The following is a 922,746-nucleotide window of genomic DNA, read 5'->3' as shown; positions in this document are numbered from 1 at the left end:
CGAGATCTTCAACCTCCAGCGGCCAGTTCAGGCGTTCATCAATAAAATTGAGGACACTCGCCAGCTTGCCCTGATCGCCAGTCATGATAAATTCTTTCATGAAGTCCTGATACCCGCCAGATTCGAGGCAAAGGGCTAAGAGATTCATCAGCGAAGCCTGTGTACGCATTTTGGAGAAAAAATCATTCCGGTGGAAGTTGGCGATCATCTCGGCAAAAATCTTCCGCACAGCATCCCGGTCCGGCGCATCGCTGATATACAGCTTGCCTGCGGCATGGAACAGCGGCCATTCCCCGATACGGGCATCGAAATGACAGTAATAGCGGGTGTATGGATTTTCACGAGACGTATCCGTGGTCTGTGTTGTACCTGCCGGCATAATCATCAGCTGCCCTGGCTTCGGATAGTAAGTCATCCCGTTAAGCACGACCTTACCTTCACCCTTGTCTATGTAATAGAACCGGCCAAAGGAGGGAGTCTCATTGGTTCGGTTCCATCCAGGATATTTGGTGCTGACCTGGGCATAGGATACGTTGACACTCAAATTCTCCAGCATACCGCTTGTAAGATTGGGAGGGGTATTCATCATCAGGCTCCTTGTGAAAGCGTTCTAAATCCATTATAGCGATTATTGTTGATTTATCTAATGTATCTTATTTATTTACAAAAGAATCTTAATTCCTGGCATGTTCACTTTCCGTTTGCCGGTATATCCTCAAGTCATACTTATGAACAGGGAAGTGATCCATTATGTCAACCGTACGTTATGGGATTATTGGAATAGGGAATATGGGTCGTGCTCATGCGATCAATCTATTAAGTGAAATTAAAGGCGCTGAGCTGGCGGCAGTTTGTGATATCAGCCCGGAACGTCTGGAGTGGGCAGGGGAGCATCTGCCGGAAACAGTGAAGCATTACAGCACCCCAGCAGAGCTGTTTGCAGCGAAGACTGTGGATGCTGTACTCATTGCGACACCGCATTACGACCACCCGACGCTGGCGATTGAGGCGCTGAACGCAGGATACCATACCTTGATTGAGAAGCCGGCAGGCGTGTACACCAAGGCTGTGCAAGAAATGAATGAGACGGCTGCGGCCCATCCCGAGCTGAAATTCGGAATTATGTATAACCAGCGCACGAACCCGCTCTACCAGAAGCTAAGAGACCTCATCCAATCCGGTGAGCTTGGTGAGATCCGCCGCACCAACTGGATCATTACGGACTGGTATAGAACGCAGAGTTACTATAACTCCGGCGGCTGGCGGGCGACTTGGGGCGGGGAAGGTGGCGGTGTGCTGCTGAATCAGGACCCGCATCAGCTTGATTTGTGGCAATGGACGACCGGGATGATGCCGAAGCGTGTGCGTGCCTTCTGTCATTTCGGCAAGTACCGGAACATTGAGGTCGAAGATGATGTAACCGCTTATGTTGAGTATGAGAACGGGGCGACTGGACTGTTCATTACGACAACAGGAGAAGCACCGGGCACGAACCGTTTTGAGATCACAGGCGACAATGGGAAAATAGTGGTCGAAAACGGCAGTCTGACCTTCTGGCGGCTTCGCACTCCCGAGCCAAAATTCAATGCTGAATACGAAGAAGGCTTCGGCGCGCCGGAGAGCTGGAAATGCGAGATTCCGGTCGAACCGGGCGGCGGTGATCAGCATAATGGCATTCTGCGGAATTTCACCCGTGCGATCCTGCACGATGAGCCGCTGCTGGCTCCGGGAGAGGAAGGTATTCGCGGCCTGACGCTTTCGAATGCGATGTATTTATCTTCTTGGACCGACAATTGGGTGGATCTGCCGATCGATGCTGAGCTGTTCCATAAGAAGCTGACCGAGAAGATCGAAAGCTCTACTTTTCAAAAAGCAGCAGCCGGGAACAAGACACTCGATGTCAAAGGAACGCACTAATCAACTAACATTCAGGAGATGATTTCCCTATGCAACATTCCAATATCGCATTGCAGATGTACACTTTAAGAGATTTTACCCAAACACCAGATGAGCTCAGAACAACTTTTCAGAAGGTGGCGGCGATCGGTTATACTGCTGTCCAAGTGTCTGGGATCGGACCGATTGACCCGGCAAAAGTTAAGGAATACGCAGACGAGGCAGGTTTGAAAATCTGTGCTACTCATGTTTCTTGGGACCGCTTGGAAAATGATCTGGACGCCCTGGCCCGCGAGCATCAGCTGTGGGACTGTAAGTATATCGGTCTTGGCGGGCTGCCTGATCATTATCGTACCAGCCAGGAAGGTTACCGGACGTTTGCGCAGCAGGCTTCGGAGATTGCTCGTCGTCTAAAGGAACAATATGGCCTGCAATTTATCTATCATAATCATGATTTTGAATTTGAACGGGTAGATGGCGTCACGGGAATGGAGATTCTGCTGAATGATTCCGCTCCGGACTTCGGCCTGGAACTGGACTTGTACTGGGTGCAGGCGGGTGGAGGCGATCCTATCGAATGGACACGCAAGGTAAAAGGACGGATGGGAGTCGTTCACCTTAAGGACATGGCCATTGTGGAGAGAAGGCAGACCTTTGCCGAACTGGGTGAAGGAAACATGAACTATAAAGGGATTATTGAAGCCTGCCGTGAGACGGGTGTGGAATGGTATGTAGTTGAGCAGGATGCATGCCGTCGCGATCCATTCGAAAGTGTGAGCATCAGTCTTAAGTATTTGCAGAGCTACCTTCAGGGAGGGTCCAAATGAATCGCAAGGACGGGATGAATTATGCCCCTTGCCACGAGGCTAAGCCGGTGGTACAGACGGGAGAATTCGTGATTGCAGCAATAGCACTGGATCACGGTCATATCTACGGGATGTGCAACGGTCTAATCGAAGCTGGAGCACAGCTAAAATGGGTGTATGATCCTGATCCCGCTAAAGTGAAGGTTTTCTTGGATACCTATCCAGGCGTAAAGGCTGCCCGATCAGCGGAAGAAATTCTGGAAGATGCTGCAGTTCATCTCGTTGCTGCCGCTGCGATCCCCTCGGAGCGTGCAGCGCTCGGCTTGAAGGTCATGGCGCATGGCAAGGATTACTTCACAGATAAGACACCGTTCACAACACTGGATCAACTGTCCGCTGCCCGAGTTCAGGCGGAACGGACCCGGCAGAAGTACATGGTCTACTTCAGCGAACGGCTGCATGTGGAAAGTGCAGTCTATGCCGGGCAACTGATCCGTGATGGTCGCATTGGACGGGTGCTTCAGGTTATCGGCATGGGACCTCATCGTCTTAACGCGCCTAGTCGTCCGGACTGGTTCTTCAAACGGCAGCAGTATGGGGGGATTCTCTGCGACATCGGCAGCCATCAAATTGAACAGTTCCTGTATTATGCCGGCTGCCAATCTGCCAAAGTACTGCATAGCAAAGTGGCCAATTATAATCATGCCGACTACCCAGAGCTGGAAGACTTCGGTGATGCAACGCTTGTCGGCGATAACGGTGCCACCCAGTATTTCCGTGTAGACTGGTTCACCCCTGAGGGGCTCGGTACTTGGGGCGATGGGCGAACGATGATCCTCGGGACGGAAGGGTATATTGAACTGCGCAAATACACCGATCTGGGCCGCTCGAACAGTGGGGATCACGTATTCTGGGCTGATGCGGAGGGTGAGCATTACGAGCATGTCGCAGGCAAGGTCGGTTTTCCATTCTTCGGTGAGCTGATCCTGGATGTTCTGAACCGGACCGAGCTGGCCATGACTCAGGAGCATGCCTTCAAGGCAGCAGAGCTGTGTCTCACAGCCCAGGCTCAGGCAGTCAATCTGACGCCGGACCAATTACGTTAGCGCTGGCAGCGCGGAAGGACGAGCGAACCATGCAAAATACGAAAAAGCTTGGCGCAGCGATTATTGGCTGTGGTGCAATTTTCCCGCTGCATGCCCAGGCACTGGCTGGGCTTCAAGGCGTAGAGCTGCTTGCTGTTGTGGACAGTGATCCCTCGAAGGCCGAACAGGCAGGTCGGGAATACGGCTGTATGTCCACTACTGATTATCGAACCATCATCGACAGAGACGATATTGATGTAGTTCATTTATGTACTCCGCACCACTTACATGCGGACATGGCCGTAGAACTGCTACATGCCGGCAAGCATGTCCTGACCGAAAAGCCGCTGGCAGATAGCCTTGATGCTGCTCACCGCCTGCTTAAGGCTGCCGCCAACAGTACAGGGCAGCTTGGCGTAGTGTTCCAGAATCGCTACAATGACCCATCCGTGCGCATCAAGCAAATGATCGAATCAGGCGAACTGGGACGGTTACTCTGCCTGAAAGGCGTAGTCACTTGGCACCGGGACGAAGCCTATTATCAGTCCAGCAACTGGAGAGGCTACTGGGCGACTGAGGGCGGAGGAGTCCTCATGAATCAGACCATTCATACGCTGGATCTTCTGCAATGGTTCGGAGGAGAGATTCGCTCGGTACGGGGAAGTGTAACGACGGATGTCCTGGACGGTGTAATCGAGGTTGAGGACACCGCACATGCGTGCATTGATTTCAGTAATGAAGCCAGAGGGCTTTTCTACGGAACGAACGCTTATCTGGTCAATTCACCAGTAGAGCTGGAAGTGGTGTTCGAGCAAGGAACACTCCTGCAGCGGAGAGATTGCCTGTATCTCTGGAAGGACGATCAGGAGACACTCTTATGTGAACCAGCCACCAAATCCGCAGGAGCCAAATCCTACTGGGGCACTGGACATTTTCGATTGATTGAGGACTTCTATAGCCATATCCGTGAGAATCGTAAATTCTGGATTGACGGTGAAGAGGGCTTCAAGGCAATGAAGCTGGCGAAGGATATTTACAGCTCATCTAACGCCAGATCATAGAAGGATATATGATTTTATAATTAAATCGACACGTATGAAGCAGGCCGCGATATTTCGCGGCCTGCTTTATTGTATAAGCCCAGTAACCGAAACCTCCCTACAAGAATAAGATAACAGATGGAGAATCAGCATTTCACATTCATTAAAGAGGCGGGAGGATTACTATGACTTCCCCTGGAAGGAACAAAAAAACAACGGTTTCATCTAGCAGATCGAAGAATGGAGCAAGCGCGGATCGTTCCATTCAGGCACTCCTTAATGGTGGAAAGAACTTGGAGATCATTGTTGCAGCCTTACTTTTAACCGGGAAGCTGAATGTAGATTCGGTAACTATATTCAAACAAGCCACGCTGCTTGTCGGGCTGACTGGTAAATATAAAACGCTGATTAAGAACACCAATGTGGACAACATGGTAAAGTTTCTTAACGACAATGGCGATATGACGATCGACGAAGTACTTCAAGCCTTTACGCAGAAGAGCCAAAAAGGCTAGAAGAGATGAAGACACACGCAAGCTAATTACAAGTGAAGGAGCAAATAAGTAATGAGCGAAACTGTTGGGCCGGATTTTGGGATGTGGGTTATTTTTTTTATATTGTTTGGATTGTTTTTCTTTGGCTCCACTGACATCGAGACACTTTCTACTCAACCGACAGATTCCTAGTCTACGTAAACCATCCAGCATGTAGCTTGATCCATATTGACCTCAGCAGGCAAATGTGTCTTTAATATAAGTAGATACATGACTGTATAGAGAGAGGAATTATAATGATGGAACAAGCTATGTTTGCTGGAGGATGTTTTTGGTGCATGGTAACCCCTTTTGAAGAGCTGCCGGGCATTCACGGTATCGTCTCAGGATACGCCGGCGGACAGACGGTTAATCCTACTTACGAAGAGGTCAAGACAGGAGAGACAGGCCATTACGAGGTTGTACAGATTACGTTCGACCCCTCGCTATTTCCATATGAAAGACTGCTTGAGCTGTTCTGGCCACAGATCGATCCTACGGATGACGGAGGTCAATTTCAGGACCGTGGCTCTCAGTACCGGACAGCGGTTTTCTATTATAATGAAGAACAGCGCTTGGCAGCAGAAGCTTCCAAGGTGGATGTGGCTGCCAGCGGCCGTTTTGAAGGACCCATTGTGACAGAGATTCTGCCGGCTCCGGTCTTCTACCGTGCGGAGGAGTATCACCAGGATTATCATAAGAAGAACCCCAAGCATTACAAGGAGGACCGGGAACAGTCTGGCCGCGACACCTTCATCGAGAAGCACTGGTAATCAATAATTCTAATATTCGTTGTTTATTTCGGAGGGAGTTTGAAGGTGTGAGCAGAACATTGCAAAGTATTTTGTTTGATCTGGACGGTACGTTAACCGATCCGAAAGAGGGAATTACGAAGAGTGTGGCCTATGCCCTGAACCAGCTGGACAATCAGGTCGAGGATCTGGATACGCTGCTTCCCTATATCGGACCGCCATTATACGATTCTTTTATCGAATTGAATGGTTTCTCAGAGGACAAGGCCCGCCGGGCCGTTGAGCTCTACCGTGAGCGCTACAGCACCATTGGTAAGTTCGAGAACGCTGTTATTCCAGGTATTCCTGAACTGCTTGAGGGGTTAAAAGAGCAGGGATATAGCCTGTATGTGGCGACCTCCAAGCCGACCGTGTTTGCCGAACAGATTATCGAGCATTACGGACTTGCCGCTTACTTCAAGCATGTCGTGGGCAGCAACCTCGACGGAACACGATCCAAGAAGCAAGAAGTGATCCAATACGTTCTGGATCAGAACGATATCGCGCCAGAGCAAGCGGTGATGATCGGCGACCGGAAGCATGACATTATTGGTGCCATAGGCTGTGGCGTGGAATCTATCGGCGTCCTGTTCGGATATGGTTCAGAAGTAGAGCTTAGCAGTGCCGGAGCAGATCACATCGCTAGCCGAGTAGAAGAGGTTGGAGAGATTATCGCCCGAATTCGTGAGGCTGGGATCGTCAGCGGGGCCTAATCTGTAGATTGAGTAAAGAAACGAGAAGCCCGTAATGGGCTTCTTTTTCTTTAATCTCGTTACGTTCTGGACTTCTTCAACAAGGAACTAAAAGGGACGGACGGAGCCCTGATCGACGGAAGAAATGGATCATTTCCCAAGGTGAAATTCCAGCCTTCTGGCAGGGAATTTGTAGAATAAAAAACTAGTTGATTTCATGCCCATTGGTGAAGCATACTTGGTCTTGGAAGACCATTTTCTCAAGTTCTATCATCTTACCAAAGGGAGCGTTGGATTCACATGTGGCCTACACATCTTGATGAACTGTCAGGCGAAGCTATACGGCTTGTTCCAATGGAAAAAAGTCACACTGCCGGGCTGACTGCTGTATTGGCAAGCCCTTCAATCTGGGAGTATACCTGGAGGCAAGTCACTACGCCTGAGCAGATTGACCAATTACTTTTAACCGCACTCGCGAACAAAGAAAATGGCACAGAGGCTCCTTATACCATCTTTGATAGGGCTACCGATCAAATTATCGGCACCACCCGTATTCATCACCTGGACGTAAATCACCGGAACGCGGAAATTGGCTGCACCTGGATCGCCCCGGAATACTGGCGAACGAGGGTCAACACCGAGTCCAAATCCCTGCTTCTTCACCACTGCTTCGAAGAACTCGAACTTGTGCGCGTACAGTTCTCAGTGATTGGCAATAATCAAAGGTCCCAGCGGGCTGTTGAACGAATCGGCGGGGTCAGGGAAGGCGTACTGCGTAACCACCGTCTGAGGTCTAACGGCACCGTGCTGGATAATGTCATCTATAGTATTCTCGATTCAGAATGGCCTACCGTTAAAGACAACCTGCATTACTTGTTGAATCATAAATACTAATTAGCAAAAATACTCAATTATGCTATAATAGAAACATATATTCGTGTATGTTAAGAGGTAATGCTGAAATCTCCAACCCATATTTATCCCCTTCGAGGGGCGGATATGGGTTTATGTTATTTTTATGGAGGCTGATGGATTGAGAGTAGTAGTTTTAGACAATGAAGGGTTGGCTGAAAGATGAACTGGTCTGATTTTGGTGAGCGGAATAAACGGCTGAATCCCTTGTGGAATCTGGGCGCTGGTATGAACCTTGGGGAGATTCATCCTTATAAAGAGATGCTGGCGTTAAGTGTCCTGCTGCAAGTCTATTATCTGGAACTGGAATCCAATGAAAGACGCTCGAAAGAAGATATCATTGCGCTAGTCTGGACTGCGCTGGAGCGTTTTAATATAGCCCCGTTAGGCACAACCGAGTCGGTGGAGCGTTTGGTAGACGGCTTGCTGTGGAGCGGGAACGGCGGGGATTTTGAATCCTGGTATTATGATGATGCCACGGGACAGATGACGCTGCAGAAATATAAATATTTTACGGTGGATGAAGACGCAACGCGAAGTAGCTGGGAGGAGAACGGCAAGACGATCTACCGGCTCTCGGAGTATGCCATGGAGCTGATCTTCATGAGCCACGAGATTATCGAGGAATTCCAGATCAGCATCAAGCTGTTGGAAATTCAGATGCATATCAAGCATGGCCGGGTGACCCGGGCGCTGCAGGATGTCAATGAACTGATCTCCAGGGTGCGCAAAATGACGCAGCAGCAACAGGAATACCGGAACGCGCTGCGCCGCAATCCAAAGCATATTTTCAGCGAATACGGGGTGTCACGTCACCAGCGGTTGGAGGAGATCCATCAGCAGTTCGACGAGGAGCGCAGGCACTTTGACAATATTCATCGTTCGCTGGCCCGGCTCGCCAATGATGAGAAAGATGTTATCGACTTTAACGAGATTCGTCTGCTGTCAGAGCGGGTGGAGCTGTCCAGACGGGTGCATGATGAGCTGGCCGAGATGGTCCTCAATATTTTCGAGGTGGAGACGAATCTGCGGCTGAATTTCCCGGAACTGTTCTGGGGCGCGACGGGCTTCAACTTCCGTACACATGTATGGGAGGAATGGGTCAAGGAAGAGGGACTACCTTCTGGGGACAGTCTGGATCTGCTGATCGGTGGTCTGTTCGCGCCGAATCAGGATTTTGTCTATCCGCTGCCTTGGGCTTGGGAAGAGCAGGACGTTGGTTTTATGCCTGAGCTATTGCCGGAAGAATTGGAGGAAGATGAGCAGGACCTCTCTCCACCCTATGTTGCCAAAGGCATTCCGTGGGCAGAGGTGGCCCTACTGTGGATGCCGGTGTTTCATACTTTGGCAGAACAGGGGTCGTTTACATTCACAGCGCAGGCTTTTACAGCAGAAGAGCAGCTCAAATGGGCTGCCACTCCCCATGCGATCGATTTATGGATTCAGTTCTTCCAGACTGAAATTACAGTGCAGGAGCAGGAGGATGACAGCGGCAGTGGCAGCGACGAATGTCAGCAACTGATTGCGCACTTGTTAACGGGTAATCCGCAACTGGAGGTACTGCGTGGTAAAAAGCTGCGGACGTCTATCGCTGTGGAAGGACCGCAGCGTGTTTTCTGGCCAGGCCTTGATATCAGTCCATATACGATTACGATTGTAGAATAGAAAGGTGAGAAGCACATCATGAGTTATTCACTGGAACAAGTGCAGCAGGCATCTCGGCTGTTTTTTGAACTGCTCCGCAAAAAGGTGCTGCCCCTCGATGATCCCGCTGCCGCTGAATGCCTGCAAGATACCGCTTCATATGACGCACTTCAATATGTGGCGAGAGAAGCGGGCTGTCGGGTGATGAATTCCGGGCATCGGCTCCACCTGCTGGTGAATCCGCTAGGCTCGGTATTCGCTACGAATTTTACGCAGCTGAAGAATAAATACTCGCGCATCGAGCGCAAAACTCATTTACATACGATTAATGTCATCATCCTCGTCTACCTGGCAGAAATGGATCAGGACGAGACAAATTTCAAGCCGGGACAGGACAGTATGTCTTATATTCAGATTGCCGATCAGGTGTCTTCGCTTTTTTCAGCCTGGATTCAGATGGATGAGGACGGCCGGTTCAGCCGCCAGTGGCAGCTCGATATTCAGGCTATGCACAAGGTCTGGTCCAGTCTGTACATGCAGACCAAGAGCCAGGAGGAGAGCGATCTTTTGTCGAGAGGCGCCAATTCGCGGATCGGCCTGATTCATGAAGGGATGAAGCTGCTGGAAGAGGAGAAGCTGGTTTTCATCTCCGAGCAGGAGAAACGGATTTTCCCGCGTGAAGAACTCTATGAGAGAATGCGCTACCTGTATCATGATGTCGACCGCTATCAGGAATTAAGAGGCTTGATTGGCCGGACTTTGGCGGAAAAGGAAGGTGAAGTCTATGCCGCGGATTGAACGAATTCGGATAACTGGACTCAAATACGAGAAAATGCTCAAGAAATATGACGATATGGTGTTGGACCTGTGCAATGAGGAAGGACCCGCCAATACGCTGATCACGCTGATGAACGGGGGCGGGAAAGGGGTATTGCTGCAATCCATTTTCCAACTCCTGATTCCGAAGACGCCATGGGGAAAAGATAGCGAGAACCAGGTCGAGGCTTTTTTCCATAATCATAAAAAACAGCTCAAGCCCTACACCTTCCACGTGGCGATAGAATGGCGGCTGGATAACAGCGAGCGTAACGAATATATCACAACTGGTATCGCCATGACGGCACATAACTCGCTGGATCAGCAGGATATCAAGGTGGATTATTTGCTATATGCGCTGCTGGAATACGGCGAGGGCGCAGAGCTGAATCTCTCCACCCTGCCTCTTTATGATCAGACCACCCGCGAACCGGCAGACTTTGACACTATTCAGCAATACGTTCGTGAACGTCGGAATGAGATCATGCCGTTTGGCAGCCACAGCTCGGACATGAAGAGATATTATGATTTCCTGGCAGTCAGGGATATACATATCGGAGAATGGCGCAATATGCGCAGAATCAACGGGGAAGAAGGCGGAATCAAGGGTTATTTTAAAAAGCATGATGCCTTCACGAACCACAACGTGTTCGAGAAGCTGATTATTCCTGAGATCGGTGCCAGCCTGAACGAAGGATCGAAGGAGGACGATAACTCTCTGCAGCGGATGTTCATTGATGCGGCAACGATAGCTCAGCGTCTGCCTATGCTGGAGCAGCGGGAACAGGCGTATACTGAGTTTCTAGGCATGGCAGGTCCGCTATATGAATTGGTTGGTGAAGGATCTGCAGCAGAGGAAGCCGTGCAGGAGACGGAGCTGCTAGGCAGGCAGATGTTCACAGTGATCCACGAAGAACTGAACAGCACCGAAGCCGAGCGCCGCCGAATCGCAGACGAACTCGCAGGTCATCATCAGGAAGCAGATCAGCTTCGCTTCGAAGGAGATAACCTCAAGTATCTGCGCAGCAAGGAGGAGCTGGATACCAAGCAGACAGAATTTAATAGGTTGAGCGATCATCAGAGTCGTGCAAAAAGCCGGCTTGCTGACTCCAAGGAATCGGAGAAGAAGCTGGAGATCGCTCACTCCCTTGCGAAACGCAAGCTTCAGATATCGCAAGTAGAGCAGTGGCAGAAGGAAATTCAAGCCATTGAAGGCTCTATGGAAATGAAAGAGCGCCAAGAGGTGATTCAGGAGACGAAGGAGAATCTGCGGAAGCAGTGGGATGTCGTTGCCACTTTGTGGCAGCAGACTCTAAGTGGCTTTGCAGCTTCTCTACATACACTCACTTGGGAAGAAGAAACGCTGCGGAAGCAGCGGGATGAATCCCTGCGGGAATTGGCCACCCTTGATGTGATGATCAATGATCTTACGTCGAACATCCGAAAGTATAGCGAGGACATGGGTAGCTTTGCTGCCAAGCACGGATCGGAAGCCGCTCATGCGCCTGCCCCTGCGCTTCAGCGATCACTTGCCACCGTACAGGAACTGGAAGAGACGTCCGCATTGTTGAAGGAGCGAGTCAGAACAGCGGAAGAACAACGTTTGACGCTGCACAAGGCACATACAAGGCTAGCCGAGCAACTCGCTGCCAATGAACGAGACACTGGTGAGTTGAGTGCCCTGCTGGATACGCAGAATCAGCGGGAATCACAGCTGTGGTCACAGCTTGTTGTGCTGCTGGAGTTGTATGACGAGCATAGCCGGCTTGGAACTACAGCGCTATATGAGGTGAAGGAAGACATAACCGCAAGGTTCCTGCATCGAATCGAGGAGACCGGGCAGCAGAACAAGCGGCTGCGCCGGGATTATTATCATCAGCTACTGGATGTGGAGCTTCAGAATCAACCCTATTGGGTGCCCAATGGGGATATTCTGACCGTCAAGGACATGCTGGATAATCTGAAAATCCAGTCGGTTGCGGGCAGCTCTTACCTGAATGATCTCCCTTATCTCGCCCGGGAAGAGGAGTTGGAGCGATACCCGCTCCTGCCTTATGCTCTGATCCTCACCAAGCGCGAAGCGGAAAAGATTCAGCCGGATATGCTGAAGGAAGTGCTGCTCAAATCTCCTGTACCGCTATTTATCCGTGAGGATATGGCAGCTGCGGGTTCTCCAGCCTTAATGCTCCTTGCTAGTGAAGGGCCGCAAATGGTGCTTCAGCCGGAACGGTTTATGAACTGGAAGAATGGCATCACCGCCAAGCTCAAAGAGCAGGAGCAAGAGCTGCAGGACGGTGAAGCGTATCTGTCGAAGTTGAGGTCCGCTCGTCAGGAGTATGATCGCCTGTTCCAGCTCGACAATACGTCGGTCCTGCGCGCCAAGATGGATGCTTTGAGACTGCTGGAACAAGACCTGCGCCAGAAGATGGGGCAGCTGAATACGGAGCTAAAGGACCATGAGGACCTTATAGTCCAGCTCGGCAGAGAGCTTGCAGAAGGGGCCGCTGCTATCTTCGAACAGCAGCAACGACAGCTCGCTCTGCAGAGCTGGATTGAGCGGACCCGGGTGCATGAAGAGGCGCGTCAGGAGAAACAGAGAGCGGTAGAACGGAAAGGCCTGCTGGTCAGAGAGCTCGCCGTCAGAGATCAGCAGCTTCTCCAGCTTGCTGGACAAAGAGAAAACATGGCCGGCCAGCGTGAGAAATGGATGGGCGATACGCGGTATTCGCTTTTCCCGAGGCTTCAGCTCTGGTTCCCGGAGCTTGTGTTCCCGGCTGATCAACAAGCGCCTATAATGGAAGAGAAAGTAGCCGCAGCTTCTGAACTTGTAGACCCAGCGGAACAGAACACGCTGCTGCAACTGCTTAGCACTGTGGAAGCTCTCCAGCAATCGCTCTCTCGTAGCGAGCTGGAAATCCGCACTCGCGGGGCGCAGATTACTGCTGCCCGTGAGAATCTGAACGAGCTGGAAGCAACGCTCGGAGGGATCGATGCCGGGTGGCGTAACGCGCCCGAGCCGTCCGACTCTGCCGATTCCATCATGGCGGCCAGAATACGTCAGAAGGATGAAACGGCGAGGCTGGAGGAGGACTATCAGCAGGTCCATGATGACTACATCCGCTGCCAGACCGTAACGGACAATCTGCAGAAAGAGCTGAGCAAGGCCGAGAAAGCTATCAAGATGAAGCATGAGCGTCCGGTAGAAATCTGGACGGAGGGGCTAAATTACAAAGAGCAAGAGATTAACCAGCGTTTCCAGGACAACGAGCGCCTGCTTAGTCAATGCAAACGAGGTCTGGAGCGTATAGACCGGCTGATCCAGACCTTATCCAATCAGCGGCAAATTATGAACGCCCATATTGAAGAGCGTGTGAACCTCCGCGATATTCCGGAAGAGGTGAAGCAGCGCGTTCAGGAGAGCTGTGAGGCGTTCGTGTCACAATGGCTTCTCCAGATCAAGCAGCGCAGAGAGAAACGGGCGGAACTCTCTAAGAAGGTCAAAGAGGAGAAGAACACGCTGAGCAGCAGACTTTCCAAGAGCGGCTGGAATGCAGATCTGGAGACCAAAATTCAGGACCGGTTGAACACCGTTCACTGGGACGATTTTCACATTGCCCGCCAGGTGCTGGATTCCATGCTGCGTAGCTCCCGTGACCAGATCGAGAGCATCCAGAGCGACAAGGAAGGGATGGAACTGTCCCGCAAGCTGTGGGTCGGACGGGCTTCCAAACGTGTTATTCAGATTGTGGATATTATGAAGCGGATGGAGCGGCGGATGATCATTCATAATGAGAATCAGCATGCTTTTCCACTGGTTAAGTTAAGCTATAAAAATATCAATGTGCCACGTGCCACTGACGATGTGGAGCCGCTAGTCACAGACTATTTCAATCACTGTATTCAGGATCTGTTGAAGAAATATCCGAGAATGGAGCAGGTACCTGCTCCCGCAATCAAAGAAATCATTAACGACGGCCGGATCGTCTATGCCGCCTTCCAGAACCGCTTCCCGGTTCTTCAGGTATACAAGCCGGTTACTGAGAACTACTTCCTGTATGCTGCTCCTGAGGAATATCATTATTCCGATTGGGAAGTCATTAATAGAGGGGCCTTGGATGAAGCCGTCGGTAGCGGTGGTCAGCGGCAGTCCGTTCAGCTGCTGGTAGCGATGATGATTATGACCCACAAACGGGTGAACCGTGAGAACAAAGGTTGGACTGTGTTTTTATATGATAATCCATTTGGCGAGATGGTCTCGAACAACGTGCTGGACCCGGTGTTTGAAATCTCCAAGGCACTTCGGTTCCAGTGGCTGATTGTTACTCCGCCCGAGCTGGTTAAGAATGATGTTAGTATTAGGTTCGGTGTATACTGGCAGCTCTACTTTGGTGGAACCAAAGGGGATATGCTGGAATCGACGCTGGTTAAGGGCGGCAGGAAGCTTCTGCCTTCGGCGCTGTTCTGATTTTATCTACCAACTGAATCATTGAAAAGAGGGTCCTTTCTCTTCACTAAAGGAGGGACCCCGTTTTAGATTAAGAAATAAGGTTGAGCGTATTGTAACTCGTGTGATCACGGTTGAAAAAAATAAAATATCTGCTACTATTAATACATAGTAAACAGATGGGAAAAATTGATAATAGGAGTGGGAATATGGGTAATATCTATCAAAGCTTAACCGAGCTAATCGGGAACACCCCGCTGCTTGAGATTTCCAGATACAGTGCCAGTCAGAATTTAGAGGCAAGAATCTTGGCCAAGCTTGAATACTTTAATCCTGCGGGCAGCGTGAAAGATCGAACCGGTTATGCCATGATCAAAGATGCCGAGGAAAAAGGCTATATTAATAAGGATTCTGTCATCATTGAGCCTACGAGCGGGAATACAGGGATCGGGCTGGCCTTTGCGGCCTCCAGTCTGGGGTACAGACTAATTATTGTGCTTCCCGAGACATTCAGTGTTGAACGCCGTAAGCTCATGCTAGCCCTTGGCGCCGAGATCGTGCTGACTTCAGGTGCGGAGGGGATGAGCGGTGCTGTCAGAAGAGCGGAGCAGCTAGCCGAAAGTACGCCTGGCGCGTTCATTCCGCAGCAGTTCAGTAATCCCGCAAATCGGCAGATTCATCGGACGACAACAGCTGAAGAAATCTGGCGGGACACCGATGGACAGGTGGATGTTTTTATTGCCGGGGTCGGTACCGGCGGAACGGTCTCTGGTGTTGGCCAGTTATTGAAGGAGCGCAATCCAGACGTACATATCGTTGCTCTTGAGCCGTATGATTCTCCGGTTCTTTCGGGCGGCGCTCCGGGCGGTCATCGCATTCAAGGGATCGGTGCCAACTTTATCCCGGATAACTATCGTCCAGAGTTTGTAGATGAAATTCTCCAGGTGAAAAGCGATGATGCCTTTGCCACCGCAAGAGCATTGGCCAGAACAGAAGGACTGCTCGTTGGCATCTCTTCTGGCGCGGCGGTGTACGCGGCGGCAGAGTTGTCCAAACGTCCGGAGTTTAAGGGGAAAACGATCGTAACGATTTTGCCGGATACTGGGGAACGTTATCTGTCTACGCCACTGTTTAACTACGGAGAGTAATTCTATTTCAGCCATAATTCATGAATGATTGGGAAACGGCAGGCATCCTACCAGCAGGGTGCCTGCCGTTTCTTTGGTGATGCCACTATAGAGTAGGAAGTGCAGCCCCAATGAAGGATAGCTGGAAACCTTTGTAGAATTTCTAAACATAAGCTTTGCTAATCAGGCGAAACTATTCCCGGAGCTCACCGTATCCGATAAAGAGAATAGAAACATACAGGAGGTGTACTCATGAAGCATAAACCACTAAAAATCGCTTGGATTGCCATTATACTTACGATGCTATTTCCCGTACTAAGCTTCGCGAAGAGCACATTGCCGGAGCATACCGGGGCATTCTATGTGAATGATTTTGCCAATGTGTTGAATGACAAGACCGAGAATTATATGGTGAATTACGGAATTAAGTTACATAGGAAAAATGAAGCGCAGGTCGTGGTGGTGACCGTTGATTCTACCAACGGGATGCCGATCAAGGAGTATGCTACATCCTTGTTCAACAAATGGGGTATCGGCTCCAAGGAGAAGAACAATGGGGTGCTGCTGCTCCTTTCCATCAAGGATGATGATTACTGGGCGGTGCAGGGAAAGGGGATTGTGAATACGCTACCGGATAGCAAGATTTCGGAGATCCTGTCCCGGCAGCTGGAGCCTGATTTTGCAGCCAAGAATTATAGCAACGGTGTCTATAAAACATACGGGTCTTTCATTCAAGCTCTGGGTGGTACTTGGACTGAAAATGTAGGCAACAAAACCTATGTTTCGGACAATGCCGGGGTGTTCAAGCAAGTCACAAAGGATTACCTAAATCAGTCCAGTAACAGGTATAAGGACACTACCGGGAACGGGATTTATGTCGTCACAGTCAAGAACACAGGCGGCAAGACCTTGCAGGATTACACGTATATGAAGTTCGCATCGGTAGGCGCGGGATCGAAGGATACGATGCTCGTGCTGGACATTGGGGGAGATAACTATCACGTGCTGCAGGGTAAAGATGTGGATCAAGTACTCACCAATGAAGTCATCAAAGGCATTTTGAATAGCGCACTGGAGCCTTCCTTTGCCAAAAAGGATTATGCGGGTGGAGCCACAGCAACAGCGAACGCTTTCTATAATTTCTTCCTTTCTAGAGCGGAGGCCGCGCCAAATACGGTAGTCGGTGATAAGGGAGCGACTCCGGCATCTGCTACCCAAGCTGATGGTACCAGTGAGAAATCCGGAAATTCTGGAGTGACTTCTGGCGTGTTTAAGGTTTTTTTGGGAATCATAGGGCTTTTCATCTTTTCTTCCTGGCGGCGGAACCGGAATCTCTCGAAGTATGGTGTGCGATACAATCCCTACAGCCGTCGCAATAAACGTCGATATAGCCATTGGGATAGGGATGACTATCGTCATCATCGCTCCTCCTCTTCCAGCGGACGTCGTTCCTCTGGGGGCAGCAATTGGGGAGGTGGCGGTTCATCCAGTGGTGGTGGCGCTGGGCGTCATTCCTCAGGAGGTAGTTCTTCGGGAAATAGCGGCGGTGGAGGTTCCAGCAGTGGCGGCGGATCAGGTAGACAAAACAGCTCTGGAGGAGGTTCTTCCGGCGGTGGTGGTGCAAGTAGCGGTGGCGGCGTAGGGCGGCATTAGAGCAAATCCTTAGAGAGGTGGATATATGATGAATGTACACAATATTCCATGGAGCAGCGGAACCTGGACGGTTCCACCAAAATCGGTAAACACAGAAGGTGATACTCTCAATGTTGAGGCAGTGGAAGGCAGTGATTATTGGGAGAAAACACTTTATGAATTCCAGCATGATAATGGGCATGCGCTTCTGGCTCCCTGGGAGGACGATCAGGGTGTCGAGGTGACCTTCCGGCTAGACAGCTTCACCGAGCTGTACGATCAGGCCGGCCTGATGCTCTGGCATAGTACGACCCAGTGGATCAAAGCAGGCATCGAGCTTAATGACGGGGTTCCCCACATCGGTGCCGTCGTTACCGACGACTACTCCGACTGGTCACTATCGCCGGTAGCAGAATGGGCAGGGGAGACCGTCACAATCCGTGCTTCCCGGTTCAATGATGCGGTAATCATCCGAGCTCGGACGGAGCACCATCCGTGGCGAACAATTCGCGTCGCTCGCTTCCCTCATTTGACAGGTAAGCAGGCTGGACCCTTCCTGTGTGCACCTACGCGTGCAGGGTTCCAGGTCGTCTTTACAGCATGGCGGCATACTCAGCCTGATGAGGCACTTCACACCGATCCTCCAACATTTTCCGGCAAATAAAGTTTTATAGGTTGTTAGGTGAAGTCGAACGGGCTCTAAAAATTGAAGAAATTGAAACCTTTACTCTCTCATTTTCGTCTATGATTAACAGATACGTTATGTATTCTTTTTATTCGTGGCAAGAATCAGGGAGGAAAGAAAAGAGTGAATTCATCATCATTACCAGAGCGCTCGACTATGCGCAAGAAGAAGCCGGTCAAGAAGCGCAAGAAAAAGAGCTTTTTTCGTAGGCTGTCCAGGGTATTGCTGTTCTTGTTAATTCTGCTCCTTGCCGGAGGAGGCTGGCTGTATTTTGCACCGTCGGCCAAAAATCTACGCTATACGATCGCGGATACGCTGATCACCACCCAACATCGGCAGTGGGCCCAATATATTATTGGTGAGGAAGAGTTGAAGGCACGTGTAGCCGAGTACACCAAACGCTTCGATAATATGGGGGATGAGAAGGATACCCATACCATTCATACACCTCCACCGGAAGTAAAAGAGAAGCAGCTGGTGGAGATCGAGCCTGTCTCTGGTACCGGCTACTCCGGGTATGTCATGATCGTCAATGATCCGACAAAGATCCGGCTCGGTATTCCGAACAAAGTCGGCTCCGGGGAAAAGGTCACCAGTATGGTGAAACGACTTGGGGCGATCGCCGGGGTAAATGGCGGAGGATTCGCCGATCCTAACTGGAGCGGTAATGGCTTCAAGCCAATCGGCATCGTCATCTCCCAAGGAAAGCTCTATTACAACGGGCTTGGCGGGAAAAAATCAACGCAGATTGTGGGCCTCGATAAGCAAGGCAAGATGATCGCGGGGAATTACACGTTGGATGAACTCAGTAAAATGGGAGTTCAGGAGGCCGTATCGTTTCAGCCGCGTATCATCGTCAACGGCAAGGGACTGGTCAAGAACGCAGCCGATGGCTGGGGGATTGCACCACGCACAGCTATGGGTCAACGCGAGGACGGTGCTATCATCTTCGTGGTGATTGACGGCAGACAGCCAAGCTACAGCATTGGCGCGAACCTTTACGATGTACAGCAAATCATGCTCAAGCACGGTGCCGTAATCGCAGCGAATCTGGACGGCGGGTCTTCGACGGTTCTCGTCAAGGACAACGAGATTATCAACAAACCTTCTTCGCAGTATGGCGAACGTTATCTGCCGACCGCATTTCTCGTCTTTGATCATCCGGATCAGGTAGATATCCCGAATATCTGGAAAGGCCTGGACCCTTCCAAAATCGACGCGGCGAAGAAGCGGACAAAATAATAGGGTTACAATAGTATTAGATTACGCTCTCGCATGGGGTGTGACAAGAGATCGGAGGGATGCCTCCGGTCTCTTTTGTAATTTAGTAGAGTTCATTTAAAAGAGACAAGATTGGTGAGAACCCCAAGCTCACATGAAATACCTGGGGGATTCGCACCTGAAATATTACATTTTATGTATAAAGTATTGTTTTTAAACTAATTGACGCTTTGAGTTTTGCGTATTAAAGTAATTTTAGAGATGTTTAAAAAAAGATTATGCTCTATTTAAGTGTTTATTCGCTGTCGCTCTCTACGTGGGAGCGTGGATTGAAATTAAAATCCGATGGTATAAAGGGCAGTAACGAAATGTCGCTCCCTACGTGGGAGCGTGGATTGAAATGTTTAAATGCAGTGCTAACGGTAATAACAGCTATCGTCGCTCTCTACGCGGGAGCGTGGATTGAAATCTGCAGCAGACAACAGGTATATCAGGAAGGACGTCGCTCTCTACGCGGGAGCGTGGATTGAAATCTGCAGCAGACAACAGGTATATCAGGAAGGACGTCGCTCCCTACGCGGGAGCGTGGATTGAAATCTTCAACATCGATCCAACCGAAAACGGCAAGGGCTGTCGCTCCCTACGCGGGAGCGTGGATTGAAATACGACAAGATGAAGGCCTTGGAACTCATCGGCGTCGCTCCCTACGCGGGAGCGTGGATTTAAATCTAGCAATGCGATGCCCCGGCCCGGTTTATGTGTCGCTCCCTGCGTGGAAGCAACGTTTGAAATAATTAAACTGCATATGCATCTGCCACTCATTGTGTGGCTCTAGCGGGGTTCAACTGCTTTCATACTTGCCCCATAAACAACTATACAGAACGATCAAAAACAAATATAGCCAAGAAAAAAGAGAGCTTGTATAGGAGAGATCGAAGTGTAATTAACAGCATTTTTGTACCTTAAATTCTCTGAAGCTAAGGGTTAGTGGAGATTAAGTGCAAAATTGTACCTTAAATCTTCCAGAATCCCCCTTCCAGCGCGCTTTTTAGAAAAATAAGATACAATAATGTCCTTAATTCCCTCATTTGCCTATATTAAAGAAATATAAGGTACAAAATTGCTCTTAGTTGGGGAGGTTGACCATTTCAGCTGTTAAGTTTACTGCTTTTTATCACTTACAGCATCCTATTTCACATGTATCAGTGCAACAGCATTAAAAAGGTATAAAACTGGTAACGTCCCATTAGGCAAACGGGCAGTATTGCGACAAATAACGCATCTGCAACATAAAACAAACCATAGCCCTCAACAGCGCGGTCCTCTTAGGTCGCGTTTTTTTGCATATATTACCTTCATAAGGAGCGATGAAATATGTTTTACCCGGGTAATATTGTTTTTTTATTTTTACCCGGGTATAATTAGGAAATCAGAGAGGAGGTCAGCATGAGTAATTCCATAACGCACTTTTACTGCACGGCATTTTTGGGTGTCGGAGTTGTTGCCAGTGGTTCGTTACAGCACGTTGTTTCTACAGTGAAGGATGCTCTGGATGACAAAGACCTCACAGAGTTGCTTATATTTGACGATTCCACGGGGAAGCCAATAGATGTTGATTTTCGTGGGAAAACAGATGAAGTGCTCAAACGATTGGGAGTACAGTTCGGTGACTTACCCAGTACGGAAGTGGATCAGCAGCCTACTCGGCGGGTTGGTCGACCTAAGCTGGGGGTTGTATCCGGAGAGGTTACGTTATTGCCACGGCAATGGGAATGGCTCAAGGGTCAACCTGGAGGGGCGTCGGTAACCTTACGAAAACTCATTGATGAGGCTCGACGTGCTGGAGAAAAACAAAGTAATATCCGAGAGTCACAAGAAGCAACATATAACTTTATGACAGCTATGGCTGGAAACTTCCATCAATACGAAGAGGCTCTGCGGGCATTGTATGCTGGTGATTTGGATCGTTTTAACCACTTCATTGATGATTGGGCGCCTGATATCAGAAACCATGTCAAAAAATTAGCTGCTAATGCATTCCCCGAAGGGGAAGTACTTCCAATACCAGATTAATTGAAGGAGAACATAATCATGAACATTATAAAAGTTAACGGTGTTGAGTTGGCCTATGATAGTTTCGGTAACGAAAATGACGAGGCTATTATTCTGATCGCCGGGCTTGGAACCCAGATGATCCGATGGACAATTCCGTTTTGTGAGATACTGGCAGCACGGGGCTTTCGCGTCATCCGCTTTGACAATCGCGACGTAGGCTGCTCAACACATTTTAGCCATTATAAGGCGCTGGATTTTGAAGCACTGGCGACTTCTCTTATGTCGGGAAAGCGACCTGACATCCCATACACTCTGGATGACATGTCCAAAGACGTTATCGGACTGCTCGACGCGCTTTTAATTGACCGGGCACATATTGTGGGCAGATCAATGGGCGGAATGATCGCACAGATTGTAGCCAGTGATTACCCTGAACGGGTGTTATCACTCACTTCTATTATGTCTAGTTCCGGTAATCCCGCTCTTCCGCAAGCTTCCCAAGAAGTCATGGCATTGATGACTAAACCGGCACCAAATCCGTTTGAGGATGAAGCAGGATTTTTGGCGCACAGTCTCTCTTTTGCCAAGCGTATCGCTGGTACCGGCTATCCTTTTGAAGAGGATGCTTATCGGACGCTTATTTTGGAGGAAGTCCGGCGAGCCTACGATCCAGGCAGTGTCGGACGACAAATTGCTGCGATTGCTGTCTCCGGTGACCGTCGTCCGCGGCTGGCAACTATAAAAGTACCGACACTTGTCATTCATGGAGTGGACGATCCTCTATTTGTCCCTGCGTGTGGCGAGGATACGGCTGCTACCATCTCTGACGCCGAGCTAATGCTGATTGACGGCATGGGACACGATCTGCCTCATCAACTGTACAAAGTAACTGCTGATGGTATAGAGCGAACCGCTCGTCGCAATGGGTAGGCGCTTCCTGAATAGCAAGCAGCTCCATTTCATCAGTCAAAGGGGGTTTTAACAGAGCCTCCATTTGAATGTATATGTGGGAACAATAGAAAAACGCCGGTTTCATGATAACATCGTGAGCCGGCGCCTTTTCTATGAGGATTATTCTAAACAGACGATGGTTGGATTCTGAAGCGAATTATTCAAGTTACAGGCACACTGTCCCATATAACATGCCCCGGCTCAGGAAAAATCTCTGTGAATCCTGCCATTTTGCGGGACACAAATCCAATCGAATTATGGCTGCCGATCATCACAATGTTTAGCACATCACTAGCATTATCAGAAGGAAGTGCAAAAGCTCTTGTATAAGCAAATGTACGGCCCAGTGTAGTATGAATAGCGTTAATCATTCGGTCCTGTTCGCCTCTGCCCATCAGATTGAGAATGACGGCGCCGCGTTCATCCAGTTTCTCAGCAGCCAGTGTGAAAAATTCCTCTGAGGTCAGGTGGAAGGGCGTACCTTTGTCTGTGAAGGCATCGACGATTATGTAATCATAAGCCTGCGACGATTCACTGTCGAGCACAGAACGTCCATCTCCCACGACGACATTGTCTCTGTCATACCCGAACCACCGTCTGCTGATCTCCAGCACCTGTTTATTATATTCGGCCACTTTCATTCTGCGGTCTGCAAAATAACTGGCTATCGTCCCAATACCATGCCCGATTAGAAATGCAGCTTCAAACTCCGGAGTGTTATGCTCCGTTAAGTGGATGATCGCTCTGGGATATTCAAAGAGCACCCGATCCGGACGGTTCAAATCCATCGCTCCCTGGATCGCCTCGTTTGAGAATTCCAGCACCCGAAAAGCACCTTTTTCTCCATAGAGTTCTGCTGTGTCGTAAACTAATATCTCGTAGTTACCGCCAGAACCTTCGTCTATTTCCTTGTGCAGTAAGTTCAAATGTCCAATCTCCTTTTCAGTCTGTTACCCAGCCAGCTTTCCAGCCACTATTACGTATTTTCTAAATATATCTTCAATTATGGATAGTGGCAATGCCAACAATTGAAACACAATCATTTAAAGTAATAAGCAGACCTGACGCCTCATAATCTGTAAAAGGGGAACGAAGTAACGTCTCTTTGGGAGAGGAGATGCACGTCCGAGGAGCCATCCTTTGCAAAGGAATGGAGGCGGACGCAGATGAGTATCGATCAGCTCATTGCATTGCTCGTTCTTGTCATCATGATCATACAGCTGGCAAACAATAACAAAGGCAAGTCTTAATTACGGCACAGCCGGATTGGCTTCCGAAGCTCAAGAACACTTGAGTCTCGGAAGTTTTTTTTGAATCACATATTAACGATCTTGAACTTCATAATCCCCGCCCGGCATACGCTTCACTTGTGTAAACGCTGCTTTACTATACACTAATCTCCCAATGCACCCCTGAATCACTCCGATGAGCCCGACCGCGGATTTCCGCTCCTGATATCCTCTTAGTTTTTCTATGATATATGGATGTTCCAGCATGAAATTCTCCCCACTTTCTCTCTTTTGTTAAGGCTAATTATGTGCTTTTCAAAAGGGGACAAAAAGCGTATAATTGCCTCTAACGATTTCCCCTTTTAGGGAAAAGCATTCGGAAGGAGGCCGCAAAAGGTGATCATGGCCGAACGATATTTAACACTTTACGAACGTTTCGGGGGTGATAGCAGTGGGGGAATGCCTGTTGAGGCCACCTTGGAAGATCTCTCGGAAACCTTATTCTGTACGACTCGTAATGCGAAACTTATCCTGCGTAAGCTGGAGGAAGAAGAGCTAATTGACTGGCTACCGGGCCTTGGACGCGGTAATCGTTCACGGATCGCATTCAAGGCCGATAAGGAGAGGTTTCTGCTGCAACTGGCCCAAAGCCGGGCAGAGAAGGGGGACTACAAGCAAGCCTTCGAGTTGCTGCAATCGTTCGGGGAAGGCACTCAGGCCAAGCCAAAATTTCTCGAATGGCTGAACGGCCAGTTCGGCTATCATAAAGAGGAAGCCAGCGATGGTATTTCTACAAGTGACACGCTGCGATTTCCAGTATATCGTCCTGTTACGACATTGGATCCAGCCCAAGTGAACTATTCCATTGACGCACATTTAATGCGGCAATTGTTCAGCCGCCTGCTTCAGTTCGATGAGGGGATCAGTAAGATAGCTCCCAGCATCGCTCATTACTGGACATCCAATCCAGAAGCGACGGAATGGACGTTTTACTTGCGCAAAGGGGTGCGTTTTCATAACGGCCATGAATTAACAAGCAGAGATGTGGTCTTTTCGCTGGAGCGCTTACGCGGAGACACGCAGAACCGTTGGCTGCTGCGCGGCGTGCAGCAGATTGAAATGCTCGGACCACGGGTACTGCGTGTTCATCTTAACCAACCTAACCGGATTTTCGACCGTTACATGTGCTCCAACGCCGCGTCGATTCTGCCTGCGAACCTTGGTGGGATGGAGGAGGAAGAATTCTGGCAGCTTCCGATCGGCACCGGGCCTTTTCGAATGGTCTCGCAATCGTCACACTGCATCGAATTGGCTGCTTACACGGCCTACCATGAAGGCAGGCCGTATCTGGATGGCGTGGATGTAGTTGTTATGCCAGAGGAGTGTCGGGATTCAGCGGTCGAAATGCCTGAGATGCTGCATAAGGGCTATTCCGGGAATCCTCTTCTGGAGAAACACATGGAGAATTGGCAGCTTCTTAAGAAGCTCTGCAGAGGATGTACGCTGCTCACCTGGAATCTGCGGCGTCCCGGTATCCAACAGTCGGAGGCATTTCGCCGGGCGGTGCGCATGATTCTAAATACGAGTGACCTTGTATTGGAGCTGGGTGGGGACCGCGTAATGCCCGCCTTCGGCTTCCGACCGGAAGGGAGCCAGTCCCGCTCTGCAGATCCGCTTCTGCCGGAGCGTGTAAAGACTGCGCTGCGTGAATCTCATTATGACGGCTCCGTTATCCGTTTTACCGCCCATGAGAATTTCGAAGAGGACGCCCACTGGATTGTAGAGCGGCTTGGACAGTGGGGCATTCATATCGACCTCAAGATTCTCTCTTGGGCTGAAGCGTCTGTCTGCTCGAAGGCACTCCATGACGAGGACTTGAAAATCCACAGTTTTATTCTGCCTGAAGATGAAGTGTGCGAGATTGAAGCCTATGAGCATGGGGACAGTGTCTTTAAGTCCTATCTGGATGATGAATTGCTTAACTGGATTAACGGCCGGATCGACGAGGCTTTAAGTGCCGATACCGAGGTCGTAAGACGTCAACACTTGAAAGTGATTGAGGAGCACTTGCGCGACGAGGCCTCCGTTGTTTTTCTCCATCACAGGGAACTGCGTACTTATCTTCACCCGACCATTAGAGGCGTCAGTCTGAATGCCCTTGGCTGGATCGATTTCAAAGATATTTGGCTGGAAAAACTGGATTGATACCGGATATCATCCGACCTTTCGTCTAATGAACATGAGCTTCCCTCCACGTATATTCAGCTCCTCGCCCGGAGATAATGGAACAATGATTCCAGTCTACAATTGAGGAGTTTTTGGTATGCCGATTCAAGACTCGAACCCAGCGCAAGACTCATCTGCTGTGAACAATCCAGTTTACAACCAAGATGAACCGCTGTCTTTTGTGAATCAAATCAGGGATTATCTGCATAACCCTCCTGACCTTATCATTCATTCGCTAGTCATTTCGCCAGACATTCCTTGTAGCTGTTTGTTTCTGGATACCTTAACCGACAAGGATAAGATTGAACATGAATTGCTTTCTTTTCTCTCGGAAAAGGTTTGCTTCGAGAATGTCACCCGTGCTGATGAAATGATTAGTGCCCTCAAGGGACGGATTCCCTTCAGTTCTATTTCCTCTTCCGATGATTTCACGCTTTGTGTTAACAGTTTATTAAAGGGCGTCTGCCTGATTGTGGTTGCTGGTGCACCTGAAGTGTTATGGATCAATGTTTCCCAGACTAGTAAACGCAGCGTAGCGGAGCCCATGACAGAGTCCACGGTACGGGGACCCCAGGTAGGATTTACGGAGGATATTACAGTTAATTTGTCGCTGCTTCGCAAGCGAGTCCGCAACGTGCATTTGGTTATCGAGCAGGTCACGGCTGGTACAGAAACGGAGACCAGCATGGCTTTGCTCTATCTGGACAATTTGGCCTCCGGTCCGGTCATCGAGGAATTCCGCAAACGACTCGCCGCCATCCATACAGACAGTATACTGGATAGTGCCTATGTGGAAGAATGGTTACGGGAGCGTACCTATTCGCCATTCTCCACGATCCTCAGTACGGAACGTCCAGATATCCTGACTTCGCATCTGCTGGAGGGCGGGGTAGGGGTGATCGTAGATGGAAGTCCTATTGCGCTGGTCGGACCGATTACTTTTTTTCAATTTTTCATTGCCCCCGAGGACTATTACCAAAGTGCTGATATTGCTACGCTTCTGCGCTGGGTTCGCTTCCTGTCGTTCATGCTGTCCGTATTCGTACCGGCTCTGTATGTAGCAGTGGTATCGTTTCAACAGGAGCTTCTTCCTCATTCTCTCTTGATTAGCATTGCAGGGCAGAGAGAGGGCGTTCCTTTTCCCGCATTTGTTGAGGCTGCACTGATGATGGTGACCTTTGAAGTGCTACGGGAGGCGGGTCTTCGAATGCCACGGATCGCCGGGCAAGCCATCTCGATCGTCGGTGCGCTGGTGTTGGGACAGGCGGCAGTTACAGCCGGACTTGTCTCGACCGCGATGGTCATTGTGGTAGCGATAACGGCGATCTCCAATTTCGTATCCCCTTCTTACAGCTTCGGCATCACACAGCGACTTCTGCAGTTTTTCTACCTGATGCTGGCCGGTGCGCTGGGATTGTTTGGTCTGTTGTGCGGGGTTCTGATTACGATCGTACACCTTGCTTCTCTAAAATCATTCAACGTTCCGTATCTGTCGCCGGTGGCTCCCACTGTGCTGTCCGATTGGAAGGATATTCTTGTCCGTGTGCCCCGGCCATGGATGGACACTTATCCTAAAATGAACGGAACAAGGAAAAGAAGCAGGAAAAGGCTATGAATGCTGCCTTTCAAAAGCTTGCAGTCACCGGAATCATACTGTGCTGTCTGACCGGCTGCTGGGATCGGGTGGAGATCAATGAATTGGCTGTTGCCGGACTGGTGGGATCGGAGATCGATCCACAAACCCATGAACAAATCGTATATTACCAAATTGTCAATCCCGGAGCATACGCTTCGGAATCAAGCGGTCGCAGTAAGGCTCCCGTATACACGTACAAAGTGCAGGGGAAAACCAAGGGCGAGTTAGCTCAATTATCCAGTGATACGTTGCCGCGCAAGCTTTTTACAGATCATTATCAGTCCCATATCGTGACCGAGCAGTACGCAAGGGAAGGCCTGCGCACCTTCTTGAATTATTATGAACGGCAGTTTAACAGGCGCTCGAGCCTCTATTTGTTCGTTACAGACTCTCCGCTCTCGGATGTGATGATGACCTTTACGCCGCTGGAACAGCTGCCCGGACGGCTTTTGCGGTCACTAGTTTCGAATACAAACAATGCCACAGGCCGAATCAGCCTGAAATCGCGGGTGAAGGACCTGGTAGAGAATATGGATTCAACCACACTTACGATGCTCCCCATCGTCAGTTTGAAAGGTGAGAAGCCGATTCTTTCCGCCAATCGCTTTGATGACATTAACGGCAACCAGAGTAATTTAGTGCTAACGGGAGCAGCCGTGTTCAAGCAGGATCAGATGATCGGGAAAGTCTCGCTTTGGGAGAATGGGTATTACAATTTACTTAAGGGCGAAGCAGGAAACTTCTTCGAATCGATCGTACTGGACGATCGTGTTGTTGATTTATATGCCCATAAAATAAAAACGAAACAGCAGCTGTCACTCAAGGATGGTGCACCTGTTTGGAATGTGGAGATCACAGCCCATCTGGCCCTGCGGAATGATGAGCAGACCGAGAAACTGACTTGGGACAACTTATCCAAGATTACAGATCAATTTGACCTAAAGCTCATCAAGACTTCGGAGAAGCTCTATGCACAAGCTATAGAGAAGAAGTGGGATTTGTTCGGTCTGGAGGACGAAATCAAGTACAAGCGGGGGAATGGTTGGAAGAAGCTGCAACAACAAGAGGATGCCTGGACTGGGACCAAACTACATGTAACGATCAAGAGCAAAGTTGAAAATATCGGGGAAATTGTTGATCCGTATAAAGGAGGGGCAGGGAATGGAAAAGAGTAAGCTAACGGTCTGGCAGTTCTTTGTGCTGACCCTTTCCTTCCTGATTGGCACCTCCTTTTTCTTCACCCCTGGTGGCTTAATTGCCGCTGCCAAGCAGGATGCATGGATCGTTCCGTTATGGGCGGGAACTGCAGGCATTTTTGCCGCACTGATCTGGCTGCATCTATCCAAGCTGCACTCGGGATTGTCTATCGTGCAAATTTGTATCAAGGTGGCCGGCAGACCAATAGGCGGTCTCCTTGCGCTTTTGTATATCTTCTATTTCATCCAGCTTGCCGCGTTTATCACCCGGAATTTGGGCGACTTTATGAAACAAGCGCTAATGCCGTTAACACCATTAACTATATTTCATGTGATGTTCCTCTTCGTTACCGGTTACGCTATATTCAAAGGGATCGAGACCATCGCCAGGTCGTCAGAATTATTGTTCCTGATTATGGCAGCCACCTTAATTTTTGTGCTCTGCCTGGCCTTACTGGAGTGGGATTGGGGACGATTCCAGGGGATATTCCGCATGGATGTCTGGAAGACAATGAAGGAGACAAGTTCTATCTTTGGATTTCCGTTTATGGAGGGATTGGTCTTTCTCATGCTGTTTCCATTTGTCCATAGCAACAAAGTGAAGAGTAGTTTTATTCTAGCGTACGCGGTCGCGACGATCCTGCTTAGCTTTGCTACTTTTATTACTATAGGCGTACTTGGCGTGACTCGCGCTTCCCATGATACCTATCCGTTTTTTGTGATTGTCCAGGAGATTCATATCGGGACTTTTTTCGAGCATCTGGAATCAACAATGGCGCTGATTTTGCTGGTCGCAATTTTTATCAAGCTCTCCATTGCCTATTATTGCTCAGTTCTGGGAATATGCCAATTGTTCAAGATAAAGAACAGATTTTGGATAACTATCGCACTCATTCTGCTAATTTCCGGCCTCGCTATGGGCTATGATAACGTGGTCGAGAATATTGAATTCAGCAAAAAATATGATTTTGAATACACGCTATTGTACAGTGTGGTTATACCGTGTCTACTCCTTCTGGTCACCTGGATTCGGAGAATCCGAAAGAAGCGAACGGAGGAGCCTGCGTCATGATCTGGTTTATTCTTTTTATGGCGGCAGCGATTGGATTGAGTCTTAGAATCATGGTAAGAGTGCGTACCCAAACCAAAGAAATTCTGGTGTTTTTGGTTATTGTTCTGCTTGGTTTGGCGGATTGGATAAGTATTTTTACTGACCACAAATTCAAACCAACCCAGTTGATTTCAATGCTGCTAGACCTCATGGGGTTGTGATAGTGGATTTCATCTAAGAGAAGATCAGTGATGATCCGATATAGTTAATGCTGACTTTGAGCGGATACATACGAAGTTCGCGTTTATTTTAATCCGCGTTTTTGTTTAACAGAACATTAACTCCAGCCCGAACGCTGACAAAGAGTTAAGGTTCTGTTTAACTTATGTTTTACAAGAGCTAATCCTGGCTTGTTAGAATAAGGGGGAGATAGGCGGGGGATCTAAAAAAAATAAAGCACCCAGAGAGGAACTCATTTATGAAGAAAATACTGTCTTTTTTGCTTAAAACAATAGGTGTTCTAGTCTTGGCAATTGTACTGTTTATAGTCGGAGTGTTCGTCGTCAATAAGGTCAGTAACAAAACCGAGCTGGGGAAGATAGAACCTTATGGCCAGAAAGTGTCAGTGGATGGAAAGAACATGAATGTCTTGATCCAAGGTAAGGGAGACGAGACCGTCGTGCTACTTCCAGGCTTTGCAACAGCAGCCCCAGGCCTTGATTTTAAGCCACTGATAGATCAGCTAGCTCCCTTTTATAAAGTGGTAGTGGTAGAGCCTTTCGGCTATGGACTAAGTGATGTTACGGACAAAGAACGCACCATTGATAATATCGTAGCTGAAACGCATGAAGCTCTGCAAAAGTTAAATATTAACCGCTACACGCTGATGGGGCACTCCATTGCCGGTATCTACGGACTGGAATATGTGAATAAATACGAAAATGAAGTGAAAGCATTCGTAGGGATTGATAGCAGTTTTCCAACGCAAATGAACGGGGAAGATGAAGAGTTTCCAACAGGCGTGTATAAGTTCCTTCGGGATTCCGGGTTCAACAGATTGCTCATGAAATTAAGTCCAGACCAAGTGTTTGCACCAGACGGTGATGAGGCAATCAAAGAACAAGTAAGAATGATTTCGCTCAAAAATGCGTTTAATGCCAATATGTTGAATGAAGGGGAGAACTTCACGCATAACTTTAAAGCTGCTGAGAGCTATAGCTTCCCTAAGAACCTTCCGGTACTTTTCTTCTTAGTCAAAGTTAACACAGATGTTGAAGGCTGGAAAAAAGGACATGAAGAGCAAATCGAAAACTCTGCATATGGAAAAATAATTGAACTTGAAGGGGAGCACTATCTGCACCATACTCACTCGAAAGAAATCGCCAAAGATTTCAGAAGCTTTATGGCAGAAGTTAAGTAAAATAGAAGAGCCGAATGAATCCATACTCCTATGGGTCATTCGGCTTTTCTATTACTTTGGTAACATTTTGAAATAAATATTGATTTACTTGTTGCAATTATTCCCAGCAGAGTGTATAACTATTAATGAATACGCTTTCATTAAGCTTTTAAATAAACCTTGAATCACTAAATTTGACTTGTTAAGAGGAGGTGTGAACGAAGAGAGCTAAACTAACTAGATACTGCACTATTTTTTGCTTCAAAATGAAATCGATTTCATTTCTATGTTATCTTGCTTCATTCCTACAAATCTTCCAAATTTAAAAGGAGTTGAGTTTATGAAAGTATGGAAAAAGAGTGCTCTTGTATTGCTGTCCGGTCTTTTAATCTCTGCAGGTTCAACAGTACCTAATGCGGCCCACGCTGCTGGGGAACAGGTGGAGGTATGGATTTCTACCTCTGATCCCAACTCTGAACCGGCTGTTGGTCTGAGTCCGACTGCCCGGCTGACCCGGATCGCGGATAAGAATTTTAGCAGCAACTCTGGCAATGCGGACGTCACCATTACGGTGAACGAGAACCAAAGGTATCAACAGATGAATGGTTTCGGCGTCTCTATGACGGATGCGTCCGCATGGCTTATGAACTACAAACTGGATAACAATAACCGTGCAGAAGTGATGGAGCGGCTGTTCGGATCTTCGGGAATTGGACTCAGCCTGCTGAGGCAGCCTATCGGGAGTTCGGATTTTGCCTGGGCAGCGTATACGTATGCCGATACACCAAACGATACGTCACTGAGTCAATTTTCGATCGACCGGGACAAGGCCTATATTCTTCCGATGGTGAAAGCTGCGATTGCCAAGAATCCTAATATTAAAGTGATGGGTTCACCTTGGAGTGCACCTGCATGGATGAAATATTCCAATACGCTGAATGGCGGCAAGCTGAGAGCAGAGCATTACGGAACGTATGCGAACTATTTCAAAAAATACATCGAAGCTTATCAGGCTGAAGGAGTACCGATCTATGCAGTAACCTTGCAAAATGAACCTATGTATGAACCATCTCACTATCCTTCCATGGGCATGAATGTACAGGATCAGACAGGCTTTATCGGCGACTATCTGGGTCCTACACTGCGTAATGCCGGGATGAATACCAAGATTATCGCGTTTGACCATAACTATCTGGACTGGAACTTCCCTAACCAGGTCATTACCAATCTCAAGAATGCGGGCAAAGGCAGTTATGTTTCTGGTAGCGCTTTCCACCACTACGACAGCGGGGACGGCTCGCAAATGACTTCGATCCACAACAATCATCCAGACAAGGAAGTCTGGTTCACCGAGGGCGGCTTCGGTAACTGGAATGATCCGCAGAACGGCACATCGAGCGGGTTCGATAATATGATCAACGAGTTCATCAATATTACGAGAAACTGGTCCAAGTCGATCATTACCTGGAACGCTGCCCTGGATCAAAAAGACGGTCCGGCACTGCTTGCACCGAACAACAGCAATAAAGGAATGCTTACGATCCGCAATTCGGATAACCGTAATGACGCACCTGAAAATAATGTAACTTATCATAAACAATACTATCTGCTCGGTCACTTCAGTAAATTTGTTGTACCGAATGCTTATCGCATTGACAGTAACACCGGTTCAGAAGTTAAAAACGTAGCATTCCGCAATCCGGACGGCTCCAAAGTCGTAGTGGCTTATAACTCTTCCAGCGCGCAGCGTAATGTGAAGATCCAGTGGGGCAGTCAAAGCTTCACCGTTACCATTCCAGGCAAGTCGGTTATGACTTACAAATGGAACGGAACCGTTTCATAAAATCGTATCATCAGGCCTTCGATACTTGGTATCGGGGGTCTTTTTTTTTGTAGAGCAGGTATCTTGACAGGACACCAAATGGTGTCCTATAATCAATTCGACACCAAATGGTGTCCTATCAGATGCTAATGAAGTATATTCAGTGGCACTACAGGTAATATTACGGAAAAGGTGGGGGTGATTTTGAACGAACGAAGTCAAGTGAGAGATGTTTATGACGCTGTTGCTGATCCAACAAGGCGACAACTAATTCAAATATTGGCAGATGTTGATGAGATTCCGCTGCATGAGATTACGGTTCATTTTCAAATGGGGCGTACTGCCGTTTCTAAGCATTTGTCTATCCTTAAAGATTCTGGTCTTGTCATTGCTCGAAAGGTTGGCAGAGAAACGAGATACCGATTAAATGCCGCGCCGCTTAAAGAAATTCAGGACTGGGTATCGTTCTACGAAGGGTTCTGGAAAGAAAGATTCGACAAACTAAAACTATTATTGGAGGAAGAACAATGAAACCAGATGTATCCTTAGATTATCAATTCACAAGTTCAATCGAGAAGGTGTGGAACGCTTTAACGGATTCGGACACTCTTGCGAAATGGATCTGGAGCAACGACTTTAAACCGATTGTGGGACATAAATTCCAGTTCCGTGCAGAGCCGAATGAATGGTGGAATGGTATTGTTGATTGCGAGGTACTCGTAGTGGATGAGCCGCACACATTATCGTATACTTGGCAGAGTGCTGGAGAAAGCACTACCGTTACTTGGACGTTGAAAGAAGGTTCCGATGGAACCGTTCATCTGCATCTTGATCAATTCGGATTTAGTGAAGCTACCAAGTCTCGTCCGGGCGCTATTGAGGGAGCTAAATATGCTTGGACGAATAATGGCGTTCAACTTGAAAAAGTGCTAGCAGAGCTGTAACAATAACTTTTCTATTTCCTATCAATCAGGCGCTTTTCCGTAACAGGGAAGGCGTCATTTTTAGATGAGAACATGGCAATACTAGATGGAGAGAATGGAGATGAGAGGATATCACTATGAAGATTAAACAATTAATTGCGAACAACATTAACAAGCTGGATGCCGTGCTGCAAGTGGATGAATCGTTAGGCATAGCTGGCTTGTCTGGGTCCGGTAAAACAACTTTTTGTCAAACCATTGGTGAAGAATCCAAGAAACGTCTCGTTTCCTTATTGCCAAAGGCCGAATACCAGTATTTATTCCCCGATATTATGGAGACTAATTTCAGTGCCATCAAGATGGAAGAGATGCCACTGGTGCTTTTTCTAGGCAGATCATCGATATCATCCAATCCACGCTCAACCATTGGTACACATACCGGTGTGTTTACGGAAATTCGTGTGACGCTTGCGGAGCAATTCAATCTTTCTCCGGAAGTTTTTTCATTTAACAATGAGTTAGGCTGGTGTCCGGATTGTAAGGGCCGCGGAACTACTAAAAATCTCGAATGTAAGAAGTGTAAGGGTAGACGCTATAGTCAAGAAGTTGAACAGCATACCATTGAATTACTGGATCGACCACATAGCATTTCAGATATCAACAACTTAAGCATTGAAACCATTCTCTCATTGGCAGAAGTCTTAAAGATCAGTGAGGGCAAACAACTTATTCTGCAAAATATAATCAATATGAATATTGGTTATTTAACATTAAATCGGATCATGGGAACATTGTCAGGTGGAGAATTAACACGACTTTACTTGGCAGAATTCATGGCCACCAGTGAAAATACAGTGATTATCATTGATGAAATCTCCGTGGGTCTTGATCATCAAACCTTGTTGCGAATTTTAGAGCAGATTGAACAATTAGGATATAAGAATCAGATCTGGCTCATTGACCATTCCGATACGGTGCTCGACACAGCGGACAAGCACTTGTTCTTTGGACCTGGCAGTGGTAAATATGGCGGCAAAATTGTTGAAGAATCCCCACGACCACAGCCTATCACCTGGGAACGAAATGCGGAAGCCCCAACGGGATATTATCAGTTTCATGATCTGTATTGCCGTAATGTTCAAATCGCTGAAATACAGATTCCCCAGAATAGACTTGTAACTTTTACAGGTGAGTCTGGATGCGGTAAATCTACACTGGTCAATGAATGTATGGCCAAAGATTTTGTGAAACGATATCCTAAGGATAAACTGGTCATGGTCGGGCAAGATCGAAATCAATCGATTACCAGCCGGTCAACCGTAGCGACTTTCCTGGATATTAAAAAGAAACTTACGAAGTATAGTGAAGATATTGATGATATTTTTCAGCGCTCGATTGAAGATATCATTGAGGAATTACCCAACGAAGACATCGCTCATAAACGCTTGAGCTTGTTGATCAAGCTTGGACTTGGTTATTTGACGTTGGAAAGAAAAACTCAGACCCTATCGACGGGTGAATTCCAATGTGTCCATTTAGTTTCCGAACTGTTCGCGGGATCGAGGAACCCACATACGCTATTTATTTTCGACGAGCCTTCCAAAGGTCTATCCCAGAACATTCTAAATCAATTCATTGATAGCATCAGGGTGATTCTGCAGGATGAATCTGTATCTATGATCATGATTGAACATAACGCGTATATGCTGGAGAACTCTGATTTTATCGCCGATTTTGGGAAAAGACAGCTTGCTCCTGTGGAGCATCTTGATGTTGTCAGTCATGATGATTATTATTGCGGGCAAAACGGTGCAAATACTGCCGCTCCAGCGCATATTTCTTCAACACTGCATGAACATAATGGCATTAACTATTTAAAAGAAGATCAGCTTGCCTATTTTAAAAATGCAGAGAACGTTTATAAAGGCGGTATCTTAAAAAGCTTATCCTCCATGGCTCGATTGATCTACGGTGAATACGAATCGGAACGAATTGCGCCGGTCGTTGCCATTGATTTGGAACGGCACTTGTATAGCCAATATACATTTCTTTATGAAATTGGTGGCTTGATCAACCATATAGTGGCAGCACATCCCACCAATAAAGATACGAATAGCTTCGATTTCTATCATCAAGATAATCATTGTCCTAGCTGCAAGGGCCGTAGGGTGATTGAAGAATTTGATTTCGATATTGTAGTCCAAGATAAAACCGTACCGTTCTGGGATGGCATGTTGCATCCGGATGCGATGGAGATTTTAAAATTCTATCAATTCTCCAAAATAGAATTCATCTTTGGGGAGATTAAGAATGAGCTCGGTCAGGATCTAAGCAAAAGTTATAACGAGTTGACGGAAGCCGAGAAGCACACCTTTTTATACGGGTATTGGGAAAAGTCATTTTATGATAAGGCGAGCAAAGCATCGAGGACTTGGGAAGGCTTTAATACCATCATAGGCAACTATATGGTGATCTCGAAATCGATCATTAAAGAGCATATCAAAGCGTCCAAAAAAATGATTACCTGCCCAATCTGCAAAGGGACCGTATTAAATCATCATAAGAAGCTGAAGTTTGGCGACACAGATATTCGTGCGATCATTGGGCAGCCAGTTGATCAAGCCATTAGAACCGTGGGTGATTTGCAGGTGCTAGATAAAATACAAGCCATTGTCGGTGGTGAGATGGTGTTAACAGAAGATGTCTCTTTATTGCCTAGAGAAACACAAGTCGCTCTGAAAATGCTTGAATTAGAGCAGGCAAGCTTTGCCCACTATGAAATGGTTTTACAAAATGTCCTGCCATTCTGGGACCGTATTAGCGGTAGTGTTGAATCCATCAGCCGGAACAATCGGGTCACGATCTGTGATTTTGCCGATATCACCGAGACGAGAGAACACATCATTGATAAGTATTTCACGAATGGAAAATACAAAAAACTGACCTATGTCTATGAAGCGTTTGGTTACAAAAAAATTGTCACCTTAATTAATAAGGTTAAAGCCAGTCAGCCATGTCCATTCTGTAAGGGGAAGAAGGTTATATCTGAAGATGGACTCCATGATGGTGTATATAAATTAACAATTCCTTGTGTGAGCTGTTATGCAAGTGGTATCAATGATGAAGGGCGGAAGGAGATCGTCGAAGGCATCGACGTGCAGACCTGGCTAACGGGCAAAGTCAGTGATGTTGTTGCTGAAGGGTCGAATCTTGAAGCGGTTGGAGATATTCCGATTTTCAATCGTATTCGTGAGCTCAATAAACGGGATATGATGGCGGTACATCAATTCCTTGAGCACAATAATTAAATTAAAGAAAAGAAACGCACCCGGTCCAATGATCTGATGCGTTTCTTTGTGTAGATTACTTCATTTTAGAAATACCACCGCTAATCAGGTTCACTTTGATATCGATCTTGTCAATACTGTTCGAATCGAGTGGTAATTGCCCCTTATCATTTAACTTGTTCCACTCCTTCACATTGTCACGATAGAATATGTTGGATAGTCCATATACATCGGCACCGATTTCTAAACCTTTGGTGTAAGTCTTCATAATTTGCTCATTAATCTCTTCTATAGCTTTCAGTTCAAGCTTTTTCTTACTTAGATTTGTGCTGATCTCGGGAAGAGTGGCCTGCATAGACACTTTTATCTCGAAGACAGGTTTGCCATTCTTTAGCTTGGGACGTATGGAGTGTTTAATTTTGTTCATGACCAACAAAGCGAGTACGTCGTTTTGTTCATCCTTGATAACCAGGGGCGTTCTTTCCGTATTTTTTTCAAGCCATCTATTCCCTAAAATATCGTTATTCTTCAAGCAGCCCCGAAATTGCTGGTTCTGCAAAAAACAAATTCCCTTCATGCTAATATTGGGTGAGGACTCTTTGTTATTCGTCCAGGACGGTATAATTTCCAGATAAGGTAACTGAACCGTCTCAGCTTTTTCTTTCCACTTCCAAATAAACTTGTAGAGATACACCGGAGCGATGACGGAACTCTGTTCATACGTTCGCATAGGACTGTTAAGCTGGGAGTAGATCACCGATAAATCGGCGATTGACGTCGTACTCAGCACTTTATCCATGGAATCGCTAGTCCCCATGGTCCAAACGGTATAACGAAATTCATAGTATCGGTCCCACACTTCCAATACCTGGTTAACAACATCTCTCTCCTTTAGCGCTGCTTCACTAAAAACGATCGTCTTCACATTACTCCAGATAATTCTTTGCGGGCTGGTAGCATACAAATTGAAAATCGCAGTATCAAAGGATTCCCCGTCAGCTTTTCCTATGAATGTTTTCTGTTCCTGGGCTTGACCCGCTTCTTTCTTGGCGATACCACTAAAGTTAACCATCTGGATATAAACAACGACCTTGTTATCTACATAATCGACTCCGAGTGTATTCACATAAATCATGTGCTCAATTTCCTTTGCTCCCCAACAACCTGTAAGGAGTGTGGAAAGCAGTGCAGTAATAAGAATGCATCGGATCATTTTCATTATCGTTCTCGTCCTTTAATCCCCGTATTGTCAGTTAATCTTCTCTTCCCCCACGGCATTCTGAAAATAACCTTATACCATTCCTTAAACTTCGGCGGGGATAAAGGAGAAAGATAGTAGGTCCCGAAAGAACGTAAATTGACCAAAAAGAGGATCAGTACAAGCAGACAGATCATCGTGCCAAATAACCCAAGAAACCCGCTAATGATGAGTACGGCAATTCGAAACAAGCTAACAACGCTAACTAGTGACTGATTTACTAATGTAAAGGTGGCAAGTACTGAAATGGCTATAACCACAATAGTACCTGGACCTGCAATTCCAGCAGAAATGGCCGCCTGACCAATAATTAGACCGCCCACCACCGACAAAGTCTGGCCAAAAGCGGAAGGCAATCGCATGCCCGCTTCCCGGAAGGTTTCAAACAAAATAAGCATGACAATGGCCTCTAAAGGAGCGGGAAGAGGCACTCCCTGTCTCGAGTTGACTAAGGTTGCAAGCAATGTAAAAGGGATTTGATCCTGGTGAAACGTAGTGATTGCGATCCAAAAACCCGGTAAAAATAAGGAAAACAACACTCCGAATACTCTTAATAACCTCGAAAAAGCAACAAAGACATTCACCATGTGTGCATCTTCCGAAGAATTCAACAAAAAGTTAAAGGTCACCGGCGCCATGATTACTGTAGGTGAACCATTAGTTAAAAGTACAAATTTACCATGAAGAAGCGAATTCGCTGCGTAGTCAGGTCTTCCTGTGTAAGAGAATAATGGAAATAGCGAAAATCTGGTCAGGCTCTCTTCAAGCTGGGTACTGCTAATCAGTCCTTTAACTTGAACATTAGCCAGCTTTGTCTGTATTAAATGTAAAACATGAGGCTTGATCGTGTCCTTGAGATATAAGAGATGAACTTTAGTAGCGGTTTTGGTTCCAATGGTGAATTCTTCAACCGCTAATAATTCGGTTTGGAGTCTTTTTCGAATAAGGGCAATATTGGTAAAGGATTCTTCTGTAAATCCATCTTTCGGCCCCCTGGTGGATACTTCCGTATTTGGCTCTTCAGGCTGACGTTTAGGTGGATCAGCTAATTTCACAGTGTATAACTGATTCGAAGGTGTAAATATCAGAAGAAGATCGCCGCCTAGCACGGTTTCTTTTATCGATTGTTGGATCCCATCCATTGGCAGGGCAGTCATATGAAACGGAACCTTTTGCTGAAGACCAAGCTCATCCGAGGAAAGGATAGGTTCCGGGATATCTTTTAATGCGGGTATGATGGATTGCTCCACTTTGACTACATCACACAATCCCTGACAATAAACGAGTTGTACGGCGTAAGCTGAATTAGACAAAGAGAGATTTATTCTCAAGATATCTGAACTTGTCCCAAATAATGTTGTAACTATATCCTCGATTCTTTGGGAATCCTTTTGCGCTTGCTCCATCATGATGTTGCTTTCCCCTTTCGATGAGCCAGGCTAATCAACCCGGCAATAACTACAGAAAAAATCAACACCCCCCATAAAGAAAAGGGAAGTACATAGGAAGATAACAATTTCAGAAAAAAACGATCACTAAAAGGGATAGTTGTGAACACTACAATCGTTAAAAAAATGCATCCAAGTATCCACATCTTCATTTTTCTGCTTTGAATTCGGAATATGTCGAGAATAAGGAACATGGTCAGCGAAATTCTCAGAAAAGCACCGCTGAACCATTGGTAAACACTAAAAAAGTCCAAATGCTCAATGTAACTGCCAATTGTTAATAATCTCCATTCTTCATATGCAGGAAATCTGAGTTTCCCTGCCTCATCCGGACCGAATTCAACAATGGCTCCAATAATCGGTCCCATGGTGAGACCCAAAATAAGCAGGGTCATGATCAGAAATGAAATATAGGAGAGCCGAGATTTGATGTGATGCTGCATAAATACGAGCATGATAATCTCAACAAAACCTGCTCCAACGTAGAGAGTTCCGTTCCAGACGGGTTGTATGCCATGCTCAAGTATAGGTTTTAACAAGGAATAATCTTTATGGGTTGTGTTAGAGAACATTATAAAAAAGCCCAATATAACAACAAAAGGCAATAAAATACTGGCGGTATTAGCGAGGGAATGAATGCCTAAATAAGCATTTATAGCAGAAATAATAAGCAAGATGAAAGTAAGTACGAGTATGGGGGTCTCTGGGGAGAACGTGAGATGCACCCAATATACGGTGTCCCTAGTTGTAAGCATGCATATCACAAACAAATATACGCTAGCGAACACTGCAAGAATACGGCCGACGATGGGGTGATACGCTTTTCCCAACCATTCGAAAAGATGCTGTTTCTTAATTTTGGTACTGCCAATGTGCAGAATAAAAATCCAGACTAGTGCACATGCGCCTGCCAACAGCACCGAGATCCATGCGTCCCGTTTTGCTGCATCCAGTAGAATAGGAATGATGATGACATGATTTAGAAGGCCGGTGCTCAGCATAATAATCATGGTGGATTGAATAAACGAAATATTTGTTTTTATTTTCATCATCCTCCTAAATAAACCGGCTCATCTTTACCTTATAGTGTCATTCTTTTCAATGAAATATTCTGTTAAGTCATCAAGAAATGGAATACTGGATTACTTTTTGGTGCCTATGGTACTTATAAGTGCGTAATTTTCTTTTTACTTTATATGCATCATAATGAGTCTTGTCAGAGGATGAAACACTGCTTGTTCAGGAGTGAACGGGTATTTTCTCTAAATTTAACAACTCAGGAGGGTTTATGAATATAAGAACTGTGCTGCAAGGTAAGATTGGATTTGGGAGTGCTCCACTAGGTAATATGTTCCGTAACATTCCGGAAGAAGAAGCCATGGCGACAGTAGATGCTGCCTGGGAGCAGGGAATTCGTTATTTTGATACAGCACCATTCTACGGAGCTGGGCTGGCGGAAATTCGACTTGGGGAAGCATTGTCCACCCGCCGTCGTGAGGACTATTTGTTAAGTACCAAAGTGGGCCGCTTGATTATGGACGAGCTGGAGGATCCGGTTGCTCGTGACTTGGGAGAGAAGGGTGGATTGTTTGAATTCGGTCGTAAGAACAAGTTGGTCAACGACTATAGCGCAGATGCGACTCTACGCTCTATTGAGCAGAGCCTTAATCGGCTGAAGACGGATCATTTGGATATCGTCTATGTTCATGATATCGCCCAGGATTTTTATGGTGATGAATGGCTAGCCCAATTTGAAATCGCTCGTACTGGAGCGTTTCGTGTGTTGACACGTTTACGTGAAGAGGGCGTGATCAAGTCTTGGGGACTTGGCGTGAACCGCGTAGAGCCGATTGAGATCGCTTTGGAATTGGAAGAAGCACAGCCAGATGTATGCTTGCTAGCAGGTCGCTATACATTGTTAGATCATGAACGGGCGTTGCAACGTGTGATGAACGACGCCGCCAAGAAGAACGTCAATATTATTGTTGGTGGCCCGTATAGTTCGGGTATTCTGGCAGGAGGTACTCACTTTGAGTACCAAGAAGCATCGCCGGAGATCATTTCTAAGGTCGAGCGAATTAAAAATATTGCGCAGCGGCATCAGATCAGCATTAAAGCTGCTGCCCTGCAATTTTCTCTGGCTCATCCGTCAGTGGCTGCCGTAATCCCCGGGGCCAGCCGTCCTGAACGGATTGCTGAGGATCAGGCTGCGCTGAACGAAGTGATCCCGAATGCATTTTGGCTAGAATTGCGTGAACAGAAGCTGGTAACCCATGACGCACCGCTTCCGATCAATAACTAAAGTGATGGTTTGAAGGCGTTGCGAGAAGCCTTTATGAAATAAGCAATACAACACACAAAAAAACCGTAGTCATTGCACTTCTTGTGCAGAAGCTACGGTTTTTTCACTGTGGGACGCTTGGTTCAGTTCTTTCGAGGTTTAACTTTTGTCAATAGCTTAATGTTGCCTGATAAGAATAGCCCAATCACTACAACGACAGTTGCTACGATATCGAAGGAGGTCACTTGTTCATGGAGAACAACCGCTGCGAGAATGAAGCCGAAGATGGGCGTCATAAACAACCAGTTGTTAGCTCTTACAGGATCTTGCTTCAGCAGGAAGAACCACAGCAGCATGGTCCCTATCGAGATGACGAAGACCAACCATATCAGCGAGCCAAGGAGATGCATATCTGGTTTGAAGAAAAAGGTATCCTTTTCGAGAAAATAGGCAATGGGCAGTGATACGATAGCGCCGATACATAACTGCCACGTGTTGATAACAATGCTGGGCAAGTCCAGATTGACCTTTTTGAAATATACACTTCCTACTGCCATCGAAAGCATCCCAATTCCTAAAATGATTAACCCGCTTATGCTAGCCTCGCCACCTGCGATAGACGGCCAGGTCGCTATTAACAATCCGATAGCTGCGACTAACATCCCTAGCCATTCTTTTATCGAAATGCCTCGCTTCAGCCAAAGATGGGAGAGGAAGGCAACGAGAAAAGGATTCGTGGCCACGAATAAATTAAACAAGCCCGCGGACACATAGGTTAGCGCCCAGAAGGTCGCACCCAAGTAAATCGTTGTATTCAAGAGGCCTAGCGCGATTAGTGGTAGCCATTGCCGGGGCTTCGGCCAGGGGAATCTCCTGTTCAATCCATACACATACAGAAAAAGCAGCAGTCCGGCCGAAAGAAAGCGAAACGTGGCCAATGCCAGAGGTGTTGTAGATTCCAACCCGAACTTCGTGGCTATGGCCGCAGAAGACCATAACAATGTGAATAATAAACCCAATGCTGTCGACATGATTCTGCTCCTTCAAATGAAATGCCCAAAAACCGCGATTCACAGGCAATCACAGTTATAAGGGGAACTTACCGTGTACTTGTACGGGCCAAGTTCATATTCATTTTACAAGCTCAGGGATAGGCTCTTTTGTCTGAATTCCAGGTTGATTTTACTCCGTGCCAGATGTGGCATGCTGTTTGCGGTATTGGCTCGGGGTTATCTGTTCAAATTGCTGGAACAAACGCGTTAAGGAGGATTGATGCTCCAAGCCGACTTGTAGGGCAACCTGCAGCATAGAGTAGTTGGTCTCGCGCAGTAATTGCTTTGCTTTATGCAACCTGATTTTTTGCAAATAACTGGACGGCGTTGACCCTGTTTCTCTAAAAAACCAGTCTGAATAATATGACCGGTTGTAATGCTCCAGCTCCGCCAACTGCTGCACCGATATATTCTCGTGATAATGCTCATGAATATACTGGATGGATTTGGGCTGCCGCTGGCTGATTAAATTATGCGAAATATACGGAAACAGCTCCTTAAGTGCAGAGGGAGAGGCCGATTCTTGGTTCAATTCATTCAGGATGAGATACCGGATGCCTTTCCACTTGTTGTTTAACGCGTATGTGGTGCCTTTATGGTCCAGCCTGCTGGATGGAATCATCACATCTGGAATATCCAACACCAGAAACTCATTGCGTACATTAGAATGAAAAGAATGATCACATTTAGGAGGGACGTAAAATAATAGCTCGTCACCGAGCACATGATTTTCAGCGCCTGCCTCAATAGCCATTTCACCTTGCAGTGGCATTATTAATTGCGCATAGGGGTGGGAGTGTGTCACCCGAGAGGCGGTATAGGTTCGTCGTTCTGCTATAAGTTCTCTATGGATGTTCATGGTAAGTTCCCCCTCGACAGTTCAACAACGTAATTCTACGATGAATTCATTGATCTAGCAATCCCCGTATTTCTTTCTGTAATGACTCAGCGCGAGCAGCGGCCAGATATAGCGGTAGCTATGATAGTGGATGTAAAAGTTGCCCGGGAGGCCAGCGCCTGTTGGATAGGTAGTCTTCCAATTGTCTTCATGCATGGACGCAATAAGCCTGCGGATGCCTTGATCTATAGCAGGTGTTGGTTTTGGCTGCGTGGCGATCAGAGCATCTAGAGCCCAGGCGGTTTGGGAGGGGGTGCTTTCTCCTAAAGGCACATAATGGAGCAGCCGGTCGCTATGGCAGGATTCTCCCCATCCACCGTCCGGGTTCTGGATGCTTAGGAGCCACTGTGCTCCTTTTTGCACGGAATCATGATCTGCCGGCACTCCGACAGCCATCAAACCGGTTAATGCAGCCCATGTTCCATAGATATAACAAACACCCCATCTTCCGTACCATGAACCATCCTTCTCCTGATTGCGGATCAACCATTTACTTCCCCGCTTAATGAACTCATACCGCATATCTAGCCCAGCAAATTTCCCGAGATACTCTAAGGTACGACCTGTAAGGTCCGCCTCGGAGGGATCTGTGGCAGCCGATTTGGCACCGTCGATGGCGAGCCATGTGAGCATTTCTTTGTTGGTGTTCTTTTCAAAAGCAGGCCAGCCGCCGTCTTTATTCTGCATGGACAGTACCCAATTCAGTCCGCGATTCCAAGACTCCTGGTACGGCCCGGATGTTCTCGACAAGCTATGAATCGCCCGTAATGCCGCTGTCGTGTCATCCACATCCGGATTGATCGTATTGGACTCGGAAAATCCCCATCCTCCCGGTTCTATGTTGTCATTATGGATGCTCCAATCTCCCCGTTTATGATGCTGTCTGGGCAGCAAATAGGATGCAGCTTGCGTAATCGCTTTGTGCTCACCGCCTATTCGGGACTCTTGCAAAGCGTAGGCAATTAGAGCGGTATCCCACACGGTGGAGGGGGAGTTTTGGATCGTTGTTTTGCCTGGGGAACGGTATTGCATCGCTGTAAGTCCTTTAATGGCTTCTGTAATCAGAGGGTGTTGTTGATCGTATTTCAGGGCCAGCAGGGCAAACACCATCAGAATTGTACTGGTAGCGTAGCTGTAAAGGGTGCCGTCAGATTCGATGCGCTGGAGCATGAACTGTTCTGCCTTGGTCCTGGCGGCTTCATGGATAGAGCGGGGTGTGCCAATAAGTCTGCTTAGACCGGAATGAATGTCTTTCTGCATTTCCTGATATTCGCGTGAAATTGGCTCCTCAGCATCTACTCGTGTATCCATTAGGTCTGACAGGTCGGGAGCATCGGCAGTTGTAATCGAGAAGCGCCGGTCGGCCATGATCAGCATAGGGGTGAGATGAACTCTTGAATAGCCGGAGAACTCATAATAATTAAAAGGAAAATAATTAGGGAACATCAGCACTTCCAGTGGAATGAGGGAGACCGACAAGGGCCATTTGCTTTGGCCGGTAGCAGCAAGGATGGCTTTGGTCAAAATGCTGGTGACTTTTCCAAGACCACCTTTAGACTGAATATAACGTTTGGCTCGCTGGATGGGCTCGTCTGTGATTTTGCTATATCCGGAATAGAGCAGGGCGTAGTAAGCTTCGACAGTTGCGGATAAATTCCCATCCTCTTCATCAGGGTACAATCTCCAGAAACCGCCTGGCTGCTGCTCGTTAAGAATACGGTCATACAGCTGCCGGATCAGCTCCTCATTCTGCACATTCAATATCCGAAACAGAATAATGACATAGGCATCGATGACGATCCCGTTCTCAAAACAATAATGCCACGAGCCGTCTTGCCGCTGCTGCTGTAACAGGAATGCGGTTAACTGATCAATTTCCTTATCTATCGAATTAAGTATATCGCTCATTCATGGGTACCTCCGAAGGCCGTAATTAGTAGCATGATATGTAATTATATGATGAAGGAATGATGGAGATGATTGAGTCAACTTTGTTGCAGCAGCCTGTGGCAGAGCCAATAAGAGTTTTGTTAGAGCGGATCATGTAATCCTGAATAAAAGTTATAGGGCTGCAAAGTTGCCGGGTAGCAACTCTACAGCCCTATTCGTAGTTTAAATTAGATTCCGTTTATTAATTTCAATTATTCAATTACGATGCGGTTCAGCTTGAGATTCACTGGAGCGGCAAGGCTGTCTCCCACAGGGCATTTGCTCTCTAGAAATTGCACGAATTGCTCGATCCTTTCGGCAGGCGATGAGGACTTTATGTAGAAGGTGTATCGAATATCGGAGTAGCCAGGCCGGACTTCAGATCGGTTGAAAAATCCATCGAGATCCAGATCACCTTCAACCTCGACTCTGAAATCTTCCAGCTCTACTTCAAACTTGGGAGCATAGACCCGGGCTACAATGGATTGGCAAGCGCCTAATGAGGCAAGCAAGGCCTCGACTGGATTCATTCCGGTATCCGTACCTCCAAGGCTTTGAGGTTCGTCGATGATGAGTTCGAATTGTCTTGCTTTTGTAACGACTCTGACGCCGTCTTGCAAATGGGCAGTAGCTTTGAACGTTTGAACATTTGGCATGAGGCAGGCTCCTTTTTCTGGACAATCCATAATGTGATGGGATGATTCGCGATGTTTAAATCCTAGTAATATACTTTGATTAATTTAGATTATAATTCTATTGCTTACAATCTGTCAATCTTTGAGAGATTAGCACCTGGTTAAGGCCGCATTCAAAACAAGCTATTTAAACAGTTAGGGTTTACTTATGGGGGCTAACGGACCGTAAAGCCGTTATATTCATTAGAAGTTGCTCTTGGAACATGTAGTGGACTCAGGAGACGCTATTTCCCCCCAAACAGCGGATTTTTAACAGGATTTAGGCCAATAGCGTCCCTGGAGTCCGTTATCTTTTCTGAATGTTGAATGAAGAGGCAATAAGGACTCTGGAGTCCGTTACTTGACGGAGAAGTACGGATCTTGAGATAGATTCGAAACCACCCCAAAGAATACTGAAAATCAAAATTTTTAGACACCGGTGAAAGATGAATACGTTACATTTTTCAGTTGACTATATCACGTATATAGTTGACTATGACATATTAATAATTGACTATGTCAAATAAATTGCTTAAACTATGTTCGTACAACAAGTTTGGGAGGATTTTAAACATGAATTCTGTAGACACATCAGTTGTCCCTATCGTCAGAAGATTCAATCGCTTCTATACGAATATTCTTGGGTTACTAGATCAACACCTATTGAATAGTGAGTTTTCGCTGTCAGAAGCGCGGGTACTTTATGAAATCCAGAACACAGAAAACTGCACCGCTAAAATGCTCATTGACCAGCTAAAGCTTGATGCCGGATATTTAAGCCGGATTTTAAAACGATTTGAAAAGCAAGGAATCTCCTATCGGATTAAGTCCAAGGATGATGGCCGATCTTATCATCTTTTCTTGACAGATCAAGGGAAGGATATTTTCTCAAGATTGGATACCATGTCTGAGGAACAGGTTCGCCAATTGGTTAACAACTTACCGGAACAACACCAAAGAAGTATTGGTAAACATATGATGGCGATTGAAAATGTTCTGTCGGACAATTCGCATAAAGTCCAGAATGTTCACATTCGATCTGATTTGAAGCCTGGGGATATAGGCTATTTGATCCACTTGCATGGCTGGGTTTATGCGAAAGAATGCGGCTATAATCATGTGTTTGAAGGATATGTCTGCAAAACCTTCTACGAATTTTTTGAAAAATACAGCCCTGATAAGGATCGATTCTGGTTTGCAGAAGTGGGTGGCGAAATCGTCGGCGCTATTGCGATAGTGGGTCATTCGTCTGAAAAAGCGCAACTAAGATGGTTTATTATACATCCTGAATTTAGAGGAATAGGCCTTGGAAGAACATTACTTCAGGAAGCACTAGATTATTGTAAAGAAAGAAAATATCAAACCGTATTTCTGGAAACAACAGAAGATCAGACGAAGGCGATACAAATGTATCAAAATGTAGGCTTCAAAAAAACTGCAGAACGTGAAGATCATTCCTGGGGTGTGAGTCACACTGAGGAGGTCTACGAGCTTAGTCTGATATAAAAAAGTGTGAACAAATGGAATTCTCAACCACTGCTCTGAAGAACTAATTCAGGTCAGTGGTATTTTTGTAATATAAAATTTTCGCTATAATAGGTAAAGGGCTTGAGGAAAGGAATGTTATTGTGAAGAAAGTTATCGTCATTGGATCAGGAATTCTAGGGGCTTCGACTGCCTATCAGTTAGCAAAAATGGGTGCAGAGGTCCTTATCATAGATCGTCAGGATAGCGGACAGGCTACCGATGCCGCTGCGGGCATAATCTGTCCATGGCTCTCTCAGCGGCGTAATCAGGCGTGGTACCAGTTGGCAAAGTCCGGCGCACGCTTTTACCCCGGGTTGATTGAGGAACTCTTGAACGAAGGGGAAACCGATACTGGTTATGCCCAAGTAGGTGCGCTTAGTATTCATCATGATCTGGAGAAAATCGGGAAGATGGAAGAGCGGGCACAGATTCGCAAAATAGAGGCACCTGAGATCGGTGAAATTACCCGGCTTGATGAAAAAGAAACCCATACGTTATTTCCACTACTTGGAGAAGGATATCATTCTGTTCAAATTAGTGGAGGCGCCCGTGTCGATGGCCGTGCGCTTCGAGACGCGCTGCTTCGATCCGCGCAAAGGAACGGGGCAGTCCTTGTAAATGGGGATGCCGAACTGCAATTTCAAGCAAACCGTGTAATAGGGGCTACTGTCGGAGAGCAAAGCTTTCCGGCCGACGAGGTTATAGTCTGTGCAGGGGCATGGGCCCCTCAGCTGCTGCAACCTTTGGGGATTCAGTTCGAGGTTCGTTTTCAAAAAGCACAAATTATGCATCTACAGGTCGAGGACCGTCAAGATGCAGGGAACTGGCCGGTAATCATGCCGCCATCAGACCAATACTTGCTCGCTTTTGATGGGCAGAAGATTGTGATTGGCGCAACTCATGAGAATGAGGTGGAAGGCTACGATACAAGGATAACCCCAGGGGGGATGCAGGAAATTCTGAATAAAGGGTTAGAACTGGCCCCTGGCTTAGCCAATAGTACGTTTCAGGAGGTACGAGTGGGCTTCCGCCCGTTCACACCGGGTTTTCTTCCTGTGATGGGTCCTATTCCAGGCTGGGAAGGGCTTATAGCAGCCAACGGGCTAGGATCTTCGGGGTTAACGATGGGACCCTTTATTGGCAGCCAACTGGCGAAGATGGCACTGGGATTGGATCTGGATATTGATATCCTTGATTATGATATTGGCAAAGCTTTGAGTTAAGAATGACTTAAAACCGCTACCTAATTTTACGAGAGCCTCTTTATCTGTACGATGTACGGGTAAGGAGGTTCTTTCTGTTGCATCCGATGTGAACATAATATATGCATGTAAACCCAAAACAAGGTAATAATACAGTTGTTATCGGTAACAAATGGAGGACTCAATTTGAAACTTACCCGAACTCAACTGATGTGGCTCATCTTTTGCATAAATGTCGGACTTCCGATCTACCTGTCCGGGACAATGAAGGTCACGAAGCAGGACGCCTGGTTCAGCGTGATTCTGGCGGGCGTTGCAGGCTTTATCGTGCTGGCTCTGGCTGTCCGCAACGCTAAATATTTCCCGGGGCAGACCTTTATAGAATTCACTCAGGAAGTACTCGGCAAATGGGTGGGGCGGTTTTGGGTGCTTCCTTATCTGGCCTTTTGGATGATTTCACTAGGGAATATCCTGCGTTCCGTCGTTGATTTTATAATCATGGCTTTATTCAAGGAAACGCCGCTTACGGCTGTAGTTATTGTCTTGTTCGTCGTTGTTGCCTTTGCTGTAGCCACGAATGGAATCAACACGATCGCCCGCTGTGCTGAACTGATGGGACCACTTATTGTGTTGATGTTTTTGTGTATTTATATCCTGAATTTGAGCAACCTCGATTTCACATTCCTTCTCCCCATTGCTGCCGATACGAGTCCATTAAACATGGCAAGAGGTACCTTCACGATGATGGAGATGTACGGGGACTCTTATCTGCTTGTATTGGTCTATGGGTTCTTGAACAAACAGAAAGGGGTCACTCCGAAGATTTATGTCGGATTTACACTTGCTGTCGGCTTAATGGTCCTTACAACGACCTTTATCCTGTTAACCTTTGGACCGGGATTGGCCGCTAAAATGCAATATCCGCTCTACGAATTGGTCCGCTATATTGAAGTCGGCGAATTTCTGCAGCGGATTGAGGTAATAATGATCGCGCTATGGGTCTGTAGCGCATTCATTAAGCTTGGGTTTTATTTATTTTGCCTCAGTTACGGGACTGCTCAGTGGCTTGGGATAAAGAAATGGAAGCTACTCATTATCCCCATTTCAGTACTTGCCGTATGGGCAGCGGGTCTTACGTCCAGTCTACTAACAACCCGAGCGCTTCTCCTGAGGTACATCGATCCGGTGATGATTCCGCTACTTTACTTGATCCTTCCGGTAATCCTCTGGATCTTGATTCTGCTTCACAGACGAAAGAAACAACAAGCGCAATCTGGAGTAGTTCCAAGAATTCCCAAGGTGAGCCTGGGGTGGAGATGGTCCGGGGTTACACTCCTGATCCTTATGCTAAGCATGTATTACTATACGTACATTCGTTATTTCAAAGTCTAGCCACATGAATAAATCAGGATAAAGCGAGGGATGGTCTTGAGTAACCTGCCACGAAACCCGTCACGGTCAGATCAAACTCCATACCGCGAGCCGCATTCTATCCATTTGACGGAAGACCTGGATCAGACTGAACATGCCATACGGGATATTTTTGAGGACTGCACGGACGTTATATTCAGACACCTTGAGTTTGAGGGACCCTCCCGGCTCCTCTTCGTCTATCTTCAGGGATTTACCGATCCCCATTTATTGAATCTCGATATTATTAAGCCCTTGAGTGCGCTTCCTGGTAACGAACCCTTTACTGCTAACATCCTCAGAGCTTTCGTATCTTCGATCTCTGAACCCATCACTGATGTCAATCAGGTGGCGGCCGAGATTGCCTGCGGTGCCATTGTTTGCTTCAGTCAAGGGGAAGCAGCGGCGTACAGTATGGAAATCAGCCAGCCTCCCAAGCGAAGTATTGAGGAGCCAAGCAATGAGGTCGTGGTTCGGGGACCCCGGGAGGGATTCATCGAGGATTTAAACACCAATATTACAATGCTTCGCAGAGCACTGCCCAATCCATCGCTTAAAACAGAGGCTTTTCGAGTGGGTGAGAACGCCAAACGGAAAATTGTCATAGCCTACCTTAAGCATATAGCGCCTGTTGATATCGTCAATGAAGTCAGAGAACGGATTAAGAATATTAAGGCCGACCAGGTATCGAATTATATGGAAGAGTTCATTGAAGAGTCCGCGTTCACTTTGTTTCCACAGATCCAGAACACAGAGCGGCCAGACATCGTGAGCTCCAGTCTGCTGGAGGGGAAGGTGGCCATCCTTATTGATGGCAATCCGTTCGTATTGATTCTGCCGATGACGCTTTTATCTGGTCTTCAAGCAGCGGATGATTATTACGAACGGTTCATCTATACATCGGCGATTCGGGTGGTCCGGCTAATCTTGTTTCTCATCTCCATTTATCTGCCGTCCCTGTACATTTCGATCACCTCCTATCATCCCCAAATGCTGCCGACCAACCTGCTCTTGAGCATATTGACCGCACGTGAAGGGATTCCTCTGCCCGTTGTGTTCGAGGTTCTTATTATGGAATTTATGTTCGAAGGACTTAGAGAAGCGGGTCTCAGACTTCCGAAGCAGATTGGCTCCGCTGTCAGCATTGTAGGGGCGTTGGTCATTGGACAAGCCGCTGTTCAAGCTGGAATTGTATCGGCTCCTATGGTAATCGTTGTAGCGGCTACCGGGATTTCGTCGTTTGCGGCTCCACGTTACAATGTCGGTACAGCTGCGCGCATGCTGCGTTTTCCGATGCTGATTTTCGCTGCGTTGTTCGGCCTGTTCGGAATTATTATGGGATCGATCCTCTTGATTGTTCATCTGACGAACCTGTCTTCATATGGTACACCATATCTGAGTCCACTCGTCGACAGGGAGGGCCAGTCCCTGCGTGATACCTTCATTCGCGCTCCACGCTGGATGATGCATCGCAGGCCGCGCCCGGCTGTGCAGAAATCACCTCCAATGTCCGGCACACCACGATCAAATCCGCGTGAGGAGAGGAATTCATGAGATGGATGCTTCATAGGCTGCTTCCCTTGGTTGTCATCTCGTGCCTGCTCACCAGCTGCTGGGATCGGGTGGAGCTTAATGACCGTGCAGTGATTCTTGGATGGGGGATGGACAAAGAGAAGGATGGGCAATATTTGGCCAGTGCGATGATTTTCATCCCACAATCGAATAACAACAACAGTGATGGGAATTTAGCTTCCCTGAGCAAGCATTTTGAGGTATTTACTGGAAAAGGCAGATCCATTATGGAGGCAGCGAATCAGATCCAGCCCAAGCTGTCACGTACCATCTTTGCCGGTAACCGTCGAATGATTGTCATTGGTGAGAGTATGGCCAGAGACGGGCTGTCCAATATTTTGGACGAATATAGCCGGAATAAAGATGTTCGCCTTAGAACGGATATGGTCATTGTAGAGAAGGGGACCGCCTTAAGTTTACTGGAAATGGTGTATCCGCTCGAGGACTCTCCGGCGACGGGAGCTCTGAAAATACATGAAAATACAGGCGGTCTGGCGGACAAAGCCATGGTCTATTTTCTGCAAGCCATTAATGATCCCGGCAAAAGCCCTACACTTCCGCAACTCTCCTTGTCCAGCAAGGAGCAATCGCATAAACAGGAAATGCAAATGACAGGTATTGCGGTCTTTGATAACAACCTGAAAATGAAATATAAACTGAATGTTGATGAGACCCATTCCTTTTTTTGGCTCACTAAAAAAATCAATAAATTCAGTATCACAGTCCCCATCAAAGAAAAAGGGGTGATCAATGTGGATATGCACCGACTGTCAAGCAAAATTGCCGTGAAACTGGTTCAGGGAAAACCGCAATTTGAAGTGAAGCTTAAAGGTGATGTTATGATCGTAGAGAACGAAACTGCGCTGCATCTAGATCAAATGGAGGATTTCAAGAAGGTCAAAGAAGCGCTTGATCTGAAATGCAAAACAGATATGGAAGCATTCCTCAACCATATTCAGCAAGAGAAGACGGATGTCGTTGGATTCAACGGTTATATTCACCGCAAATACCCTCGTACCTGGCACAAGATGGAGCCTACCTGGGGCCCTGATTTTGCCCGTGCATCTATTAAAGTCCAGGCGAATATGACTCTAAGGCAAATCGGACTTACTGGAACCTCTATCGAAAATGAGGAGGACCCGGACTAGAAGCAGGGCTATTGTATAAAAGTTCATTGATGATGTACCTTATACCGCCTAGAATAAACCTACATCAATGCGGGAAAGATTGAGCACAATGATTATTTTGGAATCGGAAAGACTAATGCTTCGTAAATTTGAGGCAAGTGATTGGAGGGATTTGCATGAGTACCTGTCTCAAGAAAATGTATTAAAGTATGAGCCCGATACCGCAAGGAATGAAGAAGAGTGCAAATTAATGGCGGCAGAGCGCTCGCAGGGGAATGCTTTTGTGGCTGTCTGCTTAAAAAATACGAATAAAATGATCGGTCATATTTATTTTGCGCAGAGAGAGCCGAAGCCCTTTTTAACATGGGTGATTGGATATATCTTCAACCCTGAATTTCACGGTAAAGGTTATGCCACAGAAGCTTGTCAAGCTGTATTGAAATATGGTTTTGAAGAATTAGGAGCACACCGGATCATGGCTTTATGTAACCCTGACAACGCACCGTCCTGGAGATTATTAGAGCGTCTGTCGATGCGTCGAGAGGGGCACTTCAAGAAAGAAGCTTTTTTCAGAAAAACAGAAAGTGGGGAGCCCATTTGGCATGATGCGTATCAATATTCAATCCTGAACGAAGAATGGAATATTGATACATATAAACAATGGATCTTTTTATAGATTTTCATTGACTTTCTTCAACAAAGCTTTGAAGGTCTGCCGCTCATCCTCAGAGAGGGATTGAATGATTTCTGCCTCTACCTGTTGAAAAGACTGCTCGAAGGCTTCGATTAGTGCAACGCCTTTGGGTAGCACATAAATATTCTTTTGACGCTCGTTATGGGCAGGGATTTTACGTTCGATGTATCCCTTTTTTTCAAGACCTTGAAGCATGCTGGTGATGCTCGCACCGCGTACGTGGAAACGATCGGAAAGATCCTTTTGAATCAGACCCTTGTCTTGATGTTCATAAATATAGCCAATCATCTTTCCTTGCTGAGAATTTAACCCCAGCTCTTTGATGCTTTCATCTGCTCGTTTCTTTATTTTCAGTGAGATAAGCTGCAGCAAATCCAAGTAGAGTGTGTCTTGCTTGGTATCCATTAAGGCGTCCTCCTTTGGCTCTTAAATGATTATATTTCTAATTGTCAGTAATTGAACTATATAAGGATTTTCTAGGGTTTGTCAACAAACGCTGCTAACAGATGCCATCAACAGACGCCAATTAGAAAGCTTCTTGACAGATAGATTGAATTAAAGCTATCATAGACACATTAGATCTGTAATTGAATTGATGAGTTATCGCTTAATATGCACTGCCCTTACGATTGTGAAGGTAGTGCTTAATGCTAATCAATTATAGATATAAAATATCTTTATAATATCTAATTTATCTTATGGAGGTTTTAAACTTATGCATATCTATGATTGTGCCATTGTCGGCGGTGGACCGGCAGGATTAAATGCTGCGCTGGTACTAGGCAGAGCTAGAAAAAGTGTGGTGCTTCTCGACAATAGCCAGCCCAGAAACGGCGTGACACACGCCTCTCACGGATACCTTACACAGGATGGGGTTACGCCTGCCGAGTTTCGTCGTATAGCCTATGAAGAAGTGCTGCGTTACCCATCTGTCCAGCATTTGCCGGCTGAGGTGAGTGATATTCGCAGGACGGATGCTGGTTTTTCTCTATCTACCTCGGCGGGTGAGCCAGTGCTGGCCCGCAAGCTGATTTTGGCTGCCGGGCTGAAAGAGGAGCTTCCAGAAATCGAGGGGCTTCAAGACTTTTACGGAAAAAGCCTATTCAACTGTCCATTCTGCGACGGATGGGAACTACGGGATCAGCCGCTTGTTGTCGTCTCGGACAATCCTGCCGTATTCCATAAGGTTAAACTAGTCATGGGCTACAGCCAGGACATCGTGGTGTGTACGAACGGCTACGATATTCTGAATACCGAACAGCGGGAGAAGCTTGCTTCCAGAGGGATATCCATCGTGGACACACCTGTCGCATCCTTTTCCGGTCAAAATGGCTTGCTGGAGCGGGTACATTTCACAGATGGCACCTCTGTAGAGCGGAGTGGAGGATTTATTGATCCCAAGCTGCTGCCCAATGCCCGATTTAATGAAGCACTGGATTATCAAATAACAGAGAACGACACGGTTATAACCGACGAAATGGGCCGGACCACCGCAACCGGAGTATACGCAGCCGGGGACTCGTCCTATGTGATGCCTTCTCAATTAATTTACGCTGCAGCCTCCGGCAGTAAAGCTGCGGTGGCTGTTGTAGCGGATCTGATGGAAGAGGATTGGGAGTAGACGCAGTACAGCGAATGTATTTGCTGATCATCTCTTCCCTAGCAACTTTTTCCGAACGTTAAAAAAAGCTCCTCAAGGTTCGATTGAACCCATGAGGAGCCTTTTTTGTATTTTAAGCCTTCATTTATGGCAAATGCATTATATGAATTCATTGTGCGAATGTATCGATCATCCATTGCGAGAATTTATCTTTTTCTTCAAATTGAGGGTAATGAGCGGATTGATCGTATTGTATAAGTTCCTTATGAGGTGCCTCTAACTTTTCCAAATAATTATTGGCTGAATTCGCAGTAGTCATATAGTCGTATTTCCCCATAATAAAGTACACAGGTAAATCTAGTTTGGTGACTAGAGTTGGTAGAGGTTTATCCATAGCTGGCTTTAATAAAGTATCCTGTGAGTAAAATAATCCGCGATAAAAACGGATGATATCCAGTAAGTTATACTCCGGTCCGAACAGGAAACCGTCCCTTATGTCGGTAGCTTCGTCGATCAGTCTTGCTGCCCCGCCATATTTCCGGAGATAATCTCGTGGAGCTAACTGCTCGCCACTCTGGATTTTATCGGTTAACCCTTGCAAATGCTGGACATCGGTTGTATTGCCGCTTGATTTAGCTTGATCGATCATGTAATTCAAGGCATCCAGTTCACTCTCTACGGTATCTGCCATCTGACCAATGCCTATGTAGGCTTCATATTTTTCTGGAGCTTGATGGGCTGCCTGTGTAGCAATATAGGTACCAAACGAATGCCCCATCAGAATAACCTTCTTCTTATCCAAACGATCACTTATGTAATCTGTCAAAACCAGCAAATCCTTCACTAATAGATCACTCGTGAGATTCGAGTAGTCTTCTCCAAAGTGATACGATTTCCCGGTGGCCCGCTCGTCATAATGAACGATCGTGAAATGCTTTTCTAATTCATCCTGGTATTTGGTCACGTAAGGGATTTCCGGAACGCCGGGACCGCCATGTACAAAAATGACAACAGGGTTGTTCTTGTCCTGACCACGGATCATCAATTCATGACCGATGCCGTTAATTTCGACTTGCTTGAGTTCGCTTATGCTGTTTTCTCCTTTTATTGCGGGTGTCCATGTTGGGAAGATCAACCATATCCCTACAAGTAAAATAATTGCGAGTCCGAGATAGAGCAGAATTCGTCTGACTTTTTTAATAATCTCATCTCCTTTGTCTAGTGTTGAAGAATAATATAGTATGTCAAGAATATTTATCCAAAACAATGATGACCTTTTATATGTTTCAGCAGCTCTATATTATATATGTAGAAAATATCAATAAAGTAATATACACATAAGAACCAGGAACCCTTATAAATGCTAGTGTTATAGGGGCTCTTAGTTCTTTTTTATATGAAAAGATCACAAAAAGATCACATTTCTTGCAATAATAGGTCATCTAATATCTTGCTGAAGTGTGTTCTGATACCTGGAACAAAGTTAGCATTCATACGCTCTTCGGAGTGCCTATGAGAAACTCGGAATTCCGCGTAAGATCTACAATTACAAGGCGAAAGCGGTGCAGGCGTGATGCAGATAGATCCCTTCTTTAATGATATCTCGTGGGACATTATCACGGACGACAGTGGCAAGGTGATTGGAGCAGTCAACTTGACTCACCCATCCTCGCCGCCGAGGAGGACACAACCGAAATGGGCTTCAACTACTACATCACGCCCGATGAATACAAAAGGGCGGAAGCAAACGGCGTCAAGTGCGGGACGTTGGAATGGCGTGTGAGAGAAGCTGGTTGGGAAAAAGAGCGGGCCATCACTACGCCTCCAAGAGCCTTAACCGATCGTAGCCAATGGAGATCTATTGCTGAACAGAACGGCATTTCAAAAGAAATATTCATTAACCGGTGTGCTAAAGGATGGTCGCCTGAACAAGCAGCAACAGAACCGTGGATGACCAGAGGTCGGAGAGTCGCCTGGATGAAGAAGAACAGACCTGCGAAAAGGAAGTATTCCGATGAGCTGCTCCAGTGCGCAGCTAGTAATGGTGTTTCAAAGGACATCTTCTATAAGCGCGTTTCTCTTGGATGAAGCATTGATCGAGCTGCGTCTGAGCCGCTTGTATCCAATAAGGAGAAAGGCCGCGGGGGACTAGCATCCACCAAGCGGCAACATGGGGATATTAATGCACTTATATTCTTGAAAAGGAAAAAACCCCTCCGAAAGGAAGGGTGATCCTTACCTACGGAAGGGTTACATCGATCCCGTACATCGCAGCAACGATCAATAAAATCGTTACGATGATGCGCGGGGCAATGATGAGCTTAAAGTTTTTGTACTCCAAGTTCATATTTTCTCGCTCATTTCAAGATGGATCCAATTAGAGGTCACCACCCGTATCCATGGGTCTCTTATTGGCGCAGAGGTAAAGTGTTACGTGTTCTCTGCTAGGGTTCAACGCCGAAGCGGAACCGAAGTGCAACAGACCAATGGATCTGTTGCACTTCATCTTGAGGTAGCAGTTAAATATTACCACGAAAATAGTAGTTTGATAATTGGGAACTTTCGTTCTTATCTAAATGATTCATAGATTGAGGCGACATCATGCACGAACTAGACATATCGCTCGGTAAGCACCGCGGGGATACCAACTGGAAGCCGGAATACTGGACGTGGGATGAGTTCGTGGAACGGCTGCGGAAGGTCCGGCGGAGGCGGAGACGAGGATATCCTTCCAACTAAGTTGGAAGCCGGTTTGGATAGCTCCAGGTGAGGAGCAGCGACCGACAGTGCTGCAGTGATTAGGCCTGACGTGGGTCAGATGGATTCTAGTCCTTGGCCGAATTGACCCTAGCAGCCAAGCCACTATACAAGGCTAATCACAGTATGCAGAAGCATTGAAACTCTCTGGACCAATTCTATTAACTCCACCACCAAGTATCGCGTCATTATTTACTCTAATGAAAAGTGAATATACCAATTCATCATCAGTAGGTGTGGGGTTGTAGTCAGATCCGATCAAGTAAACATTGTAGAAGTTAGAAATATTCAAAGCATTAGCGTTAAAAAAAATTCTGTTTGAAGCAACTATAGTATCAGTAGATTCAGTACCTCTGACAGCGAATATCTCAAATGTATAGAATGTTGCACTGTAAAACGCAAAAAATGAAGCGGTTCCTTCCAATTGCACTCTAATGGTTCCGTCATACCCTGTTGTTATTAGTCCAACTTGACCAATTAACGTAGCTTCATTCATAGGAATTGGAATATTGATACTGTTAAAAAAGCTGGCATTTTGTGAAGTTCGCGCATCAAGTAATCGTGTCATAAAACATACCCCCAATAGTTTTTAAGATATAATATGCAGCTACTCAAACGAGTTCGTCCGCAATTTGGAAGTCATTTTATAGATTAATAGTTGCTTATGCCAGAAAGAGACTACGACAGTAACTTTATCAAGCTAACTGAGCTGATTGAAGCCCGATTTCCTTCAACAAAGATTGTCCGGACATGGAATGGGGTCATTATGAATTCCGGGATATTGAAGTTTATATCTATGATCTGCACGAGATTACAGGCAAAACTGAGGTGGAAGAGGGTTAATCACTCTTTTCCTTATAAAGTAGCTGATAAGCAATGTGTGGTCAAGAACAGGGACTCTATAACAAATATCAGATCATCAACCGGGAGACTAGCCAGGAGGCAGAGGGACAATACTTTGTGCTTAATCCGGCCAAAGACCCGGCAGCACGGGCAGCACTGATGGCCTATGCAGATGCTACAGATAACCAACAGTTGGCGATGGACATTACATTTTGGGTGTCCAATCTACCAGAATTTGCGAAATGCGACTGGTGTGATGCTGACGTTAAGGACGAGACAGAATTGAGTCACCCGCATATGTTCGATCCAGCAATCGACCACCGGATGTGCCGAAACTGCTGGGACCATGATCGCGAGGTATACAAGGGATCTTACGGTGAGGATATTGGAGAGTTCAAGCCTATTAAGAGAGAGGGTTAACCATCCTCTACCTAAACTATAAATAAGCTAAATCACTTATAAAAGTAAGAAGGATGGTCTAGACCGGTTGGCTCATAAAATTCTTCATGAGAGTAAGTAAATCCCAACTTCTTTAACAAATTTTTAGAAGTAATATTCTGTGGATTGTGACCAGCAAATAAGTTATCAGCTTTTAAAATTTCAAAGGCATATTTTATTACGGCATTTGCGGCTTCTGAAGCATAGCCACAACCCCAAAAATCATTTTTAAGATGTATTCCAATCTCATATATATTTTTTCTTAGTTCGTACGGGCGTAGGCCACAACAACCAATAAATCCCTCAGATTCGAGATTAAACAGAGGCCAATACTGTACTTGAAATTCTTTCTGCATACTAATTTCCTTGAACAACCTATCTGCAACTTGTTCTTTAGAAAATACTCCGTTAACAGAGATATATCTTGTGACTGTTGGATCACCCCAAAGGGAATAGGCTAATTCTGAGTCACTATATTCCCAATGCGAAAAACCTAAACGAGCAGTGGTTAAAAAATAATTTTTCATTTTTGTTAGGCCTTCTTCCTAGGACTTATGTTATTTAAGGATAACATTATAGGTTAACTTGCACTGCAATATTTTACTTTCGAAAGGTAGCAATATTGCAAAATTCAGAAATATGAGGCATAACCATTATGAGCATACAACCGAAATACCGCGCTTGGTATAAGCCGAAAGGCATCATGATTGAGCCAGAAAATCTGGAAGCAATCAACTTTGAAACAAAGACAATTGCTGTCTACAAGGAAATGGACGGCAAGGGGTACAATGTGCTTCGGATGTCTGATTTTGAACTGATGCAATACACTGGCCGCAAAGACAGTAACGACAAAGAGATTCATCACAAGGATTTATGGCGTTTTCACGGTAACACATACATGGTTGAATGGGACGACGAATATGCCATGTTCTACTTTAAACACAATGGTGAACGTGCAACGGATGATGACCACATCAAGCTTTTTGTCAGTGACCAGGGCGAGGTTATCGGGAACGTATTCCAAGGAGTGGTGCAAGCATGAAGGCTATTACGATAATCCAACCCTGGGCGACACTGATTGCCATCGGTGAGAAACGTTTTGAAACCCGCAGCTGGGCAACGAAGAAGCGCGGACCACTCGCAATACATGCTGGAAAGAAGATCGACAAGGATGCCTGCCAAGAGTCGGAGATCAGCAGTGCGCTGGAGCGACACGGATACACCGCTGATAACCTTCCTACTGGGGCTGTGGTGGCAACATGTAATTTAGCGAATGTTTATCCAATTACTCATCACTTTGAGTATTCAGGCGAGGCTGCTTCAATAAACGCCGAAGGAGTAATTGAGGAAATATTCGAGGGTAACAAGCGCGTTTGGATGGTACGCGGTAGGTCGCTACGCATGGGAATTGCATGAAGTACGAAAACTATCGGAGCCAATCCCAGGCAAGGGGCAGCTGAGATTGTGGGAATGGGGTGGAGCAACATTATTTAAGTCTTGAGCGGATGAATAATACCACACCCAAAAACAGGGCGCTGTAGGAAGATTGCAACTGTAGTCTCCCAAGCTCGCCACCATTTGAGGGTAAATTAAAGAATATCTGGTACATGTAATAAAGAAATAGTGTAATGCCTATTACCACAAGAAAATTCATTACTTTCTTCATGAAGGCACGATCCTTCCAAAATAATAAACGACCCCCATATCCTTGGCCGGGGCGGGGGTCGTTAGCGGTAAAACGTTCCTCTTGACATTATAACATGACAAAGGGGAACGAGGGGAATGGCGATGGCATACGAACAAGGGGAATTGTTTGCAGAAGCATCAGAGGAGGAGATTGCATAGACCGAGTTCTACCTCGAACGATATAAGGATATGATTCTGTTCATCGCGGATTTCGAAGGAAACGAAGCAGATATGGCCCAGGTGGCCATCGATGGAGAGTCTGCTCGCAGGTTGAGTGCGAACGAGCTTCATGCTGACAAAACGGCTAATGTCGTGATCCTGACCGAAAAAAAGCAATAGATGTATGAGCGGTACCGTGTTTATACTTACATGATCTTCCGGGCATATAATCTGATCCGGCACCAGGGAATAAAGAAGGTAATCAAGGCGCGCTTCATTGAAGGGCATACGCGCGGCAATACGGTCCTGTTCGCATATGAATCTGGCAGCACTGCGGATCGATACATTGAGAAGGGCACCAAGATGATAGTAAACTCCTTGGCCCAGATGGGATTCTTCGATGAGATTCTGAAGAGGAATTGATGATAACATGGCGGAATAACGGGGTTTTCTGAACGCCACATGAGGATTTGACCGTGCTATATTGGTAATGTGGAAATCAGGCGAGAGTGACACGCACGGCTGCATCGAGGCAGCGTTAACCGAGGCGTACCTCCTCTGGTTTTTCATGCATATGCCGTCCTTGCTCATTCCCCCTGACCTCCAGGGCAGCGACCACAGCTGATAAAGGATGGATCGTGGAGGTTGCCGGCCGCCTGAGTAAGTGCCGGATTATCAAATAAGTGAGAAAATAGTAGAGAATCTATGATTTACAGGGGCACAATTGCTTTGATCGGGTTCAGTGGTTTTGACTCCAATTTCTCCAGGTCAGTAAAATGGTCTTGTTCTCCTTTGGAACTTGGGTGAGAAATTTTTTAAGCAAAGAGCATAGCGTTTTGCTGCGGATGCGGAGCGGCCGCCATGATCTGGCCAGGCTTCTAGCACGATGTAACTATATACATATTCCAAGGTCGCTCATTATTGGGCGGCTTTTTTTGTTTGGAGGAATTGTTTTGAAGAAGAGAAAGCAACAGCAGCGGTTAAAAGGCCCGCCCGAGCAACCGTTGAAGTGCAAAGGCTGTATGTGGGGCCAGTGGACAGGGACGAAGCAGTTTTGTTCCAGGGAGAAGTGCCAGAAGGGAAAACCTTCTTGAACGTCGAAATATGATGTCGAAGGGAGGGGATGCTTGTGATAAAAACAAAAATATTTTCTCAGTCCGATCAAAAAAAACTTGAGAACGAGGTAAACCAATTTATCCATAGAATTAGTAGAAAGAATCTTATAGATATCAAATTCAGTGCTTCCACCACAAAAGGTTCATTAACAGGCGAATTATATACAGTTTTAATAATTTATGAAGAATAGTAACGGGCACCTTCGGGTGCTTTTTTCATGCCTATAAATGACCTTCTGTGAGGCGTTTTATGGGCGTTGCTCAGTTGTACGTCCGTTTGTGGGGACAAGACTGGAGAAGGTCAGGGCGGTACGAGGCAAGCAGCGTGTGAACGGGTTTGAGTCTGATCCTACAGCAAAACCGACATAACATAAAATGGAGTCTATATTGCAGTATTTAAAATCTCATCTCTTGTCTAGAATTTCATCTAAAAGATTTATGATAATGGTGTATCCATCGCATAGTTTGGAGGTTTCCATAGTTTTTTTATGCATCTTGCTCACTAATACTGTTAATACAAAAGTCAACAAAATGAAGAGTAGAATAACAATCTGAAACCCGATATATTGAGGGTTGTTTGAGGTTGCTATTAAACTAATAATGATTGCGAAAATTGAGACCAATATCGCCATAATATTTAAATGATTTCCAATCATCTGTGAGGTGAATAATTGACCTTGAAGGTAATATTTAGCGTTCGTCAGTTCTTCCTTACTCATCTCGCTTGTAACCATTAGCAGATGTGTTCTAGCGATTCTAATATCATCAGGAGTTTTCTTTTTCTTTTTCATTAAGTACTTCTCAACCTCTTGTATTCTTTCATACGACATAATTCATGCCTCCTATTGTTATAAGAGCTTTATCGGCCAATAAAAGTAAAATGTTAACAATTCATCCCGGGGGTGGTGATAATGTAATGGCCAGAACAAAAGATCCGAACCGTGACCAAGCACATCAGATATGGCTTAATCATGGCGGAAATATAACCAATTGACAGATCGCTGAGCAACTGGGCATCGACGAAAAAAAGGTCGCCATCTGGAAGCAGCGCGACAAATGGATTGTTGTACAACAAAAGCGCGAGCCCCGAAGGGTAACAAGAACGCCGTCAGCAACCGAGGCGGTGCTCCTCCTGGAAATCGTGGCGGTCATGGCGGACCGTTCCGCAACGACAAGGCTGTTACTCACGGTTTCTTCCGCAAGTTCCTTTCAGACGATACAGCCGAGATCATGGAGCAGCTTGAAACTCGTTCTCCCATTGATATGTTGTGGGATCAGATCACGATCCAGTACGCTGCCATTCTCCGGGCGCAGCAGATCATGCATGTTAAGGATCAGGCTGATTTAACAAAGGAATTGAAGAAGTCCAAGCTGGTGACCACCGAGAAATCGGATAATGAAGAAACAGAGTGGGAGATTCAGTTTGCTTGGGATAAGCACGCGACCTTCTTAACCGCACAGAGTCGGGCGATGACCACATTGCAGAACCTTATTCGACAATACGACGATATGTGCCGGCAGGATGGAGCGGATACGGAGCAGGAGTTACGTGTTGAGAAACTCAAGAAGGAAATTTCGATTCTTGATAAGAAAGGCGGAAGCGATGGCAGTAAGCCGCCTCTACACATCATTATTGATTACGGGGATGATTCCTCATGAGTGCTCCTGTAGTCGTGGGCTTTAATGTACATTTTAAGATGATTAACCTTTCTCTTCACCGGTACCGCGTTCTACGTGGAAGTGCTGGTTCAGGCAAGTCTGTCAATCTCGCACAGGACTATATACTGAAGCTTGGAGATCCGAAGTATGAGGGCGCCAACCTGCTGTGTGTCCGGAAGGTCAACGAGACCAATCGAAACAGCACCTATGCTGAACTAGTCGGAGCGATTAACCGCATTTACGGCGACCGAGCTGAGGAGTATTGGGAAGTTCTACGTTCACCACTGATGATCCGCAGCCGTGTTACGGGCAATGAGATCATATTCCGAGGCATGAATGATGTACGGGACCGGGAAAAGGTCAAGTCCATCACCTTCACGAAGGGAAAGCTAGTTTGGATCTGGGTAGAGGAAGCAACGGAATTGCAAGAATCTGACGTCGACATCCTGGATGACCGGTTGCGTGAGGTTCTGCTGAATCCAAATCTATACTATCAGATCACTTTCAGATCACTTTCAGCTTTAATCCGGTGTCAGCATCTCATTGGATTAAGAGAAAGTACTTCGATTATTCAAGCCCGGACATCTTGACTCATCATTCTACGTATCTCCAGAATCGTTTCATTGACGAAGCATACCATCGCCGCATGATGATGCGTAAAGAGCAGGATCCGGAAGGCTATGCAGTATACGGGGAAGGCGAGTGGGGCGCGCTCGGTGGCTTGATATTGGATGGTGATACAGGAGGTTGGTTATTATGTTGCCCGTACATTTGAGGTTAGCCGAAATCTTTCATATAAATATGACGGGAGCACTCACGCTGGAGGAAGCGAAGGAACTGCAGTACTGCTTGCGGGGGAATGCTAGGTATTGCTGGGACTACTTGATGATAGAGAACGACCAGTCCAGGCTGGCAAGTGCGACGAAGGATCATGAATGGCAGTTGGACCTACAGAGAAAGTTGGAGGTTCTGAGGTTGACGGGGAGAGTGCCGAAGATTTAAATACTATAATAGACTGGATTGAGATGAACGAAATTTCGAGTGTGACTTTTTAAAAAAGATCACGTAAAAGATCATACATTTGATAACAACATACAACAAATAATAAGCTCATTTAGTCAAGATATATCCATGAGAACTGGAAATAATAGTAAAAAATATAAAACAACACATGAATTATAAAGATTATCAATAAAGTAATATACTTCTTTTATTTACATAATAGCTTATGATTAGGCGATAATCATCTTTTTCACAAAGGAGCAGGATAGATCTTGATCAAAATATCCAATCACTCGCTGGACGCAATGGCCAAGAAATTCGGTACTCATATGGATGCCCTGACTTTTGTGGGCGGTGGAGGAGAGGAATCAGACGGTATTCTCTACAGCTATCGTTCCGGTTCCCGCGATATGGTTCTCAAGATTCTGGCCATTTCGAAGGGAAATGCCGATAGGGCGTTTAAAGAAATGGATGAACGCACCCGGTTTATCAACTATTTAGGAAGGCATGGGATGGACATCGCTTATCCGGTGCTGAACACGAACAATAATATCATAGAGACACTGGACACAGGTGATTATATCCTGGTTGCGTATGCGATGGATAGAATCCGCGGGAGAGTTCCGGGAGGTAATGATTATACTAAGGATTTCTACATCAGATACGGAACAATGATAGGAAAGCTGCACCGACTAACAAAGAATTATCCCACTTGGACAGGAAGTGCGCCGGATGGAGGCAGCGACGTACTGAGCTGGGAGGGGGAATGGGGCTCCTTTTATTCATGGTGCAAGGATGCGGAGGTTAAGCAAGCTTGGAAAAGTCTTAAGCGTGAACTGTCTGAACTTCCGGTAACGCGGGATACCTTTGGTTTAATCCACAACGATCCGCATATAAATAACATTATGCTAGAACATGACCGGATCGTCCTCATCGACTTTGATGTCGCCAATTATCACTGGTTCGCCAATGATATTGCTATTGCTTCACAATTTTTGTTGTTTTCGACAGCTGGTGGAATGAACGAGCCGTTCAAGGATATGGATGGTTTGAAATTTTTCTATACGCATTTTATGAATGGTTACGAAATGGAAAATCATCTGGACACGTTATTTCTAAATAAGCTGGAATTATTTATAAATTACCGCAGATTACTGATGTACACTGTTTCTCAGAGTTGGCTGGAATCGAACCCGGAGGACAAGGAATCTTGGAAGCGGATGATCCTGAACAGTCCGCAGCTCCATCTATTCAATTAAATCAAGTACAGGCGGGGATCAAAGATCACCCGTCTTTTTAATGAAGTAATTCCAAACAAATTATCGGTATTATGTCGATAAATAAATGTGAAGTTATTAATTGTCAAATCAACACGTTGGAGGGATAGTATGCAATACTCAAAATTAGGTAAACAATTTATTGCTGGGGAATGGAGAGATGGCAAGAGCGGTAAAACGCTGGCCGACATCAATCCATATAATGATGAGGTAATTACCGATTTTCAAATCGCGAGCGTGGCAGACATTGATGATGCTTATCAAGCTGCCTATAAAGCCAAGCTCGAATGGGACAAGGTTAACCCGTATCATAAACGTGATATCCTCGAGAATGCGGTTAAATATATTGAAGCGAATGAGGAAGAAATTTCGTCTATTATCGTCCAGGAGCTGGGCGGAACACGGCTGAAGGCTGCTTTTGAGATCGGTCTTGTGAAAAATATGATTAAGGAAGCAGCAACATTCCCACTTCGAATGGAAGGTAAGATTCTACCTTCTACAGAGGACGGCAAGGAGAATCGGTTGTACCGGATTCCAGCGGGCGTGGTTGGTGTAATCAGTCCGTTTAATTTCCCGTTCTTCTTGTCCATGAAGTCAGTTGCTCCAGCGCTTGGTGCCGGCAATGGCGTAGTGCTGAAGCCGCATGAGGATTCCCCTATTACTGGTGGAACACTGATTGGCAAGATTTTCGAAGAAGCGGGTATACCGAAAGGCCTATTGAATGTTGTAGTCACAGACATTAACGAGATTGGCGATGCGTTCGTTGAGCACCCAATTCCAAGAATAATTTCTTTCACAGGGTCGACAAAGGTCGGAAGCTATATTGGCCAACTGGCCGTCAAGAACTTCAAAAAACCGCTGCTGGAGCTCGGAGGAAATAGCGCATTCATAGTCCTGGAGGATGCGGATATCGACTACGCGGTACAAGCGGCGACATTCAGCAGATTCACACACCAAGGCCAGATCTGTATGTCGGCTAACCGGATTTTAGTACATAAGAACATCTATCAAGATTTTGTAGATAAATTCAGCGCGAAGGTCTCTACACTTACAACAGGTGATCCAAGTGAGCCGGGAATCATCATTGGACCTGTTATCAACGACCGTCAGGCAGATACGCTGCAGAAGCTGATTGCGAGGGGGATTGAGCAGGGAGCAGTTCCGCTGGTGCATGGTAAAATTACCGGCAGATTGGTGGAGCCTACAGTCCTCGCCAATGTCACACCGGATATGGAGGTAGCTCAAGAGGAGCTGTTCGGCCCGGTTGTATGCATTATTCCGTTCGAGACGGAAGAAGAAGCTATTAACATTGCGAACGATACCCGATTTGGTCTTAGCGGGGCCATTCACACCTCCAATCTTGAGCGTGGTGTAGAGATGGCGAAGAAGGTCCATACAGGTATGATCCATGTGAACGATGTCACGATTAACGACGAGCCCATTGTAGCTTTTGGCGGAGAGAAGCAGTCCGGCCTGGGCCGGTTGAACGGGGAATGGAGCTTGGATGAATTCACTACGTTGAAATGGATTTCTGTTAATTATGGACAAAGGACATTCCCGTACTAAGAACTGGAGGAAAATGTATGAGTACAGTCACTGAAGAGCAAACACAGCATGAGTTGATTAGATCTTTTGTAAAGGTAGCCCCACTACTGAATAGTCTTACTAACGATGACATTACGATTGGCATTTATGACACTGAGAAGCTGATCATCAACATTCCAGGTAAAACCTTCTCTCTGAATGTCACCCCCGGGGACCTGCTACGGGAAGGGGACATTGTGACGAACGCAATCAAGGCTAATAAGCCTTTGTCTGCTGTCGTTCCCAAAGAGTTGTTCGGATTTCCACTTGCTGCACACGCGATCCCGCTGCATGATGAACAAGGCAGAGTTATCGGTGGGGTAGGTATGGGGACAAGTCTTGAGAAAGCGAATAAGCTGTTTGAGATGGCCGAGAGTTTCTCGGCAATTGTCGAACAGACCACTGCCTCTATTGAAGAGATCAGCGAAGCTGTAACTCATCTAACCGACCGGGTGACTGACGTTACCACTCAAGTGAAGGATGTTAGCACAAGTGCACAGCAGATCGGTAAAATATCCACTGTTGTGAAGGAGATTTCGGATCAGAGTAACATGCTGGGTCTTAATGCTGCCATTGAAGCGGCACGAGCAGGGGAAGTGGGCAGAGGCTTTTCCGTTGTTGCCGATGAGATCCGGAAGTTGGCGACAAGCTCTAAGGAGAATGTGGACCAGATTAATGGTATTACGAAAAATATTCAGGATCTTCTCCTACGCTTAAATAATACGTTCACTGATATTCACAAGCTAGCCGATGGTCAGTCAGGCGCGATTCAGGAGTTCACTGCAACAATCCAGGAGATCAGTGCGAAAGCAGAGGAGTTAGCGCAAGTAGCGGAAGAATCCCTTTTCTCCAAAGATAACGGGTAATAAGGAGTAACTATAAGAATCCCAATTTCTCAGGTTTAACATGAGAGGTTGGGATTTTTTGTTGCTCCATTAAGGGGAAGATCAATCTCATTCGACCAAAACAACATTAAACATAGGGGGTACTTTAGTTCAAACCATTTTTTCTATATCATGTAAACCAAGCAAATGATACGGTGAATTCATAAAAATCAAATGCTGTATCTTTGGGAGGACACAATGTACAACTATCGGGAAAATGGGAGTCCATTGCACGCAATGTTGAGTGATTTTGCCCAAAATGGCTACATTCCGGCATTGGCCGTTGGAATAGTGAAGGACAATCATATTTTGTTTACTGGAGAATACGGAACAGCCAATTTATCGACTGGTGATCCTGCGGTTACCAGCACTTTGTTCCACCAAGCTTCCGTCTCCAAAACATTCGTTGTTACAGCCATTATGCAATTGGTTGAGCGTGGACAAGTAGATCTGGATTCACCAATTTCAAAATATCTCTCTTACTTTAAGATGGAGGATGATCGGCATCCATATATCACAGTTAGGCAGCTTCTGAATCATACCTCTGGCATGCCGGACGAGGAAGATTATGCGTGGGACCGGCCTGAGTACGACGAGCAAAGTCTTGAAAGATATGTTAAGAGTATCCGTTGTCACAAGCTGCTGAGCGAACCAGGTCTTAATTTCGCTTATAGTAATATAGGCTACGAGATTTTGGGCGACTTGATAGCAAAGGTTAGCGGAATGAGCTTCGAGCAGTATATGAAAGAATATATTCTTGAACCCGTAGGGATGCAGTCCAGTTCCTTTTTGAAGCAGGAGGTGGAAGCTCATCTTGCTGCACCTCATGTGCTCAGAACTTCTGCTGGGTACGGCGGCTATGTCAGCGATGTTTTTCCTTACAACAGAGCGCATGCGCCTAGCTCTACACTGTATACCAATATTGAAGATATGTGCCAATATATGCTGATGCATCTTAATCAGGGACTTGCAAAGAATGGGTATCATTCCTTGCAATCCGGCAGCTATGATGAGATGTGGAAGCCTCATGCAGCAACCGGATATGGGCAAGAGAAGGCGCAAATCGGTCTGGGGTGGTTTTTGGGAGAATATAAGGGTCGCCGAATCTTTTCACATTCCGGATGGGATACTGGTTTTCTAAGTGATCTGATTCTACTTCCTGATGAGAACATTGCCATTACTGTGATGACTAATTGCGACTATATCTGGCTTGGTAGTGTAACCTTTCCAATACTTGATCTAATGCTTGGCTCGAACATTCAGCAAATTAAGAAATCAATGGCAAACAAAGTGGCAGAGTTGGTCGTATCTCATGGAGTGGAGAAGGCGATGGAAGAGTATCACCAACTCAATACCATGGAACCTGATCAGTATTATTTAGCGGATTTTGAATTTTTGCGAATTGCCGAAGCATTAACGTGGAATGGCCACGAAGAAGACGCTTTACGTATTCTGACGTGTGCTACCGCAATATTGCCTGACAGTGAGTCGATTTCTAGAAGGTTGCAGTTATAGAACTTAAACGTTGGGTATACTTCAAGATCTCTATGGCCTTTAGGAATGAGAGAAATGGATTATGCGCTGTTGTATAGAAGAACCCCCCTCGGTTATTCCCGAAGTGGGTTCTTCTCCGAATAAGTTAAAGCTCTCAGCGATAAGGCGGGTGGATCACCGTATTATCGGGCGGGCAAGCTGGGTTGGGAGGGATGACGGAGGAGTGGAAATTGTCAAAAAGGCGATGGATATGAGCAGCAGATTATAAGCATCTTGACTTGTCACACTAATCGTTGGCGTTATATTCGGTACAGAAGTATTAAATTTCAGAAAATCCTTCGTTCGAATATTGCGGTTATGCTGGGCATGATGGGCAAAGGCTTGCATCTTCTCCGCTTCCGCATTGAGAATATGGGATATTGCCAGCTCGCTCATAGCGATGGAACTGAGCAGTAGCGATATCGTCTCTTTCTTGGTAACGGAAATGATGGGGGTTATATTCGATATGGATGGTTGCGATATCTATTAATGACCTCCTAAGCGCTACTTATTCGATTACAATAAAATTCCCATTCAACTAGAATCAATGTATGAGGTAGTAAACTTGTCCTATTCCCATAAAGAGATAGAAATTCTTCAATCTTAATTCAAACAGATTAATAGCTCAGGAATGAACTAATGAGAGGATGCATACCTTAGAATAGATTCTATGAGGCCTTCCCTGTTGCAGGTCTAATCGGAACGGACTCGAGGTGAACCATGACGAATCGTCCATTCAAAGATAACCATATAGAGCCTTCCGGCGACGACTTTCAGGACATTGCCCAGGAAGAGCTCGACCTATCAAGCTGGTCCGAGTATGGTGGCCAGGAACGGAACGTCAAACCCACAGTCAAGAACGCGATAGCAGAGTTAATAGTAGCGATGGCCGTGGACGAAGTGGCTATTGCCCAGTTGATTCGCGCTGAAGCTACGAATATCGAAGCTTTTGCAGGTAAGTAAAGGGAATTCCCCACCTCACCGACGAATCAGCAGATCATTGATTTTCAGCACGAGGTTGCCCGGGTAATGGAAACGATCGTGGAGAAGCAGAAGCTCTTCCTTCGAATGATAGAGACGAGTGTAAGACTACTTCATTGGGAGGAGGAAAGGGAGGGTGATTCCGATCCATAAGAAGAGAAGGTGGGAGGAGTTACACGTATGGCACGTAACAAGGAATTTGCCTGGTCAGATCTGCAATTAGCAGGTGAAGATACGCTGAAAAGCCTTCATATGCTACAAATCCAATCCAGCAATCATGTATCGCTGTTAAATGAACCAGCATTTCGGATCCAGCAAGTGACTGAACGATTACTTCAGTATATCCAGGTCTTACAGGGTGACTCGGACTCTTCGTCCAAGCCTTCAGCCCCTGAGCCGAGGACGGCTCAGAAACCGACGTTATTTTTCAAGAAATAACTACACAGGTAATATCATAACCATATGATGGACAAGACCCTCTGTCGAATTAACGGTCTAGGGTCTTCCTAGTGTGGAAGGATACATATATCTAATAGGATTCAACTTTAACATTCAAGCGTCGCAATCCGTTGCAGTAAATCTGGTGCATATTGTTCCGTCTGTCTAAAAGATTTGGAAAGTTCAGTGATGATCGTTCCCATCTCTACAGCAGAAAGCGGCATGCCGTTCATTAGCCAATCAATCATGATCCCGAACGCTCCGCTCAATTGGTATTTCATCGAATATCGATAATAGAGCTGTTTACTGAATTCTTTCTCATCTCCGCACAGTTCATTACTGTAGGCGCGTTCCAAACGATCGAAATGCTTCATCCATAAATGTTCAATATTGGCCTTCATCAGTCTCGTCGTGATTTGGCTCTCCCGCTCCAATCGCTCGAACAAAAGCCGTGGGATAGCATCCTCATTATTCTCACAATCTATCTTCTTGATATCGATAATGAATTCATTGAAGAACGTCTCGAGATACGTCTCTATGATGTCATCCTTACTCTTATAATTCCTGTAAAAGGTCTGTCTTGCAACACCCGCTTTGTTCGTAATGGCGGCAATCTTGATCTTCTCATAAGGGACAGTCTCTAAGAGGATCAACAAGGCTTCTAATATCCATTCTCTGGTGCGTTGAACTTGTATATTGATCTCGCGTTGTGCTTGCAACACTTTCACCTCTTTTGTCCATTTTCGCCCATCAGGCGGGGATTACGTTTGAACTCCACTATTATTCAAATTATAATATACTCGCATTAGTCGTAACAAATGTTGCCCTTACAACCAACCTACAGGTGCGAAAGGAATGAACATTATGGGACAAAAATTAGAATGTGGTAAAGCTCTGGTCATCGGAGCAGGCATTGCTGGCTTAATGACCGCACGTGTTCTGTCTGATTATTATGAGGAAGTCCTGATTGTCGAACGAGACGAATTTCCCACAGAACCTGAGAGTCGTTCAGGTGTACCCCAGTCGTTCCATCCCCACCGTGTGCTCCCTCGTGGCAGAATCATTCTAGAACGCTATTTCCCCGGCTATGTAGATACTTTAATAGAGTTGGGCGCTCAACCTACCCAAGGCGAGTCTACGATAACGGTTAATAAGTATGGGAGCTTGGTCAACCAACCCGCGGATAAAGATGCTTCGAGTAGCAGAGTGCTGCTGGAGTGGGTCCTGTATCAGCGTGTTCGGGAGATTTCAAATGTACGTTTTCTAGCAAACACAGAGGTTAAGGGGTTAGTCACTTCAGATGACCTGCAGACAGTCACAGGGATTTATACAAAATCTCGTGATGAGCTAAAAACTGAATCATCATTGACCGCGGATCTGGTGGTAGATGCAGCCGGACGTTCATCTAAAGTAATCAAATGGCTTGAAGCCCTTGGACAACAAGTTCCAGAACCGGAAATTCTGAAAGTTCCACTGGGATATAGCACCCGTTATTATAAAATCCCTTCACACGTTGATCAGAATTGGAAGTCTTTCTTCTATGATACTCAGGCAGGCGAGGGTGTAAGTGCCGTCATGGTGCACCGCATTGAAGATCATATTGCGGGGGCAACCATCGCCAGCACTGGAGGGGAACATTATCCTTCTACCAATGTTACCGAATTTGAGGAAGAATTGAAGCAGTTAGTGGCTCCTGAGATTGCAGAGGCACTCGAACAATTAGAGCCCTACCAAGGTCCACGGGGCTATCGCTTAGCGGAATCGGTTCGTCAGCATTTTGAGAAGCTGGAGAGCTGGCCCTCAGGATTGCTAGTGCTTGGAGATGCCTTATGCAGCTTCGACCCGATCTATGGGCAAGGCATGACCGTAGCTTCGATTGAAGCGGAGACCCTGGCTTCCTGCCTGGAAGAGCAGCTTAGTAATCCCCAGCCGAAGTTCGAGCTTCGTGTGCTCCACAGAATGCAGCAAGCCCTTGAACCCGCATGGTGGCTCAGCTCGGTGTCGGATTTACGTTGGAGAGGAGTCGAACATGTCTATTCGGAGCCTTTGAAAGGTATTACCTTTGCACAGAAATATATCGATTTGTATACGAAAAAAGCGACTGCATTGGCCCTCGAAGAAGGGAACAGAGCTCTCTTTTTCACCTTGTTCATGATGAACGGGTTAGTTCTTCCGCCGCGTGAGTTCTTTAATGCTCATTTATTGACCATGCTGTTAAATGATAACGGATCCGCGGAAGAGCAACGATTAAGAGCAGAACTTGCAGAAGAGGACCCTCAGAAGTTCCAAGCCAGAATAGATGAACTCATTCCTTCCTTTGAAGCTGCATACGATGACCGTCTGAAGGAAATGCTGGCCGCAAATTACCAGCACGCAGCAGCGGAATAAGTACTATATTTAATCCAAGAACGATCGCCCTGACTGCGGTCGTTCTTTTTTTGACTATGACAATGTTTGTCACTATTAATAGTTATACTTTAGCCTGTAAGTTCAACTAGGATCTTATTTTGGAAGGGGAAAGAATACAGGTGGCGAATGCTCATCATGAAATTGCAGCAGTGCGGAAATATTTTAAATCAGGGAATCTTCAGCTATCTTACTTAGACTTTGGCGGGGAAAGTCAACAAATACTGGTAATGCTTCATGGGGCAATGGCCAATGCTAGAACATTCTCGGAATTAGCGGATAGATTCAGTAACTGGCGGGTGATTTGTTTAGATCAACGCGGCCATGGTTGGAGTCAGCATGCTCCACAGGACGAATACTCCAGAGATCATTATGTAACGGATGTTCTGAAGCTGATCCAAACGGAGCTTGGAGGGAAACCGGTAACGATCCTAGGTCATTCCTTAGGTGGGGTAAACGCTTATCAGTTCGCCGCCCTTTACCCTGAATTGGTTCAGGCTGTGATTGTTGAAGATATCGGTGCAGAGATTCATTCTGACTTCTCATTTGCTAACAAACTCCCTTACCGGTCAGCCTCCTTAAAAGAATTGAGAGATTCGCTTATAAACATTGGCCTTCGGGCGATCGATTATTTCTCAGAAAGTGTGTTGGAGGATGAGCAGGGCTGGGGATTCCGCACCGACATGAAAGGGCTGCAAACTACCATAGCACAAGTAAATGGGGATTGGTGGGAGGACTGGTTATCATCCAGTTGTCCTATTCTACTGATTCATGGCCGAAAAAGCATCTTTTTCGACTTACCCCAAGCGGAACAGATGGAGGCAAGAAGGCCAAATACAAAGCTTGCTGTTTTTGAAAATTGCGGACACGGCGTCCATTCCGATGATTTGAATGGTTTTTATCAAGTGGTGAATGCATTTCTTGAGAATCTAACGCATTAGCATATATACCGCCGAACGCAGCGCATGACAGGCTGTTGAGACTTTCTCGATAGACTGAAAATGTCTTATAAAACTTTATCAAAGTAACGTAAAGAAACTAATTCTATTGTGTCTCGCAAATAAATGCAAATGGGTTCACCAGAACAGGAGAGCTTGATATAATTAATGAATTATATAAGTCGAACACAAGGTATAACAAAAAGCGAGTATCAGTGAACGGGAAAGTATGGGACTGTAGGCACAAAACGCTCGCCTGTAAGCTTTCTATAGGAAGCCAGCACCGGATCATAGTCTGCTGACAGATTTCAACCTCTAGAAGCGCTATTTTTCCCTTCACCTGTCGTCTTAACAGTGTAAAAGAAGGATCATCTCCCCAATTAACAGCATTTTTGTACCTTATTTTTCTTGAAATTAGTCAAAAGAGGTAACTAAGGTCATTTTTGTATCTTATTTCTCGAAAAAGTATGCTGAATGGGGTATTTCGGAAAATTTAAGGTACAATATTGCACTTAATCTCCACTAACACGTAGCTGCAGAGGATTTAAGGTACAAAAATGCCGCTAATTTCACATCCTATAATAAGATCTCTTTTTTCTTGACTATGTTTGTTTTTTAATGCGTTCTATCTAGTACAGGGTTTTCACTCACGCAAGTTCTTTAATAAAGGGGAGTCCCGCATGTGAATCACTCCTATATACCCGTTGATAAGCATGATTTTAAAAGTGTTGAAGCCCTTGCTGACATGAAAAGAGAAGAAGTTATTCCCTTGTTACCAGAACTATTGGAATGGATGCAGGATATGAACTGGCCTATCGCTTCCCCAATGGTGGACGTGTTACTTAAGTATAAGGTTGAAACCATACCGCACCTCAAAATCATCTTTTCTCAATCCGACAGTATCTGGACATACAACATCCTCGCTTATTTGATAAAAGATTGGAACACAGAGCTGATTTCAGAACTGTCCTCAAGCCTGCGAGAACTGGCACAAACGATGGATCACTATGAAGATACAGATCTGCTGTCTATTGAAATTTTGTATAACCATCGCTTGATAGAAACGGAGGAAGCAACCGAGCTATTAGTAAGGAAAGCGGGCGAAATAGAAGCGACCCTCCATAACTTTACAAAAGAACAAAAAGTCACATTCACGAAGTTAGAGCTTGAAAGATTACATATTCTAAACACGGATGCCAGGGGAATCTTAAATTACATAGAGGTTAACCGCAAATCCTTGAATGAAAAAGCTCAGTACGAAAATTTGCTTCGACGTTATCAGGAAATTGAGACCATGATAAATACGAATGGAGGCAGGTTCAATCGTGAATAGTGAAATGCTGAAGATTTTTGATGATAATCGAAATCCAATCGGGGTATCCACACGTGAGGAAGTACACAGATTGGGACTCTGGCACGAAACGTTTCACTGTTGGTTTATAAGCAGAGAAGGGAATAAAGATTATATCTACCTACAACTCCGGAGTGATCAGAAGAAGGATTATCCGAATCTACTGGACATTACAGCCGCCGGACATATATTGGCTCATGAAACAGTGCTTGATGGAATAAGAGAAGTGCACGAAGAAATAGGTATTGAGGTTACCATTGATGAATTAGAGTCATTAGGAGTTATTGATTATATTACCGAGCAGCCTAACCTTATTGATAAAGAGCTGGCGAATGTATTTCTTTATAGATACACCAAAACACTTGAAGATTTTACACTACAAGAAGAAGAGGTAGCTGGGATTTTCAAGGCCGAATTTGATGATTTTTACGATCTTTGGCACAGGGAGAAGGAGCAGGTTCAAGCCAGTGGATTTATTATGGAAAGCGGTGGGGTCAAGGTTCCGGTGAAGAAGATGTTTGATAAAGATCACTTCGTTCCCCATGAGGAATCATTTTATCAACATATTGCGAGACTAATAAGAGAGTGTTTAATCAAGAAACCATTTATCCGATAAAAGGACTGGTGCCTCTCTGCCCTACAGCAAGCTGACTATAGGAAAGCATCAATAACAATTCATCCAAATCAAAAGACGAGCTGAGAAGCCCGTCTTTTTGTGCTGACTTTGTAGTAATAACCACTTTTTTATTTGAAAATTGGTATGTTCATCACTTTATGACGTCCTGGTAGTCCTAGACCGCTTTATCCACCTCCACCATTGGTAATGGAGCTGATTTCATTCCTCTCAAAGTGTAGTACATAAATCCTACAACAAGCCACCCAGAGCCCAGCAGCAACGATGAGAGATCCAACAGCGTGATGAGATAAAATACAAATCCTGCGCCGATAAGCGGGCAGAGAAAACGTAATAACAGATCTTTCCGAGAACGTTGCTTTTGACGGATGACGTAATGGAAAATGACGGAGAGATTCACGAACAGAAATGCGGTTAATGCGCCAAAATTAACAAATTTGATTGCGGTTTCGAGGCTGATGAAGATCGCAGACAACGAGATTACGCTTGCCAAAATAATGTTGAATACAGGGGTTCGTAATGTAGGGTGGACAGATGCGAATTTTCGCGGCAATAGAGAGGTTCTGCCCATCACGAACAATAGGCGGGTTACGGTCGTCATGGAAGACATCCCTTGGGACAATACGGAGAAAATAATGACAAAGGTAAAGATGGATGCAAGCAGGCTGCCTCCGATGGATTGCATCAGTTCAAATCCTGCGGAGTCCACATTGGTAGAAGTAAAGGAAGGGTACATTTGCTGAATGAGGTAGGCCGTGCCGAAATACATTAAACCTGCCAACAAAACGATCACTAAAATGGCATGGGGAATGGTTTTCTTCGGATTTTTGGTTTCTTCGGCCATCGTAGTAATGGAATCAAAACCAAGGAAAGAGAAGCAGACAAGCGAAGCACCGGCAAGGATGGATGAGAAAGATACACCTTCTTTAACTGCAAAAGGGTTCAATCCGGCAGTTATACCGCCTTGCAGAGCTCTGTACACAAGCAAGGAGCAGAAACCGGCAATGAAGATGATCTGCATCAGCACAAAGATTTTGCTAACATTGGCCGAGGTCTTAATCCCGATGATATTAATGATCATGACTACAAGGGTACATCCAATAATCCAGACGGAGGAAGGAATGGAAGTGAACTGTGCATGCAGATTGATACCGAACATGAGCACTGCAATGATACAAGAGAAAAGATAATCCAGTAGAATGGCCCAGCCCACTAGAAAACCAATGAAAGGATTCATGGACTTGGTGACATACGTATACGCGGAACCTGACACAGGGAAGGCACGAGCCATTTGACCATAACTTAAAGCCGTGAACAAGATCGCTACAAAAGCCAGGAGATATGCGGCCAAAAGCATACCACCAGATCCTGCATACAACACACCGAAGCTGGTGAAAAAAATCATAGGCGACATCCAGGACAATCCCATGGTCACGACATGTACTAGAGATAAATTTCTTTTCAAGGTCAGATTATCTGACATAAAATCTCCTCCTTCAGTTTGCGATGAATACTTGCTGTTTTAAACCAATGTCATGACACCTCACATTAAATCAAGGTTTTTCGTAAAAAACAAGCTTTTTTTCTTCGGTTTTCAAAAAAACAACCAATAATCTAACACTGAAAACGTCGATATTATTGAAATAACTAAAAATTCGAAATATTTTCTTGTCATGATTTTTATTGTGTGTTAGGATTGTTTACACAAACCAAATAACAAATGTTTTCTAGGGTTCCGAACTGCTCCGGCGGTTGGCTGGTCCGAGAGAAAACGCATGGATGCCACATCGCAACCGTGTACACGGCGGGAAAAAAGCCCGGGAGAATTTACCAAGTCTTATCTTTGGTATTTCTCCCGGGCTTTTTTATTTTTTTTCACTAACAGGAGGGAATGACATGAGTTCAATCCGTATTCAAGCAGGCGGCAAATGGTCCGGTTATATTCGCAGAGGGAAAAGCATTGTAATAACAGCAGCTGGCGAACGCGCCAATCTGACAACTCTGCTATATCATGCATCTGATCCTTCCGAGCGTTATAACATGCCTGACACCTTAAAGGCTCAACACACCGCTTATTTGACAGCGGGCCATGTACTCATGAGTGACCAGGGCCGGGTGCTTGCATCGATTACCAATGACACGGCAGGCTGGCACGACACTTTAGCCGGGTATACAACACGAGCAATGACGGATCAGAAATATGGTTACAGCCGGTATCAGGATGAACGTAATGCCTGGCTCCGCAGCGGTTATGAGAATCTGATCGTTGAAATGTACCGGCATGGGCTTGCCCCCCGCGATCTCAGTACTCCGGTGAACTTTTTTTCCAAAGTGGTATGTGAACTGGACGGTACAATGCGGTATGAGCGTCAGCTAACGGCAGGGACATCGGTTACTTTGCGCACGGAAATGGATGTACTTCTTGTGTTGTCGAACACACCTAATCCGCTGGACCCGCAAGAAAGCTACCCCGATACCGCCATTGAACTCCTGTTCAGTGATGCTGAGACGGTGAGACCTGATGACCGCTGCGTGGTCCACTGTAATGAGAACCGGAGAGCTTTTGAAAATACATGGAATGCCTATTCGTTACTGAAGGGAGCGAACTAACATGAGCACTCATACACTCGAACCTGTACACAGCACGCTGGACCCGGCCCAAGCTGTTTATGACAAAATCATTCCGGCAGGTGAAGGCTGGATTCATGACCTTGCCGCCGGGCAGGTGCTCCGAATCCTTGATCTGGAAGGAAATCAGGCGGTTGATACGTTGTTTTACGCGGCTGAAGATCCTGCAGATCACTACAGCGCCATTCAGACGATTACCAGACAGCAGAATTTGTATTTGACGACAGGCTCAGTGCTGGTGGCTGAATCCGGACGGGAGCTGCTGCGTATCACCGCAGATACTTGCGGACGGCACGATACGATTGGAGGAGCTTGCTCGGCCCAAAGCAATACCGTCCGTTATTCTCACGATACGCTCCCCATGCATAATTGCCGGGATACGTTCATGCTGATGCTGTCGGGTCGGAGTGAATTTTCCAAAAGAGATCTCGTGCCCAATGTGAACTTCTTCATGAATGTCCCCGTTACACCGGAAGGTGAGCTGACCTTCGCAGATGGAGTGTCCGGTCCCGGGCGTTATGTGGAGCTGGTCGCGCTTGTTCCTGTAACGGTGCTGATCAGTAATTGCCCGCAGCTCAATAACCCATGCAATGCATATAACCCTACACCCGCACAAGTGCTGATCTGGGATGCAGAAGGGAGTGAGACTCATGTTTAAAAAAGTGCTTATTGCCAATCGCGGGGCCATCGCTGTAAGAATTATCCGAACACTGCGCAGCATGGGGATCGCCTCTGTTGCAGTGTACACCAAGGCAGACCGGGACAGCCTTCATGTTGAACAAGCGGATGAATCCATCCTGATCGGAGAAGGTCCGGCTAAAGAAAGCTATGTGAACGCAGAGCTTATTTTACAGACAGCGGTAGCGGCCGGAGCGGATGCGATCCATCCGGGTTATGGATTCCTGAGTGAGAATGCCTCTTTTGCCAGGGCCTGTGGAGAACACGGTATCACTTTTATTGGGCCTTCCCCGGAGCATATTGAGATGTTTGGGCTAAAACATACCGCACGTTCCATTGCTGAGCAGGCTGGTGTTCCCATGCTGCCCGGTACGGGTCTGGTTCCATCACTGGAGCTGGCCGTTGAACAGGCTATAGAGATTGGCTATCCGGTCATGCTCAAAAGCACTGCCGGTGGCGGCGGCATTGGGATGAGAATATGCGCCGATGAGTCGGCGCTGCGGGAAGCCTATGATTCTGTCACACGCCTGGCAACGGCGAACTTTAACGACGGCGGTGTTTTTCTGGAGAAATATATTGCACGGGCACGTCATGTGGAGGTTCAAATCTTCGGAAATGCCTTCGGTGAAGCCGTTGCTCTTGGTGAGCGGGACTGTTCAGTGCAACGCCGGAACCAGAAGATCATAGAGGAGACCCCTGCTCCGAATCTGCCGGATAGCACGCGACATGAGATGCACGAAAGCGCCCGGCGCCTGGCGGCGACAGCCGGGTACCGCAGTGCGGGGACCGTGGAATTTTTATACGATCCTGAATCGACGGAATTTTATTTTCTGGAGGTGAACACTCGTCTTCAGGTAGAGCATGGTGTAACAGAGGAGGTACTGGGACTAGATCTAGTGGAGTGGATGATCCTAGAGGCCGCCGGAGATCTTACGAATCTCGCCGAACGTATCCAGCCTTCGCAAGGTCACAGTCTTCAAGTCCGATTGTACGCCGAGGATTGCTTCCATGATTTCCGCCCTAGTGATGGCTGCATAGATAACATTGTATGGCCAGAAGGGGCGAGGATCGAAACGTGGATTCAGAACGGGCTTGAGGTGACTACGCTGTATGATCCGATGCTTGCCAAAATCATTGTTCATGGGGATTCAAGGCCAGCGGCGATTGAGAAAATGAGGATAGCTCTGAACCAATTGCGTGTGTATGGCATAACGACTAATCAGACTTACATTCATGCTTTTCTGGCTACGGACCTGTTTCAAGAAGGGCTGGTGTATACGAATATGCTGAGTGGATTCCATCCCGTGGAACATGCACTTGAAGTGCTTGACGGGGGAGTCCAGACGACCGTGCAGGACTATCCGGGGCGAAAAGGCTATTGGGATATCGGGGTTCCGCCTTCCGGACCGATGGATGCTCTTTCCTTTAGAATCGGGAATCGTTTGCTTGGGAATGCCGATAGTGCAGCAGGGCTGGAAATGACCTTACGTGGCGGGTCCTACCGCTTCAGGGATGAGATGATATTTTGCCTCACCGGATCAGATATGGCGGCTACGCTTGACGGCAAGTCTGTTCCTTTATATACACCTACGCTGGCAGCTGCAGGCTCGACGCTGATTTTGAATGAATCTGTTAGCGGTATGCGCAGCTACTTGTTGGTCAGCGGAGGTTTTGATATGCCGCTAACCCTAGGCAGCTCATCTACATTTACACTGGGTGGATTCGGGGGCCACATGGGGAGTGCACTTCGTCCCGGCGCGGTCTTAAAGGTGCATCATCATCGGGGTACCATGCTGCAACCACTCCCGCTGAAAGCAATTCCTGAATTTACACAGAAGTGGACGATTGGTGTGATTCCGGGACCCCATTGTACGGAGGAGTATTTGTTAACCGAATATTTGGTGCAACTGACGGAGACGGAGTGGGAAGTTCATTTTAACAGTTCGCGGACAGGAGTACGCCTGATTGGTCCTGCGCCGCTATGGGCAAGGGAAGACGGTGGGGATGCCGGACTTCACCCCTCGAATATACACGATAATGCTTATGCTGTCGGTGCGCTGGATTTGACCGGAGACATGCCCATACTGCTTGGGCCGGACGGGCCGAGTCTGGGAGGATTCGTCTGTCCGGTTACGACCGCTTCCGCCGAATTCTGGAAGGTGGGCCAGCTTCGACCGGGAGACAAAATCTCTTTTAAATTGATTACGGTAGAAGAAGCAGAGCAGCTTAGAGAAGAGAAAAATGCCTTCCTGGACGCCATGGTGAACGGTCAAACCACCCCATATCTGCCCCAATTGCAGGACATTTCTACGGGCGACTATATGCCACTGCTTGCTTATGAAGAGGATGGACGCCGGTTCAAAATCGGGATTCGTTGTTCTGGCGACGAGAACATTCTGATTGAGTATGGTGACCGTGAGCTGGATCTGCTCTACCGCTTCCAGGTGTATGTCTTAATGCAGGCTGTGAAGGATAGCGGGAACATTCCTTTTATTGAAATGACGCCGGGAATCCGTTCGCTCCAGATTCATCTGGATACGACCCGCATTACAGTGAAGGAAGCGGCTGCGATCATTCTGGATTTGGACCTGCAACTGCCGTCTCTGGAATCGATCGAAGTGCCTTCGCGAATCGTGAAGCTGCCATTATCATGGGATGATCCTGCAACACAGCTTGCCATTGAACGTTATCAGCAAAATGTACGTCCTGATGCCCCTTGGTGTCCGAGCAATCTTGAGTTTATTCGTCGCATGAACGGACTGGGTTCATTGGAAGAAGTGGCAGAGGTGGTATTCAACGCTTCCTATCTCGTGATGGGGCTTGGAGATGTATATCTTGGTGCACCTGTAGCTGTACCGCTTGATCCGCGCCATCGGCTCGTTACCACGAAATATAACCCTGCACGCACCTGGACACCGGAGAATGCCGTAGGTATTGGCGGAGCTTATCTCTGTGTCTATGGGATGGAAGGACCGGGGGGATATCAGTTTGTAGGCCGAACCGTGCAAATGTGGAACAAGTTCAGGTCAACGGCGAATTTTGAGCAAGGAAAACCCTGGTTGCTGCGCTTTTTTGACCAAATTCAGTTTTACCCCGTGTCTCAGGAAGAATTGCTGCAGATGAGAGAGGATTTTCCACGTGGGGAATTCGTTGTGGAGGTAGAAGAGACCACGTTTAACCTGGGGGATTATCTCCGGTGGCTGGAGCAGATTCAAGAGCAGTCTTTCGCTTTCCGTCAATCACAACAAGCTGCATTCCAGCAGGAGAGAGCTTATTGGAAGGAGCTTGGCATTGCCGAGCATGTGTCTGAACCGGAAAGTGTGGAGGCTTTGGAAGAGCAAGACCTGCCAGAAGGAAGTATGGGCCTCAGCAGCTCCATGTCAGGAAGTGTATGGCGGGTGCTGGTGGAAGTGGGTCAGAGTGTCCGGAAAGGCGAAGACATTATAATAGAAGAAAGTATGAAAATGGAGTTCCCGCAAAAGGCGCCTTATGACGGAATTATCGCTTCGCTCTATGTATCGTCCGGTGATCAGGTGCGGGCGGGCGATTGTATCGCAGCTTTGTATCCTACTGAGGAGGTGAATGCATCATGACAATGAAATCTGTACCTGCTCTGTTGTCCATTGAAGTTCTGCAAAAGGGATACCGCAGCTGTCAGTTTACACCTCAAGATGTCATAGCGGCAATTATTCACCGGGCCGAGCTGACTCAGGAGAAGAACATCTGGATTCTCCCGCCATCCTTAGAGCGAATTCAACCTTACTTGGATCAGCTGATGCAAAAGAATCCGGAAGACTGCCCACTCTGGGGCATTCCGTTTGCGGTCAAAGACAATATCGAGGTGGCCGGCTGGCCGCTAAGTGCGGCCTGTCCTGACTTTACTTATATTCCGGAGCATCACGCGACTGTAGTGGAACGTCTAATTATGGCAGGTGCAATCCCTGTCGGTAAAAGCAATCTGGATCAGTTCGCCACCGGACTGGTCGGTACCAGAAGCCCTTATGGCGATACGCATAACGCACTTCGTGCGGAGTTGATTAGCGGAGGTTCGAGTTCCGGTTCGGCAGTGTCTGTAGCCTGCGGTCAGGCCGCTTTTGCGCTGGGTACTGATACTGCAGGATCCGGGCGCGTTCCCGCAGCCTTAAATCATCTGATCGGTTATAAACCAGCCGTGGGCGCATGGCCTACCAAGGGCGTACTCCCTGCTTGCCGTTCTATTGATTGTGTGACTGTATTTACGCATGTGCTGGATGATGCGGAGCGGGTGGACCTGGCAGTTCGCGGATTAGACCGCGAAGATCCTTATTCAATAGATCGTCCCCTGCGGCGGGGAGTTATGCCGGGCACCTTTTTACTTCCTGCAGGATCGCTTCAGTTCTACGGACCTTATGCTGAGCAATATGAAGAGGCTTGGAATCGCAAGAAAAAAGCAATAGCAGAGCTGGGCGTGCGTGTGAAAGAAGTTGACATTTCCTTATTAGAGGAAGCGGCAGCACTCTTATATGAAGGTCCTTTGGTTGCAGAACGTTGGGCAGATCTTGAGGATTTTGTGGAAAAGCATACAGGCTCCGTCTTCCCTGTGACCGAAACGGTTCTACGCTCGGGGAGTAAACCGGAGTTCACGGCGGCCGCTCTTTTCAAGGCACAGCACAGGTTGGCTGAGATTCGACGTAGCGTTACTGCAATGCTTGAAGGTAACGTGCTCGTGTTGCCGACTTGCGGCGGGACCTGGACAAGGGAACAAGTAAAGGCGAATCCGATTGAGACGAATAGTAAAATGGGACTCTACACCAATCATTGCAATTTGCTCGATCTCAGTGCCCTTGCGCTTCCTGCGGGGTGGGCTGAAGCCGGGATTCCCTTTGGAGTTACACTGTTCACAATACCGGAAGAAGAAGCTAACCTAGTTGTTGCCTCCAGAATCCTGCTTCAGCAAGAAGACAAGATTACGGTTGCGGTGTGTGGATTGCATATGCGGGATATGCCGCTTACACATCAAATTACGGGACTCGGAGCTGTTTTCCTGGAGGAAATAGTAACCGCACCGAAATATGAGCTGTACAAGCTTCAGACGCAGCCGCCTAAACCGGGTCTCATCCGTACAGACCAAGGAGGATCATCCATCCTTGTAGAGTTGTGGGAAATGCCAAGCGCCTCCTTTGGTGCATTTACGGCCTCCATTCCTGCCCCACTAGGGATAGGGCGAGTGGAGTTAAGCGATGGCCGGCAAGTTAGCGGCTTTCTGTGTGAACCCTATGCTGCTCTGAACGCAGAGAATATTAGCTCATTTGGAGGATGGAGAGAGGCGGTTTTGGTCAGATGATGTTTTGATTGGAATAAAAGTAGTTAAGGATCAACACGCTCAGCATCCTCAACACAACGTTATCAACATAGCTTGTCGATTTGGCCTCATCAAAACAGCCAGTTTTGATGGTTGAACTCCCGCCCACAGAGCTAACGGACCGTAAAGTCCTTATTTGCGAATAAAGCTGCTTTAAGAGCACATAGCGGACTCAGATGACGCTATTTGCTCTAAAACAGCTGATTTTGAATATGATTTCTACCAATAAGGGCTCTGGAGTCCGTTAATTTCCTGAAAGGCTTGAATCTATAGTAATAAGGCTTCTGGAGTCCGTTGTTTGTCGAAGCACAGAAGAGCTAGAAGCACAGAAGAACTAGAAGCACAGAAGAGTTAAAGGAGCAGAAGAGATAAAGGCAGATAATAAGAGCTAAAGGCACATAAGAGTGAAAGGCACAGCAAAATTAAGACACATACTAACCTAATCACATATACAAAACGAACATCACCCAAAGCAAAACACGCAGCCAGAATCGAAACATACCCCAAAGCGAAACACGCAGCAGAATCGAAACATCACCCAAAGTGAAACACATAGACAATACGAAGCAGACAGCCAGACTATAACCCGGCTGTCTGCTTCGTATGTTGCAGCTAACAATGGAAATGTCGCAGAATAAAAAAGCATCAATCATAAAAAAATAAAAAGTGTTGACGAATCTGAAAACGTTTTGATATATTTTGATTATCAACTACAGTATCATTGAAAAACGTAATGATCGCAAAGAAGTGGAGGGAAACGTTCTGTCTGTCAACATTAAAGATGTCGCGAAGAAGGCCGGCGTTTCCATCTCGACCGTATCCAGGGTACTGAATAATGGGAAGTATGTGAAGCCAGAGGTTAGAGCGGTTGTGCAACAAGCGATAGAAGACCTCAACTTCGTGCCTAACAGCATTGCCCGCAGTTTGGTGAGCAAGAAGACGAACCTGATTGGCGTGATCGCTTCCGATATCTCAACCAGCTTTTTCTCTTCCACGCTTAGTTATATTGAAGAAGCTGCAAGCCAGAATCGTTACAACATTCTTGTGGGGAATATCAAAGACAATCTGGATAAGGAATTGAAGTATCTGCAGGTCTTTAAGGAGATGCAGGTGGACGGCATTATCATTATGCATGAGATGATGGATAAGCGTATTGAGCGTTTTCTCCAAGCGTTAACGACGCCCACCGTGTTCTGCAGTGCCAAACCGAATTCATCGGTAAATTGCCCTTCAGTCAACATAGATGATATGCAGGCGTCGTATGACACTGTGAAGCATCTGATCTCGCTGGGACATCGGCGTATCGCTTTTATCGGGGGAGATACGAAGGAGCTCTCGACAGGGCGTTACCGTTATGATGGCTACTTGAAAGCACTCGTGGAAGCGGGAATCTCGGTGAATCCGGATTGGGTCCGTTTCGGTAATTTCAAGCAGCAGGATGGATATGACATTATGCAGACCTTCCTCCAAAACGAACAACTGCCGACCGTTGTCTTCGCAGTCAGCGACGATATGGCCGTCGGGGCACTTAATTGTATCGTGGACCATGGTCTGAAGGTGCCTGATGACATCTCGCTTGTTGGGTTCGATGATTCGAGCATTACAGAAACGGTCCGTCCGAAGCTCACGTCATTGCATCAACCGATTCAGCAGATCGGGCAAATGAGCGTCGATATCCTGATTAAAATGATTGAAGGGCAATCGCCAGGAGTTAAGGAAGTCGTACTTAGCCACAAGCTGGTGGAAAGAAGCAGTCTGAGAAGCTTGCTGTAAGAGTCTCAGGCATCTTTTTTACTCAAATCTGATAACGTTACCAGATAATCATACGATAAAACACTTACAACTCTTTTATTTATAACTGGTAACGTTACCAGAATAATTATTCGAGATTGATAGGAGGGAATTCTTGTGCAAGCTGAAAAATCTTACGATGTGCTGCTCGTGGGAGCAGGAAATATTGATATTGTCGTAAGCGGCTGCAACGCCATTCCTGATGCGGGACAAGAGATTCGGGTGCCGAATATCTCTTTTCACATCGGGGGCGGAACTGCACTCAGTGGGTTGGGCATGGCCAAGCTTGGAATGCGCCCAATGATTACTGGACTTGTGGGTGACGACTATTGCGGAAGGTTCATCATCGATGAACTTCAGCGTTATGGGGTAGCTACAGACATTGCTTTTAGCCGAACGCAAAGTACAGGGATCAGCATCGCATTTAATCCGGAAACGGACAGGAGTTTTATCACTCACGATGGCACCGTCACAGCATTTACGCTGAATGACGTCAAGGGGCAGCTGCTGTCCGAAGTCCGACACGTCCATATCACTGGATATAACGGGCGCTCCAACCATGAGGAATATATGACTTTCGTCAAGAAAGCCAAGCAAGCCAATTTGACGGTGTCCATGGACGTTGGGTGGGATGAATCTGGCGAGTGGTACGACGGTATCTTTGAGGTCATTCCGTTTGTTGATGTGTTTTTCTGCAACGAGCTGGAAGCTCTCCATTATACTCGCAAATCCGATGTCAAGGAGGCCCTCTCTGTATTCGCTGCTCATGTACCTGTTGCTGTCATCAAACTTGGAGAGCAGGGAGCTATTGCTGCCAGTGGAAGGACGATGCTGCATCAACCTGCTTACCGGGTAACCGTTGTGGATACAACTGGAGCTGGAGATTCATTTAATGCCGGTTATCTCTACGGTTATCTGAATGGTCATGATTTGAAAAGCTGCTTGAACTTTGGTACCGCCTGTGGCTCGTTCTCAGTTACGAATCGCGGAGGCAACGCAGGATTTCCTACGTTACCTGAGTTGACCGCGTTTTTGGCCGAAAATTAGTCGCAGTTTCTATAGCTTCATTCTTAATTCCATATTACATTTGAGGAGGATTTACAATGAAATTGGCATTAATCGGGGGCGCGGGTGTTCGCGCGGTATTTTTCACTAAGAGCTTAACAATGTTGGCCCAAGAGATTGGAATCACGAAATTCGTCATGTATGACATTAACCGTGAGAAATTAGAAATCATCGGCAAGCTATGCAAGCATGTCGTTGCGGAAAGCGGCATTCCGATGGAGCTGGAATTTAGCGATGATATCGAATATGCCCTTACCGATGCGGATTACATTATCACGACCATTCGGGTGGGGAATGACCGCTCCCGTGTTATCGACGAGCAAATTGCCCTGAAGTATGGCGTAATTGGACAAGAAACAACGGGTCCTGGGGGCTTTTCCATGGCAATTCGTACGATTCCTGTACTGCTGGATTATTGTGAGAAAATCAAACGTCTTGCGCCAAACGCTTGGGTGTTCAACTTTACCAATCCATCCGGGCTTGTCACGCAAGCCATGCATACCGCCGGTTATGAACGTGTGATCGGTATTTGTGATACACCAAGTTCGACCAAGATCCGCATTGCCGAAGCGATTAACGCTAACCCAGACGAGCTTTATGTGGAGTTTGTTGGACTTAATCATCTTTCCTGGATTACGAGCGTTGTACAGGACGGTGAAGAATTGCTGCAAGACCTCGTATCGGATAAAGCCTTTATTGCCAAGGTTGGCGAGTTCAAAATGTTCGATCCCGATTTGATCGACACCCTTAAATTACTGCCTAATGAGTACCTGTATTACTACTATAACCGGGAGCAAGCAGTTGAGAACATCATGAAGAGTGGCGATACCCGCGCCAAGTTCGTTGAAGCTAACAATGCAGAGATGCTGCGTGTGCTGGGAGAAATGGACATCGACGCTGATCCGGAAGCAGCACTGCAAACCTACCTGCGGTTCATGCACAAACGTGAGTCTTCATATATGGCTATCGAAACAAGCAAAGGCCCGATTGAGCAACCCGCAGAGGACGAGAAGCTGGAAATGCCGAACACACTCGGCTATGCCGGTGTCATGCTGGACTTCGCGAGAGCGATGAATCAAGGCATTGAGAAGCATATTGTGCTGAACATTCCAGCCGGCGACTATGTCGAAGGTTTTGAGAAAAATGATGTTCTGGAAATCACCTGCCGCATGACGGCCGAAGGCGCGGTTCCGGTTACACCGAAGAAACTGCCTGAGCATGCCTATCAACTGATGAAGAATGTGAAGTTATTCGAAAGATATACGGTAGAGGCTGTACTTAATAAATCCAAAGATTCCGCAATCAAGGCACTGATGGTGCATCCGCTTGTTAATTCCTATTCCATGGCCAAAAGCTTGGTGAACGATTACCTTGAGGCTTACGCAGATATTCTCGGAGAATGGGAATAAGCCGGGCGTATAATAGGAGGCACTCGTATCGTATGAATAAAAAAGGGATTGGAATCAGTCTGAACGCTGAATTGGTGAATGGCGATTTAGAGGCGCTGGAACGCCACTTGGGGTATATCGCAAATGCCGGATGCGATTACACAGAGCTCATCTTGCATGGACTTGACGTAGTGATCGGGGGCCGTGTTCACCAGAAACGGCTGGAGAGAGTGCGTCAGGTGTTGGATAAATACGAGCTCGGATATACGATGCATTTACCCTATGAATTGAATTTACTGTCGTGCAGCAAAGGCGATGATTACGAAAGGGTCTTCGAAGCAGGGATTGAGTTGTCAGCTGCGATTGGCGCGGACACCATCGTGTATCATAGCTCCTATGCGGAGTTGACTGATCATAATCTTATGCAGCATTATTTTCCGACGTATGGCCGATTGCCAAGGGAAGAGCTATTTCAGATCTTGCTTGAAGAGGATGCTACGAAGCTGCGTAGATTGGGGAGCATCGCCAAGGACGCTGGCATTACAATTGGAGTAGAGAACAACATCTGGTACGATATTAAGAATGATTACACCTACGGCATGAATCCGCAGACGTTGGTGGAGCATGTTCGCTACGTCGGACTGGACAATGTAGGTATTACGCTAGATGTTGGACATTGTTATCTGACTTCCATTGCTTACGGCTATGATTTCAAAAAAGCCATTGAAGCCGCGCTGCCTTATGTGAAGCACCTGCATGTGCATGATAACTTCGGGGAGCTGTACGATGCCAAGGCATTCATGAGCAATCTTCCATATGGATATGGTGATTTGCATTTGCCTGTGGGCTGGGGCGATATCCCTTATGAGGAAGTTTTCCAGTGGCTAGAACCGTATCAAGGTATCGTAAATATGGAGATTGAATTCCGGCTGTATCCTCATTTTCAGGAAGCTGTTGAAGACATGAAGAATCTTTTGGCCAAATAAGTGTATATATGTGCAGGTACATTGATTATCGAATGAACAAAAGTCCGCGATTTCGCGGACCTTTGTTCATTTTTTGTTAGGAAAGCTATGGAACAGATGGATGATCTCATAGAAGAAGTTATCCAAAGTAGCAGATAAAAATCTTTACGAAAAGGTCTGGATTTGGGATCGATTCGGAGAGAAATTCAACAAAGCAAGACGAAGAAAATGATTAGTAGACGCATGTTGTGCAGTAAACAAAGAAAAAACGACTCATAGCGTTGATATGAGTCAAGTTAATTTAGCAAGTCATCGGGCGAATGGAGTTAATAACCCTACTCATTAGGATTTATAATAGCTAACACTTGATGATCTTCCCAAATCCCATTAATTTTAACATTTTTTATTGCTATTCCTTCCTTATGAAAACCTGCTTTTTCTAAAACTCTTATAGAACCGATGTTGTGCGGTTGCACTCCGGCTTCAATTCTATGTAAATGAAGTGTATTAAAAGCATAATTGACGATTAACTTAACTGATTGTGTGGCAAAACCATTTCCATTATGTTCATGATCTAAGAAGTATCCAATGAAGGCACTTTGAAGATCACCACGCATAATTTGGAATAAACTGATGGTGCCAATGAGTTTATGAGGGTTATCTTTATAGATACCAAAATAGTATTCGATATCTGCTTGTTTATTTTGCTCACGTTTTACTATTAATTCTTGCTGTGCTTCTAAAGACCAGTAGTTAGCAGAGCGAGTCATTGAATAATTTGAAAAAAATGAGCGATTTTTATTTTGCATGAGAAGTAATTCCTCAGCATCTGAGAGAATAAATGGTCTAAGAAAAATATTTTCACTTTTTAGCATCTAATCTACCTTCCATTTGTATAATACATGACATTATATCAGAAAATATATAGTAGAAAAATTATTCATAGCATTAGTTAATGCGCAGTCCGAAGAATCTGAACAATAGCCGCATACGGCGTATCAGGGGGAGGGGACGTAAAGCGTATATATTAGTGAACCTCCGAAGTTGAGGACGGCTACTACATCTTTTTCTTTTTGAATACACCAAACATCACCGCAAGAATTAAAACAACGAGTAAGAATTTCATTGATATCACCTCTTTTTGGGATTATAGCATGATCTGCGTTGTTTGAATATTGAGGATCTGAGAGGATGAAAAACTATGTTGAAATGAGTAGTTAATTCGAAGCACGAAGACACCGAACAGTGGACCCAAACACTGGAGCAAGATGAATCAGAAGATTAGGAGGTTTTGACAGTGGGCTCCCGGAATGAGAAAATGTTATTTCATAGAACTACAAAATAATCTTGGAGGCATAACAATGAATCAGCGTTTTCGTATAACTAGATCGATGCAAGAAAGTAATGTGGAGCAAACCATCTCCTTGGAAGAGTGCAAGGACTACTTCTCCTCCCAACCCGACTTTACATACTCACAGGTTCTTATTGTTAAAGGACCAGAAAGTACCATGTCTATAGATGGTGATTTTTTCAAATGGAAGCTGATGGATGTGGAAATTCCCTTCCGTCTTTACATGGGCGATTTATACGTAGCTATTTCGCACGAAGCAATTGTTCCTAAAATGATTGAGATTGCAACGGATCTGCGTGCAGATATAGTTGAAGGGTAATCTAAGAGAGTCCCCCGTGTATCGAATCTCAATAGAAGGGCGATGCGAGAAATGGTGACCGTTGGTATATTAGGGGTTGTTCACGATGACGAATTACGGGTTAACAACAACTTATCACTTGAGTTCATCAAGGATTTGATTCTAGAGTTTAATCCAGATGTGATCTGCGGTGAAGTGCTTCCGGCTAGCTGGGAGAAGTATAAAGAAGACCCTGCGAATAGAGGCTACTGGGGTGAACCACCTAGCGAATATTGGAATCTGATTTTCCCCTTATGCGAGGAGAAGCAATTCAAGTTCGTTCCAATCGATTGGGTAGAGCTTGATGTTTGGCTGGATTTTGATCCTTTTAAAGACTTAGAGTCGTCCCAACTAGAGATATTAGAAGATCAGTCAGAGCAATGGTGGCAACAACAGCTTGCAGCAGCCAGAACGAGTGTTATACCATTTAATTCGTTGGAATTCGATCATGTAACGAAGCAGAAATATCAATGGTTAGAGACAATCAATCCCGAATCACATGCTGTTCGCTGGGTATGCAGACACCATATTATGATTCAACGCATTAAAAACGCAATCAACGATAATCCAGACGCACGAATCCTATGTATTGTAGGTGCTGACCATAACCATGCGCTGTACGAGGGATTGATCGCACAAGAGAATGTTCAACTTATCTATCCGCTAAAATAATATCAATTAATTGTGGGGATGATGCAGATGGTAGAGCCGCAAGTATACGTCCGTTTCCCGGAAGAAGCGGATGCCGCAGAATTGGCAGCATTGTACAAGCGTAATCGGGAGTTTTTTGAGGAGTTTTCGCCAAGCATCCCAGAGGAGTTCTATACAGAGGAATATCAGCTTGAGAAGATTATTAAGACTAAGGCCGATAGAGACGAGGACCAGCGGTATGACTTCTTGGTATGCCACAGGGAGGACAATCGTATTATTGGTAGCGCAGGGCTGACCTTTGTGTTGCGTAGCTCGCTTCAAAGCTGCATGATCGGATACAACCTGGACCGGGATTATAACGGCAAAGGCTATATGACCGAGGCTGTGAAGCAGGTGGTACGCTATGCATTCGAAGAGCTGAAGTTCCACCGGATCACAGGGGAAGCCTCTCCCCGGAATCCTGGGTCTATACGTGTACTTGAGAATGCCGGGTTTCATAAAGAAGGCATCTCCCGAAGCAATGTGAAGATCAACGGAGTGTGGGAAGATCATCAGGTTCTGGCCATTATCAATCCTGCAGATTGAATCTAGTCTAACATTTAAATCCATATAACGTAAAAAGGGTCGATATTTCTGACAACAGAAACATCGGCCTTTTTTTTGCCGTGTACACCTATTTATATGTAAAGTGCCCTGTTACCAGAGCAAGTTGCCGCTGATAGCAGGGAGGCCAGGGATCATTATTTAAACGGTTCGACACCAATCGTAGTACCTGTATCACCGGGGTCCTTCATTTTAATATTCGTAATATACCAACCTTCATAGCCCTGGGATGTCATTTTCTGTACAGTGACAATCGCAGATCCAGTGCCTTTCCAATTGGAAGAGCGGAGACCATAGTCGAATGAGAACTGAGTCGTTGTCTTATTCAGAGATTTTGTTTTAAGCTTGTCAATCTCAGTCATGTGTGGGCTCGAACCGCCTGTTGTCCAGTAATAATACTCGAATTCTTGCTTCGTTTTGGTACGTAGTTCAGGGGAGAAAACAGCATATTGCAATGCGCCATTGCGAGTCTGAATGCCTTTGACCCATGTATTTAAAGCTTCTTTGGCCGTAGTGGGAACCAGCCCTGCTTCCAAACGCCCGATCTGAACCGCTTGTTGAGCGGAGTCCGGTAGCGTCACTTGAACTTCATTCTTATCGGCATCATAAACTGCTTTTCCTTTAAATTTTTCGGCAAGTAGATCGATTGGAGCTAGTACTTTACCGTCTTTGACTTGAAGGTCCAGTTTGCTTGTATCAAATTCTTGGCCATTGATAATCAGATTCAATTTTGATCCTGCATAAGCGGAGCCTATAGCAATCAATACTCCGAGGCCGGTACACAGCACAATTTTCGACAGGGATTTCATTAGCACTTCACCTCTTCTTGATATATACAGAAATAGACGTTTATTACTGGGGAAAGTTTCATCTAAAGTTTTTATGCTCTACTCACTAACCTCACTTGTTTTCTCTTTATATTGATTAATCAAGTGATAGATATCCATTTTCCATATCTTATCTTCTTTTCGTAGACCTAATGCCAAGGAATTTGTCATTATTCCAACCCCCGCTGTAATAATTACGGTGACTTTATTCTCCTCTGCGGTATTTTCTTCAATTTTCAGGGATTCATAATACCGGTAATGAACTGCTATTTCTGAATCATAATTCGATGCATATTTAAAATATTCATTGCGGAACGTCTCCTGATCTGGTAATAGACCCGCATTATAAGTGATCGCATAGATCAAATCAGGATCGCCAACGGAGAGGGAGTATAGATAAACGAGTACCATGTCCTCTGGGGTGAAATCGTAAAGATAATGAAAATTCTTCTCTTCGGCTATAAATTTCACGAATGATTCCTGTTTCGCCAATGACAACTGTCTTAGATAAGAGAACCTTTTATCGTTCCCATCATTGATGCTTTCAATGCTGCCGTTAGTATTAGATAGCCGCTCGTCAAAGTGAGCTTCTGATGTTGGGGAATTTTTCTCGGTCGTTGCCGGCTCACTCTTTGTATAATCACAACCTACTAGAGATATTAAAATAATCATTGTCAATATGAGTTTTCTCATTTTACAGTCCCCTTTTGAAACCCATTGTTCTAACTAACGAATGGAGTTACCAACATATTTTTCTATTCGACGTTGTGTTGTTATGTTCCTTGCTGTTGATCACTTACTTAATTTATAGCCTGGGCCCAAGCAAAACCCAACTGGAAAATGAATAGGTTAAAACCTTCAGCGAACTTTCAGTTGGCATTAAGGGTGTCTTCATATTAGAGCCTTATGATACGGATGTAACCCCACAAAAAAACAACCGCAGGAGGATCTGAACATGAAGAAGAGACTGATCGCAGCAAGTGTATTGGCACTATCAGTAACGTTAGGTGGCGGCACACTTCTAGCCGGAAATGTTCTGGCAGCCAGTACCGTTCAAACTACGCCGAATCCAACATCAGCAACGAAAAGTCCGGTTAATGTAACGTTGAAAGGTAAAGGCTTTGGATGGGGCGGCGAACGTGTCGCACATGCTAGATTGGACAATGCAGCGATTGCCACACTTCTCGGGATAACAGAAAAGGATCTGAAGACGGCAGAACAAGCAGGGAAATCACTTGCAGTAATTGCAGGCGAGAAGGGCGTAGCAGTGCAAACAGTGGTTGACCTCGTGACCAAGCAGCTAACAACGAATCTGGACAAGCAACTAACGGACGGTAAAATTACACAAGCAGAATATGATAAGCAAAAAGCGGATGTAGCTACAAAAGCGGGTGAGATTGTTAATCGAACATTTACCGGCAAAGGAGAACACGGGAATCGCGTGAAGCTGGACAATGCAGCGATTGCCACACTTCTCGGGGTAACAGAAACTGACTTGAAGACAGCAGAACAAGCAGGGAAATCACTTGCAGTAATTGCAGGCGAGAAGGGTGTAGCGGTGCAAACAGTGGTTGACCTCGTGACCAAGCAATTGACAACGAATCTGGACAAGCAACTAACAGACGGTAAAATTACACAAGCCGAATATGATAAGCAAAAAGCGGATGTAGCTACAAAAGCGGGTGAGATTGTTAATCGAACATTTACCGGCAAAGGAGAACACGGGAATCACGTGAAGCTGGACAATGCAGCGATTGCCACACTTCTTGGGGTAACAGAAAAGGATCTGAAGACGGCAGAACAGGCAGGGAAATCACTTGCAGTCATTGCAGGCGAGAAGGGCGTAGCAGTGCAAACAGTGGTTGACCTCGTGAGCAAGCAATTGATAACGAATCTGGACAAGCAACTAACAGACGGTAAAATTACACAAGCCGAGTATGATAAGCAAAAATCGAATTTGGCTACAAAAGCGGGCGAGATTGTAAATCGCACTTTTGTGAATCGAGGCGGTCACGGCAAATTTGATCGTAATCAAGGGTGAACACTCGTTTTTAGCTGCCGAAATAAACTAAGGAACTGATGAGCATTGTTATCGAAAGAAAACGCACACTTTATTAGATTGAGTAAACCGTATTTGCACTGACACAAACTCTTGGCCTAGCGGATGCCAGAGTATTTAGTGAACAACGCAGATTATCTATGCAGAGCAGTTGATCACGTGAAAATATTAGATGTAATCGGATATGATCATGCAACAAAAGAAGGAGCAGCTAGCCCACGGCATCTGCTTCTTCTTTTGTATGCTAACACACAGCGTACGGTACGCTTAGTGTTAGATATCAATTGCAATTGCAAAGCATGGGAGAGGGCCATGTGATAGAATAAGGGTTAAGTATTACACTAGTGGACAGATTATAGTCGATAGGGAATGGGCTTGAGGACACCTCTAACGACATTTAGGAGGAGGTTAACATGGAAATTTTTGCAGAATATTTAGCGAGTATTGATAATCCAGAGCATCGGGCCCGGATGGAAGAAGTGTTGAATTGGGTGAACCAAACATTTCCGAATTTACTGCCAAAAGTGGCGTGGAAGCAACCGATGTTTACCGATCACGACACGTATATTATAGGCTTTAGCGTATCCAAACAACATTTGGCTGTGGCTCCTGAAATTGCAGGGATTACTCACTTTTCTGCTGACATTGCGCAGGCAGGCTATGATCACACCAAGCAGTTAGTACGTATCAAGTGGGAGCATCCGGTAGACTACTCATTACTTGAGCGAATGATACGCTTCAATATTTTGGATAAGGCGGAATGCACAACATTTTGGCGGAAATAGAATAATTAAGATTGACCCTTAAAGGCTGCGTAAATCGCGGCTTTTTTTATTTTTATACTTATAAGCAGGAACAGGAACTCCCTATAGTAGGATGTGTAATTCGAGTGTTTATACTTGACAGTGGATAAAAGATGTTTTATATTTAATCACGCGGTTAATTAACCGATTGGTTAAACATATTGAGACCTCAAAAGGCTAAATAATAGCCGATTAGTCTCAATGAAAAAAGATTGGAGGCATTGTCGTAACTATTTTTCCATGAGCAAACACAAATTAATTGAAGGCAGGTTATTTAATTATGGCGACAGTATTGTATATCACAGCAAACCCGAACGTTCTGGAAGCATCTTATAGCTTAACTGTAGGAGAAGAATTCGTAGAGGCTTATCGCTCCGCCAATCCGAATGATGAGGTTATTCGTCTGGATCTATTTAAATCGGATATTCCGCAACTGGATGCTGATGTTTTTAGTGGCTGGGGTAAGCTGGGAGCGGGAACTGCCTTTGCAGAATTGACCGATGCTGAAAAGGCGAAAGTAAGTCGTCTTGGGCAATTGGTGGATCAATTTGTGGCTGCCGATAAATATGTTTTTGTAAATCCGATCTGGAACTTTTCTATTCCACCTGTTTTGAAAGCATATATTGATGCGATCTGTGTTGCCGGCAAGACGTTCCGCTATACCGATAAAGGTCCAATTGGCCTGCTGACGGATAAAAAAGCTGTTCACATCCAAGCTAGCGGAAGCGTATTGTCTCCAGGCTCAGTGTATGCGGATTCTGAAATGGGTCACCGTTACTTGGACTCCATTATGAAGTTCATTGGCGTTCCTAGCTTTGAAGGCATCTTTGTGGAAGGTATGGCGAAATCTCCCGATCAAGCGCCAGCGATTAAAGAAAAAGCGATCCAACAAGCGCGCAAGATCGCAACCAGCTTCTAATCAGTCAATCAGCCTTTGCACAACCGAGCCGAGCGAGTTTCAGGTCTCTAATCCTGAACCGTTCGGCTTTTTTTCGTGCTACCACTCTGTTTACCTGATTGGAGTTTTACAAATGTAACTTCTTGACAATAGCTAGAAATCCGAATAGACTTAAACACATGGTTAAATATGATGATGAACTATTAGATAATGTGTTCCACGTACTCTCTGATCCGACGAGAAGAGAAATTCTAAGACGTCTGGGTGTTGGAGAGATGACCGTTATGAATTTGGCGAAACCTTTTGAAATGTCATTACCAGCGATCTCTAAACATCTAAGGGTGTTAGAAAAGGCTGGTTTAGTTTCGATTCGGAAGGAAGGAACTTACCGATATTATTATTTGAATCCAAAGACTGTGGATAAAGCGCACGAGTGGTTAATGGAACTCAGGAACTTCTGGACTCCCCAATTATCTAACCTGGAGCTTTTTTTGGACAATCAATCAAAAGAAGACTGACGGAGGCACTCTTAATGATAACAATGCTGAATGGAAAATACGTGCTTACGCTTCAACATGTTTATAATGCCAGTAAGGAAAGAGTGTTCCTGGCTTGGACGAAGAAAGAACAGTTAGAGCAGTGGTGGGGGCTGGTAGGTTTTACGACGACCGTTGAACTAATGGACGTTACAGTCGGTGGGAAATACCGTTTTCATATGCAAGCTCCGAATGGTGGTATGGTTTTCACTTTAGAAGGCCGGTATGTCGAGATCGTTCAGAATGAGAAGCTGGCGTTTACTTGGAAGTGGATGAATGAAGGAGACGAAGCAGAGGAAACGCTGGTTACCATTGATTTTGTTGAAAAGGACAATAAAACGGAGCTTGCAATTACACATTCTGCATTCTCCAAGATGAATGTTGTGAAAAGACATAATAATAACTGGAACAACGCTTTAGAAAATGGACTCTTGAATTATGTCAACTAAAGCCAGGTTGGACGACAAGTGCGTAGAGCACTAAGAATCATGGTAAAATACCGATTCAGTTTCGAGAGAAGCCCTCGTTTTTAATAACGGGGCTTCTTTTTATTTTTAATACTGAGATAATGTTTCACATTTATATTTACATACGGAAGACAACAACATGAATTCCTTCCCTGGCTTGAAGGAGGTTACTGCCATCTTTCCTATCCGTACCCGGCGGAGTTTGTCGCTTCGTCAAAAAATTAATATCACCAACATACTTATTGTTTCCCTGGCGTTGGTCTTCTTCACGGTCAACATCTACCGGGTTGTATTTAATCAGACGTTAGAGAGAACAGCTGCTAACTCGCAGCAAGAAGTCAACTTGATGGCGAAATCGCTGGGCACCGCACTTCTCTCTGTGCAGAATTTCTCCAAGCTTGCGCTGATCAATCAGGCTACTCAAAACATACTTGGAAGCAGGGTGGCTTTCTTGATTTTCTTAGAAAATGGTTTATAATGGAATAAAATATGTGATCGGTGGGATAAATACAGTGATGATGATGACGGTGTTCCTGACAGAAGTAAAAGGGTGATCTCAACCTAATAACGTATGAGCAAGACTGAAGCACTCTTTATTATTATGAAGGGTTCGTTTTCCGATGTCTTAGTTCATACACTCTGTTATGAATTCTCATCATTATCATCGCTTTCGTACTCTATGCTATATGGACAATTATGTCCTATTTAGCATTCGTGCGATTTAAAAGCTGTGGGATGAACGTTAGTTCACTCTGCGGCTTTTTGTGTTTTTCCAAAAGAATATGAAGTAAGGGAGAGGTTCAGAGATGGCTCATAGTAAACCGGAAGTCTCGATGGAAGAAGTGCAAAACTTGATTAAAGCTCACTTGGGGAAATCTGCTGAGGGTATACAGGCAATCGAAGGTGGTAATCTAAGCAGCGTTTTCTCATTTGCGATCGACCAAAGTGAATACGTTATTCGCTTTAGCGCGGACCAAGATGCTTTTGTAACAGAAGAGTATGTAGCGAATTTACTTACATCTAATCATGTGCTGTTCCCACAGACATTAGGATCAGGCAAAGAGGGGACATTGAAATTTTGTATATCAGAAAAGATAGCGGGGAAGCCACTAGCTGAGTATGACGTGGATCAAAGATGCAAGCTACTCCCGGATCTGATCCATCAAATTACAAGGATGAACCAGGTGTCTTTGACAAGTAAACAGGGCTTCGGGTATCTGAGACCAGATGGCTCTGGAAGCCATGAGAACTGGGAGGATGTTGTTACAGCAGTTTATGCAGAGGATCAAACGGGAACCTTTTGGGAGAATTGGTATGCGTTATTTGATACAAGTTGTCTTGAACGTGATGTCTTTAACGAATGTTATGCCCGGCTACTTGATTACAGCAAATATAACGCTCCGCATCGCTACTTCGTTCATGGCGATTGTCATGAATGGAATATCCTTTCCGATGGCTGCAAGATCACGGGGATTATTGACGGCAACTTTATGTACGGAGATTTTCTGATTGATATTGCAACAATTGAGCATATCGTTCCTAACAGAGATTTAGCCGTTGATTTTGGGAGTTATTATGAGGAAATGGGAGTGCCGATTCCTGATTTTACTAACCGATTGATTGGTGCTCGATATTTTAAAGGCTTAGACGGATTACGATTCTTTGCAAAAATGGGCTGGGATCATGCGTATATTGAACTGCGAGACAGCCTGTTGTCTTTGGCTAAATGATAGAGCTATATATCCTATATCACGAAGGGATGCAGTGAAGATGAGGTTTAAATATCAAAACTGCACGCTATGTATAAGCTAGGTAAGCTTGGATAGAAAATGCTTAGAACTATTTATTACCAAGCGATGGATCAAAAAAATAGTAAAATATCACTATTGGATCTCTAAGTATTAATAATAAATGGTGGTGTTTGGCATGCGGGAAATAGAAGTAAGGACATTTGCTAAAGAGGATATGCAGAGGTTAGGTGAGTTGTATCATGCCGTTACCGCTAATAATGACTCCGTTTTTTGGTGGGTTGGAGAAGAAGAGAATTGGCCGAACGTATTCGTAGCGATTGAGAATAAACGTATTATTGGCAAAGGACAAGTTAGTGTTATTTCCACGGTTCCCCCGGGCAGCCCGGAGGAGCGGTCGCACTATATTTATTTCAATTTGAAGGTACTTCCACTGAGAGAAGACGACTATCCACTTTATGATCTCCTGTATGAATGTTTGTTAAATAGGGCGTACGAATTAAAGGAAACACTTCCTGGTTCGAATCGGACTATTGTTGGAATTGGGAATCAATCCACTGAAGGGTATAACAATAACTATTTCATCTCGAAAGGTTTTATCTATGCGAAGAGTCTGTACACAATGCGAAGAGACTTATGCGAGAAGATTGAGGAGACCATTCTTATTGAACCTTATCGATACTTGGGAGGAGCATTGGACTCAGAGGAACGAATCGAAGAATACTTAGCGGTTGACTTGGAAATTTGGCCGGATGCCCCGATTGGACATAAGCAGTTGAGCGATAAACAGAAGAATTCTTCGTGGACTATTTTTATTGTCAGGGAAAATGAAACCTTAGTAGGGAGCATTATGGCTTGGATTGATGAAGATGGGGATGGGGATGGAATTATTGAAGATCTTTTTGTAAGAAATTCTTATCGAAAACAAGGCATTGCAAAGTATTTGCTATCTCAGGCATTAACTTATCTCAAACACCACGGCTGTACGTCCGCAGAACTTCAAGTCGAAACAGCCAATAGTTCCGCGCTATCTTTATATCACTCCGCTGGCTTCAAAGAAGTATCGGAAGAAGTTCGTTATCATCGAGAGCTCTAAAGCGTTAAACAAGGAGGAGAAGTACATTGCCTTATGTTAAGGTTTATGACTTGGAATTGTTTTACGAAAAAATGGGTAACGGGGATAATATCATTTTTTTGCACAGTGGCTACTCACGCAGTATACTGGCTTTCGCTGGCCAAATGTTAGATTTTCAAAAGAAATATACCTGTTATTTCCCAGATTTCAGGGGGCATGGAAGAACAAGATGCGAAAGCTTCGAATGGTCTACACCTCAAATTGTAGATGACATCTTACAATTCATGACTCAATTAGATATTCCAAAAGCTCATTTCATTGGATATAGCTTGGGAGGGAATGTTGGGCTTTACCTCTCGGTAAATCATCCTGAAAGAGTTATTAGCCTCACTACAATAGGTACTAGTGGCTTTTGTGACCCTAGTGGTGTTGAAGAATTTGAGCCTGAATGGATCATCGAAAGAGGATTACACGATACGATCAATCAAATGATCGAAAGACATGAAGAAGCACATAAAGGGCATTGGGAAGAATTTATGAGGCAATCGTCGCAAGATTGGCGATTATATCCTCAACTTACAGAAGACCAACTTAGGAGCATTGAATGTCCATTGCTATTTATTACTGGCGAGCATGATCAATATGTGGGTGAGGAGAGAGTCAAACATCTAGCTTCACTTGTCAAAGGATCACATTATCTAGTTGTCCCTAACGGAAGTCATAGGCCGCATATGGTCAGAGAAAACCCTGCTTTAGTAAATGATACGATACTTCAGTTCTTGAGGTAAAACAAACCCCCAGCCAATTGGCTGGGGGGTCTTTATTAATTTTCGGTTGTAAGTTTGCCAGAAGATTCATTATCATCCCTGCCAACCATGAATGTCATAATAAGCGCTAATGCGACCAATATTACTCCCAGCCACATAGAGCTAGTTAAATTAATAGCATTGACAGCAACGCCGCCTATAAGTGAACCAACGCTAATTGATAATTGAAATACTCCCGTAAAGATAGCTTGCGCAGCTTCTGGTGCATTCCGGATAGAGGAGAAGATCCATAGTTGGGCACCTAAAGGAGCCATTCCCCAAGCGAATGCCCATGTAATTAAAGCAATCGTTACGATAATCGAGCTATGTCCTAAGAGTGAGATAGCGGCAAGAGATACCAGATAAATAAATGCTGTCATTGCATTCATGCGCCGAAGTCCTATTTTAGAAATGAATCCGCCAATAAAATTACCCAAGCAAACAACAATACCATATATAAGCATCAAAACGCCTAATACATTTGAGCTGGTGCCCGTCACTTGCTGCAGATATGGAGTTACATACGTATACGCTGCGTATTGGCCTCCGACGAGGAATACAACGATGGCAAAAATCATTCTTATTTTATTAAAACGAAACAGCTCCACGTAATCTTTAACGCGAACGCCTTGTTTCATTGGGATTTTTGGCAGTAGAATGAGTTGGATGATAAAAGTAACGACCGCAAAAACACTGGCCGCTGTAAATGCGGCTCGCCAATCAAAATGCGAAGCAATGAATGTACCCGTAGGCACACTGACCACCGTTCCAATCGAAATCCCGCCTAGTACGATGGAAGATGCCAGTGCGATCTTATCTTGGGGGACTAGTCGAACAGCGCTCGCTACAGCGATTGCCCAAAAACCTCCTACTCCGAGTCCAAGAATAATCCGTGCAATGATGAACACTCCAAAACTAGGGGCAAATACCGAGAGTACACTGGACACAATAAGCATGAACGTCAATACGAGCAACACAATTCGTCGATCTAATTGTCCAATAACTATGGTAGTAAGCGGGGCTGCAACAGCTCCCAATAGGGCGGTAGAAGTCACTGCAAGTCCGGCGGTACCTTCTAATACACCAAAGCTTCTACAAATATCAGGAAGCAAGCCTACAGGTAAAAACTCCGTAATGACAAGCGCTATAGCGCCTAAAGCTATCGCAAAAACACTAAGCCATGGATTGCGCATGGTTTGGTTTGTATCATTGCTCTCCAATGAAATCCACTCCTCATTCTAAAGGACGGCACTTTCGTACCGCCCGACCAACATATTCTCTAAATCAGCGGACCCAGGAATTTTGAAATTCCGTCTTGAATCTAAGACATTACCAAGGCAGCGTATTTTCTAAAAAGAAGAAGGAACCGGTTGGGCCATCCGCAGGCAGTGTTGCCGCCAAAATGCTTGTCCGGCTACCTTCCACCTCATCAATATCCGCAGCACCTCCGCCAAGTCGAGTGCGAACCCAACCAGGGTGAATGGAGTTAACTTTAATCGGAGTTCCCTCAAGTTCTGCAGCCAAATGGATTGTAAAGGCGTTCAATGCTGCTTTGGAAGCGTTATAAGCAAAAGTTTTCGCTGAATATATAGGTGAGTTCTGATCTGCCTGGAGGGAGAGTGACCCCAGAATGCTGGAAAGATTGACGATACGTCCAGCATCAGATTTACGAATCAGCGGTAAGAGAAGCTGCGTTAAATCAACTTGAGCAAAGAAGTTGGCATTAAAAGTGTCATGTAATACCTTTAATGGCAGGGTACTTGTTCGGTTGATAACTTCAACGGACACATTTTCTTGATCCAGCAAAACACCAGCATTGTTGATCAAGATATCCAGCTTTCCGAAATTCTCATTGAAGTAATCATAAGCAGCCACATTATCTTCATGCAGATTGACATCTATTTTAATACTTTCTACGTTGAATCCCTCTTGTTTAAATTGTTGAGCGACTTCAATACCTTTTTGTGCATCGCGCGCACCGATCACTACCACAGCTCCTAAGTGAGCCAGACCACGTACAGTTTCCAATCCAATACCACGAGTTCCGCCAGTTACAAAGGCTACTTTACCAGTTAAATTCTGTGTTGTTGTCATTTCTAAATCGTCTCCTTTTAATTGGAAAAAATGTGGGTGGGGTGAGATGTCAGGAACGAGAAAAGTTTATGGGAATGATCATTCTCATTAAGGGCAAAAAAAATTCAATACTCTAAATACCTCAAAGATAGGGCGGCTAAACGATGAAGCTTATCCTTACTTGTCGATGTACGTCTCATTACTCTGAATCCCAATAGCGTATTATGCAAAGACTCTCCAAGTTCTTTGGCATCATAATCAGATGTGAATTCCTTGTTATGCTGACCCCACCGAATAATAGATGTGAGTAGCTGTTCTTGTTTTTCAAATCCTTCAATGGTCTTGGCATCGGCATCAGCATCATGCATCGCTAATTCCACTGCTGCATTTACAAATAGACAACCCGTAGGAACATCATCAATGTTATCAATCGTATACTTGAAAATGAAATGTAACGCTTGAGTAGCTGTTTCAGATTGTTCAATTCCTTCTTGAAGAGTGCTATCCGTTATTTCTCCGTAATGATCCAAGACCTTAAGAAACAATGTATGCTTATCCTTGAAGGTATCATATAGGCTTCTTCTATGAACTCTCATATGCGCTACAAGATCAGACATGGATGTTTTTTCATAACCTTGTTCCCAGAAGAGTTGCATGGCCTTATGAAGAACTGCATTCTCGTCATATTCTTTGCTTCTTGTCATTCATGATCACCTCCCGAAGACATCTTATCATTATGGGAACGATCAGTAAAGAATAATTTTAAAATATACTTTTTGCTAGCCAAATGGATACGGTTCTTAAGCTCCTTGAGTACAACAAAACCCCAGCCAATTGGCTGGGGCTCTCTATCCATTAACTTTAATACTAACTTCTCCGCTTGAAAGATACTCCTCATCGCCATTCTCATACCTGACTTTGAGCCGACAATTGTCATCAATATCAATGGCTGTTGCCTGGCATTGTTTGTTTTCTTTCAGTACAGTTACGGCTTTGCCGAGGAAAAATATACGTTTTTTATACTCAGGCAGAAATAGCCTGTCCGTCAAACGTGTATAGAAAACCATGAAATTATTGAGTATCTCTGCCGCTAGTCGGTTACGAAGATCTCCGCTGTTCTTGTCATCCGAAAATACAGATGTAGCGATATCTGTAATCTCTTCAGGGAATCCATGAGAGGGCAGTGATACATTAATTCCAATGCCGAGCACAGCATAGTCAAGCCAGCCACTTTCCACTGAAAGAGCGGCTTCAGTAAGGATTCCGCAGACCTTTTTACCATCCATGAATACATCGTTAACCCATTTTATCTGCGTGTCCTTATGGGCTACACTCTCGATGGCCATCGAAACAGCTACTGCGGCGGAGGTCGTGAGAAGAAAAGAATCTTGCGCTGAGATCTTCGGACGTAGAAGGATGCTCATATAGATCCCCGTTCCTGAGGGAGAAAAGAACTGCCGGCTTTTTCTGCCGCGTCCGGCTGTCTGCTCCTCCGAAAGGATCACTATGCCCTCAGCCGCTCCGTTCAAGGCAAGTTTTTTAACGGATTCATTTGTTGACGGTACTGTTTTGAGGACTTCAATATGTAGATTGTTACACTCCATATTTAAATAATTCGAAATTGCAACAGCGGATAGAATATCCGTATTAGGTGATAGAGAGTACCCTTTATTTGTTACAGCCGTTATGGAGTAACCTTCGTTCTGCAGCGATTTGATCGACTTCCAAACAGCACTGCGTGTAACGGATAGCTGTCCAGCTATCTCCTCGCCGGAGATATATTCGCCTCTGTTGCCGTCGAGTAAAGCTAGAATACGTTCTTTTACTGTCATGGCAATAAACCTCCACTAATATATGCCTAACAACCCTATCCCTATATTTTAACATGCTTAGCTAGTCAATAACCAGCTACAAAAGTTAAGTACATGAATGATCTGTTTAAGTGTTTGATTGTGAACCTACAATAAATTTAGGTTTACAATTGAAATTCACTCTATTATAATTCAGCGTATGGAACAGCTCGTAACTTAATCAAATACATTTTACGTTCCCAATGGAGGTCTATTTCTTGAAAACAAAAGAACTTGTCTATGCGGCACTATTCGCTGCTCTAATCGCAGTGCTGGGTATGATCCCGCCTATACCACTCGGGTTCATACCTGTTCCAATCACTGCCCAGACACTCGGTGTCATGTTGGCTGGATGTTTTCTGGGTAGAAAAACCGGCGGCCTAAGTCTTGTACTCTTCATCATTCTGGTGGCTATTGGTTTGCCTGTGTTAACAGGTGGGCACGGTGGTCTGGTGGCGTTGGTTGGACCGTCTGCAGGTTACATATTCAGCTGGCCGATTTCGGCCTTCCTGATCGGATGGGCTTCCGAGAAAATCTGGCTGCAGGTCAAAACATGGAAGCTGGTAGTCATCAATCTGATTTTTGGTGTAATAGTGGTGTATCTCATTGGTGCCCCTGTCATGGCTCTGATCACTAATACGTCCATTTGGGCCGCCTTAATAGGTTCGATAGCCTTTGTTCCAGGTGATATCATTAAAGCCGTCATTGCAGCCATCATTACGATGCAGCTTAGAGCGATTAGTCCTATTGAAGAAAAAGTACAAGCTTAGTATCATTGCTCCAATGTTCCTCATCAATATGATTACACTTTGGCGAAAGCCAAAGCCTTCCAGACTGGTTACTACCGAGCTGGAGGGCTTTTTCTCGGCTTCGAAGTAACGAAGGGAGCAACACAGATGCTTGTTTTTGATCAAGTTAATTATCATTACCGCCGAGAGCATCCCATCATTCAAGATGTGAGCTTCGAAGTTCAAGAAGGAGAATTTGTCGCCATCGTCGGAGGGAACGGAAGCGGGAAATCCACACTTGCCAAGTTGATGAACGGATTGCTACTGCCCAGAAAGGGACAAGTAAGACTTAATCAGTTGAATACCCTTCAGCATGTGGATTTGAAAAAGATTCGTGAGCAGGTTGGACTGGTCTTTCAGAATCCTGAAGATCAGTTTATTACGACAACCGTTCTCGATGAAGTCGTGTTCGGATTGGAGAACCTTCGCATCCCAAGAGAAGAAATGATGCCTAGGGTAGAAGGGGCTTTGCAAGCTGTCCGTATGGAAGATTATTTGGACGCGATGCCGCATCAGCTGTCAGGAGGCGAGAAACAACGGGTGGCGATTGCGGCCATTCTGGCCATGCGTCCTTCTATCCTGGTATTCGATGAGGCTACTTCCATGCTTGATCCGCAGGAGAGAAAAGACATCCTTGAGGTGATGCGCACCCTTCATCGATCAGGGTTGACGATCATTCATATTACTCACCACATGGATGAGATTCTGTCAGCGGATCGGGTTCTGCTGCTAAGTAATGGGAGTATCCGTTTTGACGGTACTCCGTCAGCCTTATTCAACAGCGTGTCCCTGACTGACCAGTTGGTTCCTCCTTTTGCTGTAAGGCTGCATCAGACACTGGGATTAGATGTCCCCTTAGGTTCTGATTGGAAGGAGACGATCACCAACTTATGGTCTATGCATTAAAGGATATAAGTGTAAGTATGAACGGCAGAGAGGTTCTACAATCGTTGAGTTGTACGCTTCAGGAGGGGAAGTGGATCTCTGTTATAGGACACAACGGGGCCGGTAAGTCCACTTTTGCCAAACTTATAAAAGGTCTGATCCCTTCATTCAGTGGTGAATATACGTATAACCAACAGCCGCTTCCGCGGGACAGCAAAGGGAATATGAGGGTGGTTCCACAGATTGGCTATGTGTTTCAGAATCCGGAACAGCAAATCTTTGAAACGACTGTTTATAAAGAGCTGGCCTTTGCTCAGAAAATAAAAAAAGGTCACACTGGGGATATGAAGGCTGAAATCGAATCTGTGATGCATCAAATGGGGCTCCCGTCAGACCTTCTGGACGCGTCTCCATACCAGCTCAGCGGGGGACAAAAGCGGCGTGTTGCCATTGCTTCGGTGCTTATTGCAGATCCCGAGTTGCTTATTCTGGATGAACCGACAGCTGGACTTGATCCTTTAAGCAGGATTGCGCTTCTTGAGGAAATCAGAGCATGGCAGCGGACAAAGAATCGAACGGTGATCTTCATCTCTCATCAGATGGAGGATGTAGCTGAGTACTCAGATGAGGTTATGATCTTTAACAGTGGACGTTTATTGGTACAGATGAGTGCGAATGATCTTTTTTTACAACATACAGAGTTCATGAAGCAAGCAGGGCTGCCTTTGCCGGAGCCTGTACAGCTCCTCAAGCTGATCGAGGAATTGTCCGGCCGTATTATCGAACCAGCCAGTTGCAGAGAAGAGGACATTATGCAGCAGGTTAGATCAGTCTGGCAGGCAAGGGGTATTCAACATGATGGATAAAATCATACTGGGTCAATATGCAGATACTGGCTCAGTCATTCACCGGCTGGATTCCCGAACTAAACTATTGAGCATTTTTGCCATCATGATTAGTTTCCTTCTGCTTAAAACATTTGCCGGATATATTGCGACAACTGTCCTGGTGGCAGGGTTAATCCTGACCGCTAAATTGCCGGTTGTAATGGTCTTCAGAGGATTAAAGCCAATTCTCTTCATTCTTTCCTTCACCTTTTTGTATCATGTCGTGCTGACCGATGGAACGCCACTCTGGCCTGGCTTCTTTCTAAAAGTGACCCTAGAAGGGATAAAGAACGGCAGCTTTATTGTTTGGAGAATGATATTGCTGATCTTACTTGCTTCGGTACTTACGTTAACAACCAAACCGCTGGATCTGGCGAAGGGTCTTGAAAAACTGCTTAAACCGCTGTCCCGCTTAGGTGTTCCAGTCGAAGCTTTTGCACTGATGATCGTGCTTGCCATCCGGTTTATTCCAACGATCATTCAAGAGCTTGATCGCATTATGCTGGCTCGTAAGGCTAGAGGGTATGACACTACGTCTACCAAAGGCTACAAGAAGATCGTTGCTTATACTTCAATACTGATTCCGCTATTCGTTACAACGATTCAGCGGGCGGAGCAACTGTCTTTAGCGATCGATGCAAGAGCTTACGGGGATGGAAGGGGCCGGACATCCTATAAGGAGCTGAATTTCGCGCAGGTGGATTATGCTGCTGGCGGATTAACGCTTGCTTTTGTATCGCTAATCCTTTATCTCTGAGTTGCAAAAGAACAATTAAGCTAAACGTATTATAGAGTCACATTAGAATAATATCTGATGTGACTTTTTTGTATACAGATTAGTAACGGCTCATTGCTTGGTGTCAGTGTGTACACTAGAACGTAGCCCAGTTCTGGGATATTCGCTGCGGGGAGAACTCAGTAAAAGTAGACTGCTTATACACACGAAACAGGATCAATCAGTTTTAATTGTTTTCTACTATCCCATTTACCGGAAGTTGTTAGTAAAATATACATATAGTTCAAAAGGATTTGCTTTTAAACAAATGATTAGTTAAAGGGGAAATGTTATGACTTATGACGAAGTTGTTCAAATCGGGGATGCCTATTTGCTTCCATTAGTGTCAGAGCTATATGACTTGGAGGGTTATGAGATCAGCCGGATTAACCCACATGACGGAGGGCGGAATATCGCTTATAACTATGAAAAAGACGGCGCTGATGCCAAAATACTCCGAATCTCCTTTTTGAATGACAGGAGCCGGGAAGATTTTCTGGCCGAAGTCCAGTACATCAGATATCTATTCGAGCATGGCGGCAGCGTATCGAATGTAATCAGTTCCCGGAAGGGGAATCTGCTGGAAGAGATCACTCATCATAATCACACTTTTTTTGTCTGCCTGTTTGAAAAAGCCAAGGGTAAGCATCTGGTGGAAAATAACTACCAGTATCGAGAAGGCGTTCCTATTACCGAATATTATTATAACTGCGGTAAAACTCTCGGTAAATTGCATCAGTTGTCGAAAGGTTATACACCAGTCCAGCGCCGATATAGCTTTTTAGATAAATATAACGCAGAATATATTGAAAAATTGATTCCCGATTCCTTATCTCGGTTGAAGGAAAAGCTGGTAGCGCTTCTTACGATAGTGGAGGGATTGGAACGGAGCAATGAATCCTATGGTATGATTCATTTTGATTACGGAGATGGGAATTATCATATCGATTTTGATACCGGGCAAATTACTGTATATGACTTTGATAATTCGTGTTTCTGTTGGTATATGTGTGATTTGGCGTCGATCTGGAGAAACGGAGTGGGCTGGATACAGTTTGAACCAGACGCCAATAAACGCAAAGAGTTTATGGATGATTATTTCAAAGTCTGCCTCGAGGGATATCGATCCGAGACCAATATTGGAGATGCGATGCTGGATCAACTACCATTATTCATCCAAATAAACATGCTGGAAAATATAGTAGATGCATTTGAGTGTATGCAGCACGCCGGTGAAGAGCCAGAGTGTGATGAGGCATTGTCCTATCTAATAAAATGTATGGAGGATGATATTCCGTACATGGGATTTTTTCATGAGATTTATTCGTGTGAAGAGCCCTTTGAATATGCTTTGAAAGAAGCTGCAGGCGAGGTATATGATTCTTGAATGCACTAAAGATAGCGAAAAAACAAAGAAAGAACCTGAATATTTCATTCAGGTTCTTTTTATATTGCACATGACCAGACTAGATGATATAATCTGATCGCAACTTTTCAATTTATGAATAGGCATAGAAAGTATATCTTATATATTAATCTTACTATGCCGACCAAAGTCTTGTCAAATGTTTTTTTCTCAAATGAATGGTTAGGAGAGATGTGGAATGCGTTCGTTGGTTCTCGATTTTCAGGAAATGAACAACACACAGCTTATGCTTGTTGGCGGAAAAGGGCTGCATTTAGGGGAGCTGTCCAAAATTGAGGGTATACAAGTACCAGAGGGATTTTGTGTGACAACCGTGGGATATCAAGCAGCAGTCGGACCAAATGAAACATATCATGCTTTGTTGGCTCAACTAGCCATGCTAACCTTAGAAGATCGAGATCAAATTGCTGAAGTCAGCGGGAAGCTTCGACAAATCATTTTGCAAGTAGAAATTCCATCCGAGGTTGTGCAAGCAGTCACCCATTATCTCTCCAAGTCTGGTGATAAGCATGCTTATGCAGTGCGCTCTAGTGCGACTGCTGAAGATTTGCCCCATGCCTCTTTTGCCGGCCAACAAGACACCTATTTGAATATCATTGGCCAACAAGCAATTTTGGAGCATATCAGCAAATGTTGGGCATCCCTGTTTACAGATCGCGCGGTCATCTACCGTATGCAAAATGGATTTGACCACAGTCAAGTTTATTTATCCGTTATCGTGCAAAGGATGGTGTTCCCGCAAGCCTCCGGGATTTTATTTACCGCTGATCCAATGACCTCTAACCGGAAGCTGCTATCGATCGATGCCAGTTATGGCCTTGGAGAAGCGCTGGTTTCTGGCTTGGTTTCTGCCGATGGTTATAAAGTACGGGAAGATGAAATCGTCGAGAAGAGGATAGCAACCAAAAAGTTGGCTGTCTATGGACGTGAAGAAGATGGAACAGAGACTCAGCAGATCGATCCTGATCGGCAAAAGTCTCAGACACTGACTGATCAACAAATTTTACAATTGTCACGCATCGGAAGGCAGATTGAAGCTTATTTCGGTTGCCCGCAAGATATTGAATGGTGTTTAGCAGAAGATGTCTTTTACATTGTTCAGAGCCGTCCGATCACAACGTTATACCCGATCCCTGAAGCGAACGATCAAGAGAATCATGTCTATATCTCTGTAGGCCACCAGCAAATGATGACGGATGCGATGAAGCCACTGGGATTATCGTTCTATCTGTTAGTAACTCGTGCACCTATGTGTACTGCTGGCGGAAGACTATTTGTTGATGTCACACCTCAGCTGGCTTCACCTGTCAGTAGAGACATAATACTAAATATGTTGGGGCAATCCGAGCCGCTCGTCAAAGATGCACTCAAGACTGTTATAGCGCGAGAGGATTTTATAAAATTATTACCTAATGATACCGCAGCTCCGAACCCAGCCAAAAATTACGCAGGCATGCCAGCACCAATCGAAACCGATCCATCAATTGTTTCTGACTTGGTTGAGCGGAGCGAGACATCGTTGGCGGTGTTAAAAGTAAATATCGAAGGAAAATCAGGAGTAGACTTATTTGATTTTATTCTAGAAGATCTGCAGGAATTAAAGAAGATTCTCTTTGACCCGCAAAGCACGAAAGTCATTATGGCTGGTATGAACGCGTCCGCTTGGATCAATGAGAAAATGCACGAATGGCTAGGTGAAAAAAGTGCAGCTGACACCCTGTCCCAATCTGTATCGAATAACATTACTTCAGAGATGGGACTGGCGCTCCTGGATGTCGCTGATGTCATTCGTCCTTACCCGGAAGTCGTTGATTATTTACAGCAACTAAAAGAGGACAGCTTGGGGGACGAACTGCTTAAGATTCGTGGGGGACAGGAAGCGTATGAAGCGATTACTGCTTTTCTGGACAAATACGGCATGCGGTGTGCCGGTGAAATTGATATCACGAGAACCCGTTGGAGCGAAAAACCATCCGCCCTTGTCCCGATCCTTCTAGGTAATATCAAGAACTTTGAGCCGAAGGCCAGTCATCGGAAATTTGAACAAGGGTGGCTTGAAGCTTTGAGCAAAGAACAAGAGCTATTAGAACGCCTAAAGGCATTGCCGGACGGAGAGCAGAAAGCAGCCGAAACCAAACACCGGATTGACTTGATCCGAAACTTCAGCGGCTATCGGGAGTATCCCAAATACGGCATGGTGAATCGTTACTTCGTTTATAAGCAGGCTTTACTCCAGGAAGCTGAGGCACTTGTCCGGGAAGGAATTATTCATGAAAAAGAAGATATCTACTTTCTTACTTTTGATGAACTTCACGAGGTCGTGCGTACCCATAAATTAGATTACCAGATCATAGACACACGTAAAGACGAGTACAAACGATATGAAAAACTAACTCCGCCGCGTGTGATTACATCTGATGGTGAAATCATCGCAGGGGAATACAAACGAGAAAATCTTCCTACCGGAGCTATTGTAGGCCTGCCTGTTTCTTCCGGAGTGATTGAGGGACGAGCACGTGTTATTGTAAATATGGAAGATGCTGATTTAGAAGATGGAGATATCTTAGTTACTGCTTTTACTGACCCTAGCTGGACTCCCTTGTTCGTATCCATCAAAGGCCTGGTCACTGAAGTGGGTGGACTGATGACCCATGGAGCGGTGATCGCACGTGAATATGGCTTGCCAGCAGTTGTTGGCGTGGAGAATGCTACCAAACTGATTAAAGATGGGCAGCGCATTCGCGTACATGGAACGGAAGGATATATTGAAATATTGTAAGGGTGAATTTGCATTAGAAAAAGGAGTACCAAACGTATGATATCTAATACCTCTGACCGTATTAAGCTGCCGCAAGGATTTTGGACAGGATTACGTCAATTAGGGATTGCCGCCCAAGACGTAGCTCGCAAAGCGGGATTGCCGCTCACCATTATTACTGAACTAGTAGTCACTACCACCCAATATTTCGCGATCTGGCAGGCCTATTCTGATCTTATTGGTGACACTGCCAAAGGCATTATCGAACTTGCGACCGTATATGAAACAGCGAAGTACCCACCATCTGTTTTGGCGACTTACCACGCTCGTGACTATCGTGACGCGCTGAGTCGAATGACTCGTTACAAGCAACTATGCCCGCCCGAAAGCTTGCGTATCACGGAGGAAGGAGAACACTGTGTAATCGAACTGGAATGGCTGTATACCGAGCAATCTGGTCCGCCGCTGCTGATTGGGATCACGCTGGCAAATCTTCTGGAGCTTGGGCGCCGGGGCACGGGTCAATCTTTGACGGCACAGCTGGTTGAATTTACGCAAGCAATGGGTGATGTGCAAGCCCTTGAGGCTTATTTTGGCTGTCCTGTTCGGATTGGCGCGAAGAGTAATCGGCTGACACTGCATCGAAAAGATTTGGACCTTCCCTTTCTGTCGTATAACGAAGAGCTGCTGGAGATCCTTACGCCAGTACTGAACGAATCGCTAGGCGAGCAGCAGAGCATCCGCTCCGTCACGGAGAAGGTCAAATGGATCATGAAACGCTGCCTCACCGGAGGACAACCAGATATTCATTCCGTCGCAAAAGTGCTCAATATGAGTGATCGGACCTTACAGCGCAGGCTTACTGATGAGAACACGAGCTTCAAGCTTCTGTTGACACAAGCTAAACACGAGCAGGCACTGGAGTATTTGGCAGACCCCTCGCTCGATATTAAAGAAGTTGCTTTTCTAATTGGATATGAGGACCAGAATTCGTTCTACCGTGCCTTCCGCATATGGGAAGATGACACTCCTTCCAATTGGCGTGCTGAGCATTTAGGTGCAAATTCGATGTCCGAAAATGCGAATACGTACTAACTTATTACTTTTGGCGTGTTAAACAAGAACTTTGGCGTCCTATGCTAGTTACTGAACCACCAAGACAACGTAATATAATCCCTATCCGGAGCGCAAGGCTGTTGTAAATAAAACTACGGATTAGCTTGCCGTTATATAAGACGAACAAAAAGAAAATAACAAAAAACGAGAAGGAGCGAAGGGGGAAGTTTGGAACTGTAGGAGCGGTAGCGACCGCCTTTGTCTCCAGATTTCAACCGCAACTGCGATACAATGGAAAGAAATATGGAGACAACAGCGGCCGGAAGTCCAAACATTCCACCGTAGTAACTACCGAGTCTTACGTTAGGATTTTAAGTTTGTCTTATATAGATGCAAATAAAAAGGAGTAGAGTAGAAATGGATATGGGATTACAGGGGAAAACAGCTTTAGTGACAGGATCGACCAAAGGAATAGGTAAAGCCATCGCCATTGAACTTGCCAAAGAAGGGGTCAATGTACTTATAAATGGACGAAATGCGGAAGAGGTTGAACGAACTGTACAAGAAATAAAAACCAATTACCCGGCAACCTCGCCACAGAAAGCTACGGCCGATATTGTGGATGTAGAGCAAAGAGAAGCGTTATTTGCAAAATACCCCGATATCGATATATTGGTTAACAATGCGGGGATTTATGAAATTATGCAGTACGAGGACGTTAACGATGAAGTATGGGAACACTATTTCCGGACAAATGTTCTTGCTGCTAACGGGTTGTCTAAATTTTATTTGCCTAAAATGTTGAAAAATAATGTTGGCCGCATTATCTTTATTGCGAGTGAAGAAGCGGTTATGCCTTCAGGTCAAATGCCGCAATACGGTATGACCAAATCAATGCTGCTATCGCTCTCCAAAAGCTTGTCCAAGCTAACTGTAGGCACAGAAGTTACCGTCAATACCATTATGCCAGGACCGACACTCTCTGAGAATGTACAGCAAATCATTGAGGGAATCTACCCAAATGAAGAGATGGCTTTTGCGGAAAAAGAGAAAGACTTTATGACTAAAAACCTGCCGCAATCGGAAATACAACGATTTATCAGACCTATTGAAATCGGCCGACTCACTACCTTTGTATGCAGCCCTTATGCATCCGCCTTTAAAGGCTCTCCAATCCGCATGGATGGAGGAATGGTTCCGACGATTTTTTAACATTTTTTCATAAAGACTTCAGTTCCTTTAATATAAGGTTACTTCACTAGCCGCATCTTTACATACTGGAATATTTATACTACACGACTTTACAATAGATTTACGCTGTCTTCATTCTACGTTGATAAATCAGTGTTAACTTTACATAGTCAGGTAGTGATCAAGCCTCATCATAATGAGGCAATATGAAGGCGTGGGGGACAACATGAAGAACACAAAGAAGAAACTAGCTTTAGCGTTAGCCATTACGATGTCTACAGTTACATTTGCAACGGCGTACGTAACGATGGCACCGCCAGTAAGAGCTGCAGAAGTAGAGACCTCCAATGCAAAGCCGATTAGAAATGATGAACCGACTTATGAGAGAATTAATCAATATAAGGACCTGGCCATGTATTACTACTGGCATGGCGGTGATATCCAACAGTCCGAGAAGGATATTTTCAAAGGCATTACGCTTAAAGGGAAATATGATGTTGTAGAGAATGCTTTTAAAGAAGCAACACTCCTTGACCCGTTCGATCTGGATTTGAAGTTCTCACTCGCTTCTACACTAATTATTGAGAAGAAAGTTCCAGAAGCTCTGCATACGTATAGACAAATTTTGAATTTGGATCCTAACAACTTTAATGCAAACCTGCTTAACGGAGTGTATTCGAAGGCATCTGGAGACGAGGCTACGTACAAAGCTTCTATTGCAAAGCTGAAACTGATCAATGCTCAGAAAACCAATCAGTATCTGCAAAAAATAGAGCGTACAGAGAAGGTATTTAATGAAAAGCTGAGCACAACCCCTCCGGCAAATGTACAGTCAAAAAATCATGCGATTGTGATTCTGGGTTATGCACTTGCTGATGACGGAACGATGCAACCGACGTTGATTGAGCGTTTGAAAACAGGTCTGGCTGTAGCGAATAAATATCCGAACTCTAAAATTATTGTTACAGGCGGAGTACCAAAGCAAGGCGTTACAGAGTCCGATGCCATGAGTCAGTGGTTGATTGCTCAAGGCGTTAATAAGGATAGAATTATTCTTGAAAATAAATCTACGGATACCGTTGAAAACGGTCTGTTCTCTACTGCCATTCTGGAAAGAGAAGGATTGAAAGACGTTACGATCGTGACCAGCGCAAGCCACATTCGTAGAGCACTCGCGGTCTTTAAAGAAGCTGATAGTTTCTATAGCAAAATGAACGGCAAAGCAGCAAGCAGAAACTTTACGAATGCTGTGTATTTGGATTACAAGTCTCTTGAAGAAGCACAGAAAGTAACAAATGATGAAAAGCTTGTTATTTACCGTGACCTGCTTAGAACTTCTGGCATTTGGCAATATCCTGGGTTGCAAAGATAACTACTTGCAATGAAAAAATGAGTTTGAAGGCATTATCTATGGGCGTTCCTTTACAGGACAAGCTCAGGGTAATGCCTTTTCTTTTTGGCTGATCCATGACAGGTATATTAGAAAAAGATACTCGGCATCTTATTTTCGCATTATTCATGATTGCAAGAACGATGTATCATCATAGAAGAGATAGAATTTCTGCTATTAAAATTGTGCATATCTGTCCAGAAGTGGGGAATAATCATTAGTAAAATTAGGAGGTTTATATGACGACTTATCATTCAGTAGAGGTTGAAGGATTAGAGGTATTCTATCGTAAAGCGGGTAATCCAAATAAACCAGTCATTGTATTGCTGCATGGCTTTCCGTCTGCTAGTCATATGTTCAGAGAACTAATCCCTGTGTTGGAGAAAGATTATTATGTCATTGCTCCTGATTATCCGGGGTTTGGAAATACTTCATCACCTGACAGAGAAGAGTTCCAGTATACATTTGATCATATTACCGAAGTTATGGAGTCTTTTATCGATAAATTACTGCTGACTAAATATGCTCTATACGTCTTTGATTATGGAGCTCCGATTGGCTTTCGTATCGCCATGCACCGCCCAGAACGTGTAACCGCAATAATAAGTCAGAATGGAAACATATATCGTGAAGGACTAGGTGAAAAATGGGCAGCAAGAGAAGAGTATTGGAATAATCCGACTCCAGAAAAAAGAGAAAGTTATCACACAGCATTTGCACCTGATACGATTAAGAATCAATATGTTCAAGGAACAGAAGACAACAGAGTTTCTCCTGATGGCTATACGCTTGATATTGCTTATACGTCTCGTGCGGGAAATGATGAAAAACAATCAGATTTAATTTTCGATTACCAAAGCAATGTAAGATTATACCCGCAATTTCAAAAGTATCTTCAAGAATATGAGCCTCCCTTACTGGCAGTATGGGGGAAAAATGACGTATCCTTTATTCCGGCCGGTGCCGAAGCTTTTAAACAGGATTTACCCAAAGCGGAGATTCATTTATTGGATACAGGGCACTTTGCATTGGAGACACATGCGCTTGAAATCGGTGAACTGATGCTGAATTTTTTAAAGAATAATGGAATATGAGAAAGTGGCCGGGGACGCACCTCTATTAAAGTTCAGCATCACATATTCTCAACTGTATTTCCGTTAGAAATTGTTCAGTAATGATCGTATCACGGTTATCGATTTCATAGATTTCAAAAGGGTCTCCTAATATACGGAGGCCTTTTTCGTTGGCATGTGCAACGACCTCAAGCATTTTTTCGTGACTTTGGCGATAATTGCCCCGGTAATAGAATGACAGATAATCGCCAGCCGGGAGGATGTAATCATAGTCGATCTTTCCAGCTTCAGCAGGATCAAAGATAAAGAAGACCGAGTTAAAGACATCTCGCAAACCAAGCTTTAATTCCTCAAGTGACACAGACGCACCGTATAATTGATTGCCTAAATCCAAAATGTGACTTTTATGCTTCTGATGCAACTTCTTGATGGCATAATCCATTTCCTCGTCCCTTGTTATGCGTGTGTTGAGCTGCAGACAGGGGCGGTCCGGATATGTTTTGATGGAGAAGATCCCCGTCTGAATTTGCTGCGCGTCGGTCAATACTTTAATTCTGCTCTGAATGATACGCTGCGTTGTTTCAAGCTTAGCGACCCGTTCTTTAATCATTTCCTGTTCAGTGTGTAACAATTCAAGCGTATTCTCGACACTTTGCTGATCTAGATACGACTTGATCTGTGGCATCGTAAAATCCAGTTCGCGTAGGTCACGGATGATATTCAATTTATAGATATCCTGAAGGCTGTACAGACGATATCCGTTGTCGTCTCGACGGGGGACCAACAGGCCAAGTTTCTCATAATAACGTAAGGAATCAACGCCTATTCCGTAGAGCTTTGAGATTTCATTGATTTTATAGTCGTTCTTCATCGGTTTCCTTCCTGCTTGCAATTATCTATTCTATACGCGGGTGTGTGCCGCAGGCACGCCGTATACTTCCTTATACAGTAATTCCCTCACCATTTCAAATTGCGTTAAAGTCAAACCTACCGGATAGCTCATGATTTGTAGTGGCAGGGTTTGCTGCCTTGCGCGTAGCGGTGGTTGCACATAAGAATAGTCTAACAAACAAAATCCCAGACGTTCATAAAATCCGATCCTTCTCCGCTTCAGCTCATCATCAGGCAATTCGACCTCCAATATGACCGGCAAGTCGGACTGCTTCATGAAACGCTCCATTAACCGCTTGCCTATGCCACCTCCACGAATGTTAGGGGAGACAGCTACATTCTCAACGTACCTGAACGCCTCGAACTCCCAGCCTGCGAGAAAACCAATCACTTCGTTCTGCTCGTTCACCTCTGTGTGAAGACGATATCGTGAATTCGATAGTAGCTTCTTCTGTTCCGAATAAGTCCGATACTCAGCTTCGGGGAAAGACTGCTTCATAATTTCGTACACTTGATCAAACCGTTCTGTAAACATCAACTTAACCACCTAGATTCGTAAAAGACATATTTGATATCCATCACGATAAACCCTAGTACAGTACCAGAGTCAAGGGAAAGGGCATATCTCTTCTAAAATGTTAGGTGGATACATCTGTCATCCTAATCCAGAATCACTTAAATCATACGATTCTGCTCCTCCGGCAACTTCGCTTTATTCACACTTAAGGGCGTCGAACCTTTGCGGTCCGGCGCCCTTAAGTTTAATTCAATAGCAAATGCTCGCGGTCACACTGTATCACTCATATTCTGTTGAGATGGTGACTTCATGCCAGCGCTTAGCATCGGCAGCACGCTGTTGTTCAGCTAGTTCAGCTCCCTGTGCAGCATCTACACCAAGCAACAAATGTGCAGGCAGCTCATCCGCATAAGCCAACTGAAGGACGACGTCGGCCACTTTTACAGGATCACCTTTTTCTTGCCCCTGTAGATCATCCATCATTTTGAGCAGCGCACCTACGGAGGCTTCGTAGTCCGGAAGTAATGCAGGACGTTTATTGATCGCGCGGCCTACCCAGTTCGTACGCATGCCCCCAGGTTCAAGTGCGCTGATTTTGACTCCGAAATGAGCTGTTTCCATAGCTACAGCTTCTGTGAAACCACCAACTGCCCATTTGGCTGCATGGTAAGCAGCGCTGCCCGGAGTTGCCAAGCGCCCACCAACCGATGAAATATTAAGGATATGCCCGCTCCGCTGCTTGCGCATAATCGGCAATGCCGCACGCGTCAGATATACAACTCCGTAAAAGCAAGTATCCATCAGCGTCTTGAAATCCTCAGAGCTTGTTTCTTCAAAAGGACGAATATCGCCATAACCTGCATTGTTAACCAGAACATCAAGACGTCCAAAGGCATTCAGAGCGACTTGAACCGCGGCTTGTGCCGCTTCTTCAACGGTCACATCCAGCGTAACGACACGGATCTGATCGCCATATTGATTAACCAGATCATCGAGTTGTCCGATATTACGGGCGGTTGCAACAACACGTTCACCCTTTGCAAGAGCAGCTTCAGTAATATTACGACCTAGCCCGCTTCCGCTTCCAGTAATTAACCACACCTTAGACATGTAATCCGCTCCCTAATTCAAGTTTGTTGTGTACTTAAGACCTGTATTCTGTGGCCTTGTGAATTTGATTATAGTGTGATTATAATGGGGAAAATAGTCGAATCGTGCTTCATTTTTGCCTAAAACTCCGATGAGCTGATACGGTTATCCAAACCGGAATGCTGCTGTATCACACCAGCCTATAGAGAGGAAGATGCTTATGTCGCGTCAAAACGATGAACCTTCAGTTGTTGTACAGCGATTGCTACACCTGTGCGGTGCTTATTCCTTTTCCCGCGGTATCTGTGAGACCGGAATTTCGTTTCTCTCGCTGCTGAAAGCAGAACGGCCGACCACAATTCAATACGGCTTTTTCAATCCAGGGATTTGTGTAGTTCTTCAAGGGAATAAAACGCTAATTGTCCGCAATAATACTTACAATTATGGGGCCGGAGATTATATTGCATCCAACCTGGATATGCCGATCAAAGGCCAGATATCCCAAGCTACGCAGAAAGCGCCGTACATAGCGATCCGAATTGCGTTTACAACAGACGAAATTGCATCCGTTGCTCTAGATGCCAAGCTCAAAGCATTAGCTGAGAATCAACTGACAGAAGGCGCCTTTATTGGTAAGACTGGGGTTGAGGTATTGCATGTACTTGAGCGGTTACTGCAACTGGCTACAGACCGTGAAGCGGCGGATTTTCTCGCATTTGGCGTTAAGCGTGAGCTGATTTACCGCCTGCTCACCGACGAGGGTGGAGCGCGCTTCTACAATAACATGTTGCTGCATCATGATGCGGCAGGCATTAGTAAGGCTATCCATTATGTTAAAACAAACTATGTACGTAACCTTACCGTAGAAGAAATTGCTCAGGTAGGCGGCATGAGTCCTTCTACATTGCATCACAAATTTAAAGCGGTCACTACACTGAGCCCGATCCAGTATCAAAAGCAGCTCCGGCTGCAGGAAGCGCGCAGAATTTTACTTTCTGATGATATTGATGTCACCTCAGCAGCGCTGGATGTTGGATACGAAAGTGTGACGCAATTCAACCGTGAATACAAACGATTCTTCGGCCTGCCGCCACTTAAGGACATCCGTACGATTGGCAATCAGGCCAAGGGAAGCTCGCATGAATCTGCTTATGCTGACAATATACTGATAGACCTGGGTTTATAGCTTAACCTATATTGGCTTCCTAACAAGCAAGCTATTCCATAAAACGAAACAGCACCTTCGAAGTTAGATGGTATCTAACAATCAAAGGTGCTGTTTTTTATTGCCTTAATCATCAATCATCAGGGCACTGGGAGTGTCCGTGGTGAGTCGATTTTTCTCTTATTGCCATTAATTAAATTCAGCTAAGCACATCTGCGCTTGTCTTGACACTGCGAAGATTTTGAACATCCAGCATCGGTGGTCGTCCGTACATGCGGGCATACTCCCGGCTGAACTGGGATGGACTCTCATAACCAACACGAAAAGCAGCATCGGAGGCTTGAACGGTTTCCGTTAACATTAAGCGTCTTGCTTCTTGTAAACGCACCGTTTTCTGATATTGCAACGGGCTCATCTCCGTGACGCGCTTAAAATGTTTATGAAATGCTGAGGTGCTCATGTTCACTGACTTTGCTAGCTGATCGACCACCAGAGGACGGTCAAATTGCCGGTTAATTTGTTGGATCGCTTGGGCGATGTTGTGTGCTTGACTGCCAACAATAGCGAATTGATGGATTAGCGCACCTTGTTCACCTTGAAGCACCCGATATAGAATTTCGCGGATGACGAGCGGCGCCAGAATGGGGATGTCTTCAGGAGCATCAAGTAGCTGCATCAGCCGAACGATGGCTTCAAGTAATGATGGCGACATATGATCAACGGTTATGCCCGGGCTAGCTGCCATGGGGGCGGATGCGGGGCGATTCGTCTCTTTGACGATGTCGAGTATAACGTCAGAGTCGAAGCCTAGCCTCAGACTTAGATGCGGGCTCTCGGGTGAAGCTTTGAGAATTCTGCTGATTACCGGTAATTCAACGGATATGACCAGGTAAGTTGATGGGTCGTACCGATAGATTTCGTCAGCCAGTGTAGCTGTTTTCGCCCCTTGCGCGACGACGCAAATGGATGGCTTATAGACAGACTCAATCGGTTCAGACAACTGTGTAGCATGCATTAACGTTAGCGAAGGTACGGCCGTCTGATGTGTGCCACCCGACGGAGCATGGCGCCGAATCAAGTGTGCTAACTGTTGTAAGGTTTCCTCTATACGCTGTGATTCATGTTTGTGATTCATGTTTGCAGGCTCCTATCCAGGAAGGATGTACGTGGCTTTTATTATATGTAGTCAGAAGAGAATTAGGCAAGTATCGGACAGGATTGGTCTAACGGCAACATGCATGTAGTTACTATAATGAATTAGCAAAGCCGAGTTGCGGCTGATGACCGATGGTTTACAAACAAAAGGATAAGGGAGAGAGATACAATGAGTTTGAATGAAAAAGTTGCAATTGTTACAGGGGCTTCCCGGGGTATTGGACGGCAGGTGGCCATTCAATTGGCGCAATCTGGTGCGAAAGTAGTCGTCAACTATTCCTTGAATAAGGAGAAAGCGGACGAAGTTGTTCAGATGATTGAGCAATTCGGCGGTCAAGCAATAGCAATTCGTGCCGACGTGAGCAAGGTAAATGAAGTTGAAGCATTATTCACGAAGACGATCGAGCAATTGGGTCGCTTGGATATTCTGGCCAATAATGCTGGTGTAATGGAATGCAAGGCCATTGCAGAAGTGACAGAGGAGATATTCGACCGGCAGTTCGGTATCAATGTAAAAGGTACGTATTTCGCTTGCCAACAAGCGATGAAGCATATGGAAAAGGGCGGGACGATCATCAACTTTTCGACCTCCGTGTCAGGCGCGATGCTTCCAACATATAGCGTCTACGCCGCAACGAAAGGTGCAGTCGAGCAGTTGACTCGCCAATTGGCTAAGGAATTCAGTCTCCACGACATCGTCATCAATTGCATAGCACCTGGTCAAGTTTCCACTGAGCTATTTTTAAATGGAAAGTCAGAGGAATTAATTGAATCATTTAGCCGGATGAACGCCTTTGGACGACTTGGGGAGCCGGAAGACATCGCTAATGCGGTTGATCTGCTCGTCAGTGACAAAGCGCGCTGGATCACAGGGCAGACGATCCGTGTAAACGGCGGGTTCAATTAAATCATCAGCAACAGGAAAGGAACAAACATTCATGTCCAGTACACTAAAAATATACATCTTGGCCATTCTCAGCTTTCTTGTCGGTACTTCGGAATATGTTATAGCTGGAATTCTGGATAAAATAGCTGTGTCGACAGGTGTTTCGCTCGTCACAGCCGGGCAGTTGATCACGGTCTTTTCGCTAGCCTATGCTTTCGGTACACCGTTAGTGATGGTAATGACCGCGCGTATGGAGCGCAAGAAGCTGCTTCTTTTCGCCATTGGATTCTTTGTCCTGAGCAATGCACTCGCTTTTATTCTGCCAGGGATTGCACTGCTCAATGCCTCCCGGGTAATAATGGGGATCAGCGCTGGTGTTGTCGTTGTCGTATCCATGACCATCGCGACGAAGGTCGCCCGGCCGGGCAAGGAGGGAAGTGCACTGGCAGCAGTGCTGATGGGCTTTACAGCTTCCTTGATCTTCGGGGTCCCGCTGGGGAGAATAATGGCTACCGCCTACGAGTGGAAGGCGGTATTCGGAGTCATTGCCGTGCTTGGACTCGCGGCCATTGTTCTAATTGCACTTCTAATTCCGCACGTAGATGGGGAAGAAGTGGTCTCGCTGCGCAAACAGTTCGCCTTGCTTAAGCAGCCGAAAGCGCTGACCGCTTTATCCGTGACGTTCTTCTGGATCATTGGTTACTCCATCTTTTATTCTTACATTACGCCATTCCTGTTGACGGCAGTAGGGATGAGTGACGGTACTCTTAACACGATACTGTTCGTAATCGGCATTGCCAGCCTGATCGGATCTCGCTCCGGCGGTTATGCAACTGACAAATGGGGGCTTCATCGTGTGCTCATAACCGGACTTGGGCTGAACGGCATTGCACTAGTTCTGATTGCGTTTGGTGTTCATGTCCCGGGACTGCTGATCGCCATGCTGATTCTGTGGTCGATTGCAGTATGGTCGTTGGGTCCCCCGCAACAGCTACATGTGATTACTATTGCTCCTGAATCGACGGGAATTATGTTGAGCTTAAATAGTATGGTACTTCAGCTGGCGATGGCGGCCGGTGCCGGTGTGGGCGGTCTGGTGGTTGAACGGATCTCGCTGTCTGCGATCACTTGGATTGCCGCCGCAGCTATTGTTGTGGCATTCGGGGCTGTGCAATTATCACGGCGGATGAGCAGTCGTTGACCGCTCTTAGAGTGCCTGAGAACCCAGGTTATTAATAGCCTGGGTTTCTTTTTATGTTTTTTGTGGTTCGTTAGCATCTGGAAAATGAGGGGATCCTCCGTTTTTTAGACGATTTCAAGTGGATCACCATCTTAAGTTCTCACAGGTAGCCCATGGTTCCCCATCATAATTTGGACACAATTATTCTGTAATATAGCTAGGTCGGGCTATATTGAATAACAAATAATGTTTGTATACTGCTCCTATACTGGACAATCGCTTAAGCTCCCAATGTTGTTCCTTTCGTTCGAAGGCTTCAAGGTCGGGGATAAGGATTATTTTGTCAAACCGTTCGGTCCAAGAGGAGAGTGTACAATGAAAAAAATCACGTTTTTAACATTAATCGCTGTGCTGCTAGTGGTAACTGCGGGGTGCGGCGCAGCGTCAAAGGTGGACCAGATATCTTCCGGGCAAGCTTCAACAAATACGGAACAGACAAAGAGTGTGGTTCCGGCTTCGAAGACGACGATTGAACCCTATCTGACCTTTCAAGATCTGAATGGCCATACCGTAACACTGAAAAAGAAGCCTGAACGAATCGTCATTTTGAACAATGAACTAACGGAACTCTTCTACCAAGTGGGTGGCACAGCCGTGGGAATCGCAACCTCACAAGGCGTCGACATTCCAGCGCAAGCTGCGGACGTGAAGCAGGTAGGCGCAATCAACAGCATTAACATGGAGGAAGTCCTTCAATTGAAACCGGACTTGGTGATCGGACAGCCTCTTTTCCACAAGGATCTGTCCAGCACGTTTGGGGATGCCGGCATTCCGTTTGCAATCCTGACAGTCAAATCCATCGAGGATATCCGCAGCAACACCAAGTTGTTCGGCCAAATCATCGGGCAAGAACAGCAGGCCCAGACGGCGATCAATGAAATGGACGCCAAGCTGAACGAACTAACGAAGGATTTACCGGCAGATAAGCCGTCATATGCGATAATTACGCTGATGTCCAATACCGCGTCGTTGCAAAAATCATCAAGCATCGCGCTCGACATTGCCGGCTTGCTGCAGATGAGCAATATCGCAGAAGAGCTTCCCGCAGGCAAATGGCCCAGTTCAGTCCCTTTCAGCATGGAGAAGCTTGTGGAGTTGAACCCCGATTATATTTTTATCGTCGTTCACGGCTCGGATGAAGATGCTCAGCGAATGATCAAATCCCAGTTGGAGAGCAACCCGGCTTGGAAATCCCTTCAAGCCTTACAATCCGGACATCTCAATATTCTCCCGCCATCCATGTTCGTTACGAATCCTGGACTGAAGGTCTCGGAATCAGTAGCCTATATGAAGCAAATTGTATTTCCACCTTCTTCAGGAGCACAATAACAATGCCTCAATTTATAAAACAGAACTGGCGTTATGCTGTTATGCTGATCCTTGGGCTGCTCTCGGTTATCAGCATGCTGCTTGGTCTCATGTTTGGTGCCGTTAAGATCCCAGCCACAGAGATCCTATCGATCTTATGGGGCAACCGGGAACATGCGGCTTACGACATCATCTGGAATATCCGTTTGCCGAGAGTGCTGGTTGCAGCGCTTGTGGGGATAGGTCTTGCTTTGTCAGGTGCGATCCTTCAAGGCGTTCTGCGGAATCCAATGGCAGATCCTCACGTTATTGGCGTATCGTCAGGAGCAGGTGTTGTCGGGATGGCGATGATTCTGGCACTTCCTCAATATGGAGAAATGCTCGTTCCGGCGGCTTTTGCTGGAGCGGTAGCCACCGCACTGCTAATCTACGCGCTCGCATGGAAGAACGGGATGGTTCCCGTTCGGCTCATTCTGGCCGGGGTAGCCGTATCTGCATTTCTAAACTCGGCCATTTCTGCTTTGCTCACCTTTTACAGTGATCGGGTGGAGGGGGCGCTTTCCTTCATGGTCGGCAGCCTCTCCGGAAAAAGCTGGCCCCATGTATCCATGTTGTGGCCCTATATCCTGATAGGAACAGCCCTTGCTCTACTGGGTAGCCGCCGTATAAACGTCATATTGCTGGGGGATGGGATCGCTAAGTCCCTGGGTATGCGAGTCGAAATGGTAAGGTTGCTGCTGATTGCCATTGCTTCCATTCTGGCGGCAGCCTCCGTCAGCGTAGTTGGGCTGCTAGGATTCGTCGGATTGATTGTGCCCCATATCTCCAGATTAATCGTGGGTAAGGATTATCGCTTCCTGTTGCCGGCCAGTGTACTGTTGGGCGTTATCGTCCTGGAAACTTCAGATCTTATCGCCAGACTCGCATTTGCTCCCGTAGAACTTCCAGTCGGTGTTGTTATGGGCGCTTGGAGCTCCGTTCTTTCTCTATCTGCTGCGTTCCGCGAAGAATATGTAGTTTACACACGAAAACCTTAAGGATATGATTTATAAACAGATATTCGAAAAGGCGGAAACTGCATGAAGGAATTATTCACAATAGGTGAATTATCAAAATTATTTCAGGTCAAAATCTCCACGCTCAGATACTATGATGAGATTGGGCTTTTGAAGCCAGAGTACATAGATAAGAGCAATAATTATCGCTATTATTCAACTCAACATTTTGAAAGATTAAGTACGATCAAATATTTAAGAGCTTTGGGTGTGCCAATCAGCGACCTTCTGGATTTCTTCGACTACCGTGATACGGATAAGTTGATTGAGATGTTAAACCGACAACAGGCTGAAATTGCGAATAAAAAAAAAGAATTGGAATTGATCGATAGAAAAATCAAACGACGCCTGACTCAGATCCATGATGCAATCAATCATCCAATGGGTACAATTATGGAGGTGAAGCTGCCTAAACTAAGAGTGGCCCATTTAACCCATGATTATAGACCTGGTGAAGATATTGAGTATCCAATTGCCGAACTCCGAAAAAATTTCAACATCGATGAAAGTATTTTCCTGGGCAAAATAGGGATTTCAGTTGCGCTTCAGGATATTGAGGCTAATACATTTGACCGCTACAACAGTATTTTTATGATTTTAGAGGAAGGGGATAATATCCCCAAAGCGGAAGTCATTTTTCCCGCCCGTGAATATTTAAGAGTTCGATTCAGCGGGACACATGTCCATGCAGCCGGGTTTTATGAAGAATTACTTAAGTATAGTGCAGAGCATGGTTATAGTATCGTAGATGATTCTATCGAAATCACATTGATTGATTATGGGATTACAAATAGCGTGGACAAGTACGTTACAGAAATTTTATTACCTTTTAGCCGAAAATAAACAACTTGACCCTCTAGTTACTAGAGGGTTTATTTTTTTTATATGCTAATTCTGAAGGGAGAAAGAAACGATAATGTTGGGTACGGCCTTTAATGTACTAATGATTATTCTAGGTAGTATTATTGGAAGTGTTTTCAAAAAGGGGATCAAAAACGAGTATCAAGATATCTTGATGAACGCAATGGGATTAGCTGCGCTAGCGCTTGGAATGAATACGATCGTGCAGCATATGCCTGATAGTAAATATCCAGTTCTGTTTATTGTTAGTTTAGCTCTTGGCGCTTTAATTGGAGAAAAGATTAACATGGAAGAGAAATTTAATAATCTTGTTAGTAAGTTTTCAAAAGGAAACCTGGCCGAGGGATTATCAACTGCGATTTTATTATTTTGCATCGGTTCACTATCTATACTTGGCCCGGTCGAAGCAGCGCTAAAAGGTGATTATACTTATTTATTTGCTAATGGAATGTTGGATTTTATAACTTCTATTGTATTAGCATCAACATTTGGTCTCGGCATAGCTTTAGCTGCGCTAGTATTATTTTGCTGGCAAGGTTCAATCTATTTAATCGCGAAATTAATAGAGAATTCTTTAAATGCAGATCTGATGAATGAGATCTCTATCATTGGCGGTATTTTAATATTATGTTCAGGGCTGGGTATTTTAGGGATTAAGAAGATTAAAACATTAAATCTTTTGCCCGCTTTGGCTATTCCTCCGCTTATGTTTTTGATCATTTTTGTTTTTAAGTTGTAGTACAACAAGAGGAGACAATTATGATTATGGGAAGACCCCTCCTGAGCTCGATGGAGTTTAGTCAGGAGTTAGATCGCCCCTTGCGTATTGGCAAGATCAAGAACTCTAAACTCAATAAGTATAAAAGGATCAGCGTCTCCATATGGAGGCACTGATCCTTTTTAATACATGGTAACCATCGGATTTACATTCAGTTTAAAAATACATTTTATACTAAGTTAAATATTAGAACTCTGATATTATGAAATCTATTGATTGCAGATTTGGAGGTAAGATTCACTTGGAATTGTTTGAATTTATTTTGCTGATGTTGGCGGCTGTCTCTTTATCCAATTTAGTGAACAGATTTATTCCTTCGGTCTCCGTGCCGATTATTCAAATCGTACTGGGGATGATCATTACTTTGCTCCCCTTTCACTATGAACTGAAATTAAATCCGGAGCTATTTTTGCTTCTATTCATTGCCCCGTTGCTATTCAATGATGGCAGACATGCGGATAAAGAGGCGCTGTGGAAGCTGAAAAAGCCTATTCTTTTATTAGCGCTGGGTTTGGTGTTTGTAACGGTAGGTGTGATGGGATATTTCCTGAATTGGCTGCTTCCGGTCATCCCGCTGGCAGCATCCTTCGCACTGGCGGCTGCACTAGCGCCTACCGATGCTGTGGCCGTGGGTGCACTGGAGCAGAAAGTGAAGATCCCTCATCAGACGATGCAAATTCTAGAGGGAGAATCTTTAATCAACGACGCATCGGGGCTGGTCTCCTTTCAGTTTGCCGTAGCTGCTATGGTCACTGGTATGTTTTCTTTCAAAACGGCCAGTATCAGCTTTATCTCCATTTCACTTGGTGGTGTAGTACTTGGCCTTCTGCTCACATTTGTAAAATATGGCATAGTAAAATGGCTGCGGAGACTGGGGATGGAGAATGTCACGCTACACATGCTGATTGAGATTATGACTCCTTTTTTGATTTTCATCGCTGCCGAGGAATTGGGGGTCAACGGTATCCTTGCTGTTGTTGCTGCAGGAATCGCCCATTCTTTAGGTTACAAGAAAATGAATCCCGAGGTTGCCAAGCTAAGAGTTGTATCTAAAAGCACCTGGTCGGTCATTATCTTTGTATTGAACGGACTGGTTTTCCTGCTGCTTGGTACACAGCTTCCGGAAATTATTCAGACGATTTGGAACAGCCCAGAAATAGGGAATGTTAAAGTCATTTTGTACACACTATTATTGACTGTAGCTGTACTCGGGTTACGCCTCATCTGGGCGCTTCTGATGGATCTCTCTGAAAAGGCCAATCCACGCGAACCATGGCCAGTCAGATTCAAGAAGGCGCTGATCCTCAGTTTATCAGGAGTACGGGGAACGATCACACTGGCTAGTACGTTGTCGCTGCCGTTTTTTCTTAATGATGGCACTGCTTTTCCGGCGAGAGATCTAATCATTTTCCTTGCGGCTGGAGTGATATTGTGGACCCTGCTAGCCTCCAACTATCTGTTGCCGCTTTTATTGGGGAAAGAGACGCAAAATGAGCAGGAAGAAGAGGATATTCAGGCCAAAATTGAGATTCTGCGAAATGTAGTTACCGGATTAAACGAACAGACCACAGATGAGAACCGGCTGGCAACGGTCCAGATTATCAATACGTATACTTCCAGGATTCGCACGCTCAGAAAAGATGACAATCAAGATAAGGTACAACGGTCCTTGGGCATATCTGTCCTGAAATGGGAAAGAGAGAACACGCTGCTTGCGCTTGAAGAGAAAGAAGTGAATCCATACATTGCATATAGTTACCTTAACAAAACTAATAAACTGTTATTTATGCAAACAAGAGATTCCAGCTATAAAAAAGAGCTTTTCCCCATTAAGCATTGGATCGAAATGTTCGAAAAACTACCGCAAGCTCCGTTAAGCTTCCGAGAAAGACGTGCAGAATTGCTTCGGCTCAGATTTCAAAATATTGCTTATGTCATTAAGCAACTAAACGCTCTGCTTGCAGAAGGTGAGCCAGATCATATGGTGACCGTCAGCGCACTGATCCTGCATCAGGAACGTACGCTACAGCATCTGAGCAAAAACGAATCGGTCACCGATACCCGAAAAGAGTTCGACATCTCGCTGCAGGAGCTGGCCCGGATCGGAATTCAGCTGGAGAGAGACAACATCCAATCCATGTTCGAGACAGGGCGGATCTCAAGACAGGGCATGAAGGAGATGAAACGCGATATTCTCTTTATGGAGCATGATCTGCGAGAAGAGATGGCTTGAGTGTGAGCTGGACTATTCCTAATGAAGTGAACTGTTTAAATGGAAAATTTGAGAAGTTCAATAACATATTCAATATAAAAAAAGGCAGCCCATTATAGGCTGCTTTTGCTATGTTCATGCTCATTATCCCGCAAAATTAATGCAGGAACGATCCGTATGTAAATCAACTCACCTACAAGTTCCACAATAGTCTGAGTTACAATAACTGCCGCTGCTATGGTAGCCCATTCCCCGGGTAAAGATAATGCCAAAGGGAGAACTACGAGCGAATTTCGAGTTCCTGAACTGAAAATAAGTGCTCTGCCTGCCCCAACATCCAGACGGAACCATGCTGCAATCATGCGTGATAACATTGGCATTACAATAAGAAATACAATATAAATTGGAAGGACATTTAGAATAACATCAAAATCGTTGACAACCTTCTCGATTTGAGAGGCAACTACAACAATTAAGGCTAATGCCATGAACGGAACGGGTAACCAAGCTGATAAATGAAGTGCTCTTTCTCCACTTGTTTTATTTTTGGCCCACAGTTGCGTCATAATTGCCAGAAATAGAGGGATAACAATTAGAAACAAGAAGGCTTCGACAAAAGGTCCAACCTTCACAATCTTAGCTGCTTCTTCTCCAATAAATAACCACAAATAGAAAGGAAGCAAAATCATTTGGACAACGAATAAGATAGGAGTCGCTGCTAGCATAAGCTTTTCATTGCCACGTCCCAGTTGTGTAAATACGATTACGTAGTCAATACATGGCGTTAACAGCACCAAGTAAATTCCGACTAAGATTGGAGGGGACTGGGGGAAGATCTGAGTTAATATCCATACTACGATTGGGACGATGACAAAGTTAGCGACCAATAAAGCCCCAATAAATCTTCCATTGGAAAGCGATTCTCGTAATTGAAGAAATGGGATTTGGGCAAACATGCTATACAGAAGAATCGCAAGAATTGGTGAGATCGTAAAATGAAGCAATGAACCAGTCTGAGGGCTAGTCAATCCTATAACTCCACCAATAATTAGAACAATTACATACAGCCAAATTTGTTGATGTTCAATTCTTTCTCTTGTTAACATTTCATTCTCCTTTCAACCATTAAGAAAATTATACTAACAAAGAGTGAAGGGGTAAACTTATTTTGTAGTACTCGATACATAGGTCAAAAGATTTATTTACATAAGTTTACATAAATCTATGTTCCTCCTAATTCTTGGGCGATAGGATAGTAGACGACAAGCAGGTGGTTAATTTTGGTAAGGCCTGCCGATCTATCACTTAAGGAGGATGGGGATGAAAAAGCATTCAGATTGGAAAAAGAAGCTGATTAAGGGCATGTTTGCAGTGGCGGTAGCTGTTCCGATGCAGTTGTTCACATTCGGAGCCGGTCCGGCTGTATACGCTGAGGGACCCACCGACCCTGCGCCGTACATTGAAGCCAAAGTAGTCAATGAGAATGCGGGCAAAAAGATTTTGTTCGATAATACCCATGAGCAGACTGCGGGCGCAGCCGATTGGGTGATTGACGGCGCTTTTTCCGATTTCGGTAACGCACTTGCGCAGAATGGTTATTATGTCAAAGAGCTTCGTAAGACAACGCCGATTACTTTAAGCGATCTATCCGCTTATGACGTCTTCATCACAGCCGAGGCCAACGTGCCATACAAAGCCAGTGAACAGCAGGCAATGGCGCAATACGTGCAGAATGGCGGTAGCATTTTCTTCATCGCTGATCATTACAACGCAGACCGCAACAAAAACCGCTGGGACGGTTCCGAGGCGTTCAACGGATACCGCCGCGGAGCGTGGGACAACCCGGCCAAAGGCATGAGCGCCGTAGAGGCCGCTTCCGATGCAATGCAGGGTGTAGTCAGTTCCGACTGGCTGGCAAATGAGTTCGGCGTTCGGTTCCGCTACAACGCCCTCGGCGACATCAATGCAACCAACATTGTCCCTCCTAATCAGGCCTTCGGCATCACGGCAGGAGTGTCGGCCGTAGCGATGCATGCAGGTTCCACGATCGCCATCCTGGACCCGAACCGGGCCAAGGGCATCGTGTACTTGCCACAAACGAGTGCAGCTTGGCCTAATGCCGTGGACCAAGGTGTCTATAGCGGCGGCGGAGTAGCGGAAGGTCCATATGTGGCAGTTGCCAAAAAAGGGGCCGGCAAGGCAGCCTTCATTGGTGACTCTTCCCCAGTAGAGGATGCGACGCCAAAATACCTTCGTGAGGATACCGGCGCTAAGAAAACAACTTACGATGGCTTCAAAGAAGTAGACGATGGCAAGCTGCTGGTGAATACTGTTAACTGGCTAGCCAAAAAAGAGAGCTATACAGATTTCACCCAGGTCAGCGGCCTGACACTGGATCAGCCGACAGCGTTGCTGCCGTTTGAAGAGCCAGCGCTATCCACCGAGCCAAAGCCTGAGCCATGGGCCGAGCCGAACGCCGGTTACAAATGGTATGATCGTAGTACGTTCAAGGCCGGCTCCTACGGCGGACCAACAACTAGCGCGAACGCGGTGTACAAATTCACGCACCAGGCCGTATTACCGAATGCGCAGGATTTTCAGATTCGAGTGATTGCGGATAATTTACCACCTGGTACTACAGTATCCGGCTTCCAGGTAGGTATCTACCAGGTAAGCGGGGGTACCCAGATTGCTAAGATTCAGAACAACGATGGTACCTGGCCGAGCAGCTACGGCTACAGCGCCTCTTTCAGCCTGACTGCCGATCTGAACGGCCATGCCTACAAGGATCTGACGGTACAGATCAAGCCAGGCACGACGGCTGCTTCGAACCTGCGACTTCGCCTTAATAGCACCAACCTGACAACCGAAGCAGTGACGCTGGGCAACGTTCCGGCCGAACCGCTCCCTGCCGAGAAAGATCCGATTCCGGCCACAATCTCCATCGGCGAAGCCCGGAACAAGGCCACAGGAACACTGGTGACTGTAGAAGGAACCGTGACGACTGAGCCGGGTATATTCGGCGGTCAGAGTTTTTACTTGCAGGATGAGACTGGCGGACTGTATGTCTTTCAGAGCCAGAGCGGCTTTCATATCGGTGATAAGGTTAAGGTGACGGCGCCCACTACTCTGTATAATACAGAGCTGGAGCTGTCCGACGTGGTGCAGATTGCGAAAACCGGAACGGCAGCACTCCCGCTGCCGATCTCGGCAACAGTGGTGAACGATGCTAATCAAGGTCAACTGCTCAAGCTTACGGGTGTGACAGTAAGCAACATCGTGAGCGCGGCTCCGAGCGGTTCTTTTGAGTTCGACGCTATAGCCGCAGATGGGACAAGCAATCATGTGCGAGTAGATGCCCGGACGGGAATTACACAGAGCAGCTTCCCATATACGGAAGGGCAGAAGCTGGATATTACGGGTGTTGCCGCGATTTTTAAAGGTGCCTATCAGCTCAAGCCGAGAAATCTCGAGGACCTCATTATTGTAAATGAGGAGAACGTTCCGGTAACGACAGCAACGCTGTCGTCCCAGCCGGGTGCTTCTGGCTGGCTGAATCAGCCCGCTGAGATTACCCTGACGGCTGATCCTGCTACGGCCACCATCCATTACGCACTGAATGATAAAACGGACAAGGTGTATAGCTTGCCAGTGGTTGTGAAGGAAGATGGACGGCATACGCTGACTTACTATGCGTTGTCTGGCAAGGGCAAGGCGGAAGAAATCAAGACACTTAGCTTTAATATCGACACGACTCCGCCGACCGCAGTATTGACGGAGTCCGGGCATACAGTCGGAGATGTGGAGGAGGGGGCGCAGCTTCAATTTGAATTGACCGCTTCTGATTCCCTATCCGGAGTTGCTTCCAAGCAGCTTCTGCTGGATGGACGGACGATGGCCGAAGGCCAACCCGTGAACGCTGCCGATCTGGGCGCAGGAGCCCATACGGTTGGATACGTTGTAACCGACGCCGCTGGTAACAAAGCGGAGAAGAGCTATTCCTTTCAGGTTACGAGCGGTACTTCGCTGGCTACAGGCAAGCCCGGACAAGCGGTACTGTCTTCGAATAGCGGCTATGCCAGCGGACTCAGTGACGGCAATTATACCGTCACCATGAATCTCTGGTGGGGCAACAATGGCACCAGCTACAAGCTCTATGAGAACGACGTGCTGATCGACAGCAAGTCGCTGAAGGATGTTTCTCCATCGGCCCAGACCACAAGCACAGAGCTTAACGGTAAGCCAAACGGCACGTATGTGTACACCGCAGAGCTGACCAACAAATATGGCACAACCAAGAGCAATACGCTCACAATCACTATTCGCGACGCCGCCCCGGGCAAACCAGTATTGACCGATGACAATTGGGATGGTGATGGCGAATATAAGGTCACGATGAACCTGTGGTGGGGTACCAATGCTACCGAGTACCGTCTGTACGAGAACGGTAAGCTTATCGACACGCAGGCGCTGAAACCGAACGCGCAATCGGCGCAGAGCGCTGAGACGACCATCAACGGCCGTGAACCCGGATTGTACGAGTATCATGCCGAGCTCGTTAACGCAGCAGGAGTGACCGTTAGTGATACAAGCAAGGTAACGGTCAACCGTTAAGTAGATGAACTAATCATGACGTTAATAAAGAAGGGCAGCCATATCCGGCTGCTCTTCTTTGTACATTGGAGAATATTTATCGGTTAATTCCACCGGTTCCGGATAACGTAATGACTTGAATGCGGCGCGGAGTTCTTCTGTGAAAAGTTCTGGCTGCTCCCAAGCCGCGAAATGTCCGCCCTTGTCGAGCTTGTTGTAATACATGAGTTTGGGATATGCGCGCTGTGCCCAATTTCGCGGGGCCTGATAAAGCTCATCTGGAAAAACGCTCACGGCAGCCGGGATCTCGACGCCCTTGACTCCAAAAAAGGAGAGCTTGTTCTCCCAGTAGAGACGAGCCGAAGAAATCGCCGTGTTCGTCAGCCAGTAAAGGGTGATGTTGTCGAGGACATCATCACGCGAAAGGCCACCGGGGTGTCCGGCAAAGGCCTGTGAGATCAGCTCCAGACTTTTTGCGTCATGGTCGAGCATAAAGGCGGCCAAACCAACGGGCGAATCTGCCAGTCCGGTCAACGTCTGTGGGCGTGTTCCCATCATTTCAGCATAGCCGATGTGATTGTATACATACTCTAGCTGCTTGTACGCGCGCTTTTCGTCTTCTGAGAGACCGGAGGGCATCGGTCCGCCAGACTTGAGCGCCTTTTCAATATCGGGTGGAACCGTACCAGGCATGTTAGAGTGAATACCAATCAAACCTTTAGGCTTCTGCACAGCCATCATATCCGTAATTATCGCCCCCCAGTCACCGCCCTGCGCCACATATTTCGTATATCCAAGGCGCTCCATCAGCTCTGCCCAGGCACTTGCGATGCGTTCAGGTCCCCAGCCGGTCGTAGTCGGCTTGCCCGAGAATCCATACCCTGGAATTGACGGGATGACCAGATGGAACGCATCTGATGCCTTTCCGCCATGTGCCGTAGGATTAGTGAGCGGATCGATAACCTTTAGTAGCTCGATGATCGATCCGGGCCAACCGTGCGTGATGATGAGCGGCAAAGCGTCTTTATGCTTCGACCGAACGTGGATGAAGTGAATGTCCTCACCATCGATCTCGGTCTTGAACTGCGGCAGGGCATTTAACTTCGCCTCGACCTTACGCCAGTCGTAATCCGAAGACCAGTAACGCGCGAGTTCCTGAATCGTCGCCAGCTGCACGCCTTGTGATTGATCAGCTACCGTTTCCTTCTCAGGCCATTTTGTCGCAAGTATACGCTTGCGTAATTCGGTAAGAGCTGATTCCGGGAACTTCACTTGAAACGGAGTAATCGCGTTCTTGTCTGTAGATTCCTTCAATAACTCCGTTTGACTAGCTATGTAATGTTGGGGAGTTATTTTCCCGCTGCTTGCTTTGAAAATCGTACCCCAGCCCATCAAACCCATGGATAGAATCAGAATCATTGTCACACGAAACCAGTATCTGATGCTCATAAGTAGAAACGCTCCATTCGGAAAGCTTTATTGGTTACCTCTCCGTTAGGTTCCTCCGAATAGCAATTCTTATTCCATGTTCTCATAGGAAGCAGATGAACAATTAGAACATCAAGGGATGAGTAGAAATCAGAGCTGGCTTCGCGCCAGACGACAATACCACTCGTTATTAGCGGGCCCCAAAATCAGCCACATTCTACATACAGTATGGAAAATTTAGGGGTGCAAATGAATTTCATCACTTTTTTGTACAACTAGTTGTCTAAAAAGTGGGATGTAAACGAATTCAACAATCAAATTTGTCATGTTATTATGAATCCACAGCAAGAACTTAGTTAATCCTGCTGGATACAAGGGATCATAAAGTAAGACAAAAAAAATTGAATTGAAGGTGACAAGAGACAAAACAATAACCTGAAAGTTGCAATATAGCTGAAGAAGGATTTTATCAAACCACATTGGGATGGACTTAGAACTTATATTAATTTATCTGGAGGAATTAACATGTCAAACTCAAAAATTGAAATCGTCGTAGCTTGTGGGAGCGGGGTAGCCACTTCAACGATTGCAGCAGATGCAGTGAAAGTAGTACTACAGGAAGCAGGTATTGCAAACTACAATATCATTAAAACGAGTATGGCGGAGCTACCGAATATCATTGACAACGTAGATATTGTTCTAACCACAAATAACTTCAAAACTGATGAAAAGCCACATCTGAACATTATGGGATTTGTAACCGGAATTAATGAAGAAAACCTGAAAACTCAGTTGCTAGAAAAACTTACGGATCTAAAAAAATAGTTAAGGTGGTAAATCATAATGGATACTTTGCATAATATTATAAAATCTATCACCGATATGGGTGCCACTGCTATTTTGCCGTTAATAATAACCTTACTTGGCTTAGTCTTTCGAATGAAATTTGGGAACGCTATCAAATCTGGGTTATTAGTTGGGGTAGGTTTCTTAGGATTAACATTAGTAGTTGGCTTACTTAATTCTTCGTTAAAACCAGCAGTCGATTATTATGCGAAGATTGGTTCTGGATTTACGATCGCGGATATTGGATGGCCTGCTGTTGGCGCGGCCTCTTGGGTGCCCCCTTTTGCAGCACTAGCAATTCCGCTTGGTTTAATTATTAATTTAGTATTAGTTCGACTCAAATGGACTAAAACATTAAATGTTGATATATGGAACTATATGCATTTCTTGATTCCAGGGGCTTTAGCCTACTTCCTTTTTGATAGTTTCTGGATCGGATTGGTAATCACATTGGTAATGTCTGTTATTGCTTTATTTGTAGGCGATCTGATTGCTGCAAAATGGCAAGAATACTTTGGTTTAGAAGGTACAACGAATACAACGCTCATTTATTCAGCTTGGGGATATCCGATTGCCTGGCTGGTAAATAAAATCATTGATTTCATTCCCGGTTTGAATAAATTGGAGTTTTCACTAAACAAAATTAATAAAAAAATCGGCGTTCTTGGCGATCCCGTTATTATTGGATTTATTGTTGGTGTAGTTCTAGGCGCGATCACTAAAAGACCAATTGCGGAGATCGTAACTATGGCTACGGGAATAGCCGGAGTAATGGTATTAATGCCTAAAGTTGTTGGAGTGATGATGGATGGACTGTCTCCAATCGGGAAATCAGCCAGAGACTTTATGGTTAAACGCATGGGAACGGACTCCAAGCTCAATGTAGGAATGGATATCTCATTAGGCTTGGGTGATCCAACTACGATTACAACTACAGTTGTGTCTATTCCACTTGTGATGTTGATGGCACTCATTCTGCCTGGCGTTCAATTCTTTCCAATAGGACTGTTAATGTCTGTTACCTATATCTCTGTAATGTGTACTCTAGCAAGCAAAGGAAATCTATTCCGTTCGATTGTATCGACAGTCGTATTTTGTATTATCACATTCTATCTGGCAGGATTGGTTGCACCAGGTGCAACACAAATGCTTACTAGTGCAGGTGTTAAGTTAGACGGTTTAGGGACAGATGTTACATTTACTGGTTTTTGGAGCTTAATTATTTATTGGGTAAGCACTTTAGTTAACTAGGAATTAGGGAAGAGGAAACGATCATGACTTTAATTTTGCCTTCATTGTTTGCTGCAGATTTGATGAACTTGAAAAGTGAATGCGATGTGTTATATGAAGAAGGATTTCGAGTGCTTCATGTAGATATGATGGATGGAAATTTCGTTCCTCATATCGCATTTGGCCCAGAGCAAATTAAAAACTTAAAAAAACAAGTGAATATGAAATTGGATGTTCACATGATGGTGTCGGCCCCAGAGCAGCACATAGCGAGCGTGTTGGAGACTGGAGCAGAAATGATATCGGTACACTATGAATCAACGCCTCATATTCGCTATGTCATTGATCAGATTAAGCAAAATGGTAGGAAAGCAGGGATCGTCATTAACCCTGGGACGGACACTTCCTTACTGAAACCTTTCCTAAACATTATTGACTATATTCTAATTATGTCGATCAATCCTGGAAGACCTAATCAAGTTTTCATAGAAGAAACGATTGATAGAATAAGAGAACTGAAAGTACTGATAGGTGACCGGAGGATTCAGATTGAGGTTGATGGTGGAGTCGATGAGAGTATAGCCAGTCAATGTATTGAAGCAGGCGCCTCATTAATTGTTATCGGTTCTTACTTATTTGCTAATGACAAAGCACATGTGAAGAATTTGAAGAGTCTAGAACATGGAGAGAGAAAGGAAGAGAGAAAATGAAATCATTAAAACTGTATGGTGTAAGAGATCTGCGTTTTGAAGAAGCGGAAAAACCCCAATTACTGGATGGAAAAGATGTCATTGTAAAAATAAAAGCATGTGGTATTTGTGGATCTGACATCTCTCGTTATAAAAAATTAGGTGCACACACACCTGGTCAAGTATGGGGACATGAATTTGCAGGTGTAGTAGAACAAGTTGGCGATGAAGTAACAAATCTGAAAGTCGGAGATCATGTTGCTGGATGTCCAGCACTAATAGATGAAGACGATTATTATTACCGGGCAGGTCAACCAGCTAGAGCAAATTCATTGCATGCAATAGGTGCTAAGGAACCTGGTGGATTTGCTGAATTCATTAAACTCCCAGAGAAGAATCTAGTTAAAGTACCTGATGATTTAGATTTCGATTCTGCTTCAATGGTAGAACCATCTACTGTAGTTTTACATGGGTATTATCGGACCAATCTATCGGTTGGCGATGATGTGGTCATTGTTGGAGCGGGGGGAACCATTGGGTTGTTTGCAGTTCAATGGGCAAAAATTTTTGGCGCGAAAAAAGTAATTGCGGTTGATATTGATGATGAGAAACTTCAAATTGCCAGGGAATTAGGCGCTGATTATACAATTAACTCTCTAAATGAAGATGTTCTGATAAAAGTTGCTGAGTATACGGATGGCATGAATGCAGATATTGTAGTTGAAGCAGCCGGAACGCCAAATACAGCAGCAACTGTGTTTGGTTACGCCAAAAAAGGCGGCGGTGTTGTATTTCTGGGTATCCCTTATGCAGATGTTGCGATGGAAAGATTTTATTTTGAAAAAATCCTAAGAAGTGAGCTAACCGTATGGGGATCATGGAGTTGTGTATCTGCACCATTCCCAGGTAAAGAATGGGCAACGACGGTTCACTTTATGCACAATAACAGATTAAATACTAAAAAAATGATTACACATCGAATACCACTTGAAGAGAGTCCGGAAATGTTCGAGCGATTAATGGAAAGAAAAGAACTTATCGGCAAAGTAATCATGTATCCAGAAAGCTGAAGGTGAATCTATGAATACTTTAGCGAAACAAATGGAAGTCATTTTGAGTGAATTGGAAACAGGCACTACCTTAATGAACGTTGCTGAGAGTGAGCAAGTCTTGAATGCCCTGTACCATACAAAGCGAATTTTCCTTGCTGGCTCAGGCAGATCTGGTTTAGCGATCCGTGCGTTTGCTAATCGACTGCTTCACTTGGGTAAGACTGTGTATATGGTTGGAGATATTACGACTCCAAGCATACAGGCAGGAGATGTTTTATTTATCGGTTCTGGTTCTGGAGAGACCGCAGGTCTCATTGTAAATGCCAAGAAAGCAAAGCAATCCGGGGCAACGGTAATTCTTAATACAACAAATTCGCAGTCCACTTTGGGTAAACTTGCTGATTATCTGCTTGTGATCAAAGTTGACAATAAAGAAACGGACACCAATGCAATGGAATCATCTGTTCAGCCGATGGGATCGGCATTTGAACAATTAAGTCTCCTCTTGTATGATGCGATTGTATTAGAATGGGTAGCTTCATTTAATGTAACTCATGATGATATGAAATTAAGGCATGCCAATCTGGAATAAGCCTTTTATCAAATCCTCTGGATCTGTCAATATTATGATTAACAAGGAAGGAGGGAAGAGAGCCATGCAGCTTGATGATCGAAGCAGTAGCTTGTTGCAAGAATTGTTATCAAACCCAAGTGTGAAGAGTAAGAACCTGGAAGTAAAGTACGGGCTGAGCCGAAGGCAAATTAGTTACAGCTTAGAAAAGATCAATGACTGGTTAGAGGGTCAACATCTGCCAAAAATCGAACGTAATCAACAAGGTGACTTTATTGTAGATGCCACTCTCTTCTCTGCTGTCCCTGATGAAGTAAACAAGCCCTCAACAAAAAAATACATTTTTTCTGAAGCAGAGCGAGTCGAACTTATTATTCTAATGCTCCTGAGCCGTTGTGAAGAACTATCATTGATTCATTTTACCAGTTCCATATATGTAAGCAAAAATACGATACTCAATGATTTGAAAATGGCGCAAAGCATAGTCGAACCGTATGATCTCATTATCCGTTACTCCCGGCGTTTCGGATACTCCATTGAGGGTCTTGAATTTCAAAAAAGAAAGTTATTGATAGATGTCGTCAACAAAATTCATCACATGTACAACGGGGAAACATGGGTTCAACAATTAGCCGAGATCACTGAAGAAGAAGTACAACTGATTCATGAACGTCTTGAAAAGATTGAAACCCATCTGAACTTGAAATTTACAGATGATAAGATGACAACATTGCCACATATCCTACTGATCTTACTGCGAAGAATCAAACTTGGAAAAACCATTAACTCCTTTCATATTAACTATGAGGAATTGTCGGATACCAAGGAATATCAAGCGGTTCAAGAATTACTAACCGACTTTGCGTATATACCGACCGAGGAAAGATTATTCATAACCCTCCAAATTCTTACCACAAATGTATCCTCGTCGGAGCGTTTAGAGGAAGATCTCGTAACGGATTTAAATCAGGCATTGGAAAAAATGCTGGAGCTATTTGAGCAAATGTCCTGTATTCTCTTGCAAGACAAAAAGCAATTATTGCATATGATGATGCAGCATATAAAGCCTGCATATTATCGCATTAAATACAAACTCACGATTACGAATCCACTGCAAGAAACCATTAACAGTGAATTCATTGAATTGCATCACCTGGTAAAAAAATCTGCATTACCTTTGGCTGAATTCATTGGTTGTGATATTCCAGATAGTGAATGTACCTATTTAACGATGCTTATTGGCGGCTGGTTAACCAAGCAAGGAGACAGCATTCTAAGTAAAACAAAAGCAGTAGTCGTTTGTACGAATGGAGTATCCATTTCTAAACTTTTGCTGATTACGTTGAATGATTTATTCCCTGAATTCATTTTTCTGGATTCCTTATCTGTGAGGGAGTTTAAGACGTATGATTTGGAATATGACATTGTTTTTTCTTCCGTATATCTGCAAACAAACAAACGATTATTTATTGTCAAACCCATACTTCAAAACGAAGAAAAAAGCTCTCTGCGTAAGCAAGTGATGGAATCGTTACACGGATTCACCCCATCAGAATTAAGCCTGAAAAATATTTTAGAGATCGTTGAGAAGTATGCAATCATCCAGAACCGTAAACTTCTTGCAAAAGAATTGCAACATTACTTTACCAACCAGCACTCGTTGTCTTTCAAATCACAGCCGGAATTACAAAAAACAAATTTGCATGACCTAATTATGCCAGAGAATATTACATTGCTTCCTTCAGTATCTTCTTGGGAGGAGGCAGTACGATTAGGCGCACTACCGTTGCTTCTTAATGGGAGCATTAAACCTTCTTATGTAGAAGCTATGATCCAACATTATGATGTGGAAGACCCGTATATCATTATTAGTCCATATGTGGCAATTCCTCATGATAAACCGGAAAGTGGTGTGAGTGAAGTATCCATGAGTTTGCTTCGTTTAGAGCAAGGCGTTGAATTCGCCAAAAATCGGCCAATTCAAATTGTTGTTATTATAGCCGCTGTTGATAAACAACAGCACTTAAGGGCATTAGTGCAATTAATGAAACTTGTTGAAAGTAGGGAAGATTGCGAAGCTATTATTCGTGCCCAAACCCCAAGCGATATCCATAACATCATCACAAAATATGGTTCGGATTAGGACTGGCTATTTAGATTCAATAAAAAGGGAGTAATTTTTATGAGCGAAAAAACAATAAACGGACTCATATTTGATCACGACTTGATCCAGTTGAACGCACGCTATGATTCGAAGGAAGAGCTTATCAAAAGCTTTGGAAAGAAGATCGAAGAGAAACAATATGCCAAACAAGGATATACAGAATCCTTACTTCAACGCGAAAGTGAGTATCCGACCGGAATCAATATGGGGACTATTGGAATAGCTATTCCTCATACCGATAAAAAATTCGTTAATGAAACTACGATTGGTGTGGCAGTTTTAGATCATAGCGTAGAGTTCCAAGATATGGGGAGCGATGAAACTGTCAACGCAGAAATCGTAATGGTACTTGTGGTTAAAAACCCTAAGATGCACATCTCTTTTTTAAAGAATCTGACCAGATTGTTTCAAGAAGAAGAGTTTATAAATAGTTTTAAGAATGCTACTAAACCTTCTGAGATCGAGGCAATCCTCTTGAAGTTGCTCTAATAGAAACACATCGATAAAGCATACGACAAAACACCCGCAAACAGAAGGCGTTCCTTCGTGTTAGCGGGTGTTTTGTGATAGATCACAAGCGTGATTTTCTTTTTTATAAAAGAGTATATCAACATATTAACGGTACCTGTAAGAAAAGCTTTGACATGTTCAACAGGTACCGTTATAATACGAATCAACAGGTACCGTTACATTGATTAACAGGTACCGTAAACAAAACAACCAAACCCAATCAAGGAGGATTTATTATGGACATGAATACCGAACTATACGAAAAGCTGGCGAAACTGCAATGGCTGCTGCAAAGGAAACAATTTAAAACCCACGCCGCTGTTGGTCCTATGGCAGACACATCACGCGGGCAAGGCAGGATCCTGGCGTTTCTCCGGATGAAAGACGGGATCAGCACAAAGGATTTGTCCTATATGCTGGACATCCGCGTATCATCCCTCAATGAGCTACTTGCAAAATTGGAGAAAGCGGAATATATCACACGTAGACCTTCAGAAACAGACAAACGTATTATTTTGATTTACTTGACGGAAAAAGGACAAAAGGAAGAAGAGCAGGAGACAGACGGTGGCAACATCTTTTCTGGTCTGTCACCAGAAGAACAGGTTACTTTCGGGGAATATCTCACCCGCGTCATAGCCGCCTTAGAGGAGGAGCTTGGAACCGAAGAAGAACGTGACATCATGGCGATATGGATGAAGGCTGCGCGGGAGCGTATGGGAACAGAGGAATTTGATCGATTAATGGCCATGCGCGAACAGATGGGCAGAGAGTGGAGAAATTCTGGGGACGAGCGCTTTGGCGGAAGATTCCCCGGGTTTGGACGGGATGGACGCGGTAGCGACATGCGCGGATTCGGCTGGCCCTCCAGAGACGATAGAAATGCTTCGACTGATAACTCACAAGACCCGGAGGATAAGTAAGCAGAACATTTCCACCAAGTTCAAAATAAATAAAGATAGTGGTGAACCCTATGGATGCAGAAAACCTCCATTACTTTGAAAAAGCCCCGGTCGCTAAAGCCGTCGCTCACTTCGCTATACCGATGATGCTAGGCACATCAATGAGTGTTATATACTCTATCTTGAATGCCTACTTCCTTGGTACACTCGGCAATACTGCCATGTTAACCGCACTGGCGCTAACCTTACCGTTATTCGCGATCATTATGGCGCTAGGCAACTTGATTGGCGTCGGTAGCGGTACATTCATCTCCCGTTTGCTGGGAGAGAAGCGATATGAGGATGTAAAGCATGTGTCTTCATTCGCTTTTTACAGCAGCTTGATTCTCGGTATAATCTTGATGGCTGCCGGCTTCCCGTTAATTGAACCAATCGTTCATAGCCTGGGAGCAACACCTGACTCCTTTGGATTTACGAAGGACTATGTCACGATCATGTTAATCGGTTCACCATTCATCGTATTATTCTTCACGCTGGAGAATATCGTACGTTCAGAGGGAGCAGCCATCACATCAATGGTCGGTATGATTCTCAGTGTTGTCGTGAATATTATCCTCGATGCATTAGTGATCTTCGTGTTCCACTGGGATGTGATCGGCGTTGCGTCTGCTACAGTCATTTCCAACTTGGTTGCGTGTGCATTCTACGCTTTCCATATCAGATATAAGAGCCAATTCTTTACCCTCTCCGTAAAATGGTTCAAGGCTACCAAGGAGATTCTCAGCAATGTACTCAAAATCGGAATTCCCATTTTTATCATGAGTGTCTTTATGGGAGCAATGTCACTCATCTTTAACCATTATCTTATTGAATATGGGGATCAGGCCGTAGCAGCCTTCGGTATTTCATCACGTTTATTGCAATTTCCTGAGTTTATTCTGATGGGATTATGTGAGGGTGTCGTGCCGCTCATTGCCTTCACTTTTGCAGCGAACAAATTGCGTATGAAGCATACCATTGGATTTACGATTAAAACGATAGTGGCGTTGGCTGTCGTGTTCGGCATCATCGTCTATCTGATTTCCGACCACTTAATCGGTTTGTTTACCAATGACCCGCTATTAATTGAAATGGGCAGCTACATTCTGCATGTGACGTTCTTATCCTTGTTCATTACAGGAATGACGTCGTTGTTCACAGGGATCTTCCAAGCAACTGCGCAAGGAACCGCCGCGTTCATTATGTCAATTATTCAAGGACTTACGCTGATTCCAGTGCTCTATATCGCCAATCAAATGAACGGATTTCACGGGGTGATCTGGTCGCTTGTTATTTCGGATGCTGTAGCATTCCTTGTTGGTGCCTTCATGTTGTATGTTCTGCGAAACAAATTGCAGCCAGACTTGGAAGCTTTAGCACAATAGAAATAGAAAGCAGAGAACATGCAAAAAGACAGGTTAAGGGTATCCCCAGATCCTGCCTTTTTTTGTTATATAGACGGGAGATACTAAACCTTCATAAGAAACTCATTCCGTTTCTGCAACTTCTTCAAGTGAATAGATGAGAGGCAGATGCTCGATCGGTGACGACATAATGATCTGAATGGTATAAGTTCCGTATTTATCACACTGTTTACCAAACTCTTCAATGGAAGACGTAGAGTCAGTCACGACTTTTAATAAATAATTGTAATCACCACTGATCCGATGACACTCTTTTATATAAGGGGATGTACGGGCGAAATCAAGAAATGCAGAGCAATCTCTAGTACGCAAAAGCATATATGCCGCAGCGTTTTTGCCTATTTTCTCAGGTGAAAGGACTGTCCGATAACCCTCAATAACCCCTTTTTCCTCCATTCGTCTAACTCGCTCCGATACCGCAGGCTGGGACAGGCCCACATATTTGCCGAGCTCTGTCATCGAAATTCTTCCCTGTTCCTGAAGATAAAACAGAATTTGCTTGTCTACTTGATCCATTACAACTAGCTCCTTTTAAACTAAAAGTGAAGTACCTATAATTCAAAGTATTCCTTAGCAAATTGGCTATAATTCATCGATTGCGCTATGCAAATTATTCATATTCATTATTATAATAAACTTGTATCAATCAAGTATCAATACACTAAAATTCAGATAGGAGTAATGTTATGAAAGAGTCATTGTTAAAAGCACACCGTCTATTTAAAGATAATCTGCCAAGTTATTCAGCATCCGTTGATGAGGTTCGTAAAATTACAGAAGAACAGATGTGGGGCTCATTGCCGGTAGCAAGTGATTTGATAACAGAAGAGGTAGACATTGATGGGATGCAAGGGGAATGGCAATTCTTCCCTGAGTCCAGCGAAGAACGTGTGCTATTATATTTGCATGGCGGCGGGTATATGATGGGAAGTATTAATTCACATCGAAGTGAATCCAGCGAAATAGGAAGAGCGGCTCAGGCACGTACATTGACTATAAATTATCGTCTGGCCCCGGAACATCCTTTCCCTGCTCCGATTGAAGATGCGATGAAAGCTTACAGTTGGTTACTGGACCAAGGATATCATCCCAAAAATATTATTATTGCTGGTGAATCCGCAGGGGGGAACCTTACGGCAGCCCTTTTAATGTACATCCGTGATACCGGGACACCATTGCCGGCAGGTGGGATCATGATCTCCCCATGGATTGATTTAGGACTAACCGGGGAGACGTATACCACCAGAGAGGGAGTAGACCCGATTAATACAAAGGCAGCCATTCAACAATTAGCTGATAATTATTTAAATGGTGTCTCCCCGACAGTTCCGTATGCCTCGCCGATTCACGGCGATTTGAGGGGATTGCCCCCAATCTACGTCATGGTCGGAGAAGCTGAAGTTATGTTAAGCGAGTCCTTAACTTTTGTGACACGTGCAGCATTGGCGGGCGTCGATATCCGTTTCAGATCTTGGCCGGCTATGTTCCATAACTGGATCTTCTGTCACTCTTTCCTGGAAGAGGCCAGAGAAGGAGTAGATAGTGCAGGGGCTTTCATGGAAGAGCTGTACACAAAACAATAAGTAAATCAGAGTTTCAAAAACCTCAGGTGATTCAAAACCTGGGGTTTCTTGTTGGTTTAGTGCACGAAAAAAGCGAATTGAAGCTTGCGAACAACTCAGGATAATAACCATTGGTTAATAATGACATTGACATTCGCAGGTTTTTCCAGAATAATAGAGTCTAATTGAATACTGGTACCTTTAATTCAGTCCAGAGAGGCTGGCAAGGGCAGCGGATTTTTATAATCACGCGTGAATCAGGGCATATTCCGTCAGGGGCTGCTCTGTGTCTTCGCGCGGGTTATGATGTAAAAAAGAGGCTACTTGTCAGTTTGAGACTTGACGAGTAGCCTCTTTTTTCTGCTTTTTTTGGTATCAGAACACTTTAACTTGGAGGTATTCTGATGAGCAAACAAGATCAAGAGTTTTCCTGGCAAGCAGTGCCGAAAACACAAAGAAACCATTTTTGGAAGACATTATCCGTGATGCTAGGGTTCACTTTCTTCTCGGCAAGCATGCTGGCAGGGGGGACGCTCGGAGTCAGCTTGACGTTCATGGAGTTCATTGGCATCGTGCTTGCGGGTAATTTGGTGCTCGGCATCTATACGGGGGCACTGGCGCATATTGCTGCCAAAACGGGCCTGTCCACACATTTGCTAGCAAAATATGCGTTCGGTCAAAAGGGGTCGTACCTGCCTTCGTTCCTACTCGGCTTCACTCAGGTCGGATGGTTTGGTGTCGGCGTGGCCATGTTCGCGATTCCGGTCGCCAAAGCGATGGATTGGAACGTGTACCTGTTGATCTTCCTGTTTGGTATCGCAATGACAGCATCTGCCATCTTCGGCATGAAGTCGCTCGTCATTCTGGGTTACATTGCGGTTCCGGCCATTGCGATTCTCGGCGGTTACTCCATGTTCCAAGGCGCAGACACGCTCGGTGGTCTGCAAGGGCTGTTCGATTACACACCGACACAAAGTCTCACTGCAGCAGCGGCGTTAACCATTTGTATCGGGTCATTCATTAGCGGCGGCACGCTGACGCCAGATTTTGCCCGGTTTTCACGGACGTCCAAGCAGGCGGTTACCGCAACGGTTATTGCCTTCTTCCTGGGGAATTCACTCATGTTCCTGTTCGGTGCAGTCGGCGCAATGGCGTATAACCTGGCAGAAATCTCGGAGGTCATGTTCCTGCAAGGATTGCTCATTCCTGCGATCATCGTTCTGGGGCTGAATATCTGGACGACCAACGATAATGCTCTTTACGCTTCCGGATTGGGCTTTGCTAACATCACTAAAATTTCGAAAAAGTTCTTCGTTATCGTAAACGGCATCGTGGGTACCGTATTCGCGATGTGGATGTACAATAACTTCGTCGGTTTCTTGAATGTACTGGGCGCGGCGGTGCCGTCTATCGGAGCTATCATCATCGCGGATTACTTCTTCGTGAAGCGTAGAAACTATAAACCGTTTGCCGAAATGACTTTCAAGAATGTAAACTGGATAGCGATGGTGGCTTGGGCTATCGGTGTTGCATTTGCCCAGCTGGCTCCTGGAGTAACGCCATTGAACGCACTGATCGGTACGGCGGTCGCCTACATCGTATTGATGCTGATCATTCCTGCGAAAGAATCTACACAAAACAAAGAAATGGGGAAAATAAATGATTATACAGAACGCGAAATTGCGGGGTAAAGAAGGTCTATGGAATATCGTCGTGAAGGACGGGAAGTTCGAACAAATTACGCAGACGCTTGAAGCAACTGCAAATGAGGAAGTAATTGATGTAAACGGCTCTCTTGTACTGCCACCGTTCATTGAACCTCATATTCACTTGGATACCACGCTGACGGCGGGCGAGCCGGAATGGAATTTGAGCGGAACGCTGTTCGAAGGCATCCAACGTTGGTCGCAGCGTAAGGCATTCCTGACGCATGAAGATGTTAAAACGCGTTCCAAAACAGCGCTGAAATGGCAAATAGCGCAGGGCATCCAGCATGTGCGGACACATGTGGATGTTACAGATCCAAGTCTGACAGCAGTCAAAGCGCTGCTTGAAGTGAAAGAAGAGATGGCACCATTCGTCAATATTCAGCTTGTCGCTTTCCCGCAGGAGGGCATTCACTCTTATCCGAACGGCGCGGAACTACTGGAAGAGGCACTAAAAATGGGCGTTGATGTGGTCGGCGGTATTCCGCACTTCGAATTCACGCGGGAATACGGCGTAGATTCCATGAAGGTGGCATTTGATCTCGCTGAAAAATATGACCGTCTCATCGATATCCATTGCGATGAAATCGATGATGAACAATCCCGTTTCGTAGAAGTAGTCGCCAAGGAAGCCTACGAACGCGGATTGGGCTCCCGTACGACAGCAAGCCACACTACGGCGATGGGCTCCTACAATGACGCATACACGTACAAATTGTTCAGATTGCTGAAGATGGCTGACCTGAATTTCGTCTCCAATCCACTGGTCAACATCCATCTGCAAGGACGTTTCGATACATATCCGAAAAGACGGGGACTAACCCGTGTCAAAGAATTGCAGGAAGCAGGTTTGAACGTGTGCTTCGGTCATGACGATATCTTCGATCCATGGTATCCGCTAGGCACGGGCAACATGCTTCAGGTGCTGCACATGGGCATCCATGCTTCGCAATTGCTCGGTTACGATCAAATCGTGAACTCTATCGATCTCATTACGAAAAATAGCGCAAGAACGTTACAGATCGAAGATGTGTACGGCATTGAAGAAGGTAAGCCTGCCAACTTCATCGTTCTTGAAGCAGAGAACGAATATGAGGCTATTCGCAAACAAGCAGGAATACTTTATTCCTTCAAAGGCGGCCGCAAAATCGCAGAAACGAAACCGCGGGAGACGTCGATCATTCTTGAAGGCGGTTCGGAGAAGGTCACTTTCAATAAATAATCGAATAAAGCATGCGATGCAACAAGCAGAGCCTGCGTATTAATCCAAAAATCCCCTCATAGTAAACAGGACAACAAGAGATCGCTTGATCTTGAACTCTTCCTGTAAACATGGGGGGATTTTTGTTCTCCGGTTGGGTGCTGTAAGTCCTTTTACATTTCCACTGAAATAAGGTAATTACACTTCCCATTTTCTAAATACTGAAGTCGCCCAGAGTTTGCTTCAATAACCTTTCTTGATGATAGGTTTACTTCATTACAGGTTAAGAGCAATTCACTAATTTTCTTCTGTTTTGCCGCCTTAATCAATTCATTAAGAATGATGTACCCATATCCCTTGCTTCTCTCGCTTGGTCTAATGGTATAGCCGATGTGTCCTCCTGATCTTCTTAAATCTTCATTTAGATAATGGCGAAGCTTACCAATCCCGACAGGTCTTGAATTAACCAATAGCCAGTATGTTGTTTGGGGGACATAGTGAGGAGGGAGATTTGTACCTTCGGACATATCAACCTTTCCTTTTAAGAATTTAGGAAAGTCTACATAGGGGATATCAAATCCAGAATTAATATAGCCGTTTTCTCCGGGTCCTAACTCGACAATCATTTCATAAATATCTTCACCATCATCTTCGTTAGCTGGGCGTAACTCAATTAACAACCATCCCAACCTCCAGTCATAGTATCAAAGTTATAGTTTAACTCATAATACCACATATTGGGATTAATCTTTCCACTAGCTTAATCAAGCGGCTGCAGGCGGACCTACAATTCGATCAATTCCATTGCTCGTTCCATTAAGCCGATCTTGTAACTTTGATCTAGATTCTCCCTAAAGATCACTTCAGGTATCATCAGCTGCGGGATGTTGTTTGAGCAATTCATTATTATGTCTTTAACATCGGCTTTACAGAGTAAATCACCCGTGACAACCACTGTTTTCGGTTGTAGTTTTGGTACCATGCTTATTACCGCGTCTGATGCTTGAATGACTGCAGTGGATCGTTTGTGAATTCGGTTATTTGAAAAACCTGAAGGAAGAAAGTATGACTCACTGAACACTTCTTTAGAAGCTACATGCGGGCTTCCATTTTCCACAAGTCCAGATCTAGGATATTTATTTTTATCAAATGAAACAACAACAATAGTAGCGTCACCCAAATCATTTTGCTCAAGATAAACGCCGTATGCTATCAAATTCATTTCATTTTCAACGAGTACTTTTGTATTAAACTTTTCCTGAAGGATAGACTCTAAAGGAACATGAATCAAGGAGTGAAATTCACAGTTTTTAATAATTCCCTCATGAACTGAACCGCATAGTCCAATCCCTATTCCTTTTAATGAGATATATGTTTCCTGCAATACTTTAATAATATCCACGATAGTATCAAGGTTTATTTGCCATAACTCAAGGTGATATGTATGGGTATGTTGTTTAGTCAAATCAGTAACCGCGTAGGTAAAAGAGACCTTATTGGACTTACTTTTTATAAAAATACAAACGATAAATGATGAAGTATCGTCATCTATTAATTGATAATTTGTGCAGTTATTCAAAGGGTAGGTGTTAGATACATGCATATCGTACTAAGGCCTCCTAATAAATCGCATCAACTTATTAAACGTGTTTAATAACTGGGGAGAATCATACCAGAATCAAATTATTATTACAACACCAATATTAATAGAATAGTTGAGAAAACGAATGAACTTTGCTACACTTTCTTGGGTATTTTAAATGTTCAATAAGTCAACTGATGAGGTGGGGTTATCATTGAATGAGTTACTTACAAATGCTAAGGATATGAAAAAGGCCATTCTTCAACGTATCCGTACTCATCTTCTGCATATTGAAAATGCGACTAAAGCTGAAATTAGTGAATCGTTAGGACTTAGTTTTCCAACTGTCAGTAAATTTTTAAAGCTGATGGAGGAAGATGGCGAGGTTTTTCCAGCTGGAGTGGATCGCTCAAGTGGTGGAAGAAGGGCTATGAGATACCAGTATAATCCGGATTATAAGCTGGGACTAGCTATTTTTCTGGAGAAAAATGCGACAAACTACGCTGTATATAATTGCCTCGGGCAATTGAAAGAACAAGGTACAATGGCAAGTCTCTTATCTGCAGATGTTACAAACGCCGCTAAAACTATTGAGAATTTAATTAAGAAGCATCCTAAGCTTGGTTCAATTGCTGTTGGTGTTCCTGGCTCTGTAAAAAACGGAGAGATCATTTATATACCTAATTACGAACAGTTTCGTACAGTTGATTTGAAGCATGATTTTGAACAGCAATTTGCTATTCCAGTTATTGTGGAGAATGATATGAATGCAGCAGTTCTTGGGTATACTCGTAAGAATAACCTATCGAACAAAGTAACAATAGTGTACTTGTATCTTGGTCAAAATGGTCCAGGAGCAGGTATTGTAGTGAACGGTGAGGTTATCCGGGGGAGTTCCTTTTTTTCTGGTGAAATTCAGTTCACCCCCCTATATGATCATTTGAATTTCGGAGAAGCTTTGGAGAAAAGGGACAGCGGAACAAGTGATCGTGCCACCGCTGATAAGCAAAAAACTGTAGATGTCATTAGCCGAATGGTAGCGACGTTTGCAGTGATGCTCAATCCGAATGCCATTATTTTTAATGCAGATGAAATAGATCGTTCTATGCTTCTACAAATTCGCACTAAGAGTGCCGAATACGTTCCGGAAGAGCATCTGCCTGAATTGATTGTAAGTGACTGGATACAGGATTATTTATACGGTTTACAGAGTCTCGGTCTAAATCTCATTGTGTCGGAAACAACCATTCCTGAATAACGAAGGAGCCCAATATGAGAATTGACCACATTGCAATTTATGTTTTATCGCCGAATCTAATGAGCAGTTAAGCCTCGGATTATTTTTCCGAGGTTTTTTATATTTCATTATTGACAAAATGGTGGAGATCGAACATTATGTATTTACTTTATAAAGAACATTAACTAAGGAGTTGTAAAGATGTTAGAAGAAGAGAGAATTTTTCGAGGTCTATTATTTAGTCCGGGTCACCCTGAACTTAAAAAGATCAAACGGCGCGCCCACAACCTTAGCCAACAATATAGCAGTACTTTTGAGGAGCAGACTGAAGAACGTGAAGACATCCTTCAGCAATTGCTTGCTAATAAGGGAGAGCATTGCTTTATGCAAGGTCCGATTTTTTTTCATTATGGAGCCCATACCGAGATCGGCGATCATTTCTTCGCCAATTATAACCTTACTGTGCAGGATGATGCCAAGGTTACCATCGGGAATCACACAATGTTTGGTCCTAATGTAACCATTGTTACCCCGAGTCACCCTTTTATTGCCGCAGAGCGTCAACAGATGATTGATCAACATGGAGATATCAAATCCTTATGCTACGCAAAGCCCGTAACGATCGGCAACAATGTATGGCTCTCTGCTAATGTAACGGTTTGTGGAGGTGTAACGATTGGTGACGGCTGCGTGATTGGTGCAGGGAGCGTTGTAACACGTGATATTCCAGAAAACTCGTTTGCTGCAGGTGTTCCGTGTAAGGTCATTCGTTCAATTACCGATGCAGATAGCATGCGCTATAAGCCGGAAATATTAGGGGATTGTCATATTCTTGAATAAAAACTGTAATCGTTCTAGGAATGGCTTTTGCTGAAGGTTCGGCAAACGACTGGATCCCGCTAATTATGGTGGACGGGTATAATGTTACACCAGCCCTAGGCTCTATAGCTTACAGTCTATTTGTAGCGGCTATGACGATATTCCGTATAACTACTCATTGTAATATTTGGCCAAAGCTATCACTTTGCCATTGTTGGAGTTGTGTTTTGGGGAATAGGCGCGGCATGTGGATTTCCGGTGGGCATGTCTGCAGCTGGAGACGATCCACGCGGTGTAGCTGCAAGAGTGAGTGTAGTATCGACACTCGATTATCTCGCCTCACTCGCCGGGCCGCCTTTAATAGGACTCATAGAGGAGTCTGTTGGTTTGCTTCGTGCTCTAATGATTATACTCATCGCGGTAACCGTTGCTGGTTTACTGTCACAGGCAACTATTTTTCCAAGTATTTATTCTACGTAGAATTAATGACCAACATCAGACCTTCCTCTGAATTCACTCGGGGTTAGACCTACGAACTTTTTGAATTGCCGCATAAAGTGTACATCGTTCTCATAACCGCAAATGCCGGAAATATGGCTAATTGTATACGATGTGTTCTTCAGTAAATAGGAGGCATGTCCTAGCCTGTTAAGAATGATGTCATTAATTACCGATATGCTGAAGATTTGTTTGTACATATGCTGAAAATAAGACCGGCTCATATTCATCTTATCTGCCAAAAATTCGACGGTATACCAAACAGAAGGAGAACTGAACACTTCATTTCTCAAATTCAGGAACGAATCATAGTATTTACTAATTTGATTGTGAGGCTCCACATGATTCCGAATATCGCTAAGCTTCATGAACAGAGAGCGAATGGTATAATCGATGATTTCATTGCGGAAGGTTCCGTTCTGCAGATTCTCCCAATGAATCTCATTCACTTTTCTGGAAATATAAAAGGGGTCGTGTGCTTTGATTAAGGTATCCAGAGGGAGGTTCAGCTGAGCGAAAAAGGACTCCGCTTCCTCCATTTCAAAATGGAACCAGTCATGGACCAGAGGTTGTTCGGCATCACGGTAGAAATACGGGCTGTTTTTGTTGAAAATAATAAAGGTATTGGGTTCAGCAAACATAACCTGTGATTGAATCCTCAGCTCCATTCTGCTCCGGAAGAAGATAAAGACGTAATCCCCTGAGCCGACCGGGCGGTCGACGGTAAAGCCCTCTGGATGGATTACATTGTATCCGCACCTCTTTAAAAGTATCAATGGATTTCGCCCCTTAATAAGATAATAGATCAGTCATTAGATAGGATAAATCATTTTCTTTCTTTGAACAAGATAGTAATCTGTGAAAGGCATACAGATAATACTTCAGTGATAAGAGAGAGGATCGATGCTAAAGTGACCGCAGCAGCTACGAAATTTTATATGAAAAACTACCCGAGACCCCAATTTGTACGGAGCCTATGGCTGGATCTGAACGGGGAGTGGGATTTTAGCTTCGATGATAACAAAGCCGGCGTTCCAGAACGTTGGATGGACCATTTTCCGGACTCACAAAAAATAAACGTTCCGTTTACCTATGAAACAGGGGCGAGCGGGATCGGCGAGGAGAAATTCCATCCGCAGATCTGGTACCGCAGACAACTGACGCTATCTCCTGAGGCGGAAGGGAAACGGACGATATTGCATTTTGAAGGTGTGGATTATAAAGCTACCTGCTGGGTTAACGGTAGTTTTGCGGGGGAACATGAAGGGGCCTACGCCCGGTTTTCCTTTGATATTACCGATCTGCTGGGGCAAGGCGGTGAAAATGAGATTGTGCTGAAGGTCGAAGACAGTGACAGCTGTCTGCAACCCCGGGGCAAGCAGCGCTGGGCCGGCCGGAATCATGACTCATTCTATGTGCAAACGACAGGCATTTGGAAAAGCGTCTGGCTCGAACATGTTCATGAAACCCGCCTGGATATGGTGAAAATGACGCCGGACATTGATCGTCAAATGATCCGGTTTGATTTTCGCATGCACGGTACGAAAGACAAAAAGGATCTCCGGCTGGAAACGGAAATTACATTTAGGGGGGAAACGGTAAGAAAGCTGAGCCTTTCGGTGGACAGAGACTGGCTAACAGTGGAAACCAGCATGATGAACGGCATTAACGGGCCTTGGCTGCAAAACCTGTGGTCGCCGGGCAATCCGAATCTGTTTGACGTGGAGTTTGTGCTTTACGAAGGAGAACAGGAGATCGACCGGGTAGGCTCTTATTTCGGTATGCGTAAAATTTCGATTAAGGGCGGCCAAGTCCTGCTGAACAATATTCCCCTTTACCAAAAACTAATCCTGGATCAGGGCTACTGGACCGAAAGTCATCTAACGCCTCCGTCCGAAGAGGCGCTGATTGAAGATATCGAGGCGATCGCCGAGATGGGCTACAATGGTCTGCGTAAGCATATGAAAATTGAAGACGCCCGGTTCCTATACTGGTGCGATGTCAAAGGTATGCTGGTTTGGTCCGAAATGGCAGCCGCTTATGAATATAACGATGAGGCCGTTGAGCGTTTTACTAAGGAATGGTTAGAGGTCGTGCAGCAGCAGTACAATCATCCTTGCATTATCACTTGGGTGCCATTTAACGAATCGTGGGGCATTCAGAATATTATTCATGATGTCCGGCAGCAAAAATTTACGGAAGGCATTTATCATCTAACCAAATCTATCGATCCTTATCGTCCGGTCATCACCAATGACGGATGGGAGCACACCGTTTCTGATATTTTGACCCTTCATGATTACGTGGAGCGGGGTGAAGATTTGTACGAAACTTACAAGGATAAAGACTCTATCACCGGTAATAGCGGTACGTACAACGAGTGGAAGTTTGCGTTCGCCCAAGGCTACAGTTATAAAGGCCAGCCGATTATCATCAGCGAGTTTGGAGGAATTGCTTTCAAGAGCGAACAGGGCTGGGGTTACGGCAATCAAGTGGATAACGAGGAAGCTTTCCTGGAGCGGTTTGGCAGCATAACCGGAGCGATTAAAGCCATTCCGTTTATTTCCGGCTACTGTTATACTCAGATTACGGACGTGCAGGATGAAGTAAACGGCCTGCTGACTGAAGACCGTAAACCGAAAGTAGCGCTAGAAAAGATCCGGGAGATTAATTTGAGGTAGTGTATGGAAGTTGGACAAATAATATTACTCAAGAAATAGATGTTAGATAAATAAAAATCAGTAGAGCAGTCGCCCTTAGGGCGATTGCTCTACTTACGCACAGGGTAATCGGAATACATTCTCCGTATCTCATGATTGCACTCTCGGATATTATCGTTTTCTTGCTTTGATCACAAAAGTTACCGGGAGCATTTTTGCTTTTTTGGCAAAATCACTGTTCTCGTCATGTGATTGCAAAAGATCTTCATCAGATTCCTCGATCATTTCCTCTATAACAAATCCCGCTTTTGAGAGCGCGTTCACATAGGTTGATAGTTTGCGATCCGATAAGGTTATTTCACCCTCACCAAGAGCTACCGAATACCAAGATTCATCGAAATAGCATTTTTTAAAAGCAAGCATATCATTTTCTGCAGCAACACATTTATGTATAGGGTGAGACCAGCTGAAAATAAACACACCGTCTTTTTTTAGATAAGAAGCAATTCGGCTAAAAGTACCCTCAAGATCGGTGGTCCAGCCTATGGCATAAACAGAATAAACAAAGTCAAAATAATCCACGGGTATGCCACATTCTTCTTCCATGGGAGAACAGATAAATTTTGCTGAAAGACCGGATGCCGCTAAATGTTGCGCTGCTTTTTCGATTTGTCGTTCTGAGATATCTGTACCCCATAATTCAGAGGCTCCGCGTTCCCCCAGATATTGCAAGGAATGACCGCTTCCACAGCCAATCTCCAGCATTGTTTTCCCTGAAACATCGCCAAAAAGCTGGAGTTTCTCTTCTGAGACAAATGCTCCATAGAAAGGGAGTGCGGTTGCTCCTATGACGTCATTTCCTTGTGTGTCCCAAAAGATGCTATTTGTTTTATGAATAGAATTCTTATCCATCTCAACCGTGACGGCGCTACCAACCTCGCCAGCACCTATAATGTTTGTTCGATATGCAGAGTTCTTTGCCATGCCCGATATCCTCCCAAATATTAATAATTATGAGACAAAACATATATTCCGACTTGCGCGTGACCCCAACAACACATTTCGAACACGAACACCTGTGCTATTGTCCCCAAAATAATGTACCATTTATCGATGAACAAGTCCACCTAAAATTATCCATTCAACGTCTATTTGGTCTTTCACGTAGGCAGCTAGAACTGACAATCTTTTTTGCATCCACAAGACCTAATACGTTAATAAATTCACTGAATGCACATGTTTTAGCGATATCTTTATGGTAAATGAACAAGCCGTGACTGGTGTCAGCTATACGCAAGGGAATGCACTAGAGACTGCTCAACCTAAGTTAACGCCCGTGTATCTGTGCGATTTTCTTACTGGATTCCTTGGTACATTCGGTGCTATGGTGGCATTAGCGCGTCGAGCTAAAGAAGGGGGCTCCTACCGGGTACAGGTGTCATTGTGTCAATCAGCTATGCTCATTCAGAGACAAGGATTATTGGAACAATTTAAACCTGCTCCAGGACACTTGTCGCAAGCGGAGTTTGAATCGTATGCTGTATACGACAATAATACCTCTTACGGAGATTTAAAAAGCCTAGGCCCCGTGATTCGAATGAACGAGACTCCTCCTCAGTGGTCTAGAACTACTCCTACGCTTGGTAGCGATAAAGCGGAATGATTGCCGCGGTAAAGAAAAATTTCTTCATATTCATTTAACAGGGGGCGTTCATAGGTGTTTGAAACTGAATTAACACGTACGCTTAACATTCGGTATCCAATATTCCAAGCGCCGATGGCAGGGGGGCCCACAACTCCTGACTTGGTAGCAGCTGTTTCAAATGCCGGAGGCTTGGGCAATCTAGGAGCGGGATACTTAACACCGGAGCAGCTCCGAAGTACCATCCACAAGATCAGAGAGCTCACAGATAAGCCTTTTGGAGTCAATTTGTTTGTACCTGAGCAACCGGAAGAAAGTGAAGAAGCAGTCGTTCAAATGATGGATCATCTTAGTAAATACCATATCAGATATGGAATCGCTCAAAATCCACCGTCATTTGAATCTCAGGAACACTTTGAGGAGCAAGTGCAAGTATTGCGTGAAGAGAAGGTTCCGGTGTTTAGTTTTACTTTTGGCATACCAGCACAAGACGTCATTCAAGCTATGAAGCAGCAAGGTACTGTCGTAATAGGGACTGCAACAACTGTTGAAGAAGCCAGACAATTAGACATGGCTGGAGTAAACGCAATTGTGGCACAGGGGTATGAGGCAGGAGGTCACCGAGGCACATTTTTAAACAATGTTTCCGGGTCTCTGATCGGCACCATGGCTCTTGTTCCACAGATTGTTGATCACGTGTCGATTCCGGTCATCGCATCAGGTGGCATCATGGATGGAAGGGGACTCCTTGCAAGTCTCGCATTAGGGGCTGGTGCTGTACAGATGGGTACTGCCTTTCTGGCGTCTCCGGAGAGTGGTGCCCATGAAGCGTACAAACAGATGCTCCTCTCATCCAATGAGGACTCCACTGAAATTACATCTGCATACTCGGGAAAAGCAGCAAGAGGTATTCGCACAAAATTTATGAATGACATGCATCAGTATACTGGAACAATCCCTGCCTATCCAACACAAAATGCTTTGACGCGAGAGATTCGACAGGCAGCTGCGAAAGCGAACGACCCTGAGTATATGTCTCTGTGGGCAGGGCAAGGTCTTAGGTTAGTAAGCGAACAATCTGCAGAGACAATCGTTAAGCAAACCATCGAGCAAGCAATTAGCATACACAAGAGTTTCTAATAAAGAAGGAGAGAATCGATATGCCTTTACTTCGTTTTGATCTAATTGAGGGGCGCGATAAAGTAACTCTGAAAAAGCTTTTAGATGTTGTTCATACGGTAGTCGTAGAGGTATTCGACGTTCCGGAGCGGGATCGTTACCAAATTGTTCATGAACACCCCGAAGAGCATATGATTATTGAAGATACGGGGTTAGGATTTAACCGTACCAATAATGTAGTTGTTCTATCCGTTGTCAGCAAGTCCCGGCCAAATGAGAAAAAACAACAATTCTATTCCTTACTATCCAAACGCTTAGAAGTGGAGTGTGGGATCGCTCCAAGCGATTTGATGGTAAATATCGTCGAAAATACAGGTGCTGATTGGAGTTTTGGTCTAGGCGAGGCACAATTTTTAACCGGTAAGCTATGAGGTGAAAGTAAACTATCTCTCTGATTATTAAAAAAAGGACTGCACCAGCTGGTGGCAGCCCTTTTTGGCCTTAATAAACAAGCTCTTCATGGTCCTAATTCAGACAAATGTTAATCCTGAAGAGATTTTTCTAATGATTTTTTCATGGATTCAACAAAACGTTGACGTGTGTCTTCAGATAACTCTAATAAGGAAAGATACGGATTTAAATCTTCCAATTCGACTAATAAAAGCTCCCCTTGTTTGGTGCGGCAGGCATCAACACGTTGAATTCCCCAGTCAATATTATTCCACTCAATGAAACGTTTAGCAAAAGCTAAATCTTCTTCCGTTGCTACGTAGTTTTTTAGTGCCCATCTCTTATCTTTATCGGGTGCATATAGAGCGTATTGAAATTCTTTGTCGATATAATAAAATGAGACTTCATATTCAAAATTGATAAATGGTTGGATCAAAGTATTTTTTGATTTTGGATCAACTTTTTTATTTAGATCATCTTTTGTAACAAATTCCATGCCGATCGAGTCTGCTCCATCTTTTGGCTTTACAATATACATGTCTACATCGGGAAGTTTATGAAGAGAATCAAGGGTATCAATTGTTGGAATAATAGGAAAATGGGCATTTGTTAGTTCAATCAAATACTCTTTTCCGTTCACATCAGCTTTCCCATTAAAGGCATTATATGTCTTTAGACGCTTAGAAACAATCCGCTTACGAAATGCTTCGTATTTGTCCTTGAAATTTGTGACAGGACCTGCATTTCGGAAAACAATTAAATCAGCTATATCTTCAAACGCCTCGATATCTTCAGGATGACAGATGACCAAATTAAAGGCTTCTCTAAGCTTAGAGGTAAGAAATAAATCCTCTTCATAATAGTTTCTGCCTTTTGCTTCATAATATAAGTCTGTTACAAATAGAAGGGTCTTCATTACAACATAACCTGCTTTCTATAGATAAATTTGATTATTTCAAAGCTTTTATATACCACGCGTTCATAGCAGAATGCTCTGAGCCTGACAGAGGTTCTGGTAAAAGTGTAAATCCAAATTTCTCATATAATTTACATGCAGCTTCTAATTCATGCTGTGTTTCTAAATAACACTTTGTGTAATGTTCGGAGGCAAATAGCAAAGCTGTTTCCATGAGTTTTTTTGCTAGTCCTAAACCTTGAGCTTTGGGGGTTAAGTAAAGCTTTTGCAATTCGCACACTTGTTCATGCTCGTTGAACGGTGCTATTCCAATACCACCAACAACTTCGTTTTCCATTTCTACTACCCAGTAGTTTGCATGTTTAATATGGTTATAATAGTGATGAAGATCATTAAGTTGAGGGTCAAAGTAAGCTGTTCCAGGAATCGCTAAGCCAAGCGATTTTAAGGAGTCTTGTATTATTTTTTTGATTTTTGCATTGTCTGCATTCTTTATGTCTCGAATCTTCATATATTATCTCCTTCAATTAGATGTTAATACAATATGCGTAACTAGATTACAAAAGTTGACTCAGTCCACATTTAAAAGATATAGTTATAGTAATGCTAAATGTGGACTGAGTCAACTAAAGGAGAACATAATGGATAAAAAAATAGTTTATGAAATCAGAGAATTTAATCGATTTTATACAAAGGTACTCGGTTTATTTAATAATCATATTTTAGATACAAATTATTCATTAACGGAAGCACGAATATTATTAGAAATAAGTGAACGGACGGAGTGTATTGCCAATAATCTCGTGCAAGAGCTTAGTATTGATCGAAGCTATATGAGTAGAATTTTACGTAAATTAGAGAAGGAAGGATTAATAGAGAAAAAAAGCTCACAAAGAGACAGTAGAAAAAACTTTCTCATGTTAACACAAAAAGGAGAGGAAATACTGGGTAAGATTCATATTCAGTCAGATGAACAAATAAATGAATTGTTTAATGGACTAAGTGATAGCGAGGTTAATGAAATTCTTAATTCGATGATGAAGATAAAAGAAAAATTAGACAATAATCAACGAATTACGAAAGGTAGTGAATGGTGATCTGTGCGAGGGGAGAGCGAAAAGAACTTGAATTTTTCTGTTTAGCATTTATAATGATAATTACTTTATAAAGTATCTTTATTATGTTGGAGTATTTTAAAAATTGCAGTAATGAGGAGCGAATGGAATGAGAATAGATCACATCGCCATGTATGTGAATGATTTGGAGTCTTGTAAACAATTTTTCATCAAATTCTTTAACGCCAAATCAAATGAGCTATACTACAACTCCAAAACAGGATTGAAAACGTATTTTCTTACATTCGATCATGGAACGAGACTAGAGATAATGAGTAAACCGAACATGGCTGATGAGACCAAGGAGTTGCTCCGTACTGGATTCACCCATTTGGCGTTTAGTGTAGGAAGCAAAGAAAAAGTGGATATTTTGACAAAACAGCTAAATGAGGCTGGTTATTCTATCTTAAGTGGACCACGCACAACGGGTGATGGTTATTACGAAAGTTGTATTTTGGGACCTGAAAATAATCAAATTGAAATTACTGAATAAATTCGTGAGATCACAGATCACAACAAAGTTATTGTATTAGGAGAGGATTTATCTATGGCAACCTGGTTTTTAATTGTGATCTACCTTGCTTTTGTTAGTCTCGGTCTTCCTGATTCTCTGCTTGGCTCAGCATGGCCCGTCATATGGCCGGAAATCGGTTCTTCTCTGGGCTCGGCAGGACTAATATCCATGATTATTGCTGGAGGAACAATCGTTTCCAGTTTGGCAAGCGGAAGAATGATTCAACGTCTAGGCACTGGAAAAATTACTTTATTCAGTTGCCTCCTTACCGCAGTCTCATTACTTGGATTTTCTATGGCTCCATCAATGTTTTGGTTTATCTTTTTGGCCATTCCACTTGGTCTTGGGGCGGGGGCGGTAGATGCAGCTTTAAATCACTATGTTGCTGAGAACTACAAGGCTCACCACATGAACTGGCTACACTGCTTCTGGGGTGTAGGAGCAACCATGGGGCCGATCATCATGGCCACTTATATGGCGGGTCAGCATTCATGGAGAGGCGGTTATGCTGCAGTAGCCATTATCCAAGCCATTCTGGTCATAATTCTTTTTGTAACTTTACCTTTATGGAAGCGTGTGGCTGCAATCCGGGATTTAGAGAATTCAAAGCACACAGTTCAAGACATACATCGTGAAGAAAAGGCAGAATCCGCTCTCCCAACAAAGGTGCTTCAATTAAGGGGAGTTAAACCCTCACTGCTTGCATTTCTCATGTATTGTGGAGTAGAAACGACTGTTGGGCTATGGGGAGCAAGTTACCTCGTGGGGACAAAAAATGTTACAGCAGAAATGGCTGCCGGATGGATTTCTTTGTACTACGGAGGCATTACCATAGGAAGGTTGATCACCGGTTTTATCACTTTAAAAGTACACAATCGACTGTTAATCCGTTACGGTCAACTCGTAACCATTGCAGGGGGAATCATCTTGTTGCTCCCATTCTCCGCGTCATTTTCCATGTTGGGGTTCATTCTTATCGGACTCGGACTCGCACCAATCTATCCAGGACTTCTGCATGAAACACCTGCTCGGTTTGGGAAAGAGCATTCAGCAAAATTGATGGGCTACCAGATGGCCGTCGCTTATAGTGGTACTACGCTTCTACCCCCTTTATTCGGACTCCTTGCAGCAAAAACGAGTACGGACTTGTTCCCGCCCGTGGTACTTATCCTATTAGTTCTCATGCTACTTAGTGTAGAGACTGTAAATCGTTTGCTAAGCAAACCCGGGAAAGTTAGTGGGTAAGAACCTCTGCAGATCATTTCCTGCAATTGGCGGTTGAACAATAATTTATTACACAAAAATCCGATTGCACCCTGTAGGGCAATCGGATTTTTGTGTATTGCTAGTGTGTAGAACTGCTGGCTGTCGTTACTGTGTCTGTCCTTGTTTCCAGATCACTTTGTGATGTTTACGAAGTATTCCACCCTCAGAAGATAGTACCAGCGCTCGTGACATCAGGGGCAAATGTATGTAAAAATTGGTGATAGAAATGAAAAATCCCCTAAAATGGTGAGTATAGTAAAAAGTTTATTCAACTGACTGAACCTTTTTACCCGCGGGAGCGAATTAAGAGTTGTAACATGTTCAGGAGGGGCCCCCATGAATGATAAAGAGTTACTTCCGTGGCTTGAAAAAGCGGCATTTGGCGACGAGTCGGCTTTTCAACTTGTCTATCAGGCGACTCACCAAGACGTCTATCGCACGGTTGCTTTTCTCGTCTACAACAAACAGGACATTGAGGATATCGTTAATGAAGTTTACATCAGCATGTGGCGTTCGTTTCATAAGTACGATCCCAATCGGCCGTTCCGGTTTTGGTTGCACGGAATCACTATCCGTCTTGTCCAGGATTGGAGAAGAAAGGCTTGGCGGCGAATTCGTCTCTTTGAACGAAACCGCCAAATGACTTGTGAATATTTCGACAGGACGGATAAAGCTGTCCTGCAGTCCGAAATGCAGCATGATCTGTTCGGGCTTGTCCGCCAGCTGTCTTACAAACTACGTGTGGTCGTCATCCTGCGATATTTTCACGATTATGCTCTGGAAGAAATCGCAGACATGCTGCAGATCCCCGTTGGCACAGTGAAATCCAGGCATCATCTCGCACTGAAAGAACTACGGAAACGATTCGAAATGGCGGGAGGAGACGCGTATGTCCATTGATAAGGAATTGCGTGAAGAACTTCGCCAGGCGGCAGATTCGATGCAATGCCCACCCAATTTGTATGGACGTGTCCAACAATCCTATCAACACTATGTAAACGAAAAGAGAGGTAGAACTCCCATGAAAAAACGCATGCTGGCAGGCATTGTCGCAGTAGCAGTCCTGATTCCGTCTGCCGTATTTGCTGCTTCCTATCTGGCCGATGATATTTTCGGTTCTTCCACGACCATTGAACAGCACGGTGGTACACAGGAAGATTATCAAGAGATTGAAGGCATGCTTCAGGCAGCAAAAGAGAAGCTCACGGAAGACGAATTCAAGGAGTATATGGCGCTAACCAAGCAGTTAATGCAATTAAAGCTGCAGATCACCAATGAAAATGGGGTCAAACATGAGGAGAAGTTGACTGAAGAAGAGCAGCAGCAGTTTGAGCAGCTCGCTTCCAAGCTGACCCCGTACTTCGAGAAGATTAACGGAACCGCCAAGCCGTAATAAAATGCAGGGACCCGTCCAATGTGGAGTGGGTCTTTTTTTTCTCGTCCAGGGAGCTTAGGTTCAAATGTCAAAAAACTTTGCATTAGTAATAGAGCATATTTAATAATTACCGCCAATAAGTTGTTATGAGAAGCATTTGATCCGAATCGAATCAAACGGATCGGACTCTAGGCATGCATTGTACCTAAACTAGAGGGGGCTATCACATAGAAAAGAAAACATTGTCGTTATGTATGATTGTGAAGAATGAAGAGAAATGGATCGGTCGCTGCCTGGAAAGTGTGAGGCACGTTGTCGATGAGATGATTATCGTGGATACAGGTTCAACGGATCGGACAGTAGAAATCGCTGAATCTGTGGGGGCTACCGTCTATTCTTTCCCTTGGACAAATCACTTTGCCGACGCCCGAAATTATGGCATTGAACGAGCTTCAGGGGACTGGATTGTATGGCTCGATGCCGACGAGGAAGTGGATAGCGTAGATGCTCCTCGTCTGCGAAGCGTGCTGGAGATGGATGACCAGAATCTTGTATTTGTTGAACTGATTAATTACTATGGCGAGTCCCCGCCAGATCCAGATAAAATCTATCGCCTGGCACATCATCGCTTGTTCCGTAATGGAATTGGCATCCGCTTCAACGGTTCCATTCATGAACAGCTAAATAACCGGGAGATTCTAGGAAATCAGGAGCAAATGAAGATGCTGGATGTTAAAGTATACCACTATGGGTATTTGGATTCGGAAGTAACAGCAAAAGCAAAATCCGAACGCAACCTGACCCTACTGAAAAAAGCGTCCAGCGAACCCGCCCCTGACCCCTGGATAGAATACCATTTGGCTAGTGAGCATTACCGATTGGAGAATTTCCCGGAAGCCTTTCAGCATGTGAACCAGTCTATCCGACTCTTTCTGGAAAATAGCATACTGCCGCCCGCCATGCTGTACAAATTGAAATATTCCTCGTTAATTGCACTTGGGAGCCTGGATAACGTTGTTGCAGCTATTGATAAAGCACTGGGCATTTATCCCGACTATGTAGATCTTCACTATTTAAAAGGCATCGCCCTATTGCATCGGAACATTGTACAAGAAGCAGCAGAAGCGTTTCGCTACTGTATTACGCTCGGGGATGACAATCTGCGATACTTAACGATGAAGGGAACTGGTTCCTTTCAGGCGTATTACTATCTCGGGGAATGTTATGAGAAACTGGGGAAGATCGTTGAGGCAAGAGGGGCTTATCTGGAAGCACTAAGATTGTCTCCCAATTATCTGGAAGCACAAGTAAGATACAATAAATTGCGCGCCAATGAATAGGCACTTGAACAAGCGTCTACAAAACTACCCTAGTCGCTAGTTATCTTTAATAAAATCACCCTACAATGTATAGAAGAGCTCACTCCGGTTATTTCCCCGAAGTGAGCTCTTTGCTTAATAATTTGAAACTCTCAGCGATATGGTGGATAGGTTACCGTACTTTCCGGAGGGCATGGTGGGGTGATGGAAGAATGTAAATTGTCAAAGATGGAACCCAGCTTCTTATGCAGGATCAGTTCTTGTAAAACCACCTCGCCAAGGGTTGCACGTACGTCTTTGTTGACTTGAAGGATTTCATGTAAGGTTGCTTTTGGAGTCAGTCCCGGTAGCGTTCCCAGCGCATATTGAATTTTCTCCGCCTCCGCGTTCACGATATGACTTAAACCGATCTCCTCCAAGGCGATGGATATGAGCAGCAGATTATAAGCATCTTGACTTGTCACACTAATCGTTGGCGTTATATTCGGTACGGATGGCAATGACACAAACATCTCTCCCTAAGTTAAGTATTTTTTTCTTTCTAGGTGGTATGAATAGTATGGGTTTGCTTACCTCATTCAATCACCTCCTTGCAAAACGACGGGGTGATATATGCCTCGCAGTAATCTTCCAGCCCGTAGAACTCCCCACTCAATCCACTCCGCCCTTATCACAACTCTCTTTCTCTTCGTAATGATCATCTATTAGACAGATAATACGGTCTATCTTATTGAGCCCCAGCCACTGCTCCATATTGATAACTTCCAGCAGCTTGGAGACAGAGGTAGTAAACCTCAGAAAATCCTTCGTTCGAATATTTCAGTTATGCCGGGCATGATGGGCAAAGGCTTGCATCTTCTCCGCTTCCGCATTGAGAATATGGGATATTGCCAGCTCCCTCATAGCGATGGAACTGAGCAGTAGAGATATCATTTCTTTCTTGGTAACGGAAATGGTGAGGGTTATATTCGGTATGGATGGTTGCGACATCTATCTATAACCACCTAAGTACTACTTATCCGATACGAAAATTCCGCTTCAACTAGAATCAATGTATGAAATAGAAAATTTGTTCTATTCCCATTGCCAGTCGGAAATTCTACAAACAAAACTTAGGCTGGTTGTACTCCTTCAGTTCCGATGAATTTAGAACAAGCTGGGGGAACCTCGGTTACAGGAATAGCATAGATGGTAAGTAGCATCTGAACGTTATTATGAGTAAGAGGATGGTGTGCAGCCGTATGTCGCAGGCGAATATTCCTAATATTACACCTCAGATTACTTTGACGAGGGATGAAGTCATTAATCTGATTTTGTCCTCTATCGCCATGCAGGAGCTTGGTCTAAGTCATATCATTAATACAGAAGCAGAGAAAATACAATTCGCATTAGGTACGCTTCCTGGCGGGTCTACTACACCAGCCACCTTTCCGGAGATTATCCAGATTAACCAGAATGTCAGAGAGACCCTGAAGGAAGTTGTAAAGACCGAATGGGTATTACAGAATAAGATGGACTCTCTAAAAGTATTCCTAGGTCCCGAATCGGGTGTGACGGGGCCTACAGGCTCCGGCGGCGGACCTACTTCTCAGAGTTACGCTAATCTGGCAATCGATACACAGTGTGTACCTCCATTAGGTCTCGTGAATCTAGTATTGCCAGCGCCTTCAGATCTGTATGGTTTAAATTTTAATGGAACGAACACGATCACTGTAGTCACATCCGGGTTATATTACATTGACTGGGTGATCACACTGTCATCGTGTCAGCCCATTCCTACGTTGTTTAGTCTGCTGATCAATGGAGCCCCTTTTAGCGGGACCGGTGGGCATGCCGCTTCAGGTATTCTTGCTTCAAGCAGGATCGGCTTACTCTTTGCCGGAGATACGATCCAGATCTCCAATCGCTCCGATACGCAGCGGGGAATACAGAGCGCCTTTGCCGCCAATACAGCAGGGCATCTATCTATAGTAAGAATAGCGGACAACGGATTGGTCTAGAACACTGCCATATAACCTTGAAGATCAGCAACACTGCATTAAACCATTTCTGCGGAAATGGTTCTTTTCTATGTAATGACGCAGGAATGAATCCACGAGGTGCCGCATACGTTTAGAATAGATTCATAACGGGACATTCCCTGTCGTCCAGACGGGTTCGCAAGCGAGGTGATGCAGATGATGACATTAACTTTGTGCATAGCAGTGGATCACAAGAACAATAGGCTTGAGCGATGCCTACAGAGTATACATTCACTGGTGGATGAAATCATCGTAGCGGATATGGGAACTTCCATGCCGGTTAACCAATTATACCAGGATTACGGAGCTACGGTTGTGGATTGTCGCCAAAGCATGCATCCAGCGGATGCACTCAATCTAGCCTTGGAGCAAGCAACCGGAGATTGGATCATATGGTTGAATCCGAATGAATATCTGAAGGAATCAGCGCTCCCCCGCTACCGGGACCTTCTCTATATTGCAGGTGCGGATCTAATCCTGCATCATGTGGTAGAGTTCCAGAAGACGGTAGAAGGGCGTGTGCGCGTGGTCGATTATGGTCATCCTCAATTATTTAGGCGGCAGGCTGGTTTCCATTTTTTCGGCAAAGATGAGGTCGTGTTCATAGATATTGACTGCACAACTTCAAGAGATGGACAGGGCCAAAGGATACACATGCGGTCGTTCAAGATTCATGCGGAATCGCAGGTGGAACAAACGGCAACCGAGCGCAAAATCAAGCGTGTAGAACGAGAAATGACTGCCGTTCAGTCCCATAGTCCATGGAACTTGTATGAGCTGGCCTGCGAGTATCTCCGGATTCGTGATTATAAGCAGGTGGTCAAATGGACAAACAAGATCATTCAGCTCTTCCTGGATCAAAAAACAACTCCCCCAGCAGTCATTTACAAGCTGAAGTATGCAGCAGTATTGGACCAGACTTCTTTTCCCCAGAATGAACGCAGTCTTGAGCTTGCGGCGAGAATGTATCCGGACTTCACGGATTTGCATTATTATATCGGTCTGAACTATGTGAAGCAGTCCCGATTCGAGGAAGCATTACAGGCGTTTAATCATTGCCTGGAATGCGGAAATACCCCAAGTGATTATTTTGTCCGCCAAGGTTTGGGAAGCTATATGGCTCACCAGTACAGCGGGATATGCCTGGAGAAGCTGGAGCGGACGGTTGAGGCTGCTTGCGCGTATATCCGTGCTATTGACAGTTACCAGAACTACGTTCCCGCGGTGGAAGCGTTGAACCGTCTCGTTATAGACTTCAATATTGATGTGGCAGACTGTATGTCAGAAGATATTGAGCTTCCACTAGAGCGACTCCAGGATCTATTGATGGCTTATGATGAGAAAAAAGGACAATCCCTCGTTCGATCGTTGTAGATCTAATCGGAACGAACCCGAGGTGAATTGATGACAATCCGTCCATTCAAAATAATAACACAGAGCCTTTTGGGGGTGCGGAGAGGGACAAGGATTCATAGCCTGTAACGTTCGCGTCATGTGGCTAATACTTCGCAAGCCCCGTTTTAACTTAAAGAGAATCATACAGCCTTTTCGCTTCCCAAAAATCCCCTCATGGTAAACAGGGCAATAAGAGATAACGTAATCGTTAACTCTTCCTGTAGACCAGAGGGGATTTTTAGTGCGTGTGCATATAGTACTTTTCTATTGTCGGCATGGGAATATCGATTTGCCTTCCCGAACATCTTTCGTCAGATCATTCATAGTGACAAGATTACGTTTAGATCCAAGAACAACAATGACATAATACGAGTCTCCTAGTGAATTTTTGATCACTAACTGATAACCCGAACCCCCGAATAATGGCTTGCAAATTGCATTAACCTTCAAAGGATCATTTTCCACATACTTTTTGCGTACATAATCCATTCCGAGACTTCCTGCTGCCTGTTTGTTCTGACGCTCTGAGTTCCCGTTGATTATTGCTATTACTGCTCCGATAATAATGATCAAAAGGATTAGATAACCTAAACGGTATCTCTTCATCTGTTCTCCTTATCCTGTTTCCCAAACCTGTAAGGTGATCGATTTACATAGAGTATGCAACCATTGAAAGGATTGGCTGATTGGTTGGGAAATCAATATAGTGCTCCTGTTTTGTTCCTGTATTGTCATTTACAATGATCATACTGTCGAAACTATCATAGGCATAACCTTTACCAACCGTCCAGTGATATGTGTAAGCATAATCCCAATCCGGTTCAAAAAAGGTGAACTTCTTATCAAATTTCACAGCAACCGGACGATTAGCATTAATCTCGTTTCTGTAGGCGTTATACCCTGAGATTACGGAAGCCGAAGCCGACCTATAAAAGTCTCCGTTATGCATCTCAAGTCCAATTTTCACTCCAGCTACACTCATCCCACCGATAAACCCACCATGTTCGCTGTAAAAGTGGTTTATAGTAGCTGCTTTAGAGCCATAGTAGATTGTGGATGGCAATAAGTTGAACCCACGATATTGTCTCCAATACTCAGAGATGGCCGCCATGGTTGTCGGTCCGCACGCAGATGCAGAATGATTTACACCTGTCTCGTACTGATCGAAGGTCGTAATCGTTATCTTTTTTTCAGTTAATGCCTTGATTCCTATAGAGAAGGATGAACCATTCAAATAAGCGTCCCACAAGGAATCCGCATCCGGATTCTTGACAAGACCGGTGTTGGAATTAGCAAATGTTTTTTGATCACTTTGATGGTTTTTCTCCATGACTTCTTCAGCATTCAAAGCTGATACAGCTTCAATTCCACCAAGATAATATAACTTACCTTCCTTGTTCAGCTCTGCAATATCGAGACTGCCTTCCCCAGCGGCCAGCACTGGAGAATATGACTTATTAGCTGCTACTAGGACGTATTGGTCACTGAATATGTAATAATACGCAATTAATTCTTCGTTAACATCATATGCTGGTTCAACGGATATTAGCGCTGTGAAAGGTTCTGAAAATTGATGTTTCTCCAAGAACTGCACAGCTACCTTGTCTGCTTCTTCTCTTGAAACCTTCGTACTTCCAACAGGCTCGACGCTGCTAGCCTCTGATATAGAGGGTATAACTAATATCAAAAAAACAACCAACAGAAAAGATTTCATTAAATAAGATTTCATTCTATCACTCCCTATAAGTAAATTAAGTGCACTATCTAAACATTAATATAATACCATATAATAGTATATATTTAAATATATGTTATTATTATCAATTTTAAATAATATTACATCTTTATAAGGAAAAAGTGACGGGGGTTGATGCGTGATTTTAATTAATTGGTGTTCCCTCATCGGGTATGTCAGAGGCTGACTATACACGAATCAGCTATGAAATGACGATAAAAGCAGCTAAGCAATTAGTGAAACTCAATCCGGATATGAGAATAATCTATGTTATTGGAATACTTGTCTTCTATATTTGCGCTCCCCCGATTTTATCTCAACGGCAGCTGACCAACAATCAGCTGCCGTTTTTATTTGAGCTGAGATGGATTAATTCCCATATTTATCTTGTATGTGATTTCCATATGTGTTATACATGTAATATAACAGATGCGAAGGGTGGTGTGATATGAGATGGCTTGCACATATCAAAACCTCAAGACAAGCAGCAAATGCCATAAGGAGGGATATTCTTGTTCATAGAGCTCGATCTGCAATCGGAGACTCCGATTTACGCACAACTGGTTGACCAAATCGTCGAAGGGATCGCGTCTGGCGAGTTGAAACCGGGGGATCCGCTTCAGTCGGTTCGGAGATTGGCGGAGGAACTGGGCATCAATCTTCATACCGTCAATAAATCCTACAATTTGCTCAAGCAGGAGGGTTTTCTTCAAGTACACCGGAAACAGGGCGTTATCGTTCAGTCCGACGGGATGCCCGGCGTGACGGAGGCGTTCGAGGCGAAGCTTCAGCGACAGATGCGGTCACTTGCGGCGGAAGCAGCGGTACGAGGCATGTCGGAAGAGGCATTTACGCAGCAAAGCAGAGCGGTATACCGGGATACCATTACAAATCGCGGAGGGGAACAACATTGACTGTACCTGAGACGATCATAATATCTAGCTTTTATTTGTTTATCGCGTTGATGATCAGCATACAATCCTATATCGGCTTGAGGACCCTGCTGTTCGGCATTACGCTGCCGGCGGAGGCCCTGCAGGATACGGCTGTCCGAGGCATTCGCCGGAAATACGTTTTGCTCACTGGTGGTTTTGCGATCGTCACCGGAGTAGCTTGCTTTTTAGTGACACGTCATCAAACGACGGGGCGGAGTTTCCTGTACTGGGCGGCCGCCATCTTGCTATTAATCATTGTGTCGTTCTTAGCCATTCTGATCAGCCAGATGTCCGCCCGGCGATTGAAGGCGGCCAGAGGCTGGCAGGTTGCCGTACAGACAAAGCGCACAGCAAGCCTTGCGTCTGGCCGAAGTCATGGTTCGGTGCTGAACTTTTGGTGGTTTACAGTGCATGTCTCCGTGATGGCATTATGTATCTTCTTTGTTGTTGTGAGATGGGACGACATTCCACAGTCGATCGCGATGCATATGGGGCGAAGCGGTTTTCCTGATCAGTACATTGACAAGTCCGTACGGACTGTATTCATGATCAACATCGTGCAAGCGCTGATGATCGTATTCTTCGCCGGCTATAATCTGATGATTAGCCGTGCCAGGACATCGCTGGATTCTCAAGACCGGGAAGGTTCGTTGCGGAAACAGTTGAAGCGTAAGAAAATCTACTCGATTACGGCTTGGGGTATTTCGCTTCTAGGGATTGCAAACTTAGGGTTGTTACAAGCTGTAATGCTGTACGGCTGGAATCTCAAACTGCTCTTGCGATACAACATCTCGTTCACGGCAGTATTCTTCTTAACGCTGATCGGCGTCTTGCTTTACCTGCGGTTTAGAGATCTTGATCAGCAAAAGGACGTTCCGTCAGAAGAGGAGAGGCACTGGAAATGGCTTGGCAGCATTTACGTGAACCCCGAAGACCCGGCGTTGTTCGTTCCGGATAGATATGGATTGGGATGGACGATCAATATGGCTAATTCGCTCGGTAAGACCATAGCCGCTGCGATGGTAGCCGTTCTGGTAACCGCCATTCTCGTAATTATTTTTAATTTTCGTTAAATAAAGGAATATTCGGAAGGAGAGTTCAAGTGATGAAAAGTCGATGGATAATGGGAGTTCTGCTAGCTTCGTGTCTACTGTTAACTCCCTGGAATGATAACATAGCACTAGCAGAGATGCAGAACATAGCAGTGAACACCTACGAAGTAACCCAGAAAGCTGCAAAGGAGAAGGCCGATCTCCTCACGCAAACTTACGGCACGAACAGTGTGCAGTACGCTCTTATTGATCATGGCAAAATCGTCGCATCCGGTCAATTCGGTAAGAATGATGAGCAGGGGCAGAAGTCGCTCACGAAAGACACGATGTATGGAATCGGCTCGACGAGTAAAATGTTTACCACGGTTGCCGTCATGCAGTTGGTCGACCAAGGGAAAATCGATCTCGATACGCCGGTTGTTCAGTATGTCCCTGAGTTTACGATGAAGGATGAACGTTACAAGCAGATTACACCGCGCATGCTGCTGAATCATTCTTCCGGTCTGAACGGATCGTCGCTAACGAATGCCTTTTTATTCGAAGATAACGATACTTACGCCCACGACACTCTGCTGGGGCAATTAGCTGGTCAGACCTTAAAGGCGGACCCGGGCGCGTATTCGGTTTACTGCAATGACGGATTTACGCTAGCCGAGATTTTGATCGAGCGTGTAAGCGGTATGGATTTTACCTCTTATATCCATAAATTTATTACGGAGCCTCTAGGTATGGTTAATACGACAACGCCGCTCGATACTCCGAATACAGCGAAGATGGCGGGACTTTATTATCCTACCTACTTAGGACAACTTCCTAACGAGACAGCCAACGTGATCGGAGCAGGAGGCATCTATTCCACGGCAGAAGACTTAGCTCGATTCTCGCAAATTTTCACAGGGGAAGCGAAAGGAGTTTTGTCCGGTAAATCGGCTGCAGCCATGGCGCAAGATGAGTACAAGACGCCTTTGTGGCCTGACGATACGGCCTACTCATTCGATTACGCTTACGGTCTCGGTTGGGACAGTGTCAATCTGTACCCATTCAACGAATACGGAATGAAGGGGTTGACCAAAGGCGGGGACACGCCTCTCTATCACTCGTCGCTCGTTGTACTTCCCGAACAGAACATGGCGGCAGCTGTTGTCACTTCCGGAGGGAGCGCTACGATCGACCGGCTTATGGCGAACGAAATCCTGCTTCAGGCGTTGAAGGAGAAGGGGACAATAGCCGATTTCAAACCTGAGAAATCATTTGGAGCGCCGGTAAAGGCCGATATGCCGGAATCTGTGCTGCAATATTCGGGAATCTATGGCGCGACCAATGCAACGGTGAAAATCGATATTACTAAAGGCGGCGTCATGTCCATCACTTCGGAGCAGTCGCCCGGTAATCCGGCCCAGATCTTCAAGTATTCAGCTGATGGCACGTTTCGGAGTGCGGATGGGAATGCGAAGCTCAGCTTCGTGACGCAGGAGAACGGCCGCACCTACTTATGGATACGTCAGTACGCTTCGTTACCAGGTCTTGGACAGATGTCTATGTCAGTGTACAACGCCGAGAAGCTCCAGCCACAAGATCTTTCGATAGCGACCAAGGAAGCATGGAAGCAGCGCGACGGCAAGAAATATTATCTGCTGAATGAAAGGTATACGTCGCTCATTTATTTGCTGTTGCCCCCGTTTCAATTGAATGTGTCGAAACAATTACCGGGGTATGTATTGGATAAGCGAATAACAGACCCGAATACGGCCATCTCCGAATTGCAAATCCCAGGAATGAGTGGGAGGGATCTTTCAGGTTATACGTTCTTTAAGCAGGACGGTGTAGAGTATCTGAATTCTGGTGGAAGCATCTTAGTGAACGAGAACGCGGTGAAGCCCATCTACGTCTCTAAGCAGTCAATCGTTACGATTCCGCCGAGCGGCTACGCCAGGTGGTTTACAATAAGCGACACAAACGGGGGCAAAATCATTAAGGTGAACATGTCCTCGAACGCTTCCTTCTCGGTTTATAATGCAAAGGGAACATGCATCTACTTCAGTGTCATCGGAGGCAAAGATAAAATCGAACTCCCCGCAGGAGGATCGATAGTTTTCGCCGGAGATGCCGGCGCGAAGTTCGAGATTTTGGCGCAGTAAAGAATCTAAATGGGTAAACTAAAACAAATATGTGAATGGTGGGATAGCCAAATGATGAATATGTTCTTGACAGTAGTTATCGGTTAATCGATATCTAAATAATGCTTCTTGTCATGAACATTCATCATTATCGCTATGTATATATGGACCTCAAAGGCTGCATTTTCTTTGTTGATCCCTATGCTGCAATTAGCCGTAGATGGACATTTGTTCATCTACGGCTGTTTGTGTGCATTCCACTTAATCTGTTTACATAGAAAGGAGATATTCAAAGTTAGTGGTTGAATCGAGCTGGAATTGAAACATAATTTGACAGTGAAAAGGTGGAGTAGAATATGGGAAATGAACACAACTCCCTTATGGAGAAAAAAATACCTCTATTTATTGTGACAGGTTCGAGTGGTTCTGGAAAAACCTATGTTATCAGTGAGCTTCGAAAAATATTACCTGAATTTACATTGTAATGATGAAACCCGTGAGCGTCGATTACGTGAGCGAAATTGGCCAGAAGACATGATCCAAGACTATAAGGAATTTGCTAAATGGTTGGTTGATAATGCAGACAAAGAATATAGCCCACCAATGCCAATTGTCGATACTACCGATGCCCATGTATCTGAAGTAGCAGCTCAAATCAAAGAATGGGTTCTTCAATTTATATAATCATTTGACATTAAGTGAACGATCATTTATTATTCATTTGTGAGAATAAGAGAAGAAAAAAGTACGGGTCAATAGATGATATATATAGTTGGTTGTTTCCGCAACTAACTCATAACCAATACAAGACTAAAATTATTTTTTTCAAAGAAAGGGTGTCCGTATGAAAGTAGTCTTATATGGTGCAACCGGTATGATAGGACAGCTAGCATTAAGAGAATGTTTATTAGATCCAGAGATAGAGCAGGTCGTCGCAATAGTTCGTAAGTCAACGGAAAAGCAGCATCCCAAATATCAAGAAATTGTGCTACCCGATATATCAGACCTTTCTTCCGTAAAGGAAAAAGTGACAGGGTTTGATGCGTGTTTATATCTAATTGGTGTTTCCTCAACAGGTATGTCCGAGGCTGAATATACACGTATCACCAATGAAATGACAATAAAGGCTGCTAAGCAATTAGTGAAACTCAATCCAAATATGAAAATAATCTATGTTTCTGGAATGGGAGCAGATAGTACAGAACAAGGAAAAGAAATGTGGGCACGAGTAGAGGGGAAAACGGAAAACACATTACTGGGTATGCCATTTGAAGCAGCGTACATGTTACGTCCAGGTGCTATTTTACCCATGCATGGTGAACGTTCAAAAACAACACAGTATCGTATACTATACAATATAATGAAACCATTAAATCCGTTGTTAAAACGAATGAAGTCGGTTGTAACCTCTGAACAGTTAGGTCAGGTCATTGTGCATTTAGCTAAAAAAGGAGCAACAAAAGAAGTTCTGGAAAGAGAACAGTTAAAGACATTAGCATTATCGATTGAAGGGAAATAAAACATACTCAAATAAAGGCTGATCTTCAGATTGTTGATGATTGGCCTTTATTATATGATGACGATGGAGTTGATTCAAAGCGGGCCTCTGGAAAGAGAAGAGCTTGGCGGATTACTATACTGAGACCATCAGTTGCTGTAATATAAACGCTTTGATACACTATGAGGACAGAATTATTGAGATTGGTAGGTGTTTGAATTGGTGACATCGCGTAAACCTGCGCGGGAGCGTATCCTGGAAGTGGCTTGCGATTTGTTTTATCGCAAAGGGATACGTTCGGTAGGGGTTGATACGATTGTTGAGAAATCCGGAGTTGGCAAGGCGACGCTTTATCGCCATTTTCCAACCAAAGATGATTTGATCGTCGCTTATCTCGTGGAATTGGACAGACATGACTGGAAACAATTTGACGAGGTTATTGCGAAGCATGAGGGATCCCCAAAAGAGCAATTGTTGGCATTTATCGATGCTATTACGGATACAATGATGAGTCCCGATTATCGTGGATGTGCTTTTTCAAACGCTCTTGCTGAATTTCCCGAAGAGAGCCATTTTGTCAAGAAAATGACTGTTGAATATAACGATTCAATGCATTTACGCTTGAACCGACTGACCCAGCAGGCCGGCGCGCAAGATGAAAATTTGACGGATCAACTTATGATTGTGATCACTGGAGCACTATCATTAGCTCATGCACTGGGCTCTGCCGGTCCGGCAGCCCAACTTAAAGCACTCGCAACACATTTGATCGATTTGCATGTATCTTGAAGCTTTAATTGAGAGAGCACAACGTAAACACCCCTTAGAATAAACATTGAATCTAATGTTCATTCTAAGGGGTGTTTTTTTGAAAAAGATAAATTGTACTGTCGCTTGACAAAGTACAAGCTATAATGTAATCTAATCGCATAACGGAACAGAACAGTTCTGTTCCGTTATGACAATGTTTTAGTACTAATGTTTAATAAACGATTAAAGGGGAGAGAACGATGTCAGAAACTATTTCTGCGGCGCAGGCGGGTACTATTTCAATAGGTGATTTCACTGTCAATCGAATCGGCTTGGGCACCAATCGCATCACCAACACACCGGATGCACACAATTTACTGAAACGAGCCCTTGAGCTTGGTACTAATTTTGTTGACACAGCTTACATCTATGCTGATGGAGAGAGTGAGAAGGGCATTGCCAGCGCGCTTGCACCTTACGGTAACGGCCTATTGGTGGCCACAAAAGGTGGTGCGAATGGGAATGATCCCCAACAATTACGAGCCGAGTTGGAAGAGAGTTTGGAGAGACTCCAAGTAGACCGAATTGACCTTTATCAGCTCCACCGTGTAGACGCTAATATTCCACTGGAAGAAACCATCCAGTTGCTTAAAAGCTTCCAAGATGAAGGCCTTATTAAGCACATCGGCTTGTCTGAAGTCACGGTTGAGCAGCTTCAAGTGGCACTGAAAATTGCACCGATAGTTAGCGTTCAGAACGAATACAATGTGTTCAATCGCAAATATGAGGATCTTGTAAACTTTTGCACCGAACATCAGATTGTTTTCATTCCTTGGTTCCCTTTGGGCGGCTTGTTTGGCGACACTGCCAAGGTAGAAGAAAGGGTGGCAGATATTGCCCGCAAATTGAATGCTACAACGCAGCAGGTGGCATTAAAGTGGCTGCTTCAACGCTCACCTATAATTCTGCCCATTCCTGGGACACTTTCTCCTGCCCACTTGGAAGATAATTTGCGTGCAGCTACTCTCGAACTAAGCGAAGAAGATTTCGCAGCTCTAACAAACTAATGTAGGTAATTATGCTATGAAAGTTGCCGCTATTGTAGGAAGTATCCGATGCAGATGCAGTATTGTGGGTGACGCCTGAATATAATGGTACGATTCCGGGTGTGTTAGGGAATGCCATCGATTGGTTGTCCCGCGTGGACAGAGTAATGAATGGCAAACCATCATGGATCGTCGGGGCCTCTATGGGTAATTTAGGAACAGTTAAAGCTCAACTGCATTTGCGAGAAATTTTATCTTCCTTTGGTATTTCATCTCCTCTTCTTCCTGGAAATGAAGTCTAAGATGTTATTAGGAGTTGTCCAAAAGTCTATTCAGGACTTAAGGGCAACTCCTTTTAGTAATAATAACGTAGTTGCTGAGTCGATTTTTTTTGATACGATTTGTCCGTGGTGCCGCATTGGTATATCACTAATTGAAAGAGTTCCTTAAGACGAATAGTGAGGATGAATACTGCTCATCCTTTATTTTTTGAGTACATTTGAATCCTATTGTACATCGTTTTGTTCTTCAAAGTGTTAAATATACTCATATCAGGCTGGGTATTAATCTCCAAGACCCAGGGATTCATTTTATTATCAATTGCTATATCAACTCCGAATGCTCGTTTACTTCTATATTTTTCACTAAGAACAGTGCTTGCATCTCTCCCTAATCGTTCCATTCTTTGAATGTACTGTTTCCTTGATTCGTCATTCAGATGTGACTTGAGTAAGATATCTAGAGGTAAGGGCGTTCCTCCAGAATGAAAATTCGTTACTATTTTATTACGCTTCGCTAGTCTTCCAATAATCCCTGTAACATCCAATGTGCCTTTTCCATTTTTTTGAACCATAACTCTTATATCGAAAGGACGATTATTGTGTTTTAACAGTTCAATTCCTTCTTGAACAATATATTTATCCTTAATTAGAATACTTTGAATTGATGTATATAAGTCATTTAATGAGCTAAAAATACGTGAATTCGAACCGGTGCGTATAGTAAGACTATTCATGCCCCTAGTGATTTTATATATCCCGTGACCGCCTGTTCCTTCATCGGGTTTTAAGAAAACGGATTTATACAATTTCAGCATTATTTTAATGTTAGACAAAGTTGCTTTTCGAGTGTCTGGCAAGAATTTGCTTATCATTTTATTCTTCTTCATGAATTCATGCTTTCCCAATTTCCCCATTTTATATTTTACCTTCTTCACAAGATCTACCTCCAATTTCTTCGCAGAAGTATAAAAACCATTCATATTTCTAAGCATTTCCAAATTCATTTCTTGGATCGAATGACTTCTTCAATCGCACGCTTCATTAATGCCCCGGCCCGGTCCCAAGATAAATGAAGCATATCTTTTCTGCCTTGGCGTCCTTTTTGTTTGCAAAGTTTGGGATTTTGGTACGTTTTCCTCATGATTTTTTTTAAGGCGACCAGATTCGGCTCCGCCCATAGTTGTCCCTTTTGCGCAAACAGGTTGCTAAACTTTTTCGAGATGGCTCTGTTCATGCTGCTTGACGGGCTCCGGAGCTGGTATGGAATCAGGAACGAGTTGTTATGCGTAAGAAAATCCATTTGCCCGCCCCAACTTGTAGTGATGACCGGTACGCCGCTCGCAAGCGCTTCTAGAAAAGGCAGTCCAACCCCCTCGCCACGAGTCGGAAGAACAAAAACATCACCGAGCGTATGCAAACCTTTTAGCCGGCTTTCACTAAGTTGGCGGCCTATAATGATAACGGGGGCCGTATCTTTTTGAATACCCAGTCTTTTTTTGTATTGCGATATTTTTGCCTGGATCCATCTTTCGTTCTCATGAGCCGCATATCCGTTTGTTTTGATCACAAGCACAACGTTATCTTTAGAGGAAAACTCTTCCCAATATGCCCTTAGCAGGCCCTCTGGATTTTTGCGATGCTGGAAGCCAAATACGGACACGAACGTAAACCTGCCTGTCGTCCCCGGCAAAGACATATTCTTATTGTTCGGATGAAACTCCTTTGTATTTACGCCATGAGGTATGACAAAAATCGGGACTTTCACACCGCTGTTCCTTAGCGTTCTTTTATTATGCATGGAGGGTACGCAAACAGCATCAAATCTGTTCATATGTGGAAGCCAGCCCCTGGGGATCTTACTTGTTTCCCAAACGGTATTCAAAATAATGAGATCATATACACTGCGCTCTTTTTTCCATTGAATGCTGCTGGGAATGCGGTGATAAATCAGCACCTTTTTGCCTTGGGTGCCGTTTTTACGATGGCTTGACGCTCCAATACTAACGGCTATGCCCTGCCGCTTTAGTGATTGGACGTACGCTCTTGTGGCACGGCCAAGACCGCTTGCTTTGTGTACAGGTCCCTTCCAGACGACATGATAGGGTTTCATTGGAACTCCTTCTTCAAAGATTTACGGATAGGGTGCTCTACATATTTTCTTACTGAATCAATGACATGAGGTAGTGTAGCCAGATCTTTCTCAATCGCTGGGATGAACTCATCAATTGGATTTGTCATTTTCTCATCTCCATATATCTTATATATGGATTATCGTATGCCGGAGGAATGAAAGCGGATGGGTGTAGTGAGCGTTAAAAACACACAAAAGTAACGGGTATTATGTATTTGTAGAATGAATATTGCCTACAATTGATTGAGAACGATCGGTCAATATTTATCTTGACCGATCGTTCTCAATATGATAAATTTGCTTTGAAAGGAGAGAGAAGGATGCCTAGGACAAAGGAATTTGATGAAGATGCCGTTTTGCTTAAAGCCATGGGGTTATTCTGGGAACAAGGATATGAGAAAACATCCATGCAGGAACTAGTATCACACATGGGAGTTCATAAAGGGAGCATGTATGATACTTTTGGCGATAAGAAAACACTCTATATCAAAGCATTAAAGCGATACAGCGAAAGGTTAGAGCAATCGTCTAAAATTCGAATAGATGGACTTTCTGCTAAGGAAGCCATTCGATTGTTGTTTGAAAGGGCCATTGATCCGGGAGAGGAGTTTCCTTCGGGCTGCTTTATCGTGAATACCGCGGTTGAGTTGGCAAAACATGATTCAGAGGCCAGAGATTGTGTTCATCAGTTTTGGGATTATACAGAACAGTTAATATGTAACCTTATAATAGAAGGTCAACAATCGGGGGAACTTTCCAAGACACTCAACGCGGAATTGCTTTCTCAATATTTTAACAATTCACTGATAGGTCTTCGCGTTATGGTTAAAACTACAACGGACAGGGATAAATTACGGCAAATCATTGAAATGAATATGTCGGTATTAAATTGATGCGATAACAATAAAAAGGAGTGCATATCCATGACACACGTGTACGATAAAACAACAACAGGACTTCTTCTGGTAGATCCTTATAATGATTTCTTGTCAGAGGAAGGCAAACTTTATCCACGGACGAAAGAAGTCTCGGAATCCGTAAACATGATTGAACATTTAAAGCAGACTGTTGAAGGTGCGCGTAAAGCGGGCATTCGTGTTTTTTACGTGCCTCATCACAGATCTGAGCCGAATGATTTTGATACTTGGCTACATCCGACGCCATATCAGCTTAAAGCAAAAGAAGGTCAGGTGTTTGCTAAAGATTCGTGGGGAGGGGAGTTCCATCCAGATTTCCAGCCTCAACAAGGCGATGTGATTATTAAAGAGCATTGGGGCAGCAGTGGATTCGCGAACACAGATCTGGATCATCAGCTAAAAATGCATGGCGTGCAAAAAATTATCGTTGTCGGTATGCTAGCCAATACTTGCATTGAAGCGACCGCGAGATTCGGTATGGAGCTAGGCTACAATGTTACGCTCGTCAGAGATGCGACATCAGCTTTTACAAAAGAAGCGCTGCATGCGGCACATGAAATTAACGGACCAACATTTGCCCATGCCATACTCACAACAGAAGAACTTCTTGCCAAACTATAAGAACAAATTTAAAACTTGCGATTCCTACTGACGTCATTGCAGCGATCATTTTTTCAACTGGTAGTCGTAAGAATGATCGCTTTGTTGCTCTTGAATAAACCCCTCCAAGCAGTCTGATAATAACGAAGGTTAAAAATTAAAGAAGGAGGTCTTTTGAATGGCCGTTATACGTCAAGACCTTACGCTTACCCAATCCGTCTGTAGCCATGTAATCGACGTTCCTGTTGGGAAAGTCGATATTGGGAAGTGGTTGTTCTCGCTTTCCGATGCTGAATATCAACGATGCTGCCCCCCTGACCATATTGCAGTAGGTGTTACTCAAACAGAAGATGGTCGTCCAATGTCTATCAATGTTGAGACAATCGGCACCAGTCTCGCTGTACAGCATTATGTCGGTGAGATCGTCAAAAAGGATTTTTGCCGGATGGTCTCTACATCCGACATCTTTCTTACAAACGGAAGAACCCAAATGCAAGTCATATGGGAGCTTAGCGCAAAGCCCATCAATGACAATCAGACAGAATATACGAATTCTGTGAGATCACATCCTACCGAGGATTTTTTGAAAACCATTGAAAGTCAGGGGTTATCATTCGAAGAGGTTGCGAAGGCTAGACAAAAAATCGTAGAGGATCATAATGAACGCGAAACGCCTCTTTTTGCAGAAAGCATCGCACGTGCTGCACACAAGTGATTGTATCTGATAGATCGCAAGTACAAATTAAGGGGGCTTGCTTATGTCCAAGATTCGTGAAGACCTAACGCTTGCACAATCAAGCTTTAGTCACATCATCGACGTTCCGGTGGAAGAAATCGATATCGGCCAATGGTTGTTTTCTCTTTCTGAAGCGGAATATCAACGTTGCTGTCCCCCCGACCATATTGCTGTAGGAACGACCACGACGGAAGACGGAAGACCAATGTCGATTAACGTGGAGAAAATCGGCACTAGTCTTTCGATTCAGCATTATGTCGGAGAGGTCGTCGAGAAACACAAATGCCGGATGGTCTCCACGACCGATATCTTTATTACGAACGAGCAACGAACCCAAATGCAAGTCATATGGGAGCTTAGCGTAAAAGCCGTTAACGCCAATCAAACCGAATTTACTAATTTCGTGGTAACTCATCCGTCGGAACATTTATTGAGTATATTCGAGAGTCAGGGACTCACGTTTGAGGAGGCGTCTGCGTCACGTCAAAAAATATCGGAAGATCACAACAGACGCGAGGCTTCTCTTTTCGCAGAAAGTATTGCACGTGCTGCACGTAGGGAAGGGCATTAGATATCTGATTTTCAGCGTGCATTTCGATAAAAAGAGCCTTCTCGATTGGTAACTCCCCCCAAAAAACCATCGTCAAATTCCACTGACGATGGTTTTTTGGGGGTTCATTAAAGTGTACAATGCTAATATAACTCTATGAAGGGAAGGGAAACACCAATGCTTCAAGATGAACAATTTATAAAACGGGGACCCCCTCCATGGAAGCTCTTTTTCGGATTCAAGCTCTTATTGGGTCTACTCGTCTCCGGTATTTTTTATTTTGAAACCTCAATTGAAGCCTTTTGGCGCTTCAGCTTTCTTGTATTTTCGGTTGCTGTGTTTCTACTCGTTAATTTATTCTATTCTAGGGCAGAGAAGCGGAAAAAATGGATGTTTCACCTGCTCATCCTGGATTTTCTGGTATCCGCTGCTTATGGCTATATTTTTATCGGTGGACATTTTCCAAATCAGCTATTTGTCGGGGTTACGGCATTGGCGATTCTCATGTTTTTCAACAATTTCCGCATGCTTATCATAACTTGCATTTTTTTGCTAATCCTCTATCTGGTGACAATGGGTAGTGTGGACTGGTATTTATACAAACAGTTTGACAGCATGAGCTACTTCATTACCTGCTCATTCATTATATTCGCAGGCATTGTCAGTACACTGATCCATTTCTATCAGAAAGCGCGTAAGGATACGTTGAAGTTATACGAGCAGTTGATGGAGTCTCATGAGCATCTTCAGGAGTATGCAACCAAGGCGGAAGAATGGGCTGTCTCCAGGGAGCGGGTACGGATTGCCCGCGAAATTCATGATACAGTCGGCCATACGCTGACGAGTCTGATTGTGCAAATGCAAGCCGCCCGCAAATTGAGCCAGGTAGATACCAATCGCAGCGAGAGTGTCTATCTTGAATGCGAGGATTTGGTACGTTCCGCTCTTCAGGACGTCCGCCTTGCAGTCCGGACGATCAGGGACGAACCGGTTCAACCGATGTTTTTGCATGAAAGCTTGGACAAACTGTCGGTTGAATTTACGAAATATGCGCAGGTTGCAACTCGCTTTGAGGTCGAGGGCAGCGCTGTGCTGCTGCCAGGCGAGCTACAGCTTACTGCATACCGCATCGTACAAGAATCGCTTACGAATGCCAAGAAGCACGCGGATGCAGAATATGCCCGCATCCGGATTGTCTACTCGGAGGAAGGTTTCTCGCTTTGCATCAGCAATGACGGTGACGTGCCAGACGAAGTGAAGCCGGGCTTCGGATTATTAAATCTACAAGAGAGAGTAAAGGAATGGAATGGCCAGGTATCCTTTGGGAAAGATGACCAAATGCAGTTTGTGGTCCAAGCGAACATTCCTTATCCAAATACAGAAAAAGGGGGACTGGTCCTTGAGAATACTGGTAGTTGACGATCAGCGGCTCATGCGGGAGGGTCTGGCGACCATCCTCAATTTGGAGCCAGGTATGGAAGTGGTTGGAACAGCCATTGACGGACGGGATGCGTATGCCAAAGTCACAGAACTTAGGCCTGATATCGTTTTAATGGACATCCGTATGCCTGGTATGGACGGCGTGGAAGGCTCCGAGCTGATTTTAAGGCACTTCCCGGAGACGAAAGTATTGATTTTGACCACATTCGATGATGCAGAATTGATTCTTCAGGTACTGGAGAAGGGTGTACATGGCTATTTGCTGAAGGACATGCCCTCTGAGGCTATCGTCAGCGCTATTCAAACGATATACAATGGAGGAACAGTCCTTCAGCCTGATATTACGGCCATGCTGCTCAAGGAATTGAATAAAATACAGGCTGTCCCGTCCATGCAGCCCCCTCTGCTGAATGCAAATGCCAACGAGCTGCTGGAAAGTCTGACTGACCGGGAGAAAGAAATTCTGGCTTTATTGGGCCAGGGCCTGAATAATAAGGAAATTGCCGGCCAGCTGCTTATTTCGGAAGGGACGGTCAAGAACCACGTATCCAGCTTGATGGCCAAACTCGGGCTGCGCGACCGAACTCAGGCGGCGGTATTTTCAGTGCGTCACTTCAAGTAACTTTAAGTAAACGAACAAACATGACTTTTGGCAGGGGGCATGAAAATCCTCATATCAGATCGCTAAAAAGACGGTTTAAAATGCATAAAATTCATGACAACCCGCACATTTGCTGCGGGTTTTTTCTTGATAAAATTCAAATTAAGAAAAAGGAGGTGGCTGAAATTGAAGTTCAAAAAAACGCGATATTTCATAGTGCCCGTTGCTTTTACTGTCGTCATGGCCTATTCCTTCTATAATGCACCTATCCAATCCTCAAACATGATGGAGGAACATAAGCCGGTGAATATCGCTCATGCCGATTCCGCAACAAAATATGAAACCGCAGTATTTGCAGGAGGCTGCTTCTGGCAGCTCGAGCCGTATTTTGAGGATCTCGAAGGCGTTTTGAGTGTGTCGGCTGGTTATACCGGAGGCCGTACTCAGAATCCCACCTATAACGAAGTATCTTCAGGAGGAACCGGACATCTCGAATCTGTGGAAATCCGTTATAACCCGAGCCAGATTTCGTATAAGAAGCTACTTCAGGTTTTCTGGCATAGCATTGACCCTACAAATGCAGACGGCCAGTTTGATAACCTTGGTTCACAGTATCACACGGCTGTGTTCTACAACAGCGCGGAGCAAAAAGCCGCCGCTGAAGCATCTAGAGATGCACTTGCGGCCTCCGGAAAATTTGACAAGCCAATTGTAACCGAGATTGCGGCTGCATCTAATTTCTACATGGCGGAGGAAGAGCATCAGGACTATTATAAGAAAAATCCGATCAGCTATAGGATTACCCAGTTTGTTTCGGGCCGGGACGCCTATCTGGACCGTACTTGGGGAGCAGAACATACAGTAGCGGTTGCTGATCAGGTCGGCAACGGGAAGGACTTCAACAAAGCGGAGAGGCTAAAAGCATTGACAAAGCTTCAATACGATGTGACCCAAAACGACGCAGATGAGCGACCGTTCGAGAATGAATATTGGGATAATAAGCAAGAAGGTATATACGTAGATATTGTTTCCGGTGAGCCGTTATTCAGCTCTAAAGATAAATTCGACGCTGGAACAGGCTGGCCCAGCTTCACACAGCCGCTAAACAAGGATCATGTTCTGCTGAAAGAAAAACGCGGCTTGTTCTCGGCGGGTACCCAAGTCAGAAGCCGGGATGCTGATTCCTTCCTGGGTGATCTGTTTGAAGATGGTCCTGAGCCAACAGGGCTTAGATACTGTATTAACTCGGCAGCACTGAAGTTCATTCCGAAGGATAAGCTTGAAGCCGAAGGCTACGGCGCTTATGCCGAACAATTCGAAGAGTAGTAATTAGGACAGATGTGGAATAACCATATCGCAGGTTAACCAATATGAGGAGGCACAAAACATGAGAGCAGATTTTATTTTCGACAGTTTGAAGAATCGTCATAATCAATTCGTAGAGCTGGTTGCCCAGTGTCCAGAGGACAAGCGTAATCTTATACCGAAAGGGTTCAAGAACAGCATTCATTGGCATCTTGGTCATGTGCTTACTGTTTCAGAGTTTCACGTGTTCGGTCTTTCGGAATTCGCACTGAATAAGAAGCTTCCTGCAAGCTACCAGGACTTTTTCGCTTATGGAACGAAACCCGCAGACTGGCAGGGGGAACCACCCGCATGGGATGTGCTGATTGATCAATTAAGAAAGCAGCCTGACGAGATCCGGGAATTACTGGTGGACAAGCTGGACGTACCGGTAATAGAAAACTTTTTGAAGGCCGAGACGTTTGGTGAGCTGATTATTTCCACGGTAATGCATGCGACCGATCATATCGGCTTTGTCTCCGCCATGCTGAAGGCATTGAAATAATCATCCGATTCTGAGCCATGACAGCAGTTCAAAGGGGACTTTGGACTGCTGTTTTTGATATCATCCAATTTCATCCGGGTACACGATGGGGGAATAATCATGAAAACAAAGATAAAACCAAATCCAGGAAAATGGCGGTTCACCATCCGGAATAAATTGCTGGTCGTCGCATTCGCAATCCTGATCATTCCGGCATTGCTCATAGGAAGCATGAGTATCTGGATTTCAGCCCGTGAAAGCGATTTGGAAACGGAGACCAATCTCCGAAACACGGTTCATATGGCTGCGGAGCTTATCGATTCGTTCGAGGATGCCACGGGGAAAGACACCTTAAGCAAGGAAGAGGCACAAGAGAAGATGAAGCAACTGCTTCTTGGGCCAAAGCAGCCGGATGGTACACGGACAATCAATACAAATATAGATATTGGCGAACACGGGTATTTTTTTGTTTTAAACGACCAGGGCGATCTGGTTGCCCACCCGACACAGGAAGGGGAGAGCTTTTGGGACAAGCAGACCATTGACGGCTTTTATCATATCCGGGATATGCTCCATAAGGGACAGCAGTCTGGGGGTGGAGTTACCCTATATAGGTGGCCGCTACCCGACTCGGGAGCTAACGCTATGAAAATTGCCTATTCGTTAAGGGAACCAAACTGGGGATGGACGATTGTAGCTGGCTCCTATACTAAGGATTATAATGCAGGACAGCAGCATATAGTCCAAGCCACTGTGTATTCGCTGCTGGGTTGTATTATAGTTGGTGGGATTATCGTGATCTTGCTTGCCAGGAATCTTACCAGGCCACTTGTCCAGTTGACGCAGCAGGCTAAACAGGTCGCCTCTGGCGACTTATCACATAGTGGGATTGTCATACATAGCCGGGATGAAATTGGCGACTTGTACACTTCATTCCAAACCATGCATAGCCGATTAAGGGAGCTGACACAGGGGCTGCTGTCCCATGCCGATGCCCTGTCATCGGCCTCCCGCGACTTGTCCATCACCTTCGGGGAAACGACATCGGCTACTGACCGAATTTCCGTATCTGCACAAGAAGTGGCCTTGAGCAATGAAACGCAAAAAAGAAGTCTGCAGGAGAGCGTCTATACCATGGAGGAGTTGTCAGCCAGCGCACAGCGCATCACGTCTACCTCATCGACCGCCTTTGAAGCTTCACAAGTTACTTTAAGTCACGCTGAACATGGAAATGGGCTGATTACACAGTCAGCGGAGCAAATGCTTGCCGTATCCACAACGGTGGGCGACCTCTCACTGATCATCAATCAGTTGAACGAGCGGTCACATCAGATTGGCGAAATCATTGGTGCGATGACGGCCATTTCGTCGCAAACCAATCTGCTCGCGCTGAATGCAGCGATCGAGGCTGCACGGGCCGGCGAGCAGGGTAAAGGATTTGCAGTTGTTGCGGATGAGATCAGAAAGCTAGCGGAGCGCTCCAGGACATCCGCAATAGAGGTCACTGAACTGATTCAGGCCATTCTTATGGACATTAATAAAGCCGCAACTGCTATGGATCAAGGCGAGCAAAAGGTGCAGGCTGGCGTTGATTCCATCCAACACTCGGGGGAGGCTTTCCAAAGAATTCTGTTAGCCACACGCAGTGCCGTGTATCACGTACAGGAAACCTCTGCTGCAGCCGAACAAATATCCGCAAGTGCCCAGGAGTTCAATGCTTCCCTGCAAGAGATCGATCACATGGCGGTTCGGTCCAACGATCTGGCACAGACGATTTCCACCTCCACGGCGGAACAGCTCACAGCTATGGAAGAAATCTCAGCTTCGGCAGACTCGATGAGCCAGATATCTGAAGAAATGCTTCTGCTCGTGAAGCAGTTCAAGTTCTAGGTCCGACAACTGTGAGGAGCCAAAAGACGATCTCCCGGCCGAACAAAGACAAGTCATGCTTATTACGAAACCACTGAATAACCAGCCTTTCGTGGTGAAAATAAGAATACGTATCAAAAAGACGACGGACAGGTTAAAGAAAGATTTGAGCAGTAAATATTTATAAATTCAGACCGGGTCCACCGCAGTGCAACCGTCATCCTGGCAATAGTTTTCATTCAGTTTCTCATAAACAGAGCTACTGTCCACTAGCTCATCCATTCGCCGCAGCAAATTATCTTTAGGAATGAATATATTGTAAAGTTCGATATACGGACTCAAGATAATGCTCTGCTGCTCAGGGAGCATGAAGACCACCAACCTTTAATTTGACACTTTTTATTGATTCCGAAAAAAAAGACACTCTCCTCAGAAAAATGAGGAGAGTGTTTCTTTGAGAGGTACTTCGAAGTTTATTAGTATATTTTTTATACTGTTAGTGAGATAGGAGTGTTGGTAACTTGAAGAAGTATAACAATGGTATGGATGTCGCACTGGAGATTGTCGGGGGGAAGTGGAAAAGCAGCATTTTATATCATTTGAACACCGGTAAGAAGCGTACCCATGAACTGAGAAAATTAATTCGCGACATTACCCCTAAGGTTCTAACACAGCAGCTTCGTGAGCTCGAAAAGGATGGTATTATCCATCGGATCGTACACTATGAGATTCCTCCCAAAGTGGAATATGAAATAAGCGAATATGGTTTAAGTCTAAAAACAGTACTGGAGAGCTTTTGCTCATGGGGTGAGAGCCACATGGAGAAACTTTATGGAGACCGTTCAGTTTTCTTGGAGAAGTAATGATCTTCGGTCGTCGCATCAAGAGATAGCCTTCATCTCTACACTCAAAATAGATTAAGAACGATCGTTCAATGTAATCGTTGACCGATCGTTCTTAATATGATACATTTGATTCGAAAGGAGGTAGCCATACGATGGCTAGAGCAAAGAAATTTGATGAAGACGCCGTGTTGCTAAAGGCCATGAAGTTATTTTGGGAGCAAGGTTACGAGAAGACATCCATCCAGGATCTCGTCACTCATACAGGAATTCATAAAGGAAGCATGTATGATACCTTCGGCGATAAAAAGTCACTATATATTAAAGCATTGAAACGCTACAGTGAAATGAATGATCAATCGATCAAACGTCTTAGAACTGAGCCGCATTCAACTAAGGAAGCCATTCGGTCCTTGTTCGATATGGCCGTCCGGCTGAGAGAAGAGCTTCCAGATGGCTGCTTTATCGTCAATACTGCAGTTGAGCTGGCCAAGCACGATGCCGAGTCTAAAGAGTGGGTTATAACGGAATGGGATCGTTTAGAACTTCTAATGTATGATCTTATTGTAGCTGGACAACAATCGGGCGAGCTCTCCAATACGCTAAACGCAGAGTGGTTATCACAATACTTTAATAACGCCTTAATCGGAATTCGTGTGATGGTGAAGTCGATAACGGACAGAGACAAATTGCAGCATATTATTGATATGAATATGTCGATTTTAGATTGAAGTTAAGATAAGAAACTCGTACGGGCAGTAAAGCTGCCTATTCTTATCTTAATTTTGGAACGATCGTTCAAACTAGTTGGATGAAATTAGATTAGGAGGAAAAATTTATGAGCAAACTAAATGGAAAAGTAGCTTTCATTACAGGCGGTAATAGTGGAATTGGTCTCGCAGCAGCAAAATTATTTGTCGCAGAAGGGGCGAAGGTCGTCATTACAGGCCGAAATCTGACGACGTTGAGTACAGTTTCTCAGGAATTAGGCGTTAATGTTCATGCAATTCAAGCAAACTCGGCCGATCCTGCAAGCATGGAAAACGCAGTATCTGAAGCTGTGGCCACCTTTGGGAAACTTGACATCTTATTCGCGAATGCCGGTATTACAGCCTCAACGCCAATAGGGAATACAGAGATTTCCGTTTTTGAGGAAGTATTGAAGGTTAATGTAACGGGAGTATTTGTTACAGTTCAGGCTGCACTAGCTCACCTGAAGGACGGGTCATCGATAATTTTAACTGGCTCAACTACTGCCACGAATGGCTATCCTGGAAGATCTGCTTATGCAGCGAGTAAAGGAGCCATAAGCAGCATGACAAAAGTGTTAGCTTCTGAGCTGTCCCCGCGTGGTATACGTGTTAACAATCTGGTCCCAGGAGCAACACGAACATCGATTTGGGGCAAATCACAGCCTGAAGAAGTTGCAAAGTTAGAAGCTTCTTTAGGAAAAGCAATTCCTCTACAGCGTATGGGCGACCCCGAAGAAGTAGCAAAGGTCGCGTTATTTTTGGCATCTGATGATTCTTCGTATATACAGGGGACAGACATTGTAGTTGATGGGGGAGCTGACGCATCACCGCTGGGAGCGCCAATATACAGCCAAAAATAAATAACAGAGGAACATTTTCACTTAAAAGGAGATAGTACTATGAGCACATACCAACAATTTTCTGTCAACCGCAAATCACCGGCTTATTGGCGAGTGACCTTTCAAAACCCGCCGATCAATCTGCTCGATCCGGATACAATCTTTGAATTATTATTGCTTCTGGATCAATTCGAGACAGACCCTGATCTGAAGGTCGTTGTGTTCGACAGTGCCGATCCTGACTATTTTATCGCCCACTTTGATATGACGCGTGCTGGAGAAGCGCAAAAAACACCTAAAGAAACGAGCCATCCAGCCTGGATTGACTTCATACACCGTCTTGCCACTAATTCAGTTGTCAGCATCGCTGAAGTAAGGGGACGGGCCCGGGGTGTCGGCAGCGAGTTTACGCTTGCTTGCGACATGCGGTTCGCCAGCCAAGAGAAGGCTATCTTCGGACAACCTGAAGTTGCTGTAGGTGTCATACCGGGAGGCGGAAGCATTGAATACTTATCCCGACTGGTAGGACGTGGACGGTCACTGGAGATCGTTCTTGGCTCTGATGACTTTAACGCAACAGAAGCGGAGCGCTACGGATGGATTAACAGAGCAATCCCGGATGCAGAATTGGATGGATTTGTAGACAACCTGGCCAAGAGAATATCGACATTTGATAAGCAGACGATCCGTGAAGCGAAGAAGCTTCTTAATCGTTCCTCCGTCCCTGAAATCTCTGAATTCATGGAATCTCGCACAGCCTTTATCTCTTCAGCATTGAGACCTGAAACGCAGACAATCTTAGCTAAAGCTATTCAGCTAGGCTTGGGTAAGCAGGGAGACTTTGAACTCCATTTAGGCCAAGGCGTAGGAAATTTAGAATAAAAACCGTTCACTCAAAGCGGGAGACTAGATGACCAAACACCTTCAAGAGTATACAGCTAAATAAGTCTCAAGACACAAGCTAGCGCCAATACTCATCCGCTTCTAAGCCATGACAGCAGTTCAAAGGGGACTTTGGACTGCTGTTTTTGATCATCCGAGTTCATTAGGATATATAGAATATTACATTTGGGACTGGAGCTCAAGGAGTTTTACGGGGGGATAATCATGAAAACAAAGACAAAGACAAAATCAAATCCAAGACAATGGCGGTTCACCATCCGGAATAAATTGCTGGTCGTCGCATTCGCAATCCTGATCATTCCGGCAGTGCTAGTAGGCAGCATGAGCATCTGGATTTCAGACCGTGAAAGCGATTTGGAAACGGAGACCAATCTCCGAAACACGGTTCATATGGCTGCGGAGCTTATCGATTCATTCGAGGATGCCACCAAGAAAGGCGTTTTAAACAAGAAAGAGGCGCAAGAAAAGATGAAGCAACTGCTTCTTGGGCCAAAACAGCCGGATGGTACACGGAGCATTAATGCAAATATAGATATTGGTAAACACGGGTATTTTTTTGTTCTAAACGACCAGGGTGATCTGGTTGCCCACCCGACTCAGGAAGGGGAGAGCTTTTGGAACAAGCAGACCATTGACGGCTTCTATCATATCCGGGATATGCTACATAAGGGGCAGCAGTCTGGGGGTGGAGTTACCTTATACAGGTGGCCGCTACCCGACTCGGGAGCAAACGCTATGAAAATTGCCTATTCGTTAAGGGAACCAGATTGGGGTTGGACGATTGTAGCTGGCTCCTATACTAAGGATTATAACGCAGGACAGCAACATATAGTCCAAGCCACTGTGTATTCGCTGCTGGGTTGTATTATAGTTGGCGGGATTATCGTTATCTTGCTTGCGAGGAATCTTACCAGGCCACTTGTACAGTTGACGCTGCAGGCTAAACTGGTGGCCGCGGGCGACTTGTCACAACGAACGATTATCATACATAGCCAGGATGAAATCGGTGACTTGTATACTTCCTTCCAGACCATGCATAGCCGATTAAGAGAGCTGACACAGGGGCTGCTGTCCCATGCTGATGCCTTGTCATCGGCCTCCCGCGACTTGTCCATCACCTTCGGGGAAACGACATCCGCGACAAACCGAATTTCCGTATCTGCACAAGAAGTCGCTTTGAGCAATGAAACGCAAAAAAGAAGTCTGCAGGAGAGCACCTATACCATGGAGGAGTTGTCAGCCAGCGCGCAGCGCATCACATCCACTTCATCGACCGCCTTTGAAGCTTCACAAGTGACTTTAAGTCACGCTGAACATGGAAATGGGCTGATTACACAGTCAGCGGAGCAAATGCTTGCCGTATCCACGACGGTGGGCGACCTCTCATTGATCATCAATCAGTTGAACAAGCGGTCACATCAGATTGGCGAAATCATTGATGCGATGACGGCCATTTCGTCACAAACCAATCTGCTTGCGCTGAATGCAGCGATTGAGGCTGCACGAGCCGGCGAAGAGGGCAAAGGATTTGCAGTAGTTGCAGATGAGATTAGAAAGCTAGCGGAGCGCTCCAGGACATCCGCAATAGAGGTCACTGAACTGATTCAGGCCATTCTTATGGACATTAATAAAGCCGCAACTGCTATGGATCAAGGCGAGCAAAAGGTGCAGGCTGGCGTTGATTCCATCCAACACTCGGGGGAGGCTTTCCAAAGAATTCTTCTCGCAACACGCAGTGCTGTGTATCACGTAAAGGAAACCTCTGCTGCAGCCGAACAAATATCCGCAAGTGCCCAGGAGTTCAATGCTTCCCTACAAGAGATCGATCACATGGCGGGTCGGTCCAACGATCTGGCACAGACGATTTCGACCTCCACGGCAGAACAGCTCACAGCTATGGAAGAAATCTCAGCATCGGCAGATTCGATGAACCAGATATCTGAAGAAATGCTTCTGCTCGTCAAGCAGTTCAAGCTATAGTTCCGGCAACTGTGAGGAGCCTAAAGATGATCTCCCGGCTGCACAAAGACAAGTCATGCTTATTACGAAGCCACTGAATCACTAGCCTTTCGTGGTGAAAACAAGAATGCGTATCAAAAAGACGACGGATTATTCTGCTGAACTCACAGGATAAACCATCGTCTTTTCTTGCTTTCCTCTTTGCGTGCGCTTTGGTATACGTCGCGTCTACAATGCTACCACGCATTTTATTTTCTCGTGACTAGCTTTAAGCACTCATCGATAATTTGGAGCAAAGACTCGGCTGCACAAAATACTAAACGATATAAATGCCTTTTTGTAAAACGATGGACTTGAGGTAATGAGGTTGACAATAATATATCCTAATATTAGAATATATAATAATAGGATATATTATAGAGGCGATAAGGAGGAATGAATTTGACTGAACGCGACGCAGAAGGAGAGCAACTTGATTTAAAGCTGATACGCGTATTAAGAAACATGGTAAAGGAATTGTACGCGAGCTTAGAACGTGACATTGACAGCTATGGTCTTAATATAGAAACCTTTCAAATTTTAGAACTTCTTTATAATAGAGGGCCGCAGCCTATTCAGAAAATAAGCGATACATTCTCAATTCCAAGCGGAAGTATCACCTATGTGGTGGACAAGCTTGAAAAGAAGGGGCTGGTGGAGCGGGTTCCCATCCTGGATGACCGGCGAAAAACGAATGTGACGTTAACTGCTGAAGGCCGCAGCAACTTTGATCATATCTTCCCCAAGCATGCCCAGTTGATCTCCGATAATTTGTCCTTCGCAACGGACGAGGAGAAATTCGAGCTAATACAAGTGTTGAAGAAAATCGGTTATGGTATCAAACATCGTGAAGGCAATACCAAATAGGAGGATTTAATAATGGAAATAGGAATAGATACATTTGTTGAGACAACTCCGGATGTGATAACAGGCGAAGCAATCAGTCATGCACAGCGTTTGCGTGAGGTTGTTGAAGAAATTGTTCTCGCTGACCAGGTCGGGCTCGATATATTTGGGGTTGGCGAGCATCATCGTAAAGAATTCGGAGATTCTGCTACAGCTGTCATTCTGGCGGCAGCTGCACCGATGACCAAAAGGATTCGTTTAACCAGTTCGGTTACTGTGCTCTCGGCGTCAGATCCGGTGCGTTTGTTCCAGCAATTTGCTACGCTAGATGGCATTTCGAACGGTCGTGCGGAGATTATTGCGGGCCGAGGCTCTATGGTCGATGCGTTTCCCTTGTTTGGGTATGATTTAAAAGATTATGATGCGCTATTTGAGGAGAAGCTTGAACTCTTATTAAAATTAAGAGATTCAGAAAAGGTTACGTGGAAAGGTGGTTTTCGGCCGGCCTTTACGGACTTAGGTGTGTATCCACGTCCCGTTCAGAAACAATTACCTGTATGGCTTGGTAGTGGAGGAAATCCGGATTCGGTTATACGTGCCGGGCAACTGGGACTCCCACTTGTACTCGCCATTATTGGCGGAAGTCCTTTGAACTTTGCTCCGCTCGTTCCGCTTTATAAGAAGGCAGCTGCAGATGCCGGGCATGATGTATCGAAATTAAAAATAGCTGTTCATTCACCAGGGTTTGTTGCAGAGAGTACCTCACTTGCGATCGAGAAGTACTTTCCGCCTACCCAAGCATCGTTTAACTATTTCGGCAAAGAGCGTGGCTGGGGACGATATACGCAAGCCCAATTCGATGCTTCACGTACCTTGGAAGGTGCTCTATATGTTGGGGATCCCGAAACGGTTGCCAACAAAATCATTTTTATGCAGAAGCAATTAGGCTTCACACGATTTATCCTGCACTTGCCGATTGGTACTATGCCACATGAAGATGTCATGAAAGCTATAGAGTTGTTGGGGAAAGAAGTAGCACCGCGAGTTCGGGATGAATTTGCAAAATTGTAAGCCAATAATGTGTGATAAAAGGAAATAAACTTTAAAAGGGTTGAAAAAAATTCACACGAAGAGGCTTACCTGAAATAAAATCAGAGCCTCTTTCATTGCTCAAGCGTATTTGCTTGGGCTTTTTGTTGTTTTAGAGACTATGGCCGATCTTGCTTTCTGAATGACATATAATATTTTCTCAGGATAGGAAACAAGGATTTGCCCATATGCTCAAGCAACCCGCGGTAATATCGAAGTCATTCTTTTCGATCCTTCAAATACCATTATTTCTTAAAAAGTTCAGCATCAGTTCTCCGATTTCTAACGCGTGTGTTTCCAATGCAAAGTGTCCTGTATCTAATAAATGAATCTCCGCTTCGGGTAAATCCTGTTTAAAAGCTTCAGCACCGGCCGGAATAAAGGATACGTCATTTTTCCCCCATACTGCCAATAAGGGCGGTTGATATTCTTGGAGATACTTTTGAAATTGCGGGTATAATCTTACATTGCTTTGGTAATCGAAAATTAAATCTGATTGTTTTTCATCATTTCCCGCACGAGACATATAAGCAATATCAAGCGTATAGCCATCAGGAGAAACTCTGTTATCTTCTGTTCCTTGAACATATTGATTCTTAATCGTATCAGGTGCAAATGCTGTCCGATAACTTTCTCTTTTTTCTGGAGTCGGATTATTCCAATACTCTTCTCTTGCTGCCCATTTTTCACCTAGACCTTCACGATATATGTTTCCATTCTGACTTATTATTGCGGTTACACGCTCTGGGCGGTGCATGGCGATACGAAAGCCAATCGGAGCTCCATAATCAAAGACGTATAACGCATATTTAGTCAGCATTAGTGTATCGATGAAAGATTCCATAACTTCTGTAATATGGTCAAATGTATACTGGAATTCTTCGCTGTCAGGTGATGATGTCTTCCCGAACCCTGGATAATCAGGAGCAATGACATAATAATCTTTCTCCAACACAGGGATTAGTTCTCTGAACATGTGACTGGCAGACGGAAAGCCATGCAGCAGTAAAATGACCGGTTTATCTGGACTACCTGCTTTACGATAAAAAACCTCTATTCCTTGGATCTTTACTGAATGATAAGTTGTCATATTTTTACCTCCTAATTACAATGAGTATTGCACACTGTCCAACATAATATTCACTATTCAATTGTTTAGGTTACCCAGAGTCAAGCTGAATTGAGAAGCAGACTCTATAAAAGTTCGTTCCTCTTGCAACTCCCTCCTAAAGAGCATTCTGGTGATCTTTTACCGAAACGCCCTCCAAAAATTGATAAATTTAGATAGCTGCCACTTAATATTACTCGCTCCAATAATCTGAATCTTGAAAACTTGTTTGTATACACTCTACCATTAAATAGTATGGAAGCTCTTTTTCAAAGTGTATATTTAATTTGACACCAGAAATATTATTATTAGATTACAATAGTAAAATATTGGATTGAATAATTTTTTTTTGTATTTGGCAAAATAGTTTCATTAAAATTTGAAAAGCTCGAGGTGTTTCTGTGAGAGGATTTAATCGTGAGCGTTTTAATAAAATGAACAGCACAGAACTGGAGGAAGATACAAATAGAGAGTTTACATCGGATATTCATCAGAATGAGAAGATTTTTAAGGAAACATTTCAGGACTGTTCAGACTTAGAATTTCGAAGAGTGGAAGATAATCACAACAACCATTTTTTGGTTATCTACATAGAGAATTTAATCAATAAAAAAATGCTTGAAGAGTACGTAATTAAACCACTGACAAGTTTAAGAAAAGAAAATATTTTAAAGGAAGAGGGAGAGCTTAAAAGTGAAATGCTCCCTATTAATACGTCAGGTAGTTCAACAAAAGTATCACAGATAATTCGGAATATATTAGAGGGGGACGTTGCTATTATAATACCTGGCCGGAAAAGTGTGATGAGTTTTTCAATTCCAGATTTACCGAAAAGAAGCCTTGAAGAATCTTCATCAGAGCCGGTAATACGCGGTCCAAAAGACGGATTCATCGAAAATATCTCTACTAACATTAGTCTGATACGTACAAGACTCAAAACTTCAAAATTAAAAGTAGAATTTATTACTGTAGGCAGATATTCACAGACTCGAATAGCTATTACATACTTAAAAGGTACTGCACAAGAAAAAATAGTCGATGAAGTTAGAAAAAGATTAAATTCCATTCAGTTGGACGATGTACTTGAATCAGCTTATATTGAAGAATTTATTGAAGATCAACCATATTCACCATTCCCCCAAGTCCATAGTACAGAACGTCCAGACGTAGTGGTTGCTGAGTTGCTAGAAGGAAAAGTAGCCATTATTGTTGATACCACGCCATTTGTTCTTGTTGTTCCGATGACTTTTTGGGCAGGGCTTCAGGCAAGTGAAGATTATTATGTGCGTTGGCCAGTCGCTACTTTTGTTCGATGGATTCGGTTCTTATTTGTCAATTTTGCGATTTTTGCTCCTTCACTATATGTGGCCATTACGACATTTCATCAGGAAATGATACCCACTAGTCTTGTATTGAGAATTGCAGCTTCAAGAGAATCAGTTCCTTTTCCAGCGATGGTTGAGGCTCTGTTTATTGAAATCATATTTGAAGCCTTGCGAGAAGCTGGAATTCGTCTGCCTAAACAGATCGGTCAAGCCATAAGCATTGTTGGAGGATTAGTGATTGGACAAGCAGCAGTCCAAGCAGGGTTAATATCTGCCCCAGTTGTGATTATAGTCTCCATTACTGGAATTTCAATATTTACAATTCCTCGATATAGTTTTGCAAATGGGATTCGTTTACTTCGTTTTCCGATGTTATTCTTAGCAGGAGCAATGGGACTATATGGAATTGTGCTAGGAGTGCTAGGCATCATTTTGCACCTAACCTCTCTTCGTTCATTCGGAGTTCTTTATTTTTCTCCAATCGCTCCACTTAAGTTTTCAGCGATGAAAGATGTTTTGATCAGAGCACCGGCTTGGGCGAAATTTCGGCATTCCATGAAGTCTAAATCAAGAGGGAATCTGAAATAGCGGTTTAGGAAGGATGGCTAGGACGATAAAAGGGGTAAAGATAAGAGATGAAAAGAGTAAAATGGATAACATTTCTTGTATTTCTCATCCTTTGCGGATGTTGGGACCGAACAGAAATAAATGACCTTGCTTTTGTTACAGGTACTTCCTTAGACTTGTCCGAAGACGGCAACCTAGTTTGTTCCCTTCAAATCGCTATCCCCATATCTACTGAAGCAGGAAATAATGTTGATAATAAAAAGAAGTTTTTTATCATCACCGCGGAAGGGAGAAGTGGGAATGAGATTCTTCAAAAACTTCAAAAAAAGATCTCGCGTACATTGTTTTTCTCGCATCGGAGCATTATTTTTATCAGTGAACGTTTAGCTGCGCATGGAATTAATGATGCGCTTGATATTTTTACTCATGATCCAAGGAATCGTCTAAAGACGTACATCATGATTGTAAAAGGAGAAGAAGGGCGTAAAATTTTGCAAATGGAGTATCCTTTAAATCAATTAACAATCGAAGCAGTGAAGGAAATAGGATTATCGGGAGAAGATTTGGCAATTACACTGCTTGATTTTTTTATTTTATCTTCAAGCGAAGGCGTTAATCCTGTTGCAGGAGGAATTGAAGAGGACACTCAATCAAAAAATGAAAAAAGTCAAAGCTTTAATCTGACAGGTGCAGGTGTTTTTAAAGACTTTAAATTATTAGGCTTTTTAAATCAAAAAGAAACATTAGGGCTAATGTGGCTTACCGACAAGTTGAAATCCAGTAGAATTACAGCGAGTTTACCTGAATACAATGGGGAAGTTGGAGTGAGGTTAATCCATACAACGCGTAAAATAATACTACAGGCTGTGGACGATACTGTAAAGTTTAAAGTTCATCTTGAAGGTCAAGGCAACTTATTTGAAAATAATACGGGGCTGAATATAAATGAACCGAAGGACTTGAAGCTCATAAAAACCGCGATAGAGGATACGATCAAGAAGCAAGTTCAAGATTTTTTATTTAAGATCCAAAAGAAATATAAAGTGGATAGCGTTGGTTTTGGACGCGAAATATATAAGAACAATCCTAAAGAATGGACTCTTTTGAAAGAACAATGGGATTTAAAATTTCCAGAAATAGATATATCGCTTGATGTTAGGTTGACAATAAATGGAGCAGGAATGGTGAATTCATCCTTAGAAGTGCGAGATAAGGAGACCGACAAGTGATTATTGCCCAAATAGGAACTGTTGTTATTCTAATGTTGAGCTGGTCGATTTATAAAGTTCATGGATTTTTAAACCAAAACCAACCTAAAGTGGCTGTTTTATATAGTTGCTTGATGGGGCTATGTATGTTTTTATGCGTTTTTCAAATTGCTCAAGTAAGTGTACCAAGTACCGCGAGTGTGGTAAGAATCATCTTCGATCCCGTTGGTAAATTCATTTTAAAGTAATGGAGCTCTCTCTGTTAATTTTTCCAGAGTCTTTTAATCGTATCAATAATCAGAAGCGTAAAAGGTAAAAATAATTGAGTCAATAATGAATAGCTTGGATAAATGTACTTCAGATAATAATTTAGATCAGTGGAGTAGTTAATAAAAACGGAAACTGATCCTAATACAGATAATATAGTTACAGGAAGTACAAAGTTCCTAAAATTTTGAACATTAAAAAGATGGCTTATACTTAGGCAGATAATAAAGAAGGTTAGGGAAATTTTAATAAAACTACCCATAACCCATATAGCCACTGCTATAGCCTCTATACGTTCAAAGCTCCCTCGTAAACCAATAAATTGAATAACACTTAACAATGGAAAAGTCAATTTATCGGTTAATGGGCCAAAGATCATAATTAAAGGTAAGACAGTAACTACAAAAAGAATTGAAACAATAATTAAACCGGAAAAGGAAGCTTTAAAGGCATTTCTTGAGTTCCTTAAATAAGGAAGAAGCCAACCTAATATAAAAAATTGACATAAATAAGCTGCTGGGAAAATGGCACCCTGAAAGACGGGCAACATTCCTTTACTCATAATAGGTCGGAGCAACTCTGGATCGGATTTAGTAAAGAGGAGCATCACAAGTGGAATCAATATAATAAACATGACTAATGCAAAGAACTCATTACTTCTGGCAATAGATTCGAGGCCCATATAAGCTGCTATACCACATAACAGTGCCAATGAAAAACTGACAAGAATTGAAGGAGTCTTTGGAAGCAGAATAGTATTAATGAATTGTATATGTTGATTAAGAATGATGAAGTCAAAGTTAATCCAGTAATATATGAGATATACTCCCAAGCACTTCCCAGGCCACTTACCTATAATATGTGAACTGTACTGTATAATCGTTTGACCAGGGTATCGATTCGATAAAGTTATCATTAACCAAATATTTAAAGCTCCAATTAAAAATGAAGGGAAAATAGTTATCCATGTATCTTGCTTTGTAATACTGGCGATCGAACTTGGAATAACTAAAATAATAGTAGGAGCAATAAAAGAAAAAAGTAATAGGCTTAATTGACTTGCCGATATTTTTTCAATTGGTTTCATGGGAAACCCCTTTCTAAAAATATACATAAATCATCCCCTTAATAGGCAATTAATATACAATTTTTATCTTCTTATCTCTTGGTTGACAAGATATCTATTAAAAGATAGAATTCAGACATGAATAAAAATAATACAGAAGAAGCTATTTTAGATACTGCTCAGTCAATTGTCCAAGAATTCGGGTTCAACGGTTTCAGTTATGCACACATTGCTAAAATAGTCGGGATACGCACTCCGACTATTCATTATTATTTCCCTAATAAGGAGGATCTAGGAGAAGCGCTGATCGAAAGGTATCACAGGAATTTTATTTCTTCACTTGCGCAAGTTGATACCGAAACACAGAATAATCTAGAAAAACTACGCAAATTCATACTTCTGTATGGCGGACCAGTCAAAGATTATTGTACTTGCATGGGTGTTATGCTTTCTACTGACCTAGCTTCTTTATCGATTAAGACACAAGAAGGAATAGCACAGTTGTTTACAACCAATCTGGAGTGGTTAGAACGAGTGTTGGAACAGGGGCGAAGGGAAGGCCAATTAAATTTTAAGGGGTCTGCAGATGTACTTGCACATCAATTCCTTGCTTCACTTCAAGGCGCCCAATTAATAGCAAGAAGTTACCGGGATCATAATAAATTCAATCTGATTACCGAAGGACTAATCTCCGCTTTGCTTTAGTTAAAAGCGGATTTTTTTGTGCTCATAATCTATCTATTAGTAAATAAAAAAACGTTCACAACACATTAAATTTGAAGTTGACAATTAATCTATTAAAAGATAGAATACAATCAAGCAATAAGATTATTATTCATATTTTGAATATTTAATGCGCAAATAATTTTTTTGAGTTAAATCTATCTTTTAATAGATAAAAATTAACTCGTGATAATTTCCTAATAAAGGGAGGTGGAAAAGGTGCTATATGAGCTACGGATTTATCATATTAATCCAGGTAAGATGAAGGCTATTCAAGATCGATTTAAAGATCATGTTATTCAACTATTTATGAAACATAATATGAAGATCACGCATTTCTGGGAAGATTCTGATGAAGGGAACAACCGCCTGTATTACATTGTTGAACATGAAAATATAGAAATGCGCAATCATAACTACGATAGTTTCCGTAATGATCCTGAATGGATTGAAGTAAAGAGAATCTCTGAGCTTGATGGAGCGTTAATCAATAAGCAAGAAAGTATTTTCATGAAAAATGTCTCTTTTTTTAACAACAAATAATCAAGTGTACTTTTTAAAAATAACTTATGAAACGGAGCTAATAAAATGAAAACCTTAGTAATTGTTGCTCACCCTAACATCGAAGCGTCCAACTGGAATAAAGCATGGGTGAAAGAATTACAAAAATATGATGATATTACAATTCACGAATTATACAAAGCGTATCCCGATGAAAACATTGATGTTTCTAGAGAGCAGCAATTGATTGAAGCGCATGATCGAATTATTTTCCAGTTTCCGCTTTATTGGTACAGCACGCCGCCACTGTTGAAAAAGTGGTTTGACACCGTACTGCTATATGGCTGGGCATATGGTCCGGAAGGCACTAAAACAGCAGGTAAAGAAATCGGTGTAGCTACTTCAACCTACGGAACTACAGAATCGTATCAAGCCACTGGATCCAATCGATATACACTGCAAGAAATCTTGCGGCCGATCGAAGCCCTTGCAGAGTTTATCAGTGCCTCTTACCTTCCTCACTTTTCACTGAATGACACTTCCGATGTTACGGAAGAACGATTGGTACAAAGTAGTGTTGATTACGCTCAGCATATTAAAACGGTAAAGCCAGTTGGGACTGTAAAATGAACAATTTAACCATAGATGTTTTTATGGACACGATTTGTCCATGGTGTCGCATGGGAACGGCCAGTCTGCGTACTGCTTTAAACCAATTCTCTGATGACACAGAAGTAACTCTCCGTTGGCATGCTTTTCAACTTAACCCCGGCATTCGTTCTGAGGGAGAAGATTATCGGGAAGTTATGACTGGGCGATTAGGAGGTGCTGCACAATTTGAAGCGAGAATGCGGCAGTACAACGAATACGGAGCTCATTTCGGTCTCGAATATAATATGGATAGTGTGAAATTCACTCCCAATACTACGTTGTCACATCAGTTAATTGCTATTACTCCTGAGGAGTTACAAGAGCAATTGATTGAGAGCATTTATACGGCTTATTTTGAAAATGGTATTAATGTTGGTGATGTCAATGAACTTGCAAAACTAGGAAAAGCAGTTGGAGTAACGGACACTGTTGCTGAACTTAAATCCCGTCTTTTGAATGGCGAGGGGCTTGAAGAAGTGAAGCTTGGGCAACGTGACGCACAAAAGATAGGGATCAGAGGTGTTCCTTACTATGTCATCAATGATGAGATCCACCTATCTGGATTAAAATCTCCTGATGAATTTATACAAGTATTTAAAAACATTTAAACATCAATGGTTCATACATTTATTGGAAGTAACAAATAAGTATGAATCAGTTTTTCAAAGATCATATTAAAATTTGGAGCGATAAAACATGAGTTTATTTAAAAAGCTATTTAAAAAGGAGACTACACAAATGTCGAAAAAAGTGAATTTAGCGGTTATCTATTACAGTTCAAATGGTACAAATTTTCAATTGGCTCAATGGGCAGCAGAAGGTGGTCGTAAAGCAGGGGCAGATGTAAAAATCCTAAAAGTAGCGGAAACTGCGCCGCAATCTGCAATTGATAGTAGCCCATCATGGAAATCACATCTTGAAGCAACAAAAAACGTTCCTACTGCATCTTTAGAAGACTTGGAGTGGGCAGATGCGATCATCTTTAGCATGCCTACTCGATTTGGTAATCTTCCAGCCCAAATGAAGCAATTCCTTGATACAGCAGGCGGACTTTGGGCTCAAGGCAAAACGGTGAATAAGGTAGTTAGTGGAATGACTTCCGCTCAAAATCCAAATGCTGGACAAGAGCAGACGATTCTTCAGCTATACACTTCAATGTATCACTGGGGGGCAATTGTCGCAGCTCCAGGATTTACTGACCCTTCTGTTTTTGTGGGTGGGGGTAATCCATACGGTACAAGTGTAACAGTGGATCAAAACGGGGCTTTGAAAGAAGACGTTCGAGCTGCCGCGGAACATCAAGCAAAACGTGCTGTAACAATTGCAGAATGGGTTAAAAGTGGCTTGGCACAATAAAGCAATTCTTTGATGCGGTTTATTCTTCATAAATAAAACATCAAAAGGAGTAATACAAATGGGTATTCAAGGGAAAGTATTTGTAATAACTGGTGGAAGCAGCGGCCTTGGGAAGGCAATGGCAATTGAGATGGTGAAGCAAGGAGCTAATGTCGTTATCAACGGTCGTCGAGAACAAGCACTAGCTGAGGTTGCAAAAGAAATTGATCCTACAGGAAAGCAAGTACGGTTTGTTGCTGGGGATATTGCAGATCCTAAGGTTGCACAGCAATTAATCGATGACAGTTTGACTCATTTTGGACGTATCGATACATTGGTTAATAATGCCGGGATATTCTTGGCCAAGCCTTTTACAGAGTACACAGAAGAGGATTTTGCAAAGTATTTATCCACTAATGTTGTTGGATTCTTCCATGTTACGCAACGAGTGGTGGATCAGATGCTGAAACAAGGGACAGGACATATTGTTACCATTACGACGAGTCTAGTAGACCAACCATCTGCTGCGGTTCCTTCCGTACTGGCTTCCCTGACAAAGGGCGGTTTGAAATCTGCAACGAAATCATTAGCTATTGAATATGCTTCTCGTGGCATTCGAGTAAATGCAGTCTCGCCTGGGGTTATTAAAACACCGATGCATTCCGTCGAATCCCACGAAGCCCTTGCTAAGTTACATCCACTGGGACGTATGGGTGAGGCGCATGAAATTGTGGATGCCGTTTTATACTTGGATTCGGCTGAATTTATAACCGGTGAGACAATTCATGTTGATGGCGGTCAGAATGCTGGTCGCTAATCAAATATTATAGTCTTCGCGAGCAACTAAATAATTCTAATGGGATAGGGGAGGATTTCGATGCCGATTGTTACAATTCAAGTAACCCGTGAGGGTACTACGCCTGATCATCAATCTGTCACTGCAGAAGAAAAAGCGAAGCTTATTAAAGGGGTTAGTGAGCTTTTACTTGATGTTCTGAACAAACCGCTAGAATCAACTTTTGTAGTTGTTGAAGAGGTTGACACCGAGAATTGGGGCTGGGGTGGGCTGCCTGTATTAGAATATCGTCAACAGCTTGCCGGCAGAAAGAAGGATCTATAAGGTTCTGCTTCACATCAGTGTTTTTTATAATTGACATCTACAGCGGTGTCCAGCGATGGTATTGAGATCGGAATGACTTTAGATTTAAGAACGATCGATCAAGATTGTTTTCGATCGTTCTTAAATTGATAATTATAATTTTTAACTAGAGTGCAAGATGGCTAAGTCCAAGTAATCCGATGAAAATTTCATTATGCTTAAAGCCATGCTTTTATTTGGGAACAAGGCTATACCATTCTTCCATATCCACTAAACTTAGGTATATTGGATACAGATACTTGATATCTCATTTCTGTATTATGCATGATTACTAGAACGATGTATTATCAGAGAATGCATAAAACCTTATTTACTCAATTCTCAGACGAGTATTGTTTTAAAATGACGAATTCAAAAGTGTAGATAACGGAAGTGGGGACTTGAAGATGATAATTTATATTGATACTTACACGGAGGAGAAGCTGGCGGAAAGTTTAGGAGAGTCCCCGGGTTACTTTAAACTTTTCTATGATACCGAAGATTGCGGGTGTAACGGAGTGCTCGCTATCGAAATTCTTGACCAACCACTTAAAACTGACATTGCTGTTATGGTGAAATCCTTTACTTTCTTGTTAGACATGCAGCAGGAAAGTTTGTTTGACAATGCATTGAAGCTAGAAGCGGATCGAGGATATCCGTCGTTCAAGGTGATCAGTGATTCGGCATTATACAGTACCAATGTTAGAATTAAAGACGGTAGAGGACACGCCGTTAAATAAGTGTCTGCAAATGAAAGGGTGAGTATATTTGGACAGTAGGAAATAACTTTGTTAAATGGGAGGTTATTATATCACCACTTATCATTCAATGGAGTTAGATGGATTAGAAGTGTTTTATCGTAAAGCTGGTGATCCAGATAAACCAGTCATTCTATTGCTTCATGGTCTATTACTCCATGGCTTTCCTTCTGCTAATCATACGTTCAGAGCACTAATCCCTGAGTTAGAGAAAGATTATTATGTCATTGCTCCTGACTATCCGGGGTTCGGGAATACATTATCCCCTGACGAAGAAGATTTTCAGTATACATTTGACCATATTACTGAAGTCATTGAGTCTTTTATCGATAAACTAATGCTGACTAAATATACGCTATATGTCTTTGATTATGGAGTTCCTATTGGTTTTCGTATCGCCATGCATCGTCCAGAGCATGTAACCGCAATAATAAGTCAAAATAGAAACCAACATTTGCACCTAACACGATCAAGAAACAATATATTCAAGGAACATCAATTAGAAGGATATGAGAGGGGACGGGATTTTACCTATACTTCGACATTTATTCTAAACTGATGCTCAAAGGATTGGTGACGCTATATTATTTAGTGCTCTATGGGAAAGTTGCTGATATTTAGCGGCTTTTTTTATTTTATAGGGAATAAATCGTTAATTAGGAGATTTTATTATTAAGCGGAACTTTCATTACGGGGGGAAATATTGACTTGTATTTTTTCGGTCCATAATGAATGCAATTACTGACCTTAAGTTCGGGTATGGCGACCTGATAGCCAGGCAACTCATAAATTAGAATGATGCAGCTTTTTCAACCTCACTATCAGTATTCGCCTTGTAGAGCCCAAAAAGATTTTGTAGTCGCCAATGTCTAATTGATATACGACAGGCAAACTTGGCATATGTGGGAAAGTATACATATCGTCACCAACATAAAGTTGTCTAGATCGCCGATTTTAAAGTCATCCTTGCTGAGGAGGTAGATATGAGCTTGAGAGGTTGACAAAAAAATATCCTAACACTAGAATAACTAATAATAGATTAACTAATATTAGGATAATATTTAAGAGAGTAAGGAGGAATGAATTTGACTGAACAAGATGCAGAAAGAGAGGAACTTAATTTAAAGCTGGTACGCTAAAGGAGTTGTACGCAAGCTTAGAACGTGACATTGACAGCTATGGTCTTAGTATAGAAACCTTTCAAATTTTAGAACTTCTTTATAATAGAGGGCCGCAGCCTATTCAGAAAATAAGCGATACCTTCTCGATTCCAAGCGGGAGTATCACCTACGTGGTGGACAATAGGCCAATTGTATTGTTCATATTTGGATTAGCAATATTAAGGCGATCCCCTATTACTTGAGGGGGAGCTCGAAATCCTGGCGAGATGTACGTATGTCTGGACAGTTAAGGGGACTTTCAGTGGGGTGAAGCAGTGGCTTCTCCTTTTGTGGCTCCAGTCAAAATGTGCGTTCGAATTTCCGTGCTATCTATTAACAAGGTCCCTGAGAGAGTTCAATGAATCTGTAGGGACCTTTATTTTAGTCTAGATGCTTTGCCTCAGCCTTATTTCTTTTCGTCTTCTTGAATCAGGTTAAAATCAACGTGACAATGAGCGCTCGGGTTGTTGGCCAGATACGCTTGGTGTCTCGCTTCTGCAATTTGAAAATGATGGAGATTACGTCCTTGCACTTGAATGCGTTCAGAATACTGCGAAGTTTTTGAAGCAATAAAATTTTCGATAATCAATTTATCGGACAGCTGCTCATAGAAGATTCCCGTTCGATAGTGAAGCCCTTGATCTTCTCCCTGTCTATCGTAAGAGGTGGGGTCAACGATGCGGAAGAGATGATCCATAATTTTTTCGAAGGTAATTACAGAAGAATCATAGGTTAGCATGACTGCTTCAATCAAGTTGTCAATGTTGTCGGAACCTACAAAAGTTGCATCTTCATGTGCAAACCCAACTTGGGTATCCACAATTCCTTTCAGGCGGCGATAGTATTCCTCTACTCCCCAGAAGCAGCCTCCTGCAACCGTTGCTGTTTTAAGTTCACTGTTTGTGGTGTTCATAATCAATCTCCTTTACTTCTTCATTAAAGAGTATAATAACACATTTAGTAAAATTAAACCACAGTATTCACATTAATCATATATGAATAGTTTACATTAAATTAAATTGTATGTATACTAAGTTTTACTATCTATGAAGGAGCGCAAAAATGAAAAATAAAATCAAGTTTATCAGTTTTGCTTTGGCTACAATGCTACTATTTACAGGATGCAGTTCTAGTAACAACAAAAATTCGCAAAGTATTGAAGCTTCCGGGAGTGGTGAAAAAGTCGTTACGTTTGCAAAAGACGTAGATATTATCAGTTTAGATACAAGTCTTGCTTCCGACGGCTTTTCTCTTGAAATGATTGAGACGTTTACCGATGGGCTGGTCGATTACGATAAAAGCGGTAACATCATTCCACGGATAGCAACCGAATGGAGCAAAAACGATAGTGGTACTGTTTATAAATTTAATTTACGTAAAGATGCGAAATGGTCGAATGGAGACCCTGTTACCGCAAAGGATTTCGTTTATTCTTGGCGCAGAGCTGTTGATCCGGCAACCGCCAGTGAGTATGCAGGATTCGTAGCGGATTCCGGCATTAAGAATGCGGCTGATATTACCTCTGGTAAACGCGCCATTGAAGATTTAGGTGTTAAAGCGCTGGATGACAATACGTTAGAAGTTACGCTTGAAACGGCCGTTCCTTATTTTATTAAATTTTTGCCCGTGCCGATCTTTAACCCTTTGAACGAAAAGTTCGTGAAGGAACAAGGCGATAAATACGCGCAAGAGCCGAAAAACTTGCTGTCCAACGGTCCGTTCATCTTCTCCGAATGGAATAAATTGAACAGTTGGAAAATCGTTAAAAACCCGACGTATTATGCTGCTAATGAAATCAAAGTCGATGAGGTCGATTTTGTTAAACGTCAAGACTATTCAGTAGCGGCGTTGGAATTTGAAAAAGGAAATATCGACGTAACGAAAATCTCTTCGGAGCTTGTACCTAGATATGCCAACAATAAGGGATTTACAAGCGTATTGTCCGGTTATGTATGGTATCTATCACCGAATAATCAATTTGAATCCCTTAAGAACAAAAATTTAAGACTAGCACTCGGTTACGCTATTGACAGAGATCATATTGCCAATGACATATTGAAAGACGGATCCGAAGCAGCAGATTACATTGTACCTAAAGGATTATCTACGGATGCAGAGGGAAAAGACTTCCGTGAAACTTCTTCTACTTTTCAAACTTATAATATCGACAAAGCGAATGAATATTTAGCTAAGGCCAAACAAGAGTTAGGCGTAACTAATCTGACTCTTGAATTGCTCATCGAGGATTCGAGCACGGTTAAGAAAACGGCAGAAGCGATCCAAGCTGATTTGCAAGCTTTAGAGGGGATTACGATAAATATCGTAACCGTAACGAAAGCAGAACGTCTGAAACGAATGAAAACGGATGATTACCAGCTCGGATTGACCAGATGGGGTCCGAACTATGGAGATCCTTATGATTATCTCGGAACGTTGTTCCTCTCGACATCCAACTTCAATTATCCGAAGTTCAATAATCCAGCTTATGATGAGCTGTTGAAGAAAACAGCTCCAGGCGGACAATTCGCTAAAGATGATGCTAGTCGTTGGAGCGCGTTTAAAGAAGCAGAGAAACTATTGTTACAAGATGAAGGCGGGGCTTTACCTGTATATCAAGCCGGTGAAGCGATGCTGATTAATCCTAATGTGCAAGGCGTGGAATACTTCGTTGTCGGTGGACTTATCTCTTACCGGAATCTTTCAATTCAAAATGACAAGTAAGTAATTTCTGCAATTGCATAGTAAGAAACAAAGAGCGCTATGCGCTCTTTTGTCTGCGAAGGGGAGAAATTCATGGCAACGTTTATCTTAAAGCGTATATTCTGGGCTGTCATTACATTGGTCGTTATTCTTTTCGTTCTCTTCCTTCTTCTGGAATTCATACCAGGATCACCATTCAATGACGAGCGGTTAACGGTTGACCAAGTCACCGTATTACGTGAGCACTATGGTTTTAATAAGCCTTTTTTTGAAAAGGCAGCGATTTTTTTCATGAACGCCCTTAGAGGAGACTTCGGAATATCCTATTCGATTATCAAAAACCAACCTGTAGCTGATTTAGTTTGGTCGGAATTGGGTGTATCGATCCGAATTGGGTTGCAGACGATGGTCGTAGGCAGTTTTTTAGGCTTAATTCTGGGTATTATAGCCGTGACCCAATACAATACTTGGAAAGACAATGTGGCCACGATTATTTCCGTACTGGGCGTGAGTGTTCCATCCTATGTTTTTGCGTTACTGCTCAGTTATTTTGTTGGATATAAACTAGGATGGGCTGATATTACTTACTCCATCGACCATCCGTATAGCTCCTCAGTTCTTCCGACGATTGCTTTGTCGATGTTTGTTATCTCGCAAATAGCCCGCTTCCTTAGAACGGAGCTCATTGAGGTGCTGCAAACCGATTACATTCAACTTGCCAGAGCAAAAGGGGTTCGAGCTAATCAAATTATTTATAAGCATGGTTTGCGAAATGCTCTAATCTCTGTCATTACTATTACAGGCCCTTTAATGGTTAACCTCATGACCGGTTCGCTTGTTGTTGAGAAGGTGTTTGGCATACCTGGTATTGGAAGCTTGTTGGTTAATGCAATACAAGTAAAGGATTATAATGTCATTGTCATGATCGCATTCGTCTATAGCGCATTTTATATTTTTGTTAACTTATTGGTTGATATCTTATATGGAATCATCGATCCAAGGATTCGCGTAGAAAAAGGAGGTTCATAATGTCGACAAATCCGTTCAAATTGAATAAAAGCAATAATCACATGGAACAAGAAGTGATTCAAGGCGAGGACCCTGGCTCTCTGAAAGAGGCGGTTGCACGGTTCAGTAAAAATAAGGGAGCGGTTGTTGGTTTTATCGTCATTGTGATCATCTTATTGTTTGCTTTAATCGCCCCCCTTGTCAGTGGTACGACGTATGATCATGTCGAGAAAAGCCAATTAAATCTACCTCCAAGAATTCCCGTCATCGAAAAACTAGGGATCTTCGATGGTAAAATAAATGGTTTCGATATGTATAAGAGTGATTCACTGAAGGATGTGTATCGTTGGTTCGGCAGTGATAGTTTAGGTCGTGATCTGTGGACCCGGGTGTGGAAAGGAACTCAAATTTCCTTTCTCATTGCGCTTATTGCAGCTGTAATTGATGTCATTATTGGAATTACCTATGGTCTTATCTCTGCTTATTATGGCGGTAAGGTGGATACGGTAATGCAGCGGTTCATAGAAATTCTCAGTGGCATACCTAACCTGGTAGTCGTTATTATTTTTATGGTCATATTCAAGCCTGGGATTCTCACCATCATACTGGCGCTGATGATAACCGGCTGGACCGGAATGAGCCGAGTCGTTCGTTCGCAAGTGTTAGCGCTGAAGGAGCAGGAGTTTGTACTAGCGGCGAAGACACTAGGGGCTTCCCATATCAAGATTATGATGAAAGAATTGTTGCCCAACATTGTGGGTCAGATCTTAGTCGTGTCGATGTTTTCCATACCTAGCGCGATCTTTTATGAATCTTTCTTAGCGTTTGTCGGCCTTGGACTGCAGCCTCCTCAAGCGTCACTTGGCGTGTTGATTAGTTCAGGATATGAGAGCATGCTGACACAACCGTATATTATCATTTTCCCTGTTATCGTATTATCACTGTTAATGATTAGCTTTAATTTAATAGCAGATGGCCTTCGCGATGCGTTGGATCCCAAGATGAAAGGGTTTTAGGTGATAAGATGGATAATACGAATTTATTAGAAGTTCAAAACTTAAAGCTTAAATTCAAAACGCGCCAAGGCTATAATCATGTGATTAGGGACGTTTCTTTCTACTTAGAACGTGGAGAGACATTGGCCATTGTAGGCGAAAGTGGCTGCGGGAAGTCACTAACGACCAAAGTGATATTAGGACTTGTTGGTAAAAATGCCGAGATCGAAGGAAGTATTCATTTTAACAAAGATGGTAAAGTTGTTGATTTAACAAAACTAAGTGAAAAACAATTCGAAACTACGATTCGCGGCTGTAAAATAGCGATTATTTTTCAAGATCCGATGACCTGCTTAAATCCCACAACGACAGTGGGGGAGCAGATCATGGAGAGCATGCTCATTCACAGAAAGGTTACATCTAAAAAGGAAGCACATGCCCGCACGTTGGAACTTTTGGAGCTAGTTGGAATTGAAAATCCTGTTAAGCGGATTAAACAATACCCTCACCAACTATCGGGTGGTATGAGGCAGCGCATTGTGATTGCTATTGCACTTGCATGTGAACCTGATTTATTGATTGCGGATGAGCCAACAACGGCACTAGATGTGACGATTCAGGCTCAGATTATCGATTTAATTAAAGAAATTCAACAACGTACTGGCGTTGCCATTATATTTATTACCCATGACTTAGGGGTTGTGGCGAATATTGCCGATCGTGTTGCGGTTATGTATGCAGGACAAATAGTTGAAGAGGGCAAGTCAGATGAAGTCTTCTATGACCCTAGGCATCCGTATACTTGGGGGCTGCTTTCTTCCATACCTACGTTGTCGGACAACTTGAATGAAAAGTTATATTCGATTCCAGGATCCCCGCCGAATTTAATTAACCCTCCTAAAGGTGATGCGTTTGCCTATCGGAGCGAGTATGCACTTGATATTGATTTCATAGAGGAACCTCCATACTTTCAAGTGACGACAACACATCGTGTGAAAAGCTGGCTATTAGATGAAAGAGCCCCTACAGTCAAAATACCTGAAATCCTCGCACAGAGGCTAGCCTTATTAAAGGAAGGATGAGGACATGAGTCGCAAGAAGGTTCTTTCCGTTCGCAATTTACATCTGCATTTTAGAGTGAATCGCAAAACGACGGTTCGCGCCGTTAATGGCGTATCTTTTGATGTTTTTGAAGGTGAAACCTTCAGCATCGTTGGTGAAAGTGGAAGTGGTAAGAGCACGCTGGCGCGCGCCTTGATCCGAATCTATGACTACCAACAAGGGGAAGTCACCTTTCTGGACGAGAAAATATCGGGTCGTCTAAAAAAGGATACAGAGAAGTTTCTTAGACGAAATATGCAGATGATTTTCCAAGATCCAATGGCCTCGCTGAATCCAAGGAAAAATGTGTTGGATATTGTGGCGTTTGGTTTGGATGTTAATCAAATGAGCCAGTCATCGGAAGATAGAAAGCAGCGCGTAGTAAACGTATTGGAAAGCGTGGGGTTGTCAGGGGCGCTTGTTAATCGGTTTCCTCATCAATTCTCAGGCGGACAACGACAACGGATTGGTATTGCGAGAGCCCTTGTAGTGGAACCAAAGTTTATAATTGCAGATGAAATTATTTCAGCTTTGGATGTATCCATCCAAGCACAAGTCGTAAATCTCATGAAAAACCTACAGAAGCAGTACAATTTGACCTATATGTTCATTGCCCATGATTTATCGATGGTAAGGTCAATTTCGGATAGAGTGGCCGTAATGCACTTAGGTCATATTGTTGAACTCGGGACAGTGAAGGATATCTATGAAAATCCGATCCATCCTTATACCAAGTCATTGTTATCCTCTATTCCAACTCCCGATCCATTTCGTGAAAAGACAAGAATTCGCCAGCTTTATAATAAACACGATATTGTTTACAATGAGGCTATCATTCATCAATTGAGTGACACACATCAGGTGCTTGCGTCAGAGAATCATTTGAAACTATGGAAAGAAAACCATTATGGGGAATATTTAAAAGAACTATAACAAGGTTAATAGCAGCTAGAATCATAAGACGACCGTAAAAAGACTGTCATCCAACTCTGGTGAGGAGTAATGAGAACAGTCTTTTTGCGGATTCATATCAAATTAGAGTTTGAAACCATAAGGTTGTTGCTCGGCTTTATGCAGAAGTTTATGTGCGTGTTGCCGTATTTTATCAAGCAAAGGAAAATTCCAGTTAATTAGCATCACTTATTTGAGAACGATCAGTAAATTTTATTCTTGACTGATCGTTCTTAATATGTTAAATTTGCTTTGAAAGGAGGAGAAAGATAGTCAGGTCAAAGAAGTTTTATGAAGAGGTCGTTTTAATAAGTTATGTTCCATATGGCTGGCCTTTCTGCCAAAGAAGCAATTCGAATGTTGTTTAAAAGCGAAATCCATCTAGGAAAAAGGTCAAGATGCTCGACGCGGAATGTCTTTCTCAAAATTTTCACCATGCTCGTATACGAATTCGCGTTATGGTAAAAAATACATTGGACAGAGAAAATGACGTTAATATTATTGAAATAAATCTGTCTCTATTCAATTAAATCTGATATATCAGAAGGGGATTTTAGTCCATGACAAAATTATACGATCAAACAAAAACAGGGCTCCTTTTGGTTGACCCTTACAATGATTTCTTATCACCTGAAGGTAAGAGTTTCCCCCGTGCTAAAGAAGTAGCAGACTCCGTCAACTTGCTCGAACATTTAAAAGAAATCGTTAACGCTGTTCGAGAAGCCGGCATTCAAGTTTTCTTTGTTCCTCACCACAGATCTGAACCCGATGATTTTGAAAATTGGTTGTACCCAACACCTTATCAGCTTGGTGTTAAAGAAAGACAGACATTTGCTAAAGGCTCATGGGGCGGGGAATTCCATTCGGATTTTCAACCTCAGAAGGGTGATGTAATTATTAAAGAGCACTGGGGCAGCAGCGGATTCGCAAACACTGACCTGGATCATCAACTTAAAATGCATGGTGTACAAAAGATAATCGTCGTAGGTTTGTTGGCTAATACGTGCATCGAAGCGACAGCACGCTTTGGCATGGAGCTTGGTTATCATGTCACACTTGTAAAAGATGCCACAGCTGCTTTCAGTAAAGAGGCTATGCGTGTCGCGCATGAAATTAATGGCCCTACCTTTGCACATGCCATTTTAACAACAAAAGAACTTCTTGCTGAGATGTAAAGCTTATAGAAGAAAGGGGAGGGATGTACCATGAAAACCGTTCAGTTAAAAAACACCCATATTCCGGCTGTAGCCCTAGGTACCTGGTCTTGGGGAACCGGCGCCAACGGAGGGGATGCAATTTTTGGAAATAATCTGATGGACGAGGATCTAAAGCCTATATTTAATGAGGCAATGAATGCCGGATTGAATCTTTGGGACACGGCCGCAGTTTATGGCATGGGCGCTTCGGAAACGATTCTAGGAAAATTCATTCACGGAAGAGATGACGTCCTGATTTCAACGAAATTTACACCAATGGGAGATCAGTCAGACGATGCTGTTGAAGAGTCCTTCGCAGGAAGCTTAAAGCGCCTTGGAAAGGATCATGTCGATATTTTATGGATTCACAATCCGAAAAACGTTCGGCGCTGGACTTCCAAACTGATCCCGTTAATGAAAAGCGGAAAGGTCAAATACGTGGGCGTTTCTAATCACAGCTTAGAGGAGATTAAGATCGCCGTGGACATATTGGCACAAGAGGGACTTCAGCTCTCCGCCGTCCAAAACCATTACAGTCTACTTTATCGGTCCTCAGAAGAAGCAGGCATCATTGAGTATTGCAAAGCCAATGACTTGCTATTCTTCTCCTATATGGTATTGGAACAAGGGGCTTTGACCGGTAAATATAGTGCGCAGAATCCTTTTAAGGCTGGAACCCGAAGAGGAGACGCCTTCAATGAAGAGGTATTTGCCAAACTGGAAAATCTGATCGATGTGATGCGAGAAATCGGCTTCCGGTATGAAGTCAATCCTGCTGAAATCGCCATTGCCTGGGCAATTGCTAAGGGAACGGTACCGATTATCGGCGTGACAAAACCATCGCATATCACTAGCGCTATTTCTGCTATTGACGTCAAATTGACGAATAAGGAAATTGAAGATCTGGAACAAGCCGCGAAATCGAGCGATGTGGAAATACGAGGTTCATGGGAAAATAGCATGATCTAAAGGAGGATATTGAAGATGGATAAAATAGAAAAGAAATTGTACACAGCTACTGTGATGGTGGAAGGCGGAAGAGAAGGCAAAGCGGTGTCCAGCGATGGCATCCTTGATATTGACTTAAAGGTTCCCAAGGAAATGGGAGGTCCCGGCGGAGACGGAACCAACCCTGAGCAACTGTTCGCAGCCGGATTTGCCGCATGTTTTGAAGGTGCGCTAGGTGTTGTTCTGAGAAAACATAGAATCAAATCGGAAGGTATAAAAATAACGTCACATGTTACGATCGGCAAGGATGCAAATGACGGCTTTGTCTTGTCAGTAAACATGGACATCGCTATTAAGGGTGTAGAGACGAGCATTGCGAAACAAATCGTCGAGGAAGCTCACGATGTTTGCCCTTATGCCCGAGCAACCCGCGGTAATATCGAAGTCATCACAAATGTGGTGAGTTGATCTTAGAACACGAACAGTAGAGTTTGCGGTGGTTACAAAAATATTGGGGTAGAATGATTTCAAATTTAAGAACGATCATTCGAACACATTTTTGAATGATCGTTCTTAAATTGTTTGTTTTAGAAATGAAGCAATCTACTTGGGAAGTAGAAGTACAATCAACATGATAGGACGGTATTCACATGAAAGATAAGATTGTCATACTGGTCTGGACAATAGGCACGTTCATCGTCATCATGAACACGACAATGTTTAATGTCTCCATTCCAAGCATCATTCGGGATATAGGCGTTTCAGCAGACCTCGGCTCTTGGATTGTTTCCAGCTACTCGATAGGCTACGCCTTGTCAACGGTCATTTATAGCAGGCTTTCCGACACGCTGCCCATTCGAAGATTGTTGTCAGTCGGGCTCACGATACTCGGGCTTTCTTCCGTTTTCGGTATATTCGCGAGCAGTTTTCACACGTTGCTAATAGCGCGGATCGCGCAGTCTGCAGGTGCCGGTTCGATGGCGGGACTCGGTCTCATCATCGCCAGTCGGTATGTTCCTTATGAAAGACGCGGCAGCGCGATTTCTATGATCTCTGCGGGATCTGCTATGGCATTCGGACTCGGGCCAATTATAGGTGGGCTGATCAGCGAGTACATCGGTTGGAACGGATTGTTCGCCATCACTTGCCTCGTGCTTGTACTTCTTCCGATTTTGCTGCGTTTGCTCCCTAAAGAGCAGCCTAAACCATTTAAGTTTGATATCGCAGGTGCTCTATTGACCGTCGTGAATGCCGTGACAATTTTGACTGCCGTATCGCAGCGCTCGATCGTTTGGCTGGGAGTCGGACTGTTATCGATTGCTGTCCATGCTGCCTACCTCAAACGTGCCAAGGCATCCTTCATCAATCCAGCAGTATTGGCTATACCCGCGTATCGGAAATTGCTTATAGTTGGATTCTGCATTTTGTTCATGAATCTCGGTAATCTGTTTTTAATGCCGCTTGCGCTGGCCAACCTGTTCGGCAGATCACCGCTAGAAATCGGTTTTACGATCGCGCCGGGGGCTGTTTTATCCGCTGTTCTCACTAGTTTCGTAGGACGCTGGATCGACCGCTACGGAAATTTCCGGTTCCTGTTAATCGGGCAAGTCATTTTAGCTTTGGTATTAATCGCTATTTGGACGAACCTAGGTGCCTCTTCGGCTGTCATTCTCTTCGGGTATCTATTTTTCTCACCGGCAGTTTCGACCTCATTATCCTCTTTAAATAACGAAACATCTCGTATTTTGCCTGCTGAGTTAATCGGCTCAGGTATGGGCTTCATGCAGCTGATTCAATTTTTCGGCGGTTCATTTTCCGTTGCGGTCTGCGGGATGCTGCTTGCTTTTCAAGATAAGGTTTCGCTGGTTCATGCTTATAAAAATGTGTACGTGGTCTTGACTGTGATCAGTATTTGTTCATTAATCGTGCTACTGCGATACTATGTATCCGGTCGTAAACAAGTCCAATCCAATTAAAAAAGGAGTATCAAAAAACGCCGAGAGACGTCGATCTCCCGCCGCTTATTGACTTTACAACACGGCTTTCCAAATCTTCGGTCGTCAGTATCGTTGAAATTCGGGGCCGGATTGGAGGAGTCGGTAGCGAGTTTGCTCTTGCATGCGACATGCGCTTTGCCAGTCTAGAGAAAGCCGTCTTCGGACAGCCGGAACTCGCTGTCGGTATCGTACCGGCCACTGGTGCAATAGAGAGGTTGTCCCGACTATCGGGGCGTGACCTAATCAATCGTATCCGATTACCTGAGTCCCCAGAGTTGCAAGAATCCAGATTCGCATTTATCTCGGGAGCTATGTCCCCGGGCACACTGGAAAAAGTTTCAAAATCGATGACGCTTGGATTTGGGTCACACGGGGATTTTGAGTTTAACTTAGGCCAGCGATTGATGGACGTAAACTAAGAAAACAAAAAGTCTGATCATTTGATCAGACTTTTATTGTTATTTAATTTTCAATTCAGTAGCATTGAGTACGTTTGATATTGTTCAAACCAACTCCAGCCTTACATAGACAATAGGGGATGTTCCAATAACAGAACCCCTCGACTCGGCTTACCAGGGAAGCTTGCCGTATTCATCGAAGTAACCACCGGTAGGCCCTTCTTCAGAAATCGTGGCTAGATCAACGATAATTTTGGCGGCTTGATTCGCCGAACGAAAACCAGCATTTCCGGTTAAATCAGTGGAGGTGGGGCCGGGTTCGACCGCGTTGAATTTCAACGGCGTATTTTTAAATTCTTTTGCAAACATTATTGTTAATGCGTTCACCGCCGCCTTGGAGCTTGAGTAGGCAAGTAAATGAAAATTAGCAAACTGGGACGCCGCATCGCTCAATAACGTCAATGAGCCGACTCCGCTAGAAACATTGACCACTCTGCCAGCCAACGATTTAGTCAGCAAAGGAATCATTGCTTTCGTTACAGCAAACATCCCGAAAAAGTTCGTCTCGAACGTTGTCTTCAGATCGATTAACTCAAGCTGGCTTGGAAAAGTTCCTTGTTCTAATAAAACTCCCGCATTATTGATCAACACGTCCAGCGATCCGAATTGTTCATCTATTGTACGAAATGCAGCATCAATCGTCGCTTGATCCGTCACGTCTAGTACAATGTTGGAGGCGCTAATGCCTTCACTTTCCAGTTTCGCTGCCGCTTCCTTGCCTCTGTCCTCGCTGCGCGCACCAACCAAAATCGTGAAGCCTACCGCGCCCAACTGTTGTGCCGTTTCGTACCCTATCCCTTTGTTTGCTCCAGTAATCAGAACAGTCTTCTTCTGCATATGTTTTCCTCTTTCCATTTTTCGGGTAATCGATTAACAATTATGAATTAATAGATTACCTCATGTTGATCACGTTTTTCGAATAGGTCCCAGTATACATTGGCAATTTGTTCTGGATCATAATCAGTTCCAGCTTGAACAACACCTGAAATCGAAACGGTACCTACAAAAATGCCTTCCGGGGCTAATTCGGCTGCTAAAGTTAGGGCCAGATTTCGCATGGCTGCTTTTCCAATAGATAAAGAAGAATAATCTGGAGATGGATGCATAGCAATGCTGCCACCTGTAAATAAAATAGTTCCTTCTTTTCGTTTTCGTTGATCCGGAATGACTTGCAATGCACTTGTTAATGCACCACCTACATCAACACTTAGATTGTTCAACAGTACTTCTGGAGTCAACGTGGTTGGTTTACCTCCAACACGGGTAACAGCATTGTAGACCAGCACATCAGTAACACCGTAAGATTGTTTGATCTGATCAAACGCTTGTTCCAGGGATTCAGCACTTCCGGCATCGGCAGTTATTCCATATGCTTCAATACCTTCAGATCTTAAAGCATCAACGTATGTGTTCAAAGAGTTCAAGCTACGAGAGATAAGAATAATGCGGAAGCCGTTTAATCCGAATTTTTTGGCCACGTGGTTTCCAACACCTGGTCCTGCGCCAACGATTACGGCTAATTTTTTACTCATAAGTGCCTCCTGAATTTTTATTTCCAGAAATCATAAAGAACAAGTTTAATTCTCATTCAAAAGAGATACATATCTTACCGAAATAATCTCCATTTTGTAAAAATTTAAAAGCATCAACTGCCTCTGCGAATGGGAATACACGATCAATAACAGGTCGAAGAACATTATGTTCAATAGCACGGTTCATCGCTTCAAACATTTCGCGACTGCCAGTCCTAACGCCATGAAGGCGTATTTTTCTTGTGAAAATAGGCAAAAGTGAGAGATTTTCAACTACCATACCCGATAAAGCACCAATTAGATTAATTTGTCCATTGGGTCTTACCGCTTCAATTGAACGATTTAAGGTTGAACCGCTAACTTCTATAATAAGATCAGCGCCACGATTGTTTGTATACTCCAAAACGGCTTTCTCCCAATCAGGGTTTGTTTTATAGTTAATGGAATAATTTGCACCTAAAGCCTTGGCTTTCTCAAGTTTATCATCGCTGCTTGAAGTAATAATCACGTTAGCACCTGATATTTTTGCAAATTGCATTGCAAATATGGATACACCACCGGTACCTTGAATAACGACAGTATCTCCAGCTTTAACTTTGCCATCTTTAACTACTGCATGCCAAGCTGTAATTGCGGCGCAAGGTAATGAAGCTGCCTCTACGTAAGATAAATGATCAGGGATGCGAACTAATCCTTCTTGTGGTAATACAACATATTCAGCAAGCATTCCGTCTAATGGTCCACCAAGTTCACCGTCATTATAATCGGGTAACATTTCTCCAGAAATCCATTTTTGATTAAAAATACCGGCAACTCGATCTCCAATTTGAAATTTATCGGCTCCTTCTCCTAAAGCGAAAATTTCCCCAGCTCCATCTGATACCGGGATGAAAGGGGCTGTTGATCCATTATTGAAATAACCATCGAGTGCAAAGATATCTCTGTAATTAAGGGATACTGCTTTCATGCGGATTAGAACTTCGCCTTTACCTGGAGTAGGAATTTGAAGATCAACTTCTTTCAAATAATCAATTCCAAGTCCATCTTTTACAACATATGCTTTCATAGTAATTTCTCCTTTTATGATGATAGCCATTAGAATGGGATGAATAGGGCAAAGGACAAGAAAAGCTAAATAAATCTGGGCTTAACTTTATCATTGACGATTCATAACGTCTAATTGATAATTATTATATAAATAATAAATACTAATTATGAATTTCGAATATGCGGAGGAGAAAATGGAATTAACTCAACTGGAATATTTTCTTACAGTGGCACGTTATCAACACATGACAAGGGCGGCTCAGGCTCTATCCATTACGCAACCGGCACTTAGCCAAGCTATCTCCAAACTGGAGACTGAGCTCGGCGTTCAATTGTTTGAACGAAAAGGCAGGAATGTTCAACTGAGTCGATATGGCAGTTTGTTTTCCCAGAATGTGGAGCGGGCTTTACGGGAGTTGGAACACGGCAAAAAAACGTTGGAGGAATGGACAAACCCTGAGACAGGACTTATTAGCATGGCCTTTCTCAATATTTTGGGAGCTGATCTTGTACCTAAACTGGTGAGAAATTATCAGAATATCTATCCCAAAATCAAATTTGAGCTGGAGCAGGGTAACCATGAGCTTATTAATGATGCGTTAAACCAAGGGAGGTGCGATCTGAGCATCACTTCTTTGAGACCGACGTCCGAAGAGTATAGTTGGATAACTTTAGAAACGGCTCCGCTCTACATTATCGTTTCCAACAATCACAGACTTGCTGGCGCATCATCTCTCAGTATTCATGAGCTGAAGAATGAGAACTATATCGGACTGAAAAGCAGTTGCGGCCTCAAGCTTTTGCTTGAATCCTGCATTATCCGATCTGATGCGGAGCTAACTCAAATTTATGAAGCAGAGGATTTGACTACTGTCACAGGCTTTGTTGCTGCAGGCCTCGGTGTTTCACTGGTGCCCAGAACGGCAGGAATGCGATTAGAGGGATTGTCCTGGGTTCCCATTCAAGAAAAGCATTGGAATTGGGAGGTAGGGCTGCAGTGGCGAACTTCTCAACAGCTATCACCAGCAGTTAAAAAATTTATTGATTATGTAAAAGAGTCATGTGATAAGATTAATGAGTCACTAGCTTAACCAATCGATGGAGCTGGCTGATGCTGTTACGGCTACCTTAGGAATGGATAGCGGAGACCACTGAAAAAGTAGCCTTTTAAAAATCAAATATTATGGGGCAGACATATGTCTCCTGATACGTAAACGAGCCTTAGAATCAATTCTAGAGGCTCGTTTTTTATTATTCTCTTCTTTAGAAAAAAGTCGAACTTCCTATTACATAGCCAGCATCAAATTTGAGCTGGAGCAGGGCAACAGAATAATACTGTGCTAATGAGTAGATACAAGTGAAGGATGAAGGATGTTAATATCCGATTTAAAAACCTTGATTAGAAACCATTTGAATATTATTGAAGCGCTACTTGAGCTGAATACGAATTGGAATGAGTGATTATTTAGTTTCACACAGCTTTATTCATTTTGGAAGAGAAGGAGCCGATCAGTTAGATGGGCTTTTTTTTATGAAACTCTATCTACGAAGATGAAATTGTCTCAACTGGAAACAATTCTTTAGTTTGTGTTAATCTGTCTAATAGTGAACTCGATGTAGAGAGAGGGAAGTTACTTGAAAAGAAACGTATTATATATTGAAGATAATGAGAAAATAGGCAGCTTTCTAAAAGAAGAATTGGAACAGCGGGGATTTTCAGTTCAGTGGCTGCGCTCTGGTGAAGGAGCGGATAAAGAAGTAAATCAGCATGAAATCGTTATTTTAGATATCATGTTACCCGGTTTAGACGGATTTACTGTAGGAAAACGATTAAAAAAGGTAGCTCCTGCGGTTCCTATATTGCTGTTATCTGCTCGAACATCGATAGATGATAAGGTGGATGGTTTACAATTTGCTGATGACTATTTAACGAAACCATTTCATACGGATGAATTAGTTGCAAGATTAGAAGTGTTAATCCGTCGAAGGGGTGTAACACATTCCGAACGCATTTTATTAGGAAATCATATTGAAGTTGATCCGGATGCCCAAATGGTAACTGATAAGCTCACAGGAGAAGAAATTATTTTGACAGGGAAACAACATCAAATATTAATGTACTTCTTACGCCACCCTAATCAAGTTCTACCAAAAGAACAAATTTATGAAGCCATATGGGAAGAAGTTTATATCACTGGTGATAAAACATTAATGGTACATATTCATCGACTACGGCAAAAGTTAGAACGTCATCCAGATTCCCCGGAGATTATTGAAACGTTGAAGGGGATAGGCTATCGGGTGAAACTATGAAACAGACTAGATCATTATTTCGGCATTTTCTAAAAGGACATTTTTTATTTATCTTTTTTCCTCCAATAGTGCTTATTTTCTTCTCTGCGTTCTTTGGGGTTTCTACCCATGGAGAAGAGCTGAATACGTTAAATCTATTTTACGTTGTACTACTTTTGTTTGGTTTTATTATTATCGCATTTGTTGTAATATCTTGGATTTTCTTCTTGAGACTTCGCAAACGTCTCACCCGCTTACAGGAGGTCATGTCATTTTCAGCTAATCATAACTCATTTCCTATACCCATATCTATTCAAAGTGATCGTATGGATGAAATAGACCAGTTAGGAAGTTCATTTAATTGGATGATTCAGCAGCTTGAAGACAGCCGCAAGCGAGAATATGAAGAGGAATTGTTACGCCATCGACTCATCGCGAATTTATCTCACGACCTACGAACGCCACTTACCATTTTGCGAGGACATATCACCAGATTAAATAAAGAATCAATGAGTCTAGAAGGACAAAATTCATTAGCGGAGATGAATCATACGATTACAAGAGTCGGAGATCTTATGGATGATTTACTTTCCTATACATTGCTTACATCAGGGAAACATCCTTTTGAGCCTACTTCAACAGATATTGGACGTTTAGTAAGAGCATCTGTTGCTGCATGGTATCCTGTATTTGAAGAAAAAGAAATTCAGTTGGATATTGATTTACCGGCAGAGGAGACTTTTTATTGGGAAGCGGATCCTAAATGGATGACACGGGTACTGGATAATTTATTTCAGAATATTGTTCGCCATGCAGCAGAGGGGAAATATGCAAAAATCGTGGTTGATGTAGTAAAAGAGCAGATCATTGTTGCAGACAGAGGTCCAGGTATGGATAACTCCTCCTATGAGCATGGGGCGGGGATTGGTTTATCGATCTCAAATTATATGTTGAAAAAAATGAAGCTGAAAGCTGACTTTACATCAAATGAAGATGGCACAAGAGTAGCTATTGCTAGAGCTTAACCTAAAGTTAACCCAGAAGTAAACCGCATGATAACCGAGATGTAACTTTGCTTCTTTATAATTAGAACCATAACAGAAAGGAAGTGTTATGGTTGCTTACAATTAATAACTTAGTCAAACATCGTGGAACTGGGGAAATCTTATCAGGTATCAGCTTTAAAGCTAGACCAGGTAGAGTAACTGGTTTTTTAGGTCCAAATGGGGCAGGTAAAAGTTCTACACTTCGCATCCTGCTTGGATTAGATCGTGCCACCTCAGGGAGTGCACTAATTAATGGGAAGCCATTCGCAGAATTGCAAAATCCTCTAGCAACAGTAGGTGCTGCGCTTGATGGATTTGGAGCTCACCGTCTGCGAACAGGACGAGCACACTTGCGTTGGATTGCTCGTGCCGCAGGATTGTCTAACTCACGTGTTGAGGAAGTTCTGAAGATAGTAGGTCTTAGTAATGCAGCTGATAAAAGAGTTGGGAAGTATTCTCTTGGCATGGGAAGAAGACTTGGCATGGCGGCTGCACTACTTGGTGATCCGAAAATATTGATTTTAGATGAACCCGTAAATGGGCTCGACCCAGAAGGAATCCGGTGGATTCGGACATTTTCACGTGAACGTGCCCAGTCTGGAAACACGGTGTTACTATCCAGTCATCTCATGGGAGAGCTTGCAGAGACTGTTGATGATGTAGTGATTATTAAGCATGGAACAATCGTCGCAGATGGAACATTGGAAGAAGTAATAGGTAACCATTCCACGCTAGAGAAAGCCTTTTTTGCCCTGACATCTGAACATGCAGGTGATGTTGTATGAGAGCTTTCAACGCGGAACTGTCTAAATTGTTCTCCCTGCCGGGCATTTGGCTTGCCTTTCTTATTGGAGCATTTGCCCCAGCGGTCATTACTGCCTTGGACAGTATAGTACAAAAAGAGGAGATTATAGCTGGAGTTAGCACACGGCTATCGGAAGTTGGGTATATCGGACTCGCTCTTGGTGTGCAAGGTGTCATTATTCTTGGTGTGCTTGCTGTCAGCAGTGAGTATTTGACAGAGAGCAGTGAATCTGGTGGAGGAGCGCAGATTACAACAAGTTTAACAGCTGTTGCATCACGACTTCATTTTTTGCTGGCAAAAGCAGGCGCTGTGACAGTGATCAGCATACTGCTGTGTATTGTTGCTATTATGACAACTGTGTCCACAACGTATCTTATTCTTGGTGAGTATACCCCTGCGTTTGAATGGTCTAGACTTATCGGTGCAGTTTGTTACTGGACATTCACTGCTCTTTTAGCACTTGGGATTACTTTGCTAACTAAGAATGGCATCATCCCGCTTGCTGTGCTCATGATCAATTCATCCCTTGTATCATTTAGTGTCCTGTTTTATAAGGTTACAAAGCTGGCGCTTTATTTACCCGATAGGGCTGGCCTTGAAATGTTTATGTTTACGAGCGACACCCCGTTTACAGGCAATTTATTTGACAGATTTCACACTCCTTTCACAGGCGGTTTAATCATGTTTACCTGGGTCGTCGTTATTTTCATTATTGCAGCTATTGTATTCCATAGGAGGGACGTTGCAGTATGAGTGTCTCATCTAGTAGGAAGATAATGCAAATCCTTGGTGCTGAACTGGATAAATTAATTACATTACCATTGATATGGCTCACCCTTATGAGTACATTCATTCTTAATTTAGCTTTAGCTGCAGCTTTTACTTCTGCTGGTCTACAAGGGACAGCGGGAACGCAAAGTATACTGAATATTGGACTTGCATCTATGGGATATCTTCAAGCAGGGTTCATTATTCTTGGTATCTTAGCTACTTGTTCGGAGTACACTGGCGGACAGATTCGAACTACTTTAACTACGATACCTTGGCGTGGGCTTCAATTATCCACGAAGCATTTAGCACTGGCGATGATAACTTTTCCTGTGGCGTTTATTATTGCTGCATCAGGTGTACTATATACTTTTATTATGATGAGAGACACAACGGTAGTGATTGAAATAGACACAATGATTGAAACATTAATAGGTGCAACAGGCTATCTAACATTAACCACACTTCTCAGTGCAGCTATAGGTGCTTTATTAAGACGAACCACACCTGCTTTAGTGGTACTACTTGGTTATTATTTCATTGTCAGTCCATTGATGAGAATTTTTCTACCTGGTATTAAAAAATATTTAAATTATTTTCCGGATACGGCAGGAAATTATATGTATATGCGGCCTTCCTCTGATGAAATAAATATCCTTACACCAATACAAGGGACAGGTATTACAATGTTATGGACACTTATCTTTATTACACTAGCTATTGTATTTTACTGTAAACGGGATGCCTAGGTTTAAGTTTCCTTATTTTGATAAAAATTACTGACAAGTTCAATAACTGAAGTGCTAAGAAGTATATCTGCAGTTCAGATCATACATACTTGTATGTGTTTTTCAAAAGCCGATTTTCATCCTTACCTTATTGCGTGTAAAGCAAGATGATTGTTGAACTTTCTTATATGTTAGAATATGAAACGGCAAATAAAGAAATATGCTATGCCGATTACGAAAAAAGAAGTCAACCATTTCGTTGGTCGACTTCTTTTTTCTATTGCGCGGTCAAAATTTGTGGACCTTCAGCCGTGATGGCGATCGTATGCTCGTATTGGGCAGCGAGCTTGCTGTCCATCGTCCGTGCGGTCCAGCCGTCCGGATCGATTGTCATGTAGTAGCTGCCCTCGGTGATCATGGGCTCAATTGTGAACACCATACCTTCCTTGATACGAATGCCTTTTCCAGGCTTGCCGACATGCATATAAGTCGGCTCCTCGTGCAAGTCGCGGCCGATGCCATGGGCGAGAAGGTCTCGCACGACGCCAAAACCGTGTGATTCCGCATGCCGCTGAATTGCGCTCGTCACGTCGCCGAGTCGATTGCCGGGCTGCGCCTGCTCGATACCCAGGTCAAGACATTCCTTCGTGACACGCATCAACTTCTCGGCTGTCGGCGAGATCTGCCCGACTGCATAACTCCAGGCCGAATCGCCGAGCCAGCCATCGAGCTCAGCGACCGTGTCGATCGTCACGATATCGCCTTCCTCAAGTGGCTTATTGCTAGGGAAGCCATGTGCGATCACATCGTTGGCGGAGGCACAAGTCGCATATTGATAGCCGTTATAGCCTTTCTGGTATGGCTTTGCTCCGTGCTTCAACATAATGTCCTCGAATATGCGCTCAATCTCGTTGGTGGTAATACCCGGTTTGATAAGCGGGGCGATTGTGCGATGGCATTCAGCCACCACTTGGCATGCCTTGCGGATAGCCTCAATTTCATGCTTGCTTTTTAAAATGATCATGTTCGTATCAGGACTCCTTCGTAATAGCTTGCATAGCGAGTCGGGCAATCCGATCGACGTTCAGGTTGGAATTGCCCGCATAGTAGTGCAGTCCACAGCAACCGACCAGCACGGCAAGCATATGGTCGACGCTGTCGTCTTCGCACTGGGCGATCGATTGGAGTGGAACGTACAGCCGTTCCATAAATTTTCTTTTGGCGTGGTGTCTATCCCTTTCAGGCAAACCTGTATAATGCTCCGCCGCCATTTTGTAGACGAGATATGCGCGGGCGTCGGACTGCCACAGCCGGAGTAGCGCTTTACAATACATCAACAACTGCCCGTCATCCGGGGGACTGCCGCTGATGTTCGTCCAGTTTGCAATAACTTGCTCGCACCGCTCGAAGCCGCTTCCTAACACATCTTCTATTAATAGATGCCGGTTGGGGTAATAATGGTATACTGTGCCGTAACCAAGCCCTGCCTCGCGGGCGACGTCGCGAATATCAAAGCTGCCGCCCGTGCGAAAGTAGGAGAGGGCGGCAACGTCCAGGATCTGTTCTCTGCGCTGTATGCGTATGAGCTCATTTTGTTCTTTAGTACGGGGGCACATAGCCTGTCAACCTCCTTATATAGACCTGCAAATATGTCGATATAAAAATACTAACGCATGAGATGGAGAAATGCAAAAGATTTTAAAGGTTTTCGTTAGGGTGTGGCGCACACAAGCTGGCTGTACCGGAAGAAACCGTGCGGCTGAGCTCTGCCTGCACCTGCGTTTGACCAATACCGCAACTTTGAAATTTTATACTCACTTAACTGGAGAAGTTCCTTGAGAAATACAGAACAAGTCCTAAATTTACTCGATGAATATAGCCAATTAAGCATTTTTTCATCAAAGTAGAGACTTTGTGTCATTTTAGAGACTTCCGAAATGTGGATTTCCGAACTTTCTTCTTAGTTCAGGCTTAAATCGTTGTGAAATCAAGAATAGGCTGCTCGTATTATGGCAATATAATAAAAACAGAAAGGAGAGATTCCTTTGAGAAGAACGATAGCCGATTCCATTGTGGAATCCCTTCTGAACGCCGGCGTGAAGCGAATTTACGGCATTATCGGCGATTCACTCAATGCCTTGCTCGATGCAATACGCCGTTCCGGAAAAATAGAATGGATCCATGTCCGCCACGAAGAGGTTGCAGCGTTCGCAGCTGGCGCGGATGCCACACTCAGCGGGGCAATTGCCGTGTGTGCGGGTAGCAGCGGACCAGGTAATTTGCATCTCATTAACGGATTGTATGATTGCCATCGAAACCGGGTGCCAGTACTTGCGATTGCCGCACATATTCCGAGCAGTGAAATCGGCAGCGGCTTTTTTCAAGAGACCCGTCCGGACATGTTGTTTCAGGAATGCAGCTTCTTTTGTGAGGTCGTAACCGGGCCGAAGCAAATCCCTCGAGCAGTTACGATGGCGATGCAAACCGCGACGGCAAGATCGGGGGTGTCTGTCTTAGTTCTTCCTGGTGATGTAGCCGCATTCGAATACGATGAAAGCCCGGTTCCGGAACGCGTCATCCATTCCACCCGGCCGATTGTAAGCCCTTCTACGGATGAATTGAAGACGCTTGCTGACTATTTAAACAAAGGTAAGAGGATCACCTTGCTATGCGGTGCCGGCTGTGCAGGAGCTCATGCTTCACTCATGAAGCTGTGCGAGAAGCTGCAATCCCCGATGGTCATAGCGCTGCGGGGAAAAGAATATCTGGAATACGACAACCCCTATTCCGTCGGATTAACCGGCCTCATTGGATATTCTTCCGGATACCATGCCATGATGGAATGTGATGTCTTACTCATGCTGGGTACCGATTTTCCATACCGGCAATTCTATCCACAAGAAGCGACCATCCTTCAGGTTGATTTGGACTCCTCCCGACTAGGCCGGCGAACGCCGCTCGCTTACGGTGTGTGCGGAGACGTGAAGACGACGGTCGAAATGCTGTTACCCCTGTTAAAGGAATCACACTCCCCAGATCATCTGCAGCACTTTGTAGCACATTATGCCAAAGTCCGCGAGGAACTGGACAATCTTGCAAATCCCGGCCGAGCACCTATTCATCCCCAATACCTCATGAAGGTAATCAGCGATCTCGCAAATGAGGATGCCGTTCTGACTTGCGATGTTGGGACACCGACTGTGTGGGCTGCACGATACTTGAGCATGAATGGAAAAAGAAGGCTTTTGGGATCGTTTAGTCACGGGACAATGGCGAACGCCATGCCTCAGGCAATTGGGGCACAGGTTGCACAGCCGGGACGCCAGGTCGTATCGCTGTCAGGGGACGGGGGACTCACCATGCTGCTTGGAGATCTATTGACCCTTCGTCAGCATAAGCTCCCGATCAAGATTGTAGTCTTTAATAATGGTGCGCTTGGATTCGTGGAGTTGGAAATGAAAGCAGCCGGCTTTTTAGAATTCGGAACGGAGCTCGACAATCCAAACTTTGCGATGCTAGCTCAAGCCATGGGAATCGAAGGAATACGGGTCGAGGATCCGAATGACTTAGAAAGCGCCGTTCGCCGAGCGTTCGAACATGGCGGTCCAGTAGTGCTGGACGTCGTCGTCAATCGTCAGGAGCTGGCTATGCCGCCAAAGATTAACTTCGAGCAGGCACGTGGATTTACGATGTGGATGCTGAAAGCCGTTTTGAACGGGCAAGGCAACGAAATCATCGAACTGGCGAAAACCAATCTCCTTCGATAAGAGAAGGGCGGCAAGGAAACGGGAACGAATACCGATCGCCGATTCGATATTCGTCTAAATTGTAGATAAGCTCAAATTAGAACAAGGGAATAAGCAATAGCTCGGCTTAAAAAGGCTACCTTCAGAATCAAAATGAAGGTAGCCTTTCGTATTACTTCATATTATGCAAACCATTTGAATTCATCGTCTATTTTGAGTACATAATTATAATAATAATTTCCAGTTTTCAACCAAAGAGGCAGGAACGGTTTAATAGACTTTAGGTTTCCACGCTAGTGTCTTCTAAGAATCGCTGTTTAGCAAGCCCCGATATACCAAAGCTTTTTTTGTAAAGATTATAAAATCTTTATCTTCTCTGAGTAACTACTCGTAGGGTACATGTAAATTTGAAACAGAACGGAAATGAGATATATCTTAATTTTCAATATTTGGAAACCATAGTTTTCTGTTTTAAAGATTGGTATGAACCTAACACTCATAAGGGAGGAATTTGTACATGTTAAAGAAATTGTATGCATTTACATTCATCTTTGTATTAGCGGTAGGAACTATACTCGCTCCTGTATCTAGTGCAGCAGCAAAACAGAAGAACGTTTCTAATCAAGAACTTCGTGCATGGGCTGCAGAATTAGAGTACATCTTTGAACACATTGCTCATAAAGATGCAGCAAGTGGTCTGTATAACATTGATGAGGCAAGCATTAGCAAAGTCCACGTTTAATCAAGAGGAGAAGCAGGGTGTACGTGCTATGATTCAATACATTAATAGTGAAAATGGCATAAATAATGAGAACAGCATAACGATTCAAAGTAATGCATGGCAAAGCTGTTGGCAAGAAGCTGTAGGCATTGGCGGAGATATTTTAAATGAATTTCCGGGGTATGTTGAGGCAAAACAATGGGCTGCTGCTGCGGGGGTTTTAGCAATTGGTGGAGTTATTTTAAGTCCGGTTGCAAATTTTATATTTGGTTTGACGTGTGGACCTGCTCCAGCAAGCTAAACGGATCTGTCAGAATCCCTTTTGTATGCCTAGACATACAAAAGGGATTCTTCGTTTTCTAAAAATTGTATACAATGCAATAAGAAGATAATTGAAGTTATTGCATACCTGTCGTTCGTTTTTAAAACCAAGTAGTAAGGGAAGGAGATGAAATAAGATATTCATTTTAGGTACACTTAATGATGTTGGAGTAATTTTTTTACTCATTGGTTCCTTTTTTTATTTCCTACACTTACGAAGAAGTAAAAGCCAAAGACAACTAACAGTTTTGGAAAGTTCGATGTACATCGTCACCCAAGCAGGTTATTTACTGTGGGCTGGAAGCAAGTTACTTATGTTAATATCAAATTAAGCTCAAATACATGAAGAAATAAGCCAGCTTTCTTATCCTTACAAATGGGCTTATTTCTTCATAGCTATTACTGTATTTTCAAATAGGTTCCACACATCATACATAGACATCCGCTTAAAAGGAACGGGGATGTCTTTTTTTTGTGTGAAGATGAATGTGAGGTTTAGATGGAATGGAATCGTTTTTCCATGTATACATTTCCTATAGGAAGCAAACGGATTGCAGCTAGGCTTATATAATAAGAGAAGTACGTGTTCAATGAAGAGATCCTTACCGAAGCAATTCAGCACCTGAAGCCCGAAGTCTTTCCGAAGACGTCACCTTATACGCTATAAGACAGCTCAATGGTCAATACCGTTGGCTAATCTTGAGATAAATACTTAATGTATTTCCGCTCTAAAGGATATGCTAATGACAAAGCAATCCAGTTATAAAAAATCTAAATTAGGTAAACCGGACCCGAGCCTCCATACTGATACAATATATCAATGGGGAGGGGAATGGTTTGTTTTTTAAGATGAGCAAGATTGAGAATAGGCATTACAACTGGTATTTTCTGCATTAACCACAATAATTTTAGTAGTTGGAGTTTTAGGAACAAATTATTATCCAAGTGGAGTATGTAACCATTAAACTTATAAAAGTTCAACGGTTATTTATTTGAATAAAAATAGGAGTTAAAGCAGGACGGCACGGCAAAGGGATCAAGAACTTTTACCGATTGCTGATAATGGACAAGAACCTGATCCGATTGCCGATTCGATATTCGTCTAAATTTTAGATAAACTCAAATATTATAAACCGCCTATCTTTTTGAAAGCTGAATGGAACCAATCAATTCATTCAATTCGGACTGTAATTGCAGATGGAGGTTCTCTACGATCGAAAAATCTGTGGCCGCAACATAGTAGGCCTTAATTTTAGAATCGATGGCTTCGGCCTCCTCCAGATGTGAGGTAGCCTCTTTCATTTTTGCCGAGTAGCGTGCTTTGATACCAGCTATTTCGGCAGCATGGGCTTCATCTGTTCCAGGAGCTATTGTCCATGCGTACATATCTAGGATCTCATCCCCGTCCTGATCTGGAAAGTATTCATGAGGAGCTGTACTGTCGAAGATAGCTGTTCCAAGTCTCGGGAATATCAGCATATCAAGACTGTTCGGATCAAAGCCGCAATGAAACACATGGACTTCGATTCCTTTCGTTTCGGCAGCGGAGGCAAGCTTTTTCAGCAGAGTCGATTTGCCAGATCCCGCCCTTCCTTTGATGAATATCCGTCTTTCCAGCTGAGCGGTTAAGCTTTGAATAAAATCGAAAGCCCCCCTCGGAGTCGCTGCTCCGAAAAACAAGTGACGCGGAGCCGTTGGCGAATCGCTTTCATGATCGGCGTATAATTCTTGAATCAAGTCCTGCGCAATCTGATCGGCCTTTGAGAAATCCATGTTTTCGATATAAATTTTTTCCCATTCGTCATGAATCCGCAATGCTTTTGCGAACGTTTCATACGTTTTTGAATAGGTCCTCTCAAGCTCGTCTCTAAGATCTTCTATCGTTCTGTTGTGTTCCGGTAAAATAAGACTGTTATCAAACGCTTCCCCGAAATGGATATAGATGATTTCACAGGCCCCGATATCAGAAATCCCCTTACAGACTTGCCCGTCGACAATACCAACCTTCAATTCCGTTAAAATAATGCCATCCAGTTCTTCGGGACGGAGAGGGGAGTGGAAGCATTGCACATGCAAGCCTTTATCCAGCAGACTATCCGCCAAACTTTGAATGACCGTCGATTTCCCCGTACCTTGGGGCCCCGTAAGGACGAATATCTTGTTTAGCCCATCAAATGCGGATTTATACAAGAAATGAGCTCCGTGCGCAGTGTTGCCTTGGGCAAAATAGTGAGATGATTTTAATGCCAACTTGAAACACTCCTTTGTGCCTATTCCGATTCGCAAAGATTACAGAATAAGCATGATTGGGATAAGTGCCTATTCAATTGTATATTCTGCATTTTAAAAAGTGGTGTTCGTCCTCTCCCATTTTTTCGTTATTTGTTGACGGGACTACAGAAGGACCAGTTTCACCCGGTATAAAAACTCCGGTTGTGTTGTTTGACATGCACCCTATTATGCTCCATCCATGCCGTGGCCAGTCGACCAACGGTCGTTATTTCAAGAACCGGACATCGGCGTTTCCGACTTTATGAATCTTACATTTTTTTCGTTATCGTAATTCCGCCTCAATTGAAATAAAATCTTCGTCGTCCACGGCTTGGGTCTTGTAAGTAACCAGAGCGTTCCCGGATACAGAATTAGAGGAATTTGTAGACAATTTGGCTCAGAGAATATCGACAATCTTTGGTTTTGATTAATTTTTTCACATCAACCAAAATATTCTCTTATTCATCCACAATATGGTATAGTAACAAATAGTGACATAGGTCTATTAACCTATATGCTTCGAGTAAGAGCCAGCTATTAAATAGATTTGTGCATAGTAAGAAAAAGAATTGCGGGGGGAGCAAGGTGTTTTGTCATCAGTGTGGGGCTAAGAATGCCTCGGATCAGAAAATATGCGAAAATTGCGGGGCCAGATTATTAACGAAAGAAATGAGATTGGCCGTTCTGGAGATGGCTGCAGATACAGAGTTGCTTCGGCAGCCGAACACTTCGGTAGGAAAGCAAGAAGAGATTGCGCTGCAAGGGACATCAACATCCACTCCTAAGAAAGGCAACAGCCTGGTATTCCAGTGGGTCATTCCGTTATTGCTTGCAGGGGTCATTGGTACGGGACTTATGCTTTATTACAATCATGAATTGTCCGTGAATCAGGAGGTAATGGCTCTACAGCAGAGCGCGAAGAAGGAAGCTTTGGCTGGACGTTATTCGGATGCGGTTCAACTACTGGAGCAAGCTATTGAGAAAAGACCTGGCTACGCAGCTCTGACTCGGGACCGGGAACTGGCGGTCAAGGCCGCTCAAATTAAGACTCGGTTGGATATTGTCCCTAATCAGCTAAAATCACAGAAACTAAATGAAGGCGAGAACTCGCTGAAAGAAATTGCGAACATGATCGGCAAGCGGGAAGAACCGCTATTTGCTCCCCTTCAGAAGGGACTTGCAGAACAGCAAACGATGCTGAAAGTGCTTCGCATCAAGGGCGAACTGGATAAACTGAGCACAATTAGTGCATTGGCGGACAAGTTGGATAGCATTCGCAGTCTTAATGGTCAGGAAGCTGCAGCAGTCAAAACACAGATTATAAACAAAATTACCGGGATTAGTTATTCATCCGCTGAGGCCAAGCTGCGAAAGAAAGACTTTGCCGGAGCGCTGGCAGAAGTGGATAATGGGTTGTTTTATAACTCGGATAATGAGAAGCTGACGGCATATCGAAAGCAAATTACTGAAGCAAAGCGGGAATTCGAGAAGGCTCAGACGAAGCGTATACAACTTGCCGAGCAGAAAGCAGCGGAAGAAGATTTGAAGAACCGCACGGCAGCAGTCAATGTGTCAGATCTCCGAGTGATTCTTGATGATTACGGCGATCTCTCAATCACTGGGACGGTCACGAACACCGCCACTCGCCCAATCTCTTCCATTAGCCTCTATCTGGAGATTTATAGCAGCGATTCGGGAAGCTATATTGGAAATACATATGCTGATGTTTCACCGTATAAGCTGAATCCTGGAGAATCAGGATTGTTTTCAACTTCATACTATGGGGTGTATCAACAGGTACAGGTCTCGGCTGCCAATGCATCTTGGTATCTAGAATAGGAGTATCGAAGAACATGAGTAAAGGAATTTGGATAAGCACATTGACATGTCTGATTCTTATTGGTTTCGGAGGCTGGGGCGCCTACATGATTCACCGGACGGCCGAGAACCAGTTGACTGAGCAACCGCTACTTGCGGCACAAGCCCCAGTGAAGACGACTACAGAGACTACCAAGACACAGCCGGCAAAGACTCGTAAAGCCATCATTGATGACAGTCAGAAGCTGGTGGTCACTATCGAAAGTGGGACCGGACTCGGATCAGGTTTTCTATACAACGATCAAGGCGACCTGTTGACGAATGCCCACGTTGTAGCTGGTTCGTCCCAAGTGACGATTCGAACACTGAATCATGAAGAATATAAAGGGAAAGTCATTGGAATCGGCACGGAGACAGATATTGCTGTGGTTCGTGTACAGGACCTTAAGAAGCTCAAGCCGCTTCCTTTAGCAGAGGGTTACAAGGCAGCAGTAGGGGACGAAATTCTCGCACTTGGCAGCCCGCTGGGACTGGAGAACACGGTGACAACGGGTATTATTAGCGGACTTGGTCGCAGTTTTGATATTGATCCTTATACATACAGCAATTTGTACCAAATCTCTGCGCCAATTACTCACGGGAATAGCGGAGGACCACTGGTTAGCGCTGAAACGGGAGAGGTGCTGGGCATTAATTCGGCTTCCGTCACCGAGGAGTCAGGATTCGGGTTCAGTATACCAATCTCCAGCATTCTACAGCAGGCCAGAGAGTGGTCTAAGACCCCGATGAGCAACCTTCCAGATGTGGCTGGTACAAATGATTATGCTACGGATAATGACGGAGTCATAGTGGACGAGCGGGATATTGTCTCGTTTTTCTATCAATGTCTGAACAATGGTGATTATGTTACAGCCTATTCTCTCCTGGGTAGCGAATGGCAGGGTGGAACAAGCTACGAGAAATTTCGGGAGGGTTACCTGAATACCGGTTACATTACACTCGGACGCCCCTCCATTGAAAAGCAAGCGGACAGTACTTTGGTTAAGGTGGATATTACTGCCGAAGAGCGGCGGAAGAGCGGTACCGTCTATCAAAATTACCGGGTGAGTTACACGGTGGGTTATGAAAACGGAGAGATGAAGATTCTTCACGGTAAGGGTAAGAAAATTTAGTAAGTCAAACGTATAATTTATAAGACTTCTCATTTAACTCTTACCTTAGCAACTTGAGCAAGAAGGTTGAGGAATAATCGAAAATCGAAGCTATCGTATAAGGCGCAGCTCCATCCTTTAAGGATGGGGCTTTTTATGTATATGGTGGGGTATTATTGAGTCTCGTAAACCCGTAGCGTCTCCTCTGCATTGAAGTCAAAACTTTCAGCAAACATTCAGTTGGCACTCATGGAGAATTAAGCCAAGAATCTTATGATACCTGTGTAATTCAAAAAAACAACACCACGGGAGGAACTACGCATGAAGAAGAGATTTATTGTAGCAAGCGCATTGGCTCTATCAGTAACGTTAGGTGGAGCCACATTTCTAACCGGAAATGTTCAAGCAGCCACAGTCGTCCAACCCACTAAGACCCAAAATGTAGCTGCACAAGGTTCGGCATCCGGAAATGTAAAAGGTAAAGGCTTCGAATGGCGTGGCTTCCGTGGTAATCAGGGAAGACTGGATCAAGCAGCGATCGCGACACTTCTAGGAATAACGGAAACGGATCTGAAGACAGCAGAGCGTGACGGGAAATCACTCGCGGTGATTGCTGGAGAAAAAGGAGTAGCTGTGCAATCCGTTGTTGATCTTGTGACAAAAGAACTCACAACGGCACTGGACAAGCAGTTGGCTGACGGCAAGATTACACAAGCTCAGTATAATACGAAAAAAGCTGAAATCTCCACAAAAGCTTCCGAGCTTGTAAATCGTACGTTTACAGCCAAAGGTGACCATGAGAATCACGGAAAACTGGATCAGGCAGCAATCGCGACACTTCTAGGACTGTCAGAAACAGATTTGAAGACAGCTTTGCACGGAGGTAAATCGCTCGCAGCGATTGCTGGAGAGAAGGGTGTATCGGTGCAAGCAGTGGTCGACCTCCTCAGCAAGCAATTTACTACGGCCCTGGATAAACGCTTAGCTGACGGCAAGATTACCCAAGCACAGTATGATAAAGAAAAAGCTACTATTACTGTAAAAGTTACAGAGATCGCAAACCGCACGCATACGGATAAAGACGGGCACGGCAAATTTGACCACAACAGAGGGTAATTGATTTTTCATAGTAGTGCTACTAGGTCTTGTCCTTCGCTAAGGGCAGGACCTTGTTTTGTTATTCGCTTAACCAAACGATTTCGATTTAAAGAACGTATGTTCCTACACCTAAAAAAGCTGACTACACGATTATTGTAGAAGAAGCCACTCTCTCCTGATTGGAGGGACCGACTTTTTTATTACAACGGATCAAGTTTTAGTTCAGAAACACAAGCTATGCAGTATATATAATGAATGACTCACGAAAAAGGAGGGGAAAGGAGTAAGAAGAACTATAGTGTCAACTGTTCGTTAATTTCCTGGATCGATAAAACTTAGAAGAGGTGATTTGCATGTCACAAGCGTCCATCCCGAATATTACGCCTACGATTAGTCTTACAGTTAAGCAGACCGTAGCCTTGCTATTAGGCTCTATAGCACTGGAAGAGCTGGCTCTCGCCCACATCATAAATGCTGAGGCAGAGAAGATCCAATACGTATTGGGAACACTGAAGCCAGGTGTCACCCCACAAGCTACTTTATCTGATCTGTTGGCAATTGATAACAGTGTTCGCAAGACGCTACAGGAAGTGGTGCGAAAAGAAATTCTGCTACAGCAGAAGTTGGAAGGGGTCTTACCGCTTGTGTCTGTAGTTTAAAATAAGTTATAGCTTGAAAGAACGTGGGAGGGCTCTGACGCGGATCAGTCCCTCCCACGTTTTTTATGATCTCATTTTAGGAAAAGCTCATGGATAAAATACCCTGTACATATACATCATTGTACATTAGGAAACAGGTTTTACTCTTCAAGTCAACAGAAATGGGTAAACCACGCATAAAGCTGCACGCACGGTAAGAGACCATATCGAATAGAGGGGAATGAACAAGATGAGTATGCCGAATATTCCGGATATCAAGCCGGAGATCATTCTGAAGAGACCGGAGGTTGTTAATCTTCTCCTCACGTCTATCGCTCTGGAGGAGATCAGCCTGTCACACATTGTGAATGCGGAAGCAGAGAAGCTGCAGAAGGTGATCCACGAGCATTGCTTCAGTCTGCAAGATGCGCTTGCAATCAATAACAGCGCCGAGCGGACATTAAGGACGGTAATCAAGAATCAGATGCTGCTGCATTTTAAGCTGGAAGATGTAGTGAGGTTGGAGGAACGGTGTGTGTTTATAGAGGACTTCATTGAAGAATAAGGTGTGGGAGCTATTGACTCGACCGTTCCAGATCAGTTTATGTGTTGATTGGTTTGAAAGTGAAAAATTATTTCGAATTTCCAGTTCAGTTGATCAAGCCATGCAGCATATAAAAATTAACAGAACAAAGAGGAGGAGTAAGTACTGAGCATTACAGAATTATCGTCCTGTCGTTAGTAATGAAGGTTCACCAAAAAAATGAATGAGGTGATTGGTTTGTCACAAGCGAACATCCCGAATATTACACCTACGATTAGTCTCACAATTGAGCAGACGGTAGCCTTACTGTTAGGCTCCATAGCACTGGAAGAGCTGGCTCTCGCCCACATCATGAATGCTGAGGCAGAAAAAATCCAATACGTACTCGGAACATTGGGACCTGGTCTTACCCCTCCAGCTACGATCTCTAATCTGTTGACCATTAATGATAGTGTGCGTAAAACACTACAAGAAGTGGTGCGTAAGGAGATTCTGCTGCAGCAGAAGCTAGAAGGGGTCCTGCCGCTTGTGCCTACGCCGACACCTTAAAGTCAAAAAGTGGATTGGAAGAGCGTGGTGGGTGCTGATGAGAATCAGACCCGTCACGCTTTTTTTATGATTTTTTTCGGAAAAGCTCATGGATGGAACGACTCGTACATAGATATGATTGTATAATACCCGCCCGGCTTAGTAACCATCATATGCATATGCAGCCGTTTCGTGCATCCTGCATCATGACGGGGGTGATAGTAACAGAAAGGGATGAACAAGATGAGTATGCCGAACATTCCGGATATCAAACCTGAGATTATTTTAAAGAGGCCCGAGGTTATCAATCTTCTCCTTACGTCCATCGCTCTGGAGGAGATCAGTCTGTCACACATTGTGAATGCGGAAGCAGAGAAGCTGCAGAAGGTGATCCACGAGCATTGCTTCAGTCTGCAAGATGCGCTTGCAATCAATAACAGCGCCGAGCGGACATTAAGGACGGTAATCAAGAATCAGATGCTGCTGCATTTTAAGCTGGAAGATGTAGTGAGGCTGGAAGAACAGGATGTGTGTGTGGAGGAGTGCATGGAAGAATAGGGGGGAAGGAGGATAAGGATGGAGATCAAAGGAATCACGTCAATCCGGTCTGTTCCTGCAATGGACGAAGCCGTATCTCATCTGATTGAATCCATTGCATCCGAAGAAAAAGCCCTCTCGAGACTGCTGGAGACGAAAGTGGAACATATCCGCGTCTTCTCCAAGCAAAATCAGGACCAGAGCAGTTCTACAGCAGCAGATAACATGCAATTCAACCAATCGGTTACCCAGTTCATGGACTCTGTTGTGATGGCTGAATGGATGCTGCTCAAAAAGCTGGATACTGTGCTTCAACTGGATCAGGAAAAACGGAAAGGTTATTCTCAGGAAAAAAGCCGTAAAGAACTGGGAAATTTAGAGGATATGTAAGATATATATTGGGAAGACGGGTGTATTTTCGATGATGATTGGAAGTAGCATGCAAGGTGGAGCAGAAGGACAACAAATCGGGTAAGAAAAGGGTGGAGACTGTGAAGAATAAACCCGGGCTGAACAATCATAATTCTCGTAAGCAAATGACAGCCTCCGTCATTCACATTTGCACTGGAATCATAGATGGAACAAGAGCAGGCACAGATAAAGAAAATAGTCAGCTTGAATTTCAGATGATGAACATGTTACAGACACTCGTTCAGTTTCATATTCAAGCGAAACGAAAGCAGATTGCCATGGACTATATGAATGCGGCCGCTGGATTGAGCGATTACAGGGATGATCAACCTAGCGGCTCAGCCCTTGATCATAGCCACTTGCCTGAGCTTTACACCTTCATGGAGAAGCTGCAACAAAAGCCGTTTCAGACCTCGTATTGTATGGAGCGAGTTCTAGAGAGCCTTGACTATTTGTCCACATGCTACACTCCTCTGCCAGACGTACATGAACAGCCACAAGCGCAAATAGAAGTTCTCATTGAAGAGCACGCGGTAGTTCAAGCAAAAGATCAAATAGAGCCTCAGACAGAAGCGCATATGGAAACACAGATCCGGTCCATTCATGAGCAGCCTGAGGATAATCAACAGACTGCGGACAAAGAATCTCCTAGCCCTCAAGCGCCTCAAGTGAACCCGGTATGGGGGCCTTTAGAGCCTATAGAAGAGGAGGATCTGAAGAATACACAAGCTAAAGTGTTCAATAATCCGCGCATTGGAGTGAAAGAGAAGGGCAGGAACACAGCTTCTCCCTCTAATCGTGGAAAGCGTTCTCCAGCTGTGCAGCCCCCTGCATTTTTTAGTAAAGCCAGTATAAGCATCGGCCAGACTCGTTACGTTCGTTATCTGAAATCTTTCTAACGGAGGGGTATGAACCTGAGGAGGATGCCGATTATTCCGAATATCAAGACAGGAGATGCAAGGAAATTGGGCAAGCAGTGCGAGCTTATGGAGGAAGGCATGGAAGAATAGGAGATGGAGGAGGATCAAGATGGTGGTCAAAGGAAACGCATCAGCCACGCCTGTTCCCCCAATGGACGAAGCCATATCTCATCTGATCGAATCCATTGCATCTGAAGAGAATGCACTCTCCAGTCTTTTGGAGACGGAAGCCAGGTATATTCGCGCTTTCTGCGAAGAGAAACTCGCTGAGAGCGGATCGGATGCAGGAGAAATTATCCAGTTCAACCATTCAGTTATCCAGTTTATGGACTCGTTCATGATGGCCGAATGGATGCTGCTCAAAAAACTAGATACTGCTCTACAATTGGATCAGGGGGATAAGAATGTTGCTTCGAGACTTTACGAGGCACAGAACCGCACACGCGATAATGTTAATGAAAAACATAAAGGGTACTATGTGGAATGGGATTATTGGGACCTTAACGACGGTTGGTAGTCTTGAAAAGGGAATGGAAAATGTTCTGTATTTTATCATCCTGCCATAGAATCGCACTTATTAGCTGTATTCGGCAGAGTACCGGAACAGCTTTTTTAGCGAAGACTGAGCGTTATAAACGGATCTAGAGGAGCTAAATGAGTTTTCTGAGTAGCAGCGAGCTTATCTATTTATTGGCTTTCGATACGGCTTCATAGGACTTTTTGCTGTGGCTCGAACCAGGGGATAAAATCGTGGTGATCGAACGATGGAAGTTCGGTGGCCTTAAGCATTCTATTGAGGAAAAAGATCAAAGAATAGCAGAAGGAATTACGATCAAGAGCCGGGCTGACACGCTACTGCTCTATAATTGAGCTTCTCCTGTGGGGGAGCTTTTTGCTTTTTGTCGAACTTCTTGTCGCCAAAATTCTTGAACAGCATAGTATAACTGAGACGAATGAAGGCGATAAGGGAGGGTGTTATTGGTGTCACAAGCGAATATTCCGAATATTACGCCTAGTATTACCGTAACAAGACAAGATGCATTGAATTTGTTGTTGGCGTCAATTGCGATCGAAGAACTGGGTCTAGGTCACGTTATTAATGCCGAGGCTGAGAAAATCCAATATGCGGTAGGTACTTTGCCGGGGCTCAGCGTTCCGGCAACCATCGACGATTTGCTTGCGATTAATAGTAGCGTAAAAAGTACAATGACGGAGCTTATCAAGAAAGAGCTACTGCTGGCTACCAAATTGGATAGCGTTCTTGCAGCGCCATCGCTTCTCGGCCCGACAGGGGCAACAGGGCCAACAGGGCCAGCCGGCGGACCCGTGGGGCCTACAGGGCTAACGGGTGCTACAGGAACTACAGGAGCTACAGGGGCTACAGGCACTACAGGAGCTACAGGGGCTACAGGAGTTACAGGGGCTACAGGAGTTACAGGGGCTACAGGAGTTACAGGAGTTACAGGGGCTACAGGCACTACAGGGGCTACAGGCACTACAGGAGCTACAGGTCCAACAGGAGCTACAGGTCCAACAGGAGCTACAGGAGATACAGGGCTGACGGGCACTACAGGCACTACAGGTCCTACAGGAGTTACAGGAGTCACAGGAGTCACAGGAGTCACAGGAGTTACAGGGGCTACAGGGGCTACAGGTCCTACAGGGCTAACAGGTGCTACAGGTCCAACAGGAACTTTATCTGGTGTCCACGGTTCATTTACAAATATCACTACCATCGGACCGTTTATCCCTTCCGGTGTCATGACTTCTGGAACTATTATTCCTGTGACTGGTGCAAGTGCAGCACCTATAAACACTCCTGGAGCATTTACATTAAATCTAGATGGTTCCGTTACCGTAAATGTAGCTGGTATTTATGAAGTGTCAGCAATGGTCAATCTCGCTGCAGAAAATTCTGGAACTTTTGGAATACAGGTCAATGGGGGAGGGATAGCAGTACCGTTTTTAAATTCTTTTGGTAATACAGGAAACATAAACGGAACAACGCAACTTAATCTAACTAATATTCTTAGTCTAGCAGCAGGAGACCATGTTTCAATTGGTTTAATCTCTAGTAACTTACCGACAGTAACCCTTTCATTTGCACCAAATGGTATAAGTGGTTCTAATGCGTCTTCACTAACATTTGTACAAATAGGGTAATAATGCGTTAGTAATATAGTAGACCAGGTCTGTTGATTAACCACTAAATGGTAGGTAAAGAGCTGTTAACTCGTTAAAAACGAGGCGAAAAATAGACTTTTTAAAGAGCTGCTGCTCATTGACTCAACCAATATGACGATGGGGAAAACACGCTTGCCTTGGGCTCCCTATCATGGAGAGAGTACTGCGGTTAAGCCGCATGTAGCCTTGCAAATTGACCACTTGTATGTCTCTCTCAATAAAGATTCGCTGAGAGCCTTTGTGGTTGCTTATTCGAACCTGGCAACGAGTGTGGAAGAGGCCACGGAGCATTTCGTCGTGGGTGTAACCCTCATCCTCACTTGTTTTTTCTTTGTTTAATTCAAAAAGTGCAACAGCAAGCAAACCATGACAAACATAACCGAACACGAGTGAGGGCTTGGAAGGAATTCTCTGTGCGTGACTGGATGGATACGTAATAGGTTTCGGTTCGGGAAATATTAAGAATGGTCGAAACGAAATCTATACGATGGTTAATGAGCAGGATAAGGAAGCTATGTTGTTATTAGAGTCAATAGGGTATACCTTTTCTGTAAGAATGAAACTCAAGGCATTGAATGTTTAAAAAAGGACGCAACGATTTCCATTGGGCGACCGATATTTCGTCAACGTGGAACGATAGTGCCACTCAGGCTACCGGTATAATCGGTGGCCTGTTGCTGGATCGTAAGCAGTAGCCGGCCACTTGACATGGCTGGTTTTTTTTAGTCTGATGAAAAAAAGTTCTATACTGGCGCGGCGGCGTTAGACAGGCAGGATAGTTCAATCGTTTCTCGAATATTTTATGATTTAGATAATTGTATAAACTTTGTGAATATAACGTTATCTGAAAACTACGCAAAGATTATTTTTGAAGGGATGATTAAATTGAAGCAAGGGATATTAGTTTATCTAAATGGAACTTCAAGTTCCGGAAAGACCTCTATATCGACTGAACTGATAAATCAGAAGGAGATTCCTTTTTATCATTTATCAATTGATGATTTTTTTAAAAATTACAATGATTTTATTAATAATAAATTTCCAGATGAACCTCCAAAGGAAATAGATCATCAAGTTGTCTCACAAATAGTTGATGATTCCATATTCTCAGTGTTCCATTCGACAATTAAATTGTTATTAGAATTTGGTTTTAATGTAATAGTAGATACCATAATCGACAATGACAAAAGGTTTAATGAGTTTGTTGATCAATTTTTCGATCAGCCTACGTTATTTATAGGTGTAATATGCTCGAAAGAAGAACTCATAAGAAGAGAGCAAACAAGAGGAGATAGACGGATTGGACTAGCAGCTTCACAGTTTAGCAAAGTATATTGCTTTGATGAATATGACCTCGAAGTAAATACGGAAGAGATGAATCCAACAGAATGTGCCGAAAAGATATTAAGTTTGATAAAGTCCAATAAGGAATATACTGTATTTAAGAAGTCACGTAAAAAAAACAACCCAAGTTGAATTCTGCTAAAATGTAGTTAATGTAGACATGCCTCATGAACAAAGGAGAACTGAAAATGAGAAAACTCGTTCTATTTCTTCACGCATCGCTTGATGGTTTTGTAGAAGGGCCGAATGGTGAAATGGACATTGGTTGGGTTTCCTACGATGCTGATTTGGAAAAGCATTCGAAAGAAATTCTGAGTACTGCCGACACTGTCATTTGGGGACGTGGGACTTATCAGATGATGCACAGTTACTGGCCATCTGTGCCTTCGAACCCATCAGCTTCGCAGCATGAACGGAATCATGCCGAGTGGATCGAAAAGACGGCCAAAATCGTTTTTTCCACGACGCTGGAGAAAGTCGAATGGAATAATTCCAGACTCGTGAAAGAAGCTGTCGAGGAAGAGATCAATAACCTCAAACAGCAGCCAGGCAAGGATATAATCATCCTCGGCAGTCCTAGGTTTGCACACCACCTTATGCAGCTTGATTTAATTGATGAGTATAAAATTACGGTTTCTCCCGTCCTGATCGGTAAGGGATTGCCGTTATTCCAAGGTCTCAAGGAGAAGATCAATCTTAAGCTAATCGAAAACAAGACCTTTGATTCTGGAGCCATAGGTCTCGTTTACCAGACGGTAAGATAACCTTGTTACTTAAGGTGATTACGCTTACGGGGAATGTTAGTGGAACGACAACAGCGGCAGTCTAAGACTTTGTTTTCATCAAACAAAATGAACCGCTAAACACATATCTGGCAACATCCTATTATAGGATCTGAACAAAAACTAAATAGGAGAAGACTTCGTTTCGCACATAATACAGCAATTACAACATATTCGTCGGAAGGGAGGATAACGTCATTTTTCTAATGTTGTTTTTGCTAGACATGCACTCTGGCGGGAATGGTCGTTGAATCAACCAGTGACACTTAATCTACTACTTTACTTTCTTTGTTCAATGGTGGCTGAAGAGGGGGTTTACTGCTTCAATTTTTTAGGTTGCGATTATTTAGCACATGGATGGATTCGAATGTGACGCTGCAGCGTCGCCGGTGCAGGTAGAAATTTCCACTAGGATGCGCTTTGCAGATGGAGTGCTAGCGTCCGAACCAAGCCATCGGTTGACTTGTTATCATTACTGAACGTATCCAGCAAAAAGCAGGCAGCATTTAAAATGGGTCTGCTTTTTTTGAAGGTATTGAAATATTTGAAGTTATTGAAATATTTGAAGTTATTGAGTTAAGGCATATGTTGCAAAACCGAGAGCCACGAAACTAATGAGCATGACTAACATAAAACCCAATTCGGTAAGAGTAACAAAACAAAATGTCTGGTCATTGGATTAGGCTTTTTTGTCGTATATCAATAGGAAAAGGGGACGTGAAAGCTGCGATAGTTGGTCAACTTGCATTACTTTACAGGCAAGTTGAAGCTCGTAAATGTGGACGTTAATGCCATTTTCAAAACACCTCTTCGTCAAATTTGTTTGTGTTCATTTATGCCTTCGTTTATATAGACGACAGCCGATCCGGGAATTCATCGGTCTCATGGATTCGGAAGCATAAATTTTGAAAAATAATTTGGTATTGAGTTCGGATACCAGTCATTCCCGTAAGGTTGCTTATTCTTATTGTGCAGGGATAAAGATTGAACCTCTCTAAAAAGGAATTCTCTTAATATATGACAATTAAAGAATGGGTATCGAGTGACGGAATGAGGAATGGTATGCAAACTAATGATAAAACTGAAGTGCAAAAAAAAAAGCATGATCACATAGGGCATATCCATCCAAAGAGGCGTTAATGTGAAAGGTGGGAAGTGGAAGTGAATTATACAATGACGTGTCAATAAATCAAAAAAACCGCATCCAGCAGTGCTTTCAATAAAATATGTTCTTGTCCGAGCAAAGGACTAGTATTGCAGAGGTTGTAACGTGTGATTGTCTTTTGTCGTTGTGCTCATTAACAGTTTACCGGGCGGCAGCAGGGTTGGGGAACCCTGATCTGTACGTCGCTGGAAGGGGAGTAGGGGGACAACTGGGGAAGGGGCTATCGCCCAAGCCAACGCCAGCATGCTGACATATACATAAAAAGAAGCACTCATATGAAAATGCAGATACGAATGTATACTCAGAAAGAGGATGAAGCATATGGCGGAGATTCCCAACTTTCCCCAAAGGCTTATGGATGAGCATGCCCGATGGCATATGAGCCATATGAATCGGGACGTGCGTCCGGGCGATGGCATTTCGTTCCTTCGGTTTCATCGAAGTTTTTTGAGAAAAGCCCTGCGATGGTATAAGGCCCAAGGGCTCAATCTCCAAAGAGTGACGCCATGGTCCCGGATCCCATCGGCTGTCAAAGCCAGCCCCGGCTGGGACAGCCAGCTGCAGGAAGCCGAGGACCGTATCGTGGAGCGTATGGGCTCGTTCAAGTCCTCGGATGAACTGGGCCGGTTCCTGCTGACGTCCTCGCTCCACGACTCCATTCATGTCCTCGGCTCGGAGGTTTACGGAGACCCAGATTTCGGAGTCATCCATAGATCCCCTCGAAGCACCCTGTTCTATCGCTGGCATGGCCTGATCGAACGATGGTGGAGGAAGTACCAGCAGTTGAACAAGAGCAAGAAGACACAGACCAAGAAGACACAGACCAAGAAGACACAGACCAAGAAGACACAGACCAAGAAGACCGCTCACCGAGCGGTCTTCTTGGTGTGTTTAGCGGGCAGTGCGCATTGTCACTAAGAAGGTCGGGCCGGACGGGAGCGTGATAGACATGAATACTTTATTATCGTTGGGAAATCTCGTCCGAACATCGATCGAGTCTTTAAGCTCCCTCGGGAAACGATAGTTGAATGTACACCGCTGCAGTCGGTCATGTGATCATCCAGTGAAGTACACCAAAACACAATAAACAAGGAGCAAGATCCACGGAGATCTTGCTCCTTGATCTACATTTAGGGAAGAAAAATGAATCTTGGCTGCGACGAAGACTCCTATGCTAAGGCGGCTCCTACGGTTGAAGTTTAATTGGAAAGTTAATTTTCATGCTTTGGTTCAATCGATCTGCTTTTTCGTTATCCGCGGGTATCCTTGGATAGCAATTCCAGGTAAACGGTCTGATCTATCGGAAACTGAGCACGATTGCATGAGGCATAGATGCATCACCAGGACATCATTGTGTGAAAATGCATTTGGCACCTCTTTAGGAGTTAAGGTTATTCAATTATATCGAATTAAGGTGAACTCATGGCTGATAAAAATAGGCAGCATTTTGTTCCAAAGTTTTATTTAAGAAACTTCTCCAACAACATAAAAGCAATAGATACTTTTAACCTCACAAACTCCAAGTACATTCAAAATTCGTCAATAAAAGATATGTGCCATCGGCATAACTTTTATGGGGCCGATAACAGAATGGAGAATTTTCTTGCTGAAGTGATAGAATCCAAGGCTAGTTTACTCATCAATATTATTCTGGAAACGAATCAATTTCCAAAAGAAATAGAAGAATATATACATTTGTATCAATTTCTATTAATAAGTGAAGCAAGAAATTTCAAGATAGCTGAATCCATAAATAATAGTGCTAATTTCATAGCTAGATCAATTCTAGAACAACATCCGGAATTTAAAGATTCTGATTTAGACGCTTATATCGTTCCAATATTCGAAGCAATGATGTAGCCCGAAGTGGAGGACGATTTGGATATGAGCTGCTTACTAATACAATAACTGATGACATCAAATTGTTATTGGAAGAATATGTTCTTATAAGTAAGGGGAAACGGGTAAATAAAGATACATTGGAGTGGATTCAAGAACAATGGTCATATTATATAAAGAAGCAATGATTATTGAAAACAGCTCCAATTGAGTTGTTTTTTTATGCCCAGAATAGGGGCTTTGTCGACAATGGGACCATGTTCTTTTCCACCGACAAAACAATTTTTAAGTCAATGGGAGGACTAATTCTTACTCACACACATATGTACAAAATACGGGTTTTGTGAATATGTTCTATAGAAACCATGTAACAAGTCGAGTTATTAATCTATATTGTCCGTTGATAAGAAAATTAAACTTATTGCATCAAGACTATTCTATTCATCAGACTTCTCATCTTCTCATTAGTTTAATTAATGCTGGTTTCCAAAGGCTGCTGAGTATTTCCGGATCAGCTTCTCAATGGATCTCGTCGTTAAACGCCGGCTATTACTTTACGGTATACAAAAAAAGCTAATGCTCTGATTTTTCGTTATGAATCTGCTGTCCAGATCCCAGCAAGCTTTCCAGATTCAATAAAGCTTGCTGACTAAATTATACATATTATTCCTTGTTTTCTTTATGCAGTACGTACACTTGCCCTTGTTCATATCCAAATTCTCAATATTAATACCCTATACTTTGGGTAACTGCAATCCGGATCCAAGGATGGAAGTAATTAAGCAGATCCGTATGTGACAGTTTAGATTTGTGACGATCTTCCCCTTCCACAATCTTCAGACAAAAAAAGGCGAATCCCCCGTAATGTAAACGCTTAATTAAGTTATTATTTAGAGTATTAATCCTCCTTGAGTAAACCATATTGATGAAATTTAGCTCCAAAGTCAGTAAGTCTGATTCTACTTCTGCAGAATCTATCGATCCCTCAGAATAGATTGCTACATCTCTCCTAGCTAGAATACCTTGTGCTCTTAACTTTTGGAAAATGTTAATCCCCACTCCTTCTTCTCTTTCAAATTTGAAGACTCACTCTAGTAAAACAAACGCCGCAACGGTGTTGCCTGCGAAAACAGACATACCGCCAACGGCGTTTTCTTTTGATCAGTGCAATTGTTTCGAGGCAACCGCATCCTGGGCGTTGAGTTGGGCGATCAGTTTGTCGCCTTCGACGTCCAGGTTCGGCAGGATGCGGTCCAACCATTTAGGCAGCGCCCAGGCCTTGTCTCCGAAGAGTGCCATGACCGCGGGGACAAGTGCCATCCGCACCAGGAACGCATCGATCAGGATGCCGATGGCCAGCGCGAAACCGATTTGTTTGATCATAATGTCATGTGTGAAAATAAACCCGGCGAAAACGGATACCATGATGATGGCGGCAGCCACGACGACACGGCTGGCTTGGCCATAGCCGTGGATCACGCTTTTCACGCCCCGATGCCCATGGACGTGCGCCTCGCGCATAGATGAGACGAGGAATACCTGGTAGTCCATCGCCAGACCGTACAAGATCCCGGTTGCCATGATAGGCATGAAGCTCATGATCGGTCCACCGGTGTCGAACCCGAACAGATCGCTTAACCAGCCCCATTGAAACACGGCGGTGGAAATGCCGAACGTCGCCAGAATGCTGAGCAGGAAGCCTACTGTCGCTTTGATCGGCACAAGAATCGAACGGAAAACGAGTAGCAGAATGATAAGCGATAGGATGACAATGATTACGATATAGATCGGGAACACTTCTGCCAGCTTGGAGGACATGTCGATGTTGATCGCCGTGAACCCCGTCACTCCGAGGGTCACACCGTAGGTTTCCGCAATGCTCGAATTGGCGGCGCGCAAATCCTGCACGAGATCCCGGGTCGCCGTGTCCGTCGGGCCTGTCTTCGGAATGAGGCTCAGAATGGCAATGTTACCTTCCTGGTTCAAACCGAGCGGCGAGACGACTGACACATCCTGCACCTGCTGAATATCCTGAACGAGACCACCCAACATTTTCGGGGAAATGGTACCCGTAGGATCTTTCGGTTCCGCGACAATCAGCAGCGGCCCGTTGAAGCCTTCTCCGAAGCCCTTAGATATCGCGTCATAGCTTTGGCGTTGAGGCGTATCCAGATTCGCGGTCGATCCGTTGGGCATGCCCATTTTCATTTCGGTGGCCGGAATCGCCGCAAAACCGAGAATGGCAATCACGCCCAAGATAACCAGCCAGCGGTATTTGACGACGCCTTTGACATAGCGGTCCGCGACGCCGTGCTTGTTGGTTGGCTTGGAAGGGGTTTTCTCGCGCGCTTTGCGGGAGCAGATGCGTTCCCCCATCAGACCTAGCAGCGCCGGCAGTAGCGTGAGCGCGATAAGCACATTGAGGAACACGGTCACCGAAGCGACGAGTGCCATCAGGCTCAGGAACGAAATTTCGATAACGAGTAAGCCGCAGAGAGCGATGATAACCGTCAACCCGGCGAAAAATACAGCGCTTCCGGCGGTGCCGACCGCTCGGGCAGCTGCTTCGCGAGCCGAAAGTCCCTCATCCAGAATAAGGCGGCGCTGGCGGTTGACAATAAAGAGCGCATAGTCGATGCCGACGGCCAGACCGATCATCAGCGCCAATACCGGCGTAATTGAGCTCATGGTCACGAAGCTTGAGATTGCGAAGGCGCCTCCGACCCCGATCGCCACGCCGAACAGCGCGACTACCAGAGGCAGACCGGCTGCAACGATGGAGCCTAGCGTAACGATGAGTACAATGGCGGCTATGACTAAGCCGTAGATTTCGTTCGTGCCGACCGGGATGTCTACGACATTCAGTGAGTCGCTCGGCAGCACGGCTATGCCGGGATCTTTCTCGACTTCCTTGACCGCTTCGACGACCGAATCCGTGACACCTTTCGGCAAGGAGGTTTGCATGACGGTAAACTGGAATTGAAACAGGGCGACGCTGCCGTCGGTGGCGATCAGTACGCCGGGCACCGGCACGCCGTCGATCATCAGCGGCATGTAAGGCGGCATTTCAGCGGGCGCCAATGCCACTGAGGCTCGCGTGTCCTCGCCGCCTTGCGTGGCTTCTCCGCTTTGAGCACCTTCAGTTTGTGTCGCTGCTTGAGCGCTCTGGCCTTGGGCGGCAGCGGCGGCTAGCTCGGCGGGGTTTATCACATATTCCAGCCCATAGACTTTGTTGATCGCTTTGGTGATTTCCGCCAGGCGCTCAGGCGTATCGAGACGCTCACCTTCTGCAGCGGCGAATACGACGCTCGCTTGGCCGCCCGCCGCTTCCGGGAGCTCCTGAACCAGCTTGTCCAGAACCTTTTGAGATTCGGTGCCCTCCAGCTTCATATCCGAGCTGACGTTAAGTCCGTTGACGCCGATCATCGCCACGACGATGCCCAGAATCAGAATCCAGCTCGCAATGAAGGCCCAGGGCTTCCCGTAGGCGGCTTTACCTATTTTGTAGAGAAACGTTGACATAACAGTATGGCACTCCTTTTTTATCTGAGATCAGAAGCCGTTGCGCAAATAGCCGAAGGTAATGTCCAAATATTCGCTGAAGGTAGCCGCGTCGGGCGTTTCCTCGGGGGAGTCGCCAGGCAACAGGATCTGGAGACTTCCGTCGATAACGGGGAGGATCGCTCCGTATACCGCGCCTATGAGCAAGTGGCTGTATCCTTCCGAATAACGTCCTTGAAAATGACAGCTGATCGTCTCGCGGGCCGCCGTTAGCAGCCGGCGGAAGGTGCTGAGAATATACGGCTCTAACGTGGGATATCGTATGGATAACGACATCAGGTCGCGCATTCTACGGAACAGCTCTGCGGTGAACTGCGCCTTCAGCCAGTGGTGCAGCACATCCAGTGGTGTGGCGCTCTCAGGCAATTCCGTCATTATTTCTTCCGCGCCGGCCATATCGTCAGAAGGGAAAGCAGCCGACGCGACGGCTTCCTCCTTGCACGTAAAGTGATTGGCGAACGTCCTGCGAGAATAACCGGCGCGCTGGGCCACTTCGTCCACGACAAAGCCGTCCAAACCGCGTTCGAGCGCCAGCTGAAATGCCGCCTCCGATAAGGCGTGGGCTGTGGCTTCCTTTTTGATATAGCGCAGACTATGCTTATCCATTGATTTTTACACCTCTCTCTCATTGGGATGACAATAACTTAACATATTATTGCCCATAGTGCAATTATACTCAAAGAGCATTAATGCTCAATGTGCAGTTTTCGTATGACCCGGCCAACACTGCGTCCACAACGATCTCAGGGTCATAGAGCGAAGCTGACTTCTTCAATCTCTGGGGCATGGCTTGCACACTTTCATGGATTATCACCTCGTATTCATTTTATAAATCACGACAAAAAGACACGTACCCTAACGGACGTGTCTTTTGATTACCCGGGAATGCATCGCACGCATGCAGGAGATCGTGGCCTTGCGTCCCAGTCTTTCGATCCAGTTTGCCATTTCCTAATAATTAAAACGACAGTTTTGTCAGATCAATTCCTTGAGGGAAAGTTTGTTCAAAGCGATCTTTTCTTTCATATAAATCATACCAAGCTTCTGCAATGACATCTGGATCACCTTCTGTACCTGGCTGAATCAATGTGCCAATGGAGAGATGTCCGACAAATATGCCTTTTTCCTTTAATTCATTGTGAAGATTTGTTGCATAGTTGCGAAGACCTGACATGGTAATTCCTACATTGCCGGTAAATGGCATAGGGAACATCGCGGATAAACCTGTTGTAAAGAGAATCGCTCCTGAACCACTATTGATCATGTCTGGCAATACTTCGTTGACAGAAAGAATGACTGGCAGTAAATGACTACTTACTTGTTCCATTACATCTTCAGGTTTTGTTTGTAATACATGCCTAAATATTTCAGGTCCTGCATATGGGCTAAACTCCAGCACATCGATATGACCAAAATCTTGTTTAATAGCTTGTAGCACTTTTTTCAGAGCGATCAAATCCGCGATATCCGCAACATAAGACTTCACTTCAATATTTTGCTTGTTAAGCTCATTTATGATAAGGGCTAATTTCTCAGGATTGCGCGCAACTGCAGCTACCTTGAAGCCATTCTCCCCGAATTTTTTAGCAAGGGACAATCCTAACCCTGGACCCGCACCAATTATTGCAATAGTTTTCATCATGCTTTAACTCCTTTCAGTAATTGAACTGTTTGGTTATAAAGCTTTTGAGCATTTTCTTTATCAAAGGTTTTCATCGCTAGACTTACTTCTTTCCACACTTTATAAGCAGATAAAGAAGGTGTGGGCGGATTTTCAAGCAAACTGATAATCGGAAGAACCGCTTCTTCTACCGGTCTACCCACTGTTTTATAAAGGAGCTTCGTAATACTCCTTAACACTGGATTTTCAATGGCATCAAAAGTGCCAGCGGTTTGGACAGCCCAAGGGTTAAAGAGAATATATTTTACCTTTCCAATAGTATCATTTTGGGCAAAGGCTACACCTAGTAAGTCGTTTAATCGGCTGCCGTGATATTTCGTTTTTCCACCGTTGTAGTTCCTCTTGTATTGGATATCATCCAGGTTAACTGTTCCGTTCATTCCTGGAGCACACACATTAAGGATCACAGGGTTAAGAGAATTTTCCAAAACATCTTTTAAGCCATAACTAAGAACAAATCTGCTCAAATAAGATAGACCAAAGCTAAACTCAAAGCCCTCTTGGGTTTCAGAATATTCTTTTCTGGTCTTGTGACTGGTTGCACATAAAACAATCTTATCCAATGAATTGAACCTGCTTTTTATTTCCTCAATAATGCGCTTATTTTCTTTGACCAAACTCAAATTTGCTTGAAGAAAGAAAGCCCTCTCCTTTGCTCCTGACTGTCTAGCCTCTCTTAAGAAGAGTTCCCCTTTAGCAGATGAACTGCCGACCACTATTACACGGTCACCCTTCTTTAAGAAGTGTGTAGCAACTCCTTTTCCGATACCATCCGTTCCGCCTGTTATAAGTATTGTTTGCATCCTCTATTCTCCTCATTCGTTACAGTTTATTTAAAAGCGACTATCGCAACAAATATCGCCAAAGACTAATTACGCATTTTTCTGTGACCAAGAAACAGAAGTAAACACAACACGAGAAGCACCTAGGGCATAACGATAACGTCAAATCCTTGATGGGCTCTAATATGCGTTAAAATGGCCCCAGTCATGACCACGACCAACACTGAACTGAATACAGGGACGAGCTTTTTCTTCCAAAACCCTAAAAGTAATCCTACTACTGCGAGAATTTCTATTGCCCCTACCGCATACATCAACCCTGTCCCAACTCAATTGTATATTCCCTCCTTTTATGATATGTTAAAGCAACAGTGTTACTTTAATAAACATACACCGAATGACTAAACAGAACAACCAACAATAAAGCTGAAATGTTGCTATAACATCAGAAATGAAAAAATGTCAGCATAGGAGTGAAGAACTTGGGAACAAAAGTGAGGAATATACGAACAACTCAAACGAAGCAGTCTTTGATTAGTGCGTTTGTTAATCTGGTGAATGAGAAGGATTTTGAAAAAATAACAATAGCCGATTTGACAAAAGGAGCGCATGTAAATCGAGCTACATTTTATGCCCATTTCAATGATAAGTACGAATTATTGGATTACATCGTAAATGAATCTGCTGCGGCTGTTATTGAAAAACACACATCAGAAAATATGAAATTCGATAAAGAATACATTCATCAGCTCGTTCTAGCTGTGTGTGATTATCATCAACCACCAAATTTTCAATGTCGCAGCAGTTATTTTAGTTTAATTCCGCAATTGAAAGATAAAATGTTAATAGAGTTGAAAAAAAAATTATCAAAAAGTTTAGATTTAACATACGCAGATATAGAGAAGAGTTTTTATGTACCGATATATGCCAACATTATCCTTGAGGCTGGTTACTTATGGGCTACTGGGCAAGTTGAATTTGACAAAGAAGAAGTAGCCAAGAAAACCTCATTAATAATACTAGGAGAATAATCTTCCGGAAAATAAGTTTTCAACGAGGAGCGTTAGTTCTAGATCTCTTCTACCAGAAAAACTTTAGTCCGAGGTGATTTAATACTTACTTCTACGGCTCTTCACTGGTTGGTTGTGCCTAACTTGACTAGGCGCACATATGTAAAAAAAGCGGTTGATTTTATCAGTCAACCGCTTAAGATACCTTGGTAAAACCATCCCCTTTTTTAATTGAGATCTATCTTCAATTACCCTCTAGTATTCCATTCACCATGAAACCAGGCATTAGATAGGCCGGGCAACTAAACTGTGAAAATTCAATTATAGTTTTCAACCGCTATCCGATGTACCGGCATATCCTCTCTGGTTATAAATTTCAGACGATTTCATAATGATGTTTTCCCGTATCCTATCCCCTTTTTTCATGAGATTCTCCGTATGAACCTTATTCGAATCATTTATTATAAACAAATTATGCAATTCTGGGGCTTGCCATTCACTAGAATCATGCTACAATAAATGATACCATTCGGTCTCTTTTATTTCACCGGTGTGGAATAAAAATATAACTTATAGGGGGACTGCTATGAAAGAAAGCTTCCGATCCAGAAACTTTCGGCTACACGGAAGATGCTAGATAAATAATCACAAGATAGAGAGAAGGAAAATTCTATGAAGGATGCACTCCACAACACGATGATGGAGGAAAACGAAGTGCCCCTTCTTCCCCGTGAAGGCGTCATTATTACGTTGCTATGCATTACCATTGTGTTGGTCACGATGAATACGGCCATGTTTAATTTAGCTTTAAACGATTTAAGTCATTATTTTAACCTGCCGTCGTCCATCGTCTCATTGACGGTCACCGGTTATTCTATTATGTTCGCCATCTCCTCGATCACCTACAGCCGGCTGTCTGATTTTGTTCCATTGAACCGGTTGTTCGCCATTAGTCTGGTTTTGACGGGAGGCGCATCGGTTGGGGCGATGCTGAGCAATCATTTTTGGGTGCTGCTTACAGCCCGCATTTTACAAGCTGCCGGTGCCGGTGCGGCGCTCTCCCTGTCCATCGTGCTTTTGACCCGTTACGTACCGCTGGTGCGCCGGGGAAAATCGATGACGTTCATCATGTCCTCCGTGTCACTGGGATTTGGACTAGGCCCAGTAATTGGCGGCCTTGTGGTGCAATATCTCGGTTGGAAGTATCTCTTTGCAGTCACATCCTTGCTGTTGTGTATTCCCCCGCTGCTTATGCGTTATATTCCAAAAGAGTCGCTTGCTAAACGGCCTTTCGATTTGGTGGGGGCAGTGACACTAAGCGCGGGTACAGCGGGTATATTACTATTCTTAACCAACCATCATCCCATTGCTTTGTTGATCGGAATTTTGGGTCTTCTTCTCTTTACTTTACGTATCCGCCGCGCGAAGCACCCGTTTGTGCTGCCTTCGTTATTAACCAATAGAACCTATCTTGTCCTTGCCTTAATCGGTGTTTTCTCCTATTTATGCAACTTTGCCACGCTCTTTTTGTTACCACAAATGCTATTGAAGCAGTTTGGTTTGAGTGCAAGTCAAGCCGGTTTTGTTATTTTTCCTGGGGCTATTTTGTCCACGCTGCTATCAAGAACGATTGGGACGATGATCGACAAGCGGGGAAATAGCCGTATGTTGCGTACAACTCCTATGCTCATACTATTGGCGGGCGTATTGTTCGCAGGAGTGGGTACCCAATATTGGGTAGCGAATATTTTCGTGTACATGCTGATGAACTTAGGCTTTGCTATCATCAGCAGTAGTGTTTCAAACGAAATTTCGCGCATATTGCCCTCCTCTCAAATTGGATCAGGCACAGGCTTGTTTCAACTGATGCAATTCATCAGCGGATCATTCGGCCTTGCCGTGTTATCTAGCGCGTTGGAATGGCAACAACCCCTTGCGCCAGGCCATGCGTATGCAAATTTATTCTGGGGACTGGCCGTCATAGCGGTTTTGGCCAATCTGTGCGCTTTTCTGTACGTGAGACGACTATCCCAAAGTACCACGTAGCTCTCTCTTCCTATCGACTGCTCAAACAATCAAAGATGAGATAATTATGAAATATAAAAGGGATAACTTGACCCAGTGTTGTCAAGTTATCCTCAGTACAATTGAAATGTGGCGATGGGCCAAATACTAATTGTATTAGGTTTATATAGCCTCGGATTGCGAAATCTCAATTTTATGTGCTTCATTTAGAGCCAAAATAATGAAGCCCAAAGGCTGCGGCAAGAACGTCGCGTCCTTGGGATGGTAAAACTCATCTCTACTTTTGCTCATTTTATACTACACATTACAAACTCCGTCAGTGCAGCTATCGTCACCATTTGATCGGTTCATTTCTTCCAATTCCTCAAGTTTCTTCTCTTCATCCCAGACCGAGTTCAGCACATTTAAGAAAACTTCCTCAGGCTGAGCACCTGACAGGGTGTATTTGTTATTAAACACGAAGAATGGCACTCCTGAAATGTTTAGTTCCTTGGCCTCGGTGATATCAGCTTTGACCGAATCTGTATAAGCATCGGATTTAAGCATTTGCGCTACGTCGCGATCATTAAGTCCCATCTCGCTGGCCAAGGAAATAAGCACGTCGTGGTCAGCAATATTCATGCGCTCTGAAAGGTATGCGCGAATAAGGCGTTCTGTTAATTCAGCCCCCTTCCCCTCTTTTGCTGCAAAATGAGCCAAACGATGCCCATCGAATGTATTCGCAATCACAACTTGATCATAATTGACTTCAAGTCCAGCCTCTTTTTTAAGCATATTAGCTACTTGTGCTTGCTTGACTTTCATTTGCTCGACACTCATTCCCTTTTCGCGGGCAAGTTGCTGAGTACTAAGCGTTCTATTTTCTGCATTCGGATCCAGTTGAAAACTGCGATACACAACTTCCACTTTATCTCCCATTGCAAACTTTCCAAGAGCATTCTCCAGTTTTCTTTTACCTATCACGCAAAAAGGACATCCAAAATCAGACCAAACATCGATTCTCATGATCAATTCCTCCAATGATTTAAATGTGTTTTCCCACAGCTAAAAACCCCAATACAGATCTTTAATATCCATAATTAAGACACAAAAATTGTAATGCTGCTTGTTTTCCTCATGGCTGCAACCATTGTCGGTCTTTTCCTACACGCTCCGGATCCCGCTCGTTACACCATTCACCTCTGGAAAAGCGCGTACGTCCCCGTCCTGACACAGCTTGAAATGAGTTTGGGTACATAACTTTTTTGCATAACTACACCTGATCCCCCCTCAAATAATTACTATTATAGATCTATATTGTCCATATTAAATGATGAAACTCCATTTTGCAATGCCTTCCTAGATTCGAATTACAATTAACCAAACTTCAAATCTTGAATTGCAAAGATGAAGTTGTTTTCAAACCATTATTTTCTAAACGATTCTAAGTCATTCGCGTCTGCCATTAGAAACTACTGAGCACTCGAGAACTTACGAGAAGTCGTCCGATACGTTGTCGGTGACATGCCCTTTCTAGCTGTGAACTGTTTGATGAAATAAGTATCATACTCAAATCCAGTAGCCCGCGCAATTTCATTAAGACTCATATCTGTGTGTGTCAAAAGATCACTCGCGACCTTTAAGCGATGAGCAAGCAAGTAACCTATCGCCGTATTTCCGCATCTCTCCTGGAACATCTTATTCAGCGTCACACGGTTCAAATGAACACACTTCGTCAACTCTTCCAATGTAATCTTTTGCGGATAATGAGTGTGAATATAGTCTAGCACTACATCGACAGGCGAATGTTCGCTATTTTGATTCAATTCCTCAAGCAGCCCCAAAATTTGAATGAGGTACTTCTTTATTCTGCACACCCAGAGGTCATCACTTTGCGCCTGCACTTCCATACCAAGCACGAAGAACCATTCAAACAACAGCGGGTACGCTTTTTCCGTTACACGAGGCACTCCATGATACAGATGATTACTTTGAAAAAGGGAAAGTCCTGTTTGTATTCTTGGTCCTGAAGGAAAGTAATCCTTCGTTTCAGAAAGCGTATTGGTGTTAAGAAATTCGGGATGAAAGCTGAAGGATTGTGCGGATACGTTATTCTTTTCAAGCATATGCACATGATCGTCTTCAGCCAAGCAGAGGATGCCAGGCGCACTAATAGAAATAGGACGCTCGTTTAGTATCCCCTTTAACTTCCCAGACGTAATAAAAATCATCGTAAACCGATCTGGGTATGGAAGAATATTAAACTCCTCCACGGCTACAAATTCTATATTCACGGTGCGTTCTTTGTGTCGGTCTACCTGCGGCATGATGATCACCTATCAAATAGTATAGTTAGTTGCTTCACTTATAACAGTGTATCATACAAGTCCAATGGATATAATAACGCTATAAATCAACACAGGGAGGAAATCATAGTGGCTATTAAACCTTTTCATATTCAGGTCTCCGATGACATTCTTAACGATCTACAATATAGGCTGCAGCACGTCCGCCTGCCTGATCAGGTAGAAGACTCCGGCTGGGAGCGAGGAACAGATTTAGTTTTTTTAAAATCACTACTTTCCTATTGGCGGGATCATTACGATTGGCGCGCACAAGAATCGAAGTTGAATCGCTTTGCCCAGTTCCACTGTGATATTGATGGGATCGATGTTCACTTCGTACATGAGCGTGGTAAAGGCCCTAACCCTATGCCGATTATTCTTACCCATGGATGGCCCGACAGTTACCTTCGTTATGAAAAGATTATTCCGCTCCTTACAGATCCGGCTAGCCACGGAGGTAATCCAGAGGACTCTTTCGATGTCATTGTCCCTTCATTGCCTGGATTCGGATTCTCAAGTCGCCCTACTAAGCCTGGCTTTAACAATTATAGTGTGTCCCATTTGTGGGCTAAGCTAATGACTCAAGAATTAGGCTACACAAAATTCGCAGCTGCCGGTGGAGATATTGGCTCTGGTGTGACAAGGTATTTGGCAGCGAATGATCCTGAACTTTTATATGGCATCCATCTAACGGATGTTGGCATTATAAGAAGTCTCATGACTTCACAGGATGCAGAACTTTCTGAAGAAGAGCAGCAATATAAGAAAAATGCTTCTTCATGGTTAGCGAATGAGGGCGGTTATATATCCATGCAGTCCACCAAGCCACAGACTCTTGCTTATGGACTATCCGATTCGCCGGTAGGTGTGGCTGCTTGGATCATCGAGAAACTTCGGGCATGGAGCGATTGTAAGGGTGATCTGAGTCAGAGATACAGCAAGGATGAGTTGTTAACTCATATCATGATCTATTGGGTGACTAACACCATAGGATCATCTATACAAATGTATTACGAAAATTCACACTCCTTGCCGCCACTCGGTCACATAGAAGTTCCAACAGGGGTAGCCATATTTCCTGCAGATATTGTACTTCCTCCAAAATCCTGGGCTGAGCGTAATCTGAATATTACTCGTTGGAGCACCATGCCTGCCGGCGGCCATTTTACTGCCATGGAAGAACCTGAGGCACTGGCGGACGACATTCGCGCATTCTACAGACCTATGAGAATGAAGAATAAATAGTGATCTCGAGGTATATAAAAAAGCTCTTGAATCGCCGCTAGACGAGTTCAGGAGCTTTTTTATGTAGACGCGTTTGGTAATTCACTTCATGTTACTGTGCTTTTTCCATTACCGCAAAATAATTCTGTTCATTATCTGCGAAGTTGAACACTCTGCCATTAGGAAGCTCTACAATTTCTCCAACGGTGACATTTTTGTTCTTCAGATCACTATTTAATTTATCGAAATTGTCCGTGAAGAACATAAGCGAAGGTGTTCCCAGATTCATGCCAGGATTCATTTTAGCAACGAATTCCTTGTTATGAAGAACAATAGTGGTTGCTGCATCTTTTGGAGCGAGCTCAATAAATCTCACCGGGCCACTAGTTTCATCTGCAATTACCTCAAACCCTAGCTTTTCTGTCCAGAAATCTCTGGATTCATCTTGGTTATTTACATACAACATCACTTGGCCAATTTTGTTAATCATATTTGCACACTCCTTAGGTGAAATAATTTATCTCAAACCTTCGCATTCTAATATACAGGTGATAGTCGACTTATGGGCTCTCTACTTCAAGGACTCCAACCGCTCTTCCAGGCGATTCCAAGTTTCAGTGATCCCTTGCAGCATGCCCATATCCATGACGGTTTTAAGCGCCTCTGCCGATGTATATTCAGCACGATTTATTAGCTTAGTCTTGCCGCCCAGATCTATAAAATCCAACGTGATAAGGGTCGATGGCAGGGACTCATTTATATTACCCTCGGCATCACAGAAGTAATCGTTGTAGATGATCTTCTCCGGCTCAACGATTTCCTCATAAACAGCTTTGGCCCACGATTCCATTCCGTAAAATGTGCCTTGATTCGGATCAACGCATTTCATACAGTAATGCCATACACCGCCTGGATGGAAATCAATGGTGCATACCGGGATCTCCCACCCTCTCGGTCCCCACCAATGCTTGATATGCTCAGCTTCCTTAAACATCTGAAATACAAGCTCACGCGGGGCATCGAATACGCGTTCCAGTACCAGGAACCGATCGTTCTCTACTCTTGACACCATATTGTTTGACATTGTTACTATCCCTCCCAATCTAATATGATTACGGCTTATCCTTATTCTGCAGTTCACGCAAGTAATTATCCAAGTTATCGAACCGTTCTTCCATAAGATGACGGAAGGACTGTACCCAAGAATCCATCGCTTGGAAGGGCTCAGGCCGGAGTGTATATATCCGACGGTTCGCGTCTATTCTCACTTCCACAATCCCGCTATCGCTAAGCACTTTCAAATGTTTCGACGCTTGTGGTTGACGTAGTCCTAATTGGTCAGCGATTTCGCCGACAGCCAGAGGACCGCTGCGCAACAATTGAACAATATTCATGCGATTCGGTTCAGCTAAAGCACTCAACGTCGTTATGTCCATTCCCGGACTTGTGCCGGACATGTTGCTCACCTCTGTATTTAATGGTTGTTATCTAACCATCTCCTTGATTTAGAGTGACTTTCAACCTGCTGATCACAATATACCTTATAAAGAATATTCCCGTCAAGGAATATTGAAGATGAACGCCACAGGAATGTGATACCAGATATTTAGAAACTGGAGATCAAAGCATGGACTCATTCTCTACCCATTTCCAAATCTCATCAGTGACGAAAAAAACTCTCCTCCGCTCCGTCCGAAGACGCATGGGAAGAGAGCTCTATTAATTGTAGAACAACAAAATAAGCAACTCGACATAAGTGGGCGAAGGGCAACTAACCTAGGCCTCAGCTACACACGGGTCTTAGCATAACGATTAGTGGGACGCTTAAGCCCCAGATGCTCACGCAATGTGCGTCCGGTATACTCTGTGCGGAACACCCCTCTCCGCTGCAGTTCAGGGACAACCAGATTCACGAAGTCATCCAGGCCGCCCGGCAGATGGGAGAACGAGACGTTGAAGCCATCTGCTGCCCCTTTCTTGAACCACTCCTCCATGATGTCCGCGATCTGCTCCGGTGTTCCGGCAAGTGAGCGTTTGTTAGTCACCCGCTCATACAGCTGGCGAAGCGTCAGACCCTTATCGATCAGATCGAGGATGCCCTTAAGAACGGTTTTGCTCTGATTATACTGATCGATATCCGGACGGAACGGAAGCGGCTCATCAAGCGGGTAGGATGACACATCCTGACCAAGATGATGGGAAAGAATATCGAGACCTAGCTGCGGCGGTGTCAAGCTCTCCGTGAGCGCAAGTCGCTCCCTCGCCTCTTCCTCTGTCCGGCCGATAATCGGCATAATGCCAGGCAATATTTTCAGATCATCACGACTTCTGCCGAACTTAGCCATTCTACCCTTAAGATCCTCATAGAACTGCTGACTTGCCAGCAGTCCCTCGGCTGAATAAGAGCTGACAAGGGCGAAGACCACCTCCGCTCTAGCTGCAGCCATCTCCTTACCGGCCTCCGAGGCTCCGGCTTGAACCAACACGGGGTAGCCTTGTGGAGGTCTAGCCACATTAAGCGGACCATGTACCTGAAAGTGATTGCCCTTGTGCTGAATGTTGTGCAGCTTATCCTTATCTGCGAAGTACCCGCTCTCTTTATCAAGGAGCAGAGCGTCATCTTCCCAACTGTCCCACAAGCCTTGTGTCACATCCACGAACTCCTCGGCCCGTTCATATCGATTGGTGTGGTCCAGATGTTTATCACGGCCAAAATTACGCGCCTCCTCATCCGTTTGCGAGGTAACGACATTCCAGGCCGCCCGCCCATTGCTGAGGTAATCCAGTGTCGCCAGCTTCCGGGCGATATGGTATGGCTCATTATAGGTCGTGGATATTGTCGCTGCCAGCCCGATATGCTCTGTGGCTGCGGCCAGCGCTGAGAGTAAAGTAATGGGCTCAGGACGAATGCTGTTAGCATGGCTGATGCCCGATTCGAAGCGATCCCACACATACAGCTCATCTGCATAGAAGAACAGATCGAATTTCCCGCGTTCTGCAGTCTGAACGATATTCTTATAATAGTTGAAATCAAGCAGTCCTTGGGGATTCGCGTCAGGATGCCTCCAACTGGAAATTTGCCCTCCTGCCGGGAAAAACATCATCGCCCCAAGCGTCATTTGCCGCTCTGGTTTGCTCACTTTGTTAACCTCCCTGTCATGTATTCTTAACGAGAATAACGGTTGACTGGCCGTGTCAGGCCCAGCGTATCCCGCAGCGTACCGCCAGGATATTCCGTGCGGAATAGTCCCCTGCGCCGGAGTTCTGGCAACACTAGCTCTATAAAATCGTCGAGGCCTCCTGGGAGATGCGCAAATGGCATAATGAATCCATCGGCCGCCTCTTCTTTAAAATAAGTTTCCATCACATCCGCAACTTGCTCTGGTGTGCCTGCAAAGCTGTTATTGTAGATTTTTTTGAACAACTGACGCGGCGTTAGGCGCTCTTTTTCCAACAGTCGGATAACACGATCAATTCTGCTCTTGCTCTGATTGTTATTTTCCTGGCTAGGAATAAAAGGAAGCGGCTCGTCCAGCGACAAATGAGAGATGTCCTGCCCTAAATAATGCGACAGCAGATCCCGGCATAATGCATCAGGGATCAGGTCTCCGACAATTTCAAGCTGCTCCTTGGCCTCGGCTTCTGTCCTTCCGACAATGGGTATAAATGACGGCATAATTTTCACTTCATGCGGCTCTCGGCCATATTTGGACAAGCGTCCTTTTACATCCCGGTAGAACGCCTTTGCATCTTCCAATGGAACGAATGGAGAAAATATAACCTCGGCTGTTCTCGCTGCGAGTTCCTTTCCGGATTCAGAAGCACCTGCCTGAACCAGGACAGGATGGCCTTGCGGCGAACGTGATACATTAAGCGGCCCGCGAACCTTGAAAAACTCACCGGAATGATTCAGGTAGTGTACCTTCTCAGGATCAGCGAATTCTCCCGACTCCTTATTCATTACAACGCTGTCCTCTTCCCAACTGTCAAACAGGCCCAGCGTGACATCGACGAACTCGGCTGCCCGTCTATACCGCGTGCTATGCTCCAGATGCTTTTCCTTATTGAAATTTTGTGCCTCTTCATCAGCTGAAGAGGTGATTACGTTCCATGCGGTTCGGCCCTTGCTAAAATGGTCCAGCGTTGCCATCTTCCGAGCTATATGATAAGGCTCGTTGTACGACGTAGAAATCGTAGGCGCCAGTCCGATATGCTTCGTAACAGATGCCAAAGCAGCCATTAACGTAATCGGCTCCGGACGGATGCTGTTTGCCCCGCGGATGCTGGAATCATAGCGATCCCAGACGTACAGATTGTCCGCATAGAAGAACAAATCGAATTTGGCACGCTCCGCTGCCTGAACGATATTTTTATAGTAATCGAAATCCAGCATTTGCGAGGCGTCCACCTCCGGGTGCCGCCAGCTGGCAATATTCTCGCCGGAGGGATAAAACATCATCGCTCCAAGTGACATTTGACGGTTATTATTTCCCATATAAGAGCTCCTCCTAAAATACGATTTTTAATAAAGCGATTCAAACGGTCATCGAACAGATCTCTGTCATGTTACGATGACCGTTCGATTGCTACTTATCTCAACGGCAATGCTGCAAATTATCTAGCGATTATTTCAAAAATCCTTCCTGCTTCAACCATGCTTTAGCCACATCTTCCGGCTCTTTCTGCTCAGCGTCCACCTGTCTGTTCATCTCGCGAATGGCTTGAAGGGATACTTTGTTGCTCAGCTTATTAAGCACTTCTTTAAGTTCAGGATGTGCTTTCAGCGTCTCATTGCGTACGAGCGGTGCAGCATAGTAAGGAATAAAGATATGTTTATCGTCCGCCAGCGGAACGAGATTGTTCACTTCAAAAATACCTTTCGTAGCCAGGGTTATCATTACATCCGCTTCTTTACTTTTCAGAGCTTCCAGCTGTAGCGGTGGACTGGAGATGCCAAGAAGCTGCTTAAACTTAAAGCCGTACGCTTCCTTAACGAGTCTATATCCGTCTGGACGGTTGGATTTTTCAATCATCGGATCTGCTGCAAAGATTAATTCGTTTGAATGCTCCGCCAATTGCGTGAGATTAGTAATTCCGTATTTATCCGCAACTTCCTTCCGTATAGCAAACGCATACGTACTGTCAAACCCGAGCGGATCCAGCATTGTCAGATTTTCCTGCTCGTTCAGCATAGTCTTAACCTTGTTATAGACCTTCTCAGGATCACGCTCTGGCTCCTGCTTTAAAATGTTCATTAGTGCTGTACCCGTATACTCCACATAGGCATCGACATCGCCTTTCTTAATCGCTTCCCAAAGAATATTATTATCGAGCTTCACTGTTTCTACATCAATCGAGGTATTTTCCGTCACAATCAGTTTTAGCAACTGTTGCATAACATTTGACTCGGTATTCCCTTTAGTCGCGATAACGATTTTAGAGGGCTTAGCATTACTGCACCCCGCAATAACAAGTACAATGATAACTAACAATAGAATGCTTACCTGCTTAAACGTGCGCTTTTTCAATTTCTGAACGAATGATCTCTGAGATGTTTGCATGACTTTCTCTCCATTCTTAGATGTTTAGTTGGATTTATTCTTACGGAGCCCTTTGGGCGTTAAGAATCGATTGAGTTGCAGTAAGACGATATTGATCAGAATCACTAGCAAAGATACAGGGATGGCGCCTTCTAAAATTCGTGCAGTGTTCATATCATTAATCCCTGTCGTAATAATATCTCCAAGCCCTCCAGCAGCAATGAAGGTCCCGATAGTAGCCATACTAATCATCTGAATGGCCATTAATCTCACACCTGCCAAAATATAGCTGCGTGCAATCGGCACTTGAACCATCCATAGCAGCTGCCAGTTTGACATTCCCATCCCGCGACCTGCTTCAGTCAGTGCAGGACTAACAGAAGTGATACCCACATAAGTATTCTGGAGTACCGGCAAAATGCCATAGAAGGTAAGCACGATTAGGGCTGGTTTAAATCCAATGCCGAATACTGGGACCATAAAGCCGAAAAGTGCCAGGACGGGAATCGTCTGTACGGCTGAAACAACCGTAATAACAGAATTGGCTAATCTCTTATGGCGTGCAAGATAGATTCCAAACGGAATTGAAATCAGACAAGCCAGTGCCAGAGAAAGAAGAGACAACTCGATATGCTCCAACGTTTTTTCAGCAACTATTGGCCAATCCTCCTGTAGCGTGTTCCAAAAATGGTTCAAGTGGCATCCCCCCATTCTTGGGCAGATGCATAGCTTTTTCTCACTTGTGTTAACTCTAGATCCATAACTCTCCTCACCTTCGAATCCTTTCTCCAAAACAAAAAGGTCTCACCTTCCCGTCGCGTTAGCTTACAGGAAAATGAGACCTCCGAATGGTATGGTCGACCTCTAAAATTATTAAATTATGATAATCAATAATCACAATTTAATATTAAATTCATTCTATAAAATTGTCAACAATTATTCTTTATTTTCTTATCGGATTTATATGTTTTCCTATATATGTTTTCTGAATTTTTAATTATAGCTCTTTTTTCAGCCCAACCTTTTCACTGCTCCAGTCCCATAGCTCAACTGCACGACTGACATCGTAGGACTCTTCGGAGGAGGCAATGTCCTTCGTGCCATCCCAGTACGTTCCACTCTTCACCGATTCTTTTAATACTAACTGAGCAAGATCATTGCCGGACTGATTGGTTGAACGAATACCTGAGCTGACGAAGCGGAACAACGGCATGATATGATTCCAGGCAAATTGCATAGCGGGATTATAGTCCCTGGCTAGTGCCGAGCCTTTGCCGGGCATCATACCAGGATTAAAGGCGACAACGGATACGGATGGCTTGGACTCTTGAACCCGGCGTGAGAGCTCATACGTAAAATACAAGTTAGTAAGCTTGGAGGTCGCATAGCGGACCATCCCTTTAGAAAAATCGTTCAGATCATGCAAGTTCTGATCCGAAGCCACAGGATCGGCCATAGTTCCCGGACTAACGTAGCGAACGGATGTCGCAGAATTGCCCCTTGATTGGTGCGTATCACTGCTAACAACAACGATACTCCCCGGCTCCACCAGCTGATTATAAAGCAGCCGCACGAGCAAGAAATGTCCCATATGATTGACACCAAAGGTTGCTTCAAGGCCATCCGCAGTTACTTGAGTGCCCTGTACAAAAGCAGCACCGGCATTGCAGACGATAGCATGTAACGGAGGAAGATCACTCTTCGTGAATTGATCTGCGAATTGCTTAATCGACGAGAACGAGGATAAATCCAGTACCATTGCAGATATATGAGGATTACGAGTAGCCTGAATCAAGGTTTGGGCTGCTTCGTTTCCTTTTTGCTGACTGCGTGATGCGATAACGATATGCCACTCCGTTGTAGAGCTGGCAATGACTTTGGCCGTTTCAAACCCAAGCCCTGTATTGCCCCCTGTAATAATGACCGTTTTTGCAGCTGTCTGCATTTATCATTCACCTCTACTCTTCTTTTGAAGTTTTCGGGCAATTCGTACCGCTTGGATTTTCGAAAATCTCCCGAAAGTTCTGAATCTTAAATTCAATAATTTTTTGAATTTCAGACAATCTGGCAATTTCGCTTTGAATATTCCGGTTATGCTCCTCTAGCAGCGACAGTCTTCCGGGTATGGTCTCATCACCGGAACTCGTCATTTCCTGAAATTTCTTCATTTCTGCTATCGTCATTCCTGTCGCTTTCAATCGGGTTAGAAAGAGAATACTATGGATTTGTTCCCGGCTATACACCCGATGCCCATTTTTCTTCCGATCGGCATAGGGCAGCAATCCAATTTTCTCATAATAACGAATTGTATCTTCTGTCAGGCCTGTCAATTGTGCTGCTTCCTTGATGGAGGTGACAAGCTCCGGAATTTTCTGGATGAGATTAGCCCATTCAGTCTTACCAGGGAATTGGGACATTTTCGTTAATGAAGCCTCCTTATAGATCTATATCAGGGGACACTGTATCTAATTTTTTTAGAATGGCGTTGAAAAATAGTGACCTGTTAAATGTACAACTTGGAGTACACTCCAAGTCAAGCCATCCGTTCTAGCGACTGTACTTCAATGTTGTCCTAAAATGATCTCGTTTAGTATGTAATCCCGTGCATACAAACAGAAAAACACCTCCAAAGTCGTTCACCACATCCTCTGACATGGGAGCATACTCTGAAAGGTGTTTTGTTTTGTAAAGCTCGAGTGGGAGAGAATCCCTGCATTATGTGTTAAGCTGTTCACGGCTTTTTAGGAGACATCATTTGCTCTAGGAGTTGTCTAACTTCCTCAGTAGAAAAAGCCTCAGCCAATTCTTCATTAAAAGTGACCATAGCGCTATCTATTTTAGATTGTCCGAGATCTGTCAACGCTGTATAAATACTGCGGCGATCTTCATCACAAGAGATTCTTTCCAGAGCACCACAACTTCGAGCTTCGAAACGGCTCACAAGTCTGGATATCGCACTTTGGCTCAGCCCGATCATGGATTCCAGTTGTTGCAACCGAAGTTTTTTCTCAGGTGCTTGCGATAAAAACATCAACAAGTAAAAATCATTTAAAGAATAATTATGTTTTTCCATTAGCTTTGCCTCTAATTTATTCGCAACAGTACTTTGCATTTGTGTAAAGGCTAACCAGTTAGCGATAAGATTATTATTAGACGTAGTAGTCATCTTACACTTCCTTTCTAAAGGTAATGCTGTACACCATCTATCCTATAATATCATAAGAGATCATATAAGAGTTAATGATGTACTACGCAGGTTACCTTGTCCAATACACAACAGCACTTATGGAATAAAAAAGCGTAATAAATGATTAGGGATACAATTCCAGATTCTTAGCTGTGGGCTTCCCGTATACTTTTATCCTAATGATAATCAATAAGAAGGCCAGTATAGAAAATCCTATTCCGCACCATACAAGTTGATGTACTCCCCATTGCACAAGAAACCAGCCGCCAACCGCTGTTCCGATTGTTATTCCTAAATTCGTGAAGGTTACAAACAAGCTGTTTCCAAATTCAGGCGCTGATTGAGATTCGATGATCAGCCAGCTTTGACCAATGATAAGTCCACCAGCGTGTACAATACCCCATAAGAAAATCAGTGCAAACATAGGAATAAAATGATTTCCTAAAAAATATAGCATCACATAAATGATTAGGAAAATTAGAGGAAACAACGTTGTTGTGAGCGTAATATTCTTCTGCACGAACCCGCCAAATATGAAGTTCCCCAAAATCATGACCACTCCGAAAATGAATAACATGATGCTGACCCAGGAGCCATTCATTTGTGTTACTTGTCCGAGATATTCGGCAAAATAACTATATACAGAGAACATAGCCGCAAATAAAGAGGCAACGGATGCGATGTTTAACCACAAAGCAGGTTTACGTAAAACGCGGAGTTGTTCTCCATAAGTCATCTTTTCTTGAACAGGCATCGAAGGAAGCCAGATCAATATGCCGATAAAGGCTATGATACTAATTATGGCACCAAACATGAAGGCAACTTCAACGGAAATCCGCTCTGCAAGATAAGAGGTCAAAGGTACACCAAAGGCAAAGCCTGCTGTTATCCCTGTAAATACTTTGGTTACCGCTTGGCTACTTTTCTCTGGAGAAACCAGTGAAGCTGCCACCACAAGAGCTACAGAAAAGAAAGCAGGATGCGCTAAAGCCGGTATAATCCGAAATGCCAGCATCACATTGAAGCTTGTAGCGAAAATATAGACAACGTTAGAGATCGCAAACAGCAACACAGCGATTAACAATATGAATTTACGATTGATCCCTGAAGAGAACAGAGTTATAAAAGGTCCAGACAAGGCAACGACCAGGGCGAATATACTAACAAGCCAACCGGCCTCTGAGGTAGAAATATTGAATTTCTGCGCTACTTGCGGTAGCACGCCGATAATCCCCATCTCCGTTGTGATGATTCCGAATACTCCTAAAGCCAATACTACAATTAGCAACGGGTTAGTTTTTGTCATTCAATCCTCCCCAAATCTGGATTAACGAAATCCCATCGCGTACTGTTTAGGGATGCTATTCTCCTGTTTGAGTGAATCTGCAGCAGTTAATGCCCAATATGGATTTCTCAACATTCCTCGACCTATGGCAACAAGGTCAGTATCTTCATTAGCAATAACTGCGTTCGCAACTGCCGGCTCATCCAACTTCCCTACGGCAATAACCGGAACTTGCAATTTTTGTTTGATCTCTCTAGCTAACGAAATCTGATAAGCCGCCTGTGTTCCCGGGGCATTAGCAGGTGATACAGGACCCTCACCACCGGAGCTGACATGGAACATATCTACTCCTGCTTCCTTGTACGCTTTACTGAATTCCACTGCCTGAGGCAAATCATATCCTCCATCTGTGTATTCCTTGGCAGAGATCCGCATAATTAACGGCATTCCTTCAGGCATCTCCCCTTTGGCGGCAGCAATCACTTCTTTACCAAACAGGGTTAGATCCTGACCGTATTCATCTGTTCTGCGATTCGTTAACGGTGAATGGAATTGGTGGATGAGGTAGCCATGTGCGCCATGCAGCTCGATAACGTCCACTCCGGCTTGCACCGCACGTTTAACGCCGAGACGGAACTTCTCCACCATACCCTTCACTTCTTCAGTAGTAAGCTCCCGCGGAGTTTTGGATTTTGAGCTAAAAGGAATAGCTGAAGGCGCAACCGGAACGGCAGCATCCTCTGCCTTACGTCCAGCATGGGCAATCTGAATTCCAGCCTTTGCGCCATGAGCATGAACGGCATCTACAATTCTAGCTAGAGCAGGGATTTGCTCATCGTTCCAGATTCCAAGATCGTAATCAGAGATGCGACCATCCGGGTCTACATCTGTCATTTCTATAATAATCAATCCAGCTCCACCAACCGCCCGGCTAACATAGTGATTGTAGTGCCAGTCATTAGCAATACCATCTTTGTTGACTACTGAATATTGACACATCGGAGGCATAACGACACGGTTCTTCAATTGCAAGGAACTGAGTTCAAACGGACTGAATAAGTAATTCATGATTTCTCTCCTCTGTATATGCAATTTGATCTGTAATCAACTTGCAAGTTGTAATAATCAGCATGCGATATTTAGATGCATGCGTATGCATATAATATATTAAAATAAAAATCCATTGTCAACTGTAGTTCTACGAAAAGAAAAACACCGCCCCGAAGGGCGATGTAAACTAACTTATTTTTTCAATTGTCCGATAACATGTCAGAACATCTATTTATGGAGATAGCCGATTTTTTAGTAACAATAATCCCTTAGTTTCTTACTCCATCTGGAAAAAAATCTGCTTTTTTCAGATACACAACGTCGATCTTCTCATGTAAAGGTCCATTTTGTTCCGTTCTCTCCTTAAGCTCGAGCCATTCCGGATCTTCTTGAAAAGCCTTAAAGTTCTGTTCCCGAGCAGCCAGGTCACGATGCTCAAGTACATAATACAACCGATTCGTGGATTCATCCGCTTCCACCCAAAACTCAGTGACCTTCATATGATGCTTGGCAAAAATTGTTATCGTACCATCCCGGAATCGATCCAGTATGGATTGCATGCGACCAGGAATGACATGGTAGATCCGCAGTTCATATAGCATAAACATCATCCTCCGTTCATTTTATGAATGCAAGTATTATTCCCGTTTGCAAGATGTTCTATAGCTTACCACCGGCCAGCACTTTGACCCCCATCGACATGAAGGATTTCACCGGTTACGAACCGTGCCGATTCCAGATACAGAATAGCATTCACAATATCTTGAGCCTCGCCCATTACACCAATAGGATGCAACTTAGCCAAGAAATCATGTGTCTCTACAGGGTGCATCGGTGTTTTGATAATTCCTGGTGCTACTGCATTTACGCGAATGCCTTTATCGGCATACTCAATGGCAAGCGATTTTGTTGCCGCCGCTAAACCGCCTTTAGTCAGGGCAGCAAGAACGGATGGCACACCTTTGATAGGCTGATCAACAGCACCACTCGCCGTGATGTTAACGATGTGACCAGAACCCGTCTTCAGCATCTCAGTCACCGCATGCTGGGTCACATGGAAGAATCCTTTGAGATTGACGGCCAGTTTGGATTCAAGGTCCTCTTTAGTGTAATCTGTGAATGATTTCGATATAAAAATGCCGGCATTGTTCACCAAGGTATCGATACGTCCAAAACGCGATAATCCTTCAGCAATCAAACGTTCTGCAATTTGTGGATCTGAAATGTCGCCGATGACATAAGCAATCTGCTTACCTGTTGGATCGATTTCCTTAGCAGCTTCCACCAAGAGTTGCTCACGGCGCCCGTTGATCACTACATTTGCACCTTGTTTTACCAATTCAATCGCTACTGCCTTTCCGATACCGCTGCTTCCGCCTGTAACTACTGCCACTTTATTTTGAAAACTCATGTTGTTATCTCCTTTGTCTACCTTTTAATAGGTAATTGTATTTATCTGCCCACTCATCATACAATGATATCTGCTATCATGTATAATACAGAATCATGATGCCAAATATCTATAATCAAGATACCTAAATCAACTCTACAGGAGGTCAACATGGATATTCAGTTGCTCAAAGTGTTTTTCACCACAGCCCAGGAAGGAAGTATATCCAAAGCAGCTCATAAATTAAACTTTGCCCAATCCAATGTGACGCATAAGATTCAACAGTTGGAAGCTGATTTGCAGACACAGTTATTTTACCGTCACAATCGGGGCATTACACTTACCCCTTCCGGCCAAACCCTGATTACCTATGCGGAGAAAATATTACATGTTATTCAAGAAGCCAGGTTGGCCGTTGGAGACACCGCTGTGCCTGCAGGACAGCTTCACATCGGATCCCTGGAGGTCACTGCTGCCGTTCGGCTGCCTGCCCTGCTTACTAAATATCACGCCGAATATCCGGCGGTCGACTTTTCTTTAATCACAGGTCCAACCGAGCAGCATCTTCACGGGGTTCTACACTATGAGCTGAACGGAGCATTCGTATCGGGCCCCGTGGAGCATCCGGAATTGATTCAAGAAAATGTCATTGAGGAAGAAATGGTGCTTGTCACCCCCCTCTCCCATCCGCCCGTCCAGGCAATCCATGACATACAGCTTCGCACAGTTCTTGTCTTTCCAAGCGGCTGCACCTATCGGTCCAAATTAAGTCAGATGCTTCAGGAAGAAGGGATCTCACCTGAGAAGATGATGGAATTCGCATCGCTCGAAACGATCATCGGTTGTGTCAGCGCTGGCTTGGGGATTTCGCTTATGCCGCGTTCCATGGTAGCCGTGTCGGAGCAGCAAGGCCGTGTCCGCTGTCATACCATCTCTGACAAACATGCCTTGGCGCAAACCGTGTTCATTATGCGAAAAGACACTTTAATGACGCCTGCCTTATCAACCTTCTTGTCGGAAATGCGGTCCCACTTTAGCTGAAGCATTGAAGTTAACGCTATATAAAATGTATCGTAGTGTAATTAGCGGCATTTTCGTACCTTAAATCCTCTCCCGCTAGCGGTTAGTGGAGATTAAGTGCAATATTGTACCTTAAATTTTCCAGAATCCCCGTACAACGTGCTTTTTCGAAAAATAAGATACAGAAATGCCCTTATTCCCCTCTTTTGCCTATATAGAAGGAAAATAAGATACAAAAATGCCGTTAATTGGGTAAGTGTCCCCTCTTTTTCACTGTTAAGACAACTGGTGCAGGGGAATTGCCGCTTCTAGTTGTTCGGCTTACATAGCACAATTAAAATGCGATTTTCAGAAATATAGAACATATGTTCTACACACGTAAAAACAGCATTTTTATCGACACACGACTAATATCGTTTATTAATATCGCAAATAAGTCATAATTCCTATAATGTACCTATTTGAGCATTCAAATCGAGTATCTTCTCAAGCGAAAAAATGCGATAATTACCAATCTCGAACATATGTTCTCTTCTCGGAATAGATCATTCACCGTTAACTGGAGTCTATTGTTAGTTGGAGGTAACATAGAATCAACTCGGGGGGAACTACGTAGAAAATTCATACGAACAAAAAATATGGAACTTGCACCTGAACTTGAACAAATAGTTTTGCACAGACGTTAATCTTTTGGTTTCTTGCGCCGCTCTTGGCGGGGCTTTCTAAACCAAGTAAAGAACGACAATCCGAATGCGATAATCACAAAGTACACAGGCTGAACCCAAGGATGTTCCAACATCACATTAGATTTCCAGAAGGCTATCCAGGTTGTCATTTAATCGCCTCACTCGCTGGTCAGATTTTGTTTTTTTCGCCGAATCCATGAAACAATCATTAATATCATTGGGATCACGAACATTAACGATATATAAACCGGACTGAACGGAACGACCTTTTCCACTACAGCAATATGCTCAATGACATTGGGAGCCATCGTCATCCCTAACACGAAAGCAATGATGACCACAGGCAGAATAAAAATGCGGCTGCTTTGTGTGTAAGTCAGCTTTTGAACGCTCCGGATCGTGGCAAACAAATAAATAAAGGTCTTCAGGAATGCCATAAAGCAAAAATAAAGAACGCCTGTAGCATCAAGTTGGGTAATAAAGTCTGCCACAGAGATCACTTGGATCAGCGCATACATCGGGTAGGTTGCCCGCTGGAAAATCGCTTCCCCGAATACGGAAATGGCCAAGGCATCGGTGAAAGCGATAAAACTGCCGGCCAGCAATGTTGAAACAACCATGGTCCTTCCTACTTTCCCTTTGGGCTTGACAGAAGTCCAGATTAGTGCCAAGGCCAGAGATTCCCCATAGGATTGGATAACTCCTAACGGCCATACAACTTTCCATATCCTGCCCCATCCTTGGTCCAGTAGTGGAAAAAGATTTCTTGTATCTACAACTCCAGAACTAAATATTAAGATCACTTCTACTGCATAAATGAGGGCCAGGATCGGCAGTATCAGCTCGGCGAGCCGCCCCATTACTCGTATTCCCAAAAAAAGAGCATAGGCGAGGGCAATCATAAACAAAATCAAAATGGCCCAGGGAGGCGTGCGGGGCAAAATGGTTGAGGGTACTAAATTATTGATGTCCGCCACGATTCTCCCGGCGATATACAAAAATAAAAGTGGATGGAGCCAGGCAAGAGGCGTACCCAGCCAACGGCCAAATTGCTTCGGAAAACATTCAACATAGGTAAGCCCCGGATTTAATTTAGTGACACTGACATAAATCAAGACAACACCTGTACCCAAAATAGTGGATATCAAAACAGCCAACCAGGAATCTCTCCCTGCGCCAGCCGCGAAACCAAATATGATGGTCGTTCCAATTTGATAAATAATCGAAATAGTCAGCAATTGGTGCCGTGAGATGGTTTCCATACGGTTGTCCCTATTCCTTAGTTAAATTTAATACAGCTATTTGTCTAATTTCTTTTCATCCCAGAACATGGAGTCGTTCACACGCCCTGTTCCGACGATTTTAAAATGAGCCTTCGTCTGGATCTCAACCTTTGGAAATTCCTCTTGCCATTGCTTGGAATACTTCTCATTCCATACTTTCTTATTGGCTCTATGCAAGAGAATCCCCAGTCCAATAACATCAGATTTATACTGCTTCTTTAACTTTTCTACAGTGCTCGTGACTCTTTTTTCAATCTCTTGCTCCAGCGCATGTTGCACTTTATTTAAACTTTGAACCTCTGTGAAGTTAAGTTTGGTGGAATTCTCAAATATTTCGCCTGTGATATGAACATTAATCTCAAAGCTAATGTTATCCCCTTGGATTTTGGGTTTAATGTTGGTTTTGGCTTTATAGAGCTGAGCACTTATTTTTCCGGATATCCTTTCATTGGGTGCCTTTTCATCGGGCATAGTGACGGTAATCGCAGTGTTTTTCACTTTACCCTTTATCCATAATAAAGTCTCAGCATCTCGCCGCTTCATCCATCCGATCAATTTATCATTATTGAAAATGCCTACACCCACCATACCGAATCCTGAGGGGTCGTTCTGGGATTGGGAGCTATCAAGGCCGTTTAGGGGCACAACTTGTACTTGTGTGCTCAACGGCTCGATCCCTTGTTCAAGCAGTCGAAAGATAAAATCCCGAACAGTGGCACTCTCCATCAGCAAAGCCTTCTCCTCTTCCCTGATCTCCTCGGCCGTAAAGATTTCAAAATTGGGAGGTGTCATTAATAAATCCTTCGCCTTCCCTTGAGTTGTAAGTAAAAAGTTACTTCCCCGGGCTTCCCTGTGTCTGCTGAAAAATTCCAGCGCAGGTGTAATCCCCGAGCGTGCGAATTTATCGCCCACAATGACCACACGATTATGAGAGAAAATCACAACGCGAGAAAGCTTTTTCTGAAGAAGATGATAGGCATCTAAGATCGTCTCCCCCGTCTCGGAGACGACGAGCGTCGCGCTATCACTTGCACCTCCTTTTTCACTGATTCCTTTGGTCATTTTCACCTTTAAAATTTGCAAGCTTAGTTGCAGCTTGTCGTCCTCGGCAAGGTCTATCGCAGTCCCGGTGACAATAGCCACGTCGTTCAACTCCACTCTGCTCCAGCAGCCCGATAGCGATATAGAGATTAGCAATGTGAGTATCAGAATCAGCGTTTTTCTCATTAGGACCTCTTGTGCGAGTTTATTATTCGCTTGTACGAGACGAATTTTTAAATCTTCGGAGCCGGTTGGCACGAACAATGACATCTTTAATGCCGCGGAAGCGCAGAGGTGCCAGAGGAGCCATGTAAGGATGACCGAAAGACTGGAGATTCAACATATGAAGCAGGAGCATCAAAAGCAGCATCAAAATTCCATAGAGCCCCAGTGTTGCTGCCGCAATCATCATAGGGAAACGAAGCAGGCGGAAGGAGAGCCCTAATTGAAAGCTTGGAAAAATAAAAGAAGCAATACCGGTCATGGACACAATAATAACCAGTGGTGAAGATACAATACCGGCCGCTACAGCAGCCTGTCCAATGACCAAAGCTCCAACGATACTTACGGCTTGTCCGACTGGCCTCGGAAGACGCACCCCCGCCTCCCGCAAGCCCTCGAATGAAACTTCCATCAGCAAAGCTTCCACAAATGCGGGGAAGGGCACGGTTTCCCGGGAAGAAGCTATACTGACCAATAGCATAGTCGGTATCATTTCGTGATGATAGGTCGTCAAGGCAATATAAAGCGAGGGCAAAAGTAGTGAGGAAGCAACGGCCAGCAGACGCAAAAAACGAATAAACGTAGAAACGAGATACCTCTGATAATAATCCTCGGGCGATTGCAGCAATTGAAAAAATGTTCCGGGTACAATGATTGCAAACGGCGTATTGTCAATCAGTATCCCTACCTTCCCTTCGAGCAGGTTGCCGACTACCCGATCCGGTCGTTCGGTAATCACCACTTGGGGAAAGGGCGATAACGAATTATCCTCAATCAGCTCTTCAATATACCCGCTTTCCAGAATTGCATTGATGCGAATACTGCCCACCCTTTTTTTCACTTCAGCAATTAAGTCATCCTTCGCCACGCCTTCCAGATAAGTAATGGCTATATTCGTATTGGACAACTGACCGAGCACAACCATCTCCATTTTAAGCTGTACGGTCTTTAGTCTTCTGCGAATGAGGCTGATATTTGTACTCAGATCTTCTTGAAAACCTTCCCTGGGACCCCGAATCACCGCTTCGGTAGCGGGTTCTTCGATCGCTCTTTTCTCCCAGCCTTTTGCATTCATAATTAGAACCTGATTCCACCCGTCCATCAGTAACGCCAAATCGCCAGATAAAATATATCCAACCGCTTCTTGAAAATCATTCGCCCAGCTTACTTGAGAAATGAAGCTCAGCTTAGACTGAATCGTATGCTTGATATCATCCGTTAGCTTGACGACATCCCCTGTAATACTGGACTCCATGAACTGTCTCATGATGTCCAAATCAATGGATTTGGTGTCGACCATTCCGCTCAAGTAAATAAGTGACCCTTTTTGCCCAACATTAATCTCAAATGGACGATATTGAATATCCGCACACTTATCAAAAATAGCCAGAAATTGCTGGAGATTCTCATTCAAATCTCTGCTAAAGGTGTAATTGTGGGTATTAACGTCTGCTGGTGGTAAGTTGGAGGCCATTTCAGACTCATTCCTTTTTTTGGACAACTAATTTTTGTTAATATAACCAACCCGCTTTTTTAATATGCAAGTGACTAGTTGTCTGACGATGCTCGGGGATACACAAAGAGTTATGCATTCAGCAACCGCCCAATACGCTCCACTTCCTGGCTGAATTTTTTAGCAAGTCTTGCTTTGCCGAGATTGGATTTTACAATCTTTTGTATTCGTTTGTCCTCTGACCCAGCAAATTTGGCCAACAGCGCGAAACCAGCTTCGGGGGCCCGCTCTACAAACAGGCTGACCGCATACTCCAATCCTTTGGATAATACCCGATAATCTTCTGTGTTATGGTTCATTTGGCCGGCAGTAATCTCATCTAGAATTTGTTCGGATAATTTTAAGGCATACAGTACGTGGGAGGATTCTTTCAGAAGAGGCGGATGGGCCAATGTCGCAACAAAGGCACGTTTCTCCAGCGGATTGGCCTGGAGACCGATGGAATCAAACAGAGATTGGATGACATTGAATTCTTTTTCTCCGATCCGTTGGAGTGCCATAGCTGCCGCTTCGCGCATTCGCCATCTGACATCATTCATAGCCGCTTGGCATTTTTCGAGGATGATCTGCTTTCTAGAAAGCTCTGCATAATAGTAATAGGCCCCCATCGCCTGCAGCGCACAGAAAGGTAGATATTCACAGGGATTATTGGTAGGCGCATCCGTAGCAGTGATGTTTACCCACTTCAAGATAAGGGTCCAAGCGTCGCTAGTGACCACACTAGATTCAAAAGCATTCGCAAACGTAGCAGCGATCTCCAGATTCGCACGTGGTCCCGGCAAATTGGATTCGCCCAACAACATCTCTTCAAGTTCAGTGAATCTGTTGGCATCCTGAAGATCATCATAGAATCTATTCTTTGTCACTTTACTGTTCATACTACCCCTCCCGCATTGTAAAATAGCCTATTTCATCCAATATATGTCCTATTCTATAGGAATCATTAGCATGGGAAAGGAGGTTTCTCATAGTCTCTTCACGATAAAAGTGTTCAAAAACCCAGCTATTTAGCCAAGGTTCATGAACACTTTTTAGGCATTACATTTTCAATTCAATTTACAAGCGACACCCCCCGCCGTCCACCATCAACGTCTGACCCGTAATATAATTGGAATCATCGCTGGCAAAGAAAACAACAGCGCGTCCGATATCGTCCTCTACATCTCCTACTCTTCGCATCGGAATCTTGGATAACGTTTCTTCAAAATGCTCCGGCATATGCTGCGCCCACTGTTGAACACCTGGAGAATTAGCAAATGGACAGATCACGTTGACTTTGATGCCGTGTGGTCCAAATTCATTGGCTACGACACGGGACAATCCCCGAACAGCTTCTTTGGAGGCGGCATAGGCAGCTTGGTTCAAGTCTCCATTAATTCCCGCTCCGGAAGCAAAGTTAATGATGTGCCCTTGAGTTTCCTTTAAATAAGGAAAAGCTTGCTGCATAAGAAAGAACGTGGGGAAGAATCCGGTTTTGAACGGCAGCTCCAGGTCAGCTGGAGTGATCTCCATGAAAGGCTTCACGCGCGAAGCTTGGGCATTGTTAACCAGGATATCCAGCTGTCCAAAGACATCGATCGTCCGACTGACAATTCTCGAATGTGTACTGAAATCTGCCAGATCGGCATGAATGAAAATAGACTCCGGCCCAAGCAGCTTCAGATCCTCAATGGCTTGATTACCAGTCTCTTCGTTGTAGTCCACGATTACAACCTTTGCCCCTTCTTTTACAAAAGCTTTGGCAATTCCATTCCCTACGCCTGACGCCCCGCCCGTAATAATCGCTACCTTATTCTCTAGTTTTCTCATGTTATCACCTCAGGTTTTTTTGTTATTGCTTGATGCATAGACAAAGTATAGTGATAACCATTGACTGGACATAGAGCGGATAATTTGTCGATTAACAAGTAAAACAGTATAATTCCATAATAAGCGTACAGAACCAGCACACAAGGAGATCATATTATGGAGCTTCAGCAGCTTAAATACTTTGTCGAGGTAGCCAATCAATTGCATTTTGGGCGTGCTGCCGAACGATTGCATGCTTCTCAGCAGTCCGTCAGCCATCAAATCGCACAGTTGGAAAGTGAGCTTGGCGTTCAACTATTCAAGCGCACTACACGCAAGGTCGAGCTGACACAGTCTGGGGAAGCGCTGCTTGAGCAGGTTCATCTTGTCTTCAAGCATTTGCAGCGGGGAATTGACGAAGCCGTACGGGCAGAGCATGGCCGCAGAGGCCGGCTTACGATCGGTTATTTTGGCATTATGCTCTACAGCATTTTACCAAGCGCCGTTCGGCTGTACCGGGAACGTTATCCCGAGGTTGAGATTGTTATGCAGGAGCTGCCCTCTCACCAATTGGAGGAAAAGCTTCTTCAAGGCGAAATTGATGTCGGTTTTTCTGTGTATCTTAACGATAAACATAGCGAGCTGAGTATGAATTGGCTTCCATTTTCAACAGAGTCCATTGTCTTTGCCCTGCCGAAGCATCATCCCTTAGCCACGAAAAAAGAGCTTTCCCTGGCCGATTTAGAAAAAGAGCCCTTTGTTATGCTGAACCGGAACGATTCACCCGTGTTGTTCGATATTTTCGTCCTCTTCTGCCGTCAGACCGGCTTCAGTCCGAATATAGTACAGGAAGCTGCCAGTGATCAGGCCGTTATTGGGTTAGTAGCCGCTGGTGTGGGTACTGCTCTGGTGCTGGGTTGTATGAGTAGACTGTTTGAAAATGATATTACTTATGTTCCAATGGCGGAGTCGATGTTTAACATTCAGCTCGCGATTTGTTGGCTCCACAGCAACGAGACGGCACAGGTAGAACATTTCGCAGAAGTCGTAAGAAGCTTTATTCCTTGAATGCTGATCATAGAAAAGCAAACAAAAAAGAATCCCGCCGATTCCACGAATGGCAGGGATTCTTTCTTATTTATGCCGCAATCATTTTTCTTAGGCGCTGCTTCTTATCCATTGGATGCACTCTCTTCCGGCGCCTTCGTCCGTTTAACAAAAAGACCTAGCACGAGTGCAACGAGACAGATGTAAAAAGCAACCTGAAATGCGCCCTGCATACCTGATACCAATCCCTTAGTGGCTTCCTCAAGTCCTGTTGGATTGGCGGACGACTCCAAATACCGCTTGGTTCCATTTGAGAAAATACTGATGAACAGCGCTGTCCCGACGGCACCTGATACCTGCTGCAGTGTATTCATAATAGCGGTTCCGTGCGGATATAAATTTCTTGGCAGCTGATTCAGTCCTGTCGTCTGCGCCGGCATCATAATCATGGAAATACCAATCATCAGAATGACATGCAGCGTGATTAATGTTCCTTTGGACGTCTCTAAATCCATGCCTGTAATGAGAAAGAGTGAAATTGCCGTGATGATGAGACCTGGTACGATAAGCACTTTAGGGCCAAATTTATCAAAGAGCTTGCCGGAGATCGGCGACATAATCCCGTTGACAATACCGCCTGGCATGAGTGTCAACCCAGCGGCGAATGCTGTCATTAGCAATGCTTTTTGCATGTATAGCGGTAATATGATCGTCGTCGAAAATAAGGTCATCGTCATCACAAGCATGAGCACAGTCGTTAGTGCGAACATCGGATATTTGAATACCCGCATGTCCATCATCGGCTCTTTGACGACCAGTTGACGCCAGACGAACAGCAAGATGGACACCCCACCTGCGGCTATGGTCCAGATCACCTCATGCTCCGACCATGAGACCTCCCCTGCCTTGCTAAAGCCATATACAATCCCGCCAAAGCCTATGGTGGATAGCAGAATAGACAGGAAATCCACCTTTGGTTTAGTTATATCCGATACATTCTTCAAATAAATAAAGCCAAAAACAAGCGATACCACAACTAGCGGAATGACCAGGAAAAATAACCAATGCCAAGACAAAGAGTCAATAATGAGTCCGGATAAAGTGGGACCGATAGCTGGACCGAACATAAGCACGAGCCCAATCATCCCCATAGCCGCTCCCCGGTTATCCGGCGGATAAATAATCAGGATCGTATTCATCATCACCGGAATTAAGAGTCCTGTACCCGCAGCCTGTACAATTCGCCCAATGAGGAGAAGCTCAAAGGAACCAGAGAATCCGCAGATTATAGTGCCGACCAGAAAAAGCATCATGGCAGATAAGAACATCTGGCGCGTGCTAAACCATTGCTGCAGCAATGCCGTTACGGGCACCAAAATGCCAATAACCAACATATAGACCGTTGACAGCCATTGTATGGTCGAGGTTTCTACATTGAACTGCTTCATTAAATCCGGAAAAGCGATGCCGATTAGCGTCTCATTCAAAATCGCTACAAAAGCACCGATGATCAGAGCCGTAATGATCGGTCCACGTTTAATCGTGCTTAAATCTACTTTGGATGATGTGTTGCTTCCTGTGATCATCTTTTTGCCCCCTTACACTGTATTTGTTGGGATTACATACAAAGTATAAGGAGTATTATTAACTTGAAAAAGAATGTATATTTTGTTGATTAACAATTTAAATTGTATAATCCAAAGAATCTGCTCACCTGATTTCCGTGAAAATGTACATCACCGCACGAAAAAAAGCCGCGATATTCGCGGCTTTAAGCTCATTCCCTTTTGCATCTTATCACAGTTCAATTACTTTAGTGGCAATATTGTTGCAGAACTCACTATCATGCTCTACAAAAAGAATCGTCGGTGCGTATTCATTCAGCAGCTCTTCAATCTGCATCCGGGAAATCACATCAATAAAATTAAGCGGCTCGTCCCAAATATGCAGATGGACCTTCTCACATAGACTTTTGGCAATCAGCACTTTTTTCTTTTGTCCGCCGCTGTAATCCTCAATGTTCTTTTCGAATTGCACTCTGGAGAAATCCAATTTTCTAAGAATCGCTTTGAACAGGCTCTCATCTATGTCATTCCGCCTCGCGTAATCTGTCAAATTACCCTCTAGATGTGAGGTATCCTGGGATACATAGGAGATCTTAAGCTGGCTTCCTTTTCTAAAAGTACCGGTATAACTAAGCTCCTCCCCGCAAATCAATTTGATAATGCTCGATTTACCGGAACCGTTCTTCCCTGAAAGCGCGATCCGTTCGCCCTGCTCAATGGTGAAACTGACATCCTCACACACCGTCTTCTCCCCATATTGGATCGAGACTCCAATCAGCTCGGCAAGCTGGTTTTTGTGATAAGCCAGCTGTGAGATCTTCAGATTTTCGGAGCTTTCAATATTTTTGAGCAGCTTGGAACGGTCGTCAATGGACGTCTGCTGTCTTTGCTCAATACCTTTAGAGCGTTTCATCATTTTGGCCGCCTTATGGCCTACGTATCCTTTGTCTAACTTGGAGCCGGAATTGCGGGTACCATTTTTCGATTTTTCCACTTTATCCGACCAGTCACTAGTTCGTTTAGCCGCTTCCGACAAACGCCGGATATCTTTCCGCAGATGCTCGTTCTCAGCCAGCTCTGATTGATCCTGACGCTGTTTGTTCTCCCACCAATCCGAGAAATTTCCTTTTTGAATCTCGATGTTGGTCTTGTTGATTGAGAGAATGTGATCCACGCAGTGATCCAGAAAGGACCGGTCGTGCGACACGAGGATAAATCCGCTTTTGCTGTTCAGATAGTCGCTAACGAGCCGCCTTGCCTTCATGTCTAAATGGTTGGTTGGCTCATCGATGAGCAGGAAGCTATCCTCTTTGAGGAATAAAGCAGCCAGCAACACCTTGGTTTGTTCCCCGTTTGATAAGGAATCAAAGGGTCTGTATAACACATCCTCAGATACCTCCAGCAATGTAAGCTCACGCATCAACTCCCAATGCTGATAATCCGGGTAAATTTCCTCTACGACATCTATCGTATGGTACTCCTTGTGCTCAACGTGGAACGGAAAATAATCAAAGCTGACCTTAGCAGAAATCTGACCGCTATATTCGTATTTACCGAGCAAAAGGTTCATAAAGGTCGTCTTCCCTCTGCCGTTCCTGCCCGTAAATCCTAACTTCCAATCACTATCGAGCTGAAAGCTTACATTCTCAAATATATTATCGTAGCTGCCCTCATGGGCAAACGTGAGGTTCATAACATTAATCAATGACATACAACCATCTCCTTGTGTAAAAAAATAAGAGCTACAAGAAAGTTACTTTCTCGTAGCTCAAATAAACACAACAAATCTAACCCCTTGAGGGCATAGATAAGGAGATATTGTTTGAGTGAAAAGAATACGTAACTTTCTTGCATCACAAATAAAACATGCGAAAAATCATCGCTTTTTTTGTTTTATCGCTTCGCAAGAATTCTACATATTCCTTTCAACCCCTGTCATCAATAATTAGGGTAATTTTAACATGCATGTCGTTAAATTTCAACTTTCAAATTCGTTTCCTCTGCAAATTTCCCTTTAGCGAGCTCTTTTCGATAAGAATCGGCTGCTTTTTTACGAGCCTGCACCTTTATAACGTCTTACCCCATAGTTCCAAGCCATCAGTCCGATGCCCAGGAATACCAGGCCAACAACAGGCGTCAATAACGCCATATTCTTCATTTCGTCACGCTGCAGGAAAAGCGCCGCTGGGTAGATACCCACAAACGCAAACGGGATAATCCAGGTGAGCAGCACCTGAATTGCCCGGTTATAGATCGTCACCGGATAGCGACCATACGACTGAATGTTGTACATCAGCGGGAGAATCCCGGTCGGTGCATCCGAGTAGAATGATAACGAAGTCAAAGCCGTATAGATGCCTGTATAGATCGCTACCGCGCTTAGTGTAAAGAGGATCAGCACCGGTATCGTCCACCACTCAAACGGAAGGGCAAGATTGGACCCGCTGATCCCCATGATGATGAGACCGATGAAGGAGCCCACGAGTGCCGGCGGATCTATATTTTCCAGAAAAATCTGGAACAGGTTATGCGCCGGACGCGTCAGAATACGGTCCATCTCACCCTTAACGATATAACGCTCACTGAAGCCCCACATGTTCACAAAACAACTGAACACGCCGAAAGGCACCATAAAGAAGCCGTAGACGAACACCACTTCGTTCTGATTCCAGCCGCCAAGGCTGTTGGTATGCATGAATATAACAAGAATGAAAATAAAGTTCGTTGCCTGAAACAACAAATCCGAAATGACCTCTACCCAAAAGTCGGCACGGTAGGTCAGCCGGGTCTTCATATAATTTTTAAGATACTCTATGACTAATCCAAAGTAATACAAACTTCCTCAACCTCCCTGCACGAACAGACGCTTCCGCGCCGCATGGTATAGCCAGACAATCGGAATGAGCAGCAGCAGGAACCAGAGAACCTGAATTCCTAGCACATTCCATATTCCAACGCCCTGTACCCGTCCCGTGAACACGGAACCCGGCAGGTACGTGATTGCCTGAAACGGCAACACCTCAAGCACGGAGGACATCCAGCCCGGAAAGAGGCTGATTGGTACGATAAGACCCGAGAACAGATCGACGACAACACGTTTCATCCGCATCATGCCCTCATTATTTTCCACGAAGAAGGCCAAGAGACCGGTGATTATGTTGATCTGTGAGTTGATCAGGAAGCTAAAGAACAGCATGACCAAGAATCCGATCCAAGCAGACGGGGCAGTCGGCAGATTTACCGGGAACAGCAGCATGGCAATGGCCATACCTGGGATCATGAACAGCATAAACCGGAAGAGTCCCTCTCCGAGTCCCTGCATCATTTTGACCAGTATATAGTTATAAGGCCGTATGAATTGGATTGCGATACTACCATCCCGTATATCTGTCGAGATTTCCCTATCCAGATTGTTAAAGTAAAACGCACGCGCCATCCAGGAAACCGCAACATAGGTGGTCATCTGAGCAGCCGTAAAGCCGCCAAGTGCCTGTCCGTCGCCGTAGATTGCTTTCCAGGTAAAATAGTTGACCCCAATATTCAGTGTATAGATTAGGATCCCTGAGTAGTAATTCACCCGGTAAGCCAGCATCGTTAGAAAACGAATGCGAATGAAATCGAAATAGGCACCGAGCAGCAGCTTGCGGCTGTTGCCCCCGGAGTCAGGCCTGCGGGTGGAACCACCCGGAGATGAAGATGCCACACCGAGCATTTTAGACATGTACAACCTCTTTCCCGTCCTGCTCGGCCCGCGCTTCTTCCGGTTTCTCGGCAGAGCCAGATTGGTAGATGCTGCGTACGATATCGTCCGTGTTCGTCTCGATGATCTTAATATCCGTGATGTCAGCCTGTCCGACCACGCGGCCCAGCACATCAGATACGTTCAAGTCCAGCGGAATCCATGCTTTGGCATTCAGGTCATTCTCCGCAGACCAGGTCACCGGCATGCCGTCCGTCCAATGGTTAAGCTGTCCAAGCTTGGTGGCCGTTCCGAATTGGAAGAGCACTTCCCGGCCGGTCCCCCAGCGCTGCTTCAGCTCTTCCAGTCCTCCGTCATAAATGATCCTTCCGTCATCAAGCATAATGACACGTGAGCATAGTGCTTCAATATCCTGCAAGTCATGTGTTGTGAGGAGAATGGTCGTGCCATGCTCACGGTTCATATCCTTGAGGAAGTCGCGAATTTCCGATTTCACTACAATATCCAGTCCGATTGTTGGCTCGTCGAGGAACAAGATCGAAGGATTATGCAGCAGCGCCGCCACAAGCTCGCAGCGCATCCGTTGACCCAGGCTGAGCTTGCGCACCGGACGATTCAACAGTTCTTGGAGCGCAAGCCGTTCCACCAGCTCGTCCAGCCGCTTCTTGAAGTCAGCTTCCGATACACGATATACCTTGCGCAGCAGCTGAAAGGATTCAATAACGCCGATATCCCACCATAGCTGGCTGCGCTGTCCGAATACAACGCCGATATTACGAACGAACTTCTCCCGTTCTTCATACGGCACATAACCACCAACCGAAAGTACGCCGGAGGTCGGCACAAGAATGCCGGTCAGCATCTTGATGGTTGTCGATTTCCCGGCTCCATTCTCTCCGATGTACCCGCAGATTTCTCCTTCGGGAATCGTGAAAGAGATGTCCTTGACCGCAGTGACTTCGGTGTATTCCCTTTTAAACAAATCAGCGAAGGCCCCTTTGAGGCCCTCGCGGTTTTTCTGGACTTTAAATGTCTTTCTTAAGTCCTGCACTTGAATGGCAGCCATATTATACCTCGCTAAGCTAAGAGTTGAATGAACAGATTAATATTATAATGCACAACGCGGAAAAGCACTAGCCAAAATAAGCGGCTTCCAGTTTGTGTGTGGAAGCCGCTTAAAAGATACAATTATTAAACGATTCTAATATTGTCGCGTAGCTCGCCATTAGTATCATCGTTTAGGTGACCTGAACGGGTAACCTTGGTACGCAGATACTTCTCATTGAAGGAGGAAACATCGCCCCAAAGCGGTACTCTTTTCACAACATTCATTCCCGCTGTCTTCAATGCATCCAGCTTTCTAGGGTTGTTGGTAATCAAAGTGACTGGTTTGTGGCGCAGGTGCTGCAGCACGCTGATCGCATCGGAGTAGTTCCGGGAATCATCTGCAAAGCCCAGCTCCAGATTAGCCTCTACCGTATCGTATCCTTCTTCCTGTAAAATATAAGCCATCGCCTTGCTGAACAGGCCAATGCCTCTTCCTTCATGATTGGCGAGATAGAACAAGGCGCCTGAGCCATGCTCTACGATCATTTTCATGGATTGATGCAACTGGAAGCCGCAATCGCAACGCTTGCTACCAAAGATATCCCCGGTATGGCAGATGCTGTGCATACGGATCAGCGCATCCTCAGAACCTTCAAAGTCGCCGTAGACCAGTACGCTCGACTGTTGACCTTCGGCAAGATTCAGAGATGATAAACGTTTAATCAGGGCTGCTGTAGCTTCCGGACTGTCTTCTTGAAGCAGTTCTTCATCGGTAACTTTCAACCAGTTATACCATTTAAAAGTCACCGTCTCCCCGTCCAGATTGACTGGCAGAGTAATCGGGCCTACCAATATATTGGTGGACTCATCCATTGTAATCTTCTTAATTTTTTTTTGCAGAATAGAAATGATATCAGGTTTAATCATGAGTACACCTTCCTTGAGTTCATTTATAGGTTATGTTTGTTAAACAGAATATTGCTGCAATTAGGCTGCGCTAAACAAGTAACTATTTGTAAGTTAGTTTATCATTGTAATATAACTTCGTCAAGTTATAATATATATTTTAATATTTATAATTACTTAATGTAAGTTTGTGATATAATGAATGCAGAGGTGATGCCAATGAATGATTTCGACATGTGTCCGCGCTTCGAGAAAGCCGTTGATCTATTGAGCAAACGGTGGGTGGCCCTGATTGCTTTCGTACTCATCCCAGGCCCTCGTCGATTTGGCGAAATTGAGAGCTGTCTTTCGAACCTCAGCGGTAAAGTCTTGTCCGACCGTCTGAAGGAAATGGAGAATGAGGGAATTATCGAACGCAAAGTCTATCCGGAGATGCCGGTACGAATCGAGTATTCGCTTACGGACAAAGGTCATGCGCTAGCCCCGATCCTTGGGGAAATCAGCAATTGGTCTTCAGACTGGATTGAGCTTGGTGTAAAGATTTGATTCCCCGCGGCAAGCAAAAGCGCCCTTTCTGACTTCCCATCTATGCGGAAGCCAAAAAGGGCTGCTTTTGTTATTGGAAGGATTTCCTGCGTATTGCGTGCGCTCACAGATCCTTGCGCCCAAATATCCACAGACCCAGCAGAAATGCGACTATGGTATATCCGGCTCCATACATAACGAAAGTGCCTGATGGAACATTGGCAAAACTGTTGATTCCGAAGGCAGCGGTTTGCAGCGAAACCACACCACCCAGTTCTTTCAAATTGAATAGCTCGGATAGCATCTTACGCTGCATTCCGTCTACCGGCATGAGCAGTGAAATGACTCCGGTCATATTTTTCAGCGAATTCATAATTTCAGGCTCCAGACCAATCGAGGTCGACAGCTTCTCAATCATTCCCCCTAGCCAGCCCGCCCCGTATAGCATGGTCATAAATACACCATTCCCCAAAGCTGAGAACCAGCCCGATCCCAACATAGATACCGTCACCAGCATGGGAACTGCTGATGCAAACAATAGAAACGACAGGATCCACGCGGTAGGGTCCATTGGTATTGCAGCATGAAATTTCGTGATCAGCATAATGGCAACATACAAGAGTAGGGCATAACCCAGACCCAGCGTAATAAACCCCAGCCAGCGACCCAGATACCATTTCCAGCGCGGGAGCGGCCGAGGCAACAACGCTTGCAGCACCCCTTGCTCCGCTTCTCCGGCTATAGCAGAAAACGAACTGAAAATGGCCAGAAATGCTAGCACAAATGAGCCGAAGAAAAATCCTAGCGTCAATATAATTGTACCATTGGTAAATTTGGCGATCAGCAATTCCGAATTGCCCATTCCCCATCTCCCCTCGGGAATCCCATGTTTACCTAAGCTGGATGCCACAAACCAAAAAGCCAACAAAAAGATGAGGGTCATTAGCAACGTTAATACCATGACTCGCTTACGCAGCATTTCTTTCCATGTCATCCCCATAATGATGCCCATTATCGCTCACCCCGATGGTTCAGCCCCGACAGGGCGTTCACGAACCATTCTTCCAGACGTTCTTTTTTACGTGAAACTTCATATAAGGTCATCCCCTGCTCCATAATCAGCGAATTTAACCAGCCTACCTGCTCCTCACTATCTAGCTCTGCTTCCAGCCAGACCACACTGCTGTCTTCTGCTTGTGCTGGTGAAAAGGCGTTTGCGTCTCTCTTCACGTCGATGGCCACTTTGATGACAAGTCCGGTTCTCTCTTCCAGCCAAGACAGCAAAAAAGGCGAATAACCGCCAACTTTAAAAAGCCAGCTCATTCGCTTATGAAGCACCTCGGATACACTGCCGTGCCGCAGAATAACGCCGTTATTCAGCAGCGCCATTCGGTCACACAGCATTTCAACATCCTCCAGCAGGTGGGAGTTGAGAAATATAGTCTTCCCCTGATTCTTGAGCTTCTTCAGGATAATGCGCACTTCGCTGCGTCCAATTGGGTCCATGGCCGAGGAAGGCTCGTCCAAAAAGACAATTGCGGGGTCAGCCACTAGCGCACACGCTAATCCCAGCCGCTGCTGCATCCCCTTGGAATAATGCTTGACCTTGTCCCGGCTTCGGATACCAATCCCGACTTCTTCCAGAACCTCACGAACTCTCCGCTCTATGGAAGAGGACTCTACTCGGCTGAGCCGGGCATGCAGCTTGACCACTTCTTGTCCAGTCAGCCACTCCTGATAACGGTACAATTCCGGCAAATACCCGATCAGTGACTTGGCTTCCATTGTACCGATTCTGTGTCCCATTAGAGAGGCGCTACCGCTCGTCGGTGAAATCAGCCCCACGAGCATTTTGACAAAGGTGCTCTTGCCCGCCCCGTTGGGGCCGAGGAAGCCGAAGGCTTCCCCTTTCCCTACAGTGATTGTGACATTTTGGCAGCCACGACCGTTGTCATACGTTTTGCTAAGTCCCTGGGTTTCGATCGCGGCAACACTCATGATTGGATCAACTCCTGCAGTTTAGCCATCAATTTCTCTTTACTATTGAATGTGTTCCCTCCATTAAAGTTGAACAACTGCCCGTCCTTCACCCAAACGGCACTGTAATTCTTATAATCCTTGCCCATATCGGTCGTTTGCAGCATAACCGTTACACCAGCTACCTGAACTTGTTCGCTACTGTCGTTAACAAATACCGGCATCGGAATTTCACCTGACAAGATTCCTGTTTGCTGCAGACTGCTCTTTAGGCTTTCAGGGAGTAGCGGGAAGTTGAGCACGGCCTCCAGCGCTTCCTCTACTTTAATAGAAGGATCTACCGTCAATATTGGTGTCTTCATCTGCTGCAAGCTTGCCCAATCATTTTTATTCTCTGCAAGATTGTAATTTACAATCTCAGGGATATGCAGCGTAATTGGCTTACCGTCCACCGATTCAGGCAGCAGCTTTACCGCTCCTAATCGTTTCATGACTTCGTTTGTTTTTTCAACATTCAGACTAAGCTTAATCTCCTGCGAAGATGAAACAAACAGCTGTCCATGGTTATTCCGGAGTGCAGCGCTCAAGGGAGAATAACCTAAGGACTCCTGTATTTGCGCCGGGGACATGTCTCCCGAAACCATGCCAGGCGTGCTCTGGAATGATCCAAAATCATTGACAGCTTCATGGATGTTATCTCTGTCGGTGAGCTGGTAGAACATATTACGCAAGTCATCCTCATTGACAGCTGTAACTGTCTCCATGCGGAACTGGTTCAGGAGCGAGGCCATGGCCGTGTTGCCGACAGGGGTCGCTAATACTACAGCAAGAGCAGCCACGCCGGCTACTGCCGCCGCCCATTTGCTGCGACGGGTCATTTTCCAGCGGCGTAATGGCACATTATTGTGAGTAGAGCTATCCGAATACGTGGCCCTCTCCTCTTGCGGCATTTCTCCAACCGTTATTTCAGACTTCATGCTTATTACAGGACCCCCTTCTTCTTTCTCTGAAGTCAGTCCCCATTCATTCCAGCGGGGATTTATTGCCTCTCCAGCAAGGGTGGCTTGCAATCTGGCCCATGCCTCATCCGTTGCTTGTTTCTCTCTATCGTTGTTCAGGGGAAGTTTCGTCATCGGTTTCACCCTCCTTTAATTTAAAAGATTTCTTTAATCGATTTGTGGCTGGGATTTGGTTGCCGTCTTCCTCAATCTTGTCGTAGCCCGGTTAAGCAACGTACCAACTACGGGTGCCTTCACCCCTAGCTCACCGGCGATTTCTGCATAACTGTAGCCCGAGTATTTCAGGAGCAGTACCTGCCGGTCACGTTCCGGCAGTTCATCCAGCCATTCCCGTACATCCTCCTGGTCCAGCTTACGAAGCACTGCGTCTTCACCCGTCGGGGGTGCAGGTTCACTGCCTAAGAACAATTCTTGCTTGTCCTGTAATCGGCGTTCCCTGGCCTTCTTGGTCATGTAGTCATATCCGATCCGAGTAAGCACCCTATGGAGCCATGCGCCAAGGGCTGCAGGATCATCCGGTGGATTGCGGTACAGCCTCAGGAACACATCCTGTGCCAAATCGTCCGCAGCCGCTTCATCTCTGATCAGCGCCACCAATTTACGTCTTACAATGGGATAGTGTTCATAAAATATATTTTGAAATATTTCTGATTCCGGAATATTCATTTTGTTTATACCTCCTTATCCGCTGCAGCTATAAGTAAGACGACTAACAGCTATTTTTTGTATCAGAAGGATTAGAAAAAAATCATTTTTATCTTAACACATGCAAAAAGACAGCTCCTTTTAAAGAGCTGTCTTTTACTTTTCCCAGTTTAATGCTGGAATAAGCTAGAAATCTTCACAATTTGCTATTGAATTATCTAGTAAAATATAGTAATTTTAAGTAGGCAAGTAAACCAAATTGAGAGGCGGAATTAAAATGGAAAAAATGTGTATGGAAATGATGATGAGCATGTGTATGGAGGACATGATGGCTAAGATGAACACCATGAAGATGTGCATGGAGAAGATGTCTGAAATGAACATGATGGACATGGATATGGACATGATGATGAAGAAAATGCAAGACTGCGATGAAATGATGACAATGTGCATGACCATGATGCGTGAAGGAATGCAAATGTCTAAGTAATTCCATTGTCTGATTTATTTTTCTTAATCAAGTGAATCCCCAAAATTCACTTTACAAGAAGACCATCAAGTCTTGGCAGAGCAGACAACTGCATGCCATTTTTTTATGTTCACCTATTACTCTCGTATCTCTTCCTCTGCTATCTAATACCGATATATTTACTCTGAATCCGCTTCGCTAATCTAATCCGTTCCAGCTTTAGCTCCCAGATCTTCTCTTTCAGCGAATTCTGATCCTCTGTAGGTTCATTCTCACGCAGCTTGTTGAACAACTCCACCAATACTGCATTCACATCGTCAAATTGTACCCACAATTCCCGGACACTTTCTTCTCTTTGCTTCTGAGCGGAAGCTGCGGGAAGGTTCTTCAATCGCTCAATGATGTCAGCCTGCCACTGTCCATCGTTAATCGCTTTGGCGTAATTTAAAAGATCCAGATAATCATCGACTGACATGTGTACCGACTCCTTACTCTCTGTATACCAAGTATTATACTCGGTATTAAGGAAAATGCAATGCCTTATCCATAAAAAATTGTAAAATCTTCTTTTCTACATAAGACGAACTTAAGATCCTAACGTAAGGCTCGGTCGTCACTACGGTGGAATGTTTGGACTTCCGGCCGCTGTTGTCTCCAGATTTCTTTCCATTGTACCGCTGTTTGCGGTTGAAATCCGAAGACAGCTTAGGCTTCCGACGCGAGCTTTCCTGCGGAAAGCTTTTAGGCGGTCGCTACCGCTCCTACAGTTCCAAACTTCCCCCTTCGTTCCTTCTCACTTTTTGTTTTAATTTCTTTTATTCGTCTTATGTAAAAAAGACCGGCCCCTCCACACGGAAGAAACCGGACCTCACTTCAATGAATCTATTACTTGCCTTGTTTATTATGCCAAATTAAGGCATGTAATTGTGGCAATACCCGCACCCGGTTCAATGCAGGATCGGCGATCACCTTGTTGAACAGCCATTCCAGGCGCCTTAGCAGCCTTCCCGAGATGTCGCCAGCCTCCTTAACATCGTCGTTACCCGGCTGCAAGAAGAGCTGTACATCCTCATACCGCCGATGAACCGATTTGGCATACTCCAAATCTTCCTCTCCAAAGACCACGACCTTCAGATTATGTGTCGCGCGTCCATGCTCCCTCATGTTCCGCAGAATATGGTCCAGTACTTCCCAATCGGTCTTCATCCCCGAGCTTGGCGGCTTCGGACTGATGGTTAGGACATCCACATCATAGAACCAATCCTGCCAGCGGCTCCCTTGGGTTTCGATAGCGATCTGAATGCCTTTTCTATGAAGAAGATCGATGAAATGCTTCATCCCCTCACCGATCAACGCCGGGTTGCCCCCAGAAATCGTTACACTGTCAAAATTGCCGTCAGCCAGAGCCATCAGCTCTTCTACAATCGTTTCCGGTTCCAGCAGGCGGAGCTTGTCTTTAGCTGACCCATCCCAGGTAAAAGCCGAGTCACACCAGCTACAGCGGTAATCACAACCGTAAGTGCGTACGAACATCGTTTTCACCCCAATAACTGCACCCTCGCCCTGAATGGTAGGGCCAAAGATCTCGATGACCGGCAGCTTACTCACAGTCACACCCCCCATAAAGGCGGTAAGACGGACCTTCTATCGGAATATCTTCCGCCAATACTTCCGCCCATGACGTTGGTGTTTCCCAGAGCTTCACAGAGTACAACGGCAGCCCTGCTTTCTTCAACTCATAGGCCGCGTAGGATGACAAATTCTCGGCTGTCGTGCGGAATGAGAGTTGTGCAACCTTAGAGCCAGAGCTGTACAGCGACTCAAGTACAGGTTCATTGCCTGTAGCGAGAAAAGCATGATCCAGACGATCAATCAGTACCTCCTGCACCCTCGCCTTGATGTCGCTAAAATCAACGACGAAGCCTTCGTCAGAATGCCCCTCCTGCACGGAAGGAACACCTTTCAGCACAACCTCCAGCTTGTAGGTATGGCCGTGAAGATTGCTGCATTTCCCCTTATGACCGATAAGCTGGTGGGCAGCGTCAAAGGTGAAGATTTTGCATACCGAAACCTCGTTCAGCATGAGTCACCCTTCTTTCGCTCCCCTTCGTACTGCGTCAGCCCACGGCTGCGCAAGAGGCACGCGGGACAAGTCCCGCAGCCACTCCCAATGATCCCGTTGTAACAGGTCAGCGTGCGCTCACGAATATAATCAAAGTGGCCCAGATCGTCGGCCATTTTCCAGGTTTCTTTTTTATCCAGCCACATCAGCGGCGTATGAATCACGAATTCGTAGTCCATCGACAGATTCAGCGTCACATTCAGCGATTTCACGAACACATCACGGCAGTCCGGATATCCGCTGAAATCAGTCTGACAGACCCCTGTTACAATATGGTGGTAGCCAAGCTGCTTGGCAAGAATTGCCGCAAACGACAGGAACAACAGATTACGCCCATCCACAAAAGTACTTGGGAGCTCATTCTCTGCTCCTTCTTCAATAGCGATATCTTCCCGTGTTAATGCGTTGGGTGCCAGCTGATTCAGCAGTCCCAGATCAAGAATATGTTGCTTTACTTTAAAATCGGCGGCAATCTGCTGTGCTACTTCAATCTCAGCGGCATGCCGCTGATTATAATTGAACGTGACCACTTGGACCTCATCATAGTGTTGAAGCGCCCAGATCAGACAGGTCGTGCTGTCCTGGCCGCCGCTAAAGACGACCAATGCTTTTTTATTCATCTTCGAAATCTCCTTTTTTACAAAATAGGGTTAGCGGTTATCCACTTTTTCCGGGTAAAGGTCATGATTCATGAGACGGTGTTCTGCCATTGCCTCATACTTCGTTCCCGGACGTCCCCAGTTGCAATAAGGGTCAATCGAAATGCCGCCCCGCGGGGTGAATTTCCCCCATACTTCAATATAACGCGGGTCCATTAGGCTGATGAGATCATTCATAATGATATTGACGCAGTCCTCATGGAAATCCCCATGATTGCGGAAACTGAACAAATACAGCTTCAGCGATTTGGATTCCACCATTCTTTGCTCCGGGATGTACGAGATGTACAGTGTTGCAAAATCCGGCTGGCCCGTAACGGGGCACAGACTGGTGAATTCCGGGCAATTGAACTTGACGAAATAATCGCGTCCCGGATGCTTGTTATCGAACGATTCCAGCACCTCTGGCGCATAGCCAAAATGGTATTGCGTTCCCTGATTGCCCAGCAGTGTAACTTCCTTCATTTCATCTTTCAATCTTCCTTCAGACATGACAAAAAATCCCTCTCTTTTCCTTCGGCCTGCGCCGGAATTGGAAAGAAGAACGAGATTTCGAAAACTTGGCTCTACTAAGAATAAACGAGTTCTGACCCATGGACAGAGTTATCCCGTTTATACGCGGAACATCATTCGCTATGGCATCTGACGTCCCTTAAGGGTCTTAGTTTTTTATAGAGGGAGTTTGCGAACCTCTCCTGCGCACAATGACGCAGACTTCTTCTTTAACTGATATCGTGCGTCTTGAACTATACCATGGGGTATGCGGGATGACAAGTGTAAAAATAATGATTAATAATATTAATTATAAATGTGATAAATTTATTTTCCACCGCAAAAATGACGGATTCATTTTTGGCGAACAGGGTAACTTATAGCCTATAGATCATCTTCTAAAGGATGGGATCAGGTTATGGAACAGCAGGTACAACAGCTCTCGGATTGGCTGAATACACAGGTGAACCAGACGATTCTAATTGAGAAGCAAGAGCTTTCGGATACGGACACCATTCATTTCAAGCTGGAAGGCGTCGATTACCGTGATGCGGATGATGTCATTGATGATTATCTGGATAGTGCGCTAATTCTTAGAGGTTCGGGAAGCACGCTGAACAGAGATGGCGAATTGGTGCGCTTGCCCCAGGCGAACTACGAAATTGCAGTCAGCGGGCTGCGGCTGAATCGTTCCGATGCAGAGGCTGCAGAGGTGAAGACAGACCGTGCCCATTACACTTTGTCTAAAGAATGATACCTCAGGCTTCGTAATACCCATGTGATCTGTAACAGGATAACACCGTTTGTTATGAAAAGATGACTAAAGAGGCTGCGGATAAAAGCCCGCAGCCTCTTGCCAGTCCATATCTACTACTCTTCACCGATGATCTCCACTTCGGTTTCCAGCTCTACGCCAAATTTATCCATCACGGTTTCTCTGACATGTTGAATCAGACCGATATAGTCGCTAGCCGTGGCATGATCTGCATTTACGATAAATCCAGCGTGTTTACGGGACACCTCGGCACCGCCGATACGGGTTCCCTGGAGTCCGCTTTCCTGAATTAACTGGCCGGCAAACCGTCCTGGAGGACGCTTGAAAACACTACCACAAGACGGGTATTCCAGTGGCTGCTTCGATTCCCGGAGAAACGTCAATTCATCCATAACGGACTTGATGGCTGCAGCTTCCCCCGGCTTAAGAGCAAACCGTGCCTCCAGAACAACGTATTCACCGCTGGAGAAAATGCTCTTCCGGTATCCCCATTGCATTTGGTCACCTTGAAGCGTTATTAGTTCGCCAGCCTTGTTCAAGACAACGGCGCTGTGGAGTACATCCTTGACCTCACCACCGTAGGCTCCTGCGTTCATGTAAAGAGCGCCCCCTACTGTACCAGGGATACCACAAGCAAATTCCAGGCCCGCCAATTCCTGATCCAGCGCATAACGCGATACATCAATGATTTTGGCGCCACACTCTGCATACAACAGTCCATCCCGCACTTCCATGCCCGTCAGGTCTGAGGTTTGTAGCACAATACCGCGTACTCCTCCGTCGCGGATAATGACATTAGAGCCATTGCCAAGTACCGTCAGCGGAATACGCTGTTCACTCGCATATGTAACAATTTTCTGAATTTCTTCATAAGTAGCGGGAGCTGCCAGAATATCTGCCCGTCCCCCCATTTTGGTGAATACCCGGTCCTTTAATTCTTCATGACTTTTAACGACGCCTGCTGTGACAATGGCTTGCAGATCGTCCTGAACTTTGCTGATATTCATATTGCATACCCCTTTGATGGAATAGAAATAAACCCGCTTGACGGGACACAAACTTGTAACTATAATGATTACAGGTTAAACATTAAAAATTTATTTTCATTATGGAAAGGAAGTTAACTCATGTCAACTTTAGTTATCGTCGCGCACCCCAACCTTGAACAATCCAAGATCAATAAATACTGGCAGGAATACCTCAAGGCCAATACTGATGTTACCGTACACAATCTTTATGAGACTTACCCTTCAGAGGTTATCGATGTAGAGCGTGAACAGAAGCTGGTGGAACAGCATGACCGTATCGTGCTTCAATATCCCTTTTATTGGTACAGCACACCGCCACTTTTGAAAAAATGGTTCGATTCCGTGCTTACCTACGGCTGGGCTTATGGCGAGAACGGCAACAAGCTGCATGGCAAGGAATTGCAGATTGCATTGTCCACCGGCGGTCCTAAGGAAGCGTATACCCCAACCGGCTATAACAAATTCAGTCTGGAAGAGCTGCTTAGACCTATTGAAGCTACTTCCAATCTCATTGGCACAAAACTGCAGCCTTACTTCATTCTCAGTGGCGCAATGACCATCACGGATGAAGAGATTCATGCTTCTGCAATACAATATGCCAAACTTATCACTACCTAAGAATATAGGGTAGATGATCAGGCAACCACAACTTTAACAACGAACAGGCTCCCTTGTCAATGACGGGAGCCTGTTCTTCTATACATATATTGATATTATGGATAATTTTATGACGATATAACCAATTTCCCTTGATGGCTTGCTACAGTCCAACAGCTTTGTAAGCTGCAAGTTCATATGGGAGGCACAGCGGCACGCCCGTGCGCGGATCAGGCACGATATCGCACTCGATTCCGAATACTTCACGCAAGACCGGTGTGGTCATTACCTCGGCAGGTGCACCTTCACTAATCACTGTGCCGGACTTGATCGCCACCATATGCTGCGCGTAACGGGAAGCATGGTTCAAGTCATGGACTACCATGATGATGGTACGGCCCTTCTCTTCATTCAGCTTTTGCAGCAATTGCAGCACTTCCAGTTGATGTGCCATATCAAGGAACGTTGTAGGTTCATCCAAGAACAGAATATCCGTCTCTTGCGCCAATGCCATAGCAATCCAAGCACGCTGACGTTGTCCCCCGGAGAGACGATCAATCGGGCGGTCATGGAAGTCCGACATCCCCGTCTCAGCGATCGCATTAGAGATAATTTGGCGGTCTTCCGGTGTTAATGTACCGAAGCCCTTCTGATGGGGATAACGACCGTAACTTACCAATTCAGCTACAGTAAGTCCGTCTGGTGCTGTTGGGTTCTGTGGCAAAATCGCTAACTGACGGGCCACTTCTTTGGTGGAGAGGTTATGAATGGATTTGCCGTCCAGCATTACACTGCCGCTCTTCGGCTTCATGATCCGGGCCATCGTCTTTAGAATCGTCGACTTTCCGGAGCCGTTAGCCCCGACAAGCGCCGTAATTTTCCCTGTTGGAAGCGTCAGGTTCAGTCCCTTAACTATAGTGGCTTCCGAGTACCCGATGCTTAGCTGTTCTGTATTCAAACGTTCTGACATGATCTTCACTCCCTGTAGTTTTTCGGGGTATGCCCGTTAATATTGGATTTGTAGAATAAATTAAGCTCTTGATTTGGCGAGCAAATATAAAAAATAGGGTGCGCCGATTACAGCCACTACGACGCCTGCCGGCACTTCCGCCGGCTGCATGATCCAGCGGCCGATCGTATCGGCGGCCAGTAGCAATAGTCCGCCTGTTAGAGCAGCGGCCGGCAGCAGCACCTGATGCCGCGGTCCCACCAGCCTGCGGGCCAGATGGGGTGCAATCAGACCAACGAAGCCGATGCCGCCGCTGACAGCCACGCAGGAGCCTGCAAGGGCTACCGCAGCCGCGAGCAGCAGCAAGCGTTCACGCTCCACTGGAGCGCCAAGCCCGGTGGACATCTGGTCGCCCAGATTCATTACATTCAGCACTCGGGCTTTATAGAACGCGAACGGCAGAAGAACGACAATCCACGGCAGCAGCGCCAGTACAAAGCGCCAATCGCCACCCCAGATCTTCCCGGCCATCCAGGTGGCCACGAATTGATAATTCTTGGGATCAAGTCTCAGCGCCAACACAATCTGGTAAGCGTTGATGCCTGCGGCAACCGCGATCCCGATCAGCACAAGCCTTGCCGGGGACAGCCCTTCCCGGCGAAAAGCCAGGATGTAGATTAGCGCGGCTGTAAGACCGGCGCCCAGCAAGGCTAGCAGCGGAAGCACGTAGATCGGCGCCGCCGTTGTAGCTGGAAAGAAATAAACAAGATGACCGCAAAACCGGCACCTGCGGTGACCCCTAAGGTAGAAGGTTCAGCTAATGCATTGCGCGACAAGCTTTGCAGTATACAGCCGGAGACTGCAAAGCCCGCCCCGACTAGCAGCGAAATCACGATACGAGGCAACCGGAAATCAAACAGGATTAGCTTCTGTTGATGATTTCCTTGTCCGCCGATCGTATGCAGAACCTCCAGCGGTGAGAGACGCATAAAGCCTGTATTCATGCTGATGACGAACACAGTGGCGATAAGAAAACCGAGCAGTGACAGAACCGTGATGTTCCTTGTTCGTCTCTGCTTCTCATAAGTACTGAGGATGGGCTTACTCATGACAGCGCCCCCTTCCGTCTGCTCGCCAGATAAATAAAGAACGGTACACCAAGCAGCGAGATTAGAGCGCCGATCGGCGTCTCATAAGGTGCATTCAGGAGTCTGGCTCCAATATCTGCAAAGATCAGCAGCAGACTGCCGAGTACAGCTGAACAAGGAATGACCCAGCGGTAATCAATGCCAACCAGGTAACGTGTAATATGAGGAATCAGCAGACCGACAAAAGCAATCGGACCTACAGCCGAAACCGCTGTTCCGGCAAGCACCACAACTGTGAGCATGCCTCCGGCCTGCACCAGCCTTGTATTTTGTCCAAGTCCTGCTGCCACCTCGCTGCCGAGGCTAAGCAGTGTAATGGAACGAGACATCATCATTGCCACGATAAGGGCAACGAGGATTGGCGGTGCCATAATCTTAAGCTGACCCCATGTCGTTCCGGCGACCCCGCCGGCCAGCCAGAACGTTAGATCCTGAGACAGGTGGAACAGGATCGCTACTCCCTGGCTGACAGCGAGCAAGAGCGCACTTACTGCAGCTCCGGCAAGTGTAAGACGAATGGGTGTTAATCCATTGCGGGAGAGGGAGCCAATCCCGAACACAAGCAAGGCCGCTAACGCTGCGCCGATAAAACAAAACAGCATAATCAAAGTGAAAGGCATCGAAGGTGTAAAAGCAAACGCTAAGGCCAGCGCAGCTGTCGCTCCGGCATTCAGACCAAGCAGGCCTGAATCCGCTAACGGGTTACGGGTCATCCCCTGCATCATAGCTCCAGCTACGGCAAAGCAGGCTCCAACCAGTGCCCCGGCGAGGGAACGCGGGATGCGCAGCTCCCATATCACCTGATGCTGTCGTATGTCAGGATTAAAATGAAATACTGCTTCCCATACTGTCGATAGTTTAATATCCGCAGCACCTACTGAGATCGAGAGCGCCAGTCCGAACAGAATACCTCCCAGACCAATGATCAGAATGAGGATAGCCGCTGCCGGTCGCGAAGTAATCGGAAGATCAGGAGCCCTTAACTTGGTGCTATTTATCTAATCTGAATCCTGGGATGAAACCATTCAATAACTTGTCTCCTTATTGAGTAATAACAAGAATCATTCTCATTATCGCAAATATATGAAATATGTACAATATCCCGATGAGGACATCTACAAAAATTGCGGTGGATCATATGAAAAACTTATTATTTAACGAGAAACTTCAATACATCGTCAATGGTTTTGGAATCTGCAGTAGCTCCGCTATACAACCAGGTGCTGTTGGAACTCAGCTCATAGACATGTCCCGCTTTGACTGCAGGGATACTTTTCCAGGTCGCGCTATTCAAAATTTCCGAATTGTCCGATTTGTCACTGTTCACCAGGAAGATATGATCAGCTTTCAGTTCAGAGAGCTTCTCCAAAGAGATCGGATTCCACGTCGCTCTCTGATCTGCCGGAATTTCCGTCACCAGGTTTGGTGAAGCAAGTCCCAGATCCTTATACAACACTTCCCCACTGGCACGTGTCTCATCTACTAGGTAGAAATTCTTTTGCACCAGCCACAAAGCAGCAGCTGACTGTCCGCCGGCAACACTGGCAAGCTTCTCTTTAGCTTCTGCGGCTTTCTGATCATAATCTTTGATCGCTTGCGCGGCTTCTGCACCCTTGCCGAGCAAATCACCAATAGTCGTCAAGGCTTTGCGCCAGTCTTTGTTCACGGCATCGCCAAGCACATACGTAGGTGCGATTTTGTTATATTGATCATACAGGCCGTTCTGAACCGCAGATTCCGAATCCACGATGATAAGATCCGGCGCAAAGCTAGTCACCGCTTCAAGCGGAAGATCATAGCTGATTGTCGGAACCTCTTTTAATTCTGGAGACAGATACTCCTGTATTCCGTTTGGAACCGACCACTGTGCTACAGGTGTAACTCCTAGTGTAACGAGGTGATCTTCAAGATAGGAAGCAAGCACACGCTGCGGATTGGCTGGAATGCTGACCTGATGACCCATAGCATCTGTTACCGTCTTCGCTTCCCCTTGATTCGGAGCTGCAGTAGCTTGAGCAGAAGGAGCAGCCGTTGATCCAGCAGCGCTATTAGCCGCGTTCCCGGCATTGTTATTGCCACAAGCAGACAAGATCACCATGAGGGCCGCTAGACCCGCCATCGCCAGCTTTGTACTGCCTGATATATTTCTTTTTAATGCAAACATTCAAAATCCCCCTTGTATCTGCTTCCATTCCTATTCTATATAAGACGAACTTAAGATCCGAACGTAAGGCTCGGTCGTCACTTCGGTGGAATGTTTGGACTTCCGGCCGCTGTTGTCTCCAGATTTCATCTGAATAACCGCTTTTGCGGTTGAAATCCGGACACCAGCTTAGGCTTCCGATGCGAGCTTTCCTTCGGAAAGCTTTTAGGCGAGCGCTTTCGCTCCTACAGTTCCAACCTTCCCCCTTCGTTCCTTCTCGCTTTTTGTTACTTTCTTTTGTTCGGCTTATATAGATCATTACCTCTTATCTTAACTCTTTTAAATGATATTGATTCTCATTATCTATGTCAACATAAATATTAAAAATTCTACAGGGTTCGCGCCTGTTTGACACAAACAAAACGAATGGAAATAAAAAAAGAAGCCGCATCGCGGCTTCTCTTCAATGTACAGCTACTCCACAGCTATTTATTCAAATGATAAGGCACTGTGGCGACCACGACATCCTTCTGGTTCATTAGGTAGGAACGAATCAAGAAACTGGTCTGGTTGTGCAATAGAGCCTGCCACCAATGCTTCGTAATAAATTGCGGAATCAGGATCGTAATGTGATCTGTCGAAGCGGTCTTCCACTCCACCGTATCGATGAACTTAAGCAGCGGGCGGAGAATGCTGCGGTACCGGGAGCGCAGGACAATAAGCCGTACACCCGGATTCCATTCTTCCCACTTCTGCTCCATCCGGTGAATCTCCTCTTCATCAAAACCGACGTACACTGCAACCACGTTATCTGTTAACGACTTGGCGTAACTAAGCGAATGCAGAACGGCGCGAGTAACGCCAGCTACAGGCACAACCACGGTGCTTCCTTTAATAACTGGTTTATCTTTGTCAAGGCAGATACGAAGCTGATCCGCTGTATTCATGTAGTGACCATGTATGCGGTAGAACACGAACATTACGATTGGCAGGAAGAGAAAGGCCATCCACACACTGGAGAATTTGGTGATGATGAAAATCAAGGTAATCGTTAATGTCGTCAGCATGCCGATTGTATTGACAGCAAATTTACTTTTCCAGCCAGCCGGCTTCAATTTGTACCAGCGAACCATCATGCCCAGCTGAGACAATGTAAACGGAATGAACACACCGACAGCATACAGTGGAATCAGACCTTCTGTATTCCCGTGAAATGCGGCTACCAGTAGTGCAGACATCACACCGAGGAAAATAATCCCGTTCGAGAAACCGAGCCGGTCTCCACGAACCATGAACGCATGCGGCATGTATTTGTCTTTGGCAAACATACAGGCGAGCAGCGGGAACGCTGAGTAAGCGGTATTGGCTGCCAGGAACAGAATGACAGCGGTAATCCCTTGAATGAAGAAATACAGCACGCCGCGTCCAAAGGTGGATTCAGTGATCTGGGATACGACGGTAGCTTTCTCGTCGGGCACAATGCCATACCAGTAAGCCAGGACGGTTATACCTGTGAACATAATCCCTAGAATGAGGCCCATGGCCATTAGGGTTTTTGCCGCGTTTTTCTCAGCAGGCGCTTTAAAGTTCGGAATAGCATTGGATACAGCCTCAACCCCGGTCAAAGCCGAACAGCCAGAGCTAAAGGCCTTCAGGAGCAGGAACAAGCTAACATTGGATACGGCAGTCCCGATCTCGGGAACATGGGCATGCGCACCGCCCGTAGCATATTTTATAACCCCTGAAATAATCAAGACAAAAATGGAAATAACAAACAGGTATACAGGAACAGCAATGAAAGATGCGGATTCTGTTACACCGCGTAGATTAAGTATCGTTAGGATGATAATTACGGTAACTGCAATAAGAACGGTATGACCATGCAAGCTTGGAAAAGCCGATGTGATCGCATCTGTCCCTGCTGACGCACTTACGGCAACCGTCAAAATGTAATCCACGAGCAAAGAGCCCCCAGCCAAAAGCCCGGTCGGAACGCCTAGATTGTTCTTAGCTACGATATAAGCACCGCCGCCTTGTGGATAAGCAAAGATCGTCTGCCGGTATGATAAAATCAGAATCGCCAGCAGTCCCAATACGGCAAGTGCAATTGGCAGTGAGTACCAGATCGCAGTGAACCCCGCGGCGACCAGTACAATCAGGATTTGTTCCGTTCCGTAGGCCACAGACGAGAGCGCATCTGAAGACAGAACAGCCAGTGCTTTCACCTTGGATAACTTTTCATGATCGAGTTCGTTGGATTTCATCGGACGCCCGATCAAAAGTCGTTTTACTTTGCTTACCATTGTAGAAACAGTTCCTCTCTTTGTGAGTTGAATCGGTCATACCGTGCGCCGTTTTCACGGGTGGATTTCATAAATGCAGGCACAAAAACAAGCATACGGAAATGATCCGCATGCCTGGGGCATGGTCATTATCCCACTTTTGCTTACGAGGTTAGCTGGCGGATTCGGGCTGTGGTAGCCCTACGGTTCGGCCGTATAGGCCGCTTCCGATTCACCCCTTTGGCATCGTTATGCCAAGATTGGTTCCCCCGTTTTTCCTAGGAAAATTCAGCGCATATTCAACTTCTCACAAGGTCTAATATTAGTCTACAAAGTGCATCCAGTAAAGCGGTGAAAAAAATGAAAAAAGAATGAAAAAACATTCAAAACCCGCAAATTTTATATCGGGAACTGTCCGCTCTTTCATTCTCTTCTATTATCCCTTCGGCCCGTGTTTTTATAACATTTTGACGTTATTTGTGACGAATCAGCAGGGAATATTTTTTGGTTGTACTTGCTTATGCTTCTTCTGTTTCCTGCTCCAGCGGCTTACGGCCGAACCAGAGCAAAACCGTGATCAAGGCAAAGGCGATTAGCGCCATAAAAGGAATCGTGATAAAACCAAAATAATTCAAATAATCTTTGTTGCAAGGAACTCCCACTGTGCAGGGAATAATCTTGCTAAGCGCGGGAATTTTCTGTTCTGCGTAATGATACAGTGAAATGCTTCCCCCGATAATGCTCAGTGGCAGCACATAAGGAATAATGCGCTTGTCTCCCCGGTACGTGGCAATGCCTAGCAGAAATAGCTGGGGATACATAAAAATGCGCTGGAACCAGCAGAGCTTACAGGGCTCATACTTTAGAACCTCACTTAGATAAAGGCTGCCTGCCACGGCCACTACTGACACAAACCAGGCCAGATAAAGAGCGTTACGGCGGCAAAATAGGGAGAATTTACTCATTTCACTTGGCCTCCGCCGCTTTGGCTGCAGTATTCACTTCCGCCGAAATAGCGTCAAAGTTAAACGGCTCTGCGGATTTCACGCCATTAATGAAGATGGTTGGCGTATTATTAACCCCTGCGTCAGAAGCTGTCTTGATGTCACGCTGCAATTCGTCATAATACGTACGTTCCTTGATGTCCTTGCGCAGCAGCTCCAGATCAATGTTCAGCTTCTCCTTCTCAGCTAAGCTAACCAGATAATCCTCAGTCGCCCACTTAGCATTTTCATCGCCTTGATTTGCATATACGGCATCAAAGAACTTCCAGAACTCATCCGCATTCTGATGGTAAATGGACAGGGCAGCAAGTGAAGCTGTTTCGGAATCAGGACCGATAAAGGCCATATTTACAAAATAAAAAGAGGCTTTTCCTGGCTCTACCAGCTCTTTCACGATTTGCGGTTTGATCAATCCCGTGAACTGGGCACAAGCGGGACATTTGAAGTCTCCAAATTCAACAATTTTAACTGGTGCATCCTCTTTACCCAGTCTCGGCAGCTCACTGTAATTGAAGCTCGTTGGTGCTGCAGTTGTGGTGGTGGAGGAAGTATCCTTCGCTGCCATCATAAATAGGACTACAAAAATAATGACTACAAAGACAATTGTACCGATAATAAACATTCTGTTCGTCTGTTTCTGTTTATCTTGCTTGGTGCGGTCTCTCTCCTGCTTGCTCAATTGAGAAGCCGCTGGACTCTTCTTCTTAGGTTTGCTCAAGGATCGGTTCCTTTCTGTCCATTAAGGACGGGCATAGTATAATATTTTAAAATTATATAATTAAAGAACTCACCTTGGCAATCAATACTATTGACTCGAAGGCATGTACAATGGAAAAATAACAACCCAAAAAGGCATAGCGCCGTTAAACGACACCATGCCCTTGTGCTACTAATCATATTGAAAATCTAAGCCCCTGCTTCTTCGGCAAGAATCTCTACCTTGAGCAGTTTGATTCGGGAGATCCGCTTATGGTCGATTTCCTCAACACTAAACAAATGATTGTCGAATGTTATGGTCTGGCCCATCTGCGGCGGATTTACTTCCAGCTTGGAATACAACCAGCCACCCAGGGTATCATAATCATCGGTCTCCATATGCAGTCCCAGAAGGTCGTTGATCTCCTCGATCAGCATCAAGCCATCGATGGAGTATTCATCCTCCCCCAGCTTTTCCACGCCAGGGCGCTCTTCATCGAATTCATCCTGAATTTCCCCTACGATCTCTTCCATGATATCTTCCAGAGTAACCATGCCCGAAGTTCCGCCGTACTCATCAATGAGGATCGCGATCTGAGTCTTAGCCCGCTGCATAACCTTGAGCAAAGCACTGATCTGGATTGATTCCGGTACGGTAAGAATCGGGCGGATCAATTCATGATACTGGGGAACACGTTCCCTGATCAAGTCCTTAATGTGAATGAAACCAAGAATATGGTCCTTGTCGCCATCACAGACTGGATAACGAGTCCGCATGCCTTCAAAGGCAATATTAATGTTCTCTTCCACCGATAGATGGTTATTCAGACAAATCATTTCCGTACGCGGAATCATGATCTCTCTGGCCATCGTATCGGCAAATTCAAAGATATTATCGACCAGCGTCATTTCAGTGTTGTCGATCAGACCGCTTTTATTGCTCTCCTGCATCAGAATCCGAATCTCTTCTTCTGTATGAGCCGTTCCAAGCTCAGATGGAGGCGTCAGCCGGAAAAGTCGTAGCAAGCCACGCGCCAGATTGTTGACAACCCAGATGAATGGAAACATCAGCTTGTAAAATACATTCATCGGTCCTGCAGTTAGCAGAAGTACAGCTTCAGCCTTGTTGACAGCAATCGTCTTCGGTGCAAGCTCGCCAAGCACAATATGCAGTACTGTAATTAGCATGAAGGCAATAATCAGAGAGATAACATAAACTGTCGTTGCGCCAAAGCCCAGACTAACCAGCAGCGGCCCAACCAGCGTCGCAATTGCCGGTTCACCCAGCCATCCCAGCGCCAATGATGCCAGGGTAATTCCAAGCTGACAAGCAGATAGATAAGCATCTAAGTTGTGAACAATAGGTTTTGCAGACAGCGCTCTTTTGCTGCCCTCCTCGATAAGCGAATCAATGCGCCCGCTGCGCACTTTCACCATCGCATACTCCACGGAAACAAAAAATCCGTTCAGCAGCACCAATAAAATCATTAAACCTACATTTAATATACCGGGTAAAGGGTCGCTCAAATTATGCTCCTATCCACCGTTCTCACACGGGGCGGATAGGCCCACCTCCTTCGTTTTTTCAAAATGACAGCATGTAAATCGTCAGTCTTCTGCATCAATTCCCCAATGCTTTCAGCTCCTGTCTATAGTCACGAATATAAATATATACATTATTATATATTTATAATCTACACAGTCAAACCGCAGCGTATGACGGCATAATGAGGTTTTACCACAATTCTTTGACTTTTACTGATGAATTTGAGCTCTCCTGCGTATTCAGGCCGTTTCCAGCCTTTTCAATAATAAAAGCCTCTCTCCGGTAGCGGAAAGAGGCTTAAAAATCAGTTTTAGCGATAGTAACGCGTACCGGGGTTCCCAATAACACCAGGATATTGATAAGTAAGAGGTTCGTCGAAAGTCGCGTAATCGAAGTTAATCATAAGTAACATGATGCGCTGTCCCGTTGTCGGGTCACTGATGATGATGTGGTCGCGTCCAGCTGCTTCCAGTTTACCCTTGAAGATTTTGGCATTCCAGTCCTTGTTGTTCTCATAGGTCATGTAGAATGTGCCAACCTTGCCCAAATTCAGCCGTAAAATGTTCTCGATGTAAGATTGTTCAAATACAGGGGCTGGAGCCGAAACCACAGTTCCTGAAGGAGTCATCGGACTTCCGCTGGATACTTGGGGAGGTACCGCCTGCATTGTGCCACCCATCGTACCCATTGTTCCCATTGGGGCCATGCTGTTTGACGTACCCATAGTGCCTGAAGATACACTTCCGATCGTGTAAGTAACAGGACGGTAAGGTTGTTGAACGATCATTGATAAATTACCTCCTAAAAATTAATCGGGAGCTTGCGCCCCCGGGCCTAATACACGGCTGGACAGTCTCCGCTGGTCGGAGAAAAGAAGCAATGGGCCTTAAAGCGGCCGGTGTTACTCTGGTTGTACCAGGTGTCAGGACAATCGCCTGCCGGACGGAAGAACCAAAGAGCATTACTGGCAGGCCAGGTCCGTTCGCCCCCGATGGCTCTTTTCGCCAGACGGATATCGGCATCTCTCGCTCGCTGGTAGAAGTAGCTCTTAGTCGGCGCTTCAAATCCTCCCGGACTTTGATACACCATATCATCGATATTGCGGATGTTTTTGAAGTCGAGGCAATTGCCCAAAATGCGGTTGACGCCGACATTGCCTACCATCAGCATCCCAAGATCTCCATCCTCTTCGGCTTCCGCTCTCATTAGCCGCGCCAGTACTCTTACATCTGCCGAGTTCGCTTTGATGACGGCCACACGCGTCCCTCCTTGTAATGGCTACTTCGCAGAACAGCAATTTCGCTCTTTACTGCACGTTGTATTGTATGTGCATCCGCCCAAGAGGTGACAGTCCGTCGGCAATTTAGATTTCCAATTATAATTTTCAGGAGATCGTACTAAGGCTCGTAGATCATTTTGCGGGTCATCCCGCCATCAATCACAAGCTGGGCACCCGTCACGAAGTTATTGTCTTCTCCGCTAAGGTACAGACAGGCACGGGCAATATCCTGAGGAGTACCGACCCGACCCGATGGGTGCTGTTTATGATCGATTTCACGCAGCTCGTTGTAATCCTCTGTTTCAATCCAGCCTGGGCTAATACAATTTACTGTAATACCATCCGGGCCTAGTGAGATCGCCATGGCATGTGTAAGCGCGGTGATCGCGCCTTTGGAAGCTGCATACGCTTCTGTATGCGCTTCAGACATCAGGGAACGTGTGGAGGAGAGGTTGATTACAGCGCCTCCCTGCGGGTTCTCCTTCATGGCTTTCGCAGCCTCACGGGTTGCCAGAAAACAGCTTCTTGCATTCGTATTCATCACCTTGTCCCATTCCTCTACCGACAGCTCGTACACGGAAGCTGTATGTGGATTGGCAATTCCGGCATTGTTGATCAAAATATTAATGGTACCAAAGGCTTCGACTGTACGCTTCATTAGAGCGACAATATCGGCTTCACGGCTCACATCGCATAAGACGAAGAGCGCCTTTCCCCCATGTCTAACAATTTCATTCACCGTCTGGCGTCCCCGCTCCTCTTCCAGCTCAGCAACGACCACCTTCGCGCCTGCACTGGCATAACTCATCGCTATGGCCCTGCCGATCCCACGTCCCGCCCCTGTTACAATAACAGTCTTGTCCTTGAAGCTCATCCCTGTCACGTTCCTTTCATCTATGTAAATTTGTCGACAATATAAATATCCCCCTGCTCCGTAAATCGGAAACAAGGGGATTGTACAGGAAGCATAAGAGTATTGCAACGGCTACCTAGAGATCTTCAAGAATGCCCGGCAGATGTAAAAGAAGGCTGGCGCTGGAATCCGTGATACCTGGTGCCCTGATAGCTTAGCTGCCCCCGGTCTCCTTCCACACTCATTCCGTATTCGGTGCCATTCACCTTGAACTCCATTCGTGTTCCATCCTCCAGCTCGTAGGTCAAATAGTAGTACGTCGTACTGGTCCGGCTCGATCCGCCTTCGTCCTGAAGCTGCTGGTGTCTGATTTCGCTTCGCTTGCTCACGATATGGGCAGAGGTGGTCAACATGGGCGAGCTATTGTTCCGACTCCATTGCAGTAGCCCTCTGCCTGCAGATATAGCGACAATGCCAACCATCACCACGAGAAAGATCGGTATCACTGTTCCGGCAAAATCAAACATCCATGAAGGATCTGGGCCCATTCCCATGACATATTCCTCCTTATTCCCCGCGAGATTCCTCCGGCAGCCTACTCCGGGCGTTCCTGTACATGTATATGCCTGTTCCAGCTCATACAGCATCAAGAGTTGCTTCACGGCAGAAGAAATATGTGCCACATCTATAAAAACACAAAAAGACCACTTCCTCCTCTTATCCTACAAGAAATGAAGTGGTCTCCAGTTATTCGATTTTACTGCCATCTTAAGCATGTACTAAGTCTAAAAAGTGCTTGGTTTCATCTTCTTCGATTGGAAGCATTCCGTTCTCTGCCCAGCAGGCTCTACATTGTTCTTCGGTCTCACACAAGTGGGCGTCATCACAGTTGTAGCACAATTGCAGAAGGTTTCTAGTCATATAATCCGTTTCAAAAGTTGTCATGGTAATCGCTCCTATCGGATGGTTAGTTTGTGAAAAAAATAACTTTCTTTCTATGTGTTAAATATATCACAAGGTATCGTGTTTGTCATGTGATTTTTTTCACATTTATGAGGAAAATTTTAAATAAGTTTTTTAGAAAAAATAAATACAAAACAGCAGGCTCGCTACGAACCTGCTGTCTATCGCTTCTTATAATATTATAACACTCGCCAGCTTGCCCCGCCGTTCGTGGTCTGCAGAAGAATGGACCGCTTGTCCTCTTTCTTCTCGATCAAGAGCCAGCCAACCTCTGAAGAGAAGAATTGCAGCTTGACGATCTCCGGATACTCCTCCAGCTTGGACTCTAGTACACTGCTTGACTTGAGCGCAGTCCAGGTCGCTCCCTGATCCTGCGTCTGGTATAGTGTGCTTCCATCCAGAATCCAACCGGTCGATAGATTCAGGAAGGTAGGCGCGAGATGACGGTTCCCGCCCGTCCTGCTCTTAAAACCAAAAGCCCTGAACTTCCAGCTTTCCCCGCCGTTAGCAGTGAAGTAGCCGTCGTAAGTAATGCTGTTGTCCTTATCCTTCTGGCAACCAACAGACATCCAGCCTGTCGTTCTACCTCCCCCGAAGAATTCCGGCCTGCCGGTAATCACCCGATCACAGCCATCAAATCGCTCGTTGACCAGGAACGGTGCGCCTTGCTGCCAAGTCTTCCCCCCATCCTTAGTTGTGTAAATCTTAGGCAATGCTCCTGTCTGCAGGGTGACGAAGCCATGCATGCTATCTCTAAAAATCATCCCCGTCGTTACACCCGCCATAGGAATCGCCGGATTCGGCAGCTTAGGGTTGTATTGTTCATTCTGCATAACATTCTTCCAGGTCGCCCCGCCGTCTACCGTGGAATACAATGCTTTGCTTTCTTTGGTGGCCGTAGTGTCCCATGAGGTCAAAAGCCAGCCGTAGTTTGGAGAATAAAAGTACATCGACGAAATTGGATTCGCATCCGGCAACGAGGATACTTTCCAGGACTGTCCTCCATCCTTGGTTCGCAGCACGATCGTCTCCGTCATGCCGTACGCGCTCCTGATGATCCAGCCATTACTTGGATCGGTAAAGAATATTTCTTTGCCATAGACTGGGTTAGAAGGAAACTGTACATTGGCGGAGGGCGAAATATTAGCCCAAGTCGTACCGTTATCCTTCGTTATATACATACGCAGCTCATTCTTGGTTACGCCCCAGGCTAGTCCCTCGGATTCGCTGAGTAGCTGAAAATCTGTCAGACGGGTCTGAATCTGATACTTAGGATTATTCTCCGCATCCATATTCCGCGCATCCGGTGTAATCAATGTAATCGTCTGCCCTTCTTCCGGGGGCTCCGTAGGCTGCGGTGTCTGAGCAGGCGCCGCCGTTTTCGACATACAGGCCGACAGGATCAGCATGGACAGCAGGAGTAGAAGCACAACACTCAGAACCTTAGAACCTTGAGTTTTGGACGGCAATGCGCTCTCTCCTCTCAGTTAATAAAACTACATGATCTTTCCGTACATTATTTATCGTTCCTGGAGTAGTCTCCGTTCAACTTGCTGTTGCGATAGCCGTATAGTGCATAGATCAGCAGGCCGATGACCAACCAGATTAGAAATCCGATCCAGGTCGCGCTCCCGAGATTGTACATCAGATAGCCACAAGCCGCAGCACTGAGCAACGGAAGAAAAGGTACCCAGGGTACCTTGAAACCCCGCTTCAAGGTGGGTTGACTATAACGTAAGGCAATGACGCCAATCGAAACAACTAAGAAAGCAAACAATGTTCCAATACTAGTCAGATTCGCCAGGCGGCTAAGCGGAACAAATCCGGTCAAGATAGCGCTGACTATTCCCATCATCCAGATACTGCGATTTGGTTGCTGTGTCGTCGAGTTGACCTTAGACAGGCTTTTCGGAAGCAAACCATCACGTGAAATTGCATAGAGCAGACGAGTCTGTCCATACATCATAACCAGCAGCACTGTAGTCATTCCTGTAATGGCTCCCAATGAGATCAATCCGGCAATCCAATTCTGGTCAACAAGCCGCAGTGCATAGGATACCGGGTCGCTTACATTCAGATCGTAATAAGGAACAATACCGGTTAGGACCAGGGACACGGATATGTACAACACCGTACAGATCACAACGGATGATATGATCCCAATCGGTATATCTCGCTGCGGACTCTTGACCTCTTCAGCAGCATTGGAGATCGCATCGAAGCCGATATAGGCAAAAAACACGGTCGCTGCCCCATTCATAACCCCATGCATACCGAAGGGGAGGAAAGGCGACCAGTTCTCCGGTTTTATATAGAAAATCCCCGTAAAAATGAACAATAAAACTACCGCCAGCTTTATTACGACCATAATCGCATTAAAACGAGCCGTTTCTTTCGCTCCGCGGGTCAGCAGCAAGGAGATCAGTAGAATAATGACGACTGCAGGCAGATCGATAAAAGTACCTTTGTCCGCATTATACGCCCCGGAGAGCAATGTAGGCAAATGCAAGCCGAAGCCTTCCAGCAATCCCTGAATATATCCGGACCAGCCACTCCCCACTGCAGCAACTGCTACTCCATACTCGAGCACCAAATCCCAACCAAGAATCCAGGCAAGCAGCTCGCCAAAAGCAACATAACTGTATGCGTAAGCACTCCCGGACACGGGTAATGCGGAAGCCAGCTCGGAATAACATAAGGCGGAGAGCACGCAAGCAATGCCTGCCAGGATAAAGGACAGAATAATTCCCGGTCCAGCGTGCTCGGCTGCTGCAACTCCGGTTACGACGAATATTCCTGTTCCGATGACTGCCCCCACACCAAGTGCTGTCAAATCAAAAGCACCCAATGTTTTGTTTAATTTGTTAGTGTCGCCGCCCAGAACTGCGGTCAGCGATTTTTTGCGAAATAAATCCATTTCTTACTACTCTCCTGTCAGGTGATTAAATTATACAACAAGGCGCTAGGGGGAAGTTCTAAGCTGCTTAAGACCCAGATCTACAAAGATTATGCCACATGTGACACTAGTCCCCTCTTGCACTAGCGGTTTCTCCAACAGCTTTACCGCTGAAGACGCCGGCGAAATAAGCCAGGGTGAATTAATCAAGACGGCTACCCGCTTCTCGGATCTCGGATCTCGGATCTCGGTATCAGTATAAGCAGCACAGCAGCTCCCATAAACAACATTATTGTGGAAAAAGTAAACTGTCCATTCTCTTTTATCCTTAATTTGTACGTTGACAAATCCGCTTTCGACTGATGGATTAACAGTAATCCTCTTGAAAACACTACTTGTAACGATTATGATGAATAAGATTGGACACAAAAAATTCGCAATTCGGAGGAGATGGAACAATGGCCCCCCCAAAGCCCAACCGCGTAGTCGTAATCGGTACAGGCGCCGTCGGAACGACAACCGCCTATACTTTGTTGTTGCGCAGACGGATGCAAGAACTGGTATTGATCGACGTTAATCATCAGAAAGCGCTCGGTGAAGCGCTTGATATGAATCACGGCATGCCCTTTGTCGGCGGCGTGAAACTATGGGCAGGTACTTATGAAGATTGCCGTGATGCGGATATCATTATTGTGACCGCCGGCGCCTCCCAAAAACCGGGTGAGACTCGGATTGACCTGCTAAGAAAGAACATTTCAATTTTCAAAGACATCATTCAGAAAATAACCAAATACAATCAACATGCTATTTTGCTGATTGCTACGAACCCGGTTGATATTTTGTCCTATGCGACATTGAAAATAAGCGGCTTTGACCGTAGACGCGTTATCGGTTCGGGCACTGTACTTGATAGCGCAAGATTCCGTTATCTGATCGGACGCCACAAGGAGATTGATCCGCGCAGCATCCACGGCCAGATCATTGGAGAGCATGGCGACTCCGAGCTTCCAGTATGGAGTCTCGCGAATGTGGCCGGGATCGAGCTTGGCTTTGACGAAGAAGAGCGCAAGGAGATTTTTGAGGATACCAAGAACGCAGCCTACGAAATCATCGACGCCAAAGGGTCCACATCCTATGCGATTGCCCTGGCACTCGACCGGATTGTCGTTTCGATCCTTCATAATGAAGGTGCGGTCCTGAACGTCTCGACATTGCTCAATAATTACAATGGAGTCTCGGATGTATTCCTTGGTGCTCCTTGTATTGTTGACCGTTCCGGCGTGCGCGAGGTTCTTGATCTTCCACTGAACGAAGAAGAACAAGCCCTCTTCCAAAAATCCGCCGAGAAGCTTAAATCCGAAATCGCGAAGCTTGAATTATAAGCTTCTTGTACAAGCTGCTGCCAGTCTTTTGACTGGCGGCTTTTTGTTACTCCTCTATTCTTCCCAGGTGCCGTCGTCATCCCCCGAGCTTTTTATCCAGCAAGCGCTTGGTCTCCACATAGTTCAGAAAATATTTGGAGAAAGCTTCAAAGTATCATGCTTGGAAGGACTGATGAATCTACCATTCCTCATCCAATCCTCTTTCACTACTCACCCATGCTCTCTTCAGGCCTATAGAGATCTACTCGATCGATTTCATATAGCGAGCGCTCGTTGCCAAGTAACGGACACCAGAGACCTTATTGCCTATTGATTCAAGCAATTAGGAAGCTAACGGACTCCAGTGCCCTTATGAGCAGAAATGCTATTCAAAATCCACTGTTCGGGAGAAAATAGCGTCTCCTGTGTCCACTACATGTTCTAGGAGCGGCTTCATCTGCAAATAACGACGATACGGTCCGTTAGCGCCCATGCGTGAGATTCAATCTCTGTAGATTCTAGAATGAGTCTGATTCCAAGGCATCCCCCAAATGAGTTTCCATAGCCAGATTGCAAAGGATCCCCGTTCAATCATATGGTTAACATAATAATTATTATGTAATTATGGGAACAGCAAACGACTACCGCTGCGGTAGCGAGATTTGCAGTTTTGCCATGGCTTCTTCCTTCTCCCGACTCGTAATATGCGTATACACCGTTGTCGTCTGGATCGACGAATGGCCCAGCAGCTCCTGAAGCGTCCGCAAGTCTGCCCCTTTACGAAGTAACATAGTTGCGAAGGAGTGACGCAGCTTGTGACTGGAATACGGCCGACGCTGGGAAGCCGGAATCTCTTCCTGAAAACGGTCGAACGTGTCAGTAGCGATTTGCTGAATGGCCCGGATAGAAAGCCGTCGTCCCTTTTGCGAGATGAACATGGCTTCCTCTTTGTTGCGCCAAGGCGCAAGCCGCTCGGACAAAGCCTGATCCAAAAAAGGCGCAATGTCTTCCGGAACCGGAATATTCCGCCACTTCCGCCCTTTTCCGAACACTCTAAGCGAACGTCTTTCTACATTATAGTCTCCCATATTCAGCGTATGGACTTCCCCTACCCGTAGACCCATATAGGACATCAGCAAAAAGATGGCCAGGTTGCGATGTCTGTACTTGCCTTCTATGGAAGACATAAAGCGCTGCAGATCGCCTTCATCAAGGTAAACGGGCTCCCGGTTTTTTTCTGTTTTGGATTTCTTGATGCCTGCTGCGGGATTGTCTCTATGCAGCTCCAGTTCGATCAGCGCCTTGAAAAAGCAATTCACCGAAGCATGCTTACGGTTACGGGTGGCATCACTGACCCCGCGTTCGCGGACTGAGGTCAGGAAGGAGACTACATGCAGCTTCTTGACCATATCTAGTCTTTTGCCGTTCAGACTGCCGAGAAACTCCCTCACATCTGCAAGATAGGATTTCTGCGTATATGGGGTGTATCCGGCATCCTTCATCCAGATGAGGAAGGCATGCAATTCTTCTTCGTATTCTTCATTCAAGTCGTCCACACCTATGCAGCCCCTCTCTGTGATTTCGACAATCTATTGTACCATAGATTGCCCCGCGCGAAAGTAGTCTTTCTTCCTAGAGGATGTGTCCTGTACGTCTGCTATCGCGTTATTCCACTCTATCCCATGCTTCTGAACCATCAATAGAAATTCAGCCAGCGCTGGTGATTTCCACTTTTTATGATGATAAGCAATTTGAGTTGCTACACGCTGAGATTCATCATTCCAGTTCAACTTGGCCATTTTTCCTTCAGCAAGCTCGCTTCGCACGGTCACCAGCGGTACAAATGATAAACCCAGTCCAGCCATCACACACTGCTTGATCGCCTCGATGCTCCAGAACTCCAGATTGGGATCAGGAAAAACGCCATGACTGTTCAAATAATGTTCGAACAGAGTCCGGTAGGTGCACCCCGTCTCCGTATGAAGAATAGTTTCATCTTTCAAGTGGAGTGGCTCTACTTCTTCAAGGAACACCAGCGGGTGATCCAGCGGAGCAATAAGCGCCATCTCTTCATGAATCAAAGTCTCAACGTACAGATCTTTATACTCAGTCTCAGGCTGCAGTAGGAAGGCTATATCCAACTCTCCAGAACGCAAGAAGTCGGTCAGTTCCCAGCAAGCTCCCGGCTTGAGAATAATCTGGACCTGCGGATAGCGGCCACGGAATTCCCGGATAATCCCCGGTAGTCGAAAAGCCGCCAGCGATTCCGGCGCACCGATCCGCAAGGTGCCTGTGATCTCACTGCCAGCGCGTAGCGCATCCTGAGCCATGGCATGCATTTTGGAGATTTCCTGGGCATACGGTAGCAGACGGCGTCCCGCATCGGTCAGGATGATTTTTTTGCTGATTCGGTCAAATAAGGGCTGACCCAGTTCCCCCTCCAGCGCCTGAATCTGTGCGGTAATACTAGATTGTGCGTAATCCAGCTTCTGCGCCGCACGGGTAAAACTACCGGTCTCCACCACAACCAAAAAGGTAAATAAATGACGCGATTCCATGTGGCCTCCTGTCTATGAATTCAACCATCGGTTTTTCAGATGGATAAGATTCGATAATTCTGTTTTTCCAATGGGTTTATTATCTGATACTCTATAACAAAACACAAGGAAAGCAGGATCAATATTAATGAAGCAAACGTTACAACGTCATATTGGCATGCCACAAGCAATCGCACTATATATAGGAGCCGTACTTGGTTCTGGTGTCCTAATTGTCCCCGGACTAGCTGCGGAGATGGCGGGTCCCGCCTCCCTGCTGGCCTGGGGATTCATGACACTCCTGATCCTACCAATGGCACTATCCATGGGGCTACTCTCCGCCAAGTTCCCCAATGCCGGGGGTGTATCCCACTTTGTCACCTTGGCCTTCGGACCAAAGGCAGGCGCTCTGGTGGGCTGGTTCTTCCTTATGTCCGTCCCGATTGGCGGCCCTGTCGCGTCCTTGACCGGAGCGGGTTATATGACTGCCGCCATGGGCTGGGACAACAATGTTAGAATCGCTCTGGCCGCTGGCATGTTAGCCATTGGACTAATCACCAACTGGATCGGCATGCAGTTAGCCGGTAAAATTCAGGTGGCCGTCGTCATCGCCATCGTGGCCGTGCTTGTATTCTCTTTCGCCGCGGCGCTGCCCCGAATGGAGAGTGTTCATTTTACACCTTTCGTGCCACATGGCTGGATGAGTGTCGGTCAAGCCGCAGCCATCCTATTCTGGTGTTTTATTGGCTGGGAGGCGGTCTCCCATCTCTCCGAGGAATTCAAAGACCCGCAGCGTGCCGCTGTAAAAGGGGTCACGATTGCTGCGATTATCGTCGGCATTCTGTATTTCCTGTCGGCATTAGCGACAGTGGGCACCCAAAGCTACCTTCAAGGCGGCTCTGACGCATCGCTCGTCTGGATCATCAGCCAGCCGCTCGGCCGCTGGGGCGGATTCATTGCCGGACTTACTGGTATGTTCATCTGCACGGCGACTATTATAGCCTATTCCAGTGCAGCCTCCCGGGTTGCTTTCGCCTTAGCACGACAAGGTTATGCGCCCAAGTGGATGGGAACTCTGTCGGCACGGTATAACACACCCACTGGAGCTATAGGCTTTCTGTTGGGATGCTTTGTGATTGTCTTTGTACTATATGGAAGCGGCCTGCTCTCCATTACGACGCTAATCCAATTTCCGAACGCAACGTTTATCCTGACCTATATTGGCGGCTGCGCAGCCGGAATTCGTCTTATGCGCGGCAATCGGTTAGGCGTAACAATCAGTTGGATTTCTTTAGTGGCGACACTCGCTGTCTTCCCGTTTACGGGTTGGGCGATCGGTTACCCCTTGATCATTTCACTATTGTTTGTCTGGGTGGTTTACCGTAAGAAAAGTAGTGATGAGCTCAATAATTCAGCAAATATTAATTAGATCAAAAAGCTCCCCATACAGTACCAGGCTTTTGTCCTTCGCCTGACCACCGTATGGGGAGCTTATTAATTTTACAAATATTTTTTCCGGATTAGTCCAATGTTTTTTTAAATCTCATACAAGCAATCGATAACATTGCCAAAGTAAAAATACATAAGACCGTTACCTGCGTAATTAAAAACTCAATACCCACACCCTTTACCATTATCCCTCGGGTTATTTCAATAAAATATGTTAGAGGAATTAAATAGCTTAGTGTATCAATAACTACAGGCATTGCTTCCCTCGGAAAAATAAAACCAGACAATAAAACGCTAGGCAACAATATTAATGAGGTGTAATTCATGGCTTGCACTTGAGTTTTAGCGATTGTTGAAATAAGAATGCCTATAGATAATGTGCATAGCACAAAAAGAAAACCCAACCCTAGAAATAGCGGAAAACTACCGGAAATGTGTACTCCAAACAGCAAGATACAGATAATTAGCGAAAATAAAAAACCAATATAACCAATTACAATGTAAGGTATTAGTTTGCCAAAAATCAGCTCACTTGCTTTTACAGGAGTCACCATTAATTGTTCGATGGTACCTTTCTCCCGCTCTCGGACTAGCGTGAACGCAGACAACATAATGGTGATGTTTTGTACAATCAAAGCAATTAATCCTGGAATACTGAATACGGAGTTTTCCATCGTAGGATTATATTTAATATCAGTAGCCAATACCAACGAATTAAATCCAGAGCTCTCTCCAATTCCAAGAAGATTCATACGTTGCCCGGTTATATCTGCAATGTAATCTTTCCAGACTAGAGATGCACTATTAAGAGCCGTACCCGCGATGGTTGGATCTGTTCCATCAACCAGGAATTTCACCTTGGCAGCCTCTCCTGACTGTAACGCCTTCTGAAAATTAGGGGGAATCACTATTCCAGACCGTACTTTACCAGCATCAAGTAAATCAGACAGCTCAGATATTGAAGCCACATCTTTAGCGACAGTGAATGATCCTGAATTAGAGAAGAGACTAACCAACTCACGACTCTCCTGTGTTTTACTCTGATCAAAAACAGCTAGGGCAATATGATCGACATTGTTTTGTACAGAGTACCCGAATAAAACAATCCAAACAATGGGGATTACAATAGGGACCTTTATACTGACCGGATCTCTTATAATCTGAAAAAACTCTTTTTTCACAATAGACCAAAATCTCTGGAAGCTGAAGCGATTACGCATTATAGCCTCCTATCCCCGGAGAACTTTCCTCCTTGTTCATTCTGTCAACATAGCGAACAAATACATCCTCTATTCCCTTAGCACGTTCTTGTTCTAAAAGATGGATGGGAGAGACTACGTCACCTATAATTTTCCCGTTATAGATGAATCCTATTAAATCACAGCGTTCTGCTTCATCCATATAATGAGTAGTAATCAAAAATGAAGTCCCTTGATCTGCAAGTTCTCGAATGATCCCCCAGAACTCTCTGCGAGAAATAGGGTCAACACCTGCAGTTGGTTCATCAAGTATCATTAGCTGTGGTCGATGAATCATTGCACACCCCAGTGCCAGCCGCTGCTTCCATCCCCCTGAAAGGTGCCCTGCAATCTGTTTCTCTCTTCCTTCAAGTTTGGCCATGCTTAGCAGTTCCCTTTTCCTCACTTCACGGGCAGACTTATTCAATCCATAGATCCCGGCATAAAAATCCAGATTCTTCTCCACACTCAAATCTTCGTACAAACTAAACTTCTGTGACATATACCCTAAATTCTGACGAACAAAATCAGTATTTGTTTTTACATCTTTTCCGAGAACCCGCAAGTTTCCAGCCGTAGGGAGCAGAACACCACACAACATACGAATTGTAGTCGACTTCCCAGACCCATTGGGGCCCAGAAAACCAAAGATTTTGTTCTTTGGAACTGAAAAGCTAATGTTATCCACCGCAGCATAACTTCCGAAATGTTTGCTTAAACCTTCCACTTCAATAGCATATTCCATAACTTCCCCCTATTCCAAAGGAATAATTGCATCAGCAGTCATTCCAGGTTTTAAATTTTGTCCCTTATCGACCTGAACTATAAATTTAAATGATGAATAATCGTTGTTATTTGAATTTTTAATGTTCTCAGATGAAAAATCAGCTTCTTCCGCTATGAATGTGATAGTCCCTTGTAGTTTATCATCATTTCGTCCCTTAATTTCCAAATCTACTTTTTGATTCAATTGAATGCGATCTAGATATGCTTGTGGGATATAGAAGCTTACTTTTCTTTCTTCGGGACCTGCTAAGATAGCAACTGCTGTTCCAACACTGATTATATCTCCGATTTGAACGAATCTATTTGTATACACGCCTGTTACGGTTGCAATAATCCTATGTTTCTGAAGCAGAAGATTTGCTTGATCCAATTGAGCGGTTGCAGCATCGACGTCTGCAGTTAGTTGGGCGATTTCACTTGCGGACCCGTCATTATCATTTTGGGCCTCTTTCAATTTCTCTTTTTTACCACGAACAATCGCTTCCTGTTGGTTTACTATTAACTGCTGCATGGAAGAATCGAGTACGAATAGCGATTCTCCCTTTTGAATCGAGTCACCTTCTTTTTTTAACACCTCGGTAAGCGTTCCACTCACTTCACTTCTGACCGTATAATTATCACCCTCCACATTACCACTTAATCTAAGTTTAGACTCAGTAGAACAGCCAGATACTAGCAATGCATAGAAAATGAAGGTTGCTGTAATAAAAATTTTCGCTAACCGAGCATTCAGTATAGAAGTAATCATCATCTTCCTGCCTCTCTTGATCATTGTGCCTACCTCCCATCATCATTATCAGATAGTATTTCAATTTCCCCGCTCATCCCGTCCATTCTTATCATTTGCCCCGTCTGCAATCGACTAGTTGCATTTATAGCTCCTACAATTGCCGGTATTCCATATTCACGCGCAACGACAGAACCATGAGTCATCATCCCACCGACCTCCATTATCAATCCGCCTGCTATGAGGAATAGAGGTGTCCACGCAGGATCTGTCGCAGGACAAACGAGTATATCTCCAGGTGTTAGCTGAACTTCTTTAGGATCATGCATCACACACACCCTTCCCTTCACTATACCAGGTGAGACGGGATTGCCAGACAACTTCTGTGAAACCTCTCCACTTCCAAGTTGCTCATCGTAAAAAGCAGTACCGTCACTAAGCAGTAAACGCGGAATTCGTTTCCGCCGGTTCTCTTGCAAGTATCTTTCTTTTCGATCCTCAATTAGGTTTTTCCATTTATTTGTTGCTTCGGAGTTCTCGTCTTCATTTACGATTAATTGCTCCACTTCATCAATATGCAAATAAAAAATATCATCTACGGCTGCAAGCAGATCTTTCTTGGTCAACACTGTTCCAATACACATTAAATTACTGCGAATCTTATCCAAAAAACAAATAATTGCAAACTTCGGTGTTTCACGCAACCCCCCCAACAAACGCAGGCGCTTCGAGGATATCAGAGCCAACCGTCTTTTCAGACTCCCGGACAAACCTTTTTTGAATGATGACTCCAATTCACGCTCTGCTTCTGCCGCCTTCATCACACCCATTTGATAGAGTTCAACAGGAGAAGACTGATTATCCTTGACCTCTAGATAACTTTTTAATACATGAAATACATGTGTTGGATCCTCTGTCCATCTTTTTCGTCCAATATCAATTTCTGCAATTCCCCGCATTCCATAATTTTGAAAAAAATCCATCAGTAGCCTCTGCACCTTATTTGGTAGTCGATTATCCAAATATCGATTTGAAAGTTCAGAATCAGTCAAGAGACGGATACATTTGTAACTTTCTTGATCCTCCTTCACAGCTAAAGCAATATTCCATAATTGAAAATCCATTTCCGAAGTAATGTTATTGGGCAGACTTCGCGTAAGATCCAAAGAAATTTGCATCCCCCGAGGCAGTGTCGAAGTAAGTCCAAGGAGCAATTGCATTGGAAGATGTCCAGACAGAGTCCCAGGTAGCAAATGGCGAAATAAGAGTTCAGGCAGAGCTGCTGAATACTCTTTGACTTGCCGTAATAGATCGATTGGCGTATCTTGATCTCGTTTGGCAATATTGGTTAATGCTGACTCAATATGTCTCTGTAATTTATCAGGCGCGGTTTTGACAAAAATTAAATTTCTAGCTGTTTCTATCCACATTTGCCCTAGTTTCCACAGAAAACGCGGCCTTAACAGAAGCTTTATGGCTTGTAAGGAAGAGTTCAGCCACGGGTCTCCTTCTCGAGTAATCCTATTTAGTATTGAATGAATTGTCGGGTCTAAGGAAGACATGATCGTCAATATAATTCTGCGTCCCAAGGTGTCACGCACGAGTGGGGTAATATTTACATAAAAACGTTCTGCTGCTGTATAAAAGGCTCGCTGTTTCAAAGTTAGCTCTCTAAATCCTAAATATCCGGATATATTTCCGATGATATCTGATAAAATACTTTGCCCCATTGGAGTAAAGGGAGTCATAACCCCTTGCCAGGAAGCAAAGGAGAACCAAATCTGGAGTGACTTCTCCTCCTCTTTCGAGTGTTCCTTGTGGTAGGTTTGCGGGATTGGAAACAAAGAAGTTATTGAACGAGACTGAACGATATAAAAGACACCCTGATCATTTAGAGCCCACTCTACATCCTGAGGATGTTTGAAGTAATCTTGAATCCGCTCTCCTACCATGACTAATTCCATGATTTCAGAGTCGTTAAGTGTTGGTACAGATGAACCCTCTACTTCTTCAACCTCTTCAATGCCTCCTTCTGGTTTGCCACGAATAATTAATCCTTTCTCACCCAAATACATTGATACAATTTCTCTAGAGGATACGTCTACTACAAAATGATCCGGGTCTACCTGTCCTGAAACTAAGGACTCTCCTAAGCCCCATGTGGCATCGATCACAATTTCCGTTCTTTTTCCCGTCAATGGATTTGCTGTAAAGAACACTCCTGAAACCCTGCTTGGAATCATCTGTTGTACAACTACCGCCAAAGCCTGGTCTTCATGAACAACAGCATTTCTATTGCGATAATCTATCGCTCTTGCTGTCCATAGACTGCTCCAACATTGAACAACATTAGAAAGCAAGGAATCGATCCCCGTCACATGTAAAAAGGTATCTTGTTGCCCGGCAAAAGACATATTCGGAAGGTCTTCAGATGTTGCAGAAGATCGCACCGCAACCGGACAACAATCTCCAGCATCCGTCTGCTGATTTAGCAGCTCGTAAGCCTGCTCAACTTCTTTAATGATCTCAAGAGGAATCTCTCCAGCATCAAAAAAGGCTCTAATCTTCGCTTCAGAAGACTGCGTGTTAAAAAGCACAGTTTCATTTACTGTTAGTGCGTCGTTGATTTTCTGAGCCAACTCATTGCTCTTCAAAAAATGCCAATAGGCATCAGTTGTAATACAAAAGCCAGGAGGGACCTGAAAATCACCTTTAATCAAACGTCCAAGATTGGCAGCTTTCCCACCAACCAGACTTAACGCTTCATCATCGATCACATCTAAAAATTTAATGTATTTCAAAATGCTCCCCGCTTTCCACGTTAGATCACTTTACAATTCCATTGAAAAAAATATCCAGGATTCCCGCCGTACTATACGTTTGTTTCTCACCAAGTCCGACTAATCGAATCGAGGCATATGTTCCTTGTATAAGGTTTAGCAGAACTATTGCAGCCTCTTGTGAGTTTATTGCTCTAAATATACCTTCTTCTATTCCCTGATCAATTGCTTGAGATAAGAGTGATAGGTAGCGTTCATAGATTGGTAGTAATTCCGGCTTATTCTTATTCCAAAGTGCCGGTAATTCCTGCCGCACCAACTGTATTACTGAAGATGACTCATACAAAAAAGAAATGGTTATTTCAGCGCCGACAGTTAGTCTCGCTCTAGGATCGGCTATTTCGCTTATAGATTGTGCAACTTCGTGAAATTTAAAGATAGTTTCTACCAACAGCTGTTGCACAATAGCTTCTTTGTCTGGAAAGTAGTGATAGATTGTCGCTTTCGCCAATCCGGAATGTTCAGCAATCTCTCTTACCGAAGTTCCTTTATAACCCTTACTTTTAAAAAGCATATTGGATACTTCTAGTATTTTAGCAAAAGAGTTATCTATGGGTTCTCACTCCTTAGGTTAAACTTGTAATCGACCGACCGCCCGATCGGTCGGGATGATTTATTGTTATTTTATTTCCATTTTGTGCTATTGTCAATATCAAAAAGGTATTTATTGTTTTTATTTAATATATATTACAATTATTTTATTCTGTGTTAAATTTAATCCAATTTACACCATGAAATTACATATTATTCTATTAATTATTATCGGGAGGTAAAAAATGAATAGTAGAAAGATCAAAATCATGGGTACCGGAAAATATTTACCTAAAAGAAAAGTACTTTCAGAAGAGATTGATCGCAAGTTAGGTTTACCTGAAGGCTGGACAGAACAAAAGTCAGGCGTAGCTTATCGTCATTACGTGGATACTGAATCCACATCGGAAATGGGTGCAAATGCCGCCAGAGAAGCGATTAAGGATGCCGGTTTGGAACTGGAGGATATAGACTGCATTGTATCTGCAAGCGGCACTTATGAACAACCTATCCCTTGCACAGCTGCACTCATCAAAATTAAACTCGACATGGGCAATTCCAATATCCCCTGCTTTGACATTAATTCAACATGCTTAAGCTTCGTAACTGCGCTGGACGTAGTTTCATTTCTCGTACATGAGAGGAAGTATAAAAATGTGCTGATTGTATCCAGTGAAATTGCATCGCCAGGATTAAACTGGAAACAAAAAGAAAGCTGCATTCTCTTTGGCGATGGAGCAGCAGCAGCTATCATAAGTCGAAGCGAAGAGCATGAATCTTCTGAACTCTTAACCTCATTAACTGAAACCTATGTAGAGGGCGCCTCTTATACCGAGATTCGCGGAGGCGGAACCCGTATTCCATCAACAGAATATAATGGAGATAATTTGGATGATTATTTATTTAATATGAATGGTCGAGCCGTCTTTAAACTTTCCTCCAAAGTCATTCATAACTTCATGAAGCGACTTTTCGATCAGACGTCTATCAGCAAGCAAGACATACATATGGTTATACCACATCAAGCTAGTGGCTTGGCCATGCGGATCATGAGACAGAAGCTAAATTATAAAGAAGAGAAATTTATGAATATCATTTCCACACACGGCAATGTAATTGCAGCCTCAATCCCTATGGCCCTGCATGAGTGCATCAAACAAAAACGAGTTCAAAGAGGAGAAAGATTATTGCTGATGGGTACTTCTGCTGGCCTTTCTCTCGGAGCCGTGGTTTTGGTCTATTAGTCGCTCATTTTAGCCGTAATTCCCTTCATTTTTGCACCTACACTTGCCCTTCTTATTGATATTTAATCGATCTAAATCAAAACTGCGTATAATTTGTGTTATACGCAGTTATTTTAGAGCCTTTTTGCCCTTATTTAGCCTCAAATAACTACATCCTGTCGGAGGACAAGAACCTCTAACGATTGCCGATTTCAGTATGAGAAATTTTACGAATGCTCTTAAAAAGGGATCAAAAGCTCTTAAAAAAAGCAGCGGGGTCTGGAACATGAAATACAATGTTCCAGACCCCGCTGCCGTTATTGGGCTACTATTATTAGTTATAGAGCTTATCTACCCCTCCGCCGATGCTTGGATCAATAGAAGATCATAACTGGCAGTAACACCTCCCTCTATGCTGAACTTCTCCTCGTATTCCTTATACATGTTGGCGAACAGCCGTCTCGAACTAAGACCACGCACATTAACAGCCTCAGAAGTGCTGGCTCCCATCGATTTTACCGAGTGAAGAAAGTCTCTTGCTGAAGCATACTTTTCCGTTTGAATCGAGCGTTCCAATTGGATACTTGAAAATCCTGATTCCTTAAGTATGCTGTTCCATTCACCGGTTGATAGAAACCTCAGCCCGTGTCGCTGCGGTTCCAATCCATTGGCTCGATAAGCTTCATTAAAAGCTTCATGCATCTCGCAGAATGTGTCTGGCCCGAATGTCGTGAATATCAGCGAACCTCCAGGACGAAGCATCCGCTGAAGGTGACCAAGTGTTTGCCTAGGATTGCTCAGCCATTGAAAGCAGGCGTTGGAGACGATGAGATCAAACGAGGCTGCCTTAGCATCTAACGCCCACATTTCAACATCAGCTTGAAGAAAGCGTAAACGGTCTGAGGGCTTTTTCCTGATGCCATTAAAGTTCGCTTCATCTGATAGGACACGTTGTTCAGCTAATTTGATCATCGCAGGCGCAATATCAAGGGCAGTAATATTCGCACTGGGCCATTCAGAAACTAGAATCTCGGTCAGCGTCCCCGTGCCGCAGCCGATCTCAAGAATGTTGGGCCCGGAGATGTTACTTTTGGTCTTCATCCCTAAAAAAGATTTTGCAAGTCGATCTGACATCAAACGCTGAACATGAGCGTGAGTGTCATACGAATTTGCATTACGGTTAAATTGACGTCGAATATCACTTATCCTGCTGCTCATGCCACCATCTCCTCAGTTCATTAGCTATTTGGCCTTCCCTCCCCAGGAACGGGGCATGCCCGCTGGCAGGTATCGTGAGTAAGTTTGCTTTTGGTAACTGGGCCATCAGCTCCGATGCAGCGCCGTAAGGACAAATACGATCCTCCGTCCCGTGCACAAGAAATACCGGACAAGTGATGCTTTTTAATTGAGGCAGACATTCCTCGCTTCGCAAGATTTGAAGACCTGCGATTAGCGCTGAGGTTGTCCAGCTACCAATTGGTGGAAGGCTTATGCCAAGAGCGGCCTCCCATTCTGCTTCAGTAAATATGAGCTGTCGGAACTTTGCTTCAACATCTTGTCGGTTCTGTGCAAGCCCTGCAATCATCTTCCTAACATATATATCCGCCCAACCGAGATCAGACTCCTCTTTCGATCTAGTAAATCGAGCAGTTGCCCCGAACAACACAAGACCATCAGCGAACCCTTTGATCGCTAGTCGTAGTGCCAGTAAACCTCCGAGAGACCATCCTCCGATCAACAGCGGACCGTGGACAACCCTTGTCCTAGAAGCATCTCCATTTGAATACAGAATATTTTTCACTGCTATTTCAGTCAGAAGTAGCATTTCCTCTGGAGAATCAGCATCACTGTAATCTACAGAGACATGATGGAAATCCGGAAGTAACTCACGAGTCCGGTCGAAAACCGTATCCGGCATCCCCCATCCGCACAACCATAATATAGTGCCACTGCCACTTGTCTTTGGCTGAGCCTCCATTGAAATATCATCCAAACCAATCATGACCTCAACACCCCTAGTCGAAGTCCGATGTTGTGGATGCGTACGGCTGCATGGGTCAGCTCCTTATCACTGTGAACGGCTGACAAGGAAAAACGAATGCGCGCTGTGCCATCAGGCACAGTAGGTGGACGAATGGCAACCGCTAGAATCCCCTCTTCTTCTAGAGCTCTGCTGAAGCGTAAAGCCAGATCGTTATCGCCGACGATTAAAGGTACAATTGGAGAGTCGCCGGCACCGATGTTAAACCCGGCGTCACAAAGCAAGGACCGAAATAACCTGCTTGCCGCACAAAGCCTTTCTCGACGCCAGTGTTCCTCTTGTACCAAAACTAATGCTTTTGTAATACCAGCTACGATAGAAGGAGGCAACGCAGTTGAATAGATAAGTGGTCTAGCCTTGTTCACAAGCCAGCGAATTAACATGCGGCTGCCACAAATATAAGCACCATAGACACCGAAGGATTTGCTGAATGTTCCCATGTGTATATCCACATCATCCTGCAACCCAAGTTCATGGCTTAACCCCTCGCCGCGCCCTCCGTAGATCCCCCCGCTATGTGCCTCATCCATCATTAGCATTGCTCCGTACTCGCGTTTGAGCGCAGCAAGTTCACGCAATGGCGCCTGATCGCCATCCATGGAGAAAACAGCATCTGTAACGATCAGCTTCCGCCGTTTATCACGATACTTGTCCAATAGCGTGCGCAAATGCTCCATATCATTATGACGGTACCGGGCATGCTCCGCTCGGCTCAATACAATACCGTCCACAATGCTTGCATGGTTCAACTGATCGCTAAAAACAACATCTCCCCGGCCTACAAGTGCACTAATAACACCTGAATTCGCCATATAGCCATTAGCAAGAACCAGTGCTGCTTCGCAGTTTTGCCAATCGGCCAGCGCTTCTTCCAAACGACTATAAGACGCCCGGTTACCTGTCACATGGCGTGAAGCACCTGAGCCAGCTCCTTCCGTGAGCAGTGCCTCCCGCATCACTTCAAGTATGGCAGGATGCTGGGAGAGTCCAAGATAGTCATTGGAGGACAGGTTGAGTAGCACTTGCTCTCCGCGCAACGTATAACCAGGAGATCCGGATACTGGGCTACTTATGTGCAAGGAGCGCTCCAACGAAGCATCAGCCATTAATTTAAGCTCATTTTCCATCCAGATCATGGTTGACACCGCCTTAAAGGGCATTTAATTCAATCTCAAAGCCCAAATCCTCAATGATTTGATGATCAGCCGTAACTTCTTGGCCTGCTGTCGTTAAATAATCACCTACAAAGAGTGAGTTTGCGGCGAACAGAGATAAAGGCTGCAGCGTACGGAGGTTGACTTCTCGGCCGCCTGCCACGCGGATTTCTTTAGAAGGACAAATGAAACGAAATAGCGCCAGTACCTTCAACGCTTTCATTGACGGTGTGCGGCCCGCATGTTCCAGAGGTGTTCCTGGTATCGAGTTCAGGAAATTGATAGGAATCGAATCCGCATCCAATTCGCGGAGCGCATATGCCATTTCAACAATTTCTTGATTGGTCTCTCCCATGCCGATAATTACACCAGAGCAGGGAGACATACCGTGAGTCTTTACCTTCTCCACGGTTTCAACACGTTGATCATAGGTATGGGTCGTCGTGATGGAGGGGTAGTTCGCCTTACTCGTGTTTAAATTGTGGTTGTAGCGATGTACGCCAGCTTCAGCAAGACGTTCGGCTTGATCGTCCTTGAGAATCCCCAGACATGCGCAAATTTTCAGTGGCATTGTGTTACGGATTTCTCTAACCGCATCCACCACTTGATCCAACTCCTTGTCTGTCGGGCCTTTCCCGGACGCTACAATACAATAGGTTCCGGCTTTGCGTGCCAGCGCTTCACGTGCGCCTGAAACCAACGTGTCTTTATCAAGCAAGGTGTATTTTTTAACCGGGGCTGTCGAAACAATCGATTGCGAGCAGTAGCCACAGTCCTCAGGGCAAAGGCCGCTTTTGGCGTTGATGATCATGTTCAGCTTCACTTTTTTACCGTAAAAATGTTTTCTCACCTTAAACGCAGCCTGCATGAGCAATAGCACCTCATCATTGTCGGCGTCCAGCACAGCAAGCCCTTCCTCTAACGTTAAACATTCTCCGTTCAATGCTTTTTGGGCAAGCGCTAGCCAATCCATCTCCGCTGCAATTGTATTCATATCAATCATCCTCCTATGGTCTGAACTGCAAATGCCTCTTTGATAGGCGCGAGTTGTATGGTTCTGCGTACGTTATGTATCAACGTCTCTGATGTTGCTTCATCGGTTAAACGGGGAAAGCGACCGAGAACCTTTAGACCGCTGTATTGTTCGATGAGTTGTGCATTCGTAGCCACACTTGGATCATCATAGGGTTCCGTTGACTCCCCGACATTCAATATGACACCCACAATTGGAACCCCACGATCCCGAAGAAATGAAGCAGTCAGAAGTGTATGATTAATTGTTCCTAGACCAGAACGGGCTACAATTAATGCAGGTACCCGAAGCTCCGAGATTAAGTCCACTATGAGAGCGTCATCGGTTAGCGGGACAGCGACGCCTCCTGCGCCTTCGATGAGTAATGCCTCGAAACGTTTAGTCAGCGGTAGACCTGCAGCGATAATCTCTTGTAGAGTAAGATTTACCCCAGCTTGTCTGGCGGCGAGCATGGGTGTAAGTGGAGCTTCAAAGGTAAAGGGTGCGACTGCTTCGGGCCGTTCATTAATTCCCGTGCTTTTCAGCAGCCGTTCAGCATCGGTAAGTCCGCTTCCAAGAGGTGCACCCGACTGAATCGGCTTCCAAACACCGGCATTCAACCCTTCGGCTCGGAGCGTAGCTGTAATGGCAGCTGTTATAACCGTCTTCCCGATGCCGGTGTCTGTACCTGTCACAAATAATCCACGTAGCGTTTCATTGTTCGCTTTGTTCATGTAACCAGACCACCTTCAGTGACTTGAGATATGGATTCTGCCAAAATATCTATCATGGCACCAAGTTCAGCCTCACTACTGACAAGCGGAGGGATGAAGACGATCACATTGCCGAGCGGTCTTGTTAGCATTCCGAGTTCTCTGGCCCGCAAGCTTGTCCGAACGCCAACTCGCTCTGCCCAATCGTACGGCTCACGTGATCTTTTATCGCGTACGAGCTCGATTCCGATCATTAGTCCCTTTTGCCGGATTTCGCCGACGTGCGGATAATCCTTGAGTACTGCCAGCTTTTGTTCAACAAATGATGCCTTTGTTCTCACTTCCTCGATCATATTGCGCTCTTCAAACAGCTTCAAACTGGCCAAAGCGACAGCACATCCGAGGGGATTGCCCGTGAAGGAATGACCGTGGAAAAATGTTTTCTGCTCTTGGTAATCAGCATAAAATGCTTCGTATACTTCGTCAGTCGCAAGCGTCGCTGCCACAGGCAAATAACCACCAGTCAACCCTTTCCCGATCACCAGCAAATCAGGTGAAACATCTTCGAGATCACAAGCGAACATAGCCCCTGTCCGGCCGAAACCAGTCGCCACTTCGTCAGCGATGAGCAGCACGCCATACTTCCGGCACAGATTAGCCATTTGGCTTAAACAGCCTGGTGGCATGACTATGATGCCACTAGCTCCTTGCACGATCGGCTCCACGATGAGCGCCGCAATCTCATCCGCCCGAGTCTCGAGCAAATGACGCAGTGCGGTCAGTGTATCTTCCATTGCCTTCGTCTCACCGCCCTCATGACGATAAGCGTAGGGATATGGAATGACGTGGGAAGGAAACAGCATCGGGCGAAACACATCATGGTACAGAGGGATCGCCCCGACACTCACTGCTCCAACTGTATCTCCGTGGTACGCCTGATTCATCGTGATAAACTTCGTTTTACCCCGTACTCCCTTGTTATGCCAGTATTGAAAAGCCATTTTGATCGCGATCTCGACACCGGTTGCGCCTGAATCTGAGTAAAACACTTTGTTTAATCCTTCCGGAGTGATCTCCACCAACTTTTCTGCAAGCTCGATTGCTGGTACATTGGCCATGCCGAGAAGGGTAGAATGAGCGACTCGCCCCAATTGTTCCGTGATTGCCTGATTTAGCTCCGCCACGTTGTGTCCATGTACGTTGAGCCAAACGGATGAGAAACCGTCATAATAAGCACGTCCTTGGACGTCATAGAGCATGATGCCTTCGCCGCGTTCAATAATGAGTGGATCAGAGTTATCGTAATCTTTCATTTGCGTAAAAGGATGCCATAAGTGATCCTTGTTCATAGCAGCAAGACGTTTGTAATCCGTTATCAAAGATTATCACCATCCGTTGTTTATTTAATTGTAAACCTAATTAGTTTTATAGGTTCACAATCGGATTTGGTAATTCTAGCAGACAGAAACGCCCCTGTAAAGAGAATTAAAATTGTAAGTTTGAAGATTGACATCACGAAAACTAAGGGAGAACGCGGAAACGTGGTACCTTAAAGACTCAGGTGAAAACATCACCTCAGATATGAAAACAAAGAAAAAAGCCGCTAAATTAGCGACTTTTATTATTTATTCAAATTCATTCCCTCGTCCAAACGCTAGCATGTTTTTTGGCAAAATCCATAAAAGATACAGGCGCTTTGCCGGTGACCTTTAATACCGAATCGGTGGTTAAATCCTCTGTCCCCTCCTCACGAATTCTGCGATCAAGTGCGGTCATGAACGCTGCATACTCCTTGCCTAGTCCTAACGCTAACCAGCTACGGGTGAGTTCATGATCTTCGATAGATGTATGCTTTATAATTCTTCCCGTTACATAGCTTATGATTTGACTGACCTCATCATATGAGAGAGAATCCGGTCCGGTAATCATATGCTCCGTATTATGGGCATGACCATCAATAAGTGCTCTTACCGCAACTTCGGCGATATCTTCCGCGGTAACAAAACCAATCTTCCCTTGTCCTGCAGCGCTTATAATCAGATTCTGATTCGAAATGGTCGCTGCGTGCTGACTTTCGGTGAAATTCTGCATGAAATAGGATGGTCTGAGAACTGTCCACTCCGGAGCCAGCTCCTTCAACAATTGATGAACCGGACCAAAGACGGGTCCGTTCTCTGAAATGGATGCACTGCTAAGTAGCACAAATCGACGAACGCCCTTTTCCAGTGCCAACTCAATAAATGGTTTCATGACTTTAACAGGTTCAGGGTCGCCTATTGGTGCAACCAAATAAACGCGTTCAATATCTTTCAATGCCGGGAGAAATGTGGAACTGTCGTACCAGTCGAAATGGACTTCATTTTCCGGGTTTGTAATCAACTGAGCGTTTCTAAGAGTAGTCGTATAAGAATATCCCTGTTGTTCCAGCCGCTCTGCAATTTTTGTCCCTGTCTTCCCTCTTCCGCCTGTTATGAGGATTTTTCGCTGATTTTTCATCTAGAATGCATCTCCTTTTTCAGACCATTTAGTCCGATATGTTCAAAAAATATAAACGCAAAATCGCTTATCAGACTATTCAGTCTAAAATAAATAAAATAATAATGAAGCCCTCCTCCTTTGATCACATCATTATCATACTCATTTCGGATCGATCAGTCAAGAAAGGATATCAAATTAACAAAACACAGCAATTGCATGAGACGTATCTCTTACAATTGCTGTGTTATCTTTTTAATAGTTTTGGAGAATAGTCTTATTCTTCTCAAAGAAACGGGCGTTATGAGACGAAACACCGGCCATATCTGAGGCTGTCGGTTCCATGTATAGTTTTGCGCTGTTCACCGCTAAGACCGCATCATTAAAGGCACCTGCGATCAAGCGGACCTTGCTGCCGTAAGTGATACAATCACCGGCCCCGAATATCCCCGGGATACTGGTTCGCATCCGTGGATCAACAGTCATCCCGTAATCTTCCTTGGCTAAGCCCCAATTCAATAATTCGCCAAAATCACGATCAAACCCATGACTCACTACCACTTCATCGACATCAAGGTGTTCAATTGCACCAGTCTCTGCATGTTGGAGGGCAACCTTTTCTATTTTATCCCCTACTCCATGTAAGCGAGAAATACTATAAGGTGTCATCACCGTCGCACTGGCCTTCATTTCTGCAACAGGGAGTTCGTGTGCCGTGAATTGATCCCGTCTGTGGGCAACGGTGACATGCTTAGTCCATTTTACAATCTCGTTGGCCCAGTCAACGGCAGAATCCCCTCCGCCAGAAATAAGAACACGCTTATCTTTAAATCTCGACAAATCCGTAATCGTATAGTGAAGATTCGTTAATTCATAACGGTTTGCACCTTCAACATCCAGCTTTTGAACTTGGGTCATGCCCCGACCAGCACATAATATTAGTGTACGTGAGTAATGACGTTCCCCCGATTTCGCTGTGATTACAAGGGTATTATCAGCAAGTCGTTCCAGATGTGCGATTTCTTGGCCAAAAATAATCGTTGGGTCAAAGGTTCTGGCTTGTCTTTCTAAAGAATCAATTAATTGTTCACAAGGTATCGGATCGACTCCGCCAACATCCCACACGAGCTTTTCGGGATAGGTCCGCATGAAGCCGCCCAATTCCGTTTTGGCTTCGATAATTTTGGTACGCATGGCTCTCATCCCGCTGTAGAAAGCCGCATACATTCCTGCCGGACCACCGCCGATAATCGTAACATCATATACATCCATTTCGTGTGTACTCATTAAGGCACCAGCTTTTCTACAATATAGTCAATTAACATACCTGTTCCGATCGGACCCTTAGCTTGAATATAATCATTGGTGCGCAATGGGAATACTTGATTATTTTTAACTGCACTCAGGCCTTTCCACAGAGGATTGTCTTCTAATTCCCCTAAGGATTGTGTGCTATCGTAGTCCACCATACTTCTTGTTTCTAGGAAAATATAATCCGGTTTGATTTCCGGTAAAATTTCTAATGAAAACTGTGTGAACCATACGTCTGAATCCTTAGTGACTTCGGGACTTTTCAGCCCAAGCGTCTGATAAAAAAATCTACTGACATCATCATCCGCCTTTGGCCCTAAATAGCGGTACCGGGTAGGCTCAACTCGAAGTACAAGTACCGTTTTATCGCCAATCGCTTGATGAATTTTATCTTTAGCCTCACTCGCTTTCTGGTCTAAAGCGGTTAATACTTTGTCTACTTCGGCTTCTTTATCGAAAAGCACTCCCAGCTCTTTCATGGCCTCATGTACCCCGACACCTGCCTTTATAGCAACGGTGGGTGCAATTTTTGACAACTCATCATACACTTTGGTTTCTATACCTTCCCCTGACGTAAGAATCATATCCGGTGATAAGCTCAGCAACTGCTCAAAGTTATATTCATATTGCGCTTGCGAGATCGTTTTTACCCCGTGTTTTTCTAAATAGGGGGTTCGGTAATCAGGCTCAATCTCAGGAACAACTACGGCTAACTGTGGAGTTATACCCATCTCAATTAGATCCTCTGCATAGCTTGAGCTTGTGACAAGCAGGTTCTTGGGATGGGCCGGAATCGTCACCTCACCAAAAATATCAGTTACAACCCTTGTTTCGCTATGATTTGCCGGCGTTTCCGCAGACACCTCTTCTTTCTTACTGGATTCGTTGGAACATGCAGCTAAAACAACAACCATTAGCGCTGTTCCAAGCAACTTGGACAATCTTCCTGCCATTATGTACTCGCCCCTTTATTTATTGATAATAATTATCATTATCATTATCAAAGATTATCAAATAAAGAGCCTTCCTTCCATAGCGAATGGTGCGATTTCAAATGGATTATTGTGCTACACCCTGCTAATGATTTTTCAAACTGCTAACCACTTGATCAATAATTATGTTCTGGCCAATGACTCCACAGCCATCCACCCACAGACTTGTATCAATGTAGAAAACATGACCGTCCTTTACCGCCCTTAAATCCCTCCACTGCTGGCCTTCTCTTAGTTTCTCCATATTTTCGTCTGCATTAAAATACTCCATCATACGTTTCTCCACAAATAAATAAGCCGGATCGGCTGCAGATAATTGATCGATTGTACAAGGGTTAAACCAACCCTCTCCTGCCATTAGAGACTCGGGAAGCGCCAGCCCTAATCTCTGATACAGCAGCTGTGACACGCCACTGGAGTTGCCGCCCAAATATCGATAGCCGAACGGTTCTACTCGCAAGACCATTACTGTGGCCCCAGATTCAATGATTGAGCTTAATTGTTGCCTTGCAGCATTTACTTTGTTGTCCATTTGTACCTGAAGAGCGTTAGCTTCTTCTTGTTTATGAAACCAAGCACCAAACTGTTGGAGCAGGATTTCTACATCATTGGTCAGACCGGTTAGGATTGGAGCGACCCCGCGCAACTTCTTCTTAATATCTTCTGTTATGAAATGCCCCATAATGATCTCAGGCTGCTCTTGCTGAATGAATTCTATATTAGTCTCATATTGGGGAACTTCCAGCAGTTTTACCCCATGCTTTTCAAATAGCTCTTGTTGATGCTGAGGTATTAGTAAAGGTGTTACCATTACAGCCTGGGGAATGATCCCTAATGAGATTAGAACCTCGGCACAGAGTGCTGAGATTGATAATACCTTCCGCTCGCCCAAATGCTGAACATAATTCCTTGGTGACATGCCTGCAAATTGTTTGAAGCGACGGCTGAAATAATGTACATCTTCAAATCCTATCTTTTTGGCAATATCTTGTGAACTGACTGACGTTAATAGCAACTCTTCCTGGGCACGATGGATTCTGTAATTTGCCAGGTAGTCTAAAGGAGGCTTGCCACACAATTCACCAAATTTGCGAGAATAATGCCACTGACTGACACCTGCGATCTGTGCTAGTTCTTCGCGGGTAATCGTCTCATGATAATGCTCCTGCATATAAGCAATCGAACGCAGAATTCCTTCTTCTGTTGTGTGCTGATCACTCGTTGGTTTAAGATATAAGCTTTTCAATAATCCATATAAAAAAGCCTGATGCTCTACAAGCTGCTCAGATGCTCCCATAGACTGCTGTGTATTTAAAGAATCACTTATGCTCGTTAAAAAACCACCGGTCAGCTGCACAATCTGGTATGTATTTCCTAACGGTACATGCCAATCTGCTTTCACTACTGTTCCTTCTGCTTTCAGAATGGACCAAGTATGAAATTGGATATGCCAGCCTGCTAAATCCAGGTTTCCGCCCTCTAATACCTCAACGAAAGAGTTCTCTTCAATGGCGATGAAATGACCAAAGGCTACATGAACATGCTGCCCGTTAATATTCCAAACCGCTTGGCCATCTGTGATCACGATTAATGTATGGGATGTACAATAATTAATTTCACCAGCAGTCATCCATTTCTCTGACAACAATGTAGTCGACTCCCATTGAGCGATCCATGGTCTTACATTGGGTTGATGCGTTTCTGTCCAACTCAAGATGTTCTAACCCCCTTATAGCCTTTAACAATCCATAACGCGCCCTTTTGTCCACATTACAGTGCAGAGACTTTCATTCTACACGAAATTACCATGACCTTGTAGTCGAAGCTGGACGTATAAAAATACCCCCAAATGCTATGCATTGGAGGTGTTCATTATTTCTATGAGGCAGAAAAGAGTACAACAGCTCTTTTGCGCTTACTGTGGATGTGGAAGACTTAACTGCCAAGATACCCCGAACCGGTCGGCGGTCCAGCCGAATTTTTGACTGAATGGGTACGCGCCTAGTGGCATTAGGATTTGCCCACCTTCCGACAGCTCGGCAAAGATCCGGTCAATCTCTTCTTCGGAATCACAGGTGACGAACAGGGAGATCGCAGGTGTGAAGGTAAAAGCATGCTTGACATGGCTGTCGATACACATATAGACTTGACCGTTCAACGAGAAGGAGGCCTGTACTACGCTTCCTTCAGCACCGGACTCATTGGGCCCATAACGCTTGATGCTGATGATTTCAGAGTTTTCAAACAAGGAGATATAGAAATTCATCGCCTCTTCGGCCTGTCCTTCGAACATTAGAAATGTGGCAATTTTTTGTGATACTTGTCCCATGCGTAGTCAACTCCAGTAACTATTTTAAAATGTACTATTCTTATTTTAGAGGAGTTAGAAGAGAATTGCTACAACCCCCAACTCGGTTTGGTTACCATCCTTATTCCTTCTCTGCTGGAGGAAAAACATTTCTCTCGTATACCTTTAACCGGGCATATACCGTTTGCAGAATAGGGTAATCGCCTTGATCTGGAGCCGCCAATGCCAGAAGGAAACCATGCAGATGATCGGCTTCGATCGGAAGCCTCTTCTGCATATCCCGCTGCATCGATGACATCATTGATGGCTGCATGGAAATCATAGTTTGCAAGGTGGTGGACTCCAGATCTGGATCTACCGACATTCCGGCACTACGGGCAATGGTGACAATTTCCTTGAGCAGCAGCGAGTATACCGACATGGCTTCAGGTGTTTGAAGAATCGGCCCCACTGGAGACTCCATGAATGTAGTTATGCCGCTAAAGCTTGCGATGAATACATATTTCTGCCAGACTACACGCTGAATATCCTCGGATAGAACGACTGTGAATCCCGCACCATCCAGGTGACTAAACAGCTGCTGAGACCGCTCTGATACCCCGCCTGTCCATTCTCCAAATACAATACGGTGAAACGGACTGCTCTGAATGATTGTCCCTTCCTCATCTAGCGTCGATTCAATATAACAAAGACCGCCAAGCACTTTCTCACGGCCAAAATGGTTGCTTAACGCACTGAAATGGTCGTAACCGTTAAGGAGCGGAAGAATTAATGTATGTTCTCCCACGTAAGGGGCAAGATCACTCAGTAGGTCCGGCAGATGGTAGGCTTTAACTGACAGGAGGATGCAATCAAATGGCTCCGCCTGATCTCCATATGTAATCGTACGGATCGGGGTATGAAAATCCCCATGAACACTTTTAACCTGCAGCCCGTGATCTGCTAATTGACACTGCTTGGACGGGCGAACGAGAAACGTAACATCTTCTCCTTTTTGAACAAGACGACCACCGAAGTAACCGCCAATTGCACCTGCACCTACAACCAGAAAACGCATGTTTGTCATCAAAATTCAATCCTCTCTATAACCTTATTGGGATAAATAAAAAGACCTCTTAGCAAATCTGCTAAACAGGTCCGATCGGCAAAAAAAAGAGTCAAGTTTTGACCGTTCTTTTGTCTCGGTCCTTGCGGATCAGAGCAAAATCCAACGAGTTCACCTCCATGGCTTCGCGTGAAGAGCTATTCAAATACTGCAATTACTAAGGAGCACCATTCGACCTGGTCGATACAGCCTCCTTCGTGAGTATAACAGAGTTGGCTATACCTGCATACCCTCTCAAACAGTCAGAAGAGCTTTATGAATCAATCATGCGATCATTATCCGGAATTGGAGTGGCACCCTGAGGCGGCGTTTTAATCCAAAGCTTCGAGAGATCCAGAAAACCAAAGGTACTGGTGTGTAATCCATATAAACTTTGATCGAACAGGGCTCTCTTGTTGAGATGGCATCCGTAGAGCACCCAGAAATTATCACGAAGTATACTCTCTGCTTGATTCAGCAGCCTGGCCCTATCAACTTCATTCTGCTGCGCAAAATCCTCCAAGCTCCGGTCGATAACATCAAGCTGGCTCTTGAGCAGAAGTATGCGCAAGAAATTGGACTCGTTCTTAAAGTAGGTAATCATTCCCCACTGCCAATCCTCTTCCAGGATCTCTTCACCCAATATCAATTCCGCATGATTTGTAACCTCTTCGGCATTATGTTTCTCAAGCGGGTGAAACTTAAGCGTTATTCCCACCGCGGCACAACGATGCTGCAGCCACTGCGCTTCTTCGCTTTCTTCTTTTTTAGATATAAAAGCAACAGTAATTGGCTCTCCATCATACCCGCAAGCCCGCAGCAGCTCTTTGATCTGCTCTGCTGAATCGGTTGTATTCTCCCAATTCCTCTCTCTGCTATTCCAGGGCAATAAGCTGTCTGCCGGGGTCAATCGACTGCCTCCAAGCTCCTTGATTACAGCTGTCCGGTCATAAATCAGCCGCAAGGCTTGCCGAAACTTAAGCTGATGATGTATGCCTTTCTTACGAAAGTTGAACAGAATATATCGGCAGCCTAGCGCAGGATAATCAATTCGGTTATTGCAGTCATGACGGTTTTCCCGCTCCTTCAGCAGCTGATCCGGCAGCTCATATTGCCGTTCAGGCGCAACGTCATGGAGCAAAAACCAGATTTCTACCCGGTCGAGCAGCGCACGCAGACCATAATATTGGTCAAATGCCTCCAGCACAAGAACATTCTCATTCAGTTCCTTGACCCGGTACGGTCCGGAGCCGACAAATGCTGTACTGAAATCCACGTCATAAGGCACAATGGACATATGAATATTGCTGAACAAATGCAAAATAAACAAATTCGGCCGGCTCAAATGAAAATGAACACAATATTCTCCTTGCATCTAGGCACTAATAATATCGTTATAAAACCAAAGCGAGGGACTATGCAAATTTCGCAAACGTTCTAGCGACGCGATAATATCTTTGGCGGTCATGATCCGCCCATGATGAAAACGGACCCCTTTACGAAGATAAAAGACCCAGTGTGTATGATCCTCGTTGCTCTCCCACATATGCGCCAAGCCCGGCAAAAAGCGATTGTTAGCCGTTTCATAGATCACTAACGTGCTGCAAATTTGGCTTAGCAAATAGGATTCAAACGCAGAATAGACAAATGCAGGGTCCAACTTATCCAAGGCCCTATTTCGAACCATCCGCAGCACATCCTGTCCCGAAGTGGACTCCGGTTCATGCTGAAAACCAAGATGTTTGTTAAGTTCGTTCAGCAGACGAATCTTGAACGGTTCATTTCCGGTGGCATTGCCCAGCAACACGGTAGCTTCTTTTATTTTCCCCTTACGAAGTAATTCCTGAAAGCTGTTCTCCATTATCTCCTCTTTACTCTGCAGGAAGGTAAGCTGGGACATGTTGCCCCTCCCTCTGCCCGCCTGCCAATGAATCATTCCCTTCTCTTCAAGCTTCCGGAGGATGAATTTCACATTACGGGAGGTGCAGCAGAGGATCTCACTAAGTTCTTCGATACTTACAGGAAGCGGCTCATGTAGCCGAAAAGCAGGATTCAAGGATTCTGCCATATTCAAATAATGCAATATAGCCTGATTGTACATAACGGCCTCCCTATTTTCCGGAAAAGGTGAAAAGATGAAAGAATATCTTACACTTTTACTTCCCCCTTTAGTCTGTACAATTATAAATAAACATTTATGAAAGATACAGAAAATTCACAGCGAATTAGGAGAAACAGCTATGAAACAGCATTTGCAGCAAATTCATCCCTTAGCCTGGACCATCATTGTGGGCACAATGTTCGGTCGTCTAGTCACTTCCATGAGTATTCCCTTTCTATCCATTTATCTAGTCCAAGTGCTCGGCGCCACCCCTACACAGACTGGCATTACGGTTGCCGTCAGCTCACTTGCAGGAATTCTGATCAGTTTCTACGGCGGCTACATTTCTGATAAAATCGGCCGGAAGGTCATCATGCTGATTTCCGTCTTTAGCTGGGCGGGCGTCTTTTTTGGCTTCGCGGCAGCACAAGAACTATGGGTCTTCTTTCTCGTTAATATGCTTAACGGAATCTGTCGCGCAGTCTTTGAACCCAGCTCGCGCGCACTGTTATCAGATGTTACTCCGGCTAAACACAAACTGCTTGTCTTTAATCTGAGATACGCTGCGATCAATCTGGGTGTTGTATTCGGACCGATTATCGGGCTGCAGCTCGGCTCAGTACAATCCAAATTCCCTTTTATCGTTGCCGGGATCGTCTACATTGTCTATGGACTGGTCATCTTTCTCCAGTTCACTTTGCACCGCTCAGCTCTGCCTGTTCACAACGATGTCACGACACCACGTCTTCGGGAAGCCTTAACCACGACAGGGAAGGATGGCGTATTCGTGTCGGTACTCATTGGTACGATCTTTTGCATCATGGCTTATGGACTTTTTGATTCCACGCTAGCGCAGTATCTAACCATGAACACGCACTTCTCTAATGGCAAGCAGCTGTTCTCATATATGCTATCGCTGAACGCAGTAACCGTATTGGTTATGCAATATCCTGTTGTGCGGATCGCCCGCAGATTCTCGCCCCTGGTCCCATTGATCCTGGGGAATGCTCTTCTTGCGTGCAGTATGATGCTCTTCGGCTTAGCTGGAGGCATTGGCTTGATGAGCTTTAGTGTTGTGCTATTTACAATCGGTGAAGTACTGCTCGCCTCGATGATGGATATGCTGATCGACCGGATCTCTAAACCTGAATTGAAAGGCACCTACTTTGGCGTTATCGGGTTTAACAACTTGGGAAACGTTATAGCCCCGGTTATAGGTGGTCTTCTGTTGGATGAGTTCGGCATGCAGAACGGCCCTGCCGTCTTTCTCCCGCTGGGATTAATCATAGCTCTCGGCATCCCCTTCCTGCTCATCGCTAAGAAAAAGCTTGCGGCCAGAGAGCGAGATGCTGTGCAGGCGAGGGAGCACATGGATATAGCTTAATTGCATGTTCAAAAAACGGACAAGACCCGGTAAAGAGACGATATCTCTTAGCCGGGTCTTTATTTTAGCGTATAGGGGGAGCGTGAAGTGCAATGTAATTCTAAGAACGATTAATGCTGAGGGTAATGGATGGAATTAATCTTTATAAGACTAAATGTTTGGACGTATTTGTAAGCATTTGAAATCATTCGAAAGTATTCGAAAGGTAACAATAGGAATTCTTATTGTTCAAATCATGTTAGTTAACATAATATTATTTCCGTAAACTATTATGTATACTGTCTGAACATAGTGGGGATTCGTTCTTTGACAAACTCCCTAAGAACTGCAGGCTCAACGATTTTAGCGTAGCTCATTAGCTTCAGTGCTGTGTTACAAGCGGACTCATAGTCGTACATATTCACGGTAAGCAGCTGTTGTTCCCCCTCTTCAACCACGCTTATGATCTCTAGATTCCCGAGTGCTTGAACATGCTGTAGATCAACTTTGAGTAAAACTTTATACTGCTCCGCCTACCTTCCGCGCCACGAAAAACTTGAGTTCTAAGTGAAGATGGGTCTTGGTTACCTTTTTCCATGGTTTTGTTGATAGAAAATGATAGGCGTATGTATTTATGTCAGAGTAGCTAAGTGAAGGGTTTTTTTTGATTTTACTAATGTGAATTTTTCATATATTGAAATCGCAGAATTTTGTGTTGTTTTTTTACTGATTAGTGGATTCGGTGGTTGGTTCATTGGGTTGTTTGATTGTTTTGTTGTTTTTCGTTAGTTCAGTTAGTTCACTTGATTAATTAGTTGCTTATTCGTTATTCACGCCCTTAATTAATTGTTAAAGTTGTTAATAAAAAGTTCACAAGTTAACTTAATTATTATTATGTTAACTATATTTCTCTCTCCTTCTCTTTCCACCAAAAAAGCATCGTTTACCCAAAGAGGTATACAATGCTTTTAACAGGCTGATCAAGTATATACCAGCTTACTCCAATAGTGGTTAGCTAGAACATACTGTGTCCAATGCCCTCTTTATTTTCTGGACAATAAAAAGTTCATATCGTAAATCCAATCTCTTTTGTAATTAACCTGGAAACTAAATTTAGAACTTATCCTGAACTTACCGAGAACTGAAGTGACGCACACAATATGGGGCTGACACACAAGTTTAGGGAATCAGAACGCCCATGCCTCCACTCGATTGCCTGTGCTGCTATAGTTGTTATACTTGCCATTCTTCTATAGTTGCTATAGTTCCTATAGTTGATATGCCGTCGTTTTCCTTCGTGTAACATTTATTTTTCCAAAGTTCTCCAAAGTCTACACAGTGTTTAAATAGCGGCATTTTTGTACCTTATATTGATGATTTTAGCGTGAAAAAGGGAATTAGGAGCATTATTGTACCTTATTTTCCTACATATCCCTCAAAAGACGATATCCCCAAAGAATTAAGATACATACAAAAATGCACTTATTTATGCATCAGCGAGGACAGAAGGGCAAACCGGTGCTGAGCCAGAAAGTCCTTCCCCTGTCGTTCCAAAGATGGAACAAGTTTGAAGAGGGCACGGATACAACTGGTGACGAACAGCAAGTTTATACTAGTATAGTAGCTTGCGAGCGTCTCAAAGACCGGTGTTGCTGCTTGCTTACACAAGTTTATTTTTCGCCTGTTTGCTCAAAATCCTCACTTCTCCATAACGAAAATCATTAAATTGGGGCAAAAAACTAACGTTGATGTAGAGTGTGATACAGTGATTTCTTAGTGCTGTAAAGCTTTTAATTGTCCATTTACTTTATAGTATTAATATTTAATGTACTGAAATATTGACTGGGATTGCCTTGCCTCGGATTAAAGCGCTCCTGAAAAGCCCCATCGGTATAGCTACCGATCACGCGGTGCCAAAAATTACGGGCCGGAATATTGGCACGGACCTGCGACACCTTCCAGTCACCTGGGAACATGTCAAACAGCTTGTGCGCAGCCCAGGTACCAACCCCGGTACGGCGATATTTTTGCATCACAAAAAATTCTGTCATATAAAACTGCCCTTCCGTGCTGCGCAGCAGCCTGTCCACCAACGCAAAGCCAGCTGTAGCACCGTTCACCGTCATCTGGTAGGCAAATTTGTTGTTCCCGCTGCTCCAATAGGCTTCAAGCCCCGGATAGGTCGGAAACAAGCCGTCACGATTCACATCAAGCTCCAGATACTGTGTAAAATCATACAAGTAGAGCTGCATCAGATTGCTGATCAGTTGTTTACGTTCCTTGGGAACCAGTTCAATTCCAAGTTCCATGAGGTTCACCCCTGCAAGTCGCTTTTTTATAACCCATCATATAACTTTGTCTCCCTTGGAGCAAGGTACCCTCCCCTGTAACCCCCTGCACTTCGGGCCAAGCCAGGAAAAACATGTTAAGATAGAGTAAAGTTAACCCGATGGAATACATACAAGAAGGTGATATTGATGAGCATTCAAAAGACCAACGACCGCAAACATCTAGACCTGAAGCTGCCGCTCATGCCCTGGTTCGTGCAGCAGTTTATCGATTATAAACGGCCTGACCTCTCTCCCTCCACCCTGCTGGAGTATATCCGGGATTATGAGTCTTTTTTCAATTGGCTGCGTGCAGAGGGTTTGTCCCTTGCCGACAATAATACCGGAATAACACTGCTAGAACTGGAGACGCTGCATATGGACAGCATTATCGGCTACCGGCTCCATCTCACGACTCGTGCGGAGAGTACGAATAGTAAGGTCACTGTCTCCCGCAAGCTCTCCTCTCTTCGCTCTCTATTTCATTATCTGAGCCAGATTGCTGAAGATGAGAATTTCTACCCCCTCCTCAAACGCAATATCATGGCCAAAGTGGAGATCAAACGTATTCACAAGCCGAAGGATACGGCGGCCAAATTGAAGGGTAAAATTTTAGAGGAAGAAGAGCTTCTCGAGTTCGTCGGCTACATTTATGAGGGGTACGGGCGTGATGTTGAGGGTAACAAGCAAGCGTATTATTCTTTTCAAATCAATCGCGAACGGGATGCCTGCATCGCCAGTCTGATTCTCAACTCCGGTCTGCGTGTATCAGAGGTCGTCAATCTCAATGTGGACGATCTGGATCTGAACAATAAAATGCTATATGTATATCGCAAGGGTCACAATGATGAAACCTTTAAAACCCCGGTCTATTTCCGGGAACAAGCCAAAGATGATCTCACCCATTATCTCGGCCTGCGCTCCTCGCGGTATAAGACTCCTAAACGGGAAAAAGCGCTCTTCATCGCTCTTCCGAACGGTAGCCAGGAGGGCAAACGGATGACCAAGAGGGCCATGCAAGAGATGATCATCAAATACGCCAAGCGTTTTGGCAAGCCTTATCTGACGGTTCATAAACTGCGTCATTCTTTCGCAACCGACTATTATTTGCAGAATGATATCTATAAGACCAAAGAGCAGCTTGGACACGCCTCTACAGAGACCACAGAGGTCTACGCCCATCTGACCGATAAAACGATGTCTGAAGCGATTGAGCGGCGTCTGGAGTCCTAATTTGTCTCTCCCTCCGCGGCTCCGCCCTATCTAATAGCTGGGCTGGAGCCGCTGCTTTTGTGACGAGGGGTTTATGGACGTGTCGGGGATACGGCTGTGTGGTTAATTTCAAATTTTCTATTGTGAATTTTTCATATGTTGATATTTGGTAAATAAAGAGCGAAGTTGGAGCATTATTCTTCGTCACCGTTCGTTCAGCGTTCGTTCTTTTTCTGTAAAAAAAACGGATACATCCTCCAAAGAAGGTTTGTATCCGTTTTCATTGTAATTTATCGTTAATCGTTAAAGCACGTGTTATAGATACCTAGTAGATTTCGTAGCCCGCTTGAGCCGTTCTATCTCCTGATCAGACAGCTTCTCCTTACCAAGCAAATGATTATATACTTGTTTCGTCGTAAACTCAGGCGTTACATTCACTTTCTTTTCTGTGAGGTCTGAATCCCAGATCGAACCGATAGTCGCACCTTTTAGCATTGATTTACCAATATCTTTTAAAGAGGTGATCGTCTGTTTCTCATCCTTCATCGTGATTCCCTCCTGTGAAATTAATTGCCTTGCTACTTTAGTATTACGACTGTTATGTAAAAAAGGTACATCAAAACGCTGGTAAAATCAACTAATTCCACCCATAACTAGAGAACCAGCGGCCATCCTTATGGTCTTTCAGCGCTTGTCCAATAAAAGGGATGAGGTTGTCAGGAAGATCATCCATGGGAAACCAACACATATGATCACATTTATTGGGCTCGGCATTTCGGATCTCTCCCACCCAGCGCTCAGTAATAAAGAAAAAATCCACCCGCTCGTTAGCAGCTTTGATGTGCATAACACCAGTCATCTCCAGATCATCCGGCTGAATCACAACGCCGCATTCTTCTCTGACTTCCCGTATAGCTGCCATTTTCACTTCTTCGCCTCCGTCAAGCTTTCCTCCCGGGGGGCCATACCTTCCATCCTCATGACCAGTGTTACTACGGCGCATTAAGAGTATTTGCTGATCCTTAACCAGAAATACATGAGCTACACTTACCAGTTGAAAATAACTCATCCGTTATCCTCCAATGTGTAAAGTAAAGAGCAGAAGTGCGGAAAATAGCATATGCAAACATACGTTCTCAATCCAAGAATACCACATTTTCAGTTCAGTTAACATCCATTTTTAAGAAGAATATCTTCGCTTCACGCGTCCTTTTTTTCAACCTGTTATCCCTTTTCTACCCCATCTCATTAAAAAAGCAGAGCCGCTCTTACTGACGCGTCTCTGCTTAAAGTTAGGATGTTACCTACCCCTTCGGCCGATTTTACCGGTACCAAAGCGGGTTTTGGGTTTGCTAATTTTGGGCTTCGGAGCATCGAAAATGCTGGACCCGCCCTTTTTACGGGAAATGCTGCCTTTGCTTGTACCGCTATCACTCTTACCGCTCCCTCCGGTCACACTGCCCGGATCGGTGACACTCTTACTGTTCCCCCTGCGGGTGAGCTGTCCCTTCCGTTCTACGGTGATCGGTGGCGCAATTTTCTTATCCTGCTCAGTCGGCTTGTGATACGTTCCTTGCTTAGGCTTATATTCATCCTTACTTCCATAACCCCTGTAAGAGCCATAACCGCCCCCCGAACCGAACAAATCGCCGATCAGCCTGGCAGCGAGATACGTTTCCAGAAAGCTGGAGTTATAGTTGCTACGCACATACTCTTCTGAATCGACTTCGACCAGCGTATCCTCCGGCTTTTTCGGATCTTGTTGCAAATGATACCACTGTTTGCCGTACACCAGGAACATATGTTCCGAATTAGCGGATGAGATCTGATCAGGCTTCTTCTGTGACGCCAGTTCATCTGCTACTTCCTCGACCGATTGGCCACTTGCCCTGTAGACATAGGAGGTGGAATGACCTTCCTGGTTCACCGATTCCAGCGGATAGTTCTCCTTGAGGTCGGGAGCACTGCCGCATGCGGCAAGCACGGAGGCCAGCAACCCCAGTACCATAACTAAGGATAACAAGCGTGCTAACTGTCTTTTCATGGGCACCCTCTCCTATGAAGCCCGGATTACCCTAACATCGCCCGGGATCACTTTCTCACCTTCATACAGCATAAACCGTCCGTTCTGCCATTCAATGCGCAATAGACGGAAATCGTCGGACTGATACTGCCACACATGCTGCTCTCCCCCATTCATGAATGGGGTCTGTCCCGCCACTGCTACATGACCTTCGTATTCTTCCTCTAGGAAATACTCATGGTCATCCAGTTCCAGTGTTGTAGGCACCTCTGCAGGATTATCCAGCCGTCCGTCAATCGGTTTATACAACCCATATTGTAGCTGCTCCCGCTCCTCAATATGCAGATAGGCGATTTCGCTTCCATCACGTAGCGTCAGCACAACTGCATTCCGTCCTCGGTTATGGGTCCTCCCAGTGACCTCATAAGTAACCAGCGAGACTTCACAGATATCCCCGGGCGCAAGACTTAGCATGCTCTTGGGTACTGCCGGAGGCTCCGGCTTGGAGAATAAATTGCCTATGCGTTTCCAGATACTCAACCTCCATCAATCCTTCCTACAAAAAAGCTGAAATTATTAAAGCCCCGACGATATGCAGCGAACCTGAAAGCAAGCCATAACCGATTTTACCCTGCTGCGTCCCATGATCCAGATCCAGCTTGCCCCAAACGGCAAACAACAGGCGCACAGTACGCTCAAGTAACAGCAGTAATGCAAAAGAAACCACTGATACAAGCAGCGCTTCCCCGAGCCGGTTTGAAGTTGCGATCGAGGTTGATAATATGTATGCCTGGGTCAGCAGCTTCAGTACGAGCCTGGTCGTGACAGCCATGTTGCCCGCTTTCAGTTCTTCAATATCGTTATAACGGGTAAAAAGTGAATCCACGTACATCAGCACGAACAGCAAAATAACACTGCATACCGTCCATACCACCATGGACACCAGTATATGGAGATCCATTACCTTCAGCCCCCGCTAAATTAATTTTCATATCCTGTACTTGCATAGATAAAAGCGAAGGAGAAACGATCCCGCTGTCTCCCCTTCGCCTATTAATATTAAGCTGTTATTCCGGCTCTGCTTGCCTTACTTCTTGTCGTATTGCTTAAGCAGTGCAGCCAGCTCGTCTTCCACAGCCTGGTCCTTGTGAAGCTTCTCAAATTCGTCATCCAGCGATTTGCTGCCGGAGCTCATTTCGTTGCTCGCTTCCGCCTGTGCTTCTGCTTGGAGCATCTTCTCTTCCATACGTTTGAGGCCTGCTGAGGCCGAGTCAGAGCTGAATCCGCTCATAGCTTTGTTGATTTCAGTTTGCGCTTTAGCAGCGTTGTAACGCGCTACCAGCGTCTCACGTTTGTTCTTCATCTGAGCAAGCTGCTTGCGCATCTCATCCAGCTTACCGCGCAGGTTGTCTGCTGACGCTTTGTTCTGATCAAAGCTAGCCTTGTACTCCACAAGCTTAGCTTCCGCTGCTTTCTTCTCTTCAAGTGCACGGCGGGCAAGATCAACATTCCCGGCTTGAGCGGCCGCGTGAGCCTGCTGGTTGCGTTTGTCGACCAGTGCTTCCTGCTCTTCGTAGAGCTGTTTAAATTTCTTCTCAATGGCGATTTGAGCAGCTACTGCTTTCTCAGCATCCTCCAGATCCTCAGTCATATCGCGGATGTATTGATCCGTCATCTTAATTGGATCTTCCGCCTTATCGATAATCGCATTAATATTGGACATTGTGAGATCGCGTAATCTTTTAAAAATAGACATTGTTCATTCCTCCAAAAGAAAAGTTTAAAAAACTGTTTGTTATCTCATACGCAAAGATGCCGCCGCCGTTTCAACTTTGTTGCAATAAATACTGTTCCACTTTGGCATTAACAATTTCTACAACCTGCTGAATGCCCTCCTTGGTCAGATCATCATAATGAATGCCCATGACTACCGTTACCGATCTCCGCAGTGCAGTTGCTACCTTGTGAGCAATCCCCTCACTCAAGGTGTGTTCTTTGTGATGAGGAACAGCTGAGGTCAGCACTTCAACTTGATCCCCGATCAGAAAAGCTGTACTGGCTGCACCGATATGGCTGACGCCTCCGGTAATAAGCAGCAGCAGATCACGGCCAACCTCCAGCGCGGTCAGTTCAATATCGCCCGGATGAATGTTCTCGTCAGCCAATTTCATAGCCTCCTCTTATTTTAACCGAATCATCAAGAAATAACTTCCTTCCCACCTGCTACGGCAGTAAGGTGAGACCTCTGTTACTTACTTTACTATATCATGGAACCGACTGTCTCTGGTAGAACACAAGAGGCCTTACTAATAAATCATGCTTTGTTAATAAGGAGCGTTACCACTAAGTCAATATTCTCTCAACAGTTTCAAAATTCTCATGAAGGCTTATGCTACCGTCTACTTCAATGACATACCGGCTTAGTTCTACGGCTTCTCTGTGTACATATTTTGCGAATGAAGCATCCCTGTTCATCCAGTTGTCAAAAGCAATTAACGGATCGTCTGTCTGTCTCAAAACATCGTGAATCCACGGTCTTTGGCTGTAGAACTTTCTTTGAAAAGGCTCAGCGGGCACAAGCCACAACGCTCGATGATGACTATGACTCTTTAGATAAGGATCGACAAGGCACGGTAATAACTGGTTGCCTTCCACAACCACAGGCCGGTCTGCCGGCTTATCAGCTAGGTCTTGGATTACAAAAAGAAAGTCTTCCTTAAAGAACTGGATGTAATGTCTTAGCTGTTCCTGAGGATCAGTGTGACAGAAAGCCTCATTGAAATCCATCAGCGTGCTCTTAAGCATGGCCGGATGATTTTGTGGAGATATCTGCTTCATATGGACTTCAGAATGGGCATCGCAGACATAGAGATCCAGCCCATGCTTTTCCGCATACCTTGCAGCGATCGTACTTTTCCCAGAGCAGGCGGAACCGCCTATCCAATAAATAGTCTGATTCAGATTCATGTTCATACCCCCACCGCTTTGTTTAACTGGCTCAAACAGGGCTGAATTTAGAGAACAGCCCCAAAAAACACGGGGCTGCACCTGAAATTTATATAATTCCGCGAATTTCGTCCAACGATCCGATCTTTTCTTCCTCCATAAACTGCAGCAGTTCATCTGCCAGCGTGCTACCGGCCCGCAGATTCATAAAGTTGTAAGTTCCCACCTGAACCACCGTAGCCCCGGCCATAATGAATTCAATGATATCGGTGGCTGAGGTGATTCCGCCCATGCCCATGACGGGAATGTTCACGTTCTTGGACACTTGATGCACCATCCGTAGTGCAACTGGCTTAATGGCCGGACCGGATAATCCGGCATACAGATTGTTGAACACACTGCTACGTTTGCGGACATCAATTTTCATGCCTGAAATGGTATTAATGAGAGAGACTGCGTCCGCACCTTCCGCCTCACACATTTGTGCCATCACGGCGATATCCTCTGCTTGGGGCGACAGCTTCACAGCGAGCGGAAGCTGCGTGGCCCGCCGCACGGCCCGTACCACTTCTTGCGCGGCCGGTGTTTTGATACCAAAAGCGATCCCGCCCTCCTTCACGTTAGGACAAGAGATGTTCAGTTCGATCATGTCCACAGCAGTTGTTCCGGCGCACTGACGGGCATCTGCGTCCTGCTGGATCAGCTCCGCACCGAGCACATAATCCTCAAGCGTCCCTCCGCCAAGATTGACGATACGAACCGTATCAAGGTTCTCCCAGTAAGGACATTCCTTGGCGAGGAACGCTTCTATGCCGGGATTCTCCAGTCCAACGCTGTTGAGCAGGCCTGAAGCGGTCTCGTATACGCGAATACCGGGGTTGCCCGCCTTGAGATGCAGTGTCAGACCTTTGCCTGAGATCCCGCCCAATGTGGACACATCATACATTTTTCCATACTCATGTCCAAAGCCAAAGGTGCCGGAGGCCATAACAATTGGATTCTTAAAATGAACATTGCCGATCTTGGCGCTCAGATTAGTCATGGAAAATCACCTCTTCCGCCAGAAAGACAGGTCCGTCTGCGCAGGCTTTGCGCTGTCCGTCACGACAGGACACGCTGCATACTAGACAGGCACCGATGCCACAGGCCATCCGGTTCTCCAGCGATAGATATACCTGAGTTCTGCTTCCAGCCTCTATCGCAGCCTGGCCCTTCTGCTGGGCTGATTTCAGCATGGGATGTGGTCCACATACGAAGATATGGTCATACGCAGCAAAATCAACGCTGTCGAGGATCCGTCCGCCCACATCCACCGTTAAGGATGCGGCGCGGGAAGAAAAGGCCTCCGTGCGGAAGGCCTCCCTGCTGAAGCCTAAGTATACGTCGCTGCGAGGCAGCTTCTCAGCGCAATAAAAAAGCGGGGCAATACCGATCCCCCCGCCTATGAGCGCTACTTTACCGGAAACAAACGGAAACCCGCTACCAAACGGCCCTTCCAGATTTACCGTATCACCAGGATTTAAACCAGCTAATATTGCTGTACCTTCCCCAACCACATGATACAGAAATTCAACTCCATCATCATTTACTTGATGTATACTAAGCGGCCTGGACAGCAGCGGATAGGCTCCCCATGCCCGCAGCATGTAGAATTGACCCATTTGTCCGCCATGATTTCCCTCCACCCTGAGATGGAAGACCCCTTCTGCCAGCCGTTCGTTACTTATAACTGTCGCCACGTTATCAAGCTCCTTCAAATTTAATCTTATTAAAGATTGCCTTAGAAGGAGCTTGAAATCTGTGACAATATTCACACTAACAACAATCTATTTTCTATTCCACAGCCCGCGCTCATAAGCTTTGGGCACCTGATTTGCGCCTCCCAGCGCTTCCTCTGCATGCAGTGCCCAGTAAGGATCACTCAGCATGCCACGCCCAACCGCGATCAGCTCAGCACGCTCCTCTGCTACTATGGCCTGTGCATCCGAATAGGATTCCAAACGCCCTACGGCAATCACAGGTACCTGAAGTCCGTTCCGTAAGTACTCGGCCAGATCCGCCTGATATGCCGGAACGGCATTCGGTCCTCCATTGGAGCCGATTGGACCTTCCCCGCCGGAGGATACATGGAACAGATCTACCCCTGCATCGCGATAACGGGTGCAGAATTTGAGCGCATACTCACGGTCATATCCCCCATCTACATACTCCTTGGCTGAAACCCGCATGATAACAGGCATGTCCGCTGGCAGCACTTCTTTGACGGCTCTGACGACCTGCTCACCGAACAAGCCCAGATCCTTGCCATACTCATCTTCTCTGACATTCGTCAGCGGAGAATGGAACTGATGAATCAGGTATCCGTGCGCACCATGGATCTCCACGCTGTCAAACCCTGCTTCCACCGCTCTGCGCGCAGCTTCACGATAGGCATCAACCAGTTCAGCGATCTCTTCACGAGACAAAGCTTTAGGAGTCTTAGAGCGGCTGTCGAAAGGTATTGCAGACGGTGCTACCGGCGGCTTCGCATCCACTGCCTTACGTCCAGCATGGCCAAGTTGAATCGCAATTTTGGCACCATGACTATGCACGGCATCTGTGAGCTTGCGATAAGCTTCAATCTGTCCGTCATCCCAAATCCCGGTGTCTTGGTTCGTGATGCGGCCATCCGGGTGAACACCCGTCATCTCTACAATAATAAAGCCTGTACCGCCAACGGCACGGCTGACATAATGCACAAAATGCCAGTCATTAGGGATGCCATCCTGCTTGTCCACGGAATACTGGCACATTGGAGGCATCACAATCCGATTTTTCAGCGATAATCCTTTCAATTCATAAGGGGTGAATAAATTCGGCATACTTGTCTCCATCCTTCCCTGATCCCTATCTATCGGGCATTTTCATTGTCCCGTTTCATAAGTATACACGCATTGCCTGCTAGAAGAAATATTGGCCACAGAACGACGGGGACAGCATAAAATCCGGCATTCTGGGAGATAACAAAGGAAGATAATGGCCGTGATCATGACAAAAAAGGAGGTGCTTTCGGATGAATGATCTGTCCAAGGGCTGGAGACTGACCCTCATGACAACGGTGATCTGCTCCCTGCTATTTTCTCCCCCTGCACCAATAAATGCTTCAGCTATTACTAATCAGACATCTGGGCAGCAGATTAGCTCCTATGATCCTGAGGCTTTTTTCCCCAAAGGAAATCCCGCAGAGCCTGCCGAGACAACGTCTTCCTTGGAAGCAGCCCGGCCGCGGAAGGATTCCAAAGGGCTTACACTAAGCCAACTGCTGCACAAATATCCTGAGACGATCAAGACCAGCGGCCCCCGGCGAAAGATCATCGCCCTTACCTTCGATGATGTGCCCGACCCGCGCTTTACTCCGCAATTGCTAGATGTCCTCCGCAAGTACAAAGTGAAGGCCACCTTTTTTGTCGTAGGAAGCCGGGCAGAGAAACATCCAGGGCTCGTTGCCCGCATGATCAGGGAAGGACACGTCATCGGCAACCACTCGTATAATCATCCGCAGTTTGTGAAGCTGAGACTGAATGATTTTCGGACACAGATTGTTCGTACTGAAAATATTTTGCAAGCCATCGCGGGCTATAAACCCCGCCTGATTCGCCCTCCTTATGGAGATATCAATGAACAGCAGCTTAAATGGGCGAAATCGCATGGCTACAAGCTGGTCAACTGGAATGTGGATTCGCTGGATTGGAAAGGGCTCTCCAAGACACAGGTCAAGAACAACATCCTCTCTCATGCCGGCAAGGGAGCGATCATTCTGCAGCATGGCGGCGGCGGACATGGGAGCAACCTGAGGGGAAGCATACAGGCGCTGCCCGAGGTGATTACGAGCCTGCGACAAAGGGGCTACACCTTCGTAACTGTTCCCCAGCTTCTGCAAATTTCCAAAAGCAAATAACAAAAAACGGAGGACGCCGCTATCAGCGGTCATCCTCCGTTTGTATTTCATATGAAGTTTTTAATGAACTATTGAATAACGTATAATTGTACATACTGATAACCAAAGTCAGCTACAAAGCTCGGGCTTCCCGGGATAAAAATATCAATCCGGTTTCCCTTGATGGCACTACCCATATCGGTAGCGGTAGCAACAAAAGCGGACTTCGGTAGTCCAGGGTGAGTATAACCTGTCACCAGAACTTTAGTGCCGATTGGAATCACGGATGGATCTACAGCAATCGTACCCAGCTTCAGTGGGTTGCCAAGGTAATCGACCGCGCCCCATTTCCCGTTCTCGCTGCTTGCAGACGAGTAAGCCGAAGCTTTGACCTGCAGCGTCCGGTCATAGTTGAACACTTTTCCCCAAGCAGACACGGTATTGGTTTCCGGTTGAACGTTGAGATTGGCAGTAATGACCTCCGCTTTGGCAGATTCGCTTTGAGCTACCAGCGTAGGTGTCTTCCCAGGAATGTTCAGTTTCAAGCCTGAGTAAATGTTCGTTGCAGACACCTGCGGGTTAGCTTTCATTAAGGCGTCAACACTGACTCCGTATTGCTTGGACAACGTATAGAAAGTGTTCCCTTCCTTAGCCGTGTGAATGCCATCAGCATGGACAGGAACGGCTTGCAGCGCAGCGCTGATTCCTAAAAGAGCAGCAAAGGTTTTGATCATTTTGAAATTAATCTTCATTTCTTCCTCCTTGGTTTACAATGCACGGCGGCCATTGAACAGCGCACTGCGCAAGTCTTTACCCTGTAGCTATGTATGAATTACTAAAGGGCATCAAAATGCAGCTCTTTGTAAACTAACAGAATCGAATATATCACAATTTTGTAACCAGTGCCAAAGCAATTGTTACCATTTTGAAAGAACTGTTCTTTTTAACGAAAAAGAGGGCTTTTATTTGGAGAACAATATAGGTTACATAACCATTATTATGTTAACTTATATTTCACTATCCGACCTGCAGCGCAAACTTTCGGCAAATTAAACCAAAGATTTTACACAGATTTAACAAAACTATCTTCTTCAAATAGTAAAATGGTAAAATACGATAAGCCGAAATTACGGCTGCACCGCCACCAAAGCGGTAACGAAAGAAAAAAGAATGACGTGGAGGGGCCATGAGCAAAATGATCGAAGAAGAGAAAAAGAATATCTTTAGCAGCAGTCCTGCCACTGCCTATCTCAACCGGGACCTCAGTTGGGTCGAATTTAACCGCCGGGTACTGCAAGAGGCCCAAGATGTGGACAACCCGTTGATGGAGCGGGCCAAATTTCTGGCTATTGTGTCCAGCAACCTGGATGAGTTCATCAGCGTGCGTGTAGCGGGCATCCAGGATCAGATCCGTGCAGGATATACGAAAAAAGACTTCACCGGTTATACTCCATCCGGCTTGTACAAACGCCTCTTCAAACGGGTCTCCAAAATCATCGCAGACCAGTACCGCACCTTCCGCGATATCTCCAGGAATCTGCACAAGGAAGGCATTGTATTCGTTGATTACGGCGATTTGACACATGCACAGGAACTTTCCATAGAACAATATTACCGCGACATTATTTATCCCGTTCTTACGCCGATGGCAGTGGACCAGAGCCGTCCGTTTCCGCTAGTACATAGCCAATTCATCTACTTGGCGGTGGTTCTCTCCCGTAAAAATGCTCTAGAGGAAGAACCGTATTTTGCCATCCTGCAAATCCCGTCCAATCTGCCTAGATGTATCCCTCTGCCCCATCGCTCCAACAGCAAGAAGCGGCAGTTCGTATTCATAGAAGATGTCATCAGACATCATATCCAGACCTTGTTCAGCGGCTATGAGCCAGTCTCAGTTAGCGAGTTCCGCCTGACACGCAATTCGGACCTTACGATTGATGAGGAAGGCGCTGAGGACCTGCTGGAGGAGATTGAAAAAGAGCTGCGCAAGCGCAGACGCGGCGTACCGGCCCGGCTTGAAGTACAAAAAGGCATCCACCCCTATGCGCTGGAGCAGTTGCAGGCTGAATTCGAAATCGAGGATTTCGTATTCGAGATTGACGGTCCGCTGGATCTCGGATTCCTGCGCCAGTTTGCTGGTAGCCTTAAAGGCTTCAGTTACTTGAACTACCCTCCGGTGGAGCCACTATATCCGGTGGAGTTTGAAGAGAATGAAGACTTCTTCGAAGTGCTGCAAGAACGTGATGTGCTGGTATATCATCCGTACGAATCCTTTGACGCGATGACGGATTTTATTATTCAAGCCTCTGAAGACGAACAGGTCATGGCCATCAAAATGACACTGTACCGGGTCAGCGGCAATTCCCCGCTGATTACTGCCTTGGCAAACGCCGCCGAGTCGGGCAAGCAGGTCACGGTCGTAGTTGAGCTTAAAGCCCGCTTCGACGAGGAGCGCAACATTGCTTGGGCGCGCAAGCTTGAGCAGTCTGGATGCCATGTCGTCTACGGCCTGGTCGGACTCAAGACCCACGCCAAGATCACGTTGATTGTACGCCAGGAAGGCACAGAGCTGAAACGGTATGTGCATGTCGGGACCGGTAACTATAATGACAGTACCGCCAAGGCTTACACGGACTTGAGTTTGTTCACCGCGAATACCGACATCGGTCTGGACGCTTCCGAGCTGTTCAATCAAATGACCGGCTACTCCGCCAATTATGACTGGAATTCGTTCATCGTCGCGCCAACCAACATGAGCCTGTCCTTACAGAAGCTGATGCAGCGTGAGGCTGAGCATGCTGCGGCTGGACGTCCGGCCCGTATTATCGCCAAGATGAACTCCCTGTCCAACCAGCAGGTCATCGACGATCTCTACATCGCAGCCCAGGCCGGCGTATCCATTGATCTCATCGTGCGCGGGGTCTGCTGCCTGCGGCCGGGAATTGAAGGATTAAGCGAACGAATTACGGTGCGCAGCATCGTGGACCGCTTCCTGGAGCATTCACGCATTTATTATTTTGAGAACGGCGGCAAGCCAGAGGTCTATCTCTCCAGTGCAGACTGGATGACACGAAATCTGACCCGGCGAATCGAACTGATGTGCCCTGTGCATGACAGTACCATCCGGACGCAGATCATCAAGATTCTTGAGCTGACACTGAGCGATAACACCAAATCCAGTTTCCTTCAGCCCAATGGATATTATGAACGCGCGGACGACAAAAAGGCCCCTTTCCGGAGCCAGTTTGCCGCTATGGATGTTACACGTTGGAAGGGGAGTCGAGCTTTACCTTTAGACCCCAAACGTTCCTGAATGCTTTCAGAGCGTTCTCAATATCTTCAAGACCGATCAGAATGTCTGAGTCGCCCTGGAGGCTCATATGGAGGGTATTCCCTTGCATATGGCCTTCCAGGCCCCTGACAACGCCAATCTCGGTGCTGTCCAGTGCAATGCTCAACTGAACAAGCGTTCCAAGCTTGTGAATCCACTCTTCGTCGGAAGCCAGTAAAATGTCCTTGTGTTCGGTGGACAATTTCTGCTTCCGGCTTTTTGTGCTATAGGAAGAAATCATGGCGCACAGGATGAGCTGCCGATGCGTGAGACCGCGTATGGGCGAGTTCATTAGCCAATATCTCGTATGGCGCTTGGACTGATAATAATTAATATTCGATCCCGTTCGGTGCAACATGATGGAGACATAGACCAGCATCTCGATCTCCCGGGTATCCCCTTCGATCTTAAGCATGGACAGTAGGCTGCGAGCGAGTTTGTGAATGTGATCCAGATGCGTCTTGGAGGTGCGAATATCAAAGCGAATGATCGTATCCAGACTAAATTCCAGAGCGCTGTCCCGCACCGGCTGCTCCGGCTTCAGCAGATCATGCAGCATGCCTTCCCGCAAGCCTTCTCCGCTGATAACAGCCTGCACAGCACCAACATATTTGTATACGGTGTGAAAAATAATCAAACCGGAGACAATGATATCCGCCCGGCTTTTGGACAACCCGTCCAGTTCCTTCCGCTTATCAAGCGGCAACGCCGGTAGTGTAGCCATAAATTGCTCAATCGTCTCAGACGACAGCGTATATCCGTGCGAGTTTGGCAGCGAATAATCTTTACTCTTCTGATCCAGCTTACCCAGTGACCGCAGAGTACCGCCCAGTCCGAACAGAGGCAAGCCTTCCCCGGTAGTCAGCCAGTCATGCTCCACAAGCCGCCCCAGCACGTAAGCTTGAAGCTTATGAACCTGCTCCGCTGTCCAGTTACCGCCGTGGCCGAACATGACATTGGTATTCACAGCTCCGAACGGAAAAGAAATGCTGTGCTGATACCGGCGGCCTCTAAACAGCGTGATCTCCGTACTTCCGCCCCCGATGTCGATAACAAATCCGTCCTCGACATTAAACGCATTAATCACCCCGAGGAATCCAAAATAGGCTTCCTGATGACCGCTGATCACTTCAATTGGAATCGTTGAAGCTTCGGATAGGAAGGATATAATTTCGGCCGAATTAGCAGCATTACGGATGGCTGCTGTTGCACCTGCCCGGACTCTCTCTACACCGAATCCGTCGCAGATCTCCTTGAACTGACGCAGCACCGGGACAACGGTCTCCATGTCCTTCTGATCCAGCCGGCCATCTCTTGTTATTTTCTCACTCAGACGAGCGGAGTATTTGCATTCCTTTATGATCTTATAGCCTCCCGCCGGCGTCGTGTCATAGATTACCAGACGAATGGAGTTGGAGCCAATATCAATAATGCCGATCCGGCAGAGGTCATCTTTCATATGTATGTACTCCTTTTCAGGTTCATTAACCACTTATTATACATGTTTTGGACACATAAATGAACTTTAAAACAAAACGGCCTCCGGTAACCTACCGGGGGCCGTTTTACATATTATGCATTACAGCACTTTGCTCAGGAAATCCTGAGTCCGCGCATGCTTGGGATTACCGAAAACTTCCGCAGGGGTTCCCTGCTCAACAATAAAGCCCCCATCCATGAACAGAATGCGGTCGCCGACTTCTCGGGCGAAGCCCATCTCATGGGTCACGATCACCATGGTCATGCCGTCTTCAGCCAATTTCTTCATGACCTCCAGCACCTCACCGACCATTTCAGGATCAAGTGCAGAGGTCGGCTCATCGAACAGCATCACATGCGGCTGCATAGCCAAAGCACGGGCAATTGCGATCCGCTGCTTCTGTCCCCCGGACAACTGATTCGGATAAGCATCCTTTTTATCCTCCAGACCGACGGTCCGAAGAAGATTCAGAGCGAATTTCTCAGCTTCCTGCTGCGACTGTTTCTTCACCTTGATCGGCGCCAAGGTGATATTCTGAAGTACGGTCATATGCGGGAACAGATTGAATTGCTGGAACACCATCCCCATCTTCTCACGGGTAAGATTAATGTCATGCTTGCGCGAGGTTATGGACTCGCCCTCAAAGGTGATTTCACCGCCGGTTGGCTGCTCAAGCAGGTTCAGGCAGCGCAAAAAGGTGCTTTTGCCAGAACCGCTGGGGCCGATCACCACAACAACCTCCCCTTTTTGGATCTCCAGATCAATGCCTTTCAGGATTTCCAACTTTCCGTAATGCTTCTCCAGATTCTTAACGGCGATCATCGGTGTTCAGCCTCCTTTCGAGTCTGCCAAGCAGCTTGGACATAGTAAAGGTCAACACAAAGTACATCACAGCAACGACAATTAACGGTGTAAACCCGTCATAGGTAATTGTAGTTACCGCACGGGATTGGAACATAAGATCTGCCACCCCGATAAAAGAAACGATCGACGATTCCTTGATAATCGTAATAAATTCGTTGCCGATAGCTGGAAGTACGCTTTTCAAAGCCTGTGGCAGCACGATGTGGCGCATCGTCATTGCCTGTCTCATGCCGAGGGAACGCGCAGCCTCCACTTGCCCCCGGTCCACCCCTTGAATCCCTGCCCGGAAAATCTCGGCCAGATATGCGGAGCTGTTAATGGACAGTGTAATCGCACCCGATTGCACTGCGCTGAACTCGACACCAAAGCTGGCCAGACCATAGTGAATAAGGAAGAGCTGCACCAGCATCGGTGTCCCCCGTAGGAACTCTACCCAAGCCGTGGCAATAAATCTGAGTACACGCAATTTGGACATGCGAAGCAGCGCAACAGCAATCCCCAGTACGAAACCGAAGAATACGCCGAGCACGGCCAGCAGCAGGGTGTACTGTAGACCAGACAGAAAAAAGTTCCGGTAATCATAAGCTAAACTAAAAATGTTCATTATACCTGCACAACCTCCAATCTCCAAAAAAATAGAAAACAGCGGAACAAGCACCGCTATTTTCTGTAAGTACAGCTGTTCATTCCAATTGATAACAGATTAATTACTTTTCAGCCAGTTCGCTTGCTTCTGTTACGTATTGCTCAATCTTACCTTCGGAATTCAGTCGGCTAAGTGTCTTGTTAACTTGATCCAGCAGCTCTGTGTTGCCTTTCTTGATCCCTACCACATAACCATCATCTTCAGCTTCTGGTTTGGCATCTGTAATTACGATTCCTTTAACGTTCTTTACAAAGGACTTCGCAACAGGACCTTCAATAATGGCAGCGTCCACGCGGTTGGATTGCAGCTGGAGCACGATCTCGGAAATTTTGCCAAGGGAAGTCAATTGTGCGCCTTCAATGCCTTTAGCGAGCTCTTCCTGGATCGATCCGGTCTGAACGCCGATCTTCGTTCCTTTAAGCGAGTCCATCGTCGAGAACTTGTCCTTATCTGCTTCGCGAACAACCACAGATTGCTCTGCTTTGTAGTAGATATCGGACAGCTCGACTGCTTTCCTACGCTCTTCCGTTGGGCTGAGGCCCGAGATGACCATATCGATTCTTCCGCTCGACAATTCATTCAGGAGGGAATCAAAAGGCAGATCCTTAATCTCAAGCTCAGCGCCCATGTCAGCGGCGATATCTTTGGCAATGTTGATGTCAAAACCAACGATGCTGTCTTTACCGTCAATAACCTTGTGGAATTCATAAGGCGGGAAATCCGCGCTAGTACCCAGTGTCAGTGTTTTTTTGGTAGTAGATCCGGTGTTAGCTTCTCCGCTAGCTGCGGAATCATTGCCATTCTTATTTTGACCGCAGGCCGTCAGTAGTCCTACTGCAAGCAGCAAAGTTAGTGAAAGTGTACCCCATTTTTTCATTTCTATATCTCCCTTTTCTGTATTTAGCGTATGCTGTTTAATTAGACCGATTTATTATAAATCAGTTCGTATGAATATGCAAAGACATTTTTACTAGAAATGCTTATTATTTTGTGTAATTTTCAGTAAATTTCAAACTTTTTGCACAGTGTTGACATAAAAAGTATATACTGATTTTAAACAAAAACACCCATTTTGAGAGCTTGGTTCATTCCACAGATTCAACGGGTATTAACTTGCTAACACACTGTTGCCAGGCGCATAATCCTTGCTCTGAAACTATCCAATAAGGAGGTGCTGTCATGCTGTTGGAGGCTTTGTACCATGTTCCCCGCGACAAGTGGGCTTATGCTTACGATACTGAAACCATTCACTTGCGTGTCCGCACCAAACAGAACGATGTAGATCATGTAACGGCTCTGACCGGCGACAAATATGACTGGAAACACACTTATTATGAGGTACGAATGGAAAAAGTCGCTTCCGACGAGATGTTCGACTATTGGGAGGCAGCCGTCAGACCCAAATATAAGCGATTGTGTTACACCATACGAATTAGTTCTGGAGCCGAAGTGATTTATTTGCTCGATAATGGTATCATTCGCCACGAATACCCCACCCCGCCGAATCACTATTTTGAGTTCTCCTACATTCACAAAATCGATGTGTTCAAGGTACCTGAGTGGGCCAAAGACGCGGTATTCTACCAGATCATGACGGAGCGGTTCGCGAACGGCAATCCTTCAATTAATCCCAAGGGTACAGAGGAATGGGGCGGCCGGCCAAAGCTGGACAATTTTTTCGGCGGAGATCTCCAAGGGGTGTTGGATCATCTGGACGACCTGCAGGAGCTCGGCATCAATGCCATTTATTTCACCCCGCTCTTCCTCTCGCCCTCCAATCATAAATATGACATTGTGGATTATAAAAAAGTCGACCCCCATTTTGGGGATAATGCACTGCTAAAGCGTGTGGTGCAACAATGCCATGCACGGGGTATACGCGTCATGCTGGATGCGGTCTTCAATCACTGCAGCGACCAGTTCCCTCCCTTTCAGGATGTACTGCAAAAAGGCGAATACTCTCTGTACAGGCACTGGTTTCATATTAACTCTTTTCCGGCCGAGATTGTCGATGGGATTCCTACCTATGACACCTTCGGTTTTTTTGGCAATATGCCCAAATTCAACACCGCCAATCCAGAAGTCAGATCTTATCTGCTAGAGGTTGCCGAATACTGGATCAAGGAGATCAAAGTAGATGGCTGGCGGCTGGATGTTGCCAATGAGGTGGACCACCATTTTTGGCGGGACTTCCGCAAAGTCGTGAAGAATGCCAACCCCGAAGCCTATATTGTCGGAGAGGTGTGGAGCGATTCACTAACCTGGCTGCTGGGCGATCAATTTGATTCGGTTATGAACTATCCCTTCTCAGGAACCGTGCTGGAATTCTTCGCTGGCGGTATGAATGGCGTGACATTCGGGCATCGGATCGGCGGACTACTGATGCGTTATCCGCAGCAGACGAATGAGGTGGTCTTCAATCTTCTTGGCAGTCATGATACCCCTCGATTGCTGACCTGTGTAGGTGAAGATAAACGCCGCCTGAAGCTCGCCGTTGTCTTCCTGTTCACATTCATGGGCACACCTTGTATTTATTACGGAGATGAGATTGGCCTTAGCGGTTATCAGGACCCGGACTGCCGGAAATGCATGGAGTGGGACCCCGCAAAACAGGACCGGGAGTTATATGAATTCTATCGGACGATGATTGCCCTGCGCAAGGAGCACAAGGCGCTGCGCGAAGGGCGGTTTCGCCTGCTGCAGGCCAGTGAGCGCGATGCCTGCATCGTCTATGAGCGGGCGGACGACAAGCTGCACTTCACGATCTGGATGAACAACATGCCGGAAGAGCGCACGCTGAGTCATCCTATGGAGACCGACGACTGGCAGGATGCTCTGACGGGAGAATCTGTCTTTCCGCAGAACGGGATCATGAATATTCGCCTGGAGCCTTATGGCTACCGGATACTCACTCGTAATTTAGACTGAAAAACAGGCTGTCCCTTGTGCCATCATATGGCAGGGACAGCCTGTTTCATTATTCCTCCGGCAGATCCGTTACAGCGCCTTTCGCCGCTGAAGAGACAAGACGCGCATACTTGGCAAGCGCACCTCTTGTGACTTTAAGCGCTGGCTTGTTCCATGCGGCCTTTCTGCGCTCCAATTCATCCGGTGTAACTTCGAATGAGATCTCCTGCACTTCACTGTCGATCGTCACCAGATCATTAGTCTGCAGCAGTGCGATCGGTCCGCCGACTTGCGCTTCCGGGGCCACATGACCCACAACAAAGCCGTGGGAACCACCGGAGAATCTGCCGTCGGTAATCAACGCTACGTCACCGCCGAAGCCTTTTCCGACAATTAAAGCAGTTACCGAGAGCATTTCCGGCATGCCGGGGCCACCTTTAGGACCGCAATATCGAATAACGACAACATCGCCTTTGCGGATTTCATCATTCAGAATGGCATCCGTGGCCTCAGATTCACTGTCATACACTTTCGCCGGACCGGTAAAGCGAAGCTTCTTCATCCCGGACATCTTGGCGATCGCTCCTTCCGGCGCCAGGTTACCCCGGAGCACAACCAGCGGTCCGTCAGCCTTGAGCGGCTCATCGAACGGACGGATAATATCTTGATCCTTTGGAAGCGGCGCAGCCTCAGCCAAATTTTCTGCCAGCGTCTTGCCAGTGACGGTCAGGCAATCCCCATGCAGCAGTCCTCTTTCCAGCAGTACCTTCATGACGCCGGACACGCCACCGATATCATTCAAATCCTGCATCACATATTTACCGCTCGGCTTAAGATTAGCAAGATGTGGAACCTTAACGCGGATGCGCTCAAAATCGTCATAGGTCAAATCAACTCCAACCGAATGGGCAATCGCAATCAGATGCAGGAAAGCATTCGTGGAACCGCCGAGGGCCATGACTAGTGTTATGGCGTTCTCAAAAGCTTTTTTCGTCATAATATCCCGCGGATATATCTCCTTCTCCAGCAGACTCAGTACCTGTTTCCCTGCCTTAGCGCATTCCTCTGCTTTGTCTGGAGAAATTGCAGGTGTTGAGGAAGATCCGGGCAGGCTCATACCCAATGCTTCGGCAGCGGAAGCCATCGTATTGGCGGTATACATGCCGCCACAGGCACCCGGACCTGGACAGACGCTGCATTCAATCTTGTGCAGCTCCTTCTCGGTCATTCGGCCGTCATGATACTGTCCAACCGCTTCGAAAGCCGTGACGATATCGACCTTCTTACCATCTAGCGTACCCGGCTGTATCGTTCCACCATATACGTAGACTGCTGGCAGATTCAGCCGACCAATTGCCATCAGACAGGCGGGCGTATTCTTGTCACAGCCGCCAACTGCGACGAGTGCATCCAGGCGTTCCGCGCCCATGACAATCTCAATGGAATCGGCAATGGCTTCCCGGCTGGGCAAGGAAAAAGACATGCCTTCATGACCCATTGCGATTCCATCTGCAACGGTGATCGTATTGAAGATGAGCGGCGCACCGCCGTTATCCTTAACTCCTTTTTTAGCCTGGACCGCCAGTTGGTCAATATGCATGTTACACGGAGTGACTTCGCTCCAGGTGCTTGCAATGCCGATCATCGGCTTCTTGAAATCCTCGTCTGTAAAGCCTACCGCCCGGAGCATGGCCCGGTTCGGCACACGATTAACGCCCTCGCTGATGACTTTGCTGCGTATTCTCAGATCTTTACTTGTTGACATATTCTCACCCTTTTCTAATAGATCAGTTCATATAGCTTATGCAGTCTTTCTCTATAGCTTTTCCAAACTTCGCAATTAATTGCTACCTTCGTTGACATTCCAAATTACTAAAGGGAAATAGTAAGATCATCATTACCCTATCCTTTTTTTCTTAGTATGCAATATATCGCATATATATATTAAAATCAAGTTGTTTTCTACATATAAAAAAACGCTCCCCAAGATCTCTTGATCTTAGGAAACGGTTTATTGTGGTTTCTATTCTATATCTTGCCGGGAGAATTTCTTGGTTGCTATCCTGTAATTCTCTTATAGATATCAATGTACTGCTGTGCAGATACATTCCAGCTGTAATCTCCCGCGAAGGCATTCTTCGTGATTCTTTTCCAATGCTCAGGTTGGTTATAGGTGGAAATCCCCCTGCGCAAGGTGTGCATCATATCATGGGCATTATAGTCCTTGAAAGTAAACCCGTTGCCCTCCCCCGTCACTTCGTTGTAGGAATGCACGGTATCGTTCAGCCCGCCGGTCTCCCGCACTACCGGAATGCTGCCATAGCGGAGGGCAAGTAGTTGGCTAATGCCGCATGGTTCGAACTTGGAGGGCATAAGGAACAGATCGCTTGCGGCATATATTTTGCGAGACAGACCCTCGCTGAACGTAATTTGTGAAGACACCTTATCAGGATATCGCCAGGCTGCTTCGCGGAACCAGCGCTCATAAGACTCATCCCCGGTTCCTAAGACGACAAATTGAAATTCATCATTATATAGCAGCTCATCCAGCACCCGTGTCACAAGATCCAAGCCTTTGGAATCTACGAGACGGGTAACCATGGCAACCAGCGGAACTTGGGGATTCACCGGTAGACCGAGCTCCTGCTGCAATCCCACCTTATTCTCGGCCTTCTTGGCCAGATTGGAACGGTAACGGGTAAAAATATGAGGGTCCGACGCTGGATTGTAGCTTTTAGTATCAATGCCATTCACAATTCCGCTCAAACTGCCTGCCCGCTCATTCAATAACCCGTCCAACCCATAACCATAATAAGGTGTGCGGATTTCTTCGGCATAGGTCGGACTCACAGTAGTAATATAATCGCTATATACAAGGCCGCCCTTCATATAATTCACGTTGCCGTAGTACTCCACACCGAGGAAATAATTACTGTCAAGACCAAGCAGCTCGCTCAGCACCTCATATGGGAACACTCCCTGATACAGCAGATTGTGGATCGTAAACACCGTACGTATATCACTGTAAAAAGGGTTGTGGCGGTAATGCCCCTGCAGCAGCAATGGGATCACCGCGGCATGCCAGTCATGGCAATGCAGCACATCCGGCTGAAAGTCGATGGCCGGCAGGCATTCCAGCACGGCACGGTTGAAGAAGGCAAAACGCTCCCCATCATCCATATATCCGTAAATGGCATCCCGCCCGAAATAATACTCGTTGTCGATAAAATACACCGTGATCCCGTCATGCACGAGTCGTTCAATACCGCAATACTGGCTACGCCAGCCGACAGGGACGTTGACTACGGTAACCGGTTGTAGCTGAGATGTGAATTTTTCAGGAATTCCGCGATACTTTGGCATAATGACTCTGACATCCACCCCTGCACCCTTCAGTGCTTTAGGCAGGGCACCAATAACATCGGCCAGACCGCCCGTTTTGATAAACGGATGACCTTCGGCTGCGGCAAATAAAACTTTCATGTTTATTTCCCCCTTCGGCTTCTGTATTTGTTCACGATTACTCTGACGTCTCGATCTTCTTACTGACACGAGGCGCCTTCTTCAGCACCACAAAACTCAGCGGCGGAAGAACCAGTTCAATACTGTTGATCTGATTATGCCATTTCTGCTTGCTGCTCTTCAAAGGTGCATTAAGGATACCGGAACCGCCATAAGCCGGGGACTCTGAACTGAATATTTCCTCATAGATTCCCGCACGTGGCACTCCAATCCGGTATGTGCTGCGTTCCACCGGCTGAAAATTAATGATAATGAGGAGCGTGTCCACAGGACGCTTACCTCGGCGAATGTAAGAAATGACGCTCTGACCGTTGTCATCAGCATCGATCCACTGATATCCCTCCAAGGTATGGTCCTGCTCCCATAGAGCTTTTTCACTCCGGTACAACTTGTTCAAAGCTGCGGTGTAAGCCAACATCTGGCGATGACGCTCATAATCGAGCAACAGCCAGTCGAGCTGCTCCTGATCCTTCCACTCGATGAATTGTCCAAATTCGCCACCCATGAACAGCAGCTTTTTGCCGGGATGAGTGATCTGATAACCTAGCAGCTGCCGGAGGCCAGCAAATTTCTGCTCATATGACCCAGGCATCTTGTCCAGCAACGATTTCTTACCATGCACAACTTCATCATGGGATAGGGGCAGGGTGTAGTTCTCGGAATACGCATAACAGATCGGGAAGGTAAGCAAATTATGATGGTAGGGCCGCGCCCCGAAGTCATGTTCTATGTATCCAAGGGTGTCGTTCATCCAGCCCATGTTCCATTTGTAATTGAAGCCAAGTCCTCCCTCATGGGCAGGTGCAGTTACACCGGGCCAGGCACTGGATTCTTCGGCCATCATTAAGGCATGAGGATAATGCTGGAATATAGCTTTGTTCAAGCGCTGCAGAAAAGATATAGCTTCCAGGTTCTCTAGTCCACCATTGGCATTGGGGCGATATTGGTGGTGCTGTTTCTCGAAGTCAAGACGCAGCATGCTGGTTACCGCATCCACCCGCATTCCGTCTATGTGGTACAGTTCAAACCAGAACAGTGCATTGGAAATCAGGAATGAAGATATTTCAGGCTTACTGAAATCAAAGGAAAGTGTGCCCCAGCCGGGCTTTTCGGCCAACAGCGGATCAGCATACTCATATAGTGGCGAACCATCAAAGCGTCTCAGACCATGAGCATCCTTGGCAAAGTGAGCAGGCACCCAGTCCAGAATCACACCGATATCTGCCTGGTGGAGGTGGTCTATGAGGTACATTAGCTCATGTGGCTCACCATAGCGGCTGGTTGCTGCAAAATAGCCTGTCCCCTGGTAGCCCCACGACAAGTCATATGGATGTTCTGCCAGCGGCATGAATTCCACATGGGTATAGCTCATTTCCACCAGATAAGGAATCAACTGATCGACAAGTTCCTTATAAGTGTAGAATTGCCCGTCTTCCTTTTGCCGCCATGTGCCTAGATGCATTTCATAAATATTAAGGGGTTTGTTGTACGGAGTCTTGTTCTTGCGCCGCCAGGCGGCATCGCCCCAGCGATAGCCCTGAAGATCAGTCACAACCGAAGCGGTTGCAGGGCGAACCTCGGCTTTGAACCCGTAAGGGTCAGCTTTGAGGAAGCTTGTGCCATCAGCGGCAATAATTCTATATTTGTATAACATTCCCAGCTTCATCCCCGGGAAAAACCGACTCCAAAATCCCGAATCGGGTATCTTATATAACGTGTCCATGTCCTGCGTTCCGTCCCAGCCATTGTGATCGCCGGCCAAACCTACATATGTCGCATGAGGAGCCCACACGGTAAAGCGCACACCGGAAGTCCCTTCCCAAGCGGCAATGTGCGCACCTAGGATGTTATAGCTGTGATAGTGCGTGCCCTCATGAAACAAATAAATATCGATATCATCCGTTGACGGGAGGGTTTCTGTTCTTGGTGTCTCAGCCAATTCATCACCACCTTTTTAAATAGGATGCACCTATAACATTACCCGAAAAAGTTCCATTTGAAAATGATTTGACTTGAAAAGAAATTTTTTATGGATAAAGAAAATAATTCATGTAATTTTTCCAGTTTCACAGCAATATACTTCACCTATGTCGTTTCAAGACTGGGCCCACAGTTTATATTACAAGCATTGACAAAAAAATGGGAGGGATAACAAATGAGTAAAAAAGAATGTATCGCCATGCTACTGGCCGGTGGGGAAGGACGAAGATTGGCCCCCCTGACGTCCAGCATGGCTAAACCGGCAGTCCCTTTCGGCGGACAGTATAGAATCATTGACTTTCCCCTCAGTAATTGTGTCAATTCCAATATTGACACTGTAGGCGTACTTACGCAATATGAAGCCGAATCGCTGCACAGTCATATCGGAGAAGGTGAGCCCTGGGGGCTCCATACAAAGAACGGCAAAGGTGTGACTCTTCTCCCTTCCGGCACTGAAGGCAGAGATCTTTATTCAGGAACAGCCGATGCTATTTATAAGAACATTGATTTTATTGACAATCAGAATCCGGAGAATGTGCTGATTCTCTCCGGTGATCATATTTACCACATGGATTATCAGAAGATGCTGGAATACCACATCGGCAAAGACGCCAAAGCCACCATCTCTGTGATGGAGGTGCCTTGGGAGGAAGCCAGCCGCTTTGGGGTAATGAACGTGAACGAATCGCTGAAGATTTCCGAATTCGCCGAGAAGCCTAAGGTACCGCAGAGCAATCTTGCTTCTATGGGCATTTACCTCTTCCGCTGGGACTACCTGAAAGAGCATCTGCTACGTGACGCTGCCAACACTGACTCCAGCCATGACTTCGGTAAAGATGTCATTCCGGGTATGCTTAGTACCAATGATGATCTGTTCGCTTATCGTTTTCAGGGATACTGGAGAGATGTTGGAACCGTAGACAGTCTTTGGGAAGCACATATGGACCTCTTGACAACAGATAATGGCTGGAAGCTTGAAAATGAAGTGTGGCCAATGTACAGTCGAGCCCGTCGTACCAAGCTATCCGTTCACAAGTCGCGTAGCCAAATGTCAGGTGCTGACTGCCTGGTGAACGACTACTGCACACTGGAAGGAAGCCTGCAGCGCTCAGTCGTCTTCGGAGGCGTTGAGATCGGCAAAATGTCGGTCATCAAACAAAGTGTAGTGATGCCAGGTGCCCGCATCGGACGCGGAGTGCACATTGAGAACGCGATTATCGGCGAAGGTGCTGTCATCAAGGACGGAGCCATCATCAAAGGCAGCACAGACAACATTGTTGTCGTCGGACCGCATGAGATTGTCGCTGCGAAGCCAGTGATTCGGACTCAGCCCTCGCGCTTACTGCAGGATGTTTATGAGAAGACCGGCAGACTTCGGGCCGCTGAAGGGCTTCCTTCCTAAGTACAGCGTTAACCGTATCAACACTTTACGTCCTGAGTCTGATACAAAGCTATAAAAGGATATTAAGGTGACGCAGAATAATCATTCTGCTTATAACAACTATAAAACGCGCATCTCTCTAATGGAGATGCGCGTTATTGATGTATTTGAGATCTGAGCCTTCGCTGCTCCCCAACAAAACATAAAAAGCTGCCTTCAGCACAGATGCTCCGCGCCAAAAACAGCTTAAGATGAGACATGAATACGCTAAGTTTAACGGGGAAGCTCCTGCCACTCCCGGTCTAGAAGACTCATATCAAGACAATCCACATATCGTCCACCGATCAGAACCGCTTCTCGCTGCGTCCCTTCATGGACAAAACCTGCTGCTTCATAAGACTTACGAGCACTAGTATTAAAGTCAAACACACTTAGTGCCAGGCGATGCAGCCCAAGTCCTGCAAAACCAATCCGCAGAGCCTCCTGCAGCATCCGGGACCCGATCCCCCGACCTCTAAACTGCGGATCCACCACCAACCGGGAGATACGGGCATGACTGTCCTCCCTATTGATCTGGCTTAGACTGACATGTCCAACAACCTTTCCGCTGCCCCTGTGCACAGCACTATAAATCAACAGTGACGATTGTGCCGGATGGTTGGTATTCTCCATATATTTCTGCAGCTGTTCATCGTCCAGTGGGTAGGTCAGCGAAGGTCCAGCCCATTGCTTCAGAAAATCCGGCGACAGACTCCAGCTCTGTAGCAGCGGGAAATCAGCCACCGAGAAATAGCGAAGCAGAATATCGTCCGGGTCCTCACTGTTCTCATGATACTGATACAGATTTACGAGACGCCCGCCCCCCGCATCATTCGTGCCCTGATAACGGAACCCCAGGCTCTGATAATAACGGTTCAGCTTGACATTATGTGACACAGTATCCAGTCGAAGACCCTTACGGCCCAGCTTCAGCGCCTGTTTAGCGGCAAACAGGATCATTTGCTCACCGAGACCACTGCCCCGGTAAGGCCCAGACACGGTTAGACGATGCAAGTAAGCAAAGCCGTCATCATTCTTGTTCCCCCAGTACTGAGGATCGCTGAATTGGAGGGTGAACAGACCTACAGGGGTCTCTCCATCCAGCGCCAAGTACACTTCCCTCTGGTCAAAATAACCTTCTATCTCCTGAGCCGTGAATTGGTCCGGGGACCATTGACGGATTCCGTTATCGACCATCCATTGAGCAGCCGCTCTCAGCATCCGGAGAATATCCTCCGTCCTGTCCACACCTACGCGTTCGACACGAATTGGATCTTGCGAGGATAGGTTCTCCCCGTTCTCTCCAGCAGCCGGTTCCGCCATATCCAATTCCCCCTATCCTGGTGTTTATCTAAATCCGCTGGTGTTTATCTAAATCCGATCGAATTTATTAGACTAAAGCTTGCTCTGTAGCTAGCGGCAAAATGACAGTGACCTGTGTCCCCTTACCCAGCTCACTATGCATCTCGATCCGGCCATTATGCAGTTCGACGATCTGTTGGGTAATGGCAAGCCCCAGTCCAGTTCCGCCATTGAGGGCATCCACCTGGAAAAAGCGATCCCTGACCTTGGCCAGATGGGCTTCGCTGATCCCGATCCCGCTATCCCGGACAATGATGGCAACCTCCTGATTAGACAGTGATTGCACAGTCAGCACAATACTGGAATCCTCATGGGAGAACTTAATGGCATTATCGACAAGATTCAGAAATACCTGCTTCAGTCGGTTGGCGTCACCCTTTACAAACACAGCGTCATCACATTCCAGAAGCAAATGGATTCTCTTCTTCTCTGCCTTCGCCCAGACATTCAGAATGGTCTCCTGCAGCAGCACCTTCATATCCACGATCCCGATAGACAGCTTCATTTCATTCTGCTGCAGCTTGGAGAAGTCGAGAATCTCCTCTACCAGCCCAATCAGCCGATCACTTTCTTTGGAGATGATTCCCATGCCAAGCTTCGTTTCCTCCGGATCATAGCCTCCAGACACCAGGGTCTCACTCCAGCCCTTGATACTGGTGAGTGGTGTGCGCAGTTCGTGAGAGATTGACGAGATAAAGTCATCCTTGATCTGATTACTGCGTACTATCTCTTGGGCCATATAATTGATCGTGGTGGCCAACTCGGCAATTTCGTACCTATAGTTGCCCTTGATTCTTGTATTGAATTTGCCTTTCGCCATTTGGGCGGATACAGCCGTAATATTATTCAGTGGCTTAACGATGGAGTTGGCAAGTCCGAAGCTGAACAGCGCAACAATAGCCAGTACAGCTGCGCCGATCCCTACGGTGAGCAGAGTGAGATTCAACAGCCCGCTGTTAATAAACTCCACCGAAGTGAGGTATCTCAGAATGTAGACATCCCGACCGTGAATTTGCAGCATTTTGGAGACCGCCATGACACTTTCGTTGGTTCCTGGCTGTCTGCCAACCCAGCGGCCGATACTCCCGCCTGCCGCCTCTGGAACATCGCTGGTGGTAATTGTCCGGTCTGGCTGGAACCCTGTAGAGCTGGTGATGATATCACCGTTACGAGTCAGCACCTCAAGCTCTGTGTTATTAAACGAGAAGGTGTCCAGCAGATCCTGCAGACGAACCGTTGAATCCATGCCCGTAACCTGGTATTTGTTAAAATAGGTCTCTGCCGTACTAAGTTGATTGGTAATCTTACTATAAATGCTGTCGTAGTAGTAGGTCCGAATAGCCAGCAGGAAAATCACTTCTACCAGGAGAAGCGCCAAGAAGACTACAAGAATGTAATGCAGTACGATCTGTCTGCGCATCCCCTTCTTTATCATTGTCCTTGGCCTCTCCATTTGTAGCCGTGGCCCCACACCGTTTGCAGATATTCCGGCTCAGAGGGATTATTCTCAATCTTTTGACGCAGGCGGCGGATGTTCACGTCCACGATTTTGGGATCTCCCATATATTCCTTGCCCCACACATGATCGAGCAGCAGATCACGGCTAAGCGGTGTATTTTCTTTTTCCAGGAAAAATTGCACCAGCGAGAACTCTGTTGGAGTCAATTCAATAAGCTCCCCACTGCGCTTGAACTGCTTGGAGATCAGATCCAGCGTAAAATGTCCGGATTGGAACGAGACTTTGGCCGATGGCTCCCGGTGAACGTTAACCCGGCGCAACAGCGACTGAATACGGGCAATCAGCTCTGTAGGACTGAACGGCTTGCTAACATGATCGTCCGCGCCTACCGACAACGCGTAGACTTTATCCTGCTCTTGAACTTTGGCTGTGAGGAAAATAATGCCCAGCCGCTCGTTGCTCTCGCGTACACGACGACACACTTCAAATCCGTCAATGCCGGGAACCATGACATCCAGGAGCGCAATATCAATATCAGGAATCGTAGTCAGCTTATGCAGCGCTTCGTTGCCGTCCGCCGCCTCCAGTACCTCGAACCCGTTACGTTTCAGATTGATGACAATAAAACTGCGGATAGACTCTTCGTCCTCCAATATGAGCACTTTACTCATCTATTCCCTTCCTTTCGATCGGGGTGGTGATTTTGTTGTTGTTTCCCCCGTTGGTCTTCTGATCCAGCTTCCCCCGGTAGCCAATGAATGTATTGCCGTCACGTCCCCAAAGCTCCCAGTTGCTATTCTTCAGCTGCTCCCATTCATGCGGCGAGAAGAATGACACTTCGGCAACCGTCTCCCCGGTATCGGCCAGAATAAACTTCAGGTATTTATCCAGAACAGACTTCGTATCCACCGTGACGTTTCCATGCCATTCTGGCGGAAAATTGATAAAGAAACGGTCGGCAGGATCACGATACTGCTGCATGGCAAACGTCAGGCCATCCTTGCCGTCCCATTTATAATAGGAATTGAAATAGGGTACTGTATTGGGATCAAAATACTCCCAGCCTTTGGGCTTCTCCAGCAAACCGATTTCAATAATACCATCGCCATCGATGTCCTCGCTAACAATTTTCCGGTCTTTCAGGGTCCGATCATCCCCATGCACAACAACCCGCAGCTTGTTGTTCTCCATGACCACCACAGAGGTGTAGGCGGAATTGGACTCCACGGCTGCATCCAGTACGATACCTTCTTTGTTTTCCGCTACTTTTCCTGCGACAATATTGTAATAATTATTAAAATACGGATCGATGTTATCCAGCTTATCCAGCACCTTGAAGCCGCCATCGGCGTATTGATAAGTTGTAATGGTCGCATATTCGTTGCGCTTGAAAGAAACCACAGTAATGTCCTGGATACCGTCGCGATTCAAATCATCTATAATATATTTGGTATAAGGAACCTGCAGTACTTCTTCAAGCGTACCGTTAGAATAACTATAGACTACCATTCCTTTGTCTTCACCACGGGAGTACCCGGCAATAATATCCAGTTTCCCGTCGTTCGTAACATCCTTCAGATCCAGTGATTCAAGCACTGTACCATCACCGTCAAAGACCAGCTTCTTGACCCAGGCATCCCCCTGCTTTTCCAGAAGCATGCCATGAATCTGCACAGCCTCTCCCGGTGTCTCATAGAAAACGATCGTCTCCATGATCCCGTCCTTGTTCAAATCCTCCGTACGGATCGAACTGTCATCATCATTCTTTGGCCGGATCAGCGAAGAACCCGAAGGTATCATCGATGTAATCGCAGTCATCAATGTTGCCTTGTCTGCCGACAACCGCGGCGTTTTCATCTGGGATACCGGGTCGCTGATGAACGTACATCCCGAGAGCAACGACAGCGCCAGTGACGCTGCGGCCAGCCGGCTTATGATTCTTCTATTCAACATTCATCACTCTTTTCCTTGATTAAAGGCTGAGACGCTCCTGAGAGGTCAATCGGCGGCCGTTAACGTTATGCTTGATACGACCGTCCTTCAATACCCACAGGCGCGAGGCGTAACGCTCTGCTAGCTCTATAGGCAGAACGGCGATGACCGTCAAGCCGCTTTCCTTGCACAGCTTGCGAAGGTTCTCCATGACCCGCTCTGCGGACTTCGGATCAAGCCCTGTCACAGGCTCATCCGCCAGAATGACCTTTGCGCCATGCACCAGGGCGCGGGCAATTGCCACACGCTGCCGCTCACCACCACTTAACTGGCTTGCCTTAAGCTTCGCTTTGTCCAGCAGGCCAAGGGCCTCCAATTCGTCCATGGCTCCCATATAATCATCTGAGCGGACCATTCCTGTTACCATACGCCATAATGGAGTTTGGGCGGATTGGCCGATCAGCACGTTCTTCAGTGCGGTCCGATTAGGATTCAGCTCGGCATTCTGTTCAAGATAGGCCCATTCGCGGCGGATTTTCCGTTTACCGGAGAAACCGCTCTTCAATATATCTTTTCCATCTACGCGGAAATTTCCCCGATCCCATTTTTCCCGTAGCGCCAAACAACGCAGCAGGGTAGATTTACCGCTGCCGCTCCCCCCGAGCACTGCAACAAATTCCCCTTCTTCCAACTGAAAACCGATGTCTTGCAGCACCGGAAGCTTAGTCTCCCCGACTACTTTGGCTAAATGTTCAACTGTGATCATAGTTCAGCTCTCCTGTCCTCATCTCTATACTATAGTGTATTGGAAAGCGAGATTAAATTCCATGCGATCACCTGTTCTTATTTTACTTCAAATTTGTGACCGTGGCGAGAACAATAATCCCAGCAGTCCAAACAAGATAAAGAGCAGTCCCATGAGCCCGAATACACCGCCGCCGGAGCTGAGCTCCAGAAGCAGTCCGCCCAAAGCCGGACCGAGAATACTGCCTGCGCTAAAGTGAAAAGATGCCACAACATTGGCCGCCGGCAACAAGTTACGCGGCAGAATATCTGCTGCATAGGCTAGACCAAGCGAGAAGAATGAACCGACAAAACCGCCGGCAAATGCAAGCAGAACTAGCGAAATCATGAAATGATCTCCCGCTAGTGGCAGCAGCGTGAAGCTCAAACCGCCTCCGATCCCGGCAAGCATGAGAACTTTTTTGCGGCCGAACCGGTCGCTCCACATCCCCAGGGGAAGCTGAAACACTAGCCCCCCGATACCGGCAAAAGGCAGCAGTGCAGCAATCTGATCCGCACTGTAACCAATCCGCAGGCCATAGATCGGGAAGTTGCTGTTCAGGCTGGCCTCCATGTAGCCGTATAGGAGAGCCGGAATCAAGGCATACCAAGCGAGACTGTAGCTTCGCCCAAAGCGGCGCGCCTGTCCCTCCCTACTCTCGGAGGTTTCCGGGCGGGATTCCGGGAGCTTGATCAATGTCAGTAGTAGAGCCATCAAGAACAGCGTAGCTAACACCAAGAAAGGCGTGGCTTGTCCGAAGCGCAGCAGACTAATCCCCACAGGACCAAGACTGAAGCCAAGACCATATGACATTCCGTAGATGGAAAGATTACGTCCACGGTTCTGTGCCGGGGTCATCAGCAGCACCCAGAGCTGGGCAGCATAATTGATGGCCGAGTCCCCGATACCGACAAGCAGTCGAAGCACGAACCACGCCTTGATGCCCGGCAGCACCGGGAATAGCAATAGGCTCACCAGCACGAGCGTGAGTCCTGCGGTAATAAGCTTCTTAAAGCCGATGACTCCCAGCACCCGCTCGGCGATAAGCGTCATGCCGAACGAACCGATATACAGTGCCGCTGCGTTTAAACCGTTCAGGGACGAGGAGACCCCTTTTTGCTCCAAAAGAATGGATAAAACCGGCAGCAGCAGCCCTTGGCTAAGTCCGGCAGCAATAATAACCGTGATGAGAATCAGGTAATTCACGTTGCTGTTTCGTTGAACAGCGCTTGAGTGCGGGTCTGACACAGGTGAAAGCCTCCTACATAAACAAATAAAAGTAAACAAAAACAAACGTTATCCGAACTGCACCCAAAAGACAAACACCGAACATTATAGTGGACAAGCCTCTTCAAAACAAGAGATAATATATAGAAGTGACGGATTTCCTGGGGGTGCAAGCTTCATGAACTATGAATTGAAAATTGATGTCTCACCGGTCTATGAGCTGATTGACAGCTTTATGTTATATGTTACGCGAAAATGGATTTCCAATCTGGATATCGGCCCCGACTGGGTCAGTGACGTGGAAAGCCGCTTTCCATCGCATCAGGCTGCGGAGATTATGCAGGCTGCTGAATGGCCATTCAGCGATTATGATGTCCTGTATGCCTGGGCTTACAGCCTTGGACCAGCCGAGAAGGTCCTAAGCTACTTGGATGAACTGGAGTCCACTTCGCTCGAAGATTGTTTCCGGCATGTGGCTCCACTCATTACAGGCTTTACCTTGGAAGAATGTCAACGTATCAAGGACAGCTACACCCCTCTGCTGCGGCTGTGGTACAGTCAATATTTCCGCCATGTGGAGCACAAAATCCTACCGCTGCTCATCGAGGATGCCTCCGAGAAGAAAATGCTGCAGAGCAAAATGGACCCCATCGCCCTGATTGAATATGCTTCTGGCGGCGTCGTTATTGAAGAACTGCCGAATTTACAAACCATTGTTCTGCTTCCTACGGTCCACAATCGGCCGATCAACACCTATTGCTTCTATAACACCATGGTTATTATCCAATATCCGGTCGATGTGCCTTTAGAAAATGAGGACGAGCCCCCTACTGTGCTGCTTCGCATGACCCGGGCTTTAGCTAATCCCACAAGGCTCAGATTGCTGCGGCATGTGGCTCATGAGCCGAAGACACTTTGGGAGATACAGTCCGACTTGAACCAGTCGCGGGAGATGCTCATGCATCATCTGATGATTCTGCGGGTAGCAGGTCTATTGCGTATTCATCTGCGCGGTGAGTATAATGAACGTTTCAGCATCCGCCCTGACGGAGCATCAGAGCTGCAGATGTTCCTGGAATCCTATATACGTTTATAATAGAATGGACAGAGAGCAAAGATTGAGACAGAGACAGAACAAGGAGTGAGTGGCGTGAAATATATGACTCAACAAGTCATTTTCGATTTGGACGATACCCTCGTCCACTGCAACAAATACTTCGATCTCATTCTGGGACAATATTTTGAACTGATGGCAGAATGGTTCCAGGATTATGGACTGCCTACCAGCGAGATGCGGAGTAAACAGGCTGAAATTGATGTAGAAACCGTTAGCACAAGCGGTCTAGCCAGCGATAACTTCCCTAAATCCCTGATTGGGACCTATCATTTCTTCTGCGCCAAATACGGGCGGAAAGCCGATGCTTTTGAGGAGCAGCAGCTGATGAAGCTGGGCATGAGTGTCTATGATCAGGAGATTGAGGCCTACCCCGGCATGGTTGAGACGCTCGATACCTTGAAACAGGAAGGTCATGATCTATACCTCTACACTGGTGGAGACGATACCATACAGCAGCGCAAGATTGAACAAATGAAGCTGGACGTTTATTTTGACGATCGTATCTTTATCCGCAAGCATAAAAATGTCGAGGCCCTGGAGAACATCCTGGCCAGCGGTACCTTTGACCGTAAAGTGACCTGGATGGTCGGAAACTCTCTGCGTACAGATGTACTGCCAGCCGTAACAGCCGGGATCAACAGCATTTATCTTAAACAACAGAACGAATGGCTCTACAACATGATTGAGCTTCAGCGTGAAATGCAGCAAGCCGTCAAGACCATTTCTTCGATCTACGAGGTCCCTCCGGTCATCCGTACCGCAGCGAAGCAGATTAAAATCCACGGCTAGGACCCTTCTCTAGTGTTAGAAATGCCATAGGCTTCCTTTAGCAGCTTTGATTATACTGTTACAGTGAATGATCAAAGCGTGCAGGAGGAAGTCTGGAATGAATAAACAAGTAAATTCAAAACATAGCAATAACAAGTTACTACCCATGCTCTTGACGGTGATTGGTGTTGTTCTGGTTGTAGTCGCTGCCTTTGTCTTCACGGGCAAGAACGGCACTTCCGAGCTCGACAGCTTGCCAAATTACACTGAGGTTAAAGGCAAGATTGTGGTTGACGGTTTAAAGTATGAGAAGCAGCCCCATCTGGGGAGCAGCACTGCCAAAGTCAAAGTGATAGAATTTGCGGATTTCAAGTGCCCTGCTTGCAAAAAGTGGACTGAGCAGTATCTGGACACCTTCATCAAGGACTACATAGATACTGGTAAGGCGGAATTCTTCTTCATGAACTTTGCTTTTATTGACAGAGACTCCTATCTGGCCGCGAGTGCCGGTGAAGCCATCTATAATCAGAGCAACGAGAAGTTCTGGGAATATGTCCACAAGCTATACGCGAACCAAGGCGATGAGAGCAAGATTTGGGCGACCGAGAAGTTCATCCTGAAGTTCGTCAAGGATAATATCGCCGGCATTGATTATGGTCAGTTCGAGCAGGATGTCAAGAACCACACTTACATGTTCGATGTTAAAGAGGACTTCAAAATTGCCGGCGCCTACGGAGTTAACGGCACGCCTAAATTCATGGTGAATGGTGTGCTGCTTCCCGACTCTTCTTACGAAGGCCTGACTACGGCGATTGAAGCGGCTTTGAAGGAATAGAACGGTAATAGAGCTTCCCAAAGGAGTCATTATGACGGCGGGACGCTCCTTTTTCATATTATTAGACAAAAAGAAACCGGTCCTTGGTAAAGGGGCGTTCTTTGCAGCCGGGAATGGAAGTCAAACGAAGTGGAGTATATGTATATAGATATTAAGTAGAGTTAAAATCGGAGAACTATACGTTACAGATTACATGATCAACAACCCCTTCTTTCTAAAAAGAAAAATTATATCTAATCCGTTACGCCTGACTATCTAGGTGATAGCAAATTTGGCTCGACCGGCTTACTAAGCCAGTGGTCATCGGTCTGGACATGATTTTTACGAACGAATTTGGCGACACTGTATTTAAAATCCTCATACGCAAAAGCGTCAGCCAGCCGCACAACATACCCTTCCTGCTCTCCCCCGCAATTCGATTGCTTGGTGTAACAAGTCTTTACTGCTTCCTCGTTCCAAATCCCTTTATACAGCACCGGGACGGTTACCAGTCCCAGACGCTCCGCCCATGCTTCAGTTTCCTCCCAAGACAAACATTGATTACTGCGATCCCACACGGAAAAGAGCATAAAATAAGATGGCAGCGCTGAATAGTACAGCGAATGCTTGGCATAGACATTTTCTCCGCATAACCGATAGTCTTCGGGAATCAGGTACTTGATACCGCCATGCAGCGTCTTAACAAAATGCCTTGACGGATGATCCTTGCTGTCCAGCGACCGGGCATGAATGGAGTGACTGTACATCGTGGTGTTCTCTCCATCCATTTTCTCCGTAATGACGACTTCACGGTCCTTGAAATGCTCAGTATTCCGCAAAATCTTATCGTCGTCCGTGTACCCTCTCGACCAAGGCAGATGCATCGTCCTCGGATATTTCACTTTCATGTTTCTTCACCTCTTTACTTGCCAAAGCTGTCAGCTTCAGCGAAAAAATACAGCTCTGCCAGCAACTCACCGCCCAGCAGATGATAAATGTTCGAAGCTCCTGCGTCGCCGCCATGCAGAATCTCCATATGGAAGCTGACCAGATAGACGACATGCAGGACAAAATCGTCATCATAGCCCAGCGCTTTCAGCAGATTGCAGGCAATGATCGCGGAGACATGTTCATGACCGAAGTAAGAGTAATACTCCCGGGTCTGCTTCCAGACCTTGCACAGCGGTTTGCCTGTATCATGAAACAGCGCCGCCAGCTGCATCGCCAGCAAATGCTCACCCTCATAACATTCGTTAATGTATTCCAGCACACTATAGGTATGCTCAGAAAGCGTCTTGGAATGATAAGGATTCCCTTGATCAAATCCCAGCATAATCGAAAAATAAGGCGATGCGGACAGATAGCGAAACAGCTCATCATGTCCTGGTTCGGCTGCTAGCAACTGCTCCAATTCCTCACGCACGATCCCGGGATCAGCTTCAGCATGTACGATATGCACGGCAGAGAAGCCTTCACCTGGCACCGGAAATGCAAAATTCTTGGCGTATTTAGTTAGGATTACCTCGTTCAACCTTCGCTTTCGCAGCTTGTTCCGCGCAAGGGCCAGTTCGTAAGGAGTATCGCAGACGTGGCATTCTACAGGGATCTCGCTGAATCGCTTCAGGAACTTCTGTCTTCGTCCCCGGTCAATATTTGTAGCGTCAAAAACAACATTTCGGCCGCCGGCCAACACCTGCTCCATCTCTGCAAAAGCCGTATCAAACACCAGATAGTTATTTTTCTGCTTGGATTCGCTACCGAACAACCGCTCCCGGATGTCATCTGTGGCCACTAGCACAGCCCGTTCACTGCGGCAAAGTTGCTTGGCATACGTGCTCTTACCGCTGCCGGGAATACCCGTCAGCATATGAATGGTACTCATAGTTATCACCTCCTTTCAAATACTAATTTTATTTCGGGACAGCATTTGAGCCAACATAGCGTTATGCTTCCTATATCGTTTCAATTCTCCCTGGGCTGAATGAATCTTGCCGTTGTACTTCATCAGAACTATGAGCAGCAGCTTTAACACCTAACTTAGAGTATAACGAACAAAGATTGGTCCTCACAATCGACCTAAGGGCTTATTGTAGGAGAACATATTACAGAAAAACAGCACTCCTTACTTCAAAGGAATATCTATAGTTTTTCCATACCGTTCCGAATAAACCATCTCCTTGATTTGTAAATACTCTGGCTTCAACGATGTGTCGAACAGCAACGTTTCTATTTTATTATCTCCTCCGTCTGCTCTCTTGACGTACTTACTATCAACCACCTTTTTTAAGGGCACTAGACCATCTTTAGTTTCTAAAGATAATTCCTTCAAGAATACATCTTCATCCATTTCCAACGTAATTTTGGTGCCTTCAATATCATGTACTATCTTTAATAACCGAATAGCCTGCCCTTCCAAACTTAGTGGTATATTCAATTCAGTCAGCGGAAGTCTCTGCAAGGTGTTGCGATAGACAGGAAATGTCCTCACCTTAAGCTGAAGCGAATGCAGGTCCTCAGGGATTGCATCATAATCTATGGAAAAACCGTAGACATCACCCGTTCGATTATTAGTCTGACTACTAGAACGCGAAACAGGCTGACCGTTTGCAATAAGTCCGACATCGAGTAATTTGTTCGATAACAGAAGTTGATTCTCTCCTTGTATAGAACCTTCTACCAAGGTCATCGTTGGCGTTGCAGTTATAGACTTAAACGTCAGAGTCGAATTATCTAACATCAAGCTCTTATCGATGGACTGCTTGATCTGGGTAGTCATCGCCTCGTCCGGGTGATAAGGGAAGGTTAGCTGTTTCATTTGTCTTTGATCGGCTCCTAGACTGTAATCCATATAAGTAAGTGTTAGATTCTTGGCAAGAGGGCTGACCGGTTCAAAGGCACTGAATCTGAAAACATTCTCCCCCCCTCCTTGGACTGAAAAACCTCCGCCTTTGGTCGAACTCGATTTCGTTTGGTAACCCGAAACATCAAGAAAAACTAAACTATCGATCACATTTGTAGCAGGTTTGCCGGAAGGGGGGATTAACGTATAGTATAAAATCAATTGATTGTCATCTGACATGATCCCGTCAAGAACGAACTCTGTTCCGTTAGCGAGGGTAACCCGCTTATCTAACGATTGTCCCCAGCCTCGATCAATCAGCTTTTTCAGTGTACCGTCGCTGATAATTTCATAACCAAGCAGTTTTTTTCCGTAATAAGCAAGCGCGTGATATTGGTTGCTAACAACTAGCGTGACAGCGATAATAGCCACCGCAATTCGAAGACCTGCCGTGAAGCGGCGCCGTGTTCTTATATGAGGATTACCGCGATTCAGCGCTGTACGTAATCTCTCCTCTAGTTCGGGCGGAGCGACAAGCTCAGACCATTCTTCCTTGGCATTCCAGTGAGAACGTTCCATTTTACTTCCTCTCCTCCTTTCCTAACAAGGCCCTGAGCTTCTTCAACCCATGAAAAACCCTGGATTTCACGGTCCCTGTCGGTACATTAGTAATCGCTGCAATCGCTCCATAATCCAAATCACGGTAATATTTTAGCTGTATTGCTTCACGTTGCTCATCATTAAGCTGCTGCAAAAGTTCTTGCAAATCCATTCTCTCCTCTACCTGAGAAGGATGGCTGTCTCCGGATGTATTCTCCCCTCTACGTACATTCTGCAAATTTTCTGCAGGGAGTAATTTCTGTCTTCGTCTCAAAGACTGCTTGCACTGATTGACTAGAATCGTCTTGCTCCAGGAATAGAACGCTTCCGGCTTTTTCAGTTGATGAATTCCCTCATACAGCTTAACAATCATATCCTCCAGCGCATCCAGCGCATCCGATTCATTTCTCATATAAGCATAAGCCAACCGGTAATACGCATCTTTTTCTGTCATGATTAGCCGGAGCAATGCTTCTTTATCCCCCTTTTTGGACTTTTTGACCTGTTGAACCACATCCATCTCTTCACCTCTCTCCCTTCTAAGAGTATTGGGCGGCTTAAAAGGTTCAATTTCAGCAGAAAAAATAACCGCTGATCTATTCAGCGGCTAATAATGCATCCTTCTGTTTCCCGTTCATTCTAGATCATGACTGTAAGATCACGGTAATATAATGCCAGAGCAGGTTGATTAGTCATCGGACAACTCCCCTTCAAGAAACTTTATGAGGTGCAATTCAGGCTCCTCGAGGAACTCTGTAAAGCTGCATAAATCAGCATAGACCTGGTGCTCCATATCATAACAACCGATTAAACCTTTTTTCTTTGGATTCCAAAGCAGTTGCAGACCAGAGTAATTGCCGATGTCGGCTGAAAGACGCAGCAGCTTTTGCCTCCCTACTTTCATCTCAATCGTATCGGTCAATGTAAAAAAGTCGATATACCCGATTTCATATTCATTTGGCGCCAGCTCAAGGCGTAGCTTGTTTCCTGTAAGAAAGCTGACCAGTTCATGTGTTAATTTATATTTTTTAAGCTCAAGCTTCTTGTTCGCCACATTATGAAAATCAGCCGGTTCCAGCGATTTCAGATAGTCAGCCAAGTCAGTATGCTTATTGCTGACCGCAATTGTATACGGCCGCTCGCCGTCTTTTTCCGCCAAAGTAACGTCTGCGCCGTGTTCAATCAGAAATTTGACCATGTCCATAGACCCCATTCGCGCAGCCACAGTTAATGGAGTTGCTTCATAAGGGTAGACCATATCCGGTTTATTATAATTGATGTCCACTCCCTGATGTAGTAAATACGTGAGTGTCTTGTAGTCATGGTCCGATACCGTTTGACGCAATACGGCGCCGCCATGCAGCTTGATATCTAATCCGAGTTCATGTATAAGCGGAATGTTCTTTTTGTTACCATAGTAGGCCTGTGAATATGCACCCGATCTTGTTTGATTGAGCTTGTCCATCTTGGCTCCCTGCGCAACAACGTAACGAACGATATCCTCCTTACCATAGCGAACAGCTCGCAAAAAGGCCGGATTATGATGGACATTCAGATTGACGCCATGCTCTACCAGCAGCTTCACAACTTGCGTTTGCTGCGATATAAGCGCCAGATCCAACGGACTAACGGTGATATGCTTGCTCAATACGATACCCTGTTCTATATCCCAATCTGATGCGATGGCAGCCTGTAAATCCGGAATATTTCCTTTGTAAATATGCATCGCCCTTTCTGGCAATTCCTCGAATCTCCCGATATCTTTCAGAACGATCATTCACACCACTCCTGCTTCAAAATCTTATGAAATCGTTTCGCACCCTATTGACAAGAGCCATTCCTTCATAATAGCAAACGCCTGTTGAGCATCCCGTTCGTAGAAGACAGCCACCTCTTGCTGGTAAGCATAATTCAAACGTATATAGCCGCCCAGTTCTCGGTAAAACAGGAAGCACGCATATGGGGTCTCAATGGACAAATCCGGTGGAAAATCAGCTTGGCACACTCTGGCCAGTTCGCGCAGCGAAAGCTGATTCTGCCCTGGTGGCAAACGCAAAAAGAGATGACTCCGAGTGCCTGTCCACGGTTCATAATAGACGTCTTCCTCTAGGCTGCTTCCATAAATCTGACGGTATATGTCGTCCAGCACCAAGGCGTACGTCCCTTCGTCCTCCTGCTCCCGTGCCTGCAGCGAAATGGCCTTTATGTGCTCCGCATGCCGGGGCAGCCAGAGCAGCCCAGCCGTCTCGGGATGTACCGCCAGAAAGTCACCGTCCACCGTCGTGCCTATAGCGATACACTCGCCGATCTGTTGTTCATGAATGGGGCTGTCTTCGCCATACTCCCACAACCCATACTCGGCAAAAGGTTGTAGCACCTCCGGATCAGGCAATTGGACATTCATCCATCCTCTGTAAGTCCCTTCGCCGAATCGCCGTAAAAAGCGGAGATAGCCTTGTGGATAAATAGCGGCATCTTCCTTCGCAAGCACTTGGTTTTGGGCTTCAGACAGCGGATTTTGCCGAGATACTATGTACATGAATACTCCTCCAGTTTCCTGAATATGATAGCGAAATGTTTAAAAATCTATATCCCCATACCTCCAGTAGTTCTAACCTTATTTCGCCTCCAATTGTGCTAAAATCACTCGGGCACGTTCATGCTCAAAATCCAGCACATCCGTATCCAAATTCATACAAGCAGCTTCTTCGAGGGCCAGCTTCAGCCATTCGGCGGCAGGTTCGAGCCCTCCCCGTCTCCGACAATAAATCGCCGTAACAGACCACGGCCTGTATGAAAACGGCGTTGTCGCTAGCGATCTTCGCTGCTTCTATTGCTTGTTTCAAACACTGCTCTCCCTCCTCCATTTTCCCTGCGTCCAAGTATCTCAGGGCCTTGTTAAACTCCTGGTAAGCCTCCAGTGTATCCACCTTCTTTGTTACGACATAGACACCAGCAAAAACCAGCTTTCCAGAGATTGGACTTCATCCCAACAGATTAAATCTTACTTATCCATCAGTAATCGCGAGCTGCATCGAACCAGCTTTGAGCCATCTCCTCAGTTATAGGCTGGCCAATTAAATGATTGGACTGGCTGAGTTGCCATACTGCTTCGCCAAGGTCTTCTCTTTCGGTAGTTTCGATACCTTTGAGGGTATTGAAGCGCATAGTGAAAGCCGTAATGGCCGCCTCGGCATCGGCAAAGCTGCGGGCCTGGGCCAAGGATACCTGGGCAACGTTGAAAGCTTCATTAGCCAGCTTGGCCTGACGTTTAGGCCAGGACGAAAACGGGCGACCGAACTCGGTCAGCCACCATTCAGGCTTTCGCAATTGGCTCACTGAAGCATGACCGGACCACGGGCGGGTTTTAGCGCGTGCTTTCATTTGCTGCCTTAGGCGCTTGCCCACGGTCTCTTCCACATTGTAGGCGATAAATCTGTCAAGCAACGGCCACGTGTCCAGGGAGGGCAAGTCCGCCAGATCAGGCATGAAGCGCAGCTCCAGATTCGTTAACCCCGTATGACGAGCCAACGAGTCCATGTCGCAGAAATTCCCCCACAAACTCAGTGAGTCAAGATTTGGGAACCGGTCTAGACAACCCAGCGAGATGGGCTGTCCCAGCGGCGCGTTGTGCAGCATAAGGCTCGTCACCTGATGCAATTCACCGAGGTCCGGCAGTATAAAAGGAGGATCATTCTTGCGTCGGCCGGTACGCGGCACTAGGGTCAGAGAAGACGGCATATCGCCAGTTGCCAAGAAACGTGATAGGTCGCCGGACACGTTCAGTCGGAAAGGTCTCTGCGGAAGCCTCAGCGTCAGTCGCTCTCCGGACGGGCCCAGCTCGATATGTAAGCCATGCAAAATGGACTGGCTGGCGTCTACTACCGTATCGGCAGACAGAACCGGAGACCACGTCATCTCTTCAATGGGACGTTTCTGTGCCCAATCCAAGAAGCCCGTGTCACTGCCTGAATAGTGCAGAAATCTCGGCCAGGGCGAGCCTGCAGGCGTAGCAAAGGCATCGAATACTGTCCAATCGATGACCGCGTCTGGTTCGACGTGAAGGTCCGCCTTTTTCCCCAAGTGCGACGGTCCAATAGACAGACTGCCCACACCGGGCTGAATGACAAGAGTGTGACTGCGAGGACCTGTCAGGTCGATAGGATAACGGCCAACTTCTCTGACGGAGCCAGCAGAAGGACGCGCCTGGTTATCATTTGACATTTCTGTTATCCTCCTATCAAGTTATGCTCCATTTTTGAAAACCCAACTTTAATAAGGAATCTTGTATTTCTTGATCTACTTTGCTTTTGGAGGTCGCGAATTCAAATTCAGATAAAGCACTTGGAAGCTCTTGATGGATAAAAGAATCAAAACCAATGGCTGTTTTAAAAATGCGGAGCTTGCGCAGTGTAGGCAGGTGCTTCATTTCCAACAAAGAAGTCAAGCCTTTACAATTCGAAATAGATAGCTCCTCCAGCGCTTTCATCTCCCGGTCAAATCCGATTTCCTGCAGTTGAATTTGATCCTCGATTACGAGCCTCGTTAGGTCCTTAAATTTAGTAATATTGCTCAGGTCATGGAATCCACGGACTCTAATGATCTCCAGGTCGTCGATCTCGTTCTCTTCGATTTCCTGAATATGTTCGCGGCCTCCAAAAAGAATACGAAGGTACTTCAATTTCTGCAATTGATTAATAAAATGCAATGGTGATTTGCTAATCGAATGCAGCGCGAGGTAATTCAAGCGTTCCAGATGGCCTACCGCATCCAGGTTTTTCACCTTCCCCCCAACATGTAATTGTTCTAGATGAGAGAATTCTTTTAAATATAGCAGGTTAAGATTCTTTTTCTCCGAAATAATCGTTAACTCTCTTAGCGATCGCAGAGAGTCAATTCCCAGAATATCCGAATTCTCCAGCTCATATATGCCCACATGCAAACTGTACAGATGTTCCAGCGTAGCCAATGTATCGGTGTTATGCGCCTGAGTGAGACTATTGAGATGCAGCATTTTGACATGGGGAATCCGAAGAAGCGTGTCAGCATCAAAAGAGAGGGAATAATGCCCATAGAAACGCACTCCGAAATTCTCATTCAAACGCGCGCAAAGTTCATCGACTTCCTCCAAGATAGAGCCATAAAAATCCGGGTGGGAGAACTGGACAATCACTTGGTTACCATCGTGCAAATCCTGCTTGATCTGCACCGGGTCTAGCGCAACAGGATTATCGATCAGAATCCTTCTTTTCCATTGCTTACGCATGCGTAAACCTCCTATTTGGCATGTGATTTACTTATTATTCATAACAAGTTTATATTTTTTGAAAATCCAAGAGTTCATCATGTCATTTACCGCATTTTTGCTTATGCGAACCGGCGGTTTTTGCTCTTGCAAACCATCTTCCGCATGTGCCAAAAAACGAAACGGTGTTGTGATTTGTTTAATATTGCTTGCTACTTCGTTAAAAAACGTATACGTTAATGGCTGATGTTCACGAATATCCTCGTATATATAATACTTTCCCTTTTCGTCCTCCAAATCCATTTGGAAACCTTTCGGTAAGGAAAACATGATATATGGCAGTTCATCTTCTGCCCATCGCTCACCATATGGAAATCTGAGACTCTCATTTCTCGCAAAAAAACCAGAGCTTTCATTACCAGCAGTAAAAGAAATAGAATATACAAAGAACGGGTGGTAATCGGGCTTTTCTTGCGTTATGAAATATTGGTAGAATTTTTCATAAGCCTCATACACCTGTGTTGAGTCATGTTTTGTCTGAGCGTAATTAGTATGACTAAATTGTGCTTGTTGCTGCTCGAAAAGTTTTAAAACATCTTTAAATTCCTCTGGTGTTATAAAGAATTTAAGTTTATAGAATCCGCTGTGTTTTAATCCACTCATTTACTTCACCACCATTTAAGGGAGTTTAACCTTAGCGAAGTCCTCATCCCTGAAACAACAATAGGGTGAATCGGCATAGGACCATTTGATGAGTTCCGCAATCGTTGATCCCGGCGTGCCGCTCTCCTCTCCTTGCCTGACTGCTTCCCTCTCCAAGGCCTCCCACGACCAGGCAGAGATGTTAGGCGCATGTCCCTCTCCAGTAGTAAATAGAGTGCAGTAATAGTAACGTTCTCCATTTTCAAAAAGAGTGCAAAAAGACGCCCTGGCCGCGCCGGCGATCTCTGCTACCAGCTCCACTATTTCTTGCATCGGGTTTATGATCATCGCCCACTTTTCATTTTAAATATCGGATTCGTCACTATGGATCCCCATCCATATGCCTTCTACAATTGATATGGCGGGGCTTTTTCAGCTGCGATGTTGTCCGGATGAGCTTCAGTTGGCTCATAATCATGCATACGGAGAAGGATATACTCCACTTCTTCTAATGGCATTTGCAATTGTCGGCTGACCTCATAAAGTCCCACATTCTGCGCAAGTAGCATCCTTGCTTTATTGATCTTTCCATCCAACCAATTGTTTTCTAACATCCAATTTTTTACCCGGATCGATAATTGATCTTGTGTTTCCTTATCTGCTTGCTTTTTATATTTTGCAATAGACTCCAGCAGATACTCATAGAGAAAGATACCTAAAGCTTCGCGTTGCTCACTTTTAGACATCCGTTCATACTGCTCATAGACGATGCTGATGTCTAAATAGAGAGCGTGATCCCTGCTATCAAAACGTCTAAATGTTTTTCGGCCATAACTTTCAGGTAAAATACGCAATACAAAATGAATATCATACGGAAACTCCCATGTCTCTGCTAATTCCTCCAAAGGCAACAGTTCATCTCTCAATTGACCGACGCATGTTCCATATGTATCTAACAAGAAATCTAGCTTCATTCATGCCTCCTTGGAACAAATTTCAAATCACTGTATCATCTGCGTCTAATGCAAGGAGCCATGTCTATACACTAATGTATGTTCAAAGTTCATATTTTTCAAATTGCTTTTTGAGCGTCTCTTCATACGGTATCCACTCAAAATCGCTCCACAAACTTAATTCAACGAGCTCCGACAGCTTATTAACGGCTTGTTCAGGGCTAGTAATACTGATGAGATCGGCCAGAGACTCATTGTCAATACCCAACACTTCTTTAAGGTAGTCATCATTAAGACGTTCTTCTTTGAGCTGCTCGTATTCATCTCTCGTCCACTGTTCACAAAAGATTCTCTCGGCTTGAATGTCTCCGTCGGCAAAAAACGACAACTCGAAAATTTCCTCATTTATGTATCCGCCGGTCATGATTGGCTCCCCGATAAGCTGGGATAACGTTTTGCCAATCGCCTTCACCGTACCCCATACAAAATAATCATGGAGGACGCTGATCCAGTCATCATTGCTTTTGCTTACGTACATGACAATTTTGGTCTCCTGAGCTTCTTTTCCACCTAATACTTCGGCATGCCCTTCGCTTAGCTCTCTTAGTGAATCGAGCGTCTTCTCAAGGTTATTCGACTTAATATGTAAATTAGCAAATGATCTTCCCACAAGATAACCTCCTTCAGTTTTTAACTAAGACGCATTCACATTGATATATGCTATACTTTTCACCTGAATTTTTCGTCATCATTTTGGATACGGTTCACCATAATATACTTAAACACAAAGTACAGTTTTACCACAAAATTTCACATAAACAAATAAAAAAAGAAACCGCTCCTGACGTATGGAGTGGTTTTCTACAGTACATATGCTGATATTGACTATAATTGGAGTCTATAACCCGCTTCAATCCAAAACTCCACTCAGCGTTTAGCGACACCATCACGACTAGGATATAAACCATTCAAATTAAGCAAAATCGATTTTAATTCAATTAAGTCATCGATTACGAAGTCAGCCTGGGCAAGTTCATTTTCTTGTGCAAAATCAAAATTACATCCGATTGCAACTAAACCATTATCTTTAGCCGCATTTATATCCGATAGGCGGTCGCCTACTACTGCCCCATTGGTAATACCATATTTTTCAATAACAATCCGAACTAAGTCTGATTTATTCAGCGATTCAATTTGTTGGATACTAAATGCTTCAGTCACCCAATGATCCAAATTAAAATAACTGACAATGGCTTTTAAGTATTCCGTCAAACCATTACTCGCTATATAGATTGAACAATTATTCTCTTTTAAAAAACTGAAAACTTCATTTACATTTGGATATAAAGCGCCTTTCCCACGCTTAATATTTTCAATTAATCTTTCCAGGAAATAAGCATCCGTCTGCTCTCTTTCTTCAATAGAATGATCAGGCAGCAAAGCTTCCCATACTTTGGGTAAAGGTACACCCATAATTTCACGGTACTTATCAATAGGCGTTGCTGTATCCCATCTATTTAGCGACCGTAAACGGTTAAAAGCATCCTCAAGAGATAATTCTAAAATCTTATCTGTTTGAAATAGTGTTCCATCCATATCAAAGATAAATGATTGCGACATTGGTTCCTCTCCCTTTTTCAAAAAAGACTGATCTTCCCTCAAATTTTCACTATAACAATTACTTTTTCATTCTCCAAAGAATACTCACTCTTAATATAGCATATGTCGAAATTTAATCGTGGGGAAAGTATGCAACTAATTATACGGGATACTCTCTACCGTGCGGTCACCTCATACCGGAGGAGGATCCGCAGGGTCTACTAAATGCACTACACCATTTTCTACGGATATGAGCTCTATCTCTCATTGAACAGAGGTTGAATATTGTTATAACCAGCCCACTTATTGAGTGGCTTCTATCGTTTTTCCTACAGAAAAGAAAATAGTCACATGGAATGATTTCCAATGTGACTATAAGAGGTTATTTTTTAACTATACGTTTGTTTAATGCTACCTACTGCTAAACCGTTTGATCGCTTCCTCGGTCACCGGCTCGAAGAGGTTAACGAGGTTGCCGTCAGGATCGCGGAAAAGCACAGAACGGTTTCCCCACGGCATCGTGGTCGGTTCCTGTACCCATTCTTCGACAATTGGCTTTAAGCGCACGTATTCGGCTTCGACATCGTCGACGCGGAACTCGATGATGACAGTGCGATTGTTGGCCGCTACTACGGAACCAGCGCCGAATAGCCCCGCCGTCTGGGAGTGGCCGATGGCCAGGGTACAAGATGGCAGGGCGAGTTCGGCAAAAACGGGCGCGGGGCGCTCCGCCGAAACACCTATGACTTTCTCATAGAACTCAACGAGACGATCCACGTCGTCGGTAATGATGCGTACAGAAGCGAAATTCACAAAATATCATCCTTCCTAATAATAAATGAAACAATAGTTTAATATCGTGGGCTAGAACCAACGACGTTACGTTTACATACCCGATTATAAAACAACGCTACTGACAACGTTATGTCAGTAGCGTTTTAGCATCTTTTGGACTTCCTCAGTAATCCTTTTTCGGAATGATTCGGGTTCCAATACGATTACACCCGCTCCCCAGCCAAGCACCCATTGTAGCAATTCATCCAGTTGACGAACACGTAAGGTTACATGCAAGCCATCTTGACGCTCTTCCATATCCTCTATGTAATGATAGTTCGATTCCTTCACCTTATCTGCGATATCATGGTTAAATCGAAGGCGAACTCGCAAGTGGCGATCATCCGCAGGGGTATACTCCCTTAAGTTAAAATGCGCCGGTAGTTCGAATTGTTCATCCAGATCGATTAGCTCGGTCATTCGGGACAAACGGAAATGGCGAATATCTTGACGTAGATCACAACGGGCCACGAGCATCCAAGATCCTTCAACGAGTACCAGACCATAGGGAGCGACGGTACGATCACTATGGTAATTCCCCTTGGAATCACCAATCCCTTTCGAATAATGAAATCTGATCTTTCGTTCCTCTAATATCGCCAGGCGGATCTTTTCGAAATATTCCTTTTCTTTTGACAGCACGTCCGGTTTACCGGGAGTGAGCAAGCGCAGCGCCTTGCGCACACGAGAAGTCTCATCGCGAACGCTCTCCGATAGAATGGCCTCGATTTTCCTCCGAGCGGCTTGAGCCCTGACACGATACTCATCATCAAATCGTTGCTCGATAAAGTCCGTTCCTATAAGCAAGGTCACGGCTTCTTCTACCGTGAAATGGATCGGCGGCAGGAAATAGCCTTTCATCATAGAATATCCTGTGCCCGGGGCACCAATAATCGGCACGCCCGCTTCGCTAAGTGCCTGAATATCACGATAGATGGTCCGCAAGCTGGTCTCGAATAGGTCCGCTAACTCTTCGCCCCGTACCACTTCTCTACTTTGCAGCTCCAGAACGATGGCTAATAAACGGTCTGTTTTGTTCATTGGCTGCCTCCCTTGAAACTTAATGCTGTTCACCAAAAACTTGCCATCACTTGGGGCAAGGTTCATCGCACTATGAGTAACGGCACGTTTTAGAGAAACGATCATCCATAAGATGTGTTCTTCATTTCTTTCTTCTGAACTCAAGAATAGTCTTGCTCTAATACTCTTCGTTAATCCTCTAGTTTAGTGATCTTCGCATGCACTTTACTCAAATTCGTCTTAAAATATGTAGTAAAATACCAGTCATGATACTCTTTCGGTACTTCAATCTCATCAATGCTTCTATTACTTTGAACGGCTTCTGTCACTATTTTCATGATATTGGTTATATACCCCTTCACTTCGTGAAGTTCGTGTAATGAGCATACTTCGCCATGTCCCGGTACGATAGTTTCTACATCTAGCAGTTCAACCTGCTCCAAAATATTCAGCCATTCCTGAGGATTTGCATGCGTCAAAACCGGGTGATGTTTTGAAAGCACCAAATCCCCTATTATGGCTATTTTATCTTCAGGGATGTACACGATTGCATCACTTTGCGTGTGACCCCCGCCAAATGTGATGAGCTGAATGCTACGATTACTGCCATGTATGGTCATCTGTTGATCAAAAGTTATCGTCGGCAGCGAATGCACCAGATTGGGGAGCATCTTCATAAACTCACGGTCACTAGCATTTTCCCAGGCCATTTCCCTTTTTAACTTTTCATCCGTCTCTTGTTGTATTTGCTCTTCAAGCTCGTCGATAGCCTGATACATTTGATCCATATTTTCCTTATATTTCGTTAACCTATCTCTGGAAAAAGAATTCATAATCTCACGGGTAGTTGATGTCGAAATAATTTGAGCCGTAGGGATGAACACTTGATTTCCAGAGGTATGGTCACTGTGCCAATGCGTATTGATTACATAGGATACAGGATTTCCCGTAAGGTACTCTGCCGCCGCTTTCAAATCCTCAGCAGCTTGTATAGTCGAGAAAGTATCCACGACAACAGTTGTATCGCCTAGATCAATGATTGCTGCATTTCCCAAAGAACCGGTACCTGGAATCGCAATCGCTGCAATTACACTATCAGCGATGTGATTCAGCCGAAAATGCTCGGAGCCTCTAAATGTTTCTATACTATTTTTCATATTCGCCTCTCCCTCCAATATCGAAATATATCATATGCCAGATCAATACGAGAGACAATGGTTTTTTTTCAAAAATCAGGATATACAAGCTAGACTTAAGAATGATGAATAGCAGACGGTATGTCTTTAAAAAGCTTCCGCCGTGAACCGGTACACTGTTCCGCTCCCGTCCGATTGCAACGTGTAAGCAATGTGCAGGACCTGGGACAGTTCCTCAATGATCTTTAGTCCAAGACCGGAATGGCTGACATGTGCATCAAAACCTGTTCCGTTATCGCAGATCGTCACCACATTGTCTTGAATCGATACCTCGACTATATTCGCGTTTGAATGTCTGAGCGCATTCTGAAAAATATTATCGAACATCCGCTGCAGCCACAGGACGTTGCTTGTCCAGTTCAGCTCCCGGTTCAAGCATGCATAATGCAGCTCCACACTCTGGATGCTATAGAGATAAGCCCACTTTTTCACCATCGTCTCTAGTAATTCATGCAGATTCACCCGGTCCTTCAAGATATACGAACTGTCCGGCGTGCCGGTGGATTGAAGTCTGATTTCAGTCGTCAATTCCGAGATGTACTGAATCTGCCTGGACAGTGACCACGTTAAGTTGGCATGCTCTGGATTCTCGATTTCCAGATCGAACAGCTGCAGCCGCATCGCGGTCAGCGGAGTGTTAATATCATGTCGCAGCTTGTTCATCATCTCCTTGTTAAGTTCTTCCTGCTCACGGAGCTGAAGCTCACGATAAGTCGTACGTTCAATTAACAGATTCACCGACCGGATCAAGTCTCCAATTTCATCCCCGGTATAAACGCTAAGCGTATCTGGAATCTTCTCGTCGCTCGCGAGCTCCCGAACCGTCTGATTGAGCAAATTAATTCGTTTCAGCAGGGAGTGAATGGACCTTGAGAACAAGAGAGCAGTCAGCAGCAGTGAGCACAAAAAGAGACCGAGCATCACTGGGTAGGCAAAAGAGGCGTAAAAAGGTATCCCCCCGTTAGCTGTCTTGAACACCGCATCGTACACTAGCGAAACAAGTACACCTACCACCAGCATTGTAACCGGCACCGTGACAAGTGCGGATACCAGCAACAGCCGGAATTTAGTCTTTAATGTCATGATTTAAAATAGGTATTCAGTCGATACCCTTCTCCGTATATAGTCTCGATAATCTTGCCCAGTTCATCCTGAATCTTCGCCCTTACTTTCTTTATATGTACCGGAATCAGATTCGGATTGCGGTCTTCCAATTGCCATGCGTATTCGAGAAAATGCTCTTTGGACAGGATGCGGCCCCGGTTCTCGTACAGATAGAAGAACAGCTTACGCTCCGTCGCGGTAAAGAGCACCTCCTGGTGGAGGCTGCCGTTGAACACCCTTTTCCGCTCCACGCCGATATACAGATGTAAAATCTGCACGAAGGTCCCGTAAGTGCTGTCCAGCATTTTCCGTATCCGGAGCAATAGTTCCCTAGGATCGAACGGTTTGACCATATACTCTTCTCCGATCTCCAGTCCTTGAAGCTTGCTGTCCATATCACCCCGGGCGGACAGAAAAATAACGGGGATAGGAAGTCCCCGATTCTTGAGCTTGCGGGTCAATAAATACCCGTCTTCATCTGGCAGCATCACATCCATAATGACCAAATCTATATGTTTGATAATCTCCAGCATATCTTTGCCGTCTGTTCTCCAGTAGACCTTATACCCTTCGCGCTGTAATATTTTCACCAGCAATGAGCCGATTAAATGGTCGTCTTCTATAATGAGCAGGTTGTATTCCTTCATCATTCAGCCTTTCTGCTTGTCTGATTTACAGTCTGTCCATGAACTTCTCCGCAAGCTGGAAGATTTCATCTGGTGCGTACAAATAGAGAGAGTGCTTACCTTTTACCCGAACCACCTCAGCAGCATCCAACTGTCCGGCGATTACTTGATAGTGCTCTTCCTTTTGGCGAGTATATTTCGAATCCTGGTTCTCTTCCGTATAGGCGGATAGAAACAGGATCGGCGTTCCCTTAGGTAAAGGTAGCTTCAGTGATCGTCCAGCATTGGTGGCTGCGTTAAGGAGTTCCCGCATCATATCTTCATTGAAAGCATGCTTATAAGAAATCGCTTTGAATTTCCGCTTCTCCTCTTCGGTCAGAAAAGTCTGCCGGATAATCTCGGGATCATAGGTCATAAAAGGCGACAAACGCTGAAAACCCAGGCGCGTCATCACATTCATGCCTCGCATGAACAGCTTGTCCAGCCTTCCCAACGGATACTCCACGTATTCTTCGGGAAGACCAATATCCAGTCCAATGATCGCTTTAATCTCATCGGGATATTTCTGCGCCCAATAGATCGCTTCCAGCCCTGACAAAGAGTGCGACACAAGAATATAAGGCGGCTTGTTGCCGCTTCGATGCAGCGCTTCCCTCGATTCTTCGAGGATCTTATCCAGATCCCTATCGTCGCCAGCGATCTCGCTATACCCGTACCCGGCTCTTTCAATAACCGCGATTTTGTGGTCCGCCGAGAATTTGCTGTAAAGCCCTTTAAGCTCATACATTGGCGAGGCAGTTCCGGAACCGGCCATGAACACATAGGTGTCTTCGCCACTGCCCTCATTATATACATTAAGCTCATGGTTGTTTACCCTTACTCTCTGCCCTTCACCTGCAAACAGCCCCGACTCCTCGCGCAGCTGATACTGGTGGTTCAAATAAATGGCTACGGTCCCTACAATAAGCAGGCCGATAACAGCTAATGTCAGTTGCTTCAGTATTTTCTTTACGGCCTTCCATCCTGTTCTCATTATCGTACTCCCCCTTATAGAGTACAGCATAGAGAATCATTCTAAAGATCTGATAAACATTTTTGTAACATAGGCAAATTTAGTAGGAAGCTCGACTTAAATACAGAAGCCGCTTTTCCTAAGCAAAGCCCCCAGAAGCCTGTTTGCGCATCGTTTCTATCGGAGCGTGCCCCATCCTACTCCTAAAGTCGATATAATGCCAACACAGACTCTTGCAAGATCTCCCAAGAAAACTTGCCACTACTTATGATAAGGTTCATCGCGCTGTCTGTAACGGCAAGTTTTTTAGGCCATCCACTGTAGGGATGGCCCTTCTAGTACATCTAATGAATATCAAACACCTGAACTCAATAACTCACCGAATTCCTTACCACGGGATATTAATATCTTTGTTATACATGCTTTGGTTTATTTTTAAGATTCCAAAGCATTTTTAAGAAATTGAAGTGAATTATGACGAAATGCACTTGTTTTTGATTCGTCTATATGATGAAAAGTAACATCATCAATATTTGGAATATTTGATGTATCATAAACATAGCAAGAAGATAAGCCAAACGTATCCAGCAGAGCTATCAGTCTTGAATCCATTGATATGGGGTCTTGTGGATTATCAGATACAGGGAAAACCAAGAATGGAACCTTATATAAAATGGCAAAGACAGCCCCATGAAAAGCACTAGTAATAAAATACTTAGCGTGTTTTATGTATCCTACAAATTCCTTCGGACCAAATGTAGCTGCTCCAGCAGTTGCAAGAGATATAATCTCGTATCCGTACTTTTTTGAAAGTGCTTCAGCATATTCCTGAACCCCTGTATCTCGTAAATCATAAGTCAGTATATAGGCTTTTTCTGGCGGAGTAGCAGATATATCATCCCATTCGTATTCATCAAGAAGCATTACAGGATCCAATACATGAGTTACCTCTACATTCTTCATCGTTTTCACAAAAGGGATTGCACTTTTTTCACGAACAGAAACAAAGTCTAAAGAATTAACGTGTGGAGCAAGGATATTTTTTCGATCGGGCCCTATTTCTGCTCCTCCCATGCTTGGTGCGTATGCAATTTTCGTTTTTGATGCTGGAACAAAAGAAAGTGCCATACAGGGTAAAATGTCATCGGAAATAACCCATGGTAAACCCCATATTTGGTCGCTACCACAAACAAAAATATCGTAATCATTAACACATTCTGCAATATCAGATACTGTATATAAACGTTCGCTGTGGGGAATGCTTTCGGAAAAAACCCTAAAATATTCAGCACTTTTAGCACTTTCACACGCTCGTAAGTAGTATTCATTTTGCCACTTGAATGTAATTTGCTCACAATGAAATCCTAACTTAGCTATAGCTTTGTGCAGTGCATAAGCCCCAAGTTGGCCACCGTAATTATAGTTTTTGTAATAAACAGTAACAATTCCAACTCTTTTCATAATAATCTCCATTCAGACAAAGTCGGCACAAACAGGAATGAAAGAAAAGTGCCGAAAAGTCTACATAAATTATTTTGCATCCATCTGACTAAGGCGATGAGATCGAAAATAATTGCGTAAAACAATACGGCACTGACTTTTACACGAAAGTTGTTTAGATAAATGTGAATCGGTCCTTGGCAATGTTGGGCACGCCGATAAAGTTTCGTCACCATGCCCACAACGAATTCCGCAAAAAACTTGCCCTTATTTATGATACGGTTCCCCGCGCTGGCTAAAGCGGCAAGTTTTGCAGAGAAACGAATTCACAGGCCATTGACTCAGCTTCTTAGAAATAGTGTATTAAAGAACACCCTAACCCTAACGATCCACTCGGATCACCGGGCGGATCGCTCTCACAGACACTTATGAGGTACGCTTCAAAGGGTATGTGCTTTTTTTCGGACGTACCTTTTTCATCACATGTTTGCTCTTTTTTCTGACCAGCGGCAGTTTCTTCTTTCTCAATTGCAGTGCTTTTTTCTTCCTTCTCAATTGCAGTGCTTTTTTCTTCTTTACATGTAGACGCTTGATCAGTTTTATCCGCTTTATAGAACGATATTTGGCACGGATCATTCTTTTCTTTCTCAGTCTACTTATTATCCGTAACCGTAACGATCTGCGGCGTTTCCGTCTGCGCCGCTTTACGGGAATATTCTCCGGGGCCGGGGCTGCCACTTCAAGGGCCGGGGCTGCAACTTCAGGGACCGGGTTTTCCGGAAGCTGTGTTTCTACAGGTTGAATTTCTGGAGCGGGCGGCTCAGACGGGATGTTGGCCTGCTCCGGCTCAGAAACTGGCGCTGGTGTAAATTCTCTGCCCCAGGGAGTCATGGCAAGGAATTTATTGTATAGCGGTGCTGCGGGTGAGTCTGTCTCCCACCATTTGTTGTCTCCGGCGAAATGAACAATTTTATTATCTAAATCGAGTTCGCTATGAGCGAACGTATTAAAGCGCTGATCCATTTGCAAATAGTTAGAGCTATAAACGGCATTCAGAACATCCTGATCCGGCATGGTCATCATTGGAAAATCACGCAAGAAATTGAGCATTTCTCCATACCAATTCTGTTTATTGCGGATATTGTTCAGTTGAAACAGAATGACCCCTGAGTTAAAATACAGCTCCGCATTTAGCCCAAGTGAGGTAAAGTACTCAAGCAAGTTTTCGCCCTGGTCCAGCACTGCGCCCAAATAGTGTTCTCCCAGGTCGATGCTCCACAATTCGTTAATATCCATATTGACCAAAATGTCGCAGTCCAGATAAATAACCCTGTCAGCCTGAATAAAATTCGGAAGCAACAAACGGTACATACTGGCCATAGTCCAATATTCAATTTTATGAACGCCGGCTGCAACTTCAATCATATCCCCAGGAACTGTAACGTGATAAAAAAAGATGTTGTGATGAAATACATCCACCAACTGGGTGAGCTTTAACTTGTTCTCTTCACTTAAGGAATCGTCATGCACAATGTGCACATTGATCGTTTGCTGGGTATTGAAAAAAATCGATGCAAGAACAACACCCGCATGCGCCGTATAGCTCCCGTCTTTATCGTTGATCGTCAAAACCAGCTCAATCATTCTCAAGGACCACCTACCCTTAAAAGTATACTTCTGCATAGTCGTCTAATGCATTTGACTACTTTAAGTGTATGTTTACCCCAGTGACTGGATTGGACCAATCCCCAGTAAGCAGCCGATTTATTTTGAAACGTTCGGCAAGTCAGGATTGTATCTTGTAATCGTTGCGCGATCTCCCAGGATATAACGGGCCGGCTGCTCCTGAATTTCTTGTTCAGCTAGATGAACATGTGATCCAAAAACACTTCCCTCCGCATGAACATGGGACAATCGCACCTGATCCGTCAAAATGCTATTGGTCAGAATACAATCTTCGACGACGCTATCCGGACCAATATACACATGAGGTCCAATTACACTGTTCGTTACGCGGGCGGTCGGATCAACCCTAACCGGAGGGATCCACTGAACGAAGTTAATGCCGGAAGGCATCACAAAGTTCTTGGGATCTTGATCCATCTTGTAGCGGTTCGCATCAAGCCAGCGCTCATGGGTCCCGATATCAAAAAATGGTGCGGTCGTTACGCTGTACGCAACATGCCGGCCTTCCGAAACCAACATTTGAATCGCATCTGTTAGCTCGTATTCCCCTCGTGGAGAAGGTGTAAGTCTCTCAATTGCCGGCCAGATGGCTGCTGTCAAAGCATACACACCGACAATAGCCAAATTGGATTTGGGATAGCGGGGTTTCTCTTCCAGACTGACAATTTGCCCATCTTTGATCACGGCAACACCAAATTGACGGGGTTCCTCGACCCGCTGAAGCAGTATTGAAGCCGCAGATTTATCTGCGTCCAGTGATCGAATCAATGGCTCTAAATCACCCTCATACAAATTATCGCCAAGCATCAATAAAAAAGGGGAATCCGCCACAAAAGACTGCGCACTTTTGACTGCATCGGCCAGTCCCTTAGCTTCTTTTTGCAGTAGGAAGGTTAAAGAGGCGTTCCACTGCCCCCCATCCCCGATCATTTCCCGGATCTCTCCTTGCGAATGGTTCACTACGATTCCAATATCGGTAATTCCGGCCGCAACAAGTTCGTTAATGATTGAGACAAGAATATACTCACCGTTAACAGGCAGCATGCACTTTGGTTTGGTATAAGTCGAAGGCTGCAGTCTCGTCCCCCGGCCAGCGCACAAGATTAGTCCTTTCATAAACGTCCCCCTACTCATTAACTTTGCAAACTGCGAGACTGATGCAAATGAGCTCTATATATTTTATGCACAAGCTATGAGAGAGCTTGGGTATATATTAAGCAGCAATAACCTATTAAATTATGATCCGGAAGGCATATGTTCGTCATCCGCTTTTTCTGATCATTCGATTAAAATACAAATGACCCGTAGCAGGGTCACTTTTTTTCTAACATCATGTATTCCTCTTAATCTCCCCATAAATAAATGCATATCTACTACTTAAGTTTGCGTACAAGAAAATCGGTTCGTCTACTTTATGAGCTAACAGTCATTATTTAAAAAACTTGCCCCTATTTATGATACGGTTCACCGTGATGTATCTAAGCACAAAGTACAGTTTGACCACAAGATATACATATCAGTAGTACATATTTCATTCCAACTCTAAAACTGATTCGCCACTAATTATCGTACCGTTATTCTTACCTTCACAAATTTCTTTCATCGAACCTGGTTTATCGAAGTTAAATACATGCATTGGCAGATTGTAGTCTCTTGCTAAAATGAAAGCTGATTGGTCCATTACCTTTAAGTTGTGTTTTAAAACGTCGTTGTAATGAAGCGAACGAAATTTCCTTGCATCTTTATCAAATTTAGGGTCTGCATTAAGAACACCATCAACACCTTGCTTTGCAACTAATAAAGCGTCACAATTAACCTCGATGGCTCTTTGTACTGAAGGATAGTCTGTTGTAACGTAAGGTTGACCGTTTCCCCCTGCAAAAATTACAATATAGCCTTTTTCTAGATGGTGGATTGCTCTTAGACGAATGTATGGTTCTGCAACTGAAGTAATAGGTATTGCCGTCATTACTCGTACTTCCTTTTTGGTCTTGGCTTTAAGAACTCCACGAAGCATTAAACTATTTACTACAGTGGCAAGCGTCCCAATGTTATCAGCTTCTGCCCTTTCTATCCCCCAGCTTTCCGCCATATTACCTCTGAAAATGTTACCCCCACCTATAACTAACGATACTTCAATACCTAAGTTTACTACTGACATAATTTCATCCGCAATATGGTCTAACCTTTCTGGCTCAAAACCAAATTCAGAGTTTCCTGCTACTGCTCCACCACTTAGCTTAACGAGAACCCTTTTGTACCTTGACAATTATTACACCCCCATAAAATAAAAACACTAAAGCAATAAATGCTTTAGTGTATTAATGGAATGGAAATATGAAATTACGCAAGTCGACTGAATGTAAGTCTTCCGTTTCCACCTCATACTACCACTCCTTCCATGTTTTTTCCATCAAGTAATTTTACATTACGTGAAGGTAAATTGCAATTACCGTAAAATACATATTTTCTTGTTATCGTATCGCTTTAAATTATATTCACAGTCGGTCGATGGATGTGCTAACGCCATTTCTGAAAGTGCCAAGCACAAAATTGATGTAAACTCCCCACCCACCCTTCGACACCTCGCCAGACCGCTCCAGAAGCCATTCTGGTGTGTTCTACACCTTACTTCCATAACTGTAACGGACTATTATTGGAAGCCAATACTTTCCCGCTTCCGCCTTTATTAAGCATGTCAAAAAGTATACAAATTGACAAGGTGTTTTTGTTGGTCTAAAGCATGAGCCAAAACATGTATTTCAACTATCGAAATGTTTCATAATATTTTATACGGTTTATGACATCCACACTATCTGTAACATAAATCTTTTAAGCTAGGGAAGAAAGAGCTTCAAAAGATAGCTTTGCAGTACAAATGACGAATAATGCCATATATTTTGGGATAACCAAAGATAATACAAAGCACCAAGAACCTAGACAGGAAATGCGTTCTGAGACTTTCCAACAATCAGATATAACAAGCGGCGAACACTGACAGTGATCTAGTCCTTGAACTCTTACATGGATCTAATCAGTTCACTTGAAACTGAACTTCCCAACAAAAGGAGCGAACAGACAATTACCTGTTCGCTCCTTTTGTTGGGTTAAATTATTACATACAGTTTATGCAGTAATGTTCCATTCTTTTAGGTTAACCAAAACCACCACTCTCCGCTTTACCACTATTTGTGGTACGGTTCTCCGCTATATCTATAACAGCATGTTTTATGGTCATCTTTTCTAGGATGATCCTTTCTTGGTTTTCGCTTTGTTCAACGATAGCCTCCCTTTAGACTTCAGATTACTGATCGTCAGTCTGCTGTGAATTGTTGTGTTGTATACATGCCTTCCCAAATCTGGCCGTTAGACAGATAGTATTCTCTTTCCACTGAACCATCTGTCCTGGTGCAGCTGATCACAAAGACCGGCATAATCCTTGAACCCATTCAAATCCTGCTTCCCAAAATACGATGCTAAGTACTCCTTGCCCTGTAAGGTGATGTAATCTACTCTGGATGGCTTAATATTTTTAGCAATCCATCTTAGATCCTCAGAATAAATGTTGTCGCCATAATGCTCCTGTAATTGGTTGGCCATACAAGGAATAGATTGGGTATAATCCATTTCATCAAGCCCGGTATGTGCTGAGCCGTAAATGCCCATGACGCTCTCGCTGCCCAGCTTTCCAAATTCACGGATAAAGTTTTCGGTCATCTTGTTTTCTCGATATACGTTGTCATCTTTGCTGTAATAAAAACGGCCTTGCTGTATCGCTTCTATTGTTAAAGTATACTCTTCCGTCCTTGTCAGATCGTTTGCCACAAGATAAGACAAGAAGCGGCTTCCAAATACTTCCGGATTCTTGCGTCACCATAGCCGTTTCTTTGGTCTGCTGCGCAGACTTACTTGCTGTTTTGCCCACGGAGGAATTGCTGCAGGCTGCAAAGATCCCAGCCACAAATGTAACGATCAGGGCAAGCAGCAACGGTGTACGAACGTCATTTTCGCTTTGACTGACCAGATGAGCTTGTTGTCGTTCATAAACAAGGATCATCCTTTCATGTTCATTTGAAAATCCACAATTAGGTATTCTCCAACTGATGCGAGATTTCCTCGTACATAGTTCTTCTTATGGTCATAACTTTGATTCGAAAACTTGACTCCTTGAGAAAGGAGTCTTTTCACTATGATTAAATATAAAGCTCTTTTAAGATGTGTTGTTTAGACAAAAAAGAACACCGAAGTAACCGGTGTCCTGATTTTGAAGTCTTCAATTTAAGCGAATGTTATAGTCTTTGAATATGTGTGTCTTTAAAAACCGTTTCATATTTCAATCCAAAGCCCATCATTCGGTCCATACCGATATGAACCATCCAGATGAAGCCGATCATCATGAGAAAATCGACCGAGAAAACCAGTCCTAGCAGTAATAATAGCAAAGGCGTAACGAACGTATGGGCAAAATTATACACATACGCTCCAGTCTTATTGCTGACCACATATCCGATCATGGACAGGTCGGGCAACATTAATAGCAGCAGGAAGACGGCCCAGCTGTATCCGTTGGAAAAGTACAAATAGGTGCCTAGGACCAGCACGACCAGTCCTTCGACTCTAATCAAGTTCTTAGTCATGGTTTTATTCTCCTTTCTCCTGTGCTGCAGAACGAATTCCGTCAAGCATCCATCCGATTCCCTGTGACACCTGCTCGTAGGAGAGCGGCTCCGGAGACAGCGGTACAGGAGCTTGAAGCATCAATCCGTCGAAAACGGCCTGGATCAGTGCTGCAAAAGTCTCCTTTTCGCTCTGGTTCAGCTGCAGCCCCATGCGATCGATGATCTCTATAATGCCCGACTTCATTTCCTTGTATAGTTCCAGCAGCTCTTTGGCGAGCTTCTCGTTGTTCACGCTCTCCGTCCAAAGGCTGATCAATAATGTGAACCACTCCGGGTTTTCTTTTCGAAATTCAACCACATGGCGCAACCCCTGCTGAAGAAGCTCAGCTGGAGATAGGTGCAAATCCAACTTCGCAAAGGCCGCCTTCATTCCTTGATTGATCATCCACTCCCTGACCACTTCGACCAGCAGTGTTTCTTTAGTGCTGAAATGGTATCCGATCAGTCCTTGAGCCACTCCCGCCTTAGCCGCTATGTCTTTCATCGTCGCTTTCGTGTAGCCCACCTGTCCGAATAATGTGAATGCCGCTTGCATGATGGCACTTCTTCGTTCGTCCTGGTTGGACGGTTGTGTTTTAGTCATTGCTCGCTCACTCCAATACTGTTTGGTTGAACAGTCAGTTGTTATGCATCTATCTTAAAACTGTTTGTTCGAACAGTCAATAATTTTTGTGTAGTAAACGAAAAAATCCTCCTCAAATCAATCTGAGGAAGATTATTTCATGTTTTATAGGTCGCCGCAGATGTGAAATTCCACATGCTTGATATGTTTTAATGAGGACTTATTCCACAGCTAATTGCCCCGTGGCACTGTTGGCCAACACCAGCTTGCCCTCCAGCGGAGAGCCATCTTCGGCGGTGAGCTTTAGCTTACCCGTCTTACCTTTTTCGATCAAAGCTTTGACCTGAGTGTCCGTCAGACTGCGTCCATAGCATTCTTTCCAGATCACGAACTTGCAGCCTTCTTTGTAATGAGAGCAGCCGTATCCTTTGCGCCCCATAAAAATCATACCGCCGCAGCCCGGATTTGGACATTGGCCGATGATCTTCGGCCCGGTTTCAGCGGACGCTTGGGCAGGAGCAGTTTTAGTCCGGCTGCCGCTTGCCCCGCCCTCGCCTTCCGTCTTGCGCTTGCGCGGAGCCGCTGCCTTGCTCTCCGTCTTCCGAGCGGCTCCGCTCCGGCTTTTACCACTTACAGCAGGCGTCTCTCCTTCAAACGAAGTCTTGTCCGCGCGAGATTGCACCTTAACCTTCGTCACGATCATCGTGGCGAATTTCTTGACATTCTCCATAAACTGATTATCCGACGCTGTACCACGTGAGATTTCCGTCAGCCGCCGTTCCCATTGTCCGGTCATCTCTGGCGAGGTCAGCAGCTCAATACCGGCACCGCGGATCAGTTCGATCGCAGTTCGGCCTTTTTGAGTAATCGCAATTTTCTTTCCTTGCATTTCCACGTATCCGACATTCTTGAGTCGTTCAATCGTAGCCGCACGTGTGGCTGGTGTCCCCAGACCCGAATCCTTCATCGCATCACGTAGTTCTTCATCCTCAATCTGCTTCCCGGCACTCTCCATCGCTTTAAGCAATGTTCCCTCTGTGTAATGCTTGGGCGGCTGCGTGTCCTTCTCTTTCACAATGGCATCACTGCAGGTCAATGGATGGGATGGAGCGACTGAGAACGGCTCATTCACTTCGATCTCTTCCTCTTCTTCCTCGTCCTTACCTTTGCCTTTGGAAGTCTTCGCCTTGTCCTTCTTCTGGTCGGCATAAATAACCTTCCATCCCAGGCTCAGCAGTTCCTTGACCGTGGTTTTGAATTTCTCGTTCTCTACCTCTGTAATGACAGTATGTACCTTATATTCCGCCGCCGGGTAGAACTGTGACAGGAAACGACGAACGATGAGATCATACAGCTTCTGCTCATCCGCACTGAGTCCTGAAGCTTTGCGATTAGTGGGCAGGATGGCATGGTGGTCCTCGACCTTCGCCGGATTACAAATGAATTTGTTGCCTTTGTGCACCAGATTCCGGTTAGCCCCCTTCACCCATTCGTCATAGGCCGTGCCTTGCAGCGCAGACAAGGTCTTATGCATCTCGGGAATGTTCTGTTCGGTCACATAGTTGGAGTTCGTCCGCGGATACGAGATGACTTTATGCTTTTCATAGAGCGCCTGCGCGACATCCAGCGTTTTTTTGGCCGAAAAAGCGTACTTGCCGTTCGCTTCCCGCTGCAGCAGCGTCAAATCATACAGCTTGTTCGGATACTCCTTGGTCTCTTTGACCTCGTAGGAAGCAATCCGTCCCGGCTTGCCCTTCACCTTAGCGGCTAATGCCTCAGCCTTCGCCCCGTCGGTCATGCGTTCGCCCTGCCACATACCTTTATACGTCATCTCACCCTGCGTAAAATGCCCTTCCACTTCAAAAAACTTCAGCGATGAGAAGGCCTCAATGGTCTTCTGCCGGTCATAAATAAGCGCCAGTACGGGAGTTTGTACTCTGCCCACCGACAACAGCACATTGTGCTTCGTCGTAAATGCGCGGGAGCCGTTCATGCCAATCAGCCAGTCGGCTTCACTGCGCGCTTTTGCCGCCTTGGTCAGATTCTCGTATTCGGCCCCGTCCTTCAGCTCCTGAAAGCCCTTGCGGATCGTTTCCGGCGTCAAATCAGAGATCCACAGGCGCTTAACGGGATGTTTAAGCTTCAGGTGCCGTTGAATGAGCGAAAAGATATGTTGCCCTTCCCGCCCGGCATCGCAGGAGTTTACCAGCAGATTGCTCCGTTTCGCCAGCTCCGCAATCACCTTAAGCTGATCCATCGTTCTGGAATTTGGTACCAGCTTGAATTCATCGGGAATAATCGGCAGATCATTAATGTTCCATTTTTTGTATTTAACATCGTAGGCATCGGGTTCAGCCAAGCCGATCAAATGACCGATCGCCCAGGTAATAATGTACTGCTCCCCTTCTAGATAGGAACGGTGATTTTTGGCCTTCGGTTCTATTGCGGCGGCGATATTCCGCCCCATATCCGGTTTTTCCGCAATAATAAGTGTCTTCAAAAATATTCGCTCCTTACGTCTCTCGTTTCCTCCACAATACGTCCAGTAGTCTATTATACCACTATGTCCCTCTACTTTTCAGCGATTCAGACATGAATCTGGTCCAATCTTTTTAATAACCGCCCGTATTTCTCCAGCTCAGCTGCTGCCTTTACCCTGACTCCTGATTGATAAAACTCCAGATTACCGCTGCCCTTATGCAGATCTCCCGCTTCTGCCAGCGTTCTTTTAAGATGCTTAACCGTTCCTCTGTTTCCATCAATAATATGGATACCTTCCGGAAGCAGCTTTCTGAACATATCCTTGTAGAAAGAGAAATGAGTGCAGCCTAAAACCACCGTCTCATAGTGGCTCCAATCATAACCTTGCAGCTGTTCCCTAAGATAAGGCAGAACGACTTCCTCACTAAATTCCAATTCCTCCGCAAAATGAACGAGAGCCGGGAGCGCCAGCAAATCAACGATATGTTCGTTATCCAGCTTAGTTATTAAATTTTGCAGCTTCTCTTCCTTCAGTGTAAGAGCCGTGGCGGTTACCAGAACACGCGTATTTCCCCTCCGATTGTGTTCAACCGCTGGCTTGACCGCGGGCTCCATACCGATGATCGGAATGTCGTAGTGTGCTCTTAGCTCGTCTATCGAGACGCTTGTAGCAGTATTGCAGGCAATCACCACTGCTTTGACCTGCTGTTCAACAATGAACTCTACGGCATTAGAAATATAGGTCCTTACTTCTTCTTTCGGCTTCGGACCGTAGGGAACATGCAGTGTATCGGCGTAATATATATAATCCTCCATGGGAAGCTGCTTTAAGGCCTCATGCAAAACCGTAATGCCGCCCACCCCGGAATCAAAAATTCCAATTCGCATTTCTAACCCTCCAATAATTAACGATATTAAATAAATTCTTCCCATTCTCCAAGATGAATTGCTTATATAGTATGAAACATGCCGATTCACAGTGCAAGCCCGCTTTCGAGGTCGGGACTTTCGTCCTGCATGATTACTACAACACCTATTTCCCTCTAAAAACAAAAGAACAGCACATCTCCCGTTGGCGGGAGACGTACTGTTCTGTGCTTATCCGGTGTCTTCTAGTCCAAGTAAACCGCTTGACCTGTACGAGCAGATTCATAGAGGGCTTCCAGGATCCGTGACACCACATAAGCCTGTTCAGGCGTGACGACTGGATCTTTGTCCTCTTCAATCGCTTCAATCCATTTTCTCATCTCGATGTCCGGCGCACTTTCTTCACGGCCTTCGTAGAAGGCTACTCCGCCAGCGCTCAGTTCAACTTCATTCGTGTATAAGCGGCCGTACTTCTCGCCGTTGATGCGCAGACCGTTCTTCATGTCCGCCCCGGCTTCCGTTCCGCTCAGACTACATTTTGCCTCATCTACTTCGAGGGAGTTCAGCGCCCAGCTGGATTCCAGCATAATCGTCGCTCCGTTCTCCATCACGATCATGCCAAACGCCGAATCTTCTACTTTGAACTGGCTCGGGTCCCAAGGTCCCCAGGCATTGGCTGCATTTTCTCTCTTGGAAAGCTCATGATACTTCGTGCCAAGCACTACCTTAGGTTTATAATTGTCCATCATCCATAAGGTCAAATCCAGTGCGTGGGTGCCGATATCAATCAGCGGCCCGCCGCCTTGCTTCTCCTCATCCAGAAAGACACCCCAGGTCGGGACAGCTCTCCGGCGGATCGCGTGAGCCTTAGCCATGTAGATATGGCCGAGCTCGCCTTCTTCGCAAAGCTTTTTCAAATACAAGCTGTCTTCTCTGAAACGGTTATTATAACCGATAGTCAGTTTCTTGCCAGTCCGTTTAGCTGCTTCCACCATCGCTTTGGCTTCCTCGGAGGTCTTGGCCATTGGCTTCTCGCACATCACATGCTTGCCGGCTTCGAGCCCTGCGATGGAGATTTCAGCATGAGAGATATTTGGTGTTAGGACATGCACAATGTCAATCGAAGCGTCCTGCAAGAGTTCCTGATAGTCCGTATAGACCTTGGCATCTACGGCTCCATACTTGGCTGCTGCTTCTTCCGCCCGTTCCCCTACGATATCGCAAAAAGCTACCAGCTCAACGTTCGCAAGCTTACTTAAACTCGGCAAATGCTTTCCATTAGCGATCCCGCCGCAGCCAATAATTCCAACCTTGTATACTTTGCTCATATCCATTCTCCCTCACTAGTAGTTTGCTGTTTCATGTTACGATACACCGCGGGCGTCAACCCCATGCGTTTGCGAAAAACGGCATGCAGGTAGTTCGCATTCGTAAAGCCCGCTGCCTGCGCAATCTGCTCAATCGGGTACGTACTCTCCTCCAGATTGCGACATACCGCCTGCAACCTAATATCTTCCAAAACCCTGCTAAATGGCCGTTTCGGATCAGCCTGATTGAAAATCCGCTGCAGCTGCCTGCTGCTGATGTTCAGTTTCTCTGCTACATTGTCCAGTGTGACAGCCGACGAATGGTTCGCTTCCATGTACTGGACGGCATACTCATAGCGATAGGTCGACATATCCCGGACTGGGGCTTCACTCACGATCTCGCCTGTATCATAGGCTCTTGCTGCTTTGATCAGAATGCTGATAACCAGGTGCCTAATCGATGTATAGTAGCCGATGAGCTTTCCATCACAGGCTGTATAAGCTTCCAAAAAACATTTCATCGCCTGATGATAATCATACGCCGGTGTCAAGGGCAGCGCCCGGAGCTTCGCGACGAATTCTTCGGCTTCTGCAGCCTCCCATGGATCTACATCTTCCCTCGGCTTCTCTACAATGTCCACATGCAGACACAACTCTTCCATGGACTCTTCGGAGTCGGCCTCCTGGTAATGAACGAGCCCCGGTCCGGTCATATATAGCATCCCTTCGGACAACGGGTACATTTGATCGCCGAGAATAACCTTCCCTTTTCCTCTCGGGATAAAATGAAATTCGAATTCAGCATGAACGTGGAAATCAATGATCTTACCTGGTGGAAAAGAGGTCAGGTGAAACCGCAGCACCCGAATCTCATAATGTCCCCACGGGATGGTGAGATCCAGCCGCTCCAGAAGTTCATGCTTCTCGAACATGATCTCGAAAGGAAATTTATTCATTGTAAGCGTCCTCCCAAAGGCATTAGGAGCCGAGTTCTTCCAGCTTGATCTTACGTCCTTCCTGGACGGAGCGATTCGCCGCTTCCATCAGAGAAGTAAGCTCGGTGGCTATTGCCAGGTTCTCTTCAGCCAGCGTATTCCCCCGAATGTGGCCAACCCACTGATGGAACGCACTCTCCCGGTTATCCGGCAGTGTCAGCTCATTCCACTCTGGCGAATCCTGTGAACCGACATTTGTCTTGAGTAGAAGTTTGGCCTCCGGCGTTCCGAACAAAAGAGTCCCTTCAATTCCATGCACTTCAATGGTAAACGGCGAATGACTGTTCACGAATCCGGCTTCCACCACACCAATTGCACCTGATTCGGTATGCAAAGTAGCCACCGCATTGTCTTCCACTTCCTTACCGGTCACATAACCAAAGTTAGCGCTTACACCAGTGATTTTCTCCCCTAGGAACAAACGGGTCAGATACATTGGGTGACAACCCAAATCGATCAATGCACCGCCCTGACATTGCTCCAGATTGTAGAAATGAGATGGCAACCAGTTCGCCGTGGCCCCGTTGTGGGACAAACGAACTCTAACGTATGTGATTTTACCCAGTAATTTCTGTTCCAGGACCTCTTGTATCTTCAAAGTATACGCATCATTTAGACGAGGCAGCGAAACCGTCAGCTTGACCTTATTATCGTTAACAGCAGCAAGGATATGATTGGCTTCCTTTTGCGTGGAGGCGATCACTTTTTCCGTGAAAATATGTTTGCCCGCCTTGGCCGCAGCCAGTATAACCTCTTCATGCCGATTCGTCGGCGCATCTACAATTACGGCATCAATATCTTCTTGTGCCAGCATTTCATCCAGGGATTCAAAAAAAGGAACATTCAGTTTCGCAGCAGCCTCTGCCCCGCGCTCAGCATCTTCATCCCACACCGCAGCGATAACGGTATCTTCATGCTCTTGGGCTTGTTTGACATAGTCCCAGGCATGGACGTGCCAAAAACTGATTTTGCCAATTCTAATGGTCATTTCGCTTGGCCTCCAAGTATATATTATTCTGACATCCACCTATAAGGTATCACATCTTCTGGGCATTTTTAATAGGAATATGCGACACCTACTATATAAAATTACGACGCACTTCCGAAAATATAATTCCACTCATAAAAAACCTCAAACAACTGGCGAAGTCTTTCGCCTATTGTATGTAAGAGAAATCAGGTCAGGTGGGCGGCCTGTAGGGACCTGTACCTTAGTGAATAACTAGCACTGCGAAGGGAAAGTTATTCAAAAAACTTGTCTTGATAGGGAGTGAGCAAGAGATGGTAATGAAAACAGCGGTGGGCAGCTCTAACCCGATAACTGGAACATCGCAAAAAACACTTGGCCAGTATTTGTTCGATTGCCTGAAGCTGGAGGGGATTACCGAAATTTTCGGCGTTGCTGGAGACTATAATTTCACACTACTGGATGCACTGGAGCAGTATAACGGGGTTAACTTTATTAGTGGACGAAACGAATTGAACTCAGGCTATGCAGCGGATGGGTATGCAAGAATCAAAGGTCTCTCCGCTCTTATCACGACTTTCGGGGTGGGGGAGCTCAGTGCCTGCAATGCAATCGCGGGAGCTAACAGTGAGCATGTGCCGCTGATTCACATCGTAGGTGCACCTCCCGAGAAGGATCAACAAGCACACAAGCTGATGCACCACACGTTGATGAATGGAGATTTCGACGTCTTCCACAAAGTGTATGAACTGATTACAGCTTACACCGTGAAATTGACGCCAGAAAACGCCGAAATTGAAATTCCTGCCGCCATTCGCATCGCCAAGGAAAAGAAAAAACCGGTATATCTGGTTGTGGCTGATGATCTGGTGACCAAGCCGGTCATTACTCGCCAAGAGCCCGTTCTTCCGCGTCCAGCGTCCAATCTGAAAACCCTTCAAGCAGCAACAGAACATGTCCGCCAGTTATTAGAGCGTGCCCACCGTCCAGTCATTCTCGTTGATGTCAAAACAATGCGTTTTGGCCTGGAGACAGCGGTTCGGCGGTTGGCCGACACCATGGATGTACCCGTAGCGACAATGATGTTCGGAAAAGGGGCATTCGACGAAACCCATCCCAATTATATTGGGATGTACGAAGGCTCCTTCGGAAGTTCTGAAGTTCAAGCCACGGTAGAAAATGCAGACTGTATCCTTGCGATAGGCTTGGTATTGGCGGACAACAACACTGCGAATTTCACTGCGAAGCTGAACCCACTGGTGACAGTCGATATTCAACCGGATAAGGTTAAGGCCGCAGAAGCGGAAAATCCGAATGTGTTCGCTGCTGACATGTTGCTAGCGTTACAGAAGGTCGGTTACAAAGGCCAAGGCTTGGCTGGAAACCCGACATTCCCATACGACCAAATCACCGGCGGGACCGATGATCCACTAACGGCGGCCATTTATTATCCTCGTATTCAGCAGATGCTGAAAGAGGGAGATATTGTGATTGCCGAGACCGGTACGTTTTACAACGGAATGGCGCAAGTAAGACTGCCGCGCAATGTAACGTATATTGCTCAGGGAGGCTGGGAGTCCATCGGTTATGCCACACCCTCGGCATTTGGTGCCTGTATCGCTGCCCCGGACCGACGGGTGTTGTTATTTACAGGTGATGGCTCCTTACAGCTAACAGCCCAAGAGATTAGCTCCATGCTCTATTATGAATGCAAGCCTATTATCTTCATCTTGAATAACGATGGTTATACGATCGAGAAATATTTAAATGTCAAAACAGAGAAGCAGCAATATAACAAAATTCCGCGCTGGTCATACACGAAGCTGGCCGAAGCTTTTGGAGGCGATGCATTCACCGTGACTGTCCGGTCCTATGGGGAGCTTGACCAGGCTATAATCCAGGCGGAGAAGGAACGTGCCGAAAGACTCTGTATCATTGAAATGATCGCCGCCGATCCCATGGATGCACCCGAAAATATGCGCCGGATGCGCAACTATTTGGAAATGCAGGAGAAGCAGCAACGCTAGAATTAGAATCATATGATTAGTTAGTTATTTCAAAATAAGACCGGATAAGCCCCTGAATCGAGCTTATCCGGTCTCTCCTATTTCCGCTATTGCGGTTACATCAGGATATCAATATAAAGCCGCCCCAAGTAAGGTGGTTTAGTTGAACTATCTTTCCGCGTTAGTTCAATGTTTGGATACAGATTTTTAGTAGATTACTGTATTGTTTGCATCGTAAAAAGTTAATTCAGCAGGGAAAGTTTTTTTCAAATCACTTGGTAGCTTCTTATACTTTACAAACATTTCGTCTTTAGAAATATCTGTTGTAAAACTAAATTCTCCATGTATTAATTTAGTAGTTATATGATTAATTTTCAAACTGGGATTTTTTCCGACTAAAATACCATACATACCTTCATTTGTCCGTATATTTTCATACGAGACTACATTAGATCCATATCCTGCTAGCTCAATCTTGAAGTTCCCATTCAATCCTTTAATCAATTGCGAGTATCCTATATCATCATTTTCCAACTGAAATAATGCGATGTATGAATTTGAATGATTTAGTCGCACGACCTTTATAAGGTTAGCACTAATTTGTTCTTTGTCCCCTCTATTTAGCCAACTATTCAAATTAGATTGAATAGAAACATTTGAGTCATCAATATGATATTGATTAAAATAATGCAATGAATACCCAATACAAAAGACTATAAGAAATACAGAAAAATATATCACCTTTTTGACTCTACACATTTAAACACCTCCAAAAAATGTTGACTTCTTAGCATCGTTGATGGTCTTCACCACGGAGGTAACCGGGATTCATGAATATTCTATTCTTCATATTTTAACCCGAATCAGACAAAAAAAAAGGAGATGGTTTAAAATCGCCCCCTTCCATCGGACAAACGGAAGCTTAACGAAACAATGCCTTGAATGGGCTCACAGAAGATCATTTATAGACATGAAAAAAGCACCCGAAGGTGCTATTCTTACTCCTCGTACCATATTAGCGCATTTGCCTTATCTCCAGAAGAAGATAGTTGAATGTTTTTAACGTTTTTCCTCTTGTTGTTGCTCAACCATGAATTAATTTTATTTTCTACCTCCTGTTCTACGGTCGTAAGAAAAACATCCTGTGACGATACAGTTATAATTATCACTTTTTCTCTTTTCTCACTCATCTCGCCACCTCCATTCGACAATTATAATTCGACAATTAGGAAGGTTTTCCCTTCTGGTATCCTATATCTTTGCCAGTTATTAAATGCCTATTACGAAGTTACTGAGCGGAAATCTCGAACTTCGTGCCGGCATCTCCGGCGAAAATAATCGATCCTCCCGCGGGCAATACAACCGGATCCTTGCTTCCGATGACACTGAAGTAGATGCATGTTCCCTTCACATCATAAACAGCGAAGGAGGCGTTCGAGGACATGTTCACCTGGGCGGTCTTGCCCCCGTCTGTGTCGCTTATCGTATACCATCTGGCGTATCCGTCGGGCGGAATCGTAACGATAGACTTCTTATCGAAGTTAAAAGGCTTCACGGCGTCCTCGTTCACAAAGATTATTCCGCCTTGATCCAGGTACTCAACGCCTTCCTGCGTAAAGAACGTTAACCCTGAGAGATCCCGCCCGTTCATTCCCGGAATTTGCAATTCGGAGACGGCCGTATCCGGGCCTGTAATTCGCTTATCTAGCACATACCCCGGCAATTGTTTCGACACGTTCAATTGGGTTGGCGGCAACACCAAATAAAAGATCGACGAATACTTCTCATTCAGCAAATAATACTTCTTGCCGTCGCGCTGCATCCATGCTTTTTTTGTCTTTGCCGGAAGTTCTTGAGGCTGGAGCTTCTCGGCGCTATACTCTGACATTGCCGTCTGCCCAAGACCCGGTAACGAAATGTATCGACGAAGCCATTGGTAGGTGCGGCCGTTCTCCTCCGTCACGAAGCTGAACATCTCGTTCCCATCTACACTCCGGAACGTGCCGTCCGCCGAATACTCGTAGATCTGGGGCGGGTTACCAGGTAACTGCTCCGAAGTGACAGACATAACGCCGCCTTTGTTAATATCGATCTTAAACGTTCCAGTATATGCACCATAGATTCCCGCATACTTCAGCATGGACTCCGGCATATCAGCCTTTACCGGCACGCCGTAGGACTTCTCAGGATTGAATTCAGCAAGTATCCCTTTCTCCTTTAGCGCCTGAAGCAGGATTCCGTTCGCCAGAAGCTGGTCGTACGTGCTGCTCCCGCCAGAAGAGACGACGGCTGCAGCCATGTCCTGTTCGGGAAGCACAACGAGCGACGAGTGAATAAGAGGCGTGTCCCCTCCTTTGGTGAGTGCCTTTATCCCGTACTCGCTGAAGGGATACAGATTGACGCTGTCCCAGCCGAGACCGTATTCTAATGAGTTGTCCGCATCGTCAGGCCACAATGACGTCTTGTACTCGTCTTGCACCATAGCCGCAGCCGATTTGCCGGACAAGACTTCTTCCGCTCTCCCCGTGAAAATTTGCGAGAATACAGCCAAATCTTCAGCCGTGGAATAGATGCCCCCCGTTCCGATCACGTTAACCGACTGGTTGGGAAGTTGTCCTATGTAGGTAGGATAATAGAGTCCCGCCATCTTCGTTGTATCCGGAGAATCGAGCGGCGTCTCCGTATTGGCCATACCTAGAGGTTTCGTAATATATCGGTGGATATAAGAGGTAAAGTCCATACCGCTGACACGTTCGACCAGAATCTCGGCCAGCGTAAATCCGTCATTGCAGTAAACCGAGTAAGCACCCGGGTCCGCCTTCAAGGTCTGTCTGGCCAGTTGCTTCAGCAGTGTGTCGTGGGCGTAAGTATCGTTATCTTCAAGTAAAGAGGCGTACGTAATTGTCGATCCGTTCAGACCGGAAGAATGATTCAGCAGCATGCGCGGTGTAATCTGCTTGTAGCGTTCATCCTTCATCGTAAACTCGGGGATATACTGGACGACCGGCGTATCGAGATCGATTTCCCCTTGATCGACCAGTTGCATAACAGCAACCGTGGTAAACATTTTACTCGTCGAGCCGATCCCATACATCGTGTCTTTCGTGAGCGGCCTCTGTCCCTGCTCATCATTCTTGCCGGATTGACCGGATACGACGATGTTACCATGATCGATAATGGCGTACTGCACGCTGTTAGTATCGTAAGTTTTCGCCAGAAGATCTGCCTTCTCTTTTGCAACTTTCCGGGTAATTTCGTATGTAAGCCAAGCTTCGTTCGAAGGTGAGTCTATTGCCGCCACCGGCAGGGTTGTCGGAACTGCGACTGGTTCGATCACCTCAGACGTATTCAGTGCCTCTGCTATGTTCTGCATCTCAGATACTGGTGTGTTGTCGTCGCAAGCGGTTAACGGCAGAAGCAGACACAAGGATAGCACAGCTATAATTATCCATCGACTTTTAAACAATCGAATTCCCCCTCCGGATATTAAATTATTTATTCAAAATAGGAAGAAATAAGATAATTTCGATCACCGGAACGGTTATGATCGCGGCGACTATGATCTTACCAAGCGAATTGGCCATATTGATTGTCCAGCCGAAACCGTGAATGTTCGGAACGATCGACGCCGGATCTTCAGGGTTCACATAAATGCTGCCGAGCCACTTCCAGTGCCTTTCCTCCATCGACGGAACGTCCCTTAGCTGATCTATACCTTTGATTCGCAGGTAAATCATGACGCCGATCAGTGCCAAGAAGAGCACTGTACAAAGCAACATACCGGAGAGGAAAAGCAAATTCCCCCTCCAACCGTACAACGCTATGGCTTGCGCCACCCCTAAGAATACAACCATTAGGAGCGAAGCGGCCCAAGTCAGAATCGAATGAATTTTCTTGTGCTTCAACTGTTTTTGCAACGAACCTTTACGGTCCTGGGGATCCAGCGCTGTTCTGGCACGCTTGATCATCAGATTAATACCGACGAAAACGGTGATATTCAGCGCTTGCACGATGTTCAACGCGAACACGGTCCATACGGATTTGTAAAAGTCATACTTTCCGAGATGCAACCACCCCGGAATCGTATCCCACCTCGCAATAGCAAAGTAGATGCATAGCGCCATCACGGCGACATTTGCTGAATACCACCAAGAATTCAGCACCGCGTCCTGCGTCCGGCCAATCCCGAGGCTCGCTGCGCGCTTACTCTGCACGACAACCTGCCAGCCTCTTGCTGCCTTCAAGCGCTCCGCGGACCTCCGGCTGATCCACGTAGCGAAGAATGACGCAATCATTAAAAGCAAGAGGGCTGTCGTCCAAATCAGGAGACCCCGTACCGGTTGATGACGCACCCATAAAAAGCAAGCGCCTCCGATGACAACCGCAAAACCGCTGGTAAGCAAAGCGTAATTCCGGCGAATGACTCGGACGGCCGCGTCCTGCAAGGCCTCAACCGGCAACACAATGCCGAACAGCAGAGTCCGCAAGCCGATAAAGGCCTGTAAGCTGAGCAACAGCGTAAGCATCAAATAACTGCTGAACATTATGATCATGGCTTCTTGTTTCAACGTTTTTCCCCTCCACGATTGGTAATCATATCCCGGTACACCGACATGCTCTCCTGTGCAAATGCCTCTTCCGACATACCTCGCACCGCGGCGGCGGCGGCAAGAGACCGTAGCTGTCTCCTAAGCTTCTCTTCGAAATCCTCCGTCACGCCAGGCATCCCGTCGGGCTGAATGATAACGCCCTTCTTTCGGTGTACTTGAAGTAAGCCCTCTTGCTTGAGCAAATTGTAGGCTTTATTGACGGTGTGGAGATTGATTCCTAAGTCCTCCGCCAAGCTCCGGATCGACGGAAGCGGATCTCCCGGCTGCAAGGTACCAGAGGCGATCCCCTCTACAATTTGGTCAACCAGTTGTGCGTAAATTGGTGTTTCTGATTGCAGATCGAGTTCTATGAACAAAAATATCCCTCCTTATGGCAGTTGCTGTGTGTCTTCAAGAAGCGAGTGGAGCCGATATTGCCGTACAAATGCATATCGACTGCAAGTACGTTTGCCGTTATGTAAAAAAATGAGGGAGTCACAGCCTTCTGATACGGTCCAGCCTTGCGAGCGGCCACATGAACAGAGACATCGACGGTTTCTCGGCCTTCGGTAGCACTTCTAGGAAATAGGGTATTAGCAGCGCACCAGTAATGGCGTAGGCGATCATTATGTATGCGCGATATTGACATGTCGAAGTAGTTCTATATCGCATCACCTCCACATGTGTTATATTACATATATAACACATGTGGGAATGATATACAAGATTCAGATGTAAATTCTTCCATCTTGATGAGTTTGCTCAGATAAAGCACTAAAAGACCTGTTCTTAGCCTAATAAAAAACAGCAGCTGATTTATGGTCAGCTGCCGTGGCATCCTTGTTCAATTTTCCTGCGTATAAGCACAGCAAAGGCAACCGATCATTTAGATCGACTGCCTCCTCCTAATGCTTTTTTAGTTCTCATATCCAGTAAATTCAATCATTTAACTTCAATAACAAAAACTGCTGATGTATCACCTTTCGAAAATTTACCATCATCTGTTTTCCAGACCGCCGAAATCCCATAGTAATAAGTACCTTGTTCTTTGGGGGCGTTAAAAGCCCCCTTATTCAAAGGGATTTGTATTGTTTTATCATCGATAAATTGCTGAATATACAACTCATTAGGTGCTGGTTTATAAGCAAAAGAAACTTTAATGTCTCCTTCGGGAGTTATAGCAGTGGGAGTAACCTCCTTTAACATTGTACTTCCCCCTACATAATCTGCACATCCTAAACGGCCCCAGCAATAACTACTCTGGATAACTGGAATTTGAGTTTGCCCCGAAGTAACACTCGGTAGCGGTGGGGATTTTTTTATAATTTTAACCCCAACGCTCCTAGCGTATCCTTCAAGCCTTGTATTTGCTACAAGGTTTCCTGCAACAGGAGTTACATAGACGAGCACTACCAATGAAATTAAAAATCCCGTAGCAAGAATAATAAATGCCTTTTTCCGATACATTCCAAGCCCCCTATAGACGTGATTTTACCGTATTAGTACTTCATCTAACTTGAATATGTATTAAACTACTCTGCACGTCAGTTCAAAAACCAAGCAGCTTAAACATAAAACCCACCTTAATGTCCTCCGCTTGGTAGCAGTTTTCGAATTTCCCTTTAAGCAATAGACTTCGGCAAGCAGCTCCTGATTCTTCATAAATATCTGTATTTACATTCAAATCAATATTTCTATAGTCATTATATTTAGGACTTTCATTCTTTATAGAAAGGATGTCGGAGGGTTTCCAAGATAGCGAAAAATCATCTTTATGATTACTTGAATATACCTTTTTCTTATTACCAGTCTGCGTTTGTTCAACCTCGACAATATACATTACCCCACCTGCTGCACCGCCATACTCTAAATAATACGCGTTAGCATTATATTGACCATCTGGTGATTCTATGGGACCTAAAAATAATGTTGCATTATCAAGGCTTTTGAAACTATAAAAGTACCTATTATAGCCAATTAAAAGTAATATGCCGAAAATCAATAGTAAAATAACAAAATATCTTTTTTTCATATAATCCCCCAGTGTTGACTGGTCTAATATTTCTCCAATATTTTGAATACCAACAATATTTCCTATTAATCCATATTATTGTATTCTATAAACTAGCTATCAGCAAGATTGCTCTGGTTGAGACGCGGCGTAGTCAGGAACAGATAACTAAAATAGGCTCTAATCACTTTTGACGGTGAAATAGCGCCTGTAATAAATTTGTTACATAAACGTACTATTCACACAGGGGGAGAATGTATGACGATTAATGCTGCACGTTCATTGTTTGATGAGTATTGTCACTTCAAGGAAATTAACCCACTCAATACGGACGAGACGCTATTGTTAACGGCTAGGGATCAAGTATTGACTGACATCGCGTTGAACGGATACACCAAGGAAGCAGCCCGACTAATGCATCGGATCTTGAGCTTCCTAGGCGATGCAGGGTTACAGGAACGGGAACATCAATTGAGACTTTACCTGCGTGAACCTCTGGAGCGGGACGAACGGTTTTGGGCTCACTGGGAACTAGTTGATACATTAGCACTATTAAAAAAATGCAAGGAGACAGTAGCCGAACAACTCATGTTTCTGCATTGGACAAAGGCGAACTGTGAACCAAAAGCATGGCCAGCCGTTATGTTCGATGGTACACAAGCACATTGCTGGGCGTGCGTGAACAGAATGACCGAATGGTTTGATCTCTATTACAATATCATCAATTCGATAGAGTCAACTGAAGATAGCCGTAAGAACCGAGCGTCCTATATTAGGACAGCCGGCGAACATTTAGTATTCCACAATAAAATGGATGAAGCAATGAAAGAGTCAGAACGTCTAATGAAAGTCGTGGATGAGTCTGCACAATGGCCAGAGCGGGTTATTTTTTGGCTGGGCGCCACCACAATAAAGCTGGAGGTTTTTCGAAAAAAACAAGATTGGGAAAGCTACGATCAACAGGTACAGTCTATTATGGCTCTACTTGAAACGGACTCGCTTGATATAGAGAAGAAGAAGTTTATCGCTAATGATTTCGGAGCCTGTCTTTTATGGGCTGGTCGGTATCAGCAAGCACAGCTTTTATTCGAATCTAACATAAAACACGGCTCCGGTGGGATCACGCATTACTTTTTGGCAATATGCATCTGGTCATCGAAAAAAGATCGTACGCAAACACTGCATCATTTGGCCATGGCTGAAAATGAAGTTGTCAACAACCTGAACATGAGAGGCCGCTATATTGAGATGTTTAAGGAACAACCGGAATTTTCAGATATCTGGGATGACCAGGAATTTCTGTCCGTTATTTCTCCCATAGCTCGATCAGTCGACCTTCAGGATCTTCAATCCAAACAAACTTCCCAAATTCACTAATCTCTTCTTTCTTTGCAAGAGGGACGCCAATATGTTCAAGATGCTGAATAGTCTCGTTTAGATTATCTACTTGGAAATTTAACATCACTTGTTGTTCTATTGGAAAATAACTGTCATCCTCGGTAAAGAAAGAAAAGATAGTCTCATTTCCTAATTGGGGTTTGATCACAGTTCCGTTCCAATGATCTATTTCAATCTTCAACACTTCACTGTACCATTTTTTTATAACTTCAAGATTTTTCGTTCGCCAAAATATACCTCCGAAACCTTTTATCATCGTATTTAACTCCTGTCTGTCATCAATTTTTTAGCTATCCGATTACGATTACCTATTTAAAAGCTTCAATAACCTCAAATAACTCGTACACCGGAATTTTGTCTAAAAGCATTAACTCATAAACCATTCTACCTAATCCACTTAAGATTAAACCTGCAGGATCACTTTCTTCTCCCTATATATAGCAAATGAGATGATATTCCCAATACCGTAGGATCTTTAGCCATGGAAATGAGAAAATTAACCATTCTATCATACTCACCTTGGTCTGCCCAATACTGCTTTTGTTCATTTGAAAGCATTGCACCGATGCTGGAAGAACCAATTAAATCTATTGTATCGAATCCATTCTTCTCCATAAAAGGTTTTACTTCATCGATGTTAAAATAAAACGCTCCTGTAAATCGACCTTTATCATTATGATTGAACACCCCGGTCTCGTAGAACTCATTTATTGTATCCAAGTTATCATTGGGCTTCCAAAATAGTGGATTTTGTAAAGATGTAATTGTCATTCTCATCCGGCTTTGGAAAGCGACAAAAACGATGCCGTTCCGCTTTGTTACACGATGCAACTCCCTAATTGCTGATATTCGTTCCTCTTCCTTTTGTAAATGGTATAGAGGACCAAGCATCAAAGAAGCGTCATACATCTCGTCTGGTATCCCCTCTAAATGTGTTGCATTTAATACATGAAACCCATTAAACCGTTCTGTCAATCCTAATTCAGATACCTTCTGTTGCGCTATTTCAACTAACTTAGGTGTTAGGTCAGATAGCGTTACGTTATATCCAAGCTTCGCTAACTCAATTGAGTATTTACCTGGACCTGCGCCATTATCTAGTACAGTTCCGGACGAAGCTAAATACTGTTTTATATAATGCAGATTAATAGTAAACTCAAGCGGCTCCCTGTCCAGCCTCCCCCATTCATCAAACCGGGAGTAATAATCAATAACATTATCCATTGACCAAACACCTCTCTTTACAGTTTTTATGCAGAAAAAACAGAAAAAACCTATCGCCTACAAAGAGGCGACAGGTTTAACCTTCGCGGTACCACTCTTCTTGATCGTTGTTATAAGTAAAACGACAACGAATCTTAGAACCCGATTACGGAGGTTAGCCGTTAAGATCTACTAATGTTCGACCTTACCACTCATGGGTGAGTTGGGGGAACCATTGACTGTCTTGCACCAATCGACAGCTCTCTGGGCAATAGTTATTCCTTAATACTCCCAATCATTGCGTTTAATCATATTCTAATTGGACTTAGTATACATTTTACAAATATTACCTGTCAATAGAAACTTAATTTTAACTATTCTTCGCATTCAAACTCGTCAAAAGCACAATTCACCGCTTAATACTATTAGTTATGCGGTTCTCCTCGCTGACTGTACAGGAAATTATCATTTTACGCTTTAGTCTCATAACGCAAAATCAGCCCTGTCTAATCCGGAGTATGGCTTCCTCAAGACCCATGCTTTCCTTCGTCAGTACTTTGCGTTCAATAAGCTCTACCTGACCTTCAGCGGCTCCCTTACCGATCACGACGGTGAATGGGAGACCGATCAGCTCGGCATCCTTGAATTTCACGCCTGGACGCTCATCCCGGTCATCGAGCAGCACTTCTAGTCCTTGCTTACTCAGCACCGTGTAGAGATTCTCCGCAGCTGTGCGCTGAACTTCATCCTTCACCGACATTAGCAAAATGTGAACCTGGAATGGAGCCAACGCCGCTGGCCAGCTTATCCCATGGTCATCATGGTTCTGCTCCACTACGGCGGCCAGCAGCCGGGATATACCGATGCCGTAACAGCCCATGATCATGTCCTTGTTTTTGCCGGAAGGATCAAGATAGCGTGCACCCAGTTTTTCACTGTATTTGGTCCCCAGCTTGAAGACATGCCCGATTTCAATCCCCAGATGGAATTTTAGCTGTCCTGTGCCGCAACGCGGGCAGCTGTCTCCTTCCTCCACATTTCGGAAATCACCTACTTGATCCAGGCTGAAATCCCGACCAGGCACTACATAACGAAGATGGTAATCCACTTCGCCAGCGCCGGCTACCCCATGCGCCACAGCTGCTACCTCTGCATCGACGAGCAGCGGAATCAGCAGCCCGACAGGACCAATAAAGCCACTCTCTGTCCCCGCTGTTGCTTCAATACTCTCGTAGCTCACGAGCGTAATCTCCTCGGCTCCCACTGCTTTTTTCACCTTAATTTCATTGACTTCATGATCACCCCTGACCAGAACGGCAAATACTTTACCTGCGCCGGAATAGATCAGGGTCTTGATGATCTCCTGAGGCTGCAACCCCACTGCCGTAAGCTGCTCAATGGAGCGTAGGTCTGGCGTATGGAATTTCTCCATAGCTGGCAGATCTGCCACAACTTTCACCACTTGCTCACTTGTCTTTGCAGATTCGGCTTGCTCCAGATTCGCTGCATAATTACATGCCGTACAGGCAGCAACGGTATCTTCCCCGATATCTGCGAGTGCCATGAATTCATGACTGCCGCCTTCGCCGCCAATCGCTCCCGAATCCGCCTCCACCGCATGGAAGATCAGTCCGCAGCGTTCAAAAATCCGATGATACGCATTAAACATTGTCTGATAAGATTGGTCCAGACTCTCCCATCCGTTGTCGAAGGAGTAAGCATCCTTCATCAGGAACTCTCTTCCCCGCAGCAGTCCCGAGCGGGGACGACGTTCATCACGGAACTTGGTCTGAATCTGATACAGCGTAACCGGCAGCTTCCGGTAAGAGCTGATCTCGTTCCGTACCAATGTAGTGATAACTTCCTCATGCGTTGGACCGAGCACAAATTCCCGGTCATGGCGATCCTGCAGAGTGATCAACTCCTTGCCATATACCCCGAACCGCCCCGATTCCTGCCACAGTTCGGCAGGCTGCATCGCGGGCAGCAGTACTTCCTGGGCTCCCGCCTTGTCCATCTCTTCTCTCACAATGTTCTCCAACTTGTGCAGGACGCGCCGCCCAAGCGGCAGATAACTGTAAATCCCGGCGGCCAGCTGCCGGATATAACCGGCCCGCAGCAGCAGTCCATGGCTTGCTGTTTCCGCTTCTGCCGGAGCCTCTCGCAGAGTAGTAAGTAACAGATTGCTTTGACGCATGTTCATCATCCTCCCAGATACCTTTTTTAAAAGTTGTTCACTCTCTGACGGCTACCAGAACCTTCGCCAGAAAAACAAAAAGACGCATTCGTCAGGGACGAATGCGTCGTGATACCACCCTGTTTCAACTGCCGCAGACAATCGTGGCAGTCCTCCATCGGATAACGGCCGAGTCCGGCAGCGTTTGTACGTTCTCTCACGCTGCTGCTACCAAGGCAGGATGCACTCCGCTCGTTATGAGGAACCTTTCACCCGGTGGGTTCCCTCTCTGTTCCAACGATAATGGGACTGCAGATCCTTGGTCCATGCATTTTTCATATGATTACAAACTGAACAAAGTTCGACTTACATAGATTGTAATTAATCTATATGATCAAGTGGAATTCGTCAAGGAAAGGATTTTGATTTTAAAACGGCGGTAAACAATATCTAGAGCTGCTATGCAATACAAAAGAGACCGTCCCCCAGTTCTGATAACTGAAAAGACGGTCTCTTCGATTAAGAATATTTATGCTTTTATCATAGTACTCTTAGACAAGTACAGTGGAGCCCATCAGGAATTTGTCAACTTCACGGGCCGCTGCGCGACCTTCGTTAATTGCCCATACCACGAGGCTTTGTCCACGACGCATATCACCCGCAGCAAATACTTTTTCCACGTTGGTGTTGAACTTGCCATAACGTGCCTTCACGTTCGTGCGGCGGTCTGTTTCCAGGTTCAACGCTTGAACCAGATCTTGTTCAGGTCCGTCAAAACCAATTGCGATCAGCGCCAGCTGAGCAGGATAAACCGCTTCTGTGCCAGGCACTGGCTGGTAGATTTTGCGTCCGGTCTCATCAACCATCCGGCGGATTTGCACAGTGTGCAGCTCCTTCAAATTCCCCTCTTCATCCCCAACAAACTTAGTCGTCATGATCGAGAACTCACGCGGATCATCGCCGAATACTGCTTTGGCTTCCTGTTGTGCATAATCAAGGGTATACACATTCGGGAACTGTGGCCAAGGGTTAGCAATCTGGTCACGCTCCAGTGGAGCCTTCTCATGCGTACCAAACTGGGTGATGCTGTTACAGCCGTGGCGAAGCGATGTAGCAACACAGTCGGAACCAGTATCTCCACCGCCCAGAACAACAACATCCTTGCCGGCAGCCGATACGAAGTTGCCATCTTCCAGATTTGAGCTCAGATAGCTCTTGATCGTTCCGTTCAGGTAATCCATTGCATACATAACGCCCTTCAGATCACTGCCTTCGACGTTGAACTGACGCGCTTTGGTTGCTCCGCCGCAAAGTACGACTGCGTCGAACTCGTCCACCAGCTGTTGTGCCGGGATATCCTTACCAATCTCAGTGTTCACTACAAAGTTCACACCTTCAGCAGCAAGGAGATCCACACGACGCTGCACTACACGTTTATCCAGCTTCATAGTTGGAATACCGTAAGTCAGAAGTCCGCCGACACGATCGCTGCGCTCGTATACCGTAACGGTATGTCCCGCTTTGTTCAACTGTGCTGCTGCTGCCAGACCTGCCGGACCAGAACCAACGATTGCAACGGTCTTGCCCGTACGTTTCTCCGGAGGTGTCGGTACCACCCAGCCCTCTTCAAAGCCCTTGTCGATAATAGCTAGCTCAATAGTCTTGATCGTAACCGGCTGGCCAATCAGGCCGACCGTACATGAGCCTTCACAAGGAGCTGGACAGATACTGCCGGTGAATTCAGGAAAATTATTCGTCTTGTGCAGGCGCTCCAGCGCTTCCCGCCACAACCCGCGATACACCAGATTATTCCATTCCGGAATCAGGTTGTGTACAGGACAACCTGAGGTTCCGCCAGCCATATCAATACCGGTATGACAATAAGGGGTTCCGCAATCCATGCAGCGTGCACCCTGTGTCCGAAGCTCGTCCTCGGATAAATGGTGGTGGAACTCCTCCCAATCTTTTACCCGCTGCTCAGGATCACGATCACCTGGGAGCTGGCGTTTATACTCCATAAAACCTGTAGGTGTAGACATGTTTACGTTTCCCCCATCCGTTCTCTTCGTGTTGATATCTATAGTTTATTGTAGCATACCTGTGGCTTAATGATGTCGTGAACAGTGCAACTTTAGTCCTGTGCATTCTATCGTTTAGCAATTTCTAATTTTAATAATATTAGCATTCCAGACTTTTGCACTGTAATGGATTAATCTGCTGATTATTTGTACTATTTCACATGTTGTGTTAGAGAAAACGCTTTTACACCAGCTCCGTACGTTCATAAACTACAAAACGGTAATCATACGGATTCTTCTCATCTTTGATCCCCGGCGTACTGGAAACTTCCTTCCATTCATCCCAATTTACATCTGGAAAGAAGGTATCCCCGGCAAAATCATGCTCTATGCGGGTCACGATCAGCTTGTCTGCATAAGGCAGCACGATTCGGTAAATCTCGGCTCCGCCGATGATCATCAACTCATCCGTACGCTTCGCAGCTTGCAGTGCCTCCTCAAGTGTATGCACCACTTCAGCCCCTTCAGCAGTAAAGCTGTGATCTCTGGTCAGCACAATACTCGTTCTACCTTTCAGCGGCTTACCGCCTAACGAATCCCATGTTTTGCGGCCCATCAGCATTGTTTTCCCCATCGTTTCGCTCTTGAAAAAAGCAAAATCCCGCGGCAAATGCCAGGGCATACTGTTATCCTTGCCGATCACACCTTTAATGTCCATGGCCCAGATCATGCTGATGCTCATTTCCATCTCTCCTTTCACTTCGATGTTAGATCGCTACCGGTGCCTTGATTCCCGGATGATGCTGATAGCCCTCAAACTCAAAGTCTTCAAAAACATAATCGAAAATACTGTCTGGTTTTCTGCGGATTTTCAGCGTTGGCAACGGATAAGGATCTCTTTGCAGCTGAGTTGCAACCTGTTCCAAGTGATTTGTATAAATATGCACATCCGCACCCGACCAAATGAACTCACCGACCTCCAGGCCGGTCTGCTGGGCGACCATGTGGGTCAGCAGCGCGTAGCTGGCAATATTGAATGGCAGACCAAGGAACGTGTCCACCGAACGCATGGTGAGCATACAGGACAGCTTTCCACCTGCTACATAGAACTGGAATACAAAGTGACACGGCGGTAGCTTCATGTTCTCAATCTCGCCTACGTTCCAGGCACTAACGATGTGTCTGCGCGAGTCAGGGTTATTCTTAATCGCCTCGATGACATTTGTAATCTGGTCGATAAGCCGTCCATCTGCAGTCTCCCATGCTCGCCACTGCGAACCATAGACGGGCCCTAAATTGCCGTTCTCATCCGCCCATTCGTCCCAGATGGAGACACCGTTCTCTTTGAGATAAGAGATATTAGTTTCGCCTTTCAAGAACCATAGCAGCTCATGTACTACCGATTTCAAATGGATGCGCTTAGTCGTAACAAGCGGAAAGCCTTTACTAAGATCAAACCGCAGCTGCCGTCCAAAAACAGACCGGGTACCAGTCCCTGTCCGGTCACTTTTTTCCACCCCGTTGTCCAAAACATCCTGAAGTAATTCCAAATAATTGCGCAAAGTTTAACGCCCCTCTTCTTTGATGACATTACATATAAGGTTCTCTCATTTGCTTTTGTTTAACCTTGAATATGCCTTTCGAGAAACGTAAAGCCGCTCCTAAAGGAGCAGCTCTTCATTTCGTCCGTTCTATTAGTTTACCACGACCTGATCCTGCTTGTAACTTGCCAAACTGTAGAAAACGAGAAAAACAGAACCGTTTCGCTACCTTTCCTGCAGGATTTTGAGAAAAGCTCTGACGATAAAAAGACGATTCGCTCCCCTTGTAACAACAGGTGCAGATCGCCCTTGCAGCTTCCTATACTCTTCATAAGAGGTCTCGCATATCGATCATGTTGATTACTGACCCGTTCAGGAGTGGCTGTGAGCTTCTTTTTGCCCAACACACGTTTAGGGCCCATGGTGCCATTTAACGTTCGTAAGGAGGGTTCTTACGAGGCTTCAGGAGCGACCTAGGATAGATTAAATGAATCGCATATAGATAAATTTGAATCACCTTATTCAGTGATCTGTAGTTCAATCTTTAGTACACCAGCATGTAAGCTTGCCCGACCGCCTACCGGAAAAGTAATCATGGGAGAAGTATGTCCGAAGTCTACATCTGCTATAACGGGGAGGTGCCCCAGCTCCTGTTTACTTTTGATTATTTTGGTCAGCAGCTCTCTTGTCATACCTGAACTCTTTTGAAATCTGCCAATGGCTATGCCTTTTACTTGCTCAAAGCATAATAATACGTATTTCATCGCCTGCTTGTAGCTGGTCTGCTCTCATGAGGATCACTTCCCAATCATTATTCAACTTTAATCAGCTTTATTCGGCTTTCCTGGCCTTCCAAATATACCTGTACTCCCTGATGCCTAATCGACCATCGATTACATGTGCTTTAATTTTGTTCTCCAGTTCCTCACTATACTTGGGGTCTGTATAATCCGGGTTACCAGGAATACCGGAAATAAATTTTGCAAATTCTTTTTCATCTGGAAAATAGGAAACCGCATCATGGAACTCTTCGATCTCTATATGTATAAATCCATTTGCCTCTAGCCGCTTTCTGACCTTGTCTAGTGCGCCCGAATGAATTCCGAACACCGTACCCCCTGGACGTAAAATCCGGCTATGGTTCAAGATAGAGGTAGGTCCTCTGCGGTCGTAGATGAGGTCAAACTGGTGATCGGCAAATGGCAGCTTATCTTTGGTCGAAGACCAGAAAAACTGGAGATTGGGTGTCTGCTCCTCGGTGAGAAGTCTTTGGGCGATATTAATCATTTCCACGGAGTTATCGAAGCCTATGAGGGAATTAGTGTATTCCGCCATCCGTAAAGTAAAATCCCCATGGCCACAACCCGCATCAAGCACTGAATCAAAGCCCGGCAGCATCTCAATCAATCTACGCTCAAATATAGGCTCAGCTGATATCCCTTCTGTATAAAAAACAGCGTTATTCCTGTACCCGCCATTCCTTCTGGCAATCTCATCATACCAGTCCATCCCCACGTTCATCCCTCCTATTGATCATGCGTTTATCCAGTTTATCACCCCAGCTAAATTTTGGAAAACAAAAAAGAGAGCAAAGACGCAATATGCGTCCTCGCTCTCTTCAGCAGCCTGACATACAGGCCAATTGTTATACTATTTCAAGATGTGAATCGGATGACCTTCAACCAGTTCAGCCGCTTCCATGACGATTTCACCAAGGGTTGGGTGAGCATGGATAGTCAATGCAATATCTTCAAGCGTAGCGCCCATCTCAATTGCCAGACCCAGCTCAGCAATCAGGTTAGAAGCTTCGATACCGACGATTTGCGCGCCGAGTACAAGGTTGTTCTCGCTGTTAGCTACAATCTTGATGAAGCCTTCTGCACCGTTCAGGGAGACTGCACGTCCATTACCCGCGAACGGGAACTTGCCGCTCTTCACTTTGTAGCCTTTATCCTTAGCTTCTTTCTCAGTCAAGCCAACGCTGGAGCACTCAGGATCAGTGAAGACAACAGCCGGAATGACTTTGTAGTCAACCACGGAAGTGTGTCCTGCGATCGCTTCTGCAGCAACTTTACCTTCGTAAGAAGCTTTGTGAGCCAGAGCCAGACCAGGAACAATGTCCCCGATAGCGAAGATGTGTGGAATGTTAGTGCGTCCTTGGTGGTCAACTTTGATCAGACCGCGCTCGTCAAGCTCAACGCCGATAAGGTCCAGACCAAGCTCACCATCCGTGTTTGGACGACGGCCAACGGTAACAAGCAAGTAATCTGCAGTAACTTCTTTGGACTCGCCGCCCACAGAATACTTCACAGTAACTTCCTTGTCGTTTTGTACAGCACTCTCAGCTTTAGCATTAGTAACGATCTCAATGCCAGTCTTAGCCATGTTCTTGGCTACCAGACGAGTCATGTCTTTGTCGAAGCCAGGAAGAACAGTATCCAGACCTTCGATGATAGTTACTTTTGTGCCGAATTTAGAGTACATTTGACCCAGCTCAGCACCGATGTAGCCGCCGCCGATAACGATCAGGCTCTTCGGAATTTCCGGAAGCTCAAGCGCTTCAGTGGAAGACAGAATACGACCGCCGAACGGGAAAGGTTTCAGTTCGATTGGACGGGAACCTGTAGCAATGATGCAGTTCTTGAAACGGTAACGCGGAGATTCGTGATCGTTGAATACCCGTGCTTCGGTTTCGCTGATGAACATGCACTCACCGTTGAATACTTCGATCTTGTTGCCTTTCAGAAGGCCAGATACGCCAGTAGTCATTTGCTTAACGACTTTGTTCTTGAACTCTTGTGTTTTAGCAAAATCCACTTTAACGTTCTCAGCTGTTACACCGTAAACGTCAGCGTGTTGTGCAGATTCATAAGAGTGAGCTGCTGCGATCAGTGCTTTGGACGGAATACAACCACGGTTCAAACATACGCCGCCGAGTTCCGATTTGTCTACGATAAGCACTTTTTGACCAAGCTGAGCTGCACGAATGGCTGCTACATATCCGCCGGGACCTGCACCAATGACTAATGTATCAATATCGAGTGAAGCGTCTCCCACTACCATATTATTACACCTCCATAACTAGCATATCAGGATTAGCAAGCAAGGTCTTAATGTAGTTCATGAAATTCTGTGCTGTTGCGCCATCGATAATACGGTGGTCAAAGCTCAGGGACAATGCCATTACAGGAGCAGCTACGATTTCACCGTTCTTAACAACTGGTTTCTCAGTGATACGGCCTGTACCCAGGATCGCAACTTCAGGGAAGTTGATGATTGGAGTAAAGAACATACCGCCTGCAGAACCGATGTTAGAGATCGAGATGGAGCTGCCTTTCATTTCGTTCGGAGTCAGCTTGCCTTCACGACCACGCAGTGCAAGGTCACTAATGGCGCTAGCAATCATCCAGATGCTCTTACGGTCAGCATCTTTGATAACTGGAACGATCAAGCCGTTATCAGTATCTGTTGCGATACCAACGTTGTAGTATTTCTTGTAGACAATTTCGTTGTTCTCTTCGTCAATCGAAGCGTTAAGCGCAGGGAATTGACGGGAAGCTGCAACGAGTGCCTTCACGATGAACGGAAGGTAAGTTACCTTCACGCCTTTTTTCTCAGCTACAGGTTTCATGCGGGCACGGAATGCTACCAGTTCAGTTACGTCTACTTCGTCCATGATCGTAACGTGTGGTGCAGTGTAAGCCGATTTAACCATAGCGTTCGAGATTGCTTTGCGGATACCTTTGAATGGCACGCGCTCTTCTTCCAGGCTCACGTTGCCTGCAGAAGCTGCTGCTGCCGGAGCAGCTTTCTCTTCAGTCTTAGGCGCTTCAGCAGAAGCTGCTGCTGCCGGTGCTGCTACAGAACCACCGTTTTGGAAGGCTTCAACATCCTCACGAGTGATTTTTCCGCCTTTACCAGTGCCATTGACTTTAGAGATGTCAACGCCTTGTTCACGAGCAAACTTGCGTACGCTTGGTGTAGCCAGAACATCACGGTCTGGAGCTGGTACAGCTGCAGGAGCTGCTCCGCCTTCTTTAGCATCAGCAGGGCTGCTTGCTGCAGGAGAAGAAGTTGTATCTGCGCTACCTTTTGCTGCGTCAGCTTCTTGGGAGTGCGCTTCTGCATTTCCATCATCCGGGATATCGCCTTCAGCATCGATTACAGCTACAGTTTGGCCTACGTGGAACACGTCGCCGTCTTTAGCCAATACTTCGAGAACGGTACCGTTAACCGGACAAGGAACTTCAACAACCGCCTTGTCGTTTTGTACTTCCATAATGATATCTTCATCGGTTACTTTATCGCCGACTTTGATAAGCACTTTGATGATTTCGCCTTCATGCAAGCCTTCGCCCAGCTCAGGGAACGGGTAATTATATTTAGCCACGTTCAAGTACCTCCTTATGGTAATAGAATGTCGTGATGAGTGTTTATATTAAAATTCCAGAACTTTCTTAACGCCTGCAATTACGCGGGCAGGGTTAGGCAACCAAGTATCTTCGATTTGCGCGAACGGATAAATTGTATCCGGTCCAGCTACACGAAGCACTGGAGCTTCCAAGTGCAGGATACCTTTTTCGTTGATTTGTGCAATAACTTCAGCGGCTACGCCGGAGCTCTTTTGAGCTTCTTGTACCACAATTGCACGGTTTGTTTTCTTCACAGATTCCATGATGGTGTCAATGTCGATCGGGCTAACGGTACGCAGGTCAATAACTTCAGCCTGAATGCCTTCCTTCTCGAGTTGATCAGCCGCTTTAGTAGCTGTGTGAACCATCAGGCCGTAAGCGATAATGGTAACATCAGAACCTTCGCGAACTACATTGGCTTTACCAAGCTCAACGGTGTACTCACCTTCAGGCACTTCAGCGCGGAAAGCATGGTACAAGTTAAGGTGCTCCATGAAGAATACCGGGTCGTTGTCGCGGATCGAAGCGATCATCAGACCTTTAGCATCGTAAGGGTTGGAAGGAACTACTACTTTAATACCCGGGCTTTGGGCAATCAAACCTTCCAGGGAGTCAGTGTGCAGCTCAGCCGCTTTAACACCGCCGCCAAATGGCGTACGGAATACGATTGGTGAGTTGTATTTGCCGCCGGAACGGTAGCGCATACGTGCAGCTTGAATTACGATTTGATCCAGAGCTTCATAAATAAAGCCGATAAATTGAATTTCTGCGATTGGACGGAAGCCTTGAATACCAAGACCTACAGCCAGACCACCGATAGCGGACTCAGCCAGCGGCGTATCGAATACGCGATCTTCGCCAAATTCTTTTTGCAGACCTTCAGTTGTGCGGAATACACCGCCTACATTACCAACATCTTCCCCAAAAACAAGGACGTTAGGGTCACGATTCAGTTCAACGCGGATAGCGTCGCGGATCGCTTCTTTCAAGTTCATTTGTGCCATGCCTGTTATCCCCCTTATTCAAAATCGGCTTTTTGCTCTTCCAGATGTTTCGGAGTTGCCTCGAACATGCTGTCAATCAAGCCGGAAACGGTCATTTTTTCGGTTTGTTCTGCTTTTTTGATTTGCTCATTAACAGTAGCTTTCGCTTCTTCTTTCACACGAGCTGTATCTTCTTCGGTCCAAAGGCCTTTTTTCTCCAGATACTTAGCAAGACGGGCAATTGGGTCCTTCTCGCTCCATTGTCCTTCTTCTTCCTTAGAGCGGTATTTGCTCGCATCATCAGAAAGGGAGTGTGGACGGAAACGGTAAGTTACAGCTTCGATCAGGGTAGCGCCTTCTCCGTTACGAGCACGCTCAGCAGCTTCTTGAACTGCGCTGATAACCGCGAAGATATCCATACCGTCAACCTTGATTCCCGGAATACCAGCTGCAACCGCTTTGTGAGCGATAGACTTAGAAGCCGTTTGCTTCGAGAATGGTGTGGTGATGGCGTAACCGTTGTTTTGAACAAAGAAAATTACAGGCAGTTTAAAGCGTCCAGCAAAGTTAAGGCCTTCATAGAAGTCGCCTTCGGAGGAACCGCCGTCACCTGTATAAGTAATCGCTACATTCTTCTGGTTCTTCAATTTGAAGCCCATTGCAATCCCTGTAGCATGCAGAATTTGTGCACCGATGATGATTTGCGGCATCAGTACGTTTACACCGTCAGGAATTTGTCCACCATGTTGGTGTCCGCGGGAATACAGGAATGCTTGGTACAGCGGGAGGCCATGCCATACAAGCTGTGGAATATCACGGTAGCCCGGGCAGATGAAATCTTCCTTCTGCAGCGCGAACTCACTACCGATCATTGTAGCTTCTTGACCGGATACCGGTGCATAGAAACCGAGGCGACCTTGACGGCCCAGGTTAACCGCACGGTCATCCCAAGTACGGGTAAATACCATACGGTACATAATTTCTTTCAATTGATCATCAGTAAGAGCAGGCAGTTTATCTTTATTGATAACTTCTCCATCCGGGGAAAGTACCGAAAGAGCCTCGACGTCCTCTGTGTACACTTCATAAGGAACTTTACTCATTATCATCTTCACCTCAACAAAAAAATTTGAATATCAGTTGCCTCTGTTATAGAATTATTATACACCTGTTTTATCTATTTCGTCAAAGAAATACGCATAAAATTTATGTTTCCATAAATTTTGTATGTATAACAGGTTTAATTTAATTATATAACAGATGCCATTCATTTTGACAAGTAAATGATGTATGCCACATTTACCCCTTGGTAATATTATCGTATTGCCGTCGTGAATGCAAAATTCGACAAGAAAGGTGACAAGAACAGCTATGAATGATTCTGTTTTTCTGAAACGTACAATTGTTAAAAAAAACCTGTGGAGCGAATCGCTGCAGGAGGAACGCAAGCTGCGCATCTACCTCCCGCCCGGCTACAATGAAGTTCTCAGTTATCCCGTAGTCTACTGCCAGGATGGTGAGGAGTTCTTCAACTTCGGACGAATCGCTACGCTGGCAGGCCAGCTGATCCTGGAAGAAGATGTCGAACCTTTCATTATTGTAGGCGTTGAAGTTGACGTGAAAGTTAGAACTCAGGAATACGCGCCATTCGGCAACCGGTTTGAGCAATACCTGTCTTGCTTCGCCGAAGAAATTATTCCCTTCATTGAACACAATTATCCGGTACGGCGTACGCCTGATGAGCGTATTCTGGCTGGCGACTCTCTGGGAGGCAGTGTGTCCCTCCATCTGGCCTTAGCATATCCATCCATATTTAACCGTATCCTCAGCCTTTCCGGCGCCTTTTATCCCGAGACGCGTGAAATGATCGAAGATGAAGAGGATCTCTCTTGGCTTACTATTAATATGGTAGTTGGACTACAGGAGACGGAATATAAGACGGATACAGGCGTTTATGATTTTGTTGATATGAACCGCAAGACGAAAGCGCTGCTTGAAGAGCGCGGAGCCACAGTATCATACCGGGAGAAAGACGGCGTTCATCTCTGGGGATTTTGGCAGAAAGAACTGCCCGAATCGCTACTCTATTTCTTTTAAACACCTGAAACAGCCTTGAGACATGCAAAAATGAACATCATGAGAACATTATGTAGATTCCCTGTGTGATTGCGCTTTCAGGGCGGTAGGGGCAGAAACGGTCCCCCGCCCTTCTCAAGGACGGTTGTTCCGAATCTTAAAGCATGAACTAGAGCTTCTCCCTAACGATGGTGTCTAACAGCACGTCGCAACCAGCATCCATCAGATCATAGACCTGTTCAAAGTTTCCGGTAAAGTAAGGGTCCGGCACTTCACGCAGTTCTTCCTCCGGGAGCAAGTCCATAAAGAACAACAGCTCGGCCTCTTCTCCGCCCTGGAGCTTCCGCACATTGGTTCCGTTAGAATTGTCCATACAAATGATATATTGATAATTCTCAAAATCATCGCTGGACACCCGGCGAGCTTTCATCCCCTCATAACTGATCCCATGCTGATCCAGAATACGCCGCGTCCCTTCATGCGGAGGGTTGCCAATATGCCAGTCCCCTGTTCCAGCAGAATCCACAGTAATCGAACTAGACAAGCCGCGTTCATGGATCTTGTGGCGCAGCACAGCTTCAGCCATCGGTGAACGGCAAATATTGCCGAGACAAACAAACAGTACGTTTACGATTTCACTCACCTCCAAATCTCTTTTCTATACAATCCAACAGCTTCCAGCATCTCGCTGGACACGCTATTCTTATTTTAGCGTTGTCCGGGGCAATTGTACAACCTTTCAAACTGCATTATACTTGATACTTGGTTCTGGATCAGAATCTTTAGAATTGTAAGGAAGGGGAGGATTAGTGATGCCATCCGGAAGAGTCGTTATTTGGGCCGGTGGGGAGCTGTCTCCGGAACATTTGAATGTATTAGATGAAGAGGATTTTATTATCGGTGCCGATCGGGGTGCCTTATTCCTCATTAACCATGGGATTACGCCGGATCTTGCGGTCGGAGATTTCGATTCTGTATCCCCGGAAGCCCTGCAAGACATTAGGAACAGAAGCCGGGAGATCATTACCTGCGATGCAATAGACAAAGACCTGACCGACAGCGAGCTGGCCCTGGACCTGGCTCTGAACAGATCGCCCTCATCGATCCTCATGCTGGGTGTGACAGGATCGCGGATTGACCATATGCTGGCCAGCATTCAAATGATGACACTGGCAATGCAGCGTCAGGTGAGCTGTTCCATCATGGACAGTCATAATTATCTTACCCTTACAGGGTCACAAGCCCTCGTTGAGGATCGCGGCTTCACCTATGTTTCCCTGCTGCCTCTAACGCCTGAAGTGACCGGAATTACGCTGGAAGGCTTTCAATATCCGCTGAGCAACGCCACACTGAAGCTTGGTCAATCACTCGGTGTGAGCAACAGACTGCTGGCGGCGTCCGGAACCGTATCTATTGAGAGCGGCCTGCTGCTGATTATTCAGAGCAAGGATTGAATTACATACGAGATTTGGAGACATGGTTGTTACTTTTAAATGCATTTTGTATAAGCCGAAAACCCTTGCTGTTAAAGGGTTTTCGGCTTTTTTCATTCTATCATCCGTTGTAAATATTAATTTTTTGTAACTTTTAATCGTTTTTTAATAAAACGCTTACATCCCTTGCCCCGTCTCTATTTGCCCCACCTCTTCCAATATATAGGCACTAGATTACCTGCTATACTACGAATCAGCGAAAGAAACGAAACATACGAAACAAACCTTGGAGGGAATCACAACATGAATAAACAACAATGGTTCAAAAAAGCAATCGTCATCGGGATGTGCACTACTATTGGCCTGTCCACACTGGCAGCAACTGAAATCGGCACTCCACACGCCGCAGCAGCTACAGCGTCTAAAGGACAAAGTATTGTAAATCTCGGTAAAAAATATATGGGCGTTCGTTATGAATTCGGAGCATCTACTTCAAGCACTCGTACCTTTGACTGCTCGTCGTTCACCAAATATATTTTTGGTAAATACGGTGTTAATCTGCCCCGTACTTCTGTAGCCCAATCCAAAGTAGGCAAAGCCGTCTCGAAAGCCAATCTGCGTGTCGGAGACCTCGTATTCTTCTCCAGCGGCAGCAGAGCAAACGGCAAGAATGTTACTCACGTAGCAGTGTATGCCGGCAATGGTAAAATTCTGCATACCTACGGCTCGCCAGGTGTTACGGTCTCGGATCTGAACTCCGGCAACTGGAAAAGAACTTACCTGAAAGCCCGCCGCGTACTGTAACAGCTCTAAAGATTAGAGTTTTGACTATGATAGAGGATTGGATTCAGCATGTGGCGTCTCCGTGAGACGCCCTCATTACATAGCCGGTTCCCCTTATCGTGTGAATGAGTTTGTTCCGATAGCCCTTGTCCACCTTCAGGCGGATATGCCGGATATACACATCTACGACATTGGTGTCCGCCTCAAAGTTATAGCCCCAGACCTGCTGCAAGATTTCGGTTCTGGGGCATATTTGTCCTGCATGAGCTGCCAGGTAATAGAGCAAGTCGAACTCTTTGCCTGTTAACTTCAGCTGGTTACCATCCCGGTTCACATGCCGGCAGCTAGGGTCCAGAATCAACCCGTCAATTTTCAAAAGATGATTCTTGCGGCGACGTCCGCTGAGAATTAGTAAATTTAAGATACGACAGGTCAGTTCCCCTGTATGAATGGGTCGGGACAGATAATCATTTGCCCCTGCCTTGAAAGCTGCTACCGCATCTTCTCCAGAGCCTGCTCCTGACATGACGAGTACGGGTAGATCCATCCCTTGATCCCGTAGCTCGGTAACGAGTTGCCAGCCCTCCCATTCATCAGCCCGCTCCAGCTCAGTCAAGAGTAGCGAGGGCTCGCCTCCAGCTAACATTGAGCGCAGATCGCGAAGATCTTCACTCATTGTTATTTCCAGGCCTGCTTCCAGCAAGGCCTGGAGGACAGTGTCATGATCTGTTTTTTCCTGAATATAAGTCCCGCTGCTCGGCTCTTGTCTGCTGCTCTTCCGTTCTTCTTGGAACCATCGTTCACCGTTGCCGTCCTCCGCGTCAAGACTTCACCGCTGCCGGGCATCCCGGCACAGATAACCCTAGCGTGCCCCATATACAAAAAGAGCATTCCATCGTCGATGAAATGCTCCCACTTTATTTCGTTGTCAGTTTCCTTTTACAACATCGATTTCTTGAAACTTCGCTACTTCCGTCTCCCACCGTTGCTTTACAAATTCCTGATGGATGGGGTGATTCATGTAAGTATCAAAAGCTTCCTGTCCGTCAAACTCCATGCTGAAGCCAAAATGGAAATCACATTTCGGGCTGACTTGACGCAGAACCTCAAATTCTTTTACCCCTGTAATGGAGGTTAAGATTCTCTCCCCATCCTTGAGAAATGCTGCTGTCTCCGGTGCATCCACCGGATATTTCAAGCTGAAGTAAACCATATGCCGAAGAATTCCGTTGTTCATGTTGTTTGCCTCCCCATTATTTATACAGATTGTGACGACCACTGCTCGACATCCCAAGTCTTCGTTACCCAGTCTTCATAGAATTCCGGTTCGTGGGACACGAGCAGAACAGTCCCTTTGTATTCCCGCAATGCACGTTTCAATTCTGCTTTGGCGATCACATCAAGGTGATTGGTCGGCTCATCAAACAGCACCCAATTGCTCTCACGCATCAATAGCTTACACAAACGTACCTTAGCTTGTTCTCCACCACTTAACATACTGAGCGGACGGGTGATATGCTCGTTTTTCAAGCCACAGCGGGCCAAGTGCGCACGCACCTCGTGCTGATTAAGACTGGAGAACTCGTTCCATACATCATCAATCGGCGTAATATTGGCAGCCTTAACCTCTTGCTGGAAGTAGGCAGGTGTAAGGTAATCACCAAGATACGTTTTTCCGCTGTATGCCGGGATTACGCCTAGAATCGTCTTCAGCAGTGTCGATTTACCGACACCGTTGCAGCCGACAATGGCAATCTTCTCCCCGCGTTCAATGGTCATATTCAACTTCGGCAGAAGCGGCCGATCATAGCCGATTTCAAAGTCAATGCCTTCGAAGACTGTTTTACCGCTAGCCCGTGATTCCTTAAAAACGAAGGTCGGTTTAGCCGCTTCATCTGGCCGGTCGATCCTTTCCATCCGATCCAATTGCTTCTCGCGGCTCTTGGCCCGGCCAGAAGTTGAAGCCCGCGCTTTATTGCGCTGAATGAAATCCTCTTGCTTTTTGATGAACTCCTGCTGCTTCGCATAAGCTTCTATATGCTGGTTCTTGTTCAGTTCTGCCATCTCAAGGAAACGCTCATAGTTCCCGGTATATCGGGTCAGCTTCGTAAACTCCAGGTGATAGACAACATTCACGACCTTGTTCATGAATTCCGTATCATGGGAGATCAGAATAAATGCGTACGGATATTGCTTCAAGTAGTTCGTCAGCCAGTCGATATGTTCCACATCAAGATAGTTGGTAGGCTCATCAAGCAGCAGTACACTAGGCTTCTCAAGCAGTAGCTTGGCCAAAAGCACCTTGGTCCGCTGTCCCCCGCTCAGGGAAGCTACATCACGATCCAAACCGATCGCAGATAAGCCGAGACCATTCCCCATTTCTTCTACCTTCACATCGATCAGATAAAAGTCGCCAATCTCCAGCTCCTCTTGAATCTCACCCATCTGCTCCAGCAGTACTTCAAGCTCTTCAGGCGTAGCTTCACCCATCTTGTCGGTAATGGCCATCATTTCCCGTTCTAGTTCCAGCAGCGGGAGGAAGGCATCTTTCAGCACATCACGTATAGTTTTGCCGGGCGTCAGCTTCGTATGTTGATCCAGATAACCATAGCGCACACGCGGCGTCCATTCTACTTTCCCGCTGTCTTTCAGCAGTTTTCCTGTCAAAATATTCATCAATGTCGATTTGCCTACACCATTCGCTCCAACCAATCCGACATGCTCGCCGGCCAACAGCCGGAACGATACATCCTTGAACAACTGGCGTTCACCGAAATTGTGGGCAACCTCTTCTACTGTCAGTAAACTCATAACTTCTCTGCAAGCTCCTATCTATATTTTAAAATGAGGCGAGATTGCGTAACATACAACGATTCATTTTAGCATAAGTATGCGTCACTCTGACACAGAAAATTAAATAAGACAAACTTTAAGGTTATCACTTAAGGCTCGGTCGTCACTACAGCGAATGTTTGGACTTCCGGCCGCTGTTGTGTCCAGTTTTCTTTGATTATACCGCTATTCGCGGATAAAATCCGGGAACAGATTACGCTTACGCTTCCGATGCGGGCTTTCCTGCAGAAAGCTTTCAGGCGAACATTATCGCTCCTACAGTTCCAAACCTTCCCCTCCGTTCCTTCTCGCTTTTAATTACTGCCTTTTCCCGCGAAAAAGAGCACTGCCCCGCTGCGGTTTCCTCATGTCGATGGCTTCCTTCAACATCACTTCCAGCACGTCACCGAGCCTTCCCTTGGAGCGGAAAGGATCATGCTGCAGAGGCAATGCGTACACCTCGGCTGTACCTAGCGCCTTCTGCAGCAGTACAGCAGCGTTGTCTCCAGCCAGCGGCAGAACCACCTTCCAGCCCCGCTGCGGCTCAAGCCGACGCCGGCGTAGCCAATGCAGCACCTCCCCAAGACGCCAGTCTGCCCCTGAAGCAATCAGCAGCGGCATATCGCTCTGATCGAACTCTTCGAGGGCTCCTTTTCCGCTGGCAGTACCAAGGTCCAGTACAATGAAAGAATAATCGCCCTCTGGGAGCCTGCCGCTCCCTTTATCCGGACAAGTCCAGTAATGAACATTGTTCCACGCAAAGGATGCAACATCGTACATACCGGTTGGAACGAGTTCCTGCCCCTGAACCATTGCATAAAGATTATGGAACACTCCGCCATCCGGAGAGCCGTCAACCCAGGCCGTGAGACCGTACCTGGACAGGCGAGCTGCTACTGCTAATGAAGTATGCGTCGTCCCAAGCCCACTTGCTGTACCAGCCAGCGACACAACAACTGCATCCGTCATGCGTGAGGTCAGGCGTGATGGTGTCTCCTCCACTCGTGTTCGGCCGCTGAGATCTATTGAAGCCAACGCATCAAGAACCGAGGCGGCACTGGGATACCTCTCTTCGGGCCGGTCCCTGAGCAAGCGGCGCAGAACCGGAATGAATTGGGAAGGGACGACACCCTGCAGCCGAGACTCCATGCCTGGCTCCCAACTGCAATATTTGCCCCCGGTGACCAAATGGAGCAGCAGAGCCCCAAGGCCATAGAGGTCAGAGACCGGCTGGCTCTGCCCAACATATTGCTCCGGTGCAGCAAAGCCCACAGTCCCCAGCTTGCTCGTATCGGCATCACCGGAACGTCCATAGTTTCGGGCAATGCCAAAATCGATCAGCACCAATTCATGCTGCCCTGTAAGCATGATATTGGACGGTTTCAGATCCCGATAGATAATCGGTGTAGGCAGATTATGCAGGTACTTCAGCACTTCAAGCAGCTGCATGGCATACTGGATCACTCGATCCCAAGGCAGTGGCCCCGGGTGAAGCTCCAGATAACGGCTCAATGTTACCCCATCAATATAATCCATCACCAGATAAGAATATCCGTCTTTATCGGGTGGGTAGAAATCAGTCACTCTCGGCAGCCTGGGATGATTCAAGGAAATCAGCAGTTCCGCCTCGGCTACAATATCACCAGAAGCATATTCCGTTATGCCTGGGCTTACACTTTCCTTCACCGCCCACCACTTGCCGGGCAGCCGCAGGTCTTCTGCCAGGTACACATGGCTCATCCCCCCGGACCCGATTAGCTCGGCGACCCGATAGCGTTCTTCAATTAATTGTCCTACTGCTAGTTTCGATGGATACAGCATATACACATCTCCCCCTTTATGATTGCTCATTGTAAATTCAGTGATTGAATAAAAGATCTGCCTCGAAACCAAGGCTTGCCCACTCAAGGATTATTTACTGGGAGAGCCCGACTCCAGAGACCTTATGCCTTATCCAGCAAGCTAACTCAAGAAGCTAACGGACCTCAGAGACGCTATACTTATTCAGCAAGCTGATTCAAGAAGCTAACGGACCTCAGAAACGCTATACCTATACAGCAAGCTGATTCAAGAAGCTAACGGACCTCAGAAACGCTATACCTATCCAGCAAGCTAACTCAAGAAGCTAACGGACCTCAGAGACGCTATACTTATTCAGCAAGCTGATTCAAGAAGCTAACGGACCTCAGAAACGCTATACCTATACAGCAAGCTGATTCAAGAAGCTAACGGACCTCAGAAACGCTATACCTATACAGCAAGCTGATTCAAGAAGCTAACGGACTCCAGAGACGCTATGAGCAGGAATTCTGTGTAAATTTTGCTGTTCAGTAGGAAATAACGTCATCTGAGTCCGCTACATGCTCCCGAACAGCTTCATCCCGCAAATAACGGCTATACAGTCCGTTCGCTTCTATAAATAAGCTTCAATCTACAAAAAATAAGCTCCAATCTGCCAAATCGATGTTCTCACGAAGTCGTTTGCTCATATTCTTTTGCTAATCTCAGATGATGATATTGAGCCAGAATAAAAATATATAAAAAAAGAAAGCACCACCGCTGACGCATTACCGGCGGTACGCCGGTCGTCAACGGGATGCTTTCCCAGAACATAAAATAATAATGTAGTTAATACTTAATCATATAAAGTGTAATCTCATCACGGTTATGGAACAGCTGCTTCGCCCGCTGGATTTGCATGCGCTCGCTCTCGAACATAGCGATGAGCTCCTTAATCAGCGCAAGTGGCTTCTTGTGCATCAGCTTCACTGTCACGATGGCAGTCCCTCCAGGAGCCAAGCTGTGCAGTTGTGATGTCACAAGCTTCGCCATCAGCTTAGGACTCCAGCTCATATCGCAAACGAAGAGATCAAATTCGTGATCCTTGAATTTCACATCTCCGGCGTTCTTGCGCAGCACCTTTAGACCAGGAGCGTTACGCAAGGAAGCGTGCATCAATGCCGGGTCTACGGCTGTGACCTTTATGCCACGTTCCAGAAGGAATGAGGTCCAGCCGCCCGGCGATGCACCGATGTCCACGGCATTGCGGAAGTTCGCAAATGGAATGCCGAACTCCTTCTCCGCTTCCATCAGCTTGAATTTGGCGCGGGAGATTTGCCCGTCTTCCTTGCGGAAGCGGATTGCTCCACCGTTCCAGCCGGAGAGGTTGTCCTCCGGCCGTGAAACCCCGGCGTACAGAGCATCCCGGGTCGCGTAAACGGAAATGACCCACGCCGGCTCCTGAACAGTAAACTCAGCTTCAAGGTTTTGCAATTCTCCCTGAATCCATTCGCGCAGCTCACCTGGACTCTGCTCCCAGAAACAATCCGCGCTCTTGCGGACATGCAGCGCCACCTTCACGCCTTCCAGCTCACTGCGACGGCTCAAGTAGGTGGCCAGACGCTGCAATGCTTCCATACTACCCTCGTCCTGAAATTGCACAGGCTGAATATGCCGTAAGAAGATTGGCGGCTGCTGTGCCAACAGTCCGGCCACATCCTCAGGCTTCGCCTGAAGGGTAGCCAGGAAGATTTCCCCCGGCAGCAACAGCGTGCTTTTTACAGCCCCGAACAAACGGCGCAGCTCTTCCTGCGCATAGGGAGCAAAACCATGATTGGCAGTACAAATATAACGTGAGATTACTTCTTCCGAAGCAGTTTCCTGCTCCGTTCTATCTTCTATCAAGTTGTTCAAATGGATATGCCTCCAGGTCTAATTTTTATCCAGGGACGACCGTTTTCCCATTCCACATGGACAGGGATATCATAGGTCGCCCTAATCATCTCGTCCGTCAATACTTCTTCCTTGCGGCCGGAACCGGCCAGCTTTCCGTCCTTGATCAACGCCACATGACTGAACAACGGCACAATCTCTTCAATATGATGCGTCACATATACCACTGTAACTTTGCGCTGTCTCAGCTTGTCCACTTCATCCAGCATTTTCTCCCGCTCGTACAGATCGAGCCCCGCACAAGGTTCATCCATGACCAGCAGCTTGGGATCAGCCATCAAACAACGGGCCAGCATGACTTTTTTGCGCTCTCCCTGTGAAAGAGTCCCCAAAGAATGGAACGCAAGCGCACCAAGATTCATATCTTTTAGCAGCGCGAGGGCCCGTTCCTTTACATCTTCCGGGATACTCTGGTAGAAACGCAAGAAAGCATACGCTCCAGTAGCCACGACTTCCCACACCGGATCGCTGAGCGACAGCTTCTCCATCAGGGAAGGTCCGATATAACCAATCTCCTTCCGCACTTCGCGCAGATCGCATTGTCCGTAAAGATTGCCAAGAACCTCGATTGTGCCGCTACTCGGAAACATATATCCGGTCAGCATCTCCAGAATCGTGGTTTTACCGGAACCATTCCGGCCCAAAATTGCCCAGTTTTCACCTTCTTTAATTTCCAGCGACACATCGTCTAGGATCAGACTCTCTTCCCTGCGGAGCGTAAGATGTTGTAATGATATCATGGCGTAATCCCCCTCCTTATGTATTCCAGCACCCGTTCTACCGAACTCATCGCATAATGAACTTCTGGCGGCGTCAAGCGGTCAGCTTGAGCCACTAGAAGAGCAGGTACACTGGATATACGGTAACTCCCCACAATTTCCGGCAGCATGTTCACATTTGCCTCGTGAATCACAAGATCCTCTGGCAGCAAATGTCCTGCGATCTCCAACATTCGGTGGGCAACTTTACAGGTTCCGCATAGTGGTGTATGAAGAAAGACTACCAGCGGCTTGCCGGGAATCTCCAGTGCTTTCAGTAATTCCGATTCCTTTATCTCCTGTGTCATCATAAGGCATCGGCACCAGAAGCAATCTTGTACAGTTGCTCCACACTTAGCGGACCGTTATGCAGAGCCGTTCCATCCGGCTTAGCCGGGTACAGGATTTCGAACATTTCCTTGCGGCCCCAAGGACTGGAGGTGTGCAGAAAAATAGAACGAGGGAACAAACCCTCCAGCACGATCCGTTTAGCCACTTCACCACCATTATGGTCATCAGGACCCATGTCATAATCCAGCGATAAAATATCAACTTCACAATCCCGCAGCAGCATCAGACATTCTTCTGTCGTCCGGGCCAACGCAAAACCCTCCGGCCGCTTACGGTAATCATCCATATATACGTTAATCAAGGTCAATCCTCCGTTCCAAACCAGGCCTTTACCAGGGATATCTCTCGGGAATGACTTCCGTCCGGTCCCTTCTCTGTCTCCATAACAAGCGCTGCACCCTGCAGCGGCTCTGACGTCAATAGTCCAGCCAGACCCTTCTCTCCGATATACCCCTGCCCAATGGCAGCGTGTCTGTCCCTGCGTGAGGCTAAAGGGTACTTTGAATCATTGAGATGTATGGCAACGAGATTCTGCCAATAGCCGAGGTCGTCTCCACGACGGAGCAGTGCCTCCGTATCTTCCGGGTTCCAGATTCCAGCGGCATAAGCATGGCAAGTATCGAAGCAGAAGCCGATTTTCTCCGGATATTGGCTTAGTTCACGAACCTTCACCAACTCCTCCAGCGTCATACCCTCCCGGCCGTGATTGCCGGCTTGATTCTCGATTAAGAGCTTGGTTCGGCCTTCCCACGACGCCAAGGTTTCATTCATACATTGTATAATATTTTGATAGCCTTGTAACGGCTCCATCCCGCCAAATTGTCCAAAATGCACGACAATCCCCAGAGAGCCGCAAGCTTCGGCAATCTCCAGATCATTTCGCAGCGAGGACACCATAACCGCTCCAGGTGTTGCAGCACCCTTCCCCGCCGCCATATTGGTCGGATAAGGCGTGTGGGCAATAGAGACGATTCCGTGCTCCCGACAAAAGGATGCGCAGTCCTCAGCATCCCGGCCATCGACCGGTTTAAGCTTCAGACTGCGCGGATTTTTCGGAAAATACTGAAAGCTTGTCGCACCGCTCTCCCAGGCGAACCGGGCCGCTCGGCCGTATCCGCCGCGGATGCTGACATGTGCCCCGATTTTAGGGCTATTGTTCATGCTGGCAGTCCGGGCAATAGAACACTTTGCGTCCGGACAGCTCGATTTTAACAACTGTTCCCCCTCCGCGCAGGCAAGGTTCGCCTTCACGGTCATACACCATGCACCGATCGTTATACGTTCCTGTGACGGTATCGCCATTCATAAATGGCATTTCCATATAGCCGCCGATCTCGGTTGCGTCGGTCAAAACCTTACGGATGGCCTCATACAATCTTGCGATGGAATCCTGTGTCAGGTTCTGCACAAGCGCAGAAGGCAGCAATCTGGCTTCAAAAGCAATCTCATCAGCATAGCAGTTGCCTATGCCAGCGATGAACTGTTGATTCACAAGCAGGCTCTTCAGCGCGCCGCGCCGACCCTTGAGCATCCCTGTGAAACGCTCCAGGGTCATCCGGCGATCTAACGGTTCAGGTCCAAGCTTGCCCATGGCGGCTTCCGCTTCCTTAACCGACAGCAGATGCAGGTAGCCTAGCCGCAAACCCATGAAATAGAGAATATGATCGCCAAAAGTTATCTCCACCTGAGTGTTGCGGTCCGGTCTTTCTTCCTCAGTGCCATAGAAAAGCAATCCGCCGAGCATTAAATGCAGCAGCAGTCTGCGGCCGTCATGCAAGTGGAACAAAATATGCTTAGCACGTCTCTCCACAAATACAACACGCGCGCCGACCAGTGCTTGAGTGAACGCCTCAGTCTCCAGATTAATGGACTTCTCTCTATTCACAGTTACGCCTGTAATCGGCACGTTGATAATATGTTGACCAAGCCTTTGTCTATAGTTCTCCATTTCCGGCAGTTCCGGCATATCTCAATCTTCCCTTCTAGGTTGGTGGAATGGTTGTTCCTATGCCATTATACACCGAGAAATGCTTGAAGTTCAGTTAAATCGGCACAAATGACATCCGGGGTAATTCCCGTGATCTCTTTATAATGTTCCAGGTTCTCAGCATTGGTGAGCCCTGTATAGACCAATATGGTTTGGCAGCCTGCACGTGCACCTGCTGCGATATCCGTCCGCATGTTGTCTCCAACCATAATAGCATCTCCGGGCTCAATCCCCAGCCGATCTGTTGCATATGCTATCAGGTGGGAATGCGGTTTGCCAATAACTACTGGAGCAACCCCGGTGGCTGCTTCAATAGCAGCCCCGATCGTTCCTGCACCTGGCATGATTCCGCCATCACCTGGCAGCATCAGATCCGGGTTCGTCAGTACTGATCGGGCACCACCCAAAATCCAGCGCTGGGCCTGTGCCAGCTTGTCATATGTAAAGGAACGATCGATTCCTTGAACGACATACTGGGGCGATTCTGTCACAATATTCAGACCCGCCTCTTCACAAGCTTGGTGCAAGCCTTTTTCTCCAAGTATCGCCACGGATGCCCCTGGCGATTCCTCGGCAATATAGCGGGCAGCCGCCAGCGAGGAAGTGCATACTTCATCAGCCTTGGCTTCAATTCCCATACCTCGCAAATGTGTCGCTACGTCCTCCGCTGTACGCGAAGAATTATTGGTCACGAACAAGAAGGGGATATTCGCTTTTCTTAAGCCAGCAATCAAGGTATCCGCGCCCGCAATCATCGTATGACCATGATACAAGGTTCCATCGAGATCAATTAGCAATCCTGAGATTTTATTCATAGCTTCTCCTTTGTCAATGGCAAGAACTATATTTAATGATGTGAATTAATCATACAATGAATTAAATATTCCCTTATGTTATAAGGCTTCCAGATTACTCCAATACAACTTTCACCATAAAGACTTTATATTTCAACGCACTTTGTCGACCCAAATCGAACCCGGATTGGGTTCCGGCATTTTTTGGACAAGGCTGTCAGTTCCTGCGCTTTCCCGGAAAATAATTATTTTCCGGGCGCTCTCCGAAACACTGGAAATGTGCTGAACTCTTCGGCTAGTAACGTCTCCGGGAAGACGGCTTGCGCCTCTTCCTGAAGCGGAGCCAGTTCATCAAATGAAATGTACCGGGAACTGAAATGGGTTAGAAGTAATGAACGTGCTCCGGCGTCGCGTGCAGTCTCCGCAGCCTGCCTTGCCGTACTGTGATGATACTGATGAGCCATTTCTGCCAGATCATGTGCGAAGGTGGCTTCATGAATCATCAGGTCGGCATCCAGTGAGAGGCGAAGGGCTTCCTCACAGGGTCTTGTGTCTCCAAGCACTGTTACGATGCGACCACGCTTCGGCTCGTTAACAACATCAGCAGGTTGGATGACCAACCCATCCGGTGTTGTTACGGCCTCCCCTTTCTTCAGCTTGCCGTACAGGGGACCCGGTTTAAGTCCATAGCCTAGCAGACGTTCTGTATTGAGGCTGCCGGGGCTGTCCTTTTCCGTTACACGGTATCCATAACTATCAATCCGGTGCTCAAGCAGGCCCGCCTCCACACGGAAGCTTGCGTCCTCGAACACAACTCCCCCGGTATGCTCCACGATTTCCAGCTTATAAGGGATACGGGACTGACTAACGGACAACGAGATCTCGAGATAATCTTTCAACCCCGGAGGTCCATATACAGTAAGTGGAGCAGTACCTCCTTGATAGCCGCGACTGGAGATTAATCCAGGCAATCCGAACAAATGGTCACCGTGCAAGTGAGTGATGAAGATCTTCTCCAACTTGCCGAGTCGCAGCGGAGAGCGAAGAACCTGATGTTGTGTCCCTTCTCCGCAATCAAACATCCAGAAGCTGCGCCGCTCTTCCATCAGACGCAAGGCAATCGAAGTCACGTTTCTTTGTAAGGTCGGCACCCCGGCATTGGTTCCTAAGAAGTATATTTCCATAGCTCTCCTCCTTTCTGTGCATTGTGTCTTAGCCGTTCTTCTATTATTCCAGCAAAAAACCTCCCGTAACCGGGAGGCTTCGCCGGGGAGGATTAATAATCACCCTCATTCCGGCTATCATCAAGAAGAAATTACTGCTTCTCTACGTTAAAATACTGCGCTTCAGGATGCGCGAATACCATCGCAGATACAGAAGCTTCCGGTTCCATCATGAAGCCCTCGGTCAGCTCAACGCCGATATCTTCAGGAGACATCAATTTGAACAGCGGCCCCTGATCTTCCAGATCCGGGCAGGCCGGGTACCCGAAGGAAACACGAATTCCTTGATAACGGGCGCCATGACGTTGCTTCATGGTCAGATCCGCCGGATCTGGGAAGCCCCAAGTATCCCGCATCATATGATGGACACGCTCCGCCAGACCTTCCGCCACCTCTAGAGCAACTGCCTGCAGTGCGTGGGAGCGCAGATAATCTCCTCTATCCTTCAGCTCCGTGGACATTTCGCGAACGCCGTGTCCTGCCGTCACTACAAGGAATCCTACATAATCCATAATACCGCTATCCACAGGCTTCAAGAAGTCGGCCAGACACAAGAATGGCTCAACCCCTTGGCGAGGGAAGGTAAAGGTATGCAGCACCTTGGAGGTATCCTGCGGATCGTAGATCAGAATATCATTGCCCTTAGACTGGGCCGGGAAGAAACGGTACATCGCATGTGGTGTAATCGTCCCGTTCACCATCGCCTGATGCAGAATATCATCTACGGTCGCCTTTAGATCCACTGTACGCTTGTCCCCTGCAGCGAGCAAGTTTTCCACCGAACCCTTAAGTCCAAGATGGTGACCCAGCAGCATCTGCATGTTCACATAAGGAACGATATGCCCCAGCGGATAATTGCGCAGGACATGACGCTCCAGATCCGGTGGCGTAAAGACCGGAGCATCTGGTGAGATATTCGAGCGAACCGCACGGGTCAGCTTCGGCAGTTCTGTCTTCACCGCTACAGTAGCCCCTGCTTCAGCTTCGGCACGAACCTCTTCTTCAATCTTGGCCCGCTCCTCCGGATTCATGAGCCGGTTGGCAATGTCCAGTCCATCCATGGCATCCTTGGCGTACAGCACCAGTCCATCATATTCTGGACGAATGCGAGTCTTGGTAAATTTGCGTGTCAACGCGGCACCGCCGACCATGATCGGCACATCGATACCAGCGTTCCGCAAATCCTGTGCGGTCAGCACCATTTGCTGAGCTGACTTCACCAGAAGGCCAGAGAGGCCGATAGCGTCTGCTTTTTCACGCCGGAACGCCTCAATGATGTTTTCCGGTGGTACTTTTATACCCAAATTGACGATCTGGTAACCATTGTTGGACAGGATGATCTCCACCAGGTTTTTGCCAATGTCATGCACATCCCCTTTGACGGTGGCCAGCATGATCTTTCCTTTTACCGCAGTCTCGTCCTTCTCCATAAACTGCTCCAGATGTCTAACCGAAGCCTTCATGACTTCCGCGCTTTGCAGCACCTCAGCCACGATTAGTTCATTGTTGTTAAACAATCTTCCGACCTCAGACATTCCGGCCATTAGAGGGCCGTTAATAATCTCCAGCGGCGACGCTTTAGTCAGCGCCTCGTTCAGATCGGGAATCAGACCTTCCTTCGTTCCTTCAACCACATAAGAAGCCAGACGCTCGTCCAACGAGAGATTGGAGATCTTCTCCTTTTTCTCGACTTTCTTGCCACGGAAGGCAGCGACAAAAGCAGACAGCGTATCATCGTTAGTATTGTAGATCAGTTGCTCAGCCAAGATCCGCTCAGCTTCGGGAATGGAAGCATAACGCTCCACCTTCTCGGTATTCACAATAGCGTAGTCGAGTCCAGCCTTAGTGCATTCATACAGGAACACAGAGTTCAACACCTCACGCCCTGCTTCAGGCAGACCAAATGAAACGTTACTGATCCCGAGGATCGTATGAACAGAAGGCAAGGCTTCTTTGATCATGCGAATCCCGTCAATCGTCTCCTTCGCGGAACCGATGTACTGCTCATCCCCTGTCCCAACCGGGAAGACCAGCGTATCAAAAATTATATCTTCCGATGACAGACCATACTTGTTCACGAGCAGATCATGGGAACGTTTCGCTACCGCCAGCTTGTCGACCGCCTTGATCGCCTGCCCACTCTCATCAATTGTTCCGACAACAATAGCAGCACCATATTTATGAATCAACGGTGTAACATGCTCGAATTTTTCTTCACCATCTTCAAGGTTAATGGAGTTAATGATCGCTTTACCCTGGCAATACTGCAAGGCAAGGTCAATAACCTTCGGGTCTGTGGTGTCAATCATCAGCGGAACTTTAACCTTCTTGACCACAAGCTCCAAGAATTCCTTGATATCTTCGCTCTCGTCACGGTCAGGGTCCTGTACGCAGACGTCAACTACCTGTGCACCACTCTTGACCTGAGCCCGGGCAATTTCAGAAGCTTCCTCATACTTCCCTTCCACGATCAGACGTTTGAACTTCCGCGAGCCCAGTACATTCGTACGCTCTCCAACCATGTAAGGACGGTTACCATCCTCGACATAGACTGGATCAATCCCCGACAAAGCGGGCGGATGAGTGCCGTTCAGCTCACGGGGCGGGAATTTCGACAATTCCTCAACCATAGCCCGGATATGTTCCGGTGTCGTTCCGCAGCAACCGCCCGCGATATTCAGCCAGCCCTTTTCGGCAAAAGCACCAATCTTGCGGGCAAGCGAATCCGGCGATTCATGATAATGCCCGTTCTCGTCCGGCAGACCCGCATTGGGGTAACAACTGATGGCAGATGATGAAATATCCGACAGCGTCCGGATGTGATCGCGCATGAACTCTGGTCCGGTCGCACAGTTGAGGCCAACAGAGATCGGTTTTAAATGCTCCAGTGAAATATAAAAGGCTTCGATATTCTGCCCAGCGAGCGTTGTGCCCATCGGCTCAATCGTACCCGAAATCATAACAGGTAGTGTAATACCGGTTTTCTCAAAAGCATTACGGATGCCGATACTGCCCGCTTTAACATTCAGGGTATCCTGTGAGGTCTCTAGCAGCAGCACATCGACTTCACCATCGATCAAGGCAACTGCCTGTTCCTCATAACTGTCCACCAGTTCCGCAAACGTGACACCGCCGGTTACCGACAAAGTCTTCGTTGTAGGACCCATAGCACCAACTACATAACGCGGGTGATCTGGAGTCTCATACTTTTCGACAGCATTGCGCGCCAGTTTGGCGGCTGCCAGGTTAATCTCACGTGCCCGCTGCGGAATATCATACTCCGCAAGAACGACTGATGTAGCTCCAAATGTATTGGTTTCGATGAGATCAGCACCTGCTTCCAGGTACTGCTCATGGATCGTCTGAATAACTTCTGGCCTTGTAAGCACCAACATTTCATTACAACCGTCCAGTTCTTCTCCACCAAAATCTTCTCCAGTAAGCGGGACCTGCTGGATCATGGTCCCCATTGCGCCATCAAGAATCAAAATGCGTTGCTGTAAGCTCTCTGCAAGTGTATATTTAGCCACGTTCCTATCCCCCCAGTAAAACATTAGAGTAAGTTTAGCAGAATAAAGGGAATTCGGAAAGTCTTCCTTCCGTCTCTGCCGATTCATCGCTGTTCAAGTCATGCTATCGTAATTATGGCAATGGCTTAACGGAAAGCTCCTTGCTTGGCATGGAATGCTGTGTCCGTGCGGTTACATGAGAGGTCACATTGTAAAGCCCTTCCTCGGCAAAGGTTCCTTCTGCGGTGTACTTCCCGTCTCCTGCCGAAGAGCCTTTTAGTTCCATTTTTTCAGTCTTACCCTCTTTGTTGACGATTTCAAAAAGCACTTCCCTGGCATCATCCACAGGTTTACCTTCCTTGGTTACCGTAGCTTCGAATGTAACCGGACTGCTCACTGTAACTTCAGCCGGACTCCAGTCCAGTTCTACTTTGATCGGCTCCATAGACATATCTACAGAATGACCGGCATGCCCTCCCCCACCTGTTCCGGAGGCGCAGCCTGCCAGTAGCAATGTGAATACAATACCTAATAATGAGACCGTTTTCCTCGGGTTCAACATCTGAAGCCCTCCTGATATAATGGTTATCTTATTACTAGAGTTGCTATGTAAGATGAGTTTAAGATACGAACGTAAGGCTCGGCGTCACTCCGGTGAAGTTTGGACTTTCGGTCACTGTTGTCCCCAGAATTCTTTCATTTGTACCGCTTATGGCGGTTGGAATCCGGTGACAGTTTATGCTTTCGATGCTAGCTTTCCTTCGGAAAGCTTTCAGACGAACGCCATCGCTCCTACAGTTCCAATCTTCCCTTCCGTTCCTACTCGCTTTTTGTTAATCTCTTTTATTCATCTTTTATAGCATCAAACATTGCTGCATGGAGCCCTCGGTGTAATAATTCTCTTTCTATTATACACATTATTTACATTTTTTCAGGAAGGAAAGACTGCTTCATTAACATACTAGTAATAGAAAAAGCCGCCCCATCCGTAGAAAATCTACTTCAGGAGGCGGCTCTATACAAAAAAGTTCCTTACAGAGTTTGTACCAGCGGAAGCAGCTCCGCTAGATGTCCGATTTCATAGTCCGGCGTAATCGCCGGATCTTTGTCCTTACCGGTACGGTTAATCCAGACGGTCGTAAGTCCTGTACTCAAGCCGCCGAGAATATCGGTAGTCAGCTTGTCACCGACCATGATGCCCTGCTCCGGCGCAATGTCCAGCAAGCCAAGGGCATGCTCGAAAATCGAAGTATCCGGTTTGCCTTTGCCAAAACTGCCAGAGATCACAATATGATCAAAATAAGGAATCAGTTCCGGCACCCCGTCCAGTTTCTCTTGCTGAAGGGCAGGACAACCGTTGGTTAGCAACAACAGCTTCACTTTTCCGCGTAGCTGATCCAATACCTGCAAGGTCTCTTCGTACATATAAGGACGGCTGCGGCGTTCAGATGCAAACTTGGCCGCGAGCGTCTCAGCAAGGACTTCGTCATCTACACCAAGCGATGCAAGCCCCCGGCGCCAAGACTCTTTGCGGTAGATCGGTGCCAGCTGTTCCAACTGACGGAATTCAGGCTGCTCACCAGCACTGAAGTTGGCCCAAAGCGCTTCAAACGGGTTAATCCCAATCATTTTGGTAAACGGAAAAGTCTCATAGGATTCATACAAACCTCTGGCTTCTCTACGTACAGCAGCTTCCAACTCATGGGGATCCACAGCGTCTCCTGCACCCTCACAAGCGGAAAGGAACGATTCCTCAACACTGCGTTCATCCCAAAGCAGCGTATCGTCCAAATCAAACAGTACAGCGGTAATCGGCATTTAAGTAACTCCCTCTCCCTGAAGTGAACTGCTCTCTATTGTTTACAATTGCTCTACCGGAATGTTGTTGACCTTACCGAATTCTTGCAGTCGTTCGCCCATCGCAGCCGTGTCATAACGGTTAATCAGCTTGGAGAACATCCAAGTGGTACGTTTGCCTTTATACTTAATCGTGACAGCACTACGCGAGACTGTGATTTTCTCAATATCGGTAGCAGGCAGCCAACGTTCGCGGTTGAATTTGATAGTGGATAATCTGTTCCGCTCTACCTTCAGGAAAGGACGACGGAAATACAGCATAACTGCCAGCAGCAAGTACAACCCAACGCCTAGCCAGTGCATGAAGACGCTACCTCCACTTTGATCCAGAGTGCCGATGATCCAATACAGCACACCTAGCGCAACGAGAGCAACGGGCAATACGATATTGCGACCCTTGAATACATCGCTGGTCTTTGTAGTGGAGTTCGCGGAATGAATAGCATCCTTCCCCTGTTTCTTTCTTTGCTTATTGAGTTGCTGTGAATTGCGTTGAACCATTCTTTCCCAAGAACGGGCCATGTCATTTCCCCCTAGTCATCCTGAAATATCTATGAAAAGAAACAGAGGGTTCATACGAAGCCTCTGCTCCTTGTTCAGCGCTTATTTATCTACGAATTCAATGGTATCCAGTTGGGACCGAAAATTACGGCGGATGTTACCCAGGTAAATTTCACGGAGCTTAGCGCGTTCAGCCGTTTCCTCTTCATTCAGGCCTTCGCTCTTCTGCTTGCGTGCCAGTTCATTAATTCGTGCAACCAATACATCTATATCCAAAGATTTCGCCTCCCTAATAAATTCATTCTAACTTTGCCATGAGAAAAAGAGCTTGTCAAGGTTTACCCCCTGCAAGCTCTCTGATGTTCCTATCTATGATCATGAAGTTCTTAAAATAACGGCACTGTTATAATATCTCCTGCTCGAATATGACTGTCGGTCAATTGGCTCGATCGTTTAATTCCTTCTATATATACGGCTGTCTTCATCTTGGCCGGTTTATTCTTGAGAGCAATGCTCCAGAGTGTGTCTCCAGGTGCAACAACAATCTTCTTCTCTTGCTTCGCAAGATTGACGGGACCAGCAAACACATTACCTACTACAGTAAATCCTGCAACAATCAGCAGCAAAAAAAGAGCTATCTTATAGAAGTTAAATGTTCTAGACAACGGACTTAATCCTTTCGACAGCACCTTGGTGATTTCTTGAATTCTATTTATTATTCCGGAACCTAAAGTTTGTCCTGCAGAGTTAACTTCTGTACCCTCGTCATAGATGCTATGGTATGTACTGTACTTTAACATGATTCATCATCCTCCAAACACTTGTTCTTACTTTCAAAAACAATATAACACGAACATGTGTTTTGATCAATACTATTTTCGAACAATTGTTCCCCTCTTATTAAATTGCCTTTTTGGTTGCAAAAAATGATCCTGATGTGCTTATTTCCCTTGCCGATCTTGCTCATTTCCTCAACGTACTAGTCAATTATTGAATATACCATTCTCCCTACTGTTCTCATCCTTGTTCGCTTCTCTTAAACTATTGATAACGTTAGAACTTATGTTTGTGCGAACGACAGTTCTATGTTATAATTTTCCCAAACATTACTATATGGGGTTGATTCTGATGTCAAAGATTTCGAGTCGCCAGCTGGCGATCCTGGAATTTATACGTAACGAAGTCCGCAGCAAGGGTTATCCTCCTTCCGTACGGGAAATCGGGGAAGCTGTAGGCCTCGCCTCCAGTTCCACGGTGCACGGTCATCTGGACCGTCTTGAGAAGAAAGGCCTGATCCGCAGGGATCCGACAAAGCCGCGTGCCATTGAACTGCTTGGCCAGGAAGACTCGGAGAATGTCCATCAATTTGCCCAGACGATTACTCGTGTTCCTGTTGTAGGTAAGGTTACCGCCGGGGTGCCTATCACCGCAACGGAGAACATCGAGGACTATTTCCCGCTCCCAACGCATTACGTTGGTGACAACAAAGTGTTCATGCTCTCTGTTCTTGGTGACAGTATGATCGATGCTGGTATTATGAACGGCGATTATGTCATTGTGCGCCAGCAGCAAACCGCAGATAACGGTGATATTGTTGTCGCTATGACTGAAGACGATGAAGCTACCGTCAAGACCTTTTATAAGGAACGCGATCATATTCGTCTCCAGCCAGAGAATCCGTCCTATGAGCCACTGCGCCTGAATCGGGTAAGCATTCTGGGCAAGGTCATCGGATTGTTCCGGGATGTCCACTAACTCATCAATAATGACTCTATTTAGAAGACTGTTCCGTTACGCGGAGCAGTCTTTTGTTTATTCATACTCTCACCCTTTGATAACCTTCTTATTTTCAACAACTCTTCGCATTAACGGCACCCCTACTCCGCACATATCCTGATATCAAAGGAGTGCTGATCCTATGCCCAATTACCGAATTATCGTCGATTTGACACAACGGATGCTTTATTTGCTGGACAACGATTCTGTCGTCAGAGGTTTCCCTGTTGGAATCGGAACCATGCTGACCACAACACCAGAGGGAGATTATACGATCATTAACAAACAGCCCAATCCCGGGGGCCCATTCGGGGTATTCTGGATGGGACTTTCCAAGCCGCATTATGGCATTCACGGGACGAACGATCCTTCTTCCATCGGACATCAGGTCTCGCATGGGTGTATTCGAATGTTTAATCAAGATGTGCTGACACTTGCTGCGCTGGTTCCAATTGGAACTCGGGTGACTATACGGCGTTAAGCTCCCAGTGTCAGCAGATTTGAAATGCAAAAAGCCGTCAGACATTGTCTGACGGCTTGAACATGGAGACGTAATCAAATTAAAGCCAGAAAGATTTAGTGATGATAACCAACAAGATGAAAAGAACCAAGATTGCAGCAGTAGATGTGCCCAAACCGTATCCTCCAGCATATTGACCCATGAGTAATTCCTCCTTTTTTTTATGAAGACACCAGGTTTTGCAGTAACAAAAGATCCGCCCTTGAGATAAGATGATTTTTCTTCCCGGCTAACTTATTGTCAGATTAGTTCAGTTTTCTCTTCATTAAATCCAGCAAATACTCAAGATGATCACAAGCAGAATGTAAAGCACCAAAATCGTTCCTGTAGATGTCCAAGGACTTACTACCGGTCCACAATGTTCTGCACCCATGTGAATTCCTCCTTCAGATTAATGACTACAGAACAGAATATGTAACAATATCCTACGAAGTATGGGCAAATTGGAAAAGAAAATGTACTCCTGTATTAGAGGTGAAAGCTTACATTTGAGGGAAATGTAAAAGGTCCACACAAAGGTAGATCTTATTTATTTCTGGCGCGGAAGTATAGTACACTGGTAAAAACTAATGTTCGGAGGGCTTTCATCATGTGTGGACGTTACACCATTACAGTTTCTATTGAAGAACTAATGTTGAGATATCTTACGAATGACGCCAGTATCCTTCATTATGCCCCCAGATACAATGCCGCTCCCATGCAGCATATACCGGCTGTGATTCATACAGGCACCGGCAACCGAATCGGTGAACTGCGTTGGGGCCTTGTCCCATCCTGGGCGCAGGACGACAAGATTGGCAGCAAGATGATCAACGCCCGCGGGGAGTCATTATTGGAGAAGGCCTCGTTCAAGAAACTCGTGGCGGCACGGCGGTGCCTGATCCCAGCTGACGGCTATTATGATTGGAAACAGCTAGACGGTCGCAAACAGCCCATGAGAATCGGCATGTCGGACGGCAGTATTTTCTCCATGGCTGCTTTATATGATATATGGATGGACCCGAAAGGCCAGAAGCTGGCCACCTGCACGATTATCACGACCACTCCCAATACATTAATGGCAGAGATTCATGACCGAATGCCTGTTATTCTGCGACCGGAAGATGAAAGCGACTGGCTCGGACGGGACAACCACGATGTCCAGAATTTATTAAAGCTGCTTAAGCCTTATGAATCTGCCAAAATGAGAGCATACCCCGTAGCCCCTGCTGTAGGTAATGTCAAAAATGATTATCCCGAACTATTGAAAGAGGCTGCCAACTAGCAGCCCCCTTAACTTACTCCTTAGTATTTCCATTCCGGTTGTTAAAGGCCAGTTCGAACAGTCCTGTCGCGGATAAACCCGCCAAAGCCCCCGCCCATAACCGCAGCACGAGTTCCATATCTGTGAACGGATAAGCTGCCGCTCCAATAAGCATCCCTACAATTACACCGATTAACGGTAAAATATTCTTGGGAACCTTCACCGTTACTTTCACCAGCTGTACCCCTGTCAACACGAAGACAGACAACAGAGATGCAAAGGCCAGAACATTCGTTAAATTCTGATTCTCCATCCACCTCTCCCCTTTCTGCTTTTCTATTTCTATTCCGCACTCAAGCGGTACATGCTCAATAATCAAGGCCTCTCTCCAAAAATATACCGTTCCGCATACAAATATTTGTCTTGTCAGCATACTATATTGCAAAAATGCTAGCCGTAAGAAAAATGCCATGCATAACACTAAGCGTCATAATCGCGTTAGATTACTCCTAAGAATGAGGAGGTGCAGGTTCGATGTGGGGAATCATGATTCAGCAATATCTCGATTACTCAATTAGACATCCGGAGGAGCAGTTCAAGCCGGGGGATATTTTCGAGCGCTTCTATTCATTTATGGTGGATTTGTTGGGAATGGACGAACAGGACGCGGAGATAGAAGTCGCTTACTTTATGAACGCAATGTATGATCTGATGGATTAACAGATGCCGTTACTTCCAAAAGAACCCTTCAAGGCCAGTCTTGAGGGGTCCGCGGCATGTGCTTACACCTGCATCTCTCTCGCAAACCTCATCCTCTCCACAATTTTTTTCCCATCTACTAATCACCCTAAAGTCCTATCATTTCGAAATATTTTCCTATGTATATAGAACTATAGACATAGGGATGCTATATTTAGGGAAACCCTATAATTGGAAAGGTGAGTATATGTTACGGAAAATCGCTAGATTTAGTTTGTTGTTCGTTCTTATTTTTGTGTTGAGTACCCAGCCCCTATTCGCAGCTGGTAACACTGTAAAGATTAAAGTCACATTTGTGGAAGCTAAATTAGTGGAGAACAATCATGTGGGCAACGAATGGTGGTGGGGCGGTTTTGTTAATGGCAAAGAACTTAATGACGGGGAAAGCGTGACGGTTAGCGCCAATGCCGCCGGATCGATCAAACTTCATGCAGAAGCACAGGAACAGGACAAGTACCCGGATGACGGCGAAGCCAGCGCCTCCGTTAAAGTCTCCTCGATTAAAACTAGTGTGACCAAGAAGCTGAACGTAACCGTTGTCGAGAACCGTGGACGTTATTCCGGGAACACCGCGAAGTGGCAGTTTACTTTTAAGTTGGAGAAAGTGAAGTAAGTTCCAAATAGCTTCCTTAAAGTCAACTACCTAAAGAATTATGAATTGAAGCTCATTCCGATCCATCCGATAACACATGCAGCAAGGATAATTAAAAGCACAACCGCAGTCAGCCAACCATATTTCCGGCTCATTTCGCTACCTCCCTTGTCTAACGTAGCCATCGTGCCTCCTCAATCGCAGATGGATTGTTGTATTTTTCCATGATCTATGACTTCGCTTATGAACAAAATTTAGAGCAGCTACGGAGTTAATTATGAAAAAGAAAACGTTGTTAATCACTAGGATGATCTCTCCCTAGTCATCAGTTATGCACGTAAATATAATGGTACAGGCGGAGCTTGGTTTTAAACAAATTAAACAATAAAAGGCCTCTGGACTTCCAGGACCTTTTATTATCTAACCATACTTATAATATTTTATTAAAATGATTGAGTAAGCGGTTTAGACTTTTTAGGAAGCGCTCAATTAGTCACACTTACCCTGCGGATACAAATTGAACAATACCTACTATGAACAGAATAATAAAAAGTCCAATAATAACACTTAGGGTAGTCCAAACGAATTTTTGTGGTCCTCTTGGTGATAAACCCTCCAACCTCGCAACACGCTCTTCAAGTTCTTTGTATCTTCTGTCAAGATCACTCATGAACAACCCTCCAAACGTTTCTTATCACTAAAAGTTAATTTCAATTATAATAAATTTGGGACATTATGTAAATAAAATTTCACGCTTCATAATTACATCAATTGCAAGGTAAGGGTTAGCAGCAGGGACCGGGTTACGACCTCTACGCGTGTTTCTGAGACCTCTTGAAGGCGTCGGATTAATGACAATGATGTTAGTCCGCTTTTACAATATTTCCTTTAAAAACATCCCTGTATACGATTCGCTTACCATGGCTACTTCTTCAGGAGTCCCACATGCGACTACAGTTCCTCCGTCACGCCCCGCCCCCCGACCAATATCGATGATGTGATCTGCCGTTTTGATAACATCCAGGTTATGCTCAATGACTAACACAGTATGACCCGAATCAACCAAGCGATTAATGCACTGTAACAATTTTTGTATATCTGCGACATGCAGTCCTGTCGTGGGTTCATCTAATATATAAATATTGTTTGCACCTTTCTTGATTTTTGATAGTTCAGCCGCTAGCTTTACGCGCTGAGCTTCCCCTCCTAAAATCGTGGATGAGGACTGTCCTAATCGCAAATAACCTAACCCTAATTCGCTCATAACCACTAATTTATGATGAATGTAAGGAACTGACTTAAAAAACTCAATCGCTTCATCAATCGAAAGATGTAATACTTCCGAGATCGACTTTCCGTTATACGCAATTTCCAGGATTTCTTCTTTATAACGGGACCCTTGACATGAAGGGCACGTGACTACGACATCGGGCATAAATTGCAGTTCTGTTGTTAACGCCCCTACTCCATTACATTCATCACATCTTCCACTTCCCGTTTGGGTAAAGCTAAAGTCAAATGGCGTAACCCCAGCCTCTTGTCCTTGGTCTGTCTCAGCGAAGAGCTGCCTTATCCGATCAAAAATCCCCATATAGGTAGCCGGACTTGAGTTTACCGTTCGGCCGATCGGTAATTGATCGATATGTATGCAGTGATTAACATGCTGAATCCCCTCAATAGAGTCATGCTCTCCCGGGATAATATGAGGATTTACAATCGAATGTAGTTTTTTATATAAAATTTCATGTTTGAATGAGAACATATGCTGGCTCATCTACTTCGATTCTGCTTCTGCTTGTTAAGCGAATAGAGTGTGGTACTCTTTTAATGATGTTCAAGTCAGATAACCATTCACAAGCTTCGAGGAAATGCGGAATACTGACATCAGTACGTTTGAACAAAGGGTCATGAAGATAGGATATTGGCTGGGGCATTCCTGTTTCCTGTAGTAGCTGTAAGATGGGACGGAAAAATAGAGCATTATGCTTAACAAGAAATTCATAAATGGTCTCCAGGATACGGGTTACTTGGCGTTCAACCGGTATCGCCCGAATAAATTGAATATAAAGGACATCCATTAGTTCAGGTTCAAGCGCCATAGCTTGGGGCACTACTTTTTGTAAAGGAACTTTCCCATTCATGATTACGACAAGACGAGCGATATTATCAATAAGGTCACTCATTTTATAGTAGCCGTATGAAAAATCCTTTAAAACCATGATTGTTTTTAGTGTTTTATAATAACCAGCAACCGCATTTATTCCATAAATAGCCAGCTGTAAGGCGATGTCGTTATCCCCCAGCTCCTGGATGTCTGCAAAATAGGTCTCAATACTGGGGTCTGTAGTATACAAAAGCCTGCTTTGGTGAATTAAAGAATGAAAATCATCGCCCTGTACAAGGCTTTGAAGCTTCTTCTTGAAACTCATTCTGGAGAAAACCAACGCATTGATTATAATTCCATGTTCTATAAAACTACGAAAATCAAATGCCGTCTTCTCATCATTGACCACTACAATCAAATCAATATCTGACTTCTTCCAAAGGGTGCCGCTGACGTAACTGCCATAAGCAATGGCTGCTACAATAGCTTTATCCTTCTTAAGTTTGGCAAGGAACTGACCTAATGCAACATCGAAGTTCTCTTTTATCATCAAAAAGAGTGTCCCCCTTTCAAGCTAATATAGTGCTTGATAATTCTTTTATTACTCTTCTATGTAATTCTGGCTGGATTGCTGGATAAGTTAGTTCAGAATAGAATAATCCCCCAAAAGATTCATCACTATTGTCATGTGTATTAGAATAAATTAACAATGGAACTATATTAAACGAAAGGGCTCCAGTTTCTTCATAAAGTTCACGACGTGCTGTCTCATGAATATCTTCATTTACCTCTCTTCTTCCACCTGGGATTTCCCAAGTATCCCGTTCTTTATGTTTTACATAGATAGATTTATTTTGGTACCTGGCGAAAATCACAGCATATTTCAAACAAGAGTCTTCTATTGTATTCAAATCATAAAACTTAACTTGCATACACTAGCACCGCCTATAATATTTGATCACTGCTCTGATCCAGTTACATATTCTGGTTAATTGTGAGCATGAAAACCATTATATTTTATTGGAAACATTATGTAAATGATGTTAATATCTTCAATTAACATAAAGTTAATATTCAGTTATTTAATAAGGTAATGATGCTACGCATGATATTTCTGTCCACAAAAAAAAGCCCCCAACGCTTACGCGTCAGGGGCTGCTTCATTCTAGTAAAGAGTCATGTATTGATCTCTTTCCCATTGGTGCACTTGCGTGCGGTAAATGTACTTCATTGATGTATACTTATTTATACGAGATAAAATCATCAGGTTCAAACATTTTCGAAAACAGAGCACTTATAATAAACCGTATGTTCTTCTTTCTTTGTGGTAACTTTGTGGGAAGAATTGTGGGAAATAAATAACACCTTTTTAAAACAACCTGAAGTATAAAACTACTTTTCAGGTTGTTTTTTTTCTTCTAATAAAGAGCAAATAAACTGTGCTATTTCTTTTACGTGTTCTTGCGAGATAACCTTGCCATCATACTTCCATGCTATATTTTCAAAATGCTCTACTTTTTTTTCACGAATAAATGAACTAGAACTGATATCAGCTTTTACTTCGTTAATCCATTCCATAAATATCCTCCTGGTAATCCAAATATATCGGCCACAATAATTATCAAGCGCTTTTTTCAACTCATTATTAATCAGTCACTACGGGCCGTAGAGGCGAATGAGCTTTGCACGAACAATGCATTTAAAAGATACATATGATATAATTCGCTCGAATAGCAACCTTAACCGAAAGGAGTCATGGCAACTTGCGCGTAACTCGCGGAAGATGCTTACTCCAGGACTGGATCGACAGTAAAGGTTGGACTCAAGCAGAATATGCAAAGAGATCCGGTCGTCCCAAGCGTATCATCTCCCATTTCTGCAATAATGAGAGAGTAATGCGGCCCGAAGATGAATATGCTGCTTCTCTCATCTTTAACTGCAGGATGGAAGATTTACACGAGTGGATTGTCAAGTATGATGACAAGGAGTAGGCTGTGCGGATTACCGCACTTCCCTACTTCGTTTGAGAGCAATTTGCTCTCGAACACTATTCTATAACAACATTGGAAATATGTATGTCACTAAATGTCGAATATTAAACGGTAATTGTATACAAAAATTAACTTCAAAATCCATGACCAATTAACAAAGAAGGACACTATAAATATATCTAGATATATGAAGCAAACAGCCGACACCATGGTTATGTATACCACTGGCTACTTCATTATTCAGTCAAGTAAGATGTCGAACCAAACAAAGGTAACATCCTTCTATCACCTCCTAAAAAAAGAATACAAAAAGGCCGCTACATTCCAAGGGAATTGTGATCACAACACAAACTAATACCGTTAAGTAAAACCGGTATAGTGAGCTTTTAAAGTGATCTAATTCAACCTTGAACTGTAACGGCCTGGATCTCCATTGAAGAAGAGAAAATGCGACCATCATTAACCACAAATACTGTGTAACAGTTCCTTGTTACTCCAAAACTCCTCTGCACATTGCCCAGAGGTAGATTAAGAGTGTACTTTAATAATTCGATAGTAATCCAAAAGAAAAGTTTTGTCAAATATAGCTAAGGTAAATTTTTTCCAAACAACAAAAGAGCCGCCCAGGTTAAAGCTGCCGGCTCTTTTGTATCCGTTACTACGAAGTGTCTACATAGATTTTAACCTCCATTTATTTTGATCTGCTAAGCATAATTCAAAATCATCTCGTTCTACTTTTTGCTTACTTCCAACACATTTCAAGAAAAAAGGCCATAAACTTACTCTATCTATTTCAAAACACTTCATCACAGTGAATCCTCATAATCTCTGGATATTGCGACATCGCTAGCCGTGCTTAGCTTGGAAATCCAGAAAAATCTTGGTGACTGGAGCATCCTTATATGAATAAGGAGAATTTATCTGACCAATTGTACTTACCTCCAACTCATGATTATTAGGGTTGCTCACTGAGCCACTGTTCTAAAAAGTTCCGTGTCTCTTTTACTGGATAATACCATTTCCCACCAACTTTATGTTTCAGAAACCTCGCATCGAAGAAAAATGTATCTTGAATAGTGTTCCAACTCATACACGTTCGTTTTTTTAGTTCCCTAGTATCCCAAAATATGTATTCATTATCTATGTCATTAAGTAATTTCTTTATTTCGTCACGGCAAATTATTAATACTCTTGATTTGTCTATATTTATAGTAACTAATGCGCTCTCATCACTCATTTTCTCTTACTCCTTAACTAAGTTCAACATACAATCTTTCTTATAATTATTAATCAGCTTGCATTCAAATTATACAACTTGGATATAATTAAATTTAAAAATACAAATAAAATTAACCAAAGGAGCGATCTCTTGTCACCAATTGAAAAAGCTATTTCCGATATTGTCGCCGTTCAAGTCGCGGCTGTTGAAAAGATGTTACTAGAAAAACTAAATATATCACAAGACCGCAAACTCACTTTTATTGAAGCATGTGAATTTCTGGGTATGTCAGAGTACACTCTTCGTAATCTATGCAAAGCAAAACGCCTCCCCCATCGCACTATAGGAACTGAAGGCAGTAAGAATCCTAGATATCTGTTTAGTAAAAATAGCCTGATTCAATGGATGAAAGAAGAAGAGAACAGAAACTGGATACGATAATACGAATTTCGTTTAGAAAGAATTGCAAATCGATCATAAATCATTCCATCTTAAATAATCTACCTCTAGTCGGAACTAGTGGGCATAATTTTAAATACTTGGGAATTTACAATACAACCCTATTTATTTCAGTCGATTAACGGGGGTAATGGGGTATAAATTTTCATTCCTTTTAATGAGCAGTTGCTTGCGCAGTCGTTTATTTATGCATACAAAACGCCCGTTTCCTCAATGCTTTTGGTCTATCCTGGGGATGCTCTTGCTGCACCTCAGCTCATAAAGATACAAACGTCTTTTCTTTAGTCAGTTCAGAAAGGAAAAAGCGCTCCCTTCATATCGTACGCCGCCTGATTTACTGTGGCATCCGTTGTCGTTCGGTTTCGTCGGTTAGCTTGGTGACTTCCCTGTCATTTGGCCGTTTTCTCTTTTGTTGCTGGGTTAACTGGGTTAACTCGGTTAACCATTGTATTATCAGGGTTTGTAGTTAACTAAGTATTCAGAAAGGAAATATGATATGAATAAATCTTGGGATGCCTTTGAAGATGCAATTAAATCCATCGTATCTGAGTATGTAACTATTTCTGAAAATCGTCTTAGGTCTGAATTTTCAGGCCTAATAGATAAAACATTGGACGTGGCAGAGACGGCAGCACACATAGGGGTTTCTGAAAAACTGATATACCGCATGTGTCAAGAAGGAAGTATTCCACATGAACGTTATGGAACAATAGGTTCCAGAAGGCCTGTAATCAAGTTTCGGCTCTCTGATTTAGAAGCATGGAGAGCAGCGCAGCGCGCTGCAAATTACAAGAGAGAGTTGAGGCTTAGCTTATATAATTTTAAAAAGGAGGTTTTAAACAGTAGGTACGATAATGAACAACAATAACATGTGATCACTGCTGATTCACTTAAATTCGGATTATATGTAAAGGTATTCTTAACAGGAATGACAGTAACTAAAGTAAGTGTGCCGGAAAGCAAGGAACGAAATTATGTAAAAAGCCCCGTTTCAGTAAACGGAGCCATTAAAACAAATGTCTGCTTTTCTGTGATTGTTACTAAAGTAAGTACCTTACTATTAAGTAAAGGTTTAACTTTCAAAATGGTCATGTTTATTCTCGACAAATCAAAAGAAGTTCTTCCAAAATGTAAGTACTTTGCTCCAGCAAAAATACACTCCTTAATTTCGATTCATTGGTACACCAAAAATTTGAGGCAAAGCAACATGTTGTTCATTAGCGAGTTCTACAGATTTTACGGAAGCTGAAAAATAGAAAATATCATTGTCATTGCCACGTCTGAATGTGAAACAATCACTTGAAAGTATGAAATTAACAACTTCGATTTGAGAAGATACTCTTTTAGGGATACTTATTTCGTCGCTAATAAAATCTTCTAAATCAAAACTACGTTCAAATCCATTGTTATCATCAGATCTTCTGTAGCCTCTCAATACAGTATCGGAATTCAGTTCCAAGTGTGTTCCATCGACAAAATTAATAATCACCATATTGAACCTCTTTTCTAAATAATTTGGTTGATCAGGACACGGAACATCGAAGTAGGTAGCCTGAATTTATCCATCAGTATAAAGGAATACACTCCGGTCAATGAGATGATTGAGAAATTTGAAATAAGACTACATGAGCTCACGTAATTTGATTACTTCAGGATTCGATTTCTCGATCTTAGCAGTGATTGAGGAATAAAGATCGATATCTTGTTTTAAGGTGTCTGGATGAATAGGATTACCTGGTGTAGCCTTAATCAATTCTAACTCTTTTATTTTCTTCATGAAATGACCATAAATCAAAAGAATATCTTTGTTTGTGAAATCAATGACTGGCATTACATTTCCTCCTTAGTTTTGGTCAGTCTGGACAACTACCAATATTCGACAAAAGGTAATGAAATACCTACTAAAAAGGATGTGGAATCTTGATCCGACTGTTATTTATTAATAACGGTAAACCAGTTATAGGCATCCTAATGGTCACTGAAGCTTTCAGTGAATAGCATGCACGAGTAATGAAGAATGTTCCGGAGTTAACCTGTAGTGAAGTATATCGAGTCGACAATTTCGCCGAGTCCCCCTACTTAATCTCTCCAACTCCGGCATACCTGGGAGTCCGCTGAAGTGTCTGGAGTAATGCGTAATAATAAGCAGCAGCTTACGTGCTGTATCACTCAACATGATGTAGCACCCTTATTGTTCGTGGTTTGCTGCCCTGTCTACTTATGTAGCCCTTATATTCCAACTTAGAGATAAATCCAAGTATTTTTGTTTGCCCACCGATTCCGGTCTCTTTGGTTATCTCCCTCACTGTAGGCGAGATCTGGTGAGTATCGATAATTCGAATAATTGCTTCAAGAGTTATCTTTTCCCCATCGCTAATCTGTAGCATACAATCCCCTCCACAAAATAAGAACATTTGTTTGTATTATATACGAACATTAGTTCTTTTATCAATGGGAAAAACTTTCTGGATTCAATGTTTAAGAAAAAAGACAAGCTCGCACTAAGGAGAGTTTGTCTTTTTTCTTAAAGCAACCGAGAATCAACTATCTACATAGCACGTTCTCACTGAAATTTTCATTCCTCGACTAAATTTCTTAATAACCATTGAGGGATGAGTCTTAATTGAGCCAATCTTTTAATAACTTGCACTGTACGATCGTACTCTATATTAGTAATGGCAACTAAATCTTTAACACTTCTTGTTCGATCCTGTAATATGTTATTAAAAATTATATTTTCAGCTTTGCTTAATTTAGCCACAGCACGCTGGTATTCACTCTCATTTAAAGCCTTTTCTACTGTTTCGACTTTAGTTGCAGTTGAAGTTTTAGATGCCTCGTTCGATTTAGTTTCTTCTGGTTTTTCGATCTCACCATTGTCCTCTTTACTCTCTATTACTTCCGTCGTCACAAAGGAACCTCTATATATCAAAAAGTTTTTTTCATCTTTAAAATCACTAGGTGCGTATAACGCGTCTGACCTAAAACAGAGAATCAGAAAAAACAATACTACCAATACTGATGGGAAAACCATTACAAACCAAATGAAAATCTTCTGTAATGATGGCTCAAGTAACCCCAATGCTACAGTTGATGACACCTCAGCAAGTCCAGCAAATATTGCGATTATTGTGAGTGGGTTGCTGACCTTTTTCACTTTATCAACCAAAAAAGACACCTCCATAGACAATAAAAAAACCCATTAACCGAAGCTAACAGGGCTATTTACCGATTCTTTCGGACTACACACGTCGGTGCTTCCGACTTGTGAGTACAGATTAGCACGATTGTAACAATTTGTAAATGAATTTTTGAATATCGGAGTATATTAAATTATCTAGGAATATTTTAGGAATATTTTTCATTGATTTCGACATGTTTTGTGTTAAGATTATACTAAGAAGATGTTGAGGAGGGAATTCCGTGAGATTAATGACTGAGTTTGAAGCAAAAGCCATCTTAGAACCATACATTCCAAAGATACATAAGGCTATCTTAGATGCTGTAAATTCTTATTTTGCTAACCCAGCGCTTGCTTTATTAAGATCAAAAATGTCTAAGAGATCCGACGCCTCAATTTGCCATGACCTGATTATCGAGAATATGAAAAGTGTATTTGAAGGAGAATCTGGAATAAAGTGCTCTTATTCGAACAAACTATTCTTGCTGGTTGTAAAAGGTCAAGTTGTACTTAGATTTAATCTATTTGATAGCAACAAATTATCTCACGGAATCCAAACTGGACAACTAATCGCATATAACAATCAACAATTTGATGAACCAGAACTTGACATTGATACTCCTGACGGGTTACTGTATGCTGGCTATTTAATTAACCCACTTAGAACGGGTGCATCTAACGTATTTATAACTTGCAGATATCAGAACCATAATGTCTGGGAATGGGAACTAGTTGCACCTCAACCTAAAATTACAGAGATCACCAAGGATAAGGATGTTCAGAAGCCTGTCCGTAAACGCAGAGTTAAACCTAAAAACAACAAGATTGGTGATGTAAATGATTCAGCACAATAATGCCACTTATAACTACAAAATGGCAGTTTTAGCTAGGGAATCTAGAGGATTAAGCCAAAAAGAATTATGTGAATATTCTGGAATTTCTCAAGGTAAATTATCTAAGGTTGAAAACGGCCTTCTTCAATTAACTGATGATGATATCAAAAAACTGTCTTCTGTCTTAGATTATCCAAAATCATTCTTTGAGAAGGATGAGAGATTGCTCGGAGTTGGACTGAGCGAATTTTTCCATAGAAAGCGACAAGCCGTATCCCAAAGAACGCTTAATAAAGTGTACGCCAACATTGAAATAAGAAGAATGGAGATTGCCACACTTCTTAAAGCAGTAGATATCGAGGATGTCAATATTAGTAGAATTGACCCAATTGAATATGATAATGATGTTGAGCAAATTGCACAGATCATTAGAGCGAGTTGGAGTGTGCCTAAAGGTCCTATCGAAAATGTCGTCGATTTGATCGAGGAAGCCGGTGCGATTGTTATTCCGTTTGACTTTGAAAAGGCAAACATTGATGGTATCAGTATGTGGCCAGTGGGCATGCCACCTTTAATATTTGTGAATTTCGATCGTCCAATGGACCGTATTAGATTCACTTTGTGCCACGAGCTTGGGCATCTTGTTCTTCATAGGACTCCTTCAGTAGATGGGGAAGACATTGAGGAGCAGGCTGATCGATTTGCTTCTGAATTTCTAATGCCTCAGAAGGATATTCTCACATCCTTGAGAGGTGTTTCCATGCAAAAGTTTGCTGCACTGAAACTATATTGGAAAACTTCTATGGCTTCTCTTATAAAAAGGTCATCGGATTTAGGGACCATTACCGATCGGCAAAACAAATATTTTTGGATGCAAATGGGTAAGCTTGGATACAGAACAATTGAACCCCCAGAGTTAGCACCACCGATAGAGAAACCTTGGTTACTGGAAAACATTATCGAGACCTACCATCATGAGTTGAAATACAGTGTGAAGGATATGAGCGAGGTTTTGAATCTTAATACTTTTGAGTTTAAGAATATTTACATGAGGGGCTTTAATGGACTACGACTTGTTAGATAAAACTTCCCGCCAGTTTCTACTGGCGGAAATTCCAATTTTATGACGAACAATATCACTGTTAATCCGATTATACTTGAATTGCTCCCCTGTAATCTATGATATTGTCTGGGGCATTCTCTCCAATTTGTAGAACATAAACTCTGCTACCCAGCGTTGCAGCAAGTAAATCATCATCACTTGCAAGGACCTAATATGTAAGGCTCAAAACTTACCACTCCAGTGAGTTTTCATTGCTTCATTAAAAAATCACATAAAAGTTAACGCAATAGAATGGATTCTTTGCAAATAAACTTCCACTCTTCTTCCGTCCTCTATATCTGCTTTCAAGTAGTTCCCAATATCCCTGTTTTTCGCTCTTAAATTAATACCTAGCCCATAATTTTTACAAGTAGGGCTCGCGGTTTCAATTTCTTTCAAAATACTTATCATGGATTTTAATGATCTTGGACTTCTATGAGCGAGATAGTTCCTGATTTTTTTAATTGAGTTAATCAAAGATATATCATCTCTATGTAATTTAGAAAATTTCCTTGCATGTTCCTCCACTAACCATTGTTTTGCTTTTTTCTTAAGTATCTTACAGTCAGCAAATTTTATATTATCATCATCCGGCATTAGAAGCTCTCGAATTTGTGCTACATTTAAGTTTGTAGGTATGCTGACATTTACAAATTGTTTTACTGAGTTATTGCTTAGGTCGTTCTGAACACTGGTACAGACATAACTGCTAAATTGTTGACTATTATTATTTATATATGCAACAAAAATATCACTGATAAATTGCTCAAACAAAACTGCCATGGAAACAAATACTTGCTCAGACAAGTGTCCTATTAATAGGTCTTTTCTGGATGGATTTTGCATGATGATGTATCTCTCAACATCAGAGAAGTACTGCCATAATTCTGAAATATCATTTTCAAATTTTTTTATTATTTTCTTGTGGTCAATCTTCCTCAATTAGATCACCTCTTCTTTGATTATAAATAAGTTAATAACAAAATAATACATTGAAACCAATCTGTATACGCATTTTTCATCATATAAAGACAAAAAGCCCACCAGCCGAAGCCAGTGGGCAAAATATGAAGCGTTCAGGAGTTCACTTCTTGGTGGTCAGTGTTGCTGTCTTGGTATTGTTATCCCAGGACACGGCAGTGCCAATAGCCTTGCCAATCGCTGACAACGGCACGTAGGTTCTGCCCTCGATCAAAACATATTTCATTAATCATTGGTGAGCCTTCTTCCGTTACTTATCAAAATACTCACTCTTATTAAAAATATACTGCGCCTACAATTTTATTCGTTAAGTTGCGCTTGCAGTTCTTTGATTCGTGCTTCTGCTGCAGTTATTAATACTTGCTGCTCTGTGATATAAATCTCGCTATCCTTGATTTTTTTCTGCAGCCCCTCAGTCACTGCCTTATCGCGATCGTCAGTTCCGCCTTTTGCTAGGTGCTCCGTGAGATTTGTTTGGTCCGGCTTAAGGCTGTTAGTTTGGCGGCTCTCTATGTTCTTCTTATACCATTCGATCTTTTCTTTTAACGTAGATATCTCGACTTTTACAGCATCATTGCTCGCTGCCGACGGTTCCTCCCCTATCTTCAGCACACTTTCCAACTCTACCACATCTCCTTTATAAGAAACAGTGTAGCCAGCGCTTTCCGCAATATCTCGGACGGGTGCATATGTCACTCCATCTATGATTATTGCTTTCTTAGCTGAGCTAACTCCATTTTTCTTTATCGTAACCTCTTTCGCTACCGACTTACCGACCATCGATGATGTGGCTGCAACCGCGGACGTTCCTGTAACAAGTATACACGCAACTACTAACGTTATGATCGACTTTTTCATGAGCAAACCCTCCTAAGTAGTTATAGCGTGATTATACCAATATTAGGGAGGGTCTGCATATGTTAGTTTTGCGTATGTGTATGCGCAGGAACTCCGGTCCAGGTATACGCCTTGCCGTCTACGTCTCTCAGCACTGTGCCGATTGGGATTCCACAGTTGTATGGACCAGCAGATCCGGTTACAGCTCCTTTGCTAGCCTTACCCGTGAGACCTTCCCCAAGACCATTAAGCGCTGATTGAAGGCCGGTAATTGATTCAATCCTAATTCCGCTCACGGAAATCGCATTATCAAACCGCACGTTACCGTTGAACGCGACAACCGGCGCGTACAGGTTCATATAACTGGGCGCGTCGATGTAGAACCCGTCATCGATCCCGTACACACCACCTTTATATATTCCTGCTCCGTCAAAGTATTCCGTTCCGGCCACGCCATATTTCCCGCTTTGTGAAATGGATACCCGGGTTTTACCACCACTATCTACTGAACGGAAACTGTTAATATCCAGTTCTACTCGTTGGCCATCGGGTGCCGTTCTAATCAAAGCCCCGGTAATGGTTCCACCCTCAATCTCATTTCCTACGACTCGACTAGCCCGGATTAGAGAAGACACAATATCGCTTTGTTCGACACTACCCGTCAATGTGATCTTTCTTGCAACCACATTTCCGTTCATGTCTAATCTGAATGGGGCATCATTAAAATTAGCATGTCCAGCAGAAAAGCCCGTGTGATTTAAAAGTATAATTTCATTGTCATGACCGACACTAAGCGATTCGAAATTACCGATTTTACCGATGATAGACTCACCCATGACCCCATCTGCTGTGACTGCAGCTCGCAGAGTGTGCCATCCGTCTGTAGATATTCCAAGACCGGCTGATGTAAGTCTCACCTGGCGCAATGGATTCACTTTATCCTGAGCAAGTATGCCGCCTTCCAGCGGATAGATCAGTTCTGTCTTAGAGTTATTTATGTCCGCGATGACTTGGCGTGCTACAGATTCAAATAGTTCTGTACGCACACGTCCATTAGAAAATAAATTATCAACCAACTTCTTACTCTTGTCCAGGTCTGCGATGATATCGTTATAGTCTCTACTGGCTACATTTGATATTGTTGCTTGGGCATGCTTCTCTTTGGTGTATGGGTATTCTGTTAATTCGGTGATTCTTGCCATAAGATTGTTCATTTCCATTTTCGGATCATAGCAATAGACCGTATCTCCTAGTCCCGGCGTTGGTTCTTCTTTATCAATTTTGTGTAAATCCGCTCCTGACACGCTGACTTCAAAACTTGGAATCTCTCGTTCTCGTAGTGATTTTCTAGTTGCATTTACGAGATCCGTAACTGCCCTTTGTTCGTTTATGCTAGGATCAATATCCTGCAAAATAATTTCATCGTCGAAAAACGGGACTGAATCGCTAGCCCATGCAGAAGCGTAGGGAGATATGAGGTAGTTAACCTTGAGGATTCCGTCTACAACAGCACCAGGAACGGCCTCCAATAGCGTTCTCTCTTCATTTGTAAGGATGGATGTAGGTTGACCTATCCATGTAGTTCCGTCCTTCATTTGGGCGAATAGGCGTGTCACAAGCGATGAAGCATCGTCTTTAAACTGGTCAGAAACAATATTCTTCTTAATGCGATACTGTAAGCCATTATCGACCCCAATTTTCTTTTTGAGGTGGATAACAAAATTGTCCGGCTCTATTTCACACCCATACATTTCGATGATCTTATTCAGTGCCTGAAGACAGTTGCCCCTGCCAAAGTCTTTAACATCATGTAAATCAAAGCTATCGTCAATAATAAATTTGAATCTGTTCCCGGTGGCTGTAGAAATTAAATCCGTCAGTTGTGAGATATGTACACCGTAAGATTCATTAATGTAAAAAGTATATGGAAATTTAAAATCCGTTAGTTTGAACATCACATGGGTGCACACAATAGAGGCAATTAGTTTTTTTCCATCCCTAACTCTGGAACGGCTATTGATAACATAATATTGACCTCGTTCATCTTGAATGTGGCCTTTAATCACCAGTTTTTCTTGATAATCTTCTGATGTCATTGGGACGAGAAATTGAATTTCATAATCTGAGTTGATCCTTCTTTTTCTCTGTATGTCGTAAGCGTCCACCAGTAATCCTACCCGCGTTAAATTTTTATCGAATGATTCCAATAGTCTCAATCCATTCACCTCTCACGGAAAATTTTCCTTGGCTTCTAAATTTCTTATCGACGAAAAAAGAGACCTGCCGCAAATGACGGAAGGTCTCTTGGTTATTTTTTCGGAAAGAAGCCCAGGTCTGAAAGATACTTCGCCTTCTTTGGCTTTTTGCTTCCGACTTCCCCGCCGTGCAGGATGACTTCAAATTCTTCTTTCTTGTTCTTGGCTTTCATTAGCGCCCGTATTTTGGGAATGGTCATATTCGGCCATTCTGTATCCGATATACCATTGCTGATACAAAGTGCCCATAAATTCATCCAGTGAGTTGACTGTTCCTCATCCCCACCTTCTTCCGGCTCGTCATCATCTTCTTCGGCTTCCGGATCTGGCGGAAATGACTCTTTATAGAAATCGGTCCAGGAGTGTATCCAACTCCTTGATTCCCTGTTCGTCTACTCGGTCGTACTCTTCGTCAGATAGTCCTTCAACCAATACGAGGTTGAACGCTTCTCTGTAAGTCGATTCAACTGCCGGCCAATCCACCGCGATGGTCTTATCTGTCTCGTTCCACTTCTCCCGACCGATGGACGCGGAAAATGTATAGCGAGTATCTTTCATCAACGATCGAACTTTACGAATCAGCCCGATCGTACCAATCCTGATCGTCTTAACAATTTCCCCATGCTCCCCAGTTGCCGCAGCAAGGGTTACTTCTGAGCCAACGTTTACTGTCTCATCAATCTCTTTCAATGTCTCGTCGATCTCTTTTCCCACGTTAATTCCTCCTTGAATTAAATCCCCCAGCCAATGACTGGGGGTGATAGCGTTCTATTAGATACCAAGGATCAATTCGACAGCCCAGCCTTCTGGGTTATCCATAGTTTTATCTGGATCCATAATTTCAAGATTCATGGTGTTGGTGGAAGGCTTTTTCCGCTCTTGCGAAACGTCTAGCGTACCGCCGCCGAGTGCCTTATGAATGGTTAACTGGCAAGGAATCAAGTCGCCTGTCCGATCGTCGGTTAACTCAAAGCGATGAATCAGTTTGAATGGCTTAGGCCGGCGTCTTCCGCCAAGACCGCTTTTAGTGCCTTTCTCCTTTGTCCATACGAACGAAACGTCGATAGCCTTACCTTTGTTGGCCGCATCACAGGTAATCTTGCCCTCAGGAGTGATTGCGTATTGTTCTGCCGTTGGGGTAGTGGCCACTTTAGTTAGTAATTTCCTGTCGCCGTTCTCCGTTTTCAGAGACACTTTTTCGCTACCAACCTTAAATGTACCTTTGAACTTTGTTGGTGCCTTAACGGTATAAGCGCTACTTTCGTCCAAAACCCCTGTTTCCGTCTCATCAAATTTCACTTCTCCGCTCTGCGTTTCAGCGCCTTGGGATAATTCCGCCAAAATCGGGGAAAATCGCGGTACTTCAATACTGGCTTTATCAGCTAGATCTTGAGCAGTATAGTGAAAGGCATACCCGGAGTCACCGCCCATAACCTTTTGCCAGTCAAACTGCAGTTGTAGTGTTACTTTAGTGATTTTATCGTCAAGGTATTTCAACGTTCCGTCTGTTTGATATACGGATACTGTACCCACACCATCAAATACTAATGAACTCATCGTTATTTAGCCTCCTTATGGCATAAAAAAAGAACCGGCCATGTTATTTGACTAGTTCCCATAGTTTCAGATCGATTTCATTGATCCGTTGGTATTCTTCTGTTCCTTCATAGCCGTCAATAGGTTCTGAACCTTCGCCCATCAAGCCTAGTTTTTGAGAAAGTGTGACTTTCTCCTTAACCAGAGTTTCCAACTCCGAAGGTTCTTTCTTCGGTTTATCTTGGATGGTCATACTCTTCACCTCAATTCATTCGAAGGTAGTCAATATCATAAATCGCTTTGTATCCTTTAACGCCGCTGATGCCTGTTGCAAAATCGTTGTCATAAGCCAATACACATAGGAATGAGCAAAATCCAGGCTGAACAATCCTCTGATCATGCAGAAGTTTGAAGGATCTTTCGAACATTAATTTGGCTTCGTATGCCGTTCTTCCGTAAAAATCTATACAAAACTTCCCTTGAAATACAAGTTGATTTCCTGAGTACCTACCAGGCATCACGTACTGACAAAGGTGGGGCACGGTGTCTCTTGATATTGTAACCTCAGGCTCGACACCTTTCGTGAATCGTGTGACGATTTCTTCAGACTCAGATGATGGAGTCAGTCCCACCATAGCCATAAACTCAGCATCGGCCTTATGAGTGTTTTGAATAGCGTCAATTAATTGTAAGCTCAATCCTTCGCCTCCAAAAAGTAACGGTGATATGGGAACTCATGGATAACCTTTGATATTCCCTCAAGAATTCGCGCTCTGTTTGACTGGATAGCAATCCTCAAGAAGTAAGTGGGCGGCGTAGGTTTGAACTTTGGATCAATATCCCCGCGTTCTGCCAGCTCCTCAAGGTTTACTCCAGCATATCCCCCTCCAGAGTACCAGAGTGTACCGTCTATGCTCTTGTAGTTACCTTGGCCGCGCCCTACGACTACCTTACTGCTTCGCGATCTCAGACGGTTCCATGCATCAGAGTTCATGTAGGTAACCAAGCCCGGATTCTGGCCGCTGTCAGCCATCAGGGACCCCTTACCGAATTGCTCCAGCCACGCTTGCCAGTAATCTGCTGTAATGTCTCCTGAGATCATCTGATTAGCCAGCACGAACATTTCCATTTGCAGCTTGTCTCTCACTGCTGGATAGTACCTTATACCGCCTTTTGCCGTTAAGAGCACAAGTTTGTTCAGACCTGTAATCTCTAATGCCAACTTGTTTTCCAAGTCCTTTGCTGCGCGGGCGGTGTCGTATCCGGTAATCATCGGATGTCCTCAGACAATTGCACTTGGTAAAGGCCGGGGTATTCTATATCGTCAATGACATCAACCTGATATGGCCTGTTGTTAATGATAATTCGATCCCTCTGCTGCAACGTCTTGTCATTTGGCCTCCGGACATCCACACTACTTTGCACTCGTAATAGATAGGTTGTCGTTGGTAGTAACCCTGGCTTTTCTTGCTGCAGTTTGGCGTTGATCAGCTCCACAAACCCGGGCGCTGATTGGACGATTTTGAACTCAGGCTTACCGACAGGATTGTCATTCTTGTTGTACTCTTGACGATATCTTCGAACCTCTACCTTCGCGTTTACTTTGACCATCCCGCAATTCTTATCTTGGTCCGTAGACCGCCGCAGTGATGTAACCAAGAACGAGTCTACAGCTACTACCAATGCCCCAGTCTCCACAGGTGAGGTCGGGGCAAATACTCCGTTGTAGTTGGACTCCTTACTTACTTGCGATGCGCTTCTGGATTCTCGGGATAAGATTACCTTGTCGACCACTCCATTCACTGTACATGCAGTGTGCCGGTGTGAAAAATGATAGAACATGTTGTCACCTACCTGAAGGGACGGACTTGATACTCAGAAAGCAAATCCGCTATTTCTGGAGTAATCATGTCGTTCCCAAAGTATTCAATGCTCAGGTCCAGGCCCTTTTTCGACTTCACGTTAGTATCTGGGTTCCCGCTGAGTTGAGCGACGATTAACCCACAGGCTACCTTCACTTTGTCCGGGATTGGGTCCCAGCCGCTGGTATAGGTTATCTCCAGCTCGGCGTATGGTGCGCCAAACCACGAACCGCCGCTAATTATCGACCCGATTTCTTTATCGACATCTATAGTGCTCGTATCGATTTCCGTAAACCCCGGCGCACCGAAAAAGTTGTCTCCAGTAATCCCGAAGGCTGCTCTACCCTTAACGGATTCAACTTCCTTCACAGGATAATATGATAAATGTCCTCGGCCTTGGGTCAGCGGTATGCGCTCGGTGTAGCTTTTCACGCCAATCTCACGCTTACATCGTCCATCAATGATTGCGGAAGCACGAATGATCAAAGGGGGCGTCAGTGCAGTTCCTGTGGGAACGTAATCTGAATCCTCTGCAGTCAAATACTGACTCATTCAACGAACCCGGCCTGACGTAGCGCTTCAGCCGCTTCGGAAGATAATTCTGCTTGGCCGTCTATAAATGTGAATATACCTTCTTTGAGGTGGATGGTATGAGCGCCTTCACGACCTTCTTCCCAGCCCTTGAGCGCTACCGATTCCTTAGGCGGTAGGTCTACAATCTTTTCCGCCGCCTTTGCTCCATCTACAGATGGGACTGTCGTCTCCGTTACAGCAGGAGTTGAAGCTCCATTTTCGTTCAGATTATCACCTGCAGCTGAGCCTTGTTCTTTGTTGTCGCCGCTATCTTCTGGTTTGATCTTACTCATCAACATCTTCCCCTTTCTATTTAGAAGGGCGGCGATTAGGCCGCCCAGTAAATTAAACTGCTACAATGGTCGGACGCTCTACAACGCCATATGCGTGAGCGTAACCAGGTCCTTTTGCTACAGGAGCGCCGAATTTAACGCCGACATACGATTCAGCCAGATTACCTGTTGTACCCAACTCAAACAGCATAATTCCTTTATCTCCGACATAGTGATACTCGATCATAGATTCAGTTACGATGGCGAATCCATAGTCGGTGTTCTCAACGCGTGTCGCATTTTTAGCCGAAGGCATGAATGGTTCTGGAATCAAAGGCAACACGCCAGCGGCGGTTTGAATGGCTTGTACAGATAAACCAGCAATTGTTGTTTTCGACAAGTTACTAATGTGTGTGGAATTGAACGAGGCCAGTTTCTCTTCTTCAGCCAGATAATGCAGAGCCAATGGATGGATATAAATCGCTGTAGGCATTAATTCATATGTTTCACTAGCAATCATAGAAGCTACTTTTGCGCAAATCGCTGAAACGATAGACGCACCAATACCAACCGAGAATGTGTTAGTGATCTGTTTAGGAATACCGACATATTGCAGATTGGTTGGTACCATGAGATTAGTATCCGTTCCTCTCCACAGCATCTTTCCGTGGTAAAGACCTACTCCATTGAGCATATCGGCTAAGTCCTTGGATCTTAACTCAGGAAAATTATCCTGTTGTTTCCCAAGGAGGTTGTCATATAAGCCGAAATCAACTTGGTTTGTAATGGCCTTGATCTTCACTCCATGTGGAGTACGTGGATTGCTTGTCGCCGAAGAACTGATGTTTCTAGGATCGACTGACACTCCACCGTTGATGGTGTTTTGTTCGTAGTACGTGGAGATGTCACCAGTTGCCGGTGTATAATTCATGCGACCATCTAGAATCGAATTTCGGCGCAGTGTATCCGTGATTTCCTTTTGAAAATCATCTGTGATTAGTGCGCCAGGGCTTTGGAACTGTAATGCGGCCTTTACTTCAATCGATTGCGCCTGTCCAACTTGGTTACTCATATGTTATTTTTCCTCCTTGTTAAACTGAGCTTTTGCTTGCAATTTCAAATTCATAGAATCGGACATTGGCAGGTTTAAGGCATCTACTGAAGCGCAGAACGTCTTGTAGTCTTCCGGTTCACCATTGTTATTGCCATATTTAGAAAGCAATTGCGCGGCTGAGAACGTCTTTCTCTGTGGTTCTGCTGGCGACTGTTCTGTCTTTGCTTTCAGCTCTTTCAATTCAGTCTCAAGTTGCGTCATACGTTCTTGAGAAGCCCTCAGGTCGGCTGCAGTCTGTTCTTCAGGAGTTTTCTGACCATCTGGTGCCTTGGCCGCTTTAAGGGATGCGACATCAGTCACAACGCTTTGAACGCTGGCAGTGATTGATGCCATGCTCTCCTGCAGTAATTTCATGCCATCTTCCATGGCCTTGATTTGTTCTGGTGTCATGTCGTTGACAACCCCCTCATTTGGTTTATTATTTCGAGCCGCGAAACTCGTTGTTTTGTAAGCAGCAGCCTCAGCGAAAAGAATTGCAGCGCCGGTACCGCAAAATTCGATTACATCCAAAACATTGTCTATGTCCGTGGCATCTTGCACAGATGCTTCCATTTCAAGTGATGCTCCGAACTGATACTCTGACCAGTTATATTCAGCCGCAAGGCCGTTGTAATAACGAATGGTCGCTACGACATCCGGGAAGTCCTTTCCATAGATGTATCCGTCAATCCACGCATATCCATCCAAGGACCGGTAGGCTTTATCGATGACCGCCACCTTAAATCTCGGATCATGGTCAGCCATCCCTGCGGCATAGTCTATATTCAGCGCCATCCCTACGAATGTCTGGAGATACTGGTCACAGACACTCGACGATATTCGAATCTTCTTGCCGCCAGCTCCGTGCGGTGAACCATCACTTGGTTGATCGACCGCAAACAATGCGCACTTGAATGGAACTTTGTTAGGATGTCCCCCGGTATCCGAGAGTTTGAAGTCCTGGACGCGCATTTTCTGGTTACTGAGTTTCAACGTTTTAAGCATTTTTGGTTCTCACCTCCCCTCAGGGCAAAATAAAAACACCGTTACGTTTCCTCGGTGTTTGGATCTTCCTTATTTTGTTCATCCTCTTGCGCTGGCGCCTCTGGAGAAACATTCTTAGCCTTCTCTGCTTCTGCGAGTTCGCCTTTAGTCTTGTTTATATCAACAACCGATAATTTGCTCGGCTGTAGCAATACTTCGCCATGTTGGTTAGGGAGTGCTTTCTTTCCTTGCTTGTCTCTTACTTCATCCGGCGTGGTCACTCTTCGATCCAGGTATATCGCGTCAATATCTGCCTGTGTCTTGAGATCCTTTAATGACGTAGCATACAGGAACTTGAATTCGATCACGCCGCCCATTTTAAAGATTCCATCAATGATATGGTTGTTTATATGCTCAACGATGTTCTCAGCAATAGATTGTACGGTAGCGTTCGTATCCTCGTCTTCACTTTCCGCTGTGTTACGGTTAACGTCCTTTGTCTGCCCCAACTTTTTAGGAGATACGCCGAATGATATAGCTATGATTTCAATCAGGAATCGCTGCCACTCAAGGAACAACGCTTTGTCGTCCGTAGCTCCCAAGTTCAAAACAGATGGATTAAACCCGCTGATTATAGGGATAATTCCTTTTCCCTGAACTTCTGCATTCCAATACGCACGAAATGCTTTCGCATCAACACTATTACCATCTTTACCGGTGCCGAGGTTGAGTATTTTATTAAGAATGGTGTTTTTAGTCTGATTACCAGCTGTTTTATGAGATGAAACGAAGTTTTCCGCTGATTCCCATACGGTTTCTAATGGCGAAAGACCAAATGGAGTGTTCGTTCTTGGGTTCATGCGGATATACATCATCTCAGATGCTGTAAGGTGTACGTATTGACCGTTAATCCGCTGAGCGAATCGATATGAGTTAGGTTTTCCGTCCCACTGTGGGTAAAGGTCGATGGAGAATGTGTCCACTGGATACATTCGGAAAGGTCGAAGTGGATCTCCTGCCTTCAAAATCTCTGAGCTACCAGCACTACACACCAACATGTCTTCGATGACTTGCTCCAACCATGATCGGAATGAATCTCCTGAATTGGGTTTAAGCAATGATCGCTCGATCAATTTACATATGTCTTTGTACTTTTCGGTGTCATTCTCATCAATGGCGGCCACTGACCAGTTAAGTTTAGTAATACCATCCTTGATTACGTTGATTGCTCGGCGTGGTATCGGCGATTCACTCAGTAGCCTAAGGTTCGCCGGCGTTCGTTTAACTACTGGTTGGTTATTTCCGTTTCGACTTAAGTAGCCCCACGCTTGTGAGTAGGCTTCCGTCTGACGGTCTGGCTCATTCTTCGTTCTCCCAGCTTCCAGCCACGTGATGATCCTTTGTCTAACCCCCAAAGGTGTACCTCCTTTCTTTGCAGACTTCTATGAATTAAAGATAACATCCGTCTTATTCAGTAACGCTACGGATTTTTGATTGCACACAGGCAAACGCATCTACGTAGCACACCGCCATAAGACATTCAGGCGGAAGATTATCGAATTCACCCTTCGCGTATACTTTTTCAAGATTGAGACCGTGTTCACGGAACGCCGCGTCTCTTTTCTCTCTCCATTGACTGATAGCGAATTGAACAAACTCAGCAGTTTCATTCATTGCTTTCACCTTGATTCAGTTCCTTTGCATAGATAACGCTCGACATAGGAAAATAATATTCTTGATTTGAATTAAGATCATTAACCTTCAGCATCGAAGATGGACTCATGATGCCATTGAAGAATCCTTTTTTAAACGTTTTTAAGAATTCATGGTCACCAACAATCGTTGTACCGTCACTAAGTTTGATTTCTACACCCACTTTAATCCCCTCCTCCAGACATAAAAAACAGAAGGCAGGAAATGTTTCCTGACCTTCTGTTTTCGTTCATACTTTTATGAATTAATAATAACAGTGGTTTTATACGGTGTTACTACGTCTTTTCCTCAACTTTTTTTTGTTTTTTCTCTTCGCTTGTTTTGATTATATTTCGAAGCATTAATTGCCGCTCGTGTTTAGCAACATACCAGTCTTTAATAAGCATTTCAAGCAGCCCTATTAGCATAGTCGCCTCTTCTGGTTCAACATCCACAATTATGTTGATGTCCTTTTCCATATGGGCGCCGATATTACCAATTTTTCTTACTGCATCGATTGCGTCCCATGTTAATGAATCTACTTTATCTTTTACTCCTTCTATTTCGTCAACAAGTCTACTTTTTCTAATTCCCCAAAAATCACGAATTATACCTTGTAGGCAACGACGGGATAAAGTAGCAGAAGCCTTAGGACTTAAATCCGCTATTAAACAGGCTTCTCTGTAGTCGTCAACAATAGATTTTGGGATATACGAAGGCCAGGAAACAGCCTTAGAATCAGGAACAAGCGTCCATTTTCTTATTACTCCCCCAAATACACCTTGAGGGCCATATAAATCTACATGTAATGAAAATTCTTTGCAGTCTGGGTTTGGACATACTCTAAAACAAGTACCGGCGGATCTTTTTCCCTGCGCATTCTCTATATCAAGCACAAGCCTGCTGTAATTCGTGTCCGAATCTGAAATAGTAGCAATTCTGTCGCAAAAAGGACATGTCCAAGAATGTGGCACGAAGAACTCCCCCTCGATGGTCATTTGAAATCATCTCAATTATACAATTTAAACCATCTCAACTCTAGTTTTTTTTATTTTTTAACCGAAAGAAAAACCTGAATTCCCCTCTTTATCATTGTAAATCGCATACCTTTTTGAGTCCTGAGTATGGTTGTTTTTATCCTCAGGTTCTTCGGTGTGTTGATCAGTCTTCTTTTCTTTCTTCCACTTGTAGTTTTCAGTCTCTTTGATTTCGTTCTTGCACTCACGATTCACGTAGATGTTTGGGCGGCCTGTTCCCTTCTTCACCTTGTAAAGAGTAGCAACCTCTCGTATGCCCGGGCCTATGGTGTTGTTAGCCTCCCTCACAGGTAAATCGTAGTTCTTGTACGTACTGATGTATTCCGGTTCCGATGGGTCGGCCCAAATTTCATCGAAGTGGTATCTGTTGTTCATTTCTTTGTACCGCTTAACAAGGCAATCTTCCAGTGCACCGTCACTCCCTACCACAAGGACATTGACATGCTGGGCATAGGCTTCTTCGACAATGTAATAGTCCTCGCCAACGCAACCTATGGCAAGTAATACAGCCGGATCGTTCCAGCCGTGGTCCATGCCGCCTATGAACCGGCTAAAGGTGATGTCCTTCATACTGCCGTCAGGGTATGTGATCTCATACAGGTGAATACTTTGGTCTAGGCATCGCATATCCACAACATGGGTGGATCGTTTGAATTCATCGTACACCTGTCCATGGAAGACGTTGAATTTAGCCTTTATTTCACGGTCTACATATCGTTCTGGGTAAGTGTCGATCATCCGTTGTATATTGCGCTGCAGTTCAGGAATAGGGTTGTCGAGTGAGGTCCAGTAAAAGTTGCGCCACTCGGGATCATTCTGATACTGTTCTTCCTCCAAGCCAGCATCGACCCATTGCCCTCGAAGCACAATATCCTCTGCAAACCAGTTAATACCTTCGGGCGTTGTTGTCCAGACACTCCATCCACCCTTATCTGCAAGAGCATAGGAGAGATAACCAGTCCAGGTCTCGGCCTTCATCTTACTGGCTTCATCCAGCCACACGCCGTCCAAGCCCTTACCTACGAGTGATTTAGGGTTGTCCGCCGACTTAAACTGAATAAGGACCCATCCCTTTAACCAGACTCGGTTTTTGGATAGGTCCCAGCTTTCTATCATATCTTCAGGTAAGACATCCGACAGTTCTTCTTGTTGGATTTCAGACATGGCGTAGGTTGGTGATACACACCAGTATTCAAGCCGTGGTTTGGGCTTTTTCATCTTCTTCAGATTCTTCGGCGGCTTAAATGGTAATCCCTTGCCGCGCTCTATGTCGGCCAGAATATTATCGAAGAACTTCCTAGCGCCCACATTAGTCTTCCCACCGCGCCGTCCACAATTAAGGACGTTGTTACGGACTACGCTCTCCATTACTTCTATTTGTTTAGCATGCGGATTCCAGCCTTCGAAGGGATCAAGATCCAGAGCGAGGGACATTAGACCACCTCTTCACGTTGATTTCTGTCGGAGTATCCTTCTCACCATTCTTCATCTCTTCAATTTCAAGACGCGTTTTCTCGACCTGAGCTTGCATTTGATCCAGCTTGGTTCGGCGTTCATCGTCCTCAGGCGCAATTTCTAGGAATTGTTTGATCGCCCCTCGCAATTCCCGCTGGACAATAGCTTCAGCTTTGATTGCAGCAGCGTACTTATCCCAGGCGAACTGTATCTCCCATTCAGTTTCTTCTGAATCCAAATCTTTGCTTGTAGATAGTTTGGATCGCTTTAGCTCTTTGGTCATATCGTCCTTGTCCTGAATAAAGAAAATGCGCTGCCCCCAGATGATCTTTTGGAATCCCTTTGTGATGTTGTACCATATCATGTCGATAGGGTCCATTTCTTGAGCTATCTCCAAAATCTCCAAGTATTCAGGATCTTGAGGTTCGAACTTACGGAACATGCCATGTGTCACAGCCTTTGAATTCCCAGGCGGCCCACCTTTTCCACCTTTATTCCCTTTTGCATTCCTATTCCCTTTTTGACCACCCCGACCTCTTTTATCGGGGACCTCATCCCATTTATCTACCGACTTCCATTTACGGACACTACCAGCACTTACGCCCAATTTTTCAGCTATTTCTTTCAACATTATTTTCTTCCCGCTATCCAGCCAGATTTTCAGTGCTTTTTTTCGATTGTCGCTTTTATCCAAGCTCACAGAATTTCACCACCAATTTATTATTCGAGTCGGTTTTCACGCGGAAGGGCTTTTTAATCATCAGTGTTGCATTATCATCACCACGCTGCACGCATGCAAATTACACCTAAAACGCAGTTTATATCCTAGTAATTGTAAATATAGTTCACCATAACACCTATTCTGTTGCACTCGTAGAAACACAGAAATTCAATATTATCAAGGCTTTTCTGCCTTTCTGGTGTTGAGTGCGACATTTATCAGTATTTTGGGTAACTCATTCTTACAATTGCTTCGTCCATAGCGTCCTGAGTCAGCCCTAAATACCGTAAAGTGTAGGATTGATCCGAGTGATTGAACATATCCATTAGCAACGCTAAGGTGTAGGCCCATCGTTCAGGAGGAGCAGTCATAATTAGATGATATCCCCATGTTTTCCTTAATGTATGGGTTCCAACTTCCTTTAGGCCATATCGACCTATTGCCTTATTTAACATTTTGTATGCTGTCGAACGATCGATAGGTTGATCTCTTTCCCCTGTCTTCGTTTTCTTCTGTCTGCTGGGGAATAAGTAATCATAGTCATCCATACCTTCAATGTACTTGCTCAGATCCTCAGCGATTTCCGGATGGATGATGAATTTCTTCTTCTTGCTTCTCTTCCTGGTGTTCTCTGTTTTTCTTTCGATGAGTGTTATGTGAGTTTTATTTCTTACTGCCACTACCTGAAGCATGCGCAAGTCCGAAACTCTAAGACCGCTATAGATCCCCATACAAAAGAACAGATAATTTCGTTCACTGTTATACCTTAGATCCCGTTTAATTTTTTCTATGATCACAGGGTCACGAATAGGCTGAACGGTATTCATACACTGCACGCTCCTTTACGTGGATTGAACGTCATAAACGGTTATTGTATTGTTTAAAGTTGTTATGTCTTGGCGTAGGCAGGTCGCTATCCACGCATGTTATTTGTACTGACGCTGGATTCACGAGAATGTCAGGGAACTTATCCGCCCCCTTCAGCTTCATGTTGCCCGTTATTTCTTCGGGAGTACCTTCCAGTCTCCCATCTGGATGTTTGATCATTGATTGAGCACCTCTTCATTTAGTTTCTATTGCGATTCCGTTATGCTGACTTCCAAACCGCACTTGCACTTTCGTATGAATGTTTTATCAAAGGCATGCAACGCTCCTTCACCTTGACCGAGCGCCTCATTACCGCATTCAGGGCATTTGGTGTATTGCCCAGGAGCTCTACCAATCTCCGTAGTTTCATGCAACACCTCCGTCTATATTAAAAACACCAAAGCAGCCGATGCGGAGTACATCAGTTGCTTTGGTGTTGCCCGGAACTACCTTAACCGCTTTGTGAAGTGTATCATTACCTCGCAACATCTTTATTGCATTTTGGCAACATACACATTTGCTTGCTTCCAGTCCAATTCCCCCATACGCACCCCCTGCATGGTTCCGGCTGCAGTTTGGATGCTGATGGAATCGGTGGTTCCTTCTGTGTAACTCTAAACAATACCGGTCACCCCTCCTATATCAGCTCTATGCTTCAAACGAAGACCAGCCTTCTAATTCAATTCGAAACTGCATTTTCTTCGATCTTCCAACCCCTTTGTTTTCGACGAGCAAATCAAGAATACCAAGCATCTCAAGACTTCTTGAAGCTTCTTGAATTGCCTTAAGTCTCTTTTCGGCAAACTGAGTTTGAGATATTGGGCGGAGCGTTTTGGTATATCCTCTCTGCATATAGGCCATTACTTCCTTATGCCGTGTGCCTTTGATAAAAAGGAGCTGCGCTATTTTATGAGCGTATGGATCATTAATGGAATCTAAGACGATCGTGATAATGTTCGACATTTCCTTATACAAAGAATAGATCGCCTCACGTTTGTGTTTAAGAACCGTAGTGTTGGCGGTAACATCCCTATGTAATTCACGGCCATGCTCTCCAGATAAAGCACCACCATATGCGTTCGATATATCATCACTCGAAAGTGTAGAGGTTTTCATTCTTTGTACGTTTTCATAATCACGGACCAACCACATCATTGTGGGATGGAACTTCAAGAGAAATTCAGTTTTCATGTCATTAAGCGACATTTTAGATGTGTTTACATCAAATTGGGTATCCAATTCCTTGTTATTAGCTAACTCCATTGTTGTAGTCAAGCCCTCACCACCATTCACATGTATTCACTTCAATTTCCCTCTGTCTATATCGTAAGCTAGTAACTCCGCGCTTTTACTTCGGATTTCAGACAAACAAAAAAAGAGTCGGCAATTTCGCCGACTCCTAGTAAGGTTAACTTTCCTTATGCTATAGTTTATCCCGTTGTTCGTACTTCTGAACAAATTCAGTCCAGTATTTATCTTCGACGCGGCGTGATTCTCCATTTTCGAATGTAGCCACATGCGTTTCGTAATTGAGATGGTGTACTTTCTTCACATTGATTATAAGTTCTTCGCCGGCATGTACAAGGAACGGGGCTTTAGGAGCCGATGCCATTGCTTCTTGTGCAGAACTGTATGAAGGAATGATGTAGAAGCTTCCGCGCTTCGTCTCGGCCACCAATCGAGTATCTGGCAAAACCTTCAACCCTTTGACTTCCTTGCCCTTCAAAATGACTTCCGAACCGCCTCCAACCGGGTAGCCAATGACTTCCTTTTGCTTGTTGATAAAATGCTTGATCTGTAGGAGTGTAGGCTTTTTCTCCATGCTGCACAACCTTTCAACTGTTATGAGTCCAATGATACAGTTGGAAAAGATAGGGTGCAATGGATAGATTGATTGTAAAATATTCCTGTTAGTTAACGAATGGTCATTGCCACTATCTCACTAAAATCATAAGGTTTTTGCAACCGCCTATAGAGTTATTGAATCTTCGAAAGCTTCTTCCAAGTAGACATCCAGCTCTTTATCACCAAAAGCGTCAAAAGTCACATTATCAAGATCACTGGTTATACCCGTTTCAGATGATCTGAGTGTATCAATTAAGCGCACTCCGTCATTGGAATCAATCAATTTCACTTTAACAATGTTTTCATAATAGTTGCATTCGAACACAAGCTTTTGTTCTCCGAACTTAATAGAGTGCTCCCGTTTATCAATTACAACTTCCTTGGAGACTTCCATTGCATCCCATAGCTCGGATCTCAATCTTTCTAGTGCATCCTCAATTTGATGTCTAAGGCTATCCATCCCGATTTCATCATGATATTTCTTGGCGAAATATCCCACGAACTTTCCTCTAAAGCTCATTAATACCCCTCCCCACTTCGTGACTCCTGCTTTATATTCGACGATATGAAGAGATTCCCTTTCATATTTTCTTTTTGCATCCAAATTCCCAAACATTCAGGAAAATAAAAACGGTATGTCGCTCGTACAGCCAATGGGCCATAATCGACATACCGTATGATGATTTGATGTGGGCAAGGGCCACTCACCCTCGCGTGTGAACTTTTCTATTTACTTCCATTGTCCACGTAATGGGATTATCCGCGCCTCTCTTCCGCCACCAGATCAGTTATAAGCTCCTGTAGCCTGGAGCGATACGGCTTAATGCTTGCAGACTAACCATCCCCACTTGTGGGGATGGTTACACCCATAAGACGACCTCCTTTATATGAACCTCCTCTGCCACTGGACAAAGTAGTGGCTTGAACGTCATAAGGCATACAGTAGCGCTTGTAAAATAATACTGTGCCTGGGTATCTCCAACTTTGGGGAGACCCATACAGATCGAACTTGGCAATTTCGCAGTGTCCGATCTGTACAGAACATTCACAGTGCATGTGCGTCTAAGCTCGGGTTCATGGTGAACCTAAGCTTTCGACTGAAGCAGACCAACTCAAAGACACACTGTCCCAAAGTTTTTAGCACCTAGTTCAATACAGCAAAACGCCATCTCGAGCTCGTGTTCACGTCGAACACGAGTGTGCAACGATTGTTCACGATGAACCACCGTCTAGCCCGGGGTGAAGGAACATTAAGCGAATAGAATTGGATTCGACGATTAACCGAATCCGATATTGATGAGGTATGTTGAACATACGTTATTCCGGACATTTCGATTCAAAATGTCTGAATCTGATGGGGTAAGTTGAACTTTCATCATGTTCGGTCATTGTATATCACAATAACAGAACCTTGTTACCAGAATTAAAGCGAATTTCCGGTCTTCTGTATATTAAAATTTTTTCTGGATATAATAGTAATTGAGTTTATTATTTTAAAGGAGGTTTTATGATGTCTATTCTTTCGACTATTGATTTAGGAAATAAGAAGTATGCCATCGGGGAAGAACACTTTTATATTTTTGATATTGCCGGTCATGAGTTAGACCGTTTTCCGCTGCAACTAGTTGGGAGTGGCGGAGGATTGAATAATGGCGAATACTTTGATTACACATTTTATTTTCCCAATTCAGATAAAATCATATTTAGTAAAGAGCCTAACCTTACCGACTTTGTGAACGCATTTCATAATCAGAAAGCTAAATATATTTAGAATAATAAAAGAGGATGCCGCTAGACTGTCGGCATCCTCTTTTATTATTCTACAAATGCAATTTCTACAGAGCTAACATCGCGATAATTTCTATACAGGACTCTTCCATCGTCTGCGGTGAACTCAATAGACTCGCAATCCATCTTCGCCGCAATCACCGATTTAATAAAATCAACATTTTCAGATTGAGCAGTGTCAGATAAGGGAATTACGAGTTTTTCTCCATTTTTGAAGTTGTGAGCTAAAAGTACTTGCATGCTTAATACCTCCCGCACTCATTTTAGTTAATAAATGACCTTAACCCAATGTCTTTTTAGGAACAATAAATGTTTCTGCGATACTTCCAAGCTCCTCGATTCCTTCGGGGATAACTTCTAATACACCGAGAATTTCTAGACTAACAGCAATTCTATTCAACCCTTTTCTTCTTCTTTCAGCAAACGTTGTTTCATAAATAGGGCGTAACCCTTCATCAGGAGTTTCCCTCATGTATTCTCTGGCGCTTGAATAGGACATACCATCTAGATAAATCAACTGCAGCACTCTTCTCTCGTAAGGGTTATGGAGGCTCATAATAATGTCGGAGATAAAATTTGTTAGTATCTTATATGACTTATACCGACTTGCTCCTTCACTTTTTGATACAGCATAACTCAATAGAGTATTTGGCCCATTATCAATACCTTCTAATAGCGCATTAGCCCCTGTAGCTTCAAAGTCTTTTACGATCTTTAACATTGGAATGTAGGAATCTAGAAAATTTTTGGTTAATTCGATATCCTCTTTTTTTAGTTTAGTATTCCGTCCAGCAGCCCCACAAAGAGATCTATACAATTCTGGGAATGAATTTAAAAGTGACATATAATACCGCCCTTTCTGGTTTGAGTCAAGTATATGCAGGAAGATTTACATTCTCCCAGGCTTCTACACGTTCTGAAACATAATGCTAAGGAAAATTTTCCTTATCCTTTCACTAGATTTAATGAGAGCATCACAAGGATCATCCGTATGTTAGAGAACGCATTATTGCGTTCTCAGGATTTTGTTTGCTGGTTTGAATAAATTTATATTTTGTTATGGCGTGGGTTATTGGAGAAAGATACTTCGTTTCCATACTCCAGTACATCCGCTGGTACGCTTTCTAGAATTCCAGTGATTTTAAAACTGAGTGCGATTGCTTTTATGGCTTTCCTCCTCCTGTCAGCGACTGTAGTTGCTCCAATCGGATAAACATCTTTGTTATAGCCATAGTCCATGTAATTTACCGTTTTTTTATATGACCAGCCCTCAATGTACAGTTTTTGAAGAATAACCCGTTCATGAGGGTTATGAAGGTTGTTGATTGTTGCAAGGATAAACTCGGTTATCGCCTTATAAGAACGATGTATTTCTGATGTGATTTCTCTCGCTATGACAATGGCTTCTGCCGATTTCTGGTTGAAAGTTGTCTTTGCCAAATGCAGGTCTTTAATAACCCTTAACATCGGTATATAGGATTTGAGTAAGAGTTCTGTCTTCTTCAGATCCTCTTTACCGACAATAAGCTTGCTTCCTTTCGCCCGTTGGAATGCGGTTTGCAGTTCATCCAGCATTGTTTGTTTTGGAGCAACCATCGACATAAATACCCTCCCTCTCTAAGTGTGCGAATTTGTATGTGCGCGTTCATAATTAACGAACTTCCCGTAGTTCTTCAGATTGATCATTTCCACTGTTCCGACTTCGCCCTCACGGTTCTTCGCGACAATCATTTCGATGATGTTCCTCTTCTCCGTCTCCTGATTGTAATAATCGTCCCTATACAGGAATGTGATGGTGTCGGCATCCTGCTCGATGTTGCCGGATTCCCTAAGGTCTGAGAGCATCGGACGCTTGTCCTGCCGCTGTTCTACGCCCCGACTTAGTTGAGCCAATGCGATTACAGGGCAATCATTCTCCCGGGCCATCTGCTTCAAACTAGAGCTTATATAACCTACTTCAACGTTTCGGTTTGCAAATGCCTTTCCGCCGTTGATCAACTGCAAATAATCGATGTACACGATGATTTCACCATGTTCCTTTTTGAATCTCCGGACTTCGGAACGAATCTCTTGCACACTGAGTCCTGGGCGATCATCAATGTATATGTTCAATTCCGCTAGTTTCATAAACCCAATGGTGTATTTTTCCCATTCGTTATCAAGAAGTTTCCCTGTTTTTATGTTTGAACTGTCTATAAGACATTCCGCCGCTATCATGCGATCATAGAGTTGTAATTCTGGCTGCTCAAGACTGAAGATAGCAACGGCTAGTCCTTCTTTTCCGTTTATCACTGCATTATTCAAGGCCGCAGAAGTCTTCCCCACAGACGGCCTGGCAGCGATGACATTGAGTGTCTGCTTTTGCCACTTTCCTGTGACTCTGTCGAGATCCGCCCCCATAGTGCTGTAACCAGTAGCCACCCCGTCATATGCCTTACCCTCTATCGATTCATAATGATCCCTTAGCCCTTGGCTTATGCGTCTCAATCCACCCTCGTTCTTGGATTGATCCATGATGAGTTCGGCTACACTCATTAGCTCAGCGGCAAGTTCCTTTGGTTGGTCGTGTCCACCGCTGTATATTTCTTTGATTCTCTTCATGGCTGTTCGAAGAAGATACTTTTCTTTCAGGAGTCGCTCATGGCTCTTGAATAATCCAGTCGTCGGCACGGATCGGCCAAGTTCAGCCAAATAGGAAACCCCACCTATATCCTGTAGCTTGTCCCCTAAAACTGCGCTAACCGAAACAAAATCTATGAGTTGTTCTTGGTCGCGAAGCTTTAGAATAGCTGAGATGATGAACTTATGGTTTTCGTGATAAAAGTGTTCTTCGATCACAGTAGATTCATAAATAAGGTCTGGGGTGATCAGAAGAGCACCTAATACCGATTGTTCCACTTCTAAGTTGTAATAATTCAACCTTTCTCACCCCGACTTTTTTCAATGACAGCACGCATCCAATCTTCACGGCTCATACCAGCTCTTTCCCAAGGAGGTATGCCAGGGATACTCGCATCTTTTGATTCTTTTTCCAACAGGCGTTCCTTTGTTCGCTCTTTCTCACGCTTGGCTTCAATACTGGCATTGGGCTTGACGATATCAGCTAACGTTGGAGGGAATTTGTTCTCCCTCTTGTATTCATTCACGTTCGCCCATACGTTTTCTGCATCTTCGGCTTCCAGATCATCCACCCAGCTCTTACCGATGGTCGCGTCCACCCTCCAGTTCGGATAACTGGCAGCGAGTTTTTTAAATACGTTTTGCGCTTCTTCCCTTTCCATGGACTCCCTCCTACAAGTTGTTTATAAAGTCCAATCGTCCGTCAGGCTCCGACTTCTCGTTTTTTTGTTTCCAAGCAGCTAGAGTGACAATGTTATCCGCGATACTATTCTTCGCTATGGTTTCAAAGTAGGGTACCGACTTCCCTTGGGATTTTTTCATATAAAGCTCTATCAAATCCATTTCCAAAACCCCAATATACGAGTAGGCTCTCTCAAGGTCGAATATCCCTCTTGATTTGATTTTGTAAAATGTGAGCCAATCATTTATATATTCTTTATTGTCTTTAATCTTTATTGTATTTAAACTGTATTTAGAGACGCTGTAATCCGCGCCCGGCAAAGGATTAGAGGCTATTGAAGTTCCTGTTTCGGGAACTTGCGGTTCCTGTTTCAGGAACTTTTTTCCTTGCGAAGTTCCTGAATCGGTAACTTTCACTTCATCGTTATGTTCCTGAAACGGTAACTTTTCATCCTCAGAATTGTTACCATTTCGGGAACTTCTATCATGAGGATTTAGAAGATTTGAAGCTCCTGATTCAGTAACATTTTTGTCCTTCTTAGATTCCATAATATTTAGGTAAACGAGTTCATTGAAACGATCACCTTCCCATCCTTTAACTGGTGATATTTCCCACATTTCATAGTTCTTATTTAAGGAGTATTCACTCTTATTCGGTCCTCGGAGTATGACATTACATCGTTCAAGGAACTTTAACTCCACCCCTATATGGCCCTTGCCGCCCAACCCGCAAAGCCCGAAATCTTGTTGCTTGGGAATCAATGCAACCTTTCGATTACAACCGTAAGACAGTCGTACAATAAGCATGATGATGTCTTTTTGTCGTTTGGTGAAGTCGCGGCGGATGATCTCATCCCAAATCTCGTTCGATACGCCTACGTACCCATTCCCCTTCTGCGGATTGGCCACTCCGCTTCACCTACACTTTCCGTCTATTCAAGGGATTGACTTTAAAAGCTGCATGCAAAAGATCCAACGCCGCATCCCTATCTCCCAATCTCCAAATCAGTTGAGCGTGAAAGTCTGCTCTTTGTTCTCTCGTACTATTGTCGTCGTTTAAGGCATCTACAAGCCTCATAGAGACTCCGTATAAATCTCCTGTACAATTAAACGGTATATGATTGAATATGCCCACGTAGTTCGAAACGGGCTGCATAGAATGCGTTCTGAGAAATTGGATAAGGTCAGTATATAATTGCACAGACGAACGTAGCGTCACACAGTTCTCTATCATGTAGGAACCTCCCCAAATAGAGCTCTGAGGAAAGACTCTTCAGCCGCAGCCCCTTCTGGAACACGCCAGATCAACTGTACCGACAAGGCATTGAACAGACTCTTTCCGATTACTGCAGAAAGCTCACGGAATTTCTCTAAGAATAGATTGAAGTCTGATTTGAACATGCTCCAATCAAATCCGATCTCATGAAGCATTCCTTCAAAATGGTCATCTGGGAGCCGTTCCTCAAACTTGCGCAAGATTTCAGTAATTTCCACCGCGCCACTGTTCATCTCTGCACCTCCCGATCCCATCCGACAGAAATATTGCGCTGAGGATCGATGTTCCACTCAATGAACGCAGGGGGCTGCGAATTTATCCGAGCTGTAATCATAGGTTCATAAGGATCTCCCAGTTCTACCCACGGCGGTATATTACTAAATACAAGTAAACTCTCGTCTTTTCGGGCATACATCCCCCATATCACCTCTTCAGCAACAGGCAGCAGACGCTTCCAGACAAGTTCCTGGTCTTCGGGATGGCGTTTATTAATGTCCACCTTCAGTGCGTCCAGCAAGCCGCTGACACCCTCCTGACGAATGATAAGCCGCATAGCTGATTGGAGTCTTTCCTCTGCAGAGTCACCGGAAATATAAGAACTGGGTCCGAATTTCACTTTATAGGCACCAAAAGGCGTTTTTTGGATAACACTACTCATAAATACACGCTCCTAATTTATGGGAGCACCATTGACGTGAGTCATTGAAAAATTGTATAATTACGTCATAAGGCTCCAGAATAATAATTTCAGATCGTCTTAACGCGTACTCGCCAAAGTATCCGCGTTAAGACGATTTTTCGTTGTGTAGAATCTCCTTCTCAGCTCAAATAGATCTGATTCCGACCCGATATATACATGTTTACATTCGATTCCGTATACATTACAAAGCACTAAAAATTGAGTAAGTCTCATTTCCTTGCAGTTCAACTCAACTCTTCTAATCGTTGACTCTACAAGTCCGGATAGTTCGGAAGCTTCTATAACAGATAGCCCTTGATTCTCCCTGGCTTCCCGCAAACTAATCTTGTGAAAATCCGTTCCTTTAGATACTGGTTGCATGGAGCTGTTCATAGGCGCAGTCCTCCTCTCTTTGTATTTCTTTTGAGGTTACGAACGATGATTGCATGTTGCTTTGGTTTGTAGAACCATAGTCGAGCCAGATGCTCCAGGGTCAACGACTGTCCCTCCTTATTTCGAGTGTTCTAACATCTTGAATCGGAATGTTAGGATTTCTAATATGGTGAATCCGCCATGTCCGGAAATTCAGATATTTTGAATCGAAATGTCTGAAAGCGCAATTTTGCGCTTTCTGAAATGTCGCCGTCACAAGCGATACAGGAATTAGAGTTACTCTATAACACCATATCTGTAACATTAGTCTGACGGTTGTGACTTAATTTCTGCTCTCCAATCCATCCCAACGCTTCAGCTTCTGTGATATGTCCAGCTTTGATCATCAATCCGATAAAAGAGCAGTTAATTGTTTTGGCAACAGAACGCAATGTGCTGGGTTGTGGTTCTCTACCTCTTTCGATTCGTGATATGGTTGCAGCAGACACTTCAGGAAAATCACTTACACCTAAACCCTTAACCTTGCGTAATTGACGTAGATAGTCGCCAAATTTTATTGATGAAATCCCCTTTCTGTCATAGACGAAATGCAACTTAGTCTAATAACCAATTTATTCATGTTCCAAAAGCCAGAGTTCTAAAAACTCTCTTGTCTTTTTTGTTGGAAAGTACCACTTGCCTCCAATTTTGATTTTTGGACATCTTGGATCAAAGAAGAACGTATCTTGGATCGTGCTCCAACTCATACATGTTCGGCGTTTTAACTCAGCACTATCCCAGAAAACATAATCACTATCAATTCCCTCAAGAGCATGGTCGATTTTTTCTTTACACATTTTTAGTATCTCAGCTTTGTTAATCGTTACATCCACAACATTCCCCATTATCGACTCACCCCATCTCTAGCATTTACAACGAATACTCTTAGGCCGAGCACTTCACATGCTTTCTTTATAGTTGTCTCATTCCACCTTCTATCTCCATTAAGTATGTTAATGATATACTGGGGAGAATAATTCATTAATCTTGCGACTTCAGTCGGATTAGAGTCATTTTCTTTAATCCACTTATTTACTGCTTGGGTAAAATCCACTTCTTTCACCTCCTAAACCAATATTAATCTATTTGATTAATTACTTCAAAGGCCATTTTTAATCATATAGATTCATTTCCTTTTATTAATCACATTGATTAATCTTTTTCCTTCATTTTCCTCGAAAATACTATGTTTCTCGTGCTTTAATCATTGTTTTTTAATCTATTAGATGATAATATAGATGTATAAATTAGTTGTTGAAAGGTGAAAACAATGAATTCAACTCAACCATCTATTATTAGAGAACTGAGAAAGAAAAAGGGTATTCCTGGAACAAAAGTAGCTTCTAAATTGGGAATTTCACCTCAGTATTATTACGATATCGAGCGAGGAAAAAAGAAACTTAGTGCTAAAATGGTGTCTGATTTGGCCGATATATTAGAAACAAATACTGAATATTTATTGGGTCGTAGTGATGATGCTTCTCCTGAGATCAGACAGTATGTAATTACAATGGATGGAAAAACTGAATTGATGTCTTCTCATGAGACGAAACGTGCCTTTACCATTTCTGATTACGGATCTAAAATATTCAAACTAAATCAACAAAGATTAAATATAGAACATGATTCAAATTTGGATAATGAAAGTAAAAAGATCATCATTTCATCACTTGAATTTCAGATCGAGAGTTTAGAAAATGATCTTGAAGAGTTTAGAAAAAAGGACGATTCAGAATCATCAATCATAATAAAAAATAACAATAATAAAGACTTAGGAGACTTGCTTAACCAACAAAAAGTTATCTTTAATGGAGTAGAACTAAAAAAAGAAGATTTACAGAGGATATTAGGCTTTGTTGAGGGGATTCTTTACAAAGAATAGATTTACTATAATTATCTCAAATAACTTGTTGACTCGGGATTCATAGCCGCAAGGCTATTTTCCATATATATAAATACGAACACACATTCTGTAAGGAGGTAATGAAATGGCTAGTTATAAAAAACTTGCTACCGGTTGGTCGTTTAGATTGCGATTTAAGGACCCTTTCACCAAAGAATTCAAAGAAAAATCACAGAGAGGATTCGAAACAAAAAAGGAAGCGCAATTAGCCGTATCTGATTTCGAACGACAATTAGCTGAAGGAGTTGACTTAACAGATTTAAAATTGAAAGATTACATGGAGTTCTGGATAAATGAATATAAAGTGGATTCGGTCCGTAAAAATACTCTTTCCTGGCATAAAAACAACATTAAAACTCATATCAACCCATATTTCAAAGAATTATTTATGAAAGAAATTAAACCAATTATGTATCAAAAGTTCTTAAGTAGTCTCTTTGCAAAAGGACTTAGCAGAAGAAGTGTAATATCTGTCCACACAACATTTAACGGAGCAATGAAACAAGCGATTATATTGGGTAAAATTGAAAAAAACCCTTGTTCGGGAGCAAAAGTAAAAGGTGAAGAAGAAAAAACAATAATAAAGTTTATTGAGTCTGAACACATTCCTTCCTTTTTAACTTCCGCTAGACAGTATGATTACATCTATTGGAGTTTTTTTAAAGCTCTCATTGAAACTGGCATGAGAAAGGGAGAAGCAGCTGCACTTCAGTGGACAGATATTAATTTTAAGGATAGAACCATCAAGATCACAAAAACATTGGACTTTACAGCGAAAAGTAGCGAGGAGACTTTTGGTGATACAAAAACATATAATTCAAAAAGAATAATCACTATTCCACAAACCATGATTGATGATCTCAGGTTTCACCTTAATTATCAAAATCAAAACAAATTGGCTTTATTAAACGCATATAATCATGAGTTGAATTTAGTGTTTTGTAAAAACGATGGGAACTTCATTCCAAAATCATCACTATTTAATGCATTTTCTAGAATACTCAAAAGAATCAATATTTCCCCGATGCCAATTCATTCTCTAAGACATACCCATGCAGTGCTCCAACTTGAATCAGGAGCCACAATGAAATATGTTCAAGAAAGATTGGGGCATGGTAGTGTGCAGATAACATCTGACGTTTATGCACACATATCCAAAAAAATTGAGACAGATCATTCGGAAAGATTTGAAACCCACCTTAACAAAGTCTTCGAAAAATAATTATTTTGTGGTAATTTTGTGGTAACCCCATTATCCCCCCAATATAATAACCATACTTCCCACAATAAGAAAAGCCCCCAACGCTTAGAGCGTCAAGGGCTGCTTCATTCTAGTAAAGAGTCATGTATTGATCTCTTTCCCATTGGTGTACTTGTGTGCGGTAGATATCCCACTCGATTTCTTTAAGCTCGTAGAAGTGAGCCAGTGCGTGCTCGCCGAGTGCTTCGGTGATCACTTGGCTGCGAATGAGTTCGCTTAGTGCTTCCTTCAAGTCGGATGGCAAGCTAGGAATGCCTTCTTCAATACGCTCTTCTTCGGACATCACATAGATGTTACGATCGATTGGAGCTGGAAGCTCAAGCTGACGCTTGATGCCATCAAGGCCTGCCTTCAACATTACAGCAAGTGCAAGGTAAGGGTTAGCAGCAGGGTCCGGGTTACGAACCTCTACGCGAGTGCTGAGACCTCTTGAAGCCGGGATACGGATCATCGGACTGCGGTTACTTGCAGACCATGCCACGTAACAAGGGGCTTCATAGCCAGGAACCAGACGCTTGTAAGAGTTCACAGTCGGGTTGGTGATTGCGGCAAAAGCACGTGCGTGCTTCAGGATGCCCGCCATGTAATAACGTGCGGTTTTGCTGAGACCCAGTGTATCGCTCTCGTCATAGAACATATTCTCATTGCCTTTGAACAACGATTGGTGAGCGTGCATACCGGAACCGTTCATTCCGAACAGTGGTTTCGGCATAAAGGTTGCGTGCAGACCATGTTGACGGGCAACAGTCTTCACGACAAGCTTGAAAGTTTGAATTTGGTCAGCCGCTTTGATGGCGTCTGCATATTTGAAGTCAATCTCATGCTGGCCGGAAGCCACTTCATGGTGGGAAGCTTCGATCTCAAAGCCCATTTCTTCCAGGGTCAAGACGATTTCGCGACGGCAGTTTTCGCCAAGGTCCATAGGTGCCAAGTCGAAGTATCCGCCGTGGTCGTTAAGTTCCATGGTCGGATTACCCTTCTCATCTGTCTTGAACAGGAAGAATTCCGGTTCTGGACCAACGTTCATGGAAGTGAAGCCGAGTTCTTCCGCTTCCTGTAGACAGCGCTTGAGGATGCCACGCGGGTCTCCTGCAAACGGAGTACCATCCGGCATGTAGACATCACAGATCAGACGTGCTACACGGCTGTCAGTTACCCAAGGGAAAATCACCCAAGTGCTAAGGTCAGGATACAGATACATGTCAGACTCTTCGATACGTACATAACCTTCGATGGAAGAACCATCGAACATCATTTTATTGTCGAGCGCTTTTTCCAATTGGCTTACAGGAATCTCAACGTTTTTGATAGTACCCAGCAAATCGGTGAACTGAAGACGAATGAAACGAACATTTTCTTCTTTGGAAATACGCAGAATATCTTCTTTAGTAAAGCTCACAATAACCTCTCCCTTTCACGTATCTTTATATTATTTATTGAAAAACCGGGATAACTCACCTTGAATGAGAGATACTTGTCCCGGTCTTTTTCCGGAAACGAGCTCTTGCTTCAATAAGCGGTGAAGCTGGGAATCGGACAACTCTCTGCGTTTTACCTCTGTATCAGGAGTAATGACAGTCGCCTCTTCGGATTCCTTGGAGACAGGATTCATAACCTGCTTAATCCCGGCGATATTAACGCCCTTCTCAATCAAAGCCTTAATCTCCAGTAGACGTTCTACATCGTTAAAAGAGAACAAACGCTGGTTGCCGGAAGTACGCGCTGGTACAATCAGGCTGTGCTGCTCATAATAGCGAATCTGCCTTGCCGACAAATCGGTTAGCTTCATTACAATCCCTATAGGAAATAATGCCATATTTCTGCGGATTTCATCACCCATGACTCATCCAACCTTCCAATGATCTTTTTCTATTTATCATTGTACATTCCCTAATCCAGCGCGTCAATAGTATGTTAGATAAACTTACAACAATTTACGATCTTTCATACTCTGTAAAGCCATCAGCACGCCATATTTCACGTGGGAATAGGTCAAACCGCCTTGCATATAGCCAATATATGGTGCACGGATCGGCGCATCGGCCGACAATTCCAGACTGCCGCCTTGAATGAACGTACCTGCCGCCATAATGACAGGATGTTCATAACCTGGCATGTCCCAAGGTTCAGGAACCACATGGCTGTCAACAGCCGCAGCGCGCTGAATCCCTTGAACAAAGGCAATCAGATGATCAGGTCCGTCAAAAGCCACAGCCTGAATAAGGTCCGTACGGGGTTCATTCCACGCTGGTTTTGTCTCGAAGCCGCAGCGGGCAAACACGGAAGCTGCGAAAATACTGCCTTTAACCGCTTGTCCCACCGTATGCGGGGCCAGGAACAGGCCTTGATACAGGCCGCGGGTGGTTCCTAGCATCGCCCCCACCTCACCGCCGATGCCTGGTGCAGTCAGCCGGTACGCGGCTAATTCGACGAGCTCTCTGCGCCCACAAATATAGCCGCCAGTCTCGGCAATGCCGCCTCCAGGATTTTTAATAAGTGAACCAGCAATAAGATCTGCACCAACCTGCGTCGGCTCCAGTTCCTCCGTAAATTCACCATAGCAATTGTCCACAAAGACAATTACATCCGGCTTCAGCTCCTTCACCTTCCGCACCATCTCACCGATCTGAGACACCGTGAAGGATGAGCGCCAGTCATACCCGCGTGAACGCTGAATGCCGATGACCTTGGTATTGTCATTAATGGACAGTCCCACCTCATCCCAGTCTACCCCGCCCTCTGGTGTCAATGCAACTTCACCGTAACCAATGCCAAAGTCTGCAAGTGAACCTGTTCCGTCGCCGGTTTTGCCAATGACCTTGTGTAAGGTATCATATGGGGTGCCTGTGATATAAAGTAGCTCATCCCCCGGACGTAGCACGCCAAATAGAGCCGTGGAAATGGTATGCGTACCGGAAGCAAAATGAGGCCGAACTAGCGCCGCCTCCGCACCGAATACATCGGCATACACAAGATCCAGCACCTCACGGCCCCGGTCATTATAAGCATAGCCAGTAGAACCGGCAAAATGGTAGTCACTAACTTGATGACGCTGAAACGCCTCAATGATCTTCCATTGATTCTTGTCCACAATTCGTTCCAGGTTCTTTACTGCACTTTCGATTTCAAGCTCTGCGGCTTCTGCCGCCTGTAAAATATCCTCTGCAAATGCTGCCATGTTTCTCTGCTCTCTCCTTACATTTACTTGCCATTAAAATAACAGGAAGCGACAGTTGCCTGACGCTTTCCTGAGCAATACTTATATTCATTTTACTGCGGGTCCACAAAATCAGCCAGCATGTAGCCCCATTTTGCATAATCTTCTTTATTCAGACGAACGGTGTACAGAATATCATTCTCATCAAAACCCTGTTCCAGCACCTCACCGACCCTGTACAACACGGAGGTCAGATCTCCCCGTTCACCAGGAATACGGAAGGTCACCGTATCTCCAGCCAGTTCATCGGCAATCACCTGCGTGATGTGGGCCAAATCCTCAGAATTGAACGCACTGATCTTCAAGTACCCGTCTCCCGACGGCAGCATTTCGAGCTGACCCGGTTCACAGATATCGGATTTGTTAAACAGTACAATTTGCGGTTTGCCCGCTGCGCCGAGATCTTGCAAAATACTCTGCACAACATCCATCTGCTCCTCCCGCATCGACGAAGACGCATCTACCACATGCAGCACCAGATTAGCTTCGTTCACTTCTTCCAGTGTCGCCCGGAAAGAAGCAACGAGATCATGGGGCAGGTTCTGGATAAAACCAACCGTGTCGGTAAGCACGACTTCCTTGCCCCCAGGAAGCTGAAGAACCCTGGAGGTAGGATCAAGTGTGGCGAACAATTGGTTCTCGATATAAACATCCGCGTCCGTGAGCTGTTTTAGCAGTGTGGACTTCCCGGCGTTCGTATATCCCACCAAAGCCACCTGCACGGCTCCACTCTTCCGGCGGCGTTCGCGGTGCAGCTCGCGTGTCTTAACAACCTCATCCAGTTGGCGTTTCAGTTCGGTAATCCGGTCACGGATATGACGACGGTCGGTCTCCAGCTTGCTTTCCCCTGGCCCTCTCGTCCCGATACCGCCGCCCAGTCTGGACAGGTTCTTACCATGCCCGGACAGACGAGGCAACAAGTACGATAACTGGGCAAGCTCTACCTGGATAATTCCCTCTCGTGTCTTCGCCCGTCCAGCAAAAATATCCAGAATCAACTGGGTCCGGTCGATAATCTTGAGGTCCAGCGCTTCCTCCAGATTGCGGACCTGAGCGCCTGACAGCTCCTGATCGAAGATAGCAGTGTTGGCCCCTAAGCCGTCTGCCGCCATGCGCAGCTCCTCCACCTTACCTTTGCCGATGAACCATCTGGGGTCGGGGGTTTCCTTGTTCTGACGAAGCACATCCAGCACCTCGACCCCGGCGGTCTCCGCTAATTGAACCAGTTCCTGCAGGGATAACTCAGGGTCAACACCTGTGCGCTTGATTTTGTCCGTAACGAGGCTGACCAGAATCGCCCGGTCTTGTACTTCCGTTGTTGTATTATGTGTTGCGATTGCCATGTATACTTTACTCCTTATGCCCGTTTCGGTATTCCTGTCCGCCCACTCAGACTCTACAGCTTGAAGTCCTCTGTTCGCAGTGTCATTAGCTCCTGCTTGCCGGGACTATTGTTCTCATACTGGTACAAGAGCCTTACTGCCTGGCTGCGGACCGCTTTCTCAATTGCATTACGCACATATCTTGCATTACTGAACGCATGAAGACTTTCGGTCTTCTCCAGCAGCAAATGCTGCTTTAGTTTGAGTATCGCCTGCGGCATCAAAATATAATCGCGTTCTTTGGCCATCAGCCCCGCGATCTCAAGCAACTGATCGATGGTATAGTCGGGAAACTCGACCTGAATCGGGAACCGGGAAGGAAGTCCTGGATTGCTCATCAGAAAATAATCGATCTCGCCGGAGTATCCGGCCAAGATGAGAATAAACTGACTACGGTGATCCTCCATCGATTTTACAAGTGTGTCGATCGCTTCCTTACCAAAATCCTTGTCTCCACCACGGGCAAGACTATAGGCTTCATCGATAAAAAGAATGCCGCCGAGCGCCTTCTTGACCAGGTCCCTCGTCTTTTGCGCAGTATGCCCGATATATTCGCCCACCAGATCGGCTCTTTCCACTTCAATCAGATGCCCCTTGCTCAGCACACCCATTCGCTGAAAGAGTTTTGCCACAATACGTGCGACAGTTGTCTTACCAGTACCAGGGTTGCCCTTAAACACCATATGATAGGCCTGCCCGCTGCTGGCAAGACCTGCCTCGGTGCGCATCTGGGCGATCTGAAGCAGCGCGTAAATTTCAAACACCAGTTCCTTAATGTTATCCAGTCCAACCAGTCCATCCAGTTCACGGCTTAATTCCTGGAACAGGCTGTTATGGCTGTGAATTTTCGCGGGTGCCGCCTCCGGCTCCTCTGCCGTGCTGCCCATGGCAACAGGCTCCTGATTGCGCAAGACGATGTTAATTTGCCGGGACGGTCTGCCTTCCTCCCGCCCGCTTGCCGCCGCTACGCGTCCGTTCATCGGTTTCACCTCATTATCCAGGGCTGACTTGCTCTAAACAAGTCTATTCCTGCTGACGGGGTGATATTAGCAGTTTCGGGATTTTCCCTTTATTCAAAGAAACAACTGCTGAATCTTCCATTTGGTATAGGCCAGCACCTCACGCGATTTGTTCCAGGGCATGGACATCACGCGGGATTCTGTCAGTCCTAGCTCCGGTTTGTCGTAACCAAGAGCATCTGCTATTTCCATAGCTCGTGACCCATGATAGGTATGCGTAATGATGATAGAAGTAGTGAAACCTTCTTTTTTCATAATCTCGCGGCTAAACAGTAGATTCTCATACGTACTGGTCGCTGCATTTTCAATCAGAATATCGCCTTCCGGGACGCCTGCACCAACCAAATAATTACGCATTCCCTCAGCTTCGGTGTACTTGTACTCCGGCCGATCTAGTCCTCCAGATACAATAAAACGGGGGAACATCCCGTTATGGTAAAGCTTGAGCCCGTAATCGAGGCGCTCCTTCAAGCCTGGGCTCGGCTCATCACCCCACATGGACATTCCAAGAACGATCCCCACATCTGCTTTATGCATGGGGACCGTCGACTTGGCGCGGTTAATATTCCACAGTGCAAAACCACTCCATAGCAGCCCCAGTACGATCAAGATAGCCAGTCCAATCAAGAACGGTCCCTTAAAACGGAACCGCCGTCTTTTAGATACTACCCGGATCGGGGATGAGCCTTTTCCGTAGACGTACCAATCCATTTGTCATTTCCTCCTGAACTCTCCGTGATGAAATAATTCCGCGCGATGCTTCAGGGAGAGGGAGAAATAAGGAAAAGCATGCGCGTCTATACTTCGTAAAATCGTATTCGCTGTGGTCCAGGCCTGGTTATAATCACTGTCCGAAATGTCCCCTCGTTCCAGCGCTTCCTCCAGCTCATCTTCATCCAGCAAGAATACTTCCCCGTTCCAGAGCACCACAACATCCAGATACAGATCATCGAACCAGGGCACACCCTGATCGGTGACACCCTGCACTTTACAGGTATCGATGTACCATTGAACGATATTTTGCCGCTCGTCGAACATAGCCGTGACAATATAATGGCTATCCTTGGGGAAATATTGCAGCCAGGAATACCCTTTGTCAGCAATACGGTATGTATGCCGGCCATAGCTTTTCCACAGTGGTTCTTTCAGCCCATAAATAGTGTACAGCGTAATATAACCACTGAACTCCCGGCTCTCCACATAGCGGCAAGCAAAATGGCGGCGCGTAATCCGGCGCCAGTTGGCCCGGTCTCCGAATTTACGTTTCATAAGAAATAACCCTCTCCATTATGGTGTCTTCAGCTTACCACATTTAGGAGATACACTCAAAGGAAGACAAGTGAACAGTATTCCTGTTATATCCATAACTGATGCATGTTAAGTACTGTTATTGGTTAATTAATCATTTTTGTTATTTAATTTTTATCCGTTTTCGATATAAAAAAGGCTATCCAGAAATTCTGGATAACCTTTCATACAACACTGCATTTTTAAGCTGACACTTGCGCATTTCTGTGTAACTTATTAATCTGGAGATCATGAATCATTATTTTACTGTTTCTTCTGTACCATTATATCTATTTACTTGTTTCGCATTTACCCGACCCGCAAGCGAACCAACGAAGGAAAGGGCGAACCCAACCGAAGCAATGATATACAGCATTTGAATCCCCAGGGTATCCGCTATCCAGCCAGATAACAATAAAGAAACACCATATAGAATTGAGGTAAGTGACGATTGAGCGGAAAATAACGGCGGGAGCTCTGAAGTGGGGACACTAGTCTGGTAAGAAGTTCGCTCCGCCAAATTCTTTATAGCCTGGAAAGCCCCTATGGCGAACATGATGCCGAGCGTCACCACTGGGCTAGTAGAGAAACTGAAGCCTAGTGTTAGCGCAGCAACGAAGCCGCTACCTACAGTCAGCATAACACCAAGATTCCACTTTTCGTCCGTCAAACGACTCATCAAAATGCTTATGAGGACGAATCCACCTAAATTAGCGCCGTTCATCCATCCCCACCATACTTCGCCTACATGTAGCCGTTCATTTACAAATACGAGCAATAGCGCTCCAGCAAATGCCCCTCTAAATAAGCCTTCCCAAAAATCCATCCATAACAAGACACGTAACTTGGGTAACGTAAAATAAATCCGCCATCCCTCTTGAAGTGATTGTCCCCAAGAAACTACTGGTGCTTGGTCCATGTTGATTCTGACTTCTTTGATCATCGCGGATGATATGCAAGCACCCCCTAATAGCAGTGTTGACAGGAGCAACACTTGGCTGGCACCGAGCCAACTAACCGTGATGGATCCGAAAGCCCAACCTGCCAGAGAACAAGTCTCTACAACACCCGCGAGTACGCTGTTCGCTTTAAGCAACGAAGTTTCAGGTACGGTTAGCGCAACAAGCGACGACCTGACAGGACCTGCTACACCCTCCAGAATAGATATCCCGAACACCATCCCAACCAATACAGCAATATTGGGATTCTCATTACCCATTAACAGCATGTATATGGTGAGTAAGCCCAAGCCAAGTGTTTGCCCGCCAAGACTAGAGGTAAGTAGGCGGTTCAATCGCAGTTTACGCATAATAACAGGGGCTGCTACGCTACCAACTGTCATACCGGCAACTCTGAGCAGTGGATACAAAGCCGTAATGGTAGCCGAACCAGAAAGATGATAAAGCGTGACGACTAGCGCCAAAATATACCAGATGTCTCCTAAAGTAGATAGAGCCTGACTAAGCCAGAGTCTATGAAATGATTGTGTAAGCAATGGACTCATCCTTCCCTATATTCAGTTGTATTCAGGAAAAGGAATGAGAATTTACAACGGTCTGCCTCCGATCAAAAATGAAAAAGGTTGTTCCATTGTAGCATATTTCATTCACAATAGCATTCCTTCTGGCAAAAAAAGAACCCCGGCAGTGCGTACACCCCCTCCTAATGAGGGAGCACGGCACAACCAGGGTTGTGGGACTTCTATTCAGTTGCCCACAAGAACCAGCCTCTTAAGGCGCAGTTAAGCCATCCGCCCCCGTACCCGCTTCATGGTCGGTATTGGTCGGGGCACCTGTGTCGACACCAGCATTAGCCGGATTGCCAGGTTCAGTTGTAGCCGCTGGCGGTGGTGTCGTTATAGGCGGAGGCGTCGGAATTGGCGGCAGTGTACTCTCAGGCGGAACAACCGTTCCACTGTTATTTCCACCATTACCGTTATCACCGCCCTGATCTCCACCTCCATTATTTCCTCCTTGGTCATCTCCACCGTTACCCGGCGTTTCGATAGGAACATTAGGATCAGGTGTGATCGTAGGTTCTGGAGTCGGTTCTTCATCCTCCACATAGACGGAGACCGTACTCGATGCCGGACCTTCTGTACCCAGCTCAGGATAATACGCCGTTACATAATATTCATAGGTCAGACCTGGCATCGCGCTGATGTCTCCTACCCCGGCAGTTGTTGTGCTCAGTACGGAACTGAAGTTCGCCTCCGAGGTCTCCTTGCGGTAAATACGATACTCTACACCCGCAGTAGATACGGCATTCCAGCTGAGATTCACCGTCAACGTAGAAGGATCATACTGGGCGGACAGACCGGTAACCGCCTGTATAGTTTCCGGAGTCGGTGTAGGCTCCAGGTTAACGATATTATCCGGCCGCGGGAACGTCTTCTTCGGCACATCTCGCAGCGCTTCTTTCATGACTTTACCCCAGAATGCTGCTGCCAGCGGACTGCTGTTCTTGAGCAGATGCTTCTTGCTTGGTTTGTCATACCCCATCCAGACGGCTGCCGTCCATTCCGGGGTATAACCGACGAACCAGACATCACGGTTTGAGCTGATACCAGGGTATCCGCTTTGGGTCGTACCGGTCTTGCCGGCTACCGGACGGTCAATTCTGGCCTTTTTACCCGTTCCGCTTTCAACAACCTTCTGCATCATATCGGTCATCTGGTAGGCGGTACTTTCTTTCATGACCCGCGTAGGTGTCGTATTGGCCTTGAATTTGGTTTCTCCACTGCTATCTGTAATCGACTTGATTGAGTAAGCATCGCGGATTTCACCACCGTTGGCAAAAGCGCTGTATGCTTGCGCCATCTCCAGCGTATTAGTACCCTTGCTCATGCCCCCAAGGGCCAGCGAAAGGTTCTTGTCTTCATCGGTGAGGTCAATCCCCATTTTCTTGGCGAATTGGAAGCCTGTATTCACCCCGATTTCATTCAGCAGCCATACCGCCGGAATATTCTCCGACTTCTGCAAGGCATCGCTCATGTTGATCGTGTTGGAATATCCATGCAGATTGTTCGGACAGTATTTGCCGAAACACTGCTTCACATTACTGAGCAAGGAATTCTCGTTGAATTTGCCAGTCTCCAATGCCGGCGCGTATGAGACCAGCGGCTTGAAGGCTGAACCTGGTGAACGACGGCTTGCGGTTACCCGGCTATAGCCTTTTTTCTCATAGTTCCGGCCACCAAGCAGAGCAACAATACTTCCGTTCTCCTGGTTGATGATGGTCATCGAGCCTTGCACTAGATCTTCATCCACACTTTTCTCAAAGTTAGAGCTGTCGGCAAAGGCATCCTCTACCGTTTCTTGCGCGTGCTTATCCATAGTAGTGTAGATCTTATATCCGCCGATATTCAGATCATCCTCAGTCAGTCCATATTTATCTTCTGCTTCGTCCACTACATAGTCAATGAAAGCCTGATAGCGTTGCTTCGTTTCCGGCGGCTTGTAGTTGTAGTCCACTACTTTGGCTTCGTCCCGCTCTTGTTCGGTAATGTACCCCTGCTCATACATGAGCTGCAGCACAACCGCACGACGTTCCTTGGACAAGTCCGGATTGCGGAGCGGATTATATCGGGAAGGACCTTTAGGCATAGCCGCCAAGGTTGCCATCTGCCAGATTTTCAGCTGACTAAGATCACTTTGGCCGAAATAACGGATCGAAGCAGCCTTGATACCATACACTGTACCACCGAAGTTAATCCGGTTCAGATAGAGTGTAATAATATCTTCCTTCGTCTTCTGATTCTCTAGTGCGACAGCGATGGAGACCTCTGTTGCTTTTCGGAAAAAGGTCTTATCCCGTGTTAAAAAGATGTTCTTGGCGAGCTGCTGCGTAATCGTACTACCGCCCTCCACCATGCTCCGTGCGGCAATATCCTTGACCGCGGCACGGCCGATGGACCATAGATCCACCCCGCTATGCTCGAAGAATCGTCTGTCCTCGGTGGCTACAAACGCATCAATCAGCAGCTTCGGAATCTTGTCATACTCCACCGGATCACTTTTCTCAAAGGCCAGTTCGCCAATGATGTTCGCATTTCGGTCATAGATTTTGGTTGTTGGGTTTACGGTCAGCTTGTCTTCGTTCTCCTGCAGCAGCTTCTCACCGTTCAGCATAATGAAGAGGTAACCACCCAACGCACAAAAAATAGCTAGTGCTGTTGCAAAAAACAAACTCCATAATACACGTTTTTTGGTAAGAAACTTTTTCTTCTTTGCATTTGTCTTCGGTTTGGATGACGTCGGCGTTCTGTCTCTATTCCGATTCGTCCTTGACATTTCATCTTTAGACATGGTGCCTCCTGACTCCCTTTAAGGAAAAAAATCGTGAATGCCTTCCTGAATGAAAAGAACAACCTTCTCAGGTTGCTCCTTCTCACTCTTTATTCAACGCTGTATACACAAAAAGGTTTCACTTCAGTTGTTTAAAATCTGCCGGGCAGATTAATCAAGCACACGCCCGCTCGTTATTCCTCGTTGCTATTATCCTGCATCAAGGACACGCTGCGTTGCGGTGTGAAGGTAGAAATGGCATGCTTGTACACCATTTGCTGACGGCCATCGCTGTCAATGACAATGGTGAAATTGTCGAAAGCTTTAATGATGCCCCGGATTTGAAAACCGTTGGTCAAATATACTGTAGCAGGGATATTCTCTTTGCGTAGTTGGTTCAAGAACGTATCTTGGATGTTAATGGACTTGTTCATATGACGTACCCCCAATGGTTCAATTAGATTGTTTAGAAGTATATTCGAGACCTGAGAGAAACTTTCCTGCTATTATATCACGGATCATCCCCCTTCATCAATGGAGGATGCACGGGGTAAAACAGGGGCTTATTTTATCGGTCAAGGATATATTCATCACTTCTGGATTAAAGCGGATAAATTCAATTACAGTACTTAATCTCTTAAAAGATGGCTCCCCCTTAATGTGTTGTACTCATACATTATAAGCCTATTGTAATCCTTGGTCCAATTGTCGGACGACAGCTGACCCAAGTTCCTCACAAAGTATTGATTTCGACCTCGCCTTCCTATTCTCCTTCTTCAAGCATGGAAACCGATCCCGCTTAAATAAATCCGACTACACTGCCCGCTCAAACTGGCTAGCATACAATTCATGATAGACACCATGAAGCTTAAGCAGCTGCTCATGGGGACCTTGTTCGACAATCCGGCCGCTCTGGATAACCAGGATACGGTCCGCATCCTGAATTGTACTCAGTCTGTGCGCAATGACAAAGCTGGTGCGTCCCTGCATGAGAGTCTTCATGGCTTGCTGAATCTGCATCTCCGTACGGGTATCAACGCTACTTGTCGCTTCATCCAAAATCAAGATAGCCGGATCAGCGAGAATAGCGCGTGCAATCGTCAGCAATTGGCGTTGTCCATGGCTCAAATTGCTGCCTTCCGTCTCCAGCATTGTATCATAGCCATGCGGAAGCCTTGCGATAAAATCAGCGGCATTGGCGAGTCTCGCGGCTTCCTCAACCTCTTTGTCAGTGGCCTCAAGGCGTCCAAAACGAATGTTCTCGCGTATCGTCCCTGAGAATACGTGAGCGTCTTGCAGCACCATCCCGATCTGGCTGCGAAGCCCGCGCTTGTTCAGCTTCCGAATGTCAAAGTCATCAATGGTAATAGAACCGTCCGTCCTCTCGTAAAACCGGGTCAACAGGTTAACGATCGTCGTCTTACCCGATCCAGTCGGCCCGACAATGGCCACTTTTTCGCCGGGCAGGGCTTGAAAGGTCACCCCGTTCAAAATTGGCGAATCCGCCTTGTAACTGAAGGATACGTCACGGAAGTCAACTTTCCCGGTCAAGATCGGACATTTCGTCTCTTTCTCTTCTGCTGATTCGTATTCCGACGGTAAATCTAACACCTCAAACACACGCTCCGCCCCCGCAATGGCAGACTGAATCAGATTGTACTGATTGGCCAGTTCTGAGATCGGACGCCCGAATTGCTTGGAATAATTCAGAAAGCTTACGATAATCCCGACCGTGGCCAGCCCATGGTAAGCCATCCAGCCACCGGTACCCGCAATGATTGCAAAGCCCAGATTATTAATAAGGTTCATAACCGGCCCCACAAGTCCAGATACAATCTGTGCTTTGATGCCGACTTTGTTCAGCTTATGACTGATTCCGCGAAACCGCTCTGTCTCAATGCCTTCTCTAACATATTGTTTAACGACCTTTTGTCCACTGATCGTCTCCTCGATAAACCCGTTAAGCTCGCCCAAATGCCGCTGCTGATCCTTAAAATAGATTCGGCTCAATCCGGCGATTTTGCGGCTGCTTACGAGAACAAGAGGAATGGTTAACAATGCCACGACCGTAAGCGGAACATTCAGGGTGAGCATAATGACCAGCGAACCACTCAACGTGATGAGACTGTTCAGAAGCTGAGTCACACTCTGATTTAGCGTATTTGATACATTCTCGATATCGTTGGTTGCCCTGCTCATCAGCTCTCCGCGAGCATGTGTATCAAAAAATTGTACCGATAATTCCTGGTACTTGGCGAATAAATCACGCCGAAGTTCAAGCACTGTATTTTGCGACACTGCCGTCATAACATAGGCCTGCACCCAGGCAACCAGACTGGACAGCCCGTAAATTCCCAGCAGCAGAAGGCTAAAGCGAACCAGCAAATTATATTCACGTGGAATAACGGCGATGTCTATCGCCTTGCCCAGCAGGAACGGTGCAACCAACGACAGCACTGCATTCAGTACAGTGAAAATGTACACCACGATCAATCCGCCTCGTTGACGGTTTAAATAAGCCCAGATGCGTCTAATGGTGGCACTCCGGTTCTTAGCACGAACGATAGGCACGGCAGGTCCGCCTCCTCCATGACCTCTGCCGAAGGCGCCCGGAGGGCCGGGTACCTGTGCCGATGTACGATTATGGGGACTGGACATTACGATGCCTCCTCTTTCTTCAACTGCGATTGCCGGATCTCCTGGTAAACTTCTGAGGTTCGCAGAAGTTCTTCATGTGTACCCTGAGCAGCGATTACACCATTTTCCAGAATCAGAATTCGATCAGCATCTACGACAGACGACACGCGTTGCGTAATCAGAATGTTCGTGCTGCTCCCCATCTGCTGACTGAGCCGCTTACGAATTCGTGATTCAGTTACCGCATCAAGCGCACTGGTGCTGTCATCCATAATTAAAATGGTAGGCTGAATCAGCAGTGCCCGCGCAATAGATAGACGCTGCTTCTGTCCACCGGATAGATTAATCCCACGTTGACCCAGTATAGTATCGTAGCCTTCAGGAAGTCCCATAATAAATCCATCTGCTTCCGCAGCAATGGCCGCCTGCTTAACTTCCTCATCCGTAGCATCAGGCCGGCCATAGCGGATATTATCGCGGATAGTTCCACTGAACAAAATCGTTTGCTGCATGACAAATCCGATGTTTTTGCGCAGATGCTCCAGGTCAATTCTTCGAATGTCTGAGCCGTCGATTGTAATAGAACCTGACGACACCTCATAGATCCGCGACATGAGGCTAACCAGTGTCGACTTGCCCGCACCGGTACCCCCAAGGATTGCGACCGTTTCACCAGGTTTAGCCGTAAATGAGATATCCTCCAGCACAAGATTCTCATCATTTGAATCATAAGCAAATGAGACCTTGTTAAACTCAACCTGACCGACATGAACCGCATTTGTTAGGCTGTCATGCGAATTTGCGATTTCATTCGTTGTTGCGAGCACTTCGCCTACACGGTCCCCGGACACTTTTGCCCGCGAGATGAATGTGAGCATATTACTCAGCATCAGCATCGACATCAAAAGCTGGGTCACATAGTTGATAAAAGCAATCAAATCGCCGATAGGCAATCCATGATTCCAGTTTGCCAGTCCCCCAAACCAAAGAACCGCAACAATGCTGACATTCAGCACCAGCATCATGAGCGGTAAATTGAGGGACATAAGCCGTGTAACCTTAATCGCCGTCTCGGTATAATCCTTATTCGCCTCGTTGAACCGCTTCTGCTCATGCTCACCACGAACAAAGGCCTTAATGACCCTGATCCCCGATAGATTTCCCTGCAGCACCGTGTTGACCCCATCGAGCTTGATCTGCATTTTGCTAAACAGCGGGAAGGAAAATCGGATCAGTACATAGAGCAGTACAAACAACAGCGGAACCGAGACAAGCAGGATAAGTGTCAATGAAGGACTGATGCGAATCGCCATAACCAAACTACCGATAAGTAGCAGTGGTGAACGGACGAGTGAGCGCAGAATGATCTGAACAAACGTCTGTAGCTGCACCACATCGTTCGTTAGACGGGTAATCAGCGATCCGGTCTTCAGCTTATCCAGATTTCGATTTGAAAAAGATTGTACTTGTTCAAACAGCCGAATCCGCAGATCGTTACCGAAATTTTGCGACGCGATACTTGAAAAAATAGTACATCCCACACCACCAATCAGACCAATAAAGGCTACGCCCAGCATGGTCAGACCCGTCGAAACAATATGCGTCAAATCATTCTTCATTATGCCTTTGTCCACAATGCTTGCCATCAGTGTAGGTTGAAGCAAATCCATAAACACTTCAACAACCATCAGAAGGGGTGCCAGCACGCACCATAGCCAGTAAGGCTTAATAAAACTCTTTAGCTTTAACATCTTTTCACCTGATTTCTGAAACTCTTGTTCTGCGGGTTAAACGAAAACAAAACTAATTGTGGCCATCCATCCTATCAGTTACTCTCATCCTTTACTTCTTCTCTATCCCGTTTCGCATCCTGTTCCAACATCACTTCCCGCAGCTCAAAAGCATGGATAAATTCTTGCATAATAGCATCGGTGGCTTTTAATTCACCACTCAACACCTGCTTAATGGCGTCGTATTCGGGCTGGTTCAGCTGTTGCATCAACGTGGAGCGCTTAATATCCAGCCTTTCCAGAAAAGCAATTGCACGCCCTCTGCGAAAGGTCTGCGCACTTTGAATACGCTCCTTGTGCCCGTCGCCAGATTCGCAGCCTTGTTCACCAGATCCCCGGTGACCACGTGACCCCTTCGATCGATCTCTTCCCTCGCGCATTTTAAACCCCTCCTCACTCTGTATACATTTGTATACAAAAGTATCTGTTATTAATCTAAACCTGATTCATATCGACTGTCAAGTACATATAAACTGTCATTCACCACTCACCCTTAGACGAAAAAATGCTCCCGAAAAGTGAAAATCCACTTCAGGAGCATCCTCTATGCTATCGTATCACAAAAATATTTATAGGCCTTTAGAGAAGCTATTTGCTATGAACTCATTTAATTTCTCAATCTGCTCATCGAAGCTTGGCTCCACATCAACATCAATCCACTGGATATCTTTCATGTGACGGAACCATGACATCTGTCTTTTGGCGAAGCGGCGTGTATCCCGTTTTAAGAGCGCCACGGCTTCGTCGATAGTTAGCTCACCGGCAAGATAAGCAGCAATCTCTTTATAGCCCAGTCCCTGCATCGATACGAGACTCCGATCGTAGCCCTGGTCCAATAGTCCTTGGACCTCGGAGATCAGCCCGTCAGCGAGCATGGCGTCAATTCGATCTTCGATCCGTTTATAAAGAATTTTCCGATCCATAGTCAGACCGACCAGACACAAATCATAGGGTGATTCCTTCTTTTGCCCGGCAAGGGAGTCCGATTGTGTTATATTCGTCTGATGAAAGACCTCCAGGGCACGGATGATGCGCCGACGGTCATTAGGATGCAGACGCTCCGCGCTAACAGGGTCTACAGCTGCCAGTCTCGCATGCAGAGCAAGCGCTCCGTACTCATCCGCATAATCCTCTTGCTCTTTGCGGAAGGCTTCATCCGCCACCGCTTCCGAGAAGCGGAATCCGTAACAAAGGGATTCGATGTAAAGCCCAGTCCCCCCTACTATAAATGGAAGCTTGCCCCGGCTGCTGATCTCATCAATCAGCCTGCGACCCTGCTCCTGAAACTCCGCAGTGGAATAGGCATCCTTAGGATCATGAATATCTATCAGATGATGAGGGATACCCTCCATCTCTGTTTGTGAAATTTTAGCTGTTCCGATGTCCATGCCACGATAGACCTGCATAGAATCGCCGGAGATAATCTCAGCTCCGTAAGCCTTAGCAATGGCAAGACTCAGTTTCGTCTTGCCGACAGCGGTCGGTCCCAGCAGCACCAGAACCTTACGCCTTTCTTCAGTTGCCAATCTTTATCACCCCGTACGATGTTTTGGAGCTGCCGCGCAGCAGCTCGGTGAAGCCCAGTCGTTCAAATTCGCCGCTAAGCGCTTTTTCCTTTAGCAGCACCGTTTTTCGGGCCACTCTCTTGGCTTCTGCCACACTCTCTAGCGACAGCGCTTCTCCGTTGGCATATTGGCGCAGCGGAGAAATAGAAGCCGAATCCGTTAATGGAACACGGAACATGGGATCGAAGTAAACTATATCTATACTACGGTCCGGCTGGGCCCGCAAATAGTCCAAATGGTCACTGTTCACGACCTGGATACGGCGAAAAGCCTCATTTACCCGTTCCTTCCCAGTGGTATATTGACTCATCCCTTCAATCAGCAGTGCATACAGCGGGAGCGAACTTTCCAGTGCGGTTACCTTAGATGTTTCTCCACCGTAGACAGAGAAGAGCAGTGAGTCCGTACCCAGCCCTGCTGTGCAATCCAACACGCTGTCGCCCGGAATCATATCTGCAGCAGACAGTAATGGATCAGTTTCGCCTTTGAGAATCCGCTTGGCCCGTACATATCCCATGCTGGGATGGAACTCCATCGGCGGCATTCCGGGACGTATCAGCCGGACAGCCTCTTGTAGTACAACCAGCACCTCCTCCTCCCCATGTCGCTTCACTAGCTTGGGCAAGGAAAGGTTATCGCGCGGTACATAATTGCAACCTGTACGTTCCGCAAGGCTAACCGCCCGCTGTATAATTTCCGGTATCGGGTCATTGCCCGTCGTTATAATCATTGTGCCTCCTGTTCGGCTCTATACAATAAATCCTTTATAGATCAATCTTATTTCAAAACTTCACATCACCCGTTTGAACAGCTTCTCCAGATCATAAGCAGAAAAAGAAATGACAATCGGCCGTCCATGTGGACAGGTGTATGGCTGGCGGCACGCCGCTAGCCGGGAGATCAAGGTCTCTACTTCCTGTTCGGTCAGCTTCTGATTTGCTTTAATAGAGGCTTTGCAGGAGCACAAGATGGACGATTTCTCACGCAGTTTAGCCAGATCTATTGCCCGTTCGCTCAGCACCCATTCTGCCATCTCTTCAATGACCGCCTTCTCATCCCCCTCCGGGAACCAATAAGGCAGGGAGCGCACTAAGAAGGTCTGGCCGCCAAAATGCTCCAGGTATACGCCCGCTTGCTGAAACCAGTGAAGCCGTTCGCTGAGCTGCCGGCTCTCTGAAGGTGTGAACTCCAGCGTAATGGGTAGCAGCAGTTCCTGTGAAGCATCTTCCGGACGCCCAAACTTTTCGTAATAATATTCATAATTAATCCGTTCATGTGCTGCGTGCTGATCTATAAGGTACAGCCCACTGTCGTTCTGGGCAATAATATAGGTCCCATGATGCTGGCCAATATAATTCAGCTCTGGAAAAGCTGGCAGCCCCGATTCTTCGCTGGCTGCAGGCGCCCACAGTTCTTCGGTTACTGGGAATTGGCCTTTGCTGACCGGGGCAGCAGGTGATGGACGATATCCGCCACTGTAATTATTACTGGCTGCGCCTCCTGCCGATGGTCGGCTGGCATTCCCGGAATAGTTCCCACTGGCTCCAGAAGGCAAATTACGGTAACCATCATTAGACGTGCCTCCACCGAGTGGAGAAGAAGACAACGGTTTGCCAATGCCATAGGAGGCCGTGGATTCCCGGGACTGGAACAACACTGGCTTCACAGGAGAATTAACGCCCTCATAAGAAGGGCTCGAACCCGCTGCCGCCAGGTCGGAATTCGTCTCTTGCGGACGGGTTACATCGCCTGGATTCACCGGATGCTGTGCACCCGGCGGCACACTGGAAGCTGCGGAAATTTCACCTGAAGGTGACTGTTGAGATGTCCCTCTACCGAATGCGAACTGCTCCTGAATAAAGGCACCACTATTCTTGGAGCCGATCGGTTCTTTGCTAGGACGAGGAATCAGACTTTGGCCCATAAGGACCTTGCGGATCTCCTCTTCGACGAACTTGTACAGCTCATTCTCCTTACTGAAACGAACCTCCAGCTTGGCCGGATGCACGTTGACATCCACCAGGGAGGGATGCATATCGAATTTCAGCACCAGCAGCGGGTAACGGTTAATCGGCAGCAGCGTATGATAAGCCCGCATAATGGCCGCATTCAGACCATTGCTGCGGATATGGCGTCCTCCAACAATAGTTGTCACTCCGTTGCGGTTAGATCGCGTCCATTCCGGACGGCTGACAAAACCGCTAATCTTGAAGTCAGGATCTTCTGCAGTCACAGGCAGCATCGCTTTCGCTGCTGACGTCCCATAGATGGCAGCAATGACCTGCAGCAGATCACCATTGCCCAACGTGCGCAACAGTTGATTGCCATTGTGGTGAAGCGTGAAGGAAATCCCGGGATGGGCAAGAGCCGTCCGGTACATCGTGTCGGAGATATGTCCGAGTTCCGTCTGAATGCTCTTCATGTATTTCAGCCTGGCCGGGGTATTAAAAAATAATTCCCGAACAGCAAAATCTGTCCCTTGTCCGGAAGGAGAATCTTCATTGATCCGCAAATTGCCGCCCTCGATCTCAATCTTGCGGCCTACACCGTCATCCTTGCTCGCTGTGAGCAGTGACACTTTGGATACCGCCGCGATACTGGGCAGCGCCTCACCCCGGAAGCCCAGACTTGTAATCTGGAACAGATCCCGTCCGGTCACAATCTTGCTCGTCGCATGCCGGTAGAACGCTGTCTCGCAATCATCCGGCTCGATGCCTGATCCGTTATCCTTGACACGGATGCTCTGAAGTCCACCTTCCTCCACCGATACCTCGATCACGGTGCTTCCCGCATCAATAGCATTCTCTACAAGCTCCTTCACCACGGAGGCTGGTCGTTCAACCACTTCCCCCGCGGCGATCTGGTTGGCAATATGCTCGTCCAACACATGAATTTTCGCCATATTATTCACCCCGCTATAGGCTATCTATATTGTTAAGCTGTAAATGTTAATTAGAGATCCTTCGCTTTCATTTTCAGATCATTCAACAGACCCATAGCTTGCAGCGGCGTCATGTTCATGAGATCGGCCCCTTGAACGGCTGCGATAAAGTCTTTAAGCGCCGGGTTAAATTGTTCCTGGGCGGGTACAGAAGCTCCTGCCCCGCCTTTGCAGGACTTACGAGGTTCCTCTTCACCGAAGATAGAGAGCTGCACCACTTCCTGCTCGGCTTCAGGCGCTGCAAGCGTTACGGCAGCTTCAGGCGCTGCGAGCGATACAGCAGATTCAACATATGCCGTACCCGCCTTGGTGAACGCATGATCTGTTGGTGCTTCAGTTATGCTGGCAACAGATTCTTGAACAGAATCAGGCCCCTCAGTATTGGAACGCCGTGGCTCTGAGCCCCCGTAATGGAGCGACGGTCCGCCTGGTGCTGCTGCCTGCTCAATACTCTGGAGCAGCCCATATGCCCGGTCAATGATTCCCCCCGGCAGTCCGGCTAACCGTGCACAATAAATACCGTAGCTGCTATCCGCCGCTCCTGGTACAAGCTTGCGCAAGAAGTTAACCTTGTCGCCACTCTCCTGCACAGCCATCGAATAGTTGCGCAAGCCTGTTAGACTCTGCTCCAAGTGAGCGAGCTCATGAAAGTGTGTCGAGACAAGCGCCTTACAGGCGATGGTGTCATGCACATATTCAATAACGGCTTGAGCAATGGCCATGCCCTCGCTCGTCGAGGTACCCCGGCCCAGCTCGTCAATGATAATCAGACTGCGTGCGGTGGCTTTTTCCGTCATGACCTGGATATCGGCCATCTCCACCATGAACGTACTCTGGCCGCCAATCAAGTCATCCGCGGCTCCAATCCGAGTGAAAATGCGGTCAATCAGCGGCACTTCAGCGCTAGACGCGGGAACAAAGCAACCGATCTGGGCCAGAATGCAGATCAAGGCAACCTGGCGCATATAGGTACTTTTCCCGGCCATGTTCGGTCCGGTAATAAGCAGAATATTACCCTCTGCTTTGGTAAGGCTGCTTCCATTGGCGATAAACGCTGCATCCTTCAGCACCGCTTCCACGACCGGATGTCGTCCGCCTTCCAGCCGGAGATCATACCCGTCGGAGAGCTTCGGCTTCACGAACCGCTGTTCTGCGCTGACAGCTGCAAGGCTCTGGTATACGTCAATCTCAGCGACCTTCTCGGCCAGATTCTGAAGCCGCGGAACCTGGGCAGCTATTCTGTCACGCAACTCTGTGAAGAGGCTGTATTCAAGATCAGTCATTTTATCCTGGGCTTCCAGAATCAGCGCCTCTTTCTCTTTCAGCTCAGGAGTTACGAACCGTTCGGCGTTAGCCAGCGTCTGTTTGCGCTCATAGCGCCCTTCTGGCAGTGCAGCCAGATTGGCACGGGTGATCTCTATAAAATAGCCAAATATTTTGTTGTAGCCGATTTTGAGTGATTTGATACCGGTAGCCACACGCTCTTTAGCCTCAAGCTCCGCAATCCACTGCTTGCCACTGCTGCTTGCTTCCCGCAGCTCGTCCAGACGTTCATGGTACCCCTGGCGGATAATCCCCCCATCACGCACAGACACAGGCGGATCTTCAACGATTGCCCGCGCAATGTCTTCACGCAGCTCTGCACAATCGTCCATCGCCGCCCCGATCTCCCGCAAGGTCGCAGAGCCTGACGTCCCACACAATTCTTTCAAGGCCGGAATTTGCTCCAGCGACAGCTTCAGCGCATTCATATCCCGGCCATTGGCGCTCCCGAAGGCAATTCGGCCAACCAGACGCTCCAGATCATAGATTTCTTTCAATGCCTGACGCAGATCTTCACGAACGATGAATTGGTTATACAGATAATCGACGGCTTCCAGGCGACGTTCAATCGGTGCCCGCTGAAGCAGCGGCTTATCAATGCGGCGGCGCAGCAGGCGCGCACCCATCGATGTCTCGGTGCGGTCCAGCAGCCAGAGTAACGAGCCTTTTTTAGAACGCTCACGCACCGTCTCGGTCAGCTCCAGATTTCGGCGGGTGAACGGATCAAGAATCATATAATTGCCGGGTTCGTAAGGCGAAATCTGACTGAGTTGCCCCAAGGAGCGCCGCTGTGTCTCACTCAGGTAGGAGATCAGCAGCGAAAGACAATGGCCCCGCTCCCGTTCCAGCCGTACCCATGCTGATTCGCCGAACTGGCGACGAGCCAATTCCTCATCCCGCTTATCCCATGGGGTGTATACGACAGGTTTGGCCAGCAGGGATGCTTCGCTCCGCAGGGTCTCCAGCAGTGCTGTATCACCGATAATCTCGGCGGGTTCATAAATGCCAATCTCATCACGCAACCACTCTGCGCCGGAGAGCACGGAAGTTACATACAGCTCACCTGTGGTCAAATCACAGGCAGCCAGCGCCATCATCCCGTCCAGCTCAGTGACACAGACCAAATAGTTATTGTTCTTGTCGGAGATGATTTTGCCATCCATCACCGTTCCCGGTGTTACGACGCGCACGATATCTCTGCGCACCATCCCTTTCGTTACAGCAGGATCATCCAGTTGTTCGCAGATCGCGACCTTGTATCCTTTTTCGATCAAACGCTGTATGTAACCCTCAGCGGCATGGTATGGGACACCGCACATCGGAATCTTCTCGTCGCCCCCACCTTCGCGTCCTGTTAATGTTATTTCCAGTTCCTTCGATGCCAGCACGGCATCCTCAAAGAACATCTCATAGAAATCGCCCAGTCGGAAAAAGAGGAACGCATCCTTTGCTCCTTCTTTCACACGTAAGTACTGCTCTATCATCGGCGTATATTTTGCCATGGTCTACCTCCAAGACTTTTTCATGCTAACCTCTATTATAACAGAAAGTTTGCCCTCAAAGTTACCCCTGGTAAGTTGTACTGGTAGCCGCTGTTATAGAGATCCCATTTAGTCCGCTTTACTACTATATTGAACGCTAAATTGCCTTTATTTAAAAAAACATACTAAAGCATTTAAAGGTATTTTCCTCTTCTAACAAGACCTCTCTTAGTTCGATTGTAGACTCAGACAATTTATTATTTTTAGTTCAAGCTATACAAATACTGCTTAATCGATTAAATGTTCAAGGTAAAGTCAAACTAAATGGTATGCCTTATAGTCAGTAATCACTGAGAAAGAATCTTGACAGACCACATTTCACTTAGTAGTATTCTAATATACTACTTATACAAAGGTATCATTTTAACACAGCTTTTGTAGAGGGTATTTTTTTCAAAAAAAATTAGGTCGTATTCTTTAATACTACTTTAAATTCGAACAAAGAGAGGATAAACCAACCATGAGTACCTCAACCACTATTGATATCGCTTTTTGCAGCGAACTTATTGTCTCTCTCGGAGCCAAGCTCCTGAAGGAATGCAAGAAAGATCTGCGTTTGACCACATTTGAGGAAGTATACGCCAGAGCTACAGAAATGAGTGAATGGGTCACCCGATCGTTAAAAGAACCCCTTGCCACCAAATATCCTTCTATTCTCTGGTCGGATTCGGAATTCAATCTGGATAATCAGCGGCAGGCAGAATTTGCAGGCGAATATTGGATTCTTGATCCACTGGATGGAGCTCTGAATTTTGTCCAAGGCTTCTCCTTCTTTGCCCTTTCTCTGTGTCTTATCCGTGCAGGACAACCGGTCGTTTCGTTTGTCTATGATCCCAGCAGCCGGGAATTATTCCATGCTGTTTCAGGACAAGGGGCTTTCATGAACGGCTCTCCTATCCATATGGCAACCAAGCAAGGGTTGGGCCAATCCTACATTACAACCTCCCTGCCCAGCAATCCGGCAAAAGAACCGGAGATATCAGAGCTGACGGTACGCGGCATTACCCGTTTTATGACTAAGACTGTAGCTGTAAAAATACTCGGTGCTGTCTCCTTACAATTAGCGTACGTCGCAAGCGGTAGACTTGATGGCTATTTTGAATTTGGGGACGATTATTATGACTGGCTGGCGGGTTCTTTGCTCGTTAAGGAGGCTGGCGGGATCATTACGAATGGTCATGGCGGACCTTTCACGTGGGGCACTTCCGGGATCATCACTGCGAATACCAGTCTGCATAGGAAAATGGTCGCGGAGCTGAGGGAGCTTTGATCTTGTTTTGTTTATTGACCTGCGTTTGAGCCAAGCCATAACAGAAAGGATAGTTTAGCATAGAGTTATCTCCAAACCCATGGAATACTGATAACAAGGGAAACGCTACCGCTTTTCCACATCCGTCCTCTTCCGCTGCTTGGGAGACATAATTGTTTATCACACGTCTTAAAAGACACGTCTTTAAAAGGAGCTACCTCCATTTAGTGCTCGCTTCGTCAAACAGCGGACTCCAGAGACTTTATTGCCTTTCGATTCAACCACTCAGTAAGATAACGGACTCCAGAGACTTTATGAGCATAGTTTCCAAACAAAATCCGCTGTGTGGGAGAAAATAGCGTCACCTGAGTCCGTTGCACATTCCAGAAGTAACTTTTATGGAAAATAACGATTATACGGTCCGTTAGCTCGCATAAGTGAATTTCAACCGTCAGATGTAGTTGTTTTGACAACTTGTTTGACAACACTGATGATGACGTTGGGTCCTTTAAAAATCGCAAAGGAAATCGGTCTTTATCAGCGATCGGGAGAACCCTCTGAACACACAGCATCTTCACTGCCAAACGTTCAAGCGCCGATTTTTCTGTTGTGCCTTTAAAAATAGCAGCGTCACAGACCATCCCGAAGGAGCATTTTCGTATTATTAGGCCAATCAAGGATTTTACCTTAAGTAACTATCGAGATTGGATGACTTTCACATGGCAATAATTTTTGAAGCAGATGTCAATGAGTAAAATGTAGAGCAGTGATCCTCCCTTAAGGGGAAAATCACTGCTCTAAGCTTCTTTTTAAAGCTTCTTTTACAAAAACAGTTTTGCCTCACTCGTAACTCGTAGAAAATCACTTTAGGGCGGTTCGATCTTTAATAGGACGGCCCGAACTTTAATGGTGGGTTAAGATTGCCCAGCGGGAATACTCTCGCTGGGCTTCCCGGTCCGCCATAGCCTGCGGATATCGCGGGATTCATCCCAGGTTCGCCCTGCGGAAATATAATGAAGCAGGGGCTCAATGTATGGGGCGGCCTTCTCGTAGCCGCCCAAGGCTCTAATCTGGGCCGCCAAAGGGGTAAAGGCGGCCCGCAAAGGGGCTCTGTCGCCGCTATAGTAGGCGGCATGCAGATCTTCCCGGTCGAGCGGGCGGAGCGGCAGGTCCTCATAATGGCTCACGATCAGGTGAGCCAGATGGACCGCGCCTTTGGCGATGACCGGGGAGACCAGAAAGCTCGGCAGGGTGCGGTACTCGAAGCCGCCATGCGGCTGGTACCGGAAATCGCCGAGCACACCATAGCGCGGACGCCGCGAGGACGCCCTGGCGTCCTCCAGCAGCGTAATGGGCAGCGCGAGATAGTTGTCGAGCGCGCGCAGCAGCGGCGCGGTCAGCGTCACGCCGCTGAAGTGCAGATGGCCGCCGAGGGCCCAGCCCGCCAGCGGCATGCCTCCCGCCCGCCACGCCAGCGTGCGGTCGGCGATCAGCCGGTCCGCCGTAGCCGCGGCGGACATAAGCTGCGCCAGCAGCGCGCGCGGTTCCCCGCGCGGCTGAGGGCGCAGCTCCGCTACCGGGAACGCGCCGCGCGTTCCCGGGGGTCCGGCGTCGCAGCCCGCGACGCCTGCCATGGGCAGGTACCGCGACGCAGGCACGACGCGGCCCGTTTCGGCCCGGAGCAGCAGGAACTCCGGGTCCATGCCCATGAGCAGCCCCGGACGCCCGGGCTGCTCAGCGGCCAGGCTGCGGGTCAAGACCCGCGCAGCCGATGCATAAGGCTCCGGGAGCGAATTGCCCGGAGCCATTGCCAGTGGTGTCACATCCTCCACCACATACTGGCGCTCGCCCATGGCGGTGAGCAGCACTTCCCCGCTGTCCAGCCCCAGGCTATACAGGGCAGCAATCGCCAAGCTGTCGACATCCCGGCGGAAGGTTCTGCGTCGACCGAAACTAGTTCTCGAACCTCTCCATGACCCGACATCTCCTTCCTCCGAAGTACCATTACCTCTGGCAGTATCTAACGAGTGACTTAGCCGATCTAGTGCGTAGCCCTCAGTATGCCTCTCACTTGTAGTAAAATCCTCCCATTCTGTACCCTGGCTAGCGGATAGAAGCCCCCCTGAAAGATCGTCTACCAGCTCTTCTTGCAGTCCATAGGAACTACGTCGAACTCCCTTCATCCCCGGCCCTGCGCCAAAGGGCGTAATAGCCCTTACCGCGAGATTGTAGACCGAAATGGAGTAACGCTGCCGGTGTTTCCCCCCGTGATTGCTGGCCTTATATGTATCATCAACTGAGTTTGTCATCTCCCAGGCACAACGTCGTTCCCTAGCTGGACTGGCACTGACCCGGGAATCAGTGATCAAATACTTTCTTCTGCTACCCGCAGTGAGTGCCGCCTTCAGCCCGCTCCGCAGTAGACGACCCTCTCGCTGTTCAAGTGAAAGAGACCTGTAGACGCCAATCCCCTCATTGATCATCTTCTCGCCCTCCTCCGGGCTGATATTCCCGGTTTAGATGCCCAAATAGCAAAAAACGGCTTCCCGTCATGCGGAAGACACCGTTTTTGCCATACAAATTAAGCTTTGCAGAAATTCAACAGCCTTTTTAGACAAGCAAAAAAATTATTCAAAAAAAGGAGGGCATTCGCCCTCTACGCCGCCGCCCTCCCAGCATATAATGAAGCATATCTCATACATCGTAAGTCAGGCGGCGGCGCATGTTTTTTACAACTCATCATCCAGGGCGTCAGGGTCCAAATCTTCATAATCGAAGGTTTCGCCGTCAAAATCATAATCCTTGTCTTCCAGATCATCGACTTGATCACTTACAAACACGCGGACTTTGGTCTCAGCCACCAATTCCGCTTCAAACTCCCGCTCCACGCGAAGGGTCACGCTTCCGCCTCCCGGCGATACGCCCGCTTCTACACAGTTTGGTTCCTGCGTTGCCTCCGCAGAAACTTCTACTGTAGATGCGCGGTGTCTCGGGTCCAAGTACGAAAGAGGAATAAGCTCCACATAAGAGACCGTTTCTTTGGCAACCTCGGTCTGCTTATTCTTGTCGTACGAGTACCAGATGTTCACATCATAAGTACCGATTACTTCGATTCCGTTACCGGCGGCAACCGCTTCGTATTGGTGGTTGATGATCCAAGCCCCCAGAATACTTGTCGGATGATGTGGCGGAGTCACGGTATGAGTTGCGGTAGAGAACTTACGACCTTTGCCGCAAATTGCCTTCGTAATGATCTCCCTTGTTTGACGTTTATGGCCTAATGACATCTTTGAACCTCCTCCATACAATCATTCACTATCAAGTGTATGCAGGTTCTAGGCATTTGTTGATTGTTAGTCTATAAATAAATTTGAGTAAGCCCTCCCGGCCCCGGCCGCGAGGGTTATAGTTCATTTTATTTCATTTGACACGATGGTATGAGTACATTTTATTGCGGAATAACCCTTACAATACCGACGTTTCTCTGCTTACTGAGGTCCAGGAAGTCCTCCCCGAGGTTCACGAGCGGACGAAGAGGGTCATGCGACAGAATCATCACAATTCTTCCCGTCCGCCCATCTGTTAACTCCACCTCGTTCCCTATCATGGACTGCATCAGTTTATCAATAAAGACCCGGCATATATAAGGATCCAGCTTGCCGTACACGCTCTCCTCCATCTGCGTCAGAACCTCGTATAGCGGAGATGCCTTCCGATAGAAACGGTCTGAGGTCATGGCATGAAAAATATCGCAGATCGCCACGATTTTACTGAAATCGGTAATCCGGTGTCCAAGCACCCCGAACGGATAGCCGCTGCCGTCCATGCGTTCATGATGCTGAAGGGCCACAAGTGCCTGATTGTGATTCGTACCCACCGTATCCCGCACCATTTCGTAGCCGTAAGTAGTATGCTTTTTCATAATCTGGAACTCTTCTTCGCTCAGCGGCCCGGGCTTGGTTAAAATCTCGGCCGGCACCATAATCTTTCCGATATCATGCAGGGTGGCCGCAATGGTCAGCTGGCTAAGATCCTCCGGCTTCATCTTGAGCCACTTGCCCAGCAGCGTCGAGAGAATCCCTACTGCAACATTATGCCTGTATGTATAATCGTCCTTTGACTGCAACGCAGCCAATATGCCATAGAAATCATTCTTCTCCGTCACCTGATGGATGAAGGGGATGACTTCATTGCGGAGCTCAATCATGGGAATGCGCTTGCTTTTATTGTAACGGATCTGTTCAAAAATACTTTCCATTGCAGTCGTACAGTCGTCGATAGCAATCTGGAAAAATGCCGCGCCATCCAAATGAATAACATCTTTCTCCTCCAGCGTAATCTTGTGCTGACTGATCAATCGGATATGCTCGGCGCTTAACAAGGTCATCGCAGGCAATACAAAGACACCCTTGCTGTTGAACAAGTTGGCAACCAACTGCTTCCCGATATACTCCTCGTTGCTACTATTCATGCTCTCACCTGCCAGAGCAGAAAATCCGAGACTACGGAATTCCCTGCTGTATTTGAATCCCCACTGTTACCGTTCAAGATACATCACCTATGTGGTACTATTTTATTGCTTAATTATACTTATCGTTATTTTACTATTGTTTGTTAATACCTGTCCCGGGCTTCGAGGCCTAATCTCAGCTTTTGCGGGCACGGCTCCGTGAAGGACGAACTACCTCATGTCCAACCGGATTCTTATGCTGTTTAGCAATTTTTAGGTACAGAGTCAGCTCACGGCACAATTGGAGAATCGCTGAACGCACCTCGAATTCCTCACGGGAAGCCGGGAGCTCCATCCGCTTGAATTCCTGCTCTACCTCTTGCAGCAAGTGCTCCGTACGTCCCGTATATTCCTCTGCTCTCACATCACTGCTCAATTGATCGAACAGCTCACCCATCATGTCACAATGCGGCAGTTGCCGGTACACCTGGGAGAGGAGCTGAACCATGTTCTGAATCGACTCCAACTGCTCTTTTCGCATATAAAAATAAACATTCCATGCTTCATCGGGATGAATCACGTGATTCTCCATCTCCCGGGTTGCCGCCGTCAGCCCCCGCTGGACTGCAGCGTTCGCCCCGATCAGTTCCTTCCCGTCCCAGACATACGCGGGATCACGCAATGTGCGGGACATCTGTGTGAAAATCACAGAGAAATAACCATCCACTTCCTTGCGGATGGCCGAGATTGCCCCACCTGCATGAGGCATATAGATCAAATTCACCAGTCCTGCAGACCCTAGTCCGATTACAAGCAGTTCAATCTGCTGGAACAGGACGTGCAAGCTGATCTCTGCTTGTCCAAAGACCCGAAAAACGATAACCGAGCTGGTGACGATCCCTTCCTTAAAGCCTGCCCGCACAATCAGCGGGAACCCAAGCAGCACATATAGTCCGAGTACCCAATAATGAAACCCTAGTCCCCAGAATAAAATACAGCCTAAAAAGAGTCCCACGAGCGAGGCGGAAAAGCGCGCCGATATCGTTCGGAGACTCCTTTTGCGGGTCACTTCCACACCCAGAATAGCTAGTAGACCTGCGCTTTGCGCATTGGGTATGCCCACAGCGGCTGCCAGCAGAATGGACAACAGCGTGGCCGCTGCGGTTTTGATTACACGAAATCCCATGAACAATACTCTCCTTAACTACATTCGCTTCTTAATTTAAGTAAAGATAATATAGTCATGGTACAAGATTTTTCAGAACGGCACAACATGACATCATCTTTTTAACGCCGATTTAACAGTAGCTTCTCCACATAGACAACCAGTTGATACATAGCCGTTGCCACCGCTGCTATGATTAGCAGGCTTGACATTACCAGCGTGAAGTTGAAGACCTGAAAGCCATAGATAATGAGATAGCCAAGACCTGATTTTGCCACCAGAAATTCACCCACAATGACACCTACCCATGACATGCCGACATTCACTTTCAGCGTAGATACGATGGCAGGGAACGAAGATGGCAGAATAACCTTGAAGAAGATCTGCACCCGCGTGCCCCCGAACGACCGCACCACCTTGACCAGATTGGGATCAACGCTGCAGAAGCTGTTATAGACGACAAGCGTAGTTACAATGACCGTGATGGATAAAGTCGTCATTACTATTGCTGTGAATCCGGCACCGAACATTACAATAAAGATGGGACCTAGTGCTACCTTTGGCATACTGTTGAATACGACCATATATGGATCCAGCACCGCAGATAAAAAAGGCGACCACCAGATCATCACGGCCAGCAGTGTGCCCAACAGCGTCCCCAGTGCGAAACCTACCACAGTCTCTCCAACCGTGATGCCTAAATGTGGCCAAAGAGTGCCGCTGACCATATCGCCCCAGATTTGCCGGAACACCTTGGTCGGGTAGCTGAACAGCAATTCATCGATCCAGCTCAACCGTGCACTGGCTTCCCAGAGAGCAAAGAACACCAGCAGCAGGCTGGTGCGGACCGCGATAATCCGATTTTTCTCCCGTCGTTTCTCTTGGCTGAATGTGTTGTGCATTTGCCGCAGCCATGATTCCCGGGAAGCTGCGATCCCGGATATTTCCGATTGCTTCACAAGCGTTCCCTCCTAACGTTCAGCGTTACCTGCCTAAACCGACTTGCTCCCTGCCTGCTCCATTTCCTGCCAAACCTCATGAAAAAGCTCTGCAAAGCCCGGCTGATCCCGTGCATATAAGGGTGGAACCTCGCGGATAGACTCCGGCACAGTAAACACTTTGCGGATTCTTCCCGGATTTGGTTCCAGCAGGATCACCCGGTTACTGACTGCAATTGCCTCAGACAGATCATGGGTAACCAGGATAGCTGTAGTTCCGCGGCGGCGCAGAGTTTCTGACACCAGATCCTCAAGCTGCAGCTTGATCTGGTAGTCGAGCGCCGAGAATGGCTCATCCAGCAGAAGCAGACCGGGATCGGTTGCAAGGGTACGCACCAGCGCTACGCGCTGCCGCATGCCGCCGGAGAGCTGGGACGGATAAGCATCCTCTTTTCCCGCAAGTCCCATATCTCCCAGCAGCTCCACGGTCTTTCTATGGTTATCCTCGTTCAGATTACCGGTCAATTCTAGCCCCAGCAGGGCATTCTCAAGAATCGTGCGCCAGGGGAACAGATAATCCTGCTGGAGCATGTAGCCGATCTCAGGGGAAGGGCTATGGATTGGACGGCCATAGACGGAGACCTTTCCTTCGGAAGGCTGCAATAATCCGGCAATTATTGAGAGGAGCGTCGTTTTACCACAGCCACTTGGCCCAACCAGACTGACGAATTCTCCACTTCCGATGCTAAGGTTCAAGTCTTCAATAGCCAGAGAGGCTTCCCGTTCGCCCAAGTAAGCATGTGTTACGCCTTTTAATTCCACTACCGGCAGCATATCCACCTCCTCCTTTCACAGATTGTGCTTTTCCTTACTTTCCGGTTTGACTTGCGAGACTGTCCTTGGCTTTTTCGGCAAAGCTGTTATTCACAATCTTGTCTACTGGAATGCGTTCCTTCAGCTCACCGGCGTTCTCCATAACGTCCAGCAGGTTATTCCACTCTTTATTGTCAATGATGGGATCTGTCGCATACGTATCCTGTTCTTTGTAACGCTTGATCGAAGAGATGACGATATCCCGGTCTGTCTTGTCAAAATACGGCAGCACCGCGTCCGCAATCTGCTCCGGGCTATGCTCCTTCACCCAAGTTTGAGCGCGCTGGATCGCATTGGTGAACTTTTGGACCGTGTCGCCATTTTTGGTGATATAACTCTTCTTGGACATGAAAACCGTGTAAGGCAAGTACCCGCTCTCCACCCCGAACGAAGCCACAACTGAACCCCGTCCTTCACGCTCAAAGATTGAGGCTTGCGGCTCGAACAGCTGTACATAGTCCCCTGTCCCGGAAGCAAAAGCCCCGGCAATGTTGGCAAAATCAATATTTTGAATCAGGTTCACATCCTTGGCAGGATCGATACCTTTATGCTTCAGGGTAAAAGCGCCGGCCATTTGTGGCATTCCGCCTTTTCTTTGTCCGAGAAAGGTTGACCCCTTCACGTCATCCCAGTTGAACTGTCCCGCGGCCTTGCGGGCAAACAGAAATGTCCCGTCCCGCTGAGTAAGCTGTGCAAAGTTGATCACCGGATCATCGGCTCCCTGTTGAGATACATAGATCGAAGTCTCGGAGCCTACAAGCGCCACATCAATCGCTCCAGATAGCAAAGCCGTCATCGTTTTGTCCCCGCCAGGAATGGTCTGCAGCTCCACGTCCAGACCCTCATCCTTGAAAAAATTCTGTGACAGCGCGACATATTCAGGCGCATAGAACACCGAACGGGTCACCTCGCCGATCTTCACCTTCACCGACGACGGGTCGCCCCCGCAGCCGGCAAGTACGGAAAAACACAGAGCGATGATCAAGAACGACAGTGACAGTTTTTTTCTTCTTTTCATCCTTCATTCTCCTTTCTTACCGGGTCTTTCGCCCTTGCTTGCAGCATATGCGGATGCCTAAAGAATGGTTAAGAAGACCAGGAGGCTGCGGTGAGCGGATTCAAAATGAAGTAAAAATAGGTACATCGGCGGATACTCATTTTCTTGAAATACATGGAAACTATGGTTGAGAGAATTTGAGATTCAAGAGGAATGCCAAAATGGCCGGAACCGGTAATATCGGTCCTGCCTGATGTGTGTCACTCTATTTGTTTACGCATATTTTGGCTGAGGTTTGATACGGGTTCCGGTTTCATTATTTGCGTGCTGCCCGCAGCGTCAGATTGGCGCCGCCTTCAGAACCCATTGTGTGATAGCGTTGCAGAACTCTGCTTTGGTGGTTGGTGCAGCAATCATCCAATCTTCCGTTCCGCGCCCGATGCGTAGCATAAATGCGCCGGATGGATCACCGATATAGGAGGCATATTGCGTATTCCAGCCGCTGGAACCGTGCATGCAAAGTCGTAATTCACCCTCAGATGTGCACCGCTTCATGATTCTGGCTAACCGGGGGGCGTTCATGACATCGCCGCTAGTCTCCTCCAGTAAATCCGACAGGATATGTACCGGAAGGGCGGCTGACTCTTCCTTGATCTGCTCAAATCTTGTCCTGGATAGCAACATTGCAGGTGCGGGTGGTACGGTCTGAGTATCACTTTCACATTCGTCGCAACCATTCAGTAAGAGGATGCAAGCCTCACGCACTTCTTCTGGCTCGCTTAGCTCCCAACTGGACACCTCCGGTGCTCTCAGACAAAAAATCCATGTAGTCTCCTTATGTATCAGCAGGCAAACATCCCGTGTAAAACCCGCTTCGGCGTATTTCAGCCGACATAGTCGTGCTCCTGCATCCGCTTTATTCAACAACTTTTCAATATCCACACTCCTGGTCAGCTCTGGAAACAGAAACCGGGCCAGAATCAATCTTTCCTTTTCATTCACATCATTATTCCTTCCTGTAATACTTCACTGATCATAATTAAATCAAAAAACACGGCATATGGAAATAAATCTAGTAATCTTTATGTTATCATAAGCTAATTTTAAGGTAAAATTAAGAAACACCCGGTATTATCATTACTATGAAATACTTGTAGCGAGGTGGATTTCAAATGAGAATGGTTATAACATTTCAGAACAAACTTGTACCTGTGTATTTCACAACAGAAAATAAACAGCCGACTCAAAAAGTGCTCCGGTTACTTAACAACACCTTGGATCTCAAAATTCAAAAAGGCAAACGTGCCCTCCAGAAATGCTTGAATTCTCTGATCAGTATCGAAATTAAAGGCTCTGAAGCTATATTGCACAGTTACAGTGAAAATGATTCATTGGCGCTATCCCTCTATTAATAGAGGGGTAGTTTTTTTATGCTCCAGACAACCCAAAGAGCCATACACCTTCTCGATCGAAGGAATATGCCCTGTTTATCACCCGAACGAACGCCGCCCTTTTAACTTTTGGATAGAACGGTTTAGCTGGTTTTGTAGTTTCTCTCTTCCATTTTCTCGGCCTTTTGGATACGAAGCTTGAATAGCTTGAGCAGATTTAGACGCGTATGTTCTTCGTGACAGCTGTCCAATTTCTTAATAATAAAACGGTCAATGGACATGCCAATCGCTCCTTTTATTCATTTCTTATCAGACACTATTCTTTTCAGGAAATCATTTCCTTTTACCCTCGTACTCCTATATACCCTTCCTACATATTCCTAAACGCATTCTCTTCAGACGAATTCGCTGCTCATTCACTACAAATATTTTTTATATTCTAAAGTTTACAAACTTAATTACAAGTGCTATATTATATTCAGTAAGTATCTAATATACATTTGAGGAGCAATCATCATGACTAAAGTCCTATTCATCAAAGCAAATAACCGCCCTGCTGACCAATCGATCAGCGTCCAGCTGTACAACGAATTCCTGGAAAGCTACAAGCAAAATAATCCGCAAGATGAGATTACCGAACTTGACCTGTTCGCTGAACAGCTCCCTTACTACGATAACACTTTGATCACTGGCGTTTACAAATCCAACCAAGGCTATGAAGCTACTCCTGAAGAAGCTGCTGGTGCAGCTTTGGTAAACAAATACCTGGATCAATTTATCGCAGCTGATAAAGTCGTGTTCGCTTTCCCACTTTGGAATATGACTGTGCCTGCTGTACTTCACACATACATCGATTACGTGAACCAAGCTGGTAAGACATTCCAATACACTGCTGAAGGTCCTAAAGGCCTCCTGGGTGGCAAAAAAGCAGTTGTGTTGAATGCCAGAGGCGGCATTTATTCCGAAGGTCCTGCTGCTGGTGCTGAAATGGCTGTTAACTTCATCGTTAACAACCTTGGCTTCTGGGGTATCCAAGATATTACTCAAGTAATCGTTGAAGGCCACAGTCAACTTCCAGATCAAGCCGCTGACATTATTGCAAAAGGCCTTGAATCTGCCAAAACTGTAGCAGCCTCGTTCTAAGTTATCGTTCTAAAGGTCCGGTTATAACATTTGCCGTTACGATTTGAACCACTAGACTTAACAACGATCTGGAATCACATTAACCGGGCCTTTATTTATATATAGGTACGATAAAACCTCCCGTTCCTTCTGGAACCGGGAGGTTTTGTCGTTTGATAGAGTGATCTTAAGAATCACATATCACTTAATATTCATCTAGTTCTTTGCGCCAGCCGTAGCCTCTGGTGCGCGACTGGCCTGTTTTGGAGGAGCCTGTCCCGGAGGCTACCTTTCGTTTCGCTTTGGCTTCCTTCGAACTCTGGAATTGCAGCTCACGCTGGGTTTTGCGGTAGTTGAGCAGCCGCTTCTCATCCAGCTGTCCGCTTTGGACTGCTTCCAGTACGGCGCAGCCTTCTTCCCGCTCATGACTACAATTGCTGAACCGGCAGGACGCAGCCCATTCGCTGATATCCCCAAAAGCAAGATCAAGTCCGCCTTCGTCCTCCCACAGCTTCAGCTCCCGCATCCCCGGCGTATCGACGATAATACCGCCATCTGGCAGCACGAACATTTCCCGGTGCGTTGTAGTATGCCGGCCACGACTATCGTCTTCGCGAACACCCTGCGTCAATTGAAGATTCTTTCCGCTAAGCCAGTTAACCATCGTCGACTTACCACAGCCCGACGAGCCGGTAAGCGCAACCGTCTGACCGCTGCCGATATACGGAAGCAGCTTCTCACGCCCCTGATCCAGCAAGGCACTGACGGCATACACGGGAACGCCCGGAGCCGCCCTTTCCATATCGGCGATTTGCTCTTCCGCGTTTTCACACAAATCTGCTTTGGTCAGCAGGATTACCGGGTTGGCTCCACTGTTCCAGGCCATAATAAGATACCGCTCCATCCGCCGGACATTAAAATCGTTGTTCAACGCGCTGACCAGGAACAAGGTGTTGACATTAGAAGCGACGATTTGCTCGTCCTGGGTGCTGCCAGCTACATTGCGTGAAATCACGCTGTGCCGGGGAAGAACACCATGGATGACTGCATGGGCACCCTCATCTTGCATAACCAGCGCCACCCAGTCGCCAACGGCTGGAAACTCCCCCTTCTCGTTAAGGGAATGCCTGAACTTTCCGGCCAATTCCCCCCAAGTCTCGCCGGACTCCGCAAGGACCCGGTATTTGCTGCCAAAGTCGCCCACAATCCGCCCGGGTACATAGCTTCTTCCATCCTCTTGTGTATTCCATTCTTGGTTCCATTTGTTCATCCAGATTTCATTCCAACCATATCGTTCAATATTCATGTATTGCCTCCTAAGTTTCTGTATCCATATTTTTATCATCCTGCGAGTTTTCCGGGAACATAAAAAACCGCCGAAACCAAGGTTCCGGCGGCGTCTGGTACAGAATCCTCCACACTCACGCAGAGTCTGGCTGTACAATTACAAATACAGAATAAACCACACTCTTATAAGAGTTAGGCATAGTATATTTGTACGCAAAAAAGCCGCCGGAACCGATACGGTTCCCGGCGGCTCTAATAAGCATTAAAAGAGCTTACCCGCTAAGCTGAATCAGACTTACTGAACAGCCGCTGTTCCCGGAAGACACGTATCTACAACAGTTACAACCGTCGAAACAATCATTGTATATGCTGTCATATTCATCGTCTCCTTCCGAAATAATCTGTTGCTATCATAAACGGACTTTATACTAATTGTCAACCTATAATGCAATATTAATTTACAAAATCTGCTTCAGTTCATAAAGCTCATCAATTGTTTTCCACGGACCACCTTCAAGCCCATCATCCCATGGATGATTGCGGCGTAACCAGATGCTTTCAATCCCCGCCTTACCGGCACCCCAAATATCATTAACCGGATGATCCCCGATAAATAGTGTCTTATCGGCTTCTGTTCCCAGACGTTCCAGCGCAAGCCGATAGATGGCTGGATCAGGTTTACTGATTCCAGCTTCTCCGGAAATCACGATTGTTTTGAAGAAGCTACGCAGATTCAGCTTGTCGATTTTACCATCCTGGATATGCTTTTTCCCATTGGTCACTAGTCCCAGCACATAACCGCGCGCCTGGCAATGCTCCAGAATATCCAGGGCATGCTTCATCAGCGCACCATGGTGACTGTAGCTTTCATCATAATAAGTGCGAATATGGGCGGCAGAAACCGGTGTCCTCCAAGGCAGTATCTCGCTCAGCTCGGCAAAAAAACCATCCTTGTCCCTGTAACCGTCATTATCCCTGATGATCATATCTTCGACCACCCTGTCCATCTCCTCTGGAGATAAGTGGCCTAGAAAATCGCGTACAAACTGGGTGCTGAAGCTGCGGAACGTATGATCACGGTCCATAAGAGTATTATCAAGATCAAACAGCAAGCCTTGTATTTTTGTCATAAGTTCACCAATTCGCTAGATTTCGTGTTCCCGTACAAGTAACCTGTCTACAGGTTCACAGTTAAAACTATATCACGCCTGATCCTTTTCTGAAAAGAATAGGGTCTCATGAACCGGCAGCCCACACCTCCCGATTTGTCCGACTGGACTTGAAGACGATATAATAAAGGTCAATCTGTCTACAGAAAGGAAACCTAGGATGAACAAACACCGTTTGGGAACATCAGAACTATACATTAGCGAAATTGGACTCGGCTGCATGTCGCTCGGAACAGAGGAAGACAAAGGCGTCTATCTCATTCATGAAGCACTGGAGAAGGGTATCAACTTCCTGGATACCGCCGATCTGTACGATGCAGGCCGCAATGAGGAGATCATAGGCCAGGCCATTCGCCACCGCCGCGAGGATGTGGTTATTGCCACCAAGGTGGGCAACCGCAGAAGGCCAGGTCAAGAAGGCTGGGATTGGGACCCTTCCAAGGCCTATATCAAATCAGCAGTCAAAGACAGTTTGCGGAGATTGCAGACGGACTACATCGATCTGTATCAGCTCCACGGCGGGACAATCGAGGACCCTATTGAGGAAACTATCGAGGCGTTCGAGGAGCTGAAGCAGGAGGGCTTAATCCGTTACTATGGCATTTCTTCCATCCGTCCCAATGTGATCAGAGAATATGTTAAACGCTCTAACATTGTCAGTGTTATGAGTCAATACAGCATTTTGGACCGGCGTCCGGAGGAAGAGATTCTTCCGCTGCTAGCCCAGCATAATATCAGTCTGATCGCCCGGGGGCCACTGGCCGGGGGAATCCTGACTGAGCGGGGCCGAGTCAAAGCAGAGAAGAACTATTTGGATTATGACCGGGAGGCATTGCTCGCGCTCCACGACAAGCTGACACAGCAGAGTGGCGATGGCCTTCATTTGACCCAAACGGCACTGCGTTATCCATTGTCCCACCCTTCTGTAGCAACGATCATTCCGGGCGCAAGTAGTCTGGAACAGTTATTGCAGAATGTATCGGCCGCCGGGAGTCCCCCGCTCTCTGAGGAGATTCTTAATATACTCCGGGGTATTAGCAATGCTAATCAGTATGCACAGCATCGTTAATACAACGGTAATGCATTTTTCCTGCTAAAATAATTTGCACAAGAGGCTGGTCCAACCGAACAAAGCGGTTAGATCAGCTTCTTTTATTCTCTCCATAAATTTCACCCCATCTGTATTAATTATCATCCTATAGGCGAATACCGTGGTCGTTCTGGGTTGCAGTCCATAGACTGGTGTCAGGAGTTTAAATTCAGATGGGTATTTCTTAGGGAGGGTAATCTTATGGAAACGCAAGACATTCAACAAATCAGCTGGAACTGTATGAATAAATATGTTGGGATCGTGACGACGGACGGTCAATCCCATGACGGATTTATTGCTCACGTTGATCAGGATTATATTACACTGGCAATTCCGACAGGTGAAATCATGAATCAGGCAAACGGAATGCCTGCACAAGGCTCTACTTACAGACAATTCGGCTTCCGTCCCGGATTCTTTCCAAGACGGCGGTTTATCCATCGGCGTATTCCTTTTTTCGGTATCAGGGACCTGTTCCTGCTTCCCTTCTTTATCTAGCTTGCACTTACCCGTTTCCACATTTCACACATCAACAAAAAGACTGTCTTGGAAAAGGGTGTTGGTTTCCCTTCATCCGAGACAGTCTTTATTTTCTAACCCCCTGCTCACCCTGTCACCCCCGTTACTCGAAATGCTCCGGTCTGTGAGTAAGCATCATTTCCTCTTCCGTGATATACAGTGGAAAAGGCGGGGTCTCCTTGAGATACCTTTCAGTTGACAGAAGCCGGTAGTGCACCTCGGGCAACCAGGCATCCTCCAGTAGCGGCAGCTTGCCGGTATCGCTAATATAGTTGTCCACAGCGGACTGAACCATGTCCAAATAATAAGGAATTAGCTTGTCTTTTTCCTCAAAGATTTCAAAGGTCTCACGAGACATAAAGAATTTCTGCTCCGGAACACCGCCTAAATAACGTTTGAGACGGTCCACATCAATACTCTTATCTTCATTGATCAGTACAGTGCGATTGATCGGGTCCGGCATATCGGCTTCAAACTGCCTCACAGCCTGCTTGATCTGCGGCAGAGTTACAGCAATGGTCGGGGATGCTTTTTTAGCGCGTTTAAATATCATACCGAAAGTCTCCTTTCAATGCATATATTAGTTAACGCTTACAATTCCATTTTATGCAATTCCCAATCCTTTAAACCGTTATACGCCCAAGTTTCACATAACCTTATCATTTGGAGCCTTTTATTTGACATATTCCCAATGTGTCCACATCTCCGGCGGATTCAGCTCGTACTTGTCATTCTCCCGGTACATGAACTGATGCATGATGAACTCCCGGCGGATCGTGGCAAAATCGTCGTGAAACGGCTTGATGAACTCATTGATCTCTTTCTCGGTGTACACCACACCAGGCTCCAGCTTCTCCACAATGTACTGCAAGGCAATCAGCTTCTTCTTGTACTGGGCCGGAATTTGCCGCAGACGGCCATCCTTGGCGAAGAAATTACGAATCACCGACTCCTTGAGACTGTTCTCAGGTGACTGCTCTTCCATATCCCGGGCTCCTTTCGCAAAAATAAACTCCAAAGATGCTTCCGCATTCTCTCTGATGAACTCAGGATTTAACTTGAAAAAGACTGTATTCTTGTCACGACGTTCCTTAATCAGCGCAGCTTCGCGCAATTTGGCGGCATGATGGGTAACCGTTGGCTGGGATAGATTCAGCTTCTCAGCCAGCGCATGTCCGTGCATCTCTCCTTGAGATAACAAGAGCAACATGCGAAGGCGGGTTGGGTCGGCCAGTGCCTTATGATAATTAACGATTTTGTCGAGCTGCACTTGATACACTCCTTATGACGTCCAGATCTTGATGGTAAAGTTGAAATAACTTTAGATATATATCTAATTATACACCATCCTAACATTACAAGCAATATAAAAGCGCTTACTTTTCGTCCTTATGGAAAAAAATTTGGATTTGGAGTAGGATTTAGAGGTCCGGCTTTTTGCCGGGTCCGTTATACAGAATAAAAAGATAGGATTTCACGGGAGGTTACCAGCAACATGAAAGATGTTATCATCATCGGGGCCGGGCCCTGCGGGCTTTCAACAGCTATCGAATGCCAGCGTCAGGGGCTGTCCAGCCTCATTATTGAAAAGAACTTCATTGTCCATTCTATTTATTTGTATCCCACCAATATGCAGTTCTTCAGCACGGCAGAGCTTCTGGAAATTGGCGATGTACCATTCACCTCTCCAAATGACAAGCCTTATCGCCATGAAGCGCTTGTCTACTACCGCCGCGCTGCTGAGCAGCATGGTGTGGAAATTGCCGCTTATGAAGAGGCGCTGTCAATTGAAACACTCGAGGATGGAACTTTTGTCGTACATACATCCAATATGCGCGGCGAGCAGCACAGTCATAAAGCGGGTCATGTTGTGATTGCGACCGGTTATTTTGACCAACCTAATATGATTGGTATTCCCGGCGAGGAGCTTCCAAAGGTCACTCACTACTTCGGGGAAGCACACCCTTACACAGGGATGAAGGTTACCGTCATAGGTGGCAGTAACTCGGCAGTAGATGCTGCGCTGGAGCTGATGCGTGTGGGTGCCTCTGTAGATATGGTCTATCGCGGAGACAGCATTTCGGACAATATTAAGTCATGGGTACGGCCGATCTTCGAAGGCATGGTGCAAAAAGGAAAGATCCGGCTGCATCTTCAGTCCCGTGTTACAGAAATTAAGCCGGATTCAGTATTGATTACAAGTCATAATGGCGAGACTAACGTCATCGACAATGATTTTGTCCTGGCGCTAACTGGCTTCAAGCCAAGCCGGGCCCTGCTCTCTTCCGCAGGTGCAGCTATGAATGACGATCTGGATAAACCTGTATACGACCCTGTTACCATGGAGTCAACGGTGCCAGGGATCTACGTAGCAGGAGTGATCGCTTCCGGTCGCAATGCTAATGAGGTCTTCATTGAGACTGGACGGGGACATGGCAAACTGATTGTGGATCACATCCTCTCGAAGTCAAGGTAATCAGACAAGGAGTTGAAGCACGGATGGACATGACTTCTTTGCTGCTGCTGGGACTGGCCGCACTGGGTATTGTCAGCAACAATTCGCCTGTCACTATCGCGATGGTCGTTCTGCTGCTAATAAGGGTACTAGGGCTGCATCAAGCCTTCCCCTGGCTGGAGAAATACGGACTCACCATCGGGATTATCATCCTGACGATCGGCGTCATGACCCCGCTGGCCAGCGGCAAAATCTCTCTGCAGACGGTCGGCCAGTCCTTCCTGCACTGGAAATCGCTCGCTGCGATCGGCATCGGCATTCTTGTGGCCTATCTTGGCGGACGCGGCGCTATCCTGATGGGCAACCAGCCCACCGTTGTCGCCGGTCTCCTGATCGGAACAGTTATCGGTGTGGCCTTCTTCAAGGGCGTGCCGGTCGGCCCGCTGATCGCCGCGGGGATTCTATCGCTGCTGATCGGAAAAATGTAGTTATACGGAACGAGAGGGAATTCGTCCATTTGACGGCTTTTAAATTCGTTTATTTCACCTGCTCTTCATGAACGCACAAAAAACCGCTTCAGTAGTTGAAGCAGTTTTTTGCGTTTATTGGCAAAAGCTTTATAGAGAGCGGACTTTTATCGGTTGGTTAGAAATGATCTGTATGATTAAGTGATATTAAGATTCAAAAAAAGAGCAAGCTGAGGATAAAATAGAGGATCAAACAAAGAACTGTACAGAGGCCATGAAAAAGACCATACTGAACACTATACCGACGACTATACTGAGACCATACTGAAGACCATACTGAAGATTATACCGAGGGATCCGTCGCTATTCAGCCGAGAAATATCCTGCGGATGTGCGAGCATTTGCAAGAAAAAACTCAATACAGAGGGAGATGAAGTTAGGGCTTTAAGTAACCAATTCCCCATCCCCTGTACCACTCTTAGCCATGAAAATGATTCTCCCTCCTCTGCTTATAGCATTTTGCACCTTATATTGGTTGAGTAGAGATTTACAGGGAAAATGAGTGCGTTATTATACCTCATTTTCGTAGAGTAGAGGTATACAGGAAAATAAGTGCATTATTGTACCTTATTTTCGTCAATTAAGGGTAAATAAGTAAAATAAGAGCATTATTGTACCTTATTTTTAAAAAAAGTAAGCTAAAGGGCCTATTATGGAGAAATTAAGGTACAATATTGCACTTAATTCCAACATTCTCTTAGTTGCAAGTTATTTAAGGTACAAAAATGCCGTTAATTACACCTTGGAAATAAAGTGGCGTAAAACAAGCTGTGCACCACGATTGGAACCTAGTCAGCCACCAAAAAGCAAGGCATTCTGGAATTTCCGGCAGCACGAAGAAAGAAAACCTCTCGATGACTATTTTACATTAAATCAAGCCATATACGATGGAAAGCGCTTGAAATTTGGGGACAGCCTATGCTTTCGCTGCGAGCTTTCCTCCGGAAAGCTTTCAGGAGATCGCTTTCGCTCCTGCAGTTCGACACCTATAGTTCCACTCCTATACTTCCATTCCTTTCTCGTTCGTTCCTTTTCGCTTTGCTACTTTCTTTGGTTATTCTATGATTCGAAATAGGCTAAACGGAGGGGTGTGCGTTGAGTTTATTGACAAAAAGGAATTTGAAATTGATAAGGTACTTTTTTTCTTTGGGAATAATCGTATTTACCGTCTGTATTTTTATTAATCCATTTGAAAGGTATTTCCTGGGTTTAATAACTTTAAACTTGAGTTTAGTTATGCTTATTCAGTCTATAGAGATAAAAAAATATGAATCAAAGGCTCATGTAGACCTTCAATTCATATTTTGTGTAATTTCTTTTGTTTTGTGTTTAGCAGCTTCGTGCTACATCTTCATTCCAAACTCGTGAAATTATATGTTTGCGCATCTTTTCGGAACTTATATCTAGATATGGACTCTTTCTGCAGTGTCTCGGTAACTTTGCAAATGCATTTGCCAGCTTAAGCTGGTATTGCCCAGATTAGCTGAGCAACATGGTGTTACTGAGCAACGCGATTTACTCAGCCACGTGGTGTTACTCATCAGCAGTAATCGATTGCGGAAGCTCGCCTGCCATTCTTTTCTCCACAACCAACGGTTCTGCATAGCCATGCTCTGCCTGAATCTTCTTCATGGCTTCCTGCGCCGCTTTCTCCGTCGGATAATACCCTGCTTCCACGAGGAATAAGCCCTTCTGGTCCTTCAGCATACGTAATCCCTCTACCCCGAACAGCATTTCTTCAGCAATAGCTAGCGTCTCCCCAGCGGGCTGGGAAGGTGTCCGCAGCGAATACACAGGTTGCTCTTGAACGCCTGCTCCCTTCTTCAATGTAATCACCACTTGTGCAGGATCTTTGTACTCTTTGACCTCATAGGCAACCGGCTCTTTGAAAGTTACACTAAACCGAATAGCGGAGTCATCGAGCGTGATGAGCGGATAGGCATCCTCTACATAACGACTCTCCTTCAGAATCTCCAAGTCTTTGGAAGCTGAGAATTTTCTCACTCCGCCAATGGATAGGGTCATGGTGTATGGATACTCCGTGAACTTCACGTTATACGAACTCGCCAGTGTCTGATCTTCATCAGGGTTGGCAAAATTCAAGATTAACTGATCACGCTCGCCCTGTGTCTTCAAAGCAATAAAGTCCACATCGACCCCATCTTGGATCGTGCCGCCACCAGCGCTTCCGTGGGTAAACTGCAACACCTCTACCAGCTTGCCCAGTACAGGCACTTGCTCCAGACTTCCTGCGAATGCAGGCATCGTATTCACACTTATAGTAAAAGAAATCAGCACCGCCGCCGCTGCTGAACCGCCCCATTTCAGGCTCCGCCGTACCACGCTATTTTTGCGCCGATGTTGCTTGCCTCTTTCAATCCCCTTATGGACAGCGGCCGACAGCTCTTGAGGAATCTCTATATCGTTATATGCTTGCTGCATCACTTCCAGTTTCTTATCCAAGGTGCTCACTCTCCTCCAGATTGACTTTTAATTTCTCCAACCCTCTGTAGAGGACCGATTTGACCGAACTCAAGGGCTGTTCCAGGATTTCCGCAATTTCTTTCAGCGGCAAGTCTTCGAAATACCTCATAACGATTACCATTCGCGACTTTTCATCCAGTCCGTCCAGCGCTTCGTGCAAGTCAATGATTTCTTCCTTCTGCCCCGGTACATAGCTGCCTTCAGGTTCTTTCTCCATGTAGATGATTTTCTGGGATTTACGGATATGATCCAGCGCGCAGTTGACGGCAATCCTGGTAATCCAGGTCGTAAAATATTGCGGCTGCTGCAATTTATAAATGGAAATATAGGCTTTATAGACTGTCTCCTGGACAATCTCCAGCGCCTCATCCTTGTTCCTGACATAAGAAAATGCCATTCTGTAAATCCGCTCCTGCATGCCCTCGATCAGGGTGGTGAAGCTGTCTTCATCGCCGGCGATTGCCCGCTCAGCCAGTACTTCAACGTTCATGCTGCTCACTTCCTTTCTTAACGTATACACCAGTTAGACGTGCAGCCCTCCCAAAAAGACGCAAGGACTCAAAAAAACTTTTGCTGATGCTATAAAAAGACGAACTTAAGATATGAACGTAAGGCTCGGTCGTCACTACGGTGAATGTTGGACTTCCGGTCGCTTTCCGGTCGCTGTTGTCCCCAGATTTCTTTGATTAAACCGCTTTTAGCGGATGAAATCTGGTGACAAAGGCGAACGCGTTCGCTCCTACAGTTCCAACCTTTCCTCCTTCGTTCCTTCTCGCTTTTTGTTATTTTCTTATGTGCATCTTATAAATCAAGCAAATGAAAAAAGCGGCGTCTCTCCCGAGATCACCGCTGCTCTCTTCTATGCAATCCAGCCAGTGGATATGCTGTCTAAATTAAACGTCCAATCGCTGTACGTTAAAGAGCCGGGCATAGCTTCCATCCAATGCCATCAGCTGTTCATGTGTGCCCCGTTCTGTAATCGATCCATTCTCCAGCACGACAATCTGATCGGCATGGGTAATCGTAGACAGCCGGTGAGCAACAATCAGGGTCGTCCGCTCCGAAGCCAGCGACTGAAGTGACTGCTGAATCAGATGCTCTGACTCGAGGTCCAGTGCTGAGGTGGCTTCATCCAGAATAAGCACCTTAGGATTTTTGAGGAAAACACGGGCAATCGCAATCCGCTGCTTTTGTCCGCCGGACAGCTTCACGCCCCGCTCGCCCACTTCTGTGTCATAACCTTGCGGCAGTTGCATGATGAAATCATGGGCATTGGCTGCCTGCGCCGCCGCGATGATGCTCTCTTCAGGTGCCTGCGGATTCCCGAATAGAATATTTTCACGCACCGAACCGCTGAACAGGAAGTTGTCTTGAAGGACCATCCCGACAGCTCCGCGCAGACTCTCCTGCGTTAAGCTCCGAATATCTTGATCGTCTACGCATAGACTACCCTCAGTTACATCATAGAAGCGCGGAATCAGGCTGATCAGCGATGATTTGCCCCCACCACTCATGCCAACAAAGGCCACCGTTTGTCCCGGCTGAATGGATAGATCAATATCTTTTAATACCCAATCGCCTTCCGGGCTGTACTTGAACCACACATGACGGAAGTCGATCGCGCCCGACCCTCCACTCAAATTTCTGGCTCCCGGCTCATCGACGATATCATAGGGCTCCTCAAGCAGCTCCAGCACCCGCTCTAATGAGGCCGAGGCCTGAGTCAGAACCGTAGAAGAGTTAATCAGGCGCCGAAGCGGCGCATACATCCGATCCAGATAACCGAAGAAAGCTACAAAGGTCCCAAGGGTCAGATTCCCCTGTATAACTTGATAACCTCCGTACCCGATCACAAGCAATGGGGCGATATCCGTCAAGGTATTGATGATGGCAAAAGTGAACGCATTCCAGCGCGTCTGGGCCATCGCCTTGTTCAGAAAATTGGCATTGATGCCTTCGAATTTCTTCTGGTCAACACGCTCCATCGTAAAGCTGCGGATCACAGAGATCCCTTGAATGCGCTCGTGCAAATAGCCCTGAATACCGGCCAGCGCCTGCGAGCGATCTTTGGTCAGGATCTTAAGCCGCTTATACAGCGTGTTCACTGCAATACCGTACAGAGGCAGTATTGCAATGGAGACCAGAGCCAGCACCGGATTCAGGTAGAACATGAACGCCAGAGCGAAGACCAGCGTGAACATATCCAGCCAGACATTCATCATGCCAACCTCTACCAGATTCTTCGTCTGCTCCACATCATTGATAAATCTGGAAATGGCCTCGCCTACTTTGGTATTCTGATAGTAACGTAGTGATAAGCGCTGCAAATGAGCGTATAGCTTGTTACGCATATCGAACAGCACTTTACTGGTAATGAGCTGGGCAAAATACTGACGGTAATATTCCACCGGCCCGCGAACGATAACGAATAACACAAAGGCACCGCCCAGGATCATCATTAATTGCGAAACTCGTTCGTTAACGGTCATCGCCGGATTCATCAAAAGGTCGTCCACGACGTATTTTAGAATAATAGGAAGTGTCAGCGGAATGCTGAATTTGATCATCCCTATGATCAGGGTGATAATGATCCATTTCATATATGGACGTACAAAGGTATAATAAGATTTCCAGTACTTCACAGGTTAGGGTGTCCTTTCTTTCTAGCTGGTGTGTGCATGGTGATGTTGACTTTTGCTCTCCACAATGTTTTTATAAGGCTATGTCCATTAGTAGGATAAGCAGCACCCGAACTTCAGGAGGATAATGATGTCAAGACAATTTGTGACGGAAGCCGTCATGATGGCGATTTACGGTCAACTTTTAGTGCCGGGAAGCCCTGTGGAATACATAGTTCCCTACACCTCGGTGATGGAATTATATGAACTGCGGGACAGCGATGAGCCGCTGATGAACCGTGCAGATGACGACAAGCATGTCAAGAGCAAGATCGGCGAGCTGATCGCATATTTTGAAGAACCGCTTAATGCCAAGAAAATCAATCGCTGTCTCGCTGTGCCTTGGGCCAAAAGCTCCGGGATTCTTCTGGGCGAGCAAGCGCAAATTACCATCATCAACAGTATGGATACCGCTCCGTACGGTGAGATGTTCGATCCGATTGAGACTGAGCTGCTTCTCTCCTCCCAGCGGGAGAACGTGCCTATTCTAACAGACCAATTCGAGCTGATCCAGCGCATTATCGAAGGCGGCGTCCCGGTTCAGGTGTTCGATATTGACGATTTTGATTTTGCAATGGAGGAAGATTCCTTCCGCAGCTCCCATTGATCCAGGGTAACTTCCCGGACTGATCTCCATATTCCATATGAAAAGCCCCTGCCTCGGCAGGGGCTTTTTGAAAATATAAGCACTTGCTACTTCTGAAGCTCAGCGGACGCGGTCTTTGCTTTATAAATGTATTCGATATCGTCCTCAGCCTCATGATATTCAATGGCGAGGTCATACCCCTCCATATACCACAAATCCTGCTCCTCCATAAAGAACACAATGCCCTCCTGCTCAATCCGGTCACCCGGCGTTACAGCGGCCTCGGTGGCGAGCCCCAGCGAGAATCCAGGATGGAGTCCGCCGCCCGAGCTATACCGGGGAAATAAACGAATAGAGTCTCCGTTATTAAGTGCCAGTTCTCGCTTGAACCATGCTGCAGCAGCTTGGCTAATTGCCATACTCATCTCTCTCAACTCCTTTGTGTAACCTTAATCATACTGAAAAAAATCAAAGATTCCAAACTGCTTTTTAAACAAAAGCTAAAAAAATTTGTTTGACAACGTCTTGAAGCGAATGATAAACTCTGAACATAACGAATATTCTTCAAGTTATTACCAAAAAATGAACGAAAGGGTGAGAGCGGTGTTTATCACAGTACAGGACCATTACTTTACAATTGTCGGCAACCATACACAATCGAATACCGAAGCAGCCCAAATGGTGGAACTCTCCTGAAGCTTTGCGGATCATACATACCGCATGTCTTAAGGTAACGAAAATCTTCCCATGCCAGGTGCTGCTTTGCACCGTGCGCATGATAGCCTCTAATTACACAGGTATATCGTCCGTTTTCGGATGATATGCCTTTTTTGTTGGAGATTTTCCACTATCCGCTGTATCCCAATTGCCGACTTAATTACAACCTGAAAGGAAGGGATTTACCTTGTTCTCTGTTCTTAAAAATCTCGGATGGTTCTTCCGCCGGGAAAAAAGGCGCTATTCGCTCGGCCTTTTCTTGCTGATCGCAGTAGGTGTGCTGGAACTATTGCCACCTCGCCTGCTCGGCAATGCCATTGACGAAATCGTCCGCGGCTCCGTCACGGCGAGCTCCCTGATCAAGTACATTGGTCTGATCGTGGCTTTGCTGCTATTTATCTACTGGATCACGTACATATGGATGCACAAATTATTCGGCGGCTCTAACCTTGTAGAGCGTCTGCTGCGTTCCCGGTTCATGAATCACCTGATGACCATGACCCCTTCGTTCTTCGAACGCAACCGTACCGGCGATCTTATGGCCCGGGCAACCAATGACATCCGTGCAGTCTCCGCTACTGTAGGATTCGGCATGCTGACCCTTGTAGATTCCACGGTATATCTTACCGTCGTCCTGCTGGCGATGGGATTTCTGGTCAGTTGGAAGCTTACACTGGCTGCCGTACTACCCCTGCCACTCATTGCAATAGCAATGGTCTTCTATGGTAAAGCCATACATGACCGGTACAGTCTGGCCCAGGATGCTTTTGGTGATATGAATGACCAGGTTTTGGAATCCGTCTCCGGCGTGCGTGTGATTCGTGCTTATGTACAGGAACGCCTTGATGAGAAGCGCTTTGCTGACATCACGGAAGATGTATACCGCAAAAATATGGCTGTAGCCCGGGTCGATGCCTTCTTTGAGCCAACCATCCGTTTCTGTGTAGGCTTGAGTTATATTATTGGACTCACCTATGGTATCTACTTAGTCTTCCGCAACCAGATCACGCTCGGCGATCTGATCTCCTTCAATATGTACCTCGGGATGATTGTCTGGCCGATGTTCGCCATTGGCGAATTGATCAACATTATGCAACGCGGCGGCGCCTCGCTGGAACGTATTGACGAAACCACGGGAACCCAGCCAGACGTAACCGATCTTCCGAACCCTGTAGATGTTGCAGCCGGACCTAACGGCATTGAATTGAAAAATGTGACCTTCCGTTATCCTTCATCCACCATTGATAATCTGATCGGAATCAACCTGTCCCTTGAACGCGGACAGACGCTAGGCGTTGTAGGGCGAACCGGTAGCGGTAAATCCACACTGCTGAAGCAGCTTCTGCATGAATATCCGACCGGTAGCGGAGACATTCTGATCTCCGGTGTGCCGATCCAGAAGATTACCTTAGACCAGTTGCACAGCTGGATGGGCTATGTTCCGCAGGAACAAATCCTGTTCTCCAAAAGTGTGCGGCAGAATATCCAGTTCGGACTGGAGAATGCCGGTGATGACAAGATTATGGACGCCATTACTGCGGCTGCATTCCAGAATGACCTCGGCACCTTGTCCGACGGACTGGATACGCTAGTCGGCGAACGCGGGGTATCCCTCTCCGGAGGACAAAAGCAGCGTGTCTCGCTGTCCCGGGCATTTATCGCCAATCCGGAAATTCTAATCTTGGACGATGCGCTGTCCGCCGTAGATGCACGAACAGAAGCACAGATCATTGAGAACATCCGGCAGGAGCGTGCCGGCAAAACAACGCTGATCTCTACCCACCGTCTCTCCGCCGTCGAACACGCCGATCAGATTGTCGTGCTGGACAACGGACATATTACAGAGCGGGGAACACACGAAGAACTGCTTGAATTAAACGGCTGGTACCGTGAACAATATGACAGGCAGCAGATCGAGAATAACCTGTCCAACTAAACAGCCTGAGCTACAGACCAACTAACAGGAGGTGTCACCGTTGACACAAAGTACAGGCAAACGCCTGCTCCAATATGCATTAACCGCTAAAAAAACATTTATCGCAGCCTTGCTGCTGCTGTCCATCGGCGTTGCAGCTGAGCTTGCCGGTCCCTTCATCGCCAAGAGCATGATCGACAACCATATGCTGGCGATTGAGAAGCCTTATTTCAAAACCGCATCTTCAGAGGAAGCCGCGGTCTATAATAATGAGTATTACAAACGCGCCGACCGCTTCCAGCCGGGTGAAGCCAAAGGCCAGGAAATCCGCCTGTTGCAGGCTGGGCGCAGCTTCTATTTTATCAACAGTGCTGTAGATCAGCCCGATGGTGAACGCACCTTCCGTGACGGAGAGCTTCATATCGTTCGCGGCGGGAATGAGGTCACCTATCCGGCAGTGAAGCTTTCTGTGGATGAGCTGTTCGCCTTCTACAAGCCCGAGCTGCCAGGCATCTATGAGCTGGTAGGGCTCTATGCCCTGTTCCTTGTAATCTCCATCTTTGCGGAATTTGGGAAAACCTACTGGCTGCAATCGTCAGCCAATCAGGTCATCCGCAAGCTGCGGACCGATGTCTATGCGCATATCCAGCGCCTTCCGGTTCACTTTTTTGACAACCTGCCTGCGGGTAAAGTCGTTTCCCGGGTCACGAATGATACGGAAGCCATCAAGGACCTGTTCATCGCCGTCTTATCCAACTTCAGCACCGGAGTAATTAATATTATTGGTGTCTATATCGCACTGTTCCTGCTGGATGTCCGCCTTGGATTGGTCAGTCTCTTCATTATTCCGGCACTAATCCTTTGGATTGTTATCTACCGGAAGGTGGCGACCAAGTACAACACGATCATCCGCTCCCGTCTGAGTGAGATCAACGCCATTATCAACGAATCCATTCAGGGGATGTCGATCATCCGGATTTTCCGCCGTCAGAAAGAGCGCAGCGAAGAGTTTGAGAAACTAAATGACGATTACCTGAAATATCAGAACAAAATGCTTAATCTCAATGCGCTGACCTCGCACAATCTGGTTAACTCGATCCGCAGCCTGTCCTTTGTCCTTGTCCTCTGGTACTTTGGCTTTGGCAGTCTGGACGGCTCAACATTCGTCTCGCTCGGTGTGCTGTATGCCTTCGTCGATGTACTGGGCCGGATGTTCCAGCCGATCACAGGTATGGTCAACCAGTTGGCGAACCTTGACAGCTCCATGGTCTCCGCAGGTCGTGTGTTCACACTGATGGATGAACCGGGCGAAGCTGTGACCGACGGCACCATGCCTCGCTATAAAGGCAATGTGGCTTTCAAGAATGTATCCTTCGCCTACAAAAAAGACTTTGTCCTGCGCGATATTTCTTTCGAGGCTCGTCCGGGTGAGACTGTCGCCCTGGTGGGACATACAGGTTCAGGCAAAAGCTCGATCATTAACCTGCTGTTCCGATTCTACGATCCGCAGAAAGGTTCTATCACGATTGACGGACAGGAGGTCACGAGCCTTCCGAAGCAGTGGATCCGTAACCATATGGGGATCGTTCTACAAGACCCTTACCTGTTCACCGGTACCATTGCTTCCAACGTTAGTCTTGGGGATGAACGCATCTCGCGTGAGCGTGTGGAACGGGCTTTGCGTGAGGTAGGCGCAGATAAACTGCTGGCCCATCTTCCGCAGGGTTTCGACGAACCGGTAGTGGAAAAAGGCAGTACGTTGTCAGCCGGACAACGTCAGCTAATTTCCTTTGCACGGGCTCTCTCCTTCGATCCGGCGATTCTGATTCTGGATGAGGCAACCTCCAACATCGATACCGAGACGGAGAGCATTATCCAGGAAGCGCTGGAGGTGCTGAAGAAAGGTCGTACCACCTTCATCATTGCCCACCGTCTCTCGACAATCCGCTCCGCAGACCAGATTCTGGTGCTGCACCGCGGGGAGATCGTAGAACGCGGCAACCATGATGAATTGATGGCGCTCGGCGGAAGATACTTCCGCATGTATCAGCTTCAGGTCGGTGCTGCCGCAGCGGAAAGTGCAAATCCTGTAGCAGCTGGTTCTGCACATCAGGCTGCTGTTGCTGGATTGCAGCCAGCATTTAAGAAAATGTAGCATATTCATGCCCCCTTTGCCTGCTGGCGGAGGGGGCTTTTTTTTCTTAAGTTCAGTCAATAGAAGCGGTTTAACGGATGAGAAATTGGGGAACAACAGCGATCACAAGTCCACACATCACTGGAATAATTGGCTGAGCCCAGGTTCGAAGCTTCAGAGGGGCTTTCGTAGCGGGAAAAATACCGTTAAATGCTTCCTTACATCTTATCAGTGCTTCCCAATACCACTGCTTCAAAAGGTTGAAACTCATGCATGGGGGCTAACGGACCCTATTGTCGTTATTTGCACATCAAGCAGCTTCTGGAATTTGTAACGGACTCAGGTGCCGCTATTTCCTCCCAAACCGTGGATTTTACACAGAATTTCTGCTCATAACGTCTCTGGAGTCCGTTATTTTCTGCTTACGGTTGATTGTAAGGAGATAACGTCTCTGGGGTCCGTTACCAGATGGAATAAGAAGCAAGTACTGATTTCGAGATAGATCCATAAATCAAGAGTTTAATTATGGGTTTTCTCAAAGCAACTACTTTCTCAACAATCTGAGCCTTTCCAATTATTACAACGCCCTATAGAGTAAAGTTAAGCCTTTCGACGCATTTGCGGGTGATTACAATTACGTTGTGTTTTTATTGCGTCCTTTATAGGAATTAAACAAAGCACTACACTCCAATGTAAAAAATATTTGACACGAAGTGAAGTTAACTATATTGTATGTATATAATTTTTTACATCATGTAAAATAAAACATACATAAAGGAGATGCCTCATGACGTATCACTCCAAAAAAGCAATCGTTTCCATCCTCACCTCCCTTCTTGTTTTCCTTTATCTTTTTATCGATATCCAGGGGGCGGGTTCCGCAGGAGTAGAATCTCTGCCACAGCTTTGGGGAGTCTTCTTCCTGAAATGGATCATAATCGAGGTTTTAGCGAAGATGGTGATCCTGATTGTTTTCAATATTTTGAACAGGTTAGCTACACGAGAAGCAGAACCTTCCTTTGCCGATGAACGTGATCGAATGATTGAGCTGAAAGCGGTCAGAAACTTTTGCTTTATGTTTTCCTTTGGTTTTTTCGTCGCAATGGGTGCACTAGCGATTCATTACCCCCTCTCAGTCATGTTTAATACCCTGGCAATAGACTTCTTTCTCTCCGGCCTAGTCTTGAACCTGTCCTACATCTTCTATTATCAGAGAGGATTTTGAAATGAAGAAGAACTTGGTCAAGAATAACATACGACAATTACGATTTATGAAACATGAGATGACCCAGCAGCAATTGGCCGATCGGGTCGGCGTGACAAGACAAACTATCGTTGCTATTGAAAAGGAGAAGTACTCCCCTTCGCTCGAACTGGCGTTTCTGATTGCTCAAGTGTTTGAGCTCCCGCTGGAAGAGATTTTTTCTTTTCATCCACAAGGAACTGACAGTAGCCAAGCAACATCACTTGAGGAAGAAGGGAAATAGCCTATGAAAGCTGCGATATGTACGAAATACGGGACACCAGATGTTATTCAGATTAAAGAAGTCAAAACACCGACTGTTCAAGACGACCAGGTATTGATTAAAGTGCATGCAACGACCGTAACTTCTGGTGACTGTGTGTTGCGTAACAGCAAGATGCTGGTTATGAGGCTGCTCTTTGGTCTCACGAAACCAAGAAAAGATATCCTGGGAAGTGAATTATCCGGGAAAATCGAGGCTGTCGGTATGAACGTCACCAAATTCAAGATTCCATAATTGCCTATACCGGGATGCAGGTTGGTGCTCATGCAGAATATATAACCCTCTCCGAAAATGCTGTACTCACGGCAAAGCCGGAAAACATGACGTTTGAGGAAAGTGCAGCTATTGCCTTCGGTGGTACGACGGCTCTATACTTTCTCCGAAAAGGAAACATTCACAGTGGTCAAAACGTGCTCATCTTTGGTGCTTCTGGAGCCGTGGGTACTTCCGCTATTCAGCTGGCTAAGCACTTCGGAGCCACTGTTACCGCTGTATGCAGCAGCCGCAATTTTGAACTGGTGAGGTCGCTCGGAGCAGATCACGTCATTGACTATACCCAAGAGGATTTTTCGAAAAAAGGGACGCGCTACGATCTTATCTTTGATGCTGTCGGCAAAAGCTCAAAGTCGAGCAGCAAAGAGGCATTAACTCCAAACGGCAAATATATTTCGGTAGCAGGCGGGCTTGCCAAAGAAAATCTTGACGACTTGCTCCTTCTTAAAGAGCTTGTAGAAGCTGGAGAATTGAAATCGGTCATCGATCAATGTTACCCCTTCGAACAGATTTCTCAGGCTCATGCTTACGTTGAAAAGGGTCATAAACAGGGGAATGTGGTCATAACGTTGTAGTCGTCAGATAGGTGAAGTGTGGAGGAATGAAGCCGCTGTGAGCCTGTGATGGATAAAGGAGGGCGACTCACTTGGCGCATCCTTATTTCGGATACCCACGTTGCGAACAGCCCTGCGGGTGGCAGGTTACCCGGAACTAGGTGTGTTAAAAAGAAAGCCTTGTGGGATTTCATGCCCCCAAGCTCTCACAATTAAGTTAGTATTAATTAATCAAGAGTGATAAGTATCTTCTATTATAAATATTCCAGTAATTCTCTCGTTTACAAAGCGAGTTATATCGAGAGGGCCAAAATCAATATTGAAATCTTTATAGATGAGCTCTACTATTCTTCCAAATAAGGTGATTCAAAACTCTCAACAAATAAACCTGAACTACTGATCTTTATTAAAGAATCATTACATTCCTTCACACTCCCAATATACATGTAATAATCAAAACCAAAGTGAACAAACATCTCTCTACTTTGAAATTCACTCCAAATCTTTTCTCTTAAAATTAATTGAGAAAGTAATTTCAACTCATACACAGGGATATGATCGCCATTTTTCACACTGTTATAAACACTTTTCATCTCGTCAGTGTAGATGGAATGGAATTCAGCTTTCTCCACGTCAAAGTAATACTTTTCTAGATCTACTACTTGAATTGTGTTTAAGTTATTCTCATTCATTATTAAATTTATAGCCGTTACATATAATGATTCAGTTTCTAAATAATGTTCTAACAGAAATTTCTCAGCTGAAAATACTTTTCCCACTTCACTTATTGATGTCCATTCTTCATTTTTATACACCCCTTTTATACGATTAGTTGGGTCATATTTAGTAATCCTCCAAAAGAATTTGTACATATTAATCTCCAATCCTATTTAATAAAGCACTTGAGTTTTTAAAACATTAGCTTTACCTCCACCGCCATAAATGCTTAAAATAGTGCCAAGAAAAGCATCGTTCAAAGATTGAACTTCGCCATAATCTCTCATTAATTGATTCTTTGCCGATGCTATCTGCTCATTGCTGCTTTCAGCTGATGTAGCCATATTAAAGAGATACAGCTATAGGTTTCTGCCCTTTTCCCCTAAATATTGAATAGGTTTTAATGAACCAAGACCGCTACGAATATCCCAATAGAGTTGTGATTTACTCCCAGCAATTCGAGCTGTTGTAAGCATCAAATCCACTTGGTTCTCAGTATAGTGTCCTGTTGGATCGACATGAGTTAACGGATTATTATGCACATACGTATACAAATTCAGCGTCAGCGGATTATCAATCTGCCCCTCAACCGTATCCAAGTTTATAAAGCGACTATTCTAATTAAAAAGAAGGTTACTGATCTTCAATAGTCACCCATTCAGATTATTTCATCCTGCTTGTATTTGAGTAATTTTGGAAATAAGTATACGCTTGGATTTCCATCATGTAGTAAATAACATTGACTAGCTTTTGCATGATGCATCAACAACTTGCTGCTCGGGTTTTATTACGTTTTATTACTACCAATCCCTACTATCAGTTCCTTGATTTCTTATTCGACCTGCACTATCATCAGCATACTTGTGGAGATGCCAACCCTTTCCCCATCCCATCGCTGACAATTGCGTAACACTTGTACTTTCATGCAAGTAAATTTTGATCAGGGAATAGATTATTAATTTATACAATAGTTGTACTCAATAGAACGAACCGATTCAGTTTAATAAATTCAGTATTTGTTAAGTAACTTGTTAACTTAAAAGAAACCACATGGGAGTTCATTTTCCATGCGGTCAATAAATAAATTATCGGGTTATATTTTGCACACTAGGTTTTAAACGACGATTAATAAATGAATAAGCACACTAACCCTATCTAAATAACGAGCGTTACCTTATAGCAATTTCGCACATGAAATAGTCAAAAAATTCAAGCATCAAGTAACTTTATCCCAAATATGAGGGGCCACCTGCCTGTAGCCCTTAAGACTATGATTGCTTATTTTCTTATCAAATCCAAAAACCCATCGCACCACATTATGACTATTGAGACAGAGTTCATGCACATCGTCATTATATTCCACTATTACCTCAACACCCAATGCTGAAACAATTAAATTATTTACCATCTCAGAAAATAACAACACTTCCGACACTTCATCATAAAAGGGTCGGGTGAATTCATCGATCGTATCGCTATCTAAATATGAATAATTCTTTGTGGCTAGAGAAACACTTGTCTCATAAATATTTCCTGTTTTATTTAAAATTAATGCAAAATTATTATTACTAATAATACCATTTATAGTAATAATCCTCCCTTTTTCAAGAAGCACAGTAATTTCTTTAGTTTCGATTTCACAAAAATGAATTTGCATATCGTCGAAGTCCCAATTTTCCACAGATTCAATCTCGTTGATAGAAGCATTAAATCCTTTTTGCTGTATGATACTAAGGAGCCAATTTAGATCTATCATTTTTTTTGTAAATATAATTAAATTAATATTAGCACTCACTTTTTCACCTCCCGCCATTCGCTTCTTTAATTGCCCTAATCACTCTTGTTGAATCTGCACCAGGATAAAGACTGATAAAATCTCCATTTTCTTTTAATCTCAACAGATCCTTTCCTTTCAAAAAATAATACTCATTATAATTTTTATCATAAACAACTCTATCTGGATTCATATATAGGTTATTAATATAATTTTTATATTCTAGATGAGTCATTCCCGGATAATCAACCTTATGTTCTCCATATTTTTTTCCTAATTGCTTGTTGTCAACTTTAATTTCAGGAAGTTTTAGATTCACAGTCCCCTTACTCGCTTCAGGCTTTGAAGCGTATAAGGGTGCCGTGGCGACTGACATTAAGCTACTAAATCCTCCCATCACAATCATATTTCCCAAAGGTACTGCTTCTACGTATTCTTGATATTGCGATTTGGTCATAAACTGCCAAAATGTCTGTTTACTTGTTTCATCATTTGATAACCATATTATGGAGGCATCAGCTCGATAATAACCACGCAGAACTCCATTATTTATATATGGCATACCTTCTAACATTACATCAGACATTTCATATTTTTGCGGAGTACTTGAACAACCCCCAGCATTTGTATTATTTCCATTAGCAGAAACGCAATAATTTCCTGATGGATCACTATAAATCAACGGATTATTATGAACATACGTATACAAATTCAACGTCAGCGGATTATCAATCTGCCCTTCATCGTATCCTAGTTTATAAAGCGACTACTCTAATTAATAAGGACGGTAACTGATTTCCAATCGCCGCCCCTCAAGATTATATCATCCTGCTTGTGCTATGGATACTTCTGGGATTACGTACGTTGCTTGGGTTTTCATCAAGTAGTAGATAACATTCACTAGCTTCCGCATAATGCACACAATGGCTTGCTGCTTGGTTTTTCCTGCGGCTAACTTTTGCTCATAGTACCAGTGGAAGTAGGGTTCCGGGGTACTTTTGTAGTACGTGTAACCAGAAGCTGACGGATCGCAAGCGATTTAATGATGTCGTGTAATACTCTGTTCCCCAGCTTACTCTTGTAGTTTCTGACCTTGTTTCCTGAGCCAACGATTACCGGAGCGATTCCGGCGAATCGGGCCAGCTTATCGGGCATAGCAAAGCGATAGATATTACCAATCTCTGCTACCAGCTCCGCTGCCGTGACGAGGTCAATGCCTGTCATGCTTTCCAGTTGGAAACCTAACTGATCCATCAGCCTCCTGATCTCTCCTTCACCCCGCCTCATTTCCCGTTTGTAAAAGCGGATGTTTCGCACAAGGCCTTTGACAATGAAATCCCGCTTATCTTGGAAATCACGAGTTGTGTCGCCGTCTTCTGCGATAAGAGACAGGATTTGCTCTGCTTTTTTGGTGGATAAACCGTTATTACTCAGCTTTCGGAGATACACGGCCAACTCCTCCACCTTCATACCTGACAGATGAGTCGGGGAAGGGTACTTATGCCAGAAGGCTAAGGCGGTTTTCCCAACAATTTCTGAGAAGAACTTTTTGTAACTTGGATAGTGATAGCCTAGCTGCTGATGTAGCCGCTTGACCCCATCAGTCAAATTCTTAGACTGCCAATTACGCTGGGTTACTAGCTGGCTAATGGCCCAGTACAGATCAATCGGCTTGGCATCCGGTAGATTGTGCAGTTCATCCCGTAAGACCTTAGCTACACATTCTGCATCCCAGGAGTCTGACTTCTGTATGGTTACGTGACTCTTACGTCTATTGTTCGCCAGTTTCGCATTAACTTCCTTCACGAAGCAGCCCTTTTCTGTTAAGTAGACTGCTAGTGCTCTACCGTAACCGCCTACATCCTCTAACCCGTAAACCACAGACATTCCCTTCGGGGTATGCTTCTTTACTTCTTTTTCAAGTAGCGGAAAGGCCTTAGGCTTGTTATCGAACTTAATTTCTCCTAGCCTATGATTCCAACAATCCAAAATGACGGCTGTGTGGTGCTGTTTATGCAGGTCAACGCCTACATATACTAACTGATCCGGCTTTATTATGATTGTCCACTCCTTGAAGTCAACCGGAGAAATCAAGAGTAAAGAAACAGGTCTGCATCCTCAGTTCGAGCGGACGGGCCGCAAAGATACGTTAGCAAAATCCTGTTTCTCCCTCATGGCTTCACACGACTCTTTATTTCATCGACTCATAAATCAACTTCTGTGTTAGCCACTCCTTATGCTCTTAAATCAATGAGAAATGCTACTGTTCTCCATTTCCAGAATCGCTAGATGGACACCGACAGCCTCCACGTTTCCGTAACGGTATATCCCGCCGTAAAACTCTTTACGATCAAGGATTCGCTTGACCTGAACCTTCGTGAACCGTTTACCTTGCTGGGTGGTGAAGCCCTCAGCGTTCAAGCGTCTCGCTAACTCTGCCAATGTCCAATCCGAATACCGCTCTCTCAGTTCAAACAGCCGCCTAATGGCTGACGCCTCCACTCGGTTAATCTCCATCACTTTTGTGCCTCGCTTGGCTGAATACCCAAAAGCTACGCGACCTCCGGCATATCCCCCTTGCTGTGCCTTCTTATTCCTTCCACGCCCAAGCTTCAAGGCAATTTCCAATCGCTGATATTGGTCGAGCAGTTCCATAAGTCCATTCATCAGAAAGTCATTCGGGTCTTTACGATGAATACTGTATGTCGGCTGCTCAATACTCCTGATGTCTACACTGTATTTCCTAAACTCCCGGTGGACTAACACTTTGACAAGATCACTTCGCCACAGGCGATTTGTATTCAAGACAACTACATAATCCACACCACCTGAAGAGAGTGCATCCAGCATCATCCGGAAACCTTCCCGCTCTACCTCCATGGCCTCTTCATCCACCTTAGCGCCGCTTACTCCGGCATCCGTATAGATCGTGATTAAATTCCAACCCTGCTCCTTGCAGTACGCTTTGATTTCGTCCTGCTGATACGATAGGCTGTATCCCTCTTTGACTTGCCCTTGCGTCGACACGCGAATATACCCAACTACGTTCATATGCCTTCTCCCAATCGCAACGAAAATTTTAATTACCGTAACGGCAGCTAGTTAGTGCCTATTATTTGGTAATTAATCCCTTTTAATAAAAGCAAGCATAGTACGCCCCGCAGAAGAGTTCAAGCTTTCTTTCCTTCGTTGTTAATTAGTATTAAGTTCCCATACAGGCTATCCAAGTAGCCTTCGGAGAGCTTAATTCCATGCAGAAACTCTAGTTTAAGCTCTAAATTATAGCTACCTTAACAGAGCAGAACCAAGTACGCCTGAGAGCCTGGAGGGACTTTTTATACACCTTTCGTTAAACTGCCGCGCTTCACTTTCAAGCAATAATTTGATGTGTTTCTAACCGGATATAATCCAAATAGTCCACAGGAAATTGTCTGGATTCCACCAGTTTTAGCTCAACTCCCATTTTCTGAAAACCCTCCATAAGCTCGTCATAGTTACCCTTAATTATTTCAGGCAGCTTTAGGTTCTTGCTTTGGAGGAACACTCGCTTGCCATAGGAGCGCTTATCCGCTTTAAATTCCTGAAGGTTCTTCAGGAGATACTTCTTAAGCTTATTTCTCCGATCTCCTGCAGATAATTCGTAAACTTGCCTAAAGTCAATATTTCCGTGACCCCAGATAGCCCTAAACGTACCTTCTGCCAGTGCCTCCCTCGGGATTCGGGGAAGATTCGCCAGTATGTGAAAGTGAATCGTTCCTCTGCCTTGAAATGATCTTACCGCAAGATATTTAAAGTCCCCATACCGCTCCCGCATCCGCTTTACCCAGTTTTCAAAATCCTTACTGGCTTTGGCCAGCGAAACGCACTCTTTTGCATACGTTAGGGTGATGTACTTGTGACCCTTGGCAAAGTTCAAATCCATCAGATTTTCGAATCGTTCTCGTTCTGCCAATGACAGTCGTCTTGGCTGTGGGATGCTGTTACATCGTGAGGAATTGCCCTTATCCAGTGACTCAGGTTTCAAGGGAAGGTTTAGATTTGTTTCCTTCCGCTTGGCGCTTAGGCATCGTTCGGTAGGGCTTCATGTGGCGAGGGTATATGGATTTCCCATACATCTTTACCTTCAAGTAGTTCCCTATCCATGTTGCTTGACAGTTATAAGCATTCATACTCTTCTTCCTCCTTAGGGTAAGGCCCCTTTGGGGTAGCCTTTGCCATAAATAAAGCAGGAGGAGAAGAGTGTACTCCGTGTGTATGCCATGGGTTGAAGAGTATTTTTTGACAGATTTGTTACGATTAATTACGGAGATGTTTGGAGGTAGAACTTTTGAGAGGGCTTAAATGTATACAGCGGATTGTAATAGGGCAAATACATGCGTTAGTGAAAGTACGGACGTTTTCCTTACTTACGAACGTAAACACCTCCTGCAGCGCCTTAGAGAGGTATAGTGTCCATCTAAGCGCAAATGGCGAGGAACGTTTGGTACTGCTCTTCCTCGCTGCGCTCGGAGACTCCGCTTCGCTTCGTCCAGAGTTCAGTTTTGGAAACTAAAATGGCTACAGACGATTTAAAACAAGAAATTTACGATTTTAATGCTTATACAGTCGGAATTTCACGTTTACAAGGATTCGGCCATCTAGAGTGACTTCTGAGTGCGTAGCATACGTTCTATCGCTTAGGGACTGATTATTTTCTATACGGCTAATCTGTTCTGTTTAATCCAAAGTCCTTCATGCAGGTGTTTTTCCGAAGACTGTTTATTTTAACTCATCTGGAAGTGTTCGGAGGTGAATGAGTGAGTGATGCGGAGGTGGTCAATTAGCCGAGGGAAGTAAGTATATATTAATTAAAATAAAGATAAGACCTTTGAGCTATATTCTCTTATTCACTGCTCCCAGGCAATTAAGTAATTACCCGGGTTTTAAAATAAAAATAAAAGACCACATGGAGTTTACACTCACATGTGGCTTTTGAAATTATTGAATATACAAAAAATCAATTACTCTTCCTCTACCTACTTCATTATTCCCTGCTTTCATTTTAAATATGCACCCTTTTTTCACCAACCCGCTAATTGAATCAAATACCTCTTCGTCAACTGTAAACATATTGATATCCACTGTATACCATTCATTCATAATAAACATTTCTATTTTATCTGTTGGAGTTATTATACCAGAGTAACTAAATCCATTTCCAAAGTCTATACTCGGCCGCATTTTCACACTAATATTAAACGGTACGTTCTCATATGAAATTGATGCTGAAAGTAAGAGCATTTACCCTCCCTCCCTTAAAGCGCCTGTTCTATCGCTTTAATAAGTTTATTAAACTCTTCTAATTTGTCAAATTGAATTGTAAAAACTCCATTTTTAAATATACTTGAATCTATAGATGTACTATATTGAGCTAGCTTTTTAAGTGCATCCTTCCCAATACTAACCTTAATTATTGCAGCATATTCAGTGTTATACGGTTTGTTTGCATAATTAAGAACTTCTTCGAGAGTGAGCCCAAATTGTTTGGTTTGCATTCCATTTCCTACTTCAAAGGTACCTGTTTTCATTATTTGATAGAATTCCTCCGGACTAACCGCTCTAAATAAGCTTTGTGTGCTTTTTGTAAGCCCCGCAACTCCTCCAACGATAATATCAGCTGCGGCTAAAACATACCCAGCATTTTTATCAACCTTGTCCTGCCCTGCCTCGTATGCATTCAATAGTTGCCCTTTGGCCCAAGAAGCTTTACCAGCCGAGTTTTCATATGGACTCGTTTGTGTTAACAAACCATATAGATATCTAAACGTATTTCCTTTGTCGTCATAAACGTGACCATATATATCACTTAAGTTATCTTTGAAAGAAGAGTTCCCTTTCATTGCTGCATTTATCAACATTTTAATTTCATAGTATGACTCCGTCTTACGATGACCAGTCGGATCAGAATAAATCAACGGATTATTTTCCACATACGTATACAAATTCAAACTCAGCGGATTATCAATTTGCCCCTGATACGTATCCTCATTTAAAAACTGTCCGATACTCGGATCATAATACCTTGCCCGTAGATAGTAAAGTCCTGTCTTTTCGTCATACACCTCACCTGTGTACTTACACGGTTTTCCATCCTTCTATTTATTTATGAAGAGGTTCAATTCATATCTGTTTAACAATTCCTTAAATAACAGTGATACTTCTGAATTTGATAACGAAGCTACCCTCAAATAAAACTCATTAGTTAAGATAAATAAACAATAACTCTGACAAGAGCTGCTCTTTAAGATTTTTAAAAAGACCTTATATCGCCAAGCGCTAATTTTGAGAAAGATCCACAAAAAAAGGCCTATAAAACAGACCCGTCGGATCCATCTTATAAACCTGTTGTCTTCCCTATTTTTTAACAATATAATCGACAAAGCCCTGCCTAATGCGTTCGCCTTCATAGATTCTCTCCAGAGTACGGTCTTCTTTGAACAAGACTTCCATATTGCCGAATAAAGGGTCTGCCTCGGAAGCTGTATAGTAGGAATGAATGACCGGCTGATCGTCGTCAAACTGTTCATACTGATGGTCACCAAGATGAGGACCTTCCCCGCAGCGAAAATCGTTCACTGTAAGAAAATTAACGAACAGCAATCCCCCCGGTTTCAGCGTCCGGATCATCTCTTGCAGGGACTGCGAAACCTCATCTTTTCTCATATGAAATATCGAATTATAGGAGTACACGAAGCTGAAGGATTCATCGGCAAAAGGTAAGTTCCGCATATCCCCACGCTCAATGTTCAACTGAAGCCCTCTTTCTTGTTCGTAAGCCTGGGCTTGCGCTATAGCAATAGGATCAAATTCAATGCCATGGGTAGTATATCCATACTGGGCAAACAACCCTAAAGAAGGGCTGTCTCCTCCCGCACCGCAATCCAGCACAGTTCGCTCTAGCCCGGTCTCATTGCAAAAGCTAAGGTAGCGGTATAGCGGGACGTGCTTGAAAATTTCGTTCATATCAAATGCTCCTCTTCCAGACCCAACTTCGCGTATAACTCTGTACAATACCCCTGTAAGGTCTTTTCCAGTTTACAAGCTTTATTCTTGAAGCGTTTCAGCTCACGCAGCATTTGAGATCTTCCCGCTGGGGTGAAGGTCTCCTGAATCCGCTCTTTGAAATAGTCGTGGACAATATGATTGCGCTGCTTCCAAACCTCTTGTAATTGCGCCGTTTCTTCTTCGGAGAACGGAAAGTGATGCTGGATTTCTTTGATGAGCTGGCCGAGGGAGTTGCTGAGTTTGCGCTGGTACAGATCTGTAAGATCGGCTTCCGTGGGCGTCTTCCCTTGCGAAAGCTTGGTCAGTAGAAGCAGATTCGTGAGCTGCTGCTCCAGCGCCTGACAATAGTAGACTGCCAAGCCGAAATAGGCAAACAGTTCCTTTGATTGTTCACTCTCCGGTATTCTGGTATCCTTCATCGTTCCTCCCGTTCAGTATCTTTGGATTTTGAATACACCTCTGATTTTTAGATACAACCATTAATTTTTATTCATATCTCTCTTGCCGGCTCTATAGCCATAGAATCCGATCAATAATGCTGTATAGATAGTAATGTGAAGTAAAGGAACCAGCACAGCCACCCCAGAGATCACGTCGGCATTCATCATGGCATCCATGACTGGTGACACCGGCGGGAGGAGAAACCTCAGATAGGTCAGAGAACCCGGCAAGAATTCGGTGATCTTCGTACCGCCAATGGAAACTATAATCACACAAAGCATGATTCCGGTAGCATGGCTGGCCTTCTTGATCATGGACGATTGCAGGAACAATGAGATCGCAATTCCCAACAACCCGAGCAGTGCATGACCGGCTAATGCGAGCATGATTCGGTATAATCCTGCTTGTTCATCAAAACGTCCAGTCACCAGCGGATATACAACGATCAGCACGTCAAGCAGCAAAGTCAGGACCCCAAGTGTGAGGAGACATCCCATATTGTATTTTCTGATACTACGCAAATGAACGGTTGTCAGTTGTCTCTGTACCGGATGTTCATGGTTTAAAAAGCTCAAACCCAGACAGGCGCAGCCGATGAATAGGATTACAGCTGTAGCAGCATAGCTGTTCATCACTGGATTAGGTGTGTACGAATAAAGCACCAAAACGGCAATAAGGATGCCTGCAAAAGGGGCAAAGTAACGCTGGGAAAGTGTATAACTTCGCAGCATATACACAACTAGTGATGTCATGACTTTCCGCCCCCTTCAGGGGTCTTGGGATTCATCCACTGCTCCAAGTCTGACCAGCCATCGCATGGTACCACAGATACAACAGATCCTCCCCGCTCCAGCACCTGACGCAAGTACGCATCGGATACCGCAGCATCAACAGTGAGACCCAGACAGGGCTGATCATGTAATTCCGTCACGACTTGCAGGGAAAGAAACCCCGGCTGATCCCGCCATTGGCGAAGCTCCTCTTCCTGCAAATGCTTGAATACTATGTATGTTGTGGGACGCGCGGATAGCTCCTGTATTCCCTGTTGCATTCGTACCGTTCGTCCAGCTTGCAGAATGTGCAGATGATCAGCAAGGGCCTCCACCCATTGCGGTTCATGAACGGAGAATACCACGGCCGTTCCTTTTTCCTTTCGTTCACGCAACAGCTGAACCAGCATATTCTGAGCCGAAAGATCCAGCCCCGACATCGGTTCATCCAGCAGTAGTAACTCCGGTTCTACAAGCAAGCTTTGAATCAGATTTATCTTCTGCAGCATCCCTTTGGAAAAGTTATTCATCGGCTGCCCCCGGAAAGGTGCCAAATGAAACAGTTCCAGCAATTCTGCCATTCGTACTTCAATCTCACCGGCAGATAACCCGCGTATTCTTCCCATACTGCGCAAATACTGCTCTGGTGTGAATTTCAGCCCTGGAAACGCCTCAGGCGCATAACCTATTACCAGGTCAGCTTTCCTGCGGATGGCTCCCGATGTAACCTGAACCAGACCTGCGAGAATGGACAATAGCGTACTTTTGCCGGAACCATTACGTCCGATCAGGGCAGTAATATTTCCTGGCCGAATACTCATCGACACTTCTTGGAGCACCATGTGTCCTGTATACATTTTGCTCACAGCTTCAAGTTCGGCACAGGCGGCCTCAGCTGGGCTTTCAACTATGCCCTTTCCTGTTTTAATCCCCATATTCTAACCACCGTGAAGCTTTCCGCTCGGACCAACTTGCAGTTGTATCCTTGTCCATATCTATGTTATCGCGCAAGGCCTGCACTCTGCTCCGGCCAGCACATTTCCAATTCATCTGAGTAGTGCCATTCACAGGATCATTCATACTACACACTCCTTTATCACCTCCATGTTATTCGCCGGGCGCCTCCCTTTTTCCTCTTAATAAATCTAATTTTTGGAGAGAAAATGAAATAAAACCAGACCCAAGTTATCGCTAACATAAGGTCTGGTTTTAATATTGTAAAAGATTCAGGGCAGCTTCTTAAGCATACACCTCAACTGTCTCACTAATCATACGGCAGGCTGCTGCACACTCCCGGCAAGCTTCGATGCAGCTCCGGCAATGCCTATGTACATGCTTACTGCTCTCGTCTGCACAGGCTTCGCAAATATCTGCACACAGACGCAGAATCTGAACTACAAACGGACTTTGACGCGTCATGGCCTGAATGGCAAAGGAGCAAATGTCCGCACATTCCCGATCGAGCCGGATACTCTCACGAAGCTCCTCCAGGTGGTACTCTTTCAGGCTTGAGACATAACTGTAATTACAGGTGTTCATGGTCTTGATACAAGCATCAATGCACTCCTGATACTGAATTCGGGTCATAGCCTTAACCTCCTGCGAATTTTTATAGGGTATGCCTATCTATTAACCTGCAAGAAAAGCAACGAACCAGACCTTGTGGCACTTCACAGACAGTTACAAGCTTCGTCTGACCGCATTTGGCCGGGCGAGCAGACGTTTCTCTAGTCGCAGCAGTTTGCTACGCAGCTCACCTGACGAAAAATGCTCCCCAATAAATACTGCCACATTGGGCACATCGCCCTGCGGTGTGATCTTCATGTAATCCGCTTCTCTGTAAGCATATTGGAACAAGTAACGGCTAGAGGTATCATTGAACTCCACAATTCCCTTCGCCCGGTAGACGTCCCGCGGCAAATCTTTGACAAACTGCTCGAATTCTTCGCTGTTCACTGTATTCTTGAAATAATGCGTGTAAGCCATAACATGATCATGCAGCGCATGGGTGCTTCCCGGTGCAGTATGATTGCCCTCTGTCTCAACTTCATGTGAGGTATCGTCACCTTCAGCTTCATCTGTTAAATCCTCGGCTTCAAGACGAATGCCTCCGGCCTGACTTAGCACTTCTTCAGAATCCAGCTCACAACGCACCGCCGGCATTACTGCCGCGTAAGCATTCCATTTCCGCAGAACAGTCAGAACTTCCTCCTTCTCTTCCTCTGTCACCCGATCCAACTTGTTCAAAATAAGCACTGAAGCACAGCGAATCTGCTCCTGCATTAGACGATAGGTTGCTCCCTGCTGGGCACGATGCAATTCCAGAAGATGTCCGGCATCCACAACAGTGATTAAGCTTTTCAGCTCTACCTTCAGATACAGCGAAGTCTCGGTCACCCCGTCGACGATCTCCAGCGGATTGGCTGCGCCAGTTGCTTCAATCACAACGACATCCGGCGATTCCTTCTTAATTAGTGTAGCCAGCTCAGTGCTAAGATCGCCACGGATCGAACAGCAGATACAGCCGCCCAGCAATTCAGCCATAGGTACGGACTGTTCAACCAGGAGACCATCAAGATTCACCTCTCCCAGCTCATTCATAACAACAGCCGGGCGTAAGCCTTGGCCTTTCCAATGATCCAGCAGACGCTGCAAAAGCGTTGTTTTGCCGCTCCCCAAAAAGCCTGACAATATATACACAGGTATAGCCTGTTCCATGTTTCATCTCTCCCTGCAAAAAATCGGTTATGGTAGCGAGTGTACTACATCAGGACATAGGCATGCAACCAGTCCGATGCTGTTCTTCCTGAGCGAAACAAAAGCTGAAATCGTTCTCAAACAGGATACCCGCTTAGAAAACTTCGGTTATCAGGTGGCATTCACCTATTTTGCAGCCTACAAGACAATAGACCAAGCAGGCTTTTGTTCTGTGCGTATAATACGATAAGTCCAATGAAGAGGAGCTGAAATGAAATGACTTTTTGCCCCAACTGCCCAGAACAAACTGTAACAGACCCGCCGTCTTTTGTTTATGAGGATTACTATCACCCACAGGTGGTCAATGTCATTCATCCCGTCGAAGTCATCAGACGTCATCACTGTGTGCCGATTCCAAAACATTGCTACTCTTACTCTGTCAAAGACGTTATGTGCACAGTATCCAGCGTTCGTAGCCGTAAAAAAAGATAAACTGTCGCTACCAGACTTATTCAGTCCTGAAGCTGTAGTCAAGGCAGCACTAAAAAGGAGGTACCCGCAAGGGACCTCCTTTGGACTTATCACTCAGCAGTTAAATACGCTTGCAGCAAAAGTTGATACTTTTCGTACCACTTCTTCCACTCGTCATCACGAGATTCTAGTGACTTCCCCTCCATTAAGGAAGAGATCACTTCCAGACATACTTGCCAACCCGCGAGATCCTTCGCGGTATGCCCTGTAACCTTGCCCAGTCTCTCGATCAATACCAGGTGACAGCCCTGCTGCTCAGGGGACAGCTCAAAGCGTACAAGATCAGCACCCCACGTGAATTCCAACACAGCATGAGGTGTAAAATCGGTGATCTCCATCGTTATTGCTGTACCGCTTGGCATGTCGAATATTAAACTTCCACCCTCACGCAGATCTTTTACCCGTAATTCAGGAAACCATTGGGACAGCTTGTCATTCTCAGTCAACCAAGACCAAACTTCCGTTACAGGAAAAATGTAGTGTCGGTCAAATCGGGCGGTGTAGCCTGCCTCAGTCTTTTCTATGGAAGCTATCATCTGCATCCTCCTTGATAAAGTAAACTATTAAGCCGAACAAGAGAAATTAACAAAAAGCAAAGAGGGAAGGTTGGAGAGCTGTAGGTGCAAAGTGCTCACCTGGAAGCTTTCCATAGGAAAGCTTCCACCAGAACATAGACTATCGACAGATTGCAACCACCAGAAGCGGTATATTCTCTTCACTAGTCGTCTTAATAGTGAAAAAGAGGGGCCACCTCTTCAACTAACGACATTTTCGCACCTTATTTTCTTCAATATAGACAAAAGAGGGAAATAAGGGTATTATTGTATCTTATTTTTCGAAAAAGCACGCTAGGTGGGGTATTTGGGAAGATTTAAGGTACAATATTGCACTTAATCTCCACTAACCCCTATCTGCAGAGGATTTAAGGTACAAAAATGCCGTTAATTACACTTCGATGCTTCTTAAAGAAGCTTTTTCTTGGCTATGTTTGTATTTTAAATGCGTTCTATATAGATCTCATTACTTCCGAGTATTCCCCAAATATAAGTCTATTCTACTATAAAACAATCTACAAAATAATCCCCGCTGCTCCTCACTGCTGCCCGATGGATTGTAAAACAGTAAAGTCCGCTATCCTGACCGCCTGATGAACAGGTTTGAGGTATCTCTGACTACCAGGATTAACTGTATAAGCGAAGCATAGCTGGAACATTGCTACAAGTACCCTTATGTATTCAGGCAAAAAAACCTCTTCTTTCTGAAATGGAAGTTGGGACCGATCCCTGTATAACCTGCCATTTTCAAAGAGAGGTTTCATTGATTTGCACCTTACGAATTCAAAGTTATTCTCAACGTCCCGTTTACCCCGGAACGTTATTCAATAGGACTACAATCTGATTGGCACCTGTTCGCTTCAGGACAAAAAAACCATGATCAGCGCTTGTAGCCACTCCCTCGTCATTCGGGCGGCAATATCCATGGGTGACACAACTTCCATCATCACGAACGCGAATTTGTCCCACTAATCCTACTGCTACCCACTCCGGCCGTTTCGGCCGTGGAAGATACTCCCTATCAGCATCCCAAGCAGGGTTCAGGAGCGGCTGCATTTCTTTGCGCTCAGGAATCAGCAGATGTCCCTCATTATCCTGATGAGCTGGCAGAGTCACCTCATGATACTGCTTGCGCCCCCATTCGTCGGTCACATATTTGTCCTGCCAGCGCAGACCTGCACTGTTGCCGACAAAGCCTGGAGTAGCACTAGTAATCCCAATAATAAAATCATCAGCAGATGTTGCTTTCCGAATCCGGTCTTCTTCCTGCACGGTGACAAAGTAACCGACATCTAATGGCTGTCCGTCTGCGGTCTCGAACATTTCGGCATGGTCAGCCGCCGGACTTAAATACATGCCGTCGATGTACATATCGAAAGTAGATCCGCTCCATTTGGCCCCCAAGCCCCTAACCGTACTGGAGGTACCATTCCCAATAAACCAAGAATATGCTTCATCCGCGTCACCAAAGCGGCCCATAATGTGGGATGCCGTAAACGTAGTATTATTCCCCTGGCCTTCGGCGTGAGAAGCTTCACCGCTAGATATATTGTCTTCACCTTCCGCATGGGCATAGGGTCCATCGGCTAGGGTACCAATACCTTCGGCATGAGAAAAGGGTCCATCGGCCAATGTATACGCTCCTTCTGCGTGCGCAGAAGGCCCGCTGGCATGGGTATGGAGGCCTTCGGCATGAGAAGATGTTCCACTGGCAATGCTACTCTGCCCCTCTGCATGGGACCCCGCATTGCCGCTGGCGACGGTGTCCAACCCCTCCGCATGGGACGGAGAGCCGATCGCTACCGTACTTTGCCCTTCAGCGTGAGAAAAATCTCCGATGGCCCGGGGACCTGGCGAACCGGTTATACTGATCGTGCCTCCCTCCGCATGAGCAGCGAACCCTAGGGCGATGCTGCCCACTCCTTCGGCATGACTGCTAGCTCCGCTAGACAGATTCGGAGAGGGGGTGTTCAGTCGATCTAAGCCACCACCTTCCGCATGAGAGGCCCTTCCACTGGCAGTGTTCCCTTCCCCTTCAGCGTGAGCAAATAATCCGGAAGCCACTGTCTGCGTTCCTTCCGCATGGGAAGCCACACCGCTGGCAACGGTTGACGATCCCTCGGCATGAGCCGTGTCTGCGGTAGCCTGACTCTGGTAGCCTTCCGCATGAGATGCACTTCCACTAGCCGTAGTCGTATTTCCTTCGGCATGTGCAGTATCCGCACTAGCCAATGTCTGGTATCCCTCTGCATGGGAGGCGTTCCCGCTTGAGGTTGTAGCGCTGCCTTCGGCATGAGCCGCGTTAAACGTGGCATTGGCCCGGTAGCCTTCCACATGCGCAGCAATGCCACTGGCTATAGTATCGATCCCCTCTACTGTAGAATATTGACCAGTCGCATTCTGGTTGCATTCGTTTACCATGCCATCCATCACCCCAATAGATATATTAATTGTACATAGCTATAATATTCGGGTTAGATAGGACAGCAATGGCTATTAAACTACGAGATTCGCCCGTTTTCTGTAAAGAAGACTGAAAGACTCATAGGCCGCAAGCGTATGGCAGCGCGTCACAATAGAAGTTCTTGTTTATTCCAGCCAGATTCATAACAAAAAGGCAGACGCATCATCCTTAAGTGAATGAAACATCTGCCTACCCGTTCATCAGCTTTGTGATGTTGGAGTAGGTCTGTAGTAGACCTCGGTGCCCCTTTGCAGTTTTTTAAGATGCTCAGGCGGCTCATCCTTCGACAGATTCAAACGCTCCAGCAGTCCGGTGAACAACGATTTAATCTTTTTAGAATACTTGGCCTTTTCCTTGCCCATTGATGTGTAGACGAGTGAGGCATTATATTTGCTGTAAATCTCTGTCTTCGTCGTTGGTGTTACAGAAATGTCACTGCTCCCATACCACTCTGGGATTCGTTCCTTCCGCTCATCCAGGTTCGAGAATACATGCAGCGTAATATTCTGAGAGGGCTGTCCAGCAATCAGATACTGGTAGCTGACGTTTCCCCTGCTGTCTTCGGCGAACATCTCATGCGTCAGCTTGATTCCCTCTCCGGCAAATGAGCGGCGCATTTCACCCAGAAAACGCCCGTTGAGTCCTTTTCCCTGTGACTGTGCACGCAGCACACCGTCCTCATAGGCTTTCATGCTGTATTTATCCGCTTCCTTGCGGATCTGATGCCCGCTACAGCCTACCAGCACAGCTGTCAAAACGAACGCAACAGCCAGTACTTGGAGCCATTGTCGCTTCATCCCCGCCACCCTTTCCCTATAAAGATCTTATTGCTACACCTGTCAGTTGTAGCATGGCTGGGTGGGGGGAGAAATATGCGGTTTTTACTCAAAAATCATCTTGGGAGGATCTTAAAAAAATCACATTTTTAAATTCGGTGCATTCTCCGTGTCCTTGAAAAAGCTAGAACCCTCACTTACTGGAAGGAGGAAAATTATTCTTAATTGGTTACGTATAATCCCAACTTATCAATTTGATTTTGTATTATTCAAGTAATAGATCTTCTTCGATAAACGCACTACTTGTTATTCTTCCCTCTCTTTTAACAATAAAATCCCCTCATCAATAATAATTCAAATAAAAAAGACAGCCCATTCTCAAACGAGTTGGATTGCCTGTGGTGTCATTTTCAATATGCACATTTGTTACGACTTCATCTCTATTTCCATTTTCTGTAGTTCTGCATCCAAATGCCTATCATACTTTTTCATGAAGCCGAGTATACTGTCAAATTGTTCTGCGGTTATATGCTCAAATACAACTTTATCCCGCTCAATAAACTTTTTATGCATTTCCTCGTGGACGTTATAAATTACTTGTCCTTGTTCGGTTAATCTGAAATAGATTTCTTTCTTATTATCTGGCTTCTGATAGCTTTCAATAAGTCCCTTTTCGATGAGCTTCTTGGTCATTTTACTCAGTGCACCCCTAGTCATATAAAGGTACTCCGCAAGTTTTGTCACGTTGGAATCTGCATTGTCGCCAATATATTCTATGCAACCTACTTCAGAGAACGTATAATTCCTAAGACTGTCTTCCAGCTTAAGCCTATTCACCCAAGCGATCTTGTTATACAAGTCCCTGAAACTTATTATGACCTGTTCTTCTTTGTCCATGGCCTGTCCTCCCGCTCGTTTGTTCATAAAATATAAAGAGTATTATAACTATTTTTTGTTTCTTTTTCAACAATATGAAGATGATAAACGATATGTAGAATGAATTATAGAAATACACATTAATGACAGTCGGTCGATTTCTTCCTCAAAATACGGCTATTCTTATAATCAAATATAAGAGCCCCCTCCAAGTATCCGTCATCAATTAGATTAATATAATTCTTCGTTCTTTCTTTATCATCTATATGAATAAAGTATTTTTCAGGTGTTTGCTCAAAATTATTTGGTAGCTTTAAATTAGGTATCTTAATATATGAGTTTATTCGCATATAACTCACCTCCCTTTTCAATAGGATCGAATTGATTAAAATGACCCAATTGTAGTTGGTGTATGTATGTTGCGGAAGGTATATTATTCAGAAAAACCGGTAGAAAACAAGGATTAGCATTTTGGCATGAAACGTAGTGCTAACCAGGATTTTAATACGACCCTGATAAAAGTTAATATTCTGTTTAGACATGTCACCCAGTTCATTCTAAATTCTTTACATATTCAGAGCATTCCCGAACATGTCTATGAAGTTCATCTAACTTAACGCACCGTTTTTCCAGCAGTGGATTTTCCCAATCCGAATCTTTAATTACTACAACAGCAAATTCTTTTCTATACCATCCAACATCAAGAACGTAGCCTTCATGATATGTCACCTGAAAAATATCTTCTTGATCCAAGTATTGCGTTACGTTGTATGTAACAACCCCAGGTGAAAAGTCAATATTATCAAACATATGATTAGATCACTCCCTAGCGTTATTATCCTGATTTAAACCAAAAATGACATTCGAGAAAGAGATAGTTCGTCCGTATTACTTAAGGGGATACTGTCTACTTTATAACTATAAGTTATCTTTTTTTAAAACCAACCGTTACTTGTCCTTCGTGAAAATATTCGATCACATAACCAGATTCCGGACAAAAGATCCATGTGTCAGAACCGACGGCTGTAACATTATCTATGTTGCTTAGTACCTGATTTAAATCTGCACAAACACTCGGGGCGTCAGTGTAATTCCATAGCAAGAACACTGTATTGTTATAATGCACCCCACATTCGTTTTCAATTTTTGATAATATCTCTTGTTCACGGGAAATCTCCATAAAATTATCGACACTTCCCCAATCGATTCGTCCCCAACTGGTGACCGGAAAGAAACTCACAAGTTTGTTGAACATATCTTCTGTTTCTCTTATAGATAAAATCTCAATATTCTCTCCAAGCGCTAGAGTACATTCCTCAAATAACGTCATTTTGTCTCCATCGAGTATATAGTGAGAAATGCATTCTCGTTAAATGCAAATCTCCTTTCTTTTACTATATATTCTTGTTCAAATATATGTATAATATCTCCGACAGTTAATGTCGGGATCGGAATCTGGGTCTCTTGTTCAAAAATTAAGACATTAGTTTCATTATCAAAAAATCTAGTTATGAATACTTCTACTGGCGAATATTCAGGTGTATATTTTACTATCACCATACATTTTCACTCCTTTAATTTTCAAATATGTACAAAATCCTTAAATTGATTTTTAGATAATATTTACTTTTTGTCAATCACTACTAGACTCTCTAATCTCTCCTGATCGCAGTAATTCCCATCCAAAACAAAGCCACCCCCATAGTCATCTTGCCAACTACAGGGGCAGCCCAATTTCACTGCTTATATTTTTATAAAATAATTCTACAAATCCGGATGCTCATGCTTCGCTTTGAGCCGGCTCCAGCGGCGCTTGACTTCGTCCTCGAAGCTGTGCAGGGCGGGCTCGTTCTCCGGCTTCAGGAGATGGCGGGTTTTGCCCATAGTCTTGAGCCAGTCGGTAAGCGGCAGGTGCTTACTCTTGTCCTCCGGGTTGTACGTAATATTCGTAATGCCATGCTCCACTTCGTAGAGCGGGAAGAAGCAGGATTCCACAGCCAGGGACACGATGTTCGTACCTTCTTTGTCCTCGGACATCCAGTTGAGCGGGCAGGCGATCAGGATTTTGCCGTAGACCAGGCCTTCGTTCTGGGCGTACCATTGGGCTTTGGCTGCTTTTTTCACCAAATCCTGCGGATAGGCTTCAGCTCCTGTGAAGACATAAGGGATATTAGTTGCCGCCATAATTTGCGCAGTATCCTTATGCTGTGTGACCTTTCCCTGCTGGTTCTTGCCGATGCTTGAAGTCGAGGTACGATGACCCAGCGGCGTGGAATAGGACTGCTGTGCGCCAGTGTTCATGTAGCCTTCGTTGTCGTATTCCACAATAATCATCTTGTGTCCGCGCAGGGCTGCACCGATAGCAGGTCCCATCCCAATATCCATGCCGCCGTCCCCAGTAACCATCACAAAGGTGAAGTCATCCTGCAGGCCAAGGCCATCCAGTTCCCCGCGGCGTTTGCGCTCCCAGAACATCTCCACTACACCGGACAACGTCGCTGCACCATTCTGAAACAAGTTATGGATGAACGTCGATTTATGTGCTGAATACGGATACCCTGTCGTAGTAACCATTGCACAGCCAGTATGATACAGAGCTACAATATCGCCTTCGATGCCTTTGAAAAAGGTCTCCAGTCCCGAGAAAATCCCGCAGCCTGGACACGCCCCATGGCCTGGAGCCAGGCGTTTTGGCTTCCTAGTCAAGTTGCGTAGCGGCGGAATCCTCACACTCAGCTTGCCTGTAGCTTCATCCTGTTTTACCGTAATAAGTCCGGTCTTCAGGGCATCGAAATCCATTGGCTTCAACAGCCGCTGCGGTGCCTTCTCTGGCGCACCCGGATTGTGACCATAATAGTCGAATGGTACTTCTACCCGATCTGCCGCTACAGCATCCAGGGCCAGCTTGAAAAAGCTGTGTCCATCCTCTGCATAAAAATCTTTGCCGCCCAAGCCATAAATACGGCTGATGACTTTGGTCGTTGTATTGCCATATGTGAACAGCGCAGCCTTGATCTCGTTCACCATATTGCCGCCGTGTCCGCCGACAGAGTCCGCACGGTCGCCGACGGTGATGGCCTTCACATGCTTAAGCGCTTCCGCAATCTGCTTTTGTGGGAAGGGACGGATCATATTCGGTGAGATCGCTCCAGCCTTAATCCCTTGCAGACGAAGCTGGTCCACGACATCCTTGATGATCTCTGAAGCGGAATTCATCAGGAACACCGCCACCTCGGCGTCCTCCATCCGGTATTCTTCAATCATCGGATAATGACGTCCGGTCAGCTCGCCGAATTCCTTGGCAATTTCTTCGAAGACTTCCCCGGCGTTATACATAGCCACTGACTGTTGGTAACGGTTGTTGATGTAGTCAGGTTCGTTCATGTAAGGACCGACTGTGACTGGATTGTTGCGGTCAAGTGTATCAGTATAGCCTGCTGGCGGCTGCTCACCTACGAATTTATGCACGTCACTGCGGTGGGCAAAAGCCTGCACACGGCGCTTCTGGTGAGAAGTAAAATAACCGTCCGAAGCCACCATTACCGGAAGCCGGACTTTAGCATGCTCCGCCAGCTTCAGTGCCATCAGGTTCATGTCGTAGACTGACTGCGGATCACGGCACATCAGAATCGGCCAGCCTGTATTCAGGGCAAAGTACAAGTCTGAGTGGTCACCATGAATGTTCAGCGGCCCGGAAATGGAGCGGCAGATCAAGTTCATGACCATTGGCATCCGGGTACCCGCCTGAACCGGCATTTGCTCCAGCATAAACATGTAGCCCTGCGCACTCGTTGCGTTAAATACCCGTCCACCCGCTGTTGATGCCCCGTAGCAAATGCCGGCTGAGCTATGTTCACCATCTGAAGGAATCAGCAGAATATCATGCTGTCCGCTAGCTTTCATCGTGTCGAGAAACTGAGCAACCTCCGTAGATGGCGAAATTGGAAAATAGCCCATGACATGATAGTTGATCTGATGAGCGGCGTAAGCAGCCATTTCATTGCCGGATTCATATAGGAATTTCTGCTCTACCTTGGCAGAGCTTAGTTCTTTTTCATAGTCGATTGCCATGTGTGTTCCACCTTTCCTTCCATTTATACTTGGGTGACGAGATCCAAATGCTGACGGACCGAATGACTCTCTGCGTAACCCTCTTCCTCCCGTTCACCGGACAACGCTGTGGTCGGACAGGCCTCGACGCATTTCAGACAGCCTTTACAGTATTGATAGTCAATCCCCTGCAGGAACATTTGTGGACGTCCCTTCTTGTCCGGCAGCTCATCCCACACGAAGCATAAATCGGGACAAACCGTGTCGCACTGGGCACAGTGAATGCAGTCTTCTGCTTTAAAGTGCGGCAAATGCCCGGAACGGGAGATGCTGAGATTTTTCAAAAAAGTACTGCCAGCGCTAATGATTGTGCCACCGATGGTTTGGGTCTCGTATCCCAGGGCCGAAATGTCGGAACGGACGAACTGAGGCATCTTTGCACCTTCCGGCAGCGGGAAATGCATAAACTTCACTTCATTAAAGCCACGCTCAAACGTCATGATTGCCGAGTGAACAGCTTGCGGGTATTTTTTGCCGAGTGATTTCTCGATCACATCTTTCATAATCTCTGGGTCCAGAAAATCGCACATCCGGAACAGCGCGCCCAGCATCGCCATATTCACACGATTCTTCTCGTCCAGCGCAATGCTGGTCGCGTCCACTACAGCAATGGTACCTGCCATCATCTTCATGGATGACTTCAGCTCTTCCGGCGATTTGGCTGAGTTGACCAACACTGTGCTATGCTCATAAATTCCGCTTGTAACATTAATGGTCTTCGCCAGCGCTTCATGAAAAACACCAACGACATGGGGACGCTCCACCGGGGAAGTATCACGGATAGGCGTATTCAGATCACAAAAACGAATATGCGCTTTTACGGGAGAGCCTTTTTTCTCCGAACCATAGGATGAGAAGCTCACCCCATTCATTCCAGCCCCGACAACACCTGCTTCAGCGAGCATTTTACCCGCCAGATTCGCTCCCAGGCCCCCAATAGACTCCATACGAATCTCAAAAAAACCGAGGTCGTTTACTTTAGGTAACTGTACCACCGACATAACCCCTTTCAAGGTTCTCATAAGAATAGTATCCTTTTGACTGTTTCAAAGATTATAGCTTGATCCCATTTGCCGCGAAGTGACAAATCTTGCATTTTTCCATGGTTTGGAAATTATTATGTGAATCGTATCCTTCATTCTTACTTTAGCAACAATATTAAAAATTAAGATGTTAAATTCATCACAGAATGGATGATTAAAATCACAGTTGGGCCTCCCCAAGGAATTCTCCCGTCGTGACCATTTTCTGTTTGAGAAACCTGCCCGATCGTGTGATTTGTACTTTTCAAGGCAAGCGATTCAGGATACACTATATTCTTGTTGTAAATATTGTATAGAGGGTTGGGTGCATCGATAGTGAAGTCAAATGAAGCCGAACTACAGAAAAAATTACTGCCAAGACATATCAGCTTTATGGCTATGGGCGGTGTAATCGGCACAGGAATTTTCAAGGGGAGCTCCGAGACTATCGGAATTGCCGGGCCGGGGATTGTTTTGTCCTACGCCTTAGGAGGGCTGCTTCTGCTAGTGGTGATGGGTGCGATTGCCGAAATGGCTTCAGTCTACCCGAACAGAAATATGAAGGATTTTATCCGCGAGGCGTTTGGAGAACGACTTTCTTTTATCGTGGGCTGGATGTACTGCTTCATGTGGCTGACGGTCTGCGTCATTGAGATACTGGCTGCAGGAAGCTTCCTGCAATATTGGCTCCCCGATGTACCGCTCTGGCTGCTCAGTCTGGCAAGCGGTGCTTTGATTATTGGTATTAACACGATGAGCGTCGGCGGGTATGGCGAAGCAGAGTTCTGGCTGGCCGGCATCAAAATCGCAATGATCTTTATCTTCATTATTCTTGGAGCCGCGCTGATTTTCGGACTTCTCCCTTTGGCAGAAGGTGCTCCTTATCTGCGTAACTTTACGGATTATGGCGGATTTCTGCCGAATGGCTGGACCTCGATTTTCTCCGCATTACTGGTCGTTATGTTCGCCTACGGCGGTTCTGAGCTGATCGGACTGACATTAACTGAGACGAAGGATGCAGAAAAAGTACTGCCCAAGGTGGTCAAAAACCTCATTCTGCGCGTGGTCCTGTTTTACACCCTGCCGATCCTGGTGATCTGCGGCCTTATGCCATGGAATCAGCTGAATGATCAGACAAGTCCTTTTGTGCAGGTGCTGGCCTCCACAGGTCTGAAAGGCTCCGCCCATGTGATGAACTTTATCCTGATCACAGCCGTACTGTCGGCGGCCAATTCAGGAATTTACGGAGCGACCCGGATGCTGCATTCCATGGCTTCCCAAGGAGAAGCACCGAAAGCTCTGGCGCGTACCACCTCACGAGGCGTACCGCTGAACAGCCTGAAGCTCTGCGCCGCTGTACTTGGAATCGGTTCGATGCTGGCTTATTTTGCACAGGACAGGGTATTCGCCTTGCTGATGGCCGTTCCAGGCTTTGTGGTGCTATTGGTATGGATCTCGATCACTCTAGCCCAGCTCAAGCTACGCAGAAGATATCCTCAGGAGCCTAGCTTTAAAGTATGGGGCTTCCCATATATCACTACCCTGACGGTTACCTGCCTGATAGTGATTGCGAGCATGTTTCTGTTTGATACGAAGAATCGCATCAGCATCGGCACATGCCTGGCGTTCCTGCTGTTCTTGATCGTCTGGTCTTTCGTGAAATTTAGAAAAAGAAACTAGACTGCGAGTGTAGCAACAACAGAGCAGCGACTATCCCTTGTTGGAAGAATCGCTGCTTTTTGTGTTTGTTTTTTCAACTGACGAGTGCCTCCTGCACGATTTCTTTGGCAGCTTCCAACGACACTCGCTCCGATAATCACAATTATCTCAACAACTGGAAAAGGGGCCGTCCCTAAGCCATATAAATGGCTACCTGGACAACCCCTTGTTTATTGCAGCATTAAATAGGCTGCTGTTCAATTATAAGTACCCTATTCCATATCCGCCTGCATATGCTCGGCGATCAACTGCTGCTTGCGGCTCCATACCTGCTGGCTGAGATTTACCCGATAGACTTCGGGGTTCAGCTTGCGCAGATATTCAGGCCAGAACAGATCCAGCTGTTCCCGGTGATACCGGCGGATTTCTTCCAGATCGGGCAGCTTATATACCTGAAAGCCGTTGACAAAGATCGGCTCCAGCATTGGGAGCGCCTCATAGCGATCCACATGTTTCTTCATATAAGGATGCAGCGGATTGAACAGCTTCAGACGCGCTCCATTCCGCGGAATTTCCTCTTCAGGGAAGCTGATATAATCGGCCAATGCTTTACCGTTCGCCCCGATAATCCGGAACACGTCCTTCTTGCCCGGTGTGGAGACCTTCTCGGGATTGGAGGAGATTTTGATCGTCGGGATCATCTCTCCGCTCGCCGATTCGATCTCCACCAGCTTGTAAACCCCGCCCAGTGAAGGCTGGTCGGAAGCTGTAATCAGTTGAGTACCGACACCCCAGGTATCAATCGCCGCACCTTGGGACTTCAAGTTCATGATCGTATTCTCATCGAGATCATTGGAAGCGACAATCTTCACATACGGCAAACCGGCATCATCCAGCATTTTGCGGGCTTGCCGGGATAGATATGCCAAGTCACCGCTGTCCAGACGAATAGCGTTCATCCGTTTGCCCTGAGATTCCAGCATCTTGGCCGTATTTATAGCATTTGGCACCCCGCTGCGCAAGGTATCGAACGTATCTACCAGCAGTGTAACTCCGTCAGGCATGACCTTTGCATAAGCATCGAAGGCCTCCTGCTCGCTGCCAAAGCTCTGCACCCAGGAATGGGCATGCGTCCCCTTCGTGGGAATGCCGAACAGCTTGCCGGCCAGCATATTAGAGGTAGCATCGAAGCCCGCGACATAGGCAGCCCGTGCCCCCCATACCGCAGCATCTGCTTCCTGAGCCCGCCGTGTGCCGAATTCTAGCAAAATATCGTTAGGAGCAACCTGCTTGATACGTGATGCCTTAGTGGCGATTAGCGTCTGGTAGTTCATGAAGTTCAATATGGCCGTTTCAACCAGTTGAGTCTCCATGATCGTCCCTTCGACCCGAAGCAGCGGCTCGTCAGGAAAGACAAGCGCCCCTTCTTTCATCGAATGGATCGTGCCCTGAAAGTGAAATTGCAGCAGCTCTTCCAAAAAGGCGGGCGCGTAGTTCTCCTCCTGCTCCGACAGATAACGAATATCTTCCTCCGTAAAGCGCAATCCGGCGATATAGCCGACAATGCGCTCCAGCCCTGCAAATACGGCAAAGCCGTTTCCAAACGGCAGCTTGCGGAAATAGGCTTCGAATACCGCTTTGCGCTTATGACTTCCGTTGACCCAGTGGGCGTACATCATATTGATCTGGTACTTATCCGTATGAAGAGCAAGTTCTCTTCTCAAATCCTCATCTCCTAGTCTCGCTGCTGTTCTTATTCTCCGTTGACTACCTTTGCCCCGAGACTTCCTGTAAAGTGGCCCAGCGCCCAGGCATGGCCTGCTGCATTGAAGCTGGCGACCCCGTCCTCGTGCACAACAATCTTAAAGCCTTTATTATACGCATCTACCGCGGTATGCAATACACAGATATCCGTGCATACCCCAATCAAATGCAGTTCAGTAATTCCGCGTTCACGGAGCTTATGCTCCAGATTCGTGCCACTGAATGAACTATAACGTGTTTTGTCCATCCAATAGATAGACTCCTTGTTGTCCTCATACACCTGTTTTAGCGTGCCATACAACTCACGTCCGTAGCTGCCACGCAGATTATGCGGTGGAAACAGCTTGGTCTCGGGATGATACTCATCATTCTCGTCGTGAAGATCCACAGCCATAACGACATAGTCGCCGTTCTTTACAAAGTCTTCTGTTATTTGACTGATTCTAGGCGCAATATCGATTGCTGGCTGACCTACTGGCAGACTACCATCCACAAAATCATTCGTGAAATCAATCACGATTAATCCCCTCATGAGTATTACCTCCTTGTTTGTTGTAAGACACCGTTACTTCAGGATCAGGTATAGATGGACAACAACGGCTCATGGTCAGTGAACATATACAATTGGGCCGGACGCTGTGAATATTGATTGGAACTCAGCGGATTGCCCTCTTCATCCCGAACCTCCTGGAGAATTCCTTGGCGGCTACGGGTTGATGTTATTTTACGGATAAAATTGGGCTCCTTGAACTCAGGCACCACAGTCTGAATGACCTGATACAGTTCACTCAGTGTGAAATGCCGCGGCAGAAACTGTCTTGCAATTGTGGTCTGCAGCATCTGCTGCTGAATCCGCAAGTAAGCATCCGTAATAATGTCATGGTGGTCAAAAGCCAGTTCCAGCTCTTCCAATGCTTCCTGCAGTGTGAAAAGTCCTACTTCGCCGGCATCGTCGGAGGCTTGTCTTTGCTCCAGCATCCACTCCTCCACCAAAGCGAAGAAGGCATGGCTGATGATCCAGCCGCGTGGATCACGGCCCGGTGTGCTGTACACGCCTAAGTACTCCAGATGTCCGCCGTCAACGCCCGTCTCTTCCTTGAGCTCGCGTGTTGCAGCCGCGTATATAGATTCATCCTCCTGGCAGAAGCCGCCCGGTAGCGCCCACATCCCGGCGCACGGCCACTTTTTCCGCCTAATCAGCATGACTTTTAATTCACGTAGGGGAAGGGTCTTCGTCACGGTCTTCCGCTCGCGCTTCGTCAATGTAAACATCACAATGTCGGCCGGAACACCGTCCGGAGTGCGGTATTTTTTGGCGTTATAGGTTTGTTCCCCGTTCTCGCTCACGATATATCCATCCTTTGCCGCAGCTTTTTTGCTGTTCGTATCTTTTAATGTACCAAACCTTCAGTTCGAAAAGCAATGCTTCATATCAAAAACGGGACGGATTCTCATCCGCCCCGTGTCTGCTGTCCTTTAATCTCCGCAGGTGGACGGAGGCGCTTCAGTGCCCGCTTCCACATTGATTTTCTCCGAGACGGTGTCCCGGATGACCGAAATGACTAGCTGAAGCAGGTAATTGATATCGCTTTGGCTCTGCTGAAACTCGTTCACCACCGGGATGCCATCAATCTCATCCTGAAGAGTTGCAATTTCCGCTTCAATCTTCGCTACCATCTCTTTATTCCGAAAGCTCTCGAAGGCCACAATTTCCTTCTGCTTCTTCTTGATCTGTGCAATCAATCCTTGTACGCGCTCATGATTCTGGATCTTCTTCTCGGCCTGTTGGAAATGCTGTACTTCCTCACTGGTCGAAATCAATGAAGCGAGTTCCTTGGCCTTGCCCATAATATCTTCGCGTACGATTAAATCACGGGTATCATAAGTCGGCATCCCGTAGTTGTTCAAACGTCCTTGCTCCTGACTCACTGGCAATCGCTCCATTTCTATATAATTAATTGACGGCCATAGCCTCCGCCACACAATCTCCTTTGATATACCAGGTCTTGGTATCGGTAATACGTACTTGCACAAAGGTGCCTATGAGCTCCTGAGATCCTTCAAAATGCACCAGTTTATTACTGCGAGTACGCCCTGATAGCACGTTAGCATTGTTCTTGCTCTCGCCCTCTACCAGCACTTCGACCACTTCGCCCAGCATGCGATCATTGCTGATACGGCTGTTCTCTTTAATGAGAGCATTCAGTCGTTGCAAGCGCTCGCTCTTAACCTCCATCGGTACATTGTCCTCCATGGCGGCGGCCGGCGTCCCTTCACGCGGAGAATAAATGAAGGTATAAGCCATATCATAACCTACCTCGCGCACGAGGGACAGGGTTTCTTCGAATTGTTCATCGGTTTCACCCGGGAAACCAACGATAATATCGGTAGTCAGCACGGCACCCGGTACGGCAGTCTTAATCTTGCGGACCAGCTCCAGATAGACTTCTCGGGAATATTTGCGGCTCATTTTCTTCAGCACCGCCGTGCTTCCTGATTGCACCGGCAGATGGATATGCTCCGTGAGGTTACCGCCTTTGCCCAGCACTTCAACCAGTTTGTCATCGAAATCACGCGGATGAGAGGTCATGAAGCGAATGCGCGGGATATCAATACGTCGCATGTCGTCCATGAGGTCGCCGAAGGTGTAGTCGATATCAGTAAAATCCTTCCCGTATGCGTTCACATTTTGTCCCAGCAGGGTCACTTCCTTGAAGCCTTGACGGGCCAGATCCCGCACTTCGGCAATTACATCCTCTGGACGACGGCTACGCTCCTTACCGCGGGTATACGGCACAATGCAATAGGTGCAGAACTTGTCGCAGCCATACATAATGTTCACCCAGGCACGCATGCCTTCGCGTTTCTTGGGCAGGTTCTCGATAATATCGCCTTCTTTGGACCATACCTCGATAACCAGCTCTTTGCTGAATACCGCTTCCTTAATCAGATGCGGCAGACGATGGATATTATGCGTTCCAAAAATCATATCTACAAAGCCATGCTTGGACATAATCCGGTTAACTACGCCTTCCTCCTGTGACATACAACCACAGACACCCAGCAGAAGATCAGGATTCTCGGTCTTCAGATGCTTGAGATGACCAAGTTCCCCGAAGACCTTGTCTTCGGCGTTCTCACGAATGGCACAGGTATTCAATAGAATCAAATCCGCTTTCGTGCGGTCCTCAATACTACGGTAGCCCATCTGCTCCAGCATACCCTTCATCGTTTCGGTATCATGCTCGTTCATTTGGCAGCCGTAGGTCGTTATATGATAGAACTTGCCCACACCGAAGCCGGACATTTCTTCTGGAATCGCAAATTCATAATGAACCTCGATCTCTTCCTTGCCGCGGCGTTTGCCTTCCTTGTAATCAGGCTGGCTGTTGATCTGTACATTTCTGCCCTTAATACGGTAGGTGGTTTTGCCATCTTCCTCACTGATGAGCTTGGCATCGCTAAAATCAAAGTATTTGGAATAATCCTTGACACTCTTGCCGGAGGTTAAGTCCGGTGAGGGTTGACTCCCCTTAGTCATCTTGTCACGTCCTTTATTTAATGAAGCTTCTTCATAAAGAATGGGTAGATTGCCATAATTCTTTGCTAATAAAAAATTATATCACAAGGAAGTAGTTCATTCCATCCATGCCCCTATTCCCTTTCTATAAAAACCAGTTAATAGAATTAATGTACTAATTTTGGTTATTTTGCCCATTTCCACTATTTAGTAAGCAACATAGTATGTATGGTGTACAAATTAAAAAACTCAGAGGTGATCTGAATACATGTCTCAGCCTAATATTCCAAATATAACTCCTAACGTGACTCTCACTAGAGACGATGCCGTGAACCTGATTTTATCTTCTATAGCTATGGAAGAACTGGGGATGAGCCACATTCTGAATGCTGAAGGTGAAAAGCTTCAGTATGTGCTCGGAACCCTGCCTGGCCTGACAGGGCCGCCAGCAACCATTGCCGATTTGCTATCTGTTAACCAAAGCGTTCGATCCACACTGGACAGTACAGCGCGCAACCAGATGTTCCTCCAGTCCAAGATGGAAGGAATATTGCAGGCTCCTACTCTTGTAGGACCAACCGGACCGGCTGGACCCACAGGGCCTGCTGGAGGTCCAGTTGGACCCACTGGTTCTGCCGGGCCTACTGGCGCTACCGGACCTGCGGGGCCTACGGGGGCAACTGGACTTGTAGGGCCTACGGGTGCTACGGGCCCGATCGGAGCTGGCTTAAGCGGCATTGTTCCTTTTGACCCATTCCTTGCACCTGGCTATATTCTTAATCAGGTTGTTTCCTACAACGGCAGCACATACATCGTCAACACGGTACCGCCTGTAGGCACACCGGGTACTTCCCCAGACTATACTCTGATCGCTGCCGCCGGCGCAACGGGCGCAACTGGACTACAGGGACCTACGGGTGCAACTGGACCGACAGGCGCTACTGGCCCAACTGGACCTGTAGGGGCTACAGGTGTGGGACTCACGGGCGTAGTAACCTATAATGCCGCGCTCGCTCCAGGGTATCCTGTGGGCCAGGTAGTTAGCTACAACGGCAGCACCTTTATTGTTAACAATGCTCCGCCAGTAGGTCTGCCCGGTGCATCAGCAGACTATACACTGCTTGCCGCACGTGGAGCTACAGGCAGCGCAGGCGCTGTAGGAGCCACCGGTGCTACCGGACCTACAGGTCTTACTGGACCTACGGGTCCGACAGGTGTAGGTTTGACCGGGATCGTCACATACAACGCCGCACTTGCTCCAGGATATCCTGTGGGCCAGGTCGTCACTTACAACGGTGGCACTTATATCGTCACAAGTGCTCCACCAGTGGGTACACCGGACGTCTCCCCTGACTACATCCAGTTAGCAGCACGTGGAGCTACCGGTGTTGCTGGACCCATTGGTCCTTCAGGGCCTACTGGCCCGACCGGAACCTTAGGAGCCACAGGTAATATTGGACCAACAGGACCCATTGGTTTAACAGGACCTACCGGTGCTACTGGCACTAGCGTAACATCCAACTACGCATTTGCTCAAAATGCTTCAGGAACGATCGCTGTGCTTCTGGGCTCAGGTAATGCCACGTTCCCGGATAACCAAAACATTCCGGCAGGCATCACCATCAACGGTGCAAATGACACCTTAACGATCACTAATGCGGGTAGCTATTTCATTAGCTACCGAATCAATATGACGGCTTCTCTGCTAACTTCATCCCGCATATTGTTGAACGGTTCCCCTGTTGCAGCCACAGCTACAGCCTCCGTTGCCACCACCGTTCTGGCGGCCGAAACAATCACTAACGTTCCTGCCGGGGCCACTATTCAGCTCAATGTAACCTCTACACTCTCGGTCGGCCTGCAGGCACCAGGTGCCACGTTGACCATCATTCGCCTCGTCTAAAAGATTACGACAAGAATACTCCCAGATAGTTATAGCTCTGGGGGTATTCTTTTTGATTGCAGACAAAAGTTCACAGCTCCTCACCAGAACCAAGGCTCTAAATTCGCTAAAATTGAAGAAAGGCTGTCCACAGTCGAAGATTCGCTCTGTAAACAGCTTTCGCTTTTATTCATTAAGTTCACTTCTCATTTCTTGCGGCCACTCCCAGTTCTTCCATTTGGGGAACAGCTCCTGATTCAGGAAAGGCATCGGCAACTTACGATCTCTGAGCTTGTTCCTTAGCGCCATCTCTTGACTATAGGAGCCGCTATAATAATATCCGATCTGACGAAGCTCTTCCTGTACTGCTAGACGGTGAAAGGTATTGCTAAATGGAAACTCTAGGATGCTTTTGTTCAATATTGCAAGCCATGCCGGAAAGACCTGTGCCAGTGTAGCGTCACGGTTGGCATTTCCGGAAGATGAGGTTCGCTCGATCCGGCAGGAAAAACCGGTCATTTCGGCAATACGGGAGAGTAAAGCAACCCATTGCCCTTCCAGCTCATCACTGTTCTGGCCTGTACATACTCCCCTCGTTTCCCAGACCATCATCCGGGCAAGGGAATCGGTTAACTTATCAATGGCCTCGATATAACTGGAATCGGAATTTGGCATCACCTGTGCCCCTGCCACTTGGATATCGACATCAGGACAGCACCTCCTCAAGTGCCTTGACCTGATGCAGGGACTGTTCCTTCCTCAGCATCATCCAGCTCATCATACAAAAAGAATCCACCGTCCGCAGAAGAGAGTCATTGTAGAGAATGATCTCAGCGGTTTCAACTTCCGTACGGCGTCTCCGCTCATTCATGAAATGACTCACTTCATCCGCCAGCGCCGACATCAGAGCAGCAAGTGCTTCTTTTTCACTATCCAAAGCTTCCTGCTGGCTGCTAACAGCTTTCCCGTATGTAGTTGCGTCATCAACTATTCTCGTTCTCACGCTGCAAGTCTCCTTTCTTTGACGGGACAATACTATTCTTCCTCTTCCTCTTCTTCAATTTCACACTCCTCCTCTGTGAGGGAGAGTCTGTAGCTTCGTTCGAGCTTCAAAACATCGCTTAATTTGAACTGCAGCAGGATCTGATTTGCCACAATTCCGCGAAGCATATGTTCCACGCTATCATTGACCCGTAGCGCATCATCCAGGGTGAGACAGATGTCTTTCAGCATGTGCTGTATTTTCTCAGCTTCCGCATTAATAATATGGGAAAATCCAATCTCCTCAAGTGCGATAGAGGTTAGCAGCAGGTTGATGACATCTTTGCGGTTGAGGATGATGTTCGGTTTGATATCCGGAATATTGGGCATTGACATAATGTAATCACAACCTTGCGTTCCATTTTTATACATTCACTTATACCTTATGGTATGCACAAAAACCCAGAAAGTCACTTTATTGTCCAGTCAGATAAATATAAAAAAGGTGTCCACCAGTGAAAAAACTGCGAACACCTTCTGCTTATACTCATTCCGTTTCAGTCTACTCCAGATCCAGACAGAATCGAATCTCCTCTTGCATTGCGGTAAAGCCCAGCGACTCATACAATTTCAGTGCGGAGGGGTTGCTGGTTAACACCATCAACCGGACCGAGGACAATCCGTGGGACCCGGAATACTTCATCGCTTGCGTCAGCAAATATTTGGCCACTCCCCGCTTTCGCCACGGCTCGCGTACAAACACATCTTCAATGTATCCGTAATTATCCTCACGCCACACCATCAGACTGGCTATGATGGTCTCCCCTTCACGGACCACCAGCGCCGTCCACAGATCATTACGCTTGTATTCAGCTAATCTGTTGCTGCCTAGTGGCGTATCGGGCCATATCTCGGCCTCCAGCGTCAAATAATCCTCTTCCTCCTGTACTGTCGCCATCTGCCAGTGCTTCATTTCCAGCCTTGCCGGCAGCGTCAATTCGGGCAGCGGAAATCCCAAATCGCGGTTCATGCTGAACAGGCTGTTCAGATGGCGAAAGCTGTGCCGTTCTTTGAAAAATTGATTATTGGCTACCTCTCCGTAATCATTACCCACACACAAGAGCGTCGAGAATCCGGAAGGCAGCGTCTCCTTCAGTTCCAGTGCTCTGGCATACAGCTGCATGTAGAGATGATCCAACAATTCAAAATCATGTTCCCATTCCGGCACAGCCTTAAGGTTCATGTAGATCGAATGGCGCGCTTCTGACAGACTTCCGGGCGGCACCATGTTAATTATGCTCACCTGTCCCTTGGCAATCATCACACCTTGCTTGAACGCACAGAACACATTGCCCCAATTCGCCGGATCCCCAACCCACCAGAAGACAGCATGTTCCCTTGCCGTTACAGAGCGGAACAATCCTTCCAGCAGCGGCATATCTGCTTCCTGAAAATTACGGATCTCAACATCATACAAACGATCGGTAAATAAATGACTCAAATAAGTAGCTCCTTTGCCAGTCATGATAAATGTATAAATTCATCATAAACCACACTGACCTGTGCAGAAGTATAATCTTTATTTAAAACCAAATATTACCTGAAAGTTGCTGAAATAATCGACGCTTAGGCCGCGTACAACGGTTTATTAATACAAGGTGCTAGTTGATTGCTGAGTGTATGGGAGAATCTCATCTGTTCTGCCTTCTTGCACCTTATTCGCCCAGGCTGGATCACTAATTAGCGCTCTACCCACAGCGACAAGATCAAACTCCTCTCGCTCCAGGCGTTCCAGCAGACGCTCCAGATTATCCTCATCACTCTTCTCCTTATCCGGGATCAGGAAGTCACTGTCGAGACCTACAGAACCTACCGTGATGGTCGGCTTGCCTGTGATTTTCTTCGTCCATCCTGCCAGGTTCAGTTCAGAGCCTTCGAACTCTGGCAGCCAGAAACGGCGTGTCGAGCAGTGGAAAATATCAACACCAGCCTGTACCAGCGGGGCCAGGAAGCGCTCAAGCTCCTCTGGCGTTTCCACCAGTTTGGCAGAATAATTGCCCGCTTTCCACTGCGAGAAGCGCAGCACAATTGGGAAAGCCGGGCCCACTGCGCGGCGGCAAGCCTCAATAACCTCTACCGCAAACGTTGTGCGGCCTACTAGATCGCCGCCGTAGCGGTCGGTGCGCTTGTTGGTCCGCTCCCAGAAGAATTGGTCGATCAAATAGCCGTGTGCCCCGTGTAGCTCAATCCCGTCAAAGCCAGCTGCCTTGGCGTCAGCAGCAGCTTGAGCGTAAGCGGCTACCAAACCTTCGATCTCAGCTGTGGTTAGCGGCTCTGTAACCTGCTCTCCGGCCAAGTTAAGGCCTGAGGGGCCAACCGGCAAAGCCTCAGGGTTCGGCAGCGCGCCAATCTTGCGTTCCAACCCGACATGCCAGAGCTGCGGGATGATCTTGCCGCCAGCTGCATGGACTTCAGCAGCAACCTTTGCCCAACCCTTAAGTGCTGCTTCCCCATGGAAATTGGGAATGCGCGGACTGCTGACAGCTGACGGATGATTTATCGCCGTTCCTTCAGTAACGATCAGACCGACTCCGCCCTCTGCCCGCCGACGGTAGTAAGCCGCAACATCATCACCTGGAATTCCGTCCGGCGAGAACGCTCTGGTCATCGGTGCCATTACAATTCGGTTAGCCAGCTTCAGGTTGCCTGCTGTAACAGGCTCAAACAATAATTTAGTAGTCATGAGTAACCTCCATATTTTAATATAATTACTTTTTGTAAGCATATTATCGCGCGATTTAGAACAAATTGCAAATTATCCGTTATAACCTACCGAATTACTAAGGGAATTCAAAGGGAATGCTCAAATCAAAAGCCGGGCAACGCAGCTTCCCTCTGCAGATGCCCGGCTTTGCCGGATAACTTATTTTATCGTAAAAGTCCTGGTTTCATTCTATTGGAACGGGAAGATCTGTCTTCGATTCTAAACGTTCAGAATCCCTGGTTTCGGCACTTGGCCGAAAGCTTTGGCAAGATCAGCCAGCTGCTGATCGGTAATTCTCTGCCTGATTTCCCTGCCACCGATGAGGTTGTACACCGCTGCGGCTTTTTCAACCGTTTCAATCAATCCAAAGGCCGTATCCATTGTTGATCCTGTGCCGAATATGCCATGGTGCGGCCAGATGACAACGCGGTGATCCTTCATTTTCTTCGCCGTTTCACGTCCGATTTCGCTGCTGCCTGGTACCATCCAAGGAATAACACTCACACCGTCAGGGAACACAACAATACATTCGGTACACATTTCCCATAAAGTCTTAGTGAATTTACGTTCATCCAGATCATGAGTGAAAGTCATGGCAATCACATTCGTCGCATGGGTGTGAAGGACGACACGGTGACTCGGGTCGACCTTTAACCTTTCGATATGGCTCATGAAATGCGAGGCCAATTCACTGGTCGGCATAGCCTCATCCCGCAGCCCCCATAGAATTTCGACACTGTTGCCATCCGTACTTACACGCAATACGCCAAGACAGGCTTCCGGGTCCTTGATTACATTTCGGAAGAATTTCCCCGAGCCGGTCACGATAAAATAACGACCTGCCAGCTCCTGTACCGGAAAGGTCAGCGGAATGGTGCGCAAGGGCTCGACGATATTGATATATTTTCCAACTTCTTCTTCATCCAGCAGGTAGCTGATATTCCCGCCGTTCAGCTCATCCCAGCCGAGCTTCCACATATGATGGGTAATCTCTGTCATTTCATTGATAAATGGAGCTTCGGCACTAGCAATATATCCGTTATTTCTAATCATAGATGTGCTCATCGCTTGTTTCTCTCCTTCTTCGTCCTTTAATGATTTAATCGTATGTGCACGATTCTTCATTGTCAACAAATTAAATATTAATTGTGTTGTTTATATTTGTTTTAAGTGATTTTCAGGCAATTCATGCCGTAATTAGCATGTTATTCTTCTTCGTTTGTTGCAAAACACAGAATATCCCCCTATCATAAATAACTATACTGTTGAAAAGGTGATTATTATGCTGGCAGCCGAACGACGCAAAAAAATCATTGATCTCGTCCATCAGGACAAGCGTGTCCTGGTCTCGGATTTAAGCCGAATGTTTGAGGTCACGGAAGAGACAATCCGCAGGGATCTGGAGAAGTTGGAGAAAGACGGTATCGTGAGCCGCACTTATGGGGGCGCGATGCTGAACCGTCATACGAATGAAGATTTGCCTTTTGTCACCCGGAATGCCCTGAACACAGAAATCAAGCGAAGCATCGCTCTGAAGGCACTCGATCTTATTAACGACGGCGACACGCTGATGGTAGATCCCAGTTCTACCGCCTTTGAATTTCTGAAACTCCTCGAGACGAAAAGCAATCTGACCATCATTACGAATTCGGTTAATATTCTGCATGATTTCGCTAATTCGGGAATGAATATTATCTCCACCGGAGGATCACTACGTTATCGCTCCCTCTCACTGGTCGGTCCGGTCGCTCACGACACCATCCAGCGCTACAATGTGGATACAGCTGTAATCAGCTGCAAAGCCATCGATCTTGACAAAGGTGTTACCGACTCTAACGAACCGGAATGCGAGCTGAAGAAATACATGCTGCGCCAGGCCGACAAAGTTGTTTTGCTTGCGGATCACACCAAATTTGACAAAACCGCCTTCTCGAAGCTCATCGAGTTAAGTAACATCGACTATCTGATCACAGACCGCAGACCATCGGAAGTATGGCTGGAACGTCTATCCAGAGATAATATCGAACTGCTGTATTAGTATTTAAAAGAAGGGCCGTCTCCCCTGCGGGATACGGCCCTTCTCTGACATTGCACTCTACTTAGTCTTCTATTCAACTAACAGTCATCTTTCAAGCAGCACCCGGGAGTCCTTGGCAGCAACCACTGAAAGCCACGGGACTTTTTTTTCGCTGTCTGCATTCGCCTTTTTACGGCAGACATAGACTACCGCCGGTGGGAAATTCAGCGGAACGAACATCGATCTCTGGATGTCGAAGAATGGCTTCAGGTCTTTTTGTATCTGCTTAAAATAATAACTGAAGACCACGAACATCCCCTCATCCTTCAGGGAAGCGGAAATTTGTGACAGCAATTGCATCCGCTTCTCGCTGCCCATACTCCAGAACGGAAGACCGCTCACAATGCAATCCAGCTTCTCCAGCTTACCGTTATGCAACGCCAGCCGCAGCCGGGAGCTGTCCGGATAAAATCGGTAGTCAGGAAACCGCAGTTTCAATCGGCGGCGGAGTTCCGGATCTTTCTCGAACAAAAGAACTTGCATAGGCTGCTGTGCCGACGGCAGATGCCGGGTAACCGCGCCTGTGCCTGCTCCAAGCTCTGCCAGAGAGTTTACCTGCTCCCAAGGAATGGGCTCAAGCAGCGCTTGCGCCAACCTGCGCGAACTGGGAACAATATTCCCTGTCGATAAAGGGGCCTGCAGGAACTTATACAGAAACAACAATCGCTCTTTGAGTCCTCTTAACATATGCCGCCTCCTCTCTATGCATCTTTTTATTAAGTATTACCCTTTGGCTAGATAACATATCTTTTGGTTAATTTCGGTTAAAAATTCTCAACTTCTCTGACCTTCCGCTTCTTCCACACAATCTCGTAGAGGACCGGAACCACAATCAGCGTAAGCAAGGTTGAAGTGAACAAACCGCCGATCACTGTCACTGCCAGGCCGCCAGAGATCAGACTCGTGGAGGAACCGGACAATGCCAGCGGCAACAGGGCCAGCATTGTCGCCAGTGCGGTCATCAGGATCGGTCTAAGCCGTGTTTTGCAAGCCTCGACAATGGCTTCCGTGATCGGCTGGCCACTCTTACGATTCTTCTCCACACGGTCAAGCAGAACGACTGCATTCGTCACAACAATACCGACCAGCATCAGCATGCCTATCATTCCGCTCATGGACAAGGCCTGCCCTGTAACCAGCAATGCCCCCAGAGAACCGACCGGAATGAAGATCAGGGAGGACAGGATAATCAGCGGAGTAACTACGCCGCCGAAGGTGATGCTCATGACCAGAAATACAAGTCCAACCGCTGCCGCCATTGCAATCCCAAGATTCGTAAAGCCCTCCTGCATCATCGCCATACCGCCGCCATAGCTGACTTCAACACCATCAGGCAGGGACAGGGCTGAAATATCCTTCTGCACCTCACGGGTGACGACTGAAGTGTTGTCTCCTTTGACGGTCCCTGAAACTTTGGCATAGGTTTTGCCATCGTTATGATTGACAGTAACCAAAGCATCGCGGACAGAGATATCAGCTACATCGCCTAAAGTACGAATTCCGCCTGCCGTAGGTACTGGTATGCTCTTCAATTCCTCCAGTGAGGTAATCTGCTGACGATAGGACAGTGTAACTGTCTGTTCCTTATTGTCCAGTGTATAACTCCCTGCATGGACAGGCTTGAGTTGCTCTGATACTGCCTGCATGAGCACATAAGGACTGACTTTCTCATCTATTCCTTGTTGATTAAGGGTAAGCTCCCATTTCGGAGTAACCTCGTTCATATTGTTCGTAACATCCTTGAGATTGCTGTTTTGCCCCATCAGGTCTTCTATTTGCTTAGAGGCCTTGGACAAATCATCCATATTGTCTGAATAGAGGCTGACATCAATATTGTTACCGCTAGGCAGACCCTGCTGCTCGCCTGCCTTGACTGTCACTGTCGTACCGGGAATGACATTCTCTACTAGCGCCGGCAGGTCAGCCTTGGCTTTGTCAATGACAGCTTCCATGTCAATATCCTTCGTAAACTGTGCTGTCACTGTTGCCCGGTTAGCCGTACTGCCTGAGGATCGCATCGGATTATCTGCTGAGCCGCCAACAGCGACCTGGTAATTCGTCACTCCGTTAAGATCTTTGACATAGCTCTCTACTTTTTTGCTGACCTGATCGCCCTGCTCTGTGCCACTTCCGGCTGGAAGCGTCAGCTGAATGGAAGCCGTTGGCACGGAATCTGCCGGCAGGAACGCAACCCCCAGCAATGGAATAGAGCTCAGCGAGCCAGCAAGGAGTACCAGTGATAGTATCATAACCAGCCATTTGCGTTTCAGTGCAGCATTAATCAGTCGCTCGTATACGCCCGTAAGTCTGCTTTCGCTCTTATGGGGTTTTACCTTTTTGAAGAAAGAAGCACCTAGCACTGGAATAAGCATCACGGCGACCAGAAGACTCGCCACAATAGAGATTACGACAGCGAGAGAAAACGGGCGGAAGAACTCACCAATCACGCCATTGACGAAACCAAGCGGTGCAAATACTACGACTGTGGCAATCGTCGAGGACAGTACTGGACTGATTACTTCCTTGGTCGCCCGGTAGGTCAAGTCCTTGCTCTTAAGTGAAGTACCTTTCTCTTGACGCCATCTATAAATATTCTCAATGACCACTATACTATCATCGACGATACGGCCGATGGATACGGCAATCCCACCCAGCGTCATAATATTCAGGGTATATCCCATTTGGTTCATCACTGCGATTGTGGCGAAAATAGAGATTGGCAGTGACAGAATGGAGATTAGTGTTGCCCTTACATTACGCAGGAACAGGAAGATAATGATGATACAGAATAAAGCCCCATACAATCCTTCTCTAATCAATGAATTAACCGATTCCTTGATTTCCTCTCCCTGGTTCGAAATCACATGAGCTTCTATATGATCGTTCTTGTAGGAATCCAGCAAGCTTTGAACCGCATCCCCTACATCAGCTGTATTAGCATCCTGGGTCTTGACCACTTCCAATACAAAGCTCGGTTCCCCGTTGTAACGTGTAATTTCATCGACTTGCGCAGAACTGGTTACTGTTGCAATATCGGAGAGTTTGATCGCAGGAGGCGGCGTGGCCACCTGAGCACCTCCGGCGGCGCCTCTCGTTTGTTGCCCAGCTCCGCCAGAAGAACCAGGCGCAGCTGCGACGCCCCCGCCTACTCCGCCGGCTGGGCCGAGCGGCAAATCCTTGATTTGCTGCAGGGTAGTCGCCGAGCCTGAGAGCCGGATCGGAATTGTGGTTTCACCCTCGTTTACATTTCCTAGCGGCAAAGCATAATTTAAGCCCTGAAGGGCTGTCTGGATAGAACTCAGCGAGATCCCCAGTCTGGAAGCCTTCTCCTTGTCGACGACAATTTGCAGTTGGTCCGAGGCTGCTCCCTTCAGTGTCACCGAGCTGACCCCTTCAAGCTTCTGCAAGGCGGGAACGACATCGTCCTCTAGCTTTCTGGTTAATTCTCCAGAGTCTTTGCCTGTAGAAAAAATTGCCGCCTGGTAGATTGGCATAGCACCAGCCGAAAGGCGCTGCACACTTACCTTAGCATTCTCCGGAAGCTTCAATTTTGCCACCGAGGCCTCAATATCTGTAGACAATTTGTCCATATCGGAACCGAATGGAAACTGGATCGAGATGCTGGACGCATTCTCTGTAGAAGTACTGGTTAAGGAATCATACCCGGCAAAGTTCTTCAGGCTGTCCTCAATTGGCTTTGTAACTCCTGTCTCCATTTCCTCTGTGGATGCCCCAGGATTAATTGCCTGGATAAATACCGCAGGGAATTCGATATCTGGGAAAGTCTGTTGCTTGATCTGTGTCGCTGAATATACGCCATAGCCCATAATAAGGGCAAACAAGATCAGCACAGCCACTGAATTTTTTAAACTGATTTTACTCAAAAAGTTCATTCCTCTTCTCCTCCTCTATCTGACCACAGTATAAAGCCCGAATTTGTCCTCAATGTGAACTGAGGATTACAATTCGGGCTTGTAGTAGAATTGGGGGAGTTGAACAGAGACAGTCGTTCCTTTTCCCGGAGTGCTGGCGACTTCAATCTGACCCTTATGCAGGTCGACAATTCGCTTGACGATGGATAACCCGAGGCCGCTGCCGCCAACTTTTCGTTCTCTGGATTTATCCACTTTATAGAAAGGTTTAAAAATATGATGGAGTTCCTCCTCAGGAATTCCTGATCCGGTGTCAGCAATCTCCACCAATACCTGTTCTCCACTTAAAGATACTTTAATGTCAATAGTTCCACCGTTGTTCGTATGCTTGATGCTATTGCTTAACAAATTACTCCATATTTGACTCAACCGGTCTTCATCCGCTTCGATAGTTACAGGAAGTACATCCAGATTGACTGTCATCTCCTTGGTGGACCACTGAGGTTCCAGAGCAATCACCACTTGACGAAGCTGCTCATCCAGTGAGAATTTCCCTGGGGACAGCTGCATATGCTCGTATTCCAGCGTCGATAGCTGCAGTAAATCACCACTCAGCCTGGACAGACGGTCGCTCTCTGCCTCAATGATATCGAGCAGCCGCATGCGTGTTTGTTCATCAAGCTGCTTGTATTTAAGCGCCTGTGTGAACCCCTTAATCGATGTCAGCGGAGATTGAATTTCATGGGATACATCCGAGACGAACCGCTTGCGGCTTTCCTCCAGCGTTCCCAGTTCCTTCGCCATCACATTAAAGCTCTGAGTCAGTTGGCCGATTTCATCACCACGCTTGGTGCTGAGACTGACGCTGAAATCGCCTTTGGCCATTCTTCGGGTCGCACGGGTCAACCGCCGTAGCGGCTGAACGATGTACCTGGCAGCGATCAGAATGAACAAACTGCCGAAGCCCAGAATAAAGAGCAGTTGGGTTTTCAGGAAACCGCCGATCATGCTCACCAGTTCATTGACCTCCGGTGTGATGAACAATGCGCCGGGAGAGCCATTCACAGTCAATGGAAGACCAACTGTCATTCCACCCTCACCTTTATTTATACCACTGCGAAAAACGCCCCCGTGCAGGACCTCCGATACATGGGCTGCTTCCAGCTCCAACTGCCTTTGTTGAACTTCACTGCTCACATACAGCAACTTCCCCTTGCTATCGTACATATGTACAGCATAGCCTGGGAGGGAGGATACCCCTGTCATCAGGTAATCCAGATCTCCTCCCTCAGCCTGCTCGTAAGCCTTGATCATCATTTTTCCGCTGGATATCATGTGATCCTGTAGTGCCTTCTTGATTTGTCCTATATATATGTGATTTATCAACAGCGATGCCGTGAAAATACTAAGGATAACAGCCCCCAGAAAGGTCAGGACCACACGTACATACAGCGACTTAATCATGCAGAACCTCCAGCCGGTAACCTACTCCTCGAAGTGTAACAATCCGGAAATCACCGCTGTGTGGCTGGAACCGGTCCCGCAGCCGTTTAATATGTGTATCTACGGTTCGTTCATCGCCAAAATACTCATAGCCCCAAATCTGGCGGATTAGCATATCGCGTGTGAAGATTTGACCAGGGTAACTTGCCAGCTTCCACAGTACCTCAAATTCCTTAAGCGGCAACGTAGTCAATTGACCGGTATCGTCATGCAGAACATGATAACCTCTCTTGTCTAACGTAACGCCTCCCAGCTTAATGGTATGGGATGTGGAAATGCCGTATCGCTTCAGCAGCGCCTTGACCCGCATGACCATCTCCATCGGATCAAATGGCTTAACGAGATAGTCGTCGGTGCCAAGGCGAAAGCCCTTGATTTTGTCGGCAGGCTCGCCTTTAGCTGTGATCATCAGGACCGGTCTGTCTCCGGCCTCACGAATCCGTCTGCACAATTCCCATCCGTCCATACCGGGCATCATAATATCTATAATTACGAGATCAACATCATGTTTCTCATAATAGCTCCAGGCGTCCGCGCCATTGCTTGCCTCTACAATTTCCATACCCTCATCCTTCAGAAAAAGGCTAACCAGCTCCCGAATATGCGCTTCATCATCCGCCACCAAAATTGTTGTCACGCTGTACCACACCTCATCCAGTTGTTTTCCCTGACAATTATCACTTTAGTATATCGGCCTAATTTGTACTGAAAGTGAACAGAACATTACAACCCAACGCACACTTGGATTTTACATGGAGTAAGGTCGTCATTATTCCTGAAAGGGCGGCTGAAATGAAAAGCATCCGCGGATTGTGGACAAAGATACCCGTTAGAGGAATCGCCAGTTTATTTATCCTGGGATTCCACGGCATGACCACCGAACTCATTGCGCAGTGCCGCAACTACTTTACCGGTAAAGGTATCGGTCTCCAGCGAACGGTAGCGCATCAGCAGCGACATGGCGATAACCGGCGTAGCCGCCTGAAGATCAAAGGCAGTTTCCAGCGTCCACCGGCCTTCACCGGAGGAATGCATCACACCTTTAATCTCTTCCAGCTTAGCATCCTTGGAAAAGGCTCGTTCCACCAGCTCCATCAGCCAGGAACGGATGACGGAGCCATTGTTCCATACCCGGGCCACCTGTTCGAAGTTGAAATCATACCCGCTTTTCTCCAGAACCTCGAAGCCTTCCCCGATGGCAGCCATCATCCCGTATTCAATCCCGTTATGCACCATCTTCAGGAAATGCCCGCTGCCGGATTTACCCGCATAGAGATATCCGTTCTCCACGGAAGTATCCCGGAACAGCGGCTCGACAATCGCCCAAGCTTCAGGATCACCACCAATCATGTAACAGGCGCCGTTCCGCGCACCTTCCATCCCGCCCGAAGTACCGGCATCCATGAAGCTAATGCCATGTTGGCGCAGGGCCTCATAACGGCTAATGGACTGCTTGTAATGAGAGTTTCCTGCTTCAATGATGATATCACCTTGTGATAAGAGCGGAGTCAGCTCAGCGATCACATTGTCCACGACCGGATGGGGAACCATGATCCAGAGAATGCGCGGCTGCTCTAATTTCCCCACAAGTTCTGCCAGACTTGCTGCACCTTCCGCACCGTTCTTGATCATCTCTTCCACAGCTGGTGTATTCAGGTCAAATGCTGCCACCTCATGTCCGTGTTCCAGCAGATTCAGTCCAAGGTTAAAGCCCATTTTTCCAAGTCCAATTAATCCTACTTTCATCTAAATTCCCTCCTGTGTATGATCATGTATGGTCCAAATACTTCCTTTTAAAGGTGTATAGAAAAAGAATATCCAGAGGCCGAGGCCCCTGGATGCATTTAGAAATTACAGAACACCTGCCGGTACGGATTGAATCTCTTGAGCCTCCGGTTCCTCATTCTCGTCCAGCCACCAGTGGTCATCGCCAAGAAGTTCAGCTGCCGCAGCAGGACCGTGAGAGCCAGCAGCATAGCTGTGCAACGGAAGAACTCCTGCTTCCATCGCTTCTTGGATCGGCTGAACCCATTGCCAGGACAGCTCAACTTCATCCCAATGTGCAAAGAAGGTCGAGTCGCCGCGCAGGGCATCATAGATGAGGTTCTCGTAAGATTCCGGAATTTCCGGGTTACCGAGCTGATAATTGATGCGGACAGGTTCCAGCTTGCCGGTACGAAGCGGATCTTTAGTGTTGAGCTGCAGAGTAATCGCTTCATTCGGACTGATATCAATAATCAGCAGGTTAGGGTCAGTGTTCCCTTTATTCAGATTGTTATAATCATTAAGTGGTTCTTTGAATTCAATGACAATTCGCGTGGACTTCTCTTTCATCCGCTTCCCGGTCCGAATATAGATCGGAACTTCATTCCACATCGGATCTTCAATCCAAAGGCGGGCAGCAATGTAGGTCTCGTTCCGCGAGCTGGAGTCGATTCCCGGTTCGTCCAAATAGCCTGGCACTGGATTGCCCTTAATTTCTCCGGCTGCATATTGTCCCAGCACGACATCACGTGTAAGATCGTCTTTTATCAACGGGCGGAGCGATTCCATTACATACCGCTTCTTGTTGCTGACATCTTCTGGTGTGCTGCCTTTAGGAAGCTGCATGGCTGTCATCATCAACAACTGGAGCATATGATTCTGGAACATATCCCGCAGCGCGCCGGACTTGTCGTAGTAACCAGCACGTTCCTCTACCCCAACTGTTTCGCTCGCTGTAATTTGCACATTGGCGATATAACGGTTTTTCCAAAGCGCTCTAAGCACTGGATTGGAATATTTGAGCACTTCCAGATTCTGCACCATTGGCTTGCCCAGGAAGTGGTCAATACGGAAGATTTCTTCTTCTTTGAACGCAGCCGAAAGGCTCTCATTCAGCACTCTCGCCGACGCCAGATCCGTACCGAACGGTTTCTCAATCACCAGGCGCTTCCAGCCTTTCGTGGAACCAAGACCGCTGGAATTGATGTTGGCTGCAATTTCACCGAAGAATTCAGGACCGACAGACAGGTAGAACATTCGGTTCTCAGGAATCCCCAGATCTTCTTCTCTAGCCTTGACATGTCCCAGCAGCTTCACATAGTCTTCCGGACGACCCACGTCCAGCACCGTATATTCAAACGCCTGGATGAAAGTCCGCAATTTTTCGGAATCTTCCGCCGGTTTTCTGGAGAAGGTTTGAAGGGAATTCAGCACCTGCGCCTGAAACGCTTCATTCGACAGTTCCCGTCTGCCGAGTCCGATTACAGATAAAGGTGTCGATATTTTACCATCTAAGAACAGGTTATATAAAGCGGGATAAATTTTCCGTTTTGCCAAATCTCCGGTAGCGCCAAATAGCACAAAAGTTGATGATTCCACTTTAATTCCTCCTGTTGTTAATATATATTTATGAGGTTACTATTAATTACTTCTTAACTTTTATATCACACATCATACGACGATAATGTCCATTCGTCAACATCATTTCGACATTTACAGAAGTTATTCATTTCACTATACTGTGTTATAGTAAGAAAGATATTAATGATAACCACAAAAAAGGATGAAGCCTAATTATGAAAGAACCTCCCAAGCCATTACATGCCAAAGTCGAAAGTGCTTACCATATCATCGGGAAAAAATGGGTGAACCTGATCGTCCATGTACTCATGGAAGGACCGAAACGGTTCAACGAGCTGAACGCCATTATTCCCGTCCTCAGCAAACGCATGCTGAATGAACGACTGAAGGAGCTTGAAGAATACGATATTCTAAAGCGCCACGTCATTCCAGAACGGCCTGTCCGCACAGAATATACGTTGACCGAGAAAGGGAAAGAACTCGGCGATGCTTTATTTCATGTTGAAGCGTGGGGAATGAAGTGGTTTTAAGAACAGCCACCTCTCTTTGCCTGAGCATAGTTTGCTTCGCATATCAACTAAGTATAACTCAAACGCAGCTTTGAGCAAAACTTAACAACGCCTAAGAGCATATCTAAGAAGAATCTCAGTGCTCACACAGATCCACAATTCAAAAAAAGGCGCCCCATAGCCATTAATGGCTTACGGGACACCTGTCGATTTTTTATCATTTGACAGCAGTGAATGATTCTCTAACTGTCTGAACATCAATTAACAGCCTTGACCTTCATTCAGAACGCTAATGAATGTTTAAGTAATACCCCATGCCTCTGTTGCTTCATTTTTCTTGTCACCCGCATTTCTCCTGTACTACCGCTGCTGCTTCCAGCAGCATCAGTCCACTGAGCTGAACGCTCAACTGAACCGGCAGTTCCGGTGCTTTTTCCCATGACGGACTGCATAAGCCCAGTTGTTTGTTCAGACCAGACTCCCACAGCCGCCCGGCATTTCTGAGAATGATCTCACCTACCTGCTCCTGCTCCGGAAGTTGACGGTACAACTGTACCCAATAACGGATTAGAATCCCTTTGAACAACCCCGTGTCATCTATGCCCTCATCAGGCAGCATCCGTGTATCCGCATCACAAAGCCGCTCGATACAAGCTTCTGAAGTACGGCGCGCGTCCGCTGCATATTTAGTGTTACCCGTGTTAAGATACAGCTCAAGTGCAGCGCCCAGGAACACCCCCTGACAATAGGTGAATTCCCAGTCGTAATCAATTTCTCCATCACCCTGCCTGTTAATTCCATCCCAGACAAAGCCGGAAGCCGGGTCTACCAAATGGGTTTTGTTCCATTCATAGATGCGCTCCGCCCAGTTCAAATCCTCTTCATCCTGAAATAGGCTATATAGACGGGCTGCCAGAATAGCTGCCGGGGCATTCGCCGGAGTATTCTTATAGTCCCTCTGATCCTTCTTCCAGGCCATCCCGCCGCCAAAATGATCATTCCACGCGGTTTTGATGTCCTCCCACAGTTCCAGCACCGTAAGCTTATATTCTTCTTCCCCTGTCACCTTGTAAGCCCGCAGCAGTGCAAGCGCCGTCCACTCCATATCGTCATAGTAATTATGCGAGAAGGTGCCACCGTTATACGCACGAAGACTCCGGCTCAATTCACGAATTTGGTCCGCATACCCTTGGCTGCCGGTTCGTTCCAGCCCGTCTACCAGCACATCTATAACATGGGCCTGCCACCAATAATAAAAGTTTTCATCAGCTGGGCTATTCTCTTGCGGGTACCATTGGTTCATAATTCCGGTCTCTGCGTTGTAATAGTTATGAAGCAGTTGCTGCTGGTACCACTCCGCCCGTTCCTTCCAACCATCCGCGTCCACTGCATGTAAAGAGTCTGGCATTAGCTGCACCTCATCTTCTCGTAATACCGTACCCACGGTTAACCCGATTAGCTTGTTGTTAGTTCGTTGTTCAATGTTCGCTATTAGTTTATCGTTAGACTGTTGATATATCATTTCCTTCACATTGTTAGCTCACATTCTATTGAGTCATACTCTATAAAATAACATCTATTGTCCAATTAGCTCCGCACGCCCTCCAACTCAGCCAACATCTCCAGCAGCTTGATTCCGCTGAGCTGGGAGCTTAACTGGATGATCTCGCCACCCGCACTGTTCCAGTCTGTGCCGAACAGCGCTCCGTCGCCGGATTTCCCGCGCGACCAGAGCAAATCGCCATTGGCGCGGAGGAAATCCGCAGCCACGCCTGACCCCGGATCGGCCTTGCACAGCTCGGCCGTATAGCGGACCAGGATGCCTTTGAACAGCCCGGCATCCCCGCCGCCCTCATCCGGCAGGCCGCCATGCCCGGCATCGGCCAGCTCCGTCACCGCCGCCTGGAAGGTGCGGCGGGCATCCTCCAGATAACCAGCTTCGCGCGTTATCCGGTACAGCTCTACGGCTGCGCCGATGTACACCCCTTGGTTGTAGGTGAACTTCCAGTCCTTGTCGATGCCGCCGTCTCCGGCACGGTTCATGCCATCCCAGACGAAGCCTGTATCTGCATCGACCAGATGCCCTTTTAGCCACGCATAGATCCGCTCGGCCCAGTTCAAGGCTTCGGCATCGCCGAATGTTTGATACAGACGTGCCGCAAGAATCACTGCCGGTGCATTAGCAGGCGTATTCTTGTAATCCAGCTGCGATTTCTGCCAGGCAATACCGCCGTCCATATGCTCATTCCAACCAGTGAGAATATCCTCCCAGAGGATAAACACTGTTTCTTTATAAGTCTCTTGACCCGTAGCCTGATAGGCACGTAACCAAGCCAAAGCCATCCATTCCATATCATCATATAACTCATTAGGCCACACACCGCCATTGCGCTTCAGCAGCCCTTGATGCAGAGCGGCTAATCGATCGGCATAGCGGGTGTCACCGGTACGCAGCAGTCCATCCACAAGTACATCTACAGCATGGGCCATCCACCAGTAGTGAAAAATCGTGTTGCATTCCCCATTCGGGCAAGGTGTCTCAATGTTGTACATCCCGATTTCATCATTCCAGAATCGCGTATCCAGCGCTTCCTGCGCCTGGTCCGCCCGTTCATCCCACAGCTTAAGCTTCAGTTGGTTCATATGCTTCTCTCCCTGGTCTCCCGGTTCTTCCCAAGCCTTCCCGCCGATCTGGCAGAGCAGCTTAAAGTCCCGTCATTTTGTCTACATTCAGATAATTGCTGTTGCCCTTGGTACTATCAAATCCAAGCTCAATAGAGTTGTAGCCTGCATTCAGCGGAACATTTAGCGTCACCGTGTTCCAGGCGGACCAACTGCTGGTACCGTTAAAAATCAAATTATTGCTGACCACCGTACCGTTCACTTTAACGTACCTTCCGGCATTCCCAGCCGCGGCGGCATAACGAAAGCTAATGGTCCGTGTACTGGCACTGTTCTGATTGACGTGAAATACAATTTTCGTATTATCGGTGTTCCAGCCTGCTGTATAGCCCCGCCCTGAAAAGCCTGGCTGCGAGGATTCGTTATTAACACCGTAACGGCGGGCGTTCTCGGCCTCGTAGGTACCATTCCCCGCAATGGGTCCGGTGTAATTGTCTGCCGGAACCAGTTGCAGGATCGAAGCACCTGCGGCGGCAGCGATGGACTGGATATAACCGCTTCTGGCAGGTGCTGTCCAGTCGCTGTCAATAATGCCGTCAGAGGCCCGCCGATGGTTAAAGGCCTGGGTCGCATTCTGCTGCAAAAAATTTAAGTAAGCAGCGTTCCCTGTCGCCTTTCGCAGTTGGTTCAAGTTGCGGGCGAACACCATGCGGAAACCAGGTGAATCATTCTCTCCCTCATACATAAGCGTATAGGAGAGGGTCATTTTATCAATGACATAAGCTGCGGCAGTATTCGCATCCGTGAGATAGGAAGCATTCCCCGTGGCCTGATTCAGGGCCAGTGCCGCACCGAGATACGTGCCGTAATTATAGCTAAAGTCCCAATCTACCACCGTTCCTGAGCCAGAGCCTTCGACGTGGTCATTGATTTTGCTGCCGGAGACCAGTCTGCTCTGAATCCAGCTGTAGATACTCTGCGCTTTTGTCAGATAGTCGTTGTTGCCCGTAGCATTCTTCAGCTTGATAGCTGTCATAACCATCGGCGCATTGGTTGCCATATTCTTTTGCGGCGAAGTACCGTCCCGCTTCCACCAGATACCGCCGCCATACGTGCTGTCCCAATCGCTCCAGATCTGGTCGAACAGGTATGACGCACGGTTGCGATATTCAGCGGTGCCCGTCAGTTCATAAGCCCGCATACAGGCGAGCGCCCACCAGCCAAGATCATCATTAAAATCATTGGCCATCATATCCGGGTACTTGGCGTTGAAGCCCGCATAAATATCATCGATCATAGCGCGGTAAGTGCTGCTGCCGGTCCGTTCATACGCATCCATCACCGTCTCCCACAGCTGGGCCTCCCACCAGAAGTCGGTATACAGCCCACCGTCAGGTCCATGAGCATGCTCTGAATGAATCAGGTGGTCGCTGTTGGTATAGAAATACTTTGCTACAGGATCATAAAAGGTACTGACAAAACTGTTCATTGCCATGTCGGCATTCGCTGCGGTAAACGCAGCCGCATGTCGTTCTCCCCCAAAGGGCGAAATCAGAAGCACAGCCGCCAGAATTCCACTGACGATCGCTGATGCTTTCTTGCCGAATTTTGCCATTCCATCATCTCCCTGAGTTGAAGTTGGTTAAGAACTGTTAACCCTTAATACCACTGAAGGCAATTCCCTGCACAAAATAACGCTGCAACGCCAGGAACAGCACGAGTATCGGTAAAATTGCCACGAGCGCTCCGGCCATCATCGGTCCGTAATCCGTCTGGAAATTATAAGAGAACGCTTGTAGACCCATCTGGATGGTCGCTTTATCAGGATCATTCAGCACAATCATCGGCCACAGGAAGCTATTCCAGCCTGCCTGAAAGGTAAAGATGCTCAGGGTAGCCAGCGCTGGCTTCGTCAGCGGCAGATAGATGCGCCAGAAGATCATAAATTCCCCGCAGCCCTCAATCCGGGCCATCTCCATCATGTCGCTCGGAAGGGTCAGGAAGAACTGCCGCATAAAGAATACCGCGAAGGTCCCTGATGCACCCGGCAAAATAATGCCCCAGAAGGAATTCATCAGCCCCATACCCCCGCTGCCAAAAATATCATTGCCGCCCATAAGCGGGATATGGCGCATCACATAGACGGTCGGAATCATGGTGACGATGCCCGGAATCATCATGGCTGCAAGCAGGACACGAAAAATCGGCTTGTTCAGCTTGAACTTCAGCTTCGCAAAGGCATAGCCGCTAATTGATCCGAAGAACAGGTTCGCCAGTACACCCGATACCGCCAGCACCAATGAGTTCCAGAAATACAGGCCGAACGGTACAGTCGTGAACGCTTTGCGGTAATGCTCGAATGTCAGATGTGACGGAAACCATTTGATTGGCATCGCGAAGATTTCTTCATCCGGCTTTAACGATGTCAGCACGCTCCAGTAAAATGGCAGGAACATGACAAGCGCGATAGCGATGCATAAGATATAATAAAATGTTTTGCCTAAACCCCGCTTCAGCGCGGAATTGCTGCTAGTATCCATTCCTTTGAGCCCCCTTCTGCTTGGCATGTGTCTATACGATCGGGTCTTCCGCCTTCGATATCCGCATATTGATCAGCGAAAAGATGAGAATCGCCATCGCTAGTACAAATGCCTGCGCGGACGCATAGCCCATTTGAAGCTGATTGAAGCCCTGCTGATAGATTAAATAGACAGGTGTCTTGGTCATGTTAGCCGGACCGCCCTGTGTAAGTACGAAAGCCTGGTCGAACAGCTGGAGCGCACCGATGATTGACATCGTGCTGACCAGAAAGGTTGTCGGCCGAAGCTGCGGCCACGTGATGTACCGGAAGCAATCGAACTTGTTCGCCCCGTCGAGCCGCGCTGATTCATAGAGATAATCGGGAACCCCCTGCAAGCCGGCCAGATAAATGATCATATTCGATCCTACCGACTGCCATAGCGTAAGCATGATAATGGACAGCATCGCCGTGCGGGTCTCCGACAGCCAGGCCGGGCCTGTAATCCCTACATAAGAGAGCAGCCCGTTCACCGCTCCGAATTCGGGATGCAGCAGCCAGATCCATACCGTAGCCGCGGCTACGGCAGAGGTTAGCGTCGGCAGATAGTTAAGTGTACGGAACAGCTTAACCCCGCGCCACGCCCGGCTGAGCAGAACGGCGAGCAGCACCGATATCAGGATATTTAATGGAACGAATACTACCGCATACAGAAACACGTTCCGAAAGGTTTTCCACAACAGATCATCCTCGGCCAGCCGCCGGTAGTTATCGAATCCGATCCAATCGTTCCGGCTGAGCACATCGTAGTTCGTAAAGCTTAAATATAAGGCCATGACAACGGGGATGACCGTAAATACCACAAACAGCAGCACTGTAGGCGTAATAAACAAATATGCCGTTCTCGCCTGATGCCTTTCAATCCTTCTGACGGATGTCACTTGGGTTCCCCCTCTATATTCCATTCAGTAATTTGCCATATTACTTTCCTTCGTTTTACTTCACAACCTCGTTGTCTTTGAGCATTTTGTCGCCCTGTTCCTGAGCTTTCTTCAACGTATCTTCAATACTCTGCTTGTTCTGCTGATTGAGCTGGAGGTTCGGTGAGAGCGCATCTGTCTCCATAACCGAGTAGCCAGGGTGAGTAGGACGAATTTTCGCGAATTCCAGCGTATCCATAAATGGCTTCCACTGCGGATCATCCTTGAAGAACGGATCTTCCAGGGATGGCTTGAAGCCCGGCAAATTCAGACTGGTTTTTGCCCACAGCAGTGCGTTATCCTTATTTGCTGTCCACCATTTAATGAACTCCCATGCCTCATCCTGGTGCTTGGAGCCTTCAGGGATCACGAGGCCAAATCCGCCCATAACACTGCCCTTATCGCCACTTGGTCCTGCTGGTGGAGGTACGATGCCATAATCCAGGTCTTTGCCGTATTTATTGTAGGTGCTTAGCATCCAAGGACCGGAATACAGCATAGCAACCTTTCCTGTGACAAAAGCATCCTGACCTTCGCCAAGTCCCAATTCGAAGCCGACTTTGTACACTTTATCTTTGTTCATCAGGCGGTCCCAGAACTCCAGCACCTGCTTGCCTTTGTCATTATTAAAGTTTGTCTTACCATCTTCAGTCAGCATCTGGCCGCCCGCCTGTTGCAGATACATATTGAACAATCCAAGATCGCCCATGGAGAAACCGGCTACTTCCAGCTTGTCACCCTTCCATTTGGTCAGCTTCGTTGCAGCAGCTTCCAGTTCATCCCATGTCGTCGGCGGCTGAAGTCCGGCTTCCGCCAGCAGCTTTTTATTGTAGAAAAGAGCGCGAGCATCTACTGTGAGCGGCAGGCCGTACAATTTTCCGTCGTTGGTAAGCTCTTTCAGAGATTCACTGTAAAAATCATCTTTGGATATGCCGTCACGTGCCAGATACTCATCCACAGGATGAAGGACATTTTTGGGCGCATACAGGGAAGTCCGCCAGCGATCCCAGAACAGCACATCCGGTGCACCGCCATTAGTGGCTGCGGTCAGGAATTTCGTGATCATATCCTGCTGCAGCACATATTTAACATGAATTTTATCCTGAGATTTATTAAAGGCATCGACCATTGTCTCGAATTGCTTCTGGCCTTCACCGCCCCAGTCTCCCCAGAAGGTAAGCTCTGTTTTCTTACCGTTGCCTCCGGCATCGCCCTTTCCGGTATCCCCTTTCTCAGAAGCTCCGTTACTGCCTCCACAGCCTGCCGCTAGAACAGTAACCATACTGAGTGTAACCGCCGTAACCAACCATTTCTTCATATTCTCATCCCCTTTTGTTGTGTGATAAAACTTAAATGAACGACACTGCATTCAACAGACATGTGCAGCGGCAAGACGTTGCATTCGCCTGCCTTCTCAGCTTCGCTTAACGGATATATCGCAGGTCATTAACAAAAACTCACAGAACATCATGTTGGCCCAAGAGAACCAGGGTCTCGTAAACTGTCCGGGATCATCCACATGAAAACCTTCATGCATGAAGCCCGTTCCGGCATCAGTGCGCTCCAGTAAATCGAGCAGTCCTTTCTGTTCTTCCCGGCTTGTCGCCGTCATCCCCTGAATCGCCAGTGCAATATGCCAGATATATCGCTCGGGCGTGTGTGGGCTGCCAATACCGGCTGCAGCGCTGCCTTCATAATAATAAGGATTCTCCTTGCTTAGGATCAGCCTGCGGGTGTTGAGATAGACGGGATCATCTGCTTCTGCATAGCCCAGATAAGGAATGGACAGCAAGCTGGGCACGTTAGCATCATCCATAAGATTCACATTCCCCAAACCATCTGCCTCATAGACATACACATCGCCGAACTCCGGATGCTGCACGATTCCATATTCGCGGATGCCCTCATCTATCTGCGCCCTGAGCCTGGAAGCGGCTGTCTCCATTTCAATATCCCCCAGCACCTCATGGGCAATTTCCTCCACATACCGCAGTGCTACAACTGCGAACATATTGGCTGGTACCAGATAACCGTATTCACAGGCATCATCACTGGGGCGAAAGCCTGACCAGGTCATTCCTGTATATGCGGTGAGGCTTCCCCGGCCGTCACGGATCAGTGTATCCGTCGATGGGCAATTCAAGCGCTGAAACCGATAAGCCGAATCGCTTTCATGATTTTGTTCCTTGCTCCACAATTCCAGTATCCTTCTGACCCCTGTTACAAAATTCGGGTTGAACTGGGAGGTCCGCCCTGTATTTTTCCATAACAGATAACTTAGCTGAATGGGGTAACATAAGGAGTCAATCTCGTATTTCCGTTCCCATATCCAGGGATTCATTTTTGTCAGATCGTCCTGATGGCCCTGGCCAGCAGCAGTTTCATTAAAAGCATTGGCATAAGGATCAAGCTGGATATAGGCAAATTGCCGGTCGACCAGCCCTTGGATCATATCTGCGATTGTCTCATCCTTGGAAGCAAGAATCAGATACGGCCTAACTTGCGCTGCCGAGTCCCGCAGCCACATGGCTGGAATATCTCCAGTAATGACAAAGGTGGTACCATCGGGCTTACGCTTAATCGTCGTATTCCATGTGTTCAACAAACACTTCTCAAACATCCCTGCCAGTCTGGGGCGATCCCCTAGCTTCTCATGTATTGCGGCTATAAGTTCTTCTATGGCCTGCGGAATTTGATTGTTTGAGCTCAGCTTCATAACCTCCCCATCTTCACTTTAATCTAAAGCGCTTTCACAAATTAGTATATTGGTATACCATCCATATGTCAATATGTTTTATTTTCGATAATGATATATTGTTATATCGATACTAAGAGCAAATAAATGCACAAAGAACCCCAAAAAACCCATCACAAGCTGACAGGTTTCTAAGGGAATGACGATTCTCGACGGATATATTTCGTTGACACCAATACCGCTAGACGGTGCCTGGATCTCGGGCAGGACCGGTGGATTCACCGGTGATCAACCGGGCTTCCAGCATGATTTTATTCGGAACAGTGTGTCCGTTCATGATACTGAGCACATTCTCTACTGCAATCCGTCCCATCTCTTCTTCATTCTGCTGCATGTGGGTGAAGGAATATCCCCCGCCCAAATGTGTCGGCGGACTGTCAAAGCAGATGATCGAAATATCTTCAGGGATACGCAGACCAAGCCGTTCCACCGCTGTTTTGGCCAGCAGAGCAATGTTGTATTCGATGGCGAACAAGGCAGTAATGGAAGGATGGTTCTGCAAATGGGAGACCAGACGTGATATGTCGCGCTCAATGTTCTCATCATTAAAAGAATTGGGCAGCGTTGAGGTCAGATCACTGACCCATAGCCCTTTGTCAACCATGATCCCCCGCTGGGCATGAGCCTGGATGAACCCTTCAATCCGGTCCTCCACTGCGGTCGTATCCACCGGCGGCGGCGACAGAAAGGAAATATGCGTATGTCCAAGATCAAATAGATACTCTGTGCCTTGAAGCGCAGCCTTCAGGTTATCAGAACTGACCGAAGCCGCTGCCACGCCTTTCAAATGCCGGTCGACAAGGACCAGCGGAAAGCGGTCAATCACCAGTTTCAGAATTTCCGCATTGAAATACTCACCCTGGGCGGGGAACACAATTAGCCCGTCTACCCCGAGGCCCAGCAGCTTCTGAATCGACAGCTCCTCATTCTCAGGGATGCCGAAGGTTCTTCTCAGCACCAGAAAACAATCTTTGTCTCGTGAAGCCTGCTCCATACCATAAATCAGCCCTGTACCATAACTGTTACCAAAATCGGTAATAATCAAGCCAATGGTCTTCTCTTCTTGATGTGCAAATTTGATAGCGGGTTCATCGGGATGTCCGGCTGAAGACGCTTCCTCTTCTACATAGTCATGCACGGGATCAGCTACAAAAGAGCCCCTTCCCGGCTTACGTACAATCAATCGCTCGGCTGCCAGCAGCTCCAGCGCTTTTTTACTGGTAATGCGGCTTACATTATAAGCTTCAGCCAGTTCCTTTTCGGAAGGAACACGCTCACCTAGCTTGTAAGCTTGGGTAACAATATCCTGCTTCACTTCGTCAAATATTTTCTCATACATCGGCTTGGAAGAAGTCGTCTCATTCATGGCTATCGGTTCTCCTGACTTTCATTATTTCACCTTATACATAATAATATATCATGATATATTATGATTGTCGACCAATCTCCGCAAATACCCGCAATCAGGGGGAGAAGACCGCAAACTCTTTTGCATGCTAAACAATAATAAAATAAAGCGGAACCCCACTTGACTCTTTCAGGCTTCCGCTTAATGTACATCAATACTGTTTAATCAGCTCCGTGAAAACTGCGGATACAGTATCCGCTAGCTGCTGCGGGGCAAGCCCTATCTGTGTGCCGACTCTCCCTGCACTGACAGCCATCATCTCAAGGGGCTCTGCGCTTTGATCAATATAGGTCGGGTATAGCTTCTTCATGCCTACCGGGGAACAGCCCCCGCGGATATAGCCTGTCCACTTCAGCAAATCCTTCATTGGCAGCATTTCAATCTTTTTCTCCCCGGCAGCTTTGGCGGCCTTCTTCAAATCCAGCTCTTCGCCAACGGGAATCACGAACACGTATATATTAGGGCCGCTGTGCGAAACGAGCGTCTTAAAGACCTTCTCTGCAGGCTGGCCTATTTTATCGGCGACCGCAGTCCCATGGATTTGCCCATCCTCATGATCGTAAGAAAAGATGTCGTATGGAATCTTCTTCGCATCCAGAATGCGCATTGCATTGGTTTTACCCGCTTGCATCATCATCAACCTTTCATTCAATTCCCTTTCATATTACATCCAGTCAAGGATAGTCATCAAGGCTCAAAACCTTGCTGGCTGAGCAATACCTGCTCTTCTAAAAAAAACGTCTTCATCCGGTCATATACGATACGCCATGCAGATGGGTTATACCATTCTTCCAGCTCCTGTTCTTCATATAACGAAGATATTCCCAGCTTCCGCGTACGTTTGCCTCCACTACCGTCACCCATGAAATAATCGTCCACACAGACCCGGTCTACCACTTCTTTCAGCTTCTTCGGGAATTCCGGGCTGCTTGGCAGCACCGGTGCAATCGCAGCCTGAGCGGGAATGCCTGCCTCCTTGAGCAGCTCCAATGTCTTGAGACGGGCAGCGATGGGCGGAGCAGCAGGGGAAAAGCGCTTGCGGATCTCGTCCAGATCACTCTCCACGGTCAGGCTGACCCGCACACGGTTTCCGAGCTCCCGCAGCAAATCTATATCCCGCCGCACCAGCGGGCTCCGTGTCTGCACTAGCAGAAAGTCCGGCTGTTCCTGCACCATGACCTCCAGCAGCGAACGGGTGACCTGTTCTTTATATTCAACCGGCTGGTAGGGATCTGTACTGGAGGACATGAATATAGTGACCGGTCCCTTCGCCTTTGCCCGGAGCAGTTCCTTGCGTAAAAGCTCCGCCGCCCCCTGCTTAATATCCACCCAGGTGCCCCACTCTTCCTTACGGAAGATCGAGACCGGCATTTGGCGCACATAACAGTAAGAGCAAGCAAAAGAACAACCCGTGTATGGGTTTAGGGAGTGGCTGTAGCCCGACAGAAATCCCGTTCCTTTATTCAGCAGTGTCTTCGGCTGTTTGTACAAAAGCTCCGTAGCCATCCTGTTCACCTCGCAGTATACAGATTATGTGATTTTTCCTTACGGGGCAAAGATCGCTTGGCAGTAAAGAACCCCAATCGCAGAATTGGGGTTCGAGTCATGAGTATTAGTCCCTGGGATAATTGACTTGCATAATATCCATAAAAGGCACTTTTATAAGAGTCTCATGATAGCTGAGATGCACTTTACCGGTTCGAGGGTCCATGTCAACAATAACACCACGTACCTGCTCTTCCTGCCCCCATACGGTCAAAAGAATTTCAGATTCTTCCATCTTGGCTTCTGCCAGCTGATTGCCAAGTTCTTCGAGCACGAACTCGTCTCTCGTCGGCCGTTTTGCTACCTTTGCTTTTGCCACACTGTACCTCCAATAAGCCATTACAATTTAAGATAAAACGAAGTATGAATGCTCCTTCTCATTATAACATGTCCCTACCCGACATTTATAAAAAGAATTCCCCTTCACCAAACTCCCTGCTTAAAATTGCAGGCGCTGTTCTCCAGCAATAGCAGTGCCCTGCTCCAGTTCCAGCAACCGTTTCTTCATCTCCAGCCCGCCCCGGAAGCCGGTTAGACTTCCATTTTTGCCGATCACCCGGTGGCACGGAACGGTAATTAAGACCGGGTTGGCTCCAATAGCGGTCCCCACTGCCCGCACTGCGGACGGACGGCCGATATGCTCTGCAATATCCGAGTAGGACCATGTACTGCCATATGGAATTTCGCGAAGCGCGCGCCATACTTCAAGCTGAAAGGGGGTGCCAATCAAATCGGCTGGAGAGATAAGGTCCTGACGTTCCCCGTCCAGGTATTCTTTCAGTTCAGCTAGATATGGCTGTAGCCGAGCCTCACCTTCTATAAGCGGACTGCCCGGAAACCTGCGTTCAGCCCACGTGCTCGTCTCACTAAATGGCTTCCCCTGTGAGCCGATATAACAGAGCCCCTTCTCAGTAGCAGCGATGTAAAAATACCATTCTTTATAATCCAGCAACGTCCAATAGATAACTGGACTAGTCTCTTTACTCATATATGGATGCCTCCTTGGCTGATATATTATCTTCCGCAGCTTGCGTCGTTGCCTGGTAAAGCTGGCGGAATTGAGAGGGCGTGTAGCCCGTTTTTTTCTTGAATAGGGTAATAAAATAAGAGGTATTGGGTAGACCAACACTTTGGCCAATCTCGGCCACCCCTTGCTCCGATTGAAGCAGATATTGTCTGGCCTTAGCCACCCTCTGCTGCTGGAGATAATCCACCGGAGTGATACCCATGATCTTCTTAAATGTCCGGTGCAGATGATAGGGACTCCCATGGCATACCTCGGCCAGATGCCCAAGCGTTACAGGCTCAGATAGGTGATTGTCCATGTATCGGGTCATAATTTCAACCCACTCTGCATCCGGTAATCGCTCCCCGGTGGGCTTGCAACGTTTGCAGGGGCGGAATCCAGCTGCCAGCGCTTGCTCAGCTACCGAGAAAACAGCGACATTCTCGCGCTTCGGGGCCTTCGATTTGCAGGATGGTCGACAAAAGATACCCGTAGTCCGCACAGCATAGAAAAAGGTGCCATCGCACGCGGCGTTATTAGACAGAATGGCTTGCCATTTCTCTTCCGTCAATTTCTCATCTATTTTGTGCTCGGTCTGGAGCTCGATTTGGCTCTCCGTGTTGCGCTCATTCTGGCGCTCCGTTCGACTCACAGCCAGTTTCTCCATGTTATGCTCTGTCCGGTGCTCTGTTCGACTCTCGTCTTTGCTTTCCATTTCGCGCTCGATTCTGCTATCGATTCCACTCTTCATTCCGCTCACCTCTATGGATAGTATACCCCTATCCAGGCCTGCCTGTACGCATTTTGGAATACAATAGCAAGATAGTGAAACTCAAGCTTTCGTCGCAGCGATCGGGGGACTTCTCCCGGAATCGGGGGTCACCACTGTGGATCAACTTGGAACTGATAGCATTAGCCTTACGATTCAGCACGACGTGGGTGCGCTGGATGAAGACGGATTCAATGATATGAAAAAGAGAGGCACCCCGCCCCTCTTTTCTACACTCATGAAGTTCCCTATTAACCTCGCGCTACTTAGTAGCCTGCGGCTAATCCACCCTATGTCGCCCAGTTTTCCTGCGGGGCCAACCTATATACCTCATTCTCCCGGGTCATGAATCCATGCACAATAAATTCCCTGCGGATCGTGGCAAAATCCTCATGAAAACCTTTGATAAACATATTCAATTCCTTCTCGGGATATGGACGTCCCGGCTCCAGCTTGGAAATCAGGTACTCCAAGATAATAAGCTTCTTCTTGCGCTGTACTGGAATGCTCTGCAACCGTCCATCGGCTGTGGAAAAGTTACGGATAACAGATGCTTTCAATGCTTGATCTTGATCGCTCATCTGATATGCACCTTTCTTGAGATCGTATTTGAACACCTTATAATTAGTCACTTATCTAATTAGATATTAATTTAATGTTTATTAGTTGTCAATGATTCCATTCAAGGGATCAATCTCATATTCTTTTATGATTCCATCGCAAAAAAAGCGCCCTATCCGTTAATACGGATGGACGCTCTACAATCCTTACAACCGCGGGTCAATCTCCCGTTCCTTAGCCACTTCAAACAGCAAATTTGCAGCGATCTCTTTGTATCCTTCATGTCCAGAGTTGATCTCATCAAACGGGATCGCCAGCAGATCTCTTCCCAGTTTATACTCATTATAGGAAGTACGCAGCTTCCGGGCAATATTCTTCTGCTTCAAGAGCTTCCGGTACTTATGCGGTAACTTATAGTCATAACCGTAGATGATGGACAAGTACTCCGGGTTGCGCACCTTCATATACGGCACTGTACTTCCATCCCATGTCTCCGGCTTGATTACAATGCCCTCCATTCCTCTCTCAAACGTAAGCTTGGAGAAATATTGCTCTGCTCTTTTCCAGCTATCCGGTTCTGCAAGATCTAATACAATCGCTTCGTCATCCGACAGAAAGCTGTACATCTCGGATGTCTTCCAATCCGGCTGCTGCTCGCGTCCATCTTCGTAGACGATTTTCAAGATAGTAAAAGGCTTATACTCCATGACTTCGTCCCCAGCGTATAACTCCATCTGCCGCTTGTAGACATCATATGCATTCTGATGATCGGCTAACGGCACATAACTCGCCTTTATATCGTGAATATACTTGTAGGTCTGATACACACTTGCCCCATATTTCTCACTCAAAGCAGATTTGGCAGTACGATTCTGATCCTGCTCAAAGCCACTTGCTTCATAAGCAGCAACAAGCCCGTGATACGCCTCTTCAAAACCATTTTCCTGCAAAAAGGTCAACTCTGTTCCAAGCGCCGCCTCGATCGGCTTAAACTGACGTTCGATCAGCCCTTCTCCGAGCGCCTTCCATGGCAGAAGCTCCCCATCCAGAATCAGCATCGCTATCTTCTCTTTCTCCATGAAGCTGCTAAACTTCTCGTACAACCCGGTATAAATCTCCGATAAATCTGCTCCTTTAATCCTGTAGCCGTTACGGCTAATAGCAAAGCACTGTTCCCGCTCCTTGTGCAGATAAATATTGCATCTAGAGCCCATATATTTCGGCTGCAATACCACCTGCTGAATACCACGATTTGGGGATACGCCAAGCCCTGCTTTAACGATTCCAGTTCTTGTGTCTCCTCATCTTTATCTGACGGGGACATCGTACCCGAGATAAAGTTCACTTTATGGCGAGTAGCGTAACGGAGACGGCGTGCCTCTTCTTCCTCCAGATCCTGAAGTGAGACCTTTCTAGGTTCCTGGAACAGCATTGGCAGTTCTTCCGGAATGACCGCCCTGCTCGACCGATGTGACCGTACAAACGGTTTGTACCCTATGGTGACCGCTGTGAGCTGGTTGCCATAGACGCTGCCGGTATCGATATGAATTTTATTATAGATTCGAAAAGCTTGCTTGGCCGCAATATGCCCGAAGATATGATACGGGTGATTTTTAACCGCTTCCTCCCGTAAAAAAGAAAGCTGCTCTTCCACCAGACCTTCCCGGTCCAACCGGAAATTCCGCTGATGGCGAACCGAATTTCTATCCAGCTTGCCTATATACTTGTTCCGACAAGGCGCATGGGTAACATAATAAGAGGGTCCATTAACACCTACATACCGGTAAAACGGCTTCGACACGGCAACCAGATACTGAAATTTCTCAAGCAATTCCGGATCTTGCAGAAGCGTCTGGGTAGAGTCAAAGTACGAATGAAGCAGCTCTTGATCCACACCTTTCACTTCACCACGCAAATACTTATCTACGAAGTTCTCATGGTTCCCCAGAACAAGAACCAGGTGCTCCCGGTTATCGTACAGAAATTGAATGATCTCCCTCGTCCGTTTTCCTTTATCAATCCAGTCCCCGGCCAGAATCACCTTGGTTCGCTTCAGCTTCTCTCCGGCAATCCACTTACCATCTTCAATCTTGTATCCGTAATCCAGTAGCAGTCCCTGCAGGTCGTCCACGCATTCGTGAACATCGCCAACGATGATATACTGCTGGTCTTGCGGCAATACACTGGATAGATACGCTTGTAAATCCTCTATGACGATACTGTATTCCGAATTGGCTTTTTCTTCTTCCGGTACATAAAAATCCTTAGCCCGCACTCGATGTACCTTCGAATATCCTTCACGGGCCAAGGAGCCAAGGACTTCCGTCTTCAACCGGTTAATATGGCTTGTGATCAGTTTCTTGGAACGTTCTGATGCATAATAGTCGTCACGTTTCCGATAATCGAAGACGATGGCTTCCAGATTATAGTTGTTCTCTTGGGCAATCCCCTTGACCTTCGCTCGAAAGTCCTCTGACAAGCCTGTAGTATCAACCACCACAAACTCGGCATTGATCGGAAAGGACGTTACCAATTTCAGTCATTCGAACAACAGCTTAAAAGCTTGCTCACTGGACTCCAACATAATCTGATCGTACTTATCGTAATCATAGCCGAGGATATCCTGACGGATCTGGTCAGAGGATAGGTACTGGACATTGGCCCGCACAGCACGACTGTGATCCTCAAACTGCAGCCCGGGAATCAGCACTTCCTTGGCAAATGTCGTTTTACCGCATTCTGTAGAACCGATTAACATAAAGATCGTATGAACCTTTGTCTGAATAAGCATCGATTAGGCCCCCTTTTGCTTAAGAATAACGCCTTGTGTGGTTCGGGTTTCATTTACACAATCACCTATGGCTACGAACTCGGCATGCACATCGCCATCTTGAATCACATCAATCATCCATTGCTGAAAATCCTCTTCCCCAAGTTCCCACTTATGGTCCTCATGGCGGAAATCTTTCAGTTCATAATAGCGGTTAAAGTCCGCATTAGGGGTCGTAATAATGAGTTGGTCAAAATCAATAGACGTGCAGATTTGCCGGATTAACTTAGCAGCCTCATCCAGACTCATATGTTCAATCACTTCCGTTAAAATCACGTCCACCTGCTCCCCGTTATAGCTTTCCAGGAACTGATCGATGGAGCTTGCAAGAACAATATTGTCGATCGTCTTGGCCGTTGCTTTGCGTCTTACCGTCTCTAGGCGCTCTTCGTCAATATCAATCGCATAATAGCTAGCCTCCAGCTTTCCTGCAAAAGGAATAGCATAGAACCCTTCTCCGCAGCCAATATCTACAATCGACTTATCGAAGGCTAAGACATTGCCAATATGTATTCTGCGCTGTAGTGCCGTTCCTCCATAGGCAAACTGGATATCATAACGATCTGTTGTTTCCAGCTCACCCTTGTATTTGTGGAACCGGTCCTTCGACGATAAAAAATTGCGTACGAACAGGCTACGGATATAAAATGGCGCATCCATGACGTTTACGCTCTTGATATATTTATCAAGGATACTGTCCGAAATATCGATGTACTCATTGCCGAAGGCCGAGAGGAACAAACACAGTACACCCGCAACATGCAGGAGCTGGTAGAGGCTTTTGCTCGTCTTCACCGTTAACGAATAACTTTTGTGACCTTGATGACTCATTTCAAAGGTGAAGTCTGGCAAATGCTTTTCAAAAAAATGAATATAGCGCACCAACTCAATATGAATCATATTGATGAACAAGGTCTGCTCATACCCCTCAACATCCCGCTCATCCTGTACCCTTAGCGGCGCTGAGAAAAATTCGTTCATTGCATTCAGTGGAAACAACGGCGTATTGTACCGCGACACATTCAAATACTCGAAGTTCTCCTGCTCATGCTGCTTGTAAGAAATTTCATTATCCGCATCTTTAAAATACACATTATACGTCTGAGCATCGGTATACCATCCATAGGCTATGCCTTTACGAACAGGGCGAAGCATCATACCGGAACCGGGATTCTTTTTGATTAAAAATGAAAACTGCGGGTTTGTGGACCTCAACTGGAGGATCGCCATTACCATCTTCTCCTTACTTGCAAATTCGCTTCTCTTGATGTTAATTTTCACTGAAATTCGTATTCCTGAACAGGGTAAAAGTATTACGATATCGCAAAAAAAGCACGGCCCAAGTGGGACGTGCTTTCGGTTGAATAGCATTATATTTTATTCAAACCCGCGATTGGATTTAAGATCATACCTCAACACCGTTACACTTCTCTCTTCTCTTCCGGATTATAAATGATTCTGGCATAGTCATAATCTTTGATGTCCATATCGCCCAAATACATCCGTTCATGCTCCGGGACTTCTTCGTACAATTCCTTCAGTCTGGCCCTGGCATGGTCAGTGGGATACTCCAAGTAGCTGTAATACGCCTGCCGGCACTTCTCCAAAGAGGTCTCGCCGCCGCTGAGCTTCTGATATGCATTGGCCAGCTCCTTGTACTTCTCCTCCGGTTCAGCACTATACAAGACTTCATCAAATGTAATGATCCCCAAATTATCAAATCTAACCGTAGTAGACTCTGTGAAGCTGGTGAACAACGTGCCATTCCGAAACAAGTCCCCGACCTCGTCCAAAGTCATCTTCCATTCAAATGCCGGCGTGTAACAGGATACAAGACCGTCTTCATAGACGACAATATTGGCGATATAATTCTGGCCCTCATGCTTCAGAAACATCGTGAAGCCGTCACCTGCAGCTGTCTGATAAAATTGTTCGGTTTGCACGTAGAATTCGCTAGCATTGGGTGAATGGATCACCCGGCGCCCATGCTGCTGCTTGTCACGCACTGAAATCGTATAGAGATTCTCAAGTTCAGGATTAAGTGTACGGACGGTGTCTTGCAGATATCTTAAGTAAGAGGTCTCATCAAAAGCCCACTCAGCAGACGCAATCTTGTATGCACCCAATCCATGGATTGACAGACTTTCGCCCTCCGGGACTCTCGTAACAAGCCAACCCGCTTCCAACTTTTCCTTTGCCCCTGTCAAATCTACTAGTTCCCAGCAGTTGACCATACCGTCCTCGTAGACATCCACATTAATATAAAAATACTGATTGTTATTAATGATACCGGGCACCCTGGTTCCTTCTATCCGCTTTTGCCTGCTGATTCGCTGCATGATGTTCGTCTCCTTGCCTATTGATGTTTTTTCACCTATGAACATTATGCCGAATATTCAGCGTCACATCAAAGCAAATCGGTCGGTAGATGATCAGGATCGATCGGGCTGAGACGGATTTTCCGTCCTAGCGAATCCATGGCTGCGATCTCGAAAACTGCTCAGTCAGACTTATGTAGAACAATGGATTCAAAGTTTAAGAAAAAAAGCGAGGGAAAAACACCCTCACTTTTCACGGTAATTTTAATTTTCTTAAACAGATCTGATAGAGCAAGCTTTATTAAATCATATCCTCCGGCTTGACCATGCTGTCAAATTGCTCTTCAGTCAGCAGATTCAAGCGCAAGGCGGCTTCCTTAAGGGTAAGCCCTTCTTTGTGGGCAAGTTTGGCAATCTTGGCTGCATTCTCATAACCGATATGTGGATTGAGTGCAGTCACCAGCATCAGGGAATGATGCAGGTTCCGTTCAATCGTGTTCACATTGGGTTCGATCCCTTGCGCACAATGTTCGTCAAACGAAATCATTGTGTCGGCGAGAAGCTGACACGATTGCAGGAAGCTGTGAATGATAACCGGCTTGAACACATTCAGCTGGAAATTCCCCTGACTGGCTGCCATGCCGATGGTCACATCATTGCCGAACACCTGACACACCACCATCGTCAGCGCTTCGCTCTGCGTCGGGTTGACCTTGCCCGGCATAATGGAGCTGCCCGGCTCATTCTCCGGGATGCTGATCTCGCCGATGCCGCTGCGCGGGCCGCTCGCCAGCCAGCGGACATCGTTGGCGATCTTCATGAGATCGCCAGACAGCGCCTTCAATGCGCCGTGCACGTGCACGAGTTGATCGTGGCTCGTCAGTGCATGGAACTTGTTGGCGGCAGAAGTAAATTCGCCGGACAGCTCTGCGGCAATCCCTGCCGCTGCCCTGTCACCAAACTCCGGATGGGCATTGATGCCTGTACCCACTGCAGTTCCGCCGATCGCCAGCTCCAGCAGCGACTTCGAGCTGACTTCAATGAACTGCTCGCACTTCTTGAGCATAGCCGCCCAGGCGCTGATTTCCTGACCAAGGGTGATCGGGGTTGCATCCTGCAGATGAGTCCGCCCGATCTTGATAAGGTCTTTGAACGATTCTGCTTTTCCGCTTAACGTAGCCGCCAGCTGCCGGATCGCAGGCAGCACCTGCCGCTCTACGGCAAGATATGCGGCAATGTGCATTGCTGTAGGAAAAGTATCATTGGAACTTTGGCTTTTATTTACATCATCATTGGGATGGATCACGGCTGAAGCGCCGCTGGACTTTAGAATTTCATTCCCCCGGCGGGCAATGACCTCATTAACGTTCATATTGGTCTGAGTACCACTGCCCGTCTGCCAAACTGCAAGTGGGAAATGTTTGTCAAAGTCACCAGCCAAAATCTCGTCCGCCGCCTGTACGATGGCTTGCATCTTGGCATTATCCAACAAGCCTAACTCCGCGTTCGCCTGTGCCGCCGCCTTTTTGATCAGCGCCAGTCCATAGATCAGAGCGCGGGGCATTTTTTCGCTGCCGATTTTGAAATTCTGCAGGCTGCGCTGGGTCTGAGCACCCCAGTATTTATCTGCTGGCACCTGCACTTCTCCAAGCGTGTCCTTTTCTATACGATAATCCATGCCATCACCTCATTTTTAGAATAGAAATCAGGCCTTTAGCGGTTCTTCATAACGTCAAAAAGCGAAAGAGGAACGTTCGCCGCCTCGATGTTCCGCTGCGCTGCTGTCCGTACTTTCGCTTTTCGGGCAAACTCTACTCTCTATGCAGCAGCGATGCTCCCGCAATTCCCGGATGGGTCATTTCATAAGGATCAAGGATCATGTTCAACTCTTCCTCAGTCAGTACATTGTACTTAAGACACAGCTCTCGTACAGATTCCCCGGTCAGAATGGCCTCACGCGCAATTCGGGAGACGACCTCATAACCCAGGTGCGGATTGACAGCGGTAATAATGCCGACACTGCGCTCCACTTCCTGTTCCAGCTTCTCCTTGTTCGCTTCAATTCCGGCTAAGCAATAGTCCGTGAAGACCCGGAACGAATTGTTCATAATGCTGATCGACTGGATCAGGTTGAAGACCAGCACTGGCTCCATTACGTTCAACTCCAGTTGGCCCGCTTGAGAAGCAAGACAAATCGTGTGATCGTTTCCAATAACCTGGAAGGCTACCTGATTAATGACCTCTGCCATAACCGGATTGACCTTACCCGGCATGATCGAGGAGCCTGGCTGACGGGCCGGAAGCGAGATTTCATTGAATCCGGAACGTGGACCAGAGGCCATCAGCCGCAGGTCATTGGCGATTTTGGACATGTTCATCATGCAGACTTTCAGTGTCGCCGACACTTCTGTGTAAGCATCTGTATTCTGGGTGGCATCCACCAGATGATCTGCAGTCACAAGCGGGAAACCGCTGATTTCCGCCAAATGACGGACCACCTGCACGATATAATCAGGATCGGCATTCAGCCCGGTGCCGACCGCTGTTGCCCCCATGTTCACTTCATATAAATGATGACGGGAGTGCTCGATGCGCTTGATATCGCGCTCCAGTACTCTGCTATAGGCTTCGAATTCCTGGCCGAGGCGGATCGGTACAGCATCCTGGAGATGTGTCCGGCCCATTTTGATCACCGGATCGAACTCCTGGGCTTTCTGCAGAAATACCTCATGCATACTCCGCATGGTGGCCAGCAGTTGTTCCAGCAGTGACAGTGTGGCAATATGTATCGCAGTAGGGAAGGCGTCATTCGTCGACTGAGCCATGTTAACATGGGAGTTCGGGCTGAGCTGCAGATAATCGCCCTTCTCCTTGCCCAGCAGCTCCAGTGCACGGTTAGCGATCACCTCGTTGGCATTCATGTTCAGCGAAGTGCCGGCACCACCCTGAATAGGGTCCACAATAAATTGGTCATGCCACCCGCCATCAATGATCTCTCCTGCGGCTTTTACAATCACTTCTCCGAGTCCTTTGTACAGTCTGCCCACTTCCATATTGGCCAGTGCTGCGGCTTTCTTTACGATCCCCATCGCTTTGATTAATTCACCATGCACCCGATAGCCGGTAATCGGAAAATTCTCGACCGCACGTAGCGTCTGAATACCGTAATAGGCGTGCTTTTCTACCTGTTTACTGCCCAGAAAGTCTTTTTCCACGCGAAATTCAGTCTCTGACACCGTTCATACCTCCGCATTGTTTTCTTTATAGTTTAGGTTTAGGCCATAGTTCAAGGCGACAGTCCATCCTATATTTCCCTATTGCCTACTAGGATAATACCTTTTATTTTAAGTATTGTCTCCACCTATATACAATAAAGATTACGAAAACCGTAATGCTGCGAGGAAAATGTGCCTCTTAGACAAAAGGAAAGCTTATTTTTCAGTACCAGCGAGTTAAGCCCCATACACATCAAATAGTGAATCAAAGGGATCGCGCTCCTCAGCAGACTTATCAGCTTTGTGATTTCCATTGCCGCCCTTAACGGCAGCTGGCCGCTGCCGCTGATGCATCTTGATCGGTATCGCCGCCAGCCCCAGTACCGAACCACACAGTACGATCAACAGCACTATTCCTGTTAGTATCCACATCGTCGTTACCTCCATAATTTTAGATCTGGACTTTCCAGCCCAAGAGACACACTCTATTCATCTCAGATTACCAAGCGGACAGTCCCAGCAATCGTTCACCAAGCTCGTTCAGAATCACCCTCCCGTGTTGTCCTGCCTGGTGGATCTCATTCCAGAATAGAATCCGGTCGCTCCTGCAATCCTCACTATCTTGCGCTGGAACCATGGTCACTGGCAGCAAATCCGAGGTCTGACTAAGCAAAACCAGTTTATCACTGGCATATATCAGTAAATCCCCCACCTCAACAGCTATTGCAAGCCTTCTGCCAGAGTGATCAGCATAATGAAACTCCACTTGCTGGGCTAACAAACAAATGCAGCCCTCTATCTTTGGACTCTGCATTGAAGCTGTCTGGGCATCGTTTCCCCTAATTCTCAGCCCTTCGAGATACAACCATAGTCCAGGCTGCTCCCATAGTCCGGAAAAAGCTTCATATACCTTATAACGCAGCAGAATATCCCACATGTATGGATGAGATCGTATTACAGATAAATCCTTATTCGATAAGGCCCTTTGTCTGTCTGCTTCAGCTGGCATCAGGGAAAGAAGACGCAGAATATAAAACTTCGGAACGGCCCGCCGCCGCAGAAAATATCCATGCTCTTCCCAACAATCCCAATCCTCTTCCGTCCACCCCGACTGCTCCTCTCCGCTTGCGCCGCAGTTGTGTGACAGCATATATTTCAGGACCTCCCTCATCTTCATACATATACAACTACTGACCATACTCCATTCAAAAGAACCCTAAATAATCTTGCAATGAGTGTCCATTAGATTTATCCCTCTTAATATATAAATACACTTTATAAATGATCTTTATTAATGATGCATTAAAAATAACAGCGCTATGACAGATTGTCAATAGTTCTTCTCCTATCCATCATCCAGCCCAAACAAATGAACCTAAAAAGTATTTAAACTTGATAAATGAACCCAAATGGAGTAATTTGAACATATAGAAACCAATTCCGATTCAAAAAGGAGACTGATCACACCATGGAAAGACGCTACGCATCCCATCCCCAAGAAGTCAAACAATTCGATACTGAGCGCCTGCGCAAGGAATTTCATATTCCCGTCCTCTTCGTTCCCGATGAGCTGAAGCTCGTGCTGACCCATGAAGACCGCATGATCATTGGCGGCGCGCAGCCGGTGACGCAAGAAGTGCAACTGACAACAGATCTAAAGGAACTCGGTGTCACGTATTTCCTGGAACGCCGTGAGCTTGGTGTTATTAATGTAGGTGGCGCAGGGACAGTTACTGTTGATGGTACCTCATATGAACTGGGCACGAAGGAATGTCTGTACGTAGGTCAGGGCTCTAAGGAAGTTAGTTTCAAAAGCAATGATAGCGCTCAGCCAGCCAAGTTCTATCTGAACTCTGCTCCTGCGCATCAATCCTATCCTACCGCTAAGACCACACTGGCCGAGGCCGATTCCAGCGCTCTGGGAGATATCAAGAACTCCAACGAACGCACCATTTACCGCTTCATCCACGCTGATGGTGTGCAAAGCGCACAACTGGTGATGGGCATGACTGAACTGAAACCGGGCAATATGTGGAACACGATGCCTGCCCATATTCATCCACGCCGGATGGAGGCCTACTTCTATTTTGGACTCCCGGAAGACGCAGCAGTGTTTCACCTTATGGGTGAGCCAGACGAGACCCGCCATATTGTCATGAGCAACGAGCAAGCGGTCATCTCTCCAAGCTGGTCGATCCACAGCGGCGTAGGCACAAGCAATTATACATTTATCTGGAGCATGGCCGGTGATAATAAAAGATATGATGATATGGACCCCGTATCCATAAAAGAATTACAATAGAATCACTACATTTACGGAAAGCTGAGGCACAAGGATGAACCCGATACGACGGCATGAGATGATTATGGAGGTTCTGCTGAACCAAAAGGATGTAACGGTCAATGAACTGAGTGACAAGCTCCAGGTCACAGGTAAAACGATTCGTGAAGACCTGACCCGACTGGAGGAACAGGGGCTGATTGTCCGTGTGCACGGCGGTGCCGTGCTGGCGCAGAGCGACCAGTTCGGCATTCTGCCGTCCCGGGAGCCGCTGGACAAATACGCCGAGGAGAAAAGCGAGATCGCACAGCGTGCACTGGCCCACATTGAAGAGGATGATATTATCGCGCTGGACGGGGGCAGTACAACGCTCGAGATCGCCCGGCGGCTCGACAACCGGCCGCTGACCGTCATCACTAATGATGTGCATATCATCGGCGAACTGGCTCCCAAGGAGCACATCCGTCTCGTCGTTCCCGGAGGGTACCGTGTCCGCAACATGTTGGCTGGTCCCGAAGCTGTCGCCTATGTGCAGAAGCTGAATATTCAAAAAGCCTTTCTCTCGGCAACCGCCGTTCATCTCGAACACGGTCTGTCTATCTATACCGGAGATTTAATCGAATTCAAGCAAGCCTTGGTTGCCACGGCCCGGCAAGTAATCGCGGTGGTGAACCATCACAAATTCGGCCACACCGCACTCCGTACGTTCGCCTCGCTGGAGGAAGTAAATCTCATCCTTACTGACAGTGGCCTCCCAGCGGAGACCGCGCAACAGTTCCGGAGCGCCGGTGTAACCCTGGAGTGCGGATCGCAGAATTAATACCTAGATATTAACTACCTTCAGAGGCTTAAAAAGGAGTGTAATTCATATGTCTTCCTTATTCAGCTTGTCCGGCAAAACGGCTCTCGTTACCGGAGGCGCCCGCGGACTTGGACAGGGCATCGCGCTTGGGTTAGCCGAAGCAGGCGCGGATATCGTCTCGGTCTCCTTCAATCCTAGCGACCATACACTGGAAGCTGCCGCAGCCCTTGGTGTCAAGACGCTGGGCATCGAAGCAGACCTCAGTCAGCATAGCGGGCTTCAGGCTGTCTTTGACGAGGCCCTGACCCTTACAGGGCATGTCGATATTCTCGTCAATAATGCCGGAATCATCCGCCGGGCACCCGCGGAGCAGCACAGCGAACAGGACTGGTTCGATGTCATCGACCTTAACTTGCATACCGTCTTTCTGCTCTCGCAAATTGCCGGACGCCACTTCTTAGAACGCAAATCCGGTAAAATCATCAACATCTGCTCCATGCTTTCCTACCAAGGTGGCATCACCGTTCCCGGCTATACCGCCAGCAAGCACGGCGTCGCCGGATTGACCAAGGCCTTGGCCAATGAATGGGCACCTCATGGGATCAACATCAACGCCATCGCCCCGGGCTACATGGCTACAGACAATACCGCGCCAATTCGGGCCGACGAGAAGCGGGCTGAATCAATTCTGGAGCGCATCCCTGCAGGTCGCTGGGGATCACCGGACGATATTAAAGGTCCGGCTGTCTTCCTGGCCTCAGCCGCTTCCGACTATATGAACGGCCATCTTTTGGCCGTAGATGGCGGCTGGTTGGCCAGATAGCTAACTGAACAACTCAAAGGGAGGTCCCCTGCCATCTGCGGCAAGGGCCTCCCCTTTTTTTAAAAATTTTCCTACTATTTCTGTGCTAACAATATCACCCGTAGTATTTCCTTCCTATTTCCTCGATGCCAACGTCACCTACAAGTTTCCTACTTTACACTCATATAGCGTTCGTAAGCATCTGTCCGGATTTTAATCAATTGCGCTAGGCCCATGTCATTGAGCTTTTTGACGTAAATATCCCAGGTATCGTCGATCCCGCCTTTGGTGACCCACTGGGCGCGCATGGTGGCCACGTAGCCATCAATATCCGTAGTCAATGTCGGCAATTCCTTGAACTCTTCAGCTGTGTACATTACGTTCGGGAATGGCGTCGTCACGAATTTGTTACCCAGTTTGTCGAGTTCCTGCTTCAGTCCATCCCCGGTTTCGGGATTCAATACGATGTCCTTCTCGAACGAAGGGCTTACATATTTCGGACCAAAATCACGCAGCGATTGCTCCCAATACCAGGCATCCGCGCTGGTACCGGCTGGCGGGTCCATCAGGGTATACGTGCCATCGTCATTCTTTTGGATCACGGTACCGATTGCGCCCCAGAAATTCTGGATACTGGCTTCATTCGTATAGAACTGGTCCGCCCAACGAGCGGCGATCTCCGGATTTTTGCAAGACGTTGTAATCAGCATCTCGTTGCGGTTGTAGCTCAGACCACTCGGATCTCCAGGCTGATACTTCTTCCCGTCTGGACCGGTAAGCGGTGGAATTGCAATATATTGATCCTTCCACTTGCCGAATACGGCATCCGGCGTCCATTGATACGTGAAGCCAACGATAGCGGCATCCGCATTCTGCTGTTTGGCTGATGTCATGCTGTTGTCTTGCGTGTACAGCTCTTTGTCGATTAAGCCCTCGCTGTATAATTGATGTGCCCATTTGAGGCCTTCTTTATATTCCTCGGACACCGGGATGAAGAGCGGCTTGCCGTCTCTGACCATCATGCTGTTTAAATTGATATCTGTGATGCCAAAAGGTGTAAGAAAATCCCCCAGTCCATTCTCCGTAAAAGGAATCTCGTCATTCTTGCCGTTTCCGTTAGGGTCTTGCTCCTTGAAAGCTTTCAGTACGTTGTGGAGATCGTCAATCGTGTCCGGGACCTTCAGTCCCAGTTTGTCAAGCCATGCCTTGTTGATGACTGGCTGGTTCTTGCTCTGCGGCCGGGCCGGCAGCCTGGTTGGCAAAGAGTATATTTTTCCATCAGGATAAGTGCTGATCTTTCTAAGCTCTGGTGTCTCATCCATGGCCGCTTTAAGGTTAGGCATATACTGGGCGATATAATCATCCAGCGGGCGGAAATAACTCAGGTTATTCACGATATCCGAATCGGTGAACGTTTGGTTACCTATAATAATGTCAGGCAGCGTACCACTGGCCAGCATGATGGATTTCTGCTCAGCCCAGTCGTTGGAGGAGACCACTTGCCATTCGATTTTAACATTCGAGTTCTTCTCCAGATCCTTAAGCCACTGGTTGTTAGTGAAGGTATCGCCCATATTGCCCCAGCGCATGGTCAGAACTTTCAGGGTCACCGGCTCTGTCACAATCGGTAAGCCTTCCTTGTTGAAGCTGCCCGGTGTCTTGGCCGCAGTATTGTCATTTGCTCCCCCGCATGCTGTGAGTCCAAACAGTAATGTAGCCGCAAGCATCATCGTCGCCATTTTTTTAACTGAAGCTTTGGTAGATTTGCTCATCACATTATCCCCCGTTTCATTGTTATAAGAAGTTCTTGTCTACTCCTTCACGGCGCCGATCATCACCCCCTGGTTAAAGTACTTTTGCACAAATGGATAAATGCACATAATCGGTACCGTAGCTACAATAATGACGGAATAGCGCATCATGCTGGCGAGTCGCAGGGCAATTTGCGCAGCTTCACCGGTTCCTATTCCCGACTGCATTTGGTTGGTGATGAGAATGTTGCGCAGGATCAACTGCAGCGGATACAGATTCGGATTCTTCAGATAGATCAGCGCGTTAAAAAAGGAATTCCAATACCCTACGGCAATCCAGAGTGCCAGCACGGCTATGATTGCTTTGGACAGCGGCAGTACTACCAGAGTAAAGTACCGGAGGTTGCCACAACCGTCGATCTGAGCCGCCTCCCACAAATCACCGGGAATGCTGGATTGGAAGAAGGTCCTGGCTACGATGATATTGAACACGACTACGGAAAAGGGCAATACCATCACAAGAAACGTGTCATACAAATGGAAATCCCGAATCGTCAGAAAGGTCGGAATCAGCCCGCCGTTGAAGAACATCGTAAAGATGAAGAACAGAGACAGAAACTTGCGTCCGACAAGGTCTCTGCGAGATAGCGCATACGCCGCTGAGACATTAACAACTAACCCGATCGCCGTGCCGACTACTGTGTACAGGATAGTATTTCTATAGCCGATCCAGATGTTGTCATGCTTCAGCAACTCCTTATACCCATCCAGTGTGAAACCGCTGGGAAAGAGCCATACCTTGCCGTTTGCCACGGCCGACGGATCACTAAATGAAGCGATTACAATAAAATACAGCGGGTAGATCAGCATTACAAGGAACAACACGGCAACAATGTAAACGCCAAACTCCATGACCCAATCGGAAGAGCGGTTTCTGATGCTCCGACGCTGCTGGATTACAGGTTCCAATTCGCTCATTTGTGCACCCCCTTCCTACCATAGACTGTTTTCACTAACCTTCTTGGAGATCTGGTTCACAATGATCAGCAGAATAAAGTTGATGATGGTATTGAACAGATTGATTGCCGACGAGAAGCTGTACTGGCTGCTTAGCAGCCCTATTTTATAAACATAGGTAGATAGAATCTCGCTGGATGGTAAGTTCAGATCGTTCTGCATCAGGTACACCTTTTCGAATCCGACACCCAATAGTCCGCCGACCCGCAGGATCAGTAGCGTCACCGCCGTTGGCATTAGCATGGGAATGTCGATGTACCGGATTTTGTGCCAGCGGCTGGCTCCATCCACGGTTGCAGCTTCATATAAGCTCGGATCCACCGCAGACAGTGCAGCGATGAAAATAATGCTGTCCCAGCCGACATGCTGCCACACATCGGACCAGACATACACACTGCTGAACAATGCAGACGAACCCATCAGATCGGGAGGATCTCCACCAAACAGATTGTAGAGATTGCCGACCAAGCCCGTGCTAGGAGAGAACAAGATCAGCATCAAGCCCACCATAACGACCGTCGAGATGAAGTGTGGCATATAAGATACCGTTTGAAAAAAACGTCTGAACCGGTTCGGCCGCATCTGGTTAACCATCAATGCCAGCATGATTGGAATCGGGAAAGTCACCATGCTGTAAAGGCTGATCACCAGCGTGTTCTTCAGGGTTGCAGAAAATTGATAGGAGTTGAAGAACTTCTCAAAGTATTTGACCCCCGCCCAAGGACTGCCTCCTATTCCAGAAGCCGGACTGTAATCCTTAAATGCAATGAGAACCCCGTACATCGGCTTGTAGGCGAACAGCAGGGTCAGTATTACAGCGGGAAAAAGCAGTACATAGAGCCCCCAGTTACGCCTGATTTGTGCCCATGTCCGTCCTGTACTGAATTGACCGGATGACATATGAATCCATTCCCTTCCCCAAAAGATGTGGCCTAAGCTTTTCTCCGCTCACGCTGCTCAATCGATTGAACATCTTCAGTATAGCGGTCCCAGTGCAACAATATCGGACCTCATAGCACCGCTATTCGGACATTTCCAGCTCCATATTCCCTCCTAAATTTATCCCTCCCCTGCCACATGACAAAAGCATATTGAAATCCAGACTTTTCCATGTTCTTTCCGGACTTTGCTGTCAAAAGCGTATTTTTAGCCATGTTTTTTTAAAATGAAAGACTTATAATGTGTTTATTACCATATAAAACGCATTCATTACTATGGATCCAGAAAGGACCGCGCCCCTGGCCTATGGCAAAACACAAACCGAGCAAGCCGTATTCCATCAAATATTACGTACGAATTATGCTCGTCATTTCCTTCATCGCATTAGTTGTGGACCTCGCGATCAGCATTGCCTCCATCTCCATAGTCAAACAGCAGTCCACCCGGTATCTGCAAGACACCGCTGAGCTCTATATCAACCGCATTAACTATGACTTTAACTACATCAGTCACTTTATGGGTTGGGCTTTAGCCAATGATGATAACATCAAGACTATGAGTAACTCCCCCGTGGAAAGCATTGACTTCCGGGAGGCGAACGAGAAGCTGCGTATGCGTTTTGCGGAGCTGCAAAGAAACTACGGTCAGGGGTATAACTTTTTCTTCTATCTGGAGAACCATAACTTCTTTCTAAACTGCGCGCCGATGACCCTCTCCTACAGCGACTATCTGGAAGTCAAAAGGCAAATTATCTCTTTGACCGAGAACAAAGGGGTTTACGACAAGTTCTATGCGAAGTGGACCCCTATTCTCGCCAATGGCAAGTATTTCATTATTAGCTTTGTACCGTATCATGACCGCTACCTGGTGGGGCTCATCTCCGCGAATGACCTGATTGCTCCTCTACAGCAAATGAACCTGGGTGCCGACGGCTATGCCTCCCTAGTCTATAAACATGGCACGATCGTTTCGGGACCAGACTATGAAAAAGGTCAGGAACCACCCTTACAGGAAGAGTCTAAGCCATCCTTTCTTGACCTGATCCAATCCCGGACTACGGTGATCAGCGATTTTGCCAACGCCTCATTAAGCGTCAAGATGGTCATTAAATTCGGCACCTTTGAGAAAATCATGATTGCCCAGCTGCTGATTCTTGTCCTGTTTTTCCTGCTGATCTTCACTCTGAGCGCTGTAATGATACTGTTCATGCGCAAGGTGCTAAGCCCCATCCAGAGCTTCTCGGAGAATTTGGGCCGCATCAATGCGGAGGGCGAACCGGCTGATTTCGAGAGCAGCACCATCATCGAGCTCGAGCAGGCTAATGGACAGTTCAAGCAGCTTGTGGATCAGCTAAAAAAGTTCAAAATCGAGATGTATGAACAGGAGCTCGAGAAGCAGAAGATTCGGCTCGATTACATGAAAATGCAAATCAAACCCCATTTTTTCCTGAATTGTCTGACCAGCATTTACAGCATGGCCCAAATTCAAATGTATGAAGAAATTGAAGAAATGTCGATGGCTACATCTAAGTATTTTAGGTACATTTTTCAGAGCGGAGAAAATTTCGTACGTTTGGAGGATGAAATCGAGCACGTGCGAATCTATCTGGATATTCAAAAGTCTCGTTACCGGAATGCATTCTCTTATCATATCGAACGTCCTGTGAGTATGGAAGGACTGCAGATTCCGCCCCTGGTGCTCCAGACCTTCATTGAGAATTCCGTAAAGTATGCAGTCTCAAGAGATCAGGAGCTGCAAATCAGGCTGTCGGTGTTTACCCCTTTTAATGTGGAAGCAGGTGACAAGGCTTGTATCCGGATCACCGATACCGGGCCGGGCTTTCCGCCGGAAATCCTGGAGAAGCTGTCGCGGGGAGACCTACTAGATCAAACCGATGGACACCGGATCGGGATCACGAATACCCAGCAAAGACTGGAGCTGCTGTATGGGCGGCAGGCGGAGGTTCATTTCTCCAATATGCTGAGCGGCGGGGCTTGCGTAACCATACTGCTTCCCAAAGTACCACAGACATGAAGCTGACGAGGAGGGAATTTGCCGATGAATGCTTTGCTTGTGGATGATGATTATTTTGTAATTACGGCACTGGAGAAAAGGATTGATTGGTCCGCTTTGTCTATTGATCATATTTATACCGCTTACAATGTAGCACAAGCACGTGAAATCCTGCTTCAGCATCCGGTGCATATTCTGATCTGTGATATCGAAATGCCTCAGGGAAGTGGGCTGGAGCTGCTTGCCTGGATTCGTTCCGAGCAGTACAGCATCCAGACGATATTCCTGACCAATTATGCTGACTTCAATTATGCGCAGAAAGCGATAGAACTGCAAAGCTTCGATTATTTCCTGAAGCCGATTGAGTTCGACAAGCTTACCCTGATTATCCATAAGGCTGTTGCCAAGGCTAAGGAGCAGCAAAATAACGAAAAAGCGATTCGTGAAGGCGTGCTGTGGCAGAAAAACAGAAGCAAGATGATTGAGCACAGCTGGCGCAGGCTGATCACTGGTAAATCTTTTCCGGCGGACCCTGCCAATCTAGCCCCTTATCTAGCTGAGCAGAACCTTCCTTATCAGCCCTGTGATCTATTCTTGCCCGTTCTGGTTAATCTGTTTCCCTATGACCGAAGTCTGGGCAAAGAAGACAAGAACCTGTTCGACTATGCGCTGCTAAATGTGATGCATGAATTGTACCAGCATCCCCTCTTTCAAGTGGAAGCAATTACAGAGATTAAGGATTATAACTGGATGATTATTCTAAAATGGAACATTAGTCCTGACCCTGGAATGCTCGAAGGCCACTGCTCCGTCTTCATTGCCCAGGCCAACAAATTCCTGAAATGCGACGCCTGCTGCAACATTGGCAAATCCCTGACGCTCGGGGCGATCCGCAAGGAAATTCAGGAATTGCTGGTGATGAATGAGGAAATGATCAAGCACCGTAACCAGACCTTTCTGCTGGAGCACTACCGCAAATCCGAAGCAATTTATAGTCCGCCCGATCTGATCCTGCTGGAGCAGCTGCTGAATGAGAATAATTACACTGCGTTTCTGGAGCTGACCTTAAGCTATCTGCACGAGCTGATTCAGGGCCAAATCGTCAACACCTCGGTGCTCAGCCTGCTGCGGCTGGACATTGTACAGCTCGTATATGCTCATCTCAAGAGCAAGGAGATCGAAGCACATAAGCTCTACATGGGCAGAGCCGGGGACCAACTGTTCATCCATTCCCTGAATTCAATTGAGGATATGCAGCAATATATCGGTTATCTAGTCAACACAGCAGCAGAATACCGCAATTTTGCCGAGCAGCCTAAGTCAGTCGTAGAAGAAATCACTCATTACATCAAAACACATTGCGGTAATGATCTGACACGGAACAGCCTCGCAGAGATTGTCTATCTCAACCCGGATTATCTGGCCCGGCTCTTCAAGAAGGAGACAGGGATCTCACTCGGCAATTATATCATCCAGACCCGACTGGCGGCTGCTAAGCATCTGCTGGAAACCACCCGGCAATCGGTTTACACCATCGCCAGCAAGGTCGGATATTCGAACTATTCACATTTCTCCAAGCTGTTTAAGCTGGACAACGGCTGCAGCCCCAACGAATACCGTAAAAATCTAAAAGAACTGAAAGAGCTGAAATCCGTACCCGAATGGAGCTGAGACTCCTAAGAGAACATAAAAGCGTCCGCTCCCGGTATTTCATTAGGGAGTGGACGCTTTTTAACATTAGACAATCATGACACTACACAGCGGCAAATTGACTGTTGTACAAGCGGGCGTAATAGCCTCCGCTCACCAGCAGCTCATCATGAGTTCCGCTCTCTACGATATCGCCGTCCTTCATGTAGAGGATGAGATCGGACTCACGGATCGTCGACAAGCGATGGGCGATCACAAAGCTGGTACGCCCGGCAATCATCTTCAGGAATGCTTTCTGAATCCGTACCTCTGTCAGGGTGTCAATACTGCTGGTCGCCTCATCCAGAATCAGCATTGGCGGATCCACCAGCATGACCCGGGCAATCGTCAGCAGCTGCTTCTGACCCTGTGACAGATTGTCCCCGGAGCCACTGATCCGGGTATCATACCCTTCCGGAAGACGCTTGATGAAGCCATGTGCATTGGCAGCCTTGGACGCAGCAACCACCTCTTCATAACTGGCCTCGGGCTTGCCATACGCGATATTCTCGCGGATGGTCCCACCGAACAACCATGTCTCCTGCAGCACCATCCCGAAATTGCGGCGCAGACTGTCCCGAGTGATGGTGTTAATGTCTACTCCGTCAATCGCGATGGTCCCGCTATCGACATCATAGAAGCGCATCAGCAGGTTGACCAGCGTCGTCTTCCCCGCTCCCGTCTGCCCTACAATCGCCACCCGGGTTCCCGGCTTCACTTCCAGGCTGAACCCGGTAATGAGTGGCCGCTCCGGATCATAAGCAAAACGCACTTGATCGAACGTGATCGTTCCCTGGCTGGTTTGCAGATCCACAGCCCCTTCGGCATCCGGTTTTTCCGGTGCTAAATCCATTATCGCGAAGATACGCTGTGCCGAGGCCGTCGCTGCTTGCAATTGTGTAATCACTCCAGTGATTTCGTTGAACGGCTTAGCGAACAGGTTTGAATAGATCAAGAAACTGGAGAGATCCCCTACCGTCAGGTGGTTCATAATGACCATGACACTGCCGATCATCGCAATGACCGAGAACGTCAGATTGTTTACCAGTCGGGTTGTTGGATTCGATAGTGAACCATAGAACTGTGATTTTACACCTGTCTGGTACAGCGCTTCATTCTGCTCAGCAAACGCTGCAAAAGCACGCTCTTCATACTGATAAGCTTGAACAACCTTCTGCCCGCCAACCAGCTCTTCCACATAACCGTTCAGCCCACCAAGAATTTTAGCCTGATCCCGGAACATCTGCTGCGAACGGGTCGTAATAAAACGCGCTGCAAAATACGAAGCCGGAGCGGACAAGAGCACCACCAGGGTCATGAGCGGACTGATGTAGAGCATCAGCCCTATCGCTCCCGCAATCGTAACCACACCGGTCAGAAGGGTAGAAAAGCCTTGCTGCAACCCGTCCGAGACAGCATCCATGTCGTTGACAAAACGGCTGATGCTATCACCTTGCGGATGATTATCATGAAATTTCAGCGGCAAGATGTTCAGCTTGTCAAACAGCTCACGCCGCATATCATTGATAGTCCGGTAAGCGATCCGGTTCATCAGCGCCGTAAGCAACCATCCAAAGAGACTGCCGACGAGATAAATAGCACCGAGAATGAGCAGCAGGCGCAGAACGGCCGAAAAATCAACTTTTCCCGGACCGATCATAAAGTCAATTGCCTTACCGATCAGGAGCGGCCCAATTAAACTGGCCACTACGCTTAGAATGGCACAGATGACCGCGAGAATCATCAGGCTTCGGTACTGGGATGTATAGACGATGAGTCTCTTCCACGTATTATTTCTTTTCATTGTCCAGACTCCTCACTCGATAACTGGGACAGGCAGATTTCTTTATACTCTGCACAGCTGTCCATCAGTTCTTCATGACTTCCGATGCCGGCAATCCGCCCCTCCTCAAATACGATAATTTTATCCGATTGCCGTACCGTGCTTACCCGTTGGGACACCACAAGCACGGTCATTTCCCGGCTGTATTCTTTTAGCGCCTTGCGCAGTGCTGCATCTGTGGCAAAATCAAGCGCGCTAGATGAGTCATCCAGTATCAGAACCTGTGGCTTACGGATGACAGCGCGTGCGATAGTCAGACGCTGTTTCTGTCCGCCGGACAGATTCATTCCTCCTCTGGACACCTTGGTATTCAGTCCTTCCGGCAGCTTGTGAATAAATTCAGCCGCCTGGGCTACTTCGGCTGCCCGCAGGATCTCCTCTTCCGTTGCCCCTTCATTACCCCAGCGGATATTATCCGCGATAGTGCCCGTGAATAGCAGTGCTTTCTGCGGAACAATCGCAATCTTCTCCCGCAGCCGGGAGAGCGGATACTCTCTAACATCCAGGCCATCCACAGTGATGCTTCCCTCCACTGCATCATAGAAACGGGGAATCAGATTCACAAAGGTAGACTTCCCGGAACCGGTACTGCCGATCAGTCCAATCGTCTCCCCCCTATTTATAACCGCAGAGATATTATCCAGTGCCAGCTCACCGGTACTGCTGTATCCGAAGGACACTTGGTCAAAAGCAATCTTGGGTACCTCCCGGTGACCGGCAGGCTCGCTAAGACCGGTGTCTTGTACCGAGGAAGTTACCGCCAGCACTTCATTGATCCGGCTCGCTGAAGACGATGCCTTAGTAAAAATGATTACCAGATTAGAGACCACAATCAGTGCCAGTAGGATCTGCGTAACATAGTTGATAAAAGCAATGATCTCCCCTTGCGAGAGACGGCCGCTATCGATGTGAAAGCCACCGGCCCAGAGGATAGCTATAATCGCTGCGTTCACCACTAATGTGGTGAGCGGTCCCAGCCAGGCAGAGATGCGTCCAACCCGAATCGCCGTAGCTGTCAAATCATCGGAGGACTCTGCAAAACGAGCGCGCTCCTGGCGGCTCTTGGCAAAAGCGCGAATAACACGCAGACCGGACAGATTCTCGCTCAGTACCAGTGCCAATGCATCCAGCTTCTTCTGATACAGGCGATATAATGGAGATGTCCGACTGATAATCAAGTATAAAATAATCCCGAATACGGGCGTGGCTGCCAGCAGAATCAGGGACAACCGGAAGTCGAGAATCATGGACATGATAATCGCTCCGATACAGATAAACGGTGCCCGGATCACCAGGCGGATCAGCATGGCAACGGCCAGTTGCAGCTGATTCACGTCATTCGTGATCCGGTTGATCAACGAAGGCGTCCCAAAGGTATCCAGTTCGGCATAAGACAATGACGAGATGTGACGAAACATCTTGTTGCGAAGCGTGGTACCAAAACCCTGTGAGGCCCGGGCAGCATAATACTGGCAGATCATCGAGCAGCCGAAGCCGAGGAGCGACATCAGGAGCATCAGCCCGCCCATCCGGTACACATATCCGCTGTCCTGATGCCCGATTCCATTATTGATAATCAGGGCAACAAAGGTTGGCAGCAGCAGCTCCAGGATCGCCTCCAGCAGCTTGAAGATGGGGCCGATGATGGCTTCTTTTCGATACGGTTTTAAATACACAGCAATTTTGAACACAGGAATCCACACCTAACCTAAGAAGTAGTATTTGATTTTTCTATAAGACCAGTTATGATTATGTCATATCTTTTTTCATATTAATAATATTTGATTCGTATCAGTGCGATACGATATACATATCTCAACTGGAGGTCTCCCATGGACATCAGGCAGCTCAAATACTTTTTGGCTATCGCCGAGGAAGGTCAAATCACTTCAGCTGCACGCAAGCTGCAGATGGCCCAGCCACCTCTGAGCCAGCAGCTCAAGCTTCTTGAAGATGAGCTTGGCGTCAAGCTCTTTGAACGTGGTCCCCGTAGCGTACAGCTCACCGATGCAGGCATCATTCTACGAAACCGGGCGCAGCAGATTCTGGAGCTGGCCGACTCCACTACCCGGGAGATTAATGACTTCGCTAAAGGTATGAAAGGGACTATTACTGTCGGGACCGTCTCCTCTTCCGGCGCGACCCTGCTTCAGGATAGACTGCGCGAATTCCACAAAATGTATGCTGGTATCAAATTTGAAATTCATGAAGGCAATACTTTTATGGTAATAGACCTTCTCAATAAAGGCATCGTAGAGGTCGGCATTGTCCGCACTCCTTTTAACACTACGAATCTAGAATGCAAATACAGCAGTGCAGAGCCTATGATCGCCGTGATGACCCCCGACTACGATTGGAGCGAGGGTGAAGCATTCATGGAGGTTGGTGAGCTGCAAAACAAGCCGCTGATCATTTATCGGCGGTTCGAACAGCTGATCCGCGAAGCCTGTATCGATCAGGGCTTTGAACCCTCTTTCTTCTGCATGAATGATGATGCCCGTACCACACTGCTCTGGGCCAACGCCGGGCTGGGTATCGGTATTATTCCCAAATCTGCCTTTGGACTCGTGAACAATAGCAACTTGTTATACAAGGAGATCCGCAGCGAGACGCTGCGCACCCGCGTCGCTGCCATCTGGATGAAGGACAAATATCTCTCCTCGCTGGCAGCCAAATTTATTGACTGCTTTGGGTAAGACTTAAGCTTTTAGAGAAAGCAAATAACCCGTCCTGGTATACACCAGGAACGGGTTATTCACTCTTTATAGAGATGTTAATTGGCTACGCCAATTACACCATGATTTTGCAAATATCGTTCGTGAACTGCACAGGGTCGCCTACCTGCAAACCTTCAATCAACAGAGCTTGGTTGTACAGCAGGTTCGTGTACAGACTCAGCTTCTCTTTATCATTGTCCGAAGCCGCCTTCAGAGACTGGAACACTTCGTGATTGATGTTGATCTCCAGCACCTTGTCTGCTTGCACTTCCTGACCATTCGGCATGGATTTCAGGATTTTCTCCATTTCAATGGTCAGCTCACCTTCAGTGGAGAGACAGACCGGATGGGTCTTAAGGCGTTTGGAAGCTTTGACATCCTTAACCTTGCCGGACAGAATGCCCTTCATTGCTTCGAATAGCTCTTTGTTCTCATTCTCTTCAGCATCGGTAGGCTTGTCCGCAGCATCGGTCTCGATGCCAAGATCGCCGCTGGAGACGGATCTGAATTCTTTTTCCTTATAAGAGGTAATCATCTTGATCGCAAATTCATCAATATCATCGGTGAAGTACAGAATTTCATAGCCTTTATCAGCAACCAGTTCGGTCTGCGGCAGCTTCTCGATACGCTCTACGGATTCACCTGCAGCATAATAGATATATTTCTGATCTTCCGGCATTCTGGTCACGTATTCGTCCAGTGTAACCAGTTTCTTCTCAGTGGAAGAGTAGAACATCAGCAGGTCCTGCAGCGTGTCTTTGTGCATGCCGTAATCGTTATATACGCCGAATTTGAGCTGTCTGCCAAAGGCGCTGTAGAACTGATTGTATTTCTCTCTTTCGTCCTTAAGCAGGCTTTGCAGCTGGCTCTTGATCTTGTTCTTAATGTTCTTCGCAATCAAAGTCAGCTGGCGGTCATGCTGCAGCAGCTCACGCGAAATGTTCAGAGACAGATCCTCGGAATCTACCATCCCTTTGACGAAGCTGAAGTAATCCGGCAGCAAATCGCTACATTTGTCCATGATCAGGACGCCGTTGGAGTACAGCTCCAGGCCCTTCTCATATTCCTTCGTATAGTAGTCAAACGGCGTATTCTCCGGGATAAACAGAATCGCGTTATAGACAACCGCACCGTCAGCACTGATGTGAATGTGCTTGAGCGGCTGGTCGAAACCGTAGCGCTTCTCGGCATAGAAATTGTTATAATCCTCGTCCGTCAGCTCGTTCTTATTCTTCCGCCAGATCGGCACCATACTGTTCACGGTTTGTTCTTCGGAGATTTCCTCGAACTCGTTCTCGCTGTCAGCCTTAGGCTGGCTGGTGGTGATATCCATCTTGATCGGGAAGCGGATGAAGTCAGAGTATTTCTTGATGATAGACTTCAGACGATACTCTTCTAGGTATTCATCATATTGATCTTCTTCGGTGTTCGCCTTGATCTTCAGTGTGATCTCGGTACCGACACTGTCTTTCTCAGCCGGTTCGATGGTATAGCCGTCAGCGCCTTTGGATTCCCATTTGAACGCTTCACTACTGCCCAGCGCCTTACTGATAACCGTTACATCGTCTGCAACCATAAAGGCGGAATAGAAGCCAACCCCGAACTGACCGATAATGTTATGGCCGTCCTTCGCTTCATTCGCTTCCTTGAAGGCCAGGGAGCCGCTCTTCGCAATAACGCCAAGATTGTTCTCCAATTCCTCCGCAGTCATACCGATACCCGTATCGGTAATGGTCAGCGTTCTGTTTGCCTTATCAGCAGTCACTTTAATATAGTAATCTTCTTTATTGAAGACCAGCGAATCGTCAGCTAATGCTTTGTAATAGATTTTATCAATAGCATCGCTGGCATTCGAGATCAGCTCTCTGAGAAAAATCTCCCGCTGCGTATAGATGGAGTTGATCATCATCTCCAGCAGGCGCTTGGATTCGGCTTTAAACTTTTTTTTGGCCATGAATAAATTGATCTCCTTTCAAGATAAACATCTTTATAAGACGAATGTATGATCTGAACGTAAGCTCGATCGTCACTACGGTGAATGTTTGGACTTTCGGCCGCTGTTGTCCCCAGATTTCTTTATTATAAACCGCTGCTAGCGGTTGAAATCCGATGAGCTTATGCTTCCGATGAGAGCTTTCCTTCGGAAAGCTTTCAGGCTGGACGCTCTCGCTCCTACAGTTCCAAACCTTCCCCTTCATTCCTTCTCGCTTTTTGTTAACCTCTTTTATTCGTCTCATATGGTCAAAACAACAAAATGATTAGCACTCCACTCAAGTGAGTGCTAACACTTCTTTTTATATACCATATAATAATTTTATATGTCAATATATTACTGCATATTTACTATAGAGAGGGAATAAAAAATACAACGTAGTTTCTTACAACGGACACCGGCGTGCCCTCTATTGCTTATAGGTTAAACTGCCTTGATTCGCTGACTTCAGCATAATATCTTACGGAAGAGCTAATTTCGCGAATTCAGAACATTAGCATGTTAAGCCCTCACTTATACATTTCTGCAGGCTTTTCAGTGAATTGTCATAATGCCACAATCACAGCCCTGCTGCCTGCGTTCCCGCATCCTGCATCAGCATCTGAATCAGAGATTGCAGGGGTTGGGACTTCCATTTCTTAGGATGGATTAGCAATTGCAAATCAAAATGGATTTCAGGATGATTAAAATTCAGCTCGGCCAGATAGCCCCGCTCAATCTCCTCCTGGGCCACAATCCGTGGAAGCAGCGCAATGCCCAGTCCGTTCATGACACAGCGCTTGATCGCCTCCAGGTTGGACAGCTCGAAGCCTATGCGGAACACAATGCCGTGCTCCTTGAGCAAATTCTCGAACAGACTCCGGTAAATACAGCTTTCCTCCGAGACAATGAATTCACAATTATTCAAATGCTTGAGCTTAACGCTGTCCAGTGCAGCCAGTGGATGTCCAATGGGAGCGATTAGTACCAGTGGCTCCTCCCGGATAATCGTCCGGTTCAGGAAGGAATCTGCCGTGCTGCGGTCCAGCATAAGTCCGATATCAACTTCCCCGTCCTTTATTTTATTGACCAGATTGGCTTCCTGCTGTGTCTGCAGATGAATGTTCAATCCCGGAAACCGGGTCCGCAGCTGCTGAAGAAAAGGAGGCAAATAAAACGCGGCCAGGGAATCTATCGTTCCGATCGTCAGTGTCCCGCCAATTTGCTGAGCAATCGTTTCTTTGGAACGATCATACAAATCCAGCATTTCCACAAACAGCTTTAACAGCTCCTCCCCCGGAGGAGTCAAGCGCAGCTGGCGTCCATGCCTCTCCATAAGCGGAACACCATACTCCTTCTCGATCTTCTGGATCTGCATCGTAACGCTCGACTGGGCATAACCCAGCTCCTCGGCGGCACGGGTAAAGCTCTGACGCTTAGCTACTTCACGGAATGTTCTCAAGTATGTCAAATCCATAATCTCACCCTAACATCAATAATAATGATGATCCATATCATTTATTATAGATAACACCGATGAATTATTCCATGGTAAAGTAATCTTACAGCAACTAAAATGTTGGAGGCCGATAATCATGCTTACAGAACAACAGGTTTTTGGAGTATATGTCCCCGTGGTCACTCCGTTCAATACAGCCGGTGAAGTTGATCTGGATTCGTATGAGCATTATGTGAACAACATCATTAAGCATAATATTCAGGGTCTGGTTGTAAACGGAACCACTGGCGAATCGCCGACGGTTACCGTGGAAGAATTTCAGCTCCTGGTCAATGCATCCCGTGAGCTTTTAAAGCAATCCTCTATCCCGCTTATGGTTGGTACTGGAACGAACGATACCGCATCCACTGTAAAACGTACAGAGTTGGCCGGTCATTTGGGCGCAGATGCCGCACTCGTTGTAGTTCCTTATTACAGCCGTCCCTCGCAGCAAGGCATTATTGAGCATTTCCGCAAGGCTGCAGAGGTTGGCGTACCGATCATGGCCTATGATATTCCCGGAAGAACCGGTGTTGGCATGACTGTCGATACAGCACGGACGATTCTGGAGATGGACAATGTTGTTGGTCTAAAAGACTGCTCAGGTTCGCCACTGCTGGTCACCGAGCTGACCAAATACGGCTCCAAGCCCATTCTGTGCGGCGATGATCAGCATTTCTTGGATATGCTGGGACGCGGCGCTGCTGGCGGAATGCTGGCTTCGGCGAATGTACGTCCGGCAGAATTCATCGAGATCTACGAGTATTTTGCTTCCGGACAACTCGAGCAGGCCAAACAAGCCTTCGAACGCCAGACTCCACTGATCTCTCTGCTATTCAAAGAATCCAATCCCGCTCCCATCAAATGGCTGCTTAGCCATACTGGAGTCATTGGTTCCGATACCCTTCGCCTTCCGCTGATGTCCATCAGCACCGGGCTGCAGGAAGAACTTCGTGCGTATCAGGCCGGAGCGCTTGTATCCGGGTTGTAACAGTTACGCAATCATCCATATTGAAAGGCTGCCCGCTCCGTTTCTAACGGCTGAAGGCAGCCTTTATTTTTTCTTGAGCGTACGTAATCCGTCCTCATATTTTTGTAGATAATCTGTCAGTGTAATCTTGCGGCACAGCTCCGCGAGCAGATTGTAAGGAATGGCCGCTGGATTTTTGAAGCGTATGCAGCTTTTTCCCATATCAAGTTTAGTCTGGACATGCTTCGGGTACTCTTCCTGAAACCAGGTCAGCACCTCGGGAAAGATATATATGCCCATATGATAAAAAGCGATATGATTCTTCTGGGAAGCTAAGCTGATAAACGGTAGGGGCTCCTCGGGCTTGGCATGATAACCAGATGGATAGATGCTGTGTGGGACGACATAACCGATCATGTCATAGCCCATAGTCTCTTGGAAGCCTTCCGGCAGATTGCCTAATACCGTCTTTCTCAGCGCCTTTATGGCCTGCTTTCGCTCCTCTGGCAGTTGATGAATATAGTCCTCCGGACTGCTGGCATCATACTTCATTATGTACCCTCCATTCTCGTAACTTCAATTGTGACCATCCGCTCTATCATACCAAACCTTGTACCAAACTAAAAATAACGATTAATTGTACACGGGCTACTATTTGCGTAAAAAAGAGCACCAAAAAAGCGGAGGATTACTCCCCCGCTTCTTCAAACTGTATACGTATTAAGACTAGTCGACAATTTCAGCAGTATCGCCATTGTTGGCACCGGCTGCATTGGCTTCGTCCGTATCAATGTGCATATCCAGTGCAAAGCTGTCGGATACACGCGCAATTACGTTCTCCAGCACGAGACCGCGCTCGCCGCCAAGGCGAACCTTCAGCAGTTGCTTGTCAGCGATGCCCCAAGCTTCAGCATCGGAAGTATGAAAATGAATATGGCGAGCTGCCACAATAACGCCGGTTTCCAGTTCCACTTCGCCAGCAGGGCCCTTCAGGGTAATGCCCGGTGTGCCTTCGATATTGCCGGATTCACGAACAGGAGCCTTCACGCCAAGCGCGAATGCATCAGTACGGGACACTTCCAATTGGGAAGCCGGACGAGCTGGTCCAAGAATTCTTACTTTGTCAAATTTGCCTTTGGTGCCGATTACCGCTACAGTTTCATTCGCAGCGAATTGGCCGGGTTGGGAGAGGGGTTTGAACTCAGTCAATTGGTAGCCTGGGCCAAACAAAGCCTCCACGTGCTCTTGCGTAAGGTGAATATGTCTAGCCGACACACCTACGGGTACAGTCTTGCTCATTGTAAGTCACTCCTTGAATTTTCTCTAGTATCTGTACAAGCCACAGAACATTATACAACTAAATACCCAAAACCTAAAGGAACCTTGTCACTTTTTAAGATAATTTCTTGTATTGGACACATAGAGAAACAATAAATTCCAATGCTGGACTACGCTTGCTCCCCCTTTGAAGGCAAATTCTCTCCTAAAAAAGTCATAGCGTTCCCGTACAACCACCCGCTTACAAGCTCTTCAGGATAATGCCGGAGCAGAAGCTCCGCAAACTCAGGGTATTTTCCCGGGTGCTCCAGCCCCTCCACCCATGTGTCAATTCCGTCAAAATCCGAGCCGAACATCAGAATCCGTTCCCCGCCAAGACTGCATACATGTTCAATATGCTTCAGCAGGTCTTCTTGTCCAGCCTTCCCCCGATCTTCTACAAACCATGGAAAAAAGGTCAGTCCCATTCTTCCATCCATTGCAATTAGAGCTTTAATCTGTTCATCAACCAGATTGCGTGGATGTCCACATATCGCCGCTGCATTGGAATGAGAGGCAATAAACGGCCGATCGCTCAGCTCTGTAAGCTCCCAGAAACCCGATGGAGAGAGATGCGACACATCCAGCAGCATTCCGCTTTGATTGCACCACTCCACGAGCTTCCTGCCTTTTTCCGTAAATCCTCCATTTCGTCGCTCAAGTACCCCATCTGCAGCCCAGTTAGCATAATTCCAGGTGACCCCCAGAAATCGCACACCTAACTCAAAGCAAAGCTGGGCATAGAACAGATTGCCCTCCAGACCGTCTACGCCCTCCACAGAGAGCATTCCTGCGCTAGTCGCTCCAAGGACCTGACTTCCCACTTCCTCTTTCCAGCGAAGCCACTGCAAGCCTCCTGACCTTACTACTTTTTCACGGAAAAGATCGATCTGACCCAATATCCGCTCAAACCCCAGCTTCCCCCTGTGCTCCGACAAATAGATAGCAAAACATTGCAGATTCACATTCCCTGCTGCCAGCCGCTCGGCTGTTACATCCAGACGCGGATCGTTCCGAAAGTCAATATCGCCGAAATTCTGCATTTTACTCAGTACATCGCAGTGGAAATCTGCCACTTTCATGTCTGCTTTCCTCACAGCATTCCCCTCACTTTCTGCTGCCACCTTCCACTTTCCTGACGATGGAGCCTCCTTCAGATTCTATGCCGAGACCCGGGGTGTTATCTGTAAATATGCAGCAAAAAAGCCTGTTTACCAAAGTAAACAGGCTTTAAACAGATCAATCTCTATTATCTCGGTTCAACAATAAGTTTAATCGCCGTCCGGTCTTCTCCATCAATAACTATGTCGGTAAAGGCAGGAATGCAAATCAAATCAACACCGCTTGGTGCCACAAATCCCCGGGCGATGGCTACAGCTTTCACTGCCTGATTCAGTGCTCCAGCTCCTATTGCCTGCAATTCGGCCGTTCCACGTTCACGAAGAACACCTGCTAATGCACCGGCGACGGAATTTGGATTGGATTTAGCTGATACTTTTAATACATCCATGTAAGTACCTCCCCTGGGAAAAATGATGGTGTTCTTCCACTCTGTAGATGTTATTCGCGGGAGAAGAAATAATTCCTTCTTTTTGCGGGCTACTTCTACTCAAATTGGTACAAAAGATACTCTTTTTCGATATAAAAAAGATCACACTTCATCCTAAAACGTTGCTTTCGCCCGATTCATCTTACATTTTGACCGTTCCTCTTAATCCATGATCCAATCGCCTTCGCGCATGCGGATCTTCTCCAGTTTGGTAGCCGCTCCAGTAGCCTCGTCCAGTTCTGCAAATAAACCGTGCAGCTGCCACTTCCCTTCGTCCACGACGAAGCGTGACGGAAGCTGCGTCTTGAATTTGTATAGGACCGCTTCTTTTTCCATACCCAATATTCCTTCTCTTGAACCAACCATGCCGGCATCGGTCAAGTACGCAGTTCCCCCAGGTAAAATTACATCGTCATTGCTCTGCACATGCGTATGGGTCCCGACAACGATCGACGCACGTCCATCCATGTGATAGCCCATGGCAATCTTCTCGGAGGTCGCTTCCGCATGGAAATCAACCAGGATGCATTTGTGCTGTCTGCGCAGCTCTTCCACAATCTCATCGCCCGTGCGGAACGGACAATCGATAGCCGGCAAAAAGGTGCGTCCCTGCAGGTTCACAATCGCTAGTTGCTTGCCGTTAGCTTTTACTACCGTATATCCACGTCCTGGTGTGCCGGGAGGGAAGTTCGCCGGACGAATCAGCCGGGGCTCATCGTCAATAAACTCAAAGATATCACGGTTATCCCATGTATGGTTACCCATCGTGATGCCGTGGACACCCCAGTTGAAGAATTCGTTCGCAATAGCCGACGTTATCCCGCGACCAGCAGCCGCGTTCTCACCGTTGACGATAATGATGTGGGGTTGGTATTTGCTTTTCAGGGAAGGCAGCATTTCACGTAACGCTTTTCTTCCGGTATTGCCGACGATATCACCAATAAATAGTACTTTAATAAGACTCTCCTCCTAGACTTGCACTTGGTTTGAAACTCGTATTTACAGAAAAATGGCCCCGTTTGGGGGCCACTATTCTTCATTTGCTTATTTAGCGTATTCTACCGCCCGAGTCTCACGGATTACAGTGACTTTGATATGTCCCGGATAATCCAGTTCATTCTCAATCATCTTCGTAATATCACGAGCCAGACGGAAAGCTTCCGCATCGTCAATCTTCTCAGGTTGTACCATTACGCGAACCTCACGGCCCGCCTGAATGGCGTATGATTTCTCAACACCTTCGAAAGATTCGGAAATTTCTTCAAGTTTCTCCAGACGCTTGATGTACGTTTCCAGTGTTTCCCGACGAGCGCCAGGTCTTGCTGCCGACAGAGCGTCAGCCGCACCAACCAACATTGCAATCACCGAAGTGGCTTCACAGTCACCATGGTGGGACGCAATACTGTTGATAACTACCGGATGTTCCTTGTACTTCTTCGCCAGTTCGACGCCGATTTCTACGTGTGAGCCTTCTACTTCATGATCCAGCGCTTTGCCGATATCATGGAGCAATCCGGCACGTTTTGCAAGCACGATGTCTTCCCCAAGCTCACCGGCCATAAGCCCTGTCAGATAAGCGACCTCCATGGAGTGCTTCAATACATTCTGTCCATAGCTTGTACGGAATTTCAAGCGGCCCAGAATCTTGATCAGGTCTGGATGCAAGCCGTGAACACCCACCTCGAAGGTAGCCTGCTCACCGTATTCACGAATCCGTTCGTCCACTTCTTTGCGGGATTTCTCCACCATCTCTTCAATGCGGGCTGGATGGATACGTCCATCTGCAACCAGCTTCTCAAGTGCCGTACGGGCCACTTCGCGACGGATTGGATCAAATCCTGATAGAATAACTGCTTCCGGCGTATCATCAATAATGAGGTCAATACCGGTGAGAGTCTCCAGTGCCCGGATGTTGCGGCCTTCACGACCGATAATCCGTCCCTTCATCTCTTCATTCGGCAGCGTAACAACCGAGACGGTTGTCTCCGCAACGTGATCAGCTGCACAGCGTTGAATGGCGAGCGTAATGATCTCGCGGGATTTCTTATCCGCTTCTTCCTTCGCCTGCTGTTCGATTTCCTTGATCATTTGTGCGGTTTCGTGGCGAACTTCCTGTTCTACATTGCTGAGAATAATGCTTCTTGCATCGTCGATGCTCAGATTGGAAATACGCTCCAATTCAGTAACTTGGTTCTTGTAAATGACATCAATTTGTTGTTGGGTTTCATCGATTCGTTTCTCTTTGTTAGCTACTTGTTCTTCTTTTCGCTCGAGCGATTCCATTTTTTTATCCAGCGATTCTTCCTTTTGCAGCAAACGTCTCTCTTGTCGTTGGATTTCGTTCCGACGTTCACGAGTTTCTTTATCAGCCTCGGTACGGATTCTGTGGACTTCGTCCTTAGCTTCCAATACCGTTTCCTTCTTCAGCGCTTCTGCCTCTTTCCTCGCGTTTTCCACGATGACTACGGCTTCTTTCTCAGCGCTTGAAATTTTAGCTTCTGCAAGGGATTTACGAATAAAATAACCGAACCCAAAGAATAAGGCAGCTACAACGAGAACGATAATGATCCAGGCCCAAGTTGGCATCTGTTCACCTCCTCGTTGGTTCCTCCAAGGTATGCCTTGGGAATTTGTGCAGTTGTTCAACTATCCGTTTCATCACCATACAAAAAACCGGTAACCTCACCGATTGCCATACTGCACATGCTGCACATGCACACTGCCCGCCATATCCGGCGATTACATATCATATGAGTTGTATGCGAACCGCAAACAGAATCACCTTTTTGGGAAGGAAAAAGGGTTCTTACTTTTGCCGATTCATGTTATATTTTATTATTTATAAAAAGACATTGTCAAGAGAGCTCATCCCTTAAGTAAAGTCAAGTCTAGTAATCCATGAAGTATGGATCCTCTTCTTGCCCTTCTGCATTCTCTTCTTCGAGCAAGATGTTGATCACCTGGCGCACCATTTCTCCCGGAAAACCGCGCCGCATAAGGAAGGCTCCCGTCTTGCGCCTTTTGTCGACGACTTCCCCGCGAATCATATTCCACTTCTTGCGTCCTGTCTGGAGTGCACTCGCCAATTCGTCCTCAGGGCTGATATTCTCCAGCGCTTCTGCAATCAGTGACTTATCGATTCCTTTCTCACGCAGCTCCTGCCGAATCCACATCTTACCCTTGCGCTGGTTCGTGAGGCGCTGCTCCGCCCACTGCTTGGCGTACAGCGGATCATCAATAAAACGTTCCTCCTGCAGCCGCTGCACCACTTCCGCAATAATAGTCTCTCCTATTTCCTTCTGCCGTAAACGGCGGGCCATTTCCTGCGCAGTTCGCGGCTTGCGCTCCAGATAGCGGAGACCTTCTACATAAGCACGCTGGCGCTCATCCGCAACTACAATCTCCTCCAGATCAGCCTTGATAAAAGAATTGCCCGTGATCATCCGGTATTTAATCATGACATCTTCATGAACGGTCATCGTATAAGGGCCGAAATGAATGATGTAGCGGTGATCCGACTTCTTCTGCCGCTCTACCCGCGTGATTTCAAGCACCCCATCATCCGGAAAATCAGATAACGCCTGCTCCTCCTGCTCTTCCGGCTCCGAATCAAGTTGTATAACCATGTTGCTTGTCACCTCATTGCAATTATCGTATACCTTCTTCAACGTCTTATGATTATGAAAAGACACCCTGTCATGTCGTTCACAGGGCGCCTATACTTAGCGAATATTCAATTCAGACTATTCGATTTCCATCAGCAGATTTTCTTCTTCTTCCTGCTCTGCTGCAATCTCAGATTCACTTGGAGCAGCCACAATCGTCGTCAGATTGCTGGCTTCACGAATCTTGTTCTCAATTACGAGGGCGATGTCCTGATGTTCTTTCAGGAACTGCTTAGCGTTCTCCCGTCCCTGACCAAGACGTTCGCCTTCATAGGAATACCAGGCACCACTCTTGTTTACGATATCCATCTCTGTACCGATATCCACAAGACTGCCTTCCTTGGAAATCCCTTCACCGTACATAATATCAACATCCGCCTGCTTGAACGGAGGCGCTACCTTGTTCTTAACAACCTTGATTTTCGTCCGGTTACCCACAACATCGTTGCCCATCTTGATGCTCTCTACGCGACGTACATCAAGTCGAACGGATGAATAGAATTTCAGAGCCCGGCCACCAGGAGTCGTCTCAGGGTTACCGAACATAACACCAATCTTCTCACGAAGCTGGTTAATAAAGATCGCAATGGTGTTCGATTTGTTGATCGCACCAGACAGCTTCCGCAGAGCTTGAGACATTAGACGAGCCTGCAGACCTACGTGAGAATCTCCCATGTCGCCTTCAATCTCTGCCTTTGGCACCAAAGCTGCCACGGAGTCAACAACAATGATATCTACCGCTCCACTGCGGACAAGCGCTTCAGCAATTTCCAACGCCTGTTCGCCTGTATCCGGCTGCGAAAGCAGCAATTCATCTATGTTCACGCCCAGCTTGTTAGCATATCTCGGGTCAAGTGCATGCTCCGCATCAATAAATGCAGCTTGTCCCCCAAGCTTTTGTACTTCTGCAATTGCATGAAGCGCAACTGTGGTCTTACCGGAAGACTCCGGTCCGTATACTTCGATAATACGTCCCTTCGGAAATCCGCCAATCCCCAATGCGATATCCAGTGCCAAAGCTCCACTAGGTACAACTTCCACTTGCATGTGGGTGGATTCGCCTAGTTTCATTACAGAACCTTTACCGAATTGCTTTTCTATTTGACGAAGCGCCATCTCAAGCGCCGCACGACGATCTGACAATCAGACCACTTCCTTCACTGTTGTTTATAATATATATAATAACGTGTTTTGAAGACCTTGCCAAGCTTTTTTTCGAACATACATTCGTTTTTTTTGACTTTCGGCCTATCTCTCCCTTTTATTGTAAGCCCCCTTCCGGTTGCAAATAATAAGAGCTTCGCGGCCAGGAGAATCATCTTACCCTGATTCTCAAACAAAAAACCGCGGCATAGAAAGCTCTGCGCCACGGTTCTTCCGTATGTGTCAATTATACAACGTCTTCCAAAGAGATTACAAGTCGGAGCCTTCCAGCGGAGTCTCCACCTGCCGCTCCTCCAGCCTGCGCCAGAGACGATACAGCAGTGCTTTTACCGAACGCAGCCGGATATTCTCGCGTGTACCCTGCAGATTCAGCTCATACACTTCAGTCTGGCGGTTCCGCTCGGCAATTCCGATAAAGACGAGTCCCACCGGCTTGCGTTCAGAATAACCCGGTCCGGCAACGCCGGTAACCGACAGTCCGAAATCGCTGTCGGCAATCATTCTCACCTGCTCGGCCAGCACCTCAGCAACCTCACGGCTAACGGCGCCCGGAGCATTGGTGCCCTCCAGAAAATCACTCGGTACGTTCAGGAGCTTCTTCTTGATATCGTTAGAATAACAAACGATGCCACCGGCGAACATCGACGCGCTGCCGGGAATATTCGTAATGCTTTCCATCAGCAGGCCGCCAGTGCAGCTCTCCGCCGCACTCAAAGTCAGCCCTGCATCCGCCATCCAGTCCACAATCAATTGTTCCAGAGGTACGTCAATGTTCGCATACATATGTTCCGGAAGGATATCCTTGATCTGCTTTTCCAGAACATCCAGCTTCTTCAGCGCGTCATGCTCTGAAGGGGCCTTGGTGGAAATGCGGACCGTCACCTCGCCCTCCTTGGCATAGGGAGCAATCGTTGGATCCGTCTGATTGCGGATCAAATCAATCAGCTTGTCCTCCAGCAAGGATTCACCGATACCGGCAAACTTGAGCATTTTCGAGTAAATCGGCATTTCGTCCGTCAGCGCATGCTGCAGTAGCCATGGTTTGGCCTTGTCCGTGAACATTGGCTTCATCTCACGCGGAGGTCCAGGCAGAACAATATAATACTTATCCTCATGCGCCAGAGCTACGCCCACGGCCAAGCCAATCTCATTGGGAAGTGGAGTTGTGCCTTCAATAATCAAAGCTTGCTTGCGGTTGTTCTCTGTCATTACGACCTTACGTGCGTCAAAAAAGCGCTGTACATGATCCATGGCCAAAGTATCGATATGCAAACCACGACCCAGCGCCGCAGCCAGAGCGTCTTTGGTAAGATCGTCTTCGGTGGGGCCGATACCGCCGGTGAAGAGGATCAGATCCGCACGGCTCCGGGCAATTTCGATCGCTTGCTGCAGGCGGTTGCTATTGTCTCCGACTACCGTCTGAAAATAAACATCGATTCCTAGCGCAGCAAGCTCCGTTGATAAGAACTGGGCGTTGCTGTTGACGATCTGGCCGAGCAAAAGCTCAGTGCCGACTGCGATGATTTCTGCTTTCATAACGGGCTGAAGCCTCCTGATTATATAGAGTGAACCGTTCGATTATTATGCTTTATGGAGCTGTAGCAAATCCTTGTTCTTGATAAAATAATCGATCCCCGAATAGATCGTGATCAACGTTGCGGCCCAGATAGCAATATCGTCGACCGGAATGCTGATGAACTGAAACGGGAAATTGTTAAGCAGCAGCAGTGAGATGGCGACAATTTGAACAATCGTCTTGATCTTGCCCCATTTGCTGGCAGCTACTACCTTGCCTTCCAGCAGTGCAACCTGACGAAGCCCAGTGACTGCAAATTCGCGGCTAATAATGACAATGGCGATCCAGGAATCGCATCTGCCCAGCTCCACTAGCGAAATAAGCACAGCGGTAACCAGCAGCTTATCCGCGAGCGGATCAAGCAGCTTACCAAGATTAGTGACCATATTATATTTTCGGGCGATATAGCCATCTATTCCATCCGTGCTAGCTGCCAGCAAGAAAATCACCGCCGCTACCAGATGGTTAACAGAAAGCTGGAATGAGCCCCAGTGTAGCGGCTCCGGATAGAAGCTGTAATCCACCAGCAAAAAAAACATCATAATAGGGATAAGACAAATACGAGCAAGCGTGATGCGGTTGGGCAAATTCACTGAAGTTCCTCCCCTAATCAATCATCCAAATCTTGTTCTAACCATTTCTTACGCAAGTATATTATAGCCATAAAACGGCCGCAGGCAATAGCGGCAGCCCCATCTCATTTATCCCAGGAATACTGTGGGCACCATGGACAGTTGGCTGGATTCTACTCTCTCTATCTATTCAAAAAAACTGCTGCAATATCCATATGTAAATTGAGCCACAAAAGTAACCATTACCTGTCTTGTTATGATGATGCGAATCCGGGATGTTTATACCCTCTCTTCCAAAAACAGAAAGCACCCCGCAAGCTTGCGTGCTGGTACAGCACAGCGGGGCACAGGTATCTTACTTTAAATTGTTAAACTGCAAATCGAGCGGCAAATCAGCTTTGCGCAGAATTTGGATGATTTGTTGCAGATCATCACGGCTCTTACCAGTTACCCGGATTTGGTCACCCTGGATTTGGCTCTTCACCTTCAGCTTGGAATCACGAATCAGAATATTGATCTTCTTCGCGTTATCCTGATCAATCCCCTGCTTCAGGCCCAGGCGTTGACGTACTGTCCCCAGTGACGCAGGCTCTACCTTTCCGAAATCCAGGTTCTTGAGAGTAATGCCGCGCTTCACCATCTTGGACTGCAAAATGTCGATGACAGCGTTCAGCTTATATTCATCCTCAGAGGAAATAATAAGCGCATCTTTCTCAAGTTTCAAACTGCTTTTGCTGTTTTTGAAGTCAAACCGATTATCGATCTCCTTCTCTGTCTGATGAACAGCATTGGTTAATTCCTGCATGTCCATTTTTGATACAATGTCAAACGAACTTTCCGAAGCCATTACTTCACGTCCTTTGCTTACATTTATTCTTTTATTATTATATGAGAAAGATTTGTCCAAGTCTAATTATGGAAGAAAACAATGACCCGACATGCAAAACAGCCCCACAGTGTGGAGCTTTGCCATTCCCTACAAAAACACGCCTCCCGGAGGCATCGAAGGCTCGGGAGACGCTTGATTCCCTGAGTGCAGGACCTATCTGCTGCGGGAAGGTGACCGAAACATGTCCAGAATCCCCAGCACAATATGCGCCAGTCCGAACCCGAGGATTCCATAACCCCAGGCATTTGGTGTCAGGTAATATCCCAGGAGCGTAACGATTACACCTAGCCCTGCTACAATCCAGCTGACAGTCATGATAGAATACACCTCGCTTTGGCGTGAGAACTGTAAATCCTTCTTATGTTCCCCATAAAGCCAAAGCCTATGCATTCCTGCCGTTTACTGCGTTGAAGTGGTTTCCGAATTCGTTGCACCGCTATCCGTTGTGCCGCTGTTCGCAGAACCATTACTGCCGGATGCTTCATCCAGCTCAAGCAAAATGCGGGACGAAGACTTACCGTCTGTCACCTGTTGACCATTGACCGTAATGATTGTTGCTGGCGAATAGCCGGATTTGATGTACATTCCTGTGCTATCAAGTGTAAATGTCATATTATCTCCCGCAGCAGTATTGCCGAAGGAAAGCTTCTCACCCTTGGAGTTAGAGCCTTTGTAGACTTCAAGCCAGCTGACTCCGTTAGCTGCAATCTTCACCTGCACCGCACTTCCTGGAGGGGCAGATACCTTAAAGACTGTACTCTTGCCTGATTTGCGATCCTCAGTGACCGTAACAGCCTGTGGAGGCGGCGTTGGCGAAGGGGTAGGCTGCAATGTAGGCTCTGGCGTAGGTTCCACGCTGGTAGTGCCCTCGGTGGCCGTAGGCTTGGCTGTATTGCCCGCTGCTGGCGGTGGAGTCTGAGCCGTCGCCGGGTCCTGCTGAGCATCCGTTACCTTAGTCGGATCCACCTGATTGCTTTCGCCTTTATTCAGATTAGATGCGTACATATAGATGACAACAATAATCAGGACTGGAAAAGTCCACATTAATAGCGTCGGCAACCACTTGGCGTTGCGTTCCGTCTCAGGTCTGCGGCTGCGCTTTTGAATGACCGTTTCCATTGGGGTGGTTTCCACTGGAGGTGCTGGTACATTGCCATGCTCCTCTAGCAGCTCGTCAGGGTTAACCCCCACTGCTTCCGCATAGGTTTTGATGAACGCCCGGACATAAAAACTTCCAGGGAGCACCTTATAATCCCCCGCCTCGATGGCTTCCAAATATTTTTTTCTGATCTTCGTAACTTCCTGGACATCGTCAAGACTCATACCTTTTTGCAGGCGCGCCTCCTTCAATTGCCGGCCCAGTTCCGACATACCATCACCTCCTTGTTCTCTCATGTTTATAGGTCCTCATTGTAGCTTCCGGTGAATGTCTCGTACAAAATCTCCTCAGTAGGAGAATTTCGCAGTTCAATAATGATATCAAAATCATCAAAGCTGTACTCCGATTCACGCACAAAAATATCCGGATGCTCAATAACCTTCGTACTCGGCATGCTCATCACGTTCTGCAGCAGATTGTAATGCTTCTCATTGGAACGGATCGTACTGACGATACCGTCAATAATAAACACATTATGAGGGTTCATCTCATCCTCTGCAAGTTGGCTGCGCACGGTCTGCCGTAATAGTGTCGAGGACACAAAGGTCCATCTCTTCATCGCACAGACGCTCCCAGCAATAATGGACTCCGTCTTGCCTACACGAGGCATCCCACGCAGTCCTATTACCTGATTGCCTTCACGCTTAAACAGCTCTCCGAGAAAATCCACCAGAAGCCCCAGCTCATCCCTCGTAAACCTGAACGTCTTGCGGTCATCCGAATCCCGATCTATATATCGTCCATGCCGAACAGCCAGCTTGTCCACGAGCCGTGGAGGACGCAAAGCCGTAACGGTAATATTATCAACCTTCTTGAGCATCTCGCCCATCAGCATTATCTTCTCTTCATCGTTCGTCTCGAGCAGCATCCCCCGAGTCTTGCCTTCTACACCGTTAATCGTAATAATGTTGACTTCCAGCATCCCGAGCATAGAAGCGATATCACCGAGCAGACCAGGTCTGTTCTTATGTATCTTATATTCCATATACCACTGTTTATGTTCCACTTGTACACCTCATAGATTCCTTTTCCCTGCACCTGTCCAGACGTCAAAAAAACCTCTGAATCGACAAGGTGCTGCATTACACGGGTCATGTTAATGATATATAAAAAAAAAATGAAAGGCAAGGTCAGTACTGTAATAATTACAGAAAAGCTCCCCGAGGGGAGCTTTTTCCGCGAGCTTATGCGTGTTTTTTCGCCAGTCTGACCATGAGTTTAGCAATTGTTTGCTTCTCTTCGTCATTGCCGACATCCCACAGCTCTTTGATCGCCCGGTTCGAAGAGTTCGCTGGATCTACCTTGTTGTCGAGGAATTCCCCGATTTCAAAAGCCAGCTTGGAGATGGTATCTTCACTCATCCCGATCTTCTCGGCCTGAACGACCCGTTCACCCAGAAATTTTTTCCAGGTATCAAAGTTTTTGATTACCGTATTCTCTGTTGACATCTTAAATCCTCCTTCATGGTTACGGTCAGTCCCTTCGTTTAACGCGAAAGAACCGCCGTCTTGCGTGAGATTTAAAATCAACAGTAATAATATGTCTCGGATGCAAAGTTCTTATGCTGGAGCTTTTCTCCAAGCCCGAGACTTTTAGGTAATCCAGCCCCCGTTCGGGCTGATAACTTGTCCTGTAATATACACGGATTCAGGTAGCGCCAGAAAATACACCAGCGAAGCGATTTCATCAGGCGCGCCAAGCCGTCCAACAGGAATCTCTTCCTCCAGCATGCGCACCTCTTCCTCCTCCAGATTGGCTAGCATCGCCGTATCCACCGCTCCTGGCGCCACAGCATTCACCGTGACACCGGAAGGCGCCAGCTCTTTGGCCAGCGCCTTGGTGAAAGCATTGATCCCGCCTTTGCTGGCCGAGTAGGCCACCTCACAGGAGGCACCGGAAATCCCCCACACGGAGGACACATTGATAATTCGTCCAAAACGCTGTGATACCATATACGGCATAAAAATTTGACTGCAGAGGAATGTCCCCTTCAAATTAACCGCCATAATCTCATCCCATTCCTCTTCGGAAAGGTCTGCCAGCATCCCGTAATGAGCTTTGCCGGCATTGTTAACGAGGATGTCTGGCTGAAGTCCGCAGCTCTCCAGTCTTTCTGCCATACGCAAAAGCTGACTGCGGTCTTTGACGTCCGCAGTCACTGTCATAACTCTTGCCCCCAGGGCCATGCAGCGGCGGGCAACGTCATTCGCCGCTTCATGAGAGTTCATATAATGAATTACAATATTCATGCCCACCGATGCAAAGCGTTCGGCAATAGCGCCGCCGATTCCCCCGCTTCCGCCGGTAATAAGCACAGTCATTTCTCCAATCGGCTTGCTGTTCTCTCCCTGAAACGGCATTAAGGGCTCACCACCAGCGAAACCGCCAGCTGTTCCCAATCTACGTGGCTGCGCAGACGTGCATTGACTTCATCCAATGTGATGGATTCATAGAGCGGAAGCACTTCAAAGAGGTCTCCACCACGGAACTCGTAGCGGGTGAATTCATGAGCAATATTTTCCGGAGAATTCAGCATACGGAGATAGCCGCCGATTTTCTTTTTGCGTGCCCGCTCAAAATCCTTCTCGGCAAATCCGGATTGCAGCAGCGGTTCAATCTCTTCCTTGATCCGCTTGAGCAGCAAATCAGGGTCCTTCGTATCGCCGCCAATAGCGGAGAATGCATATTGCGGCGAGCTGTTGAACTCATGACCAAAGCTGTCGGAGATCAATTCCTCGTCATACAGCTTCTGGTACAATGCCGTACTGCTGCCCAGCAGCAGATCCAGCATCAGCTTGGTTGTCAAATCGCGCCAAACAGCAGCTTCACCAGAAAGACCGAGTTCCTTCTCTTTGAAACCGAACAGGCACTTCGGCATGGAGACAGCCAGTTTGCTCTCTTTGCGCTTGGTGGCTACCTGCTCCGGTTCTTTTTCAAAGATGCGTTCAATATCGCCCTGTATATCATAAGATTTCCCCGCTTGATTGCTGCGGATGAGCTCGAAAACTTTCTCAGGCTCAACACCACCTACGACGAACAACAACATATTGCTCGGATGGTAAAACGAATTGTAGCACGTATACAATGTCTCTTTTGTAATGGTTGAGATAGAATCAATGGTCCCGGCGATATCAATATGAACCGGATGCTTGTCATACATGGCTTCAATGAGGCCAAAATAGACGCGCCAGTCCGGATTGTCAGCGTACATATTGATTTCCTGTCCGATGATGCCTTTTTCCTTCTCCACGTTCTCATCTGTGAAATAAGGCCGCTGCACAAAATCAACTAAAGTGCTGAGGTTAGTCTCGATATTCTCCGTTGCCGAGAACAAATAGACCGTCTGGTCAAAGCTTGTAAATGCGTTCGCGGAAGCACCGTTGGAGGCAAAGGTAGCAAAAATATCGCCTTCCGGCTCCTCGAACATTTTATGCTCCAAAAAGTGGGCAATCCCATCAGGAACCGTGGTTTCTTCCCCGCCGGCTACCCGGAAATGATTATCCACCGATCCGTATTTAGTGGCAAATGTCGCGTAGGTTTTACGGAACCCTGGCTTAGGCAGTACATACACCTGCAGTCCATTGTCCATCACCTCATGATACAATGTCTCTTGAAGCTTGTCGTAACGTAACTGTTCCACCGCTATTCCTCCTTCTGCCCTGTCAGGAAATAAATCGTGTCGAGTTGGAACGATTCCGCAGCGGCCTTAACATCGCCAGATCCGATTTGTTCCACTTGCGTCAGCAGTTCCTGCGCAGACCGATCTTTTCCGGAAAACTGGCGGTTAAAATCAAATGAAATCAGCTCAAAAGCGGAATCCTGAATCTCCGAGAGCAAATTGCGAATCATTGCTTTGGTCTGATTCAGTTCCAGATCGCTAATGTTACCGCGTTTCAGCTCGTCAAGCTGTTGGCGGATAATATCTACCGCTTTGCTGTAATTCTGAATCTCAATACCGGACTGAATCGTTCCGATCCCTTTATGTCCGTCATAACGGGAAGAAGCGTAATAAGCGAGACTCTCCTTCTCACGCACATTAACGAAGAGCTTGGAATGCGGGTAGCCGCCCAAAATCCCGTTATACATCAAGGCTGACGCATAAGTATCGTCCTTATAAGTAATTGAAGTGCGCAACCCCATATTCAGCTTGCCTTGACTGACATCCAGCTTCTCCTCTATCGTACGGACTTCACTTACGGATACCGGAGTGAAATTGGAAGAATACGCTGCGACAGCAGCATCGCTACGGCCGAAATGACGCTTAACCAGCTTCTCTACCTCTTCCGGGGTCGTATCTCCTACCACATAAAGATCCAGGATCGCTCCATCCAGCCAAGAGTTGTATGACTTATACAGACTCTCTGGCGTAATGCCGTCTAGATCAGCGCGTTGTCCCAGCGGGTGCAAGCGGTAAGGTTCATTGCGGCACATTTCTTCGATACAACGTTCAGCCGCATAGCGGATTTTATCGTTCACGATAGCTTCCAGCTTCTTGCGGACCGTTTCCCGCTCTGTAGCAACATAGGACGGACGGAAAGTTCCGTTCTCCAGCGCGGGCTTCGTCAAAACTTCGCCCAGAAACGCAAAGGACTCACCCAGAAGGCTTTCCTTACTTTGGACAAAGGAATCATTGATCGTATCCATACGGAACTGCACGATCTGGTAATCGCCTCTTTTGTATACATCAAAACCGAAACCCGCGCCATACAGCTCTTCCAGCTGCTCACGGAACTGGGTCGTCTCCGGGTAGGAGGCCGTACCTCTGCGCAGCACGAAAGGAACCAGCGCTGTTGGAGTTACGGTATCTTCTTTGAGCGGAACGCCGGCATAAAGTGAGATGGCGAAGGTCTTGAACGCCTTCGTCGGCAATACGTGAATACGCATGCCTGCGACGCTGCCATGTTGAAAACCATTATTAGTCAAGTCCAAAACTCCTTTACGGCGTAGATAAATGCTATACATCATGTTTATGAAGTACTTTCCATTCTAAACCATTCCAAAGTAAGGAAGCAACCGAAGGTTAGGCCCCGGTTGCTCTTACGGATTTTTCAGCTTAAGCCTGCATTAGCGGGCGGTCAGTGCTCTTTACATACAAAAGATGTGCTGCCCGATGGTCTTCACCTGCGGACGAGTCCAAATCCATTTGGAGGTCGCCGTCTTCGGGTTGAAATAATACAGGCATCCCCCGGATGGGTCCCAGCCATTGAGGGCCTGCTGCACAGCTTTGCGCGCTTGTTCATTCGGCTCCAGATAAATCTGGCCGTCGGCTACGGCTGTGAATGCACCAGGCTGAAAGATTACACCGGACGGCGTGTTCGGAAAGCTTGGTGACTTTACACGGTTCAGAATAACGGCAGCAACTGCGACCTGACCTTCAAAAGGCTCACCGCGGGATTCCCCGTATACGGCATTCGCCATAATCTTAAGATCATTTTCCGAGAGGCCCATCGTGTTGCCCGACGACAGTTCTGCAGTATTATTCGAATTATTATCTGCTTTCCCCGCGCCCCCACCACCACTCGGAGCCTTGGAGGCAGTACCGGTTGGCGGTTCCGTTGGCCTCCAGTCCTTTGTCGCGTTATACAGCTTCAGTTTAGTTTTGGCACCTACAACACCATCAGCCGGCATACCGAATTTCCACTGAAACCACTTCACAGATTCCAGAGTCGAAGATCCAAATTGGCTGTCTATCGCTCCTGCATAATAACCCAGGAATTTCAAGCGGCCCTGCAGCTCGTATACATCTTTGCCTGAAGCTCCGTATTTAACAGTTGTTGTGCTAAAAGCCGGTAAAGCTTCCTGCTCATAGTTGCTCATCTCTTTGGAAGGAGAAGCGCTGTTGCTCTCCACGTTACGTGCTGCAGCGCTCTTTTGACTGAACATGATGCTGTTTGCAAAAGGGGCGGTGGTTATAGCAAGGGTCAGTACGGCAAGTAACCATAGCTTCTTATTCTTCATAGGGCATCGCTCTACCTTTCTCTTGTAAGTTCTGCATGGATGGCTAAAGTTATTATGACGACTGTCAGCTCTTCCTATGCATGGCAATGGAGAAGGGTCAGGAATTCGTTGCTAATGAGAATGGTTATCAACTATACTGGAATAAAGTAACCTGGGGGTAAAAGACTACATGCACCTGAAAGATCATTTAAAATTGTGGAATCATGCCCACATTAAAATCATGGATATTCGCCGCACTACACTTAACGCAGGGGATAACGCACCGCCCTATCGTTTACCATCCAGCGCTTTCCTGTACGCATCACGCGGCGGAGCCCGTGTGATGCTGGATAAACATTCGTATCAATTCAACCACGCCCATGTTCTTCATGGCGGAAAGGGAACGCTCGTTGAGCTTTTTCTTGAGGAGGACGGACTTGAATTTGAATATGTTTTAATTTTATATAGAGCGATCCTTGCGCTTCCAGCAGGTAAGGAACTGGTTGCTCTGATGGAACAAAATAATCCGTTTCACTGCCAATACGGCTTTGAACCAACAAGCGCGACCTCGTTGTATCAAAAGACAGAGAGTATGTTAAGCAATTGGGACAGTGGCGGTCTGCTGGAGCAGCTTCAAGTCAAAACGCTTTTCTATCAGTTGGTGTACGAACTTGCATGGCAGCTCCATGTTCAGGGAATCAAGCTTATGAAGCCGGACTTGCTGAACCTGGTCATACGATATATGGAGGAAAATTATCATGAGCCTCTAAGTATAGATCAATTGGCTGAAGCTATCGGTAGCAGTCCAAGAACATTATCCCGCTTGTTCCGGGCTCAGCTACAATGCAGCCCTTCCCGCTACTTGACCGAGATCCGCATGAAGCAAGCCCGAACTCTATTGCTGAAGACGGACGCCACCCTTGAGCAAATCGCACTCGGTACGGGATATTCAGATGCGTATTCTTTTGGAAAAATGTTCAAGAAACATTTCGGAATCTCTTCCGTTCGCTTCAAAAATAATGCCTCTGCGCCACATATATGGCCGGATATGACATTGGGACAGGCCCGAAATGACATTGTTTCACCTCTCTTCCTCCGATATATTGATAATGATAATCATGATCAATATAGAACAAAAGGAGAGTCACACATGTACAGAAATACTAAACCATCCCTCTTGCTCATGCTGATGTTATGCTTTAGCATCCTGCTCGGCGCTTGCTCGCCGGCACCAGCTAAAAACACAGCTTCCCCCTCCCCTTCAGCATCTGCCACGGCTGTAGCGGACTCAGGAAATACTGACCAGAATACGCCTGCTGAAGCACAGACCCGCACCGTATCTACGATTAAGGGCGATATTGAAGTGCCCCTTCATCCGCAGCGGATCGTCGTTCTATACTTGCTGGGCGATGTACTGGCACTGGGCATTAAACCGGTTGGCGTCTCCGATGTATCTGAGGGTGCAGCTTTTGAAAATGAACTTAAAGATGTGCAGAAGCTGGGTACCTGGTTCGAAGCCAGCCCGGAGGCGGTACTTGATCTCAATCCTGATCTGATCATCGTGCCATCCGAAGAGACTTACCAGGCACTGCACCAAATTGCACCTACTGTTCTCATCCCTTATGAAAAAATGACTGCAGAGGAACGCGTGGCTATGATTGGTGAAGTCGTAGGCAAAAAAGATGAAGCCCAAAGCCTCTTCGATGATTTCCATAAAAAGGTTGCAGAGAGCAAACAAAAGCTGCAAGCTGCTGGAATTCTGGACAAGACCGTGTCCATTATGGAAGGCGGTAAAGACCGCAGCATGGCTGTTGTTAGCAGCAAGCAGTTCGGCCGGGGTTCACAGGTGGTGTACGAATATCTGGGCATGAAAGCACCTGAATTGATTCAGCAGAAAATTGATGTTTCAACAGGTGCAGAAGCGGAATCAATATCGTTCGAGGTACTTGCCAAGTATAGCGGTGACTATATTTTCCGTTCGTCCTATAATGGCATGGCTGATCTTACAAGTGACCCGCTCTGGAACAGCATTCCAGCGGTCAAAAATGGACATTTGCTCCCAATCGATTTCGGATTGTCATACTACAATGATATTTACTCCCTTAATGCCCAGCTTGACTATATCGTGAACAGTCTTCTAGCTACAGTAAAATAAACTTGCTTAACAGGGTAACAACGTTGCTTCCTATAAAGGTTAAAAAAGGCCCGCTTCAGAACAGGTTATCCTGTCCTGGAGCGGGCTTTCTCATGTTGTTGTTCAATGCGTCAACAGTTCTATTATGAACTGATCCGGTTATGCTGATACTGTTCCAACGAGACCAGCACCTCACGCGGCTTGCTGCCCTCGTAAGGGCCGATCACCCCGCGGGCCTCCATAGAGTCAATTAAGCGCGCAGCGCGGGTGTAGCCGACTCTCATGCGGCGCTGAAGCAGGGATACGGATGCTTGCTTGGCTTCAAGAACAATTTGTACCGCTTGGTCGTACAATTCATCTTGCGGTTCATCCTCTTGGGCTCCGCTATCATCGATCTCAGGCACAATGGATTCATCATAGGTGGCTTCACCCTGACTGCTGACGTAATGTACAATCGTTTCCACCTCTTGATCGCTCATAAAGGCTCCCTGAACGCGAATAGGCTTGGAGGAGCCCATCGGCATAAACAACATGTCTCCCCGACCTAGCAGCTTCTCTGCGCCGGCCATATCAAGAATGGTCCGCGAATCCACCTGTGAGGATACGCCAAAGGCGATCCGTGATGGAATATTCGCTTTGATCACACCAGTAATAACATCCACTGAAGGACGCTGGGTCGCGATGATCAAGTGTATTCCCGCCGCCCGGGCCATTTGTGCCAGCCGGCAGATGGCATCCTCCACATCGTTCGCGGCTACCATCATGAGATCGGCAAGCTCGTCCACAATAACAACGATATACGGCAGTACAGCGGCCGGATTGTCCTTCATCAGATTGTTATAGCCTTCCATGTTCCGGGTACCGGATTTAGAAAACAGCTCATACCGTTTTTCCATCTCCACTACAATTTTCTTCAAGGCCAGGCTAGCCCGCTTCGGATCAGTGACAACCGGAGCCATAAGATGCGGTATCCCGTTGTAAATATTCAGTTCCACCATCTTGGGATCGACCATCAGGAACTTAACTTCATTAGGCTTCGCTTTATATAAAATACTGGTAATAATACCGTTAATACAAACCGATTTACCAGAGCCGGTGGCACCGGCCACCAGCAAGTGGGGCATCTTCGCCAGATTGCCGATAATCGTCTGTCCGGAAATATCCCGTCCAAAGGCAATGGATAGCTTGGACTCTGCTTCGGTGAAGGTCTGGGTCTCCATGACCTCGCGCATGGTGACCACGGATACTTCCGGATTCGGCACCTCAATCCCGATCGCAGATTTACCCGGAATCGGTGCCTCCATACGAATATCCTTAGCCGCCAGAGCCAATGCGATATCATCCGTGAGGTTTACGATTCGGCTCACCTTCACCCCGATATCCGGCTGTATCTCGTAACGCGTAACCGCAGGACCGCGTACCACTTCTAACACCTTGGCTCGAACTCCGAAGCTCTCCAGCGTAGCTTCCAGCTTGCGGGCTGTCTGCATATAATCATTCTGGTCTCCAGCTTTGCCGCCATTATTCGGTTTCGACAAGAGCCTGAATGAAGGCAGCTTGTACGGCTTCGGAGGTGGTGGTGGCGGAGAAGCAGGCAAAGTTCCTCCCTCTTCGGTCATATCCGAAACTGGCGCGGTCACAAGCCCCTCTACTTCGGCAAGGCCCTGCGATCCCTCTGCGGCATTAGCTCCGAATATCTCGCTGACATCTGCCTCGGGATCAGCAATAATTTTCGGCTCCTGCAAACCTGTTTTGATACCGTTTCTTGCTGCTGGAGAGAATTCGCTCCACTCCTCACGATCCTCGTCGTTCAAGCCTTCCGTACGGATATGCTGGAAGAAATCACGAATAATTGGTGTGTCAAAGGCCTCATCGTCGAAATCCTCCTCCACTTCGTCATACGGAGAAACAGGTACCCCTGAAGATAGCCCCGAAATAATCGGACCGTCAGCAGGATTATATTCAATATCTTCGCCTTTCACTGGAATTCCCGTCCCTTGCTCACGCGAAGCACCAGAGGTCCACTGCGAGATCTTCTGGAACAACAGCGGCGCCTTCCGTCTCGGCAGCTGCAGCTCATCCTCCTCGTCATCCTCGATCTCTTGAGGAATTTGACGCGGAGCAGAAGCTTTGGCCCGGGAAGGCTTGGCCGATACATGCACAGCCTTCGGACGGTTAGCCGCCCGCTTGCGCAGATCCTCAGCCAGCTTAACCGCACGAACACGCAACAGCATAAACAGCTCTACATAGGACAGATTGGTGATTAACATGAAGCTGATCGCCAGCATCACAATCATTAACAGCTTGGCCCCGAGACTTCCGAACAGCCACAAAAGAGTCGCATATTCGAGACCGCCCAGATATCCTCCACTGATATCTTTACCCAGCATATATACACTGCTGCTATTAGTTGCAGGAGTAAGTGAGCCATTAAGGTCATTATGTATTTGGGTGAACACATTCCCTGGATGCAGCATATTTAGCGGTCCAAGCTTCTGCTCCATCGCAGAAATAGTGCTCATCAAGGTCATAGACATTACAAGAAGCAGTACACCGGTATGGCGACTGTTCCAGGTAGATGGCCATCTCCTGTGAATCATCACCATTAGACCTAAAAATATGCCAACCAGTGGCAGCACAAAATAAAATCTGCCAAGCAAATAGCCGGCCAGGCTGGAAAGAGAACGTCCCACTGCAGCCTCTCCGGATAATGCAATGACAGATATGGTGATGAGCATAATTCCATAGATTTCATATTTTAGAACACTGCCCAGCAGCGCTTTTTTCTTCTTCTGTTTACGTTTAGCCACACCATACACCCCCGGAACAACATTATACCATATAATGGCGTGGCGTACCTATGTTCTGTTTTGTCATATATTGAGTAATTATGTTAATGAAATAATCGCTCCGGGGGCGAGCGAAGAATCAAGATATGTGGCAAGCGGACAATTCAGCAGCCTTACAATTCGCGCACGTCCTTCGTCTAGAGGCTCCACCTGCATAAGCATGCCCTGATAGTGGACTTCAAGCTGTCCTGAACCGGTAGTTAATGCGCCCTCCCACACCTGCTCCATAGGCATCACTGTAAACAAGGTCATTGTGGTATCCCTCCATGCAGCGGTACGTTCGTGCCCGCCGTCGTTGGACCTGATCGTTCCGCAATCATGCTATTAAGACGACTAAGCGCCGCACCAATTCCTCCAACCTCATCCATCAGCCCATATCGCACTGCATCTAACCCGCCGACAGCTGTTCCTATATCCCGGTTGAGTTCTCCTGTTTTGAACATCAGATCTTTAAATTGTTCTTCCGTAATGCGGGAATGGGAAGTGACAAATTTGACTACACGCTCCTGCATTTTCTCCATGTACTCAAAAGTTTGGGGCACGCCGATGACAAGACCGTTCATGCGAATCGGATGAATAGTCATCGTAGCACTTTCCGCGATGATTGAATAACTGGAGGCTACAGCAATCGGAACGCCGATGCTATGCCCGCCACCAATCACAACCGTCACCGTCGGCTTGGTCAGCGAAGCAATCATTTCCGCAATAGCCAGTCCAGCCTCGACATCGCCGCCTACAGTATTGAGAATAATCAGCAGGCCATGGATACTTTTGTTCTGCTCGGCGGCTACGAGTTGCGGGATGATATGCTCATATTTGGTTGTTTTATTATGCGGAGGCATGACAATATGCCCTTCAATTTGCCCGATAATGGTGATGCAAAAAATATCCGGTTCCGCTACCGGAACAGCCGTCTGTCCCAGTTCCTTCAATGTTCCTACGGCACCGGGAGGAAGTGCCTGCCCTGGCTCTGGTGCATCCTGCCCTGGCATGGTTTCCTCATTGCTCCCCGCATTGCTACCTGTCATATTATTCATGATTCCTGACACGCCCTTTCCGTTAAGTGCTTCAGTCATATTAACTATCCTAGTATGACATTTCAGGGCACCCTGTTATTCAGCGGCTTTAAATACAGACCCATACCAAGGCATGAAACTGCAACGCAAGACAGTAAAAAAAAGCATCACCGTAATAAATTTTGCTGAAATGGGCGCAAAAAAGCCTCTTTCACCCTGGAAACCGTCCAATATTTCCGGGAGAAAGAGGCTTGATTTATAAGTTATACTGAAAGAAAATGTATATTACACTTCCATGATAATTGGCAGGATCATCGGTCTGCGGCGTGTTTGCTCATAGAGGAAACGGCCGAGCGAATCTTTAACACTGGTCTTGAGGGATGCCCACTCATTGACCTTCTCACTCATCAGGCGTTGAAGCGTGCTGGAGACGATCCGGTTCGCTTCATCCAGAAGTCCTTCCGATTCCCGCACATATACGAATCCGCGCGAGATAATGTCAGGTCCGGAGACAATCGCCCCGTTTTGCTTGCTTAGGGTAACTACAACTACAAGAATACCATCCTGAGACAGCAGCTTGCGGTCACGCAATACGATGTTACCCACATCACCTACACCCAGACCATCGATCAGTACGTTGCCGGCAGTTACTTTACCTGCTTTGCGTGCTGTTCCGCCCTGGATCTCAACAACTTCACCAATTTCTGTGATGAAAATGTTCGCTGGGTCTACACCCACTGACTCTGCCAGAAGCGCATGTCTGCGTTGCATACGGAATTCACCGTGGATCGGCAAGAAATACTTCGGCTGCATCAGGTTAAGCATTAGTTTCAGCTCTTCCTGGCTACCGTGACCGGATACGTGAACGCCGGAATTGGAGCCGCTATAAATAACGTTGGCACCAAGACGGAACAGTTCATCAATGGTACGGCCTACGTACTTCTCATTACCCGGTACCGGAGTTGCCGCAATAATAACGGTATCTCCCGGCAGGATATCCACCTTACGGTGGCTGGAGCGTGCCATACGAGTCAATGCTGACATTGGCTCGCCTTGGCTACCCGTGCACAATACCACTACGCGGTTAGCAGCCATCCGGTTCATTTCTTCAGGCTCAATCAGCATACCATCCGGTACATGCAAATAACCAAGCTCAGAAGCGATAGATACAACATTAACCATGCTGCGTCCGATAACTGTAATTTTACGTCCAGTGGATTCAGCGGCGTTCACAACTTGCTGGATACGGTGTACGTTGGAAGCAAAAGTTGCAACCACAACACGTTGCTCTGCCTTGCGGAAAATATCTTCAAGCACGATGCCGACATTCTTCTCCGAAGGTGTAAATCCCGGTTTCTCAGCATTGGTACTGTCGGACATCAGAGCGAGTACGCCCTTGCGGCCGATTTCAGCCATCCGGTGCAGGTTCGCAAATTGACCATTGACTGGGGTGTGGTCGAATTTGAAGTCACCTGTGTGCACGACATTACCTTCTGGTGTTTCGATGCATACGCCGACAGAGTCGGGAATACTATGGTTGGTTCTAAAGAAGGTTGCCTTCAGTGAGTTCCCCAGTTGGATCTCTGAATCTTCGTTGATCAGAATCCGTTTGGTTTCACCCAGCAGATTAGCTTCTTTAAGCTTGTTCTCGACAAGGCCCAAAGTCAGTCTGGTTCCGTATACCGGAACGTTCAAATTCTTCAGGACATAAGGAAGACCGCCGATGTGATCTTCGTGTCCGTGTGTCAGCACGATTCCTCTTACCTTGTCGCGGTTCTCTGTCAAATACGAGATATCCGGAATGACGATATCAATGCCGAGCATATCCTCTTCCGGGAACTTCAAACCCGCATCAACTACGACGATGTCGGAACCATATTGAACGACATACATATTCTTACCAATTTCTCCGACTCCGCCCAAAGCGAAAATCGTTAATTTATCATTGTTATTTTTCTTGGACAAATGAATCTAACCCTCCTATGATGTTGGACGTCATACATTTTATTTTTTAAATACTGAAACTTCATTATTTCAGCGGCGTTGAATACATTCTGTAAATGAATACATTCTTCAAACAGCCGATAGCTTCCACTCAATCGACAGGAAAATTCCGTAAGACCTTATATAAACATGCAATGCGAAAGCCCCGAACCCGGGCAATGAAGTGCACCATTGAAGCGGTCAAACCGTCAAAATTCACCGCCGCGCCCCTTGCGCGAAGCCCCTGCCATGCTCTGAACAGACTTATTCAAGGACCTATCCTGTCTCACAATGTATAACATTGACGGAAGATTACCGCATATTTAATTTTAACCGCACCCAGTCACTTAACATCATTATACATGATTTTTTTGGCAAAAGACAAGTCGTCCAATCCGTATCTCTATTCTTTCCTCAAAACATCGCCATTATTTTATAAAAAAACGCTCTTCATATTGTAAAAAACCGGCTCCCCACATGGAGAACCGGTTGAAGATAGTCATCTTTTGTTACAAATCTAAAGATTGAACTTAGGATTCTTACTTGAGGTTAAATCCTCATTGCGGAAAATGTTTGGACTTCCAGCCGCTGTTGTCTCCTTTCACGACTATCAGTTCAGGAGAGCTTCAATAAACGCGGCCTCTTCCTCTGTCGGGCCAATAAGCGGAAGTCTTACGGAGCCCACATTCACACCTTTAAGACCCAGTGCGTATTTCACAGCTGCGGGATTCGGCAATGGCTGAGGGGACTCGAACAAGCCCTTGAAAACCGGGAACAGCTTCCGATGAAGCTCCCCAGCACGCCGTACATTCCCTGAATTATACGTCTCAATCATCTCCAACATCTCGGAGCCGACAATGTGGCTTGCCACACTGATAATGCCATGACCACCCACTGCCAGTGCTGCCAGCCCTGCGGAATCATCGCCAGTGTACACATGGAAATCCTCCGGACAAGCCGCGGCTATCCAGGTAATCTGGTCTACCGAAGCACATTCCTTGGTGGCAACGATATTCGGTATTTCTGCAAGCCTCAGCGTTGTAGCCGCGCTCAGACTGACTCCAGTCCGACTAGGCACATTGTACAGAATAACCGGAAGTTCTGTCTCTCTGGCAATGGTCGCAAAATGCTGATACAGCCCTTCCTGGTTAGGCTTGTTGTAATACGGCACTACCACCAGTACGCCATCTACGCCGATCCGCTCCGCTTCCTTCGTCAGATGAACAGAGTGCTTCGTATTGTTACTGCCTGTACCAGCAATAATTTTGCAGCGTCCACGAGCTTTTTCCAATACGAATTCAAAAAGCTTCAGCTTCTCCTCATCACTTAAGGTCGGAGATTCGCCAGTTGTCCCGCAAACGACCAGACCCTCGGATTTCTGCTCTTCAATCAAATAATCAACGAGCCGCGAAGTTTCTTCCCAATTGATTTCTCCCGCTTCGTCGAAGGGGGTGACCATTGCTGTAATCAATCTCCCGAAATCCATTTTGAATTCCTCCTTTAACGGTGTAATTCAAACTTCGCATGCAGCGCTCGCAGCGACTGCACCATGTCTTCCTTCTTCACGAGCACCCAAATGGTTGTGTTGGAATCCGCTGACTGTAAAATCTGAATGTTCTGCGAACTTAGCGCCTCCACGATCTGGGCCATAATGCCGGGAACACCATTAATCCCGCCGCCAATGACAGATACCTTGGCACACCCGGACAAGCTCTTCGGACGAAGACCCAGCTCCTGCAGCGCTGCGATAGCTTTCTCAGAATGATCATCAAAGACCGTATAGAGAGCTTCGGTAGGAGTGACATTAATAAAATCAACGCTGATTCCGTTGTCCGCCATGCTTTTGAAAATCTGCAGCTGCATTCCCGTCCCGTTTCCATCCGGACATTCCACCGAAATCTGCGTCACATTGCTGACATAAGCGATCCCGGTAACAAAACGGTCTACAATACCTGCCTGCACATCATTGAAGCCCTCAGGATGCGTAACCAAAGTCCCCTCCGTATCGGAGAATGTAGAACGCACACGCACTGGAATTTGCGCCTGCATGGCGATTTCTACAGCCCGTGGATGAATAACCTTCGCTCCCTGATGGGCCATATTGCAGATCTCCGTATAGCTGACAATGGTCAAAGGCTTAGCATCCTCGACTATACGAGGGTCTGCTGTCAGAATTCCGTTCACATCGGTGTAGATATCGACCATATCTGCACGTAGCGCCGCCCCGAGCGCAGTTGCCGATGTATCGCTTCCGCCTCGTCCAAGCGTTGTGAAATCTCCGGCTTCTGTCTGTCCCTGAAACCCGGTTACAATGACTACTTTCTGGTCTCTGAGTTCACGAAGAATACGCTCCGGCCGCACATCCAGAATTCTGGCATTGCCATAGCTGTTGTCCGTCACGAACCCTGCTTGGGCTCCGGTCAGCACCGTTGAAGGAATACCCTCATTCTCCAGTAACCCGCAGAGCGTCGTGGCGGAGATAATCTCCCCACAGCACATCAGCAGATCCTTCTCACGGTCACCAAGCGCGTTACCGTTCTGAACAGCCCAATCCAGCAGTGTATCTGTGGCATAGGGCTCCCCACGCCGTCCCATGGCCGAGACCACAATCACCAGATTATACCCGCTTGCCAGTTCCCGTTTGACATGACGGATGACATGCTCTCTCGCCTGAGGCGTGGAGAGTGACGTTCCGCCAAATTTTTGCACCAAAATACCCATGTATTATTCCTCCATTACTATCGAAGCAAGCACACTAATAAATACGCAGAAAGCAGGCTCTTTTAGAAGAGCAATGTTCGCTGCGAAAGTCGTGATTTCAACGGTATATTGTTTGAAAAATGGTTGTACCGCCCTCGTAAATGAGGACGGCAGCAGACGAGCTGTATAATTGTCAAGCGATGAAATCAACAATCGTCGATGGTCCGTGGCATCAACATTCACCACATCCCTTGTGCATCTCCCCTTCAAAAGTTAAAGGCAGTCTCAAATCGTTTCTTTAATTATGCTGAATGAAACCGTTCGATGATCATGGGCTGCAACTGATTTCCCTGCAGAGCGGCATAGCAGGCCTCCGGAATAAGTTCCATCCGGGCCACAAGTGAGTTAGGCTTGCCGTGAGGACTATCCTGGCCGAACGGTACAAAATAAATATTTTTGGTCACAAGCAGCTTCGCGATATTGGCAGCATTCAGACCCAGTCCGTCATTGGTGGAGATCGCCAGCACAAGCGGACGGCCGTTGCGCATCTGCGATTTCGCCGCCATTAATACAGGACTGTCCGTCATGGCATTAGCCAGCTTGCTTGTGGTATTGCCTGTGCAGGGAGCAATCGTCAGCACATCCAGCAGCTTGGAAGGACCCAGCGGTTCCGCTTCAACAATTGTAGAAATGATATCATTCCCTGTTATATCTTTCAACTGTTTTAGCCAACTTTCCGATGTGCCAAACCGCGTGTCCGTTGCCAGTACCGATCCTGATACGATGGGCACCACGTTCGCACCATCATCTATAAAGCGTTGGATCTGCGGCATTACCTCGGCAAAAGTGCAATGTGAGCCGGTAATGGCATACCCTACTGTTTTTCCGTGCCAGTTCATTATACATCCCCCCTGTTCAAAGTCCCGTCCGATATCGACTGTACCAGTGCATTTGCCATGATGATTCCGGCACTCCGTGGGGCAACGATTCCCGGCAGCCCGGGAGCCAGCAATGCCTTGATGCCGCGTTTCTCCGCATAGCGAAAATCACAGCCACCCGGGGCAGAGGCCAAATCAACAATTAAGCAATGTCTGGGGATCCGGGACAGGACCTGGGCCGTAATGATCATGTCCGGAATCGTATTGAAGATCAGATCCGCCTCCGATACGTGGGCCACTAAATTGTCTGTCATAAAAGGCTCCCAGCCCATTTCCTCCGCCCTTGCATAATGCTCCTGTCTCCTAACGCCTACTTTCACCTTCGCCCCTAACCCCTGGAGGCTCCGGGCCATCGTAAAACCAGTTCTTCCAATTCCCAGAACCATGGATTTGGATCCATGAATGGTAAAATCCGTATTCTGAATCGCCATGACCAGTGCTCCTTCCGCCGTCGGAATGGAGTTATAAATCGCCACATCATCACGGCCAAGCAATTCGATCAGCTTCAATTCATGTTTAGTACACAGCCTGCGCAGATAGTTTTTGGCCATTCCGGTATAGATGCTACAATGTGGCGGCAAAGCAGCTACGTGCTCCTCAAGCAGTTTAAGTGGCTCAGAAGAGAAAAGCGCACTAATATTGCCTTCATCATCACAGCTCACAGTTGGCAGCACGAGCACATCGGCATTTCCCAGCAGCGCCACTGACATTTGTTCCAGGCTCGCCCCCGGGCAAGGGGCTTCCCATTTATCGAACCCGGCAACGCTTACCGTTGCATCCATTTCCACACACTTCCGAATCACTTCCAATTGTCTTGCGTCCCCGCCCAGGAACACGATCCTGACGCCAGTAAGCATAGGGATGACGCTCCTTTCACATTACACTCCAAGGCTATAAGGCATCTTATGCTGGGCATTCGGGATGGGTGAAAAGCGGAGTAGAAATACCTGTAAAACCTGAATTTTGCAAAAGACAAACAGTAGTTGAAACGCAGGGTTGATACGTTGAGGGATACGCCGACTTAATGTCCTGAGCTATCCTCAATAAGTCGGCTAACAACGCAAAAAAAGCTCACGGAATGAGCTTTAAACAGCACAGCTCCCGTAAGCTTTTTCAAATATGTAGCTATTATTGTATCTTGTTTATCGTTTATTTCCCTGTATGCCCGAATCCGCCTTCACCACGAACGGTTGCAGACAGTTCCTCTACTTCAACCAGTGTCACTGCCGGCACCGCCTGGAAGACCATTTGGGCGATACGCTCATTACGAGCAATGGCAAACGGCTCCTGACCTAAATTGATCAGCAGCACCTTGATTTCTCCGCGGTAATCGGCATCAATGGTGCCAGGCGTATTCAAGCAGGTAATACCGTGCTTCAGAGCCAAACCACTGCGTGGGCGAATCTGCGCCTCCAGTCCATCCGGCATGGCGAGCGAAATGCCCGTCGGAATTAACGCGCGTGCACCCGGCTCAAGTACGACATCACTGTCAACAGCAGCATAGAGATCGTAACCGGAGGCCTGTTCTGACATTTTACGTGGTAGGGATACATCCTCATTCCCTGGTTGTTTATGAATTTGAACGAAGTAAGACAAGATCATCTCTCCTAACATTAACTATAGCTTTATCTGTAGAGCCCACCATGGCCATGGCCAACGGCTCGGCGAACATGTTGTCCAGTACAGCGTTGATGTCATTCATCGTCACCTGCTGGATCTTGGCAATCATATCATCGAGCGTATCATGTCTGCCGAGCATCAGCTCATTTTTACCGATACGGTTCATTCTGCTGCTGGTGCTCTCAAGGCTGAGAATGAGGCTGCCCTTCATTTGCTCCTTGCCTTTGTCCAGCTCATCTTCACTGAGCCCCTTATCCGCAAGTTCATACAACATTTCTTTGGTTAGCTCCAAGACCTCTTTGGTCTGTTTAGGAGCAGTCCCGGCATACACGGTGAACAAGCCACTATCTGCCTGGGAGCTGTGGTAGGAATATACAGAGTAAGCCAGACCGCGCTTTTCCCGGATTTCCTGGAACATTCGCGAACTCATCCCTCCGCCAACCGCGTTGTTGATCAGCACCATTGCATATTGCAACGGGTCGCCGGAGCGAACGCCTGGAAGCGAGATACAGATATGATTCTGCTCTGTTTTTTTACGATGAAACAGCAGTTCTCCATGGAAATCCGGCACAGTCAGCGCTGCAGACGTTCCGTGGTTGTCGAACGAGCCGAAATGCTGCTCCAGCAGATCAATCAGTTCGTCGTTGATATTCCCGGCCACACTGATCACTGTATTCTCTATCGTGTACTGTTCCTTCATATAGGCGCGGAGGTGATCTGGCGTCATCTCCAGCAAGCGTTCCTTCAGTCCCAGAATGGAATAAGCCAGCGGGTGGTCCTGGTAGGCCGCTTCGCACATCAGATCATGCACTAAATCATCCGGAGTATCCTCGCACATGGCGATTTCCTCCAGAATTACATTCTTCTCCTTAGCCAGTTCTTCAGCATCGAACTTGGAACGGAAAAACATATCCGCAAGCACATCCACCGCTATCGGCAAATGTTCATCCAGCACTTTTGCATAATAACATGTATATTCTTTCGAGGTAAATGCGTTGACATTGCCGCCGATCGCATCGAACTTCTCTGCAATATCCTTGGCGCTATAACGGTCCGTCCCCTTAAAAAGCATATGTTCAACAAAATGGGAAATCCCGTTGTTCTCAGGCTTCTCATTCCTGGACCCCGTCTTGACCCAGATCCCGAAGGAAACGGAGCGTCCGGTAGGAATGGTCTCAGTGACTACCCGCAAACCGTTCGATAACACTATTTTTTCCAATTGAAAACCCTCCTGGCGTAACCCTGTTTCTATCTATAATGATATTTCCAACGTGCTTTTTATCGTACCAGAAATAGAACGCTCACTCAACTTCTGGGGGCAGAATGCGTTCCGCTGACAAGGTTTGACTAACCGTGCCGAGACTCAGCCCCTTCTTGCGGATGCCTTGTATCATGCCTCTCAGTGCCTTGGAGGAGGACGCCGTAGGGTGCATGAGCACCAGCGTACCCGGCTCTGCTTTAGACGTGATTTTGACAATGACAGATTCCGGAGAAGGATTGCGCCAATCCACCGTATCCAGGGTCCACAGCACAGTTTTGAGTCCCAGACTTGCAGCAATCTCTACGGTTTGCTGGTTGAAATCCCCCGACGGCGGAGCGAACCATTTGTTCGTAACCCCCAGCGTCTGCTTCAGCAGCTTCTGCGTTTTCTCAATTTCAGCTGTGGCCCGCGCATGACTCAAACTGCTCATATTAGGATGTGTATAGGCATGGTTCTCCATCTCATGACCGCGTTTTTGCATTTCTGCAGCCAGCTCCGGATTTTTGCTCAGCCAGCTCCCATCCAGAAAGAACGTCACCTTCACTTTTTCTTCATCCAAAATATCCAGCATCGGAATAATATATTCATTGCCCCAAGCCACATTGATCATCAGTGAGACCATCGGCTTGCCTGGATTTCCCCTGAAGATTGGCTGTGCCCCGAGATCATCCAAGGATACTTTGGGCGTGATTTGTCGGTATACATATTTAAGCGGCTCTTTGGGCTGCAAAAGCGCATTCCTGTAGGTGGATTCCACATCCACTTCCAGACCATTGTAACCGGGAATGGCTTTCCATACCCTGTCCAGCACTGCATCCACCGGTGGAGCGGAGAGCTTGACCGCATTGGCCTCGATCTGGCTTCGTAAATCATCATGCGCTATGGCTGACTCGTCCTTCCACACGGCCAATCCTTCCTGCGGCTTCAACTGGACCAGCATGTCCTTCACAGGGCCGTTCGTGCTCCCTATTCCAATAATTATAGCAATGCAGGCCAGCACGAGTGCGACCTTTTCCGTCTTCATGATCCTTTCCTCCTCCGGCACAAACCAATCTCTCCTGCACATCGCTGTGCAGGGAGGCTTTGTCCCAGCCTATGAAAGATTCGAGGAAATTATGCATGCAGCGGATTATCGCCACAAGTATACTCTGATGAAAACAAGAAAAGCACCTTACGGTGCCCTGCCTCTAATTCCTATATTGTTAAATCTAAATACTAACTATAAAAGTGTAATGAGAAAAAGAGCCAGAATACTTGCGCTTCTGTCTCTTTTAACCCTCACAGCCCTCGTGTAAAAACTTATGCCTTGGCTGCGCCTTCGGAAGTCAGCACCGCTTTGCGGGAAAGGTTGACACGACCTTGTTGGTCGATCTCGGTGACTTTTACAGTGATTGTATCGCCGATAGCCACAACATCCTCTACCTTAGCTACACGCTCGGTGGACAGCTGGGAGATATGCACCAGACCGTCTTTACCTGGCAGCAGCTCAACAAATGCGCCGAATTTCTCGATGCGTCTAACGGTACCCACGTAAATTTCGCCGACTTGCACTTCACGTACAATGCCTTCGATAATGGTGCGGGCTTTCTGAATCATCTCTTCATCAGAGGAACCAATGAATACACGGCCATCTTGTTCGATGTCGATTTTCACGCCGGTTTCTTCGATAATTTTGTTGATGATCTTACCGCCAGCTCCGATAACATCACGGATTTTGTCCGGGTTGATGTTGATGATGATAATTTTTGGAGCATATTTGGACAGATTCGGTCTTGCCTCGGAAATCACTTCATTCATTTTGTCCAAGATGAACAAACGTCCTTCTTTGGCTTGCTGCAAAGCATCCTGAAGAATTTTCCGGTCGATACCGGCAATTTTAATATCCATTTGAATCGCCGTTACGCCTTCTGCAGTACCCGCTACTTTAAAGTCCATATCGCCAAGATGATCTTCCATACCTTGAATATCGGTCAGAATGGAAACATGCTCTCCATCTTTGATTAGACCCATGGCTACACCGGCTACTGGTGCTTTAATCGGTACACCCGCATCCATCATCGCCATACTACTGGCGCAAATGCTTGCTTGGGATGTCGAACCGTTCGACTCAATGGCTTCCGATACCAAACGAATGGTGTATGGGAATTCAGTCTCACTAGGAATTACTTTAGACAGTGCACGTTCTCCAAGTGCGCCGTGACCAATCTCGCGACGGCCAGGTGCTCTAAGCGGACGAGCTTCCCCTACGCTGAACGGAGGGAAGTTATAATGGTGCATGAAACGTTTCGTTTCAGCCAAATCAATACCGTCGAGAATCTGCACATCACCCAATGCACCCAGCGTACATACGCTAAGAATTTGTGTTTGCCCACGTGTGAACAGACCGGAGCCGTGTGTACGCGGCAGCAGACCTGTATCGCATTCGATTGGACGGATCTCATCAAGCTTACGGCCATCTGGACGTACCTTGTCATGAGTAATCAGTCGTCTGACTTCTTCCTTCACGATGTCATGAAGCACTTCCTTGACATCCTTCAGAAGCTCAGGGGTTTCTATGTATTTCTCAACGAAATACGCAACAGCTTCATCATTCACAACATCGATCGCCTGTTGACGTGCATGCTTCTCGGCAATTTTGACAGCTTCCACCAAACGGCTCTCCGCAAAAGCACGAACCTCAGTGTTCACATCAGCATCTACCGCATGCAGCTTCACAGCCATTTTTTCCTTACCAGCAAGTTTGACTAGTTCTTCAATGGTAGCGACGATTTTGCGAATTTCATCATGCCCGAACATGATCGCTTCAAGCATCACATCTTCCGATACTTCACTTGCTTCCGCCTCAACCATCATGATGGCATCTTTGGTTCCGGCAACCACGACATAAATGTCGCTGTCGGCTTGCTGAGCTACATCCGGATTGATGACAAACTCACCATTGATCCGGCCTACGGCAACCCCACCGATAGGTCCATCAAACGGCACATCCGAAATGCTAAGTGCTGCGGAAGTACCAATCATAGCGGCAATTTCCGGTGCACAATCCTGATCCACACTCATAACAAGGTTCAAGACTTGTACATCATTCCGGAAACCTTCCGGGAACAGCGGGCGTATAGGACGGTCTGTCAAGCGGCTCGACAGAATCGCTTTTTCACTCGGTCTGCCCTCCCGTTTAATAAAACCACCCGGGATTTTACCCACCGAATATAATCTTTCCTCATAGTTAACCGTTAGCGGGAAAAAATCCAGATCCTTCGGCTCTTTCGAGGCTGTAACCGTACACAATACTGAAGTATCACCGTAACGCACCATTACGGCTGCATTAGCTTGTTTGGCCAAACGGCCTGTTTCTAGCACAAGGCGTCTTCCGCCCAACTGCATTTCCACACGTTGTTCCATAAAGTCCCTCCTTAATTGAAGTAAACGAATTTGCTAACCGTTAACGATACACAAATTCTGTATACAACTACAAGCAAAAACGGCTTGTCCTCCCAACGAGATGATGAAGCCGTTTTTTGCGAATCATATCTTCTTTCATACTTTCAATAGTTTCCCCATAATTTTCAAAAAGCAACCCAGTTGTCCCGCTGTCGCTCCGAAAAGGACGTACGGTATACAACCAGGCTGCTTTAAGAGTAAGCTTATGGAATATTAACGACGCAATCCCAGTTTTTCGATCAGGGCGCTGTAACGACGGACGTCTTTGTTTTTCAAATACGCCAGCAGTTTACGACGTTGGCCAACCATTTTCAACAATCCACGACGGGAGTGGTGATCTTTCTTGTGCGTACGCAAGTGGTCAGTCAAATTAACGATGTTCTCCGTAAGGATAGCAACTTGCACCTCAGGGGATCCAGTATCGGATTCATGAGTTTTGTGCTCGTCGATCAATTGGTGTTTACGTTCTTGAGTCAATGCCATCCTGTTCACCTCCTTCATAATAATCGCCATTAGCCTCGTAGCCGTCGGTGAGAACAAGCAACCAAGCTAAGGTTATGATGCCAAAGTGCGGCAACGTTTATCAGTATAGCATCTTCACCGACAAATGTAAACGGCATGTCCACTGCCTATTATAAATATTGCTGTAAAAGCTGTTTGGCCGTTTCGGAATCCTGCCCAATCTGAGCGATCAAAGCCGGAATGGACTCGAATTTGCGCTCCGGCCGGATGTATGAGACCAGTTCGACTTTAAGATGCTTATCATATAAATCGCCGGCAAAATCGAATAGATGTACTTCAAAGCTAGGCGCGATTACGCCTTCATGGAAGGTCGGTTTCACCCCAACATTCATGACCCCATGCAGCACCTGGTCATTGTAGAACACACGAACGGCGTATACGCCTTTAGCGGGTGTGACAAACCGGTCATCGAGCTGCAGATTCGCTGTCGGAAAACCGATGGTACGTCCGCGCTTCTCGCCATGTCCAACCATTCCACGCAGATGATAAAAGCGGCCGAACCAGGCGTTCGCCAGCTCCAACTCACCGGTCTGAAGGCTTTTGCGGATACCAGAACTGCTGACCTTCTCGCCATTCAGTAGGAAAGGAGGCACAGTCTCGACATTCATAGACCCGCCTCCCAGTTCGCTCAGCATCTCTGCATCGCCTTCGCCCTGATAGCCGAAACGGAAATCAAAACCGACAACGGCAGTAATCACATGCAGCGGCAGCAGCATGACGGAGACAAAGTTCTGCGGGCTAACTCTGGAGAGCTGCTCATTGAATTCAACTATATACAAAATATCAACACCCATGTCCGCAAGCAGTTTCTGCTTGTCCGCCTGTGGAGTCAGATACCCTTCATAATCTCCTTTACCCATAACATCCTTCGGATGGGGGTGGAAGGTCATTACGGCAGCCGGCACGCCTTCTTTGCGGGCCAGAGCCACAGCCGAGGCAATGACACTGACATGGCCAAGATGCAGACCGTCGAACTGCCCAAGGGCAACCACTTGCGGCTGTGCCCATTGCGTGGCTGTCTCCGGAGGCATTGGATAGGTTAACGTTACGGTTCTCACGCTGTCTCTCACCTACAATTCACTTTGTAAAATTGATATTAGACTTGTGCAAAAACTTTGACCGGAGCAATCGCTCCTGTCTCATCCAGCTTGTAAATACCAAGAAACTCCCCTTGCAAATCGTAAAGCCGGAAATCACCGTCCGTCTCGACTTCCGGAGCAACAAAACGTAAGGAAAGGCGCTGGCCCTGCAAGGCTGCTTTCTTCTTCTCGTCCATCACCTTATGCTGTGGCAAATGGGCAATCGCTTCATCAGCAGCAATCAGATGGCTTTCCAGCGTACCTGCTTCCTTGTGGTCTGCAATCTCCTCAAGCGTTAGACAATGCTCGGCAGTAATGCCAGCAGACATCGTTCGTTCCAGCTTGACCATCACCCCTGGCACGCCCAGTGCCCGGCCAATATCGACGCAAAGCGTACGGATATAAGTGCCTTTGGAGCAGCGTGCACGGAAGGTAATATCGGGATAATTACCATTTCGAGTCACATTCAGCAGCTCGATTTCGTAAATCTCCACTTCCCGGCTTTTCCGTTCTACGGTCTTGCCTTCTCTAGCCAGTTCGTATAGACGTTTGCCGTCTACCTTGACTGCAGAATACATCGGTGGCACCTGAGAAATTACGCCATGAAAAGAGTTCAGCACCGCCGCGATCTCTTCATCCGTGACATTTACTTCGTCAACGGTTTCTGTAATCGTTCCGGTCAAGTCCTCTGTATCACTGGCCATGCCAAGTCTCAGCGTAGCAACATACTCTTTGGGTAGCTCCTGTATATACTCCACCACCCGGGTAGCCCGTCCCAGACATAACGGCAGCACACCCGTCACTTGGGGATCAAGTGTCCCCGTATGACCGATTCGCTTCATGCCTAGAATGCGCCGGGCTTTGGCCACAACATCATGGGACGTGAACCCAGCTGGCTTATACACGGCCAAAACTCCTGTAAGTTCACTCATAAATGACGTCTGACCTCCTCAAGGATAAGCGGAATAACCTGCTCCAGTGGCGCCTCTACCTTGGCACCGGCTGCACGAGTGTGTCCGCCGCCGCCAAACGTCTGCGCCAGTGCAGCAACATCAACCTTGCCCGCAGAGCGTAGGCTAACCTTAACTGCATTCTCATGAATGACCTTGAACAGAATGCCAACCTCTACCCCACGAATATTGCGCGGATAGTTCACAATCCCTTCGAGATCCTCATTCTCTGCAGCACAATCAATCATGTCCTGCGGAGTCACGTGAACCCAGGCAATGTGCCCTTCAGGTGACAGCTGCAATGTACTCAGAGCCCGGTTTAATACCTTAACCTGCGGCAATGTCATTTCTTCCAGCAGATTCTCCGCCAGTTCCGGACCATTCACACCAAGTGACAGCAGTTCTGAGACTGTCGCCATTACCTTCGGTGAAGTATTGGAATAACGGAAACCGCCGGTATCCGTCAACAATCCGGTATAGATAGCTGTAGCAATCTCAAGATTCCACTCTACTCCGATAACTTTGAGCAGATCGAATAGAATCTCTGCGGTCGCCGCTGCATCCGGCTTGATCAGGTTGACCGTTCCATACCCGTTATTGGTGGGATGGTGGTCAATGTTGAGGATCTTCGCCCCTTCGGCAAAATAACGCTGTGTTCTTCCTACACGCTCAAAGTCGGCACAATCCACACAGATGATATGGCTATATTGGCCAGATAGCTCCTGCTCAGACATGTTGACAATCTCACTGGCATGCCACAGGTACTCCATCCGCTTCGGAATTGGACCTTCATTGATCATAGTGTATTTTTTGCCCAGACATGAGAGAAGCCAGCCCACCGCTAGGGTGGAGCTGACTGCATCTCCGTCCGGCTGAACATGCGACACTACAAGGTAATCGTCATGGTCCAGCAGAAACTCACGGGTCTGCTGGAGACTTTGTTCATAGCTCTGCATTCGCCGTCTCCTTTTAAGTTGACTATCTCTCTTCGTTCTTGCCAATATCACCAAGCAGCTTCTCGATATGACTGCCGTAAGCGACGGACTCGTCAAACTTGAAGATCAGCTCTGGGGTATGACGAAGGCGGATTGCCTTGCCAAGCTCTGTGCGGAGAAAGCCGTTGGCTTTGTCGATCGCCTTAAGCGACTTGGCTTTTTGTTCTTCATCCCCGAACACGCTAAGGTACACTTTAGCTTGTGACAAGTCGTTCGTCACGTCTACGCCAGTCACCGTTACAAAACCAATTCGGGGATCTTTCAATTCACTTTGGATCAGTTGGCTAAGTTCTTTCTTGATCTGCTCACCAACGCGTCCGGCTCTGATTTTAGACATCTATATTCACCTCTTCGCTTAGCGCTCTACACGTTCCATGATGAACGCTTCGATAACGTCACCCTCTTGGATGTCATTATAGCGTTCCAAAGTTATGCCGCATTCATAACCTTGCGCCACTTCTTTGGCATCATCCTTGAAGCGCTTCAGGGTATCGATCTTACCTTGGAACACAACGATTCCACTGCGGATCAAGCGCATTTCAGCACTGCGGGTGATTTTTCCGTCAGTAACCATACATCCTGCAATGTTACCCACCTTACTGATTTTGAAGACGTTACGTACTTCAGCATGCCCGATAATGTTCTCTTTAAAGACAGGATCAAGCATACCTTTCATAGCACTTTCGATTTCTTCGATTACGTTGTAGATAATGTTGTGCAGACGAACATCCACTTTCTCTTGCTCAGCAGCTACTTTAGTTTGAGCATCTGGACGAACGTTGAAGCCGATTACGATAGCATTTGATGCTGCTGCCAAGGTAATATCGGACTCTGTGATAGCACCGGCACCGCTGTGAATAATCTTCACGCGTACGCCTTCCACTTCAATTTTGGCCAAAGAGCTCTTAAGTGCCTCTACTGAACCTTGCACGTCAGCTTTGATAATTACGTTGAGATCTTTAATCTCGCCATCTTTGATGTGCTGGAACAGATCATCCAATGTAACACGGGTGTTCGTGTTCAGCTCTGACTGGCGCTGGGACGTGGAACGTCTGTCAGCGATAGCCCGGGCTTTACGCTCGTCTTCGAAGGCCATGAACGGATCGCCCGCTTGTGGAACCTCTGTCAGACCCGTAATTTCCACTGGAGTGGATGGTCCTGCTTCTTTGATCTTGCGTCCTTTGTCATTCACCATAGCACGTACGCGACCGAAGCAGTTACCTGCTACAAATGCGTCCCCAATTTTAAGGGTACCATTCTGCACGAGAATACGTGCAACCGGTCCACGGTTCTTATCAAGTTCGGCTTCTATAACGGTACCACGTGCCCGTTTGTCAGGGTTCGCTTTGTACTCATTAACTTCAGCAACGAGCAAGATCATTTCAAGCAATTCTTCCAGGTTAATGCGTTGTTTAGCGGACAGGTTAACGAAAATCGTATCTCCGCCCCACTCTTCAGGAACCAGCTCATAGCTAGTAAGCTCTTGCTTCACCTTGTCAGGATCAGCGCCTGGCTTATCGATTTTGTTGACAGCAACAATAATCGGAAGACCTGCAGCTTTAGCATGGTTAATTGCTTCTACCGTCTGTGGCATAACGCCGTCATCGGCTGCTACAACGATAATCGTCATATCTGTAACCTGAGCACCACGAGCACGCATTGCGGTGAACGCTTCGTGACCCGGTGTATCCAGGAACGTGATTTTCTTGTGGTTGATTTCAACTTGATAAGCACCGATATGCTGAGTGATTCCGCCTGCTTCTCCGCCCGTTACATTCGTGGAACGGATAGCATCCAGCAATGTTGTTTTACCATGGTCAACGTGACCCATGATTGTAACTACTGGAGGACGTGATTGCAGATCGTCTTCGGAATCGTTCTCTTCAACGGTTTCGAAGCTATCCTCATCCACTGGAATCTTCACTTCTACTTCTACTCCGAATTCACCGGAAAGCAGCAGAATGGTGTCGATATCAAGCTCTTGGTTAATGGTCGCCATAACGCCCATAGAAATCAGCTTTTTGATAACTTCAGAAGCATCCTTATGGAGCAGCTTGGCAGTTTCGCCTACAGTCATGCTACCGCGCACGATGATTTTCTTCGGTGTATTGTCAATCTTCTCACGGCGCTCCATCGATTGGTTACGTCCGCCACGGTTGTTCTTGCCACCGCGACCACGGAAGTTACCACCTTTACCATCATCAAAACGACGTTGGTTCGAATTCGGTCTGCCGCCAGTCGTATTCTTCTTAGGGCCGCCAGCGCCGCCACGGGAGAAATCTCCACCTTGACCTTGCTGTGGACGGCTATCAGTACGCGGTGCGCCGCCTTGTGGACGGTTGCCGCCGGCTGTACTGTTTTGCGGACGGTTACCGCCGCTATTAGCGCCTTGTGGGCGATTGCCGGTGCCGCCGCTACCTTGCGGACGACTGCCGCTAGTAGCGCTTTGTGGACGGTTGCCACCACCAGTATTGCTGCCTTGCGGACGGTTGCCGCCGGAATTACCTTGTGGACGATTGCCACCGGTCGAATTACCTTGTCCTTGTGGACGGCTTCCGTTGTTACTGCCAGTACGCGGCGCTCCACCTTGCTGTGGACGCGCATTTTGTGTGGAACCTGATTGTGTTCTGCGGGAATCTTGTCCGCTTTGGGGCCTTGGGGACGTTGTAGTTTGGTTGTTGTTTTGGTTACTGTTCATACCTACCTGCTTTTCCGGTTGATTTTTGTTGGCATTCTGGGCACTTTGCGGATTGGCTGTTACCGATCCGGTTGTCACCGGACGGCTGCTGGTGCCGTTATCCCGCTTGGCCGCAGCGTTTGATTTAATGTCCTTGAAGAATTGCTCTACTTTATTGACAGCGCCATTCTCCATTACACTCATATGATTATTCACAGGAACATCCAAACGCTTCAGAATTGTAATAATTTCTTTACTACTCATATTCAGTGATTTTGCATATTCATACACACGCAATTTGTCTTTATTGTCTTCTTTAGTCAATAAATACACCTCCGACTGTATCTCCGAGCTGCTTGGAGATCATTTCCGCGAATCCTTTATCCGTAATGGCCAGCACTACGCGCTGGTCTTTACCAATACTTGCACCGAGGGTATCCCGGTGAAAAGCGATTACTAGTGGAATATCGTAGGTTCCGCATTTATCACGGAACTTTTTCTTGGTGTTGTCTGACGCGTCACCCGCAAGAACGACCAGCTTCGCCTCCGATGACCGTACCGCTTTGAGCACGATCTCGTCGCCGGTGACTAATTTGCCTGCTCTCATCGCAAGTCCTAAATAAGAAAGTACCTTACTCATTATCCTCACTATCCTTTGCTGCCAAGAACTGCTCCTCAACGGACGCAAAGTCCCGGGCAAGCTGGGCATAGATTTCGGAGCTTACCTGACATTTTAAGGCCCGGTCAAGCGCTTTGTTCTTCTGGGCCAGTTTGAAGCATTCCAGCTTACCGCAAATATAAGCACCCCGGCCCGACTTCTTGCCTGTCAGGTCGATAAGCACCTCGCCCTCAGGAGTTCTGACCACTCTGATTAATTCTTTCTTGGGCATCATTTCCTGGCTGGCTACGCATTTTCGCAGTGGAACCTTTTTTTGTTTCATTGTATCGCCCCCCGCCTTGACACGTTAATTAATCAATGGAGACGGAATCCTGATGCATTTCATCACTGACAGACTTAGGTCTGCCGTATTCCTGTTCCGCCTGGGTCTCGCTCTTGATATCGATCTTCCAGCCGGTCAGCTTAGCAGCCAAACGAGCGTTCTGCCCTTTGATGCCGATAGCCAGCGACAATTGATAATCAGGAACGATCACCCGCGCCATTTTCTCCGCTTCGAATACTTGAACTTCAAGTACCTTCGACGGGCTCAGCGCGTTGGCCACATATTCTTCCACCGACTCGGAATAACGGACGATATCAATCTTCTCGCCGCGCAGTTCGGTAACGATCGTCTGTACACGCATACCTCTAGGGCCTACGCAAGAGCCGACCGGATCCACTTCCGGGTTGCGCGAGAATACAGCAATCTTGGAACGGAAGCCAGCTTCGCGGGCTACGGAACGAATCTCCACCACACCGTCAAAAATCTCAGGTACTTCAAGCTCGAACAGACGCTTCAAGAGGCCAGGATGGCTGCGGGACAAAAGAATTTGTGGCCCCTTAGTGGTGTTCTCAACCTTGGTGATGTAAGCCTTGATACGCTCGCTCTGCTTGAATTTCTCGCCAGGCATGAGTTCGCTTAACGGCAGAACCGCTTCGATCTTACCAAGGTCCACATAGATGTTGCGCATATCCTGACGCTGAACAAGGCCGGTAACAATATCCTCTTCCTTGTCGATAAAAGCGTTATAAATGAGTCCACGCTCTGCTTCGCGAATACGTTGAGTAACTACTTGTTTAGCCGTTTGAGCAGCAATGCGCCCGAAATCACGCGGGGTGACCTCAAGCTCGGCCACATCTTCCAGTTGGAAGTGAGGGTTAATCTCTCTAGCTGCTGGCAGCGAGATCTCGGTCCGTGAATCCAGAACCTCCTCGACCACCAGCTTACGTGCGAACACCTTGATTACTCCAGTGTTGCGGTTCATGTCCACACGAACGTTCTGTGCTGCATTGAAGTTGCGTTTATAGCTGGAGATCAGCGCAGCTTCAATGGCTTCAAACAGCACATCCTTGCTGATGCCCTTCTCCCTTTCCAGTTCATTCATAGCTTCAATAAAATCCATACTCATGAAATTCCGGTCCCCCTTTCAAGACGTTAAAAAATAATGGCCAATCTCGCGCTGGCGACTTTGGCATATGGCACAACATGTTCTTTTTTGCCCGCGGAGATGAGCAGTTCCTCGTTCTCGAACGAAAGCAAACGACCTTCGAATTCCTTGAGTCCTTGAATCGGCTCATAAACCGTCACATATACGTCTTTTCCTACCGCCTTGGCCACATCTGCGGCTTTCTTGAGCGGACGTTCCGCTCCCGGTGAGGACACTTCAAGGAAATAAGCCTCGGGAATAGGATCATTCTCATCCAGCTTCTGGCTGAAATATTCGCTAATGGAGCCGCAGTCATCGATATCAATGCCGCCCTCCTTATCAACGAATATACGCAGGAACCAGTTGGAACCTTCCTTTACGTATTCTACGTCTACCAGCTCAAAGCCATTGTCGTCCAGATAGGGTCCGAGCATCTGCTCTACCGTTTGTTTAATTTTGGATTTGGGTGTGCTCAAAAAATTAACCTCCACGAACTTGTCTTTTGCTATATACCAAAGATAAAGAGTGGGTTTCCCCACTCTTTACACAACGGACTTATCTCATTATTACCAAAAAAATTATAACATAGTGCGTGGGCACTGACAAGTGCCAGCCCTTGACTCCCCCTTTTCAGGAGTCATGACCATTGCAGTTTCCCGCAATCAACCTGTTATATCCGGCAGCAAATCTATGCGAAAATGAGGTCGTTAGAAAAGAGAAAGCTGGTTGCTCTCCGGTAGTCCCCGGAAGCAGCCCATGCCGGTAAGAAGCTCGATAACCGTCTTACTAGCTTTGGATTTCTGCTGGAAATCCTCTATGGACAAGAACTCTCCGGCGTCCTTAGCGGCAGCAATATTGATTGCTGCGTTATCCCCGATGCCTGATAGTGCAGAGAACGGAGGGATGAGACTGTCGCCATCCACTGTAAAGCGGGTAGCGTCAGAGCGGTACAAATCGATATTCTTGAACGTAAGACCGCGAGCGGTCATTTCCAGAGCCATTTCCAGAATCGGCAGCATCGCCTTTTCCTTAGGCAGCGCCTGGAATCCCTTTTGCTCAATCTCCACGATCTGACGACCGATGGCCTCATAACCCTGACAACAAAGATCAATGTCAAAATCCGCTGCCCGTACAGAGAAGTAGGTCGCATAATATTCAATCGGATGATAGAGCTTAAAGTAGGCAGTACGCACTGCAGAGATAACATACGCTGCTGCGTGCGCCTTCGGGAACATGTACTGGATCTTCAGGCAAGAATCAATGTACCACTGAGGTACCTTGCATCGTTTCATTTCCTCGATCCATTCTGGCGGCAGACCCTTACCTTTCCGGACACTTTCGGTAATTTTAAAGGCCAGACTGGCATCCATACCCGCTTTATAGATGAGGAAAAGCATGATGTCATCCCGGCAACCAATTACGGTCTTGATGTTGCAGGTATTATTCTTAATAAGTTCCTGGGCATTTCCCAGCCATACGCCTGTTCCGTGCGACAACCCCGAAATTTGCAGTAAATCGGCAAAACTCGACGGCTTCGATTCGATTAGCATCTGCCGCACGAACTTGGTCCCCATTTCCGGCACCCCATACGTGGCCACAGGTGAGCGGATCTGCTCGGGCGAAACACCTAGCGCTTCCGTAGAGTTGAACATGCTCATTACCTTAGGGTCATTCATTGGGATTGTCGTAGGGTCCACTCCGGTCAAATCCTGCAGCATCCGCATCATGGTCGGATCATCGTGACCCAGAATATCGAGCTTGAGCAGGTTCGCATCAAAAGCGTGATAATCAAAGTGCGTAGTCTTCCATTCGGCATTGACATCATCCGCCGGGAACTGCACAGGAGTAATATCCTCTACGTCTATATAGTCTGGCACAACGACGATCCCGCCGGGATGCTGCCCGGTGTTCCGCTTGACACCTGTACATCCTGCCGCCAGACGGCTAACCTCGGCACCACGCCAGCGTTTCTGGTGATGCTCCTCATATTTCTTGGTAAAACCAAAAGCAGTCTTCTCCGCTACCGTACCGATTGTGCCCGCACGGAATACGTTATCCGGACCGAACATCGTCTTCGTGAAATTATGCGCTTGTGGCTGATATTCACCGGAGAAGTTAAGGTCGATATCGGGAACCTTGTCACCTTTAAAACCGAGGAAGGTCTCGAACGGGATGTCCTGTCCTTCGCCCTTCAGCATCCCGCCACAGTCCGGACAGACTTTGTCCGGCAGGTCAAATCCGCTCGGTACACTGCCGTCCAGGAACCACTCACTATGCCGGCACTCGGCATTGCGACAAACGTAATGCGCAGGAAGCGGGTTAACCTCCGAGATGCCAAGAAAAGTAGCTACTACGGAAGAGCCTACTGACCCCCGTGATCCGACGAGATAACCGTCGCGGTTCGATTTTTTAACGAGACGTTCAGAGATCAGATAGTTGGCCGAGAAACCGTATTTGATAATCGGCTCCAATTCTTTTTCCAAACGGGCCACTACGACCTCCGGTAATTCCTCGCCGTATATTGATTTCGCTGTCGTGTAGCAGGTCTCGCGGATTTCCTCATCTGCTCCTTCAAGAATCGGAGTGAACAACTTATCCGGGAACAATTCCAGCTCCTCAAAGCGATCGGCCAGTTCCACCGTGCTCGTCACCACAACCTCCATCGCTTTTTCCGGACCCAGGAAATCGAACTCAGCCAGCATTTCCTCTGTCGTCCGAAAATGGGCGTCTGGCTTACGCATATCCTTCAGCGGGCTAAAGCCAGTAATGCCGTTTATCGTAATATCACGGTACAGCTTGTCGCGCGGCTCGAGATAATGCACATTTCCTGTAGCGATTACCGGCTTGCCCAGCTGCTCACCAATCTCGCAAATTTTGCGTACCACGTCACGCAGTTCCTCAGGACTGGCTACAAACCCTTTGTCCACCAAATGCATGTACATTGTCAGTGGCTGGATCTCAAGCACGTCGTAGAATTGGGCGACTTCCATCGCTTCCTCCACTGTTTTGTTGAGTACAGATTCGAAGAATTCTCCCCGTTCACAACCTGAGATGACCAGCAATCCGTCCCGCAGTTCTTCAAGCTTCGATTTTGGAATACAAGGAACCCGCTTGAAATACTCTGTATGTGATAGCGAAATCAGCTTATAGAGATTTTTCTTACCGATTGCATTAAGAGCGTATATACAGCAATGAAACGGTCGTGTGTTGGAGAGATCATTCCCCACATAATCATTGAGCCGCTCCAGACTTGTCATCCCTTTCAGCTTCTCAGCATCCGCAAGCAGACCGTTCAGAATGCCACCTAGAGCAATAGTATCGTCAACCGCCCGGTGATGACTTTCCAGTAGCACCTTATATTTATCCGCCAGAGTGTTCAGACGGTGATTCTTCATGGTGGGATGCAGCAGCCTTGCTAACTCCAGCGTATCCAGTGACGGATTAGTCAGCCTGGGCTGCCCCAGCTTAGCCAGAGAGGCCTGAATAAATCCCATATCGAATCTGGCGTTATGTGCCACAAGCACACTGTCACCTACAAACTTTACAAAATCATGCAGGACAGGCTCCAGATCTGGAGCATCCTTGACCATTTCATCCGTGATATTCGTCAACTGCTGGATATGATAAGGAATCTTCTCGTGCGGGTTAACAAAGGTGGTATACCGATCCAGCTCTTTTCCCTCGCACATCTTGATCGCTGCAAGCTCTGTAATGTTATTGCGGGTGATTGATAAGCCCGTGGTCTCGATATCAAAAACTACATAGGTAGCTGTCTTCAAATCAAGCGGCTTCGGATTCTCAACAATGTTCACCGCATCATTCACGACATTGGCTTCCACACCGTACAGCATTTTAATCTTGTTCTTATGGGCAGCATGGTTCGCTTCCGGGAAGCTTTGAACTCCGCCATGATCGGTAACGGCCATTGCCGTGTGGCCCCATTTGGCCGCTGTTTTGATATAGACATCGACTGGCGTCACAGCGTCCATGGTGCTCATGGTCGTGTGCAGATGGAACTCTACTCTTTTGACTGGAGCATTATCCTTACGTGCTGGTGGCGCCGCAACCTCGGACAAATCAGATGGGATCATCACCAGTTCCGGAATTTGCATAAACCGGTCATACTCCACTCTTCCCCGTGCTCTTACCCATTTTCCGTTGGCCAGCTGGCTCATAATCTTGAGGTCTTCTTTGTTCTTGGCGAACATCTTCATCTGCAGCGAGTCGGTAAAATCGGTAATAAAGAAAGTAAAGAGTGTGCTGCCGTTCCGCAGTTCTTTGCTTTCCAGTCCAAAAATAGTCCCTTGAATTGTAATTTTCTTCTCTTCATCCTGGATCTCGACAAGCGGTACCGGCGGTTCTTTGATATCATAGCCCACCTGAAGCTTCACGACTTCATTAGGATCACCCTCGTCTACAACGGATTCCGGCTCAACCTCAGTCATCATCTGCTCAATGAATTCACGCTGCTCTTGCTGGAGCTTCTGCTGGAATTCTTCGAAGACAACGGTATTATCCTGATTTTCCGCTACCTGAATTTTAACCCTTAGCGGGAGAGCAAAATATTTATCGTAAAATTTTATAATAGCTGAGTCGATTCCCTTTTTACGGGCTAGCTCCTGGGACATTGCATCGCTCATCGTCAGCACCAGAGTACCGTCTTGAAGTTCCTGCGAAGAACGTGTCAACCAACCGTTAACCGACGGAATTTCACGCTGAACCCACTCCAGGAACAACCCCCAATACTCTGCCACCAGATCTGCCCTGCTAACGTTCTCCGCATATTGGAACAAAAAGCTCACTTTCGCAATATGCTGCAGCTTCTCCCGCATTCTCAGACAAAAGGTCCGGTAAGCCTGCGCAGGTACTAGAGTTTCTTTGGCAATAACAATACGCCAATCCCGGTTGCCACGGCTAATCTCTACACGCTCAATACTTCCATCCAGAAAATAAGGATCGATGAGTCCAGGCGGTATTTCGCCCTGCTTCATCAGAAGCTCGAACCTTTTTCTTCTTTCCACGTTTTGTTCCATGGCTTCCCTCCACCTTATGATCGCCCTAACTTGCCAATGATAAAAAGCTTCCGGGTCAAAAAGCATTGGGTTCTTTCGGCCCGCCGACTCCTTTCGCCAGAAGCTGCATAAAGTAAATCTATATCTCGTAAAGTCGTTCTAGATTAGTACGCTTTAGCAAATACAACGGTATGTGCAGCAGGCTTTCCACAGCAGAGGCAGACTTCCTTCTGCTCCGCAGGATTGAACGGAATATTCCGGCTGGTTGCTCCGGTCTCTTCCTTAACCTTGGACTCACATTCTTCAGATCCACACCAGCCTGCCAGAGCAAAGCCGCGTTTTTCTTCCATGGAAGCCTTCATCTCATCAAGGGTATCAACAGAGTAGAAGTGATCTTCACGGAATTTGAGTGCCCGTTCGAACATTTCGTTGTGTACCTGCTCCAGCATCGCCTGTACTTCTTCTACAAGGTTCTCTTGTTGAATGACTTTCTTCTCGCCAGTAACCCGTGATACCAGAACACAAACGCCGTTCTCCATATCACGTGGACCGAGTTCCAAACGAACAGGTACTCCGCGCATTTCGTATTCGTTGAACTTCCAGCCTGGTGTGACATCCGCACGATCGTCAACGCGGACACGGATGCCTGCGCTTTTCAGATCTTTAAACAACTCATCGGTCCGTCCGATTACAGCTTCACGAGTCTTCGGAGGTCCGATCGGAATCATAATCACCTGTGTTGGAGCTACCTTCGGCGGCAATGCGAGACCGCGGTCATCACCGTGTACCATGATCATCGAACCGATCATCCGTGTGCTTGTCCCCCAGGAAGTGGTGTGTGCATACTCAAGAACGTTGTCACGGCTAAGGTACTGGATCTCAAAAGCTACAGCAAACTTGGTACCCATATAATGGGAAGTACCCGCTTGAACGGCCTTTCCATCCTTCATCATAGCTTCAATGGAGAACGTATCCACCGCACCCGCGAAGCGTTCAGAAGGCGTTTTTTGACCCGCGATGACCGGAATAGCCAGATAGCCTTCTAGAAAATCACGATAAACCTCCAGCATTTGCATCGTCTCTGCCCGTGCTTCTTCCTCGTTCTCATGCGCTGTGTGCCCTTCTTGCCAGAGGAACTCGCTAGTACGGATGAACGGCAGTGTACGTTTCTCCCAACGCACGACGTTCGCCCATTGGTTGATCAGCACCGGCAGATCACGGTAGGACTGAATCCACTTGGAGTACATATGTCCGATCATGGTCTCCGAAGTTGGACGGATGGCCAGACGTTCTTCCAACTGGTCTCCACCCGCTTCTGTTACCCATGGCAGCTCAGGATTGAAGCCTTCGATATGATCCTTTTCCTTTTGGAAAAAGCTCTCCGGAATAAACATTGGGAAGTAGGCGTTACGGTGACCTGTTGCTTTGAAGCGACGGTTCATCTCTTCCTGGATATGCTCCCAAATTTCAAAACCGTCCGGTTTGAAGACGATACAACCCCGCACTGGAGAGTAATCCATCAAATCCGCTTTTTTAATAACATCAATATACCAGCGTGAAAAATCTTCGCCTTGCGGCGTAATTTCCGTTACGAATTGTTTATCTTTTGACATGTGCTGGAATTCCTCCCGTAAATAAAAGCAAAATTATCCGCTAATCAAGCGCAATATATCATTATAAGTTACTGCTATCATAAGAAGGAAGAGCAACGCGAACCCAACGAAGTGAACCATGCCTTCCCGGCCGGGATCAACCGGCTTGCCGCGCAATGCCTCAACACCAAGGAACGCCAGACGGCTTCCGTCAAGTGCAGGAATCGGCAACAGGTTGAAAATACCGAGGTACAGGCTGAGAATCGCTGCCCATTTGGTTAAGTATTGAATACCTTGTTCGGCAATCTGTCCTGTCAGTTGGAAGGTACGAACCGGTCCGCCGATATCATCCATGTTGAACTGATTGATCAGTTGCTTAAAGCCGATAAAAATAATTTTTGTGGTATTGACCATATCCTGTCCGGCCCCTGTAAATGTCTCTCCAAGGCCAGCCTTACGGGTCTGAATTTCGGGAGTGATACCGACCTTGGCACCGTCTTCCCCTTCCATCGAACGCGGAATGAGAGTAAAGTCCAATGTTTCGTTACCGCGAAGAATTTCCCACTTCATTTCCTTGCCCTTAGAGGCTGCAGTCAGGGTGATCATCTTCTGGAAGTCACCGCCAATCTTCTGGCCGTTAACGGAGTCGACGATATCACCTTTCTTGAGACCTGCCTCTTCGGCCGGCATCCCCTTGCTGACATCACCGATCTTGACAGTGCTAGGGTTCTCAATAGCGATTCCAGCCATCTGAATATGGAGCGCAAACAGTACGAAAGCAAGCAAGAAATTCATAACTGGTCCGGCAACAATGGCAAGGGCGCGTTGACCTACGGTTTTACTGCCGAATTGGCGGTCCTTAGGCGCAATCTGTGTCTGTTGACTGCCTCTGACCATCATCGCTTGCGGGTGAACATCATAAGTGGTCACTTCTCCGTCCACATCCAGCGAGATTTTCAGCTTCTCCTCAAGATCCGTATGCTGTGCTTCACCGCGAATCACGTTTTTGCGAGTGTCGAGCGCATCCAGATAGATGTTCTTGACCTTATTATCCTGCCCCAGTCTTACAGCAATGGTCTGACCCGGACCGATCTCGACAATCTCTGGATCTTCTCCGGCCATTCGCGCATACCCGCCAAAGGGCAGTAGACGCAACGTGAACTGGGTCTCATTGCGTTTATAGGAGAACAGTTTTGGACCAAAACCGATAGCAAATTCTCTGACAAGTATGCCAGCGCGTTTGGCAAAGTAGTAATGTCCCCATTCATGTACGGTTACCAATACAAAAAACATCAGCACCGTTAAAAAAACGACTTGAACCATTTCCAAGCGTAACATCCCCCTTTAGGTGTGAGACCGAAGTATGTCCTCTTAATTTATCATTATTCTCCGATCAGGCACAAGAGAATCAACAGTCCGAACCTATTTTTAGGGTCAGGCAATGATTAGCAGTTATAAAAAGCAGGATGTTTACAGCTGTGCCGCCAATTCCCTTACCGCTCGGTCACAATGCCCGATTTGCTCCAGATCAGGATTTCTTTCGTTGTTATGGCGCTGAAGCACCTCATCAATGATCTCTTCGATACGCAGGAATGAAATTCCGCCGCGCAGGAAGCGATCCACCGCAATCTCGTTCGCCGCATTGAATGCTGTTGTAGCGGTCCCCCCTGCTTTACCACACTCAATAGCCAGTCGAAGAAGCGGATAACGTTCAAAATCCATCTCCCTGAACGTTAAGCGGCCCGCTTCCGCAAGCGAGAGGCGTTTTGCCGGGGAATGCCAGCGATCCGGATAGGTCAAGGCGTATTGGATCGGAACACGCATATCAGGGGTGCCAAGTTGGGCAATAATGCTGCTGTCACGGAACTCCACATAAGAGTGAATGATGCTCTCCGGATGCAGCAGCACATGGATCTGCTCATAAGGAAGACCGAACAGCCAATGAGCCTCTATGACCTCTAAACCTTTGTTAACCATGGTCGCAGAGTCAATCGTAATCTTCGCACCCATGCTCCAGTTCGGATGTCGCAGCGCGTCTTCCACCGTAACCCCTACAAGCTGATCACGGGTGTAATCCCGAAAAGAACCACCAGACGCTGTTATAGTGATGCTCTCGACATCGCTCCGATTCTCCCCGTTCAGGCATTGAAAAATCGCAGAATGCTCACTGTCCACAGGAAGTATACGCACACTCTTCTTGCGGGCCAACTCTGTGACAAGATGTCCTGCTGTCACAAGTGTCTCCTTGTTGGCCAGTCCAATCGTTCTACCCGCTTCAATCGCGGCTAACGTAGACTGCAGCCCGACACTGCCCACCACCGCAGTAACGATCGTATCGGCATCGCCTCCTGCCGCAATCTCCACCAAGCCCTGGCTTCCGCTATAAAGCTCAGTACCGGCTGGCAGAGCTTCCCTAATCTCATTAGCAAGCGCTTCGGTGGCGACAGATACCCTGCGCGGTTTGAACTTACGAACCTGGTCCAGCAAGAGCGCAGTATTACTTCCAGCCGCCAATCCATCAATTTCAAATTTCTCCGGGTGCATCGCGATGACATCCAATGTCTGAGTGCCGATAGAACCGGTAGAACCGAGGATACTTATTTTCTTCACAGCAGTACCTTCTCCCTGACATTAATAGTAAGGCATAAGCATTACAATATGTACGAACGGAAATACGATAATCCAGCTGTCGCAGCGGTCAAGGATGCCTCCATGACCAGGAAGCAGCGAACCTGAATCTTTGATACCGTACACACGTTTATAGGCAGATTGTACAAGATCTCCGAGCTGACCTAGCACCGCGCAAGAAAGACCAATGAGCAGAGCTCGTCCAAAGGACAACTGATCAGGAGCAAAAATCGCAAAAACAATGGAAATCAGCATGGCGATCAAAACGCCTCCCACTGCACCTTCCACAGTTTTGTTAGGGCTGATCGCAGGCCAAAGCTTATTCTTGCCAAAGCTCTTACCTACAAAATACGCTCCAGCATCGCTCCCCCAAATGCAGAAGAGCAGCAGGAAGGTCCATAGCAAGCCATACCCGTCACTAGAAGACCGGGCCATAGCCATATAGGAGAATCCCATGCCTATATAGACGATACCGGCAAACAGCAGCGCTGTAATCCGAATATCCATTTTATTTTTAGTGAAAACTGTGACCAACAGAAAAAGGAGCAGCAAGAGCCAAATCCCTTGTTCCCAGGACAATAACGCGGTCACTCCAAGCAAATTCCAAGGTATCATAAAAGCTGCAATTGCGCCATAACCGAGCAGAGCCGTACCGCCAAACGCAGGCGAACCGGTCATCTTCACGAACTCATAGTAGCCGATGAGAGCCATGGCGGCCAGCAATAGCTGGTACGGCCAGCCTCCCAAAAGGCATAAACCCAAAAATATAGCTCCGGCAACAACACCGGTAATCAAGCGCTGCTTCAAAGGTCTCCATCTCCAATCAGGCTACTTCAGTCCACCGTAGCGGCGTGTACGCCGCTGATATTCGGCAACGGCCTGCAGCAAATGTTCTTTGTTAAATTCAGGCCAGTATGCATCCGTAAACCACAGTTCACTGTAGGCAAGCTGCCACAACATAAAATTGCTAATTCTCATTTCACCGCTAGTACGGATCAGCAGATCGGGGTCTGGCAATCCGCCGGATAAAAGTCTGCTATCGATCACTTCAGACGTAATGTCTTCCGGTTTCAATACCCCTGCCTCTATATCCTTGCCCAAACTGCGCATGCAATCTGTAATTTCTTTTCTCCCCCCATAATTCAGGGCAAAATTCAAAATAAGTCCGGTATTGTTTTGGGTTCTGGCAACTGCTTCTTCCATCGCCTTGCGGGTATATGAAGGTAGTGCTTCGGCGTCGCCCATGACACGTACCTGCACGTTTTTTTCGATCAATTCATCAAGTTCAATCGCCAGAAACTCTTCTGGCAGTCGCATTAGGAACTCAACCTCATCCTTAGGACGCTTCCAGTTTTCGGTTGAAAATGCGTACATCGTTAAGTATTTGATACCCAGTTCATCTGCGGCAATGGTTGCTCGTTTGACGGCTTTCATCCCATTCTGGTGGCCGACAATTCGCGGCAAGCCGCGCCGTTTAGCCCAGCGTCCATTACCGTCCATAATTACCGCTACATGCAGGGGGATGTTATCCGGTGAAATCTCGACTGACTGCTGCCTGTCTTTACGGCCCAACCACGCTTGAACCCGTTTGATCATTTCCGTTTCCTCCAAGCTCTTATCAGAAAGAGACAAACCCCACCAATGACGGAGGGGCCTTAATCTCTTGATTATCTTTAAACTTCCATAATCTCTTTTTCCTTGGACAAGAGCACTTTATCAACCTCGGCTATGAACTTGTCAGTAGCCTTTTGGATATCTTCCTGATGTCCATGGGATTCGTCTTCAGAGATTCCGTTTTTCTCCAGCTTCTTGATATCGTCGTTAGCATCGCGGCGGATGTTGCGGATCGCCACTTTCGCATCCTCACCGAACCGCTTGGTGAACTTCACCAGTTCAGCACGGCGCTCCTCAGTTAGTGGAGGGATGGACAGACGAATGATGGTGCCGTCATTAGCCGGCGTCAAGCCAAGATCCGATTTCATGATCGCACGCTCGATGTCAGACAACGAAGATTTGTCCCACGGCTGAATCAACAGTGTCCGGGAGTCCGGTGTACTGATGTTCGCCAACTGATTCACAGGTGTAGGTGCACCATAATATTCAACCTGGATACGGTCCAAAAGCGCTGTAGAAGCACGGCCCGCACGCAATGTTGCCAAATCACGCTTCAGCGACAAAATCGCTTTTTCCATACGCTCTTCAGCATTTTTCTTAATCGTTTGTGGCATTAATCTACACTCCCCTTAACAATCGTCCCGATCTTCTCACCAAGAACGACTCGTTTGATATTACCTTGTTCTGTAATGGCAAACACGATGAGCGGTATATTATTATCCATGCAGAGAGATGAAGCGGTGGAATCCATCACGCCAAGATTCTTATTCAGTACATCCATATAGGTAAGCTGTTCGTACTTCTCAGCTGTACTGTCTTTGAAAGGATCGGCAGAGTATACACCGTCCACTTTGTTCTTCGCCATCAGAATAACCTCTGCTTCAATCTCGGCTGCCCGTAGAGCTGCAGTGGTATCTGTAGAGAAGAACGGATTTCCTGTACCTGCTGCGAAAATCACAACGCGGCCCTTCTCCAAATGACGGATCGCCCGGCGACGAATGTACGGCTCAGCAATCTGTTGCATTGAAATCGAAGTCTGTACACGTGTCGGCACATCGATTTGCTCCAGTGCGTCCTGCAGGGCAAGAGAATTCATCACTGTAGCTAGCATCCCCATATAATCGGCAGTTGCCCGATCAATGCCGCTTGCGCTACCAGCGATTCCGCGCCAGATGTTGCCGCCTCCGCAGACGATGGCTACCTGTACTCCAAGTTCTACAACTTCTTTAACTTGTTCCGCGATGGAGATAATCGTGTCGGCATCAATACCATATCCGTTTTGTCCCGCTAATGATTCACCGCTAACTTTAAGGACTACTCTCTTAAATACCGGCTGTTCCAATTGTATACCCTCACTTTCTTACAAAAGACGGAACACTAAGTGTACGTGTTCCGCTCTTTTGATGCTTGCCTTTATTCAATTCTCCCGGTTACCCGGGGGACTAGATTATTGTTTAACTTGTGCCATAACTTCTTCAACGAAGTTATCAACTTTCTTTTCCAGACCTTCACCCAACTCATAACGTACAAAACGACGGATGGAGATGTTTTCACCAATGGTGCTGATTTTTTCATTCAACAATTGGGAAATAGTTTTGTCAGGGTCTTTAACGAAGGATTGCTCAAGCAGGCAGTACTCTTCATAGAACTTGCTGATGCGGCCTTCAACCATTTTCTCAACGATCTTCTCAGGCTTGCCTTCGTTCAGGGCTTGAGCCTTCAAGATTTCTTTTTCTTTCTCAACGTCTGCTTGTGGAACTTCTTCGCGACGTACATAAAGCGGGTTAGCTGCTGCGATTTGCATAGCGATATCGCGTGCGAACTCTTTGAAGGAATCTGTTTTACCAACGAAGTCAGTTTCACAGTTGATTTCTACGAGTACACCAATACGGCCGCCAGCGTGGATGTAAGATTCTACAACGCCTTCTGTTGCAACGCGTCCAGCTTTGTTAGCTGCTGCGGACAAACCTTTTTCACGAAGCAATTCAGCAGCTTTCGTGATGTCGTTGTTTGCTTCTTCAAGCGCCTTTTTGCAATCCAGCATACCTGCGCCTGTTCTTTCACGAAGCTCTTTTACTGCCTTTGCATCTACTGCCATTGATTATTCCCTCCAGATATGTTGTCGTTTTCTTGCTAATATCCTAAAAAAAGGGCAGTGAGAGGTTATCCACCTGCCAACCACCCTTTTCATTTAAGTTCTTGTTTATGTTGTAACCACTACTTAAGCTGTAGTTGTGTCTTCGCCTTGGTGAGCTTCGACAACAGCGTCAGCCATTTTACCAGTCAACAGTTTTACAGCGCGGATCGCGTCGTCGTTACCTGGAATTACGTAGTCGATTTCGTCTGGATCACAGTTGGTATCAACGATAGCAACGATAGGAATACCCAATTTGCGAGCTTCCGCAACAGCGATGCGCTCTTTACGCGGATCAATGATGAACAACGCGCTTGGCAGACCTTTCATGTTCTTGATTCCGCCCAGGAATTTCTCAAGACGATCTTTCTCCTTGCGAAGAAGGATAACTTCTTTCTTAGGCAGAACTGCGAAGGTACCGTCTTCTTCCCAAGCTTCCAATTTCTTCAGGCGATCAACACGCTTTTGAATAGTTTGGAAGTTAGTCAGGGTACCACCCAGCCAACGTTGGTTAATGTAGAACATACCCGAACGTTCAGCTTCTTCTTTTACGGAATCTTGAGCTTGTTTCTTTGTTCCTACGAAAAGGATAGTGCCGTTGTCGCCAGCGACGCTCTTAACAAAGTTGTAAGCTTCCTCTACCTTTTTAACCGTTTTTTGCAGGTCAATAATGTAAATTCCGTTTCTTTCAGTGAAGATATAACGATCCATTTTTGGGTTCCAACGACGAGTCTGGTGACCGAAGTGTACCCCAGCTTCGAGAAGCTGCTTCATGGAGATTACTGCCATCTTCACACACCTCCTAATTTTGGTTTATTGTGTGTCTCCTCCGCCATGTGTCATTTTTCGGCAAGACTTTCTTCGAAAGAAAGCACCGCTTGCCTGAAATCAACCGGCGTGTGTTTTAACACCGTCAATTAATATACCATAATTTAATATTGGTTGCAACGTCCAACTTGTAATTTTAGCAAAAAAGATGGATAATCCCGTATTTCAGGCAGCTTAATGACTGCCAGAACAGGATTTCCATCTTTCTACAAAATAATGCTATAGCTGCATCCAAGCTCTATCGACTCTACTTTTTCAGCGTAATCAGCTTTTCAATAATGGAGTCAATGCTCTCACCTTTTTCAAAGCTGTAGGTACCATACTGAATCTTCGTGTTGATCTTGCGTTCTTTAGCCGACTTCAGAAAAGCCTCTTTATCTTTGACCGCACCCGACTGAGCCAGCAAATCTGCTGTTCTTGTCAAAGTGATACCGCTTGGAATCCGCACAGTCACCACTTCTGGTTTAGGTGCCTTTGGTGTCTCAGGCTGTTCTGGAACGTCTGGAGTCCCTGTATCCTTCGGTTGCTGAGCAATCTCTTCTACTGGCGAAGAGGGAACTGCAGGCGTGGAAGGCTCGGTAGCTTTCGGCGTGGCAGCAGGCGAAGGAACGACTGCTGTAGCCGGTGCCGAGGGCGGCGGAGAAGCCTCCGTGACGGCTGGTACCTCCGTACTAACCGGTTCTCGGGTGTCTCCTGCCTCGCCCAATGGACCTTCCGTGCTACCGGGCTGAACCTCCAACGCAGACTCCCCAGGCGTAAGTAGCTTGCCTGATTCATCAGAGACTTTCAAGTTCAGCTGCGCCGCCCCCTTGAGCACCTGCTCTTTCGTGAGTGGCGCTGCATTGCCCGAGATCATAACTTGAAGCAGCAGAGCCCCGGCAACTAGGCCAGAGCCAAGTCCAAGCAGAAAGGAACGATTCTTCATCCTATCGATTCCTCCTGTTTGGCAAGCTGGAGAATCAGTTGCACCTCTCCCCGCTGAAGCCCTGCAGTCTTGGCTATGGAGTCTATGGACTTGCCTTCCTCATGCAGTTCAAATAAACGTGGGTAACGCAGTTTAATGGAACTCACTGGCTTCGGCTTTATCTCAGGCGGTGCCACCACATGCTCTACGTTATTTGCAACAGTTGTTTGAATAACTGTTTGATTTTCTAGTGAGGTCGCCAATTGACGTAAGGTTTCCGCTTCTTCGTTCATTCTGGCTTCGAGCTGCTTGGAATGCTCCTGCTGTTCGCTCAAAGCCCCTTGCAGATCCTTGATCTGCTCAGTCAGTGTCGCCTGATTGCTCTGGGACTGCTGCTTGATGCTGCTCACTAATTGAACCAGCTCTTCATTCTCGCGCTCCATATCCGCCATATAGAGCTCAAGCGCCGCCTCAGTCTCCTTAAGGCTTTGCTGTTCTGTTTTCTTGCCCTCCCGGACCCGCGCCGGCATAATCAGGGCGTACACAATTGTGACAGCGCCCACCAGCACAATATACCCCCATGGTTGCAAGTGCCAAATCCCCTTTTGCTTAAAATAATATTAGTTTCTTATAAGCTCAAATCAATGCGACGCCCTTTGTACGGATGCTCGGCATCACGACTTCCATCAGACTTGTGACCTTTTTCCTGCGAGGAATGTCCTCCTGGATTGTTGCCCCGTCCACCATCATCACGCAAGGCGGGCTCTGAAGGATCATCGACCTCCCCAGTACGCTGAGTCATTTCCTGGCTTTGCTTAACATTCTGTGCAGCTAGCTGCTGCTGGTCTGCTGCAGGACGATGCTGAAGCTCGTTCTGAATTCTTCCCGCCTCTGTTGTCCGAGGCACAGCGATTTGCAACTCCACCGGTTTCAGACTCATGTCGACCCTCTTTTCACAAAATAGGAATTTGTAAATGGCCGGCCGCCGATGCTGCCCGCCTGAGTTTAGATGTACGGCGTGATTGAAATATCACCTTCGCTGTATGCGAAAACGACCCGCTCTGTCGGGTCTTTTACAAACCTGGTGTATCTGCCAATTACGATTTTACAGCCTCCATATATCGTCTTGACAGCCTCTACTCTGGCTCTCCCCGTATCCTCCAGCATTCTCTCAATCTCAAGCACACGGCCCTTGATTCTCGCCTCATCCCGCTGATGGGATTGTTTGGTGGCATTGAGCTTGACGCGAAGCGCTATTTTGTCGGGAGACAGCTGACCGCTGTTCGCCAATTGATTTAGCAGATAAAGCGCCTTGGAGGTCTTATCGTCATTCTCAAGCAGTTGTCGTAACTGTTGACGAAGTTCATTAATCTCATTTCTCAGCTCAGGCAGTACGCCTACTTCAATGGCCGTTGCCGTGGACATCGTGTTACCGATTGTCCGTGCGACCACCCGCTCGCCGGCCTGAATAGTTCCACCGACAATTAAACCTTTTGTGCCATTGCACACGACGTCGTGTCCTGCACGTATATCGGAGTGCATAATGCTCTGCGAGACAATAATGTCTTCACCTGCAGTTACATTTCCGTCTTGGATAAAGGACACCTTTACATTTTTACCAGCGCTGATATGACCTTTGTGATAACCGATAATTCCACCTGTAATCTCGATGGAGCCCCCGGCGATTAGTTCAGCGCCTTCCACGCCGCCGACCACCCGAATATCGCCCTCCGATTTGACGGAGAACCCGGTGAGAACATTACCACGGATAACAACGGTACCCACAAAATCAATATTTCCGGTACTGTAATCCACGTCACCATTGACTTCATAAACCGGAAAAACATTGATTTTGCCTTTATCCGTAATCGTCACAAGACCATCTATTGCAGCATACATCGAGGTCTCTTCATTGCTGACCAGAACGTTTTTCCCCACTTTAAACTGGGCTTCACGCCCAGCCTTGAATGGCAGCTCTTCGCCCGTCACCATCTTGCCTGGTTTGCCCGCTAATGGAGGAACGGTCTTCGCGATCAATTGGCCTTTACGGACATTATGCAGCCGGACCAAATCCTTATAGTCGACTTTGCCGTCAGCTTTCTCAGCTGGCCCACGGTCTTCTTCCATATCAATAGTTAGAACAACTCGTCCATCCGTACCATTCTCGGCGGTATCTCCAATCGCTATTGGTACTCTATTGAAGAAATACTCCTCGGGATGAGTACTGAGACGCTGGACAATATCCCGTTGAATACCATATCTGATATTATGACTGTGCAGAAAAGCCTCCAGCTCTTCGATCGAACAGGAAAAATTCTCGTCTTTTTTGGAAAACTGGAGGTAAGCAATGCCTTTGTCATCCGAAAATGTAATGCTCAGGTACTGATTCAAAGCATAATGACCGATCAAATTATACTCCCCCTTGTCACCGCAGTACGGTTAATCGTTTTGCATGAGAAGATCACGGTTTTTCTCCAGCGTTCCCCTCAGCCGCAAAATGGCTTTAGAATGGAGCTGCGAAATCCGCGAGGGGGATAATGACATGACCTCGGCAATTTCGCTTAAAGACAAATCTTCATAATATAAAAGGGACACCACGGTCCGTTCTTTCACCGTTAGTTTCTCAATGCCTTTGGTAAGGGTCTCACGCAAATAAAATTCGTTTACCTTGCGATCCGGGTTCTTTGCCTTGTCATCCACAAGGATGGACATCCGGGTCTCCGATTCTTCTTCGCGAATGGGGTCTTCCAGTGAGCAGAGTGACATAACGGCCACATCCTGCAGCATATTTTGAAATTCTTGTTCGCTAATGTTCAGGTATTGACTCATTTCTTCGTCGGTAACAGACCGTAAATATTTCTGTTCCATCTGTTGATAAGCATCTTCGATTTTTTTGGCTTTCTCCCGCACCGACCGGGGAACCCAGTCACTCTGGCGCAAAGAATCAAGGATCGCCCCACGTACCCGCCAGGAGGCGTAGGTCTGGAACTGGAGCCCCCGCTTATAGTCGAATTTTTCAATGGCATCAATCAGCCCCATAACACCATTGCTGGCTAAATCATCCTTGGATACGTTCTTGGGCAATCCTACAGCCAAACGGCTGGATACGTAATCTACAATATGGAGATAACTCTCAATCAGCTTTTTCTTAGCTTCAGGATCGCCGTGTTCTTTCCACTGCGTCCATAGCTCGTCTATCTCCGATTGAGAAGCTTTACGCTCGTTCAACAGCTTTCACCCTTCCCAAAGTTTAGTCAGCGTGCCCTGAGTGAGGAACCGTACAGCTTAGCCGAATACCGGTTCCTGCAGCACTACCTTATTCTTCTTTCAGGTGACGAACGGCCTTGGCCAATTCTTCAGGATCTTTCATAGTGACCAGCTTGGGCGGCTTTAGCGGTGTAAATCCTCCGTTATCTCCATTCCCTTCGGCCGGCTTTGGCTTCAAAAGATTCTTCAATTCCTCATCCTCATCCGGAGTGCTGATATTCAGTCTGGCACCCAGCGCTTCTTCGCCATCCCCTGCAGCAGGGTCCGTGAGTTCTTGTGGTTCCGTTTGTTTCAACATAACACCCAATACCCATCTAAGAAGAAATGCAAGCAAGAACCAGGTGATAAATCCAAATAATCCTCGAATCAGACTGGTCATTAGCAAGTTATTCCCGTAAGTGACAAGGAAGGTAACCACAAAGCCTACTACGCCAGACAGCAAATTTATCAAAATGTTTCCAATCATCATTATAATTCCTTAGCGCCTTTTTGCACACTGCGGATGTACAAGACTCCGGTGCTACAGGCGATCTCTATCGTACGGCCATAATTGCCGCCGGTATCTTCAGCGAGTAAGGGAATGTTCAAAGCTTCAAGTGCCAACTTACAGGATTCCACATTACGAGGCCCGATCCTCATGGTGTCACTCCCTCCAGCAAAGGCAAACATCTGCGAGCCTCCCGCCATCTTGGCAACGATTCGGCTGCGGACCGCCCCAAGTGACAGCAGACGGTTCAGCAGTTCCGGCACAGCTGTATCGGCAAACTTGGCGATATTGAGCTGCCCCTCCCTGGCAATTTCGGAGGAGGGCAGCATAACATGTGCCATTCCTGCCAGCTTTTTGCCCGGATCATACAGGGTCAATCCTACGCAGGAGCCAAGTCCAGTTGTACGGATCAGACCCTGGCTCCCGACATTAAGATCTGCCATGCCTACCTTTATGATGGTTTGTTCATCAATCATTGTCGAAAGGAACTCCTAGTGATTTGAAGATTTTCGGGAACGATTCCGGATCGGGGATGAGGAAGAATTGCCCTTCAATCTCATTTTGCCCTTCCAAAAACGTTGTATCTATCAGCAAAGCATCATCGCCCATTTGCCCAAACTGTAACAGGCCGTAGCCCAGAATTGCGCCCGCCATGTCCATTGCGAGTGCCGGCACCGTTGGGTACATGGTAAGCGAAGTAAAATCGGCTAGTGAGGACAGATAAGAACCAGCCAAAATGTTGCCGATTTCATTCAATGCGGATAATTCCATTTCGCTCAATTCTTCCCCACCAGACAGCTCGATCCCGGCCACACGGCTGAGCAGATTGACGGCAGCTTCCGGTGTAAGAATGAAGAACAGATTGCCAGGTGCATCACCTTCAACCCGCAGGAATACGGCATACACCAATTCTTCGGCTCCGCCCACTTTCTCAGTAATTTCCTCAAAGTTGAGCAGCTGGACCTTTGGTACGGCCATATCAATCGGTTTGCCCAGCAGCTGAGATAACGCGGTGGCAGCGTTACCTGCTCCTATATTACCGACTTCCTTGAGCACGTCCATTTTGAAATCCTTGAAGTTTTTGAACAACTCCACTGGTTAGCCCTCCAGGCCTTCCAATTGTACGATTTCGCTCTTGTTGAGCACCTCGGACAAATTGAGCATGATCAGCAGACGGTCTTCCCCGATTTTGGCCACCCCGTCCAAGTACTTGGCTTTGATGCCACCCACAACATCTGGAGGTGTATCAATGGAATCCCTGTTAAGATCAATGACATCATTGGCGGAATCTACGATGAAGCCTACTTCCATCTCGTTCACAGCTACTATAATTACTCTCGTCTGGTCGGTGTGCTCAGCCTCAGCAATGCCGAAGCGGCCACGAAGATCAATCACAGGGATCACAACCCCGCGCAAATTGATTACTCCCTTGATAAAAGAATACGTCTTTGGTACACGTGTGATCGGCATCATACGCTCGATGGTCTGCACCTTATCCACTTCAATGCCGTATTCTTCGACACCTAATTTGAACACTATCACTTTAATATCTTCAGCCATGGAATGAACCTCCCTGTTCTATCCTAGTTATTTAATAAAAGCGTTCGGATCAATAATGAGTGCCACCTGTCCGTCACCAAGAATCGTAGCGCCGGATATGCCTTGAATCTCAGGCAGATATTTACCGAGATTCTTGATTACAATCTCGTTCTGTCCGATAAAATCCTGTACCGCCAGAGCCACGAGGCGTTCTCCCTTACGGACCACAACGATTTCCGTTTCTTCTTCAGTACTTTCATCATAATCTGGTATGGAGAATATGCGGCTCAAGGAAACTAGCGGAATATGGCTGCCTCGGAACTCCAGCATTTTGTTGCCATGAATGGTACGGATTTGAGATTGCTTGATGATGCCTGTTTCTACAATCGAGGACAACGGAATCGCATACTTCTCGGAGCCCAGCTTAATCATCATTGCCGCAATGATCGACAGTGTAAGTGGAAGCTGTACCGAGAAGTTAGTTCCTTTACCCGGTGTGGAGTAAATGGTAACATTGCCGCCCAGCGCAGTAATCTTGGCCTTAACAACGTCCAATCCCACGCCACGTCCGGAAACGTCGGAGATAACTTCCGCCGTACTGAAGCCTGGGGCGAACAACATTTGATAAGCTTCTTCATCCGTCTTGCTTGCCGCTTCTTCTTGGGTAAGAATCCCTTTCTTAACAGCAGACTTCAGGACGTTCTCAGGGATAATCCCTCTTCCATCTTCTTCAATTTCAATGAATACATGGTTACCGCTATGGAATGCGCGCAGGTTAACCGTTCCGGTCTCCGGCTTGCCAGCAGCAATCCGGTCGGCAACAGATTCGATCCCATGGTCAACCGCATTGCGCAGCAAGTGCACGAGCGGATCGCCGATTTCATCGATGACCGTTCTGTCCATCTCAGTCTCAGCACCGGTAATTACAAGATCAACCTTCTTGTCCAAAGACTTGGCAAGGTCACGAATCATCCGCGGGAACCGGTTGAATACCGTATCCACCGGCACCATGCGCAGCTTCATTACGATATTCTGCAAATCGGCGCTAACCCGGCTCATATGCTCTACCGTTTCGGTAAGATCACCACTTTGCATTTCGGAAGCAAGCTGTTCCAGACGGACCCGGTCAATAAGCAGTTCACTGAACAGGTTCATCAGAACATCCAGACGCTCAATGTCTACCCGGATGGTCCGCGACGGCGTACCGCCCGTTCGGCCAGCAGCCGGGGACTTGGCCCCTTCTTCTTTAGCAGCCGCTCTAGGCGCTGGAGTGGATGTAGCAGCTGGTGCAACAGGAGTTTCCACAGCAACAGCTACCTCAGAAGCAGCGGTAGCTACTTCGGCAGTGGCCGCCGCCGTGTCCTGACCAAGCTGATGTAAGGATTCTTGATCCAGCGCAATAGCCGTCACCTTGTCAATTTCCGACAGGTTCAGGATCATGGCCTGAATTTCACTAGCATCCTTTTGAGTTATGTAATAGAGTGAAAAGCTGTGATCAAATTTCTCCTGCTCAATATCTTGAACGGAAGGGAAGGATTTAACGACCTCGCCGGAGCGTTCCAAGAGATCAAATACCATGTAAGAGCGTACCGCTTTAAGCTGACAATCCTCACGAATTGCAACCTCCACGAACATAACCTTATGGCCTTCCTGAATAGACTGCTCCAGGACAGAGAACTGGAACTCGTCCAGATGTATTGGAGTCTCGGCTTGTCCGGAAGCTGCTGGAGCACTCCCAGTCGTTGCACCACCTGCTGCAGGAACTTCACCGCGAACAATGGCCTGAAGATCGGCTACAATCGCAGAAACATCTGCCTTGCCTTCACCGCCCCCAGTAATGTCCTGAACCATCGATTCCAGGGCATCCAGACTTTTGAATAAGGTGTCAAAAATGAAATCCTGCATCCGCAATTTGTTGTTGCGAACCAGATCAAGCACGTTCTCCATTTGGTGAGTGAGTGAAGCCAAATCCTCAAAGCCCATAGTAGCCGCCATACCTTTTAAAGTATGCGCAGAGCGGAAGATTACCTGTACGATGCTCAGATCCTCAGGATTTGCTTCCAGCCCCATCATATTTTCGTTCAATGACTGCAGATGATCATTTGACTCATCAATAAACATGGATAAATACTGATTCATGTCCACTAACGAGCACCTCCCCTTCGAGTTCGCTTTTCCGTTATTTAACGGCTTGCACCAGTCTTGGAGCTATTTCCTGCAACGGCAGGATATGTCTAACGCACTGCAGTTCAACCGCAGAGCGCGGCATTCCATATACAACACAAGTCTCTTCACTCTCGGCAAAGGTTGAACAAACGCCGGATTCATAGAGAGCCTTCATCATTCGTGCTCCATCGCTTCCCATTCCTGTCATCAGCACAGCATGACGTTCCAGCGACGAAAGCGGAAGCAAGGATTCAAATAATGTATCTACAGACGGCCTATGGCCGTTACGTGCCTCTTCCTTCGTAAGAGAAAGGGTATATTGCCCGCCAGCGGTTGGAACAACCTTCATGTGATAGCCACCCGGGGCGATATAGGCGGCCCCTTGCCGCAATACCATACCCGGCTCCGCCTCTGCCACTTCCAGCGGACTGAAGGTATTCAAACGCTGTGCCAGCGATTTCGTGAAGTTAGGCGGCATATGCTGCACAATCACGATCGGCGCTGGGAAATCGGCCGGAATGTTCTCCAGCAAAGCCTTAAGGGCTCGCGGCCCTCCGGTTGAACAACCTACAGCGACGATTTTGCTGAGTCCCTTCGCAGAACCGGAGCTCCGGACCGTGCTTGGAGCGCCAGTCACCTCTGCCCGTTCAGCAGTGGTCTCCTGTTGTAACTGGAGTACATTCGTAGACTCACGCTCTGTTCTGAGGCGACTCCTGAACTTCTCAGAAGCTGGCGGTGGCAGAACCGACTTCTTCGTGGTTTTGCTCTCCGGTGCAGCTTTTTTCTGGATAGGCTTAGCAGCGCGAGTCACCTCTGCCGGCTTAATCGCTCTATCTGCTTCGGCTTGCTTGCTTGCCGGCAGTCCGGAGTTTTTGGCTGGGAGCTCCAGATTCTTTCTTACAGCTTGTATACTTGGTTTAGCGGTTTGTTCCTGCGGCGCTACAGGCTCAACAGGTTTAGCTTCGATGGCCTGAATAGTAGTTTCTCTGACTTGTCTTTGATGACGGGCCAGCATCGCTTCCTTCATCTGCTCACGCAGCGATTCCCCCACGGCGATGATATCTTGCGAGCTGGAAATCGATGGCTTACGGATGAAGTCGAAGGCCCCCCACTCCAGTGCCAGAATGGTCTCCTTCATGCCTTCCTCGTTGATGCCAGACAGCATAATTACGGGAAGCGGACGCTCGGCCATGATTATTTTCAGCGCTTCCAGGCCGTTCATTTCCGGCATTTCCACATCCATGGTCACAAGGTCGGGGCATAGCTCGTTTACTTTTTCAATCGCCTCACGGCCATTGGCTGCCGTTGCCGTTACCTGAAAGTCAGCATCGTTTTCAATCAAATCGGAAATGATCTTGCGCATAAATGCAGAATCATCAACAACCAAAACTTTATATGGCTTCATATCATTTCCACCTCTGTTCCTGAGTTCAGAACATGTACTACCTGTTTCGTATTAACCACTTGCGAATAAACCCCTTAATCCCCTGAACTTTGGTTTCTATGGCAGCATCGCTTGCCAGATAACGAACGGCTAGAAGATGAACGTCTTTAGCTGCTGCGCTGTTTGGATAGGCTAGAATGAACGGTACTTGTCTTTTCACGGCCTGAACCACATGGGAATCACTGCTGATATGACCCAAGAAAGGAAGATTCAGTTGTAAAAACCGGCTTGCCGCCATTCGAATTTTATCACTAGTTGCTGCTGCTTCCCGTATGTCCCCAGCTTGATTGACAATAAGTCTGAAAGAAACATCGGGATGAGAGTTATGTACCACTTTCATTAGTGCGTAGGCGTCAGTTATAGCCGTTGGCTCTGGGGTAGTGACCACCAGACAGTCATCGGCAGACGAAATAAATTTCATCGTTTCCTTGGACAAGCCAGCACCTGTATCAAACAGAATAAAATCCATGCTGTCGGCAATCTCGGCGATCTGGGTTGTAAAATAATTGAGATCAGCCTCAGAGAGCGAGAACAGCTCGTCCATGCCAGAGCCACCTGCGATGAAAGGAAGATCTTGCGGTCCAAGTTGAACGACCCGGTTAATATCGGCTTCTCTTGTTAGCAAATGATAGAGGTTATATCTGGGAGAGACCCCCATTAACACATCTATGTTCGCCATCCCGATGTCAGCGTCGAATAAAAGAACTTTCTTCCCCAGTGACTGAAGGGCCAACGCAAAATTCAGTGTAAAATTCGATTTACCAACGCCGCCTTTTCCGCTGCAGACTGTAATAACCCGGGCAGTGGAACCTTCCTTGGTTATACGTTTGGTGTCTTGGCTGGACACAAGATGTCTTAAAGATTGCGCTTGATCCATTAATACCCACCTGTTCCCAAGAGCATATCAGATAGTTCTTTTTCAGAAGCAAGTAAGAGATCATCCGGAACGTTCTGCCCATTGGTCAAGTAAGACAAGGTTAACGGAAAATCATTCAGTACATTGAAAAGAGGACCGTAGCTTCCCGTTTCATCCAGCTTCGTAAAGATTACTTTATCCAGCGGATACCTGCCGAAATGCTCGGCAATCTTCTTCATATCCCGGCTCTTGGAGGTCATGCTAAGAACCAGATAAGTCTCGCTCCTTAGCTCCTTGGCCAACAGGCTCTGCAATTCAGCAACAAGCATCTCATTGCGGTAATTGCGTCCCGCTGTATCCATCAATACGAGATCACAGCTTTCGAGCCGGAACATCGCCCGCTGCAGATCTCCCGGCGACTGAACCACTTCCAGTGGAATGTTCAGAATAGACGCATAGGTTCGTAGCTGATCTACAGCCGATATCCGGTATGTATCCGAGGTGATCAAGCCCGCTCTACGGCCATACTTGAAGAGTTGCTCTGCAGCCAGCTTGGCGATTGTCGTCGTTTTACCAACGCCGGTAGGTCCGGCAATGTATACGATCTGTGTATCCGGGCGTATCCCCTGAGCTACACGGCCCTCGAGAAAGCTGCTGATCTGTTCAGCCAGACACTGATCGAACTGCTCAGATCTCCAGGTGCGTCCTTCATCATTCCAGCGGTCAAAAATAGTGCTAATCCATTCTTCAACCAGCACCGTATCCATCTCCTGATCTACCAGTTGGCTCCTGAGTATCTCCAGACGATCCGGCAATTCACGCGAGCCTGAGGAGTGACGAGCAATCCGTTCCATCCACTGCTTCATTTCGCGAATTTCACGCAACACCTCAGGATCAGGCGCCGATGCTTCATTTATAAGAGGTCTTCTCGCTTCCTCCATGAAGTCAACATTTAGGAGCGGGAACTCAGGCTCCTTACTCAGCAACGTCTGTCTCGTCTCCTCCAAAGTCGAAGGTGGATCTTGGCGCACGGGAGGCGCTGGCACAACCGGTGTCTCCTGAATACCTATGGCCTCAGAGAGCGCTGCGGCAATCTCGGCAAACGTGCGGTTCTCCGCAGGAGCTGGCTTCTCTTCAACAGCCTGCGGCGTGGCAGATGCTCTTTTATACGCCTGCGGAACGGCATTGCGCGGTATGCTAAGAGAAGGCGCTGGCGGCGGTGCCGGAGCAGCTGGCTTCTGCTCCTTCTCTACGGCAGCAACCACTTCTATCTTTTTCTTTTGGAAGAGTCCGATAAACCCGCCTACTTTGATCTCTTTGGTACTAAGAATGACGGCGTCGCTGCCTAGCTCATTGCGGATGGACAACATAGCATCAGGCATCGTATCCACCACATAACGCTTCACTCTCATAGATTCACCACTCCAACGCTTTGAATTTCAATGTTCGGTTCAAGCTCGCTGTAAGAGAGCACCGGAATATCCTGCATCGTGCGTTCAATCACCTGCCGCAAATACATGCGGATATTCGGTGAGGTCAGCACAATCGGTTGCTGTCCCGACTGAAGCAGTCGATTGATCTGCTCGGTCAGTCGCTGATAGACCGTTTGTGTAGACACCGGATCCAACGCTAGATAGCTGCCCTGCTCCGATTGCTGCACACTTTCAGAGATTTTCTTTTCCAGTGTCGGCCCTACGGTTATTACCCGTAACGTCTCCCCGGTTTGAGAGAACTGTTGGGTAATTTGTCTCGATAAAGACTGACGCACATACTCGGTAAGAATGTCAGGATCCTTGGTGTAGGTTCCATAGTCTGCGAGCGTCTCGAAGATGGTTACGAGATCCCGGATGGAGATCTTCTCACGAAGCAATTTCCCCAGCACCTTCTGCACATCCCCGATGGCCAATACTGAAGGAATGAGCTCATCCACAAGCACAGGGTAGTTCTCCCGCAAATTGTCGACCAGCATTTTGGTTTCCTGACGTCCGAGCAACTCATGCCCGTGGCGTTTAATCAGTTCAGTAAGATGTGTTGCTACAACAGAAGGTGGGTCAACTACGGTATAACCTGACAACTCAGCACGTTCTTTTACGGATTCGTCAATCCACAGAGCCGGCAATCCGAAAGAAGGCTCCACGGTTTCAATCCCGTTGATAGACTCATCATCATACCCTGGGCTCATGGCAAGATAGTGATTAAGTAATAATTCACCACCGCCAACGTTATTTCCTTTAATTTTGATGACATATTCATTCGGTTTTAGTTGAATATTGTCGCGAATGCGAATAACAGGCACCACTAGTCCCATCTCAAGCGCACATTGCCGTCGAATCATGATAATTCTGTCGAGCAAGTCACCACCCTGGCCCGTATCAGCCAACGGAATCAAGCCGTAGCCAAATTCGAACTCAATCGGATCGACTGAAAGCAAGTTGATAACACTTTCGGGACTGCGCACTTCTTCGATCTGCTTTTCTTCCACAAGCTGTTCTTCCGCGATCTGCTTTTTATTGAGATTCTGACTCATCCGGTAAGCAGCGAAGGCCATCAGTCCAGCTAAAGGCAACGTTGTTGTGAGATGAATTGGAGTAAACAAACCCAGGAAGGCTACAGTTACAGCTACAATATAGAGCAGCTTCGGATAAGACAATAATTGTCCTGTCAAATCCTCTGCCAGATTGCCTTCCGAAGAAGCGCGGGTAACAATCAAGCCGGCAGCGGTCGAAATGAGCAAAGCAGGAATCTGACTGACCAGCCCGTCACCAATAGTCAGTACAGAATAGGTTGACAGTGCTTCACCAAAAGGCATACCGTGTACAACCATCCCGATGATAAATCCGCCGATAAGGTTAATAAGGAGGATAATGATGCTGGCAATAGCATCCCCTTTAACAAACTTACTGGCCCCGTCCATCGCTCCGTAGAAGTCTGCCTCGCGCTCTACTTTCTGACGACGCTCACGGGCCTGCTGTTCATTAATCATGCCGGCGTTGAGGTCGGCATCTATACTCATCTGCTTTCCGGGCATCGCATCGAGTGTGAATCTCGCGCCTACCTCGGCCACGCGCTCGGAACCTTTGGTGATAACTATAAATTGAACAACTACCAGAATCAGAAACACGACAAAACCGACAGCAATCTGTCCGCCGGCAATCCAGCTACCAAAGGTAGCAACTACAGCACCTGCATCACCTTCAGAGAGAATCAGCTTGGTTGTCGAGATGTTCAGCGCTAGGCGGAACAGCGTTGTAATCAGAAGCAATGCAGGAAAGATTGAAAACTGCAAGGCTTCCTTGGTATTCATAGCCACCAATATGATGGTTAACGCAACTGAAATATTAATAACCAGTAAAACGTCCAGAAGCCAGGACGGGATAGGCAGAATCATCATAAGCACAATACCGATGATGCCCACCAAAACAGATAGATCTCTAGCTTTCAATGTCCTTAACCTCCCCCGCCTTATCTCTTCTTGCCTTTAAGCTTGTATACATACGCCAGTACTTCGGCAACTGCCTGGAACAAATCTGCAGGGACGGTATCCCCGATTTCAGCCCTCTGGAACAGCGCCCGTGCAAGCGGCTTGTTTTCCATAGTCACAACGCCATGCTCCTTGGCCAGCTCCCGGATTCGGAGTGCCACGTAGTCCTGACCCTTGGCAATAATCTGTGGCGCCTCCATCATGGAACCGTCATATTTCAGTGCTACTGCAAAGTGCGTCGGATTCGTTATGATCACATCCGCTTTAGGAACTTCCTGCATCATCCGCTGCATAGCCATCCTGCGTTGGCGTTCCCTGATCTTGCCTTTAATTAGAGGGTCACCCTCCATTTTCTTATACTCGTCCTTGATATCCTGCTTGGACATCTTAAGACTCTTCTCATGCTCATATTTCTGATACATATAATCGAGAAAAGCCATAACCATCAGCACTGCACCTATCTTGAGCCCGAGCGTCAACGTCAGCTTGGCTACGAATTTGAAGATTCCTTCCGTATCGATATGCGACAGTGACATGATGTTTCTTTTTTGTCCCCAAAGCGTACTGTAAACCAGATAAGCGATCAGAAGCAGCTTGAGGATGGATTTGAAAAACTCCACCAGCGAACGCATGGAAAAGATATTTTTAAACCCTTTGATCGGATTAATTTTGCTGAACTTGGGGGTTAGCCCTTGTCCGGATGCCATAAAACCGACCTGCATGATATTGGATACTAAAGCCATTACAAAAGTAATACCGAGCAGCGGAGCCAGCAGCAAAAGCACTTGCACTCCGTACCCGCTGAACATTTTCATCACATTCTCTGGTGTAATCTCCTGCAGCATCCTGTTTTGAAAAATATCCATATACAAGGTCATGAAGCGTTCCTTCATATAACCGCCAAACATGGATAAACTTAGCACTCCAGATAACAGCACGACAGAACCCGACAGCTCCGTACTTTTGGCTACTTGGCCTTTTTTGCGCGCATCCTGTCGTTTCTTGGGGGTTGCTTTTTCTGTTTTTTCTCCCCCGAAATGCTGAAGATCCAGTTTATAGCGCGTAGGCTGCGGCATAACTCTCTCTCCTTATGGTCACCTATGGACTATTCCCCATCAGCTTCAGCAAGTTGTGCATAGATACAAACAAAATATCGAACATGCTTCTGAAGAGAACTGCCAGCCCTGGCATCAGCACCAGTAGTAGTGCCAGACCAATAATGATTTTAAGCGGAACCCCGATCACAAATACATTGTATTGCGGAGCCGTTCTCGCCAGAAAAGCAAGGCCTATATCCGTCAGAAACAATGCCGCCACCAAGGGCGCAGACATTTGAAAAGCAAGGATAAACGATTGTGCAAATGTACGCACAAGGAATTCTGATAAGCTGCCGTCTATCATTTTGAGGAATAGATCATTATTAATAGGAACCCAATTATAACTGTACACGATTGCATCCAGCAGATAATGATGTCCGTTCATGCTCAGGAACATCAGTAGCGCAATCATGTACTTGAAGTTACTGAAAATCGGTGCGGAAGCCCCTGTCATCGGATCAATGACATTTGCAATCCCGAATCCGATTTGGATATCAATAAAGGAACCTGCCGTTTGTATCGCCATAAAGATGAGGTAGCCTATAAAACCAAGTAGCAGTCCAACTAAAATCTCTTTAGCAATTAATAAAATATAGCTAATATCCTGCGGGACAACCAATCCGGTTCCATTTGCACTAAACACTACCAGTGCCACAAAAAAGGAAAGGCCGATCTTGAAGGTCATTGGCACACCATTGGATGAAAACACAGGAATGACAACAAAAAATGCTGAAATTCGACAAAAAAACAACAGAAAGACGGGAAAACTTTGCAGCATGATCTCCATATCCGTTACTTACCGATGTACATATGGAGATTACCCAAAATCTGGCTTGTAAAGTCGACCAATTTCGTAATGATCCAAGGCCCGAACAGCAGCAAAGTCAGCAATACTGCGACGATTTTGGGAACAAACGCTAGCGTTTGCTCCTGAATCTGTGTCGTAGCTTGAAAGATACTGATAATTAGCCCAACCGCCAGACCTAGAATCAGCATGGGAGCGCTAGTTTCCAGCACGATATATACGGCTTGGCCAGCTAGACCGATAATAAACTCCGTACTCATCCCCTATGCCTCCTCATAAACGTCAGGTGTTAAAGCTCAGTAGCAGTGATTTTATGACCAGGTACCAGCCGTCTACCAGTACAAAGAGCATAATTTTGAAAGGTAACGAGATCATAACTGGAGGTAGCATCATCATACCCATGGCCATCAAGGTGCTGGCTACCACAATATCAATGATTAAAAATGGTATGAAAATAAGAAAACCCATAGTAAAAGCTTTTTTCATTTCACCGATTGCAAAAGCAGGCACAATGACCGTTAATGGGATGTCGCTGTATGTAGCCGGCTTCTCTGTCCCCGTATAACCTGTGTATTTCATAAACAGTAACAGGTCTTTGGAATTCGTCTGCTTGAACATGAATTCCTTCATAGGATCAGCTGCCTTGTTCAGCGCCTCGCTCTGAGTAATTGTACCTTTCATATAAGGCTGCAGCGCCGTCTCGTTAATGGTCGAGAATGTCGGTGCCATCACAAAAAGCGTCAGAAAAAGAGCAAGCCCTACCAGCACCTGATTCGGTGGCATCGATTGTGTACCGAGCGAGGTTCTGACAAAGCCCAGCACAATGACAATCCGGGTAAAACTGGTCATCAGAATAACAAATGCCGGGGCAACACTCAGAACCGTAATAAGAAGCAATATGGATATAGAACTGGTACCCCCGCTGGAACTATCATTACCCCCAATTTGAACATTGATATTAGGGATAGGATCAGCGTGCATCGTATGAATCATAAGAATGCTAAGGCTACTGAGCAGCAGAAAAGCGAGAATTAGCTTTTTTTTCATAAATCCCTCGACTCATTCTTGGCGGCATCTTCCCGAAGCAGTTCATCCATCTTCTCTTTACGCTCAGGCGCAGAGCGAAGCTTGGATTGAAGTGTCTCATAAAAGGACGATGTTTCACTAAGTTCGATTTCCTGAGATGAAACCTTCCCGCGCTGCTTATTTCTCAGTTTGGAGATAAGCGGCACGAGAAAGTTGTTACGGCCCGAGGATTGATCCTCGAAGGCCGAAATAATCAACGCTACCTCATCCGGGTCGGTCACCTTATCCAATATGGATACGTCCTCTCCGACTCCAATAAGGTACAGGCTGCTGCCAACTTCAATGACTTGCATCGACTTACCCGGACCAAGCCCCACCGCACCAAGTGTGCGCATGGAGCGTCCGCTCATCCAAGTCTGATTGCGGCGGCCAAGAAAGCGGATCAGCAGCACAATAAGAACAATGATCACCGCAAGAACTAAAATAACGTTAAGCAAGTTCAGCAGGGTATTACCCGTTCCAAGCGGTTCTGTGTTGCTCGGCATATCTGGTTCCTACACGCCTAGCGTTTTGTTAATCGCTTCAATAACACGGTCTGCCTGGAACGGCTTCACGATAAAGTCCTTAGCACCCGCTTGGATTGCATCGATAACCATAGCCTGCTGGCCCATGGCGGAACACATAATAACCTTGGCACTTGCATCCACTTTTTTGATTTCTTTCAGGGCGGCGATTCCGTCCATCTCAGGCATAGTAATATCCATCGTGATCAGATCAGGACGCAGTTCCTTAAATTTCTCGATCGCTTGAGAACCGTCCTGGGCTTCGCCCACTACTTCAAATCCGTTCTTGGTCAAGATATCCCGGATCATCATTCTCATAAATGCTGCATCGTCCACGATTAGAATTCGATTAGCCATTTTTACAAAATCCTCCCTAAGTACGCTATTGTAATTTTTGAATACGGTCCCACTGGCTGACGATATCCGTAACACGAACACCGAAGTTCTCGTCGATAACCACGACTTCCCCTTTGGCAATAAGTTTGTTGTTAACCAGGATGTCTACAGGCTCACCGGCCAGCTTGTCCAACTCGATAATCGAGCCCTGCGACATTTCCAAAATATCTTTAATCTGCTTCTGGGTCCTTCCTAATTCTACGGTGACTTTCAGTGGTATGTCCATCAATAAATTTAAATTGTTTTCGTCAATGTTGCCGAAGGCGCCCCCATTAAGATTGGCAAATTGCACCGGCTGGACGTTGACATTGCGATTCTGTGCCGGGTTAGGCGGCGGTGGTGTCTGCGCATAAGGCATTCCTTGCGGCGGCATCCCGTATGGCGGCATACCTGGCATACCGTACGCAGGCATTCCTGCCGGCGGATAATAGTACCCGCCTTCCGGCATTCCCGGATACGGCGGCACCCCCTGCGGCGGATAAGGCTGCTGAGCTCCACCCTGAGGCTGCTGTGGCGGTGCCTGCTGGACCGGAGGTGCTTCTGGAGCCGGTTGGGCTGGTGGAGGTGCAGAAGCCGTTGTCGAAGCTGCTGTCTCCTGTTCAGTAGGCGTTACATCACCAATCAGCATCGTAACCATGTCTTTGGCAAAACGCACGGGCAGAAGCTGCATGATCGTCGAATCGATCAAATCACCGATTTTAAGCCGGAAAGCAATTCGAATCAGTGTCTCATCATCAGGCAGACTCCCTACGCCTTCTCCGCTAGACATGTTAAGAATGTCAATCCCGGGCGGCGAGATATTAACAAACCGATTGAAGATGGTCGACATCGACGTTGCGGAAGACCCCATCATCTGGTTCATAGCTTCCTGAACTGCACTGATATGGATTTCATTAAGCTCTTCTTCCTTAGGTTCACCCTCTCCGCCAAGCATCAGATCAGCAATGACCTGTGCATCACGGATCTTGATCACAAGTGAATTAATTCCTTGGAACCCGTCGACATATTGTACATGAACCGCTACATGCGGCTTAGGAAACGTCTCTTCAAACTCACCCCGTGTAATGATAGATACTTGAGGTGTTGTAATATCAACTTTCTTGCCCAGCAATGTGGACAATGCGGTCGCCGCACTGCCAAACGTTATATTCCCTATTTCACCCAAGGCATCCTGCTCAAACGGTGTCAGAAAATCATCTACCGTCTTTACCGCTGCAGGCATCGTGCCCTCCGCAGATTGTCGCAGAAGAGCGTCGATTTCTTCCTGGGATAAGTAGTCTTTACTCGTCAAGTTCCTCAACTCCTTCATGGACAATCTCGTCTATTTGAACCGCTACCCGATCCTTAATCATGCCGGGACTTCCAATGAATTTCAGCTTGTCTCCTACCTTAATCGACAGTCCGGAATCCACATTTCTGTTCAGTGAGATTACATCACCGACACTAAGTCCGAGAAACTCGGCTATGGACAGCCTGGATTCACCAAGCTCAGCCACAATCGGCAGCTGTGCCTTATGTACCCTTGCTTTTATTGCATCAATTTCTTCTGGATCTCTCGTCTTCTTCTCTGAAACGAACCATTGGTGCACCGAAAGTCGGGACATAATTGGCTCCAGCACGACGTGAGGAATACATAGATTGATCATCCCAGTTGTGTCCCCGATCTTGGTGCTTAAGGAAATCAGGGCAATCGTCTCATTTGGTGACACGATTTGCATAAACTGTGGATTGGTCTCCAGCGCTTCCATACGCGGCTCAATATCCAGAACCGTCTTCCAGGCTTCCTGTAAACTCTCAAAGCACCGGCTGAAAATACGCTCCATAATCGTTGTTTCAATTTCGGTTAACGAATTAATTTTGGATGGTGCAGTTCCGAAACCACCAAGTAGCCTGTCAAGCATGGCAAAGGCGATATTCGGGTGTACCTCCATAACCATTCGCCCTTCCAGGGGCTCGGCTTCAAAGATATTCAAAATCGTCATTTTTGGAATGGAGCGGATAAACTCATCATAAGGGAGCTGCTCTACCTGAACGACATTGATTTGCACAAACGTGCGCAATTGGGCTGAAAAGTACGTTGTCAAATAGCGGGCGAAATTCTCATGAATCCGCGTAAGACTGCGGATATGATCTTTCGAAAAACGTACAGCCCGTTTGAAGTCATAGGAGCGAACCTTTTTCTGTGTTTCTTCTTTCTTAAGCTCATCGGCATCCATCTCACCGGATGACAGTGCAGCAAGCAGAGCATCAATTTCGTTTTGTGAAAGTACATCAACCAATTCAATCACCCCCCCATCAAGGATTTATCCCCCGGTTACTACTGTCTTGCAAGTACGAAATTGGTAACTTGAATCTGAGTCAGCTTGCCTTCAGTCAATGATTTGTTAATAAGATTGACTAGTTTGCTGGTGAGCTGATCCTTACCGCTTGCTCCATTTAACTCTTCAGGCTTTGAGTCCGCAAGCGTTTTGATAATAATAGGTTTGATTTTAATCTCTTGGATCTTCTCAAAAGCTTCTTTGGATTTCACAGAATCCAGTTGAAAAGCCAAATTTATTAAAACGATATAATCGGGGTCAGCTGAATTAGTTTTGATGTCCTTGATTTCAGCCGTCAGTGCGACAATCTCATCAGCACTTAAACGCTTTGTCTGTACATTATGCACGGCTTGATCAACATCATTGGAATTGCTTGGAAATAGCTTATCCATTAACAGAAACGCAGCCACTACGATTAAAGTGATTGCGAGTAAAATTGTAATGAGCCAAGGCAGCATCTTTTTCATGAAAGCTCCTCCATGTTTTGGAATTTAATGGTGGCAGCATTCGTGCCGATGTCCTTGTTGTAATCACGGATTTTTGCAATGACCTCATCGGCTTTCTCAAGCACGATCAGTCTCTTTCCCGTCACCAGCGTAATATACGTGTCCGGGCTTTCCTCAACCATTTCCACCAGCAGGGCATTCAGCCACATAGGTGTACCATTTAATCTTGTTACGGAAATCATGACAGGCCTCCTAACAAAAATAGGGAGAGGAGAACCTCTCCCCCGATTGTGCATCCTCGCCCTTTGGCGAACGTTATAATTTATAATAGCAAGCTATTGAATCTATTTCATAAATCCATAAGTGAGCGTCTAATCATCGATATCTAGTTGTACATGGTTTTGGTATAACTAGATATTGCACCTATTCGGATTAAAATCCGCATTATGAAATTGATTCATTAATAACGTCATTTAAAATTAACGCTTCAGATTCACAACTTCTTGCAGAATTTCATCAGAAGTTGTAATAATCCGTGAGTTGGCCTGGAAACCGCGCTGTGTCACGATCATTTCCGTAAACTCACCGGTGAGATCCACATTGGACATCTCCAGCTGACCCGCAACGATGGAGCCGGTTCCGGCTTCAGCATTGTTCGCAGTGGTAGGCTCAAGTGCGCCATCCGGGTTAGCATTCAGGGTCATCCGGTACAGATTTCCACCGATTTTCTCCAAACCTTGAGGATTGGCAACTTTACCAATACCTATTTGCGGTCCTGGCTCGGTTGTACCGTCTGCTCTTGACAAGATAATCGTACCATCGCTAGAGATGGAGAATGCCGTTACGTCGTCTCCAAACTGAATGGGATCACCGTTGGAATCAACAACATGCAGACCGTCTGCAGTCAAGAGATTGCCGGCCGCATCTGGACGAAAATCACCTGCACGGGTCAAAAAAGGAGTTTCCTGATCTTCAGACAGTTTTACAAGGAAAAATCCATCCCCGTCAATCCGCAGGTCAGTTGGGTTGTTGGTGGTCATCGCACTACCTTGCAAATGCATAGTATCAATGGAACCAATGCTCACACCGAGACCTACCTGCTTCGCATTCACCCCGCCTTGTCCGCCATCCGTTGGAGCCGTAACGCCTGATACCGTCTGGCTCATGATGTCCTTGAACATAACACGACCGGATTTGAAACCTACAGTGTTGACATTTGCAATGTTGTTACCGATGACATCAAGCTTGGTTTGGAAACCGCGCATTCCTGAGACCCCAGAATACATTGATCTTAACATTTAATGTCGTCCTCCCAGATTATAGAGTCTCTATGACTCGTGGAATGTAAAGCTATTTGGAGTTAAGAACCGCTTCAGTCGGTCGGCGGCCTCTCCGGCTCTCCGTTAGGACCGGCCGGTTTAAGATATAATTACTGCACTATCAATTTGTGTGAACACGTTGTCTTTCATCGAGCTGCCATCCATAGCCGTAACCACTGTGCGGTTAGGTACGCTGACGATCAGCGCCATATCCTTCATTAATATCAATGACTCTTTGCTTCCCTTGGCAGCAGCCTTGTCTACGGCGGATGAAATCTCATCCAGCTGACGACTTCCAAGTTCAATCCCTCTTTGTTCCAATCTCTTGGCGGCATGGTTGCTGAATTTCAGCATATTCCGCTGCAGCAAGCTCTCAAAGGATGACTCCGGGGCTGCTGCATCTTTGGCAACGGACGGTCGCTGCAGGATTGAAGGATGAACGGCTGCCGGATACAGCTGACCTATGGTCATCCGGTCACTCATTGCTCCGCCCCGCTCTCCTTGTCATTGACCGAAGAGTCTCCAACGTCACTAGCATCCGCTTTGGTATCGACTGGACTTGCGTCATTATTGCCAGTTCCGTTGTCTGGTGTATTCTCGGTTTGTGGCACTTCATTCTGAATTTTGGTAATGTCAGTCAATGCAATTTTGTCATTGCCAACTACCGCATACTGAAGACCGTTACTCACCAGAATGGAGTCTACTTTGCCGGATTTCTCCTCAAAAGTCTTACTATCCATCCAAGTTACTTGCTTTCCGATCAGCCCGGAAACAGAGCCAAGTGACTGGTTCATTTCCGTCAGCTGCTTCGAGATATTCGTAAGTTGCTCTACCGACGTAAACTGTGCCATCTGAGCAATAAACTCTTTATCCTCCATCGGTTGCAGCGGATTTTGATTCTGCAGCTGGGTAATCAAAATTTTCAGGAACTGATCTTTTCCCAACTTGGAATCGCCGGTAGTCTTCTTGTTGTTATCCTCAGGATTAAAATTCCACTGGTCTCTGCTCGATACCGGTGGTGTTGTTGTAGCCATCGTCGTTCACCTCTCTTCTTCCCGTTTAGATTTTAGCTGAGAAGGAACCTCCGTGATTACGTTCTTCACTTCCTTCACTCGCCACCCAATCTCTCCACTCACCGGTAAGCTCCGCCGCAAGAACGGCATCTCCAGAGTCTTCACTGCGTTGCTTCGAACGGTTGTTGCCGGACTGTTGCCCACCTGATCCTGGTTGGCGGCCTTCCTGCCCGAATTGGGAATGCAGCGGTGTATTGTTCTGAGTCACTTCCAGTTTCTCTACCTGCAAGCCCTGGGACTGCAATGCCGCACGTAGCTGAGTCATTTGCTGTTCCAGCATATCTTTAGTAGCTGCATGCTCAGTCATGAACTGCGCGACAAGATGACCATTCTGCATCGTAATTTTGACATCAACCTGTCCAAGATGTTCCGGGAATAATGAAATCGTAGCTTCGGCAGCACTGCCTTTTCTCACGATCTCTAACTTTCCTGTGATAAAGCCTGTCATTTCTTCAGCAAACTGATGTACAGGAACCTGTGGTACAGGAGCTTCCGCTTTATGCAGCGAAGTAATACCGCCACGCAGAGATAATTGACCTGCAGTGACGATTTCATGATCGCCAGCTTCTGCTGGTTTCACCTGTGCCGACTCTTCTTCCTTAGCATCGGCTTTGACAGCACCAGTTGTTACTGCTTTAGTGATTGAAACAGTTGGAGTGTCAGCCTGTTCTCCCGTTACACCTTGCTGTATAGCAGTCGGGGAAGATGCCACTGTGCCTTTAACTGTCGTCGCGTCTACTAGATTAGGACGAAGCACAGGCGCTGCCTTCTCTTGAGTCTTTTCCTTACTATCCACACCTAAAAGCTGTTCAAAGGATGCCGTGGATGACTGAATGTGATCAGCATTTGCTGTGCTCGTTTGTTTAACAGATGGCGCTACTTGTTCTAGCATTGCCGAGAGCTGGTTTACCAGTTCAACACCTTTGGCGACTGCAGCTTCGTCTCCTTTATCCGCTGATTGCTGAATCACATTGACCAGATGATGAAGCTCATCCTGAAGCGCAAATCGCAAAGTGGCTGAGTGCTGGGCTAGAGGCGGTAAGCTGCCCTCCAGGCCTTCCCCTGTAGAGTTCCCACCCTCAGTTGACTGCTGAGGCGTGTTTCCTACCGCCGCCACCAGTATCAACCATCCCTGAAGCGCCGCTTGCAGCACAGGATCATTGCTGATCTTGTCATCCTGCTTCTCTAGTTCCTCTGTCATAGCTTTTAGCAAATCCTCAGGCTTCTGCTGACCTTGCTGATCACCAGATTCGCTTACTGTTTGCTCCGTAGCGCCGAGCAGTCCCATCAGCAATGAGGTTAAGCCTCCCACTGTCTGCGGGGTAACTGACGTAGCATTTGTACCCATCGTTTGCACAAGTGTCTGGGCGAAAGGCTGTGTTGTGGCTGTGGCAGCACCCGCTGCAGTCCCAGACTGAGCAGTTCCAGCCAATGCATTGCTACCCAAAAGGGATTGAATAATCAAACTCATTGTTATTGTTCACCTCCTTTCAGGTTTACTTGCCACCCATCAGCCGGTTGACAATCTTGGCAGTCTGAGGACTATCATTTTTCGTCATTTCCCCCAAAATGGATGATCGAACCGAATCACTGACGGTGTTCAGGATCGTAATTACTTTATCCGGACTGATCTTGTACATTTCTCCGAGCAGAGATGCCGCATTTGCAGGTGTCATGGTGGAGAATGTCTGATTCAGCTTTTCCTTGTCCAGATTCTTGCTTGTATTTGCAGGCGTTGTCGCTGCTGCTTTCGAATCTTGTTTCAGTCGAGACTGAAGTGCAGCAATAGCCAGGTCCGAAGAAGTTGTCTCTTCCTTCAGCTTAATAGATACATCCGCTGCTTTCTTCGGATCCATCTTCTCAAGGATTGCGGTTTTGCTGGCATTATTCATCACACTGAAAATCTGCACCATTTCCTCTTGTGTCAAATTCTCCATGATCGGTGCTGCCTTGGATGGCTTCATCCCGGCGTAGAGCTTGGCCAAGTCCTTGACCTGCTTCAAGTAATCATCTTCGGTGGTAGCCGCTTTTGCTTCTTCGGCAGCCTTTGCTTCTTGAGTCATCGTATCCACCTGAGACTCAAGCGCCTGCACTTTATTATCCTGAGCCGTCTTCTCCTCAGTAATCTTCTTCAAGTTCTCCTCTTGCTTGGAGAGCTGTGACTTCAATTCTTTAATAGTAGAATTCGAGCTTTCGGCTTGCTTCTCAGCCTGTTTCTTCGGATCCGCTGGTTTAGAAGGATCCGCTGGCGGATCAGGAATCCATTTTTCCAAAATAGGAATCTTATTCGCAATCGCAAACACATTATTGCGGATATCCATATTGAAAAGTGTCAACAGTACGCCAAGCAGTACGAGCGTAAATATAATCGGTATCATCAAGAACAAGAAACGCTCAAACTTTCCTGCTGACCCTTCGTTTTCCAATTCAACTTCGTTATTTGCCACTAGGGGAAACCTCCCGGGTTAGAGGGATTTCATCGCGAAGCGGACGGTAGCCATCTCATCCAGTTCGTTTTGTTCCCGTAAAATCATATTTTGCTGAAACAGCATCTGGGCTTTATCCTTTGCCTTCAGCCATACTTTTTCGTCCAACATTTTATTGCTGAGCTGATCCTGCTTTCTCTGAACTTCCTGATGTGCACGGCCAATATCCGCATGCTTGCGAACAATGCATTTGTCCAGATAATCAACATAATCCTGCATTTCCCGCATCTTCACCATCGGCGTTTTGTGTTCCGCTGCGTTTTGCAGATCCATCATCAAATTGCTACGCTGGGCAGTCAATTCCTCGAGGCTTTTCTCCTGTGCCTGCAGTTCTCCGAGCGCGCTTGAGAGCATCCACTCTGCCTGTGTCTTTTCGTTACCCTTCAAGTCTACGACTTTTTGAAACGTATAATGAAATTTCATAATACTGAATCAACTCCTTGAGAACTGGGAAATTAAAGATTCCTGAACTTCAGTAAGCGTCACTTTTTCATTGACCTTCTGTCTGGTGAATTCCCAAATGCTGTCGATATAATGGATCGACTCATCGATCTGGGCATTGGAGCCTCGTTGATAGGCACCGATATTGATCAAATCCTCTGAATCCTTATACACAGCCATGAGCCGCTTCACATTCTCTGCAGCCGCTATCTGCTCTTCTGGAGCGATATCCTTCATAACACGGCTAATGCTGGCGAGCACGTCAATGGCTGGAAAATGTCCTTTGTTAGCAATGCTACGGTTAAGCACGATGTGCCCATCCAATATTCCCCGAACCGCATCTGCGATTGGCTCATTCATGTCATCCCCATCAACCAGCACTGTGTAGAACGCCGTTATTGATCCGGTTGGACCTGTCCCTGCACGTTCCAGCAGCTTCGGCAGGCTTGCAAAAACGGAAGGGGTGTACCCTCTCATCGCCGGCGGTTCACCGACTGCAAGCCCCACTTCGCGCTGAGCCATCGCATAGCGGGTAACAGAGTCCATCATCAGCATGACATTCAGTCCGCGATCGCGGAAATATTCGGCGATGGTGGTAGCGATCAATGCCCCTTTGATGCGGATCAGCGCTGGCTGATCCGAGGTAGCTACAATAACTACAGAACGCTGCAATCCTTCCGGACCCAAATCACGTTCAATAAAATCAAGCACTTCCCTGCCCCGCTCTCCAATGAGCGCGATGACATTCACATCTGCCGAGGTATTGCGGGCGATCATGCCCATCAGTGTACTTTTCCCGACTCCTGAACCCGCAAAAATCCCAACCCGCTGTCCTTTGCCGATGGTCAACAGCCCATCAATAGCGCGCACTCCAATGCTGATGGGTTCATGTACACGTGGCCGGGTCAGCGGATTGGACGGAATATTAAAAGTCGAGCTATGGGGCATCCGAGCCGGTATCAGCGAGCCGTCCAGCGGTTGGCCAAGGCCGTCAAGCACCTTGCCGAGCAGTTCGGAGCCAACTTGAACACTAAGCGGTTTCCCTGTACCGACTACGTCACAGCCTGGACCGATGGACTGAAGCTCGCCCAGAGGCATCAGCAGTACTTTATTATCACGAAAGCCCACAACCTCAGCCTGCAATGGCTTACTGCCCTTAGTCGGGTAGATGTAACATACATCTCCAATGCTGGCGTCTGGTCCTTCCGATTCCACCATGAGACCAATAACTTGCGTAACCTTGCCGTTAATTCTGACCGGATCGAGATTACGAAGCTGCTCTTTGTAACGTCCACTGTCAAGCATGCTCTTCACCACTTCCATGCTCCTCGGTATCCAGCGCGATTCGTACCAGCTCTTTCTTAATCTCCGAAAGCTGGGTATCGATACGGGCATCTATACTGCCAAAGGAAGACCGGATCACACAGCCCTGGTCTTTCACCGTTGAATCGGGCAAAATCTGCAGTTCTGCTTGAGAATCCACCGCGAGCGCCAATTCCTCTCTGGCTGCATTCACAAACGCGAACTGTGCAGGTGACACACAGAGCGAGATCAATCCTTGCTCGCGCTTACGCGCCAGATTCTTACGAATTAGTTCCATTGCGAACTGCGGCTCCAAGGTCAACTGCTTGTCCACAATCTTCTCGGCAATGTCACAACTCAGTTCTACGAGGAAAGGCTCGGCCTCCTGAATAATAACGTCTCTTGCCTTATAGGCTTCTTGCAATACCGCCCTGGCTTCTTCCATCATCTCGGCTAACTTCCGTTGCATCTCTTCCTCTGCCTTCTGGATGCCTTCCTGATAGCCTTGCTGAAATGCCTCGGATTTAACTGCCTCTACAAGGTGCTCATCCTGCTCCCGACGTTGCCGCCACCACTCTTCGGCTTCCGCCTGCGCCGCTTCCACAATGGACTCGGCCTCAAGGGAGGCATCTCGCACCTGGCCTTCAGCAAACTCCTTCGCATCCTTCAGCATTTGCTTGCGGGCCTGCTCCGCCTCTTCCTGTGCGGGATCCTGATAGTGGATTTCTCCAGTAAATTCCTCCGGATCGGGTTCTTCGGTGAGGCCCGCATAATGCCGGGCCTGCTCCAACCTCTTGAGTACATCTACCGGAACATATTGGGAGTGTTTGATCAGCTTAGACAATTATGTCATCTCCTCCACCGCGGGCAATAATAATCTCACCGGATTCTTCCAGTCTGCGGATCGTACCAACAATACGAGTCTGAGCTTCTTCCACATCACGCAGCCGCACCGGACCCATGTATTCCATTTCCTCGCGGAATGTTTCTGCCATGCGTTTGGACATGTTGCGGAAAATAACATCCCGCACTTCCTCGCTGGCCACTTTGAGGGCAAGCTGCAAATCCGCATTCTCGATATCGCGGATAATACGCTGGATCGAACGATTGTCCACGTTGACAATATCCTCGAAGACAAACATCCGCTTCTTGATTTCTTCCGCAAGCTCCGGATCCTGAATTTCCAAGGAATCCAGAATCGTGCGTTCTGTACCGCGGTCTACGCCATTCAGAATTTGAACGATGGACTCTATGCCACCAGCGTTGGTGTAATCCTGAGTAACTGTCGCCGACAGCTTTTGCTCGAGCACCCGTTCAATCTGGGTAATAACTTCTGGAGAAGTACTGTCCATGACGGCAATTCTCCGCGCAACCTCCGCTTGTTTCTCCTGTGGCAATGAAGACAGGATCGCCGCAGCTTGTTCAAATTGTAGGTAGGACAGGACGAGCGCAATGGTCTGTACATTCTCGTTCTGAATAAAGTTGAGAATCTGGTTGGGATCTGCCTTCCGAGCAAAGTCGAACGGCCGTACCTGCAGCGTAGCTGTCAGGCGGTTGATAACCTCCAGTGCTTTCTGCGAGCCCAGCGCTTTCTCCAGAATCTCCTTGGCGTAATTGATACCGCCTTGTGAAATATATTCCTGGGCGAGACAAATCTGGTGAAACTCTGCCATGATCGACTCTTTTTCACCGCTATCAACCTTACGCACATTGGCAATCTCCAGCGTAAGCTGCTCGATTTCATCGTCCCTTAAATGTTTGAATATTTGAGCCGACACTTCCGGCCCAAGTGTGATTAGCAGAATTGCAGCCTTTTGGCGACCGCTAAGTGTCTGCTGGGTAGCTTTTGCCATTAATCAGTTCACCTCTGTTCGTCTGCAAGCCATGTACGCAGCAGATTTACGAATTCGTCCGGTTTCTTCTTGGCCAGACTCTCAAGCTGCTTGCGAACCTGGCTTTCATTCGTTACGCTCTCCAAGTTAATGGAAGGAAACTCAGTCGGAACTTGCAGAGGAATATCTTCTTCCTCTTCTTCCTCCTCGGCTCTATTACGTCTCCGATAGATGAAGTATCCCACTCCGGCACCCACAAGCAGCGCAGCAGCGCCAATGGCCCAAACCATCCAATTAGCAAACCCGGTATCTGTGGTCGCAGCAGCACTGGAACCAAATGGTTGTGAAAATACCGAAACTTTTTTGGCCAACTCTGCGTCTGTATAAGTAACCTCAGAACCAGCCAGCGATGCCCTTACAATATTGACCAAAATGTTCTGGATAGCAGCTGTTGTTGGCTGATCCAAAGAATTTTGTCCATTAGGTGGTTCAACGGCAACATTAATGGTTAAATCTTTTACAGAGTACGGACTCGCAACGATATCTTTAGTGATTCGGTTCACTTCAAAGTTTCTAGTCTCCGAAGATTCATCCGAAGTCGACTGCCCCGTACCTGTTGCGGATGGGAATCCGGCAACATCCTGGGAACCCGTACCAGCCACGCCTCCCGTAGTGTTACCTTGGCCGGAATACGAGTTGCTGATAATCTGGGAACTTATCTCGATCCCCTTCATATTCTCAGTATCAACCGGTGCGACAAGGTCTTCCTTGCGGCTCTCCTTGTCGAAGTTCAGCTTGGACATGACGAGTACATCTACCTTTTCAGGTCCCATCAGTCTGCTAAGAAATTGTTTAACATCCTTTTTGACATCTTCTTCGAATTTCTTCTGCAGCGCAAAGTTCTCTTCCACCTGATTGGAGACTCCGCCTTGGCCGCCTTTGGCCGTTGGCATCAGCTCAACCTCATTGTTGGCGATCGTAATGTTCTCAACTGGCAGATTTGGCACAGCAGTCTTCACGAGATTGAAGTATCCGTCAATATTATCCTGGCTTGGTCTGAATCCAGGTTTAAACGTAAGTACAACGGAAGCGGAAGCCTTCTCCTGGTTAGCCTGTGAGGCAAATACCGTCTCTTTAGGCAGATTGACCAGTACCTTGGCATCCTGAATGCCTTGCATCCGTTTCATCAACTGCTCTACTTCACCATTCAGAGCGTTGTTATATTTCACATTAAACTCACTGTCTGTTGTACCAATCATAGACGAGTTCTCGTCAAAGATTTTGTACCCGATGGAGCCACCCTGCACAATTCCCTGCGAACCGATGTCCACCTTGATCCGTGCTGCCTCCGTACTTGGTACAGAAATGCTCTTTCCGTCAGGACTCAACCGGTAAGGTGTTCCTTTGGAGTCCAGATAGGTCATGACTGCCGCGGAGTCCGTACTATCCAGATCCCTAAATGCAACTTCATACTCTGTCTTGGACAACTGCATCGTAAGAACTACAATAAATACAATAATAATTCCAAGTGTGGAAAAAAATAATATCTTCTGTTGGTTGCTGAATCTGTTCCAATACTGGGCTGCTTTTTCCCGGTACTGGGCAAATCTTTCATTCACAGTGTCACCCCATCCGAAACTAAGCTAGGATTATTTAGATTTGAGTTCTCATAATTTCCTGATAGGCCTCTATCACCTTGTTCCGGACTTGTGTCGTAAGCTGCAAACTAAGCAATGCTTGTTGCGAAGAAATCATTGCCTCGTCCACGTTCACTTCTCCGAGAATAAACTTGTTACTCATCTCTTTCGACTGCTGCTCTTGGGCAGCCACTTGATTCAATGCATTTTCCAGGTAAGAGCCAAAGCTTTGTGTGCCATTCACTGCCGGACCAGATGAAGATTGTGATGCTGCCGGTTTAAGTGCAAGCTGCTGAACTCCCTGTGAGCCTATAGCTAGATTATTCGGTATCAACTATGTTCCCCCTTGGTCAAATTTACGGTTAGCGTCCGATTTCGAGCGCTTTGCTTACCATGGCCTTCGATGCGTTCAACATCGTTACATTCGCTTCGTAGGAGCGAGATGCAGACAGCATGTCCACCATTTCCTTAGTGATGTCCACATTCGGCATATACACATATCCATTCTCATCCGCATCGGGATGACTTGGATTGAATACCGGCTTGAACGGAGAAGAATCGTCCGTAATGGCCTGGACGGTTACACCCTTGACGTCACCATTCATCTTATTTTGAAGGATGTCCGAGAACTTGTTGCCTTCTGCTGTCTCCAGAACGACCATCTTCCGCCGGTAAGGAACAGCCTTGCCATCCACTACCGAAGCTCTTGTCGTTTCTGCGTTGGCAATATTCGAGCTGATTACGTCCATCCGCAGCCGCTGTGCGGTTAATGCAGAAGCACTTATCCCAAAACTGCTACCAAAGTTCATTGAGCATTATCTCCCTTCAACAACTGAGCGCATCATCGTAAATTGGCTATTCAACAGCCCGACATATGAATTGTATCTGAGCTGATTTTCAGCGCTTAAAGCCATCTCTCTGTCAACATCTACGTTATTGTTGTTATTGTTCATTGAGGTGGTTTGATCTGTGCTATAGACGGAAGCCGGTACGATCTTGTTCGAACCGAATTGAAAATGCCGGCGATCTGTCACTCTAGCGTTCAGATCCGACTGAAGCCCAAGCTCTTGCTGCTGAAGAATACTCTCAAATGAAACATTGGAGCGTTTGAAATTTGGTGTATCGACATTGGCCACATTATTAGCCAGCACAGATTGTCGTTGATTAGCAGCTTCAATGCCTCCCTGCAATCGTTGAAAACTGACACTATTCAGCAATCCCACGGAAATCCTCCTTCCAAAAGCTTTCGTAATAAAAAGAATTCCACAGCTACTTTACGAATCCCTTCTTGATTCGACAAATAAGTCCAAAAATAGTGCCGAACGTCTGGTTATAGGTCGAAAGTTGTCAGTGGTTTATTCCACTAGCGATCTCACATACTTTGATTCTCTTAGAATTTGTATATTATTACAATAAGAAATAAGCCCTATCTTTTCAGAAAAGAGAGGGCTTAAAGCACAAAAATGCTATTTTATTACATTACTCCTTATATTAAAACTAATATTTTGCATGTTTTTACATAATATTCCTCGGTTTCGAGAAGATGTTGCTTATTTCTAATTCCAACTACCCAAATTCGAATTATCTCGAATGCTGTCAATTTAAAGAATGTATTGGCTCAGATCACGATCCTGGGCGATACCCGACAGTTTGTCACGAACATATTCCGGTGTGATTACCATTGTATCCAGTGTCAGCTCAGGGGCTTCAAAGGAAAGATCCTCCAGCAGCTTCTCCAAAATGGTATGCAGACGGCGGGCGCCGATATTCTCCATGTTCTGATTAACTGACGCTGCAATCTTAGCGATTTCCTCAATAGCTTCCTTCTGGAACTGCACTTCGATGTTCTCTGTCTGGAGTAAATGAACGTACTGCTTAGTCAATGCATTCTCCGGCTCCGTCAAAATAGATACAAAATCCTCCAGCGTCAAGCTGTTCAGCTCAACCCGAATTGGAAAGCGCCCCTGAAGCTCAGGAATAAGGTCTGAGGGCTTAGCAATGTGAAAAGCACCTGCGGCAATGAAAAGCACGTAATCGGTCTTCACAGGGCCGTACTTGGTCATCACTGTAGATCCCTCGACGATTGGTAAAATATCACGCTGCACGCCTTCACGGGAGACATCTGGACCCGAACCTTTGCCTTGGCTAGCTACCTTGTCGATCTCGTCGATAAAAATAATCCCGGACTGCTCGGCTCTCGCCACAGACTCCTGGATTACATCATCCATATCAATCAGCTTGGAAGCTTCATCTTGGATCAGCACCTTGCGGGCTTCCTTAATCGGGAGCTTGCGCTTCTTGGTGCGCTTAGGCAGAAGGCTGCCGAACATTTCTTGCATGTTCATCCCCATCTGCTCATTGCCCTGCCCGGCAAACATATCCATCATATTAGGGGACGCGTCCTCTACATCCACTTCGATGATATCCTCTTCCAGTTGCCCGGCCAGAAGTTTGAATCTGACCCCTCTACGGCGTTCGCTGAGGCTACTGTCCTGCTCGGTCTCCTCCTTGGACTCATCCTGGCCCCCATTCCCGCCAAAGATCATCTCAAAGGGGTTACGCTGGGATTTGTTCTTGGAGGAGGAAGGCACCAAAATAGAAACGATCCGTTCGTTAGCCAGCTCTTCCGCCCGGTCCTGAACCTTCTCGGTCCGTTCCAGCTTCACCATCCGGATAGCAGTCTCCACAAGATCCCGAACCATGGACTCTACATCACGGCCAACGTAACCAACCTCGGTAAACTTCGTAGCCTCGACCTTGATGAAAGGCGCATTGACCAGCTTGGCCAGACGCCGGGCGATCTCAGTTTTACCCACACCGGTGGGTCCGATCATCAGAATGTTCTTCGGAACGACTTCATCACGCAGTTCTTCGGCAAGCAGACTGCGCCGATACCGATTGCGGAGTGCAACGGCCACGGATTTTTTGGCCTGCTTCTGACCTACGATATATTTATCCAGCTCAGCTACGATTTGGCGCGGGGTTAGCGATTGATTCACCATCGTGACTTCCTCCATCTCTTCTATGGCTGCTATGCCTATAATTGTTCAACAATAATATTGGAATTCGTATATACACAAATCTCGGATGCAATCTGCAATGCTTCCTTCGCAATCTCTGCCGCAGTCAGATTGGACGCATGACGTTTAAGAGCACGACCAGAAGCTAGGGCAAAGTTGCCGCCCGAACCGATAGCCAACACATCATCATCCGGTTCAATGATCTCCCCGTTACCGGAAATCAGCAGCATGCCTTCCTTGTTCATCACAATCATCAGTGCCTCCAGCTTGCGCAGGACACGGTCCTGACGCCAGTCCTTGGCCAGTTCTACTGCTGCGCGCTGCAAGTTACCGTGATGCTCCTCCAGCTTACCCTCAAACTTCTCGAACAATGTAATAGCGTCAGAGACAGAACCTGCGAAGCCAGCAATGACTTGACCCCGATAGAGGCGCCGTACTTTTCTGGCTGTCGTCTTCATAATGACGCTTTCTCCGAATGTAACCTGGCCATCGCCGGCTATTGCCGCCTGACCGTTATGTCTTACTGCACAAATTGTAGTTGCATGAAAGCTGGGAATCATGATTGCTGCCTCCTTATCAAGATAAGCTCTCTTCCTCTTCTTGGACTTCGCTGATCTCAGGTTCGATATAATTCAATTGTTCACGAATTGCGTATTCAGCCAAGCTATCCAGCGCACGGTGGGCCAGCAGCTCGTTCTTTTCCTTCTTGTTGCGAATTTTCTTTTCAGGCTTCGGCAACAATCCAAAGTTAGCATTCATCGGCTGGAAGTGCTCTGGGTCGGCCGAAGTGATATAAGCAGGCATACTACCAAGCACACTATCCCCAGGGAAGATCAGACCTTCCTGTCCCTTAGCGGCTCTGGCGGCGTTAATACCAGCGATTAGGCCGGAAGCTGCCGATTCTACATAACCTTCTACACCTGTCATTTGACCGGCAAAATACAGCCGCTCATGACCCTTCATCTGATAGGTAGGATGTAACAGCTTAGGCGAGTTAATAAAGGTGTTGCGGTGCATAACGCCATAACGAACATACTCCGCATTCTCAAGTCCTGGAATCAGAGAGAACACTCGCTTTTGCTCGCCCCATTTGAGATGGGTTTGAAATCCTACAAGGTTATACAGCGTTCCTGCCGCATTATCCTGACGCAATTGCACAACGGCATAAGGCAGCTTGCCTGTATGCGGGTTAACCAAGCCTACTGGCTTCATCGGCCCGAACAACGCGGTCTGCTTGCCACGTTTCATCATAATCTCAATCGGCATGCAGCCTTCAAAATAAATCTCTTTTTCAAATTCTTTAAGTGCCGCTGTTTCTGCAGTGATCAGCGCATCATAGAAGACATCAAATTCCTCTTCTGTCATCGGGCAGTTCAAATATGCCGCCTCACCTTTGTCATAACGGGAAGCCAAATAGACTTTATCCATGTCGATAGAGTCCTTCTCGACAATTGGAGCAGCCGCATCATAGAAGTAGAAATATTCTTCTCCCAACAGAGCCTTAATCTCAGCGGACAACGATGGGGAGGTCAGCGGACCTGTCGCAATGACAACGATCCCTTCCTCCGGTATATGCGTAAGCTCTTCATTTATAACCTCAATGAGAGGATGATTGTGCAAAGTAGAGGTAATCTCGCCGGAGAAACCGTCGCGATCCACTGCAAGCGCACCACCAGCCGGGACCGCATTCCGGTCCGCTGCTCCCAGAACAAGCGAATTTAAGCGGCGCATTTCTTCCTTCAATACGCCTACAGCATTGCCTAGTCCGTTGGCGCGCAGCGAGTTGCTGCACACCAGTTCCGCAAATTTGTCTGTATGATGGGCCGGAGTCTTCACAACCGGTCTCATCTCATATAATCTAACCGGCACCCCTTGCGAGGCAATCTGCCAGGCTGCTTCACTACCGGCCAAACCGGCACCAATTACTGTAACTCTCGAAATATCAGTCAACTTCTTTTCCTCCTGAACCTATTATTCTGCTAATTCTTCGTTGTCGCTATCATTGTCCAGAACTGCTTCTGTATGATCACATGAGGTACACTGCAGCTTGACCCCTTGTTTGTTGCGCTTCTCTACCATCCAAGAACCGCAAGCAGGACAAGGCTTCACAGACGGACGATCCCATGAGACAAAATCACAACCCGGGTACTGATCACAGCCGTAGAAGACGCGACCCTTCTTGCTGCGGCGTTCTACTACTTTACCCTCATGGCATTTCGGACAGTTAACGCCAATATCTTTGACAATTGGCTTCGTATTCCGGCAATCCGGGAATCCCGAACAAGCCAGAAACTTCCCGAAGCGGCCAAGCTTATACACCATTGGCTTGCCACATTTTTCACAGAGCTCGTCGGAGACTTCATCCTCGATCTCGATTTCTTTCATTTCTTCTTCAGCGAACTCCAGCCGCTTCTCGAAGGATTCATAGAACTCAGCCAGTACCTTCACCCAGTCCTCTGAGCCTTCCTCCACATGGTCAAGATCGCCTTCCATGTTGGCTGTGAATTCAACGTTCAGAATCTCCGGGAAGAATTCCTCCATCTGCTCGATGACTAATTCACCCAGCTCTGTCGGCATGAATTTCTTCTCTTCAATGGCCACATAACCACGCTTCTGGATCGTCTCCAGCGTTGGGGCATACGTACTTGGACGCCCTATGCCCAGCTCCTCCAGCGTCTTAACGAGCCTTGCTTCCGTATAACGTGGCGGCGGCTGTGTAAAATGCTGCTTCGGATCGATGTCTTGTGTGTTCAGGTGATCTCCTGACTGAAGCGGCGGAAGGAACTTCTCCTCATCCGTCGTGCCGTCATCATTCCCTTCCACATACACTTTCATGAAGCCGGGGAAAGATACCTTGGAGCCCACAGCACGAAAAATGGCTGGTCCTGCGGCAATATCCACCGAAAGCGTATCCAGCAGGGCTGAAGACATCTGGCTGGAAACAAACCGTTCCCAGACGAGTTTATAGAGACGGAATTGATCACGACTCATGAACTCTTTTACTGTCTCAGGTTCACGCAGAGCCGAGGTTGGACGAATCGCTTCGTGCGCATCCTGGGCTCCAGCAGCCTTCTTGGAATATTGACGCGGAGATTCTGGTACAAACTTCTCACCGTACTTGGACAGAATCAGTTCTTTTGCTTCTTCTTGCGCCGTCGCCGAAATCCGCGTGGAGTCCGTACGCATGTAAGTTATAAGACCGACAGTACCTTCTTTGCCTAATTCCACACCTTCATACAGCTGCTGGGCTACCGACATTGTCTTGGCTGCCCGGAAACCGAGCTTACGAGCCGCTTCCTGCTGCAATGAACTGGTGGTAAACGGCGCAGAAGGATGACGCTGCCGTTCCTTTTCCTTTACCTGACTAACCGTAAAATCGGCTCCCTTGATCGCCTGAAGAACTTCCTGAACATCACTCTCTTGGTTCAGTTCTTTCTTCTCACCGTTCAGCTTATGGAACTTAGCTTCAAAGTTCGTATCGCGGATACCAAGTTTGGCGGTAATGCTCCAATATTCCGTAGGAACAAACTCACCGATCTCGTTCTCGCGGTCCATAATAATTTTGACAGCAACCGATTGAACCCGTCCGGCAGACAAGCCTTTTTTGACTTTCTTCCATAATAATGGACTGATCTTGTAACCCACAAGCCGATCCAGAATCCGGCGAGCCTGCTGCGCATTCACCAGATCCATGTTGATTTTCCGCGGGGTCTTGAATGCGTCCTTAACCGCCTGCTTGGTAATTTCGTTAAAAACCACCCGACATTCTTCGGTATTATCCAGATCCAGCGCATGGGCCAAATGCCAGGCAATAGCTTCTCCTTCGCGGTCCGGGTCAGCCGCCAGATATACTTTTTTCACTTTTTTGCGGGCATCCTTCAATTCTTTCAACACGGAGCCTTTGCCACGAATGGTAATGTACTTCGGGTTGAAGTCATTCTCGACCTCTACGCCGATCTGACTTTTAGGCAAGTCACGAACATGCCCCATGGATGCTTTAACAATATATTTACTGCCCAAATATTTGCCGATCGTCTTCGCTTTCGCGGGCGACTCGACAATAACCAATGTATCCGCCATAATACGTCCTCCTCATTAACACTAAAAGCTTCTATACAAGATAGCCCCTCTACCCAAACCTTTATACTGCGGTCTTCTTCAAAAATTGGCGGGGACCTTCGAAAATAAATAAGTTCCTTCGAAAATACAAGGAAGATTCATCATCATGATGTCCTCTTATATTTTTAAATAATCTTATAAATGGCACCCGGTAATTGTGTTACCGCTTTTTTTATGATTAAAGATAACAGAACTGAATGCAAAAGTCCAAAATCCCACTGGCTTCTCGCTAGAAGCTCATCCAAGGTAAAGGGCCCCTGATGCAGTATATGGTATAGTTGGGACTCCTCTCTTGTCAATTTCTTTTCACCAAGCCCCTCTTTATCGAGAGGTTCAGCATCCCCGTTATCTCTTGCATTTACTGGAGGTTGAGACAGACAAAACTGATAATCTTCAACAATATCTGCACTGCCTGTGACAAGCTTCGCCCCCTGCTTAATCAAGTCCAGCGCCCCTCTGCTTTTGGGAGATGTAAGTGGTCCTGGAACAGCAAACACATCACGTCCTGCCTCCAAAGCTGCATCAGCTGTAATAAGTGAACCGCTGCGGCTGTCGGCTTCCACTACCACGGTTCCAAGGGACAGACCCGCAATAATCCGGTTGCGCCGTGGAAAAAGACCCGGGTGACTCGGCGTGCCCAAAGGGTACTCGGTCAGCACTAGCCCATCTTGGGCTACAGCCCGTAGTAACTCCCGGTTCTCGGGAGGGTAGACCTTATCCATTCCCGTTGCGGTCACAGCAATCGTACTTCCGCGACTTTTCAGGGCAGCTTTGTGACAGACGCTGTCGATCCCTCTGGCAAGACCACTGACTACCGTCAGACCGGCTGCACTTAATTCCTCTGCCAGCATTTCACCAATCTTGGTACCGTATGCAGTAGGCACACGGGTACCCACCATGGCAATTGCAGGACGGGATAACAGTTCCAGTCTTCCGCGATAGTACAGTACCCAAGGGGGCTCTACCGTTTCCTTTAACATATCGGGGTAATCTTCATCCAGTATAGTTACCAGACCAATTCCTCTTTCTTCTATTAAAGAGTGTCTCTCGGCGATCCATTCGGGTGTATATATGGAGGCAAGAGCAGCCGCCACTTTCCCGTTCAGTCCGATGCGCTCCCAATCCTCAGGAACACAAGAAAATGCTTTTTCCGACAATAAACCGGCTGCACAAATCTTATCAATGCTCTTCCAACCGACCCCTTGAACCTCATTCAGACCGAATAATAAATCACGTTCCTTCATTTTGCACTCTCTCCCTTTTAATGGAAGGACCGACCTCCCTATTTTGTGACACACCGCTTATAATTGCAAGTCCTCTCTGAAATCCCGGTTTTGCGCAAATACGCAAAAAAGCAACCTTCCATTCCCGCAGGAACAAAAGGTTGCTTACCTCTGATCTCATTATACACGAAAGAACCCTGCAGCGCAGAGCCTTTCATGTACATATTATTAACGTTAAAATAAATGCTAGTGAGTGGTAAATGTACTTAAAATACCGCGTTCTTCAAGCACGCTTACCAAAGTAGAGCCCATCTCTGCCGGAGTCGGCGCCACTTTAATCCCGCATGCTTCCAGAACAGCGATCTTCTCACTGGCTGTACCTTTTCCGCCCGAAATAATGGCACCGGCATGACCCATCCGCTTGCCTGGAGGTGCAGTAGCCCCGCCAATAAAGCCGACTACCGGCTTAGTCATATTATCGCGAATCCAAACCGCTGCTTCTTCCTCCGCTGTACCGCCGATTTCACCGATCATGACGACCGCTTTAGTACCCGGATCTTCATTAAACAACTTCAAAATATCAATAAATTCCGAACCTTTGACAGGATCACCGCCGATACCTACGGCAGAGGATTGTCCAATTCCCCGCGTAGTCAGCTGATGAACCGCCTCATAGGTCAAAGTTCCACTGCGTGAGACTACGCCGACATAGCCCGGCAAGTGGATATAACCTGGCATTATGCCAATTTTGCATTCTCCAGGGGTAATGACTCCAGGACAGTTAGGCCCGATCAGGACTGTGGAACGGCCTTCCATATAACGCGATACCTTCACCATATCAAGTACCGGAATCCCCTCTGTAATACAGATTACGAGATCCAGTTCCGCATCTACGGCTTCCATGATAGAGTCTGCGGCGAATGCTGGCGGTACATAGATTACACTAGCGGTTGCACCTGTTGCCGCTTTGGCTGCGACTACAGTGTCAAATACCGGCAGACTGACCTCTTCCCCATTCTCCAGCGTAATATTGACCGTCGTTCCGCCTTTACCTGGCGTTACACCACCAACCATCTGGGTTCCGTAATCCAGCGCGCCTTTGGTATGAAACAAACCGGTCGAACCCGTAATTCCCTGCGTGATCACTTTCGTATTTTTATCTACAAGAATGCTCATTCTTCGTCACATCCCTAATCATTTTGTCAAATACGATCCACTGCGAAACCGCTCCGCAGGGCTATTATTATACGAGAGAAACAATCTTACGGGCCCCATCCGCCATCGAGTCGGCAGGTACGATATTCAGTCCCGATCCGGCCAGAATCTCCTTACCTAGTGCCACATTGGTACCTTCAAGACGCACTACCAGTGGTTTGGTCAATCCGAGCTGCTTGGCAGCTTCCACCACACCGTTGGCAATAACATCACAGCGCATGATACCGCCGAAGATGTTGACGAAAATTCCGTTAACCTTAGCATCGGACAAAATAATCTTAAATGCTTCAGTAACTTTCTCAGTAGTGGCACCGCCCCCTACATCGAGGAAGTTGGCGGGTTCTCCGCCATAATATTTAATAATATCCATAGTAGCCATAGCCAAGCCCGCACCATTCACCATACAGCCAATATTGCCATCCAGGGCAATGTAGCTAAGGTCGTATTTGGAGGCTTCGATCTCTTTCTCATCTTCTTCCTCCAGATCACGAAGCTCCAGAATGTCCTTATGGCGGAACAGAGCGTTGGAATCAAAATTCAGTTTGGCATCCAGCGCCATAACATTTCCGTCACCTGTAACGACCAGCGGGTTGATCTCCGCAATGGAGCAATCCTTATCCACAAAAGCCAAATATAGCGCTTGCATGAACTTGACGGCTTTATTTACCAATTCGCTCGGAATGGCTATGCTGTATGCAAGTTTACGGGCCTGAAAGGTCTGAAGCCCTACTGCCGGATCAATAATTTCCTTAAAAATCTTCTCGGGATGTGTAGCGGCAACTTCTTCAATCTCCGTTCCGCCCTCCTCGGAAGCCATCATTACGACGCGGCCAGTTCCGCGGTCCACAACAAGTCCGATATAATATTCCTTCACAATTTGGCAGCCCTCTTCGATGAGGAGCCGTTTCACCACTTTACCTTCCGGGCCGGTCTGATGAGTGACAAGTGTCTTGCCGAGAATCTCAGCAGCATAGCTGCGAACCTCATCCAAATTCTTGGCCACCTTCACGCCGCCAGCTTTGCCGCGTCCACCTGCATGAATCTGAGCTTTCACAACTACCACCGGGGTGCTCAGTGATTCTGCGGCTGCGACCGCTTCTTCCACCGTATAAGCTACTTTTCCGTTCGGTACGGCTACGCCGTACTTCTTAAGCACTTCTTTTCCCTGATACTCGTGGATATTCATTCCGGAAGCCTCCTAAAGTGTTGCGGTGACCGAGCAGGCAGCCTGCAGTCATTCCGCTTTCCGTTTTGATTGCCGCGATGCCCGGGTTCAGGCCGGTACAACAGTTCACTTGCCCGGAGCAGGTAGAAACGGATCAACCGCCCATATGGACGGCTCGCGTTTCTGCGGGAAACATAAGGTCTCATCTAAGACTTAGCTTACATATAACCTATATGCCCAAAAAGGAAACCCAGAATATTGTAACACGTTTTTGAAACGCTTTCCTTAAAATAATTCATAATTTATACACACATTTTCGCTTGGTTTCATGCCGGAATGCGAACAATCATCTTGACTTCATTCCGCTACTATTTCTTGGATGCACTCGTATTCGCACTATGAACACGCCCCAGCAGATCTTTGAACTGAACCAGAAGGTCTCCCAGTTCTTTCTCGGACATGTCTGTACCTTCCATCATTTTACTTGGAATACAAGCTGCTTCCTTCTGCAAATCCCATCCGAGCGGTGTCAGGGAAATGAGTACCTTGCGCTCATCCTGAAGCGAACGCTCCCGCAAAATAAGCCCTGCCGCCTGAAGACGCTTCAGGAGTGGTGTCAGCGTGCCGGAGTCCAAAAACAGAGCTTCACCCAGTTCCTTCACCGTGCATTGTTCTCGTTCCCATAACACGATCATTACGAGGTATTGCGAATACGTCACGCCTATTTTGTCGAGATAAGGCTGATACAGCTTCGTTATCTCACGTGAACAGGCATAAATGGTAAAACATAGATGATTATCGAGCAAAAGCTCGGTGTTTGTTGACTTTTCTTGCATATCTCTTCACCCACCTTATAGAACTATTTTATCATAAATCACTCTCGATATCATAATTATTGCAAAAAATAGTTTGACTATTATTTTATTTGTGTTAAATTAAATTGTGTACAATATATAAATAACGGAACGGAGAGATTTATAATGATGACTATCCAACAAAAAATGTATGAAACAACAGTAAAAGCGGTGGGTGGAAGAAACGGCTACATCGAATCCGAAACTCCAAAGCTTAACTTGAATATCAGCACACCACGTGAATTGGGCGGTGCTGGAGGTGAAGGAACTAATCCTGAGCAACTGTTCGCTGCAGGATATTCGGCTTGTTTCGACAGCGCGCTGAACATGGTGGCACGACTGGGTAAAGTAAAAATCGAAGGCAGCGAAGTCACTGCAACTGTGAGCTTAGGCAAAGTGGAAGATGGCGGCTTCGGCATTGCTGTCAAACTGGATGTCCTTGTAAAAGGTGTTGACCACGACACCGCAGTTTCTCTTGTAGAAGCCGCTCACGGTGCCTGTCCTTACTCCCGCGCTACCCGCGGTAATATTGCAGTGGAATTGAACGTACTGTAAGCAAGCTGGACTTATCTACCGCACCTCTTCAAAAAAATTAATCTTTGCCTCTGTTATGTAATATGCCTTATACGCTTGGAATCAGCGCGATACAAACAAGCCACCCGGAGTGCCGGGTGGCTGTTTTTGCGTTTCAGAGTTACGCCTCTAGACTCTTTATTAGCTACCTTTAACTACAATGTTGATTCCCCCTTCATTTCTCACTTAATTCCTTGAGAATTTTTTCTTTGGTTTGGCTTAATCGTTTCTCAGCACCATGTGGATGTAATGGTTCACCCCAGGTAAATCGATCACCTTCGTACCTTGGAATCAGATGCATATGGTAATGGGTAAGGTCGTAAATTTTCCTCCATCTTGACAAATCCTTATACCGTCAGGTTTAAACAAACTTTTCAAGGCAATTGAAAGTTTTTTCGAAGCATCCATGATAGCATAAGCAGTCTCTGACTCCATCTCTTCGACATCCCTATAATGCTTTTTGGGGAGGATTAGAGTATGTCCTTCATTAAATGGAGCAATATCAAGCACACAAGTAATAAGTTCATTTTCATAAACAATATTCAAGTTGGGTTCAATACCGTTAGCGATTCTACATCCTAAACATTCCATGTACAGCATCACTCCATCCTACGCGGTAATTTTCATAGCTCTCATGGTATCGAAAGTTTGATCTGTCTTAAAGAACCATGCATTGATTAATATATCTTTCTTATTCGATTTAGTATTTTCAGATTCCTTGTTGTCTAATTATCGAAAGCATACTGTTCACTGCCTTCTGCTAAATTTACGAAACCTTATACATTACCCATCGTATAATTTGGATATCAACAGCAGAAAGGTAATATTAACATCTAATTCTATAATTATACTTTTATTAATTAATATTTTGAGGGGGTAATTAAGATTTCTAAAAAACAACTGGCTCTAGGCATTATTATTACGGCAACTTTGTTATCCGGCTGTAGCTCTTCTGACGGTAAAGCTTCGAATACAAACATAAACACAAATTCTAAAGCAAATACAGATTCTAACACAAATAAAAACACCGTTGCTACAGATTCAAAAAAAAAGAAGAAACTAAATGCATATGAAAAGACTGCTCTTGAATATGTTAATGTCTTTATGAACGGAACTGATCCTGAAGCCAAGAAAGTATTCATAACTGACAATATCCACACGGAGGCCCAACCGATATTCCAATTACTTGCAGCTAAAGAGGTCCCCGAATCTTCAAAGCTTCAAGACCCCAAAGTCCTTGAATCGCAAGATTATAAAGACAAGGAAGGCAAGAAAAACAAGGTCGTCCTAATAGAAGGAACAAAATCATCCCTTCCTAACAGTGAAATAATCGTCCTGTTCGTAGACGAAAAAATAGTTTGGGTTACAAGTGCTACGGACAAGCAAACATTTGATGTAGTTAGGAAAGAATTTAAGCACCCAATTCCTGAGAACTCTTCTGTAGAGAATTCTGCTACCGATCCTAAAGCTACACTTCAAGAAATTCAAAATTTTATTGTTTCAGACATTTGGAATACTGGATTTGTTGATATAAGCTGGTACCTCGCCGACGGAACAAGCAGTACAGGTGAAAGCCTGGATATTGATTTTACAATGGAGCAATTAGGGAAAGCCATCGACAAAAAATCGGAGTACGATAAATACATACAATCTCTTTCCGACGAATACAGCTCGGTTAAAAATACTTGGGGAAAATTATCTGCTGAAGTGGATCTCTTGTATAAGCATCTGCAGTCTAATCCTCCAAAGGCCAACGATTCTAGCAATAAACTGGATAACGGCAAGCTCAAGCAGTACATGCAGGCATTCGAAAAAGATGTTTCTGCCCTTAACTAAGCCATAAATAACAGAAGACACTCTAGGGCGCCTAAAGTGCACTTCTTAAAATAATACTGGACTACATGCTTGATTGATAAATCCAGTAATTGGAAGAGGCCACTGAAAAACTAATTGTTTTATCGAAGCACAACAATTTCAGGGGGTCAAATATGATTCCCGGAACGCGAAACGAGCCGTAGAAGCCATTCTAGAGGCTCGTTTTTCTCGTGTATTTTTTGTAGAGTCTTTTTCAGTGGCCTCAATTATAATGAGGGGTTTTTTTCGCGTCACGACTGCAAAATCATTGCTTGCTTAGTTAAGGAGCGGACTCCAGAGTCCTTATTGCCCATACATCCAGCCATTTAGAAAGATAACGGACTCCAGAGATGCTATGGATAGAAATCCGGTTCAGCTTTCGCTGTTTTGTAGGAAACAACGTTATCTGAGTCCGCTCCATCTTTCATGACAACTTCATGTGAACATTAGCGGCTATACAGTCCGTTCGCTCCCATAAATAAACCCCAGCCTACGGGAAGGGGTTACTGTTATGTAGATGGTTTGACCAGTTCCTTTGGAAAGCAATGTTGTTGTTGAGTCTTTTTCTTGCTTTATAAGGAGAACTTAAAGATCCGAACGTAAAGCTCGCTCGTCACTTCAGTAGAATGCTTCGACTTCCGGTTGCGTTCTATATAGAACGCATTAAAATAACAAACAAAGCCTAGAAGTTATTCCCGAAATGCAATTAACGGCATTTTTGTACCTTAAATACCCTGCAGCTAAGTCTTAGCGGGAATTAAGTGCAATATTGTACCTTAAATCTTCCAGAATCCCCCGTTCAGCGTACTTTTCCGAAAATTAAGATACAAAAATGCCCTTATTTTCTTTTTATGCCTATATTCAAGAAAAATAAGGTACAGAATTGCACTTAATTGGGAGGTAGAATTTTTTTCACTGTTAAAACGCCTGGTAAAGGGGAGGAGTGGTTTGCGCCCTAAAGCCCTAACTGCACAAGCTACTGGATAGAAACCGGAATAATTAAGAGTATCTTAGAATCACCTGATCTTCTGTTTGAATCTTAATTTCACTTAATATAGTCAAGTCAATAACTTATAATTAGGAATCTTCCTCTCCATTGTTATTCCAAGGCCGTCACCTGCCGGTCCAAGTTGCGGTATTGAACCGCTTCGGCGATGTGATTTGATCCTATGTCCGATGCTCCGGCCAGATCAGCGATTGTTCGGGCTAGCTTGATGATCCGGTCGTGCGCACGCATACTGAGCCCGAGACTCTCCAGAATGTCATATAGTATCACTGAACTTGCCGGACTTAGCTTGGCATACCGGCGCAAGGCAGCGCCGGATAATTCGCTGTTCCATGAGATCGGTAGCCGCTTGTATCGCTCTGCCTGAATGGCTTGGGCTGCAGCCACTTCAGCACGCATCTCGGCGGAAGACTGTACATGTCCCTGCCGTTCCCATTCTCTTGGACGTGGCACCTCCACTTGCAGATCAATTCGATCCAGCAGCGGCCCCGAAATCCTGGCCCGGTAAGCTGCAATCTTGGCTGGGCTGCACGTGCATACTTGCTGTGGATTCCCGCTTCCGAGAAAGCCGCAACTGCACGGATTCATCGATGCGGCCAGCATCACACGAGCTGGAAAAGTAAAAGCCGCCCGTGCCCGGCTTATCGTGACCACCCCATCTTCCAGCGGTTGCCGTAGCACTTCAAGCACATTTCGCGAGAACTCGGGAAGTTCGTCCAGAAACAGAATTCCGCGGTGAGCAAGGCTGACTTCACCCGGCTTTGGCGTGCCCCCGCCGCCGATCAGACCTGCCGCCGAAATCGTATGATGCGGAGAGCGGAACGGACGGGTTCGAAGTAGCCCGTTTCCGGCATCCTTTAGCTTTCCGGCGGCACTGAAAATTTTTGTCACCTCCAGCGCTTCCCGTTCATTCAAGGATGGCAGAATACCCGGCAACCGCTTAATCAGCATGGTTTTCCCTGTCCCTGGAGGGCCCATAAGCATAATGTTGTGCATCCCAGCGGCTGCGATGATCAGCGCGCGTTTGACATGCTGTTGTCCCAGCACATCACTGTAATCCTCAGTCATTTCATTCTCTGTTATTCCAGAGTCGCGGGAAGAGAGGTTGCGGGGAGTATATTTAAGATGCTCCAGAGAAAGCGCCTTTGTTGGCGGGCGTTCTCTTACAACAGGACCATTAACTACGGTTACGGGAAAAGGAAGCTCTGCTTGGGGAGCACCCCCTCTGGAGTGAACTATATTGCCTGTGTCTGTGTCTGTGTCTGTGTCTGTGTCTGTGTCTGTGTCTGTGTCTGTGTCTGTGTCTGTGTCGTAATGATTATTGCATTGTGCGGTGGTCATTAAATCAGTATATTGCTTGTCCCTGGCTGAACGGGTCTGCTGAATCTGCGTACTTCTCTTAATCTGTGCACTTCTCTTAATCAGGGCACTCTCTCCTGTATCCGGTTCAGGGATTTCTCGCAGATGGTCAGCAGCGTAAATAGTCATTCCACTGATTAGCGCGGCTTCTGGCGCGTTGACCCGGGGCAGCAGCACGGACCGAAAACCGGCGCTACGCGCCGCCTCAACCATAGGCAGCACGCCGTTCACTGGTCTTATGCTTCCATCAAGCGCAAGTTCGCCAAGCAACAGCATTTCTGATGCTGCGGGCATAACAAGCTGACCGCTCGTACTCAGAATGCCGATTGCTATTGCCAGATCAAAGGCTGAACCTTCTTTGCGCAGATCCGCCGGGGCCAGATTAATCGTGATTCGCTGCTGAGGATAGCGATACCCGCAATTTTTGACAGCAGCACGTACACGTTCCACGGCTTCACGAATTGCTGAATCAGGTAATCCGATGATGGTAGTTTGGGGTAATCCATCCGCAATATCGATCTCAACGCCAATCATGATGCCTTCTATTCCATACAAACAGGCACTATAAATCTTTCCGTACATAACAAAAACACCTCTCCTCTTGAAATATGCCCTTAACAGGCGCTATCGTTTCAAGAAAATAGGTGCTTCCTAATTTTCCGGTAAATCCTATGAATTTCATGGTTAAGGTTCATTATAAATTCAATTGCTGTCCTTAAGCAATCTGCTTCTGAAGGTTGTCCCGTTTAACATCCCTCACACCCATGTAAAAAGGCTCAAACTTGCATAAATATGCAAACCACTTCGTCATTATCCTTCTTCGCTAACCACAACAGAATCTCTAATCTGTTCAAAGGAAAGCGGGAGATAATCCCAGTGTTCTACACATATATTGAAATGATTTTTCCCTTCATATTTCTGCCCATGAATATGACCGTGCACATTTACGTAAGGCATATGCTTGTTCATGTACATCGGTTCATGGGAGAGAAAGAAGAAGTCCTTATAGATGATCGGATATTCGCTAACTTCATGGAATCCCGTCTCCAACCACCAATCGCGGCTTCGTCCACGGTCATGGTTACCTAAAATGAGGGTTTTGTAACCGTTCAACCGGGCAACAATGCTGCTGGTATCTTCTTTGTTAAGAAAAGAAAAGTCTCCCAGATGAAACACCTTGTCTTCCGGAGCGACGACAGTATTCCAGCTTGCGATCATACTCTCATTCATTTGGGTGACATCAGCAAACGGCCGGGACTCAAAGTCAATAATCAGTTTATGACCAAAATGATGATCAGAGGTAAAAAATACTTTTGCCATCATCCATCCTCTTTCCTGAATAAATCTAGGTTCTGCCGGTTATTTTCCAAAATCCCGCCTGTTCATCCGGTCTTGCATATCCATCTGAATTAATTCTTCCAAAGGAGGTACCCTTTCATTCTCGATCAGCCAGCTCCGCATTTCCTTAATGGCTTCTACCTGTCCATTACCCTTGTCCCGCCATGTCAGCAATTCTATAACTCTTATAATCAATGCCAAAAGACTGCTATTACTGCTCTGGGTCTTCTCGGCGCGTATTTTCTGAAACAGGGCTTCATTCTCCCAATCAATCAGTATTTCTTCGGAAATGGCCGGCCGCATGACGGTAAAGGTCTTGTTGCACTGACTACAACAGACAATTGACATTGGCTCCGCACCCAATTTCGCTTCGAGCTTCTGTCCGCAATGCTGACATGCAAAATTCACCTGTATCTCTAGTGGCTGGTTCTTCAATGGGAAGCCCTCCTCGTGGTGCTAATGAAAAGTTACACTAATGTTTACCCATTTCTTTTCAGAAATGACCCACCTGTGCAGAGGCTCCGGAAAGGCTTCTTGATGTAACCGGGAAACAAGCCTTGTTAAAACGCCCCACGGATATGGGTCATGGAAGCTACGCTAAGATCTTCCTGCAACCAAACAGCGATCACGTCAAACAAGATCCGTCGCTCCTCCTGGCCTGTCATATGCAGATAAATTAGTGCCATATTGCGTACCTGTTGTATCTTGCGACCATTGACCGATTCTTCTGGTGTGCCCTGCCGTAGCGTTCCACTTCGGCTTCTGACCTCTACAAAAACCAGGCTACCCTCGTGCTCTGCTATGATGTCTATCTCACCACTTCTGCAGCGCCAATTGCGCTCTACAATGATGTATCCCCGGGAGGACAAGTAATACACCGCCGCCGCCTCGGCAGCGGCACCCTTTTGCTTGCGGTTATAAGGTATTCCTGAAGCACCGTTCTCCATTATAGATCCAGCTCCGATGCAGCACGGTCGCTCTGGTAGACAAAGCTTAATATCTCCGCCACCAACTGATACAGTTCGGGTGGAATCTGCTGATCCAGATCCAGCTTGGAGAGTACCTCAACCAGCGCCGCATCCTCCTGGATAACTACACCGCTCTCCTTGGCCTTCTGAAGAATGATATCCGCAACAACGCCCTGTCCCTTGGCGACCACGACTGGAGCCTCGGCCTGATCAGGGGAATATTTCAGCGCAACTGCCTTTTTAAAATTTTGCCGGATTTCATTCTCAGGCTCATTCATATACGGTAATCTACTCCTTTGTACGAATCCGGGACATAGTCAGCCAGCTTGCTGCTACTATCCGAATTGTCAGTCAAGCTCTTCTCCGGTAACGGCTCTGTTTTTAAAGACAATAACTGGTAGCCTATCGACTCGACAGCCGCCCCGATATCATCACGCCGCTGCTCCAGCAATTCCAGCACCGCCGGATGGTTGTTGTGCATCTTCAGGCTGACAATACGATTCACCACCTGCACGTCCACCAGAGTCTGCCCGAGCTGCTTCATATCCAGATCGAACCAGAGCCGGCAGTTCGCCGCATCCAGTTCCCCCTTGCGTCCCCGTCTTGATTGAATATGGACAGAGGCTGTCTCTTGCCCATCTTGCCCATGAAGGGGCAGAAACAAGGTCACTTGGGCAAATGGAGCCGTTCGGTCTGTATTTAGCAGCAGCTGTTGCCCGGTCAGCTGCTGAACTAATTGGCCCGCGGCTTCCTTGACCGCGGGCGGAACCTCGCTGCTGCCCATTACCTGCAGCAGCACGCCCTTGAGCGTCTCGGCGCCGTCATGTCCGGCGCCGGACGCCCCGCCCAGCGCAGCCTGCGGCAGCTGGGCTTCACGCCCTCCCGCGGCCGCCAGAGGCACGGCCGCGGGGCGCACCTCCGCGGCGGCTGCGCCGCTGCCGCGGACGGCCTGCTGCTCGTGCTCCGCACCGAGCAGCTTCAGCACCCGCCCCACCCACGACTCACTGTCGTGGGCCAGGGCGGTGCCCGGCTGCGGCGTCACTGCCGCAGCATGCTGTTCCCCGCGCGGCGCTGCCAGCGCGGGCTCTTGCCCCGCCGCAGCTGGAGGCGGAGCGATCTGCCCCAGCGGCGTATCAGCCGCAGGGGCCTGGGGAGCGCCCGCCGCGCTAGCTGGCGGGGCAGCTGTGAGCTGCGGCAGCGTGCTGCGCAGCTCGGACAGTACGCCCTGCAGCTTCGCGAGCAGGGCAGTGCCGGACGGCTCTGTCGGTCCGGCCGTCAGCTTGCCTGCTGCAGACTCAGCAGGCAAGCTGACGGTTCTGGCGGAGCTATTCGGTGCCGCCTCTTCTCCGGCGGCACCAACTGCCTCTGCCCCGGCAGAAGACGCGGCTGCTGACGCTTTTGACACGGATGCTTCATTGCCTCTAACAACATTGCCCACCTGGCTCTCCTCTTCACCTTCCATAGAGGCAGCACCCATCAATGTAGATGCTTGATCCGCATCTACCGGTACGGTCCCTCCGCTGCTATCGGGATTAACGCCACCATTCACATTCACCGGCACAGAACTGCCTATGGAACCTCCGCCGTGACTTGTACCCGCTGAATTCACTCCAGTTCCCGTCGTTCCCGAAGCGCTCGAATTATTGACATTTTCAACGTTAGCTGAAGCACCCGTTGTTCCGACGGGTCCATTCCCTTTGCCAGCCCCATTGTCTGCAACTGGTATGGCGGCTGTACCCGCATTTTTGCCTTGGGAAGCTCCTCCCTCCAGCTGAGAGTTACCAACGGATGCCGGGGTTGCATTCATACCGTTCGCAGTTCCTGGGTTTGGCGAAACCGCCGATCCCTTGCCATCTGCTCCCGCTTTGCCAGCCCCCTGTTCTGCCCACAGGTTCAATTGTTCCTCAAGCGATGACAACAATTGATGCAATGGAGGACCAAACACGGCCTGCTGCAGCCCTCTCACACTTTCAGCCGTAACCGGCAGTCCTCTTTTGACAGAGATCACCGCCGCTTCCAGCCACTGTTCTGCAGGAACACCGGGTGGCTTGGCATTCATGATCATATTCAGCTTTGCAGCCGTTTCCTTCGTTAATGCCAGACCTCCGGACTGCATCGCCAGTACAATCTCCCGTCCAGCTTTTGCATCACTTAATCCAAGCGATTCCAATGCCTCACCCATACTCTGCGGGACAGTCGTTTGCCCAGGGGAGACCGGCTTTAGAACCGGCAATCCGTTTTCTCCAGGAGGAGCTACTTGCAGATTCAACGTCTGCCCCGGTTGTAGCGGTGATTCCAGCTCCGCCCGGACAGGGGCACCTTGAATTTGCACCACAGCCTCTTTTCCCGAATCGGATACGCTTAGAACCACACCGCGAACAACCTGGCCTTCCTTTAATTCCACAGACTTGGGCTCACCCGGCTTGCTGTCACCAAGCAGCCCACGGATCAATGAACCGATATTCATCTTTTGCCCTCCTCCAGTTGTTCTTTTACATATATATCGGAAAAAATCATTCTTTTATAAGAACAAACTGCCGGGCTCATGACCAACTAGAACAGCGTCTGCTGCTCTGCCAAAATTCTACCGATAAAACTGCGCCGGTGCATCGGTGTCGGACCGAGCGCTGTAATCTGTTCACGATGCAGCTTGGTCGCATAACCTTTATGTATCGCGATGCCGTAGTTCGGGTATAATTCTTCCCACAAACCTTCACACAACCTGTCCCGCGTCACTTTCGCTACGATGGAAGCTGCGGCAATGGATTGACTGTTGGCATCCCCTTTGATTATGGCCCGCTGCGGCAGCGGCAGATCTACCTTTTCTGCATCAACCAGCATATAATCAGGGGAGTGGTTCAGACCCTCCACCGCTTTTCTCATCGCCAGTCTGGACGCCTGTTTAATGTTAATCTCATCTATAACGGTAGCATCCACATGACCTACACCAACCGCCAGCGCCTGCTCCATAATTAGCTCAAACAGAGCATCTCTCTTCTTCGCTGACAGTTTCTTGGAATCATCCACACCTTCAATGATCAGCCCTTCCGGCAGAATTACCGCCGCAGCGACGACGTCCCCGAACAGACAGCCCCTTCCTACTTCATCTACACCAGCAATCCGCTGATACGACTGCTCCCAGCCTTCCTTTTCATACAGCAACATATCGATACTCACGCTTCTACACCCACCAGTCATCTATTCTATTAATATTATAAAAAAATAACTGCCTGCTCTTCTTTTAAGCCAGCTTAACACAGGATTACCCTTGCGAAAACCTATAAAATAATACAGCATCTCCTTGGAATCCTTATAAAAAGTCAGCCTACATGTTGAACCATCCCCAAACAAATGGATCAAAAAAAGCCACCCGCTAAGCGGATGGCTCGTCCATACCCGGTCTTCTATATTTGCAAGCTACCTTGGTCTTCCGGCACTTCCAACGTGAATCGTCCGAGCTTGCCGGCACGAAGTTCGTGCAGCAGCGTACGGGAAGCCTTTTCCAGATCAACCCTGCCGCCGCTAACCAGACAACCGCGCTTACGTCCGACGGCTTCCATCACGGCTACAATCTCATCAGGATTCTCCAGATCCTCTGGAAGCTTGGTTACGCCGAACCGCTCCTTGAATCTGGAACCATAATCCTTCACCAGATACTTCACCGCATAAAAAGCAATGTCTTCGACATTCAGGATTTCTTCCTTGATTGCCCCTGTTACTGCGAGACGATAACCAACATTCTGGTCCTCGAATTTAGGCCACAGAATACCAGGGGTATCCAGAAGTTCCAGATTTCCGCCTGTTTTGATCCACTGCTGCCCTTTAGTTACACCAGGACGATCTCCAGTAGCAGCAATATTACGTCCTGCCATCCGGTTAATCAGAGTAGACTTGCCGACATTGGGAATACCGACGATCAGTGCACGCATCGGACGCGGGTTCATCCCTTTGGCAATCTGACGATCAATCTTTTCTTTCAGCAGCAGCTTGACCTGCTCAGGGATATCCTTGACACCTGTTCCGGTAGAAGCATCCACAGGATAAGCTACGTGCCCCTGCGCCTTGAAATACTCCAGCCATTTCCGTGTCGCCTCAGGATCGGCTAAGTCTGCTTTGTTCAAAATAATCAATCTGGGCTTATCCCGCAAAATATCGTCAATCATCGGATTGCGGCTGGAAAGCGGCAGACGGGAATCGAGCAGCTCTATCGCCACATCAATTAGCTTCAGCTTATCTTCGATTTGTCGTCTAGCCTTCGTCATATGACCAGGAAACCATTGAATGGCCATTGCCGTCACCTCCTTTGATTCATCTCTGTGTCATTCTTTTTAATGATTAATCCAGGTAATATCCTTCACCGGCCAGAAGATTAGATCCGCACGGCCTACAATATCACCCAGCGGCACATAACCAATCATTCGGCTATCTGTGCTGTCTGAACGGTTATCTCCCATTACGAAGACATGGCCCTCAGGTACCGTACCGTCGGTAAAATCTTCATTAGGGAAGTTCTTATTATTGTACAGCGTATTATTCTTATGTGCCGCATCAATAGCACCCTGAATGTAGGTTTCATTCACAGGCTTGCCGTTAACTGTAACGACATCCCCTTCAACCTTCACCGTATCACCGGCCACCCCGATTACACGCTTAATAAAGTCGCGACCTTCGGATGGAACGTGGAACACAATGACTTCTCCCCGCTGCGGAGAACGAATGTCGTACAGTATCTCATTGACGATTACCCGCTCACCGGTGTGAAAATTAGGCCGCATGGAAGGTCCGTCTACAATAAACGGCTTGAACAAAAGCCAGCGGATCAGAATAACCAGAACTAATGCAATCGCTATTGCCTTAATCCATTCCAATACCTCATTTTTCTGCTTGGGTGGGTTCTGCCGAGTGGACTCTTCGGACTCCCCTTGACCCTGCTGCAAATCCTGCTGCATAGTTCACCATCCTCTCTTTATGCTACACTAACTATACAACACAAAAAAACTCCTGCCAAAAACCCCTCCATAGTTACTCCTTCAGGAGGCCTTTTCGGAGAAGCCGATCCCCAGCGCTCTATATCTCTGATGCATTGTATACAAATTGAATGAGAGTACTCCAGCCAGACAGAGTGTCTCTTTGAAATGCTGCCGAATCCATCCTAAATGATTATTCTCCCTGTAATCTCAGGAAACAGCCTGAAAATCCCCACGCTTAATACTCTCATGGTAAAACGAAAGGAGCTTGAATTCAAGCCCCTTCCCTTTGTCACTAATTCTAGCGACGGATTTCTTTAATTCTCGCAGCTTTACCGCGCAGTTCACGAAGATAGTACAGCTTCGCACGACGAACTTTACCGCGACGAGCCACTTCGATTTTCTCGAGTTTAGGCGAGTTGATAGGGAATGTTCTTTCCACACCAACACCGTAAGAAATTTTACGAACCGTAAAAGTCTCACTGATTCCACCGCCGCGACGTTTGATTACAACGCCTTCGAACAACTGGATACGCTCACGAGTTCCCTCGATAACTTTTACGTGCACTTTCAAAGTGTCACCCGGGCGAAAACTCGGGATATCTTTGCGAAGTTGCTCTTGGGTAATTTCTTGTAGGATACTCATTAAGGACTTCCTCCTTCCGTACAGGTGTTCATGCCTCTTCCGGAGAGATCTTGGCTCTCCCTCATTATCGACAGCGGACCACCGTATTCCACACAACAAAAATAATATTATCATAAAAGACGGGCTATTTCAACAAAAAGATAAACTTTTTTTGAAAATTAAAGCGGCAGCATGTCACGTTTCTTGGCCTGAGCTTTGCAATCCTTGCATAATCCGACTACAGTTCCATTATCTTGGGCATAAAAGATCAGCTTACCGTTTTTCTTTTTGCAGGAGGAGCATAGCTGTTCGCCGGAGGTCTGCTTCGCTCTGCGGTGGCTTTCCATTGAGATGACCTTGCTGTTCATTCCACTGCGCTCGTTCTGGCGTTTGGCCGTTCGCTTCAGGAATATAACATACATCCCGGTCAACACCAGCAAAACAATAAGGCCAACAATATAAGCCATTCGCCATTCCCTCCCTGAATTGTTTTGGATGAACCCGCAGCTAAGCTTCATATGAACTGATTTTATCACATTTAAAAGCTCAAATACAGATGAGGTCCCAGGCCTAGTCTTAGGTCTAGTATCGCAACCCGCCTGTAGCCTGTTTTCAATAAATTCCCATAACAGTTATACTAATTATAGTACGTATTCAATGAGCGAATTAGCAGTGCAGGGTCTTTACAATTTTCAGGGGGGAAGCCATACATATGAAAAAGAATAGCCCAAAAATAATCGCAGCACTCGCCGTTGTATCCTTAACATTACTGGCGGGATGCACAGAGTTGCCCGGCAAAGCCAAAGTAAACCAGGAATCGGAACAATCCCGGTCGGATGGCGTGGAACAAGACCTTGGTGAGGCTGTGAAGCAAGGACTGGGCCAAGCCGCAGCAGCTGTTACACAAGCCGCACAGGACACAGCAGATAAAGTCGTGGCAGGCTTCAAGGAAGGCAGCATAAGTAAGGAACTACAAGTCTCTCAGACAATCGGGTCTGCATCCGCGCTTAGTATCGAAAATTCCGTAGGTGCCATAGCGGTTAGGGCCGTTGGCGGAGATCGAATCAACGTAAAGGCCACGGTTCAGTCCTATAAAAACTTCAACAGCGAGCAAGAACGTCAGGAAATACTCGACAACGCCGAGGTTTCTGTTCAGACCAGCGGGGATAAACTAATCATCTCCACCCATGCCAAAGACGCTCCCAAGAAAGATCTGTGGAGCTGGGCACAGCGCAAGTACGGCTCTTCTGATTTCAGCATTGATTATGTCATTGAGGTTCCAAAGAGCGTAGATATGTATCAGGTGTCCAACGATGTCGGTGAAATCCAGCTGAGCGGTTTGCAAGGAACGTACCGGGTGAGCACCGACGTAGGAGCTATCCACATTAGCGATGCTACAATTGCCGGCAAATCCACCATTGAGTCCGATACAGGGAGCATTACTCTGAACATAGCCGCCCTCAACGAAGGAAGCAGCCTGAAAGCCAAGACGGATGTCGGAGCCATTACAGCTACCCTGGCCGAAGGTTTGAACTATAGTCTCGAGACCGCCAGTGAGATCGGACAGATCAAAGGAGCTGCCAAAGGCAAGAGCACGGTGGGTAACGGCGGGCCGCTGGTCTCCCTAAGCTCTGATATTGGCGCAATAACCGTTCACAAGTAACATTAACTCGGGCTATGAGGCCCCTGCAGCTCTCTGACCATATGCTGCTAAGCAGTTGCAAAAGACCGCCACTCATTACAAGGGGCGGTCTTTTGCAGCCTAATTCCTTATACCAGCGCGATAGCGAGCAGCGTAAATAAGCTCAGGACCAAAATATCATTGGCAGCAAAAGGATTTCCGAAAAATGCTGAAGTCTGCACCCTTTCAGCTCCGCCGTCTCTTTTTAAATAGACATTGTTTCGGTCTACATTCACGATAACTCCCTCATGCCGTTGTCCATCTACAGTCATAATTCGCACGCGTCTATTCATGCAGCGCAAACAGTTATGATAAGCCTCCACCAAATAACTCCTCCTCATTCGTAGTAGTGTATTTTATGAGGGGAGGGATCAGCCGGTAACGGCGAAGTGACAGGTGTCGGAAGACAAGGTAGCACTAAATATAAGTAGAAAACATAAAAAAAGACCGTCCGAAGACGGTCTTTCTACCCGAGGCGCTAGTTTAAAACTTTGATCCGTATCCCGCGCCACCAAAGCTAATGATATTAGCCGTTGGTCCGGGTAAGGGATACGCTCAACATGTCATGCTTGATGTGAACGCACCTCCTTTCCTTGTGCCAAGAGTATAGCACAGCCTTTGTAAAATATCCAACACTATTTATTAACAATTTATCAATACTAGATTCATATTGTTAGCGTTTACATAGCACTCAAAAACATCTGCTCTATATTTCATTTTTCACTTGAACGATAAGCGATTTTGGGTTATATATAGTTTATGGATTACAAATATTTGGATATATCTGAGAGCATTTTTCTTATTGCCGAGCAAACTACATTTGCCGGGGTATAGCGCAGCCTGGTAGCGCACGCCCTTGGGGTGGGCGAGGTCGCAGGTTCAAATCCTGTTACTCCGATTTCAGAAGAAGAAGAAAGCAGCACCTTTCAGGTTTCGTAGCCTGAGCGGTGCTGCTTTTGGTTTTAAAGTATATCTCCAGGATACGAGCCTTGATGAATTAAACGAAGAGCAGATTAGTTAGCGGTACCCAACCTGCCTTGAAAAGTTTAACCGACGCTCTTGTAAGCCTATTCAAGACTTCTTAAAGAGCTTGAACACACCTGTTACAAGCGAGTAAATGGCCAGCAGTACGAGGAATGTAACTGCCCATGAATAGTTGCGGACGGTATACGTAAGCGATGACAGCATAATGAATATGGCGATGCGCAGCACACCTTCGTTAATAAACAGACTGCTCTTTTTAGCCATACAACCAGCCCCTCCTTGGTTTGGTGTTGCATAGGTATAATAATAGTACTGTTTTTGCTAATAAATAACAAGAGACAAGTTGCCCCTAAAAGCTATGATGTTTTGCACAGAAACATACCGTAATATTAATAAAACCATTAAAGCAGCGATTATCATCGTCTGGCCTTAATGGTTTTATCTTTTTGCTATGCTAAGGGAGTTGATTATGCGGACAAGAATTCATTCCTTTAGGATTTTCGATTCGTATAGAAATCGATAATATCGTTCACCGTGCGGAGCGGCTCCGCTTGCTGCTGGACATCGTCCACGGTCTGCTTGAATTCTTTCTGCGTATTCGTAGTCGTAGTCACTTTAGTCATTCCTTTCGCTTATCTTGAATTTGCTGCGTCTTCAGCGGGATAGTTTATTTCGGCACCTCTCTTTATTACCCCAAATATAAGCTTGCAACGCACAATGGCCTTTTGATGTGATTCTTCTATATCATTTTTCAGAAAAACGATATTAGGATGCTTTCAGAAACGGACATCACAAAAAACGCCTCCTCAACGTTATATATACGTTAAAGAGGCGTTAAATATGACAAATATGAGCAACTTTTTTCCAAATCAGGCTTGACCATCGTTTTTCAGACGCTCCAGGGTCTTCCGATCTTTCGCTGTAAGCTCTGCAGTCTCTAAGAGATCCGGGCGACGTTCCAGTGTTCGCTGCAAGGCTTGCTCCCGCCGCCAAGTTTCAATGTTGGCATGATGACCACTGAGCAGTATATCTGGCACCTTCCAGCCACGAAACTCTGCTGGACGTGTATAATGCGGGTACTCCAGCAATCCTGTACTGAACGAATCACTCACCGCTGAGGTCTCATTGCCTAGCGCTCCCGGTTGCAAGCGAACGATCGAATCAATAACGGTCATTGCCGGGAGTTCTCCCCCAGTCAGTACGTAATCGCCAATGGACAGCTCGTCTGTCACCAGATGCTCACGGATTCGCTCGTCGTAGCCCTCATAATGGCCGCAGATAAAGATCAGATGTTCTTCCTGCGCCAATTCTTCGGCAATCTGCTGAGTGTAGGTTTTGCCCTGCGGGCACATAAGAATAATTCGAGGTTTAATACCTTCTTGGTCCATGTGTCCCTCAGCAGAATGCTCCGCCGCATTCCCATGCTCAGATGATACAACTGTAGAACCAGTGGACTCTGCCAGCACATGTTCCACCGCTGCGAAGATTGGATCGGGCTTCAGTACCATCCCTCCACCTCCGCCATACGGTGTGTCATCCACGGTATTGTGCTTATTGCCGGAGAAGTCACGGAAGTTCACCGCGTTCAGCGACACAATTCCTTTCTCACGAGCCTTCCCCAGAATGCTTGTGCCGAAGACGCCTTCGCACATCTCAGGAAAGAGCGTCAACACATCAATTCTGATCATGGAAGTAGACCTTCCATCAGACGGACTTTAATACGCTTAGCCTCGATGTCTACATCCACTACCACATCGTTAATGACTGGAATCAGGATATCCTGTCCTTTCGGCGGCTTAACCACCCATACGTCATTGGCTCCAGGCTGAAGAATTTCAGTGATTGTCCCAAGTGGCTGACTGTCATTGTCTTCGGTGTACACGTCACAGCCTACAATCTGGTGAAAATAGTACTCGTTCTCCGGCAGCTCTACCAAATCATCGCTTGGCACTTTAAGCATGCTTCCCTTGTACTTCTCGATCTGGTTGATGTTGGTATAGCCTTTGAGGCTAACAATATACATGCCCTTGTGCTCCCGTGCGCTGTCTACGATCACATCAAATTTAGGGCTGCCATCTGCAGGAATCACAATTAGCTTCTTGCCAGGTGCAAACCGCACATCCGGAAAATCCGTATGGGACAGAATCTTGATCTCCCCGCGAATGCCGTGAGTGTTGACAAGCCTGCCTACGGTTAATTCTTCGGTCATACATTCCTCTCCTTTACCATGTGAGACTTATCCGTTCTTATATAATTGAACAAAAAGGAGCCGGGATATACAATCCCTAGCCCCTCTTTGTGCGTATCTGTTAAGATAAAATATCTACGGTTACGCGCTTATCGCTCTTGACTGCTGCAGATGTGACTACGGTACGGAGCGCTTTGGCGATCCGACCCTGCTTGCCGATGACCTTGCCGACATCATCAGGATGAACGGAAAGTTCATAGACAATCAGGTGATCCTTCTCCACGATACGTACGGTCACATCCTCTGGATGATCCACTAAAGCCTTAGCAATAACACCAACTAATTCTTCCATAGAGGACCCTCGCAATCAGTCATTATTTCTGATTCTTAAGCTCATGGAACTTCTTCAACACACCAGCTTTGGAAAGCAAGTTGCGAACGGTGTCGGATGCTTGCGCACCTGTTTGAAGCCATTTAAGAGCTTTTTCCTCATCGATCTTCACTACTGCCGGTTGTTCAACCGGGTTATAGTAACCGATTTCCTCGATGAAACGACCATCACGAGGGGACCGGGAATCGGAAACCACTACACGATAGAAAGGCGCTTTATGTGCACCCATTCTTTTCAGACGAATACGTACTGCCACGAAATTCACCTCCTTATAAAAGTATCGATCCCTCCCAAACCCTCCCTTGGAAGGGAGGGCCCCAAAGGGTTGCACCCTCTGGACACCTGCTAAGTGCAACTAGCGTGGGTGTTCAAATTGGCGGTACCTAGGGACGAGGGATGCATGAGCGCTTATCGTCCCTTACGGGACACGCTTGTTTACTAACTGTATCTAGGAAGACCATTGATTGTCTCTACGTTATACTGTGGACAATCAACAAGTTCAAAAGATTAAAGTCAAAAGTTAAAGTCAAAATATTAAAGACTAAGAGCAGAAGAATTATCCTACGTTATACTGTGGATAATTATGAAGTTCAAAGGCACATTTTAACGGAAAGGGAACTTCATTCCTTTACCGCCAAGTGCTTTGAGCTGCTTCATGGCGTTCTTCTTGGAGCCCTTGCCTCCGCCACCCATCATACCAGAGAACTGCTTCATCATCTTACGCATCTCGTCGAATTGCTTGATGAGACGGTTAACCTCAGCAACTGAGGTGCCGCTTCCGGCTGCAATCCGTTTGCGACGGTTATGATTGATGATCTCAGGCTGCTGTTTCTCAGCCTTAGTCATGGAATGAACAATGGCTTCGACACGGTCCATCTGCTTGTCATCGACCTTGAGGTCCTTGATGCCCTTGGCCTGATTCATTCCAGGGAGCATACCGAGGATCTGGTCGATCGGGCCAAGCTTCTTGACCTGATCCATCTGCTCGAGGAAATCATCGAACGTAAATTCCGCATTACGCATCTTACGTTCCATTTCCTTGGCTTTCTCTGTATCAATGTTCGCTTGGGCTTTCTCAATCAGCGACAGCATGTCGCCCATGCCCAGGATACGAGAAGCCATCCGCTCCGGATGGAACGGCTCCAGCGCATCGATCTTCTCGCCTAGCGCGGCGAACTTGATCGGGCAGCCAGTAACAGCTTTGACGGATAATGCCGCACCACCACGGGTGTCACCATCCAGCTTGGTCAGCACAACACCAGTCAGTTCAAGCTGTTTGTTGAAGCTATCTGCGACGTTAACGGCATCCTGACCTGTCATGGCGTCTACGACGAGCAACACTTCATCAGGAGTCAAAGCCGTGTGAATCTGCTTCAGCTCTTCCATCAACGCTTCATCAATATGCAGGCGGCCTGCGGTATCGATGATGACATAATCCAAGTTGTTGTCCTTGGCATGCTGTAGGCCTTGCTTAGCGATTTCTACCGGGCTGATCTTGTCTCCCAGCGAGAACACCGGAACCTTGATCTGCTCACCAAGCACTTCAAGCTGCTTGATCGCTGCCGGGCGGTAAATATCACACGCTACCAGAAGCGGACGGTGATTGCCCTTCTGCAGCAATTTTGCCAGCTTGCCTGAAGTGGTAGTCTTACCTGCCCCTTGTAGACCCGCCATCATAATGACGGTCGGTGGCTTGTTCGACTTGGCCAGCTTCGCCTGGCTTCCGCCCATCAGCTCAGTCAGCTCTTTGTTAACGATGTCGATAATGACCATGCCGGGCGTAAAGCTATCCATAACTTCTTTGCCGACGGACTTCTCTTTCACCTTGGACACAAAGTCCTTGACGACCTTGAAGTTAACGTCCGCTTCCAGCAGGGCCAGCCGCACTTCGCGCATGGCTTCGTTGACATCATCTTCGGATACCTTACCCTTGCCGCGAAGCTTGCTGAATACATTCTGCAACCTTCCGGTCAAACCTTCAAACGCCATATGCAGTTCCTCCCTTCATGCTATTCTAACCTCTGCAAACGATCCACAATGTCCATGAACCGCACTTTATATTGCTCAGGCAGCATCCCATCATCCGGCAGTCTGCGCAATTCTTCCAAATATCGGCTACGGGTCTCATGCTTCACCAGCAAACCGAGCTTCTCTTCATAATTCTCCAGAACCTGTTCCGCCCGCTTGATATGCTCGTACACCGCCTGGCGGCTGATATCAAACTCAGCGGCGATTTCACCCAGGGAGAAATCATCGTGAAAATAATATTTAAGGAACGTCTGCTGCTTATCCGTAAGCAACCGTTCGTAAAAAGCGAAAAGCAGGTTGATTCGATTCGTTTTCTCGAGCCTATTCTCCTGACTCATTAAGGGCACTCCCTTCGTCAAGGAAAAACACTTTACAGCTTCACAACGTCCCTTATATTACCCAAAACAAAGAAAGATGTCAAGCTTTTTTGCTTGTCATCTTTTTCTTTAAGCAAATTTGTTGCCATGTGTGCCCCATGTATGCGATTTTTGCTCTTTATAAACGGATGGGCAGCAAATAAATCAACACGGCGAAGAAGTGTGTCACACTGCCTGCCAGCACGAAGACATGCCAGACGGCATGATGGAACGGGAACCCACGCCATACATAGAAGACCGTCCCCAAGGTATACAAGATACCGCCGGCGACCAACAGTGTCATCCCTCCACTAGCCACAACAGCCGACAAGGGGCTCCAGGCGATCACGATCAGCCAGCCCATGGCAATGTAAAAGACGGTGGACATGAACAGGAACTTTTTGACGAAAAAGGCCTTGAAGAACACACCGAAAGCAGCAATTCCCCAAATAATGCCAAACAACGACCAGCCAAGGGTCCCTCGAATAGCTACCAGCAGAAACGGAGTGTACGTTCCCGCGATGAACAAGTAAATGGAGGAATGATCGAAAAATTCGAACAAATCCTTCGCCTTACCCTCTTTGAGGCTATGAACCAATGTTGAATTGAGATACAGAAGCAGCATGGTAGTTCCATAAATGGAGAAACTGACCACATGCCAAGCCGTTCCCTTCAAACTTGCAAAAACAACAAGCAGGACCAGCGCGGCTACACTAAGGACCGTACCGATTCCATGCGTAATTGCATTTGCGACCTCTTCCCGGCGACTGTAAGTATACGTATTTGCCATACCCAAATCCTTCCGTTTTGCGGTTTCCTTCTATTATAGCCGTTCCGCGGGTGCCATTCCACTCTGCCGGATGACCCCCGCGCCTGTCTTATGGCTTACAGTTGATAGAGCGCTGTGTATTTCTCTTCCAGATAATCGGCCAGATAATCCGGGTTCAGCGGTTCGCCAGTTACTTGCTCAATAATCTGTGAAGGCGTTAAACTTTGTCCATACCGATAAATTTTGTCAGTCAGCCATTCCTTAATAGGAAGCAGGTTACCGGACGAAACCAGTTCATCGAACGTAGGCAGCTCTTTGCGGAGCGTGTTCAGAATCTGAGCGGCATACATATTCCCAAGCGAATAGGAGGCAAAATAGCCGAAGTCTCCACCCGACCAATGCACGTCCTGCAATACGCCCAGCGCATCGGTTGGAGGGGTGATCCCCAGATACTCCTGGTACTTGGCATTCCAGACCTGCGGGAGATCCTTCACGGCAAGTCCTTCATTGAAGATTAGCTTCTCGATTTCATAGCGGACAATAATATGGAGGTTGTACGTCAACTCGTCTGCTTCAATCCGAATGAACGTATTATCTACACTGTTAATCGCCCGGTAGAAATCCTTGACATCAACACCGGCAAGTTGTACTGGGAAGTAATGTTGTAGATCCTTGTAATACCGCTCCCAGAAGGGCAAGCTGCGGCCGATCATGTTCTCCCACAAACGGGACTGAGATTCGTGAATTCCCATCGATGCGCCTTGAGCAAGTGGTGTGCCTACAAGCTCGGGGTTGATATTTTGCTCATACAGGGCGTGTCCGCCTTCATGCAAGGAGCTGAACACAGCGCTAGTAACGTTATCCGGAATATAGTTGGTCGTAATGCGAACATCTCCCGGATTCAGTCCTGTCGCAAAAGGATGCACACTCTCGTCCAGACGTCCGGCATCAAAGTCATAACCCATCTGCTTCAAGATGAAGAGTCCAAATTGCTCCTGCCCCTCTTGTTCGAAGATTTGCTGCAAAAAGCTTGTGTCTGGCTTGTTCGGGGAAGCTGCGATTTTCTCTACTAGCGGAACGAGACGGCTGCGCAGACGGCCGAACACTTCATCAACCTTCTCAACCGTCAAATCCGGCTCATACATATCGAGCAAAGTGTCGTAACGGGTGCCATTAACTCCCCAGTAATCAATAAACTCCTGCTTAAAGGCTACAATCTTCGTAAGGAACGGCTCGAATCCAGCAAAATCGCTGTTCTCCTTCGCATCTTCCCACTTCGTTTCCGAGTGAGCTGCCAATACAGCATATTCCTCATATTTCTCCGGCGGAATGCTCTTGGAGCGCTCATATTCCTTGCGGCAATCATGCACTATCTTATTCTGAACCTCATTCAATTGACTCTGAATATCAGGACGGCTGAAATATTCGGTGAACTGCCCCATCTCGGGCGAGGTCTCCAATCTGAAATATTCACCGCTCAGCATCCCTACAGTCTGAGAACGAATCTCCGCACCCTTGCGCGGCGCGCCTGTACGCAGATCCCAATGCAGAAGCCCGATGGCCTCGCGGTAACCGCTCATTTTAGATAATAAACCACTGAATTTCTCCCACTCTTGCGATACTTGTTGTTCCATATATGGAGCACCTGCTTTCTCTATTTTGTCTGCTCCTCTTGATGATACTTTTTTAAAAACTGATAAGCAACTTCACCTACAAGAATATAGCTAAATGAAGTTAGTAGGCATTATTTAAAAGCAGGTCTTACCTTCTCTCGAACCAACGATGAACATATTGACCATAGTTCAAAAAACTAAGAAAACTCCAGAATATTGACTACTGTTAATTATAATCCGTATAATCAGTTTCAGAGCTTGAACTCTCTAATTTGAAATACTTTGATTAGACTACTCGAAGCCAACTGGGCTTCACATTATGCTAAAGGAGCGTGAAAGGCAATGATCATTCAAGTTACACCCTTAGCGGAGAGGAAGTTGAAAGAAAGGCTTGGAGATCAGCCGGGAATTTTCAGGCTCTTTTATGATACCGAAGGATGCGGCTGTGACGGCATCAACGTACTCCTGATTGTGGATCAAAGTGGTCCTGAAGATCTCAGTATTGACGCTGGCGGCCTGCCTTTCATCGTCAGTAGGCAGCAGGAAATCTTCTATGAAGACAAAATGCGGCTGGATGCTGAAGAACGGTTCACTTCATTTAAACTGGATAGCGATTCACAGATTTACGGAAAAAATATACTGGTAAGAGATATACGAGGTACTGAAGCCCCGCTTCCTGGTGAAGGATCAGCGTGCGCAGTGGAAATTACCCGTTAACCCCAAGGAGGAGCAAAACCATGAGCCAAGTAACCAATATTCTAGAACATAATCAAAAATTCGTTGAAAACAAAGAATATGAAGCCTACCTGACCGGTCGGTACCCGGCTAAAAAAATGCTGGTGATTACCTGTATGGATACACGTCTCGTAGAACTACTGCCTAAAGCTATGAATTTCAAGAATGGCGATGTCAAAGTCATTAAAAATGCCGGCGCCATTATCTCTCAACCATTCGGCAGTGTTATGCGCAGTGTTATGGTTGCTCTGTACGAGTTGAATGCGGATGAAGTCATCGTTGTGGGACACTATGAATGTGGCATGGCATCCCTGAATCCCGACACGATGATCGGCCACATCAAGGAACGCGGAGTCTCCGAAGAAGTGTTGTCCACCCTGGAGAATTCGGGAATCAAGCTCACCAAGTGGCTAAAAGGATTCGACAACGAGAAGGAAGGCGTTATCCAGACTGTTGAGCTAATTAAGCGTCATCCGTTGCTGCCTCCGAATGTTCCTGTACACGGAATGATCATTGATCCGAATACAGGAGCACTTGAGCTGCTCTCAAACGGTTACGAATAAGAAGAATTCACACTCGTAGGCTGTACGCGCGGATACAATATCCGCGCTTTTTTTTATTTCAAAAATATTTCGAAATATGATCATTAAAAATGAAACCTTCTTCAAAGTCATCCGTATTACCGGAAAGGCACAAAAAAAATAGCTTACAGGAGGGTTCACCTAGTCAATGAAACCAATGAAACGTGTAATGATGATTGTTATGGCCTTCACTCTGTTCTTTGTTGTAGCGTCACCGAATTTTGTGGACGCAAAACGCGGGGGCGGCGGATTCAAATCCGGAACGCGTAGCTTCACCACCACCCCGAAGAAATCTACCACCACAAATAACGTGAAGAAAAGCGATAGCACTACCGGCGGCGCAACCACCGGAAGCATGGCAAATACAAAACGCGGCTTCTTTAGCGGCGGCGGATTGATGAAAGGCCTTATGATTGGTGGTCTTGCTGGCATGCTGTTCGGCGGTTTGTTCGGCGGTATGGGCTTTATGGGCAATATTCTCGGATTCGTAGTTAATATGCTCGCAATTTATCTGGTAGTTACCTTGATTCTTTCCTTCTTCCGCCGCAGACAGGAACGCCGCAGATTCCAAGAACGGGATGACCGCGCCTAATGAATAGTACTGTTCTTAGCATGGATGAGATCATTAATGCGATCTGCCTACACATGGCTGAACGTAAGGCAGTAAATCCTACCGAAGTGCAGGTGGAGCTTAGCTGGGAAGAAGACACCGGCTATTCTGCGGAGGTATGGGTGCATGGCCGAAGCCAGTTCCTGGTGGAGTCCAATATGATCGAAGCCATTCTGCGTTACGTGCATACCGAATACGGGATCCGGGCTTACCGCGAGGATGTACGGTTGGATCTGGATGAAGAAATTACAGCTGTAGTAACTACAGATTGAAATTAATAAATAAAAGACGGTACAGCCCTTGGGCTGTACCGTCTTTTTCTATTATCGTCTGCCTGATCCACCAATCCTTGTCAGGACAAAGGAATCTCTAAGGTAACTTTAGCCCCACCCAAGACTTCGTCATTCCCTAAGACCAGCTGCCCACCATGCCGCAACATGATGGATTGCGCAATGTAAAGCCCCATGCCGTGATGATGCCCCGAGCTTCGACTGCGATCACCCATATAAAACTGCTTTGTTGCCTCTCGCAGATCAGCAAAAGTGAAGCCGCCGCCGCTGTCGTCCACTATAAAGCAAACACTATCTGGTCTGCCTTCTGCAGTCAGTGTGATGGTGCCCTGAATAGGGGTATGTTCCACTGCATTCATCACAACATTGAGTATTGCCCGCTGGAACAAATCCTTGTCGATTGCGATGAAATCCGGCATGTTGTGTGCGTTCATGTGAACCTGTATCTCTTTCTCAACAGCGGCCGCTCTCAGAAGTTCTTCAATATCCTCAAGCAGCGAAGCGGTATCTATTGTGACCCGCTCCAGCTTCAGCCCTTCCTGCGTCTTCGAAATTTCGATCAGTTCCCTCGCATAACGTTCAATCTGTGCCGAACTAGTCAGGATATAACGATTGTAATCCCGCTGGATCTCATCTTGGGCTGTCTCGCTTAGCAGCTCCGCATTCCCTCGGATGATCGTCAGCGGTGTTTTGATATCATGCGCGAGCGCGGAGATTTGCTCCCTGCGGGCCTGCTGCTCCTCCCATTGTTGCCGGAGTGAGGCCTTCAACTCGTTCTTCATCGTGTCTAATGAATCTAGGACTGTGTCAATCTCATGCACACCACTGGATTGCACGGTGAATTCGAGATCCTGATTCTGAATTTTGCCAATGACTGACTGTAGACCTTTCATTTTCTTCGCCAGCTTCTTGCCGAACAGATAGGACCATAAGGCAATTTGCAGCAGTAAGCCTGTCACAATCAGTATGATCCCCAGAAGCTCAGGATTGGGCAGATGGGTTCTCAGCCATTCCGAGCGATAATTCATGACAATAGAATAACTAAGCAGAAGGACCTCTTGCTGCTGCTCACGCTGAATGACGGTGTAATAACCGCGGATTCCGCCTTTACTGCCCGACGCGACAGCCTTCCATGCTTTCTGCGCTTGCTCCCTATTTAGACTGCCGCTCACATATTGCCCTTCCTGAGTATAGAGGGCATACTCCGACAGAGAAGGAATTTGATCTGGTCTAATTTCGGGACTGGAAACTAGTATATCCTTTGCAACGGCAATCTGCTTCTCCACATAATTGGCCGGGAGAATCTCTCCTGTCGCCGTAGCTATAAGATAAGTTCCAATCAATAGGCCGAGCCATAGCAGCATTCCCCCACACAACAGCATAAAATATCTTAGGAAAATAGTACTCAGAGCCAATGGTTTGCGGGCCTTGTGCTTTAAGTTCTCCATTTATAACCTATCCCCCAGAGGGTCTCGATCGGTGATAGCTCGTACCTCGACAGCTTTGCACGGATATTCTTAACATGCTCCGCCACCGTTGCACTGTCGCTCTCCCCATCAAAACCAAACACCGATTCATAAATCCTCTCTTTGGAGAAGACCTGTCCCCGATTCCGGGCAAGAAACTCACAGATTTTATATTCACTCTTGGTGAGGGGTACCTTGTCCTCCTGCACATGCATTTCCTTGCCTAATAGGTTGAAATGAACCTCATCGATACTCAGCATACTGCGCCTCTCCCGCTGCTCTCTTCGCAAATGTGCATTCACCCTGGCCCGTAGCTCACCAGTCCCGAAGGGCTTAAGGATATAGTCATCTGCGCCCAGACCCAATCCGTACATAATGTCATCCTCTAGTGTTTTTGCCGTGAGGAATAGAATCGGGCAATCAACGATGCCCCTTATTCTCTCGCAGAGGGAAAACCCGTCGATTCCCGGCATCATGACATCCAGCAGAATCAGGTCAAAGAAACCGGGATTTAGCGCTGTGATCTGCTCCGGCTCAGATAACGTGGTCACACTGTGTCCGTCCTTGATCAGGATATTACGAATCAGTATCAGAATGCCCGCTTCATCATCTACGGCCAGTATTCGGGCCATTCAGCCTCCTCCTTTCAACGCTTAAAGCTTTTCCTTCCGTTATCCTTCCGATTTGCGGCCTTCCCACCGGGTAAACCATACACAGGACAGCAGCAGCACACCTGCCGTGACGATGATACTTATCCAAATGCCGCTATGCAGTTGAACCATTATGGAAGAGCTAAGTGGCACTTCAGTTGCGTACAATACCCACATACTGGCCAATCGCACAGGCCAACTCCAAGGCACCAGAATCCAAATCCCATCGCCAAGCCCTGTGAGCAGTAGTGCTCCCAGCAGGCTCCCCATAATGCCCATGCCTATCGAAGTCCCCTGTCCAAAGCGCAAGCTTATCATCAAATGAAAAATATACAGGATTATGCAGCTTCCGGCAAGCACACAGGCAACAGTCAGGTAGAGATGCATGGGTAGTAGTCCGTCTTTGTGTAGCAGCTCCGTGAGGCCTGCCCCGAACATCACTACTGCCAATAGCGTGCCTGTAAAACCCATAATGAGCAGCAGAAACAGCTTGCTGAGAAAGGTCCACATCTTCGGTGCAGCCCCTCCCAGCAGGTTCTGGAATTGCCCAGCAGCCTCTTCCTGCCTGGCCAGCATCGCAGTCAGAACGCCAATTAGCGTTGGGAAGGCCACGGCTAATATTTCAACAAATCCGACAGTGAGTAAGAGACCATCCATAGGCGAAATAGAAGCGTACGCCAGGAACGCCCCTGCTCCGATAAGCGGCAGAAGCAGATGAATCAGCAGCAGCGGCGTCCGTTTAATTTTCAGAAAATCCGCTCGTAACATACGGTCAAATCTATTCATCCTACAAAGCCTCCCGCTTGCTGAACCACTGTGCCGTGAGCCAAAGCAGCACACCACACAGTGCCAACGACTCCAAGACACCCGGCAGGATAACCCCCCAGGCCAGCAGGGAATCACCTGCTTCTGCTGGAATCCCGTTCGGCAGGATTTCGAGTACAGGACACATCAGCCGGATCGGAATAGCGTACGGAACAACCCACCATATCTCCCGGGTAGCAAACAAAATACCGAGTACGATATTCCCTGCAAGATTGATCAGGATGGTCATGAACATGCCACATGTCACAGCAAGAAACAGGCAGAGTGGAATCTGCCAGGCGAATGTGACCGCGAGCAGAACAGATGCCATTAATCCTTGGGCAGGCAAGATCGTCTGCCCCAGCCACAGCCCTCCGAGCATAGCCCCTACAAAGAAGATTAGACAGACAGTTAGTAGCCAGACCATGCAGAGCAGAGCTTTCCCTAGCCAAAGTTTACGTGGGTCCACTGGCAGGGCAAGCACGCCCTGAAATTTCATATTGGCATCCTTCTGGACGACCAGAGTACAGAATAGAGTGGTCGCGCCGGGCAACATGATGACATACCACCAGTTGTAGGCACCGGTCTGGAAAAGGCGCCCGCCCATTAGCAAGAAAGCGATTAGCAGTGTAAGGGCTGGCATCAGCCAGGTCATCCGCGGGGCAAAGGTGCGTTTAAGCTTCAGCTTTTCCACAAGCATATATTGCAGCAATTTATTCACCGGCCCTTCTGTGCGCAGCGGCCACCTGCATGAACAATGTCTCCAGGTCCTGTTCCCCATGCGCGCTGCCCTGATAGCCGAGCACACCGCCGGCAATAATACCGATTTCATCCACAACCTGCTCTACCTCAGAGAGTACATGGCTGGATAAAATGACGGTGATGCCCTGCGCCGGAAAGGAGCGGATCAGCTCCCGGAGCTGTTGGATACCGATAGGGTCCAGCCCGTTCGTCGGTTCATCCAGTATCAGCAGCCGCGGATGATTCAGCAGAGCGATGGCAATACCGAGGCGCTGCTTCATACCCATCGAGAATTGCCCTGCTCTTTTTTTACCCGTTCCCGTCAGATCAACGGTTAACAGGACCTCATCAATGCGCGACTCCGGCAACCCCAGCATTATTGTGCGCACCCGCAGATTCTCCCGGGCCGTCAGATTTTCATACAGGGGGGGACTCTCGATAAGCACTCCGATGTCCGTCAGATCCCGGCGATGCCACTCATGCCCGTCGAACCGGATGCTCCCCGAAGTGGGCTTAAGCAGACCGGTCAGCATTTTCAGTGTAGTCGACTTCCCGGCACCGTTAGGGCCGAGCAATCCGTAAACTGTATTCCTTGGCACAGACAAGCCGATGTTCTCGACTGCTTTCTGCTTGCCAAAGCTTTTACAAAGACTTCTTGTTTCCAAAATCAAATCCTTCACTATCCATCATCCTTTCCCTTCTGTAGTCACAGATTAAAGGACAATTATCAGGATTTTATAAGGATACTGAAAAGAAGTAAAACGAAGCACCATCAGCACAAAAGTCAGGCACACAAAAAGGGATACCGCATATGCAGTACCCCTTCACTGTATTAACCTATCCGCACGAATCCGCTGCTCCATAACCCTCAATCTCCGCAGTCTTAAAGCAGGGAAATTACCAACAGTTCGTACAGTACCAGTGGCAAAATCACATTACTGTTATAGCCAGGTGAAGGATACGGCGTCGGGTAAGGTGCATACGGGTTAAAATACCCCCGGGCTCCTTGATTAGCGGTCACACCCAGATACAGATGTTTGCTGTCTACGCCGGAGATCGTGCCTTCATGAATCAGTCCGTCTACGGTCTGCACTCTCACCCTTTGATTAATATAAGGCTTACAGGAATGGTGCAGTGAGTCACGGACGCCGTGCAGATGCCGGATCACATTGGGATCGGCTTGATAGATAACTCCCTGCTGCTGACCTGTGTTATATGTCGACATAATCTTTTGACCTCCACAGATGGATTTGCTCCATACTATGCGGTAGCCTACTCAATGGTGCCTAGAGACAACTCTTAATGAATCCTCTATACGAGGGCGATCCCTTCTACCTTGACGTTAACAGCCACAAGCGACAGTCCCATCATCGTCTCCACCGCATGACGCACATTGTGCTGAACCGCCTGGCATACCTCCTGGATCTTATACCCGTAGTTGACGATGATCCGCAGGTCTACCTCGACCTCCCGCTCCTTCACTTCAACAGTAATTCCTTGCTGCCCGCTTTTGCCGCTTAGGCGTTTGGTCAGGCCCTCCGACATGTTTTTGGACATGGAAGCAATACCCGGTGTCTCAATCGCAGCCAGCCCGATCATCTTGGAGACTACAGCATCGGAAATATGGACAAACCCTTCTCTGATATCTTTCAACATGAATATACACTCCTTATTCTATGGGTTCAGAAGATACTGGGGGACTGGCCTCAGTCTTCCGTTGTCTGATAAACACTTCATACAGCTTGATTACGATAATCTTAAGAATTAGATAGACAGGGATGATCAGCAAGATCGCCAGGATACCGCCCAGATCGCCGCCGACGAGCACCAGGATAATCGTGGTTAGCGGGTGGATATCGAGCTTTTTCCCGAAAATATACGGCGCAACCAGGTTATCCTGAATCTGCTGGGCAATCAGAATAATCACAATCGACCAAATTGCCGTTGACGGCGACTGAATCAGGCCCACGATAAAGATCGGCACACTCGACAGGATTGCACCGATGAACGGCACGAAGTTCATGACAACCGCGATAAGTGTAAGCAGCAGCGCATATGGCAGGCCAATGATCAGGAAGCCAATGTACATCAGTACACCCAGCGCCAGATTCACCAGCACTCTGCCTACTATAAAGTTGCTAAGCGCACTGTCGATCTCACTCATCATCGCTGTGCCCTCATCCTTGTAACGCTGCGGCATGAAGCTTACGATTCTCTGCCCGAACTTGCCGCCTTCCTTAAGCATAAAGAACAGAATGATCGGAAAGGTAAATAAAATAATAGCAAAGTTAGACACGAAGGAGAACAGACCTGACACATAGTTCGTTAACAAGTTGAAGCCTTGGCTCAAATAATCCGTCACCTGGGTTAGCGGGCTAATATCTCCCGGCAGTAGGGACGAGAGCCATGGAATCTCCTCCAGCTTGCGAATCTGCTCGTTCATGTTGGCGAAGAGACTTGGTGCATTGTTCACCAAATTCACTAGCTGTGTGCGCAGGGATGGGAACACGCCGATGCTGAGCACCAGCAGCAATAGCGCTATCACTACATACACAATCAGTATGGAGATCGAACGGTTGATCCTGCGTTTCTCCATGGCATTGATCAGCGGACGCAGCAGATAATAGAAGAATCCCGCCAGCATCAATGGAATGATAATTACACTGAACAATGATAGCACCGGTTTGAAAATAAAATCCACCAAGGTGCCGACATACACGATGCCCAGCACCAGTAGAACAGCAATACAAATACGAATGAACACGTTCAATTTCGCCACAGTATCCCTCCAATCCTCTTTGTTTTTTTTATTTAGGTATCTCAATTGTAAAAATCGTTGCATCCTTGCCCTTTCGGCTCAGATGAAGCGTCCCGCCCATCTTCTCTGTATTGCGTTTAGCGATGGACAGTCCAAGTCCAGTTCCTCCGCTGGCTGTTCGCGCTTCATCCCCACGAACAAACGGATCGAAGATGGTCGGCCATAGCTCCTGTGGAATGCCGATACCGTTGTCGGCTATTTCAATCGCTATCTTATCATCAGAAGGCATCAGCTCAACACGCAGCCGCGTTCCCGGCGGGTTATAAGCCAGCGCGTTAGCGATGAGGTTGTGAATCACCCGGGACAGCAGCTCGGCATCATAGCTGGCCATGACTTCATGATCAGGAACGTTAAGCTTCAGATCAAAGTTCTTTTGCTCAATCTCACCATAGGTCTCGGCAACGATCTCCCGCAAAAATTCTCCCAGCTCCTGGCGCTCCACCCGCAGTAAGAAGTCTGGTGAATCAATCTTCAGCAGTTCCAGTGTATTCTGGATCAACTTGGTGACCTGTGAGGATTTGTTATAAATATAGGTCAAGTAACGCGTCTGCCGCTCCTTGTCCTCCCCGCGTCCTTCCACAAGCGCCTGCGCGTAGCCCTGGATACTCGTTATCGGCGTCTTCAAATCATGGGACAGATCCACCATCAGCTGCTGCTTGCTCGCCTCGGCTTGAGCCTTCTCACGTGTAGTTCTCTCGATCACGCCCGCCATATAGTTGAAGGTATCACCGATACGGGCAAATTCTTTCTCGGCATATAACTTGATACGCATACTGTAGTTCCCCTCGGTCATTTGGTTGAGCCCCAGGGTAATAATACGCAGCGGCTTCTTGATCCGGCGGGCCACCCAGTAACTGTAGATAACGGTCAGCAAAATAATCAGTCCGGTACCAACAAAAACATAAAACGATACCGACTGGTTTAAGTAAACCTCCAGCGGATCGCTGTTAATGGAGACTTTCACACGATCACGCGGAATTTTGAGCAACAGCCACCCAGCGTCATGATTTGCCTCATCCATACGAGCCATGGAGTAGTAGTAGGGCTGGTCTTTCCTGTTTTCCAGTGCTTCGTAAATAGCGTCCTCGCTATACTGGGATACCTCATCTCTTTTTTCACCAACGGTGCTCACAACATTCCTCTCATTATCGAGGACCTCCAGCCATCCGCCGCTTTCCAGCAGACGCCGGTTTTCAATTCCATTTGCCGGCTGACCCCGATATTCCCGGGCCTCTATCTTCAGGTTGGCGTCAGCGATGACATTTTTGCCGGAATTAATAGTGACATCAATATTGATGAAAATATAGACGCCCAGCACAAGCATCAGCAGCATACAGTTAAATAGCAAAAAGTCTAGCGTAAGGGAAATGTGCAGCGGTCTCTGATCTCTAGTTTTCCACGGGCGCTTCAAATTTGTACCCCAATCCGCGAATCGTCTTCAAATACTCAGGCTTTTTGGAATCGCGTTCGATTTTGTCACGAATGTTGCTGATATGCACCATGATGCTGTTATCCTCATACACATAGAAATCTTCCCATACGGCTTCATATATCTTTTTGCGGGTAAACACACGTCCCGGCTGTTCCATCAGCAGCTCAAGGATTTTATATTCGGTCGAGGTCAAGCTGACCTTCTCCCCGGAGCGGTAAAGAACGCATTCGCTGCGGTCCAGCACCAGACTTCCAAGCTCAATCCGTTCATTCTGTTTCTTCTCTTCTGCGGGCGGAGCGTCAAAATGGTTCACCCGCCGCAGTAACGCGCCCACCCGGGCGACAATTTCCAGCGGATTAAAGGGCTTGGCGATATAATCATCAGCGCCCAATTCAAGACCCAGAATCTTGTCATGGTATTGACTCTTGGCGGACAGGAACAGAACCGGAAAGAAATGCGTTTCACGAATTCTTTTCAACAATTGCAGCCCGTCCATGCCCGGCATCATAATATCGAGTATCGCCAGGTCGATGTGATTGGACTGCATCAGTTGCAGTGCCTGCGTGCCGTTGTGCGCCTCCAGAATGTTGTACTCCTTCTCCAGATAGAGCTGCAGCAATTCCACAATCTCTGTCTCGTCGTCGGCAATCAGAATGGTATACACGGTGATCCCCCTTTATGTATCTATATCTGTATACGAGTCTAGGCCAGCCCGGTGTCTTGGGTAAAATCCTAAAATGCAGGACCCTGGCAACCTAACTATATCCTGCCATTCTAAATCTCATCTAAACCGAATCTAAAGATTATCTAAATTATTAATATTCCACGATTGTAGCAAAAAATCGTACACAGGATATTATCCCCATGTACGATTATTCATATTGTTCATTTATTTAAAAAGCAACTCCGATTCCGCCTTCGCCGGCATAAGTTCCCATCACAGGTCCCATGCAGGAGAATACGACCTCCTTAAAAGGGTGACGCTCCAGAATCCGTTCCTTGATCTCAAGTGCCAGCTTCTCACAATTGCTGTGAACAATCGCGAGGACTGCCTTCTCGTAATCATGCTGCTTTTCTTCAAGCCGGGCCAGAAGCTGGTTCAGCGCTTTCGGAAGACCGCGCGTCTTCTCGACCACCTCTACCGTGCCGTCGTCACCAATCTTGAGCAAGAGCTTGATGTTCAGCACAGATGCTACGGCGCCGGACAGCCGATTGAGCCGTCCACCCTTGATTACATTCTCCAACGTGTCTAGTGTGAAGAGGGCATTGACTTCTTCGCTCTGCTGAACAACCTTGTCTTTCAGATCTTGTAAGGTGGTATAGGATTGCGACCATTTCCCAGCTTGGGCCAAAACAACGTTGAGTCCCCCGGAGAAGCTCTTCGAATCGATAACTTCAATAGCATTCGGATACCCTTCATCCTCATACATCTCCTTGGCAATCACGGCAGCCTGATACGTGCTGCTGATATTAGAGGACATGCAGATGACCATGATGTCGGTGCCTTCCTCTACTTTCTTGAACGCTTCCAGGAATACCATCGGACTTGGACTGGCTGTCGTCGGCAGCTCCTTGGAATCACGCATTCTGTCGTAGAATTCCGCAGTACAAGCGCCTTCCGGCATGGCTTCATGTCCGAAGTGAACCGGCAGATGGATCACGGAAATATCGTACTTATCAATGTAATCAAGAGGTAGATCGGAACCGCTGTCAGTGATAATCTTGATGGGCATAAAGGGTACTCTCCTTTCATTATCGTGTTCATTATAAGTGACACTTACCAGGTAAAATAGTTCAGTTTATCACTTGTCAAACATGTTTTTTTGTGCTTACACGCAAAAAAGGGCAATTTCTAGGCCAAGCGGCCTGAAAAATTGCCCTTTTCATAATCATATGGTGTCGAATCTGCCTATTACATCTGATTCTCTACAACACTGCCGATGTTCCCCCGTCAATATTCACGGCGGTTCCCGTTACATAAGAGGCCGCTCCGGAGACTAAGAAAGCTATAACCTTAGCAGCCTCTTCCGTCTGGCCAATCCGCCCCAGCGGAATGCCGTGGCCCGGGTTCGAAGCAAATTCCTCCCAGCTCTGCTCAGGAGCGACAGACTTCCACTTACGCTCGATCTGGTCGCTGCGGATCAGGCCGATGCACACCGCGTTGACGCGGATGTTGTCCCCGGCCAGATCCTTGCTCATCGCCTTCGTGAGTGCAAGACCTGCCGCCCGGCTAACCGAGGTCGGCAGAGACGAAGCAGACGGCGCCTTTCCCTTGATCGCCGTCACATTCAGAATCGCGCCGCCTCCGCGTTGGCGCAAATGAGGAACTGCTGCCTTGGCGGTATTCACCGATCCCAGCAGCTTCAGATCGAGGTCACTATGCCAGCTCTCGCTTGTGACCTCTTCGAACGGCTTCGCCGCCGACGTCCCGGCATTGTTGACCAGAATGTCGAGTCCGCCGAAATGCCGCGCCGCTTGCTCCACTGCACCGCGCGCCTCTTCCTCTACCGAGATATCGGCGGAGAGAATCAGCGCCTCTGCCCCGGTCTCTTCCTTGATCCGCTCCGCTGCCGCCTGGAGCGACTCCAGATTCCGGGCGACGATCGCCACCTTGGCGCCCTCCGCCGCCAGTGTCACTGCCGTCTCCAGCCCGATCCCCTTGCTTCCGCCGGTAATTAACGCAATCTTATCCTTCAATCCCAAGTCCATCTTAAACTGCCTCCTCACCTATAGTTAGTGCTTTAATGATTAAATACATTTTACCACATAGGCAAAGTGCTATTGAAGCAGTCCGCTGGTGCGAGCTGCTTCCACCGCCACGAATATCCCGTACCACCACTGAAGTCTTTGATTATTTAATTACGTTCCCTTGATCTCCTCCATATCAACTGCCACACATGCGATGATGTGTTTCTTACTATTTATCTGGCAACAAAAATGTAGAAACAATTAATCCATATAAATCTGGTCTTTCTGCATGTGGGGTATGGCCGCAATTTTCAACCATAATTTTATTACCATTTGATATCTGATCATAAGCTTGAATATGGCTATCGCAAGTTACAGGGTCAGCCTCTCCTAAAATAAGCATTGAAGGGACAGAGAGGGTAGAGAGCAATGGTACAATGGATTCGAACATACGCCCTTCTTCTCGCAGGCGGTTCAGATGAATTTCAGTTCGATCGGCGAAAAGTTCCCATTCCTCATCCGTATAAGCGGAATAATCAATTGAAGTTAAATTATTCACCCGGTAAATTTCAGCCTTTTTCTCCCCTAACTCTTCGCCAAGGCGTAAGTACTGATCAAAAAGCTCTTTGCTCTGCAAGTCACTTGTTGCTAAGCTTTTGCATTCTGCCGATTTATTAGGATCTCCTAAAGATAAGAACACAGAAGACGCCCTTCTCAGCAAACTTTTTGAAGTCCAGGAAAAATCAAACGTTGGGCATTCAAAGATGACTTTCGTAATTGAATCCGGATAAGCCGAAGCATACAGCAATGAAACATAACCACCAAACGAATGCCCAATCACAGCCCACTTGTTGATTCCCAACTGAGTCCTCAACTCTTCACAGTCTTCAACTAAATCACGAAGTCCAAATTCTTCTGTTGAATTTATTTCCTCAGAACGACATACTCCTCTTTGGTCTATAGCTACTAGATGAAATATCTCTGAGAGTCTCTTAGCCTGATGATATACAAATTCGTAGCAGCTTTCCCCGGGGCCTCCGTGAAGAAAAAGCACAGCAGATAATTGCTGATTCCCAAAAATCTCTACGTGCATTTTTTTCCCCCGTACAATTAATGATTTGTGCACGGTTTCTAGCTCCTTTAAGTGGTCTACTTGGAATACACTTTGCTCAAAGTATAAGTCTTCTTTCATCCCTACATTCATAGCATAATATCCTCCAAATGAGCTGTCTACTCTACTCCATCACATAGGATTTTTGCACTCGGCTCTCTTGCTAGTGTAGTTTTCTTCTATTGGATAGATGCTATTGAAGTATATTTTCCATTTTTCATCATATCCTGAGCCCTATCCTAGCTTAAAACGGACATAAAAAAATCAACCTTCCGGTTGAGTGAAAGGTTGATTGTTCATCCTTCATGAGGATGAGGGGCCGCTACATCGGGCGGCTGAGGAGATCTTGCTTGTTCAGCGCCGACTGTGCAGCTGCATATTTACTGGGCATGACACCTACCGTATTCTTGAAGATACGGCTGAACAGATGAATGCTGGAGAACCCGGTCTCCTCCGCGATCTCGGTCAAATTCTGACGTCCTTGCAGAATTCGCAGCTTCGCCTGTTCAATTCGGACATGCTTCAGATAATTATGAATCGTAATGCCAAGCTGGCTTTTGAACAAGTAAGACAGATGATTCGCTGTTACACCCGCATGTTTGCCAATACTTTCGTTGCTGAGCTGAGAATCGTGATAATGCTCATGAATATAATGAATGGCACCTTCCAGCAGCGGCCAGCCTTTCGTTAACTTGCCCTCTGTTTCCCCGGGAAGCGAGTGGCTCTTCATAAAGGTATAGAGTAGCTCCAGGCAGATGGATTTAAGCAGCAACGGGCTGGCTGGTGATGGATCGCTCAGTTCTTTTTGCAGCATGAGGAATTTCTTCTTCATATCCATCCGGTCTGCCAGAGGCAAACGGGTTACCGGGGCGATGGAAGCCAGCTCCATCTCCTCTTCCCTGTGCTTCATGGCATCGGGACGACCCGCATGCCTCTGCTCGTCATAGTAGAGATCAAAGTGAAGAATACACTGCACCAGCGGGAGCGCCGAGGATGACTTGATGATATGGGGCATGAAAGGATGCATCAACAGCACATCCCCTTCCTTGACCAGATATTTCACGCCATTCAGAAAGAACTCTGCCTCACCCTGATCAATATAGGTGTACACATGATCCGGATCCATCCATTCTCCGGCTAGTGAAGTGGACTTCTGAATTCTAGCGGCTCTGACATAGGGGGAAATATGGTTAATCCAAGACTGCTCCACGGCTGCGGCTCCCTTCTCTCTGCGGTGTCTCCATCCTGCAACGGTATTAGGCTTTGACCGGAATCAACAATTCCTTCTCCACGTAATCACGACAGGTCTTCATGCTATCATACGGGGTATTCGTCGTTTCGTCCACTTCAAGCGTTACCCAACCGGTGTACTGAATTTCTTCCAGCGACGCGAGTACCTCTTGGAAGTTGACTGCCCCTCTGCCTAGCTCGCAAAAGAACGGTTCGTTCTCATTGCCGCCCTCGGCCTTCTGCTTCGTCAGGTCTTTGAGGTGGACATAAGCCACTCTATCACGGTAGGTTTTAATAACCTCTGCCGGGTCCATGCCAGCTCCCTTTAGGTGAGCAGAATCCGGCGCCAGATAGACGTATTCCGGATCGGTCAGGTCCATCAACGTCTCCAGTTCGTTCTGATCCTGAATTTCCGTCCAGAGGTGAGGATGCAGACAAGCTTTCACTCCCAGCGCTTTCGTCTGCTTAGCCAGTTCATTTATTGTCTCAGCTGCGACTTTGAGTTCTTCCAACGTAGTTGGCTGCTCTCTTGTCCCGCCGGGACCCAGCACGAGAATATCTGCGCCCAAGTTCGCGAGAAGCTGGGCTAGCCGCACATTATGACGGATGATGTCCTCCCGGTTCTCCAAGTTTCCAAAACGCTGATGCTGCCCGTCCGGCATTCCGCCGTACAGCCCAGTGATCACTAGTCCGTATCCGGCTAGCAGTTCCTTGAACTCTTCCGGCTTGTCTTCGTACTGGAGCGCAAAGGACGCCCACGGTTCGATTCCACGAAAGCCAAGCTGAGAAATCTCTGTCACGGCCTGAAGATGATTCTGGCCCCAAGTGATGGCATGGGCAGCGATTTTACCTCTGAATTCAGTCATGAATAGGTCTCCTTATTGGCAGGGCTTCACGTACTAGTGCGCTAACCCCGCCCGTTATCTTATAACCCTAGCGGTGCGAACACTTTATCAAATCCAGCCTTAGAGCGAGCCAGCAATTCCTGCGAAGTCTGCCCGCTGCCTGGAGCCAGCACTTCCTGAGCGACAACACCTTTATAACCAATCTTCACGAGACTTTCCAAGAAGCCGGCAAGATCGATCACACCTTCGCCAGGATACAGACGGTCACCATCCTGAAGTTCAGGGATTGGCAGGTCCTTGGCATCATTGATATGAGCATGCGTGATTTGCTCCGGCTTCAACTTGAGCAGGTCATCGGTGGTCAGCCCATTCGTGTACCAATGGTAGGAATCGAGTAGCAGGCCAACATTACGGGAGTTGATCGCCTCCATCCACTCGAGCGTATCCTCCATCGTCCAGATGAATGGATTAGCCCACTGTGTACGAAGATGATTACTGCCGACAAACTCCAGACCCAGCGAGATACCGTACGCCCCCAAAATGTCCGCGCACAGTCTCAAACGACGTGTAGCAGCAATCATGAATGGAGCCGCTGGCAGATCGGTAGAAGGCAGAATGTATGTGCAACACGCCTTACAATTCAGAGCGGCTGCTGCTTCCGCCACTCGTACAAGCTGTTCCAACCCCGCCCGGAAATTCTCTTCCGTGCTCCGCCAATCCACATCCAAACCGAAGGAACCGATGGTAATCCCAGTGCTTTCCAGCAGCGCTAACGCTTTTTCTTGCCCAAGCTCCTGGATCAGCTCTAGCGGATTAAGATCCACCGCCTGGAACCCGAACTCAGCCGCACTTCTGATATACTCTTCATTTGACGTAATCTCGCCGAGACCCGCCGTAGTCAATCCTCTTAACATGTCTTTGTCCTCCTTAGGCCCAGTCAAACAGCACGCCGTTGTATTGGTCTTTGTTATTTCTTAGTCCTGCATAAGCTTCACTGGCTTGCTCTGGCTTGATCACATGGCTGATCAGCGGCTCGATCTGCAGACGGTTCTGCTGCATCAGTTCGAAGACGATCTTGGAATTACGCACCAGCGAGTGCTTCACGAACTGGTTAGGTTCTGTCGGATAACGCCACTCATGCGCCCCTTTGAACGTAATACAGCCACGGTTATACAGATGGCAATAGTTGAGTACATCTGTAATATCTGTGTTGTACTCTCCACGCGGACTACCGAGCAGAATGATCTCACCCTGGCTGCCGATGTACTCCAGACTGTCAACTGCAACTTTGGAAATCCCAGTGGCTTCTATATGAGATGATACACCCTGACCATTAGTAAGCGCCATCAATTCTTCTTTCACCTTACCACTGCTACCATCTAGCGCATAATCCACACCACACACACGAGCTGTCTTGAGTCGTTCCTGCGACAGGTCGACCCCGATCACCGTTGCACCTTGCAAGCGGGCCAATTGAGCGGCCAGATTGCCGACCAATCCAAGACCGGATACACTTACCTTGTCGCCAAGCTCAATGTTCGACACGCGAACCGAAGTAAAGGCCACGGTAGCCATCCGAGTGAAAGGAATCCATCTCAGATCCAATCCGTCCGGCACCTTCAGTACAACGTCCTTAACCTCCAGCACCTGGTATTCGCTATGACTGCCATAGTGGAAAACAGCATCTCCGACTTGTACATCTTTAACGCCTGCTCCAGCTTCAATAATTCGGCTAACACTGGCATAACCCGGGTTAAGCGGGAGCTTGGCCCACCACTCAGTACCCGCCAGCATCGCCAGCTCCGTTCCAGGGCTAATCAGCGAATATATTAATTGAACAAGGACTTCATTCTCCCCGAGAGTTGGGGCTGTAAACGCCTCTTCCACCGTTTCTACTTGATTTGGGCTGACGAACATAATTTTCCTATTTCTCATTTGTGTAGTCACTCCTTCAGGTTCATTGATCCCTTTAAATGTATGGTTTTTTGAGAAAATTGTCTTTACCTGAATTCATGATTTTTTGTCTAAAACTACGATGTCGATGCACCCGTTCTACGTCACTGTAATCCCACGCCAAAAAGCCGTCCCTCCACTGCTTCCAGTGTCGAGACGGCTTCGTCCAGTGATATGCGCCGCTTAATCAAAAAATGAATTACATGCAATCAAAATGATGATAATTCCGCTTAACACGGTACTGAATTGCCCTAAGGTAAACGAACCAATCCGCACACCAGACAGCTTTCGCCCGAGAACTACACCGAGCCAAACCGTCACATAACTCCCAATGGCCGCCGTTAAAGAGATAGCCAGCGGAGACAGTCCGATCAGCCCTGCGCCTACGCCGTTCGTGACTGCATTCGCGGCCAAGGCCACCCCCAGGACCATCGCTTCCAGAATGCCGATCGAGCCGGATTTATCTTTATCGGCCAGTTCTGGATTTTGCAGAATTCCGCTCAGTGATCCACCCCCTTCCTCACGGGCTTCTTCACTCTCTTGAACAGCTTCCCGCTTCTTACGCGGCGCCGCTAGCAGAATGATCCGCACCCCGATGATAAAGAGCAGCAGGGCACCGATCACAACGGGCATTACACCAGGCAACACCTTCGCCATCCATTGACCCGAGAGAATACCGACCATACTTAGAATAAAGCAGATCACTGCGATGATTAAATTTGAGAAATGGTTAATACGGATGCCACGAATCCCATAAGATATTCCAACACCTAAATTATCCAGACTGGATGAGAGGGCAAAGCCGAAAATGAGAAGCCACGCGACCATGGTTTTGTTCACTCCTTGTTTCTGTTTACAGTCATACTATTGAGATATACACAAAATGGTGCGCGTCCCAAGTAAAATTGTTGAGATTTCCTCAACAATTGATATCAACACCACCCTGTACAGGAGGTGAAATGCACATGTCTGATGAGAAGAGAAGCCCTGATCTCGGGGAGATGCTGACGAATTTGCTCAAAGAGCGCAGGCTCTCCATGCGAAAGCTGAGCGCCCTGACCGGCATGGATACCGCAACGATCTCCCGCATTGTGAACGGTAAACAGCGGGCCAAGCCAGAGCATCTGAAGGCGTTCGCCCTGCATCTGGAAGCCCCCCTCTCCGAACTATTCCAGGCCGCCGGTTATGGCGCTGCTGTGCCCACTCCCCCAGTTCCGACCTCCGACATTCATTCCTCCATCACCAGCATCAAGGAAACCCTGCAGGCCTTCAACCTGATCGATCATCATTTTACTGCAGAACTGGTTCAACGGGAACTCAGTAAATACGAACCGTATGTCCTCACCGAAGAGGGTGCACGAAAGATCCATAACGATTTTCCAGACAAAGTAAAAAGCGTCAACGGTGCAGGACCTTTCATTGAAGAACTGCATCGCATGTATGAGCTTTACAGCAGCACTGACCTCCCCTCAGAGGAACGTGCTATTCTGGGAAGCGGATTGTTCTATTTTGTCTCGGCGACTGACATCATTCCGGACTATGTGTTCCCGCTGGGTTATCTGGATGATGCTATCGCTGTGCAGATTGTGATGGAGCGGCTGCAGGAGCTGCGGAGTCGGTCGGGGATATAGTGGAATGCGATGCTGATGCCAGTGTTATCTGTAAAAAAGCCGTCCCCCTGTGTAGCATCTCTGCTGGGTGACGGCTTTTTGATGTGCATTTTACAGTTGAGCTTCTTGTTATAGCGATATTACGAAATAATTCTGGAATTTATAAAAACAGCGGCCCCAAGACCGTTCCCGTTGCAGAGGATCTGCTAGGGAGCAGCCTAATAATTGCTGAAGTGTAATTAACGACATTTTTGTATCCTAATTATTCTGCAATTACGGGTAAGAGGGAATTAAAGGCAATATTGTACCTTAAATCTTCCAGAATAGGCCTTCCAGTTCGTTTTTTCGGAAAATAAGATACAATAATGCACTTAATACACTTATTTTCCTATATTTAAGAAATATAAGGTGCAAAAATGCTGTTAGTTGGGAAGTGGTCCCCTTTTTACTGTTAAGAAGAAGAGTATAATTGATGGGAGACTTGTTTGCTACAATCCTAACTTTACCAGAATCACATCTGGTCTTCTCTTCGAATTTTGCTTATATCATTTTTAAGATCACTACATCTCTCATTCGTTCATACCTTATATCTATAATCTAACCAGTTGATTTTCCCTACTTCTAGCCAATAAGACAATGAGAACAATCTGTATTAACAAGGATAAGATTGATAATCTTAAATCAAGCAACATTACAAATGGTGAGCCTATCAAAAAAATTGTAAGAGACCATCTGTATTTACCATATATCCCTAAATCACCTTCCATCGCTAAAGATATAATCCCCCAAATTACTGATCCACTTATAATCAATGAGATGAAAATTATAAACAGAATAATAACTGCTAGAATATTGTTTTGATTCAGTGAAAGAAGAAGAAAATATATAGTCACAAAAACAATAACGAAAACTAATACAATTGGTTTAAACGGTTTATATAACCTGAAAACTGTCTCAAACACATCAGAAGAAGTATTAGAGGATATTAATTTCGATTTTTCTTTATGAAGCTTATCACATTCTAATTGAATAAAAGTCATCAGTGTCCGTAAAATGGACGTATCTGCTCGCAAATAGTAATCTCTTACAATCTTTTTAATGTCATTCGTGAAGTAGGAACTTGATTTACCAAGCTTATTATAGAAATTTTGTACAGCGAAAGCATCGTTTGGTCTATGAATGACTTGAGCTATCGCAGCTTCCATAGACGAATAAAGATCCAGCTGTTTTTGAAGAAGAGCTAATTTATCGTTATTATCTTTCTCCATCAATACTTTGAATTCTTTATACAACCAAATAAGAACGGTAGTAAAAACTGTAATTGCTAGAGACCAGCCAGGATTTGCTTTAAAGTAAGTTAAAATTTCTTGTATCATCTTAGATCGTTCCTCTACATTATCTTCAATTCACTATTTTTGAAAAAAATCTGTTTTAATAATTCCATAATAAACCCTATCGTCATACTCATTTTCGTCTTCATAGTAGAATGATTGTCTTAATGTGCCCTCATATATCATCTTTGACTTCTGCAAAACTCTACCTGAAGCCACATTATCGCCTCTATGAAAAGCCTGCAGCCTGTATATCCCTGTTTTCTCAAAAGTAAATTCTATAATTGCATTTAAAGCTTCTGTTGCGTAACCTTTACCCTGATAGGATCTACTGATGCAGTATTCAATATCAGCATAATGATGCTTTAGATCATTACCGCAAAAAGCAATTTGCCCAATGTTTTTATTGCTCTCTTTTAAGATAATAGCCCATTTATAAAAATCATTCCGGGAATACGAAGAAATCCAGCGACTTAAATTCTCCTTTACAGCATCTAATGTTTCATAAATAGGTTCACCATAATTAAATTGTACTTCCTTATCATTTATCCAGTTCATGAACATGTCCTCAGCATCTTCTAAAACAAATTGCCTTAAGGATAATCTTTCAGTTTCTATCGATTGTGTTCCAACACGAATTGTATTCATCCTTTACCCCCATCATTCTCAATGTTAGTTTCAGTTATCTTAAGAATATCTTAGAATGGAAATATCACACTATGACTTTAACAGCCGACGGTTCATTCATGAATAAAAAAAGTAGAAGTCATATTGAAAGTTATTTGTTCCAATAGAATTTACTTCACAGAATTTGAGGGGTGCAGGATATTTATAAAAACCTTTATATATATGGTCAGGCACGGAGAATCGCCTAAAGTGGATGGTGGCAACGAAAGAACACGTGGACTGACTTTAAAGGGGGAGTTAGATGCTCAAATTGTAGCTGAATTATTGAGCGTTGAGGGGATAAACACATTCATCTCAAGTCCATATAAAAGGGCAATATCAACAATAGAGGGATTAGCCCAATCTTTAGGCAAAGAAGTGATTATTATCGAGGAACTAAAAGAAATAGTATTCCTTGGTGATAATAAGATATTGTCTAATAAGGAAGTGTATCCGTTAGTAAAGAAAATGTTTTCGGAACCAGATTTTCTGTTGCCTGGTGGAGAGTCCTTTATGAATTGTCGAAATCGTGTCGTACCTATCTTTAAAAACATTATAAGAAAATATAAAGGGCAGAAAATTGTTATTGGAACCCATGGAGTCGTTATGACAATGATGATGGAATACTTCGACCCTCAGTTTGGCTTGGACTTTTTATTAAAGACTTCAAAGCCTGATGTTTATAAACTGGAATTTGATGAAGGGTTATTAACCAAAACAGAGAGATTGTGGAGGGTAACTTCTGAATGATTTCATTGAACTAATGAGCAAATTAATATTATCGGTTAGACCTGAACATCACTGAAATAACCCAAACAACTAGAACCGTTAGTGCCATACCAGAAAAAAGAATATACCAATTAAAAAAAAGGTTATTCGTATATTGGTTAATCCAACCGAAACGATAAACGATGGAATCTTTTTCGTTAGTGAAACCATTGAGATTTTTGGATAATGTATGAACTTTGGATATTTCTCCAATCATCATAATTGTGAAGATAAATGTAGAGGTTAAGGTGAGGATAATATTTAAGCGGGTGTTTCTATTACTATTATTTAAATTCCAAGTTACTCTACCTACATAATATAATAAAATGGCGAACAAAAATAATCCCATCACCAACGCAATAATACCTGGATTCCCATTTCCTGAAATACTATTACCAGAACTATATTTAAAAGTTGTCCTGTCAACCAAAAAGATACTAACTATATTCAATATCAATAAAACAATGAGTGGTCTCTTCAAAATAATTCCTCCTATAATCTGTAAAGTGAATATAGGAAATCTCCGTTAATGACCTTAGAATCTAGCGTACATTAATAATCCAACTATGTTTGTAGGAACGTCAATAACATACCAAAGTCATCTGCATTTGTCGACTAGTTAATGCACTGAGTTTGAGCATTGTTCTGGCCCTCGCCTAATCCTTGACTCCAAAATAGTGACATCGATCCTTGAGCAGAAGTGCCGCAACCATCCCTCTAAATTGGCGTATTAAAGAAAAACTGGAAAGGATGACGTTCAGATGTCGGCGCTGCTCAAAAAAATCCGGACACCTACCTTTATTTTCTTTTCCTGTGTTCTGGTCCTGTCCGTAATTGTAGCGATTCTGTCCAAACCTTACTTCACAGAGCGTATTTTCTATGTAGATAACTACAAGTACTCCTTCTATAGCGAACAAGATAATCTCGTCACCTATCGAAGCAAAACAAACGATCCCATACAAGTAAATCTTGATCATGGGAAGCGTACGGTTACCATCCAGCATCAGGAGTATTTTATTACGAAAATCGATTCTTCACCCAGTTCGAATTATAAAGTGATCTATCCTAACGGCCACAAATACGAAGTCCATGATTCTTCCGGAATATTATTGACCTCCGATGGACATGGAAATTACGTCTCCGAAGTCTCCATTTTCGTTAACAATCAAAGAATACCTCAGGACGGCGAAGAGCAATATTCACCCTCTACCCTGGTAACAGCTGCGTACCCCGAATATCATGTCACTCAAGGCGCACCAGTGCTTCTGTATCTCGCATTAGCCGTATTGATTTACGGATGGTGCAGCTTTCGCTATCTAAAATTTCAAAATATCCTGTTTCTTCTCTCGCTTCGTTGGATCTGGGTGAACGATCCCGAACCTAGCGACTTTTATTACTTTATGACCAAGGTTAGCGGTATTATCGTCATGATAGGCGCTCTCTGGATCGCCATTCAAGCCTTCTGAACCACTGTCCACGGCAAAAGCTATCAAGAAATCAATGCAGCAAAAAGACACTGAGATCCTAGTCATCAGTGTCTTTTTGTTGATACTTTTCCACCAACATCATATTTCATCGTTGAACTCAGAGTCGTATTTTTAAAGCAACTTAATCAGCTCTTCTAGCTCATCAACCAATACTTTTGCATGTTCAAAATTAGTATCTTTTAAGGCCGATTCTATTTGCATTTCAACTGATTTTTTCTTTTGTTCAGTTTCTAAATAGTCTTTATCAAAATGTCTAGCATAAATCATCTGTTTGAATTTTTTCATTTTCATTTTTCTAATCGTTTTATCGTCAATGATTAATACATAATCCATACCATTTACAACAGAATAGAAATCATGAGAAATCATGAGAATCGCACCTTTATAGTCTTCGATGGCTTTCTCCAGTGCTATTTGTGTATAGGTGTCTAAATGGCTTGTCGGTTCATCAAGAAGCAATACGTTTGCTTTACTGGCAGAAACTTTAGCCAATTGAAGTATATTTTTTTCTCCACCAGATAATGATTCTATCTTCTGATTAACGCTTTCTCCTTCAAATCCATAATTTGAAAGATACGATCTAACCTCATCATAGGTACTAATTCCAGCATCGATAAATTCTTCAAGAATTGTATTAGAATCATTTAGCACTTCGCCTTGTAGCTGAGATAAATAAGCCACTTTAGCATCAGCATTTATTAAAATTGAATCGTGATTATCCTTAACAATTTCTCGAAGTAAAGTAGTTTTCCCAGTACCGTTTGCCCCGATAATAGCTACTTTATCTGTAGATTTTATCTCAAAGTTAACATTTTCCAAAAGCAACTCATCAAAGGTAACACCATAATTATTGACATTTACAACAATGGTGTCTTCAATCTCATTTTCAATACCAAAACTGATTTTCGGTTGCTTAATATCAACAAAAGGCGCTTTAATTCTACGTGCTTCCAATCTCTCTTGAAACTTAACTCTAGCTTTTAAGGCTCTCCCTCTAGATGCTTCTGAATTATAGGTTGCGATAGCTCTAAGATTATCGATTATGCTATCATATCTCTCAATTTCTTCAGCTTCAGCGACTGCGATTTCTTGCAACTCTATTTTTGTCTGAAGTAACGAGAAGTTATACTCAATATACCGCCCATCAAACTCTTGAATCTCCGTGTTTTCAAGGTGGATAATTTTGTTGAAGCAATGATTCAATAGATATCGGTTGTGCGTAACAACTAACAGTATGCCTTTGTGTGCATTAATAAGATTTTTAAGCGCATTTAGGTTTTCAAAATCTAAAAACACATCTGGTTCATCCATGATCATTAAGTCTGGACTATTAAGCATTTCCTTCATCACTTGAATAAGTTTGAATTCCCCACCGCTCAGGTCGGATACCCTAATATCCTTTAGCTTCATGAGGTTTGCAAGATTTAGCTTCTTATTAATGTTGCTTTCAAAATCGTTCCCACCTATTGCATCAAACGCATCTAAAGCTAATTGATACTTTTCTAACAGCACTTCAATATCCGATGAAGTTTCCATTTCAGTACAAATGGTTTCTATTTCATTTTGTTTCTTAATAAATTCTTCTCCGATATATTCAAAAACAGTTGTTTCTTTCGATCTGTCTAGCTCAGAGAACTGACTTACAAACCCAATTTTACAAGTCGGGTCTATTTCTAACTTGCCCTCGAACAAATATCTTTCTGGGTCCATCAGTATATCTATCAGTGTGCTCTTCCCACTACCACTTGTTCCTATAAAAGCGCAATGTTGTGCCTCTTCAAGCGTAAATGAAATGTTTTTGTATAGCTCTTTTTGTGGAAACGAGAAGGATAAGTTATCTACTTTTATCATGGTGTTACCTTTCTTTGTAACTAAATTGGTGACTATTATTAGATGGATTACAAACATAGATTTTGAGTTTACCGTTGTTAGAGTAACACTGTTTACAACCAACTTCAATCATTTCAAAATAAAGTTGTTCGTAAAAGCGAAAAATAGTCTGTCCTCTTTGCAGAAATCTCCACGCAAGGGACAGACTATTTTCATTATTATTTTACAACCGTGTTAATTCACGCCGCATCTTGGGCTTGCTGTTTAGCAGCTTTCTTGCTACTCGGCCGCAACAGCAGAAGCACGACAATAAATGATGCCGAAATAAATACAATCGAGCCAATAATCGCTGTTGAGATCCCTGCTGTAAATTCCGCGTCCGTAGGTGTTCCAGTTCGAACGAACGATCCGAATACCGCCGTAAGGACAGCCAACCCAAGCGATCCACCCGTTTGGTGCGCCACATTGACCAGCCCCGACGCAGCCCCTGCATCCCGCGGATCAACACCAGCCAGCCCAAAGGTCGTAAATGGAATAAACACAATGCCTGCACCCATCCCCAATATGACCATCGGAATTAGAATCCCTGGGAAGAACTTCAAATCTGTTGAAATCTGGCTTATGAAGCTCATGGCGATGATGACAATCAAAATACCACTAATGAGCACTTTCGCATTTCCGAAACGGGAGACAAGCCATGGCATGGCATACATCATCCCGAACTGAACCATAGTCATAGGCAGAAAGGCAAGGCCAGTCTCAAGTGCCGTAAAACCAAGCACATGCTGCAAGAATTGTGACATGAAGAAAAACATCGAAAACATGCCGCCTACAAACAGTAGTCTACCCAAATATGCGCCAGACCGTTCACGGCTTGAAAATAGACGAAGCGGCGTAATCGGCTGTTCGACCCGTGACTCGATGAAGGCAAAGGCTGCCAGCAGAATAACTCCTGTGAGCAATGAGGTTATGGTTACAGCATTCCCCCATCCATCGTCTGCCGCGCGGACAAAGCCATATACGAGAGCTGTCAGACCAACAACAGAAGTAATGGCGCCCATAATATCAAAACGACCGGTGCTTTTATTCGTCTCAGGCAAAAACTTCGGTGCCAGCACGAGCAATAGAATGCCGATTGGTACATTAATGAACATACCTACCCGCCAGGACACCCAGTCCGTCAACATACCGCCTACAACTAAACCAATGCTTCCTCCAGCTCCGTTGACCGCACTGTACATGGCAATAGCTTTTACCCGTTCCTTGGTCTCCACAAAACTAACAGATAACAGTGCCAATGCTGAAGGCGTGGCCAACGCGGCCCCGATTCCTTGCAAAGCACGGGTGAAAAAGAGCATCTCAGCAGATTGAGCTAACCCGGCCAATAACGATGCAACTGTAAAAATTGCTGTCCCAATAATAAAAACCCGTCTTCGACCAACGAGATCCCCCGCTCTTGCTCCGAGCAGCAAAAAGCCCCCGAATGCCAGAACGTAAGCATTTTGTACCCAGGTCAAGCTCGTTGTTGCAAGGTGTAGTCCACGGCCAATCTCAGGAAGCGCAGTGATCATAATGGATGCATCGAGCACAACCATAAGCTGACAAATAATGATGATGGCCAGAATAATATTATTATTTGACTGTCGGATAACAATCATCCTTTCTTGATAAATAAACTTAAGCTAAATGCTGACAACCATCTGAATAATTCAATTTAGCTGTGCTTAGCAGTTGGCTATTTGCCAAAAGCATGGATCGACGTCGCTGGATTAGAATAACACGCATTTTCACCAAAGTAAACAAAAAGTATTTATTTTGTCTATTTTGTATTTCGTGTATTTCTCGTATTTAATGCTGTATAATAAAGTGACAAGGTTTGAGAGATTGGAGTTGAATCCAGCACAATGAGTACACAAGTGGAACCAAGGGTGAAGCTGCTCAAGAAACTAATAAATTCCGTAATGAAGGATGGATTCCAGCATTTGAGGATGGATGACATCGCCAAGCATATGGATGTAAGCAGAGCTACGATGTACAAATATTTCTCGTCTAAAGAGGAAGTTATAGCGGGTGTCGTGCAAGTTTTTGTGGATTATATTGAAAGGCTCGCAGACCGCAACCCCGAGGATGATGAACGTTCATTCGGGATCTGGTTCCAAAAGCTGTTCGATCAGACCGTAGCGCTTGTAGGTAAAATCACGGACATTTTCCTCAAGGATCTTCAGACGATCTATCCGGAACTGTACGATCAACTGAGAGCCGTTCTGAGCAGACGCGAGCAGCAAGCCCTCATCTTCTACCGCGAAGGAAAAGAAAAAGGCATCTTCAATCCCATTAATGAGCGGCTGATCCTGCTCCAGGATGATCTGCTGCTGCGTGAAATCATCAATGTGAAGTATCTGCTGCAAAATCAAATCTCCATCGAGCAGGTGCTGTACGATTACTACAACCTCAAGAAAATACAGCTGTTCAAAGCTGATAAGCTCCATATCGTGGATGATTCCTTGATTGAGCCTGTCATTCAGCATGTCGTGGATAAGTTTAATCGGGCGTTGTCTTGTTAGAGGGATTGAGGATAAGCAGAGAGTTTGCAAAACGAAAAAAAGTTGACTTCGCAGATAGCGAGGTCAACTTTTTTAATATTTTATCAGCGAATTCTGTGCTTTAATTTTTTGTAATGTCTATACGGACATGTGTTTAAAGAAGCCTCACCTTTTCAAATCGCCTGCATAAATTAGGGAACATCTAAGATGCCTAGAGGTGGATGTAGATGACTTATTATTGCCCTTACTGTAATCGTTCGATGGACCATGCAACAAAAAATAACACAACAATCATTGATGAATGGAATTACGTCGTTGCTCCGCCTCCTCCTAAGCTGCAATTCGTAACTGTCGACCCGAAAACAAGTGCATTGCTCGTCTTAGATATGGAAGCGACGATATGCAATAATCCCCGCTGCATTGCATCCATCTCAACTATCAAACCGCTACTGACGAAAAGCCGTCAACATGGCATGTTAGTTATTTATAGCCTTACTCATAATGGGAACGTCTCTGATATTGTTCCTCAGCTTTCCCCCTTACCTAATGAACCTGTTGTGAAATCAAACGTTGATAAATTTTATGAAACCCATCTCGATCAAATCCTGAAAGCGCACGGCATAAACACCGTGATTGTTACCGGGTATGCCGCTAATGGTGCAGTCCTTCATACAGCAACAAGCGCTGCTTTTCGGGGATATCATGTCATTGTTCCTGTTGACGGAATTTCAGCATTTAATCCGTATGCCGAACAGTATACAGCCTGGCATATGTTGAACAGTCCCGGGACCCGAAACCAGGCTATTTTAACCAAAGGAGATTGGATACAATTCGTTGATCACCGTTACGCAAACGGGGACCGTTAGTTCGATGAAACAGCGACAGCCCAGGACTTTATATTCTTATCCTTGGCATGTCGCTCTTTTATTTTCTAGGGTCAGTCTAATATACTAATACCGAATTTCCCTCCTAGGATTGGTTAAATTAACCTTCCCATGATATTAGAATTGAGCTGAGTCATTATATGCTGAGGCTCAATTTTATTTTTTTTCATGTGGAAAACAATTAACTCTACTTCCCATCAGCCTCTTCTATATATTCATATACTCTCGATTTCAAAATCTCTATCAATTCCTCATCCATAAATCGATATTCATCTGGTATATCAAGACAGAATAATTCTTTATTTTTCAATTTGTCTGAAAATTTCTCCTGAAGCCTTCTCTTATGCTTCTTTTCCATCACAAAAATAACATCGGACCATCCAATGTGTCCTTCAGTCACCTTAACTCGTGCACCTTCTTCTGTACCAGCAGATCGAACCTCATAACCGTTCATACCCTCGAAAATCTTCTCAGCTGTTAAGCTGCGCCACTTATTACGGCTGCAAATAAAGAGTAATTTTATACCTTTCACCTATCCTTTTGTGACCCCTGATCTGAATCGTTCCCCTAAGATCTGGGTAATAATAACGCTATATCAATCTATTTACATGAATACCCACTTCGAAATGAGGAGCGTCAATCACCATGACATCTTTCAAATACCGACTTGAGCAAAAAAAACCTCACACAGGCACGGGCGGCGTTACACGCGGAGCTTCAGTTCGGGATTTCCCCGCTTCCATAGGCCTTGCCGGTGTATCTATGCGGCTGGAACCGGGAGGTATGCGTGAACTTCACTGGCATGCTAATGCGGCAGAATGGGCTTATGTCATCAGCGGGTCCTGTCGTACGACAGTCATCCATCCTGATGGACACGCATATACCGATACGTTTGAGCCAGGAGATGTTTGGTACTTCCCGCGTGGTTATGGCCATTCCATTCAGGGACTGGGTCCAGAAGAATGTCACTTTATCCTGATTTTTGATAACGGAGATTTCTCGGAGGAACATACTTTTAGCATCACGGATTTCTTAACCCAAACACCAGACAATATTGTAGCTCAGAATCTTGGTATTACGGAAGAACGGGCAGCGCAGCTTCCTCATGGAGAATCGTATTTTGTCAAAGGTCCTGTCCCGAATGACAGCTCCTCGGACGGAACATATCGCCGCAATTCAGAGCTGACGTCAACGCACCGTTATCCCTTGAGTGCAAAGCAGCCCCGTCGTGCGCCCGGAGGTGGAACGCAGCGTACGGTAACGGTCGAAGATTTTCCCATCTCATCTACGATGTCGGGGTCACTGATCGAATTGCAGCCGGGTGCACTACGGGAGATGCATTGGCACCCCAATGCGGATGAATGGCAGTATTATATCAGCGGACAAGCTGAAATGACTGTATTTCTAGCGGAAGGTAATTCGGTTACAGAGCAGTTTGAGGCAGGAGACGTCGGTTATGCCCCTATGGGTACAGGGCACTATATCAAAAATACGGGTGATGAAGTCTGCCGCGTGTTAATTGGATTCAACAATGCTCACTACGAAGCCATTGATCTGAGCGAATGGCTTGCAGGCAACCCCGTTGACCTGCTGTCTACAAATCTTGAAATGTCCAGGGAAGAAGCAGAGAAACTTTCGAACGACACTCTTTTCATTGCTCCAGATCAGAAAAAAAATCGGTCATAGTCAACCTTAGTTCTCCCTCATCCCACTCATTATCTTGGAAAAATGGCTGCCGGAATAAGACTGCAACAACACCAGCTCTCATGCTGTGAAGAGCTGGTGTTGTGTTGCTCGCTATTTTTTTCCGAACGTTTATTCCTTTATCTCCTGTACAATCTCTTTTTCCATATAAGCCCCCCACTCTTCGAGATGTCTAACTTGCTGTAACATAATCAAAACAAAAAACGGCAACCCTACCGTTGACGTTTAAAGTGTTGGTGGAAAATAGGGACGTCGAACTTAAAACATTTTCAACATCTAAATCGTGTTCAATATGTATCTCCACTCCTTTCATTCTCCCAGACGGGTGAAGTATGCTGTTCAACAATAAATTCACTTTTACAACCATCAGCATTTCCAAGCCAAGCTAAGCAACCTGAATCCCTATGAATACTGAACTCAGGCTGCTTCAATATTTATTTTTATTTGCTATCTACTTGACGGGGTCACTTCAAAATACAGAGCGCCTTTTTTATCTATTGCTGCCTTTTTTCTTAAGAACAAAAGATGTTATTTTCCTAAAGCGGTTCTAATTTTATTATAACTTGAATTTGTAATTATTGTTTCCCCATTTATTCGCATTACAGAAATATCATCGAATATAATATCTTTTTGTTCATTATAAATCCTTAATTTACCTTTTGAATGAATATAAAACAGGAAGTTTGGAAATTCTTTTTTCAGCAAATTAATAGATTTGAAAGTTGAATTTACACCGTCAACAACTTGTGTTTGTGAAAACATTTCTTCCCCATCAATATTAAAAGTATTATATTTAAAAATTCCTAAAGGAATAACGATTGGGAAACTTATCCCTTCAAGAAATAGTTCTCCAGAAACATAGAAACCATCTTTTGTTCCAACAAATTTAAAATCAGGGAATTTATTTTTCAAAAAATCAGATATTAAGGTGATATTTAATACATCATTAGGTATTTCTACAGGCGGTTGATTTTCTACCGGCGGTTGCTCTTCGATAGGATTATTAGTTTCATATTCTAAAATCCAATCTTTAAAATAATTGATATAAAACGAATCAATGTAGATTTCATCATCGATTTGAACATATTTAAAAGATCGGCTATAAATCATTTTTCCATCTTTAGCAACTATCAAAAAATCATTCACTGCTAAAAACTCATAATTCGGAAATTCATTTTTAAGTTTACTTAATTTCGTGATTTGTGAAGCTACATATTTGAAATCATAGAGACTAGTATAATAAATACTTCCTAATCCTCCTTTTTGAATTGAAACAAAACATTGTGCCAATTGGTTATTCCATCCACCATCAATAGAAAACATTCCTAAAGTTTCACCTTGTTTTTGAAATTTGAATTGGATTTTATTACCGAAAGCAGCGCTTAATATTTCTTCAGTATCACCAGTGTAGATTTTTTCAAGCATAAAAGAATTTTTTGATACTTCATAGTTTTTTACAAATTTAATATTATTTTTAACATCAAAATCGTATTTAAAACTATTAACTAATTTATCTCTAAAATACATATCAATTTTGTTTATTTTAAAGCTATCTTTGAATGAAAAGCCATCTCCAAAATCATTTGAAAGTTTTTTCAAAGCATCATCTAATTTCATAGATCCGTCTGGGATTCCAATATCTGGCGTTGGTGCTGGCGTTGGTACTGGCGTTGACTCTGGTGTTGGTGCTGGCGTTGACTCTGGCGTTGGTACTGGCGTTGGTGCTGGCGTTGGCTCTGGCGTTGGTGCTGGCGTTGGTACTGGCGTTGACTCTGGTGTTGGTGCTGGCGTTGACTCTGGCGTTGGTGCTGGCGTTGACTCTGGCGTTGGTGCTGGCGTTGACTCTGGCGTTGGTGCTGGCGTTGACTCTGGCGTTGGTGCTGGCATTGACTCTGGCGTTGACGCTGGGGCTGGTTCGTTACCACCGCCGCCACCGCCGCCACCGCCACCACCAACAGGAACAACAGGAGCAACAGGAGACGTAGTTGATGTAGGCTTTGGTGTATTCGCTGGTATTGTAGTAGCTATTGGCGCATGTGTAGGTTGCGATGTCATATCCGGCATTGGTTTAGGCAATGTATTAAGTGTAGTGACAAGATTATTTGCAACAGTTACGGCCATAGCTATAGTTGTGTTCCCTTGTGGGTTAAAGTTACCGTTAGTGTCTCCGTTCATTAGCTTATATTTTTGTGCGGTAGCTACATACTTCAAAGCCCATTTAGAAATATTTTTAGCGTCTTTGAATGTAGGAGTTTCTTCTTCCTGGATTTGAACACTCATTTTCAAAGCCGATACAAGAATTTTGGCAGTCATTTCTCTTGTAAGAGGAGACGTGGGGTTGAATTTACCGTTTCCCGTTCCATCAATCAGGCCAGCCTTCAAAGCTGCTTCGATATATGGAATATCGCCACCTTTTACGTCTGTAAAGCTTGATTTAGTCGCCGTTACTGGCAATCCAAGCGTTTTAACAAGGGTTATGATAAATTGGGATCGTGTAGAATTAGAATTCTGTGATGACGCAGAAGCCACAGAAATACTCTGCGGAACGCTTGCCGCATGAATAGCTGGAACCCCGTTTAGTAGAATAGCAGATGATAATGCTGCAGTAGCAATTATTCCTTTTTTCTTTCCCATATGTAATTTTCCCCTCAACTGTTTTTTTAATCCTGAAACAATATATCATTTCAAAACTATTAACAACAGGGTTGAGTTTCCTTTTTTTTGAATGGAAAATCATAAAAGTGAACAGAAACAAGCTCTTTCTATGGATTTGAACCCCTGTCCGTAGATAACGCTGCGCGTGCTTCTACGGGTGTAGTGACAGTTTTGATGACGCCCGATTGTTCCCTTTTCGTTTCAATATGTCAGATAAGTATAGCGAAGCTACAATATCACACCTTTCGAGTTCGCATCTTAAGCAATTCTACATTTTACACTCTCAGGCCCGATAATCCTTCCAGCTCCTGATACTTCTTAAAAATGATGTAATGGCGGGAAAAGATACTGGCAAGCGAAATGAACAACACCGCTGTACTTGAGGAAAGGATGGTACTTCTGAACTCCCCAGTAAGCGGCGCGATTCCTGAGCATTATAACTGCAAGAAAGATTACGATACCTAGAATCGAACCCTGTGAAGTGAGCTTCCCCGTATCCGGGTTCATTCTCATCTTCTGGAGCTTGCCTCTCAATACTCCAATGGCCATACCTAATCAAAATGCTTTTATGCCACAGAGTTGTTGGTTCAACCTTTTAAGCTTTGATATGACTGTGATGGTTGTCTACATCAATTCCACGCTAGCAACACACAGCGCTCCACATGCTTGGAAATTGGAAACATATTAAAGAATGAAAACAACGATATCTCTGCCTGTTATGTTTAAGGTGTTGGTGGAGAATTGGGGGATCGCCCTCCTTATTCCGTACCACACCAATCTTGAGAGCGAGAATAACATCGTTACGCCGATCACTGATTTACCAATTTTCATTTTCTCTGACGCCATACATATCCCGATGTCTCCAAGCAGTTGACCTCATACACCCTGATCAAGCACACCTGATGCTTCTTTCTTTCCCATTACTATAGAAATCACTGCAAATACAGTTGCAAGTGTGACGACTAAACCACCAACCCAGCCGATCGACGACAAAGTTAACCGCTCTACAACCACTCCGCCCAGAGCTGCACCCAGAGCAACACCAAGGTGGAAGGCGGATGAGTTCAAGCTCAGTATAATCTCGGTTGATTTAGGAGTCAAAGTTACCAGATAGAACTGTTGTGCAGGAGCAGTTGTCCAAGCCCCAAGCATCCAGAGTGCAAGAATAAACAGGGCACCTATAAAAGTAACCGCAGCGAACGGGAGGAAAAACAAAGCAATCGCGTGAATCAACAGACTGACAATCAACGTAGGGGCAATTCCCCATTTATCAGCGCCATAGCCTCCAACACGCGCTCCAAGAACAGCCATTAAACCCATGCCGAGTAAGACGAGACTAATTGTATTGCTATTGAGACCAGCATTTTCGCGTAGTAACGGCGCAATGTATGTGGAAACAACGGAGTAACCGGTAATAAAGAACAAGGACGCTAATAAACCGCTGATTACTTTAAAATCTTTGAGAACAGCCAGTTGCTTGGATAAAGGAATCGTTTCTTGTCCTGACATTTTAGGTATCGCTTTTACAATTGCAATAATAGGAATGATGGTGATCATTCCTATTATTGCGAAGATCCAGCGCCACCCCATATATTCACCGATTAAGGTTCCTAAAGGAAGGCCGACAACTAGTGCAAGACTCGTACCCATCAAGATCGTGCCAATCGCACTTCCTCTTTTCTCTGGAGGCGCAATTTGTGCGGCAATCCCCAAAGCCACTACCGCGAATACCCCTGCGCTCACACCCAAGATAGCCCGCGATATCATCAATATAGTAAAGTTAGGGCTCAGGACAGCGATGACATTACCGATAATGAAGATAAGAAGTGCTATGAACAGCAGTTTTTTCCGATCTACTTTTGAAGTGAGCGCGATTAGAATTGGCGTACCTACTGCGTAGGCTATAGAATACATGGCAACCAATTGTCCAGCCAAGCCAATAGAGACATTTATATCCGCGGCAACCATGTCCAGAATACCTGTAATAATTGATTCGGCCGTACCGACCACGGTTGCGCCTAATGCAAGCAAGTAAATAATCCATCTGTAGTTCTTCATGAGAGCATTGTTCCCCTTTGTTTGTCGAATCTATTAATTTTATTGTTTGAAATGATTGAGAATCAGGGCCTTGAAAATTCGATTGTAAAAATGAAAATCACCCCCTTAATTTTATCGAACGATCGATCAAAATACTGCAAAAAAATATATCGAACGATCGATCAATTTCTTCAAAAAAAAGAGCTGACTATACTTTTATAGCATCCCAGCTCATTTGAATCATTTTCTCAATGTTTATTGAACTGAACTCATAGGCCCCATTTAAATACTCTTTTCCCATTTCGACAAAAGGTAAACAGGAGTAGGTAACCAATAAATTCGTTTCTAAATCCTTAAAATAGCCTTCTTTAATTCCCCTCTCAAACAAAGGGTACATCGGCTTGAACACACCACCATTTTGATCCTTACAGTTATTACGTATAAAGGGTGAGTCGATAAACTGCTCCATTAACAAAAAGCTGTCCTTATGATTTAAGATATAATTTGAATAGTTTCGCAGAATGTGCTCGAACCCCTCTTTTACGGGCGTACTCTCTGTTACACCATGAAACATGAGCTGGTGCATTTGATCCTTGAGCAGAAAATACAATTTGATCAGCATATCCTCTTTGCTTTCAAAATAAAAATAAATGATCGAAGAAGAGATATTCGCTCTTTTAGCAATTTTTGAGATAGAAACTTCAGAAAGGCCACTTTCATTGATAAGTTCGATCGTAGCCTGATAAATAAGGTTCACTTTGTTTTCGGATTTATTTTTCATACTCAAAATATAATCGAACGATCGATCAATGTCAATAAACGATTTGGAGTCATCAAAAGTTATACACCCAATCCCTTACCACCGACAGGCCGAAGTCGAACCGGCTCGACGGCTGCGATTAAAGGCTTCGCGCGCTGAATAATGGCAAGTACTTCTTCGTTCTTGAGCGAATCGGCATGCGCCGCAGTATCGCGCCACAGCTCGGTCACCCAGATCACATCAGGATCATCTACGGATTCATTGATAATATAGAGCTCGCAGCTCTCCATATTATTGAGACTCCGGGAAGCCTCCAGCAATAAAGAGAGTAGCTCCTCACGCTTCCCAGGATGTGCTGTCATTTTACCGAGTATGGTAAACTTGTTCATTTTATTTATTCATCCTTCCCGATCATCTTTTTTTGCATCGCCTCATAGTGCTTGAACATCTCCAGACTGACTTCCATCATTCTATCGATCAGCATCGGCGGCTCAAGGATCTCAATGGACCGCCCGAACGGCAGAAAAAAGTACGGCACGTATGTCTTTAGCGACTGCTCCTCTAGCTGAAAGAGAACTTCGCCGGGCTGCTTGCGTTCGAGTATTGAATGTCCAAATAACCAGTGCTTGCATATCTCGTTTAGTGCGTGCTCGTGTCCCTGGATCCTTACGATGACTTGCATCTCTGCTTCCAGCGGATTGGGAAGTAAAGAACGCAAGAGAAAATCCTTCGGGGAAAAGGCCGCCGGACGCTCAAAGTTGAGATTAGCTTCTTCCAATTGAAGAATGCGATCTACCCGAAAGCTGCGAATCTCGCCCCTCAAACGACAAAATCCGACAACGTACCAATTTCCTTTCCAATGCACAATCCCGTAGGGATCGAGAACTCGATTGCTGGAAGACAGATCGACTCCTTTGGCGTATTCCATCTTCAACGACTCCCCATGGGCCGCTGCCTCTTCCAAGGATTGAAGCAGCTCAAGCTCTCTACCTTCCGCGGGTGTCTGGATAACTGCAAGCCCCATACTATGTCTATTTATCCTTTCGAGCTGCTCTTCATTGGTGTACCGTTTCAGTTTATCGACTGCACGTGCAAGCGCATCTGTGAACGGATAGCCCGCTTCTTGGGCGAAGACGGATGCATGCACGAGCGCTATCTGCTCTTCGGAATCGAAGAGCAGCGGGGAATCAATGAACTCGCCAAGTAGCCGGTAACCTCCGTTTGGACCGGAATCGGCAATAATCGGGACTCCGCTCGCGCATAATGAATCAATGCACCGGTATACGGTCCGTACATGTATCTCCAATTCGTCCGCGAGTTGTTGTGCCGTTACCCTCTTCCCCGAACGAAGCAGCCATAGGATCGATAGCATATTATCTGCTTTGGACATGCCATTCTTCACTCCCTAAGACTTTCTTGAAAAAGCATTCATCTGCTATTTCTAATAGCTCCATTGTATAGGAAATTAGACTAGGGGAGCTATCCCTTTCTCGATCCACTGGTCGTAAGTCGGGCCGTAGACATCAGGCAATTGAAGGCCCGCCTGGCGCATAAGCACAGTCATCTGTCCGCGATGGTGCGCTTGATGCATCATCGTGAACCGAAGAGAACCACCGTTCAACCAAGCTTCCTGATGAATGATAACAGATTCGTGCAACGTTTCGTCCTTCCACTGTGTTCGAACAGCATTCAAAAGTTCGTTACTGATCCGCCGATACTCTGAGGCTATAAACGCTGCAGAAGCCGGGGCCATTTCGCCACCGGAGGGAGCATCGAACACAAGACCCAAGGATGTCATGAAATGCAGTGAAGTAACCAGATGCCAAGCGATTTGCCCAAGGGTCCGCCTGCCTTCGATGACCTCATGACCAAGAGAGTCATCCGTAAGCGCATCTAGTACACTGGCGGTTATTTCCGCCTCGTTTTTCCACTCTACCGCAAACTCTTCAATTCTAGTAAACATATCTATTCCTCCATCTCATTATTGGCTTTAAGCTCTACAAGCATACAAAACAATCACTGACAGCTACGGTCAGTGATTGCTGATTTAATTCCTCAACTATTAATCAATTCATATTCATTACTCATGACCATCTAACTGGATAGGCACACCATTAATACGAAGCTCTTTTATGTTTTCTATTTTGGTTGGTGAAGTCGGAAAGTATTTAATATGCCTCTCCCCATTCATTGAATCTTTAACAGCATGATTGTAAGTTATCTTCGTACCATCTTTCATGGTGGCTTCTATATTCAACCGATCCAAATCCTTAATATTACCTATGATCTCTATCCCTAAAGGCTGAATTATAATCTCATCCAGTTTAATATCACCCGATGCAACATCCTTAACTACTTTCTTTGACTTATCCACAGCTTCAATTTTAAAAGTAGTTGCCCATTTCCCTTCAGTGTAGTTGTTATTCTTCACAAAAGTACCATACAAAGAATAGCTAGATACCTCTTGTGGCTCTACATCATAGATATACTCTATATATTCTCTACCGTAGGTTGTGCCTCCGTGATTATCAATTCCAAATGTAACATTACTCGGTTGTACTGAATTCCCTCGAGCATTCACGAGATACAGAAAGCCATGATCATCTTTAGTCGGATTCCATTTCGTCTGTATATGAAGTCTTCCATCAACATAACCAATGTTAGTTATTTTAACAAAATCAATATTTGGTAACTCAATACTTTTCTCATCAACGTTCAATACATTAATAATCCCCTTCTCCATTAATTCAGAGAACAAGTCACCACCGCCTCCAGGAATATTGTTCATATCAAGCGGAATCACTTTAGGTGACTTGTTAATTACATTGGATAGAATTACATGCGTATCAATTTGCTCGAAATATTGTTTACCACTTAAAAATGATCTCACACGGATCGTCACTTTTTTCCCGTTCAACTTCTGTCCGCCATTAGCAATCATTCGAATCGTTGCTGTTTTTGTAGACTCATCATAATTTACTAACTCATGAGTAAACGCGGCTGCACCGTTAATCGAATAATCGTAGAGGTCAATTGTCTTATCTATACGGTCGCCTGTTATATCCTGAAGAGTCAAATAGACAATTGCCGTTGTATCATCATTCATTGCTGCAATTACTTCCATTTTAATACCATTATCTTCAGAGTTTAGTTCAACAGGCTGTAAGAATTGAAATATAGGTGTCCCAATGATGTATTTTAAATGATCAATGTTGCTTATATTTGCCGCTATTACTGGAACAGAGAGGAAAGCACATATACAAATTGCAATTGAAAAAGCTAATGATTTTCTGATGATTCTTTTTTTATAAAGGGGTTTAGCAAGTATCTTTTCTGCAAAATCTCGACTTATATGTACTTCAGACAATCGTGAATCAATAATATTCTTTATGTATTTTTTATCATTCATAATAGTTCCACCCTTTCAACCTCGTTTTTAAAATCTCCCTTGCTCGCTTCAACCTTACAGCAATCGTAGATTCCGGGGCTTTTAGGATCTCTGCAATTTCTTTGATTTTCATATCTTGATAATAATAAAGAAGAATGACTTCCTTATACTTGTGGGATAATTTCATAATCTGAACTATCAATTCGGTATCTTCTATTTCATACTCCTTTGACGGGATATTCTCCAGAATGGCTGACCCATCTATTCGCCTCCACCAAAAGCTACGCAGATAGTTTTTACAAACATTAATCGCTATGCTCATAATCCATGTTTTTTCACTAGAATTCCCTTTGAATTGCGAATAACTGTTATAAACTTTAATTAAAGTGTCCTGAACGGCATCTTCTGCTAAGCGAATGTCCTTAAGATATAGAAAACACATACGAAGCAAAGAAGTTCCATATTCAGTTATAATCCGCTTCATATCTGGACGCATTTCACCATCTGAATCCACAATCATTCTAATAACCTCCTCCTTCTAGCTATTAGACACACCAACCCCCAATTTTCTTTCATTTTGAAAATGAATAACAAACCAAAAGAACGAACTGACAATCCAGTTCGTTCTTTTAATATCATATCCTTACGATGCATAACACGTTCATGCGGCTCTTTACTCAAAAACAAACTTCACTCGCTGATCCCCACTCCACTTTTCTCTCACCTGATCATAGTAAATATCAACATCATTATAGATGATGTCCTGATATTGATTTGCCAGCTCCGGATGGTGTTTATGGATGAAGCTTTCCAAGGTCATCGCAGGTTTGGTGTCTTTTTTTAATCTTACCCTATCCAGAAATACCGGTATATCCTGATCTAAAGCATTCATCATTAACTCCACATTAGTGATTCCAGGCAAAATCGGAGTAATAAATGCCCAGACACGAATTCCCATTCGATGTAACTCGTTTGCCGTCTGTATATTACTTAACAGCGTATAGTCATCTATTTTCTTCAATTGCTGTAGATTAGATAGCCCTAAGAGCAGAGTGAACTTGTCCCCAATCGCTTTTATTACATCGAGATCTCTATAAATCAGCCTGGACCCAGACTTCGTTGTTACCATACACTTCACGTCTAGCTTGCTTAATTCGATCAGACATTTCCTAGTTAGTTGATATTTCCGGTCAATCTCCATATAGGGATCACATCTGCTCCCCAGATACACCGTATCTTCTTTATTCCAGTTCTTCAGCTCAGCGTGGAGAATATCAGCAATATTGAGTTTAACCTTTAAATCAACATTCCACTCTTTATCTTCTAACTGGAAACAATATGGACAGCCAATGGTACATCCATCATAAGGATCAATAATCGGCACCGTTCCCCCGTCAGGCGGATATTCATATGTCATTGCATCGCTAACAAGTATTTCTTTCAGCATTTCCCCATCCTCCTCAATCCATTTATAGGAAAATGGTACATCTATTCCCGAAAAAAATATAGACTTATATTATCCGATTTGTTATGATGTTGAATAAGGTCTTTGTAAAAACACCTATACAAATTACACATCCCTGGATCATTGCGATCCCGGGATTTTTGTTATCTTCTTTTACATCTTAATCACTAACACAATCGCCATACCCTCTTCCGAAGCTTCTGCAAAAATATCGCCACCCATCTTCCGCAGCAGTTGTCTGCAAATGTAGAGACCGAGGCCATTTCCCTCCTGATTACTCGCATTGGAGCCTCTCCAGAAGCTGGTGAACATATGCGGCAGCTCATTAGGTGAAATCGGTAGTCCCGAATTCTCAATTCGCACTAGCTGACGGTAGTCTTCCTCCAGGAAAGATATAGAAATATCATTTCCATCCCCATACTTAATGGCGTTGTCAATAATCGTATCGACAATTTCTACGAAGCGGTCAAAGTCTCCTTGTAGCAGCTTATCCCCGAAGGGAGCGATGTCAAATTGGATCTTAAGTAAAGCCAGTCTTTCTGCATTATTCGCCTTTATGGTCTGTACCCACTTCGATAAATAAAACTCCCCTTGTTGTACATTGAAATCACTTAATGAAGAGACAGAAGTAGTCATCAGTTCAGCGATCAGTTTTTCAATATGTATGGCTTTTTGTTCAATCATTCTGGCACAGTCGCTCCGCTTCTCCTCACTCTCGTACAAGTTATCATAGAGCGCAGTAGCATATAGCTTAATTGCAGAGACTGGGGTTTTAATCTCATGTGACAGGGAGGCGATAAGGGTCTGCCTATCCTTTTCCAGCCTGTAATTCATTTGTTTTTGGGAACGGAGTGTTTCTCGAAGCAAATTAAGTCCCCAAATAAACTTGCCAAAGAAACGGCTTTTATGTTCTTTTAAAGCTTGATTCAAGTTACCCTTCGAGAGTTCCAGCGGCAGATCTTCAATCGTATGAAAGGGGCTAATAATTTGTCTTTGGATAAAGAGCAGCAGTAGTACAAGACACACCAGTACGATCCCGAGGAAAATATTCACCATAATAATCGTCGACCATCTCGAATCCGGTTCATGGTAGGTAAATCTCAAATAACCTGTAACATGGCCGTTATCATAGGTTGGCTTGATAATAAAGCTGCTGCCGCCGGGAATCCCTGCTCCATTAAAGAATTGTTCGATTGGTTCATGCTCGGCGTCACCAACTAACCATTCAATCTTACGAATCAGCCTCTCTTGCGGAAGGCTAATATCACTCAGAGATTCACAGGATTGCACTGTACTATAGAGACGATTAGCCTCTATGATGTATGGTTTATTGTTATTTCTAGCTCCGCTTTGATAAGCAATAATACTGAATAAGACCATCACTCCGATTCCAGCCACAACCACCCATACAATGAGCCGATTAAAAAATTTCATATATACTTATACCCTACCCCCCACACCGTGAGAATACGGTTAGGCTGCTTGGGATTGCTTTCGATTTTGTCGCGCAATTTATTAATATGAACAGTAAGAGTTGACAGCTCGCTAAAGCTATCAACTCCCCATACCTTATCAAACAACCATTCTTTACGAAGCACTTTCCCCTTATTATTCAGCAGCAGTACCAATAGCTCATATTCTTTGGCTGCCATAACCAGTGGCTGGTCCTTAACATACACTTGCATGGATGTTTTGTTGATCGTAATATCACCATCGATTAGCAGTTGCTTGTTCTCATTCATTTCGTAGCTGCGCCGCAGATGTGATTTGACTTTGGCCGTTAGCAAATTCACTGTAAACGGTTTCTCCAGATAGTCATCCGCACCAAGATCAAGACCAATAATCTTATTATCATCGCCCTGCCTTGCACTCATCATAATAATCGGAAGGTTGTGCCTTTCACGGAGCGTTCTGCATACGGCTAATCCATCCAGCTCAGGTAGCATAATGTCTAATAACAACAGCTTAACGGTATGCTGACTGAGATATTGGAGTCCCTCTTCACCACTGGATGATACAAAGACCGAGAACCCTTCGTTCTCTAGAAAATCTGAAATAATCATGGCAAGCTCGACGTTATCTTCAATAATAAGAATATCCACCACATGTCTCACACCCTACGTCTGATCTAATAATTGTCTAAATGAACTTAAGCCACTAACACAAGGATCGGCGTCATTCCGGTGAAGCTTGGACTTTCGGTCGCTGTTGTGCCCAGATTTCTTCTTTATAAACCGCCTCTAGCGGTTGAAATCTGGAGAGCTTACTCTTCCGATGCGAGCTTTCCTGTGGAAAGCTTTTAGGCGATCGCTAACGCTCCTACAGTTCCAACCTTCCCCTTCAATCCTTCTCCCTTTTTGTTTATTTCTTTTGTTCGTCTTACCAGCCCATGTCCATCAGCCAGTCCGTCAAGCTTCGCTCACGTTCCTTTAGACTGTGTTCACCGCTGAATTTGTCCAGAGCCAGTTCACCCTGAATGTTGCCATCCACCATATACAATACTTTATTGCTCTGCGCAGCAACTTTAATATCATGGGTCACAATCATAATTGTTGTGCCATCCTCATTAATGCGACAGAGCTCTGTCATCACTTCCTGCGCCGATTTGGAATTAAGTGCGCCTGTAGGTTCATCTGCGAACAGCATTTTAGGTTTATTAATCAAGGCCCGGCAGATACACGCTCTTTGCAGCTGCCCGCCTGACACTTCTGTAATATCATGTGAAGAAATCTCTACAATGCCAAGTTTCTTCATTAAATTCTCCGCGTAGGCATTAACATCACTTCGAGTTCGTGTGATCCCACTGCCCTTCAAGGCCTGATAGCCTGATAGAATTACATTATCATAAATGGATAAATTTTTCAGCATATGCATCTGTTGAAAAATAAAACCCATTTTATGAAGCCGCAGCTCTGCCATTCCTTTTTCCGAAAGCTTGGAAAGACTGTCTCCGTCAAACCATACCTCGCCAGCTGTTAAACGATCCATACCGCTAACCGTGTACAATAGTGTCGATTTCCCAGAGCCGGATGGCCCCATGATAGAGACAAACTCCCCTTGCTGCAAGGTGAAACTTATATTTTTTAAAACATTATTCTGCTGCTTGTTCACAATATAGGTTTTGCATAGATCTTTCACTTCCAATACGGTAGTCATTCCTTCATTCCTCCTAGACAAGATAATCAATGCGACTTGCACGCTTTATTCCGCATGGATATTCCATACTTGAATTCTCTTCACATTATTGCAGCTGACATATACCGCAAGCAGCACAACAATGAGGATAAGCAGTGGACATAGAACATAAACCTGCAACGGAATAATGATAAACTTCATCTGAGTAACACCGAACATTCTAAACAACTTAGAGATCAGTCCTTCTCCCAGCACATTGGCCACAAATACACCGATAACAATAGAGGCTAGAAGTAAAATCAGAATGCGCAGCATCTGCCACAACTTAATATCTCCGTTACTAAAGCCAAGGCTTTTCATAATAGCGATTCCTTGAATCTCTTTGGTCATCAACAGTCTTACGAACAGAACGGTAATAAAAAAAGTAATCAGGCTGACGATAACAATAAGCACAACGATAATCAGCTTCAGCTGTCCTACAAATCCTCCCGTTGTGTCGCCTATGATATCCATAGCACTTTTGAATCCCATATCCCCAAATTGTTGTTGCATCTTCTCTATGATTTGCGGCTTTTCCTTATCACTAGCATGAATATTTCCATTCAGTTGATAACCTGCAGCAGTCAGTGGCTTATAATCATCTGCTAACTTGACCATATAGCCTTGATTCGTAATCGTCTGAATAATACCCGAGATTAGAAAACTCTGTTCCTTGCCATCCATCTCAAATTTGATGTTGTCGCCAATATGCTTGTTATATTTATCAGCAATAATACTTGTTATCGCAATTTCGTTAGCGAGCTTAGGTGCGACGCCCTCCAGGTATGGATAACGCTCCGAAGGAAGTTCTGTCTTCATCCCCATCAAGCGGAAGCTATCCTTGCCATCATCCGATACATATTTCGTATTGAGCGTATAATCCACAGATAATGTGACATCAAAGTGGTGCTCACGAAGCTTCTGCTCCAGCTTATGCATATCATTTTGAATATCCTTTATCGGTCGGGTTGAAGCCTCACCTTTGGTATAGAAATCGGCTTCGGTTACACCGAGATAAGTAATAAATTTGGGTGTAACAATCGTATTGGCCAGATTAATGGGAATGAGGATGATGGCTGTACTTAATACAAATGTGCAAATTAAAGTCGTATAGCCTTTTAAACTGTTCAACACATCACTTATCGCTAGAAACAGCGGGGCAGGCAGCGACTTTCGCTTATGCAAACTGATTTTCCGGGAAGCTCTAAAGGTCTCACCATTATGGCCGTGCCGGATGGCATCAATCGCTGAAGCTTTATTGATCTTGACCATACACAAAGAACAGAACAGCAGCGTCATAGCTACGAGAACGACTGTACTAGCCACCGCAATCATGATATTGGCCACACCGCTGGGAACAATAATATAGTCAGATACTTTAACAGACATCATGTTCGTTAGGGGTACACTGATCCCAAGACCAACCGCACCACTAATGATCGATAAACCTAAGTACTTCGTCAGATACAATTTACGGATGCTTCCATCTGCAAACCCAATTGCTTTCATCACGCCAATCTCCTTGTAATCTCTCTGGATGGAGGAGATAATCGTGAACCGTAGTGTCAAGAAGGCAATAAACATCAGGAAGAGACTAACAACAAACAGGATTGCTGCACTAATCTGGTCCGTCATGAAGGACATCTTAACGAGTTCTTTATTAATTTCAAAAGTGCTATATATATTGGATTTTGAAAGAGAGGCTGTAATATCACCTTGCCCGATGATGCTCCAGAATTTGAGTAGCTGTTCTTGAGGCAGGTTCTGTTTGACAAGATCAAAATCTTGCTGCGAAACCAAAAGCCTCTTAAATGTGAATAATTCAGATCCCATCAAGGCATCTTTGAAAAAAGTTGCAATCACAAATGTATGACGTACCCCTTCTATATCAAAAGAAAGCTCGTCACCAAGTTTCAACCCTGTTTTATTCTTAATACTGACAGGTAGGCCGACCTCCCCAGATTGAAGGGTAAATCGCTCATTCTCCCCATTGAAGACAAGATTTACATCTTCAGGTACAGTGCTAAGCAGTAAAATCGTATTCCCAGATATCTTCTTTCGCTCTTTAGGCTCAATAATGTCACTTCCGGCCAGTTGAACTAATGTTGTACTATACCTGGCCTGAATTCCTTTTTCCCCCTCCGCCCACTTCTCAATCTGCGCATTATTCTCCGTCGTATTAGGGATTAGGATATTACAATCCGCGATTTTGGAGTCCCTGATAAAACTGCTCACTGCCGTGGTTGTAGAATACATAAAGTTACTGCTGCTGGCCAGGAGCATGGCTGCCAAAGTGATCAACACAAACAACACGATGTTCATTGCGTTTTTGATTTTTAGGTCTCGCTTTAATATTTTGAAAAACACGTGATGTCTCCTTTCGTAATGGATTGATCACAGTATAGAGTATAAATTATTAACAAATCCTAAAGTGCCGAAAGGATTAGCAATATGGCTCCAATAAAAAAGCTCCTGCCGGCAAAGCGGCAAGAACTCAATGTTTCAATATTAGGTTACTGATCATTCCACTGGTAAATCCCCTGCTGTTTCAATAACAGGCTGTGTCTCGATAGTGACATTACCCGCCACCGCTCTGGAGATCATACAAGACTCTTCTGCCTTATGCGCCAGCAGCTCTGCCTTACTCCGTTCAGCCTCTGTTGCATCACTTTTAAGCACAATCCGTGGCTTGTGCACGATCCGTTCGTACGTAAACACGTTATTGGTTACATCTACAATCGCTTCTGACTCCAGTGTCAGATCCTGTGGTGTAATATCCGCACGCTCAAGCATCGCTGCCAGGGTAATCAGATAACAAGTTGACGCTGCTCCCAACAGCATTTCGTCAGGATTAGTACCTGTTCCAGGGCCACCCATCTCCTGCGGAATCGAAATGATTGTTTTTAAACCGCCTGCATCGATATGTCCTTCACTATTACGTCCACCATTCCATACTGCTTTAAGATGAAAAGGATGTTTCAACTCACTCATTCCTTTCGATACTGATTGTCGTTCATACCATAATACCATAGTGCTTCAGAAGGCAGAATATCTGGTCAGCACAAAAAGAGGAAGCCTGAACTCCCCCCTCCCCTAGAAAAATTCACGTATAAATTTCCCTAAAGAGATGTTATCTATTCGACACTACTGAAACGCTACTTCACTCGGTAGTAGCCTCTGCAAAATTCAGATGTATTAGGTTTAATAAGGATTAGAATTGAATTTACAATATCTGATGAAGAGATAACCAGATTGAACCAACTGATAAATAAAATGAGCGACTTGATCTCACCGTATAGAAAGAGCGAAGTAATCGCTGGAATGATGGTTAATGCGATAAACGGCAAGCTCATAAAGATCCAAAATCGCTTTTTGGACAAAATCGCGTTCGTATTAAGCCAAAAGAATATCCCTCTAAACGTTAAACTAATATCACCCTTACTATTAATCACAAAAATATGTATGATTTCATGGATTATAAACACTAAAATAATGATTAGGATAAGCGGCAAATGGGTGATAGATGTAAACCTTTCCCCGAACCACTCCGGTGCTAGAAAAAAAATAACCATTAACAGATAGACTAATTTCATATAATGGGTTCGGAAGAAATCATTTTTAATGAACGGTTTCCATTCTGAAACATCCAAGCTTTTTTCTGGTAAATGGCGAAACCATAATATCATAATTGTACCCGCCCTAGTTTTAATTCATCCTCAAAAATAAATGCGCTTATATTTTACTCGCTGCCCTGATTGAGATACGTAATTCCATTACCTTCAATTAGTATCCTAAGACCATCTTTGTAATACGGCATTAATTCTTCAGCCTTTTCAATATCGATCCAGGCAATCGTTGAGATTTCTTCAGGTCTTACAATTTCTTCATTTCCACCAATGATTTCAGCCCTGAACGTAAAAAATAGAGCATGTTCATTTTGCTCCTCAAATTTGCATTCATTTAAGGCGACTAATCCATATATTTCAATATCTAACCCCGTTTCTTCTTTCGCTTCTCTGATTGCTGCTTGCTCTAAAGTTTCAATGAGCTCTACGCCGCCTCCTGGAAGTGACCAACTATCTCGATCCAGATTATGTACCATAAGCACTTTGGATTTAGCTTGATCCGTTATTAGAACGTAAGTGACATCGATTCTTCGCAATGATTAACCACCTTTCTGTTATGTAGCTATACATGTAACAACGCACTATTTGTAATATTATACTATTAATTGGAATGGTGTGAAATGCATTAATTGAGACATAAAAAAGGCTGCCTCTATGAGACAGCCCTTTGTTGCGATTTAGAATACTTTTGTCGTCCACGATTCACAGTTCCACGTTTCCGTCACGATATCTTGGTAAAACTCAGGTTCGTGGGAAATCAGCAAAATGCTGCCCTTATACGCTTGAAGTGCACGCTTCAACTCGTCTTTCGCATCCACATCCAAGTGGTTGGTAGGCTCATCGAATACGAGCAGGTTCGACTCGCGATTAATCAGCTTGCACAAGCGGACTTTAGCTTTCTCGCCGCCGCTTAGGACCGCTATCTTGCTCTCAATATGATTGGTCGTCAGACCACATTTGGCCAGAGCCGCCCGAATTTCAAACTGTGTGAAGGACGGGAACTCGTTCCAAATCTCTTCAATACAGGTGTTGTAGTTCGCTTCCTTTATTTCCTGCTCGAAATAACCAATGTCTAGAAGGTCACCAAGCTTGGCGGAACCTGAAATCGCTGGAATTTGGCCGAGAATGCTGCGCAGCAGCGTAGTTTTACCGATTCCGTTCGAACCGACAAGCGCGATTTTTTGTCCACGCTCCATGCTCAGGTTCAAAGGTCTGGACAGCGGTGAGTCGTAGCCGATTACGAGATCCTTTGTTTCAAAAATCATCTTGCCCGAAGTGCGTCCGGACTTGAAGTTGAATTGCGGCTTCGGTTTCTCCTTGGAGAGTTCGATAACATCCATCTTATCCAGCTTCTTCTGCCGGGACATCGCCATATTCCGGGTAGCTACACTGGCTTTGTTCCGCGCAACGAAGTCCTTCAAGTCCGCAATTTCCTGCTGCTGGCGTTTAAAAGCAGATTCAAGCTGTTGCTTTTTCGCCTCATATACTTGCTGGAAGTAATCGTAATCCCCCACATAACGCGACAACGTCTGATTCTCCATATGATAGATCAGGTTAATAACGCTGTTCAGGAACGGAATATCATGGGAAATCAGGATGAAGGCATTTTCGTATTCCTGCAAATACCGCTTCAGCCATACGATGTGCTGCTCGTCAAGATAGTTCGTAGGCTCGTCAAGCAGCAGAATGTCCGGTTTCTCCAGCAGCAGCTTGGCTAGCAGCACCTTGGTCCGTTGACCACCACTGAGATCATGGACGTCCTTGTCCAAACCGATGTCTGTAAGTCCCAGCCCACGAGCCGTTTCATCGATTTTGGCGTCGATCATATAAAAATCCTGGTTCGTTAACGTATCCTGAATCGTTCCGACATCTTCCAGCAGCTGTTCCAGTTCCTCCGGGGTCACGTCGCCCATTCTGCCGTACATGTCGTTCATCTCTTGCTCCATATCGAATAGATATTGGAACGCCCCGCGCAGAACGTCGCGCATAGTCTGTCCTTTTGTAAGCACAGCGTGCTGATCCAAATAGCCCGACCGCATACGTCTGGCCCATTCGACTTTACCTTCGTCCGGCTGAAGTTTGCCTGTGATAATGTTCATGAAGGTGGATTTACCTTCCCCATTGGCACCAATCAGACCGATATGCTCGCCCTTCAGCAGGCGGAAAGATACATCTGTGAAAATTGCACGATCTCCAAACCCGTGACTTAGTTTTTCTACATTTAATATGCTCATGAATTAACACCTTTTCCTTTATACAGTATACTCGTCATATTATAAAGGTTATAGCGTCGCAACTCCATACAGATATTAAAAATTAAACAAAGAACCTGTACATTTTTACGTACAAGTCCATGGATCCCAGCATTTATTGGCGGTTTATCTTAATAATCCGTACAGCTCTTTAACCGATATTGGTGGAATCTTCGTCATTTTTATATTCTAAAATATCGCCAGGCTGGCACTCTAAGGCTTTACAAATCGCTTCTAACGTGGATAATCGAATCGCTTTTGCCTTTCCGTTTTTCAATATAGAGAGGTTAGCCATCGTGATTCCTACCCTCTCCGAAAGTTCGGTTACGCTCATTTTTCTCTTCGCCAACATCACATCAACATTGATTATAATTGCCATTGTTTTCACCTCAGACTGTCAAATCGTTTTCAGATTTTATAGCTATTGCCTCTTTTAAAAGCCTTTGGAGAACAGCAGCAAACACAGCAATCACCATCGAGGCAAAAATTATGATTCCTCCAATCGCTGGCACCCCCGGGGGATCCACTTTCTGCGCGATAAGATAGAACAGCGGCAAGCTAAGCACATACAAACCACTGATTGTGATTGCACAATATTTTATTTTGTTTAACACGCTTACGGATAACTCAGAGAACGCTTCATTCTTGTCAATATAACCTAATAGCTTCAAAGCTTGATACAGCGCAATGTAAAAAGGGATCGCCGATCCATAAAAAACGATAAAGAAAAGATATTTAATATAAGCCATATCCGGATACAGCTCAGCTGCAAAATTCCCGAACTTAGGCAGCAAAAAGATGCACAAAGCAAGAACTGGAATTGCAATTAGAATCACCGCTGCCTTTAAAAAAAGTGTTGTTCCACGTTTCATACAAAGCCCCTCACTTATCATTGAATTTATTTAGACTTTAACATGCAATTTATCGTTTTACAATAAATAATTTCTGATATTAGATATATTATTGTTGTTAAAGACAAAAAAATAAAGACAACCCTGTAAGGTTGCCTTTAGAAATATTATGAGTTGAGCGTTCTCCAGCCTAAGCAGATACTTAGAAACTAAAACTTATAGTACCAAAAAATCGCCTTTTCATTAGCTGTAGAGAAATTAGAGTAGAGCATACTATCCACTCCGCCGATGATAAAATTGTTTCTTGCATAAAAATCACAAGCTGACACATTAATATCTTGCGTTTCAAGCATAAGACCCATCAGATTATTTTGCTTTGCCCACTCTTTAGATTTTTCTAATAACTTGGTTCCAATCCCTTGATGCCGCCATGCCTTGGATACCCCAATATCCTCAACAAGAGCATATCCGTTCCAATTAGCATAAAGTCTAATCCGTCCAACGCAGATATCACCATCATAATATAAAAAAACGGCTTTTTCTGTATCTTCAATATAAGATATGTCGATCTCATCATTCTCATATTGCTTCAAGTATGGTTCAGAAAATATCTCTTTCGTGTAACTCCAATTTCCATGTTCATACTTAGGAAGCACTCGCCCTGAAACCATGAAATTCTCGTTCGAGTTGTTATAATCACTTATATTTGAGTGCGTCATTTTTTTAATCATTGCTCTTTACTTTTGATCGTAAAGCTGCGGACTTTCATCCATTTGCCCCCAACCATCTCATCGATGGTTCCCTTCTTCGTTCTGACGCAAAATTTATGCTGAGTTCCTCGGTCAAAACCCGTTGCCTCATACAACAAATCATCGCCGTTTTGTCCTTTAAAATAAACCTGCTTCAAACCGAGCCTGTTTAACAACTCAAGCTTTACACTTTCAATATACATGCGCGAATATTCCTTTGACATTCTGTTCCTCCTGGTGGTATTTTCCTTATTCTTCTATATTTATGTAATAAAGTGCTTCGAGCTTATGTATGTCATTCACTCAAACATGGTCTAAAGTATATCATTAATTATAATTATTATAATCGATAATTACATTTTACCTAATTATAAGACAACAAAGGAATAATAACCCGAGTAGAATACTAATTCATTTAGTTCGCCTGTTTATCTCTTCAATTATTCCCCTGTATCGTTCTATATCAGATTGAAATTCCAAGCCATTTATAGCCATTATTTTTTTGAGTTCCTCTAATTTTTGTATTAACTCTTCTGAAAAATTAATTAGTTGTCCCCATGAGAAAACAAATTTATTAATAGTCTTTATGGATCGATCCAAAAAAGGTGAATGCTCAGTTAACCAAGACACGTGTTCAACCTCATGGATGACTTCAACATAGTACCCTCCACAACCAAATATGCCGCAAGTACATGTGAACATAGGATACTTTCCCGGACAAAGTAATGATTGGAAAAATTCGTTTACAACGAACACTTCATCTTGATCCAATTTCTCTCCATTTATATATAATGCAATCCTCCAATCTACAATAGGAACCATTCTTCCTTTGTGTCTTGTTATATTTTTATATTCTTTTCTTATATCTACTTCCAAATCAAGAGATAATATATCTTGGTTCTTTTCATTATCTTTCTTTGAAAAAAACTTCATATTTCACCCCATAATTTTTTTGGATATTATAACTAGCGCATTATTCAGAGAGTTCATGATAGCAATTTTCAACGGAATTATTGCTACGCCCTCATCTATTATCATTATGTATCTCCTTTCCCCTGACAGACAACCTATATTGACAGTAACTTGTTGTCATAGGTATTCATAGTGTTTCGTTAGCTTAAGCGACGCAGTTGGAATGATCTGTTATATCTAGGCCAACAAAATAGGACGAATAGGAGATCCAGAACCATTTTTGATCTTCAATGGAAGTGCCATAAAAACCCCAATTGCAGGAGCTTGGCTCATTCTACTGAATCCCTCCATAATTAAAATGTTGTTCGGCAAAAAATATTCAACATGTCCAGGAGCACTTAGAATTTTCCCATCTAACATGCAAATATCTACACCTGGGGTATCTGCCCCAATTGCTTTAATTCCTGCCTCACTAAAATATTTGCATACTTCGTTGGTTAGACCTGGTTCATTTTTACCCCACCATTCTCTTTCACTACCGCTACTATCCGGCTTGTAATATTTGTCCCACCCAAAATCAATTAGGACAATATCACCCGCTTGAAGGGAGAATTCATCACGCTTCTCAATTTCTTTAATGATTTGCAATTCAACTGGTTTACCTGCCTCAGGAGCAAAGGACGAAAGATCGTATTTCTTATATGGACCCATTAAACAATCGACGGGCAGTTGATCAATCGTTGCTTGTTCTCCATGACAATGGACTGGGGCATCAACATGAGAGCCCGTATGCTCTGAAATAATTAAGGTTTGTGCATAATAACCATGGTGGCAAAAGTTGCATTCTCCACAATTCCGAGTGAGGGATGATTATGAAATCCAGGCATGTTAGTTTCGAATGTCGGGGAAATATCATAGGCTCTTAGTTGATTTAAGCAATTCATAAAGTCATGTATAACATCAGTCGATTTCAAAAAAACTACCTCCAAGTCTGGTTAAATGTATAATTCTACTTATGAAAATACCGTGTTTAAACAAACTTTTAGAACTTATTTCTATCATACTATTAAATGGAAGAATATGACGATTACTAAAATCATACTTTCAAACAAAAAACTCCCGCCAGTACCATCGGCAGAAGTTTCTAAAATAATTGATTTACGCGAACATCTCATCAAGAACAAGTGCTATAACCGATAATACGCAACTGATCGCAGCAAGCCCCATCCATAATAATACTGAAAACGACATCCATACGCTAATCATATAGTAATTGTAGTTGATCAGATAAGGCCAGATCAGAATTAATATCAGTAACAGCACGTTTAAGAACAGATAGATACCCGTTCCAATTCTTTTCCTGCGTCTTGATCGTTTAGTATGCAAGGTTTGTATGTTTGCCCCAGCCAGTTTAACCGCCTTAACAATTATGCTAATAACTGCTAACAGGACTAAGAATGAAAATACCCAATCCATTAAGATATTGCTATCATCATATTTAAAGGGCGTCATGGGATTCCCGTTCATATTCTCATAAATGTTCTGCGCAATCAGTGACGGGGCAGTTGAATTCAAATTAGACAGTACGAATACAGCCTCCTGCCGTTCTAAATTAATCATGACGTGTGACGAATAATTAGGATTGCTTCCAGTATGGCTAATCATCCGCGTAGCCGGCTCATTGCTCCATCCATATGAATAGTACTGACCCTCAGCTTCATATCCGGCACTCTGCAGGTCGGCTTCATGAGATTGCAGTATAGCCTTTCTTAGATCATCTGGTATATCCCCTATTCCCATCTGGGCATTGATCCAGCGCGCCAAATCCTTTATGTTTGACACCAGATACCCTGCAGCAATGTTCCCATAATATCTGGGAGCATCATACTCTAAGCTTTTGCCAAAAAATAAGCGATATCCTCTGCTAAGCTGATCCGCTTTCTTTTCCTGGCCTGTGGAAAAATAGCTATCTGTCATTCCCAGCGGAAGTAGAACATTCTGAGTTACATAATCCTGATAGCTTATACCTGTAACATTTTCAATAATCATCGCCAAAATATCATAATTAACGGTTGCGTACTGATATTCTGTACCCGGGTATGTATCTAGTGCAATGTCTGAAATTTTATGTATTGTGTTTCCAAGCATTTCCGAAGTAGTTCCTTCAGGAATCAATCGAATACTCCATGATGGAATCCCGCTTGTATGAGCCAACAGCTGGTTAATTGTAATATTGGCCTTCTCTCCTTTAAAGGTTGGGGCGAACGCGGGAAGATAATCTGAGACATGATCCGAATACGCTAAATATCCCTCTTCCTTCAATAGAATTATAGCCAGGGCCGTAAATGCCTTGGTAGTCGATCCTAATTCAAACAGTGATTCTTCATTCCCTTCCTTTTGTTGATCGACATCCGCGAACCCGTATACTTTAAATTCTGTCCTGCCCTGCTTGGATGAAACCATTGCAACTCCAGGAGTTGCTGTTTTGGTCATTATGGTCTCTACCATTTCATCGACATTTTCATATTTCCCTACTGTGAACAGAGTCCCAAGCTGTTGCCAACAAACAGCAGCAATAATGATCACGATTAATAGGGCTATACTTGCTGATACTGCCTTTTTTCTCCTAAAGAACTTACCCATTGCTTCCCCTTCCTTCGGATCATAATCATTGCATACTTCGTATATTCCGGAGTTTCTTTATCTATTTGACGTTCTATCCGTCTACTTCACTGCGGCAATATAGTTATTTGCAAAAAAAGCTTCCGCCAATAACAATGGCGGAAGCTTCGAATAATAGATTCACGTGAACATCACAAACCATAATCTTCAGAAGAACCACTTCAATTATGTGCGGCGCATATAAGCGCGAACAGTAATTGGAACGAAGATGGCCACAATGACTGCGGCGCCGACTATAGAGTAGACAAGATCGCTGCCCACGGTTCCATGGTTGACCAGATTGCGGACGGCGGTGACAAGATGCGAGATCGGATTGATCTTAACAAACCATTGGAGCCAGTTCGGCATGGTATCGACGGGTACGAAGGCATTCGAGAGAAAAGTGAGCGGAAACAGGACGATCATCGAGATCCCTTGCACACTGGAAGCAGTACGTGCAATCACGCCGAAGAAGGCGAATATCCAGCTAATTGCCCACGAACATGCGATGACAAGAAGTCCAGCAAGTGCAACGTATCCAAGGCCACCCTCTGGACGGAAGCCCATGATATAGCCCATGACAAAAGTGAGCACAGTCGCTATGGTATACCGGACTGTATCTGCAAGCAGGGCTCCGGCGAGCGGGGCAATCCGCGAGATCGGCAGTGATTTGAATCGGTCGAACACACCTTTTTCCATGTCCTCACGTAGCTGTACGCCAGTAACGATGGAGGTTGTTATCACCGTCTGAACAAGGATGCCGGGGATGATAACGGGCAAATAACTCACTACATCCCCTGAAATAGCCCCGCCAAAGATATAAGTGAACATCAGGGTGAAAATGATGGGTTGAAGCGTAACATCAAACAGTTGTTCAGGAGTGCGCCGGATTTTGAGCAGACCCCTGTAGGCCATAGTCAACGAATTACGTACCGTTTGACCGAAGCTGGTATGATTTTTTAATTGGCGCTCTGCACCTGGTTTTATTAAAGTACTCACGCTGTTACCTCCTTCGTATTCTTCAATTGCTCTGACGCAAGCTGGGCGTCCGCTTTCACTCCATCGCCTGTGAGCGTTAGGAAAACTTCGTCAAGTGTTGGTTTCTGTACACTCATCTCTGATAATAGAATCCCCGCCTCGCGGAGCGCGATCAGCAGGTCGGTGACCACGTCAACGTTCCCCATTGGGGCAGTGATTTCCCCTGCTTCCAGCGATATATTAGAACGAACCTTAAGCACTTGTTCAACAGTCTGCCGGGCATTTTTTAAATCCTGCGTATTCTGGACCTTTAAATGCAACGATGAAGTACCGACGGATGCCTTCAGTTCGTCTACGGTACCTTCAGCGACGACATGCCCTTTGTCAATAACCGCAATCCGGTCAGCGAGCTGATCCGCTTCTTCCAGGTACTGCGTAGTTAACAATACGGTTGATCCAGTACTTACGAGCCGATGGATGGTGTCCCACATTTGATTACGCGTCCGCGGATCAAGGCCGGTTGTTGGTTCATCCAGGAAAATGAGCGGCGGCTGAGCAATGAGACTTGCCGCTAAATCCAGCCGGCGGCGCATACCACCAGAGAAGTTCTTAAGTGGACGTTTCGCTGCTTCGCTCAGTCCGAATTCCTCTAGAAGTTCTGCAGATTTTTGCCGTGCTTCGGCCCGCCCCAGGCCTAGGAGTCTGGAGAAGATTACCAGATTCTCGATCGCACTAAGTGACTCATCAACCGATGCATATTGGCCAGTCACGCCAATTAATTGACGCACAATCTGAGGCTCCTTAACCACATCATGACCGAAGACACGCGCTGAACCCCCATCCGGCAGCAATAAAGTTGCCAGCATGCGAATTACGGTTGTCTTCCCTGCCCCGTTCGGACCTAGCACTCCATAGATCATCCCCGTGCCTACATTCAGATTCACACCATCAACGGCACGGTTGCTTCCATACGTTTTGACAAGCCCTTGTGCCTCGATCGCCCAGTCACTTTTGTCGCGTGCTGTTTTCGCTTTTTGAAATTGATTCACGTTCTACTCCCCCTAAACAATTGATTGTGTAACGATGGTAACCGACGTTTATAAACTGAATTTAAACTCGTAACTTAACGTTTCAAAATAACCCATCACACTACGTCAGTAGCGTTTTCTCATGATTTATTAAAACAAAAAAACCGACCCTTGTGGATCGGACTGGAGATGTATCCTTTAATCATTCTTGAGATCTGCTCGTGCCTTTTCCGCTGTAATACTAAAAATGAAAAAGACGCTAACCAGATATATTACATCCGTTAACGTCTTCATCGGTCAAGTTTAAAATAAACATTATCCAGCTCATCAAAGCTTAGGAGTCTATGTCAGTTGTACGTAAGGAAGCCAATACGAGCTTAACGATATGGTCTGCGGTCACTGCAGAGTCATAGTGTGTATTCTCTAGCAAGCTGCTATGCGCGGTATGAATCTTGAATGAAAGAGCGGCTCCAATGACAAACATCAGCGTATGATCCAGTGAATCAAAGTGGAAGAAGCCTTCGTTGCGGCCCCGCTCCAGCAGTTCGCGTACCTTCTTCCATACTGGTTGGACATAGATAAGCACGATATCAGCACGTGGAGAGGTGAGTTCAATCTCCTGCTTGATGATGTTACTCAGTTCTGAGTCCTCTAGCCCGAAGAAAATAATCTCCCGGATCAGCAGAGTCAGCCCCTCTACAGGATGACTCAAGAGGTCGCCACTGTCCTTTATCCGATTCCCTGAAAAAAACTGTTCAAATATAGCACGCAGCAAATTCTCCTTGCCGCCAAAATAATAAGAGACGAGCGCCACGTTCGCTCCTGCTTCCTCACAAATTTGTCTGACACTGGTACCGTCATAGCCTTGTCGCGCAAACAATTTCTTGGCCGCTAGCAGGATGCGCAGCTTCATGTCGGGATCAGCTGTAGTCATGATTCAATCAATCTCCTCGCGTGATCATATAGAACCTATTATGGATGCTTTATCACGGATAGGCAAGTCTCCCGTAGCGTAAAGACCGGCTGCATATAAAAAGTCTCCTGCGTGAAGCCGATCCTCTTTTGAACCCAATATGCGAAACGAATTCACAGAGACCTTTTATTCAACAGGAGCCACAACAGGTACTGCCACACGCGCAGTTTGTTTGCGAAGTCCTGTCGCAGCCAGGCTCACGAAAAGCGAAGCTGCGAGGATCGCCACCAGTAAGAGAACGTCAGAAACAACGCTTGGACCTCCGAACAATAGATTCATCAAGCCGTCCACGGCATAGGTCGCTGGCAGGTAATGACCTAACCCTTGGTAAAATCCACTAAGTAATTCCCGTGGAACCATCGCCCCTGAGGAAACTAGCTGCAACGACAATAGCGTCATATTGAACAGCATTCCAGCCATACCGAAAACGATCAAGAACATCTGAGCGAAGAACATAAAGGTCAGAAGGAATAATGCTTGGAACAACCAGACAGAGATAAAGCCTCCTGCATGCTGGCCCCCCAGCCCGGCGATCAGTGATGATCCGATTAAAGAGACGACGATTGCGGAACTAACGTTAATGACCACCCTGGCACCAAACTTGCTCCATTTTGAGATGCCAGGACCTATCGTATCCGTCGCCTGCTGAAAATTCATCCCCATGATCATGGCGCCAACAAACGAGGCGAGCACCATCATCATCGGCACCATCTGATTGTTCATGCCCTGAACAGGGTTGGTAAATGTCATATCTGCATTGACTTTATCTACGACGCCTTGTGCGATACCCTGCGCTTGAGCTGCCGGCACATTTGCCTGCTTCAGTACAGCTTCCGTTCCTTGAATCGTAACTTGCTTGCCCACAGTTGCGGTTATTTGAGCTGCGACGCTCTGCATCACACTCTTAATCATCATTGGATTGGATTCATTGATCGTGTAACGAAGCTCAGCTTGTTGCCCCTGGCTTTGGAGTTGTTGGGAGAAATCTGCTGGCACCTGCAGCACCATCTGCACCTCGCGCCGTTCCAGACTTCCTTTCGCCTCTTCCAAACTCATTCCTGTTATCATATGAAACGGAAGTGACGCTGCGAGCTGTTCGCTGATCTTTGCACCAGCCCCTTGGTCTTCATTGACTATTGCAATCGATAGCTTACTCGTATTCTCATTAATTCCTTTGTAGCCCGTCATCCAAATGATGCTAAAAATAACTTGAAACATCAGAAGCATCACGATTCCGACGATGGTCGCCGGTTTCTTCAGATAAGCTTTCAAAGCATAAAGCATAGGTATCTCTCCTTTTTTTGTAATACGCCAAATTAAATGATTGTTTAAATTAAACGTTTGTTTTATTCTAGATCGACCTTTATCCGCTGTCAACTATTTAATAATAAATACAGACAAAGCAGGTAAGTGACGCAATTAGAATGAACTAGTGATCCGGTAACATCTCTTCCAGCAACACAATATCTTCTCCTTGCTGTTGCCTCATTTGAATATTTTCTTTGCCCCAAGAACACATAACTTCAACGATTTTATTGGCGGTGACACCATATTCCGTAAGGCTATATTCGACTTTTGGCGGCATCTGCTGATATACGTGTCGGCTTACAAGTCCATCCTTTTCAAGCTCACGAAGCTGCTGGATTAGAACCTTTTGTGAAATGCCGTGAATATTGCGCTGTAATTCGCTTGTTCTCTTCACCCCAGACATTAACAAGCAAATAATCAGAGCTTTCCACTTACCGCCGATGATTTCAAGTGTGGCTTCTATACCCAGATTGTATTGTTTCATAAAAGTAACCCCTCACTCATGCTGACTGCTACAGTCGTCTAAAATTTCATTGTTGCATACATTTTTTTTCGAGTCCAGTACTTACTTTGAAGTAACCATCTTACCTCATTGTGTGTATTTTCTTTTTATTAAGCCTGCAACATAATGATGATATTCGCAAAAAGAGGCAAGGCACCAGAGGATACACTCTTTGATATGGGCCTGAGAAAGGAATTTTCATAATGAAAACACTAGTGATTATAGCGCACCCGAACCTTGAGGATTCAAGGGTAAACCAGAGATGGAAAGAAGAACTGCTACAATATCCAAACGATATTACCATTCATGAGATTTATAAGGAATATCCTGACTGGAACATTGATGTTCATAGAGAACAAAAGCTATTAGAAGCACATAACCATGTTATCTTGCAATTCCCTTTGTATTGGTACAGTTATCCGCCGTTATTGAAAAAGTGGTTTGATGATGTGTTTGCATATGGATGGGCTTATGGATCAAACGGTGACAAGCTTAAAGGGAAGAAGATGGGGCTTGCCATGTCCATAGGCGATAAAAAAGAAAATTATGTGCCAGAAGGCTCTGTTTCTTTTACCGTGGATGAAGTGACTACGCCTTTCAAAGCCAGTATTAAACATGTGGGCGCAGTAGCACTCCCCTACTTTGCTGTCTTCGGCGCTTCATTTCAAGCTAGCGATGAGGAGATCAATCACAGTGCGGTAGAATATATCAACTATATTCTTAAGTATTACAATGACACCGGCTCTTCCGTGTTAGCTGTTCCATCATAACGCTACCTGAATCGGATATAAGGGGCTATCCTAAGTCTTTTCAATGACTTAAAAGATAGTCCCTTATCGATTTCACCAATGCACCATCTACCTAACTCACTGAATAAAATGCCAATCCGATGCTCGACATGATCAGCAACAGAACAGTAATAAAGAGCGAAGAGGTTAAATACTTAGCTTCTTTAGATTGATCTGAAGGTAATGTTCCATTTTTTCTGACAATAAACGAATACAGAATGTATCCCAATATAGGAGTCGTGATAATCATTAATACTACCCATATCCAAGGAACTAGTCCTCGACCTACGCAATCGTTATAAATCCATAAACAAGATAACAATATAGTCAGCAACGCAAATACAACAACTAATAAGACTAATGGAATCATATTGTTCCCTCTCCCCTTTAAGAATGGATTACTTATATGATTCATTTTAGCTGCTATTTTCCCGCATTTTTTCGGCTCGTTGTATTCCGCACATTTCTCGTTGTAATCTGCAGAAACACCCACGTTTTATGGAGTAGGCAAAACTACAATCGAATTAAAAAATCCATCCTCGTAAGAAAAGTCATAATAGCCCTTTAATTTTTGCACCCTTTCGTTAATACTGCTGATTCCAAGGCCGTATCTGTTATTTTCTTTTTCGGAAATCAATGTCCCGCTTGAAAAGTCTATATTAATGTTGTTAGACGAATTAACAATAATAATAAATAACTTATTATCATTAAATTTGATGTTGATTTCAATCTCCTTCTTTATCTCTTCTCCTAATCTAAGTACTGCTTCAATCGCATTATCTAGTAGATTTCCTAAAATAGCCGCTAGATCAATCGTATGTTCAATAATTAAATCATGGGGGACTTGCAGGTCTAACTTACTCTCAATATTGAGCTTCTTGATTTGTTCTAGTTTACTATTCAGAATGGCATCGATCGGTATACAACCTGATAACAGTCGATATGAGAATACATTCGTTTGCAATAACGCATCAAGCTCCTGTTTTACCTCGTCTGTCTTTTTTCTTTCTAAACCATAAACTATATTCACTAAAATATTTTTGAGATCATGTTTTAGCTTGGAGATTTCACGCTGATTGGCTAGGCTCTCTTCATAATGCTTATTCTGGGCTTCAAGCATAGAATATTTATGAATCTGAAAACTTTTACTCACTAGATTATTGTAAACCGCCATGATACACACATTAACAATTAATAAAAAGATACATGGAATAAATTGATTCAAATCTTTGTATTCAAAGATCCAGTATATACTCAATAAGGACAAGCAAGGCACTATACTTAATAGCAAACTTTCCTTATTACTTAATCCTATTTCACTCTCTGATTTGAAGTAAAGTAACAGCTTGACAGTTAGCATTACAATCAGCAACGATACAAAGTTAGCACCAAAATATATCGTGAGCATAGTAAACCAACCGCCTTCAAATTTTTGCTCAAAATTTAATGTGACTATGGACAGCGCCAAGTCCGCCAATGTAGTAATCAGCGTAAAGAAGATAATATGAAATCCCTTTTGAGCCATCGATCCATAAAATGAATACAGAATGCAGCTGCTTAATAAAGCAACGAATAAAAACAACCTGACGATAGGGTCTGTGTCACTGGATAGAAATTTTATCGCCCCCATACAGAGAAAGACCAATACATAAAATTTTTGCTTCGAAATTCTTAGACTAAGGAACCCTTTGAAGTAAATAGAAATCGATGTAACTTGAACAAGTGTATATAGCACAGCTAGGATCGCAACACTTATAACCTCTATGCCTCTCAAAATCCAATTCTCCTTTTAATAAAATGGTTATACGCATCTTTGACTATTTTTTTCTGCCCCCTGCTAATAGCGTATTTCTCTTTGTTGGTGAGAATAACATCCGTTCCGGAAATAATATGAATATAGTTTAAATTCACCATCGTACCTTGATTTACTTTTATAAAGGACAACGGATCAAGCATGTCTTCCACATCCTTTATGGTTCCATAAAAAGTAAACTCATTATCACAAGTTACAACATGTAAAATCCTACCTTTTAGTGATGAAATAGAAAGAATCGTCTCACTTTTGATTTGATAATTCAGATTTTGCGATTTGAAGAACAAATATTGATTATTTCTCGTAATCTCTTCCACTGCGTGGAGTAGCACTTTACTGATGTTCTCATCATCAATAGGTTTTAGGATATAGCGAAAAGGTGATACTTCAAAACTTTCCATAGTGTATTCGGCATAGCTAGTAACATAAATGATAATCATACTTTTATCTGTTTCCCTGATTTTCCTGGCTACTTCAATGCCATTCAAAGAGTCCATTTCAATATCCAGGAATAAGATTTGATATTCTTCATTTCTAACATGTAAGGCATTCAGTAAAGTTGCTCCGGATCCATAAATATCAATATCTAGGGCTATGTTTGGATACTTGCTTACACAATCCATGATTATCTTCTCTAATTTGGAGCTATGTAATTGGTCATCATCACAAATGCAAATTCTTATCATCAGTGAAACCGCCCTTTTGAATAATAACTCTCCATTTCCCCCACGCTACCGTCGTCCTAATGAATTGTAATCTTATTATATTACTTGATGGAAAAGTATTACTATTGTCATCTCTTCAATTAAAAACTATTTCCGTGTAATAATCACCTGTGTTCTGTGAAAATAAAGCAGCGACAGAACAAGACTTGATAAATAAAGTCTAAGACTGCCGCTGTTGTTGTTCAAATATCGTTTCCCGTAAATAAATTACTGAACATGTATTTCCGATTTGATATCATTTTGGCTTAAAAATTTCATTAAATCATTACTCAGCTGTACAATCTCATTGCTAGCACTATTCGCATAATCCGGCAACATCATATCCCTAACCATTTTAGTTCGTAGCCATGTCATAAAGAAAAGATCCAACAATAAGTTTGGCAATCTAAGCACCCTTTTAAGCATTGGTGGATCAATTGGAACGCCAGCTTTTTGTATTGCCCTTAGATACGCTTTTAAAGTGACTGTTATTTTGCGTGCTATCTTTTTGGTTCTGGCTGTTTTTTTGTCATTTATCTTATTCTCTGAATGCAAAAAGCTCAACATGGCAATGTCTGATACGGAATGTGTGATTAGATACGCTTGCATATCCTTTTTTATAACGTAGGGAAGCTTTGCTGTTTTAAATACGTTTGCGAGTTTTTCTATGCGTTCTGTCACTACACCATTAATTTCTCCAAATGCAGTTGCCGCTATAATCTTTGGCAGAAATCGAGCATGCAATACTCCATCTTTAATCTGTCCGCCGAAGCCGGGAAAAGCTGGTAAAAGTCTATCCCCTACGATATCCAGCCATGAAGAAAATCCAATTGAATTATTAGTCATCGTAACTATATTTTTGCTTTGATTATCTTTTAGCGCTAACAACGCTGATTCGGACCGATCATAACGAACGGTAACGAAAATAAAATCATATACATCGTCATTTTCGAGCGTATCAATGACATTCACTTGTATCGATCTAACTGTACCTTTTTCTATATATTGCAGGCCATTTTCTTTTAATGATTTAAATCTATTAGAATGTGCAAACAGGCTAACGTCAAACCCTGCTTCAATAAGCTTTATTGCGTACATGCTCCCGATGACACCTGCACCAAAAATTAAAATTCTATCTTGTTTTGCTGTCATTAAAACCACCCCTACTTATTAACATTTCCTTTTGATTATCCGACAACATGTTGTATGATGTGATTATAAATCTTCATTATTCCTTGATCAACCATCAGTTTTTTATGATTTGTCGGATGATATTCTTATTCGCTAGTAGGAGGGAAATATGAAAAAGCAACCCCAAATAACAGAGAAAACAAGACAAAAGTTTGTAGAAGTTTTTTGTGAGTTATATAGCCAAAAGCCGATTGAGAAGATTTCGGTTCAGGAAATTGCGAATAAGTCAGGGTATAACCGCAGCACCTTTTATCAATACTTTACTGACATGTACGAATTGTTAGACGCTGTTGAAAATGACTTATTGAATGAGATGAAAAAAGAATTGGCGAATAAAGAGCTATCGATGCATACGGTTCAAGATACGCTCTTTTGTCTGGATAAAAGAGAACATCTCCTGGTTCTTAATGCCCTTTTAGGTGATTATGGAAGCGCCCATTTTTTAAAACGCTTAAAAAATGAAATCACGTTGGATCAATTAGAATTAAACGTTCCGCAAAACCATTCCTTAACGCCATACTTCGTTGAGTTTTACCTGACAACTTCTCTTTCTTTATTTCGTCTTTGGCTCCAGCGTCAACAGGATTTATCGTCAGAAGAATTTTTCAATCTGGTGGAGAACCTATATTCAAGAGGGATTACGCCCTATTTTAAAGAGTGAGTCTGTCTGTCATTCAAACCAAATCCATATGTTGTATAACAATTTAAACAAAAACCCACTCCTTTTTTAACGGAAGTGGGTTTTTGAAGGGACTTTCCTTTTATTACACTATCATTCATCGTTAGTTCAACAGGCTACCAACTGTGTTACCTACCAATGAAATCAACAATTGTTTGTTTTCATCTCATAATCCAAAATGCTCACGAACTAATTTAAACTGTTCTTCAACACTCATTTCGGGTGTTCTTTCCAGTGTTTTGATGCCATTTCGAATGCAAGCGCTTTTTACGTCATGTGAAAATCTCACCATGTTTTTATTACCATTTGCGATTGTTGCCGCTGGATTTGATGTAAGATTAATAACATCCAAAATCATCTTATGGTCTTCTCTAAAGAAATATAGCCTTTCTATTTCTTCGTCAGAAGTATAGAGGCAAATCATTCTTTCTTTTGGAATAAAGGGTAATATACGCTCGGGCATAATTCCTAAGTCTATAATGATTGGTTTATCAGTGGGCATTTTTAATAAATCCGTAACAAAAAATTCCATCATCTCTTCGACAATTTGAAAAAGCCAATGAACATGTTCATCATTAGGTTTATTGAACCATTTATCCCAATCTAAACCCGAATGAGGATACTGTAAGGCAGGGTATTCAACTGGATTTGTGAATGGTCTGTACTTCATCACGTTATCTTCCAGTGTTTGAAATCCTAACTCTTTAACAAATTTCTTTGTCATTGTGGACTTCCCTGCACAACAACCACCATTTAACCAATATACATGCTTTAATTGTTCCTTCAAATAATTATCATTTATTTTCATTGTAATCCTCCTCAATTTTTTTAATATTGAGGGAGGTGACGGATTCTTATTGGTTTTCTGTAGCTGTAAAACCACATAGCAAATCCCCCTTTCATTATCTTAATCCATCGTATTCGACATATTTTGGTTAATTCCTTCCTTCTCGTTATCCTGTGCCCTTATTTTCACTTCAAATCTATTCGGGGGGATGGTTCTCTCCAGTGACTACTCTTTCACAGCCCCAACCACAATCCCCGTCACAAAATAACGCTGCAGGAACGGATATACCAGCAGGATCGGCAGCGCACTGATAAAGATCTGCGAAGCCCGAATGGTACGTTGTGACAGATTGGCAACGGCTGACGGATCGAGCTTTGACATATCTGCCTGAACGATGATCGTTTGCATAAAGGTCGCCAGTGGCAGTTTGTCTGAATCTCTAATATAAATGATACCGTCAAAATAGGAGTTCCAATGCCCCACCATCAGGAATAGAGAAACCGTAGCAAGCACGGGTAAGGAAACCGGCAAGTATATTTTCAAAAAGGTCGTAAAATGCCCTGCCCCATCAATAAACGCAGCTTCCTCAAGCTCCTTGGGTACGGTCCGGAAGAAATTAAGCAGTAGAATGATGTTGAATACCGCAACTAATCCAGGCAGAATCAGCGCTAACAAAGAATTCATCAACCCAAGCTTAAGAATCAGGATATAGCCCGGAATCAGTCCTCCGCTGAACAGCATAGTTACGACAAAATACCAAAGGTAAATGTTCCGCGCCCGGAAGACCCGTGTCTCCTTGGACAGCGCATAGGCTGCGATCGTATTGACCACCAGTGCAAGTCCTGTTCCAAGTACGGTCCGCTCCACAGACACCCACAAGGTGGATAGGAAATTCGCGTTGTTAAAAGTCTTCGCATAGGCTTCCAGCGTGAAACCTATCGGCCAGAAAGTAACCAATCCGGCATTAGCAGGAGCCGACGCGCTAAGTGAGACCATGAGCAAGTGATACAAAGGCAATAAGCAGAGTACAGCAAGGATCGTCAAGAACACATTGTTGAATATGCTGAAAATGCGATAAGGGATTGTTTTATGATACATTCGTTCTCATCCTTTCTAGAAGATTCGGTACCCTGCAAATCTATAGGCCAGTCGGTAAGAAATCACAATTAAGATTAAGCTGATCACCGATTTGAATAGATTCACTGCGGTAGCGAAGCTGAACTGCCCGCTAAGAAGACCTTCCCTGTATACAAAGGTATCAATGATATCCCCTTGCTGATAGATCAACGGACTGTAGAGGTTAAACACCTGGTCGAAGTTAGCATTAAGCACATTACCCAGGGCCAAAGTCGCGATCACGATCGCAATTGGAATCAGCGCAGGTATGGTAATATATATCGTCTGCTTCCAGCGCCCCGCTCCATCCACTTCAGCAGCTTCATAGAGTGACGGACTAATCCCGGATAATGCCGCTAGGAAGATGATGGTATTGAAGCCGAACTCCTTCCAGACATCACTCGCTATAATCGTAAAGCGGAACCAGTTGCCATCTCCCAGGAAGAAAATCGGCTTGATGCCGAATACAGATGATATGAACTGATTAATGAGACCTGTCTGGGCCAGGATATCGATCAGAATGCCTGACAGTGTAACCCAAGACAAGAAGTGTGGAAGATACACGAGCGTTTGAATGGTTCTTTTGAGCGCCATCTTCCGTACCTCGTTCAATAATAAGGCGAAGATAAAGGGAATAATCAGGTTCATCACAATTTTGGAACAGGCAAAAAACAGCGTATTCCACGTGATTTGCAGGAAATAATCATTTTCCCACATGTACCTGAAATGCTTCAGTCCGACCCACTCCGAACTAAAAAAACCTAATGCAGGTTTATACTCTTGAAAGGCCATGAGAATTCCAGACATCGGAATATAAGAAAAAATAAACACCATAATGACCGCCGGCAATACCATCAAATGGAGAATCCATGACTGGTTAAAGCCTTTTTTTCTTTTTCTATTCGGCTTACTCCGGGTGTTCGCCTGCGGTATCGAGTTGACCTCCATATTAGCCTCCATAGCGCTCTCCTGTTCCCAAAAAAATATTTTGTGTGTAATGGGGATCTCTGCTATAAATAGTATCAGGCCTTTCTCAGGTCTGACTATATAACATTGTTAGGCTTGATATGGTTTTATTAGGGCATCATCTGGAGGAGTCATACATGAATCTATGGAAGCGCTTTACACTACTAAAGGAACAGGCACGGTCCCGGTTTAGCCTCTTTGCCAAAATCAATTGTCTGATCATTGTCTTGTTCATCCCGATTATCATCGTGTATACCTATTCGAACAACGTCACATTCGATGTCGTTAGCAAAGAGTTGCAGGTCTCCAATACTAAACAGCTCACCTTTCTATCCAGCCAAATCGATTCTAGAATAAATCAGATGATGGATTTCAGTCTTATTCTTTCAAGAGATCCCAATGTCAGAGCATTCAACGGTTTGAATATTTGGGATGATCGTTATGATCAGATGCAGACCCGTTATGTCATTCAGGAGAAAATGGTGCTGCAGTCTGGAGTCACCGATATTTGGCCCACCAGATACGCTGTGCATTCACAGCAGAATAAAGATGTTATCGCCAATTACAACCGTTCCACGGGGTATGATGAGGATTACTTAAAGAGAAATATGAGTGGAAAATGGACCTATGGTGATCAAGGGGGAGAGTCGCAAAATAAGCTGCAATCCTTTTACTGGTTCTTCACAGATTCCTTAGCCCAGCCGGGGATGTTGACGGGCAGCAATCTGGTGATTGAAGCCAGCTTCAGCTATGAGAACATTCAGAACATGCTGGATAAGTACAAGGAAGGTGGACAAGGCGATCCCTTCTTTTATCATAAGGGCAATTTGCCCATTCTGAACCGTAGTGCCGACAAGCAGCTATCAGAAGAACTTATTCGTTATCTGGATAGTCACTCGCCTGAGAATACAACCCAGGATGTAGTGAAGCTGAATGGGAAGAACTATCTGGTCAGCTCGGTGAAATCCTCCTATCTGGATTGGCATTTAGTAGATGTGGTCCCACTCTATCAAATTCTTCAACCGATTTCACTCAGCCGGGACTTGTTCTATATCTCGATGATTTTACTATTTGTTGTGGGCATTTCGGCTTCGATTCTACTATACAGAAACGTGCAGTCTCCTATCAAAAAGCTGATCCAAGGCTTACGGCGCGTGCAGCGGGGAGATTATTCCGTTCGTCTTCATAGCAAGGATCAGAATGAGTTCTCATTTCTGTTCCATCGGTTTAATGATATGTCACATCAAATTCAAGATCTGATAGAGAATGTGTTCAATGAAAAGATTAGGGCCAGAGAAGCTACGCTTAAGCAGTTACAAGCGCAGATCAACCCCCATTTTCTCTATAACTGCCTTGGTTATATTATCAATATGGCCCAGATGAAAGAGCAGGAAGCCGTCATCTCTATGGCTTATAACTTAAGTGCGTACTATCGCTATACTACCCGAATGGAACGGGAGACCGCTTCTCTGAATGATGAAATCAAATTGCTCGTCAATTACTTGGATATCCAAAAGCTGCGCAATGGCAGAATAGAATATCATATTGATATCCCTGAGCCTATGCTTAGCCAGTCTGTGCCACGCTTAATGCTGCAGCCGATTGTGGAGAATTCGGTCATTCATGGTGTGGCGAAATCCTATTCATCAGGAGAAATCAGAATTAGCGGCGAGCGTGCGAACGGTTTCTGCAAAATTTACGTTGATGACGATGGACCCGGCCTGAACCCGGATCAGCTAGAAGCTTTGAATCGGAAAATGCAGCAGCCACTGCAGGAGGAAATGGGCTGTGGTCTCTGGAATACGAATCAGCGAATCATTCACCTGTTCGGCAATCAATCCTGTCTTATATTTGGCCCCTCTCCTCTCGGAGGATTCCGCACAGAGATCATCTGGGAAATTCCAACTGAGGAATAAAACAATAACTATATAAGATGAGCAACAGAACACAACAAAAGCGAGTAGGAACGAAGGGGGAAGTTTGGAACTGGAGGAGCGTAGCGTTCGCATTTGTCACCAGATTTCAACCGCTAGAAGCGGTTATAAAGAAGAAATCTGGGGACAACAGCGACCGGAAGTCCAAACATTCCACCGTAGTGACGACCCAGCCTTACGTTAGGAACTTAAGTTCGTCTTATATAACAAACCATCAAGGAGACTAACAACATGCAAATGATCATCGTAGACGATGAAGCCCACTGGGTAGATAACCTTTCTACAACAAAACCTTGGCATACGTTGGGAATTGAACAGGTACACAAAGCCTATTCGGCGCATGAAGCGCTACAAATTATCGATACCCACCCCATAGATATTGTGATCTCAGATATTCAAATGCCGGAAATGACGGGAATTGAACTGATCGAGCGGATAAGAATACGTGATAAAAAGATAAAATGCATTATTTTATCCGGCCATTCCGAATTCGATTATGCCAAAAAAGCACTGCAGTACGAGGCCATTGATTACTTACTCAAGCCACCGACTGACGATGAATTGATGGGTGCAGTAAAGACTGCCATTGATCAATTGAACAACGAATGGGAGCTCGTAAGCTCCCTCACACGAACCCAGTTTACCCTTCGCGAGAATCTGCCGCTGTTACGGGGTCGATTACTTCTGGATGCCTTGCAAGGACATCGATTCCAAGCCGGCGAGTGGGAACGTAAGCTTGTGAATTACGGTCTCCCCTTCCACGCCGGGGATTGCGCGTTAATGCTTGTACGGTTGGAAGAAGAGTTTGGACAATACAACAACAACGATCAGACTTTGATCGAATATGCGATCATCAATATGGCCGAAGAGATTCTGGGCGAATTTATGGAAGTCTGGGGCGTTAAGGAGGAGCATGGGTATCTGGTGTTTCTGCTTCAGCTGAAAGAACAAGGAACCGACATTGGAAAAGAAACTTTGCTGGAGAAGCTTTCTTTACAGCTTCAGTATAAGGTCAAGCAATTTCTGAAGGGTTCCCTCTCCATTGTTATCACAGAGTGGTTCACGTTTCCTGAACAGCTGTCCAATCGTTTTCGTCAGGCTACGGGTTACTTCCGGCAAATCGTCGGAGACGAGCGCGAATTCGTGATGCGGGTTAATGACGTGGATCATTCTGCGGCACATGGCCCTTTGGACGCGCTCTATACCCCGCCCTCTTTGATTCATCTGCTAGAAAGCGGGCAGTGGGATGCGGCGGAAGAGAAATTACTCGCTGTCTGTGCGGAGCTGGATGAGAAATGGTCTGAATCCTGGGAGCATTGTATGGAGGCTGGCTTTTTAATTACGGCTTCGTTCACGAATCTCGCTCACCGCAATGGGCTTACGCTGGCTAAGTTAATGGGGACTGACATTGAGGAGCTACAGAGCGGAGATGCTTTTACCACGATTAGTAAGCTTAGAAAATGGTCGCTCAGTGTCCTAGACAAACTTAAAGAAGGCACATCCAACGATATCAAAGACATACGGTCAGAGTATGTGAAGAAAATTCAGGATTTTACCGATAAAAACCTCCATCTTGATGTTTCCTTGCGTGTGCTAGCTGATCATGTTAATCTCCACCCGACCCATTTATCTAAAATTTATAAGATCGAGACGGGCGAAGGAATCAGCGATTATATCGCACGCCTGCGCATGGATCGTGCCTGTCACAAGCTGAAAACAACCTCCAAGAAAGTGTATGAAATCAGCATGGAGATTGGATATATGGACCCGGCTTATTTTATCAAAGTGTTCAAACGGCAGTTTGGGGTAACGCCGCAGGAGTACAGAGACAATAATAAATAGCATGATAGAGTCCTATCGAAACTAAAAAACTCATATAGATGCCATCCCCGACAACTTGTTAAAGTTACACTTGTAAAGATCATACACAGTAGGGGGAATTGAAGAATGATCAAATTCAAAAAAATGTGGTCGATGCTCACAGTCACCGCACTTATCACACTCACAGCCTGTGGCAGTGGCGGAACTTCGAATGAGAACGCCAAATCAGGCAATGCCACTCCAAGTTCATCCGAAGCAGATGCTGCTTTTGAAAAAGGTAAATACGATCCACCCATCGAATTCAGCTCGGTGTTGATGCCGAAGAAATATGTACAAGGGGATACGAAAGAAAATAACGTTCACGATCGCTGGATGCTGGAGACGCTGGGCATGAAGCATAAAGATACCTGGTACCCTGCCAATGACGATCAATACAGACAAAAGCTGCAGCTGGCCATTGCATCTGGTGAGAAGCTGCCTGATTTCGTGGCTGTTCCAACTAACGCGGTATTGACCAATCAGCTGATTGATTCCGGTCAGTTCATTGCTATCGATGAACTCTTTGACAAGTATGCCAATAAGATTTTGAAAGACCATGCGGCAGCGCATCCGGAACTGTGGTACCCGTTCACCAAGAACGGTAAGAAATACAATATGCCGATCCTTGAGTATACGGATAATGACGACACGCTGCTGTGGTTGCGCGAAGATTGGATGGAAAAGCTGCATCTTGAAGCTCCGAAAACCATCGCTGATCTTGAGAATATCATGGATAAATTCAAGAACGAGAATCCGGATGGCTTAGCACCTAAAGATGTTTTCCCACTGGCGATTTCTTTAAAAAATAACACAAACACCTGGATGGGCTCACTCGATTGGTTATTCGGAGCCTACGGCACCATTCAAGAGCAATGGAACAAAGATGCCGATGGCAATCTTGAATACGGCTCCATTAATCCTGGTGCCAAGCAAGCACTAGCAAAGCTTAGTGAATGGATGGATAAAGGCTATATTCATACAGACTCCGCGCTGTGGGATGAAGGTAAATCTGCTGAGAGCTGGACAAAAGGCGCAGCAGGAATCCTGCCAGGCGCGAACTGGGTGCCGGACTGGCCTGCTCCCGATCTGTTGAAAAATGTACCTGGGGCGAAGATTAAAGCTTACCCAGTTCCAGCGGGACCAGATGGATTCATCGGTACGAAGTGGCAGAACTCCGGCGTAAACGCCAGTATCATGATTAACAAGGATGCCAAGCATCCTGAAGCGATTTTCTTATACTATAACTACTTGCTTGATAATTTAGCTAACCCGGCTGCAGGCAGTGAATTCGAATATGGCTTCGCTAAGGGCTACGATTGGGACATTATTGATGGACAACCGACCAGTGATAAAGAGAAAATTAAAGACTTTTCCAATGAGTTCCCTTTCTTGACTGGTCCGGCACGTATTCCTGATCTGTACATGAAGACACTTGTTAAACTAGCAGATGGTAAGACACCAGAAACTCCTTATGAAAAACAGATGGCTGAGTTCCGTAAACCGGAAAACTGGGCAGCTGCTAAAGTGGTTATGTCGCAATTAGACGTTCGTAAGCAAAACTACTTCACAGGTGCTGCGACGCCAACAATGGTCTCCAAATGGAACCTGCTTCGTCAGTCCGAAATGGAAACGTTCAACAAAATCATTTACGGCAAACTGCCAGTAGATGCCTTCGACCAGTTCGTAACCAATTGGAAAGCTAACGGCGGTGACCAGATCACCAAAGAAGTGAACGAATGGTTCAAGTCTGTATCGACTAAATAAAAAAACAGGCCGAAGCGAATCCCCTCGCTCCGGCCTGTTTTTTATAACGAGACTAGCCCGTAAATTCTTGAACCCACTCTTTGTTATAGTAGCCAATTCCAATTTCGGTGAAGCTGCTATTCAGGATGTTCGCACGATGACCAGGACTGTTCATCCATTGGTTCATCACTTCCTCCGCGCTTGTCTGGCCGTTGGCGATGTTCTCACCTGCTGAATTATAGGTGATCCCAAACGCCTTCATCATATCAAATGGGGAGCCATACGTCGGAGACTGATGGTCAAAATAATTGTTGTCGTACATATCCTGCGCCTTGGCCAGAGCCATTTTCGAGAGCGCACTATTTAAGCTAAGGGATTTCAAACCTGCTTTCGTTCGTTCTTGGTTCACCAGATCCAATACTTGCTGCACAAATTGGGATGAATCGCCGGATGCTTCTGGATTGGCAGACTTCTGCGGGTTAGTTGACCGCCCTGGATAAGCAGACTGCTGTGGATTGGCTGACGGTTCCGGGTTAGTAGCTGATTGCGGATACGCAGTCTGCGTAGGTGTTCTCTCTGTCGGCGTATTGTTGCCTAAAAGCCCCCCTAACAAACCCGAAACATCACCAGGTACTTGTGCTTGTTTAGCTCTAAGTATTGAATCCTTTGGAGCATCTGTGGAAATGGAAGAAGCTTGAGTTAAGGTTGACGCTGAAGCACCATGGCGAGCACGAGTCTCAACTTTCGTTTGTTTAGTTGTCATTTGCTTGTCAGCCGAATGATTACTAGAACAAGCCGTAACGAGTACTAGTGCTGCAATTACAATCAACGGTTTTATAACAATCCCTCCTGAACTGTCAAAGTAGTGACGTTATTCAGTAAAGTTTTTGTTTAGTTCCATTGATTTATTCATGATTTACCCTTATCAGCTCACATTAACAGCGGTTGCTTTAAGCAAGCCGTTCTAGCGCCTTACGGATGACTTGTTTTTCTTTTTTAAGCACAGCTGTGTCCAACGCCTGTTCGAGCAAGCTGCGGACCTGCTGTGCGTCCACATCACTATTGAACAGCACGTAATCCTCCGGCAGACTGGATAAGGCCGAAATGACAATCTGACGCTGTACATCCTTCCCGCTGAGCCAGTGTAAGATGTCGGATACTGAAGGCTGTGAATGGACATACAACGTATCCCAACCGTTATAAGGAAAAGACACCTTCTCCTCCATCCACTCCAGCACTCTGCGGCTTCCAAAATGCTGAAGCAGCGAATTCGCTTCATAACCACTCAGCTTATTCTGTTTCGCAGAGACTTCCAACATTTCGAAGACCCGATTAAGTCCCTCACCTTCCGGCAGACAGCGTGCAGAAAGATAAGCACGAGTAGAGGGGCTCACTTTAACCGCTGGAGCTTCCGACCACAGTGATCGCACCACATCAGCTGCGTTCTCCTTCAGAACATCACCTGCACTGCACATTAAAGCATCGATTTGATTGGGATCTTGCTCTGCACTGGCTCGCTTCAACCAGGCTTGCAGCACTGCCTCTCCATCATAGCGGGCAAAGGCTGCTGCCACCTCCTTGTCCACCCCGTTCATCTCTGTATAGGTGATGAGCAGCGGAAGCTCCTCCTGAGCCTGTTCCAATGAAAGCGTTAGGTATTGATTCAGCCATGCCTTCCAGCGTTTGCTATTTCCACTCTCCAAATCCAAGCCGAACTCCCCGCAAAAATACGGATACTGCCATTCCTCGGCTCCGACACAACCCAGTTCTGTTACCCGGTCTACAAAAGCCGTTATGGATGGCGCAAGGAGCTGGAATTCTGCCGTCTCATGTGCCCAATGCACAACGGAAGTTCCGGAAGGACTGCCCAAGTCCAGCAGTAATTCATCCCCGTTGCCGGCGACATGAAAGGTAAGATACCGCCGTTGCCCCTCCATTTCCTCATCGGCAAAATCGGAGAAACAAAGCTGATCTGTACCCCAGCCTATATCTCCACTCACATCAAAAGGTTTAATCGTCTCACATGGCAAGCTCCAGTATACTAATACTTTGCCCGAGCCATCCTTTAGCAGTGAACGGAACTCCCCAGGCAACTGGATTCTGAGCCGGGATTCAGCTTCAGCAATTTCCCGCTCTGGTGCAGGGTGATCAATGGTAATAAAGGTGCTTGCCCCCTTCAGCTCCAGGGCCTGAACTAGCCACTGCCACTGCCGCTTCCATGTGTCCAGTTTATGTTTCATCAAAATTGCTGCCTCCCTGCCTATGTTCTACTTATAATTCATCAACTTGCCGTCCATCTCCTTACAACTAAACGTGGTACACCAAATGAGCAATCTCCTTAACTCTTTCCATCGTAATTCCGTCCCTTTGTTCAATTGCAAGGGAATGGTCTGTTTGTTCTAATTCAATTAGCGGAACGACACCCACTTCTTGTGTAAGTACCATTGTCTTCAATGACAACGTCGATATTGGATACATTGAAAGTTCAGTCGATAACCAGCCGAAATAAGGTTCTTCCTCTTCTCTGCCTTCTACTAACAATAATTCATTCGCTCTAAAAAAATTCTCTTCACTAAGAGACACCCACACACTCCAAATAAACTTCTCATTACTACCCACTATTGGTATTTCAATATGCCCTCTAATAAAGAAGTGCTGTTCATCAATTACACAAAAATCGCCAGTTAATTCTGTTCTTTGCTCTTCTGGTACCAAATTAAAGTAATGTGGTGCTTCAATTCCATAACATAATGGAAGTTCACTTAATTCGTTGTCACAATGAGGACAATTCATAATTTTGCTCCTTATATATCTTGTTGGTTTACAGTACTATATATAAGACGAACTTAAGATTCTCACTCAAAGCTTGGTCGTTACTACGGTGAAAGTTTGGACATCCGGTCGCGGTTGAAATCCGGTACAGCCCATGCTTCCGATGCGAGCTTTCCTGCGGAAAGCTTTCAGGCGAGCGCTAACGCTCCTACAGTTCCAAACCTTCCCCTTCGTTCCTTCTCGCCCTTTGTAATTTCTTATATTCGTCGTATATAGACTGACCCGATTATAAAAAATAGTGGCAGTCTTGGACAAGATAATAAAGTCCTAACTGCCACTTTTTTTCTGTTCAATTCTTATTCTAACATCTATTTCACTTCTGCAAGCAGTTCAGACATCATCTCATAATTCATAGCGCCCCGCACCTTCTCCCGTACGACGCCATCGGCATCCAGTACATAAGTCGTTGGGTAGGCGACGATCTGATAAGTTTGCATAAGCTCCCCGTCCTCATCTAATACAATTGGAAAAGTAAGCTTCTGCTCTTGAACAAATGGCTGGACATCTCCAAGCGCCTTTTCCGTTAAGGTCATATTCACCCCGAGGATCACTACATCTTCCGATTCATAATTCTCATAAATGCTCTGCATATGCGGCATCTCTACCCGGCACGGAGGGCACCATGTAGCCCAGAAGTTGAGCATTACTCTTTTCCCTCGAAAATCTGACAACCGCACTGGATTTCCACTCAGATCTTGTAATGTGAAATCTGGAGCTACTTGCCCTTTCTCAATACCAACATCATGACTTTCCGCTTCTGAGCTTGCGCTTTGCAGGGGTTGTTGCTCAGACTTGTTGAAGTATTCATATCCCCCATATAGTACTAATCCAATGATAAAGATGATGGCAATGACGTTTTTCTTCATTTTAACTACCTCCAGTCTATCAAAAAGTAATATCCCACAACGTATATTTAGCCAGCCAAGCACTCAGCTGTTGCAGCTGCCCTGTGAACAGGAGAAGTCCCATCCCTAGGAGCAGTACCCCATTCACCTTCGATAACAGGGGCATCCATTTGTTCATTTTTTTAAGCACATTCATAGAGTATGTTAGCAGCCAGGAGATCAGCAGAAACGGAATACCGAGACCAAGCGAATACACGGCCAACATGCCTATACCGCTCCATAATGTATCAGCTGAGCCGGCCATCAGTAGAATCGAAGATAATGCCAGTCCAACACATGGGCTCCAACCTGCTCCGAATGCAAATCCAGTAAGTAAAGAACGAATAGCTCCACGGTTATGTCCGCCTTTGGTCTCCCAGGTTTTGCCCGACATTAGAAAGGACAGATTGAGTAATCCGATCATTTGCAGACCAAAGATAATAATGAATAAGCCGCTTATTTTCTGAACCAAATCTCGTTGCTGAGCAAAAAATTGGCCGATAAAGCTGGCCGAAGCGCCCATGGCGATAAAAATCAGACTAAATCCCAGAATAAAAAAGAGTGATTGGGAGAACAATCTCCCTCTATGTACTACAAGCTTGCCGTCTTGCAGCGAGGAGCCTGTCAAATGGGATAGATAAGCAGGAATCAATGGAAAGATGCAGGGAGATAGAAAAGACAACATTCCTGCGGCAAAAGCTACTACAATGGTAATGTGATTCATATCATCATCCTTTCTCGTTCTTCTCCTGGAAGTATGACCATACGGTTAGGGCTGCGGCTATTGCAATACATATGATTTGCAGCCGGCTAAATGACAGCAGCCATAATGTACGGTCAGGCAACAGAAACTGAAGAACTACATGTCCAATTAGAAACCAAATGGCATACCCACTCCGGTCACCAAAGCGGGAGGTTCTTCGTGTCAGGAACAGGATCAACATGAATCCCCCTGACCATAAAGCGCTTAACTTATCATATAAAACAGGCTGATGCCCGGCTATAACCTGGATTATGGGATAGATTAGCCAGCAGCCAGAGATGAACCATAGCCCGATGTCCATCCATATTTTAATAGGCAAATTCTGTTTTCTCGATCGTACCCACAGGTAAAGTATTGCAAGCAGGCTCGCCAGCCACATCCCACGTTTGCCGCCGTCAAAATACAGCAAGCTTATAGGCGTCTCTATAAATTCAATGGGATATAGAAACATAAAGCTCCCTTTCCATACAAGCAGCCATATCCAGAATGCATTGCTTGCATAGGAGGTGAACAGCTCTTGCTCTGGAATATTCCGTAACCGGTAATGCAGCACAAGCCACCCGATTACTCCAAAAGTCATGTACATCACAAGTCGTCCGTTTATTAATAATGATCCGAGCTGGATATTATCCATAACCTCTGCCCTCCTTTCTGACCTATTCAGTGATATGATATTTCAGTTCTTGCCAAGTTTGAGCGGTACCGTGATTGAAAAAGAATGCTTATCCTTGTCTGAAGTCAGCTCTACCTGACCTCCAAGTTTCCCCACAATCTCCTTCACGATGGCTAGGCCAAGTCCACTCCCCTTCATCCCTTCTCTACGCTGTCTGGAACCATCGGCTTGGAAAAAACGTTCAAAAACCAACTCCTGCAGCTCCTCTGACAACGCTTCTCCCAAATTACATACTGTAATTCGGTAGTCCTCGCCTGCCACAACCCCTGATATCCAAACTATATGTCCCGAATTATAAGTAATTGCGTTCTGTATCAGATTGGTTAACACCTGTCGCAAGCCATCCTCATTACTAACAATGACATGTGGTTCGAGAGAAACCTCCAAGGTGATCCCTTTGCGCTCTAGTTCTAGTTGAAAAGATTGCAAGCTTCGTGTAATGAACTCGTCGATGGGTATCCGGCTAAAAACCATACTGTCAGCCCCCCTGTCCTCCCAAAGGGATAGTTGGTGGAGCTGTTCCACAAGCCGTGTAATATGCTGCGACTCTTCCAACAGAGATAAATACAATTCCTGGTCTCCCTCAATTACACCACTGCTTAACGCCTCTAAATAACCATTCAAATTGCTAAGTGGCGTTCTTAAATCATGTGACACATTGCTGAGCATTACTTTACGATTCTGTTCCGTCCGCTGCAGGGTTAGGGTCATAGCATTAAAGCGCTTCGTCAATTCTCCAATCTCATCCTCAGCGGTTACTTGGATGGGTTCAGGATATGATCCTTCCATTAATTGACGAGTCGACTCTGTTAATCTTTTCAAAGGAGACAGAATCTTCTTAATAAAAATAAAATGAATGATGGCAGCCACAACAATGGCAAGCACACTTGCCCTAATAAGATAGAACTGCATGGTACGTTGAAAGAAATCATTTTTGACATCGCCCACAAGCTGATACTTGGCCACCAGCACACACGCAAAGTCTTTGACAGATACGCCTACTAACCAGATCACAACGAGCATCACCAGCACATTTACCCAAATCAATTTCCAAGCGACATACTGCTTCCATATATTCAGTTTCTTAATAGGCAACAAAGCGATACCCCATTCCACGTACCGTTTGAAAGAAGGACGGCGTCTGGCAGGACACCTCAATCTTCTCTCTTAGCTTACCAACGTGAACATCAACCGTACGATCGATCACAGACCGCTCATCATTCGGATAAAGCTCATTCAAAATTTGCTCACGGGACAAGATTTGATTGGGATGCTTCATAAGAAAGTGCAACAACTTAAATTCATGCTGTGTTAAGGCAATATCGACCCCGTTATACTTAACCTCACATGATTGCGTTTTGATCATCAGTCCCCGGTAACTAATTTTGCTGCAGCGATTGGCCATCCGTTTGAGTATCGTATTGACCCGCACAACAACTTCTTGTGGACTGAATGGCTTGATGATGTAATCATCCGCACCCATTTGCAGACCTGCGATCCGTTCGGATTCTGTGATTTTAGCTGTGAGCATCATAATAGGAATGTCGCTTTTCTGTTCATGTCGAATCCACCTGCATAATTGTTCACCGCTAAACTTTGGCATCATCAGGTCAGTTATTACGAAACAAGGCTCATCCTGTTGAAACATCTCTCTGGCCTCTTCTCCGTTCTGAGCCTCCATTACGCTATATCCTTCTTTTTCCAAATACAATCTTAAAAGCTTTCTTATTTTCATATCGTCTTCGACGATCAATATATCTTTCTGCAATTAGTTTGCTCCTTCCTTAACTATATAAGACAAACTTAAGATCCGAACATAAGGCTCAGTCGTCACTACGGTGGAATGTTTGGACTTCCGGCCGCTGTTGTCTCCAGATTTCTTTCTATGGTACCGCTGTTTGCGGTTGAAATCCGGAGACAAAGGCGGGCGCTGTCGCTCCTACAGTTCCAAACTTCCCCCTTCGTTCCTTCTCGCTTTTGTTACTTTCTTTTATTCGTCTTATATAGTAGTCCATTATACAAGACGAATTTAAAGAAATGTTAAAGCTGGATCGAACAGCTGACAATTTATCCTTATACAGAAGAGTGCATAATCGCAGCAGTACAGCAATCTTTGCACTTTTATGAGTCCTTAGTCTTTGAAAAAAAAGGATTGCCTAAGCTCACCGAGATGATATATAGTATTGTGATTATTGCGAAACGTAAGGATGGTAACAATGTTGAAGAAAATAACGCACGATCTTTTTTACTTAATACTTGGAGCATTTCTGTTTGCCTTAGCAGTCAATGTATTTGTCATTCCCAATGAACTAGGCGAGGGTGGAGTTACCGGAACTTCTATCATCTTGTATTACCTATTTCAATGGTCACCCAGTATAGTCAACTTAGTAATCAATGCTTTATTGCTGATTTTCGGATACCGATTCCTGGATAAGAAGATGATTATTTATACAATTATCGCCGTGTTGCTTCATTCCATGTTCCTCCATCTGACCCACGATTGGAGAATTCAATCTAATGAATTAATAGTGAATGCGATATTTGGGGGCATACTTGTCGGATCAGGCATTGGGCTGATCATTAAGGTTGGCGGCAGTACTGCGGGTACCACTATTCTCGCAAAGATTGCTAATAAATATCTCCATTGGAATATTAGCTACGCCCTGCTATTCTTTGATTTGATCGTTGTATTTGCTTCTTACTTCATTATCGGGACAGAAAAGCTTATGGTAACCATTATTATGCTTTATGTCGGTACGAAGGTAATGGACTTTATTATTGAAGGACTGAACCCTAAAAAAGCAGTCACGATTATCTCCAAACAGCAGGATAGAATCGCTGAACAGGTCAACATGGTCATGGACAGAGGCGTGACCGTTCTGCAAGGAAAGGGCTACTATAGCCAGGAGCCTAAAGAAGTGCTCTATATCGTCATTAGCAAACAGGAAGTGTCCACACTCAAGAAAATCGTTGAAAATGCCGATAAGGACGCCTTCCTGACCATTCATGATGTAAGAGATGTGTTTGGAGAAGGTTTTGTAGAATTATCAAAGTAAAAATAGTGGCCCATTCCCTTGTAAAGGAATGGGCCGTTTTAAATGGATTCAAGAGATATTTAGCTTTACTATTACTTATAATGATTTCGAAGCCTGAAAATACGCAGATTGCCCAACAAAGCTGACGATCTCCCCCGCATCTGCGGTAATGCGGAAAAACTCCCATGTGGCCGGTTCTGCCTTAATAAATTCAGCTTTGACTTCACCCTGCTCTTCTGGCGTAAGCCCCATCCGCTGGCACCAGCTCTGGAACTCAAAAGGCTTCTGAAAGCAAATTAAAGCGTCCAGTTGGAAATGGGTTTGTTCTAATTGTCCAATCCATTCTGATTTGGAGAGGGCTCGAACATGACTCCGATCACGCAATCGCTCAACCTCATTATAAAACTCCCCCAAACGACCATCTTCCGGAGATACATTATCAATTAGCTGCAGTTTGCCTCCTGGTTTTAAAACTCTGTAAGCTTCTCGCAAAAAAGCAGGTACATTAGGGAAATGATGGGCGGCAATTCGACAAGTCACAATATCAAACGAAGCATCCTCAAAGGGTAACTGCTCTGCATCCCCCTTCACAAATTCCACATTTCCGTGACCGTTCCCTTCAATAAACACTTTAGCTGAATTCAGCATCTCTTGCGTTAAATCCAAAGCAGTAACCTGCTTGACAAGAGGAGCAAGCGCATTCGCTACATGGCCTCCTCCTGTCGCAATATCAAGTACAGTCATCTCCTTAGTGGCCTGCGCGGCAGATACCAGCAGTGTCAGATCCTCCCCTTTGGCATGACGAACACTTGTTACATACTTCTCAGCATTCTTACCAAATTGCTGTTGTACTCGTGTCTTCATTTCCTCAGACATACATTAGCTCCTCTCTGTTTGTTTCATTAGATGAAACTATATATCATTAGATAAAACTTGATTTAAAATTATCATATTTAATAACAAAAAACAAGCCAGAGCACATGACCCATCATGTTCCGACTTGTTCGTAAAACTTTTATAAAGAGTATTTCCGAATCTCTTCTTTAAATACATCAATAGGTTTTTTATAGTCAATGGGTTTATGTATTGTTCTATTCAGCCATTTGTCCCTTTCTTCTTGATCTGCAAATTTCAATTGCGTTACGTCACAATACATTGTTATTTCTTTCATTGTCCCTAAGACACTTCTACTGTTAGTTTTGGAGATGTTCGTTTCGAGTCCCTCTTTCAAATAAGACTCTATTACTTTCTGCTCTATTCCTTCGCTTACTAAGTATTCAAACAGTCTTGAATGGAATTTATCTAATAAAATATTTAACTGCGAAGTTCTAACGCCATCAATTATGATACTTAGTCGACTAAGATCATTGACAAATAAAATATGTTTTCGTTTATTCAATCGAATAATATTGGCATGCCAACTCAAGAGTGGTGAAATATTTTCGTACTCTACAGGTGTAATTTTCATATCTTTCAATAAAGTTTGGGTAAATCTTAAAACAAACATTCTTTTATTCATTCCTTTCCTTGTTCCTGCACAACTATCGCTTTCGCTCCTACAGTTCCAAACTTCCCCCTTCGTTCCTCCTCACTTTTTTTACTTTCTTTTGTTCGGCTTATATAGCTGTAGTTTATTATTTATTATTCCCACTCAAATTAAATTTGTACACCTTACCATCTCGTACATATTCGTTCGTAAATAACAGCGCATTGCCTTCTCGCTTCACAAACTTTAGATTGTCCCCAAAGAACGGAAGATCATTGGTTTCCGCGAAGTTTTGCTGTTCGGGATCCAGCAGTTCTTTGTAAAGCAATGTTTCAGACCCTGTTTTACGGTCGATCAGCATGAGGAAACCTTGTTGATTGGGACGGATCAGTAGAAAATCATCATCCATTCCTTCCACCAAATAGGTGTCAGATACACCACCGAGTTTGGTCAGGTCTAGGGTCTGGGTTACATTGCCCGTTCCATCTTCGATCAGACGCAATGTTTTCCCATCGGTTAGTAAGAGCTGATTCCCCGCAATTTTAACATTATTACCGTAACGCATATAGTATCCTACATTTGCCTGGCGAATGACCCCTCCGTCCTTGATAATCAACGTATACCATTTATTATGAATATGAGGTTCCCCATACACATCGGTCAAGGTCAGATAAATTAGGCCCTTCGGTGTCTTCTGAAAATCAAATGCCACCATATCGTACAGTTCTGATCCGAGGTTGGCCAACAGACGGGTACGACCAGAGGAATCTGTGACATATAAGCGCCCAGCCTTTTTATCCACCGTGTACGTATTTCCGCCGAATTTTGCGCTAGTACTGGAAAAGCTCTTTATTTCTTTAGCCGTATAGATTTTCTTGGCTGCATCCCAGCTGACGGTTTCACCTCCTAACGACTTTACAAGAAAGTCAGCGGGTACATATAATTGTCCATTGGTTTCAAAAGGGACTCCTCCCAAACTGACCAATTTTCCATCCAGGACTCCCGTTTTACTTCCTATGCGAACAGCTATCTTTTTCTCCCATCCTGTAAACTCCACTCGCTTATGACCCTGGTCCCATACGCCCCGAAGTCCCGCTGCTTCCCAGTGGCCGGATGAAACATAAGTAATACCATCCTTAATCAGCGCTGCGCTGGTAGACTGACCTCCTCCATCTGTAGTGTAGACGAAGTAAGCTGGTGTAGCTGCGTTGATTACTGGAGCCACAAGTAATGACGCAGCAAGTACGGGCGCTAATAACCATCTTTTGTTCATGAATTGACGAACCTCCCGTGTTAAAGAACGTTGACCTCTACGTAATCTATAGACGCAAACTACTCCGGAAGGTTGCTTTTTTATTCCATTTTTTGATAAAACGACAATTGTAACGGTCTTATGAGTAACCTAAATGATGTTGATCATACGCAAAATTATACGCCCTTTGTAGGCCTAGTCCATTACCGCCGGGATGATACATTCCTTAATCAGTGGCCACCGATCACGAGGGTTCATCATAAATTCTGACGCAATGGCTACGACCAGGTCTTTATCTGGAATACAGCAAATGATATTGCCGCCATCACCCAGTGCGGAGTAGGCCGACACTCCATCCTCTTTACGTAACCACCACATATAACCATAATTATGAGCGTTCGGCGCTGTTGAATCGTCAATCCATGTCCCCGGAATAATCTGAGCATCCTCCCAAAGGCCACGTTTCAGATATAGATATCCAAAACGCACCATATCTCGGGGGGTTAACGTTAGGCCCCACCCTCCTGTGGAGTTGCCGCTTGGATCATGGACCCACCCTTTCACATCTTTCCCGAATAAATCGTCGAACCCAAATGATGTCATCTCATGATCCGGAATTTCTTGCATACCGATAGGCTTGAATACACGCTCGTTAGCAAACTCACGGGCACTTTGTCCGGTGCTGCGTGTGAGGATGGCGGAGAGCAGATGACCCCCTGCGGTGGAATATTTAAAATCGCCAATCCGCCCCTGCTGCCCCAGCATATCCAGCGTATATTTTACCCAGTCAGGTGCCATACACATCTTGTCTAGTGGTTCATGCCAATCCTGAAAGGGATATGGCGCTGTCATCGTGAGCAAATGGCGGATGGAGATCTCGCTTTTCTGTGTATCCTCAGCCGGAGGAACATATTCCGGGAAAAAATCCAGTACTTTCTGATCTACATTGTTAATATAACCTGCATCTATAGCAATGCCAACAAGGGCAGAAAGAATGCTTTTCGTTACAGAGGCCACATGGTGCTTATGTTCACGGCCGTAGCCATTAAAATATTTTTCATAGCCGATCTGCCCATGTCTCACAATCACGATACCGTTAATATTGCTGTACTCCGATATAATAGCAGGTTCAAGCGCCACAAGCCGTTCAGCGTTCATACCCAAAGTTGCCGGATCTGCAGCTTGCCATTCTGTAGAGGGCCAGAAGTTTTTTTGCATAATATATACCTCTCTCCATTAGATGATTTGAGTTTCTTTAACGAGCGTCAAAGTGCAGGTTAGGACTTACGGCTATTTTTTCTGTACTGGAAAATACACCTCGGTAACGGTATCCTCAGGCGTGGGTGCTTGTTTGGGATCCGTTACATATATCTCATAGGGTGATTTCACGAGCTCATATCCTTCCGTGTCCACCCATTCCCGAAGCTTCGCATAGACCGAAGTTAATTCTGAGTAGGCACCCTTAGCCATAGCCTTCGCACACAGGCCTCCCGAAAAATCTCTGGTTCCTTTTACAGCCTCCTTTACCGGGATCGCGAACTCTGTATCATTGCCGGTAGGATTGTATTCCTGGCTATGATAAATTGTCATGGGGGTACCCAATAAGGTGAGTTGGTCGATAGCTATCTTTTCATAGAGGCTGCTAAAATACGATCCATATCCTAAGGCATACTCCTCCTTACTCATCATTTGACGCGTATAGAGAATATTCATCGGCTGGACTTCAACAAGCTGCACTTCAATTCGGTCAAGATAGGCCATCATCGGTATTCCATGCTCGACATTTAAAATGTCATTACTCATTTGCTGCAGCGTATACTCAAAAGCCTGTATCTTGTTCTCGATCTCTCTTCGCTTGTGATGAAGGGCAGCATAAAGCTTCTCTTCGTATTGATCTTCTTCCACTTCCAGAAGGCCTTTAATTTCTTCCAGAGAGAAATGGTACGATTTCAAACGGTTGATCAAGAGCATCTTTTTAAGCTGCTGTATCGAATAATACCGATATCCGTTCTCTGGATTAATTTCATCCGGGACTATTAAGCCAATCTCGGCATAATATCGAAGCGTTTTTGTAGAGACTTCGCAAATCTTCGAGAATTCTCCTATCGAGAGCATCAAATTCACCTCCATTGTTTCTGTTTAAAATATGTACGAAATGCTATTCATCTAAGCCTTGTTCTACATCCACTATGCACCTTGCCCTAAGGGCAAAGTCAACGGGAAAGTATTATTCATGTGGCGGTAGATATGCGAGTCTCTTCAACACGCAATCTAATCGACATACACCTTTTCTCATAGTAAAATAATGGAATACGGTTTCTTGTGGGTAAATCTTATCAAACAAAAAATAAGGGCGGCAAAACCGCGCTTACTTATTTGGAGGCAAAAGTGAAAAAGGTTTTAATCATTTCTTTTATTCTATTTTTATTATCAGGCTGTACTCAAGGTAATAATTCTTCAGTGAATTTAGTACCAAAAGAAGAGCGCCATTTTTTTCAATCTAAAGACTATGCTGATAATTCTCTTCCAGGTGACAAAGAAATGTTCATCATCAATAAGCATTTCAAACAATTGAATGGCTCCATACTATACACGATTGAATTTACAAATGTGGATGGAGCAAATATCGAATTTTCAGTACCCGAAACGATAGAAAAAATAGCAACATTAATTCAGCAGAAAACCGTTAAACAGAAAGCAGACAGTACCATCTACGAGTTCAGCATTGAGATACCTAATAACTATTTGGCAGAGAAGAGATTAGACGGATTAAGCTTTGAGTTAAGAGCAGATCAAATCTCTACACATTCAAGAAAAACCATTTTCCACTCTTTCATTCCCGTCACTATAGATGAATTTAATTCGAAGGCACCTTAGAAGAAAGGTGTCTTTATTATTTGAAAGAACTTTTCAAAAAAATCCACCCCCTTCTTTCTCGTTCGGTGGGGTATTGTTTATGTAATCACTTGAATTACATCATACTGCTGCAATCAATAACAATAATTATGAAACGAGCAATGCGCATCGTGTCGTTCCTCCGATCCGAACTTCCTGGATGCTCTCTCTCACTGATAATGCGACCCTGTGTGCATCAATCATTCGAATAATCGCCTTATGGCTTGCCTTTTATCCACATTTATACCTTTCACACTTTACTTATCAGGAATATCTTATAAGGCGTTCCTTATCAGTGAAGGAAAGGGGGATATAACCGTGAACTTTCGCAAACAAGCTAAATTATTGCAAGGAAAAACCGTGCAGGTAACAACCACCGGCGGCACTTATACTGGAACCCTCTCATCGGTTGGCACAGATTTTCTTATTCTAAGTTCCATTGTTAGAAGGCGTAGAAGAAGACGCATCATACGATTGGCAGAGATTATTCTGCTCTCAAGATTATTAGGCTAAAAAAACTATGAGATGCAGAAGCATCGCTCAAAGTTTCCTTGTGGGTAATGCGTACAACCCATGAAATAACATCTAATTTATATTCAAGATTAGAAAAATGGGAATAACCCGTCAGGCACAAGTCCGGCGGGTTATTTTGTATACTGGAAAACACACCTCGGTAACAGTATCCTTAGGCACCGTGGCCTGGTTGGGGTCCGTTACATATATTTCATAGGGGGATTCACGAGTTCATGCCAACGAATCTCAGCAAAACTAATCACTTTACCCTAAGGGCAAAGTCAACGGGGAAAATTGTTGTCATGTGGGTTGTCGATGTTCCATAAAACGGGCATTTCTAATCGACTTATTTCTCTTGTCATAGTAAAATAATGGAATGACTTTTTTCCATTATACTAAAACTCGAGAGGATGATTTAAGTGAGAGAGTACAAAGTCGTTCCAGGCCCTAAGAATGTCCAAGTAAACCGTGGAGATACGCAGGCAGCAATCAATTTATTCTCAGATATCATTAATTACCAAGCACAGTCTGGTTGGGTTTATCAATCCATGGAATCATTGGCCGTTACGGAAAAGCCTGGTTGCCTTCAGCAACCTGTTACGACGCACCATTACATGCTAATATTCTACAGAGAAGTTTAAAACGAAAGTACATATTATGAGAACCACAGAGACAGAAAGTACTATTTTCAATAGTATCCCTACTGAAGAAGAATTGATGAGAATCTTACATACAGATTATGAAGAGAATGATCCTCGAAGCAACTTCTATATAAGAACACATGTCATTCCTGAAATCGATTGGTGGATGTCCCTACGCCGGGTATTGGTTCCGATACTGCTTGGTATCCTGAGCTCCGGAATTGTTTTGTACTTCTTCCAACAGCTCATGCCAGCTTATGTATTGGAGAGTGCTTTAGTAGTATTCATTACAGGCATCTTCTTGTATGTACTGTTACGGGCAAAATCCATTCTGATTTGGGGAATAAAGGTATATCAACATTACGCACCGATTAGAGTTCGGGATAAGTGCCGCTTTGAGCCAAGTTGTTCTGTCTACATGATTCAAGCTATTGAAAAATACGGAGCTATCAAAGGTGTCATTCTGGGCATCAAACGTTTGCGGAAGTGTAATATCTCCGGTGGGGGATATGATTATCTTTAAGCTTATGCCCCTAATACTTGGATCAAAAAACAAGCCATCCCCTTCAAAATGTGGGGATGGCTTTCCTTGCTTTATACCTCAATCGCTTGCGTTAGTTTCTCGTTCGCTTCACCACATTCTAACTATACTGCCGCCGCTCTCACAGCGCCGCGATCCGATCCTTAATACGCGGGAACAGTCCAAAAGCGTTCTCGTAGAACACCTTCTCATGATGCTGCTCCGGCACAAGCCGACGCACGAATTCCGCGTACAGATCAATTGGCGCGAGTGGCCAGTCGGTTCCGAACAACATTTTCTCGTAATGATCGGAATAAACCAGCGCCCGGCGGAAATGGTCCATAAACAGCGGTTCATTCATGAACCGTTCAAAATGAGGACGGTCCCCGACGACTAAGCCGGATAGATCAGCGTAGACGTTAGGGTTCTTAGCCACTACCTCGGCAGCGTCCATCACCCACGGATCGCCCAGATGGCAGATCATGAAGTTCACGCCACGCTGCTGGAGAGCCAATTCATCTACGGTGAGTGGATGTGAATACTTAAGCAAGCCGTTCATCGAATAGGTATCGCCAGTATGAATCACTACAGGCACATCGTATTTTGCAGCCAGTTCATAGATTGGGGTGTAGATTTTGTCATATACGTAATGGTGATAGTATCCGGCATACAACTTGATACCTGCTACCTCGGGAGCTTGCAGCCGTGCCTCGATCCGATCCAGTTCCTCTGAAGCCTGCTTACCGCCAAGCATGTTCGGATTAATACCCACGCATTCCATTAGGAATGGTGGTACGGTCTCCTCCAGATCGAGGGGCATCGGATTGGGGGAACTGGAATCTGGAAAAGCCCCCTTACTCTGCTCTGTTACGCCCATTCCGATGCCGAGAATGACATCGTTCTTGTCAAACTCAGCCTTAAGGCCAGCAGCGCTGTAATCGACTTTGGACAGATCTTTAGCGGTTTGATGAAAGCTGTCGATATCCGACAGGTGAATATGAATGTCAATAATCGGCATGTTAGTTCTCCTTTGTGTCAGTAGGGCTAGTAAAAGTAATCTTCTGAAGATCGCGGACATCCTCCGGATTTAGAGCCATTCCCCCTAGGACCAGGAAGGTCGGCTGTGTCCAGGCGGTTTCCCCATTTCGCAGGGAAAGTTGGTGATTCACGCCTTGACTGAACACTTTATTGTTCACATATACAAAAGCGCCCTGATTGTCAGAATTATTGACTATATGCAGTAAGTCCTTACGAGAAATCGCACCCACTCGCAAGAGCCCCTTGGAATCAAGACCTGCGCCCAGCTTTCCAACAAGGAACTTCCCTTCCCCGGGAAGTTCCAGCCACCCTTCAGAGAAGACCTGCGAAGGCTGGAGGTAATTAGCGTCCGAGAGTGAATAATTCGGCAGAACCATGCCACTTTCATTGGTCACCGAATGTAGTACACAGAGAACAGGGACACCAGGCAGCATTAAGTAATGCTGGTGAATCGTTATTCCCCGATTCGCCTCCTGTTTCTCAATCACAGTTGTTAATCGGAGACCCTTCCAGAGGTTCCCGTGACTGTCTGTTCTCTCCACCCATGCCGCACTTCTAGGCTCCTGCTGTAGGCTGAAGCCACCCATGCCGGGGATATCTACACCAAGTCCGCCGTACCAGGGATTCCACCAGGAACGCGGGGCCGCTTCCGGATAAGAACTGTCAAGCCACTCTGCGCTCTGGTACTTCAAGGAATGCACGACACTCCCAAAGCCAGGGGCAGCCGCTATGGAGAGAACTCCATTGCTCACCGAATAGATAGGACCCGCTGGTCCTTCTTCCACTTCGCAAACGACAGCTGTTTCCTTCCGAGGGAACCAGAGAGTTGAACGCTCCTGAACCCGGTCCTCTCCACGATAAACGGCACGGATTTTCCAAAGAGATTCACGATCACTGCTTTCTGTCCCTTCCGCTTCCTCAGGAGAGAATTCAAAGCCAGCAGAGCGCAAATCATGTTCTCTGTTCAACTCAATGTCAGCGACTTTCGACTCTGCTTCGCCATCGTTTTGCGCATACAGTTCGAGATTCCCAGCAAGCGGAATCATCTTTCTCTCGATTAGTTCTGCATGAAGCTCTCCAGACGCGAACGGATTCCCGCCTCCCAGCGCGAGTTCGAGATGATCAGCCAAAACGGGTACAACTGGCTCATACTGCTTCCGGGCAAAAGAACGGAAATCGGACCACTTCTTGAAGGTATTCAGAGCAAACACAGTTGTCTTTGTCCGAACGGCATCACCTGCAGGAATTCGGCCCAGATCATGTTCCAGCCCAAGCGGGTATTCCGGGCGCAGCAGCTTCAAGGAAGGGTCCCAGTAGATTCCGCTAGCTCCGTTCTCTTCCTCGCTGAACAACCAGTTCTCCGTAATCTGTGCACTGTCCCAATGACTTGGATCACTGGAGTAAGCATCGCCCATATCTACATACTGCCCCTGGTAAGGCAGGATCAGTCTTTTGCCAAAGAAACCGAAGTTGGTCTGCAGATATAGGTTCTCTTCCAGCTCTTGACTGGTGGTGTTGCAGATCTCGTGATGAAATTCAGCGATACCGCTGGCAAACAGCTTGGCTACCGACTTTATTTCAAGGCCAGGGAAAGCTTCCGATTCGTATAGCGTTTCAAGAATTTGACCCTCACCTTCGGGGTAGATCTTCACTTCTTTGGCCTGCTTCTTGGAGAATTCGTCGGCAAACGGCTTACCCAGCTTCGGATAGGGCCACCAAAAGCTATGATGAGAGCCCGGATATTCGATCCAAATGTTATTATCGGTTTTGCTCTGATGCAGGGAGAATGCACCATTAACGGCGACCCACTGATCCCCATTCTCTCCACCGAAACGACCGTGTGTGCCCTTTATCAAAAGGGACAGCTTGCTTGTGAAGGTTACCGACTGACCACCCACCGGACTAGCCGTCACTTCAACCTCTTGTGAGTACAGTCCGTATGACCGTAAGGTGAAGGCTACCGGAATCGCTGCTTTACCCTTGGCTGGAACCGTGAAGCGCACGTTACGCTCGGCCCATTCGATGCACTCAGCTTCCGGCAACTCCAAAGCAAACTCCGCTTCTGAGGCAAAATTGTTCTCTACATTCAGATAGAGCTCACTCGGAATGCCCGGGAACAACGCCTTAGCTGGCAGCGCAATCTTCATCTTGAGCGGAAATTTCGGAGCAATACCGATACGGAATTCGGCCCGCTTGCCCCCAATTAACCACTCGCTTCTGACGACCGGATGGGTTTTCTTGTCATTCTGTTCCTCCCGAACCGGATCAAGTCCGAATTCTCCGTCTACGATGACCGATTCTCCAGGAGCAATGGTATGTGCAACGTCCAGCGCAAATCGGATATTCTTATCATCCTGGCCCTTGATCTCAATGTTCAGCTCAGAAGCCGAACAGTTCTTGATACGATAGCGAACGTTGTAGGTGGAACCGAATACAAGATCATGATCATCGATTTCGGTGGAGATTGTATAATCCGGTGTATCGAGAGCGGTTAAGCCTCGACCGGTCTTTTCAAATTCAGCCCGCAGGGAGAGCTCTCCCTTACCCCAAGTGTACTCCATAAAATCAAAGCCTCGTTCCCGTCGGCCATCCGGCTCAACGACGAGCTCACGAGTACTGTCCCCATACCAGTCCAGCTCTTCAAAATAAGAAGCAAGCGCTTCCGTCTGCAAAATGGTCGGGATAAAGTTCATCAAATGAACGTAATCATCATTTTTTTCCCAAAAGAAACCGCATTTCTTGTACATTGGCACTGCCTTTGTGTTGCCCGCCCAAGTGAAAAGATCCAGCCGCGGCCAACCCGCTTCCACCGTCTTGCGAACCGCATTCAAAATCAGATTGCGGCCGACCTTGTAACCGTGGTAATCGGGCCGTACATTGAGCAGTGGTACATACAGCGCCCCTTCGTCGTGGCGGTAGTGGGCAAAGCTGCAGAAGCCGACAACCTCCTTGCCGTCAACGGCAAGAAATGCATGAAGATTGGACGAGGTCTCCATCTCCCGGCGCACCGTGTCCTCCGTTCGTTGGTTAGTACCGCCTCCCCAGCTTTCGTTACTGAGATTCCACATCTCAGCAAGTGCCCCTGCATAAGAAGGATCATATTCGATAATTTGGATTTGCTTCGCGGTAGTATTGATTGCCATGCTTTCATCTCCTTATTCTTACCTTAAGTATGTAAGCGTAGAAAAAACATTTTCAACTTAATCATACCATTAACTGGAATAGCATGACGAGGGCAAAACTCTTATAAAAAAAACACTACCAGCACTCGGCCGCAGGAGCAAGGACCAGCCAGATATCCGTTTATTGGATCGAAGTAGGCAAAAGGCATCCCTGGAGCCATAATCGCCACACTGGCTATCTTTTTACCGGCATTTTTACTGATTGTCGGGGCCCTGCCATTCTGGAATTCCTTTCGTAAAAGCGCTCATGTCCAGGGGGCACCGATAGGTATTAACTCAGCGGTGGTCGGAATCTTGTTAGCCGCCCTGTACGATCCGTTGTGGACAACAGCGATCATGGAACCCACTGATTTTGTATTAGCATCAATCCTGTTTATCTTGCTCGTTTTCTAGAAATTCCCACCGTGGATTGTTGTCGTTTGCGGGGCAGCTGGTGGCTACTTTTTGGGTATGGTTTGAATGCTACAAGCGGGAGCGCGAACAATGGGAACGTGGCTCCCCTCCTAATGAAATGCGAAAAGGTGATACCGGATTGGAACCACCTTTTTCATATGTATAGCTGTATGTACGTTTTAGCCCGCTAACTCATTTTACAAAATCACTAACCTGACACAACCACACCATGTGCGCAGAACCAGGTCCCCAGTAGTCGATCGCTACCTTGTAGGGCTCTCCAAATTTCCGTTTCCATCTCGACTGCGCGCTTCTGTAGCCACTATCCAGACAAAATTGCTCCGTCCCTTGTGACGCCAGATAAGTTATTAATTCCTTAATTAATGCCGAACCCACACCTTGGTCTTGATAGCTTGGCAATACATATAGACTACCCAGTTCGCCCACGTCATCTAGCTGATTGTCAGACAATGCGCGAATAACCTCCCCACAGGGGGCAAAGGAAATCGTACCGACGATTGTTTCATTGATTTTAGCAGCAAGAAAGTAGATATCTGAATGCTCCGCCAGAGATGCCAGAGCCTTCTGTTGTTTCATTTCAATTTCACTGTGCAGATTATCCGTTAAATGCAGTATTCCTTCTTTTTCAAAGGTGTTTGTAATTGAGGATGTAAAAAGTTCAAATGCAGATTGTAAATCAGCTTGCGTAAGCCGAGTTATGGTCAGTTGATTATTCTGTGTCACGTTCTAAGACTCCTCTTCATCTGTTTTATTGCATTCAATCGTGTCGTTATTACTTATTCGCTCTCATCATTGTCCGATCCTTTTCCTTTAACCGCGGACATTCGTAACAGTAGCCAAAGTCGCCATCCAAGCAATAAGCCAGACAACAGGCGGTTTTCATCCTTATTTTGCGATCAGCAATACTAGGGTGCTCAATAAATCTCGGTTTCCTGTTAAACGGATTGCTACTTAGTCCAAACGCGCTAGGATCGAGATCTTGTGTTAGCCATTCATAAAAATAAACTATTCGATTTCTTCTATCTTCATCAGAAGCTGCAGCCAACTCTTCTTCCAATTGAGCATATAACGCATTACCGATTTGTCCCCATAATGCAGCAGCATGGATCGGAACCCGCTCGGTCAGTAGCTGAATCACAGGTGTTACCTGTTCCTTGTAAAAAACATGTAGCGTTCTCTTGTACTCTTCTTCAAGGTCCACTGCTGAAACGTCACTAAACCGTGTCTCATTGATTTTAAAGCCAAAAAGAGGATACTGTCCATCTATGTATAATTGCACCGTCAAATTGGACAATGACAAATCCAGAATGACCTCATTTCCTACATATAGCATGTGCTGCATTGCCCCGCATACTCCTGCGAACCAGCTAACAAAAAAAGCTGCCGTAGCAGCTGGTTCTCTAGCTTTGATAAGCGAGCCGTAAGTGTCGATTAGGTGTTGCATAGGTTCGGCTATTAATAAATCGCTCGCAGGGATAGTAAGCACGGTATTCTCAAGCTCATGCAGAGTCAGGGCGAACTTCTCTTCTAACTGTTGAAAATCAACCGTGCCCATTGCATACCCTCCCATGATGAATGTCTATTGTTCAAAAGCATGAATGACATCGTCAATCGCATGATCGTCCGCCAGTGGAGACATGCCCAGACTGAACCACTCCTTGCCTCCCATCATGTGCACCTGATTCTTCTTCACAGCAGTCATGTTCTTCCACAAAGAGCTGCTGAGCATGTCATTATATCTATTGCGTACTTCTTCACTAGAGTCATCATCTAACTGTAAAATGAGATGGTCAGGATTATATTGCGGTATTTTTTCCAATGAAATGGATAGGCTGATCTCGTCCTGAGGATATTCTTTAATCGGTTTTAGACCTAGTGTCTTATGGATGAAGCTGCCCCGGTCACTTTTTTCGCCATAAATAACGATTTCCTTCGCCATAATCATCATGTATAGCACCGTCTCGTCTCCAGCTAGCGTCTGGAGTTTCTCTTTGGCCTGAGCTTCTTTCATCTGCAAATCTTGAATAACCTTGTTCGCTACGTCGGTTTTGCCGAGCACCCCGCCAATATCCCGTAACTCATCACGCCAATCATCGCGCTGCGGCAACAGCACCGTTGGTGCGATCTTGGAGAGCTGATCATAATCTTTATCGGACCACCATGTAGGGGCAATAATCAAATCCGGTGCAGAAGCCAGAATGGCTTCAAAGTTAGGTGCTTGGCCAATGCCCATCTTCAGCGTATCTTTGAACGGTTTTTTTAAATAAGAAGGGAACTCCGGATGATAATTCTGAACTGCAATCGGTGTAACGCCAAGAGCATATAAAAACTCCGGGTAGACAACCGAAAGTCCAATGACCCTTTTCGGATCGGTTGGAATGCTCAGGTCTCCCTTTAAAGTTGAAATTACACGCTGTTCATCGGTAGTTGCTTCGCTCTTTTTTTCAGTATTTCCTGTTGTATTCCCGCCTGTGTTCTGTGCTGTATTTCCAGCGTTTCCGGCATTATCTGCTTTACTCGTTCCGCAAGCCGTAATTAACATGACTAGCAAAACGAAGATTAATCCTGTAATCAAACTACGTTGCTGCTTCATTCTTTGATGACCCTCCTGATATTTTGATGGTTGGACGACAATCTCTAATTAAAATTGATTATCATTATCATATATAAGGAGTATAGAGGAATATTTATTGTCAGAATATTGACGATAGCGACTTTATTTTATGCACGATCCCGCCAAATCTTTAATACTTCATCCAGCAATAGCTCATGGGTGAATGCCGTATACTCAACCCAAGGATAGGATGGAAGGAAGTCTACCTTGTTGCCTCTCACGGCCTTGAGATCATTCCAGAGCGTAGTGTTCATGAGTGTCCGCCAGCTTAATTGCGATTGAGTGTCCTCATCTACGATCAGCAATAAACGGTCTGGATCTATATCTGCCAGCTCATTCGGTGTTATATGTTGGCCCGTCCTCAACAAATCGACTCTCTGCACAGGCACAACCTGCAAATCATCATAGAATACCGTACCTAGGCTTCTTTTGCCCAAAACATTGTAGCGATCACCGGTAATATTCAGAATGAGGAGACGATCCTCCTTAAATACGTTCTTCACTTGCTCCCTTACAAAAAGAGCTCTCCGGTCATATTTCTCCAGCCACATCTCCGCTACCACGGTCTTGTCCAGAAATTCCCCAATCAAGCGCAAGTGCGTGCGCCAATCATTGTCCACCCACGGTAGGAAATAGGCTGGTGCGATTTCTCTCAACAAGTCCTGTTCCTTCGGAGGGACCAGAATGTCGACACCAATAATGAAATCAGGTTTAGCCTGACGGATTTCCTCCCGCTTGATCGACTGATTTGAGCTTAAGGGTAGTAAGGTATCCATCTGGTACTTTCGTCTGTAATAATCCGTCCATGGGTGATCGGCTGGTGCGGCATAAGGATTCATTTGCAACGCAATCAACTGCCCAATGTTCGGAAAATCGTAGGCCACTACTTTTTCCCTGCTGTTCTTCATAAATGTGGCTGGTGGCACACCTGAGATCTGTTTGAATTTTCGCCGGAAATAAATATCATCATGGTAGCCTACATGCCGTGCAATATCCCGCAGGCGATGGTGCCCACCTGATCTCATCAGCTGCTGCGCCTGTTCTATTCGATATACTGCCAAGTAGTCGATTGCGCTGTAGCCATACCTTTTTTTGAATAAACGCATAAAATGACGGGTACTTATTCCCGCCACTTTAGCCAAATGATCGATTGTGAGTTCCTGCTGATAATGCTGTTCAATATAATCTTTAACGAATGACAGCTCCCTCTCTGAATCGTTTCCCTCTATCAATTGTGCATCCTGCAGGATAGTATAAAGCAGTTCTTGAAAAAGAATTTGACCGCGAAACCGTCTCAGGTGATCTTCAGCCTGTATATTTTGGCAAATCTTATCGCACAACGCATGGATAGAAACCGGTGACGTAACGATAACTTCTCCTTTCGCCGGAAACGGGCTATTTCTCGTAATAATCTGCAACGAGTGGCCTGAAGGTCTATCGTCTTCCATAACATCAAATCGGATATGATAGAATCCCCGCTCATCAAGAGTGTTCACTTCCGCTTCTACCAGTTGACCTGGCGTACATATATACACCCTGCCTTCTCGAAGCTCGGTGAACTTTCCATCAATCGTTAGCCAGCCTTGACCAGATGCCGCCACAAGAATCATATGGGATTCAATAAATTGTAGCCGGAGCTCCCAAGGGTTCGCTTGATGCTTAATATGCTCCATCTCCCGAAGCTTGAAGCACAGCCCTTCCAGTGATGCATATTCCTTCTGTCTAAAGTTGTTATCTACATCAACCAAGCCATTCCACCGCCCTTATTCTAGCTAACCACATTTTAGCTCACAATGTTTAGTGTCGCAATTTGCATGTGCCAACATTTATTTCACAAAAATCTTCATCAATCTATTATAGAGAGGGTTAATAATGTAACCTGTCGGGTGACTCTCATTTACGAAAATAATACGTTAAACAAAATATATTAGATATAAATTATATCTAGTTATTTCAAAAAAAGAGAAGGTCACCGCTATCTTAGCAATAGATCGGTTAACCTTACTTCTTGTAAAGATTTTTATATTTAGATTTCAATAGCGCGCTTTAAAATCACCAAAAAAATAACCTGATTCGGCACGAGAAGTATCGTAGCTGAATCAGGCTATTTTTTGTGCGATGCAGAGAACTCCTTTTGCTTGAATTACTGCGCCAGGCGCTCAGATCAACGGGTAATTAAGTACGATTTGCGGATTTGTGTAATACGGCGGTCTAAGCTCGATGACTGGTGCTGGCCATGAATGGTTCGAAGCATAGTGCATTTCCACGTATCCATTGTCATGCGGTATAAGCAAATAATACACCTGCGGGCTAAAATAATAAGGGATCATAGGGCCTCCTGGTATGCTTTTTGTTACCAATGTACGTAGGCGCTGCCCGATCTGAGCCAGTACTGTGAAGATTTTAAACAATGGGCTGAAATCACCACAAATGCCTATTGCACATAAGATAACGTATGAATTTATTCGGGAGGCAACGATGGACAATAAACAGAAGATGGAGCAATTGGAGCAGTCACAGCAGTATTTTGTGGATCACTTAAAAACAGAGCCCTACCCTCTGTTCCCCAATTACGGAAGGATCACGAAATATGAAGAGGTACCGCTCAATATGCCGGAGCAGCGACAGTTTCGTCAGCCAGGTGTGGAGCGACTGATGGTGCCCATGCCGCTGGTGGAGAACCCTAATTATAAAGGCAGCGACAAGCTGTTAGATAAGGTTGCCCTCATCACTGGGGGAGATAGTGGTATGGGGGCAGCAGCGGCCATTGCTTTTGCCAAAGAAGGTGCTGATGTCGCGATTTCCTATCTGGATGAACATGAGGATGCAAAGCGAACACAGACAAGGGTTGAGCAACTCGGTCGACGCTGCTTGGTGTTACCGGGGGATTTAAGAGATAAGCGGCATTGCGCGGCAATTGTCGAGCAGACGGTGAATTTTTTTGGCAAGCTGGATATTCTGTGCAATCATGTCGGCATTCAGTTTCAACAGAACAGCCTGCTCGACATTACCGATGAACAGTTCGATGACACGTTTAAAGTCAATATTTATTCGCATTTCTATACTACACGAGCTGCGCTGCCACACTTGAAACCTGGCAGTTCAATCATTAATACCTCTTCTGTCGTCGCTTACAACGGGGAAACGCTAATGATTGATTATTCAGCAACCAAAGGGGCAAATGTCGGATTCACACGCGCCCTTGCACACAATGTCGCGAAGCAGGGCATTCGCGTTAATGCTATTGCCCCTGGGCCAGTGTGGACGCCAATTATCGCGGCGAGCTTTACCGCAGATAGAGTAGCCTCTTTTGCCGCGTCCAATCCAATGCAGCGTCCTGCACAGCCATTCGAGGTCGCTCCGACATTTGTCTATCTGGCTTCGGATGACTCCCGGTTTGTGACCGGACAGGTGCTACATGTGAATGGCGGCCAAGCGACAAGTTCGTAACCTTAAAGAAACTCCAAAATAACCGCCGTCTTGTCATCCGTTCGTGATATAAAAAAAGAATGGAGCGGGATGACTTCCGGTCCATTCTTTCGTTTAGTTTTGCAAATAGAACGGATGGTTTTTCTCATCCACTGTTTGGTTTAAAGTTCGATAGCTAGAGCGTCCTACATAGAGTGGGATTTCCAGCTTCGTAAGGTCAGGCAGCCCATTTTCCAAGAAACAATCCTTGTCCTGATAGGTCTGCATGATTTCCCCTGCGATCCATTCATGATCTCCGTAGGTTGTAATATTCATAGTTTTGCATTCATAGGCAAAGTATGCCTCAGTCAGCACTGGAATATCTGCTTTGAGACCTTCCTCATAAGCAATGTTGAACTTATTGAACTTGTCCATATCCCGTCCACTGAATGTGCCAACAGCCTGGATCATCTCTGAACATCTCGCCGGCATAAAATGTACACCAAAGACGCCACTCTGTTCGATCAGCTGATACGTATAGGTCTCCTTGCGAATGGAGATTCCATAGATTCCTGGCGATGATCCTATGTACGTATGCCAGCCGGAGGCCATAATATTCTGCTGCCCGTTGTAACGTGAGGTGACGATCGCCACCATCCCAGGATAAGAATACCAACGTGCTTCACTTATCGGTAATCTCATTTAGTGTCCACTCTCCAGGGGAGGATCGACATGAAGGTCTTGATCCGGTGTTGTGAAGTCCCAACGAGTGAACGTGACCTCAAAGCCCGCACGGGTTGGCGAACAGGTGTAAGGACCGGCCTGATTCCCGGATTCGTATGGAAAACGGGCTACACGAATCGTACGCCATCCGTGGTTCTCCGTCCGTGCCCGGATAATTACAGCATCCTTCATAATCGAAGCGCGCAATGTGACCTCTTCCCCAGCCCACTCCGGTACAGCAGCGAGCGACCAGTCGGAATAGCCATCGGTTACCACTGCGGATAGCTGAGGAATGCCATCATTGAATTCGATTCCCGCTTTTATCCATTGCTCCGGGCCATGGTACAACAGGATGCCTGCCTGATCGTATAGTTCCGTAAAGGAGCCGAGTTGAAACGACACTTCTACCGCGGTGTTGTTATCCCACTCCTCCAACAAAGCAGCCCCATCTTCAAATTCAAAGCCATATAAAGTCTTCTTCCAGAAGTCCTTTCCCTTCTCAGGTACAACCTTCAGGAATTCTCCTTCTCTCCGGGCAGACTGTGGTGCATTGAGCCACGTCCCTGCATCCCAATCCATTCTTTTCGTTGTCATCATTGAGATCTCCTTGTCTCTTATTATTTTACTTGCGAGTATTATCAAATGCAGTTATCATAGTAACAAACCTTTTTAAATTGTTTTTAAAAAGTATTGTAATAATAGAAATATAATAAAAGTGCCCTTTAAAGTCAAGATTAAATTGGGGCATTATCTAAAAATCAGAGCATTCTTTGAATCAGGAGGATCTTATGAACGAAAAGGAAAAAGCAAAAAACGGGTTATTGTACGATGCGAACTATGATGCTGCATTGATGGAGGAACGCACATGGGCTAAGGATCTCTGTCATGATTACAATCATTTACGTCCCTCGAACATGACTGAACGTAAAGCGCTCATTGAGAAGTTGATGGGTAAAACCAGCAAGAGCTTTCATATTGAACAGCCATTTGTGTGTGATTACGGGTACAACATTGAGATTGGTGAGAATTTCTATGTTAACCATAACTGCGTTATTTTGGATGCAGCCAAAGTAACGTTTGGAGATAACGTGTTTATTGCTCCGAACTGCGGTTTCTATACTGCCGGGCATCCACTGGATGTTGAGCAGCGTAACCAAGGATTAGAGTATGCCTACCCGATTACCGTGGGTAACAACGTGTGGTTTGGTGGCAATGTCGTGGTCTTGCCGGGTGTAACCATCGGTGATAACACCGTCATTGGAGCGGGCAGTGTAGTCAACCGGGATATCCCATCAGGGGTGATTGCTGCAGGAAATCCTTGTCGGGTCATCCGGTCCATCACTGAAGAAGACAAGAAGAAGTATTGGAAAGAATAATTAAGTCGAATAGTTTTAAAAGTACAAAAAACGATCACCCTCTCATGCCGAACATGAAGAGGGTGATCGTTTTGTATGCACAGATACAAATAAATTATGGCTGTGCAGTGGGTCTGATTACGATCTCGTTGACTCCGGTATCCTCGGGTTCATCGATGGCATAAGCAATCGCTCTGGCGATACTGTAGGGCGAAATAGCCAAATTCGAGATATGCGATGCCATGGCTTGAACCTCTGGACTATTCACTGTATGGAGCAGTTCCGTTTCCGTCATTCCCGGAGCAATGATCGTGGTACGGATATGGGAAGATGGAGATTCCTCTTGACGCAATCCCTCTGTAATGGCTCGGACCGCAAACTTGGTGGCACTATAAACTGATGAAGTGGGACTGATCTCATAGCCCGCAACGGATGAAATGTTGATAATATGCCCGGCTTGCTGCTCTCTCATGACCGGCAGGACTGCTGCGATGCCGTACAGCACACCTTTAATATTCACATCGATCATCTGATCCCATTCAGAGGTTCTCAGTTCATTAAGCCGAGAAACCGGCATCACCCCGGCATTATTCACCAATACATCAATCCGGCCATATTGTTCCAAGGCGAACTGTGCCAGCTTCTGCATATCCTCAGTGGAGACAACATCTGCATTGAGATAAACAGCTTCCCCACCTGCACCTTTAATTTCTCGCACAATGGCCTGCAGACGTTCTTCTCTTCTGGCAGCCAGAACCACCTTTGCTCCTTTTTCAGCCAACAACCGGGCAGTGGCTTCTCCGATACCGCTAGAAGCTCCTGTGATGATAACTACTTTGCCTTTTGTATTTTCCACCTGCTGATCTCTCCTCATATTGAACGAATGTATTTTATTGAATACTTGTTGATTAATTAACGGCCGTTGAATAATATTATATAGAGAAGAATCATTCATTCAATCGCTAATACATGCGTTTTTGTACGATATACAACAGGTACCTTGAAATTGTTGATTAACTGGAGGAGATATAAGAAGAATGGAGACCACAACTAAAACAGACCGCCGGATTATTAGGACAAAAGAAGCCATTAACAAGGCATTTCTGGAGCTTTTTTCCGAGAAAGAGCTGGAGCAAATCACCATAAACGATATCGCAGAGCGAGCCAACGTCAACCGGGGAACGATCTATCTGCACTATAGTGACAAATATGATCTGCTGGATAAATGCATTGAGGAGCATTTGCTCCGACTGATCAACTTTTGCAGTACGAATGAATCGGGTCAAGGCATAACATTCCTGGTGACCGACCTGACACCTGTATTTCATTATTTTGCAGAAAACTATCTGTTCTTCTCTGCTATGCTAACCAATCATCGAACTTCCGTATTTCGGGGGCGCCTGCAGCACTTTATGTCTGCCAACCTTAAGGAGAAGCTCGCCAAGCAGAATCTGCAATCGGGGATCGACACGGAGCTGAACGCGGAATTTATGGCTTCTGCGTTCATTGGCATACTGGAATGGTGGATTACCAACGACATGCCTCATTCCCCACAGTTTATGGCTGAGCAAGTCCGCAAACTATATGAGAAAAACGAAGTATTTCCTGTATAAGCCGTCTCCTGTCAGAGCCTTTCCGCATAGTTTCCTCCCCTTAGGGAAAAGATGTAAATGCTTCAACATCTTATTTCTGATAGGAGAACAGCATGCGGAAACTGACTACCCAGACAATCCCTTCAACCAATCGTTCATCACCCACTTCTGCTGAAGGTGTGCATTCATCCAGTGATTCATCGTCCCCTGCCATTTCTTCAATCTTGGAAGAGAATTTGAAGACAATAGAAGACTCTTTTACAAACTGCACTGATTTAAAAATCCTCACTTGGAACTATGGACCAGGGCTGGAGCAAGCGGCCATCTCCGTATATTTCGACACGTTAACCAAGTCTACACTGAACCATTTTGTGAAGGACACGCTGCAAAATCTCGTTCCTCACGAGCTCGGGCCTGCCAGGGCGGTGACCATTGACGATGTCATCGATTTTTTCGAGAACAAGGGTGTAGCTTCGCCATACGTTGAACTTATGGATGATTTCCAGCAAGTCGTTAGCGGCATACTGGATGGAAAAGTCGTCATTTTTTTCAACGGCTGGCCCAGAGCAATCGCGTACTATGCTCTTGACGTAGAACAGCGTCAGGCCTCTGAGCCCATCACAGAATCAACTGTACAAGGTCCTCATGTGAGCTTTATAGAAAGTCTGGAACGCAATATCGGTGTCATCCGAAGTCTGATTAAATCCCCAAATCTCAAATTCGAGATGTTCACATCTGGCGAGCAGGTTCAAAGAACGGTGTCCTACGGCTATCTGGAGGGCGTGGTTAAACCTGAAACGTTAAGTGATTTCAAACAACGCATTGACGGCATCGTCAAGGAAGAAATTATCGAGGTCTCTTATCTTGAGGAGTGGATCAACGATTCCCTCTACTCCCCTTTTCCGCAGGTTCGATATACGGAACGTCCAGATACCGCTGTTAACGCACTGCTTGATGGTAAGATCATCGCAATGGTGAACGGGAGCCCCTCTATTCTGATCTGCCCGGGAAATTTTATTGAATTCTTTACCGTCAGCGAGGATTACTACTATCGAACGATTTTTTCGTCGTTAATCCGGTTGATCAGGGTCGCTGCCTTCATCATAGCGCTCATGTTGCCCAGCACCTATATCGCACTGTCAACCTTCCACTCCGAACTTATCCCTACTGTTCTTCTACTGGCCATTCTTAACACGCGTGAAGGTATCCCTTTTCCTGCGCTGATTGAAGCACTCATCATGGAGTTCTTCTTCGAGCTTCTGAGGGAGGCGGGGATTCGCTTGCCAAGGCCGATCGGCTCGGCCGTCAGCATCGTCGGCGCACTGGTTATCGGACAAGCAGCCATTCAATCGCAGATCGCTTCACCGGTTATGGTCATTGTGGTTGCCTTGACAGGCATTGCCTCTTTCGCGCTTCCTCAATACAATATGGCAATCGCCCTGCGGATTCTGCGCTTTCCGTTGATGTTTCTCGCCGCAACGTTCGGTGGACTTGGTATCATGGTCGGATTTATCCTGATCTATCTCCACCTGACGACACTACGCTCTTTGGGGGAGCCGTACCTGGACACAGTGGCTCCGCTAGACCTCAAGAGACTGCGCGATGCCATTTTCGTGGTGCCTAGACGCCTGTTGGTGCATTCGCCACGAAGTCGGCACTTCTATAAAAAGACTTCGGGAAAGAACAAGATCACGTGAGACGGCTCTCTTCCATCCTACTGTCCCTTATTGTACTCAGCCTGACTAGCGGATGCTGGGATAATAACGAGTTGGATGAGTACGGATACGTCCAAGCGATAGCTATAGACCAGAGCGAAGACAATCGCATAGAGATAACGACCCATTTCTATAATCCTTCCAGCAAAATGGCGGCTGGCGATACGGCTAGTGCTGCATCCAAGGGAACTAATATTCGTACCAGCGGAGAGACTTTTTTTGAGGCCATACGGGAGATTCCTGCGAAGTTCGGGAGAAAGGCCAAATGGGATCATATGCGCGTGATTCTTATCGGAGAGCAATTGGCCAAAAGCTTAAGTATCCGGGAAGTCCTTGATTTTTTCTCCAGGGACCATGAACCGCGTGGTACGATCCTTCCCCTTATTGCCGAGCAGTCAGCCGCCCCATTTTTAAACATTAAGCCGTTTATTGAAAACACCATTGGTCAACAGTATAAAAAGATGGAGACGACCAGCGCCCATTATTCCGCCAAAACCTCCGATATTCCACTGTATGATCTGGCTATGCAATTGAGCAGCCCCTCCAAAACTTCGGCCATTCCCTACCTGCATAAGAGCAGTTTAGATGATGAAGCCAAAATCTCCGGGGTCGCTTTAATTCAGGACGGTAAAATGGTGGGCCTTCTGAGGGAGCAGGAAACAGAAACGTTCATGATGCTGACGGGCAAATACAGGTATGGGGTACTGGAATTTCCTTGTATGGATCATGCGAGCAAAAAGCTAAGCAAAAAAGAAACCCTTGAAGTTCTTACTTTCAGCAGCAAGCTTACCCCAACAGTGAAGGACGATCACGTCTTTGTCGAAGTAGATGTTGCATTCGAAGGGACGATCGGGGAGCTGCGCTGCTCACACTTGAAGACGATTAAAGATATGAGCCGCTTCGAGCAGGCCATTAAAGAGCAGGTTGAGAAGCAACTGGAACATACCCTCACTTCCTTCAAGACGAACAAAGTGGATGCACTCGGGATTGGTAATCAGATTTACAGGAGGAATCCTAAGCTCTGGAACCGGCTAGAACCAACCTGGGACCAAAAGCTCGCGCAAATGCAATTTAAGACTAAAGTCAATGTCAAAGTATTAAGTACCGGTATGAATACAGGTACCATCTTCGGGACAAAGGAGAAATAGAGGTGCCAGGGAAATTCATCACTGTCTTGTTATTAGCTTCCGCTATGATTGCGCATGACCTTCCGAAATTCAGAAAGGCCCGCTCTCGCGATCGGCTTGTCTATGGAGCCTTTCTCGTGCCTTTGCTGTATCTGGCATTTATATTTGTAACGGCGAGATCATGGCCCAATTTGGACTCGATCTTCAATGTACTTAGGGGACCGGCCCAGCAGTTCATACACTGGCTAAACCCTATTAATTCATGAGCTTATAGGATCAGGAGGAACGTATGAGAAAACAAGAACGTGTCAGCTCTTTGCAAATGTCCATGCTGTTCCTCTTCTTCATGACAGGCTCCTCCATCGTTATCGTCCCTGCACCACTCACTAACATTGCCGGCAATGGAGCATGGATCTCTCTTCTGATTGCTTCCACTATGGGGATGATTCTGCTCTCCGGTATTCTTTACTTAAATCGACGGGCGCCAGACCTGTCACTTGTGGAACAAAGCCGTTCCGTACTCGGGAACATTCCAACCCTCCTGTTATTGATTCCGTTCACGTGTGTATTATTCTGGAATATAGCGGGGATTGTGCTGGAGATCGGAACCTTCTTCAAGAGTACGATGCTGAAGGAAACCCCTACTTATGCCGTCAATTCGATGTTCTTTGTGACGATTGCTTTAACGGCTTTGGCCGGAATCGAAGTGATCGCACGCATGGCTACCCTTTTCTTCACACTGATGTTTGGCTGCATCGTCCTGGTCTGGGTTCTGGTTGCTGGCTTGTATCATCCGGAATACCTGCTCCCTGTGATGCCCGATGGAATCAGACCGATCCTCAACGCTGCCTATGTCGTCTATGGATTTCCCTATTCCGAGCTTGTTGTCTTCTCCATCATCTTACCGTTTGTGAAAAGTGAAGACAAACCCAAGCTGAGCAAGCATATGTACCTTGCACTCATTGTCAATGCCATAACGTTGATTGTGTCAGTCCTTAGCAGCATTATGGTACTAGGCCCTCTTTCCGGGGATTTGAAATATTCATTATATCAACTGGCCAGACTGATTTATTTTCAGGAGATTATTGAACGGATTGAGTCTGTTATTGGCTTTGCGCTAATCATCGGTTTTTATTTCAAAGCCTCGATTCTCATGCTGATCCTAATAAAAACCCTTAAAGACCTTCTTGGATTGAAAAATGAACGCCTTATCGCCCTCCCTGTTGCTTTCATTTGCCTGCTGCTGTCTGTCACGACTTACACCAAAGAGGCCGAACTCGAGGAACTCGTTAATCTCACATGGCCACTGCTTAACAACCTGGCTTATGCTCTGCCGTTTCTCCTGATTCTGGGGGTCACGTTCATTCGATTTCATTTGAAAAGAGGGAACAAGCAGCCGCTATAACGGCTACTTGTCTATTTATGCGGGAACTCCAAAATCCGGACAAAACGTTTACGGTTCGCTTTCCATAATCTTTAGTGTTCTTTAAGCACCCAAGGACCAATCAGATCTGCCGTATCATTCAGGATGGTCAAATGTTTTTCGCCCGGCACAATCTGCGTTGACGACTGGTCCTTCACCTGCTTGGCATTGCCTGCAAAATCAACAATCTTCTGTGGATTCATAATCTCATCGTCTGCCCCAACCCACAAACCGAAAGGCTTGTCAATTGCTGTGACCTCTTCCGAAGGATGGCGAGGATTCAATGCCAGTGACATATTCACGGTGTTATTTTGCACCAGTCCAATGTCTGATTTCAATTGCTCTTCAGAGTAGTTGTAACGCACCCCTACAGCATGTCCCTTAAACAATCCACCTGTAAGCCCATTAACAATATAAGCTTTAGTACATACCGTTGCGAAGTTACCATTCCCCTCATATGTTGTCTTCGATCGCAGTCCAAAGTCTGGCGCAACAAACACATAGCCGTTCACCGACTGGTGTTCAGGAGAATTAATGTAGTTGATGATTAATCCTGCACCAGCAGAGTGACCACCTAAGTAGACAGGCAAACCGGGAAATTCTTTATGTGCGTTATTAATCAGCAGACTCACATCATCGTATACCTGCTGTAGACTAGGCGTATCCCCTCTTGGCCCCCCGGACAGTCCATGTCCCCGGATATCTGGCAAATAAGCCGCTACTCCATACTTCGTACTAAGTCCTTCCCCGATCGGTTCATAACCTGCCGCACTATTAGCCCCTGATCCATGATAAAAAATCACTACCGCCTCCGGTTTAACCGGGGCATATTTGCGATAGGCTAACCGCACATGATCACTGGCCTCTACATACTGGACATGTTCGTTCATTAACCGATTCCCGGTTGTCGATCCGGTTCCCCCCACACCCTCAGAGGATACGTCGGAGACCACATGATCATTAAATTGGCAGGATGAAAACGGCGTTTCCGCATAAATAACTCCGCCGAGCAGCAGTACACAAACTATGGAAAGTAGAATCAATAGTAGCTTTTTTACTCGTTTCATTCACTTCATCTTCCTTTCTACCCTTCTCTTCATCATTATGTTGAATTTAAGAAATTCTAAACTGAACAACGACAAGCTATGCACTGATTGTAACGGAATGCTACTAGCTTAAAGTCCATCCACAGATTGATTTCCCTACTCCACCCGGAGATGGACCAAAGATGGATCAGACCGACCTCGATGTAGCATTACATCCGCTTAGCCCCCCATTTTTCCATACTAAAAAAGACAGCCTTGAGGCTGCCCTGTGGAAGCAAAAACATTTAATGGAATCAACATAGGCACCTATCTTTCATCCCGCTAATATAGTGTAGGAAAGAAGGGTGGGAAGCTGATGGGTTACATGAATATTCAGGAGCAATGGGCGATCTTTCTGGCTGCAATCTGCGAACAGGCCTATGCCCAGTACACTAATCCGGACGGTTCCTTCGTCGTTCCATTGAATTACACGGTCGTGGATACGATTCAGGCGAAGTCTATCAGCAATGCCTGGGAACGTTTCGGGTTTATTCTGGAGTCGGCGCAAGAGATTATTGTTGCCTTTCGTGGCACCATTTCGACGACCAATTGGATTTCAAATGCCATGGCCATGCAAATAAAGCCCAACTTCATTAAGGAAGACTGTCTTACACATCGCGGTTTCACTAACATCTATTCTTCGGCCCGCGAGGGGATTCTCTCTACCCTGGGTAGGCTGTCACCAGAAAAGATATTATACATTACCGGCCACAGCCTCGGCGGAGCACTAGCGACGTTGTGTGCTATAGATGTTGCAGCTAACACGAATCACACCAGCCCCAACCTGTTTACATACGGGTCTCCCCGTGTAGGTGATCCTGAGTTCGTGAAGGCTTTTACGCAATATGTGCGAAAAAGCTCCCGCTATGCCAATCTCTTCGATGTCGTTACTTACGCCCCGCCTACCGTCTTCAAGCTGCCCAAGCAGGAAAGAAAGTATTACTACCAGCATGTTCAGACTCTAGACTCGTTGTCTTTCCAGAACGGTTCCGTGGGGGAAAACCATATTATCAGCAGCTATTTCGCAGAAATCTCCAAGCTCCAACCTCAATTCACTGAAGAGTTATGTGTGACCAACCAAGGCTTCTGTCCAGTTCCTGAGGTGAAAACAGCGCAGCCGGTAAAGTGATGCGTCGTAGAGAACACCGGATTGAAGCTTGACTATTCCTTAAGCCCTAATAGTCATTCTAAGGGCTCGCTTACATAATTCCACTCCGCTCCCACTCCCGAATACTACTCGGAATATGCCCTACCGCCATAATAACACTGAAAATCAGCATATACACAGAGTACAGAACCACGGAAGCGCATAGAAAATAAACGATTGGACTAATCGCTAACGGTACAGGAATACCCAGTATTGGCGAATAGAGCAGCTTATACTCTCTGTCATTTCTAAAGTACCTCCCCCACCCAAAATAGTACAGTAAAAGGGACAATATCATCCCGATCAATGCAATGATTTCATAAGTTTCTTGAAGATGTATTGTGAAAAATAGAGGGACTAAGATCACCCCAAACCTACCAATCCCTTCTGCTATCGTAAAAAACAGGTTTGAATTCTTTTCACTGGGCATGTTTCGTGGCTCAAATTTAAAGAACAGAAGATTGGGCAATAATATCAGCAGCGGTATCACAAGACTCCATGGATGAAACACAGCTCTCCCTCCCTTTATTCAATTCATTTCCATTTTAATGCCAGGTAACGTTATTATAATATGAAGAAATACACAAATACTCTTTAGAGGTCTTTCCACTTAAATCAAAAAAAGGCACCTTTGTGATCTACAAAGATACCTTCTCGCTAAAAAGATTTCTATAAACCAAGAATTTGCTTCTTTTTTGCTTCGAATTCTTGTGGGGTGAATATGCAGCAGGTTAATCATGATTTGTACCAACCGCTCTTCATCACCATATTCCTTATCCCGTATCAATCCAGCTGCAAATATTCCCTGATGCCTGCATGAATAGCAGCAGCAACTGATTGCTGGAAGGCAGCGGTCCACATCATCCCCTCATTCTCCGGGTTTGTCAAATATCCCAACTCTAATAGTGCTGCAGGCATATGCGTTTCTCTTAGCACAAAATAGCTTGCTTTCTTGACCCCGCGATCCTTGAAGCCCGTGGCCTGTGCAACATGCTTGTGAATGACTTCAGCAAATGCTAGAGATTCGTCATGATAATAGAAGGATTCCGTGCCAGACACCGTAGAATCATCGAAGGTATTGCCGTGAATCGAGATGAACAGATCGGCGTTCAGCTCATTAGCCAACTTAGGCCTGTACAGCTCCTGAGTGGATATAAAAGTATCATCCGTTCGGGTCAACTCGACCTGTATTTCCGGGTCTTGCTCCAGCACATCAGCAATGGCTTTAGACATGCTTAACGTAAACTCCTTCTCAAAGTGACCATTAACAGCAGTAGCGCCCGGATCTTCGCCTCCATGGCCCGGGTCAATTACCACTTTATATATTTTCCCAGGTTTGTTAACGGTCTGCCCGATGTCGGTGATTCTCTTGGTATCCATCATTTCTGAACTGACCGGTGCCCCGGTGTTACTACCTCTACCTATAATTGTTCCACTGGATTCTGTGTGATTACTGCTACTACAAGCAGACAAAATCACTAGTAATAACATACTGCAAATTATAAGACCCATTTGTTTGCTCATCTTGTCAAACTCGCTTTCCAGATTGGAGTCTGCTCATTCTCGGCCATCTGCGGTTTCTTCACGGGATTGACAGGATGGCAGCGATTATAGCAATTGAAGCTGTACGGCTGGGTGTCTGATCCAATCGTCTTCGTCATAAATCCGTTCTGAGATAAGAACTTAAGCAGCGCGGGCAAATGCTTGGCTGTCTCCGGCTTGTCATGCATGAGCACAATTGGGATGATTCCGGCCGAGATCTGTTTTTGAATCTGATGAATCGTTGTCGAGAGATATTGACCGTTCGACCAGTCGCTGCTGTCTACGTTCCAATCCCATAATGTGAAGCCCTGCTTGTCCAGCGCTGTCCGGAACGAATCCGTCAGGAAAGGGACACTACCATATGGGGTGCGGATGATCGTGGAGTGGACACCGGTAAGCTTCTCGAGTGTCTGTTGAGCCTGAGTCATCTCATTTATTGACGTTTGTGGTGACTGGTAGAACTTATATTTATCATGGGTGACACCATGCAACCCTGCGCTATGACCCTCTGTGACGATTCTTTTGACCATACTTGGTGACTCTTTCATTTTAGGCTCCAGCATAAAAAATGTCGCCTGTGCATCATAATTCTGCAACGTATCCAGAATATCCTTTGTTGCCTTGGTGGGACCATCATCAAAAGTCAGATAAATGATCTTCTGACCTGGCTTTTGCTTGGGCGGCGCTGGCGCAAGTAGCGGCATGTTCTTCGCGGTGCTGTCTGTCGTCTGTTCCCCCTCATGATTACCATCTTTCATGGAAGCATCAGCTTCAGGATCTGAATGATTCGAACTTGAAGCCTCCATCGAGGGGGCATTGCCTAGCGCAGCCTCTGGTTCAACAGCGGGAGTATTAATAGATAGACCCCTGCTGCAACCAGATAGAAGAATCAGGCACAATATAACTATACTAAGAGTGTATTTTCTCATTGTTGCGATTCCTCATTTTCATTGTCATGATATTCTAGGATGTCTACATGCGAATCTTGTCGCCCTCCTGCAAGGGTTCACTGCTCTCTATAATGATAGATTCCTGATCAAATAGCCCGCCTGTGACGGCAGATTGCGACGCATTAGCATCATCAACCGTGATATATACTTTACGAACATAGAAGGCATTGCCGAGCGGCCCATCCTTTTGTTCAATGCCAAATACATATTTCTTGTCACCTTCATCATGAATCGCCGCATTAGGTACGAGCACCACATCCTCCAGCGTTTGGGTCAGATCTACCTGAGCTACTTCCCCTTCCTTAGCGGCAGGGTCTTGAATAGAGAGCAAAAGCTTCTTCATAGGTACCATGGAATTCCCGGTTGCATTTTCACCAGAATCTGAGTTCACAGGATCATTATCCTGAATGATCTCGATCTTCCCCTTCACTTGCCTGGCTTCCTTGTCATTCACCTGCACATCCAGCTCATCCCCGGACTTGAGTTGGGCAACTGCCGGAGCAGGCAGCGATACCTCTAATGAGAGACCCAGACTTTGATTAGATATCGTCACATCCGGTCCGCTGGAAGGGAAACCTTCCAGTGCGTTAACTTTAGTTACTATACCCGCAAAGGGAGCGACCAGCATCGAATTATCCTTTAGGCTATCCTGTAGTTTCTGAATACGCCGCTGCTGGGTCTCGGTATCGATCTCATGACTTTTGTAAGCGTTCGTTGCGTCATTGATTGTTTTTTCATCCCCGCCTTGCATAGCCTCCATTAAGGCATATTGCAAACTGGCCGTGGACAGCTTTATTTTGGCAAGACTGCCTTGCTCGTCCTGAATCTGCTGCTTGATGTCCTTGCTGTCATATGTGATAAGCGTTTGCCCTTTTTGCACCACATCGCCTTTCTTGACCGCCACCTTCTTCACTTTCCAACCCGAGGTACTGCTTAATTCAGTCTCCGCCTTCCATTTCAATACGCCGGTGCTCTGAAATTCATGGCTCAGATCACCACGGCTCAACGTGACCAGCGCTACCTTCGGCAAGGTCAAAGACATTAACGTATTGCTGAACAAGGTGAGTAAGATCAATAGCCCGAGGAACACACCAGCGATCACAGCAATTGTTTTCTTGCGCTTTGCATATTGCACTTCCAAATGTGATCACCCCATAAATGAACTACCCTTTAATGCCCGATAATTGAATACCTTCAATAAAATACGACTCCGCATATAAAAACAACAGCACCATAGGAGTCATATACAATACCGATGCAGCAAATGCCACGCCGCGGGCGCCCTCATTAATGCGTGACAAGTATAAGGACAATGGCTGCTTGAAGACATCCTCTAAAAAGATCAACGGCTGCTCCACCATGTTCCAGTTGTCCACGAACAGTAGTACCGTCAAGGCCGCCATACCCGGCTTGATAAGCGGAAGCATGATGGAATAGAAAATCCTCAGCTGCCCGGCCCCGTCCATCTTAGCTGCCTCAAGGTACGCATACGGAATATGCAGCATGAACTGCCTAAGCATGAATACACCAAACGCACTGAATATCCCCGGCAAAATAATCGCAGACGTGCTGTTCATCAGCCCCAGCTTGTCCGCAATAATATAATTGGGAACCAGCGTCACCTGAAACGGCATCAGCATCGTCATTAAGTACACGACGAACAGCTTCTCCCTTCCCCAGAAGCGGAGCTTAGCAAAGGCATAGGCTGCCAATGATGCTACAACTACCTGCCCGATGATAATCGGCAGCACTATGAAGACAGAATTCCAGAACATATGCAGGAAGAGCGGTTTATGCACCAGTACTTCCGCATATTGGCTCAAAGAAACCCAGTCCGGAATCAGCTTTAAGTTAATAAAACCATTCTTTTCGCCTGCTGCAACGTTGACCATTTTCCCGATAAGGTGATAATTATAGTCAATTTCGCTCTCCGTCATTAAAGAGTTCGAGAACGTGATCAGGATTGGAAACAGCATGGCCAGGGCGAAGATCATCATCATCAACGTCAACGCCGCTTTGCGAAACAAAACCATTATGCCCACGATCCTTCCTTATTCCATAAAGCTCCGGAAGCGGCGCTCCATCATCAGCATGATGCTCACGAAGAGGAGGATACCGCCGACCATGAGCGTAGCTGCCGCCGTCAGCTTTTGCACATCCAGTGACATGAACATGTTGTTCATATAATGCTGAAGCATATAAATGCGGTCATGCGGATAATCACCAGCTATGAGATACGTCTCCCGGAACACCTTGAAGGAGTTAATAATCGACATCAGGACCACGAAGAACATCGTTGGCGTCAAATATACCCAGGTAATATGCAGCAACTTATGCAGTCTACCCGCGCCTTCTATATCCGCAGTCTCATAATAATCCTTGGGAATACTTTGCAGGCCTGCGAGAAACAAAATAATGTTGTAGCCGATGTTCTTCCATATATACACCACCACCAGTACCACCATCGACCACTCCGACTTCATCCAATCGATCCGCCCCATATGCAGATGCTGCAGCCACACATTTAAGGTTCCGTTCCAATCGAACAGGATCTGCCACATCATCACGATCGAGGCTACCGGAACCACCAGCGGCAGTACAAAAGCAGTCTGGAGCCAGTTCCGGATAAACAAGCGCCGATTGAGCAAATGCGCAAAGCATAGGGACAGCGCAATAATGAGCGGAACACTTACTCCCGTAAAAAGCAGCGTATTGGCGGCCGCCTTGCGGAATGAGCCACTGGATAGCACTGCGTGATAGTTGTCGAAGCCTACAAACGTACCGTCGATGGTACTATCCTGGAAGGAGTAAAGCAGCCCCATGGCAAACGGAATGAGATAAAAAACGGAAAATCCGATCAAGCTAGGTGCCAGGAAAAGCAGCGCAGCGACCCATTCTTTGCGTAGCAGCCTAATGCCACTGTTCCCCTCACGCATTCCTGTCATCTGTCACTCCTCCTTTCCTCTTGCTACTCATTCAGATAGCTACTCATTCAGATAGGTAGTTACTCTGTTCTGAATGAGCTTGGCTACTTCGTCAGCCGACTTCTGACCGGTGAAAAAAGCCTGCGCCTCTGCGGTGATGATCTCATCAATCTTAGAGGGCTTGAATTGTAACGGGTACGTCGCCCCGTTCAGGAATTTGTCCAGATCATTAATATCCTGCTGCGTAATTTTGAAGCTCTTGCCTTTCATCGGCCCGATCGGTTGATCAGATAGGATGGAGCCTTTTTGAACCAGCGCTTGCGCTTTTTTCGCATACGCAGCTTTATTCAGCGGAAATCCGGTACCGTCGGGTTTACTCTGCATTTCTTCCGAGAGCAGAAACTTTAGGAAATCCCACGCCTCGGCTTTTACAGCTGAGCGTTCATTCAGCCCAATCGTCTGGTAGGTCCGGAAGGAACCACCTGGATGCTGCGGATCCACATTTGGACTCAAATAAAGCTTCGAGGTATAGGCATTGCCACCAGGAATGAATTCACTCATTCGTAACTCTCGAATGTAATCAGTTGGCGAGTTGATTTGAGCTGTGTTGAACAACGGGAAACGTGCATCTGTACCGACTACATTTTCATCGAACAATGTTTTTACCTGTTGAAGCAGGCCCGTAAAGTCGCTGGATACAAAATTGGCGGTTCCCTGCTCCTGATTGATGAAGGCCGCATATCGTTCGTTCACAAATTGTGTCGTCATGTACTCAGGCATGCTTCTGCCCAAAGCATATTGATGGTCCTTGTCGGCTCCTTTAGTCATCGCCTTGGCTGTCGTGATAAATTGCTCCCAGTTCCATTTGCTGTCATCAAAAGTCACGCCACTCTTCTTAATGGCATCTTCATTGCCTACCAGGCCATAGATAAAGAACCCGATCGGCAAGCCATACATCCCACCGTTAACCTTCATCCCGTCCAGGATATTGGTGAAATACTGTTCTTTTTTAAAATCAGGATCGTGGTCCATGATGTCGCCCAGATTGGCCAGCATCTTTCGCTTCACATAGTCCCCTGATGGCAGCTGATCCATCTCGATCAAGTCTGGGCCTTGTCCCGAGAGCATCGCAGTCCCTGTTGTCTTCACAAATTTCTCCAGATTCTCTTCCAAATGCGTATCATCCGTCTCAATCGATTTCAGCTCAATCGTAATGTTGGGATGCTTGGCTTCATATTTCTTCTTCGCTTCTTTAAAGTAATCACTCGGAAAAAAGGTAGAGAACACCACTGTTTTCTTCTCCGTAATGGATGGCGCGCCCAATCCTCCCGTCTGACCTGATGCGGATGTCGATTGATCCGTTGGCTGCTGACCCGACTTCACCTCGCTACCGGGGGCGTTACTGTTTCCTGTGCTACTGGCTCCCCCGTTACTTCCATTAGCACTCCCCTTAGGATTTTCAGTGCCTGTACTGCAAGCAGAGAGGGTTAATACGAACATCGCTGTAAATATCATCAACATGACTTTTTTCATAACGTAGACTTCCTTCCGATTCTTTGATTGTATTCTCACTTCTTGGCTACCCTGTGCCGGGTACTCTAACAGTATAAAGAGACGATATATCATAAGTGAGATAGAGTTATATAGAAGTTGTAAAGTTTGAAATACGGGCGGACGCAAGCAAAAAAAGGCTGATCCCAAGCCATTTTCATGACCTCGAACCAACCTTTTGTACAGATTAACTCTAGATTTTGCAATGAGTACAGCCGTAACTACAGACAATGTTTGAACTTCCGGCCGCGTTTAATCCCTCTACCGTTTGGAATTATAACTTAGCAGCGTCATGACATCCTTGCTGAAGCCTACGACTTCATTGCTGCTGTAATTAATCACAACAGAATACTTCAGGGTCTTGTTATCTTTACTCGTATAATACAATTCCACATTGGAACCCCAACGGGTCAGATCAAGCTGCTGGGTTAACTCAGACAACGGATAACTGCCGTGTTCTTTCACGTAACGGTCCGCAATATCGAATACCTTTTCTTCCGAATTACGCGGCATGGCTCTACTTTCCCGGTAGGATCGCAGAATCTTCAACACGTCGCCATCCTTGGCATTCAATACAATATCATAAGAATCCTCAGGAACCTCCGATGACGTCAATGTCACATAATACAAGCCCCCGGTAATCGCCTGGATATCGCTGGTGAATTGCATTGTTTGCTGTGCCCTGCCTCCATCCATGACCGCCGGCCCTGGCACATGGCTAGTCTCTTTCAACAGTTCTTTCAGCTTGTTCTGATCCACGGCCATAATCTCAAACTGCGCATGATCCAAGGTCAGCTTTTTATCCAAAAATTTATTCACCGCTTGTACGCTCAGTGTCTTCACTGCATCTTGGGATAGAACTCCTTCGTACTCGATCTCGCTGTTCTTATGCTCCTGCACTATTTTTTTGACCATCACGGTATCCTTGGGAATACTGTTGAACCAGCTTTGACAGCCTGTCATCAGCACCAGTAAGGCCGAATACAGCATAATTATCATAGATTTTCTCATGGTCGTAACTCGCTTTCCGCAGCATGGTTCGATGCAAAAACTACTTCCACTGTCGTCCCTTGCTGCACATTGCTGCTCACCCGAATGACGGCTCCATGGATGCCTGCAACATTTTGACAGATCGCCAGACCCAGACCTGCGCCGTTGTTGCTTCTGGTTCTGGATTTATCCGCCATGTAAAAGGGTTCGAAAATTTTGTCCTGATCCTCAACGGCAATTCCGATGCCCTGATCAATGACGGCAAGAATGTAACTCTTGTTCTGCCAATACGCACGCAGTGTAATTGTCTGTTCCGGTGAAGAGGCTTTAAGAGCATTATCCACAAGATTAAAAATCAACACCTTAATTAGATCGCGCTCCAGCGGCAGCTCCCCTTTTTCACAATTCAGTACTATCTCTACACCCTTCTCCTTAGCCATGATCTCTAGCGCCGGCTTGATCTCCGTAAGAATCTCACTGAGATCCTGAAGTTCCATCTGAAACTGTTCCTTCTGTAGCAAAATCAAATCCATCAGCTTCAGCGACAGCGACTCCAGCCGCTTCCCTTCGGAATAAATCACATTCAGGCCGTCCACGAACAGCTCTTCATTGTATTTGGTAGTCCGCAAAAAATTGGCATACCCGATAATTGAGGTCAACGGTGTTTTTAGCTCATGTGTAAAATTATTGATGAACCGTTGCTTCTCCTCGTTATTACGCTCCAGCTCGTTGATTTTATCTTCGACGACCTCTGCCATCTCATTGAAATTAGACCCCAGGATGCCAATCTCATCCCTCGATTTCAGACGTACGCGCTCCGAGAAATCTCCTTGCGCAATGACTTTCGCGGTGCGGTTCAGGCGGTCAATGGATCTTGTCAGTCCTCTGCTCACGAAGAACATAATGGCCATAAACAGAAGACAGGCCCCCAGATCGACCTGGGCAAAAAAGCTGTACTGGTCAATACGGTCCTGATATACCGGAGTAACATCCTTCATATAGGTGAATACATATTTTTTATGATTAATATCAGTAATGTTCGAAGTATATAGAATTGTCCGGGCATCGATCTCCCGCAAAATATAATGAATGCTGTCATCATCCAGATTGTTCAGTTCGCTCCGTTCGGCGGGCATTGGAAAATCGGAGTTGTTGAACACCGTACGCTGCGAATCATCTGTAATATCCATATAAATGCCCTGATCACTGTTCTTGTCCACAAATTCATTAGCAATACGCGTTAAGACCGTCTTCTCATAATCAATCGAATCATAGATTCGCAGAATCGGCACGATGGCATCCACGCTGGAATGAATGCTCATATTCTGACTTAGGGCCACGTTGATCGCCTGTCCCAGCATCTTATTGTGACTGCGTTCAATTACCATAATGGAAGCGACGTTAAAAATAATCACAAACACTAGAATCGAGAACAGATATATTTTCTGCCAGAACTTCATCCATCAGTCCTCCAGCCTGTACCCGATTTTGTAGATGGTCTTGATCTGCTCCTGTAAATTCAGCTTTTTGCGCAATGATTTAATATGCATATCTACCGTCCGGGTTTCCCCGTAATAATCCCCGCCCCATACCTTATCCAGGAATTGTTCCCGTGTCAGCGCGATATTCTTGTTCTTGAGCAGGACCACCAGCAGATCATACTCCTTCGGTGTCAGTTCCACAGGCGCTCCTTGAATCACTACTTCTCTTTTATCAAGATCCACTTGAACGTGCTGAAACTCCATCATCCTGTCTTCATGACCATATCTGCGCAGCACCGTCTCAATACGGGCCAGTAGTTCAATGGCTTCAAAGGGCTTGACCATATAATCATCAGCACCTAGCTTCAGGCCGTTCACTTTATCGTAGACCGAGTTTTTCGCCGTCAAAAAGATTACAGGAATCCCGTAAGGCTTGATTCTCTCCATCAGCTCAAACCCGTCCAGATGTGGAATCATCACATCCAGCAAAATCAAGTCAAACTTCTCCTGCTTAAGCACATCCAGGGCTGCGAGCCCGTCATACACCTCTGTTGTGGCATAGTTCACGAGATTGAGATTCATCTTGATTATTTTGGATATATGAACATCGTCTTCAACGATCAGTATCTTCTTATTCATCTGTATCATTCTCCTGAAAGGTTCCATAGTCATAATTCTACCTGATTATATATGATTAAGCCCGCAACCGAAACAACACCCTTGAGAAGGAGTATGGTAAAATAATGGAAATAGATCTTGTCAAAGAAGGGGGGTCTTTCATATGAACAAGAAATATCTCTTGGGGATTGCGGCACTTTTGGCTGTTATGGTTATCTTTTCGACCTATAGCCACAAACGTGAACCAAGCAACGATAATGTAATCTCCCTGCATAAGCTGCATACGTTGGCCCAAAAAGGAGAGCATTTAACGTGGTCGGATTTCGAGGGTTACCCTTTTGAAGATATCGGTTCCGGGTTATACATCCGTAAATATGAAGTGGAAGGCGGAAGTCACTTATTGCTTAGCGGTGGAAGCACAGATCTTGCTCCAATGAGCATAAATCTGGTCAAGACAAACGGGGAGCGGATCGATATCCGGTATGAGGAGATTAATGGTTGATAAAGTTATTTCTTAATAGGAGGCTTGTCTTATGAAACTCAAAAAAATCAGTGTCATTTTACTTGCTGGTATATTAACCCTAGGAATTAGTGCTGTCACCTCTGCTAATGGTATTATCCATAAAAATTCCGCAAAACCAAAACAAGTTAACACTTTAGACAAAGGTTATAAGGTAGTGAATGGAAATGTTTATGACAAATATGGAAATCTGTTGATAGCTATGAAAAATGGATTTACGCCAGATGGCTACACATTATCACCGAATTTCAGTGTAGTTTATGGTGATAATACTAATGAAGAAACAGCTTCTTCATTAGTATCATCCACTGGCACTGATATTTTTAACGGAACAAAGGGCGTACCTAAGAACACTAACGAAACTCAGGGTGTTAAACTTGGTGCGGATTTTTCATTTACAGGTAGTGAACCTGATTTGTACATAGAATATTCATCAGGCACAGTGGATCGTGTTAACTTCAGCTTAAACAATATTACAACTGGACAAGTTGTTACATTGTTCTCAAATGTTCAGACTGGTAAATCCAGAATATATTCAGGAGCTTATAATTCTTCAAGATCGGGTGATACATTTAACGTAAAAGCTAATGGACAGGGAGGTTCTGGCAACGTTACTTTAACGGTGAAAACTGTTCCCCATAGCTAACTGTGATCCTCTAAAAAGACGCTCCTTGCAGGAGTGTCTTTTTTCTTTTTAGACCAAGCCTAATTAAGGATGCTGTAGCCATTGCTCAATTTCATCTATCTTTTCCGAGTATCGTTTAATGGCGTTGATCGTTCCCGAGACCTGTTCAGTTCCTAACTGCTGTTCTCTTTCATCCGTACATTCTATCCATAACGACCGCTTCAAGCTATATTCCAGCCAGTCTAATTTTCCTAAAAAACCGTTCGCTAAAACCGTGCTCCAATTGGCTTGCAGTGATCCGCCCTTTCTTCTATAGCCGCTTAAAAAAGCAAAGAATCTTTGCTTATCGACCTCCCCATGCTCATTTTCAGACCAATACAAAGCCGTTTCAATTAAATCTTGCATAGGGTTTCTATAGCCTGCTGATTCCCAATCAATCAGGACGGGATGATCTTGGTTCCACAACACGTTTTTGGAGTCTAAATCCCCATGACTAACAACCACACTTTGCGTAAGCAGCTTGGCAGATTCGATGGCTAAATTATTCCAAGCTTTAAGCTTATCGAGGGTTTCCAGCAGGAGGCCAACCCATTCTGAATGACTCTCCTGTCCTTTATCCAAGTAGAATTTCCAATCTACTAGCTGCCGTACCTCTGAGTTGTTGTCCCCGAGATCCAGCGCTGAAAAATCAGTTCTATGTATATCTGCCAGTATGGAACCTATTTTCTCACAATGGCTTATTTGTATTTCATCAGGCCTCAGGCTCCTGCCCGGTATCCAATCAAATATAAGGTAGAACTGTTGATCCACTTGCTGAATAGAAGTTCCATAGTATTGTTTAGCTGGAAGTCCCGGGATATGAGCTGCGGCGGCAGCGTTAGCAATGTGTTCTGATCTCACATAATTCTGCATAGCCGTTGGTCTGCGCATGATTTCCGGGTTCAAAGCTTTAATAACATATTTCCCGGTTGTCGTTACAATCTCAAACATACGGTGCATCAACCCGCCTGACAACGCCACAGGGCCATTCACGATCTCCCCAAGCTGTAAACTACTACATAACGTCTCAATTTGTTGATCTTTCATTGTTATATTCACCCCACCTCACTAATTCTGGATGAATATTACAATCACCTGCCCGCTGGTTCAATAAAGACTTTAATAAAAAAACTCCTGCACATGGCAGGAGCCTCATCCATTTTACTGGACCGTTTCTTCAATTGGACAACGATCCTGTCATATCTACACCGTCTGTGCTCTGTTCCCTCGCTTGTTTAACACACGATACAGCTTGAAATACACCCATACGGCATTGATCAAGAGCAAGGAACTGGTCACGAAAAAGACATAATGAATACCAAACCAAGCTGCCACCTGCCCCCCCAGCACAGCACCACCGAACGTTCCCAAATACCCTGCCGACATATTAAAACCGAACACTCTTCCTGTTAGTGCAGATGGTGTTATCTTCTTAACCAGGATATTGACGGAGGGAACCAGTCCCCCAGCGGCTAATCCCAATAAGAAACGAAGCACCATCAACTGCCAGGGAGTCGTGACAAACGCCTGTGGGATAAAAATCAGGCCTGCCGCAACTAAGGCTACCAATATCACCTTGTGGGCACCGATCTTATCCGATAGCTTCCCAAGTCTTGGGGCGGCGACGATGTTCGCCAATCCCGAGGCTGAGAACGTCAGCCCAGCCAGGAGTGCAATATGCGCACCATTACCGGAAAGATGCGTGATGTACACGGTTATGATTGGCTCAACAGAATACAGGGCCACCGTCAACACAAAGAACGTCACGAACAACGTAAGGGTTAGACTTTTCTCAGGCACCGCGCGCCAGACTTCCTTCATCCCAAGCGTTGCTTTGTCCTCGCGCTGGAAGGATTCTTTCACGAATAAAGCCGTCGTTATAAAGGCCACCAGCATGAGAGCACCTGTTATGAAAAAAGAGTCCTGCAGCCCAAAATTCTCCGCGATAAAACCGCCGATCGTCGGCCCAATCAATGAGCCAGCAATACTGGCTGTTGAAAGTGTACCCAGCGCCCAGCCTGCATGCTCCTTGTCCGTTTGGGTAGCAATTAATGTCGTACAAGCGGTGCTGTAGCCAGTTATTGTTCCCTGCAATAAGCGCAGTCCAATCAATACATAGACATGGTGAGCAAAACCCATGCAGCCCACAACAATCGCCATTCCGAGACTCGCCCGCAGAAGCATCGGTTTGCGCCCGAACTTGTCGGCGGCCTTCCCCCAGATCGGGGAGAAAATGGCGGAAACAATGAAAGTAATCCCGAACGCAAGCCCGGAATATTGTGCAATGGCATCGGGATTGTGAACCCCAAGATGCTTGATGTAGAGCGGCAATACCGGGGCAATCTGACTCATCCCCACGCCGGTGACGAACATTCCGAACCAGCATACCCACAGATTTCTTTTCCAATTTAACATGATGATAGGCCTTCCTTCTGTCTGAACTGCAACTATTGTGAAATACCGCTTTACAATAATGACCTCATATTAACAGTCGGATTGGCTTTCCACCATGCATTATTTTAGATCACATGGACATTTTTGCTGTAATATTCTGAGGGACTGATCCCTTCGAGTTTTTTGAATATTCTGCTGAAATAGAATTCATCCGTGAACCCAAGACACTGTGCAACCTCTCTGATCTTTCTGTCACCCTCTAGAATCATTTCTTTAGCCTTGTCGATTTTCAGCTTATTAAAGAACTCTATAATGGAATATCCGGTAATTTCCTTGAACGTCCTGGATAAATAGGTTGGGGATAGCTGGACCAAATCTGACAGTTGACCCAATGTTACCCTGGAATTTATATTTTGATGCATAAAGGTAATGATTTTTTCTACTTTCAAGGAAGTCGCATAATTCTGATGATGCTTACCGGTGCTCTGATAAATATTAATTAACAATTGCTGGAACAGCGTCTTGGTCATAAACTCATATCGCGGCAGTTTCGCATTCCAGCTTTCCACCAATTTTTTAAAAGCATCTTCAATTTGATAATAATCCTGTAAATGCTGTCCTTTTTGCAGGGGGAGCATGCTCTTCGCATCACCAATCGTCCAGATATCTTCATCAAAGCCCACGTGAGCATAGCTGAAATGTACAGACATAAAGCAGAAGGGATCATCAGCATCTAACACTATAGTTTGCAAGACTCCAGAACCAATATAGAAGAGCATGCCTTCTTTGATCTGAAACTCTTTTTTGCCAATTTTAATCTGCCCATTCCCTCCAGTCACTAGAATTAGCTCATGATGGTTAAGGGTTCTCGTTTTTTTGCGAAACGTTCTATTAGGTTCATTTCCTTTCCTGGAATTGCAATAATGAATGTGAAAAAAGAGATTATTGATCTTCATAATTCCCTCCATTGACGCTGATGGACTGTCATGTGGCACTAAGGTTCTATTGTCATCCCCCCAACAAGTACGATATGATGACAAAGATTACAAATATATTGGGAGGTAAAATGGAAGATATTATACTGTGGCTAAAATACTTGTTTCTAGGAATTGTTCAAGGGGCAACAGAGCCCATCCCCGTTTCTTCAAGTGGACATCTGATTATCGCACAAAAACTACTAGGATTAAAACAGAACGGATTGTCATTTGAAATCTTGACGAACACTGCTTCACTGATCGCGATTTGCTTTATTTTCCGAAAAGATATTGCAAGACTCATCGGTGGATTCTTTGGATTCATTCGCACCCGTAAACCAGAATACAAGTCGGATTTCCTCTTTTCTTTGTATGTCGTTATCGGTACCCTGCCAGCGGTAATCGTGGCCGCATTGTTCAAAGATCAAATTGAGGAAATATTCTCCTCCGTGCACACGGTTTCCATCGCATTGCTCGTTACGGGTGTAGCACTGTGGCTAATTCGTAATCTTCGTGGCCGCAAACAAGATGGTGATTTAAAAGCACGGGATGCGGTTCTGGTTGGTCTTGCTCAAGCAGTCGCTCTTATTCCGGGCATTAGCCGCTCTGGGGCAACCGTCATCTCCTCCATCGCTGTAGGGATGAAGCAGGAAACCGCATTAAGATTTTCGTTCATGCTCTATATTCCTGTTAGCTTAGGCGGACTGGTGCTGGGTGTATCCGATATTGCCCATGATCCGAACCGCTCAGCGTTGGCTATTCCCTACATAATCGCGTTTATTACTACGCTAATTGTGACTTATTTCTCCATGCGTTGGTTTATGGGAATTATGGCCAAAGGGAATTTGAAATACTTCTCATATTACTGCTTCGTAGCCGGCATATTACTCCTTATTTTCATGTGAGTACCTATCCAACTACAACTTCGACCCTCATGCAGACCCTTGTGATTACAAAGGCCTGCATGAGGGTCGGTTGTTTTTAGGTATTTTTTTATTTGAGATGAGTTGGTCAGTCTATTATTGAGACTGTTTTATCTTTCCAATATGGGCTGCTCTTAATGCAGGATCTTGAATATTGGCATTAGCAATACTATCGTAAATCTTCTGAATCTGATCCGTTGTGAGTACGGGTGTAGCCGATGTCAGCCGCAGCCGATTGATCTTTCGCTGAATAAACTCGGACAGCTCTGTATCATATACAATCAGCTCATTGGACTCAATCTTACGCAATTCCGGATCAATGCTAAATCGGCAGCGCATGGTAAAGGAAATCATAGATATGTAAGTTAACCCGGGAAATCCGTGCAAGACCAACTCTAAAGCCTTTATGTGTCCATAATTCTGCCTCAAGGGGTTATACATGTTGAATCTGTTGCTTACGCGCCAATACTTGTCAGACCGGGTTCCTTTGATCTCGCCATTATAATTTTTAGTCTCGATGACGAAAAGGCCGTACGGTGAAATAACCACATGGTCAATTTGCGAGTATCCAGTCTGAGATTTAGGATTTGGGATCATAATATCGCTAATGTATTTCGTGTCTTTGGGCAGCTGATCCAGTTGAATGTTGATCTTATATTCCCCTAGTTCCCCTATTCTGGAGGCTTCGATGCTCCGGGCTTTTGGCGCGTTTGATCTTGTGGATGCTCTTGGGTTGGATGATTTCTGTGGCTTTGGACTGGTAGTTTTACTGGACGGTTTGAACCATTGCTTTAATTTCGTGAACATGTTGAAGCTCCCCTACCTTTGCTTCTAAATTCATCTAACACCTTTACCGCTTCTTTAGGCGTTTTTATGATAATAATTCGAGTTTGATCGGAATAGTTTTGAAGCTTATTCATTATTCCGGGCAGTCTGTCTCTTCTGAAATTCCAGCCATATTTTATAAATTGCCAATCGATCGACTCCGGACATTCTTCATTCAAATCCGGCCTGCTCTTGCCATGATATTGGATCCTCCGCTTAATCACTCTGTAGGTAGTGATCCATGGAGACAAATCAAATAATACGATAACATCAGCTGCCTGCATTCTAATATCTAGCGTTCTTCCATAATAACCATCGATGATCCATTCCTCTCGTTCCACCAGACCTTTGATCAGGTCAACCCACTCTTCATTTGGTATCTGAACCCATCCTGGCTTCCAAAAGTACAAATCTAAATGGTACACAGGCAGCTGCAATATTTCTCCCAGTTCTCTTGAAAACGTTGATTTACCTGAACCATTGGAACCAATAATCATTATTTTCATTTAAGATCCCTTCTCTGTAATTATGGTTTAATATGAAAATTATACCACATCGTCAAATGTGACAATGCCCATAAGCACGTTGTCAGGCGTTACCACCGGAACTGCAAGCAGACCGTATCTTTTAATAATCTCCACTATCTCTGTGCGAGGTGTATCCGGGGAAGCTGCGATCAGCTTGGAGCTCATAAGATCCAGAATCAACTGCTCCGCAGAAGCAACGATTAGTTGCCGTAAGGAGACCACACCCAGCAATCGTTTGTTATGATCCGTGACATACAGGTAATAAATCGTTTCTGCATCACTTGTCATTAGTCGCAAATCATTCAATACCTTCGTTACTGTATCCGCGCCGTCAATTGTATAGATATCGGTTGTCATCAAGGAACCCGCAGAACCTTTCGGATAGGCAAGCAGGTGCTTAAGTCCTCTGCTTCTTCTTTCTCCATGCGCTCAAGGAAAAAGTCCGCTTGTTTATGCGACAGCAGACCGAAGAAATCGGTAGCGTCATCCGAAGGCAAATCGTTCAGCATCTCGACAGCGTACGTTTGATCCAGCTCCTGAATGATGTTCTTTTGCCGCACTGGCGCCAGTTCACTGAAGATTTCTCCAAACTCAGCAGGTGATAGTAGCGTGTAGATCCGCTGACGTCTCTGAAGATCCAGGGTGAGAAAGAAATCGGTCTGATCTGAGGGATGCAAATTCAAAAAATCCTTGCGAAATCCTTCCCGTTCGCCCTCTTTCAGCGCTTGAAGCATGTAATAAGTATATTCCTCACGGAATTTGTATTGATGCAGCTTGAGCATGTTCATTCCTCCTTTTCGCTTACAATTGTTCTACTTCGACGCTTTGTACATGATCGATCTTCTTAATGAAGTAATAGATTTCCGTAGTGTACTGCTTATCGGGCACAGACAGCGTCAGATCAATCAGTTGGCATTGATTATCGAGATCCTTCAGCTTCATATAACGGATTTTGAATTCGCGTTTTGCGGACAAGGACTCTTGGTCCTTGCCTTCTATCATCTGGATCAATTCGGTCATCCGGTAGTTGGGCTCGACTACAATTTTGACCCCCACATCATGCCGGCTCAGCGCTTCCGGACCGACGGATTTGATCAGCATGGGAATAACATTGACCGCAAGAATTAGCAACATTACACCGGCAAAAGCTTCTGCATAAAATCCCGCCCCAATAGCAATCCCCAAGCCTGAGGCCGACCAGATCAACGCTGCCGAAGTCAGACCGGAAATGACCTCATTGCTTCTGCGAAGAATAACGCCGGCTCCGATAAAACCAACACCGCTTACCACCTGCGCCGCCAGTCTCATCGGGTCCATATTGGGATGGTTCGGGCCGCCAAATTTGCTAAATGCCTGATTAGATACAATGGTGATTAGGCAGCTTGCAATACAGATTACCATGCTAGGCCGCAAACCCAGTTGTTTGTGCTTGATCTGTCTGTCTATACCAATAAGCATTCCAAATAGCAGCGCCAGGCCAAGCTTCATCATCATTTCCAGTTCCATCATCATGATTTTCACTTCCTCTTGTACATATTTTATGGAAAAACAAAAAAAGCCCTTCAGTTAAGAAGAGCTGCGAACGGCCATACGATATTCACTAGATTTGCATACCAAATAAACCTGTCAGCACGGTACTTTCCTTTCGTTCCATGAAACGAAAAGCTCGAACCAACCAAGGGCACATGAACGCAGCGCTAGTAAACAGCCAGTCTTTTTTCTTCTTAAAACCAAGTAATGATTCATATAAACTGCTCCTGAAAACCTGCTACTGTCCATGTGATATTCCCCCCTTTCATAAATAAAAAACCCTCTAGATCAACTAGAGGGCTGCATAAGCGTAAGCACGCAAAAAAGATTCCGGCTCCCCCTGGTTGAGTTTTGGCACTATACAACGTAAAGAAATACCATCATTTCTTAGCTGCCTTATGGAAAGCCTTATGCCGACAATCCCTGTTCTACCCGTAGGCATCTTTCGATGTTCCCGGGCAGCAGCCTGTGTTTGTATAGGAGCCTCGCCTAACGAGGACTATTAGATTACTAGGTGGATTTTACGCTGGCAGGGTCAGGTTGTCAATAGGTATTTCACTATCAAAATAGTAATCACACACGGTGCTGCTAACTCATACATATATAGCGCAATGTTTCAAAAAAACCTCTTGACTTTAATACATTACAAGGCTTACTATTGCAGAGGAATTGAATATGTCCTCGTTAGGTGAGGCTCCTATATGAACATAGGCCACTGCCCAGAAATATCGAAAGATGCCCATGGGTAGAACAGGGATTGCCGGATTAAGGCTTTTCATAATGTGGCTAAGAGTGTTATCACTCTTTACGTTGTATAGTGCCAAAACTCGACTAGGGGGAATACGCTGTTTTTTTGCGCGTTTTTTTAACCCTCTAGTTCGTCTAGAGGGTTTTTTATTTGACTAAATAAGGGGGGATACCGCATGGATGGCAGTCCGAGTTGTAGGATAATCGTTGTAAATTCAAAGTTTGTACAGAGAGAGAACCGCGTTCTCTTTACGCTCCAATCATTACTCTGCTTCATTCCCTGCGAAAAAAGTATCCCCGCCGGGTTTGTTTAAGTATGCGTTTTTGACATGTGAGTGTAAAAAGAAGCGGTGTATCTACAGCTCTCTCTGACATCAGGGAGAGCTTTTTTTGCATTTCATACCGCTACAAGACGCAAGCCGTAACTGTTTGCGCAAGGAGGAATTTCACATGTTCAAAAACATCAAAAACAAAGACCAAATGAATCAAACCATTGCAGAACGTCTCATTCAAGCTTCCATCTCCTCACAAGAGGATCTTATGGAGGATTACAGCACACATCAGCAAGGACTTACGGAAGATGAAGCGAAGCGCAGACTGGAGAAATACGGGCAAAATCAGATTGCTCATGACAAAACACCTGCCTGGTACATCCAACTGCTGGCCTGCTTCAAGAATCCGTTTATATTGATTTTGCTCTCACTCGCTGCCTTTTCCTATTTTGTCGACAATGATGTTCAAGCCGTTATTATCATCGTTACTATGGTTACTGTTAGTACAATAATCACCTTTACACAGGAATTCCGCTCCTCACGAACCGCCGAGAAACTCAAAGCGATGGTCAAAACGACCGCCACGGTAACCCGTAAATCTGAGCAGAAAGATATTAATATGGAGCTGCTAGTGCCTGGCGACATTATTCATCTTTCAGCAGGTGATATGGTTCCGGCAGATGTAAGACTGATTGCTTCAAAAGATCTGCATGTTGGTGAATCTGCCCTAACCGGCGAAGCCATGCCAGTGGAGAAGCTTGACATCCTTCCCCGTGGATCTATTTCGCAGTCACGTAAGCAGAATAAACCTCTGAATGCGCTGGAACTAAGAAACATGTGTTACATGGGCACCAATGTCATCAGTGGTACTGCTTCAGCTGTGGTTGTAGCGACAGGCTCCGACACTTATTTTGGCTCCATGGCTGGCACGCTGCTTGGCAAATCACCTCTTACCAGCTTTGATAAAGGTGTGAAAAGTATTACTTTTGTGCTGATCCGCTTCATGCTGATTATGGTACCGATAATCTTTGTGGTTAATGGCTTTACCAAGGGAGACTGGTGGGAAGCTTTACTGTTCGGTCTGTCTGTTGCCGTCGGCCTGACTCCTGAGATGCTTCCAGTCGTTGTAGCCGGTAACCTGGCCAAGGGTGCTGCAACTATGGCTCGCAACAAGGTTGTGGTCAAACGTCTGAATGCGATTCAAAACTTCGGAGCCATGGATATTCTGTGTACCGACAAGACGGGAACGCTAACTCAGGACAAGATTATTCTTGAGAAACACCTCGATGTGCATGGTCAAGAAAACAGCAAGGTGCTGGAATACGCCTACTTGAACAGCTATCATCAGACCGGACTTAAAAACCTGCTGGATGTTGCCGTTCTCGAACATGCCGAGCTAACACCTACACTAGGCGCAGAGCAAAACTATCGTAAGGTCGACGAGATCCCCTTCGATTTCAATCGCCGGCGTATGTCTGTAGTTCTCGAAACAACGAAGAATAATCACCTTCTGATCAGCAAGGGTGCAATGGAAGAGATGCTCAGCATTTGTACTCATGTCTCGGATAGCGCTAAGGGCAAAATTCCTCTCACAGCAGAGCTTATTGAAGTAGTGCAATTACTAGTGCAGCAGATGAACGAAGATGGCCTGCGAGTGCTTGCCGTGGCGATTAAGGAACATAAAGCTAAAGAGGAACTTTACGGAATCGCTGATGAGCAACAGCTTACGCTGGTCGGATATCTGGCTTTCCTTGATCCACCAAAAGAAACAGCTAAAACTGCCATCCGTGCTCTAAAGGAAAGCGGTGTGGACGTCAAGGTAATTACCGGCGACAACGCTGCCGTCACGCGGAAGGTCTGTAAGGATGTCGGCATCAAAGTTAATGACATTCTGCTTGGCAGTTCCATTGATGACATGACGGATGAGCAATTAGGTGCAATCGCCGAGCAAACAAACGTGTTCGCTAAGGTGAATCCTCTGCAAAAAGCACGCATCGTACGTGTGCTGAAAAGCAATGGTCACACGGTAGGCTTCATGGGTGACGGCATCAACGATGCCATTTCCTTGAAAGAAGCGGATGTCGGCATTTCTGTCGATACAGCAGTCGATATTGCCAAAGAATCCGCAGATATTATTTTGCTTGAAAAGAGCCTGATGGTACTGGAACAAGGTGTCATTCAAGGCCGGATTACCTTCGGCAATATGATTAAATACATTAAGATGACGGCCAGCTCCAACTTTGGCAACATGTTCAGTGTATTAGTAGCCAGCGCATTCCTGCCGTTCCTGCCCATGCTGCCAATTCACCTGCTGATCCAAAATCTGTTCTATGATGTTTCACAGCTTTCCATTCCATGGGACAAGATGGATAAAGAATATCTGCGGAAACCGCAAAAATGGGATGCTAAATCCGTCAGCAGATTCATGGTGTTTATTGGCCCGATCAGCTCCATTTTCGATATTTCGACCTATGCTTTGATGTGGTATGTCTTCTCCGCGAATTCCGTGGATCATCAGACCCTGTTCCAATCCGGCTGGTTTATCGAAGGCCTGCTCTCGCAGACACTGATCGTACACATGATCCGCACCGAAAAAATACCGTTTATCCAAAGCCGGGCCAGTGCGCCTGTCATCATCTTGACCAGTGTCATTATGGCACTTGGCATCTATCTGCCCTTCAGCGGATTCGGCGCCAGCATCGGTCTTCAGCCGCTGCCATTCGCCTACTTCCCTTGGCTGATTGCTACTCTGCTGGCTTACTGCGTGGTGACTCAACTCGTTAAGAAATGGTACATCCGCAAGTTCCAAGAGTGGTTGTAAGACAAACTTAGGATACGAACGTAAGGCTCGGTCGTCACTACGGTGGAATGTTTGGACTTTCGGTCGCTGTTGTCCCCAGATTTCTTCGATTAAACCGCTTATAGCGGTTGAGATTCTTCAATAATAAAAAAAGAAACCTTTCTTTTAGAAAATGGAAGCAAGAGCTAACCATTTCAAAAGAGAGGTTTCTTTTTTACTTTCAATACTTACTTGCCAATAGATTTAATCAGTCTTAATTATAAACATTCAGCTCAGAGATCGACCACCAGTAATTCGAAGGACCAGTGAGCTCGATTCTGAAGTATCTCGCCTGCTGCTCCGGGAAGCTCAAGCGTTGAACAGCAGTGCTGCCTGTTCCGGAAGTGATTTCTGTCCACTCCTTGGCATCTTGGGAAGCATATACCCGATAAGCAGCAGCATAATCGTCTGGTCTGGAAGAAGAGTCCAGCTCAATTTGCTTGAAGCTTGTGCTGCTGCCCAGATCTACTTGGAGCCATTGGCCGTCTGCTTGCGGAGCACCAGTGGTCCAGCTAGTATGCTTGTCCGCGTCAATAATATTCAGCAGGTCTGAATCTCCATAAGTAGAGCCTGTAACCGTCCAGTTCGCACGGTCCAGGACGATAGGCGCGTCATTCTCTGGAGCCTCTAGCGGCAGACCTTGTTGCTTGTCAATTCCATAATGATGAATTTCAAGTTCTGCGACAGACCACCAGTTGCTGGCTTGTCCAGTTTGAACGATCTTGATGTAACGTGCCTTTTGCTCTGGCAGTGTTATACGTTGATAAGCTTCGGTTCCTTTTCTGTTAGCTACAGGCTGGCCCCAATTAACACCATCGTTCGATACATAGATTTGATACCCTTGGGCGTAATCTGAGGTGGAATTGCCGGAATCCAGCAAGAGCGTATTAAAAGTCTGTGTCTGCCCCAGATCAACGCTCAACCACTGTCCATTGGTCTGCTTTTTTCCGGTGCTCCAGCGGGTAGCATTACTACCGTCAACCAGATTGGCTGTCACATCTGCACCGTTGCTGGAAGAAGCCGTAATCTTCCATTGTGAACGATCTTCTAGAGGCTTGGTTAGAGCCTTCTTCAAGGGTTCTTGCCCTTTATTAAGTTGAGCAGCCGAAATTTCGGAAACGGACCACCAATTGCTGGAAGAGTCATTCAAGGCTACTTTAACATATCTTGCAGTCTGCAGTGGGAGAGACAAAGCCATACTTGGTGCTGTACCCACACCGCTGGCGATTGGCTCGCCCCAATCCTCTCCGTCCTCGGAAGCATAAACTACATAGCTGTTAGCATAATCGCCATAGTTAGTACCTGAGTTAACGAACAGAGTATCGAACTGTTCCGTTTGTCCCATATCGACTTGAATCCACATCTTGTCGCTTTGAGCCGTACCACTCGACCAACGGGTATCCAGCTTGCCATCCAGCATATTCTCAGGCCCTTCACCGCCTGCACTGTTGGATGCCTTAGCTGTCCAGGCTGAACGGTCGAGGTAACGAACACCAGCACCGGCTTCAGGACCAGTAAGCTTGGTTACTTTGGTTGGGTCTACAGAAACGATGGCAGAAGGATACACGGTTGCCGTGCCCACTTTGCCAGTTGCATTATAGAAGTTGACTGTCTTGTCCACTCCAGATGGATTCCACACTTGCGCAGTATACTTGGTTCCGTCGTAGTATACGGTTGCTGCCGGATCATCAGCCCAGATATCTGTGGAACGGTTTCCGAGCGTTGCCATGCTATTAACGAACCAATAGGTATTGAATACTTCATTCTTCTGCATATCTTTCGGATTCCATTTTGCCAGAACGGCTTGCGGCTCGCTCAGACTTTGGAATGGCCAAATGAGATGCTGCCAGACGTCCTCAGGTCCGTTGTTGTCAATTACCAGACCATCATACAGCGCTTTTGCTTTTTCCGGCTCGCGGCCATAATAAGTCATCCACTCTGCGGTCGGCAGCCAGTGAATACCGTAAATATGCTGCGGATTTCCAGAGAAGAAGGTTCCATACAAGTAAGAGCTGCCATAGACTTGCCCTACAATGTGATGCGGATAATCCGACAACCAAATGTCTTTATCATAGTTGAACCAGTATTGCTCTACAGCTTTCTCTTCAGTGGTAAAGCCCCAAATTCCCGCATTACGATAAGTGTCGTTGCCGGTAACCTCGCCCCACATATATTCACCAACCCAGCCGAACAGCGACTCTCCGCCGGCTTCGAGGTTGTTACCACTCTTGTTATCGGCATAGCCGCCTGCCCAGGAGTGACCTTCATACGGATCAAAGTTACGGAACCATGGGAAATCACTGTCTGAACGCGAAGGGTTCGCATAGTCACGGATCAGTGTCTCTACCATCGGACCATAATCGCTTACGAATTCCTTATCAAATTGTCCCAGGACCGCAGATGCAAAGACGTAATATCCGTAAGTAAAGTGATGATCCGTTAAGCCTACATTCATTCCGAATCCGCTGTGGTAAGGCATGAGCGCGCCCCACTCTGGTGAATAGTGGAAGTAATAGGAATGCTTCGGTTCATCCTCGGAGTACGTATACCAATCCGTCAGAATCGTTTTGATCCAGCCCAAATAACGATCTCTTCTCTCGGTATCGCCAATCTGGTCACTGATCAACGCTCCGACTGCCAGCGGGTGAAGTTTCTTGCCCTGCCAGTAAGGATCGAGCAGCATCAGGCCTCCGGCCATATCTGCATCCAGCATATCCAGATAAGCAATAAGCTCCGAACGGGAATAGCCAGAACCATCCGGCTCCGCAAATTGCGGCACAATCCCGTTAAATCGATCTGTCGTTGTAAAGACATTGCCCTTATGCACCTTCAGTTCGCCTCGAATGGAAGGATAGGACAAGTCGGTAAGCGGCGAGTTCGTGATTTTCCATTGATGAGGCAGCAGTGCTTCAAGTGTCTCGTTAGAGAAACCAGGACGTTTCAACTCAGTCACCGCAGTGAAGCTGGTGTTCACAAGCGCTTGATTTTGATCATAGTTATAATCTACCTGTGTATCGGTGACAAATGCATAACCATGCTGATAGTACAAATTGAGGTCACTTGCGGAAGGCAGTGTAGCGAGAGACAAGTAATCTCCTTCGCCAAGCTTGATTTTCAGCATGCTGCCGATTTTCGTAAATGTCGTGCCCGGAGGAACGAAGACACCATAATTACGGACAAAAGTCTGCGGCTTAGGCGCCTTATCTTTGTTAGTCACAGTAATCCCGATATGATCAGCAGTCCAGCTCTCACCATCTTCCACTTGCAGCGGCTGACCCTGGTCATCGAACAGACCTGTAATTGCCGGGGACTGAAGAATAACTGCATCCGGGTTCTCGAAAGTGTTGTAAATATAAGGCGAACCTTTGACGAAGGTCGTTTTGATTTTGGCCGTTTCGTCATCACTCAGAATCACGCTCGCCGAATAATCACCGTAGCCGGAGATTTTGGTCTTCATATTCGCCGGGCTGATGTTGTTGGTGCTGAGATAGAGATCCGGATCCCCGTCCGCATTCATCGAGCCACCATCGCTAGAAGTAAATCCGGCACCAGGATTCAAAATCGCCAAGCCCTGCTTCGTGTAATTGTTCTTAAAAGGAAGCGTAATGAGGCTGTTGCCATCGCCTAGATTAGAGATCAGAATACTCTGCCACCAGCCGTTAGACGGGATTGGTGACTGGATATCAGCTGTGCGGTATTTCGGAGATTTTGGCGACAATTGTGTAATATCGTTAATCTCGTAGCTTCCCGCACCTACCTTGACGGCCGATGGAGCCAGAATCTCGGGAATCTCATGCACCGGTTTGGAGTCCCCTTCGCGGTATGCATGCACCTCGAATTCAAACAGTGAGTAGCCAAACTCTGTAGAGCGGGCATGCCCAAGCATTCTCACATAACGTGCATCGGCATAGAGGTCAATCGTTTCCTTGCCGCCGAAACCATTCATCTGACGGTAGATGGTGGTCCAGTTATTCGCATCATCGCTCACCTGAATGTCATATGCGCGTCCGGAAGCTCCTTCCCAATCCAGAACGACGCTGCCGATTTCACTTTTCTGACCCAGATCCACGTAGATCCATTCCGTGTCCGTATGCTTGGAAGACCAGCGTGTATCACGGCTCCCGTCGGTTGCATTATTCTTCAGGTAATCTTTCTCTGGCAAACCCTCCTTGCCCTTCTCAACATTCTCTTCCGAGGATACCGTTACCGGTTTGTTCAGAGCAATATTGGGTGCAGCAGGCTTGGGAGGTAAATTGACTCCACCCGTTCCGTATACCTGGAATTCGAAAATCGAAATACCATAGGCCGGTTGTGACCGCTCTGTGCTGAATAAGCGCACATAACGTCCCTTGGCAGAGAAGGACTCATCCGTCTTTGTACTCTGATTGTTCTTAGTGGAATAGACAGGTGTCCAGGTCTTCTCATCATCAGATACCTGAATTTCAAATGCTTTGGAATAAGCGCCCTCCCAGTCTATGGTGACACGGGAGATCGAAGCGCTTGCCCCAAGGTCTATGTAGATCCACTGCGGGTCCACACCCCAGATACTTTCCCATCTGGAGTCCTTGTCGCCGTCAACAGCCAGATCAGGCGTGTGAGCACCTGATGATGAAGAGGCATATACAGGACGGTTTAATGACATGAGATAATCCGCCTGCTCTACTTGCTTATGTACTGCTTGTGCCTGCACTAGGTGTGGCTGAAGATCGAAGGAGCCTGTAACTGCCAGCACACTGATCAACCCTGCACAGACCGCCTTTTTCAAAGTGCTTTTCCTCTTCCTGTGATAAGAATACAACATAACTTCTCTCCTCTATTCTAGTAATATATCCCACCAAAAAAATTATTTGGCTATACTAATATCGGACTCAAATTTTAATTTTTAACCTGCTTTTTAGCGGGTTTTGCGATCTTTCCGTCCCGAAAATTCTATGAAAAACCCAGGTATATCAAGCGTTGATAACGCTAACAATAATTGAAAGACACCCCGGGAAAATCCAACATCAGAACTACAAAAACATGCCAAAAGGCCCCAACCTACCGACAGGTCAATCACGAGATTTTTCCCCCTAAATTATAGATACTACTTTCGCCCTCATTTCGCTTATCTCAGCATCTAAAGCAAAAAGGCTGCTTCCCTGTAACAAGGAAACAGCCTTAGTCAAATTGTGAGTCCAGATGAAGCGGTCCTTACTTTTTCAGATAGATTGGGGCGCCGAACGGTGAACCAGCTGCGCCGCCATCTACGCTGATCTCCGTACCCTGGATGAAAGAGGAGTCATTGGAAGCCAGGAACAAAGCAACATTGGCGATTTCCTGTGGCTCACCCAAGCGGTTCAGTGGAATTGTGCGGGAAAGTACCGATTCCAGTTGTGCCATCCCCTCTGCAGTAGATTGTCCCCAGATTGGTGTACGTGTCGCACCTGGAGCAATGGTATTCACGCGAACTCCGCGTGGTGACAATTCGGAGGCCAACACTCTTGCCAGGCTGCTTACTGCCCCTTTGCTGGCTGCGTATGCAGCATATCCAGGACTTCCGGCTGTAGCAAGCACGGAACTATTCAAGATGATGGAAGACCCATCTTTTAGGTGAGGTACAGCCGCTTGAACGGTAAAAAAGACCCCCGTAACGTTAACCTTTAGTACCTCTTCAAAGACGGAGAGTTCGGTCCCACCTGTTGGTGTTTGCGCGGTGATACCGGCGTTAGCGAATACAATATCCAATTGGCCAAATTTCTTCACTGCTGCTGCTACTGCTTGCTCGCCACTTATTGGATCCGCTGCATCCGCCTGAACGGCCAAGCTATTTGCACCTAGCTCTGCTGCCGCTGCGTCCAATGTGGCCTGATTGCGGCCGGTGATTACAACTTTGGCTCCTTCTGCGATAAACAGTTTTGCCGTAGCCAATCCAATACCGCTATTTCCACCTGTGATCAATGCTACTTTTCCATCTAATTTACCCATTATTATTCGCTCCTTTGTGTATGTGTAGTTTCAATATGAATACTGTTTTTATCGGGAATGATCATTCTCATATATAGTAAAATTTTTTATATTATCTTTGTTCTCTTTCTCTTGCCTCCTCTCAAAATGATATTAACATATTGGGAACGATCGGTAAAGATTTATTTTTACTGTTCGTTCTCAAATAAAAAAGCCTGTAAACAAAGGCCGCAATGGGCTTTAGTCTACAGGCTCACCAGAGATAATGTTATTCATACAATGACGGAATTATTTAACTTCGGTAGCTCCAGTCACTTTACCGTCAATAGCAGCCGATGCTTTTACATCTTCGCTGGCAAAGTACAGATTACCATCAATGGTTGCCGATTCATGCAGGTTAAAGCCTTTGGCTTCTACATATACATCGCCTTTGATTGTACCGCCTTGCACTCTCAAATTCTCACTTTGTACAGTCAGCTTAGGTACTGTAAGTGTGTAGTTGGCTGTAATATTGTGATCTGCATCTTGTGCATACAAAGCGATCTTGCGGTAGATTTTGCCGTCGGCAGCACCTTTATCACGGAATTCACCAGCTACTACAACATCTTGATCAATAGCTACATCTTTTAAAATAGCAACAATCCAGTTGCCGTCCTTGCTCACAGCCTTCGTGAATGCTGCACCTTCATCAACGATCGAAGCGGTAGTTACTGCATCGGTTTGTTCAGCAGCCGGTTTATTGGCCGCCGTCTCTTCTTTCGCTCCACACCCCGCCAACAATACTGCCGCTGCTCCTGCTACTAACAAGCTTTTCAAAAGTTTCATTTCAATTCCCCCTATTTCTTTTTATGAATTAATTATATATTAAAAATTAATCATAACTACGTGATAAATTTCACAAATGTGTGAATACAAAAATTAAATTATTCTACTATAAAATAGAATTGTGTAAACCATAAAGATGGCCAGTTTCACGCCGCACTTTATGGTTTACAAATTGCATTGCCCGATTGTAATCGTATAAAGGGAACCGATACCTAAAGACGAGGCAACAAATGCGCTAAAGTCGTTAGCTCATAGCTAAATGGACCGAACGGCGTCTTTTTTCTGCGTATTGACGGTCAGTTGAAAAATATCCGGACGGTTGTAATGCCCCACCACATCCAGATCAAACCGGCTCTGTACTACTTGCGACAGGTCGAGCGTTGCATACAGAATCCCCTCTTCATCATATAGCGGCTCTGTTACATACTCGCCAAGCGGACCGACAATGGCACTTCCACCCCGGCTGAGAATCTCAGGATCTTCCTTGAGTTCTTCACGACCGGCGAGATCTGCAGGATAAGAAGCTTTAGTAGCGAATTGATTGCAGGAGATGACGTAACAGCGGCCTTCGCAGGCAATATGCCGAATCGTGGACTGCCACGTCTCCCGCGCATCTGCTGTAGGTGCAATGTATATATCCACACCCTGTGCATACATGGACATGCGGGCCAGCGGCATATAGTTCTCCCAACAGATCAATCCGCCGATTCTGCCAAAAGGGGTGTCAATGACGGGCAGGGTGCTGCCGTCCCCTACTCCCCATAAGAGCCGTTCGGAACCCGTAGGCACAAGCTTGCGGTGCTTGCCCAGCAGTTCTCCATCTGGTCCGATGTAGATCATGGAGTTATACAAGGTGCTCCGGCTGAACTCCTGATCCCGCTCTACCGCACCAATCACCAGATACACGCCCAGTTCCCGGGCCAGATCGCAGAGAACTTGCGTGTCAGGACCGGGAATGTCAATGGCGCTGGCCCAGTATCGTTCCCAGTCCTTCCTGCCGTCTACTGTCCGACTGCCCACTCTTGCGTCAAAGCTCAAGCCGCGCGGGTAACCCGGAATGAATACCTCGGGATAAATGATCAGCTTAGCACCTTGGGCGGCAGCTTCCTTGGCTGTTACAGCAATCTTGTCCATCGCCGATGCTTTATCGAATAAGACCGGGGCTGCTTGAACGACAGCTACCTTCACTTGCGGTTGACTCTGATTCATTCCATCCTCTCCCGTCCTGGTCGCTGTCCTTATTCTTTATCGATATACTCGATGTTAAATGGTTTGTTGGTAATAAACAAAACCGTAGCTCCGCCTTCAGCAACTGCACCGTGTTCAGCCACAATGCCCTCAGGGAACCAGACAAAGCTGCCTGGACCGTAAGAACCCTCATGCGTATATAACGTTCCTTCCAGCACATAAATACCGTGAGCAAGATCATGATGAACATGCCATGGTGTAACGAAGCCTTCCGGGTAATGGCAGTAATTGATCAGCATGCCTGTGTCCGGATCATTCAGCAGCTTCTTTTCTATCATCTTTTTGCCCGTACGTTCACTCACCAGTTCATCCCAGGGCATGTCGTTAATGTCTTTGACAATCGTCTTAATTTCATTCATAGCTCGTCCCTCATTTCATTAATGATAGAAGCTTAGGGTCATGATAACATTGGGATCACCACCGGTAACCAACCAATCCTGTGGTTTCTCAGCCAGCCACTTTGGGGAGCCATCCAATTAGTGCAGCATACACACCATCCATGTTCAAGGAATCGATAAACAATTGTCATGGTTAAGGAATCATGGGCAGATTTAATTTTAAAATTCGGTGGTATGATAAAAATCACAATATTTTTCCGACGCACAAATTGAGAGTGGTGATAATCATGTGGAAACCCGACCGACAAACGAAACAACCCTTATATGAACAAATTGCCGATCATCTGGAGCGGAGCATTTCATATGGAGAATATCCCCCAGGGAGCCTGCTTCCCTCGGAACGAAAACTGGCAGAGCAGCTCGGTGTGAATCGAAGCACCGTCATTCTGGCTTTTGCAGAGCTGCGGTCCATGGGCATCATTGAAAGTCGTACAGGCAGTGGGACTCGGGTCAGCCGAACGAAGTGGGGGGCACTGCCGAAGCATACGCCGAACTGGAGCCGATATGCAGAAGGCGGCAGCTTCCTGCCGAACTTACCTTTTATGCGCAAAATCCGCGAAGCCCTGGCCCAGCATCCTTCTTTGATTGATTTTGCAAGCGGAGAGCTGGCCCCGAATTTGGCGCCCATTGAAGAAATTACAGCACTTATGCAAAAACATCATTACACCTCTTATCTGGGCTATGACAGCCCGCAAGGCTATACTCCGCTGAGAGAGGCATTGGTCTCTTACCTGGAGACCTACCGGGGGATTCAGACGACCGAATCTTCTATATTAATTACCTCCGGTTCACAGCAATCATTGTATTTGATCACGCAGTGCTTGCTGTCGCCGGGAGATGCAGTAGCTATAGAAGATCCTTCTTATTGTTATTCACTGCCTATGTTCCAATCCGCAGGACTCCGGTTGTTCCGGCTTCCGGTAGATCAGGAGGGCATCCGCCCCGAAGATATTCGTGCATTATACAAAAAGCACCGCATTAAGATGGTGTTCATGAATCCTAATTTTCAAAACCCTACGGGTGCTGTTCTAAGTAACGAGCGGCGCAAACAGCTGTTTGCCGTCACTAGCGAATTGGGACTGCCCGTCGTAGAGGATGATCCGTTCAGTCTGACAGCGTACGAAGGAGCCCCTCCGTTCCCGCTCAAATCCGAGGATACGAACGGCTCCATCCTCTACATCGGCTCTTTCTCCAAGATCGCTGCTTCAGGACTACGCGTCGGCTGGATGGTTGCCCCTAACTCCATTGTCGAGCGGCTGGCCGATGCCCGGCAGCAGATGGATTTCGGACTGAGTATCATTCCCCAGCAGGTAGCTGCGCAGTTTATCAAATCGTCCTACTTCCAGCCCCATCTGGAACGCCTGCAGGCGGAGCTGCATTTCAAACGGGACCTCGTGATTGAAGCCTTGCAAAAGGAGTTGCCGGGACTTGTTACGTTCACAGCTCCCCGGGGCGGACTGCATTTGTGGTGCAAGCTGCATCACGAGGTCTCTGATGGCAGACTGCTGGAAGAATCAATCAAGCGGGGTATCGTCTTTGTACCCGGGAGCGTTTACGGTTCAGACGCCGGCTTCGTGCGCTTCACGTATGCCAGGGCCAAAACCGAAGATATCGGTCCCGGCATTGCCAAGTTCGCCGAAGCGCTGCGGGGGTTAATCCATTGAGCGCCGGCTGCCAGTCGACTCCTCTATAACATGCAAACAACCGCTGAGCGTAAGCTTCAGCGGTTGTTTTTTATAGATAGGATTCATTAATAACGAAAAAACAGTTGGAACTGTAAGAGCAGGAGCGTCTTACCTTAGTGTCTGGATTTTGATTTTATCCGCAAACAAAAAGACCAATCCTATCTGCTCTTACAGCTTTACCAAAACGGACGTCCTGACGTGTCCAGAATCATCATTAGAAACACAAGCATCAAGTAATTGACCGAGAACAGAAAATTGGCTTTGGCCCAGGACTCATGGTTGCTGGTTGTCGTCCCACGCAGCGTGTGCCAGCCCCAAGCCGCAGTAGCCAGCAAGGATACGGTCAGAAAGACAATCCCAGCGTAATTCAGTGAATAGAGCAGAATGACTGTAGGGAACAACAGCAGCACATATGGAATCATCTGCAGTTTGGTGCGCCGGATGCCTTTACGGACAGGGAGCAGCGGATAGCCTGCCGCCCTGTATTCTTCCACCCGCCGGATCGCCAGTGACCAGAAATGTGCAGGCTGCCATAGAAACAATAGTGCGAATAACAGCAACGCCCCCGCATCCATCTCATTAGTATAGGCACAATAACCGATCACCGGCGGCATCGCGCCGGAAATCCCGCCAATAGAGGTGCTCCACGTAGAGGTCCGTTTTAACCACATCGTATAAATGACAATATACACGAACATTCCGATGAGACCGAGCCAGCCGCACAGGCTGTTTACTTTCCAGAAGAGGATCGTCTCTCCGGCAATCCCCAGCACACATGCGAAGATCCATGCGCTCGAGCGCTTGATTCTTCCTGTACCCAGCGGCCGATTCTGCGTGCGGCTCATTTTAAGATCCAGCTGATAGTCCCAAATGTTGTTCAGGACACAGGAGGAAGCCATCGTAAAGGTGGTTCCCAGCAGCGCCCACAGCAGCACATTCCACTCCACGGTCCATTGTGAGGCCAGCCAGTAGCCCCCAAATGCAGCAAAAAGATTCAATTGCAAAATCCGGGGCTTGGTCAATCCAATCCAGTCCCTGTAGAGCGCCCGCTGGCTCATGTAGCCACCATATTGTAGAGCATAATCCACATCGATCCGGCAACGATAATCAGTAGAATGATCAGACCGAGAATCAGAGAGATCAGATTGTAGCGCGGCTTCTTCTCTTCCTTCAAGTGCATGAAGAAAAACAACTGAACGATCAATTGCAAGACGCCCGCTGCCATTAACACCACAGCTTTGGTCCGTCCCTCCAGCCAGCCTCCCATGACGATGGCAACCGGAATGATCGTCAGAATGATGGAGCAGAGAAACCCAAGGGTATAGGACCGCAGCGAGCCATGGGTTTCTTCTCCGGTATGAGCGGATTCCACATGTGACATCTTAGCTCACCCCCATTAAATAAACTACAGTAAAAACAAAGATCCAGACCACGTCCAGAAAGTGCCAGAACAGGCTTACGATCTGAACTTTGCGTTTCGTTACAGGCGTAATCCCCCTGCGTTTCAATTGAATCATTAACGCAATCATCCAAACCAATCCAACCGTCACGTGCAGACCATGCGTACCCACCAGTGTGTAAAAAGCAGACAAAAATGCGCTAGTGCTCATCGTTGCGCCTTCATTCACCATATGGGCGAACTCGTTGACCTCCAGCCCGATAAAGACAGCTCCCAGCAGGGCTGTCACGCCGAGCCAGCCGATCAAGGCGCGATGTCTGCCCTTGTTCATCGCCAGTACCGCCAAGCCGCAGGTATAGCTACTGGCCAAGAGAATAAATGTGCTGGCGATCACACCGCTAAGCTCGAATAAATCAGCGGGCCCCGGGCCGCCATTGGTGCTGCCGCGCAGTACAATATATGTGGCAAAAAATGTGCCGAAGATCATGATATCCGTCATGAGATAAATCCAGAATCCGAAGGTTCGCATCTCCTCAAGATCAGGATGACCATGATGACTTGCCTTTGTATCTTCAGTCAAATGAGTTGAACTCATGATAAGGTTACCCTCCTTGCGGTGTCTTCCACACGGCTGATTTCGTCTACGGGAATATAATAATCCGTGTCATAGTTGAAGGAATGGACGATCATACATACGGCGACACCCGCTAGTCCCGGAATGATCAGCCAGAGCCAATGGAACACGAAGCCAAAGCCCGCCAGGAACCAGAAGCCGGCCATAATGATCGGGATACCGGAGTTTTTGGGCATATGAATCGGCTCCAGTATTGCTGTGGTGTCTGGTACAGAGGCACCTTTGCCCTTACGTTCCTTGCTTGCCCACCAATCGTCCATCTCCGACACCTGCGGAAGCACAGCAAAGTTATACAATGGTGCTGGTGAAGGAATCGACCATTCCAGCGTGCGTCCATTCCATGGATCGCCCGTGGTGTCAAGATTCTTCCGGTGATGCTTGATACCATGCACGATCTGCCACACCTGGAACACAAATGCGATACCCATCAGCACTGCTCCAACCGTGGAGATCAGGTTAAGCTCCCACCATCCTTTGTCCCAGCTGTACGTAACCACACGCCGCGTCATACCCATAAGTCCAAGCGCATACTGCGGCATAAAGCAGACATAGAAGCCGATATTCCAGAACCAAAACGCCCACTTGCCAAGCCGCTCATTCAGCTTGAAGCCAAACAGCTTAGGCCACCAGTAATACAGTCCGGCGAAGTAGCCAAAGACGACACCGCCGATAATCACCTGATGGAAATGCGCAATCAGGAAGTAGCTGTTATGGTATTGGAAGTCCGCTGGGGCCACGGACAGCAGCACCCCGGTCATCCCCCCGAGCACAAAACACGGAATAAAGCCCACCGTCCATAACATCGGCGTCTCGAACGTAATTTTGCCCCGGAACATGGTGAACAGCCAGTTGAAGATCTTC

At 46.0% G+C, this 922,746-nt stretch carries 894 protein-coding genes, 1 tRNA gene, 15 pseudogenes, 5 riboswitches and 1 other annotated feature (2 of these 916 running past the window's edge); of the genes and pseudogenes, 296 read left to right on the top strand and 614 right to left on the bottom strand.

The genetic code is table 11. The features are described from left to right. Nucleotides 1–589: the 5' portion of an AraC family transcriptional regulator gene (locus ACFVU8_RS05770; protein WP_387426202.1), read on the bottom strand. Its footprint begins 242 nt before the window's first position; only the first 589 of its 831 coding nucleotides appear in the window; it begins with the start codon at nucleotides 587–589; its stop codon lies off the left edge, out of view. Between the two features lie 161 nt (nucleotides 590–750). On the opposite strand from ACFVU8_RS05770, the gene ACFVU8_RS05765 reads away from it, so the two are divergent. From ACFVU8_RS05765 to ACFVU8_RS05685, 18 genes are all read left to right on the top strand, one after another. Continuing rightward, nucleotides 751–1,917 carry a Gfo/Idh/MocA family protein gene (locus tag ACFVU8_RS05765; protein ID WP_387426201.1) on the top strand — a complete coding sequence of 389 codons (1,167 nt, stop codon included), beginning with the start codon at nucleotides 751–753 and terminating at the stop codon, nucleotides 1,915–1,917. A gap of 29 nt (nucleotides 1,918–1,946) precedes the next feature. Beyond that, the gene (locus ACFVU8_RS05760) at nucleotides 1,947–2,723 is read left to right on the top strand and encodes a sugar phosphate isomerase/epimerase family protein (RefSeq protein WP_387426200.1); all 777 of its coding nucleotides are present in this window, start codon (nucleotides 1,947–1,949) and stop codon (nucleotides 2,721–2,723) included. Then, nucleotides 2,720–3,808, top strand: coding sequence for a Gfo/Idh/MocA family protein (locus ACFVU8_RS05755; protein ID WP_387426198.1), 1,089 nt, complete (start codon nucleotides 2,720–2,722; stop codon nucleotides 3,806–3,808). The genes ACFVU8_RS05760 and ACFVU8_RS05755 overlap by 4 nt, the downstream gene beginning before the upstream one ends. Before the next feature lie 29 nt (nucleotides 3,809–3,837). Then, entirely contained in the window at nucleotides 3,838–4,848 is a 1,011-nt protein-coding gene (locus ACFVU8_RS05750; RefSeq protein WP_387426197.1) for a Gfo/Idh/MocA family protein, read from the top strand. 164 nt (nucleotides 4,849–5,012) lie between these two features. Beyond that, nucleotides 5,013–5,342, top strand: coding sequence for a hypothetical protein (locus ACFVU8_RS05745; RefSeq protein ID WP_387426196.1), 330 nt, complete (start codon nucleotides 5,013–5,015; stop codon nucleotides 5,340–5,342). 278 nt (nucleotides 5,343–5,620) lie between these two features. Then, entirely contained in the window at nucleotides 5,621–6,133 is a 513-nt protein-coding gene (gene msrA, locus ACFVU8_RS05740) for a peptide-methionine (S)-S-oxide reductase MsrA (protein ID WP_379466990.1), read from the top strand. Between the two features lie 47 nt (nucleotides 6,134–6,180). Then, on the top strand, nucleotides 6,181–6,864 hold the full coding sequence (locus ACFVU8_RS05735) for an HAD family hydrolase (protein WP_379466849.1): 684 nt from the start codon (nucleotides 6,181–6,183) through the stop codon (nucleotides 6,862–6,864). Between the two features lie 279 nt (nucleotides 6,865–7,143). Further along, a complete protein-coding gene (locus ACFVU8_RS05730; RefSeq protein ID WP_387426195.1) occupies nucleotides 7,144–7,737 on the top strand; it encodes a GNAT family N-acetyltransferase in 594 nt (197 codons plus the stop codon). Nucleotides 7,738–7,917: 180 nt separating this feature from the next. After that, the gene (locus ACFVU8_RS05725) at nucleotides 7,918–9,420 is read left to right on the top strand and encodes a hypothetical protein (RefSeq protein ID WP_175371084.1); all 1,503 of its coding nucleotides are present in this window, start codon (nucleotides 7,918–7,920) and stop codon (nucleotides 9,418–9,420) included. Between the two features lie 18 nt (nucleotides 9,421–9,438). Further along, nucleotides 9,439–10,197 (top strand): DUF6063 family protein, encoded by a 759-nt coding sequence (locus ACFVU8_RS05720; RefSeq protein ID WP_387426194.1) that lies wholly within the window; start codon nucleotides 9,439–9,441, stop codon nucleotides 10,195–10,197. Next, the gene (locus tag ACFVU8_RS05715) at nucleotides 10,184–14,680 is read left to right on the top strand and encodes a hypothetical protein (protein ID WP_387426193.1); all 4,497 of its coding nucleotides are present in this window, start codon (nucleotides 10,184–10,186) and stop codon (nucleotides 14,678–14,680) included. The genes ACFVU8_RS05720 and ACFVU8_RS05715 overlap by 14 nt, the downstream gene beginning before the upstream one ends. A 188-nt stretch (nucleotides 14,681–14,868) precedes the next feature. Beyond that, nucleotides 14,869–15,807, top strand: coding sequence for a cysteine synthase A (gene cysK / locus ACFVU8_RS05710; RefSeq protein WP_387426192.1), 939 nt, complete (start codon nucleotides 14,869–14,871; stop codon nucleotides 15,805–15,807). 231 nt (nucleotides 15,808–16,038) lie between these two features. Further along, a complete protein-coding gene (locus ACFVU8_RS05705) occupies nucleotides 16,039–17,439 on the top strand; it encodes a TPM domain-containing protein (RefSeq protein ID WP_387426191.1) in 1,401 nt (466 codons plus the stop codon). A gap of 28 nt (nucleotides 17,440–17,467) precedes the next feature. Next, nucleotides 17,468–18,082: a DUF1349 domain-containing protein gene (locus ACFVU8_RS05700; protein ID WP_387427209.1), complete on the top strand. Its 615-nt coding sequence runs from the start codon at nucleotides 17,468–17,470 to the stop codon at nucleotides 18,080–18,082. A 144-nt stretch (nucleotides 18,083–18,226) separates the two neighbouring features. Beyond that, nucleotides 18,227–19,345: a phosphodiester glycosidase family protein gene (locus tag ACFVU8_RS05695; RefSeq protein WP_376767008.1), complete on the top strand. Its 1,119-nt coding sequence runs from the start codon at nucleotides 18,227–18,229 to the stop codon at nucleotides 19,343–19,345. A gap of 308 nt (nucleotides 19,346–19,653) precedes the next feature. Next, a complete protein-coding gene (locus ACFVU8_RS29975; protein WP_483875050.1) occupies nucleotides 19,654–19,854 on the top strand; it encodes a hypothetical protein in 201 nt (66 codons plus the stop codon). Between the two features lie 916 nt (nucleotides 19,855–20,770). Continuing rightward, on the top strand, nucleotides 20,771–21,397 hold the full coding sequence (locus tag ACFVU8_RS05690; protein WP_379466856.1) for a DUF2239 family protein: 627 nt from the start codon (nucleotides 20,771–20,773) through the stop codon (nucleotides 21,395–21,397). An 18-nt stretch (nucleotides 21,398–21,415) separates the two neighbouring features. Then, on the top strand, nucleotides 21,416–22,309 hold the full coding sequence (locus ACFVU8_RS05685) for an alpha/beta fold hydrolase (RefSeq protein ID WP_387426190.1): 894 nt from the start codon (nucleotides 21,416–21,418) through the stop codon (nucleotides 22,307–22,309). A gap of 182 nt (nucleotides 22,310–22,491) precedes the next feature. Here ACFVU8_RS05685 and ACFVU8_RS05680 read toward each other — a convergent pair whose 3' ends face one another. Both ACFVU8_RS05680 and ACFVU8_RS05675 read right to left on the bottom strand, forming a co-directional pair. Then, nucleotides 22,492–23,256 (bottom strand): spermidine synthase, encoded by a 765-nt coding sequence (locus ACFVU8_RS05680; RefSeq protein ID WP_387426189.1) that lies wholly within the window; start codon nucleotides 23,254–23,256, stop codon nucleotides 22,492–22,494. Nucleotides 23,257–23,652: 396 nt separating this feature from the next. After that, the gene (locus tag ACFVU8_RS05675) at nucleotides 23,653–23,826 is read right to left on the bottom strand and encodes a hypothetical protein (RefSeq protein ID WP_387426188.1); all 174 of its coding nucleotides are present in this window, start codon (nucleotides 23,824–23,826) and stop codon (nucleotides 23,653–23,655) included. 135 nt (nucleotides 23,827–23,961) lie between these two features. On the opposite strand from ACFVU8_RS05675, the gene ACFVU8_RS05670 reads away from it, so the two are divergent. The 10 genes from ACFVU8_RS05670 to ACFVU8_RS05625 all read left to right on the top strand — a co-directional run bounded on the left by ACFVU8_RS05670 (nucleotide 23,962) and on the right by ACFVU8_RS05625 (nucleotide 37,120). Beyond that, nucleotides 23,962–25,764 (top strand): SgrR family transcriptional regulator, encoded by a 1,803-nt coding sequence (locus ACFVU8_RS05670; RefSeq protein WP_387427207.1) that lies wholly within the window; start codon nucleotides 23,962–23,964, stop codon nucleotides 25,762–25,764. 118 nt (nucleotides 25,765–25,882) lie between these two features. Further along, nucleotides 25,883–27,400 (top strand): spore germination protein, encoded by a 1,518-nt coding sequence (locus ACFVU8_RS05665; protein WP_387426187.1) that lies wholly within the window; start codon nucleotides 25,883–25,885, stop codon nucleotides 27,398–27,400. Then, on the top strand, nucleotides 27,397–28,596 hold the full coding sequence (locus ACFVU8_RS05660; protein WP_387426186.1) for a Ger(x)C family spore germination protein: 1,200 nt from the start codon (nucleotides 27,397–27,399) through the stop codon (nucleotides 28,594–28,596). Before ACFVU8_RS05665 ends, ACFVU8_RS05660 begins: the two co-directional genes overlap by 4 nt. Continuing rightward, nucleotides 28,583–29,689, top strand: coding sequence for a GerAB/ArcD/ProY family transporter (locus tag ACFVU8_RS05655; protein ID WP_387426185.1), 1,107 nt, complete (start codon nucleotides 28,583–28,585; stop codon nucleotides 29,687–29,689). The genes ACFVU8_RS05660 and ACFVU8_RS05655 overlap by 14 nt, the downstream gene beginning before the upstream one ends. Further along, nucleotides 29,686–29,889, top strand: a complete 204-nt coding sequence (locus tag ACFVU8_RS05650) for a hypothetical protein (RefSeq protein ID WP_379466863.1) — start codon at nucleotides 29,686–29,688, stop codon at nucleotides 29,887–29,889. Before ACFVU8_RS05655 ends, ACFVU8_RS05650 begins: the two co-directional genes overlap by 4 nt. Nucleotides 29,890–30,146: 257 nt before the next feature. Then, nucleotides 30,147–31,088, top strand: coding sequence for an alpha/beta fold hydrolase (locus tag ACFVU8_RS05645; protein ID WP_387426184.1), 942 nt, complete (start codon nucleotides 30,147–30,149; stop codon nucleotides 31,086–31,088). Nucleotides 31,089–31,407: 319 nt separating this feature from the next. Then, the gene (locus ACFVU8_RS05640; RefSeq protein WP_387426183.1) at nucleotides 31,408–32,910 is read left to right on the top strand and encodes a glycoside hydrolase family 30 protein; all 1,503 of its coding nucleotides are present in this window, start codon (nucleotides 31,408–31,410) and stop codon (nucleotides 32,908–32,910) included. A gap of 183 nt (nucleotides 32,911–33,093) precedes the next feature. Continuing rightward, the gene (locus tag ACFVU8_RS05635; RefSeq protein ID WP_175371067.1) at nucleotides 33,094–33,420 is read left to right on the top strand and encodes an ArsR/SmtB family transcription factor; all 327 of its coding nucleotides are present in this window, start codon (nucleotides 33,094–33,096) and stop codon (nucleotides 33,418–33,420) included. Continuing rightward, complete coding sequence (locus ACFVU8_RS05630) at nucleotides 33,417–33,833, top strand: SRPBCC family protein (RefSeq protein ID WP_387426182.1); 417 nt, start codon at nucleotides 33,417–33,419, stop codon at nucleotides 33,831–33,833. Before ACFVU8_RS05635 ends, ACFVU8_RS05630 begins: the two co-directional genes overlap by 4 nt. Before the next feature lie 116 nt (nucleotides 33,834–33,949). Beyond that, a complete protein-coding gene (locus tag ACFVU8_RS05625) occupies nucleotides 33,950–37,120 on the top strand; it encodes an ATP-binding cassette domain-containing protein (RefSeq protein ID WP_387426181.1) in 3,171 nt (1,056 codons plus the stop codon). Nucleotides 37,121–37,175: 55 nt separating this feature from the next. On the opposite strand, the gene ACFVU8_RS05620 is transcribed toward ACFVU8_RS05625, so the two are convergent. From ACFVU8_RS05620 to ACFVU8_RS05610, 3 genes are read right to left on the bottom strand one after another with little or no spacing between them, the layout of a single operon-like run. After that, nucleotides 37,176–38,312 carry a Ger(x)C family spore germination protein gene (locus tag ACFVU8_RS05620; RefSeq protein WP_387427206.1) on the bottom strand — a complete coding sequence of 379 codons (1,137 nt, stop codon included), beginning with the start codon at nucleotides 38,310–38,312 and terminating at the stop codon, nucleotides 37,176–37,178. A 5-nt stretch (nucleotides 38,313–38,317) separates the two neighbouring features. After that, the gene (locus ACFVU8_RS05615; protein WP_387426180.1) at nucleotides 38,318–39,766 is read right to left on the bottom strand and encodes a spore germination protein; all 1,449 of its coding nucleotides are present in this window, start codon (nucleotides 39,764–39,766) and stop codon (nucleotides 38,318–38,320) included. Next, on the bottom strand, nucleotides 39,763–40,857 hold the full coding sequence (locus ACFVU8_RS05610) for a GerAB/ArcD/ProY family transporter (protein WP_387426179.1): 1,095 nt from the start codon (nucleotides 40,855–40,857) through the stop codon (nucleotides 39,763–39,765). The genes ACFVU8_RS05615 and ACFVU8_RS05610 overlap by 4 nt, the downstream gene beginning before the upstream one ends. A 236-nt stretch (nucleotides 40,858–41,093) precedes the next feature. Here ACFVU8_RS05610 and ACFVU8_RS05605 point away from each other — a divergent pair, with 236 nt between their 5' ends. Then, nucleotides 41,094–42,107: an aldo/keto reductase gene (locus ACFVU8_RS05605; protein ID WP_387426178.1), complete on the top strand. Its 1,014-nt coding sequence runs from the start codon at nucleotides 41,094–41,096 to the stop codon at nucleotides 42,105–42,107. 122 nt (nucleotides 42,108–42,229) lie between these two features. Here ACFVU8_RS05605 and ACFVU8_RS05600 read toward each other — a convergent pair whose 3' ends face one another. The 4 genes from ACFVU8_RS05600 to ACFVU8_RS05585 all read right to left on the bottom strand — a co-directional run bounded on the left by ACFVU8_RS05600 (nucleotide 42,230) and on the right by ACFVU8_RS05585 (nucleotide 46,621). Beyond that, on the bottom strand, nucleotides 42,230–43,117 hold the full coding sequence (locus tag ACFVU8_RS05600) for a DMT family transporter (protein WP_387426177.1): 888 nt from the start codon (nucleotides 43,115–43,117) through the stop codon (nucleotides 42,230–42,232). Nucleotides 43,118–43,268: 151 nt separating this feature from the next. Next, nucleotides 43,269–43,997, bottom strand: a complete 729-nt coding sequence (locus ACFVU8_RS05595) for a helix-turn-helix transcriptional regulator (protein WP_387426176.1) — start codon at nucleotides 43,995–43,997, stop codon at nucleotides 43,269–43,271. Nucleotides 43,998–44,051: 54 nt separating this feature from the next. After that, nucleotides 44,052–45,944 carry a squalene--hopene cyclase gene (gene shc, locus ACFVU8_RS05590; RefSeq protein ID WP_387426175.1) on the bottom strand — a complete coding sequence of 631 codons (1,893 nt, stop codon included), beginning with the start codon at nucleotides 45,942–45,944 and terminating at the stop codon, nucleotides 44,052–44,054. A gap of 233 nt (nucleotides 45,945–46,177) precedes the next feature. Further along, the gene (locus ACFVU8_RS05585; RefSeq protein ID WP_379466874.1) at nucleotides 46,178–46,621 is read right to left on the bottom strand and encodes an OsmC family protein; all 444 of its coding nucleotides are present in this window, start codon (nucleotides 46,619–46,621) and stop codon (nucleotides 46,178–46,180) included. Nucleotides 46,622–47,212: 591 nt separating this feature from the next. On the opposite strand from ACFVU8_RS05585, the gene ACFVU8_RS05580 reads away from it, so the two are divergent. The 6 genes from ACFVU8_RS05580 to ACFVU8_RS05555 all read left to right on the top strand — a co-directional run bounded on the left by ACFVU8_RS05580 (nucleotide 47,213) and on the right by ACFVU8_RS05555 (nucleotide 54,153). Next, nucleotides 47,213–48,145, top strand: coding sequence for a bifunctional helix-turn-helix transcriptional regulator/GNAT family N-acetyltransferase (locus ACFVU8_RS05580; protein WP_387426174.1), 933 nt, complete (start codon nucleotides 47,213–47,215; stop codon nucleotides 48,143–48,145). A gap of 122 nt (nucleotides 48,146–48,267) precedes the next feature. After that, on the top strand, nucleotides 48,268–49,389 hold the full coding sequence (locus tag ACFVU8_RS05575; RefSeq protein WP_387426173.1) for an NAD(P)/FAD-dependent oxidoreductase: 1,122 nt from the start codon (nucleotides 48,268–48,270) through the stop codon (nucleotides 49,387–49,389). Nucleotides 49,390–49,554: 165 nt separating this feature from the next. After that, the gene (locus ACFVU8_RS05570; RefSeq protein WP_387426172.1) at nucleotides 49,555–50,760 is read left to right on the top strand and encodes a GerAB/ArcD/ProY family transporter; all 1,206 of its coding nucleotides are present in this window, start codon (nucleotides 49,555–49,557) and stop codon (nucleotides 50,758–50,760) included. A 36-nt stretch (nucleotides 50,761–50,796) separates the two neighbouring features. Then, complete coding sequence (locus ACFVU8_RS05565; RefSeq protein WP_387426170.1) at nucleotides 50,797–52,332, top strand: spore germination protein; 1,536 nt, start codon at nucleotides 50,797–50,799, stop codon at nucleotides 52,330–52,332. Further along, complete coding sequence (locus ACFVU8_RS05560; protein ID WP_387426169.1) at nucleotides 52,329–53,498, top strand: Ger(x)C family spore germination protein; 1,170 nt, start codon at nucleotides 52,329–52,331, stop codon at nucleotides 53,496–53,498. Before ACFVU8_RS05565 ends, ACFVU8_RS05560 begins: the two co-directional genes overlap by 4 nt. An 88-nt stretch (nucleotides 53,499–53,586) precedes the next feature. Continuing rightward, entirely contained in the window at nucleotides 53,587–54,153 is a 567-nt protein-coding gene (locus tag ACFVU8_RS05555) for a GNAT family N-acetyltransferase (protein ID WP_387426168.1), read from the top strand. Here the strand turns inward: ACFVU8_RS05555 and ACFVU8_RS05550 are convergent. Next, nucleotides 54,148–54,576, bottom strand: coding sequence for a MarR family winged helix-turn-helix transcriptional regulator (locus ACFVU8_RS05550; RefSeq protein ID WP_175371052.1), 429 nt, complete (start codon nucleotides 54,574–54,576; stop codon nucleotides 54,148–54,150). The genes ACFVU8_RS05555 and ACFVU8_RS05550 overlap by 6 nt on opposite strands. 310 nt (nucleotides 54,577–54,886) lie before the next feature. Between ACFVU8_RS05550 and ACFVU8_RS05545 the strand changes: the two genes are divergently transcribed. Then, a complete protein-coding gene (locus tag ACFVU8_RS05545; RefSeq protein WP_387426166.1) occupies nucleotides 54,887–55,792 on the top strand; it encodes an NAD(P)/FAD-dependent oxidoreductase in 906 nt (301 codons plus the stop codon). Nucleotides 55,793–55,940: 148 nt separating this feature from the next. Here ACFVU8_RS05545 and ACFVU8_RS05540 read toward each other — a convergent pair whose 3' ends face one another. Continuing rightward, a complete protein-coding gene (locus ACFVU8_RS05540; RefSeq protein WP_387427205.1) occupies nucleotides 55,941–56,972 on the bottom strand; it encodes an alpha/beta fold hydrolase in 1,032 nt (343 codons plus the stop codon). Between the two features lie 494 nt (nucleotides 56,973–57,466). Here ACFVU8_RS05540 and ACFVU8_RS05535 point away from each other — a divergent pair, with 494 nt between their 5' ends. After that, on the top strand, nucleotides 57,467–57,859 hold the full coding sequence (locus ACFVU8_RS05535) for a hypothetical protein (protein WP_387426164.1): 393 nt from the start codon (nucleotides 57,467–57,469) through the stop codon (nucleotides 57,857–57,859). A 513-nt stretch (nucleotides 57,860–58,372) separates the two neighbouring features. Then, nucleotides 58,373–58,510 carry a hypothetical protein gene (locus tag ACFVU8_RS05530; RefSeq protein ID WP_387426163.1) on the top strand — a complete coding sequence of 46 codons (138 nt, stop codon included), beginning with the start codon at nucleotides 58,373–58,375 and terminating at the stop codon, nucleotides 58,508–58,510. A gap of 133 nt (nucleotides 58,511–58,643) precedes the next feature. Here ACFVU8_RS05530 and ACFVU8_RS05525 read toward each other — a convergent pair whose 3' ends face one another. Next, the gene (locus ACFVU8_RS05525; RefSeq protein WP_379466885.1) at nucleotides 58,644–59,096 is read right to left on the bottom strand and encodes a hypothetical protein; all 453 of its coding nucleotides are present in this window, start codon (nucleotides 59,094–59,096) and stop codon (nucleotides 58,644–58,646) included. Nucleotides 59,097–59,404: 308 nt separating this feature from the next. On the opposite strand from ACFVU8_RS05525, the gene ACFVU8_RS05520 reads away from it, so the two are divergent. Next, nucleotides 59,405–59,791: a hypothetical protein gene (locus ACFVU8_RS05520; protein WP_379466886.1), complete on the top strand. Its 387-nt coding sequence runs from the start codon at nucleotides 59,405–59,407 to the stop codon at nucleotides 59,789–59,791. A gap of 32 nt (nucleotides 59,792–59,823) precedes the next feature. Here the strand turns inward: ACFVU8_RS05520 and ACFVU8_RS05515 are convergent, their stop codons facing one another. Continuing rightward, nucleotides 59,824–60,336: a GNAT family N-acetyltransferase gene (locus ACFVU8_RS05515; RefSeq protein ID WP_387426161.1), complete on the bottom strand. Its 513-nt coding sequence runs from the start codon at nucleotides 60,334–60,336 to the stop codon at nucleotides 59,824–59,826. A 128-nt stretch (nucleotides 60,337–60,464) separates the two neighbouring features. On the opposite strand from ACFVU8_RS05515, the gene ACFVU8_RS05510 reads away from it, so the two are divergent. Next, a complete protein-coding gene (locus tag ACFVU8_RS05510) occupies nucleotides 60,465–60,851 on the top strand; it encodes a YopX family protein (protein ID WP_379466888.1) in 387 nt (128 codons plus the stop codon). Continuing rightward, nucleotides 60,848–61,225 (top strand): ASCH domain-containing protein, encoded by a 378-nt coding sequence (locus ACFVU8_RS05505; protein WP_379466889.1) that lies wholly within the window; start codon nucleotides 60,848–60,850, stop codon nucleotides 61,223–61,225. Before ACFVU8_RS05510 ends, ACFVU8_RS05505 begins: the two co-directional genes overlap by 4 nt. Nucleotides 61,226–61,633: 408 nt before the next feature. Here the strand turns inward: ACFVU8_RS05505 and ACFVU8_RS05500 are convergent, their stop codons facing one another. Next, a complete protein-coding gene (locus ACFVU8_RS05500) occupies nucleotides 61,634–62,245 on the bottom strand; it encodes a hypothetical protein (protein WP_387426160.1) in 612 nt (203 codons plus the stop codon). A 538-nt stretch (nucleotides 62,246–62,783) separates the two neighbouring features. On the opposite strand from ACFVU8_RS05500, the gene ACFVU8_RS05495 reads away from it, so the two are divergent. Beyond that, entirely contained in the window at nucleotides 62,784–62,960 is a 177-nt protein-coding gene (locus tag ACFVU8_RS05495) for a sporulation protein Cse60 (protein WP_387426159.1), read from the top strand. 213 nt (nucleotides 62,961–63,173) lie between these two features. On the opposite strand, the gene ACFVU8_RS05490 is transcribed toward ACFVU8_RS05495, so the two are convergent. After that, nucleotides 63,174–63,599 carry a hypothetical protein gene (locus ACFVU8_RS05490; protein ID WP_387426157.1) on the bottom strand — a complete coding sequence of 142 codons (426 nt, stop codon included), beginning with the start codon at nucleotides 63,597–63,599 and terminating at the stop codon, nucleotides 63,174–63,176. A gap of 5 nt (nucleotides 63,600–63,604) precedes the next feature. On the opposite strand from ACFVU8_RS05490, the gene ACFVU8_RS05485 reads away from it, so the two are divergent. The 9 genes from ACFVU8_RS05485 to ACFVU8_RS05445 all read left to right on the top strand — a co-directional run bounded on the left by ACFVU8_RS05485 (nucleotide 63,605) and on the right by ACFVU8_RS05445 (nucleotide 70,690). Next, on the top strand, nucleotides 63,605–63,763 hold the full coding sequence (locus ACFVU8_RS05485) for a phage terminase small subunit-related protein (RefSeq protein ID WP_387426155.1): 159 nt from the start codon (nucleotides 63,605–63,607) through the stop codon (nucleotides 63,761–63,763). A 62-nt stretch (nucleotides 63,764–63,825) separates the two neighbouring features. Continuing rightward, entirely contained in the window at nucleotides 63,826–64,428 is a 603-nt protein-coding gene (gene terS / locus ACFVU8_RS05480; RefSeq protein WP_387426154.1) for a phage terminase small subunit, read from the top strand. After that, nucleotides 64,425–65,018, top strand: coding sequence for a phage terminase large subunit (locus ACFVU8_RS05475; protein ID WP_387426153.1), 594 nt, complete (start codon nucleotides 64,425–64,427; stop codon nucleotides 65,016–65,018). The genes terS (ACFVU8_RS05480) and ACFVU8_RS05475 overlap by 4 nt, the downstream gene beginning before the upstream one ends. After that, the gene (locus ACFVU8_RS05470; RefSeq protein WP_387426152.1) at nucleotides 64,958–65,203 is read left to right on the top strand and encodes a phage terminase large subunit; all 246 of its coding nucleotides are present in this window, start codon (nucleotides 64,958–64,960) and stop codon (nucleotides 65,201–65,203) included. Before ACFVU8_RS05475 ends, ACFVU8_RS05470 begins: the two co-directional genes overlap by 61 nt. Beyond that, entirely contained in the window at nucleotides 65,185–65,430 is a 246-nt protein-coding gene (locus tag ACFVU8_RS05465) for a DUF7667 family protein (RefSeq protein WP_379466891.1), read from the top strand. The genes ACFVU8_RS05470 and ACFVU8_RS05465 overlap by 19 nt, the downstream gene beginning before the upstream one ends. 272 nt (nucleotides 65,431–65,702) lie before the next feature. After that, entirely contained in the window at nucleotides 65,703–66,689 is a 987-nt protein-coding gene (locus ACFVU8_RS05460) for a phosphotransferase enzyme family protein (RefSeq protein ID WP_387426150.1), read from the top strand. 129 nt (nucleotides 66,690–66,818) lie between these two features. Continuing rightward, a complete protein-coding gene (gene yfmT / locus ACFVU8_RS05455; RefSeq protein WP_387426149.1) occupies nucleotides 66,819–68,273 on the top strand; it encodes a benzaldehyde dehydrogenase in 1,455 nt (484 codons plus the stop codon). Between the two features lie 17 nt (nucleotides 68,274–68,290). After that, on the top strand, nucleotides 68,291–69,157 hold the full coding sequence (locus tag ACFVU8_RS05450) for a methyl-accepting chemotaxis protein (protein ID WP_379466894.1): 867 nt from the start codon (nucleotides 68,291–68,293) through the stop codon (nucleotides 69,155–69,157). A 216-nt stretch (nucleotides 69,158–69,373) separates the two neighbouring features. After that, on the top strand, nucleotides 69,374–70,690 hold the full coding sequence (locus tag ACFVU8_RS05445) for a serine hydrolase domain-containing protein (RefSeq protein ID WP_387426148.1): 1,317 nt from the start codon (nucleotides 69,374–69,376) through the stop codon (nucleotides 70,688–70,690). A gap of 153 nt (nucleotides 70,691–70,843) precedes the next feature. Here the strand turns inward: ACFVU8_RS05445 and ACFVU8_RS29970 are convergent, their stop codons facing one another. Beyond that, nucleotides 70,844–71,155: an alpha-helical endospore appendage domain-containing protein gene (locus tag ACFVU8_RS29970; protein WP_483875053.1), complete on the bottom strand. Its 312-nt coding sequence runs from the start codon at nucleotides 71,153–71,155 to the stop codon at nucleotides 70,844–70,846. A gap of 273 nt (nucleotides 71,156–71,428) precedes the next feature. Between ACFVU8_RS29970 and ACFVU8_RS05440 the strand changes: the two genes are divergently transcribed. The 3 genes and pseudogenes from ACFVU8_RS05440 to ACFVU8_RS05435 all read left to right on the top strand — a co-directional run bounded on the left by ACFVU8_RS05440 (nucleotide 71,429) and on the right by ACFVU8_RS05435 (nucleotide 72,127). Beyond that, complete coding sequence (locus ACFVU8_RS05440; RefSeq protein ID WP_387426146.1) at nucleotides 71,429–71,671, top strand: hypothetical protein; 243 nt, start codon at nucleotides 71,429–71,431, stop codon at nucleotides 71,669–71,671. An 18-nt stretch (nucleotides 71,672–71,689) separates the two neighbouring features. Continuing rightward, nucleotides 71,690–71,842: pseudogene (locus tag ACFVU8_RS29965) on the top strand (hypothetical protein); the annotation flags it as partial. Nucleotides 71,843–71,869: 27 nt separating this feature from the next. Next, nucleotides 71,870–72,127, top strand: a complete 258-nt coding sequence (locus tag ACFVU8_RS05435; protein ID WP_387426145.1) for a hypothetical protein — start codon at nucleotides 71,870–71,872, stop codon at nucleotides 72,125–72,127. A 107-nt stretch (nucleotides 72,128–72,234) separates the two neighbouring features. Here ACFVU8_RS05435 and ACFVU8_RS05430 read toward each other — a convergent pair whose 3' ends face one another. Further along, complete coding sequence (locus tag ACFVU8_RS05430) at nucleotides 72,235–72,846, bottom strand: TetR/AcrR family transcriptional regulator (protein ID WP_387426143.1); 612 nt, start codon at nucleotides 72,844–72,846, stop codon at nucleotides 72,235–72,237. A 136-nt stretch (nucleotides 72,847–72,982) separates the two neighbouring features. On the opposite strand from ACFVU8_RS05430, the gene ACFVU8_RS05425 reads away from it, so the two are divergent. From ACFVU8_RS05425 to ACFVU8_RS05410, 4 genes are all read left to right on the top strand, one after another. Further along, nucleotides 72,983–74,515: an FAD-dependent oxidoreductase gene (locus ACFVU8_RS05425; protein ID WP_379466898.1), complete on the top strand. Its 1,533-nt coding sequence runs from the start codon at nucleotides 72,983–72,985 to the stop codon at nucleotides 74,513–74,515. 140 nt (nucleotides 74,516–74,655) lie between these two features. Then, complete coding sequence (locus tag ACFVU8_RS05420; RefSeq protein WP_387426142.1) at nucleotides 74,656–75,474, top strand: alpha/beta fold hydrolase; 819 nt, start codon at nucleotides 74,656–74,658, stop codon at nucleotides 75,472–75,474. A gap of 679 nt (nucleotides 75,475–76,153) precedes the next feature. Continuing rightward, entirely contained in the window at nucleotides 76,154–76,804 is a 651-nt protein-coding gene (locus ACFVU8_RS05415; RefSeq protein ID WP_387426140.1) for a DUF5071 domain-containing protein, read from the top strand. Then, on the top strand, nucleotides 76,797–77,438 hold the full coding sequence (locus ACFVU8_RS05410; RefSeq protein WP_387426139.1) for an NUDIX hydrolase: 642 nt from the start codon (nucleotides 76,797–76,799) through the stop codon (nucleotides 77,436–77,438). The genes ACFVU8_RS05415 and ACFVU8_RS05410 overlap by 8 nt, the downstream gene beginning before the upstream one ends. 175 nt (nucleotides 77,439–77,613) lie before the next feature. Here the strand turns inward: ACFVU8_RS05410 and ACFVU8_RS05405 are convergent, their stop codons facing one another. Beyond that, the gene (locus ACFVU8_RS05405) at nucleotides 77,614–78,939 is read right to left on the bottom strand and encodes an APC family permease (RefSeq protein WP_387426138.1); all 1,326 of its coding nucleotides are present in this window, start codon (nucleotides 78,937–78,939) and stop codon (nucleotides 77,614–77,616) included. A 233-nt stretch (nucleotides 78,940–79,172) separates the two neighbouring features. Continuing rightward, nucleotides 79,173–79,282: riboswitch (guanidine-I (ykkC/yxkD leader) on the top strand. A gap of 70 nt (nucleotides 79,283–79,352) precedes the next feature. Between ACFVU8_RS05405 and ACFVU8_RS05400 the strand changes: the two genes are divergently transcribed. The 8 genes from ACFVU8_RS05400 to ACFVU8_RS05365 all read left to right on the top strand — a co-directional run bounded on the left by ACFVU8_RS05400 (nucleotide 79,353) and on the right by ACFVU8_RS05365 (nucleotide 91,333). Then, a complete protein-coding gene (locus tag ACFVU8_RS05400) occupies nucleotides 79,353–80,066 on the top strand; it encodes an urea amidolyase associated protein UAAP1 (protein ID WP_387426136.1) in 714 nt (237 codons plus the stop codon). Between the two features lies 1 nt (nucleotide 80,067). Further along, nucleotides 80,068–80,742, top strand: a complete 675-nt coding sequence (locus ACFVU8_RS05395; protein ID WP_387426135.1) for an urea amidolyase associated protein UAAP2 — start codon at nucleotides 80,068–80,070, stop codon at nucleotides 80,740–80,742. After that, nucleotides 80,735–84,355: an urea carboxylase gene (uca, locus tag ACFVU8_RS05390; RefSeq protein ID WP_387426134.1), complete on the top strand. Its 3,621-nt coding sequence runs from the start codon at nucleotides 80,735–80,737 to the stop codon at nucleotides 84,353–84,355. Before ACFVU8_RS05395 ends, uca begins: the two co-directional genes overlap by 8 nt. After that, the gene (locus ACFVU8_RS05385; protein WP_387426133.1) at nucleotides 84,352–86,085 is read left to right on the top strand and encodes an allophanate hydrolase; all 1,734 of its coding nucleotides are present in this window, start codon (nucleotides 84,352–84,354) and stop codon (nucleotides 86,083–86,085) included. Before uca ends, ACFVU8_RS05385 begins: the two co-directional genes overlap by 4 nt. Before the next feature lie 765 nt (nucleotides 86,086–86,850). Beyond that, nucleotides 86,851–87,876 carry a LacI family DNA-binding transcriptional regulator gene (locus tag ACFVU8_RS05380; protein ID WP_387426132.1) on the top strand — a complete coding sequence of 342 codons (1,026 nt, stop codon included), beginning with the start codon at nucleotides 86,851–86,853 and terminating at the stop codon, nucleotides 87,874–87,876. Between the two features lie 135 nt (nucleotides 87,877–88,011). Beyond that, complete coding sequence (locus ACFVU8_RS05375; protein ID WP_175371032.1) at nucleotides 88,012–88,941, top strand: carbohydrate kinase family protein; 930 nt, start codon at nucleotides 88,012–88,014, stop codon at nucleotides 88,939–88,941. A gap of 56 nt (nucleotides 88,942–88,997) precedes the next feature. Beyond that, on the top strand, nucleotides 88,998–90,368 hold the full coding sequence (locus ACFVU8_RS05370; RefSeq protein WP_387426131.1) for a family 4 glycosyl hydrolase: 1,371 nt from the start codon (nucleotides 88,998–89,000) through the stop codon (nucleotides 90,366–90,368). A 32-nt stretch (nucleotides 90,369–90,400) separates the two neighbouring features. Further along, the gene (locus ACFVU8_RS05365) at nucleotides 90,401–91,333 is read left to right on the top strand and encodes a sugar phosphate isomerase/epimerase family protein (RefSeq protein ID WP_387426130.1); all 933 of its coding nucleotides are present in this window, start codon (nucleotides 90,401–90,403) and stop codon (nucleotides 91,331–91,333) included. Between the two features lie 314 nt (nucleotides 91,334–91,647). Here the strand turns inward: ACFVU8_RS05365 and ACFVU8_RS05360 are convergent, their stop codons facing one another. Further along, nucleotides 91,648–92,187, bottom strand: a complete 540-nt coding sequence (locus tag ACFVU8_RS05360) for a GNAT family N-acetyltransferase (protein WP_387426129.1) — start codon at nucleotides 92,185–92,187, stop codon at nucleotides 91,648–91,650. A gap of 486 nt (nucleotides 92,188–92,673) precedes the next feature. On the opposite strand from ACFVU8_RS05360, the gene ACFVU8_RS05355 reads away from it, so the two are divergent. From ACFVU8_RS05355 to ACFVU8_RS05345, 3 genes are read left to right on the top strand one after another with little or no spacing between them, the layout of a single operon-like run. Then, nucleotides 92,674–92,982: a hypothetical protein gene (locus ACFVU8_RS05355; protein WP_387426128.1), complete on the top strand. Its 309-nt coding sequence runs from the start codon at nucleotides 92,674–92,676 to the stop codon at nucleotides 92,980–92,982. A 51-nt stretch (nucleotides 92,983–93,033) separates the two neighbouring features. Beyond that, on the top strand, nucleotides 93,034–93,672 hold the full coding sequence (locus ACFVU8_RS05350) for a hypothetical protein (RefSeq protein ID WP_387426127.1): 639 nt from the start codon (nucleotides 93,034–93,036) through the stop codon (nucleotides 93,670–93,672). Nucleotides 93,673–93,699: 27 nt separating this feature from the next. Further along, nucleotides 93,700–94,236: a GNAT family N-acetyltransferase gene (locus ACFVU8_RS05345; RefSeq protein WP_387426125.1), complete on the top strand. Its 537-nt coding sequence runs from the start codon at nucleotides 93,700–93,702 to the stop codon at nucleotides 94,234–94,236. Between the two features lie 155 nt (nucleotides 94,237–94,391). Here the strand turns inward: ACFVU8_RS05345 and ACFVU8_RS05340 are convergent, their stop codons facing one another. Continuing rightward, complete coding sequence (locus tag ACFVU8_RS05340; RefSeq protein ID WP_379466914.1) at nucleotides 94,392–95,063, bottom strand: hypothetical protein; 672 nt, start codon at nucleotides 95,061–95,063, stop codon at nucleotides 94,392–94,394. A gap of 78 nt (nucleotides 95,064–95,141) precedes the next feature. Beyond that, complete coding sequence (locus ACFVU8_RS05335) at nucleotides 95,142–95,774, bottom strand: hypothetical protein (protein WP_387426124.1); 633 nt, start codon at nucleotides 95,772–95,774, stop codon at nucleotides 95,142–95,144. Nucleotides 95,775–96,036: 262 nt separating this feature from the next. Between ACFVU8_RS05335 and ACFVU8_RS05330 the strand changes: the two genes are divergently transcribed. From ACFVU8_RS05330 to ACFVU8_RS05290, 9 genes are all read left to right on the top strand, one after another. Next, nucleotides 96,037–97,122: a hypothetical protein gene (locus ACFVU8_RS05330; RefSeq protein WP_387426123.1), complete on the top strand. Its 1,086-nt coding sequence runs from the start codon at nucleotides 96,037–96,039 to the stop codon at nucleotides 97,120–97,122. 431 nt (nucleotides 97,123–97,553) lie between these two features. Continuing rightward, entirely contained in the window at nucleotides 97,554–97,925 is a 372-nt protein-coding gene (locus ACFVU8_RS05325; RefSeq protein WP_387426122.1) for an iron chaperone, read from the top strand. A gap of 298 nt (nucleotides 97,926–98,223) precedes the next feature. Then, nucleotides 98,224–98,862, top strand: coding sequence for an FMN-dependent NADH-azoreductase (locus ACFVU8_RS05320; RefSeq protein WP_387426121.1), 639 nt, complete (start codon nucleotides 98,224–98,226; stop codon nucleotides 98,860–98,862). Nucleotides 98,863–99,020: 158 nt separating this feature from the next. Continuing rightward, a complete protein-coding gene (locus ACFVU8_RS05315) occupies nucleotides 99,021–99,359 on the top strand; it encodes an ArsR/SmtB family transcription factor (protein WP_066366735.1) in 339 nt (112 codons plus the stop codon). Between the two features lie 14 nt (nucleotides 99,360–99,373). Then, nucleotides 99,374–99,826, top strand: coding sequence for an SRPBCC family protein (locus ACFVU8_RS05310; protein WP_387426120.1), 453 nt, complete (start codon nucleotides 99,374–99,376; stop codon nucleotides 99,824–99,826). 157 nt (nucleotides 99,827–99,983) lie between these two features. After that, nucleotides 99,984–100,322, top strand: coding sequence for a hypothetical protein (locus ACFVU8_RS05305; RefSeq protein ID WP_387426119.1), 339 nt, complete (start codon nucleotides 99,984–99,986; stop codon nucleotides 100,320–100,322). A gap of 328 nt (nucleotides 100,323–100,650) precedes the next feature. Next, nucleotides 100,651–101,574, top strand: a complete 924-nt coding sequence (locus tag ACFVU8_RS05300; protein ID WP_387426117.1) for an aminoglycoside phosphotransferase family protein — start codon at nucleotides 100,651–100,653, stop codon at nucleotides 101,572–101,574. 196 nt (nucleotides 101,575–101,770) lie between these two features. Then, entirely contained in the window at nucleotides 101,771–102,688 is a 918-nt protein-coding gene (locus ACFVU8_RS05295) for a GNAT family N-acetyltransferase (protein WP_387426116.1), read from the top strand. Between the two features lie 26 nt (nucleotides 102,689–102,714). Next, nucleotides 102,715–103,455 (top strand): alpha/beta fold hydrolase, encoded by a 741-nt coding sequence (locus tag ACFVU8_RS05290; protein WP_387426115.1) that lies wholly within the window; start codon nucleotides 102,715–102,717, stop codon nucleotides 103,453–103,455. 35 nt (nucleotides 103,456–103,490) lie between these two features. On the opposite strand, the gene ACFVU8_RS05285 is transcribed toward ACFVU8_RS05290, so the two are convergent. The 4 genes from ACFVU8_RS05285 to ACFVU8_RS05270 all read right to left on the bottom strand — a co-directional run bounded on the left by ACFVU8_RS05285 (nucleotide 103,491) and on the right by ACFVU8_RS05270 (nucleotide 107,378). Next, entirely contained in the window at nucleotides 103,491–104,693 is a 1,203-nt protein-coding gene (locus tag ACFVU8_RS05285) for an MFS transporter (RefSeq protein ID WP_387426113.1), read from the bottom strand. A 109-nt stretch (nucleotides 104,694–104,802) separates the two neighbouring features. After that, nucleotides 104,803–105,567: an SDR family NAD(P)-dependent oxidoreductase gene (locus tag ACFVU8_RS05280; protein ID WP_387426112.1), complete on the bottom strand. Its 765-nt coding sequence runs from the start codon at nucleotides 105,565–105,567 to the stop codon at nucleotides 104,803–104,805. 104 nt (nucleotides 105,568–105,671) lie between these two features. Continuing rightward, the gene (locus tag ACFVU8_RS05275; protein ID WP_379466925.1) at nucleotides 105,672–106,250 is read right to left on the bottom strand and encodes a TetR/AcrR family transcriptional regulator; all 579 of its coding nucleotides are present in this window, start codon (nucleotides 106,248–106,250) and stop codon (nucleotides 105,672–105,674) included. A gap of 144 nt (nucleotides 106,251–106,394) precedes the next feature. Further along, the gene (locus ACFVU8_RS05270; RefSeq protein ID WP_379466926.1) at nucleotides 106,395–107,378 is read right to left on the bottom strand and encodes a biotin--[acetyl-CoA-carboxylase] ligase; all 984 of its coding nucleotides are present in this window, start codon (nucleotides 107,376–107,378) and stop codon (nucleotides 106,395–106,397) included. Between the two features lie 236 nt (nucleotides 107,379–107,614). Between ACFVU8_RS05270 and ACFVU8_RS05265 the strand changes: the two genes are divergently transcribed. The 10 genes from ACFVU8_RS05265 (at nucleotide 107,615) to ACFVU8_RS05220 (ending at nucleotide 119,646) form a co-directional block, all read left to right on the top strand. Further along, entirely contained in the window at nucleotides 107,615–108,166 is a 552-nt protein-coding gene (locus ACFVU8_RS05265) for a biotin transporter BioY (protein WP_379466927.1), read from the top strand. Between the two features lie 126 nt (nucleotides 108,167–108,292). Next, nucleotides 108,293–109,090: an energy-coupling factor transporter ATPase gene (locus ACFVU8_RS05260; RefSeq protein WP_387426110.1), complete on the top strand. Its 798-nt coding sequence runs from the start codon at nucleotides 108,293–108,295 to the stop codon at nucleotides 109,088–109,090. Then, a complete protein-coding gene (locus ACFVU8_RS05255) occupies nucleotides 109,075–109,935 on the top strand; it encodes an ATP-binding cassette domain-containing protein (protein ID WP_387426108.1) in 861 nt (286 codons plus the stop codon). Before ACFVU8_RS05260 ends, ACFVU8_RS05255 begins: the two co-directional genes overlap by 16 nt. Then, nucleotides 109,925–110,713: an energy-coupling factor transporter transmembrane component T family protein gene (locus ACFVU8_RS05250; protein ID WP_387426106.1), complete on the top strand. Its 789-nt coding sequence runs from the start codon at nucleotides 109,925–109,927 to the stop codon at nucleotides 110,711–110,713. The genes ACFVU8_RS05255 and ACFVU8_RS05250 overlap by 11 nt, the downstream gene beginning before the upstream one ends. 310 nt (nucleotides 110,714–111,023) lie before the next feature. Further along, entirely contained in the window at nucleotides 111,024–112,118 is a 1,095-nt protein-coding gene (locus ACFVU8_RS05245) for a phosphotransferase enzyme family protein (protein ID WP_387426104.1), read from the top strand. Between the two features lie 217 nt (nucleotides 112,119–112,335). Beyond that, nucleotides 112,336–114,936: a phosphoenolpyruvate synthase gene (gene ppsA / locus ACFVU8_RS05240; RefSeq protein WP_387426103.1), complete on the top strand. Its 2,601-nt coding sequence runs from the start codon at nucleotides 112,336–112,338 to the stop codon at nucleotides 114,934–114,936. Between the two features lie 36 nt (nucleotides 114,937–114,972). After that, nucleotides 114,973–116,010 (top strand): AraC family transcriptional regulator, encoded by a 1,038-nt coding sequence (locus ACFVU8_RS05235; protein ID WP_387426102.1) that lies wholly within the window; start codon nucleotides 114,973–114,975, stop codon nucleotides 116,008–116,010. 378 nt (nucleotides 116,011–116,388) lie between these two features. Beyond that, a complete protein-coding gene (locus ACFVU8_RS05230; RefSeq protein ID WP_387426101.1) occupies nucleotides 116,389–117,183 on the top strand; it encodes an SDR family NAD(P)-dependent oxidoreductase in 795 nt (264 codons plus the stop codon). Nucleotides 117,184–117,388: 205 nt separating this feature from the next. Then, nucleotides 117,389–118,534: an ElyC/SanA/YdcF family protein gene (locus ACFVU8_RS05225; RefSeq protein WP_379466935.1), complete on the top strand. Its 1,146-nt coding sequence runs from the start codon at nucleotides 117,389–117,391 to the stop codon at nucleotides 118,532–118,534. A 257-nt stretch (nucleotides 118,535–118,791) separates the two neighbouring features. Then, nucleotides 118,792–119,646 (top strand): alpha/beta fold hydrolase, encoded by an 855-nt coding sequence (locus tag ACFVU8_RS05220; RefSeq protein ID WP_387426100.1) that lies wholly within the window; start codon nucleotides 118,792–118,794, stop codon nucleotides 119,644–119,646. Between the two features lie 25 nt (nucleotides 119,647–119,671). On the opposite strand, the gene ACFVU8_RS05215 is transcribed toward ACFVU8_RS05220, so the two are convergent. The 3 genes from ACFVU8_RS05215 to ACFVU8_RS05205 all read right to left on the bottom strand — a co-directional run bounded on the left by ACFVU8_RS05215 (nucleotide 119,672) and on the right by ACFVU8_RS05205 (nucleotide 122,143). Then, a complete protein-coding gene (locus tag ACFVU8_RS05215) occupies nucleotides 119,672–120,496 on the bottom strand; it encodes a MerR family transcriptional regulator (RefSeq protein WP_387426099.1) in 825 nt (274 codons plus the stop codon). Nucleotides 120,497–120,526: 30 nt separating this feature from the next. Next, nucleotides 120,527–121,051, bottom strand: a complete 525-nt coding sequence (locus ACFVU8_RS05210; RefSeq protein WP_387426098.1) for a GNAT family N-acetyltransferase — start codon at nucleotides 121,049–121,051, stop codon at nucleotides 120,527–120,529. A gap of 261 nt (nucleotides 121,052–121,312) precedes the next feature. After that, nucleotides 121,313–122,143: an SDR family NAD(P)-dependent oxidoreductase gene (locus ACFVU8_RS05205; RefSeq protein WP_387426097.1), complete on the bottom strand. Its 831-nt coding sequence runs from the start codon at nucleotides 122,141–122,143 to the stop codon at nucleotides 121,313–121,315. Between the two features lie 199 nt (nucleotides 122,144–122,342). Between ACFVU8_RS05205 and ACFVU8_RS05200 the strand changes: the two genes are divergently transcribed. Next, nucleotides 122,343–123,308 carry an AraC family transcriptional regulator gene (locus tag ACFVU8_RS05200; RefSeq protein WP_387426096.1) on the top strand — a complete coding sequence of 322 codons (966 nt, stop codon included), beginning with the start codon at nucleotides 122,343–122,345 and terminating at the stop codon, nucleotides 123,306–123,308. A 178-nt stretch (nucleotides 123,309–123,486) separates the two neighbouring features. Here the strand turns inward: ACFVU8_RS05200 and ACFVU8_RS05195 are convergent, their stop codons facing one another. Then, nucleotides 123,487–124,422, bottom strand: coding sequence for an AraC family transcriptional regulator (locus tag ACFVU8_RS05195; RefSeq protein ID WP_387426095.1), 936 nt, complete (start codon nucleotides 124,420–124,422; stop codon nucleotides 123,487–123,489). A 189-nt stretch (nucleotides 124,423–124,611) separates the two neighbouring features. Between ACFVU8_RS05195 and ACFVU8_RS05190 the strand changes: the two genes are divergently transcribed. From ACFVU8_RS05190 to ACFVU8_RS05160, 7 genes are all read left to right on the top strand, one after another. Further along, on the top strand, nucleotides 124,612–125,349 hold the full coding sequence (locus ACFVU8_RS05190) for an SDR family oxidoreductase (RefSeq protein WP_387426094.1): 738 nt from the start codon (nucleotides 124,612–124,614) through the stop codon (nucleotides 125,347–125,349). A 31-nt stretch (nucleotides 125,350–125,380) separates the two neighbouring features. Continuing rightward, the gene (locus tag ACFVU8_RS05185; RefSeq protein ID WP_387426093.1) at nucleotides 125,381–126,529 is read left to right on the top strand and encodes an MFS transporter; all 1,149 of its coding nucleotides are present in this window, start codon (nucleotides 125,381–125,383) and stop codon (nucleotides 126,527–126,529) included. A gap of 354 nt (nucleotides 126,530–126,883) precedes the next feature. Next, the gene (locus ACFVU8_RS05180; protein ID WP_387426092.1) at nucleotides 126,884–127,897 is read left to right on the top strand and encodes an ABC transporter substrate-binding protein; all 1,014 of its coding nucleotides are present in this window, start codon (nucleotides 126,884–126,886) and stop codon (nucleotides 127,895–127,897) included. Nucleotides 127,898–127,899: 2 nt separating this feature from the next. Continuing rightward, nucleotides 127,900–128,913, top strand: coding sequence for a FecCD family ABC transporter permease (locus ACFVU8_RS05175; protein ID WP_387426091.1), 1,014 nt, complete (start codon nucleotides 127,900–127,902; stop codon nucleotides 128,911–128,913). Between the two features lie 42 nt (nucleotides 128,914–128,955). After that, nucleotides 128,956–129,774, top strand: coding sequence for a MerR family transcriptional regulator (locus ACFVU8_RS05170; RefSeq protein ID WP_387426090.1), 819 nt, complete (start codon nucleotides 128,956–128,958; stop codon nucleotides 129,772–129,774). 73 nt (nucleotides 129,775–129,847) lie between these two features. Further along, nucleotides 129,848–130,531 carry a DUF554 domain-containing protein gene (locus ACFVU8_RS05165; RefSeq protein WP_387426089.1) on the top strand — a complete coding sequence of 228 codons (684 nt, stop codon included), beginning with the start codon at nucleotides 129,848–129,850 and terminating at the stop codon, nucleotides 130,529–130,531. 280 nt (nucleotides 130,532–130,811) lie between these two features. Beyond that, on the top strand, nucleotides 130,812–132,803 hold the full coding sequence (locus ACFVU8_RS05160) for a Na+/H+ antiporter (protein WP_387426088.1): 1,992 nt from the start codon (nucleotides 130,812–130,814) through the stop codon (nucleotides 132,801–132,803). A gap of 92 nt (nucleotides 132,804–132,895) precedes the next feature. Here ACFVU8_RS05160 and ACFVU8_RS05155 read toward each other — a convergent pair whose 3' ends face one another. Then, entirely contained in the window at nucleotides 132,896–133,888 is a 993-nt protein-coding gene (locus tag ACFVU8_RS05155) for an arsenic resistance protein (protein WP_387426087.1), read from the bottom strand. Between the two features lie 214 nt (nucleotides 133,889–134,102). Here ACFVU8_RS05155 and ACFVU8_RS05150 point away from each other — a divergent pair, with 214 nt between their 5' ends. Continuing rightward, a complete protein-coding gene (locus ACFVU8_RS05150) occupies nucleotides 134,103–137,396 on the top strand; it encodes a chitinase N-terminal domain-containing protein (protein ID WP_387426086.1) in 3,294 nt (1,097 codons plus the stop codon). Nucleotides 137,397–137,417: 21 nt separating this feature from the next. Here the strand turns inward: ACFVU8_RS05150 and ACFVU8_RS05145 are convergent, their stop codons facing one another. Further along, nucleotides 137,418–138,824 (bottom strand): epoxide hydrolase family protein, encoded by a 1,407-nt coding sequence (locus ACFVU8_RS05145; protein ID WP_387426085.1) that lies wholly within the window; start codon nucleotides 138,822–138,824, stop codon nucleotides 137,418–137,420. 504 nt (nucleotides 138,825–139,328) lie between these two features. On the opposite strand from ACFVU8_RS05145, the gene ACFVU8_RS05140 reads away from it, so the two are divergent. The 9 genes from ACFVU8_RS05140 (at nucleotide 139,329) to ACFVU8_RS05100 (ending at nucleotide 148,191) form a co-directional block, all read left to right on the top strand. Further along, on the top strand, nucleotides 139,329–139,628 hold the full coding sequence (locus ACFVU8_RS05140) for a PTS sugar transporter subunit IIB (protein ID WP_066366598.1): 300 nt from the start codon (nucleotides 139,329–139,331) through the stop codon (nucleotides 139,626–139,628). Between the two features lie 18 nt (nucleotides 139,629–139,646). Continuing rightward, a complete protein-coding gene (locus ACFVU8_RS05135; RefSeq protein WP_387426084.1) occupies nucleotides 139,647–140,900 on the top strand; it encodes a PTS transporter subunit IIC in 1,254 nt (417 codons plus the stop codon). A gap of 23 nt (nucleotides 140,901–140,923) precedes the next feature. After that, nucleotides 140,924–141,589, top strand: a complete 666-nt coding sequence (gene rpe / locus ACFVU8_RS05130) for a ribulose-phosphate 3-epimerase (protein WP_379466951.1) — start codon at nucleotides 140,924–140,926, stop codon at nucleotides 141,587–141,589. After that, entirely contained in the window at nucleotides 141,586–142,638 is a 1,053-nt protein-coding gene (locus ACFVU8_RS05125) for a galactitol-1-phosphate 5-dehydrogenase (RefSeq protein WP_387426083.1), read from the top strand. Before rpe ends, ACFVU8_RS05125 begins: the two co-directional genes overlap by 4 nt. A gap of 10 nt (nucleotides 142,639–142,648) precedes the next feature. After that, complete coding sequence (hxlB, locus tag ACFVU8_RS05120; protein ID WP_387426082.1) at nucleotides 142,649–143,212, top strand: 6-phospho-3-hexuloisomerase; 564 nt, start codon at nucleotides 142,649–142,651, stop codon at nucleotides 143,210–143,212. 64 nt (nucleotides 143,213–143,276) lie between these two features. After that, the gene (locus tag ACFVU8_RS05115) at nucleotides 143,277–145,334 is read left to right on the top strand and encodes a BglG family transcription antiterminator (RefSeq protein ID WP_387426081.1); all 2,058 of its coding nucleotides are present in this window, start codon (nucleotides 143,277–143,279) and stop codon (nucleotides 145,332–145,334) included. Between the two features lie 39 nt (nucleotides 145,335–145,373). Further along, a complete protein-coding gene (locus ACFVU8_RS05110; protein WP_387426080.1) occupies nucleotides 145,374–145,844 on the top strand; it encodes a PTS sugar transporter subunit IIA in 471 nt (156 codons plus the stop codon). A 257-nt stretch (nucleotides 145,845–146,101) separates the two neighbouring features. Next, a complete protein-coding gene (locus ACFVU8_RS05105) occupies nucleotides 146,102–146,788 on the top strand; it encodes a MarR family winged helix-turn-helix transcriptional regulator (protein ID WP_387426079.1) in 687 nt (228 codons plus the stop codon). 50 nt (nucleotides 146,789–146,838) lie between these two features. After that, nucleotides 146,839–148,191 carry an MATE family efflux transporter gene (locus tag ACFVU8_RS05100; RefSeq protein ID WP_387426078.1) on the top strand — a complete coding sequence of 451 codons (1,353 nt, stop codon included), beginning with the start codon at nucleotides 146,839–146,841 and terminating at the stop codon, nucleotides 148,189–148,191. A gap of 102 nt (nucleotides 148,192–148,293) precedes the next feature. Here the strand turns inward: ACFVU8_RS05100 and ACFVU8_RS05095 are convergent, their stop codons facing one another. After that, complete coding sequence (locus tag ACFVU8_RS05095) at nucleotides 148,294–148,746, bottom strand: Lrp/AsnC family transcriptional regulator (RefSeq protein ID WP_387426077.1); 453 nt, start codon at nucleotides 148,744–148,746, stop codon at nucleotides 148,294–148,296. A gap of 170 nt (nucleotides 148,747–148,916) precedes the next feature. Between ACFVU8_RS05095 and ACFVU8_RS05090 the strand changes: the two genes are divergently transcribed. From ACFVU8_RS05090 to ACFVU8_RS05080, 3 genes are all read left to right on the top strand, one after another. Continuing rightward, the gene (locus ACFVU8_RS05090; protein WP_387426076.1) at nucleotides 148,917–149,813 is read left to right on the top strand and encodes an alpha/beta hydrolase; all 897 of its coding nucleotides are present in this window, start codon (nucleotides 148,917–148,919) and stop codon (nucleotides 149,811–149,813) included. 383 nt (nucleotides 149,814–150,196) lie between these two features. Beyond that, complete coding sequence (codB, locus tag ACFVU8_RS05085; protein WP_387426075.1) at nucleotides 150,197–151,483, top strand: cytosine permease; 1,287 nt, start codon at nucleotides 150,197–150,199, stop codon at nucleotides 151,481–151,483. Further along, entirely contained in the window at nucleotides 151,452–152,720 is a 1,269-nt protein-coding gene (locus tag ACFVU8_RS05080) for a cytosine deaminase (RefSeq protein ID WP_387426074.1), read from the top strand. The genes codB and ACFVU8_RS05080 overlap by 32 nt, the downstream gene beginning before the upstream one ends. A 152-nt stretch (nucleotides 152,721–152,872) precedes the next feature. Here the strand turns inward: ACFVU8_RS05080 and ACFVU8_RS05075 are convergent, their stop codons facing one another. Both ACFVU8_RS05075 and ACFVU8_RS05070 read right to left on the bottom strand, forming a co-directional pair. After that, nucleotides 152,873–153,379 carry a GNAT family N-acetyltransferase gene (locus tag ACFVU8_RS05075; protein WP_387426073.1) on the bottom strand — a complete coding sequence of 169 codons (507 nt, stop codon included), beginning with the start codon at nucleotides 153,377–153,379 and terminating at the stop codon, nucleotides 152,873–152,875. Nucleotides 153,380–153,483: 104 nt separating this feature from the next. Continuing rightward, entirely contained in the window at nucleotides 153,484–154,302 is an 819-nt protein-coding gene (locus ACFVU8_RS05070) for an ROK family protein (RefSeq protein WP_387426072.1), read from the bottom strand. A 193-nt stretch (nucleotides 154,303–154,495) separates the two neighbouring features. On the opposite strand from ACFVU8_RS05070, the gene ACFVU8_RS05065 reads away from it, so the two are divergent. The 3 genes from ACFVU8_RS05065 to ACFVU8_RS05055 all read left to right on the top strand — a co-directional run bounded on the left by ACFVU8_RS05065 (nucleotide 154,496) and on the right by ACFVU8_RS05055 (nucleotide 156,817). Further along, on the top strand, nucleotides 154,496–155,539 hold the full coding sequence (locus ACFVU8_RS05065; protein ID WP_387426071.1) for an ROK family transcriptional regulator: 1,044 nt from the start codon (nucleotides 154,496–154,498) through the stop codon (nucleotides 155,537–155,539). 180 nt (nucleotides 155,540–155,719) lie between these two features. Further along, nucleotides 155,720–156,358, top strand: a complete 639-nt coding sequence (locus ACFVU8_RS05060; RefSeq protein ID WP_379466965.1) for a sugar O-acetyltransferase — start codon at nucleotides 155,720–155,722, stop codon at nucleotides 156,356–156,358. Between the two features lie 201 nt (nucleotides 156,359–156,559). Beyond that, nucleotides 156,560–156,817, top strand: coding sequence for an MFS transporter (locus ACFVU8_RS05055; RefSeq protein WP_387426070.1), 258 nt, complete (start codon nucleotides 156,560–156,562; stop codon nucleotides 156,815–156,817). 2 nt (nucleotides 156,818–156,819) lie between these two features. Here ACFVU8_RS05055 and ACFVU8_RS05050 read toward each other — a convergent pair whose 3' ends face one another. Further along, nucleotides 156,820–157,611, bottom strand: a complete 792-nt coding sequence (locus ACFVU8_RS05050; RefSeq protein WP_387426069.1) for an AraC family transcriptional regulator — start codon at nucleotides 157,609–157,611, stop codon at nucleotides 156,820–156,822. Between the two features lie 162 nt (nucleotides 157,612–157,773). On the opposite strand from ACFVU8_RS05050, the gene ACFVU8_RS05045 reads away from it, so the two are divergent. Then, nucleotides 157,774–159,516: a glycoside hydrolase family 2 protein gene (locus ACFVU8_RS05045; protein WP_387426068.1), complete on the top strand. Its 1,743-nt coding sequence runs from the start codon at nucleotides 157,774–157,776 to the stop codon at nucleotides 159,514–159,516. 150 nt (nucleotides 159,517–159,666) lie between these two features. Here ACFVU8_RS05045 and ACFVU8_RS05040 read toward each other — a convergent pair whose 3' ends face one another. Next, nucleotides 159,667–160,479 (bottom strand): class I SAM-dependent methyltransferase, encoded by an 813-nt coding sequence (locus tag ACFVU8_RS05040; RefSeq protein ID WP_387426067.1) that lies wholly within the window; start codon nucleotides 160,477–160,479, stop codon nucleotides 159,667–159,669. Nucleotides 160,480–160,750: 271 nt separating this feature from the next. Between ACFVU8_RS05040 and ACFVU8_RS05035 the strand changes: the two genes are divergently transcribed. From ACFVU8_RS05035 to ACFVU8_RS05025, 3 genes are read left to right on the top strand one after another with little or no spacing between them, the layout of a single operon-like run. Then, entirely contained in the window at nucleotides 160,751–161,158 is a 408-nt protein-coding gene (locus tag ACFVU8_RS05035; RefSeq protein ID WP_387426066.1) for a CoA transferase, read from the top strand. A 54-nt stretch (nucleotides 161,159–161,212) separates the two neighbouring features. Continuing rightward, nucleotides 161,213–162,277, top strand: a complete 1,065-nt coding sequence (locus ACFVU8_RS05030; RefSeq protein ID WP_387426065.1) for an NAD(P)H-dependent flavin oxidoreductase — start codon at nucleotides 161,213–161,215, stop codon at nucleotides 162,275–162,277. Between the two features lie 20 nt (nucleotides 162,278–162,297). After that, nucleotides 162,298–162,687: a tautomerase family protein gene (locus ACFVU8_RS05025; protein ID WP_387426064.1), complete on the top strand. Its 390-nt coding sequence runs from the start codon at nucleotides 162,298–162,300 to the stop codon at nucleotides 162,685–162,687. A 110-nt stretch (nucleotides 162,688–162,797) separates the two neighbouring features. Here the strand turns inward: ACFVU8_RS05025 and ACFVU8_RS05020 are convergent, their stop codons facing one another. Together ACFVU8_RS05020 and ACFVU8_RS05015 are read right to left on the bottom strand one after the other, a co-directional pair. Next, the gene (locus ACFVU8_RS05020; protein ID WP_387426063.1) at nucleotides 162,798–163,622 is read right to left on the bottom strand and encodes an ATP-grasp domain-containing protein; all 825 of its coding nucleotides are present in this window, start codon (nucleotides 163,620–163,622) and stop codon (nucleotides 162,798–162,800) included. Nucleotides 163,623–163,656: 34 nt separating this feature from the next. Beyond that, complete coding sequence (locus ACFVU8_RS05015) at nucleotides 163,657–164,133, bottom strand: GNAT family N-acetyltransferase (protein WP_387426062.1); 477 nt, start codon at nucleotides 164,131–164,133, stop codon at nucleotides 163,657–163,659. Nucleotides 164,134–164,263: 130 nt separating this feature from the next. Between ACFVU8_RS05015 and ACFVU8_RS05010 the strand changes: the two genes are divergently transcribed. From ACFVU8_RS05010 to ACFVU8_RS04985, 6 genes are all read left to right on the top strand, one after another. Beyond that, the gene (locus ACFVU8_RS05010) at nucleotides 164,264–164,719 is read left to right on the top strand and encodes a MarR family winged helix-turn-helix transcriptional regulator (RefSeq protein WP_379466973.1); all 456 of its coding nucleotides are present in this window, start codon (nucleotides 164,264–164,266) and stop codon (nucleotides 164,717–164,719) included. A gap of 127 nt (nucleotides 164,720–164,846) precedes the next feature. Beyond that, nucleotides 164,847–165,230 (top strand): VOC family protein, encoded by a 384-nt coding sequence (locus ACFVU8_RS05005; protein WP_379466974.1) that lies wholly within the window; start codon nucleotides 164,847–164,849, stop codon nucleotides 165,228–165,230. Between the two features lie 54 nt (nucleotides 165,231–165,284). Further along, nucleotides 165,285–166,496 carry an MFS transporter gene (locus ACFVU8_RS05000; RefSeq protein ID WP_379466975.1) on the top strand — a complete coding sequence of 404 codons (1,212 nt, stop codon included), beginning with the start codon at nucleotides 165,285–165,287 and terminating at the stop codon, nucleotides 166,494–166,496. Nucleotides 166,497–166,853: 357 nt separating this feature from the next. Further along, nucleotides 166,854–167,417 carry a sigma-70 family RNA polymerase sigma factor gene (locus ACFVU8_RS04995; protein ID WP_379466976.1) on the top strand — a complete coding sequence of 188 codons (564 nt, stop codon included), beginning with the start codon at nucleotides 166,854–166,856 and terminating at the stop codon, nucleotides 167,415–167,417. Next, nucleotides 167,407–167,910: a DUF3600 domain-containing protein gene (locus ACFVU8_RS04990; RefSeq protein WP_379466977.1), complete on the top strand. Its 504-nt coding sequence runs from the start codon at nucleotides 167,407–167,409 to the stop codon at nucleotides 167,908–167,910. The genes ACFVU8_RS04995 and ACFVU8_RS04990 overlap by 11 nt, the downstream gene beginning before the upstream one ends. A 224-nt stretch (nucleotides 167,911–168,134) precedes the next feature. Then, nucleotides 168,135–169,232 (top strand): glycosyltransferase, encoded by a 1,098-nt coding sequence (locus ACFVU8_RS04985; protein WP_379466978.1) that lies wholly within the window; start codon nucleotides 168,135–168,137, stop codon nucleotides 169,230–169,232. Nucleotides 169,233–169,363: 131 nt separating this feature from the next. Here the strand turns inward: ACFVU8_RS04985 and ACFVU8_RS04980 are convergent, their stop codons facing one another. Both ACFVU8_RS04980 and ACFVU8_RS04975 read right to left on the bottom strand, forming a co-directional pair. Next, nucleotides 169,364–169,717 (bottom strand): alpha-helical endospore appendage domain-containing protein, encoded by a 354-nt coding sequence (locus ACFVU8_RS04980; protein ID WP_379466979.1) that lies wholly within the window; start codon nucleotides 169,715–169,717, stop codon nucleotides 169,364–169,366. A 313-nt stretch (nucleotides 169,718–170,030) separates the two neighbouring features. Continuing rightward, nucleotides 170,031–170,201 carry an alpha-helical endospore appendage domain-containing protein gene (locus ACFVU8_RS04975; RefSeq protein ID WP_379466980.1) on the bottom strand — a complete coding sequence of 57 codons (171 nt, stop codon included), beginning with the start codon at nucleotides 170,199–170,201 and terminating at the stop codon, nucleotides 170,031–170,033. 251 nt (nucleotides 170,202–170,452) lie between these two features. Between ACFVU8_RS04975 and ACFVU8_RS04970 the strand changes: the two genes are divergently transcribed. Both ACFVU8_RS04970 and ACFVU8_RS04965 read left to right on the top strand, forming a co-directional pair. Beyond that, a complete protein-coding gene (locus ACFVU8_RS04970) occupies nucleotides 170,453–171,211 on the top strand; it encodes an alpha-helical endospore appendage domain-containing protein (RefSeq protein ID WP_387426061.1) in 759 nt (252 codons plus the stop codon). 177 nt (nucleotides 171,212–171,388) lie between these two features. After that, nucleotides 171,389–172,606, top strand: coding sequence for a glycosyltransferase (locus tag ACFVU8_RS04965; RefSeq protein ID WP_387426060.1), 1,218 nt, complete (start codon nucleotides 171,389–171,391; stop codon nucleotides 172,604–172,606). A gap of 285 nt (nucleotides 172,607–172,891) precedes the next feature. Here ACFVU8_RS04965 and ACFVU8_RS04960 read toward each other — a convergent pair whose 3' ends face one another. Beyond that, nucleotides 172,892–173,233: a hypothetical protein gene (locus ACFVU8_RS04960; protein ID WP_379466983.1), complete on the bottom strand. Its 342-nt coding sequence runs from the start codon at nucleotides 173,231–173,233 to the stop codon at nucleotides 172,892–172,894. 43 nt (nucleotides 173,234–173,276) lie between these two features. Further along, on the bottom strand, nucleotides 173,277–174,356 hold the full coding sequence (locus tag ACFVU8_RS04955; protein WP_387426059.1) for a C39 family peptidase: 1,080 nt from the start codon (nucleotides 174,354–174,356) through the stop codon (nucleotides 173,277–173,279). A gap of 518 nt (nucleotides 174,357–174,874) precedes the next feature. Here ACFVU8_RS04955 and ACFVU8_RS04950 point away from each other — a divergent pair. The 8 genes and pseudogenes from ACFVU8_RS04950 to ACFVU8_RS04915 form a co-directional block, all read left to right on the top strand. Continuing rightward, nucleotides 174,875–175,276, top strand: coding sequence for a GntR family transcriptional regulator (locus ACFVU8_RS04950; protein WP_387426058.1), 402 nt, complete (start codon nucleotides 174,875–174,877; stop codon nucleotides 175,274–175,276). Further along, nucleotides 175,273–176,370, top strand: a complete 1,098-nt coding sequence (locus ACFVU8_RS04945) for a DUF5808 domain-containing protein (RefSeq protein WP_387426057.1) — start codon at nucleotides 175,273–175,275, stop codon at nucleotides 176,368–176,370. The genes ACFVU8_RS04950 and ACFVU8_RS04945 overlap by 4 nt, the downstream gene beginning before the upstream one ends. Before the next feature lie 32 nt (nucleotides 176,371–176,402). Then, entirely contained in the window at nucleotides 176,403–178,487 is a 2,085-nt protein-coding gene (locus tag ACFVU8_RS04940) for a serine hydrolase domain-containing protein (RefSeq protein ID WP_387426056.1), read from the top strand. A 417-nt stretch (nucleotides 178,488–178,904) separates the two neighbouring features. Next, on the top strand, nucleotides 178,905–179,150 hold the full coding sequence (locus tag ACFVU8_RS04935; RefSeq protein ID WP_387426055.1) for a hypothetical protein: 246 nt from the start codon (nucleotides 178,905–178,907) through the stop codon (nucleotides 179,148–179,150). Between the two features lie 160 nt (nucleotides 179,151–179,310). Continuing rightward, nucleotides 179,311–179,985: an NAD(P)H-binding protein gene (locus ACFVU8_RS04930; protein ID WP_387426054.1), complete on the top strand. Its 675-nt coding sequence runs from the start codon at nucleotides 179,311–179,313 to the stop codon at nucleotides 179,983–179,985. A gap of 201 nt (nucleotides 179,986–180,186) precedes the next feature. Further along, nucleotides 180,187–180,753, top strand: a complete 567-nt coding sequence (locus ACFVU8_RS04925; RefSeq protein WP_387426053.1) for a TetR/AcrR family transcriptional regulator — start codon at nucleotides 180,187–180,189, stop codon at nucleotides 180,751–180,753. Between the two features lie 221 nt (nucleotides 180,754–180,974). Next, nucleotides 180,975–181,781 carry an aldo/keto reductase gene (locus tag ACFVU8_RS04920; protein ID WP_387426052.1) on the top strand — a complete coding sequence of 269 codons (807 nt, stop codon included), beginning with the start codon at nucleotides 180,975–180,977 and terminating at the stop codon, nucleotides 181,779–181,781. Between the two features lie 38 nt (nucleotides 181,782–181,819). Further along, nucleotides 181,820–182,059: pseudogene (locus ACFVU8_RS04915) on the top strand (NADPH-dependent FMN reductase); the annotation flags it as partial. Nucleotides 182,060–182,235: 176 nt separating this feature from the next. Here ACFVU8_RS04915 and ACFVU8_RS04910 read toward each other — a convergent pair. The 3 genes from ACFVU8_RS04910 to ACFVU8_RS04900 all read right to left on the bottom strand — a co-directional run bounded on the left by ACFVU8_RS04910 (nucleotide 182,236) and on the right by ACFVU8_RS04900 (nucleotide 184,279). Next, nucleotides 182,236–182,976, bottom strand: coding sequence for a YheC/YheD family protein (locus ACFVU8_RS04910; protein ID WP_387426051.1), 741 nt, complete (start codon nucleotides 182,974–182,976; stop codon nucleotides 182,236–182,238). A gap of 65 nt (nucleotides 182,977–183,041) precedes the next feature. Next, a complete protein-coding gene (locus ACFVU8_RS04905) occupies nucleotides 183,042–184,151 on the bottom strand; it encodes a glycosyltransferase family 4 protein (RefSeq protein ID WP_387426050.1) in 1,110 nt (369 codons plus the stop codon). Further along, nucleotides 184,148–184,279, bottom strand: a complete 132-nt coding sequence (locus tag ACFVU8_RS04900) for a hypothetical protein (protein WP_387426049.1) — start codon at nucleotides 184,277–184,279, stop codon at nucleotides 184,148–184,150. The genes ACFVU8_RS04905 and ACFVU8_RS04900 overlap by 4 nt, the downstream gene beginning before the upstream one ends. Before the next feature lie 213 nt (nucleotides 184,280–184,492). On the opposite strand from ACFVU8_RS04900, the gene ACFVU8_RS04895 reads away from it, so the two are divergent. The 9 genes from ACFVU8_RS04895 to ACFVU8_RS04855 all read left to right on the top strand — a co-directional run bounded on the left by ACFVU8_RS04895 (nucleotide 184,493) and on the right by ACFVU8_RS04855 (nucleotide 192,734). Continuing rightward, complete coding sequence (locus ACFVU8_RS04895; RefSeq protein ID WP_379463815.1) at nucleotides 184,493–185,065, top strand: TetR/AcrR family transcriptional regulator; 573 nt, start codon at nucleotides 184,493–184,495, stop codon at nucleotides 185,063–185,065. A 30-nt stretch (nucleotides 185,066–185,095) separates the two neighbouring features. After that, nucleotides 185,096–185,710: a cysteine hydrolase family protein gene (locus tag ACFVU8_RS04890; RefSeq protein WP_387426048.1), complete on the top strand. Its 615-nt coding sequence runs from the start codon at nucleotides 185,096–185,098 to the stop codon at nucleotides 185,708–185,710. Between the two features lie 157 nt (nucleotides 185,711–185,867). After that, nucleotides 185,868–186,404 (top strand): hypothetical protein, encoded by a 537-nt coding sequence (locus ACFVU8_RS04885; protein ID WP_387426047.1) that lies wholly within the window; start codon nucleotides 185,868–185,870, stop codon nucleotides 186,402–186,404. A gap of 43 nt (nucleotides 186,405–186,447) precedes the next feature. Continuing rightward, on the top strand, nucleotides 186,448–186,996 hold the full coding sequence (locus ACFVU8_RS04880; protein ID WP_387426046.1) for a hypothetical protein: 549 nt from the start codon (nucleotides 186,448–186,450) through the stop codon (nucleotides 186,994–186,996). 156 nt (nucleotides 186,997–187,152) lie between these two features. Then, the gene (locus ACFVU8_RS04875; protein ID WP_387426045.1) at nucleotides 187,153–188,394 is read left to right on the top strand and encodes a sensor histidine kinase; all 1,242 of its coding nucleotides are present in this window, start codon (nucleotides 187,153–187,155) and stop codon (nucleotides 188,392–188,394) included. A gap of 13 nt (nucleotides 188,395–188,407) precedes the next feature. After that, nucleotides 188,408–189,037, top strand: coding sequence for a response regulator (locus ACFVU8_RS04870; RefSeq protein ID WP_387427204.1), 630 nt, complete (start codon nucleotides 188,408–188,410; stop codon nucleotides 189,035–189,037). Nucleotides 189,038–189,301: 264 nt separating this feature from the next. Further along, nucleotides 189,302–190,342, top strand: coding sequence for a peptide-methionine (S)-S-oxide reductase MsrA (msrA, locus tag ACFVU8_RS04865; RefSeq protein ID WP_387427202.1), 1,041 nt, complete (start codon nucleotides 189,302–189,304; stop codon nucleotides 190,340–190,342). 61 nt (nucleotides 190,343–190,403) lie between these two features. After that, nucleotides 190,404–190,865, top strand: coding sequence for a DinB family protein (locus tag ACFVU8_RS04860; protein WP_387426044.1), 462 nt, complete (start codon nucleotides 190,404–190,406; stop codon nucleotides 190,863–190,865). Nucleotides 190,866–190,964: 99 nt separating this feature from the next. After that, the gene (locus ACFVU8_RS04855; protein ID WP_387426043.1) at nucleotides 190,965–192,734 is read left to right on the top strand and encodes a methyl-accepting chemotaxis protein; all 1,770 of its coding nucleotides are present in this window, start codon (nucleotides 190,965–190,967) and stop codon (nucleotides 192,732–192,734) included. A gap of 168 nt (nucleotides 192,735–192,902) precedes the next feature. Here the strand turns inward: ACFVU8_RS04855 and ACFVU8_RS29960 are convergent, their stop codons facing one another. Further along, nucleotides 192,903–193,082 carry a transposase gene (locus ACFVU8_RS29960; RefSeq protein WP_483875049.1) on the bottom strand — a complete coding sequence of 60 codons (180 nt, stop codon included), beginning with the start codon at nucleotides 193,080–193,082 and terminating at the stop codon, nucleotides 192,903–192,905. 173 nt (nucleotides 193,083–193,255) lie between these two features. Here ACFVU8_RS29960 and ACFVU8_RS04850 point away from each other — a divergent pair, with 173 nt between their 5' ends. From ACFVU8_RS04850 to ACFVU8_RS04820, 7 genes are all read left to right on the top strand, one after another. Then, complete coding sequence (locus ACFVU8_RS04850; RefSeq protein ID WP_387427200.1) at nucleotides 193,256–193,576, top strand: winged helix-turn-helix transcriptional regulator; 321 nt, start codon at nucleotides 193,256–193,258, stop codon at nucleotides 193,574–193,576. Between the two features lie 134 nt (nucleotides 193,577–193,710). After that, nucleotides 193,711–194,286 (top strand): TetR/AcrR family transcriptional regulator, encoded by a 576-nt coding sequence (locus ACFVU8_RS04845; RefSeq protein WP_387426042.1) that lies wholly within the window; start codon nucleotides 193,711–193,713, stop codon nucleotides 194,284–194,286. A gap of 107 nt (nucleotides 194,287–194,393) precedes the next feature. Next, a complete protein-coding gene (locus tag ACFVU8_RS04840) occupies nucleotides 194,394–195,167 on the top strand; it encodes an SDR family NAD(P)-dependent oxidoreductase (RefSeq protein ID WP_387426041.1) in 774 nt (257 codons plus the stop codon). 39 nt (nucleotides 195,168–195,206) lie between these two features. Further along, on the top strand, nucleotides 195,207–196,028 hold the full coding sequence (locus ACFVU8_RS04835; RefSeq protein WP_387426040.1) for an enoyl-CoA hydratase/isomerase family protein: 822 nt from the start codon (nucleotides 195,207–195,209) through the stop codon (nucleotides 196,026–196,028). A gap of 225 nt (nucleotides 196,029–196,253) precedes the next feature. After that, the gene (locus tag ACFVU8_RS04830; RefSeq protein WP_387426039.1) at nucleotides 196,254–198,029 is read left to right on the top strand and encodes a methyl-accepting chemotaxis protein; all 1,776 of its coding nucleotides are present in this window, start codon (nucleotides 196,254–196,256) and stop codon (nucleotides 198,027–198,029) included. Nucleotides 198,030–198,443: 414 nt separating this feature from the next. Beyond that, the gene (locus ACFVU8_RS04825; protein WP_387426038.1) at nucleotides 198,444–198,914 is read left to right on the top strand and encodes a MarR family winged helix-turn-helix transcriptional regulator; all 471 of its coding nucleotides are present in this window, start codon (nucleotides 198,444–198,446) and stop codon (nucleotides 198,912–198,914) included. Between the two features lie 12 nt (nucleotides 198,915–198,926). Next, nucleotides 198,927–199,964 (top strand): LLM class flavin-dependent oxidoreductase, encoded by a 1,038-nt coding sequence (locus tag ACFVU8_RS04820; RefSeq protein ID WP_387426037.1) that lies wholly within the window; start codon nucleotides 198,927–198,929, stop codon nucleotides 199,962–199,964. A gap of 253 nt (nucleotides 199,965–200,217) precedes the next feature. Here ACFVU8_RS04820 and ACFVU8_RS04815 read toward each other — a convergent pair whose 3' ends face one another. Next, nucleotides 200,218–201,072, bottom strand: a complete 855-nt coding sequence (locus ACFVU8_RS04815) for an alpha/beta fold hydrolase (protein ID WP_387426036.1) — start codon at nucleotides 201,070–201,072, stop codon at nucleotides 200,218–200,220. A gap of 419 nt (nucleotides 201,073–201,491) precedes the next feature. Between ACFVU8_RS04815 and ACFVU8_RS04810 the strand changes: the two genes are divergently transcribed. The 3 genes from ACFVU8_RS04810 to ACFVU8_RS04800 are packed head-to-tail and all read left to right on the top strand — an operon-like array spanning nucleotide 201,492 to nucleotide 204,438. After that, entirely contained in the window at nucleotides 201,492–203,003 is a 1,512-nt protein-coding gene (locus ACFVU8_RS04810; protein WP_387426035.1) for a spore germination protein, read from the top strand. 47 nt (nucleotides 203,004–203,050) lie between these two features. After that, entirely contained in the window at nucleotides 203,051–204,211 is a 1,161-nt protein-coding gene (locus tag ACFVU8_RS04805) for a Ger(x)C family spore germination protein (protein WP_387426034.1), read from the top strand. Then, the gene (locus ACFVU8_RS04800) at nucleotides 204,208–204,438 is read left to right on the top strand and encodes a hypothetical protein (protein ID WP_387426033.1); all 231 of its coding nucleotides are present in this window, start codon (nucleotides 204,208–204,210) and stop codon (nucleotides 204,436–204,438) included. The genes ACFVU8_RS04805 and ACFVU8_RS04800 overlap by 4 nt, the downstream gene beginning before the upstream one ends. Before the next feature lie 14 nt (nucleotides 204,439–204,452). Here the strand turns inward: ACFVU8_RS04800 and ACFVU8_RS04795 are convergent, their stop codons facing one another. Next, nucleotides 204,453–205,544, bottom strand: a complete 1,092-nt coding sequence (locus ACFVU8_RS04795; protein ID WP_387426032.1) for a GerAB/ArcD/ProY family transporter — start codon at nucleotides 205,542–205,544, stop codon at nucleotides 204,453–204,455. A gap of 117 nt (nucleotides 205,545–205,661) precedes the next feature. Here ACFVU8_RS04795 and ACFVU8_RS04790 point away from each other — a divergent pair, with 117 nt between their 5' ends. The 10 genes and pseudogenes from ACFVU8_RS04790 to ACFVU8_RS04745 all read left to right on the top strand — a co-directional run. After that, nucleotides 205,662–206,228 carry a TetR/AcrR family transcriptional regulator gene (locus ACFVU8_RS04790; protein ID WP_387426031.1) on the top strand — a complete coding sequence of 189 codons (567 nt, stop codon included), beginning with the start codon at nucleotides 205,662–205,664 and terminating at the stop codon, nucleotides 206,226–206,228. Nucleotides 206,229–206,465: 237 nt separating this feature from the next. Continuing rightward, complete coding sequence (locus tag ACFVU8_RS04785; RefSeq protein WP_387426030.1) at nucleotides 206,466–206,789, top strand: NIPSNAP family protein; 324 nt, start codon at nucleotides 206,466–206,468, stop codon at nucleotides 206,787–206,789. A 45-nt stretch (nucleotides 206,790–206,834) separates the two neighbouring features. Next, a complete protein-coding gene (locus tag ACFVU8_RS04780; RefSeq protein WP_387426029.1) occupies nucleotides 206,835–207,377 on the top strand; it encodes an NAD(P)H-dependent oxidoreductase in 543 nt (180 codons plus the stop codon). Next, a complete protein-coding gene (locus ACFVU8_RS04775; RefSeq protein WP_387426028.1) occupies nucleotides 207,374–208,006 on the top strand; it encodes a DsbA family oxidoreductase in 633 nt (210 codons plus the stop codon). Before ACFVU8_RS04780 ends, ACFVU8_RS04775 begins: the two co-directional genes overlap by 4 nt. 88 nt (nucleotides 208,007–208,094) lie before the next feature. Continuing rightward, nucleotides 208,095–208,754 (top strand): NAD(P)H:quinone oxidoreductase, encoded by a 660-nt coding sequence (gene wrbA / locus ACFVU8_RS04770; protein WP_387426027.1) that lies wholly within the window; start codon nucleotides 208,095–208,097, stop codon nucleotides 208,752–208,754. 58 nt (nucleotides 208,755–208,812) lie between these two features. Beyond that, nucleotides 208,813–209,550, top strand: a complete 738-nt coding sequence (locus ACFVU8_RS04765) for an SDR family NAD(P)-dependent oxidoreductase (RefSeq protein WP_387426026.1) — start codon at nucleotides 208,813–208,815, stop codon at nucleotides 209,548–209,550. A gap of 60 nt (nucleotides 209,551–209,610) precedes the next feature. Beyond that, the gene (locus ACFVU8_RS04760; RefSeq protein ID WP_387426025.1) at nucleotides 209,611–209,853 is read left to right on the top strand and encodes a tautomerase family protein; all 243 of its coding nucleotides are present in this window, start codon (nucleotides 209,611–209,613) and stop codon (nucleotides 209,851–209,853) included. 425 nt (nucleotides 209,854–210,278) lie between these two features. Next, nucleotides 210,279–210,611 (top strand): iron-sulfur cluster biosynthesis family protein, encoded by a 333-nt coding sequence (locus ACFVU8_RS04755; protein ID WP_387426024.1) that lies wholly within the window; start codon nucleotides 210,279–210,281, stop codon nucleotides 210,609–210,611. Nucleotides 210,612–210,666: 55 nt separating this feature from the next. Next, nucleotides 210,667–211,188 carry an alpha/beta fold hydrolase gene (locus ACFVU8_RS04750; RefSeq protein WP_387426023.1) on the top strand — a complete coding sequence of 174 codons (522 nt, stop codon included), beginning with the start codon at nucleotides 210,667–210,669 and terminating at the stop codon, nucleotides 211,186–211,188. 633 nt (nucleotides 211,189–211,821) lie between these two features. Next, nucleotides 211,822–211,929, top strand: a pseudogene (locus ACFVU8_RS04745) (MarR family winged helix-turn-helix transcriptional regulator); the annotation flags it as partial. A 266-nt stretch (nucleotides 211,930–212,195) separates the two neighbouring features. Here the strand turns inward: ACFVU8_RS04745 and msrA (ACFVU8_RS04740) are convergent. Then, nucleotides 212,196–212,702, bottom strand: coding sequence for a peptide-methionine (S)-S-oxide reductase MsrA (msrA, locus tag ACFVU8_RS04740; protein WP_387426022.1), 507 nt, complete (start codon nucleotides 212,700–212,702; stop codon nucleotides 212,196–212,198). A 149-nt stretch (nucleotides 212,703–212,851) separates the two neighbouring features. On the opposite strand from msrA (ACFVU8_RS04740), the gene ACFVU8_RS04735 reads away from it, so the two are divergent. The 10 genes from ACFVU8_RS04735 to ACFVU8_RS04690 all read left to right on the top strand — a co-directional run bounded on the left by ACFVU8_RS04735 (nucleotide 212,852) and on the right by ACFVU8_RS04690 (nucleotide 223,104). Further along, entirely contained in the window at nucleotides 212,852–214,510 is a 1,659-nt protein-coding gene (locus ACFVU8_RS04735; protein ID WP_387426021.1) for a peptide ABC transporter substrate-binding protein, read from the top strand. A 72-nt stretch (nucleotides 214,511–214,582) separates the two neighbouring features. Then, nucleotides 214,583–215,518, top strand: coding sequence for an ABC transporter permease (locus ACFVU8_RS04730; RefSeq protein WP_387426020.1), 936 nt, complete (start codon nucleotides 214,583–214,585; stop codon nucleotides 215,516–215,518). After that, entirely contained in the window at nucleotides 215,518–216,513 is a 996-nt protein-coding gene (gene opp3C / locus ACFVU8_RS04725; protein ID WP_387426019.1) for an oligopeptide ABC transporter permease, read from the top strand. The genes ACFVU8_RS04730 and opp3C overlap by 1 nt, the downstream gene beginning before the upstream one ends. 8 nt (nucleotides 216,514–216,521) lie before the next feature. Further along, complete coding sequence (locus ACFVU8_RS04720) at nucleotides 216,522–217,574, top strand: ABC transporter ATP-binding protein (RefSeq protein WP_387426018.1); 1,053 nt, start codon at nucleotides 216,522–216,524, stop codon at nucleotides 217,572–217,574. A 4-nt stretch (nucleotides 217,575–217,578) separates the two neighbouring features. Then, complete coding sequence (locus ACFVU8_RS04715; RefSeq protein WP_387426017.1) at nucleotides 217,579–218,526, top strand: ATP-binding cassette domain-containing protein; 948 nt, start codon at nucleotides 217,579–217,581, stop codon at nucleotides 218,524–218,526. Nucleotides 218,527–219,104: 578 nt separating this feature from the next. Further along, complete coding sequence (locus tag ACFVU8_RS04710; RefSeq protein ID WP_387426016.1) at nucleotides 219,105–219,719, top strand: cysteine hydrolase family protein; 615 nt, start codon at nucleotides 219,105–219,107, stop codon at nucleotides 219,717–219,719. Nucleotides 219,720–219,749: 30 nt separating this feature from the next. Further along, complete coding sequence (locus tag ACFVU8_RS04705; protein WP_387426015.1) at nucleotides 219,750–220,709, top strand: aldo/keto reductase; 960 nt, start codon at nucleotides 219,750–219,752, stop codon at nucleotides 220,707–220,709. Between the two features lie 15 nt (nucleotides 220,710–220,724). After that, complete coding sequence (locus ACFVU8_RS04700) at nucleotides 220,725–221,156, top strand: organic hydroperoxide resistance protein (RefSeq protein WP_387426014.1); 432 nt, start codon at nucleotides 220,725–220,727, stop codon at nucleotides 221,154–221,156. Between the two features lie 236 nt (nucleotides 221,157–221,392). Next, a complete protein-coding gene (locus ACFVU8_RS04695; RefSeq protein ID WP_387426013.1) occupies nucleotides 221,393–222,664 on the top strand; it encodes an MFS transporter in 1,272 nt (423 codons plus the stop codon). Then, nucleotides 222,655–223,104, top strand: coding sequence for an enoyl-CoA hydratase/isomerase family protein (locus tag ACFVU8_RS04690; RefSeq protein ID WP_387427199.1), 450 nt, complete (start codon nucleotides 222,655–222,657; stop codon nucleotides 223,102–223,104). Before ACFVU8_RS04695 ends, ACFVU8_RS04690 begins: the two co-directional genes overlap by 10 nt. 150 nt (nucleotides 223,105–223,254) lie before the next feature. Here ACFVU8_RS04690 and ACFVU8_RS04685 read toward each other — a convergent pair whose 3' ends face one another. Genes ACFVU8_RS04685 through ACFVU8_RS04675 form a run of 3 tightly spaced genes read right to left on the bottom strand, consistent with a single transcriptional unit; the run spans nucleotide 223,255 to nucleotide 225,741 of the window. Further along, the gene (locus ACFVU8_RS04685) at nucleotides 223,255–223,980 is read right to left on the bottom strand and encodes an SDR family oxidoreductase (RefSeq protein ID WP_387426012.1); all 726 of its coding nucleotides are present in this window, start codon (nucleotides 223,978–223,980) and stop codon (nucleotides 223,255–223,257) included. A 47-nt stretch (nucleotides 223,981–224,027) separates the two neighbouring features. Next, nucleotides 224,028–224,675 (bottom strand): SDR family NAD(P)-dependent oxidoreductase, encoded by a 648-nt coding sequence (locus tag ACFVU8_RS04680; RefSeq protein WP_387426011.1) that lies wholly within the window; start codon nucleotides 224,673–224,675, stop codon nucleotides 224,028–224,030. 52 nt (nucleotides 224,676–224,727) lie between these two features. Continuing rightward, nucleotides 224,728–225,741 carry a zinc-dependent alcohol dehydrogenase family protein gene (locus ACFVU8_RS04675; RefSeq protein ID WP_387426010.1) on the bottom strand — a complete coding sequence of 338 codons (1,014 nt, stop codon included), beginning with the start codon at nucleotides 225,739–225,741 and terminating at the stop codon, nucleotides 224,728–224,730. 148 nt (nucleotides 225,742–225,889) lie between these two features. Here ACFVU8_RS04675 and ACFVU8_RS04670 point away from each other — a divergent pair, with 148 nt between their 5' ends. The 6 genes from ACFVU8_RS04670 to ACFVU8_RS04645 all read left to right on the top strand — a co-directional run bounded on the left by ACFVU8_RS04670 (nucleotide 225,890) and on the right by ACFVU8_RS04645 (nucleotide 231,382). Then, a complete protein-coding gene (locus ACFVU8_RS04670) occupies nucleotides 225,890–226,813 on the top strand; it encodes a LysR family transcriptional regulator (RefSeq protein WP_387426009.1) in 924 nt (307 codons plus the stop codon). Between the two features lie 544 nt (nucleotides 226,814–227,357). Beyond that, entirely contained in the window at nucleotides 227,358–228,035 is a 678-nt protein-coding gene (locus ACFVU8_RS04665) for a response regulator transcription factor (RefSeq protein WP_387426008.1), read from the top strand. After that, on the top strand, nucleotides 228,032–229,039 hold the full coding sequence (locus tag ACFVU8_RS04660) for a sensor histidine kinase (RefSeq protein WP_387426007.1): 1,008 nt from the start codon (nucleotides 228,032–228,034) through the stop codon (nucleotides 229,037–229,039). Before ACFVU8_RS04665 ends, ACFVU8_RS04660 begins: the two co-directional genes overlap by 4 nt. A 92-nt stretch (nucleotides 229,040–229,131) precedes the next feature. After that, nucleotides 229,132–229,845, top strand: coding sequence for an ABC transporter ATP-binding protein (locus ACFVU8_RS04655; protein ID WP_387426006.1), 714 nt, complete (start codon nucleotides 229,132–229,134; stop codon nucleotides 229,843–229,845). Further along, complete coding sequence (locus tag ACFVU8_RS04650; protein WP_387426005.1) at nucleotides 229,842–230,618, top strand: ABC transporter permease; 777 nt, start codon at nucleotides 229,842–229,844, stop codon at nucleotides 230,616–230,618. Before ACFVU8_RS04655 ends, ACFVU8_RS04650 begins: the two co-directional genes overlap by 4 nt. Further along, a complete protein-coding gene (locus ACFVU8_RS04645) occupies nucleotides 230,615–231,382 on the top strand; it encodes an ABC transporter permease (RefSeq protein ID WP_387426004.1) in 768 nt (255 codons plus the stop codon). Before ACFVU8_RS04650 ends, ACFVU8_RS04645 begins: the two co-directional genes overlap by 4 nt. A gap of 256 nt (nucleotides 231,383–231,638) precedes the next feature. Here the strand turns inward: ACFVU8_RS04645 and map are convergent, their stop codons facing one another. After that, nucleotides 231,639–232,385 (bottom strand): type I methionyl aminopeptidase, encoded by a 747-nt coding sequence (gene map / locus ACFVU8_RS04640; protein WP_387426003.1) that lies wholly within the window; start codon nucleotides 232,383–232,385, stop codon nucleotides 231,639–231,641. Nucleotides 232,386–232,392: 7 nt separating this feature from the next. Beyond that, on the bottom strand, nucleotides 232,393–232,977 hold the full coding sequence (locus tag ACFVU8_RS04635; RefSeq protein ID WP_387426002.1) for a TetR/AcrR family transcriptional regulator: 585 nt from the start codon (nucleotides 232,975–232,977) through the stop codon (nucleotides 232,393–232,395). A 429-nt stretch (nucleotides 232,978–233,406) separates the two neighbouring features. Here ACFVU8_RS04635 and poxB point away from each other — a divergent pair, with 429 nt between their 5' ends. The 3 genes from poxB to ACFVU8_RS04620 all read left to right on the top strand — a co-directional run bounded on the left by poxB (nucleotide 233,407) and on the right by ACFVU8_RS04620 (nucleotide 236,129). Then, nucleotides 233,407–235,128, top strand: a complete 1,722-nt coding sequence (gene poxB / locus ACFVU8_RS04630) for a ubiquinone-dependent pyruvate dehydrogenase (protein WP_387426001.1) — start codon at nucleotides 233,407–233,409, stop codon at nucleotides 235,126–235,128. A 496-nt stretch (nucleotides 235,129–235,624) separates the two neighbouring features. Continuing rightward, nucleotides 235,625–235,849, top strand: coding sequence for a hypothetical protein (locus ACFVU8_RS04625; protein WP_387426000.1), 225 nt, complete (start codon nucleotides 235,625–235,627; stop codon nucleotides 235,847–235,849). Between the two features lie 28 nt (nucleotides 235,850–235,877). Next, a complete protein-coding gene (locus ACFVU8_RS04620; RefSeq protein WP_387425999.1) occupies nucleotides 235,878–236,129 on the top strand; it encodes a hypothetical protein in 252 nt (83 codons plus the stop codon). 1,157 nt (nucleotides 236,130–237,286) lie between these two features. On the opposite strand, the gene ACFVU8_RS04615 is transcribed toward ACFVU8_RS04620, so the two are convergent. Beyond that, nucleotides 237,287–238,399 (bottom strand): PRK06851 family protein, encoded by a 1,113-nt coding sequence (locus tag ACFVU8_RS04615; protein WP_387425998.1) that lies wholly within the window; start codon nucleotides 238,397–238,399, stop codon nucleotides 237,287–237,289. 606 nt (nucleotides 238,400–239,005) lie between these two features. Here ACFVU8_RS04615 and ACFVU8_RS04610 point away from each other — a divergent pair. The 16 genes and pseudogenes from ACFVU8_RS04610 (at nucleotide 239,006) to ACFVU8_RS04535 (ending at nucleotide 253,400) form a co-directional block, all read left to right on the top strand. After that, a complete protein-coding gene (locus ACFVU8_RS04610) occupies nucleotides 239,006–240,259 on the top strand; it encodes an FxLYD domain-containing protein (RefSeq protein ID WP_387425997.1) in 1,254 nt (417 codons plus the stop codon). Nucleotides 240,260–240,273: 14 nt separating this feature from the next. Further along, nucleotides 240,274–241,410 (top strand): S1C family serine protease, encoded by a 1,137-nt coding sequence (locus ACFVU8_RS04605; RefSeq protein ID WP_387425996.1) that lies wholly within the window; start codon nucleotides 240,274–240,276, stop codon nucleotides 241,408–241,410. A gap of 300 nt (nucleotides 241,411–241,710) precedes the next feature. Continuing rightward, nucleotides 241,711–242,505, top strand: a complete 795-nt coding sequence (locus ACFVU8_RS04600; protein ID WP_387425995.1) for an SHOCT domain-containing protein — start codon at nucleotides 241,711–241,713, stop codon at nucleotides 242,503–242,505. Between the two features lie 335 nt (nucleotides 242,506–242,840). Beyond that, nucleotides 242,841–243,146 carry an alpha-helical endospore appendage domain-containing protein gene (locus ACFVU8_RS04595; protein ID WP_387425994.1) on the top strand — a complete coding sequence of 102 codons (306 nt, stop codon included), beginning with the start codon at nucleotides 242,841–242,843 and terminating at the stop codon, nucleotides 243,144–243,146. Nucleotides 243,147–243,375: 229 nt separating this feature from the next. Next, nucleotides 243,376–243,690 (top strand): alpha-helical endospore appendage domain-containing protein, encoded by a 315-nt coding sequence (locus tag ACFVU8_RS04590; RefSeq protein ID WP_387425993.1) that lies wholly within the window; start codon nucleotides 243,376–243,378, stop codon nucleotides 243,688–243,690. Between the two features lie 216 nt (nucleotides 243,691–243,906). Beyond that, on the top strand, nucleotides 243,907–244,218 hold the full coding sequence (locus ACFVU8_RS04585) for an alpha-helical endospore appendage domain-containing protein (RefSeq protein ID WP_387425992.1): 312 nt from the start codon (nucleotides 243,907–243,909) through the stop codon (nucleotides 244,216–244,218). A 222-nt stretch (nucleotides 244,219–244,440) separates the two neighbouring features. Beyond that, the gene (locus tag ACFVU8_RS04580; RefSeq protein WP_387425991.1) at nucleotides 244,441–244,755 is read left to right on the top strand and encodes an alpha-helical endospore appendage domain-containing protein; all 315 of its coding nucleotides are present in this window, start codon (nucleotides 244,441–244,443) and stop codon (nucleotides 244,753–244,755) included. A gap of 18 nt (nucleotides 244,756–244,773) precedes the next feature. Next, nucleotides 244,774–245,124, top strand: a complete 351-nt coding sequence (locus ACFVU8_RS04575; RefSeq protein ID WP_387425990.1) for an alpha-helical endospore appendage domain-containing protein — start codon at nucleotides 244,774–244,776, stop codon at nucleotides 245,122–245,124. A gap of 101 nt (nucleotides 245,125–245,225) precedes the next feature. Next, nucleotides 245,226–246,044, top strand: a complete 819-nt coding sequence (locus ACFVU8_RS04570; protein WP_387425989.1) for a hypothetical protein — start codon at nucleotides 245,226–245,228, stop codon at nucleotides 246,042–246,044. A gap of 130 nt (nucleotides 246,045–246,174) precedes the next feature. Further along, the gene (locus tag ACFVU8_RS04565) at nucleotides 246,175–246,582 is read left to right on the top strand and encodes an alpha-helical endospore appendage domain-containing protein (protein WP_387425988.1); all 408 of its coding nucleotides are present in this window, start codon (nucleotides 246,175–246,177) and stop codon (nucleotides 246,580–246,582) included. 464 nt (nucleotides 246,583–247,046) lie between these two features. After that, complete coding sequence (locus tag ACFVU8_RS04560; protein WP_387425987.1) at nucleotides 247,047–248,228, top strand: alpha-helical endospore appendage domain-containing protein; 1,182 nt, start codon at nucleotides 247,047–247,049, stop codon at nucleotides 248,226–248,228. Between the two features lie 93 nt (nucleotides 248,229–248,321). After that, nucleotides 248,322–248,435: pseudogene (locus ACFVU8_RS04555) on the top strand (IS4 family transposase); the annotation flags it as partial. A 699-nt stretch (nucleotides 248,436–249,134) separates the two neighbouring features. Continuing rightward, nucleotides 249,135–249,725 carry a chloramphenicol phosphotransferase CPT family protein gene (locus ACFVU8_RS04550; protein ID WP_387425986.1) on the top strand — a complete coding sequence of 197 codons (591 nt, stop codon included), beginning with the start codon at nucleotides 249,135–249,137 and terminating at the stop codon, nucleotides 249,723–249,725. A 56-nt stretch (nucleotides 249,726–249,781) separates the two neighbouring features. Continuing rightward, nucleotides 249,782–250,357 (top strand): dihydrofolate reductase family protein, encoded by a 576-nt coding sequence (locus ACFVU8_RS04545; RefSeq protein WP_379463886.1) that lies wholly within the window; start codon nucleotides 249,782–249,784, stop codon nucleotides 250,355–250,357. A 1,504-nt stretch (nucleotides 250,358–251,861) separates the two neighbouring features. Then, nucleotides 251,862–252,458 carry a hypothetical protein gene (locus ACFVU8_RS04540; protein WP_387425985.1) on the top strand — a complete coding sequence of 199 codons (597 nt, stop codon included), beginning with the start codon at nucleotides 251,862–251,864 and terminating at the stop codon, nucleotides 252,456–252,458. 504 nt (nucleotides 252,459–252,962) lie between these two features. Further along, nucleotides 252,963–253,400 carry a DUF4238 domain-containing protein gene (locus tag ACFVU8_RS04535; protein ID WP_387425984.1) on the top strand — a complete coding sequence of 146 codons (438 nt, stop codon included), beginning with the start codon at nucleotides 252,963–252,965 and terminating at the stop codon, nucleotides 253,398–253,400. Nucleotides 253,401–254,540: 1,140 nt separating this feature from the next. On the opposite strand, the gene ACFVU8_RS04530 is transcribed toward ACFVU8_RS04535, so the two are convergent. The 5 genes from ACFVU8_RS04530 to ACFVU8_RS04510 all read right to left on the bottom strand — a co-directional run bounded on the left by ACFVU8_RS04530 (nucleotide 254,541) and on the right by ACFVU8_RS04510 (nucleotide 259,717). After that, nucleotides 254,541–256,901: an MMPL family transporter gene (locus tag ACFVU8_RS04530; protein WP_387425983.1), complete on the bottom strand. Its 2,361-nt coding sequence runs from the start codon at nucleotides 256,899–256,901 to the stop codon at nucleotides 254,541–254,543. A 30-nt stretch (nucleotides 256,902–256,931) separates the two neighbouring features. After that, nucleotides 256,932–257,546, bottom strand: a complete 615-nt coding sequence (locus ACFVU8_RS04525) for a TetR/AcrR family transcriptional regulator (RefSeq protein WP_387425982.1) — start codon at nucleotides 257,544–257,546, stop codon at nucleotides 256,932–256,934. A gap of 352 nt (nucleotides 257,547–257,898) precedes the next feature. Beyond that, the gene (locus ACFVU8_RS04520) at nucleotides 257,899–258,582 is read right to left on the bottom strand and encodes an SDR family NAD(P)-dependent oxidoreductase (RefSeq protein WP_387425981.1); all 684 of its coding nucleotides are present in this window, start codon (nucleotides 258,580–258,582) and stop codon (nucleotides 257,899–257,901) included. After that, nucleotides 258,579–259,424, bottom strand: coding sequence for an SDR family NAD(P)-dependent oxidoreductase (locus tag ACFVU8_RS04515; protein ID WP_387425980.1), 846 nt, complete (start codon nucleotides 259,422–259,424; stop codon nucleotides 258,579–258,581). Before ACFVU8_RS04515 ends, ACFVU8_RS04520 begins: the two co-directional genes overlap by 4 nt. Nucleotides 259,425–259,546: 122 nt before the next feature. Continuing rightward, a complete protein-coding gene (locus ACFVU8_RS04510) occupies nucleotides 259,547–259,717 on the bottom strand; it encodes a DoxX family protein (protein WP_379463898.1) in 171 nt (56 codons plus the stop codon). Between the two features lie 168 nt (nucleotides 259,718–259,885). Between ACFVU8_RS04510 and ACFVU8_RS04505 the strand changes: the two genes are divergently transcribed. Both ACFVU8_RS04505 and ACFVU8_RS04500 read left to right on the top strand, forming a co-directional pair. Next, complete coding sequence (locus ACFVU8_RS04505; RefSeq protein WP_379463910.1) at nucleotides 259,886–260,434, top strand: TetR/AcrR family transcriptional regulator; 549 nt, start codon at nucleotides 259,886–259,888, stop codon at nucleotides 260,432–260,434. Between the two features lie 693 nt (nucleotides 260,435–261,127). Continuing rightward, a complete protein-coding gene (locus ACFVU8_RS04500; protein ID WP_387425979.1) occupies nucleotides 261,128–262,459 on the top strand; it encodes an MFS transporter in 1,332 nt (443 codons plus the stop codon). 276 nt (nucleotides 262,460–262,735) lie between these two features. Here the strand turns inward: ACFVU8_RS04500 and ACFVU8_RS04495 are convergent, their stop codons facing one another. Beyond that, nucleotides 262,736–263,443, bottom strand: coding sequence for a DsbA family oxidoreductase (locus ACFVU8_RS04495; protein WP_387425978.1), 708 nt, complete (start codon nucleotides 263,441–263,443; stop codon nucleotides 262,736–262,738). Between the two features lie 446 nt (nucleotides 263,444–263,889). Then, entirely contained in the window at nucleotides 263,890–264,744 is an 855-nt protein-coding gene (locus ACFVU8_RS04490; RefSeq protein WP_387425977.1) for a helix-turn-helix domain-containing protein, read from the bottom strand. Nucleotides 264,745–264,852: 108 nt separating this feature from the next. Here ACFVU8_RS04490 and ACFVU8_RS04485 point away from each other — a divergent pair, with 108 nt between their 5' ends. Further along, nucleotides 264,853–266,007, top strand: coding sequence for an epoxide hydrolase family protein (locus tag ACFVU8_RS04485; protein WP_387425976.1), 1,155 nt, complete (start codon nucleotides 264,853–264,855; stop codon nucleotides 266,005–266,007). Nucleotides 266,008–266,098: 91 nt separating this feature from the next. Here ACFVU8_RS04485 and ACFVU8_RS04480 read toward each other — a convergent pair whose 3' ends face one another. The 14 genes from ACFVU8_RS04480 to ACFVU8_RS04415 all read right to left on the bottom strand — a co-directional run bounded on the left by ACFVU8_RS04480 (nucleotide 266,099) and on the right by ACFVU8_RS04415 (nucleotide 278,459). Continuing rightward, nucleotides 266,099–266,476 carry a VOC family protein gene (locus ACFVU8_RS04480; protein WP_387425975.1) on the bottom strand — a complete coding sequence of 126 codons (378 nt, stop codon included), beginning with the start codon at nucleotides 266,474–266,476 and terminating at the stop codon, nucleotides 266,099–266,101. A gap of 81 nt (nucleotides 266,477–266,557) precedes the next feature. Then, complete coding sequence (locus ACFVU8_RS04475; protein ID WP_175370587.1) at nucleotides 266,558–267,070, bottom strand: SRPBCC domain-containing protein; 513 nt, start codon at nucleotides 267,068–267,070, stop codon at nucleotides 266,558–266,560. 28 nt (nucleotides 267,071–267,098) lie between these two features. After that, nucleotides 267,099–267,443: an ArsR/SmtB family transcription factor gene (locus ACFVU8_RS04470; RefSeq protein ID WP_379463924.1), complete on the bottom strand. Its 345-nt coding sequence runs from the start codon at nucleotides 267,441–267,443 to the stop codon at nucleotides 267,099–267,101. 330 nt (nucleotides 267,444–267,773) lie between these two features. Beyond that, a complete protein-coding gene (locus tag ACFVU8_RS04465; RefSeq protein ID WP_387425974.1) occupies nucleotides 267,774–269,126 on the bottom strand; it encodes an LLM class flavin-dependent oxidoreductase in 1,353 nt (450 codons plus the stop codon). Nucleotides 269,127–269,152: 26 nt separating this feature from the next. Continuing rightward, nucleotides 269,153–270,481, bottom strand: coding sequence for an LLM class flavin-dependent oxidoreductase (locus tag ACFVU8_RS04460; protein WP_387425973.1), 1,329 nt, complete (start codon nucleotides 270,479–270,481; stop codon nucleotides 269,153–269,155). 130 nt (nucleotides 270,482–270,611) lie between these two features. After that, nucleotides 270,612–271,547 (bottom strand): glycine betaine ABC transporter substrate-binding protein, encoded by a 936-nt coding sequence (locus ACFVU8_RS04455; RefSeq protein WP_387425972.1) that lies wholly within the window; start codon nucleotides 271,545–271,547, stop codon nucleotides 270,612–270,614. Between the two features lie 24 nt (nucleotides 271,548–271,571). Then, nucleotides 271,572–272,222, bottom strand: a complete 651-nt coding sequence (locus tag ACFVU8_RS04450) for an ABC transporter permease (protein ID WP_387425971.1) — start codon at nucleotides 272,220–272,222, stop codon at nucleotides 271,572–271,574. Between the two features lie 301 nt (nucleotides 272,223–272,523). Beyond that, nucleotides 272,524–273,471, bottom strand: coding sequence for an SDR family NAD(P)-dependent oxidoreductase (locus tag ACFVU8_RS04445; protein WP_387425970.1), 948 nt, complete (start codon nucleotides 273,469–273,471; stop codon nucleotides 272,524–272,526). 13 nt (nucleotides 273,472–273,484) lie between these two features. Beyond that, nucleotides 273,485–273,943 (bottom strand): MerR family transcriptional regulator, encoded by a 459-nt coding sequence (locus ACFVU8_RS04440; RefSeq protein WP_379463935.1) that lies wholly within the window; start codon nucleotides 273,941–273,943, stop codon nucleotides 273,485–273,487. A gap of 314 nt (nucleotides 273,944–274,257) precedes the next feature. Then, a complete protein-coding gene (locus tag ACFVU8_RS04435; protein ID WP_379463937.1) occupies nucleotides 274,258–274,692 on the bottom strand; it encodes a MarR family winged helix-turn-helix transcriptional regulator in 435 nt (144 codons plus the stop codon). A gap of 145 nt (nucleotides 274,693–274,837) precedes the next feature. Next, a complete protein-coding gene (locus tag ACFVU8_RS04430) occupies nucleotides 274,838–276,019 on the bottom strand; it encodes an MFS transporter (protein ID WP_387425969.1) in 1,182 nt (393 codons plus the stop codon). Nucleotides 276,020–276,040: 21 nt separating this feature from the next. Continuing rightward, complete coding sequence (locus tag ACFVU8_RS04425; protein WP_387425968.1) at nucleotides 276,041–277,066, bottom strand: NADH:flavin oxidoreductase/NADH oxidase; 1,026 nt, start codon at nucleotides 277,064–277,066, stop codon at nucleotides 276,041–276,043. Nucleotides 277,067–277,317: 251 nt separating this feature from the next. Next, a complete protein-coding gene (locus tag ACFVU8_RS04420) occupies nucleotides 277,318–277,650 on the bottom strand; it encodes an NIPSNAP family protein (RefSeq protein WP_387425967.1) in 333 nt (110 codons plus the stop codon). 65 nt (nucleotides 277,651–277,715) lie between these two features. Then, nucleotides 277,716–278,459 carry an SDR family NAD(P)-dependent oxidoreductase gene (locus tag ACFVU8_RS04415; RefSeq protein WP_387425966.1) on the bottom strand — a complete coding sequence of 248 codons (744 nt, stop codon included), beginning with the start codon at nucleotides 278,457–278,459 and terminating at the stop codon, nucleotides 277,716–277,718. Nucleotides 278,460–278,609: 150 nt separating this feature from the next. Between ACFVU8_RS04415 and ACFVU8_RS04410 the strand changes: the two genes are divergently transcribed. Next, complete coding sequence (locus ACFVU8_RS04410; protein ID WP_387425965.1) at nucleotides 278,610–279,479, top strand: LysR family transcriptional regulator; 870 nt, start codon at nucleotides 278,610–278,612, stop codon at nucleotides 279,477–279,479. A 661-nt stretch (nucleotides 279,480–280,140) separates the two neighbouring features. On the opposite strand, the gene ACFVU8_RS04405 is transcribed toward ACFVU8_RS04410, so the two are convergent. The 6 genes from ACFVU8_RS04405 to ACFVU8_RS04380 form a co-directional block, all read right to left on the bottom strand. Next, nucleotides 280,141–280,293, bottom strand: coding sequence for a hypothetical protein (locus ACFVU8_RS04405; RefSeq protein ID WP_387425964.1), 153 nt, complete (start codon nucleotides 280,291–280,293; stop codon nucleotides 280,141–280,143). Between the two features lie 9 nt (nucleotides 280,294–280,302). Then, entirely contained in the window at nucleotides 280,303–281,406 is a 1,104-nt protein-coding gene (locus tag ACFVU8_RS04400) for a GerAB/ArcD/ProY family transporter (protein WP_387425963.1), read from the bottom strand. Between the two features lie 36 nt (nucleotides 281,407–281,442). Continuing rightward, nucleotides 281,443–282,654: a Ger(x)C family spore germination protein gene (locus ACFVU8_RS04395; RefSeq protein WP_387425962.1), complete on the bottom strand. Its 1,212-nt coding sequence runs from the start codon at nucleotides 282,652–282,654 to the stop codon at nucleotides 281,443–281,445. A gap of 22 nt (nucleotides 282,655–282,676) precedes the next feature. Next, the gene (locus ACFVU8_RS04390; RefSeq protein ID WP_387425961.1) at nucleotides 282,677–284,164 is read right to left on the bottom strand and encodes a spore germination protein; all 1,488 of its coding nucleotides are present in this window, start codon (nucleotides 284,162–284,164) and stop codon (nucleotides 282,677–282,679) included. A 110-nt stretch (nucleotides 284,165–284,274) separates the two neighbouring features. Continuing rightward, entirely contained in the window at nucleotides 284,275–285,081 is an 807-nt protein-coding gene (locus ACFVU8_RS04385; RefSeq protein WP_387425960.1) for a hypothetical protein, read from the bottom strand. Between the two features lie 178 nt (nucleotides 285,082–285,259). Next, the gene (locus ACFVU8_RS04380; RefSeq protein WP_387425959.1) at nucleotides 285,260–286,012 is read right to left on the bottom strand and encodes an SDR family NAD(P)-dependent oxidoreductase; all 753 of its coding nucleotides are present in this window, start codon (nucleotides 286,010–286,012) and stop codon (nucleotides 285,260–285,262) included. A gap of 156 nt (nucleotides 286,013–286,168) precedes the next feature. Here ACFVU8_RS04380 and ACFVU8_RS04375 point away from each other — a divergent pair, with 156 nt between their 5' ends. After that, nucleotides 286,169–287,059, top strand: a complete 891-nt coding sequence (locus tag ACFVU8_RS04375) for a LysR family transcriptional regulator (RefSeq protein ID WP_387425958.1) — start codon at nucleotides 286,169–286,171, stop codon at nucleotides 287,057–287,059. Between the two features lie 104 nt (nucleotides 287,060–287,163). Here the strand turns inward: ACFVU8_RS04375 and ACFVU8_RS04370 are convergent, their stop codons facing one another. From ACFVU8_RS04370 to ACFVU8_RS04345, 6 genes are all read right to left on the bottom strand, one after another. Beyond that, complete coding sequence (locus tag ACFVU8_RS04370; RefSeq protein WP_387425957.1) at nucleotides 287,164–288,624, bottom strand: DHA2 family efflux MFS transporter permease subunit; 1,461 nt, start codon at nucleotides 288,622–288,624, stop codon at nucleotides 287,164–287,166. Between the two features lie 211 nt (nucleotides 288,625–288,835). Further along, nucleotides 288,836–290,314, bottom strand: coding sequence for an Lsa family ABC-F type ribosomal protection protein (locus ACFVU8_RS04365; protein ID WP_387425956.1), 1,479 nt, complete (start codon nucleotides 290,312–290,314; stop codon nucleotides 288,836–288,838). Between the two features lie 339 nt (nucleotides 290,315–290,653). Continuing rightward, nucleotides 290,654–291,397: an ABC transporter permease gene (locus ACFVU8_RS04360; RefSeq protein ID WP_387427197.1), complete on the bottom strand. Its 744-nt coding sequence runs from the start codon at nucleotides 291,395–291,397 to the stop codon at nucleotides 290,654–290,656. A gap of 48 nt (nucleotides 291,398–291,445) precedes the next feature. Then, on the bottom strand, nucleotides 291,446–292,240 hold the full coding sequence (locus ACFVU8_RS04355) for an ABC transporter permease (RefSeq protein ID WP_379464721.1): 795 nt from the start codon (nucleotides 292,238–292,240) through the stop codon (nucleotides 291,446–291,448). A 76-nt stretch (nucleotides 292,241–292,316) separates the two neighbouring features. Beyond that, the gene (locus ACFVU8_RS04350) at nucleotides 292,317–293,369 is read right to left on the bottom strand and encodes an ABC transporter ATP-binding protein (RefSeq protein WP_379463963.1); all 1,053 of its coding nucleotides are present in this window, start codon (nucleotides 293,367–293,369) and stop codon (nucleotides 292,317–292,319) included. 125 nt (nucleotides 293,370–293,494) lie between these two features. After that, nucleotides 293,495–294,277: a GTP cyclohydrolase II gene (locus ACFVU8_RS04345; RefSeq protein WP_379463965.1), complete on the bottom strand. Its 783-nt coding sequence runs from the start codon at nucleotides 294,275–294,277 to the stop codon at nucleotides 293,495–293,497. A gap of 198 nt (nucleotides 294,278–294,475) precedes the next feature. Here ACFVU8_RS04345 and catR point away from each other — a divergent pair, with 198 nt between their 5' ends. Next, nucleotides 294,476–294,802 carry a catDE operon transcriptional regulator CatR gene (catR, locus tag ACFVU8_RS04340; protein WP_175370149.1) on the top strand — a complete coding sequence of 109 codons (327 nt, stop codon included), beginning with the start codon at nucleotides 294,476–294,478 and terminating at the stop codon, nucleotides 294,800–294,802. Nucleotides 294,803–294,905: 103 nt separating this feature from the next. Here catR and ACFVU8_RS04335 read toward each other — a convergent pair whose 3' ends face one another. From ACFVU8_RS04335 to ACFVU8_RS04320, 4 genes are read right to left on the bottom strand one after another with little or no spacing between them, the layout of a single operon-like run. Beyond that, entirely contained in the window at nucleotides 294,906–295,793 is an 888-nt protein-coding gene (locus ACFVU8_RS04335) for an ABC transporter permease subunit (RefSeq protein ID WP_387425955.1), read from the bottom strand. After that, on the bottom strand, nucleotides 295,793–296,779 hold the full coding sequence (locus ACFVU8_RS04330) for an ABC transporter ATP-binding protein (protein WP_387425954.1): 987 nt from the start codon (nucleotides 296,777–296,779) through the stop codon (nucleotides 295,793–295,795). Before ACFVU8_RS04330 ends, ACFVU8_RS04335 begins: the two co-directional genes overlap by 1 nt. Next, nucleotides 296,776–297,891 carry a hypothetical protein gene (locus ACFVU8_RS04325; protein ID WP_387425953.1) on the bottom strand — a complete coding sequence of 372 codons (1,116 nt, stop codon included), beginning with the start codon at nucleotides 297,889–297,891 and terminating at the stop codon, nucleotides 296,776–296,778. Before ACFVU8_RS04325 ends, ACFVU8_RS04330 begins: the two co-directional genes overlap by 4 nt. Nucleotides 297,892–297,924: 33 nt before the next feature. Continuing rightward, nucleotides 297,925–298,443 (bottom strand): sigma-70 family RNA polymerase sigma factor, encoded by a 519-nt coding sequence (locus ACFVU8_RS04320; RefSeq protein WP_387425952.1) that lies wholly within the window; start codon nucleotides 298,441–298,443, stop codon nucleotides 297,925–297,927. Between the two features lie 256 nt (nucleotides 298,444–298,699). Here ACFVU8_RS04320 and ACFVU8_RS04315 point away from each other — a divergent pair, with 256 nt between their 5' ends. After that, a complete protein-coding gene (locus ACFVU8_RS04315) occupies nucleotides 298,700–298,912 on the top strand; it encodes a hypothetical protein (RefSeq protein WP_175370154.1) in 213 nt (70 codons plus the stop codon). Between the two features lie 139 nt (nucleotides 298,913–299,051). On the opposite strand, the gene ACFVU8_RS04310 is transcribed toward ACFVU8_RS04315, so the two are convergent. From ACFVU8_RS04310 to queF, 5 genes are all read right to left on the bottom strand, one after another. Next, nucleotides 299,052–299,366: a hypothetical protein gene (locus tag ACFVU8_RS04310; RefSeq protein WP_175370155.1), complete on the bottom strand. Its 315-nt coding sequence runs from the start codon at nucleotides 299,364–299,366 to the stop codon at nucleotides 299,052–299,054. 410 nt (nucleotides 299,367–299,776) lie between these two features. Continuing rightward, complete coding sequence (gene queE, locus ACFVU8_RS04305; protein WP_387425951.1) at nucleotides 299,777–300,499, bottom strand: 7-carboxy-7-deazaguanine synthase QueE; 723 nt, start codon at nucleotides 300,497–300,499, stop codon at nucleotides 299,777–299,779. Next, complete coding sequence (locus ACFVU8_RS04300) at nucleotides 300,492–300,974, bottom strand: 6-pyruvoyl trahydropterin synthase family protein (RefSeq protein ID WP_379463978.1); 483 nt, start codon at nucleotides 300,972–300,974, stop codon at nucleotides 300,492–300,494. Before ACFVU8_RS04300 ends, queE begins: the two co-directional genes overlap by 8 nt. Then, nucleotides 300,968–301,633, bottom strand: a complete 666-nt coding sequence (queC, locus tag ACFVU8_RS04295; protein ID WP_175370158.1) for a 7-cyano-7-deazaguanine synthase QueC — start codon at nucleotides 301,631–301,633, stop codon at nucleotides 300,968–300,970. Before queC ends, ACFVU8_RS04300 begins: the two co-directional genes overlap by 7 nt. A gap of 30 nt (nucleotides 301,634–301,663) precedes the next feature. Beyond that, on the bottom strand, nucleotides 301,664–302,164 hold the full coding sequence (gene queF, locus ACFVU8_RS04290) for a preQ(1) synthase (protein WP_379463982.1): 501 nt from the start codon (nucleotides 302,162–302,164) through the stop codon (nucleotides 301,664–301,666). A 163-nt stretch (nucleotides 302,165–302,327) separates the two neighbouring features. Further along, a riboswitch (PreQ1 riboswitch) is annotated at nucleotides 302,328–302,371 on the bottom strand. A 211-nt stretch (nucleotides 302,372–302,582) separates the two neighbouring features. Here queF and ymzB point away from each other — a divergent pair. After that, nucleotides 302,583–302,918: a protein YmzB gene (gene ymzB / locus ACFVU8_RS04285; RefSeq protein ID WP_379463984.1), complete on the top strand. Its 336-nt coding sequence runs from the start codon at nucleotides 302,583–302,585 to the stop codon at nucleotides 302,916–302,918. A 116-nt stretch (nucleotides 302,919–303,034) separates the two neighbouring features. On the opposite strand, the gene murB is transcribed toward ymzB, so the two are convergent. Then, nucleotides 303,035–303,946: a UDP-N-acetylmuramate dehydrogenase gene (gene murB, locus ACFVU8_RS04280; protein ID WP_387425950.1), complete on the bottom strand. Its 912-nt coding sequence runs from the start codon at nucleotides 303,944–303,946 to the stop codon at nucleotides 303,035–303,037. A 120-nt stretch (nucleotides 303,947–304,066) separates the two neighbouring features. On the opposite strand from murB, the gene ACFVU8_RS04275 reads away from it, so the two are divergent. Next, nucleotides 304,067–304,585, top strand: a complete 519-nt coding sequence (locus tag ACFVU8_RS04275; RefSeq protein ID WP_175370162.1) for an NAD(P)H-dependent oxidoreductase — start codon at nucleotides 304,067–304,069, stop codon at nucleotides 304,583–304,585. 142 nt (nucleotides 304,586–304,727) lie between these two features. On the opposite strand, the gene ACFVU8_RS04270 is transcribed toward ACFVU8_RS04275, so the two are convergent. From ACFVU8_RS04270 to bcaP, 14 genes and pseudogenes are all read right to left on the bottom strand, one after another. Then, nucleotides 304,728–305,534 carry an ABC transporter ATP-binding protein gene (locus ACFVU8_RS04270; protein WP_379463990.1) on the bottom strand — a complete coding sequence of 269 codons (807 nt, stop codon included), beginning with the start codon at nucleotides 305,532–305,534 and terminating at the stop codon, nucleotides 304,728–304,730. Nucleotides 305,535–305,594: 60 nt separating this feature from the next. Beyond that, nucleotides 305,595–306,622 (bottom strand): annotated as a pseudogene (locus tag ACFVU8_RS04265) (FecCD family ABC transporter permease). Continuing rightward, entirely contained in the window at nucleotides 306,619–307,659 is a 1,041-nt protein-coding gene (locus ACFVU8_RS04260; RefSeq protein ID WP_387427195.1) for a FecCD family ABC transporter permease, read from the bottom strand. The pseudogene ACFVU8_RS04265 and the gene ACFVU8_RS04260 overlap by 4 nt, the downstream one beginning before the upstream one ends. 152 nt (nucleotides 307,660–307,811) lie before the next feature. Then, the gene (locus ACFVU8_RS04255) at nucleotides 307,812–308,825 is read right to left on the bottom strand and encodes an iron-hydroxamate ABC transporter substrate-binding protein (RefSeq protein ID WP_387425949.1); all 1,014 of its coding nucleotides are present in this window, start codon (nucleotides 308,823–308,825) and stop codon (nucleotides 307,812–307,814) included. Between the two features lie 464 nt (nucleotides 308,826–309,289). Next, complete coding sequence (locus ACFVU8_RS04250) at nucleotides 309,290–311,107, bottom strand: APC family permease (RefSeq protein ID WP_379463998.1); 1,818 nt, start codon at nucleotides 311,105–311,107, stop codon at nucleotides 309,290–309,292. A 125-nt stretch (nucleotides 311,108–311,232) separates the two neighbouring features. Further along, nucleotides 311,233–311,390, bottom strand: a riboswitch (cyclic di-AMP (ydaO/yuaA leader). Between the two features lie 214 nt (nucleotides 311,391–311,604). After that, nucleotides 311,605–312,051 carry a disulfide oxidoreductase gene (locus tag ACFVU8_RS04245; protein WP_379464000.1) on the bottom strand — a complete coding sequence of 149 codons (447 nt, stop codon included), beginning with the start codon at nucleotides 312,049–312,051 and terminating at the stop codon, nucleotides 311,605–311,607. A gap of 1 nt (nucleotide 312,052) precedes the next feature. Then, entirely contained in the window at nucleotides 312,053–312,808 is a 756-nt protein-coding gene (locus ACFVU8_RS04240; RefSeq protein ID WP_387425948.1) for a DsbA family protein, read from the bottom strand. A 188-nt stretch (nucleotides 312,809–312,996) separates the two neighbouring features. Continuing rightward, nucleotides 312,997–314,313, bottom strand: a complete 1,317-nt coding sequence (locus ACFVU8_RS04235; protein ID WP_387425947.1) for a hemolysin family protein — start codon at nucleotides 314,311–314,313, stop codon at nucleotides 312,997–312,999. 329 nt (nucleotides 314,314–314,642) lie between these two features. Further along, nucleotides 314,643–315,119 carry a spore coat protein GerQ gene (gene gerQ / locus ACFVU8_RS04230; RefSeq protein ID WP_379464005.1) on the bottom strand — a complete coding sequence of 159 codons (477 nt, stop codon included), beginning with the start codon at nucleotides 315,117–315,119 and terminating at the stop codon, nucleotides 314,643–314,645. Nucleotides 315,120–315,166: 47 nt separating this feature from the next. Beyond that, on the bottom strand, nucleotides 315,167–315,589 hold the full coding sequence (locus ACFVU8_RS04225; RefSeq protein ID WP_066361399.1) for a cell wall hydrolase: 423 nt from the start codon (nucleotides 315,587–315,589) through the stop codon (nucleotides 315,167–315,169). A 140-nt stretch (nucleotides 315,590–315,729) separates the two neighbouring features. Then, on the bottom strand, nucleotides 315,730–316,485 hold the full coding sequence (locus ACFVU8_RS04220; RefSeq protein ID WP_387425946.1) for an SDR family NAD(P)-dependent oxidoreductase: 756 nt from the start codon (nucleotides 316,483–316,485) through the stop codon (nucleotides 315,730–315,732). Between the two features lie 125 nt (nucleotides 316,486–316,610). Continuing rightward, a complete protein-coding gene (locus ACFVU8_RS04215) occupies nucleotides 316,611–317,012 on the bottom strand; it encodes a DUF2500 domain-containing protein (protein ID WP_175370187.1) in 402 nt (133 codons plus the stop codon). 594 nt (nucleotides 317,013–317,606) lie between these two features. Further along, entirely contained in the window at nucleotides 317,607–318,896 is a 1,290-nt protein-coding gene (locus ACFVU8_RS04210; protein ID WP_175370172.1) for a VPS10 domain-containing protein, read from the bottom strand. Between the two features lie 47 nt (nucleotides 318,897–318,943). Continuing rightward, nucleotides 318,944–320,344: a branched-chain amino acid transporter BcaP gene (gene bcaP / locus ACFVU8_RS04205; RefSeq protein ID WP_387425945.1), complete on the bottom strand. Its 1,401-nt coding sequence runs from the start codon at nucleotides 320,342–320,344 to the stop codon at nucleotides 318,944–318,946. Nucleotides 320,345–320,781: 437 nt separating this feature from the next. Here bcaP and ACFVU8_RS04200 point away from each other — a divergent pair, with 437 nt between their 5' ends. Next, the gene (locus ACFVU8_RS04200; protein ID WP_066361404.1) at nucleotides 320,782–321,705 is read left to right on the top strand and encodes an L-lactate dehydrogenase; all 924 of its coding nucleotides are present in this window, start codon (nucleotides 320,782–320,784) and stop codon (nucleotides 321,703–321,705) included. A 620-nt stretch (nucleotides 321,706–322,325) separates the two neighbouring features. On the opposite strand, the gene ACFVU8_RS04195 is transcribed toward ACFVU8_RS04200, so the two are convergent. Then, entirely contained in the window at nucleotides 322,326–323,186 is an 861-nt protein-coding gene (locus ACFVU8_RS04195) for a tyrosine-type recombinase/integrase (RefSeq protein ID WP_379464723.1), read from the bottom strand. Nucleotides 323,187–323,273: 87 nt separating this feature from the next. Then, on the bottom strand, nucleotides 323,274–324,242 hold the full coding sequence (locus tag ACFVU8_RS04190; RefSeq protein ID WP_387425944.1) for a LysR family transcriptional regulator: 969 nt from the start codon (nucleotides 324,240–324,242) through the stop codon (nucleotides 323,274–323,276). Between the two features lie 127 nt (nucleotides 324,243–324,369). Between ACFVU8_RS04190 and ACFVU8_RS04185 the strand changes: the two genes are divergently transcribed. After that, on the top strand, nucleotides 324,370–325,650 hold the full coding sequence (locus ACFVU8_RS04185; RefSeq protein ID WP_387425943.1) for an APC family permease: 1,281 nt from the start codon (nucleotides 324,370–324,372) through the stop codon (nucleotides 325,648–325,650). Between the two features lie 91 nt (nucleotides 325,651–325,741). On the opposite strand, the gene ACFVU8_RS04180 is transcribed toward ACFVU8_RS04185, so the two are convergent. Genes ACFVU8_RS04180 through ACFVU8_RS04160 form a run of 5 tightly spaced genes read right to left on the bottom strand, consistent with a single transcriptional unit; the run spans nucleotide 325,742 to nucleotide 331,793 of the window. Next, on the bottom strand, nucleotides 325,742–326,890 hold the full coding sequence (locus tag ACFVU8_RS04180; RefSeq protein ID WP_379464015.1) for an ABC transporter permease: 1,149 nt from the start codon (nucleotides 326,888–326,890) through the stop codon (nucleotides 325,742–325,744). Further along, entirely contained in the window at nucleotides 326,883–327,653 is a 771-nt protein-coding gene (locus ACFVU8_RS04175) for an ABC transporter ATP-binding protein (RefSeq protein WP_175370178.1), read from the bottom strand. Before ACFVU8_RS04175 ends, ACFVU8_RS04180 begins: the two co-directional genes overlap by 8 nt. Before the next feature lie 9 nt (nucleotides 327,654–327,662). Next, a complete protein-coding gene (locus ACFVU8_RS04170) occupies nucleotides 327,663–328,466 on the bottom strand; it encodes an efflux RND transporter periplasmic adaptor subunit (RefSeq protein ID WP_175370179.1) in 804 nt (267 codons plus the stop codon). A 5-nt stretch (nucleotides 328,467–328,471) separates the two neighbouring features. Continuing rightward, a complete protein-coding gene (locus tag ACFVU8_RS04165; protein ID WP_387425942.1) occupies nucleotides 328,472–331,222 on the bottom strand; it encodes a PEP/pyruvate-binding domain-containing protein in 2,751 nt (916 codons plus the stop codon). Nucleotides 331,223–331,247: 25 nt separating this feature from the next. Next, nucleotides 331,248–331,793 carry a TetR/AcrR family transcriptional regulator gene (locus ACFVU8_RS04160; protein WP_387427193.1) on the bottom strand — a complete coding sequence of 182 codons (546 nt, stop codon included), beginning with the start codon at nucleotides 331,791–331,793 and terminating at the stop codon, nucleotides 331,248–331,250. Between the two features lie 244 nt (nucleotides 331,794–332,037). Here ACFVU8_RS04160 and ACFVU8_RS04155 point away from each other — a divergent pair, with 244 nt between their 5' ends. After that, nucleotides 332,038–333,036 carry a beta-ketoacyl-ACP synthase III gene (locus ACFVU8_RS04155; RefSeq protein ID WP_175370181.1) on the top strand — a complete coding sequence of 333 codons (999 nt, stop codon included), beginning with the start codon at nucleotides 332,038–332,040 and terminating at the stop codon, nucleotides 333,034–333,036. Nucleotides 333,037–333,366: 330 nt separating this feature from the next. On the opposite strand, the gene bioC is transcribed toward ACFVU8_RS04155, so the two are convergent. The 13 genes and pseudogenes from bioC to ACFVU8_RS04090 form a co-directional block, all read right to left on the bottom strand. After that, on the bottom strand, nucleotides 333,367–334,233 hold the full coding sequence (gene bioC, locus ACFVU8_RS04150) for a malonyl-ACP O-methyltransferase BioC (RefSeq protein ID WP_387425941.1): 867 nt from the start codon (nucleotides 334,231–334,233) through the stop codon (nucleotides 333,367–333,369). Beyond that, nucleotides 334,214–335,017: an alpha/beta hydrolase gene (locus ACFVU8_RS04145; RefSeq protein ID WP_387425940.1), complete on the bottom strand. Its 804-nt coding sequence runs from the start codon at nucleotides 335,015–335,017 to the stop codon at nucleotides 334,214–334,216. The genes bioC and ACFVU8_RS04145 overlap by 20 nt, the downstream gene beginning before the upstream one ends. Beyond that, nucleotides 335,014–336,192 carry an 8-amino-7-oxononanoate synthase gene (gene bioF, locus ACFVU8_RS04140; protein ID WP_387425939.1) on the bottom strand — a complete coding sequence of 393 codons (1,179 nt, stop codon included), beginning with the start codon at nucleotides 336,190–336,192 and terminating at the stop codon, nucleotides 335,014–335,016. Before bioF ends, ACFVU8_RS04145 begins: the two co-directional genes overlap by 4 nt. A 13-nt stretch (nucleotides 336,193–336,205) precedes the next feature. Then, nucleotides 336,206–337,204, bottom strand: coding sequence for a biotin synthase BioB (gene bioB, locus ACFVU8_RS04135; protein ID WP_387425938.1), 999 nt, complete (start codon nucleotides 337,202–337,204; stop codon nucleotides 336,206–336,208). A 5-nt stretch (nucleotides 337,205–337,209) separates the two neighbouring features. Continuing rightward, nucleotides 337,210–337,956: a dethiobiotin synthase gene (gene bioD / locus ACFVU8_RS04130; protein ID WP_387425937.1), complete on the bottom strand. Its 747-nt coding sequence runs from the start codon at nucleotides 337,954–337,956 to the stop codon at nucleotides 337,210–337,212. Then, the gene (gene bioA, locus ACFVU8_RS04125) at nucleotides 337,953–339,284 is read right to left on the bottom strand and encodes an adenosylmethionine--8-amino-7-oxononanoate transaminase (RefSeq protein WP_387427192.1); all 1,332 of its coding nucleotides are present in this window, start codon (nucleotides 339,282–339,284) and stop codon (nucleotides 337,953–337,955) included. The genes bioD and bioA overlap by 4 nt, the downstream gene beginning before the upstream one ends. 286 nt (nucleotides 339,285–339,570) lie before the next feature. Continuing rightward, on the bottom strand, nucleotides 339,571–340,431 hold the full coding sequence (locus tag ACFVU8_RS04120; protein ID WP_387425936.1) for an ergot alkaloid biosynthesis protein: 861 nt from the start codon (nucleotides 340,429–340,431) through the stop codon (nucleotides 339,571–339,573). Between the two features lie 234 nt (nucleotides 340,432–340,665). Further along, a complete protein-coding gene (locus ACFVU8_RS04115) occupies nucleotides 340,666–341,697 on the bottom strand; it encodes an NAD(P)/FAD-dependent oxidoreductase (protein WP_387425935.1) in 1,032 nt (343 codons plus the stop codon). Next, a complete protein-coding gene (locus ACFVU8_RS04110) occupies nucleotides 341,697–342,674 on the bottom strand; it encodes an ABC transporter substrate-binding protein (protein WP_387425934.1) in 978 nt (325 codons plus the stop codon). Before ACFVU8_RS04110 ends, ACFVU8_RS04115 begins: the two co-directional genes overlap by 1 nt. Before the next feature lie 124 nt (nucleotides 342,675–342,798). Next, complete coding sequence (locus ACFVU8_RS04105) at nucleotides 342,799–344,427, bottom strand: helix-turn-helix domain-containing protein (protein WP_387425933.1); 1,629 nt, start codon at nucleotides 344,425–344,427, stop codon at nucleotides 342,799–342,801. A 201-nt stretch (nucleotides 344,428–344,628) separates the two neighbouring features. After that, nucleotides 344,629–345,042: a VOC family protein gene (locus ACFVU8_RS04100; RefSeq protein ID WP_379464038.1), complete on the bottom strand. Its 414-nt coding sequence runs from the start codon at nucleotides 345,040–345,042 to the stop codon at nucleotides 344,629–344,631. A 100-nt stretch (nucleotides 345,043–345,142) separates the two neighbouring features. After that, nucleotides 345,143–346,078 (bottom strand): ketopantoate reductase family protein, encoded by a 936-nt coding sequence (locus ACFVU8_RS04095; protein ID WP_387427190.1) that lies wholly within the window; start codon nucleotides 346,076–346,078, stop codon nucleotides 345,143–345,145. 301 nt (nucleotides 346,079–346,379) lie between these two features. After that, nucleotides 346,380–348,173: pseudogene (locus ACFVU8_RS04090) on the bottom strand (ABC transporter substrate-binding protein). Between the two features lie 172 nt (nucleotides 348,174–348,345). Between ACFVU8_RS04090 and ACFVU8_RS04085 the strand changes: the two are divergent. Continuing rightward, nucleotides 348,346–349,590 carry an MDR family MFS transporter gene (locus ACFVU8_RS04085; RefSeq protein ID WP_387425932.1) on the top strand — a complete coding sequence of 415 codons (1,245 nt, stop codon included), beginning with the start codon at nucleotides 348,346–348,348 and terminating at the stop codon, nucleotides 349,588–349,590. Between the two features lie 1,461 nt (nucleotides 349,591–351,051). On the opposite strand, the gene ACFVU8_RS04080 is transcribed toward ACFVU8_RS04085, so the two are convergent. Together ACFVU8_RS04080 and ACFVU8_RS04075 are read right to left on the bottom strand one after the other, a co-directional pair. After that, nucleotides 351,052–351,237 (bottom strand): hypothetical protein, encoded by a 186-nt coding sequence (locus ACFVU8_RS04080; protein ID WP_387425931.1) that lies wholly within the window; start codon nucleotides 351,235–351,237, stop codon nucleotides 351,052–351,054. A 134-nt stretch (nucleotides 351,238–351,371) separates the two neighbouring features. After that, the gene (locus ACFVU8_RS04075) at nucleotides 351,372–351,878 is read right to left on the bottom strand and encodes a GNAT family N-acetyltransferase (protein ID WP_379464044.1); all 507 of its coding nucleotides are present in this window, start codon (nucleotides 351,876–351,878) and stop codon (nucleotides 351,372–351,374) included. Nucleotides 351,879–352,046: 168 nt separating this feature from the next. Here ACFVU8_RS04075 and xerS point away from each other — a divergent pair, with 168 nt between their 5' ends. Then, nucleotides 352,047–353,129 (top strand): tyrosine recombinase XerS, encoded by a 1,083-nt coding sequence (gene xerS, locus ACFVU8_RS04070; protein WP_379464046.1) that lies wholly within the window; start codon nucleotides 352,047–352,049, stop codon nucleotides 353,127–353,129. 294 nt (nucleotides 353,130–353,423) lie between these two features. On the opposite strand, the gene ACFVU8_RS04065 is transcribed toward xerS, so the two are convergent. The 11 genes from ACFVU8_RS04065 to ACFVU8_RS04015 form a co-directional block, all read right to left on the bottom strand. Further along, entirely contained in the window at nucleotides 353,424–353,654 is a 231-nt protein-coding gene (locus ACFVU8_RS04065) for a hypothetical protein (RefSeq protein WP_379464048.1), read from the bottom strand. A 91-nt stretch (nucleotides 353,655–353,745) separates the two neighbouring features. Further along, nucleotides 353,746–354,177, bottom strand: a complete 432-nt coding sequence (locus ACFVU8_RS04060; RefSeq protein ID WP_387425930.1) for an NUDIX hydrolase — start codon at nucleotides 354,175–354,177, stop codon at nucleotides 353,746–353,748. Nucleotides 354,178–354,408: 231 nt separating this feature from the next. Continuing rightward, the gene (locus ACFVU8_RS04055; protein WP_387425929.1) at nucleotides 354,409–355,152 is read right to left on the bottom strand and encodes a DUF4247 domain-containing protein; all 744 of its coding nucleotides are present in this window, start codon (nucleotides 355,150–355,152) and stop codon (nucleotides 354,409–354,411) included. A gap of 12 nt (nucleotides 355,153–355,164) precedes the next feature. Beyond that, the gene (locus tag ACFVU8_RS04050; RefSeq protein ID WP_066361470.1) at nucleotides 355,165–355,671 is read right to left on the bottom strand and encodes a DUF4178 domain-containing protein; all 507 of its coding nucleotides are present in this window, start codon (nucleotides 355,669–355,671) and stop codon (nucleotides 355,165–355,167) included. Nucleotides 355,672–355,687: 16 nt separating this feature from the next. Continuing rightward, entirely contained in the window at nucleotides 355,688–356,092 is a 405-nt protein-coding gene (locus tag ACFVU8_RS04045) for a DUF350 domain-containing protein (protein ID WP_175373177.1), read from the bottom strand. Between the two features lie 126 nt (nucleotides 356,093–356,218). Next, nucleotides 356,219–356,887, bottom strand: coding sequence for a PspA/IM30 family protein (locus tag ACFVU8_RS04040; protein WP_175373178.1), 669 nt, complete (start codon nucleotides 356,885–356,887; stop codon nucleotides 356,219–356,221). A 70-nt stretch (nucleotides 356,888–356,957) separates the two neighbouring features. Further along, on the bottom strand, nucleotides 356,958–357,296 hold the full coding sequence (lpdD, locus tag ACFVU8_RS04035) for a prenylated flavin chaperone LpdD (protein WP_379464053.1): 339 nt from the start codon (nucleotides 357,294–357,296) through the stop codon (nucleotides 356,958–356,960). A gap of 178 nt (nucleotides 357,297–357,474) precedes the next feature. Beyond that, nucleotides 357,475–358,098 (bottom strand): hypothetical protein, encoded by a 624-nt coding sequence (locus ACFVU8_RS04030; RefSeq protein WP_387425928.1) that lies wholly within the window; start codon nucleotides 358,096–358,098, stop codon nucleotides 357,475–357,477. An 88-nt stretch (nucleotides 358,099–358,186) separates the two neighbouring features. Further along, nucleotides 358,187–359,119: a dihydroorotate dehydrogenase gene (locus ACFVU8_RS04025; protein WP_387425927.1), complete on the bottom strand. Its 933-nt coding sequence runs from the start codon at nucleotides 359,117–359,119 to the stop codon at nucleotides 358,187–358,189. Next, a complete protein-coding gene (locus tag ACFVU8_RS04020) occupies nucleotides 359,112–359,816 on the bottom strand; it encodes a dihydroorotate dehydrogenase electron transfer subunit (protein WP_387425926.1) in 705 nt (234 codons plus the stop codon). Before ACFVU8_RS04020 ends, ACFVU8_RS04025 begins: the two co-directional genes overlap by 8 nt. 87 nt (nucleotides 359,817–359,903) lie before the next feature. Further along, nucleotides 359,904–360,938: an NADH:flavin oxidoreductase/NADH oxidase gene (locus ACFVU8_RS04015; RefSeq protein WP_387425925.1), complete on the bottom strand. Its 1,035-nt coding sequence runs from the start codon at nucleotides 360,936–360,938 to the stop codon at nucleotides 359,904–359,906. A 191-nt stretch (nucleotides 360,939–361,129) separates the two neighbouring features. Between ACFVU8_RS04015 and ACFVU8_RS04010 the strand changes: the two genes are divergently transcribed. After that, nucleotides 361,130–362,014, top strand: coding sequence for a polysaccharide deacetylase family protein (locus tag ACFVU8_RS04010; protein ID WP_387425924.1), 885 nt, complete (start codon nucleotides 361,130–361,132; stop codon nucleotides 362,012–362,014). Nucleotides 362,015–362,082: 68 nt separating this feature from the next. Here the strand turns inward: ACFVU8_RS04010 and ACFVU8_RS04005 are convergent, their stop codons facing one another. Further along, entirely contained in the window at nucleotides 362,083–362,745 is a 663-nt protein-coding gene (locus tag ACFVU8_RS04005) for a 3D domain-containing protein (protein ID WP_387425923.1), read from the bottom strand. Nucleotides 362,746–363,188: 443 nt separating this feature from the next. Here ACFVU8_RS04005 and ppk1 point away from each other — a divergent pair, with 443 nt between their 5' ends. Continuing rightward, complete coding sequence (gene ppk1, locus ACFVU8_RS04000; RefSeq protein WP_175373352.1) at nucleotides 363,189–365,306, top strand: polyphosphate kinase 1; 2,118 nt, start codon at nucleotides 363,189–363,191, stop codon at nucleotides 365,304–365,306. Here ppk1 and ACFVU8_RS03995 read toward each other — a convergent pair. From ACFVU8_RS03995 to ACFVU8_RS03980, 4 genes are all read right to left on the bottom strand, one after another. Beyond that, nucleotides 365,254–366,783, bottom strand: a complete 1,530-nt coding sequence (locus tag ACFVU8_RS03995; RefSeq protein ID WP_379464063.1) for a Ppx/GppA phosphatase family protein — start codon at nucleotides 366,781–366,783, stop codon at nucleotides 365,254–365,256. The two genes, ppk1 and ACFVU8_RS03995, sit on opposite strands and share 53 nt — an antisense overlap. A 120-nt stretch (nucleotides 366,784–366,903) precedes the next feature. Continuing rightward, nucleotides 366,904–367,626 (bottom strand): amino acid ABC transporter ATP-binding protein, encoded by a 723-nt coding sequence (locus ACFVU8_RS03990; RefSeq protein WP_175373185.1) that lies wholly within the window; start codon nucleotides 367,624–367,626, stop codon nucleotides 366,904–366,906. Continuing rightward, entirely contained in the window at nucleotides 367,613–368,272 is a 660-nt protein-coding gene (locus ACFVU8_RS03985; RefSeq protein WP_175373186.1) for an amino acid ABC transporter permease, read from the bottom strand. Before ACFVU8_RS03985 ends, ACFVU8_RS03990 begins: the two co-directional genes overlap by 14 nt. 103 nt (nucleotides 368,273–368,375) lie before the next feature. Then, a complete protein-coding gene (locus ACFVU8_RS03980) occupies nucleotides 368,376–369,191 on the bottom strand; it encodes a transporter substrate-binding domain-containing protein (protein WP_379464066.1) in 816 nt (271 codons plus the stop codon). A gap of 302 nt (nucleotides 369,192–369,493) precedes the next feature. Here ACFVU8_RS03980 and ACFVU8_RS03975 point away from each other — a divergent pair, with 302 nt between their 5' ends. Next, on the top strand, nucleotides 369,494–371,242 hold the full coding sequence (locus ACFVU8_RS03975) for an alpha-glycosidase (protein WP_387425922.1): 1,749 nt from the start codon (nucleotides 369,494–369,496) through the stop codon (nucleotides 371,240–371,242). A gap of 49 nt (nucleotides 371,243–371,291) precedes the next feature. On the opposite strand, the gene ilvD is transcribed toward ACFVU8_RS03975, so the two are convergent. The 3 genes from ilvD to glgB form a co-directional block, all read right to left on the bottom strand. After that, nucleotides 371,292–372,986: a dihydroxy-acid dehydratase gene (ilvD, locus tag ACFVU8_RS03970; RefSeq protein ID WP_387425921.1), complete on the bottom strand. Its 1,695-nt coding sequence runs from the start codon at nucleotides 372,984–372,986 to the stop codon at nucleotides 371,292–371,294. 293 nt (nucleotides 372,987–373,279) lie between these two features. Next, nucleotides 373,280–374,704, bottom strand: a complete 1,425-nt coding sequence (glgA, locus tag ACFVU8_RS03965) for a glycogen synthase GlgA (protein WP_387425920.1) — start codon at nucleotides 374,702–374,704, stop codon at nucleotides 373,280–373,282. Nucleotides 374,705–374,741: 37 nt separating this feature from the next. Continuing rightward, nucleotides 374,742–376,682, bottom strand: coding sequence for a 1,4-alpha-glucan branching protein GlgB (gene glgB / locus ACFVU8_RS03960; protein ID WP_387425919.1), 1,941 nt, complete (start codon nucleotides 376,680–376,682; stop codon nucleotides 374,742–374,744). A 216-nt stretch (nucleotides 376,683–376,898) separates the two neighbouring features. Between glgB and ACFVU8_RS03955 the strand changes: the two genes are divergently transcribed. After that, on the top strand, nucleotides 376,899–378,125 hold the full coding sequence (locus ACFVU8_RS03955; RefSeq protein WP_387425918.1) for a glucose-1-phosphate adenylyltransferase: 1,227 nt from the start codon (nucleotides 376,899–376,901) through the stop codon (nucleotides 378,123–378,125). 252 nt (nucleotides 378,126–378,377) lie between these two features. Here ACFVU8_RS03955 and ACFVU8_RS03950 read toward each other — a convergent pair whose 3' ends face one another. From ACFVU8_RS03950 to ACFVU8_RS03925, 6 genes are all read right to left on the bottom strand, one after another. Next, on the bottom strand, nucleotides 378,378–379,466 hold the full coding sequence (locus ACFVU8_RS03950; protein ID WP_387425917.1) for a GNAT family N-acetyltransferase: 1,089 nt from the start codon (nucleotides 379,464–379,466) through the stop codon (nucleotides 378,378–378,380). Between the two features lie 67 nt (nucleotides 379,467–379,533). After that, complete coding sequence (locus tag ACFVU8_RS03945) at nucleotides 379,534–380,940, bottom strand: sensor histidine kinase (protein ID WP_379464080.1); 1,407 nt, start codon at nucleotides 380,938–380,940, stop codon at nucleotides 379,534–379,536. Continuing rightward, nucleotides 380,937–381,635: a response regulator transcription factor gene (locus ACFVU8_RS03940; RefSeq protein ID WP_066361525.1), complete on the bottom strand. Its 699-nt coding sequence runs from the start codon at nucleotides 381,633–381,635 to the stop codon at nucleotides 380,937–380,939. The genes ACFVU8_RS03945 and ACFVU8_RS03940 overlap by 4 nt, the downstream gene beginning before the upstream one ends. Then, entirely contained in the window at nucleotides 381,628–382,917 is a 1,290-nt protein-coding gene (locus ACFVU8_RS03935; RefSeq protein ID WP_379464083.1) for a hypothetical protein, read from the bottom strand. Before ACFVU8_RS03935 ends, ACFVU8_RS03940 begins: the two co-directional genes overlap by 8 nt. 19 nt (nucleotides 382,918–382,936) lie before the next feature. Beyond that, nucleotides 382,937–383,662 carry a phosphonate ABC transporter ATP-binding protein gene (locus ACFVU8_RS03930; protein WP_387425916.1) on the bottom strand — a complete coding sequence of 242 codons (726 nt, stop codon included), beginning with the start codon at nucleotides 383,660–383,662 and terminating at the stop codon, nucleotides 382,937–382,939. A gap of 87 nt (nucleotides 383,663–383,749) precedes the next feature. Then, entirely contained in the window at nucleotides 383,750–384,928 is a 1,179-nt protein-coding gene (locus ACFVU8_RS03925; RefSeq protein ID WP_387425915.1) for an MFS transporter, read from the bottom strand. Nucleotides 384,929–385,085: 157 nt separating this feature from the next. Here ACFVU8_RS03925 and ACFVU8_RS03920 point away from each other — a divergent pair, with 157 nt between their 5' ends. From ACFVU8_RS03920 to ACFVU8_RS03910, 3 genes are all read left to right on the top strand, one after another. Continuing rightward, entirely contained in the window at nucleotides 385,086–386,003 is a 918-nt protein-coding gene (locus ACFVU8_RS03920) for an ArsR/SmtB family transcription factor (protein WP_379464087.1), read from the top strand. A 54-nt stretch (nucleotides 386,004–386,057) separates the two neighbouring features. Continuing rightward, the gene (locus ACFVU8_RS03915; RefSeq protein ID WP_387425914.1) at nucleotides 386,058–386,813 is read left to right on the top strand and encodes an HAD family hydrolase; all 756 of its coding nucleotides are present in this window, start codon (nucleotides 386,058–386,060) and stop codon (nucleotides 386,811–386,813) included. A gap of 97 nt (nucleotides 386,814–386,910) precedes the next feature. Further along, on the top strand, nucleotides 386,911–387,627 hold the full coding sequence (locus ACFVU8_RS03910; RefSeq protein WP_387425913.1) for a DsbA family protein: 717 nt from the start codon (nucleotides 386,911–386,913) through the stop codon (nucleotides 387,625–387,627). Between the two features lie 251 nt (nucleotides 387,628–387,878). On the opposite strand, the gene ACFVU8_RS03905 is transcribed toward ACFVU8_RS03910, so the two are convergent. The 32 genes and pseudogenes from ACFVU8_RS03905 to ACFVU8_RS03750 form a co-directional block, all read right to left on the bottom strand. Beyond that, nucleotides 387,879–388,514 carry an RNA ligase family protein gene (locus tag ACFVU8_RS03905; protein ID WP_387425912.1) on the bottom strand — a complete coding sequence of 212 codons (636 nt, stop codon included), beginning with the start codon at nucleotides 388,512–388,514 and terminating at the stop codon, nucleotides 387,879–387,881. A 14-nt stretch (nucleotides 388,515–388,528) separates the two neighbouring features. After that, the gene (locus tag ACFVU8_RS03900) at nucleotides 388,529–389,488 is read right to left on the bottom strand and encodes an AAA family ATPase (RefSeq protein ID WP_387425911.1); all 960 of its coding nucleotides are present in this window, start codon (nucleotides 389,486–389,488) and stop codon (nucleotides 388,529–388,531) included. Nucleotides 389,489–389,728: 240 nt separating this feature from the next. After that, nucleotides 389,729–391,024, bottom strand: a complete 1,296-nt coding sequence (locus ACFVU8_RS03895; protein WP_387425910.1) for a DUF4179 domain-containing protein — start codon at nucleotides 391,022–391,024, stop codon at nucleotides 389,729–389,731. 1 nt (nucleotide 391,025) lies between these two features. After that, nucleotides 391,026–391,565: an RNA polymerase sigma factor gene (locus ACFVU8_RS03890; protein ID WP_387425909.1), complete on the bottom strand. Its 540-nt coding sequence runs from the start codon at nucleotides 391,563–391,565 to the stop codon at nucleotides 391,026–391,028. A gap of 168 nt (nucleotides 391,566–391,733) precedes the next feature. Next, the gene (locus ACFVU8_RS03885) at nucleotides 391,734–392,822 is read right to left on the bottom strand and encodes an ankyrin repeat domain-containing protein (RefSeq protein WP_387425908.1); all 1,089 of its coding nucleotides are present in this window, start codon (nucleotides 392,820–392,822) and stop codon (nucleotides 391,734–391,736) included. Nucleotides 392,823–392,846: 24 nt separating this feature from the next. Further along, a complete protein-coding gene (locus tag ACFVU8_RS03880; RefSeq protein ID WP_379464100.1) occupies nucleotides 392,847–393,584 on the bottom strand; it encodes a hypothetical protein in 738 nt (245 codons plus the stop codon). A 124-nt stretch (nucleotides 393,585–393,708) separates the two neighbouring features. Continuing rightward, the gene (locus ACFVU8_RS03875; RefSeq protein ID WP_379464102.1) at nucleotides 393,709–393,891 is read right to left on the bottom strand and encodes a hypothetical protein; all 183 of its coding nucleotides are present in this window, start codon (nucleotides 393,889–393,891) and stop codon (nucleotides 393,709–393,711) included. Nucleotides 393,892–394,060: 169 nt separating this feature from the next. After that, nucleotides 394,061–395,269, bottom strand: a complete 1,209-nt coding sequence (locus tag ACFVU8_RS03870) for a hypothetical protein (protein ID WP_387425907.1) — start codon at nucleotides 395,267–395,269, stop codon at nucleotides 394,061–394,063. 16 nt (nucleotides 395,270–395,285) lie between these two features. Beyond that, a complete protein-coding gene (locus ACFVU8_RS03865) occupies nucleotides 395,286–396,311 on the bottom strand; it encodes a leucine-rich repeat domain-containing protein (RefSeq protein WP_387425906.1) in 1,026 nt (341 codons plus the stop codon). A 27-nt stretch (nucleotides 396,312–396,338) separates the two neighbouring features. Then, nucleotides 396,339–396,953 carry a hypothetical protein gene (locus tag ACFVU8_RS03860; protein WP_387425905.1) on the bottom strand — a complete coding sequence of 205 codons (615 nt, stop codon included), beginning with the start codon at nucleotides 396,951–396,953 and terminating at the stop codon, nucleotides 396,339–396,341. Nucleotides 396,954–396,968: 15 nt separating this feature from the next. Next, nucleotides 396,969–397,280, bottom strand: coding sequence for a DUF4303 domain-containing protein (locus tag ACFVU8_RS03855; RefSeq protein WP_387425904.1), 312 nt, complete (start codon nucleotides 397,278–397,280; stop codon nucleotides 396,969–396,971). 59 nt (nucleotides 397,281–397,339) lie between these two features. Continuing rightward, complete coding sequence (locus tag ACFVU8_RS03850) at nucleotides 397,340–397,906, bottom strand: hypothetical protein (RefSeq protein ID WP_387425903.1); 567 nt, start codon at nucleotides 397,904–397,906, stop codon at nucleotides 397,340–397,342. A gap of 82 nt (nucleotides 397,907–397,988) precedes the next feature. Then, a complete protein-coding gene (locus tag ACFVU8_RS03845) occupies nucleotides 397,989–398,555 on the bottom strand; it encodes a hypothetical protein (protein WP_387425902.1) in 567 nt (188 codons plus the stop codon). Between the two features lie 257 nt (nucleotides 398,556–398,812). Next, nucleotides 398,813–399,523, bottom strand: a pseudogene (locus tag ACFVU8_RS03840) (HAD family hydrolase); the annotation flags it as partial. 372 nt (nucleotides 399,524–399,895) lie between these two features. Continuing rightward, nucleotides 399,896–400,297: a VOC family protein gene (locus tag ACFVU8_RS03835; RefSeq protein WP_387425901.1), complete on the bottom strand. Its 402-nt coding sequence runs from the start codon at nucleotides 400,295–400,297 to the stop codon at nucleotides 399,896–399,898. A 114-nt stretch (nucleotides 400,298–400,411) separates the two neighbouring features. Beyond that, nucleotides 400,412–401,359, bottom strand: coding sequence for a helix-turn-helix transcriptional regulator (locus ACFVU8_RS03830; RefSeq protein WP_387425900.1), 948 nt, complete (start codon nucleotides 401,357–401,359; stop codon nucleotides 400,412–400,414). Nucleotides 401,360–401,529: 170 nt separating this feature from the next. Then, entirely contained in the window at nucleotides 401,530–402,495 is a 966-nt protein-coding gene (locus ACFVU8_RS03825; RefSeq protein ID WP_387425899.1) for an MBL fold metallo-hydrolase, read from the bottom strand. 126 nt (nucleotides 402,496–402,621) lie between these two features. Beyond that, a complete protein-coding gene (locus ACFVU8_RS03820) occupies nucleotides 402,622–403,617 on the bottom strand; it encodes a sensor histidine kinase (protein ID WP_387425898.1) in 996 nt (331 codons plus the stop codon). Beyond that, nucleotides 403,614–404,285, bottom strand: a complete 672-nt coding sequence (locus ACFVU8_RS03815) for a response regulator transcription factor (RefSeq protein ID WP_387427188.1) — start codon at nucleotides 404,283–404,285, stop codon at nucleotides 403,614–403,616. The genes ACFVU8_RS03820 and ACFVU8_RS03815 overlap by 4 nt, the downstream gene beginning before the upstream one ends. 25 nt (nucleotides 404,286–404,310) lie before the next feature. Then, entirely contained in the window at nucleotides 404,311–405,297 is a 987-nt protein-coding gene (locus tag ACFVU8_RS03810) for an alpha/beta fold hydrolase (RefSeq protein WP_387425897.1), read from the bottom strand. A gap of 414 nt (nucleotides 405,298–405,711) precedes the next feature. Next, the gene (locus tag ACFVU8_RS03805) at nucleotides 405,712–406,737 is read right to left on the bottom strand and encodes a polysaccharide pyruvyl transferase family protein (protein ID WP_387425896.1); all 1,026 of its coding nucleotides are present in this window, start codon (nucleotides 406,735–406,737) and stop codon (nucleotides 405,712–405,714) included. Between the two features lie 405 nt (nucleotides 406,738–407,142). Then, the gene (locus ACFVU8_RS03800) at nucleotides 407,143–408,360 is read right to left on the bottom strand and encodes a glycosyltransferase family 8 protein (RefSeq protein WP_387425895.1); all 1,218 of its coding nucleotides are present in this window, start codon (nucleotides 408,358–408,360) and stop codon (nucleotides 407,143–407,145) included. A gap of 120 nt (nucleotides 408,361–408,480) precedes the next feature. Beyond that, nucleotides 408,481–409,518: a sugar phosphate nucleotidyltransferase gene (locus ACFVU8_RS03795; protein ID WP_387425894.1), complete on the bottom strand. Its 1,038-nt coding sequence runs from the start codon at nucleotides 409,516–409,518 to the stop codon at nucleotides 408,481–408,483. 415 nt (nucleotides 409,519–409,933) lie between these two features. Continuing rightward, nucleotides 409,934–410,671: a UMP kinase gene (gene pyrH, locus ACFVU8_RS03790; RefSeq protein WP_387425893.1), complete on the bottom strand. Its 738-nt coding sequence runs from the start codon at nucleotides 410,669–410,671 to the stop codon at nucleotides 409,934–409,936. A gap of 1,097 nt (nucleotides 410,672–411,768) precedes the next feature. Next, a complete protein-coding gene (locus ACFVU8_RS03785; RefSeq protein WP_387425892.1) occupies nucleotides 411,769–412,239 on the bottom strand; it encodes a hypothetical protein in 471 nt (156 codons plus the stop codon). A 452-nt stretch (nucleotides 412,240–412,691) separates the two neighbouring features. Then, complete coding sequence (locus ACFVU8_RS03780) at nucleotides 412,692–413,039, bottom strand: DUF4260 domain-containing protein (RefSeq protein ID WP_387425891.1); 348 nt, start codon at nucleotides 413,037–413,039, stop codon at nucleotides 412,692–412,694. A gap of 4 nt (nucleotides 413,040–413,043) precedes the next feature. Beyond that, nucleotides 413,044–413,664, bottom strand: coding sequence for a TetR/AcrR family transcriptional regulator (locus tag ACFVU8_RS03775; protein ID WP_387425890.1), 621 nt, complete (start codon nucleotides 413,662–413,664; stop codon nucleotides 413,044–413,046). A 199-nt stretch (nucleotides 413,665–413,863) separates the two neighbouring features. Then, nucleotides 413,864–416,143: a type IA DNA topoisomerase gene (locus ACFVU8_RS03770; protein ID WP_387425889.1), complete on the bottom strand. Its 2,280-nt coding sequence runs from the start codon at nucleotides 416,141–416,143 to the stop codon at nucleotides 413,864–413,866. 86 nt (nucleotides 416,144–416,229) lie between these two features. Further along, the gene (gene murI, locus ACFVU8_RS03765; protein WP_387425888.1) at nucleotides 416,230–417,012 is read right to left on the bottom strand and encodes a glutamate racemase; all 783 of its coding nucleotides are present in this window, start codon (nucleotides 417,010–417,012) and stop codon (nucleotides 416,230–416,232) included. 224 nt (nucleotides 417,013–417,236) lie between these two features. Next, nucleotides 417,237–418,319, bottom strand: coding sequence for a Gfo/Idh/MocA family protein (locus ACFVU8_RS03760; protein ID WP_379464155.1), 1,083 nt, complete (start codon nucleotides 418,317–418,319; stop codon nucleotides 417,237–417,239). Beyond that, the gene (locus ACFVU8_RS03755; RefSeq protein ID WP_379464157.1) at nucleotides 418,316–419,254 is read right to left on the bottom strand and encodes a helix-turn-helix domain-containing protein; all 939 of its coding nucleotides are present in this window, start codon (nucleotides 419,252–419,254) and stop codon (nucleotides 418,316–418,318) included. The genes ACFVU8_RS03760 and ACFVU8_RS03755 overlap by 4 nt, the downstream gene beginning before the upstream one ends. A gap of 22 nt (nucleotides 419,255–419,276) precedes the next feature. Further along, on the bottom strand, nucleotides 419,277–420,281 hold the full coding sequence (locus tag ACFVU8_RS03750; protein WP_387425887.1) for a Gfo/Idh/MocA family protein: 1,005 nt from the start codon (nucleotides 420,279–420,281) through the stop codon (nucleotides 419,277–419,279). 293 nt (nucleotides 420,282–420,574) lie between these two features. Here ACFVU8_RS03750 and ACFVU8_RS03745 point away from each other — a divergent pair, with 293 nt between their 5' ends. Next, nucleotides 420,575–422,287: an alpha-keto acid decarboxylase family protein gene (locus ACFVU8_RS03745; protein ID WP_387425886.1), complete on the top strand. Its 1,713-nt coding sequence runs from the start codon at nucleotides 420,575–420,577 to the stop codon at nucleotides 422,285–422,287. Nucleotides 422,288–422,473: 186 nt separating this feature from the next. Here the strand turns inward: ACFVU8_RS03745 and ACFVU8_RS03740 are convergent, their stop codons facing one another. The 7 genes from ACFVU8_RS03740 to ACFVU8_RS03710 form a co-directional block, all read right to left on the bottom strand. Continuing rightward, nucleotides 422,474–423,025 (bottom strand): hypothetical protein, encoded by a 552-nt coding sequence (locus ACFVU8_RS03740; protein WP_387425885.1) that lies wholly within the window; start codon nucleotides 423,023–423,025, stop codon nucleotides 422,474–422,476. A gap of 239 nt (nucleotides 423,026–423,264) precedes the next feature. After that, a complete protein-coding gene (locus ACFVU8_RS03735) occupies nucleotides 423,265–423,456 on the bottom strand; it encodes a hypothetical protein (RefSeq protein ID WP_379464177.1) in 192 nt (63 codons plus the stop codon). 98 nt (nucleotides 423,457–423,554) lie between these two features. After that, nucleotides 423,555–425,732 (bottom strand): serine hydrolase domain-containing protein, encoded by a 2,178-nt coding sequence (locus ACFVU8_RS03730; protein ID WP_387425884.1) that lies wholly within the window; start codon nucleotides 425,730–425,732, stop codon nucleotides 423,555–423,557. A 25-nt stretch (nucleotides 425,733–425,757) separates the two neighbouring features. Continuing rightward, nucleotides 425,758–426,834, bottom strand: coding sequence for a DUF5808 domain-containing protein (locus ACFVU8_RS03725; protein WP_387425883.1), 1,077 nt, complete (start codon nucleotides 426,832–426,834; stop codon nucleotides 425,758–425,760). After that, a complete protein-coding gene (locus ACFVU8_RS03720; protein WP_387425882.1) occupies nucleotides 426,831–427,232 on the bottom strand; it encodes a GntR family transcriptional regulator in 402 nt (133 codons plus the stop codon). The genes ACFVU8_RS03725 and ACFVU8_RS03720 overlap by 4 nt, the downstream gene beginning before the upstream one ends. A 565-nt stretch (nucleotides 427,233–427,797) precedes the next feature. Beyond that, a complete protein-coding gene (locus ACFVU8_RS03715; protein WP_066361606.1) occupies nucleotides 427,798–428,322 on the bottom strand; it encodes a hypothetical protein in 525 nt (174 codons plus the stop codon). 82 nt (nucleotides 428,323–428,404) lie between these two features. After that, the gene (locus ACFVU8_RS03710; RefSeq protein ID WP_066361608.1) at nucleotides 428,405–428,887 is read right to left on the bottom strand and encodes a DUF5412 family protein; all 483 of its coding nucleotides are present in this window, start codon (nucleotides 428,885–428,887) and stop codon (nucleotides 428,405–428,407) included. 237 nt (nucleotides 428,888–429,124) lie between these two features. Between ACFVU8_RS03710 and ACFVU8_RS03705 the strand changes: the two genes are divergently transcribed. Continuing rightward, nucleotides 429,125–430,243 carry a hypothetical protein gene (locus ACFVU8_RS03705; RefSeq protein ID WP_387425881.1) on the top strand — a complete coding sequence of 373 codons (1,119 nt, stop codon included), beginning with the start codon at nucleotides 429,125–429,127 and terminating at the stop codon, nucleotides 430,241–430,243. Here ACFVU8_RS03705 and ACFVU8_RS03700 read toward each other — a convergent pair. From ACFVU8_RS03700 to pdhA, 13 genes are all read right to left on the bottom strand, one after another. Then, complete coding sequence (locus tag ACFVU8_RS03700) at nucleotides 430,173–430,520, bottom strand: VOC family protein (protein ID WP_066361611.1); 348 nt, start codon at nucleotides 430,518–430,520, stop codon at nucleotides 430,173–430,175. The two genes, ACFVU8_RS03705 and ACFVU8_RS03700, sit on opposite strands and share 71 nt — an antisense overlap. Before the next feature lie 161 nt (nucleotides 430,521–430,681). Next, nucleotides 430,682–431,488 carry a class I SAM-dependent methyltransferase gene (locus tag ACFVU8_RS03695; RefSeq protein WP_387425880.1) on the bottom strand — a complete coding sequence of 269 codons (807 nt, stop codon included), beginning with the start codon at nucleotides 431,486–431,488 and terminating at the stop codon, nucleotides 430,682–430,684. A gap of 60 nt (nucleotides 431,489–431,548) precedes the next feature. Further along, nucleotides 431,549–431,775 (bottom strand) — a binding site (T-box leader). A 188-nt stretch (nucleotides 431,776–431,963) separates the two neighbouring features. Further along, the gene (locus ACFVU8_RS03690; RefSeq protein ID WP_387425879.1) at nucleotides 431,964–433,664 is read right to left on the bottom strand and encodes a proline--tRNA ligase; all 1,701 of its coding nucleotides are present in this window, start codon (nucleotides 433,662–433,664) and stop codon (nucleotides 431,964–431,966) included. 26 nt (nucleotides 433,665–433,690) lie between these two features. Next, nucleotides 433,691–433,864 (bottom strand): hypothetical protein, encoded by a 174-nt coding sequence (locus tag ACFVU8_RS03685; protein ID WP_387425878.1) that lies wholly within the window; start codon nucleotides 433,862–433,864, stop codon nucleotides 433,691–433,693. Nucleotides 433,865–434,194: 330 nt separating this feature from the next. After that, entirely contained in the window at nucleotides 434,195–435,682 is a 1,488-nt protein-coding gene (locus tag ACFVU8_RS03680) for a glutamate synthase subunit beta (RefSeq protein WP_175373243.1), read from the bottom strand. A gap of 223 nt (nucleotides 435,683–435,905) precedes the next feature. Further along, nucleotides 435,906–436,403 carry a dihydrofolate reductase gene (locus ACFVU8_RS03675; RefSeq protein ID WP_387425877.1) on the bottom strand — a complete coding sequence of 166 codons (498 nt, stop codon included), beginning with the start codon at nucleotides 436,401–436,403 and terminating at the stop codon, nucleotides 435,906–435,908. Nucleotides 436,404–436,428: 25 nt separating this feature from the next. After that, nucleotides 436,429–437,223 (bottom strand): thymidylate synthase, encoded by a 795-nt coding sequence (thyA, locus tag ACFVU8_RS03670; protein WP_387425876.1) that lies wholly within the window; start codon nucleotides 437,221–437,223, stop codon nucleotides 436,429–436,431. Between the two features lie 497 nt (nucleotides 437,224–437,720). Further along, nucleotides 437,721–437,966, bottom strand: a complete 246-nt coding sequence (locus tag ACFVU8_RS03665; protein WP_387425875.1) for a hypothetical protein — start codon at nucleotides 437,964–437,966, stop codon at nucleotides 437,721–437,723. A gap of 67 nt (nucleotides 437,967–438,033) precedes the next feature. Then, nucleotides 438,034–438,711 (bottom strand): class I SAM-dependent methyltransferase, encoded by a 678-nt coding sequence (locus ACFVU8_RS03660; RefSeq protein ID WP_387427186.1) that lies wholly within the window; start codon nucleotides 438,709–438,711, stop codon nucleotides 438,034–438,036. A 141-nt stretch (nucleotides 438,712–438,852) separates the two neighbouring features. Further along, entirely contained in the window at nucleotides 438,853–440,265 is a 1,413-nt protein-coding gene (lpdA, locus tag ACFVU8_RS03655; protein WP_379464198.1) for a dihydrolipoyl dehydrogenase, read from the bottom strand. Between the two features lie 4 nt (nucleotides 440,266–440,269). Continuing rightward, on the bottom strand, nucleotides 440,270–441,592 hold the full coding sequence (locus tag ACFVU8_RS03650; protein WP_379464200.1) for a dihydrolipoamide acetyltransferase family protein: 1,323 nt from the start codon (nucleotides 441,590–441,592) through the stop codon (nucleotides 440,270–440,272). A gap of 48 nt (nucleotides 441,593–441,640) precedes the next feature. Continuing rightward, nucleotides 441,641–442,618: an alpha-ketoacid dehydrogenase subunit beta gene (locus tag ACFVU8_RS03645; protein ID WP_379464202.1), complete on the bottom strand. Its 978-nt coding sequence runs from the start codon at nucleotides 442,616–442,618 to the stop codon at nucleotides 441,641–441,643. A 14-nt stretch (nucleotides 442,619–442,632) separates the two neighbouring features. After that, nucleotides 442,633–443,700 carry a pyruvate dehydrogenase (acetyl-transferring) E1 component subunit alpha gene (gene pdhA, locus ACFVU8_RS03640; RefSeq protein ID WP_175373251.1) on the bottom strand — a complete coding sequence of 356 codons (1,068 nt, stop codon included), beginning with the start codon at nucleotides 443,698–443,700 and terminating at the stop codon, nucleotides 442,633–442,635. 268 nt (nucleotides 443,701–443,968) lie between these two features. On the opposite strand from pdhA, the gene ACFVU8_RS03635 reads away from it, so the two are divergent. Beyond that, nucleotides 443,969–444,694, top strand: a complete 726-nt coding sequence (locus ACFVU8_RS03635; RefSeq protein ID WP_387425874.1) for an alpha/beta hydrolase — start codon at nucleotides 443,969–443,971, stop codon at nucleotides 444,692–444,694. Between the two features lie 148 nt (nucleotides 444,695–444,842). On the opposite strand, the gene ACFVU8_RS03630 is transcribed toward ACFVU8_RS03635, so the two are convergent. Continuing rightward, on the bottom strand, nucleotides 444,843–445,307 hold the full coding sequence (locus ACFVU8_RS03630) for a low molecular weight protein-tyrosine-phosphatase (protein WP_379464729.1): 465 nt from the start codon (nucleotides 445,305–445,307) through the stop codon (nucleotides 444,843–444,845). 178 nt (nucleotides 445,308–445,485) lie between these two features. Here ACFVU8_RS03630 and ACFVU8_RS03625 point away from each other — a divergent pair, with 178 nt between their 5' ends. Together ACFVU8_RS03625 and ACFVU8_RS03620 are read left to right on the top strand one after the other, a co-directional pair. Continuing rightward, a complete protein-coding gene (locus ACFVU8_RS03625; protein ID WP_379464206.1) occupies nucleotides 445,486–446,127 on the top strand; it encodes a thiamine diphosphokinase in 642 nt (213 codons plus the stop codon). 282 nt (nucleotides 446,128–446,409) lie between these two features. After that, nucleotides 446,410–446,910, top strand: a complete 501-nt coding sequence (locus tag ACFVU8_RS03620) for a C40 family peptidase (RefSeq protein ID WP_175373254.1) — start codon at nucleotides 446,410–446,412, stop codon at nucleotides 446,908–446,910. A gap of 43 nt (nucleotides 446,911–446,953) precedes the next feature. On the opposite strand, the gene ACFVU8_RS03615 is transcribed toward ACFVU8_RS03620, so the two are convergent. The 18 genes from ACFVU8_RS03615 to ACFVU8_RS03530 form a co-directional block, all read right to left on the bottom strand. Then, entirely contained in the window at nucleotides 446,954–447,592 is a 639-nt protein-coding gene (locus tag ACFVU8_RS03615) for a winged helix-turn-helix domain-containing protein (protein ID WP_387425873.1), read from the bottom strand. Nucleotides 447,593–447,817: 225 nt separating this feature from the next. After that, on the bottom strand, nucleotides 447,818–448,126 hold the full coding sequence (locus ACFVU8_RS03610) for a Dabb family protein (RefSeq protein ID WP_379464209.1): 309 nt from the start codon (nucleotides 448,124–448,126) through the stop codon (nucleotides 447,818–447,820). 20 nt (nucleotides 448,127–448,146) lie between these two features. Beyond that, nucleotides 448,147–449,700 carry an ABC-F family ATP-binding cassette domain-containing protein gene (locus ACFVU8_RS03605; protein WP_379464210.1) on the bottom strand — a complete coding sequence of 518 codons (1,554 nt, stop codon included), beginning with the start codon at nucleotides 449,698–449,700 and terminating at the stop codon, nucleotides 448,147–448,149. Nucleotides 449,701–450,039: 339 nt separating this feature from the next. After that, entirely contained in the window at nucleotides 450,040–451,542 is a 1,503-nt protein-coding gene (locus tag ACFVU8_RS03600; protein WP_387425872.1) for a serine/threonine-protein kinase, read from the bottom strand. A gap of 807 nt (nucleotides 451,543–452,349) precedes the next feature. Then, the gene (locus ACFVU8_RS03595) at nucleotides 452,350–453,420 is read right to left on the bottom strand and encodes an SAM-dependent methyltransferase (protein ID WP_387427184.1); all 1,071 of its coding nucleotides are present in this window, start codon (nucleotides 453,418–453,420) and stop codon (nucleotides 452,350–452,352) included. Next, nucleotides 453,411–454,193 carry an ABC transporter ATP-binding protein gene (locus ACFVU8_RS03590; protein WP_379464212.1) on the bottom strand — a complete coding sequence of 261 codons (783 nt, stop codon included), beginning with the start codon at nucleotides 454,191–454,193 and terminating at the stop codon, nucleotides 453,411–453,413. Before ACFVU8_RS03590 ends, ACFVU8_RS03595 begins: the two co-directional genes overlap by 10 nt. After that, nucleotides 454,190–454,522, bottom strand: coding sequence for a thioredoxin family protein (locus ACFVU8_RS03585; RefSeq protein WP_246317310.1), 333 nt, complete (start codon nucleotides 454,520–454,522; stop codon nucleotides 454,190–454,192). Before ACFVU8_RS03585 ends, ACFVU8_RS03590 begins: the two co-directional genes overlap by 4 nt. Next, nucleotides 454,519–454,863, bottom strand: coding sequence for a cyclic-phosphate processing receiver domain-containing protein (locus ACFVU8_RS03580; protein ID WP_387425871.1), 345 nt, complete (start codon nucleotides 454,861–454,863; stop codon nucleotides 454,519–454,521). The genes ACFVU8_RS03585 and ACFVU8_RS03580 overlap by 4 nt, the downstream gene beginning before the upstream one ends. 2 nt (nucleotides 454,864–454,865) lie before the next feature. Continuing rightward, nucleotides 454,866–455,723, bottom strand: a complete 858-nt coding sequence (locus tag ACFVU8_RS03575) for a deoxyribonuclease IV (RefSeq protein WP_379464731.1) — start codon at nucleotides 455,721–455,723, stop codon at nucleotides 454,866–454,868. After that, on the bottom strand, nucleotides 455,713–456,528 hold the full coding sequence (locus ACFVU8_RS03570) for an Fpg/Nei family DNA glycosylase (RefSeq protein ID WP_175373261.1): 816 nt from the start codon (nucleotides 456,526–456,528) through the stop codon (nucleotides 455,713–455,715). The genes ACFVU8_RS03575 and ACFVU8_RS03570 overlap by 11 nt, the downstream gene beginning before the upstream one ends. A 47-nt stretch (nucleotides 456,529–456,575) precedes the next feature. Then, on the bottom strand, nucleotides 456,576–457,364 hold the full coding sequence (locus ACFVU8_RS03565; protein ID WP_379464216.1) for a TIGR01457 family HAD-type hydrolase: 789 nt from the start codon (nucleotides 457,362–457,364) through the stop codon (nucleotides 456,576–456,578). Nucleotides 457,365–457,588: 224 nt separating this feature from the next. Continuing rightward, on the bottom strand, nucleotides 457,589–458,527 hold the full coding sequence (gene rnz / locus ACFVU8_RS03560; protein WP_379464217.1) for a ribonuclease Z: 939 nt from the start codon (nucleotides 458,525–458,527) through the stop codon (nucleotides 457,589–457,591). A gap of 131 nt (nucleotides 458,528–458,658) precedes the next feature. Further along, nucleotides 458,659–462,120, bottom strand: coding sequence for a methionine synthase (metH, locus tag ACFVU8_RS03555; protein ID WP_387427182.1), 3,462 nt, complete (start codon nucleotides 462,118–462,120; stop codon nucleotides 458,659–458,661). Between the two features lie 88 nt (nucleotides 462,121–462,208). Continuing rightward, nucleotides 462,209–462,637: a FixH family protein gene (locus tag ACFVU8_RS03550; RefSeq protein ID WP_387425870.1), complete on the bottom strand. Its 429-nt coding sequence runs from the start codon at nucleotides 462,635–462,637 to the stop codon at nucleotides 462,209–462,211. A 470-nt stretch (nucleotides 462,638–463,107) separates the two neighbouring features. Then, a complete protein-coding gene (locus ACFVU8_RS03545; protein ID WP_387425869.1) occupies nucleotides 463,108–463,893 on the bottom strand; it encodes an HAD family hydrolase in 786 nt (261 codons plus the stop codon). 42 nt (nucleotides 463,894–463,935) lie between these two features. Further along, on the bottom strand, nucleotides 463,936–464,454 hold the full coding sequence (locus ACFVU8_RS03540; RefSeq protein ID WP_379464220.1) for a DUF502 domain-containing protein: 519 nt from the start codon (nucleotides 464,452–464,454) through the stop codon (nucleotides 463,936–463,938). A gap of 81 nt (nucleotides 464,455–464,535) precedes the next feature. Then, nucleotides 464,536–464,709: a DUF896 domain-containing protein gene (locus tag ACFVU8_RS03535; protein ID WP_379464221.1), complete on the bottom strand. Its 174-nt coding sequence runs from the start codon at nucleotides 464,707–464,709 to the stop codon at nucleotides 464,536–464,538. A gap of 110 nt (nucleotides 464,710–464,819) precedes the next feature. Further along, the gene (locus ACFVU8_RS03530; RefSeq protein WP_387425868.1) at nucleotides 464,820–465,233 is read right to left on the bottom strand and encodes a LysM peptidoglycan-binding domain-containing protein; all 414 of its coding nucleotides are present in this window, start codon (nucleotides 465,231–465,233) and stop codon (nucleotides 464,820–464,822) included. Between the two features lie 328 nt (nucleotides 465,234–465,561). Here ACFVU8_RS03530 and lexA point away from each other — a divergent pair, with 328 nt between their 5' ends. After that, nucleotides 465,562–466,188 carry a transcriptional repressor LexA gene (gene lexA / locus ACFVU8_RS03525; protein ID WP_066361701.1) on the top strand — a complete coding sequence of 209 codons (627 nt, stop codon included), beginning with the start codon at nucleotides 465,562–465,564 and terminating at the stop codon, nucleotides 466,186–466,188. A gap of 163 nt (nucleotides 466,189–466,351) precedes the next feature. After that, nucleotides 466,352–466,690, top strand: a complete 339-nt coding sequence (locus tag ACFVU8_RS03520) for a L,D-transpeptidase (RefSeq protein ID WP_175373270.1) — start codon at nucleotides 466,352–466,354, stop codon at nucleotides 466,688–466,690. Between the two features lie 79 nt (nucleotides 466,691–466,769). On the opposite strand, the gene ACFVU8_RS03515 is transcribed toward ACFVU8_RS03520, so the two are convergent. Further along, nucleotides 466,770–466,871, bottom strand: coding sequence for a sporulation protein YjcZ (locus ACFVU8_RS03515; RefSeq protein WP_175373271.1), 102 nt, complete (start codon nucleotides 466,869–466,871; stop codon nucleotides 466,770–466,772). Nucleotides 466,872–467,318: 447 nt separating this feature from the next. Between ACFVU8_RS03515 and ACFVU8_RS03510 the strand changes: the two genes are divergently transcribed. Continuing rightward, nucleotides 467,319–467,993: an SOS response-associated peptidase gene (locus tag ACFVU8_RS03510; protein WP_387425867.1), complete on the top strand. Its 675-nt coding sequence runs from the start codon at nucleotides 467,319–467,321 to the stop codon at nucleotides 467,991–467,993. Nucleotides 467,994–468,006: 13 nt separating this feature from the next. Here the strand turns inward: ACFVU8_RS03510 and ACFVU8_RS03505 are convergent, their stop codons facing one another. Next, the gene (locus tag ACFVU8_RS03505) at nucleotides 468,007–468,285 is read right to left on the bottom strand and encodes a holin (protein WP_379464225.1); all 279 of its coding nucleotides are present in this window, start codon (nucleotides 468,283–468,285) and stop codon (nucleotides 468,007–468,009) included. A gap of 221 nt (nucleotides 468,286–468,506) precedes the next feature. Here ACFVU8_RS03505 and ACFVU8_RS03500 point away from each other — a divergent pair, with 221 nt between their 5' ends. Together ACFVU8_RS03500 and ACFVU8_RS03495 are read left to right on the top strand one after the other, a co-directional pair. Beyond that, the gene (locus ACFVU8_RS03500; protein WP_379464226.1) at nucleotides 468,507–468,692 is read left to right on the top strand and encodes a hypothetical protein; all 186 of its coding nucleotides are present in this window, start codon (nucleotides 468,507–468,509) and stop codon (nucleotides 468,690–468,692) included. A gap of 349 nt (nucleotides 468,693–469,041) precedes the next feature. Beyond that, a complete protein-coding gene (locus ACFVU8_RS03495; RefSeq protein WP_387425866.1) occupies nucleotides 469,042–469,344 on the top strand; it encodes a hypothetical protein in 303 nt (100 codons plus the stop codon). 38 nt (nucleotides 469,345–469,382) lie between these two features. Here ACFVU8_RS03495 and ACFVU8_RS03490 read toward each other — a convergent pair whose 3' ends face one another. From ACFVU8_RS03490 to ACFVU8_RS03460, 7 genes are all read right to left on the bottom strand, one after another. Next, nucleotides 469,383–469,508 carry a hypothetical protein gene (locus ACFVU8_RS03490; protein ID WP_387425865.1) on the bottom strand — a complete coding sequence of 42 codons (126 nt, stop codon included), beginning with the start codon at nucleotides 469,506–469,508 and terminating at the stop codon, nucleotides 469,383–469,385. A gap of 314 nt (nucleotides 469,509–469,822) precedes the next feature. Continuing rightward, nucleotides 469,823–469,993: a hypothetical protein gene (locus ACFVU8_RS03485; protein WP_175373276.1), complete on the bottom strand. Its 171-nt coding sequence runs from the start codon at nucleotides 469,991–469,993 to the stop codon at nucleotides 469,823–469,825. 204 nt (nucleotides 469,994–470,197) lie between these two features. Continuing rightward, nucleotides 470,198–471,097, bottom strand: coding sequence for an excinuclease ABC subunit UvrA (locus tag ACFVU8_RS03480; RefSeq protein WP_387425864.1), 900 nt, complete (start codon nucleotides 471,095–471,097; stop codon nucleotides 470,198–470,200). Continuing rightward, the gene (locus ACFVU8_RS03475; RefSeq protein ID WP_387427180.1) at nucleotides 471,066–471,977 is read right to left on the bottom strand and encodes a nucleotidyltransferase domain-containing protein; all 912 of its coding nucleotides are present in this window, start codon (nucleotides 471,975–471,977) and stop codon (nucleotides 471,066–471,068) included. Before ACFVU8_RS03475 ends, ACFVU8_RS03480 begins: the two co-directional genes overlap by 32 nt. Before the next feature lie 19 nt (nucleotides 471,978–471,996). After that, nucleotides 471,997–472,359, bottom strand: a complete 363-nt coding sequence (locus ACFVU8_RS03470) for an NUDIX domain-containing protein (RefSeq protein ID WP_387425863.1) — start codon at nucleotides 472,357–472,359, stop codon at nucleotides 471,997–471,999. A 460-nt stretch (nucleotides 472,360–472,819) separates the two neighbouring features. Next, entirely contained in the window at nucleotides 472,820–473,005 is a 186-nt protein-coding gene (locus tag ACFVU8_RS03465; RefSeq protein ID WP_387425862.1) for a hypothetical protein, read from the bottom strand. 1,368 nt (nucleotides 473,006–474,373) lie between these two features. Then, nucleotides 474,374–474,655 carry a group-specific protein gene (locus ACFVU8_RS03460; RefSeq protein WP_387425861.1) on the bottom strand — a complete coding sequence of 94 codons (282 nt, stop codon included), beginning with the start codon at nucleotides 474,653–474,655 and terminating at the stop codon, nucleotides 474,374–474,376. Between the two features lie 132 nt (nucleotides 474,656–474,787). On the opposite strand from ACFVU8_RS03460, the gene ACFVU8_RS03455 reads away from it, so the two are divergent. Both ACFVU8_RS03455 and ACFVU8_RS03450 read left to right on the top strand, forming a co-directional pair. Then, the gene (locus ACFVU8_RS03455) at nucleotides 474,788–475,078 is read left to right on the top strand and encodes a helix-turn-helix domain-containing protein (protein ID WP_387425860.1); all 291 of its coding nucleotides are present in this window, start codon (nucleotides 474,788–474,790) and stop codon (nucleotides 475,076–475,078) included. 514 nt (nucleotides 475,079–475,592) lie between these two features. Continuing rightward, entirely contained in the window at nucleotides 475,593–475,964 is a 372-nt protein-coding gene (locus tag ACFVU8_RS03450) for a helix-turn-helix transcriptional regulator (protein WP_387425859.1), read from the top strand. 294 nt (nucleotides 475,965–476,258) lie between these two features. Here ACFVU8_RS03450 and ACFVU8_RS03445 read toward each other — a convergent pair whose 3' ends face one another. The 4 genes from ACFVU8_RS03445 to ACFVU8_RS03430 form a co-directional block, all read right to left on the bottom strand. Then, on the bottom strand, nucleotides 476,259–476,588 hold the full coding sequence (locus tag ACFVU8_RS03445; RefSeq protein ID WP_387425858.1) for a hypothetical protein: 330 nt from the start codon (nucleotides 476,586–476,588) through the stop codon (nucleotides 476,259–476,261). 129 nt (nucleotides 476,589–476,717) lie between these two features. Then, complete coding sequence (locus ACFVU8_RS03440) at nucleotides 476,718–476,927, bottom strand: hypothetical protein (protein ID WP_387425857.1); 210 nt, start codon at nucleotides 476,925–476,927, stop codon at nucleotides 476,718–476,720. 334 nt (nucleotides 476,928–477,261) lie between these two features. Beyond that, a complete protein-coding gene (locus tag ACFVU8_RS03435) occupies nucleotides 477,262–477,483 on the bottom strand; it encodes a LexA family protein (protein ID WP_387425856.1) in 222 nt (73 codons plus the stop codon). A gap of 188 nt (nucleotides 477,484–477,671) precedes the next feature. Next, complete coding sequence (locus tag ACFVU8_RS03430) at nucleotides 477,672–478,265, bottom strand: hypothetical protein (protein ID WP_387425855.1); 594 nt, start codon at nucleotides 478,263–478,265, stop codon at nucleotides 477,672–477,674. A 254-nt stretch (nucleotides 478,266–478,519) separates the two neighbouring features. Between ACFVU8_RS03430 and ACFVU8_RS03425 the strand changes: the two genes are divergently transcribed. Both ACFVU8_RS03425 and ACFVU8_RS03420 read left to right on the top strand, forming a co-directional pair. Next, nucleotides 478,520–479,131 carry a hypothetical protein gene (locus ACFVU8_RS03425; protein WP_387425854.1) on the top strand — a complete coding sequence of 204 codons (612 nt, stop codon included), beginning with the start codon at nucleotides 478,520–478,522 and terminating at the stop codon, nucleotides 479,129–479,131. Then, nucleotides 479,115–480,194, top strand: coding sequence for an XRE family transcriptional regulator (locus tag ACFVU8_RS03420; protein ID WP_387425853.1), 1,080 nt, complete (start codon nucleotides 479,115–479,117; stop codon nucleotides 480,192–480,194). The genes ACFVU8_RS03425 and ACFVU8_RS03420 overlap by 17 nt, the downstream gene beginning before the upstream one ends. A 246-nt stretch (nucleotides 480,195–480,440) precedes the next feature. On the opposite strand, the gene ACFVU8_RS03415 is transcribed toward ACFVU8_RS03420, so the two are convergent. The 27 genes from ACFVU8_RS03415 to ACFVU8_RS03285 form a co-directional block, all read right to left on the bottom strand. Further along, entirely contained in the window at nucleotides 480,441–481,154 is a 714-nt protein-coding gene (locus ACFVU8_RS03415) for a hypothetical protein (RefSeq protein ID WP_387425852.1), read from the bottom strand. 142 nt (nucleotides 481,155–481,296) lie between these two features. Further along, the gene (locus ACFVU8_RS03410) at nucleotides 481,297–481,419 is read right to left on the bottom strand and encodes a stalk domain-containing protein (protein ID WP_387425851.1); all 123 of its coding nucleotides are present in this window, start codon (nucleotides 481,417–481,419) and stop codon (nucleotides 481,297–481,299) included. 74 nt (nucleotides 481,420–481,493) lie between these two features. Beyond that, nucleotides 481,494–482,051, bottom strand: a complete 558-nt coding sequence (locus tag ACFVU8_RS03405) for a stalk domain-containing protein (RefSeq protein WP_387425850.1) — start codon at nucleotides 482,049–482,051, stop codon at nucleotides 481,494–481,496. Nucleotides 482,052–482,113: 62 nt separating this feature from the next. Beyond that, complete coding sequence (locus ACFVU8_RS03400; RefSeq protein WP_387425849.1) at nucleotides 482,114–484,246, bottom strand: phage tail protein; 2,133 nt, start codon at nucleotides 484,244–484,246, stop codon at nucleotides 482,114–482,116. A gap of 92 nt (nucleotides 484,247–484,338) precedes the next feature. Further along, a complete protein-coding gene (locus tag ACFVU8_RS03395; RefSeq protein WP_387425848.1) occupies nucleotides 484,339–484,542 on the bottom strand; it encodes a hypothetical protein in 204 nt (67 codons plus the stop codon). An 85-nt stretch (nucleotides 484,543–484,627) separates the two neighbouring features. Continuing rightward, a complete protein-coding gene (locus tag ACFVU8_RS03390; protein WP_387425847.1) occupies nucleotides 484,628–484,999 on the bottom strand; it encodes a hypothetical protein in 372 nt (123 codons plus the stop codon). Between the two features lie 57 nt (nucleotides 485,000–485,056). Further along, nucleotides 485,057–485,842, bottom strand: a complete 786-nt coding sequence (locus tag ACFVU8_RS03385; protein ID WP_387425846.1) for a hypothetical protein — start codon at nucleotides 485,840–485,842, stop codon at nucleotides 485,057–485,059. A 43-nt stretch (nucleotides 485,843–485,885) separates the two neighbouring features. Beyond that, nucleotides 485,886–486,074 (bottom strand): hypothetical protein, encoded by a 189-nt coding sequence (locus tag ACFVU8_RS03380; RefSeq protein ID WP_387425845.1) that lies wholly within the window; start codon nucleotides 486,072–486,074, stop codon nucleotides 485,886–485,888. Between the two features lie 10 nt (nucleotides 486,075–486,084). After that, nucleotides 486,085–486,519, bottom strand: a complete 435-nt coding sequence (locus ACFVU8_RS03375; RefSeq protein WP_387425844.1) for a hypothetical protein — start codon at nucleotides 486,517–486,519, stop codon at nucleotides 486,085–486,087. After that, complete coding sequence (locus tag ACFVU8_RS03370) at nucleotides 486,516–487,094, bottom strand: hypothetical protein (RefSeq protein WP_387425843.1); 579 nt, start codon at nucleotides 487,092–487,094, stop codon at nucleotides 486,516–486,518. The genes ACFVU8_RS03375 and ACFVU8_RS03370 overlap by 4 nt, the downstream gene beginning before the upstream one ends. Continuing rightward, nucleotides 487,091–487,663 carry a hypothetical protein gene (locus ACFVU8_RS03365; protein ID WP_387425842.1) on the bottom strand — a complete coding sequence of 191 codons (573 nt, stop codon included), beginning with the start codon at nucleotides 487,661–487,663 and terminating at the stop codon, nucleotides 487,091–487,093. The genes ACFVU8_RS03370 and ACFVU8_RS03365 overlap by 4 nt, the downstream gene beginning before the upstream one ends. 8 nt (nucleotides 487,664–487,671) lie before the next feature. After that, nucleotides 487,672–488,235, bottom strand: coding sequence for a hypothetical protein (locus tag ACFVU8_RS03360; protein ID WP_387425841.1), 564 nt, complete (start codon nucleotides 488,233–488,235; stop codon nucleotides 487,672–487,674). Continuing rightward, nucleotides 488,232–488,549 carry a hypothetical protein gene (locus ACFVU8_RS03355; RefSeq protein WP_387425840.1) on the bottom strand — a complete coding sequence of 106 codons (318 nt, stop codon included), beginning with the start codon at nucleotides 488,547–488,549 and terminating at the stop codon, nucleotides 488,232–488,234. The genes ACFVU8_RS03360 and ACFVU8_RS03355 overlap by 4 nt, the downstream gene beginning before the upstream one ends. Nucleotides 488,550–488,601: 52 nt before the next feature. After that, the gene (locus ACFVU8_RS03350) at nucleotides 488,602–489,600 is read right to left on the bottom strand and encodes a hypothetical protein (protein WP_387425839.1); all 999 of its coding nucleotides are present in this window, start codon (nucleotides 489,598–489,600) and stop codon (nucleotides 488,602–488,604) included. Between the two features lie 3 nt (nucleotides 489,601–489,603). Beyond that, a complete protein-coding gene (locus tag ACFVU8_RS03345) occupies nucleotides 489,604–490,626 on the bottom strand; it encodes a 3-oxoacyl-ACP reductase (protein WP_387425838.1) in 1,023 nt (340 codons plus the stop codon). 41 nt (nucleotides 490,627–490,667) lie between these two features. Continuing rightward, nucleotides 490,668–492,020 (bottom strand): phage portal protein, encoded by a 1,353-nt coding sequence (locus tag ACFVU8_RS03340; RefSeq protein WP_387425837.1) that lies wholly within the window; start codon nucleotides 492,018–492,020, stop codon nucleotides 490,668–490,670. Nucleotides 492,021–492,072: 52 nt separating this feature from the next. Then, nucleotides 492,073–492,288 (bottom strand): hypothetical protein, encoded by a 216-nt coding sequence (locus ACFVU8_RS03335; RefSeq protein ID WP_387425836.1) that lies wholly within the window; start codon nucleotides 492,286–492,288, stop codon nucleotides 492,073–492,075. Then, nucleotides 492,272–492,481, bottom strand: coding sequence for a hypothetical protein (locus ACFVU8_RS03330; protein WP_387425835.1), 210 nt, complete (start codon nucleotides 492,479–492,481; stop codon nucleotides 492,272–492,274). Before ACFVU8_RS03330 ends, ACFVU8_RS03335 begins: the two co-directional genes overlap by 17 nt. A 112-nt stretch (nucleotides 492,482–492,593) precedes the next feature. Then, nucleotides 492,594–493,271: a DUF4145 domain-containing protein gene (locus tag ACFVU8_RS03325; protein WP_387425834.1), complete on the bottom strand. Its 678-nt coding sequence runs from the start codon at nucleotides 493,269–493,271 to the stop codon at nucleotides 492,594–492,596. An 81-nt stretch (nucleotides 493,272–493,352) separates the two neighbouring features. Further along, complete coding sequence (locus tag ACFVU8_RS03320; RefSeq protein ID WP_387425833.1) at nucleotides 493,353–494,768, bottom strand: terminase large subunit; 1,416 nt, start codon at nucleotides 494,766–494,768, stop codon at nucleotides 493,353–493,355. Further along, nucleotides 494,746–495,489, bottom strand: a complete 744-nt coding sequence (gene terS, locus ACFVU8_RS03315) for a phage terminase small subunit (RefSeq protein ID WP_387425832.1) — start codon at nucleotides 495,487–495,489, stop codon at nucleotides 494,746–494,748. Before terS (ACFVU8_RS03315) ends, ACFVU8_RS03320 begins: the two co-directional genes overlap by 23 nt. A 239-nt stretch (nucleotides 495,490–495,728) precedes the next feature. Further along, complete coding sequence (locus tag ACFVU8_RS03310; protein ID WP_387425831.1) at nucleotides 495,729–496,337, bottom strand: tyrosine-type recombinase/integrase; 609 nt, start codon at nucleotides 496,335–496,337, stop codon at nucleotides 495,729–495,731. Between the two features lie 31 nt (nucleotides 496,338–496,368). Next, nucleotides 496,369–496,557: a hypothetical protein gene (locus ACFVU8_RS03305; protein ID WP_387425830.1), complete on the bottom strand. Its 189-nt coding sequence runs from the start codon at nucleotides 496,555–496,557 to the stop codon at nucleotides 496,369–496,371. Between the two features lie 26 nt (nucleotides 496,558–496,583). After that, nucleotides 496,584–496,754 (bottom strand): DUF3797 domain-containing protein, encoded by a 171-nt coding sequence (locus ACFVU8_RS03300; protein WP_387425829.1) that lies wholly within the window; start codon nucleotides 496,752–496,754, stop codon nucleotides 496,584–496,586. Nucleotides 496,755–497,025: 271 nt separating this feature from the next. Beyond that, nucleotides 497,026–497,652, bottom strand: a complete 627-nt coding sequence (locus ACFVU8_RS03295; protein ID WP_387425828.1) for a hypothetical protein — start codon at nucleotides 497,650–497,652, stop codon at nucleotides 497,026–497,028. Between the two features lie 148 nt (nucleotides 497,653–497,800). After that, on the bottom strand, nucleotides 497,801–498,199 hold the full coding sequence (locus tag ACFVU8_RS03290; protein ID WP_387425827.1) for a hypothetical protein: 399 nt from the start codon (nucleotides 498,197–498,199) through the stop codon (nucleotides 497,801–497,803). A gap of 147 nt (nucleotides 498,200–498,346) precedes the next feature. Continuing rightward, nucleotides 498,347–498,742 (bottom strand): hypothetical protein, encoded by a 396-nt coding sequence (locus tag ACFVU8_RS03285; RefSeq protein ID WP_387425826.1) that lies wholly within the window; start codon nucleotides 498,740–498,742, stop codon nucleotides 498,347–498,349. A 987-nt stretch (nucleotides 498,743–499,729) separates the two neighbouring features. Here ACFVU8_RS03285 and ACFVU8_RS03280 point away from each other — a divergent pair. Further along, nucleotides 499,730–499,993, top strand: coding sequence for a hypothetical protein (locus ACFVU8_RS03280; protein ID WP_387425825.1), 264 nt, complete (start codon nucleotides 499,730–499,732; stop codon nucleotides 499,991–499,993). 44 nt (nucleotides 499,994–500,037) lie between these two features. On the opposite strand, the gene ACFVU8_RS03275 is transcribed toward ACFVU8_RS03280, so the two are convergent. The 11 genes from ACFVU8_RS03275 to ACFVU8_RS03225 form a co-directional block, all read right to left on the bottom strand. After that, nucleotides 500,038–500,250 carry a hypothetical protein gene (locus tag ACFVU8_RS03275; protein WP_387425824.1) on the bottom strand — a complete coding sequence of 71 codons (213 nt, stop codon included), beginning with the start codon at nucleotides 500,248–500,250 and terminating at the stop codon, nucleotides 500,038–500,040. Between the two features lie 40 nt (nucleotides 500,251–500,290). Next, nucleotides 500,291–500,854, bottom strand: a complete 564-nt coding sequence (locus ACFVU8_RS03270) for a hypothetical protein (protein WP_387425823.1) — start codon at nucleotides 500,852–500,854, stop codon at nucleotides 500,291–500,293. 203 nt (nucleotides 500,855–501,057) lie between these two features. Continuing rightward, on the bottom strand, nucleotides 501,058–501,612 hold the full coding sequence (locus tag ACFVU8_RS03265; RefSeq protein WP_387425822.1) for a hypothetical protein: 555 nt from the start codon (nucleotides 501,610–501,612) through the stop codon (nucleotides 501,058–501,060). Between the two features lie 15 nt (nucleotides 501,613–501,627). After that, complete coding sequence (gene dnaB, locus ACFVU8_RS03260) at nucleotides 501,628–502,929, bottom strand: replicative DNA helicase (protein WP_387425821.1); 1,302 nt, start codon at nucleotides 502,927–502,929, stop codon at nucleotides 501,628–501,630. Next, nucleotides 502,926–503,291, bottom strand: coding sequence for a hypothetical protein (locus ACFVU8_RS03255; protein ID WP_387425820.1), 366 nt, complete (start codon nucleotides 503,289–503,291; stop codon nucleotides 502,926–502,928). The genes dnaB and ACFVU8_RS03255 overlap by 4 nt, the downstream gene beginning before the upstream one ends. Nucleotides 503,292–503,301: 10 nt before the next feature. After that, on the bottom strand, nucleotides 503,302–504,219 hold the full coding sequence (locus ACFVU8_RS03250) for a replication protein (RefSeq protein ID WP_387425819.1): 918 nt from the start codon (nucleotides 504,217–504,219) through the stop codon (nucleotides 503,302–503,304). 321 nt (nucleotides 504,220–504,540) lie between these two features. After that, nucleotides 504,541–504,819: a hypothetical protein gene (locus ACFVU8_RS03245; protein ID WP_387425818.1), complete on the bottom strand. Its 279-nt coding sequence runs from the start codon at nucleotides 504,817–504,819 to the stop codon at nucleotides 504,541–504,543. After that, on the bottom strand, nucleotides 504,816–505,244 hold the full coding sequence (locus ACFVU8_RS03240; RefSeq protein ID WP_387425817.1) for a hypothetical protein: 429 nt from the start codon (nucleotides 505,242–505,244) through the stop codon (nucleotides 504,816–504,818). The genes ACFVU8_RS03245 and ACFVU8_RS03240 overlap by 4 nt, the downstream gene beginning before the upstream one ends. 695 nt (nucleotides 505,245–505,939) lie before the next feature. Further along, a complete protein-coding gene (locus ACFVU8_RS03235; RefSeq protein WP_387425816.1) occupies nucleotides 505,940–506,251 on the bottom strand; it encodes a helix-turn-helix domain-containing protein in 312 nt (103 codons plus the stop codon). An 18-nt stretch (nucleotides 506,252–506,269) separates the two neighbouring features. Then, on the bottom strand, nucleotides 506,270–506,494 hold the full coding sequence (locus tag ACFVU8_RS03230) for a group-specific protein (protein WP_387427179.1): 225 nt from the start codon (nucleotides 506,492–506,494) through the stop codon (nucleotides 506,270–506,272). A gap of 47 nt (nucleotides 506,495–506,541) precedes the next feature. After that, nucleotides 506,542–506,751, bottom strand: a complete 210-nt coding sequence (locus ACFVU8_RS03225) for a helix-turn-helix domain-containing protein (RefSeq protein WP_387425815.1) — start codon at nucleotides 506,749–506,751, stop codon at nucleotides 506,542–506,544. Nucleotides 506,752–506,967: 216 nt separating this feature from the next. Here ACFVU8_RS03225 and ACFVU8_RS03220 point away from each other — a divergent pair, with 216 nt between their 5' ends. Together ACFVU8_RS03220 and ACFVU8_RS03215 are read left to right on the top strand one after the other, a co-directional pair. Further along, entirely contained in the window at nucleotides 506,968–507,579 is a 612-nt protein-coding gene (locus tag ACFVU8_RS03220) for a helix-turn-helix domain-containing protein (RefSeq protein WP_387425814.1), read from the top strand. Between the two features lie 106 nt (nucleotides 507,580–507,685). After that, nucleotides 507,686–508,822, top strand: coding sequence for a tyrosine-type recombinase/integrase (locus ACFVU8_RS03215; RefSeq protein WP_387425813.1), 1,137 nt, complete (start codon nucleotides 507,686–507,688; stop codon nucleotides 508,820–508,822). A gap of 109 nt (nucleotides 508,823–508,931) precedes the next feature. Here the strand turns inward: ACFVU8_RS03215 and glnA are convergent, their stop codons facing one another. The 17 genes from glnA to mutS form a co-directional block, all read right to left on the bottom strand. Beyond that, on the bottom strand, nucleotides 508,932–510,260 hold the full coding sequence (gene glnA, locus ACFVU8_RS03210; RefSeq protein ID WP_066361711.1) for a type I glutamate--ammonia ligase: 1,329 nt from the start codon (nucleotides 510,258–510,260) through the stop codon (nucleotides 508,932–508,934). Nucleotides 510,261–510,290: 30 nt separating this feature from the next. Continuing rightward, nucleotides 510,291–510,701, bottom strand: a complete 411-nt coding sequence (locus ACFVU8_RS03205) for a MerR family transcriptional regulator (RefSeq protein ID WP_066361713.1) — start codon at nucleotides 510,699–510,701, stop codon at nucleotides 510,291–510,293. Between the two features lie 84 nt (nucleotides 510,702–510,785). Next, entirely contained in the window at nucleotides 510,786–512,039 is a 1,254-nt protein-coding gene (locus ACFVU8_RS03200) for a methionine gamma-lyase family protein (RefSeq protein ID WP_387425812.1), read from the bottom strand. Nucleotides 512,040–512,131: 92 nt separating this feature from the next. After that, nucleotides 512,132–513,421 (bottom strand): GTPase HflX, encoded by a 1,290-nt coding sequence (hflX, locus tag ACFVU8_RS03195; protein WP_387425811.1) that lies wholly within the window; start codon nucleotides 513,419–513,421, stop codon nucleotides 512,132–512,134. A 53-nt stretch (nucleotides 513,422–513,474) separates the two neighbouring features. Continuing rightward, nucleotides 513,475–514,440 carry an AAA family ATPase gene (locus ACFVU8_RS03190; RefSeq protein ID WP_379464241.1) on the bottom strand — a complete coding sequence of 322 codons (966 nt, stop codon included), beginning with the start codon at nucleotides 514,438–514,440 and terminating at the stop codon, nucleotides 513,475–513,477. A 93-nt stretch (nucleotides 514,441–514,533) separates the two neighbouring features. Beyond that, the gene (locus ACFVU8_RS03185) at nucleotides 514,534–515,190 is read right to left on the bottom strand and encodes a YdcF family protein (RefSeq protein ID WP_387425810.1); all 657 of its coding nucleotides are present in this window, start codon (nucleotides 515,188–515,190) and stop codon (nucleotides 514,534–514,536) included. A 3-nt stretch (nucleotides 515,191–515,193) separates the two neighbouring features. Further along, nucleotides 515,194–515,748: a ribonuclease FAU-1 family protein gene (locus ACFVU8_RS03180; RefSeq protein ID WP_175373284.1), complete on the bottom strand. Its 555-nt coding sequence runs from the start codon at nucleotides 515,746–515,748 to the stop codon at nucleotides 515,194–515,196. 277 nt (nucleotides 515,749–516,025) lie between these two features. After that, a complete protein-coding gene (locus ACFVU8_RS03175; protein WP_387425809.1) occupies nucleotides 516,026–517,270 on the bottom strand; it encodes an MFS transporter in 1,245 nt (414 codons plus the stop codon). A gap of 226 nt (nucleotides 517,271–517,496) precedes the next feature. Beyond that, the gene (locus ACFVU8_RS03170) at nucleotides 517,497–520,073 is read right to left on the bottom strand and encodes a transglycosylase domain-containing protein (protein ID WP_387425808.1); all 2,577 of its coding nucleotides are present in this window, start codon (nucleotides 520,071–520,073) and stop codon (nucleotides 517,497–517,499) included. Between the two features lie 173 nt (nucleotides 520,074–520,246). Continuing rightward, nucleotides 520,247–520,486 (bottom strand): RNA chaperone Hfq, encoded by a 240-nt coding sequence (hfq, locus tag ACFVU8_RS03165; RefSeq protein WP_042128368.1) that lies wholly within the window; start codon nucleotides 520,484–520,486, stop codon nucleotides 520,247–520,249. A 379-nt stretch (nucleotides 520,487–520,865) separates the two neighbouring features. Then, a complete protein-coding gene (locus ACFVU8_RS03160) occupies nucleotides 520,866–522,710 on the bottom strand; it encodes an ABC transporter ATP-binding protein (RefSeq protein ID WP_387425807.1) in 1,845 nt (614 codons plus the stop codon). Beyond that, a complete protein-coding gene (locus ACFVU8_RS03155; RefSeq protein WP_387425806.1) occupies nucleotides 522,710–524,440 on the bottom strand; it encodes an ABC transporter ATP-binding protein in 1,731 nt (576 codons plus the stop codon). The genes ACFVU8_RS03160 and ACFVU8_RS03155 overlap by 1 nt, the downstream gene beginning before the upstream one ends. Before the next feature lie 74 nt (nucleotides 524,441–524,514). Then, nucleotides 524,515–524,859 (bottom strand): hypothetical protein, encoded by a 345-nt coding sequence (locus tag ACFVU8_RS03150; RefSeq protein ID WP_217622468.1) that lies wholly within the window; start codon nucleotides 524,857–524,859, stop codon nucleotides 524,515–524,517. Between the two features lie 189 nt (nucleotides 524,860–525,048). Beyond that, complete coding sequence (gene miaA, locus ACFVU8_RS03145) at nucleotides 525,049–526,005, bottom strand: tRNA (adenosine(37)-N6)-dimethylallyltransferase MiaA (protein ID WP_387425805.1); 957 nt, start codon at nucleotides 526,003–526,005, stop codon at nucleotides 525,049–525,051. Continuing rightward, nucleotides 525,995–526,774 carry a class I SAM-dependent methyltransferase gene (locus ACFVU8_RS03140; RefSeq protein ID WP_387425804.1) on the bottom strand — a complete coding sequence of 260 codons (780 nt, stop codon included), beginning with the start codon at nucleotides 526,772–526,774 and terminating at the stop codon, nucleotides 525,995–525,997. Before ACFVU8_RS03140 ends, miaA begins: the two co-directional genes overlap by 11 nt. Before the next feature lie 60 nt (nucleotides 526,775–526,834). Then, entirely contained in the window at nucleotides 526,835–528,946 is a 2,112-nt protein-coding gene (mutL, locus tag ACFVU8_RS03135) for a DNA mismatch repair endonuclease MutL (protein ID WP_175373291.1), read from the bottom strand. Between the two features lie 50 nt (nucleotides 528,947–528,996). Next, nucleotides 528,997–531,810, bottom strand: a complete 2,814-nt coding sequence (gene mutS / locus ACFVU8_RS03130) for a DNA mismatch repair protein MutS (protein WP_387425803.1) — start codon at nucleotides 531,808–531,810, stop codon at nucleotides 528,997–528,999. 499 nt (nucleotides 531,811–532,309) lie between these two features. Here mutS and ACFVU8_RS03125 point away from each other — a divergent pair, with 499 nt between their 5' ends. Beyond that, complete coding sequence (locus tag ACFVU8_RS03125; RefSeq protein WP_387425802.1) at nucleotides 532,310–533,119, top strand: inositol monophosphatase family protein; 810 nt, start codon at nucleotides 532,310–532,312, stop codon at nucleotides 533,117–533,119. 893 nt (nucleotides 533,120–534,012) lie between these two features. Here ACFVU8_RS03125 and ACFVU8_RS03120 read toward each other — a convergent pair. The 8 genes from ACFVU8_RS03120 to ACFVU8_RS03085 form a co-directional block, all read right to left on the bottom strand. Continuing rightward, nucleotides 534,013–535,011: a putative amidoligase domain-containing protein gene (locus ACFVU8_RS03120; RefSeq protein ID WP_387425801.1), complete on the bottom strand. Its 999-nt coding sequence runs from the start codon at nucleotides 535,009–535,011 to the stop codon at nucleotides 534,013–534,015. A gap of 816 nt (nucleotides 535,012–535,827) precedes the next feature. Beyond that, nucleotides 535,828–536,385 carry an outer spore coat protein CotE gene (locus ACFVU8_RS03115; protein ID WP_066361767.1) on the bottom strand — a complete coding sequence of 186 codons (558 nt, stop codon included), beginning with the start codon at nucleotides 536,383–536,385 and terminating at the stop codon, nucleotides 535,828–535,830. 161 nt (nucleotides 536,386–536,546) lie between these two features. After that, nucleotides 536,547–537,569, bottom strand: coding sequence for an HD-GYP domain-containing protein (locus ACFVU8_RS03110; protein ID WP_379464253.1), 1,023 nt, complete (start codon nucleotides 537,567–537,569; stop codon nucleotides 536,547–536,549). 175 nt (nucleotides 537,570–537,744) lie between these two features. After that, nucleotides 537,745–538,734 (bottom strand): aromatic acid exporter family protein, encoded by a 990-nt coding sequence (locus tag ACFVU8_RS03105; protein WP_379464254.1) that lies wholly within the window; start codon nucleotides 538,732–538,734, stop codon nucleotides 537,745–537,747. 101 nt (nucleotides 538,735–538,835) lie between these two features. After that, the gene (locus tag ACFVU8_RS03100) at nucleotides 538,836–539,615 is read right to left on the bottom strand and encodes an ABC transporter permease (protein WP_379464733.1); all 780 of its coding nucleotides are present in this window, start codon (nucleotides 539,613–539,615) and stop codon (nucleotides 538,836–538,838) included. A 90-nt stretch (nucleotides 539,616–539,705) separates the two neighbouring features. Further along, the gene (locus ACFVU8_RS03095) at nucleotides 539,706–540,485 is read right to left on the bottom strand and encodes an ABC transporter ATP-binding protein (RefSeq protein WP_387425800.1); all 780 of its coding nucleotides are present in this window, start codon (nucleotides 540,483–540,485) and stop codon (nucleotides 539,706–539,708) included. 34 nt (nucleotides 540,486–540,519) lie between these two features. Beyond that, nucleotides 540,520–541,542 (bottom strand): ABC transporter substrate-binding protein, encoded by a 1,023-nt coding sequence (locus ACFVU8_RS03090; protein ID WP_387425799.1) that lies wholly within the window; start codon nucleotides 541,540–541,542, stop codon nucleotides 540,520–540,522. Nucleotides 541,543–541,860: 318 nt separating this feature from the next. Beyond that, nucleotides 541,861–542,523 (bottom strand): hypothetical protein, encoded by a 663-nt coding sequence (locus ACFVU8_RS03085; protein ID WP_387425798.1) that lies wholly within the window; start codon nucleotides 542,521–542,523, stop codon nucleotides 541,861–541,863. Between the two features lie 170 nt (nucleotides 542,524–542,693). On the opposite strand from ACFVU8_RS03085, the gene ACFVU8_RS03080 reads away from it, so the two are divergent. After that, a complete protein-coding gene (locus ACFVU8_RS03080; protein WP_066361778.1) occupies nucleotides 542,694–542,933 on the top strand; it encodes a hypothetical protein in 240 nt (79 codons plus the stop codon). Nucleotides 542,934–543,055: 122 nt separating this feature from the next. On the opposite strand, the gene ACFVU8_RS03075 is transcribed toward ACFVU8_RS03080, so the two are convergent. Continuing rightward, on the bottom strand, nucleotides 543,056–543,193 hold the full coding sequence (locus ACFVU8_RS03075) for a hypothetical protein (protein WP_379464258.1): 138 nt from the start codon (nucleotides 543,191–543,193) through the stop codon (nucleotides 543,056–543,058). A gap of 235 nt (nucleotides 543,194–543,428) precedes the next feature. Between ACFVU8_RS03075 and ACFVU8_RS03070 the strand changes: the two genes are divergently transcribed. Further along, nucleotides 543,429–544,055 carry an FMN-dependent NADH-azoreductase gene (locus ACFVU8_RS03070; RefSeq protein ID WP_379464259.1) on the top strand — a complete coding sequence of 209 codons (627 nt, stop codon included), beginning with the start codon at nucleotides 543,429–543,431 and terminating at the stop codon, nucleotides 544,053–544,055. A gap of 184 nt (nucleotides 544,056–544,239) precedes the next feature. Here ACFVU8_RS03070 and rsgA read toward each other — a convergent pair whose 3' ends face one another. Both rsgA and ACFVU8_RS03060 read right to left on the bottom strand, forming a co-directional pair. Further along, nucleotides 544,240–545,340, bottom strand: a complete 1,101-nt coding sequence (gene rsgA, locus ACFVU8_RS03065; RefSeq protein ID WP_387425797.1) for a ribosome small subunit-dependent GTPase A — start codon at nucleotides 545,338–545,340, stop codon at nucleotides 544,240–544,242. 439 nt (nucleotides 545,341–545,779) lie between these two features. Then, nucleotides 545,780–546,451 (bottom strand): HAD family hydrolase, encoded by a 672-nt coding sequence (locus ACFVU8_RS03060; protein ID WP_379464261.1) that lies wholly within the window; start codon nucleotides 546,449–546,451, stop codon nucleotides 545,780–545,782. A gap of 199 nt (nucleotides 546,452–546,650) precedes the next feature. Here ACFVU8_RS03060 and ACFVU8_RS03055 point away from each other — a divergent pair, with 199 nt between their 5' ends. Both ACFVU8_RS03055 and ACFVU8_RS03050 read left to right on the top strand, forming a co-directional pair. Further along, a complete protein-coding gene (locus tag ACFVU8_RS03055; protein ID WP_387425796.1) occupies nucleotides 546,651–547,559 on the top strand; it encodes an aldo/keto reductase in 909 nt (302 codons plus the stop codon). Between the two features lie 222 nt (nucleotides 547,560–547,781). Then, the gene (locus ACFVU8_RS03050; protein ID WP_175373305.1) at nucleotides 547,782–548,078 is read left to right on the top strand and encodes a phosphatidylinositol kinase; all 297 of its coding nucleotides are present in this window, start codon (nucleotides 547,782–547,784) and stop codon (nucleotides 548,076–548,078) included. A gap of 124 nt (nucleotides 548,079–548,202) precedes the next feature. On the opposite strand, the gene ACFVU8_RS03045 is transcribed toward ACFVU8_RS03050, so the two are convergent. Both ACFVU8_RS03045 and ACFVU8_RS03040 read right to left on the bottom strand, forming a co-directional pair. Next, nucleotides 548,203–548,652, bottom strand: a complete 450-nt coding sequence (locus ACFVU8_RS03045) for a DUF3939 domain-containing protein (RefSeq protein WP_379464264.1) — start codon at nucleotides 548,650–548,652, stop codon at nucleotides 548,203–548,205. Nucleotides 548,653–548,772: 120 nt separating this feature from the next. Then, nucleotides 548,773–549,369 carry a DUF2087 domain-containing protein gene (locus tag ACFVU8_RS03040; RefSeq protein WP_175373307.1) on the bottom strand — a complete coding sequence of 199 codons (597 nt, stop codon included), beginning with the start codon at nucleotides 549,367–549,369 and terminating at the stop codon, nucleotides 548,773–548,775. A 225-nt stretch (nucleotides 549,370–549,594) separates the two neighbouring features. Between ACFVU8_RS03040 and ACFVU8_RS03035 the strand changes: the two genes are divergently transcribed. Both ACFVU8_RS03035 and ACFVU8_RS03030 read left to right on the top strand, forming a co-directional pair. After that, a complete protein-coding gene (locus ACFVU8_RS03035; protein ID WP_387425795.1) occupies nucleotides 549,595–550,575 on the top strand; it encodes a YpdA family putative bacillithiol disulfide reductase in 981 nt (326 codons plus the stop codon). A 23-nt stretch (nucleotides 550,576–550,598) separates the two neighbouring features. Further along, nucleotides 550,599–551,042: a DUF441 domain-containing protein gene (locus tag ACFVU8_RS03030; RefSeq protein ID WP_387425794.1), complete on the top strand. Its 444-nt coding sequence runs from the start codon at nucleotides 550,599–550,601 to the stop codon at nucleotides 551,040–551,042. A gap of 1,572 nt (nucleotides 551,043–552,614) precedes the next feature. On the opposite strand, the gene ACFVU8_RS03025 is transcribed toward ACFVU8_RS03030, so the two are convergent. The 3 genes from ACFVU8_RS03025 to ACFVU8_RS03015 form a co-directional block, all read right to left on the bottom strand. Further along, nucleotides 552,615–553,544: a DUF4179 domain-containing protein gene (locus ACFVU8_RS03025; protein WP_387425793.1), complete on the bottom strand. Its 930-nt coding sequence runs from the start codon at nucleotides 553,542–553,544 to the stop codon at nucleotides 552,615–552,617. Continuing rightward, nucleotides 553,537–554,055 (bottom strand): sigma-70 family RNA polymerase sigma factor, encoded by a 519-nt coding sequence (locus ACFVU8_RS03020; RefSeq protein ID WP_387425792.1) that lies wholly within the window; start codon nucleotides 554,053–554,055, stop codon nucleotides 553,537–553,539. Before ACFVU8_RS03020 ends, ACFVU8_RS03025 begins: the two co-directional genes overlap by 8 nt. A gap of 403 nt (nucleotides 554,056–554,458) precedes the next feature. Further along, nucleotides 554,459–556,207: an ABC transporter ATP-binding protein gene (locus ACFVU8_RS03015; protein WP_379464269.1), complete on the bottom strand. Its 1,749-nt coding sequence runs from the start codon at nucleotides 556,205–556,207 to the stop codon at nucleotides 554,459–554,461. Nucleotides 556,208–556,334: 127 nt separating this feature from the next. On the opposite strand from ACFVU8_RS03015, the gene ACFVU8_RS03010 reads away from it, so the two are divergent. Continuing rightward, entirely contained in the window at nucleotides 556,335–556,850 is a 516-nt protein-coding gene (locus tag ACFVU8_RS03010; protein ID WP_175373366.1) for an ADP-heptose synthase, read from the top strand. Between the two features lie 86 nt (nucleotides 556,851–556,936). Here the strand turns inward: ACFVU8_RS03010 and ACFVU8_RS03005 are convergent, their stop codons facing one another. Further along, nucleotides 556,937–557,254, bottom strand: coding sequence for a HesB/YadR/YfhF family protein (locus tag ACFVU8_RS03005; RefSeq protein ID WP_379464270.1), 318 nt, complete (start codon nucleotides 557,252–557,254; stop codon nucleotides 556,937–556,939). A 479-nt stretch (nucleotides 557,255–557,733) separates the two neighbouring features. Between ACFVU8_RS03005 and ACFVU8_RS03000 the strand changes: the two genes are divergently transcribed. From ACFVU8_RS03000 to ACFVU8_RS02980, 5 genes and pseudogenes are all read left to right on the top strand, one after another. Then, nucleotides 557,734–559,482 carry an ABC transporter ATP-binding protein gene (locus ACFVU8_RS03000; protein ID WP_175373313.1) on the top strand — a complete coding sequence of 583 codons (1,749 nt, stop codon included), beginning with the start codon at nucleotides 557,734–557,736 and terminating at the stop codon, nucleotides 559,480–559,482. 40 nt (nucleotides 559,483–559,522) lie between these two features. Next, nucleotides 559,523–561,616, top strand: coding sequence for an ABC transporter ATP-binding protein (locus ACFVU8_RS02995; protein ID WP_387425791.1), 2,094 nt, complete (start codon nucleotides 559,523–559,525; stop codon nucleotides 561,614–561,616). A gap of 766 nt (nucleotides 561,617–562,382) precedes the next feature. Further along, nucleotides 562,383–562,820 carry a hypothetical protein gene (locus ACFVU8_RS02990; protein ID WP_387425790.1) on the top strand — a complete coding sequence of 146 codons (438 nt, stop codon included), beginning with the start codon at nucleotides 562,383–562,385 and terminating at the stop codon, nucleotides 562,818–562,820. Between the two features lies 1 nt (nucleotide 562,821). Continuing rightward, entirely contained in the window at nucleotides 562,822–563,082 is a 261-nt protein-coding gene (locus tag ACFVU8_RS02985) for a helix-turn-helix transcriptional regulator (RefSeq protein ID WP_175373316.1), read from the top strand. A gap of 3 nt (nucleotides 563,083–563,085) precedes the next feature. Then, nucleotides 563,086–563,969, top strand: a pseudogene (locus tag ACFVU8_RS02980) (NAD(P)-dependent alcohol dehydrogenase). A gap of 323 nt (nucleotides 563,970–564,292) precedes the next feature. Here ACFVU8_RS02980 and ACFVU8_RS02975 read toward each other — a convergent pair. The 25 genes and pseudogenes from ACFVU8_RS02975 to ACFVU8_RS02860 all read right to left on the bottom strand — a co-directional run bounded on the left by ACFVU8_RS02975 (nucleotide 564,293) and on the right by ACFVU8_RS02860 (nucleotide 587,697). Beyond that, nucleotides 564,293–564,820, bottom strand: a complete 528-nt coding sequence (locus tag ACFVU8_RS02975) for a hypothetical protein (protein ID WP_387425789.1) — start codon at nucleotides 564,818–564,820, stop codon at nucleotides 564,293–564,295. 18 nt (nucleotides 564,821–564,838) lie between these two features. Next, a complete protein-coding gene (locus ACFVU8_RS02970; RefSeq protein WP_387425788.1) occupies nucleotides 564,839–565,009 on the bottom strand; it encodes a hypothetical protein in 171 nt (56 codons plus the stop codon). A gap of 153 nt (nucleotides 565,010–565,162) precedes the next feature. After that, nucleotides 565,163–565,276, bottom strand: a pseudogene (locus ACFVU8_RS29955) (RHS repeat-associated core domain-containing protein); the annotation flags it as partial. Between the two features lie 605 nt (nucleotides 565,277–565,881). Beyond that, nucleotides 565,882–566,460 carry a hypothetical protein gene (locus tag ACFVU8_RS02965; protein WP_387425787.1) on the bottom strand — a complete coding sequence of 193 codons (579 nt, stop codon included), beginning with the start codon at nucleotides 566,458–566,460 and terminating at the stop codon, nucleotides 565,882–565,884. A 4-nt stretch (nucleotides 566,461–566,464) separates the two neighbouring features. Then, the gene (locus tag ACFVU8_RS02960; RefSeq protein WP_387425786.1) at nucleotides 566,465–567,148 is read right to left on the bottom strand and encodes a hypothetical protein; all 684 of its coding nucleotides are present in this window, start codon (nucleotides 567,146–567,148) and stop codon (nucleotides 566,465–566,467) included. A 114-nt stretch (nucleotides 567,149–567,262) separates the two neighbouring features. Then, nucleotides 567,263–568,500: pseudogene (locus ACFVU8_RS02955) on the bottom strand (IS110 family RNA-guided transposase). Between the two features lie 186 nt (nucleotides 568,501–568,686). Beyond that, nucleotides 568,687–569,490: a recombinase family protein gene (locus ACFVU8_RS02950; protein ID WP_387425785.1), complete on the bottom strand. Its 804-nt coding sequence runs from the start codon at nucleotides 569,488–569,490 to the stop codon at nucleotides 568,687–568,689. Between the two features lie 319 nt (nucleotides 569,491–569,809). Beyond that, on the bottom strand, nucleotides 569,810–570,361 hold the full coding sequence (locus tag ACFVU8_RS02945; RefSeq protein WP_387425784.1) for a rolling circle replication-associated protein: 552 nt from the start codon (nucleotides 570,359–570,361) through the stop codon (nucleotides 569,810–569,812). A 1,055-nt stretch (nucleotides 570,362–571,416) separates the two neighbouring features. Beyond that, nucleotides 571,417–571,719: a hypothetical protein gene (locus ACFVU8_RS02940; RefSeq protein WP_387425783.1), complete on the bottom strand. Its 303-nt coding sequence runs from the start codon at nucleotides 571,717–571,719 to the stop codon at nucleotides 571,417–571,419. Nucleotides 571,720–572,366: 647 nt separating this feature from the next. Then, nucleotides 572,367–572,561: pseudogene (locus ACFVU8_RS02935) on the bottom strand (RHS repeat-associated core domain-containing protein); the annotation flags it as partial. A gap of 271 nt (nucleotides 572,562–572,832) precedes the next feature. After that, on the bottom strand, nucleotides 572,833–573,441 hold the full coding sequence (locus tag ACFVU8_RS02930) for a class I SAM-dependent methyltransferase (RefSeq protein ID WP_387425782.1): 609 nt from the start codon (nucleotides 573,439–573,441) through the stop codon (nucleotides 572,833–572,835). Further along, on the bottom strand, nucleotides 573,438–573,902 hold the full coding sequence (locus ACFVU8_RS02925; RefSeq protein ID WP_175373324.1) for a hypothetical protein: 465 nt from the start codon (nucleotides 573,900–573,902) through the stop codon (nucleotides 573,438–573,440). Before ACFVU8_RS02925 ends, ACFVU8_RS02930 begins: the two co-directional genes overlap by 4 nt. Nucleotides 573,903–573,962: 60 nt before the next feature. Then, a complete protein-coding gene (locus ACFVU8_RS02920; protein ID WP_387425781.1) occupies nucleotides 573,963–574,676 on the bottom strand; it encodes a hypothetical protein in 714 nt (237 codons plus the stop codon). Next, nucleotides 574,673–575,629 (bottom strand): ATP-binding cassette domain-containing protein, encoded by a 957-nt coding sequence (locus tag ACFVU8_RS02915; RefSeq protein ID WP_387425780.1) that lies wholly within the window; start codon nucleotides 575,627–575,629, stop codon nucleotides 574,673–574,675. Before ACFVU8_RS02915 ends, ACFVU8_RS02920 begins: the two co-directional genes overlap by 4 nt. Then, nucleotides 575,619–575,774, bottom strand: coding sequence for a hypothetical protein (locus tag ACFVU8_RS02910; RefSeq protein WP_379464279.1), 156 nt, complete (start codon nucleotides 575,772–575,774; stop codon nucleotides 575,619–575,621). Before ACFVU8_RS02910 ends, ACFVU8_RS02915 begins: the two co-directional genes overlap by 11 nt. A gap of 159 nt (nucleotides 575,775–575,933) precedes the next feature. Further along, entirely contained in the window at nucleotides 575,934–576,281 is a 348-nt protein-coding gene (locus ACFVU8_RS02905; protein ID WP_066361829.1) for a four-helix bundle copper-binding protein, read from the bottom strand. A gap of 93 nt (nucleotides 576,282–576,374) precedes the next feature. Then, nucleotides 576,375–577,412 (bottom strand): CobW family GTP-binding protein, encoded by a 1,038-nt coding sequence (locus ACFVU8_RS02900; RefSeq protein ID WP_379464280.1) that lies wholly within the window; start codon nucleotides 577,410–577,412, stop codon nucleotides 576,375–576,377. Nucleotides 577,413–577,972: 560 nt separating this feature from the next. After that, complete coding sequence (locus ACFVU8_RS02895) at nucleotides 577,973–578,458, bottom strand: SRPBCC family protein (RefSeq protein WP_387425779.1); 486 nt, start codon at nucleotides 578,456–578,458, stop codon at nucleotides 577,973–577,975. Nucleotides 578,459–579,283: 825 nt separating this feature from the next. Next, nucleotides 579,284–580,897, bottom strand: coding sequence for a peptidase G2 autoproteolytic cleavage domain-containing protein (locus tag ACFVU8_RS02890; protein ID WP_387425778.1), 1,614 nt, complete (start codon nucleotides 580,895–580,897; stop codon nucleotides 579,284–579,286). Nucleotides 580,898–581,140: 243 nt separating this feature from the next. Further along, nucleotides 581,141–581,737, bottom strand: a complete 597-nt coding sequence (locus tag ACFVU8_RS02885) for a hypothetical protein (RefSeq protein ID WP_387425777.1) — start codon at nucleotides 581,735–581,737, stop codon at nucleotides 581,141–581,143. 405 nt (nucleotides 581,738–582,142) lie between these two features. Then, the gene (locus ACFVU8_RS02880) at nucleotides 582,143–582,613 is read right to left on the bottom strand and encodes a MarR family transcriptional regulator (RefSeq protein WP_387425776.1); all 471 of its coding nucleotides are present in this window, start codon (nucleotides 582,611–582,613) and stop codon (nucleotides 582,143–582,145) included. Between the two features lie 531 nt (nucleotides 582,614–583,144). Further along, the gene (locus ACFVU8_RS02875) at nucleotides 583,145–583,402 is read right to left on the bottom strand and encodes a hypothetical protein (RefSeq protein WP_387425775.1); all 258 of its coding nucleotides are present in this window, start codon (nucleotides 583,400–583,402) and stop codon (nucleotides 583,145–583,147) included. Nucleotides 583,403–583,517: 115 nt separating this feature from the next. Next, a complete protein-coding gene (locus ACFVU8_RS02870) occupies nucleotides 583,518–583,922 on the bottom strand; it encodes a CDI toxin immunity protein (protein ID WP_387425774.1) in 405 nt (134 codons plus the stop codon). A gap of 434 nt (nucleotides 583,923–584,356) precedes the next feature. Next, a complete protein-coding gene (locus ACFVU8_RS02865; RefSeq protein WP_387425773.1) occupies nucleotides 584,357–586,663 on the bottom strand; it encodes a thiamine pyrophosphate-dependent enzyme in 2,307 nt (768 codons plus the stop codon). 23 nt (nucleotides 586,664–586,686) lie between these two features. Then, a complete protein-coding gene (locus ACFVU8_RS02860; protein WP_387427178.1) occupies nucleotides 586,687–587,697 on the bottom strand; it encodes a 2-oxoacid:acceptor oxidoreductase family protein in 1,011 nt (336 codons plus the stop codon). 363 nt (nucleotides 587,698–588,060) lie between these two features. Here ACFVU8_RS02860 and ACFVU8_RS02855 point away from each other — a divergent pair, with 363 nt between their 5' ends. Further along, on the top strand, nucleotides 588,061–589,404 hold the full coding sequence (locus ACFVU8_RS02855) for an amino acid permease (RefSeq protein WP_387425772.1): 1,344 nt from the start codon (nucleotides 588,061–588,063) through the stop codon (nucleotides 589,402–589,404). A gap of 251 nt (nucleotides 589,405–589,655) precedes the next feature. Here ACFVU8_RS02855 and ACFVU8_RS02850 read toward each other — a convergent pair whose 3' ends face one another. From ACFVU8_RS02850 to miaB, 5 genes are all read right to left on the bottom strand, one after another. Beyond that, on the bottom strand, nucleotides 589,656–591,107 hold the full coding sequence (locus ACFVU8_RS02850) for a nicotinate phosphoribosyltransferase (protein WP_379464289.1): 1,452 nt from the start codon (nucleotides 591,105–591,107) through the stop codon (nucleotides 589,656–589,658). Nucleotides 591,108–591,136: 29 nt separating this feature from the next. Next, nucleotides 591,137–591,679 carry a cysteine hydrolase family protein gene (locus ACFVU8_RS02845; RefSeq protein ID WP_175373339.1) on the bottom strand — a complete coding sequence of 181 codons (543 nt, stop codon included), beginning with the start codon at nucleotides 591,677–591,679 and terminating at the stop codon, nucleotides 591,137–591,139. A gap of 44 nt (nucleotides 591,680–591,723) precedes the next feature. After that, nucleotides 591,724–592,494, bottom strand: coding sequence for an NUDIX domain-containing protein (locus ACFVU8_RS02840; RefSeq protein ID WP_376767051.1), 771 nt, complete (start codon nucleotides 592,492–592,494; stop codon nucleotides 591,724–591,726). A 129-nt stretch (nucleotides 592,495–592,623) separates the two neighbouring features. Beyond that, on the bottom strand, nucleotides 592,624–593,040 hold the full coding sequence (locus tag ACFVU8_RS02835) for a YlbF/YmcA family competence regulator (RefSeq protein ID WP_246317325.1): 417 nt from the start codon (nucleotides 593,038–593,040) through the stop codon (nucleotides 592,624–592,626). A 61-nt stretch (nucleotides 593,041–593,101) separates the two neighbouring features. Further along, entirely contained in the window at nucleotides 593,102–594,688 is a 1,587-nt protein-coding gene (gene miaB / locus ACFVU8_RS02830) for a tRNA (N6-isopentenyl adenosine(37)-C2)-methylthiotransferase MiaB (RefSeq protein WP_387425771.1), read from the bottom strand. Nucleotides 594,689–594,935: 247 nt separating this feature from the next. On the opposite strand from miaB, the gene ACFVU8_RS02825 reads away from it, so the two are divergent. Continuing rightward, nucleotides 594,936–596,570, top strand: coding sequence for an alpha-helical endospore appendage domain-containing protein (locus ACFVU8_RS02825; protein ID WP_387425770.1), 1,635 nt, complete (start codon nucleotides 594,936–594,938; stop codon nucleotides 596,568–596,570). A gap of 165 nt (nucleotides 596,571–596,735) precedes the next feature. Here the strand turns inward: ACFVU8_RS02825 and ACFVU8_RS02820 are convergent, their stop codons facing one another. The 6 genes from ACFVU8_RS02820 to rhaD form a co-directional block, all read right to left on the bottom strand. After that, the gene (locus tag ACFVU8_RS02820) at nucleotides 596,736–597,224 is read right to left on the bottom strand and encodes a hypothetical protein (RefSeq protein ID WP_387425769.1); all 489 of its coding nucleotides are present in this window, start codon (nucleotides 597,222–597,224) and stop codon (nucleotides 596,736–596,738) included. Between the two features lie 31 nt (nucleotides 597,225–597,255). Next, nucleotides 597,256–597,552, bottom strand: coding sequence for an alpha-helical endospore appendage domain-containing protein (locus ACFVU8_RS02815; protein ID WP_387425768.1), 297 nt, complete (start codon nucleotides 597,550–597,552; stop codon nucleotides 597,256–597,258). Between the two features lie 32 nt (nucleotides 597,553–597,584). Then, a complete protein-coding gene (locus ACFVU8_RS02810) occupies nucleotides 597,585–597,926 on the bottom strand; it encodes an alpha-helical endospore appendage domain-containing protein (protein WP_175373344.1) in 342 nt (113 codons plus the stop codon). A 166-nt stretch (nucleotides 597,927–598,092) separates the two neighbouring features. Next, on the bottom strand, nucleotides 598,093–599,031 hold the full coding sequence (locus tag ACFVU8_RS02805) for a GNAT family N-acetyltransferase (protein ID WP_387425767.1): 939 nt from the start codon (nucleotides 599,029–599,031) through the stop codon (nucleotides 598,093–598,095). 147 nt (nucleotides 599,032–599,178) lie between these two features. Further along, entirely contained in the window at nucleotides 599,179–600,273 is a 1,095-nt protein-coding gene (locus ACFVU8_RS02800; RefSeq protein WP_387425766.1) for an NADH:flavin oxidoreductase, read from the bottom strand. Between the two features lie 240 nt (nucleotides 600,274–600,513). Then, nucleotides 600,514–601,359, bottom strand: a complete 846-nt coding sequence (rhaD, locus tag ACFVU8_RS02795; protein ID WP_379464297.1) for a rhamnulose-1-phosphate aldolase — start codon at nucleotides 601,357–601,359, stop codon at nucleotides 600,514–600,516. 217 nt (nucleotides 601,360–601,576) lie between these two features. Between rhaD and ACFVU8_RS02790 the strand changes: the two genes are divergently transcribed. Beyond that, nucleotides 601,577–602,332, top strand: coding sequence for a DeoR/GlpR family DNA-binding transcription regulator (locus ACFVU8_RS02790; RefSeq protein ID WP_387425765.1), 756 nt, complete (start codon nucleotides 601,577–601,579; stop codon nucleotides 602,330–602,332). Between the two features lie 84 nt (nucleotides 602,333–602,416). On the opposite strand, the gene ACFVU8_RS02785 is transcribed toward ACFVU8_RS02790, so the two are convergent. From ACFVU8_RS02785 to zwf, 6 genes are all read right to left on the bottom strand, one after another. Then, nucleotides 602,417–603,058, bottom strand: a complete 642-nt coding sequence (locus ACFVU8_RS02785) for a class I SAM-dependent methyltransferase (protein WP_379464298.1) — start codon at nucleotides 603,056–603,058, stop codon at nucleotides 602,417–602,419. A 77-nt stretch (nucleotides 603,059–603,135) separates the two neighbouring features. Then, nucleotides 603,136–606,264: an efflux RND transporter permease subunit gene (locus tag ACFVU8_RS02780; RefSeq protein ID WP_387425764.1), complete on the bottom strand. Its 3,129-nt coding sequence runs from the start codon at nucleotides 606,262–606,264 to the stop codon at nucleotides 603,136–603,138. 66 nt (nucleotides 606,265–606,330) lie between these two features. Beyond that, nucleotides 606,331–607,707, bottom strand: a complete 1,377-nt coding sequence (locus ACFVU8_RS02775; protein ID WP_387425763.1) for a HAMP domain-containing sensor histidine kinase — start codon at nucleotides 607,705–607,707, stop codon at nucleotides 606,331–606,333. After that, the gene (locus ACFVU8_RS02770; protein ID WP_387425762.1) at nucleotides 607,700–608,383 is read right to left on the bottom strand and encodes a response regulator transcription factor; all 684 of its coding nucleotides are present in this window, start codon (nucleotides 608,381–608,383) and stop codon (nucleotides 607,700–607,702) included. The genes ACFVU8_RS02775 and ACFVU8_RS02770 overlap by 8 nt, the downstream gene beginning before the upstream one ends. 209 nt (nucleotides 608,384–608,592) lie before the next feature. Further along, nucleotides 608,593–609,492: a phosphogluconate dehydrogenase (NAD(+)-dependent, decarboxylating) gene (gnd, locus tag ACFVU8_RS02765; RefSeq protein ID WP_379464302.1), complete on the bottom strand. Its 900-nt coding sequence runs from the start codon at nucleotides 609,490–609,492 to the stop codon at nucleotides 608,593–608,595. Between the two features lie 105 nt (nucleotides 609,493–609,597). Further along, entirely contained in the window at nucleotides 609,598–611,109 is a 1,512-nt protein-coding gene (gene zwf, locus ACFVU8_RS02760) for a glucose-6-phosphate dehydrogenase (RefSeq protein WP_175371851.1), read from the bottom strand. A gap of 197 nt (nucleotides 611,110–611,306) precedes the next feature. Here zwf and ACFVU8_RS02755 point away from each other — a divergent pair, with 197 nt between their 5' ends. Beyond that, a complete protein-coding gene (locus ACFVU8_RS02755) occupies nucleotides 611,307–611,621 on the top strand; it encodes a winged helix-turn-helix transcriptional regulator (RefSeq protein ID WP_379464303.1) in 315 nt (104 codons plus the stop codon). Between the two features lie 319 nt (nucleotides 611,622–611,940). Here the strand turns inward: ACFVU8_RS02755 and ACFVU8_RS02750 are convergent, their stop codons facing one another. From ACFVU8_RS02750 to ACFVU8_RS02650, 21 genes and pseudogenes are all read right to left on the bottom strand, one after another. Next, nucleotides 611,941–613,122 (bottom strand): glycoside hydrolase family 76 protein, encoded by a 1,182-nt coding sequence (locus ACFVU8_RS02750; protein ID WP_387427177.1) that lies wholly within the window; start codon nucleotides 613,120–613,122, stop codon nucleotides 611,941–611,943. Between the two features lie 65 nt (nucleotides 613,123–613,187). Beyond that, nucleotides 613,188–614,243, bottom strand: coding sequence for a glycoside hydrolase family 76 protein (locus ACFVU8_RS02745; RefSeq protein ID WP_387425761.1), 1,056 nt, complete (start codon nucleotides 614,241–614,243; stop codon nucleotides 613,188–613,190). 61 nt (nucleotides 614,244–614,304) lie between these two features. Further along, complete coding sequence (locus ACFVU8_RS02740) at nucleotides 614,305–615,837, bottom strand: glycoside hydrolase family 76 protein (protein ID WP_387425760.1); 1,533 nt, start codon at nucleotides 615,835–615,837, stop codon at nucleotides 614,305–614,307. Nucleotides 615,838–615,874: 37 nt separating this feature from the next. Next, a complete protein-coding gene (locus tag ACFVU8_RS02735) occupies nucleotides 615,875–616,762 on the bottom strand; it encodes a carbohydrate ABC transporter permease (protein WP_379464306.1) in 888 nt (295 codons plus the stop codon). A gap of 31 nt (nucleotides 616,763–616,793) precedes the next feature. Continuing rightward, entirely contained in the window at nucleotides 616,794–617,681 is an 888-nt protein-coding gene (locus ACFVU8_RS02730) for a carbohydrate ABC transporter permease (protein WP_376767034.1), read from the bottom strand. A gap of 55 nt (nucleotides 617,682–617,736) precedes the next feature. Continuing rightward, nucleotides 617,737–619,038 carry an ABC transporter substrate-binding protein gene (locus tag ACFVU8_RS02725; RefSeq protein ID WP_387425759.1) on the bottom strand — a complete coding sequence of 434 codons (1,302 nt, stop codon included), beginning with the start codon at nucleotides 619,036–619,038 and terminating at the stop codon, nucleotides 617,737–617,739. A 96-nt stretch (nucleotides 619,039–619,134) separates the two neighbouring features. Continuing rightward, nucleotides 619,135–620,436 (bottom strand): glycoside hydrolase family 125 protein, encoded by a 1,302-nt coding sequence (locus tag ACFVU8_RS02720; protein ID WP_387425758.1) that lies wholly within the window; start codon nucleotides 620,434–620,436, stop codon nucleotides 619,135–619,137. 220 nt (nucleotides 620,437–620,656) lie between these two features. After that, nucleotides 620,657–621,841, bottom strand: coding sequence for a substrate-binding domain-containing protein (locus ACFVU8_RS02715; RefSeq protein ID WP_387425757.1), 1,185 nt, complete (start codon nucleotides 621,839–621,841; stop codon nucleotides 620,657–620,659). Between the two features lie 193 nt (nucleotides 621,842–622,034). Further along, complete coding sequence (ybaK, locus tag ACFVU8_RS02710; RefSeq protein WP_387427175.1) at nucleotides 622,035–622,514, bottom strand: Cys-tRNA(Pro) deacylase; 480 nt, start codon at nucleotides 622,512–622,514, stop codon at nucleotides 622,035–622,037. A 56-nt stretch (nucleotides 622,515–622,570) separates the two neighbouring features. Beyond that, nucleotides 622,571–623,389 (bottom strand): SPL family radical SAM protein, encoded by an 819-nt coding sequence (locus tag ACFVU8_RS02705; RefSeq protein WP_387425756.1) that lies wholly within the window; start codon nucleotides 623,387–623,389, stop codon nucleotides 622,571–622,573. Between the two features lie 106 nt (nucleotides 623,390–623,495). Then, entirely contained in the window at nucleotides 623,496–623,747 is a 252-nt protein-coding gene (locus tag ACFVU8_RS02700; RefSeq protein WP_175371861.1) for a YolD-like family protein, read from the bottom strand. A 120-nt stretch (nucleotides 623,748–623,867) separates the two neighbouring features. Next, nucleotides 623,868–624,416: a methylated-DNA--[protein]-cysteine S-methyltransferase gene (locus ACFVU8_RS02695; RefSeq protein WP_387425755.1), complete on the bottom strand. Its 549-nt coding sequence runs from the start codon at nucleotides 624,414–624,416 to the stop codon at nucleotides 623,868–623,870. After that, entirely contained in the window at nucleotides 624,409–625,017 is a 609-nt protein-coding gene (locus ACFVU8_RS02690; protein WP_387427173.1) for a bifunctional transcriptional activator/DNA repair enzyme AdaA, read from the bottom strand. Before ACFVU8_RS02690 ends, ACFVU8_RS02695 begins: the two co-directional genes overlap by 8 nt. A gap of 476 nt (nucleotides 625,018–625,493) precedes the next feature. Continuing rightward, nucleotides 625,494–625,763, bottom strand: a pseudogene (locus ACFVU8_RS02685) (DUF2087 domain-containing protein); the annotation flags it as partial. A 207-nt stretch (nucleotides 625,764–625,970) separates the two neighbouring features. Beyond that, nucleotides 625,971–628,555, bottom strand: a pseudogene (locus ACFVU8_RS02680) (metallophosphoesterase). 3 nt (nucleotides 628,556–628,558) lie between these two features. Then, nucleotides 628,559–629,824 (bottom strand): class I SAM-dependent methyltransferase, encoded by a 1,266-nt coding sequence (locus ACFVU8_RS02675; protein ID WP_387427171.1) that lies wholly within the window; start codon nucleotides 629,822–629,824, stop codon nucleotides 628,559–628,561. A 191-nt stretch (nucleotides 629,825–630,015) separates the two neighbouring features. Further along, nucleotides 630,016–630,933, bottom strand: a complete 918-nt coding sequence (locus tag ACFVU8_RS02670; RefSeq protein WP_387425754.1) for a DUF7638 domain-containing protein — start codon at nucleotides 630,931–630,933, stop codon at nucleotides 630,016–630,018. 280 nt (nucleotides 630,934–631,213) lie between these two features. Beyond that, on the bottom strand, nucleotides 631,214–632,590 hold the full coding sequence (gene fumC, locus ACFVU8_RS02665) for a class II fumarate hydratase (protein ID WP_387425753.1): 1,377 nt from the start codon (nucleotides 632,588–632,590) through the stop codon (nucleotides 631,214–631,216). Nucleotides 632,591–632,723: 133 nt separating this feature from the next. Continuing rightward, entirely contained in the window at nucleotides 632,724–634,148 is a 1,425-nt protein-coding gene (gene aspA, locus ACFVU8_RS02660) for an aspartate ammonia-lyase (protein WP_387425752.1), read from the bottom strand. A 216-nt stretch (nucleotides 634,149–634,364) separates the two neighbouring features. After that, nucleotides 634,365–634,559 carry a hypothetical protein gene (locus tag ACFVU8_RS02655; RefSeq protein WP_387425751.1) on the bottom strand — a complete coding sequence of 65 codons (195 nt, stop codon included), beginning with the start codon at nucleotides 634,557–634,559 and terminating at the stop codon, nucleotides 634,365–634,367. A 67-nt stretch (nucleotides 634,560–634,626) separates the two neighbouring features. After that, entirely contained in the window at nucleotides 634,627–635,277 is a 651-nt protein-coding gene (locus tag ACFVU8_RS02650; protein ID WP_387425750.1) for a hypothetical protein, read from the bottom strand. A gap of 318 nt (nucleotides 635,278–635,595) precedes the next feature. Between ACFVU8_RS02650 and kduI the strand changes: the two genes are divergently transcribed. The 3 genes from kduI to kduD are packed head-to-tail and all read left to right on the top strand — an operon-like array spanning nucleotide 635,596 to nucleotide 638,033. Then, nucleotides 635,596–636,429, top strand: coding sequence for a 5-dehydro-4-deoxy-D-glucuronate isomerase (kduI, locus tag ACFVU8_RS02645; RefSeq protein ID WP_387425749.1), 834 nt, complete (start codon nucleotides 635,596–635,598; stop codon nucleotides 636,427–636,429). 34 nt (nucleotides 636,430–636,463) lie between these two features. Next, complete coding sequence (locus tag ACFVU8_RS02640; RefSeq protein WP_387425748.1) at nucleotides 636,464–637,228, top strand: DeoR/GlpR family DNA-binding transcription regulator; 765 nt, start codon at nucleotides 636,464–636,466, stop codon at nucleotides 637,226–637,228. Between the two features lie 49 nt (nucleotides 637,229–637,277). Then, entirely contained in the window at nucleotides 637,278–638,033 is a 756-nt protein-coding gene (kduD, locus tag ACFVU8_RS02635) for a 2-dehydro-3-deoxy-D-gluconate 5-dehydrogenase KduD (RefSeq protein WP_387425747.1), read from the top strand. Between the two features lie 149 nt (nucleotides 638,034–638,182). Here kduD and ACFVU8_RS02630 read toward each other — a convergent pair whose 3' ends face one another. The 3 genes from ACFVU8_RS02630 to ACFVU8_RS02620 are packed head-to-tail and all read right to left on the bottom strand — an operon-like array spanning nucleotide 638,183 to nucleotide 641,680. After that, nucleotides 638,183–639,784 (bottom strand): extracellular solute-binding protein, encoded by a 1,602-nt coding sequence (locus tag ACFVU8_RS02630; RefSeq protein WP_379464323.1) that lies wholly within the window; start codon nucleotides 639,782–639,784, stop codon nucleotides 638,183–638,185. Between the two features lie 39 nt (nucleotides 639,785–639,823). Continuing rightward, complete coding sequence (locus ACFVU8_RS02625) at nucleotides 639,824–640,741, bottom strand: carbohydrate ABC transporter permease (RefSeq protein ID WP_379464324.1); 918 nt, start codon at nucleotides 640,739–640,741, stop codon at nucleotides 639,824–639,826. A gap of 15 nt (nucleotides 640,742–640,756) precedes the next feature. Next, nucleotides 640,757–641,680 carry an ABC transporter permease gene (locus ACFVU8_RS02620; RefSeq protein ID WP_387425746.1) on the bottom strand — a complete coding sequence of 308 codons (924 nt, stop codon included), beginning with the start codon at nucleotides 641,678–641,680 and terminating at the stop codon, nucleotides 640,757–640,759. 345 nt (nucleotides 641,681–642,025) lie between these two features. On the opposite strand from ACFVU8_RS02620, the gene ACFVU8_RS02615 reads away from it, so the two are divergent. Continuing rightward, nucleotides 642,026–643,753, top strand: coding sequence for a sensor histidine kinase (locus ACFVU8_RS02615; RefSeq protein WP_387425745.1), 1,728 nt, complete (start codon nucleotides 642,026–642,028; stop codon nucleotides 643,751–643,753). A gap of 24 nt (nucleotides 643,754–643,777) precedes the next feature. Next, nucleotides 643,778–645,403 carry a response regulator transcription factor gene (locus ACFVU8_RS02610; protein ID WP_387425744.1) on the top strand — a complete coding sequence of 542 codons (1,626 nt, stop codon included), beginning with the start codon at nucleotides 643,778–643,780 and terminating at the stop codon, nucleotides 645,401–645,403. 82 nt (nucleotides 645,404–645,485) lie between these two features. Here the strand turns inward: ACFVU8_RS02610 and ACFVU8_RS02605 are convergent, their stop codons facing one another. Then, nucleotides 645,486–647,225 carry an ABC transporter ATP-binding protein gene (locus ACFVU8_RS02605; protein WP_387425743.1) on the bottom strand — a complete coding sequence of 580 codons (1,740 nt, stop codon included), beginning with the start codon at nucleotides 647,223–647,225 and terminating at the stop codon, nucleotides 645,486–645,488. Further along, on the bottom strand, nucleotides 647,222–648,955 hold the full coding sequence (locus ACFVU8_RS02600) for an ABC transporter ATP-binding protein (RefSeq protein ID WP_175371879.1): 1,734 nt from the start codon (nucleotides 648,953–648,955) through the stop codon (nucleotides 647,222–647,224). Before ACFVU8_RS02600 ends, ACFVU8_RS02605 begins: the two co-directional genes overlap by 4 nt. Before the next feature lie 141 nt (nucleotides 648,956–649,096). On the opposite strand from ACFVU8_RS02600, the gene ACFVU8_RS02595 reads away from it, so the two are divergent. Next, entirely contained in the window at nucleotides 649,097–649,960 is an 864-nt protein-coding gene (locus ACFVU8_RS02595) for a LysR family transcriptional regulator (protein ID WP_379464330.1), read from the top strand. 94 nt (nucleotides 649,961–650,054) lie between these two features. Here ACFVU8_RS02595 and htpG read toward each other — a convergent pair whose 3' ends face one another. Together htpG and ACFVU8_RS02585 are read right to left on the bottom strand one after the other, a co-directional pair. After that, nucleotides 650,055–651,935 carry a molecular chaperone HtpG gene (gene htpG, locus ACFVU8_RS02590; protein WP_387425742.1) on the bottom strand — a complete coding sequence of 627 codons (1,881 nt, stop codon included), beginning with the start codon at nucleotides 651,933–651,935 and terminating at the stop codon, nucleotides 650,055–650,057. Nucleotides 651,936–652,533: 598 nt separating this feature from the next. Further along, a complete protein-coding gene (locus ACFVU8_RS02585; RefSeq protein ID WP_387425741.1) occupies nucleotides 652,534–653,430 on the bottom strand; it encodes a LysR family transcriptional regulator in 897 nt (298 codons plus the stop codon). Nucleotides 653,431–653,548: 118 nt separating this feature from the next. Between ACFVU8_RS02585 and dapA (ACFVU8_RS02580) the strand changes: the two genes are divergently transcribed. After that, a complete protein-coding gene (dapA, locus tag ACFVU8_RS02580) occupies nucleotides 653,549–654,442 on the top strand; it encodes a 4-hydroxy-tetrahydrodipicolinate synthase (RefSeq protein WP_387425740.1) in 894 nt (297 codons plus the stop codon). 63 nt (nucleotides 654,443–654,505) lie between these two features. Here dapA (ACFVU8_RS02580) and ACFVU8_RS02575 read toward each other — a convergent pair whose 3' ends face one another. The 19 genes from ACFVU8_RS02575 to sleB form a co-directional block, all read right to left on the bottom strand. After that, on the bottom strand, nucleotides 654,506–654,973 hold the full coding sequence (locus tag ACFVU8_RS02575; protein ID WP_387425739.1) for a DUF1801 domain-containing protein: 468 nt from the start codon (nucleotides 654,971–654,973) through the stop codon (nucleotides 654,506–654,508). A 174-nt stretch (nucleotides 654,974–655,147) separates the two neighbouring features. Next, the gene (gene pduL, locus ACFVU8_RS02570) at nucleotides 655,148–655,720 is read right to left on the bottom strand and encodes a phosphate propanoyltransferase (protein WP_066361969.1); all 573 of its coding nucleotides are present in this window, start codon (nucleotides 655,718–655,720) and stop codon (nucleotides 655,148–655,150) included. Between the two features lie 149 nt (nucleotides 655,721–655,869). Further along, entirely contained in the window at nucleotides 655,870–656,820 is a 951-nt protein-coding gene (locus ACFVU8_RS02565) for a dipeptidase (RefSeq protein WP_387427169.1), read from the bottom strand. Between the two features lie 167 nt (nucleotides 656,821–656,987). Next, complete coding sequence (locus tag ACFVU8_RS02560) at nucleotides 656,988–657,248, bottom strand: stage V sporulation protein S (protein ID WP_036656334.1); 261 nt, start codon at nucleotides 657,246–657,248, stop codon at nucleotides 656,988–656,990. Nucleotides 657,249–657,449: 201 nt separating this feature from the next. Further along, complete coding sequence (locus tag ACFVU8_RS02555) at nucleotides 657,450–658,244, bottom strand: TIGR00282 family metallophosphoesterase (protein ID WP_175371982.1); 795 nt, start codon at nucleotides 658,242–658,244, stop codon at nucleotides 657,450–657,452. 87 nt (nucleotides 658,245–658,331) lie between these two features. Further along, entirely contained in the window at nucleotides 658,332–659,873 is a 1,542-nt protein-coding gene (gene rny / locus ACFVU8_RS02550; protein ID WP_175371885.1) for a ribonuclease Y, read from the bottom strand. Nucleotides 659,874–660,175: 302 nt separating this feature from the next. Next, nucleotides 660,176–660,913 (bottom strand): regulatory protein RecX, encoded by a 738-nt coding sequence (locus tag ACFVU8_RS02545; RefSeq protein WP_387425738.1) that lies wholly within the window; start codon nucleotides 660,911–660,913, stop codon nucleotides 660,176–660,178. 117 nt (nucleotides 660,914–661,030) lie between these two features. Then, a complete protein-coding gene (gene recA / locus ACFVU8_RS02540; protein WP_175371887.1) occupies nucleotides 661,031–662,095 on the bottom strand; it encodes a recombinase RecA in 1,065 nt (354 codons plus the stop codon). A gap of 270 nt (nucleotides 662,096–662,365) precedes the next feature. Next, nucleotides 662,366–663,652, bottom strand: coding sequence for a competence/damage-inducible protein A (locus ACFVU8_RS02535; protein ID WP_379464336.1), 1,287 nt, complete (start codon nucleotides 663,650–663,652; stop codon nucleotides 662,366–662,368). Nucleotides 663,653–663,697: 45 nt separating this feature from the next. Further along, on the bottom strand, nucleotides 663,698–664,285 hold the full coding sequence (pgsA, locus tag ACFVU8_RS02530) for a CDP-diacylglycerol--glycerol-3-phosphate 3-phosphatidyltransferase (protein ID WP_175371889.1): 588 nt from the start codon (nucleotides 664,283–664,285) through the stop codon (nucleotides 663,698–663,700). Nucleotides 664,286–664,619: 334 nt separating this feature from the next. Next, entirely contained in the window at nucleotides 664,620–665,111 is a 492-nt protein-coding gene (locus ACFVU8_RS02525) for a YajQ family cyclic di-GMP-binding protein (RefSeq protein ID WP_066361986.1), read from the bottom strand. 195 nt (nucleotides 665,112–665,306) lie between these two features. Beyond that, nucleotides 665,307–665,468, bottom strand: coding sequence for a hypothetical protein (locus ACFVU8_RS02520; protein ID WP_175371890.1), 162 nt, complete (start codon nucleotides 665,466–665,468; stop codon nucleotides 665,307–665,309). A gap of 84 nt (nucleotides 665,469–665,552) precedes the next feature. Continuing rightward, complete coding sequence (locus ACFVU8_RS02515; RefSeq protein WP_387425737.1) at nucleotides 665,553–666,524, bottom strand: RodZ domain-containing protein; 972 nt, start codon at nucleotides 666,522–666,524, stop codon at nucleotides 665,553–665,555. A 26-nt stretch (nucleotides 666,525–666,550) separates the two neighbouring features. Beyond that, nucleotides 666,551–667,318 carry a DUF3388 domain-containing protein gene (locus ACFVU8_RS02510; RefSeq protein WP_066361996.1) on the bottom strand — a complete coding sequence of 256 codons (768 nt, stop codon included), beginning with the start codon at nucleotides 667,316–667,318 and terminating at the stop codon, nucleotides 666,551–666,553. Between the two features lie 178 nt (nucleotides 667,319–667,496). Further along, on the bottom strand, nucleotides 667,497–667,760 hold the full coding sequence (locus ACFVU8_RS02505; RefSeq protein ID WP_175371893.1) for a DUF3243 domain-containing protein: 264 nt from the start codon (nucleotides 667,758–667,760) through the stop codon (nucleotides 667,497–667,499). 144 nt (nucleotides 667,761–667,904) lie between these two features. Continuing rightward, nucleotides 667,905–668,672 carry an elongation factor P 5-aminopentanone reductase gene (ymfI, locus tag ACFVU8_RS02500; protein WP_387425736.1) on the bottom strand — a complete coding sequence of 256 codons (768 nt, stop codon included), beginning with the start codon at nucleotides 668,670–668,672 and terminating at the stop codon, nucleotides 667,905–667,907. Next, the gene (gene yfmH / locus ACFVU8_RS02495) at nucleotides 668,672–669,952 is read right to left on the bottom strand and encodes an EF-P 5-aminopentanol modification-associated protein YfmH (protein ID WP_387425735.1); all 1,281 of its coding nucleotides are present in this window, start codon (nucleotides 669,950–669,952) and stop codon (nucleotides 668,672–668,674) included. The genes ymfI and yfmH overlap by 1 nt, the downstream gene beginning before the upstream one ends. 2 nt (nucleotides 669,953–669,954) lie before the next feature. Beyond that, nucleotides 669,955–671,196, bottom strand: coding sequence for an EF-P 5-aminopentanol modification-associated protein YfmF (yfmF, locus tag ACFVU8_RS02490; RefSeq protein ID WP_379464738.1), 1,242 nt, complete (start codon nucleotides 671,194–671,196; stop codon nucleotides 669,955–669,957). A gap of 201 nt (nucleotides 671,197–671,397) precedes the next feature. Beyond that, nucleotides 671,398–672,270, bottom strand: coding sequence for a spore cortex-lytic enzyme (gene sleB / locus ACFVU8_RS02485; protein ID WP_387425734.1), 873 nt, complete (start codon nucleotides 672,268–672,270; stop codon nucleotides 671,398–671,400). Nucleotides 672,271–672,439: 169 nt separating this feature from the next. On the opposite strand from sleB, the gene ACFVU8_RS02480 reads away from it, so the two are divergent. Then, the gene (locus ACFVU8_RS02480; protein WP_387425733.1) at nucleotides 672,440–674,404 is read left to right on the top strand and encodes an ABC transporter substrate-binding protein; all 1,965 of its coding nucleotides are present in this window, start codon (nucleotides 672,440–672,442) and stop codon (nucleotides 674,402–674,404) included. Between the two features lie 122 nt (nucleotides 674,405–674,526). Here the strand turns inward: ACFVU8_RS02480 and ACFVU8_RS02475 are convergent, their stop codons facing one another. From ACFVU8_RS02475 to ACFVU8_RS02095, 77 genes are all read right to left on the bottom strand, one after another. Further along, nucleotides 674,527–677,193, bottom strand: a complete 2,667-nt coding sequence (locus ACFVU8_RS02475; RefSeq protein ID WP_387425732.1) for an FtsK/SpoIIIE family DNA translocase — start codon at nucleotides 677,191–677,193, stop codon at nucleotides 674,527–674,529. 78 nt (nucleotides 677,194–677,271) lie between these two features. Beyond that, nucleotides 677,272–677,484, bottom strand: a complete 213-nt coding sequence (locus ACFVU8_RS02470; RefSeq protein ID WP_175371899.1) for a YlzJ-like family protein — start codon at nucleotides 677,482–677,484, stop codon at nucleotides 677,272–677,274. After that, the gene (locus tag ACFVU8_RS02465; RefSeq protein WP_387427167.1) at nucleotides 677,481–678,224 is read right to left on the bottom strand and encodes a ClpP family protease; all 744 of its coding nucleotides are present in this window, start codon (nucleotides 678,222–678,224) and stop codon (nucleotides 677,481–677,483) included. Before ACFVU8_RS02465 ends, ACFVU8_RS02470 begins: the two co-directional genes overlap by 4 nt. Before the next feature lie 309 nt (nucleotides 678,225–678,533). After that, nucleotides 678,534–680,213, bottom strand: coding sequence for a ribonuclease J (locus tag ACFVU8_RS02460; RefSeq protein WP_387425731.1), 1,680 nt, complete (start codon nucleotides 680,211–680,213; stop codon nucleotides 678,534–678,536). Between the two features lie 628 nt (nucleotides 680,214–680,841). Next, nucleotides 680,842–681,717 carry a 4-hydroxy-tetrahydrodipicolinate synthase gene (gene dapA / locus ACFVU8_RS02455; RefSeq protein WP_387425730.1) on the bottom strand — a complete coding sequence of 292 codons (876 nt, stop codon included), beginning with the start codon at nucleotides 681,715–681,717 and terminating at the stop codon, nucleotides 680,842–680,844. A 14-nt stretch (nucleotides 681,718–681,731) separates the two neighbouring features. After that, the gene (gene dapG, locus ACFVU8_RS02450; RefSeq protein WP_175371902.1) at nucleotides 681,732–682,952 is read right to left on the bottom strand and encodes an aspartate kinase; all 1,221 of its coding nucleotides are present in this window, start codon (nucleotides 682,950–682,952) and stop codon (nucleotides 681,732–681,734) included. A gap of 281 nt (nucleotides 682,953–683,233) precedes the next feature. Next, complete coding sequence (locus ACFVU8_RS02445) at nucleotides 683,234–683,830, bottom strand: dipicolinate synthase subunit B (RefSeq protein ID WP_066362032.1); 597 nt, start codon at nucleotides 683,828–683,830, stop codon at nucleotides 683,234–683,236. Further along, a complete protein-coding gene (dpsA, locus tag ACFVU8_RS02440; RefSeq protein ID WP_175371903.1) occupies nucleotides 683,830–684,726 on the bottom strand; it encodes a dipicolinate synthase subunit DpsA in 897 nt (298 codons plus the stop codon). The genes ACFVU8_RS02445 and dpsA overlap by 1 nt, the downstream gene beginning before the upstream one ends. 292 nt (nucleotides 684,727–685,018) lie before the next feature. Next, the gene (gene dut, locus ACFVU8_RS02435; RefSeq protein ID WP_217622374.1) at nucleotides 685,019–685,471 is read right to left on the bottom strand and encodes a dUTP diphosphatase; all 453 of its coding nucleotides are present in this window, start codon (nucleotides 685,469–685,471) and stop codon (nucleotides 685,019–685,021) included. Beyond that, on the bottom strand, nucleotides 685,440–686,708 hold the full coding sequence (locus ACFVU8_RS02430; protein WP_175371904.1) for a M16 family metallopeptidase: 1,269 nt from the start codon (nucleotides 686,706–686,708) through the stop codon (nucleotides 685,440–685,442). The genes dut and ACFVU8_RS02430 overlap by 32 nt, the downstream gene beginning before the upstream one ends. Nucleotides 686,709–686,790: 82 nt before the next feature. Continuing rightward, on the bottom strand, nucleotides 686,791–687,774 hold the full coding sequence (locus ACFVU8_RS02425) for a polysaccharide deacetylase family protein (RefSeq protein WP_379464344.1): 984 nt from the start codon (nucleotides 687,772–687,774) through the stop codon (nucleotides 686,791–686,793). A gap of 275 nt (nucleotides 687,775–688,049) precedes the next feature. Further along, nucleotides 688,050–690,152 (bottom strand): polyribonucleotide nucleotidyltransferase, encoded by a 2,103-nt coding sequence (pnp, locus tag ACFVU8_RS02420; protein WP_379464345.1) that lies wholly within the window; start codon nucleotides 690,150–690,152, stop codon nucleotides 688,050–688,052. 252 nt (nucleotides 690,153–690,404) lie between these two features. Next, complete coding sequence (rpsO, locus tag ACFVU8_RS02415) at nucleotides 690,405–690,674, bottom strand: 30S ribosomal protein S15 (RefSeq protein WP_066362055.1); 270 nt, start codon at nucleotides 690,672–690,674, stop codon at nucleotides 690,405–690,407. Nucleotides 690,675–690,823: 149 nt separating this feature from the next. After that, a complete protein-coding gene (locus ACFVU8_RS02410) occupies nucleotides 690,824–691,771 on the bottom strand; it encodes a bifunctional riboflavin kinase/FAD synthetase (RefSeq protein WP_387425729.1) in 948 nt (315 codons plus the stop codon). A gap of 38 nt (nucleotides 691,772–691,809) precedes the next feature. Next, nucleotides 691,810–692,724, bottom strand: a complete 915-nt coding sequence (gene truB, locus ACFVU8_RS02405; protein ID WP_387425728.1) for a tRNA pseudouridine(55) synthase TruB — start codon at nucleotides 692,722–692,724, stop codon at nucleotides 691,810–691,812. Beyond that, a complete protein-coding gene (locus tag ACFVU8_RS02400) occupies nucleotides 692,721–693,698 on the bottom strand; it encodes a DHH family phosphoesterase (protein WP_175371909.1) in 978 nt (325 codons plus the stop codon). The genes truB and ACFVU8_RS02400 overlap by 4 nt, the downstream gene beginning before the upstream one ends. Before the next feature lie 22 nt (nucleotides 693,699–693,720). Continuing rightward, a complete protein-coding gene (gene rbfA, locus ACFVU8_RS02395; protein ID WP_175371910.1) occupies nucleotides 693,721–694,074 on the bottom strand; it encodes a 30S ribosome-binding factor RbfA in 354 nt (117 codons plus the stop codon). 18 nt (nucleotides 694,075–694,092) lie between these two features. Continuing rightward, on the bottom strand, nucleotides 694,093–696,738 hold the full coding sequence (infB, locus tag ACFVU8_RS02390) for a translation initiation factor IF-2 (protein ID WP_379464348.1): 2,646 nt from the start codon (nucleotides 696,736–696,738) through the stop codon (nucleotides 694,093–694,095). After that, entirely contained in the window at nucleotides 696,731–697,054 is a 324-nt protein-coding gene (locus ACFVU8_RS02385) for a YlxQ family RNA-binding protein (RefSeq protein ID WP_066362065.1), read from the bottom strand. The genes infB and ACFVU8_RS02385 overlap by 8 nt, the downstream gene beginning before the upstream one ends. Further along, nucleotides 697,047–697,355: an RNase P modulator RnpM gene (rnpM, locus tag ACFVU8_RS02380; protein WP_066362066.1), complete on the bottom strand. Its 309-nt coding sequence runs from the start codon at nucleotides 697,353–697,355 to the stop codon at nucleotides 697,047–697,049. The genes ACFVU8_RS02385 and rnpM overlap by 8 nt, the downstream gene beginning before the upstream one ends. 28 nt (nucleotides 697,356–697,383) lie before the next feature. After that, nucleotides 697,384–698,481 (bottom strand): transcription termination factor NusA, encoded by a 1,098-nt coding sequence (gene nusA, locus ACFVU8_RS02375; RefSeq protein WP_066362068.1) that lies wholly within the window; start codon nucleotides 698,479–698,481, stop codon nucleotides 697,384–697,386. A 26-nt stretch (nucleotides 698,482–698,507) separates the two neighbouring features. Beyond that, nucleotides 698,508–698,975, bottom strand: coding sequence for a ribosome maturation factor RimP (gene rimP / locus ACFVU8_RS02370; protein ID WP_066362070.1), 468 nt, complete (start codon nucleotides 698,973–698,975; stop codon nucleotides 698,508–698,510). A 231-nt stretch (nucleotides 698,976–699,206) separates the two neighbouring features. Then, the gene (locus ACFVU8_RS02365; protein WP_387425727.1) at nucleotides 699,207–703,532 is read right to left on the bottom strand and encodes a PolC-type DNA polymerase III; all 4,326 of its coding nucleotides are present in this window, start codon (nucleotides 703,530–703,532) and stop codon (nucleotides 699,207–699,209) included. A gap of 143 nt (nucleotides 703,533–703,675) precedes the next feature. Continuing rightward, entirely contained in the window at nucleotides 703,676–705,124 is a 1,449-nt protein-coding gene (gene proS / locus ACFVU8_RS02360) for a proline--tRNA ligase (protein WP_379464350.1), read from the bottom strand. Nucleotides 705,125–705,157: 33 nt separating this feature from the next. Continuing rightward, nucleotides 705,158–706,432, bottom strand: a complete 1,275-nt coding sequence (gene rseP / locus ACFVU8_RS02355) for an RIP metalloprotease RseP (RefSeq protein WP_379464351.1) — start codon at nucleotides 706,430–706,432, stop codon at nucleotides 705,158–705,160. A gap of 141 nt (nucleotides 706,433–706,573) precedes the next feature. Further along, nucleotides 706,574–707,713 carry a 1-deoxy-D-xylulose-5-phosphate reductoisomerase gene (locus tag ACFVU8_RS02350; protein ID WP_387425726.1) on the bottom strand — a complete coding sequence of 380 codons (1,140 nt, stop codon included), beginning with the start codon at nucleotides 707,711–707,713 and terminating at the stop codon, nucleotides 706,574–706,576. Nucleotides 707,714–707,734: 21 nt separating this feature from the next. Continuing rightward, complete coding sequence (locus ACFVU8_RS02345; protein ID WP_387425725.1) at nucleotides 707,735–708,538, bottom strand: phosphatidate cytidylyltransferase; 804 nt, start codon at nucleotides 708,536–708,538, stop codon at nucleotides 707,735–707,737. A 21-nt stretch (nucleotides 708,539–708,559) separates the two neighbouring features. Continuing rightward, nucleotides 708,560–709,327 carry an undecaprenyl pyrophosphate synthase gene (locus ACFVU8_RS02340; protein ID WP_379464354.1) on the bottom strand — a complete coding sequence of 256 codons (768 nt, stop codon included), beginning with the start codon at nucleotides 709,325–709,327 and terminating at the stop codon, nucleotides 708,560–708,562. A 77-nt stretch (nucleotides 709,328–709,404) separates the two neighbouring features. After that, entirely contained in the window at nucleotides 709,405–709,959 is a 555-nt protein-coding gene (frr, locus tag ACFVU8_RS02335) for a ribosome recycling factor (RefSeq protein ID WP_066362082.1), read from the bottom strand. Beyond that, complete coding sequence (gene pyrH / locus ACFVU8_RS02330; RefSeq protein WP_066362084.1) at nucleotides 709,959–710,687, bottom strand: UMP kinase; 729 nt, start codon at nucleotides 710,685–710,687, stop codon at nucleotides 709,959–709,961. Before pyrH (ACFVU8_RS02330) ends, frr begins: the two co-directional genes overlap by 1 nt. A 105-nt stretch (nucleotides 710,688–710,792) precedes the next feature. Next, nucleotides 710,793–711,443, bottom strand: a complete 651-nt coding sequence (gene tsf, locus ACFVU8_RS02325; RefSeq protein WP_175371918.1) for a translation elongation factor Ts — start codon at nucleotides 711,441–711,443, stop codon at nucleotides 710,793–710,795. 123 nt (nucleotides 711,444–711,566) lie between these two features. Beyond that, complete coding sequence (gene rpsB / locus ACFVU8_RS02320) at nucleotides 711,567–712,268, bottom strand: 30S ribosomal protein S2 (protein ID WP_066362087.1); 702 nt, start codon at nucleotides 712,266–712,268, stop codon at nucleotides 711,567–711,569. A gap of 286 nt (nucleotides 712,269–712,554) precedes the next feature. Further along, nucleotides 712,555–713,232 carry a hypothetical protein gene (locus ACFVU8_RS02315; RefSeq protein WP_387425724.1) on the bottom strand — a complete coding sequence of 226 codons (678 nt, stop codon included), beginning with the start codon at nucleotides 713,230–713,232 and terminating at the stop codon, nucleotides 712,555–712,557. Beyond that, nucleotides 713,229–713,801 (bottom strand): syntaxin family protein, encoded by a 573-nt coding sequence (locus ACFVU8_RS02310; protein ID WP_387425723.1) that lies wholly within the window; start codon nucleotides 713,799–713,801, stop codon nucleotides 713,229–713,231. The genes ACFVU8_RS02315 and ACFVU8_RS02310 overlap by 4 nt, the downstream gene beginning before the upstream one ends. 38 nt (nucleotides 713,802–713,839) lie before the next feature. Beyond that, nucleotides 713,840–714,151, bottom strand: coding sequence for a hypothetical protein (locus tag ACFVU8_RS02305; RefSeq protein ID WP_175371921.1), 312 nt, complete (start codon nucleotides 714,149–714,151; stop codon nucleotides 713,840–713,842). A gap of 65 nt (nucleotides 714,152–714,216) precedes the next feature. Beyond that, on the bottom strand, nucleotides 714,217–715,620 hold the full coding sequence (locus tag ACFVU8_RS02300) for a flagellar assembly protein A (protein ID WP_387425722.1): 1,404 nt from the start codon (nucleotides 715,618–715,620) through the stop codon (nucleotides 714,217–714,219). A 30-nt stretch (nucleotides 715,621–715,650) separates the two neighbouring features. Further along, on the bottom strand, nucleotides 715,651–716,439 hold the full coding sequence (locus tag ACFVU8_RS02295; protein ID WP_175371923.1) for a FliA/WhiG family RNA polymerase sigma factor: 789 nt from the start codon (nucleotides 716,437–716,439) through the stop codon (nucleotides 715,651–715,653). 88 nt (nucleotides 716,440–716,527) lie between these two features. Then, nucleotides 716,528–716,947, bottom strand: a complete 420-nt coding sequence (locus ACFVU8_RS02290; protein WP_379464359.1) for a hypothetical protein — start codon at nucleotides 716,945–716,947, stop codon at nucleotides 716,528–716,530. After that, on the bottom strand, nucleotides 716,947–717,441 hold the full coding sequence (locus tag ACFVU8_RS02285; protein WP_379464360.1) for a chemotaxis protein CheD: 495 nt from the start codon (nucleotides 717,439–717,441) through the stop codon (nucleotides 716,947–716,949). Before ACFVU8_RS02285 ends, ACFVU8_RS02290 begins: the two co-directional genes overlap by 1 nt. Beyond that, on the bottom strand, nucleotides 717,434–718,027 hold the full coding sequence (locus tag ACFVU8_RS02280; protein ID WP_217622385.1) for a chemotaxis protein CheC: 594 nt from the start codon (nucleotides 718,025–718,027) through the stop codon (nucleotides 717,434–717,436). The genes ACFVU8_RS02285 and ACFVU8_RS02280 overlap by 8 nt, the downstream gene beginning before the upstream one ends. Before the next feature lie 36 nt (nucleotides 718,028–718,063). Next, nucleotides 718,064–718,525: a chemotaxis protein CheW gene (locus ACFVU8_RS02275; protein WP_066362105.1), complete on the bottom strand. Its 462-nt coding sequence runs from the start codon at nucleotides 718,523–718,525 to the stop codon at nucleotides 718,064–718,066. 27 nt (nucleotides 718,526–718,552) lie between these two features. Next, nucleotides 718,553–720,649, bottom strand: a complete 2,097-nt coding sequence (locus tag ACFVU8_RS02270) for a chemotaxis protein CheW (protein ID WP_387425721.1) — start codon at nucleotides 720,647–720,649, stop codon at nucleotides 718,553–718,555. A gap of 34 nt (nucleotides 720,650–720,683) precedes the next feature. Continuing rightward, nucleotides 720,684–722,075, bottom strand: a complete 1,392-nt coding sequence (locus ACFVU8_RS02265) for a chemotaxis-specific protein-glutamate methyltransferase CheB (RefSeq protein ID WP_387425720.1) — start codon at nucleotides 722,073–722,075, stop codon at nucleotides 720,684–720,686. A gap of 37 nt (nucleotides 722,076–722,112) precedes the next feature. After that, complete coding sequence (locus ACFVU8_RS02260) at nucleotides 722,113–722,991, bottom strand: MinD/ParA family protein (protein WP_387425719.1); 879 nt, start codon at nucleotides 722,989–722,991, stop codon at nucleotides 722,113–722,115. Beyond that, nucleotides 722,991–724,382, bottom strand: coding sequence for a flagellar biosynthesis GTPase FlhF (gene flhF, locus ACFVU8_RS02255; protein WP_387425718.1), 1,392 nt, complete (start codon nucleotides 724,380–724,382; stop codon nucleotides 722,991–722,993). Before flhF ends, ACFVU8_RS02260 begins: the two co-directional genes overlap by 1 nt. Next, complete coding sequence (gene flhA / locus ACFVU8_RS02250) at nucleotides 724,379–726,412, bottom strand: flagellar biosynthesis protein FlhA (protein ID WP_387425717.1); 2,034 nt, start codon at nucleotides 726,410–726,412, stop codon at nucleotides 724,379–724,381. Before flhA ends, flhF begins: the two co-directional genes overlap by 4 nt. A gap of 20 nt (nucleotides 726,413–726,432) precedes the next feature. Continuing rightward, nucleotides 726,433–727,527 carry a flagellar biosynthesis protein FlhB gene (gene flhB, locus ACFVU8_RS02245; RefSeq protein WP_387425716.1) on the bottom strand — a complete coding sequence of 365 codons (1,095 nt, stop codon included), beginning with the start codon at nucleotides 727,525–727,527 and terminating at the stop codon, nucleotides 726,433–726,435. A gap of 22 nt (nucleotides 727,528–727,549) precedes the next feature. Further along, a complete protein-coding gene (fliR, locus tag ACFVU8_RS02240) occupies nucleotides 727,550–728,335 on the bottom strand; it encodes a flagellar biosynthetic protein FliR (protein ID WP_387425715.1) in 786 nt (261 codons plus the stop codon). A gap of 5 nt (nucleotides 728,336–728,340) precedes the next feature. Further along, on the bottom strand, nucleotides 728,341–728,613 hold the full coding sequence (gene fliQ / locus ACFVU8_RS02235; protein ID WP_387425714.1) for a flagellar biosynthesis protein FliQ: 273 nt from the start codon (nucleotides 728,611–728,613) through the stop codon (nucleotides 728,341–728,343). A gap of 22 nt (nucleotides 728,614–728,635) precedes the next feature. Beyond that, nucleotides 728,636–729,400: a flagellar type III secretion system pore protein FliP gene (gene fliP, locus ACFVU8_RS02230; protein ID WP_387425713.1), complete on the bottom strand. Its 765-nt coding sequence runs from the start codon at nucleotides 729,398–729,400 to the stop codon at nucleotides 728,636–728,638. After that, nucleotides 729,397–729,924, bottom strand: a complete 528-nt coding sequence (locus tag ACFVU8_RS02225) for a flagellar biosynthetic protein FliO (protein ID WP_387425712.1) — start codon at nucleotides 729,922–729,924, stop codon at nucleotides 729,397–729,399. The genes fliP and ACFVU8_RS02225 overlap by 4 nt, the downstream gene beginning before the upstream one ends. A gap of 9 nt (nucleotides 729,925–729,933) precedes the next feature. Continuing rightward, entirely contained in the window at nucleotides 729,934–730,299 is a 366-nt protein-coding gene (locus ACFVU8_RS02220) for a response regulator (protein WP_066362129.1), read from the bottom strand. A gap of 25 nt (nucleotides 730,300–730,324) precedes the next feature. Then, nucleotides 730,325–731,629, bottom strand: a complete 1,305-nt coding sequence (fliY, locus tag ACFVU8_RS02215) for a flagellar motor switch phosphatase FliY (RefSeq protein ID WP_387425711.1) — start codon at nucleotides 731,627–731,629, stop codon at nucleotides 730,325–730,327. Continuing rightward, the gene (gene fliM, locus ACFVU8_RS02210; RefSeq protein ID WP_379464372.1) at nucleotides 731,619–732,617 is read right to left on the bottom strand and encodes a flagellar motor switch protein FliM; all 999 of its coding nucleotides are present in this window, start codon (nucleotides 732,615–732,617) and stop codon (nucleotides 731,619–731,621) included. Before fliM ends, fliY begins: the two co-directional genes overlap by 11 nt. Nucleotides 732,618–732,655: 38 nt before the next feature. Next, a complete protein-coding gene (locus ACFVU8_RS02205) occupies nucleotides 732,656–733,123 on the bottom strand; it encodes a flagellar basal body-associated FliL family protein (protein WP_387425710.1) in 468 nt (155 codons plus the stop codon). Continuing rightward, nucleotides 733,120–733,344: a flagellar FlbD family protein gene (locus ACFVU8_RS02200; RefSeq protein ID WP_379464374.1), complete on the bottom strand. Its 225-nt coding sequence runs from the start codon at nucleotides 733,342–733,344 to the stop codon at nucleotides 733,120–733,122. The genes ACFVU8_RS02205 and ACFVU8_RS02200 overlap by 4 nt, the downstream gene beginning before the upstream one ends. Nucleotides 733,345–733,581: 237 nt before the next feature. Then, the gene (flgG, locus tag ACFVU8_RS02195; RefSeq protein ID WP_387425709.1) at nucleotides 733,582–734,400 is read right to left on the bottom strand and encodes a flagellar basal body rod protein FlgG; all 819 of its coding nucleotides are present in this window, start codon (nucleotides 734,398–734,400) and stop codon (nucleotides 733,582–733,584) included. A 120-nt stretch (nucleotides 734,401–734,520) separates the two neighbouring features. After that, nucleotides 734,521–734,904, bottom strand: coding sequence for a TIGR02530 family flagellar biosynthesis protein (locus ACFVU8_RS02190; RefSeq protein WP_175371941.1), 384 nt, complete (start codon nucleotides 734,902–734,904; stop codon nucleotides 734,521–734,523). Further along, nucleotides 734,901–735,455 carry a flagellar hook capping FlgD N-terminal domain-containing protein gene (locus ACFVU8_RS02185; protein WP_387425708.1) on the bottom strand — a complete coding sequence of 185 codons (555 nt, stop codon included), beginning with the start codon at nucleotides 735,453–735,455 and terminating at the stop codon, nucleotides 734,901–734,903. Before ACFVU8_RS02185 ends, ACFVU8_RS02190 begins: the two co-directional genes overlap by 4 nt. Nucleotides 735,456–735,480: 25 nt before the next feature. Next, nucleotides 735,481–736,965: a flagellar hook-length control protein FliK gene (locus ACFVU8_RS02180; RefSeq protein WP_387425707.1), complete on the bottom strand. Its 1,485-nt coding sequence runs from the start codon at nucleotides 736,963–736,965 to the stop codon at nucleotides 735,481–735,483. Nucleotides 736,966–736,990: 25 nt separating this feature from the next. After that, nucleotides 736,991–737,941, bottom strand: coding sequence for a magnesium transporter MgtE N-terminal domain-containing protein (locus tag ACFVU8_RS02175; protein WP_379464378.1), 951 nt, complete (start codon nucleotides 737,939–737,941; stop codon nucleotides 736,991–736,993). An 18-nt stretch (nucleotides 737,942–737,959) separates the two neighbouring features. Beyond that, complete coding sequence (gene fliJ, locus ACFVU8_RS02170) at nucleotides 737,960–738,403, bottom strand: flagellar export protein FliJ (RefSeq protein WP_379464379.1); 444 nt, start codon at nucleotides 738,401–738,403, stop codon at nucleotides 737,960–737,962. Between the two features lie 9 nt (nucleotides 738,404–738,412). Continuing rightward, entirely contained in the window at nucleotides 738,413–739,726 is a 1,314-nt protein-coding gene (fliI, locus tag ACFVU8_RS02165; RefSeq protein WP_379464740.1) for a flagellar protein export ATPase FliI, read from the bottom strand. Next, the gene (locus ACFVU8_RS02160; protein WP_387425706.1) at nucleotides 739,719–740,567 is read right to left on the bottom strand and encodes a FliH/SctL family protein; all 849 of its coding nucleotides are present in this window, start codon (nucleotides 740,565–740,567) and stop codon (nucleotides 739,719–739,721) included. Before ACFVU8_RS02160 ends, fliI begins: the two co-directional genes overlap by 8 nt. Then, nucleotides 740,560–741,576 (bottom strand): flagellar motor switch protein FliG, encoded by a 1,017-nt coding sequence (gene fliG, locus ACFVU8_RS02155; RefSeq protein ID WP_175371946.1) that lies wholly within the window; start codon nucleotides 741,574–741,576, stop codon nucleotides 740,560–740,562. The genes ACFVU8_RS02160 and fliG overlap by 8 nt, the downstream gene beginning before the upstream one ends. Before the next feature lie 8 nt (nucleotides 741,577–741,584). After that, a complete protein-coding gene (fliF, locus tag ACFVU8_RS02150) occupies nucleotides 741,585–743,174 on the bottom strand; it encodes a flagellar basal-body MS-ring/collar protein FliF (protein WP_387425705.1) in 1,590 nt (529 codons plus the stop codon). Nucleotides 743,175–743,208: 34 nt separating this feature from the next. Further along, nucleotides 743,209–743,523, bottom strand: coding sequence for a flagellar hook-basal body complex protein FliE (fliE, locus tag ACFVU8_RS02145; protein WP_387427166.1), 315 nt, complete (start codon nucleotides 743,521–743,523; stop codon nucleotides 743,209–743,211). Between the two features lie 31 nt (nucleotides 743,524–743,554). Next, entirely contained in the window at nucleotides 743,555–744,001 is a 447-nt protein-coding gene (gene flgC, locus ACFVU8_RS02140; RefSeq protein ID WP_175371948.1) for a flagellar basal body rod protein FlgC, read from the bottom strand. A 6-nt stretch (nucleotides 744,002–744,007) separates the two neighbouring features. Continuing rightward, nucleotides 744,008–744,415, bottom strand: coding sequence for a flagellar basal body rod protein FlgB (gene flgB / locus ACFVU8_RS02135; RefSeq protein WP_175371949.1), 408 nt, complete (start codon nucleotides 744,413–744,415; stop codon nucleotides 744,008–744,010). 378 nt (nucleotides 744,416–744,793) lie between these two features. Further along, entirely contained in the window at nucleotides 744,794–746,194 is a 1,401-nt protein-coding gene (gene hslU / locus ACFVU8_RS02130) for an ATP-dependent protease ATPase subunit HslU (RefSeq protein WP_175371950.1), read from the bottom strand. Between the two features lie 35 nt (nucleotides 746,195–746,229). Then, complete coding sequence (hslV, locus tag ACFVU8_RS02125; RefSeq protein WP_066362188.1) at nucleotides 746,230–746,772, bottom strand: ATP-dependent protease subunit HslV; 543 nt, start codon at nucleotides 746,770–746,772, stop codon at nucleotides 746,230–746,232. A gap of 16 nt (nucleotides 746,773–746,788) precedes the next feature. Continuing rightward, the gene (trmFO, locus tag ACFVU8_RS02120; protein WP_175371951.1) at nucleotides 746,789–748,162 is read right to left on the bottom strand and encodes an FADH(2)-oxidizing methylenetetrahydrofolate--tRNA-(uracil(54)-C(5))-methyltransferase TrmFO; all 1,374 of its coding nucleotides are present in this window, start codon (nucleotides 748,160–748,162) and stop codon (nucleotides 746,789–746,791) included. A gap of 21 nt (nucleotides 748,163–748,183) precedes the next feature. Then, nucleotides 748,184–750,292, bottom strand: a complete 2,109-nt coding sequence (gene topA, locus ACFVU8_RS02115; RefSeq protein WP_379464384.1) for a type I DNA topoisomerase — start codon at nucleotides 750,290–750,292, stop codon at nucleotides 748,184–748,186. A gap of 164 nt (nucleotides 750,293–750,456) precedes the next feature. Further along, the gene (dprA, locus tag ACFVU8_RS02110) at nucleotides 750,457–751,575 is read right to left on the bottom strand and encodes a DNA-processing protein DprA (RefSeq protein WP_387425704.1); all 1,119 of its coding nucleotides are present in this window, start codon (nucleotides 751,573–751,575) and stop codon (nucleotides 750,457–750,459) included. Nucleotides 751,576–751,800: 225 nt separating this feature from the next. Then, nucleotides 751,801–752,730: a succinate--CoA ligase subunit alpha gene (sucD, locus tag ACFVU8_RS02105; protein WP_175371954.1), complete on the bottom strand. Its 930-nt coding sequence runs from the start codon at nucleotides 752,728–752,730 to the stop codon at nucleotides 751,801–751,803. A 67-nt stretch (nucleotides 752,731–752,797) separates the two neighbouring features. Continuing rightward, complete coding sequence (gene sucC, locus ACFVU8_RS02100) at nucleotides 752,798–753,955, bottom strand: ADP-forming succinate--CoA ligase subunit beta (RefSeq protein ID WP_175371955.1); 1,158 nt, start codon at nucleotides 753,953–753,955, stop codon at nucleotides 752,798–752,800. 347 nt (nucleotides 753,956–754,302) lie between these two features. Continuing rightward, the gene (locus ACFVU8_RS02095; RefSeq protein WP_066362202.1) at nucleotides 754,303–754,770 is read right to left on the bottom strand and encodes a MarR family winged helix-turn-helix transcriptional regulator; all 468 of its coding nucleotides are present in this window, start codon (nucleotides 754,768–754,770) and stop codon (nucleotides 754,303–754,305) included. A 144-nt stretch (nucleotides 754,771–754,914) separates the two neighbouring features. Between ACFVU8_RS02095 and ACFVU8_RS02090 the strand changes: the two genes are divergently transcribed. Next, the gene (locus tag ACFVU8_RS02090; protein WP_066362203.1) at nucleotides 754,915–755,343 is read left to right on the top strand and encodes an organic hydroperoxide resistance protein; all 429 of its coding nucleotides are present in this window, start codon (nucleotides 754,915–754,917) and stop codon (nucleotides 755,341–755,343) included. Between the two features lie 193 nt (nucleotides 755,344–755,536). Here ACFVU8_RS02090 and ACFVU8_RS02085 read toward each other — a convergent pair. Beyond that, nucleotides 755,537–755,952, bottom strand: a pseudogene (locus ACFVU8_RS02085) (HIT family protein). 513 nt (nucleotides 755,953–756,465) lie between these two features. On the opposite strand from ACFVU8_RS02085, the gene ACFVU8_RS02080 reads away from it, so the two are divergent. Beyond that, nucleotides 756,466–757,197, top strand: a complete 732-nt coding sequence (locus tag ACFVU8_RS02080; protein ID WP_387425703.1) for a hypothetical protein — start codon at nucleotides 756,466–756,468, stop codon at nucleotides 757,195–757,197. A 1,117-nt stretch (nucleotides 757,198–758,314) separates the two neighbouring features. On the opposite strand, the gene ACFVU8_RS02075 is transcribed toward ACFVU8_RS02080, so the two are convergent. From ACFVU8_RS02075 to ACFVU8_RS02025, 11 genes are all read right to left on the bottom strand, one after another. After that, a complete protein-coding gene (locus tag ACFVU8_RS02075; protein WP_387425702.1) occupies nucleotides 758,315–760,162 on the bottom strand; it encodes a YifB family Mg chelatase-like AAA ATPase in 1,848 nt (615 codons plus the stop codon). 228 nt (nucleotides 760,163–760,390) lie between these two features. Further along, nucleotides 760,391–760,903, bottom strand: a complete 513-nt coding sequence (locus ACFVU8_RS02070) for a phosphoesterase (protein WP_387425701.1) — start codon at nucleotides 760,901–760,903, stop codon at nucleotides 760,391–760,393. 36 nt (nucleotides 760,904–760,939) lie between these two features. Beyond that, entirely contained in the window at nucleotides 760,940–761,353 is a 414-nt protein-coding gene (locus tag ACFVU8_RS02065; RefSeq protein WP_387425700.1) for a hypothetical protein, read from the bottom strand. 125 nt (nucleotides 761,354–761,478) lie between these two features. After that, complete coding sequence (locus ACFVU8_RS02060) at nucleotides 761,479–761,865, bottom strand: YraN family protein (protein WP_387425699.1); 387 nt, start codon at nucleotides 761,863–761,865, stop codon at nucleotides 761,479–761,481. After that, nucleotides 761,865–762,164 carry an EscU/YscU/HrcU family type III secretion system export apparatus switch protein gene (locus ACFVU8_RS02055; RefSeq protein WP_066362218.1) on the bottom strand — a complete coding sequence of 100 codons (300 nt, stop codon included), beginning with the start codon at nucleotides 762,162–762,164 and terminating at the stop codon, nucleotides 761,865–761,867. Before ACFVU8_RS02055 ends, ACFVU8_RS02060 begins: the two co-directional genes overlap by 1 nt. Further along, the gene (locus ACFVU8_RS02050; protein ID WP_387425698.1) at nucleotides 762,161–764,353 is read right to left on the bottom strand and encodes a DNA ligase; all 2,193 of its coding nucleotides are present in this window, start codon (nucleotides 764,351–764,353) and stop codon (nucleotides 762,161–762,163) included. The genes ACFVU8_RS02055 and ACFVU8_RS02050 overlap by 4 nt, the downstream gene beginning before the upstream one ends. Before the next feature lie 86 nt (nucleotides 764,354–764,439). Continuing rightward, entirely contained in the window at nucleotides 764,440–765,084 is a 645-nt protein-coding gene (locus ACFVU8_RS02045; RefSeq protein WP_175371964.1) for a ribonuclease HII, read from the bottom strand. A 206-nt stretch (nucleotides 765,085–765,290) separates the two neighbouring features. Then, entirely contained in the window at nucleotides 765,291–766,175 is an 885-nt protein-coding gene (ylqF, locus tag ACFVU8_RS02040; protein ID WP_175371965.1) for a ribosome biogenesis GTPase YlqF, read from the bottom strand. Nucleotides 766,176–766,214: 39 nt separating this feature from the next. Next, nucleotides 766,215–766,835 (bottom strand): signal peptidase I, encoded by a 621-nt coding sequence (gene lepB / locus ACFVU8_RS02035; protein ID WP_387425697.1) that lies wholly within the window; start codon nucleotides 766,833–766,835, stop codon nucleotides 766,215–766,217. 319 nt (nucleotides 766,836–767,154) lie between these two features. Next, nucleotides 767,155–767,499 carry a 50S ribosomal protein L19 gene (gene rplS, locus ACFVU8_RS02030; RefSeq protein ID WP_066362226.1) on the bottom strand — a complete coding sequence of 115 codons (345 nt, stop codon included), beginning with the start codon at nucleotides 767,497–767,499 and terminating at the stop codon, nucleotides 767,155–767,157. Between the two features lie 158 nt (nucleotides 767,500–767,657). Continuing rightward, nucleotides 767,658–767,945, bottom strand: a complete 288-nt coding sequence (locus ACFVU8_RS02025; RefSeq protein ID WP_066362227.1) for a hypothetical protein — start codon at nucleotides 767,943–767,945, stop codon at nucleotides 767,658–767,660. A gap of 245 nt (nucleotides 767,946–768,190) precedes the next feature. Here ACFVU8_RS02025 and ACFVU8_RS02020 point away from each other — a divergent pair, with 245 nt between their 5' ends. After that, the gene (locus ACFVU8_RS02020) at nucleotides 768,191–769,141 is read left to right on the top strand and encodes a DUF4097 family beta strand repeat-containing protein (RefSeq protein ID WP_387425696.1); all 951 of its coding nucleotides are present in this window, start codon (nucleotides 768,191–768,193) and stop codon (nucleotides 769,139–769,141) included. Between the two features lie 107 nt (nucleotides 769,142–769,248). On the opposite strand, the gene ACFVU8_RS02015 is transcribed toward ACFVU8_RS02020, so the two are convergent. Beyond that, a complete protein-coding gene (locus ACFVU8_RS02015) occupies nucleotides 769,249–769,482 on the bottom strand; it encodes a hypothetical protein (protein WP_387425695.1) in 234 nt (77 codons plus the stop codon). A 501-nt stretch (nucleotides 769,483–769,983) separates the two neighbouring features. Between ACFVU8_RS02015 and ACFVU8_RS02010 the strand changes: the two genes are divergently transcribed. Further along, a tRNA-Pro gene (locus tag ACFVU8_RS02010) sits at nucleotides 769,984–770,057 on the top strand. A 173-nt stretch (nucleotides 770,058–770,230) separates the two neighbouring features. On the opposite strand, the gene ACFVU8_RS02005 is transcribed toward ACFVU8_RS02010, so the two are convergent. From ACFVU8_RS02005 to ACFVU8_RS01960, 10 genes are all read right to left on the bottom strand, one after another. Beyond that, entirely contained in the window at nucleotides 770,231–770,407 is a 177-nt protein-coding gene (locus tag ACFVU8_RS02005; protein WP_379464399.1) for a hypothetical protein, read from the bottom strand. Between the two features lie 227 nt (nucleotides 770,408–770,634). Then, entirely contained in the window at nucleotides 770,635–770,766 is a 132-nt protein-coding gene (locus ACFVU8_RS02000) for a hypothetical protein (RefSeq protein ID WP_286154900.1), read from the bottom strand. Between the two features lie 246 nt (nucleotides 770,767–771,012). Continuing rightward, nucleotides 771,013–771,828 (bottom strand): tRNA (guanosine(37)-N1)-methyltransferase TrmD, encoded by an 816-nt coding sequence (gene trmD / locus ACFVU8_RS01995; protein ID WP_379464741.1) that lies wholly within the window; start codon nucleotides 771,826–771,828, stop codon nucleotides 771,013–771,015. Continuing rightward, the gene (gene rimM / locus ACFVU8_RS01990; RefSeq protein WP_387425694.1) at nucleotides 771,828–772,352 is read right to left on the bottom strand and encodes a ribosome maturation factor RimM; all 525 of its coding nucleotides are present in this window, start codon (nucleotides 772,350–772,352) and stop codon (nucleotides 771,828–771,830) included. Before rimM ends, trmD begins: the two co-directional genes overlap by 1 nt. Nucleotides 772,353–772,452: 100 nt before the next feature. Beyond that, nucleotides 772,453–772,683, bottom strand: a complete 231-nt coding sequence (locus ACFVU8_RS01985) for a KH domain-containing protein (protein WP_379464401.1) — start codon at nucleotides 772,681–772,683, stop codon at nucleotides 772,453–772,455. A gap of 22 nt (nucleotides 772,684–772,705) precedes the next feature. Next, nucleotides 772,706–772,978: a 30S ribosomal protein S16 gene (gene rpsP / locus ACFVU8_RS01980; RefSeq protein WP_066362232.1), complete on the bottom strand. Its 273-nt coding sequence runs from the start codon at nucleotides 772,976–772,978 to the stop codon at nucleotides 772,706–772,708. Between the two features lie 347 nt (nucleotides 772,979–773,325). Then, nucleotides 773,326–774,711, bottom strand: a complete 1,386-nt coding sequence (gene ffh / locus ACFVU8_RS01975; protein WP_175371972.1) for a signal recognition particle protein — start codon at nucleotides 774,709–774,711, stop codon at nucleotides 773,326–773,328. A gap of 20 nt (nucleotides 774,712–774,731) precedes the next feature. Then, nucleotides 774,732–775,088, bottom strand: coding sequence for a putative DNA-binding protein (locus ACFVU8_RS01970; protein ID WP_175371973.1), 357 nt, complete (start codon nucleotides 775,086–775,088; stop codon nucleotides 774,732–774,734). Nucleotides 775,089–775,245: 157 nt separating this feature from the next. Continuing rightward, nucleotides 775,246–775,896 (bottom strand): PAQR family membrane homeostasis protein TrhA, encoded by a 651-nt coding sequence (gene trhA, locus ACFVU8_RS01965; protein ID WP_379464402.1) that lies wholly within the window; start codon nucleotides 775,894–775,896, stop codon nucleotides 775,246–775,248. Between the two features lie 95 nt (nucleotides 775,897–775,991). Further along, entirely contained in the window at nucleotides 775,992–777,509 is a 1,518-nt protein-coding gene (locus tag ACFVU8_RS01960) for a carboxypeptidase M32 (RefSeq protein WP_175371975.1), read from the bottom strand. A gap of 321 nt (nucleotides 777,510–777,830) precedes the next feature. On the opposite strand from ACFVU8_RS01960, the gene ACFVU8_RS01955 reads away from it, so the two are divergent. The 4 genes from ACFVU8_RS01955 to ACFVU8_RS01940 all read left to right on the top strand — a co-directional run bounded on the left by ACFVU8_RS01955 (nucleotide 777,831) and on the right by ACFVU8_RS01940 (nucleotide 779,686). After that, entirely contained in the window at nucleotides 777,831–778,205 is a 375-nt protein-coding gene (locus ACFVU8_RS01955) for an iron-sulfur cluster biosynthesis family protein (protein ID WP_379464404.1), read from the top strand. Nucleotides 778,206–778,225: 20 nt separating this feature from the next. Then, on the top strand, nucleotides 778,226–778,786 hold the full coding sequence (locus tag ACFVU8_RS01950) for a beta-class carbonic anhydrase (protein WP_066362250.1): 561 nt from the start codon (nucleotides 778,226–778,228) through the stop codon (nucleotides 778,784–778,786). Between the two features lie 166 nt (nucleotides 778,787–778,952). Then, on the top strand, nucleotides 778,953–779,396 hold the full coding sequence (locus ACFVU8_RS01945) for a hypothetical protein (protein WP_387425693.1): 444 nt from the start codon (nucleotides 778,953–778,955) through the stop codon (nucleotides 779,394–779,396). Next, nucleotides 779,396–779,686, top strand: a complete 291-nt coding sequence (locus ACFVU8_RS01940) for a YxcD family protein (RefSeq protein ID WP_175369833.1) — start codon at nucleotides 779,396–779,398, stop codon at nucleotides 779,684–779,686. The genes ACFVU8_RS01945 and ACFVU8_RS01940 overlap by 1 nt, the downstream gene beginning before the upstream one ends. An 80-nt stretch (nucleotides 779,687–779,766) precedes the next feature. Here ACFVU8_RS01940 and ACFVU8_RS01935 read toward each other — a convergent pair whose 3' ends face one another. From ACFVU8_RS01935 to ytaF, 18 genes are all read right to left on the bottom strand, one after another. After that, entirely contained in the window at nucleotides 779,767–781,152 is a 1,386-nt protein-coding gene (locus ACFVU8_RS01935; protein WP_387425692.1) for a sensor histidine kinase, read from the bottom strand. After that, nucleotides 781,140–781,802, bottom strand: a complete 663-nt coding sequence (locus ACFVU8_RS01930) for a response regulator transcription factor (protein ID WP_387425691.1) — start codon at nucleotides 781,800–781,802, stop codon at nucleotides 781,140–781,142. Before ACFVU8_RS01930 ends, ACFVU8_RS01935 begins: the two co-directional genes overlap by 13 nt. 39 nt (nucleotides 781,803–781,841) lie before the next feature. Continuing rightward, complete coding sequence (locus ACFVU8_RS01925; RefSeq protein ID WP_379464408.1) at nucleotides 781,842–782,606, bottom strand: lantibiotic immunity ABC transporter MutG family permease subunit; 765 nt, start codon at nucleotides 782,604–782,606, stop codon at nucleotides 781,842–781,844. Nucleotide 782,607: 1 nt separating this feature from the next. After that, nucleotides 782,608–783,345 carry a lantibiotic immunity ABC transporter MutE/EpiE family permease subunit gene (locus tag ACFVU8_RS01920; RefSeq protein ID WP_387425690.1) on the bottom strand — a complete coding sequence of 246 codons (738 nt, stop codon included), beginning with the start codon at nucleotides 783,343–783,345 and terminating at the stop codon, nucleotides 782,608–782,610. Beyond that, complete coding sequence (locus tag ACFVU8_RS01915) at nucleotides 783,338–784,045, bottom strand: lantibiotic protection ABC transporter ATP-binding protein (RefSeq protein WP_379464410.1); 708 nt, start codon at nucleotides 784,043–784,045, stop codon at nucleotides 783,338–783,340. Before ACFVU8_RS01915 ends, ACFVU8_RS01920 begins: the two co-directional genes overlap by 8 nt. Nucleotides 784,046–784,248: 203 nt before the next feature. Next, the gene (locus ACFVU8_RS01910) at nucleotides 784,249–784,590 is read right to left on the bottom strand and encodes a hypothetical protein (RefSeq protein WP_387425689.1); all 342 of its coding nucleotides are present in this window, start codon (nucleotides 784,588–784,590) and stop codon (nucleotides 784,249–784,251) included. A gap of 86 nt (nucleotides 784,591–784,676) precedes the next feature. Next, nucleotides 784,677–785,021 (bottom strand): Asp23/Gls24 family envelope stress response protein, encoded by a 345-nt coding sequence (locus ACFVU8_RS01905; protein WP_175369840.1) that lies wholly within the window; start codon nucleotides 785,019–785,021, stop codon nucleotides 784,677–784,679. 13 nt (nucleotides 785,022–785,034) lie between these two features. Then, nucleotides 785,035–786,144, bottom strand: a complete 1,110-nt coding sequence (locus ACFVU8_RS01900) for an AI-2E family transporter (RefSeq protein WP_379464412.1) — start codon at nucleotides 786,142–786,144, stop codon at nucleotides 785,035–785,037. A gap of 28 nt (nucleotides 786,145–786,172) precedes the next feature. Beyond that, on the bottom strand, nucleotides 786,173–787,594 hold the full coding sequence (locus ACFVU8_RS01895; protein ID WP_387425688.1) for a sensor histidine kinase: 1,422 nt from the start codon (nucleotides 787,592–787,594) through the stop codon (nucleotides 786,173–786,175). Continuing rightward, complete coding sequence (locus ACFVU8_RS01890) at nucleotides 787,572–788,279, bottom strand: response regulator transcription factor (RefSeq protein WP_379464414.1); 708 nt, start codon at nucleotides 788,277–788,279, stop codon at nucleotides 787,572–787,574. The genes ACFVU8_RS01895 and ACFVU8_RS01890 overlap by 23 nt, the downstream gene beginning before the upstream one ends. Nucleotides 788,280–788,508: 229 nt before the next feature. Then, on the bottom strand, nucleotides 788,509–789,348 hold the full coding sequence (locus ACFVU8_RS01885; protein ID WP_387425687.1) for a DegV family protein: 840 nt from the start codon (nucleotides 789,346–789,348) through the stop codon (nucleotides 788,509–788,511). Between the two features lie 193 nt (nucleotides 789,349–789,541). Continuing rightward, nucleotides 789,542–790,324: an SDR family NAD(P)-dependent oxidoreductase gene (locus tag ACFVU8_RS01880; RefSeq protein WP_387425686.1), complete on the bottom strand. Its 783-nt coding sequence runs from the start codon at nucleotides 790,322–790,324 to the stop codon at nucleotides 789,542–789,544. A 208-nt stretch (nucleotides 790,325–790,532) separates the two neighbouring features. Beyond that, nucleotides 790,533–791,507 carry an alpha/beta fold hydrolase gene (locus ACFVU8_RS01875; protein WP_387425685.1) on the bottom strand — a complete coding sequence of 325 codons (975 nt, stop codon included), beginning with the start codon at nucleotides 791,505–791,507 and terminating at the stop codon, nucleotides 790,533–790,535. Between the two features lie 229 nt (nucleotides 791,508–791,736). Beyond that, nucleotides 791,737–792,624, bottom strand: coding sequence for a helix-turn-helix domain-containing protein (locus ACFVU8_RS01870; protein WP_379464418.1), 888 nt, complete (start codon nucleotides 792,622–792,624; stop codon nucleotides 791,737–791,739). 46 nt (nucleotides 792,625–792,670) lie between these two features. Continuing rightward, nucleotides 792,671–793,510 carry a sugar phosphate isomerase/epimerase family protein gene (locus ACFVU8_RS01865; RefSeq protein ID WP_379464419.1) on the bottom strand — a complete coding sequence of 280 codons (840 nt, stop codon included), beginning with the start codon at nucleotides 793,508–793,510 and terminating at the stop codon, nucleotides 792,671–792,673. Nucleotides 793,511–793,569: 59 nt separating this feature from the next. Beyond that, nucleotides 793,570–794,403, bottom strand: coding sequence for a sugar phosphate isomerase/epimerase family protein (locus ACFVU8_RS01860; protein WP_387425684.1), 834 nt, complete (start codon nucleotides 794,401–794,403; stop codon nucleotides 793,570–793,572). A 13-nt stretch (nucleotides 794,404–794,416) separates the two neighbouring features. After that, nucleotides 794,417–795,424, bottom strand: a complete 1,008-nt coding sequence (locus ACFVU8_RS01855; RefSeq protein ID WP_387425683.1) for a zinc-dependent alcohol dehydrogenase — start codon at nucleotides 795,422–795,424, stop codon at nucleotides 794,417–794,419. 201 nt (nucleotides 795,425–795,625) lie between these two features. Beyond that, nucleotides 795,626–796,270, bottom strand: a complete 645-nt coding sequence (ytaF, locus tag ACFVU8_RS01850) for a sporulation membrane protein YtaF (RefSeq protein WP_387425682.1) — start codon at nucleotides 796,268–796,270, stop codon at nucleotides 795,626–795,628. A gap of 137 nt (nucleotides 796,271–796,407) precedes the next feature. Between ytaF and ACFVU8_RS01845 the strand changes: the two genes are divergently transcribed. Beyond that, nucleotides 796,408–797,073 (top strand): DUF1232 domain-containing protein, encoded by a 666-nt coding sequence (locus tag ACFVU8_RS01845; protein ID WP_387425681.1) that lies wholly within the window; start codon nucleotides 796,408–796,410, stop codon nucleotides 797,071–797,073. 569 nt (nucleotides 797,074–797,642) lie between these two features. On the opposite strand, the gene ACFVU8_RS01840 is transcribed toward ACFVU8_RS01845, so the two are convergent. Both ACFVU8_RS01840 and ACFVU8_RS01835 read right to left on the bottom strand, forming a co-directional pair. Continuing rightward, entirely contained in the window at nucleotides 797,643–798,428 is a 786-nt protein-coding gene (locus ACFVU8_RS01840; protein WP_379464424.1) for a hypothetical protein, read from the bottom strand. 33 nt (nucleotides 798,429–798,461) lie between these two features. Continuing rightward, nucleotides 798,462–799,031 (bottom strand): GNAT family N-acetyltransferase, encoded by a 570-nt coding sequence (locus tag ACFVU8_RS01835; protein ID WP_387425680.1) that lies wholly within the window; start codon nucleotides 799,029–799,031, stop codon nucleotides 798,462–798,464. Nucleotides 799,032–799,214: 183 nt separating this feature from the next. Between ACFVU8_RS01835 and ACFVU8_RS01830 the strand changes: the two genes are divergently transcribed. Next, the gene (locus ACFVU8_RS01830) at nucleotides 799,215–799,799 is read left to right on the top strand and encodes a histidine phosphatase family protein (protein ID WP_379464426.1); all 585 of its coding nucleotides are present in this window, start codon (nucleotides 799,215–799,217) and stop codon (nucleotides 799,797–799,799) included. Nucleotides 799,800–799,827: 28 nt separating this feature from the next. Here the strand turns inward: ACFVU8_RS01830 and ACFVU8_RS01825 are convergent, their stop codons facing one another. Then, nucleotides 799,828–800,298: a hypothetical protein gene (locus ACFVU8_RS01825; RefSeq protein ID WP_387425679.1), complete on the bottom strand. Its 471-nt coding sequence runs from the start codon at nucleotides 800,296–800,298 to the stop codon at nucleotides 799,828–799,830. Between the two features lie 280 nt (nucleotides 800,299–800,578). Between ACFVU8_RS01825 and ACFVU8_RS01820 the strand changes: the two genes are divergently transcribed. Continuing rightward, entirely contained in the window at nucleotides 800,579–801,283 is a 705-nt protein-coding gene (locus ACFVU8_RS01820; protein WP_387425678.1) for a DUF6199 family natural product biosynthesis protein, read from the top strand. Nucleotides 801,284–801,415: 132 nt separating this feature from the next. Here the strand turns inward: ACFVU8_RS01820 and ACFVU8_RS01815 are convergent, their stop codons facing one another. Further along, complete coding sequence (locus ACFVU8_RS01815; protein WP_387425677.1) at nucleotides 801,416–803,155, bottom strand: ABC-F family ATP-binding cassette domain-containing protein; 1,740 nt, start codon at nucleotides 803,153–803,155, stop codon at nucleotides 801,416–801,418. 218 nt (nucleotides 803,156–803,373) lie between these two features. Beyond that, nucleotides 803,374–804,792, bottom strand: a complete 1,419-nt coding sequence (locus ACFVU8_RS01810; RefSeq protein WP_387425676.1) for an MFS transporter — start codon at nucleotides 804,790–804,792, stop codon at nucleotides 803,374–803,376. 246 nt (nucleotides 804,793–805,038) lie between these two features. Between ACFVU8_RS01810 and ACFVU8_RS01805 the strand changes: the two genes are divergently transcribed. After that, the gene (locus tag ACFVU8_RS01805) at nucleotides 805,039–805,698 is read left to right on the top strand and encodes a TetR/AcrR family transcriptional regulator (protein ID WP_387425675.1); all 660 of its coding nucleotides are present in this window, start codon (nucleotides 805,039–805,041) and stop codon (nucleotides 805,696–805,698) included. A gap of 206 nt (nucleotides 805,699–805,904) precedes the next feature. Continuing rightward, entirely contained in the window at nucleotides 805,905–806,543 is a 639-nt protein-coding gene (locus tag ACFVU8_RS01800) for a cysteine hydrolase family protein (RefSeq protein WP_387425674.1), read from the top strand. A 205-nt stretch (nucleotides 806,544–806,748) separates the two neighbouring features. Here the strand turns inward: ACFVU8_RS01800 and ACFVU8_RS01795 are convergent, their stop codons facing one another. Then, nucleotides 806,749–807,084 carry a low molecular weight protein tyrosine phosphatase family protein gene (locus ACFVU8_RS01795; protein ID WP_387427164.1) on the bottom strand — a complete coding sequence of 112 codons (336 nt, stop codon included), beginning with the start codon at nucleotides 807,082–807,084 and terminating at the stop codon, nucleotides 806,749–806,751. A 122-nt stretch (nucleotides 807,085–807,206) separates the two neighbouring features. Here ACFVU8_RS01795 and ACFVU8_RS01790 point away from each other — a divergent pair, with 122 nt between their 5' ends. Then, complete coding sequence (locus tag ACFVU8_RS01790; protein WP_387425673.1) at nucleotides 807,207–808,247, top strand: cupin domain-containing protein; 1,041 nt, start codon at nucleotides 807,207–807,209, stop codon at nucleotides 808,245–808,247. A gap of 546 nt (nucleotides 808,248–808,793) precedes the next feature. Here ACFVU8_RS01790 and ACFVU8_RS01785 read toward each other — a convergent pair. Then, entirely contained in the window at nucleotides 808,794–810,899 is a 2,106-nt protein-coding gene (locus ACFVU8_RS01785; RefSeq protein WP_387425672.1) for an S-layer homology domain-containing protein, read from the bottom strand. 712 nt (nucleotides 810,900–811,611) lie between these two features. On the opposite strand from ACFVU8_RS01785, the gene ACFVU8_RS01780 reads away from it, so the two are divergent. Continuing rightward, nucleotides 811,612–811,794 (top strand): hypothetical protein, encoded by a 183-nt coding sequence (locus tag ACFVU8_RS01780; RefSeq protein ID WP_387425671.1) that lies wholly within the window; start codon nucleotides 811,612–811,614, stop codon nucleotides 811,792–811,794. A gap of 2 nt (nucleotides 811,795–811,796) precedes the next feature. Here the strand turns inward: ACFVU8_RS01780 and ACFVU8_RS01775 are convergent, their stop codons facing one another. The 28 genes from ACFVU8_RS01775 to ACFVU8_RS01640 form a co-directional block, all read right to left on the bottom strand. Continuing rightward, a complete protein-coding gene (locus ACFVU8_RS01775; RefSeq protein ID WP_387425670.1) occupies nucleotides 811,797–812,978 on the bottom strand; it encodes an MFS transporter in 1,182 nt (393 codons plus the stop codon). 187 nt (nucleotides 812,979–813,165) lie between these two features. Then, nucleotides 813,166–813,738, bottom strand: coding sequence for a TetR/AcrR family transcriptional regulator (locus tag ACFVU8_RS01770; protein ID WP_066362376.1), 573 nt, complete (start codon nucleotides 813,736–813,738; stop codon nucleotides 813,166–813,168). Between the two features lie 59 nt (nucleotides 813,739–813,797). Beyond that, entirely contained in the window at nucleotides 813,798–814,106 is a 309-nt protein-coding gene (locus ACFVU8_RS01765; RefSeq protein WP_387425669.1) for a putative quinol monooxygenase, read from the bottom strand. Nucleotides 814,107–814,111: 5 nt separating this feature from the next. Then, nucleotides 814,112–815,107: a helix-turn-helix transcriptional regulator gene (locus ACFVU8_RS01760; RefSeq protein ID WP_387425668.1), complete on the bottom strand. Its 996-nt coding sequence runs from the start codon at nucleotides 815,105–815,107 to the stop codon at nucleotides 814,112–814,114. Nucleotides 815,108–815,182: 75 nt separating this feature from the next. Continuing rightward, the gene (locus tag ACFVU8_RS01755) at nucleotides 815,183–815,680 is read right to left on the bottom strand and encodes a DinB family protein (protein ID WP_387425667.1); all 498 of its coding nucleotides are present in this window, start codon (nucleotides 815,678–815,680) and stop codon (nucleotides 815,183–815,185) included. Nucleotides 815,681–815,797: 117 nt separating this feature from the next. Continuing rightward, complete coding sequence (locus ACFVU8_RS01750; RefSeq protein ID WP_387425666.1) at nucleotides 815,798–817,126, bottom strand: DUF4179 domain-containing protein; 1,329 nt, start codon at nucleotides 817,124–817,126, stop codon at nucleotides 815,798–815,800. Then, entirely contained in the window at nucleotides 817,119–817,625 is a 507-nt protein-coding gene (locus ACFVU8_RS01745) for a sigma-70 family RNA polymerase sigma factor (protein WP_387425665.1), read from the bottom strand. The genes ACFVU8_RS01750 and ACFVU8_RS01745 overlap by 8 nt, the downstream gene beginning before the upstream one ends. A gap of 153 nt (nucleotides 817,626–817,778) precedes the next feature. After that, a complete protein-coding gene (locus ACFVU8_RS01740) occupies nucleotides 817,779–818,552 on the bottom strand; it encodes an SPL family radical SAM protein (RefSeq protein WP_387425664.1) in 774 nt (257 codons plus the stop codon). 171 nt (nucleotides 818,553–818,723) lie between these two features. Beyond that, the gene (locus ACFVU8_RS01735; protein ID WP_387425663.1) at nucleotides 818,724–820,004 is read right to left on the bottom strand and encodes a sensor histidine kinase; all 1,281 of its coding nucleotides are present in this window, start codon (nucleotides 820,002–820,004) and stop codon (nucleotides 818,724–818,726) included. Next, nucleotides 820,001–820,675: a response regulator transcription factor gene (locus ACFVU8_RS01730; RefSeq protein WP_387425662.1), complete on the bottom strand. Its 675-nt coding sequence runs from the start codon at nucleotides 820,673–820,675 to the stop codon at nucleotides 820,001–820,003. Before ACFVU8_RS01730 ends, ACFVU8_RS01735 begins: the two co-directional genes overlap by 4 nt. A 274-nt stretch (nucleotides 820,676–820,949) precedes the next feature. Then, nucleotides 820,950–821,726, bottom strand: coding sequence for an ABC transporter ATP-binding protein (locus ACFVU8_RS01725; RefSeq protein WP_379464443.1), 777 nt, complete (start codon nucleotides 821,724–821,726; stop codon nucleotides 820,950–820,952). A gap of 45 nt (nucleotides 821,727–821,771) precedes the next feature. Beyond that, the gene (locus tag ACFVU8_RS01720; RefSeq protein ID WP_387425661.1) at nucleotides 821,772–824,111 is read right to left on the bottom strand and encodes an ABC transporter permease; all 2,340 of its coding nucleotides are present in this window, start codon (nucleotides 824,109–824,111) and stop codon (nucleotides 821,772–821,774) included. 153 nt (nucleotides 824,112–824,264) lie between these two features. Beyond that, a complete protein-coding gene (locus tag ACFVU8_RS01715) occupies nucleotides 824,265–824,726 on the bottom strand; it encodes an OsmC family protein (protein WP_379464445.1) in 462 nt (153 codons plus the stop codon). Between the two features lie 173 nt (nucleotides 824,727–824,899). Continuing rightward, complete coding sequence (locus tag ACFVU8_RS01710; protein WP_387425660.1) at nucleotides 824,900–825,430, bottom strand: DUF3267 domain-containing protein; 531 nt, start codon at nucleotides 825,428–825,430, stop codon at nucleotides 824,900–824,902. A 53-nt stretch (nucleotides 825,431–825,483) separates the two neighbouring features. After that, nucleotides 825,484–825,906 (bottom strand): NUDIX hydrolase, encoded by a 423-nt coding sequence (locus ACFVU8_RS01705; RefSeq protein ID WP_387425659.1) that lies wholly within the window; start codon nucleotides 825,904–825,906, stop codon nucleotides 825,484–825,486. Between the two features lie 141 nt (nucleotides 825,907–826,047). After that, nucleotides 826,048–827,604 carry an ABC-F family ATP-binding cassette domain-containing protein gene (locus ACFVU8_RS01700; protein ID WP_175372579.1) on the bottom strand — a complete coding sequence of 519 codons (1,557 nt, stop codon included), beginning with the start codon at nucleotides 827,602–827,604 and terminating at the stop codon, nucleotides 826,048–826,050. 169 nt (nucleotides 827,605–827,773) lie between these two features. Beyond that, a complete protein-coding gene (locus tag ACFVU8_RS01695; protein ID WP_175372578.1) occupies nucleotides 827,774–828,001 on the bottom strand; it encodes a helix-turn-helix domain-containing protein in 228 nt (75 codons plus the stop codon). A gap of 10 nt (nucleotides 828,002–828,011) precedes the next feature. Continuing rightward, entirely contained in the window at nucleotides 828,012–828,494 is a 483-nt protein-coding gene (locus ACFVU8_RS01690) for a DUF2975 domain-containing protein (RefSeq protein WP_379464447.1), read from the bottom strand. A gap of 188 nt (nucleotides 828,495–828,682) precedes the next feature. After that, nucleotides 828,683–829,204, bottom strand: coding sequence for a GNAT family N-acetyltransferase (locus ACFVU8_RS01685; protein ID WP_379464448.1), 522 nt, complete (start codon nucleotides 829,202–829,204; stop codon nucleotides 828,683–828,685). Next, complete coding sequence (locus ACFVU8_RS01680; protein ID WP_379464449.1) at nucleotides 829,201–829,446, bottom strand: hypothetical protein; 246 nt, start codon at nucleotides 829,444–829,446, stop codon at nucleotides 829,201–829,203. Before ACFVU8_RS01680 ends, ACFVU8_RS01685 begins: the two co-directional genes overlap by 4 nt. 187 nt (nucleotides 829,447–829,633) lie before the next feature. Further along, the gene (locus tag ACFVU8_RS01675; protein WP_379464450.1) at nucleotides 829,634–830,155 is read right to left on the bottom strand and encodes a hypothetical protein; all 522 of its coding nucleotides are present in this window, start codon (nucleotides 830,153–830,155) and stop codon (nucleotides 829,634–829,636) included. A gap of 216 nt (nucleotides 830,156–830,371) precedes the next feature. Next, entirely contained in the window at nucleotides 830,372–830,935 is a 564-nt protein-coding gene (locus ACFVU8_RS01670) for a cyclase family protein (RefSeq protein ID WP_387427162.1), read from the bottom strand. 357 nt (nucleotides 830,936–831,292) lie between these two features. Then, nucleotides 831,293–832,777, bottom strand: a complete 1,485-nt coding sequence (locus tag ACFVU8_RS01665) for a serine hydrolase domain-containing protein (protein ID WP_387425658.1) — start codon at nucleotides 832,775–832,777, stop codon at nucleotides 831,293–831,295. Between the two features lie 204 nt (nucleotides 832,778–832,981). Further along, on the bottom strand, nucleotides 832,982–833,794 hold the full coding sequence (locus tag ACFVU8_RS01660) for an ABC transporter permease (protein ID WP_379464452.1): 813 nt from the start codon (nucleotides 833,792–833,794) through the stop codon (nucleotides 832,982–832,984). Further along, nucleotides 833,791–834,822: an ATP-binding cassette domain-containing protein gene (locus ACFVU8_RS01655; RefSeq protein WP_379464453.1), complete on the bottom strand. Its 1,032-nt coding sequence runs from the start codon at nucleotides 834,820–834,822 to the stop codon at nucleotides 833,791–833,793. Before ACFVU8_RS01655 ends, ACFVU8_RS01660 begins: the two co-directional genes overlap by 4 nt. A 313-nt stretch (nucleotides 834,823–835,135) precedes the next feature. Next, nucleotides 835,136–835,735, bottom strand: coding sequence for a TetR family transcriptional regulator (locus tag ACFVU8_RS01650; protein ID WP_379464454.1), 600 nt, complete (start codon nucleotides 835,733–835,735; stop codon nucleotides 835,136–835,138). Between the two features lie 165 nt (nucleotides 835,736–835,900). Beyond that, complete coding sequence (locus ACFVU8_RS01645; RefSeq protein WP_387425657.1) at nucleotides 835,901–837,058, bottom strand: YhgE/Pip domain-containing protein; 1,158 nt, start codon at nucleotides 837,056–837,058, stop codon at nucleotides 835,901–835,903. Between the two features lie 145 nt (nucleotides 837,059–837,203). After that, nucleotides 837,204–837,566 (bottom strand): winged helix-turn-helix transcriptional regulator, encoded by a 363-nt coding sequence (locus ACFVU8_RS01640; RefSeq protein WP_387425656.1) that lies wholly within the window; start codon nucleotides 837,564–837,566, stop codon nucleotides 837,204–837,206. Nucleotides 837,567–837,787: 221 nt separating this feature from the next. On the opposite strand from ACFVU8_RS01640, the gene ACFVU8_RS01635 reads away from it, so the two are divergent. After that, complete coding sequence (locus tag ACFVU8_RS01635) at nucleotides 837,788–838,354, top strand: NAD(P)H-dependent oxidoreductase (RefSeq protein ID WP_379464457.1); 567 nt, start codon at nucleotides 837,788–837,790, stop codon at nucleotides 838,352–838,354. A gap of 514 nt (nucleotides 838,355–838,868) precedes the next feature. Here ACFVU8_RS01635 and ACFVU8_RS01630 read toward each other — a convergent pair. The 3 genes from ACFVU8_RS01630 to ACFVU8_RS01620 all read right to left on the bottom strand — a co-directional run bounded on the left by ACFVU8_RS01630 (nucleotide 838,869) and on the right by ACFVU8_RS01620 (nucleotide 842,041). Then, complete coding sequence (locus tag ACFVU8_RS01630) at nucleotides 838,869–840,146, bottom strand: sensor histidine kinase (protein WP_387425655.1); 1,278 nt, start codon at nucleotides 840,144–840,146, stop codon at nucleotides 838,869–838,871. Next, nucleotides 840,143–840,871 carry a LytR/AlgR family response regulator transcription factor gene (locus ACFVU8_RS01625; protein WP_387425654.1) on the bottom strand — a complete coding sequence of 243 codons (729 nt, stop codon included), beginning with the start codon at nucleotides 840,869–840,871 and terminating at the stop codon, nucleotides 840,143–840,145. Before ACFVU8_RS01625 ends, ACFVU8_RS01630 begins: the two co-directional genes overlap by 4 nt. Nucleotides 840,872–841,117: 246 nt before the next feature. Continuing rightward, the gene (locus ACFVU8_RS01620) at nucleotides 841,118–842,041 is read right to left on the bottom strand and encodes a ketopantoate reductase family protein (RefSeq protein WP_387425653.1); all 924 of its coding nucleotides are present in this window, start codon (nucleotides 842,039–842,041) and stop codon (nucleotides 841,118–841,120) included. 148 nt (nucleotides 842,042–842,189) lie between these two features. Here ACFVU8_RS01620 and ACFVU8_RS01615 point away from each other — a divergent pair, with 148 nt between their 5' ends. Further along, entirely contained in the window at nucleotides 842,190–842,741 is a 552-nt protein-coding gene (locus ACFVU8_RS01615; RefSeq protein WP_387425652.1) for a TetR/AcrR family transcriptional regulator, read from the top strand. Between the two features lie 184 nt (nucleotides 842,742–842,925). Here the strand turns inward: ACFVU8_RS01615 and ACFVU8_RS01610 are convergent, their stop codons facing one another. The 3 genes from ACFVU8_RS01610 to ACFVU8_RS01600 all read right to left on the bottom strand — a co-directional run bounded on the left by ACFVU8_RS01610 (nucleotide 842,926) and on the right by ACFVU8_RS01600 (nucleotide 845,610). Next, nucleotides 842,926–843,567, bottom strand: a complete 642-nt coding sequence (locus ACFVU8_RS01610; RefSeq protein ID WP_387425651.1) for a hypothetical protein — start codon at nucleotides 843,565–843,567, stop codon at nucleotides 842,926–842,928. Nucleotides 843,568–843,771: 204 nt separating this feature from the next. After that, on the bottom strand, nucleotides 843,772–844,644 hold the full coding sequence (locus ACFVU8_RS01605; protein WP_387425650.1) for a carbohydrate ABC transporter permease: 873 nt from the start codon (nucleotides 844,642–844,644) through the stop codon (nucleotides 843,772–843,774). Nucleotides 844,645–844,659: 15 nt separating this feature from the next. Continuing rightward, nucleotides 844,660–845,610: an ABC transporter permease gene (locus tag ACFVU8_RS01600; protein WP_387427160.1), complete on the bottom strand. Its 951-nt coding sequence runs from the start codon at nucleotides 845,608–845,610 to the stop codon at nucleotides 844,660–844,662. A gap of 155 nt (nucleotides 845,611–845,765) precedes the next feature. On the opposite strand from ACFVU8_RS01600, the gene ACFVU8_RS01595 reads away from it, so the two are divergent. The 3 genes from ACFVU8_RS01595 (at nucleotide 845,766) to ACFVU8_RS01585 (ending at nucleotide 851,186) form a co-directional block, all read left to right on the top strand. After that, nucleotides 845,766–847,544, top strand: a complete 1,779-nt coding sequence (locus ACFVU8_RS01595; RefSeq protein WP_387425649.1) for a sensor histidine kinase — start codon at nucleotides 845,766–845,768, stop codon at nucleotides 847,542–847,544. A gap of 249 nt (nucleotides 847,545–847,793) precedes the next feature. After that, a complete protein-coding gene (locus tag ACFVU8_RS01590) occupies nucleotides 847,794–849,404 on the top strand; it encodes a response regulator transcription factor (protein ID WP_387425647.1) in 1,611 nt (536 codons plus the stop codon). Between the two features lie 105 nt (nucleotides 849,405–849,509). Then, entirely contained in the window at nucleotides 849,510–851,186 is a 1,677-nt protein-coding gene (locus ACFVU8_RS01585; protein WP_387425645.1) for a type 2 periplasmic-binding domain-containing protein, read from the top strand. A gap of 52 nt (nucleotides 851,187–851,238) precedes the next feature. Here the strand turns inward: ACFVU8_RS01585 and ACFVU8_RS01580 are convergent, their stop codons facing one another. The 8 genes from ACFVU8_RS01580 to ACFVU8_RS01545 form a co-directional block, all read right to left on the bottom strand. Further along, nucleotides 851,239–851,928 (bottom strand): CAP domain-containing protein, encoded by a 690-nt coding sequence (locus ACFVU8_RS01580; RefSeq protein ID WP_379464466.1) that lies wholly within the window; start codon nucleotides 851,926–851,928, stop codon nucleotides 851,239–851,241. A 187-nt stretch (nucleotides 851,929–852,115) separates the two neighbouring features. Continuing rightward, on the bottom strand, nucleotides 852,116–853,405 hold the full coding sequence (locus ACFVU8_RS01575) for an SMI1/KNR4 family protein (RefSeq protein ID WP_387427159.1): 1,290 nt from the start codon (nucleotides 853,403–853,405) through the stop codon (nucleotides 852,116–852,118). A gap of 67 nt (nucleotides 853,406–853,472) precedes the next feature. Further along, complete coding sequence (locus ACFVU8_RS01570) at nucleotides 853,473–853,958, bottom strand: DUF2199 domain-containing protein (RefSeq protein WP_387425643.1); 486 nt, start codon at nucleotides 853,956–853,958, stop codon at nucleotides 853,473–853,475. Between the two features lie 347 nt (nucleotides 853,959–854,305). Beyond that, nucleotides 854,306–854,863: a peroxiredoxin family protein gene (locus tag ACFVU8_RS01565; RefSeq protein ID WP_379464468.1), complete on the bottom strand. Its 558-nt coding sequence runs from the start codon at nucleotides 854,861–854,863 to the stop codon at nucleotides 854,306–854,308. Between the two features lie 19 nt (nucleotides 854,864–854,882). After that, the gene (locus tag ACFVU8_RS01560; protein ID WP_175372559.1) at nucleotides 854,883–855,605 is read right to left on the bottom strand and encodes a cytochrome c biogenesis CcdA family protein; all 723 of its coding nucleotides are present in this window, start codon (nucleotides 855,603–855,605) and stop codon (nucleotides 854,883–854,885) included. A 4-nt stretch (nucleotides 855,606–855,609) separates the two neighbouring features. After that, the gene (locus ACFVU8_RS01555) at nucleotides 855,610–856,278 is read right to left on the bottom strand and encodes a hypothetical protein (protein ID WP_387425641.1); all 669 of its coding nucleotides are present in this window, start codon (nucleotides 856,276–856,278) and stop codon (nucleotides 855,610–855,612) included. Between the two features lie 42 nt (nucleotides 856,279–856,320). After that, nucleotides 856,321–857,412: a sensor histidine kinase gene (locus ACFVU8_RS01550; protein WP_387425639.1), complete on the bottom strand. Its 1,092-nt coding sequence runs from the start codon at nucleotides 857,410–857,412 to the stop codon at nucleotides 856,321–856,323. Further along, nucleotides 857,402–858,085, bottom strand: a complete 684-nt coding sequence (locus ACFVU8_RS01545; protein WP_387425637.1) for a response regulator transcription factor — start codon at nucleotides 858,083–858,085, stop codon at nucleotides 857,402–857,404. Before ACFVU8_RS01545 ends, ACFVU8_RS01550 begins: the two co-directional genes overlap by 11 nt. Nucleotides 858,086–858,533: 448 nt before the next feature. On the opposite strand from ACFVU8_RS01545, the gene ACFVU8_RS01540 reads away from it, so the two are divergent. Beyond that, nucleotides 858,534–859,373: a YitT family protein gene (locus ACFVU8_RS01540; protein WP_376767044.1), complete on the top strand. Its 840-nt coding sequence runs from the start codon at nucleotides 858,534–858,536 to the stop codon at nucleotides 859,371–859,373. Between the two features lie 75 nt (nucleotides 859,374–859,448). Here ACFVU8_RS01540 and ACFVU8_RS01535 read toward each other — a convergent pair whose 3' ends face one another. The 5 genes from ACFVU8_RS01535 to ACFVU8_RS01515 all read right to left on the bottom strand — a co-directional run bounded on the left by ACFVU8_RS01535 (nucleotide 859,449) and on the right by ACFVU8_RS01515 (nucleotide 864,205). Further along, entirely contained in the window at nucleotides 859,449–860,228 is a 780-nt protein-coding gene (locus ACFVU8_RS01535) for a methyltransferase domain-containing protein (protein WP_387425635.1), read from the bottom strand. Between the two features lie 139 nt (nucleotides 860,229–860,367). Then, on the bottom strand, nucleotides 860,368–860,871 hold the full coding sequence (locus ACFVU8_RS01530; protein ID WP_286154902.1) for a DUF6933 domain-containing protein: 504 nt from the start codon (nucleotides 860,869–860,871) through the stop codon (nucleotides 860,368–860,370). 115 nt (nucleotides 860,872–860,986) lie between these two features. Next, nucleotides 860,987–862,111 carry a stalk domain-containing protein gene (locus ACFVU8_RS01525; protein WP_387425633.1) on the bottom strand — a complete coding sequence of 375 codons (1,125 nt, stop codon included), beginning with the start codon at nucleotides 862,109–862,111 and terminating at the stop codon, nucleotides 860,987–860,989. Between the two features lie 174 nt (nucleotides 862,112–862,285). Then, nucleotides 862,286–863,308 carry a serine hydrolase domain-containing protein gene (locus tag ACFVU8_RS01520; RefSeq protein WP_387425631.1) on the bottom strand — a complete coding sequence of 341 codons (1,023 nt, stop codon included), beginning with the start codon at nucleotides 863,306–863,308 and terminating at the stop codon, nucleotides 862,286–862,288. Between the two features lie 72 nt (nucleotides 863,309–863,380). After that, nucleotides 863,381–864,205, bottom strand: coding sequence for a MerR family transcriptional regulator (locus tag ACFVU8_RS01515; RefSeq protein WP_387425630.1), 825 nt, complete (start codon nucleotides 864,203–864,205; stop codon nucleotides 863,381–863,383). Between the two features lie 207 nt (nucleotides 864,206–864,412). Here ACFVU8_RS01515 and ACFVU8_RS01510 point away from each other — a divergent pair, with 207 nt between their 5' ends. The 3 genes from ACFVU8_RS01510 (at nucleotide 864,413) to yidD (ending at nucleotide 866,662) form a co-directional block, all read left to right on the top strand. Continuing rightward, complete coding sequence (locus ACFVU8_RS01510) at nucleotides 864,413–864,967, top strand: hypothetical protein (protein ID WP_387425628.1); 555 nt, start codon at nucleotides 864,413–864,415, stop codon at nucleotides 864,965–864,967. Between the two features lie 336 nt (nucleotides 864,968–865,303). Further along, the gene (locus tag ACFVU8_RS01505; RefSeq protein WP_387425626.1) at nucleotides 865,304–865,498 is read left to right on the top strand and encodes a hypothetical protein; all 195 of its coding nucleotides are present in this window, start codon (nucleotides 865,304–865,306) and stop codon (nucleotides 865,496–865,498) included. Nucleotides 865,499–866,215: 717 nt separating this feature from the next. After that, nucleotides 866,216–866,662 carry a membrane protein insertion efficiency factor YidD gene (gene yidD / locus ACFVU8_RS01500; protein WP_387425625.1) on the top strand — a complete coding sequence of 149 codons (447 nt, stop codon included), beginning with the start codon at nucleotides 866,216–866,218 and terminating at the stop codon, nucleotides 866,660–866,662. 139 nt (nucleotides 866,663–866,801) lie between these two features. On the opposite strand, the gene ACFVU8_RS01495 is transcribed toward yidD, so the two are convergent. Both ACFVU8_RS01495 and ACFVU8_RS01490 read right to left on the bottom strand, forming a co-directional pair. Beyond that, complete coding sequence (locus tag ACFVU8_RS01495; RefSeq protein ID WP_175372552.1) at nucleotides 866,802–867,677, bottom strand: amidohydrolase family protein; 876 nt, start codon at nucleotides 867,675–867,677, stop codon at nucleotides 866,802–866,804. A 1-nt stretch (nucleotide 867,678) separates the two neighbouring features. Then, nucleotides 867,679–870,840 (bottom strand): GNAT family N-acetyltransferase, encoded by a 3,162-nt coding sequence (locus tag ACFVU8_RS01490; RefSeq protein WP_387425624.1) that lies wholly within the window; start codon nucleotides 870,838–870,840, stop codon nucleotides 867,679–867,681. 183 nt (nucleotides 870,841–871,023) lie between these two features. Here ACFVU8_RS01490 and ACFVU8_RS01485 point away from each other — a divergent pair. Further along, a pseudogene (locus ACFVU8_RS01485) lies at nucleotides 871,024–871,338 on the top strand (chromate transporter); the annotation flags it as partial. Nucleotides 871,339–871,464: 126 nt separating this feature from the next. On the opposite strand, the gene ACFVU8_RS01480 reads toward ACFVU8_RS01485, so the two are convergent. The 5 genes from ACFVU8_RS01480 to ACFVU8_RS01460 all read right to left on the bottom strand — a co-directional run bounded on the left by ACFVU8_RS01480 (nucleotide 871,465) and on the right by ACFVU8_RS01460 (nucleotide 876,237). Continuing rightward, nucleotides 871,465–872,016 (bottom strand): GNAT family N-acetyltransferase, encoded by a 552-nt coding sequence (locus ACFVU8_RS01480; protein ID WP_387425622.1) that lies wholly within the window; start codon nucleotides 872,014–872,016, stop codon nucleotides 871,465–871,467. Between the two features lie 49 nt (nucleotides 872,017–872,065). Continuing rightward, on the bottom strand, nucleotides 872,066–872,848 hold the full coding sequence (locus ACFVU8_RS01475) for a hypothetical protein (protein ID WP_387425621.1): 783 nt from the start codon (nucleotides 872,846–872,848) through the stop codon (nucleotides 872,066–872,068). A gap of 24 nt (nucleotides 872,849–872,872) precedes the next feature. Then, nucleotides 872,873–873,886, bottom strand: coding sequence for an ABC transporter substrate-binding protein (locus ACFVU8_RS01470; protein WP_175372548.1), 1,014 nt, complete (start codon nucleotides 873,884–873,886; stop codon nucleotides 872,873–872,875). A 128-nt stretch (nucleotides 873,887–874,014) separates the two neighbouring features. Further along, nucleotides 874,015–875,655: a helix-turn-helix domain-containing protein gene (locus tag ACFVU8_RS01465; protein WP_175372547.1), complete on the bottom strand. Its 1,641-nt coding sequence runs from the start codon at nucleotides 875,653–875,655 to the stop codon at nucleotides 874,015–874,017. A gap of 411 nt (nucleotides 875,656–876,066) precedes the next feature. Further along, a complete protein-coding gene (locus tag ACFVU8_RS01460; RefSeq protein WP_387425620.1) occupies nucleotides 876,067–876,237 on the bottom strand; it encodes a hypothetical protein in 171 nt (56 codons plus the stop codon). A gap of 166 nt (nucleotides 876,238–876,403) precedes the next feature. Between ACFVU8_RS01460 and ACFVU8_RS01455 the strand changes: the two genes are divergently transcribed. Further along, nucleotides 876,404–877,357 carry an SDR family oxidoreductase gene (locus tag ACFVU8_RS01455; protein WP_379464746.1) on the top strand — a complete coding sequence of 318 codons (954 nt, stop codon included), beginning with the start codon at nucleotides 876,404–876,406 and terminating at the stop codon, nucleotides 877,355–877,357. A 93-nt stretch (nucleotides 877,358–877,450) separates the two neighbouring features. On the opposite strand, the gene ACFVU8_RS01450 is transcribed toward ACFVU8_RS01455, so the two are convergent. Continuing rightward, on the bottom strand, nucleotides 877,451–878,017 hold the full coding sequence (locus tag ACFVU8_RS01450; RefSeq protein WP_387425619.1) for a flavin reductase family protein: 567 nt from the start codon (nucleotides 878,015–878,017) through the stop codon (nucleotides 877,451–877,453). Then, on the bottom strand, nucleotides 878,018–878,632 hold the full coding sequence (locus tag ACFVU8_RS01445) for a DUF1349 domain-containing protein (RefSeq protein ID WP_379464747.1): 615 nt from the start codon (nucleotides 878,630–878,632) through the stop codon (nucleotides 878,018–878,020). Between the two features lie 194 nt (nucleotides 878,633–878,826). Between ACFVU8_RS01445 and ACFVU8_RS01440 the strand changes: the two genes are divergently transcribed. Next, nucleotides 878,827–879,414 (top strand): sugar O-acetyltransferase, encoded by a 588-nt coding sequence (locus tag ACFVU8_RS01440; RefSeq protein ID WP_175372543.1) that lies wholly within the window; start codon nucleotides 878,827–878,829, stop codon nucleotides 879,412–879,414. A gap of 94 nt (nucleotides 879,415–879,508) precedes the next feature. Here the strand turns inward: ACFVU8_RS01440 and ACFVU8_RS01435 are convergent, their stop codons facing one another. Beyond that, nucleotides 879,509–880,249 (bottom strand): SDR family oxidoreductase, encoded by a 741-nt coding sequence (locus ACFVU8_RS01435; RefSeq protein WP_387425617.1) that lies wholly within the window; start codon nucleotides 880,247–880,249, stop codon nucleotides 879,509–879,511. Between the two features lie 181 nt (nucleotides 880,250–880,430). On the opposite strand from ACFVU8_RS01435, the gene ACFVU8_RS01430 reads away from it, so the two are divergent. The 4 genes from ACFVU8_RS01430 to ACFVU8_RS01415 all read left to right on the top strand — a co-directional run bounded on the left by ACFVU8_RS01430 (nucleotide 880,431) and on the right by ACFVU8_RS01415 (nucleotide 885,232). Then, nucleotides 880,431–881,006 (top strand): TetR/AcrR family transcriptional regulator, encoded by a 576-nt coding sequence (locus ACFVU8_RS01430; protein ID WP_387425616.1) that lies wholly within the window; start codon nucleotides 880,431–880,433, stop codon nucleotides 881,004–881,006. A gap of 92 nt (nucleotides 881,007–881,098) precedes the next feature. After that, nucleotides 881,099–882,682 (top strand): spore germination protein, encoded by a 1,584-nt coding sequence (locus tag ACFVU8_RS01425; RefSeq protein ID WP_387425614.1) that lies wholly within the window; start codon nucleotides 881,099–881,101, stop codon nucleotides 882,680–882,682. Next, nucleotides 882,679–883,848: a Ger(x)C family spore germination protein gene (locus ACFVU8_RS01420; protein ID WP_387425613.1), complete on the top strand. Its 1,170-nt coding sequence runs from the start codon at nucleotides 882,679–882,681 to the stop codon at nucleotides 883,846–883,848. Before ACFVU8_RS01425 ends, ACFVU8_RS01420 begins: the two co-directional genes overlap by 4 nt. Before the next feature lie 268 nt (nucleotides 883,849–884,116). Next, the gene (locus tag ACFVU8_RS01415) at nucleotides 884,117–885,232 is read left to right on the top strand and encodes a GerAB/ArcD/ProY family transporter (RefSeq protein ID WP_387425612.1); all 1,116 of its coding nucleotides are present in this window, start codon (nucleotides 884,117–884,119) and stop codon (nucleotides 885,230–885,232) included. Between the two features lie 71 nt (nucleotides 885,233–885,303). On the opposite strand, the gene ACFVU8_RS01410 is transcribed toward ACFVU8_RS01415, so the two are convergent. After that, nucleotides 885,304–886,317, bottom strand: coding sequence for an alpha/beta fold hydrolase (locus ACFVU8_RS01410; protein WP_387425611.1), 1,014 nt, complete (start codon nucleotides 886,315–886,317; stop codon nucleotides 885,304–885,306). Nucleotides 886,318–886,651: 334 nt separating this feature from the next. On the opposite strand from ACFVU8_RS01410, the gene ACFVU8_RS01405 reads away from it, so the two are divergent. After that, entirely contained in the window at nucleotides 886,652–887,464 is an 813-nt protein-coding gene (locus tag ACFVU8_RS01405; RefSeq protein ID WP_387425610.1) for a lipase family protein, read from the top strand. Between the two features lie 801 nt (nucleotides 887,465–888,265). Here ACFVU8_RS01405 and ACFVU8_RS01400 read toward each other — a convergent pair. The 9 genes from ACFVU8_RS01400 to ACFVU8_RS01360 form a co-directional block, all read right to left on the bottom strand. Further along, nucleotides 888,266–889,006, bottom strand: a complete 741-nt coding sequence (locus ACFVU8_RS01400) for an N-acetylmuramoyl-L-alanine amidase family protein (protein WP_387425609.1) — start codon at nucleotides 889,004–889,006, stop codon at nucleotides 888,266–888,268. Further along, complete coding sequence (locus ACFVU8_RS01395; RefSeq protein ID WP_387425608.1) at nucleotides 889,003–889,953, bottom strand: polysaccharide deacetylase family protein; 951 nt, start codon at nucleotides 889,951–889,953, stop codon at nucleotides 889,003–889,005. The genes ACFVU8_RS01400 and ACFVU8_RS01395 overlap by 4 nt, the downstream gene beginning before the upstream one ends. Nucleotides 889,954–889,996: 43 nt before the next feature. Beyond that, nucleotides 889,997–891,109 (bottom strand): efflux RND transporter periplasmic adaptor subunit, encoded by a 1,113-nt coding sequence (locus tag ACFVU8_RS01390; protein ID WP_387427157.1) that lies wholly within the window; start codon nucleotides 891,107–891,109, stop codon nucleotides 889,997–889,999. 28 nt (nucleotides 891,110–891,137) lie between these two features. Then, nucleotides 891,138–892,007 carry a carbohydrate ABC transporter permease gene (locus tag ACFVU8_RS01385; RefSeq protein ID WP_387427156.1) on the bottom strand — a complete coding sequence of 290 codons (870 nt, stop codon included), beginning with the start codon at nucleotides 892,005–892,007 and terminating at the stop codon, nucleotides 891,138–891,140. 18 nt (nucleotides 892,008–892,025) lie between these two features. Next, entirely contained in the window at nucleotides 892,026–892,919 is an 894-nt protein-coding gene (locus ACFVU8_RS01380; protein ID WP_387425607.1) for a carbohydrate ABC transporter permease, read from the bottom strand. 39 nt (nucleotides 892,920–892,958) lie between these two features. Beyond that, entirely contained in the window at nucleotides 892,959–894,431 is a 1,473-nt protein-coding gene (locus ACFVU8_RS01375) for an ABC transporter substrate-binding protein (protein WP_387425606.1), read from the bottom strand. A gap of 279 nt (nucleotides 894,432–894,710) precedes the next feature. Then, on the bottom strand, nucleotides 894,711–895,448 hold the full coding sequence (locus ACFVU8_RS01370) for a hypothetical protein (RefSeq protein ID WP_387425605.1): 738 nt from the start codon (nucleotides 895,446–895,448) through the stop codon (nucleotides 894,711–894,713). Between the two features lie 8 nt (nucleotides 895,449–895,456). After that, nucleotides 895,457–896,899 carry a sensor histidine kinase gene (locus ACFVU8_RS01365; RefSeq protein WP_387425603.1) on the bottom strand — a complete coding sequence of 481 codons (1,443 nt, stop codon included), beginning with the start codon at nucleotides 896,897–896,899 and terminating at the stop codon, nucleotides 895,457–895,459. 3 nt (nucleotides 896,900–896,902) lie between these two features. Further along, nucleotides 896,903–897,559, bottom strand: coding sequence for a response regulator transcription factor (locus ACFVU8_RS01360; protein ID WP_387425601.1), 657 nt, complete (start codon nucleotides 897,557–897,559; stop codon nucleotides 896,903–896,905). Between the two features lie 142 nt (nucleotides 897,560–897,701). Between ACFVU8_RS01360 and ACFVU8_RS01355 the strand changes: the two genes are divergently transcribed. Together ACFVU8_RS01355 and ACFVU8_RS01350 are read left to right on the top strand one after the other, a co-directional pair. After that, on the top strand, nucleotides 897,702–898,040 hold the full coding sequence (locus ACFVU8_RS01355; protein WP_387425600.1) for a hypothetical protein: 339 nt from the start codon (nucleotides 897,702–897,704) through the stop codon (nucleotides 898,038–898,040). 31 nt (nucleotides 898,041–898,071) lie between these two features. Then, nucleotides 898,072–898,704, top strand: coding sequence for a hypothetical protein (locus tag ACFVU8_RS01350; protein ID WP_387425599.1), 633 nt, complete (start codon nucleotides 898,072–898,074; stop codon nucleotides 898,702–898,704). Nucleotides 898,705–898,767: 63 nt separating this feature from the next. Here the strand turns inward: ACFVU8_RS01350 and ACFVU8_RS01345 are convergent, their stop codons facing one another. The 3 genes from ACFVU8_RS01345 to ACFVU8_RS01335 form a co-directional block, all read right to left on the bottom strand. Then, nucleotides 898,768–899,769 carry a phosphotransferase gene (locus ACFVU8_RS01345; protein WP_387425598.1) on the bottom strand — a complete coding sequence of 334 codons (1,002 nt, stop codon included), beginning with the start codon at nucleotides 899,767–899,769 and terminating at the stop codon, nucleotides 898,768–898,770. A 156-nt stretch (nucleotides 899,770–899,925) separates the two neighbouring features. Then, the gene (locus ACFVU8_RS01340) at nucleotides 899,926–901,137 is read right to left on the bottom strand and encodes a multidrug efflux MFS transporter (protein WP_387425596.1); all 1,212 of its coding nucleotides are present in this window, start codon (nucleotides 901,135–901,137) and stop codon (nucleotides 899,926–899,928) included. Between the two features lie 104 nt (nucleotides 901,138–901,241). Next, a complete protein-coding gene (locus tag ACFVU8_RS01335; RefSeq protein ID WP_387425594.1) occupies nucleotides 901,242–902,072 on the bottom strand; it encodes an AraC family transcriptional regulator in 831 nt (276 codons plus the stop codon). 110 nt (nucleotides 902,073–902,182) lie between these two features. Here ACFVU8_RS01335 and ACFVU8_RS01330 point away from each other — a divergent pair, with 110 nt between their 5' ends. Next, nucleotides 902,183–902,995, top strand: a complete 813-nt coding sequence (locus tag ACFVU8_RS01330; RefSeq protein WP_066362560.1) for an undecaprenyl-diphosphate phosphatase — start codon at nucleotides 902,183–902,185, stop codon at nucleotides 902,993–902,995. Between the two features lie 114 nt (nucleotides 902,996–903,109). On the opposite strand, the gene ACFVU8_RS01325 is transcribed toward ACFVU8_RS01330, so the two are convergent. The 5 genes from ACFVU8_RS01325 to ACFVU8_RS01305 are packed head-to-tail and all read right to left on the bottom strand — an operon-like array spanning nucleotide 903,110 to nucleotide 905,877. Beyond that, the gene (locus ACFVU8_RS01325; RefSeq protein WP_387425593.1) at nucleotides 903,110–903,820 is read right to left on the bottom strand and encodes a nuclease-related domain-containing protein; all 711 of its coding nucleotides are present in this window, start codon (nucleotides 903,818–903,820) and stop codon (nucleotides 903,110–903,112) included. Then, entirely contained in the window at nucleotides 903,805–904,344 is a 540-nt protein-coding gene (locus ACFVU8_RS01320) for a DNA topology modulation protein (RefSeq protein ID WP_387425592.1), read from the bottom strand. Before ACFVU8_RS01320 ends, ACFVU8_RS01325 begins: the two co-directional genes overlap by 16 nt. Nucleotides 904,345–904,383: 39 nt before the next feature. After that, a complete protein-coding gene (locus ACFVU8_RS01315) occupies nucleotides 904,384–904,722 on the bottom strand; it encodes a CBS domain-containing protein (protein WP_387425591.1) in 339 nt (112 codons plus the stop codon). Next, on the bottom strand, nucleotides 904,722–905,147 hold the full coding sequence (locus tag ACFVU8_RS01310; RefSeq protein WP_387425590.1) for a magnesium transporter MgtE N-terminal domain-containing protein: 426 nt from the start codon (nucleotides 905,145–905,147) through the stop codon (nucleotides 904,722–904,724). Before ACFVU8_RS01310 ends, ACFVU8_RS01315 begins: the two co-directional genes overlap by 1 nt. 19 nt (nucleotides 905,148–905,166) lie before the next feature. Further along, nucleotides 905,167–905,877, bottom strand: coding sequence for an MgtC/SapB family protein (locus ACFVU8_RS01305; RefSeq protein WP_175372527.1), 711 nt, complete (start codon nucleotides 905,875–905,877; stop codon nucleotides 905,167–905,169). Nucleotides 905,878–906,224: 347 nt separating this feature from the next. Then, nucleotides 906,225–906,399: riboswitch (M-box (ykoK) riboswitch) on the bottom strand. A 169-nt stretch (nucleotides 906,400–906,568) separates the two neighbouring features. After that, nucleotides 906,569–906,741: riboswitch (M-box (ykoK) riboswitch) on the top strand. A 351-nt stretch (nucleotides 906,742–907,092) separates the two neighbouring features. On the opposite strand from ACFVU8_RS01305, the gene mgtA reads away from it, so the two are divergent. Beyond that, nucleotides 907,093–909,735 carry a magnesium-translocating P-type ATPase gene (mgtA, locus tag ACFVU8_RS01300; RefSeq protein WP_387425589.1) on the top strand — a complete coding sequence of 881 codons (2,643 nt, stop codon included), beginning with the start codon at nucleotides 907,093–907,095 and terminating at the stop codon, nucleotides 909,733–909,735. Between the two features lie 232 nt (nucleotides 909,736–909,967). Here mgtA and ACFVU8_RS01295 read toward each other — a convergent pair whose 3' ends face one another. The 5 genes from ACFVU8_RS01295 to ACFVU8_RS01275 all read right to left on the bottom strand — a co-directional run bounded on the left by ACFVU8_RS01295 (nucleotide 909,968) and on the right by ACFVU8_RS01275 (nucleotide 918,128). Further along, nucleotides 909,968–914,518: a discoidin domain-containing protein gene (locus tag ACFVU8_RS01295; RefSeq protein WP_387425588.1), complete on the bottom strand. Its 4,551-nt coding sequence runs from the start codon at nucleotides 914,516–914,518 to the stop codon at nucleotides 909,968–909,970. Nucleotides 914,519–914,943: 425 nt separating this feature from the next. Continuing rightward, nucleotides 914,944–915,717 carry an SDR family NAD(P)-dependent oxidoreductase gene (locus ACFVU8_RS01290; RefSeq protein WP_387425587.1) on the bottom strand — a complete coding sequence of 258 codons (774 nt, stop codon included), beginning with the start codon at nucleotides 915,715–915,717 and terminating at the stop codon, nucleotides 914,944–914,946. Nucleotides 915,718–915,984: 267 nt separating this feature from the next. Continuing rightward, nucleotides 915,985–916,521 (bottom strand): polymer-forming cytoskeletal protein, encoded by a 537-nt coding sequence (locus ACFVU8_RS01285; RefSeq protein WP_387425586.1) that lies wholly within the window; start codon nucleotides 916,519–916,521, stop codon nucleotides 915,985–915,987. Nucleotides 916,522–916,776: 255 nt separating this feature from the next. Next, nucleotides 916,777–917,730 carry a carbon-nitrogen hydrolase family protein gene (locus ACFVU8_RS01280; RefSeq protein WP_387425585.1) on the bottom strand — a complete coding sequence of 318 codons (954 nt, stop codon included), beginning with the start codon at nucleotides 917,728–917,730 and terminating at the stop codon, nucleotides 916,777–916,779. Between the two features lie 29 nt (nucleotides 917,731–917,759). Further along, a complete protein-coding gene (locus tag ACFVU8_RS01275) occupies nucleotides 917,760–918,128 on the bottom strand; it encodes a cupin domain-containing protein (protein WP_387425584.1) in 369 nt (122 codons plus the stop codon). Between the two features lie 266 nt (nucleotides 918,129–918,394). Here ACFVU8_RS01275 and pdxR point away from each other — a divergent pair, with 266 nt between their 5' ends. Next, nucleotides 918,395–919,831, top strand: a complete 1,437-nt coding sequence (gene pdxR, locus ACFVU8_RS01270; RefSeq protein ID WP_379464513.1) for a MocR-like pyridoxine biosynthesis transcription factor PdxR — start codon at nucleotides 918,395–918,397, stop codon at nucleotides 919,829–919,831. A 197-nt stretch (nucleotides 919,832–920,028) separates the two neighbouring features. Here pdxR and cyoE read toward each other — a convergent pair whose 3' ends face one another. The 4 genes in view from cyoE to ACFVU8_RS01250 are tightly spaced (at most 1 nt apart) and all read right to left on the bottom strand, a layout consistent with a single transcriptional unit that may run on beyond the window. Beyond that, nucleotides 920,029–920,910 (bottom strand): heme o synthase, encoded by an 882-nt coding sequence (gene cyoE / locus ACFVU8_RS01265; RefSeq protein WP_387425583.1) that lies wholly within the window; start codon nucleotides 920,908–920,910, stop codon nucleotides 920,029–920,031. Next, complete coding sequence (gene cyoD, locus ACFVU8_RS01260) at nucleotides 920,907–921,233, bottom strand: cytochrome o ubiquinol oxidase subunit IV (protein WP_066362593.1); 327 nt, start codon at nucleotides 921,231–921,233, stop codon at nucleotides 920,907–920,909. Before cyoD ends, cyoE begins: the two co-directional genes overlap by 4 nt. Nucleotide 921,234: 1 nt before the next feature. Then, the gene (cyoC, locus tag ACFVU8_RS01255; protein ID WP_066362597.1) at nucleotides 921,235–921,846 is read right to left on the bottom strand and encodes a cytochrome o ubiquinol oxidase subunit III; all 612 of its coding nucleotides are present in this window, start codon (nucleotides 921,844–921,846) and stop codon (nucleotides 921,235–921,237) included. Beyond that, nucleotides 921,843–922,746, bottom strand: the 3' portion of a protein-coding gene (locus ACFVU8_RS01250) for a cbb3-type cytochrome c oxidase subunit I (RefSeq protein WP_387425582.1). 1,082 nt of this gene lie beyond the right edge of the window; the window shows 904 of its 1,986 coding nt (coding positions 1,083–1,986); its start codon lies off the right edge, out of view; the stop codon is at nucleotides 921,843–921,845. Before ACFVU8_RS01250 ends, cyoC begins: the two co-directional genes overlap by 4 nt.

It is taken from the genome of Paenibacillus sp. NPDC058177 (assembly GCF_042883835.1).
GTDB classification, from domain to species: Bacteria; Bacillota; Bacilli; order Paenibacillales; family Paenibacillaceae; genus Paenibacillus_AQ; species Paenibacillus_AQ agri.
Note: the sequence above shows the minus strand (reverse complement) of the source record. Positions and strands in the feature narration are given on the sequence as shown.

Coding starts and splice junctions, on each gene's coding strand:
- ACFVU8_RS05765 (WP_387426201.1), top strand. CDS start 751: ATGTCAACCGTACGTTATGGGATTATTGGAATAGGGAATATGGGTCGT.
- ACFVU8_RS05760 (WP_387426200.1), top strand. CDS start 1,947: ATGCAACATTCCAATATCGCATTGCAGATGTACACTTTAAGAGATTTT.
- ACFVU8_RS05755 (WP_387426198.1), top strand. CDS start 2,720: ATGAATCGCAAGGACGGGATGAATTATGCCCCTTGCCACGAGGCTAAG.
- ACFVU8_RS05750 (WP_387426197.1), top strand. CDS start 3,838: ATGCAAAATACGAAAAAGCTTGGCGCAGCGATTATTGGCTGTGGTGCA.
- ACFVU8_RS05745 (WP_387426196.1), top strand. CDS start 5,013: ATGACTTCCCCTGGAAGGAACAAAAAAACAACGGTTTCATCTAGCAGA.
- msrA (WP_379466990.1), top strand. CDS start 5,621: ATGGAACAAGCTATGTTTGCTGGAGGATGTTTTTGGTGCATGGTAACC.
- ACFVU8_RS05730 (WP_387426195.1), top strand. CDS start 7,144: ATGTGGCCTACACATCTTGATGAACTGTCAGGCGAAGCTATACGGCTT.
- ACFVU8_RS05725 (WP_175371084.1), top strand. CDS start 7,918: ATGAACTGGTCTGATTTTGGTGAGCGGAATAAACGGCTGAATCCCTTG.
- ACFVU8_RS05720 (WP_387426194.1), top strand. CDS start 9,439: ATGAGTTATTCACTGGAACAAGTGCAGCAGGCATCTCGGCTGTTTTTT.
- ACFVU8_RS05715 (WP_387426193.1), top strand. CDS start 10,184: ATGCCGCGGATTGAACGAATTCGGATAACTGGACTCAAATACGAGAAA.
- cysK (WP_387426192.1), top strand. CDS start 14,869: ATGGGTAATATCTATCAAAGCTTAACCGAGCTAATCGGGAACACCCCG.
- ACFVU8_RS05705 (WP_387426191.1), top strand. CDS start 16,039: ATGAAGCATAAACCACTAAAAATCGCTTGGATTGCCATTATACTTACG.
- ACFVU8_RS05700 (WP_387427209.1), top strand. CDS start 17,468: ATGAATGTACACAATATTCCATGGAGCAGCGGAACCTGGACGGTTCCA.
- ACFVU8_RS05690 (WP_379466856.1), top strand. CDS start 20,771: ATGAGTAATTCCATAACGCACTTTTACTGCACGGCATTTTTGGGTGTC.
- ACFVU8_RS05685 (WP_387426190.1), top strand. CDS start 21,416: ATGAACATTATAAAAGTTAACGGTGTTGAGTTGGCCTATGATAGTTTC.
- ACFVU8_RS05675 (WP_387426188.1), bottom strand. CDS start 23,826: ATGCTGGAACATCCATATATCATAGAAAAACTAAGAGGATATCAGGAG.
- ACFVU8_RS05670 (WP_387427207.1), top strand. CDS start 23,962: ATGGCCGAACGATATTTAACACTTTACGAACGTTTCGGGGGTGATAGC.
- ACFVU8_RS05665 (WP_387426187.1), top strand. CDS start 25,883: ATGCCGATTCAAGACTCGAACCCAGCGCAAGACTCATCTGCTGTGAAC.
- ACFVU8_RS05660 (WP_387426186.1), top strand. CDS start 27,397: ATGAATGCTGCCTTTCAAAAGCTTGCAGTCACCGGAATCATACTGTGC.
- ACFVU8_RS05655 (WP_387426185.1), top strand. CDS start 28,583: ATGGAAAAGAGTAAGCTAACGGTCTGGCAGTTCTTTGTGCTGACCCTT.
- ACFVU8_RS05650 (WP_379466863.1), top strand. CDS start 29,686: ATGATCTGGTTTATTCTTTTTATGGCGGCAGCGATTGGATTGAGTCTT.
- ACFVU8_RS05645 (WP_387426184.1), top strand. CDS start 30,147: ATGAAGAAAATACTGTCTTTTTTGCTTAAAACAATAGGTGTTCTAGTC.
- ACFVU8_RS05640 (WP_387426183.1), top strand. CDS start 31,408: ATGAAAGTATGGAAAAAGAGTGCTCTTGTATTGCTGTCCGGTCTTTTA.
- ACFVU8_RS05630 (WP_387426182.1), top strand. CDS start 33,417: ATGAAACCAGATGTATCCTTAGATTATCAATTCACAAGTTCAATCGAG.
- ACFVU8_RS05625 (WP_387426181.1), top strand. CDS start 33,950: ATGAAGATTAAACAATTAATTGCGAACAACATTAACAAGCTGGATGCC.
- ACFVU8_RS05620 (WP_387427206.1), bottom strand. CDS start 38,312: ATGATCCGATGCATTCTTATTACTGCACTGCTTTCCACACTCCTTACA.
- ACFVU8_RS05615 (WP_387426180.1), bottom strand. CDS start 39,766: ATGATGGAGCAAGCGCAAAAGGATTCCCAAAGAATCGAGGATATAGTT.
- ACFVU8_RS05610 (WP_387426179.1), bottom strand. CDS start 40,857: ATGATGAAAATAAAAACAAATATTTCGTTTATTCAATCCACCATGATT.
- ACFVU8_RS05605 (WP_387426178.1), top strand. CDS start 41,094: ATGAATATAAGAACTGTGCTGCAAGGTAAGATTGGATTTGGGAGTGCT.
- ACFVU8_RS05600 (WP_387426177.1), bottom strand. CDS start 43,117: ATGTCGACAGCATTGGGTTTATTATTCACATTGTTATGGTCTTCTGCG.
- ACFVU8_RS05595 (WP_387426176.1), bottom strand. CDS start 43,997: ATGAACATCCATAGAGAACTTATAGCAGAACGACGAACCTATACCGCC.
- shc (WP_387426175.1), bottom strand. CDS start 45,944: ATGAGCGATATACTTAATTCGATAGATAAGGAAATTGATCAGTTAACC.
- ACFVU8_RS05585 (WP_379466874.1), bottom strand. CDS start 46,621: ATGCCAAATGTTCAAACGTTCAAAGCTACTGCCCATTTGCAAGACGGC.
- ACFVU8_RS05580 (WP_387426174.1), top strand. CDS start 47,213: ATGAATTCTGTAGACACATCAGTTGTCCCTATCGTCAGAAGATTCAAT.
- ACFVU8_RS05560 (WP_387426169.1), top strand. CDS start 52,329: ATGAGATGGATGCTTCATAGGCTGCTTCCCTTGGTTGTCATCTCGTGC.
- ACFVU8_RS05555 (WP_387426168.1), top strand. CDS start 53,587: ATGATTATTTTGGAATCGGAAAGACTAATGCTTCGTAAATTTGAGGCA.
- ACFVU8_RS05550 (WP_175371052.1), bottom strand. CDS start 54,576: ATGGATACCAAGCAAGACACACTCTACTTGGATTTGCTGCAGCTTATC.
- ACFVU8_RS05545 (WP_387426166.1), top strand. CDS start 54,887: ATGCATATCTATGATTGTGCCATTGTCGGCGGTGGACCGGCAGGATTA.
- ACFVU8_RS05535 (WP_387426164.1), top strand. CDS start 57,467: ATGGGCTTCAACTACTACATCACGCCCGATGAATACAAAAGGGCGGAA.
- ACFVU8_RS05530 (WP_387426163.1), top strand. CDS start 58,373: ATGCACGAACTAGACATATCGCTCGGTAAGCACCGCGGGGATACCAAC.
- ACFVU8_RS05525 (WP_379466885.1), bottom strand. CDS start 59,096: ATGACACGATTACTTGATGCGCGAACTTCACAAAATGCCAGCTTTTTT.
- ACFVU8_RS05520 (WP_379466886.1), top strand. CDS start 59,405: ATGTGTGGTCAAGAACAGGGACTCTATAACAAATATCAGATCATCAAC.
- ACFVU8_RS05515 (WP_387426161.1), bottom strand. CDS start 60,336: ATGAAAAATTATTTTTTAACCACTGCTCGTTTAGGTTTTTCGCATTGG.
- ACFVU8_RS05510 (WP_379466888.1), top strand. CDS start 60,465: ATGAGCATACAACCGAAATACCGCGCTTGGTATAAGCCGAAAGGCATC.
- ACFVU8_RS05505 (WP_379466889.1), top strand. CDS start 60,848: ATGAAGGCTATTACGATAATCCAACCCTGGGCGACACTGATTGCCATC.
- ACFVU8_RS05500 (WP_387426160.1), bottom strand. CDS start 62,245: ATGAGCAAGGACGGCATATGCATGAAAAACCAGAGGAGGTACGCCTCG.
- ACFVU8_RS05490 (WP_387426157.1), bottom strand. CDS start 63,599: ATGTCGTATGAAAGAATACAAGAGGTTGAGAAGTACTTAATGAAAAAG.
- ACFVU8_RS05485 (WP_387426155.1), top strand. CDS start 63,605: ATGCCTCCTATTGTTATAAGAGCTTTATCGGCCAATAAAAGTAAAATG.
- terS (WP_387426154.1), top strand. CDS start 63,826: ATGGATTGTTGTACAACAAAAGCGCGAGCCCCGAAGGGTAACAAGAAC.
- ACFVU8_RS05475 (WP_387426153.1), top strand. CDS start 64,425: ATGAGTGCTCCTGTAGTCGTGGGCTTTAATGTACATTTTAAGATGATT.
- ACFVU8_RS05465 (WP_379466891.1), top strand. CDS start 65,185: ATGTTGCCCGTACATTTGAGGTTAGCCGAAATCTTTCATATAAATATG.
- yfmT (WP_387426149.1), top strand. CDS start 66,819: ATGCAATACTCAAAATTAGGTAAACAATTTATTGCTGGGGAATGGAGA.
- ACFVU8_RS05450 (WP_379466894.1), top strand. CDS start 68,291: ATGAGTACAGTCACTGAAGAGCAAACACAGCATGAGTTGATTAGATCT.
- ACFVU8_RS05445 (WP_387426148.1), top strand. CDS start 69,374: ATGTACAACTATCGGGAAAATGGGAGTCCATTGCACGCAATGTTGAGT.
- ACFVU8_RS05440 (WP_387426146.1), top strand. CDS start 71,429: ATGACGAATCGTCCATTCAAAGATAACCATATAGAGCCTTCCGGCGAC.
- ACFVU8_RS05435 (WP_387426145.1), top strand. CDS start 71,870: ATGGCACGTAACAAGGAATTTGCCTGGTCAGATCTGCAATTAGCAGGT.
- ACFVU8_RS05425 (WP_379466898.1), top strand. CDS start 72,983: ATGAACATTATGGGACAAAAATTAGAATGTGGTAAAGCTCTGGTCATC.
- ACFVU8_RS05405 (WP_387426138.1), bottom strand. CDS start 78,939: ATGTCAGATAATCTGACCTTGAAAAGAAATTTATCTCTAGTACATGTC.
- ACFVU8_RS05400 (WP_387426136.1), top strand. CDS start 79,353: ATGAGTTCAATCCGTATTCAAGCAGGCGGCAAATGGTCCGGTTATATT.
- ACFVU8_RS05395 (WP_387426135.1), top strand. CDS start 80,068: ATGAGCACTCATACACTCGAACCTGTACACAGCACGCTGGACCCGGCC.
- uca (WP_387426134.1), top strand. CDS start 80,735: ATGTTTAAAAAAGTGCTTATTGCCAATCGCGGGGCCATCGCTGTAAGA.
- ACFVU8_RS05385 (WP_387426133.1), top strand. CDS start 84,352: ATGACAATGAAATCTGTACCTGCTCTGTTGTCCATTGAAGTTCTGCAA.
- ACFVU8_RS05370 (WP_387426131.1), top strand. CDS start 88,998: ATGAAATTGGCATTAATCGGGGGCGCGGGTGTTCGCGCGGTATTTTTC.
- ACFVU8_RS05365 (WP_387426130.1), top strand. CDS start 90,401: ATGAATAAAAAAGGGATTGGAATCAGTCTGAACGCTGAATTGGTGAAT.
- ACFVU8_RS05360 (WP_387426129.1), bottom strand. CDS start 92,187: ATGCTAAAAAGTGAAAATATTTTTCTTAGACCATTTATTCTCTCAGAT.
- ACFVU8_RS05355 (WP_387426128.1), top strand. CDS start 92,674: ATGAATCAGCGTTTTCGTATAACTAGATCGATGCAAGAAAGTAATGTG.
- ACFVU8_RS05350 (WP_387426127.1), top strand. CDS start 93,034: ATGGTGACCGTTGGTATATTAGGGGTTGTTCACGATGACGAATTACGG.
- ACFVU8_RS05345 (WP_387426125.1), top strand. CDS start 93,700: ATGGTAGAGCCGCAAGTATACGTCCGTTTCCCGGAAGAAGCGGATGCC.
- ACFVU8_RS05340 (WP_379466914.1), bottom strand. CDS start 95,063: ATGAAATCCCTGTCGAAAATTGTGCTGTGTACCGGCCTCGGAGTATTG.
- ACFVU8_RS05335 (WP_387426124.1), bottom strand. CDS start 95,774: ATGAGAAAACTCATATTGACAATGATTATTTTAATATCTCTAGTAGGT.
- ACFVU8_RS05330 (WP_387426123.1), top strand. CDS start 96,037: ATGAAGAAGAGACTGATCGCAGCAAGTGTATTGGCACTATCAGTAACG.
- ACFVU8_RS05325 (WP_387426122.1), top strand. CDS start 97,554: ATGGAAATTTTTGCAGAATATTTAGCGAGTATTGATAATCCAGAGCAT.
- ACFVU8_RS05320 (WP_387426121.1), top strand. CDS start 98,224: ATGGCGACAGTATTGTATATCACAGCAAACCCGAACGTTCTGGAAGCA.
- ACFVU8_RS05315 (WP_066366735.1), top strand. CDS start 99,021: ATGGTTAAATATGATGATGAACTATTAGATAATGTGTTCCACGTACTC.
- ACFVU8_RS05310 (WP_387426120.1), top strand. CDS start 99,374: ATGATAACAATGCTGAATGGAAAATACGTGCTTACGCTTCAACATGTT.
- ACFVU8_RS05305 (WP_387426119.1), top strand. CDS start 99,984: ATGAATTCCTTCCCTGGCTTGAAGGAGGTTACTGCCATCTTTCCTATC.
- ACFVU8_RS05300 (WP_387426117.1), top strand. CDS start 100,651: ATGGCTCATAGTAAACCGGAAGTCTCGATGGAAGAAGTGCAAAACTTG.
- ACFVU8_RS05295 (WP_387426116.1), top strand. CDS start 101,771: ATGCGGGAAATAGAAGTAAGGACATTTGCTAAAGAGGATATGCAGAGG.
- ACFVU8_RS05280 (WP_387426112.1), bottom strand. CDS start 105,567: ATGACAACAACACAGAATTTAACTGGTAAAGTAGCCTTTGTAACTGGC.
- ACFVU8_RS05275 (WP_379466925.1), bottom strand. CDS start 106,250: ATGACAAGAAGCAAAGAATATGACGAGAATGCAGTTCTTCATAAGGCC.
- ACFVU8_RS05270 (WP_379466926.1), bottom strand. CDS start 107,378: ATGACAGTAAAAGAACGTATTCTAGCTTTACTCGACGGCAACAGAGGC.
- ACFVU8_RS05260 (WP_387426110.1), top strand. CDS start 108,293: ATGCTTGTTTTTGATCAAGTTAATTATCATTACCGCCGAGAGCATCCC.
- ACFVU8_RS05255 (WP_387426108.1), top strand. CDS start 109,075: ATGGTCTATGCATTAAAGGATATAAGTGTAAGTATGAACGGCAGAGAG.
- ACFVU8_RS05250 (WP_387426106.1), top strand. CDS start 109,925: ATGATGGATAAAATCATACTGGGTCAATATGCAGATACTGGCTCAGTC.
- ACFVU8_RS05245 (WP_387426104.1), top strand. CDS start 111,024: ATGACTTATGACGAAGTTGTTCAAATCGGGGATGCCTATTTGCTTCCA.
- ppsA (WP_387426103.1), top strand. CDS start 112,336: ATGCGTTCGTTGGTTCTCGATTTTCAGGAAATGAACAACACACAGCTT.
- ACFVU8_RS05235 (WP_387426102.1), top strand. CDS start 114,973: ATGATATCTAATACCTCTGACCGTATTAAGCTGCCGCAAGGATTTTGG.
- ACFVU8_RS05230 (WP_387426101.1), top strand. CDS start 116,389: ATGGATATGGGATTACAGGGGAAAACAGCTTTAGTGACAGGATCGACC.
- ACFVU8_RS05225 (WP_379466935.1), top strand. CDS start 117,389: ATGAAGAACACAAAGAAGAAACTAGCTTTAGCGTTAGCCATTACGATG.
- ACFVU8_RS05220 (WP_387426100.1), top strand. CDS start 118,792: ATGACGACTTATCATTCAGTAGAGGTTGAAGGATTAGAGGTATTCTAT.
- ACFVU8_RS05215 (WP_387426099.1), bottom strand. CDS start 120,496: ATGAAGAACGACTATAAAATCAATGAAATCTCAAAGCTCTACGGAATA.
- ACFVU8_RS05210 (WP_387426098.1), bottom strand. CDS start 121,051: ATGTTTACAGAACGGTTTGATCAAGTGTACGAAATTATGAAGCAGTCT.
- ACFVU8_RS05205 (WP_387426097.1), bottom strand. CDS start 122,143: ATGTCTAAGGTGTGGTTAATTACTGGAAGCGGAAGCGGGCTAGGTCGT.
- ACFVU8_RS05200 (WP_387426096.1), top strand. CDS start 122,343: ATGTCGCGTCAAAACGATGAACCTTCAGTTGTTGTACAGCGATTGCTA.
- ACFVU8_RS05195 (WP_387426095.1), bottom strand. CDS start 124,422: ATGAATCACAAACATGAATCACAGCGTATAGAGGAAACCTTACAACAG.
- ACFVU8_RS05190 (WP_387426094.1), top strand. CDS start 124,612: ATGAGTTTGAATGAAAAAGTTGCAATTGTTACAGGGGCTTCCCGGGGT.
- ACFVU8_RS05185 (WP_387426093.1), top strand. CDS start 125,381: ATGTCCAGTACACTAAAAATATACATCTTGGCCATTCTCAGCTTTCTT.
- ACFVU8_RS05180 (WP_387426092.1), top strand. CDS start 126,884: ATGAAAAAAATCACGTTTTTAACATTAATCGCTGTGCTGCTAGTGGTA.
- ACFVU8_RS05175 (WP_387426091.1), top strand. CDS start 127,900: ATGCCTCAATTTATAAAACAGAACTGGCGTTATGCTGTTATGCTGATC.
- ACFVU8_RS05170 (WP_387426090.1), top strand. CDS start 128,956: ATGAAGGAATTATTCACAATAGGTGAATTATCAAAATTATTTCAGGTC.
- ACFVU8_RS05165 (WP_387426089.1), top strand. CDS start 129,848: ATGTTGGGTACGGCCTTTAATGTACTAATGATTATTCTAGGTAGTATT.
- ACFVU8_RS05155 (WP_387426087.1), bottom strand. CDS start 133,888: ATGTTAACAAGAGAAAGAATTGAACATCAACAAATTTGGCTGTATGTA.
- ACFVU8_RS05150 (WP_387426086.1), top strand. CDS start 134,103: ATGAAAAAGCATTCAGATTGGAAAAAGAAGCTGATTAAGGGCATGTTT.
- ACFVU8_RS05145 (WP_387426085.1), bottom strand. CDS start 138,824: ATGAGCATCAGATACTGGTTTCGTGTGACAATGATTCTGATTCTATCC.
- ACFVU8_RS05140 (WP_066366598.1), top strand. CDS start 139,329: ATGTCAAACTCAAAAATTGAAATCGTCGTAGCTTGTGGGAGCGGGGTA.
- ACFVU8_RS05135 (WP_387426084.1), top strand. CDS start 139,647: ATGGATACTTTGCATAATATTATAAAATCTATCACCGATATGGGTGCC.
- rpe (WP_379466951.1), top strand. CDS start 140,924: ATGACTTTAATTTTGCCTTCATTGTTTGCTGCAGATTTGATGAACTTG.
- ACFVU8_RS05125 (WP_387426083.1), top strand. CDS start 141,586: ATGAAATCATTAAAACTGTATGGTGTAAGAGATCTGCGTTTTGAAGAA.
- hxlB (WP_387426082.1), top strand. CDS start 142,649: ATGAATACTTTAGCGAAACAAATGGAAGTCATTTTGAGTGAATTGGAA.
- ACFVU8_RS05115 (WP_387426081.1), top strand. CDS start 143,277: ATGCAGCTTGATGATCGAAGCAGTAGCTTGTTGCAAGAATTGTTATCA.
- ACFVU8_RS05110 (WP_387426080.1), top strand. CDS start 145,374: ATGAGCGAAAAAACAATAAACGGACTCATATTTGATCACGACTTGATC.
- ACFVU8_RS05105 (WP_387426079.1), top strand. CDS start 146,102: ATGGACATGAATACCGAACTATACGAAAAGCTGGCGAAACTGCAATGG.
- ACFVU8_RS05100 (WP_387426078.1), top strand. CDS start 146,839: ATGGATGCAGAAAACCTCCATTACTTTGAAAAAGCCCCGGTCGCTAAA.
- ACFVU8_RS05095 (WP_387426077.1), bottom strand. CDS start 148,746: ATGGATCAAGTAGACAAGCAAATTCTGTTTTATCTTCAGGAACAGGGA.
- ACFVU8_RS05090 (WP_387426076.1), top strand. CDS start 148,917: ATGAAAGAGTCATTGTTAAAAGCACACCGTCTATTTAAAGATAATCTG.
- codB (WP_387426075.1), top strand. CDS start 150,197: ATGAGCAAACAAGATCAAGAGTTTTCCTGGCAAGCAGTGCCGAAAACA.
- ACFVU8_RS05080 (WP_387426074.1), top strand. CDS start 151,452: ATGATTATACAGAACGCGAAATTGCGGGGTAAAGAAGGTCTATGGAAT.
- ACFVU8_RS05070 (WP_387426072.1), bottom strand. CDS start 154,302: ATGCATGTATCTAACACCTACCCTTTGAATAACTGCACAAATTATCAA.
- ACFVU8_RS05060 (WP_379466965.1), top strand. CDS start 155,720: ATGTTAGAAGAAGAGAGAATTTTTCGAGGTCTATTATTTAGTCCGGGT.
- ACFVU8_RS05045 (WP_387426068.1), top strand. CDS start 157,774: ATGAAAAACTACCCGAGACCCCAATTTGTACGGAGCCTATGGCTGGAT.
- ACFVU8_RS05040 (WP_387426067.1), bottom strand. CDS start 160,479: ATGGCAAAGAACTCTGCATATCGAACAAACATTATAGGTGCTGGCGAG.
- ACFVU8_RS05035 (WP_387426066.1), top strand. CDS start 160,751: ATGGTAAATGAACAAGCCGTGACTGGTGTCAGCTATACGCAAGGGAAT.
- ACFVU8_RS05025 (WP_387426064.1), top strand. CDS start 162,298: ATGCCTTTACTTCGTTTTGATCTAATTGAGGGGCGCGATAAAGTAACT.
- ACFVU8_RS05020 (WP_387426063.1), bottom strand. CDS start 163,622: ATGAAGACCCTTCTATTTGTAACAGACTTATATTATGAAGCAAAAGGC.
- ACFVU8_RS05015 (WP_387426062.1), bottom strand. CDS start 164,133: ATGAAGATTCGAGACATAAAGAATGCAGACAATGCAAAAATCAAAAAA.
- ACFVU8_RS05010 (WP_379466973.1), top strand. CDS start 164,264: ATGGATAAAAAAATAGTTTATGAAATCAGAGAATTTAATCGATTTTAT.
- ACFVU8_RS05005 (WP_379466974.1), top strand. CDS start 164,847: ATGAGAATAGATCACATCGCCATGTATGTGAATGATTTGGAGTCTTGT.
- ACFVU8_RS05000 (WP_379466975.1), top strand. CDS start 165,285: ATGGCAACCTGGTTTTTAATTGTGATCTACCTTGCTTTTGTTAGTCTC.
- ACFVU8_RS04995 (WP_379466976.1), top strand. CDS start 166,854: ATGAATGATAAAGAGTTACTTCCGTGGCTTGAAAAAGCGGCATTTGGC.
- ACFVU8_RS04990 (WP_379466977.1), top strand. CDS start 167,407: ATGTCCATTGATAAGGAATTGCGTGAAGAACTTCGCCAGGCGGCAGAT.
- ACFVU8_RS04975 (WP_379466980.1), bottom strand. CDS start 170,201: ATGTCGCAACCATCCATACCGAATATAACCCTCACCATTTCCGTTACC.
- ACFVU8_RS04970 (WP_387426061.1), top strand. CDS start 170,453: ATGTCGCAGGCGAATATTCCTAATATTACACCTCAGATTACTTTGACG.
- ACFVU8_RS04965 (WP_387426060.1), top strand. CDS start 171,389: ATGATGACATTAACTTTGTGCATAGCAGTGGATCACAAGAACAATAGG.
- ACFVU8_RS04960 (WP_379466983.1), bottom strand. CDS start 173,233: ATGAAGAGATACCGTTTAGGTTATCTAATCCTTTTGATCATTATTATC.
- ACFVU8_RS04955 (WP_387426059.1), bottom strand. CDS start 174,356: ATGAAATCTTATTTAATGAAATCTTTTCTGTTGGTTGTTTTTTTGATA.
- ACFVU8_RS04940 (WP_387426056.1), top strand. CDS start 176,403: ATGAAAAGTCGATGGATAATGGGAGTTCTGCTAGCTTCGTGTCTACTG.
- ACFVU8_RS04935 (WP_387426055.1), top strand. CDS start 178,905: ATGTTATCAGTGAGCTTCGAAAAATATTACCTGAATTTACATTGTAAT.
- ACFVU8_RS04930 (WP_387426054.1), top strand. CDS start 179,311: ATGAAAGTAGTCTTATATGGTGCAACCGGTATGATAGGACAGCTAGCA.
- ACFVU8_RS04920 (WP_387426052.1), top strand. CDS start 180,975: ATGTCAGAAACTATTTCTGCGGCGCAGGCGGGTACTATTTCAATAGGT.
- ACFVU8_RS04905 (WP_387426050.1), bottom strand. CDS start 184,151: ATGAAACCCTATCATGTCGTCTGGAAGGGACCTGTACACAAAGCAAGC.
- ACFVU8_RS04900 (WP_387426049.1), bottom strand. CDS start 184,279: ATGACAAATCCAATTGATGAGTTCATCCCAGCGATTGAGAAAGATCTG.
- ACFVU8_RS04895 (WP_379463815.1), top strand. CDS start 184,493: ATGCCTAGGACAAAGGAATTTGATGAAGATGCCGTTTTGCTTAAAGCC.
- ACFVU8_RS04890 (WP_387426048.1), top strand. CDS start 185,096: ATGACACACGTGTACGATAAAACAACAACAGGACTTCTTCTGGTAGAT.
- ACFVU8_RS04885 (WP_387426047.1), top strand. CDS start 185,868: ATGGCCGTTATACGTCAAGACCTTACGCTTACCCAATCCGTCTGTAGC.
- ACFVU8_RS04880 (WP_387426046.1), top strand. CDS start 186,448: ATGTCCAAGATTCGTGAAGACCTAACGCTTGCACAATCAAGCTTTAGT.
- ACFVU8_RS04875 (WP_387426045.1), top strand. CDS start 187,153: ATGCTTCAAGATGAACAATTTATAAAACGGGGACCCCCTCCATGGAAG.
- ACFVU8_RS04870 (WP_387427204.1), top strand. CDS start 188,408: ATGCGGGAGGGTCTGGCGACCATCCTCAATTTGGAGCCAGGTATGGAA.
- msrA (WP_387427202.1), top strand. CDS start 189,302: ATGGAGGAACATAAGCCGGTGAATATCGCTCATGCCGATTCCGCAACA.
- ACFVU8_RS04860 (WP_387426044.1), top strand. CDS start 190,404: ATGAGAGCAGATTTTATTTTCGACAGTTTGAAGAATCGTCATAATCAA.
- ACFVU8_RS04855 (WP_387426043.1), top strand. CDS start 190,965: ATGAAAACAAAGATAAAACCAAATCCAGGAAAATGGCGGTTCACCATC.
- ACFVU8_RS29960 (WP_483875049.1), bottom strand. CDS start 193,082: ATGCTCCCTGAGCAGCAGAGCATTATCTTGAGTCCGTATATCGAACTT.
- ACFVU8_RS04850 (WP_387427200.1), top strand. CDS start 193,256: ATGGATGTCGCACTGGAGATTGTCGGGGGGAAGTGGAAAAGCAGCATT.
- ACFVU8_RS04845 (WP_387426042.1), top strand. CDS start 193,711: ATGGCTAGAGCAAAGAAATTTGATGAAGACGCCGTGTTGCTAAAGGCC.
- ACFVU8_RS04840 (WP_387426041.1), top strand. CDS start 194,394: ATGAGCAAACTAAATGGAAAAGTAGCTTTCATTACAGGCGGTAATAGT.
- ACFVU8_RS04835 (WP_387426040.1), top strand. CDS start 195,207: ATGAGCACATACCAACAATTTTCTGTCAACCGCAAATCACCGGCTTAT.
- ACFVU8_RS04830 (WP_387426039.1), top strand. CDS start 196,254: ATGAAAACAAAGACAAAGACAAAATCAAATCCAAGACAATGGCGGTTC.
- ACFVU8_RS04825 (WP_387426038.1), top strand. CDS start 198,444: ATGAATTTGACTGAACGCGACGCAGAAGGAGAGCAACTTGATTTAAAG.
- ACFVU8_RS04820 (WP_387426037.1), top strand. CDS start 198,927: ATGGAAATAGGAATAGATACATTTGTTGAGACAACTCCGGATGTGATA.
- ACFVU8_RS04815 (WP_387426036.1), bottom strand. CDS start 201,072: ATGACAACTTATCATTCAGTAAAGATCCAAGGAATAGAGGTTTTTTAT.
- ACFVU8_RS04805 (WP_387426034.1), top strand. CDS start 203,051: ATGAAAAGAGTAAAATGGATAACATTTCTTGTATTTCTCATCCTTTGC.
- ACFVU8_RS04795 (WP_387426032.1), bottom strand. CDS start 205,544: ATGAAACCAATTGAAAAAATATCGGCAAGTCAATTAAGCCTATTACTT.
- ACFVU8_RS04790 (WP_387426031.1), top strand. CDS start 205,662: ATGAATAAAAATAATACAGAAGAAGCTATTTTAGATACTGCTCAGTCA.
- ACFVU8_RS04780 (WP_387426029.1), top strand. CDS start 206,835: ATGAAAACCTTAGTAATTGTTGCTCACCCTAACATCGAAGCGTCCAAC.
- ACFVU8_RS04775 (WP_387426028.1), top strand. CDS start 207,374: ATGAACAATTTAACCATAGATGTTTTTATGGACACGATTTGTCCATGG.
- wrbA (WP_387426027.1), top strand. CDS start 208,095: ATGAGTTTATTTAAAAAGCTATTTAAAAAGGAGACTACACAAATGTCG.
- ACFVU8_RS04765 (WP_387426026.1), top strand. CDS start 208,813: ATGGGTATTCAAGGGAAAGTATTTGTAATAACTGGTGGAAGCAGCGGC.
- ACFVU8_RS04760 (WP_387426025.1), top strand. CDS start 209,611: ATGCCGATTGTTACAATTCAAGTAACCCGTGAGGGTACTACGCCTGAT.
- ACFVU8_RS04755 (WP_387426024.1), top strand. CDS start 210,279: ATGATAATTTATATTGATACTTACACGGAGGAGAAGCTGGCGGAAAGT.
- ACFVU8_RS04750 (WP_387426023.1), top strand. CDS start 210,667: ATGGGAGGTTATTATATCACCACTTATCATTCAATGGAGTTAGATGGA.
- msrA (WP_387426022.1), bottom strand. CDS start 212,702: ATGAACACCACAAACAGTGAACTTAAAACAGCAACGGTTGCAGGAGGC.
- ACFVU8_RS04735 (WP_387426021.1), top strand. CDS start 212,852: ATGAAAAATAAAATCAAGTTTATCAGTTTTGCTTTGGCTACAATGCTA.
- ACFVU8_RS04730 (WP_387426020.1), top strand. CDS start 214,583: ATGGCAACGTTTATCTTAAAGCGTATATTCTGGGCTGTCATTACATTG.
- opp3C (WP_387426019.1), top strand. CDS start 215,518: ATGTCGACAAATCCGTTCAAATTGAATAAAAGCAATAATCACATGGAA.
- ACFVU8_RS04720 (WP_387426018.1), top strand. CDS start 216,522: ATGGATAATACGAATTTATTAGAAGTTCAAAACTTAAAGCTTAAATTC.
- ACFVU8_RS04715 (WP_387426017.1), top strand. CDS start 217,579: ATGAGTCGCAAGAAGGTTCTTTCCGTTCGCAATTTACATCTGCATTTT.
- ACFVU8_RS04710 (WP_387426016.1), top strand. CDS start 219,105: ATGACAAAATTATACGATCAAACAAAAACAGGGCTCCTTTTGGTTGAC.
- ACFVU8_RS04705 (WP_387426015.1), top strand. CDS start 219,750: ATGAAAACCGTTCAGTTAAAAAACACCCATATTCCGGCTGTAGCCCTA.
- ACFVU8_RS04700 (WP_387426014.1), top strand. CDS start 220,725: ATGGATAAAATAGAAAAGAAATTGTACACAGCTACTGTGATGGTGGAA.
- ACFVU8_RS04695 (WP_387426013.1), top strand. CDS start 221,393: ATGAACACGACAATGTTTAATGTCTCCATTCCAAGCATCATTCGGGAT.
- ACFVU8_RS04685 (WP_387426012.1), bottom strand. CDS start 223,980: ATGCAGAAGAAGACTGTTCTGATTACTGGAGCAAACAAAGGGATAGGG.
- ACFVU8_RS04680 (WP_387426011.1), bottom strand. CDS start 224,675: ATGAGTAAAAAATTAGCCGTAATCGTTGGCGCAGGACCAGGTGTTGGA.
- ACFVU8_RS04675 (WP_387426010.1), bottom strand. CDS start 225,741: ATGAAAGCATATGTTGTAAAAGATGGACTTGGAATTGATTATTTGAAA.
- ACFVU8_RS04670 (WP_387426009.1), top strand. CDS start 225,890: ATGAATTTCGAATATGCGGAGGAGAAAATGGAATTAACTCAACTGGAA.
- ACFVU8_RS04660 (WP_387426007.1), top strand. CDS start 228,032: ATGAAACAGACTAGATCATTATTTCGGCATTTTCTAAAAGGACATTTT.
- ACFVU8_RS04650 (WP_387426005.1), top strand. CDS start 229,842: ATGAGAGCTTTCAACGCGGAACTGTCTAAATTGTTCTCCCTGCCGGGC.
- ACFVU8_RS04645 (WP_387426004.1), top strand. CDS start 230,615: ATGAGTGTCTCATCTAGTAGGAAGATAATGCAAATCCTTGGTGCTGAA.
- map (WP_387426003.1), bottom strand. CDS start 232,385: ATGATCATTTTAAAAAGCAAGCATGAAATTGAGGCTATCCGCAAGGCA.
- ACFVU8_RS04635 (WP_387426002.1), bottom strand. CDS start 232,977: ATGTGCCCCCGTACTAAAGAACAAAATGAGCTCATACGCATACAGCGC.
- ACFVU8_RS04625 (WP_387426000.1), top strand. CDS start 235,625: ATGTTAAAGAAATTGTATGCATTTACATTCATCTTTGTATTAGCGGTA.
- ACFVU8_RS04620 (WP_387425999.1), top strand. CDS start 235,878: ATGATTCAATACATTAATAGTGAAAATGGCATAAATAATGAGAACAGC.
- ACFVU8_RS04605 (WP_387425996.1), top strand. CDS start 240,274: ATGAGTAAAGGAATTTGGATAAGCACATTGACATGTCTGATTCTTATT.
- ACFVU8_RS04600 (WP_387425995.1), top strand. CDS start 241,711: ATGAAGAAGAGATTTATTGTAGCAAGCGCATTGGCTCTATCAGTAACG.
- ACFVU8_RS04595 (WP_387425994.1), top strand. CDS start 242,841: ATGTCACAAGCGTCCATCCCGAATATTACGCCTACGATTAGTCTTACA.
- ACFVU8_RS04590 (WP_387425993.1), top strand. CDS start 243,376: ATGAGTATGCCGAATATTCCGGATATCAAGCCGGAGATCATTCTGAAG.
- ACFVU8_RS04580 (WP_387425991.1), top strand. CDS start 244,441: ATGAGTATGCCGAACATTCCGGATATCAAACCTGAGATTATTTTAAAG.
- ACFVU8_RS04575 (WP_387425990.1), top strand. CDS start 244,774: ATGGAGATCAAAGGAATCACGTCAATCCGGTCTGTTCCTGCAATGGAC.
- ACFVU8_RS04565 (WP_387425988.1), top strand. CDS start 246,175: ATGGTGGTCAAAGGAAACGCATCAGCCACGCCTGTTCCCCCAATGGAC.
- ACFVU8_RS04545 (WP_379463886.1), top strand. CDS start 249,782: ATGAGAAAACTCGTTCTATTTCTTCACGCATCGCTTGATGGTTTTGTA.
- ACFVU8_RS04540 (WP_387425985.1), top strand. CDS start 251,862: ATGGCGGAGATTCCCAACTTTCCCCAAAGGCTTATGGATGAGCATGCC.
- ACFVU8_RS04535 (WP_387425984.1), top strand. CDS start 252,963: ATGGCTGATAAAAATAGGCAGCATTTTGTTCCAAAGTTTTATTTAAGA.
- ACFVU8_RS04530 (WP_387425983.1), bottom strand. CDS start 256,901: ATGTCAACGTTTCTCTACAAAATAGGTAAAGCCGCCTACGGGAAGCCC.
- ACFVU8_RS04525 (WP_387425982.1), bottom strand. CDS start 257,546: ATGGATAAGCATAGTCTGCGCTATATCAAAAAGGAAGCCACAGCCCAC.
- ACFVU8_RS04520 (WP_387425981.1), bottom strand. CDS start 258,582: ATGATGAAAACTATTGCAATAATTGGTGCGGGTCCAGGGTTAGGATTG.
- ACFVU8_RS04515 (WP_387425980.1), bottom strand. CDS start 259,424: ATGCAAACAATACTTATAACAGGCGGAACGGATGGTATCGGAAAAGGA.
- ACFVU8_RS04510 (WP_379463898.1), bottom strand. CDS start 259,717: ATGTATGCGGTAGGGGCAATAGAAATTCTCGCAGTAGTAGGATTACTT.
- ACFVU8_RS04495 (WP_387425978.1), bottom strand. CDS start 263,443: ATGAGAATCGATGTTTGGTCTGATTTTGGATGTCCTTTTTGCGTGATA.
- ACFVU8_RS04490 (WP_387425977.1), bottom strand. CDS start 264,744: ATGCCGCAGGTAGACCGACACAAAGAACGCACCGTGAATATAGAATTT.
- ACFVU8_RS04480 (WP_387425975.1), bottom strand. CDS start 266,476: ATGATTAACAAAATTGGCCAAGTGATGTTGTATGTAAATAACCAAGAT.
- ACFVU8_RS04475 (WP_175370587.1), bottom strand. CDS start 267,070: ATGTCAAACAATATGGTGTCAAGAGTAGAGAACGATCGGTTCCTGGTA.
- ACFVU8_RS04470 (WP_379463924.1), bottom strand. CDS start 267,443: ATGTCCGGCACAAGTCCGGGAATGGACATAACGACGTTGAGTGCTTTA.
- ACFVU8_RS04460 (WP_387425973.1), bottom strand. CDS start 270,481: ATGGGAAATAATAACCGTCAAATGTCACTTGGAGCGATGATGTTTTAT.
- ACFVU8_RS04455 (WP_387425972.1), bottom strand. CDS start 271,547: ATGCAAACATCTCAGAGATCATTCGTTCAGAAATTGAAAAAGCGCACG.
- ACFVU8_RS04445 (WP_387425970.1), bottom strand. CDS start 273,471: ATGCAGACAGCTGCAAAAACGGTCATTATTACAGGGGGCAATACAGGG.
- ACFVU8_RS04440 (WP_379463935.1), bottom strand. CDS start 273,943: ATGTCCCAATTCCCTGGTAAGACTGAATGGGCTAATCTCATCCAGAAA.
- ACFVU8_RS04435 (WP_379463937.1), bottom strand. CDS start 274,692: ATGACTACTACGTCTAATAATAATCTTATCGCTAACTGGTTAGCCTTT.
- ACFVU8_RS04430 (WP_387425969.1), bottom strand. CDS start 276,019: ATGACAAAAACTAACCCGTTGCTAATTGTAGTATTGGCTTTAGGAGTA.
- ACFVU8_RS04425 (WP_387425968.1), bottom strand. CDS start 277,066: ATGAATTACTTATTCAGTCCGTTTGAACTCAGTTCCTTGCAATTGAAG.
- ACFVU8_RS04420 (WP_387425967.1), bottom strand. CDS start 277,650: ATGCTATATGAACTGCGGATCTACCATGTCATTCCTGGTCGCATGCAA.
- ACFVU8_RS04415 (WP_387425966.1), bottom strand. CDS start 278,459: ATGAGTTTTCAAAATAAAGTGGCAGTAGTTACAGGCGGAAGCAGCGGT.
- ACFVU8_RS04410 (WP_387425965.1), top strand. CDS start 278,610: ATGGATATTCAGTTGCTCAAAGTGTTTTTCACCACAGCCCAGGAAGGA.
- ACFVU8_RS04405 (WP_387425964.1), bottom strand. CDS start 280,293: ATGACAACCTGGATAGCCTTCTGGAAATCTAATGTGATGTTGGAACAT.
- ACFVU8_RS04400 (WP_387425963.1), bottom strand. CDS start 281,406: ATGGAAACCATCTCACGGCACCAATTGCTGACTATTTCGATTATTTAT.
- ACFVU8_RS04395 (WP_387425962.1), bottom strand. CDS start 282,654: ATGAGAAAAACGCTGATTCTGATACTCACATTGCTAATCTCTATATCG.
- ACFVU8_RS04390 (WP_387425961.1), bottom strand. CDS start 284,164: ATGGCCTCCAACTTACCACCAGCAGACGTTAATACCCACAATTACACC.
- ACFVU8_RS04385 (WP_387425960.1), bottom strand. CDS start 285,081: ATGAACAGTAAAGTGACAAAGAATAGATTCTATGATGATCTTCAGGAT.
- ACFVU8_RS04380 (WP_387425959.1), bottom strand. CDS start 286,012: ATGAGAAAACTAGAGAATAAGGTAGCGATTATTACGGGCGGGGCGTCA.
- ACFVU8_RS04375 (WP_387425958.1), top strand. CDS start 286,169: ATGGAGCTTCAGCAGCTTAAATACTTTGTCGAGGTAGCCAATCAATTG.
- ACFVU8_RS04370 (WP_387425957.1), bottom strand. CDS start 288,624: ATGATCACAGGAAGCAACACATCATCCAAAGTAGATTTAAGCACGATT.
- ACFVU8_RS04365 (WP_387425956.1), bottom strand. CDS start 290,314: ATGTCATTGATTAATGTTATGAACCTCACGTTTGCCCATGAGGGCAGC.
- ACFVU8_RS04360 (WP_387427197.1), bottom strand. CDS start 291,397: ATGAAGACCCGGCTGACCTACCGTGCCGACTTTTGGGTAGAGGTCATT.
- ACFVU8_RS04350 (WP_379463963.1), bottom strand. CDS start 293,369: ATGGCTGCCATTCAAGTGCAGGACTTAAGAAAGACATTTAAAGTCCAG.
- ACFVU8_RS04345 (WP_379463965.1), bottom strand. CDS start 294,277: ATGATTAAACCTGATATCATTTCTATTCTGCAAAAAAAAATTAAGAAG.
- catR (WP_175370149.1), top strand. CDS start 294,476: ATGAATGATTTCGACATGTGTCCGCGCTTCGAGAAAGCCGTTGATCTA.
- ACFVU8_RS04335 (WP_387425955.1), bottom strand. CDS start 295,793: ATGGGCATCATTATGGGGATGACATGGAAAGAAATGCTGCGTAAGCGA.
- ACFVU8_RS04330 (WP_387425954.1), bottom strand. CDS start 296,779: ATGAGTGTTGCCGCGATCGAAACCCAGGGACTTAGCAAAACGTATGAC.
- ACFVU8_RS04325 (WP_387425953.1), bottom strand. CDS start 297,891: ATGACGAAACTTCCCCTGAACAACGATAGAGAGAAACAAGCAACGGAT.
- ACFVU8_RS04320 (WP_387425952.1), bottom strand. CDS start 298,443: ATGAATATTCCGGAATCAGAAATATTTCAAAATATATTTTATGAACAC.
- ACFVU8_RS04315 (WP_175370154.1), top strand. CDS start 298,700: ATGGAAAAAATGTGTATGGAAATGATGATGAGCATGTGTATGGAGGAC.
- ACFVU8_RS04310 (WP_175370155.1), bottom strand. CDS start 299,366: ATGTCAGTCGATGATTATCTGGATCTTTTAAATTACGCCAAAGCGATT.
- ACFVU8_RS04300 (WP_379463978.1), bottom strand. CDS start 300,974: ATGCTGAACGAGGTTTCGGTATGCAAAATCTTCACCTTTGACGCTGCC.
- queC (WP_175370158.1), bottom strand. CDS start 301,633: ATGAATAAAAAAGCATTGGTCGTCTTTAGCGGCGGCCAGGACAGCACG.
- queF (WP_379463982.1), bottom strand. CDS start 302,164: ATGTCTGAAGGAAGATTGAAAGATGAAATGAAGGAAGTTACACTGCTG.
- ymzB (WP_379463984.1), top strand. CDS start 302,583: ATGGAACAGCAGGTACAACAGCTCTCGGATTGGCTGAATACACAGGTG.
- murB (WP_387425950.1), bottom strand. CDS start 303,946: ATGAATATCAGCAAAGTTCAGGACGATCTGCAAGCCATTGTCACAGCA.
- ACFVU8_RS04275 (WP_175370162.1), top strand. CDS start 304,067: ATGTCAACTTTAGTTATCGTCGCGCACCCCAACCTTGAACAATCCAAG.
- ACFVU8_RS04270 (WP_379463990.1), bottom strand. CDS start 305,534: ATGTCAGAACGTTTGAATACAGAACAGCTAAGCATCGGGTACTCGGAA.
- ACFVU8_RS04255 (WP_387425949.1), bottom strand. CDS start 308,825: ATGTTTGCATTAAAAAGAAATATATCAGGCAGTACAAAGCTGGCGATG.
- ACFVU8_RS04250 (WP_379463998.1), bottom strand. CDS start 311,107: ATGGTAAGCAAAGTAAAACGACTTTTGATCGGGCGTCCGATGAAATCC.
- ACFVU8_RS04245 (WP_379464000.1), bottom strand. CDS start 312,051: ATGAGTAAATTCTCCCTATTTTGCCGCCGTAACGCTCTTTATCTGGCC.
- gerQ (WP_379464005.1), bottom strand. CDS start 315,119: ATGATCGTTCAACAACCTTACCGTCCTGTTACTTACACGATCGGAAGT.
- ACFVU8_RS04220 (WP_387425946.1), bottom strand. CDS start 316,485: ATGAGCTTCAAGGACAAGACTGTTATTGTAACAGGGGCGGGACGTGGG.
- ACFVU8_RS04215 (WP_175370187.1), bottom strand. CDS start 317,012: ATGGGCCCAGATCCTTCATGGATGTTTGATTTTGCCGGAACAGTGATA.
- bcaP (WP_387425945.1), bottom strand. CDS start 320,344: ATGGATTTATTTCGCAAAAAATCGCTGACCGCAGTTCTGGGCGGCGAC.
- ACFVU8_RS04200 (WP_066361404.1), top strand. CDS start 320,782: ATGGCCCCCCCAAAGCCCAACCGCGTAGTCGTAATCGGTACAGGCGCC.
- ACFVU8_RS04195 (WP_379464723.1), bottom strand. CDS start 323,186: ATGAAGGATGCCGGATACACCCCATATACGCAGAAATCCTATCTTGCA.
- ACFVU8_RS04190 (WP_387425944.1), bottom strand. CDS start 324,242: ATGGAATCGCGTCATTTATTTACCTTTTTGGTTGTGGTGGAGACCGGT.
- ACFVU8_RS04185 (WP_387425943.1), top strand. CDS start 324,370: ATGAAGCAAACGTTACAACGTCATATTGGCATGCCACAAGCAATCGCA.
- ACFVU8_RS04180 (WP_379464015.1), bottom strand. CDS start 326,890: ATGCGTAATCGCTTCAGCTTCCAGAGATTTTGGTCTATTGTGAAAAAA.
- ACFVU8_RS04175 (WP_175370178.1), bottom strand. CDS start 327,653: ATGGAATATGCTATTGAAGTGGAAGGTTTAAGCAAACATTTCGGAAGT.
- ACFVU8_RS04170 (WP_175370179.1), bottom strand. CDS start 328,466: ATGATCAAGAGAGGCAGGAAGATGATGATTACTTCTATACTGAATGCT.
- ACFVU8_RS04155 (WP_175370181.1), top strand. CDS start 332,038: ATGAATAGTAGAAAGATCAAAATCATGGGTACCGGAAAATATTTACCT.
- bioC (WP_387425941.1), bottom strand. CDS start 334,233: ATGAGCAGCAGGATAAGTGATATTCGACGTCAATTTAACCGTAATGCA.
- ACFVU8_RS04145 (WP_387425940.1), bottom strand. CDS start 335,017: ATGATTGGTTTGGATGATATTTCAATGGAGGCTCAGCCAAAGACAAGT.
- bioF (WP_387425939.1), bottom strand. CDS start 336,192: ATGATCTGGATGGAAAATGAGCTTAAATTAATGGCTGATGCTTCGTTG.
- bioB (WP_387425938.1), bottom strand. CDS start 337,204: ATGAATACAATTGCAGCGGAGATGGATTGGCTAGCGCTTGCCCAAAAA.
- bioD (WP_387425937.1), bottom strand. CDS start 337,956: ATGAACAAAGCGAACAATGAAACGCTACGTGGATTATTTGTGACAGGT.
- bioA (WP_387427192.1), bottom strand. CDS start 339,284: ATGAACAAGGATCACTTATGGCATCCTTTTACGCAAATGAAAGATTAC.
- ACFVU8_RS04120 (WP_387425936.1), bottom strand. CDS start 340,431: ATGAAAAATCAGCGAAAAATCCTCATAACAGGCGGAAGAGGGAAGACA.
- ACFVU8_RS04115 (WP_387425935.1), bottom strand. CDS start 341,697: ATGAGTACACACGAAATGGATGTATATGATGTTACGATTATCGGCGGT.
- ACFVU8_RS04110 (WP_387425934.1), bottom strand. CDS start 342,674: ATGGCAGGAAGATTGTCCAAGTTGCTTGGAACAGCGCTAATGGTTGTT.
- ACFVU8_RS04100 (WP_379464038.1), bottom strand. CDS start 345,042: ATGGGACAAGTATCACAAAAAATTGCCACATTTCTAATGTTCGAAGGA.
- ACFVU8_RS04095 (WP_387427190.1), bottom strand. CDS start 346,078: ATGCGTTTTCTGGTTGTAGGTGCAGGTGCAATTGGCGGTTACTTCGGT.
- ACFVU8_RS04085 (WP_387425932.1), top strand. CDS start 348,346: ATGAAACAGCATTTGCAGCAAATTCATCCCTTAGCCTGGACCATCATT.
- ACFVU8_RS04075 (WP_379464044.1), bottom strand. CDS start 351,878: ATGGAACTTGGAATTGAACTGGTTCCCAAGGAACGTAAACAACTGATC.
- xerS (WP_379464046.1), top strand. CDS start 352,047: ATGAGCATTCAAAAGACCAACGACCGCAAACATCTAGACCTGAAGCTG.
- ACFVU8_RS04065 (WP_379464048.1), bottom strand. CDS start 353,654: ATGAAGGATGAGAAACAGACGATCACCTCTTTAAAAGATATTGGTAAA.
- ACFVU8_RS04060 (WP_387425930.1), bottom strand. CDS start 354,177: ATGAGTTATTTTCAACTGGTAAGTGTAGCTCATGTATTTCTGGTTAAG.
- ACFVU8_RS04055 (WP_387425929.1), bottom strand. CDS start 355,152: ATGAAAAGACAGTTAGCACGCTTGTTATCCTTAGTTATGGTACTGGGG.
- ACFVU8_RS04045 (WP_175373177.1), bottom strand. CDS start 356,092: ATGGATCTCCATATACTGGTGTCCATGGTGGTATGGACGGTATGCAGT.
- ACFVU8_RS04040 (WP_175373178.1), bottom strand. CDS start 356,887: ATGTCTATTTTTAAAAGATTACGCGATCTCACAATGTCCAATATTAAT.
- ACFVU8_RS04030 (WP_387425928.1), bottom strand. CDS start 358,098: ATGAATCTGAATCAGACTATTTATTGGATAGGCGGTTCCGCCTGCTCT.
- ACFVU8_RS04025 (WP_387425927.1), bottom strand. CDS start 359,119: ATGACTAATCTGAGCGCCAAGATCGGCAATGTTCATTTTAAGAATCCA.
- ACFVU8_RS04015 (WP_387425925.1), bottom strand. CDS start 360,938: ATGCCGAATTTATTCACCCCTTATGAATTGAAAGGATTATCGCTGAAA.
- ACFVU8_RS04010 (WP_387425924.1), top strand. CDS start 361,130: ATGAATGATCTGTCCAAGGGCTGGAGACTGACCCTCATGACAACGGTG.
- ACFVU8_RS04005 (WP_387425923.1), bottom strand. CDS start 362,745: ATGAAGATTAATTTCAAAATGATCAAAACCTTTGCTGCTCTTTTAGGA.
- ppk1 (WP_175373352.1), top strand. CDS start 363,189: ATGATCGAAGAAGAGAAAAAGAATATCTTTAGCAGCAGTCCTGCCACT.
- ACFVU8_RS03995 (WP_379464063.1), bottom strand. CDS start 366,783: ATGAAAGATGACCTCTGCCGGATCGGCATTATTGATATTGGCTCCAAC.
- ACFVU8_RS03990 (WP_175373185.1), bottom strand. CDS start 367,626: ATGATCGCCGTTAAGAATCTGGAGAAGCATTACGGAAAGTTGGAAATC.
- ACFVU8_RS03985 (WP_175373186.1), bottom strand. CDS start 368,272: ATGAACATTTTTAGTTTAGCTTATGATTACCGGAACTTTTTTCTGTCT.
- ACFVU8_RS03980 (WP_379464066.1), bottom strand. CDS start 369,191: ATGAAAAAATGGGGTACACTTTCACTAACTTTGCTGCTTGCAGTAGGA.
- ACFVU8_RS03975 (WP_387425922.1), top strand. CDS start 369,494: ATGCTGTTGGAGGCTTTGTACCATGTTCCCCGCGACAAGTGGGCTTAT.
- ilvD (WP_387425921.1), bottom strand. CDS start 372,986: ATGTCAACAAGTAAAGATCTGAGAATACGCAGCAAAGTCATCAGCGAG.
- glgA (WP_387425920.1), bottom strand. CDS start 374,704: ATGAAAGTTTTATTTGCCGCAGCCGAAGGTCATCCGTTTATCAAAACG.
- ACFVU8_RS03955 (WP_387425918.1), top strand. CDS start 376,899: ATGAGTAAAAAAGAATGTATCGCCATGCTACTGGCCGGTGGGGAAGGA.
- ACFVU8_RS03950 (WP_387425917.1), bottom strand. CDS start 379,466: ATGGCGGAACCGGCTGCTGGAGAGAACGGGGAGAACCTATCCTCGCAA.
- ACFVU8_RS03945 (WP_379464080.1), bottom strand. CDS start 380,940: ATGATAAAGAAGGGGATGCGCAGACAGATCGTACTGCATTACATTCTT.
- ACFVU8_RS03940 (WP_066361525.1), bottom strand. CDS start 381,635: ATGAGTAAAGTGCTCATATTGGAGGACGAAGAGTCTATCCGCAGTTTT.
- ACFVU8_RS03935 (WP_379464083.1), bottom strand. CDS start 382,917: ATGTTGAATAGAAGAATCATAAGCCGGCTGGCCGCAGCGTCACTGGCG.
- ACFVU8_RS03930 (WP_387425916.1), bottom strand. CDS start 383,662: ATGATCACAGTTGAACATTTAGCCAAAGTAGTCGGGGAGACTAAGCTT.
- ACFVU8_RS03920 (WP_379464087.1), top strand. CDS start 385,086: ATGAACTATGAATTGAAAATTGATGTCTCACCGGTCTATGAGCTGATT.
- ACFVU8_RS03910 (WP_387425913.1), top strand. CDS start 386,911: ATGAATAAACAAGTAAATTCAAAACATAGCAATAACAAGTTACTACCC.
- ACFVU8_RS03905 (WP_387425912.1), bottom strand. CDS start 388,514: ATGAAAGTGAAATATCCGAGGACGATGCATCTGCCTTGGTCGAGAGGG.
- ACFVU8_RS03900 (WP_387425911.1), bottom strand. CDS start 389,488: ATGAGTACCATTCATATGCTGACGGGTATTCCCGGCAGCGGTAAGAGC.
- ACFVU8_RS03895 (WP_387425910.1), bottom strand. CDS start 391,024: ATGGAACGTTCTCACTGGAATGCCAAGGAAGAATGGTCTGAGCTTGTC.
- ACFVU8_RS03890 (WP_387425909.1), bottom strand. CDS start 391,565: ATGGATGTGGTTCAACAGGTCAAAAAGTCCAAAAAGGGGGATAAAGAA.
- ACFVU8_RS03885 (WP_387425908.1), bottom strand. CDS start 392,822: ATGATCGTTCTGAAAGATATCGGGAGATTCGAGGAATTGCCAGAAAGG.
- ACFVU8_RS03880 (WP_379464100.1), bottom strand. CDS start 393,584: ATGTACATAGTATCTCGGCAAAATCCGCTGTCTGAAGCCCAAAACCAA.
- ACFVU8_RS03870 (WP_387425907.1), bottom strand. CDS start 395,269: ATGTCAAATGATAACCAGGCGCGTCCTTCTGCTGGCTCCGTCAGAGAA.
- ACFVU8_RS03865 (WP_387425906.1), bottom strand. CDS start 396,311: ATGCGTAAGCAATGGAAAAGAAGGATTCTGATCGATAATCCTGTTGCG.
- ACFVU8_RS03860 (WP_387425905.1), bottom strand. CDS start 396,953: ATGAGTGGATTAAAACACAGCGGATTCTATAAACTTAAATTCTTTATA.
- ACFVU8_RS03855 (WP_387425904.1), bottom strand. CDS start 397,280: ATGATCATAAACCCGATGCAAGAAATAGTGGAGCTGGTAGCAGAGATC.
- ACFVU8_RS03850 (WP_387425903.1), bottom strand. CDS start 397,906: ATGAAGCTAGATTTCTTGTTAGATACATATGGAACATGCGTCGGTCAA.
- ACFVU8_RS03830 (WP_387425900.1), bottom strand. CDS start 401,359: ATGAACAAAACAGACCGTTTATTAGCCATCGTTCTGGAGCTGCAAAGT.
- ACFVU8_RS03825 (WP_387425899.1), bottom strand. CDS start 402,495: ATGAAAAATAGTATAGAAACATTTAGAGGCTCCGAGCATTTTCGGCTG.
- ACFVU8_RS03820 (WP_387425898.1), bottom strand. CDS start 403,617: ATGACATTAAAGACTAAATTCCGGCTGTTGCTGGTATCCGCACTTGTC.
- ACFVU8_RS03815 (WP_387427188.1), bottom strand. CDS start 404,285: ATGAAGGAATACAACCTGCTCATTATAGAAGACGACCATTTAATCGGC.
- ACFVU8_RS03810 (WP_387425897.1), bottom strand. CDS start 405,297: ATGAGAACAGGATGGAAGGCCGTAAAGAAAATACTGAAGCAACTGACA.
- ACFVU8_RS03805 (WP_387425896.1), bottom strand. CDS start 406,737: ATGAAAAGAGTTGGAATTGTTACTGTTTATTACAAAAACTATAATTAC.
- ACFVU8_RS03800 (WP_387425895.1), bottom strand. CDS start 408,360: ATGATTGAGCTGGTTTTGACGATCAACGATAAAGACGGGAGCTATACG.
- ACFVU8_RS03795 (WP_387425894.1), bottom strand. CDS start 409,518: ATGAAAGGACTAATCTTGTGCGCTGGCCGGGGGACGAGACTGCAGCCT.
- ACFVU8_RS03780 (WP_387425891.1), bottom strand. CDS start 413,039: ATGACTAAGAACTTGATTAGAGTCGAAGGACTGGTCGTGCTGGTCCTA.
- ACFVU8_RS03775 (WP_387425890.1), bottom strand. CDS start 413,664: ATGACTAAAACACAACCGTCCAACCAGGACGAACGAAGAAGTGCCATC.
- murI (WP_387425888.1), bottom strand. CDS start 417,012: ATGCGAATTGGAATTTTTGATTCCGGGGTGGGCGGCATTACGGTTTTG.
- ACFVU8_RS03760 (WP_379464155.1), bottom strand. CDS start 418,319: ATGAGCAAAGTATACAAGGTTGGAATTATTGGCTGCGGCGGGATCGCT.
- ACFVU8_RS03755 (WP_379464157.1), bottom strand. CDS start 419,254: ATGAATAAATTTCCTTTCGAGATCATGTTCGAGAAGCATGAACTTCTG.
- ACFVU8_RS03750 (WP_387425887.1), bottom strand. CDS start 420,281: ATGACCATTAGAATTGGCAAAATCAGTTTTTGGCACGTCCATGCCTGG.
- ACFVU8_RS03745 (WP_387425886.1), top strand. CDS start 420,575: ATGGTAATGAAAACAGCGGTGGGCAGCTCTAACCCGATAACTGGAACA.
- ACFVU8_RS03740 (WP_387425885.1), bottom strand. CDS start 423,025: ATGTGTAGAGTCAAAAAGGTGATATATTTTTCTGTATTTCTTATAGTC.
- ACFVU8_RS03735 (WP_379464177.1), bottom strand. CDS start 423,456: ATGAGTGAGAAAAGAGAAAAAGTGATAATTATAACTGTATCGTCACAG.
- ACFVU8_RS03715 (WP_066361606.1), bottom strand. CDS start 428,322: ATGTATCGGAAAAAGGCATTTATTATTCTTGCTACGGGATTTTTAATT.
- ACFVU8_RS03710 (WP_066361608.1), bottom strand. CDS start 428,887: ATGAAAAAAAGATATTTTGTTATTTTACTATTGATTTTCGGCATATTA.
- ACFVU8_RS03705 (WP_387425881.1), top strand. CDS start 429,125: ATGACGATTAATGCTGCACGTTCATTGTTTGATGAGTATTGTCACTTC.
- ACFVU8_RS03700 (WP_066361611.1), bottom strand. CDS start 430,520: ATGATAAAAGGTTTCGGAGGTATATTTTGGCGAACGAAAAATCTTGAA.
- ACFVU8_RS03695 (WP_387425880.1), bottom strand. CDS start 431,488: ATGGATAATGTTATTGATTATTACTCCCGGTTTGATGAATGGGGGAGG.
- ACFVU8_RS03690 (WP_387425879.1), bottom strand. CDS start 433,664: ATGCGTCAAAGCAATCTGTTACTTACTACTCTGCGAGAGGCTCCGGCA.
- ACFVU8_RS03680 (WP_175373243.1), bottom strand. CDS start 435,682: ATGTCTACACCTACAGGTTTTATGGAGTATAAACGCCAGCTCCCAGGT.
- ACFVU8_RS03675 (WP_387425877.1), bottom strand. CDS start 436,403: ATGAGCATCAGCATGATCTGGGCCATGGACATTAAAGGTGTGATCGGC.
- ACFVU8_RS03665 (WP_387425875.1), bottom strand. CDS start 437,966: ATGAAATACGTATTATTATGCTTTGAGCAAGTAAAAGGCATAGCCATT.
- ACFVU8_RS03660 (WP_387427186.1), bottom strand. CDS start 438,711: ATGGACTGGTATGATGAGATTGCCAGAAGGAATGGCGGGTACAGGAAT.
- lpdA (WP_379464198.1), bottom strand. CDS start 440,265: ATGGTAGTGGGAGACGCTTCACTCGATATTGATACATTAGTCATTGGT.
- ACFVU8_RS03645 (WP_379464202.1), bottom strand. CDS start 442,618: ATGGCACAAATGAACTTGAAAGAAGCGATCCGCGACGCTATCCGCGTT.
- pdhA (WP_175373251.1), bottom strand. CDS start 443,700: ATGAGTAAAGTTCCTTATGAAGTGTACACAGAGGACGTCGAGGCTCTT.
- ACFVU8_RS03635 (WP_387425874.1), top strand. CDS start 443,969: ATGAATGATTCTGTTTTTCTGAAACGTACAATTGTTAAAAAAAACCTG.
- ACFVU8_RS03625 (WP_379464206.1), top strand. CDS start 445,486: ATGCCATCCGGAAGAGTCGTTATTTGGGCCGGTGGGGAGCTGTCTCCG.
- ACFVU8_RS03620 (WP_175373254.1), top strand. CDS start 446,410: ATGAATAAACAACAATGGTTCAAAAAAGCAATCGTCATCGGGATGTGC.
- ACFVU8_RS03610 (WP_379464209.1), bottom strand. CDS start 448,126: ATGAACAACGGAATTCTTCGGCATATGGTTTACTTCAGCTTGAAATAT.
- ACFVU8_RS03605 (WP_379464210.1), bottom strand. CDS start 449,700: ATGAGTTTACTGACAGTAGAAGAGGTTGCCCACAATTTCGGTGAACGC.
- ACFVU8_RS03600 (WP_387425872.1), bottom strand. CDS start 451,542: ATGCTGTATCCATCGAAACTAGCAGTAGGACAATTAATTGAAGAACGC.
- ACFVU8_RS03590 (WP_379464212.1), bottom strand. CDS start 454,193: ATGATATCATTACAACATCTTACGCTCCGCAGGGAAGAGAGTCTGATC.
- ACFVU8_RS03585 (WP_246317310.1), bottom strand. CDS start 454,522: ATGATGACACAGGAGATAAAGGAATCGGAATTACTGAAAGCACTGGAG.
- ACFVU8_RS03575 (WP_379464731.1), bottom strand. CDS start 455,723: ATGAACAATAGCCCTAAAATCGGGGCACATGTCAGCATCCGCGGCGGA.
- ACFVU8_RS03570 (WP_175373261.1), bottom strand. CDS start 456,528: ATGCCGGAACTGCCGGAAATGGAGAACTATAGACAAAGGCTTGGTCAA.
- ACFVU8_RS03565 (WP_379464216.1), bottom strand. CDS start 457,364: ATGAATAAAATCTCAGGATTGCTAATTGATCTCGATGGAACCTTGTAT.
- rnz (WP_379464217.1), bottom strand. CDS start 458,527: ATGGAAATATACTTCTTAGGAACCAATGCCGGGGTGCCGACCTTACAA.
- metH (WP_387427182.1), bottom strand. CDS start 462,120: ATGTTTTACTGGGGGGATAGGAACGTGGCTAAATATACACTTGCAGAG.
- ACFVU8_RS03550 (WP_387425870.1), bottom strand. CDS start 462,637: ATGTTGAACCCGAGGAAAACGGTCTCATTATTAGGTATTGTATTCACA.
- ACFVU8_RS03545 (WP_387425869.1), bottom strand. CDS start 463,893: ATGCCGATTACCGCTGTACTGTTTGATTTGGACGATACGCTGCTTTGG.
- ACFVU8_RS03540 (WP_379464220.1), bottom strand. CDS start 464,454: ATGGCCCGTTCTTGGGAAAGAATGGTTCAACGCAATTCACAGCAACTC.
- ACFVU8_RS03530 (WP_387425868.1), bottom strand. CDS start 465,233: ATGTTAAAGTACAGTACATACCATAGCATCTATGACGAGGGTACAGAA.
- lexA (WP_066361701.1), top strand. CDS start 465,562: ATGTCAAAGATTTCGAGTCGCCAGCTGGCGATCCTGGAATTTATACGT.
- ACFVU8_RS03520 (WP_175373270.1), top strand. CDS start 466,352: ATGCCCAATTACCGAATTATCGTCGATTTGACACAACGGATGCTTTAT.
- ACFVU8_RS03515 (WP_175373271.1), bottom strand. CDS start 466,871: ATGGGTCAATATGCTGGAGGATACGGTTTGGGCACATCTACTGCTGCA.
- ACFVU8_RS03510 (WP_387425867.1), top strand. CDS start 467,319: ATGTGTGGACGTTACACCATTACAGTTTCTATTGAAGAACTAATGTTG.
- ACFVU8_RS03505 (WP_379464225.1), bottom strand. CDS start 468,285: ATGGAGAATCAGAATTTAACGAATGTTCTGGCCTTTGCATCTCTGTTG.
- ACFVU8_RS03500 (WP_379464226.1), top strand. CDS start 468,507: ATGTGGGGAATCATGATTCAGCAATATCTCGATTACTCAATTAGACAT.
- ACFVU8_RS03490 (WP_387425865.1), bottom strand. CDS start 469,508: ATGGCTACGTTAGACAAGGGAGGTAGCGAAATGAGCCGGAAATATGGT.
- ACFVU8_RS03485 (WP_175373276.1), bottom strand. CDS start 469,993: ATGAGTGATCTTGACAGAAGATACAAAGAACTTGAAGAGCGTGTTGCG.
- ACFVU8_RS03480 (WP_387425864.1), bottom strand. CDS start 471,097: ATGAGCCAGCATATGTTCTCATTCAAACATGAAATTTTATATAAAAAA.
- ACFVU8_RS03475 (WP_387427180.1), bottom strand. CDS start 471,977: ATGATAAAAGAGAACTTCGATGTTGCATTAGGTCAGTTCCTTGCCAAA.
- ACFVU8_RS03470 (WP_387425863.1), bottom strand. CDS start 472,359: ATGCAAGTTAAGTTTTATGATTTGAATACAATAGAAGACTCTTGTTTG.
- ACFVU8_RS03465 (WP_387425862.1), bottom strand. CDS start 473,005: ATGGAATGGATTAACGAAGTAAAAGCTGATATCAGTTCTAGTTCATTT.
- ACFVU8_RS03460 (WP_387425861.1), bottom strand. CDS start 474,655: ATGAGTGATGAGAGCGCATTAGTTACTATAAATATAGACAAATCAAGA.
- ACFVU8_RS03450 (WP_387425859.1), top strand. CDS start 475,593: ATGAATAAATCTTGGGATGCCTTTGAAGATGCAATTAAATCCATCGTA.
- ACFVU8_RS03445 (WP_387425858.1), bottom strand. CDS start 476,588: ATGGTGATTATTAATTTTGTCGATGGAACACACTTGGAACTGAATTCC.
- ACFVU8_RS03440 (WP_387425857.1), bottom strand. CDS start 476,927: ATGCCAGTCATTGATTTCACAAACAAAGATATTCTTTTGATTTATGGT.
- ACFVU8_RS03435 (WP_387425856.1), bottom strand. CDS start 477,483: ATGCTACAGATTAGCGATGGGGAAAAGATAACTCTTGAAGCAATTATT.
- ACFVU8_RS03420 (WP_387425853.1), top strand. CDS start 479,115: ATGATTCAGCACAATAATGCCACTTATAACTACAAAATGGCAGTTTTA.
- ACFVU8_RS03410 (WP_387425851.1), bottom strand. CDS start 481,419: ATGAAATATGTTTTGATCGAGGGCAGAACCTACGTGCCGTTGTCAGCG.
- ACFVU8_RS03405 (WP_387425850.1), bottom strand. CDS start 482,051: ATGAAAAAGTCGATCATAACGTTAGTAGTTGCGTGTATACTTGTTACA.
- ACFVU8_RS03395 (WP_387425848.1), bottom strand. CDS start 484,542: ATGAATTTATGGGCACTTTGTATCAGCAATGGTATATCGGATACAGAA.
- ACFVU8_RS03385 (WP_387425846.1), bottom strand. CDS start 485,842: ATGAGTTCATTAGTATTTGATGGTGTGGGTACAGTATCCGTATATCAA.
- ACFVU8_RS03380 (WP_387425845.1), bottom strand. CDS start 486,074: ATGACCATCCAAGATAAACCGAAGAAAGAACCTTCGGAGTTGGAAACT.
- ACFVU8_RS03370 (WP_387425843.1), bottom strand. CDS start 487,094: ATGATTACCGGATACGACACCGCCCGCGCAGCAAAGGACTTGGAAAAC.
- ACFVU8_RS03365 (WP_387425842.1), bottom strand. CDS start 487,663: ATGTTCTATCATTTTTCACACCGGCACACTGCATGTACAGTGAATGGA.
- ACFVU8_RS03360 (WP_387425841.1), bottom strand. CDS start 488,235: ATGAGTCAGTATTTGACTGCAGAGGATTCAGATTACGTTCCCACAGGA.
- ACFVU8_RS03355 (WP_387425840.1), bottom strand. CDS start 488,549: ATGAGTAAGATCAAACCAGAAGATAGCGGCGACAACAAAGAACAAGGC.
- ACFVU8_RS03350 (WP_387425839.1), bottom strand. CDS start 489,600: ATGAGTAACCAAGTTGGACAGGCGCAATCGATTGAAGTAAAGGCCGCA.
- ACFVU8_RS03345 (WP_387425838.1), bottom strand. CDS start 490,626: ATGCTTAAAACGTTGAAACTCAGTAACCAGAAAATGCGCGTCCAGGAC.
- ACFVU8_RS03320 (WP_387425833.1), bottom strand. CDS start 494,768: ATGTCCCTCGCTCTGGATCTTGATCCCTTCGAAGGCTGGAATCCGCAT.
- ACFVU8_RS03310 (WP_387425831.1), bottom strand. CDS start 496,337: ATGAATACCGTTCAGCCTATTCGTGACCCTGTGATCATAGAAAAAATT.
- ACFVU8_RS03305 (WP_387425830.1), bottom strand. CDS start 496,557: ATGATCAAACATCCAGATGGGAGACTGGAAGGTACTCCCGAAGAAATA.
- ACFVU8_RS03290 (WP_387425827.1), bottom strand. CDS start 498,199: ATGGAGAAAAAGCCTACACTCCTACAGATCAAGCATTTTATCAACAAG.
- ACFVU8_RS03285 (WP_387425826.1), bottom strand. CDS start 498,742: ATGAGCTTTAGAGGAAAGTTCGTGGGATATTTCGCCAAGAAATATCAT.
- ACFVU8_RS03280 (WP_387425825.1), top strand. CDS start 499,730: ATGATGTCTATTCTTTCGACTATTGATTTAGGAAATAAGAAGTATGCC.
- ACFVU8_RS03275 (WP_387425824.1), bottom strand. CDS start 500,250: ATGCAAGTACTTTTAGCTCACAACTTCAAAAATGGAGAAAAACTCGTA.
- ACFVU8_RS03270 (WP_387425823.1), bottom strand. CDS start 500,854: ATGTCACTTTTAAATTCATTCCCAGAATTGTATAGATCTCTTTGTGGG.
- ACFVU8_RS03265 (WP_387425822.1), bottom strand. CDS start 501,612: ATGTCGATGGTTGCTCCAAAACAAACAATGCTGGATGAACTGCAAACC.
- ACFVU8_RS03255 (WP_387425820.1), bottom strand. CDS start 503,291: ATGGAAAGGGAAGAAGCGCAAAACGTATTTAAAAAACTCGCTGCCAGT.
- ACFVU8_RS03245 (WP_387425818.1), bottom strand. CDS start 504,819: ATGAACAGTGGCGCGGTGGAAATTACTGAAATCTTGCGCAAGTTTGAG.
- ACFVU8_RS03240 (WP_387425817.1), bottom strand. CDS start 505,244: ATGAGTAGTGTTATCCAAAAAACGCCTTTTGGTGCCTATAAAGTGAAA.
- ACFVU8_RS03230 (WP_387427179.1), bottom strand. CDS start 506,494: ATGTGTAAAGAAAAAATCGACCATGCTCTTGAGGGAATTGATAGTGAT.
- ACFVU8_RS03220 (WP_387425814.1), top strand. CDS start 506,968: ATGAATTCAACTCAACCATCTATTATTAGAGAACTGAGAAAGAAAAAG.
- ACFVU8_RS03215 (WP_387425813.1), top strand. CDS start 507,686: ATGGCTAGTTATAAAAAACTTGCTACCGGTTGGTCGTTTAGATTGCGA.
- ACFVU8_RS03205 (WP_066361713.1), bottom strand. CDS start 510,701: ATGGGTGATGAAATCCGCAGAAATATGGCATTATTTCCTATAGGGATT.
- ACFVU8_RS03200 (WP_387425812.1), bottom strand. CDS start 512,039: ATGGCAGCATTTGCAGAGGATATTTTACAGGCGGCAGAAGCCGCAGAG.
- hflX (WP_387425811.1), bottom strand. CDS start 513,421: ATGGCAATCGCAACACATAATACAACAACGGAAGTACAAGACCGGGCG.
- ACFVU8_RS03190 (WP_379464241.1), bottom strand. CDS start 514,440: ATGAACGGACGCGTAGCGGCGGCAAGCGGGCGGGAGGAAGGCAGACCG.
- ACFVU8_RS03185 (WP_387425810.1), bottom strand. CDS start 515,190: ATGGATTGGTACGTCTACGGAAAAGGCTCATCCCCGATCCGGGTAGTA.
- ACFVU8_RS03180 (WP_175373284.1), bottom strand. CDS start 515,748: ATGAAACGTAAATTCGGAGACCGGGCCAACTGGCGCCGGATTACGCGC.
- ACFVU8_RS03175 (WP_387425809.1), bottom strand. CDS start 517,270: ATGAGTCCATTGCTTACACAATCATTTCATAGACTCTGGCTTAGTCAG.
- ACFVU8_RS03170 (WP_387425808.1), bottom strand. CDS start 520,073: ATGTCTAAAGATGAAATGTCAAGGACGAATCGGAATAGAGACAGAACG.
- hfq (WP_042128368.1), bottom strand. CDS start 520,486: ATGAACAAGTCCATTAACATCCAAGATACGTTCTTGAACCAACTACGC.
- ACFVU8_RS03160 (WP_387425807.1), bottom strand. CDS start 522,710: ATGTCCAGTCCCCATAATCGTACATCGGCACAGGTACCCGGCCCTCCG.
- ACFVU8_RS03155 (WP_387425806.1), bottom strand. CDS start 524,440: ATGTTAAAGCTAAAGAGTTTTATTAAGCCTTACTGGCTATGGTGCGTG.
- ACFVU8_RS03150 (WP_217622468.1), bottom strand. CDS start 524,859: ATGCGCGAGGGAAGAGATCGATCGAAGGGGTCACGTGGTCACCGGGGA.
- ACFVU8_RS03140 (WP_387425804.1), bottom strand. CDS start 526,774: ATGATTATAACGACGGGCAATGACCCGATACCGGAAATTATACAGCGG.
- mutL (WP_175373291.1), bottom strand. CDS start 528,946: ATGGCGAAAATTCATGTGTTGGACGAGCATATTGCCAACCAGATCGCC.
- mutS (WP_387425803.1), bottom strand. CDS start 531,810: ATGGCAAAATATACGCCGATGATAGAGCAGTACTTACGTGTGAAAGAA.
- ACFVU8_RS03125 (WP_387425802.1), top strand. CDS start 532,310: ATGAGTACCTCAACCACTATTGATATCGCTTTTTGCAGCGAACTTATT.
- ACFVU8_RS03115 (WP_066361767.1), bottom strand. CDS start 536,385: ATGTCATTAGGCCATAAACGTCAAACAAGGGAGATCATTACGAAGGCA.
- ACFVU8_RS03110 (WP_379464253.1), bottom strand. CDS start 537,569: ATGAATAGTAGCAACGAGGAGTATATCGGGAAGCAGTTGGTTGCCAAC.
- ACFVU8_RS03105 (WP_379464254.1), bottom strand. CDS start 538,734: ATGGGATTTCGTGTAATCAAAACCGCAGCGGCCACGCTGTTGTCCATT.
- ACFVU8_RS03100 (WP_379464733.1), bottom strand. CDS start 539,615: ATGCACAACACATTCAGCCAAGAGAAACGACGGGAGAAAAATCGGATT.
- ACFVU8_RS03095 (WP_387425800.1), bottom strand. CDS start 540,485: ATGCTGCCGGTAGTGGAATTAAAAGGCGTAACACATGCTTACTTGGGC.
- ACFVU8_RS03090 (WP_387425799.1), bottom strand. CDS start 541,542: ATGAAAAGAAGAAAAAAACTGTCACTGTCGTTCTTGATCATCGCTCTG.
- ACFVU8_RS03080 (WP_066361778.1), top strand. CDS start 542,694: ATGAGAATGGTTATAACATTTCAGAACAAACTTGTACCTGTGTATTTC.
- ACFVU8_RS03075 (WP_379464258.1), bottom strand. CDS start 543,193: ATGTCCATTGACCGTTTTATTATTAAGAAATTGGACAGCTGTCACGAA.
- ACFVU8_RS03070 (WP_379464259.1), top strand. CDS start 543,429: ATGACTAAAGTCCTATTCATCAAAGCAAATAACCGCCCTGCTGACCAA.
- rsgA (WP_387425797.1), bottom strand. CDS start 545,340: ATGAATATTGAACGATATGGTTGGAATGAAATCTGGATGAACAAATGG.
- ACFVU8_RS03060 (WP_379464261.1), bottom strand. CDS start 546,451: ATGACAAAAATACAAGGCTTGCTGTTTGATCTTGATAATACTCTTATG.
- ACFVU8_RS03055 (WP_387425796.1), top strand. CDS start 546,651: ATGAACAAACACCGTTTGGGAACATCAGAACTATACATTAGCGAAATT.
- ACFVU8_RS03050 (WP_175373305.1), top strand. CDS start 547,782: ATGGAAACGCAAGACATTCAACAAATCAGCTGGAACTGTATGAATAAA.
- ACFVU8_RS03045 (WP_379464264.1), bottom strand. CDS start 548,652: ATGATATTTAAACGCGCTAAAAAAGCATCCCCGACCATTGCTGTAACT.
- ACFVU8_RS03035 (WP_387425795.1), top strand. CDS start 549,595: ATGAAAGATGTTATCATCATCGGGGCCGGGCCCTGCGGGCTTTCAACA.
- ACFVU8_RS03030 (WP_387425794.1), top strand. CDS start 550,599: ATGGACATGACTTCTTTGCTGCTGCTGGGACTGGCCGCACTGGGTATT.
- ACFVU8_RS03020 (WP_387425792.1), bottom strand. CDS start 554,055: ATGAACGTTGAAGTACTGGCTGAGCGGGCAATCGCCGGCGATGAAGAC.
- ACFVU8_RS03010 (WP_175373366.1), top strand. CDS start 556,335: ATGTCAAGACAATTTGTGACGGAAGCCGTCATGATGGCGATTTACGGT.
- ACFVU8_RS03005 (WP_379464270.1), bottom strand. CDS start 557,254: ATGAGTATGGCAATTAGCCAAGCTGCTGCAGCATGGTTCAAGCGAGAA.
- ACFVU8_RS02990 (WP_387425790.1), top strand. CDS start 562,383: ATGACGTATCACTCCAAAAAAGCAATCGTTTCCATCCTCACCTCCCTT.
- ACFVU8_RS02985 (WP_175373316.1), top strand. CDS start 562,822: ATGAAGAAGAACTTGGTCAAGAATAACATACGACAATTACGATTTATG.
- ACFVU8_RS02975 (WP_387425789.1), bottom strand. CDS start 564,820: ATGTACAAATTCTTTTGGAGGATTACTAAATATGACCCAACTAATCGT.
- ACFVU8_RS02970 (WP_387425788.1), bottom strand. CDS start 565,009: ATGGCTACATCAGCTGAAAGCAGCAATGAGCAGATAGCATCGGCAAAG.
- ACFVU8_RS02950 (WP_387425785.1), bottom strand. CDS start 569,490: ATGAACGTAGTTGGGTATATTCGCGTGTCGACGCAAGGGCAAGTCAAA.
- ACFVU8_RS02945 (WP_387425784.1), bottom strand. CDS start 570,361: ATGGATTTGAACTTTGCCAAGGGTCACAAGTACATCACCCTAACGTAT.
- ACFVU8_RS02940 (WP_387425783.1), bottom strand. CDS start 571,719: ATGCTCTTACTTTCAGCATCAATTTCATATGAGAACGTACCGTTTAAT.
- ACFVU8_RS02930 (WP_387425782.1), bottom strand. CDS start 573,441: ATGAACGAAATTTTCAAGCACGTCCCGCTATACCGCTACCTTAGCTTT.
- ACFVU8_RS02925 (WP_175373324.1), bottom strand. CDS start 573,902: ATGAAGGATACCAGAATACCGGAGAGTGAACAATCAAAGGAACTGTTT.
- ACFVU8_RS02920 (WP_387425781.1), bottom strand. CDS start 574,676: ATGACATCACTAGTTGTGTATATGCTGCGAAGTTATACACTTTCCCAG.
- ACFVU8_RS02915 (WP_387425780.1), bottom strand. CDS start 575,629: ATGGGGATTAAAACAGGAAAGGGCATAGTTGAAAGCCCAGCTGAGGCC.
- ACFVU8_RS02910 (WP_379464279.1), bottom strand. CDS start 575,774: ATGAATGATCCTGTGAATGGCACTACTCAGATGAATTGGAAATGTGCT.
- ACFVU8_RS02905 (WP_066361829.1), bottom strand. CDS start 576,281: ATGACCCGAATTCAGTATCAGGAGTGCATTGATGCTTGTATCAAGACC.
- ACFVU8_RS02900 (WP_379464280.1), bottom strand. CDS start 577,412: ATGGAACAGGCTATACCTGTGTATATATTGTCAGGCTTTTTGGGGAGC.
- ACFVU8_RS02895 (WP_387425779.1), bottom strand. CDS start 578,458: ATGATAGCTTCCATAGAAAAGACTGAGGCAGGCTACACCGCCCGATTT.
- ACFVU8_RS02890 (WP_387425778.1), bottom strand. CDS start 580,897: ATGGTAAACGAATGCAACCAGAATGCGACTGGTCAATATTCTACAGTA.
- ACFVU8_RS02885 (WP_387425777.1), bottom strand. CDS start 581,737: ATGAAGCGACAATGGCTCCAAGTACTGGCTGTTGCGTTCGTTTTGACA.
- ACFVU8_RS02880 (WP_387425776.1), bottom strand. CDS start 582,613: ATGGACAAAGAAGAACAGGTCATAATAAGTTTCAGGGACTTGTATAAC.
- ACFVU8_RS02875 (WP_387425775.1), bottom strand. CDS start 583,402: ATGTTTGATAATATTGACTTTTCACCTGGGGTTGTTACATACAACGTA.
- ACFVU8_RS02870 (WP_387425774.1), bottom strand. CDS start 583,922: ATGACGTTATTTGAGGAATGTACTCTAGCGCTTGGAGAGAATATTGAG.
- ACFVU8_RS02865 (WP_387425773.1), bottom strand. CDS start 586,663: ATGGCAATCGACTATGAAAAAGAACTAAGCTCTGCCAAGGTAGAGCAG.
- ACFVU8_RS02845 (WP_175373339.1), bottom strand. CDS start 591,679: ATGAGGGGATTAATCGTGATTGATTTCACGAATGATTTTGTGGATGGT.
- ACFVU8_RS02835 (WP_246317325.1), bottom strand. CDS start 593,040: ATGCCGACTTATGATACCCGTGATTTAATCGTACGCGAAGATATTATG.
- miaB (WP_387425771.1), bottom strand. CDS start 594,688: ATGACTAAGGGGAGTCAACCCTCACCGGACTTAACCTCCGGCAAGAGT.
- ACFVU8_RS02825 (WP_387425770.1), top strand. CDS start 594,936: ATGTCTCAGCCTAATATTCCAAATATAACTCCTAACGTGACTCTCACT.
- ACFVU8_RS02820 (WP_387425769.1), bottom strand. CDS start 597,224: ATGCCAAATTCCGATTCCAGTTATATCGAGGCCATTGATAAGTTAACC.
- ACFVU8_RS02810 (WP_175373344.1), bottom strand. CDS start 597,926: ATGTCAATGCCCAATATTCCGGATATCAAACCGAACATCATCCTCAAC.
- ACFVU8_RS02800 (WP_387425766.1), bottom strand. CDS start 600,273: ATGACTACTAAATTATTGTTTGAGCCTGTTACAGCAGGCAACCTGAAG.
- rhaD (WP_379464297.1), bottom strand. CDS start 601,359: ATGAGCACATCTATGATTAGAAATAACGGATATATTGCTAGTGCCGAA.
- ACFVU8_RS02790 (WP_387425765.1), top strand. CDS start 601,577: ATGCTGGCAGCCGAACGACGCAAAAAAATCATTGATCTCGTCCATCAG.
- ACFVU8_RS02785 (WP_379464298.1), bottom strand. CDS start 603,058: ATGTTAAGAGGACTCAAAGAGCGATTGTTGTTTCTGTATAAGTTCCTG.
- ACFVU8_RS02780 (WP_387425764.1), bottom strand. CDS start 606,264: ATGAACTTTTTGAGTAAAATCAGTTTAAAAAATTCAGTGGCTGTGCTG.
- ACFVU8_RS02775 (WP_387425763.1), bottom strand. CDS start 607,707: ATGATTAAGTCGCTGTATGTACGTGTGGTCCTGACCTTTCTGGGGGCT.
- gnd (WP_379464302.1), bottom strand. CDS start 609,492: ATGAAAGTAGGATTAATTGGACTTGGAAAAATGGGCTTTAACCTTGGA.
- ACFVU8_RS02755 (WP_379464303.1), top strand. CDS start 611,307: ATGAAAGAACCTCCCAAGCCATTACATGCCAAAGTCGAAAGTGCTTAC.
- ACFVU8_RS02750 (WP_387427177.1), bottom strand. CDS start 613,122: ATGATATATCAACAGTCTAACGATAAACTAATAGCGAACATTGAACAA.
- ACFVU8_RS02745 (WP_387425761.1), bottom strand. CDS start 614,243: ATGAACCAACTGAAGCTTAAGCTGTGGGATGAACGGGCGGACCAGGCG.
- ACFVU8_RS02740 (WP_387425760.1), bottom strand. CDS start 615,837: ATGGCAAAATTCGGCAAGAAAGCATCAGCGATCGTCAGTGGAATTCTG.
- ACFVU8_RS02735 (WP_379464306.1), bottom strand. CDS start 616,762: ATGGATACTAGCAGCAATTCCGCGCTGAAGCGGGGTTTAGGCAAAACA.
- ACFVU8_RS02725 (WP_387425759.1), bottom strand. CDS start 619,038: ATGAAGAAATGGTTGGTTACGGCGGTTACACTCAGTATGGTTACTGTT.
- ACFVU8_RS02720 (WP_387425758.1), bottom strand. CDS start 620,436: ATGAAGCTGAGCTCAAACAATCAAATTCCGCAGGCCATAGAAGAACTT.
- ACFVU8_RS02715 (WP_387425757.1), bottom strand. CDS start 621,841: ATGAATGAGACGACTTCTTCCAAGCCGATGTATGAGAAAATATTTGAC.
- ybaK (WP_387427175.1), bottom strand. CDS start 622,514: ATGCAAGCGGGTAAAACCAATGCAATGCGCATTCTGGATGCGAAGAAG.
- ACFVU8_RS02705 (WP_387425756.1), bottom strand. CDS start 623,389: ATGGCTACGGAGCTTTTGTACAAACAGCCGAAGACACTGCTGAATAAA.
- ACFVU8_RS02695 (WP_387425755.1), bottom strand. CDS start 624,416: ATGAGTAAAGAGACTAGTCCAGTTATCTATTGGACGTTGCTGGATTAT.
- ACFVU8_RS02675 (WP_387427171.1), bottom strand. CDS start 629,824: ATGGCGATCCTCCAGTTGAGGTCCACAAACCCGCAGTTTTCATTTTTA.
- ACFVU8_RS02670 (WP_387425754.1), bottom strand. CDS start 630,933: ATGCAGCGAATCAGCAGGCAAAAGCGGATAGAAGGAACCAGGGTGCCC.
- fumC (WP_387425753.1), bottom strand. CDS start 632,590: ATGGATTATCGTATAGAAAAGGACACGCTTGGAGAAGTGCAGGTGCCA.
- ACFVU8_RS02655 (WP_387425751.1), bottom strand. CDS start 634,559: ATGTGGATACTAACAGGAATAGTGCTGTTGATCGTACTGTGTGGTTCG.
- ACFVU8_RS02650 (WP_387425750.1), bottom strand. CDS start 635,277: ATGCTGTCACACAACTGCGGCGCAAGCGGAGAGGAGCAGTCGGGGTGG.
- kduI (WP_387425749.1), top strand. CDS start 635,596: ATGGAAAGACGCTACGCATCCCATCCCCAAGAAGTCAAACAATTCGAT.
- ACFVU8_RS02640 (WP_387425748.1), top strand. CDS start 636,464: ATGAACCCGATACGACGGCATGAGATGATTATGGAGGTTCTGCTGAAC.
- kduD (WP_387425747.1), top strand. CDS start 637,278: ATGTCTTCCTTATTCAGCTTGTCCGGCAAAACGGCTCTCGTTACCGGA.
- ACFVU8_RS02630 (WP_379464323.1), bottom strand. CDS start 639,784: ATGAGCAAATCTACCAAAGCTTCAGTTAAAAAAATGGCGACGATGATG.
- ACFVU8_RS02625 (WP_379464324.1), bottom strand. CDS start 640,741: ATGAGCGAATTGGAACCTGTAATCCAGCAGCGTCGGAGCATCAGAAAC.
- ACFVU8_RS02620 (WP_387425746.1), bottom strand. CDS start 641,680: ATGTCATCCGGTCAATTCAGTACAGGACGGACATGGGCACAAATCAGG.
- ACFVU8_RS02615 (WP_387425745.1), top strand. CDS start 642,026: ATGGCAAAACACAAACCGAGCAAGCCGTATTCCATCAAATATTACGTA.
- ACFVU8_RS02610 (WP_387425744.1), top strand. CDS start 643,778: ATGAATGCTTTGCTTGTGGATGATGATTATTTTGTAATTACGGCACTG.
- ACFVU8_RS02605 (WP_387425743.1), bottom strand. CDS start 647,225: ATGAAAAGAAATAATACGTGGAAGAGACTCATCGTCTATACATCCCAG.
- ACFVU8_RS02595 (WP_379464330.1), top strand. CDS start 649,097: ATGGACATCAGGCAGCTCAAATACTTTTTGGCTATCGCCGAGGAAGGT.
- htpG (WP_387425742.1), bottom strand. CDS start 651,935: ATGGCCAAAAAAAAGTTTAAAGCCGAATCCAAGCGCCTGCTGGAGATG.
- ACFVU8_RS02585 (WP_387425741.1), bottom strand. CDS start 653,430: ATGGATTTGACATACTTGAGAACATTCCGTGAAGTAGCTAAGCGTCAG.
- dapA (WP_387425740.1), top strand. CDS start 653,549: ATGCTTACAGAACAACAGGTTTTTGGAGTATATGTCCCCGTGGTCACT.
- ACFVU8_RS02575 (WP_387425739.1), bottom strand. CDS start 654,973: ATGAAGTATGATGCCAGCAGTCCGGAGGACTATATTCATCAACTGCCA.
- pduL (WP_066361969.1), bottom strand. CDS start 655,720: ATGAGCAAGACTGTACCCGTAGGTGTGTCGGCTAGACATATTCACCTT.
- ACFVU8_RS02565 (WP_387427169.1), bottom strand. CDS start 656,820: ATGAAAGTGGCAGATTTCCACTGCGATGTACTGAGTAAAATGCAGAAT.
- ACFVU8_RS02560 (WP_036656334.1), bottom strand. CDS start 657,248: ATGGATGTATTAAAAGTATCAGCTAAATCCAATCCAAATTCCGTCGCC.
- rny (WP_175371885.1), bottom strand. CDS start 659,873: ATGCCAACTTGGGCCTGGATCATTATCGTTCTCGTTGTAGCTGCCTTA.
- ACFVU8_RS02545 (WP_387425738.1), bottom strand. CDS start 660,913: ATGGTTATACAACTTGATTCGGAGCCGGAAGAGCAGGAGGAGCAGGCG.
- ACFVU8_RS02535 (WP_379464336.1), bottom strand. CDS start 663,652: ATGAAAGCAGAAATCATCGCAGTCGGCACTGAGCTTTTGCTCGGCCAG.
- ACFVU8_RS02525 (WP_066361986.1), bottom strand. CDS start 665,111: ATGGCTTCGGAAAGTTCGTTTGACATTGTATCAAAAATGGACATGCAG.
- ACFVU8_RS02520 (WP_175371890.1), bottom strand. CDS start 665,468: ATGACTGTCAGCTGGATTGTAGCAGGGCTAGGTGTAATCGTTACGCTC.
- ACFVU8_RS02515 (WP_387425737.1), bottom strand. CDS start 666,524: ATGTCGGAACTGGGCCGGCAATTGAAGGAGGCGCGCCTGCAAAAAGGT.
- ACFVU8_RS02505 (WP_175371893.1), bottom strand. CDS start 667,760: ATGTCAACAGAGAATACGGTAATCAAAAACTTTGATACCTGGAAAAAA.
- ymfI (WP_387425736.1), bottom strand. CDS start 668,672: ATGCCGTTTCAGGGAGAGAACAGCAAGCCGATTGGAGAAATGACTGTG.
- yfmF (WP_379464738.1), bottom strand. CDS start 671,196: ATGCGTATTCACGTATTGCCGACGAAGGCGTTCAAGACCTTCGCCATC.
- sleB (WP_387425734.1), bottom strand. CDS start 672,270: ATGAAGAATAAGAAGCTATGGTTACTTGCCGTACTGACCCTTGCTATA.
- ACFVU8_RS02480 (WP_387425733.1), top strand. CDS start 672,440: ATGCACCTGAAAGATCATTTAAAATTGTGGAATCATGCCCACATTAAA.
- ACFVU8_RS02470 (WP_175371899.1), bottom strand. CDS start 677,484: ATGACCTTGTTTACAGTGATGCCTATGGAGCAGGTGTGGGAGGGCGCA.
- ACFVU8_RS02465 (WP_387427167.1), bottom strand. CDS start 678,224: ATGCCAGGGCAGGATGCACCAGAGCCAGGGCAGGCACTTCCTCCCGGT.
- dapA (WP_387425730.1), bottom strand. CDS start 681,717: ATGGATTTCGGGAGATTGATTACAGCAATGGTCACCCCCTTCGACGAA.
- dapG (WP_175371902.1), bottom strand. CDS start 682,952: ATGGGTATTTTGGTGCAAAAATTTGGCGGAACGTCACTCTCCACGCCT.
- ACFVU8_RS02445 (WP_066362032.1), bottom strand. CDS start 683,830: ATGAACTGGCACGGAAAAACAGTAGGGTATGCCATTACCGGCTCACAT.
- dpsA (WP_175371903.1), bottom strand. CDS start 684,726: ATGCTTACTGGCGTCAGGATCGTGTTCCTGGGCGGGGACGCAAGACAA.
- dut (WP_217622374.1), bottom strand. CDS start 685,471: ATGATCTTGTCTTACTTCGTTCAAATTCATAAACAACCAGGGAATGAG.
- ACFVU8_RS02425 (WP_379464344.1), bottom strand. CDS start 687,774: ATGAAGACGGAAAAGGTCGCACTCGTGCTGGCCTGCATTGCTATAATT.
- pnp (WP_379464345.1), bottom strand. CDS start 690,152: ATGGAACAACGTGTGGAAATGCAGTTGGGCGGAAGACGCCTTGTGCTA.
- rpsO (WP_066362055.1), bottom strand. CDS start 690,674: ATGGCATTGACTCAAGAACGTAAACACCAATTGATCGACGAGCACAAA.
- truB (WP_387425728.1), bottom strand. CDS start 692,724: ATGAGTGAACTTACAGGAGTTTTGGCCGTGTATAAGCCAGCTGGGTTC.
- ACFVU8_RS02400 (WP_175371909.1), bottom strand. CDS start 693,698: ATGCAGAGCTATGAACAAAGTCTCCAGCAGACCCGTGAGTTTCTGCTG.
- rbfA (WP_175371910.1), bottom strand. CDS start 694,074: ATGTCTAAAATCAGAGCCGGACGCGTTGGTGAGCAGATCAAGAAAGAA.
- ACFVU8_RS02385 (WP_066362065.1), bottom strand. CDS start 697,054: ATGAGTAAGGTACTTTCTTATTTAGGACTTGCGATGAGAGCAGGCAAA.
- rnpM (WP_066362066.1), bottom strand. CDS start 697,355: ATGAAACAAAAAAAGGTTCCACTGCGAAAATGCGTAGCCAGCCAGGAA.
- nusA (WP_066362068.1), bottom strand. CDS start 698,481: ATGAGTATGGATTTTATTGAAGCTATGAATGAACTGGAAAGGGAGAAG.
- ACFVU8_RS02365 (WP_387425727.1), bottom strand. CDS start 703,532: ATGGAACAAAACGTGGAAAGAAGAAAAAGGTTCGAGCTTCTGATGAAG.
- proS (WP_379464350.1), bottom strand. CDS start 705,124: ATGTCAAAAGATAAACAATTCGTAACGGAAATTACGCCGCAAGGCGAA.
- ACFVU8_RS02340 (WP_379464354.1), bottom strand. CDS start 709,327: ATGATCAAACGGGTTCAAGCGTGGTTGGGCCGTAAAGACAGGCAGCAG.
- frr (WP_066362082.1), bottom strand. CDS start 709,959: ATGCCACAAACGATTAAGAAAAATGCTGAAGAGCGTATGGAAAAAGCG.
- tsf (WP_175371918.1), bottom strand. CDS start 711,443: ATGGCAGTAGATGCAAAGGCAGTAAAAGAGCTTCGTGAAAGAACAGGC.
- rpsB (WP_066362087.1), bottom strand. CDS start 712,268: ATGGCAGTAATCTCCATGAAGCAGCTTCTCGAAGCTGGGGTACACTTC.
- ACFVU8_RS02315 (WP_387425724.1), bottom strand. CDS start 713,232: ATGAAGAATCGTTCCTTTCTGCTTGGACTTGGCTCTGGCCTAGTTGCC.
- ACFVU8_RS02305 (WP_175371921.1), bottom strand. CDS start 714,151: ATGAGTCTGAAACCGGTGGAGTTGCAAATCGCTGTGCCTCGGACAACA.
- ACFVU8_RS02290 (WP_379464359.1), bottom strand. CDS start 716,947: ATGATGATTGGAAACATTTTGATAAATTTGCTGTCTGGCGTAGTAGGC.
- ACFVU8_RS02285 (WP_379464360.1), bottom strand. CDS start 717,441: ATGATTGATGAACAAACCATCATAAAGGTAGGCATGGCAGATCTTAAT.
- ACFVU8_RS02280 (WP_217622385.1), bottom strand. CDS start 718,027: ATGGACGTGCTCAAGGAAGTCGGTAATATAGGAGCAGGTAACGCTGCC.
- ACFVU8_RS02275 (WP_066362105.1), bottom strand. CDS start 718,525: ATGGCTGAAGATATTAAAGTGATAGTGTTCAAATTAGGTGTCGAAGAA.
- ACFVU8_RS02265 (WP_387425720.1), bottom strand. CDS start 722,075: ATGAAGCCATATAAAGTTTTGGTTGTTGATGATTCTGCATTTATGCGC.
- ACFVU8_RS02260 (WP_387425719.1), bottom strand. CDS start 722,991: ATGGATCAAGCGCAATCTTTAAGACATCTTGTGTCCAGCCAAGACACC.
- flhF (WP_387425718.1), bottom strand. CDS start 724,382: ATGAGAGTGAAGCGTTATGTGGTGGATACGATGCCTGATGCTATGTTG.
- flhB (WP_387425716.1), bottom strand. CDS start 727,527: ATGCCGCAGCCTACGCGCTATAAACTGGATCTTCAGCATTTCGGGGGA.
- fliR (WP_387425715.1), bottom strand. CDS start 728,335: ATGGAGATCATGCTGCAAAGTTTTCCCGTCTTTCTGTTGTTTTTTTGT.
- fliQ (WP_387425714.1), bottom strand. CDS start 728,613: ATGAGTACGGAGTTTATTATCGGTCTAGCTGGCCAAGCCGTATATATC.
- fliP (WP_387425713.1), bottom strand. CDS start 729,400: ATGAAAAAAAAGCTAATTCTCGCTTTTCTGCTGCTCAGTAGCCTTAGC.
- ACFVU8_RS02225 (WP_387425712.1), bottom strand. CDS start 729,924: ATGCCGAGCAACACAGAACCGCTTGGAACGGGTAATACCCTGCTGAAC.
- ACFVU8_RS02220 (WP_066362129.1), bottom strand. CDS start 730,299: ATGGCTAATCGAATTCTAATCGTGGACGATGCAGCATTTATGAGAATG.
- ACFVU8_RS02205 (WP_387425710.1), bottom strand. CDS start 733,123: ATGAAAAAGATGCTGCCTTGGCTCATTACAATTTTACTCGCAATCACT.
- ACFVU8_RS02200 (WP_379464374.1), bottom strand. CDS start 733,344: ATGATTTCCGTAACAAGATTAAATGGTACACCTATGTGGCTGAATGCC.
- flgG (WP_387425709.1), bottom strand. CDS start 734,400: ATGTTAAGATCAATGTATTCTGGGGTCTCAGGAATGCGCGGTTTCCAA.
- ACFVU8_RS02190 (WP_175371941.1), bottom strand. CDS start 734,904: ATGAGTGACCGGATGACCATAGGTCAGCTGTATCCGGCAGCCGTTCAT.
- ACFVU8_RS02185 (WP_387425708.1), bottom strand. CDS start 735,455: ATGGCTACAACAACACCACCGGTATCGAGCAGAGACCAGTGGAATTTT.
- ACFVU8_RS02180 (WP_387425707.1), bottom strand. CDS start 736,965: ATGAGTTTGATTATTCAATCCCTTTTGGGTAGCAATGCATTGGCTGGA.
- fliJ (WP_379464379.1), bottom strand. CDS start 738,403: ATGAAATTTCATTATACGTTTCAAAAAGTCGTAGACTTGAAGGGTAAC.
- fliI (WP_379464740.1), bottom strand. CDS start 739,726: ATGCTTGACAGTGGACGTTACAAAGAGCAGCTTCGTAATCTCGATCCG.
- fliG (WP_175371946.1), bottom strand. CDS start 741,576: ATGGCAAAAGCTACCCAGCAGACACTTAGCGGTCGCCAAAAGGCTGCA.
- flgC (WP_175371948.1), bottom strand. CDS start 744,001: ATGAACTTTGGTAGCAGTTTTGGGATAAGTGCTTCTGCATTAACCGCA.
- hslU (WP_175371950.1), bottom strand. CDS start 746,194: ATGGTGAATCAATCGCTAACCCCGCGCCAAATCGTAGCTGAGCTGGAT.
- hslV (WP_066362188.1), bottom strand. CDS start 746,772: ATGATTCCCAGCTTTCATGCAACTACAATTTGTGCAGTAAGACATAAC.
- topA (WP_379464384.1), bottom strand. CDS start 750,292: ATGGCGGATACATTGGTTATTGTCGAGTCGCCCGCGAAAGCGAAGACG.
- dprA (WP_387425704.1), bottom strand. CDS start 751,575: ATGAAGGAACGTGATTTATTATTCGGTCTGAATGAGGTTCAAGGGGTC.
- sucD (WP_175371954.1), bottom strand. CDS start 752,730: ATGAGCATTCTTGTAGATAAAAATACGAAAGTGATCACGCAGGGAATT.
- sucC (WP_175371955.1), bottom strand. CDS start 753,955: ATGAATATCCACGAGTATCAGGGAAAAGAAGTGCTTAAGAAGTACGGC.
- ACFVU8_RS02095 (WP_066362202.1), bottom strand. CDS start 754,770: ATGCAAGAAAAGTCAACAAACACCGAGCTTTTGCTCGATAATCATCTA.
- ACFVU8_RS02090 (WP_066362203.1), top strand. CDS start 754,915: ATGATGACTATCCAACAAAAAATGTATGAAACAACAGTAAAAGCGGTG.
- ACFVU8_RS02080 (WP_387425703.1), top strand. CDS start 756,466: ATGAACGGAACTGATCCTGAAGCCAAGAAAGTATTCATAACTGACAAT.
- ACFVU8_RS02075 (WP_387425702.1), bottom strand. CDS start 760,162: ATGTACGGAAAGATTTATAGTGCCTGTTTGTATGGAATAGAAGGCATC.
- ACFVU8_RS02070 (WP_387425701.1), bottom strand. CDS start 760,903: ATGATGGCAAAAGTATTTTTTACCTCTGATCATCATTTTGGTCATAAA.
- ACFVU8_RS02060 (WP_387425699.1), bottom strand. CDS start 761,865: ATGGAGAACGGTGCTTCAGGAATACCTTATAACCGCAAGCAAAAGGGT.
- ACFVU8_RS02055 (WP_066362218.1), bottom strand. CDS start 762,164: ATGAATGAGCCTGAGAATGAAATCCGGCAAAATTTTAAAAAGGCAGTT.
- ACFVU8_RS02050 (WP_387425698.1), bottom strand. CDS start 764,353: ATGAATATCGGTTCATTGATCCGTGGGCTGCTTGGTGACAGCAAGCCG.
- ACFVU8_RS02045 (WP_175371964.1), bottom strand. CDS start 765,084: ATGACTGGTGGGTGTAGAAGCGTGAGTATCGATATGTTGCTGTATGAA.
- ylqF (WP_175371965.1), bottom strand. CDS start 766,175: ATGGCCATTCAATGGTTTCCTGGTCATATGACGAAGGCTAGACGACAA.
- lepB (WP_387425697.1), bottom strand. CDS start 766,835: ATGCAGCAGGATTTGCAGCAGGGTCAAGGGGAGTCCGAAGAGTCCACT.
- rplS (WP_066362226.1), bottom strand. CDS start 767,499: ATGAGTATCCTACAAGAAATTACCCAAGAGCAACTTCGCAAAGATATC.
- ACFVU8_RS02025 (WP_066362227.1), bottom strand. CDS start 767,945: ATGGCTTATATTGTTGGCCTTATTGTTTTGCTGGTGTTGACCGGGATG.
- ACFVU8_RS02020 (WP_387425696.1), top strand. CDS start 768,191: ATGAAAAAGAATAGCCCAAAAATAATCGCAGCACTCGCCGTTGTATCC.
- ACFVU8_RS02005 (WP_379464399.1), bottom strand. CDS start 770,407: ATGGCTAAAAAGAGCAGTCTGTTTATTAACGAAGGTGTGCTGCGCATC.
- ACFVU8_RS02000 (WP_286154900.1), bottom strand. CDS start 770,766: ATGACTAAAGTGACTACGACTACGAATACGCAGAAAGAATTCAAGCAG.
- rimM (WP_387425694.1), bottom strand. CDS start 772,352: ATGACCGAAGAATTAACCGTAGGCAGGCTTGTCAACACTCACGGCATT.
- ACFVU8_RS01985 (WP_379464401.1), bottom strand. CDS start 772,683: ATGGAAGAATTAGTTGGTGTTATTGCTAAGGCTTTAGTGGATCATCCA.
- ffh (WP_175371972.1), bottom strand. CDS start 774,711: ATGGCGTTTGAAGGTTTGACCGGAAGGTTGCAGAATGTATTCAGCAAG.
- ACFVU8_RS01970 (WP_175371973.1), bottom strand. CDS start 775,088: ATGAGTCAGGAGAATAGGCTCGAGAAAACGAATCGAATCAACCTGCTT.
- trhA (WP_379464402.1), bottom strand. CDS start 775,896: ATGGCAAATACGTATACTTACAGTCGCCGGGAAGAGGTCGCAAATGCA.
- ACFVU8_RS01960 (WP_175371975.1), bottom strand. CDS start 777,509: ATGGAACAACAAGTATCGCAAGAGTGGGAGAAATTCAGTGGTTTATTA.
- ACFVU8_RS01955 (WP_379464404.1), top strand. CDS start 777,831: ATGATCATTCAAGTTACACCCTTAGCGGAGAGGAAGTTGAAAGAAAGG.
- ACFVU8_RS01950 (WP_066362250.1), top strand. CDS start 778,226: ATGAGCCAAGTAACCAATATTCTAGAACATAATCAAAAATTCGTTGAA.
- ACFVU8_RS01945 (WP_387425693.1), top strand. CDS start 778,953: ATGAAACCAATGAAACGTGTAATGATGATTGTTATGGCCTTCACTCTG.
- ACFVU8_RS01940 (WP_175369833.1), top strand. CDS start 779,396: ATGAATAGTACTGTTCTTAGCATGGATGAGATCATTAATGCGATCTGC.
- ACFVU8_RS01935 (WP_387425692.1), bottom strand. CDS start 781,152: ATGGAGAACTTAAAGCACAAGGCCCGCAAACCATTGGCTCTGAGTACT.
- ACFVU8_RS01930 (WP_387425691.1), bottom strand. CDS start 781,802: ATGGCCCGAATACTGGCCGTAGATGATGAAGCGGGCATTCTGATACTG.
- ACFVU8_RS01925 (WP_379464408.1), bottom strand. CDS start 782,606: ATGAATAGATTTGACCGTATGTTACGAGCGGATTTTCTGAAAATTAAA.
- ACFVU8_RS01910 (WP_387425689.1), bottom strand. CDS start 784,590: ATGTCGACATATAACACAGGTCAGCAGCAGGGAGTTATCTATCAAGCC.
- ACFVU8_RS01905 (WP_175369840.1), bottom strand. CDS start 785,021: ATGTTGAAAGATATCAGAGAAGGGTTTGTCCATATTTCCGATGCTGTA.
- ACFVU8_RS01885 (WP_387425687.1), bottom strand. CDS start 789,348: ATGCCCATCAAGATTATCACTGACAGCGGTTCCGATCTACCTCTTGAT.
- ACFVU8_RS01880 (WP_387425686.1), bottom strand. CDS start 790,324: ATGGACTTGGGATTGAAGGATAAGATTGCGTTAATTACCGGCGGAAGC.
- ACFVU8_RS01875 (WP_387425685.1), bottom strand. CDS start 791,507: ATGAATGTAGGGATGAAAGAAGACTTATACTTTGAGCAAAGTGTATTC.
- ACFVU8_RS01865 (WP_379464419.1), bottom strand. CDS start 793,510: ATGACTGAATTCAGAGGTAAAATCGCTGCCCATGCCATCACTTGGGGC.
- ACFVU8_RS01860 (WP_387425684.1), bottom strand. CDS start 794,403: ATGTTAAGAGGATTGACTACGGCGGGTCTCGGCGAGATTACGTCAAAT.
- ACFVU8_RS01855 (WP_387425683.1), bottom strand. CDS start 795,424: ATGAGAAATAGGAAAATTATGTTCGTCAGCCCAAATCAAGTAGAAACG.
- ytaF (WP_387425682.1), bottom strand. CDS start 796,270: ATGGTCGCGTGGCTTCTCATTTTCGGCTTTGCCCTCTCATCCAGTCTG.
- ACFVU8_RS01845 (WP_387425681.1), top strand. CDS start 796,408: ATGTCTGATGAGAAGAGAAGCCCTGATCTCGGGGAGATGCTGACGAAT.
- ACFVU8_RS01840 (WP_379464424.1), bottom strand. CDS start 798,428: ATGATACAAGAAATTTTAACTTACTTTAAAGCAAATCCTGGCTGGTCT.
- ACFVU8_RS01835 (WP_387425680.1), bottom strand. CDS start 799,031: ATGAATACAATTCGTGTTGGAACACAATCGATAGAAACTGAAAGATTA.
- ACFVU8_RS01820 (WP_387425678.1), top strand. CDS start 800,579: ATGTCGGCGCTGCTCAAAAAAATCCGGACACCTACCTTTATTTTCTTT.
- ACFVU8_RS01815 (WP_387425677.1), bottom strand. CDS start 803,155: ATGATAAAAGTAGATAACTTATCCTTCTCGTTTCCACAAAAAGAGCTA.
- ACFVU8_RS01810 (WP_387425676.1), bottom strand. CDS start 804,792: ATGATTGTTATCCGACAGTCAAATAATAATATTATTCTGGCCATCATC.
- ACFVU8_RS01805 (WP_387425675.1), top strand. CDS start 805,039: ATGAGTACACAAGTGGAACCAAGGGTGAAGCTGCTCAAGAAACTAATA.
- ACFVU8_RS01800 (WP_387425674.1), top strand. CDS start 805,905: ATGACTTATTATTGCCCTTACTGTAATCGTTCGATGGACCATGCAACA.
- ACFVU8_RS01790 (WP_387425673.1), top strand. CDS start 807,207: ATGACATCTTTCAAATACCGACTTGAGCAAAAAAAACCTCACACAGGC.
- ACFVU8_RS01785 (WP_387425672.1), bottom strand. CDS start 810,899: ATGGGAAAGAAAAAAGGAATAATTGCTACTGCAGCATTATCATCTGCT.
- ACFVU8_RS01780 (WP_387425671.1), top strand. CDS start 811,612: ATGAAAACAACGATATCTCTGCCTGTTATGTTTAAGGTGTTGGTGGAG.
- ACFVU8_RS01775 (WP_387425670.1), bottom strand. CDS start 812,978: ATGAAGAACTACAGATGGATTATTTACTTGCTTGCATTAGGCGCAACC.
- ACFVU8_RS01770 (WP_066362376.1), bottom strand. CDS start 813,738: ATGAAAAATAAATCCGAAAACAAAGTGAACCTTATTTATCAGGCTACG.
- ACFVU8_RS01765 (WP_387425669.1), bottom strand. CDS start 814,106: ATGAACAAGTTTACCATACTCGGTAAAATGACAGCACATCCTGGGAAG.
- ACFVU8_RS01760 (WP_387425668.1), bottom strand. CDS start 815,107: ATGTCCAAAGCAGATAATATGCTATCGATCCTATGGCTGCTTCGTTCG.
- ACFVU8_RS01755 (WP_387425667.1), bottom strand. CDS start 815,680: ATGTTTACTAGAATTGAAGAGTTTGCGGTAGAGTGGAAAAACGAGGCG.
- ACFVU8_RS01750 (WP_387425666.1), bottom strand. CDS start 817,126: ATGAATGATAAAAAATACATAAAGAATATTATTGATTCACGATTGTCT.
- ACFVU8_RS01745 (WP_387425665.1), bottom strand. CDS start 817,625: ATGATTGTGGATTCAGATGGTGAAATGCGTCCAGATATGAAGCGGATT.
- ACFVU8_RS01740 (WP_387425664.1), bottom strand. CDS start 818,552: ATGCTGAAAGAAATACTTGTTAGCGATGCAATGACATATGAATATCCG.
- ACFVU8_RS01735 (WP_387425663.1), bottom strand. CDS start 820,004: ATGAAATTTTTTAATCGGCTCATTGTATGGGTGGTTGTGGCTGGAATC.
- ACFVU8_RS01725 (WP_379464443.1), bottom strand. CDS start 821,726: ATGACTACCGTATTGGAAGTGAAAGATCTATGCAAAACCTATATTGTG.
- ACFVU8_RS01710 (WP_387425660.1), bottom strand. CDS start 825,430: ATGATATTATGGTTTCGCCATTTACCAGAAAAAAGCTTGGATGTTTCA.
- ACFVU8_RS01700 (WP_175372579.1), bottom strand. CDS start 827,604: ATGAGCATATTAAATGTAGAAAAACTAAGTCACGGGTTTGGAGATCGT.
- ACFVU8_RS01695 (WP_175372578.1), bottom strand. CDS start 828,001: ATGGCAATTATAATCAATGTTGATGTGATGTTGGCGAAGAGAAAAATG.
- ACFVU8_RS01690 (WP_379464447.1), bottom strand. CDS start 828,494: ATGAAACGTGGAACAACACTTTTTTTAAAGGCAGCGGTGATTCTAATT.
- ACFVU8_RS01685 (WP_379464448.1), bottom strand. CDS start 829,204: ATGATTAAAAAAATGACGCACTCAAATATAAGTGATTATAACAACTCG.
- ACFVU8_RS01680 (WP_379464449.1), bottom strand. CDS start 829,446: ATGTCAAAGGAATATTCGCGCATGTATATTGAAAGTGTAAAGCTTGAG.
- ACFVU8_RS01675 (WP_379464450.1), bottom strand. CDS start 830,155: ATGAAGTTTTTTTCAAAGAAAGATAATGAAAAGAACCAAGATATATTA.
- ACFVU8_RS01665 (WP_387425658.1), bottom strand. CDS start 832,777: ATGGGTAAGTTCTTTAGGAGAAAAAAGGCAGTATCAGCAAGTATAGCC.
- ACFVU8_RS01650 (WP_379464454.1), bottom strand. CDS start 835,735: ATGACTACAGCTGATCCCGACATGAAGCTGCGCATCCTGCTAGCGGCC.
- ACFVU8_RS01645 (WP_387425657.1), bottom strand. CDS start 837,058: ATGCTTTATGCTTTGAAAGCTTATCTGAAGAAACCGGCGACCATCGTC.
- ACFVU8_RS01640 (WP_387425656.1), bottom strand. CDS start 837,566: ATGAAACAATACAATCTGGGTATAGAAGCCACACTTGAAATCATCGGC.
- ACFVU8_RS01635 (WP_379464457.1), top strand. CDS start 837,788: ATGAAAACACTAGTGATTATAGCGCACCCGAACCTTGAGGATTCAAGG.
- ACFVU8_RS01625 (WP_387425654.1), bottom strand. CDS start 840,871: ATGATAAGAATTTGCATTTGTGATGATGACCAATTACATAGCTCCAAA.
- ACFVU8_RS01620 (WP_387425653.1), bottom strand. CDS start 842,041: ATGACAGCAAAACAAGATAGAATTTTAATTTTTGGTGCAGGTGTCATC.
- ACFVU8_RS01615 (WP_387425652.1), top strand. CDS start 842,190: ATGAAAAAGCAACCCCAAATAACAGAGAAAACAAGACAAAAGTTTGTA.
- ACFVU8_RS01610 (WP_387425651.1), bottom strand. CDS start 843,567: ATGAAAATAAATGATAATTATTTGAAGGAACAATTAAAGCATGTATAT.
- ACFVU8_RS01605 (WP_387425650.1), bottom strand. CDS start 844,644: ATGTATCATAAAACAATCCCTTATCGCATTTTCAGCATATTCAACAAT.
- ACFVU8_RS01600 (WP_387427160.1), bottom strand. CDS start 845,610: ATGGAGGTCAACTCGATACCGCAGGCGAACACCCGGAGTAAGCCGAAT.
- ACFVU8_RS01595 (WP_387425649.1), top strand. CDS start 845,766: ATGAATCTATGGAAGCGCTTTACACTACTAAAGGAACAGGCACGGTCC.
- ACFVU8_RS01590 (WP_387425647.1), top strand. CDS start 847,794: ATGCAAATGATCATCGTAGACGATGAAGCCCACTGGGTAGATAACCTT.
- ACFVU8_RS01585 (WP_387425645.1), top strand. CDS start 849,510: ATGATCAAATTCAAAAAAATGTGGTCGATGCTCACAGTCACCGCACTT.
- ACFVU8_RS01580 (WP_379464466.1), bottom strand. CDS start 851,928: ATGACAACTAAACAAACGAAAGTTGAGACTCGTGCTCGCCATGGTGCT.
- ACFVU8_RS01575 (WP_387427159.1), bottom strand. CDS start 853,405: ATGAAACATAAACTGGACACATGGAAGCGGCAGTGGCAGTGGCTAGTT.
- ACFVU8_RS01570 (WP_387425643.1), bottom strand. CDS start 853,958: ATGAATTGTCCTCATTGTGACAACGAATTAAGTGAACTTCCATTATGT.
- ACFVU8_RS01565 (WP_379464468.1), bottom strand. CDS start 854,863: ATGAAGAAAAACGTCATTGCCATCATCTTTATCATTGGATTAGTACTA.
- ACFVU8_RS01560 (WP_175372559.1), bottom strand. CDS start 855,605: ATGAATCACATTACCATTGTAGTAGCTTTTGCCGCAGGAATGTTGTCT.
- ACFVU8_RS01555 (WP_387425641.1), bottom strand. CDS start 856,278: ATGGATAATATCCAGCTCGGATCATTATTAATAAACGGACGACTTGTG.
- ACFVU8_RS01540 (WP_376767044.1), top strand. CDS start 858,534: ATGTTGAAGAAAATAACGCACGATCTTTTTTACTTAATACTTGGAGCA.
- ACFVU8_RS01535 (WP_387425635.1), bottom strand. CDS start 860,228: ATGTCTGAGGAAATGAAGACACGAGTACAACAGCAATTTGGTAAGAAT.
- ACFVU8_RS01530 (WP_286154902.1), bottom strand. CDS start 860,871: ATGAATAAAAGAATGTTTGTTTTAAGATTTACCCAAACTTTATTGAAA.
- ACFVU8_RS01525 (WP_387425633.1), bottom strand. CDS start 862,111: ATGAACAAAAGATGGTTATTAGCGCCCGTACTTGCTGCGTCATTACTT.
- ACFVU8_RS01520 (WP_387425631.1), bottom strand. CDS start 863,308: ATGCAAAAAAACTTCTGGCCCTCTACAGAATGGCAAGCTGCAGATCCG.
- ACFVU8_RS01515 (WP_387425630.1), bottom strand. CDS start 864,205: ATGCTCTCGATAGGAGAATTCTCGAAGATTTGCGAAGTCTCTACAAAA.
- yidD (WP_387425625.1), top strand. CDS start 866,216: ATGAGAATCTTACATACAGATTATGAAGAGAATGATCCTCGAAGCAAC.
- ACFVU8_RS01495 (WP_175372552.1), bottom strand. CDS start 867,677: ATGCCGATTATTGACATTCATATTCACCTGTCGGATATCGACAGCTTT.
- ACFVU8_RS01490 (WP_387425624.1), bottom strand. CDS start 870,840: ATGGCAATCAATACTACCGCGAAGCAAATCCAAATTATCGAATATGAT.
- ACFVU8_RS01475 (WP_387425621.1), bottom strand. CDS start 872,848: ATGGGCACGGTTGATTTTCAACAGTTAGAAGAGAAGTTCGCCCTGACT.
- ACFVU8_RS01470 (WP_175372548.1), bottom strand. CDS start 873,886: ATGAAGCAGCAACGTAGTTTGATTACAGGATTAATCTTCGTTTTGCTA.
- ACFVU8_RS01460 (WP_387425620.1), bottom strand. CDS start 876,237: ATGATCCCTTATTATTTTAGCCCGCAGGTGTATTATTTGCTTATACCG.
- ACFVU8_RS01455 (WP_379464746.1), top strand. CDS start 876,404: ATGGAGCAATTGGAGCAGTCACAGCAGTATTTTGTGGATCACTTAAAA.
- ACFVU8_RS01450 (WP_387425619.1), bottom strand. CDS start 878,017: ATGAGATTACCGATAAGTGAAGCACGTTGGTATTCTTATCCTGGGATG.
- ACFVU8_RS01445 (WP_379464747.1), bottom strand. CDS start 878,632: ATGACAACGAAAAGAATGGATTGGGATGCAGGGACGTGGCTCAATGCA.
- ACFVU8_RS01440 (WP_175372543.1), top strand. CDS start 878,827: ATGAACGAAAAGGAAAAAGCAAAAAACGGGTTATTGTACGATGCGAAC.
- ACFVU8_RS01430 (WP_387425616.1), top strand. CDS start 880,431: ATGGAGACCACAACTAAAACAGACCGCCGGATTATTAGGACAAAAGAA.
- ACFVU8_RS01425 (WP_387425614.1), top strand. CDS start 881,099: ATGCGGAAACTGACTACCCAGACAATCCCTTCAACCAATCGTTCATCA.
- ACFVU8_RS01415 (WP_387425612.1), top strand. CDS start 884,117: ATGAGAAAACAAGAACGTGTCAGCTCTTTGCAAATGTCCATGCTGTTC.
- ACFVU8_RS01410 (WP_387425611.1), bottom strand. CDS start 886,317: ATGAAACGAGTAAAAAAGCTACTATTGATTCTACTTTCCATAGTTTGT.
- ACFVU8_RS01405 (WP_387425610.1), top strand. CDS start 886,652: ATGGGTTACATGAATATTCAGGAGCAATGGGCGATCTTTCTGGCTGCA.
- ACFVU8_RS01400 (WP_387425609.1), bottom strand. CDS start 889,006: ATGAGCAAACAAATGGGTCTTATAATTTGCAGTATGTTATTACTAGTG.
- ACFVU8_RS01395 (WP_387425608.1), bottom strand. CDS start 889,953: ATGAGAAAATACACTCTTAGTATAGTTATATTGTGCCTGATTCTTCTA.
- ACFVU8_RS01385 (WP_387427156.1), bottom strand. CDS start 892,007: ATGGTTTTGTTTCGCAAAGCGGCGTTGACGTTGATGATGATGATCTTC.
- ACFVU8_RS01380 (WP_387425607.1), bottom strand. CDS start 892,919: ATGACAGGAATGCGTGAGGGGAACAGTGGCATTAGGCTGCTACGCAAA.
- ACFVU8_RS01375 (WP_387425606.1), bottom strand. CDS start 894,431: ATGAAAAAAGTCATGTTGATGATATTTACAGCGATGTTCGTATTAACC.
- ACFVU8_RS01370 (WP_387425605.1), bottom strand. CDS start 895,448: ATGATAATTATGCTGTATTCGGCCTTACTGGTGCTGATGACAGGCTGT.
- ACFVU8_RS01365 (WP_387425603.1), bottom strand. CDS start 896,899: ATGAAGTTCTGGCAGAAAATATATCTGTTCTCGATTCTAGTGTTTGTG.
- ACFVU8_RS01360 (WP_387425601.1), bottom strand. CDS start 897,559: ATGAATAAGAAGATACTGATCGTTGAAGACGATGTTCATATATCCAAA.
- ACFVU8_RS01355 (WP_387425600.1), top strand. CDS start 897,702: ATGAACAAGAAATATCTCTTGGGGATTGCGGCACTTTTGGCTGTTATG.
- ACFVU8_RS01350 (WP_387425599.1), top strand. CDS start 898,072: ATGAAACTCAAAAAAATCAGTGTCATTTTACTTGCTGGTATATTAACC.
- ACFVU8_RS01345 (WP_387425598.1), bottom strand. CDS start 899,769: ATGAAAGATCAACAAATTGAGACGTTATGTAGTAGTTTACAGCTTGGG.
- ACFVU8_RS01340 (WP_387425596.1), bottom strand. CDS start 901,137: ATGTTAAATTGGAAAAGAAATCTGTGGGTATGCTGGTTCGGAATGTTC.
- ACFVU8_RS01335 (WP_387425594.1), bottom strand. CDS start 902,072: ATGAAGATCAATAATCTCTTTTTTCACATTCATTATTGCAATTCCAGG.
- ACFVU8_RS01330 (WP_066362560.1), top strand. CDS start 902,183: ATGGAAGATATTATACTGTGGCTAAAATACTTGTTTCTAGGAATTGTT.
- ACFVU8_RS01325 (WP_387425593.1), bottom strand. CDS start 903,820: ATGTTCACGAAATTAAAGCAATGGTTCAAACCGTCCAGTAAAACTACC.
- ACFVU8_RS01320 (WP_387425592.1), bottom strand. CDS start 904,344: ATGAAAATAATGATTATTGGTTCCAATGGTTCAGGTAAATCAACGTTT.
- ACFVU8_RS01315 (WP_387425591.1), bottom strand. CDS start 904,722: ATGACAACCGATATCTATACAATTGACGGCGCGGATACAGTAACGAAG.
- ACFVU8_RS01310 (WP_387425590.1), bottom strand. CDS start 905,147: ATGCTCAAGCTGCATCAATACAAATTCCGTGAGGAATATACTTATTAC.
- ACFVU8_RS01305 (WP_175372527.1), bottom strand. CDS start 905,877: ATGATGATGGAACTGGAAATGATGATGAAGCTTGGCCTGGCGCTGCTA.
- mgtA (WP_387425589.1), top strand. CDS start 907,093: ATGTTCAAAAACATCAAAAACAAAGACCAAATGAATCAAACCATTGCA.
- ACFVU8_RS01290 (WP_387425587.1), bottom strand. CDS start 915,717: ATGGGTAAATTAGATGGAAAAGTAGCATTGATCACAGGTGGAAATAGC.
- ACFVU8_RS01285 (WP_387425586.1), bottom strand. CDS start 916,521: ATGAAACTTTTGAAAAGCTTGTTAGTAGCAGGAGCAGCGGCAGTATTG.
- ACFVU8_RS01280 (WP_387425585.1), bottom strand. CDS start 917,730: ATGAATCAGAGTCAACCGCAAGTGAAGGTAGCTGTCGTTCAAGCAGCC.
- ACFVU8_RS01275 (WP_387425584.1), bottom strand. CDS start 918,128: ATGAATGAAATTAAGACGATTGTCAAAGACATTAACGACATGCCCTGG.
- pdxR (WP_379464513.1), top strand. CDS start 918,395: ATGTGGAAACCCGACCGACAAACGAAACAACCCTTATATGAACAAATT.
- cyoE (WP_387425583.1), bottom strand. CDS start 920,910: ATGAGCCAGCGGGCGCTCTACAGGGACTGGATTGGATTGACCAAGCCC.
- cyoD (WP_066362593.1), bottom strand. CDS start 921,233: ATGTCACATGTGGAATCCGCTCATACCGGAGAAGAAACCCATGGCTCG.
- cyoC (WP_066362597.1), bottom strand. CDS start 921,846: ATGAGTTCAACTCATTTGACTGAAGATACAAAGGCAAGTCATCATGGT.